Annotated in this window: 747 protein-coding genes, 3 tRNA genes and 1 riboswitch (2 of these 751 running past the window's edge); of the genes, 389 read left to right on the forward strand and 361 right to left on the reverse strand. The window is 42.4% G+C overall.

What is annotated here, in order from left to right:
* A protein-coding gene (locus R8P61_21170; GenBank protein ID MDW3649594.1) for a sigma-70 family RNA polymerase sigma factor crosses the window boundary here: on the forward strand, positions 1–430 show its 3' portion. The gene continues 146 nt to the left of window position 1, outside the view; 430 of the gene's 576 nt are visible here — the last part of the coding sequence; the start codon falls outside the window, past its left edge; its stop codon occupies positions 428–430.
* Positions 427–1,014: a cupin domain-containing protein gene (locus R8P61_21175; protein MDW3649595.1), complete on the forward strand. Its 588-nt coding sequence runs from the start codon at positions 427–429 to the stop codon at positions 1,012–1,014. The genes R8P61_21170 and R8P61_21175 overlap by 4 nt, the downstream gene beginning before the upstream one ends.
* Here R8P61_21175 and R8P61_21180 read toward each other — a convergent pair.
* Entirely contained in the window at positions 1,011–1,631 is a 621-nt protein-coding gene (locus R8P61_21180; protein MDW3649596.1) for a class I SAM-dependent methyltransferase, read from the reverse strand. The genes R8P61_21175 and R8P61_21180 overlap by 4 nt on opposite strands.
* Before the next feature lie 89 nt (positions 1,632–1,720).
* On the opposite strand from R8P61_21180, the gene R8P61_21185 reads away from it, so the two are divergent.
* Positions 1,721–2,209 carry a DinB family protein gene (locus tag R8P61_21185; protein ID MDW3649597.1) on the forward strand — a complete coding sequence of 163 codons (489 nt, stop codon included), beginning with the start codon at positions 1,721–1,723 and terminating at the stop codon, positions 2,207–2,209.
* Between the two features lie 74 nt (positions 2,210–2,283).
* On the forward strand, positions 2,284–4,485 hold the full coding sequence (locus tag R8P61_21190) for a glycoside hydrolase family 3 C-terminal domain-containing protein (protein MDW3649598.1): 2,202 nt from the start codon (positions 2,284–2,286) through the stop codon (positions 4,483–4,485).
* Positions 4,486–4,836: 351 nt separating this feature from the next.
* Here the strand turns inward: R8P61_21190 and R8P61_21195 are convergent, their stop codons facing one another.
* Both R8P61_21195 and gyrA read right to left on the reverse strand, forming a co-directional pair.
* Complete coding sequence (locus tag R8P61_21195) at positions 4,837–6,051, reverse strand: tetratricopeptide repeat protein (GenBank protein MDW3649599.1); 1,215 nt, start codon at positions 6,049–6,051, stop codon at positions 4,837–4,839.
* Between the two features lie 122 nt (positions 6,052–6,173).
* Positions 6,174–8,723, reverse strand: a complete 2,550-nt coding sequence (gene gyrA, locus R8P61_21200; protein MDW3649600.1) for a DNA gyrase subunit A — start codon at positions 8,721–8,723, stop codon at positions 6,174–6,176.
* A gap of 675 nt (positions 8,724–9,398) precedes the next feature.
* Here gyrA and R8P61_21205 point away from each other — a divergent pair.
* Positions 9,399–9,827 carry a hypothetical protein gene (locus tag R8P61_21205; protein ID MDW3649601.1) on the forward strand — a complete coding sequence of 143 codons (429 nt, stop codon included), beginning with the start codon at positions 9,399–9,401 and terminating at the stop codon, positions 9,825–9,827.
* Between the two features lie 55 nt (positions 9,828–9,882).
* Here R8P61_21205 and trmB read toward each other — a convergent pair whose 3' ends face one another.
* The 3 genes from trmB to R8P61_21220 form a co-directional block, all read right to left on the reverse strand.
* The gene (gene trmB / locus R8P61_21210) at positions 9,883–10,530 is read right to left on the reverse strand and encodes a tRNA (guanosine(46)-N7)-methyltransferase TrmB (protein ID MDW3649602.1); all 648 of its coding nucleotides are present in this window, start codon (positions 10,528–10,530) and stop codon (positions 9,883–9,885) included.
* Between the two features lie 21 nt (positions 10,531–10,551).
* Positions 10,552–10,935: a hypothetical protein gene (locus tag R8P61_21215; protein ID MDW3649603.1), complete on the reverse strand. Its 384-nt coding sequence runs from the start codon at positions 10,933–10,935 to the stop codon at positions 10,552–10,554.
* A 404-nt stretch (positions 10,936–11,339) separates the two neighbouring features.
* Complete coding sequence (locus R8P61_21220) at positions 11,340–13,310, reverse strand: hypothetical protein (protein MDW3649604.1); 1,971 nt, start codon at positions 13,308–13,310, stop codon at positions 11,340–11,342.
* 168 nt (positions 13,311–13,478) lie between these two features.
* Between R8P61_21220 and R8P61_21225 the strand changes: the two genes are divergently transcribed.
* Positions 13,479–14,633, forward strand: a complete 1,155-nt coding sequence (locus tag R8P61_21225; GenBank protein MDW3649605.1) for a methionine aminotransferase — start codon at positions 13,479–13,481, stop codon at positions 14,631–14,633.
* Between the two features lie 3 nt (positions 14,634–14,636).
* Here the strand turns inward: R8P61_21225 and R8P61_21230 are convergent, their stop codons facing one another.
* Positions 14,637–15,182 (reverse strand): DUF4287 domain-containing protein, encoded by a 546-nt coding sequence (locus R8P61_21230; GenBank protein MDW3649606.1) that lies wholly within the window; start codon positions 15,180–15,182, stop codon positions 14,637–14,639.
* 203 nt (positions 15,183–15,385) lie between these two features.
* Here R8P61_21230 and R8P61_21235 point away from each other — a divergent pair, with 203 nt between their 5' ends.
* The 3 genes from R8P61_21235 (at position 15,386) to R8P61_21245 (ending at position 21,661) form a co-directional block, all read left to right on the forward strand.
* Entirely contained in the window at positions 15,386–16,282 is an 897-nt protein-coding gene (locus tag R8P61_21235) for a haloalkane dehalogenase (GenBank protein MDW3649607.1), read from the forward strand.
* 138 nt (positions 16,283–16,420) lie between these two features.
* Positions 16,421–20,857 carry a T9SS type A sorting domain-containing protein gene (locus R8P61_21240; protein MDW3649608.1) on the forward strand — a complete coding sequence of 1,479 codons (4,437 nt, stop codon included), beginning with the start codon at positions 16,421–16,423 and terminating at the stop codon, positions 20,855–20,857.
* 258 nt (positions 20,858–21,115) lie between these two features.
* Positions 21,116–21,661, forward strand: a complete 546-nt coding sequence (locus R8P61_21245) for a T9SS type A sorting domain-containing protein (protein MDW3649609.1) — start codon at positions 21,116–21,118, stop codon at positions 21,659–21,661.
* On the opposite strand, the gene R8P61_21250 is transcribed toward R8P61_21245, so the two are convergent.
* Together R8P61_21250 and R8P61_21255 are read right to left on the reverse strand one after the other, a co-directional pair.
* A complete protein-coding gene (locus R8P61_21250; GenBank protein ID MDW3649610.1) occupies positions 21,658–22,275 on the reverse strand; it encodes a DUF1684 domain-containing protein in 618 nt (205 codons plus the stop codon). The genes R8P61_21245 and R8P61_21250 overlap by 4 nt on opposite strands.
* 24 nt (positions 22,276–22,299) lie before the next feature.
* A complete protein-coding gene (locus R8P61_21255) occupies positions 22,300–24,168 on the reverse strand; it encodes a M1 family metallopeptidase (GenBank protein MDW3649611.1) in 1,869 nt (622 codons plus the stop codon).
* A 192-nt stretch (positions 24,169–24,360) separates the two neighbouring features.
* On the opposite strand from R8P61_21255, the gene R8P61_21260 reads away from it, so the two are divergent.
* Positions 24,361–26,640, forward strand: a complete 2,280-nt coding sequence (locus tag R8P61_21260; GenBank protein MDW3649612.1) for a Tex family protein — start codon at positions 24,361–24,363, stop codon at positions 26,638–26,640.
* A gap of 41 nt (positions 26,641–26,681) precedes the next feature.
* Here the strand turns inward: R8P61_21260 and R8P61_21265 are convergent, their stop codons facing one another.
* From R8P61_21265 to R8P61_21280, 4 genes are all read right to left on the reverse strand, one after another.
* Positions 26,682–27,422, reverse strand: a complete 741-nt coding sequence (locus R8P61_21265; GenBank protein ID MDW3649613.1) for a YebC/PmpR family DNA-binding transcriptional regulator — start codon at positions 27,420–27,422, stop codon at positions 26,682–26,684.
* 54 nt (positions 27,423–27,476) lie between these two features.
* On the reverse strand, positions 27,477–30,518 hold the full coding sequence (locus tag R8P61_21270; GenBank protein MDW3649614.1) for a putative Ig domain-containing protein: 3,042 nt from the start codon (positions 30,516–30,518) through the stop codon (positions 27,477–27,479).
* A 203-nt stretch (positions 30,519–30,721) separates the two neighbouring features.
* Complete coding sequence (locus R8P61_21275) at positions 30,722–31,591, reverse strand: M57 family metalloprotease (protein ID MDW3649615.1); 870 nt, start codon at positions 31,589–31,591, stop codon at positions 30,722–30,724.
* 344 nt (positions 31,592–31,935) lie between these two features.
* Positions 31,936–33,033, reverse strand: coding sequence for an AI-2E family transporter (locus R8P61_21280; GenBank protein MDW3649616.1), 1,098 nt, complete (start codon positions 33,031–33,033; stop codon positions 31,936–31,938).
* Between the two features lie 94 nt (positions 33,034–33,127).
* Between R8P61_21280 and R8P61_21285 the strand changes: the two genes are divergently transcribed.
* From R8P61_21285 to R8P61_21310, 6 genes are all read left to right on the forward strand, one after another.
* Positions 33,128–33,706 (forward strand): YigZ family protein, encoded by a 579-nt coding sequence (locus R8P61_21285; GenBank protein MDW3649617.1) that lies wholly within the window; start codon positions 33,128–33,130, stop codon positions 33,704–33,706.
* A 90-nt stretch (positions 33,707–33,796) separates the two neighbouring features.
* A complete protein-coding gene (locus tag R8P61_21290; GenBank protein MDW3649618.1) occupies positions 33,797–35,599 on the forward strand; it encodes a T9SS type A sorting domain-containing protein in 1,803 nt (600 codons plus the stop codon).
* Positions 35,600–35,908: 309 nt separating this feature from the next.
* Complete coding sequence (locus R8P61_21295) at positions 35,909–36,361, forward strand: NUDIX domain-containing protein (GenBank protein ID MDW3649619.1); 453 nt, start codon at positions 35,909–35,911, stop codon at positions 36,359–36,361.
* Between the two features lie 68 nt (positions 36,362–36,429).
* Complete coding sequence (locus R8P61_21300; GenBank protein ID MDW3649620.1) at positions 36,430–36,738, forward strand: RNA-binding protein; 309 nt, start codon at positions 36,430–36,432, stop codon at positions 36,736–36,738.
* A 259-nt stretch (positions 36,739–36,997) separates the two neighbouring features.
* Positions 36,998–39,643, forward strand: coding sequence for a hypothetical protein (locus tag R8P61_21305; protein ID MDW3649621.1), 2,646 nt, complete (start codon positions 36,998–37,000; stop codon positions 39,641–39,643).
* A gap of 106 nt (positions 39,644–39,749) precedes the next feature.
* Positions 39,750–43,454 carry a hypothetical protein gene (locus R8P61_21310; GenBank protein ID MDW3649622.1) on the forward strand — a complete coding sequence of 1,235 codons (3,705 nt, stop codon included), beginning with the start codon at positions 39,750–39,752 and terminating at the stop codon, positions 43,452–43,454.
* A 3-nt stretch (positions 43,455–43,457) separates the two neighbouring features.
* On the opposite strand, the gene R8P61_21315 is transcribed toward R8P61_21310, so the two are convergent.
* Positions 43,458–44,633 carry a hypothetical protein gene (locus R8P61_21315; GenBank protein MDW3649623.1) on the reverse strand — a complete coding sequence of 392 codons (1,176 nt, stop codon included), beginning with the start codon at positions 44,631–44,633 and terminating at the stop codon, positions 43,458–43,460.
* A 410-nt stretch (positions 44,634–45,043) separates the two neighbouring features.
* Between R8P61_21315 and R8P61_21320 the strand changes: the two genes are divergently transcribed.
* Positions 45,044–45,448 carry a hypothetical protein gene (locus R8P61_21320; protein ID MDW3649624.1) on the forward strand — a complete coding sequence of 135 codons (405 nt, stop codon included), beginning with the start codon at positions 45,044–45,046 and terminating at the stop codon, positions 45,446–45,448.
* Here the strand turns inward: R8P61_21320 and R8P61_21325 are convergent.
* Both R8P61_21325 and R8P61_21330 read right to left on the reverse strand, forming a co-directional pair.
* The gene (locus tag R8P61_21325; protein MDW3649625.1) at positions 45,412–46,770 is read right to left on the reverse strand and encodes a sigma-54 dependent transcriptional regulator; all 1,359 of its coding nucleotides are present in this window, start codon (positions 46,768–46,770) and stop codon (positions 45,412–45,414) included. The two genes, R8P61_21320 and R8P61_21325, sit on opposite strands and share 37 nt — an antisense overlap.
* Positions 46,771–46,877: 107 nt before the next feature.
* Positions 46,878–48,284 (reverse strand): glycosyltransferase family 39 protein, encoded by a 1,407-nt coding sequence (locus R8P61_21330; GenBank protein MDW3649626.1) that lies wholly within the window; start codon positions 48,282–48,284, stop codon positions 46,878–46,880.
* Positions 48,285–48,389: 105 nt separating this feature from the next.
* Here R8P61_21330 and rpsO point away from each other — a divergent pair, with 105 nt between their 5' ends.
* The 3 genes from rpsO to R8P61_21345 all read left to right on the forward strand — a co-directional run bounded on the left by rpsO (position 48,390) and on the right by R8P61_21345 (position 52,160).
* A complete protein-coding gene (gene rpsO / locus R8P61_21335; protein MDW3649627.1) occupies positions 48,390–48,665 on the forward strand; it encodes a 30S ribosomal protein S15 in 276 nt (91 codons plus the stop codon).
* A gap of 78 nt (positions 48,666–48,743) precedes the next feature.
* Complete coding sequence (locus tag R8P61_21340) at positions 48,744–50,969, forward strand: polyribonucleotide nucleotidyltransferase (protein ID MDW3649628.1); 2,226 nt, start codon at positions 48,744–48,746, stop codon at positions 50,967–50,969.
* A gap of 198 nt (positions 50,970–51,167) precedes the next feature.
* Positions 51,168–52,160: a GDP-mannose 4,6-dehydratase gene (locus tag R8P61_21345; GenBank protein MDW3649629.1), complete on the forward strand. Its 993-nt coding sequence runs from the start codon at positions 51,168–51,170 to the stop codon at positions 52,158–52,160.
* Here the strand turns inward: R8P61_21345 and R8P61_21350 are convergent.
* The gene (locus R8P61_21350) at positions 52,157–55,273 is read right to left on the reverse strand and encodes a S8 family serine peptidase (protein MDW3649630.1); all 3,117 of its coding nucleotides are present in this window, start codon (positions 55,271–55,273) and stop codon (positions 52,157–52,159) included. The two genes, R8P61_21345 and R8P61_21350, sit on opposite strands and share 4 nt — an antisense overlap.
* Before the next feature lie 219 nt (positions 55,274–55,492).
* Here R8P61_21350 and R8P61_21355 point away from each other — a divergent pair, with 219 nt between their 5' ends.
* From R8P61_21355 to R8P61_21370, 4 genes are all read left to right on the forward strand, one after another.
* Positions 55,493–56,197 (forward strand): ATP-dependent Clp protease proteolytic subunit, encoded by a 705-nt coding sequence (locus tag R8P61_21355; protein ID MDW3649631.1) that lies wholly within the window; start codon positions 55,493–55,495, stop codon positions 56,195–56,197.
* Positions 56,198–56,222: 25 nt separating this feature from the next.
* Positions 56,223–57,446, forward strand: coding sequence for an ATP-dependent Clp protease ATP-binding subunit ClpX (gene clpX, locus R8P61_21360; protein ID MDW3649632.1), 1,224 nt, complete (start codon positions 56,223–56,225; stop codon positions 57,444–57,446).
* Between the two features lie 101 nt (positions 57,447–57,547).
* Positions 57,548–58,354, forward strand: a complete 807-nt coding sequence (locus R8P61_21365) for a sterol desaturase family protein (protein ID MDW3649633.1) — start codon at positions 57,548–57,550, stop codon at positions 58,352–58,354.
* 143 nt (positions 58,355–58,497) lie between these two features.
* Positions 58,498–59,385, forward strand: a complete 888-nt coding sequence (locus tag R8P61_21370; GenBank protein MDW3649634.1) for an NlpC/P60 family protein — start codon at positions 58,498–58,500, stop codon at positions 59,383–59,385.
* 155 nt (positions 59,386–59,540) lie between these two features.
* Here the strand turns inward: R8P61_21370 and R8P61_21375 are convergent, their stop codons facing one another.
* Complete coding sequence (locus R8P61_21375; protein MDW3649635.1) at positions 59,541–60,044, reverse strand: hypothetical protein; 504 nt, start codon at positions 60,042–60,044, stop codon at positions 59,541–59,543.
* Between the two features lie 186 nt (positions 60,045–60,230).
* Here R8P61_21375 and R8P61_21380 point away from each other — a divergent pair, with 186 nt between their 5' ends.
* Positions 60,231–60,596 (forward strand): hypothetical protein, encoded by a 366-nt coding sequence (locus R8P61_21380; protein ID MDW3649636.1) that lies wholly within the window; start codon positions 60,231–60,233, stop codon positions 60,594–60,596.
* A gap of 4 nt (positions 60,597–60,600) precedes the next feature.
* Here the strand turns inward: R8P61_21380 and R8P61_21385 are convergent, their stop codons facing one another.
* From R8P61_21385 to R8P61_21420, 8 genes are all read right to left on the reverse strand, one after another.
* The gene (locus R8P61_21385) at positions 60,601–61,890 is read right to left on the reverse strand and encodes a DUF4910 domain-containing protein (GenBank protein MDW3649637.1); all 1,290 of its coding nucleotides are present in this window, start codon (positions 61,888–61,890) and stop codon (positions 60,601–60,603) included.
* A gap of 55 nt (positions 61,891–61,945) precedes the next feature.
* A complete protein-coding gene (locus R8P61_21390) occupies positions 61,946–62,902 on the reverse strand; it encodes a glycosyltransferase family 2 protein (GenBank protein MDW3649638.1) in 957 nt (318 codons plus the stop codon).
* Positions 62,903–62,914: 12 nt separating this feature from the next.
* Complete coding sequence (locus R8P61_21395; protein MDW3649639.1) at positions 62,915–64,252, reverse strand: glutamate-1-semialdehyde 2,1-aminomutase; 1,338 nt, start codon at positions 64,250–64,252, stop codon at positions 62,915–62,917.
* 165 nt (positions 64,253–64,417) lie between these two features.
* Complete coding sequence (locus tag R8P61_21400; GenBank protein MDW3649640.1) at positions 64,418–65,068, reverse strand: PIG-L deacetylase family protein; 651 nt, start codon at positions 65,066–65,068, stop codon at positions 64,418–64,420.
* Between the two features lie 9 nt (positions 65,069–65,077).
* Positions 65,078–65,890, reverse strand: a complete 813-nt coding sequence (locus R8P61_21405) for a sugar phosphate nucleotidyltransferase (GenBank protein MDW3649641.1) — start codon at positions 65,888–65,890, stop codon at positions 65,078–65,080.
* 27 nt (positions 65,891–65,917) lie between these two features.
* A complete protein-coding gene (locus tag R8P61_21410; protein MDW3649642.1) occupies positions 65,918–67,207 on the reverse strand; it encodes a class I SAM-dependent methyltransferase in 1,290 nt (429 codons plus the stop codon).
* A 22-nt stretch (positions 67,208–67,229) separates the two neighbouring features.
* Positions 67,230–67,781, reverse strand: a complete 552-nt coding sequence (gene rfbC / locus R8P61_21415; GenBank protein MDW3649643.1) for a dTDP-4-dehydrorhamnose 3,5-epimerase — start codon at positions 67,779–67,781, stop codon at positions 67,230–67,232.
* Positions 67,782–68,825, reverse strand: coding sequence for an SDR family oxidoreductase (locus tag R8P61_21420; GenBank protein MDW3649644.1), 1,044 nt, complete (start codon positions 68,823–68,825; stop codon positions 67,782–67,784). It abuts the gene before it with no gap.
* A 197-nt stretch (positions 68,826–69,022) separates the two neighbouring features.
* Here R8P61_21420 and R8P61_21425 point away from each other — a divergent pair, with 197 nt between their 5' ends.
* Positions 69,023–71,380: an ATP-binding protein gene (locus R8P61_21425; protein ID MDW3649645.1), complete on the forward strand. Its 2,358-nt coding sequence runs from the start codon at positions 69,023–69,025 to the stop codon at positions 71,378–71,380.
* Between the two features lie 3 nt (positions 71,381–71,383).
* Here the strand turns inward: R8P61_21425 and R8P61_21430 are convergent, their stop codons facing one another.
* On the reverse strand, positions 71,384–72,634 hold the full coding sequence (locus R8P61_21430) for a glycosyltransferase family 4 protein (protein MDW3649646.1): 1,251 nt from the start codon (positions 72,632–72,634) through the stop codon (positions 71,384–71,386).
* 130 nt (positions 72,635–72,764) lie between these two features.
* Between R8P61_21430 and R8P61_21435 the strand changes: the two genes are divergently transcribed.
* A complete protein-coding gene (locus tag R8P61_21435; GenBank protein MDW3649647.1) occupies positions 72,765–74,033 on the forward strand; it encodes a GDSL-type esterase/lipase family protein in 1,269 nt (422 codons plus the stop codon).
* A gap of 297 nt (positions 74,034–74,330) precedes the next feature.
* Entirely contained in the window at positions 74,331–77,576 is a 3,246-nt protein-coding gene (locus R8P61_21440; protein MDW3649648.1) for a PQQ-dependent sugar dehydrogenase, read from the forward strand.
* Positions 77,577–77,726: 150 nt separating this feature from the next.
* On the opposite strand, the gene R8P61_21445 is transcribed toward R8P61_21440, so the two are convergent.
* Complete coding sequence (locus R8P61_21445; GenBank protein ID MDW3649649.1) at positions 77,727–79,976, reverse strand: NosD domain-containing protein; 2,250 nt, start codon at positions 79,974–79,976, stop codon at positions 77,727–77,729.
* 259 nt (positions 79,977–80,235) lie between these two features.
* On the opposite strand from R8P61_21445, the gene R8P61_21450 reads away from it, so the two are divergent.
* From R8P61_21450 to R8P61_21465, 4 genes are all read left to right on the forward strand, one after another.
* On the forward strand, positions 80,236–80,367 hold the full coding sequence (locus R8P61_21450; protein MDW3649650.1) for a hypothetical protein: 132 nt from the start codon (positions 80,236–80,238) through the stop codon (positions 80,365–80,367).
* A gap of 1,544 nt (positions 80,368–81,911) precedes the next feature.
* Positions 81,912–82,826 (forward strand): glycosyltransferase family 2 protein, encoded by a 915-nt coding sequence (locus R8P61_21455; protein MDW3649651.1) that lies wholly within the window; start codon positions 81,912–81,914, stop codon positions 82,824–82,826.
* Positions 82,827–82,975: 149 nt separating this feature from the next.
* Positions 82,976–84,397 (forward strand): MBOAT family O-acyltransferase, encoded by a 1,422-nt coding sequence (locus R8P61_21460; protein MDW3649652.1) that lies wholly within the window; start codon positions 82,976–82,978, stop codon positions 84,395–84,397.
* A gap of 6 nt (positions 84,398–84,403) precedes the next feature.
* Complete coding sequence (locus R8P61_21465; protein ID MDW3649653.1) at positions 84,404–85,360, forward strand: hypothetical protein; 957 nt, start codon at positions 84,404–84,406, stop codon at positions 85,358–85,360.
* A gap of 43 nt (positions 85,361–85,403) precedes the next feature.
* On the opposite strand, the gene R8P61_21470 is transcribed toward R8P61_21465, so the two are convergent.
* The 11 genes from R8P61_21470 to R8P61_21520 all read right to left on the reverse strand — a co-directional run bounded on the left by R8P61_21470 (position 85,404) and on the right by R8P61_21520 (position 99,208).
* On the reverse strand, positions 85,404–87,152 hold the full coding sequence (locus R8P61_21470; GenBank protein ID MDW3649654.1) for a right-handed parallel beta-helix repeat-containing protein: 1,749 nt from the start codon (positions 87,150–87,152) through the stop codon (positions 85,404–85,406).
* Positions 87,115–88,296 (reverse strand): glycosyltransferase, encoded by a 1,182-nt coding sequence (locus R8P61_21475; GenBank protein ID MDW3649655.1) that lies wholly within the window; start codon positions 88,294–88,296, stop codon positions 87,115–87,117. Before R8P61_21475 ends, R8P61_21470 begins: the two co-directional genes overlap by 38 nt.
* Before the next feature lie 4 nt (positions 88,297–88,300).
* Positions 88,301–89,551: a glycosyltransferase family 4 protein gene (locus tag R8P61_21480; GenBank protein MDW3649656.1), complete on the reverse strand. Its 1,251-nt coding sequence runs from the start codon at positions 89,549–89,551 to the stop codon at positions 88,301–88,303.
* A complete protein-coding gene (locus R8P61_21485; GenBank protein MDW3649657.1) occupies positions 89,548–90,543 on the reverse strand; it encodes a hypothetical protein in 996 nt (331 codons plus the stop codon). Before R8P61_21485 ends, R8P61_21480 begins: the two co-directional genes overlap by 4 nt.
* Positions 90,544–90,550: 7 nt before the next feature.
* A complete protein-coding gene (locus R8P61_21490; GenBank protein MDW3649658.1) occupies positions 90,551–91,861 on the reverse strand; it encodes a hypothetical protein in 1,311 nt (436 codons plus the stop codon).
* A gap of 5 nt (positions 91,862–91,866) precedes the next feature.
* Positions 91,867–92,652, reverse strand: a complete 786-nt coding sequence (locus R8P61_21495) for a glycosyltransferase family 2 protein (GenBank protein ID MDW3649659.1) — start codon at positions 92,650–92,652, stop codon at positions 91,867–91,869.
* Entirely contained in the window at positions 92,618–94,159 is a 1,542-nt protein-coding gene (locus tag R8P61_21500; GenBank protein MDW3649660.1) for an O-antigen ligase family protein, read from the reverse strand. Before R8P61_21500 ends, R8P61_21495 begins: the two co-directional genes overlap by 35 nt.
* A 34-nt stretch (positions 94,160–94,193) precedes the next feature.
* Entirely contained in the window at positions 94,194–95,636 is a 1,443-nt protein-coding gene (locus R8P61_21505) for a lipopolysaccharide biosynthesis protein (GenBank protein MDW3649661.1), read from the reverse strand.
* A 275-nt stretch (positions 95,637–95,911) separates the two neighbouring features.
* Positions 95,912–96,976: an NAD-dependent epimerase/dehydratase family protein gene (locus R8P61_21510; GenBank protein ID MDW3649662.1), complete on the reverse strand. Its 1,065-nt coding sequence runs from the start codon at positions 96,974–96,976 to the stop codon at positions 95,912–95,914.
* Between the two features lie 16 nt (positions 96,977–96,992).
* Positions 96,993–97,775, reverse strand: coding sequence for a WecB/TagA/CpsF family glycosyltransferase (locus R8P61_21515; GenBank protein MDW3649663.1), 783 nt, complete (start codon positions 97,773–97,775; stop codon positions 96,993–96,995).
* 20 nt (positions 97,776–97,795) lie between these two features.
* Complete coding sequence (locus tag R8P61_21520; protein ID MDW3649664.1) at positions 97,796–99,208, reverse strand: undecaprenyl-phosphate glucose phosphotransferase; 1,413 nt, start codon at positions 99,206–99,208, stop codon at positions 97,796–97,798.
* A 1,099-nt stretch (positions 99,209–100,307) separates the two neighbouring features.
* On the opposite strand from R8P61_21520, the gene R8P61_21525 reads away from it, so the two are divergent.
* The 6 genes from R8P61_21525 to R8P61_21550 all read left to right on the forward strand — a co-directional run bounded on the left by R8P61_21525 (position 100,308) and on the right by R8P61_21550 (position 108,155).
* The gene (locus tag R8P61_21525; protein MDW3649665.1) at positions 100,308–102,734 is read left to right on the forward strand and encodes a polysaccharide biosynthesis tyrosine autokinase; all 2,427 of its coding nucleotides are present in this window, start codon (positions 100,308–100,310) and stop codon (positions 102,732–102,734) included.
* 195 nt (positions 102,735–102,929) lie between these two features.
* Positions 102,930–103,628 carry a CatB-related O-acetyltransferase gene (locus tag R8P61_21530; GenBank protein MDW3649666.1) on the forward strand — a complete coding sequence of 233 codons (699 nt, stop codon included), beginning with the start codon at positions 102,930–102,932 and terminating at the stop codon, positions 103,626–103,628.
* Positions 103,629–103,952: 324 nt separating this feature from the next.
* The gene (gene rfbF / locus R8P61_21535) at positions 103,953–104,735 is read left to right on the forward strand and encodes a glucose-1-phosphate cytidylyltransferase (protein ID MDW3649667.1); all 783 of its coding nucleotides are present in this window, start codon (positions 103,953–103,955) and stop codon (positions 104,733–104,735) included.
* Positions 104,736–104,781: 46 nt separating this feature from the next.
* Positions 104,782–105,327: a dTDP-4-dehydrorhamnose 3,5-epimerase gene (rfbC, locus tag R8P61_21540; protein MDW3649668.1), complete on the forward strand. Its 546-nt coding sequence runs from the start codon at positions 104,782–104,784 to the stop codon at positions 105,325–105,327.
* A 3-nt stretch (positions 105,328–105,330) separates the two neighbouring features.
* On the forward strand, positions 105,331–106,641 hold the full coding sequence (locus R8P61_21545) for a Gfo/Idh/MocA family oxidoreductase (GenBank protein MDW3649669.1): 1,311 nt from the start codon (positions 105,331–105,333) through the stop codon (positions 106,639–106,641).
* Positions 106,642–106,994: 353 nt separating this feature from the next.
* Entirely contained in the window at positions 106,995–108,155 is a 1,161-nt protein-coding gene (locus R8P61_21550) for an SGNH/GDSL hydrolase family protein (GenBank protein ID MDW3649670.1), read from the forward strand.
* Here the strand turns inward: R8P61_21550 and R8P61_21555 are convergent.
* Positions 108,152–108,940: a dTDP-glucose pyrophosphorylase gene (locus R8P61_21555; GenBank protein MDW3649671.1), complete on the reverse strand. Its 789-nt coding sequence runs from the start codon at positions 108,938–108,940 to the stop codon at positions 108,152–108,154. The genes R8P61_21550 and R8P61_21555 overlap by 4 nt on opposite strands.
* Positions 108,941–109,129: 189 nt before the next feature.
* On the opposite strand from R8P61_21555, the gene R8P61_21560 reads away from it, so the two are divergent.
* Positions 109,130–110,083: a glycosyltransferase family 2 protein gene (locus R8P61_21560; protein ID MDW3649672.1), complete on the forward strand. Its 954-nt coding sequence runs from the start codon at positions 109,130–109,132 to the stop codon at positions 110,081–110,083.
* Here R8P61_21560 and R8P61_21565 read toward each other — a convergent pair whose 3' ends face one another.
* Positions 110,084–111,058: a hypothetical protein gene (locus tag R8P61_21565; GenBank protein MDW3649673.1), complete on the reverse strand. Its 975-nt coding sequence runs from the start codon at positions 111,056–111,058 to the stop codon at positions 110,084–110,086. It abuts the gene before it with no gap.
* A gap of 1 nt (position 111,059) precedes the next feature.
* Positions 111,060–112,562: an MBOAT family O-acyltransferase gene (locus R8P61_21570; GenBank protein ID MDW3649674.1), complete on the reverse strand. Its 1,503-nt coding sequence runs from the start codon at positions 112,560–112,562 to the stop codon at positions 111,060–111,062.
* A gap of 452 nt (positions 112,563–113,014) precedes the next feature.
* On the opposite strand from R8P61_21570, the gene R8P61_21575 reads away from it, so the two are divergent.
* Positions 113,015–113,827, forward strand: a complete 813-nt coding sequence (locus tag R8P61_21575; protein ID MDW3649675.1) for an MOSC domain-containing protein — start codon at positions 113,015–113,017, stop codon at positions 113,825–113,827.
* Here the strand turns inward: R8P61_21575 and R8P61_21580 are convergent, their stop codons facing one another.
* Positions 113,828–114,115 (reverse strand): hypothetical protein, encoded by a 288-nt coding sequence (locus R8P61_21580; protein ID MDW3649676.1) that lies wholly within the window; start codon positions 114,113–114,115, stop codon positions 113,828–113,830.
* A gap of 121 nt (positions 114,116–114,236) precedes the next feature.
* On the opposite strand from R8P61_21580, the gene R8P61_21585 reads away from it, so the two are divergent.
* The 3 genes from R8P61_21585 to R8P61_21595 all read left to right on the forward strand — a co-directional run bounded on the left by R8P61_21585 (position 114,237) and on the right by R8P61_21595 (position 116,035).
* Entirely contained in the window at positions 114,237–114,521 is a 285-nt protein-coding gene (locus R8P61_21585; protein ID MDW3649677.1) for a hypothetical protein, read from the forward strand.
* A 22-nt stretch (positions 114,522–114,543) separates the two neighbouring features.
* On the forward strand, positions 114,544–115,167 hold the full coding sequence (locus tag R8P61_21590) for a DUF1684 domain-containing protein (GenBank protein ID MDW3649678.1): 624 nt from the start codon (positions 114,544–114,546) through the stop codon (positions 115,165–115,167).
* A gap of 181 nt (positions 115,168–115,348) precedes the next feature.
* Positions 115,349–116,035 (forward strand): hypothetical protein, encoded by a 687-nt coding sequence (locus tag R8P61_21595; protein MDW3649679.1) that lies wholly within the window; start codon positions 115,349–115,351, stop codon positions 116,033–116,035.
* On the opposite strand, the gene mnmD is transcribed toward R8P61_21595, so the two are convergent.
* Together mnmD and R8P61_21605 are read right to left on the reverse strand one after the other, a co-directional pair.
* Positions 116,036–116,701, reverse strand: a complete 666-nt coding sequence (gene mnmD, locus R8P61_21600; GenBank protein ID MDW3649680.1) for a tRNA (5-methylaminomethyl-2-thiouridine)(34)-methyltransferase MnmD — start codon at positions 116,699–116,701, stop codon at positions 116,036–116,038.
* A 1-nt stretch (position 116,702) separates the two neighbouring features.
* Complete coding sequence (locus tag R8P61_21605; GenBank protein MDW3649681.1) at positions 116,703–118,265, reverse strand: mechanosensitive ion channel family protein; 1,563 nt, start codon at positions 118,263–118,265, stop codon at positions 116,703–116,705.
* 116 nt (positions 118,266–118,381) lie between these two features.
* Here R8P61_21605 and R8P61_21610 point away from each other — a divergent pair, with 116 nt between their 5' ends.
* Positions 118,382–120,040: an endonuclease gene (locus R8P61_21610; protein ID MDW3649682.1), complete on the forward strand. Its 1,659-nt coding sequence runs from the start codon at positions 118,382–118,384 to the stop codon at positions 120,038–120,040.
* Here the strand turns inward: R8P61_21610 and R8P61_21615 are convergent.
* The 3 genes from R8P61_21615 to R8P61_21625 form a co-directional block, all read right to left on the reverse strand.
* Complete coding sequence (locus R8P61_21615; GenBank protein MDW3649683.1) at positions 120,037–120,462, reverse strand: response regulator; 426 nt, start codon at positions 120,460–120,462, stop codon at positions 120,037–120,039. The two genes, R8P61_21610 and R8P61_21615, sit on opposite strands and share 4 nt — an antisense overlap.
* A 217-nt stretch (positions 120,463–120,679) precedes the next feature.
* Positions 120,680–121,102, reverse strand: coding sequence for a response regulator (locus R8P61_21620; protein MDW3649684.1), 423 nt, complete (start codon positions 121,100–121,102; stop codon positions 120,680–120,682).
* Between the two features lie 23 nt (positions 121,103–121,125).
* Positions 121,126–124,143 (reverse strand): PAS domain-containing protein, encoded by a 3,018-nt coding sequence (locus R8P61_21625; protein ID MDW3649685.1) that lies wholly within the window; start codon positions 124,141–124,143, stop codon positions 121,126–121,128.
* 422 nt (positions 124,144–124,565) lie between these two features.
* Here R8P61_21625 and R8P61_21630 point away from each other — a divergent pair, with 422 nt between their 5' ends.
* Positions 124,566–125,000 (forward strand): cold shock domain-containing protein, encoded by a 435-nt coding sequence (locus R8P61_21630; GenBank protein MDW3649686.1) that lies wholly within the window; start codon positions 124,566–124,568, stop codon positions 124,998–125,000.
* Between the two features lies 1 nt (position 125,001).
* Here the strand turns inward: R8P61_21630 and R8P61_21635 are convergent, their stop codons facing one another.
* The 8 genes from R8P61_21635 to R8P61_21670 form a co-directional block, all read right to left on the reverse strand.
* Positions 125,002–126,300, reverse strand: a complete 1,299-nt coding sequence (locus R8P61_21635) for an ATP-binding protein (GenBank protein ID MDW3649687.1) — start codon at positions 126,298–126,300, stop codon at positions 125,002–125,004.
* 109 nt (positions 126,301–126,409) lie between these two features.
* Positions 126,410–127,771 carry a sigma-54 dependent transcriptional regulator gene (locus R8P61_21640; protein MDW3649688.1) on the reverse strand — a complete coding sequence of 454 codons (1,362 nt, stop codon included), beginning with the start codon at positions 127,769–127,771 and terminating at the stop codon, positions 126,410–126,412.
* A gap of 16 nt (positions 127,772–127,787) precedes the next feature.
* Positions 127,788–128,960: an ABC transporter permease gene (locus R8P61_21645; protein ID MDW3649689.1), complete on the reverse strand. Its 1,173-nt coding sequence runs from the start codon at positions 128,958–128,960 to the stop codon at positions 127,788–127,790.
* Positions 128,957–130,213, reverse strand: a complete 1,257-nt coding sequence (locus tag R8P61_21650; GenBank protein MDW3649690.1) for an ABC transporter permease — start codon at positions 130,211–130,213, stop codon at positions 128,957–128,959. Before R8P61_21650 ends, R8P61_21645 begins: the two co-directional genes overlap by 4 nt.
* 21 nt (positions 130,214–130,234) lie before the next feature.
* Complete coding sequence (locus R8P61_21655; protein MDW3649691.1) at positions 130,235–130,900, reverse strand: ABC transporter ATP-binding protein; 666 nt, start codon at positions 130,898–130,900, stop codon at positions 130,235–130,237.
* A 4-nt stretch (positions 130,901–130,904) separates the two neighbouring features.
* Complete coding sequence (locus tag R8P61_21660; protein MDW3649692.1) at positions 130,905–132,353, reverse strand: TolC family protein; 1,449 nt, start codon at positions 132,351–132,353, stop codon at positions 130,905–130,907.
* Positions 132,354–132,355: 2 nt separating this feature from the next.
* A complete protein-coding gene (locus R8P61_21665) occupies positions 132,356–133,603 on the reverse strand; it encodes an efflux RND transporter periplasmic adaptor subunit (protein MDW3649693.1) in 1,248 nt (415 codons plus the stop codon).
* A 358-nt stretch (positions 133,604–133,961) separates the two neighbouring features.
* On the reverse strand, positions 133,962–134,741 hold the full coding sequence (locus R8P61_21670) for a hypothetical protein (protein MDW3649694.1): 780 nt from the start codon (positions 134,739–134,741) through the stop codon (positions 133,962–133,964).
* Between the two features lie 201 nt (positions 134,742–134,942).
* On the opposite strand from R8P61_21670, the gene R8P61_21675 reads away from it, so the two are divergent.
* The 5 genes from R8P61_21675 to R8P61_21695 all read left to right on the forward strand — a co-directional run bounded on the left by R8P61_21675 (position 134,943) and on the right by R8P61_21695 (position 147,085).
* The gene (locus tag R8P61_21675; protein MDW3649695.1) at positions 134,943–135,596 is read left to right on the forward strand and encodes an outer membrane beta-barrel protein; all 654 of its coding nucleotides are present in this window, start codon (positions 134,943–134,945) and stop codon (positions 135,594–135,596) included.
* A gap of 200 nt (positions 135,597–135,796) precedes the next feature.
* Positions 135,797–142,396, forward strand: a complete 6,600-nt coding sequence (locus R8P61_21680) for an FG-GAP-like repeat-containing protein (GenBank protein ID MDW3649696.1) — start codon at positions 135,797–135,799, stop codon at positions 142,394–142,396.
* A 179-nt stretch (positions 142,397–142,575) separates the two neighbouring features.
* Positions 142,576–144,645, forward strand: coding sequence for a methionine--tRNA ligase (metG, locus tag R8P61_21685; GenBank protein MDW3649697.1), 2,070 nt, complete (start codon positions 142,576–142,578; stop codon positions 144,643–144,645).
* A gap of 203 nt (positions 144,646–144,848) precedes the next feature.
* Positions 144,849–146,300: a DUF6605 domain-containing protein gene (locus R8P61_21690; protein ID MDW3649698.1), complete on the forward strand. Its 1,452-nt coding sequence runs from the start codon at positions 144,849–144,851 to the stop codon at positions 146,298–146,300.
* Positions 146,301–146,413: 113 nt separating this feature from the next.
* Positions 146,414–147,085: a nitroreductase gene (locus R8P61_21695; protein MDW3649699.1), complete on the forward strand. Its 672-nt coding sequence runs from the start codon at positions 146,414–146,416 to the stop codon at positions 147,083–147,085.
* Between the two features lie 6 nt (positions 147,086–147,091).
* Here R8P61_21695 and R8P61_21700 read toward each other — a convergent pair whose 3' ends face one another.
* Positions 147,092–148,087 carry a T9SS type A sorting domain-containing protein gene (locus R8P61_21700; protein MDW3649700.1) on the reverse strand — a complete coding sequence of 332 codons (996 nt, stop codon included), beginning with the start codon at positions 148,085–148,087 and terminating at the stop codon, positions 147,092–147,094.
* Positions 148,088–148,114: 27 nt separating this feature from the next.
* A complete protein-coding gene (ppk1, locus tag R8P61_21705) occupies positions 148,115–150,190 on the reverse strand; it encodes a polyphosphate kinase 1 (GenBank protein ID MDW3649701.1) in 2,076 nt (691 codons plus the stop codon).
* A gap of 124 nt (positions 150,191–150,314) precedes the next feature.
* Between ppk1 and lptC the strand changes: the two genes are divergently transcribed.
* The 6 genes from lptC to R8P61_21735 all read left to right on the forward strand — a co-directional run bounded on the left by lptC (position 150,315) and on the right by R8P61_21735 (position 159,141).
* The gene (gene lptC, locus R8P61_21710) at positions 150,315–151,166 is read left to right on the forward strand and encodes an LPS export ABC transporter periplasmic protein LptC (GenBank protein MDW3649702.1); all 852 of its coding nucleotides are present in this window, start codon (positions 150,315–150,317) and stop codon (positions 151,164–151,166) included.
* A gap of 35 nt (positions 151,167–151,201) precedes the next feature.
* Positions 151,202–151,435 carry a hypothetical protein gene (locus R8P61_21715; protein MDW3649703.1) on the forward strand — a complete coding sequence of 78 codons (234 nt, stop codon included), beginning with the start codon at positions 151,202–151,204 and terminating at the stop codon, positions 151,433–151,435.
* Between the two features lie 26 nt (positions 151,436–151,461).
* The gene (locus tag R8P61_21720; protein ID MDW3649704.1) at positions 151,462–152,715 is read left to right on the forward strand and encodes a hemolysin family protein; all 1,254 of its coding nucleotides are present in this window, start codon (positions 151,462–151,464) and stop codon (positions 152,713–152,715) included.
* A 458-nt stretch (positions 152,716–153,173) separates the two neighbouring features.
* Positions 153,174–155,306, forward strand: a complete 2,133-nt coding sequence (locus R8P61_21725; protein MDW3649705.1) for a SurA N-terminal domain-containing protein — start codon at positions 153,174–153,176, stop codon at positions 155,304–155,306.
* A 123-nt stretch (positions 155,307–155,429) separates the two neighbouring features.
* Positions 155,430–156,221, forward strand: coding sequence for a PhzF family phenazine biosynthesis protein (locus R8P61_21730; GenBank protein MDW3649706.1), 792 nt, complete (start codon positions 155,430–155,432; stop codon positions 156,219–156,221).
* A gap of 19 nt (positions 156,222–156,240) precedes the next feature.
* On the forward strand, positions 156,241–159,141 hold the full coding sequence (locus tag R8P61_21735; protein MDW3649707.1) for a hypothetical protein: 2,901 nt from the start codon (positions 156,241–156,243) through the stop codon (positions 159,139–159,141).
* Positions 159,142–159,293: 152 nt separating this feature from the next.
* On the opposite strand, the gene R8P61_21740 is transcribed toward R8P61_21735, so the two are convergent.
* From R8P61_21740 to R8P61_21785, 10 genes are all read right to left on the reverse strand, one after another.
* On the reverse strand, positions 159,294–159,800 hold the full coding sequence (locus R8P61_21740; GenBank protein ID MDW3649708.1) for a rhodanese-like domain-containing protein: 507 nt from the start codon (positions 159,798–159,800) through the stop codon (positions 159,294–159,296).
* Between the two features lie 89 nt (positions 159,801–159,889).
* On the reverse strand, positions 159,890–161,047 hold the full coding sequence (locus R8P61_21745; GenBank protein ID MDW3649709.1) for a hypothetical protein: 1,158 nt from the start codon (positions 161,045–161,047) through the stop codon (positions 159,890–159,892).
* 172 nt (positions 161,048–161,219) lie between these two features.
* A complete protein-coding gene (locus R8P61_21750) occupies positions 161,220–162,437 on the reverse strand; it encodes a hypothetical protein (GenBank protein MDW3649710.1) in 1,218 nt (405 codons plus the stop codon).
* Between the two features lie 19 nt (positions 162,438–162,456).
* A complete protein-coding gene (locus R8P61_21755) occupies positions 162,457–164,808 on the reverse strand; it encodes a glycosyl hydrolase family 28-related protein (protein ID MDW3649711.1) in 2,352 nt (783 codons plus the stop codon).
* Between the two features lie 133 nt (positions 164,809–164,941).
* Complete coding sequence (locus R8P61_21760; GenBank protein ID MDW3649712.1) at positions 164,942–165,388, reverse strand: hypothetical protein; 447 nt, start codon at positions 165,386–165,388, stop codon at positions 164,942–164,944.
* A gap of 81 nt (positions 165,389–165,469) precedes the next feature.
* Entirely contained in the window at positions 165,470–166,612 is a 1,143-nt protein-coding gene (locus R8P61_21765; GenBank protein MDW3649713.1) for a CofH family radical SAM protein, read from the reverse strand.
* Between the two features lie 140 nt (positions 166,613–166,752).
* Entirely contained in the window at positions 166,753–167,172 is a 420-nt protein-coding gene (locus R8P61_21770; GenBank protein ID MDW3649714.1) for a hypothetical protein, read from the reverse strand.
* A 217-nt stretch (positions 167,173–167,389) separates the two neighbouring features.
* Positions 167,390–167,845 carry a hypothetical protein gene (locus tag R8P61_21775; protein ID MDW3649715.1) on the reverse strand — a complete coding sequence of 152 codons (456 nt, stop codon included), beginning with the start codon at positions 167,843–167,845 and terminating at the stop codon, positions 167,390–167,392.
* A gap of 238 nt (positions 167,846–168,083) precedes the next feature.
* Positions 168,084–168,701, reverse strand: a complete 618-nt coding sequence (locus R8P61_21780; GenBank protein ID MDW3649716.1) for a PKD domain-containing protein — start codon at positions 168,699–168,701, stop codon at positions 168,084–168,086.
* Between the two features lie 381 nt (positions 168,702–169,082).
* Positions 169,083–169,490, reverse strand: a complete 408-nt coding sequence (locus R8P61_21785; GenBank protein MDW3649717.1) for a response regulator — start codon at positions 169,488–169,490, stop codon at positions 169,083–169,085.
* Positions 169,491–169,896: 406 nt separating this feature from the next.
* Between R8P61_21785 and R8P61_21790 the strand changes: the two genes are divergently transcribed.
* Positions 169,897–172,722 carry a S8 family serine peptidase gene (locus R8P61_21790; protein MDW3649718.1) on the forward strand — a complete coding sequence of 942 codons (2,826 nt, stop codon included), beginning with the start codon at positions 169,897–169,899 and terminating at the stop codon, positions 172,720–172,722.
* Positions 172,723–172,888: 166 nt separating this feature from the next.
* Here the strand turns inward: R8P61_21790 and R8P61_21795 are convergent, their stop codons facing one another.
* Positions 172,889–174,322 carry a hypothetical protein gene (locus R8P61_21795; GenBank protein MDW3649719.1) on the reverse strand — a complete coding sequence of 478 codons (1,434 nt, stop codon included), beginning with the start codon at positions 174,320–174,322 and terminating at the stop codon, positions 172,889–172,891.
* A gap of 463 nt (positions 174,323–174,785) precedes the next feature.
* On the opposite strand from R8P61_21795, the gene R8P61_21800 reads away from it, so the two are divergent.
* Positions 174,786–176,510, forward strand: coding sequence for a PKD domain-containing protein (locus R8P61_21800; protein ID MDW3649720.1), 1,725 nt, complete (start codon positions 174,786–174,788; stop codon positions 176,508–176,510).
* A gap of 8 nt (positions 176,511–176,518) precedes the next feature.
* Here the strand turns inward: R8P61_21800 and R8P61_21805 are convergent, their stop codons facing one another.
* From R8P61_21805 to R8P61_21820, 4 genes are all read right to left on the reverse strand, one after another.
* Positions 176,519–177,472, reverse strand: coding sequence for a threonine/serine dehydratase (locus R8P61_21805; GenBank protein MDW3649721.1), 954 nt, complete (start codon positions 177,470–177,472; stop codon positions 176,519–176,521).
* Between the two features lie 68 nt (positions 177,473–177,540).
* Positions 177,541–177,714, reverse strand: coding sequence for a hypothetical protein (locus tag R8P61_21810; GenBank protein ID MDW3649722.1), 174 nt, complete (start codon positions 177,712–177,714; stop codon positions 177,541–177,543).
* 416 nt (positions 177,715–178,130) lie between these two features.
* Complete coding sequence (locus R8P61_21815; GenBank protein MDW3649723.1) at positions 178,131–179,072, reverse strand: NAD(P)-dependent alcohol dehydrogenase; 942 nt, start codon at positions 179,070–179,072, stop codon at positions 178,131–178,133.
* 8 nt (positions 179,073–179,080) lie between these two features.
* Entirely contained in the window at positions 179,081–180,028 is a 948-nt protein-coding gene (locus R8P61_21820) for a D-2-hydroxyacid dehydrogenase (protein MDW3649724.1), read from the reverse strand.
* A 156-nt stretch (positions 180,029–180,184) separates the two neighbouring features.
* On the opposite strand from R8P61_21820, the gene R8P61_21825 reads away from it, so the two are divergent.
* From R8P61_21825 to R8P61_21835, 3 genes are all read left to right on the forward strand, one after another.
* The gene (locus R8P61_21825) at positions 180,185–182,962 is read left to right on the forward strand and encodes a response regulator (protein MDW3649725.1); all 2,778 of its coding nucleotides are present in this window, start codon (positions 180,185–180,187) and stop codon (positions 182,960–182,962) included.
* A gap of 163 nt (positions 182,963–183,125) precedes the next feature.
* Positions 183,126–183,764 carry a peroxiredoxin gene (locus R8P61_21830; protein MDW3649726.1) on the forward strand — a complete coding sequence of 213 codons (639 nt, stop codon included), beginning with the start codon at positions 183,126–183,128 and terminating at the stop codon, positions 183,762–183,764.
* Positions 183,765–183,921: 157 nt separating this feature from the next.
* On the forward strand, positions 183,922–185,241 hold the full coding sequence (locus R8P61_21835; GenBank protein MDW3649727.1) for an MFS transporter: 1,320 nt from the start codon (positions 183,922–183,924) through the stop codon (positions 185,239–185,241).
* A gap of 97 nt (positions 185,242–185,338) precedes the next feature.
* Here the strand turns inward: R8P61_21835 and R8P61_21840 are convergent, their stop codons facing one another.
* Positions 185,339–187,843: a hypothetical protein gene (locus R8P61_21840; protein ID MDW3649728.1), complete on the reverse strand. Its 2,505-nt coding sequence runs from the start codon at positions 187,841–187,843 to the stop codon at positions 185,339–185,341.
* Between the two features lie 228 nt (positions 187,844–188,071).
* On the opposite strand from R8P61_21840, the gene R8P61_21845 reads away from it, so the two are divergent.
* Positions 188,072–191,185, forward strand: a complete 3,114-nt coding sequence (locus tag R8P61_21845; GenBank protein ID MDW3649729.1) for a glycoside hydrolase family 2 TIM barrel-domain containing protein — start codon at positions 188,072–188,074, stop codon at positions 191,183–191,185.
* Between the two features lie 4 nt (positions 191,186–191,189).
* On the opposite strand, the gene R8P61_21850 is transcribed toward R8P61_21845, so the two are convergent.
* A complete protein-coding gene (locus tag R8P61_21850) occupies positions 191,190–191,882 on the reverse strand; it encodes a hypothetical protein (protein ID MDW3649730.1) in 693 nt (230 codons plus the stop codon).
* Between the two features lie 406 nt (positions 191,883–192,288).
* Here R8P61_21850 and R8P61_21855 point away from each other — a divergent pair, with 406 nt between their 5' ends.
* The 6 genes from R8P61_21855 (at position 192,289) to R8P61_21880 (ending at position 198,331) form a co-directional block, all read left to right on the forward strand.
* The gene (locus R8P61_21855) at positions 192,289–193,455 is read left to right on the forward strand and encodes a malectin domain-containing carbohydrate-binding protein (GenBank protein ID MDW3649731.1); all 1,167 of its coding nucleotides are present in this window, start codon (positions 192,289–192,291) and stop codon (positions 193,453–193,455) included.
* Positions 193,456–193,695: 240 nt separating this feature from the next.
* Complete coding sequence (locus R8P61_21860) at positions 193,696–194,289, forward strand: helix-hairpin-helix domain-containing protein (GenBank protein MDW3649732.1); 594 nt, start codon at positions 193,696–193,698, stop codon at positions 194,287–194,289.
* 205 nt (positions 194,290–194,494) lie between these two features.
* Positions 194,495–195,625, forward strand: coding sequence for a glycosyltransferase family 1 protein (locus R8P61_21865; GenBank protein MDW3649733.1), 1,131 nt, complete (start codon positions 194,495–194,497; stop codon positions 195,623–195,625).
* Between the two features lie 103 nt (positions 195,626–195,728).
* Positions 195,729–196,517, forward strand: a complete 789-nt coding sequence (locus tag R8P61_21870) for an enoyl-CoA hydratase (protein ID MDW3649734.1) — start codon at positions 195,729–195,731, stop codon at positions 196,515–196,517.
* A gap of 18 nt (positions 196,518–196,535) precedes the next feature.
* The gene (locus R8P61_21875; protein ID MDW3649735.1) at positions 196,536–197,831 is read left to right on the forward strand and encodes an O-acetylhomoserine aminocarboxypropyltransferase/cysteine synthase family protein; all 1,296 of its coding nucleotides are present in this window, start codon (positions 196,536–196,538) and stop codon (positions 197,829–197,831) included.
* Positions 197,828–198,331 (forward strand): CoA-binding protein, encoded by a 504-nt coding sequence (locus R8P61_21880; protein MDW3649736.1) that lies wholly within the window; start codon positions 197,828–197,830, stop codon positions 198,329–198,331. Before R8P61_21875 ends, R8P61_21880 begins: the two co-directional genes overlap by 4 nt.
* Here the strand turns inward: R8P61_21880 and R8P61_21885 are convergent.
* The gene (locus tag R8P61_21885; GenBank protein MDW3649737.1) at positions 198,328–199,146 is read right to left on the reverse strand and encodes a hypothetical protein; all 819 of its coding nucleotides are present in this window, start codon (positions 199,144–199,146) and stop codon (positions 198,328–198,330) included. The genes R8P61_21880 and R8P61_21885 overlap by 4 nt on opposite strands.
* Positions 199,147–199,370: 224 nt before the next feature.
* Here R8P61_21885 and R8P61_21890 point away from each other — a divergent pair, with 224 nt between their 5' ends.
* Genes R8P61_21890 through R8P61_21900 form a run of 3 tightly spaced genes read left to right on the forward strand, consistent with a single transcriptional unit; the run spans position 199,371 to position 201,981 of the window.
* Positions 199,371–200,480, forward strand: coding sequence for an ATP-binding protein (locus R8P61_21890; GenBank protein MDW3649738.1), 1,110 nt, complete (start codon positions 199,371–199,373; stop codon positions 200,478–200,480).
* A gap of 11 nt (positions 200,481–200,491) precedes the next feature.
* Positions 200,492–200,848, forward strand: coding sequence for a response regulator (locus R8P61_21895; protein ID MDW3649739.1), 357 nt, complete (start codon positions 200,492–200,494; stop codon positions 200,846–200,848).
* A 5-nt stretch (positions 200,849–200,853) separates the two neighbouring features.
* Positions 200,854–201,981, forward strand: coding sequence for a response regulator (locus R8P61_21900; protein ID MDW3649740.1), 1,128 nt, complete (start codon positions 200,854–200,856; stop codon positions 201,979–201,981).
* A 41-nt stretch (positions 201,982–202,022) separates the two neighbouring features.
* Here R8P61_21900 and R8P61_21905 read toward each other — a convergent pair whose 3' ends face one another.
* The 5 genes from R8P61_21905 to R8P61_21925 all read right to left on the reverse strand — a co-directional run bounded on the left by R8P61_21905 (position 202,023) and on the right by R8P61_21925 (position 208,513).
* The gene (locus tag R8P61_21905) at positions 202,023–203,048 is read right to left on the reverse strand and encodes a cytochrome c (protein ID MDW3649741.1); all 1,026 of its coding nucleotides are present in this window, start codon (positions 203,046–203,048) and stop codon (positions 202,023–202,025) included.
* Positions 203,039–203,884 carry a DUF5777 family beta-barrel protein gene (locus tag R8P61_21910; protein MDW3649742.1) on the reverse strand — a complete coding sequence of 282 codons (846 nt, stop codon included), beginning with the start codon at positions 203,882–203,884 and terminating at the stop codon, positions 203,039–203,041. The genes R8P61_21905 and R8P61_21910 overlap by 10 nt, the downstream gene beginning before the upstream one ends.
* A gap of 135 nt (positions 203,885–204,019) precedes the next feature.
* Positions 204,020–205,660, reverse strand: coding sequence for a TIR domain-containing protein (locus tag R8P61_21915; GenBank protein ID MDW3649743.1), 1,641 nt, complete (start codon positions 205,658–205,660; stop codon positions 204,020–204,022).
* A 154-nt stretch (positions 205,661–205,814) separates the two neighbouring features.
* On the reverse strand, positions 205,815–207,671 hold the full coding sequence (locus R8P61_21920; GenBank protein MDW3649744.1) for an ABC transporter ATP-binding protein: 1,857 nt from the start codon (positions 207,669–207,671) through the stop codon (positions 205,815–205,817).
* Between the two features lie 149 nt (positions 207,672–207,820).
* Positions 207,821–208,513, reverse strand: coding sequence for an FKBP-type peptidyl-prolyl cis-trans isomerase (locus tag R8P61_21925; protein ID MDW3649745.1), 693 nt, complete (start codon positions 208,511–208,513; stop codon positions 207,821–207,823).
* 284 nt (positions 208,514–208,797) lie between these two features.
* Here R8P61_21925 and R8P61_21930 point away from each other — a divergent pair, with 284 nt between their 5' ends.
* The 4 genes from R8P61_21930 to R8P61_21945 all read left to right on the forward strand — a co-directional run bounded on the left by R8P61_21930 (position 208,798) and on the right by R8P61_21945 (position 215,267).
* Positions 208,798–212,046 carry a PDZ domain-containing protein gene (locus R8P61_21930; GenBank protein ID MDW3649746.1) on the forward strand — a complete coding sequence of 1,083 codons (3,249 nt, stop codon included), beginning with the start codon at positions 208,798–208,800 and terminating at the stop codon, positions 212,044–212,046.
* Between the two features lie 91 nt (positions 212,047–212,137).
* Positions 212,138–213,643 (forward strand): serine hydrolase, encoded by a 1,506-nt coding sequence (locus R8P61_21935; protein MDW3649747.1) that lies wholly within the window; start codon positions 212,138–212,140, stop codon positions 213,641–213,643.
* Positions 213,644–213,656: 13 nt separating this feature from the next.
* Positions 213,657–214,139, forward strand: a complete 483-nt coding sequence (locus R8P61_21940) for an SgcJ/EcaC family oxidoreductase (protein ID MDW3649748.1) — start codon at positions 213,657–213,659, stop codon at positions 214,137–214,139.
* A 12-nt stretch (positions 214,140–214,151) separates the two neighbouring features.
* Complete coding sequence (locus R8P61_21945; GenBank protein ID MDW3649749.1) at positions 214,152–215,267, forward strand: Gfo/Idh/MocA family oxidoreductase; 1,116 nt, start codon at positions 214,152–214,154, stop codon at positions 215,265–215,267.
* Positions 215,268–215,679: 412 nt separating this feature from the next.
* Here R8P61_21945 and R8P61_21950 read toward each other — a convergent pair whose 3' ends face one another.
* A complete protein-coding gene (locus R8P61_21950; GenBank protein MDW3649750.1) occupies positions 215,680–216,453 on the reverse strand; it encodes a PASTA domain-containing protein in 774 nt (257 codons plus the stop codon).
* A 79-nt stretch (positions 216,454–216,532) separates the two neighbouring features.
* Positions 216,533–218,332 (reverse strand): arginine--tRNA ligase, encoded by a 1,800-nt coding sequence (gene argS, locus R8P61_21955; GenBank protein ID MDW3649751.1) that lies wholly within the window; start codon positions 218,330–218,332, stop codon positions 216,533–216,535.
* Positions 218,333–218,535: 203 nt separating this feature from the next.
* Here argS and R8P61_21960 point away from each other — a divergent pair, with 203 nt between their 5' ends.
* The 9 genes from R8P61_21960 (at position 218,536) to R8P61_22000 (ending at position 228,823) form a co-directional block, all read left to right on the forward strand.
* Complete coding sequence (locus R8P61_21960; protein MDW3649752.1) at positions 218,536–219,531, forward strand: hypothetical protein; 996 nt, start codon at positions 218,536–218,538, stop codon at positions 219,529–219,531.
* 97 nt (positions 219,532–219,628) lie between these two features.
* Positions 219,629–220,405, forward strand: coding sequence for an alpha/beta hydrolase (locus tag R8P61_21965; GenBank protein MDW3649753.1), 777 nt, complete (start codon positions 219,629–219,631; stop codon positions 220,403–220,405).
* A gap of 32 nt (positions 220,406–220,437) precedes the next feature.
* Positions 220,438–220,896: a DinB family protein gene (locus R8P61_21970; GenBank protein ID MDW3649754.1), complete on the forward strand. Its 459-nt coding sequence runs from the start codon at positions 220,438–220,440 to the stop codon at positions 220,894–220,896.
* 61 nt (positions 220,897–220,957) lie between these two features.
* Complete coding sequence (locus R8P61_21975) at positions 220,958–222,139, forward strand: glycosyltransferase (protein ID MDW3649755.1); 1,182 nt, start codon at positions 220,958–220,960, stop codon at positions 222,137–222,139.
* Positions 222,140–222,370: 231 nt separating this feature from the next.
* Positions 222,371–223,555 (forward strand): HAMP domain-containing sensor histidine kinase, encoded by a 1,185-nt coding sequence (locus tag R8P61_21980; protein ID MDW3649756.1) that lies wholly within the window; start codon positions 222,371–222,373, stop codon positions 223,553–223,555.
* Between the two features lie 145 nt (positions 223,556–223,700).
* On the forward strand, positions 223,701–224,114 hold the full coding sequence (gene ruvX, locus R8P61_21985) for a Holliday junction resolvase RuvX (GenBank protein MDW3649757.1): 414 nt from the start codon (positions 223,701–223,703) through the stop codon (positions 224,112–224,114).
* Between the two features lie 193 nt (positions 224,115–224,307).
* On the forward strand, positions 224,308–224,871 hold the full coding sequence (gene def, locus R8P61_21990) for a peptide deformylase (protein ID MDW3649758.1): 564 nt from the start codon (positions 224,308–224,310) through the stop codon (positions 224,869–224,871).
* 77 nt (positions 224,872–224,948) lie between these two features.
* On the forward strand, positions 224,949–226,241 hold the full coding sequence (locus R8P61_21995) for a DUF3810 family protein (protein MDW3649759.1): 1,293 nt from the start codon (positions 224,949–224,951) through the stop codon (positions 226,239–226,241).
* An 86-nt stretch (positions 226,242–226,327) separates the two neighbouring features.
* A complete protein-coding gene (locus R8P61_22000; protein MDW3649760.1) occupies positions 226,328–228,823 on the forward strand; it encodes a zinc-dependent metalloprotease in 2,496 nt (831 codons plus the stop codon).
* On the opposite strand, the gene R8P61_22005 is transcribed toward R8P61_22000, so the two are convergent.
* The gene (locus R8P61_22005) at positions 228,820–229,257 is read right to left on the reverse strand and encodes a hypothetical protein (protein ID MDW3649761.1); all 438 of its coding nucleotides are present in this window, start codon (positions 229,255–229,257) and stop codon (positions 228,820–228,822) included. The genes R8P61_22000 and R8P61_22005 overlap by 4 nt on opposite strands.
* 128 nt (positions 229,258–229,385) lie before the next feature.
* Between R8P61_22005 and R8P61_22010 the strand changes: the two genes are divergently transcribed.
* The 5 genes from R8P61_22010 (at position 229,386) to R8P61_22030 (ending at position 232,083) form a co-directional block, all read left to right on the forward strand.
* Entirely contained in the window at positions 229,386–229,946 is a 561-nt protein-coding gene (locus tag R8P61_22010; protein ID MDW3649762.1) for a hypothetical protein, read from the forward strand.
* A 77-nt stretch (positions 229,947–230,023) separates the two neighbouring features.
* On the forward strand, positions 230,024–230,830 hold the full coding sequence (locus tag R8P61_22015; GenBank protein MDW3649763.1) for a TatD family hydrolase: 807 nt from the start codon (positions 230,024–230,026) through the stop codon (positions 230,828–230,830).
* 23 nt (positions 230,831–230,853) lie between these two features.
* Positions 230,854–231,117, forward strand: a complete 264-nt coding sequence (locus R8P61_22020; GenBank protein MDW3649764.1) for a hypothetical protein — start codon at positions 230,854–230,856, stop codon at positions 231,115–231,117.
* A gap of 41 nt (positions 231,118–231,158) precedes the next feature.
* Positions 231,159–231,317 (forward strand): hypothetical protein, encoded by a 159-nt coding sequence (locus R8P61_22025; protein ID MDW3649765.1) that lies wholly within the window; start codon positions 231,159–231,161, stop codon positions 231,315–231,317.
* Between the two features lie 421 nt (positions 231,318–231,738).
* On the forward strand, positions 231,739–232,083 hold the full coding sequence (locus tag R8P61_22030) for a hypothetical protein (protein ID MDW3649766.1): 345 nt from the start codon (positions 231,739–231,741) through the stop codon (positions 232,081–232,083).
* Here R8P61_22030 and purB read toward each other — a convergent pair.
* The gene (gene purB / locus R8P61_22035; GenBank protein ID MDW3649767.1) at positions 232,080–233,483 is read right to left on the reverse strand and encodes an adenylosuccinate lyase; all 1,404 of its coding nucleotides are present in this window, start codon (positions 233,481–233,483) and stop codon (positions 232,080–232,082) included. The genes R8P61_22030 and purB overlap by 4 nt on opposite strands.
* Before the next feature lie 14 nt (positions 233,484–233,497).
* Positions 233,498–234,076: a hypothetical protein gene (locus R8P61_22040; GenBank protein MDW3649768.1), complete on the reverse strand. Its 579-nt coding sequence runs from the start codon at positions 234,074–234,076 to the stop codon at positions 233,498–233,500.
* A 379-nt stretch (positions 234,077–234,455) separates the two neighbouring features.
* On the opposite strand from R8P61_22040, the gene R8P61_22045 reads away from it, so the two are divergent.
* Positions 234,456–236,186 carry a hypothetical protein gene (locus R8P61_22045; GenBank protein ID MDW3649769.1) on the forward strand — a complete coding sequence of 577 codons (1,731 nt, stop codon included), beginning with the start codon at positions 234,456–234,458 and terminating at the stop codon, positions 236,184–236,186.
* 177 nt (positions 236,187–236,363) lie between these two features.
* Here the strand turns inward: R8P61_22045 and R8P61_22050 are convergent, their stop codons facing one another.
* The 3 genes from R8P61_22050 to R8P61_22060 all read right to left on the reverse strand — a co-directional run bounded on the left by R8P61_22050 (position 236,364) and on the right by R8P61_22060 (position 242,145).
* Positions 236,364–237,797 (reverse strand): hypothetical protein, encoded by a 1,434-nt coding sequence (locus R8P61_22050; GenBank protein MDW3649770.1) that lies wholly within the window; start codon positions 237,795–237,797, stop codon positions 236,364–236,366.
* Between the two features lie 71 nt (positions 237,798–237,868).
* The gene (locus R8P61_22055; GenBank protein ID MDW3649771.1) at positions 237,869–240,049 is read right to left on the reverse strand and encodes a T9SS type A sorting domain-containing protein; all 2,181 of its coding nucleotides are present in this window, start codon (positions 240,047–240,049) and stop codon (positions 237,869–237,871) included.
* 17 nt (positions 240,050–240,066) lie between these two features.
* Positions 240,067–242,145 (reverse strand): hypothetical protein, encoded by a 2,079-nt coding sequence (locus tag R8P61_22060; GenBank protein MDW3649772.1) that lies wholly within the window; start codon positions 242,143–242,145, stop codon positions 240,067–240,069.
* Between the two features lie 240 nt (positions 242,146–242,385).
* On the opposite strand from R8P61_22060, the gene R8P61_22065 reads away from it, so the two are divergent.
* The 6 genes from R8P61_22065 (at position 242,386) to R8P61_22090 (ending at position 247,693) form a co-directional block, all read left to right on the forward strand.
* Positions 242,386–242,802, forward strand: coding sequence for a BrxA/BrxB family bacilliredoxin (locus R8P61_22065; protein ID MDW3649773.1), 417 nt, complete (start codon positions 242,386–242,388; stop codon positions 242,800–242,802).
* A gap of 190 nt (positions 242,803–242,992) precedes the next feature.
* Entirely contained in the window at positions 242,993–244,489 is a 1,497-nt protein-coding gene (gene glpK, locus R8P61_22070) for a glycerol kinase GlpK (GenBank protein ID MDW3649774.1), read from the forward strand.
* Positions 244,490–244,664: 175 nt separating this feature from the next.
* Positions 244,665–245,321, forward strand: a complete 657-nt coding sequence (locus R8P61_22075) for a TIGR02117 family protein (protein MDW3649775.1) — start codon at positions 244,665–244,667, stop codon at positions 245,319–245,321.
* A 35-nt stretch (positions 245,322–245,356) separates the two neighbouring features.
* Complete coding sequence (locus tag R8P61_22080; protein ID MDW3649776.1) at positions 245,357–246,100, forward strand: protein phosphatase 2C domain-containing protein; 744 nt, start codon at positions 245,357–245,359, stop codon at positions 246,098–246,100.
* A 339-nt stretch (positions 246,101–246,439) separates the two neighbouring features.
* Positions 246,440–246,976 (forward strand): hypothetical protein, encoded by a 537-nt coding sequence (locus R8P61_22085; protein ID MDW3649777.1) that lies wholly within the window; start codon positions 246,440–246,442, stop codon positions 246,974–246,976.
* Positions 246,977–247,030: 54 nt separating this feature from the next.
* Entirely contained in the window at positions 247,031–247,693 is a 663-nt protein-coding gene (locus R8P61_22090) for a hypothetical protein (protein MDW3649778.1), read from the forward strand.
* Between the two features lie 55 nt (positions 247,694–247,748).
* On the opposite strand, the gene R8P61_22095 is transcribed toward R8P61_22090, so the two are convergent.
* The 4 genes from R8P61_22095 to R8P61_22110 all read right to left on the reverse strand — a co-directional run bounded on the left by R8P61_22095 (position 247,749) and on the right by R8P61_22110 (position 251,777).
* Positions 247,749–249,434: an alpha-amylase family glycosyl hydrolase gene (locus R8P61_22095; protein ID MDW3649779.1), complete on the reverse strand. Its 1,686-nt coding sequence runs from the start codon at positions 249,432–249,434 to the stop codon at positions 247,749–247,751.
* 112 nt (positions 249,435–249,546) lie between these two features.
* The gene (locus R8P61_22100; GenBank protein ID MDW3649780.1) at positions 249,547–250,062 is read right to left on the reverse strand and encodes a hypothetical protein; all 516 of its coding nucleotides are present in this window, start codon (positions 250,060–250,062) and stop codon (positions 249,547–249,549) included.
* Between the two features lie 99 nt (positions 250,063–250,161).
* Positions 250,162–250,812, reverse strand: a complete 651-nt coding sequence (gene upp, locus R8P61_22105; protein ID MDW3649781.1) for a uracil phosphoribosyltransferase — start codon at positions 250,810–250,812, stop codon at positions 250,162–250,164.
* The gene (locus R8P61_22110) at positions 250,788–251,777 is read right to left on the reverse strand and encodes a GNAT family N-acetyltransferase (GenBank protein ID MDW3649782.1); all 990 of its coding nucleotides are present in this window, start codon (positions 251,775–251,777) and stop codon (positions 250,788–250,790) included. Before R8P61_22110 ends, upp begins: the two co-directional genes overlap by 25 nt.
* Positions 251,778–251,920: 143 nt before the next feature.
* On the opposite strand from R8P61_22110, the gene R8P61_22115 reads away from it, so the two are divergent.
* From R8P61_22115 to R8P61_22125, 3 genes are all read left to right on the forward strand, one after another.
* The gene (locus R8P61_22115) at positions 251,921–252,655 is read left to right on the forward strand and encodes an ABC transporter permease (GenBank protein ID MDW3649783.1); all 735 of its coding nucleotides are present in this window, start codon (positions 251,921–251,923) and stop codon (positions 252,653–252,655) included.
* Between the two features lie 195 nt (positions 252,656–252,850).
* Positions 252,851–254,776, forward strand: a complete 1,926-nt coding sequence (locus tag R8P61_22120) for an OmpA family protein (GenBank protein MDW3649784.1) — start codon at positions 252,851–252,853, stop codon at positions 254,774–254,776.
* 122 nt (positions 254,777–254,898) lie between these two features.
* Complete coding sequence (locus R8P61_22125) at positions 254,899–256,062, forward strand: AIR synthase-related protein (protein MDW3649785.1); 1,164 nt, start codon at positions 254,899–254,901, stop codon at positions 256,060–256,062.
* On the opposite strand, the gene R8P61_22130 is transcribed toward R8P61_22125, so the two are convergent.
* On the reverse strand, positions 256,049–257,395 hold the full coding sequence (locus R8P61_22130) for a tetratricopeptide repeat protein (GenBank protein MDW3649786.1): 1,347 nt from the start codon (positions 257,393–257,395) through the stop codon (positions 256,049–256,051). The two genes, R8P61_22125 and R8P61_22130, sit on opposite strands and share 14 nt — an antisense overlap.
* A 218-nt stretch (positions 257,396–257,613) precedes the next feature.
* Between R8P61_22130 and tyrS the strand changes: the two genes are divergently transcribed.
* Both tyrS and R8P61_22140 read left to right on the forward strand, forming a co-directional pair.
* Positions 257,614–258,912 carry a tyrosine--tRNA ligase gene (gene tyrS, locus R8P61_22135; GenBank protein MDW3649787.1) on the forward strand — a complete coding sequence of 433 codons (1,299 nt, stop codon included), beginning with the start codon at positions 257,614–257,616 and terminating at the stop codon, positions 258,910–258,912.
* Between the two features lie 48 nt (positions 258,913–258,960).
* Complete coding sequence (locus R8P61_22140; GenBank protein ID MDW3649788.1) at positions 258,961–260,115, forward strand: hypothetical protein; 1,155 nt, start codon at positions 258,961–258,963, stop codon at positions 260,113–260,115.
* A gap of 4 nt (positions 260,116–260,119) precedes the next feature.
* Here R8P61_22140 and R8P61_22145 read toward each other — a convergent pair whose 3' ends face one another.
* The 4 genes from R8P61_22145 to R8P61_22160 all read right to left on the reverse strand — a co-directional run bounded on the left by R8P61_22145 (position 260,120) and on the right by R8P61_22160 (position 267,859).
* The gene (locus tag R8P61_22145) at positions 260,120–260,647 is read right to left on the reverse strand and encodes a ferritin (protein MDW3649789.1); all 528 of its coding nucleotides are present in this window, start codon (positions 260,645–260,647) and stop codon (positions 260,120–260,122) included.
* A 491-nt stretch (positions 260,648–261,138) separates the two neighbouring features.
* Complete coding sequence (locus R8P61_22150; GenBank protein MDW3649790.1) at positions 261,139–261,363, reverse strand: hypothetical protein; 225 nt, start codon at positions 261,361–261,363, stop codon at positions 261,139–261,141.
* A gap of 500 nt (positions 261,364–261,863) precedes the next feature.
* On the reverse strand, positions 261,864–265,979 hold the full coding sequence (locus tag R8P61_22155; protein ID MDW3649791.1) for a hybrid sensor histidine kinase/response regulator transcription factor: 4,116 nt from the start codon (positions 265,977–265,979) through the stop codon (positions 261,864–261,866).
* 359 nt (positions 265,980–266,338) lie between these two features.
* Positions 266,339–267,859 (reverse strand): sulfatase, encoded by a 1,521-nt coding sequence (locus tag R8P61_22160; GenBank protein MDW3649792.1) that lies wholly within the window; start codon positions 267,857–267,859, stop codon positions 266,339–266,341.
* A gap of 28 nt (positions 267,860–267,887) precedes the next feature.
* Here R8P61_22160 and R8P61_22165 point away from each other — a divergent pair, with 28 nt between their 5' ends.
* Positions 267,888–268,931: a TIM barrel protein gene (locus tag R8P61_22165; protein ID MDW3649793.1), complete on the forward strand. Its 1,044-nt coding sequence runs from the start codon at positions 267,888–267,890 to the stop codon at positions 268,929–268,931.
* A gap of 64 nt (positions 268,932–268,995) precedes the next feature.
* Here R8P61_22165 and R8P61_22170 read toward each other — a convergent pair whose 3' ends face one another.
* The 5 genes from R8P61_22170 to R8P61_22190 all read right to left on the reverse strand — a co-directional run bounded on the left by R8P61_22170 (position 268,996) and on the right by R8P61_22190 (position 278,301).
* A complete protein-coding gene (locus R8P61_22170; GenBank protein MDW3649794.1) occupies positions 268,996–270,468 on the reverse strand; it encodes a tripartite tricarboxylate transporter permease in 1,473 nt (490 codons plus the stop codon).
* On the reverse strand, positions 270,465–270,923 hold the full coding sequence (locus R8P61_22175) for a tripartite tricarboxylate transporter TctB family protein (GenBank protein ID MDW3649795.1): 459 nt from the start codon (positions 270,921–270,923) through the stop codon (positions 270,465–270,467). Before R8P61_22175 ends, R8P61_22170 begins: the two co-directional genes overlap by 4 nt.
* Positions 270,920–271,894: a tripartite tricarboxylate transporter substrate binding protein gene (locus R8P61_22180; protein MDW3649796.1), complete on the reverse strand. Its 975-nt coding sequence runs from the start codon at positions 271,892–271,894 to the stop codon at positions 270,920–270,922. Before R8P61_22180 ends, R8P61_22175 begins: the two co-directional genes overlap by 4 nt.
* Positions 271,895–272,015: 121 nt before the next feature.
* Positions 272,016–276,431, reverse strand: a complete 4,416-nt coding sequence (locus R8P61_22185) for a HEAT repeat domain-containing protein (protein MDW3649797.1) — start codon at positions 276,429–276,431, stop codon at positions 272,016–272,018.
* A gap of 91 nt (positions 276,432–276,522) precedes the next feature.
* Positions 276,523–278,301 carry an ABC transporter ATP-binding protein gene (locus R8P61_22190; GenBank protein ID MDW3649798.1) on the reverse strand — a complete coding sequence of 593 codons (1,779 nt, stop codon included), beginning with the start codon at positions 278,299–278,301 and terminating at the stop codon, positions 276,523–276,525.
* Between the two features lie 403 nt (positions 278,302–278,704).
* Between R8P61_22190 and R8P61_22195 the strand changes: the two genes are divergently transcribed.
* On the forward strand, positions 278,705–279,628 hold the full coding sequence (locus tag R8P61_22195) for an aldo/keto reductase (GenBank protein MDW3649799.1): 924 nt from the start codon (positions 278,705–278,707) through the stop codon (positions 279,626–279,628).
* A gap of 20 nt (positions 279,629–279,648) precedes the next feature.
* Here R8P61_22195 and R8P61_22200 read toward each other — a convergent pair whose 3' ends face one another.
* The gene (locus R8P61_22200; GenBank protein ID MDW3649800.1) at positions 279,649–281,124 is read right to left on the reverse strand and encodes a sulfatase; all 1,476 of its coding nucleotides are present in this window, start codon (positions 281,122–281,124) and stop codon (positions 279,649–279,651) included.
* 182 nt (positions 281,125–281,306) lie between these two features.
* Between R8P61_22200 and R8P61_22205 the strand changes: the two genes are divergently transcribed.
* From R8P61_22205 to R8P61_22215, 3 genes are read left to right on the forward strand one after another with little or no spacing between them, the layout of a single operon-like run.
* Positions 281,307–282,083, forward strand: a complete 777-nt coding sequence (locus tag R8P61_22205; GenBank protein ID MDW3649801.1) for a glucose 1-dehydrogenase — start codon at positions 281,307–281,309, stop codon at positions 282,081–282,083.
* A 29-nt stretch (positions 282,084–282,112) separates the two neighbouring features.
* Positions 282,113–282,850, forward strand: coding sequence for a beta-ketoacyl-ACP reductase (locus R8P61_22210; protein MDW3649802.1), 738 nt, complete (start codon positions 282,113–282,115; stop codon positions 282,848–282,850).
* A gap of 3 nt (positions 282,851–282,853) precedes the next feature.
* Positions 282,854–283,582 carry a phosphoglycerate mutase family protein gene (locus R8P61_22215; protein MDW3649803.1) on the forward strand — a complete coding sequence of 243 codons (729 nt, stop codon included), beginning with the start codon at positions 282,854–282,856 and terminating at the stop codon, positions 283,580–283,582.
* 426 nt (positions 283,583–284,008) lie between these two features.
* Here R8P61_22215 and R8P61_22220 read toward each other — a convergent pair whose 3' ends face one another.
* The 3 genes from R8P61_22220 to R8P61_22230 form a co-directional block, all read right to left on the reverse strand.
* Positions 284,009–284,770 carry a glucose 1-dehydrogenase gene (locus tag R8P61_22220; protein MDW3649804.1) on the reverse strand — a complete coding sequence of 254 codons (762 nt, stop codon included), beginning with the start codon at positions 284,768–284,770 and terminating at the stop codon, positions 284,009–284,011.
* Between the two features lie 11 nt (positions 284,771–284,781).
* On the reverse strand, positions 284,782–285,756 hold the full coding sequence (locus R8P61_22225) for an NADPH:quinone oxidoreductase family protein (protein ID MDW3649805.1): 975 nt from the start codon (positions 285,754–285,756) through the stop codon (positions 284,782–284,784).
* Positions 285,757–286,023: 267 nt separating this feature from the next.
* Positions 286,024–286,992: a PmoA family protein gene (locus R8P61_22230; GenBank protein ID MDW3649806.1), complete on the reverse strand. Its 969-nt coding sequence runs from the start codon at positions 286,990–286,992 to the stop codon at positions 286,024–286,026.
* Between the two features lie 269 nt (positions 286,993–287,261).
* Between R8P61_22230 and R8P61_22235 the strand changes: the two genes are divergently transcribed.
* Positions 287,262–289,136: a T9SS type A sorting domain-containing protein gene (locus R8P61_22235; protein ID MDW3649807.1), complete on the forward strand. Its 1,875-nt coding sequence runs from the start codon at positions 287,262–287,264 to the stop codon at positions 289,134–289,136.
* A 108-nt stretch (positions 289,137–289,244) separates the two neighbouring features.
* On the opposite strand, the gene R8P61_22240 is transcribed toward R8P61_22235, so the two are convergent.
* The 3 genes from R8P61_22240 to R8P61_22250 all read right to left on the reverse strand — a co-directional run bounded on the left by R8P61_22240 (position 289,245) and on the right by R8P61_22250 (position 291,818).
* Positions 289,245–289,601, reverse strand: a complete 357-nt coding sequence (locus tag R8P61_22240; protein ID MDW3649808.1) for a hypothetical protein — start codon at positions 289,599–289,601, stop codon at positions 289,245–289,247.
* A gap of 427 nt (positions 289,602–290,028) precedes the next feature.
* The gene (locus R8P61_22245; protein ID MDW3649809.1) at positions 290,029–290,832 is read right to left on the reverse strand and encodes a LuxR C-terminal-related transcriptional regulator; all 804 of its coding nucleotides are present in this window, start codon (positions 290,830–290,832) and stop codon (positions 290,029–290,031) included.
* 68 nt (positions 290,833–290,900) lie between these two features.
* On the reverse strand, positions 290,901–291,818 hold the full coding sequence (locus R8P61_22250; GenBank protein ID MDW3649810.1) for an alpha/beta hydrolase: 918 nt from the start codon (positions 291,816–291,818) through the stop codon (positions 290,901–290,903).
* A gap of 119 nt (positions 291,819–291,937) precedes the next feature.
* On the opposite strand from R8P61_22250, the gene R8P61_22255 reads away from it, so the two are divergent.
* The 4 genes from R8P61_22255 (at position 291,938) to R8P61_22270 (ending at position 296,369) form a co-directional block, all read left to right on the forward strand.
* On the forward strand, positions 291,938–293,569 hold the full coding sequence (locus R8P61_22255) for a gliding motility-associated C-terminal domain-containing protein (protein MDW3649811.1): 1,632 nt from the start codon (positions 291,938–291,940) through the stop codon (positions 293,567–293,569).
* Positions 293,570–293,651: 82 nt separating this feature from the next.
* Positions 293,652–294,020 (forward strand): BlaI/MecI/CopY family transcriptional regulator, encoded by a 369-nt coding sequence (locus R8P61_22260; GenBank protein MDW3649812.1) that lies wholly within the window; start codon positions 293,652–293,654, stop codon positions 294,018–294,020.
* Complete coding sequence (locus R8P61_22265) at positions 294,020–295,465, forward strand: M56 family metallopeptidase (GenBank protein MDW3649813.1); 1,446 nt, start codon at positions 294,020–294,022, stop codon at positions 295,463–295,465. Before R8P61_22260 ends, R8P61_22265 begins: the two co-directional genes overlap by 1 nt.
* Positions 295,466–295,568: 103 nt before the next feature.
* Entirely contained in the window at positions 295,569–296,369 is an 801-nt protein-coding gene (locus R8P61_22270) for an ABC transporter substrate-binding protein (protein ID MDW3649814.1), read from the forward strand.
* Positions 296,370–296,772: 403 nt separating this feature from the next.
* Here R8P61_22270 and R8P61_22275 read toward each other — a convergent pair whose 3' ends face one another.
* The 5 genes from R8P61_22275 to R8P61_22295 form a co-directional block, all read right to left on the reverse strand.
* Entirely contained in the window at positions 296,773–297,366 is a 594-nt protein-coding gene (locus R8P61_22275) for a hypothetical protein (GenBank protein ID MDW3649815.1), read from the reverse strand.
* Positions 297,367–297,481: 115 nt separating this feature from the next.
* Positions 297,482–297,898 carry an energy transducer TonB gene (locus R8P61_22280; protein ID MDW3649816.1) on the reverse strand — a complete coding sequence of 139 codons (417 nt, stop codon included), beginning with the start codon at positions 297,896–297,898 and terminating at the stop codon, positions 297,482–297,484.
* Between the two features lie 163 nt (positions 297,899–298,061).
* Entirely contained in the window at positions 298,062–299,006 is a 945-nt protein-coding gene (locus tag R8P61_22285; GenBank protein ID MDW3649817.1) for a fasciclin domain-containing protein, read from the reverse strand.
* Between the two features lie 282 nt (positions 299,007–299,288).
* Positions 299,289–300,713, reverse strand: coding sequence for a sulfatase (locus R8P61_22290; protein ID MDW3649818.1), 1,425 nt, complete (start codon positions 300,711–300,713; stop codon positions 299,289–299,291).
* Positions 300,714–300,752: 39 nt separating this feature from the next.
* Positions 300,753–301,448 (reverse strand): DUF1080 domain-containing protein, encoded by a 696-nt coding sequence (locus R8P61_22295; protein ID MDW3649819.1) that lies wholly within the window; start codon positions 301,446–301,448, stop codon positions 300,753–300,755.
* A 103-nt stretch (positions 301,449–301,551) separates the two neighbouring features.
* Here R8P61_22295 and R8P61_22300 point away from each other — a divergent pair, with 103 nt between their 5' ends.
* Positions 301,552–302,448, forward strand: a complete 897-nt coding sequence (locus R8P61_22300) for a hypothetical protein (GenBank protein ID MDW3649820.1) — start codon at positions 301,552–301,554, stop codon at positions 302,446–302,448.
* 172 nt (positions 302,449–302,620) lie between these two features.
* Here R8P61_22300 and R8P61_22305 read toward each other — a convergent pair whose 3' ends face one another.
* Together R8P61_22305 and R8P61_22310 are read right to left on the reverse strand one after the other, a co-directional pair.
* Positions 302,621–303,913 carry a Gfo/Idh/MocA family oxidoreductase gene (locus R8P61_22305; protein ID MDW3649821.1) on the reverse strand — a complete coding sequence of 431 codons (1,293 nt, stop codon included), beginning with the start codon at positions 303,911–303,913 and terminating at the stop codon, positions 302,621–302,623.
* Positions 303,914–303,979: 66 nt separating this feature from the next.
* A complete protein-coding gene (locus tag R8P61_22310) occupies positions 303,980–304,738 on the reverse strand; it encodes a hypothetical protein (protein ID MDW3649822.1) in 759 nt (252 codons plus the stop codon).
* Positions 304,739–305,045: 307 nt separating this feature from the next.
* Between R8P61_22310 and R8P61_22315 the strand changes: the two genes are divergently transcribed.
* The 4 genes from R8P61_22315 to R8P61_22330 all read left to right on the forward strand — a co-directional run bounded on the left by R8P61_22315 (position 305,046) and on the right by R8P61_22330 (position 306,870).
* A complete protein-coding gene (locus R8P61_22315) occupies positions 305,046–305,321 on the forward strand; it encodes a DUF1838 family protein (protein ID MDW3649823.1) in 276 nt (91 codons plus the stop codon).
* Between the two features lie 84 nt (positions 305,322–305,405).
* The gene (locus tag R8P61_22320; GenBank protein MDW3649824.1) at positions 305,406–305,903 is read left to right on the forward strand and encodes a hypothetical protein; all 498 of its coding nucleotides are present in this window, start codon (positions 305,406–305,408) and stop codon (positions 305,901–305,903) included.
* Position 305,904: 1 nt separating this feature from the next.
* The gene (locus tag R8P61_22325) at positions 305,905–306,120 is read left to right on the forward strand and encodes a helix-turn-helix transcriptional regulator (protein MDW3649825.1); all 216 of its coding nucleotides are present in this window, start codon (positions 305,905–305,907) and stop codon (positions 306,118–306,120) included.
* Between the two features lie 81 nt (positions 306,121–306,201).
* Positions 306,202–306,870, forward strand: a complete 669-nt coding sequence (locus R8P61_22330; protein MDW3649826.1) for a DUF2306 domain-containing protein — start codon at positions 306,202–306,204, stop codon at positions 306,868–306,870.
* A 5-nt stretch (positions 306,871–306,875) separates the two neighbouring features.
* Here the strand turns inward: R8P61_22330 and R8P61_22335 are convergent, their stop codons facing one another.
* The 4 genes from R8P61_22335 to R8P61_22350 form a co-directional block, all read right to left on the reverse strand.
* Entirely contained in the window at positions 306,876–307,787 is a 912-nt protein-coding gene (locus R8P61_22335) for a DUF2268 domain-containing putative Zn-dependent protease (protein ID MDW3649827.1), read from the reverse strand.
* Positions 307,788–307,920: 133 nt separating this feature from the next.
* The gene (locus tag R8P61_22340; GenBank protein MDW3649828.1) at positions 307,921–308,955 is read right to left on the reverse strand and encodes a hypothetical protein; all 1,035 of its coding nucleotides are present in this window, start codon (positions 308,953–308,955) and stop codon (positions 307,921–307,923) included.
* Positions 308,936–309,448: an AAA family ATPase gene (locus tag R8P61_22345; GenBank protein ID MDW3649829.1), complete on the reverse strand. Its 513-nt coding sequence runs from the start codon at positions 309,446–309,448 to the stop codon at positions 308,936–308,938. Before R8P61_22345 ends, R8P61_22340 begins: the two co-directional genes overlap by 20 nt.
* Before the next feature lie 119 nt (positions 309,449–309,567).
* Positions 309,568–311,145, reverse strand: a complete 1,578-nt coding sequence (locus tag R8P61_22350; GenBank protein MDW3649830.1) for a M81 family metallopeptidase — start codon at positions 311,143–311,145, stop codon at positions 309,568–309,570.
* A 158-nt stretch (positions 311,146–311,303) separates the two neighbouring features.
* Here R8P61_22350 and R8P61_22355 point away from each other — a divergent pair, with 158 nt between their 5' ends.
* Positions 311,304–312,020 carry a DUF3575 domain-containing protein gene (locus tag R8P61_22355; GenBank protein MDW3649831.1) on the forward strand — a complete coding sequence of 239 codons (717 nt, stop codon included), beginning with the start codon at positions 311,304–311,306 and terminating at the stop codon, positions 312,018–312,020.
* A gap of 52 nt (positions 312,021–312,072) precedes the next feature.
* Here R8P61_22355 and R8P61_22360 read toward each other — a convergent pair whose 3' ends face one another.
* Entirely contained in the window at positions 312,073–312,438 is a 366-nt protein-coding gene (locus R8P61_22360) for a hypothetical protein (GenBank protein MDW3649832.1), read from the reverse strand.
* A gap of 167 nt (positions 312,439–312,605) precedes the next feature.
* Between R8P61_22360 and R8P61_22365 the strand changes: the two genes are divergently transcribed.
* A complete protein-coding gene (locus R8P61_22365; GenBank protein ID MDW3649833.1) occupies positions 312,606–315,767 on the forward strand; it encodes a glycosyl hydrolase in 3,162 nt (1,053 codons plus the stop codon).
* Between the two features lie 3 nt (positions 315,768–315,770).
* Here R8P61_22365 and R8P61_22370 read toward each other — a convergent pair whose 3' ends face one another.
* Positions 315,771–316,964 carry a T9SS type A sorting domain-containing protein gene (locus tag R8P61_22370; protein ID MDW3649834.1) on the reverse strand — a complete coding sequence of 398 codons (1,194 nt, stop codon included), beginning with the start codon at positions 316,962–316,964 and terminating at the stop codon, positions 315,771–315,773.
* A gap of 286 nt (positions 316,965–317,250) precedes the next feature.
* Positions 317,251–318,369 carry a patatin-like phospholipase family protein gene (locus R8P61_22375; protein MDW3649835.1) on the reverse strand — a complete coding sequence of 373 codons (1,119 nt, stop codon included), beginning with the start codon at positions 318,367–318,369 and terminating at the stop codon, positions 317,251–317,253.
* Positions 318,370–318,830: 461 nt separating this feature from the next.
* On the opposite strand from R8P61_22375, the gene R8P61_22380 reads away from it, so the two are divergent.
* A complete protein-coding gene (locus tag R8P61_22380) occupies positions 318,831–320,114 on the forward strand; it encodes a TIM barrel protein (GenBank protein ID MDW3649836.1) in 1,284 nt (427 codons plus the stop codon).
* Positions 320,114–321,409 carry an FGGY family carbohydrate kinase gene (locus R8P61_22385; GenBank protein ID MDW3649837.1) on the forward strand — a complete coding sequence of 432 codons (1,296 nt, stop codon included), beginning with the start codon at positions 320,114–320,116 and terminating at the stop codon, positions 321,407–321,409. The genes R8P61_22380 and R8P61_22385 overlap by 1 nt, the downstream gene beginning before the upstream one ends.
* Before the next feature lie 43 nt (positions 321,410–321,452).
* Here R8P61_22385 and rhaM read toward each other — a convergent pair whose 3' ends face one another.
* The 5 genes from rhaM to R8P61_22410 all read right to left on the reverse strand — a co-directional run bounded on the left by rhaM (position 321,453) and on the right by R8P61_22410 (position 328,224).
* On the reverse strand, positions 321,453–321,767 hold the full coding sequence (gene rhaM / locus R8P61_22390; protein ID MDW3649838.1) for an L-rhamnose mutarotase: 315 nt from the start codon (positions 321,765–321,767) through the stop codon (positions 321,453–321,455).
* Positions 321,768–321,796: 29 nt separating this feature from the next.
* On the reverse strand, positions 321,797–323,197 hold the full coding sequence (locus R8P61_22395) for a hypothetical protein (GenBank protein MDW3649839.1): 1,401 nt from the start codon (positions 323,195–323,197) through the stop codon (positions 321,797–321,799).
* 38 nt (positions 323,198–323,235) lie between these two features.
* Positions 323,236–325,335, reverse strand: a complete 2,100-nt coding sequence (locus R8P61_22400) for a bifunctional aldolase/short-chain dehydrogenase (GenBank protein ID MDW3649840.1) — start codon at positions 325,333–325,335, stop codon at positions 323,236–323,238.
* A 90-nt stretch (positions 325,336–325,425) separates the two neighbouring features.
* Positions 325,426–326,940 carry a family 20 glycosylhydrolase gene (locus tag R8P61_22405; protein ID MDW3649841.1) on the reverse strand — a complete coding sequence of 505 codons (1,515 nt, stop codon included), beginning with the start codon at positions 326,938–326,940 and terminating at the stop codon, positions 325,426–325,428.
* A 63-nt stretch (positions 326,941–327,003) separates the two neighbouring features.
* Positions 327,004–328,224 carry a glycosyl hydrolase family 18 protein gene (locus R8P61_22410; protein ID MDW3649842.1) on the reverse strand — a complete coding sequence of 407 codons (1,221 nt, stop codon included), beginning with the start codon at positions 328,222–328,224 and terminating at the stop codon, positions 327,004–327,006.
* A gap of 434 nt (positions 328,225–328,658) precedes the next feature.
* On the opposite strand from R8P61_22410, the gene R8P61_22415 reads away from it, so the two are divergent.
* From R8P61_22415 to R8P61_22430, 4 genes are read left to right on the forward strand one after another with little or no spacing between them, the layout of a single operon-like run.
* Positions 328,659–329,528, forward strand: a complete 870-nt coding sequence (locus tag R8P61_22415) for a UbiA family prenyltransferase (GenBank protein MDW3649843.1) — start codon at positions 328,659–328,661, stop codon at positions 329,526–329,528.
* A gap of 10 nt (positions 329,529–329,538) precedes the next feature.
* Positions 329,539–330,036 (forward strand): hypothetical protein, encoded by a 498-nt coding sequence (locus R8P61_22420; protein MDW3649844.1) that lies wholly within the window; start codon positions 329,539–329,541, stop codon positions 330,034–330,036.
* Entirely contained in the window at positions 330,033–331,046 is a 1,014-nt protein-coding gene (locus R8P61_22425; protein ID MDW3649845.1) for an NADP-dependent oxidoreductase, read from the forward strand. The genes R8P61_22420 and R8P61_22425 overlap by 4 nt, the downstream gene beginning before the upstream one ends.
* Before the next feature lie 11 nt (positions 331,047–331,057).
* A complete protein-coding gene (locus R8P61_22430; GenBank protein ID MDW3649846.1) occupies positions 331,058–332,575 on the forward strand; it encodes a tryptophan 7-halogenase in 1,518 nt (505 codons plus the stop codon).
* Here the strand turns inward: R8P61_22430 and R8P61_22435 are convergent.
* Complete coding sequence (locus tag R8P61_22435) at positions 332,558–333,148, reverse strand: hypothetical protein (protein MDW3649847.1); 591 nt, start codon at positions 333,146–333,148, stop codon at positions 332,558–332,560. The two genes, R8P61_22430 and R8P61_22435, sit on opposite strands and share 18 nt — an antisense overlap.
* A gap of 71 nt (positions 333,149–333,219) precedes the next feature.
* On the opposite strand from R8P61_22435, the gene R8P61_22440 reads away from it, so the two are divergent.
* Positions 333,220–334,869: a hypothetical protein gene (locus R8P61_22440; GenBank protein ID MDW3649848.1), complete on the forward strand. Its 1,650-nt coding sequence runs from the start codon at positions 333,220–333,222 to the stop codon at positions 334,867–334,869.
* Positions 334,859–335,815: a hypothetical protein gene (locus R8P61_22445; GenBank protein MDW3649849.1), complete on the forward strand. Its 957-nt coding sequence runs from the start codon at positions 334,859–334,861 to the stop codon at positions 335,813–335,815. Before R8P61_22440 ends, R8P61_22445 begins: the two co-directional genes overlap by 11 nt.
* Before the next feature lie 129 nt (positions 335,816–335,944).
* Here the strand turns inward: R8P61_22445 and R8P61_22450 are convergent, their stop codons facing one another.
* The 3 genes from R8P61_22450 to R8P61_22460 all read right to left on the reverse strand — a co-directional run bounded on the left by R8P61_22450 (position 335,945) and on the right by R8P61_22460 (position 340,964).
* Positions 335,945–336,853, reverse strand: a complete 909-nt coding sequence (locus tag R8P61_22450; protein MDW3649850.1) for a hypothetical protein — start codon at positions 336,851–336,853, stop codon at positions 335,945–335,947.
* 274 nt (positions 336,854–337,127) lie between these two features.
* On the reverse strand, positions 337,128–337,643 hold the full coding sequence (locus tag R8P61_22455) for a nuclear transport factor 2 family protein (protein ID MDW3649851.1): 516 nt from the start codon (positions 337,641–337,643) through the stop codon (positions 337,128–337,130).
* Positions 337,644–337,880: 237 nt separating this feature from the next.
* Positions 337,881–340,964, reverse strand: a complete 3,084-nt coding sequence (locus tag R8P61_22460; GenBank protein MDW3649852.1) for a PQQ-dependent sugar dehydrogenase — start codon at positions 340,962–340,964, stop codon at positions 337,881–337,883.
* A 139-nt stretch (positions 340,965–341,103) separates the two neighbouring features.
* On the opposite strand from R8P61_22460, the gene R8P61_22465 reads away from it, so the two are divergent.
* Both R8P61_22465 and R8P61_22470 read left to right on the forward strand, forming a co-directional pair.
* Positions 341,104–342,837 (forward strand): endonuclease/exonuclease/phosphatase family protein, encoded by a 1,734-nt coding sequence (locus R8P61_22465; GenBank protein MDW3649853.1) that lies wholly within the window; start codon positions 341,104–341,106, stop codon positions 342,835–342,837.
* Between the two features lie 61 nt (positions 342,838–342,898).
* Positions 342,899–344,020 (forward strand): glycoside hydrolase family 18 protein, encoded by a 1,122-nt coding sequence (locus R8P61_22470; GenBank protein ID MDW3649854.1) that lies wholly within the window; start codon positions 342,899–342,901, stop codon positions 344,018–344,020.
* Between the two features lie 150 nt (positions 344,021–344,170).
* On the opposite strand, the gene R8P61_22475 is transcribed toward R8P61_22470, so the two are convergent.
* From R8P61_22475 to R8P61_22485, 3 genes are all read right to left on the reverse strand, one after another.
* Positions 344,171–345,070, reverse strand: coding sequence for a DUF5050 domain-containing protein (locus R8P61_22475; protein MDW3649855.1), 900 nt, complete (start codon positions 345,068–345,070; stop codon positions 344,171–344,173).
* A gap of 836 nt (positions 345,071–345,906) precedes the next feature.
* Complete coding sequence (locus tag R8P61_22480; GenBank protein ID MDW3649856.1) at positions 345,907–346,761, reverse strand: PIG-L family deacetylase; 855 nt, start codon at positions 346,759–346,761, stop codon at positions 345,907–345,909.
* A 429-nt stretch (positions 346,762–347,190) separates the two neighbouring features.
* Complete coding sequence (locus R8P61_22485) at positions 347,191–348,264, reverse strand: Fic family protein (GenBank protein ID MDW3649857.1); 1,074 nt, start codon at positions 348,262–348,264, stop codon at positions 347,191–347,193.
* Positions 348,265–348,856: 592 nt separating this feature from the next.
* Here R8P61_22485 and R8P61_22490 point away from each other — a divergent pair.
* Together R8P61_22490 and R8P61_22495 are read left to right on the forward strand one after the other, a co-directional pair.
* Complete coding sequence (locus R8P61_22490) at positions 348,857–352,849, forward strand: hypothetical protein (protein ID MDW3649858.1); 3,993 nt, start codon at positions 348,857–348,859, stop codon at positions 352,847–352,849.
* A 115-nt stretch (positions 352,850–352,964) separates the two neighbouring features.
* Positions 352,965–354,698, forward strand: coding sequence for an AAA family ATPase (locus R8P61_22495; GenBank protein MDW3649859.1), 1,734 nt, complete (start codon positions 352,965–352,967; stop codon positions 354,696–354,698).
* Positions 354,699–354,708: 10 nt separating this feature from the next.
* Here R8P61_22495 and R8P61_22500 read toward each other — a convergent pair whose 3' ends face one another.
* From R8P61_22500 to R8P61_22520, 5 genes are all read right to left on the reverse strand, one after another.
* The gene (locus R8P61_22500; protein MDW3649860.1) at positions 354,709–355,434 is read right to left on the reverse strand and encodes an HNH endonuclease; all 726 of its coding nucleotides are present in this window, start codon (positions 355,432–355,434) and stop codon (positions 354,709–354,711) included.
* A gap of 53 nt (positions 355,435–355,487) precedes the next feature.
* Positions 355,488–359,306, reverse strand: a complete 3,819-nt coding sequence (locus tag R8P61_22505) for a leucine-rich repeat domain-containing protein (GenBank protein ID MDW3649861.1) — start codon at positions 359,304–359,306, stop codon at positions 355,488–355,490.
* Between the two features lie 264 nt (positions 359,307–359,570).
* Entirely contained in the window at positions 359,571–360,860 is a 1,290-nt protein-coding gene (locus R8P61_22510; GenBank protein MDW3649862.1) for a hypothetical protein, read from the reverse strand.
* The gene (locus R8P61_22515) at positions 360,857–363,565 is read right to left on the reverse strand and encodes a COR domain-containing protein (protein ID MDW3649863.1); all 2,709 of its coding nucleotides are present in this window, start codon (positions 363,563–363,565) and stop codon (positions 360,857–360,859) included. The genes R8P61_22510 and R8P61_22515 overlap by 4 nt, the downstream gene beginning before the upstream one ends.
* A gap of 121 nt (positions 363,566–363,686) precedes the next feature.
* Positions 363,687–364,013 (reverse strand): helix-turn-helix transcriptional regulator, encoded by a 327-nt coding sequence (locus tag R8P61_22520; protein MDW3649864.1) that lies wholly within the window; start codon positions 364,011–364,013, stop codon positions 363,687–363,689.
* 319 nt (positions 364,014–364,332) lie between these two features.
* Between R8P61_22520 and R8P61_22525 the strand changes: the two genes are divergently transcribed.
* On the forward strand, positions 364,333–364,638 hold the full coding sequence (locus tag R8P61_22525; GenBank protein MDW3649865.1) for a hypothetical protein: 306 nt from the start codon (positions 364,333–364,335) through the stop codon (positions 364,636–364,638).
* A 179-nt stretch (positions 364,639–364,817) separates the two neighbouring features.
* Entirely contained in the window at positions 364,818–367,070 is a 2,253-nt protein-coding gene (locus R8P61_22530; GenBank protein ID MDW3649866.1) for a DUF5906 domain-containing protein, read from the forward strand.
* A gap of 241 nt (positions 367,071–367,311) precedes the next feature.
* Here R8P61_22530 and R8P61_22535 read toward each other — a convergent pair whose 3' ends face one another.
* From R8P61_22535 to R8P61_22560, 6 genes are read right to left on the reverse strand one after another with little or no spacing between them, the layout of a single operon-like run.
* A complete protein-coding gene (locus tag R8P61_22535; protein MDW3649867.1) occupies positions 367,312–370,056 on the reverse strand; it encodes an SUMF1/EgtB/PvdO family nonheme iron enzyme in 2,745 nt (914 codons plus the stop codon).
* A gap of 35 nt (positions 370,057–370,091) precedes the next feature.
* Entirely contained in the window at positions 370,092–371,063 is a 972-nt protein-coding gene (locus tag R8P61_22540; protein MDW3649868.1) for an acyltransferase domain-containing protein, read from the reverse strand.
* Positions 371,060–372,430, reverse strand: a complete 1,371-nt coding sequence (locus tag R8P61_22545; GenBank protein ID MDW3649869.1) for a fatty acid--CoA ligase family protein — start codon at positions 372,428–372,430, stop codon at positions 371,060–371,062. The genes R8P61_22540 and R8P61_22545 overlap by 4 nt, the downstream gene beginning before the upstream one ends.
* Before the next feature lie 19 nt (positions 372,431–372,449).
* Positions 372,450–373,052: an MBL fold metallo-hydrolase gene (locus R8P61_22550; GenBank protein ID MDW3649870.1), complete on the reverse strand. Its 603-nt coding sequence runs from the start codon at positions 373,050–373,052 to the stop codon at positions 372,450–372,452.
* Between the two features lie 29 nt (positions 373,053–373,081).
* On the reverse strand, positions 373,082–373,444 hold the full coding sequence (locus R8P61_22555; protein ID MDW3649871.1) for a hypothetical protein: 363 nt from the start codon (positions 373,442–373,444) through the stop codon (positions 373,082–373,084).
* Between the two features lie 49 nt (positions 373,445–373,493).
* Positions 373,494–374,036, reverse strand: coding sequence for a flavoprotein (locus R8P61_22560; GenBank protein MDW3649872.1), 543 nt, complete (start codon positions 374,034–374,036; stop codon positions 373,494–373,496).
* A gap of 138 nt (positions 374,037–374,174) precedes the next feature.
* Between R8P61_22560 and R8P61_22565 the strand changes: the two genes are divergently transcribed.
* The 12 genes from R8P61_22565 to R8P61_22620 all read left to right on the forward strand — a co-directional run bounded on the left by R8P61_22565 (position 374,175) and on the right by R8P61_22620 (position 387,324).
* Positions 374,175–375,044 (forward strand): hypothetical protein, encoded by an 870-nt coding sequence (locus R8P61_22565; protein MDW3649873.1) that lies wholly within the window; start codon positions 374,175–374,177, stop codon positions 375,042–375,044.
* An 8-nt stretch (positions 375,045–375,052) separates the two neighbouring features.
* Positions 375,053–375,727, forward strand: a complete 675-nt coding sequence (locus tag R8P61_22570) for a queuosine precursor transporter (GenBank protein ID MDW3649874.1) — start codon at positions 375,053–375,055, stop codon at positions 375,725–375,727.
* Entirely contained in the window at positions 375,724–376,335 is a 612-nt protein-coding gene (locus R8P61_22575) for a methyltransferase (GenBank protein MDW3649875.1), read from the forward strand. Before R8P61_22570 ends, R8P61_22575 begins: the two co-directional genes overlap by 4 nt.
* Positions 376,336–376,673: 338 nt before the next feature.
* Positions 376,674–377,036 carry a hypothetical protein gene (locus tag R8P61_22580; protein ID MDW3649876.1) on the forward strand — a complete coding sequence of 121 codons (363 nt, stop codon included), beginning with the start codon at positions 376,674–376,676 and terminating at the stop codon, positions 377,034–377,036.
* A gap of 5 nt (positions 377,037–377,041) precedes the next feature.
* Positions 377,042–378,367, forward strand: coding sequence for a hypothetical protein (locus R8P61_22585; protein ID MDW3649877.1), 1,326 nt, complete (start codon positions 377,042–377,044; stop codon positions 378,365–378,367).
* Between the two features lie 241 nt (positions 378,368–378,608).
* Positions 378,609–379,436 carry a helix-turn-helix domain-containing protein gene (locus tag R8P61_22590; protein ID MDW3649878.1) on the forward strand — a complete coding sequence of 276 codons (828 nt, stop codon included), beginning with the start codon at positions 378,609–378,611 and terminating at the stop codon, positions 379,434–379,436.
* Between the two features lie 121 nt (positions 379,437–379,557).
* Positions 379,558–380,487, forward strand: coding sequence for a hypothetical protein (locus tag R8P61_22595; protein ID MDW3649879.1), 930 nt, complete (start codon positions 379,558–379,560; stop codon positions 380,485–380,487).
* Positions 380,488–380,494: 7 nt separating this feature from the next.
* Positions 380,495–381,196: a hypothetical protein gene (locus R8P61_22600; GenBank protein ID MDW3649880.1), complete on the forward strand. Its 702-nt coding sequence runs from the start codon at positions 380,495–380,497 to the stop codon at positions 381,194–381,196.
* Positions 381,177–382,310, forward strand: a complete 1,134-nt coding sequence (locus tag R8P61_22605) for a carbohydrate binding domain-containing protein (GenBank protein ID MDW3649881.1) — start codon at positions 381,177–381,179, stop codon at positions 382,308–382,310. The genes R8P61_22600 and R8P61_22605 overlap by 20 nt, the downstream gene beginning before the upstream one ends.
* A 46-nt stretch (positions 382,311–382,356) precedes the next feature.
* Complete coding sequence (locus R8P61_22610; protein ID MDW3649882.1) at positions 382,357–383,106, forward strand: hypothetical protein; 750 nt, start codon at positions 382,357–382,359, stop codon at positions 383,104–383,106.
* 11 nt (positions 383,107–383,117) lie between these two features.
* The gene (locus R8P61_22615) at positions 383,118–384,029 is read left to right on the forward strand and encodes a hypothetical protein (protein MDW3649883.1); all 912 of its coding nucleotides are present in this window, start codon (positions 383,118–383,120) and stop codon (positions 384,027–384,029) included.
* An 88-nt stretch (positions 384,030–384,117) separates the two neighbouring features.
* Positions 384,118–387,324 (forward strand): T9SS type A sorting domain-containing protein, encoded by a 3,207-nt coding sequence (locus R8P61_22620; GenBank protein MDW3649884.1) that lies wholly within the window; start codon positions 384,118–384,120, stop codon positions 387,322–387,324.
* A 24-nt stretch (positions 387,325–387,348) separates the two neighbouring features.
* Here R8P61_22620 and R8P61_22625 read toward each other — a convergent pair whose 3' ends face one another.
* The 7 genes from R8P61_22625 to pyk form a co-directional block, all read right to left on the reverse strand.
* On the reverse strand, positions 387,349–387,579 hold the full coding sequence (locus tag R8P61_22625; GenBank protein MDW3649885.1) for a hypothetical protein: 231 nt from the start codon (positions 387,577–387,579) through the stop codon (positions 387,349–387,351).
* Between the two features lie 69 nt (positions 387,580–387,648).
* Positions 387,649–388,428 carry a site-specific integrase gene (locus R8P61_22630; protein ID MDW3649886.1) on the reverse strand — a complete coding sequence of 260 codons (780 nt, stop codon included), beginning with the start codon at positions 388,426–388,428 and terminating at the stop codon, positions 387,649–387,651.
* A 100-nt stretch (positions 388,429–388,528) separates the two neighbouring features.
* Positions 388,529–388,616, reverse strand: a tRNA-Ser gene (locus R8P61_22635).
* Positions 388,617–389,077: 461 nt separating this feature from the next.
* Positions 389,078–390,709, reverse strand: coding sequence for a TrkA C-terminal domain-containing protein (locus R8P61_22640; GenBank protein ID MDW3649887.1), 1,632 nt, complete (start codon positions 390,707–390,709; stop codon positions 389,078–389,080).
* Positions 390,702–391,775, reverse strand: coding sequence for a glycosyltransferase family 4 protein (locus tag R8P61_22645; protein MDW3649888.1), 1,074 nt, complete (start codon positions 391,773–391,775; stop codon positions 390,702–390,704). The genes R8P61_22640 and R8P61_22645 overlap by 8 nt, the downstream gene beginning before the upstream one ends.
* A 182-nt stretch (positions 391,776–391,957) precedes the next feature.
* Entirely contained in the window at positions 391,958–392,710 is a 753-nt protein-coding gene (locus tag R8P61_22650) for a glycosyltransferase family 2 protein (GenBank protein MDW3649889.1), read from the reverse strand.
* A gap of 8 nt (positions 392,711–392,718) precedes the next feature.
* On the reverse strand, positions 392,719–394,173 hold the full coding sequence (gene pyk, locus R8P61_22655) for a pyruvate kinase (GenBank protein ID MDW3649890.1): 1,455 nt from the start codon (positions 394,171–394,173) through the stop codon (positions 392,719–392,721).
* Positions 394,174–394,611: 438 nt separating this feature from the next.
* On the opposite strand from pyk, the gene R8P61_22660 reads away from it, so the two are divergent.
* Complete coding sequence (locus R8P61_22660; GenBank protein MDW3649891.1) at positions 394,612–394,851, forward strand: acyl carrier protein; 240 nt, start codon at positions 394,612–394,614, stop codon at positions 394,849–394,851.
* A 384-nt stretch (positions 394,852–395,235) separates the two neighbouring features.
* Positions 395,236–395,994: a ribonuclease III gene (gene rnc / locus R8P61_22665; GenBank protein MDW3649892.1), complete on the forward strand. Its 759-nt coding sequence runs from the start codon at positions 395,236–395,238 to the stop codon at positions 395,992–395,994.
* Here rnc and R8P61_22670 read toward each other — a convergent pair.
* The 7 genes from R8P61_22670 to R8P61_22700 all read right to left on the reverse strand — a co-directional run bounded on the left by R8P61_22670 (position 395,991) and on the right by R8P61_22700 (position 401,456).
* Entirely contained in the window at positions 395,991–396,443 is a 453-nt protein-coding gene (locus tag R8P61_22670) for a hypothetical protein (GenBank protein MDW3649893.1), read from the reverse strand. The two genes, rnc and R8P61_22670, sit on opposite strands and share 4 nt — an antisense overlap.
* The gene (locus R8P61_22675; GenBank protein MDW3649894.1) at positions 396,443–397,396 is read right to left on the reverse strand and encodes a hypothetical protein; all 954 of its coding nucleotides are present in this window, start codon (positions 397,394–397,396) and stop codon (positions 396,443–396,445) included. The genes R8P61_22670 and R8P61_22675 overlap by 1 nt, the downstream gene beginning before the upstream one ends.
* 1 nt (position 397,397) lies before the next feature.
* A complete protein-coding gene (locus R8P61_22680; GenBank protein ID MDW3649895.1) occupies positions 397,398–398,732 on the reverse strand; it encodes a hypothetical protein in 1,335 nt (444 codons plus the stop codon).
* A 3-nt stretch (positions 398,733–398,735) separates the two neighbouring features.
* A complete protein-coding gene (locus tag R8P61_22685) occupies positions 398,736–399,245 on the reverse strand; it encodes a hypothetical protein (GenBank protein MDW3649896.1) in 510 nt (169 codons plus the stop codon).
* Positions 399,232–400,140, reverse strand: coding sequence for a hypothetical protein (locus R8P61_22690; GenBank protein ID MDW3649897.1), 909 nt, complete (start codon positions 400,138–400,140; stop codon positions 399,232–399,234). Before R8P61_22690 ends, R8P61_22685 begins: the two co-directional genes overlap by 14 nt.
* Positions 400,141–400,318: 178 nt before the next feature.
* Positions 400,319–400,861, reverse strand: a complete 543-nt coding sequence (hslV, locus tag R8P61_22695) for an ATP-dependent protease subunit HslV (GenBank protein MDW3649898.1) — start codon at positions 400,859–400,861, stop codon at positions 400,319–400,321.
* Positions 400,862–400,871: 10 nt separating this feature from the next.
* A complete protein-coding gene (locus R8P61_22700; protein ID MDW3649899.1) occupies positions 400,872–401,456 on the reverse strand; it encodes an NADH-quinone oxidoreductase subunit I in 585 nt (194 codons plus the stop codon).
* 147 nt (positions 401,457–401,603) lie between these two features.
* On the opposite strand from R8P61_22700, the gene R8P61_22705 reads away from it, so the two are divergent.
* Positions 401,604–402,485, forward strand: a complete 882-nt coding sequence (locus R8P61_22705) for a geranylgeranylglycerol-phosphate geranylgeranyltransferase (GenBank protein ID MDW3649900.1) — start codon at positions 401,604–401,606, stop codon at positions 402,483–402,485.
* Here R8P61_22705 and pfkA read toward each other — a convergent pair.
* Complete coding sequence (pfkA, locus tag R8P61_22710; GenBank protein ID MDW3649901.1) at positions 402,482–403,444, reverse strand: 6-phosphofructokinase; 963 nt, start codon at positions 403,442–403,444, stop codon at positions 402,482–402,484. The two genes, R8P61_22705 and pfkA, sit on opposite strands and share 4 nt — an antisense overlap.
* 188 nt (positions 403,445–403,632) lie before the next feature.
* Here pfkA and murI point away from each other — a divergent pair, with 188 nt between their 5' ends.
* The 5 genes from murI to R8P61_22735 all read left to right on the forward strand — a co-directional run bounded on the left by murI (position 403,633) and on the right by R8P61_22735 (position 409,626).
* The gene (gene murI / locus R8P61_22715) at positions 403,633–404,439 is read left to right on the forward strand and encodes a glutamate racemase (GenBank protein MDW3649902.1); all 807 of its coding nucleotides are present in this window, start codon (positions 403,633–403,635) and stop codon (positions 404,437–404,439) included.
* Positions 404,440–404,459: 20 nt separating this feature from the next.
* Positions 404,460–406,052, forward strand: a complete 1,593-nt coding sequence (locus R8P61_22720) for an amidohydrolase family protein (GenBank protein ID MDW3649903.1) — start codon at positions 404,460–404,462, stop codon at positions 406,050–406,052.
* A gap of 146 nt (positions 406,053–406,198) precedes the next feature.
* Positions 406,199–406,990: a hypothetical protein gene (locus R8P61_22725; GenBank protein MDW3649904.1), complete on the forward strand. Its 792-nt coding sequence runs from the start codon at positions 406,199–406,201 to the stop codon at positions 406,988–406,990.
* 83 nt (positions 406,991–407,073) lie between these two features.
* Entirely contained in the window at positions 407,074–408,339 is a 1,266-nt protein-coding gene (purD, locus tag R8P61_22730) for a phosphoribosylamine--glycine ligase (GenBank protein ID MDW3649905.1), read from the forward strand.
* A gap of 45 nt (positions 408,340–408,384) precedes the next feature.
* Entirely contained in the window at positions 408,385–409,626 is a 1,242-nt protein-coding gene (locus R8P61_22735; GenBank protein ID MDW3649906.1) for a TlpA disulfide reductase family protein, read from the forward strand.
* A 3-nt stretch (positions 409,627–409,629) separates the two neighbouring features.
* Here the strand turns inward: R8P61_22735 and R8P61_22740 are convergent, their stop codons facing one another.
* Positions 409,630–410,109 carry a low molecular weight protein-tyrosine-phosphatase gene (locus R8P61_22740; GenBank protein MDW3649907.1) on the reverse strand — a complete coding sequence of 160 codons (480 nt, stop codon included), beginning with the start codon at positions 410,107–410,109 and terminating at the stop codon, positions 409,630–409,632.
* A gap of 132 nt (positions 410,110–410,241) precedes the next feature.
* Between R8P61_22740 and R8P61_22745 the strand changes: the two genes are divergently transcribed.
* From R8P61_22745 to R8P61_22765, 5 genes are all read left to right on the forward strand, one after another.
* Complete coding sequence (locus R8P61_22745; protein MDW3649908.1) at positions 410,242–410,754, forward strand: DUF2937 family protein; 513 nt, start codon at positions 410,242–410,244, stop codon at positions 410,752–410,754.
* Between the two features lie 51 nt (positions 410,755–410,805).
* Positions 410,806–411,300 carry a VanZ family protein gene (locus R8P61_22750; GenBank protein MDW3649909.1) on the forward strand — a complete coding sequence of 165 codons (495 nt, stop codon included), beginning with the start codon at positions 410,806–410,808 and terminating at the stop codon, positions 411,298–411,300.
* Between the two features lie 52 nt (positions 411,301–411,352).
* Complete coding sequence (gene odhB / locus R8P61_22755; protein MDW3649910.1) at positions 411,353–412,597, forward strand: 2-oxoglutarate dehydrogenase complex dihydrolipoyllysine-residue succinyltransferase; 1,245 nt, start codon at positions 411,353–411,355, stop codon at positions 412,595–412,597.
* A 469-nt stretch (positions 412,598–413,066) separates the two neighbouring features.
* The gene (locus R8P61_22760; GenBank protein ID MDW3649911.1) at positions 413,067–414,491 is read left to right on the forward strand and encodes a GMC family oxidoreductase; all 1,425 of its coding nucleotides are present in this window, start codon (positions 413,067–413,069) and stop codon (positions 414,489–414,491) included.
* Positions 414,492–414,493: 2 nt separating this feature from the next.
* Complete coding sequence (locus tag R8P61_22765; GenBank protein ID MDW3649912.1) at positions 414,494–414,874, forward strand: hypothetical protein; 381 nt, start codon at positions 414,494–414,496, stop codon at positions 414,872–414,874.
* Between the two features lie 234 nt (positions 414,875–415,108).
* Here the strand turns inward: R8P61_22765 and R8P61_22770 are convergent, their stop codons facing one another.
* The 4 genes from R8P61_22770 to R8P61_22785 all read right to left on the reverse strand — a co-directional run bounded on the left by R8P61_22770 (position 415,109) and on the right by R8P61_22785 (position 419,756).
* Positions 415,109–416,281 carry a thiolase family protein gene (locus tag R8P61_22770; GenBank protein ID MDW3649913.1) on the reverse strand — a complete coding sequence of 391 codons (1,173 nt, stop codon included), beginning with the start codon at positions 416,279–416,281 and terminating at the stop codon, positions 415,109–415,111.
* A 26-nt stretch (positions 416,282–416,307) separates the two neighbouring features.
* Positions 416,308–418,761, reverse strand: coding sequence for a 3-hydroxyacyl-CoA dehydrogenase/enoyl-CoA hydratase family protein (locus R8P61_22775; GenBank protein ID MDW3649914.1), 2,454 nt, complete (start codon positions 418,759–418,761; stop codon positions 416,308–416,310).
* Entirely contained in the window at positions 418,748–419,203 is a 456-nt protein-coding gene (locus R8P61_22780) for a MarR family transcriptional regulator (protein MDW3649915.1), read from the reverse strand. Before R8P61_22780 ends, R8P61_22775 begins: the two co-directional genes overlap by 14 nt.
* 127 nt (positions 419,204–419,330) lie before the next feature.
* A complete protein-coding gene (locus R8P61_22785) occupies positions 419,331–419,756 on the reverse strand; it encodes a hypothetical protein (protein MDW3649916.1) in 426 nt (141 codons plus the stop codon).
* A gap of 297 nt (positions 419,757–420,053) precedes the next feature.
* Between R8P61_22785 and dnaG the strand changes: the two genes are divergently transcribed.
* The 3 genes from dnaG to R8P61_22800 all read left to right on the forward strand — a co-directional run bounded on the left by dnaG (position 420,054) and on the right by R8P61_22800 (position 424,811).
* Complete coding sequence (dnaG, locus tag R8P61_22790) at positions 420,054–422,051, forward strand: DNA primase (GenBank protein ID MDW3649917.1); 1,998 nt, start codon at positions 420,054–420,056, stop codon at positions 422,049–422,051.
* Between the two features lie 273 nt (positions 422,052–422,324).
* The gene (locus R8P61_22795; GenBank protein MDW3649918.1) at positions 422,325–423,491 is read left to right on the forward strand and encodes a cytochrome c peroxidase; all 1,167 of its coding nucleotides are present in this window, start codon (positions 422,325–422,327) and stop codon (positions 423,489–423,491) included.
* A gap of 132 nt (positions 423,492–423,623) precedes the next feature.
* Positions 423,624–424,811, forward strand: coding sequence for a cytochrome c peroxidase (locus tag R8P61_22800; protein MDW3649919.1), 1,188 nt, complete (start codon positions 423,624–423,626; stop codon positions 424,809–424,811).
* A 68-nt stretch (positions 424,812–424,879) separates the two neighbouring features.
* On the opposite strand, the gene R8P61_22805 is transcribed toward R8P61_22800, so the two are convergent.
* Complete coding sequence (locus tag R8P61_22805; GenBank protein ID MDW3649920.1) at positions 424,880–426,082, reverse strand: SPFH domain-containing protein; 1,203 nt, start codon at positions 426,080–426,082, stop codon at positions 424,880–424,882.
* 373 nt (positions 426,083–426,455) lie between these two features.
* Between R8P61_22805 and R8P61_22810 the strand changes: the two genes are divergently transcribed.
* Positions 426,456–427,244 carry a DUF92 domain-containing protein gene (locus R8P61_22810; GenBank protein MDW3649921.1) on the forward strand — a complete coding sequence of 263 codons (789 nt, stop codon included), beginning with the start codon at positions 426,456–426,458 and terminating at the stop codon, positions 427,242–427,244.
* Here the strand turns inward: R8P61_22810 and R8P61_22815 are convergent.
* Positions 427,230–428,183: a CHAT domain-containing protein gene (locus R8P61_22815; protein MDW3649922.1), complete on the reverse strand. Its 954-nt coding sequence runs from the start codon at positions 428,181–428,183 to the stop codon at positions 427,230–427,232. The two genes, R8P61_22810 and R8P61_22815, sit on opposite strands and share 15 nt — an antisense overlap.
* Before the next feature lie 466 nt (positions 428,184–428,649).
* Between R8P61_22815 and R8P61_22820 the strand changes: the two genes are divergently transcribed.
* Genes R8P61_22820 through R8P61_22830 form a run of 3 tightly spaced genes read left to right on the forward strand, consistent with a single transcriptional unit; the run spans position 428,650 to position 433,066 of the window.
* Complete coding sequence (locus tag R8P61_22820; protein MDW3649923.1) at positions 428,650–429,768, forward strand: SIR2 family protein; 1,119 nt, start codon at positions 428,650–428,652, stop codon at positions 429,766–429,768.
* Between the two features lie 6 nt (positions 429,769–429,774).
* Positions 429,775–431,907, forward strand: coding sequence for an OmpA family protein (locus R8P61_22825; protein MDW3649924.1), 2,133 nt, complete (start codon positions 429,775–429,777; stop codon positions 431,905–431,907).
* 43 nt (positions 431,908–431,950) lie between these two features.
* Positions 431,951–433,066 (forward strand): carbohydrate-binding family 9-like protein, encoded by a 1,116-nt coding sequence (locus R8P61_22830; GenBank protein MDW3649925.1) that lies wholly within the window; start codon positions 431,951–431,953, stop codon positions 433,064–433,066.
* Positions 433,067–433,277: 211 nt separating this feature from the next.
* Here the strand turns inward: R8P61_22830 and R8P61_22835 are convergent, their stop codons facing one another.
* The 13 genes from R8P61_22835 to R8P61_22895 form a co-directional block, all read right to left on the reverse strand.
* The gene (locus tag R8P61_22835) at positions 433,278–434,921 is read right to left on the reverse strand and encodes a hypothetical protein (protein MDW3649926.1); all 1,644 of its coding nucleotides are present in this window, start codon (positions 434,919–434,921) and stop codon (positions 433,278–433,280) included.
* A gap of 81 nt (positions 434,922–435,002) precedes the next feature.
* Entirely contained in the window at positions 435,003–436,175 is a 1,173-nt protein-coding gene (locus tag R8P61_22840; GenBank protein MDW3649927.1) for a linear amide C-N hydrolase, read from the reverse strand.
* Positions 436,176–436,209: 34 nt separating this feature from the next.
* On the reverse strand, positions 436,210–437,541 hold the full coding sequence (locus R8P61_22845; protein MDW3649928.1) for an erythromycin esterase family protein: 1,332 nt from the start codon (positions 437,539–437,541) through the stop codon (positions 436,210–436,212).
* A gap of 29 nt (positions 437,542–437,570) precedes the next feature.
* Complete coding sequence (locus R8P61_22850; protein MDW3649929.1) at positions 437,571–438,869, reverse strand: amidohydrolase family protein; 1,299 nt, start codon at positions 438,867–438,869, stop codon at positions 437,571–437,573.
* A 4-nt stretch (positions 438,870–438,873) separates the two neighbouring features.
* Positions 438,874–439,992 (reverse strand): aminotransferase class I/II-fold pyridoxal phosphate-dependent enzyme, encoded by a 1,119-nt coding sequence (locus R8P61_22855; protein ID MDW3649930.1) that lies wholly within the window; start codon positions 439,990–439,992, stop codon positions 438,874–438,876.
* A gap of 48 nt (positions 439,993–440,040) precedes the next feature.
* The gene (locus tag R8P61_22860) at positions 440,041–441,489 is read right to left on the reverse strand and encodes an amidohydrolase (protein ID MDW3649931.1); all 1,449 of its coding nucleotides are present in this window, start codon (positions 441,487–441,489) and stop codon (positions 440,041–440,043) included.
* A 91-nt stretch (positions 441,490–441,580) separates the two neighbouring features.
* Positions 441,581–442,885: a serine hydrolase domain-containing protein gene (locus R8P61_22865; GenBank protein MDW3649932.1), complete on the reverse strand. Its 1,305-nt coding sequence runs from the start codon at positions 442,883–442,885 to the stop codon at positions 441,581–441,583.
* A gap of 97 nt (positions 442,886–442,982) precedes the next feature.
* Positions 442,983–443,567 (reverse strand): hypothetical protein, encoded by a 585-nt coding sequence (locus R8P61_22870; GenBank protein ID MDW3649933.1) that lies wholly within the window; start codon positions 443,565–443,567, stop codon positions 442,983–442,985.
* A 750-nt stretch (positions 443,568–444,317) separates the two neighbouring features.
* Complete coding sequence (gene ribH, locus R8P61_22875; protein MDW3649934.1) at positions 444,318–444,803, reverse strand: 6,7-dimethyl-8-ribityllumazine synthase; 486 nt, start codon at positions 444,801–444,803, stop codon at positions 444,318–444,320.
* Positions 444,803–445,510 (reverse strand): tetratricopeptide repeat protein, encoded by a 708-nt coding sequence (locus R8P61_22880; GenBank protein ID MDW3649935.1) that lies wholly within the window; start codon positions 445,508–445,510, stop codon positions 444,803–444,805. Before R8P61_22880 ends, ribH begins: the two co-directional genes overlap by 1 nt.
* Before the next feature lie 105 nt (positions 445,511–445,615).
* Complete coding sequence (locus R8P61_22885; protein MDW3649936.1) at positions 445,616–453,958, reverse strand: PKD domain-containing protein; 8,343 nt, start codon at positions 453,956–453,958, stop codon at positions 445,616–445,618.
* A 316-nt stretch (positions 453,959–454,274) separates the two neighbouring features.
* The gene (locus R8P61_22890; GenBank protein ID MDW3649937.1) at positions 454,275–455,222 is read right to left on the reverse strand and encodes a HAMP domain-containing sensor histidine kinase; all 948 of its coding nucleotides are present in this window, start codon (positions 455,220–455,222) and stop codon (positions 454,275–454,277) included.
* Positions 455,219–455,899 carry a response regulator transcription factor gene (locus R8P61_22895; GenBank protein MDW3649938.1) on the reverse strand — a complete coding sequence of 227 codons (681 nt, stop codon included), beginning with the start codon at positions 455,897–455,899 and terminating at the stop codon, positions 455,219–455,221. The genes R8P61_22890 and R8P61_22895 overlap by 4 nt, the downstream gene beginning before the upstream one ends.
* Before the next feature lie 560 nt (positions 455,900–456,459).
* Between R8P61_22895 and R8P61_22900 the strand changes: the two genes are divergently transcribed.
* Positions 456,460–458,049 (forward strand): PAS domain-containing sensor histidine kinase, encoded by a 1,590-nt coding sequence (locus tag R8P61_22900; GenBank protein MDW3649939.1) that lies wholly within the window; start codon positions 456,460–456,462, stop codon positions 458,047–458,049.
* 79 nt (positions 458,050–458,128) lie between these two features.
* On the opposite strand, the gene pyrF is transcribed toward R8P61_22900, so the two are convergent.
* Positions 458,129–458,938 (reverse strand): orotidine-5'-phosphate decarboxylase, encoded by an 810-nt coding sequence (pyrF, locus tag R8P61_22905; GenBank protein MDW3649940.1) that lies wholly within the window; start codon positions 458,936–458,938, stop codon positions 458,129–458,131.
* Positions 458,939–459,003: 65 nt separating this feature from the next.
* Between pyrF and R8P61_22910 the strand changes: the two genes are divergently transcribed.
* Positions 459,004–460,554 (forward strand): hypothetical protein, encoded by a 1,551-nt coding sequence (locus R8P61_22910; GenBank protein MDW3649941.1) that lies wholly within the window; start codon positions 459,004–459,006, stop codon positions 460,552–460,554.
* Between the two features lie 173 nt (positions 460,555–460,727).
* Positions 460,728–463,241, forward strand: coding sequence for an adenylate/guanylate cyclase domain-containing protein (locus tag R8P61_22915; GenBank protein MDW3649942.1), 2,514 nt, complete (start codon positions 460,728–460,730; stop codon positions 463,239–463,241).
* A 46-nt stretch (positions 463,242–463,287) separates the two neighbouring features.
* Here R8P61_22915 and R8P61_22920 read toward each other — a convergent pair whose 3' ends face one another.
* From R8P61_22920 to R8P61_22960, 9 genes are all read right to left on the reverse strand, one after another.
* Positions 463,288–464,067, reverse strand: a complete 780-nt coding sequence (locus R8P61_22920) for a lipocalin family protein (GenBank protein MDW3649943.1) — start codon at positions 464,065–464,067, stop codon at positions 463,288–463,290.
* A gap of 39 nt (positions 464,068–464,106) precedes the next feature.
* Complete coding sequence (locus R8P61_22925) at positions 464,107–466,704, reverse strand: protein-disulfide reductase DsbD family protein (GenBank protein MDW3649944.1); 2,598 nt, start codon at positions 466,702–466,704, stop codon at positions 464,107–464,109.
* 212 nt (positions 466,705–466,916) lie between these two features.
* Positions 466,917–467,771 (reverse strand): TlpA disulfide reductase family protein, encoded by an 855-nt coding sequence (locus R8P61_22930; protein ID MDW3649945.1) that lies wholly within the window; start codon positions 467,769–467,771, stop codon positions 466,917–466,919.
* 102 nt (positions 467,772–467,873) lie between these two features.
* Positions 467,874–469,436 carry an arylsulfatase gene (locus R8P61_22935; GenBank protein MDW3649946.1) on the reverse strand — a complete coding sequence of 521 codons (1,563 nt, stop codon included), beginning with the start codon at positions 469,434–469,436 and terminating at the stop codon, positions 467,874–467,876.
* Between the two features lie 81 nt (positions 469,437–469,517).
* The gene (locus R8P61_22940; GenBank protein MDW3649947.1) at positions 469,518–470,033 is read right to left on the reverse strand and encodes a hypothetical protein; all 516 of its coding nucleotides are present in this window, start codon (positions 470,031–470,033) and stop codon (positions 469,518–469,520) included.
* A 276-nt stretch (positions 470,034–470,309) separates the two neighbouring features.
* On the reverse strand, positions 470,310–471,083 hold the full coding sequence (locus R8P61_22945; GenBank protein MDW3649948.1) for a hypothetical protein: 774 nt from the start codon (positions 471,081–471,083) through the stop codon (positions 470,310–470,312).
* Between the two features lie 180 nt (positions 471,084–471,263).
* On the reverse strand, positions 471,264–476,219 hold the full coding sequence (locus R8P61_22950; GenBank protein ID MDW3649949.1) for a C25 family cysteine peptidase: 4,956 nt from the start codon (positions 476,217–476,219) through the stop codon (positions 471,264–471,266).
* Positions 476,220–476,260: 41 nt separating this feature from the next.
* Positions 476,261–477,391: a hypothetical protein gene (locus R8P61_22955; GenBank protein MDW3649950.1), complete on the reverse strand. Its 1,131-nt coding sequence runs from the start codon at positions 477,389–477,391 to the stop codon at positions 476,261–476,263.
* Positions 477,392–477,582: 191 nt separating this feature from the next.
* Positions 477,583–478,272, reverse strand: a complete 690-nt coding sequence (locus R8P61_22960) for a hypothetical protein (GenBank protein ID MDW3649951.1) — start codon at positions 478,270–478,272, stop codon at positions 477,583–477,585.
* A gap of 252 nt (positions 478,273–478,524) precedes the next feature.
* Here R8P61_22960 and R8P61_22965 point away from each other — a divergent pair, with 252 nt between their 5' ends.
* The 6 genes from R8P61_22965 to R8P61_22990 all read left to right on the forward strand — a co-directional run bounded on the left by R8P61_22965 (position 478,525) and on the right by R8P61_22990 (position 484,869).
* Positions 478,525–480,291, forward strand: a complete 1,767-nt coding sequence (locus R8P61_22965; GenBank protein MDW3649952.1) for a peptide MFS transporter — start codon at positions 478,525–478,527, stop codon at positions 480,289–480,291.
* Positions 480,292–480,534: 243 nt separating this feature from the next.
* Positions 480,535–481,092: a TetR/AcrR family transcriptional regulator gene (locus tag R8P61_22970; protein ID MDW3649953.1), complete on the forward strand. Its 558-nt coding sequence runs from the start codon at positions 480,535–480,537 to the stop codon at positions 481,090–481,092.
* 49 nt (positions 481,093–481,141) lie between these two features.
* Positions 481,142–482,059 (forward strand): pyridoxamine 5'-phosphate oxidase family protein, encoded by a 918-nt coding sequence (locus R8P61_22975; protein MDW3649954.1) that lies wholly within the window; start codon positions 481,142–481,144, stop codon positions 482,057–482,059.
* A 238-nt stretch (positions 482,060–482,297) separates the two neighbouring features.
* The gene (locus R8P61_22980; GenBank protein MDW3649955.1) at positions 482,298–483,299 is read left to right on the forward strand and encodes a hypothetical protein; all 1,002 of its coding nucleotides are present in this window, start codon (positions 482,298–482,300) and stop codon (positions 483,297–483,299) included.
* A gap of 77 nt (positions 483,300–483,376) precedes the next feature.
* Positions 483,377–484,234 (forward strand): AraC family transcriptional regulator, encoded by an 858-nt coding sequence (locus tag R8P61_22985; GenBank protein ID MDW3649956.1) that lies wholly within the window; start codon positions 483,377–483,379, stop codon positions 484,232–484,234.
* An 89-nt stretch (positions 484,235–484,323) separates the two neighbouring features.
* Positions 484,324–484,869, forward strand: a complete 546-nt coding sequence (locus tag R8P61_22990) for a YbhB/YbcL family Raf kinase inhibitor-like protein (GenBank protein MDW3649957.1) — start codon at positions 484,324–484,326, stop codon at positions 484,867–484,869.
* A 45-nt stretch (positions 484,870–484,914) separates the two neighbouring features.
* On the opposite strand, the gene R8P61_22995 is transcribed toward R8P61_22990, so the two are convergent.
* Positions 484,915–488,181 carry an ATP-binding protein gene (locus tag R8P61_22995; protein MDW3649958.1) on the reverse strand — a complete coding sequence of 1,089 codons (3,267 nt, stop codon included), beginning with the start codon at positions 488,179–488,181 and terminating at the stop codon, positions 484,915–484,917.
* 246 nt (positions 488,182–488,427) lie between these two features.
* Between R8P61_22995 and R8P61_23000 the strand changes: the two genes are divergently transcribed.
* Positions 488,428–489,801 carry a DUF4419 domain-containing protein gene (locus tag R8P61_23000; protein MDW3649959.1) on the forward strand — a complete coding sequence of 458 codons (1,374 nt, stop codon included), beginning with the start codon at positions 488,428–488,430 and terminating at the stop codon, positions 489,799–489,801.
* 69 nt (positions 489,802–489,870) lie between these two features.
* Positions 489,871–490,854, forward strand: a complete 984-nt coding sequence (locus R8P61_23005) for a hypothetical protein (GenBank protein ID MDW3649960.1) — start codon at positions 489,871–489,873, stop codon at positions 490,852–490,854.
* A 4-nt stretch (positions 490,855–490,858) separates the two neighbouring features.
* Here R8P61_23005 and R8P61_23010 read toward each other — a convergent pair whose 3' ends face one another.
* Positions 490,859–492,271, reverse strand: a complete 1,413-nt coding sequence (locus R8P61_23010) for a serine hydrolase domain-containing protein (GenBank protein MDW3649961.1) — start codon at positions 492,269–492,271, stop codon at positions 490,859–490,861.
* A gap of 138 nt (positions 492,272–492,409) precedes the next feature.
* Between R8P61_23010 and R8P61_23015 the strand changes: the two genes are divergently transcribed.
* The 3 genes from R8P61_23015 (at position 492,410) to R8P61_23025 (ending at position 495,947) form a co-directional block, all read left to right on the forward strand.
* Positions 492,410–494,110: a histidine kinase gene (locus R8P61_23015; protein MDW3649962.1), complete on the forward strand. Its 1,701-nt coding sequence runs from the start codon at positions 492,410–492,412 to the stop codon at positions 494,108–494,110.
* Between the two features lie 2 nt (positions 494,111–494,112).
* Positions 494,113–494,814, forward strand: coding sequence for a LytTR family DNA-binding domain-containing protein (locus R8P61_23020; GenBank protein ID MDW3649963.1), 702 nt, complete (start codon positions 494,113–494,115; stop codon positions 494,812–494,814).
* A 134-nt stretch (positions 494,815–494,948) separates the two neighbouring features.
* Complete coding sequence (locus R8P61_23025) at positions 494,949–495,947, forward strand: Gfo/Idh/MocA family oxidoreductase (GenBank protein ID MDW3649964.1); 999 nt, start codon at positions 494,949–494,951, stop codon at positions 495,945–495,947.
* Here R8P61_23025 and R8P61_23030 read toward each other — a convergent pair.
* Entirely contained in the window at positions 495,944–496,729 is a 786-nt protein-coding gene (locus R8P61_23030) for a phytanoyl-CoA dioxygenase family protein (GenBank protein ID MDW3649965.1), read from the reverse strand. The genes R8P61_23025 and R8P61_23030 overlap by 4 nt on opposite strands.
* A gap of 117 nt (positions 496,730–496,846) precedes the next feature.
* Between R8P61_23030 and R8P61_23035 the strand changes: the two genes are divergently transcribed.
* Entirely contained in the window at positions 496,847–499,420 is a 2,574-nt protein-coding gene (locus tag R8P61_23035) for a glycosyl hydrolase (protein ID MDW3649966.1), read from the forward strand.
* Positions 499,421–499,426: 6 nt separating this feature from the next.
* Positions 499,427–501,031, forward strand: a complete 1,605-nt coding sequence (locus R8P61_23040) for an FAD-binding oxidoreductase (GenBank protein ID MDW3649967.1) — start codon at positions 499,427–499,429, stop codon at positions 501,029–501,031.
* 79 nt (positions 501,032–501,110) lie between these two features.
* Here the strand turns inward: R8P61_23040 and R8P61_23045 are convergent, their stop codons facing one another.
* Both R8P61_23045 and R8P61_23050 read right to left on the reverse strand, forming a co-directional pair.
* Positions 501,111–501,806, reverse strand: coding sequence for a response regulator transcription factor (locus tag R8P61_23045; protein MDW3649968.1), 696 nt, complete (start codon positions 501,804–501,806; stop codon positions 501,111–501,113).
* A complete protein-coding gene (locus tag R8P61_23050) occupies positions 501,799–503,418 on the reverse strand; it encodes a HAMP domain-containing sensor histidine kinase (protein ID MDW3649969.1) in 1,620 nt (539 codons plus the stop codon). The genes R8P61_23045 and R8P61_23050 overlap by 8 nt, the downstream gene beginning before the upstream one ends.
* Before the next feature lie 144 nt (positions 503,419–503,562).
* On the opposite strand from R8P61_23050, the gene R8P61_23055 reads away from it, so the two are divergent.
* Complete coding sequence (locus R8P61_23055) at positions 503,563–504,612, forward strand: hypothetical protein (protein MDW3649970.1); 1,050 nt, start codon at positions 503,563–503,565, stop codon at positions 504,610–504,612.
* Between the two features lie 116 nt (positions 504,613–504,728).
* Positions 504,729–505,169, forward strand: coding sequence for a hypothetical protein (locus R8P61_23060; protein ID MDW3649971.1), 441 nt, complete (start codon positions 504,729–504,731; stop codon positions 505,167–505,169).
* 48 nt (positions 505,170–505,217) lie between these two features.
* Here R8P61_23060 and R8P61_23065 read toward each other — a convergent pair whose 3' ends face one another.
* Positions 505,218–507,749: a M14 family metallopeptidase gene (locus R8P61_23065; protein ID MDW3649972.1), complete on the reverse strand. Its 2,532-nt coding sequence runs from the start codon at positions 507,747–507,749 to the stop codon at positions 505,218–505,220.
* Between the two features lie 596 nt (positions 507,750–508,345).
* Here R8P61_23065 and R8P61_23070 point away from each other — a divergent pair.
* From R8P61_23070 to R8P61_23115, 10 genes are all read left to right on the forward strand, one after another.
* Entirely contained in the window at positions 508,346–508,705 is a 360-nt protein-coding gene (locus R8P61_23070) for a toxin (GenBank protein ID MDW3649973.1), read from the forward strand.
* 125 nt (positions 508,706–508,830) lie between these two features.
* Positions 508,831–509,823, forward strand: a complete 993-nt coding sequence (locus tag R8P61_23075) for a DUF4065 domain-containing protein (protein ID MDW3649974.1) — start codon at positions 508,831–508,833, stop codon at positions 509,821–509,823.
* A gap of 253 nt (positions 509,824–510,076) precedes the next feature.
* Positions 510,077–510,934 (forward strand): hypothetical protein, encoded by an 858-nt coding sequence (locus tag R8P61_23080; GenBank protein ID MDW3649975.1) that lies wholly within the window; start codon positions 510,077–510,079, stop codon positions 510,932–510,934.
* Between the two features lie 164 nt (positions 510,935–511,098).
* Positions 511,099–511,356: a hypothetical protein gene (locus R8P61_23085; protein ID MDW3649976.1), complete on the forward strand. Its 258-nt coding sequence runs from the start codon at positions 511,099–511,101 to the stop codon at positions 511,354–511,356.
* 130 nt (positions 511,357–511,486) lie between these two features.
* Positions 511,487–511,753, forward strand: coding sequence for a DUF2752 domain-containing protein (locus tag R8P61_23090; protein ID MDW3649977.1), 267 nt, complete (start codon positions 511,487–511,489; stop codon positions 511,751–511,753).
* The gene (locus tag R8P61_23095; protein ID MDW3649978.1) at positions 511,750–512,106 is read left to right on the forward strand and encodes a TM2 domain-containing protein; all 357 of its coding nucleotides are present in this window, start codon (positions 511,750–511,752) and stop codon (positions 512,104–512,106) included. Before R8P61_23090 ends, R8P61_23095 begins: the two co-directional genes overlap by 4 nt.
* Before the next feature lie 389 nt (positions 512,107–512,495).
* Positions 512,496–513,122 carry a hypothetical protein gene (locus tag R8P61_23100; GenBank protein ID MDW3649979.1) on the forward strand — a complete coding sequence of 209 codons (627 nt, stop codon included), beginning with the start codon at positions 512,496–512,498 and terminating at the stop codon, positions 513,120–513,122.
* A gap of 13 nt (positions 513,123–513,135) precedes the next feature.
* Entirely contained in the window at positions 513,136–513,786 is a 651-nt protein-coding gene (locus R8P61_23105) for a DUF2306 domain-containing protein (protein MDW3649980.1), read from the forward strand.
* A complete protein-coding gene (locus R8P61_23110) occupies positions 513,783–514,676 on the forward strand; it encodes a YARHG domain-containing protein (GenBank protein ID MDW3649981.1) in 894 nt (297 codons plus the stop codon). Before R8P61_23105 ends, R8P61_23110 begins: the two co-directional genes overlap by 4 nt.
* A gap of 41 nt (positions 514,677–514,717) precedes the next feature.
* Positions 514,718–515,104, forward strand: a complete 387-nt coding sequence (locus tag R8P61_23115) for a TerB family tellurite resistance protein (protein ID MDW3649982.1) — start codon at positions 514,718–514,720, stop codon at positions 515,102–515,104.
* Here the strand turns inward: R8P61_23115 and R8P61_23120 are convergent.
* Complete coding sequence (locus R8P61_23120; protein MDW3649983.1) at positions 515,098–517,299, reverse strand: T9SS type A sorting domain-containing protein; 2,202 nt, start codon at positions 517,297–517,299, stop codon at positions 515,098–515,100. The two genes, R8P61_23115 and R8P61_23120, sit on opposite strands and share 7 nt — an antisense overlap.
* 280 nt (positions 517,300–517,579) lie before the next feature.
* On the opposite strand from R8P61_23120, the gene R8P61_23125 reads away from it, so the two are divergent.
* Positions 517,580–518,119, forward strand: coding sequence for a GNAT family N-acetyltransferase (locus R8P61_23125; protein MDW3649984.1), 540 nt, complete (start codon positions 517,580–517,582; stop codon positions 518,117–518,119).
* On the opposite strand, the gene R8P61_23130 is transcribed toward R8P61_23125, so the two are convergent.
* The gene (locus R8P61_23130; GenBank protein MDW3649985.1) at positions 518,120–519,769 is read right to left on the reverse strand and encodes an NADH-quinone oxidoreductase subunit M; all 1,650 of its coding nucleotides are present in this window, start codon (positions 519,767–519,769) and stop codon (positions 518,120–518,122) included. It lies immediately after the preceding gene.
* 373 nt (positions 519,770–520,142) lie between these two features.
* Positions 520,143–521,498 carry a hypothetical protein gene (locus tag R8P61_23135; GenBank protein ID MDW3649986.1) on the reverse strand — a complete coding sequence of 452 codons (1,356 nt, stop codon included), beginning with the start codon at positions 521,496–521,498 and terminating at the stop codon, positions 520,143–520,145.
* A 437-nt stretch (positions 521,499–521,935) separates the two neighbouring features.
* Between R8P61_23135 and R8P61_23140 the strand changes: the two genes are divergently transcribed.
* Both R8P61_23140 and R8P61_23145 read left to right on the forward strand, forming a co-directional pair.
* A complete protein-coding gene (locus R8P61_23140; protein ID MDW3649987.1) occupies positions 521,936–523,120 on the forward strand; it encodes a phosphoglycerate kinase in 1,185 nt (394 codons plus the stop codon).
* Positions 523,121–523,394: 274 nt separating this feature from the next.
* Positions 523,395–524,828 (forward strand): phosphoribosyltransferase, encoded by a 1,434-nt coding sequence (locus R8P61_23145; GenBank protein ID MDW3649988.1) that lies wholly within the window; start codon positions 523,395–523,397, stop codon positions 524,826–524,828.
* A gap of 137 nt (positions 524,829–524,965) precedes the next feature.
* On the opposite strand, the gene R8P61_23150 is transcribed toward R8P61_23145, so the two are convergent.
* Complete coding sequence (locus tag R8P61_23150; GenBank protein ID MDW3649989.1) at positions 524,966–525,310, reverse strand: YegP family protein; 345 nt, start codon at positions 525,308–525,310, stop codon at positions 524,966–524,968.
* Positions 525,311–525,669: 359 nt separating this feature from the next.
* Between R8P61_23150 and R8P61_23155 the strand changes: the two genes are divergently transcribed.
* From R8P61_23155 to R8P61_23245, 19 genes are all read left to right on the forward strand, one after another.
* Positions 525,670–526,209 carry a hypothetical protein gene (locus R8P61_23155; protein MDW3649990.1) on the forward strand — a complete coding sequence of 180 codons (540 nt, stop codon included), beginning with the start codon at positions 525,670–525,672 and terminating at the stop codon, positions 526,207–526,209.
* The gene (locus tag R8P61_23160; GenBank protein MDW3649991.1) at positions 526,202–526,609 is read left to right on the forward strand and encodes a hypothetical protein; all 408 of its coding nucleotides are present in this window, start codon (positions 526,202–526,204) and stop codon (positions 526,607–526,609) included. The genes R8P61_23155 and R8P61_23160 overlap by 8 nt, the downstream gene beginning before the upstream one ends.
* Positions 526,599–527,408, forward strand: a complete 810-nt coding sequence (locus R8P61_23165) for an ImmA/IrrE family metallo-endopeptidase (GenBank protein ID MDW3649992.1) — start codon at positions 526,599–526,601, stop codon at positions 527,406–527,408. The genes R8P61_23160 and R8P61_23165 overlap by 11 nt, the downstream gene beginning before the upstream one ends.
* Before the next feature lie 211 nt (positions 527,409–527,619).
* Positions 527,620–527,907, forward strand: coding sequence for a hypothetical protein (locus tag R8P61_23170; GenBank protein MDW3649993.1), 288 nt, complete (start codon positions 527,620–527,622; stop codon positions 527,905–527,907).
* Between the two features lie 116 nt (positions 527,908–528,023).
* On the forward strand, positions 528,024–529,028 hold the full coding sequence (locus tag R8P61_23175; GenBank protein MDW3649994.1) for a type IV toxin-antitoxin system AbiEi family antitoxin: 1,005 nt from the start codon (positions 528,024–528,026) through the stop codon (positions 529,026–529,028).
* Positions 529,003–529,845: a nucleotidyl transferase AbiEii/AbiGii toxin family protein gene (locus R8P61_23180; GenBank protein MDW3649995.1), complete on the forward strand. Its 843-nt coding sequence runs from the start codon at positions 529,003–529,005 to the stop codon at positions 529,843–529,845. Before R8P61_23175 ends, R8P61_23180 begins: the two co-directional genes overlap by 26 nt.
* 948 nt (positions 529,846–530,793) lie before the next feature.
* Positions 530,794–531,582, forward strand: coding sequence for a histidine kinase (locus R8P61_23185; GenBank protein MDW3649996.1), 789 nt, complete (start codon positions 530,794–530,796; stop codon positions 531,580–531,582).
* A complete protein-coding gene (locus R8P61_23190) occupies positions 531,575–532,285 on the forward strand; it encodes a response regulator transcription factor (protein ID MDW3649997.1) in 711 nt (236 codons plus the stop codon). Before R8P61_23185 ends, R8P61_23190 begins: the two co-directional genes overlap by 8 nt.
* A gap of 73 nt (positions 532,286–532,358) precedes the next feature.
* Positions 532,359–533,729, forward strand: coding sequence for a serine hydrolase (locus R8P61_23195; protein MDW3649998.1), 1,371 nt, complete (start codon positions 532,359–532,361; stop codon positions 533,727–533,729).
* Positions 533,730–533,803: 74 nt separating this feature from the next.
* A complete protein-coding gene (locus R8P61_23200) occupies positions 533,804–534,505 on the forward strand; it encodes a DUF1028 domain-containing protein (GenBank protein MDW3649999.1) in 702 nt (233 codons plus the stop codon).
* A 370-nt stretch (positions 534,506–534,875) separates the two neighbouring features.
* Entirely contained in the window at positions 534,876–535,976 is a 1,101-nt protein-coding gene (locus R8P61_23205) for an AraC family transcriptional regulator (protein ID MDW3650000.1), read from the forward strand.
* Between the two features lie 210 nt (positions 535,977–536,186).
* Positions 536,187–537,695, forward strand: coding sequence for a hypothetical protein (locus tag R8P61_23210; protein ID MDW3650001.1), 1,509 nt, complete (start codon positions 536,187–536,189; stop codon positions 537,693–537,695).
* A gap of 124 nt (positions 537,696–537,819) precedes the next feature.
* On the forward strand, positions 537,820–538,137 hold the full coding sequence (locus tag R8P61_23215) for a helix-turn-helix transcriptional regulator (protein ID MDW3650002.1): 318 nt from the start codon (positions 537,820–537,822) through the stop codon (positions 538,135–538,137).
* Positions 538,138–538,139: 2 nt separating this feature from the next.
* Positions 538,140–539,390, forward strand: coding sequence for a HipA domain-containing protein (locus R8P61_23220; GenBank protein ID MDW3650003.1), 1,251 nt, complete (start codon positions 538,140–538,142; stop codon positions 539,388–539,390).
* A gap of 59 nt (positions 539,391–539,449) precedes the next feature.
* Entirely contained in the window at positions 539,450–540,475 is a 1,026-nt protein-coding gene (locus R8P61_23225; GenBank protein ID MDW3650004.1) for a metallophosphoesterase, read from the forward strand.
* 48 nt (positions 540,476–540,523) lie between these two features.
* Positions 540,524–541,099 carry a Crp/Fnr family transcriptional regulator gene (locus R8P61_23230; GenBank protein ID MDW3650005.1) on the forward strand — a complete coding sequence of 192 codons (576 nt, stop codon included), beginning with the start codon at positions 540,524–540,526 and terminating at the stop codon, positions 541,097–541,099.
* Between the two features lie 73 nt (positions 541,100–541,172).
* The gene (locus R8P61_23235; protein MDW3650006.1) at positions 541,173–542,156 is read left to right on the forward strand and encodes an NADP-dependent oxidoreductase; all 984 of its coding nucleotides are present in this window, start codon (positions 541,173–541,175) and stop codon (positions 542,154–542,156) included.
* 43 nt (positions 542,157–542,199) lie between these two features.
* Positions 542,200–543,099 carry a protein deglycase HchA gene (gene hchA, locus R8P61_23240; GenBank protein MDW3650007.1) on the forward strand — a complete coding sequence of 300 codons (900 nt, stop codon included), beginning with the start codon at positions 542,200–542,202 and terminating at the stop codon, positions 543,097–543,099.
* A gap of 256 nt (positions 543,100–543,355) precedes the next feature.
* Positions 543,356–543,670 (forward strand): HPF/RaiA family ribosome-associated protein, encoded by a 315-nt coding sequence (locus R8P61_23245; protein ID MDW3650008.1) that lies wholly within the window; start codon positions 543,356–543,358, stop codon positions 543,668–543,670.
* 83 nt (positions 543,671–543,753) lie between these two features.
* Here the strand turns inward: R8P61_23245 and R8P61_23250 are convergent, their stop codons facing one another.
* Positions 543,754–544,665 carry a DUF1295 domain-containing protein gene (locus R8P61_23250; protein MDW3650009.1) on the reverse strand — a complete coding sequence of 304 codons (912 nt, stop codon included), beginning with the start codon at positions 544,663–544,665 and terminating at the stop codon, positions 543,754–543,756.
* Positions 544,666–545,150: 485 nt separating this feature from the next.
* Between R8P61_23250 and R8P61_23255 the strand changes: the two genes are divergently transcribed.
* From R8P61_23255 to R8P61_23315, 13 genes are all read left to right on the forward strand, one after another.
* Positions 545,151–545,660 (forward strand): 2'-5' RNA ligase family protein, encoded by a 510-nt coding sequence (locus R8P61_23255; protein MDW3650010.1) that lies wholly within the window; start codon positions 545,151–545,153, stop codon positions 545,658–545,660.
* Positions 545,661–545,998: 338 nt separating this feature from the next.
* The gene (locus R8P61_23260) at positions 545,999–548,833 is read left to right on the forward strand and encodes a pitrilysin family protein (protein ID MDW3650011.1); all 2,835 of its coding nucleotides are present in this window, start codon (positions 545,999–546,001) and stop codon (positions 548,831–548,833) included.
* 229 nt (positions 548,834–549,062) lie between these two features.
* Positions 549,063–550,766, forward strand: a complete 1,704-nt coding sequence (locus R8P61_23265; protein MDW3650012.1) for an FAD-dependent oxidoreductase — start codon at positions 549,063–549,065, stop codon at positions 550,764–550,766.
* Positions 550,767–550,832: 66 nt separating this feature from the next.
* On the forward strand, positions 550,833–551,633 hold the full coding sequence (locus tag R8P61_23270; protein MDW3650013.1) for a penicillin-binding transpeptidase domain-containing protein: 801 nt from the start codon (positions 550,833–550,835) through the stop codon (positions 551,631–551,633).
* Positions 551,634–551,654: 21 nt separating this feature from the next.
* Complete coding sequence (locus tag R8P61_23275) at positions 551,655–552,131, forward strand: GNAT family N-acetyltransferase (GenBank protein MDW3650014.1); 477 nt, start codon at positions 551,655–551,657, stop codon at positions 552,129–552,131.
* Between the two features lie 113 nt (positions 552,132–552,244).
* Entirely contained in the window at positions 552,245–552,991 is a 747-nt protein-coding gene (locus R8P61_23280; protein MDW3650015.1) for a DUF3667 domain-containing protein, read from the forward strand.
* An 88-nt stretch (positions 552,992–553,079) separates the two neighbouring features.
* On the forward strand, positions 553,080–553,496 hold the full coding sequence (locus tag R8P61_23285) for an RDD family protein (protein MDW3650016.1): 417 nt from the start codon (positions 553,080–553,082) through the stop codon (positions 553,494–553,496).
* Positions 553,497–553,538: 42 nt separating this feature from the next.
* A complete protein-coding gene (locus tag R8P61_23290; protein ID MDW3650017.1) occupies positions 553,539–554,525 on the forward strand; it encodes an NAD(P)-dependent oxidoreductase in 987 nt (328 codons plus the stop codon).
* Positions 554,526–554,948: 423 nt separating this feature from the next.
* Positions 554,949–555,091: riboswitch (cobalamin riboswitch) on the forward strand.
* Positions 555,092–555,209: 118 nt separating this feature from the next.
* Positions 555,210–556,184 (forward strand): ribonucleotide-diphosphate reductase subunit beta, encoded by a 975-nt coding sequence (locus tag R8P61_23295; protein ID MDW3650018.1) that lies wholly within the window; start codon positions 555,210–555,212, stop codon positions 556,182–556,184.
* 2 nt (positions 556,185–556,186) lie between these two features.
* Entirely contained in the window at positions 556,187–556,573 is a 387-nt protein-coding gene (locus R8P61_23300; protein ID MDW3650019.1) for an acyl-CoA thioesterase, read from the forward strand.
* A 6-nt stretch (positions 556,574–556,579) separates the two neighbouring features.
* Entirely contained in the window at positions 556,580–558,238 is a 1,659-nt protein-coding gene (locus R8P61_23305; GenBank protein ID MDW3650020.1) for a ribonucleoside-diphosphate reductase subunit alpha, read from the forward strand.
* 112 nt (positions 558,239–558,350) lie between these two features.
* Entirely contained in the window at positions 558,351–558,725 is a 375-nt protein-coding gene (locus tag R8P61_23310; GenBank protein ID MDW3650021.1) for a hypothetical protein, read from the forward strand.
* Positions 558,726–558,826: 101 nt separating this feature from the next.
* The gene (locus R8P61_23315) at positions 558,827–559,420 is read left to right on the forward strand and encodes a diheme cytochrome c-553 (protein MDW3650022.1); all 594 of its coding nucleotides are present in this window, start codon (positions 558,827–558,829) and stop codon (positions 559,418–559,420) included.
* Between the two features lie 42 nt (positions 559,421–559,462).
* On the opposite strand, the gene serS is transcribed toward R8P61_23315, so the two are convergent.
* Positions 559,463–560,740: a serine--tRNA ligase gene (gene serS, locus R8P61_23320; protein MDW3650023.1), complete on the reverse strand. Its 1,278-nt coding sequence runs from the start codon at positions 560,738–560,740 to the stop codon at positions 559,463–559,465.
* 263 nt (positions 560,741–561,003) lie between these two features.
* On the opposite strand from serS, the gene rho reads away from it, so the two are divergent.
* Positions 561,004–562,833 (forward strand): transcription termination factor Rho, encoded by a 1,830-nt coding sequence (gene rho / locus R8P61_23325; GenBank protein ID MDW3650024.1) that lies wholly within the window; start codon positions 561,004–561,006, stop codon positions 562,831–562,833.
* Positions 562,834–562,924: 91 nt separating this feature from the next.
* Here rho and R8P61_23330 read toward each other — a convergent pair whose 3' ends face one another.
* The 4 genes from R8P61_23330 to R8P61_23345 all read right to left on the reverse strand — a co-directional run bounded on the left by R8P61_23330 (position 562,925) and on the right by R8P61_23345 (position 567,987).
* Positions 562,925–563,722 carry a DUF4249 domain-containing protein gene (locus R8P61_23330; protein MDW3650025.1) on the reverse strand — a complete coding sequence of 266 codons (798 nt, stop codon included), beginning with the start codon at positions 563,720–563,722 and terminating at the stop codon, positions 562,925–562,927.
* 4 nt (positions 563,723–563,726) lie between these two features.
* Positions 563,727–566,030 carry a TonB-dependent receptor gene (locus R8P61_23335; GenBank protein ID MDW3650026.1) on the reverse strand — a complete coding sequence of 768 codons (2,304 nt, stop codon included), beginning with the start codon at positions 566,028–566,030 and terminating at the stop codon, positions 563,727–563,729.
* Positions 566,031–566,150: 120 nt separating this feature from the next.
* Complete coding sequence (locus tag R8P61_23340; protein MDW3650027.1) at positions 566,151–567,287, reverse strand: helix-turn-helix domain-containing protein; 1,137 nt, start codon at positions 567,285–567,287, stop codon at positions 566,151–566,153.
* A 43-nt stretch (positions 567,288–567,330) separates the two neighbouring features.
* Positions 567,331–567,987, reverse strand: coding sequence for an NUDIX hydrolase (locus tag R8P61_23345; protein MDW3650028.1), 657 nt, complete (start codon positions 567,985–567,987; stop codon positions 567,331–567,333).
* Positions 567,988–568,065: 78 nt separating this feature from the next.
* Between R8P61_23345 and mltG the strand changes: the two genes are divergently transcribed.
* On the forward strand, positions 568,066–569,085 hold the full coding sequence (gene mltG, locus R8P61_23350) for an endolytic transglycosylase MltG (protein ID MDW3650029.1): 1,020 nt from the start codon (positions 568,066–568,068) through the stop codon (positions 569,083–569,085).
* Positions 569,086–569,330: 245 nt separating this feature from the next.
* On the opposite strand, the gene R8P61_23355 is transcribed toward mltG, so the two are convergent.
* From R8P61_23355 to rpmH, 3 genes are all read right to left on the reverse strand, one after another.
* Positions 569,331–570,986 (reverse strand): S41 family peptidase, encoded by a 1,656-nt coding sequence (locus R8P61_23355; protein MDW3650030.1) that lies wholly within the window; start codon positions 570,984–570,986, stop codon positions 569,331–569,333.
* A gap of 186 nt (positions 570,987–571,172) precedes the next feature.
* Positions 571,173–571,586 (reverse strand): ribonuclease P protein component, encoded by a 414-nt coding sequence (locus R8P61_23360; protein MDW3650031.1) that lies wholly within the window; start codon positions 571,584–571,586, stop codon positions 571,173–571,175.
* A gap of 10 nt (positions 571,587–571,596) precedes the next feature.
* Positions 571,597–571,761, reverse strand: a complete 165-nt coding sequence (gene rpmH / locus R8P61_23365; GenBank protein ID MDW3650032.1) for a 50S ribosomal protein L34 — start codon at positions 571,759–571,761, stop codon at positions 571,597–571,599.
* Positions 571,762–571,898: 137 nt separating this feature from the next.
* Here rpmH and R8P61_23370 point away from each other — a divergent pair, with 137 nt between their 5' ends.
* Positions 571,899–572,471, forward strand: a complete 573-nt coding sequence (locus R8P61_23370; protein MDW3650033.1) for an NAD(P)H-dependent oxidoreductase — start codon at positions 571,899–571,901, stop codon at positions 572,469–572,471.
* A 113-nt stretch (positions 572,472–572,584) separates the two neighbouring features.
* Positions 572,585–573,433, forward strand: a complete 849-nt coding sequence (locus tag R8P61_23375) for a VanW family protein (protein ID MDW3650034.1) — start codon at positions 572,585–572,587, stop codon at positions 573,431–573,433.
* Here R8P61_23375 and R8P61_23380 read toward each other — a convergent pair.
* Positions 573,430–574,248, reverse strand: a complete 819-nt coding sequence (locus R8P61_23380) for a maleylpyruvate isomerase N-terminal domain-containing protein (protein MDW3650035.1) — start codon at positions 574,246–574,248, stop codon at positions 573,430–573,432. The two genes, R8P61_23375 and R8P61_23380, sit on opposite strands and share 4 nt — an antisense overlap.
* A 134-nt stretch (positions 574,249–574,382) precedes the next feature.
* On the opposite strand from R8P61_23380, the gene R8P61_23385 reads away from it, so the two are divergent.
* The gene (locus R8P61_23385) at positions 574,383–574,925 is read left to right on the forward strand and encodes a PadR family transcriptional regulator (GenBank protein MDW3650036.1); all 543 of its coding nucleotides are present in this window, start codon (positions 574,383–574,385) and stop codon (positions 574,923–574,925) included.
* 84 nt (positions 574,926–575,009) lie between these two features.
* Here the strand turns inward: R8P61_23385 and R8P61_23390 are convergent, their stop codons facing one another.
* Entirely contained in the window at positions 575,010–575,567 is a 558-nt protein-coding gene (locus R8P61_23390) for a YdeI/OmpD-associated family protein (protein ID MDW3650037.1), read from the reverse strand.
* A 164-nt stretch (positions 575,568–575,731) separates the two neighbouring features.
* Here R8P61_23390 and R8P61_23395 point away from each other — a divergent pair, with 164 nt between their 5' ends.
* The 3 genes from R8P61_23395 (at position 575,732) to R8P61_23405 (ending at position 579,613) form a co-directional block, all read left to right on the forward strand.
* Positions 575,732–577,852 carry a M1 family metallopeptidase gene (locus R8P61_23395; GenBank protein MDW3650038.1) on the forward strand — a complete coding sequence of 707 codons (2,121 nt, stop codon included), beginning with the start codon at positions 575,732–575,734 and terminating at the stop codon, positions 577,850–577,852.
* Between the two features lie 254 nt (positions 577,853–578,106).
* Positions 578,107–578,601, forward strand: coding sequence for a T9SS type A sorting domain-containing protein (locus R8P61_23400; GenBank protein ID MDW3650039.1), 495 nt, complete (start codon positions 578,107–578,109; stop codon positions 578,599–578,601).
* Between the two features lie 4 nt (positions 578,602–578,605).
* Positions 578,606–579,613, forward strand: coding sequence for a hypothetical protein (locus R8P61_23405; protein ID MDW3650040.1), 1,008 nt, complete (start codon positions 578,606–578,608; stop codon positions 579,611–579,613).
* Between the two features lie 47 nt (positions 579,614–579,660).
* Here the strand turns inward: R8P61_23405 and R8P61_23410 are convergent, their stop codons facing one another.
* A complete protein-coding gene (locus R8P61_23410; protein MDW3650041.1) occupies positions 579,661–581,490 on the reverse strand; it encodes a serine hydrolase domain-containing protein in 1,830 nt (609 codons plus the stop codon).
* A gap of 131 nt (positions 581,491–581,621) precedes the next feature.
* On the opposite strand from R8P61_23410, the gene R8P61_23415 reads away from it, so the two are divergent.
* Positions 581,622–582,110 (forward strand): RNA polymerase sigma factor, encoded by a 489-nt coding sequence (locus tag R8P61_23415; protein ID MDW3650042.1) that lies wholly within the window; start codon positions 581,622–581,624, stop codon positions 582,108–582,110.
* A gap of 4 nt (positions 582,111–582,114) precedes the next feature.
* Positions 582,115–582,696 (forward strand): hypothetical protein, encoded by a 582-nt coding sequence (locus tag R8P61_23420; GenBank protein ID MDW3650043.1) that lies wholly within the window; start codon positions 582,115–582,117, stop codon positions 582,694–582,696.
* Between the two features lie 60 nt (positions 582,697–582,756).
* Here R8P61_23420 and R8P61_23425 read toward each other — a convergent pair whose 3' ends face one another.
* Positions 582,757–583,698 carry an RQC domain-containing protein gene (locus tag R8P61_23425; GenBank protein MDW3650044.1) on the reverse strand — a complete coding sequence of 314 codons (942 nt, stop codon included), beginning with the start codon at positions 583,696–583,698 and terminating at the stop codon, positions 582,757–582,759.
* A gap of 129 nt (positions 583,699–583,827) precedes the next feature.
* Positions 583,828–584,778 carry an RQC domain-containing protein gene (locus R8P61_23430; protein ID MDW3650045.1) on the reverse strand — a complete coding sequence of 317 codons (951 nt, stop codon included), beginning with the start codon at positions 584,776–584,778 and terminating at the stop codon, positions 583,828–583,830.
* A 293-nt stretch (positions 584,779–585,071) separates the two neighbouring features.
* Here R8P61_23430 and R8P61_23435 point away from each other — a divergent pair, with 293 nt between their 5' ends.
* The gene (locus R8P61_23435) at positions 585,072–585,824 is read left to right on the forward strand and encodes a T9SS type A sorting domain-containing protein (GenBank protein ID MDW3650046.1); all 753 of its coding nucleotides are present in this window, start codon (positions 585,072–585,074) and stop codon (positions 585,822–585,824) included.
* Positions 585,825–585,830: 6 nt separating this feature from the next.
* Here R8P61_23435 and R8P61_23440 read toward each other — a convergent pair whose 3' ends face one another.
* From R8P61_23440 to R8P61_23470, 7 genes are all read right to left on the reverse strand, one after another.
* On the reverse strand, positions 585,831–586,334 hold the full coding sequence (locus R8P61_23440) for a CAP domain-containing protein (protein MDW3650047.1): 504 nt from the start codon (positions 586,332–586,334) through the stop codon (positions 585,831–585,833).
* 88 nt (positions 586,335–586,422) lie between these two features.
* Complete coding sequence (locus tag R8P61_23445; GenBank protein ID MDW3650048.1) at positions 586,423–586,815, reverse strand: DUF3037 domain-containing protein; 393 nt, start codon at positions 586,813–586,815, stop codon at positions 586,423–586,425.
* Entirely contained in the window at positions 586,805–587,584 is a 780-nt protein-coding gene (locus R8P61_23450) for a HipA family kinase (GenBank protein MDW3650049.1), read from the reverse strand. The genes R8P61_23445 and R8P61_23450 overlap by 11 nt, the downstream gene beginning before the upstream one ends.
* Before the next feature lie 20 nt (positions 587,585–587,604).
* Complete coding sequence (locus R8P61_23455; GenBank protein ID MDW3650050.1) at positions 587,605–588,021, reverse strand: DUF6157 family protein; 417 nt, start codon at positions 588,019–588,021, stop codon at positions 587,605–587,607.
* 58 nt (positions 588,022–588,079) lie between these two features.
* Positions 588,080–588,802, reverse strand: a complete 723-nt coding sequence (locus tag R8P61_23460; protein MDW3650051.1) for a WYL domain-containing protein — start codon at positions 588,800–588,802, stop codon at positions 588,080–588,082.
* A gap of 37 nt (positions 588,803–588,839) precedes the next feature.
* Positions 588,840–589,574: an SDR family oxidoreductase gene (locus tag R8P61_23465; GenBank protein MDW3650052.1), complete on the reverse strand. Its 735-nt coding sequence runs from the start codon at positions 589,572–589,574 to the stop codon at positions 588,840–588,842.
* A gap of 133 nt (positions 589,575–589,707) precedes the next feature.
* On the reverse strand, positions 589,708–591,012 hold the full coding sequence (locus R8P61_23470) for an NAD(P)/FAD-dependent oxidoreductase (GenBank protein ID MDW3650053.1): 1,305 nt from the start codon (positions 591,010–591,012) through the stop codon (positions 589,708–589,710).
* A 241-nt stretch (positions 591,013–591,253) separates the two neighbouring features.
* On the opposite strand from R8P61_23470, the gene R8P61_23475 reads away from it, so the two are divergent.
* Positions 591,254–592,363, forward strand: a complete 1,110-nt coding sequence (locus R8P61_23475) for a ferredoxin--NADP reductase (GenBank protein ID MDW3650054.1) — start codon at positions 591,254–591,256, stop codon at positions 592,361–592,363.
* Position 592,364: 1 nt separating this feature from the next.
* On the opposite strand, the gene R8P61_23480 is transcribed toward R8P61_23475, so the two are convergent.
* A complete protein-coding gene (locus R8P61_23480; protein ID MDW3650055.1) occupies positions 592,365–594,332 on the reverse strand; it encodes a tetratricopeptide repeat protein in 1,968 nt (655 codons plus the stop codon).
* A gap of 230 nt (positions 594,333–594,562) precedes the next feature.
* On the opposite strand from R8P61_23480, the gene R8P61_23485 reads away from it, so the two are divergent.
* Genes R8P61_23485 through R8P61_23495 form a run of 3 tightly spaced genes read left to right on the forward strand, consistent with a single transcriptional unit; the run spans position 594,563 to position 597,586 of the window.
* Positions 594,563–595,315 carry an MIP/aquaporin family protein gene (locus R8P61_23485; protein MDW3650056.1) on the forward strand — a complete coding sequence of 251 codons (753 nt, stop codon included), beginning with the start codon at positions 594,563–594,565 and terminating at the stop codon, positions 595,313–595,315.
* Positions 595,316–596,458: a radical SAM family heme chaperone HemW gene (gene hemW / locus R8P61_23490; GenBank protein ID MDW3650057.1), complete on the forward strand. Its 1,143-nt coding sequence runs from the start codon at positions 595,316–595,318 to the stop codon at positions 596,456–596,458.
* Positions 596,459–596,509: 51 nt separating this feature from the next.
* Positions 596,510–597,586, forward strand: coding sequence for a Wzz/FepE/Etk N-terminal domain-containing protein (locus R8P61_23495; GenBank protein MDW3650058.1), 1,077 nt, complete (start codon positions 596,510–596,512; stop codon positions 597,584–597,586).
* Between the two features lie 103 nt (positions 597,587–597,689).
* Here the strand turns inward: R8P61_23495 and R8P61_23500 are convergent, their stop codons facing one another.
* On the reverse strand, positions 597,690–598,808 hold the full coding sequence (locus tag R8P61_23500) for a hypothetical protein (GenBank protein ID MDW3650059.1): 1,119 nt from the start codon (positions 598,806–598,808) through the stop codon (positions 597,690–597,692).
* A gap of 208 nt (positions 598,809–599,016) precedes the next feature.
* Here R8P61_23500 and R8P61_23505 point away from each other — a divergent pair, with 208 nt between their 5' ends.
* Positions 599,017–599,421: a VanZ family protein gene (locus tag R8P61_23505; protein ID MDW3650060.1), complete on the forward strand. Its 405-nt coding sequence runs from the start codon at positions 599,017–599,019 to the stop codon at positions 599,419–599,421.
* A gap of 57 nt (positions 599,422–599,478) precedes the next feature.
* Complete coding sequence (locus R8P61_23510) at positions 599,479–599,775, forward strand: muconolactone Delta-isomerase family protein (protein ID MDW3650061.1); 297 nt, start codon at positions 599,479–599,481, stop codon at positions 599,773–599,775.
* 80 nt (positions 599,776–599,855) lie between these two features.
* On the opposite strand, the gene R8P61_23515 is transcribed toward R8P61_23510, so the two are convergent.
* The 5 genes from R8P61_23515 to R8P61_23535 form a co-directional block, all read right to left on the reverse strand.
* Positions 599,856–601,604: a T9SS type A sorting domain-containing protein gene (locus R8P61_23515; GenBank protein ID MDW3650062.1), complete on the reverse strand. Its 1,749-nt coding sequence runs from the start codon at positions 601,602–601,604 to the stop codon at positions 599,856–599,858.
* A 63-nt stretch (positions 601,605–601,667) separates the two neighbouring features.
* Positions 601,668–602,429: a DUF3575 domain-containing protein gene (locus R8P61_23520; GenBank protein ID MDW3650063.1), complete on the reverse strand. Its 762-nt coding sequence runs from the start codon at positions 602,427–602,429 to the stop codon at positions 601,668–601,670.
* Between the two features lie 18 nt (positions 602,430–602,447).
* The gene (locus tag R8P61_23525; GenBank protein ID MDW3650064.1) at positions 602,448–603,161 is read right to left on the reverse strand and encodes a hypothetical protein; all 714 of its coding nucleotides are present in this window, start codon (positions 603,159–603,161) and stop codon (positions 602,448–602,450) included.
* A 90-nt stretch (positions 603,162–603,251) separates the two neighbouring features.
* Positions 603,252–603,989 carry a hypothetical protein gene (locus R8P61_23530; protein ID MDW3650065.1) on the reverse strand — a complete coding sequence of 246 codons (738 nt, stop codon included), beginning with the start codon at positions 603,987–603,989 and terminating at the stop codon, positions 603,252–603,254.
* An 80-nt stretch (positions 603,990–604,069) separates the two neighbouring features.
* Positions 604,070–604,603 carry an NUDIX hydrolase gene (locus tag R8P61_23535; GenBank protein MDW3650066.1) on the reverse strand — a complete coding sequence of 178 codons (534 nt, stop codon included), beginning with the start codon at positions 604,601–604,603 and terminating at the stop codon, positions 604,070–604,072.
* Positions 604,604–604,732: 129 nt separating this feature from the next.
* Between R8P61_23535 and crtI the strand changes: the two genes are divergently transcribed.
* From crtI to R8P61_23555, 4 genes are all read left to right on the forward strand, one after another.
* Entirely contained in the window at positions 604,733–606,208 is a 1,476-nt protein-coding gene (crtI, locus tag R8P61_23540; protein ID MDW3650067.1) for a phytoene desaturase family protein, read from the forward strand.
* 230 nt (positions 606,209–606,438) lie between these two features.
* Positions 606,439–607,086, forward strand: coding sequence for a hypothetical protein (locus R8P61_23545; protein MDW3650068.1), 648 nt, complete (start codon positions 606,439–606,441; stop codon positions 607,084–607,086).
* Between the two features lie 384 nt (positions 607,087–607,470).
* Entirely contained in the window at positions 607,471–609,186 is a 1,716-nt protein-coding gene (locus R8P61_23550) for an IlvD/Edd family dehydratase (GenBank protein MDW3650069.1), read from the forward strand.
* 103 nt (positions 609,187–609,289) lie between these two features.
* Positions 609,290–609,973, forward strand: a complete 684-nt coding sequence (locus R8P61_23555) for a methyltransferase domain-containing protein (GenBank protein MDW3650070.1) — start codon at positions 609,290–609,292, stop codon at positions 609,971–609,973.
* Between the two features lie 136 nt (positions 609,974–610,109).
* On the opposite strand, the gene R8P61_23560 is transcribed toward R8P61_23555, so the two are convergent.
* The gene (locus R8P61_23560; protein ID MDW3650071.1) at positions 610,110–610,766 is read right to left on the reverse strand and encodes an MBL fold metallo-hydrolase; all 657 of its coding nucleotides are present in this window, start codon (positions 610,764–610,766) and stop codon (positions 610,110–610,112) included.
* Positions 610,767–610,868: 102 nt separating this feature from the next.
* Between R8P61_23560 and R8P61_23565 the strand changes: the two genes are divergently transcribed.
* Positions 610,869–611,387, forward strand: a complete 519-nt coding sequence (locus R8P61_23565) for an OmpA family protein (protein MDW3650072.1) — start codon at positions 610,869–610,871, stop codon at positions 611,385–611,387.
* Between the two features lie 2 nt (positions 611,388–611,389).
* Here R8P61_23565 and R8P61_23570 read toward each other — a convergent pair whose 3' ends face one another.
* A complete protein-coding gene (locus R8P61_23570) occupies positions 611,390–611,740 on the reverse strand; it encodes a Rieske 2Fe-2S domain-containing protein (protein ID MDW3650073.1) in 351 nt (116 codons plus the stop codon).
* Between the two features lie 40 nt (positions 611,741–611,780).
* Here R8P61_23570 and R8P61_23575 point away from each other — a divergent pair, with 40 nt between their 5' ends.
* The 7 genes from R8P61_23575 to R8P61_23605 all read left to right on the forward strand — a co-directional run bounded on the left by R8P61_23575 (position 611,781) and on the right by R8P61_23605 (position 620,004).
* The gene (locus tag R8P61_23575; GenBank protein ID MDW3650074.1) at positions 611,781–613,838 is read left to right on the forward strand and encodes a GAF domain-containing SpoIIE family protein phosphatase; all 2,058 of its coding nucleotides are present in this window, start codon (positions 611,781–611,783) and stop codon (positions 613,836–613,838) included.
* Between the two features lie 36 nt (positions 613,839–613,874).
* Positions 613,875–614,216, forward strand: a complete 342-nt coding sequence (locus R8P61_23580; GenBank protein ID MDW3650075.1) for an STAS domain-containing protein — start codon at positions 613,875–613,877, stop codon at positions 614,214–614,216.
* Positions 614,213–614,626, forward strand: coding sequence for an ATP-binding protein (locus R8P61_23585; GenBank protein ID MDW3650076.1), 414 nt, complete (start codon positions 614,213–614,215; stop codon positions 614,624–614,626). Before R8P61_23580 ends, R8P61_23585 begins: the two co-directional genes overlap by 4 nt.
* Positions 614,627–614,743: 117 nt before the next feature.
* The gene (locus R8P61_23590; protein MDW3650077.1) at positions 614,744–616,780 is read left to right on the forward strand and encodes a peptidylprolyl isomerase; all 2,037 of its coding nucleotides are present in this window, start codon (positions 614,744–614,746) and stop codon (positions 616,778–616,780) included.
* Entirely contained in the window at positions 616,749–617,651 is a 903-nt protein-coding gene (locus R8P61_23595; protein MDW3650078.1) for a hypothetical protein, read from the forward strand. Before R8P61_23590 ends, R8P61_23595 begins: the two co-directional genes overlap by 32 nt.
* A 29-nt stretch (positions 617,652–617,680) precedes the next feature.
* Positions 617,681–619,024, forward strand: a complete 1,344-nt coding sequence (locus R8P61_23600) for a peptidylprolyl isomerase (protein MDW3650079.1) — start codon at positions 617,681–617,683, stop codon at positions 619,022–619,024.
* Entirely contained in the window at positions 619,024–620,004 is a 981-nt protein-coding gene (locus tag R8P61_23605; protein MDW3650080.1) for a MoxR family ATPase, read from the forward strand. The genes R8P61_23600 and R8P61_23605 overlap by 1 nt, the downstream gene beginning before the upstream one ends.
* Before the next feature lie 231 nt (positions 620,005–620,235).
* Here the strand turns inward: R8P61_23605 and R8P61_23610 are convergent, their stop codons facing one another.
* A complete protein-coding gene (locus R8P61_23610) occupies positions 620,236–620,835 on the reverse strand; it encodes a TlpA disulfide reductase family protein (protein MDW3650081.1) in 600 nt (199 codons plus the stop codon).
* 169 nt (positions 620,836–621,004) lie between these two features.
* Between R8P61_23610 and R8P61_23615 the strand changes: the two genes are divergently transcribed.
* The 4 genes from R8P61_23615 to R8P61_23630 all read left to right on the forward strand — a co-directional run bounded on the left by R8P61_23615 (position 621,005) and on the right by R8P61_23630 (position 626,228).
* Positions 621,005–621,454, forward strand: a complete 450-nt coding sequence (locus tag R8P61_23615; protein MDW3650082.1) for a DinB family protein — start codon at positions 621,005–621,007, stop codon at positions 621,452–621,454.
* A 59-nt stretch (positions 621,455–621,513) separates the two neighbouring features.
* Positions 621,514–624,477 (forward strand): FAD-linked oxidase C-terminal domain-containing protein, encoded by a 2,964-nt coding sequence (locus R8P61_23620; GenBank protein MDW3650083.1) that lies wholly within the window; start codon positions 621,514–621,516, stop codon positions 624,475–624,477.
* A 62-nt stretch (positions 624,478–624,539) separates the two neighbouring features.
* On the forward strand, positions 624,540–625,844 hold the full coding sequence (locus R8P61_23625) for an amino acid permease (GenBank protein MDW3650084.1): 1,305 nt from the start codon (positions 624,540–624,542) through the stop codon (positions 625,842–625,844).
* A gap of 15 nt (positions 625,845–625,859) precedes the next feature.
* A complete protein-coding gene (locus R8P61_23630) occupies positions 625,860–626,228 on the forward strand; it encodes a diacylglycerol kinase family protein (GenBank protein MDW3650085.1) in 369 nt (122 codons plus the stop codon).
* Between the two features lie 392 nt (positions 626,229–626,620).
* On the opposite strand, the gene R8P61_23635 is transcribed toward R8P61_23630, so the two are convergent.
* The gene (locus R8P61_23635; GenBank protein MDW3650086.1) at positions 626,621–628,750 is read right to left on the reverse strand and encodes a M43 family zinc metalloprotease; all 2,130 of its coding nucleotides are present in this window, start codon (positions 628,748–628,750) and stop codon (positions 626,621–626,623) included.
* A gap of 125 nt (positions 628,751–628,875) precedes the next feature.
* Between R8P61_23635 and yjjX the strand changes: the two genes are divergently transcribed.
* Positions 628,876–629,409 (forward strand): inosine/xanthosine triphosphatase, encoded by a 534-nt coding sequence (yjjX, locus tag R8P61_23640; protein MDW3650087.1) that lies wholly within the window; start codon positions 628,876–628,878, stop codon positions 629,407–629,409.
* Here yjjX and R8P61_23645 read toward each other — a convergent pair.
* Positions 629,396–629,878: a hypothetical protein gene (locus R8P61_23645; GenBank protein MDW3650088.1), complete on the reverse strand. Its 483-nt coding sequence runs from the start codon at positions 629,876–629,878 to the stop codon at positions 629,396–629,398. The two genes, yjjX and R8P61_23645, sit on opposite strands and share 14 nt — an antisense overlap.
* Positions 629,879–630,006: 128 nt before the next feature.
* Here R8P61_23645 and pyrR point away from each other — a divergent pair, with 128 nt between their 5' ends.
* The 4 genes from pyrR to R8P61_23665 all read left to right on the forward strand — a co-directional run bounded on the left by pyrR (position 630,007) and on the right by R8P61_23665 (position 634,652).
* Positions 630,007–630,552: a bifunctional pyr operon transcriptional regulator/uracil phosphoribosyltransferase PyrR gene (gene pyrR, locus R8P61_23650; GenBank protein MDW3650089.1), complete on the forward strand. Its 546-nt coding sequence runs from the start codon at positions 630,007–630,009 to the stop codon at positions 630,550–630,552.
* 9 nt (positions 630,553–630,561) lie between these two features.
* Positions 630,562–631,491, forward strand: coding sequence for an aspartate carbamoyltransferase catalytic subunit (locus tag R8P61_23655; GenBank protein ID MDW3650090.1), 930 nt, complete (start codon positions 630,562–630,564; stop codon positions 631,489–631,491).
* A 494-nt stretch (positions 631,492–631,985) separates the two neighbouring features.
* A complete protein-coding gene (locus tag R8P61_23660; protein ID MDW3650091.1) occupies positions 631,986–633,416 on the forward strand; it encodes an LptF/LptG family permease in 1,431 nt (476 codons plus the stop codon).
* A gap of 105 nt (positions 633,417–633,521) precedes the next feature.
* Positions 633,522–634,652, forward strand: a complete 1,131-nt coding sequence (locus R8P61_23665) for a patatin-like phospholipase family protein (GenBank protein MDW3650092.1) — start codon at positions 633,522–633,524, stop codon at positions 634,650–634,652.
* Between the two features lie 85 nt (positions 634,653–634,737).
* Here the strand turns inward: R8P61_23665 and R8P61_23670 are convergent, their stop codons facing one another.
* Positions 634,738–635,118 carry a nuclear transport factor 2 family protein gene (locus R8P61_23670; protein ID MDW3650093.1) on the reverse strand — a complete coding sequence of 127 codons (381 nt, stop codon included), beginning with the start codon at positions 635,116–635,118 and terminating at the stop codon, positions 634,738–634,740.
* 135 nt (positions 635,119–635,253) lie between these two features.
* On the reverse strand, positions 635,254–636,168 hold the full coding sequence (locus R8P61_23675; GenBank protein ID MDW3650094.1) for a sterol desaturase family protein: 915 nt from the start codon (positions 636,166–636,168) through the stop codon (positions 635,254–635,256).
* Positions 636,169–636,416: 248 nt separating this feature from the next.
* Between R8P61_23675 and R8P61_23680 the strand changes: the two genes are divergently transcribed.
* Both R8P61_23680 and R8P61_23685 read left to right on the forward strand, forming a co-directional pair.
* On the forward strand, positions 636,417–637,448 hold the full coding sequence (locus R8P61_23680; protein ID MDW3650095.1) for a DUF2219 family protein: 1,032 nt from the start codon (positions 636,417–636,419) through the stop codon (positions 637,446–637,448).
* 125 nt (positions 637,449–637,573) lie between these two features.
* Complete coding sequence (locus R8P61_23685) at positions 637,574–638,089, forward strand: hypothetical protein (protein MDW3650096.1); 516 nt, start codon at positions 637,574–637,576, stop codon at positions 638,087–638,089.
* Between the two features lie 59 nt (positions 638,090–638,148).
* Here R8P61_23685 and R8P61_23690 read toward each other — a convergent pair whose 3' ends face one another.
* The 4 genes from R8P61_23690 to R8P61_23705 all read right to left on the reverse strand — a co-directional run bounded on the left by R8P61_23690 (position 638,149) and on the right by R8P61_23705 (position 642,032).
* Positions 638,149–638,907 (reverse strand): MotA/TolQ/ExbB proton channel family protein, encoded by a 759-nt coding sequence (locus tag R8P61_23690; GenBank protein MDW3650097.1) that lies wholly within the window; start codon positions 638,905–638,907, stop codon positions 638,149–638,151.
* Between the two features lie 13 nt (positions 638,908–638,920).
* On the reverse strand, positions 638,921–639,784 hold the full coding sequence (locus tag R8P61_23695) for a hypothetical protein (GenBank protein ID MDW3650098.1): 864 nt from the start codon (positions 639,782–639,784) through the stop codon (positions 638,921–638,923).
* 377 nt (positions 639,785–640,161) lie between these two features.
* A complete protein-coding gene (locus R8P61_23700) occupies positions 640,162–640,905 on the reverse strand; it encodes a porin family protein (protein ID MDW3650099.1) in 744 nt (247 codons plus the stop codon).
* Between the two features lie 260 nt (positions 640,906–641,165).
* A complete protein-coding gene (locus R8P61_23705) occupies positions 641,166–642,032 on the reverse strand; it encodes a bile acid:sodium symporter (GenBank protein ID MDW3650100.1) in 867 nt (288 codons plus the stop codon).
* A gap of 267 nt (positions 642,033–642,299) precedes the next feature.
* On the opposite strand from R8P61_23705, the gene R8P61_23710 reads away from it, so the two are divergent.
* Genes R8P61_23710 through R8P61_23720 form a run of 3 tightly spaced genes read left to right on the forward strand, consistent with a single transcriptional unit; the run spans position 642,300 to position 646,422 of the window.
* Positions 642,300–644,006 carry an adenylate/guanylate cyclase domain-containing protein gene (locus R8P61_23710; GenBank protein MDW3650101.1) on the forward strand — a complete coding sequence of 569 codons (1,707 nt, stop codon included), beginning with the start codon at positions 642,300–642,302 and terminating at the stop codon, positions 644,004–644,006.
* A gap of 11 nt (positions 644,007–644,017) precedes the next feature.
* Positions 644,018–645,025, forward strand: a complete 1,008-nt coding sequence (locus tag R8P61_23715) for an ATP-binding protein (protein MDW3650102.1) — start codon at positions 644,018–644,020, stop codon at positions 645,023–645,025.
* A gap of 20 nt (positions 645,026–645,045) precedes the next feature.
* Positions 645,046–646,422, forward strand: coding sequence for a LysM peptidoglycan-binding domain-containing protein (locus tag R8P61_23720; GenBank protein ID MDW3650103.1), 1,377 nt, complete (start codon positions 645,046–645,048; stop codon positions 646,420–646,422).
* On the opposite strand, the gene R8P61_23725 is transcribed toward R8P61_23720, so the two are convergent.
* Together R8P61_23725 and R8P61_23730 are read right to left on the reverse strand one after the other, a co-directional pair.
* Positions 646,414–647,220: a cyclase family protein gene (locus tag R8P61_23725; protein MDW3650104.1), complete on the reverse strand. Its 807-nt coding sequence runs from the start codon at positions 647,218–647,220 to the stop codon at positions 646,414–646,416. The two genes, R8P61_23720 and R8P61_23725, sit on opposite strands and share 9 nt — an antisense overlap.
* 191 nt (positions 647,221–647,411) lie before the next feature.
* The gene (locus tag R8P61_23730) at positions 647,412–648,878 is read right to left on the reverse strand and encodes a S41 family peptidase (protein MDW3650105.1); all 1,467 of its coding nucleotides are present in this window, start codon (positions 648,876–648,878) and stop codon (positions 647,412–647,414) included.
* Between the two features lie 261 nt (positions 648,879–649,139).
* On the opposite strand from R8P61_23730, the gene R8P61_23735 reads away from it, so the two are divergent.
* Positions 649,140–650,861 carry a GMC family oxidoreductase gene (locus R8P61_23735; protein ID MDW3650106.1) on the forward strand — a complete coding sequence of 574 codons (1,722 nt, stop codon included), beginning with the start codon at positions 649,140–649,142 and terminating at the stop codon, positions 650,859–650,861.
* A 5-nt stretch (positions 650,862–650,866) separates the two neighbouring features.
* A complete protein-coding gene (locus tag R8P61_23740) occupies positions 650,867–651,460 on the forward strand; it encodes a gluconate 2-dehydrogenase subunit 3 family protein (GenBank protein ID MDW3650107.1) in 594 nt (197 codons plus the stop codon).
* 120 nt (positions 651,461–651,580) lie between these two features.
* Here R8P61_23740 and R8P61_23745 read toward each other — a convergent pair whose 3' ends face one another.
* The 3 genes from R8P61_23745 to R8P61_23755 all read right to left on the reverse strand — a co-directional run bounded on the left by R8P61_23745 (position 651,581) and on the right by R8P61_23755 (position 655,270).
* A complete protein-coding gene (locus R8P61_23745; GenBank protein MDW3650108.1) occupies positions 651,581–651,934 on the reverse strand; it encodes a hypothetical protein in 354 nt (117 codons plus the stop codon).
* Between the two features lie 717 nt (positions 651,935–652,651).
* Positions 652,652–653,446 carry an endonuclease/exonuclease/phosphatase family protein gene (locus tag R8P61_23750; GenBank protein ID MDW3650109.1) on the reverse strand — a complete coding sequence of 265 codons (795 nt, stop codon included), beginning with the start codon at positions 653,444–653,446 and terminating at the stop codon, positions 652,652–652,654.
* Between the two features lie 24 nt (positions 653,447–653,470).
* Positions 653,471–655,270, reverse strand: a complete 1,800-nt coding sequence (locus tag R8P61_23755) for a LamG-like jellyroll fold domain-containing protein (GenBank protein MDW3650110.1) — start codon at positions 655,268–655,270, stop codon at positions 653,471–653,473.
* A gap of 316 nt (positions 655,271–655,586) precedes the next feature.
* Here R8P61_23755 and R8P61_23760 point away from each other — a divergent pair, with 316 nt between their 5' ends.
* Both R8P61_23760 and R8P61_23765 read left to right on the forward strand, forming a co-directional pair.
* The gene (locus tag R8P61_23760) at positions 655,587–656,396 is read left to right on the forward strand and encodes an alpha/beta fold hydrolase (GenBank protein ID MDW3650111.1); all 810 of its coding nucleotides are present in this window, start codon (positions 655,587–655,589) and stop codon (positions 656,394–656,396) included.
* A 43-nt stretch (positions 656,397–656,439) separates the two neighbouring features.
* Positions 656,440–657,711, forward strand: a complete 1,272-nt coding sequence (locus R8P61_23765) for a sterol desaturase family protein (protein MDW3650112.1) — start codon at positions 656,440–656,442, stop codon at positions 657,709–657,711.
* Here the strand turns inward: R8P61_23765 and R8P61_23770 are convergent.
* Positions 657,708–658,946: an endo-1,4-beta-xylanase gene (locus R8P61_23770; protein MDW3650113.1), complete on the reverse strand. Its 1,239-nt coding sequence runs from the start codon at positions 658,944–658,946 to the stop codon at positions 657,708–657,710. The genes R8P61_23765 and R8P61_23770 overlap by 4 nt on opposite strands.
* 126 nt (positions 658,947–659,072) lie before the next feature.
* Here R8P61_23770 and R8P61_23775 point away from each other — a divergent pair, with 126 nt between their 5' ends.
* Complete coding sequence (locus tag R8P61_23775) at positions 659,073–660,968, forward strand: propionyl-CoA synthetase (protein ID MDW3650114.1); 1,896 nt, start codon at positions 659,073–659,075, stop codon at positions 660,966–660,968.
* On the opposite strand, the gene R8P61_23780 is transcribed toward R8P61_23775, so the two are convergent.
* Positions 660,965–661,594, reverse strand: a complete 630-nt coding sequence (locus R8P61_23780) for a methyltransferase domain-containing protein (GenBank protein MDW3650115.1) — start codon at positions 661,592–661,594, stop codon at positions 660,965–660,967. The genes R8P61_23775 and R8P61_23780 overlap by 4 nt on opposite strands.
* A 149-nt stretch (positions 661,595–661,743) precedes the next feature.
* Between R8P61_23780 and R8P61_23785 the strand changes: the two genes are divergently transcribed.
* Complete coding sequence (locus R8P61_23785) at positions 661,744–662,283, forward strand: pyridoxamine 5'-phosphate oxidase family protein (GenBank protein MDW3650116.1); 540 nt, start codon at positions 661,744–661,746, stop codon at positions 662,281–662,283.
* Between the two features lie 37 nt (positions 662,284–662,320).
* Positions 662,321–663,925, forward strand: a complete 1,605-nt coding sequence (locus tag R8P61_23790) for a LamG-like jellyroll fold domain-containing protein (GenBank protein ID MDW3650117.1) — start codon at positions 662,321–662,323, stop codon at positions 663,923–663,925.
* Between the two features lie 96 nt (positions 663,926–664,021).
* Here the strand turns inward: R8P61_23790 and R8P61_23795 are convergent, their stop codons facing one another.
* From R8P61_23795 to R8P61_23805, 3 genes are all read right to left on the reverse strand, one after another.
* Positions 664,022–665,749, reverse strand: a complete 1,728-nt coding sequence (locus R8P61_23795; protein MDW3650118.1) for a T9SS type A sorting domain-containing protein — start codon at positions 665,747–665,749, stop codon at positions 664,022–664,024.
* A 388-nt stretch (positions 665,750–666,137) separates the two neighbouring features.
* A complete protein-coding gene (locus tag R8P61_23800) occupies positions 666,138–674,108 on the reverse strand; it encodes an HYR domain-containing protein (protein ID MDW3650119.1) in 7,971 nt (2,656 codons plus the stop codon).
* Positions 674,109–674,729: 621 nt separating this feature from the next.
* Positions 674,730–676,895, reverse strand: a complete 2,166-nt coding sequence (locus R8P61_23805) for a DUF5916 domain-containing protein (protein ID MDW3650120.1) — start codon at positions 676,893–676,895, stop codon at positions 674,730–674,732.
* Positions 676,896–677,113: 218 nt separating this feature from the next.
* Between R8P61_23805 and R8P61_23810 the strand changes: the two genes are divergently transcribed.
* Together R8P61_23810 and R8P61_23815 are read left to right on the forward strand one after the other, a co-directional pair.
* Entirely contained in the window at positions 677,114–681,799 is a 4,686-nt protein-coding gene (locus tag R8P61_23810; protein MDW3650121.1) for a two-component regulator propeller domain-containing protein, read from the forward strand.
* A gap of 50 nt (positions 681,800–681,849) precedes the next feature.
* Complete coding sequence (locus R8P61_23815; protein MDW3650122.1) at positions 681,850–683,313, forward strand: ADP-ribosylglycohydrolase family protein; 1,464 nt, start codon at positions 681,850–681,852, stop codon at positions 683,311–683,313.
* 26 nt (positions 683,314–683,339) lie between these two features.
* Here the strand turns inward: R8P61_23815 and R8P61_23820 are convergent, their stop codons facing one another.
* Together R8P61_23820 and purL are read right to left on the reverse strand one after the other, a co-directional pair.
* Positions 683,340–684,104, reverse strand: coding sequence for a transporter (locus R8P61_23820; protein MDW3650123.1), 765 nt, complete (start codon positions 684,102–684,104; stop codon positions 683,340–683,342).
* 87 nt (positions 684,105–684,191) lie between these two features.
* A complete protein-coding gene (gene purL / locus R8P61_23825; GenBank protein MDW3650124.1) occupies positions 684,192–687,836 on the reverse strand; it encodes a phosphoribosylformylglycinamidine synthase in 3,645 nt (1,214 codons plus the stop codon).
* Between the two features lie 550 nt (positions 687,837–688,386).
* Here purL and R8P61_23830 point away from each other — a divergent pair.
* The 5 genes from R8P61_23830 (at position 688,387) to R8P61_23850 (ending at position 699,876) form a co-directional block, all read left to right on the forward strand.
* Positions 688,387–694,386, forward strand: a complete 6,000-nt coding sequence (locus R8P61_23830) for a hypothetical protein (protein MDW3650125.1) — start codon at positions 688,387–688,389, stop codon at positions 694,384–694,386.
* A complete protein-coding gene (locus tag R8P61_23835; GenBank protein ID MDW3650126.1) occupies positions 694,364–695,632 on the forward strand; it encodes a S8/S53 family peptidase in 1,269 nt (422 codons plus the stop codon). Before R8P61_23830 ends, R8P61_23835 begins: the two co-directional genes overlap by 23 nt.
* Before the next feature lie 11 nt (positions 695,633–695,643).
* Complete coding sequence (locus tag R8P61_23840; protein ID MDW3650127.1) at positions 695,644–697,053, forward strand: PASTA domain-containing protein; 1,410 nt, start codon at positions 695,644–695,646, stop codon at positions 697,051–697,053.
* 223 nt (positions 697,054–697,276) lie between these two features.
* Entirely contained in the window at positions 697,277–698,515 is a 1,239-nt protein-coding gene (locus tag R8P61_23845) for a hypothetical protein (protein MDW3650128.1), read from the forward strand.
* Positions 698,516–698,619: 104 nt separating this feature from the next.
* Positions 698,620–699,876 carry a serine hydrolase domain-containing protein gene (locus R8P61_23850; GenBank protein ID MDW3650129.1) on the forward strand — a complete coding sequence of 419 codons (1,257 nt, stop codon included), beginning with the start codon at positions 698,620–698,622 and terminating at the stop codon, positions 699,874–699,876.
* Positions 699,877–700,047: 171 nt separating this feature from the next.
* Here R8P61_23850 and R8P61_23855 read toward each other — a convergent pair whose 3' ends face one another.
* Positions 700,048–700,854 carry a DUF6515 family protein gene (locus R8P61_23855; protein ID MDW3650130.1) on the reverse strand — a complete coding sequence of 269 codons (807 nt, stop codon included), beginning with the start codon at positions 700,852–700,854 and terminating at the stop codon, positions 700,048–700,050.
* 291 nt (positions 700,855–701,145) lie between these two features.
* Positions 701,146–701,217 (reverse strand) — tRNA-Glu (locus tag R8P61_23860).
* Positions 701,218–701,566: 349 nt separating this feature from the next.
* Between R8P61_23860 and gap the strand changes: the two genes are divergently transcribed.
* A complete protein-coding gene (gap, locus tag R8P61_23865) occupies positions 701,567–702,559 on the forward strand; it encodes a type I glyceraldehyde-3-phosphate dehydrogenase (GenBank protein MDW3650131.1) in 993 nt (330 codons plus the stop codon).
* A gap of 52 nt (positions 702,560–702,611) precedes the next feature.
* On the opposite strand, the gene R8P61_23870 is transcribed toward gap, so the two are convergent.
* Positions 702,612–703,349, reverse strand: coding sequence for an SGNH/GDSL hydrolase family protein (locus tag R8P61_23870; protein ID MDW3650132.1), 738 nt, complete (start codon positions 703,347–703,349; stop codon positions 702,612–702,614).
* Between the two features lie 212 nt (positions 703,350–703,561).
* On the opposite strand from R8P61_23870, the gene R8P61_23875 reads away from it, so the two are divergent.
* The gene (locus R8P61_23875; protein MDW3650133.1) at positions 703,562–704,389 is read left to right on the forward strand and encodes a sigma-70 family RNA polymerase sigma factor; all 828 of its coding nucleotides are present in this window, start codon (positions 703,562–703,564) and stop codon (positions 704,387–704,389) included.
* Positions 704,390–704,469: 80 nt separating this feature from the next.
* Positions 704,470–705,021: a hypothetical protein gene (locus tag R8P61_23880; protein MDW3650134.1), complete on the forward strand. Its 552-nt coding sequence runs from the start codon at positions 704,470–704,472 to the stop codon at positions 705,019–705,021.
* Positions 705,022–705,023: 2 nt separating this feature from the next.
* Here the strand turns inward: R8P61_23880 and R8P61_23885 are convergent, their stop codons facing one another.
* From R8P61_23885 to R8P61_23895, 3 genes are all read right to left on the reverse strand, one after another.
* Positions 705,024–707,348, reverse strand: a complete 2,325-nt coding sequence (locus tag R8P61_23885; GenBank protein ID MDW3650135.1) for a CHAT domain-containing tetratricopeptide repeat protein — start codon at positions 707,346–707,348, stop codon at positions 705,024–705,026.
* A gap of 1,111 nt (positions 707,349–708,459) precedes the next feature.
* Complete coding sequence (locus tag R8P61_23890; protein MDW3650136.1) at positions 708,460–708,897, reverse strand: hypothetical protein; 438 nt, start codon at positions 708,895–708,897, stop codon at positions 708,460–708,462.
* Between the two features lie 298 nt (positions 708,898–709,195).
* A complete protein-coding gene (locus tag R8P61_23895) occupies positions 709,196–710,014 on the reverse strand; it encodes a hypothetical protein (protein ID MDW3650137.1) in 819 nt (272 codons plus the stop codon).
* 163 nt (positions 710,015–710,177) lie between these two features.
* Between R8P61_23895 and R8P61_23900 the strand changes: the two genes are divergently transcribed.
* Together R8P61_23900 and R8P61_23905 are read left to right on the forward strand one after the other, a co-directional pair.
* Positions 710,178–710,774, forward strand: a complete 597-nt coding sequence (locus R8P61_23900; GenBank protein ID MDW3650138.1) for a sigma-70 family RNA polymerase sigma factor — start codon at positions 710,178–710,180, stop codon at positions 710,772–710,774.
* Complete coding sequence (locus R8P61_23905) at positions 710,749–711,471, forward strand: hypothetical protein (GenBank protein MDW3650139.1); 723 nt, start codon at positions 710,749–710,751, stop codon at positions 711,469–711,471. The genes R8P61_23900 and R8P61_23905 overlap by 26 nt, the downstream gene beginning before the upstream one ends.
* A 226-nt stretch (positions 711,472–711,697) precedes the next feature.
* On the opposite strand, the gene R8P61_23910 is transcribed toward R8P61_23905, so the two are convergent.
* Entirely contained in the window at positions 711,698–714,115 is a 2,418-nt protein-coding gene (locus R8P61_23910) for a prolyl oligopeptidase family serine peptidase (GenBank protein MDW3650140.1), read from the reverse strand.
* A gap of 160 nt (positions 714,116–714,275) precedes the next feature.
* On the opposite strand from R8P61_23910, the gene R8P61_23915 reads away from it, so the two are divergent.
* Entirely contained in the window at positions 714,276–714,920 is a 645-nt protein-coding gene (locus R8P61_23915; protein ID MDW3650141.1) for an HAD-IA family hydrolase, read from the forward strand.
* 331 nt (positions 714,921–715,251) lie between these two features.
* On the forward strand, positions 715,252–718,491 hold the full coding sequence (locus R8P61_23920) for a two-component regulator propeller domain-containing protein (protein ID MDW3650142.1): 3,240 nt from the start codon (positions 715,252–715,254) through the stop codon (positions 718,489–718,491).
* Here the strand turns inward: R8P61_23920 and R8P61_23925 are convergent.
* On the reverse strand, positions 718,488–718,994 hold the full coding sequence (locus R8P61_23925) for an N-acetyltransferase (GenBank protein ID MDW3650143.1): 507 nt from the start codon (positions 718,992–718,994) through the stop codon (positions 718,488–718,490). The genes R8P61_23920 and R8P61_23925 overlap by 4 nt on opposite strands.
* Positions 718,995–719,005: 11 nt before the next feature.
* Positions 719,006–719,638, reverse strand: coding sequence for a VTT domain-containing protein (locus R8P61_23930; GenBank protein ID MDW3650144.1), 633 nt, complete (start codon positions 719,636–719,638; stop codon positions 719,006–719,008).
* Positions 719,639–719,685: 47 nt separating this feature from the next.
* Between R8P61_23930 and R8P61_23935 the strand changes: the two genes are divergently transcribed.
* Positions 719,686–720,129 carry a pyridoxamine 5'-phosphate oxidase family protein gene (locus R8P61_23935; GenBank protein MDW3650145.1) on the forward strand — a complete coding sequence of 148 codons (444 nt, stop codon included), beginning with the start codon at positions 719,686–719,688 and terminating at the stop codon, positions 720,127–720,129.
* On the opposite strand, the gene R8P61_23940 is transcribed toward R8P61_23935, so the two are convergent.
* Positions 720,130–721,314: a site-2 protease family protein gene (locus tag R8P61_23940; protein ID MDW3650146.1), complete on the reverse strand. Its 1,185-nt coding sequence runs from the start codon at positions 721,312–721,314 to the stop codon at positions 720,130–720,132. It abuts the gene before it with no gap.
* Between the two features lie 67 nt (positions 721,315–721,381).
* Here R8P61_23940 and pseC point away from each other — a divergent pair, with 67 nt between their 5' ends.
* Positions 721,382–722,524: a UDP-4-amino-4,6-dideoxy-N-acetyl-beta-L-altrosamine transaminase gene (gene pseC / locus R8P61_23945; protein MDW3650147.1), complete on the forward strand. Its 1,143-nt coding sequence runs from the start codon at positions 721,382–721,384 to the stop codon at positions 722,522–722,524.
* Between the two features lie 5 nt (positions 722,525–722,529).
* On the opposite strand, the gene R8P61_23950 is transcribed toward pseC, so the two are convergent.
* Positions 722,530–723,489 carry an MBL fold metallo-hydrolase gene (locus R8P61_23950; protein ID MDW3650148.1) on the reverse strand — a complete coding sequence of 320 codons (960 nt, stop codon included), beginning with the start codon at positions 723,487–723,489 and terminating at the stop codon, positions 722,530–722,532.
* 159 nt (positions 723,490–723,648) lie between these two features.
* Here R8P61_23950 and R8P61_23955 point away from each other — a divergent pair, with 159 nt between their 5' ends.
* The 3 genes from R8P61_23955 to R8P61_23965 all read left to right on the forward strand — a co-directional run bounded on the left by R8P61_23955 (position 723,649) and on the right by R8P61_23965 (position 728,670).
* A complete protein-coding gene (locus R8P61_23955; GenBank protein MDW3650149.1) occupies positions 723,649–727,059 on the forward strand; it encodes a tetratricopeptide repeat protein in 3,411 nt (1,136 codons plus the stop codon).
* A gap of 131 nt (positions 727,060–727,190) precedes the next feature.
* Complete coding sequence (locus tag R8P61_23960; GenBank protein ID MDW3650150.1) at positions 727,191–727,805, forward strand: TIGR04282 family arsenosugar biosynthesis glycosyltransferase; 615 nt, start codon at positions 727,191–727,193, stop codon at positions 727,803–727,805.
* Positions 727,806–727,815: 10 nt separating this feature from the next.
* Positions 727,816–728,670, forward strand: a complete 855-nt coding sequence (locus R8P61_23965; GenBank protein ID MDW3650151.1) for a DUF1444 family protein — start codon at positions 727,816–727,818, stop codon at positions 728,668–728,670.
* A 3-nt stretch (positions 728,671–728,673) separates the two neighbouring features.
* On the opposite strand, the gene R8P61_23970 is transcribed toward R8P61_23965, so the two are convergent.
* The 4 genes from R8P61_23970 to R8P61_23985 form a co-directional block, all read right to left on the reverse strand.
* Positions 728,674–730,638, reverse strand: coding sequence for an OmpA family protein (locus R8P61_23970; protein MDW3650152.1), 1,965 nt, complete (start codon positions 730,636–730,638; stop codon positions 728,674–728,676).
* 182 nt (positions 730,639–730,820) lie between these two features.
* Entirely contained in the window at positions 730,821–731,468 is a 648-nt protein-coding gene (locus tag R8P61_23975; GenBank protein MDW3650153.1) for a 7-carboxy-7-deazaguanine synthase QueE, read from the reverse strand.
* A gap of 2 nt (positions 731,469–731,470) precedes the next feature.
* Complete coding sequence (locus R8P61_23980) at positions 731,471–732,376, reverse strand: bifunctional 5,10-methylenetetrahydrofolate dehydrogenase/5,10-methenyltetrahydrofolate cyclohydrolase (GenBank protein ID MDW3650154.1); 906 nt, start codon at positions 732,374–732,376, stop codon at positions 731,471–731,473.
* A 484-nt stretch (positions 732,377–732,860) separates the two neighbouring features.
* Positions 732,861–733,877, reverse strand: a complete 1,017-nt coding sequence (locus R8P61_23985) for a potassium channel protein (protein MDW3650155.1) — start codon at positions 733,875–733,877, stop codon at positions 732,861–732,863.
* A 284-nt stretch (positions 733,878–734,161) separates the two neighbouring features.
* On the opposite strand from R8P61_23985, the gene R8P61_23990 reads away from it, so the two are divergent.
* Together R8P61_23990 and R8P61_23995 are read left to right on the forward strand one after the other, a co-directional pair.
* Positions 734,162–734,235: transfer RNA gene (locus R8P61_23990), tRNA-Ala, on the forward strand.
* A 113-nt stretch (positions 734,236–734,348) separates the two neighbouring features.
* The gene (locus R8P61_23995) at positions 734,349–734,951 is read left to right on the forward strand and encodes a hypothetical protein (GenBank protein ID MDW3650156.1); all 603 of its coding nucleotides are present in this window, start codon (positions 734,349–734,351) and stop codon (positions 734,949–734,951) included.
* A 128-nt stretch (positions 734,952–735,079) separates the two neighbouring features.
* Here the strand turns inward: R8P61_23995 and R8P61_24000 are convergent, their stop codons facing one another.
* From R8P61_24000 to R8P61_24025, 6 genes are all read right to left on the reverse strand, one after another.
* Positions 735,080–736,105 carry a transglutaminase domain-containing protein gene (locus tag R8P61_24000; GenBank protein ID MDW3650157.1) on the reverse strand — a complete coding sequence of 342 codons (1,026 nt, stop codon included), beginning with the start codon at positions 736,103–736,105 and terminating at the stop codon, positions 735,080–735,082.
* Positions 736,102–736,821: a carboxypeptidase-like regulatory domain-containing protein gene (locus R8P61_24005; GenBank protein ID MDW3650158.1), complete on the reverse strand. Its 720-nt coding sequence runs from the start codon at positions 736,819–736,821 to the stop codon at positions 736,102–736,104. The genes R8P61_24000 and R8P61_24005 overlap by 4 nt, the downstream gene beginning before the upstream one ends.
* Positions 736,822–736,912: 91 nt before the next feature.
* The gene (locus R8P61_24010; protein MDW3650159.1) at positions 736,913–738,169 is read right to left on the reverse strand and encodes a hypothetical protein; all 1,257 of its coding nucleotides are present in this window, start codon (positions 738,167–738,169) and stop codon (positions 736,913–736,915) included.
* Between the two features lie 191 nt (positions 738,170–738,360).
* The gene (locus R8P61_24015) at positions 738,361–740,031 is read right to left on the reverse strand and encodes a T9SS type A sorting domain-containing protein (protein MDW3650160.1); all 1,671 of its coding nucleotides are present in this window, start codon (positions 740,029–740,031) and stop codon (positions 738,361–738,363) included.
* A gap of 128 nt (positions 740,032–740,159) precedes the next feature.
* Positions 740,160–741,326: a T9SS type A sorting domain-containing protein gene (locus R8P61_24020; GenBank protein MDW3650161.1), complete on the reverse strand. Its 1,167-nt coding sequence runs from the start codon at positions 741,324–741,326 to the stop codon at positions 740,160–740,162.
* Positions 741,327–741,353: 27 nt separating this feature from the next.
* A complete protein-coding gene (locus R8P61_24025) occupies positions 741,354–742,859 on the reverse strand; it encodes an SUMF1/EgtB/PvdO family nonheme iron enzyme (protein MDW3650162.1) in 1,506 nt (501 codons plus the stop codon).
* 386 nt (positions 742,860–743,245) lie between these two features.
* Between R8P61_24025 and R8P61_24030 the strand changes: the two genes are divergently transcribed.
* Together R8P61_24030 and R8P61_24035 are read left to right on the forward strand one after the other, a co-directional pair.
* Positions 743,246–743,896, forward strand: coding sequence for a redoxin domain-containing protein (locus R8P61_24030; GenBank protein ID MDW3650163.1), 651 nt, complete (start codon positions 743,246–743,248; stop codon positions 743,894–743,896).
* A complete protein-coding gene (locus R8P61_24035; GenBank protein MDW3650164.1) occupies positions 743,883–744,359 on the forward strand; it encodes a hypothetical protein in 477 nt (158 codons plus the stop codon). Before R8P61_24030 ends, R8P61_24035 begins: the two co-directional genes overlap by 14 nt.
* On the opposite strand, the gene R8P61_24040 is transcribed toward R8P61_24035, so the two are convergent.
* Positions 744,340–744,924, reverse strand: coding sequence for an HD family phosphohydrolase (locus R8P61_24040; protein MDW3650165.1), 585 nt, complete (start codon positions 744,922–744,924; stop codon positions 744,340–744,342). The two genes, R8P61_24035 and R8P61_24040, sit on opposite strands and share 20 nt — an antisense overlap.
* A 146-nt stretch (positions 744,925–745,070) precedes the next feature.
* On the opposite strand from R8P61_24040, the gene R8P61_24045 reads away from it, so the two are divergent.
* Together R8P61_24045 and R8P61_24050 are read left to right on the forward strand one after the other, a co-directional pair.
* Positions 745,071–746,570, forward strand: a complete 1,500-nt coding sequence (locus tag R8P61_24045) for an aminopeptidase P family protein (protein ID MDW3650166.1) — start codon at positions 745,071–745,073, stop codon at positions 746,568–746,570.
* A 139-nt stretch (positions 746,571–746,709) separates the two neighbouring features.
* A complete protein-coding gene (locus R8P61_24050; protein MDW3650167.1) occupies positions 746,710–747,195 on the forward strand; it encodes an HAD domain-containing protein in 486 nt (161 codons plus the stop codon).
* A gap of 341 nt (positions 747,196–747,536) precedes the next feature.
* On the opposite strand, the gene R8P61_24055 is transcribed toward R8P61_24050, so the two are convergent.
* The 4 genes from R8P61_24055 to R8P61_24070 all read right to left on the reverse strand — a co-directional run bounded on the left by R8P61_24055 (position 747,537) and on the right by R8P61_24070 (position 754,008).
* Complete coding sequence (locus R8P61_24055; GenBank protein MDW3650168.1) at positions 747,537–748,769, reverse strand: aminotransferase class V-fold PLP-dependent enzyme; 1,233 nt, start codon at positions 748,767–748,769, stop codon at positions 747,537–747,539.
* A gap of 66 nt (positions 748,770–748,835) precedes the next feature.
* On the reverse strand, positions 748,836–749,768 hold the full coding sequence (locus R8P61_24060) for an alpha/beta hydrolase (protein ID MDW3650169.1): 933 nt from the start codon (positions 749,766–749,768) through the stop codon (positions 748,836–748,838).
* Positions 749,769–749,880: 112 nt separating this feature from the next.
* Positions 749,881–750,693 (reverse strand): LytTR family DNA-binding domain-containing protein, encoded by an 813-nt coding sequence (locus R8P61_24065; GenBank protein MDW3650170.1) that lies wholly within the window; start codon positions 750,691–750,693, stop codon positions 749,881–749,883.
* A gap of 120 nt (positions 750,694–750,813) precedes the next feature.
* Positions 750,814–754,008 (reverse strand): glycosyl hydrolase, encoded by a 3,195-nt coding sequence (locus R8P61_24070; protein ID MDW3650171.1) that lies wholly within the window; start codon positions 754,006–754,008, stop codon positions 750,814–750,816.
* 75 nt (positions 754,009–754,083) lie between these two features.
* Here R8P61_24070 and R8P61_24075 point away from each other — a divergent pair, with 75 nt between their 5' ends.
* Entirely contained in the window at positions 754,084–755,223 is a 1,140-nt protein-coding gene (locus R8P61_24075; GenBank protein MDW3650172.1) for a DUF2891 domain-containing protein, read from the forward strand.
* 109 nt (positions 755,224–755,332) lie between these two features.
* Here R8P61_24075 and R8P61_24080 read toward each other — a convergent pair whose 3' ends face one another.
* The 4 genes from R8P61_24080 to R8P61_24095 all read right to left on the reverse strand — a co-directional run bounded on the left by R8P61_24080 (position 755,333) and on the right by R8P61_24095 (position 758,711).
* Positions 755,333–755,623, reverse strand: a complete 291-nt coding sequence (locus tag R8P61_24080; GenBank protein ID MDW3650173.1) for a hypothetical protein — start codon at positions 755,621–755,623, stop codon at positions 755,333–755,335.
* Positions 755,624–755,747: 124 nt separating this feature from the next.
* On the reverse strand, positions 755,748–755,921 hold the full coding sequence (locus tag R8P61_24085; protein ID MDW3650174.1) for a hypothetical protein: 174 nt from the start codon (positions 755,919–755,921) through the stop codon (positions 755,748–755,750).
* A gap of 172 nt (positions 755,922–756,093) precedes the next feature.
* On the reverse strand, positions 756,094–757,968 hold the full coding sequence (locus R8P61_24090) for a LysM peptidoglycan-binding domain-containing protein (GenBank protein MDW3650175.1): 1,875 nt from the start codon (positions 757,966–757,968) through the stop codon (positions 756,094–756,096).
* A gap of 101 nt (positions 757,969–758,069) precedes the next feature.
* The gene (locus R8P61_24095) at positions 758,070–758,711 is read right to left on the reverse strand and encodes an O-methyltransferase (protein ID MDW3650176.1); all 642 of its coding nucleotides are present in this window, start codon (positions 758,709–758,711) and stop codon (positions 758,070–758,072) included.
* A gap of 148 nt (positions 758,712–758,859) precedes the next feature.
* Here R8P61_24095 and dnaN point away from each other — a divergent pair, with 148 nt between their 5' ends.
* The 7 genes from dnaN to R8P61_24130 all read left to right on the forward strand — a co-directional run bounded on the left by dnaN (position 758,860) and on the right by R8P61_24130 (position 766,860).
* Entirely contained in the window at positions 758,860–759,996 is a 1,137-nt protein-coding gene (gene dnaN / locus R8P61_24100) for a DNA polymerase III subunit beta (GenBank protein ID MDW3650177.1), read from the forward strand.
* Positions 759,997–760,252: 256 nt separating this feature from the next.
* Positions 760,253–761,695 (forward strand): peroxidase family protein, encoded by a 1,443-nt coding sequence (locus tag R8P61_24105; protein ID MDW3650178.1) that lies wholly within the window; start codon positions 760,253–760,255, stop codon positions 761,693–761,695.
* A 41-nt stretch (positions 761,696–761,736) separates the two neighbouring features.
* Entirely contained in the window at positions 761,737–762,342 is a 606-nt protein-coding gene (locus R8P61_24110) for a hypothetical protein (protein ID MDW3650179.1), read from the forward strand.
* Positions 762,343–762,374: 32 nt separating this feature from the next.
* Complete coding sequence (locus R8P61_24115; protein MDW3650180.1) at positions 762,375–764,345, forward strand: histidine kinase; 1,971 nt, start codon at positions 762,375–762,377, stop codon at positions 764,343–764,345.
* A gap of 47 nt (positions 764,346–764,392) precedes the next feature.
* Positions 764,393–765,037 (forward strand): response regulator transcription factor, encoded by a 645-nt coding sequence (locus R8P61_24120; protein ID MDW3650181.1) that lies wholly within the window; start codon positions 764,393–764,395, stop codon positions 765,035–765,037.
* A gap of 212 nt (positions 765,038–765,249) precedes the next feature.
* The gene (locus R8P61_24125) at positions 765,250–765,576 is read left to right on the forward strand and encodes a hypothetical protein (protein ID MDW3650182.1); all 327 of its coding nucleotides are present in this window, start codon (positions 765,250–765,252) and stop codon (positions 765,574–765,576) included.
* 159 nt (positions 765,577–765,735) lie between these two features.
* Positions 765,736–766,860 (forward strand): enolase C-terminal domain-like protein, encoded by a 1,125-nt coding sequence (locus R8P61_24130; GenBank protein MDW3650183.1) that lies wholly within the window; start codon positions 765,736–765,738, stop codon positions 766,858–766,860.
* A 1-nt stretch (position 766,861) separates the two neighbouring features.
* Here R8P61_24130 and R8P61_24135 read toward each other — a convergent pair whose 3' ends face one another.
* Together R8P61_24135 and R8P61_24140 are read right to left on the reverse strand one after the other, a co-directional pair.
* Positions 766,862–769,558, reverse strand: coding sequence for an alpha-amylase family glycosyl hydrolase (locus R8P61_24135; GenBank protein ID MDW3650184.1), 2,697 nt, complete (start codon positions 769,556–769,558; stop codon positions 766,862–766,864).
* 131 nt (positions 769,559–769,689) lie between these two features.
* Entirely contained in the window at positions 769,690–771,639 is a 1,950-nt protein-coding gene (locus tag R8P61_24140) for a TonB-dependent receptor (GenBank protein ID MDW3650185.1), read from the reverse strand.
* A 320-nt stretch (positions 771,640–771,959) separates the two neighbouring features.
* Here R8P61_24140 and R8P61_24145 point away from each other — a divergent pair, with 320 nt between their 5' ends.
* Positions 771,960–772,574, forward strand: coding sequence for a thioredoxin family protein (locus R8P61_24145; GenBank protein ID MDW3650186.1), 615 nt, complete (start codon positions 771,960–771,962; stop codon positions 772,572–772,574).
* A 56-nt stretch (positions 772,575–772,630) separates the two neighbouring features.
* A complete protein-coding gene (locus R8P61_24150; protein MDW3650187.1) occupies positions 772,631–773,485 on the forward strand; it encodes a hypothetical protein in 855 nt (284 codons plus the stop codon).
* A 70-nt stretch (positions 773,486–773,555) separates the two neighbouring features.
* On the opposite strand, the gene R8P61_24155 is transcribed toward R8P61_24150, so the two are convergent.
* The 3 genes from R8P61_24155 to R8P61_24165 form a co-directional block, all read right to left on the reverse strand.
* Entirely contained in the window at positions 773,556–774,230 is a 675-nt protein-coding gene (locus tag R8P61_24155) for a bifunctional nuclease family protein (GenBank protein ID MDW3650188.1), read from the reverse strand.
* 178 nt (positions 774,231–774,408) lie between these two features.
* Positions 774,409–775,383 (reverse strand): electron transfer flavoprotein subunit alpha/FixB family protein, encoded by a 975-nt coding sequence (locus R8P61_24160; GenBank protein MDW3650189.1) that lies wholly within the window; start codon positions 775,381–775,383, stop codon positions 774,409–774,411.
* 34 nt (positions 775,384–775,417) lie between these two features.
* On the reverse strand, positions 775,418–776,164 hold the full coding sequence (locus tag R8P61_24165; GenBank protein ID MDW3650190.1) for an electron transfer flavoprotein subunit beta/FixA family protein: 747 nt from the start codon (positions 776,162–776,164) through the stop codon (positions 775,418–775,420).
* A 65-nt stretch (positions 776,165–776,229) separates the two neighbouring features.
* On the opposite strand from R8P61_24165, the gene R8P61_24170 reads away from it, so the two are divergent.
* The 3 genes from R8P61_24170 to lipB are packed head-to-tail and all read left to right on the forward strand — an operon-like array spanning position 776,230 to position 777,898.
* Entirely contained in the window at positions 776,230–776,562 is a 333-nt protein-coding gene (locus R8P61_24170) for a tetratricopeptide repeat protein (GenBank protein ID MDW3650191.1), read from the forward strand.
* A 21-nt stretch (positions 776,563–776,583) separates the two neighbouring features.
* The gene (locus R8P61_24175; GenBank protein MDW3650192.1) at positions 776,584–777,165 is read left to right on the forward strand and encodes a NifU family protein; all 582 of its coding nucleotides are present in this window, start codon (positions 776,584–776,586) and stop codon (positions 777,163–777,165) included.
* Between the two features lie 16 nt (positions 777,166–777,181).
* Positions 777,182–777,898, forward strand: a complete 717-nt coding sequence (gene lipB, locus R8P61_24180; GenBank protein ID MDW3650193.1) for a lipoyl(octanoyl) transferase LipB — start codon at positions 777,182–777,184, stop codon at positions 777,896–777,898.
* A gap of 209 nt (positions 777,899–778,107) precedes the next feature.
* Here the strand turns inward: lipB and rplQ are convergent, their stop codons facing one another.
* From rplQ to rpsL, 33 genes are all read right to left on the reverse strand, one after another.
* On the reverse strand, positions 778,108–779,067 hold the full coding sequence (gene rplQ / locus R8P61_24185) for a 50S ribosomal protein L17 (protein ID MDW3650194.1): 960 nt from the start codon (positions 779,065–779,067) through the stop codon (positions 778,108–778,110).
* Positions 779,068–779,186: 119 nt separating this feature from the next.
* Positions 779,187–780,173 carry a DNA-directed RNA polymerase subunit alpha gene (locus R8P61_24190; GenBank protein ID MDW3650195.1) on the reverse strand — a complete coding sequence of 329 codons (987 nt, stop codon included), beginning with the start codon at positions 780,171–780,173 and terminating at the stop codon, positions 779,187–779,189.
* A 57-nt stretch (positions 780,174–780,230) separates the two neighbouring features.
* The gene (rpsD, locus tag R8P61_24195; protein ID MDW3650196.1) at positions 780,231–780,830 is read right to left on the reverse strand and encodes a 30S ribosomal protein S4; all 600 of its coding nucleotides are present in this window, start codon (positions 780,828–780,830) and stop codon (positions 780,231–780,233) included.
* Positions 780,831–780,880: 50 nt separating this feature from the next.
* Positions 780,881–781,264 carry a 30S ribosomal protein S11 gene (gene rpsK / locus R8P61_24200; protein ID MDW3650197.1) on the reverse strand — a complete coding sequence of 128 codons (384 nt, stop codon included), beginning with the start codon at positions 781,262–781,264 and terminating at the stop codon, positions 780,881–780,883.
* A gap of 68 nt (positions 781,265–781,332) precedes the next feature.
* Positions 781,333–781,710: a 30S ribosomal protein S13 gene (gene rpsM, locus R8P61_24205; protein ID MDW3650198.1), complete on the reverse strand. Its 378-nt coding sequence runs from the start codon at positions 781,708–781,710 to the stop codon at positions 781,333–781,335.
* Positions 781,711–781,712: 2 nt separating this feature from the next.
* Positions 781,713–781,829 carry a type B 50S ribosomal protein L36 gene (gene ykgO, locus R8P61_24210; protein ID MDW3650199.1) on the reverse strand — a complete coding sequence of 39 codons (117 nt, stop codon included), beginning with the start codon at positions 781,827–781,829 and terminating at the stop codon, positions 781,713–781,715.
* A gap of 5 nt (positions 781,830–781,834) precedes the next feature.
* Positions 781,835–782,053: a translation initiation factor IF-1 gene (gene infA / locus R8P61_24215; protein ID MDW3650200.1), complete on the reverse strand. Its 219-nt coding sequence runs from the start codon at positions 782,051–782,053 to the stop codon at positions 781,835–781,837.
* A gap of 10 nt (positions 782,054–782,063) precedes the next feature.
* Positions 782,064–782,858 carry a type I methionyl aminopeptidase gene (map, locus tag R8P61_24220; protein ID MDW3650201.1) on the reverse strand — a complete coding sequence of 265 codons (795 nt, stop codon included), beginning with the start codon at positions 782,856–782,858 and terminating at the stop codon, positions 782,064–782,066.
* Between the two features lie 9 nt (positions 782,859–782,867).
* Positions 782,868–784,205, reverse strand: a complete 1,338-nt coding sequence (gene secY, locus R8P61_24225; GenBank protein ID MDW3650202.1) for a preprotein translocase subunit SecY — start codon at positions 784,203–784,205, stop codon at positions 782,868–782,870.
* 5 nt (positions 784,206–784,210) lie between these two features.
* Positions 784,211–784,660 (reverse strand): 50S ribosomal protein L15, encoded by a 450-nt coding sequence (gene rplO, locus R8P61_24230; protein MDW3650203.1) that lies wholly within the window; start codon positions 784,658–784,660, stop codon positions 784,211–784,213.
* Position 784,661: 1 nt separating this feature from the next.
* Positions 784,662–784,847 carry a 50S ribosomal protein L30 gene (rpmD, locus tag R8P61_24235; GenBank protein ID MDW3650204.1) on the reverse strand — a complete coding sequence of 62 codons (186 nt, stop codon included), beginning with the start codon at positions 784,845–784,847 and terminating at the stop codon, positions 784,662–784,664.
* A 5-nt stretch (positions 784,848–784,852) separates the two neighbouring features.
* Positions 784,853–785,368 carry a 30S ribosomal protein S5 gene (gene rpsE, locus R8P61_24240; protein MDW3650205.1) on the reverse strand — a complete coding sequence of 172 codons (516 nt, stop codon included), beginning with the start codon at positions 785,366–785,368 and terminating at the stop codon, positions 784,853–784,855.
* 4 nt (positions 785,369–785,372) lie between these two features.
* Positions 785,373–785,735 carry a 50S ribosomal protein L18 gene (gene rplR, locus R8P61_24245; protein MDW3650206.1) on the reverse strand — a complete coding sequence of 121 codons (363 nt, stop codon included), beginning with the start codon at positions 785,733–785,735 and terminating at the stop codon, positions 785,373–785,375.
* A gap of 42 nt (positions 785,736–785,777) precedes the next feature.
* A complete protein-coding gene (gene rplF, locus R8P61_24250) occupies positions 785,778–786,332 on the reverse strand; it encodes a 50S ribosomal protein L6 (GenBank protein ID MDW3650207.1) in 555 nt (184 codons plus the stop codon).
* Between the two features lie 9 nt (positions 786,333–786,341).
* The gene (gene rpsH / locus R8P61_24255) at positions 786,342–786,740 is read right to left on the reverse strand and encodes a 30S ribosomal protein S8 (protein MDW3650208.1); all 399 of its coding nucleotides are present in this window, start codon (positions 786,738–786,740) and stop codon (positions 786,342–786,344) included.
* A gap of 1 nt (position 786,741) precedes the next feature.
* Complete coding sequence (rpsN, locus tag R8P61_24260) at positions 786,742–787,011, reverse strand: 30S ribosomal protein S14 (protein ID MDW3650209.1); 270 nt, start codon at positions 787,009–787,011, stop codon at positions 786,742–786,744.
* 6 nt (positions 787,012–787,017) lie between these two features.
* Complete coding sequence (gene rplE / locus R8P61_24265; protein MDW3650210.1) at positions 787,018–787,575, reverse strand: 50S ribosomal protein L5; 558 nt, start codon at positions 787,573–787,575, stop codon at positions 787,018–787,020.
* Positions 787,576–787,579: 4 nt separating this feature from the next.
* Positions 787,580–787,906 carry a 50S ribosomal protein L24 gene (rplX, locus tag R8P61_24270; protein ID MDW3650211.1) on the reverse strand — a complete coding sequence of 109 codons (327 nt, stop codon included), beginning with the start codon at positions 787,904–787,906 and terminating at the stop codon, positions 787,580–787,582.
* 48 nt (positions 787,907–787,954) lie between these two features.
* Complete coding sequence (gene rplN / locus R8P61_24275; GenBank protein MDW3650212.1) at positions 787,955–788,323, reverse strand: 50S ribosomal protein L14; 369 nt, start codon at positions 788,321–788,323, stop codon at positions 787,955–787,957.
* A gap of 52 nt (positions 788,324–788,375) precedes the next feature.
* Positions 788,376–788,645 (reverse strand): 30S ribosomal protein S17, encoded by a 270-nt coding sequence (rpsQ, locus tag R8P61_24280; GenBank protein ID MDW3650213.1) that lies wholly within the window; start codon positions 788,643–788,645, stop codon positions 788,376–788,378.
* A gap of 9 nt (positions 788,646–788,654) precedes the next feature.
* Positions 788,655–788,861 carry a 50S ribosomal protein L29 gene (gene rpmC / locus R8P61_24285; protein ID MDW3650214.1) on the reverse strand — a complete coding sequence of 69 codons (207 nt, stop codon included), beginning with the start codon at positions 788,859–788,861 and terminating at the stop codon, positions 788,655–788,657.
* A gap of 5 nt (positions 788,862–788,866) precedes the next feature.
* The gene (gene rplP / locus R8P61_24290; protein MDW3650215.1) at positions 788,867–789,286 is read right to left on the reverse strand and encodes a 50S ribosomal protein L16; all 420 of its coding nucleotides are present in this window, start codon (positions 789,284–789,286) and stop codon (positions 788,867–788,869) included.
* 51 nt (positions 789,287–789,337) lie between these two features.
* Complete coding sequence (gene rpsC / locus R8P61_24295) at positions 789,338–790,078, reverse strand: 30S ribosomal protein S3 (GenBank protein MDW3650216.1); 741 nt, start codon at positions 790,076–790,078, stop codon at positions 789,338–789,340.
* 18 nt (positions 790,079–790,096) lie between these two features.
* Positions 790,097–790,558, reverse strand: coding sequence for a 50S ribosomal protein L22 (gene rplV, locus R8P61_24300; GenBank protein MDW3650217.1), 462 nt, complete (start codon positions 790,556–790,558; stop codon positions 790,097–790,099).
* Positions 790,559–790,560: 2 nt separating this feature from the next.
* Positions 790,561–790,839: a 30S ribosomal protein S19 gene (gene rpsS / locus R8P61_24305; protein MDW3650218.1), complete on the reverse strand. Its 279-nt coding sequence runs from the start codon at positions 790,837–790,839 to the stop codon at positions 790,561–790,563.
* Between the two features lie 15 nt (positions 790,840–790,854).
* Positions 790,855–791,682, reverse strand: a complete 828-nt coding sequence (gene rplB, locus R8P61_24310) for a 50S ribosomal protein L2 (protein MDW3650219.1) — start codon at positions 791,680–791,682, stop codon at positions 790,855–790,857.
* A gap of 40 nt (positions 791,683–791,722) precedes the next feature.
* The gene (gene rplW, locus R8P61_24315; protein ID MDW3650220.1) at positions 791,723–792,016 is read right to left on the reverse strand and encodes a 50S ribosomal protein L23; all 294 of its coding nucleotides are present in this window, start codon (positions 792,014–792,016) and stop codon (positions 791,723–791,725) included.
* Positions 792,017–792,018: 2 nt separating this feature from the next.
* A complete protein-coding gene (gene rplD / locus R8P61_24320) occupies positions 792,019–792,651 on the reverse strand; it encodes a 50S ribosomal protein L4 (GenBank protein MDW3650221.1) in 633 nt (210 codons plus the stop codon).
* Positions 792,652–792,655: 4 nt separating this feature from the next.
* The gene (gene rplC, locus R8P61_24325) at positions 792,656–793,279 is read right to left on the reverse strand and encodes a 50S ribosomal protein L3 (GenBank protein MDW3650222.1); all 624 of its coding nucleotides are present in this window, start codon (positions 793,277–793,279) and stop codon (positions 792,656–792,658) included.
* Between the two features lie 88 nt (positions 793,280–793,367).
* Positions 793,368–793,673, reverse strand: a complete 306-nt coding sequence (gene rpsJ, locus R8P61_24330) for a 30S ribosomal protein S10 (GenBank protein MDW3650223.1) — start codon at positions 793,671–793,673, stop codon at positions 793,368–793,370.
* A gap of 31 nt (positions 793,674–793,704) precedes the next feature.
* Positions 793,705–795,807: an elongation factor G gene (gene fusA, locus R8P61_24335; GenBank protein MDW3650224.1), complete on the reverse strand. Its 2,103-nt coding sequence runs from the start codon at positions 795,805–795,807 to the stop codon at positions 793,705–793,707.
* Between the two features lie 38 nt (positions 795,808–795,845).
* A complete protein-coding gene (gene rpsG, locus R8P61_24340) occupies positions 795,846–796,313 on the reverse strand; it encodes a 30S ribosomal protein S7 (GenBank protein MDW3650225.1) in 468 nt (155 codons plus the stop codon).
* Between the two features lie 7 nt (positions 796,314–796,320).
* Positions 796,321–796,695 (reverse strand): 30S ribosomal protein S12, encoded by a 375-nt coding sequence (gene rpsL, locus R8P61_24345; protein ID MDW3650226.1) that lies wholly within the window; start codon positions 796,693–796,695, stop codon positions 796,321–796,323.
* A 639-nt stretch (positions 796,696–797,334) separates the two neighbouring features.
* Between rpsL and R8P61_24350 the strand changes: the two genes are divergently transcribed.
* Together R8P61_24350 and R8P61_24355 are read left to right on the forward strand one after the other, a co-directional pair.
* Entirely contained in the window at positions 797,335–798,978 is a 1,644-nt protein-coding gene (locus R8P61_24350; protein ID MDW3650227.1) for a glutamate synthase-related protein, read from the forward strand.
* 99 nt (positions 798,979–799,077) lie between these two features.
* The gene (locus R8P61_24355) at positions 799,078–800,145 is read left to right on the forward strand and encodes a hypothetical protein (GenBank protein MDW3650228.1); all 1,068 of its coding nucleotides are present in this window, start codon (positions 799,078–799,080) and stop codon (positions 800,143–800,145) included.
* Here R8P61_24355 and R8P61_24360 read toward each other — a convergent pair.
* Positions 800,142–802,508 carry a gliding motility-associated C-terminal domain-containing protein gene (locus R8P61_24360; GenBank protein MDW3650229.1) on the reverse strand — a complete coding sequence of 789 codons (2,367 nt, stop codon included), beginning with the start codon at positions 802,506–802,508 and terminating at the stop codon, positions 800,142–800,144. The genes R8P61_24355 and R8P61_24360 overlap by 4 nt on opposite strands.
* A 72-nt stretch (positions 802,509–802,580) precedes the next feature.
* On the opposite strand from R8P61_24360, the gene recJ reads away from it, so the two are divergent.
* The 4 genes from recJ to R8P61_24380 all read left to right on the forward strand — a co-directional run bounded on the left by recJ (position 802,581) and on the right by R8P61_24380 (position 809,293).
* The gene (recJ, locus tag R8P61_24365; GenBank protein MDW3650230.1) at positions 802,581–804,323 is read left to right on the forward strand and encodes a single-stranded-DNA-specific exonuclease RecJ; all 1,743 of its coding nucleotides are present in this window, start codon (positions 802,581–802,583) and stop codon (positions 804,321–804,323) included.
* A complete protein-coding gene (locus R8P61_24370) occupies positions 804,310–806,946 on the forward strand; it encodes a T9SS type A sorting domain-containing protein (protein MDW3650231.1) in 2,637 nt (878 codons plus the stop codon). The genes recJ and R8P61_24370 overlap by 14 nt, the downstream gene beginning before the upstream one ends.
* A gap of 95 nt (positions 806,947–807,041) precedes the next feature.
* Complete coding sequence (gene lptB / locus R8P61_24375) at positions 807,042–807,773, forward strand: LPS export ABC transporter ATP-binding protein (protein ID MDW3650232.1); 732 nt, start codon at positions 807,042–807,044, stop codon at positions 807,771–807,773.
* Positions 807,770–809,293: a GH3 auxin-responsive promoter family protein gene (locus R8P61_24380; GenBank protein MDW3650233.1), complete on the forward strand. Its 1,524-nt coding sequence runs from the start codon at positions 807,770–807,772 to the stop codon at positions 809,291–809,293. Before lptB ends, R8P61_24380 begins: the two co-directional genes overlap by 4 nt.
* Positions 809,294–809,295: 2 nt before the next feature.
* Here the strand turns inward: R8P61_24380 and R8P61_24385 are convergent, their stop codons facing one another.
* Positions 809,296–809,949: a phosphatidylserine decarboxylase family protein gene (locus R8P61_24385; GenBank protein MDW3650234.1), complete on the reverse strand. Its 654-nt coding sequence runs from the start codon at positions 809,947–809,949 to the stop codon at positions 809,296–809,298.
* Between the two features lie 66 nt (positions 809,950–810,015).
* Here R8P61_24385 and mce point away from each other — a divergent pair, with 66 nt between their 5' ends.
* The 3 genes from mce to R8P61_24400 all read left to right on the forward strand — a co-directional run bounded on the left by mce (position 810,016) and on the right by R8P61_24400 (position 814,595).
* A complete protein-coding gene (gene mce, locus R8P61_24390) occupies positions 810,016–810,414 on the forward strand; it encodes a methylmalonyl-CoA epimerase (GenBank protein MDW3650235.1) in 399 nt (132 codons plus the stop codon).
* Positions 810,415–810,497: 83 nt separating this feature from the next.
* Positions 810,498–813,557 carry an SLBB domain-containing protein gene (locus R8P61_24395; GenBank protein MDW3650236.1) on the forward strand — a complete coding sequence of 1,020 codons (3,060 nt, stop codon included), beginning with the start codon at positions 810,498–810,500 and terminating at the stop codon, positions 813,555–813,557.
* A gap of 6 nt (positions 813,558–813,563) precedes the next feature.
* The gene (locus R8P61_24400; GenBank protein ID MDW3650237.1) at positions 813,564–814,595 is read left to right on the forward strand and encodes a Wzz/FepE/Etk N-terminal domain-containing protein; all 1,032 of its coding nucleotides are present in this window, start codon (positions 813,564–813,566) and stop codon (positions 814,593–814,595) included.
* 7 nt (positions 814,596–814,602) lie between these two features.
* Here R8P61_24400 and R8P61_24405 read toward each other — a convergent pair whose 3' ends face one another.
* The 5 genes from R8P61_24405 to R8P61_24425 all read right to left on the reverse strand — a co-directional run bounded on the left by R8P61_24405 (position 814,603) and on the right by R8P61_24425 (position 822,050).
* On the reverse strand, positions 814,603–817,284 hold the full coding sequence (locus tag R8P61_24405) for an ATP-binding protein (GenBank protein ID MDW3650238.1): 2,682 nt from the start codon (positions 817,282–817,284) through the stop codon (positions 814,603–814,605).
* A gap of 176 nt (positions 817,285–817,460) precedes the next feature.
* A complete protein-coding gene (locus tag R8P61_24410) occupies positions 817,461–818,579 on the reverse strand; it encodes an efflux RND transporter periplasmic adaptor subunit (protein ID MDW3650239.1) in 1,119 nt (372 codons plus the stop codon).
* Between the two features lie 30 nt (positions 818,580–818,609).
* A complete protein-coding gene (locus R8P61_24415) occupies positions 818,610–819,872 on the reverse strand; it encodes an ABC transporter permease (protein MDW3650240.1) in 1,263 nt (420 codons plus the stop codon).
* A 107-nt stretch (positions 819,873–819,979) separates the two neighbouring features.
* On the reverse strand, positions 819,980–821,263 hold the full coding sequence (locus R8P61_24420) for an ABC transporter permease (GenBank protein MDW3650241.1): 1,284 nt from the start codon (positions 821,261–821,263) through the stop codon (positions 819,980–819,982).
* A 106-nt stretch (positions 821,264–821,369) separates the two neighbouring features.
* Positions 821,370–822,050, reverse strand: a complete 681-nt coding sequence (locus R8P61_24425; protein ID MDW3650242.1) for an ABC transporter ATP-binding protein — start codon at positions 822,048–822,050, stop codon at positions 821,370–821,372.
* 135 nt (positions 822,051–822,185) lie between these two features.
* On the opposite strand from R8P61_24425, the gene R8P61_24430 reads away from it, so the two are divergent.
* The 7 genes from R8P61_24430 to R8P61_24460 all read left to right on the forward strand — a co-directional run bounded on the left by R8P61_24430 (position 822,186) and on the right by R8P61_24460 (position 828,967).
* Positions 822,186–823,103, forward strand: coding sequence for a hypothetical protein (locus R8P61_24430; GenBank protein ID MDW3650243.1), 918 nt, complete (start codon positions 822,186–822,188; stop codon positions 823,101–823,103).
* A 337-nt stretch (positions 823,104–823,440) separates the two neighbouring features.
* The gene (locus tag R8P61_24435; protein MDW3650244.1) at positions 823,441–824,019 is read left to right on the forward strand and encodes a hypothetical protein; all 579 of its coding nucleotides are present in this window, start codon (positions 823,441–823,443) and stop codon (positions 824,017–824,019) included.
* 244 nt (positions 824,020–824,263) lie between these two features.
* A complete protein-coding gene (locus tag R8P61_24440) occupies positions 824,264–824,965 on the forward strand; it encodes a hypothetical protein (protein ID MDW3650245.1) in 702 nt (233 codons plus the stop codon).
* 78 nt (positions 824,966–825,043) lie between these two features.
* On the forward strand, positions 825,044–825,694 hold the full coding sequence (locus R8P61_24445; protein MDW3650246.1) for a hypothetical protein: 651 nt from the start codon (positions 825,044–825,046) through the stop codon (positions 825,692–825,694).
* A 272-nt stretch (positions 825,695–825,966) separates the two neighbouring features.
* Complete coding sequence (locus R8P61_24450; protein ID MDW3650247.1) at positions 825,967–826,830, forward strand: DMT family transporter; 864 nt, start codon at positions 825,967–825,969, stop codon at positions 826,828–826,830.
* 38 nt (positions 826,831–826,868) lie between these two features.
* Positions 826,869–827,798, forward strand: a complete 930-nt coding sequence (locus tag R8P61_24455; protein MDW3650248.1) for a hypothetical protein — start codon at positions 826,869–826,871, stop codon at positions 827,796–827,798.
* Positions 827,799–827,881: 83 nt separating this feature from the next.
* Positions 827,882–828,967: a site-specific DNA-methyltransferase gene (locus R8P61_24460; protein MDW3650249.1), complete on the forward strand. Its 1,086-nt coding sequence runs from the start codon at positions 827,882–827,884 to the stop codon at positions 828,965–828,967.
* Here the strand turns inward: R8P61_24460 and R8P61_24465 are convergent.
* Entirely contained in the window at positions 828,964–829,326 is a 363-nt protein-coding gene (locus tag R8P61_24465) for an MmcQ/YjbR family DNA-binding protein (protein ID MDW3650250.1), read from the reverse strand. The two genes, R8P61_24460 and R8P61_24465, sit on opposite strands and share 4 nt — an antisense overlap.
* Before the next feature lie 153 nt (positions 829,327–829,479).
* On the opposite strand from R8P61_24465, the gene R8P61_24470 reads away from it, so the two are divergent.
* Positions 829,480–829,653 (forward strand): hypothetical protein, encoded by a 174-nt coding sequence (locus R8P61_24470; protein ID MDW3650251.1) that lies wholly within the window; start codon positions 829,480–829,482, stop codon positions 829,651–829,653.
* 84 nt (positions 829,654–829,737) lie between these two features.
* The gene (arsN2, locus tag R8P61_24475) at positions 829,738–830,184 is read left to right on the forward strand and encodes an arsenic resistance N-acetyltransferase ArsN2 (protein ID MDW3650252.1); all 447 of its coding nucleotides are present in this window, start codon (positions 829,738–829,740) and stop codon (positions 830,182–830,184) included.
* Here arsN2 and R8P61_24480 read toward each other — a convergent pair.
* Positions 830,177–830,899 carry a lysoplasmalogenase gene (locus R8P61_24480; GenBank protein ID MDW3650253.1) on the reverse strand — a complete coding sequence of 241 codons (723 nt, stop codon included), beginning with the start codon at positions 830,897–830,899 and terminating at the stop codon, positions 830,177–830,179. The two genes, arsN2 and R8P61_24480, sit on opposite strands and share 8 nt — an antisense overlap.
* A gap of 255 nt (positions 830,900–831,154) precedes the next feature.
* Here R8P61_24480 and R8P61_24485 point away from each other — a divergent pair, with 255 nt between their 5' ends.
* Complete coding sequence (locus tag R8P61_24485) at positions 831,155–833,278, forward strand: elongation factor G (protein ID MDW3650254.1); 2,124 nt, start codon at positions 831,155–831,157, stop codon at positions 833,276–833,278.
* Between the two features lie 79 nt (positions 833,279–833,357).
* Here the strand turns inward: R8P61_24485 and R8P61_24490 are convergent, their stop codons facing one another.
* Together R8P61_24490 and R8P61_24495 are read right to left on the reverse strand one after the other, a co-directional pair.
* Positions 833,358–834,809: a hypothetical protein gene (locus R8P61_24490; GenBank protein MDW3650255.1), complete on the reverse strand. Its 1,452-nt coding sequence runs from the start codon at positions 834,807–834,809 to the stop codon at positions 833,358–833,360.
* Between the two features lie 196 nt (positions 834,810–835,005).
* On the reverse strand, positions 835,006–835,365 hold the full coding sequence (locus tag R8P61_24495; protein ID MDW3650256.1) for a hypothetical protein: 360 nt from the start codon (positions 835,363–835,365) through the stop codon (positions 835,006–835,008).
* Between the two features lie 366 nt (positions 835,366–835,731).
* Between R8P61_24495 and R8P61_24500 the strand changes: the two genes are divergently transcribed.
* Both R8P61_24500 and R8P61_24505 read left to right on the forward strand, forming a co-directional pair.
* Positions 835,732–836,853 carry a hypothetical protein gene (locus tag R8P61_24500; GenBank protein MDW3650257.1) on the forward strand — a complete coding sequence of 374 codons (1,122 nt, stop codon included), beginning with the start codon at positions 835,732–835,734 and terminating at the stop codon, positions 836,851–836,853.
* A 168-nt stretch (positions 836,854–837,021) separates the two neighbouring features.
* Positions 837,022–838,197: a hypothetical protein gene (locus R8P61_24505; GenBank protein MDW3650258.1), complete on the forward strand. Its 1,176-nt coding sequence runs from the start codon at positions 837,022–837,024 to the stop codon at positions 838,195–838,197.
* A 240-nt stretch (positions 838,198–838,437) separates the two neighbouring features.
* On the opposite strand, the gene R8P61_24510 is transcribed toward R8P61_24505, so the two are convergent.
* The 5 genes from R8P61_24510 to R8P61_24530 form a co-directional block, all read right to left on the reverse strand.
* The gene (locus R8P61_24510; GenBank protein MDW3650259.1) at positions 838,438–839,727 is read right to left on the reverse strand and encodes a pitrilysin family protein; all 1,290 of its coding nucleotides are present in this window, start codon (positions 839,725–839,727) and stop codon (positions 838,438–838,440) included.
* Complete coding sequence (locus tag R8P61_24515; protein MDW3650260.1) at positions 839,711–840,964, reverse strand: pitrilysin family protein; 1,254 nt, start codon at positions 840,962–840,964, stop codon at positions 839,711–839,713. The genes R8P61_24510 and R8P61_24515 overlap by 17 nt, the downstream gene beginning before the upstream one ends.
* Positions 840,965–840,989: 25 nt before the next feature.
* Entirely contained in the window at positions 840,990–841,565 is a 576-nt protein-coding gene (locus R8P61_24520; protein ID MDW3650261.1) for a hypothetical protein, read from the reverse strand.
* Complete coding sequence (gene obgE, locus R8P61_24525; GenBank protein MDW3650262.1) at positions 841,558–842,544, reverse strand: GTPase ObgE; 987 nt, start codon at positions 842,542–842,544, stop codon at positions 841,558–841,560. Before obgE ends, R8P61_24520 begins: the two co-directional genes overlap by 8 nt.
* A 109-nt stretch (positions 842,545–842,653) precedes the next feature.
* The gene (locus tag R8P61_24530) at positions 842,654–843,220 is read right to left on the reverse strand and encodes an adenylate kinase (protein ID MDW3650263.1); all 567 of its coding nucleotides are present in this window, start codon (positions 843,218–843,220) and stop codon (positions 842,654–842,656) included.
* Positions 843,221–843,525: 305 nt separating this feature from the next.
* Here R8P61_24530 and R8P61_24535 point away from each other — a divergent pair, with 305 nt between their 5' ends.
* Positions 843,526–844,626: a hypothetical protein gene (locus R8P61_24535; protein MDW3650264.1), complete on the forward strand. Its 1,101-nt coding sequence runs from the start codon at positions 843,526–843,528 to the stop codon at positions 844,624–844,626.
* On the opposite strand, the gene R8P61_24540 is transcribed toward R8P61_24535, so the two are convergent.
* From R8P61_24540 to panC, 5 genes are all read right to left on the reverse strand, one after another.
* A complete protein-coding gene (locus R8P61_24540; GenBank protein ID MDW3650265.1) occupies positions 844,618–845,226 on the reverse strand; it encodes an HAD family phosphatase in 609 nt (202 codons plus the stop codon). The two genes, R8P61_24535 and R8P61_24540, sit on opposite strands and share 9 nt — an antisense overlap.
* A gap of 97 nt (positions 845,227–845,323) precedes the next feature.
* On the reverse strand, positions 845,324–846,232 hold the full coding sequence (locus R8P61_24545) for a DUF72 domain-containing protein (protein MDW3650266.1): 909 nt from the start codon (positions 846,230–846,232) through the stop codon (positions 845,324–845,326).
* 577 nt (positions 846,233–846,809) lie between these two features.
* On the reverse strand, positions 846,810–847,514 hold the full coding sequence (locus R8P61_24550) for a methyltransferase (GenBank protein MDW3650267.1): 705 nt from the start codon (positions 847,512–847,514) through the stop codon (positions 846,810–846,812).
* Between the two features lie 219 nt (positions 847,515–847,733).
* Positions 847,734–848,096 (reverse strand): aspartate 1-decarboxylase, encoded by a 363-nt coding sequence (locus R8P61_24555; GenBank protein ID MDW3650268.1) that lies wholly within the window; start codon positions 848,094–848,096, stop codon positions 847,734–847,736.
* Between the two features lie 121 nt (positions 848,097–848,217).
* A complete protein-coding gene (panC, locus tag R8P61_24560) occupies positions 848,218–849,063 on the reverse strand; it encodes a pantoate--beta-alanine ligase (protein ID MDW3650269.1) in 846 nt (281 codons plus the stop codon).
* Between the two features lie 141 nt (positions 849,064–849,204).
* Between panC and R8P61_24565 the strand changes: the two genes are divergently transcribed.
* The 3 genes from R8P61_24565 to glmS all read left to right on the forward strand — a co-directional run bounded on the left by R8P61_24565 (position 849,205) and on the right by glmS (position 853,403).
* Positions 849,205–850,023, forward strand: a complete 819-nt coding sequence (locus tag R8P61_24565) for a glycogen/starch synthase (GenBank protein MDW3650270.1) — start codon at positions 849,205–849,207, stop codon at positions 850,021–850,023.
* 7 nt (positions 850,024–850,030) lie between these two features.
* Positions 850,031–851,353, forward strand: coding sequence for a DUF4270 family protein (locus tag R8P61_24570; protein ID MDW3650271.1), 1,323 nt, complete (start codon positions 850,031–850,033; stop codon positions 851,351–851,353).
* A gap of 217 nt (positions 851,354–851,570) precedes the next feature.
* Positions 851,571–853,403: a glutamine--fructose-6-phosphate transaminase (isomerizing) gene (gene glmS / locus R8P61_24575; GenBank protein ID MDW3650272.1), complete on the forward strand. Its 1,833-nt coding sequence runs from the start codon at positions 851,571–851,573 to the stop codon at positions 853,401–853,403.
* Positions 853,404–853,488: 85 nt separating this feature from the next.
* On the opposite strand, the gene R8P61_24580 is transcribed toward glmS, so the two are convergent.
* A complete protein-coding gene (locus R8P61_24580; GenBank protein MDW3650273.1) occupies positions 853,489–855,630 on the reverse strand; it encodes a S46 family peptidase in 2,142 nt (713 codons plus the stop codon).
* Between the two features lie 311 nt (positions 855,631–855,941).
* Here R8P61_24580 and R8P61_24585 point away from each other — a divergent pair, with 311 nt between their 5' ends.
* Positions 855,942–856,910, forward strand: coding sequence for an NAD-dependent epimerase/dehydratase family protein (locus R8P61_24585; GenBank protein MDW3650274.1), 969 nt, complete (start codon positions 855,942–855,944; stop codon positions 856,908–856,910).
* A 101-nt stretch (positions 856,911–857,011) separates the two neighbouring features.
* Positions 857,012–858,223 carry an N-acetylglucosamine-6-phosphate deacetylase gene (gene nagA, locus R8P61_24590; protein ID MDW3650275.1) on the forward strand — a complete coding sequence of 404 codons (1,212 nt, stop codon included), beginning with the start codon at positions 857,012–857,014 and terminating at the stop codon, positions 858,221–858,223.
* A 136-nt stretch (positions 858,224–858,359) separates the two neighbouring features.
* On the opposite strand, the gene yfbR is transcribed toward nagA, so the two are convergent.
* Entirely contained in the window at positions 858,360–858,938 is a 579-nt protein-coding gene (gene yfbR / locus R8P61_24595) for a 5'-deoxynucleotidase (GenBank protein ID MDW3650276.1), read from the reverse strand.
* 13 nt (positions 858,939–858,951) lie between these two features.
* Complete coding sequence (locus tag R8P61_24600) at positions 858,952–859,317, reverse strand: hypothetical protein (protein MDW3650277.1); 366 nt, start codon at positions 859,315–859,317, stop codon at positions 858,952–858,954.
* Between the two features lie 81 nt (positions 859,318–859,398).
* Between R8P61_24600 and R8P61_24605 the strand changes: the two genes are divergently transcribed.
* From R8P61_24605 to R8P61_24615, 3 genes are read left to right on the forward strand one after another with little or no spacing between them, the layout of a single operon-like run.
* Positions 859,399–860,856 (forward strand): sulfatase, encoded by a 1,458-nt coding sequence (locus tag R8P61_24605; protein ID MDW3650278.1) that lies wholly within the window; start codon positions 859,399–859,401, stop codon positions 860,854–860,856.
* Positions 860,857–860,888: 32 nt separating this feature from the next.
* Complete coding sequence (locus R8P61_24610) at positions 860,889–861,368, forward strand: hypothetical protein (GenBank protein MDW3650279.1); 480 nt, start codon at positions 860,889–860,891, stop codon at positions 861,366–861,368.
* A gap of 19 nt (positions 861,369–861,387) precedes the next feature.
* Positions 861,388–861,585, forward strand: coding sequence for a hypothetical protein (locus tag R8P61_24615; protein MDW3650280.1), 198 nt, complete (start codon positions 861,388–861,390; stop codon positions 861,583–861,585).
* Here the strand turns inward: R8P61_24615 and R8P61_24620 are convergent.
* Positions 861,582–862,163, reverse strand: a complete 582-nt coding sequence (locus R8P61_24620) for a TIGR00730 family Rossman fold protein (protein MDW3650281.1) — start codon at positions 862,161–862,163, stop codon at positions 861,582–861,584. The two genes, R8P61_24615 and R8P61_24620, sit on opposite strands and share 4 nt — an antisense overlap.
* A gap of 70 nt (positions 862,164–862,233) precedes the next feature.
* Positions 862,234–863,463 (reverse strand): aspartyl protease family protein, encoded by a 1,230-nt coding sequence (locus R8P61_24625; GenBank protein ID MDW3650282.1) that lies wholly within the window; start codon positions 863,461–863,463, stop codon positions 862,234–862,236.
* Between the two features lie 141 nt (positions 863,464–863,604).
* Here R8P61_24625 and R8P61_24630 point away from each other — a divergent pair, with 141 nt between their 5' ends.
* The gene (locus tag R8P61_24630; GenBank protein MDW3650283.1) at positions 863,605–864,654 is read left to right on the forward strand and encodes a hypothetical protein; all 1,050 of its coding nucleotides are present in this window, start codon (positions 863,605–863,607) and stop codon (positions 864,652–864,654) included.
* Here R8P61_24630 and R8P61_24635 read toward each other — a convergent pair.
* Genes R8P61_24635 through R8P61_24645 form a run of 3 tightly spaced genes read right to left on the reverse strand, consistent with a single transcriptional unit; the run spans position 864,651 to position 866,912 of the window.
* Positions 864,651–865,553, reverse strand: coding sequence for a histone deacetylase (locus R8P61_24635; GenBank protein MDW3650284.1), 903 nt, complete (start codon positions 865,551–865,553; stop codon positions 864,651–864,653). The genes R8P61_24630 and R8P61_24635 overlap by 4 nt on opposite strands.
* Entirely contained in the window at positions 865,554–866,351 is a 798-nt protein-coding gene (locus R8P61_24640; GenBank protein ID MDW3650285.1) for a DUF2797 domain-containing protein, read from the reverse strand.
* Between the two features lie 57 nt (positions 866,352–866,408).
* A complete protein-coding gene (locus R8P61_24645) occupies positions 866,409–866,912 on the reverse strand; it encodes a YcxB family protein (protein MDW3650286.1) in 504 nt (167 codons plus the stop codon).
* A 573-nt stretch (positions 866,913–867,485) separates the two neighbouring features.
* Here R8P61_24645 and R8P61_24650 point away from each other — a divergent pair.
* The 13 genes from R8P61_24650 (at position 867,486) to R8P61_24710 (ending at position 883,266) form a co-directional block, all read left to right on the forward strand.
* A complete protein-coding gene (locus tag R8P61_24650; GenBank protein MDW3650287.1) occupies positions 867,486–870,716 on the forward strand; it encodes a hypothetical protein in 3,231 nt (1,076 codons plus the stop codon).
* Positions 870,717–871,944: 1,228 nt separating this feature from the next.
* On the forward strand, positions 871,945–873,144 hold the full coding sequence (locus tag R8P61_24655; protein MDW3650288.1) for a glycosyltransferase family 4 protein: 1,200 nt from the start codon (positions 871,945–871,947) through the stop codon (positions 873,142–873,144).
* Between the two features lie 123 nt (positions 873,145–873,267).
* Entirely contained in the window at positions 873,268–873,648 is a 381-nt protein-coding gene (gene gcvH / locus R8P61_24660; GenBank protein MDW3650289.1) for a glycine cleavage system protein GcvH, read from the forward strand.
* A 194-nt stretch (positions 873,649–873,842) separates the two neighbouring features.
* Positions 873,843–875,792, forward strand: a complete 1,950-nt coding sequence (locus R8P61_24665) for a tetratricopeptide repeat protein (GenBank protein MDW3650290.1) — start codon at positions 873,843–873,845, stop codon at positions 875,790–875,792.
* A 262-nt stretch (positions 875,793–876,054) separates the two neighbouring features.
* Complete coding sequence (locus R8P61_24670) at positions 876,055–876,201, forward strand: hypothetical protein (protein MDW3650291.1); 147 nt, start codon at positions 876,055–876,057, stop codon at positions 876,199–876,201.
* A gap of 170 nt (positions 876,202–876,371) precedes the next feature.
* A complete protein-coding gene (locus R8P61_24675) occupies positions 876,372–878,474 on the forward strand; it encodes a c-type cytochrome (protein MDW3650292.1) in 2,103 nt (700 codons plus the stop codon).
* A 135-nt stretch (positions 878,475–878,609) separates the two neighbouring features.
* Positions 878,610–879,545, forward strand: coding sequence for a phosphotransferase (locus R8P61_24680; GenBank protein MDW3650293.1), 936 nt, complete (start codon positions 878,610–878,612; stop codon positions 879,543–879,545).
* 102 nt (positions 879,546–879,647) lie between these two features.
* The gene (locus tag R8P61_24685) at positions 879,648–880,094 is read left to right on the forward strand and encodes a hypothetical protein (GenBank protein MDW3650294.1); all 447 of its coding nucleotides are present in this window, start codon (positions 879,648–879,650) and stop codon (positions 880,092–880,094) included.
* Positions 880,095–880,134: 40 nt separating this feature from the next.
* Entirely contained in the window at positions 880,135–880,647 is a 513-nt protein-coding gene (locus tag R8P61_24690; protein MDW3650295.1) for a hypothetical protein, read from the forward strand.
* A 32-nt stretch (positions 880,648–880,679) separates the two neighbouring features.
* Positions 880,680–881,276 carry a hypothetical protein gene (locus R8P61_24695; protein ID MDW3650296.1) on the forward strand — a complete coding sequence of 199 codons (597 nt, stop codon included), beginning with the start codon at positions 880,680–880,682 and terminating at the stop codon, positions 881,274–881,276.
* Positions 881,277–881,469: 193 nt separating this feature from the next.
* Positions 881,470–882,003 (forward strand): hypothetical protein, encoded by a 534-nt coding sequence (locus tag R8P61_24700; GenBank protein MDW3650297.1) that lies wholly within the window; start codon positions 881,470–881,472, stop codon positions 882,001–882,003.
* Between the two features lie 40 nt (positions 882,004–882,043).
* On the forward strand, positions 882,044–882,679 hold the full coding sequence (locus tag R8P61_24705; GenBank protein ID MDW3650298.1) for a hypothetical protein: 636 nt from the start codon (positions 882,044–882,046) through the stop codon (positions 882,677–882,679).
* A gap of 113 nt (positions 882,680–882,792) precedes the next feature.
* A complete protein-coding gene (locus R8P61_24710) occupies positions 882,793–883,266 on the forward strand; it encodes a DUF1572 domain-containing protein (protein MDW3650299.1) in 474 nt (157 codons plus the stop codon).
* Between the two features lie 221 nt (positions 883,267–883,487).
* On the opposite strand, the gene R8P61_24715 is transcribed toward R8P61_24710, so the two are convergent.
* Complete coding sequence (locus R8P61_24715; GenBank protein MDW3650300.1) at positions 883,488–884,354, reverse strand: response regulator transcription factor; 867 nt, start codon at positions 884,352–884,354, stop codon at positions 883,488–883,490.
* 201 nt (positions 884,355–884,555) lie between these two features.
* On the opposite strand from R8P61_24715, the gene R8P61_24720 reads away from it, so the two are divergent.
* Positions 884,556–885,254, forward strand: coding sequence for an energy transducer TonB (locus R8P61_24720; GenBank protein ID MDW3650301.1), 699 nt, complete (start codon positions 884,556–884,558; stop codon positions 885,252–885,254).
* 143 nt (positions 885,255–885,397) lie between these two features.
* On the opposite strand, the gene katG is transcribed toward R8P61_24720, so the two are convergent.
* A complete protein-coding gene (katG, locus tag R8P61_24725; protein ID MDW3650302.1) occupies positions 885,398–887,569 on the reverse strand; it encodes a catalase/peroxidase HPI in 2,172 nt (723 codons plus the stop codon).
* A 375-nt stretch (positions 887,570–887,944) separates the two neighbouring features.
* On the opposite strand from katG, the gene R8P61_24730 reads away from it, so the two are divergent.
* The 23 genes from R8P61_24730 (at position 887,945) to R8P61_24840 (ending at position 906,640) form a co-directional block, all read left to right on the forward strand.
* Positions 887,945–888,763 (forward strand): GNAT family N-acetyltransferase, encoded by an 819-nt coding sequence (locus tag R8P61_24730; protein MDW3650303.1) that lies wholly within the window; start codon positions 887,945–887,947, stop codon positions 888,761–888,763.
* Positions 888,760–889,344, forward strand: coding sequence for a hypothetical protein (locus R8P61_24735; protein MDW3650304.1), 585 nt, complete (start codon positions 888,760–888,762; stop codon positions 889,342–889,344). The genes R8P61_24730 and R8P61_24735 overlap by 4 nt, the downstream gene beginning before the upstream one ends.
* Positions 889,345–889,395: 51 nt before the next feature.
* The gene (locus R8P61_24740) at positions 889,396–890,013 is read left to right on the forward strand and encodes a hypothetical protein (GenBank protein ID MDW3650305.1); all 618 of its coding nucleotides are present in this window, start codon (positions 889,396–889,398) and stop codon (positions 890,011–890,013) included.
* Between the two features lie 135 nt (positions 890,014–890,148).
* A complete protein-coding gene (locus R8P61_24745; GenBank protein MDW3650306.1) occupies positions 890,149–890,511 on the forward strand; it encodes a hypothetical protein in 363 nt (120 codons plus the stop codon).
* Between the two features lie 42 nt (positions 890,512–890,553).
* Entirely contained in the window at positions 890,554–891,099 is a 546-nt protein-coding gene (locus R8P61_24750; protein ID MDW3650307.1) for an MOSC domain-containing protein, read from the forward strand.
* Positions 891,100–891,251: 152 nt separating this feature from the next.
* The gene (locus R8P61_24755) at positions 891,252–892,082 is read left to right on the forward strand and encodes a hypothetical protein (GenBank protein ID MDW3650308.1); all 831 of its coding nucleotides are present in this window, start codon (positions 891,252–891,254) and stop codon (positions 892,080–892,082) included.
* 200 nt (positions 892,083–892,282) lie between these two features.
* Entirely contained in the window at positions 892,283–893,224 is a 942-nt protein-coding gene (locus R8P61_24760) for an MBL fold metallo-hydrolase (protein ID MDW3650309.1), read from the forward strand.
* 22 nt (positions 893,225–893,246) lie between these two features.
* The gene (locus R8P61_24765) at positions 893,247–893,879 is read left to right on the forward strand and encodes a class I SAM-dependent methyltransferase (protein MDW3650310.1); all 633 of its coding nucleotides are present in this window, start codon (positions 893,247–893,249) and stop codon (positions 893,877–893,879) included.
* Positions 893,880–894,030: 151 nt separating this feature from the next.
* Positions 894,031–894,798 carry a MerR family transcriptional regulator gene (locus R8P61_24770; protein MDW3650311.1) on the forward strand — a complete coding sequence of 256 codons (768 nt, stop codon included), beginning with the start codon at positions 894,031–894,033 and terminating at the stop codon, positions 894,796–894,798.
* Positions 894,799–895,030: 232 nt separating this feature from the next.
* Positions 895,031–895,816, forward strand: a complete 786-nt coding sequence (locus R8P61_24775; GenBank protein MDW3650312.1) for an alpha/beta hydrolase — start codon at positions 895,031–895,033, stop codon at positions 895,814–895,816.
* A gap of 503 nt (positions 895,817–896,319) precedes the next feature.
* Entirely contained in the window at positions 896,320–897,057 is a 738-nt protein-coding gene (locus R8P61_24780; protein MDW3650313.1) for a hypothetical protein, read from the forward strand.
* A gap of 24 nt (positions 897,058–897,081) precedes the next feature.
* The gene (locus R8P61_24785) at positions 897,082–897,528 is read left to right on the forward strand and encodes an SMI1/KNR4 family protein (GenBank protein MDW3650314.1); all 447 of its coding nucleotides are present in this window, start codon (positions 897,082–897,084) and stop codon (positions 897,526–897,528) included.
* Positions 897,529–897,572: 44 nt separating this feature from the next.
* Positions 897,573–898,082, forward strand: a complete 510-nt coding sequence (locus R8P61_24790; GenBank protein MDW3650315.1) for a hypothetical protein — start codon at positions 897,573–897,575, stop codon at positions 898,080–898,082.
* 48 nt (positions 898,083–898,130) lie between these two features.
* On the forward strand, positions 898,131–898,733 hold the full coding sequence (locus R8P61_24795; protein MDW3650316.1) for a hypothetical protein: 603 nt from the start codon (positions 898,131–898,133) through the stop codon (positions 898,731–898,733).
* Between the two features lie 24 nt (positions 898,734–898,757).
* Positions 898,758–899,696 carry a hypothetical protein gene (locus tag R8P61_24800; protein ID MDW3650317.1) on the forward strand — a complete coding sequence of 313 codons (939 nt, stop codon included), beginning with the start codon at positions 898,758–898,760 and terminating at the stop codon, positions 899,694–899,696.
* 81 nt (positions 899,697–899,777) lie between these two features.
* Positions 899,778–900,317, forward strand: a complete 540-nt coding sequence (locus tag R8P61_24805; GenBank protein MDW3650318.1) for a hypothetical protein — start codon at positions 899,778–899,780, stop codon at positions 900,315–900,317.
* A 480-nt stretch (positions 900,318–900,797) separates the two neighbouring features.
* The gene (locus R8P61_24810) at positions 900,798–901,892 is read left to right on the forward strand and encodes an AraC family transcriptional regulator (protein MDW3650319.1); all 1,095 of its coding nucleotides are present in this window, start codon (positions 900,798–900,800) and stop codon (positions 901,890–901,892) included.
* Between the two features lie 75 nt (positions 901,893–901,967).
* The gene (locus R8P61_24815) at positions 901,968–903,278 is read left to right on the forward strand and encodes a S41 family peptidase (protein MDW3650320.1); all 1,311 of its coding nucleotides are present in this window, start codon (positions 901,968–901,970) and stop codon (positions 903,276–903,278) included.
* 283 nt (positions 903,279–903,561) lie between these two features.
* Positions 903,562–904,122 carry a GNAT family N-acetyltransferase gene (locus R8P61_24820; protein MDW3650321.1) on the forward strand — a complete coding sequence of 187 codons (561 nt, stop codon included), beginning with the start codon at positions 903,562–903,564 and terminating at the stop codon, positions 904,120–904,122.
* Entirely contained in the window at positions 904,119–904,517 is a 399-nt protein-coding gene (locus R8P61_24825) for a hypothetical protein (GenBank protein MDW3650322.1), read from the forward strand. Before R8P61_24820 ends, R8P61_24825 begins: the two co-directional genes overlap by 4 nt.
* Before the next feature lie 43 nt (positions 904,518–904,560).
* Entirely contained in the window at positions 904,561–905,151 is a 591-nt protein-coding gene (locus tag R8P61_24830; GenBank protein ID MDW3650323.1) for an SMI1/KNR4 family protein, read from the forward strand.
* A gap of 332 nt (positions 905,152–905,483) precedes the next feature.
* Complete coding sequence (locus R8P61_24835) at positions 905,484–906,257, forward strand: sterol desaturase family protein (protein MDW3650324.1); 774 nt, start codon at positions 905,484–905,486, stop codon at positions 906,255–906,257.
* A complete protein-coding gene (locus tag R8P61_24840) occupies positions 906,254–906,640 on the forward strand; it encodes a hypothetical protein (GenBank protein MDW3650325.1) in 387 nt (128 codons plus the stop codon). Before R8P61_24835 ends, R8P61_24840 begins: the two co-directional genes overlap by 4 nt.
* A 34-nt stretch (positions 906,641–906,674) precedes the next feature.
* Here R8P61_24840 and R8P61_24845 read toward each other — a convergent pair whose 3' ends face one another.
* Genes R8P61_24845 through R8P61_24855 form a run of 3 tightly spaced genes read right to left on the reverse strand, consistent with a single transcriptional unit; the run spans position 906,675 to position 910,219 of the window.
* Positions 906,675–907,964 (reverse strand): NAD(P)-binding domain-containing protein, encoded by a 1,290-nt coding sequence (locus R8P61_24845; protein MDW3650326.1) that lies wholly within the window; start codon positions 907,962–907,964, stop codon positions 906,675–906,677.
* Between the two features lie 6 nt (positions 907,965–907,970).
* Positions 907,971–909,257, reverse strand: a complete 1,287-nt coding sequence (locus tag R8P61_24850) for a S28 family serine protease (protein ID MDW3650327.1) — start codon at positions 909,255–909,257, stop codon at positions 907,971–907,973.
* 44 nt (positions 909,258–909,301) lie between these two features.
* Positions 909,302–910,219, reverse strand: a complete 918-nt coding sequence (locus tag R8P61_24855) for a putative DNA binding domain-containing protein (GenBank protein ID MDW3650328.1) — start codon at positions 910,217–910,219, stop codon at positions 909,302–909,304.
* A 133-nt stretch (positions 910,220–910,352) separates the two neighbouring features.
* Here R8P61_24855 and R8P61_24860 point away from each other — a divergent pair, with 133 nt between their 5' ends.
* Together R8P61_24860 and R8P61_24865 are read left to right on the forward strand one after the other, a co-directional pair.
* Entirely contained in the window at positions 910,353–910,928 is a 576-nt protein-coding gene (locus R8P61_24860) for a DinB family protein (protein MDW3650329.1), read from the forward strand.
* Complete coding sequence (locus R8P61_24865; GenBank protein MDW3650330.1) at positions 910,918–911,439, forward strand: NADH-quinone oxidoreductase subunit J; 522 nt, start codon at positions 910,918–910,920, stop codon at positions 911,437–911,439. The genes R8P61_24860 and R8P61_24865 overlap by 11 nt, the downstream gene beginning before the upstream one ends.
* Here the strand turns inward: R8P61_24865 and ftcD are convergent.
* A complete protein-coding gene (ftcD, locus tag R8P61_24870) occupies positions 911,436–912,470 on the reverse strand; it encodes a glutamate formimidoyltransferase (GenBank protein ID MDW3650331.1) in 1,035 nt (344 codons plus the stop codon). The genes R8P61_24865 and ftcD overlap by 4 nt on opposite strands.
* An 11-nt stretch (positions 912,471–912,481) precedes the next feature.
* Entirely contained in the window at positions 912,482–912,967 is a 486-nt protein-coding gene (locus R8P61_24875; protein ID MDW3650332.1) for a hypothetical protein, read from the reverse strand.
* Between the two features lie 96 nt (positions 912,968–913,063).
* Between R8P61_24875 and pgi the strand changes: the two genes are divergently transcribed.
* The gene (gene pgi / locus R8P61_24880; GenBank protein MDW3650333.1) at positions 913,064–914,713 is read left to right on the forward strand and encodes a glucose-6-phosphate isomerase; all 1,650 of its coding nucleotides are present in this window, start codon (positions 913,064–913,066) and stop codon (positions 914,711–914,713) included.
* A gap of 62 nt (positions 914,714–914,775) precedes the next feature.
* A complete protein-coding gene (locus tag R8P61_24885; protein MDW3650334.1) occupies positions 914,776–915,942 on the forward strand; it encodes a DUF4105 domain-containing protein in 1,167 nt (388 codons plus the stop codon).
* 95 nt (positions 915,943–916,037) lie between these two features.
* Here the strand turns inward: R8P61_24885 and R8P61_24890 are convergent, their stop codons facing one another.
* The 3 genes from R8P61_24890 to R8P61_24900 all read right to left on the reverse strand — a co-directional run bounded on the left by R8P61_24890 (position 916,038) and on the right by R8P61_24900 (position 917,590).
* Entirely contained in the window at positions 916,038–916,598 is a 561-nt protein-coding gene (locus R8P61_24890) for a DUF2911 domain-containing protein (protein ID MDW3650335.1), read from the reverse strand.
* 93 nt (positions 916,599–916,691) lie between these two features.
* On the reverse strand, positions 916,692–917,327 hold the full coding sequence (nth, locus tag R8P61_24895) for an endonuclease III (GenBank protein MDW3650336.1): 636 nt from the start codon (positions 917,325–917,327) through the stop codon (positions 916,692–916,694).
* Positions 917,324–917,590, reverse strand: coding sequence for a hypothetical protein (locus tag R8P61_24900; GenBank protein MDW3650337.1), 267 nt, complete (start codon positions 917,588–917,590; stop codon positions 917,324–917,326). The genes nth and R8P61_24900 overlap by 4 nt, the downstream gene beginning before the upstream one ends.
* 163 nt (positions 917,591–917,753) lie before the next feature.
* Here R8P61_24900 and R8P61_24905 point away from each other — a divergent pair, with 163 nt between their 5' ends.
* Both R8P61_24905 and R8P61_24910 read left to right on the forward strand, forming a co-directional pair.
* Positions 917,754–919,154, forward strand: a complete 1,401-nt coding sequence (locus R8P61_24905) for a DUF1800 domain-containing protein (GenBank protein MDW3650338.1) — start codon at positions 917,754–917,756, stop codon at positions 919,152–919,154.
* Between the two features lie 30 nt (positions 919,155–919,184).
* The gene (locus R8P61_24910; protein MDW3650339.1) at positions 919,185–920,390 is read left to right on the forward strand and encodes a DUF1501 domain-containing protein; all 1,206 of its coding nucleotides are present in this window, start codon (positions 919,185–919,187) and stop codon (positions 920,388–920,390) included.
* Positions 920,391–920,449: 59 nt separating this feature from the next.
* Here R8P61_24910 and R8P61_24915 read toward each other — a convergent pair whose 3' ends face one another.
* Positions 920,450–922,746, reverse strand: the 3' portion of a protein-coding gene (locus tag R8P61_24915) for a PKD domain-containing protein (GenBank protein MDW3650340.1). 2,056 nt of this gene lie beyond the right edge of the window; 2,297 of the gene's 4,353 nt are visible here — the last part of the coding sequence; its start codon lies off the right edge, out of view — the gene reads right to left on this strand; its stop codon occupies positions 920,450–920,452.

Consider the following 922,746-nt stretch of genomic DNA (forward strand, 5'->3'; position numbering starts at 1 on the left):
GATTATCCAAAATGATCCTTTGGCAGAAGATGCCTTGCAGGAGAGTTTTCTGAAAATTTGGAAGAAGATAGAAAGCTATGATCAAAGCAAAGGCCGACTCTTTACCTGGCTATTACGTATTTCCAGAAATACCGCCATCGATCTTTTACGCTCCAAACATCAAAAAGTAGCTAAATTCACCCTTGACTCTCCCCTAAGCAAAACAGAGAAAGTCCAAACGGAAAGTATCCCTACCGATCTGATCGGTCTGGGGGATTTATTACTCCATATGAAACAGGAACAAAGAATCCTGATGGAATACATTTATTTCAAAGGCTATTCTCAATCCGAAACCGCTAAACACTTAAATATCCCTTTGGGTACAGTAAAGACAAGGACCCGACTGGCCTTAAATTATTTGAGGAGCATTGTAAAACAAGAAAAAATATGAAATCATTCAATTCATCCAAGGAGCAAGAATTACTCGAAAAGTATGCCCTGGGAATCGCAAAAGAGGAGGAAATGAAGCTTGTTGAACAATGGCTAAAGGATTCTCCCCAGCTTCGTGCTGATTTAGCAGAAATCACTGAGGCACTGGAAAACTTTGCCAGGGCCCATAAAAAACGTCCTCAATCTTCTATGAGAAAGCGGATTATGGACAAGGTTTTTACCGAGGGGGAATTTTCTTCCCCCCAAGCTTCAACTAGAAAATCTTTGGAACACTGGTCGCAGCAAATCTCCGAATTTAAGCAACCAGAAAAACTGGAAAATCTACATACCATCATGCTGGAAAAAACGGAGAGCAGACGAAGTATGCTGGTTTGGATCAAAGAAAAACTGGAAGAAGAGGTTCATGATAAATATCTGGAGAGTTTTCTCGTCCTTTCCGGTTCCTGTAACTGCTATTTTCATGGAAAACTGGTCAGGAGCATGCAGGCAGGCGAAAGTATGGAAATTCCCCTTCACACCCCTCACTGGATAGAAGTAACCTCAGCAGAACCCTTACAATTGATCGTGCAGAGAAATGCGGCTTAGTTTTCAGAAGGCATACTAGCCAGCATTTGCAAGGTAAATCCACTTCCTTCTCTATAGGGACCTGGCTGAAGTTCGACTTCCTGCTCAGTCAGTTTTTCGATATTCACCAGGCGAAAAATATCTTCCAATTCCTCACGGGTATAGAGAAATTCCTTGAGCTTTGGGCCTCCTGTCGCCATTTCAAACTGTCTCTCGGAAAAAGCTTCAAACAAGAGCTTTCCCCCAGGTTTGAGGAAATTGAGGTAGCGGCGAAAAAGAGCCCGCCTCAAAGAGGGCGAAGGGTGAATAAAGATGAATGCGATGAGGTCAAATTTGCCTTCGGGCTGGTAAGTCGCAATATTTTCCAGTTTGTAATCGAAACGAACGCCAATCTCTTCTGCAAAGTTCAGGGCTTTCTTCCGTCCTTCCTCACTAAAGTCTACGGCTTCTACCTCCCAGGTTCTGGTAGAAGCAAATACTGCATTTCGCCCCTCGCCTTCACCTGGCAAGAGCAATCTACCCGCCGGAGCCTCTTCCAGGTATTCCCGTAGAAAGGCATTGGGTTCACGGCCATAGACATATTCCTGTTGTCCAAACCGTTCATTCCAGAAACTGCTTTGTTCGAAAGGAAAATTCATTTTCGCAGATAGGTTTAAAGTAAATCTAGTATTTATTTTAACAGACTTATTAACATTGACCCATAAATTGAGCCTTTTATTCCCCAAGTATGCAAAGAGAACTCAAAAACATCGGATTCCAGATGAAGGCCCTTCAAAAAGGAGAAGCCTGGCACGGAAAAGCGCTTGAAGAAGCCCTTAAGGATCTTAGTTGGCAAAAAGCCCTCCAGCATCCCTTTCCCCATGCGCATAGCATCTGGGAATACGTCCTGCATATCATAGCATGGAGAACCTTCGCTATAGAAAGGATCAAAGGGAATGCCGAATTCCACATAGAAATTGGAGGGGAAATTGATTGGCCAAAAGTAGAAGGAGCTTCTGAAAAAAGTTGGGAGGATACTCAGGTCCAACTCAGCAATTCCAGTCAGATACTCAGGGACTTACTCAGAGAAAAGAAAGATAGCTTCCTCGATAGGCAGGTTGAGAAAAAAGCTTATTCATTTTATATCCTCTTGCATGGAATTGTACAACATGATGCCTATCATTGTGGTCAGATTGTTTTGACGAGAAAATTTTTGGAACAATCTCATGCATCCTAATACTCATATAGCTTAGAAACAAGGTGAACAGCGATCTACTATCCCAATTAAGTTTGGAAGAAAAAGCCAAACTCATGTCCGGCCAGGACCTCTGGTCAACTTTTCCTGTTGAAAGACTTGGAATTCCCTCTATTTATATGTCAGATGGGCCACATGGACTACGTAAAGTAGATCCTACTGTAGCCCTGGGAGAAAGTGTTCCCGCGACTTGCTTTCCAACGGCCTCGGCTATGGCATCCACCTGGAATGCCGACCTTATATATAAGGCAGGAGCTGCTATTGGGCAGGAGTGTTTGCGGCATGATGTGCAAATTCTTCTGGGACCGGGAGTCAATATCAAGCGCTCTCCATTAGGGGGTAGAAATTTTGAATACTTTTCTGAAGATCCCCTATTGGCTGGAATACTGGCCGCTTCCCTGATATTAGGTCTGCAAAGTAAGGGAGTCGGCGCCTGCGTCAAGCATTTCGCAGCCAACAATCAGGAGTTTGAACGTATGATCGGAAACTCTATCGTTGATGAGCGAACCCTGCGTGAAATTTACCTGACAGCTTTTGAGATTGTGGTAAAAGAAGCTCAGCCCTATGCTATCATGGCTGCTTATAATCAGGTAAATGGCATTTGGGCCAGTGAAAGTCGACGGCTATTGACCCAAATATTAAGAGATGAATGGGGATACGAAGGCATAGTGATTTCTGATTGGGGAGCTGTAAATCATCCGGAGAAAGCCCTAGAAGCCGGACTCAATCTGGAAATGCCGGACAATCCACTAAGTGCTCCCAAGATTATCAAAGCTGTAGAAAGTGGGGAGCTTGCGGAAGAGGAATTGGATAAAATGGTAAGCAATCTGCTGAATGTTGTATTCAAAGCAGATGCAAATAGACAATCAAAGGCTTCTTTTGATATAGTTGAGCATCATGAATTGAGTAAGGAAGTTGCAGCCGAAAGTATGGTGCTCCTCAAAAATGAAGACAGCCTCCTCCCCATTCAAATAGAAGAACTATCCTCCATCGCCCTTATCGGAAATTTTGCCAAACATCCTCGTTATCAGGGTGCAGGTAGCTCCCGGGTAAATGCGAGTCGTAGTGAGAGTACCTTTGAGGCGCTACATGAATTATTGCCTCAACATGTCCAGATAAACTATGCTGAGGGCTATAATAATGAAGCCGATGAGGTTCATATGCAATTGCTATCTACTGCGAAAGAAGCTGCTGCCAAAAGCGATGTTGCTATTGTTCTGGTAGGCCTACCGGATTCCTTTGAAGCTGAAGGTAGCGACAGAAGTCATATGCACCTTCCTAAAAGTCATGATAGCCTGGTAGAAGAAATTCTCAAAGTTCAGCCCAATACTGTCGTGGTTCTTATCAATGGATCTGCGGTTGAATTGCCCTGGGCAGATCAATGCAAGGCCATTTTGGAATCCTGGTTAGGGGGGCAGGCAAGTGGGGCGGCTTTGGCTGAGACCCTTTTGGGCATCAGAAATCCATCCGGAAAATTATCTGAGACTTTCCCCTTGAAACTGGAGCACAATTCTTCCTCCCTCAATTTCCCGGGAGAAAACAGGAAAGTAGAATATAAAGAGAGGATTTATATCGGTTACAGATATTACGATACAAAAAAGCTGCCTGTGATGTATCCCTTTGGACATGGGCTTTCCTATACAACTTTTGAATACAGCAATCTTGCATTCAGCGATCAGGTAGTTGCAGATGATGATACTTGCCGACTGTCTTTCTTTTTGAAGAATACCGGAAATGTAAGAGGTAAAGAAGTGGTGCAGGTCTATGTCAGTCCTCCTTCAGCTTATGTGGATAGACCCGATCAAAAACTGGCTGCCTTTGATAAAATAGAACTGGATCCGGGTGCGACTGCTTTGGTGGAGTTTATTTTGGAGAAAAGAGCATTTAGTTATTATGATGTGGATTTGGAAGACTGGTTGATTGACTCAGGAAGCTTTGAGATTCGCATTGGCAGCTCCTCAAGGGACATCAGGCTGTGTAAAAGCCTGGAGATCATCAGCGAAAAAGCCAAGCCTAAAAAGGTCTATGACCGATACTCTACAGTTGCAGAATTACTCGAGCATCCTAAAGGAAAAGCTTATGTAGACAAAATGATGCCTTTATTCGGAGTTGATCCGGATACGGTAAGAGCGGAGGATCATGATATGCGTATCATCCTAATGTCCATGCCTATTGTGAAGCGCTGTAATTTCAGTCATGGCGCATATACAGAGGAGATGCTGGATGAGTTTCTGAAAGAGGTAAATGCAGGGGAATAAATTTTGACAATTTCAATTGGTAATAAAAGAGCCTTCACCTCTGGTGGGGGCTTTTTTGATACGTAAAAATCTTTTGTCATCTCGAGGCTGGGCTTTTTCAAGCTCCTGCGCGCCGAGAAGCCTTGTATTTTGAGTTGAGCATATAATACATGATCTCTCAGCCCGCCAGCCATCGCGCGAGCAAGCTTCGAGATGACAGAGTCTTTCGGTTTTTTTATAGAGCTGTGAAGGAAGGGATGGAGAGGAAAGGCAGAGGCCCCAGGACGAAGCTGGAGATGACAGGGGGGCTAACACAGAAAAGAGGCCCGATCCATCTGGATCGGGCCTCTTTTATAGAAAGAATATTTCTTACTAGTTTTGATTCTGAAGTGCAGCACTCAGCTTTTTAGCATACTCAGCCATCTCTTCATTTTTACCAATGATAGGAGTGATCTGAACCAGCTGAGAAAGCCACTCAGGCTCATTAGGCTGAAGTTCATGCAGCTTGAGAACAAAAGGATATGCTTTACCAAGCAAGCCTTTGATTTCCGCATCAGCTTTTTCTACCTCATCTTCTGAGTCATATTCTGCCTTGGCAGTAGACTTGGTAGCAGCTTTGTTGATATAATAGGCTGCTATTCCGTAGTTAGCCTGAAGGTTTTCAGGTTCTTTTTCATAAGCCTGTGAATACAACTCAAAAGCTTTGTCGGCTTTTTGTGCTCTTTCCAGGAGAGAAGCATATACAAGACGTACATTGTTGTCGTCTGGATTCTTTTCCAAAGCTGTATCGAATTTCTTCTCAGCTTGTGCAAGCATATCAGGATGTTTCTGATAAACAATCAGCTCCTGACGCTTGATGTCTTCATCTTCTGGCAGAGCTTCGATACCTTCATTCAAAGTATTGAGAGCTTTCTGGGTCTCTCCCTGTGCTTCGTAGATCACAGCCAACTGCTGATACAGGTAGCTAAGCTGTCCTTTGCTAATATCGTATTCATCATCAGTCTCAAGAAGTTTGAGTGTTTCAGGAGTTTGTCCTTCTACGTACTTCTTGTTGAAGATTTCAAAACACTTATTGAGGGTAGCTACACATCCCACAGTATCCTGGTTCACCAATTGAGCAGAACCCAACATACGATTGGTCAGGAAGTGCCCGGGATAAATCTCATCTGCAGCTTTAAAATAAGTGAGTGCATTCGCATCATCGCCAGTATTGAACATATTTACACCTTCATTGTACAGGATGGCCCATACATTGAAATCTGCCTGGTCCAGTAAAGACTGATTTTTCATCGCCTTTCCTTCAGGATTGGCCATGGCTTTTTGCAGATTGTCTTTAGCTTTGAAAATAGCATCCGGATGCTGAGATCTCAGGTCGCCAAGTGTAGTATCACGAGCAACCTGTAGATAGGCTTTATGTAAATAATATTGTCCTTTAGCTATATCCTTTTGTTTCTTGATCAGTTCGGGTTTTGACAGGCCCAATTCAAGTTTTTCAATAGCATCAGCTATTTTTCCGTTTTGTACAGCTAGCACACCAGAAGTAATCTTAGACTTTTGGGCGCTCAACTGAACTGACAGAAATGCCATTAAAAAAACGAATGTTGTCAGTTTCCTCATAACAGTTATAGAATTTAGAAGCATTGTCGCTTGTTAAAAAGAGTGAATTAAGTTAATGAATTTGCATTAAATGAAGGGAATTCTATGCTTATTTATTCCTGGTCTTCTTTATTATCCTGCTCTTCAGCCTTATTTTCTTCAGCATTTGGAGCATTTTCTGTTGATTCCTGGTCTTCAAGCTCTTCCCCCTCATCTTTCTCCAGGACCTTGGTTACGGAAGCAATTTCGTCTTCTCCTTTCAGTCTTATCAACTTGACACCCATGGTATTTCTTCCCAGGGTACTCACATCTGCTACTCTCATCCTGATGGTAATTCCTTTTTTGGTAATGATCATCAGGTCTTCATCTTCCACACTCTCAATCCGCTGAATGGAGACCAAGTTTCCGGTTTTACTTCCGACATTCAGAGTTTTGACGCCCTTACCCCCTCTGTTGGTCACTCTGTATTCAGAAATTGGGGTTTGTTTTCCAAATCCTTTTTCTGAAACAACGAGTAAATTTGCCTCCTCTGCATCCGGAACTACTACCATCCCAATCACTTCATCTCCCTCATTCTGTAACGTAATTCCCCTTACTCCCATTGCCGTACGGCCCATTTCTCTTACTTTTTCTTCCTCAAACCTCACTGCATAGCCTGATTTGCCTGCCAACATGATTTGGCTCTTGCCATTGGTTAGCTTTGCTTCAAGCAGCTCATCCCCTTCATAAATCCCGATAGCCAGGATACCATTCACACGAGGGCGACTATAAGCACGCAGGGAAGTTTTCTTGACTTGTCCCTTGCGAGTCGCCATGATGATATTGTGAGAATCCACAAATTCATCATCCGTCAGATCCTCTACCGTGACATAGGCTTTCACCTTATCATCTCTATCCAGTTGGATCAGATTCTGGATCGCTCGTCCTTTATGAGATCGATCTTTTAGCGGAATTTCATAAACTCGCAACCAGAAACATTTTCCTTTCTCAGTAAAGAAGAGCATATAATTGTGAGCACGAGCGGTAAATAAGTGCTCTACAAAGTCAGCTTCTTTTTTACCGGTTCCTCTAAATCCGGTTCCTCCTCTGCCCTGCGCCTGGTACTCATCAGACTTGGTACGTTTGATATATCCCTGATTGGTGATGGTGATCACCATATCGTCATTGGCGATGATATCTTCTATTCTGATCTCACCAGCAGCGAAGGTAATTTCCGTCCTGCGGGGATCATTGTATTTTTCTTTTACTTCATCCAGCTCCTCCTTTATAATACTCATCCTCAGACTTTCATCTGCCAAAACCGACTCCAGGTAATCAATCTTCTCCTTAAGTTCATTGTATTGTTGCTGAATCTTCTCCCTCTCCAAACCTGTCAGGCGCTGGAGGCGCATATCCAGGATAGCTTTGGCCTGGATCTCACTCAAGTTGAACTTCTCCATCAATCCTGCACGAGCTTCATCTGCAGTTCTGGAAGCACGGATCAAGGCAATCACTTCATCCAGATGGTCCAGTGCAATCAGCAAACCTTCGAGGATATGTGCCCGTTTCTTGGCTTCTTCTAACTCGTATTTCGTACGTCGGGTAACTACTTCATGGCGATGCTCCACAAAGTATTTGATCATATCCTTCAGATTGAGGGTCTGCGGCCTTCCATTTACCAGCGCGACATTGTTCACACTGAAGGAAGTTTGCAGAGGGGTCATCTGAAAAAGCTTATTCATAACCACCTGGGCATTGGCATCGCGTTTTACATCAACAACAATGCGCATCCCATCACGGTCAGATTCATCATTGATATCTGAAATACCATCCAGCTTCTTTTCATTGATCAGTTCACTGACCCGTGCGATGGTATTGGCTTTATTTACCTGATAAGGAATTTCTGAGATAATGATCCGCTCGCGATCCTGATTTACTTCTTCAATCTCAGCTTTAGCACGCATCACAACCCGACCTCTCCCTGTGGCAAAGGCAGATTGTATTCCCTCGACTCCATATATTATACCTCCTGTAGGGAAGTCAGGGCCTTTGACATGTTGCATCAATCCCTGTATATCGATTTCCGGATCGTCTATGTAAGCTGCTACAGCGTCTACCACTTCCCCCAGATTATGTGGAGCCATATTGGTAGCCATTCCCACTGCGATCCCACTGGTACCATTTACCAGCAGATTAGGGATCTTACTGGGAAGTACGGTAGGCTCCGTGAGAGAATCATCAAAGTTCAGGCGAAAATCGACGGTATCCTTTTCAAGATCAGCGAGCATCTCCTCAGCGATCTTTCTCAATCTCGCCTCCGTATAACGCATAGCCGCAGGATTATCTCCATCGATGGAGCCAAAGTTACCCTGTCCATCTACCAAAGGATATCTCAGGGACCATTCCTGAGCCATCCGCACCATGGTATCATACACAGCACCATCACCATGTGGGTGAAATTTTCCCAACACTTCCCCTACAATTCTGGCCGATTTTTTATAAGGTCTGTTGCTGGCGAGGCCCAGCTCCGTCATGCCATAAAGGACACGTCTGTGCACGGGTTTTAGTCCATCACGAACATCTGGTAGTGCCCGAGAAACGATCACCGACATGGAGTAGTCGATGTATGCGTTTTTCATTTCCTCTTCAATGACCCGGGTAATAATCTTTTCTCCTTCTGCCATAGTTTTTATTTGGGTATTGTAGCCCTTTGAGATTCGTTTTTCGAGCCTGTAAACAGAGCCCTTTATAATCATGGCAATTTACGAAATTCCTACCTGCTTTGAAAGTTGACAGAGAGCTATTTTTACAAAGTAACCTCCTCTTGATCAGGGAAATGTGAAAGTTTTTCAAGCGTGAGCATATTCCGATCCCTTCCTTCATCCTTAGGCCCTAAATTTTCGGAATTACAGCAAGTGCTCAAGGGATTTTCTTGTTGGGCAAAAGCCTATATGTAATGCATTTTCCGGGACAGAAACGATCGCTAAAGCCGCATTTTTTGGTAAAAAATTGATACCAGAGGTGATGAGCTTACACTTCTTTTTGATATAAAGCTGCTATTCGGGATTGCAGGCTTGTATCAAAGACATATATTTAGAATTATGAAAATCAAGGTCTTAGCAAAAAAAGCCTTGATCAAAGACGCAAGACAAATGTCCATTTCATCCTCTTTATACAATCAGCTACTGGCTAAAAAGCTTCTTTTCTAATATGCTCCCTAGCTATTCAGACCCGTAGATTTATCCCGCCAGAGCATCAATAGCGGGCATAAAAAATATGTAACATCCATTTAGATATTGCTTTTTAAAAAGAAGCTTCAGCTCCTACTTTTGGCTTATACTTTTTTTGGAAACAAACTTATGAGAAAGGCTGAATTGACATCCACCCAACTTCGTGATCTGCGTGTATTTAATCTTATCCTGGACCACAATGAATGGATAGATTTAAATGATACGGAAAAGAGAATGGATATGGGGGAAAATGTCAACCCCGAAGGATTACGTGAGACCTATTCTGCTCATGTAGTTCTCCAAGCTCGTTTTCATGCTCCTGTTAATATGATCAGTTTACGGATAATGGATACCAAGTTCGACGAACGGGTACAATTTCATTTTCTGTTCGATGATAGACCTGAAAGAATTCTTGAATGGATGGTAGAAGTTAGCGATCAACTGAATCTGGAAACCTATCCAGAGATGCTGAAGCTGGCAGACGGTAAATGTGAAATGATCCTATTGGAGGTTTCAGATACCGAAATCTACGAGGTAAAACCTCCTACTAAAGCCTAAGCAGGCAAAGCGTATTGGGGTTCCTGTCCAGGGGCAATAGCCATGAAGCCCGGACTTATTTATCGAAACTGATCTTTACGTAATTGATCTTTTTACCCATCTCGAGAAATTTTTTCTCGTAGGTTGTCATGACTTTGCAGTAGGCTGAGATATGCTCAGCTTCGTGTAGGTCAAAACTCAAGTCGTGCATGCGTATTCTCGCATGCCGAACAAAGATCTCCAGGCTAAAATGAAACAGATCGATATCGTCTGTTTTCATATGTAAGAATCCGCCATTTTTTAGGACTTTCTCATAGGAGGAAAGAAAGTTGGGGTGAGTCATCCGATGCTTGGCTTGCCGACTTTTCCGAAAGGGATCCGGGAAGGTGATCCACATTTCATCCGCTTCTTCTTCTCCGACAAAATTTTCTATCTCCCCAAGGTGAGCACGAATAAATGCAAGATTGTTTATTCCAGCTGCCAAAGCATCTTTGGCAGGACGCCACAATCTATCTGCCTTTACATCAATACCTACAAAATTCTTCTCAGGATAGCGCTGAGCCTGTTCATAAATGAACTCGGCCTTTCCACATCCCAATTCAAATACGATGGGATGCTGATCGCCAAAATGCTCGGTCCAGGATTTTCCCTGGAAGCTTTCTAAATCAAATGTATTGGGAAAAGAATCAAATTCTGATTTCTTCAGGAGCTTTCGCCTCGACATGCTATTTCTAAATACTCATACTCATCGTAGCCTCTCTACGATAATGATCTCTTTGACTTCCTCCCAGGCGGAGTGAAGTGTAACGAAATACAATCCTTCCTGCATGTTACCGACGCCTACACGAATGTTGTTTTCTCCTTCTGGATAGATAGCTTCAGATTCAAACTGTGTATTACCAAAAGCATCTTTGATTTCGAGCTTTACTTCAGAAGCTGCATAAAGATTGATTGGAATAGCTACCATACGGGTACCTGAAGCGGGGATTCCTTCGTTTTGAGTCTCATCAATGATCACCTTGGTTACGGGCAATGATTGTGTAGAAGTCAATAGCTCAGTCTGAGCGGACAATGAAAATACAGACACAAGAGAGATGAGAACTGAGAGAAAAATGCTGCGGTACGGCATAATACAGAAATGATGGTAATTTCGCGCGACACGAAAGTTAAAACTAATTTTCTGGATATCAAATTGTTTCCACAGAGAACTATCCACAAACTGCTTTGTTTGGATTTCTCTTATTTAAAACAAACTTCCAGAAAGATTTCCTACCTATTCTATCATTTTTTGTGCCAAAGCCGAATAAACTTTCCCACAATAATGGCGAAATTCCTCAAAGAGCTTTACGTCTTTAAGAATAGTTGAGTTTGGGAAAGTTCAAATTCAAGTACCAAGTTCATACTCAATTATGGTTTAAGCTTGAACTTGCGCTTGATACTTGCACTTGAATTTAAGCTCCACATTTACCCCAAAAACAAAAAAGCATCCACATAAAGTGGATGCTTTTTATAAACATATTGTTGCTGCGTCCGCTATTCGCGGTATTTATCGAAACGGGGATCTTCAGACATAATCGAGAATACTGGATTATTGAAGATGTATCCTTTGTAGTCTGGATTGCTGGTAATGGCCTTATCCAGGGACTCCAGTGTTTTTCTGGTTAAACCTTTATAGGCATGTACAGCGGCCATATTGTAATGAGCTGCAGCCAAATTAGGATCAGCATTGATAGCCTCTGTGAAATCAGCAGCAGCCTCTGTGAACATATTCGCTTTGAGTTTGCTTACTCCACGATTGTTGAGTTGAGCCGCTGTTGGTGTTTTTCCGTCAAGCAGCGCATCATACTCAGCTAAAGCTGCATGAAGCAGACCCATTTTTTCCATCAGGATAGCTCTGTTGAAGAAGAGCTTTCTATCGCCAGGATTGTTTTCGGCCAAACGATTGAACTCATCATACAGGGCTTTCTTCTCACCCGCATCATACTGATCTGCCAGCAGAATTTTGTATCCTTGACTAGCTACGCTATACATAGCAGAATTAGAACCTCTAAAGCTCGCAGCTCTTTCCAAATCAGCGATGGTATTCTGATAATCTTTGTCAGCGAGGAAATAGGTCGCACGCATTGCATAAAGATTTGGAGAAGCTTTTTGTGTCAACAACTGGTTGATAGTAGCCAGTTCCTGGTCGGCTTGCATCCCATCTTTATAAGGAGTTACCCGGAAAACTGTTTGAGCGACTTCTTCCAAACGAGAAGAGGCAACGGGCAGTCTTTCTGCAAACCTTTGCAAGGTTTCCCCTTGTCCCGAAAATTCAAAGTCCATAACAACGAAGGTATGTCTTGCAGGAATCAGGGCATCATCCACCAGGATTTCCCAGAACTTCACCTTTCTCAGTTTGGCTTCTTTTTGATCATTGCTAAGATTGGCATCGCGGTAGATTTCAAGTGCCTGGTCCTTTTCATCGGACATCAGTCTTGTACTGGCTTTCGTCAGCAATTCTACACGCCCCCAGTCCTCTCCGAGTCCACCTGCTGTAATCTCAAGTCCTTTGATCGAACCATTGAGTGCTTTCAATCCTTCTTTTAAAGACTCAGCACGTCTTTGAGAAAGCTTAAGGTTATAAGACTCTTTACCACCGGGAGACGCCCAACCACTAAGGTCAATGCGGGTGATCTTGTATCCAAGGTCTTTGTACTTGTGGATATAGGATTGGATGAGATTTACCTGAAAAGTAGAATCGATCCAATCAGATTTACTTTCGGGGAACAATACATCGATGGTTCCGGTAAAGCCTTTGTATTTGAATTGCTCATCCTGAACATTGATGTCTGGAAAGTCAACTACAGATTGTAATTGAGTCTCTGCCCAGGGTGTTGCTGTACAACAAGCAGGCATTCCGATGCCGATAGGCTGAGAATTACTTTCACAGAAATATTCTTTCAGGTTGCCTTTCTTGTCATACTTGGCTACTGCGAAACTCAACATCAGTTGCTTTCCTGCCAGCTCAACCCCATTAACCGGGATTTTGTACATAAAGAAAGGTTTTCTGTTTTTCAGATAATAGGCTCTGTCAACAATCAATGATTCCAGAGATCCGGAAGGAGACTTTTCCATGCCCTTGAGAGCATCTGGAGAAGCATAGCTGGCATTTACATGAACAGCCACTCCTTTGTCAAGGTATTGTTCATAGGCGAGATCACTGACCAAACGCATAAAAAGCGTATCTCCTTTTACCTCTGCTTGTCCTGGCTCCAGATAGAAGTAGGAGAAGTCGGTATTGTCATACTGACTTACTTTCAAAACCGTAGGCTTGGAATTACTTTGGATCAGTTTATTGATATCTGCGGTAAAGGTTTCGCAGGTATTTATATATTTTTCTCCCCTATATTTTACTTTATTTATAAATCCTTCCGGGTTACACCCGCTAATTATCATGGACGCACTAAGTAGTATAATCCAGGCTGAAAATATGGAGGTGTTTGCTTGCAAGAATTTCCGGTTCATTAGGTTTTTTTTAGGTTAATGCATTGAGCAAAAATAGAAAAATCTAAACTATAAATAGTTTTCCACTACGAAAATGCAAAATTTTACGAATAATGCACTATTATTTGAGGGTACTTTTATATACTCGAATCGAATTCAGCACTTTCGTCCCGAATAGGTCATCAATTTATGAATACTACTCCTATCAGATCCAAACTCCCTAATGTAGGAACCACTGTTTTTACCGTAATGTCCGGGCTTGCCACAGAGACTGGGGCAATCAATCTATCCCAGGGCTTCCCGGATTTTGATTGTGATCCCAAACTGACTGAGGCTGTGGCAGATGCTATGCGAAATGCAAAGAATCAGTATGCACCTATGCCAGGTCTTATGTATTTGCGGGAACAGATTTCGCAAATGGTCAAGAAAGTATATGGGGCGACCTATGATCCTGTCTCTGAGATCACCGTTTGTTCAGGAGCAACGGAGGCATTACTCTCCGGTATTTTTGCTGTGCTTCATCCGGGAGAAGAGGCCATCGTTTTGGAACCAGCCTATGATTCCTACCTGCCGGCGATCAAATTAGCAGGGGGTATACCGATTAGAATTCCTTTGCAGTTTCCGGACTATAAAGTTGACTGGGAAAGGGTCGCCAGTAGTGTGAGCTCCAAAACCAAATTGATCCTGGTAAACAGTCCCCACAATCCTACGGGCAGCATACTTTCTGCAGATGATTTACAAGAGTTGGAAGCATTAGCCGAAAAGCACAATCTTATTGTGATTGGAGATGAAGTATATGAGCACATGATCTATGATGGCCTACGGCATGAGAGCATTTGCAGGTATCCGACACTCGCCAAAAGAAGCATGGTGATTTCTTCCTTTGGGAAAAGTATGCATGTGACAGGATGGAAAGTCGGTTATTGCCTCGCCCCCAAAGAACTCAGCATTGAATTTCGCAAAGTTCATCAGTTTGCTACCTTTTCTACCAGTACTCCTTTTCAATACGGGATTGCCCACTATTTGGAACATGAATTTGATAAGGTAGCAGGTTTGAGTGATTTCTATCAGGAGAAAAGGGATTTATTCCTAAAACTGATGGAAGGAAGCAAATTTGAGCCGCTTCCCTGTAAAGGGACCTATTTCCAATTGATGCGCTATGATAAAGTCTCTGATTTGGGAGATTATGATTTTAGCAAATGGTTGACCCGGGAAAAAGGAGTCGCCTGTATTCCGGTTTCTGTTTTTTATGAGAATAAACAGGATAATGGAGTTGTAAGGTTCTGCTTTGCCAAAACAGAAGCCGTACTCGAAGCTGCCTGCGAACGCCTGCAGAAATTGTAAGGATCAACTACGGTCGTAGGCCAACTTTAACCAGGCAATCAATTCCTCATCTATATCTTCAAGCTGCGAGGTCCTCACTCGATGGCTCACCATGCTATTGAAGCTCCCTGACGTTTCCAGTCTTTCGGTGCTATCTTCTCCTTTTAAGTTGACGCCCACATCCAGGCGAGTTTTGGTGGATGGCTGTACAATGGCAAACTGTTTTTTTCGCCTTAGACTCACATAGGCTTTCTTCGGAGCAATTTCAACATCCGATCCAAAGGCCTGAACAGCTTCCATCAGTTTTTCATAGATCGGTCTCAAAGCTTCTTTTCCTTTGCTATACTGTCCATCAATCAAACTATCCTGGCTATCCGCTGAACCTGCATCCGATTTTCTGGCTTTATGAGCAACCAGATTGGCAAAACCATGTGTAAGCCCATGTTCTGCTTTCAGATGCTTGATGATCTGCATATGTTTCTCAATACCTGAGGCTTTGACAATCTGAATCCAGTCCGCTAAAGATTTACCCGTATTGGCCTCAAGGTTTTGTATCATTTTATGTTCCATGTTCTTTGAATTCTAGGTGTAAGGGTCAATTTACAGGAGTAATAGAGAAATACAAGCATGAATTCCAGCCGACACTTACCTAAGTCCGTTAGGAAGCTTGAGATTTATTAGCCACGTTTAAGTTTTGTCCAAAGATTTTCCTTAGGCAAAGAGAGTCCCTATATTTAAATAAGACAAATCCCTTTATCCTAAACCAATTTAACATGGAAGCTACTCGCACGCCCGACGAAAGATTTGAGAACCTGCCTGGTTACTCATTTTCTCCCAATTATATTACTACTACAGATGGACTTCGGATGCATTATGTAGATGAAGGCCCCAAAGATGCCACAGAAGTCGTGCTATGCCTCCATGGAGAACCCAGTTGGTCTTATCTGTATCGGACGATGATTCCGGTTTTTGCAGCAGCGGGCCATAGAGTGATTGCTCCGGATTTGATTGGTTTTGGCAGATCAGATAAGCCCACAGCGCAAAGTGATTATACCTACGCAAAACACCTTGACTGGACGGCAGAAATACTCACCCAGCTGGACCTCAATAATATTACCCTTTTTTGCCAGGATTGGGGAGGCCTGATCGGTTTGCGATTAGCTTTATCACATGCAGACCGCTTTAGCAGAATTGTTGCCGGCAACACCATTTTGCCTACAGGAGATGTAAAACCTAATGATGCATTTCTCAACTGGCAGAAATTTTCACAGACAAGTCCTCAATTTGAGATTGGTAGAATCATCCAACAAGCTACGGTTAACAATCTCTCAGATGAGGTTGTAGCTGCTTATGATGCTCCTTTCCCAGATGATAGTTACAAAGCCGGTGCACGGATATTCCCTTCTTTGGTTCCTACCAGTCCGGACGATCCCCAAAGCCAAAACAATCGGGAAGCCTGGCAAGCCTACACGAAATGGGACAAAGCTTTTTTAACACTATTCAGCGATTCAGATCCCATCATGAAAGGCATGGAAAAAATCTTTCAGAAAATGGTCCCCGGTTGCCAGGGACAACCGCATGATATCATCAAAGGAGGAGGCCACTTTTTACAGGAAGATAAGGGAGAGGAAATTGCCGAAAAGGTTGTAGCCTTTATAAAATCTTCTTAATCAAAATATTCCATCTGCGCCAAATGTTCTGCCATTGTTGATACTTTGGCAGACATACACTATTTTGCTTATTCAAGTTTGGGGACCCAATTTTCAGCAATCTCATTGCTATTTTAACCTATTAGGCGCTATAAATTTATGCCAAAGCTTTACAAGCGGGCATTTGCTGTTTGCTTACTTGCAGCAACTGTCTACACCTGCATTTACTACTTGCAGACTCAACACACTAATCTTGCTACCGATGCTCCTCTAAGCTTAGAGGAACGAAAAAAGAAAACTCCAGAAGACCGAGCCCGATTTGCCGAAGAAAGAGCCCGATTTGAGTATGACATGCTCAAAGAACTGAAGACAGGGAAAATCCCGGAAGGAATACGAACACGGGCAGAGAAACAAGGCCGAAGAACTCCAAAACTATCTGAACATATCAAAGGAGCAGGCTTTAGCGTGACTCCTAGAGGACCCAATAATTTTGGAGGAAGAACGCGTGCGATAGCATTTGATCGCTCAGATGCTACGAATAATACCATACTTGCCGGAGGAGTTAGCTCCGGGGTATTCAGAACTACCAATGGAGGAACAAGTTGGACCAAAGTTTCCTCTAATAGCGAAATCCATAATGTCACGACCATCGTACAGGACCCGCGGGCGGGCTTCCAGAATATCTTTTACTATGGAACAGGAGAAGCCCTGGGTAATTCAGCTTCTTTAGGTTCTCCTTTTAGAGGTCATGGCGTATGGAAGTCTGTCGATGGAGGATTAAGCTGGACCCGTCAGGCCAATTCAAATACCGGAACGCTGGAAACTTTTCAATGTGCTGACTACATCTATCGATTGGCTATTGATCCCACAAATGGCAATATCTACATGGCCATCGCAGGAGCCGTCCTTCGTTCTACTGATGGAGGAAGCAGCTGGAACACCGTTATCGGTGGGGCATGTAGTGGTTCGACAAGCGGAGAATCGGACATCGTTATTTCGAGTACGGGACAGGTGTATATTGCTTTTGCTGGAGATGCAGGCTCTGCTTTAGATGGAATATGGACTTCAGGCAGCGGAAACTCAGGCAGCTATACCCGTATTGCAGGAAATTCTACTCCTGTAGGTTGGGATGCTCCCGGAGACTATGACCGCATGGTCCTCGCCCTGGCTCCTTCCAATGAGGACATCCTTTACGCATTATATGAAAATGACAATTCAGGCAATTGTGGAGGCACTCCCCTGCCGGAAGCAGACCTTTGGATGTACGATGCATCAGGACCTAGCTGGACAGACTTATCTGCAAATATGCCAGATGAAACCGGATGTAGCAGCGGAAATGATCCTTTTGCCGTACAGGGAGGATATGATTTATGTGTTGCCGTAAAGCCGGATGATCCCAATACAGTTTTTGTAGGAGGAACCAATGTATATCGATCAACAGATGGATTTTCTTCTACCGGCAATACCACTCGCATTGGGGGGTACTTCAATTCAGGAGGCTATGCCCTCTATCCCAATCACCATCCAGATGTTCATTTTCTGATCTTCGCTCCAGGCGGCAGTGGCAGTTTCGATGAAGAGGATGTGCTGTTTACCGGTACAGATGGTGGGGTTCACAGAGGTGATATCACAGCCGGAACCGTTTCCTGGACAAGCTTGAATAATGATTACATTACCTATCAGTATTACCATGCCGCCATTGACCCTAACCTTACTTCCAATACCCTAATCGGAGGAACACAGGATAATGGAACGACAGAAACTACTGCAGGTGCAGCACATAGCAGTATATTTGGCGGGGATGGAGTAGCCGTAGGGATATCCAATGGGGGAACCTATTATTTTGGCACCCAAAATGGCAATCTTTTACGAGGACAGTTTACAAGAACCGCCATCCGTCCCTCGGGATCAAGTAGCATCTTTGTTACTTATTTCTACCTTGATCCTGATAATACAGAAATCCTGTACTATGCTGGAGGAGATAATTTGTACAGAACCAGCAGCGCCTCCACGGTAACTTCTGCCAGTTGGGATGAACTGACAGGTGTAACCGCTGAAACGGGTGGAAATATCCGTTCACTTGCCAGCAGTCGAAGCTCAGGATATGGCGCGACAGATGCCAATCGGAAATTATATATAGGAACAGATGATGGAGAAGTGTTTCGTCTGAATGATCCCGCCTTTACAGCAGTAGGAACAAGCCCCGTAGATATTACTCCGGGAGCGGCAGGTACAGGAATCGTAAGCAGTATTTCTGTAAATCCAGCTGACGATAATGAAATCCTGGTAACCTATTCCAATTATGGAGAAATCAGTGTTTTCCATACTAACAATGCCAATAATGCTACGCCGACCTGGACCAATGTCGAAGGAAACCTGAATTTGCCTTCTTACAGATCCTCTCTCATTGTCAATTCTTTGGGGACTACCTATTACCTGGTAGGGACCTCTGTAGGCTTGTATTGTACTCAAACCCTCAATGGAGGATCTACGGTTTGGTCCAACGTAAGTACTACTGACATTGGCTATTCTGTAGTAAGTCAACTTGCTCTCAGGCCCTCTGACAATTTCTTTGTTGCAGGAACCCATGGCAATGGAATGTTTATGCTACAAGCTCCCACAACCCCCAGTATAGCTTTCAATACGATCAATAGTTCTCATACAGAAGCTACAGCAGCTACGACTTCCTGTAGGGATTATACCGATGTAACAGTTAGCATGGTGATCGGTTTAGCTCCTACGGGTGCAGCTACTGTTACAATAAGCAATACAGGAACGGCAACTGAAGGAGTTGATTATGAAATCCTGAATCCTTCCAAACAATTGACCTTCCCTGATGGAGCCACAGGAACACAGGATGTTAATATCCGAATCTATGATGATACCAATCCAGAAAGTGCGGAAACCATCATACTCGATTTTGTGGTTAGTGGTGCTACAGATGCCGTAAAAGCGAGTACCAACATCACCCATACGCTTACTATCAATGATGATGATCTGGTTCCAGGTTCGGGTGTTACCGTATTCAGTGAAGACTTCGAATCGGGAATTACCTTTGGGACACTGGGAAGTAACAATTGGGCCAGAGGAATATTCAACGGCACCTCCGGGACCTCTGAGTTTGAAGTTGGTGCTGCCGGAGGAATGACGGGAGTAGGCAGTGCTTACATTTCCATCGATGGAGGTACAACTTCTTCTTATGATGTGAATACCGAAGATGATGTCCTGTTAAAAACATCTCTGATTGACGCTACTATCTATTCAGATATGACCCTCAACTTCGACTTCCGGGTGGAAGGAGATCCGAATAATGACTATGGAAGGCTGTATTATTCCTTTGACGGCTTTAATTATAACCTAATCGACGGTACGACAACGGCTCCTTATGTAAATCAAGGAACAGCCGTAACCCGTACAGTCAACTTACCTGCAGCCCTGGACAATCAGACATTCTTCCTCGGATTTCGATGGACGCAGGACGATGATGGTCTTGGGACTGCTCCCGGCTTTAGTATAGATAATATTTCTGTAACTACCGGTTTTGCTCCAGTCGTAGAAACGGTTCTCAATTCTACTGACGAGCAATACTTTGGTCCCTTTGAAACCGTCAACTATTACGATGGCGGAGATTTGGTCGCTACGCTCAAAAACAATTCGGCATATGACTATGGGTGTACAACGGTAACGATAGATCGTGCGGGGACTGGTGCAGCTGCAGCCTGGTCTCCTCTTGCAGGGGAAGAATTGGCGAGCAAAACCCTGTTGATAACGCCGACAAATAATGCTCCCGCAGTGGGTCAGACCTATGACCTCACGCTTTATTACTCTCAAGCCGAATTTGATGGCTGGGTCGCTAATTCAGATCCTACCCATACAACGACAGATTTTAAAATCGTAAAAAGTACGGGAGCCATTCAGGCCCTGACAATTGGGAGTACCAATGCAAGTGTCAACTCATCCATAGTATATGCAGCCTATGGTACAGATCACTCCTTTATGGGAACTTTCGATGAAGGATTTTCAGGTTTTGGAGGTGGGGACATCGGTAGCCCAACTTTGCCCGTTGAATATGTAGATTTCACAGCAAAGCAGGTAGAAGCAGATGTCCAACTGGATTGGAGTACGTCCCTGGAGATAAATAGTGATCGATTTGAAATAGAGCGAAGCCTGGATGGCATCAGCTTTCAGCGTATCGGAACGGTAGCCAGTACCGGGGGGGCCGATGGAGAAACATATCGGTTTTTTGACAGAACTCCTGAAAAGGGAAGCAATATCTACCGATTGAGACAGGTGGATGTGGATGGAAAATACAGCTACTCTTCCAAAGTGGAGGTAAGCTTTCTCCCCACTATTGCACACAAAATATCCCCGAATCCTTTCTCGGATCGCTTTATCCTCAGTCTGTCTGACGATGGCAATCAAAGCTATGAATTCGAACTATTTGACCTCAATGGGAAAAAAGTTCATCAGGAGATTCTTCGGTTCAGAGATAAGGTCGAACGGGAGATCTATCCTGGCGAATTGCCTCCCGGAAGCTATCTTTACATACTCAGAAAAGAAAATAGCTTTGTCTCAGGAAAAATAATCAGGTACTAATACTGCCTGCAATAAGGCCGCCGGAATCCTTTTTAGGGTTCCGGCTTTTTTTATGAAAAACTTCTAAAATCCATGAAATACTAAATCCCAAAATGTCTTTGTAGTGAAATATCCGAAAACTATATTTAATCAAGTTCTTTTGAGGCCAAATACATATTTATGATTATCCTGAATTTTCGCTCTTTCCTCATGCCTATTTGCTACCTGTGTCTCGCAATGTTATGCTCTCAGGCTTCCTATGCTAAATCAAGTCCGCTTGTGCCTGATCTTAGTATCAGCATAAATGGCAACAGCATAGAACTGGAATGGAGGATACCCGTCGACCAACAAAAAGGAAATTTTGAATTGGAAAGATCACTCAATGGAGAAGAGTTTATCTCGCTGGGTACGCAGCAGTTGATAGAGGAAAAGAAATATGGCATTATCTATTCTTTCACAGATGAGAAAGCCATGATTTTGGGTTTACCCAAATTCTTTTACCGACTCAAATACAATTCTCCTACAGGTGAGAGTCGCTATAGTGAGGTTAAAGAGGTTTCTACCCTTTCCTCCAAAAAGGAACTGAGCCTAATCGGATACAATCAAGTCGATAAGCAAAAATATATTGTGCATTTCAAAGGGAAAGGCAAGGTCAATATGAGCGTAATCAATATGCTCGGCCAGGTGAAGTTCAAGCAGAAGTACAATAATCTCAAAGGTTCCAAAACGATCTACCTATTCACCGAAAACTGGCAATCAGGTGCTTATATCATCGATCTTAAGCAGGGACAAAAACGGGCCAGATACAAATTCGTTTTGCCCTAATATTTCAACTTATACTTTTTGACGCCAGCTTTGATCTCCATATCGAGGAAATTTTCCTCCGGAGGTATAGGGCAGGACCATCCATCACTACGGTAGGCGCAATAGGGGTTGTAGGCTTTGTTGAAATCCAGGATCAGTATATCTCCGTCCGGTATTTCCAAATCTATATATCGACCGCCTCCATAGGTTGATTCTCCATTGGTGAGGTCCATAAAGGGCAGGAAAAGATGTTTTTTGTATTTGCCAATGGGAGGTAATTCCAGATTCTTATAGGCGATAAGACTAAGTTCCTTACCCTCCAGGCTAAAATGGAGTTTGGCAAAAGGAACGAAAGTTTTGTCCTTATCGGGATTGCTGGTTTTGATTTCGAAAGGCCTTTGTTTCTTCAGTCTTTCAAAACGAGCTTTTTGCCGATACTTTATATTTGCCGGAAAATATTTCAGGCCTTTATACTCATCCACCTTATCTCGAAAAGGGGATTCTTTAGGATTCTTGAATTTCTTATGCTGTTCTTTTTGGTACTGCCGGATTTCTTTCCTGAAGGCTTTGGGACTAATATCAAAACCCAGAAATAATACAGCCAGTAATAGAAGGGATATGACTAAACTTCTCATGTTAAAAGCTTTGGACTAAAACTACTAATTCTCGGTCCACTTTAACAATTGATCCACACTCCCTACAGAAATCGGATGGTAATTTGCTCGGGCCTCTGAATAGATTTCTTGAGCGAGTTCTGTTTCCCTTCCTTCCTCAATCATGCTTCTGTATAAAGGAAGCAAAAATTTCCTTCTCCCCACTTCTATCAGAAACTTCTTCATATAGGGATAGGCTGCTTCATAATCGGCCTCAACCGAGCGTTTATACCAAAGCGCCTGGATTTCAGAATTTTTGCTTTGGGATAGGGAAAATGCCGCATCCAATTGGGCCATTTGTTCCGAACTGATACTGGCAGGCAGGGTACGAATAAAATGCAGCCACTCATGCGTGGTCCAACTTTCTGTTTTCAAACTATCCAATTGCACACCCGCGATCCAGGAATTGACAGCTTCCCCAACTTTTACGAATCGTTCAGAAGCTTTAAAAGGAATATTATCAGGAATACCGGGTTCATAGATCCACTCTTGCAAACGAATCTTCTGAGCCAAATCGGGATAGTTATCAAGTAGTCGCTCATTCAGCAAAGCCACGAAAGTTTCTGTATCCATGGTTTTGAAAGCAAAGTCGGAGAAGTATTTCCGGAGAAAGGAGTCAAAAGCTTCACGCCCCACGCTTTCTTCCAACAACTTTAGAAAAAAGAATCCTTTATCATAAGCAATAGAGGTCATCCCATCATCAGGATTCCTTCTACTGAGATCAATTGCCAAACGGGAATCCATTTCAAGCCCATTTTTCACCATCGCAGGATACTCATCCGAAAGAGATTGAAAACTCAATTGGGCAAGCATAGTCGCATAATCCTTCCCCTTCAACTCCTCCATGATACGGTTTTCAAAATAGGTGGTAAATCCTTCATTCAACCAGAAGTCATTCCAGGTAGCATTTGTAACCAGATTACCAGACCAGCTATGCGCCAGTTCATGGGCCAGAAGCGATACCAGGGACTTATCTCCTGCCAGGACGGTGGGAGTAACGAAAGTTATGCGGGGATTCTCCATTCCTCCAAAGGGAAAACTCGGAGGAAGAACAATCACATCATATCGATCCCATTCGTAAGAGCCATACATAGCTTCTGCGATTTGGATCATTTCGGGTAGTTCTGAAAATTCTTCGGCAGCCGCATCCAGTACGGAAGCTTCTGCATATACCCCCGCATTTTCACTCAAAGCCTTAAAAGAAAAATCACCTACTGCCAGTGCCAACAAATATCCAGGGATCGGCTGCTCCATCTGAAATTCATATTCTCCTGTTTCGCTCAATGCTTGTGGATTGCTGGCACTCATGACCGCCATCAGACCTGCTGGAACTTTTACTTTGGCTGAATAGGTAAATCTCAAAGCCGGACTATCCTGAATGGGAACCCAGCTTCTTGCCAGGATGGCTTGAGATTGGGTAAGCAGGAAAGGAGCCTTTTTATCAGCAGTCAATTCTTTTGGGAGAAACTGTAAAGCTTCTGCTCCGGGATTAGTTTCATAATCCACATGAATAAAACGCGTATTAGCCTCCAGCTGAATCTTCAAGGATTGGCCAAGGTATTGATCTTCATTTCCCAGCTCAAAAGGAGTCGGTTGCGCCTGTCTTCCATCACTCGAGATTTGAACTCCCTGGATTGTCAGGTCTTTGGTATCTAACCAAATCTCAGAAGCTCCCTCCTTTCTTTCAACTTCATAAATTACCCTTCCTTTAATCTTTTCCTCCTCAAAATCCACAGCTATATCCAGGTTCATATGTTTGATCCAGGCAACATCAGCTACGGCAAAGGAATGTGGATCATTTCCCTTCCCCATCTGGTTTCTTTCCTCACAGGAAAGAATTAGAAATAAAAAAATATATATAAATATGCGGCGCATGTATTTCAATTTTAGGTCGCGCAAGTTAATGTAAAAGTAAGAGTTCCAAAAATCTTATCTTTTAGGAAGAAATGGAGGAATGGGTAGAGCTCTTATACTCCTTTTTCCCTAAGAGGTTGGGAAAAATGTGGAAAAATGGATGTAACTTATTTCTCGCACACCCCCTATATTTGAAGACTAGCAAAAATTCATATGACACGAACATACACAGAAGTGATCGCCCGGGAGATGGGCCTGAGAAATGGACAGGTAAGTGCGACCCTCAATTTGATCCAGGAAGGAGCTACCATTCCTTTCATGGCCAGGTATCGTAAAGAAGCCACTGGTAGCCTCGATGAATTGCAATTGGCACAGATCAGAGACAGAGTTGAGCAATTGCAGGCTTTGGATAAAAGAAGGGATGCTATCCTCAAATCTCTCGAAGAACGGGAATTGCTGACGGATGAGCTAAAAGAAGCTGTGAAGTCCGCCGATACCTTGAGTGAATTGGAAGACATTTACCTTCCCTATAAACCCAAGCGCAGAACCCGAGCAACTATTGCCCGGGAAAAAGGACTCGAACCCCTGGCCAAAACAATATTTAAGCAGGCGGGCCATATAGATCCGGATACAGAGGCTGCCAAGTTTATCAATCAGGAAAAAGAAGTAGCAAATTCAGAGGAGGCGCTGAAAGGAGCCCGGGACATCATAGCTGAATGGGTGAATGAGGATAAAGAGGCTCGTTCCAAAATTCGGGATCTCTTTACGCGCAAAGGAGTTGTACAGGCAAAAGTATTAAGGGGAAAAGAAGAAGAAGGTGCCAAATACAAGGATTATTTTGAATGGACTGAGTCTATAGAGAAGATTCCTTCTCATAGATTACTGGCCATCAGAAGAGGAGAGAAAGAAACGATTCTATCATTTTCTATTCGCCCGGAAGAAGAAGAAGCACATTTCAGATTGGATCGTCAATTTGTCAAAGGAAATAGTGCCAGTTCGGAACAGGTAAAAGAGGCCGTTCACGACGCTTATAAACGGCTAATGGCTCCTTCTCTCGAAACGGAAGTGAGAATTAACAGCAAAGACAGAGCTGATGAAGAAGCTATAAAAGTATTTGCAGACAACCTTCGCCAATTATTGCTGGCTTCTCCTTTGGGGCAAAAAACCCTCATGGCTCTGGACCCTGGATTCCGCACCGGTTGTAAACTCGTTTGCCTGGATAAACAAGGGAAATTGCTGGAGCATACAGCCATTTATCCGCATCCTCCCCAAAGACAAACGGCAAAAGCGGAAATGACCGTCAAAGGTCTCATCGAAAAACATGGCGTTGAAGTAGTAGCAGTTGGAAATGGAACCGCTGGAAGAGAAAGCGAGACTTTCCTGAAGAATATAGGATTGCCGAAAGAAGTAACGGTCGTGATGGTCAATGAAAGTGGGGCCTCTGTTTACTCTGCATCAGCTGCAGCAAGAGAAGAGTTTCCAAATCATGATGTAACCGTTCGTGGGGCAGTCTCTATAGGCAGAAGGCTGATGGACCCTTTAGCAGAACTGGTAAAGATTGATCCCAAATCTATCGGTGTGGGTCAATATCAACATGATGTAGACCAAAATCTTTTAAAAAAGAGTCTGGATGATGTGGTCATGAGTTGTGTGAATGCGGTGGGAGTAGAAGTGAATACAGCAAGTAAAGAACTTTTGACCTACGTTTCAGGTCTTGGGCCGGCTTTAGCCCAAAATATCATTGAATTCCGCAAGGCGAATGGGCCTTTTGGCAGTCGCAAAGAATTGAATAAAGTTCCCCGACTGGGAGCAAAGGCTTTTGAACAGGCAGCCGGTTTCCTCCGAATTGGAGAAGCAAAAAATCCCCTGGATGCCAGTGCTGTCCACCCCGAGAGTTACCACATCGTAGCCCGCATGGCAAAAGACCTGGGCGTGGAGGTTAAAGACCTGATGGAGCAGGCCGCTTTGCGCAAACGCATCGACATCAAAAAATATGTAAGTGATACCGTAGGGCTTCCTACTCTCGAAGATATCCTTTCAGAATTGGATAAGCCCGGACGAGATCCTCGTGATAAGTTTGAGGTATTCAGCTTTGCAGAAGGTATCAATGAAATGAGTGATCTCCATGAAGGCATGGTCCTGCCTGGAATAGTTACCAATATTGTGGATTTTGGCGCTTTTGTGGATATCGGTGTACATCAGGATGGTCTGGTCCACTTGAGCCAAATGGCGGATCGTTTCATCAAACATCCCAATGAAGTGGTGAAAGTTCACCAGAAAGTTCAGGTTCGGGTTACAGGAATAGATATTCCTCGGAAACGAATCTCTCTTTCCATGAAGTCTGAGCATAGTGAAGGTCCCAGAAGACCGAGGAGAGACGATAGAAGAAGGGATGATCGCAGACGAGACGACAACAGAGGTAGAAACAGAGATAGTGATGGGGATCAAAAGAGTGATTTCATCCGTTTCAAAAAGCAACAAAGAAAAAAATAGCCAGAGATAATCTCTGGCTAATCCTCCTGTATAAATATTTTTTAATCTAAAGAAGCGATGATCTCATCCGTCATTTCCAGGTTATGGAAAACGGCCTGAACATCATCATCGTCTTCTATGATGTCGATCAGTTTCAGAACAGATTTTGCCTGTTCGGGATTCAGATCTACCGTAGTGGTAGGGATCCGATCCAGGGAAGATTCTGCATCAATTTTCATTTCTTCCAACTTGGCATTCAGGGTACCATAATCTTCAAAGGCACAGCTAGCTACATAATTACCTTCGCTTTGCTCAATATCTTCAAGACCACCATCCAATAATTCAAGGGTGAGGTCATCCTCATCATGTCCTTCCGAAGGGAAAATGAAAATTCCTTTTCTTTCAAACATAAAGCCTACAGAACCACTTTTCCCCATGCTTCCTCCATATTTACTAAAGGCAGCTCTTACATTGGCAACTGTACGATTGTTGTTATCTGTAAGTCCTTCTACATAGACAGCAACTCCATGAGGCGCATAGCCTTCGAAGTTCACTTCTTCATAATTTGAACCATCAGCACCTGAGCCTTTATTAATCGCAGCTTCGATTTTATCCTTGGGCACGCTGGACTTACGCGCATTTTTTATGGCCATTCTCAGACGCGGGTTTGAATCCGGGTCTGGTCCTCCTTCTTTGGTTGCAACTGCAACCTCTTTGATCAATTTTGTGAAGAGTTTGGATCTCTTCTTGTCTTGTGCACCTTTGCGATGCTTGATATTAGCCCATTTACTATGTCCTGCCATAACTCATATTTTCCTCGAAATTAGGAATTATGTTGCCTTAGGTCAAGCTGCATCCTATTTCTCTTCTTCTTTCAAAACTTTAAATACCTGCTTATTGCCCCTTGCCAAAAGCTGTACAAAATAGATCCCTCCCGGCCAATCGCTTGTATCCAATTCCAGATAAGCCTTGCCATCCAAATTAGAAGCTTCAAACATGAGTTGCCCCAGGCTATTTATTATCCGTATTCCGGGATCGGAAAAACGTTCTGTTTGATACCTAATAAATAACTCATCTTTAAAAGGCACAGGATAAGAAATCAGGGGAATTCCCAGTTTTAATTCAAGGCTTTGACTGAAATTGTATTGACCATCAAAATCAACCTGTTTTAATCTGTATAAAAATCGATCTACACCATAGGACAGAATATCCTTGTCAATATATTCATAGGATTGCAATTCCGTAGAATTCCCGGCGCCTTCTATTCGCCCTACTTCCTGAAAGACTCTTCCATCCACAGATCTCTCTATGGAGAAATACTGATTATTCAGCTCCCGAGCTGTGCTCCAGTTTATGACCGCATCCCCTCCTATTTCCTCTGCCACAAACGACAACCACTCTACCGGCAAGGCAGTTCCACTCAAGGTAAAAGTAAGAGCCGGATTACTTCCATTATGGCTTACAACGAGCGAACCCTGAATCGGATTAGCACTTTGGGGAGTATATTTTACGGTAAATTCAGCCGTATCATCTACCCCTAACAAAACGGGGAAGTTCAAATTATGAATAAGCTCATATTCTAAGGGGTTGGCTTGCAGGTCTATTTCCATAAGCAGGATACCTTGCGTTCCTCCGGTATTATAAATTTTCCCTTTGGTAGTTGAGGAATTACCAATAGATACGGGCATGAGGCTCAAACTTAAATCGGGGCTTAATAATTGGCCCTGAGTGAAGGCTGCTTCAGCAGGAGGATTCTCCTTGCTATAGACTTCCATATTAGTCATATTTCCACTTCCCTGTAAAGGGGAACCACTGGTAATAAAGATTCCATCACCAGCCACAATTGCCTGGGTGCCATGTCGGGCAGCATTCAAGGGATCAAGACTTTGCCAGATATTCGTAGCAGGATCCAAAGATTCTACCGTAGACCAGGCCTGTCCGTTGCCCTCTCCGCCAATCACGACCAAATTTCCCTTAAAATTGACTGCAGCTGCTCCCGCTCTTTCTGTAGGAAGATTACTGGAGGCAGCAAGAGTTGACCAGGAAGAGCTATTGAAATCATAAACATCCACCTCAGAAATCATTGGGGCCGTAACTCCTCCGGGACCACCGGAAAGTCTGCCACTTGCCAGGTATAACTTCGAGCCAATGATTACTGCCTGAAAATGGTCTCGTGCGCGGGGGGCATCTGTCAGGCTTGTCCAGGTACCTGTAGCCGGGTCAAATTCATCAAACCAGGCTACATATCCACCGTCATGCCCATTGGCATTGCCTCCAATCAGGTAGATTTTTTCATCATAAACCACAGCCCCTGCCGAACCCCTTCTCCTTGCTATAGGTATTTCAGGGCCAGAAAACCAGGCATCAGCACGAGGATCATAAATAAAAACACTGTCCGCTGCAGATTCATTCGGGAAATTATTATCATCAAAAGCTCCGAGTACCCAAATGTATCCTCCTTGTATTACCGGTTGAAAATGGTTAAGCTCATAAGGAGCTGGGGTACTGGCCTGAGCCCAACTGCGGTTGATAAAATCGTAAGCTTCTACCAAAAGGGGACTTTCCCTCCCTCCAAAAAGGTAAAAGCGATTACCCGCTTTGACAAAGGAATTTTCATGCCTCCCTGTATGGCTGGGACTGATTTGTGGTTCCAGCAGTGTCCAGGCATCTATGACAGCTGTTCCGGATGGAAAGATGTTCCAACTAAAATTGCTCGTCTCAGTATTTACATCTGCCAGGTTGTTATCATCAACGCTAAGGCTAACGGCAAAGGGACTTCCCACCGCCGCTGTATTACTTATCGTACCAGAAATCAATCCACTTGAAGAATTGATACTTAATCCCGGAGGAAGGCCAGTGGCTGAATAAACCAAAGGCCCATCTCCTCCACTAGCTGTGACTTTTAGATTTATACTTTGGCCTTCTTCATTATATTGATCGGGAAAAGGGGTAATAGCGATGGGATAAAGGGCTGGAAGATTACAAGAATCACCACTAATAATTTCTATGCCATTGATCAGAGGGTTAACTATATTGTTTATGAGCTTAATCTCCATAGATCCATCATTGATAATGATAGGATAAATAAAAACTCCTCCGACCCTATGCCCAAACTTTCCACTTAGGTCTATATCCTTGAATAAAGTAGGTACAGATCCTTCCACAGAAATATCAAAAACCCGTGTACCCGGTGTGGAGGTACTGTTATCCTCATTTCCTATATATACCCTCAATTCATATACTCCATCACTTAAGGGGAAACTATATTCTATTTGCGAACCACCCATAAGGTCCCATCTTTCTGATTTGTAGATATCTGTAGGAGTTGTCGAAAGGTCAACCGAGGCTTCATAACTATTCATCCCTCCATGTATAGAGGCTGTATTCGACCCCCCACTTGAAAGATAGCTAGAGGGACTAGAGCGTTCATCTTTTCCCCAATCCATTCCACCATCAATAGAAGAGATCAGAGGACCTCCACAATTCACGCGATAAACAACTATTGGCGAATCATATATATCCCAGTCAAAATTGACAGTAATTTTATCGCTGGGATCTCCATCTGCATCATCTACACTTACACTGCAATTATAGGTGAGTCCTGTAAAGGCTGTATTTGATACACTTCCACTAATTTCTCCTGTAGCCGCATTGATACCTATACCCGGAGGAAGATTTGTAGCAGAATAACTGAGTGCACCGTCTCCTCCAGAAGCATTAACCATAAATGCAAGCATATCCCCTTCAGTATTGCATTGATTCGCAATGGGATCCACACTGATATCGATCCACCTCTTGTCAAGGTCTACCGCTGGCAGAGAAAAAGGAAAAATCAGAATGAAGAATAGTAGATAGACCTGGTATTTAGTCTGAGAAATACTCAGAAAGCACGTTTGCATAGCGAAAAATAATAGCTCGTAGGGTAGTGTCAGGTTTGTGCTTTACTAAAGTTTGGCTTTATTCTTCGAAAATTGAAGTAATTATTCCTTAACTGTCATTTTTGGGCCTTAAGAAGGGATTTGACCTTATGGATCGAAAAAAAACAAAAAAAATCCTCCCTATCCTGCGATAGGGAGGTTGGATGTATTGTAATTTTGGAATTTTAGTAGAGATACTCCAGAGCGACAACATCAAAGCTACCGAACTCTCCATCTTCATTGCTACTAAAACAAGCTAGCATGATTGAATTTGAATCATAGCCGGTAGGCGTACCAGGTACATGATTCGCGCCTACACCAGCACTACCTTCATTGGTGTTTTGTCCACAGCTTTGACGACTGAAATAGTCTGTGTGACGGAAACCAACGGCATGACCAATCTCATGGGTAATTACGTGCTCGTTTACATTGGTGCTGTAAGAATCAAGGCCTGAGTAAATTTGAATCCACTTGTAAGGATCGCCCCCACTAGGAAAACCAGCAGAACCTCCTGCCTGACCATTTGGTACACGATAAACTACCATATCATAGGGCTGATAGTTGGTGCCATAAGTCAGGGTAAAGTTCAAACTGATATTTAGGCGGTTGTAATTGTTTATAGCCCAACTTAAAGCGGTTCTCATTCTGGAACTCAATCCATATCCGCCTCCACCAGTATAACCAATTACATTAATCGTAGAACCCTGGCTAACCAGTGCATTGGTACTGTATTGCTTTTCCTGATCGCGAAGGCCACTCATTGTTTGACTAAGTTCTTTGAGTTCATCGCGGGAAACAACAATATCCTTTTCAATTCTGTACTTGCTTTCAGTACTTCCGTCCGGGTAAACAAATTCGAATTCTTCAACATCCTCGGTGTTTACTCCAATAGTTTTTAGTTGCTCAATTACCGAGGGATCAAATGCTGTCTCAATTTTCGTAGTTGACATCTCTGGGTCCTCATCCAGTACATCCGGCTGGCAAGAGGTGAGAAAAAAGCTTCCGAGTGCTACTGCTGTAGCGATTGCAATAGTTCTAAGACGATAGATCATCATAATTAAATGATTTAAAATTAGTGTGTATAAATAGCGTAAGTCGTATGGGGAAAGAACAGCTGTAAATTCTAATATAATATTTTATTTCCATCATAGAAATATACAAAGCCTTATTTTTAATAATTTCGCAAAAAATAAACAGCAATTTAAATCATTATAATGTCATTTCATGTATAAAATTGGGCATAAAATTCCTGGAAAGCGCCCTCGAATTCCAGCTTTCCAGAGCCCATAACATGATTATGGATAGGATATATAATTTTTATTATATTCTCGAAATATTCAAGAAGTGAAATACTGCCAAGTAAAGGCAAGACAACATACTACGATACATGGTAGCAGTTTTACAAGTCTTTGGTAATGGATTGAACCAACTTAAACTGATCAAAAAACTCTTTGGCGATCACCCTCAAAATGGTATAGGCGGGTATGGCTAAAATCATCCCGGCAACTCCGGCAACATTCCCTGCCATCAAAATGACCAAAAAGATTTCCAGAGGATGAGCCTTTACACTACTGGAATAAATAAAGGGTTGAAGCACAAAGTTGTCGATCATCTGAACCACTGCGAAAACGACCAGAACTTTCAGCGCCAAAGGAAGGATATAACTATTGAAGTCCATATCCAAGGCCCCCAGAACTGCGAAGAGAATTCCCACAAATCCTCCAATCAAGGGCCCGAGGTATGGGATCACATTGAAGAGCCCTGCAAAGAAACCTATCACAAATGCATTTTCTACTCCTAATAATCCCAGCCCAATTGAAATCAGGCCTCCCACGATCAGTACCTCCAGAATTACCCCAATGAAATACCGGGTAAGGAGTTCCTTGGTATGCTCGAGGACATTGTTTACTTCTTCAGCATATTTAGAAGGGGTAAGAGCCATTACAATTCCATGCATAAGTCCCCGCTCTTTCAGGAAAAAGAAGGCGATAAAGAGAATGGAAAAGGAGGCGATCAAAAAATCGCCGGTAAAATCAACAATTGAACTGAGGATGGTTGATATTTTCGCCCCATTCAGAATCTTGTTGACGTTTGACCGAATATATTCAGGCACACTTTGCTCTTCCGGGATAAAGCCAAATTGATCATTGTAGTACTCAATCGATTGAATAGGACCGTTTAGGCCCTGGTTGAGGGTATTGCTATTTGCTACTTGCTGGATTTTGTTGAGTTGACTGACGAGGGGGGGAATAAAAGTCCCGAAGATCAGGATAATCGTCCCAAGTATTACCAAAAGGCTCACTACCGCCTGCAGGGCCGCTGGCAACTTTTTTCCCTTGATACTAATTTTATCCAGTAAACGCAGAATCGGTCTTCCTATAAGGGCGACAACCGCAGCGATCAGAACATAGCCCAGCAGCGCACCAAAAAACCATACAAAGGTCGCTATGGCTAATGCCCCCAGGATAAATAGAATATTTCGATTGAGTTTCGACATGGATGGAACAAATTAGGGGGAATGAAGAATCTTTCAAACAATAGAATGATTTTTATGCTAAAATTGCAGAATCGAAAGAGAAGTTTTTCATAGTATCAAAGAAGAAGGCCAGGGTTTCTTTAAAGACCGGGGTTCAAAATTCTACGCCTACGCCTATCCGGTTGTGGATATGGATGAAATTGAAAAACATCTCGCGCACTTAAAAAAGAAATACCACGACGCCCGCCATCACTGTTATGCCTATCGATTGGGGATGAAAGGGGAAAGCAGTTTCAGCAATGATGATGGAGAGCCCTCGCATAGTGCTGGTACTCCTATTCTCTCTGCTATCCGATCTGCAGAACTAAGCAATGTTTTCATTGTGGTTGTCAGGTATTTCGGAGGAACAAAGCTGGGCATACGAGGCTTGATAGAAGCCTATAGAAGCGCGGCCGAGGATGCAATTGCTGATCTGGAGAAATTCCCCCTTATTATCAAGGTCCGCTTTCTCCTGAAATTTCGCTACGAGCAAACCGCAGAACTCAATAAACTGTTGCACCCCTTTAGCTTTACCATAGAAGAAAGCAACTATACCGATAGCTGTGAACATCGGATTTCTATGCCCGAGGAAAACTTCCCTCCTCTTCAAAATAGTCTTGAAAAAGCAGGTTATAATATCGAAATATTGACCTGAGACTAAACAGAGCAGTTATTATATTTGTTGCTATTAGGGGTACAAAATTTTGGGATGGGGAAAAGCCATCATAAATACGAGATTCAAGCTATGAGAAATAGAAGCTTTTCTGTGTTTTTACTGATTTGTTTTTGGGGGATTAGTCTTCCCGCTTTTGCACAGGAGCTTGCATTACTCAAAAAAACGAAAGTCAGGAGTCTCCAGGATTTAGAACTTTTGCTTGAGCAGCATGTTCCTGAATTAGGAACAGAGGCTTCTCACTTAGAACTCCTACACTTCAAAGAAAGCCCTGCTGCTTATCACTATCTTTTTCGTCAGCTCTTTAAAGAAATACCGATAAACGGTTCAGAGCTATCTGTTCACATAGATAAGCAAGGCCAAATTCGAAGTTTCTCAAAACAACTATATTCCCTAAGAGGCCAGAAACTACCTTCCTTTAGCTTTCCAAAATCAAAGCTCCACACAAGCATGAGCAATATCTATGGGGCATATAGCAGCCAGATCGAAGCTCAGCTCTTATGGGATAAAGGGAAACTCATTCCGATTTACAGGCTTCACAATTTCAGCCACGGAAGTGTCTATCAATTTGAAGTATTGGTAGATGCTGAAAAAGGAAAGGAAATTAGCTGGAAAGACCTGGGCCTTTATCATACAGAAACTACTGGAGATACGACGGGACGGGCGAGGGTATTCAAGCCCAATCCCTGTACAAAAGCCAATGTCAATTATGGGGACCTCTTCATTGACAGCATGGATTTTCATAAGACCATCTTTGAGTCTTTGATGGATAGTGTAGTACTGGAGGGTTTGTGCATCGAAGGAGACAGTTTTTTATTGAAAGGCCCTTATGTAGAAATCACAGACCTTGAGGCTCCGGCTGTTCCTAGTGTAAAAAGCATAGATGGAGATTTCTATTTCCGAAGAGATGAGTCGGGTTTTGAGCAGGTGATGGCCTATTACCATATCGACCGCATGCAGCGCTGGGTCAGAAGCATCGGCTTTGGCAACATTCAAACCATCCCCATAAAAGTAGATGCACAGGGAACCGAAAGCGACAACTCGGTAACTGTCATCAAAGACAGCGTCCCTAATATCCTTTTCGGGCGGGGGGGAGTTGATGATGCCGAAGACGCGGATGTGATCATTCATGAGTATGGTCATGCCTTGTCCTATTTTGCCAGTGGGGTTATCGCCAAAAGAGGAAGCAGAGAACGATTGGGCCTTGATGAAGGCATCGGAGATTATCTTGCAGCCATTTATAGCCAGGATCTTGGCTTTGACAATTATCGGATTCTCTTTAACTGGGATGGGCACAATGAATTTTGGCCAGGCAGACAGGTTTCGGCAAGTGATAATTATCCCCCGCAGGATTCATCCATTCATGACTTTGGGGGAATATGGGCAAGCACGCTTCTGGATCTTCGCAACCAAATTGGTAAAGGACTTATTGATTCCCTCTTTTTTCAATCCTTATTTTTCAATGACCTGAATACAGATCTTCCCACGGCTGCTCAACATTTTCTGATGGCAGATAGCCTCTTGTTTGAGGGTGCACATACAGAAGCGATTAGTTTTACCTTCTGTCAAAAGGGATTGCTTCCAGACCTAAATGGAGATTGTTCTGTGGTTTCCGTAGGGGAAAGTCTGAAAGATTTTCGGCCAAAAGTTTTTCCCAATCCGAATTCAGGCATATTTTTCCTGGAGCTGAATCCTTCAACAAATCCTGAAGCCAGACTGGAAGTGTTCAATGAACTTGGGCAAATCATCTTTAGACAAGAAATAAATCAACGAAGAATGAAGGTAGACCTGGCCGGAAATTCTCCGGGTTTATATTTCCTGAAAATTCAGGCAACAAACGGCCAGATATACGCACAAAAAGTGATTCTGGAGTAAAATAAGACAGCTCTTGGGAAATTCTTTCCCCCATTTTAGCGCATTGAAAAGGTCACAACTTATGTAAGGTTTCTCAAGAAAAAACAATAAAACAGCCTTTTCCATCGTCAATTTTCCATAAATATATGTTTTTACCTGCCTAAAAAGTTCAAGAAGGGCAATTTTTACTTAATGTGCATTTGTAACCCTTGCCTATGAATAGTAGGCCTTATGAGCTTAGATTTGGCTACTATTGTAAAAATAGAACACGATTTGTAAAACCATTTCATTATTTTCTTTCAACCCTTAATAACGGATAAGAAACCTGGCGTGCAAGTAAAATCACTAGTCCAAAACCAGCATACCAAGCCAATCACCCGCTGTATATTCAGAAAAGGGGATAGTATACTGGTGGCGAAGGGATTTGACAGCCAAAAAGGTGAAACATTTTACAGACCACCTGGAGGAAAAATTCAATTTGGAGAGTACAGTTGGGCCACCGTAAGAAGACAAATTAAAGAAGTTATTGGGGAAGAGATAAAAAACCTTACCTTTGTGGGCCCTTTAGAAAGTATTTTTCAATATGAGGGTAATGAGTGCCACGAAATCGTCTTTGTATTTGAAGGCGAATTCGTAAATAAACAAATGTATACTCAAAGCCAGATAATCACCCAGGGGACTGATGGCAAAGCAATGACCATCGAATGGAAACCCTTGAGTGATTTCCACCGTAAGAAAGCAATGCTATATCCTGATGGATTAATAGACATGCTTGAACGTTAGTTAACCATGAGAACCTTTTAATTTTCCTTCCAAATTCACCTTGTATTTTCACTTTTTTATTTTTTCATATGAACATTTATGTTGGAAATCTTGCTTACTCTGTGGGTGAGCAGGATCTCGAAAGAGTCTTCTCTGAATTCGGAGAAGTTGTTTCTGTCAAAATTATCACAGACAGAGACACCGGACACTCGAAGGGATTTGCTTTTGTAGAAATGGGGGACGAAGATTCCGGATCAGCTGCAATTGATGGTCTTCACGACCAAGAGCTTTCTGGCCGCAATATGAAGGTTAGCAAAGCTAGACCCAGAACGAATAATTTCGGTAACGACCGCCGTGGTGGTGGTGGCGGAGGATTTCGCAACAACAACCGCTGGTAGTACTTTAGATAAGTATTCGAAGAAAAAAAGGGCCGCTTTGTGCGGCCCTTTTTTGTTTATATACATTTTTAAGGCTCGTCATAAACCCCAATACGATTTGAAAAAAATCTGCCAATAAAATTTATTAAACAGGATAATTTCTTAATTTTTGCATTACATTCAGTTAAAACCCCCGCAATAATGCCTGCCTGTCGTGAAATGGACAGGCCCAGTTAAAATTGTTGGTGAATTTAACGTCCTGGAATACGAAAATCTAATTATGCGCACATTCAAAAAAGTTACAGTACTCATATGTTTGATACTGGCTGGCATTACTTCATCATTTTCGCAAAGCATTATCGTTTCTACAGAAGAAGATAGTGTGGTAGTGATAGGAGGTGATTATGCATCCAAAAGCTTCTATAATACCTTCTTTGGAGAACATTACAGAAGTGCATGGCTCGCCAAAATCAAGGTCCCTTATATTGACCTGAAAGAAGAGCAACTAACTCCCATCAAGCAAGGAGGAGGATTTCAAACAACTTCACTCAGACTTAGCCGACCCGACGGTTCTCAATGGGTCTTTAGGTCTATCGCGAAAAATGTAGAAAAAATCTTGCCGGAAGATGTAAGGGGTACCCTGACCCAGGATATCCTTCAGGACCAAATTTCGGCAGCTCACCCTTATGCCGCCTGGGTAGTTCCCGGTTTGGCAAAAGCAGCTGGGGTAGCTCATGCGATTCCCACGATCGGGGTTGTAAAGGATAGTCCCGAACTGGGAGAATTCAGAGAGACCTTCAAAAACCTGCTGGTTCTATATGAGCAAAGGCCTTACAAGGATATGACCAAATGGGACAATTACTACAATGCCAAAGATGTAGAGAATACTCCTACAGTCATTGAAAAAACCCTTGAGACCCCGAAACACAGAGTTGATGAAAACAACCTGGTCAGGGCTCGCATATTTGACTTGCTTATTGGAGATATCGACCGCCATGATGACCAGTGGCGCTGGGGGAAATTTAAAGGTAAAAACGGAACGGTTTACAGACCTTATCCCAGAGATCGCGACTTTGCATTTTTGAAAGCTGATGGGTTTTTCCCCTGGTTAGTTGACCGAAAATGGGGAAACAGAAGGGTCAGTAATTTTGACTATAAAACAGAGGACCCCGTAGGATTAGCGAGTGGGGGTAATCCACTTGACAGGCATTGGATCACTCAATTGGAGTGGGATGACTGGTCGGCAATCGTAGACTCGATGAAAGCAGGTCTGACAGATAAGGCTATCGAAGATGCCTTTCTCCGCTGGCCCAAGGAATTGAGAGTCCTTCATGCTGACGAATTGATCGGAAAGCTGAAAGCCAGAAGGGATAAACTACACGAAACAGCTGAAATCTACTATAAAAGCCTCGCAGAATTTGTTGACATCAAAGGAACCAGCAAAAGGGATCTCTTTGAAATCAGAAGATTCAGCGATGATGAAACCATTGTCAAAGTCTATAAACTCAAGGAAAAGAGCGGCAAAAAAGATTATGAGTATTATTCTCGAACTTTTAAAACTTCGGAAACAAAAGAATTAAGAATTTTTGGTTTTGGAGCGAATGACGTCTTTGATATAGACGGAAAAGTCAACTCTGCCATTTTGATTAGAATCATTGGAGGAGAAGGAGATGATCAGGTCTTGAATAAGTCTATTGTGAGTGGGGGAAAGAAAACCATTATATACGATACCAAGGATGGCAATAGCTTTGATTTCGGTAAAGACAGTAAAAACCGCACCTCCAATGACACCATTTCTAATAATTTTAACAGAAAAGAAAGAAAATTCAATATAACAGCTCCTTTGATCACCTTCGGTTTCAATGCCGATGATGGAATTTTCCTTGGAGGAGGCTTTTCTTTTAAAAAATATGGATTCCGCAAAATACCATATGCAGAGAAACATACGCTCTCAGGTACTTTTGCTATCGGAGCAGATGCTTTTATCCTCAAATATGGAGGAGAGTGGACGGACGTAGCCAAGAAGTGGGACTTTGTGATCGACGCAAGTGCATCCATTCCCGGATATAATAGCAATTTCTATGGCCTGGGAAATGATACTGAACGCCTGAGGACAGAAGAAAGGTTCTACCATGTCATGCGTTTCAACCAAATCCTATTTGAACCCGCATTGCGCTGGGCTGATGCAGAAAGCCCTCACCAAATTTCTATAGGGCCATATTTCCAATATTTCTCTGTACAGGAGGAGGCTGATGCAGAAGTTACTGACCGCTTTGTATTCAACGAAGCCACCGATATGAACCTGATTCCAGCAGAGGATTTTGAGGGAAAGCTGTTTGGGGGATTAAAACTCGGTTATCACTTCAATACCACCGATCATGATTTCGCACCCAGAACCGGTGTCAAGATAAATGCAACCGCAACTTATTTTGCCAGGTTTTCAGAATCCAACTTCTATAACAATCGCAACTTCTTGAGATTGAGAGGAAATATCAGTGCATATCTTGATATGAAACCAATAGCCAGTGTGCTTGCAGTTAGAGTGGGAGGTGCCACCCTTGTTGGGGATGGATTTGAGTTCTACCAGGCAAATAGCCTCGGAGGATTGAGTATGTTGCTCAATGATCCTAACCTAAGAGGATATAGAAGAAACCGTTTTGCGGGTCGAAGTACATTATACCAAAATATTGAGCTCCGCACGGCCCTGGTCAAAGTCCCTAACTATGTTGCCACTTTCCGTTTGGGCATCATGGGTACCTTCGACAATGGACGTGTTTGGTTGGATGGTGAAGATTCCAGTACCTGGCACCAGGGATATGGAGCAGGGATATGGATAGCTCCCCTCGATGCGATGGTTCTTGCGATCCAGATGACCTGGTCCGATGAAGACCAACTGCTCGCTTTCAACTACGGATTTAGATTCTAGCAATAGAAAAAAGGGTTCTCCCTTTTTGCATATAAAATTCTTCAAATTGGTGGCATAATAACCATCGATTTGAAGAATTTCATTCCCGCCCTGCCCTCCTTCACCTATGAAAAAGAGTCTGTTAAGTATTTTCCTTCTCACCCTATGTTGTGTAAAGATTTTTTCACAAGGAGAGAATCAGATACATCGCGTTTTCGTGATAGGAAATACTGCAGATATTCCGGATGAAGAACTCCTTAGCTACTCTGAGGCTCTTCATCAAATGCTCCTGAAGGTTAGCGATCCTTTTACCCTAATCTATACCGGGGATCTGAGCAGGCAGAAAAAATACGACCAAAACGCCCTCAATTACGACTCCATCAGAATCAGCACCCTGCTTCGTGCAGCCCATTTCCCCAATAGCAGACAAATCCTTATTCCCGGAGATGGAGACTGGTTGAGTTCCGGAGAAGACGGCTGGAAGTATTTTCAGAAATTGGAAAAGATTATAGAAAAATCCTTTGATCGGGTAAACTGGATACCTGGAAAAGGATGTCCGGGCCCCAAAGATATCCTTTTGGATGATCATCTGATGCTCCTGGGAATAAATACCCAGTTTTGGAATCATCCCTACGAAAGACCGACGCCTACAGAAGCAGAATGTGAGATTTCTCGGGATGGGGATTTCGTCGAAGCCCTGGAAGATAAAATAGATGATGCAGGAAATAAGAACATCATCATCGCAGGCCACTACCCTTTACTCTCCAATGGCATCTATGGAGGACGCACTTCCTTAAAACGACATATTTTTCCCTTATCTGATAAGAAGAAAAACCTATTCATTCCCCTCCCCATCATCGGTAGCCTCTATGCCGCTTATCGTCAAAATATTGGCAATAAACTGGACCTGATCAACGAGCGTTTCAATCCCATGAGAGAAACCCTCCTCAATATCATGGCAGAGAATCGCAGCATGGTGTATTTGTCCGGTCATGAAAAGAACATCCAGATTCTGAAATTCAAAGACAATTTTTTCATCAATAGTGGTTCTGCCTATGAAAGTAGTTTTGCGAGAAAAGACCCCAAATCTCTGCTGATTTCCAAGGTTCCCGGTTTACTTGAATTGAGATATTATAAAGACGGAAGGGTAAATAGCCAGATATACCGCTATGGAGATAATGGTTTTCAGACAATCAGCCCCCTCAACCTGCTCAACAGTCCTTGTGAAGAAGGACCTCAATTGGAGCTGGAGAATGTAAATCTCGCCTATGTCCCTTGCCAGGAACAAGTACCTTTAAATCTTTTCGACTTCCCATTTAGCGGCATATGTACTGCTCAGGGAGGAAAAGAATACCAGGCAAGTGGGCTGAAACAAGTATTTCTGGGGAAACTTTATCGGGACACCTGGACAAGGAGCATTATGGCTCCCTTTCTGTCTTTAGGAGAAGTCCATGGAGGATTGAATGTCCTGGAAAGAGGAGGAGGTATCCAGACCCAGTCTCTCAAGTTTCTTGCTGAGAACGGTAGAGAATATGTCTTTCGTTCCACCAATAAAAACCCTACCCGAGCTCTGCCCCTGGAGTTTCGAACAAATTTCTTTGTCTCCCTGGTAAAACAGGCAACAGCTACCCAGCATCCCTATGGAGCGCTGGCTGTAGACAAATTGCTCAACCATACTGACATCCTCCACGTTCATCCCGAACTCTTCCTCATGCCCGATGATCCCCGTCTGGGTCCCTTCCGGCAAGAGTTTGCAGGTCTACTCGGTATGCTGGAAGAAAAGCCCAAAGCTGGCCCCAAAATTCCCTCAAGCTTTGATGCCGATGATATTGTAAGGAGTTATGAACTCTTTAAACTCATGTATGAGCATCACAACCATCGGATAGATGTAAACTCTTTTTTGAAATCCCGAATTTTTGATATTTGGATTGGAGATCGAGGTAGGCATGAGGACAACTTTACCTGGGCCATGTTCAAACAAGGGGAGATGTCCATTTTCAAACCGATTCCCAGAGATCGGGATCATGCATTCAGCATCCTCGATGGCGTACTGCCCTGGTTGATCGACAGGCCCTGGGCCCTGCCCTTTTTTGAAGATTTTGACTACGAAATCAAAGACCTCAAAAGTCTCAACTACTCTGCCAGACATCTGGATCGCTTTATTTTGGGAGCAGCTGCAAAAAAAGACTGGGAGATTCTTTGTCAGGAACTCAAAGAAACCTTTGACGAAGAAAAGATTACGGAAGCCATACTCTCCATGCCTCCAGAGATCTTTGCTATCTCCGGACAGGAAATCATCGCCAAGCTTCAATCCCGCCTCAAAAACATCGACAGTTTTGTCCTCCAATATTATCAGGTTCTTGCCAAAGAAGTCGACATCATAGGTTCTAATGAGCGGGAATATTTTGAAGTAATCCGAAATCCCGACGGCAGTGTTCAAGTTAAGATGTACGATCTACTTTCTTTCGAGGAGAGAACGAGGGGCCAAAAGCTCTTTTTCGAGCGCACTTTTTATCCGGAAGAAACCCAGGAAATCAGGCTATATGGACTGGGGAGTAAGGACATTATCTTCATTCATGGGGAATCAAAGAACTCCATCAAGGTACGTGCGCTGGGAGGTGATGGAGAAGACCAAATCATAGACCAATCCAAAGTCAGAGGCTTGGGCAAGAAGACCCTGGTTTATGAGAAAAACCACCGTAGCATACTTGAACTGGGTAAAGAAGCTCGACAATTGAAGCCCAGAGAAGCCATGCTTTATGATTATCGCAGGAAAGCTTTCGCCTACCATAGCTATTATCCTGTACCTGTAGTCTCCTACTCTTCGGCAGAAGGCTTAAAAGGAGGATGGGGCTATCTCTTTACCCGTCGTTCTTTTGGGAAAGAAGATTATGCACACAAACATTTGATTTCTGCATATATCTCTACCCAAAATAACTTTGGCATAAACTATAGCAGCAAATTTCGACAAGTATTTAGAGAGTGGGATCTTCAACTCGCCTCAGAATGGGCAAGACCTGATAGGTATAACAATTTCTTTGGACTGGGTAATGAGACCGTCCTCAATGACTCACTCTTTGTCGCCAATTTTTACCGCAGTCGAAACCAGACCTTCAATATGAGTGTAGGCCTGCACAGGAGTTTTTGGAGAAAAAGCCTCTTCAGTTTTGACCTAAGGCTGGAGAAAAATGACAGACAGGAGATAGAGAATAATATTCTTTCACTCGATAAATTTGAGAATCTATTGGGTACTGATGACCTAATCATTCTTCAAGCTCAGGCAGCCTTAAATCTCGACCTTCGGGATCACGATATTTTACCGGAAAGGGGCATGCAATTGTATCTCTCTCACAAAAATGGCTACATCCATACTCAGAAAAGTAATTATGGCCTTTCAGAAGGATTTCTCGCCTGGTATGGAACCAATCATAGTATTAATAATCCTCTTACCCTGGGCATCAAGATCGGAGCGGGAGATGGCTATGGAGAAATTCCATTCTACAATAAATTTGTGCTGGGTCAAAGGGAAAACCTTCACGGATTTCGGAGAAGGAGGTTTACCGGAGATGCAATGGCGTATTTAAATTCAGAAGTACGTTTAAAACTGGGGCAGGGAAAGGCACTTATTCCCGTAACCTATGGACTAACTGCTTTTTTTGACCAGGGTCGTGTATTTCTGGATGGTGAGGATTCCCAAAAGTGGCATAAAGGATATGGCATTGGCATGTACATCATTCCTGCCAGCCGCAAACTCACCCTGAATATGGCCTTCGGATTCTCAGAAGAATCAAAAGCTCTATTCCTCTTTAATCTAGGCTCCTTTCTTCGCTAGCGCTTAGTGATTCGGACCGTATAGCTTTTCCCGAAACACCACAACTCCCTCTTTATTTTCTCCCAGCGGTTCCCAGTACTCTACCCAGGCCGAACCATCTGTATAAAAATTCACTCGGGCATAACCTCTTTCCATGTGCACAAAAGCAGCCCCTTTGCCTGTTCTCCCATAACTCACTTTTGCACCTGTTCCACTAAGAATATGATGCACATTTTTGACTTTATTGTATTGGAGAATGTGTTCGTGTCCGGCCGAAATCACAACATTCTTTTCACCCGAAACCGCTTCCATCATTGCAGCTTTCAATTCCTGATAGGGTTCGCCGGATAAGTCTTCAGGTGAAATCCCTGATTTTCGTGCACCAACATAGATAGAACCCAGTACCGGCAAAGGGATATAGAGATTGTCTACCAAAGCTGTGAGAGGAAAAATGTGATCCCAAAAGCGATACCTCCCACCATGATTCCCATTGGTAAAAAAGGGATGATGTTGGGTAATCACGATATGTTTATCCTGATTTTCTGCGACCACCTCTTTTAACGCCTGGATAAAGCCTTCTTTGGTGTAGGCTTTACACCCATCTTCTGCAGCAATCGGTTTTTCATATTTATGCAACCACCACTCCGTATCCACCAATACCAAAGCTAAATTGGGATGGGGATGGATAACCACAGGACCGGGGCATCCATTTTGCGGATAAAAGGAAGTATCCGAATCCATATAGGTACGTACATAATCAGCCTGCCTTTGGATCCCTTCCAATCCCCCTTCTCCCTGATCATTCCAATCATGATTTCCGGGAATAAATACTGACCATGCAGCCGCTCCTTTGACGGCATCCATTTGACCTTCCAATCTCTTTTCCGATTGCTTGCGCAATTTATGCCCCTCTTCCGGCAGGCCAGCCGGGTAAATATTGTCCCCCATAAAGACGACCGCATTTCCGGGATTATTGGCTTCATCCAACTGCTTGCGAAGCATTGTCATCACCTTATCTCCCGTATAAACTTTGCCTGCATCCCCTACCAGAAATACAGAATGTTCTATTTCTGATTCAGGAGGAGCCGCTTTGTTCTTCCAATCTGCATAAGATTCATCATACCAGGGCTTCCTGGCCGCGCAGGAAACAATAAATAGAGAAAGAAATAAAAGAGATAATAGGTTTATGGTGGACTTCATTGATTTCCGTTTGATCAGCATTACAAACTCACCCTCAAAAAAAGGAAAGTTCAAGTTTACAATTAAAAACTCATTTTCTCCCATCCTTGTTTCAAATACGACATTGACTTATATCTTCAGTTTCCATGATCTTTTATACATCCTCATTTTCTTTGAAAAAGGCCTTAATAGAATCACCCTTTCCTGTCAAATCAGAAAAAAGATTACCTTTTTAAGGAAAATCCTACATATCTCTCTTTTTTAGGCTGATAATTCGTGCATAGAAGAAACTAATCGCATATTTTTGCCGTTAATAGAACATACAAACAAACAAGCATGGTTCCTTTTTCAGGCTACCACTTCTTGTAAAAACAAACCTAACAAACCACTTTTTATTAGAACACGAGTACTTTAAACCTGGAATTTCACTAATGTCTTTATCCCCCAACCTGAAAACGACACTTCTGTACGTAGCTAGTCTATGTGTATTCAGCCTGTTCCTTTTCGCGATACTACAAGGTTGGTATGCCACTAGAAATGTCGATCAATTTGAACAAACCGAGAAAAATCTGACACAGGAAATCTCTGATTTGGAGATATCTTTGGCTGAACTCGAACAAAATCTTTTGATGAAAAATCAGCAATTGATCATGAGGGATCAATTGTTAGAAGAGAAAAATATTGAATTGGATTACCTCAATCATGAGGTAAGTAAATGGAAGTCCCTTTACTTTCGACAGAAGAAAGCAAATCCTGAAGCCAGCAATCCTGTGATTGTCAATGCCAGTATAAAGGAGAATCAGGCTTCTTCTTTATCTTCTTTTAAAATGCGATAGATCGTAGAGACTCCGATATCCAATTTTTCAGCGACAAGTTTGATATTATCATCATACTTCTTCAGGTACAACTGAATGATGCGGTTGCTGTATTCCTTGAGGGTCATTTCCTCTGCCAATACATCCGGCAAAGCATCATAGGTACTGAAAGTAATTACATCTTCGTCGATCTCATTCCCGTTTGTCATTACAGCCGATAATTCAACTATGGATTTCAGCTCACGAATATTCCCCGGGTATTTGTAAGAGAGAAGTTTTTTCTGCGCAGAAGGAGTCAGGGTATAAGTCGGTAGTTCATTATCCCTGGCAAAATTCGAAAGAAAAAAGCGGGAAAGCTGAATGATATCTTTTCCTCTTTCTCTCAAAGGAGGAAGCTCAATCGGTAGGCCAAAGAGTCTGTAATACAAATCTTCTCGGAAATTCCCATTTTTCACTTCTTCAATAAGATTACGGTTGGTCGCTACGATAATTCGACAATCCGTTTTTACGATTTTATTAGAGCCGATCCGTATGATTTCCTTTTCCTGCAAAGCCCTTAGAAGTTTTGCCTGGAAAGTGATATCCATTTCTCCGATCTCATCTAAAAAGAGGGTTCCTTCATGTGCCTCCTCAAATTTTCCGATTCTTCTGTTATTCGCTCCTGTAAACGCGCCTTTCTCATGCCCAAACAATTCAGCTTCGATAAGTTCAGAAGGAATGGCAGCCATATTGACCGGAACGAAAGGTTTATCCTTTCTACGGGAATTGAAATGAACGGCTTTAGCTACCACTTCTTTCCCGGTACCTGTCTCTCCGGTGATGGTAACTGTAATATTGGTTTTGATGGCTTTTTCCATCATACCAAAGACCTTCTTGATTGCAGGACTGCTTCCGATGATGGTATTGCCAAATTCGTATTTCTTCTGGACTTCTCGTTCGAGGCTGACGATCCGTGATTTCAGCGAGCTATTTTTACGAACATTATGGACCGTATTCATCAGACGATCCTGTATATCCTCAGCCTTTGTCATATAATCAAAGGCTCCCATCTTCAATAATTGTACTGCTGTATCTATGCTTCCTTGTTCAGAAATAACAATCACCTCGATATCCGGATTGACATCTTTGATCTTGGCAAAGGCCTCTTCCCCTTTCATATCGGGCAAATTATAATCAAGGGTGATCAAATCGGGATTTTCATGCAGACGGCTCAGGCAAGCAGTTGCAGATTCAAATTTATGTACCTCGTAATCTGGATTGGACTCTAAATTGAATCCCAATAGTTCCCGGTACCATTCATCATCTTCTACAACGAATATTTTAAACTTGGATCCTTCTTGCATAGGGAAAAGATGCTAATGTGTTACTAAAGATAAAATAAAATCCCCAATCATAGATAAATTGTATGGACACTTAATGTTAAGCATAAAATCAGGAGTTTCCCATTTCTCTAGACGTCATCTCCCAAAAGCTCGTCCAATTCTACTACCTCAATCTCCCTGCCAATCATATCATCCAAATCCATTACATAATACTCCCATTTCTGCTCCCGCCATACACATATCCGATAACCTGCATTTTTTTTCTTTCTCAGGTCTTCTCGATCAAATATATAGGGACCAAAGTAAAAGTTTGAACCTTCCTTTTTGAAATGTCTTGCTTCCGCATCATAGGTCCAATTGGGATCACGGGTATTGACCCAGGGTATCTCGATCATCAGCAAGGTCTTTTGTTCAGGTAGAAAACGGTTTACGGCTTTTTTCATCCGCTGCATATGTTCTCGCTTATCAAGATTTTGCCAGCTATACCCTTTTTTAAAATAGGGTTTCAAACTCCTTTGCCCACTTTCGCCACCTTTCAATTCTACAATAAACAGATTGCTGAGGATAATCATAGCGAGAAAGTATGGGAGCAATTGGGGGCGAAAGTATTTATGGATTAAATAAAGTAAAGAAGGATACAGGGGCAATAGATAAGAACTTTCGTCCGGCAGCAATAGAAATAAGAGTGCATATATCAGCAAAACAGAAGCATGAAATCCTTCTGAGGCTGATAGGCGAAAATGAAATTGGTAGTTCCTTTTCCTCAGGTCCCACAGAAAAAGAAAACTTCCTATTAGTAAAAGTAAAAGCGGAAGGACTCCCAAAAAGGAAATCCCGTGATAAGTAGCTACTTGAATTCGGTAAGAAAGAGATAGAACCGATTTATCGAGAGGCAATTCGAATCCAGGTCCCAAAAAAACGGGCAAGAAAGCCACAAAAGCTGCAAGCAGAGAAGTCAGGCCAAACGCTCCTATTTCCCGAAAGGATCTTTGTTTTAGAAAAAGGAAAAGGATGGAGGCTGGAATAAAACTGAGGGCAGTCAGACGAAAGCCTGCAGCCATTCCTAAAACAAAGGCACTCAGATAGAGTCCGTGAGGATTGCCATCTTTTTCGCAAGCCGTATACAATAGAAAAAAGCTTATCCATTGCAAAGACAGGGCAGGCAAATAATCAATAGTTGAACTTGCGCCAATGATATAAAGAGGTAAAGTCAAAAGGGAATACACTGCGATCTCCGCTTGAGGAATTCCTTCTTTTCTCAACTGTAAAAAAAAACAAAGAGCCAGGACAAGGGCTGCAAAAAGGGAGAATAAATTGGAGGCGAAAAAGGATCCCAGTGGAATCAGGAAACAAAGGATGAGTTCATACAAGGGGAATCCGGGAGAGCGGGAAGCAAAATAAGTTCCTCGCTCCAGCATTCGATCCGTATTCTGCACCAAATACCAGCTATCCACATCTGCCCCATAGTCCTGAAAGCTCATAAACAGGAGGAGCCCTACATAAGAGAATAGAAATATTGCAAGTCGCTGATACATAAGGCAATTTTCCTAAGAAAAGATAAAGATGCAGCTTTTGTTTCTCGGAAATTAATCTCTATATTTGCGTGTTCAAAAAAATAATGATTTAAACGAACGAAATAGATGTATCTATACAAGGAACTGAAGCAGGAGATTTTCAAAAAATACGGGAATGGAAAAAGCGATGCTGATACGGGTTCTCCCGAGTCCCAGATAGCTCTTTTCACCTACCGCATTAAGCACTTGACCGAGCACCTCAAGCAAAACAAAAAAGATGCATCCACCCGGATGGGACTTCAGAGGCTTGTAGGTAAGCGCCGCAGAATGCTAGATTACTTAAAGCGCTCTGACATCGAACGTTACAGAGCAGTAATCAAAGAATTGGGAATTAGAAAATAATTCCCATTTTCTTTATATACCCAAGCCAAAAAAACGGAACAGGCAATCCGGTCTCTTCCGCGCTGATTAATAATTCATATGAACGTAATACGGAAAACGACAACCTTACCCGATGGCCGGGAAATTTCTATTGAAACTGGTGCACTAGCAAAACAAGCTGACGGAGCAGTAGTGCTGACTTGTGGAGAAACGATGCTGCTGGCAACAGCAGTAGCTAAGAAAGACGTGAATGTGGAAGTGGATTTTTTACCACTTTCTGTAGACTACATGGAAAAATACGCTGCTTCCGGTCGTTTTCCAGGTGGATTCTTCAAGCGTGATGGAAGAATGGGAGAACATGAAATTCTTGTTTCCCGTTTGATCGACCGCGCCATTCGTCCCCTATTCCCGGATGATTACCATGGTGACACACAGGTTATGGTAGAATTGCTCTCTACAGATTCTGAAGAGCAATCAGATGCCCTTGCCTGTTTAGCCGCATCTGCAGCACTATGTGTTTCAGATATTCCTTTCCCAGACCCTGTAGCAGAAGTACGGGTTGTGAGAAAAGACGGTGAATTCCTCATCAACCCTCCTCGTTCCATTATGGAAGAATGTGATTTGGATCTTATGGTAGCTGCTACCTCGGATTCCATCAACATGGTAGAGGGAGAAATGAAAGAAGTGAGTGAAGAAGTTATGCTGGAGGCTTTGAAAGTCGCCCATGAAAGCATCAGAATTCTTTGTGCACTTCAGGAAGAATTGAGAGCCGAAGCTGGAAAAGAAACCCGCGAATATGATATCCTGGAGTTTGACGAAGGTCTTTACAATGAGATCGATGGACAAGCTCAGGAAACTATTGGAAAAGTAGCCAGAGGTTCTATGGGAAAAGAGGAACGTGGTACGATCCTCAGTGATCTCAAAAAAGAGATCAAAGAAAGCCTGACAGAGAAATATGGTGAAGAAGAGTATTTCGACGCTCGCTTCCAACAGTACTTCAAAAAGATTCAAAAGAAAATCGTTCGCGGTGTAGTCGTGAATGAGACACAGAGACTCGATGGTCGTAAGCTTGATGAGATTCGTCCTATTTGGGGCAAAGTCAGCTATATGCCACGTACACATGGTTCTGCAGTCTTCACACGTGGAGAAACTCAGGCATTGTGTAATGTAACTCTGGGTACCAAGCTCGATGAGCAAACCATTGATACGGTTACTTACAGAGGATCTAAAAGATTCCTCCTGCAATATACTTTCCCTGGCTACTCTACCGGTGAAGTAAAATTCAACCGCGGACCTGCAAGAAGGGAAATTGGACATGGTAATCTGGCTGAAAGAGCTTTGAAGCCCATGGTCCCAACCGATCTTGATTATACCGTAAGGGTAGTATCCAACATTCTCGAATCCAATGGTTCCAGTTCTATGGCTTCCGTATGCGGAGGTTGTATGGCCCTTATGGATGCCGGTATCAATATCCGCCGTCCTGTATCAGGAATCGCGATGGGATTGATCACTACAGAGGATGGTTTTGCAGTTCTTTCAGATATCCTTGGAGACGAGGACTTCCTAGGAGATATGGACTTTAAAGTTGCTGGAACAACTGAAGGTCTTACTGCTTGCCAGATGGATATCAAAATCAGAGGCCTTTCCTATGAGATAATCGAAAAGGCTCTTCAGCAATCCAAAGCAGGTCGTCTACATATCCTGGACGAAATGTTGAAGGTAATTCCTGAAGTTGCTTCTGAGATGTCCAGATATGCACCTCGTTTCTTCACCATGGATATTCCTCACGAATTCTTCGGAATGGTGATTGGACCAGGTGGGAAAATCATCAAAGAAATTCAGGCTCAGACTGGTTCTGTAATTAACCTGGAAGAAGGTGAGAATAACATTGGTAAAGCAACGATCTCTGCTGACAATGCTGATAGCATCACTGCTGCAGTTCAGCAAATCCGCGCACTCATCCAAATGCCTGAAGTAGGAGAAACTTACAAAGCAAAAGTTAAATCCATCATGGATTACGGTGCTTTCGTTGAGTTCCTTCCTGGAAAAGAAGGCCTTCTGCATATTTCTGAGATTTCCTGGGAGCGTCTGCCAAGCATGGATGGCGTTTTCGAAATCGGTCAGGATATTGAGATCAAACTTACAGGGGTTGACCAAAAATCAGGTAAGTTTAGATTGAGTAGAAAAGTGCTTTTGGAAAAACCTGAAGGCTATGTGGAAAGACCTCCAAGAGAAAGAAGAGATAGAGGAGACAGAGGAGATCGCAGAGGCGGAGACCGCAGAGGAGGAGGAGATCGCGACCGCAGAGGTCCAAGACGACATTAAAAATCGTACCTAGTATAAAAAACCTGCTTTTACAGCAGGTTTTTTTATGTCCAGATTTTTGCCTCCGATCCTTTTTCAGGCGAAAATAATTCTTGATTCCAGAAATTGCCTGTGTAGGAAATTCTTCTTCTTTGCAGTTTGAATGATAAAAAATTAGCAGTTTCTTTGGAAAACAAAACATCCAAGCAAAAACCTCTCATGAAGATATTAATCACCGGCGGCGCTGGTTTTATCGGATCTACCACCACAGATCTCCTCCTTTCCAAAGGTTATGAAATAAAAGTCATTGACAACCTCAGTACCGGACGCATAGAAAACCTTCAACAAGCTTTGCAATCGGATAAATTTGAGTTTGTCCAGGGTTCTGTGACTGACAAAGACCTCATAGACGAATACGTTGCCTGGTGCGATCACTGCTATCATTTTGGCGCGCCCGTTGGAGTACAACTGGTCATGGATCATCCCGTCCGCACCATCCTCGACAACATCAGGGGAGCAGACAATGTCATGGCCGCAGTCCACAGACACAAGAAAAGAGTCTTGATTGCTTCTACTTCAGAGATATATGGCAAAAGCCTGGATTTGCTGGATGCAACTCACAAAAGAAAACTCACCGAGGCTGACTATAGAGTAGAAGGAAGTACCCGAAATCACCGCTGGGCCTATGCAAATACCAAGGCCATGGATGAATTCCTCGCCTTCGCCTACCATAAAGAATTTGGGACAGAAGTAGTCATTGCAAGATTTTTTAATACGGTTGGGCCTCGTCAGTTATTCAATTATGGCATGGTCATTCCAAATTTTGTCAAGCGAGCCCTGATCAATGAAGATGTGCCCGTCTTTGGAACAGGAGAGCAAAAAAGAAGCTTCATGCATGTCAAAGATGCAGTAAGAGCAGTGACCAAACTCATGATCAGTGGAAAAGGCGTGGGGCATGAATTCAATGTGGGGAATCCTATAGAGATCACCATGAATCAATTGGCTGAGCGGGTAATCCAAAGAGTGGGAAGTTCCTCCAAAATCATCCATAAGTCCTATGAAGAGGTATATGGAAAAGGATTTGAAGATATGAATCGACGCACAGCAGATATCTCCAAACTCGTTGAGTACCTCGACTTCGAAATGAAGTACGATCTGGACGATATTCTGGATGATGTGATTGCCTATTATAAAAATAGAGTCGAAGCCTAATCGACCCAGTTAATCTTCCGGCTAATCTGAAAATCTTTATGTCGGAGAGTAAGGGCATAAATCCCGGCGGGAAGAGAGCCACGATCTACAGAAAGGGTATATATTTGAGCAGCTTCGGCTGTACGGGTATATACCCTTTTGCCGTCTATTCCATACATCTCTATCTGAATTTCCCCTTGCCAGGATCCCTCCAGTTTTAACAGAAAGTTCTCCCTGGCAGGATTGGGGAAAATGCTCAGGCGGGCAAGTTCAGGGTCAGGCTCTGTGGAAACATTATTCCTTACCAGAATTTTCTGTTTATAATCTCGGCTACAAACCCCATCTGAAACCCTGAGATTTACCTCATAGGACCCAGCACTGCTATAAACATGAATGGGGTTCTTACTCATGGCGCTGTTGCCATCTCCAAAATCCCAGCTCCAGGTATTTGCATTGGCATTCTGGTCGCTAAATAAAATTTCTCTTGCCTGACTGACTTCTGCGAAAAGGAAATCTTCATTGGGTCCTCGATCAAGCACTCTACAGAAATAATTGGACTTTGCGGCATCTGCATGTCCTTGCAATCCTGCAAGATCATCCGCAGCCAAAATCGCAAAGGCCAGGGTGTCTTTTGCCCCAATTGCCATAGAGAAAGGACCACCAGAAATAAATTGGGCAATATCTCTCCCCTGCGTTCCCAGGCCGGCAGTAGCAGTTGCGGTATCCGGCTCATTGCTCAAGGCAATAAATTTGGCTGTATTGCTAAAATTGAAACCCGGACTGGGTAAAGAAGCCGCATAGGCCTTGAAGTCTTGATCTGTCAACAGGGTCATGCCGTAGTGTCGGGGATCAATCCCCTGGGCATCTTTAGCATAGACCATTGTATTGCTTCTGTCAAAAAGGGCAAAATTTCGGTTAAAATTTCCAGCAAAAATGTCCCAATCCGCGAATAGACCCGCATAGAGGTCTGCGATCATTTGTCCCGAAATATTCTCTACCTCAAACTGGAAAATCACATAATCATCATGCGCCGTATCCGAAAATGCATACGTATGCTGAGAAATAGCCAGCCCCAGGGGATTTAAAGAAGTCGCATCATCAAATTTACTCAAGGCCTGAAAATCGCTGCGTTCAGGATTTTCTATTTCCTTCACCAATTGAGAGAAGGCAAAGTCCTGATCTGCTGAAAAAAGATTATTCCGGATTCGGTCAGAAACAGCTGAGCTATTCCCAATCAAAAAACCTCCTTCAAATAAGGCATTCTCTCCCTCCTCATATCGAACCCCTAAACCCTCGGTCAATTGTCCCAGTGCATTGAAACCGAAATTACCCTGGCTGTTTACAGAAGTGGAGAGAAGGTTTTCCTCAATATCCAACCAGGTTTTATTCACCCGAAACTCCAAATATTCAAAATCCTCATAGCTATTTGCATCATCTGAATAATTCAACTTCAGGGCAAGTGGGACATTGTAAGGCAAAGAGCTACTTAGCACCACTTTAAATCCTGTACCATTATCAAAACGATCCCACATATTCACCTGCCCTTTCACCAAATCTCCTTCTAAAACATTCACGAAACTTTGTAAACTGTTGGGAACTGACAATTGAATGTAAAGGTCATTGGATGGATGTAGATAATTGATAAAATCGACCGAAATCAATAAAGTATCCCCTGATAAAAAGCGACTATCCCCATCGAGATCTTTTATTTCAAAAGTTTCTGTTCGGATGGAGGGTTTTAAAGGATCGGTAAGTGCCCGGTACAGATTTACACGTCCATTCCCCAAGCGATCCTCATAAATACTACTATCATTGACCGTGTAAATCTCATCAGCCGTTACCCGCATTCGCTGGGCGGCCTGGAAACCTGTCAATTGATCAAAGTGTGCCAGGACAATTCCCAATGCACCTGCAGCCATAGGAGCCGCAGCAGATGTTCCTCCGAAAAAAGCATAAGTATCCTGAAAAGTACTGAGGACACTGCCCCCTGGAGCTGCTATGTCTACTGAATAATTGAAAGTGGAATTGGGGAAAATCACATCCTGGTAAAAGGAATTGGCAACAGAAATACACTGAGGATAGGCTGCCGGATAAAATTTCTCATCCCGCCTACTATTCCCTGCAGCTACAATCAAGGCTGCGGATCTATTTACGGTAGCATACTGTACTACATCCTGTCCAAATCTCGAATTATCGCGTCCTCCCCAGGAACAATTTACGATTTGTGCCCCTTGATCTACCGCATAAACAATTCCTTCATATCCATAAAAAACAGCCGTGATGGAATCATCGGGAGCAGCTTTAATCGGTAAATAGCGACAATTGAAACTGGATCCGGCTATACCGATACCATTATCTGTGGTGGCTCCCAAAATGCCCGCAACAAAAAAACCATGTACATTTCCCACATTGGGGTCATTATCGCCTTGTCCATCCAGGGTATTCCCTCCAAAATCCCAACCTGCATAATTATCAACAAAGCCATCCAGATCATTGTCGATCCCATCAATGGGATCATCCACATTCAGTCCCAAATTATCCTGCATATCTTCATGCTGGCCCTTATGTCCCGAATCCACAACTCCTATGAGTATGCTGGAATCTCCTCTTTGGATATCCCAGGCTTCATAGGCACGGATTTGCCCGAGTCCCCATTGCCAGGGAATATTGGAAGATGAAGTTTCAGTAGAATCAGCAAAAGGATCGTCTGGTGTATAAAAAAGCTGATGTATATAAGCGGGTTCAGCATAAGAAATTTCTGTCAATCCATCCAGACGGGCAACTGCTGACAAAAGCTCTTGTCCTTTATCAAAACTAAGCCGATAGATCAGACTAAGATCAGCCAGCTCACCGGCTTTCGATTTGCTTTGTGCAGGAGGAGTGTGATGAGGAAAAATCTTCTGTATCTCAAGCCCTCCAATTTCTGCGAAGGCCTCCTGAACAGCAGCTATATTGATCTGATCATTTTTGCATCGGTCACGGTATTCATCCTTCACTTTCAGGATCAATTGACCATTTATGAAATTCTTTTCCCCTACTCCAAAACCATCTTTCAGGCTCTGCGCATGGAGGCCCGAAAATCCTATCAATAGAACAAGGATCAGGTATTGTGCTGATGTAAGTGTTAGACGCATTTTTAAACAAAAAAAGGAGGGTATGACGCGATCTTTTTGCTTCCCCAGTTGATATATGTACCAAATTAACAATTCAGCTACAGAAAAGGTCTAATAAGTGTCACGATTTCTTACTCAGGCGTGTTTATAGAGAAGAAAAAAAGGAAAAAACCACAAAGGCCTGAGATTTTTCTTTAATCAATTATTGTCTAACTTTAACTTTTCAATTTCAAATTATTTATGAATCCACAAGATTTTCAAAAATACGCAACCCAACATCAGCGGATAAACAGCCTTGTTATGCACGACTATGTGAGCCATGTGAATGGTGCAGCAGGAAGTGCGGGTAATATCTATGGACTTACCCCAAATATCATTGAGGAGCGTCAGATGAACGCCGTAGCGATGGACGTATTCTCCCGTCTTATGATGGATAGAATCATATTTCTAGGGACAGGAATCAATGATCAGGTAGCAAATATTGTGAGTGCACAGCTCCTTTGGATGCAGTCTGTTGATGCGAAAAAAGACGTAAATATCTATATCAACTCCCCAGGTGGAAGTGTTTATGCCGGTCTAGGCATCTATGACACCATGCAACTCGTTAGTCCAGATGTAGCAACTATCTGTACAGGCATGGCTGCATCTATGGGAGCAGTTCTTCTTTGTGCAGGTGCTGCAGGTAAGCGTTCGGGGCTACCTCATTCACGTGTGATGATTCACCAACCAATGGGCGGAGCACAAGGACAGGCTTCTGATATTGAAATTGTACACCAGCAGATCCAGTTGTTGAAAAAGGAATTGTATGAAATCCTTGCTAAGCATTCTGGACAGACTTATGAAAAAATCTGGGAAGACTCTGATCGCGACAAGTGGATGAAAGCTGATGAGGCCAAAGCCTACGGTCTGATTGACGATGTCCTCGCACCTGATCAAGAAGCCTAGATTATAAAGAATTTTGAGTATGCAGATGAGAAATGAAAGTTGTTCTTTTTGCGGGCGGTCAAAGAGAGAAGTTCAAATACTACTTGCGGGATATGGAGGTGCACATATTTGCGAAAATTGTGTAGCTCATGCTTCTACCATTATTGAGGAGGAGTTTAAGGAAAAACCTATAACTCGCATCACTCGGGTACCGAAACCCCGTGAGATTACTGAGCACCTCAATAAATATGTCATAGGGCAGGAAGAAGCCAAGAAAGTATTGTCCGTTGCTGTATATAATCACTACAAGCGGATCATGGATTCTGAATCCCGTACAGACGATGATGTAGAACTCGAAAAGAGCAATGTACTCATGGTGGGAAAAACCGGTACCGGAAAAACCCTCATGGCTAGAAGTATCGCTCGTCTGCTCAATGTTCCTTTTTGTATCGCAGATGCAACTGTACTTACCGAAGCGGGTTATGTGGGTGAGGACGTAGAAAGTGTGTTGGTGAGATTGCTGCAGGAAGCGGATTATGATGTAGATGCAACCGAAAGAGGTATCGTGTACATCGATGAGATCGATAAGATTTCCCGCAAGTCCGACAATCCTTCCATCACCCGTGATGTAAGTGGAGAAGGCGTACAACAAGCCCTTCTTAAGCTGCTCGAAGGCTCTGTTGCCAATGTTCCCCCCAAAGGAGGAAGAAAGCATCCGGAACAAAGTCTGGTACAAATAGATACAACCAATATTCTCTTCATCTGCGGAGGCGCTTTCGAAGGAATAGAGAAAAATATATCCAAGCGGATTTCCGTACAAGAGATCGGATTTACGTCTACCAATGGTAAAGATATTGAAGGAGAAAACCTCTACAGATATATCCAGCCTGCTGACTTAAGATCTTTCGGTCTCATCCCGGAAATCATTGGTCGACTTCCCGTACTCACCTATCTCAATCCTCTTGACGAGAAAGCCCTGAGAAGGATTCTCGTTGAACCCAAAAACTCTATCATTCGTCAATATAAGCGCATGTTTGAGTTGGAAGGCAAAACCCTGAGTTTTGAGGATGATGTCCTGGATACAGTTGTGAACAGGGCCAGTGAACTGAAACTGGGAGCTCGTGGTCTAAGATCAATTATCGAAGCAATCATGCTGGACGTCATGTATGATATGCCGGAGTCTGATGTCGAGCATTACCATATTACGATGGATATTGCCCGTGAGAAACTGGTCGAAGCAAACCTGATCAATTTCCGCCAGGCGGGATAAAACAATATTTTTAGAACAAAATTGCCATTCCTGATTTATATTAGGGATGGCATATTTTTTAGCCCATTAGCCTAAAAGCAGTAAGCAAACAGGCCTTATCTATGAATTACCCCGACCTATCCGATCCAATCATTTTTCTGGGAGCTTCGATCATGGTTTCGCTGGTTGTATTTTTCCGCTATGTTCTCATTGCCGGTGGATTCTATCTTTTCTTTTATGTTTTCAGAATCAAACAATACGAACAGCGTAAACTGAGCAAAAGACTTCGGGAGAAAAATCAATCCCGCAAGGAAATCCTTTGGTCCTTCTGGACTTCTCTGGTATTTGGAGTTAGCGGGGCATTTATGCTCTGGGCCTGGCAAAAAGGCTATACGCAAATATATTTTGACATTTCCGAGCATCCTCTCTACCTGCTACCCCTGAGCTTTTTTGGAACCATGCTTATCCATGAAACCTATTACTACTGGTTGCACAGGTGGATGCATAAACCTAGCGTCTATAAACTGATTCATCGTGTTCATCATGATAGCATCGTTACCTCTCCCTGGACCTCCTTTTCTTTTCACCCCTGGGAATCTGTCCTACAATCCATCGTAGTGCCTTCACTTGTATTTATCTATCCCATGCATGTGTCCGTAGTGCTGCTACTCCTGACAACCATGACGCTTACCTCCTGTATTAATCACCTCGACATAGAAATTTATCCCAAAGGCTTTGACAAGCATTGGTTAGGAAAATGGCTTATAGGGGCTACCCATCACAGCTTGCATCACTCCCAGTTTCGCTTTAATTATGGCCTCTATTTCACCTTTTGGGACAAATGGATGGACACAGAAAGTCCGCATTATCATAAAAGGTTTAAGGAGAAAACCGAGGAAGGCAGTAAGGAAAAGCTTGCAAAAGTATAGGGAATCCTAAAACTTTGTTGTAAAAAGGGGTGCGAAAGCACGATTGATAAAACAACATGCACTTTAGTGTTTTTATTGTCTATAAGATGCATCCATAGCATGCATTTTATTGTTATTAATAATGAACCTATAATCTCGCGGACATGAGTACTTACAGACACATCCAGTTTTGGCTGCTCCTTGGTCTATTTATGATATTCAGTAATGCATTTGCTGATGGAGAAAAATCCATTCAGGCAAAGATCAATAAAGTGGTCCGCACCGCTGAGTCATATATAGGTACTCCTCATGTCTGGGGAGGGATGAGTAAAAAAGGCATAGACTGTTCTGCATTGATGAAAGTGAGTTTTGCTGCTGGAGGAATTGAACTTCCTCGAAATTCGCGTCAACAAGCCACCGTTGGTAAAGCTGTAAGGCGTAGAGACCTCCGTAGAGGGGATTTAATCTTCTTCAAGATCAATGGAGCTAAAATCAGTCATACAGGTCTTGTAACCAAACGTATAGGCAATGATGTAGAGTTTATTCATACCTCCTCTTCGAGGGGTGTAATGAAATCCCGGCTCAATGAAAAATACTGGACCCGACGCTACTCAAATGGACGCAGGGTATGGAAAGGTAGAGAGAGAAGGCAGCAACGTCCGCCTATCGCATCCACGCCGCCACCCAGAAAAGCAGACAAAGCTGCTCCACAGACTGATCCTGTGATAGTCGAAGAACCCAGAGAAGAAAGACCTCCAAGCGCGATTGGTGCCGGTCAATTCCCTCAGGGATCCAGTCACGAGTTGAAAAGAAAAACCCTCAAGCGTATGAGTGATAGTGAGCTTACACTCGTAAGTATGGAAATATATGCCCGAAACGGCTATATTTTCCCCACACCAAAAGCACGCAAGATGTTTGAAGACCTGGATTGGTACCAGGCCATTCCCAATAAGACTTCCAACAGACGTAAGCTCAATAGACGTCTGAGTCTACTTGAGAAATCCAATCTGAAACGAATCCGGAAAGAATTGTCCAAAAGGATCGGGAGCTGAAACCGCTGAGAGCCTATTGCCTCATAGCCGCACTCCCTGATTCGTGCAGAATAATAGCGTGCATACAAAGCCAAAAATATGTAAAGATTGCAAAGCTCCCTTTTCTTACAAAAGAAAGGGGAGCTTTGATTTAGGCGGAGGGCTTACAGATAGCTTTACTTAACGATCACATCTGTAGTAATCGTCACAAAATCTCCCGATCCCAGTTCTCCAAAAGCGATACGCGTGGATTCGGTATGATCATCATTGGTCAGGAAGTTGTTTTGATTAAAAGCTTCTACTCTGACGTAGATAGGGTTGGGACGATAAACCCATTGGGTTCCACTGGCAAATCCATTGCCTTGCAAATCCATAGCAGGGAAAGACAATCTTCCATTGGCATCGGTTGTCCCGATATTATTGTTCGCTACATTGGGAGATCCTGTATACAAGCCATCACGATTGTTGTCTTTGTGCTCATTGTAGGAAGATTGGAAAGGAAACAGGATCACCGTAGCATCAGCGATGGGGTTTCCAGCTTCATCTTCTACAAAAAAGATAAGCTCCGCCATGGGAGTAATATTGGGTTCAATTTCTTCTGCACAGGATGCTAGTCCCAAAATCAGGAATACACCCAACGTAATTTTCCAAACCCAACTATATTTGTTCTGAATCATCATTACCTATTTTCTGCAATTTTCTAGAATAACGAATAAAAAATCAATCCATTATCAGACATTTTGCGCTTATTTGGGCAAGAATATCAGATAGATCTTTTATTAATAACGGTCAATTACTCATTTCTGCTGCAAGATCAGCTTTTCCTCCGAAAAAAGAGCTTAAAAATAAAGATACTAGCTTAGGACATGCGAAAGATATTCATAGCCATAAGCCTCCTATTGAGCATTCTCTTTATACTTGCCCTCCGGCCTGTACCTATGCTTAAGGAAAATGAATGTAAAGAGGTAATCGGAACGTTGGAGCGACTGCAAGAAGGGCCGGGATATGACCTGGTATTCAAATTGGCTGAGGATTCCAGGCACTTCTATATCAATAGAGCCCTGGAACAGGGATTGAATCTCGCGGAATTGAAAGCCCAACTTATCGGAAAAGAGATAAGCCTAAAATATCCCGAACACTGGACGCCTCTGGATCCCTTTAATGAAAGTATTCATGTTTCCATACTCGAATTTGAAGGAAAAAAACTCTATGACGAAACCCCTCAGGAATAAAGGCCTATTTTTTCTCTGCCAATAAGTCTTTCTCGATTAGGGTTGCGGCAATTTTGGCTATCAGCTCAAAAGGAATTCCGGATCTTTTAGCCATATCCAGCAAAGAATATTCTCCATCAGCAAGATTCAATACCCAAAGCATAGCCATCTGCAAGGCCTTGCTATCACTATTTCCTCCAATAGCATCGTACAAGCCTCTCTTTCCTAATTGAGGTTCGCATTTGGGGGAAAGGTTAACATAGGTCTTATTGGCTTCCAGAAGCTCAACTACTTTTCGGTACATCTCCAGAGATTCCTCGATATATTCGGGCCGAACCAGTTCAAGATTATCTCCGGAAGTATGATACTCCGGATATTGTCCAAATTGGGTACGGGTAAAATTGCCTACTGCCAGATTGAAAGCAGGAGAACAGAATTGGCGTTCATCATATCCATAGGGAAAGAAGTCTATCACTTTATGAGCTTTGCCCGATTGCTCCAGTACATACTCAGCAATTTGGTCAATTTCAGCATCTCCTCTTCGACTTCGTTTATAGGTAAAATTGCCGGGGTCTCCCAATAAAGAAGCTACCAGGCCGTGTTTGATGTAGGGGATTCTCTCCTCATTTTCAGCTAACCAGGTAATCGATCCAATAGTACCCGGAATGAACAAAAAGCGATACGAATACCGATTGCTGGAAGTCAATAGTCCTTTCGCCAATTCCGTCACCACAGCTATACCAGTCAGATTATCATTAGCCAAAGAGGGATGGCAGATATGCGCCGAAAAAATCACTTCATCGGAACTTTCCCCTGGAATATACAATTCTCCATAAGTCAGAGATCCTGCTTCAAGACTTGAATCAATAAATACCTCGTATTCTCCATTCTCCAATTTCTGTAAATCCTCATGCCGCATACAAAAGCCCCATTGTTCCCGATAGTAACTGGTTCTATAGGGAATAAGATCCGGCTGATCCGGAAGGCTATACACATGCTTTTTCAGTGCCTCAAGATCCATTTTTTGATGGACAGGCGTACTATAATTGAGGATATGGAGATTATGCTCGGCAAAATCAATCACCTTATTTCCCGCTGCGTCCTTCACCCAGGCTTCACGGATATTCCATTCCTTGGGTACAGTCCAGTCAAAGACCTGCTTTCCACTCGGAACCTCAAAAATATCCAGGGGGATTTCTTCCTGGAGCATGCGGAGGCTTTCTCTTACTCCATTTCCAGTGATGCTACGGCAAATTGGATAGAGGCGCTGAGCAAGCTGATGCATGCTTTCGCCAATACGGGATTCTGTAATCATGTCAATAAAGGTAGGCGATTAAGCCCAAAAATCAGACGAAAATTACGGGAAGATATTAGGCTGCTTCCTTTTCAAACTGAAGGACTTCCCGATTCCTCGCTGCCATTCTTTTTTCACGTGGTGTACGGATATTAAATTTCCGCATAAGTTTACCCGCCCAAACCCGAGGTTTGATGATCAGGTAATAATGTACCATGATGGAAATTGCAGCATATAGTGCCGATAAAATCCTAATGGGAAAGAAAACCTCACGAAAAGCTTTTTCTCTAAAGCTAATCTCCTTGAAAGCATCTATGCTAATTTTAAAGAAAGGCATAAATCCCCAGATAAAATTCTCTCCCATGGTTCTCACATATTTGTGGAAATCACTGGAGGTTCCATCCATAGACTTATAGTAACCATCCAATTCTAACTGCCGCAATTTTCCTTTAAATGCGAGTCCAGCCAAAAAATGCCAGTCATTGCCCAAAACAGACCTCAATCTGAGTTTCTTACCCCAATCCAATCTGAACATACCATGAATCAGTCCCGCCATCTTGGAAGTCTGATAAAGTTTCAGGGAACGTAGTAAGGGAACATTACCATCAATGGTTTGTCCTTCTTCACAATCTTCCACGCGTCCATCAACCATGTAGTTTACCTTTCCACATACCAGCGCATATTCTCTGTTATTTTCCAGATAGTCTACATATGTACTGAGGATACCAGGAGGAAAATAATCATCATCAGATAGGTAGATAAAATATTTTCCATTCGCAACATGGAGGAGGTATTCGAAATTGGGCATCAAACCCAAATTTCTCGACTGCCTGTGATAATTGATGCGATGATCCATGCGTGCATATTTTTCACACAATTCTCGAGTCCCATCAATCGAGGCATTATCAGATATGATAATCTCCAGATTGGGATAATCCTGAGCAAGTAAAGAGGACAAGGCTTTTTCTACACGGTTGGCTCCATTAAAAGTAGGAATTCCAACACTTACTAGCGGTCTAGGGTTTTCCGACATGGCATCGGCTTTTTAAATGGTTTTCAACATCCGGTTTTGCTTCCGGTAAACTGGTTGTACAGATCGTCCTATAAGGTATTTATTCACCCCTTCCTCAATGGCTTTTTTATAAACATTGAGGGCTTCGTGGAAGACCTCTACGGTACGGTCAGTATCTTTATCTGTATGAGAGAAACTATTGACAAGATTGGGGGCAATGATCCCTCTTTTCATGATTTCCTGCAGAAAGAGAGTTCGATACGGTTGCGAGGGTAGTTTGTCCTGCCCTTTCGTACCAAATACCAGACATGCTGGATGCCCAATAATAGAGAAATACTCTCCAATCCCATATTCATCAATAGATTTCTGGATACCTGCGCGGAGTCTTTCTCCCTGGTAATCCAGATATTCAATCACATTATGCTTTTTATATTCGTCAACAATGGACATATACGCGGCCAGGGCATGATTTTCTGCACCATGTGTAGTCGATAAGAGGAATACTCTCTCTTTATCGTGATGCAATCCCCCCAGTTCCATCAATTCTCTTTTCCCTGCCAAAGCGGAAACAGCAAAACCATTTCCCATCGCTTTTCCGAAAGTTGTCAAATCAGGTACAACTCCATATTTGGTTTGAGCTCCCCCTAAGTGCCAACGATATCCGGTGATCATTTCATCCAGAATAAATACGGTTCCATGTGCTTTACAAAGTGACATAAATTCGCACAGGAAATCCTGATCTACCGGCGTGTATTTCTCTGTTTCCATGATAACACAGGCAATATCATCCGGATATGCCTCAAACATCGCCTTTACAGATTCAAGGTCATTGAACTTGAATTTGAGGGTTTGGTTGATCACGTTTTGAGGAATGCCTGCATTGATAGCAGTCGCCCCAATAAACCAATCATCAATGGAAAAGAAAGGATGATCACCACAAATGGCAATTAGGTCCCTTCCGGTATAGGCTCTGGATAGTTTAATCGCCGCTGTAGTGGCGTCTGAGCCATTTTTGCAAAACTTCACCATTTCCATTCCAGGAGTAACTTCCAGGAATTTCTCGGCGGCTTTCAGCTCTATGTGAGCAGGTCTTGCATAATTATTTCCCAATTGCATCTGCTTGTAAGCAGCTTCTATGGGTGCTTCGTATCCATGTCCAAGACTAATTGCCCGCAGGCCCATTCCATACTCAATAAACTCATTACCATCCACATCCCATACATGGCATCCTTTACCTCGCTCAATAATGGGAGGCATAAATTCCGGATACTGGTCATCCCCCTTGGCGTAAGTATGCGCGCCGCCAGGAATTAGTTCATGAAATTTGGGTTGAAGTGCTAAGGAGTTGCTAAAGTCTGTAATCTTATCCATGAAAAATCGAAAAAAGTATCATATCATGTGTGCCTGCCTGTAGTTTAGCTTCTACTATTCAAAAAAAAGAAAAGGAAGCAGTATCTAAAGGAAAAGCTACTGAATGGATACATTTGTCTATTGAATGGCAAAAATATATCCATTTAAAGATATGAGTCTTCTCACCTAACGTGAGAAGACCATTTTTCTTGCATGGAAAGCTTCAGCATATCGGCTGGGGCTGGCGGATTCAAGACCTCGTACCCGCATCAGAGAAATGAAGGTTTCTCTGTCAAACCAGTGTTTACCTGCCTGGGTAGGAAATGCCTCAAGCAGGATTTCAATCTTCCGTTCGGCATCTTCCTCATCTATATGGAAGAAACAATTCGGAATTCCCAGATCTCCGTCATATTTGGGGATTTCATACTCAAGGATCATATGGTTCCGGAAAGTGTTCCAGGCCAGATCTGATAGGAGTCTATGATCCTGATGTCTATCTGAACGATAATGGGTAAATACCACATCCGGCTCAAATCCTTTTTTGATTTCCTCAAATTTTTCCTTGATCTCCAGGGCTGAAAACTGGAGGAAGGCATCCCTGAAGCTAAATACGCTAACTTCAGCAGGGACGCCTTCCAGAAATTTGGCAGCGCTTGCCTCCGCCTCATTTTTTCGCGTTTCATTGGAGGCGAAAACGACCCAACGAACTTTGGCGATTTTATAGTTTCTAAATAAATGAAGCAAGGTTCCTCCGGCTCCAATCTCAATATCATCGCTATGAGCTCCCAGGCACAAGACATTGAGGCCTTCGGATTTATCAAAGGTCAAAAACTGCATATTTCTTTATTACAACTGTATCAACTCTTTTGGATTGACATCTTTTTCCTGCCAGACAGTCCAGGGAGTATTTCCTTTCGCCTCCATTTCATCCAACTTCATTTTATCCTTGAAGGTATCCATCGCTTCCCAGAATCCATTATGGTGATAGGTGGTCAGTTTTTTATTTTCGATCAGCCTTTGGAAAGGTTCTGCTACCAATTCGTCTCCATACTCCATATAATCGAAAATCTGAGGTCTGAAGGCAAAGTAGCCCACATTTAACCACAATTTTGCATTAGAAATAGGAGAAATTGAAGTAACCAGACCATCTTCCTCTGACTTGATGACATGAAAACTGGCCGTCGGTTTGTAGCTGGCAAAGCTGGCTACCTTATCCGGTTGCTCTTTGAAATGGTCGATCAAAGAAGGGAGGTGAATATCAGATAAACCATCTGAATAATTCGCCAGAAACATTTCCTCTCCTTCGAGGTATTGTCTGACTTTCATCAGACGCATTCCAATATTAGAATTGATACCGGTATCAACAAAGGTGATATTCCAGTCTTCTATGTCAGAATTGATCAGTTCTATGTTCTTGCCCCCTTTCGAATAGACAAAGTCATTGGAAATGGTCTCATCGTAGTTGACAAAATAATCTTTGATATAATCCCCTCTATATCCCAGGGCCAGAATAAAATCTTTATGACCGAAATGTGCATAATATTTCATCACATTCCAGAGGATGGGTCTGTATCCAACCCGTACCATAGGTTTCGGAATGGTTTCAGAGTAGTCTCGCAAGCGAGTTCCAAGGCCACCGCAGAAAAGTACAACTTTCATTAAATGGGTAATTAAAGGTTAAGTTTATTAAGGTGTTAGCACGGGTGGATCAAAAACAATGGTCTCCGGAATCGGAACAACAAATTTAGCTCCCCACTCTCCAATAAAGGCCATCTGCCTGATGATTTCATCTTTGATGTTCCAGGGGAGAATCAATACATAATCAGGTTTTGTTTCTGCGATTTTATCCGGATGGTGGATAGGGATATGGGTCCCTGGCAGAAATTTGCCTTGTTTATAGTCACTCCTGTCAACCACATAATCCAGAAAATCTTCCCTGATTCCACAATAGTTGAGCAAGGTATTTCCTTTACCAGGCGCTCCGTATCCAACTACTGTTTTTCCAGATCTTTTAGCATCTATCAAAAAACTCAGCAATTTCCGCTTGGTCTCTTTTACTTTTTCTTCGAAGTCTGCATAGAACTCAAAGCTGTCCATCCCCAAATCTTTTTCCCTTTGTAGCAGAGCTTGTGCTCGCTCTGTGACAGGAAGGTCTGTGTTCTCTGTATGTCTCCCATAAATTCTTAAGGAGCCTCCATGAGTAGGAATTTCTTCTACATCAAATAAGGTCAGACCTGCCTTGGCAAATATTTGGGTTACCGACAGAAAAGAAAGGTAACAGAAATGCTCATGATATATCGTATCAAACTGATTTTCTTCTACCAGGCGTTGCAAATGAGGAAATTCCATCGTTATCACGCCTTTTTCTCCCAGCATTACCTTCATTCCCTCTACAAAGTCATTGATATCCGGAACGTGAGCCAGCACATTATTTCCCAATAGAAGGTCCGCAGAACCGTATTGATCTTTGAGTTTTTTGGCTGATTCTACCCCAAAATACACAACCTCTGTCCGCACTCCTTTTTCTATAGCGACAGCCGAGCAGTTTTCAGAAGGTTCTACCCCCAATACGGGTATTCCTTTTTCGACAAACCATTGTAGCAGATATCCATCATTACTGGCAATTTCTACCATCAGATTATCCTGTTTAAATCCAAATCGCTCGACCATCAAATCTGTATAGTCTTTTGCATGCTGGACCCAACTGGTAGAATAAGAAGAGAAGTAGGCATATTCCCCTCCAAAGATTTCTTCGCCACTCACATACTCATCTAATTGAACCAACCAACAATCTCCGCAAACAAAAGTATGCAGGGGATAGAAAGGTTCCATCGAGTTCATCTTTTCGGGGTAAATGTAGCTTTCACAGAGCGGGGACATACCCAGATTTACCATGCTACTCAAGTTTGTTGAGTTGCAAAATCTACAGCTGCGATCCTGGGCAGATTCTGCAGCGCTATGGGAATGATTAGCCATAAGAGAAATGTTTTAGAATAGCCTAGAGGGCTAATCCAGTAAAAGAATCGGTTAAGTATGGATAATTTTGATCTTTTTCGGAAAGAATCGTTGCTTCGAGCGGCCACTCAATACCTATACGAGGATCGTCAAACCTGATACCTCCTTCATGACCGGGAGTATAAAAGGCCGTATGATGATAAATCAAATGTGTATCCTCTTCCAGGGTTTGAAAGCCATGGGCAAAACCTTCCGGTATATATATCATTCGTTTATTTTCAGCAGATAGCTCTACACCTATCCATTGGAGGAAGCTGGGAGAATCTTTTCTTATATCTACCAAAACATCGAAGACCTTACCTTTAATGCATCGGATCAGTTTGATCTCAGCAAAAGGGGGATTTTGATAGTGAACGCCCCGAATACTGGCTTTGGTTCGGGTTTCAGAATGATTGAATTGGACAAACTCTTTCGAATGTCCAATTCCTTCAAATTCATTTTTACAATAGGTGCGGGCGAAAAGGCCTCTTTCATCTTTGAAAGCTTCCAAATCGATTATATAAGCATCCTTGAGCTTCGTTTCAGTAAATATCATTTACACCAGACTTAATGACTCATCGATCTCTTTGTTGTCGAGCAAGTCATTAACCACTACCAATCTCATCAAACGGGATTTTCTGAAATCTGCATCCTTAAATCCGATACCTCTCAATCCCTCGATCAATCCTTCAATAGAAGTTTTGAGTGTAAATTCTGGTTGATGATCTGGAGCCAGCTCTTTAAAGAGATCAAAATTAACGCGGTAAGATCGTTTATCGGGCTCGGCATTTTCATTAACAGAAACGTCAATATTCGGCAAAAGACGTTGCACTTCATAAGCCAACTCTTTAACCTGGTAGTTCCATTCATTACTACCGGTATTAACAACGAGGAAATTCCCTCCATTTTCATTGCTTCTTCCATTGGACCAGCGAATAGCTCTAGCCATATCCAACACATTGATCAGGGGTCTCCAGGGAGTACCATCACTGAGAATGTCAATCTTACCGGAAGTCAGTGCTCCAGCAACAAAGTCATTTACTACCAGATCCAGGCGAGTTCTTTCACTCATTCCACAGGCAGTAGCAAATCTGTGACAAGTAATCTGAAAGTCATCACTTGCCAGTGGCTCAAGATCTATTTCAGATTGAATCTTTGATTTTGCATAAGCCGTAAGTGGATTCAGGGTAGAAGATTCAGTTCGGGGAGCATCTTCTGCAGCACCGTATACACTACAACTAGAAGCGAAAATAAATTTTTTGACCCCATTTCTTTTGGCCATTTTGGCAATTTCTACATTAGCTTTGTAGTTTATATCCATAGTGGGTTTCTCAAAGCGATTACCAATGGGGTCATTGGAGATAGCAGCAAGACTTACGACCGTATCAACTCCTTCGAGCAAATGTTCCGGGAATCGACGTACATCACCATAATGCTGGACGTCCAAATATGCTTCCGGGGCAATTTTGGTACTTGTCAAATGTTTGGCAAAATAGCCGGAGTCAAAACCGATAAGCGTCGCATCTGGATGATGCTTGCGAAATTCTTTAATGAGCCCGGGTCCTACATATCCTTGGTTTCCTGTAATGAGTACCTTCATTGTGCGTTTTTACTTTGTGATTAATGGTGATATATCTAATGTATAATTAATAATTGTGCCAATAATTAAGAATGCGGAATCATGTATAATATGACATCCATTCAGATTCTTAATAGCTTTACAACATGGCGTTAAGATCGCCCCAAATTGAGGTGGGTTAGATTTCCCAAATATAGATGCCTTTGACGAAATTACCAATGGACTGGAAAAATTTTAGGATAGAGAAACTATTGAGCTGGTTGGAACAATCTTTTCCATCGCTCAAATCAAAACGCCCCCTACAAACCCTGATCCTGGTAGCTTTTGCTATCGTTATCCTCTCACTGGGGATAATGGGATACTTTGCCTATTCAAATGTGAGTCAACTTAATGATTCGCTCAAAGAGGCTTCCAAGCCCTATGGCTATGTAGAACAACTGAGTATAGCGATTGGTGCTCAGGAAGAAGCGGATAATCTGGTACTGAATTTTTTGATTAGAAAGAGCAGTACCCGTCTCATGAATAATTATTTCCTAAATATTAGGGATATTTCAAATGCATTAGTCCAATTGGATACCTTGCCCCCTCCTAGTGATCTGGACAATGAAAGAAGGGAACGCATAGAGGGCTACTTCGGCCAAATGCTTTGGAACCATACACGTATCATCCGAATTGTGGGAGATTCTACCCTATCGGCCGACTTTTCCAAGGTAGCCTCTCAGTTTACCCGCTTTAAAGGTCTTGAGGTGCATGAGCAAGAAAAAGATTCTCTCTTTGCCCTCGGCTTCCTGCTAAATGATGATGTGCTGATAAGGAGAAAGATGCGTGGCAGGCTAGAGAGAATGGAAAAACGCTACCGAATAGAAAGGGAAGAACGCATACAGGAGGCGGAGCAAGAAACCTCAGGAGCCCTGCGATTTACTGCTTTATTCTCTCTTTTTGTCCTGACAATTTCTACCATTCTACTTTCTGTTATATTCAATGACCTCAACCGAAATCGAGAACTTCAGGAACGATTGCGGAGGGAGAAAGGAAGGGCTGAAAAATTGGCACGGGTGAAAGAAGATTTCCTCGCCAATATGAGCCATGAAATACGGACACCCATGAATGCGCTTATGGGTTTTGCGGGTCAATTGGCTGAAACACCGCTGAATCAGAAGCAAATTAAACTGCTTCAACCTATTCAAAATTCAGCTAAATATTTGCTCGCTCTGCTCAATGATGTCCTGGATTATTCTAAACTGGAATCTCAACAATTCAGCCTGGAAAAAATTGGCTTTAAGCCACTCAAAGTATTGAATGATGTTCACACCACTTTTGAACGGGTGGCAGCAAAAAAGGGAATTGAATTAGAATTTAACATAGATAAAAACAGTCCGGAAGTTCTGATAGGAGATCCCATCAGATTGAAACAAATGTTATTCAATTTGGTCAGCAACTCTCTCAAGTTCACTGAGGAGGGCTCCGTTTCAGTCAAGCTCGAAATGGCTGAGCTAAAAAACGGACAAATCTGGATGGATTTTATCGTAGAAGATACCGGCATTGGAATTCCTCAGGAAAAGCTATCGGAGATTTTCTCAGAGTTTAGCCAGGCAGATACCAGCATCAGCAGACGCTATGGAGGTACAGGATTGGGGCTTTCCATTACGCGAAAACTAGCCTTGATGCATGGCGGTAATATCCAATTGAATAGTGAAGAAGGTAAGGGAACACGAGCAGTCCTTCATTTGGGGTATCAGGTTGGAACTGTAGAGGATGTAATTGAGGAAAAACAGTACACCTCCATACAGCCAGACTTACTCAAAGGACATAAAATTCTGGCTGCGGATGATGAACCCTACAACCGACTTCTTATCAAGAGTATTTTGGGGAAATGGGGGCTGGAACTTTGCCTTTGTGAAAATGGTCGGGATTTGTTAAATGAATTGGAAAAGGATAGTTATAGTCTAATCCTAATGGACCTCCAAATGCCAGAAATGGATGGAATCGTTACTACCCATCAGATCAGAAACAAATTGAACAATGACATACCAATCATTGCCCTCACCGCAACTTCTACACCTGATGAGATCAATCGAGCGATGAAAGCCGGTATGCAGGGACACCTCATCAAACCTTTCGAAGAAGGCCAGCTCTTCAACATGATGTGCCAATTATTACAAATAGAAATTGAAGATATCCCAGAAGAAAAAGAAGAAAAAACAGATATACAGCAAGAAGATATGAATCCTTCAGATGCACCCTTTGATTTGGACAAACTCGCTCGCCTCTCAAATCAAAACAAAGCTTTCATGCAAAATATGCTGGGAATTTTTGTAAATGGTACCCGGGAAAACCTTCAGGGTGTTCAGGAGGCGCAGGCCAAAGGAGACTGGTTAGAGGTTTCGCAAAGATTTCACAAAATTATTCCTCCCTGCCGACACCTGGGTATGTATGAGTTGGTGGGCAGGTTAAAAGTATTGGAGTTGGAGTTGAAAAAAGAAAATCCCGATAAGGAATTCAAGGACAAAGTTGCTCCGATCAGTAAAGAATTACAGAAGGTGGTAGAATTAGTCGAAGCTGAAATGGAAAGCTAGGAGTTACTCCTTTTTATTAGCCTCTGCTGATCGCTTGTTTTTTATTTCCCTTCCGTAGAAATCAAGTAATCGCCGGGTAAGTTTGTTGTTGTCAAAACGGCTTTCTACAAACTTCTTGGCATGGGTGGCAATGGTATCAAAGAAGCTCCTTTTCTCCAGCAATACAGAAACACAATCAGCAAAGTCCCGTGGGTCATCAGCTATCAGAATTTGATTTCCATGAAAGGCTCCCAGACCTTCAGAAGCGATTCGGGTTGCCACAACTGCCTTTCCATAGGCCATGGCCTCGACTATTTTGATCCTCAACCCACTCCCGGAAAGTAAGGGGACCACCATGACTGCATGAGACTTGATAAAGGGTTCTGATTCATCTACTTCCCCCATCAGGACAACATTTTCCATGGGTTTCTTCAGGAAATCAGGAGCCATTCTCCGACCGGCTATATAAAATTTAACCTCCGGATAATTTGCCTGAATTAAGGGCCATACATATTTCAGAAACCACCTTAATCCTTCAACATTTGGGCCCCAGTCCAATGCTCCAATATAGAAAATAGAAGGAAACTCAAACTCTTTTTCTGTCCGATCGATCGTCTCCAAATCTACCCCTGTATTGATAAACATAAAGGGTTCTTTGGCTCCTAACTCTCTGGCTTTCCCCAGATCCACATTCGTAATGGGAATCAGCGCATCATAGGCATTGCTTTTATATACCAACTCCTCATAAGCTTTCATCCGGCTGGAGGTTACTTCGAATAACAATTTCTTAATAGGATTGTCCTCATTTTCAGCTCTTCTCTGCCAAATGATGTGCTCGATATTGTGGATTCTGAGTGAAACAAATGCCTTGGGATTCATCTCACGAATCGTATCGATATAAGGAGCCATAAACAAGGTCTCCAACTGGACGATGTCATATTTATTCGAGCGAAGCAGCTTTTGTAACTCTTCCCGAAAACGTCGGGAATTGAAACGCTGTACATGATAGGATTGCTTGCTAAAAAGGAAGTTGGCCAGCATATCTGTCAGCTTCACATTAGTGTCTACATCAACCGCATAGAATTCTGCTGACATCCTAACCGCCTCGGGCAGGGTTCTCAAAATAACATAATGCTTGGGCGTATTCATGGTAAGTACCGTCACCTCATGCCCGGCCTTGTGAAAACCCTGAATCATGGCTTGCATAGCTCTTGTACCTCCATCTTTGGGAGGATAGGGAAACTTGCTGCACAGTACCAAAATCTTATAAGCCATAATGCCCCAAAGCTACACGCAACAACAGCAATCTCAAAATCATGACTAATTGGGAATTAGAGATTTTTCGCAAATTGCTAATGTTCAAGCAAAATTATTTATCTTTGCTTTATACCTAGTTAATTAAGCTATGAATATTTTGGCGTCCTCAGCAAAGAACGTCCTTGCCTCAATTCTCGTCATTTCATTCCTCCTAATTTTTACTAGTGGTTATTCTCAAACCAAAATTCTGTTAATCGGAGATTCCATTACAGAAGCCTGGGGAGAAAGTACTCCTCAGCGACCTACCTGGCGCCGCAATCTGGACCTTTTGCTTACGGCAGATGGGATCAGTTTTGATTTTATTGGTAACAAAACCAATAAATTCAACAATAAAGTCCCAACAAATAATGATTACGACTGGAACCATGAAGCTTATTGGGGCCAGAAAGTCAGCTATTTCCTGGCTAACGGCAGGATGAACGCATGGATCAATCAACCGGGCTATGATTTCGATATCGTACTCATGCACCTGGGGACCAATAATGCCTTTGATGGAGATCCGGTAGCAAACACCATCGCTGATCTGGGTACCTTGATCGATTTGTTACGTACAGATAATCCTAATGTGACGATTCTAATCGCTCAGGTTATCCCAAGTAGTAGTGCCAGCCGAAATGCAAACATAATGCTGTTGAATGCAGAGATTCCTGTGCTAGCTGCTAATAAAACGAATGCAAATTCTGAAGTAATCGTTGTTGATCAGTTTACCGGCTTTGATCCTAATACTGATAATTATGACGGTACACATCCCGACGATTCAGGAGTGGTAAAGATGGCGCAGAAATGGTACGATGCCCTGACAAATTTTGTATTTGACGTAAGCTGGGGGGATATAAATCATGTAGTTGAGGAACAAAGATTACAGCTCAATTGGGAAACGCTTTCAGAGAGAAATAATAAAGGCTTTACCGTCCAATTCAAAACCCTGGATGAATTTGAAGACCTCGGATTCATTCAAGGAAATGGAGATTCAGAAAGTGTGAATAGCTATGAATTTCACAGCGGAATTCTTCCAGAAGGAAATTATATATTCCGCATACAGCAAGAAGATTTTGATGGCCAGGTCAGCTACAGCCCTCAATTTGAAGTTCGTGTTGACAGGAGCCTGAATCTTTCTTCCTGGGCATATCCCAATCCTGCGAAAGAACAGATCTATCTTGAGATTCCCGAAGATTATAGAAAACAGCTTCAAATCAATTTTTACAACCTACAGGGAAGTAAAGTACTGGAAAGAAATTTTGAAGAGGCTTCGGGAAGAGAGCGTATTGAATTTCCAGAGGGACTGGCTGAAGGATATTACCATATTGAATTGAAAAGCAGTGGTAAAAGAGAAAGCCTTCTGCTCAGAATTGAGTAAGCAAGAAGCAGGCCTGCATTCCATATCATTCTTTGGATTTATTATTGGCCCGAATTATCTTTAATGCTAGATTTTATCAAAAATCTTCTTTTCTATTCTGGGTACAAGGGGAAGTCTGATGCTTCATAGAGTTTCTATTGGACTCTATGCAGTAGCAAATTGAATGCAAACAAGGCCCATTGGTAAAATAGGCTTATCTAAGCTAAACAAAAACGAAGCTAATAGAGAGATCCTTTTTACCAAAGGTCCAATTATATTTATCGTGCTCAGATCTTCTATCACAAAAGCCATGTCATCATGAGAGATATTTCACTATCCTTATTTAACAGACCAAATAGACTAAAATTTAGACTTTTTGTCATAGCATTATTCTTTTCAGGAGCGGCCTTTGTTCCCTTATTTATGCCTCCTCCGGGTCTTTCAACCCCAGAACCCATAGGCGCATTTCTCAATGGCAGCCTTCCAGATATCACACCCGGCGGCGGAGAAGCTTCCTGGGGGGTTGCTCCTGTTTATCCCAATTTGACTTTCAGAGATCCTATGGCCATTGTGCCTTCCTTCTGGACCAATCGAATTTTTGTTGCTTCGCGACAGGGTAAAATTGAATCTTTTGTAGACAATCCGAATGTAAATACCAAAACAACCGTTCTGGATCTTACTCAAAAAGTAGGCGTCGTCCCTGATGGAGGTTTTATGGGAATGGCGCTCCACCCAGATTTTGGAAGGCCAGGAAATCCGAACAGAAGGCATTTTTATGTCTACTATGTAGCAAAAGGAGATAATGGAGATTTTGGACCTACAACCTGTGGTGCTGGATGTTTTAGCTGTTTCGACAATGCAAACTGGTATGGAAGCTATCTAAGACTTTCTCGTTTTTCCGTTGATGAAAACACCCTGATTGCCGACCCCAATTCTGAGGTAATCATGTTTAATATTCGTCAGTATAATGGTACCCATAGAGGAGGCGGAATGATTTTCGGAAATGATAATTACCTATATGTAACCATAGGGGACCAGGCACGCTATGAAGGGTCCCAAAACATCGTAGATAATTTCGAAGGTGGCCTGGTTCGCCTTGATATAAATAAGCTAGGAGGAAATACCAGCCATGCTCCTCGCAGGAAAATGGGGGTAGAGACAGGCAATCCAGATGAATTTTCAGGTGTCGGCTACTTCATTCCGAACGATAATCCATGGCAAAGTCCCAATAATACCGAGTTCGAAGAGTTTTATGCAATCGGCTTGAGAAATCCCTTTAAGATTGGAGCCGACAGACAGACCGGCGAATTGTGGATCGGAGATGTGGGACAGGACAGCAGAGAAGAGATAGACCTTGTGAAAAAGGGGGGTAATTATGGTTGGCCCGTTTACGAAGGCAATATCGGACCTGCCAGCAATTGGTGTAGCTTTGGTACTACGCTAGGAATAGGAACCTACGAACCCCCTGTAACCGATTTCCTCCGAACAGAAATGAATTCAATCACTGGAGGTCATGTATATCGTGGAGCTTTATTCCCCAGCCTCCAAGGGAAATATATATGCGGAGGCTATGCGCAAAAGAGAATTTTTGCTGTTGAGAAAAATGGGACAAAGACCGTTTTGACCAGTTTTACTCCGGGATCAATGATCAGCATTGGACTTGACACAAATAGTGAACTTATCATGGGGAGACAGGGATTTAGTTCTAATCTCTATAAGTTGACCACAACAGCAAACAATCCACCGGCTCCTTCTTTGCTTTCTCAGACGGGTGCTTTTAAAAACCTCAGTACGCTTGAGCCCTCTGATGGAGTGATTCCTTATGATATGATTGAATCTTTCTGGTCGGATGGTGCCTCCAAACAAAGATGGCTGGCAGTCCCCAATGATGGTAGCCATGATACCCCTCAAGAGCAAATCCAATTTAGTGAGCAAGGCGATTGGAAACTTCCTCAGGGAGCCGTTCTGATCAAACATTTTGAACTATTCGGCAAGCGTCTGGAGACCCGTTTTGAAGTACTGGGGACAGATGACATACATTATTTCCTTACTTATAAATGGAATGCACAAGGTACAGATGCCAGTTTACTTAATGGAGCCCTGGACGAAACCGTAACTGGAAATGGGCAGAGCCAGGTTTGGCATTATCCCAGTCAGAGTGAATGTATCAATTGTCACCAGGAAAGTGCAGGAAGTGTATTGGGCTTAAAAACCCGCTACCTAAACAAAGACATTCTTTATCCTAAAACTGGAAATACAGGTAATCAGTTAGTTACCCTGAGTCATTTGGGAATTTTGGATGAAACCATCGTTGATTCGGATCTCAGCACGCTTTTGACTGCTTCTGCCAGTAGCAGCTCAGCTTCGCTTGAGAAAAGAGCTCGATCCTACCTGGATCTGAACTGTTCTTATTGCCACAGACCAGGTACAGGAAACCGGGCAGCATTTGATGCTCGCTTGTCAACTCCTCTGACGCAACAAAACCTCATTAATGGTTCTGTTGTAAATACCCTGGGCAATAGTGATGCACGTGTGATTGTGCCTCAAAGCCTCCCAAATTCTATTCTCTACCAAAGAATCAACTCTCTCGCAGATGGAGTGGCTATGCCTCCCCTCGCAAAAGGCAAAATTGATGTGCCAGGAGTTCAGGTAGTAGCAGACTGGATCAATAGCCTCGTTCCGGCTGATACCCGTGATTTAGTACGTGTGGGTTCTGCAACAGAAATCACAGGTGGATGCTACGAAATCACTCCCAAAAGTGCTAATCAGATAGGAGCTGTATGGTATCCGGATTCTTTGGATTTGAATGAAGATTTCAACATTACCTTTGGATTAAATCTCGGAGATGAAGACCAGGGAGCAGAAGGAGTTGCTTTCGTACTGCAAAATCAAGGAAAAAATATCATCGGAACGGGTGGTCCTGGACATGGAGCTACGGGTATTACACCTTCAGTAGCTATTTCTTTCGATACACATGGACAAAACGAAGATGAAATGTTTATCTGGAAGAATGGAGATCGGAGAGACTTTCTGGCTAACAGAACCTGCCTGGATGAAGATTGTGAGAATGTAGAGAATGATAATTCCTACAGTGTGGAAATTGACTGGAATTCGACCACTCAAACCCTGGACGTTTACTTTGGAGGTTCTCTTAGAAGAAGTTATACCGGAGATCTGATCAATGATATTTTTGGAGGCAATCCGCTGATTTATGTAGGCTTAACTGCTGCTACCAATAGCGGGCCTCGTATCAATTCTCATAAAGTCTGTAATTTCAATTTGAATTCCGAAACAAATGTCAGCAGGACTCCCTTCATCAGCGACAACTTTGTAGAGGTATATCCCAATCCTGCCAGCTCGAGAATTCGCGTCAGCTATAAAGATGGAATCAAACACATACGCGGAATCCGCATGCTGGATATGGCAGGAAGAACTGTTCGAAACTACGAGGACATCAATGCATTTGAATTTGAAATCAGAAGGTATAATCTAAATTCAGGCATGTACATTCTTCAAGTAGAATTGGATGCGGGAATTGTAAATAAAAAGATCCTTTTCGATTAGCATTCAATCTAAAAATCAGCTTCCAAAAAGTCCCTCAATCTATTGGGGGACTTTTTCATTTTCAGCAAAAAGGAAGCCCAGGCTTTGGGTTCCTGGGCTCCAAGGTATTTGACTTTGAATGCTTATGTTTGGTGTTTTATAATATTTTTATCAACGGAGTTCTATCATTTTGGCATGTTTGGAGAAGTCCTGATCAGAAGAAAGCAGGTAATATAAACCTTTGCTAAGTTGGCTGGTATTAAATTCGATCGTAGAAGTCCCAGCGGTTATCGATGCGCTGAAAGCATCGATCTTGTTTCCATAGATCGAGTATAAACCCAGGTCTACACTTTGGTCTATCTCCGAAACGATTCTGACCTTCAGACTTTCGCCTACTGAAACGGGATTAGGATATGGGAAAAAATCGAATTGAGCGACAGGATCGAAATTTACTTCTACCCGATTCGAATGGGTAAAACTTCCATCTATATCCACCTGCTTGATTCGGTAATAACTTCTTCCTGGTTCTGGCATTTGGTCTTGTGCAAAATATCGCTGCACATTTCTCGAATCTCCCAGAGAGTTTATTTCCTCAATACCTGTATAGGCCAATCCATCAACAGATTTTTCAATAACGAAATAATCATTGTTGGTTTCACTGGCAGTCTCCCATTTTAGCACAACCTGATTATTTGCATAATCTGGTAAAGCATCGAAGCTGAGAAACTCTACCGGGAAAGTTCCGATAACCACATTCTCAGCACACATCTGAGTCTCATTGATCCCATTTCCTTCTGCAGGGCTACCTTGCCCAAGCAAATACTGATAGGTCTGCATACCTTCCCATATAGGGTCGCCATGTAGTCCGTTTTGCTCCAGACCTTCATTATTAGCCAGAGAATTCAGATCCCGGTAATTGATATTGTACCCATTTCCAGTCACCACTCCTACTCGGATAGTAGATCTGGCAGTACTTCCTTCAGCAGAGACACCTGTCACGTAAAAGTTATCATCAATCTGATTATTACCTGTTCTATCACCCTTGTAAAGGATAAGATCCCCAACGCTCCCTCCATGGATGATATTATTTTTAACTACATTATTCTTCAAGCTGTAAAAAGAACGTGGCATTCCATGTAAAACGATACCCGCCCAACAATTTACCACCGTATTATTTTGAACTGTAACATCACTGGAAGCTGCTACATATATCCCTTGCTGAATACTTCCAATTACCAGGTTGTTACAAATTACGGCCCCATAAGGCACAGTAGTAACCGGTTCGCCAATCTCATAGAAGATTCCTTTCAGGTTACCAATGACCGTATTTCCTTCAATAATATTTTCACCCAGAGGTCTATCAAACCATATTCCCGGACCATCATTGTGTTCTACCAGGTTATTACGAATCGTCACTTTTCTGATTGCAGGAATAATCTTCAATCCTCCTGTATGCCAGTGCGCATAAAATCCCCGATAGTTGTTATAGCTGATCCTATTGTTTTCGACCAGCGTATTCTGAGCGGGTCGGGTATCGCTAAAGGGACCATTGTTCATATCCACTCCCAAATCACCTGCATAGAGGATCTCATTATTGCGGATGGTATGATTCAAGCCACTAGCGTTAAGATTTACGAAATCACCGTAGGTCATTCGGCAATTTTCTATGATATAATTTCGAGGCCCTAAATCGACCAGTTTACTTCTGGCCCCTGTATGGGTTCCATTACAATGCATGAAGCCCAGGTCTCTAATGGTCACATAGGAAGACTCTCCACTAAAGACAAAATCTTCTGTACTCAACTCTACCAATTGATCATTGGGATTCATCTGAGAAGGTACTTTGATAAACATCTCATCGGAAGAAGAATTGTAATAGAAGGAATTGGTAACCAAATCCCCATATCCTGATCCAACGGGTGGCAGAAGGGGGACCCCTCCATAATCGTTTGTATGCCATCCATTTTGAACACCGATCTGCTGATAGGGCTCTCCATTTACAAATACCTGTTGAGAATTGGTACTCCAGTTGGAGATTTTCCAAATTGAATTGCCTACTGAAGTCCAGTTATTGACAACCTTCGAACCTTTAATAATGGATTTGGTGGGGCCTGCACCCTTGATGGTCAGATGTCTTGAGGATGTACCTCCGGTTCTTAGGATCAATTCTCCTTCATAATATACCCCTTCGGCGATTTCTATCGTGCCACTTTGCTGGACACGTTCGAATGCTTTCCGAATGGTTTTAAGAGGACTGGACTGACTCCCACTGTTTGAGTCATTTCCATTGGGACTTACATATACAGTCCCTTGAGCAAATAAAGATGTATGGGGAGAGAATAGATTTGTACCACTAAATAGTAAGAAAAAACAAGGCCACAAGAGCAAGGAAACAATTTTTACAAATTGATTCTGATTCATAGAATTACTCGTTTTTTTAAAAAGCTACCCTAAACCTGAGCGTGAAAGCATAAACCAGCAGACGTTTTTCGGGCTAGCGAAATAATCCTGGAAATTGTCAACATATGTTTGATCCCCGAAAAAGCGCATAAAAGCTTCAGCAGTTCGGCTCCATATCCTTAACAGAAATTTGGTTTAGAGGTACGTGCTAAGCACGATTCTTCTTTAATCCCGAAAATGAATAGTTCGGATTGTTATCACAAAAAATGAATGAAAGAACATGGACTCTTTGCCCCCGGGCAAAGAGAAGATAGAGAACGATTCACTCCTTCCTTCTTTTTCCGATCCGGTAGAGGGGTTGGAATTGAAGCGTATAAGCCTCTTCGGTCTGAAAGAATCTCGGGAAGTGTAAAAAAAGGCGTAATTGAATGATAGGTTACAGAAACCTTTTCAGCAACAAGGCGTGGAATATTTATGGGATGGGTAGATACGGGTTCAGAAAGCTGGCAATAAGCCGGATTTTCTGGCTGGCCAGCTGAAGGTCTCCTCAAGAGATTGAAACAAATTTGTTCCCGTTTTGAGCAGGAGACAGCAGGTGTCCGTTCAGACCTATAGACAAGGAGGGTAGAGTTTTTTCGGTTCGAATCATCGAACGTAATATTTGGTTTGGCGTTCAGTTTAGCAGGTCTGCATGCTTTTTCTGATACGTTTAAACCAACTCTACAGGAAAACAGGGAATTCCGGTACTCCGGAAACCTGGAGACAGATTGTAAAGACGGCATAGCTATTTTGGTGTTTTTCAAGAATGAAAAAGCGCGGTTTGGACCGCTTGTCCACTAAATAGTGATTTATAACCCCAGAGCAAACATAGGAGGAAGCATGTACGAATTGGCTACCAAAAGTCAATTCATTCTAACATTACGTGAATAGTAAATCAGGAAAGCTTCTTTTTAAGGGAATAATGACAATTTCTTTAAAAACAGGAGATAGAGGCTTATGAAAGAAATGAGATAATAGGGAGAATAATCTGTAAAAAAACGATAAAAAGACTAAATCCTTACTTCCAGCAATGCTTACTAATCAGCACAATAAGGTGCAAAAAGTGCAGGATCATTTGACTCCGGAAACATTTTCATACACAAAAGCATTTGCTCAAAAGAAATATTCGCACCTAATCTCATATTTGACAGTTGTCTTCCGGGAAGATATTATCTACGAATTGCTCTATTTCCTTCAATGAATCCGCTACCTAAGAGCAGAAAAATATGGGAATCCAATTTCTTCCTCCAGAATGAGCAAAAGCGAAAATCTTTTAGTCCATAGTACAGGAATTTTAAAGAATAAAGCGTAAATTTAAGCGTTGTTTTTACGAAAAGTGAAATTCACTTTTTGGGGTAAATTTGAGAGAAAATCCTATCCTACAACGGACAAAAAAATTTTCTGTCAGATTTCAGTTAAATAGTTTTTCTACGGAGTCAGGGAGTAAGAAGAATCAATTTTACTAAATTCTTAGTATTTCTGATCGTGGTATGTTAAGGCAAAAGGTACTATTATCAGCTTCTTTGATGTCTGATAATTTAAGGTTTAGACAAATAAAAAGGCATGAGAACACCGATAAAAACTCTTTTTGACCATCCAAACCTAAAATTTCGCCAACCAATTGGGTTCCAGTATCATTCACGCAAATTAATACTAAATATGTAATGAGGTAGGAAGAAGATTATGCATACATTTTTCCAAGGCTACAAAAAATATCCAGGTCTAGGCATACTATATATGTGCGGTCTTCTTGTCAACGTTATAAATACTATTTTGAGACAAAGATTCAATACATGATGGGGAGAGCCTAAAGATTTTGTGGTAAGAAGCTTAACATTATTCTGAAAAAGTCTATCTACACACCTTTATTCCCCTCTAAGAAACACCCTAATTCTGTCAACCAAAGCTGGTTATTTCATGAGCGCAATGTCAACAGCACCCTTGATCTCGATTGGTATACCGACTTATAATCGGGCCCATGCTATTTCGGATGCTATTGTTTCTATTCAGAAGCAGGATTTTGAAAACTGGGAGCTTATCATCTCTGATAACGCCTCTCCAGACAATACCGAAGAGGTAGTACGAGCTTTTGCCAAAGATGACTCCAGAATCAAGTACTACAAACAGGCAATGAACGTGGGCCCACGGTCCAATTTCACCTTCACCAGAGATAAAGCCAATGGAAAATACTTCATGTGGATCTCTGATGATGATGAGCTTGTCCCTGGCCTTCTAAATCAGTATTTTGAGTTTATGGAAAGCAATCCCGAATTCGTCCTGGTTTCGGGGGAAATAAAATACTGGATAAAAGAAAAGTTAGTCATGGTCGAAACGGATCTGGGCAGGGAGGAAAAGCTTCCTTTGCTTCGGTCATTTTTATATTATTTCAAAGTCAGGCATGGAGCATTTCTTCATGGCCTGCAACGTTTATCCGTTTCATCCAAGGTCCCCCTTCGTTCGGTGATTGGCAATGATTGGCATTATGTAGCCAGCCTTGCACATTTGGGCAAGGTCAAACAATTGAAAATTGAAGGGTATAACAAGGATTTTGAAGGAGGTTCGCGAAGCTTCATCAATTATGCCCGAACCTATGGAGAACGAAAGATTTGGGGTTACCTGCCCTATTGCAAGATTGCATTTGATGTATTTAGAGAGTATTTGTATAAATCTCCAGTCCTACGCAAAAGCCATTTTTTGATGCGTTTCCTGGCAGGTAGTACATTAGCTATTTGGATAATTGCCCGTGCATATCTCTATGTTTATCCAAAAGTACTCCTTCAAAATTATAAGAAGGTCCCAGGATTGATCATATCAAAATTAACAACACGTTAATGACATAACACAAAGATTGGAGCCCAGATTATATGTTATTTAATTCATTCGAATTTTTAGTTTTCTTTCCAGTTGTAATTGTTCTGTATTTTTCATTGCAGACCAAAAACCGCTGGTGGCTATTACTGATAGCAAGCTATGTTTTTTACATGGCCTGGAAACCTGCATATATAATTCTGATTATACTCTCGACCTTTGTTGATTATTTTTGTGGGCTTAAAATGGGGAGTTTGGATGAAAAGGCGAAACGAAAGCCTTTCCTTTATATCAGTCTCCTTTCCAATTTAGGTTTGCTATTTTTCTTTAAGTACTATGGTTTCTTTGCAGATTCGGTGGACAGCTTCTTTGCCTTTATGGCGCTTGATTTCACATCGCCTGCACTGGATCTGATTCTTCCCATGGGTATATCTTTTTATACCTTCCAGACCATGAGTTATTCTATTGATATCTACAATGGGAAACTCAAACCGGAAAAGCATTTTGGGATATTTGCCCTTTTTGTCTCTTTTTTCCCGCAATTGGTAGCTGGGCCGATCGAAAGAGCCAGCAACCTCCTGCCTCAATTTGGCAGGATGACAGAAATAAAGTTTAATTCGGAGAGAGCTACCAGGGGATTGCAACAGATGCTTTGGGGTATGTTTAAGAAGGTAGTCATTGCAGACCGATTGGGGGTATTGGTAAACTCGGTATATGACCAGCCGGAATACTTTGAAGGTAGCAGCTTATTATTGGCAACTGTATTCTTTTCCTTCCAGATTTATTGTGACTTTTCCGGCTATTCGGATATTGCTATTGGAGCTGCAAAGATTATGGGCTTTGACCTTATGAAGAACTTCGATACCCCTTATGCATCCAAAACTATATCAGAATTCTGGAAACGCTGGCATATCTCCTTATCAACCTGGTTCAGAGACTATGTGTACATCCCTATGGGGGGAAATCGAGTGGTGAAATGGCGCTGGTATTACAATTTGTTTATCACTTTCCTCGTAAGTGGATTGTGGCATGGAGCAAATTGGACCTTTGTGATTTGGGGAGCTCTACATGGCGTCTACCTGATCGGTGCCATATTGTTGATGCCGGCTAAAAACAACTTCAACCGCCTCAGTGGGTTAGATAAGTTTCCACAGCTTAAATCATTCATGGATGTAGGAATTACTTTTGGTTTGGTGATGATAGGCTGGGTCTTTTTCCGTGCCAATCATATCACAGATGCCATTTACATCATCGGAGGGTTTTTTGATGGAAAAACAGCAGACTTGACAAACTTACTCTCCGCAGTAGGAGGAGTATTTATAGGAGCAGGAACCCTCGATAATATTGGTCTGGGTTCTGACTTAATGTCCGCCTCAGGTTATAGCCTGGGACTTACAGTATTTGACTTTATCCTTGCAGTTGGAAGTATCATTTTCATGACGATCATGGAAAGTAATTTTCGCATGGAAAGTTTTCGTCTCAAGTGGAAATCTCGTCCGGTTTATGTAAAATGGGGTACATATGCAATGTTGATTTATGTCCTTCTGTTTTTCAGGAATTTCGAGAGTAGTGAATTTATTTATTTTCAATTCTAGCGAGAAATGAAAAAGTATGTAACAAAATTAGGATTGTTTTTGGGACTGGTATCTTTCCTACCAGTCATGCTTGTTACATTGCTGAGTATTAACTCTTATCAACCTATTCTAACCAATAGCCTGAGTTTTGATACCAAGCTCCACCATATCTTAGATAATGACATACAAAAAGTTGATGTCATGGTTCATGGCTCTTCTATTGCGTTGAATAACTTCCATTCAGAAACCTTCAGCTCCTATCTTTCCGATGAGTTGAGTTTTTATAATTTTTCTTCCTGGAACCTGAATATGGAAAACAATTACCTGATCCTGGACGTCTTCACCGAAAGATTTGAGCCAAAGACGGTGATTTTACCCTCTTGCTACGAAGATTTTCAGCAAGCAGTAGTTCAGTTGTGTAGCAAATCTGATTTGAACCTCTTTCTGGACGATTATGCCAAGCCCTTTTTCTACTTAAAGCATCTAGACCTCTTTAATATTCTAAGGAGGAAGAAAAATGTAGATGAATTTCGGCGTGAAAGCGTAAAGAATACCCAGAAGCAATACTTCCTGGATGAAAATGGAGGTGTATCACTTACCGTTTCCAAACAAAACCTCAACCTAAAAAGATGGAACAAAGAGTTGATTGCCAAAATTGATACAAATCAATACACTTACCTGGAAAAGATTTGTGAGACTATGCAGGAGAGAAACATCAAGCTAGTCTATGTCCAAACGCCTATGAAAAAAGACAATTGCAAAACAAAGGAATGCCAGGATTTTCAAAAGGCCCATCAGAAATTGGTCAAAGACATTGTCGAAAAATACGGTCATACTTATGAAGATTTTTATACTGACAATCCGTATCCTGATTCCATGTTTTGCGATGAAATCCACCTTAATCTTGATGGCCCCAGTTATTTCACCAAACAATTGGTCTCAAAACTGGATAATGGTGAGATTATCACTCGGGTAAAGAATTGATCTGATTAAGAATACAGCCTGAAAAAAGGCCTGAAATATCGTCTTATTTTTTAATTACTCCATATCCATAGGCCGGATGATTTTCCGGAATCTCGAGATCCAGCTTTTCAGGATACCCCCACTTAATTGGGCCGACTTTTCCCTTAAGTTCAAAGCCGCTGCCCTCCCGTACTTCTTCCAAATCAGAAAATCCTGATGTATAGGCCTTTTCTTTCGTACAACTAAAGCTTAGTCTCCCCTGATCAGATAAATCCAGATAGAAATTCTCATCTATACTATTTTCAGAAGAGCCTTCACCGGTATAAAGAATCATGTCCGACTTATCCGAATATCCAATGAGGTTTTTCCTAACGATATTTTCTTCCAGGCTATGATTTTTCCTGGGCATTCCGTGCAATACAATGCCCACCCATGCATGCAGAACTGTATTATTTTCTACGAGGGTATTGCAGGAACCGGCTATGTAAATGCCTTGCTGTTGGCAGTTGATTACGTAATTATTTCGGATGCGAACCCCGTACTCCAGGATTTCTTTATCAATAGGAGGAGCAATTTCATACATGATTCCTACGCGATTGTTGATCACCCAATTTCCTTCGATATCATTTTCTCCTAAATCGTGATCAAACCATATACCCTGCCCGTAGTTCTCACAAACTATATTTTCTATAATCTTCAAGCCTCGAATGGCGGGAATTACCTTGATTCCTCCTGCATGCCAGAATGGATCAAATTTACGGTAGTTATTAGCCTCTATTTTGCAATGTTTGATTACGATATCCATATAGGTAGCATCGTCCCGGAAAGGGCCGTTATTACCATCCAATCCCAAAGCTCCATTTTTACGAATCAAGCTATTCTGAATCCGATGTTTGGTCCCTCCAAATTTTATCCCACTAAAATCTCCATAGGCAATATCTACCTGATCCAGCAACCAGGCATTTCCTCCTATCCGCAAAACATTGGAACGAATACCTCTATACGTTCCATTGGTATGCAACAGTCCCAAATCCAATAGGTGTACGTTGTCTATTTTTTGCCCATCCAGCACAAAATCATCGGTACTCGCCTCAACCAAGGCCTGATTCGGATCAACATCCGTCATGATCAAAAGTCGCTGTTCCAGGCTGTCATAATAAAAGGAATGAAGTCCCATGTCCTCTATCCCCTCTCCTACGGGAGGCAAAGTCTGCTTATTATCCCATAACTTGCGTCTGTTCCAGGGAGAAAGGCTCCCAATCTGCTGCAAAGCCTCTCCATTTACAAAGACTTGCTGGCTATTGACAATCCAATTATTTCTTTGCCATACCTGCTCCCCAATCTTTTCCCAATTGTCCACTTTCGCCGAACCCTTAATCTGAGTCTTATTATAACCTTTGCCCTGTATAATCAGAGGTCTGTCCGCAGAACCTCCCCTGTAAAGCATCAGAGAGCCTTCATAATAGCTTCCCTCTGCCAATAAGATCCGGATCCCTTCACCAGCCTCCTTCAATGCTCTTTTCAAGCTTCTAAAGGGTTTACTTTGACTTCCATCTTCCGCATCATTGCCTGAGGGATCGACATAAAAAGTCTGATAACTGGCATCAGCTATGCTTTCTATCAAATTTTGGGGATGCGGACCTGCTTTCAGAGGTATTTCGCCACAAGAGATATCAGCCTGTGGTGAACAGGTAGCGGCAGATAGCAGAAGCCAGGATATAAGACTTGACAAAAAAATGAAATGCTTCAATTCTTGTCGCTTTGACCACAGTCCCTCAGGCCATTTGTTGACTTTTCTGTAGGATAGATTCATAGACGGAGAGTAAGGTTTCATAGTTTTCCTCAGGGGTATATTTCTTTTCGTAGATTTCGCGGGCCCCTTTGACGAGTTCGTTCTGCAATTCGACTGAGGCATCAAGCCTGGCAATTTTGTCAAGCAAGCTTTCAGCATTATTAGGTTCAAAGTGCAACCCACTTTTTCTGTCTTCGATCATTCGACCGGGATTACCCAAATCGGAAACAATGATGGGAGTTCCGGTAGCCAGGGCCTCCAGAATAACCATGGGCATTCCTTCATACCAAATAGAAGGAAAAATCAATGCTCTACAGGATTTCAATTTCTGGACAATTTCTTCTTTCGGAAGAAAGCCGGGATAGGAAACCCGCTCATTCTTATCTACAGTGGCTTCTACCGCATCCTTTAGAGGTCCATCTCCCAGAATTTCCAAACGAAATTCTCCTTTATTTGCAGCTTCCAGCAAAACCTCAATTCCTTTCTCCTCTGACAAGCGACCTATAAAAAGATAAAAATCCTCTCTATTTTCCAGATTGCAACCATTGTCTTCCGTGAAATTCGGTTTTATATAAAATTTGTGATCCGGCACTTTGATGGAAGAGCCAACAAATTTGCTTTTTGCAAATTCCGTAAACACAATGTAGCCATCTATGAGATTGCTCCAGGTGTTGAGGTATTTGTGGAAAGAAGTAATCAGGGTGATCAGAGCCGTTAAGCCAAGATTATTATTCCAAACTTTCTGAAAAATGGCTTTGACCGGGAATGTTTTATGGATGTTGTCTTCGTAAATTCTTCCCTTATGGTAGAGATAAACACTCGGACAGATGAGCCGATAATTGTGTAACGTCATAACAACGGGCACCTTCATTTTCCGAGCAGCATATAAAACCGATGGCGAAGCCAGGTAGAATAAATTGTGTATGTGAATTACATCTGGTTTAAATGTCTGAATTTTTTCCCGGACCTGCCGATAAGTCTTCCTATTATAAAGCCCTTTCCAGAACATCGAAATTTTTCCCCAGCCTGAATCTATATCCTTGTTGTGAAAACTCAGTTGTTCCACCTCATGACCATGGCTTTTGAGCAATTCTGTCTCAGAGCGAAAAACGGTATCTTCCCCTCCTTTTTGCAGATAATAATTATGGATCAATAAAATCCTCATGATTTTATGATACTTCTTGTGGTTTCGGTAAAACAGTTCTCAGCTTTTCATAAAGGGTTCTCACCTGATTTTCCCAGGTGTAAGAAGTGATCCTTTCGCAGGTTTGTTCAGATTTCGCTGCATAGATCTCTGGATTTTGGATCAAATCCAGGATTTCCTGAGCCAAATCTTCTACAATCTTGTCCACACTTTTCCCTTCGACTTTTACCAGGGAACCACTTTGTTCATCTACCATCACGCCTGGTCCTCCCAGATCCAGAGCTATGACCGGTAAACCATAAGACATCGCTTCCAAAACAACCGATCCTCCTGAATCATGAAGGCTTGGGAAGAGAAATAAATCATGGTCTTTATATTTTTCAAAGACTTCATTTTGCGGAATATTTTCTATCCATTCCACACCAGAACCCACTCCCAGCTCTGTTGCATATGATTGGAGGGCTGCTTTATTCTTTCCACTCCCAATCAGACTAAAAGATAAATGAGGGTACTGTTCCCGAGCCAACTTAAAGGCTCGCAAAGCCAAATGAATGCCCTTCCAGTATAAAATACGCCCCACGAAGAGGAGCTTTATATGTTCTTTGCCTTCGATACGCTGTGGTTCCGGCGAACGATCTCGGAGATGTATGCCTATATCCACATGATTGAAGCATTTCTCTCTGAATTTCTGAGGCACTTCCTGACGGGTATCCTCGGTTCTACTGAAAATGAGTTCAGCATGCTCAAAGCAGCGATACAGGCTTTTATTTTGTCTTGCCAGAAAGTTGGAGAAATCTCTGAGTCTTTCCGCAATTCTCGCTTTGAAAGGAATACTTTTGGTAAGAGCTTCTGTAGCATGTTCGCCTCCTCCAAGGGGACCAAAAACAAAAGGCAAAGGAAGTTTCCATAAATGACTTGGAATTCGATGAACCCCAAAGGTGATGTGATGCACGACATCAAAGCTACTTAGATCCAGCTTCGCCTTGATAAAAGGATAAACTGCTTTTTGCCAGTTACGATAATACCAGTATACGCCAATGAAGCCCAACTTTTTCTTTAGACGAAAGGAAAGGCCCTTATGATCGAAATAGATAAAATGAAGATTGGGCAATTCCTGTGCTTCCGGATTGCTACTCAGCACTCCTTCATTATTTGCACGAGTCAGTACATGGACCTCATGCCCAAGACGGGCAAGTTCCAGGGCCCAGTTCCAGCCTATCCCGGGTTCACTTCCCCGATTAGGTTCGCAAGCATATGCTGATAAGAGTATTTTCAAAATTTCTGTCTTAGCAAAGCTTCTATATCCACCATATGGGTTCTTCCCAGGGTGTAGGTTTCCATCACTTCCTTTAGCAGAAAGAGTTTAAAAAGGACTTCTGCTTCAGAAGAAGCGAGCTCTTTTTTTATATAGTCAAAAAGTTCGGTACCATCCATGCCTTGTAAGTGGGTCGCTACCCGAAAATGGTAAGCAATCAAATCAAAGCTTTCGATTCCGTCTTTTTCAAAGTATTCTAAATCAAACAGCCGGACCTCATCTCCATTCTGTAACACATTCCAGGGACAAAAATCCCCGTGTTCATAAGCCAGGGCATAAGATTGGGTACTTTTTTGCACCAAATCATCCAATAGCTCTCCGTATTGGGCCAGCTTTTTCTCCTGAAAAAATAGTCTTAATTGCTCAATTCTTGGATGGCTTGAAAGGGGGTATTCCCGCTCTCTTTTCAGTTTGTTCAGGTAAGGATTGAAATCAAGCTTTTGCAGCTCGGTTTTACTCTCTTCGACCTCTTCTGAAACAAAAAAAGGAAATCCTTTATAAGTCCCTTTCCAAAGTACTTCCAGGGATTTTATGCCACATTGAGCAAAAACTTCCATGCCTTCCAATTCTCGCTCAAGTTTCTCTCTTCCCGCCTCATTGAGCGCATATTTCAAATAGCCGATAACTCCTTTCGCTCCCTGTATTTGAAAAATTACTTTATCTCCATCAGTCGCCAAATACTTTGACAGCACCAATGGTCCTTCTTCACTTTTGAAGTTCTGCTCTAGAAAATCCGCAAACTCGCTTTGGACTGATTTTTTACTAAAAAGGGAGATAAGTCCTATGGAGGAAAGGAGTTTTATAAGTTTTTTGAGGAATATAGCTTTAGCAGAATATACCCGGTATAATTTCAGGCTATTGAGAGCCATACGCGGATTATCAACAGCCAGGAGAACCTTGGGCTGAGAAAAAGGCGGCAGGGAAATATATTTGTTGCTGCTAAGCAAATCCACAACTATATCAATAAGATTTTCTTTCCATCACCTGCATAATCGATTCCCGAACCTGAAGCTCAACTTTGGGAAGGTCCTGATCAGAGTTGACCACAACCCCACGATCACAACTCCGCATAAATTCCAGGTATCTTTCCCGTGCATTTTTGCTTTCCTGCAAAGTCACTTCCTGTTTTCTGGCCTGCAAGACTTCTGCAGGCGCATCCAGGAGGATAAACATGTCCGGTTTGGGAATTAGTTTTCCGATCAAATTTGCCAGGAATTTACCTCCTCCATATCGATACCGAATTGGGTCTATCAGAATATCATGATAGTATCGATCAAATATCACCAAATGCGTCCGAATCAACCGCGGCTTTACCTTCATGATCCAACCCAGAGAATACTCAATCAATAGGTAAAATACTTTCAGGCTTGAAAATAGGAAGGAGCGTTTACTCTTTCCATGCGGATTGGATGCCTGTTCTGCAGGGCCTCCTTTATATATAAGCTTTGGACTTAAATGGAAATAGGTATTCTTGCGAAAGGCAGGAGAATCATCCTGGAGTTTTTTGATAATGGTAGATTTTCCAGAACCATCTGCACCCAGAAATGCGATACTCAAACCCGTAGGCCGGAATATTCTCCCCAATCTATTCAGGTAAAACTTAAACATGAGGCCGGGATTAAAGTTCAAATGATCCAGCAGATCTTCCTTTAAACCACCCAATACTTTTTGCACCCCAATCAGTTCCTTCTTCCCTTCCATTGCCAGGCAGATAAAGCCCTGATTTGATTTATTAAAGAATCTTTCCAGAACTAGCGAAGAGGCATCCGGAGATTCGGCAAATTTATCCTTTAGATACTCAAACTGCTCTTCATTCATTTCTTTCTTAACCACTTTTTTGAGCAGATAATAGAGAAATTCATTCGCCACTGATGGTACCCAGAATTTCAGCTTCCCATCCGATCCTGTGATCAGTCTCCTCCCATCCAGCAATTGTTTCCCGGAAAGCAACATATGCCGACCCTGGCTATAGGCACTGGCAAAATCAAATTGCACAGAAACCATTTTACCTTCGTGACTTTTTTGAAGAAAGAAAGCCTTTGCCAAAGGTTCATAGGGAATAACCTGCACCATATGTAGATTTTCATCCTTGCAGAAAGCCTGCATCAAGGGGATGATTCGTACAAAAGAAGTAGGATCGACTATAAAATCGACATCATTTTCCACCTCATAGGGTATTCGGCTCGCATTGGCTCCTACGATCACATATTTTAATCGAGCTCTTTCAAAAAACTCAACAAGTGCAACAATTATCCGGCTTCGGGCCTCCATGGTTTTTAATTGGTCAGCTGCTCAAAGGTATATTTATGGTTTTGCATCTTGAGGATCTTTCTTACCACCTTCAATCCTCCCAGTAGATTTTTATACAGGGAAATAGAAAAATTCCCATTCCCCAATCTGAAGTTGGAATATCTATTGAAGATCGAAAGTCCCTCTCTGAATCGAATTCTCTTTACCTCTGGTGTATCCAGTGATTTATTGGATTCATGCCAGCGGAATGAAGCAAAAAAGTCATTTATGTAGGTGATTTTATATCCCTTATGCAAAATATTGGCAAAGAAATCTTTATCCATACAGATATGGATTTCCTTATCAATCCTCAACCCATTGTCCAGGATAGCACGATTGAAGAAAAAAGTAGTGGAAGGGATATAACAATGGAAAAGCGAAAGCCATTTAACGGCACGATGCGTAATCAGATCAGTCGTCAGATTTCCATGTTTGTCGATAAAGTGAACATTGGAATACACTCCATCAAGCTTTTCGTCTTTGGAGAATAGGCTTACCACCTTTTTGAAGGTGTCTTTCAGGTAAAAATCATCTGCATTTAACCAACCAATAATATCTCCTGTAGCCTTGCTAAAGCCTTTATTTAAGGCATCGCTTTGCCCTTCATCCGGTTCACAGATGAGTACTACATGTGGATATTTCTTGATTATTTCAGGAGTCTGATCGTTGGAGCAATTGTCGACAATAATGTGTTCAAAGTTCTCATATCCCTGATTGAGGATGCTTTTTATCGCTTCCTCAATGAACTCGCCCTGATTGTAAGACGGGGTCACGATGGATATTTTTGGACTTTTTCCTTCCCTTTTTATCATCTTCTATAGATTTAGTTTCTTTATTTAAATTGAATTGTGCTGCCAGCAAGCCCAGATATATCCAAAGGATAATCGTAAAACCGTAGTGGTTGAGACTGGCATTAAAAAAGGACATGATGCATTGCATAAGCAGCATCCATCCCAGTATTAAGGTTTCATATTTATAGGGTCTTTCTTTTTTCGCATAGACCAAAGCTCTCAATATATATAAGCTACATGCGATCATCAGAACGATTACAAAAACCAATCCATTGGTCATGGACATAGAAATGAAATCATTGTGAGCCATAGAGTTATCGACATGACTGACTTTTTTCGTCCCCCAATACCAGTTTAATTCACGTATATCGATCTGCTCATCCCCAAAGGGTCTACCGACTAACATCCGTTTTTTATCCTCCGTCAGTCGATTTAAGAACACCTCCCACATTTTCAATCTCCAACCGGCCGTGTTTGCCGTAGGATCACCACTGGTAGTGGCTTCAATAATCTTCACATATTTGGTCTGTGTCGCGACGAGTCGCTGTGCACTATCGAGTTGAATAAATATCATGCCCGCCAGCACAATAGCTATCGCTGCCAGAAATTTTTTGACAAAGCCTAATTTTCCGGATAAAATGAAAAAGTATCCCAGGATCAGTACCGTAACAATCAGCATGGTTCTTACTCCTGCCAGAAATAGTATACCCAGATAGATGAGGACCAATAAGTCCTTTCTTAATTTGAAGAAATGAAAATCTGTTTTATTCTGAAGATCTATGATGGCAATCAATAAGCCCAAAACAAGTAGTCCTGCGAGGTCATTACCCGGATTATATCGGGAGACATCTGTTACCAGACCATCTGTTTCCAAACTCACCCTAAAGGTAACGAGCATCAAAACACAGAAGGCTATATTAAAAGAAGCCAGGCATACGATTTTGAGGAACTTGCGCAGATGTAAATTAAAGTCTTCATGCAAGAGAGTAACCAGTCCAAACAAGAAAATGGAAGTTAAATAAAAACGCGCCTCACCAATCACCGAGCTTCCATTTCTCAAGAGAATTCCCATCATGAAGTTAGAGCACCAGAATACTGTGAGAAAAATAAAAAAGGGACTCAGGTAGAATCTTCTTGGTTTTTTAGCCTGGATGAACTGGAAAATAATGTTTAGAAAGATCCAGCCCATAAATATATCCAGGAAGAGGATACGCGCTCCTGAATCTCCGGCCAATTTAAATCCTGCAAACCAATTCGTAATGTCCGTTAAATAGGCCATCAGAAACATAAAGATTTGCTCTTTCAGGTTGTACAGATTGCTTAAAATAAAGAAGCAGAAAGCCCCCATGAGTAAATAATCCAGTGCGCGAGATCCAGGTGACAAGCAAACCTGCACGGTTTTCACCATGATCAGAAAAGACCAGATATAATATTTCAGATCTAGCTCAGAGGGCTCAACGGTTTTATTTGATGTTCTAAATAACCTCATAATTGATCTGGTTTGAATGGGTTCAATTTACTACTTAGGCTTTTGGACGAAAAAATCCTCCGAGTCTGTTTACTACTTGCAAGACTGCGGGGTTAAGAAAATAAATTAATCCTGCATAAAGGATTCCTCCCAAAATAATGCCGATTGACACACTCCAGAGGATCTCAAGATTGATCGTAATCTGAATGAGATAAAACAAGCCACCAGCTCCGAGAACCGCCAAAGCAGGCTTTAGGATACTGGAGAGAAATTTTTTCAGTTCAAATGGAACCAGTTTATTCATGGCTGCCAACATAAATGGCAGAACAATTAATACTCCTATAACGCGCGAAAGAGCAATTCCTTCTATTCCATACTCTATTGCCAGGAAAAATAGTCCTATATAGAACAAAGATAAGAGGGAGTTGAACTTTAAGCTCAAATTCGGATTTCCAGTACTCAGATAGATCCCTTCAACAAAATGGGTAATGGTAAATAGCATACCCACTACGGCCAGGATTTGCATGGCTTCAATACTCGGTACCCAGGTATCTCCAAAGAAGAGGGGCACAACAAAAGGAGCCAGAGCTATTACGCCTGCAAAAACAGCAAAGGAAGCATATGAAGTATATTCTGTTGATTGATAGAATACAGAGATCAACTTATCCTTATCATCCTGTAATTTAGAATAAAGGGGAAGTATCACTTTATATATGGTGTTGGTAATGAGATCTGTGAGGGTGCTGAATACTTTGTAAGCGATGGCATAGTAGCCCAAAATTACCGGCCCCATAAAATAACCTACCAGCAAATCATCCATATGCCTGTTGAGGAAATAGACAATGTTGGTAAACATCATTTTATAGCCAAAGGAAAATATTTCCCAGAAAGCTGTCCAGGAGAAATACCATTTAGGCTTCCAGGGACTTTCCATCCAGATAACCAGGGTTTGAACAAAGCCAAAAACCAGGCGCTGAAATACCAGAGACCAAACTCCATAATCCAGGAGTGCCATTCCGATACCAACTGCTGCAGAAGCTAAACTGGCAATCAATCTTCTTTTGGCCAGGGCTTTAAACAAAAATTCCTTCTGCAAAATCCCTTCCTGAACTTTTGATAAAGAGTCAGTAATGAAGACCAAACCGGCAACCCGCAGAATCGGACTTAGTTCTGGTTCTTCAAAAAACCAGGCGATCAGGGGAGCAAACAAAAAAGTCAGGATAAAAAACAATACCCCCATGGCCAGATTGCCCCACAAAGTAGAACTCAGGTTTTCTTCTGTAAGATCAGGCTTTTGAACAATGGCCGTGATTACTCCGAATTCAACAAAGACAGTCGAGAAGCTCAAAAAGACCGTAGCGATAGCTACCAGGCCGAAAGCTTCCGGCCCTAATATTTTTGCAAGGAAGAAAAAGGTACCAATGGTGACTATTCGTAAGCCAAAATTATCTATGAAAGACCAAATGATTCCTTTAAAAGACTTCTCAAATAAACTCACCCGTGTTTTTGTATTATTGATTGCTTAAAGCAAGCAGGGAGAAGAAATCGCCTTCTCCAAATGGGAAAACAGCTCTGATGTCAATTGAATTGCTAAGAGCCTGGAAAGAACGCGATAAGTGAACAGGGAAATTAAAGCTGTGAGCGGGAAAAATTGCCATTTAGAGCTTCAACTCAATAAATCTGATGCGTATCAGCGAAATGAGGGCCCTAAGTGGGAAAAGAGATCTGCCCTTTCAAGCTCTTCTAAGCAAGCAGACCTCTTTTCTTTACCTATCAGGATACTTTCTCTACACGATCTACCCAGGAATCATGAATTTCCTGAAAGGTCGTCTTTAGATCTTTGGTAATGTCCCAGGAGGGATAATGCGCTTTCATTTTACTCAAATCAGAAATGTAGCACATATGATCACCTTTTCTATTGGTCTCATCATATACATATTTCATCTCTTTTCCAGAGATGCTTTCAATCAGTTTAAAAGCCTCCAAGATCGAAATAGAATTATCTCTCCCACCTCCAATATTATACACCTCAGCTACTCTGGGCGAATCTATAAAAGCCTGAACGAAACTCATCACATCATAAGAATGAATATTGTCTCGAACCTGTTTTCCTTTATAACCGAAGATGGTGTACTGGCGTTCTTCCAGATTACATCTGATCAAATAGCTCAGGAATCCATGTAGCTCCACTCCAGAATGATTTGGACCCGTCAGACATCCTCCACGCAGACAGGCAGTAGGAATGTCAAAATATCGACCGTATTCCTGCACCATCACATCTGCAGCAACCTTGGAAGCTCCAAAGATGGAGTGTTTGGACTGGTCTATACTAAAGCTTTCTTTGATTCCATTGTAATATTCTTCGTCTCCATAATCCCAACGCGTTTCCAACTCTACCAAATTCAGATTATTGGGAGCATCTCCATATACTTTATTAGTTGATAAGTGAACAAAGATAGCCTCTGGTGCTTGTTGGCGAGTGGCTTCCAGCAGATTGAGGGTACCTACTGCATTCACATCGAAATCATCATATGGCCTGCTCGCTGCCAGGTCATGGCTCGGCTGAGCTGCTGTATGAACGATTGCATAGGGTTTTACCTTTGCCCAAAAATCTACTACTCCTTTTCTATCTCTGATATCGAGCTCTACATGCTCAAAGTTTTTGAAACTATCAGAGAGTCTTTTTTGATTCCATCTTGTGTCTCCATTTGTGCCAAAAAAATCAGCACGCATATTATTATCAATGCCATACACTTGCCATCCGAGCTTGCAATAATGGCTAACAACTTCACTTCCTATTAGACCACTGGATCCTGTTACAATAATTTTTTTACTCATCCGAATTTATGTTGATTTATCTAGACATTTCAAAACGCTTGCCCATGAAAGCAGCTCTGATCTTTTGCTTAAAAAAGAGAAAAATGAATTGAGAGTTCGTGGAAAAATATCGTTTCCACAATCGATTGGGTTCCTGTATCAATCGAAACAACCACTCCAGCCCATTGTTTTGCATCCATGCCGGAGCTTGTTTTACTGTCCCTGCATGAAAATCAAAGGCGGCTCCAACGGCCATCATAGCTGCGTCAACTTTCCCCAGATGTGAAGCCACCCATTTTTCCTGTCGAGGGCAACCTCTCCCTACCAGTACAATATGAGCACCAGAGGCATTGATTTTCTCAATATCTTCCAGGTCTTCTTCAGCTGTTGCATCCCTAAACCTATCTATATGTATGCCACAGATACTTACGTTGGGATATTCTTTCCGTATGAAAGCCTCAAACTTATCCAGGGTAGATTCAGTACTTCCGTAGAGGTAAACATTTAATGCCTCACGATTGGCTTTTTCCAACACATGGAGGGTCAGAGTGGGCCCGTAAACACGGTCTTTCAATCCGACCTTATAAAAACTATTGAGCGCCCAGCGAACAGGTTGCCCATCCGGTACAACCAAATCGATCTCATTCACCATGTTTGCCAGCGAATTATCTCGGACCGACTCCATTAATCCATGAACAGCAAGTGCACTTACTCCATAACTGATCCGATTTTTGGCATGCTCAATGATAGCATCCGAGGCGGAATCATAATCAGCAATGGAATAGTTTACGGCAAATAGTTTCTTTTTATCTAATTTCATAATGATGGCAGCGTCCAGGATTAATATGCGTTATCGTCTCCTTTAAAAATGCTGGCAAAAGTTTTAAGTATGATTTTTACATCAAGGAAAAGGCTCCAGTTTTGGATGTACCAGGAATCCAGCTCCACTCGCTTTTTCATTTTGTCCGGATCAGAAGTTGTTTCGCCTCTGTATCCCTGAATCTGAGCCATACCGGTTATCCCAGGCGTGATATAGTATCTGAAGAAATAGTTCTGAATTTTCTTCGCATACATATCATTTAGCTGCAATGGGTGTGGACGAGGCCCAACTACGGACATATGCCCTAGAAATACATTGATGAATTGTGGAAATTCATCCAGACTTGTCTTCCGAAGGAAAGCCCCAATTTTTGTAATGCGAGGATCACCTTTGGTCGCCTGAACATATTTTTCAGAGAGATCATCTGCATTGCTAACCATCGTGCGGAACTTGATACAATTGAATGTACGGTTGTTCCGACCGGATCTTTTCTGCAAATAAAACAAGGGACCTGAAGAGCTCAGTTTGATTCCCAATCCTATGAAAAGTAGCATAGGAGGAAAAATTAAAACTAGGACCAGGAGGGAAAATATAATATCAAAAGCCCTTTTTATGAGTCGATTCATCCAGGAGGATAAAGGATCCTTTCTTAAGGTTATAATAGGGGTCTGATCATAAAAATAGACTTGTATATCTTTTTGATTTAAGAGGTTGAAATCATTTGCCAGCTTAAATCTTATATAATTGTTGTCCGCAAATTCTGATATATCTTCAATGATTCCTTTATAGGTAATGGGGAGAGTACAATAAATCTCTTTCACCTCATTGTGTGTACAAAATTCTTTGATTTTTCGCACTTGCTTGGCCACCTCTTCCTGGTTGGATTTTTTCGCCAGCGACTCCTCATCCACGGATTCCCAAAGTCTGTAAACCTTGGTCATTTTGGCGGTAAAGAAGTTGTAGAGGGCATTTGCCGTAGTTCCTGAACCAATAATAACAACCTTATAGTCCTTGAAAAACAGCCTGCGATAATTGTATACAAAGCTCAGAAGCATGCGGAAGGTGAAAATCATCACCAAAGCGCAGGTATAGGTTGTCAATGCACCCGCGCTCGTAATAAGCTCCTCTGAAAAGAGACTTAAACAGAATAAAATGATTACTGTATGAAATAGGAAGGTATAGGCCAGCTTGATAAGCATCGGCCTTCGGTCAAATAAAGACTCGGTATCATATTGACCAGTCAATGCAGAAATACTAGACCAGGCAAACAGGAATATCAATCCCCATGCAATTTGATAATCTGGAAATGTGCCGCTCCAATTCGAACCAATCTGGAAAGCAAGCCATGCAGCACAAAACATAATTACGCTTTCTCCCAAAAAGACTAACAGCTTAAAGATCAAGAATGCGTAATTATATGTGTATTTTTCCATGATTAGTTAAGACGGTTTAGGATAGGGTATGTGTTGCATGGCACCCTAAAAAGCACCAAATGAAATAGAAAAACCCTTCTTAATTCAAGTTGTGACATTCTTATTGTTATCGCTTTAATAAATCCCTCAAAAAGGGAAATATTTCTATTATAGATTAAGCTTACAATTTGTAGGATCCCCGATAGATAGAACTTTTCCTAGCGCATTTGAACAATTAATCATCTTTCATTATCCCCACTTTCCAAAGAAAAACAAATTCTCGTCAATGATCAATTATTATTTTAATATGTGCGTAAAATTACGATAACAAATTCTATCCGATAATTTATTACAGTTTATTTAGACATTATTATTGCGTGAACGGCAAATTTGGTCCATCCAATAGATCCAGAGTCTTTGGAACTAAAGAATAGTTTTTGACAATAAAATATCTAATCGCGTCCGAGAATCTTGTGGGAAAAGGCTTTCCTTCTTTGATTTTAGATTTCATATAAATTGGGTTGTGCACAAAAAAACCAGGTAGATGTATGTATTATACGTATATATAACGATATACAATTAAAAAATTACATAAACCGTTTATATAAAGAACGAAAAATTCATGTGATTTTTCAACAACTTTTGTGAATAAATCGGGAAAAACAATGCATAATTATTCACTTATTCTTAATTTTAGCCCTGAGTTTGGGTAAATTTGGCTTTTGGCCTGATCCTTAAAATCTAAGAAAGCGCAGTTAGTCCACGATAAATACCAAATCTTCTTACCCATATAAATGGCCTTAAACACAGTAATTTATACCTAAATATGAAAATACATCTTAGCAATCTCAGGTATCGAGACTACTTATTCACAACCACCTTTGCCATAAAAAAAATGAACTTTGCGTCTGCATTTTTTCATTAGTCTACGTTTAACTAACCAAAAGCAATAGTTTGTTTAAGCACTGATTATCACAATTGGCAATTGTATACTGACCGATATCATACATTTATAATCAGCTCCTGCTTCAAAAAAGAAACTGTTTTTATAGAGTTAGTAACTTTATCTTCATTTCAAGTTTATTCTAGTTTCAATTCACGCCTTAAAAATTTTTAAAACATGGGCATATATGACCGAGATCACTTACCCTTAAATGAATACCTAGGGTTTGCTATCAAAAAGTGGTACATCTTTCTCATTTCATTAGCTCTATGTACTGCAGTAGCTATTCTTGTTATAAAGGCTACTCAACCGGTCTATCAGGTACGTGCGCAAATACACCTTGATGGAGGCGATTCTAATTCAAAGAATGAAGTCCTTATGAAAGAGATGGAAATCTTTGAAGCAGGAACCAGTGTAAGTGATCAGATTAGCATCATTTCATCAAATACCTTAATAGAAAAGGTAATTGATCAAATGAATGTTGGCATCTCCTATTTTGAAACTGCAGATTTCAAAAAGGTGATTGATCCCAAATTCAGTCCATTCGCCATAATATTGGATAGCACTCATATTCAACCCGTAGAATATGGAATTAATGTTTCAACCAATGATGACGGGACGTACAACATAAGCATCAAGGGCGGTGAAGCGACCATGTACTTACTAAACAAAGATGAATTGTTGCGGGAAGTGGAAATGCCCGATTTTGAAACTGTGGCAAAAAATGACGAATGGATAGAAACCAAACATTTCAAATTCAAACTCCAGAAAAACCCCGAATGGGAGATTTTTGAAGATAGTGAATACTCCTGCGTTATAAATAGCAAATTCAAACTCATCAGAGAGTTTCAGGAAAAAGTGAACATCCAACCCATTTCTGACAAGTCAAGTATCGTAGAGCTGGTTGCTGAAGGTTCCTTAATCCATCAGGAAAAAACCTTCCTCAACACCATCATGGAGACTTACATCAAGGATCGTGTAGAGAAAAAGGTAGCCCATGCGATGGAAACCCTGAATTTTATCGATCAGGCCATTGCTGCGGCTAATGATACCCTGAAGCAGAACGAAAGAAGCCTGGAAAATTTTCGTACAAACAGCAATATCATAGATGTTGAAGCTACTTCCAGTTTGCTGAAAGAGCAACAACTCAAATTGGAAGAGAAGAACGATAATCTAGCATTGAAGATTCAAAACTACCGGGATATTCTAAATGTACTGAATAACCAAAAAGATAAAACAGATGCTATGGCTCCGACTGCTCAGCAGATCGGTGATGTTTTCTTACAGAACCTATTACTTACACTTGCCGACCTTCAAAGGCAAAAAGCAATTGATGAGTTGACTGCTATTTCGACCAGTCAACAGATTCAACAGCTGGATGTACAGATCAATAGCACCGTAGCGACTATTACGGATCATGTGAATAGCACCTTGGTGAGTTTGAGAAAAGAGAGAAATCTGGTGGTAAGTCGATTGGGTAAAACCAATTCTGAATTGTCCAGAATTCCAATAAATGAGAAAAAACTCAACAAAATTGAAAGGAATTCTGAATTTGCTGACGAAAATTATAAATACCTCGTTCAAAGGAGAGCTGAAGCCAGATTGGCACTTTCCAGTGAAGATACAGAGACTTATATCGTAGATGAGGCTGAGCTCGTGAGTAACGAACCTGTTTCCCCTAACAAACTCATTGTTTTCTGCTTCGCATTCATTCTGGGAATTACTCTCCCAATCCTGGGCAAAGTATCCTATGACTTGCTCAACAATAAAGTGATGAGCAGAAGAGATTTGGAGTTATCTACTGATATTCCGGTTCTGGGTATGGTTGTAAAATCAGACCTATGGAACCGTGTGGTATCTCCCAATACGTCTCAAACACGTTTGGCAGAAAGTTTCCGTTCTGCGAGAATCCAGCTCAACTACCTTTTTTCCAAGGATGAGGAAAATCCAAAAAAGGTAATTGGCTTTACATCTTCCAGTCCGAATGAAGGAAAATCATTCTGTGCGGCAAACTTTGCCAGTACCCTGGCATTGAGTGGAAAGAAAACCGTATTGGTTGACCTTGACCTGAGAAAACCAGATCAAAAAGAATACTTCACCTACGATAATTCGGTAGGTCTTCACGGATACCTGACAGGATCTTATCGCTACACCGATATCCTGACAAAGATTCAGAACATTGATAATCTATGGATCTTCCCTTCAGGGCCTGCTTTTCACAATTCTTTGGACCTTTTGGATTCGAAAAAATTCACAAGATTGGTGAGCAGCCTACGTAAACGCTTTGATTATGTAATTTTTGATACCCCTCCTATTGGGCATACATCAGATTACTACATCATCAAAGATATGGTAGACTTTACCGTCTATGTTGTCAGACATAATCTTACAAGCATCAAAGCGCTGGAGCTGGTCAATCAACTCTACCAGGACAATGCCCTGGGTGACATGGGAATACTGGTAAATGGTGTAAAAGATGTTGAAGAATACAATTACGGACAAGGTACTTCTTATAGCTATAGCAAAAATGGGTACCAGTATGCTTCTCAGAATGGAACTCAAAAAAACTTAAAAGACCGTTTGCTCGAGAAAATATGGAAGTAATACGGTGACTTTTTCAACAGCAAGAATCTAAATATGTGAGGATGCATTTGGATTCTTGCTGTTTTTCTTTTGAAATTTCTTTAATATTGCAGCTTTAATCCCCTGTGCTTTTCCCATTTAACCTTAATGAGAATTTTATAGAACAAATTCCTTGAGTTTGTTCTTATAAAGGTAGACAAAAACGCAGGCCCTTTCATGCTAAAATTTTTTCTAAAAAACCCAATTTCCCTTTGGCTCCACTGGTGGTTTAATACAGTGGCGATCAAACTGAGAAACTCATCCAATAACCTACATATTGGGTACTTGAGTAGTATCAAAGGCTGTACTTTTGACCAATATAATTCTATTGCAGAAGGTGTGACCCTGCGGAATGTCAAAATGGGATTCGCCTCTTATATAGCCCGCAATTCTCGCTTAAAAGACGTTGAAATAGGGAAATTTTGCTCCATTGGCCCCAACGTAATGGTCAACCAGGGAGAACATCCCAGCACAGGACATGTATCTACTCATCCCGCCTTTTATTCATCCGGCAAACAAGCAGGATTTAGTTTTACCTCTGTAGACTTATTTGAAGAATACGGCCCGGTAAAAATTGGACATGATGTCTGGATCGGAGCAAACACCCTGATTCGTCCTGGTGTAACTATCGGCAATGGTGCTATCATCGCCGCCGGAGCCATCGTAACCAAAGATGTTGAAGCCTACAGCATTGTAGGAGGAATACCAGCCAAATTTATCCGTTCTAGATTTAGCCATGAGGAAATCCGAGAGCTCAATTTAGCCCAATGGTGGAACTGGGATTTTGATAAGCTAAAAAAGGAAAGCAAAAATTTCACCTCTATAGGTAGTTTTATTAACCAATTAGGAGTAAAAGGTTTTGCTTTGAAAAATTAAAGGCTATATTTTCGCCACATAACAATTAGGTATAACCTGGCCTAAAGTTTCAAAGACCTTTGTCATAATGCATGATACTTAATCCAGGTAGGTTGACCTGGGGTAATAATATTTTATTAAGATTTAGCAATAAGATAGCAATAATCTTGTGGGGTATTTATTGTAAACCACCAAGTTTTCGTGGAGTCTTTGCACAAACCAATCCGAATTCAATCACTTTGTCCTAAAACGAATTCATCGGTTTGCTTTTTCTCTTTCAAAAGAGAGAGTTATACCCTATGGGACATGATACAAGCATTCAATCACTACTTATAAAATCAGCACATGAAAGTCGTAATTTTTGCCGGTGGATTCGGAACAAGGATAAGCGAAGAAAGCGGTATCAGACCAAAGCCCATGGTCGAAATAGGTGGCAAGCCTATCCTTTGGCATATCATGAAAATCTATTCCCATTACGGAATAAATGAATTTATTATTTGTTGTGGCTATAAAGGCTATGTAATCAAGGAGTACTTCTCCAATTACTTCCTCCATATGTCGGATGTTACATTTGACATGTCTAATAACAGTATGGAAGTACACAGGGGAAGTGCAGAACCCTGGAAAGTCACCCTGGTGGATACAGGTGAAAACACCATGACTGGAGGTCGACTAAAGCGAGTCAAAGAGTATGTTAATAATGAAAGCTTCTGCCTGACTTATGGAGATGGAGTTTCCAATGTTAATATCAAAGAGTTGATTGCTTTCCATAAAGAACAGGGCACACAAGCTACCTTGACAGCCGTAATGCAGCCAGGACGTTTTGGTGCATTCACCCTGGGTGAAGGACAACATCGGGTTCCTCAATTCAGAGAAAAACCTCAAGGCGATGGTACAGAAGGTGCCATGATCAATGGAGGATTTTTTGTTTGTGAACCCAGCGTTTTTGATCTGATAGAAGGAGATAGCACTATTTGGGAAAGAGGTCCGCTTGAACACCTTGCTGAAAGTGGGCAGCTATCTGCATTCCGCCACAAAGGTTTCTGGCAAGCCATGGATACCCTTCGCGACAAAAATCACCTGGAAGAGTATTGGCTAAAAGGAGAAGCCCCCTGGAAAGTATGGTAATCTAGCTCTATAAAGTTCTATTATTTTATTTATTGAAAATACGCTAATGAAATTTACTGAAACTCCCCTAAAAGGTGCCTTTCTAATCGAGCTTGAAGCAAGAAAAGATGAAAGAGGAATGTTTGCCAGAGTTTTCTGCAAACGCGAATTTGAAGAACACGGAATTAATCCTACTGTGGTTAATACCAATATGTCCCGAAGTAGATACAAAGGAACTTTGAGAGGCATGCATTTTCAAAAGGCCCCTTATGGAGAATGTAAACTTGTTCGTTGTACCCGGGGAAGTCTCTATGATGTCATTATTGACTTGAGACAAGATTCCCCTTCCTATAAGCAATGGTATGGAGTGGAGTTGACGCAGGATAATGATAAAATGCTTTTCCTTCCAGAAGGATTTGCTCACGGATTTATTACCCTGGAAGATCATACCGAGGCTACTTATCAGGTATCTCAATTCTATTCTCCCGATTATGAAGGAGGAGTACGATATAATGATCCTGCTTTTAATATTGAGTGGCCCCTTGAGCCTACCGTATTATCTGACAAGGACGCCAACTGGCCTGATTACACTTCTGAACTAATTATTATCTAAACTATGATCATTGTAGATACAGCACTAGAGAAACTTGCTTCTGAAAATAAGTCTATTAAAGTGGCGATGATCGGTGCCGGTTTTATGGGCCGGGGAGTTGCTCTCCAAATCGCTCAGTACACCAAGGGCATTGAATTGGTAGCCATTAGCAATCGCAATATTGAAAAGGCTAAACAAGCCTGGACTGAAGCGGGAGTCGAAGATTTTGTTTCTGTCGATTCACAAAAAGCTGCCGAGGAGGCAATCCATTCCGGGAAAGCCGTCATTTCTCAAGACCCCTTCCTTCTCTGTAGAGCAGGCAATGTCGATGTTGTAGTAGACGTAACCGGTGCAGTAGAATTTGGTACTCTCCTTGCCATGGAGTGTATCAATAACGGCAAACATATCGTCTCCATGAATGTGGAAGTAGATGCGACCATCGGACCGATTCTGAAAACTTATGCCGATAAAGCCGGAGTCGTGATGACAATCGCGGACGGAGATCAGCCTGGGGTACAGATGAATCTATATCGCTTTGTACAGGGATTGGGAGTAAAGCCGGTACTTTGCGGAAATATCAAAGGCCTGCATGACCCATACAGAAATCCAACCACCCAGGAAGGATTCGCAAAGAAGTGGGGACAAAATCCTAGCATGGTGACTTCTTTTGCTGATGGAAGTAAAATTTCTTTCGAACAAGCCAGTGTAGCAAATGGCACAGGGATGCTTGTTGGCCAGAGAGGGATGTTCGGTCCGGAAGTAGAAAGAGGTACCCCGGTAGAACAGATCGGAGGAGAATATCCGCTCGAAAAATTATTGGAAGGCCCTGGAATCGTAGACTATGTAGTAGGTGCAGTTCCCGCTCCAGGTATTTTTATCTTCGGCACCCACGAACATCCAAAAATGCAACACTACCTCAAACTGTATAAATTGGGTGATGGACCTTTGTATTGCTTTTACACTCCCTATCACCTCTGTCATTTTGAGGTACCTAGCAGTATAGGCAGAGCTGTTTTGTTCAATGATGCTACCCTGGCTCCTAAAGACAAGCCATATGTAGACGTTGTAACTGCGGCCAAGATCGATTTGAAAGCGGGTCAGACCCTTGATGGAATTGGACATTATCACACCTATGGACTTTGTGAAAATGCCGATACGACTATAGCTGAAAATCTTCTCCCACTGGGAATTGCTGAAGGAGCCGTTCTTAAGAACGACATTCCAAAAGATAAGGTATTGACTTATGCAGATGTAATCCTTCCTGAAGATAGCCTGAGCGCTAAGCTTCGCAGAGAACAGGATCAGGTTTTCTTTAAAACCGGGCAACCTGCCTAAGTTGACTTCTCAATAAAAAAAGCCTGTCTGAAGTTCAGACAGGCTTTTTTTTATTACGCCCGTAACTAAACTGCTCATAATGAGGCATGAACTGCCAATTTCAAGCTGGCAAATACAAACAGAAATCGGTAAATTATATATCCAAACTCACTCCTGAATCCATGTAAAACAAGCGCTATTACTAAGCATCTTCTGCGGCATTTGCAGAGGAGCAGGCTTTTGAATTTCAATCATGTAGCTAACAAGCTGTAAAACGTCTGGCTTATATGGAATTTATCAGAAAAATCTTTCTTCCCTTAATTGTCCTTAGTTTTTTTCCTCTGGCCTCTTATTGTCAAAGCAAAATTTTGCCTTTGGGTAACTCCATCACACAGGCAGAAAATAATGGAGGCAGTAATCAATACAATAGTTACCGAAGGCCCCTTTGGCTCCTTTTCCAAAATGCAGGAACCAGCGTTGACTTTGTGGGTTCCATGACCAAGTCCTTTAACAATGTAAACCCTCCCAACAATGACTTCGACTGGGATCATGAGGGGCACTGGGGATGGCGAGCTGATGAAATTCTCAATGGAAAACCTGGCCAGGGTAGTTTATCAAGCTGGCTGAGCGGATATACGCCAGATATCGCTTTGATCCATTTGGGAACCAATGATGCTATTGCCAATCAAACGGCCAATTCAACCATATCCGAGCTTGGAAGTATTATCGATGATCTACGCGCTGATAATCCCAATGTAGAAGTATACCTGGCCAAGATCATCTATTCCACCCGTTCAGATTGGAATACGCGCATAGATGCCATCAATGCACTCATACCCGGGCTCGCCAGTTCCAAAAATACCGCCAATAGTCCAGTTACGGTTGTGGATATGAATGCGGTCATTGATCCTTCCATACATCTTTATGACCGCGCACATCCCAATACGACGGGAGAACAAATCATGGCTCAGACATGGTATAATGCCATCACCTCAGCCCTTCCCATTAGCTTGCAATCCTTTTCTGCGAAAATAGATCAGAGGAAGGTAGAACTTGCCTGGTCGACTGCTACTGAATTGAATAGTAAAGCTTTTGAGGTAGAGATGAGAGCTGATGATCAGGAAGAGTTTGAGTCGATAGCTCAGTTAGCGGCAGCAGGACATAGCAATATTATCCGGAACTATCGTTTTCGTACGGATGATCTGGAAGCAAAACGCTACCTCTTTCGACTAAAAATGATCGATATAGATGGAAGTTATGAATACAGCAAAAGCCTTGAAGTCAGGATGGCATCCGCTTTCATCCGTAGCTACTTAAGCACTCCTCAAGAACTCCAGCTAGAACTTCTTCAAAACTGGTCTGGAAGGCTTCGACTGGAAATTTTCAATATCATGGGGCAAAAGGCCTTTGAAACAAAGCTTGATCCCCGGGCTGGCAAACAGCTCATTCCCCTTTCCTTAAGTCAGGGAATCTACCAGATCAGTATCCTATCCAGCAGAGGGATCATACAAAGTCAAAGAATTCAGATCGACTAAGTAGAGCTAAACATATTTTTCAACTTGACAGGAGTTCCCAAATCCACAAAGGAGCCTTCGTCAAAGCAAACGCTGGAAACCTTCATTCCGGCCTTTGCAGCTTCCAGGATTACATGCCCTGGATAGGTCTCCGGAGCATCGGGATTTGTCAGGAATTTCTTTTCATCTTCTTTCAGATATTCATGCATGAAGTTGGAAAAATCGGGTTTCCAGGCGGCCATCCCCCATGAATAGTGCAAATTCGTTTCCCGTGGCTTTACCTGAATATCCAAAACATCTCCATTTGCATCGATTCCTACCATATCACTCTTCGTCTTCTGAACTTCATCATGTATTGGAAACAATCCCAGGACTACATCAGCATCTACTTCCTTAAGCTTATCCACCAAATGCTTATAAGCGTCCGCAGGATCTACCAGCATATCCGGAAAACCTAATAGACAAATGGCATCCTGAACATAGGAATGGGCCTGATCCAGGGTATAGGGAATTCCGAATGGGCGATTCATGATCAAATAGGCCATCTGAGTCCCAAATTCGGAACCATCGCCATAGTAATTGGGAATGTCCCATTTGCCTTTACGAATGATAAAGAAAATTCGGGAGGCTCCAGCTTCTATATAGGCATCAACAGTATTTTGAGAAATCACTCTGGGAGCTTCCTGCCCATTAGCCATTTGTTGAAATGCAATGGGCATTACTTCTTTGCTACAGGGTATGGGTTGAATTCGACTTGCCTTTCCGGATGCAGGGATCAATCCAATTATCTCTAATTCTTTACTCATAGGTCCGCTATTCAGATTGTGTAACTTTTTTTTGATTTAAGAATCAATTTTCATGCTAATTGAACAATAAATTTCATTTAATTGCAGCTATTCACGCAAGTTTAAATTTAAGACGAGATATCATAATATTGGCAGGTATTTTGCAGCAACATTCTTGCAAGGCAAACAGTTAAAGAAAGCGCGACAGGAATGAATACGGACCTCCAGACGCACGCAAAGGCGCTGGTTTCAATAGCAATCCCTACGATGAATCGGAGGCATGATCTTCCGACCTCCATCAACTCTGTTCTAAATCAAGATTATCATAATATTGAACTTATCATTTCTGATAATGGTTCGACAGATGACACGCCTGAATTTTGTCGTGAACTGGCTGAAAGGGACCCAAGGGTCAAATACATCCGGCATGAAGAAAATCTGGGACTGATTCCTAACTGGAATTATGCTTTGCATGCTTCAGAAGGGAAATACTTCATGTGGTTGGGGGATGACGACTGGATAGAACCAGGCACCCTAAAAACCTATGTAGATTTTCTGGAAGCGAATCCAGCGTATTCTTTGGTAAGTGGGGAAATTTTGTACTGGCAGGAAGGAAAATGTGTTCGCGTAGAAAGTGGCCTGAGCCAGGAGGACAAAGTACCTGCATCGAGAAGCACCAACTATTACGGAAAAGTCATCGATGGCGCTATGGTGTATGGCTTATGTAGAACTGATTTGGCCAAAAAGATTGAGCAGGAAAACGGCATTGGTCCTGACTGGCATTTCGTCGCAGCTATGGCTTTTCAGGGTAAAATCAAACAATTGAATTTTATCAGCTATAATAAAGTTTTAGGCGGAAATTCGGCCAGTTATAAGCGTTATGCCCAGATCATGGGAGTAAATGAGTGGTGGGGATATGCACCCTTCATCAAAATTGCCCTGGATGTATTGGAGGTGATCAAACACAAGTATCCCGTATATCAGACACTCAGCAAATCCAAAAGATCTTTGCTTGCCTATCAGGCTTTTCTGGGGGTGTTGAAAAATTTCTATATAAACAGATATCCCTATATCATTGGGGGAAAGTTCCTACGCGCAATAGGCATCAAAACCCCAAATGAAAAGAGAATAGAAGATTTGCAAAAAGTTGTAAAGCAGGTCTAATTACTTGCCCGCTGTAGCATTGGGATTGGCTTCCAGCATAGATCTCAAAGAAACTTCCTTCACAATATCATTACTCAGGCTATCCGGCCCTCCATAGACCAAATGTGATTCATCACAAAAGAGTGAATCCGCATAGCTATGTTTGCTATGCATATCTACAAAGGTCTGTCCACTACTTTCAATTATTTCACGCGTCCGCTGGGTATGCTCCCGAATAAATTGCTTGCAGGCTTCATCCTCACAATTTGGTTTCTTCTTCATAGGAGAAGCAACAAAAACCAATGGAGTTGATTGTGATTTGCTGAATTCGCAGAGCTTTTTGAGCTCCTCATATTGGTAGTCCTCCGTAACTTTGATGAGGTTTTCATCATAGCGGAACCACTGGAAATTTTCTTTTTTGGTTACCAGATTTGATCCTCCCCACTCATCCATCAAAAGGTGTATTCTCATTTCCGGTCTGGCAAATTTCGTATACTTATTTCGGGTTCTTTTTCTTTGAAGCAGGCTGTAGAGGTCGGAATTTTTAAAATAAAAATAAGGCTTCCGCTGATTATTGATATACCAGGAAAATTCCTCTGTTGTACACATGCCTACTTTTTGCTTCTCAAAATCCATAGGACCAGAAGCTATCAGTACTACCTTAGGTTGATATTTCTCCAATAGCACGGGTAGCATGATATTCAGGTCTTGCATCGTCAATCCCCAGGATGAGAAGTTGTAATAGGTATAATCTTTCCCCAAATACTCCTGCATCGCTTTCGACCCGATATTGTTAAGGGCTATAGAAGAACCTACACAAAGCACATCAACTTTCTCCAGATTTGCTTCGGCGATCAGGTCCGCCTTATAATCAAAACTCACGCTATCTGTCAATAAAGGCTTTATATCTGTCTTATTTAATAACAGATATAATCCTAGCAGAGGAATAGTTCCCATCAAGGCAAATAATCCAAACTTTTTAAGGTAGGTCTCCATGCTAAAACTGAAAATAAATGAATTCGCTGCTACTAAATGATCTAAAGAATATTATGCTATAAATAAGTACCCAATATACGCTCCACTTGAGCCATACGGGTAGCTTGTTAAATCGACGCATCACTTCTACTTTTGACATGATGTATTCAACCACACAGATAAAGCCGATGCCTGAAAATGCCAGAAATAAATCCCAAATGGTCATGCCTAAACTTGCACCGCTTGCGGATTCGAGGTAAAGAGAAATTTGCATCAATTTCACAGTATCCCAAAAGGCTACTAATTCCGGCCCTATACCGCTAAACAAATGGGTACAGATATAGAAGGCATCCTGAACGGTGTTTGCTCTAAAGAATATCCACCCCAGACATACCAGACTGAAAATCATCAATACATCTACCGTCTTCATCATCAGACTTCCGTCCTTTAGCCCCAGAAGCTTGTTGCCTCTCGCTCTCAAAGGTGCCAGCAAAATGGAAGCAACCAAATAGGCTCCATGCAAACCTCCCCATATAACAAAGGTCCAGTTGGCTCCATGCCAGAGCCCACTTACGAGGAAGGTTATGATGAGGTTGTAATACCATCTCCATTTTACTACCCGATTTCCTCCCATAGGAATGTATACATAATCCCTGAACCAGGTGGAAAGAGAAATATGCCAGCGTTTCCAAAACTCTGAAATGCTTTTGGAGAAGTAGGGCGTTCGGAAATTGGTCATGAGGTCATAGCCCATAACTCTGGCTGCCCCAATCGCTATATCTGAGTATCCAGAGAAATCACAATAGATCTGGAAGGCAAAAAAGAAGGTAGCCAACATCAGGCTCACTCCTCCAAATTCCGTAGGATCATTATAAACGGAATTTACGAGAACCGCCAAACGGTCTGCAACGACCACTTTTTTAAACATCCCCCAAAGCATCTGCCGCAGGCCGGAATTGACCCTGGCCGATTCGAACTTGAATACTTTATGAAATTGAGGGAGAAGATTGCTTGCCCTTTCGATAGGTCCTGCTACCAATTGCGGGAAGAAGGAGACAAAGAGGGCAAAAATACCCAAATGCTTTTCCGGTTTGAGATTACCATTGTAAACATCGACTGAATAGCTGAGGGTTTGAAAGGTATAAAAGGAAATTCCCATAGGCAGGATGAGCTCAAAAGTGGGCCCATGATAGGTAGCGCCGAAAGATTCGACGACTGTCCGCAGGGAATCATTAAAAAATCCAAAGTATTTGAAGGAGAAAAGAATGCCCAGATTGGAAAGCAAACTGGCATATAGATAAGGTCTTCGTTTTTTCTTCTCCTCGATCTCTCCCATTTTTCTACCGCAGTAATAATCGATCAGGGTAGAAATCACGATTAATAAAATGTACTCTGGCTTCCAGGCCATATAAAAATAATAGCTGGCCGCCAGTAATAACGCCCACCTATACTGAGGACGCATAATGAAATAAAGCAGGATTACGGTAGGGAAAAACCAGAGAAACTCTAGTGAGTTAAATAGCATGTTGCGCGCGCATTAATTCAATGGCTGATTTGAGGTAAATATTCACCTGTAAACATTTAAAACTCTCTACCTCAAACTTATTTATTCTCCTAAGGCAATTATCTCCAGAAAGAGAAATTGATGCTGTACAATAGAAAAATGTGCTGTATTTAAATTAAAAAGAACGAATTAAGTGCATTTCGACAATGAAGTTCAATTAAGGTAAATTTATGTAATGATTGAAAGCATAATACCCCAATTGCCTAACTCGGGGTTTCAGTAAACCGAATTAAATCCCAAATAGGAAAAATCCCGACTTCAAAAATTATTTTGTCTCAGATACCCATGCGCTCAAATCGAAATTTCAGAAGCCCATTCCCCCCTGATACAGAATAGCAGGAAATTGCTTTTCTTTTCAGAAGCTCTGTAAATTGCCCCTCTTAATTTCAATTATTCCTGCTAATTTCAACTCCATGAAAATCAGCCAAATCAATATCTATCCCATCAAATCTTGCGGGGGAATTTCTCTGGATCAAGCCCAATTATCAGATCGAGGATTATTGTATGATCGTCGCTGGATGATTGTAGATCCACAAGGAAATTGCCTGACTCAAAGAGACAATGCACAAATGGCCCTGATCAAAACGGCGATCGAAGGTCAAAATCTACGGATCTGGCATCATTTCAAAAAAATCGCTCCGCTGGAGCTTCCACTAGAGATCAGCATGCAATATGTCATAGAAGTAGGCTTATGGGGAGATCGATTTCCGGCAAGTAGACATAGTGATGCTACGGATGCATGGATTTCCGGTGTCCTGGGACAAACTTGCCATTTGGTCTATATGCATAAGGAGAGTAGAAGAGCCGTTGATCCGGAATATGCACAGGCTGGTGAAATCGTAAGTGCGGCTGATGGATATCCTTACCTCATTATTGGAGAGGAAAGTTTGGCACATTTAAATGCAAAGCTTAGCGAAAAAGGAGAGGAGGAAGTTCCGATGAATCGCTTTCGTCCCAATTTTGTATTTCAGGGAGGCAGTGCACATTTGGAAGATGAGTGGTCAAAAATCAGCATCGGGGAAACCACCTTCAAAGCAGTCAAACCCTGTGCACGTTGTCAATTGACTACTATAGAACAGGAAACGGCCAAACAGGGCAAAGAACCCCTAAGAACGCTCAGCACCTATAGAAAACAAGGCGCCAAGGTCCTCTTTGGAATGAATCTGCTTCATGAAGGAAATGGAGTCATAAAGATAGGAGATGAGATCAGGACAATAGGTGCATAATTATGCACCTACATATTGCCCTGGCTCTTCCGTGCAATCTCGTAATGATCTTGGCACCTCTGAGATCATTCTAATACCCGCTCTCACTGTGGCGTAGGTGGAAGCTGAAATGGGTTTATAGATCTCACAGATATTTTCCGCAAATTCTTCTGAGTAATTATAGACGTCTATTGACTTATTTTTGGCTGTCCAGTCCTTTAAACTCTCAATTAAGCCTTTTCTGAAGTCTATTCTGTAGTAAATTGGCAAGTCGGGTGCTTTTCGGTATAAGATTTGAACTGTCTTCACGATATTCAGCTATTGCAAATTCAAGGGGCTTATATTGAATTTGAGTATATTTATCTGGTGTATCACAAAGGTAACGAAATAATTTCTTTCAAGCAATTAAATCGTACACAAAGTGACGAAAATGGAACCTATTGTTCACAAATTAAAACGGCTCATCCGGGAAAAAAATATCTCTCACGCTTCCATTGCAGAAAAAATGGGCAAGCATCGTACATTTATCACCAAGAAACTGGGAGGTGACTCAATGGAGACCCGTTTGTTGGAAGGTATCCTAAGCGTCACCGGGATCACTCCTCAGGAGCTTTTTTGTGAAGGCATTGAAGATAAAAGCCTTCGTCAAGAACTGGACTCCCTCAAAAAGGAAGTAGATATTATTAAGGAACATCTTCCGCCTTACAATCCCTAGCTAATAGAAGCCCCTACATTACATGGAAAAACTGAATAGTCGGAAAAACAGTACCCGCATATTTATCGTAATTGGCATAATTTTCATAATCCTGATCCTTTTCAATCAGTTTTCTAACAACCTTTCCAATTATGAAACCCGCATCTTAAAGCAAAGAGAAGCCAAAAATCTCAATTTTAAGAACAATCCCAGAAGCCCTGTGCCTCAGGAAGAAAGAGCTAATTTCTCCGGGCTGAAGTACTTTCCGGTGGATAAATCATTCGCTCCTGAAGGGAAATTCTCCCCTGCAGTTTTCAGAGATACCCTCCGCCTCATGACCAATACAGGCGAAGAACGTCTGATGATAAATGCCGGAAAAGTAAGTTTTGAATTGCAAGGAAAAAACTATCAACTCAGCGCTTTTGAAGTCCTGGGTGTACTTGAAAATTCGCTTTTCATCCCCTTTACCGATGAAACTTCCGGAGAAGAGAGTTATGGCGCTGGAAGGTATATGGACCTTCCTCATGACCAGGAACCCTTTCTGGTGGACTTTAATACAGCCTACAGTCCAGACTGTGCCTACAATCCTACTTCCTCATGCCCCATTCCCCCTCGGGAAAATCACATAGATATTCCGGTTTTTGCGGGTGAAAAGGACTATAAATAGGATAGATATTCAGGATTGGCATTCCTCCCAATTACAATAATTGAAGCAATCCCTTTTCATAAGAGGCTAGGCTTGAATAGCGGCTATTTTTATAATATTCAATAATTGTTATATTTTTATAATAAGCCATTAGGCATAAATGCCATTTTATGCCTTTCTATTATTCGCCTAAACAGATACTATGGGAGCCCTTCAAACCCATGTCTCAGACGCCATTTCCCTAACCCTCAGCCGTATGCCCGTATACGGTGAATTGAGTAAAGGCAAATCTCTTCCTTTATCCAAAAACCTTATCAGAGCCGGTAAATTTATCATCCCCTTTGCCCGCCGGATCGATAAATCAGCCAGAAAGCTCAATAGACAGGGAATACCTATCCTTCAGGAAGATTTGATCCCAATAGAGAACCTTCCTGCTCCGGAAACGGCTCCGACCTATGCAAATGTCCTGTCCAAACAGGAATCACTTCCTATACAGACCGAACTGGATAAGTGGTTGAAAGAAGTGAAAGCGTATCGAAAGGCCGGTTTTCTCAGAGAGATATGTGAATGCTCTTATGAAATGCTTGCAAAAGTTGAAGATTGGGAAGCCCAACATAAATGCCATCTGGCCATGACGCGCTACCTAATGGAATCTCTGGCTTTTAATTCATACAAAGGTCTGGGATATCTAGGGTATAAAAGCAATAGCATCCTCTTGAGCAAAAGGCTGATTAAAGGCCATACTTTCCTTATGCCCTGGACCATTTCTTTTGACCGAAAGGCACAACATGTCCAGGCAATGGGCGTAGGTTTTCTGGTAAATGACTTTCCCAAAATCCCGTTTAAATCTGAATGGGAGATCAACCGAAAAAAGAGTTGGGCAAAATAATCAATCCTTCCAGGCTCTCAACATCTCCCTTTTCCCGGGAGGTCCTGGTATTTTCTCTACCCGAAATCCCGCCGCAATCATGGCTCGTCGTACATCTCCTTTGGCACAATAGGTAACTAAGACAGCTCCGGGATTCATGAGTCCAAACATCTTTTGAAAAATATCCAGGCTCCATAGTTCCAATTGGGCAGAAGGAGCAAAAGCATCAAAGTAAACCAGATCGTAGGACGACTCAGGGTCAAATTCTTCCAGTTTGCCCTGAATTTTTTCTAGCACAAAAGCAGGAATCAGTTCTCCTTTTTCATTCCAGGGCATGGCATGAAGCTTTTTGAAAATCGTCTCGGCATCCCCTCCCAGCTCTTTGGGATAGTTCAACTGTGTCAGCAAGTCCTCCGCCACAGGAAAAGCCTCAATACCTGTATACTGGATTTTTCGATCGTCCATATGAATAGCTGTAAGAACTGCATTCAGTCCGGTTCCCAAACCCATTTCCAGAAGGCGCAGCTCCTCTTTCTCCAGAGCTCTTAGGCCTGCATTGATAAAGACATGCATGGATTCCTGAATCGCTCCATGTATGGAGTGATAGTGCTCGTCAAAACGAGGGGCATAGAGGGTAGAAGAACCATCCTTACTGATCACATGCCTGATTTCTTTTTTTTCTTCCATCCTATTGATTCTGCTCGGGTAAACTTTCTACATAAACAGAGGTACTTGGGAAGGCAAATCCTACCTTCATTTCCTCTGCCAACTTCATAATATCAAGGAATATTTCCTGTCTGGCAGCTAACCAGGCAGTATAGTTTGTTTCCTCAAATATGGCCGCATAAAAGATATCCAAAGAAGACGCTGACATTTCATGAAATTGAACACCCACAGAATCTTCCCGTACCTTGGGATGTTTGATTACGATCTCCCGCACTCCATCTACAAATTCTGCCAGGGTACTCGGAAGAGTCGAATAGGAAACAGTTATGGTGGTTGAATAACGTCGATATTCTCGCAAACTATGGTTTAGAATGATTTTATTAGCCAAATCCCCATTTGGCATACTAATAAGTGCCCCATCAGAAGCCATAATACGACTCGAACGAACCCCTACTTCTTTGACAGTTCCACTTACGCCTCCTACTTCAATAAAATCACCTATAGTAAAAGGTCGATCAATGAAGATCGTGATTGATCCTATGAAGTTCCTCACTGTATCCTGAGCCGCAAGTGCCAGGGCAAGTCCCCCTATAGAAACCCCAGCCAGCAAGGCCGTAACATTCACCTCAAGATTATCGAGGATAAAAATGATTCCGAATACAGCTACCAGCATCTTTGCAATCCGAGAAATCAGCGGCACCAATTGATTGTCCAGAGTAGTTGAGGTGCGATCTGCCAGGCTATCAAATATATCCGCCAGGATGTCAATGATCTTGAATAAAAATAAGATCCCAAAAACCGAGATTAGCACACTCAGGATGATGTAGAAGGGTCTACTCAGGCCGATGGGCAGGATCAGCATAGGCATGAAGAAATTGCGAAGGAGAATACTGATCAGTAAATAGCCAAATACATGAGCAGCGGGTGGAACTCGATCCATATTTAAAATTTCTGAGCTGAAAATCCGGGGAATAATTTTTCGAATCGCCCAATTAAAGCCTCTGTCCATGAGCATATATAATAGAACAGAAATGCCCGCAATAATGAGGATTCCGATCCACTTCCAGATTTTTAATCCCAAAAATCTTTTCTCCCCAATTTCAGGAACCAGAGATTTAAACTTTTGAGCGGCAGGGGGTATGGTAGACTGATATATAGCAGGAAGGTTCCTAATGGTATTTACAGAATACAACCATTCTCCCTGGTATTTTTCCAAATAGATCTGTGGATATTTATTGGGTAGAATGTAATAGCGTGGTAAATTCTTGAGGGTATCAACAAAGGCGGCATCATCGGGCACCAGATCCATGTTGATATAATCTCCTTTTGCATTGTAGATCTCCAAAAGCTGGATCGCCGATTTAATCCTTTCCTCCAGACTCAAATCTCCCCCTATAGTCGCTGCCGCTTTCTCTGGATCATAACTATCATCCTGAAGATAATAGAGGTGTCGGCTGATGCTTTGATAGGGACTACTAAGATTGTACAGCGACTGGTCTCCCAAACTATCTGCAGGAGATTGTGCTTCCAGTCGAACTGAATAAACTGCCAGCAATAAAAAGATGAGGCTTAAAACTTTGTTCATAATTATCTGGGTTTTCCCGATTTCAGCAAAAGAGATATAAAAGACTCCGTTTTCCGCAAAATTACGCCTTTACTAAAAATACTCACTAACTTGTGCCGTTAAATCTGAAAATGAATATGAGAAATAGCGTGTTGCTCCTTTTTTCCCTGCTTTGTTGCATACTTTCTGCTCAGGGACAAACCCTAAGTAGTAATCTTTCCCAATTAGACTTTGGACAAAAAAACGAACTGAGTTTTGATAGCCTGGAAGTTGTCGTCCGAAATCCCCTCAATCGAACGGTCCAGATTATAGATATTCTGTTTTTTGATACCTATGGGAGTCCCGCCTTTTCTACGCCAACAAAATCATACAGCATAGCAGAAGGAGATAGCCAGAAAATCAAGGTTTATTTCCAGGTACGCCATAATGTTGCCCATAATTCTGAGATGTTGATTTTGACAGATTCGGATCGCGGCAGTCTCAGCATTGATTTGACTGGGCAGGGGATTTACTCTAAAAACTATTACTCAAGTACAAGGAATAAAGAGGAAGAAGCCTTGAAGTCTGCCTTGAAAAGCCGATTAGCTCAGGGCTATATCCAACTTTCTTATAACCAGGCCAGAGATAATATGTATATGGTGATAGATAACTGGAAGGAAAATGGTAGGGGTTCTGCGGAAAACAAAACCGTAGGAGCTTATACCGGAAGAGTCGCTAGTCCCTATAGCAATCGCTCACAAGCACAGGTCAATTTTCAGTTTGACACAGAACATATATTTCCGCAGGGACGCTTTAGCCAGAATCTCCCAATGCGATCCGATATTTTTCATCTGACTACCACCTGGTCCAGTGCAAACAGTACGCGCGGCAATCTCAACTTCGGAAATGTAACGAGTGCAGATTGGCAAAATGGAGGTTCAAAAAGAGGAAATGGAGTTTTTGAACCTCGGGACGAGCAGAAAGGGAGGAATGCAAGAGCTATGTTCTATTTTGTCGTCCGCTACCAGAACTATCAAAGCCATATGACAACCTCAGAAGAAAATGTACTGAGGCAATGGCACAAGGATTTCCCCCCGGATGATATCGACCGAAAAAGAAATGAGGACATCTTCGGAGTTCAAGGAAATCGTAATCCCTTTATCGACTATCCCCAACTTCTTGAAAGAATCAGCTCCATTCGCAGCAATTCAACGGCTCCCAATGAGCTAAGCATCTTTCTCTCTGAAAATCTCATTGATTATGATACTGTATTTGCCCAAAACAATGAGGTATATCAATATGTGATTGTAAATGACGGAAACCAGGACCTCCAGCTAAGTAATCTTAGTCTGGCAGATAGCTACCTGGAATTTCTAGACAATAGCGGAGCAAATCTAAGCCTTGCTCCGGGAGAATCGCATAGCTTGAAAATTCGACTCCGCGCTCCTGCGAATAGTAATTTACAATCCAGTCTGAATTTTGAGACCAATGTAAGCGGCCAGGAGCAAATCAGCATTCCTATAAACGCTATTAGTGTTGGGGCAAATAGTATACAAGAGGAGTTTGAAGCTAATTATAAACTTGAAGTTTATCCTAATCCTGCCTCAAAGCAGCTGACCATCAACTTTAAAGAAGGGCAGGAAGAAATTATATATGTAGGCCTGTACTCTCTAAAAGGAAAGGAAGTAAAAGCAGAAAGATCTCTCAGGATAGGTATGCAAAGCATTCTGTCTCTGGAAGGCTTGCCTGCAGGTTACTATCTGCTAAGGTTTAAAACAGATAGTCATACTGGAGTTAGAAAAATCCAGATCTTTTAGGCTATTGAAATCTTGGGGTCAAACAAATCTGCTAACAGTGAGACAAGTGAATCGAAATCAAGCGGTTTCTCTAAAAAATCTGTAGCTCCCAAAGCCAGCATATCTTCTTTCATGGATGCTAAAAGGGCTCCAGAGAAAATGTATATAGGGCAAAGGATTTCTGTTTGGGATTTCAGGTAGTTCAATACATCTTTGCCTGACATCCCAGACATATTGTAGTCTATAAAAAAGCTCTTTATAGGTGGAGATCCTGTGTTAGCAGATTCCCAGTATTCGTGAAAAGCTTCTCCAGACTCAAAGGCAAGAACCTTTGAATCCTTAAATAGCTGCTTTAGCGCCACTTCCATTAAATGTAAGTCTCCCAGGTTATCGTCAATGAGAACAAAGCAAGATGGGGAGCATTCTGGCTTCTGAAAACTCATATCTATCCTTAGGTTATTTGAGTATGCTTGTGATACTTATGTAAAATAAGAAAGCAAAATAAGCGCTCCTTGTTTTTTATCCTTGATTTATTACAGCAAGCGTGAAAGCTCTGAATACAAGTTATTCAGCTGAATCGCTGAAAGCAGGCAATATAAGGCATAAATTCCATCTACTGAGTAGTTGTTCTTACATACCTAAATAGCCATAATCAGCCATTTAAGTTTTAGGAAGAATATTGAAAAGGCCCCAGAATAGTCCAAGAATCTTAACAGCCTTGGAGAATTCTTCCTGTTGTACAGGTTTGGTAACAAAAGCATTTACCCCCAATTCATAGCATCGGTTAATTTCAGGATTTTCCTGAGAGGAGGTCAGGATGACAATCGGGAAGTTACCATAGGCTTTATCCTTTCCTCTAATCTCTTCCAATGCCTCCAAACCAGACATTACGGGCATTTTGAGATCGAGAATAACCAGGCATATATTTCCGGAACCGTTTTCATCCAGGTAATCGATAAATTCTTCTCCATTTTCCAGCCAGATGATTTCATTTAAAAGAGGAATTTCTTTCAGGGTTTTCTGGGTCATTTCTGCATCCAATTCATCATCTTCTACCAGAAGTATTTTAGGGATTGTACTCATAACTAAGGTTTTCAGAGCTATTCTTAAGCCAGGGGTAAAGTAAAATAGAATTTTGCGCCCTTATCAACTTTTCCTTCTGCCCAAATACTTCCTCCATGGCGTTCAATAATGCGCTTAACATTTGAAAGTCCTATCCCAGTTCCTTCAAAATCACTCCGGTTATGAAGACGTTGAAAAACTGCAAAAAGCTTATCTATATATTTCATTTTAAATCCTGCTCCATTATCGACGACCTGTATAAGGAGCATTTCTCCCATTTCTCGGGCTGTAATCTCTATGCAGGCAGCATCAGTCTTTGCGGTAAACTTAACCGCATTTGAAAGCAGATTTAGCATAACTTTTTCCAACATAAGTGGATCTCCTTTCACTTTAGGTATAGGACCAATTTTCCACTCAATCCCCCGACTTTCAGTATCTGAAGAAAACAATTCGATGGTTCGCCGGGTGATTTCTTCCAAGTCTATGGGCACCTGCATCATTTCAATATTCCTGTTCCGGAAAAATTGAAGCAATTCGTCAATCATGGTCCCTAATCGGGCAGAAGCTTTTATAACATTTGAAAGATATCTGCTTTCTTCTGTATCCAATTTGCCATCTGTGGCCTTCTTAACCATTCCAGCATAACTACTCACATGTCTCAATGGAGCTCTAAGATCATGTGAAACCGTATATAGTAACTGTTCCATCTCCTTCTGGGCCTCAAGCAATTTTTCGCTCTTGTGGACAAAATCCGTGATATCCTTATTAATAGTGATCCTCATATTAGGAGAAGTATAGGGCTGAGAAATAACCTGTACCCACTTGACTCCTCCTTTTTTGGTCAATATCCTGTGCTTCATTTCGACCTGCTCAGGAGGATTCTTCACTATTTTTTGGGTAAATACATCTATTACCTTTTTATCCTCCGGATGAAACCGCAAGGATAGCAATTCCAGAAGATTGGTATCTGTAACTTCTTCCGGATCTATTTCAAACATCTGAAGAAGATGAGGAGAATAATAGAACTCTCCCGTTTCCAGATTCCAGATATCCACTCCTATATTTCCAACCACCTCTCCCAGTCTTATCAACTCTTCCTGCCTTTCCAGCAATTCCGTCCGTGCTTTTTCTTCACTTATGTCCTGGATCGTACCCAGCTTCAATTTTGCAGTTATGAACTCTCCCGGATAATTTCTCAGCCATCTTATCTCTCCATCTGGAATGATGATCCTAAAATCAATGGTGCATGGTAATTCGCCCCTAAGTATTTGCTCATTTCTCGCCCTCATTTTATCTACATCCTCTGGGTGAATCATAGACCATGTCCTGGTAAAGAGATTTTCATTTCCTATTTCTTCCTCTTCCAGTCCAAAACACTTATAAAAGCCCTGAGAAGCATTAATTTCTTTACTCTCTGTATCCCATACGAAGGTGCCGACATTGGCTGTCAATTCACCAGAGCGTATGATTCTTCCCTGCTGTTCCAATTGCTCTGTTCTGTGTTTCTCTTCAGTTATGTCCAGCATGGTCCCCAGTTTTTCCTTCTCATTGAGAAATTTCCCATCAGAAGTTCGCAACCATTTTACCTGCCCTGTTTCCAGAATTACACGAAATTCTATGGGACTTGTAGTTTTCTTCTCAGCGATCAGGTTCATATTGTTTGCCAGCGCTTCCTTGTCTTCTGGATGAACGATTGAAAGCAGTTTTGCCATCAAGGCTTTGGGATCTAATGAGCCCTCTTCTAAACCTGCTAACTGATACAATCCGGGACTGGCTTCGACCTCCCGACTTTCTACATCCCACACAAATGTTCCGAGTCCTGATATTCTTTCACCGATTTCTATTATTTCTTTTTGACGAGACAATAAATTTGTCTTCTTCACTTCTTCCGTGATATCCTGCAGGGTGGTTAGCCTCCTTCTTTCATCCAGAAATTTGCCTTTATAGGATTTGATCCATTTTTCTTTCCCATCTTTGGTATTGATCCGAAATTCAAGCGGTCCTCCTTCTTTTGATTCAGATATTTGTTTCAGTCTGGCAATAACTTTAGGCAAATCTTCAGGATTGACATAGCGAAAGAAAGCATCAAAGGATTCTTTGACTTTCTCAGTCGGGATTTCAATACCAAATATTTGATAAATCCCATCACTAATTTCCAAATCCCAACTATGAATGTCCCAAATAATCGTTCCTATACGAGCCACTCCTTCCCCCATCTGAATCATTTCTTTCTGGTGGAGCAATAGGGCCGATTTCTTCATTTCTTCCGAAATGTCCTGAACAGTTCTCAACATCCAGACTTCATCCATAAAAGCACCTGGAGTAGTTTTCAACCATTTAATCCTTCCATCAGGAAATTGAATTCGATAGTTCGTATGAATCAGTTTTTTCTCCCGAGCGGATTCCATAATATCCTTTCGAAGCAATTCGACATCATCAGGATGAGTCAAGCTCATAGCCCGTTCAAATAGATTTTGAGGGTTTGTACTTTCCTCATCTAATTCATAAATCCGGAACACTTCTGAGCTCGCTTCTATTTCGTTCGTTTCTGTATTCCAAATAAATGTACCTATTCCTGCAGCCTGCTCTCCCATTTGAAGTATGACCTTTTGCCTTTCTATCTCTTTTTCCAACTGTTTTTTCGCACTGATATCTTCTATCAGAGCCAAGGTGAGTTTCTTTGCTGTTTTTTTATCCTCGACTATCGTAACCTGTAATCTGCACCAGACCAAATGGCCTTCTTTATGCCAGTAGCGCTTTTCAAATTCAAAGGTTTCTGTTTTACCCTCTATCAATTGTTGATAAGTAGTCAGGTTTTTTTGACGATCTTCTTCATAGGTAAGCTTACTCCAATCCATACCCGCTAATTCTTCCTGTCCATATCCCAGGAGATTCCCAAAGGTTTTATTCGCATAGATCAGGTTTCTGGAAGAAGAACTTAAGGTTAGGCCAAAGGGTAATAAATCAACCAGGGTTTTAAATAGTGGTTCATCTGGCGAAAAATTCTTCGCATAATTCAGAAGTTGACTCTCTGGGTTTTGAAGACCTTTGTCAAGGGGCAAGGAATACGGACTCTGCTTTTCTCTTTGGCTCAAAATAAATGAAGGATAGGCTTGGGTGTGAAATGCCTGAAATAAAATGTCTATTTCCAGAGGAGCGTGTAGAATTTATAATTTAGGCTATTTCTAGCATTTTCTCAAAAAAATGACTGGATATTCTATTGGCTGAAATTTCAACAGAAATGAGAATAGAGCTTGAACAAGAATTTAGGGTAGCCAAATGGAAAATTTGGTTTATCAAGGGTTTTTCAGGCAATTACCCCCATAATCTTATCTCCTTATTTAAACATTTCATACAATCATAGCAGCATCTTGCGTAATAAATACCTACCTTTGCATAAATCATTATTTCAACACGATAGGAAATTAAGGCCATCAGCAATAAGCTGAATGTGGTTTTACCTATCGGCTTTTAATCATTATAAATGGCAGATAGTTTCGGTAAAAAAGAACGAGAGAAAAAAAGACAGAAAAGAAAGAAGGAAAAAGCAGAACGCAAGAAAAGACGTAAAGAAGAGGGCGTCAGGTCTGAAGAGTTCATGTACCTGGATGAAGATGGGAATTTAACATCCACCCCTCCGGATCCTACCAGAAAAAAGAAGAAAATTGATCCCAGTACCATTGAGATCAGTATCCCTCGCAAGGAGGATATCGAACTTGATCCAATTCGTCAGGGGAAAGTTAAATTCTTCAATTCAGAGAAAGGCTATGGCTTCATCATAGACAAAGATACTCAGGAGAGTTATTATGTACATGCTGAAAGCCTCGAAGCTCCTATTGATGCATACGACAATGTGAGTTTCGAAATTAGTGAAGGTCCCAAAGGCCTTAGAGCTATCAATGTAAAACTCGTCAAATAAGCTAAAGCTTCATCTCGAATACAGCTCCCTTCTGCCCGGCAGATTTGAGGGAGAAGTGTATTCTGTGTTTTAATAAAATTTCACGGGTCAGGGTTAGTCCAATACCCTGGCCATTTTTTTTGCTGCTGTAGAAAGGAGAAAAGACCTTTTGGGCAAGTTCCTCCGAAATTCCCTGTCCGTCGTCTTCAATACGGAGGATTACAGGTTCTGCCTCCAACTCAATCTTGATATTACCTTTGCTCTCTATGGCTTCAATGGCATTCTTGATCAGGTTGATCATTACCTGTTCCATCTGTTTTACATCTACTTCTACCCAAACTTCCTGATCCGGCAGATGGCTGTGGAACTCAATTTCCTTGATACCCTTCTGAAAACTCATAAAGTTTATCATCCTTTCTATCAGAATCCTCAGATCAATTCTTTCTAAAATCGGTTCAGGTAGTTTCACCACTTTAGCAAAATTGACCATAAAATCATTGAGCTTATCATTTCTTTGGTGGGCAATCTTCAGAATTTCCTGATATTCTTCTCTATCCTCTTCAGGAATATGTTTCGCATAGGTATCTATAGATTCTAATATAGAATTGATGGGACCGATGGAATTATTGACTTCATGTGCCATCATGCGGATCACCTTGCCATAGGCTGCTTTCTCAATCTCAAGTTTCTCTGCCGTCAACTCCTCAATCATGATGAAATAATTGGCAAAACCTCTGTCAATAAACTGTGCTTTATGGCATTTAAAAGTTTCAACCCCATTCATCGCTACTACCTCCGTCTTACCCGCATCCAGCTCACTGATCTTTCTCATTAGTGGATGATCTATCTCCACCGTTTTTTTCCCCAGGATCGCCTTGGAGCCTAAGCCTAAATGAGCCTCGGCTATCGGATTGTAACTGGAAATCTCTCCTTTCAGATTCAGAATGATAATGCCGGTTGGGGAGTTTTGAATCAACTTTTCCAGAAAAAAGTGTTTTTGGGCCTTTTGGGTTCTTTCCTCTCTCAATTCATCAATCATGCTGTTATAGACCGCGATGAGTTGATCCATATCTTTTTGTCCCACTCCCTGAAACTTCACCGTAAAATCTCTTTCTTTTATCGCATAGGTTCCTCGATTGATCAATTCAATGGGATTCACCAGGGATTGATAAAGTCGATAAGAGAAATACAAAGAAATCAGTACGATCACTTCCGATGCTATAAACAACCACTTAAAATCCTCAAATATGAAATAGGACATCACCAGGGAAATCCCATGGATGAGGCCTATAAAGAGGATATATTTGATGCGGAGCTTCATAAGACGCAGTAGCGTTTTTGGGTGTTAGTGTTTTAGCGTGTTTGGGTTATGTGAAGGACAAAATAATAAACCCTGGCTCCCTAACACACAAACACTCTAACACATTTTTTTACTCATGCGGTATTTGATACTTCTCTAACCTCCGATACAAAGCATTTCTACTCAAGCCCAGAGCCTGCGCTACCTTACTAATCTTACCACTATGATAGGTCATGGCCTTGAGAATCATTTCTTTTTCCATTTCCTCCAGGGACATGCTGCCAACTTCTGGTAGACCGCCATCATTTTTTCTGCGAGCAGGGGCTCCCAGTTGATCTTTGAAATCATCAATTTCCAGATGGTCTTCCGGACTCATGAGGACGGTCCGCTCTACCAGATTTTTGAGCTGACGAATATTTCCGGGGAAAGAATACTGTTCCAGCCAACTCATTGCAGCTTCGCTCACCTGCAAACCGGGCCTTTGGTAAATTTGGCGAAGATTTTTCAGGTAGTATTCTACCAGTAAGGGGATATCAGAGGCTCGCTCGCGGAGGGCAGGAAGTCGGATAGTAATAAGGTTGATTCGATAGAAAAGGTCTTCCCGAAACATCCCTTCCGAAACCATTTCAGCCAAATTTCGATTGGTGGCACTGATAATACGCACATTTACTCTTTGGTTTACACTGCTCCCTAACACCTCAAAGCTCCGATCTTGCAGGACCCGTAGTAGTTTTACCTGACTCGCCAAATCCAGTTCTCCTATCTCATCCAAAAAGATGGTGCCTCCATCTGCCATTTCAAATCGACCTTTGCGATCATAGCGGGCATCCGTAAACGCCCCTTTCTTATGGCCAAAAAGTTCACTTTCGAATAAAGTGGTTGAAATCCCTCCCAAATTGACTTTTACAAAGGCTTCGCTCTGTCTTTTGCTGTTTTGATGTACGGCTTCAGCTATCAGTTCTTTACCTGTTCCACTTTCTCCAAGAATTAAAATAGAAGCTTCCGTATTAGCTACGCGCCCTATGGTTTCCAGGATCTTCATAAAGCCTGGATCCTCCCCGACAATATGACCAAAGTCATATTTTTCATCCAGCTCCTTCCGACTGCTGCTTTGTGCCTGAAATCCTTTCAATGCCAGGGCCGTTTTAATCGAAGCCAGCATTTGATCATTGGACCAGGGCTTGCTGATAAAATCCCTGGCACCTGCCCGCATGCCTGCTATCGCCAATTCGATGGTCGCCCAACCGGTAATCAGGATCACGGGCATTGAGGGATCAAATGCCAGTATCTTTTTGAGCAGCGCCATCCCTTCTTCTCCGCTGGTTTCCAGAGAGAAATTCATATCCAGGATAATCAGATCCACCTTATTTTCCCTGATAAAATCCAGGGCTGTATGGGGCTTTTTTACGGCCGCACAATCCCAGCCCTGGTTTTTCAGGAGTAATTTTACGGAGGCTAAAACCGCCTGGTCATCATCTATGATAAGGATCATAAAGGGCTGTTTTCTTTTATTCTTCTCGCAAGGCAATGGCAGGATGCAGTTCGGCAGCCTGAGTACTTGGAATCAAAGCGCAAACAAAGACCAACAGATAAATGCAGATCGCAGCAAAAACGATCGCTAAAATATAGGTTCCGGCATTTACTCCAAATACATCCAATAAAGGGAATTGAGATGCAAAGAAAATCCCAAGAATCAAGCTAATACTGGCCAGCACCATGATCTCCAAAATAAATTGAATGGTGATCTCTGACTTGCTGGATCCCATCGCCCGTCTGACACCTATCTCCTGCTTTCTGCGACTGATGTTTTGCCAAAGCACACCAAACAATCCCAGTGCGACATTAAATATGAGGAATGCTCCGATAATTCCCAATATTAACATAGGGATAAATGAAACCAGGAGGAAATTTGACCTCATTTCATCTATATATCGAATCTCCATTGAATAGTCGGGTGCAATCTGATGTAGATCTTTCATCAATTTCGCTTCAAAAGCTGCATCAGCTCCTTCATTCACCTTTATCAATAAATTTGAAAGGAGACGATCCTCATTTTTCCTGATAAAAAATCCATATCCACTTTCCATAATTCCTCCTCTGTATCGATAATCGGAGACTACCCCTATAATTTCATGGTAATCGTTTTCGGTTTCTCCGTATTGCAGTTTTTGCCCTACAGCCGAACCCTCCGGAAAAAGTTCTTCAGCCATATTCTCGGTAATAATAAAGGGAGATTTGGAGTTGATCTCGTCCTGTTCCTCAAACCAGCGCCCATCCAGCATTTCTATCTCCATGGTTTGATCAAAATTATCGTCAACTACAAAGCGCTGAGCAAGAATATTTGCATTGGCTCTACTCAAATCTGAGGTATTGGAGGTTCCAGAGAAAGGAATGTTATTCTGCGACCAGCTAAATTCTTTAATCTCCGAATATCTTCTCATGGTCTCATCTATCTGATCGTCGATCTGCATAGAAGCCTCTTTTTCCATTCCTTCGCGATTAAAGGTAATGGCCCATACATCCTCATATTCATATCCTAAAGGACTGAAATATTCCTGCAAATTGAAGATAGCAAAACTAAATACCAGAAAGAGGATCATAAAGGAGAAGAAGATTTCTACAAACAATCCGAGGTGTTTGCCTCTCTGGTTCCAAATGAGTTTAAATGCCTGACGTATCATGAGTTTAATCCTTTTAAAGCGTTAACAACCTGAATTTTTGACATCCTGTAAGCGGGGAGCACACCAGAAAGTAGCCCAAATACCAGACAGAGGAATATTGCCAATAGAAAAACATTGAATTGGAGTCCCAATTCTATATGAGTGATAAGCTCTGAGTTCTCAATGATCTCGAGGACACCCAGTGCCAGTAGAAGACCCAGCCCTCCCCCAATCAGGGTCACTATAATATTTTCAACAATAAACTGCCAGGCAAGGGTCATAGAATTGGCACCAAAAGCTTTACGAACCCCTATCTCTGAGGATCTTTCACTGATCCTGCTGGAATTGAGGTTGATAAGGTTGAGGGCGGGTAAAAGCATGAACATCAACATGGCTAGCGAAAGAAAAAGAGTCAGTAAGCCCATTTGAGGTTTTTGCCCGATCACAAAAGCGGAAGATATCCGCTCAATTTTACTCATAGCAAAAGAGCTAATGATATCGTAATCCTGCTTCCATCCTTTACTAGCTGCAGGCACTTCCAGCCGAGCTACCAAATCTTTGTACTCTTCTTTGATTGTGGGAATATCGGATGAACTTTCTCCCTGAAAGATGACCGTAAATTGCCCAATAAGATCCGGGTTTTGCAGGTGATGGGCTGCAAGCCCCAGAGGTACATAGATATCACTATACTGATAAATAGCTGCCTCAGAGACATTTTCTACAACTCCCAGCACTTTATACTCGATATTATCCGTTTCTATGCTTTTGCCCAGAGCAGAAACCCCTTCTCCAAAATAGGAATCACGGGTAGCACGAGTAATAACAGCGACTCTGTCTTTTTCTTTTATATGCTCTTCATTGAAAGCTTTACCTTCGATGAAACTATAGCTATGCATTCCCCAGTAATCTGCATCTGTATAATTTAGGTGCAGGGTGATCTTTCTATCCCCCACAAAGGAATTGGTGCTTTTTCCATTGGAAATAATTGAGATTCCTTTGGGGCTTTTCATCTTCCGGATAAAGTTTTCATACAAATAATACCCAACTCCTCCGTTCCAACCCGAACCCTCTCCATCTTCCTGAGAAACGGTGGCAACATAGATCAAGTGATCATCCGGACCTACTGGATAATGCTTGCCGACGATCTGATCAAAAAGGGTAGCCAGTACCAGGAGGATGCCAATGGTAAGGCTGATCCCAAAAAGGCTTACGAAGGTGAAGAACTTATTTCTTGCCAAAACCTTCCAGGCGATCTTTATATAATTACGTATCATAATTTTTGGGCTTAAAAAGATTTATACAACCTGACTTCCATCAAATAAGCGAACCAAACGATGCGTGCGCATAGCCATACTTTCGTCATGCGTTACCATTACGATGGTCGTTTCATCTTCCTCATTAAGTTTGGTAAGGATATCCATGACCTCATTTCCCATAACACTATCCAGGTTTCCCGTTGGCTCATCCGCCAATATGATAGAAGGATTACCTACAATAGCTCTGGCTATGGCTACTCTTTGTCTCTGTCCTCCAGAAAGCTGGCTGGGAAAGTGTTGCATGCGGTTGCTCAAGCCCACTTTGTTCAGGGCTTCTATAGCTCTCCGTTTTCTCTCTTTAGCCGACATTTTCCGATACAAAAGAGGTAATTCTACATTGTCTATTACCTGGAGATCATTGATCAGGTGGTAGCTTTGGAAAATGAAACCAATATTCTGGTTGCGAAAGCGGGCCAGTTCTTTGTCGGTATAATCCCCAAAGTTTTCTCCGGCGATACTCAAATCTCCCTCGCTGGGCTCGTCCAGTAAGCCCATGATATTGAGCAAGGTACTTTTGCCGCATCCTGAGGGTCCCATGACAGAAAGGAACTCTCCTTTGTCAACTTTCAGATTGATCTGATTCAGTGCTACAGTTTCGATGGTCCGTGTTTGGTAAACCTTTTCGATGTTGGATAATGCAATCATATCTTTAGTGTGTTATGTGCTGATTTAAAGTAAAGTCAAATAAGGTTAATTCGCGAATTCGATAATAACTCCTCCAGTAATCCCAAAGCGATTGGACATAGTCTCGTTTTGCCTGGTCTTTTTCCTGTAGGGCTATGCTAAGGTCTGTGATACTAAGTTTATTGATCAGGAATCTATCCTGAGCGATCTGGTAGCGCATTTGAGCCAATTCATCTACTTCTTTATTGAGCTCTACTTGCATGGCGTACCTTCTCAACAGGGTCAATTCAGTCAGGAGGATTTGGTCGAAATTGATGCTATCCTGCTCAATCTCATAGAGCACCAATTGGCGATTGGCTTTTGCAGTCTCTACCCGGGATTTTGCTCTCCCCCAGTCCATGATTGGCAGAGAGAATTCCAGGGAGATGGTTTGCTGCTCGATCGGATTTCTATAAGCTTCTGAAATTCGCTTATCACTTTTATTGAATCCGATACTTCCTACCAGGTTTGCAGAGAATCCTCTCGATCCTTTCGCCTCTGCAATTCCCATTTCTGCTTGCAGGGCTCTCCGCTTGAAAGCAATAGAATTAGGTCGGTTTTTATGGGCCTGCTGTAAGGCTTCTTCTGTAGAAATTTCGAGTAAGGGGATTTGCTCAGGCAATTGTAGAAAGAGAGAGACATCTCCCCGGTAGTTGATGAATGAACCCAACTGAAGGTTGGCGGTCTCCATATCCTGCTCCGCAAGTGCCACAGATTTGGCCGCCTTGAGTTTTTCCAGTTTGAGCTGAAGCACATCATTCCTGGATGCTTTGCCCATCTCAAATTTTTCTTCCGTTATCTTAAAAATCGTATCCGTATTCCGAAGGTTTACTTTGGCGATTTCATAATCGATTTGAGCGATCAACTGTAGGAAAAAGTAATCCAGAACTTCTACGGCAATATTTTCCATATTGGCGTGAAACTCCTGCTGGGATTCCTGATAGCGTAGGGGTTCAATTTTTTTATCCCATTTTAAAGGATTAAAAGCAAATAAAGGCTGCATCAAGCCCAATTGAAAAGGCGTTGCATTGTAGAGAGAGTTATCGGTTGTAAAATCATCAAAGCGCTGCAATTCTGTCCCGACAAAAACGGTAGCACCAGTAGCCAGTATAGGCTGACTTAAAGAGACCTGGGTACTGATATTGCTTTGGGAAATGGATTGGAAGAGAATACTTCCATCCGGCTGCAATACTTCCTGAGAAATTCTTGAAAAGCCTGGCAGACGACCACTCAGGGTCACCTGCGGCTTTAAATTGGCTTGATAAGACTTCCACTCCCAATAACTCGTTGTTTTCAAGGTCGCGGCTTTGCGAGCGGCTATGGCTTGAGACTGTCCCATGAGGATAATCTCTTGCAGGCTGTGGCTTCGCTGTGCCCAAATCCCGGAAGAGAAGAGCATAGTAAAAGCGAGGCTTATGAGAATACTTCTTTTCATAACTAATCTATGCTTATTTCTCTGCGGTTTTCGTAACGAGACATATCACTGATGATGACTTTCTCTCCAGGGTTCAGGTTTTTCTCGATCTCGACAAAATCAAAGCTGTTGAGGCCGACGAGTATATCTCTTCTGATCGCCTTATTTCCTTCCACCACATATACATATTTGGTACTGCGCCCATTGAAAGCCGGACCATTTTCTACTCGTACAACATTTGATTTTGAAGCGGTAATCACATAAACATCTACTTTCATATTGGGGCGAAGGAGCTGATGATCTCTTTCTTCCAATTCTACTTCGAAAGTCATGATATTATTCTCAACACTGGGACGGATATTGGCGATCCTGCCAGGTGTTCTTTCTTCATCATTTATCTCAATAATTACCTCCATACCCCTCTGCAATCGATCCATAAACACATCTGAGCAATTGGCAATGACCTTATAGCTGCTGAGATCTGCGACTCGCGCCAGCATTTCTCCTTCCCGAATCGTAGTTCCGATATTTTCATTTGCCCAGGTCAGTATCCCTTCACGGGAAGCCACGATATCTGCACGATCCAGTTTTTCCTTTATGGTCTTTACATTATTGCTTTGGATGTTGTATTGAATCTTCAGATCCTCCAGACTGGCCTCGGTTTGCTGTTGTTCGATGCTGAGATCAAACTCCAGTTTTTGCTTTTCCAGATTGGCGATCTTGAGCTTAGTCTCAATCAGACTTACCTCCTCACGCGTTCCCCCACCGATCTTTTCCAGTCGTTTTGCGTCTTCCAGTTCCGCTTCCAGCTGAGCGATATTTAGCGCCTGAGTTGAATCCGTGATTTTGAGATTGAATAGGCTCTTTTTCAATTCGAGGCGGGTCTTCTTAATGCTGTTTGCATTCAGTTGTAATTCCTGCATCTGTTTCTCATAATCCAGCTGTGCAAAGGATTTGTCCAAAGCGAGAATTGACTGCCCGGGCTTGATCTCCGTTCCCAGAGGAATTAAGACCTCCTTGATATTGGCTTGAATGGGACTGGAGATGACTTCTTCGAAGGCAGGACTTACCAGTCCACTGGCAGTGAGGGTATGGGCTACCTTTCCGATTTCGGCAGTGGAGATCAGAATTCGGTCTCCATCTATGCTCAAGGCTAAGCCTCTTCGAGTCAGGTAATAGGCCAGACCAATAAAGGCCAGGATGCCTATAGCGGTCAAAATACGCTTGGCCCACTGTTGTTGTATACGTTCCTTTGAAATGGCTCTGTCCATGGGAATTTATTTTCCATAGACGAATCCAAGGGGCGTGCCATAAAATAAACTACTGACTTTCAGCCGGTTAACAAGAGCCCTTAGAGAGTCAAATGTTCGATATCGAACCCTCTGTTCGGTTTTGAAGCAAAAGCGGACAAGAAGTTTTCTGGTATTCTGGTGTTCTTGTGGGGAGATGGTAAGAAACTGAAACGCTAACTCCAACAATCCTGTCATTGCGAGCTCTGATTCGGAGCGAAGCAATCCCCTTAAATCAAATAATGCTTTCGAAGTCAAGGAGATTGCTTTGCCCTTTATAAGGACTCGCAATGACAGGCTGTATGGTCAAACGCCAATACACCAAGACGTTTTTAATTATTTATTCCACCGAATAATTGGAATACTCATAATCAGCTCGCAGCCAGAGTTTCTCACGATTTTCATTTACGCGCCAGCTTTTCCTGCTAAGAGGAAACACAATCCCTCCAGCCCGGGTCAATTCGGTATTTTCTACATAACTCACATGGTCTGCATGCTTTACCATATAGGCGAGATGCTCATATGTTTCAGCATCGAAATAATGCCACCAGATATCTGCCGTGCTCAGGTTAGCATATTCATCCGGCTTATAAACCACTTTGAGTACTTCTACTTCTTTACCACTTTCCAGCTTGTCCTTTCCATCATAGGACAATTCCGCCCCTTCATCCAGGAGTTTAAATGGAATACTGATCACAAAGGATGCACTCAACACGCTGTTCTCGATTGCTTGAGGATCGGCTTGAGGATTTACATCACCGGAGATTTGAATCAAATCCGGTCCCAATTGATAGACAACATCTTTTTCCTTATCCAGTCCCAGTCCCTCTTCTGTTTTTCTATTTCGCTGGGTATAGGTTTGGTTCCGATCCATTTCAACAGTACCATCTTCTTTAAAGAGGGCAAAATGTTTATCAAAGCTTATCTCTGAAAGTTTTTCCCAATTGTCCAATCCTCCCGCTCCTTCCATCGCATGTATAAGCAGGGCTTTAGCCTCGGCATCTTCAATAGATGCATAAGGATCAGCGGAGGCTTTCTCTGCTTCTGTGGATGCAGGCTTATCTGTGCAGGAATAAATTAGGAGAAATGAAAGGAAAAGTGAGTTGATAAAAAGTCTCATAGTAAAAGCGTAGTAGATAATTGCTTTCCCAAGATGCTCAAACCGAATTCATTTTGCAAAGAAACCATTTGATCTGATTCACTCCACGAATAATCAGTTTCACACCACCATTATTCGTTTCCACTCTCATTGACGCAACTAAGCCCCTAAGTATCAGGTATATTAGATCAAAATTAAAAATCATCTTTTAGCCCTATGAATATGCGTGTAATTACAACAAACAAAACAAAACTGGCGAAGATCTTCGCTATTTTCTCCCTAAGCTTCATTTTCTTTGGTAGCCAGCTACAAGCCCAAAAGTTTAAATTCGGTCCCAGAATCGGAGTAGCTACTTCTCCTTTAAATGGAAGTGATTTCAATTTCGATGACTTTGAAGTTTCTTTTCAGGATGGTAGCGCTGAGTATAAAGCCGGTGTATTTGCCCGCTTACAACTTTTCGGTCTGTATGTACAACCCGAATTCCTATTCTCTACTTCTTCTGGTAATTTCCTCGTATCCGATCTTGTAAACGGTGGTAGCGAAATTCTCCGTGAGCAGTATTACAATGTAGAAATTCCCATCATGGCTGGGATCAAATTAGGCCCTTTCCGCGCACATGGTGGCCCAGTTTACCGAATCAATCTGGACAACAACTCTGACTTCCTTTCCATCAATGGATTTGGACGTGGCTTCAGAGAATCAACAGTTTCTCTTCAAGCAGGTGTAGGTCTGGATATCGGTAGAAAGATGGTGTTGGATATCAACTATGGATTCAACCTTTCTGACAATCGCGATGAGATCAGCCTCTTCGGTCAAACACACGAACTGACTGAACAAGGAGCGCAGCTCTCTGCAAGTCTGGGATTCTCTTTCTAAACCCAAATCCAAAAAGAACTTTGTTTTCAAGGTAATGTGTGTAAAAGGCAGGGCTTCGGCCCTGTTTTTTGCGTTATAAAAACTTGTAATAGTTAGCATAAACTCCCCTCAAACTATGTAAGGAAGATTACAAAGTTTTCGAGGGATTCTTGATGGGATACAATTAATTTAATTAATAAATATTCCATACAAGAAAATAAATGTCGGCACAAAGAGATTCTCAACCCCCAAAGACGCGGTTTAGCCTCAGTCCCAAGCAAAAAACCACTTTTCAGACCACTACAGCTGGAGCGGTTTTATTGTGTGCCTTGCTTTTCAATTATGCATCTAGCGAACAACCGCTTGATGACGTCTTTTTCTCCACCTCCGTTACCCAGGAAATCGATATCTGTATAGATCAGGGTACGATTGAGCTGGAATACCTCAATACTTCAGGTTTTGCATTGACAGGTCAGGAAATCACCGTAGAGTTTCCTTCTGGCATCACCTATGTAGCCGGAAGTTTAACAGATACAAGCGGCTATAATGTGGTAGAGGAAGACATATCAGATCTGGCAAATCCCATATTTTCTATGGATGATTTGGGGGATGGGGAAACCCTTCCTTTCTCCATAAATTTTGAGGCAGATCCAGCAGCAATGGCTTACATTCTCGCCGGCAACACTCCAGATAATGTAATAAAGCTTGTAACAAATGAAGGGATAGCGGAAAGTAGTTCGGGTCCCTACAATGTTTTATATCCTTCCATAAGTATTGTAAATCTGAGCCCCAGTTCTCAATCTGTAGTCTCCGGCGATACTGCTAGCAGGTCTATGACCATTATCAATGCCGGCAATGGGCGATTGAGCAGCTTTTTTGTAACAGATATTCATGGAGAGGGCATTGAATTGGTCAGCAGTAATTTTGGAACCATCAATGCCAGTAAAGACACCATTTTCTTTGGAGCCAGCGATTTTCAACAGTTTGGTGATAATGACGAATATTTTGATACCAATGAATCTTTCAGTTTTGAAGAAAATCTGGTAGCTACGGGCTGTAGTGATGCTACGGTTTCCTCTGTAATAAGTGCTATATGGGGATGTAATGGGCAAAACACCACCAATTCTACTACCAATGGGCACGTAAATGTCAGCCTCAAAATGCCTAGTCTCTCTTTGAGTGCGACCAGCAATCTCGAATCCTGCTTTGGAGCAGGCGTTCCAAATAATCAGGAAATAGAAATAGAAAATACGGGTCAGGGAATCGCCATGGATGTAGAAGTGGAAATCTATAAATCTTCCGGTGGCTCCTTTGATGAAGACCTATTCTCTCGCATAGATACTGCCAGCATTACCTATAAAGTAGGAGCAAATGGAAGTCCTATTCATATTTCACCTACTTCCGTAGTGAATAACAGGACCGATGGCAATTACTCCTGTTTAGGCAGCAATCCAATTGGCAAAGTAGTGCTTGACCTTCCCAATATCGATCCGGATGAAACCATTTTTATCAATTGGGATACCTATAGTTGTTGTGTAAATGTTTGTAGCAGTGAGGAGAATACGGGCTGGAAATACAAAGTGAGTTACACAGATGCCTGCGGCCAAAGTCCGACTTCCTCCACCAAAAAAGGAGAGGATACTCGCTCGGGTACCATGAGCGTTCTTCCGGAAACCCCCTCTGATATTCAGGATGGACAAACCGAAAGTTTTGACTTTACCATATCCAGCCATACCAATGAATATCCGGAAGGAAATGGTGCACATTATCTGGTAGAATTTAGCATTCCTCAAGGATTGAGCTGGAGTGGGAATTCAAGTGATTTAACTTTCACCAGTGGTACCAATGTCTGGACAGGCCAGGACATCAATTATAATAGCAGCACGCGTCTGCTTGAGGTAAAATACTTTTTACCCGAAGCCTTTGATATTCCCAAATCGGAACTCTCGGTTAATCTGACCGGAGACTGCACCGGAATAAGCAATAGCACAGAAGACATCGCCCTTGGATTAGATATTTCTTACGTTCCTGATACAACTTGTACGAGTGATTGCAGCCTTCCATTCTTATGCAATGAAATTGCTACGGTTGCCCTTCACTGCCCCGGTCCATGTGATGAAGGAATGGCCTTTAAGCAATATGATATTGCCAGGATCAGTTATGGAGCCCCTGACGATAATCAGGATGGGAAAGCAGATGGAAGTGGGTCTGTTGACCTTGCAAGTATCAAAACCAATCGCGCTATGGTTGGTGATACCTTAAGAGGAACATTTACAGGAGTCGTCAAAACTTCAGGGAGCCATCCTTCCTGGGCTCAGGGATATGCAGATTCTGAAATAGAAAAAGGAACAAATCTTAGTTCAGCCGGAGCCAGTTTAAAAGTATATGATGCTTCTGCAGGAAGCTATATTACCTGTAATGGAGTGAGTGTAAACAGTAGCGACAATGGAAGTCTGCGAACCTTTACGTATGACTTTAGTCCCTCCACCCTTTCCAGCGGATGTAGTGATTTCAATTCTTTCACTTTTGGCGAAGGGGACTCCGTTTGGTTATATACCGATTATAAAGTTACGGGAAATATAGGAGGAGCAATCGAGGAAATAGATATTGATAATAATTATTATGTCAGTGATGTATCCAGTCCTACTTCTTCCTCAGACAAATATCAATGCGATACCTGGGGAGGTCGTTTTACCCTGATTGGATACTACTTTGAAAATAGTACGGGTACCAATGTAACCATCAAAGGATGTTCAAAAGTTATTCAGCAGAATTTCAAGTTGAGCATAGGAGATTGCTGTTCCAATTTTGAGGGTGGAAATCTCTTCCCTTATGAATATCGGAACTGGGCGCATGTAAAGCAGGCTTTCACGGTTATCCCGGATAACTACGAAGTTCTGCAGATGTATGTCAAGCAGAAAAGGACCAAATCCACCAATACCAGTGCGACCCAGACTGTCAATGATATTGTTCCGACTTACAATAGCAATGACACCCTGATTTTTGATCTGGAACAGTACTATTCAGAATTTGGCGGTTCCTTATTGTACTCTGATGATGGATTCTCAGGTACACTCTATATCGAAATCGCACCTAGTTGTGATGTGACGCCAAGTACCTATCAGGATATGCCCTGGAAGTTTACCTTCGTTGAATCGGATATGCTAAGTGGTGCTGAAACGGATTGGTACACTTCTGATCCGGATCGGGTAAGATGGACACCTCCATCTTTAGATTTATCCTCCCCCAACCCGACCATCGACGGAATCGGAAAAACAGTAACCTGGACCCTTGATATCGAGAACACTTCTTCTTCTTCAAATTCAGATAATGCCTGGTTCCACATCAAAAATCCAAGTGGTGAGGTAAATATTGAATATGTGATTGATGCGAGCAGTGGGGATACCCTGAGCCTGAGTGGAGACATCTACCAGGTAGGATCTATCAACAAAGGGAATACAAGCAGTTATTATATTACCGCTTCCTATTCAGCCTGTGGCAATGACAATATCGAAGTGTATTCAGGCTATGAATGTTCGGCTTATCCGGATTCCTTCGCAAATTTCACCTGCTCCTATTCTCAAATGAGTCTCTACATGGAGCCCAAAACCGCTGAACTTCAAATGACCCTCAGTGGTCAATACACAGGAGATGAGTGTGGGAAAGAAATAGAAGTTACCCTGGAATTGGCCAGTGTACAGATTGCGCATGTGGATAGCATGAAAGTAGAAGTACAACTGCCATCTTCCGGAAGCATGAGCCTCAAAGCCTCTTCTTCCAGTTTGAAATACCCCCTATCCGGATCTTATTTCAACTTTGCTGATCCGACAGTCAGCAGCAATAAGTTTGAGATCAACACCTGGGAAATCAATTCAACCATTGCAGAGAATGGCATGCCAGGGGTAATGGATCTGGATAATAATCGAGTCAGCATTAGATTCTACCTAGAAGTAGGGAACTCTTATCAACCGGGGGAATTAGTCCAAATAAGCGCCTATTCAGAATCCCCTTGTGATCAGGACCTGGCTACCATAAACCTGGCTTATGATCCTAGTATCAAATTGACCAAACCAGAAGCCACCGGGCTCTCAGATGATCAGGGCCATAGTTGGAGTGCATCCTGGGCAGATTACGATAATGATGGATATGAAGACCTCTATGTTACTGAGTTCATGCACTGGAAAGGAAATTATCTATACAGAAATAAGGGAGATGGTAGCTTCGAAAGAATCACTGCCGGAGATATGGTAAATGATAAAGGAGCGGCTGCAGGAAGTAGCTGGGGCGATTATGACAATGATGGCGATTTGGACCTATTTGTTTCCAATAATGTCCGGGCAGTCAATCACCTCTACCAAAACAATGGGGACGGCAGCTTCACCCGAGTAGATGCCGGAGATGTATCAGACTATGGAGGCTATTGCCACAATGCGGCCTGGATCGATTATGACAATGATGGCTGGCTGGATCTATTTGTCTCGGATTATATGCCGACCAAATTCAATATGCTATATAAAAACAATGGCGACGGCACCTTTACGACCCAAACAGGAACAGAGCTTTCTTTGGAAGCCAAATTCTCTATGGGAGCGACCTGGGCAGATTATGATATGGATGGCTTATTGGATGTTTTTGTTCCCAATGGACGTAATGACAACAATTCCCTATATCACAATGATGGAAATGGTAAGTTCACCAAAGTAACAGATGGAGATATTGTAAATGATGGAGGAAATTCGACGGGAAGTAGTTGGGCTGATTTTGACAATGATGGAGATATGGACCTCTATGTGACCAATGCCAGTAATCAGAAGAATTTCCTTTATGTGAATAATGGAGACGGAAGTTTTACCAAAAACACTTCTTCCGTCATTGTATCCGAACAAGGACATTCGCATGGATCGGGTTGGTTGGATTTGGAGAATGATGGAGACCTTGACCTCATCGTAGGTAATGATGCAGATAATCCGAATTTCCTCTATACCAATAATGGGGATGGGACTTTCACCAAGCAAGCAAATACCTTAACAGAGGATGAGGAAAACAGTATGGGTCTGGCTTTTGCCGACGCAGACAATGATGGAGATATGGATATTTTCGTGGCGAATAAAAGCAATCAGACCAATTCCTTCTATTTAAATTCCAGTGGCCAATGTAACAATTGGAAGTGCTTTATTTTACAGGGGGAAAGGTCTAATAAATCCGCCATTGGAGCACGTATTCGAGTAAAAGCAACCATCGATGGGCAGGTTGTATGGCAAACACGTGAAATCAGTTCCCAATCAGGAGGTGGTTCCAGTAGTCAAAGTACCCTGAGAGCCTATTTTGGACTGGGAGATGCTACGAATATTGATTCAGTGGTCATTGATTGGCCTTCTGGTTTTGAGCAACATCTCACCAATGTTTACACCAATGATTGCCAGACCATTGTAGAAGAAGAGGGTGCAGAGATTTGTGGAACAGTCTTCTATGATATGAATGGAAATTGTACACAAGATCCGGGCGAAAATGGAGTTCCTAATGTATTGCTCGAAATTCTTCCCGGACCGAAGTACGTTACCACCAATAATTTAGGAGAATACAAGATTTATCGTCAGTACGGAACCTATACCGTAAAAATAGCACAAGCTGAAGGATGGAGCATGGCAAATTCCTGTGATGATGAATATAACATCGTCTATGAAAGTGCTAACCGTACTTCTTCCAATTCCTTTTGTGGTAAAGACTTTGCCATGGAACCGGATTGTGCTAAGCCAGACCTCGTAAGTTATCTATCAAGTACAGCCTTGCGTAGAGGCTTCAGAAATAGCTATGCCATCTCTTACCTCAATAGAGGGAGCCTGGCAGCCTATGATGTAAATCTGTCCGTAGAGTTCGACAATGAGATTATTCCATTGAATGCGGACACAGACTGGAATTCGATGGTAGTCGGAGACAGTACTACGACATATTCTTGGACCCTGGATACTTTAAGTCCCATGCAACAGGCTTCCATCATGATCACAGACTCTGTATCTACGGAGGCCGAAATGGGTAAAATGACTCGAGTGAAGTCAAACTTCAGCATGGCTCAGGAGGATTGTGATCCGACCAATAATTCAAATGTAGATTATAATGAAGTCGTAGGCTCGATTGATCCCAACGACATTCTGGTATTCCCAAGTGGGAGCATTCTGCATAAAGATACCCTGACCTATAAAATCAGGTTCCAGAATGTAGGGACTAAATTCGCGCAAAGGGTACTCATACTCGATACGCTCTCAGAGCATTTCGACCTAAGTAGCCTGCATGTGGAGACCGCTAGCCATCCGTATAGATATGAGTTATCAGAAGATAGAGTATTGAGCTTCATCTTTGATCACATCTATTTACCGGACAGTGTTTCTAATGAGCCTAAGAGTCATGGCTTTGTTCAGTACAAAATCATGGTAGATGAATTGACGCCAATGAAAAGCAAGATCACCAATCGGGCAGCCATACAGTTCGACTACAATGAGTTTATCATCACTAATACGGTCAAGAATCGGGTATTTGATACCAAGAGCCTTGCCTTTGACAATAAACTCAAAATGGAATTGGCACCCAATCCCATGGTAACAGAATCCTTTATCCGCATAGTTTCTACCGAGGATGCTGAAACCCGGGTCAATATTGTGGCCTTGGAAATGTTTGACATCACCGGCAAGCGAGTCAAATACATTTCTCGCCTCAATCACCAGGAGGTACGCATTGATGCCAACAACCTGACCTCAGGCGTCTACATCCTCAAAGTCAGAGACCAGAATGGATTGAGCCATTCGGAGAAGTTGGTGGTTGAGTAAGGGACGAATTAGCGTAGATCTGTGTTAGGGTGTTAGTGTTTTTGATATCTCGAGTATATCACAATCGCTAACACCCTAAAACACTAACACCCTAAAACCTTCTTACTTACTCCCCGTAAGTAAGTGCCTACACCTCTCCTCTTTCTCAATCAACTTCATTTTTTATTACCTTTGCCGCCATGAACACAAAAGCGTATACCATTACCTCTGCTTTGCCCTATGCTAATGGGCCATTGCACATAGGTCACCTTGCCGGGGCCTACTTACCTGCCGATATTTTTGTCAGGTATTTGCGCATGCGGGGGAATGATGTGCTTTGGGTGTGTGGGAGTGATGAACATGGAGCAGCTGTTACCTTACGAGCAAAAAAGGAGGGGACCACACCAAAAGCCATCGTCGATCAATACCACATTCAAATCAAAGAAACCTTTGAGCGCTTTGGGATTGATTTCGACATATACCACAGAACCACAGAGCCCCTTCACCATAAAACTTCGCAGGATTTCTTTTCGGTCCTGTATGAAAAAGGAGCATTCGTCAAGAAAACTTCTGAGCAGTACTATGATGAAGAATATGATCAGTTTCTGGCCGATCGCTATATCAAAGGGACCTGTCCCAATTGTAGTTATGAAGCCGCTTATGGAGACCAATGTGAAAACTGTGGAACCTCTTTAAGCCCTACTGAATTGATCAATCCCCTTTCTACCCTCAGTGAAAAAACTCCGATTTTACGCGAGACGACTCACTGGTATCTACAGCTCGACAAAGCCCAACCCTGGTTGGAAGAGTGGTTGCTGGAAGGAAAGAAAGGGAAATGGAAGAACAATGTTTACGGGCAATGTTCCTCCTGGCTCAAAGAAGGCCTCCAACCCCGGAGCATGACGCGCGACCTGGATTGGGGGGTAGATGTTCCGTTGGAAGAAGCCGTTGGCAAAAAGTTGTACGTTTGGCTGGATGCGCCTATAGGCTACATTTCAGCTACCAAACAATGGGCACTCGATAATGGAAAAGACTGGGAACCCTATTGGAAAAGCCAGGACAATCCTGAAGATGATCGGACCTTGATCCATTTCATCGGAAAGGACAATATCGTTTTCCACTGCATCATCTTCCCCAGCATCCTCCACTTCCACGAAGGATATCTCTTACCGGAAAATGTTCCGGCCAATGAGTTCCTCAACCTGGAAGGAGATAAGATGAGTACCTCCCGCAATCATGCGGTTTGGGTACATGAATTCCTGGACGAATTTCCTGGAAAGAACGATGTGTTGAGATATGCGCTTTGTTCCATCCTGCCAGAGAATAAAGACAGTGATTTTACCTGGAAAGACTTTCAGGCCAGAAATAATAATGAACTGGCGGCCATCCTTGGAAATTTTGTAAACCGCATCATTGTATTGACCAATAAATACTATGAAGCTGTTTTGCCAGCAGAAATAGATTATAGTGGAAATCCTGCAATCGCAGAAGCATTCAAGCAAATCGATCAACATATCGCCCAGCTGGAGAAATCCATTGAGACGTATCGCTTCAGAGAAGCTTTGACGGAGTTTATGAATGTGGCTCGGGTCGGGAATAAATTCCTCACAGACCAGGAGCCCTGGAAAAAGTGGAAAGCAAGTCCTGAGGAAGTTGCACCGATTTTGGCTGCTTCTCTTCAGATCATTGCGAAATTGGGGATACTGTCTAAAGTTTTCCTTCCGGAAACAGCAGACAAGATTTTCAATCTGCTCAAGATCGATAAAGATGCTTATAGTTGGGGCGATTTGGGAAGAACAGATCTCATTCAGGCAGGGCATCAGATATTCAAGGGGAAAGCGGAGATTCTCTTTTCTCAAATTGATGATGCAGTTGTCGAAGCCCAGCTCAAAAAGCTGGAGGACGCTAAAAATATAGCCACTTCCAATTTCCCGCCTTCCAAAGGGGAAATTAGCTTTGATGATTTTCAGAAAATGGACATCCGTATGGGGACCATTTTGGAAGCGCAGAAAGTACCCAAAGCAGACAAGCTACTTCAGTTTAAGGTGGATACGGGCATTGATGTGCGTACCATCGTTTCCGGCGTAGCTAAATACTTCAAACCGGAAGATTTGCTTGGAAAGCAAGTACCTGTTTTGGTGAATCTCGCTCCTCGCAAAATCCGAGGCGTTGTCTCTCAGGGCATGATCCTTTTTGCAGAAGATAGTTCCGAAGAACTCCACCTATTAAACCCTCTCAAAGAGATTGAGTCGGGTTCTATGGTGAATTGATATCATGTATTTTTTCCTAGGCGCTGATATCAGTCAGCGCCTATTTTATACACAATCCCGTGTCATCCCGAGCCCCGTCGAGGGACCTAATTCCTCTCTCTCATTTTTTCCCTCAACCCAATATTGGATTAAGAAAGGAGGAAGGGAAGATATAGGTCCCTCCACTTTGGTCGGGATGACACAGATTGTGGAAGCCAAAGCCCATGCTACAAGCACTCAAAAATCGATACTTCATCGCTTTTTTGCTGATTACCTTCATCAGCAGCATAATCATAGGCTTTAGTATAGCTTATCATTTCTACTACCTTTTCCCCAATAGCCATAGCCTCTTCCAAGTCAGGCACAATCATTTCCAACATCTCGAACTCCACACAGACAAATGGAACTATGAAGAAGGAGAGCAAATCGCCATCTATGCTAGTGCTGCTGGAGAACAAAAGGCGAAACTGATCTGTTTTGATCCCATTCAAAATGATACCCTCTTTTCAGAAGAAGTACATCTCCCTTTTCAAAAAGTAGCAGACAGAGTTTCCGTAACGGGTACAGACTGGGAAAAAACACTTGCGCTTCCTATCCCCTCAGAAGTTTCGACTGGCTGGTACCTCATCCAACTCAGCAATCAACGATTCAAGCAAACAACATCTGTATTCATTAGCCCAAAAGTAGAACAGATCAAAAAACCCATTGCCCTCCTCCTTTCCACCAATACCTGGAATGCTTATAATCATTGGGGAGGACAATCCTTATATAGCGCAAACCATACTCCAGTTGTGAGTTTCCATCGCCCACAATTATTGGCAGATCCCTTCATCTCAAATACCTATCCTAATCAGCAGCTTTATTATCAGGCAGCCAATATGGATCTTCCCTTGGCAAAGCTTCTGGATTCTGCAGGAATCGAATTTGACGTCTATGCCATAGAAGAGCTTCATCGTTCGCCAGATAAACTGCGAGAATATGAAAGCCTTGTACTCAGTACGCATCCGGAATATTGGACGGAGCAGATGTTCATCCATCTGAATACTTGCCTGGACTCGGGATTGAACCTTATCAATCTGGGAGGAAATACAGCTGCCTGGTACAGCGAATTGGATCTGGACGAACGAAAACTGGAAGTTCATAAAGGAGTTCACAGTTATTGGCGGGAGAAAGACAGCACAGGCCTACGACCTTTCGGTATACAGGAAACTGCCTGGGGCTTTCATTCCTTTGGGCCTTATCAGGTTTTGGAGGATACTTCTTTTGTGTGGGCGAATACGGGATTGAAGCAAGGAGATCTCTTTGGGGAAATCAGTGAAACCTATGATTACGCCTATGCCTATGCAGGTAAATGGGAACTCTTATTATCTCTTTTTCGAAAAGGGCGAAAAGGTGCAGCTGCCGGCATGGAAATCGACAAAGTATTTCCCGGCACTCCTGCGAATTGGATCAGCCTTGCCCGCGGATGGAACCAACAAAGAGACGGAGCAGGTATTGTCCTCAGCTCAGCAGATATCAAAGAATTGGAAGAAAAACCTTTAGGGGCAGATCTGGGTTATTATATACATCCGGGAGGAGGCATGGTCTTTCAAACGGGGAGTCTGGCTTTTTGCGGAGCAATCCCATATGATCGCAGGATCAGGCAGATGGTATTAAATGTACTGGGAGTGCGCTAGTGTTCTGGGAATTGAAGATGATTCACGAAAAAATGCCACTCTCTTGCGCACTTGAACGCAAGAACACTTGAACACATGCAAAAATCCCGTATTTTTGCCACAAATCATCCCATATGGCCAAGATTGTAGGAAGAAAGAAGGGAAGCGATAAAGTTTCCGTTACGAATGCTGAGATACAAAAAGAGGAGGTAACACTCCCCGACTTCAATATAGATCAGGTAAATACTTTGATCGAAAATCGTCGATCAATTTTTCCCAAAGACTATTCAGGAGAAATCATTCCGAGAGAGAAGATTGAGACGCTTTTGAAAAATGCACATTGGGCGCCTACGCATGGAAAAACAGAACCCTGGTTTTTCAAAGTCTTTGCAGGGGAGGGATTGAAGAAGCTTGCCGAAGCTCAGTCTCAAATTTATAAAGAGTTGAGCGGAGATGCTTTCGAAGAAAAGAAATTCAACAAACTCGCCAATCGTCCGCTTCAAGCCTCACATGTGATCGCTATTTGCATGAAGCGCGGCAGCAATCCCAAAATTCCTGAACTGGAGGAAATCGAAGCGGTAGCCGCGGCTGTTCAGAATCTTTGGCTTAGTGCTACTTCTATGGGATTGGCCGGATACTGGTCCAGCGGGGGAGTTACCTATAAAGATGAAATGCGTGACTGGCTCGGATTAGGAGCGGAGGACAAATGCCTGGGATTCTTTTACCTCGGCATGCCGGCAAACGGCTGGGTAAAACCTCACAGACAATCGGGCTGGGAGACTAAAGTTGAGTGGGTGGAAAGCTAATTCTCCTTATTTGATAATTTTTTTGTGGTAATAGGAATTTCCCGAATAGAGTCGAAGAATATAGACTCCAGGCGGATAGCTATGTAGATTGATTTGCAATTCAGCCTCTAAAGCTCCCAAATTTCCTTGATGCACCTTTTGACCACTTATATCTATAATTTCCAGACTGATTTCCTGTATGGGTGCGGGATCTATACTGAGAAAAATCATTTCCCTTTCCCTATCCTGCCCAAGGCTTATAGAATATTGACTTTCAAGATCATTGTCGATAGATACTGCCTCTAAAAAACAGGTATCGGAATAGAACCAAATGTTCGGATGATAATAAGCCGTATCTCCTTTATGAATACATCCCGTTTCGACCTCAAAATAATAATTGGCCCCAGCTGCCAATATCCCATCTAAAGATCCCATACCTTCAGCCCAAATAACGGCATCCAGATAAAGTCCAGGATCAAAAGGAAAATTGAGAGGTGTGAAGAAAAAGACTTGCGCACTGTCCGCTTGATAGCTGCCTCTTTCTTTTTCAATATCAGTATGCTGAAAAAATTGGCTAAAGCTAGGCTTGATTGAATCCAGTACCATGAGAACATCCGGAGGGAAAATGTCGGGAAAAACCGGATCAAAATTCCTAACCATTACCGTATCACCAATACTTAGGCTAAAATCATAGAGGAGGGCCTCTGTATTGAGTAAGATGGAAGCGGAGGTGTCAGCTTCATAAACAAAAACTTTGCGGTTTAGGCTGTCTTCCCGTAGAAAATATTCATTTGCCCCATAATCATTGCCTCCATACCATGTACGAAAGCGATAATAATCCTGCCCATTAATGCAAGTATCCAAAGAAAGGATTTCAGCATGAGCAGCAATTTCTCCAAAGCCGTTGAAAATAATTACCCAGCTGCTTGTATCGCTATCACTAAAAATAGGTAGGTAAGAAGATTGAGATTTGCATAGGAAAAAATGCAAAGCAAAAAGCAGTAGTAAACTGATCCTTTTCATGTTGTGCGTATGTTAAACAGGTTCTTATTATCGAAGCAAAGTACTTATCGTATCCACATGCTTCTGACGTTCTTCAGATTCCTCGATCAGGTATTCCTGTACATTAAAACTTCCTTTTTCTTTAACCCGCACATAAGTCCCGTCTTTCTGAAGGTAGCGGGACTTCACATCATCTTTTATCATCTGCCGCAATATTCCCAGCACCCGGGATTTTAGTTCCTCATCCTCCACCGGAAATACCAATTCTACTCTACGGTTGAGGTTACGTTGCATAAGGTCCGCACTTCCCATGTAGATTTTCACGCCTTCCTGGGATTTGAAATAAAAGACGCGAGTATGCTCAAGGAATCTACCTACGATGCTTTTCACCCGAATATTTTCACTTACTCCTTTTATCCCCGGCTTCAAACAACAAATACCCCGAATGATCAGGTCAACTTTAATCCCCAACATGGAGCATTTATAAAGTTCCCGTATCATATCCGGATCCACCAAAGAGTTCATCACCATGATGATGCGTGAGGGTGATTTTTCTGAATGATATTTGCGAGTCTCCTGGATCATATTTCTCAATCCCTCCCTTAAGCTGGAAGGAGCAATAAGAAATTTGTTCCAATTCTTCTGCATGGAATAACCTGTCAGTAAATTGAAAAGACCGGAAGCATCTTCTCCCATATCCTTATCGCAGGTCATCAGGGAAAGGTCGGTATAAATACGAGCCGTTTTCTCATTATAATTACCCGTACTCAGGTGGAGATAGCGTCTGATTTGATCTCCCTCTTTCCGCACGACCATACATATTTTACAATGCGTCTTTAATCCCAGAACTCCATAGACAACATTTACTCCGGATCGATCCAGGTCTTTCGCCCATTCTATATTATTCTGTTCATCAAAGCGAGCCTTTAATTCTATCAAAGCTGTTACTTGCTTTCCATTTCTCACCCCAGCTTTGAGGGCTTTTACAATGGAAGAATCCCCACTGGTACGATAAAGAGTTTGTTTGATGGCTAATACCTGAGGATCTTCAGCAGCCTCTCTTACAAAATCCACGACATGCTGAAAAGAATCATATGGATGATGAAGAACAACATCTCCTTCGGATAGCGCATCAAAAATATTAGCTCCCTTGATCACACTGGGATTGAGGGCAGGATTGAACGGCCGGTCTTTGAGGTCGGGGAAATCCAGCCCCATCATACGCATAAAGGCAGAAGCATCCAGATAGGTTGGGATCTCATAAATCTCATCCTCCTTCAGCTCTGTAATTTTTCTGAGAAATTTCCGATTGGAATTGCTCATTTTGGTACTAATCTCCAATCGGATTATGGTTCCCAATCTTCTTTTCCGCAATTCTCTTTCCACCAGTTTCAGCAAATCATCTGCTTCTGCTTCCGCCAAATCCAAATCAGCATTTCGGGTGATTCGGAATTCGGAGACATTGAGGATTTTCATATTGGGGAAAAGCATGCGGGCATGATTGTGGATTAAATCCTCCAACATGACAAAATCTCTTCGCCCGTTCTCCGTAGGCAATTCAATAAATCGAGGCAATGTAGAGGGAATATGTACCACCGCGATTTTATTGTCCTTCCGATAGGGAGTCCGTAATTCTACCATCAGATTTAGCCCCAGACTCTTGAGTTGGGGAAAGGGATGGGTAGGGTCCACCGCCAATGGGGTCAGGACCGGATATACACTTTCTCTGAAATATTCTGTAAGGAAATGTTTATGATGCTTGCGAAGGCTACTCAATTTTCTGATACGAAAGCCCTTCTTGCTAATCTTGGGAAGAATATCATGATTGAGGACCTTATATACCCTTGCGACACTGCTATGTACAAGCTCAGAAATTCTGTTCAACTGCTCTTGTGGGCCCAGACCATCAACAGGAATATCCCTGACTCCCGCTGCTATTTGTTCCTTCAGTCCTGCAACCCGGATCATGAAAAACTCATCCAGGTTAGAGAAGAATATGGCTACAAATTTCAGTCTTTCAAGTAAGGGGTGATCGGTATCTTCAGCTTCTTCAATAACTCTGTCATTAAATCCCAGCCAACTCAGTTCCCGATTAAAGTATAATTTGGGGTCCTTTAGATTCATTTACAATATAAAATAAGCAAGCCAAGGTGCTGTTCACAACCTTTTCTTCAAAAAATGGCACTATGCTTTATAAAGAGTGTAATCCAATATACTATTATTTTTTCATTGTTTGTACATTTGCAGCATGCGGTATCTCTTGACTATTTATACCCTTTTCTGTTTAATCGCCTGTAATTCAGATAAAGAAGAACTCAGAAAGAGTTTACCCTTGCGTACAGAAGACAGCGTTGCGGTAGAATCATTTGGGGTGCGCTTCCTTTTCTCTGACTCAGCCAAGGTTACAGCAGAACTATATGCCTCACATGTCATGGAAGTTCAAAACAGCCTGGATTTCAAGGATGGCAAACAGGATGCCCTCTTCAAAAAAAATATAGCCAAAGCAGTCGACCATATTTTAAGTACAGACAGAGGAGCTGAAGACTTTACCGCTTTGGTTATGCAGGAAGCTATGCGGCTTATGCCCAAACCCAAGGAAAAACCTAAAGAAGAACTGGATGAAGGCGGGGAAGATGAGGATAAAGACAAGAAAAAGACCATAAATAGTCCCGTCACTCCCAACAAGCCCAAAACCCTTCAGTATATGGAGGATAGTGTACATATTGATTTTCTGGATCGTTTCGGTCGGCCCCACAGTTTTATCGAGTCTAAAAGCGGTATTTATAACCAGGATGACGAATGGGCCGTATTGATCGAAGATGTAATTCTCAAAAATGAGAAAGGAGAACGATTAGAAACGATACAATTGTTTTGGGATAAAGAGATTGATTCCGTCTATACACATACACCGGTCAAGATTACAACTCCGGACAAGATCATCACAGGTAGCGGAGGAATGAGATCTACTACTTCTTTTGACTCCTATGTAATTTTTGGTACCTATGGAGAGGTAAGCCTTAATGCTGCAGAAGAGAAGAAAGAAGCGCCTAAACCAAAACCTACTTTAAAGCCGACCCTAAAACCGGCCGCGATCAAATAATTGCGTGTAAGCCCGCAATAACGTAACATTGCTATATGAAATACTTCGAATATGTCTACCTGATCCTTATGGTCATGGCCCTGGTTTTCCTCTCAAAGGAGTGGGAGACTTTACCCGGTCAAAGCAGGGTCATGCTGTGTATAGTCACAGGGATATTCGCCTTTATGTTCTCATTCAGACGTACGCAAAGGATAAGAGCCGAGAAAGCCTGGGAGGCAGAATTGCAGGCGACGGAGGAAGAAGCTGACGAAATAGAGGAGGAGATTTGATACTTGCATTTTCCATAGCGCTCCTTATGCTGGCCCTTTCCTTTTTCTTTTCAGGGATGGAAATTGCCTTCATTTCTTCCAGCTTGTTAAAAATTGAGCTCAAAACTGCCCAGGGAGATCGCGCAGCGCAATTGCTCTCCAATTTTAAAAAGAAAAGCTCCCAAATTCTGATCACCATCCTCATTGGCAACAACTTTGCCCTGGTAATCTTTACCCTGATGGTGGATAATATAAGCGAGCCTTTTATAGGGATAGATCCGGAAGAGTTCTATTTGACCTTTACCCTGATCCAATCCCTCATTGCTACCCTGATCATCCTCGTATTTGCTGAATACATTCCCAAAGCAATCTTCCGGAGAAATGCAGATCGACTGATCTTTCCGCTGGCTTTCGTTCTCAATTTCTTCTACATCTTTTTCTATATCCCGGTCTGGGTTGTAAATCAGGTCTCAAAAATTCTACTTAGGGTCTTTTTCAGGGTTACCACAGATGACCGCATAGTAGAGCTTGGGAAGAAAGACCTGGATCATTATGTGCAGGAATTAGTCGCTGCCAGTGAAACCCTTCCCGTAGAAGATTTGGATACAGAAATGCTGAGTAATGCCCTTGCCTTCAAGGACACCAAGGCACGGGAATTTATGATTCCACGTACTGAGATCATTGCCGTTTCCATCGATACTCCTATTAGTGATCTGATCGATCAGTTTATAGAATCTTCTCTTTCAAAAATTGTGATTTATGAGGAAAGTCTCGACCAGGTAGTAGGATACGTACATAGCAACACCCTTTTCAGCAAACCCGAGACAATCAAACAGGTTCTACAGTCTGTCATCATCGTTCCGGAAACCATGTCTGCCGATGTCTTGTTGCTGGAGTTCACCAATGAGAAAAAGAGTATTGCGATAGTCGTTGATGAGTTTGGTGGCACCTCAGGCATGGTGACAATGGAAGATTTGGTTGAAGAAGTATTTGGAGAAATTGAAGATGAACATGATTCTGAGGCAGAAACCCCTGATGAGCCTGATCTGGTAAAAGAAATGCTGGATGATGGTGCTTATCGCCTGGGAGGAAGACTGGAGATTGATGATATCAATGAAGAATTTGAACTGGAGCTGCCAGAAGAGGAATACTATACTACGCTGGGAGGATTGGTTACCTATATAGCCGAAGAGATACCCGAAGCAGAAGCAAACATTGAGGTTGGAGCCTATGTCCTTACGGTCGAAGAATCCTCAAGCACCCGAGTCATTTCCATTTTGCTTAGAAAAAAGGCGGATTAGAATTAAGGGACCAAACACACTTGTCATTGCGAGCCCTTGACCAGGGCGCGGCAATCCCCTTCATTCAAAATAGCTATTTGTATTCAAGGGGATTGCTTCGCCTGTATCACAGGCTCGCAATGACAGCTATGCTGATCGGGGATTCTCAATGACAGCTTGTTTAGATTTTCAAAAAAGGAAAGCTTTATTTATCCCTTAGCCCTGTAATATTTCCCCAAGCCAAGCTACTAATTCAACACCTCAAACGTTTCAAGAGAAAATCTGCAAAGGCTTCCTCATTAATGATAAATGAACCGCTTGATTTTCAAGCCTCAGGATATTAGAAAAGTTCTGTGGATTAAGCAGGCTCCAATTTTGAAATTAAGTCGGAATCCCCGTAATTTGCAGGGCTAAAAATCTACCTTTGGGGAAGATTTTTTCATTGAAACCTAAAAGCATTAAATAAAAAACGTATATCAATGTCTGCACTGAGTAGGATTAGAAATAACATTGGTCTGGTAGCGGTGGTGATCTTTGTGGCCCTGGCTGCATTCATTTTGACAGATTTTCTGTCTGGTATAACCAGCATTTTCAATACACCTCCTCCTGCCGCTGTAGTGGCTGGTGAGGAAATTACAAATCAGGATTTCGAACAAAGAGTTTCTGAGGCGATGCAACAATACCAGGGAGCTGCCTATAATGACGCTTTCAACGGACAAATCAGAGACAATGTCTGGAACCAGATCGTTCAGGAAAAAGTTTTCGAACAAGAGTTCGATAAGATTGGCCTGGTTGTAACGGATGATGAATTGATCGACATGATGGCAGGAAACCACATTCCTCCCAGCGTTATTTCCGGATTCTTTGGGCAAGACCCAAACAATCCTAATATGGCTTTCATCAGACAAGGGCTCAAGCAGCTCAAAGAAAGTCCTAATGGACGTGCTGCTTTGAAAAGCCTGGAAGACTTCCTGCTGAGAAGCCGTCCTCAGGAAAGATATTCTAATATGGTTCGGAGAAGCTTTGTTGGCTCAAACAGAATGGCTGAGCAGCAATACTTCGACCAAAATAAAACCGTTGATATCAGCTACCTGAGTATTCCTTACAGTAGCATCATTGATTCAACCATCAATGTAAGCACTGCTGATATTGACAACTACATCTCTGACAATCCAGCGAGATTTGAGCAGGATGAAGAAGCTTATGTACGCTATGTCAATTTTGATGTAAATCCCAGCTCAGAGGATAGCGCAAACGCAAAGAATCGTATTGCTAAAATCATTACTTCTTTCTCCAATGCTGCCAATGACAGTATCTACACCAGAGGAAGAATCAGAGCGCCATATTCCAACACATATAAAGCGATCAGCAATATTCCTGCTTCTATCCAGGACATGGTTTTGGATGCTGAAGACAAAAAAGTATTTGGACCTATTCAGGACGGAGCTTACTATAAGCTTTACAAACTGGTAGGAACCGAAACTGCTGATAAGCCATCTGCTGCTATTGATCACATCCTGATCACGGCAAACGGAAATACAGCTGCTGATACAGCCACGGCTCGTAGCAAAGCTGCTGATATTGCAAGACAGGCCCGTTCCGGTTCTGATTTCGCAGAATTGGCGATAGCAAATTCCAATGACCCCAGCACAAAGAATATTGGGGGAAAATTAGGATGGTACAATAAAGCCAGATTTGATGATGACTTCAACGGTGCTATCGAATCTGCTTCTGTAGGAAGTATCGTAGGACCTTTGAAAGGACCTGGAGGATTTCACGTTGTGAAGATCACCAAGAAAACCAATAAGACTTTTAACATTGCTGAGATTGAAGAAGAGATCACTCCTTCTTCTGCAACTAAAAAGCAGGTATATCTGGCCGCTAACCAATTCGTAAAGAAAGCCAAAGACAATGGCGATCTGAATGCTGCGGCAATTGAAAACGGAACAAGTGCAAGAGAGACTGCTGGTCTTTCTGCCAAAACTTATAACATTCCCGGTCTCAACGGAGGTAGAAACCTCGCTGTTTGGGCCTTGAATACCGATATCGGTGAAATCTCTTCTGTACTAAAAATCAATCAGGATGAAAAGTACGTAGTCGCTCAGGTGGTAAGAAAGTATGATGAAGGCCTAAAGTCTTCAGCAGAAGTTACGACGCGCGAACTCGTAAGAAGAGAAGTGAGAAATGATAAAAAGGCTGCTCAGATTAGACAGTCTTTGGGAGATATTAGTGGAAAGGACTTAAACAGTCTCAAAACGGCCTATGGTGCTGCAGCTGTAGTATCAACAGCAAATGGGATCAGTTTTGAAAGCAACAGCGTTCCCGGAATTGGTGCTGAACCACTGGTGATCGGAACTGCACTTGGATTGGCTGAAGGAGGAATGAAACTCGTTGAAGGAGAGAATGGAATCTATGTGATTCAGGTTAGCAAAATCAATGAGCCTGCAGCTCCTGATGCAACTGCCCTGGCTGCTCTTAAATCAAGCTCAGCTCAGCAGGGAGGATTCGGTATCCAAAACAAGATTGGACCTGGTCTGGTTGACATCGCTGACGTAAAAGATACCCGCGCCGCTTATGAGTGGTTGGTTCAGCGTCAGAGCAGCAGAAACTAAACAGAACATAATTCTAAATATAAAGAGGCGGCATGTATTCATGCCGCCTCTTGTTTTTTTGTGCAAGCTTCTCTGAATTTGATTAGTTTTATCTTTTAAGCGAAACTCAAATTTCACCAATCTATGAAGCTTGATATCTACCAGGTAGATGCCTTTAGTAAAAAGGTTTTTGGAGGAAATCCCGCTGCAGTCTGTCCCCTGGATGAATGGATACCTGATGAGGTCATGCAATCCATGGCCCTGGAAAATCAACTTTCAGAAACTGCATTTTTCGTTCGGGATGGGAATGAATTCAACTTGAGATGGTTTACCCCGGCCTTCGAAATTGACCTCTGCGGGCATGCTACCCTCGCAAGTGCTCATGTTTTGTATCAACATCTGGGACATACAGGCCCTATTGTATTCCACACCCGCAGTGGAGCTCTTTATGTTGAGCAAAAAGAAGATAAATACTTTATGAAGCTTCCCAGCAGACCCCCAAAAAAAGTTCCGGGTCCTGCAGATGTGGAAGAAGCTTTAGGCATAAAACCTATAGATATAAGAATCAGCAGAGATTACTTTTTTGTATTTGAGCACGAACAGCAAATCCGGGACATGCGACCCAATTTCGACCTCATCTATAAATGGGAAGAGGTCGTAGGCGTAACCGTATCCGCAGCCGGTGAAAAAGCCGACTTCGTTTCCCGCTTTTTTGCTCCACGCGCCCAAATCAACGAAGATCCCGTAACGGGTTCTGCCCACTGCAATCTCGTTCCCTACTGGTCCGAAAAATTAGGCAAGAAAAAATTATACGCAGAACAACTTTCAGCCAGATATGGCGAACTCTATTGCGAAGATCTGGGGGAGCAAATCTCCCTGGGCGGAAATGCCGTAACCTTCTCTAAAGGAACAGTAGATCTTTCATCTGTTCTTTAAGTTCCCAAATACCCAAATGATGAAAAGATTTATACTACTACTCGTTTCTTTTGTAATCCTGATTCCAACACAGGCTCAATTACTCTCTCCAGATGATACAGAGGGAGCCCTGAGTTTGCTGACAGAAAAGAGGAATACCCTTAGCAAGGCAGAAGGTCCATTATCTGCAACTCGTGTCGCAGACATGCTTAAACTGGGCATGTGGGAAGAACTGGAAGGAGAATTAAAGAAAAAGAACCTGGCGCCTGAGCTTCTGCTACAAAAGGTTCATTTCCTCATGCTAAAAAACCGATTTGAAGAAGCAGAGCAGATTCTAAAAAAAATGAAATCGGGATCTGCTTCAACGGAAGCCTATCGTCTTTTACAAATTCAGCTTCTGACAGAAGCATGGGAACTCAAAAAGGCGGAACAAGCCTGCATAGATATCCTCAAGCAATCTCCGCGCTCCGAAGCCACCGTTCTCCAATTGGGTAGCATTTACGTACTGCAAAAGAATTTTGATAAGGCTTTGGCGCTTGCTAAGCAGGTTCAGGAGTGGAATGCCGAAAATGCAACTGCCTATCTACTCGAAGCAGAAGCTTTACTTTGGAAAAGAGAACAGAAAACTGCCGAAGAAGCCCTTCGCAAATGTCTGGAACTGGATCCCTTCAATGCAGATGCGCGCTTCTATTATGGATATGCCATTTGGAGAAGAGTAGATGCTACCCAATTACCAGATATGGCTGCACAGTGGAAACTGGCTTTGGAGGTCCAGCCTTTACACTACCTCACTCACTGGCATTGGGGAAATGGACATACCCAACTGACCTATGCAGATTATGCGCAAGAGGAAGATAAAGAAGTCCGAAAAGCCTTGAAAAAAGCCAATAAAGCTCTGGGCGATGACAATGCTAAACTTGCCCTCAAACTGGCTCAGGGAATCAGTAAGGACTATCCGCTGTCAGTCTTACCGGATATGTTCAAAGCATCCACCTATTATCAGTTGCAAAACCCTGATTCGGCAGAAAGTATTTTCCTCCGTATCCTGAGAAGAAAAGAAAATTATGGTCCGGCGCATAATGGATTGGCAGCTGTGATCAAGCAGCGGCGATTCCCTTATCTACAATACAGCGACTCCCTGGAAAAAGAGATCAAGCAAAGTCGCATCGAAAATGAGGAGCAATTTTTCAAGGTTTTTCCGGATCTCGCTTTCTATCCGGGAGATCGAGTCAGCCAGATGGTTTATCAGCAGCTGTATACGGGAGTAGTCTACCTTCCTTTTCTCGAAAAGCTCAATCGGAAATTCGTCATCCCGCCTTTGCATGTAGATTTAGCAGAGGCTATGGGCAATTCTTATTTCCGCGGAGGAACTACCTTTGACAATCGGCAATGGATGGATATCCGAGGGGTAGGAAGCGGAGCGACAGGCATAGAATATGTCGAAAGAGGCGCCCATTTAGAACGAAATGTTACCCTGCATGAATATGTTCATCTTTTCCACGGAAGCATATTCAGCGATGCAGAAATGCGGGAAGTCAGGAAGCGCTATTACTATGCTATGGAAAATGGCTGTACCCTGGATTACTATGGCGCTAATAATGAGTTTGAATACCTGGCTCAGGCATTTCCTGCCTACTTTATCCCGATAAAAGTCCACCCCCTCAATCACAAATCCATGAATACTCGGGGAGACCTGCAAAGCAAAGATCCCCTGATGTTTGCCTTCGTGGACGGCCTGGTCAAAAAACATCAGGCTTATCTGAATGGAGATAAAACAGCCATGGCAAGCAATTGGGCTAATGTTTATATCCAACTCTCTCAAAGAGTCGGGAGAATGGGCTTTGATTCCCTGCAAGCCCAACATCTGGCAACAGCATTGTCCTGGGATAGCACCTATGTTCCGACCTACCTGGCCTATGCACAAGCCTTCAGTAGCCATCAGGACTTTGATAGTGCAAGCTTCTATCTGGATAAAGCCCTGGAGTTAGCCCCTGATTTCGCCCCTAGCCAACAAGCCTATGCCCGATGGGAAATGAGTCGCTTCCAAAAAGGGATTACCGAAGAACTACAAACAGTAAAATCTCAAAAAGCCTATTATAAAAAAGCCGAGGAACTCGAAACAGATATAGGATTGCGTCCCAGGCTCAATCAGGAGATCAGACAGTTTTATCTCTCCTTTGGTTTGATCGCGGAGGCTATTGAAACAGCTGAAGCCTATGTTTCGGAAGCACCGACTATCAGTACCTACCTCAGGGATAGCAGGGATGCTACTGAAGCTTTTGTTTACGAGCAAAAAGGTATGCTGGGCTATCAGGAAAAGTCTCTGGAATTTTTCAAGAATCTAGTAGCGCAAAAACCACAAAATTATCAACACAGAATCCAGTATGCCCGGGTGCTCCTGGCCAATGAAGAATTAAGCAAAGCCAAAGAAATTCTGGAGGAAGGAAATCGAATCCTTTCTGCTTCTGGAAATAGCAGATCAGACTATCTCATCGAATTGGCAAATATTCATTTGAGGGAAGGGGACAGCCTCGCTGCCCGAGAAATCCTTGCACCCGTTTTGAATAAAAAAATTCGAAATCGCAGCAATCCCTATCAATGGATACAAACCCTGATTGATCTCGGAGAAATCAATCAGGCAGAAGAGCTATTTCGTAAACAAGACCTTCCTCGCTTACCCTTTGAAAAAAGTCAATATTTGTTGACCGCAGCGAAAATGGAAATGGGAAGAGGCAATACGGAACTCGCACAGCTAACCTTACAGGAAGCCGTCAAAAGCAATATTTATAATTTCAAGGCTCGTTTTTTATTGCTGGAACTGCTTGATCCGGAAAAAGATTATTATCAGATCAGGAAACTGGCAAACCAGGGTAGACTCTTGCCTGTCCCTCCGGCAGGAGCTATCAGAGAGAGATTGTTGACGTATTTAAAAGAAAAGTAGAAGCTTATTTTTGTAGATTTTTCTGTTAAAAATGGAGGTAAATGAGTGGAGATGTATTTCCCTCTTTTTCTAAAAAAGAGGCCTAATGAATCCTGGGTCCCAACTGTAAAGGGGCCCACCTATAAACATCGATTTTTTAGGGGAAATTCCTCTTATCTCAGGACTTTTTTGCCTTTGAGAATCCACTGGCTCCACTCTTGATTAAAGCCATGGACATTCTCGGTATTGCTTTGATTTTCATCAAGCATATTTTCACCCTTATTACTCCAGTTAAAAATTCCTCCATAGAGGTTGTACACATGGGTAAATCCCATTTCCTGAAGTTTTTCCCCTATGCGCTCGCTTCTGTATCCGACTGAACAGTACACCAAAATCGGCTGATCCCGAGGGGTATCCCGTAAGGCATCCGCATTAAAATTGTCATAGCCCACGCATTGTGCATTGGGGATATGGGAAACCTTGAATTCTTTAACCTCCCGGGTATCCAGAATCAAGTATTTAGATGCATCTTTTTTGTTAAACTCAGCCGGCGTCATAAGAGGTACAGTATAGGAATACATGCCATCCAGCATAGAGAAAAAATCCTTTTCTGTTTTTTGAGCCATAAGAGCCTGAAAGGCAAATGATAGGAAGAGGATAAAAATTCCGAATCTTTTCATGATAAAAGCTTTGCCCAAAGTTTATAAAAAATATGCGAATTACTCGTCTTCTGAAGGACAAATCTATCTCTCAGTCGCTAAAACTCTCCTTATCTTTGACGATCTACCGCTTCTTTCTCCTCTTTCGTTAGCTGCTCGTATAAATCCGGATAATATGGTTGGGTCTTGAAATACTGAATCAACTCACGATCACTGATATCAATCTTTTTCGCACGCAGAATCCCCAACATCATAGGAATCCAGTTCTTGGGTTGATACAAAGGTTTTACTCCCGCAAGGGAAGCTTGCCCTTTAGCTGAGCCCCGATAACTACCTCCTCTGCTTTGAAAAGCACCAATTTTCTTTTGTCCCAGTGCAGTTGGATTATATCCGGTAGGCATAGGACGTTTATCATTATTCGCAAAATAAATAGGAGGAGCTACTTGTTTAAACTCCTTGATACGCCTTCTTTCAGCTGTCGTTATGTACTGAGTCGTTTGGACGAAAAGTCTTTGCGCAAAGACCTTAAAGGCTGTCACATTGGGACCATACTCTTCTCCACTTGCATAAGGAACATCCCGATTCACATTTTCAATATATACCGTTCCTCCTGCTTTGATGTAATAGCCTCTGAGGGTATTTTTATCCAATCTCATTCTAAGGGGGGAAATGGTTTTTCGCACCAATTGCTTATCTCCCGGTTCTAAATAGGAGTAAAACTGATCAGGAAGCCATTCCGTCCTAAATTCAACCATATGAGAGTGGGCATTATATCTGCCATATTTAACAAGAATGTGCCGAACAAATATTTTGTAGAATGGCTCCATATTTTTCTTGCTCAGGTGCTCATCCACAAAGGCCACCAAATCAGGATCACTTTCATGATTACTCAATAGCATAATCTGCTCGAATATGGATTCGAGGGTTTCATTCATTGCCTGAACCTGATTACTGCTATTTCGTCCTCTATCCATATGAAACACACCGCTTCTGGGGGTTTTCAGGATAAAGTTCTTTTCATAAAAACTGATACTCCCATAGGAACCAAAATCAATGATCAAGGCATCACTTTTATGTTCGAACTGGCCTTTTAACTCACAATAGGAAGATAGCCGGAAGCGATTGTCCGGACTTAGGGGATAGTCTCCCAATCGCTCATTGATAAGCGATTCAAGGGTTCTAACCTTGGGTTCTTGATGTTGTGCGATGGAGGAAAGATTTAGAGCTATGTGTGCAAAAATCAGCAGGAGCACCGCATGGATTTTCATATCAAGAGAAGCTAGGTGTTATGCTTGGATAATTAAGTACTACGAAATTTCAAACTAAAGTACTAATTTTCTACCCTCAGTGCAAGCTGAGAATCATGAACTGTTTTTATTTAAGGGTTAAAGGGTGAATAGCTAAATAAATGACCTAAAGTGCAGGAAATCGTTGCGTGAATCACCAAACTTTATGACTGAGCAAACTCCCTTCTTTTCTGAGGATCAGGGTATAAATGCTTTCAGAGAATTTTTGCAAGTCGAGTTCAGCTTGATTATTTCCCGGGAAGGCAAAGGCAGTCACTCTATAAAGAATCGCCCCTTTAAGGTCATGGACTTCCAGGCTATACGAGCCGGCATCACGCGCAAAAAATGTTAATCCAAGCTTTCGATCTGGACTTCCATTATTTAAAATCTTTAGATTTTGGACCGCTGCAAGCCTGGGATCAGACAAGACATAATCTGATTTTGCTATCGCAAATATTCCCCAAGTCTGTACTTGATCCCTCGTACTTCTGATTTCATTTGCCCCAAAACCAGAACTCTCCTCTCGATTCAAATTCCCTTCGGATTCCCAACCGAAACCTTTATCAATCAAAAAAGTATGCACCCCTTCGTTTACTCCTCCATTATTGTGCCCCCTGGAAGTTAGACTCAGCTGAAAGGGCTGGGAAGGATTTTGAGGAGAGTAAAGTTCCCAGCTTCCATTATCCAAAAACTCTCTCACACTCCCACCATCCAGTTCAACTGCTGAATGTAATATTTCCGCTTGCTCGGAAAATGAAGCATCTACAAATAACAATTCCGGTTCCCGATCAAACTGAAGATTGAGGGTTTGTAAAGCATTTTCGCTTCCTATCGGAAAGGGCGTATTTCCGACACTCAAATATCTGCGGATTTTACCCACTACATATCGATCTTCATTGTAATTCCTGATTGCACTGGCATCCGGATTGAAGATCACGAGCATATGAGTGCCAGTATAGAGCTTTCCATCTTCCAAAAACAAATCCTGGTAAATTCCCAGATCTTTTTCAAGCTTCAACCCAAAGGGATTGCTCACAATCGCCCGATGTATAGCAAAGCCATGATCACCCCTTACTTTTTGAATACCGGAAAGACCATTGAAGTGTATACAGCCTCCTGTATGAGAAATGGGAACCAATACTTTGGTGTAGGAAGAATTGATAAAATCGCCTGAAAGGAAAAGCTCGCCATTGAGCTCAAGTTTGGAGAGTTGGCTCCCCTGATCCTTGAGTTCAATATTCCCGGGACAATAGATAGTTGCTCCCTGAGATACCTTTATATAAGCTCCCTGGCTCCGAATCCCCGTTTGAGCCCTTATGAATCCCTGCATGATCAGGAAAACTATAAGAATGAGTAAGCGTTTTCTCCCCATATATTTTGGCCGAAGCCTTCTATTTGATCCGTTCCAGTTTCAGGTACATATTGAGTCTGGCTTGTTTCCAGTTATTGACCCTGAGATAGAGTGCTTGTTTTTGACTCAGGCTGAAAAGGCTTTTCTTCAACTTAGCCTCCAGCAGTTCCCCTTCCTCCAATTTTTTCTGTTGAAATACATCTCCCAATCCCTGCTTTGTCCCGATCCCTAGTTTCTGCAAATCATCTCCTCTACTTTCCAGGACCAAAGAAGATATTTTATAGCCGGCAGGTATTTCCAATGAAAGTTTACCATTTGCCCGGACATCTTCCTGCTTAAGAAATAGGAAAGCATTTCTACTGGAGCTATCCCATGATTTCTTCTTGGCAGAACTGTTGGAAGAAACTTCTACCCAATAGTTTTTTGTGTATACAAAGGTGGCGTATTCATTTGCATTCAAGGTGAGATCCTGATTGGTCAGGGTCTGAATACCTGTACCTAAAGGAGCATAGTATCCATTGCGTAGGGTAATATTATTGGTCGAGCTGGAGCAACGAATCAATAATCGATATCCAGCCGGAAATTCTTTATTGTTTCCATAGTTTTTGGAAAGGCGAAGAAAGCTCGCGGGTCCCCCATTTCCACTCAAATCCAGAAAGCTGACTCCTGCCGGAGAAAATTTTGGTACCAGGGCTTCACCGGTAGAAACCGTTTTGATTTCATGAGGTGTCTCATTGACACCTGCCTTCATGGTAAGGTATTTATAAATATCACCCTGACAGACCGTAACTGTATCTTCTGTACAAGTCTTTTGTAGAGAGAAATTACAATTGTTGAGGTAAACCTGGCCCGCATCGCTTTTATCTGGAACAATGAGGTGATAGCCACTTTCCGAACCAGAATTCACAAAGGTACATTGTGAGAAATAAGAATCACCGCTATCTACCAATCCAATCCCATCTTTTTCAGCGGTGATGTATTTAGCAAACTTTACAGCTGTTGATCCTCCGTCCTGCATAGTACATTCTATATAGCAGTTGTAAGCTTCAAAAGTTGATTCCGTTCTGGCATAAGCTCCAGAAGTATGGCCAATTACGATACAATTATACATGCGGGCATGGGCACGATTTCCCAAACCAATCGCATAATAAAAGGAACCTTTAATCTCACAATTATGAAATTCGCCAATTCCCTCATATCCCGTAGGATTTCCGGCATTATCTATCGCTCCTTCTGGCATATGTACTCCCCACAAACCAGACATACGGCAATTGTAGAATTTACTATCCATTACATCTACCCCAACTACTCCATCAAAGGTACAGTCAAAGAATTTTGCATCCGGACTCCAGGCAAGACTCCCCAGGCCTTCGTCCACTACTGTAAAGGTACAATTGCGGAAGCTCGAGTGTGAAAAGCCGGGAGCAATGTGGTTTTCATATCCTAAGAAACTGCAGTTTTCTGCCTCGATATTTTTTCCTTCGTTTACAATCCCATTTGAACCGGGCTGGCCATCGAGGTGGATAAATTTCATGCCCAGGAGTTTACAGGCTGCACTAACCTTTAGAACCGGAACGCCTTGTTCCGAAGATTTGATGCTAACATTGCCTGAAAAACTGACTAGCGTGATGGGATTTGTAATATGAATATTGGCCTTATATTCTCCATCCGGGAAGAAGAGGGTAGCACCAGGATGATTCTCTATGGCTGCCTGCAGGGAGTCTGTGTCATCTGTAACACCATCCCCTTTTACCCCCAACTCCTGAACGGAAATATATAATTCTGCAGCTGTATAAATTACACTATCGGGAATATGGGCATCCAGGTAGCGACGGATGGTCCCTTCGGTTACCAGACTACTATCCGAATAGCTCAAAGAGCTGTCTTTCCTTATTTCTTCTATGCTTGGACCCTCTTTTTGACGAAAGGAATGAATGATTTTTAAATTTCCATCACTGTCTATTCGTAAAGCTTCTTCGCCTAGCACTTCAAACCTTATCTGATTTTCATTTTCAACTTTCTCTACATAAATCCCTGTATCCTCATCTTCGTCCAGGATTTCAGATATCCTCAGTTTTTCGCCATTCTCTCGTGCAATTTCTCCCCATTCGAAACCGTCCCAATACCAGAAACTTTCCGTATCGGTATCATAGAGCAACAAACCCGCTCCTTCTTCATCTACTTCCATCTCTGTTCGCTCAGGACTACTAAGCTGAGGAAGCATAATTCCTTTATTATGGTCTTTGGAAAATAGCTCCAGGAGGGCATATGGTTTCTCCGAAACATATAGGGTATCATCGGTGATCAATACCTGTTGTCCCAGGAGTCTAGCCTGCCCCAGGAGGAGGACAATGCTAAAAATGAATAGCTTTTTTGTTAGCTGGAAATTCATAACGCTCAAAAGTAAAACAGCGATTCGTAATTTCCATAACTAAAACCAAACCATCCTTACCGTAAAATATAAAGCCGCAAGAAGGGTCTTACGGCTTTATTTCTATATTTTGAATATTTTAATAGATAAACAACTATTCAATCATTGGTAAATCTATCAGCGCTGATTCTTCTTTACTGATACTTCCGAAACCAACGAATCCACCATCTGCCTCTGCAACTTTTCTGGCCAGGCTTCTCCAACTGTCTTTCAGCAAATCTGCATAGCTGGATTCCAATTTAGGAGTGATGGAATTGAGTTGGGAGAGCTCTCCACTGATTGCCCCTTTAGATTCGGGCGTCCAGGAGTCAATCATTCCACTCAATTTGGATTCAAAATCCTCGTTTACCGCTTCATAATACTCATGCAGGCGGGTATCTGAGGTGAAGGTTCTGTAATTAACCAGTTTTTCGCCTAAAGATTTCTCTTTATCGTCAATATCATTATCTGCTCCCGCGATGAGGAGGGTAATTAAAGCAGGTGTTCTCAGGAGCAGATCAACTTCTGCCTCACTTAGGTCGCTGAAATATTTGATAGCCATAAACGGATTTTTGCGCAAATATAAGCAATAGGCCGAATGGGTTCCAAACCCATCCGGCCTTTATTCGATTTGTGAGTTTTATTAAGCGGGTTGCAGGATTTTCCCTTCAAGGGGACTTGGGATATCTCTGAACTCATAAAGCTGGTTTCTGAGCTTTGGGCTAAAGCCAGCTTCCAGGATCACTCTTTGAATTTCTTCGGCACTCAATCGATAAGGAGCACCAGCTGCAGATACCACATTTTCCTCAATCATTATAGAACCCAAATCATTGGCTCCTCCATGTAAACACACCTGAGCCACTTCAGGTCCCACAGTCAGCCAGGAGGCCTGAATATTCTCAATATTGGGGAGCATGATGCGACTGAGCGCGATCATGCGCACATATTCATCTGCACCTACCGTATTTTTTACTCCTTTTACCCGATTCAATAAAGTTCCATCATCCTGATACGGCCAGGGAATGAAGGCTTTGAATCCATTTTCGCCCTCAGGTCTTTGCTCCTGAACAGCCCTGATACGGACCAGGTGATCAAATCTCTCTTCTATCGTTTCTATATGACCAAACATCATAGTCGCACTGGTAGTCAATCCCAATTGATGAGCTACGCGCATGACTTCCAGCCATTCTTCTCCGGAACACTTACCATTTGAGATAATGCGCCTTACTCTATCATCCAGAATCTCAGCACCTGCTCCAGGCATACTATCCATACCTGATTCCATCAATCTCTCCAGGGTTTGCTTATAGCTCAGGCCAGACAATTCGGCGATATGTACGATTTCTGGTGGCCCCAAGGCATGAAGCCGCAATTTTGGGAACCAGTCCTTGAGTTTGAAAAAGGTTTCTTCGTAAAATTCAATCCCTAATTTCGGATGATGCCCTCCTTGCAAGAGAAACTGATCTCCCCCCAAAGCAAAGGTTTCCTCAGCTTTCCGCTTATAGGTTTCATCGTCCGTGATATAGGCTTTGTCTTTAAACTTATCCGTTGGTGGGACAAAGAAATTGCAGAACTTACAATTGGCTACACACACATTGGTTGTGTTGACATTGCGGTCGATCTGCCAGCTAACGATGCCGAGGGTATCCTTTTTATGGACTTTCCTCATTTCATTTGCCACATACATCAATTCTTCTGTACTGGCATGATGATGGAGATGAATTCCTTCTTCTTCTGTGAGAAATTCGAAGTCCAGGGCTTTCTTTAATAAATCAGAACTATTCATAAACGAAAAGACAAAGCGATTTTCAATTCAAGGTAAATATAGGGATTAGCCTATTTAATAAATACCTCTCTTCTCTTTAACTCGTTAAAATTACAAAAGTTTCAGAAAAAAGTGAAAATTACTAAGCTTTTGGGACAGAATTACCAGCGTCTGGATCTATAAAAGTAATCATCCCCCATTACAGCAGCCAGTTTGCGCCTGACTCTTGTGGAACCACAGTCGTCTGCAGCATCTTCCATTACATCCAGAAAATCATCTTCCAGTTTGTCCAATTCTTTGTTGTAGTCTTTCTCCAGATTCCGGACAAAATCTTTATACTCTTTTCTCAGTTCTTTCTTTTCTCTTTTGCTACTGAGTTTGGCCAAATCTCTTTTGAAAATTTCATTTCCTTCTTCCAATTGAATATGAAAGTATTTATCGGTGTCTTTCATATCCTTTTTCAGTTGAAGTTCCAGTTCATCCAGATAAATATCACAATCTGTAGGGATATCCTGTGCATGCAGGGAGGCAGGGATCAGGCATAAGCTGATCATACATAGAGTGTAAACAATGTTTTTCATCGCGACGCATTTAGGTTTTAATACAATTTGAGTTTGCCGAATAGGGAGTTCGGCTAATACTATATTACAAGAGAGAGTTCACGATTCCGAGTAGGATTTTTTCAGTGTGCAGTATTATTGGATAAGCGTGTAGATATTGAGAAAATGCAATAAAGGGACCCTGAAGGTCCCTTTATTTTCATACAACAGCTGCTTTACAGAAATCTCATTTTATTTTCTACTGAATCTCAAAATTGCCCAGTTTATTTTCTCTCATGATAAATGCAGCGATATTTCTACTGGGAAAGATGCCTTTAACATTCAAAGCAACTTTTAGTTTTGAATTTTCCCCTCTATCACCAGCCACACGACTACTGGGATGAACATCAACTTTTACCGGGAAAATGATGATAAATGCATTACCCAGGTCTGATCCTGCTTTGAAGGAAAGATCATTGGGATTCAGATCATAGGCTTTCAAAAAGCTTTGCATACTCATGGCTTTAGCTTTGGGTGCTATAGCTTTATAGTTTTGTGCCTTTTTAGGGCTTGCTTTCAAATGATTTTTGAGAGCATTCATCATGGCAGGACTGGCTTTACTAAATCCTTTCTGTGCCCGTACTTCTGTAGACTGAAGGCAAATGAGGATAGAAGAAAAGAAGATTATAAGGGAAAGTTGTTTTAGCTTTTTCATTGCAAGAGAGTTAATGGTAATTATTTTCCTCTTTGTTCTCCTACCTGAAAAAAACGTAACATGCCCTGGGAGGAGCAGGAGTAAAGATCAAATGCAAAAAGGAGTATACTTGAACTTGAATTTCTCCCATAAAAAAGGGGCCCTCTTGGGGCCCCATACCAGCTAACACGGTCTTTCTTAACCAAAAGTGGTTTTAAACCATATTCTAAACCTAACAGGTAAGAATGAGCAGTCTCTACTAAGCTAAACTTTTGGGTGCCTTCAACAGCATGTTCAAAGCATTCTCCCAGGGATTGATATCCAACTGTATATTATATTTCTTTTTCTGATTGTTCTTTCCGTAAGCAGTTACCCGAAGATTGTAGGAGCCTCCTTTTTCGTACTTATAGCTAAAAGATTCTTTTACAATTTTTCCTTCCCCATTTCCAAAGTCTACTCTATATATGAAGCTGGGGTCATAATTGAGAATCTCGAACTTGAGCTCTGATTCGCTCAATTGATCTCCCTTGATTTCTAATTTGATCGCATCATTATAGGGAGGCACGATGATTTCTTCTTCCTTCTGAAAGTCTACAACATTGATTTTTTCCGTTTCATTTTTTTTCTCCTGAATTCCTTCTTCTGAGAAAAACTCATCTTCCTGATCGAGGGAGGGAGTGGAAGTAACCACCATTTCAGTCCGCATATCTATAGGATCAGGCTTATTCGTGATGACTACAAATGAAACGAAAAGGAATACAATAGCTGAAATACTGATAAATGTAGCGACCAGGTATTTTTCTTTTTTAGCAGCCTCTTGTGCTTTAATCTGGGCAAAGATTTGGTCAATTCTGTCTTGGGTACTGATGTCTTGCATGATGAATAGATTATGTGATGCAGACGATATACCGATTACAAAGCAATGAGCAGATTATATTGTAAAGATCGTTAGGGCTTAGGGCTGTGTTACACTATTTCTTTTTTCTCTTTTTCTTCTATTCTAAATCCCTTTCTGAAGTCTACAATGTAAAATTAGCATGATAATATTACGCTATAAACATCAAAATTTGCGATTTGTGAGTCTTGCATTTTGAGGGATTTCTTACATTTTCGTCAATAAACAAGTCGAATCGATATACTTTTTCGCCTTCCCTCAAATCTGTCTTTTCTTAAAAAAGGGATACCCTAATAGTATCCCTTTAACATAAGCTGCAAATACCTTCTCAATTGAAAGTATGAATTTGTGTATAATGAGTGTTTAGTTCCTTTTCAATTCAAATTCTCCCGTAAGCTCCAGTAGATACTCTATCGAAAGAGGTTTGTATCTAAAGCTTTTGATACGGGGATTCTTTCTTGCCCGCTCCGGATCCAGGGGATTGAGGGAATCTGAGAGAATCACGATCTCCGGTTCTTCATCTTTCACTTTTTTCTGATAAGCATCTACAAATTCCCATCCGCTCATCTCAGGCATGTGAATATCCAGAAAGATGATATCCGGCTTTACATAGTCCTTAGGTGCTTTTTTCTCAAGATATTCGAGTGCATCACTCGGATTATCAAAGAACAAAAGCTTGTCAGCAAGGTCCGCTTCCATCAAGATTTCTTTGTGATAATAATTGGTCATGTAATTATCATCTACAAACATCAAACAGTTAAATCTCTCCATTTCGGCTTGTTGATATAATTTAAACTAAAGAGTTCTTAAAGATCATGAGCCCGAAAAACAGGCTCATGAAACATATAAGGTACTTTTAGGAAGGAAGGTAAACCTTCTGTTCAATGCCGAGTAATGGGTAAACAAAATGTTAGGAGCATCAAGGCTGTAATCTAACTGATAACTGTGGCAAAGAACTGAAGCGTTTTCCATATCACAATGATAGAGAGTATTCGAATCAAGGACAGGATCATTTTTTTTCGATTGTGAGAAACAGTCAAAAAGCAAGCTCATATGCCAATTCTTCCTACTCATGTCGGAATATTGACTAAATCTCACAAATGGATTTTTTTGATCTTGAATAAAATTTAAGTTTGGGCGATCTATGTATCCGTATCCATAGCCCTAGTTTTTTGATATGCGAAATCTATTCTATCTGTATTGCATGCTTGCTCTATGCACCACCGATATGTTTGCACAGCAAACTGAAAGATGGATCGTGTCGGCAGGCGATAGCATATTGAACTATTCATTCGGGGGGACACGGATAAAGCAGATCTTACCCAATCAGAGATGGGAGGTTTGGGAAATCACCTCCGAAGAAAAGCAACATATACTTTCGCTAGGTGCTCACGTCATTAGGTTGACGGAGCCCGACATGCGTTTCTTTGCCACCGGATTACCTAATGATCCTTTGCTGGATGATCAGTGGTTTCATGACAATAAAGGTCAAAGCGGCGGTACCGTCGATATTGACATCGAATCAGAACGTGCCTGGGAACTGGAAACAGGAGATGGCAGTGCCATTATTGGCGTTCTGGATAGCGGGATTGATTGGAATCATCCCGACCTGAAGGATAATATATGGCAAAACCTGGCCGAAGATTTCGACAATGACGGTAGTGTATTAGAATGGAATGGCAGTCGCTGGATCTTTGATCCGGACGATGAGAATGGGATTGATGATGATGGAAATGGCTATGTCGATGATTTTATTGGCTGGGATTTCGTAAACGGTGACAATGATCCTATGGACGATCATGAATCCGGACATGGAACTCATGTGGCCGGTTTGATTGCTGCCAGAGGAGATAATGGCATAGGAGTTAGCGGAGTAGCCTGGAATGCCCGTTTGATGGGTCTGAAAATTCTGAATGAAACAGGCGGAGGATATGCTTCTGATGCGATAGCAGCTCTGGATTACGCATTCAATATGGGTGCACAACTCAGCAACAATAGCTGGGGAGGTGGCCTGGCCAGTCAACTGCTGGATGCCAAGATCACCGAAGCCGGACAAGCTGGACATACCTTTGTAGCAGCAGCCGGGAATAATTTCGGAAATAACAATGATGCTGCCCCCCTTTATCCAGCCTCTTATCCGCATGAGAATATTATTTCTGTAGCAGCTAGTGATCATCATGATGAACCGGCCAGCTTCTCAAACATTGGTGCCAATTCGGTAGACCTCTTCGCCCCTGGTGTAGGTATGCTCAGCACTTTGCCCAATGATTCATATGGATATTATAGTGGAACTTCTATGGCCGCTCCTGTTGTTACAGGTGCGTTAGCCTTACTCATATCTCAACAACAAAATCTGAATCCACAAGCGATCAAGGACAGATTGTTCCAATCACTGGATCCTGTTTCTTCATTCTCTATGCTTTGCAAAAGTGGGGGAAGGCTCAATGTCTATAAGTTGTTGCACAGCAATTGTGATGCAATCGCTTATTTCAGCCTGGAAAACTCATACCTCTGTAAAGATGAAGACATCAACATCCCCAATCTATCCAGCAACGCACAAGGATATAAATGGTATGTGGATGGAGAATTGGAATCAACCCAGGAAAATCCTGAAATCGAATTGCCAGATAATGAAGGCAATGTAGAGATCATGCTGGAAGCTGAAGGCACGAATTGTACTGATAGCTATACCATTATTGCGGAACTTCAACCAGATCCTCATCTGCCTGATATGGATACCGTTCACTGTGGACCTTTCGTAATGATGGAAGCTCCCCTCCAATCTCCTCTATATAGCTATTTCTGGTATGATCGCTACTATAATCTCATAGGTGTGGGAGAATCTCAGATGATTGATGTACAGGGCTGGTACAAATTACGCATTGAATATGGATGCGGAGAACGAGATAGCGAGTGGTTTTTTGTGAGCCTCAACCAAGGCTGTGTTTGGCCGGGAGATGCCAATGCAGACGGCGAGGTAAATATGACAGATTATCTTCTGACTGGACTTACAGATACAGAAACAGGACCTGCAAGACCCTGGCCTTCGACCGATTGGGAAGCCCAAAGCGCAACCCCCTGGTACGGAAATTTCCCGGGCCTAAATCCCCTGGGCAATCAGGTAAATTTCATGCATGCAGATGCAGATGGAGATGGCCAGATCGAAATAGTTGATGATTCAGAAATCATTCGCAAAAACTATAGCAAACAGATTTTCCCGGAACAAACGGCCCAGGGACAGGCTGATATTTTCCTGAATATGGGATCTCAGGTAACAATAGTAGGAGACACAACCGACTTTACCGTGGATCTGGACAATATCCCTTCCTACCTAATCGAAGATGTAGCAGGGATCGCTGTGAGACTGGAATATGATATGCCATTGAGCCAACCTCTAATATTTGATTTTAGTGATACCTGGTTTGGGGATGCGACAGAAACGGATTCCTTTATCGTCCACAATGAAGGAAATAGGCAGGTAGATGTAGGCCTATTTAGAAAAGGAGGTTTCTCCCAACAAATTGCCGGAACCTTCCTGAAAGGAAAAATTATAGTGGTTATTGATGATATCGGAAACTATGGAGAATTTGCTGAACAGGCATTCTTTTCTATAAGCATTACGGGTGCGACCATCATAAAAACAGATGGCACGCTGCTCCCGCTAAATCAGATCAGTTCTGTTTCCTCAGTAGCGACAAAAACCCTGACCATTGAAATTCCAGCAGAGGCCCGACATATGCATCCCCTGGACGAATTTGGCATCAATGTTTTTCCAAATCCTGGTGCAGAAAAATTAAAAATTGAACTAAAGGAAGCTTCAGAAGAATTTGTAGAAGTAGAAATCTACGGATTGGACGCACGTGTTCACTGGAAGCACAAAAAAGAGCTTTTTTATTCTAAGGATTACTTTATTTTCGACCTCCCTGAGCTGATCCCCGGCTATTATTGGGTAAAATTCAGGGACGAAAAACAACAATATTTAAAAACAATTGTCATCGAATGAACGAAATCATTATAATGCATAACAAAGTTAGGATGATTTACGTTTCAGAGGTGATATAAATACCGAAGATAACGTCAAAAAAATATAAACCTATATTTCCTTGAGCGTAGGGAGACCCTCTTTATTGAGGGCTCCCTTTTTTCTTGTAGAAAATGAAAAGGGAAAATCAGGCGTAACTAAACTCTCCTATTTTTCGGCCAAGCCAGCCTTTCTCGATTATGGGTTGGATTTCTTGAAGCTCTCGTCGGATTTCCTCAGCATTAGATTTTTCACCTATCTTTATTCTGAAGACCTTCCTTAAAATGGCTACAAAATTATAGTAGGCTTCTTTTCTGGCTTCCGGGATTCCACTTTGTCTTCTTATATGAGTTTGAAAAGTTTTCGCCAAGGCAATGAATGACTCAACCTCTACCTGCTCATAGTAGATTTTAAGTTGAAGCATCTTATATCCCAATTGATAGAAAGTATCCAGAAAATCTACTCCCTGGAGTAATTGCAATGCTTCTCCATACTTCTTTTGGTAAAAGTATAGATGGGCCAGATTATAATGAAAGATTCCTTCCTTGTATTCTTTAGGGATAAATCGCTTGTATTCATGAATGAAGTTTTCTGTCCACTCATATTCTCCAAGTCTAAGACCTATGGTTACAAGATTTTTATAATTGTGGACAGGGAAAATTTTGCCGTCAAACAATAAATCATTTGATAACATTGCCTTATATATTTCAAAGAGCTCATTTAGAAACTCTCTTTTTCCTTCCTGGTATTTCTTATTGGTATATCCAACTAAATAGGCATAAAGATGTGTCTGATCTTTATCTGAGAACTCTTGACCATATTCTCTAAGTATCTCTTTCGCCTTTATGAAAATTGACATATCAGCCGACTCTGGATCAAGAAGCAATTTCACAGAGAAATAATATGCCTGGATTAGCGGAGGATACTTTTCATAGCAAGCGTCTAAATGATTAATAATTTCATCCGTAAACAGGCTATTGGTTCTTTTCCCCCCCAAAACAAAAAGGGTACTTAATTCAGAGGCCAATAATTCCAATTTGGCTCCCAGGTAATAATGATCTAATAAATTGTGAGCTTCCCCCAAGTCTGGAGTTTTCTCTCGCTTTTCATAAATAAATTCGGACTCTACCCGCGAACGCTCGATGAGAAACTGTTTAAGAAAGAATTTTTCATCTTTATCCGGATACTTTTTAATAAGGTTTTGCGCATGTCTGAGTTGCTTTTTAAAATAGGTCGGAACCTCTTTTTCACCCAAAACCTCCAGCATATAATTTTGCAACATCAACTCATCTTCCTGAAATCGCTGAAAAGTCAGGAAATAGGCAAGTTGCTTTAATAAGTACTTCCGTAAGGTCCGAAGTATATCATCCTTGTATTCCTGATCTGGGAACAACTGCTGAAAGATGATTTCTTTGTTGATTTTCTCATCCGGGAATTCTGGATGCAGGGGCTTTAGGATCTCAAACAAACGAATGGTATCCTGGTGGGAGTTGAAATAGGGGGAACGAACGAACTTAACAAACGAACGCATTTCTGCATCAGTCAGCTTGCTAAGAAGTTGAATCAGTTGGGTTTGTTGCATGGCCCTTTGAAGGAGCAATTATACATTCCTCCTTTTTGTATTAGTCAAGTTACGTTTGTCCTATATTCCTCGGGCTTGCTTAGGTTTGTATATATAAACTACATAATTATCAGATAGAAGGTGCCAAATAAAGCGCATATGCACATAAATCCAGCATCAACCGATAAAAATTGTAGCTAGCCGAAACCATCAATCGAACAATTCATTTATGTTCGAAAATATTTTCTTGCTGCAATATCCTTATGTAAAACGAGTGAAAGTACAGATTGGATCTGACGATTTCCCTTTATTCTACCTTCGGCATTTGTTTTAGATATTCTAAAGATCTTTTTTTTGCCTCGCTATTAAGCTATCAAAAATACCTCTTGAAAGGTAAAGTAGTTTCCTACGAATATAAAAAATCCCTTCAAAAGCTATAAGGAAATTCTAATTTAGTCAGGTAAATGTAAAAGACGCCCTGGCAATGAGAATCTTCACCTCACTATTTTCCTTGCTCTTCTTTTTTCCTGTTTTCCTGTATAGCCAGCAGTCCTATCAGTTGGAGTTCCAATCCTACTCCATAGACCCACCCATCAGTTTTGATACCCTCGACCAGGGAGAGATCATTCTTGCCCATCAGATTTTCGATACTAATATAGGGAAAGAGAGTACGGCTCTCACCTACCTTACGGCACAAGCAGACACTTTTTGGACCCGGAGCTTTCCGGATTTCAGGGCTCAGGAAATACTGCAGGATTCAAGTGGATTTATTCTGGCAGGAAATGGGCTGCTGAAAGTAGATGTCCAGGGGATTTTGAACTGGGCATTTTCCTATGGAAGGAATATTCTGGCCCTGGCTTTGGATGGGCAAAATGGATATCTGATTGGCGGCTCAAACTTCCTCGCACGTATCGATGCCAATGGGAGCATCCTCTGGGCAAAAGATTTGCCCCTACTCATTGAAAAGATTATCCTGAGCAAAGATGGAAATTTTGCTGCAGCTGGCAGTTCTAATTTTGGTCAGGGTTTTCCGACCCTCCTCAGCTTCGATGTACAAGGCAATATCCTTTTTGCGTATGAATATATCGACACACATCCACAGGCGCTTGGAACAGCCGTAGATATCGTACAGGGCATCGATTCCACCTATTACCTGGCTGCGAATATCACCAGCACAAGCTTTGTCAATGAAGCTGCGGTCCTAAAAACCCGTTCGGGTGGAGAGTTGATCTGGCTGGCAAAAGGAGGACTAGTAAGTGGCAATGATAAATGGCTTTATTCCCTTAGCCTGGATGAAGAACAAAAATTGTATCTGGGTGGAAGAGGCGGAAGTTTTATGGGGGGACTCAACGGACGTATTCCTTTTATCGCAAAAATTGATTCTTCAGGAAGTCCTGAAATTGCCAAAGAAATCCTCTATGCAGGTTCGGCTAAACAAGTGAATGTGAAAGGAGATAAACTTTGGGTAGCAGGTTCTTATGACATTGAATTCTCAGGCAAAGAATATTTTGCCCTCTTCGATACCAGTCTCAGGTATTGCTCCTTTAGCAATTCTTCTGGCCTGACTGGCTTTACCAAAAGCAATGCTGTCAGTAGAAACAATCTCAGCCTCACCCCTGCCAACCTTAGCATTTCCCCTGGCCCGCTCAGTTTTTCCAGAAATCTTTCCATTCCCTTTCTAAAAGGGTGTTTTTCTTGTGGGGATTCGGCGATAGCAGCTTTTAGCCATGAAATAAATGGAAATAGCATCAGCTTTCAGGACAGTTCCACATCAGCACTGGAATGGTTTTGGGATTTCGGAGATGGAAATAGTACAAACCAACAGAATCCTTCACATACTTATGCCAGCGCGGGAAGTTATGAAGTTTGTCTAAGTGTGGGGAATGCCTGCGGAACAGCAACTTTCTGCGATAGTGTTTCTCTTTGGCGCACTTCTCGTTTCCCCGAAGAGGAAACATTTCGTCTACTCCTTTCCCCAAATCCAGCAAGAGATATTGTAAAGATTCAGATAGAAGCCGCGACATTTGATACCTACCAAATCAGTCTGATAAGTATAGAAGGCAAAAGGCTCAAGACCTTTTCCTCTGGCTTACAGAATGAAATAGAATTGAATATTAGTGAATACCCGGGCGGCATATATTTGTTGGAAGTAAAGTCGTCAGCAGGCAACAAACACTTACAGAAGTTTATTATTGATGTCGCTAAGTAGAAGGGGCCTTAGGAAAGTATCTCTTTGAGAGTTTCCAGCCCCAACTTTCTCCCACATAGAATCAGCACCACGGTTTTTCCTTTGAATCGATGCTTCTGTTGTAATAAAGAAGCAACTGACAGAGCCGCTGCGCCTTCGACCATGAAGTAATGCTTTTCCAGCAAGAAGCGCAGTCCGGCTCTGATTTCTTCTTCAGAAACCACGATATAATCATCCACCCATGCTTTGCACATATCAAAGGTGATACTATCCGGTTCCATTCCTCCTGCCGTCCCGTCCGAGAGCGTAGGCAATGATTCCAGCTCAAGAATTTTATCTGCTTTGACAGACTCGTACATGACGGCAGAGTTGGCAGGTTGGCAGCCGATTACTTCTACTTCTGGCTTCTGTGCCTTGAGGTAGCCTGCTATACCTGAAATCAAGCCTCCTCCTCCTACAGGAACGAGAACACTATCCATTTCGGGTACTTGCTCTTCGAGTTCCACTCCTATGGTTCCCTGACCTGCCACGATTTCTCTGTCATTATAAGGGGAAAGGAAAAGTCGCCCTTCTTCTTCGGCAACTCTTTTAGCTTCCAATTCAGCATCTACAGAGTCTTTCCCGAAAAACTCGAGATCAACTTTGTACATGCGCATCATTTCGACTTTGGTTTTTGCAGCAGTGGGGGGTAGGTAAATGCTTCCTTTGCAATTGAGTTTGTCTGCTATATAGGCGAATGCAGAGCCGTGATTGCCCGTGGAAGCGGTGATAACACCTTTTGTTTTTTCTTCATCGGAAAGGGAGAGAACCTTATTGGTGGCTCCTCTCAATTTAAATGAACCCGTAATCTGAAGATGTTCCAGTTTGAGCCAGACTTCTGCCTCACACATCTTGCTGAGATAAGGAGAATACTCTACGGGAGTTCGGAGAATGTAGGGATCAATGCGTTGATTGGCGACTTGGATATCTGAGAGAATGTTCATCTGTACAGGTCTAGGGATAGAAATCCCAAGCTAAGATTTTTTAGCCGTATCTCACAGACTTCATAGCCTTAGACTGCACTAAATCTTTCGACCCAGGCAGGTTTACATCTTTCGACCAGACAGGGGAATAAAAACACTCCGGCAATAGCCATAACCAGTAAGATAATGGCTGCCGGATGAGTCTTGGTGTGCTTACGTAGGGACGTTTTCGAATCTGAGAATGTTTGTTGTTTTGTTTGCATTGTAGCCGCTTGGAAATTTGGATTAGCAGCTGCGAATAGGGCAGATTCTTCATGCTGTGATTGTTCTGCGGTAGGGCCAGGACCGATCCTTCCGGCAGCTTGGCTGGCGGGTAGGTGGAAAATCATGGTGATCGACAATACTGTCAAGATCTTTACGAGAGCTTGCATGTGTGTTACGTTAAGCGATGATTACAAGGATTACGAGCGAAAATCCACATCAAAAGCCTCTGAAATAAACTAGTATTTCAAAACGCATAAGACTTTTTAATGGGTTGAGTTTTTAAGTGTAGCTTGACCATCAGTTGATCAGACTGATTGGTAGCGAGATCCAAATGAAAATAACGAGTGTTTCTGGTTACAGTATTCGTGTTTGTAGGGGTATATGACAAATGTACGTGCCTTCTCAATATGATGTTCTACCGGATTTCCAGTAGAATTTTTCCTTTGGCCCTCCGACTCTCCTGATATTCCTGCGCTTTTTCTACTTCATCCATGCTATATTCCCTATCAATAATCGGCCTCAATTGCCCCCTTTCAATCATTTTACCCAATACATCCAGGTCCTTTGTCAAAGATTTAACTATAACAACTTTGGCCTTTTTCCTCGATAAAAAACTAAGAAATTCCAGAAAAAAGTTTTGAGGACTCGGAATAGTTGAAACATAGGAGCCGGAAGAAGTCAACAAATGTTTTGTTTTCAGAAAAGATTGATTCCCATAGATATCATAAAAGAGATGGAAGCGAGCCTCATTATGCAAAATATTCCCTTTGGTATAATCAATCACCTCATCTGCCCCCAATGCTTTCAGCCGATCCACATTGCGGTAGCTACAAGTCGCTGTAATCTTTGCTCCCAAAGCTTTAGCTATTTGGATAGCATAAACCCCAACTCCTCCCGAAGCTCCATGTAAATAGACCTTTTGTCCTGCTTTAAGATTTGCCAAATCTCTCATGCCTTGTAAAGCCGTCAAAGCGGCCAGGGGAAGGGAAGCAGCTTCTTTGAAATTTAGTCCCACAGGTTTTAGCCCGATCTCAGTTGCTTTGATAGCGATAAACTCTGCATAAGCTCCCCCTTTCAAGGTTTTGCTCATACCGTAAACTTCCTGCCCAATTTCAAATGCTTGAACGGATGCGCCTTTCTCTACGATCTTCCCGCTAAAATCTGATCCCGGAATTCGGGGAAACTTATTCCCCGTAGCAATTCGGGCCCTCCCTTTTCTGATTTCACAATCAATAGGGTTCAAAGCAGCAGCATGCACTTCTACCAGGACTTCATCTGCTTTTATCTTTGGTTGGGGAATGTCTGCAAGTTCCAGTACACCTGGATCGCCATATTTTCTATAAACAACAGCTTTCATGTTTGGGCTTAGTTGACAACATTGCTGGGACTTCCACTTTGAAAGTTCTCAAGATTATCGGCAGCGATCTGGATCAGTCTTGCCCGACATTCTCGGGTTCCCCATGCATTATGAGGAGTGATGATGCAGTTCTTTGCATGGATGAGGGGATTATCCATACTGGGAGGTTCCTGATGTAAAACATCCAGACCAGCTGCTCGAATCCTCCCGCTATTCAAGGCTTCCGCCAGATCAGCTTCCTGGACCAGGGCTCCTCTGCCTGTATTGATTAATATGGAGGTGGATTTCATCAAAGCCAGTTTCTCTGCATTTATAAATTCTCGATTCTCAGCTGTCAGGGGACAATGCAGACTGATGACATCACTTTCCGCAAACACCTCATCCATACTTCGCATCTCAACTCCCTCTACATTTTTAGAACTTCTGTTGTAGGCGATCACTTTCATCCCAAATCCCTGAGCAAGCCGAGCTGTAGTCTTTCCAATTCTCCCAAGGCCAATGATTCCCATTGTCTTTCCCCAAAGTTCTATCATAGGCTTTCGCTGATAGGTCCAATCCGGCGAATTTGTCCATCCTCCACTTCTCACATCTGCATCATGCACAGCCACATGATTTGCCAACCCCAGCAAAAAGGCAAACACATGCTGAGCAACCGATTCTGAAGCATAGCCGGCAGCATTGCAAACCGGAATTCCTCTTTCTCGAGCTGCAAAAGTATCTACCGTATTGTAGCCCGTTGCTAAAATTCCTATGTACTTCAGTTTGGGTAATTGTGCGAGTGTTTCTCTGCTAATTGGGGCTTTATTGATCAGGATAGCATCGGCATCTTTAGACCTGGAAAGGATTTCCGCTCGCTTACTTCTGGGATAAACTTCAAATTCACCCAGCCGTTCAAATGCTTCCCAGCTCAGATCTCCATGGTTGACGGTATGGCCATCCAAAACAACTATTTTCATAAGAAGTAATATTCAAAGTGTAACAAAGTCCTGAAGCAGGCGTTAAGAATTAGGCTAAGATATTTTATATTTATCTTATAGCACATAAGCTAGTTTAATAAATTTGTAGAGTTGGGGTAAGAATGCGAATTCTATGAGACGCAATCCCTAAAACCTATGCCCAAAACGGAAATCAGCCTAAGAGAGCTGTTACTTATTTTTCTATTTATCCTTCCCTTTCCTATGCCTGCACAGGATGTCTATTTGGACAGTCTGAGATCAGCCTTTTATGCAGAAAGACAGGATTCTCTGAAATGGGAATTCAGCAAAGACATTGCACATAGATTTTTGAGGAGCAATCTCGATTCGGTCCTGCATTGGAACCTCAAAGGGCATGAGATTGCTCTTGCATCCAGAAACAAAGGCCTACTCGGCAATAGCTACCACCGGCTTGGTCTGGCCTATTATACACAGGGCGAATACCAGCAATCCCTGAAACATTTCAACACAGCAATCACCCTATTTGGAGAGATCGGTGATGAGGAAAGGCTTCATTATTCCGAATTTGAGATGGCTCAGGTTTATCGAGAGCAAGGCGCTTATGAAGATGCCAGGAAATACATAGATCAATTTTATCAATTCTATAAAAGTAAGGATGATGGTCGTCGAATGGTCATAGCCATGACCAGTTATGGAACCCTATTCGAAAAATTGGAGGAGAGCGATTCGGTTTTGCATTATAGTGAGAAAGCTTTGGAGATCGCTTTAGCCTATGAGGAAAAAGATTATGTAAATCTCCTATATACAAATTTAGCTGCTGCTTATTATTACGAAGCGCAATTTGACAAAGCCCTTGATTATAGCAAGAAGGCCCGAAAACTGGCTATCGAACAAGATGATCGAGCGACTCTCTATTATGCCGATTTTGTGATGGGGGCTGTATTTGGTGATAGAAATCAAACAGATAGTAGTCTGTTCCACTACCATTCTGCCCTGGATTTTGCTCGAGCGTATGGAGAATTGAAGTTGGAGGTAGAAATGACGGAGCTTCTCGCCCAGCAATATGAAAAGAAAAGGGATTTCCCTAATGCCTATCGTTACCAAAAGGAGGCCAAAAGCCTGGGCGATTCATTGGCACAGAAGAAGTATGATAAACAAGCCTCCGAACTCAATATCAAATACGAAACTCAGCAGAAGGAAACCCAAATAGCCTTACAGGAAGCAGCCCTTAACAAAGCAGCTTATCGACGGAATCTGATTTTACTTCTGGGGCTGGTGATTTTATCCCTGGCTGGAGCTGGCTTTATTATCTATCGAATTCGTCAGAGTACCCGCCAAAAACTGATTGAAACCGAACTAAAAAATCAGCAAAAAGAAGCAGGTAGATTGAAAGAACTGGATCAGCTGAAGAGCCACTTTTTCGCCAATATCAGCCATGAATTCCGAACGCCCCTGAGTTTGATCCTGGGGCCGCTACAAGAAATGCGCAAAGGAAGTCTGAAAGGAGATATGCGAAGTTTTCAGGACCTTATGATCAGGAATGGAGAAAGACTCCTTAGCCTCGTCAATCAATTGCTGGAACTCTCAAAACTCGAGTCCGGGCAACTCAAACTTCAGCCCAAAGCGGGAGATGTCAATCGATTTATCCGAACCATGGTGCACTCTTTTGAGAGCTTGGCCCTAAAGAAAGAAATAAGCTTTCAAACCAGCTTTAATCCAGAGCCTGTTCTGGCCTATTTCGATCCAGACAAATTGGAAAAGATCATTAGCAACCTCCTTTCCAATGCATTTAAGTTTAGCCCGCAGGGAGGGGAAGTCAGTTTTAGGCAAAACCTACTTCCCTCTCAGGATGCAGGGCAAGTTCGGCTTGAATGTATCATCACAGATAACGGCCCCGGAATCAAGGAAGAGGAAATGGAGTTTGTTTTCCAACGCTTTTATACGAAAAGTGCTGACGAAAGCAAGCAGGAAGGCATAGGAATCGGACTAGCTCTGGCACGGGAACTGGTCGAATTGTTTGAAGGAGAAATCCGGCTGGAGAGTGAGGAAGGCAAAGGAAGCAGTTTTCAGGTCCTACTTAATTTGCCCAAAGCTCATGTGGAAGAAATTCCGAACATTGAAGAAAAGGAGAATACCCCTCCCCTGATTTCAGCTTCAGAAATCAGCAAGTCAAAGGACATCCTTTATGCAGAAAAACCGCTGCTCCTGATTGTGGAAGACAATGCAGATATGCGTCTATATCTCTGGGAACAGCTCAAAGATCCCTACCAAATTATCAGCGCATCAAGTGCAGAGGAAGGGCTAAGGCTAGCCAAAAACCAAATCCCGGACCTTATCATTAGTGACTGGATGCTGCCGGGCATGGAAGGCACAGAACTTATCCATGAAATTCGCTCTGATTTCAAAACCAGCCATGTCCCGGTGATTATGCTTACGGCAAAATCAAGTCAGGAAGATCTAATGGAAGGAATCCAGAAAGGAGCAGATGCTTTTGTCAGCAAACCTTTCGAAGCAGATGAACTGAAACTCCGCATAGAAAAGCTCATCGAGCAAAGGAAAAATTTGCAAGAAGTTTATAGTAAAATTGCGGAGTCAGGTGCAATTCAAATCACAGCGCAAGAAGTAGAGTCTCAGGAAGAAGCCTTCCTCCGAAAACTGCTTAAAATCATAGAGGCAGAATTGGACAATGAAGCATACAGCATTCCCGAAATGAGCAAAGAAATCGGGATGAGTCGGAGTCAGTTGCATCGAAAACTCAAGGCACTCACGGATAAATCTCCCTCTGCTTTTTTGCGTTCCGTCAGATTGCAACATGCCCATGAATTGCTTCGTCAAAAATCTGGAAATATCTCTGAGATTGCATTGCAGGTAGGGATCCCCAACCTCTCATATTTTTCCCGCGTCTTCAGTGAACAATTTGGATATCCACCCAGCGAAATCCTACAAAACAGCTAAAAACTGCTCATTTAGTACAAATTGCAACATAAGTAAAAACAATTGAGTCATAGAGAAAAGTCTCTATTGCTCCTCATGTCTAGCTTTGTATCGTTCCATTAAGCTTAAAAGGATCACTGCTTACTTTAACTCAAGCATTTAAATACAAACAACAAAAACAGACATGAACAACATCCGACTGGGAGATATAGCTCCCGATTTTGAAGCAGTAAGTACAGAAGGCAGAATTAAGTTTCACGAATGGTTAGGGGAAAGCTGGGGAATTCTTTTTTCACATCCGGCGGACTTCACCCCCGTTTGCACCACAGAACTGGGAATGCTGGCCAAGTATAAAGAGAAGTTTTCCAAACGCAATGTAAAGGTACTGGCAGTGAGTGTAGATCCTTTGGGTAGTCATCACATTTGGATACAGGATATAAATGAAACCCAAAACACCCAGGTCAATTTTCCTTTACTTGCCGACCCGGATCGAAAAGTAGCTGAACTTTACGGCATGATCCACCCCAACGCCCAAAATAATATGACGGTACGCAATGTCTTTGTCATTGCTCCTGATAAAAGCGTGAAATTGATCCTGATTTACCCCGCTGCTACCGGTAGAAATTTCGATGAACTCCTGAGGGTCATTGATTCTTTACAATTGACCAGCTATGAAAAAGTCGCGACTCCTGCAAACTGGAAAGAGGGCGAAGACTGTGTTATCCTGCCTTCTGTCCCGGCCGAAGAGCTGGCAAAAACTTTCCCTAAAGGCTATACAGAAATCAAATCCTATTTACGGACAACCCCTCAGCCCAATACCTAACAGGAACATCGGATTTGCTTTAATCTTCAATTGATGCGAATCCACTGATCATAAATAGATTCGCTAAAGCTGTACGGGAACCTTCGGGTTCCCGTTTTCTTTGCATTATTTTTAGACACAATCCGGAATAAAGCCTAACTTCCTGTAAGGAAAAGCTATGTCTACTACTCTTACACAAAAAAACTACCTCGGATATGGCCTGGGAGATTTTGGGCAGAATATCCTCTTCCAGTCATCCATCATTTATCTGGGGAAATTCTATACTGATATAATTGGTATTGATCCGGCCTGGATAGCTGGTCTATTTCTACTGGCGAGACTTTGGGACGGGATCAATGATCCTATCATGGGATTTCTGGCCCAAAGAACTCATAGCAAATGGGGAAGTTATCGGCCCTACCTGCTTTGGGCAGCATTTCCGCTCGCCTTGAGCATGTTCCTGCTTTTTTATGTTCCTGAATTTCTGGAGGATTACAAATATGCCTATGTAGCGATCAGTTACCTCTTCTTTGGTATGGCATTTACTGCCTATAATGTCCCTTACGGAACCCTGACTGCTGTCATGAGCCCTGATTACCATGAAAGAGGCAAACTGACCGGATACCGCATGAGCTTTGCCATGTTGGGAGGTATCATTGGAGCAACCCTGATCTTGCCGACCGTAAAAGCTTTTGGAGGGGGAAGAGAAGCCTACGCATGGACGGGAGCTTTATTTGGGGGCATCATTTTGTTGACTTCCTTAGGGAGTTTCTTTAGTGTAAAAGAAACGGAGCGAATTTCCTTTCAAAAAGGTTTGGGCTTTGGTAAAGGATTAGCTGTCTTGCGGAAAAATTATCCCTTTTGGTTGCTGTCTATCTGTTTTGCTGCATGTTTTGCTGCCTATGCAGTTTTTGCTACTTCAGTCCCTTATTATTGTCAGTATGTTTTGGGGAATGAGGATTTGGCATCCTGGATACTCTTGGCTTTGACCGGCATAACTGCACTGGGAATTCCATTCTGGTCCTGGCTTTCTCCTAAACTCGGAAAGCGCATGATCTTTCTCATAGGTGCGATTGCCTATATCCTGGCCTATATTGGCTTATACTATCTCCCCTCCTTACCCCAAAATCTTATCTATCCCCTCATGGTCGTCCACGGTATCGGAAATGCCGCAGCTGTCTATACCAGTTGGGCCATACTCCCCGACACCATAGAATACGGCCAGTGGAAAGGAGGCGATAGAGTCGAGGGCCTGAGTTATGGAATTTATGGCTTCTGTTTTAAAGCAGGTCTGGGACTGGGTGGAGCACTGGCCCTCAGCATGCTGGATAGCTCCGGATATATCCCCGGTGCAGAACAAACAGCAGCTGTTAAAAACAGTTTGTCTCAATTGGTCAGTTTGATCCCGATGGTATTGATCCTTCTTGCAGCAATTGCGCTTTGGTTTTATCCGATTGATGCGGAGATGCATAAGAAGATTAGAGAAGAGGTGTTGTAGTGTTGTGGGGTTATAGTTGTGCTGACACAAAAATTGTGAGCGCAAATTCCGCATTCCCCAAACTACAACACTAAAAAACTATAACACTGCTTTCCCCTTACTCTTCAACCCTTATCACCTTTCCCCCAATAAAAGGAATCCCCTCTTCACTAATCCCTTCTACCCAAATCAGAAATTCCTGCGCGCGATCGCCCACAAAAAAGTCCAGACTGGCCGCTTCATCTTTGATGCGGATGTCAGGATTCCAATATAAGGTGGTTCTCAGGTCGGGAAGATCAGGCCCCTCTTTTTCAATATCGTAATTGGGTGCATAAAACTCGCGGGCCTGGTAAAAGCCGGGATGCTCCAGATTCATGACTCCTTTGATGCGGGTTTCTGCAGCCATGAGATTTCTTTGTTTATCTGGATCACGAGAGGTAACAATAATTACGCCTCCAGCTCCCTGAATCCCCCATAAAGCTGTAGCCTGAATGCCCTGAAGTCGATCTATTACCAGAATCTGATTGGCCTGGATCATAGCAGCCCGGGCATCGCTTATGGGAGCTCCATCCAGCACGATCAAAGCAGGAAGAGCCTCTCCCGTCAAACCGGTACTTCTCCCTAAATAAACCTTTACTTCCGAGCCAATTTTTTCAACCCGTACTCCCGGCACAATTGACTGCATCACTCCATAAAAATCCCGATAGATTTGGCCTTCTTTCGGAAAATCATCCAAATAAACTTTAGGAGTTGAGGAAAGCATAAACATGCCTCTTTGTTTGTACAAATCTTTTAATTCCTGTCGACGTTTTTGATACAGGTTTCTTCTTCCTTCTATTTCGACAGCCTCCAAGGTCAAATTATAGGTCGCATTGAAGAGGGAATCCAGATTATTGATTTCCTCAATTTCTTCTTTGAGTTCGGAGACTTCACCTTCGGAACTCTGTAAAACAGGACTGTTTTTTAAACTGATTTCTTCTACTAAATCCATCTCATGAAACTTCATCAGGCTGATATCTACATTCTTGTTTCCGATCCTTCGAGCTTCTCCTTTCTTTAGTTTCCGTTCTTTCTTTTTCGAATTAAATTCATTGGCCTGCAAAAGAATACTGGTCGTATCTGTAAAATCAAATCCGCTAAAATAGAAAACACCATCTTCTTCTGTAGTAAGGTTGAGGGCAGCAAATTGATCCCCGGATAGAATGTTGAAAAACACATCTGCCTTTAGCACTTTATCGGAATTATGCTGAGTGATTTTCCCTACTATGCTGATCTTTTCTTCTGTGGGGAATACCAAATCCGGAGATTCTCCTGCCAGAACAGAGGTCCAGGAAAAGCGTCTCCAGCCATGCGTCATCATGAGATGATCCAGCAAGAGTTGACTTCGCAAATCATGATCCTTAAAGTATTGGCCGATATTCTGAATCCGGCCTTTGAGGTCTGATTGCAAAAGAAGATAGCTTTCTATATCCAGCCCATCCTTGAGACTCTTTTGATAAGAAAGATCATACACACTTAGGGAAAGCTGAGAGGGCTTTATCTCCCCAGCTGAAGTACTTGATACGCGCAACTGGGCTTTCTCTCTTTTCGCGAACTCATCCTTTATAACTTCTAGCTGAACCTTTATTTGTTCGCCGGGATTGCGATTAAAAATCAAGCGCTCACAATGAGATCTGTTTTCCTGATCAAATAGGCTAAAGTGAAGAACACCTGATGGAATTTCAGATTTTTTAAGCAGCAATTCTTTTTGCCTGCCTTCCTGAAATGACTGGGAGAAGAAAAGCTGTCCTCGTACATGAGCCAACAAACTTCCTCCCTTTAATCCTCCATCCAGGGTACTTTGAAGTTTGATTCGTATAAATTCAGGATCCAGATTATCGACTGCCAGGCTCATTCCTTTCTCCAGACTTTGGGATAAGGGGAAATTCTTTACCTGATCACCTACCTTCACCTCCAGGGCGTATTTCTTCCCTTGTTCCGGCCTCACTTCAAAAACCCCAATGCCTTCGTGCAAGGTTTTTATCAGGGAATAGACCTCGCCTTTATTATCCTTTAAGATTCCCTCTGCATAGATATTCTCCCCCAGATCATTTTGCACCTTAAATGCTACTTTCGTCAGCAAGTCATCGACCAGATTCCCTCCTTCTGGATAAAAAGCCAGATCAAAATCACTTGCTTCAGCTTTGAGGCTATCAGTTATCAAAGAGTCTCCATCCCACAAATAGATTTCCTTTTGAAAAACATAAGCAGGATCAAAATTCTTCTGATAGCGAGTATAAGCCCTTAATAAATAAACACCACTGGGATCATCTTTCCCAGTCTTTAGATCAAAGCTTGCAGCCCCTTCTTTTATTTGAAGGCTAAGAGTTTTCAGAATTTGCTTATCCGGCCCGATCCAATCCACATACAGAATCGGAGTTGCATCAAACCAGACATGAGACCTGCCATCCAGCACATAAGCCTTTCCCCAAATGTGATCTCCGGGTACATATAGCGGCTTGTCATGACTTACATAGACTTTTTCAAGATGATGTGAGCTTTCATATTGCTCAAGCATTTCGGCGGGATCCTGCCCATACACAATAGCAGGAAGGAAGATTACCAGAAAGAGGATCTTTTTCATCTTGTGTTTTCAGATTAAAAGCGTTTAGATTAAATAATGTTTCGCAACTCAAATCTCGTTGATACGGGATTGTCTTTGCACGAAAAAAATGCGAATCACTTCTGGTGGGTGGTCTAATTTAGCATTATATCTCATATTTTTCTTATAATTTGCTCTTCTTAAAAATCCCAAGCTATTACTCATACCAAAATGCGAGTCGAATTTCTTTTTATCCTCATATTTCTTCTAGTGAGCACTCAAACTTCCGCACAGGAACCCGAATGGCAAAACCCGGAGATCTTTAGTATCAATAAAACAAAGGCCCACGCTGATTTCACTCCCTATCCGGATGAAGTTGGCGCTCTGAGTTTTGACAAAAATGCTTCTCCCTGGAGAAAGTCGCTGAATGGTAATTGGAAATTTCAATTTCTTGAGAAGCCGACAGATAAACCTTCCGATTTTTATGTGAGTTCCTATGATGATAGCAATTGGGATGTAATAGAAGTTCCCTCAAACTGGCAGATCAAAGGCTACGGCCAACCCATTTATACCAATATCAAGCACCCTTTTCCCGCAACTCCTCCTAAAGTTCCGGCTGATAAAAATGAAACCGGATTGTACAGAAGAAGTTTTGAAGTACCCGCAGACTGGGGCGACAAGCAAATCTTCCTCCAATTTGACGGGGTTCAATCCGCTTGCTATGTATACCTAAATGGCGAAATGCTTGGCTATAGCCAGGGCAGCATGACTCCCGCAGAATTTGACATCACTGCTAAAGCAAATATTGGGAACAATCAACTTTCCGTAAAGGTGATTCGCTGGTCTGATGCTTCCTATCTGGAGGACCAGGACTTCTGGCGTTTGGCCGGTATTTATCGGGATGTTTTCATTTATGCTACTCCCAAGGTTCACATCCGTGATTTCAAGATTGAGACAGATTTGGATGAAAGCTACACCCAGGGGGCATTCAAACTGGACGCATGGATTCATAATTATGGCGAAAAGAAAGCTAAAGGATTGCAGCTTCAAATGGCCCTCTACGATGAGAATAATAAAGAAGTCTTCAATGCGAGTATCCCTGCCTTGAAAAAGATCAATGCTGGAGCTGATTCCAAAGTTAAATTTGCCTGGCCGGTACCGGATGTAAACCTCTGGTCTGCAGAGACTCCTTATCTCTATACCCTGAGCCTTCAATTGTTGGACAAAAAGTTTCAGGTACTGGAAGCCATTAGTAGCAAGGTAGGATTTAGAAAAGTTGAACTTAAAGATGGGCAGTTATTGGTGAATGGAAAGGCCATTCTTTTGAAAGGAGTAAATCGCCATGAAATCGATCCGGAAAGAGGGAGAGCGGTAACTGAAGCAGGAATGATTCGGGATATCGAATTGATGAAGCAAAACAACATCAATGCAGTCCGGACATCTCACTATCCCAATCAAACCCGCTGGTACGAACTCTGCGATGAATACGGATTATACATCATCGACGAGGCCAATCTTGAGTCTCATGACTTGAGAGATCAATTGAAAACCCCTGCCAAAGACAATATATGGGAAGCCGCCTTCATTGATAGAGGGATTTCGATGGTGGAGCGGGATAAAAACTTTGCCAGTATCATCATTTGGTCTTTGGGGAATGAAACCGGTATCGGCCCCAATCTTTTTGCCATGCGCGATGCTATGGTAGCACTGGATCAGACACGCCCGATCCATTATGAAGATAGAGCCAGAATAGGCTATAGCTATACTTCGAAAAATGATTTCGATTTCCAATCTCATATGTATGCAGGAGTAGAGCATATGATTACCCTGACAGAGGAAGATCCAACGCGCCCCGTTATTTTATGTGAATACTCTCATGCCATGGGAAATAGCAATGGCAATTTTTATCAATACTGGGAAACCATAGAAGATCCCAAATATCCTCGCATACAAGGAGGCTTCATTTGGGATTGGGCGGATCAGGGCATTTTGAAAAAGACTGCAGATGGTACTGAATATTTCGCCTATGGGGGAGATTTCAATGACAAACCCAATGATGGCAACTTCTGCTTCAATGGCCTGGTTTCCTCAGACCGCACGCCTCATCCTGCTCTCGCAGAAGTAAAAAAGGTACATCAGTTTGTAGAAGTGCGTTGGGCAAATGATGAGAAGAAAGCTGTCATCATCAAGAATAAATATGAATTCCAGAACCTCAATTTCCTGAATCTGAAGTGGAGTGTCTTGAAAAATGGTGAGGTCGAAGAAACAGGATCTATCCCTGTTCTGGATATAGCTCCGGGTCAGGAAAAAGAGTTCCCTATAGCCCATTCGGTTTCTGCTTCAAAAACTGTATCTGCTGAGCATATTTTCAACTTCAGCTTTGTGCTGGGAGAAGAAGAAAAATGGGCCGACAAGGGATTTGAACTTGCCTGGGAGCAATTGGAATATGAAGGCGATAATTCTATGATGGAAATTGCTGAAAGTAGTAAGCAAATTAGCCTTCGCGAATGGGATGACCATTATCAAATCCTGAATGAAGACTTTTCCATTAGCATCGATAAGGAAACAGCTCTTTTCACCAATTGGAGCAAAGGGGATAAAGCGATCAGTATTAGTGGGCCCCATCCCAACATCTGGAGAGCGCTTGTTGATAATGACGAAGGCGGAGGCCCGCTGAGTTTTGCGAGCAGATGGAAATACTATGGCTATGATAAAGTGAATTGGGAAAAAACCAAGATTACTATTGTAGAAAATCGACAAAATGAGACAGAGATTCCTACCAGTATAGAGTTTAAGGTCAAGGGGAAATTGACGGGAGCAAAAGCGGACATTCCTGTCAGCATGAATTACCTCATCAATGGCAGTACTGGAAATGTATATGTAACGGTCAGAATAGAAGTTCCGGAAAAGGCACCTGTTTTGCCAAGGGTAGGGACATTTTGGAAAGTCCCCAAAGACATGGATCAACTGAGCTGGTATGGCCGCGGTCCTCACGAATCTTACTGGGACAGAAAACATGGCGCCCCATTGGGAATCTATGAGGGTAGCGTACGCGATCAATATTTTGAGTATGGAAGGCCTCAGGAGAATGGAAACAAAACAGATGTGAGATCGGGAAGTATTTCCGGATCAAACGGCAATGAATTAAATTTCATCAATTGGGGCGGAAGTCCACTGAATATTAGTGCTCACCATTATACCCATGAGAACCTGGAGGAAGCCAAACATCCCTACGATCTCAAAGATGCAGACTTTATCACTCTCAATATCGACCATCAACAAATGGGCGTTGGAGGAGACAATAGCTGGGAACCTCGTACACACAAAGAATTTCAGCTAAGCGAAAAAGTGTATGAATACAAATATGTGCTAAAGCTCAAGTAAGCACTCAAGACTCCGGGACCTGGCGTTCAATACCCATCAGGTCCTGGAGTACCGTTCTCAATACCTGATGTCCGCCTTCAAACATGACAAATTCATAATCAGGAAAAACCGACTCAACAACTTCTCTCTCCTGCTCCAGTTTTTCTTTCTTTAAGAAAGGGTCTTCCGATCCAACCAGAACCGTTACTTTAGAATTAGGCTTTCTAAAGGCCCATTTATCTGATGTAAGATTGGGGGGAAAGCCTCCAGCCCACATAATCATGTGATCAAAAGGAACCTGTCTTTGAACTGCCCATCTCGTAATCACACTTACTCCCTGAGAGAAGCCCATGATGCGCAAGGTATATTTTGAAAGATCCAGATGAGCCAATTCTGCCTCATACATGGAGTTTAAGTAAGTCTGTTGATTGCTTACATGTGTATCGCGTAGCTCACGGGTCGTCCAGGAGGCTCCCAGTTTGGTAAAGTTGTCAAAGTAGAAACGATCCAGACCCTGGGGAGCTATCAGAAAATGCGTATCCGGATTAAGCACATCAAAGCGTCTGAGGAAATAACGGGCCATCTGTCCATATCCATGACAAATGATCCAAATCTCTTTTGTGTTCTCATTGATCTCGCCCTGGGTATAGTAAGGGGCTTCTATTTGAAAGCTCAATACTTTTTCTGTCATTCCTTTATTCGATGATGGCTCTGGCATTTCTTCAATCTTTTGGGTAGCAAATCTCCGCAATTACGCAAAAATCTCCTATTGCAAGCTAGCTAAGAGTTAACCTGAGAAAGAGAGTTTTGTTAATCTGCTGGCTAACAGTCAATTACATCAATTCAATTCGATTTTTCGTAATACACATCCCACTTATACAGAAAAACAGGCCTTCAATTCCCCTTTTTACCCCCTTTCGGACAGAATATTACACCGTTGGGGAAAATATTGATACAATTATTTGTACTATTTCCCCATTGTATATTACATTTGTATCATCAGTTCGGATGTAGACACTATAGCCTCTGCGCTTTCTCCCGAACTATACCCCCCCTATATAGCTTCGTTTTCTCGTATTGCCTACTCAATTTCTAACATCAGGTACTTACTATAAAACAAGCAAATGTTCAAAAAACTTACTCTTTCTACCACCCTCCTGGCTTCCCTCCTTTCTTTCAATACTTCTTCTCTCTCTGCCCAGCTCCCCCTTTATGTTAATATGGGTAGCACCTCTACCTGCGGCAACTTCGACCGCGGAGTTGATCTCGTCGGTGATTATGCTCCCGGAGATCATGCCTTCGTTTCCGGTAACAACCTACAGGTCTATGCGCCAGCCTCTCACATGAATCAGCCTCGCCCCGATGCCTGTATGTATGGCTCTGAGCTCTTCGCTGAAGGAGATTCAGATTTGGCCTTGAACTATTGTTCCCTTACTCCCAATGAAGATATGCTCCTCACCCTTCACTTTGAGGAAATCTATGCAGGTATACAAGCTGCTGGTGTTCGTCAGTTTGATATCGTCATCCAGGGTACTACCGTCCTCTCCAATTTTGACATCTGGGCCGAAGCCGATGCCCTCAATGGAGGAAATGGAGGAAACAACATCCCGGTAGACAAAACTTTCTCTGTTACAGCAGACGCTTCCGGATGTCTCGAAGTAGTACTCAAGGACATCGGCATGAACAACCCCAAAATCAACGGAATTTCTCTTGAAGCGGCTAGCGCTTTCCCGGTTGAATTTCTCTCCTTCAATGCAAAAACAAATGTACAGAATGGAGTAGACCTCTTTTGGGAAACTGCCTCCGAACTCAATAATGCAGGTTTCCAGGTACAGTACAGTACCGATGGAAACAACTATACAAATGCAGCTTTTGTAGAAGGAGTCGGCAACAGCCAGAACATCGAAAGCTATCAATTTTCTCTCCCGCAAATGGAAGCCGGAAGCTACATCTTCCGTCTCAAGCAGATCGACATCGACGGTGCTTTTGCCTACAGCCAAAGCGTAGAAGTTGCTGTCGAAGAGCCGGGATCTTTTACACTGGGTCAGGTGTATCCTAATCCCGCTACATCATATGCTTCTGTAGAACTAAAGATCAACCAGACTCAGAAGATCAGCGCGCAACTGCTTGATTTGCAGGGAAGAGTGATTGATACTCCTTTCGAAGGAACTATCAGAGAAAACACCCTGCTAAACATCGAACTCGATATCGAGAATCAGCCGGCTGGACTCTATCTCCTCAGAATCAAAGGAACAAAAGGATCAATCACCCAGAAGTTCTTTAAGAAATAGAACCGCCACAGTATCTAAAGATTTGCACGAATTATTTTCCTAAAATTTTGTCTGATGGACCGCTACCAATGGTAGCGGTTCTTTCTTTTATGCCTCCGCCAAACCAAAGTTTTCAACATAATTTAGACGAATCAATTTTTTATTCCCTTGAACTTCGGAGCAAAAATCACGTTATTTATCCCAGATTTTACCCAAGGGCTACGCTGCTGATAGATTCTCAAGAATTTAAATAAGTCATTGATGAAAAAGCAGTATTCCAAATCCAAAAACACCTGCAAGGTGACCTTTTCCCTACCTGCAGAAGCCACATCGGGTGCAAGTTCTGTAACCCTTTTAGGCGACTTCAATGAGTGGAAAGAAGAAGCAGGGATTCCCCTAAAACCCCAAAAGGACGGCTCCTATAGGACACAGGTAGAGCTTTCTAATGGCCAGAAATACGAATTTCGTTATCTGGTAGATGGATATCGCTGGGAAAACGACTACGCCGCTGATAAATATGTTCCTTCTCCCTATCCAGGTATTGACAATTGCGTGGTGGAGATTGAAAATCATATTCCTAAAGCGGCAAGTAAAAGCAAAAGTAAAAAAGATGATCTTCGCAAGATTGAAGGCATCGGTCCCAAGATTGCAGGACTTCTAAAAGAAGAAGGAGTTTCTAGCTTCAAAGACCTCGCATCTACTTCCGTGGAAAAACTGAAAGAAGTTTTGGTAAAAGCCGGCCCCAGGTTCAAAATGCATTCTCCCCTTACCTGGCCGCAGCAAGCACAATTGGCTGCTGATGGAAAATGGGAGGAACTTAAGAAGTTGCAAGACGAACTTGTAGGAGGTAGGTAGAGAGATGTTCTTGTATTTTTGTGTTCTGGTAATTGTTTGGGATTATGCAGAGACCTCAACTCCAACACCTTTTTTTGCAGGAAGTAAGAACAAGGAACAAGGATTGGAGAAATGAGAAGTCTTATTTAACCCTAACAGGCAAACACCCTAAAACACGAATACCTCTTTCATTCTTACCGTATTCCCCACTACCTTTACCGCCTACATGGATCACGTAGCGGTCAACACCCGATTATTGCTCCCCGGAAAGCTAGAAGGCATCAGTAGATTTGCTTTCGAGCTCTTAAGCCGTGTGGTAACATCTCATCCGGATACGCAATTCAGTTTTCTATTCGATCGGCCTTTTGATCCTGCTTATGTATTTGGGGAAAATGTACATCCCTATGTGATCCCTCCTCAGGCCAGACATCCCTTGCTTTGGTACAGCTGGTTTCATCTGATGGTGCCACGAAAATTGAACATGCTAAAGCCGGATGTTTTCTTTTCTCCCGAATTTTACCTGACTTCCCATAAAGAAATTCCGCAGGTTTCGACCATTCACGACCTGGCCTACGAACATCATCCTGAGGATATAGGCAAACTGGCGGCTCGCTATTGCCGGCATTATTCTCCCAAATATGCTGCTGCCGCAAAAAAAATCATTACTGTATCAGCATTCAGCAAGCAGGACATCGTAAATACGTATGGAACGAAAGCTGATAAGATTGAAGTGGTTTACAATGCAGCGGGCAAGCAATTTAAGCCTTTGAGGGAAGAAGAAAAGGCAAAGGTTCGGGAAAAATTCAGCCAGGGAAAACCATTTTTTCATTTTGTAGGCACCATTCAGCCCCGCAAAAACCTGGAGAATCTGCTCCGAGCTTTCGATCAATTCAAAAGCCAACACGAGAATCCTTGTCAACTTTTATTAGTGGGGCGAAAGGGATGGAAATATGAGGGAGCCCTAAAGGCATTCGAAAGCATGCGGAACAAAGATGCTGTTCATTTCACAGGCTTTGTTTCTGATGAGGAGTTGAATCAAATCTATGCAGCTTCAGAAGCCCTGGCCTATGTTCCCTATTTCGAAGGCTTTGGCATTCCTCTGGTTGAAGCCATGCAAAGTGAAACGGCTATTATTTCCAGCAACGTCAGCTCTTTGCCAGAGGTCGCCGGGGAAGCAGCCCTTATGGTAGACCCCAGAGATCCTGCAGCAATTGCAGATGCTTTACAAAAGCTTTGGCAGGATAAAGTCTTCAAAAGTCAATTGATTGCGAAAGGGCAAAGGCAGGTTCAGCAATTTAATTGGGAGCAAAGTGCCCAAAAGCTTTGGGAAGTTTTGCTTTCTGCAAGCAGAAGCTAGCAATGTTTGCTGGCAGACATACCACAAAAATTTCTCCTATCAATTTTACCCTATATTCGAAATCCTTATTTTACAGTTTCACAGGTAAAATAAAGCATTCCCAATGAACGAATCATCCGTACGCTATACAGAGCAGGGCGCCATTGCGACCCTCACCCTCAATCGCCCGGCACAGTACAATGCCCTCAATATGGAGCTATTGGAAAATCTGGGACAGCATCTTGATCAGATCGCTAAAAGAGAGGATATCCGGGTTGTCATCCTGGCAGCAGAGGGCAAAGCCTTTTGTCCGGGCCATGACCTCAAAGAGATGAGAGGCGACAGAAGCCAGAAATATGGAGATGCCCTTTTTGGGAAATGCAGTGAAGTAATGCTGAAGATTCACAAATTGCCTCAAGCAGTCATTGCACAGGTGCAGGGAGTAGCAACGGCTGCTGGCTGTCAATTGGTAGGGACTTGCGATCTGGCTGTTGCGGCTGAACATGCAAGGTTTGCGACTTCAGGGATCAATATGGGGCTGTTTTGTTCTACCCCTGCCGTAGCTTTGAGCAGAAATGTGGGAAGAAAGAAGTCTATGGAAATGTTATTGACAGGGGAATTCCTGACTGCGAAAGAAGCGCAGGCAGAAGGACTGGTCAATCGTGTGGTTCCCGCTGATGAACTGGAGGAAGCCACCCTTGCATTGGCACAAAACATTGCAGCAAAATCCCCAGCCTCTGTTCGAATTGGAAAAGAGATGTTTTACAAACAACTCAATATGGGCCTTGAAGATGCCTATGCCTATGCAAGTGAACGGATTGTTTGTAATATGATGGAGGATGATGTAGAAGAAGGATTAAATGCTTTCGTGGAAAAGCGGAAGCCCGAATGGGGAAAGAAAAAAGTACAATAAGCAGGAAGAAGATTTTATATGTCTGAAAGAAGAAAATTTGGCTTTGAAACGAGGATGCTCCATGCCGGGCACATCCCCGACGCAGTTACAGGAGCAAGAGCAGTACCTATTTATCAAACGACTTCTTACGTCTTTGATGATGCTGATAAAGCCGCTCAATTATTTGAGCTAAAACAATACGGCAACATCTACACCCGAATCAATAATCCGACTACCGCTGTATTTGAGGAAAGGGTAGCTTCTCTTGAAAATGGAACCGGAGCCCTGGCTACGGCTTCCGGCATGGCCGCTCAGTTTGCGACTTTGATGACCTTGCTTAATCCGGGGGATGAGGTAGTAGCTTCTTCGCATTTGTATGGCGGTACCATGACTCAGTTTGTCCATACCCTGCAAAAACTCAATGTCAAGGTACACTTCGTAGATCCGACAAAGATGGAGGAATGGGAAAAAGCCATCACTCCTCAAACTCGAATGTTGTATGGAGAAACTATTGGAAATCCGCAGGGAAGTATCCTGGATATTGAGAGGATCTCGGCTTTGGCCAAACAGAAAAAAATACCCCTCGTTATAGACAATACCTTTGCATCCCCTTATCTCTGTCAACCCTTGGAGCATGGAGCGGATATTGTCGTTCATTCAGCCACCAAATTTATCGGCGGACATGGAAGTTCGATAGGTGGTGTGATCGTAGATTCGGGGAAATTTGATTTCAGCAATTACCCTAGTATAGCCGATCCAACTCCCGCCTATCACGATCTCAAATTTTATGAGACATTTGGGCACTATGGCTTTTTGATGAAAGCGCGTACGGTAACGCTTAGGGACACGGGAGCATGTATTTCTCCTTTCAATGCTTTCATGTTGATTCAAGGCCTGGAGACGCTTTCGATTCGTATGGATCGTCATGTTCAAAATGCCCTTGCAATTGCTCAATTCCTCCAAAATCACAAAGAGGTAGCCTGGGTAAAATATGCGGGATTGAAAGATAGTCCCTACCATGAGCTCTCAAAGAAGTATACTCCCAAAGGGCCAGGAGCGGTCTTTTCTTTTGGATTAAAAGCAGGCAAAGGAGATGTACGGCAAAAGGGAAAAGATTTTATTGAAAATTTGAATCTCTTTTCTCATTTGGCCAATGTGGGAGATGCCAGAAGTCTGGTTATTCATCCGGCCTCAACTACGCATCAACAGCTTTCAGACGACGAACTGAAAGCTGCAGGCATCAGTCCTGAACTTATTCGTTTTTCTGTAGGATTAGAAACTTTAGAAGATTTATTATGGGATCTGGAACAGTCCTTTCATGCGATATCTCGATGAATACCAAGCTCAATGCAGAAGAGCGAGCTTTGTATCAAAACCCTAATGAAATCCGACAATTACTCGGAACTGCACATACCATAGCCATGGTAGGTTTATCGGATAAACCCGAAAGGCCCAGCAATTTTGTTGCTTCCTATCTCCTTTCAGAAGGCTACAAAGTGATTCCGGTCAATCCGAGAAAAGAGGAAATTCTTGGTCAAAAGTCTTATCCTGATCTTAAGAGCATTCCGGAGAAAGTGGATATGGTAGATATCTTTCGGGCAGCTCCTTTTTGTGGGCCGATAGTTGAGGAGGCGATAGAGATTGGGGCGAAAGCTGTTTGGCTGCAGTTAGGCATTCTGAATAGGGATGCAGCGGCAGCAGCAAAAGCGGCGGGCCTGATCAGTATTATGGATCGCTGTGTCAAAATGGAGCATGGCCGTTATAATGGCAGCCTGCATTGGGTGGGAATGAATACAGAAATCATTTCTGCAAAAAAAGCAAAGAGATTCTTTTAGGCTGTTGAATTAAGCAAGACCTGGATTCTTTCTGTATGTTTTTGGTAGGCGCTTTTAAAATATTTTTGAAGCTTCTCTTCCATTTGAATTTCTCGTAGATTCATTTCCTCCAGTACACTGAAGGCTTCATATTCGTAGGTTTTCCCCTCTCGTTTGGCCTTCGCTTTTTTCCGACGAAATAAGGCCAATTGACCTTTCAGTCGTTGAATTTCCTCTTCATGAGATTGCTTGAAAGCCCGGTAGTCTCCCTGCAAGTGGCTGATCAGTTTCCCTGCCAGTGGAAGATTCTTCCATCTATTTTGCAAGGCTTCTAGCATCCGGGGAACAGGATCAGGCCGAAATTTATGCAATATCTTCTTCAACTCTTCCTTCTTTCGCCCCCAACGCCCTATATCAAAACTATAGGTTACATTCAGTCTTCCTAAAGGCTCCGGATGACCTGAATGATCAAATTTCCGCTTCAAACGAAGAAGTACCTCCAGCAAACCTACTTTCGTTGACTTCTGAATATTTTTGGCTTCCTCTGAAAGGTGTTTTGCCCGGCTCAACTTTTCCATGATATCAAGAACTTCTTTTTTCAGAAAGGCCCGATCTGATTCCGGAAAGCTTTTAAAGCCTTTAACCATGAAAACCTCATTTTCAAGGATTTCCCATTTTTCAGCATAATAGGCAAAACGTTTTTTATACAGTTTCTCTAAACGGGCTGCATTACCCATAAACTTATTTGCCTCAGGTATGAGTCGCTTGATGTTGGCAAACTGATTTTCCAGAAAAATGAGCGAGGAAGTACCAAGTAGTAAGGTCGTGCTATGCATAATACCTCATCTTACGGCAGATTTAATGTGGAGTTATCTCCCCCCAAGTTCTTAGTTATTTCGAAATTTTCAGCCAAGCCCTTATTTATTCGCTAACAAACTGGCACATTTGTTGAAGATTTTTATATCTTGAACAATTCGTCGATTTATTTCTTACAGCCTAAAACTCCCTTCCCGTCAGCAAAAGAGCTGGACAGGTCTATCTCTTTTAGAACTTAGACATCATGGAGGATTCCTCATTTAACAAAGTACTTCAAAGAGCTATTGAAAGTTCCAAGACCGGAGTAGTCATTGCAGATTATCAATTGCCGGATATTCCTTTGATCTATATCAATCCCATTTTTGAAGAAATGACGGGCTATACGGTTGAAGAGTGTCTGGGAAAGAATTGTAGATTTCTTCAGGGTCCGGATACTGATCCGGAACAAGTCACTATCATTCGTGAAGCTATTAAAAATGGAAAGGAGTGTAAGGTCCGTCTCCTGAATTACCGAAAAGACGGTACAAGCTTTTGGAACGAACTCAGCCTTTCCCCTGTTTTTGATGAAGCAGGAATACTTACTCACTATATCGGCATACAGGATGATATAAGTAAGGAGATCGAAAATGAGGAAAAACTAAAAACTGCGAGAGCAGCTGCAGAATCGGCGAGCAAACTTAAAACAGAATTCCTGAATATCATTAGTCACGAACTACGCACTCCTCTAACCGTCATGTTGGGAAATCTTCCCTTGTTAAAGGACCCTGAGCAAATGCCGGACAATGAAGAGGTGGCTGAAATTGCAAGTGATATTGAAGAATCGGGCCTTCACCTCCTCGAACTCATCAATGAATTGCTGGATATATCTCGCATAGAGGAAGGCAGAATGAAACTCGATAGACAAAACCTTTCTGTGAAAGATTGTCTGGAAGATGCCTTGCATCAGGTCCATCATTTAGCCGATCATAAAGGACTGGAAATAAAAATCAATGAGCAGGCTGATTTTATCTTCTTTGCTGATCAGATGCGGGTAAAACAAATCCTGATCAACCTTCTGGGAAATGCGATAAAATTTACAGATGAAGGTTTTATAGAAATTACCACGGATGTAAATGAGCAAATGGGATTGATAAGCATCCGGGATACAGGATGTGGAATTGAGGAAAAATTTCTCCCTCATGTTTTTGATGTCTTCAGGAGAGCAGATGGTACGGTAACTCGGGCTAGAAGTGGATCTGGCTTAGGACTGGCAATTACAAAGAAATTGGTAAATATTCAGGAGGGTAGAATAGAGGCGGAAAGTACATTTGGACAAGGAAGCACCTTCAGCATTTTCTTTCCTATTATTTCTTAAGGCATAAGGCAATGGAAAAACGAATCCTAATCATAGATGATGACAAAAAGGTAGCCCGTATGCTTTACCGCCGAATAAAGCGCATGGGAATTGAGCCGGTTCTAGTAAACACAGGCAAAGAAGGCCTGGAGAAAAGCATCGAGCTTGAGCCAGAACTCATTCTGCTAGACATTCGCATGCCGGGTATGGATGGCTATACAGTTGCAAAAAAGCTACGAGAAAGAGGTTATCCCGGAATCATAGTTGCCTGTTCAGCATCTATAGGAGCAAAAGAAACACAACTGACTACCGAAGCGGGCTGCGATGATTTTATTGCAAAACCCATAGATGAACATTTTGAAAATAAGATCTTAACCCTGATTAGTTAAAAGACATGGCCCACATCCTATTTGTTGATGATAATCCACGAATTCTTGAAATGCTTAGAAGGCGTTTTGAGAAAATGGATCATCAGGTTTCCAGTGCGAATAATGCCGAAATAGCTGAAAATATTTTAAAAAAGGAGCTAATAGATATCATTTGCCTGGACTATATGATGCCGGACCAAAGCGGCTTTGATTTTATTCAAGACTTCCATCAAAAGGATCGAATTCCGGTAATCATGATGACCGCCCACTCATCCATGAATCTAGCTATAGAATTCATGAAGGCGGGGGGAGCAGATTTTATAGAAAAGCCGATTGATGTAGAAGTTTTGCATATCAAAATAAACCGAGCCCTGCATAGCTTCCAACAAATCCGGGATGCCCAGGATGCCCGAGATCATTCTGAACAAGAACTCCGAAAAAGCAACCAAAAACTCCAAAAGAGACATAAGGAATTGGAGAATTTGTATGAAGAGTTGGACCAATTCACCTCTTCCGTATCTCACGAACTGAGAGGCCCACTAAGACAAATCGGTATGCTTTCACAGCTCCTGGAAAAAAAGGGAGCAAAGTGTCTCGATAACAATGAGAAAGTGATGTTGGGCAGTATTAAAGATTCTGCGATCCGTCTTACCCATCTGGTTAACGAATTATTGAGTTTTTCCAAGATGTCTCAGGACGATATGCAGGTTAAAGAGATCAATACCCTCGAGATGGTTCGTACGGTTGTAAATGAAGTCCTTGAGGCACATCCTGAGCAGAAACATGAAGTCGAAATAGGGGAATTACCCTTAATAGAAGCGGATCCCGTACTCATACGGCAGGTATTCATCAACCTTATCGACAACGCCCTCAAATACTCCAGTAAAAAAGACTTTTCGCAGATCGAGATTGGATGTAAACGGGGTGAGGAAGAAGAGATTTTTTATGTAAAGGACAATGGAGTCGGCTTTGATCCCAAAATGGTTGATGAGCTGTACAAAGGCTTTCGGAGGCTGCACGATCCGGATGATTTTGATGGTACAGGTATTGGCCTGGTAAATGTCAAACGAATCATTCAGCGACATCATGGAAAAGTATGGGCGGAAAGCAAAGAAAATGAGGGAGCTACTTTTTATTTTTCACTCCCTCATTGATGCTTCAAGGTTGCCAGATCAAGACAATCTGTCCTGTTTCCCTATCTGGCCCCAAACTCTATGTATGCTCGTAGGTCTTCCAGTTGTTGGTTGCTCATCCGTTCTAAGGGAAAATGAGGCATATAAGGTCTGTGTCCCGGTAAGGCATAGGTTCCATACCTGACTATCTGATATAGAGACATATGAGAATCCTGTGGGATCTTTTTTCGAATATGTCTCAAAGAAAGTTTGCCATGATCCAGGGTATATTTAGAAACCCCACCTTCTTTATGACAATGCAAACAAGCCAGCGTATAAATAGATTTCCCCCTTTCCTCATCTCCTTTCAATCCATAACCTGCAATCTTATCAGGAGGTGCATCTCCAAAAGTTGCCGGAGATTTTTGCATGTAAAAACTCTTTAAGAGTTCCTTTGCATCTTGCTGCGTCCGAGTGTTTTCCGATAGATTTTTGAGGCTCTTCATTTGCTCACTATTCATTTCCAGGTCTCCCAGCTTAAACTCCAGAGACCAGTAATAAGCCAAAACTGCATCCATCTCCCAATCTTCCAGCAATCTTCCCTGTGCACACTCCGTTGCACATAGTTGAATAGCTTCTCTTAGACTTTCCCTCGCAGGCTTTACAAACTCACCATACTTTTTATAATAATCATCATTGTACCAGCTCTCCCGATTTACAATGCCATGAAAAGTAGTTGCTTGTAGAAAGGGAAGTTGCTTTTCTATGGCATAATCCAAACGGGCTTCCGGATCACGGCTTTTTAAGTCAGGATCTTCCTGCACAAGATTATGACAGGAAGTACATACATAGTGCTTACTTACAAATTTGGACTTACTTCCATCCGGCCCAATCGTACGCCCTCTTTTCACAATCTCTTCCCCTCGCTGAATCAGCATATTTTTATCTTCATTCCCGACAAGCAAACTATGGCCAGGTTTACTTTCCCCTAAATATTCAAGCACTTCCTGAACCGGGGTATCTTCATTCCAATCCGGGGGAGCAAAATTTATCAAGCCCATACCCAGAAGAGGAATTAGCAGTAAAAACACATATTTCTTTAGTACCATCTTCCTTTCAACTTAAAGATCCTTGCCATGTTAAAACCGATATGAATATCTCCATTGCCCCAGGTTCCAGCGGTTTCCGTAATGAAAAACTTCTCTATCATACCTCTGGAATTGGACAAATGGATTTGAAATACGTGCCCATTGGTTTCAATCTCAAATCCCAGAGAAAGGGACGGATGAAAACCTGTTGCCAATTGATCCTCGAAAGGATAATAATACTCCCCGGTCAGGGCAAAGTTTTTGGTAACTCTAATCCGGCCTGCAAGTCCCAATGCGAAAACATCATTGCTCTCTGCCAGAGTCGCTACATAGTTGCGATGAACCATAGAAGGCATCAATTGAAGTGAGAACCTCTCCCCAAACTTTCGCCCAATCAAAATCTGGTAGGTGTAGAATAAACGATTTTCAAAAAATTCTCCCCGAACAGGATCCAAATCTTCTGCTGATCGCAAAGCAATAGAGCTAAATCCTGAAATAGAAATGGGAGAACTACCTTCTTTCTGCTTGAGGAGGCGGAATTTCAGAAAACTATCATAGGTTTTTTCAAAGGTACTTCGACCTATACCGATTGTGAGCCAGTCTGTAATGCCATAGTCAAAGCCCAGTCTCATCGTTGCCTGATCCAGCCCCCAAAGCTCTCGGGCGCCACTATTTACGGTACCAAATCTATGGGAAATGAGAAATTCAAATTCGCCGGCTCTCAGCGTTTCCAGCGAATGACCATTGATGACACGTGAGCCTCGGAATATGCCCTGAACAAAGGGACTTTCCTGAGCAAAACTCAAGGCCGGAAAGAGGCATAGGAATACAAGCCCGAGTATTGATACTTTTTTCATGTTTTTGAGTGTAAGAATATCTGTCTTTCAACAAGATATATGATTTGTCCATGAATAGGATACACCCATTACGAAAAAGTTACAAAGGCTTGAATAATTAAGAGGGGAATGTGTAAAAGGCTTATTTTGTCTTTCTCACTTTACTAGCCCAATGAGATCAAGGCCGGCATGTATAATACGATTCTCTTCTTTCTTTGCTTCAGATTCGCTCAAGCGCCGGATACGCTTCATTCGATGCATGCTATTCCATCTACCTTGTAGCATCATGACTTTCTGCTGAGTATCAGAATCTGCTTTAAAATGTAGATACAAAAGGTCAAAAAATTCTTCTTTTCCTTTCATCAGGAGTTCCTCTGCCGTCCGCTTCAGATCTTCCACATTTTCAATTGCAGATATATCCGTCGCGGCTTTAAAGCGGAGTTCAGAGGAAGTAAAATTTAAGAACTCCAGACCATCGGGAGCCTCGGGTGCAGGCTCTTCGATAAGGATAGGAAGCATATCTGGCAGGCGCCTATTATCATCCAGGCGTTGTCCAAGAGCCATTTGCCAGCTGATTGCAACCTCCTCGGAATCTTCGGCGGCTTTTGACCAGAACAAACAAAAGAGTTCGGTCTCCAGGAGAGCATCCGAAACTTTGATCTCCCAATCATCGCCTGGCATTTGATAAGGATCAATGATGGAAACTCCTTCGGCTGTCAATTGATTGCGATAATTGTCCAATGCGGAAGTATTTTCCTTAGCATAAGCCAGAAAGGTCTTTTTTATCGCCTTAGCATGAGTGGGAGCGAATTTCCCATCTTCATTATCATGAGCGGCAGCTTCAACAAGCTGTAAATTGAAACGTAGCCTTCCCAATTGGCCTTCCTCGCCCATAATTATCAGACTACCGATTGCCTGCTTTCTTTCGAAATCGGCCGGAACGAGAATTTCAAATTCTACAGATGCCGGCACGCCAAACCAAATCAGGGCCTGGGCAGATTCTTCGATCTTCCAGTTTTCAATACTCAAACGAAATTCGAGACGGCTCCTTCTCTTGATCGGCATGTTGAGGGTTTTAGCACCCTGTATGCTGGCATCAGGATCGGCCTCTCGCATCATGTCTGCTACTTCTGCCTTTTGTTCATAGAGATGGGCAAAAGCTGTGAGAAGAAACTTCTCGTTTTTCTGTACATGCTCGGGGGCAAAAAGGGAAATATTGACAATATCTTCTTCAGTTCGGCTATCCCTACTCGCACTGGCAGATGGAGTTTCAGTGGCGGGAAGAGCTGGAGGTGCAGGAGGTTCTGAAGCCGGTTCCGGCTCGACTTCTTCCACAATTTCTTCCACACTTTCTTCAGCTGTATCATCCCATTCCTCTATAGGAGCAGATGCTTCCTCTTCCCATTCTTCCTCTTCTGTTTCCAGTCCACTTTTCTTTTCATAACGAAGCGGGGGAATATGGCTGTCATGGGCTTCGCTTCTGGATGGGGTTTTTCGTCTCCATCGCTTAAATATTTTGGAGAAAATTGAATCTCCTTTGGGTTTGGGTGGGGGTTCCGGGGAGGTCGAGCTTCTGACATGAAAAATAATCGCATTGAGCAATTGGGTAATCTTATGTCCGATATCTTTATCCTCCAATAGATCAACCAACTCATGCCTTCTCTCCATAAATTTCTCTACAGAGATTCCTTCTTTTTTCAAAGCCCTCAAAAGCATGAGCATTTCAGTCAGTGCTTCTGAGTGCTTCTTATTCCTAATGAGCAGTCTTATTTGTCGGTATCTGGCAGAGCTGGTCATGGCTTTATCTGTCTATCCCCTAATTAGAGAAAGATAAGTATAGATAAATAGCGTGAGAAAGTAAAAAAAATGGGGGAGCTCTCGTGTTCTCGTAATGGAGTTCAATCTTAGGCTTAGTTACAAAGCCCCCCAGAACACCAGAGCACTTCCTTCCCTATTGATATCCCTGTGCCTGCAAATGAAAGAGTTCGGCATAGGTTCCATCTTCTTCTAGGAGTTCTTCATGCGTCCCCAATTCAATTCTTCTTCCTTTTTCCAGGACCAATATTCGATCAGCCATACGAACGGTCGAAAATCTATGTGAAATCAGCACAGCGGTGCGGCCTTTCGTCAAATCAGAAAAACGCTCAAACACCTCGTACTCTGCCCGTGCATCTAAAGCAGCCGTGGGTTCATCCAGAATCAGTAATTCGGCTTCCCGCATATAGGCCCTTCCCAGAGCTACTTTCTGCCATTGCCCTCCCGAAAGGTCAACTCCATCTTCAAAGCGACGACCCAATATTTGGTCATAGCCTCCTTTGAGTTCGGAGATGACCGTATTGGCGAGACTTTGATCAGCCGCATGAATAATCAGAGGCTTGTTTTCTCGTTCGGCAATTTGGCCTACAGCAATATTATCAGAAACTGTAAATTGATACTTCACAAAATCCTGAAAGATTACTCCTACCTTATTGCGAAGCTGTTGAAGGTCATACTCCTTGAGGTCATGCCCATCCAGAAGGATACGGCCTTCGCTGGGATCATACAGACGAGCCAACAATTTCACCAGGGTTGTTTTTCCGGCCCCATTTTCCCCAACCAAAGCCAATTTCTCTCCAGCATGTAAATGAAAGGAAACATCTTTCAGAGCATAAATATCAGTACCGGGATAAGCAAAACTTACCCCTTCAAAGGTGAAGCCTTTTTTGATCTTTTCAGGAACCGGACGAGCATTTACCGGAGAGCTAATCCCGGGTTTCATATTGAGAAAGTCAAAAAGATCCTGAAGGTAAAGAGCCGTCTGAGCTATAGAAGAAAATCGGGTCAAAATGCCCTGCAATTGACTTCTCAGGCCTTTAAAGGAACCTGCCAGAAAGGTCAGACTACCAATTGTGATCGTTCCAGCCACTGCCTGAAGAATGATAATAACATAAGCGCCATAATAGCCGAGATTACCGATACTATTGAAGAGAAATCCATAACTGGCTCTTTGTATGGCCAGGGATCGATTGCTGAGATAATAATCATGCGCTACTTTGGCAAATCGGTTTTTGATGAAGTCAGCCAGACCAAAAATTTTCACCTCTTTCGCCGTCTCATCACTCGCCCCTACAAAGCGTAGGTAATCCAGCTCTCTCCTTTCGGGGGTCCAGTTACGGGAAAGGGAATAGGAACGTTGGTTGAAATGGAGCTCACTCACAAAACCTGGTATTACAGCAATGATCAGGAGGATGATAAGCCAGGGACTAAAAATGACCAAGCCTACGCCAAGTGCGATAATGGAAACAATGCTTTGTATCTGCATGAGGATTTGAGATAGCAAAACAGTTCGGCTGGTCGTCTGCCGGCGAGCCCTTTCCAGTTTGTCATAAAATTTAGAATCTTCAAAAAAGGGAAGATCCAGTTTGGCTGCCTGGGCGATCAATCGTTCTGAGGTTTCATTGCTAAACAAATCTCCCAATAAGGCATCCAATAAAGAAATGATGCGATTGAACAAAGCCTCCAGAAGTACAATTCCCAATTCTGCTCCCACATAGATCCATAAAAGCGTCATATCTCCTCCTTCGCTCCCTTGCAAAGCTATTATTTCATCTATGATCAATTTTCCCAGATAGAGCTTGGTTACCGGACCCAAAGCTGCAATCAGGCGCAGGATAATATTTCCCAGGGTCATCGAACGATTGGTTTCCCAGATCATTTTGATGAAAGGAGGGAGGTATTGGAGGGCGTTTAGGGTTTCCTTGAAACTTAGTTTTCCACCATATCGTTGATTTCGCGCTGAGACAGTTAACTTTCTTTTCGAATCGGCCATATATTTTTAGGTGTCAGAAGGGCTAGGTCTTTTGTGAATAAAGACGGATGTACCTGCATAATACTTTTTTTCGGGAGAAATGTTGGATCAAAAATTTGGGCAAAAAAATAGGGAGGCCTAAGCCTCCCTGAAAATTTCTTTCTTTTTACTTACTTGACTTCAAGCAATTCTACTATGAAGATCAAGGTTTCATTAGGTCCAATGGTGGGAGGGGAACCTCTTTCTCCATAGGCCAATCCACCAGGAATGTACAATTCATATTTGGCTCCCGGAGACATTTGCTGAAGGCCTTCCTGCCATCCGCGAATGACATTGCCCAAAGGAAATTCTATCGGCTCTCCGCGGTCATAAGAACTGTCAAATTTAGTCCCGTCCAACAAAGTTCCTTCATAATGAACCTTTACCGTATTGGCCATAGTAGGTTTGGCTCCATTACCTGCCTGGATCACTTTGTATTGCAGTCCGCTTGGGAGTTCAACTACTCCGTCTTTCGCCTTATTTTCGGTCAACCACTGGTTTCCTTTTGCAGCTGCCTCACTGGCTTGCTGTTGCATTTTGGCTATTTGCTTTTGCTGAGCCTGGCGAGAGAAATCCTGGATCAAAGCCTGACAAGTTGCCTCGTCAATCTCTGCCTGGTTTAATTGAATAAAATCAATAAGACCTTTATACAAAGCATCATAGTTCAATGGAATCTCAGTTTCATTGAGATTTTTGCCTATATCTACTCCGAGCGCATAGGAAATGCTATCTTGTTTATTTGCAAAGGTTGGGTTATCCTGGGCATACACAACTCCCATCAGCATCCCTAGCAGGATAAGCGTACTTAAAAGAATTCTTTTCATATAAATTTAAGATGATTGATGTCTAAAAGGGGATCAAAGTTTAGCTGAAATTACGAAAATACCAAACCGATATTGTAATGCAGGTCCGAAACTGGACAATCTTTCGCTTTTGGAGTAACAAAGAAGGCTTTTTTTAAGTCTCAGCAAAGATCGGAATTACGATTTGCTCAAATTTCCTGTTGATCGATAGAAGCTAATAGCTTGCAGATCAAACTCAGTCCGATTAGTAAGTCTTTGTAAATTAATTATTTGATATAAAAATTCACCCTACAAATACAACACGCATGAATTCTTTAAAGATCTCTATCTATTTGAGTTGTCTTTTTCTCTTAATAGGTATTGGCAACTCCTTATTTGCTACAAATCCTGTAGATACGCGTCTGATGCACAGCCCGGCAATCAGCGAAAATCATATCGCCTTTATATATGCGGAAGATCTCTGGATTGCCAATCGAGATGGCAGCAATCCCAAACGTCTGACGATAGATGAAGGAGTTGAACAGAATCCGGTTTTTTCTCCGGATGGTAGCAAGATTGCATTTACAGCTGAGTATGATGGGAATCTGGATGTCTTTATCATTCCGGTTTCAGGAGGTGTCCCCCAAAGACTTACCTGGCATCCTTATCAGGATCTGGTTCGGGATTTCACGCCGGACGGAAAACATCTCATGTTTGCTTCTCAAAGAAGTACTTTCACCAATCGCTATATCCAACTTTATACCGTACCGGTAGAAGGAGGTCAAATTGAAAAACTTCCCATTCCCAATGCTTTTCATGCATCCTATTCTCCCGATGGGAAATATATTGCTTATACACCAATCCCTGATCGTTTTGGTCAGTGGAAAAATTACCGCGGAGGAACCCAGACTCGTATCTGGATTTACAATGTCAAAAATCATGAAGTAGAAGAAATCCCTAAAACAGAAGGGGGTAGCAATGATGCCTATCCTGTATGGATCGGAAATAAAGTTTATTTCAATAGTGATCGCGATGGAGAATTCAATCTCTACTCCTATGACCCCAAAAGCAAAAAAGTTAGTCAGCATTCTGAATACGAAGACTTCCCGGTTTCTGACATAGACGCAGGAGCTTCAGGACTTATTTATGAACAAGCTGGTTATCTCCACACTTTCGATCCTGCCAGCAATTCCCATAATAAGCTTAAGATTGGAATTTCGACGGATCTCCTTGAACTCCGCCCAAGATATGTTTCCGGTTCTCGCTATCTGAGAAGTGCAGCTATTTCTCCTTCCGGAGCCCGAGCAGTTTTTGATTTCAGAGGAGATATAGTTACAGTTCCCGCAAAGAAAGGAGACCCTAAAAACCTGACAGAAAGCCAGGGTACCCATGAGAAATATCCGCAATGGTCACCGGATGGTAAGTACATTGCCTATTTCTCGGATGCAAGTGGGGAATATGCCTTACACCTGAAAAGTCAGACTTCCTCTGAAAAAGATAAGTCATTTGCCCTCAATGGCAGCGGATTTTATGCTTCGATTCACTGGTCGCCAGATAGCAAAAAGTTAAGCTTTATCGATAATGGCCGAAAACTCTATATGCTGGATATAGAAAGTGGAGCTACCAAAGAAATCGATGAAGACCGCATGTATGTGCCGGGTCCATTCAGAGACCTTTTTGGCTCCTGGTCTCATGATTCCAAGTGGATAGCATATACCATTATCAGTGAGAACAATTATGAGAGAGCTTATCTCTATTCTTTGGATCAAAGCAAGTCCTTTGCCCTCTCTGATGGTCTTTCTAGTGTGAGTGATCCGGTATTTGATCCTGGTGGAAAGTACATATATATGCTGGCTTCAACGGATGCAGGTCCTGTAGTAAACTGGTTTGACCAGTCCAACAATGACATGCTCATGAGCAATTCTATTTACCTGGCAACTTTACAAAATGAGGTATTCTCTCCTTTCGCCAAAGAAAATGATGAAGAGGAGGTAAAAGAGGAAAAAGAAGAAGAGAAAGAGGAGAAAGCAGAAGAAAAAGAAAGTTTCAGAATTGACCTGGAAGGAATCGAAAATCGCATCATTGACATTCCACTTCGTTCGGGCATGTATACAAACCTGACTGTTGCCGGAGAAGGGGAGATTTATTACCTCTCTCAAAGTCCGGGATTCAGAGGACCGACCATGCTTCACAAATACGATTTAAAAAAGCGCGAGAACAAAGAACTCATGCCTGCTAACTGGTTCCAAATCTCTGCAAACGGCAAAAAAATGTTGTTGGCAAGTCGGGGGAGCTGGAGCATCACAGGAGTAGGAGCGAAACCTGAAGGCAGTCTGAATACAGCAGCCATTCGTGTTAAAATTGATCCTAAAGCTGAATGGAAAAACATCTTCAATGAAGCATGGAGAGTAAACCGTGACTATTTCTATGATCCCGGATATCATGGTGCGGATTGGAATGCCATGAAAGCCAAATATGAAGTCTTTCTGGATGACATCAGTTGCCGAAGCGATCTTTATAATGTCATGCGACGAATGTGTAGTGAGTTGGCTGTTGGACATCATCGCTTTCAGGGAACCGGCGACAGACTCAATAATCCGGACCGGGTAAGTGGTGGCTTATTGGGCGCCGACTATCAGGTAAATAAAGGTCGTTATCAAATCAAGAAGATTTACGGTGGTCTCAATTGGACCCCGGACCTACGCTCTCCCTTGACAGAGCCTGGAGTCAATATCAAAGAAGGAGAATATCTACTGGCAGTAAATGGAAAAGAAATTAGTGCCAATCAGAACCTCTACAGCTTCTTTGAAAATACAGCCGAGAAGATCATTGACCTTACTGTTGGACCGAATCCAAATATGACAGACTCACGCACAGTCAAGGTTGTTCCACTTAGAAATGAATGGGCACTCAGAAACAGAGATTGGGTAGAAGGAAATATGAAAAAAGTTCACGAAGCCACAAACGGGCAAGTAGCTTATGTCTATGTACCCAATACTGCCTATGCAGGACATCAGTATTTCAAACGATATTTCTTTCCTCAAGCCGATAAAAAAGCCATTATTGTAGACGAGAGATTCAATGGTGGGGGGCAGTTAGCTGATTACTATATAGATATGCTTAAAAAGCCCTACCAATCTCATTGGAAGTTCCGATACGGAAAAGACCTGAAAGCTCCCAGTGCTTCGATTCAGGGACCCAAGGTATTGTTGGTAGATGAAACCGCAGGTTCAGGAGGAGACTATTTCCCCTGGATGTTCCGCAAATTTGGATTGGGTAAACTGATTGGTAAAAGAACCTGGGGAGGCCTGGTAGGTGTCCTGGGCTATCCGGAATTTATTGACGGAGGTTCGGTTACGGCTCCTAATGTAGCTTTCTACACAGAAGAAGAAGGCTATGGGATAGAGAATGTAGGGATTGCTCCTGATATTGAAGTTGAGCAATTGCCCAAAGAAGTAATTGCTGGCAAGGATCCACAGTTGGAAAAAGCGATAGAGGTAATTCTACAAGAATTAAAAGCAAATCCACCCAAAGATTATAAGACTCCTGACTTTCCAACAAGGGTCAGGAAGTAAATAGATATAGCAGAATTTTGAGCGGGAGTGTTAAATGATTTTATTTAATACTCCCGCAAATCATATACTCATTTCGCCTAATAATAAAAGGATGCGATACTCTGGACCACTAGCTTTTACCTTCCTCATTTTTCTCTCATTTTTCATTTCCTGTAAAGAGAACGTGAGCACTGAAATGACCATCGACCAGAAAATAGACGATCTCCTCTCTCAGGCATATGAAAAACAAATTTTCAATGGTACTGTCCTGATAGCCAAAAAAGGAGAAGTTGTTTATAAAGGAGCCTATGGCCTCAGCAATATTGATCCAGAAACTCCCATGAAAGTGGAGAATATTTTCCGTCTGGCTTCTGTCAGCAAGCAGTTTACCTGCATGACCATTATGATGCTCAAAGAAGAAGGCAAGTTGGACTATGATCAGGATGTAAAAGATTTCATACCAGAACTTCCCTATGAAGGCATTACCCTCAGACATCTGATGAACCATACTTCAGGCATACCGGATTATGTCGAACTCTTTGATGTAAATTGGAAAACAGATCTGGAAGATGATGATCCGGCGAAGCTTATAAAAGGGAATGATCATATGCTCTCTTTATTGGTTGAGCATAAACCTGAAAGGAAATTTGCTCCTGGCGAGAAATGGGAATACAGCAATAGCGCTTATCTATGCCTTGCCATTGTCACGGAAAGAGTCTCTGGCATTTCCTTTTCCAATTTCGCCAAAGAGAGAATTTTCGATCCCTTAGGAATGAGTAGCACCTCTTTTTATGATTTCGTTCCAGGACCTGATCCCAATATGCCCCTACGTGCATTCGGCTTTACAAAAAGATTAGATGGTACACGTAGTTACAATGACACTCATTATCTCAATTCAGTCAAAGGGGATGGCGGGATTTTCTCAACGGTAGAAGATTTGTATAAATGGGATCGTGCCCTTTACACAGAAAAACTGGTAAAAAAAGAGACCCTTGAAGAAGCATTCACCCCCGGGAAACTGGCTAATGGAGAATTGCATGACTACGGCTTTGGTTGGACCATCGGGAAATCTATATCAGGAAAGAAAACCGTTGCTCATGGAGGAGGCTGGGTCGGTTTTCGCACCTATATACATAGAGAAATAGAAGAGGACCATAGCATCATTTTCCTCAGCAACCATACCAGCAATTATATGGAACCCCTTCTTTATCAACTAAAGAATATTCTCCATGGAAAATCCTATATCATTCCCAAAGAAATGACCTTTGAGAAAATTGGAAAGAGTTATTTCGAAGAGGGAGTTGATGCAGGAATGGAAAAATATAAAGAACTGAAAGCAGATTTGGATAAAAATGCTATGTGGGGAGCTGAATTCGACCTTTGGTACCTGGCAAATGTCCTGAAAGAGGAAGATAAATCGGAAGAAGCCCTGAGCATTTTACAATTGATTATAGATGAATATGCGGAGAAACCCGGTCCATACCTGAGGGATATGGGAAATATTCAAGGCGAAATGGGTAACAAAGAGCTTGCCCTCAAGCACTATGAATTGGCCCTGAATGCTGACCCAAACATCACGGGAGTGAAAAACAAAATCCAGGAATTACAAGAGAATTAGTATGTATTATATCATGAAAAAACTACTCATCGCTTTATGCATTGGACTCCTCATGTTGAGTTGCTCCGAGAGCAAAGAATTTAATCCAGAGGAATACCAGATAAAATCCCGTAAAGAAATCCGCGCAACCTGGGATCAATTTATCCAGGCCTGGGAAGCCGAGGATGCAAAAAAACTCATGACCTTTTACACCATCGATGGAATCAATATTCCTCCCAATTCAGATATCAAAATGGGCCGAGCTTCCATACAGGAATTTTATGAGACGCTTTTTGGGATGAATATCCGCTCAGATTACGAGCATTCTATTGATCAAATTCAGATCATCGATCAACATGCCATCGAGCAAGGACATTTTCAGGTCAATTGGGTACGCAATGATAGTACAGATTGGGTATTCGATGCTCGCAGCATGACCCACTGGATCAAAGACCAAGATGGAGACTGGAAGATTCAGGAATTCATGTTTAATCAAGCAGCAAGTCAAAACGAATAAAAGCTCAGATAGATGTTCAAAACTATTCTTGTAAGCCTGATGCTACTTTCTTTCCTTTCACCAGGCAAATCCCAAAACTCAGTAAGTCAAAAGCCCATGAAAATTGCGGTAGTCGGCCTGGTTCATACCCATGTGCATTGGATATTAGGGAGAGCAGATGATGGCGATTTTGAGTTGGTAGGGATCGTGGAGCCCAATAAAGAACTGGCTCAACGCTATCTCAAACAGTATGGGATGAGTATGGATCTGGTCTATGATTCTTTGGAGGAATTATTGGCCGAAAAAAAGCCTGAAGCCGTGACAGCTTTCAATACCATTAGAGACCACCTTTCGGTAGTCGAAATTTGTGCTCCCAAAGGCATACATGTGATGGTCGAAAAGCCTTTGGCTGTGAGTCTGGATCATGCTCGTAAAATGGAGGCACTGGCAAAGAAGCACAAGATTCATCTACTCACCAATTATGAGACTACCTGGTACGGGACTAACCATAAAACCTATGAACTCCTTGAGAAAGAATCGGATACTTTTGGAGACATAAGAAAAATGGTCATCCATGATGGCCATCCGGGTCCCAAAGAAATTGGGGTAGATGAAGAATTTCTCGTTTGGCTAACTGATCCCTATTGGAATGGAGCCGGAGCCCTTACCGATTTTGGTTGCTATGGTGCGAATCTGAGTACCTGGCTAATGAAAGGAGAAAAACCCATAGCTGTCAGCGCCATTACCCAGCAAATAAAACCCCATATCTATCCGAAAGTGGATGATGAAGCGACCATTATAGTTACCTATCCCAAAGCCCAGACCATCATTCAGGCCAGCTGGAACTGGAACTACAATCGAAAGGATATGGAGGTCTATACAGAAAAAGGTTATATCCATAGCCTCAACAGAGAAGATATGGAGGTCATGCGTTCGGAGAAAGAAGGGGCAAAAAAACAAAAAGTTGCTGCTCGTAAAGCACCCCTCAATGATCCCTTTTCCTATTTTATGGCCATCATAAGAGGAGAAATAGAAAGTAAACCCTCCGATCTATCAAGCCTCGAGAATAATATTACCGTGATGGAAATCCTTCAAGCAGCCATCATTTCCGCCAAAGAAGGGAGAGTTGTTCTACTTGAGGAGTTGTGATCCGTTTTCCCTCAAAAAGAATCGAGCCGAGTATCGCAGTTGGATACTCATTGGGCAGATTATAATCTGCCCCTACAATTGACAATTGTTGATTTACTGGCCTGCGCGCACTCCCTTGTTCGTCAGAACAAGGGAGTGTGGGCTTGAGGCGGTGGGGAGAAAAAGTTTCTCACGCAGGTCATCTCGAAGTTGGAAGGCGTAATGGCCTGCGGGCTGAGAGATCATGTATTCCAGACGAACCCAAAGGACAAGTTCCCTCAAAAAGAATCAACCCGAATATCGGCATTTTGATTCTCTTTGAGCAGATTATAATCTGCCCCTACAATTGACAATTGTTGATTTACTGGCCTGCGCGCACTCCATTGTTCGTCAGAACAAGGGAGTGTGGGCTTGAGGCGGTGGGTTCGATGGGTTATTCAGTACTCTCCGGAGCCTCCCCATAGATAAATACATCTACAGAAGAGCCTACATTGAGAGATTCCCCATATTCAGCTTTGGGAACCTGTCGATAGATAAGTCCTTGCTCATCGGGTTCTCCTCCAGCCCTATAATTAGGAACCAGGTTAAGCCCGATAGATTGGATGAGGTTTACTGCATCTTCGTAGGTAAGTCCCATCAAGTCAGGTACTACAACCATTTTGGACCCAATTCCTTGCTTAACTACCACATCTATCTTGGACCCTAATGGCACCCGATCTCCGGGTTTTAATTGCTGACCTTTATAGGCATAACTCAGCAGTTTATCCTTACCAAGTTTAGGTACATAAGTAATTTTACCCAGTCCGAGTTTTACTCCCTCTAGCTGAACCTTTGCCTGATACAGGATCATATCCTTTAGATCAGGGACAATTACCATAGGTGCTTGTCTTTGATTTATGGTTAGAGAAACCAATCTGCCAGGCTTCACCCGAGTATAAGGTGCAGGATATTGTTTTATCACTGTGCCAGGCTCAAGGCCTTCTACATAAACAGAGTCTGCTACCTGAGGCCTCAGTTTCACATCATCTAATGCTTCTTCAGCGGAACCTAAAGCCATTTCCTGAACATCAGGAATGGTGATGCCGGCTCCATGACGGGTGTAGAGCGGAAGGATGAGGAAGAATATTGCGAGATAAACCAGGATTCCCCCTACAAAGAGAGCTCCAAGGGTATAGAGAAATTCTCGACTGATAAAATATTTCAACATCTTTTCTAAGAATTCTTTCTTTTGGGAGAATCAGGGCTCCCTACGATTTACAAAATTCCTGCAATCTCTGCAATCTGATTTACATTCGGTCCGGCATATCCACTCCGATCAAGCGCAAGCATTCTTTCATCAGATTTCCTGCAAAGCTTGACAATGCCAAACGAAACTGGCTGGTTTTAGGCTTCGTTTCATTGAGGATCGGAGCCTCATGATAAAAACGATTGTATTCCTTTGCCAATTCGAAAGCATAGTTCCCGATTAAAGAGGGGTTATAACTTTCTCCCGCCTCTTGTAAAACTTCCGGGAATTTCTGGATTAGTTTCATCAAACTCCGTTCAGAATCCAGAATTGTCTCTTCCGGTTGATTATCTGCAGAGAATTCCAGGAAATCCGCATTCGCTTTTCGTAATACCGCCTGGGTCCGTGTGTAAGAATATTGGATGAAAGGACCTGTATTACCTTTCAAATCAATAGACTCATCCGGATCAAAGATCATCCGCTTTTTGGGATCAACTTTTACCAGGTAATATTTCAAAGCTCCGATACCGAGCATATTATACAACTTATCCAACTCCTCTTCCGACATCCCCAATATTTTATCGGGATTTTTCTGACTTTCCTCTCGGGCCTTCCCGATCATATCATCCATCAAGTCATCAGCCTCCACAGTTGTTCCTTCACGGGTTTTCATTTTTCCGCCTCCTTTCAACTCTACCATTCCATAAGAAAGATGGAAAAGCCCTTCACTATAGGGAACCCCCAGTTTCTTTAGAACGCTGAAAAGTACTTTAAAATGATAATCCTGTTCATTTCCTACGACATAAATGGATTTATCCATGCCGAATTCTTTGTACTTATCTTCTGCAACAGCTAAATCCTGGGTAATATATAAAGAGGTCCCATTGCTCCGAAGCATGAGTTTTTTATCTAATCCCTCTTCTGTCAGGTCAACTTCGATGGCTCCATCTTCTTTTTCATAGAAGACTCCTTTCTCCAATCCTTCCTCCACAGTTTCCTTGCCACGCTTGTAAACGGCGGATTCATAATAAAAACTCTCAAAAGCAACTCCCAGTCGTTTAAACGTTCCATTAACGGCATCATATACATAGCCATTCATCCGCTTCCAAAGCTCACGGATTTCAGGATCCTCAGCCTCCCATGCGATGGTCATATCATTTACCTGTTGCATGATGGCAGTTTGCTTTTCAGCATCGCGCTTATTCAGTCCCTGGTCCATAAAGCTCTGTGCCTGTGCTGCAAGCTCAAGCCCAAACTCTACATAATAATCTCCCACAAACTTATCGCCTTTCTTTCCAGCGCTTTCGGGAGTATCATTTTTCCCCGCCATCTGCCAGGAAACCATAGATTTGGAAATATTGGTTCCCCGATCATTGAAAAGAATGGTCGGATGCACCTCATATCCATTTGCATCAAGAATCTGAGTCAGGGAGTAGCCGAGTACGATATTTCTTAAATGCCCCAGGTGAAGGGGTTTATTTGTATTGGGTGAGCAATATTCGACCACAACTTTTTTCCCATTTCCTACTGTATTGCGGAAAAAGCTGTCATCCTTATGGGCAGAGGCCAGAAATTCCAGCCAGAATGCCTGCGAAAGACTTAAGTTCAAAAAGCCCTTTACAACATTATATGCCACCACTTCCTCCATCCTCTCCTGCAACAATCCACCCAGAGTCTCTCCGATTTGTTGGGGAGCTCCTAATTTAAACTTAGTAAGTGGGAAGGTCACAAGGGTGAAGTCGCCCTCGAAGTCTTTTCGTGTTTCCTGAACACTCAGACTGGAGGCATCCACTGAAACTCCATAGTGAGATTCAACGGCTGCAGCAGCGGCTTCTTGAATACGTGAGAAAATAGTTAACATATTTTTAATTTTCCAGAGCGCAAAAATGGCAAAAAATTTGATAAAATCACGGGCATGATAGACCGCGTCCGAGATTGCTTACGCAAAATTCAGACCTTTCGATATATTTTGCACTCTTTTCTACGAATGGAGCAACCAAAATAGGTCAAAAGAGTATCTATTCTCTGAGAGACCCTCGTTATAGGAAATAATTTGTTTTAAATATGCATCGTCCTATCACCGTATTTATCATCCTGATAGCTCTCTTGCTTTCCACAGGCTTTGGGCAAAACAGGATGTTTGATTCCGAGGAGATCATTACTATCAAAATAGAAACTCCCCTAAGCGAACTGATTGCAGATCGCAGTGAGGAAGCCCCTGATCAACCAGTCGTTATTTCATATAAGGTTGGTAAAGAAAAGATCATTATAGATGGAGAGATAGCTGTAAGAGGTAACTACCGTAGAAGGCCGGACATTTGCCCCTTTCCCCCTCTCAAACTCAAAATAAAAAAAGAAGAAAGAGCCGGGACCATTTTCGAAGCTCAAAAGAAGATCAAACTGGTCACCCATTGTCAGGGAGAAGAATACCTGATGCGGGAGTACATGATCTACAAGTTCTACAATATGCTGACACCTTATTCCTATAAGGTTCGCCTGATCAAAGTCCAATACAGAGATCGCGACAAAGGCATGCCAGGAATGACTGCCTATGCATTCTTGATTGAAAGTGATAAAGCATTGAAAGAACGATTGGGTGGAAAATTGATCAGTGAAGATGCTCAAATCCCCAGTGCAGAGGTGGCACATGACCAACTCACTTTATTGCATATGTTCCAGTTCATGATTGGAAATCTCGATTGGGGAATCACACAAAGGAAAAATATGAGCCTGCTCAAACTGGAAGCGAATCAGGAGATTATGCCTATCCCCTACGATTTCGATTTTGCAGCTTGTGTACAAGCGCCTTATACAGGTTTGGAGAAAGGATTCGAACGCAGATACTACAGAAATATCTGTAGGACTCGAGCAGAATATGAGACCTTATTTGAGTTCCTGCGATCCAAAAGATCCAAAATGGAGGAACTCTTCATGACTTTCGACCTCATTCCGAAAAGCAAAAGACAGGAAGCGCTGGGATACATCAGTGAATTTTTCAGCATCATAGAGGATGAGCAGAAAATTGAGGATATCTTTCTCAGTTCCTGTCCAAGTAGATAATTTCCTGCAGCAAACAAAGCGGCGAATTTCTGATTATGTTTATAACAGAAATTCGCCATTTTTTTTATGGGTGAATCAAAATCACCAACTTGTATCCGTGATACCTATCCAATTTTCGCATGCAACCGGCTTTCCAGCAGAAAGCTATTCCTATTTTTTCAAACAATTGGAACCTCATCCTGTAAGTTATGTTCCGGTTTTTGGCATGGGTCGATATCGACTTCGAAACTCATGGCGAAACATGATCGAAGAACTCATTGAGGATATAGAGATAAAACATAAAGAGCCGGTTATTGGAATCGGGCACTCCTTTGGTGCAGTCCTGACTTTCTGGGCAGCACAAAAAGCACCCGAACTATTTGAGAAAATCATCCTGATTGATCCTCCTTTGCTGAGCCTTCGAATCAGGTTGTTTTCAGCTATGGCCAGAAGTATTGGGATTGCAGATCAGGTCATACCCATAGCAAGAAATGCAAAGAAACGCCGGGATGAGTTTAGCTCTTTGGATGAAGCGAGAAACTTTTGGAAGCCCAAACGACTATTCAGAAGCTTTCATCCTGAATGCTTCGAAGATTATGTTCAGAGTAGTCTGGTGCCGGATGGTTCTGATTTCACCTTGCGCATTCCTGCTGCCCTGGAGTCCAAAATGTTTGTATACAGTCCGATCAGAATCGGGCACGGAAAATTCGATATGCCGAGCTACTACCTTTATCCGAAAAAAGGAAGTGTAATGGTCGGGACTTCCTTTAAAGAACAAAAGAAGCGATTCAAAAACACTAAATTTATTTCCATCGAAAAAGGCGGACATATGTTTCCCCTCGAATATCCTCATGAGACTGCCGCTTTGTTAAAAGAACTGATCGCCGAGGAATAAAGAATGATTTTCCCATTTTAATATATACCCCTATGAAGGAACAATTCCTCATCCACAAAGTAACTCGTCAAAACGCGCTCGATATTTCTAAGGCTTTCTCTCCAGAGCAACTGAATTTCATTCCACCCGCTTTCAATAATAACCTCATTTGGAACCTGGGACATATGGTCGTTACTCAACAGCGACTGATTTATGGCTTGACGGGAAATAAAATTAACATCGATAAAAGCCTGGTGGAAAAATACCGTATAGGTACATATCCCAAAGAGATCATTAGTGAAGCAGAGATCCTTCTTATACAGGAACTGATGATAAGTACTTCGGATCAGTGTCAAAAGGATTTTGAAGCCGGACTTTTCAAAGAATGCAGAAAATATCCGACCAGCTATGGCTTTGAAATCAAGTCGGTAGAAGACGCTATTCTCTTTAACAATATTCACGAAAGCATGCACCTGGGCAATTTGTTATCCATGAGAAAATTGATCAACTGATAAATTGGGCAACTTTTCGGTTTTGCTATCCTCAAAAGGAAGCCTAAATTTGCTGCCTGAGATGAAATTACTGATTCTGACATCCCGCTTTCCCTATCCCATTGAAAAAGGGGATAAGCTCAGGATATATCACCAAATCAGACATCTTTCACAAAAGCATGAAGTTCATCTCATTGCTATCAGTGATCAGGAGGTTGAAGAAGCGCATCAGCAGCATCTTGAATCTTTTTGCAGCTCTATACACATCTTTCCTATTAGCAAGGGAGGAATAGCATTTTCTTTGTTAAAAGGCCTTTTTGGAGTAGCCCCCTTTCAGGTTCACTATTTTTACCGTAAAAGGATTCACAAAAAAATCCTCAAAATCGCAGAAGAGCTAAAACCGGATCGGATATATTGCCAGCTCATTCGTATGGCTCCTTATGTTAAAGGTCTGGATGCTCAGAAAAGTCTCGATTATATGGATGCTTTTTCCCTGGGTATGAAAAGACGGGCCAAGCATCACGTTGGAATCAAGCAGGTTCTTTTTCGATGGGAGGCATCTAAGTTAAAATCTTATGAGGAGAAAGTCTTTACGGACTTTAACAGTCATTCCATCATTTCTGAGCAGGACAGAGAAGCATTAAATACTCCTTACAAAGACCAAATACAATTGATCCCAAATGGGGTAGATACCGAATTCTTCCAGCCAAAAAAAGAGGAAGCTGAATACGATCTGGTTTTTGTGGGAAACCTGGGTTATTCTCCCAATATCCTCGCTGCTAAATACCTCGCTACTCAACTACTACCAAGAATTAGGAAGGACTTACCTGAAACTCGCCTTTTACTTGCAGGTGCCAGGCCTGTAAAGCAAATATTAGAACTGGAAAAAGAAGCAGGTGTAAGTATCGGAGGTTGGTATGAAGATATACGTGATGCCTATGCCTCAGGAAAAATATTTGTAGCACCTTTATTCTCCGGTTCGGGCCAGCAAAACAAAATACTGGAAGCTATGGCTATGGGGATTCCCTGTGTGAGCACTTCCATTGTCAACAAATCTATTGGAGCAAAATCGCCTAGGGATATTTTATTGGGAGATGATCTCGAAAGCCTGGCAGAGCACTGCATCTTTTTACTAAAAAATCCGGACCATATTCTGATACAAGCAAGCCATGGGAGAGCATTTGTTGAAAATAATTATGCCTGGTCCAGAAGCCATAAGCAATTAGACGAACTTTTTAGCAGAAGTGTAAGCCTTACTCGCTAAAAAACATCAGGATTTTCCTATACCTGAATCATTTACTTGATCCTTGTACATGCGCACTGGATTTTCAGAAGTGTGCATAACCGACTTTGGGCGCTGGGATTTTTGGCTACACCTTTAGTAAGGTGCGGGAAATACATTTCAGGCATTTCCATAAGAAAACTCTAAAAAAATAGTACCTATTGCTCATGCGAGGCAAATTCCCGTACCTTTGAAGAAGTTCATAGCAGTTATATGTTCAATCTAGAATCACAACCCTTGTCGAGATGGCTGATCTTCGGAGTTGCTTTTGCAATTGTGATGGGCTCTATCGGATATTCAAATTATCTCGCAAAAGAACTTTCTGTCAAAGAAAGGGCAAGGATAGAGATGTTTAAGGATGGTTTTGGAATCCTGGAAGCTGAAAATCCTGAAGAAGGTTATTCATTTGCGGTTTCCTACTTTATCCAACACATCATGCAGGACACCATTAGTCGAATTCCCATTGTTCTCCTCAATGAAGACAAGGAAAGTGTCGGTTCTTATGTAGGTCTGGGTCCAGATGTTGATAGTGCAGAAGTTGAAGGGATATTATCAGAACTGAAAAAAGGCTTTGAACCTATAGAAGTAGAATTTGATAAAGACCGCTATCAGTACATTTATTATGGAGAGTCGGATCTCCTCAAGCAACTCAAGTGGTATCCCTATATCCAGATACTGATCGTTATTCTGTTTATTGGTTTTGTTTTTTACGGCTTCATCACCGCCCAGCGCAATGAACAAAATAGAGTGTGGGTAGGATTGGCGAAAGAAACTGCACATCAATTGGGGACACCCGTTTCCAGTCTTATGGCCTGGATTGAATTATTAAAAATAAAGCTGGAAGAAAGTCCGGAAGATCATGAGTTGTTGGAGGAAATGGAGCATGATGTACTCAGGCTGGAAAATATTGCAGAGCGTTTTTCTAAAATTGGTTCCAAGCCTGAATTGATAGAAGTTAAATTAAAAGAAGTCCTTGACCGTTCTTCAGGTTACCTCAAAAAGCGTATGACTCAAAGGGGTAAGATCAAATTATATGTAAATAATGACATTCCCTTAGACAGTACCCTCCACGTAAATCCACAATTGTTTGACTGGGTAATTGAGAATTTATTGAAAAATGCCCTGGATGCCATGCAGGCGAAAGGAGGGGAAATTACCCTCAATGCCGGTGAACAGGGAAAATATTTTTATATAGATGTAATTGATACGGGTAAAGGCATTCCCAAAGGCAACTTTAAAAAAGTTTTTGAACCAGGCTTTACCACAAAAAAACGAGGCTGGGGATTGGGACTGAGTTTGACCAAAAGAATTGTAGAAAATTACCATAAAGGAAAAATCTTTGTAAAAACTTCTGAATTAGAGAAAGGGACGACTTTTCGGGTTTTGTTGCCGAAATAAAGTGCGCATGTTTTCAAGTGTTATAGTCTTATGGTTTCATAGCTATTTGAGCTAAAGAACAATCTACAACACCACAACACGCTATCTAACTACCAGAACACCAGAACACCAGAACACCAGAACACCAGAACACGTTAACACTCATATGAGCCGCATTTTAGCCATAGACTACGGAACAAAGCGCACAGGCCTGGCCTGGACAGATCCTTTGCAGATCATAGCAACAGGAATAGGGAGCTTTGATACCTACAAACTCAAGGATAAAATGCATGAACTATGCAAAAGTGAAGACATCTCTGAGATCGTCTTAGGTTTCCCAACCCGCATGGATGGCAGTGATACGCATTCAACCCAGGCGGTTCGTGAATTTGGAAAATGGATCACTGCTACTTTCCCCAACAAAACCCTTCACTATCGAGACGAACGCTTTACCTCTCAACAAGCTTTCCAAACCATGATCGATGCCGGCCTCAAAAGAAAAAAGCGCCGTGACAAGCATTTGGTCAATACGATAAGCGCTACAATCATTTTACAAGATTTTTTAAAAGAAAGAGAATAAGAAGTGCTCTTGTGTTCAGGTCTTCTAGTATTCTCGTTATTGTTTCATTCTATCTCATCACCCAACTACAACACTAAAACACCACAACACTCCCTTCCCTCCCAAACACCAGAACACATCCCTCCCTCTTGCTTCTTCCCTAAAAATGCCCCAATTTTACGGTCCGAATCGAAGAGGACCAGAAGGACCATATATGATCTTACCAATTGTTGGCTTTGGCCACCCCGCTTTGCGAGAAGTAACACAGGAAATCAGCCCGGACTATCCGGAACTGGCCGAGCTGATCGCCAATATGTTTGAAACCATGTACAATGCCAATGGTGTGGGTATCGCAGCGCCTCAGGTAGGGCTTTCTATTCGGATGTTTGTGGTAGATGGTTCGCCTATGCAGGATATGGCCCATGAAGGGGAAATCATGGAAGGCTTTAAAAAAGTATTCATCAATCCTAAAAAGGTCGAAGAATTTGGGAAAAAATGGGACTTCGAAGAAGGTTGTTTGAGTATTCCAGATATCCGGGAAATGGTAAGCCGACCTGACACCCTGACTATAACTTATTTCGACGAGAATTTTAAAGAGCATACGGAAAGCTTTACTGGTTTAAAGGCGCGTATCCTTCAACACGAATACGATCACCTGGAAGGAAAACTTTTCACAGATTATGTTTCTGCTTTCCGTCGCCAATTGGTAAAGAAAAGACTCAACAAAATTTCCAAAGGGGATATCTTCACTGATTATCCCATGAAGTTTGGAAAATAAGACCTGAGCAGCCAACCTACCTTAATTTTATTTCTACATTATTTTGAAAAAGGAAGAGCATTCCTGATCTTATATCTATGTCCGACCCCAGGCAAAAAACACAAAAAACCCTCAAGCTGGACAGGCGATATGTCTGGATGGGACTCGGACTCCTTAGCTTGCTTCTCAATGCCATTTTCAGATCCAATCCCTATTTTACAGAAGTAGTTTACTCCCGGGGGATTTTTCTCCTCTTTCGCTGGATTTGGGATTATACCCTTGGCCTACTCCCACTTCCCTTACTTTACATCATTGCCCCCCTGCTTGTCTTTTTTCTCATCAGAAGTTGGAGGAAAGGAAAGCCTCATCGACAAGAGCGCCCGCTTAAGAATAGAATAGGGAGTCTTTTGATCAGTATCCTGGGACTGGCAGGCGCTGCAGTATTTCTCTTCTATTTCATGTGGGGCTTCAATTACAACCGCCTTCCGGTTGCTCAACAGCTAAAGCTCAATATCACAGAACTTACAGACGAGGAAGTAGAAGTAGAATATCATCGGGTAACAGAGCTTTTATTAGAGGCAAAAAAAGACCTGAGTCAGCTAAGTAGTGATTTTTATAATCAGGCTTTAATTGCTAAAAAACCGGACTGGGAAGATGAGTTGAAGGAAGCCTTTGCAGATAGTTCAGGAGTTAGCTATCGTGATTTCAGGATCGCTCATGAAGAAGAATTTCTGGAATTATACAAAAGTGATTTTTTTCTGGACATCAGTGACTCTGTAAACGCCCATATTTACAACTTCAATGAATTGCAAAAGGAGGTTCGCGAAGAACTAAAAGAAGTTCTGACCCAATACAATTACCCCATAGCTGGTCGTCCCAAAGCTATTGTCCTAAAGCCCAAAGGATTTTTACTTCAATTGGGAGCAAAGGGAATCTACATTCCCTATGTAGGTCAGGGACATTTAGATGCTGGCATCACCAAAGTGAGCATTCCCTCTACCATGGCCCATGAATTGGCCCATGCCTACGGATTTGGAAATGAAGGCATTTGTAATTTCTGGGCTTTTCTCGCTTGCACCAAAAGTGAATCTCCCCTCATCCGTTATTCCGGTTACTTCAATTATTGGAGACATGTAGCCAATTTATATGCGAGTCGCGATCCGGAAGGATTTAAATGGGCCTACAAAAAAATTCCTTTGAGCATCCTGATTGACCTCAATGCCAACAGAAATGTAAACATCAAATACCCCGGATTCTTCCCAAAATTTTCTCAGGAGTTTTATGAAGAGTATCTCAAATTTCAAGGTATAGAGGAAGGAAGAAAAAGCTATAGCATGGTGGTTAGCTATGTAGTTGCCCAAACCCAAAAGCAAGCAAATTCTCCCGAATAGAAAATCTCTCCCTAACAATCGACGACTGGATTGCATGGATGATCGAAGAATTGTTAATTTGATCCTCTAACCTAAATCTATCGCAAATGAGAACGACGCTTGTTCTATCCCTTTGGATAACCGCATTATTTATTGGATGTACGACTGCTCAGCAGGTCTCCCAGTCTCCTACTCCTTCTAATACGCCTCAAAAAGACCCCTATACCGCAAAAACTGAGAATCTCAAAGCCTATGAGGGCTATTTTGAATTCTTTTGGGATGAAAAAAGTGGAAAGCTCATGTTAAGCATAGACAAATTTGATAAGGAATTTCTCTATGTAAACTCTCTTACAGCAGGAGTTGGCTCAAATGATATTGGATTGGATCGCGGGCAATTGGGAAATACTCGGGTAGTGAAATTTATCCGAAGTGGTCCCAAGGTGATGCTCATACAACCCAATCAACGCTATCGAGCAGTAAGTAATAATGCAGATGAAAAACGTTCTGTGGAAGAGGCATTTGCTCAATCTGTTATCTGGGGAGCGAAAGTTGAAGCAGAAAAAGATGGAAAGGTCCTCGTAGACCTCACTCCTTTCCTCATCCGTGATTCACACAATCTCAGCGGAAGATTACAAAGAGGCAGACAAGGTTCTTACAGATTGGATGGGAATCGCTCTGCGATCTACCTTCCTCTCACCAAGAATTTCCCCAAGAATACGGAATTCGAAGCCTTACTTACGTTCTCCGGAAATCCACAAGGTTCACAAATCCGCTCCGTAGTTCCCAGCGCTGATGCCGTAACGGTACGTATGCACCACTCTTTTATAGAACTGCCAGATGATAAGTATAGCCCAAGAAAGTTTGATCCCAGATCAAGTTTCAATGCCATTCGCTATCAGGATTATGCAACTCCCATTGATGCTCCCCTGGTTAAGCAATTTATTCGCAGGCATAGGTTAGAGAAAAAGAATCCCAATGCAGCTATCAGCGAAGCTGTAGAACCGATCGTATACTATGTAGATCGAGGTGCCCCGGAACCCATTCGTTCGGCCTTGATCGAGGGAGCACAATGGTGGAACCAGGCTTTTGAAGCTGCAGGTTATGATAATGCTTTCCAGGTGAAAGTCATGCCTGAAGGAGCCGATCCGATGGACGTTCGATACAACCTCATTCAGTGGGTGCATCGCTCTACCAGAGGATGGTCCTATGGAGCTTCTGTTTCTGATCCTCGTACGGGTGAGATTATCAAGGGACATGTATCTCTGGGTTCATTGCGGGTAAGACAAGATTTCCTGATTACTCAGGGTTTGGTTAAAGCCTATGAAGAAGGCAAGCCCGTCTCTCCAGAAATGCTCAAACTAGCATTGGCACGTTTGCGTCAGCTTTCTGCCCATGAGGTAGGACATACCATTGGTCTGATGCACAATTTTGCAGCCAGCGTAGATGGTAGAGCTTCAGTCATGGATTATCCTCATCCCCTTATTTTGATGGACGAAAACGGAAATCTCGATTTCTCAAAATCGTATGACGTAGGAATTGGATCTTTTGATAAAAGGAGCATCATCTTTGGCTACCAGGATTTCCCGGAAGGAACAGATGAAGCTGCTGAATTAGAAAAGATTCTGAAAGAAACTTATGGCGCGATGAAATTGAATTTCATTTCGGACCAGGATGCCAGACCCAGAGGGGGAGCCCATCCACTTGCTCACCTTTGGGACAATGGGCGCAGAGCTTCTGAAGAACTGGATCGCATGCTGGCACTGAGAAAGCAGGCCATGAAAAACTTTGGTGAACACAATATCCCAGAAGGAGAAGCTATGGCGATGTTGGAAGATATACTGGTTCCCATCTATTTCTCTCACAGATATCAGGTAGAAGCTACCGCCAAAGTATTGGGAGGCATATATTATACCTATGCCGTTCGAGGAGGAGACCAGGTTCCGGTCCGCATGATCAGCGCAGCCACCCAAAAAGCAGCTTTCAATTCTCTGATTAATAGCCTGAGACCAGAAAATCTGGAAATTCCGGAGAATATTCTTCAAATGATTCCCCCCAGACCTGTAGGTTATCCCAGAGGCAGGGAGCATTTCAAAATCAAAACTGGTTTTACCCTTGATCCCCTAGCAGCAGCAGAAGCAGCTGCAAACCATACCCTGGCCTTTATGCTGGATGCCCAAAGAGCCAATAGGCTGGTCGAATTTGCAGCCAGAGATCAAAGCTATCCGGGTTATGATGAAATCATTGATGACTTGATTTCAGGGCTTTGGAAAATGGAAACCAAAAGTTCCTATCACGAAGAGATTCTCAGACTGGTTCAAAGCAGAAGTCTGCAACATATGATGGTATTGGGAAGACAGGAAAACGCAACCCCTCAGGTTCGATCCATCATCAATTTCAAATTGATGGGTCTTTCCAAATGGCTGGAAAATCGCTTGGATAATCTGAGCGACGGTGGACAGGCAGCACATTATTATATGAGCATGCAACTCATAGAAGCTTATCTGGATGATCCAGAAGAATGGGAAGCACTACCGGTGATTCGTATGCCGGATGGTAGCCCGATTGGAATGGATTGCCAGAAATGGGGAGAAGACCTGGATTAGGCTTCGCTTTTTGCAAATTTCTTCGCAAAGTAGCGCTTATATACCGGCTTTCTCCACAAAAATTGTAAGTAAAGACCCGGATATAGAAGGGCTCCCATAAATGGACTGGAAGGGATGAAGTGAATATCATCAACTATGATGGAATTCTCTCCATCCTTTTCTACTATATGGTTATGTTCCCAGCTTTTGATAACAGAGGGAAGCTTTCTTCCTTCATCGGTAAACCAGGCCATCTTTTGCAAAACCTGGTCATCGGTGATTTTGACGATCCATTCTTGCTTAAAGATACCCAGTATCCTAAGCTTCAGGTGTACGACATCCCCTTTACTAGAACCATCAAAGCGGAGAAGCTGTATATTTACAAGTGGTGGTGCAAGTGCTTCAAATAAATCCCTATCGAAAGCCCGTAGTACATCTACATAATTTCCTTTCACAGGAGTCCTTAAACAAATTCGCATATAAAGAACAACCACAAATACTATGCGAGTGTTTCGATCGGAGAATTTGTACCTTTGCAGGGAAGTAAGAATACAGCCACTTATTGCCAATAGATAGAAGGAACATGTACGCTGAAATAATCAAAGAAAAATTTCCCCAGGATGAAAAAAACGGGCTCTATCGCGTCCCTCAATTACCCGCAGTAAAATTGGGGAAACTCCTCATCAAGGATACCCGAATTTCAAGCCCCAATGATGTTTTGGCGATGCATGAATTCTCGACGATGTTTAGTAGTGGAACCCTGATTCTGACCAAAAATCGTTGCTTTTATCCCGATGGTTTCTTCGAATTAGAGGACATAAAAGAAATACAAATAGAGGGCAACAAATTGACAGTATTTGCCAATCAGCAAACCCAATTTATCCCGCATAAGCTTTCAGTCAAAAACGAACAGGTTGCCAGAACCCTCCACCGCATTTTTGAACAAATTGCACACAAAGACCTGAAAGCAGAAACCCTGGTTAATAATACTTATGAAGGTTTCAGCAATACAGAATTAGATTGGCTAAATCTGCGTGATGAGATCATGAAAACCATTGATATGCTCTATGATCGCTACAATGATGGAAAGCTGAATCTCATGGAGTATGAGGAAAAGAAAGAGGAATTGCTGCGGAGGCTTTAGAAGAAGTGTTTTAGTGTTGTAGTTCAGGAGTTTAATGAAAGTCAACTATAACACGACAACACTATAACACATTCAATATGAAACCAAAAATAATCGACACCCATTCCCACCTATACAGCTCTAAATTTGACAAGGACAAAGAAGAGGTAATAAACCGAGCCAAAGAGGTGCTGGAAGCTGTCTTTTTACCCAATATAGATCGATCCTCTATTGAAGGCATGCATGCACTTGCCGATCACTCTCCGGATTTCTTTTATCCAACTATGGGTCTGCACCCATCGGATGCAGGTGAAGATTATGAAGAAGTCTTGGCGGACCTGAAAGTGTGGTTGGATAGCGGAAAGTATAGTTATTATGCAATAGGTGAAACCGGAATTGACCTGTATTGGAAGGAGAATATAGCACGTAGAGAATTTCAGGAGGCTAGTTTAGCGGTCCAAACCGGCTGGGCCAAATCCTATGGTTTACCTATCATTTTGCATACCAGGGAAGCTACGGATGTAGTCATTGAGTTGATGCAAAAACACAATGATGATAGCCTGAGTGGAGTCTTTCATTGTTGGGATGGGGAGTGGGAACAAGCTCAAAAAGTCATGGAACTGGGAGGTTTCAAAATGGGGATTGGCGGAAATGTAACTTACCGAAAAAGCGTACAGGCAGTAGTGAAAGAAATTCCCCTGGAATATATCGTGCTGGAAACCGATAGCCCCTACCTGGCTCCAGAACCATTCCGAAAAGCCAAAAACCGTCGAAATGAAAGTAGCTATACGACTTATGTAGCAGAAAAAGTGGCCGAAGTCAAAGGCATCAGTTATGAAGCGGTAGCTGAACAAACCAATCAGAATGCCAAAGAACTATTTCAGCTAAACCAGAAGATTTCCTAATTTCAGGCTTAACACCCTAGCTTATGTTCTCTTATATTGTACTTATTTTGCTCCTGATCAACATTGGCGTAGAAACAAGAGCCAAAAAGAGAAGTACGATCCTCTATGTGCTCCTGGCCCTGATCCTTTGGTTTGGTTCTCAGGAATTGATCCTGTATTTATTGGGGGATGTACTCAAATTTGAAGAACCCAGTGAGGGTTTCAATGCGATTCTCGTTTCCGTTGTCTCTATACTCCTTTGTCTGGGACTTTATGGATTTTTGAAAAGTAGAAAAACACCTGAATAAAGCTCCGGGAACAGAGTTCTGAAAGTAAAATCGTCACAACCATGGTCTTAGCTATAATAATAGCTGGCTTTGTCAGCTTATTTATCGTCTCGGATTTTATGTATAAGAAAATTGATAAGGATAAAGAAGGCTCCGATGATTTCACAGATTATTGGGACGAAAAGATTGACAGAATTGGGCGAAGTACAAAAAGAAAATAAGACGATCTCCTATCCTTATCTCAGAATTAACACTGATGTCAGGTTTTTTACTCATACTTATCCTCCTTCTCTTCCTATACCTCTTCCTGGCTCCAAACAAAGTTGAGGAAAGTGAAACCTCCCTTCCTACAATCTGGGACGAAAAGATAGATAGAATAGGAAAAGAAGATAAAATGGAATAAAAAAAATATTTATCTTAGGGTATATAATTGCACATCCATGTTGAACTCCTCCTTGTTTATAGGCCTGGGCTTTTGCCTGCTAATCTTATACTTGTTTTACCATAATATCGTGGAAACGCCTAAGTTGCCCAAGAGTCTTATAGAGAAAATTGAAGAGATAGGTCATGAAGAATAAGCATCTAAAACTGCTTATTTGATGCGAAACCAAAAGAAATCGGAAACATAATAAACACGCACACATGCTAGGAATAATCATTGTCATCTTGCTTGCCAGAGCTATTGGAAAAAGAGCTGTGGACAAAGGGCTTAATCGAAATCTGTATTGGTTTTATGCAGTATTAAGCTGGTATGGCGGGCAGGTTATAGTCGCCACTATCTATTACCTCATCTATTTTCTGGCTACAGATCTGGACCCCAGCGACCTTTCCCTCAATCTCATCGGCCTTGTAGGTGGAGCAATCTCCTACTATCTCCTTTATCGCTACGTGGACAATTATTCATCCAGCAGAAGTGAGCTGGATCTGGAAATGAAAATCCATGAATTGGGAAAAGATAGCGAGGAAGAAAATCGAAGCAGCTTCTAGAAACCGATATTCCCGATATAATTATCCGGCCTTAGGGCACGGAGTTCAGCTTTCACTTCTTCGCTTACATCGAGTCCTTCAACAAATTCAGCGAGGGAGGCTTCATCTATGCCGCTTTTTCCACGGGTGAGGGCCTTCAAGGCTTCGTATGGATTAGGATATGCTTCTCTGCGCAAAATGGTTTGGATTGCTTCTGCCAGTACCGCCCAGTTTTTATTTAGATCAGCAGCAATTGCATCCTGATTTACCAGGAGTTTACCCAAACCTTTTTCTAAAGAAAGCAGTGCCAGAAAAGCATAACCTACGCCTACGCCTACATTTCGCAGGATGGTCGAATCTGTCAAATCTCTCTGCAAACGGGATACAGGTAATTTGCGACTCAAAAACTCTAATAATGCAGTAGACATACCGGCATTTCCTTCTGCATTCTCAAAATCAATGGGATTTACCTTATGAGGCATAGCAGATGATCCCACTTCTCCTGCTTTGACTTTTTGGCGAAAATACTCACTGCTGATATATAGCCACACATCCTGACAAAGGTCTATGAGTATGGTATTGATTCGCTTGAGGCAATCAAAGATTCGCCCCAAACCATCATAATGTTCAATCTGCGTAGTAGGGAAAGAACGGGACAGCCCCAGACTTTCCTCTACAAAAACTTTTGCAAACTGATGCCAGTCCTCAGAGGGATAAGCAACATAATGAGCATTCAAATTCCCGGTAGCTCCTCCAAACTTGGCGGGAAAAGGAAGTTGAGACAATTCCTGTATATGCAAGGCCAGACGTTTGGCAAAAACTTTAAACTCCTTCCCTAAGGTAGTGGGAGAAGCCGGTTGCCCATGTGTCCTTGCGAGCATAGGAATCTCTTTCCATGATTCTGCATATCCATTCAGCACTTCCAGAACTTTATGGATTTGAGGTAAATAGACTTCCTGTAAAGCATCTCTCAGCATCATCGGAGATGCTGTATTATTGATATCCTGAGAGGTGAGTCCGAAATGAATAAACTCTTTATTACGGATCAGATTTGCTTTGCCAGATGCATCGATGTATTCTTTGATGAAATACTCTACCGCCTTCACATCATGATTGGTAACGGATTCGATTTCCTTTATCCTGCTCGCCTGATCTGTGCTGAAGTCCTGGTAGATGTTTCTCAAAAATTCCTTATCTCCTTCCTCCAATTTACTCAAAGGCCTGATCCCGGTCTCATGCAAAGAGATCAGGTATTCAATTTCTACCAGTACCCGGTATTTGATTAAAGCATATTCAGAGAAAAAGGGAGATAGAGGAGAAAGTTTTTTCTGGTATCTACCGTCAAGGGGGGATAAAGCGGTAAGCGGATGGAAGTTCAGCATAGTTGGTGTCTGCAATGAAAGGACAAAGGTACTACCCATTCCCCATTTTTGCACTACCTTTCACCTATCCGATTGAGCTCTCCCTGATTCATAAAAGAAAAACTCCGCATGGTAGAATCCGTCCAGGTATTGAGCTCCTTGCAGTGATCCTGATAAGGCATCCAGATCACCAATTGGAAGAAGTAATCATAATTCTCATAAACGGCAATGCGGTAGAAAACCGGAATATCTCCCCAGTTTTTGCTTCGCGCATAATAGTCTCCGGCACGCAAACTCAAATCCGGGCCCAATTGATAGTCCTGTTCAGTTTCCAGGACGAGGCTGTCTACATCACTGAAGACTGTACTCTCTACAAACTTGAAATAACTTTTTTGTTTGAGACGACGCCTTTTGATCTGACCGAGGTTCTCTTTTGCATCTTCAATCCCAATAACATAGAGGTTGCTAAGGGTATCATAGTATTGAAGACTTGCATAATCATGCATGTCATAGCCACTCTTTAACCGTGAAGGCAAATCTATCGTATAAAGATCTTCAATGGTAACTGACTGTAGATCAAATACTTCAACTTGCTCTTCACAGGCTGCGCAGCTTATGAAGAGAAGGAGAGCTATATGGGTATAGCGTTTCACTGAAACAATTTACGTGAAAAAAGACAATTAATTGCGCTATGGGCCGCAAATATTAACGTGATTTAATTAATTTGAGATCCTTCTATTTTTGGATTTTTCTTACAATGGGGTATCTGAAGCTTTTGGTTTAATTTTTGCTGTGTCCCAGCTAATACACCAACGAATTTCTCCATTTTGGACCTAAAATTGAGGCTTTAGGAATAAATGAATGGTTTTAGAGACAAGTTTTATGCATTCTTTACGCATTTCTTTGATCTATTACGCAATAGTAGTTTTTCAAAAACGTTAAATTTACCGTAGTTTCTTTTCACACTGAAAAAACCTTATCTTTTAAGTCGTCAAGGCAAACACATTTGGCGCGCTAAATTAACTCTAAGGAATGGAATCAATTCACCTACCTGAGGAAAAGTTGAATGAACTTGCTCAAAAGGCTAGTGAGCGGATGATCAATGCGTCTGATCTCGATGCAAATGCACCTGTTAGCGGTGAAGTCTTAAAAGCTTTCTCCTCACACAACCAAATCAATAAGTTCTTAATCTTCCAGGTGTTTCAAGTTTGGGATATGCAAATCAACAAACTGAAACATCCTTATTTCAATTTGGAAAACGAGGATATCCAGGAAACCCTGAATACCCTGAAAAGTCAGATCTCACAGCATATAGAAATCTCGGCAGGAGATTTCCGTCCTATGCTGGAAAGAGCTGCCTACAATAATTTGAAGCTCATCTTTAATCCTAAAGAAGCTTTCGGCAATTTCTTTTTTATCAATCAGGACAGTATTTCTCTGGACCTGTATAAAAAGTATTCGCAATTCTTCTCTGATCTCGATTTCGTAGTTAATAGCATCCTAAGGTTTTATGAAAAGAATGAATTAGCCGAAATTGATAAAGAAGGTTTCTTTGAAAAGATGGACAAAGTACTCGACATCTTTAATAAGAAGAGCGACGAATCTTTTGCAGCTTATCGTGCAAATATCTTCCAGAAAATCACGGGAGAGTCTATTGACTCCGTAATGGAAGAAATCACCAAAGCAAAGCAGGAAGAGGAAGATGCAAAGCTCGCGGCTGAACAAGAAGAGAGAAAGAAAGAGGAAGAAGAAGCCCGTAAGAAGGCGGAAGAGGAAGAAAGACTAAGAGCTGAAGAAGAGGCAAAACGTCAAGCCGAAGAAGAAGCCCGCAGAAAGGCTGAAGAAGAAGAGGCTCGTAAAAAAGCTGAAGAGGAAGAAGCTCGCAGAAAAGCGGAAGAAGAAGTCAGAATTAAGGCTGAGGAGGAAGCTCGTAAAAAAGCCGAAGAGGAAGAGGCCCGCAGAAAGGCTGAAGAAGAAGCCAAAAAGAAAGAAGTTAGTTTCTTTGATGAAATAGATAGCAAATCTGATAACGTATTTGACCTCGATTTTGATGATGCCCTTTCTTCTTCTGAGGAAAGTATCATTGAAAAAGTAGAAGAGGTTAAAGAAGTGGTAGATAAAAGCAGGATTCCTGATCCTGAGCCTATCGAAGAACCAGCAGCTCCTATTGAACTCAAAAACCTGGCTGAAGAAGTAGTTGCAAAGCCGGTTGATGAATTCATGGAAATGGCTGAGAACATGGAACCTAAGGCAGAAGAAGCTGCCCCTGAAGCTCCAGTTATTGAGCCTGAGCCAACTCCAGAACCTGAACCAGTAGCAGAAACGAAAAAAGATACCGTTAGCTTCCTGGATCGCTTTCTGAGTAAGGAGAAGAAAAATGGAGCCGCTGAAGTTCCGACTCCGGTAGCTGAAACGGTTGAGAAACCTACCTCAGTTTTAGATAAACTGAATGAAAAAGCAAAAACAGTAGGAGAAACCATCAACCAAAAAGAAGATGGTCCCAAGCAGGTGCTTGACAACCTGAATGGAAATAATACGATCAAACTCGACGAGATTCCGATTCACAAACAGTATCAGTATGTACAGAAAGTGTTTGAAGGAAATAATGTGCGTTTCCGCATCATCGTTGACAAGATCAACAACTCAAAAGACAAAACAGAAGTTGAGGATATCCTCAACAAGTTTGTCCTGAGTAATAATAATTTAGATCACAATGATTCAGCAGTAGGTGAGTTTATCACCCTGTTAAGAAATCGCTTCTAGGGTTCATATATTTCCCTCAGAACAAAACGAATTTAGGATGGTCAGGTACGTGCTTCACGTGCCTGATTTTTTTTGTGTATTCTTCTTACAAACATTGGTGAATGTGCGCTTGCATTAACAAGCATTAGAGGATTGGAATCCTCACATGCAAAGAGCACCCTGCTTACTTAGCTCGCTTTACCAGTTAAACTCGATATTCAGCACGCGATCAAAGAAAGACTCGAGGGCCGGCAGGTCCTGATTGAGCCTGTGAAGTTCTACTCCCACAAATACCTGATTGGTCTGGCCATTCGTAAATAAGCTTTTTGCAATAATAGTTGGTGGCCCAACCCAGCCACTCACAGCGAGTAATTCTCCTTCAAACATCGCATTCGCCGGATCTTTAGGGTAAAAGGCATCTACCCCTGCAATAAATCCACTTGCTACCAGGGTATCATATTCTGCAAAAGCTGCGGTTGGGAAAACCTTGGCATCTCGGGCTATCCGAGCCTGTCCGCTTGAGCTTGAGAGGCTATCCATAGGCGTAAAGGCAAATACCAGAGAACTCCCTTTTTGTGCAGGATCATTAAAAGATACAGGAAGTCGAGCGGACATCAGCAGTTTCCCTCCATCATTTAAATACGTCTGAATTTGGTTTGCTGATATTTCCATCAGCAATTGCTGACTTTGTAGCAAATTATCATCTCCATCTGAATACCAGAATACTTTGTCGTATTCACTCAGGATAAAACCAAAGGTAGGTGCCCAGAAAGGGGGGATTTCAGTTTGCAGGTCCAGATAGTCATATCCGGGATAAACCTGATCTAAAATTGGGAAATAAACCGTATTCGCGGCATTGGCACCATGTGCATCTATCACCAGCAAGTCGCTATTTCTTTTACGAAGGCTAAATTCTTTGGTAGAATCAAGTTCACTGAAAGAACCAGAAATGTCCCGATTCCTTAAATAAAGTCGATTAGGTCCCCCGACATTTACTCCATCAATCAACTTTTCCTGAAGCCTGGCATCCAAACCTGTAAATACTTTGGCTTGTTGCACTCCTTCCTGATCAGAGTTTACCGGAACAAAAGTGAGGAAATTTATATTCCGATCCACTGCATACCAGGGACCATTATTTAAGCGGATAAAGCTACTATCCAGAGTTTCAAAACCATCCAGATCGTCCACAGTATAAAAGATGGACCAGACTGAATAGACAACATCCGGAATTACATTTATCGTATCCAGCAATGCTGTAGGAGGAGTATTCTTGATCGGAACCCTGAGAAATGCAGGTTCAGGATCCATATCACCTTTGTCATCTATAGCCCGCACATAAAAATCAATATCCGTAGTATCGCTACCCAGTGGAATATCAAATCGAAACGTACTGTCTGTTCTTGCTGTGGGAGACCAACTTTGATTGTCAAATGAAAGTTCATAGCCTGTCACATACCCGTCCTGATCCTCCCCGATCCAATGAAGTTTAACTACACTGTTGAGTCGATCATCTCCTTCTAGTTTGATTTCATCCAGAAAGATTTTCGTGTCCGGTGCCATATTTTCAAAAGGAGTTCCTTCCTCACAGGCAAAAAGGACAATGGGTAATAATATCAGCAGGATTCGTTTCATCAGCAGGCTAAAAGCTTTGAAAAGAAAAGACAGGCACCGGATTTGAACAAGCGGTGCCTGTTTTATTCAGATTAATTCTGTACTACAATTCTATGACGGCTAATGATATAGCCTTCCGTTTCTACCAGCATAACATAGGTTCCATTGCTCAGAGAGCTAGTCTCCACTTGCAACTCACCTTCTATGCCGTTCAGCTCTTTAACTACAAGCGTTCTACCCATCAAATCCATCATTCTCACTCTACCTTCAACAAATTGTGGGAAGCTGTATGCAACTGTAAACTGACCTCTGTTCGGGTTAGGATAAGCAATCACTTCACTTCCGGCAAGCTCATCAGCGATAGAGTTTACAACTCCATTTGGGCAATTAGCTCCACGGAAATTGATGGCATCACTATTATTTCTAGGCAATAGTTTATTGTTGCCAAAGCTATAGTACATGATTCCAACCAGACTGCTTAGCGTATCTCCTGCGGTTACTACACAAGGATCAACAGTCATTACTCCAGAATTCGTGGCCCAGCTACTATCATTTATTATAGAGAAAGAAAGTGAGCTAAAAGCACTTCCCGTTACACGTCCTGACAGCACACGAGCTCCATCGATCGTAAGATCACTACTTCCTACACGATATTCGGCAAAGTTATTATTAGGACCATCTGAATTGGTTTCAACAACATAGATATCCGATCCTTCTGTTGGGTTAGCCAATTCGAGGAGCATACCTTCATATTGCTCCGTGGTCGCAAAATCATACATAGTGAATAAATCCGGATCAACCTTTACCGGATCTGGAACTGCTGCACCGCTTTTTTCAAGGGTAAAAGTGGTTACAACCATCCAGGTCATACCAAAGTTTTCCTGAATCTGACCGGTAACCGTGATGCTGTCCCCTCTTGAAAGAGTACTGAGGTTAGCATTTTGTACCAAAGGAAGACCTGCCCAGGCAGCTTCTCCTGGCTGTTGGATATATACAAATCCCAGGTCATTAGGTTGAGCAGATGCCGTAATCACACCGGATACGGTTACTTCCAATCCAGCATAACCGGAATTTCCATTTTCAAAGGGAGTAAACTGAACATTCTTAATGCTTGTTCCGTTATCGCTTACTGCGAAAAAGAAAGGACCATTAGCAGCTGCAGGAGGGCTATTGGAAACTAGGCTGCTATCATCCGTTGCGGAAATATAGTACTGAACAATATCTCCATCGCTAAATGCAGTGTTTGGAATTGCAGCGGAATAGGTATTACCATTGGCTGTCATCGGAACGGAAAGGAAATTGGATGAGCTTCCTCCTACTGCATAGAAGAGTTCGGCAGAGGTAACTTCCCCATCCGGATCCTCAATTGAAGCAAATACATTCACATCCTCACTAGCTGTAGGAGTAATGGGGTTTCTCGTTTCATTGGTAATGAAAGGAGGAGATACGCCTACTACATAGTCTTCAGACTTGAAAGGATAAACTTCATATCCACGACCTCCTGCTCCTGTACATCCATTAGCAGAATGGGCAACTACCCCTCTGATCGTATCAAATACTGCATTGGGCGGAGGAGGGACAAAAGTACCGCCATTGGCTGGGAGGCGTGAGGCAAGGAAACGGTCAGAAATATTTACGAGGTTTCCGTTTTCGTCAGAACAAATCAAACTTACACGGTTTCCTCCACTGAAAAAGCTTCTGGAATCCACACGAAGATTGGTCAATTCCACATAAGCACCTTCCCATTGTTCACCTGTCTCCAACTGATTGGTTTGGGTATCGTCATTCAGGTCCGCTACAGAAATAGGCGTAATCTGAACTTCACGGCCCTGGTCAACCAGGTCAATATTTATGGGTGTTATTTCACTCTCATTCCCAAAACGGATGATTACTCCGGTTACTGCTACCGAGTCTCCGGCACGTAAGTCAAGTACATCAATACCTGGGACGGGAGTAGGTACCCCTGTAGTAAAAAGGTCAATTCCGGAGAAAGGCCCACTACCACTTTGGAGCCAAATATTTCTTCCACCCGTAATTTGAGCATTATTTACCTCTGGTCCACCCGGATTTTGAGGATCAGCAACAAGGGCGTCCATAACTACCGTAGCAAATACCACAACGGTATCACCGTCGGAAGGGGAAAGGTCATTACAAGCAGCCAGATCCTGAGGCGGAACCGTCTGAATCTGCTGAATAGTCAGCGTATCATATTGCGCCTGTAGCGAGAAAGTCGCTAACATAGCAATTAGTAATAAAGTAAGCTTTCTAGTCATGTATAAAAGGTTAAGGTTTATTTTATAATTACAAATTTGCCTCGTTTCTTCTGATCTGTCTCTTTATCAACTACTACAAAGAGGTAGAGCCCTCTTGCAATGATCTGATTGTCTGCAGATAAAAGATCCCAGGCATGTTCTCCTCCCGAGAATTCCGTTTCTTCAGGATTGGAATAGGTGTCATGCCAGCGCGTATCCGAACCATCATAGCTTTCGTCATGCTGAATTACATCTATAAGGTCTCCGGACAAAGAGTAGATACGGATTTCAGATTTTGCGGGGAGGTTGGCGAATATGATCTTACGATCTTCCTCAAAAGTACTTGCACCTTCCCAATCTGCACGGGCATAATAAGGATTGGGATAAACGAAAGGATCGCCAAAAGCGAAATTGTCATTGGCTGGCTTTCCTGCAAACACTCGTTTCAGATTTGATAGAGGCGCAGATTCCAAAGATTGGAGATTATTGATCTCATCTCCACTGTCATAGGCCGTAAGGGACACAACATGCTGCCAGCCATTCGCAATATTCTTAAAGGTATATTTATAGGTATACTGTACTGTGTCGCCCTCAAAGGTCTGGGGATCGTCCAGTCTTATGCCTTCAAATCCTGTATCAAATGAGATTTCATTTGCAGGGATATCCCATTCACCAGTCAAATTCAAGGCTTGTATGAGGTCCTGGGTATTCTGCACATCAAAACCAACAGCCGTTTTATATAGTCGATAGCCTTCAAAATCAAGTTCTTTGGATATCGGATCGACAGAGGCTTCCGAATTGTCAGACCAGTAAACATCTATTTCATTGTCCCGGGAAACTACACGGGTAAAGGGTCTATCAGGAGGAGTGGGCAGAATAAAGCGGGTAATCTTCCCATCACCATCTCTGTCTTCTCCAGGATCAAGGATACAATTTCCATTTGCATCCTCTCCATCATAAGCTGTTTGTGCCCAACCCGCATTCTGAATCAGATTTGCTTTTTGTTCCGGTGTATCATCTGCCGCAGGTCTTCCATCGAATACGCGCTTTGCACAAACGATCGCAAAAGCAATCTCTATACTTTCACCAGGATTCAGGCGCGTATAAGGCCCAACTGAAATCAGGTTTGATCGGTTATTAGCACTTTTGATCTGAGTCGGGATATCCCCATTTGCCCAGCCATTCAGGAAATTTACTCCACTGGTCATTTTCCCATACTTCTGTAGGTCATTATTGGGGAAAAAGTAGAGCGGGTCAGCAGAATTACGGAATTGCCAGGTATTGAAATGGGTTTTGAAATTGGGATTGTTGATACAGAGTCCATTGAGTTCAGAACCCAAATACTTGGTTGCTACATAGCTATCAGTAAATCCAATATCTCCTATCGCATCAAACTCATATCCCATATTCAGAGAGTCTATAAATCCATTCCCCCCTTTATTAAAGAATGCGGTTCCTCCGGGAGGAGTAATATTTACATTCCTGATTACTCCATCCATCCAGTAACCGATGTAGACAGAATCTATGGTGCGATTGCTTACATTGGTGATATTGAAATTCAGGATAACAAAGAAATTGGCGAAGCTGAAATTCCAGTTCAATGCGGTAAAGTCAACCGTCACACCTAGAGGAGTAAGGTGATCTATAATTTCAATATTTCCTCCTCCGGTAAATACAGAAGTAGCTGTATCGGCGAAAGTGGAAACAAAATCCTGATGTGAAATAGCATTGGGAGTAAAGAAAGGACTATCGAAAAGCGTGGATCTTTCTCTTAGGGGACTTTTGGAAGAAAATTCAAATCCTCTTTTTCCAGTGGAAAAACCCGTCGCATCATCAATTGCGCCGGAACTTACCGCTACCTGTCCATTGACTATACCTCCTATCCAGAGGCCCCCATCAAATACATGCTCGATTCCAGAATTTGCGGGAAATTCGCAGGAGGGAAATCCTTCAACATTAAAGCTCCCACTAAAACTGTTGCCAATGATCCCAAGATTATTGATCGTGGTAGCAATATTGGCTGCAGAGGTAACTTTTTCCTCAAAAACATCAGGTTCCTGAGCAAAAAGTCGGAAGCTGAGCGCCATCAAAAAGCAAAGCAAGTACAAGTGTTTCATTCGGAGGGCTAAATTACGTAATTGGATTGGGAGGAATATAACCTTAGCGTGAAATTCGAGTATTTTTTGACACAAATTCTCGCAAATTAAACAATTCTCCTTATGTGATGGGCAAATATTATTTAATGTTGGAACTTTAATACAGCTTATGCGTTATCTAATCTGAATAATGATTACCAGATTCAAGGCTTTTATCTTATTTTTGCCTTGTATTCAGAACCAGAAATAAATTATATATATATGTACCCTCCAGAACTAACTGCCCCTATGGCAGCAGAACTAGAAAATGCGGGTTTCACTTCTTTGAAGTCAGTAGAAGAAGTTGATCAAGTACTGAACAATCAGGAAGGAACTACTTTGCTGATGGTGAATTCTGTTTGCGGCTGTGCCGCAGGTAGCGCACGCCCAGGCGTTATTCATGCTTTGCAAAATGAAGCCAAGCCGGATAATGTAGTAACTGTATTTGCAGGAGTAGACTTTGATGCGACTAAAAGAGCGCGTGAATACTTGCTCCCTTATCCTCCTTCTTCTCCTGCAGTTGCTTTATTCAAAGATGGACAGCTTGTACATATGATCGAGCGTCATCATATTGAAGGAAGACCCGCTCCCCTGATCGCTGCGAATTTGCTTGCAGCTTTCGATGAGTACTGTAAATAATCGTCAGCAGTAGATATTCTACTGCTAAACTATAACATTGGATGTCTTGTCCCTTCGGGCTCGGCATCCAATGTTGTTTTTTGGATAAATCTCTATCGGAGTTTTTATCCAGCAAATTTTTTACAATTTTTAAGTACAGATTCATCTGTAATTAATAAAATCACTAACCATATTTTAACCGAAGCTACTCATGGCTGAAACCTACATACTCGCGCTTGACCAGGGAACTACCAGCTCCCGGGCCATTCTTTTTGACAAAAGCTCAAATATCGCTGGCGTCGCTCAGCAAGAATTTACCCAGTTCTTCCCCAAACCCGGTTGGGTAGAGCATGATCCCATGGAAATCCTCAATTCTCAATTGACGGTTGCCCGCCAGGTGATCAAGGACAAAGGAATTTCAGCCAGTCAAATTGAAGCGATCGGTATCACCAATCAAAGAGAAACTACCATAGTCTGGGACAAAAGCAGTGGCAAGCCTGTCTATAATGCGATTGTCTGGCAAGACAGAAGAACAGCTTCCATTTGTGATGACATGAGCAAAAGAGGTCTTACTGACTATGTGAGAGCTGCCACCGGTTTGGTTATTGATGCTTATTTCTCAGGTACCAAAGTTAAATGGATCCTGGATTATCTGGCTGTGGAAAATCCGGATGTTAAAACCGGGGACCTTCTCTTTGGAACCGTTGATAGCTGGTTGATCTGGAACCTTACAGGAGGAGAAGTGCATGCGACCGATTACTCCAATGCTTCCCGTACCCTGCTCTATAATATCAAAGAGCTCAAATGGGATGAGAAGATGATGAATGAATTGGAGGTTCCAGCTAATATGCTCCCGGATGTGCGGGATTGTAGCGGAGACTTTGGTAGTACACGGGCAGATATCTTTGATGGGGTTTCTATTCCAATTCGCGGAGTTGCAGGCGACCAGCAAGCGGCTCTCTTTGGACAGGCATGCGTAGAGCCCGGTATGAGCAAGAATACCTATGGAACCGGTTGTTTCATGTTGATGAATACCGGAGAGAAATACCTGGCCTCTAAAAATGGTTTGTTGACTACCCTATGCTGGGGGAAAGGGGGGAAAGTAAATTATGCCCTTGAAGGAAGTATCTTTATCGCAGGTGCTGCTATACAGTGGTTACGTGATGGACTCAAAATCATCGATTCTGCTCCGGATTCTGAATACTTTGCAGGAAAACAGGAAGATAATGAAGGGGTTTATGTAGTTCCAGCTTTTGCCGGACTGGGAGCTCCTTATTGGGATATGTATGCGCGAGGAGCCATCTTTGGGCTGACCCGTGGTACAGGTAGGAGCCATATCATTCGTGCCACTCTGGAGTCTTTGGCCTACCAAACCCGAGATGTACTGGATGCCATGGAAGAGGATGCAGGACGCACGCTAAAAACCCTTCGCGTAGACGGAGGAGCTTCTGCCAACAATATCCTTATGCAATTTCAATCAGATATTTTGGACACTCCAGTTGAGCGACCTCAGGTAATTGAAACTACTGCTTTGGGAGCAGCTTATCTGGCAGGTTTGGCTGTAGGTTATTATAGCGAATCTGATCTTGCCGATAAGTGGTTACTCGACCAACGCTTTGAACCAAACATGGACAGAGCCGAACGCAAAAAGAAATATGCTAAATGGCAGGATGCTGTGAAGCGTACCATGAAGTGGGAAGAAGAATAAAGCTTCCTTTTTTTATGAAGGAGAATCCGGAGGGAATTATTTCCTCCGGATTTTTTATTAAAAGAAGAAGGCAATAAAAAACACAAAGCATGAAAAAATCGCTCCTTTTGGTCCCTGCATTTTTTCTATGGAATACTGGGAGAAAATTACTCTATTAGGTAAAAGTAGAAGCTATATGCTAAAGACCTTCGCCAAACGATTACTAAAAGGAATCCTAATAGCGATCTGCATTCCGGTTCTGTATTTTCTGACGGCTTTGATCTGTTCGAACATAGAAGTGGGAGAGCATATGGAGACCAGCGACGCTTTTGTTTACCTCAATACCAATGGGGTCCACCTGGATCTTATTATACCTAAAGAATACCTGAGTTCAACATTATCGCAAGGCCTGAAAGGAGCTGGTTCTACCGCTTACTACTCTTTTGGATGGGGAGATAGAGATTTCTACCTGAATACACCGGAGTGGAAAGACCTAAAGTTTGGTACCGCCTTTTCCGCCATGTTTCTCAAAAGTCCCACCCTCATGCATGTGAGCCGTTACCGAAATAGCTACAGCGACTGGGCAAAAATCCATCTCAGCACAGAACAACTGGATAAACTCAATACCTACATCCTGGAGAGTTTTGCACAAAAGGAATCCGGAGAAAAAATACTCCTGGAAGGAAAAGGCTATTCCTGGAATGATGATTTCTATGAAGCCCGGGGAAATTACTCTTGCTTCAACACCTGCAATTCCTGGGTAAATGCGGCGCTAAAACAGAGTGGAAACAGGGCGTGTTTATGGACACCTTTTGATTTTAGTCTCATGGAAATACATCAATCCAGAGATTGAAACCCTTCTGAAATTCTTTTCGTAAGGAAAAGTTCATGCACATAACTTCATGCCTGCATAAGGGCGAATTTCATCCCATTTTTTGTGAAGATTTTTTATTTCATACTGAACTAAGTCCCGATCTTTATCTGGCAGCCGTCATGGATGGTTGTTCGATGGGGAAGGACAGTCAATTTGCTTCCCTCCTTTTCGCAAAAATCCTCAAAAAAGTATCCAAAGAAATAGGTTATCGTGAATTTGCTGGTGATATTCCGCCCTTTTCAAGCTGGGAATTAGCAGATTTGGGAAAGGAATTTTTACAAGAGATTTGGAAGAATCTGAAGGCTTTATCTCAAAGCCTTTACCTGGATACCCTCGAATTACTTAGTACCCTCAATCTCGCGCTGCTAAATCGGAATCATTCAGAGGTCTGGCTTATCCTTATTGGAGATGGCTTTATTGCAGCAGATGACCAGATCATAGAAGTAGACCAAAACAATCGGCCCGATTATTTGGCTTATCACCTGAAAGAAGATTTTACACAGTGGTTTTCTCAACAAAAAGCCATCTATGAATTGACTGATATCCAGCAACTCATCCTTGCAACAGATGGGGTAGATAGCTTTGAGAAATTGAATCCAGCCAAAGAAGAAGTTGCCTTTGAGCCTGCCTCCTTTTTTCTACTTGAGCCTTCTTATGATAATCTTGCCCACCCTTTTGCCAAAAAGCTGGAGGTATTGAAAGAAGAACATGGACTAATCGCAACAGATGATATTGGACTCATTCGGATAAAATGGTAAAGGAATATGCGCATAGATCCTCATATCTAATACTCATTTTCAGGAATCATACCAACATCCAAATATGGCATTTTCCTTTAGCCTAGTATATATAACGAAATCAAGAAATTTCCCACTATCCTTAATTATCAGGCAAAAAATGTGTAGCTTCATATAATCTTCCCAATTTATATGCGTATAACCTAAGGATACGCACAAAACAAAAGACATTAAGACCTAGCGATAAGAAGGACAGTCCTTAGGGACTAAGCCTGAGTTTTAGCCATTGTTCTTTGAGCAATGGCTTTTTTCATGCAGCTTAATTCTACTACCCTTCGTTATCTGTAAAAAGCCCGAAGCATGAAATCATTTTTTATTCGCCTGAGTTTTTTATTGCTAATTCTATCTCTCTTCTTTTCCTGCGAAACAGATCCCCTGGAAGAGATCACTGGCACTTTTAATACGAACTATAACGAAAGCCTTGAGAAATGGGAAAGTTTACGATCGGCGGAAGGAAACTCCTATTTTTATATTGCCCGACAGCCATTTGGTTTTAACTTTTTCACCTCTACAAAAATCACGGTTAGAGAGGGAGAAGTAGTCGAAAGATCTTGCAACTTTTTTTCGATTAACGAGCAAGATCAAATGGTACTTGATAGTTCATATCTTGAAACAGGAGCTGAGCTCGGCACGAATCCTCAGGGATCAGCAATAAGGAATATGGATGAAATATATAATACCTGCGCTGAGACCTATCTCTTTGCAGATCCTAATCGCTATGAAATTGTTTTCGAAACTTTTGAAAATGGCATTTTGAAAGAATGTGGCTTTACGTACACCCAATGTCGGAATGAGTGTTTTCAGGGAGTCATGCTGACAGAATTTGAGTGGTTGTAAAGCAAATGCATCCATTTTGAAAGATTGAGCGTCTAAGGCTTTAAATACTACGCTATGAAACCCTTAGACCCAAAAACCTACGTCAAACTTCTCAACGTCCTTTTATTTATTACTGGACTTACTTTTATCACCACCTGGCTTCCTTTTCTGAGAAGCATCATGGATGGCGCTTCTTATCAATGGGGAGCTGAATTCTTCGGGACCATGTATTCAGGCAAAGGGCTCTCCGGAGACTTTCCGTACGTCTGCATTAATTTCATCCTGGGAATGGCACTTCTGTATTCGATTTTTTGGATTAAAAATCGAAATATTTTCTATGGCCTGGCTATTGTATGGTTTGGCAGCATGATCGGCAATGCCTTCTTTCATGTTGCCTCCGGAGAAGGGTATGAATTTCATGGAGATACCCTGGGTATCCATGTCGATCTCGTTTATTTCATTATCCCTTTTCTCAGTATAATGGGAATTTTTGTGGGGTATATGATCTTACAGGATCGAAAACAGCAACTCCATTTTCAGTGGGGAAAGAAAAACAGGATGTGGGGTCTGATTCTCGCGGGATTGGTTCCCATTCAGGCCATTTTACTGGCTACGGGTGAAGCCCATGGAACAACAGATCAAATCGGAGTGATACTTGCCATCGCACAGATCTTTCTCCTGAATCGAGTATTCAAAGGATATGAGGAAGAGAATGCCATGAAAGCAGAATTTGCCTAAGCTTAAAAACAGAAAAGCCCTGCAGAAATCTGCAGGGCTTTTCCAATAGTTTATCTTATTTCGATATTCCAAGCAATACCATATCAAAAGGAGTATCTAGTTCTACTTTCCCTTCACTAACTTTTACCCTTTCCCCTGAATAATAGTCTTTCAATTCAGTGCCATCCTCAAACAGATCGAAGGTAGAGATACTTTTCGCTCCGGCTTCCTGATCCATAGCTACCAGCACTTGGTCTCCATTATTTGCCAGGCTTCTTTTGAAGATATAGGGACTGGCTTGCAATTGCTCATGTTTACCTGCTCCGACTGCTCTGTGATCATGGCGAAACTGCCCAAGTTTTTGCCAGTGAGCCAGAAGTTTTTGTGTTTCTTCATCCTTTTCCAGATCTCCCCAATTCATATAGGAACGGAGTTTTGCATCTCCTTCTGCACCTGCAGCATTGAGATCGCGCCCACTTTCGTCCCCATAATAAATCTGAACGGCTCCAGGACTCAACAACAATTTGGTTCCGGCTTCATAAGTTCTTTTTCTTTCCTGATCAAAAGGAGCTCCATCATCATGGGAACTTAGGTAATTGAGCAAACTTACGCCATCCAGGGGTCCACCATTAAGAGATTTGTCGTATTTGGAGAAAATTTCTTCTAATGATTTATTCGCATCATTTTTAAAGGAAAAATTGATGAGGGCATCGAAACCAGATTCATAGAAATCCACCTTTTGGTCTCCATAATCAAAGTCTCTTCCGCCTTCCATAAAGTAATTATAGACTTCACCCATCATGTAGAAATCCTGGTCTTCCAGTTTGAGATCTCCTTGTTCAGCTTTCCATTCAGCAAAAGCCATTTCACACTCCTTTTTCAATTCATCCCAAATGCCAGCCTCTGTATGCTTGGCGGTGTCTATCCGAAATCCATCGATACCATATTTTCTCACCCAATCTCTGATCCATTTAATCAGGTAATATCGGGGAGCTCTGGGGAATGAGGTTCTTGTAAAGAAAGCATCCAGTTTGGCTTCTTCTGCTTCCAGTCTTCCTTCTGACTCCCATTTCGCTTTCAAAACGGGAGGAAGCTCTACGGCCTCATCAGATTCGGTGAGGATATCTGGCAAATTATCAACCAGGGTACATTCAACCGTAGTTTCATAACTGGTATAGGTACAGGTCGGATCTTCGCGAGTCCATTCTGCAGGCCATCCCGGATCTGTATCGGTAACTGGTCCGATATGGTTCATCACGATATCCATCAATACCCGGATGCCATGCGCATGAGCCGTTTCGATCATTTCCTTAAACTCTGCTTCTGTCCCAAAATTGGGATCCAGCATGGTCCAGTCTCTTGCCCAGTAGCCATGAAAGGCGTAGGTTTTTCCGGTACCTTCATCTGTATATCCTCTGACCTGATCGATTACCGGAGTCATCCAGATTGCGTCTACGCCCAGATCTGTAAAGTATCCAGCTTTGATTTTCTCGGTGATTCCCTTGAGGTCTCCCCCTTTGAAACCGCGCAAAACCGCTGCATCGTCTTTCCTTCCATAGGATTGATCATTGGAGGGATTACCATTGGAAAATCTGTCGGTCAGCAGGAAATAGATACTTGCATTCTTCCAGAAAGGATCGACACCGCTTTGCTCCATGCTTTCAGATGGAGGCTCTTTAGCAGTCGTCTGGGTATCAGCCGGACTTTTGCAGGCTTCCATACTCAGGAAAAGAATCAGAAAAAGGGATATGTATCTGAACATGAGATTAGATTAGGTTGATGCGTAAAGAAAATTTCTTCCCGATTTAGAGGGAAAATGCTAGCAGTATCAAGCAAATCAATGGGAATTAGACCAAATATAAGAGATCGTGAATTTATTCCGATCGAAAATTGCCAATAATTTCTAAAACGCCTTCTCTAAAGAAAGCGAAAATGATGGTCCAAACGATAATACTGGTACCTATATAGGTAATTATCCGACGAGGTTTTTCTTTAAAAGCTACTGAAATGGCAACACTAACCATAGGAGAAAGGACGGGAGCGAGTGCTGCTGTACCCAGAAGTCCATATTTTTTCCAGAATTTAATGGTACGTCTTATCCTTTTGAAATTGACAGCTTTATTTCGCCTAAAGGTCTTCTGAATCCAGGCTCGGATGGCTCCTCCGAAATAGGTATAAACCACTACACTGGACAAGGCACCTCCTCCAACAGAAGCCATGATATCCCAGAAAGTCAAATCGGCCTGAGGAATCGCAGCTAAAGCCGCCAGCGCAAATTTCACAAAAGCTAATCCAAACAATCCCATCAGCTTGGGTAACTTCTCGCTAATTCCCGCATCCAACAGTAAAATGTAAGCGAAGGTCTGGGTTCCTGTAAGTGTTGAAAGCATCTTTGTTTTTAACGTGTTCTGGGGTTCTTGTGTTTTCGTGATCAGGCAAATTTTGAATTTACGAGAACCCTGGAACACTAGCGCACGAGAACACTTCTCTTATTTTTCTCCAAAAGCCAAATCTCCTGCATCTCCCAGACCGGGAACGATATAGGATTTGGCGGTTAATTCTTTATCTACAGCTGCAATATAAATTCGAGCTTTGGGGATATGTCGCTGGACATAAGCGATTCCTTCTTCACTTCCAACTACCCCTGCTATAAAAACTCTCTCCGGTGTCCCGGCTTCCAGCAGGCTTTTATAACTCAGGACAATACTTTGGCCGGTAGCTATCATAGGATCTATCAACACCAGGTCGCGGCCATCCAAAGCGGGCACAGCCATGTATTCTACCTTAACGACAAAATCATTTCCGGCAGTATGTTGGCGAAAGGCTGAAATAAATCCATTGTCCGCTCTATCGAATAATTTCAGAAAGCCATCGTGGAGTGGCACCCCTGCCCGTAAAATAGAAACCAATACAGGTTGTTGAGAGGGGAGATTCATATCCAATTGCCCCAAAGGCGTAGTAACTTCCTGACTCTCATAGCTCAATTCTTTGCTGATCTCATAGGCCAGAATACTTCCTGTGCGTTGCAGATTGGTACGAAAGCGCATGCGATCCAATTGAATCTCATGATCTCTCATTTCATACAAAATCTGATTCAGAACAGAATTGCCGGTACTCAGGATATTAACTTGTGCAGCCATTTTGCCCATAAAGGTAAATTATTTTTGTAGAGCTGTAAATAGGGAACAGGCTTGCTCCCAAATTTTCTAAAGAATTGTTCTATCCCTGCTATCATCGAACCCTCAAAATCGAAAGTGTGTATTCCCTCTTCCTTCCCTTTTAGTATACTCTCCCACATCAAATAGGTCATAGCTCCACTTGATTGAGCTTTGGGATACTGAGCACCAATAAGGTAATACATCTTATCATTCAAGTGAGCAAAAAAGCCAGATGCCAGGGGCGTATTTTCTGCATCATAAACGGTATGGATATATCCCTGATTTGAGGTTTCCAGATAGCTATGAAGTTTTCGGACTAAAGGCAAGATTCGTGGATCCCCTCCACTCAGATCGTTCCCTGCATCCAGATTCTGCTGAAACAATATTTCCAATTGACCAAAATCCTGCTTCCATCTGATCTCCAATCCGTGTTTTTTCGCCTTTCTGATCTGGCGTTTGTGGCTGGATTCAAGATTTACTTCCAACTGCTCCAGGTCTTTTGTCAAATCCAGCTGGTAGGTAAATCGTGTTTTTAACTCAAAACCATGCCAATGAAAAGGCAGGGCATAGGGAAAATCCGGAGCAAGATTGAAATCGAACAACTCAATTTCCTCGATTTCCGCACAAATTCTTTCTATGATCTTGCCTTGCTTACTCAGTTTTTGATAGGATTTCAAGTCTGAGTCTTCAAAAAATACTCCCCAATGCTGAGTCAATGGAGCTTGAGGCATAAAACGAAAGGGCCCTTTTTTATTTATAATAAAAGGCATAAGGGCTTTCCATTCTCCCTTTTCCTCAACAATAAAAGCCTCCCAATCCTCCCTAAGGGTCGAAATATATCCATGCAAAGCATAAATGGCTGCCTGAGGAGAACTTTTTATGAAAGCATCCCATTTTTCAGCTTCAATCTGAGAAGCCTTAAAACGATGTAGGAGAATTTCTGCCATTTCCGTACTCTGATCTCGCGAAGCTATAAAGCTCAGCCCATATAATAAAGTCGAATCTTGGGGGCAAAAGCTACATAGATCAACATTAGGTCTTAATTTGAGGTTTAATACGAAATTTGCAAACAGCTCTGTAACTTTGCCCTATGCAAGCACTCATTCCAGTTGGAGAATTTGGATACCTGATCTATCGGGTATTCGGTACGCTGCGTTTTGCACTGAGGGATAGAGAAAGGCTTATTTATCAATTAAATCATGTAGGTGTAAATTCCCTTCCTCTGGTTGCCCTGATAGGGCTCTTTGCCGGAGGTATAGTTGCCTGGCAAGCAGCTTATCAGTTCAAGGGCATGGTATCTCTCTCCGTTTTAGGAGGACAGGTGGTACGAGTAATGATGATGGAAATGGCTCCAGTCTTAACGGCATTGGTTATGTCTGGACGTATTGGGGCATCCATGACTGCTGAGATTGGAGCTATGAAAATCAGTGAGCAAATAGATGCCCTGAAAACCATGTCCATCGACCCTGTGAGGTATATTGTAATGCCACGCTTTCTTAGCATGGTCATTATGATGCCGATTCTCACCTTTTTTTCCATCATGATAGCCGTTATTGGTGCATTTCTTGTATCCAGTTTCTTTCTGGATATTACCTACCAGGTATTCTTTGAATCAGTACGTACTTTCTTTGAATTGGGGGATCTGGTAGGGGGTTTACTAAAGGGAGTTGTCTTTGGTATGTTGATCTCTCTCATCGGATGCTTTAGAGGGATGAAGACCCTTGGTGGTGCGAGAGGCTTAGGTAACTCAACTATTCAGGCCTTTGTAATTTCTGCGATTGCGATCCTGATAAGTGATTTCCTTTTATGGATTATTTTGTTCTGAAAATTGAGTAGTACCGGTATTTTTTCTATGTTTGCTTTACGTGAATTGCTCTATAAATTCCAAAAATCCGAAAATAACACATCAATACCTATGATACCTCTCCTACTAAGGCGTATACCGTTGAGTGTCATACTGCTAGTATTGACGATCCTTCCCATATTGTCATTTGCCCAGGACTCGAAGACAGCGAAAACGATGGCAAGAGCGGAAGAATACTTTAGCAGTAATAACACCGTAGACGCTGAAATTTTGTACAATCAGGTCCTCGCGGCTGATCCCAGCAATTTTCGCGCGGCTTATCAATTGGGAAGGATAAACTCCTTTCTGAAGGATTACCGAGAAGCGCTCCGCTGGTTCCGCAAGGCCGAAGAAATAGACGCAAATACGAATGATACGCTCTATTTGCAGATCGGTCTCACCTATAAAAGGCTGGACAATTATCGGAAAGCCAAAGAATATTTCGAGACTTTCAAACAAAAGCACGGCACGCAAGATGCGTATTATGAACGTGCAGAATTAGAAATTCAGGGCTGTGATCTTGCAGAAGCATCCATAGCCCGACTCCCGGACTTTCGTGTTAGCGCAGCAAGTTTCAATTCTACTTCCAGCGACAACTACCCCTCCATGCTGGACCAAAGACAGGAAGATAAATTCCTGGTATTTACATCTTACCGGCCGCTTCCCGGCAGACGAGCCAAAAGGGACAAGATCAGTGGGGAAGCCAAGGATTCTGACATCTATTACATCATTAGGGAAAATGACAGCATTTTCGGAGAAATCTCCCGTTTCCCTAAAAAGCGTATTAACACAAAGTTCAATGACGGTCCCGCCTCCATTACTGGAGACGGAATGACCGTATTTTTCAGTGTTTGTGGCGGAAAGAAGAACAGAAATGGATGTACCATTTTTGAATCTCGTTATGATCCCGTCAAAAAACGCTGGGGAAAGGCCCAAATTGTTGAGGGCGTTTCCGGCAGCCAGGATGTGATCGTGAACAGCCGCGGGAAAACCCGTCGCGTTCCTACTAATGATCGCCAGCCTTTTATCAGCAGAGATGGACGTACCCTCTACTTTGCCTCCAACCGTGGCGGCGGAGAAGGAGGATATGATATCTGGTTCTCCCGTAAAGTGGGTTCCGGATGGTCTGAGCCTCAAAACCTCGGGCCTACCATCAACACTGCTTTCAATGAATCGTCTCCCTTCATCAACGATGCAGGAGATAAGATGTATTTCGCTTCAGATGGTTTAGCTGGATTTGGAGGTCTTGATCTCTATTATTCAGAAGGAGCTATCGGAAACTTCAGTGAGCCTGTAAATCTCGGTGCACCTATCAACTCCAGCTACAATGACTTCGGTAGTTTGTGGATGGATGATGATTCTCTGGTGTACTTTACTTCGGATCGACCCGGAGGTGCTGGTCGCGATGATATTTATATCGGTCGCAGGATTTACAGAGAACCCGTTCCATTAAAGATTGCTGTAAAAGGAGTTATCCGCGATAAGCAGACCAAGCAGCCTATCGAATTTGCCACAGCCATTCTTTATGAACGCGGAAATGAGCAAAACCTGATCACCATCGATACCTTTACTACCGATCAGAGTGCTCGTTATGAATTCCCACTGGAAGAAGAAAAAGATTATGTGATCCTCGGAAATGCGCCGGAATATCTGGCAAATGAAGAGGAAGTTAGTACTGTTGGAATCGATGTGGATACAGAGCTTGTCAAGAATATTGACATCGAACTGGAACCCATTATTCTGGAGGCCCCTATTACTATTGAAAATATCTATTACGATTTCGATGAATATTACCTTCGTGAGGATGCATTGAGCGAGTTGGCCAAACTGGTTGACCTGCTTAATAAGAATCCTAATATCACCATCGAATTAGGTTCTCATACAGATAGTAATGGAACTCCTACTTACAACATCAATCTGTCTGACAATCGTGCGAAAGCCGTTGTTAAGTTCCTCGTTGAAAATGGCATAGATCCTGCAAGACTAACCTGGAGAGGATTTGGAGAAAATCAACTCCTGATCTACCCAGAGATGTCTGATTTTGATGAGCAGGCAAACCGCCGGACAGAATTCAGAATCATGTCTATCGAATTTCTTCCTTAGGAAGAATTGATATATTCTCTTAAAACGGATAAGGAAAGGGTAAAGCATTGCTTTGCCCTTTTTTAATTTTTCACCGACTTCATTTTGTGTACCTTTGTGCCTCAGATAAAAGAGATACATAGATGGATTATAAATATTCTCAAAGAGGTGTTTCCGCTGGAAAAGAAGATGTCCATAAGGCAATCAAAGGCCTGGATAAAGGACTTTATCCCAATGCATTTTGTAAGATCATTCCCGACATAGCCGGAGGAGATCCTGAATATTGCAATCTGATGCATGCGGACACTGCCGGAACCAAAACTTCCTTGGCCTATTTATATTGGCGCGAAACTGGCGATCTCAGTGTTTGGAAAGGAATTGTGCAGGATGCCATCGTCATGAATCTGGATGATATGGCCTGTGTAGGTTGTGTGGATGATATCATGCTTTCGTCCACCATAGGAAGAAATAAACACTATGTAAGCGGAGATGCTATTGCTGCCATCATTCAAGGAGCTGCAGAACTAGCTTCGGAGCTAAAAGAGATGGGAGTAAACCTTCACCTGACAGGCGGAGAAACTGCAGATGTAGGAGATATCGTAAGAACGGCTGATGTTGGATTTACGGCCTTTGCACGAATGAAGCGTAGCGAAGTTATAGAAACTGCTGTAAAGCCGGGAGATGTGATTGTGGGCCTTGCCAGCTATGGGCAGGCAAGTTACGAGCAGAAGTACAATAGTGGGATTGGAAGCAATGGACTCACCAATGCGCGACATGATGTACTGAGTCATGAATATGCTGCCAAATATCCCGAGTCTTATGACAAGGTCAACATACCCGAAGATCTCGTTTATGTAGGCAAGCATAAAGTGACCGACAGTTATGAAGGATTGGATCAGAATGTTGGGCAACTCCTACTTAGCCCTACCAGAACTTTCCTTCCCCTCATGAAGGAACTCCTGAGAGATCATAGAGAACAAATCAATGGTATGATCCATTGTACCGGAGGCGGGCAAACCAAGGTCATGAAATTTGTCGAAGGCCTGCATGTAATCAAAGATAACCTACTTCCAACCCCTCCCATTTTTCGCTTGATCCAGGAATCATCCGGCGCCAGTTGGAAAGAAATGTATCAGGTATTCAATATGGGCCACAGGATGGAAATCTATACGGATAAAAAGACTGCCGATGCAGTTCTTAAGCTGGCTGATAAATTTCAGATAGATGCCCGCATCGTAGGACGATGCCTGGCTTCAGATAAAAACAGACTGGATATAGAGGGAGAAGAATCTCTTACTTATTCTTGAGTTTATTAAGTTCTTCTTTAGCCGCTAATTTATATGGACCAACCATTGCACGGGTAAAGGCAGATTCAGCCTGCTCATAATCTCCCATTTTAGTCAGTGCCATCCCTAGCATAAAGTTATGTTTGGCTTTAGATTTAGGATCTGTATTGGCCTGAAGCAAGGCAGATAAGGTCTGAGCCGATGCAGCATAGTCTCCGGTATCATACTCAGCCCGGGCTTTCATGGGCAGATAGGTAGGCGAAGACTTGGGATACGTTTGCATTGCCTTTTCCAAACTGTTCAAGGCTCCATACGCATCTCCATTCTTCAATTGCAACTTGGCCATAAGCCCATAAAGTTTAGACCTGCGAGCCGGTGATTTTTCCTGACCGATAGCTTCAAGATAACTATCAACAGCTCCCGCATTATTTCCTCTTTTCTGGGCAATTTTGGCTTTTAGCAAATAAGCACTGGAGAAGTTCCTTTGCAGATTGAGGGCTTCATTGACATGACGTTCACTTTCATCGTACTCACCATTCAAATAATAGCCCACCGCAATTTTATAGTAATGAACATGGCTATTCTGAGCCATTTCTGCTTCGATCAATTTCTTATAGGGGCCAAAATTGGCTTTTCCCCAGGCTCTTTTCGCACCCGTATTATCTCCCAGATTGTTTCTGGCTACTCCCAATTGATAATAATACTTCGCCTGCTCACTGGGAGATTTATTCTTGAGTTGGTCAGAGGCCAAAGCTTTTTCATACGCCCTTTTCGCATCTGCCCAATTTTCATTTTTACTCGCTATTTCTCCTACATAAAAGAGCACCTTTGGATTACTGGGATCCAGTTTCCTGGCAGATTCTATATGTCTTCTGGCTTCTTCTTCCCGATCCTGCTTGATCAGAAGATTCACCAACAATAATTCATACTGGATTTTCTTACGCTTGTCAGACGACCAGCGGGCTGCCTGTTCGTAATTATAAATGGCCTGATCATAATCCTCTTCTTCCTTGTATATCTTCGCCAGAAGTGAATAAGCAGAAGTGAACTTAGGTTGATACTCTACCGTAGCTTCCAAAGAGTTTTTTGCCTCTTCAATATATTTCAGTTGGAGTTGACACTTGGCCATCATGAAATAGTACTTGTAATTGGAAGGCTCTTGCCTGATCGCCTGGTTATAGCTGTCGATAGCTTCTTTACACTTGCTTTGCTTCCTGAAGTTTTCTCCCTTTTCAAAATATGCACGACCGGGGCCCTGTGCATAACTGAGGTGAACCCAAGCCAGTAAGAAACAGAGTGTCAAGCTTTTCAGTACATATTTTTGCAGAAGTGTGGGACGAGATTCGCTAGTCATAAGACCGGAGTTAAATGTCAGGATTATATAGCTTGGTGTTAAACGAATGTAAGCAAATTTAGGCAGAATTTAAATCTGCAACATATCAAGGCATAACGTATTAATAAGTATAAAAGTATAGGCTTTTAATCCCTAATCATAAATGGTAAAGAATCTATACTTCTGGCTTGTTGAAATATATTCTGGGAGCTAAATTGCAGCGCTTTAGAAAGATAGTGATGAAAAATTTTATTGCAGAATTGAAATGGCGGGGGATGATCCACGACATGACGCCCGGCACGGAAGAGTATATGCTTAGCCAGTCTATTGCCGGATATCTGGGTGTGGACCCTACCAGCGATTCTATGCATATCGGAAACCTTGTTCCCGTAATGATGCTTGTTCATATGCAAAGGGCGGGTCACACCCCCATTGCATTGGTTGGAGGAGCGACAGGTCTGGTGGGTGATCCTTCCGGGAAGGATAAAGAACGTCAACTCCAAACCATCGAAAAGGTAGAGCAGAATGCCGCTGGTATCAAAAAACAGTTGGAGCATTTTCTCGAGTTTGACAATGTCCCCAATCCCGCTGTCATGGTCAATAACTATGACTGGTTTAAGGATATCAGTTTTCTCGACTTCCTGAGAGATACCGGAAAGCATATTACCATCAACTATATGATGAGTAAGGAGTCTGTAAAAAAGCGTATCCAGGGTGATACGGGTATTTCCTATACAGAATTTGCTTACCAATTGCTGCAAGGATATGATTTCTACCACCTTTACCATCACAAAAATGCCCGTCTCCAGGTAGGAGGGTCTGATCAGTGGGGAAATATCACTACCGGTACAGAATTGATCAGAAGAATGTCAGAAGAGGAAGCCAAAGCCTATGCGGTGGTTTGTCCCCTCATGACTCGTGAAGATGGTTCTAAATTCGGAAAAACAGCCGGAGGAAAAAGCGTTTGGTTGGATCCGGAGAAAACCAGCCCTTATGAATTTTATCAATACTGGCTCCGTGTTGGGGATAGTGATGCAGAAAAATATATCAAGATTTTCACCCTCAAAACGCAGGATGAAATAGAAGGATTGATTGCCGAGCATGCTAAAGATCCTGGTGCGAGAATTCTTCATAAAGCTTTGGCCGAAGACCTTAGCAAACGTGTACACGGAGAAGAAGGCTTGAAGAGTGCACATACCCTGACTGACTTTTTCTTTGGCCGAATCAAAAGCAAAGAAGCCCTCAATGCTTTGAGCCAAAAGGAATGGAGAGATGTAAGTCGCTCTTCCGATATCAAGCAATTGAGCAAAGAAAAGTTAAACTCTGGCATAGGCATTCTCGATCTTCTGGTCGAAACCGGTATCACACAATCCAAAGGGGAAGCCAGACGTTCGATAGAAAAAGATAAATCTGTCAAAGTGAATATGGAAGCCTGTACTTCCCTGGATACAGAACTCAATATGGAAGACGTATTTTTCGATACTTATCTCTATATTCAGAAAGGAAAGAAGAACAAGTTCATCATCGAACTGGTCTAATTTCCAAAAATCCCTGCTCATGCAGGGCTAAGGGCCCAAAACAGCATTATGCTTAGGTATATCCTTTTCAGTATTAGCTTGCTATGGATGGGACAGATGTATGCCCAACAGGTATACATTTCCCGCTACATCCCGGATTTTCCCACAAATGCAGATAATCCCGATCAGGAGGTTGAGATTTTTAATGAATCCCGTACCCGCAATCTGAATCTGGGTAGATTTATATTAATGACCCGCTCCTACCTCGTCAGATTTCCAAATCTTGAGGTTCCTCCCTTAAAATCTGTACGTTTGGGGATGAAGGCTCGTGCAATAGGCCCCTATTTTAGCTTATTGGATATGCCGGATTTCCAATTGAGAACTGCCCTGGGAGAAGATAATGGGGATTTTGTGATTCTCCTCAATCCCAATATGCAGGTCATGGATGCTTTTTATTTTGGAGAAAGTGCAGAAGTAGACTTCCTCCCACTAAATGAGAGGCTGAACACTCAATCTGGCCAACTAATAAGCGTAAGGATTCCTGCTGAGCAAGATGAGGACTGGTCCTATTTACAATTGGCTCCAGATCCTGCTATTGCCTTTGTGAAAATCAATGGAACCTGGAGTCCCAATAGTAGGAAGGCCAATATTTTTGAAGCTACCGAATACCGATATCTCCAGAGTAAATACATCGAAGGGGTAGTGAGTCTTCGCTGGCAGACTCGTTTTGAAAATGATTGTTTTGAGCATGTGGTAGAAAGGAGTTTGGGCAGAAATCGATTTCAGGAAATCGCTCGCATAAACTCCCTCAAACAGAACTCTTCCAGTCCCCTGGATTACGAATATTATGATGATGAGGTAGAACAAAATCAATTGTATTACTACCGCATACGGCATACGGATAAATTTGGGGAAACCGTTTACTCCGAAGAAATAGAGACCACCACGGAAGAAAATCCAGGCGGCTTTTTCTTCGACATCCTCAGCGAACCCTCAGATCAGGGTAAATACCTCAATATTCGTTTTAGCTCTCGGCAAGATCAGCGAGTGAGGATTATGTTGTTGGATGAAGAACTGCGTCAACTGGCCATTCTTTTCTCCGACGAAATAAGCGCGGACAAACAAAATCTCATCACCTATCAAGAGGCAATACCTTTTGGGATCTACCACATCCTGGTAGAAACAGAAAACAGACGTTATAGAGAATTACTGGTAGTGGAATAAAGGCTTATAAAGCTTCCTCTTCTCCTTCAGCAGCTTCTTCTGCCGCATTTATCGCCTCAATCTCCTTATCAATATAGTACAGGCTTTGAGGGCCATTTCCAATGAGTTTGAGCTTGTCCAGCACAGAACGCATCAGATTTTCCTCTTCTCTCTGCTCTGTGATATACCACTGGAGAAAATTCTCAGTCGTATAATCATTCTCCGAGCGAGCTTGTGCCAGGAGAGAATTGATGGAGTTTGTCACTTTTTGCTCATGCTCATAAACTTCTTTGAACATGGCCTGAACAGAATCAAATTCATGTCTGGGCTGATCGATGGCCGGAGTGATCGCATGGGAATCTACCTCGCTGAGGTAATGAAAAATGCGAAGCATGTGATCTCTTTCCTCCGCAGACTGTCGGTGCATAAATTTTGCACAGCCCTCCAATCCTTCCTTATCACACCAGGAAGCCATGGAGAGATATAAAAAGGAAGCTTTTCCTTCTAGTTGGATTTGGCTATTTAAAGCCTGAGCCATTTTTTCTGAAATCATGCTGCAAATTAAACATTAATTAGAGGAAAAGATACTTAATGTATCTTATTCATAACTATATAAAAACCTTCAGGATTTAATTATGTTTCCCTTTTGCCAAGGGAAAGAGAGAAATTGGGGAATTTATTTCATTCTGCCAGGGCAACGTTTACAACGCTTCCCTTTTTTGTACTTCTTACAGCATTTTTTCTTGAATTTTTTAGCGTCAAGGATTTCCCACAGGGCGCAGGTTTCTATGACAGGCTTTTCGATTTCGAGGACTTGATGCTCAGGGGCTTCCAAAAACATGTAGAAGACGTTATTTAGAATTAATCTAATTAAAAATAAACGTACTACATTTTGGGCAAAGCAACAAATCCGGATAAAAAATTCACAATTTTTTAACAAAAAACTCCCCGACAAAGCGGGGAGCCAGTAATGCTAAAGGGGACTAAGAAACTTAGTCCGCGACATCTGATATCCAAGATTTTAATAGATCCAATATTAGTATGCTATCGTTTTGATTGGGGAAGCTTTTCAGTAAGTATGAAGCCGATTAAAAAGCTTGATAGCAGGAGGAAATCTGCGAGATTTAAGGGAAAGGCTGCTAATTTCCCTAATTCAATTTCTTCGAGTTTGAAGACATTGAGAAATTCTATAATGAGGAGCAAAAGCCACATCCCAATAAAACCCAGGGATGAAAAAAAGAGGGAAAAGCGTGGAAATACAAAGCGCATATTGTTTATTTTTTTGAAAAAGCCCCGGAAACTGGGGAAAATGATTTCCCCAATTCCGAGTGTGAACAAAACATTCTCTTTTTACCGGGACTGACACACACCTTTATTCGTACCCATTGCCCTAATTTCTTTTGTCGAAAAAAAAGGGGGACTCCCTAAATCGGCCTAAGTCCCCCGGCGCGACATACTGGTTATCTTTAGATTGTGCTATTTGCTAAGTATCAGTACTATTTTCTTGTCGAACTTAAGATGCGTCTGTTAGGTAAATCCTCATGCTCGCCTATGAAACCAGAGAATAAACCCTCCAGACGCTTTAGACTGTTAATCTCGCCTCTGTCTATGGCAAAGCAAACAGAGAACAAATAATCTAATGCTCATCTATGTTATGTTTCAAAACTAGGTATTGAGCGGCTATATGGAGTTCACCATTGTTCGCAATAGTTGGACTAATGTTCTAAATAGCTGGATGAACAGACTGAACATTGTTCCACGTTTTCTCCTTAAGGAGCTTTTAAGGCTGCTGAGCGTGTCCTTGAAGGGGTTTCTCCAAATTCCTCGGCATACGTCCTGGAAAAATATCTGGGATCAGAAAATCCTACGGAATAGGCTATTTCTGAGATATTCAGATTGGCATGCTGGAGCATATTCCGGGCTTTATGCAAACGAATCGAGCGTACAAAGTGAGAGGTAGGTCTACCTGTCAAGGCCTTTATTTTCTGATGAAGTTGTGTCCGACTAAGCCCCATTTCTCTACAGAGATCCACCACCTTAAAGTCCTCTTCATCCAAATGCTCTTCAACCACTTGCTTCAATTGTAGGATGAATTCATCCTCTTGTGTAGGCTCTATCACATCCTTTTCACCTATCCAATCCGGCTCCTGATATCTTTTCTGCAATTCTTGTCGAATTTTCAATAATTGCTCCAATCGAATGCTTAGTTCCTCTGGATTAAATGGCTTGGCCAAATAAGCATCTGCTCCATGTTTGAAACCTTCTATCCGGGACTGCTCATCAAATCTTGCAGTCAGTAATACAACCGGAATGTGGCTGATGCGGGGATCCGTTTTCAATTCTGCACAAAACTCAAAGCCATTTTTATTGGGCATGATCACATCACTGATAATCAAATCGGGCACATGCTTTAGGGCCAAATCAAAACCTTCCTGTCCATCCCTTGCCATAAACAATTCATATTTCCCTTCCAGGCAACTCAGCAGGTATTGCATCAAATCGGCATTATCTTCAACGATCAGAAGAGATGCTCGACCGCCAGCTTTTGGACAGCTGATCTCCTCCTTACTTTCAACTTGCTTGTATGGACTTATGCGAAGATTATTTCCACTGAACTCCTTCAACTGAGCCTTTTTTGTAACGGGAAGCAATACTTCAAAACTACTCCCTTTAGCCAGTTTACTGGATACTTTTATATCCCCATGCATGAGCTTGATCAATTGATAGGTTAAAGCCAGTCCAATGCCTGTACTTTGCGCTGAGCCTTTTTCCTCTACCTGATAAAATCGATCGAATATAAAGGGCAGGTTCTCCGGAGCAATCCCCTTTCCAGTGTCTTTTACCCGAATCCGCAACATTTCTGTTTCATGCTCCCGATAAACATCCAATTGCAAATAAATATTCCCCTTATCTGGAGTGAATTTGATGGCATTGCTAAGCAGGTTGGATATGATATGCAAGAGTTTATCCGGATCATAATCCATAAAGTATTGAGACTCCGAACTCAGGAAATGCAATTGCTGGTCTTTTAAGAGCGCAAGCGACTGAAAGGACTCAAATACATACTGGATATATTGAATGATATCTCCCTGGATATATTGGGTGCGTAATTTTCCGGCCGAAAGTTTTTGTAAATCCAGCAATTGATTGATCAGATTGAGTAGACTTGATCCATTCCTTTCGATCATATTTACCCCTCTATCCAGCCATTTTTCTGGGGAATGTTTGATTTGATTTGCCATCCCCAAAATAACGGTCAAAGGAGTTCGGAATTCATGAGAGAGATTGGTGAAAATTTGACTTTTAAGTTCATCCAGCTCTTTGAGTTTCTCTCTTTGTTTTTCGACTCGATCTTTTTCCTTTTTCAACTCACGGGTCCTGATATTCACAATATCCTCCAGTCGGTTATTTCGACCTTCCAAATGACGAAATCTCCAATATAAAAGTGCACGTATCAAAAGCCCCAGCAATAACAAATAAAGCGTATAGGTCCAGGGACTCCGATACCAGGGGGCGGCTATGCGAAAACTCAAACTGCTTTCGTTTGCCAATTTACCTGCATAGTCCCTTGCCCGCACCCGAAATACATATTTACCTTCGGGTATATTTGTGTAGTCTTTCTGACTTTCATTGGTCCAGGGAGACCATGTTTTATCAAAGCCTTGCAAAAAGACCTGATAGCTATTTTTCTGAGGGTCTTTTAGGAAAGGAGCAGCATATCGAAACCTGATTTCATTATCAGCATATTGTAATGTTTTTTCGAGCCGATCCCTTCCGGGTGCACCTCCAAAAACCAAAGAATCTCCTTTTACATAAACAGAGCGGATCTGGGTCTTTGGAGTTTTGATCTGTTTTTCTTTGGGATGTAAAGCTGAATTGAACCGAATCAAGCCATGTGTCCCAGCAAACCAGATATGATCGGGATTTTCAGGATCAGGATAAATCCAGTCAATAAATTCGCCGACCACTGATTGGCGTAAGTGGATGTTGGGATCAGCGATATAATCTCCTTCCTGGCCTTTTTTAAATTTCCTGATTTCTACCTCTCCGTTTTCTATGATTGCCAACCATAGATTTCCTTTTTGATCCTGTGCAATGCGATCAATCAATAATCCCGGAGCAGACAAAGCCTTCCCAAATCGAGTGTCCGGGACAAATACCTTTTGCAAATCATTATACCTCAAGAGACCTTCCGCCGTATATAGCAACAACTTTTTATCTATATAGGCCATGCGAAGGAAGCCAGATGGCAAGGCATGTTTAGGGCCGAAAAAATCAATTTCATAAGGTGCCATTTCGAGTTCAAAGCTTCCATCTTCCTTTTTCCTGATCTGGCTCTGCTCATCTTGCCTAAAACTGATTCGGATAAACTCATCTGTCCAGGTAGATATCCATAGATGACGGCTATCCTCTTCGATCACATTGAGAATTTTGCCTTTGATCTCAGGAATTTTTTCGGAGGAAATCCAGCTTTGTCCGGATTTCTTCATCAGGCGTAAACCGTCTTTCTCTCCAAGCCATACCATTTTGGGATCATAGCGGGATTGATTCAGGGTAAATGCATGTTCCTGGCTAAGTCTATGTACCCCCTTATCTTTTATTTGATATACTCCGTGAGCATTTGCAATCAATACTTCTTGATCTACAGGCAATATTTTCCAACTTTGATCATTGATTCCGGGCAGCTTGCTAAAGCTGCTGAATTCTCCCCTCTTTCTTTCTTCTTCATCCAGCAGATATACTCCATCTTCTGTGGCCAAACAAAATTTGCCCATATGTCGCGTCATATGGTAAACAGGCACATCCAATCCCAGTCGATGATCAAAGATCGAAAGGGGGGAAGGGTACTCAAATCGGCTAATCCCATCTCCCAGGCTCAACCAGATACTGTTCTCACGATCCTGAAAAAGGTTTATGATAAACTGATCCTGAAGTCCCTGTTTTTCATCCAAAATGAATTTTATCTCTCCAGCCTTATCCATAACTACCAGTCCTCCCCTTAAACTTGGAAAGGCTATTTCCCCATTAAGCAAAGCAACAGCATTCATATAGAGTCGATTTTCCTCAAAAAATGATTCCAACTCTTTACTTATGGAGAAATCCTTGAACTCCTTGCCGTCATAGGTATATAGTTTATTGGTACTGGCAGAACCTGTCAGGGCAAATACATCTGTTCCTTTTATGCTAAAGGGCAGAAAGAAGTTGAAAAACATCTGAGCGAAAGATTCTCCACCCTCTATCAATTCCAGGCTATCTCCCACTACTTTTTTAATTCCCTGATGATAGGAATTGAGGTAGATTTCATCATTTAGCACAAAAGCTGAGGCAATCTTTTCTTCTTTGTCCCAAAAGAAAAAAGAGCCGTTTACATCCCTGGTCTCTAAAATTTCTGAAGAATGATCCTGCCATCGAAAAAGATAGCGCTCTGTTTGGAAATAAATCCCTTCAGAAGTTGAAAAGGTATTCCATACATCATTAAAATTTCTGCGATTTTCCGGAAGGAATTGTAGCAGTGATACGAAGCTTAACTCTCCTAAAGAATCCGCTTTCAAATATCCCAGATCACCTAAGGCTCCAATAAAAATCGTCCCCTGATCATCCACTGCCAATGAGCGAATAACCGGATTTCCAGGCACGGGGATTTTTCGCCAGTTGACTCCATCGTATTCCAGGATACCACTGTTGTTGGCGACATAGATAAACCCTCGAGGGTCCTGAACTATGTCCCAATTTTGAATAAATCCGTCGTACTCTTCGTGGGTGAAGTTTCTAATGATAGGTATTCCCAATTCCTCGGGATTTCCTTGAGCCGATAGGTTTATACCCCCAAAAAAATGACAGGTAGCTAATGCTACTACAAAGGTCAGCGTCTTGAATAAGCACATATTGTTACCCAATTTTAACTAGCGATACCTTCTGTCGCATGACCTTTAGCGGGGATAAATTACGATAGTCTCTACGTTTAACCAATTATCCCTGATGTTTTTGAAACGCTAGTAAATAATTAAAAATTATAATTCTCCTCTTCCTTTGGCTAGGCCAAAGGACTTTCGTTTTATAATCTCGAAAATTTGTACAATTGAAAGGCTCTAAATAGAAGCAATAAGTTACTCCTTAAAAAATGCCCCAAACCTTACTTAATTTCTGTATATGACCTAAGGTCCTACAGTTCATTTGATTTCCCCCTAATGACAAGTCCCTAAGCTGGTGATTGCAGGAAAATTTCACTTTTTTGGAGCAAATCTTACCTGCCGGGATGCTTTCCCCACTCTTTTCTTCGGCTTTGGTCAAATTCCGGATTTTCCTGGGGCAATTCGGCGCCTACCTCTTTCCTCCATTTCCTAAGTTCAAGAGATAATTCCTCAACAAGAGCAGCCTGAATTGAAGCGAGATTTTTACTTTCTCCCGGATCATTTTCCAGATCATATAGTTCAAATCGATCCTCCGTGAAAAATTCAATCAACTTCCATTTCCCTTTTCTAATCGCTCCCGCAGGTATATCGTGATGATATACCGGATAATGCCAGAACAGACTTCGATCAGAAGGATCATTACTTCCTGTTAATATGGAAAGCATACTTTCTCCGTCTAATTTCTGAGTCTTAGCAGCCTCTATTCCTGCCAACTCCATGAAGGTGGGATAAAAATCCACACTGCTTACTAAAACATCAGACAGCGATCCGGCTTTGATTTTTCCTGGCCATTTTATGAGTAAGGGCTCTCTGATTCCTCCCTCATACAGGGTTCCTTTTTCTGCCCGTAAAGGAGCATTAGAAGTTGCCACATATTGGAGGTCAGAACCTTCATAAATGGCAAGTTTACTTTTTGCGAGTAGAGGAATTTCGTCAAATCGACTCCTAAGCCCTCCATTATCTGAAAAGAAAACAAGCAGGGTATTTTCACTAAGTCCCAGGGCATCCAGTTTATTCACCACTCGCTCCAAACTACGATCTATATGTTCAACCATAGCCGCATAGATAGCATTGCCGGGATAATCCTTAGGTTTTTCTTTGGCCAAATATTTTTCGATCAACTCCCTATCTGCATCCAGTTGAACATGCACATCATAATGAGAGAGAAAAAGAAAGAAGGGCTCGTCCTTATTTTCTTCTATAAAATCAAGGCTATAATCCGTAAGGACTTCAGAAAGACGCACTTCATCATTGAGGCTAGAATCCATAGGGCGAATGGCCTTCTTACTTTTCAGATTATAGAAAGTTCCGCCTTGTTGTATCCGCCAATCTTCATATCCCTGATTTCCCGGCATATGTTGATCTCCCCATCCCAAATGCCATTTGCCGAAGTAGGCGGTTTTATAAGCAGCTGTTTGCAAGATTTCTCCCAGACTCACAATTTCTTCCGGCAAATACTGGGTGCGATTTATCGGAACGATATGACTTTCATAGGGCCGCCAATGACCGGGAATAAAATCGGTGATTCCCACATGAGCTGGATATTGACCGGATTGTATAGATGCACGCGTAGGCGAACAAACCGGTGCTGCGGCATAGGCATTGGTAAATCTCATACCTTCTGCAGCCAGTTTATCGAGATTAGGAGTTTCATTGAAAGTGTTTCCATAGACCCCCAAATCTGCCCAGCCTAAATCATCGGCCAGTATAAAGACAATATTGGGGGGACTGTTTTGCTCTTCTACAGCGACTTGCTGACAAGCCAAACAAAAGAATAACAGATAGAGGTATAAAAATGTACAATAGTTCATGTCTTTGGCTTTATCTCCTGATTGAAAAATAAGAAGATTCATATAACTTGTATCAAACTACTAATTACAAATGCCTCAAAATAATTTCCCAAAACTTCACAATGCTGCATGGCCGGGTGTAGTAGGTAAAGGACCTGATTCCGAACCGGCGATTTCTCTGGATAAAATGTTAGACCTGACTGCTTCGGCGGAGGTTGATGGAGTCAAATTTGACGGATTTGATCTCTTTCTCTATGATCCACATATCGACATTGACAGTTCGGATGATGGAATAAAGGCACTGGCCGATAAAGCTGCTTCCCGAGGCCTGGAGATCGGCAGCGTAGTAGCTCCTATCTGGCAGGATACCGGAGGAGGATCAGCGATGGGGTCGAAAGAAGATAGAGAGAATTTTTTGACTCAGGTCAGAAAAGGATGTCATATTGCAAAGCGCTTACGAGAGTTAGGGATACGTCCGCATGGAATCGTCAGAATAGACTCCTCTTGTAGCCCGGAGGATTGGGCGAAAAATCCTGCAGGAAATACAAAACTTATAGCCGACACCTTTCGCCAGGCTTGCGATATAGCTGCCGATTATGGAGAAAGCCTGGCAGCAGAAGGGGAGATTTGTTGGGGGGGGATGCATGGCTGGAAAGCCATGTTAGATACGCTCGAAGCAGTAGATCGACCTAATATGGGCTTTCAGGCAGATATGGCTCATACCCTCCTTTATCTATTGGGGTATAATAAACCGGAAGACCGAATCTTGCCACAGGATTTTGATTGGCAGGATAGAGAAAGCCTTACTGAAGGCCTGAAGACACTGACGAAAGCGCTTCGGCCCTGGACAATTGATTTCCATGTTGCTCAAAACGATGGAACGGTACATGGCAGTGGTTCTCATGACAAAACCGGTCGTCATTGCCAGGCCCTTGATCCTAATGGAAAATTAGATATCGCAGTTGATGCCGGGCATTGGTTGCGGGAGGAAAATGGAGAACTTAGCAAAAAATTCAAGCACATCTGCTGGGACGGCTGCATGTTTCCCAATGCTGTCATGCTGGAGCAGCAAACCTGGAACGATATCCTGGCTGCCATGATAAAAGTACGAGATATGCACGGCTGGGTGGAGTAGGTTTGCGTAGAATACCGGCTTAATCTTCGCAAAAAATGCGAAGATTAAGCCGGTAAATAATTTTTTAGTCTTTCACATACTTCCTTCTCACATATATCCCGGCTGCAATCACCAGAATAGTCGCAATCATCAAGCCCAATGCAATGGGCCTTTCGAAGAAACTACTCAGGTCCCATTTAGACTTGATGCTGGAGACCATGAAATTTTGCTCCATGATTTTTCCCAGAACCATTCCCAATACAACTTGAGGTAGGGGAAAGCCTCCTCTTCGCAGACCAAAAGCCATGATTCCCATGGCCAGCATTACCCATATATCAAAAGAATTGTTGTTGATCGCATATGCACCAACGATACAAAGGCCGCTGATCACGCTAAGTAGCATGGGAACGGGTACTTTGATCAAACGAGCAGCCAGTCTGGCGCTCAAATATCCATAGAGCGGAAGAAGGACAATATTGGCCAAAAGGAAGGTCAGATATAGAGAATACAAGAGTTCGGGTTGTTGGTCGAAAAGCAATGGCCCGGGAGTTATTCCTTTCATCAAAAACACTCCCAAAACGATAGCAGTAATCGTATCTCCCGGTAGGCCCAGCGTTAAGGCAGGAATCCAGGCACTCGCTACGGCTGAATTATTACTACTGGTTCCAGAGAGGACTACCTGATCCTCTTTTTCCTCCGAATCCTGAGCAGTTCCCCTCATTTTCTGGAAACTAGAGGATACCCAGGCACCGATATCAGCTCCGGCTCCCGGAAGGAAACCCACAAACACGCCAATCAGTGCAGATCGAAGTACCAACCATTTTTCCTTTAGAATAAATAATAGAGGTTTCACATAAAATAATCGGGAAGAGGCTTCTCTCTCTCCTTCTGGCGAATCAGGTGTCTTTTTAGGTCTATAGAGATATTCCAGGACTTCTGAGAAACCAAAGAGACCTATCATAGCTACTATATAATCCAGGCCTCCCAACAGGTTCGTACTTTCAAAATGGAATCGCGGGTATCCCAAAGTAGGATCGATGCCTACTGTAGCCAGAAAGAGACCGATCAATAAGGAAACAAAAGATTTCAGGGGCGAACCTCCGGAAGCAAAAATACCTGCAGTTAGCCCTAAAACGGCAATCCAAAAGTATTCAAAGGAGGAAAACTGACGGGCAATGGCCGCTATTCCACTAGCACTAACAACCAATAATAAGGTCCCAATAATACCACCAACTGCTGAACCCATCGCACTCAAACCCAGACTATAGATCGCTCCTTTTTTGCGCGAAAGCGAATAGAGTTCTTCCAGATAAGCTGCACTTGCCGGAGTTCCCGGTATTTTGGCTACCGTAGAACCTACATCTCCGGCATATATGGCAACGGAAGAAATCGCAATGATTGCCGGCAAGGCCACCATAGGGTCTAAAAAGAAAGCAACCGGAATAAATAAAGCTACGGCCAAAGTTGCTGTCAATCCCGGTATCGCCCCGAAGATAGAACCATAGAGCCCCCCAATAATCAGGGCCAATAATGCCTCCCAACTAAAAATACTACTCATAAGGGTACGTTTAAGAGGACATTAAAAATGAGATAAACAGCTCCCGTAGCTCCTACTCCCAGCAAAGCACTTTTTACATAAGAAATCCTGAGCATTAAGGCTATGAGAAAAACCGTTATAGCCAATGGAATCAAAAAGCCTATAGAATCAAAAACGAGTGGAAATATGGCGACCACAGCTATTCCTCCCAGTAAAGAAAGAAGTCGCTGCTCTTCAGATTTGTCTTTATCCGAACTTGGGGTTTTCTCTTTCAAGGCTTTAGGCAAATACTTTCCCAAAAGGAAAATACCTGATATAGCAAATCCCAAAGCTATGAATTGAGGAAATAGAGCCGGGCCGGGATAGCCTTCTTCCAAATCCGGGAATCCGGATGCATAGCCGTAAATAGCTAAGCCGAGGATGAGCAATATGCCTCCATTCAGGCTTTCTTTATAAGCAGGGGTCCAGTTTTTCATGGGCTAAGATTTGCCTCTTTCATCAAACGTCCATTTACCTCATCTTCTTCTTTCATGAAATCTGCCAATTCCTGACCTGTCATGATGCGAATAGTAGAACCTGCCTCCGTCAAGGCTTTTACAAAATCAGGATCTTTGGTGGCAATGTTCAAGGCAGAATCGAGGGTTGATCTTACATTTGCGGGAATATTGGGGGGAGCACAGAGAGAAACCCAGCCTCCGATAGACCAATCTATTCCTTGCTCATTGAGGGTGGGAATATCCGGAAATTCTTCTTGTCTTTCCTCTGCCATAACCGCCAATACTTTTACCTGTCCTGCTTGCCTCAAGGCATCTACTTCGGACAAAGAAGCCGTAACAACTTCAACTCCTCCAGCAATCAATTCCTGTAGGGCGGGAGCCGCTCCCTGACTGGGGACCCAGGGGATATCTGATTCATTCATCCCGGCTGCCTTTAGCATACCGACCCTTGCCAAATCCCAAATACCACCTCGACCTGTACCGGAAGCCTGAATATCTCCGGGACTGGCTTTCGCATCATCCAGGAGTTCCTGCAAATTGTTCCAGGGAGCATCCGCACGAACAGTTACTCCTGCAGGATTATGAATCAAAAGAGCCAGCGGCGTATAATCCTCATGTGATAGGGTAGTAAGTTTCATATGTCGCATCATGCTGATCTCAACAGTTACAGCTCCCAGTGTGTATCCATCAGGAGCAGCTTTGGAGATAGCAGTATGTCCTACAACTCCACTACCTCCGGTTCGGTTGATTACATTGACAGGAGCACCCAGGGCTTTTTGCAAAACTGCCGCCATAGCCCTCGAACTGATATCCGTCATACCACCCGGAGACCAGGGAACCAGGTATTTGACGGCCCTGTTGGGATAAGCATTATTTGAGGAAGAGTTGCAGGAAAGCATCGTAGCTAATAGCAAGAGGATGATTCCTGTAAGTAGTAGTTTAGTTTTCATTATCTCTTTTGTATTTATATGTCTTTATGTTCAAAATCAAGTATCAAGTGCAAATTCAGTAAGAAGAGCGAATCCAAATCCTGTTCTTGCTCTTGATATTTGCACTTGAACTTCCTTCCTTTTACTTACCCAACTGAGATAAATACTTCAGCAAATCCCGCAGCTCTTCTTCAGAAAGGGAGTTTGTCAATCCTGCTGGCATCATAGAAATCGGACTTATGAATAATTTCGCGATTTCTTCATTGGGTACATTAATGATTTTATTATTGGCATCCATGATCACCGCTCCTGTATCACTCCTCCTTTGTAGCGTACCACTGACCGTTGTTCCATCCTTTCGGGTTAGGACCACTGTCTCATAGCCTTGTTTGATGTTATCGCTAGGATTCAGAAGCGATTCCAATATGCCAGATGTCGGGCTAAAAGTCCCCAGGGTACTCAGATCAGGTCCCAGCTTTCCTCCTTGGCCATTGAGTTTATGACAAGTAGAACAAAGGAGGCTAGGACGCTTATAGATTTGTGCTCCTTTACTGGCATTTCCCTCTTTTTCAACACTTGCCAGAAAAGCAGATCTTTTAGCAAGTACAGGATTGGCCTTTTTATTTTCTATGGGCAAGGCAGCTTCAAGAACTCCTAACAATTTTTGCAGGTCTCGGCCGGAAGATTGTACCATACTGACTCCTTTAGCAGCGATCCTCGGATCAAGTTTTTTAGCTTTCAGAGCCTGTGCGAGGATATCCGGTCCTTCTTCCCGATTCATATAGGCTCCAATAAGCAATTCTGCATAATCGACTGAACCTATCTGGCCTAATATACTGGCATTGATCATGGCTGCCTCTCCGGGCTTTTCGCTGGCCCAGGCGGCAGCACTTGTTGCTCTTACGCCCAGGTTCTTTCCTCCACGAGCCTGTTTGATTACTTCATCTATTTCTCCCATGGCCATCAATGCCATAGAAGCTGTATGTCTTTCTGCAGGATCAAGAGCGGGATTGGAGGCTATACCCGCAACTTTATCCTTCATCTCTTTTACTTTCCAGGTACCCGCCAAATCAAGCCCTAATATTCGTTCTTCTGGCTTCTTACTTCCGAGCAATTCTGTGAGTTTATTAGCATCTCGGGGAACAATCTCAGTAGAGTTTGACAGTCCCGCTAATAGCTCCTGGTCTTTCTCCTGCATAGCCTTCTCAAATAACCAGTCTATTTCTTCCTGTCCTCCATTTCCGGCGAGCATGAGTAAGATGTTTTTCGCTTCCTCTCCTTTGATCTTCCCTTCTTGTACCAAAGGAAGCAGAGACTTCATCGCATCTTTATCTCCACTGGCACTTAGGGCAAAACCCATTCTATCAGCCTTCCCTTCAAAAATTCGATCTCCGTTTTTTAGTTTCGGTAACCAATAGGCTTCTCCTTCTCTGGCCGTGTTCCAAAGGGCAAAATCAAGGTTTTCATCCATTGGCAAATCCACGGCTTGCATGGCCATTTCCACGGCTGCAAAATTGCCCATCTCCCGCAGCACATGTACCGCTTCCAATCTCACCTGCGGATGTTCATCTCTGATTACTTTCGCCAGCAGATCCATGCCTTCTATCTCCTCTTTCCAGTGTCCCAACATTCTTGTAGCAGCCGCCCGAATATGATGATCTTTTGCGTCCAGCAAACGGTCGATCAATTTTTTATGGGGAACATTAATAGCAGCGTGTAGCCAAAGGGCTTCCAGTAAATGATGTTCATAGCGAGGATGCTTTTTATCTTGACGCATCACCCAGAACATGAGTTTGTCTGCACGAAGTCCTTGCTCAACCAGTTCCCGATTGGCCATGAGGCGAGTGAGTTGGGAATTGGATTTGAGAGAATCCAGAAGATGGGCCACTCCTACTCCTTTTATTTGGGGAAAAGGCTTGCTGGAATTCCCTTTCCGGGTCAATCTCCAAATCCTTCCATGCGACTTATCCCGCATCGGATGGTGAAAATCAACTTCTCCATGAGCGATAATGGGATTGTACCAGTCGATGATATAGATAGCCCCATCAGGTCCTGTTTTGATATCCACGGGACGGTAGGATCGATGGCTGGAATGTATCACGGTTTCTACTTCTTCTGCGCTATACCCACTTCCACTTTCGGTGAGTTGATAACGGACAGTTCTGTTTGCACGATAGTCATTTGCCAATAAGCTCCCTTGCCATCCTTCGGGCATCTGTTCGCTGTAGACTACTTCTGCAGCTGTATTTTTGGGTTTTCCGGGAATCAATCCTGGCAAAACACGTGCAGCACCTACGGCGGTATTATGTGCTGCGCCGGGGAAAAGATAATGCGGCCCACTTCCTCCAGCTCCATCCGTTCCAAATGCCTGGCCCCACTGATCAAAAGCCTGCCCCCAGGGATTTACCATACCTGTGCTAAATACTTCCAGTCTTTCTGTCTCAGGCCGAAACTCCCATATACCACTTCCATTGAGGCGACGACTTCCAAAAGCTGTTTCTATAAAGCTGTTGATGTATATGGATTGGGTAAAGTAAAGATCGCCCCAGGGTGCCCAGCGAAATCCATGGATGGTATGATGCATATCTGCAATCCCAAAACCGGAATAGACCAGTCTCTTTTCATCTGCAACATCATCCCCATCCTTATCGGCATAAAACCATACTTCAGATGTATTACACAAATAAGCTCCTCCCTTAACCGGCATAACAGAATGAGGCACAACCAGCCCTTCAGCAAAAACAGTATGCTTATCTGCCACTCCATCCTGATCTGTATCTTCCAGTATGACAATGCGATCATTGGGTTCTCTGCCTGGAAATATCTGGGGATAGGTAGAACTGGAAGCTACCCAGGCCCGGCCTTGATTATCCCAGTTAAGGTTGATCGGATTCACGATCCAGGGATCTTTGGCAAAAAGGTTAATTTCAAATCCTTCCGGAATGGTGAAAGCCGCCAATTCTTCTGAAACATCTGGCATGGGAACTTCTTTCGGCACATAATACTCCTTGTATTCCTGTGGTGATTTCCAGGCTTCCAGGATTTCTACTTCCAGTCTATGTTCTTGTGGAATTTTTAATCTGGTAATGAGTTCTTCCTGTTCCTGTACCAGCCGGTCAAAGTCTTCCATCTCCTTGCTCAGATGTCCCATTTCATGACGACGAAAGAGAAAGATATAAGCTTTATTCAGGGGATTGAGTCTCAACCTTTGCAGACGATTCTTTTCAATGATGGTGCTTCTGAGTTTTTCCCATTGTGCTTTTTGGGGCTTGATAAACAGTCTTTCATCCAATTCTCTCTCTCTCACTACTTCACCATCGACCTTTACCAAATGTTCGCGATCAACTTTCAAGTTGGCATAGGGACTGAGTTTATCGGATTTGATGTCGAAGCGATAGCCTGTAGCAGTAGGAGTAAAGTCATTGATGGAAAGGCCGGAAGATGCCTGTACTTTCCCCTGTTCATCCATTTCCAACTGGAAAGACTCCTGGGCATTGATTCCCAGATTTTGGAGCATCAACATGGCCATATCTGCATAGGCGGATTCACTGAGATGAATGCCATTCTCCGTAAAGCTTCCTCCCATTTGACGCTTATTGAAATAGGCAAATAAGTCAATGAAAGGATAGTTTGCTTTCCTTGCTTCTTCCTGGATAAAATCACGGGCTTTCGCCAAACGCTCATTTCGTTTCTCTATTTCCTTTTCTGTATGAGCAAAGGCTTCATGTGGATTAGGGGAAAGTAAAATAAGCTTCGCCCCCAGAGAATCAATGACCCTGAGGAGGTTTCTATAGTTTCTTTTGAAAGCATCAAAATCGTCAGAAGCATCTTTGAAGGCCATTTCTGCCCCATAGGCAAAAATTACTGTTGAAGGATTGGCTTCTATCACTTGATTTTTCATTTCTGCATAGCCAAATCCTTGCTCCGAAGTGGGAGGTTTCCAGGATTTGGTATTATGGGCTGAGCCAAATTCAGAGCGAGCGGTTCCTTCGACATCATCACCCGGCCATCCCAAATTTCTGAATACGAGATTCTGATAGGGGTATTCGGCATTTAGAGCTGTCTCGAAAAATGCATATTTCTCCATGCGGGAGACCAAACTTCCCCCCAATAAAATGATCCGATTTTCTTTTCCTGAGGAAGCACTCGTAAAACTAGCGGCCTGGCTGTAGCCCAGGGAAGTATTAGCCTGATCCCAGACTTTGACTTTCCAGAAATATTCTTTCCCTTGCGCTAACTCCTGTCCTCTATATATGATATCCTCATGCTGGCTACTAGCCCTTTTTCCACTGTCCCACAAATCTCCTATTCCAGCTGCAAGTTTTGCTTTATCACTAGCCACTATAATCTGATAAGCCTTCTGTTGTGAAATCTCTGCAGAGTTTTTCCAACTAAAGGCATATAGATCTACATCTATTCCTATGGTTTGTTCGACGAATTTGGTTTGCAATTCCTGAGGGGCATCTGAAGAAATTTTTTGCCCGGGCAATTGCCCACTTTGGCAGGAAACGAGAAATATAAGGCAAATGCCGAGTAAAGACAGCGTAGTAGTTTTCATAAAAATCAATCTAGGAAAGCCCTGAACGAATATCAAGCGTGAGCGAAAAAGCAAAACCCCCACACCCAAAGGTGCAGGGGATTATGTATACTTAAGCTTTGATCAAAAAGCCGCCCACCTGATGTTTCCAGAGTCGGGCATAGGTTCCGCCCAATTCGAGAAGTTCATGATGGGTACCATCCTCGACGATTCGACCATTTTCCATAACGAGGATTCGATCCATAGCCAGGAGAGTAGACAAACGGTGCGCAATTGCGATTACTGTTTTGTCTGTGATCAATTCGAGGAGTGCTTCCTGAACCATTCGCTCGCTTTCGCTATCCAAAGAACTGGTAGCTTCATCGAGTATCAGGATAGGAGCGTTCTTGAGCATGGATCGGGCAATGCTGACACGTTGTGCCTGCCCACCACTCAATTTCACTCCTCGCTCACCTACCAGGGTTTCATAGCCCTCAGACAGATCCTTGATAAACTCATGTGCGCGAGCGCCCTGAGCTGCATGCTGGATTTCTGCCTCTTCGCTTTCCGGATCACCATAACTGATGTTATCCCGGATGCTCCGATGGAAAAGATGAGACATCTGCGGTACAAAGCTTATCGCTTTCCGCAAGCTTTCCATGCTATGCATAGAAATGTCCTGACCATCAATGTAGATTCCTCCTTTCTGGACGTCATACATCCGAAGAAGAAGTTGGGTAAGGGTACTCTTACCAGCACCACTTTCCCCTACAAGACCCACTTTTTGACCTGCAGGTATCTCCAGATTGAAGTTTTCAAAAATTGGACGACCCAATTCATAGGAGAATGAGACATTTTCCAATTTGATAGCTCCATGTGCAACATCCAAAGGAGCAGCATCGGACTGATCTACCAGTTCATGCTCATGCAGGATGATATCCAGGGCTTCCTGTACTTCCCCATAGCTTTCCATCATATGGTTCATACTATTACCGATGAAAAGCAAGGCATCCAGGATTCCCCAACTCAGCTGAATCATCATGACTACCTCTCCGATGGTAAGGGTTCCATCCTGAAGAAGTTTCAGAGAGAGGAACATCATGGTAGCCATCAAAAATACCTGAAGCGTGTTGTTGAAAATCAGTACAAACTCCGAATAGGTCCAGCTTTTGATCACCTTATCTTTGAAGTTTTGGACATAAGCTCCCACTCGAACCACTTCCTGAGGTCGACGGGCAAACTGATGAACCACTCGTATGTTGGTCAGAATATCCACCATTTGTCCTTTCAGTCTGGTATAAGCCTCAGCTGAGTTCTTGGAAAGAAATGCTTTCTTCTTTACCAGAAAGGCATTGATAAGGATGAAACATACAGCCCATATTCCCAGAATAACGGCCAGTATAGGTTTCGCTAACCAGGCAATACCAATGGAAAGTATGAGTCGTAAAGTGGTCGGGAGAAAATCCCAAAGCACTTTACCCAGCATGTGGTTGACTCCGTTTGCTGCATTGGTAACCTTGGTTGCAAGAGAACCGGCAAAGCGATCTGAAAAATAATTGCTACTGTGCTTGCTCAGGTAATCATACAAAACATTGGCACTTTCGGAGCGTGTGTTTGTATGCCAGTGCATACCGAGAAAACCACTACTACGCCAGCAGATTGTAGAGATCGCGAAAATCCCCACATAAATCAGGGCATAGTTCCACATGGCCTCATCTTTCATATCCAGGGCATCCACCAATTCCTTCATCACATAGGTATTTGAGATACCCAGGGTCATACCCACTAGGACGGCAATCAAAGCCGGAATCGCATATCGGGCATATTTGCGGCTGACAAATAGACTAAATTTAAATGCCTGACGGGGCAACCGCGACACATCAGACATAGATTGGTAAGGTTTCGATTTCATGAATGTTGGTGCTTAACAAGATGAAAAAGGCAGACAGCCTCCGATTTTGTTGGTAACAAAAAGGAAGCTTGTATACGCGTAACGCATAATAGGCTTTGCAATAGGAATTTCTTCCTGGTACAAAGTCCGGGACATCGTTTGAGAGGTGAGAAGGGATAAAAATCCCAGGGGTCGGGTGTAAAACAGTAGAGCTTACATGACAGTATGATTAAATGCGAGACTAGATTACGAAGCTAAGATCGGAATGGTTGTGTCATCCATTAAAAAGATGATCTTTCCCCTACAATATCTTTGTCGGAAACTTCTGATTTATTGTTGTGTAGCATGCACTCAACTTGCCCATTCTTCATGCATGGGGGATATTAGGAGAATTTCCCTATCTTCTGGCCAGCAAAAAATAAATATGCAATACAGAACGCTAGGTAAAACAGGACTTGAGGTTTCCATGATTAGTTTGGGAGGCTCAGCGCTTGGAGGAGTATTTCAGAAGATAAATGAGGTAAAGGCCATACAAACCGTATTCACGGCTTTAGATAATGGGATCAATCTCATAGACACAGCCCCTGCATATGGAGACACCCGCGCAGAAAAAGTTCTGGGAAAAGCCTTGCAAAAAATTCCCCGGGATCAATACTACCTTTCGACAAAAACCGGAAAATACAGCAATACAGATTTTGACTATTCTTATAAGCGCATCATCAAGGAGGTTGAGGAAAGCTTCAAGCGTTTACATGTTGATTATGTTGATATCCTGCACCTGCATGATTTCGAATTCCAAAACGGGATTCACAAAGAGCAGGCTTTGAATGAAGGCTATAAAGCCCTGGTAGATTTGAAGAAACAGGGGAAAACCAGAAATATAGGGATTGGCATTTATCCGGTTGACTGGTGTAAAGAGATCATCGAAAGCCATGAACTGGATGCTATGATTTGCCACAATCATCATACCCTGAATGATGATCGCATCCTGGGTATTTTACCGACGATAAAGAAAAAGAACATTGGCTTTATAAATGCAGCCCCTATGGCTATGGGTTTGCTTACGAAAAGAGGCCCTGCTGACTGGCATCCAATCGAGCAAGAAGATTTTGATTTCTTTCAGGAAGCTGTTGAATTTTGCCTCAAGGAAGGCAGCAAAATCGAGCGTCTGGCGATTCAGTTTGCTGTAAGTAATCCCGATATTCCTACGACTCTGGTGAGTACTCCTTTACCCGAACAAATCATCGAGAACATCCAATGGGCATCAGAAGAGCCCGACTGGGATTTGGTAGATGCAGTCAAAGAGATCATCGAACCCGTTTTAAACAAAGACTGGATTGTAGGATGATTTGGGGAATGCTTAGCGAGCTAATCATACAAGCCCGTATTCCCTTTCTCCAAAAGCTGCAATAAACTATCGACCCGTACAGCGTTTTCAGCTGCTATATTCACTTGTTCATAAGGATCAGCTTCATGATCATATAATTCGATTTGAGGTTCCTGCTCCCGAAAGTATTTACTAATTCTGTATCGATCCGTCCTCAGGCTAATTCCTTTTCGAAAATAGGACCAGGCATGACTCTCCCATTGGGGCTGTTCATCTGTCCACAAAGTTGCCAATTCTCTGCCATCCAATCCCTTGGGGCTTTCCAACCCACACAAATCCATCAAAGTCGGATAAATATCGGTGGTACTCACCACCTGATCGAATTCCTTCCCACCTTGCTTTCCCCCTGGCAAACGAATAATCAATGGACTTTTCAAGGCACGGTCAAACAAGGTATGCTTTCCCCAAACACGCTGATCTCCCAAATGCCAACCATGATCTCCCCAAAGTACAACGATGGTATTATCAGCAAGACCTTCCTCTTCCAATGCATGCAGGACTTTCCCTATCAGCGCATCCGTATAACTCACACAAGCAAGATAGGCATGGCGAAGTTTGCGGGCATACTGATCTGAAAGAGGCTTTTCCAAAGAATTCTTCTCTTCCCCCAGTTTGTATTGGTTAAATTCTCCACTCTCATGCAAACTGGACAAATGGATATTTTCAGGAATCCCGGGATTGGGACTTAACGGAATCTCATTCGGCTCATAAAGATCCCAGTATTTTTTCGGAGCATTGAAGGGCAAGTGAGGTTTAAAGAAACCTACTCCCAGAAAGAAAGGTTGCTTTTTATCCTTCAACTCCCGGAGCTTTCTGATGGCCAAGTTTGCAGTCAAACCATCTGGATAGCCCTCATCCTCCACATCAGCTGCTTCATAGGGCTTTACTTCTTTCTCCTTGTCATTTCGATTGCTTCCATCTGCATAGCCAAAAAACACCCCCCAACTCGATCCCCATTTCCCAACATCCAGCAACATCTCATCCCAGCTATTGGGCAATTCCCATCCTTTTACTTCCTTTTTGTTTTGCGGCATGATTTTCCCATCCACATAGTGGGTAATCTTTCCTATGCCGACTGTGTAATAATCATTTTTCCTAAACTGATGAACAAAAGATTCCGGCTCCGGACCTTCTTTCTTGCTAGCAATCAATTCCTGTATAGCCGTATTGCGTAAGCCCGTCAGACTTCTTGGCCATTTCCCGGAGAGCAAGCTATAGCGGGAGGCTCCGCAGGTCGGCATATTCACAAAATGATTTCTGAACAATAGGCCATCTTTTGCAAGTCTATCTATATGGGGAGATTTGACATAGGACTTCCCATAAGCTCCCAATTCCGGTCGAAGGTCATCTACTGCAATAAAAAGTACATTGGGTTTTGCAGCTGCTTCCTCCACTTTTTCCAAACAACTAAAAGCAGCTAAAAAAGGGAGGATGAGTAGTAGGTTAAGCCATTTCATAGGAAAGATATAAGCGGTTTAATAAAAAGGTAGAAAGAAAACTATGGATTGTAAATACGAGCGGAAATTTATTACTTGAATAAGATCGAAAAATTACTACTCGAAGCCTTTCATTCCAGCCTATTTCTCTCTGCATATCATTTCTCGATTTGGTTTTCGACAGTTAATCTTTTAAAACCACTATGGACAGGATAAAAAACCGATTTAATTTAGAAGGTAAAGTCGCTATCGTCACCGGTTCCTCCAAAGGGATTGGAGAAGCCATTGCCAGAGGCCTGGCAGAATTTGGAGCTAAAGTAATCATTAGCAGTCGCAAGCAAGAGGCTGTAGATGAAGTAGCTTCTGCGTTTAAAGCCGATGGACTGGAGGCTCACGGAATTGCTTGTCATGTAGGAGATGAGGAGCAATTGAAAGCCCTGGTGGAAGCTACAGTAGCTAAATATGGAGGAGTAGATATAGTGGTAAACAATGCAGCTACTAATCCTTTCTTTGGTCCCCTTACCCAGGTGGATGGAGCTACTTTCGAGAAGATCATGAACACCAATGTAAAATCCTGTCATTTACTGGGAAATATGGTGCAGCCTATCATGAAAAGTCGGGGCGGAGGTTCGATCATCAATATCTCATCTGTTGGAGGATTAAAGGCTCCGGATATGATTGCGATTTATGGGGTTAGTAAAGCTGCTCTCATTATGCTTACTCAGGTTCAGGCCAAAGAATGGGGTCCGGATGGTATACGCGTAAACGCCATTTGTCCGGGATTGATCAAAACAAAATTTAGCGCAGCCCTTTGGCAAAACGAACAAATGCTCAAAGCCGTAGAGCGCAACTTCCCTTCCCGCCGCATAGGTGAAGCAGATGAAATTGCGGGTATGGCAGTATTCCTGGCTTCTGATGCTTCCAGCTATAGCACAGGAGGAGCCTTCACTGCTGATGGAGGACTTTTATTGGCAGGTTAATTCAAGAATAAATCTTTAACTCATATATAATGGACATATTAAAAGGACAAGTTGCTATCGTCACCGGAGGTGCGCGCGGAATCGGCGAAGGGATCTCAAAATTATTTGCAGCGGAAGGCGCCCAGGTGGTGATTTGGGATGTATTGGAGGATGGAGAGGAAACGGCTGAGAAACTACGCGCAGCAGGTGGTCAGGCTATATTTCAAAAAGTTAGTGTTACGGATCGGGATCAAATCGCCCAGGCGGTAGAGCAGGTCAAAGCTCAATTTGGCAGAATTGACATACTCATCAATAATGCAGGAATTGTACGAGATAAGTCTTTCCTCAAAATGAGTCAGGAAGAATGGGATTTGGTAATTGATGTTAATCTCAATGGTGTATTCAATTGTACCAAAGCGGTGCTTCCCCACATGGTTGAGGCTGGCTATGGACGTGTAGTATCAGCCAGTTCTATCAATGGAATTGTAGGTGCTTTCGGACAGACCAATTATGCTGCCACCAAAGCTGCTATCATTGCCTTTACTAAATCACTGGCGAAAGAAGTCGGAAAAACAGGGGTTACGGTTAATGCAGTTGCTCCTGGTTTTGTAAAAACGGATATGACCGCAACCATTCCTGAAGAAATGCTGAGAGGAATCGAAAAAACCATTCCGGTTAGACGTTCGGGAACTACCGAAGAATTGGCACATGCCTATCTCTATCTGGCATCTCCCCACTCTGGTTTTACCAATGGACATACCATGAGTGTGAACGGAGGTTCTTTCTAAATAATGAGCCGCCTCTTACTCATACGACACGCACAAGCCTCTTTTTTCTCCGATAATTATGACCAATTATCGGAGAAAGGCTTTTTACAGGCTCGCTTATTGGGAGAACACTTGGCAAGCGAAAGAAGAATCTTTGATACGGTTTATTCAGGTCCGCTTCGTCGGCAATTGCAAACGCTTGAAACAGTAAGACAAGTGTATAAGGAAGCCAAACTTCCCTTTCCCCAAAAAGAAATCATTTTAGCAGAACTCAGTGAACATTCGGGTTCTAGTGTGATGCGGAGCCTGATGCCGCAATTCAAAACCGTAGATCCTATTTTTCAGGCCTTTGAACCAGAAGTTGACAGAGCTCCACAAGATCAGATCAAACATTTCCTTAAAGCTTTTCATCATTTCCTCAGAATATGGGCGAAAGATGAACTGGGATTTCCGCATCCGGTCGATATTGAGAATTGGAAGGAATTCAGAGCCCGCGTGGATAGTGGTATGCAAAAAATGATGGCTGAAAATCAAGCAGGTGAAAACATCATTGCATTCAGTTCTGCTGGAGCTGTTTCTGCCAGTGTGGGATTTGCCTTAAATATGAAGGATCAGGAGAAAGTAGTCGGATTAGGGGGACAGGTTCGGAATAGTGCTATCACGGAATATGTTTTTTCGAGTTCTAAAATCAACTTACATGCTTTTAATCGGAGTCCTCATTTACAGTCTGAGGAGTTGATTACACATATTTAGTCTTTCATTTTTCTGATTAATTTTTGGAGGATTTTTCTCTCTCTTTTTGGGGGGTTGTTTCCATCTTTTTTAGGGGGTATTTCCATCTTTTTTAGAAAAAGATGGAGTCAAAAATCGCAGCGCCAAGAACCAGCCGCACTTAGCCGCCCCTTTTCCCGATTGGCGCTGCCGGGCATGCGCGCTTGGGTGGTTGGGTGGGTGGTTGGTTGGGTGGTTGGGTGGTTGGGAGAGGTAGATTCTATTATGAATTAACTCCAACACCCTAACACTCTAACACGCCAACACTTCCCTCTGCGCGCCGGGGCCCCGCTGCTGCATCGGGTGCGGGGGCCGGACTCTGCGGCAGGTTTGCAGCAGCTTGATTTTTTGCTTCTTTTTCATCTAAGGAAAAAGAAGAAAGAAACACAAGAAGAAGAAAAAATAAAATTAAGCGGTTAGCCCTCCATCAACCGGCAAGGCATGCCCCGTAATAAAACTCGCTTTATCTGATCCCAACCACAAAATGGCTTCTGCCATTTCTGAGGCTTCAGCAAAACGCTTCATGGGTACTCCGCTTTTGAGTTTGCGGGAAAGGCCCTCTGAAATTTGATCCATCACATCGGGCTGGAACATAGGGGTAACGGTAAAGACCGGACAAACCGCATTGATCCGGATATTGTGCCGAGCGTATTCCATAGCAGCTGTTTTGGTCATCCCTACAACGGCATGTTTGCTTGCCACATAGGAAAGGCTATTGGGCAATCCTCTTAAGCCTGCAATGGACGCTATATTGATGATAGATCCTCCGCCTTGTGCCATCATCTGTTTGAGCTCTTCCTTCATGCAGTAAAAAACACCTGTGGTGTTTACCGAAATCACCCGATCCCAGTCCTCTACATCCGCATCAGCCGTTCGCTGAGGTTTTCTATTGGCTACGCCCGCATTGTTTACCGCAACATCTAAACGACCAAATTGCTCAACAATATCAGCGATCAATTTTTTCACAGCCTCATAATCGGCAACATTCGAAGACATAAATACGGCTTTTCCTCCCGCTGCAATGATGGCATCACGGGTTTCCTCTCCTCCTTTTTCATTGATATCAGAGACAATGACCGTAGCACCTTCCTGTGCATATAATTTGGCAGTTACCTGTCCGATTCCTGAACCAGAACCCGTAATGAGTACAATTTTATCTTGATGGGACATATCTAGAAGTTTTAGGGCATTTCAATGATAACTTTTCCTTTGACCTTACGATCCATCATATCCTGTAAAGCTTGAGCTCCATTTTCCAGGGGATAGACTTTATCAATATGAGGTTTCAATTTCCCTTCTGCATACATTTTGATCAGTTCCATGGTATTCTGCATATTCTTCCCGGCTTCTTCCATAGTAAATCTTCCCCAGAATACTCCCTGCACATCGCATCCTTTCAACAAAGGCAAATTCATCGGTATTTTTGCAATACCAGCGGGAAAACCAACTACCAAAAATCGTCCTTTCCAGGCCATCGCCCGTAAAGCAGCTTCAGTATAATCTCCTCCTACCGGATCATAAACTACGTTTACGCCCTTTCCTCCGGTCAATTCTTTGGCTCTGCTTTTCAGATCTTCTTCGGTGTATTTGATCACTTCATCCGCCCCGTATTTTTTGCAGAGTGCCAATTTCTCATCTGTAGATGCCGCGGCAATCACTTTCGCCCCCATCAATTTCCCCAACTCAACCGCAGCTAATCCAACTCCTCCTGAAGCTCCCAACACCAGGAGTGTTTCACCTTCTTTCAGGCGAGCTCTGTCCTTTAATGCATGATAAGAAGTCGCATAGGCCATCATGAAAGAGGCTGCTACTTTATAATCCATCATAGGAGGCTTGGGAAAGACCACATTTTTATTGGCAATGGCATGTGTGGAGAATCCTCCATGGGGAATCAAGCCAAAAACCTCATCCCCTACTTTGTAATTTTTGACTTTTTCTCCTACTGCTGCTACTGTCCCGGCTATATCACTACCGGGAGCGAAGGGAAGTTCTGGTTTGAATTGGTATAAACCCTGGATCATTAAGGTGTCGGGGAAGTTGACACTACAGGCTTTAACTTCTATAAGGACTTCTTTTTCTCCGGGAGTGGGAGTAGGGAGTTCTTCCAGGACCATTTTGGAAGGAGGCCCAAGTTCTTTGCAGAGTAGAGATTTCATGCTGAGTCTAAAAATTAAATGGATGTCAGACTACACAATTTATGCTTATGTGGTCGATTCGCCTAATTTCACAAAAAATACTATACCAGTTAAATAAAGCTATGTTCGCTCAGGAATCCACCTCTCTGGAACAATAGTCCATACAAATAGAACAATACTGCACATCCCGAAAAAAACAAATGCTGAAATTTGAATAGAAATCAGTCAGTAGACAATATTCAATGTCTAAGGAGTAAACCTTGAGCCCGGGCTTTGTCCCGGGCTTTTTTATTTAGCCATGCCTTCTACCATACTATTCAATTCTTCGGTCGCGATTTCTCCGGTATAAACCAGCAAACTGAACTTCATGCTTTCAGCTTCTCCTTTTGCGATGGTCCAGTCGCCTTCAATGGCTCGACAGGGTCCAATTCCTAATTGCCCATCGACTCTCCAGGGAGTAGGATAGTTGACATTTTCAGGATGATCCAGAATGGCAATATGTCCCCAATCTTCCCTTCCTTCTATGCTCATCCCCACATCTACCCATTTAGCTTTTTTACCCTCTGCATCCTGATTTTCTTGTCCTTCCGAATTTACAGCTGCTCCTGCTATTTCTTTATGCCAGGGCATACGCAAAAACATTCCCCCATAATCAAAGGCTCCGATGCGAATATCTCTAAAGGCTTCGGCTTTCCATACGAGATCCAGTCTGTTTTTATCTCCTTCCTGACTAAAGGTCCAGCTTTGTGTTTCCTGGATCATAATCTCTCCCTCTTCGTCCAGCATTTCATATTGAGTTTGCCAGCGGAGGCGATCCTCACTTTCTTCCAGCACTTCTAGTCCAATTCTGTTCCAGTAATCCCCATCCGGATGATGAAAGAAATCTCTTCCTACCAAAGCTTGCTGCTCTGGTGTTTTTTCCCGGCTGTAGAAAAATCGCAGCAGACTATCAGGATTAGCTATTGCTCCATTTACTCGGGTAAAGCCCCAATATAAACCCGTCTGATGACGATGATGGCCAGGACTGTATTGGGTAAGTTCTCCCTTTCCATCCGGTGCCATGATAGGATGCAAATAAGGACGATGAGCTGTTTTAGCTACTTGAGTCAATTGCAGTTGATCTCCGAGGTAGATCTCCAGCTGTTCATCCGAAACTTTCAAGGAAAGTTGATCATTCGTTTCAGCTACTTTTTGCTTGCTTTGAGAACAGGAAAGTAGTAGGCATACTGCCAGTCCTAAAAATAGTTTAGATTTCATGAGTAGTAGGTTCTTTCGTTAATTATAAAGGCAATCACGCAATAAGTCAAATGAATTCTTTCTCATATTAAAGAAAGCGCTTTCTTCGCTCAATATAGTAGCAGAATGAACGTTCATTTGAAAGAATCCACCAAAGCCAGGCCTCATTTCATTTTTTGGCAATTCTAAGTTGGTTTTAATTTTTTGGATGGATTGTTTAAAAATTGTAATTAGAGCTTTAACCAAAATTACCCAAACAAACGGGCTCGATTATATCGGCCCATTCAAGTATGAAGAAGCTACACCCTGGCAAACTTTGCTTGCTCTCAGTGCTCCTTTTCCCTCTTTTTATTCAAGCCCAGATTTCAGGTGTCGTCAATCAGTACACCGAGGTACTTTCTGTTGATGCTGTCACAAATTCTGTCGAAGTCGCAAATCCCGCAATGTTTACTACCACGGACCGGGTAATGCTGATCCAGATGAAAGGGGCTCAAATGGATGAAAGCAATAGTAGCAATTTTGGGGATATCACCAATCTGAACAATGCAGGCAGTTTTGAAATAGCTACAGTCTGTGATGTAGTAGGCAATGATGTGCTTTTCTCCTATGAAATAAAGAATAGTTACAACCCTTCTTCTGCTTCCAATCCTCGCTTACAATTAGTCAAAGTTTATAGTGCTACAGATGAAACAGTCAATGCTACTTTGACTGCCAGTCCCTGGAATGGAAGTACAGGAGGTGTACTTGTATTGGAACTCAGCGGGACCCTAACCCTCAATGCTGATATTGATCTAAGTGGAAGAGGCTTCAGAGGAGCTGAAGCTTTTAGTTCGACCTATGCCTGTAGCTTTGCCGTGGAGAGTAACGGATTTTTTTACGATTTTGCTGGAGGAGCGGCTAGAGGAGCCGAGAAAGGAGAAGGCATTGCCAATTTTATCACCAATAAAGAATATGGAAAAGGGAAGCAGATCAGTGGCGGAGGCGGAGGAAATGATCACAATACAGGAGGTGGCGGAGGTTCTAATTATGGAACCGGAGGAAATGGGGGCAGTCGGACAACCGGATTCTTTTCTTGCCAGGGCGATCATCCAGGACTCGGAGGTTCAGCACTTTCCGGCCAAGGATACTCCGTAGCAAACCCGCGGGTCTATTTCGGTGGCGGCGGCGGAGCTGGTCATGACAATAATGGTGACGCTGATGATGCAGGAGATGGCGGAGGAATTGTGATCATCATTGCTAATCAGATCGAAGGCAATGGAAATGCCATTTTGGCAAATGGAACTGATGCATTAATTACCGGAGGGGATGGTGCTGCCGGAGGTGGAGCTGGGGGAAGCATCTTATTGAGTGTAAACGGATATGGAACTACCGCTTTACATGTGGAAGCTACAGGAGGAAATGGTGCAAATACTACCATCAATTGTGAAGGGCCGGGAGGCGGAGGTGGCGGAGGAGCCATTTGGGTTTCTACAGCTTTGGGGGGAATGGTTACAAGTGATGTAACGGGAGGTAACAATGGAACTGCCACTGCCTGCGCTGCTACCAATGGAGCTACAGCCGGTGGAAATGGAGCAGTGCTTACTGCACTCGCTATTCCCGAAGAAATTGTAAATACCAGTAGTTGTGTACTCAACAGTTCGATTGAGCTTAGTGGAAGAATCAGTCCCGAAAAAGAAATTCTCCTGAATTGGGAATCACTTCCCCGAAGTGAATATAGAGGTGTCGAACTCGAAAAAATGAACCAGTCAGGTAACTTTGGTTTACTTGCCCGTCTTTCTCCGAATAAAAATCGATTCCTGGATCGGCTTGTCAATACAGGAGAAAATATCTATCGCCTGAAACTGATTCGCCAGGATGGAAGCATGAGTTATAGCAATCCCCTAAGCCTGATCCTGGATGGATTTTCCGGAATTTCTATTGCTTTGAAACCCAATCCCATTAAGGTCGGAGAAAATCCTTCTCTCATTTATAGCATACCTGAAGATGGAAGAGCTGTGGTTCGGATTTTGGATATGCTGGGAAAAGAGGTATGGAGGGAAGAATTGCCTGCAAGCGGAGGAAGACAAGAGATCTCGCTCAATCTTCCTGCCATGAGCAGAGGAGTCTATCTTTTGAGTTTTCGATATCTCGGTATTGAAAGGACAGAGAAAATGAGGATCGAATAATAAAAGAAACCCGGGCCAAGGCCCGGGTCATGCAAGGCATACTTAGTATGCGACAAAAGGTTTCGTCGATATCTTTTGCAGTCAGAAACTGCATCTTCTCTTTTCGATTTAGGGTAGTGATCGCTTGGGTTTAGCGTTTGGATTGGCAAGGGCATTCTTCCCTTCTCTTTTGAGTAAGACTTGTCGTTTGTTGATAAAGGGCTTTGATAATTGCAAAGAAGTGATCCTGAGTCTTTTGTTTTGGCTCCCTTTCCTCATCAATTCCAAAGATTGCGAAGGAGGGACTTCATAGGATTCCATTTGCTCGACAGGAAGATCAAGGTTTTCAGCGATCTTACTGATAGCTGCCTTTTCCTTCATCGGCTTTCTGGCACTTTCAGGACTGTTTTGAGCAGAGACAAGGACTGAGTTGAGGCTAAAGAAAAAGCAAACTGCAAGTGTGCTAAATACCTGTTTAGTAGTCATGGGGGTCAGGATTTATCGTTATACGTTGCCTGCGTAGGCTGTATTACGATAAATCCAAGAAAAATGCCACCAAGCCAAAACCCTTATAAGTAGCTGATTTTTAGCATATTACAGATTTTCCCATTTTGGCATATAATCTCATTATGAGAAATTGAAATTCATTTTGAGAAAAAAGGGGGCCTAAAACCAAAAATGACAAGAAGAAATAGGATACATTTCATCTTGTCATTCACATTGTGTTTTCTCAGCGGGCTTTTTATTTCCCGAATAGAAGAATTTGAAGAATTTTGCCCTTCAAACCCTGCTGTTTTTAAAATTCCACAAATTAACCCACCTCCCAACTACCTAATTATTGAAAATTAGGTATTGTCTGAGTCAACTGCTCAGCTTTGGTCATCTTCGGTTTTTGAAGAGAACTAAACCGTCATTATAAATATCCATTTTCCTGCAAACTATTGGCCGCCTCTTTTACAGTGGAGAAATTTCGATGAAAAATCTTATTGGCTTTGGCCAGGATATCTTTATTGTGGGTATAAAGTGTCTTTTTGCTAATGGTGAATGAAGCCGCGATATCATCTGTACTCGTACCGGAGGCATACAACTTGAGCATTTGGAATTTTCGTTTCCCAAAGGTAGAAGAGACATACTCTCTTACATACTCCTCCATCGTAAAAGCGAAATCCTTTCTGGGAAGGTTATTCTCCAAAATTTCGCCCTTAATGGCCCAGTTCTTCCAGGCTTCATAGGCGATGCCCACTCGATAGATATTGAGATGGGTCAAAAGATTTCGATCGGCATCAAATTGTAGCGGAATCGCAATCTGTGTGAGCCAGTAATATTCGCCCGCCCGGTTCTTGACGGGCAACATGGTTCTATATTCTTGTTTCAGGGGTTGTAAAACCTTTCGATTTTCGGGATCATAAGCTGCCGTATATGCAGCTTCTCCCCAGGTGAGGAACATTTCTCGATAGGCTTCATTGATCTGGGAAAAGAAATAGGGAAAGCTGAGTTCCTTTATTCCAAAAAAAGATTCTGTCCCATGGCTAAACGTAAAGGCCATTTTCCGGAGATCCATGAGGGCATAAAAAGTATCAGAAGAAAGGGGAGTATTCAGGATATTATCTTCCAGGTATTTTTTGGCATCTTCCTCATTCAAATCCTGTGCTTCTCCAAAGTTTTCCATGAGTGTGCTCATAAAGGCAAAGCCCTGAGCCATGCGATCCAAATCCATACAGTATTCTATTAATTAAGTAGTCTGACCAAATCTTCTTTCAGGGGCTTTCTATCTATCATTTGCCTTTATCCGAAGCTTTCTCGGTAAAAAGCAGAAATACTTTTCACCCAAATCTCCGGACTACCCAACTGACAAAAATGCCCCACTCCCGGCATGAGACTCAAAACCGCCTCTTTGCAAATATTTTCCTTCAGATAGTGTGCCATTTCTACTCTTGCTACAGCATCTGCTTCGCCCCAGCAAATATGAATAGGCAATTTCACCTCTTTCAGAGCTGGTAACCATCGAGTCTTTTCAAATCTTTTGCGATCATTGAGGTATTTGATGATCAGGTGGTTTTTGCGATGGCCTTCTTGCTGGATGATATTTTCCCACAACAATTCTACATCTTTATCAGACAGCGTATCATTTCCATGACCACTCCGGACCTGCTGATTAAAGATACGAAAAGAAGTAAGCTTGCTCATCAAATGCCCATACCTTCCCAGCAAGATTTTTTGGGTGATTCTCAAATCGGCCAGTTCCAATACCATGCTCCCATTGGTGAAGGTGAAGGACTGAAAACCTTTGGAGAACCAGGCAGGAAGAATTCCGGCTATATGACGCGCCACCAATTCAGTGGCTACACTATCTCCCATATCATGCGAAAGCAAATGGCCTCCCGCTATCCCCAGTTCTTTCCAGACTTGAAGAGCCGTATCCGCTTGCTCAAAAAGTGAATAGGTATAATGTTCCCAGGGTTTATCACTCAAGCCATAACCGGGCATATCAAAGACAACTACTCTTTCAAAAAAGGCGGAAATTCCCGGAATAATTTTATGGTAAGAATAGGAAGACTCAGGGAAACCATGTAAAAGCAAAAGGGTTTTTTCCGGACTCGCATCCTCTTTCGCCAAATCTCTCACAAAGACTTTTATCTTGAAAGGTCCGATCTCCAGATATCGCCCTCCCTTTTCCCATTGTTGTAGTTCTGTAGTAAGCATAGTAGAAGAAATATATCTTTATTTTGGGCAGATTAAAACATAAGTCTGAAAATCTTCCCATCTTTAAAGGAGCCACATCCCACTTCCTTTCATTGGATCTCTAGTCAAAGCTGCTACTTATGCTCATAAGCAATCATCAAGGGCTATTAACTGGATTGGGAATATTCCTATACCTCTGTTTGGGAAACAGCTCTCTTTTGGGGCAAAATCTTGTCCCCAATCACGACTTCAGTCAGTTTGTTCGCTGCCCTTCAAACAGAGGTCAGGTCGATCAGGCTTTCCCCTGGTATTCTCCAAATTATAAAACAACAGACTTTGCCCATACCTGCGCCGGGACTGGCTTTGCAGGGATGCCCATCAATCACTGGGGCTTTCAGGCACCCTATATCGGAGAGGGCTACGCAGGCATACGAACCTGGCTCAATGGAGATTCACACAATCGAATGTACAGGGAGTATTTGGCCGTTCCTCTGATGGATAGCCTGGAAGCAGGAAAGATGTACAGAGCAGCTTTTTTTGTGAGCCCGGGAGATAGTTCCAAATTTGTAACTGATGACATCGGACTATATGTTTCTCCTGATAGCATCCCTAATCTCGATCTGCTCCCCTATACTCCCCAGGTGAGAAATCCTCAGGATAATTTTTTACGCAGCATGACCTCCTGGACCAAGATTGAAGGAAACTTTCGAGCTGAAGGCGGAGAAAAGCATCTGGTCATAGGTAATTTCTGGGACCATGATAATACCAGCGTTGACCGCAGGAATGTCGATGTAGGTTTTGAAAGCACCTATCTCTACATAGACAATGTGATATTGGAAGAATGCAATCCCGTACTTCCTGATAAACTTATCATAGCCCGTGACAGCCTCCTTTGTCCAGGCGAAATGCTTGAATTGAAGGCTATGACTTTTAGTGGGGCTTCTTATAATTGGGGGAATGGAAATACAGATAGTGTTTTCAGCATTTCCCAAACCGGAGTATACACACTAGAAATCAAAGTGGGCGGCTGTGTCTGGACAGACAGCATCCAACTCAATTCGGCAGAGATTCCTGTTTTTGACTTAGGGGCAGATACCCTGCTTTGCCAGCAAGACGTCTTAGAAATTGGATTGGAAGAAAATGTCGATAATTTTCGTTGGAATGATCGAAATCCTGATCTAAAAAGGAGCATTGAGCAGGCTGGCACCTATATATTAGAGATTGTAAAAGGAGGCTGTAGCTATAGCGACTCTATCAGCATAGCCTATGAAGCCCTTTACCAGGGGCAGGAAGAATTAGATACCCTCGTTTGTCTGGATTCTCCCGTCAATTTTATCGCCAGTTATGAAGATGCCCAATATCTATGGTCCGACCTGAGCGATAAGAACAATTTCCAGGCGAAAGAAGCAGGCCTCTATTGGGTAGATATAAATGGGCAATGTTTTCAAGCCCGGGAATATTTCAGGCTAACTACTCAGGACTGTGGATGTGAAAGTTTTATCCCCAATGTCTTTAGCCCAAATGGAGACGGCATTCACGATGAATTTATTCCCCAATTCAGAGAAGGGATACAGGATCTCCAGGTCGAGATATTTGACAGCTATGGGCGGATACGATTCAAAAGCAATAATCCGGAAGAATACTGGGACGGTAAATGGAAAGGCAAAGACTTGCCAGTTGGCGTATATTATTGGGTATTTCGTTATCGCTGTTACGGAGGAAATGACTTCCAGGAAATAGTAAAAAAAGGCTATGTAAGCCTATTAAAGTAGCTTCCAGGGCCTAATCTGCCAGAAGGTTTTTATTTTTGTAAACATATTTCTACATTTGTAGAAACAATTTTACATAAATAGAATGAAACTGCCTGAAAAAGAAGAACAAGTCATGAGCTATCTCTGGAAGCTCAAAAAGGCATTCATGAAGGATTTACTGGAAGCGTATCCAGATCCCAAGCCTTCTCCCAGCACCCTTGCCACCCACCTCAAAAGGCTTCAACAAAAGGAAGCTGTTGACTTCAAGACCTATGGGAGTGTGAGAGAATATTATCCTCTCATTTCTCGGGATGAATACTTCTCGGGCAAGATCAAACAAGTGATCAACAACTTTTTTGATGGATCGAAACTGGCCTTCGCCTCCTTCTTCACTTCTGAAACAGCCCTGAGTGAAGAAGAAATACTGGAGCTAAAGAAAATGTTGGATGAAAAGCTAAACTCTCAAAAGTAATGGCTATTTACCTGCTAAAAACTATGATCTTGATGGCCCTTTTCTGGGGCTTTTATCAGCTTGTATTGCGGAAAGAGAAGATGCTGAAATTTAATCGCTTTTTCCTGCTCTTTTCTATAACGGCTTCCTTTCTAATTCCTTTCTGGATAATCAGCACCAGCTATCGTAATATCTCAAGCTCATCTACTCCTAGCGCGGAAATGGAGAGCTGGACCTCGATGGAAGTCATAGAGACAAGTTCTATGATAAGCTGGGAAAGTTTTTTGGGAGGAATTTATGCTATGGGGGTATTCCTCATGCTGATTCGATTTGGGAAGAAACTGTATCCAATCCTCCAAAGGATTCGAGAGGGTAAGCAAATCAGGAAAGAAGGATACATACAAATCCTTCACTCCAATACACAGCAGGCATTTAGTTTCCTCCACTTCATTTTCCTCCCGACATCAGAGAATACAAAGCTATTGCTTCAACATGAATTGGCCCATGTGAAACAAAAACATAGCCTGGACATTCTTTGGGTTGAATTCCTGCATTGTCTTGCCTGGTTCAATCCCATGATCATCCCATTGAAAAGAGCCATCCGATTAAATCATGAATTTCTGGCAGATCAGTCGGTTACCAGGGAGTTACATTCACCAGAACCTTATGTACAGCTCATCTTGCAAAAAGCATCTGCTCCAAGGGCTTCTATGCTCGTTAGTCCTCTGAACATGGGGCAAACCCGAGAAAGATTTGAAATGATATTCACCTCTAATAATAAAGTCATGAAAATGCTCAAACAACTTCTATGCATCCTCTTCATCCTCGCTTCTTGCCAGTTATTTGGTAGAGAACACATCGTTTGGCAAAGCGAAAGTCCTCTGTCTGAGAATTCTCTTTCTGTTGAAGCCCTTTCCTCAGAGGGAAATGATGAAGTATTTAAAGATTTGAATATGGAAGACGGCGGTATGATGCTGTATGTGGAAGTTGAGGGTCGAAAAGGCCGTTATATACTCGGATGGGTTGTGGGAGAGTCCAAAGTAAGATTCCTCAATGAGGCAGGAGAATGGACGAGCAAAATCTGTAAAGAGCTGAGTCAAGCAGAACGCGAATGGTTTTGGAATTTGGAGGTATCAAAAGCCCAGGTCTTTCGCAAAGTTATAGCCTTCAAAGAACCCACGCCAGAGCAAATGAAGGATTTTCAAAATCCGGAGAAATACGGACTTTGGCTCAATGGGAAAAGAACCCCTAATCATGAACTTGGCAATTTTAGTCCAGATAAAATTCATAGCTTCAATTATAGCGAACTCAAAAAAAATGCGGCCCACTATGGCCAGTATACCTATCATCTGACCGTAGAAACCAAAGGATATATTGCTAGAAAATATTCTACAGATAAGGGTGGAAATTGGGAAGATGTTTACCTAAAAGAAAAAGACCACTACAAAAAACACTTTAAGAAATAAGGACATATAAATCGAAACAAGTAGCGATCTGGTAGCAATTATCAGATCGCTTTTCTTTTAGAGTGGCAGGGGAATTAACTTGCATCTCAAAAGCAAAAAGCTTGTGCGAGGACCTCAAAGAATCATAGCCCTTACAGAAGAAACTACCGAATGGCTCTACCTGCTCGGAGAGCAGGATCGATTAGTGGGGATCAGCGCTTATACAGAAAGGCCTGTACAAGCCAAAGCAGAAAAGCCTGTAGTTTCCGCATATATCGGAGGCAGTGTAAAAAAGATCAAGGCCCTCAAACCAGATTTGGTGATCGGATTTTCGGATGTACAGGCGGAATTGGCCAGGGAGCTTATTACAGAAAATCTGCAAGTACTCATTACCAATCAGCGATCCGTTGAGGATATTTTTGGCGTACTGGAGATGATGGCGAGAATAATAGGTGCAGAGGAAAAGGCAGAAAAACTCCTGGGAGGGTTTCGGAATAAGCTTCTTCAAAGAACTGAAGAGAGGAAAGCAAGAAGCTACAGGCCCAAAGTTTATTTTGAGGAATGGGATGAGCCTGCCATAAGTGCGATAGAATGGGTAAGTGAATTAGTAGAAATGGCCGGAGGCGATCCCATTTTTGCGGATCGGGCGAAAGGAAAAGCCTCCAAAGAGCGCTATGTCAAGCATCAGGAAGTTCTGGATAGGAATCCCGATATATTTATAGCTTGTTGGTGTGGAAAGCCTTTGGATAAAGAGGCGGTCCTAAGCAGGGAGGGCTATAAAGATATTCCCGCGATCAAGCATCAGCATATCTACGAAATGGATCCAGCCATCATCCTGCAACCCGGACCCGCTTGTTTGACAGATGGTTTTCGTGAGCTTTGCCGGATCATAGATGAGGTATATGAAAAACAGATGCATAGCTAAGCTTCATCTTGTCTTCATTTTCGACCTCTTTCCCCTACTGAATCTTCACAATTCCTTAAAAATCGCATAAATGCGGTCAGGAGATAAGTCCGTAATTTTATTATGGGTTTGGGAGAGCATTCTGACATATCCAGGATTCATTCCTTTAATCTTCTTTATCACTCTCACTTCATGCGGCTGAAGCTCCTGCTTCGGTCGTTTCTTTTTGGAAATAAGTAATTATTATTCCGAGCCCAGTCCTGGAAACTCTTTCTTCAGCTGATATCTTGAAAACTCATCTTTGGGAAGGGGAATATCAATAGCCCCTGGAGACATAAAGGTTTATGCCTCATTGAGCTGCTATTTCCATCGAATTCTGAACTTCCACCAAATCCACCCTTTCCCCATCCATATAAGCGACTACTCAGGCATCTTTCACACCCAGTTTTCTGATCAGATCCCTAAACTCCAATGAAGCTTCATATTGACGGAAGCTTCCCAATACATATTTATTATAATTATCTACCTCTTCAACCAAAAACATATCCGGCTCAAAAGGAAAGGCCGGCAAGGCTTCATCTTCCAACATTCCAATCTGTACCCGATAAAGCAGGCCTTGCTGCTCTCTTTCGGATTCCAGGGACAGGTAGGCCTCCTTCAACATAGATCTTGAACTGGCAAGTTGCTTTTTAAGTTGGGCGATTTCTTTTTCTTTGGAAAGATTGATTTCCGCAACCTTATTCAACTTATCTGTCATAAAGGCCAATTCTATATTCTTTTCTTCCAGCAATTGATCCCTGCTTTCCAGTTCCATCTCTTTATTTCTACTTCTTTCAACCGCATCCTGCAGAGATACTTCCAATTCTTCTATTTCACCCGTCAACTGAGTAACAGTTGGTAGGCGTTGTTTCCTTTGCCTGTTTTCATACCATTCAGAAATAAAAAGCAGAAGAATAAGGCCGCCAAAGATCATAAGCATAGCAGCCCAGAAGTTGCGATTGTAGAAGTATTTTTCCATTTGTGTCTGTTCTTTCTTTTGGGATAAACAGAAGGGAGAGAAGTCACAATAAACTCCTCTGCCTTTATGCGACAGAGGAGACACTCATGTACTAATACTATTTAGCTTTTCCCGATTAATGCCTTAACCTGAATCGGAAAGGGAGACTTATTTTGGCTTTGACTGCTTTTCCATTTCGCATAGCAGCCTTAAATCGAAGTTGAGACAGATATGGTTCTATTTCCTTCATGAACATGGGAGAGGCTTTGCCCAGCACTTTATGACTGTGATAGCGGCCCTGCTCATCAACCATCACGGATATTTTGATATCGGCTTCTATCCCGGCTTCCATAGCAACTTTGGGATAAGGAACCTTTTGGGCGATTTCTTTAAAATTTAGGGGAATCGGGTACCAGGCTTCATCTGAGTCATTAGCAGTTTCTACTACTTTTACTTCCGGAGAATCCGTTGAAAGGGCAATATTTTGCGCCTGCATCTGAGGAATAAACAAAATGCTAAGCAAGAGGGCGAAAAATTTTAAGGACGATTTCATAATAATTTTGTTTGTTAAGATTGATACAAAGCTATTATGAGTGCCCCCTATGGCACATGAGGGCAGGCAGGGAAATCCCTGGGGTCCAAACCCTAATGCAAAAAAGAGCCCTCCTGAAGACAGAAGGACTCTTTTATATATGTTAAAGGGTATACACCCGCTACTAGGGTAGCAATACAGTGCTTACAACATGTACAACTCCATTGGTACCTTGAACATCTGTCAATACGATGTCTACAGACTGTCCACTTGTAGTTTCCAGCTTAGCACCATTTGAAAGATCTGTAGTGAAAGTTCCGCCCAAAGCAGTGATGTCCTGGTTGTCAGTCAACTGATCAGCCTGAACATTAGCTCCACTTACTACGTGGTAGTTCAATACAGCTTCTAAAGTTGCTACAGGAATATCGTCGAGGGTGTTCCACTCATTGTTAGAATCAAGCAGGTCAGCGAAAGCCTGGTTGGTTGGAGCAAATACTGTGAAAGGTCCATTTCCAGTCAATACTGAAACATAGTCAGTTGTCAGGTCAGCTCTAGTCAAAGCAGCTACCAGGATAGAGAAGTCGCTATTGTTCAAAGCGAGGTTCACTACATTTGGAGGAAGCATAACTTCGTCGATGATGTGTACAACTCCATTTGAAGCTTCATTGTCAGTAGAGCTAGGAGAAGCAGAACCGTTGAAGTTTACTCCATTGCTGATATCAACCTGAAGAGAAAGAGGCTCATCGTTTGGACCTTTAGCCAAAGTAGGAACATAGGTATTGCTCAGATCAGCCGCTCTTACTCCACCTTCGATTACGTGGAACAACAATACATTGGTCAAAAGATCAATGTCGATGTCTTCTAGTGAATTCCAGGCAGGATTAGAATCAAGCAATGCCTGAAAAGCAGTGTTTGTTGGTGCGAAAACAGTTTTTGTTCCAGCAGCTTCAAGTGCTGATACCAGATTGGCTCTCTGAAGAGCAGCAACCAAAGAACTTAATTCGGGGGCATCCAGGGCCAACTCAACGATATTGGGAGTAGCTGGAGTAGGAACTTCCTCCTCACAAGCGGTAAAACTAAATAGCCCAAATACCAGAAGGCCGATTGTCATTAATTTTGCTAGACGCATGGTTTATTTGTTTTTAAAGTTTATAAAGTTTCGTAATAACAGTGCTTCTAACAGCGGCTATCCGAATCTTGTTTCAACCCATGCCTATATTTTCGTCTGACTGCATTTTGGGGCATTTCAGAATCCCTAAACCCAAACACATATTAAATCCTGACAATCAGTTATTTGTAAATTTTTACAGATTTATTTCATCCTAAATCGGAGAAAATCTATAGCAAAAACACAGGCTCCGACTCAGTTTTTAATCACTGAATCGGAGCCTGGTTTTTCAATAATTCAGCCCTATTCTTCTACTTTTTCTATCCGTTTTGCCAGATTATCCGGCAAGGCATCAGCCATACTTGCTTTATGTTCTTCAATCCGTTTCATGATTTTATCAACCTCTTCCGGATAGTCTTCAAAGCGATTGTATTTCTCCGAAATATCTGTTTCCACATCATATAATTCCGGCTGCTCCAATAGAATTTCCTTTCCATAATGAACTGGAGCCCTTTGTTGCATATGCAATTTCCAATTTCCTATTCGGGCCGCATGAAATTTCCCAAAAGCCCAGTAGAAAAATTCCTTTCGTGGACTTGCTCCTTCTCCTTTCAAAACGGGGGAAAGATCGTATCCATCCATCTTGCGATCTTCCGGAGCCTTAACGCCTGCCAGGCTAGCAAAAGTTTTAATTACATCCAGGGTGGATCCCATTTCATCAACCAATCCCGGCTTTACCATACCCGGTCCCCAGAAAATCGTGGGCACCCGCTGACCTCCTTCGAAAGTTGTTCCTTTTCCTGCCCGTAAGGGTCCTGCTGAGCCTCCATGTGTCTGGAAAGCCAACCAGGGCCCATTATCCGAACTGAACATCACAATGGTATTTTCTTCCAGCTTTAATTCTTTGATCGTATTCAGTATTTGCCCTACCGTCCAGTCCAGTTCCTGCAAAACATCTCCATATAAGCCTCTTTTGCTGGTATTGAGAAAGTCTTTGCCTGCAAAGAGGGGAATATGGGGTTGATTATGGGCCAAATAGAGGAAAAAGGGCTTGTCCTTATTGGCTCTGATGAATTCGAGGGATTTTTCTGTGCAGCGACGGGTATAGGTATTCTGATCAGCCGGCCGTTCGATGATCTCCTCATCTTGCATGAGAGGTACATTGTAGGCAGAAATATCCGCCAGAAAACGAGGATCTTTATGCGCTTCCTGATAATAGTTGTGAGAGCCTTTGACAAAATCCATGTCATTAGAATAGGGAATGCCGAAATAGGAATCGAATCCCTGAGTGGTGGGCAGATATTGAGGAAGGTGGCCCAGGTGCCATTTACCGATATGGGCAGTTGCATAGTCCTTTTGTTTCAAGACCTCAGCTATCGTAACCTCATCAGCCGGCAAACCTCCGTCAGAATCCGGGAAAAGAACCGCTCTTGCAGGAGAGGTCATACCATTGCGAATCGGATACCTGCCTGTCATCAAAGCAGCCCGACTCGGTGTACAAACCGGATCGGCCACATAGAATTGGGTCCATTTTTGCCCCTCCATAGCCATTTGATCCAGATTAGGAGTTTTGATCAGGGGATTGCCGAAACAACTCAAATCTCCATAGCCCAGGTCATCCGCATAGATGATGATGAAATTGGGATCGCGGGCTTCAGATGGTTTCTGAGCCTCACAAGCATTGAGGAATAGCAGGCAAATACCTGCAAGGAAATAGTAGTAGTTCATATTTCTATAGCTTAGGCTGAAAGAGCCTGATGAAAATGCTTAAATACTGTCTCCCAAATCTTTGATTCGGATATTTCTAAAGCTCAGTACATCCCCATGCCCCAGAAAACCAATATGTCCTTTGCTTCTTTGAAGGCCGGGATGGTCCTTGCCATCCATGGTTCCCTCTTTACTGGCTTCTAGAAAATCTCCATCCACAATGGCCGTTCCGTTCAGGATGACCTTTACTTTGGAACCTTCAACAATCACTTCCTGCTCATTCCATTCCCCTACCGGCTTTTGAAATCCTCTTTTGGCAGGAATAACCCCATAGACAGAACCATGGTATTGATACGGTTCAAGTTCTGCATACTTTTCAGCTGTATTATCCAAAATCTGCAATTCCTTCCCCACATAAGCCGCATCGCCTTCCAGAGGTGCATGAATACCGAGTCCGTTATTCGCTCCTGGAGTCAGTTGAAATTCAAATTGAAGGACAAAATTGCTGTACTCTTTTTCGGTATAGAGATTACCTCCACTTCCTCCGCCTGCCGGATCAATGACTATCATCCCATTTTCAACTGTATAGGAATCTTTATTACCGACCCAACCGTCCAGGTTTTCGCCATTAAAAAGGGAAACAAATTCCGGCTCGGCAACTTCAGGCTCTTCTGTAGCCTGCGTTGTTTGACTTTCCCCACAGGCAAAAAGGGCCAAAATGAATAGAAATGGATATAGGGATCTTAGGTAGTTCATAGTAGATTCTTTAGATACAAACCTAATATTATTCAAATTCCTGCTAAGAAGCGATAGGCCAGGCAGAAGAATTCTGTATATTTCTCCTAAAGCTCATTTTGCAATGAAAAAACTTATCCTTTTCCCCATACTCCTGTCTTTTTCTCTCTGCTTTTCCCAACAAAAAAGTGAGAGCGGTATCAAACACTCCTTTGTGATAAGTGGCCCTAAAACTATGGAGATTGATGAGGAAGGGAAAGTAGTATGGGAATACCGGGATAACTCCCGCGATATTTCAAAATTGGCCAATGGGAATTACCTCATCACCTATGCATCCAAGGTGGTAGAAGTAACTCCCGACAAAAAAGAAATCTGGAGCTATGTAAGTGTAACCAATCCTGAGTTGATGAGTGCTCAACGATTGCCCAATGGACGTACCCTGATTACAGAGCAAGGCGAGCAACCGCGACTGGTAGAAGCAGATGAAAGGGGCTTTCTTAAAGATTTTCTTCCCATTTATCCCGAGTCCTACAATATCCATATGCAAACGAGGATGAGCAGAAAACTCCCCAATGGTCGCTACCTTGTCCCACACCGAATCAGTCCTTTCGTTAAGGAATACAACAAAAATGGAAAGACCCTTCGGACCTTTCGGGTAGATATTCCTGAGTTGGGAGGAAAGAATGCCAAAAACGGAACTTTTGCAGCTATCCGGATGAAAGATGGCTCAACACTCGTTACCCTCGCCTCTGGAAATCGCATGGTTCGTTTTGACAAAAGGGGAAAAGTTGCCTGGCAACTGACCAATGAAGAAATGGATGGGCAGTTGAATGATGTTTGTGGATTGCAAGTCCTCAAGAATGGGAATTACCTGGTTTCCTGTTATGGAAATCAGGCGGAAGATGGACTAAAGATGATGGAGATTACTCCGGATAAAGAGGTGATTTGGACCTATCAAAATCCGGATGTGAAGTATGTTCACAATTTTCAGGTTTTGAGTACCAATGGAGTGAGGGAGTGAGGAATTTCCGTAGTGGCGAGATGACACGCTATGTTTGGCATTATTTACTACTAGCTAGAAATCCCGGCTCTTGGTTTAAGGCCGGGATGACAAATTCATTTCATATGAAGTCTATACAATTCAATCATCCCGGAATCTGGCAGATATCCGGAATCTCTGTCAATTACCACAATCAAAAGCTCCGATAAGGAGCCGTCAGCAATTGATTCGCCTCCGCCTCGGCAAACTTTGAACTCGCATTATCCCAATGCAAAGTTTCCCCCGGAAAACGATTTGCCGCCACTCCCAAGAGAATAGCTTCCGACAAACGAGCTGCATAAGAAAAGGGTGCACTAACCTCATCTTTCCCTAAACAGGCATCCACAAACTGATGATAGTGATTAGCCTCATCCAGCTCAGGGAATTCGAGCTCTTCAAATTTACCGTCAATAAGTAGTTTCGGATAATCGATATGCGGAAGTAGCAAACGACCTTTCTCTCCTACAAACATAGCGCCCTGTCCCGGAAGTTTTTCCTTTTTGGGCATCTTCAAATCCTCATGCTTTTTCGGAGCCTTTTTCCCATCATACCAAATCCAGGTAAGACTATCAGTGGTATAAGGAGTTCCGGGAAATTCGTAGCTAACTTTGTTTCTTTCCGGATGGCCAAAACCTGTCGGCTTTCGACATTCACAACGCACGGTCTTAGGGACATCCAGGGCAAGAGCCGTATAAGGTGTATCAAAAATATGGACTCCCATATCTCCCAGAGTTCCACATCCATAATCCAATAACTTTCTCCAATTGCCCGGATGGTATATCTCCGCTTTATAAGACCTTTCCGGAGAAGTCCCTAACCATAAGTTCCAATCTAAATCGGCAGGAATCGGATCGCTCCCTTTAGGTGCTTTTCCATTATAGCCCCAATTTTTATTGGACCAGGCATGAACCGTATGTACTTTACCAATTATTCCTGATTGAATGAGTTTTGCTGTCCCCCGATATTGTTTCCAGGAATGAATCTGTATACCCATTTGAGTAATGAGTTGATTTTCCTCCGCCATTTTCCGCATGGCCCGTGCCTCCGAGACATGGTGTGTAAGGGGCTTCTGACAATAGACCGGTTTCCCCATTTCCATAGCCAACAAAGAAGCAGGTGCATGGGTATGATCCGGCGTGGAAACAATAACCGCATCTATCTCCTTCCCTACTTGATCAAAGAGTTTCCGATAATCTGCAAATAGCTTTGCCTTTGTATGTAGCTGCTTCGCTTTGTTCAGATTCCCAGCATCTACGTCGCAGAGAGCAACAACGTCTACTAATTCATGTTCGGATATCGATTTGAGGTCATAGCCTCCCATTCCCCCAACTCCAATATGAGTCGTCCTGAGTCGGGTATTTTTAGCGGATGCCCAAACAGAAGCGGGCAAAAATAAAGTTCCTGCCCCGAAGGCAGTGCTTTGCTTAAGGAATGATCTTCTTTTCATAAGGAAGGATTAGTAGTAGTATAGAATTTAATAAGAAGGAAGCAGAATTAGAGAGTAAGAAGAAATTTATTTATCAGCATACTCTTTCAAAATTTCTTCAGCAACTTTTTGACAAAAGAGGGCATTTTCGGAAGATTGAATATTGAGATAAACCTTTTCTCCATGGCTATCTGTAGCGATCAGCCTAAACGGTAATCCTACAGGTGATTCGCCGCTAAACATTCCATAAAAAACGCAGGCCGTCAGATAGGTTCCCAAAGGCGATGGATGGCTTTGGTCATCATCATATAAGGGAAATCCGGGCCTAAGCTGACGGGCTCGTTCCCAGGCTGGGCCTACCGGAACGATTTTCGCCCCAATTTTTTCTGCCAGGGCCATATACTGCTCACTGATCTCTGCCTGCATATAAGGATTCCATTCTCTGGCCCAGGTCATGTATAGATACATGTCTGCCTCCTTTGATTTTACAAGCTCCGCAAAGAGACTCCCAAAATAGAACATACTATCCACACGATTCAGGGCACTCATGCTATGATTTTGAAAAACCACTCCGCTGAAGTTTCCAGTCTCAATTTTTTCCCGGCTTTTTAAGTCTCTTTCTCCCCGCCAATGATGTCCCCAATGAGTACCTCCACTTGTTGATTGCCGGGCTTCCAGTGGAAAGGCTTTTTCCTTAGCCATTGCTTCAACAGTCTGAGGCAAATTCCAAAAGTAGGTATAGCTGTTCCCGACAAAAAGAATCTTTTTTGCTTCCGTTTCTTGTGCAAAAGATATAGGTAGTTGTATAAATAAAAGGATCAGGATCAACAGGCAATCTTTCTTCATAGTAGTTTTCAATTTATCTCAATCTATTTACAAGGAATCTGGCAGAAAGCAAAAAGGCCTTTTTGATTAAAGGATAAATTCTTAGGGCTCTTTCCTATTCTTCCCAAAAATTAGTTAACCTAATTAACTATTATCATTAGCCAACATTAAGAAACCTATGGAACAGATACTACTCACGATTACTATATGCCTGCTGTTACGTCCTCTTTCGGCTCAGAAAGTTACTTTTAGTGGGGCGAAGGCCCTTGAGGTCAAGTAAAAAAACCACCCGTGGAACCCTCGACGAAGGAAAAACTCGATATGGAGTTTGGGAAGGTCGTGTACAGGGAGAAAAGATCTCCATCTCTTCAATGTCATCGGAATCATTGTTCGACAATGCGATTGTGTGGAAGATGGAGTAAGAGGAAAGGGATTTCGATCTGTTTCCAGAGAAGTCATGGTTTATACTGATCCAGAAACCCATGAGGTCATAGATATGCAGGAGCACCCTTTCACAGGGCAAAAAGTCGAAGTGGTTCAGGTGGTTAAAGATCCTGTAAATATGCGTGCCTATGCCTATGAAAAGAATGCGGAGGGAAAATGAGCGGGGAAAGGCAGAAGAGAAACTGTTTTTGTTTTTGAGAAGCAATGTAAAATATTTTTTACATAATGAACAAAATACTTTACCTTGCGTAAAGTAAAGCATACATCCATTATCCATACCTTTAGCGCAATGAATACCAGTTATCAGGAAAACCGCACCATATCCTATTTGATTAGTATCCTATTGGTTACGGCCTATTATCTATGCTTTTTGTGGGAAGAGTTTCAGAAAGGTACGTTTGAAACGGACACCATCCCCAGTGAATGGGGCTGGACGGTTTTAAAACTGGTGGGAGCTCAGATTGTCCTGAGTATTTTAGCGAGCATAGGGGTTAGTATCATGTATGCCGTTCTGAATCGTGAAATGGAAAAGGAAGTTTCGGATGAAAGGGACAAATTATTTGAATTGAAAACCAATCAGCTCAGTTTCACGATCTTCGGCCTGGGTTTTCTTTCCGCTATGTTATGTCTGGCTTTGGGAACTTCTCCTCTTTTGGTATTAAATCTTATTGTACTTTCGATGTTTGTGGGAAGTATGCTCGGTTATATTGCCAAACTTTACTTCTACAGAAGAGGGTATTGATATGGCGAAGAGCAAGATCAAAAATAACATACGACTCATGCGCTTTATGCAGGAGGAAATGACGCAGCAGGAGTTGGCGGATAAAGTCGGCGTAAGTCGTCAGACCATCTATGCCATGGAAAAGGGCAAGTATTCGCCCTCTTTGGAATTGGCTTTTAAGATTGCAAAAGTTTTCGGCCTTCCACTGGAAGAAGTTTTCTCCTACGAAGGCGAATAGTAATACCAACATTATGACCTGATATTTCCCGACTCAAATCCGGGCCGGGATAGCTATTCCTAACTCAAATACAAAATTCTCATGAGCAAGAAACCTTCATCCGGGTGGCTTGGACCCATCCTCCTATTGCTTTTAGGTTCCCTAAATATCCTTTCCGGAGCCTTCCAACTGGACAATATTTTTCAGGGGCCAGATCTTCCCATAGCAGAAACAGAATCCCCTCATTATCATTTGACTCCCTTTCCCATTGTGATCCACATCATCGCGGGAATACTCTTCAACCTGCTTGCCCCTTTTCAATTTGCACCCTCGATTCTCAAAAAATGGCCCCAATATCATAGGTGGATGGGTAGAGTCTTAGTAATAAGTGCACTGGGAGTAGGATTTAGTGGGATTTGGATGAATGAGAACTTCCCCGTTTTTGGCGGCTTCCTGAAGTATTCCGGCGTTCATCTTTCTGCCATTGGACTGATTCTATCACTGGCTTTGTCGATCAGATTTATCCTGCGTAGAAATGTCCGAAAGCATAGAATCTGGATGATGCGAGCCATTGCTCTAGGCTTAGGGCCAGCAACTCAGCGGCTGATTATCCTGCCTGTTTTTTTTGCCTATGGTTTGCCGAGCGAACTCGCGATTGGCTTATTGGTTTGGGGAGGCTATATCATCAATCTGGGCTTTGTAGAATGGGTTCTTTTCAAGGAAAAGAACAAGCAAGCTTCCAGACTTCATGCCTCACTGTCCAAGCCCTGAAATCCTTAGGGAGAGCCAGGATTGTAGCCGCTTGATTTCAGAAAAGAAGCATAATCATCAATATTCAGGATTCGACTGATTACATCGGGCTCTCCTTTATATTTTTTATAATAGGCCTCGACGATTTTATAGCCCATCCAATAGCCCAGATCTTTCATCCGTCCTTTTTCCTGTGTGTACAGCCAGTTATGGTAGTTGTTGGCATTCATGTCAGAACGAAACTCCTGCCATAATTCGGCTTCTTTGGGATTGGCAAAATCATGGATATGTTGATTCATATTCTTGTCCATGACCATCTCGGTGATAAAGTCTGCACTTCCCTCTCGAATAGAGGCTGCTAAGAGCGTTTTATCATCAATTCTTTTTTGTTGGTAATGGACCATTTCATGGATCACGACGGCAGGTAATGCAGCAAAGTTGACCGTATTTGTATTATCGATGACTTGGGATTTCGCGGGAAACATCTCGACGCTAATGGCAAGTTTCCCATTCATAAATGCACCTGCCGAAGAAAAAGTCCCAACAGCAAAATAGACATCAGCAAATTGGGCGGCGGGATAGATTTCTTTCAAGCCCCGATATCCTTTTCTGATTTCCCCTACAATCTCTTCGGATCGAAAATCGAGTTTCTTTAAGCCCTCAAAGTAATCCGGATAGGTATTGACGAGACGAGTCAATACCTTTCCACGCTTACCTACGATAAAAGGAATATAGACCTGCTGAAGATCAGCAGAAGCGGGACTGAGGTATATTTGCTTGAGGGTTTTACGAGATAAACCAGGATAATCCTGCTCATAAGCTTTCCAGAAATTATCCATATCGGAAAAGATGAGTTTAGCATCTTTCCAGGAATCCTTTTCTCCCTGAGCAAAGACAAAAGCAGGTAGTAGTAGTAAAATGACGATCCAGTATTTCATGTTTTTCGTAAAGACTGATTGCCCTTCCTTATAGTTGTCCGGATGCTAAAAATTATGCTAATAATAAGCAGTAATCAAGGGGTCAGGTTTTCCTCCCGTACATCCCGGCTAGCTCTTTATCCTTTCCTGTCTCTTAATAGCTATTTATTTTCTTCTGGGGGTTTAGGGCTCCTAACTGAAGCATATAATGCTCCATCAATTGAAGGTACTTCCGAACTTCTTCAAGATGTGGCTGAGGCTCTTCTGCCTGCAATGCCCTGAGGAGATTTACTTTTGCCCTTACATTGGCACGATATGCTTTAAAATAGGTAAAAAGCCCCCATTCTTCAGCGGACTTTATGCAAGGGAAAGCCTGCAGGTAGATACTCATAAATTTTGCACTCATTTCATCTGCATCATGGGCTTCCAAATCCATACAGAAAAAGGCTACATCATTCAGAACATCAATTTGCCGAAAGGAATCATTGAACTCAATGCAATCAAAAATGACAGGCTCATCATAGATAAATATATTTTTTGCATGAAGATCTCCATGGACATCTCTGACATATCCCTCTTTTAGCCTTTCTCCAATCATTTTTTTGTGTTGAAATAGAAACTGGTCGCTTTGGTCCACTGAGGCTTTCAGCAGTTCACGAGCTTCTGCTCCTATAAATTCACTCAGCTTAGATTCCAGCTTCCAGAAATCATTAAAATCAGCTTTTAGGCGATGGAGATCCAATTCCTTTCTGATAGGTTCAGCCGATCGATGAAAATCAGCAATCTGGATTGCAAGTTTCTTTATGTCCTTTAGTTTGAGATTGCCGGATTGTATAACAACATCCATTTTTCTGGATGCTTGCAGGCGCTTCATCTTGACAGCATAATCTATCAATCTACCTTGAGATTCTCCCAGATGAATATTTCCCTCAAGTTCATAGATCGGTAAAACTTCCAAATAGATATCACTCAAACGTCTATTCAACAGCAGTTCACGTTTACAGTAGAACTCTCTTTGTTCGATGCTGGAAAAATCAAGGAAGGGATACTGAATCGGCTTTTTGATTTTATACACGAATTTAGTCGTCAAAATCAGCCAGGAAATATGTGTTTCTATAAGTTCTGTCTCTTGAGACGCTCCTTCAAAAAGCCCTTTGCTCAACAAGAGGTCAATGTGCTGCTGCTTCATGATTGAGGGATAAATAGTCTATAGAGATTGCCAACATTTCTTGCAGATTGTCTCGCTTTGATTCGAGAATCAGGTGCTCTTCAGTCAGGGGATCAAATAGCTTTTTCACCTTTTCATAAACCGCAAAATCTGCTTCACTGAAAGGTCTTTTTTTAGCGACTCTTTCGCGAATTATTTCTTCATCAGCCTTGATTTCAATATATGATACCTCCTGTCCCAACTGCATGGAAATATTTTCCAGCAGCTTCCGTGTGCTTTTTTGAGAGAAACTTGCATCAAGAATGACATATTTTGAATGCTCCAGGGCAAAAGGAATTCTATTAAACATCTCCTTGTAAACCCTATGCTTTTCAGATGCTTCATAGGATCTTATTTCCAGAATTTCCCTACGAATCCTGTCACTACTCAAATAAGCAGCATTTAAAAGTCGGGCTAAATGTTGGGCAAAATAGCTTTTACCACTTCCCGGCAATCCAAAAACAACAATTATCATGAGAACTTTTGAACCCAAGCTATAGGATTTACCCATAAAGCTGAGGGATCAAAGTCAATCACGGGAAAGAGAAAAATCACTCCCGACCAAAAGGTACATCTGGCAGACCAGGCAAAAGCTTATTCCTGGGACAAAGGAATCCATCTGGCAGAGAGGTCAGGATCTTCCATCTCTTTATCAATCGGGAACATCGGTCTTTTGATTCGTTTATAGCCCAGTCGATCAAGGTCCTGATCCACCCCACCTGGCGTAAGTGCCATCAACCAATCGGCTCTCATATTGTATAATTCAGGGACCAGATATCCGATTTTCACAACGACTATATCGGACTCCCGCGGATTGAGACCCAAATTCGTAAAGTCTTTTTCCTTATGATAAGGCTTCCGTTTTTTGGTAACAATGACTTGCACGCTTCCCACTTTAACAACTACCTCGGTCTCCGCATGCATATCGCCATGCTCTATCGCCAGAATGGTTCCTGATAAAGAAATAGGAGGTGCATATCGAGCGTCAACTGCTGCTCCGGCTGTGGCATTGATCTTTCCACCTACCCCAATTTTTATTGCTTCCTCCACAAACTCAGGTCCGGGTATTGAAGCATAAATCAAAGAGGGTCCATCTTCTTTTTGAAATTCTGCTCGCTCCAGAATTTTCTCCAGGGTCCAGGTAACATCCCCGGCACCACCCGCAGTTGGATTGTCTCCCATATCGCTGATCATGAAAGGCTTTTTATCACTTGCCAAGGCTTTATTGAGGGCATCTTTTAAAGTGGTAGTAGGTGCAACAAATTCAAATTCATCGCGAACTTGCCAGAAATGACGGGCCAGTTCTTCCGCACTTTCTGCTACGGCTTCTTTTTCATCTCCAGTAACCATCACAACGGCATGATTCCTCGGCTCATCTGCCCATGCATATCCTACCCAGATTGCTGCATCAATTACTCCTTCTTTCTTTGTGATAGGGTCAATCTTTGCATACAGGCTTTTGGCGGGTTCGATCCGCGTGCTGGTTTTCTCACCAGGTAGCAGGATAGGCACGGGAATCCAGGCTTTATATGCCGGCTTTCCCTTTCCACTTTCAATTCTATCCAACAGATTTGTCAGGGCTCTGTGCTTGGACTCCAAAGCATCTTCATGAGGTGCCATGCGATAACAGCTTATCAGATCACTATGTTTCGCCAAAGCTTCTGACACATTACCATGCAAATCCATAGAAGTTGAAATAAGCATATCCGTTCCCAGCATATCTCTGATCCTTTTGATAAAATCTCCTTCCGGATCGTCCAGTCCTACAACACTCATAGCTCCATGTATATCCAGAAACAAGCCATCATAGGGAGCATTGGCCTTCAATAGGTCCAACATTTTCCCAACCAAAGACTCATAAGCTTCCTCTGTAACAATTCCTCCTGGCAAGGCATGCCCTTTTAATGCCGGGAACCATTGGGCTCTTTTCCGGGTCTCCGCGCCTTCCTCCATAAAAGGATACAAACCATAAATCTCCTCTCCCGTCCTTGCATGGAAAGCTTCTTCATGGGTAAAAGCTGGAGAAAAAGTACTGGATTCTATGGCCAAACCTGCGATTGCAATTCTGGGAAGTTCAGTGGAATTGTCCTGCTCTTTTTGCGAGGAACAACTGCCGATAAGAAGAAATGAAAAAAAGAGTGGAAGCAAAGTCCGAAATGATGAATAAAACATGATATTTAGGTAGAAGTAGTGCTTAGAATTTTGGGTATGAAAAGCTGTTCCCAATATATAAGATTTATGAGCAAGAGAATAATTGCTGGTGAAATCAAGGATATCTCACGGAAATCCCTTTAATTGGAAAATACTTAGCCATATTTAAACCATAGAAAATGAACCTAAAGAAAACTGTCCTTTTACTACTTCTTGCTGCCCTCTTTACCTTAAAACCTCAAGCTCAGGACCGAAAGTTTGGCTTGAAGATTTATCCAATCCCGCTCATCGTTGGAAAAACGCCTCTTCAGGCAGAACTAATGGTTTCTCCCTACAGATCGATTACCCTCGATTTTAGCAATCGGAATCTCAACCTTGATGATGGTTTTATTGCAAATGTCATAGAGGAAAATGTTGATGAGCCCGTCAGTGGTAGCTTTAAATCTCTATTGATCAACCCTTCATTCCGGATGTATTCCAAAAAGAAAGAAGGCCCGAGAGGAGGATACTTTGCAGCAGGTATTCGCTATAATTCTGCTGATGCTGATATAGTTATTGATCTCGATGATTATCCCGGCAGTCGGGTGGGCTTCACGAGTTCGATGATGGGAGTCACCCTTGATTTAGGAGTTCAGTGGTTGATCGGAAACCGGGTTTCCGTTGACTGGAATATTTTGGGAGTTGGCTTACAGTATGGAAATATCAGTGGTTCAGTTACCTCTGCCAATCTTACGGCTCAGGAGGCTCAGGATTTAGCTGATGATCTCAATGGAGAACTGGATGGGATTCCTCTGGTAAATATTGAATTTTCCGCTACTGACAATATAGTCTCTATGGACGCGAATCAAGTCCTTCCTTTTCTGCGATCCCGATTTTCACTGGGTATATTCTTCTAAGCAAAAAAAAGCCCCTCTTAGTAAGAGGGGCTTTTTTTTTTAGATAAGGTATTCAGGAAGAAAAATACGCTCTTGCTGATTTGGTAAAGGTCAAGCCGAAAGCAATCAGAGACAGCAGAATACTGATAAAAGCAGTTGCCGGAAGAGCAGCCAGAAGATCGACCAGAATGGCAATCCTCAGGGGCAGCAATTGTTTTTTATTAAAGAAATATAGAATAGGTACTGCCAATACACAAAATGCCAGGAAGGTATACAAGATAAGCTGTGGCCCTACACTTCCTACCGTTATGTCCTTAATTGTGAAGACGATGTAAAAAACGAGTGCGAGTAATGCCCTCACAATAATGATAATGGGAATTGCCTTTACAGAAGTAGGCTTGGAAATAAGATTTGCTGCATTAGACTCAAGGGTACTCATGATGATTGATTTTATAATGATCGATGAGTCAAAGTTCCTAAGAATAAGGATAATGGCTTGGGTGAAAGAGGCCAAAGATTTGGATTATTAGCTCAATCCTCAGCCTATCAGATTTCATCCAGATGGGCCTTTTAGTATATTCAGACAAAATTAAGCTATCAATACACATGAGATTTTTCGGATTTATTCTACTACTATTTCTAATCCCCAGCCTTTCTTTTGGACAAGAAAAGGAAGCCAATGTTCCGGCAAATGAACTGGACACATATTATAAAAATGTCAAATGGAGAAACATAGGTCCTTTTCGCGGGGGCCGTTCGGTTTCGGCATCTGGCGTCATAGGTGATCCCCTGACCTATTATATGGGGACTACTGGGGGAGGCCTCTGGAAGACTGAGGATGCGGGACAACATTGGCAGAACATTTCGGATGGCTATTTCAAAACCGGTTCTGTTGGTGCAGTGGCTGTCTCCACAAGCGATCCCAACATCGTCTATGTGGGTATGGGAGAACATGCTCCCCGAGGAGTCATGACCTCTCATGGAGATGGAGTATATAAATCCACAGATGCCGGCAAGAGTTGGAAGCATATGGGATTGGAAGCGACTCAGCATATTTCGCGCATTATCATTCACCCCAAAGATCCTGATCTGATTTATGTTGCGGCTCAGGGTGCTCTGCATGGACCGAATCCAGAGCGTGGGATATATAAGTCTACAGATGGAGGCGAAAGCTGGGAGCAAGTCCTCTTTGTCAATAATCTCACGGGCTGTTCGGAACTCTCTATGGACCTGCACAATCCTCAGGTCCTATATGCGGCAATGTGGGAACATCAACGCTTGCCCTGGCAGGTAGTAAGTGGGGGCGCAGGAAGCGGCTTGTATAAATCTACAGATGGAGGTAAAAGCTGGAATAAAATTCACAAAGGTTTGCCTAAGGAAATGGGGAAAATGGCCATTGCCGTTTCGCCAGCAAATCCGGAGAAAGTATACGCCCTGATCGAAAGCGATTCTGATAAAGAAAAAGGAGGGCTCTTTGTTTCGGGAAATGCCGGTAAATCCTGGTCCCGTATTAGCAAAGACCACCGTTTGATCCAAAGGGCCTGGTATTATATCGAAGTCTTCCCCGATCCACAAGACGAGCATACAGTCTATGTATTGAGTGCTTCAGCTTTGCGATCTATTGATGGAGGAAAAAGCTGGGAAACTATCCGGGGAACGCATGGAGATTATCATGACCTTTGGATCAATCCCGACAATCCAAAAAACCTATGTATCGCCAATGATGGAGGAGCTGCTATAAGCTTCAATCGAGGGAAAAGCTGGTCCACCCAGGCCAATATGCCCACCGTGCAATTTTACCGAGTCAATGTTGATAATGAATTCCCTTACAATGTCTATGGCGGCCAACAGGACAATACTTCTGTTAAGATAGCGAGCAGAGAGTTCAACAGTGGTGGGATTACTGTCCGTAGCTGGTCTTATTCAGCGGGTGGAGAAAGTGCTTTTCTGGCTTTCGACCCGGACAATCCTCGCTATGTCATGGGAGGAAGCTACCTCGGCACAATCAATTTGCTGGATACGGAAGCTCAGGCTGGCACCAATGTCATGGCTGCCCCTATCCAATACCTGGGAAGAGAAGCCCGAGACATGAAGTATCTCTACAATTGGAATGCCCCGATCATTTGGTCGCAGCATGAGCCCAATACCTTTTATCATGGTGCTCAGTATTTGCTCAAAACTTCTGATATGGGAAAAAGCTGGAAAGAAATTTCTCCCGATCTGACCCGCAACCAGAATGATAAACAAGGAAATGGTGGTGGTCCATACACCAATGAAGCCGTAGGTGCAGAAAACTATGGAACCTTGAGTTATGTTGCAGAATCCTCGCATGAAAAGGGAGTAATCTGGACAGGAAGTGATGATGGTTATGTACAGCTTACAAGAGATGGAGGAGAGAGTTGGAAGAATGTTACGCCTAAGGGGCTGGAAGAATGTCTGATCAATGCCATTGAAGTTTCGCCCCATGATCCTGCTACCGCCTACATAGCTACTACCCGCTATAAATTCAATGACAAAACTCCCGGCATTTATAAAACCACTAACTATGGGAAAAGCTGGACCAATATCAGCGAAGGCATACCTATGGGAGCTTTTACCCGGGTAATTCGTGAAGATGACAAACGCAAAGATCTACTCTTTACCGGAACAGAAACGGGACTCTATATTTCCTGGGATGGAGGAAAGGCATGGGAACCCTTTCAACTCAATCTCCCTATTACGCCGGTTTTGGATATGATTATTCGCCATGATGACCTGATCCTGGCTAGTTCAGGTAGAGGATTCTGGATTTTGGATGATTTGAGTCTGATACGTCAAAAGGGGGCGAAAACGGAGTCAGCAAAACTCTTTAAACCTGAAGACACCTATATGGTAGCCGGTTATACCTTCAGTCAATTGGATAGAACGAATCCTGAATTTACGGGAATGCAGCCCTTCCAAGGCGTGAATCCCGCAACAGGTGTAGTGATGTATTATGAGTTACCCAAGCTTGCGGATAGTGTGCAGATTGAAATGGAAATCAGAGATGCATCTGGAGCTCTGGTCAATTCTTACCGTTCAGCTCCTGATAAATCCTTCAAAAGCTATCCTGGCGGACCTTCTCCGGCTCCTTTGCTCAGCAAAAAAGAAGGCCTCAATCGCTTTGTATGGAATATGCGGCACAAAAGCATGGCAGGTGCTACCAATGTCTATGTAGAAGGAAGTTATAGCGGACATAAAGTTTCTCCGGGAGCCTTCAGCATGACCCTAAAAGTGGGAGAAACCCTTCATAAAAGTACTTTTACGATCAAGGCGAATCCTCTTTATCCGAAAGACATTGACTATGCCGGCTACCATAAGATGATGAGCGAAATGGAAGGCAATCTGAGTGAAATGCACCTGATGATCAATTCCCTCTACAAGAAAATGAATCAGATCAATGAGGTAATGCCCTTGCTTTCCAAAGAACCAAAGCATGCAGAACTCAAAAAAGAGGCGAAAGAGTTGGTGGAAAAAATCAAGGCCTGGGACGAAGACATGGTCCAGCGAAAATCTAAAGCCTATGATGATGTCGAGAACTTCCCCAATAAATTTACTGCCAACTACCTCTTTTTGATCAATCAAACGGAGAGCGCCATCCCTCGGGTGAATCAGGGCTCCATCGACAGACGCAAAGAGCTTGATGCAAAATGGGAGAAACTATCCGCTCGAGGCAAAGAATTGCAGGAGGCGATCCCGGCTTTTAATAAGAAACTCTGGGAAGCAGGTGTGGGAGCGATTTGGAAGTAAGAGCTAATACCGAAGCAAGAATTTCTGGTAGTGCAGGGCTTTATCTTTGGGACCAATGCCCAATAGATAGAGTCCTGCGCTTAAGCCTTTTGCCCAAAAAACCCTTTCATCACCCGCAAACTCTTTTTCAAAGATCAATCTACCTTGTAAATCCAGAACGCGAAGTTGATAAAGCTCATTCGCCGACAGCTTCGCACAGATAAAGGGAGCATCTGTACTAGCAGGATTGGGAAGTGGACAAATTTCGAACAAAGAAGAAGTATAGTTGGGAACTTCTTCCTCAAATGATTTCCCATAAATTTCCCAGAAATAAACACGGCCCCAGCTTTGGGATTGGCTATTCCAGATGTCCTTTGCTTCCAGTTTCAATCTACCAGAAGCATCAAATTCATAGACGATTCGTTCATCCGTATTCCATTGAGTCCCGGATAAGGATGACCTATCTTTAATAAGTTCGACAAGTCGTCCCTGTGAGTCATAAACACTCGAAAAAGCCGTCTGTTTATACTCCTCGCTTTCTCCGGAAAACTGTTCTTCCCTAAGAATTTTCCCATCTGCGTTATAGGCAAATGTAACATTGACAATCGGAGCTTTTGTAGAAGAATCCGGATTACTTATAAAGTATGTTAAACGCCCTAATTCTCCATTATCTCTATATACATACTCAGCAATAAGGGTCGACGGCCAAAAGATTTGAGTCGAATCAGTCGGATAAAAAACCGTCTGTTCTAATTTCCCATCCAAATTATATGAGAATAACACCTCGCTTTCAGTTTTCCATTCTTTCTTATCTTCAGCATAGACTTGTTGAAGCGTTTGTACGACTTGCCCAGAAACATTATAAATAGAGCTATCTCTTGAAATGAGTTTCCAGCTTTGTTCACGATCTAGCCATCGCCAGCTCTTCATAGCCATTTCATCGTTAAAAATGGCATGATATCTCCACCTAAATCGCTTTACAGGATTCCAACTACTATCTCTACTATCGATGGTATATTGAATGCGTTCTAAAGGTTTGCCGGTAGCATGCCATCTCCAATTTTCCTTCAATCTTGGCTTAAAATTTGGCTCGGGCCAACTCCCATGAAACTGAATCATGGAATCAATTCGGGTATCCTTGTCCACTCCCTTGAGAATCTGGGCATCTGTTTTTGAGAAACAGCAATATACAATTAGCAATAGTAGATAATTCCTCATAGCATCTAATCCTGAAGTTAAAATTGTAGACGAGCACCTCTAAGATTATTTCTGCAGCTAGATTTTACTAACTGAATTTTAGGAACAGAAAGAGAAGTTTTGCGAATTGCCGTAAACTGAATGATTGATCAGGCTTGTTTTTTTGTGTAAATCCATAAAAATCGGCTTTAGTGTTCTCCTGAGAAAAATTTGTGAGCCGGGTCAAAAGTTAAGACAAAAAAACAGGGACAGTTTTTGACTGCCCCTGGAATATTCAAAATTTGATTTCCGATCAAATTGAATTGTATTACGCTTGTTTTATTTTTTGAGCCACTGAATTTGTAGCAGCTATATTCGGATCATTTGCTACCAATTTCCGTGCAATTTCGTCTAAGGTATCGCGGAAGTTCTCTACATTCTTTTTGGCAGCTTCTCTGAGGTTCTCAAGGTTCTTTTTAGAGGCATCATCCATCACAGTATTTGCTTCATAAAGATCCGGCTCAATGCGGTAATAATCATTTTTGGAACCATTGGTAGCCTCATCGTACAACATGGAAAGTTTGTGATCCACAGTCTCTGCATTTCCGGACATTTGGATATCAATAATAGGGCTGATCCAGTTGGCCTTCCCGGCCTTGCTCATCTTCTCATAGTCGTACTTTTTCCGCTTATGCCCGGCACTCAGAGAAAGCATGATGATATCATCTGCGGTAGGGATATTTCCATTTATGTGGAACTCCTTCATTTTCTTCACTTCAACAAAAGCACACATGGAAGGATTATTGGCGAACATGCCTCCATCTGTAAGGAAATACGGCATACCGTTTTCTGCCTTCAGATGGACAGGTTTGAAGAAGGTTGGTGCAGAAGAAGATGCACAGGTACTCTGCCAGGTCAGAAAGTTCTTGGAAGGTTTATTGGCGGCATTTCCACTGGTAAAGAAAATGGCTTTCCGCTTGGTAATATCATAAGCCGTAACCATCATTGGTTTGATCATATCACTCAACCAGGTATTTCTTCCAATAGCATCTTTCAGTTCCAATTCCAATTGACGGGAGCTGTACCTAACTCTCCACCAACCAAAAATTGTTCTCAGTCTCCGGGTGATACTTTTACCAAAAATCTTAGGGGCTTTTTCATAATAGAATCGCTCAGCATCTGCAGCCTTAAATTTAGGTCGGGTGGGGTTCAAGGGATCTGGGGTTAAAAGGGTAGAGACCAAAATGGCTCCTGTGCTGGTACCGGCGAAGAAATCAAAATAGTCCGCAATGCGAGCGTCGGGATTTCCACTTTCTCTTTGCAAGGCAGACTCCAGATATGTCAATAAAGTGACAGGTAATACGCCTTTGACTCCTCCTCCATCAATAGAAAGTACTCTAATCTTCTTCTTTTGGGCAGATTTGTGTGTGTTCGTTGTAGGTCTCATTGATTTAAAATATGGGTTTGGTACAATTGTTCTTCAGGCTCCTAATAAGAGGAGTTTATTCGTGTATCTTTTAAAGCTTTCGATTTTTGCAAAAGAGATTGGGTTCAGGCAGTTTAACATTCTGCCAGACACAGGTACTCCCTAAGGCTTTGGCTCCTGAGTGGGAGATTGCCATAGGTGCATTTTTCGATCGCCCCGATCGTCAAAATTTTCTTTTGGGAAATTGCTTATGCTTGGATACTCTATTTACGCCCTTAGTTATGGGAAGTTTCTCAAGGTTTTCCGGTAGAATGTGTAAGGGATTACCTTTAATTTTATCCATTTTCCCCAACAACTCCGCCCTATCTGCTCAATATCTTCTTTTTTACTTTGATAAAATTTGGGATATTCTTATCAAAGTAAAATTTTCAGATAGAATGCGAAAGCCTATTATGTCCCATTTCTTAAAATGATCTTTTCTCATGCGCATCACTTCCTCTCAGATAGAGCAGCACAACAAAGCATCAGGTTCACATCATCCGGCTGAACTAGAATTCCTTGCTCAGAAATTAGCTAAGAAAGGGCTACAGATAGATTCCATCATCCAAAAAATTCAGGACTTTCAGCTTGCTATTCCCAGTTGGGCACTTGGGACGGGAGGTACCCGCTTCGCCCGCTTTCCCATGGGAGGGGAGCCCGCAAATCTGGAAGAAAAGATTGCCGATATAGGCATCATTCATGCCTTGACGCAGTCCGCGGGAGCAATCTCTCTACACATCCCCTGGGACATACCGGAAGATGCTCAAAAAATACGCGAGCTCGCAGACACCTACGGAATCCTCTTTGATGCGGTCAATTCCAATACTTTTCAGGATGCAGCCGCTCAAGCACATAGCTATAAATTTGGTTCCCTTTGCCATACGGAAGCAAACATTCGAGCTCAGGCAATTCAACATAACAAAGAAGTAATAGATCATGGAATCTCGCTAGGATCTAAAAGTATTACCGTTTGGCTGGCAGATGGTTCTTCTTTCCCTGGACAGCTCAATTTTCAAAGAGCCCTCCAAAGAACCCTCGACAGCCTGAAAGAGATATATGCTCATATGCCGGCAGATTGGAAAATGTACATAGAGTACAAACCGTATGAACCCAATTTTTATAGCACAGTGATTCAGGATTGGGGGACTTCCCATTTACTGGCGGAAGAAGTCGGTGAAAGGGCCTATTGCCTGGTTGACCTTGGCCACCACCTTCCCAATACCAACATTGAACAGATCGTAGCCACCCTAATGTGGACAGGCAAATTGGGAGGTTTTCACTTCAATGACAGCAAATACGGAGACGATGATCTGACAGTGGGTTCTATAAAACCTTTTCAGCTTTTCCTCATCTTCAATGAATTGGTGTATGGCATGGAAAACAATAGGCGCGGAAATCCTGATCTGGCCTGGATGATAGATGCCAGCCACAACCTCAAAGATCCGCTCCTTGACCTCATGCAAAGCCTGGAGGCAATTCGATTGGCACTTGCCCAAGCCCTTATTGTCAATCATGAAAAATTGGAAAGCTATCGGAATCGCAATGATGTAGTTGGTTCCCAGGAATTATTGCAGGATGCCTTTCGGACAGATGTACGACCATTATTAAAAGAAGCCCGACTAAGATCCGGAGGGGCCCTCAATCCTCTTGAATTTTACCGAAAATCTAAAATTCGCGAAAAACTGATCGAGGAAAGAGGATATGAAACCATTGCTACCGGATTGTAATGAAGGTTCGGGCAGTTTTTGATATCGGCAAATCCAATAAGAAACTCTTCCTGTTTGACGAAAACTTTCAGGAGGTAAAACGCCTCTATACAGAAATTCCTGAGATCAAAGATGAAGACGACTTCCCATGTGATGACCTTGCCGCAATTGAAAAATGGGTAAAAGAAAGTCTTTTTTCCCTACTTGATGATGACACCTACAACATTCAAAGCCTAAACTTTTCTACTTATGGAGCCAGCTTTGTCCATATAGGAAAAGACGGAAAAGCTCTCTCGCCCCTCTATAATTACCTCAAGCCGTATCCAGAGAAACTTCTACAGACCTTCTATGACCAATATGGAGATGCATTGACTATAGCAAGAGAAACGGCCTCTCCTCCTTTAGCTATGCTCAATTCAGGCCTACAGCTTTATTGGCTAAAACATGAACGTCCACAACTTTATCAGCAGCTTTACTGCTCCCTTCATCTTCCCCAATATTTATCCTTCTTATTTAGTGGAAAGCTAGTAAGTGAATATACAAGCATTGGCTGCCATACAGCCTTATGGGATTATCAAAAAAGAGCCTATCATCGATGGGTGTATGCGGAAGGAATAGAGAAAAAACTTGCCGCTATACAGCCTACAACTCAAACTTTCCAGCAGAATATTGAAGGTATACACATGAAGATAGGGCCGGGAATTCACGATAGTTCTGCAGCCCTTATTCCTTACCTGAAGAAAAGTAGCGAGCCTTTCATGCTTTTGTCTACGGGAAGCTGGAACATCGTTTTAAATCCCTTTAATCAAGAGGCCTTGACTACAGAGGAACTTAGGATGGACTGCTTGAATTTTATCCAAATCGATGGACAGGCTGTTAAAGCTTCTCGTTTGTTTCTGGGAAATGAGTACAAGATCTGGACGAAAAAACTGGCAAAGCATTTTCAAAAGTATCCAGGCATTCACAAACAAATGAATCCCCAATCGGATATTCTGAATAAACTTGAGTACTTGCCAGAACAAGTTTATGCATGGGAAAGTATAACTACCTATCCCTCTTCCATATCTACAGACCTGAGCCTTTTCCCCGACTACGAAACTGCCTATCACAAACTGATGCAGGAATTGGTCGAACTACAAATACGGGCTCTCCACCTCGCTAAGGGTAAAACTTCTATTCAAAAGCTCTATGTTGACGGAGGTTTTATCGACAATGAGCTCTTTCTGCTTTTGCTGGCGAAAGGCCTTCCGCAGCTGGAGATTCTTCCGGCTCATAATCCTATTGGGTCAGCTTTGGGAGCTGCAATGGTTTTGTAAGCAAAAAAAGGGATCAGGGAACAGCTCTGAAGACAATTCATTTTTACTCCATATAAAACAACTCTTCCAATGGAACTGAGAGTGGAGAATTATCGGGATTTACCTGCATAAGGTCTGCCATGTAGTCCCACCACTTTTTCACAATAGCTGTACCGCCCAAATCTTGCGAACCCCCATCTCCTGACAACTTCTGGAAGGCAAAGAGGATATGCGTCTCTTCATCCAGAAAAATAGAGTATTCATGGATTCCCGTATCTTTCAGCAAAGTTTCCAATTCCGGCCAAATTTGCTGATGTCGAAGTTTATATTCCTCTTTCTGCCCTTCTTTGAGTTGCATTTTGAAGGCAAGTCTTTGCATAGGATTTTGATTTATGGGGTATACTTAAATTAGAATTTTGCTTTTTTCTGCATATACCGACTAAACACCAGAAAAAGTATCCCGCAACTGATCCAGGCCGGCAAGGTCAAAAAAGAAAGGAAAATCCCTTGCGTAGTCGAAATGAGGTAAAAGACCCCAAAACTCAGGCCCCAGGCAAGGATCACGGGAACATTAACTGAAATGCCTGCCTTTTCTGCATAGTTCTTTATGATACCAGCCCGGTCTCCCCAGAAATGTTCAAAGGCTATGATAGCCCCTATCGGAGCAAGGATAAACCCATAGAGTGCCACAAAGTCGAGCAACTTCATAGCAATGGCGGGAAATAATCCGGCAATAGTCGCAATTCCTCCAGCGATAATGGTAACCCAGAAGGTAGATGCCCGGGGAATGATAGCTTGAAAAGCCAGACCTGCACGATAAATCGTAGGGTTGGCAGTGGTCCAACCAGCGATTATTACGGCAAGTATTCCGAAAACACCGATCGCATTGTAAGCCAATGGTCCGGGAGCTACAGGAGGAGCCTGTCCCTGATCTAAAAAGGCCTGAGCCTCTCCACTTTTCAGGTAAACGGCATACAATAAAGCCGCAGCTATCCAGGCAATGTAATGGCCTACATACATACCAGCAGCAGTAGTCCAACCTGAATTTACCTTTTCCGCATAGCGAAAAACCGAAAGATCCGACATGCCAATGTGCATGGCAGCATTACAGAACCAGGACCAAAGCAATACATGCCAGAAAGTATATTTGATTTGGCCGGGGAATGGTTCACTTCCTTCTCCCCATATGTTCCAAAAGTCAGCAAAACTTTTCACTTCCAATTGCCCTAGAGCCACAAAGCCACAGGCGAGGAATCCCAGGATGATCAGAGGTGCCATCCAATTGGCTGCTTTGGAGACTGAATCATAGCCTCGAGCTGCGATAAATGCAATCAAGGCTCCTACGATCAGTACGATCAACACCCAACTTAAGCTATTGGGCATGGTGTCCGTCAATTTGGGCATTTCCAGATCAAAAGGAACGCCCACTGCTGTTGCAGAAACCGTGATCATGGCACCCGCCAGGAAACAAAAGAGTATCCCATTGGCCAGGTTGTAGAAAGTAACCAGTCTTTTTCCACAGATTTTCTCCAATTGATAATAAAGGGTCAGTCGGTGCCTGACCGCGATTTCTGCTGTAAGAAAACGCCAACTCAAAACTGCCATCAAATTGCCCAACAGTAAACCGACAATCAGATCAAATGCACTTACACCTGCTGTGAGAAATAAAGGCCCAATCATGAATTCAGTACCTGCCGCATGTTCTCCGGCATACATTCCCAGAAAACTCTTCCAGGATTTTAAATGATTCTCGGGTACAGCTTGGCGTTCAAATTCTTCGCTTTGAAGTAGTTGTTTTTCTGCTTCCATTATAGGTGTGGTTTTTGCCCATAAGGGCTGAAGCTAAATTATCGTACAAAGGCCGTAGCCATTCCGCCATCCACATTGATCATATTTCCAGTACTTTTATCCAGGATCGCTACCAGCGCAAAAACTGCATTGGCAATGTCTTTGGGCCGGATAATCTCATTCATTAGATTACGTTTGGCATAAAAGGCCGGCAATTCTTCTACCTTTATTCCATAAGCTTTGGCTCTACCTTCGGCCCAACCCCCTTCCCAGATTTTGCTTCCAATCACAACTCCATCCGGATTGACTGCATTCACTCTGATCTTTTCAGGTCCAAGTTCAGCTGCCAAAAGACGAGTCATGTGTTGCTGTGCAGCCTTAGCTGTTCCATACCCCACATTATTCGGTCCGGCAAAGAGGCCGTTTTTAGAGCCAACGTGAATGATATTTCCTCCCATACCTTGTTTCCGCATGATTTCTACGCCTTTTCTGGCAAGAAGAAATTGTCCCTTCACCATCACGTTCTGCAAAAGATCCCAATCCGCTTCGCTATGCTCTGCCAAAGGCTTGGAAATCGCCAGGCCTGCAGAATGAATAACTATATCAACTCCCCCAAATGCCAGGGCCGCATGGGCAAAAGCTCCGCTTATTTCGGCTTCTTTGCTTACATCACAAGCTATATAAGTGGAAACATCTCGTCCGAAATCGGCATTTGCTGCTTTAAGGTACTCTTCGGAAATATCTGTAAGGACAAGATTTGCTCCAGCTGCCGCTAGTTTGTCTGCGATGGCTTTTCCTATACCACCACCACCACCACTTACCAGGGCGACCTTTCTCGAAAGAGGTTTTTCGGGAGCTTGCCTTTGCAGTTTTGCTTCTTCCAGCTGCCAGTATTCAATTTTAAAAGCCTCTTGTCTACTCAAAGCCGTATACTCCGTGATGGCTTCCGATCCTCGCATCACATTAATCGCATTGATGTAAAATTCGGAGGCAACACGTGCCGTTTGCTTGTTTTTGGCAAAGCTAAACATGCCTACTCCCGGATAGAGAATGATCACGGGATTTGTATCTCGAATCGCTGGGCTATCCGGATACTTACATTTTTCATAATAGGCTATATATGCTTCTCGATACTTTTCAAAAGCAGGTGTGAGTTTTTCTTTGATTTGGGTAGCATCTGACAGATCTGCATCAGCTTCTAATTCCAATACCAGGGGTTGAATTTTGGTACGGAGGAAATGGTCCGGACATGACGTCCCCAAAGGTGCCAGGCGCGCCAAATCTTTGCTATTGATAAACTGCAGGACTCGCTCATCATCGGTAAAATGGCCGATCATCGATTGGTAGGTTGAACAAAGTCCTCTCAGGATAGGCGCCATATGAGCGGCCTGGTTTTTTCTGTCAGTATCGGACAGACTTCCCCTTAGAGCTCCCCCGAATACAGGCCGATCTTTACCTTCTCTTTCTTCAATGTATAAGGAAGCGGTTTCAATTACTTCCAGGCTATTGAGGTAGCACTCATAAGCCGAATCTCCCCAAGTAAAGAGTCCATGTCCCCCTAATACAATCCCACGTATTCCGGGATTTTCATCTACACACTTTCTCAATTGCAATCCCAGGTCAAAACCCGGTCTCTGCCAGGGAACCCAGCCCATTTTATCCCCCCAAATCTCTCGGGTAACTCTTTCACTGTCTTTGGCAGCTGCTACGCTTATCAGGGCATCGGGATGAAGATGGTCTATATGTTTAAAAGGTAGCAATCCATGCAAAGCCGTATCAATGGAGGGAGCCTTACTTTCCAGATCATACAGGCAATGGTAATAGAGAGGGACAATTTCATCCTCGTGATCAATGCCTCGATAAACATTGTTCAGGGCTCTCAACTTATCTACATACAGACCAGCAATCCCATTCCTTTTGAGAGTTCCGATATCTCCCCCTGAGCCTTTCACCCATAACACCTCTACTTCTTCCCCACTCAAAGGATCTTTTTCAATGGTTTTGCATGAAGTATTTCCCCCTCCATAATTGGTAACCCTGAGGTCAGCACCCAACTTATTGGAACGGTATAAAAAAAGAGAAACCTCATCGGCTCCCAGGATAGCAGCTTCTTGCTCATCCCATAGGTAATCTACATGCTTGAAAGAATCGGCATTCATTGTTTAATAGTAGTAAAGTTTTTCTGGCTATTGAAGCAGTCAGATCTATATGTTTTTCTATTCCCAATATACGGGAAATGTAGCAGTCCTCTATGGCTTTTCCTGCCGATCATCTCCTATCAAAAGGGATAAACGTTGATCATTTGCTTCGATAAGTTTGAGTAATTCTTCCGAACTCAAATTCCCTTTTGTATTCCAAATCCTTTCGACAAAAGCAGGTACTCTTCTCCTCAGACTAGGAATCTCGGCTTCTTCTGGCTGCTCCCAGGCACACATCTCAGCACCTATGATGAGAGGCGTTTTTTCTAGCTGAATAGGCTCAAAGGAAGGAGCTTTATCCCACCAGTTTTCCCAACGCCACATATTCCATCCATAAATCGTCTCCGCTGACCACTTCCTTTGATTTACCACATACAAGGGTTTCCAGGAAGTATTGACTACCGTATAGCCATCCTTAATGAGTTGATCGGGAAGGTAGCGATTGGTTTCAAATTCAAATACAAGGATGTCTTTGGGGATTTCGACTTCCCCTTCCGGGCCAAATCCTTCCCAGACACACATTTGTTTGCCAAATCCTTTGATCATCTCATTCATCTGGATCAGGAAATGGCGGTACAGCTCATGCACATCAGGTTTAATTCCTCGTTTCTCTACATAGGCCTGAACCTTGGGATCATCCATCACTTTGTGGAAATAGGCTTCATCGCCTCCAATATGAAAATAAGAACTGGCCCGAAAGACATCCATCATTTCCTGGCTAATCCGGGAAATGGCTTCATACGCCTCTTCGTTCCCCATATTGATGATCCATTTATTTTCGGCCGTATCCTCCAGCGCAAATATTTCAGGATATTGAGTTACAAATTGCATCGCATGACCAGGTACTTCCAATTCGGGGATGATAGTAACTCCCCTGGCCTGTGAGTACTTTTCCCAGGACTCTAATTCCTCCAGGCTATAATGACGGTCTGGCGTGGGAAGTTTGGGATACTCTCTGCTAGGGAAAGTGAAAGATTGATGATCGGTAAAATGCAGATGCAGGTATTTAATCTTATAAAAGGCAGCCAGGTCAATCAACTTTAGCACCGATTTTGAGCTGTGCCATTTACGAGCAAGATCAATCATCAAACCCCGAAAATTGGCATCGGGCTGATCATAAATAGAAAGGATAGGAAATATCAATCTGCCTTCCTGTTCTTGCACCAATTGAAGCAAGCTACTTTTTGCCATCGCCAGAGCCGCCTCACTTCCGCCTCGTACTTCCACTACATCAGAAATTTCTATTTGATAGCTTTCCTTCGATAAACCAGGCTTTATCCCAAAAACAATATCTGCCTCACTTCCCATAGAGGAAGTAGTTTCCATAGATACTCCTGTAAGTTTCTCCAGCTCTTTACTAAATACCTCTGCCAGGCCTTCAATTGTGGAATTAGGCGCATATATCTTGCTGCTTTCCGTTAACATCAGGGATTTCTCTCCCATTTTCAGCTGCTTTGGCTTGGGGATCAAACTAACTTCCAGGCTTTGGTCCAGAAACTCGGTAGTTTGATCACAGGAAAATAGGCTAAGGCCTATGAGGGAAAGAAGTAGTAGGATTTTATTCATAACGTTTTTCTCTTGAGCTAAAATAGAAGTACTATCGCAATTTTGCACTTGAATTTGAAGACCTTACCTCTTGATCAGCTTCTTGATATAACTTCGCCCATTTGTATGAATGACTAAGAGATACAAGGCATCAGCTAAATGGGATAAATTCCAGCTCTTTAGGTTCGGTCCTATATTTAGTCTTTCCTCCAGTAATACACGCCCCTGCATGTCACGTATTTCTATCCGTGAATTTCTATCCTCCACATTCATTTCCAGACTGATCTGATCTGAAAAAGGATTGGGATACAAAGTCGCATTCAATTGAGCAAGTTCAGGTTCGAGGGGAGTGGTTTGCGCTATCTGCTCATAGATAGTTTTCAGCAAAGAATAATGTTCCAAAGCTCCAAAAACATCTTGTCCGATCTCCCAGATCATAATGCCCGAAGTTTCCATTTGGGCCAATTGAGTTTTAGCCTGTATGCCCGGAATGCCATTGTAATATCGTTGACCGACTGTATCCTCATAGGCATAGCTGCTATCTTCTGCCACCATCGACGCATAGGTAAATGCCTGACCGGTATTTGGGCTATCCCAATTCCTTCCATAAAAAGGCACCCCCAGATTCATACGCTCAGCACTGACTCCATGTCCTTTCCAAAAAGCGATTCCCTGATTGGCGAAGGAATAGGGAGAGTGATCTCCGGGGCTATTGGGATTCCAGGGGCCTGTGAGGTCATAGGCCATAAGGTTGATCCAGTCAAAGCTGGCCAATGCAGCATCCGTGATATCGGCATATCGAGTAGTCGCGGGCCAGGCGGCAGATATTTCAAATCCTTTGGCGTGCAGAGAATCCGCCAGCTCCAAAACAAAGGGGCTATACAAGGCATCCACATGGCTCCATTCCAGGTCTACATCTATTCCATCCAGATTATGGCTTTCAACATAAGCCACCAATTGATGCACAAAGGCTGTACGATTGACTGCTTGCATACGCAATTTATAGGCAGCTTCCCACTCAGGCGTGAGCCCACCTCCCGCTATCGCAACAAATACCTTAATCGATGGATTCAAACTTCTGGCTCGCGCTACAATGGGATCAATGTCTTGTCCACCTATAACCAGATTCCCATTGGCATCCGGATTGAGGAAAGACAAATTCAAATGGGTGATCCTCTCAAAATGAATATCATTTTGCAGGGCAAACCTATAGTGAGGGAAATATGCAATAATCCGAAAATTCTGTGCTGTGAGATCAGAACAGAGAAAAAACAGGCAGCAAATAAGAAGCAGCAGTTTTCGCATGATGAGTCTATTTTTTGAGTAGAGGCAATATGCCTTAATTCACCTAAACAGTAAAAAAAGAGGGGGAATTTGTGATAAAGACTTTAGCTATTTCCCCTTTTGCACATAGCCTTAAATTTTCCCGGACATCCAATTCTATAATACTGAATTCTCCCAATATTCACGCTCCTGATTTTTGTAAGCATAGGAGATTAGGTCTAATTTGAGGTCTCAGATATGCATCCTGGTTGCGATTTATTGTACTAAAGGGAATTCTGTGAAAGAATCATAGAAGCTTGTTATAAATCATTCCATCTGAAGATTTTTCCCCTTTGTACTTGCTTATTTTTTTTAAAGCTTCCTATTGTCAAGACGCGGATATCTCAAGGTAATCCCATAATTATTCAGATAATTCGGAGGTCTTTGCATTGAATATCAGAAAAAATCCGTCTTCTATGCGGAAGCGAGTTATCAGAAGATTTGTCATGGACGAGAAACATATATTTTTTATAAAGGATAAGCGGCTTTTTCAGTTTTTGCTGGCTACTCTCGCACTTTTACTGAGCGGTAGTATTGCAGCGAATAAGTTAAATCCTGTCTATCTGGGACTTCTCATTATTTCTGGTTTTTGTGGAGTAGTTTTAATTTATGACCTTCCCTTAGTTAATCACCGATTACCACTCCGGGAAAGGTTGCAGGATTTCCTCCAACATAAAAGAAAGGTCTTTTATACTGCTTTGCTTATCCTGATTTCTCCTTTTGCCATAAACTACTTCTCTGCCTTTAGTTTTGTCCTCCTGGCCATCACCGCAATTTTAGGCGTTCTCTATTCTTTTCCTTTGAAAATAAAGGGAGAATTTACCCGGCTCAAGAACTTTCTTTTCCTTAAGAATTTTATGATTGGAATTGCCTGGGGATCCCTGATTCTGATAGGCGGGGGAAGCTGGGAAGATCCCTTGCTGATTTCTCTTTTCATATTCGCCAGCCTGCAAGTATTTATTGGTAGTATGATTCGGGATGTACCAGATCTGGAGAGAGATATACGGATTGGAATCAGAAGCTTTCCTGTCGTTTATGGAGTTAAGCATAGCATTGTATTCATGCATATACTCAACCTCCTTTCCTGGGGCCTTAGTTTCTATCTTTATGGTAATATGGAGTCTATGATTCTGGTTTCCATAATCGTCCTTTGGCGCTATGTAAATCTACTCATGCTCAATAAGTATCAAAGGTCTAAACTCTGGGGTCAGAGTTTCAACCTCATGACCTGCAATCTCTTTTTTGGGGTATTATTAATTCAACACCTTTATGGACTTTATGTATGAAATAAGCCCAATGTACTGGGCTTCCCTTATTTTAATATCAGCCACAGGCTTTACCATCCTCTGGTTATTTGATGCCCTTACCCACAAAGAGTTGGTCGAGGTAGATATCACGGATAAGGAATTACAAACACATCGAAATATTCTGGTCGTTTCTGTCCTGATGGAAATGTCTCTGGTAGGGATGTACTGGTGGAAGCTGGAAATGCTTCCCCTTTTCCTCACCTTCTTTATCGTAAGGACAGTGCATGAGTTTATAGACGAACTTCACTTCCATACCGACAGATGCAGTGTATATGAATCTCGTTTACATCTGGGCATGTGGGTCTTTGTGATTGGGAAAACGATTGCCATGTTTATGTGGGGCTTCTTTACCCAATACCAGGGCATCGAAAGCTTACCACTGATCTATTATATCTGGGGAGCGATTATTCTCTCAGTCATGTCTGTAGTCAGCATGGCAGAATGGCAAAGAGGCCTGGACATGAAATGGGTAAAACTCAATATATGAAAGCCTTGTTCCTAACGGGATACGGATTCAACATCAAAGACAATGTCAAATTCCTCAAAAAGGAAATAGGCAGTCCGGGTCCCCATGATGTACAGATCAGCGTTCATGCTGCGGCCTTAAATCCCGTGGACTATAAGATTGTCTGGGGATTTGCCCTCATCATTACCCGTCCTAAACGTCCCTTTGCTTTGGGATTTGATCTGGCGGGGACTGTGATAGGCAAAGGCGAGCAGGTAAAGGATTTCGATATGGGAGATGAGGTATATTCGAAAGTGCCCTGGGAACAGATGGGAACCCTGACAGAGGAAATCATTGTCCACTCAGATGCGGTCGCCCTGAAACCCCGAAATTTGAGTTTTGAGGAGGCTGCCGGTATTCCTTTGATCTCCTGTACTATTTATGATGCTTTTGAAGTAGCCGGAATAAAGAAAGGGGACCGTGTTTTGATCACAGGAGGTTCTGGAGGAAGTGGAAGCTTTGCAATACAGTATGCAAAGCATTTGGGTGCCTATGTATATACGACTACCAGCAGCTCCAATGTCGATTGGGTAAGGGAGTTGGGAGCAGATGAGGTAATCGATTATAAAAAGAAGGATTTTAGAAAAGAGATAAGCGAATTGGATATTGTAATTGATACCATAGGAGGAAGATATCCCTGGCAAAGTTTAGAAGCAGTAAAAAGGGGAGGAAAAATTATCTCCATAGCCGGACATCATGATGAGGAAACCTTGAAGGAAGTAGGCATCGCCAAAATCTTTCGCCTCCTTTTCCAACTCAAAGGAAGTATCCTCATGTATCGCATGCGGAGGAAAGGAGTTTTCTACAAGCATGTGTGGAGTTATCCAAATCAGGAAAAGCTCAACTACATCCGTAAGCTTTTTGAAGAAGAAAAGATTAAAGCAATCGTAGATAGGGTTTACGAATTCAAAGATGCCGTTGAAGGGCTTTTATACCTAAAAACCCATAGAGCCAAAGGAAAAGTGATCATCCGGATAAAAGAATCTTCTTAAAGAAATTTCCCGTGAAGGAGAAAAGAGAAATATATGATATGATTATTATAGGTGGTGGACTTGCCGCCAGCTTTTTGTCATTGTCTATTTTTAAACGAAATCCGGATTTTCGCATTCTCATCATCGAAAAAACAGAATATTTCCCCCAGAAAATAGGAGAATCCCTGCTAGACATAGCAGCTCTTTTCGTCAAAAGTCTGGATATAGATCATATTCTCTCAAGACATACTGCAAAAAGTGGAATTCGATTTCTGTTCAATGAAAACAAGAGTTCGGACCTCTCTCAAATAGCCGAATTTGCCAGTCCGACTTTTCCTGGTTTGATCAAAGGCTATCATCTCGATAGGAAGCTATTTGATCAGGACATTCTGGATGAGGTTGACCGTAAAGGAGCCCAAATTTACAGACCCGCTCAAATCCTGAGATTCAGCCATGAAGATTTTAAAAATGAGCTTGATCTTGAAGTAGCAGGTGAATTTAAAAAAGTGCAGGCAAAATGGCTGGTTGACGCTACAGGCAGGCACCGATACATTCCGAATGAATTGAAATGGGAGGACAGGAAAATTGGTTTGAATACAGGAGCCATTATGGCCCATTTCAAAAACATAGCCCCTACTGAAATTTGGGATACTCCACAAAATGAATATTGGGATACGGCTTCTATCGGACTTAGAAAATTTAGTACCACCCATTTGATGCGCAAGCATTGCTGGTGGTGGATCATTCGTCTGGATGAGGAACGGACCAGCATAGGAGTAGTTTTTGATAAGCATAAGGTCGACTTTGAAGACCCTCAAGCTTTCTTCCTCCAGCAAATACAGGAAGACCCCCAACTTTCTCTCATGACCGAAGGGGCAGAAAGAGGCAAAATCAGACATATAGAACATCTGCCCTATGTGAGTAAACATTTGTACTCAAAAGGAATAGCCTTATTGGGAGAAAGTGGAGCCTTTCTTGATCCATTTGTAAGTCCAGGTATAGAGTTGATCGGACAACAATGCATTTTTCTATCAGAGCTTCTTTGTCAGGAAAAAGAATCAAATCGCTTTGATGCGAAGGCCTGGAAATCATACGAAGGGATTTTTCAACACGCCTATACTTCTCGTTTGAGAATTTATGAAGAGGCCTATCAGTTTATGGACTCCTATGAGCTTTTCACCAATTGGCTCATGCAGGGCAACTTCATGTATTTTGTTCGGGTGGTATACCCAGCGGTCATATTCCCACATCGTCTCAGACTCCCTTTGCGTTTCAATCTGATGGAGAGAGTCGCCCTCAACTATTTCAGCCAGCGTTTCAAAAAAATATATGAGCAACGAAAACAGCAAAATCGCCAGCTAGTTTATCCTCCCAATAGCTTGAAATATTCAGGTGTTCGCCTGACTAGAGGTCCTCGCTTTTTGCTGACCCCAATAATTTTATTTGCAAAAATATTGGGAGGATATCTGAAACTGGAACTAAAGGAATTGAATTATTTATTCAAGTCTGATCCGGGTCGAGTTCGCTTTTCCTTAAAATCTCCACCCTAAGGAAATCTGAGGCAGGAAAAAAACCTGCTTTATTTCCTCAGTCCGGTTCTCGATACTGTATGTGGGATTTAGATATAATACACTCCTCAATTGAGGATTTACATATAAAACATCTTTATAAAAATAGATTTCTCCACCTATATAAGGAGTTAGTAAAATGACATCTACTCTTAAATCTTCCTTGGCAGGATTTACCAGGGTGAAATATTCCCAACCACTAACCAGGCCTATATATGGGTTGCTCTCTCTGTCTTTGAAGAGTTCGATCTTATATCGGGTATTTAGGGTGAGCTGTAGTCCCACTCTCAATACATCTTCATCAACTGTATTATCAAAAATCCTCTCTGTCAAGACATCGGGAACATCTGTCGCAAGAGTATACAGGGCCATACTCAGCTTCCCATCCTTTGTCAGGTTTCGGCCGATATGCAGAAAAAAACCATTCAGGATGAAAGGAGAAGGTTCTATTTCCACTCGCCAGTTTTTGGAGGATTCCGAGTTTTCGTCTTGCGAAAATGCAGATTGCTGGCTAAGAAAGAGGAAGGTCAAAAGAAAAATAACTAGACGGTTCATGACTTTAGTTTTGCTGTGTAAGAAGAAATTAGCTTATGTTAAGTATTTATTGTTCAAAAACAGATTAGGCCATGATTAATTTTAACAAAGGAATATTAAGCCTAATCCTTCTCAGCTGTTCGCTCTCACTAATTTCTCAAATTAGTAGGGGAACTTTACTGGATCAGGAAGCCCCTTTATCTACAGCCTCCTTTTTTACAGCAGATCAACTCAATCTGGAGGCTCTTAGAAAAACCACCTCCTTTTTGACAAATCGGGATATAAAGACCTATCGGGGATATCAAATTCCCAAAAGGAAGAAGGCCTTTATGCGGCATGTCAAACACCTAAGCGAGATTCTTGAGCAGCACTATCAGGAACAAAAAAAGAGTACAGCCGAGATTCATGAATGGGTGTATGAATTATACCTACTGGAGTCCTCATTAAAACAAAAAACGCTGGCCAGAGCAAGAACAAAAGTCACTCTTGGAGAGAAGATTAATCTGGTTCTGGATTCTTATCGGAGTAGAAGGGTATTCCGATACAAGATTCCTGAAGCGTCGAGGGAAATTTATGAAATTCCTGAATCTCCCTATTATCATCCGCTCTCCAAGGAGCGTTCTCCGCATAAACAATTTGGTTATCTGGCCAAGCAAAAAAAGGTGGATGCGAAGAAAAATATGGTGGTCCTTTTCAAAGACTTAAGCTTAAGCGGATCAGCCCCTAAAATTGGTACCCATGATCTGGACCTGGACAATGAATGGTCTCTGAAATGGGGCGATGAAGTTCATACAGATGTAGTGGGTTCCCGAATATTTGCAGCGCTGGGCTATGATGTGGATCATCCCTATTTCTATGGTCGGGATAAACTGACCCTTGTATTTGATGAGCCCACCGAAGTAAATAATGCTGAGGAATTGATACAGGCGCTTAAAAAGATTTACAAAGTAGATATAGGTCCCTTTATCTCAAATTATGGAACTGTAAGTGAGGAGATGGCAAAGACGCAGAAGAAACTAACCGCCTTTATTGGCAAGCCCTATGTTCGTTTTGTAAAATGTGCCATCGAGGCTCGTCCGGATCGTGTAAAGCGGATCGGTTCTTTTATTCCCCATACTCCCCTCAATCAGGATCGGCGGGAACTGAAAGCCTCCTTACTGGCCCATCATTTTATTGGAAACTGGGATACAAAAGAGTCAAATACTTTATTGACGACGGTTCATAGTGGAAATTACAATTACCGTATTTCAGCTGTGTTCTCTGATTTGGGTACCAGCATGGGAGTGAGTCTCAAAACCCTGAATCGAGATTTCAAAGTGGGCCTGGTCAACAAATTGCCCTGGGAAGTAGTAAAGAAAAAGGGGAATAAATTGAAGTTCAACAACCGCATTAATAGCATTTTGCCTGCTTATAAAAAGGCGAATTATCATGACCTGCTATGGATGGCTGAAAAAATTGCTTTGCTAGACGAAACTATGCTCCGAAAGATTATAGAAAAGGCACAATGGCCCGAACCTATAGCCGAACTATACTTTCACAAAATGGCATCCAGACGAGCTTCTATTCTGAAAGCATTTAATATACAAGATCCCCATCCTATCAAATTCGACAGAAAGTTGAACCTGTATGAATTGGGAGAATTGGTGGTGAAGGAAGGGAAGCTAATCAAAGACTATCAAGCAGACAGGAATCCCGAAAGTTTCCTGAAAAAGAAAGGCAGATTTAGAAATTATGGAAACTAGAACACTCATATTCACAATCCTCTTTTTATCTATCTTTTCGCTGGCTTTCTCCCAAACCGAAAACCAGCGAAAATATTTGCCAGGGGATTATGTAGGAATCAGTGGCTTTATTCAATCTTCTCAAGCTACGGAATCCTTTTCTACACACTTCCATTCGGATGACATGTATTATGATCTCTACCTCGATAGCCCTGATTATTTTTTGTTGAAAAATCGGATGTCTCTGAGATTTCGAAAAAGGGTTCCCGGAGATAAGAAAAAAGCTCCCAGCTATGCTTTTCAGCTCAAGAGTGAAATGGACTCCCTCAATAGTGTCCGGATGGAGGTAGAAGAAACAGAACTGGATTTTTATATGCTAAAGTCAGAAGGAAAATGGATAGCGATGAGCGTATTGCTGGACAGCATTTTCTATTATATCGATCAAAATCCGGAGCAGCCTATCAATGCGCGTACCTCTGCGGCCTTTGAATTGATTACGAACTGGATAGCCTTCAAAGCAGGCGGTGCCATTGCTCCATTCCAAAAGCTCTTGTTTCTAGGATTTAGCCTGGAAGAGATACAGTGTCTTCAACCTGTAACCAGCGGGAAGACCAGACGCATGAGAAGCCATGTTTACAGCACTGCTACTCAAACAAACATGCTGGAGGTACAAAAGAATCGAATCAAGGCTAATAAGCTCCCTAAATTTTTCAAAAAGAAGCCAGATCATAACTGGTTGTTAGAATCTTCGCTGGATATGGCCGTATTCTTTCCCCTATATCCCAGCAAAATAAAAGAAGCCCGGCTTTCTGAATATGAGGTCGAAAATAAATACCATCTACCAGAAGTAGGGGAAAAGCTGATGGCAGTTTATGCAAAGGAGTTGTCGGATCGTTTTTCACTTGTCGCCAAATTGGACTCTAAATACAGGCAAGTGATCCTGGCCTTTGGACAGCTTCCTAAATAAGAAAAAGATCAAGTATCAATTGCAAACGCAAGTAAGACTGATAACTAAACTTGAGACTTGCGCTTGAACTTTTTCCGCAAAAAAAAAGGTACAGTCTCAGGACTGCACCTTTACCCAAATTAAATAAACCTATTTTGTTGTCATGATGTTGGCCACGGCAACCCATTGTTGGCTCCAATTTCCAAAAGCGGGTAATCCTTTCGTTCTAGTGCTTTGAACTTCTTTGCTTCCACTTCTTGAAGCATGTACCCGCTTATTTCTTCCATGCATGATGGTGTATTCCAATACATTTCCATCTTCATCTGTTCTGACACTGGTAACAACCGCAATGTGCATAATGGCTCCATTGTTTGTATAGTTGTTATTCTTATCTGTCAGAGACTCAATGGTCATGTCCTTAAATTTCTTATTAGGTTTTCCATAGAACATCACAGAACCCGGACGAATAGAATTACGTGATGCGAGGGGATCTTCTACGATAAGCAAATTGCCATTTTTATGATACCAGTCGGCAATTTGGCGACTGCTGCGAATATTTTTGTATTCCGGATACTGATAAGCCCCACTACCCGCCAATGCCGGAAGGCGTTTCTGCAAACTATCTTTCAATTGGTGATAGATCCCCGAACAATCCTGGGCCTTGCTACTTACATAGGCCAGTTTCTTTTTCTCCATATTCTCGGCAATGTTGCTGAGGATTTCTCCAATCTTCCTGTCACTGATACCTGTATTGATGCGGTTAAGTACCACCCCCTCAGAGGGTATAGGATTTGAAGTCAGTTCGTCTGCTTCCATTACTTCCATAGGCTTGATCTCTTCCCCTTCTGCTTTTGTACTATCTGTTCTTCCGCTTCCATCCAGGTCTGAAGTAGAAGCCATAAGATCTGTGGCGCTTGCTTGATTTGTAGGCACTTCTTTGTTTGTTGCTTTTATATTATTTGAAGCGGTTTCTTTGGCCGGAAAGCTACGTCCGACAAAAAAGCTGAGTATAGCCGTAACAACTATCGCAGCTGCGAAGCTTGGGACTGAAAATTTCATGCGAATGTAAATTAAGATTGTAGTGAAAAAGGGTAAGTCTTCCTTATATGAGCAATCTTTAGGTGAAAAATTCCCGGAGTGTTTAGACTGTTAATTCAATAAAACATTATTAAAACAATAAGTAAAGTTTTACAGTCCGAATGTTCTGAATGGTCGTAGTTTTGTTCTGAATGGTACGGTATGCCTGAAAACATGGGGGAATTTCTAACCCCAAATGACAATCGCCCTCCCTTTTTAGAGAAGGGCGATTGCTAGTTTAGCAAGGTGCAATTACTTATTCAGTATCTGGCACCATCTTAAATCCTAGTTGCTTACCGATGGTTGCGGTATCATAATAGCTGTACATGCGGATGATCTTATCACCTTCAAATACAAATACCCCATGATTCATAAATTCTATGGATTTACCTGAAGAAATCTGGGTTCCGGTAGCTTTTCCCCAAAGGAAAACCACATGTGCCCCCTGTTCTGTTTTAATACAGGTTGAGATCCCATTCCAGGTGGCATCTTTCCATTCTTTGCTAAATCCTGCCCAATCTTCCAGGGACTTTTCTTTACTCAGAGAATCTTGTCCTGCACCCGGAGGGAATTGATAATAAGCTTCATGCATCATAGCTTTCATACTTTCCATGTCTCCCGTGAAACCAGCATTCATAAATGATTCTGCTTTGCCAATCATTTCATCCTTGTTCTCAGGGACAGTGGCAGAGGGTTTGACAAAACTTGCTTGTGCAAATACACTGGAGGCGCCAAGCAGGCAGACCAGTACGAACAATACGGACTTTTTCATAAGAATTGTGTGATTAGAATTAAAAAGTATTCTTAGATAGATAAATAGAAATAAGGGCTGACCGCTGAGGTACAGCATCCACGTTTGGCGGGAAAAACTTTAGGAGATATGTATAATCTACTACTGTTCTCTCTACTTTCCAAAAGCATTGAGAGGATGAGAGGCAGCTGTAAATTAAAATACTGGCTTTTATTGCTAGAATAAAAGCCAGTATTTCCCCGGAGAAAAAGAGGAGTATTATCTATTATAATTCAGCAAAATCCAATTGGCATTTAACACATACTGGTCTGGATCAGCCGGATTTTTAAAGACTAAATATAGAGGCCCTTTGATTGTCGTAGGTTCCAGAGAAATGTCATAATATTTCTTAGCAGCTTTTTTGGGGTGAGAATACCCCAGTTTCGCCTGTCCTAATAACTTTCCATCTATTGATCCTTGCCTGACCTCTACAGAACCTGCATAATTATAGTCCGCATTGTATGCTGCTGCCAATTGAATGCTCTCCAGGTTTTTGAAACTTACGCCTTCAAACTTCAGAAAAGTATTATGTGCAATAGAGCCGACGAGTCTTGCTCCCTGGCTATTCCATACTCCCAAATCTTCACTTTTTTCATCTGCATCTTCAGCTTCCAATTTCGGAAGGGTAAAGATGATTTGCTGACTACTGGCGAGTGTACTTTGTGCTACTTTTTCATTTCCCTCATCCAGATAGGAAGCCATTAGTATGTACTTTCCTCCTGCCTTATTTCCTTTATATTCTTTAAAAGAAAGGCTACCAGAAAGAGGCATTTTATTGTCGGCATCCTTTTCTTCCGGACGAAGCGAGAAGATATAGTCAATGATTTTACCAACCTCTTCGACCTCTAATTGGGGATGAGCCGCCATCATGGTTTCCCCCCAAATGCCTGAACTTCCTTTAATAACCCTCCCAATCAGGGTGTTTTTATCCTCTCTTGTGTATTTAGAAGCAATATCCTCATAAGAAGGGCCATTTACTTTCAGCTTTTCAGCATGGCAGGCTTTACAGTCAGAGTTTTCGATCAATAATTTCCCCTCTGGTTGAGTAGTTTGTTGATGCCCTATGGTGGCCATGACAATATCTTCCCCTTCCGGCAGATAGGTGAAGCTTACCTTCACTTTGTCAGGATCTATGCTTCCATCCTCGGTCGAACCATCTTCCCGGTCCTTGACAACTACCTTATAATCAATCTTTCGTCCATCCCAGTAAATATTATCCTCAACTTCCATTTCTATCCTTAATTCCGGCGCTTCATTTCCTACCAGAATTTTATGGGTGGTATTCGCATGTCCTCCATCCGGATCTTCAACTCTTAGCTTGACTGTATAGATGCCTTCTTTTTGGAAGGTAAAGGAAGGATTTTCCTCTGTGGACTGCACCTCATCCGAATCGAAGGACCACTGATAGGCAAGTTTATCCCGATCAAAATCAATAGAACTTTCAGCCGAAAACTGCACGCTCAATGGAAGAGCCCCGACTTCTTTATCTGCCTCAATTTTGGCTATAGGAGTTCGGTTTCCTTTGATGTAGCTGATTTGGCTTAAACGGGCATCCAGATTTTGGGAATTCCATTTTTGTCCGTACTCAAGCACATATAGGTTCCCATCAGAACCAAAGATCATATCCATAGGATGTGAGAATTCTGTTTCCGGCATAAAAGCTTCAGCTTTTACATATTGATGATTTTCATCCATTGTTACCACATACACCCAGTCCCGCATCCATTCATAGACAAAGAGCTTATCTTCGAAATAGTCCGGAAATCCTTCTGCATAATCAGCCGCATGAAAAACTGGCCCAGCCATGGGATTTACCCCTCCTTTGCCCAACCAGGGAAATTCATCGGAAGAGTCATATGAAAACCAGATCATAGATTCCTGTGCGGGAGGGAGTTCCTGAATTCCGGTATTATTGGGGGAGTCGTTGATGAGTTTTTGGGGATTAAATTTCTCCCCGGCGGTAGAACTGGCGAATTGATAATCATTATAGCGTTGATTATTGCCACGGGTGTAGGGCCAGCCCCAGAATCCGGCTGCTCTGGCCTGGTTAAATTCGCCCATGCCTTTGGGGCCTCTATCCGGATCGGTTTCTCCTGCATCTGGTCCTACATCTCCCCAATATAAATATCCGGTTTTGCTATCGATAGAAGGACGGAAAGGATTTCTACATCCCATCACGAATATCTCCGGACGCGTATTGGGAGTTCCGGGGGCGAAAAGGTTACCTTCTGGAATAGAATAGCTACCATCATCTTCCGGTTTTATTCTAAGAATTTTTCCTCTCAGATCATTGGTATTGGCAGCTGACTTTTGTGCATCCCAAAGTGCTCTGCCCGCTCTTTCATCGATGGGGGCATAACCGGAGGATTCAAAAGGATTGGTATTATCTCCCAATCCAATATATAAGGTGCCATCCGGGCCAAATTCGAGTGCTCCTCCACTATGACAACATTTTCTGATAGTAGGAACCGAAATGAGCAGTTTTTCGGAGGAAGCATAAAGCGAATCATCGATCAGATCAAAGCGGGAAATATGCTGAATGGGCTCATCACCGGGTGCAGAATAAAAAAGATACACCCAATTGTTCTTTTCGTAGTTCGGATCAACTGCCAATCCTAATAATCCATCCTCATTTCCATAAAAGATGGGCAAAGAGGCAATCTTTCTCGTCTGGCCTTCTTTGAAATCGTACAATTTCATATCCCCTCTTCTCTCAACAAATAAAATTCCTCTACCTGGGAGTTCGTCGAGCTCCATGGGTTCGGTGAGGTTGAAATCCAGAATCTCTTTATGAAAGCGGCTTTCTTCGGGAACTTGCTGCGTGCTTGCCAATTGGTAGTTGAGTGGCTTCTCTCCAATAGCTGCAGTTAGTTTTTTCCCTAAAGCTTCCATTTCCGGCGAAAGCTGTGAGCTTTCCTTTTGCATATGATCCGCATACCATCTCCACTCATTTTCGACTTTGGGAGCCGCATTCATTCCTAATACACCGCCTCCTGCCTGGGCAAATCTTTCTACCTCTGCTCTTTGTACATCATTTAATACTTCTCCGCTGGTATGAAGAAATACAAGGGCCGAATAGGATTTGAGGGAATCTTCGGTGAATACATCTGCTTCTTCACGAAAATCAAGGAGCATTTCTTGTGCATCTGCCAGGTTTTTGATGGCAGTCCTAGCGGCATCCACTTCAACCGTCTTGCTTTCGCTTGCTTGAGAAAATAACAGGAGCTTTTGCGGTTTCTGTTCACAAGCCAGAAAAAAAGTACAAAAGAAAATTATCAGGAGGGGTTTTAACCGTTGATTCATAGTAGTAGTATAGAGTATATACTAATATGGCTAAAATTCTTCAATGACTGCTAAAAATACGGGCCTATTTATTTCAAAATTCGGTAGGCTCTGGCAGCATATTGTAGTAATTTTCGCAAAGCCCAATTAATGCTTTCCTATGAGAACTTCTTTTACCCTTCTTTTGCTTGGTTTCTTTTCCCTTTCAATAGCCCAATCCAATAGAATTTTTCTGGATGAAGCCTATGAGGATTGGAACAATATCACAGAGCTTGTAAGTGATCCTATTGGGGATCAGGGAAGTTCGAACGTGGATTTTGGGAAGCTTTGGATGAGTAATGATGATGAATTTCTCTTTTTCCGGATAGAAGTAGGGCCGGAAATCAATCTTCAGGATGGGAATGAAGTCAAACTTTATATAGATACGGATAATAACAGCAATACGGGTCTATCCAGCGGAGGCATAGGAGCTGATTTGGTGTATCATTTTGGCGGGCGAAATGGAGATTTTTTCATCAACGGAAATGCTGTAAATATCGGACATGCAGACATCTTTCTGGTTACTTCTCCAACCGTTACTTCCAGCCAATTTGAGATCGCAATTGCCAGAAATAAGCAGATACAGGGACAAAATCTTTTCAGTGGAAATGAGATCAAAGTCCTGTTTAAAAACAACATATTGGGAGCAGATCAAATACCCGATGCTTCCGGCGGACTCAGTTATACATTTTCTAGCGAAAATCCCGACCCTTTGCCTGCCTATTCTATAGATAAAATGGATCCTGCTCATCTTCGGATTTTATCCTATAATGTATTGCGCGATGACCTGTTTGCTCAGGATAAGCAGGTATATTATTCCCGCATTTTGCAAGCCATTGAACCGGATTTGATCGGCTTTCAGGAAATCTATCAAAACGGTTCTTCTCAAACCGCCTCCAAGGTGGCATCTTTTCTTTCCAATAGTCCCAGTCAATGGTATCATGCAAAAGTAGATCCGGATGTAATTGCCCTTAGTCGTTACCCCATTATTTCCAGCTATAGCATTGCACCGGGAGGAAATGGCGCATTTTTGATTGATATGGATCCTTTCGAGCTTCTTTTAATTGTGGCTCATCCTCCTTGTTGTGGCAATGACAATGGTAGACAAGCAGAAATAGATGGAATTATGGCCTTTATCCGGGATGCAAAAAACGGAACGGGTCCCATAAGCCTGGCGAACAATAGTCCGATCATTATAGCTGGAGATATGAATCTGGTGGGATTGAATGAACAACTAGAAACCTTATTAACAGGTGATATTTCTAATCAGGCAGTTTACGGAAATGATTTCGATCCGGATTGGGACAACTCTCCTCTTGAAGATGCGAAACCTCCCATTACCGATCTACCACTTAGCATGACCTGGTACAATGAAGGTAGTTCCTTTAGTCCGGGCAGATTGGATTATATCGTGTATTCGGGTTCGGTGATCAATCTGGAGAATAGTTATACCCTTTTTACTCCCGCTTTGAGCCAAGCAGATTTGAATACCTACAACCTTCAGGCAGATGATGTAGTCAGGGCTTCCGACCACTTACCCTTGGTAGCTGATTTTCAATTGGGAAATAGCACCTCCATTGATCCCTCCTCCGGCAATTCCTTCAAGCTCAAAATCACGCCTAATCCTGTAAAAGGGACTGCGCGAATCACTTACTCCCTTCCCCAAAGTTCCAGGGTCCAACTGAAGATATTCAATAGCATAGGGCAGGAGATTATGATATTGGAGGATCGTGCGTTGGGGATAGGGGAATACTCAACTAAATTGAGGAAAGGTCGCCTTCCAGCCGGGAGTTATTATTGCCAACTGATTACGGATTATGGAGTTGCTGTTGAAAAATTGGTGGTGCCTGAGTGATTTATATGATTCTACGGCTTAGTCAGGTGATCCAAATGACTATATTAGGAGTAAAAATGCTATGAAACTCCTGCATCCAGCTTTATTTCCTTTGACTTTGAGTCTGTTGATGAGTCTCCCAGGCTGTCAGGATGCTCCTACTCAAGTCACCGATGCTTCGGATGAGCTTAGTGTGATTGCTTATTATGCTGGAAATCCTCAGAAAGCAAATCAGTTTCCGGTTGAAAAATTGGATCAGATTATTCACAGCTTTTTACATTTAGAAGGAAACAGATTGGTTCTTGAAGATGCGAACGACAGCATAGGAATCGCCAATCTGGTTGGCCTAAAAAAACGTAATCCCAAACTAAAAGTCCTGATTTCTTTGGGAGGCTGGGGCGGATGCGAGAGCTGTTCGGAGGTATTTTCAGAGGCATCAGCCCGGGAAGAATTTGCCCAGTCAGTTCTGGATATTCTTACTCAGTTTGATGCGGACGGGATAGATCTTGATTGGGAATATCCCGGTATATCGGGTTATCCCGGACATGCGTTCAAAGCAGAAGACAAGCAAAATTTCACCTTTCTGGTGGAAGCATTGAGAAATAAACTGGGAGACTCATATATCATCAGTTTTGCTGCAGGAGGATTTGATGCATTTTTCACCAAATCTGTCGAATGGGAAAAAGTTATGCCGCTTTTGGATGGAGTAAATATCATGACCTATGATCTCGTTAGCGGGGGCAGCCCCCGAACGGGTCATCATAGCGCGCTATACTCCACAAAAGAGCAAAGCCGATCCACGGATTATGCCGTCAACTTTCTGGATTCTTTGGGGGTTCCCAGAGAAAAAATGGTCATAGGTGCTGCTTTTTATGCTCGGGTTTGGGAAGAGGTGGAAAATATTAAGCAGGGCTTATATCAGGGAGGTAAATTCAAAGAATCCGTAACCTATCGGCGTTTGGATGAATATTTTGAAACAAATCCCGGATTTGAACTATACTGGGATGAAGAAGCTCAGGCTCCCTATGCTTATAATGCAGATAGTATGTGGTTTGCCACTTTTGACGATTCCCTTTCTGTAGCACGAAAAGCTCAATATGCTCAAGAAAAGAAACTGGGAGGCATCATGTTCTGGCAATTGGCGGGAGATAAAACAAGCAAAGGTTTATTGGATGTGATAGATAAAACAAAGCGGGAATTCTAAGAAAATCATTCTTGCCAAAACTTCTATAGCGAATTTTGGTAAGGGTGGCTAAGGTGAAAAGTAAAGCTCCTGCTCGCGGATGCTTGCAGGAGGCTGTATATTACTTAGTAAAATGTGTATTAGCTTCTCTCTCAGATTATGTTATCTGGTTTAGTCCTTGATTTGGCCCCATTTGGGATCTGTATCCCAACCTGGTCCAGAGGTAAGTTGAATTTGTGCCTTCCCATCTCTTTTCATAACGTATATATCGAAATTCCCTGCCCGATCACTTGTAAAGGCAATACGGTTCCCACTGGGGGACCAGCTAGGATAAAACTCAACTCCCGGGGTATTGGTAAGGCGTGTCTGGCCGGAACCATCCGCATTCATCACGTAAATTTCATTGTTGCCATCTCGATTGCTAACGAAAGCTATCCGATTGCCTTTAGGCGACCAGGAGGCATTCCCATCATAAGAAGAATTGTCTGTAAGCTTAGTCAGGTTAGCTCCATTAGCATCCATCACATAAACTTCTCCATCTCCATCTCTATCGCTGTCAAAGATAACTTTGCTTCCATCAGGAGACCAGGAGGGGAATTGATCATTTGCCGGGTTGTTGCTAATATTGGTTTGAGCCGTACCGTTGATATTCATTCGATAAATCTCATTATTTCCATCTCGATCGCTAATAAAAACTATTTGCGAATTATCGGGAGAAAGCTCTGAGAAACGGTCTCCTGCTCCATTATTGGAAAGATTAGTTGCTCCACTTCCATCAGTATTCATCAAGTAGATTTCCTGATTAAAGTCAGGTGCGCGATCCGAGGTAAAAGTGATGAGTTGGCCATCAGATGACAGTTTTGGCCAACCATTATAGAAAGGGGCTTCCGTAATTTGAGTTTCCTGTGTACCGTTTGATTTAATCAGGTAGACTTCAAATCTTCCCGTACGGTCACTAACAAAACTGATTACCTGCCCTTCAGGAACTACAGGATTAAGAACTTTTGCAGAAGCAACATTTGGGCCTTGCATCACTTCTGAAGACAGTAATGAATCGTTCGAACAACTCATCAAAAAAAGAAATAAGCATAAAATTGATACTGAAATAGATAGATCTCTCATATTCTAAGATTTTAAATATTAGGTCGTTAATGGCTAAAACAGGTGAGAGAAGAAGTCAGGAATACGTCATGGAACTAGGTTTAAATGGTAGGTCCTCAAATTAAGGCATACCGTCTCGTAAAAAGTTAATATAAATATTTTAGTTGAAGGAGCAGCTACTCTAGGCAAGAAAGATGATTTTAAAGCCTGAGTTATAGCCGAATATACGATTGGGATTTTTCTCTTGTCTTGGGGGGAACAGAGGAGACAAATTGGAGCTATTAAGCTAGTCTTAAGGATTAGGTAGAACTAGCAGAGAAACGAGAGGTTCATTAACGTAGTAATTGCTTTTACCAAGTTTTGCCTTTAATAGTAATCCATCCTTGGCCAAAGTATTAAGATAATTTGCTGCGGTAATTCTGCTTACCCCTGACTCTGCTTCTACAAATTCAATTTTAGTATAGGGGTGTTCGAATAAGTTATTCAAGAGTCCATGACTATAAGGTTTATAATTTGAATTTTGTAGTTCTGCATGAGATCCCTAATTGTTTTAATCAATTCCATGCTTTGAAGAGAGGGTGTATTTAATAAAATGTTTTGGTTTGGAATGCTTTGAACAATTCCTTTTAGTTCAGCCAAAACCCTATGCGCAGCAGCTAAAGCTTTAAGTACCTTCCTTGTTTCAATTTCTTCTTGACAGAGCAATAAACCCGCTTGCCAATTTATTCTTCTTTCTTATACTAATAGAAATAAAGTACTGTTTATAAACAGTGCTAGTATCTTTGATGCAAAGGATGAAGGAATTCTTAGTGATCAAAAATATCCTCCGAAAAACTTTCTGGTCCTACAAATTTCCTCAAATACACCTTATTCTCTTTTTTTCTGGACATCATTCGTTCTCTTAGTCCCTCAATTTGAAACTGGCTTTCATGGCACATCATAGCAGAAATAGCGGTTTCGAAGTCTTCATCCGTATAGGAAATCTGAGTTCTCATATAATCATCATATACTCCTCTAAGTTTTTTGGATTCTTCATCTTGAATTTTACTGCTCGGACTTCCATAGAAAAACAAGGATTGTGGTTTCTCCCATTTTTGGGAAAGGAACACACTCGTTACTGTTGCGCCAATTAAGCGATGATCCATGTGATTTGATCCTCCATCAGGCCCCCAGCTAATAAGCACGTCAGGTTTTAAATCCTTAATTAGTTGATGTACTTCAAGAATAAGTTTCTTTGCATGGGGCATGTGTCCATCATAGCCCTCGGCTGCTTTAAGTTGGTCATGATAATCCAGGTGAATTAATTCAACGCCCAATTTTTCAGCCGAACACTTCATTTCTTCCTTTCGGATAGCAACCAGACCCTCTCCTGCCTCTAAACCAGAAAAGTCATTTACGCCCAATCTCCCATCCGTAGCGATCAGCAGATATACCTTTACCCCTTCTCTGACATAGCGAGCCAAGATAGGAGCAATAGTGGATTCGTCATCTGGATGGGCAAAAATCGCCATTATTACTTTGCCCTTAAGATCAGTGGAAGGATTTGAACCTTGGCTTTTGTCGCTAGGAGACTGACAAGCCGTTAACAGAAGCAGCAAGAGAGAAAAGATGCTGATACTTTGGAGCTTGTGAAGTCCCTGGAGTTTGGAGAAAAGTAGCATAGCCGATTTAATAATATAGAGCTTGTTTTATAGGTGAATATACAGATTGGATTTGTTTCTTGTCTTGGGGGGAACAGGGGAGACAAATTGGGGATTGTTTGGACGATCCCATTTTCATAGGGCAATACACCCGCTTGCCAATCCATTTTTATGGAAATTAGGCTTTGCCGATTGTGTTACTATTGCTTACAAAGCTCTAATCGAACCATATCTCGTTTGCCAGGAATTCCATGTTCTAAAGACCTAAAAAACAACAGGCTAAATCATTGACCAACAGCCCATTAAAAGCCTACTTCAAGTAATGAGACTTATAAAGAGAGTGGGGGATTACCAGAGTGATCCTGAAGGGAGGTGAGGTACAACTAGAATTTGTCTCTTGTCGCGCGAGTGAGATAATGCGACAAATTTGCGACAGAGAATAGCCTGCGCTTAAGTACTTGGTGAACTCAACAAAGACACCAGAGATTCATTAATGTAGTAATTACTTTTTCCCAATTTGGCTTTTTTCAGAAACCCATCCTTAGCTAATTTGTTAAGGTAATTAGACGCCGTTACTCTACTTATTCCGAGATCATCTTGCAGGAATTCGATTTTTGTATAAGGGTGTTTGAACAAATTATTTAATAACTCATGGCTGTAAAATTTATAATTCTCCCTAAGGTCGAATTTATACTTTTGCATAAGCTCGCGGATAGATTTGATCAGATCTATGCTTTGTAGAGAGGTTTCTTCGACAGCCTTAATCATAAAGAGCAACCAGGATTCCCACTGACCACCATCCCTTATTCCTTGCAGGTGCTTATAATAGTCTCCTTTATTTTGGTTAATAAATCTACTATGGTAAAGTATGGGTAATTCTAAAAGCCCTGATAATACGAGATACAAAATATTTATAATTCTACCTGTCCTTCCATTGCCGTCATAAAAGGGATGAATACTTTCGAATTGGAAATGGATAATTGCCATCTTCACTAATGGATCATAATCAGTCATATCAGCGTCATTTATAAATCGTTCTAGATTCTTCATCAGAGAAAGAATTGTGTCATATTTTTGGGGAGGTTGATAAACAACTTCACCCGTTTGCTGATTTTTGAGTGTTGTACCTGGAACTTTCCTAAATCCAGCACTATTTTGTTCTAAGACAGATTGGATTGTCAGGATATGACGATCCGTCAACAATTTATGCTCGCTTACCAGATCAAATCCACGCTTTAGGGCTGCTGCATAGTTTTGGACTTCTTTCGCAGCAATAGATCTGACTTTGTTTAAATCCAATTCCGCTTTAAATAACTCATCATGCGTAGTGATTATATTCTCCACCCCAGAACTATCCTTCGCTTCTTGTAGACCAAGTGTATTTAATAAAATATTCTGGTTAGGGATGGTTTGCACTATTCCTTTTAGTTCAGCCAAAGCTCGATGAGCCGCTGGTAGAGCCTTGAGTACGGTTCTGGTTTCTATTTCGGTCTCGTAAGGTAATAATCCCGGCTGCCAATTCATTTCTCCTTCTTTTTTAGGTTTTCATGTAAAGATAATGCCATTTTCTTTACATGAAATAGTCTTCATGTAAAGATTTTTCGATTTTCTTTACACGAAACGGTTCTCATGTAAAGTTGCTTTGCATGAAAGAGAATCAACACAAGATACAATTTGAGGAATTGAGCTAAGGAAACTTGCAGAGAGTGGGGATTAACTTCGTTGATCCCGTTCGGGAGGTGAGGCACAAGCAAACAAATACCTCCTCCCTCCAATCGGGTTTTTATTCCTCTCAATTGCTTATCAAAATCCTGCCGGCTTTTGAACGCTCTTTCGGGAAATAAGAACTCCTGCTCGCTTTCGCTCGCAGGAGGTATTTCTTTGTTTGCAGAGAGTGAGGGATTCCCGGATGCATTTTTAATTACCTGATTTATAGGCGAATATACGGATTGGTTTTGTCTCTTGTCTCCGGATGGAGACAAAGGAGACAATTTGTCCATGTAAGTGTTATGAAATTCTCTAATTCGTCCACTTCAACCCTACTAGTAAAAATTAATTCGATGAATTATGTAAATTCACTAAAATTACACTCATCAAACTATTTAATTTTACCGAAATGTTTAAGTGGTTCACTGGGAAAAAGGGTAAAAATGAGAAAAAAACAAAAGAATCCATAAACCAAAATACAAGTCAAGGGAAATCATCGCAATTTATAGTGCCATCTATAAAGAAAGCGACGGAACTGGAGAAATTGGATGAAGAGAGCGCTGTAGTGGCTAATTTTCAAGAGTTCCAAGATCAAAAGAATCTTTTTATTTTGGGTGAACCAGGAATAGGGAAATCAAATTTCTTAAGAGAGTATAAAAAACACTTAGCGAAAGAAGGATATAATGCTTTTTTGGTTGAATTAAAAGATGTAAAAAGTACTCTGGGGAATTTTGCAATCAACTCATTATCACTTTTCCCAGACACCGATGATTATCTCTTACTAGATGCCCTAGATGAAGTGTCCCCTCAGAAATTCATAAACGTAGCGAAAGAGATTAAAGAACTCTTGGCACAGTTTCCTAAAATTCATCTTTGTATTTCATGCAGAACTCACCACATACTTCGTGAGGGTAAGCCTAATTTCTTTAGTGAAGTTGAGTTTACTTACATTGAGCTACAACCTTTTTCCAATCAACAAATCGAGCTTTTTTTATCTCTCACCGAAGATAATATATCAAAATTTCGAGCTAGCCCTCAATTTAAAAGTAATCATAGAAACAAAATCATTTCTATCCCAAGATATTTGACTTACATGTCAAATTTAATTGAGGAGGATGGGTTAGCCGATGTATTAGCTTTAAACAAGTGGGATCTTTTTGAAAAATTTGTTCTCTACGGGATAAAATCTGAGGAAAAGCATGAGAAGTTTGATCATTTACGGGAACTTTTTTTAATCGTCCTTGAACAATTAGCCCTCGTATTGGAGATCCATCAAACAAATAGAATTAGGAGAGAAGATGTCCCCACTTTTTTAAATGATATTCACTCCAACATGAACATTGCATTGGTATCTAGTGACAAACTTATGCATAAATTCCTTGATGGAACTTTGATAAAAGCCAACCTAGATCATCTTGAATTCCATGATACTGAAATACAAGAATTTCTCGCAGCAAGACATATTGCAAGAATGGGAAGAATAGAACAGAGTGTTTTTGATTTAGCCATAAACAATCGCTTACAGGATTTGATGCCATCATGGGAAAATGTACTTGAATTTCTTTCTATAAAAAAGCCTGAGCTTGTCCTGCCAATCATTCAATTTCTTACTGTTAAAAACCACAGCGATCCGACATCTGTCTCTAGTAGATTCCTAAGACATTTTGATTCAACGAATGAAGATTCAGAAAAGATTTTTGGAATACTATTAGATTATCACCTAGGAAAAGAATTATACTTTTATTCATCTATGACCTATGAAAATTACACTAATTATATAGCAGGTCTTTTTAATCCTAAACTATATTCAATCATCAGTAAATGGTTAGAAAATCCTGATTTGACCTATAGAAGGAAAAGTATTCTAACCAAATTAATTATAGAGCTCTTCAACTTAGATAAGCTTGGGGAAAAAGAAAAAAATGCTTGGCTAAAAATCGCAGTCGAAAACTCAATTCATCCTGTAGAAAACGAGGATATTTTACAAAATGACTCCATTAGACTAATTGAAATAGGCAACAAATTTTCATTGTTCAAAAAAGTAATCGAAACAATAACAAAAGAGGATAGAAAAAAATTATTAAGCTCTTTAGTGCTTGCTGCTCAGAACATAGACGTTCACCAAACTGAGTCAATAGATCTCTTTATTGAATATATCAAAACGAATCAATTTCATATCCACAAGCCGCTTTTAAAAGTTAAGTCTTCTAAATATGTCTTCTATTTATGGGAAAAAATTTCATCTGATCGAGATCTGATTGGAAAAATTTCTCAAGACCTGGATTATTTATCTCTCATTGAGACTTTGAAAGATGGTTGGGATGAATCTTTAAAAGAACCTATTTTTAAATTTATTAAAGAAAACTGTAAAGGCAGGATTTATAGAAATGTACAATTTACGGATTCTTTAATTAAAAGCTTAGCAGAAATTTATCCAAATTTATTTTTTGATTTAATCGATGAAATTGATGATAAATCGTTAGAAGAATCTTTTACTTCTATAGAATTGTTAGAGCCAATTTTCAAACTAGATTATCTTCCAAGAATCCTTGAGGAGAATCTCAATTTTCAGTATCCCACTTTAATCTTTAATCTCATTTTTAGCAGTAAAGAAACAAGTGCACAGTCCCTTGCAGAGAAATATTTTCCTGAATTATTTAAAAGCCGAATCAAGAATATCATCGAATTCGAAAATGAGAACAAAAAATGGGAAAAGAAGAGGAATGAAGATTATAAAAGGCGACAAATTACTCTGAGAGATACTTTTGTGCAGCTTCTCGAATTAGAAAATCTAGATGTATTACCTTTTCTCGCACAAAACCGAGGATTGCTTGAAGAAACCATAACTAAGCAAGAATATACAAAGCTTTCAAGTATTTCGGAGAAAGTATTCGAAAGCTATGATCCTATGGACTTCGAGTTAACAGTTAAAAGGATAGATCACAGGTCCTCTAGAATTTCAACATCTAGCGTAATTGCGGTTTTTCGTAGCATTCTAATCCTAGATCAACTATTGAAGTTTGATTATTCTAAATTCAGGATTAAAATATTTAAATTTTTGCCTTTTATCATTGGTACAGACCAGATGGAAAAAGTCTTATCAATTCTAGGCACTCCATCAAGCCAGGAAATTGAAATTCTAACCACTTTTTATGAACAGGAGCGCGAAGATGATTTAAAAGAATATGGAATGAATAAGCTTATCAGTTTAGTTGAGGAACATAAAATTGTTCAACTAATTCCTATTCTTAAGAAGTTTCTAGAAGAAAACAAAGAATCATATCTAGCATCCAGAACCATAAATATTATTCACGAATTAAACTATGATCATGAATATTTTCTAGACCTATTTCAAAAATTCGAATCGACTGATTCATCATTAGCTAGCTTGATAAATGCCCATATTATTGATAAAAGCCAAGATCTAGGATCAATTAGGTGGAGACTAGACCTAATAAAGAGAGAAATAAAAATCCGTGAATATACTTTTGGAAGTGGTACTCGGATTTATAGCGGAAATGAAATAATAAAAAGAGATAGTGTTTCTATACTTCGAAACACAAGGCATCCAAATCTAAAAACAGACTACCTATCCCTACTTAAGTTTTCTTTTGAGCATTTAAGTAAAGATACAAGGTTTTTGGCTTATTGTTCAGAAGTAATTTGGCCCACAATCGATAATTATATAACAAATCTTTTCCCAACAAGGGATTTAAGTTATATATATGAAGTCGAAAGCCTTCACACCAAATTTAATGATATTCGTATACTCAGCTCCTTTAACAACTATATTTCCAAATGGAGAAGGGGTTTCGTCGACTTAATTAGTAGGCCATTAAACATAAGTGACTCCGTTAAAAGGCTAAACCAGATTAAATCTCGTCAATACCTTGATCTATCAACGTCGGAAGAATTATTCCGCCTTTTAATTAGAATTATTAACACTGAATTGAGAAACTGGGTAGAAGCAGGTGCTTATAGTTACCTAAATCGCATATCACGTAAGCAAGAGGACACTATTCAAAAAACTATAGTTCCACAACTAAAATTTCTACTCTTAAAAGAAGGTATCAGAGATATAGATATATATAGAGAAGTCGAATCAGATGATGGAAAAAGAATTGATTTATTAATTTCTTATGGAGGTATTGCACCAATAGTAGTGGAAATAAAAAGAAGAGCTAATGATGATTTAAAAGAAACGAACAGAAAGGACTATAAAACTAAGCTCGTTCATTATATGAAATCTGTTAATTCCGATAGATGTATTTACCTGATTTTTGATGACACCGGAGGAGATGAATTCTTCAAATTAATTGACCAAGTCAAAAAGGAATACGAAAAAAACATTGGAAGTGATCGTGAAATTCGTGTTTTGGGGATAGACTGCAAACCCGAATAAGAAAGAAATTTAGACAAGGTGTTTTAAATTCTGTAAATCCTATTTCCTTAAAAAATGGTTCCTCCCAAAACCTCTGCCTACTATAATATAAAGGACTTTTGAGAAAAATTCATTTATGAAAATACAATTCGGAAAAGAATATAAAAGCTTCCCAAAAGGATTCAGTTGCGAAATAAACGATTTTTCCATCATTACTGGAGAAAATGGGTCGGGTAAAACAAACTTTTTAAAGGCAATAGAAGAAGGGGTAGCCACAATCGATGGTATTACAATTGATCACTTCAAAAAGAATATTCAATATTTTAGCTATTATTCATTCAACACAAGGGGGAACCAAGACGGATACTCTTTTTATATTAGTAATGATATCCCCTTAAATTCATTATGGAACGAGTATTTGGCTTGGCAGCAGGGTAAGGAGATGAAAGATTATCAGATTGAGCATTTTCAAGAGATTGCTCAAGAATTGGATATTAATGTAAATGATTTAAAGGAGACAGATTTTAAATCTGTCCCTTTCATTAGAAATACTGATGACATAAAATTATTCGATCTGACATTTTTTGAAGATTCTGCCAGATATATACAAGATCGTGAACGAAATAAGTTTAATCACTTTTTAAATAATGAATATAATGAAACGAACCTGGTATACTCAGAGACGGAATTTTTGAAAAAATATGGAAACCCGCCATGGGATTTTATTAATGAAATGTTAGGCAAAGTTGGACTAAAGTATAGATTCAAATTACCAAGGCTGAAAGGAAATCGGAAAGTAATTTATCCAACCCTATTTGATTCTAGTATTAATCTTGAAATTGATGTCAATGACCTTTCAAGTGGGGAACAGATACTACTATCACTGGTAGCATTTATTTATAATAGAACAATATTAAATGAACTTCCAGAAGTTATTTTGTTTGATGAACCTGACGCATTATTACATCCTAGTTTCTCCAAACAATTCCTTGACTTCATTACAGGTATTTTGATCGAGGATCTCAATATCAAAGTAATATTGGCTACCCATTCTCCCGCAACAATCGCACTTTCGAATGAAGACAATATTTATGTGATCAATAAGTCCGGATCAGGGTTGCAAAAAATTGAAAAACAAACAAAGAAAGTAGCGTTCGAAATAATAACACAAAAATTTGCTTCCCTTACTATAGAAGAGGCTGAATTTGGATTATTCTATAATATTGGGAAGACAAATAAACCCATAATTTTTACTGAAGGAATAACCGATAAAATAATTTTAGAACATTCTTGGAAAGTATTATTTGGTGATGAAGATATGCCTTTTATTATTCAGGATAGCTTTGGAGTATCCTTTCTTTCCAATTTATTTCAAAGAGCTGATGATAATCAGAATGGTCTTTTCGCTCTCTATCCAAATAAGACCTTTATTGCCTTATTAGATTTCGATAAAGAAGGATATTCTTGCTGGAATGGTTTTAGAAAAAAAAGGAAGGAAGATATTACTGTCTGGAAAAACATCAACTCAGATCCATCTTTGTGTTTAGCACTTCAACACCATAATCATAAAGGGTATTTATTATTACTTCCTGTACCAGAAGAACAAAAAATCAAAAACCAAGTGATAAAATCTGGTAAACAAACCTATGAAGATAAATCGTTTTTAACTATAGAGCTTCTATTTTATGGTATTAAAAAACTTTCAAGTTATTATCGTACCGAAGGATTACCTGGGGGAGGAGAAATTATTAAATTTCAAAAATCTAAGATGAAATTTGCTAGAGAAATTGAACGAATGAAGAATCCTGAGAATTTTAGAAATTTTAGGCCCTTATTTGAGAAACTCATAGAGTTAGCAGGCGCAAACTAATATTGACTAATCAAGATTTGATCCTCATCCTTAATTCCTCAACCCCCATTGTCTCAATTCCCCTGTGCAGCATCCGATGACAATTCGCACATACCAAAGCTAAATCTTCCAATCTGGTAACCGTCCCATATTCCAGACTAGCCAGCGGAACCCGATGATGACATTCTATATACCCTTTCCCTAGTTCCCCATAAACCTGATAAAAGTCAAAGGTACATGCCTCACAAGCTAGGCGACCCTCTTTTTTCAGAACAGATTCTTTTTTCTTTCGACTTATCTTGGAATCGCGTTCTCGGTATTTATGGAGTTTGTAAATGACCTGGCCTTCTTTAACTGTGAAGTTTTCTTCATCCTCATCCGGCTGAATCTTGTAGATCTGTTCATTCAAATCAGAATCTGATACAATTTGTTTTACCTTTTGTGCGAGTAGTGATAGCTCTTGTTTTTCCTGGCTGAATTCTTCAAATACCGATTTGTCAAGTTTACTATAAGCTTCCATGCCTTTTCCATGATAATCAGGATCAATTGCCAGGAAATTGCTCATTTTGAGACTTACTCCATTCGGGTTGCGGAATTTTTCTGTATCGGGTCGGGCACTGTGAATGGGGAGCTTATTTAGGGTTTCTGAAAGTTGAATGATTTCAGGGTTTCGTGCATGGATTTGACCGGGTTCTATACGGAAGTAAAGCTCTAATGCAAGGATGATTTCGTCGCGGTGCCATTTGGGGTTACGCATCGGGAATTATTGGAAGCCATTAAGAAATCATATATGATATGAGTATTCTTTATCTATTGTTCTACTTTATCCCCATTGCCCCACAATATCGGTACCGATACACCATCTAAATCCTCAAGATCTATTCGATTTCGACCAAGTTTAAATGCAAAATCAAAATCTCGGCCACTGCCAACAGCATCATAAAAACCGGCAGCAAAATCAATTGCACTTTCGTCGTCAATTTTATGAGACATCCCTACTACATATGGAATATGCTGAGCAATAGCTTTTGCCTGAGTCTCAGAATAACAGGCATTAAGAACTACACACTTAACTTTATCCTTGAATAATTCAAATAAACCTGTTAGTGCTTTTGGGCTAATAGAGCTTAATTGATTTTGCTTGTCCTCTACTTGAAGGCCTTCATGTTGAATGCCACTTCCAGAAAAATGAACAATCATAGGTTCATTATCTAATATGGCTCTACTGATATCTTTAGCTCTTATAGCTGATACCTCAATTAAAGTAAACCCTTCACGTTCCTTTGCAAGTTTTAAACTTTCTCGAATTTCTCTTATTTCTTTAGCCATTTGCGTTCTTCCCCCTTTTGTAGGAGATGATGATAATATCAAGATCTTATGTTTTAGCTCTTTTACTTGAACCGATTCCACAACTGTTTTGACGACATGTTTCTTTCGGGGAGGCTTTTCTTTTTCTCTCTCTTCTCTAGCTTTTTCTCTCTCTTCCCTTGGGAGATAACCATCTAATAGACTACTTACAGGAAAATGCTTATGTAGTTTTGTACTGTAGTATGTTTCTATTTTATCTTGTTCAAGGATTAGTAATTCTTCAAAATTGACAAGAATATTGCCATCTTCATCAAGTGGTATATATCTCCTAACTTCGATTCCCTCTAGTATTTTATGAATCTGGCGAAAATACCGTCTAATTATCTGCAAAAGTCCTCTCTTATTTCCCGTGCCAGTTACTTGAATATATATTTTCCGATCTCCCGGATCAGAACGGATTAATGCCTCACAAGATTCGTCATGAATAATCACTCCATTCCTCCAAAAGTTTTTCCCTTTAATAATATCATGTACGTTGGTTATAAAACGACTAATTACTATATCAGGGAGTACATCGTAATGGTATTCGAAGCGAAGTAACTCTGATGGCTTATGCTCCCATTTTATCTTGGAGGGGCGATCTACAGGAAAAGCTCCAGGCACAAAGAATTTTCCTGGAGAATTAGTCAGCTCAAAACTTAATTGAAATCTAGCCATTATCTCGGTTATAAATTGCCACTCTTTTTTTGTAGGGTAGGATTCTGAATCCAGCAATTCGCCTACCTGAGTCTGAGTCAAAACACCTTTTTTTGCTATAAGGGTCTGGGAGGTAATGACTTTGTAGACACCTTTTGTTACCCATTCAGGATTCAAAACTTGAGTGTCAGCCAAGGTTTGCTTATCATCATCTCTAAAATTGAGCATCACACCCAGATCATGCAAGAATCGGATAAGTCGATCTTTCTGATAATTAGGCATATTTGGATATAAATTCTTGCACAGTTTTTCATAATCTGGGTAAGAAATGTATTCCAAATTAGTTTTCTCCAGTTCAGTTTTTATGGCAAGATCTCCACTAAGCATATAATCGTTGACATGCTTCATGTTCTTGAGGCGGAGAGCCTGGCGTATCAAGGATTTTAATTGTTCTATTCCCTTTGCATCTTTTGCAGATGTTTCTACAAAATCAACTATATTAGGATATTTGTCTTTTAGGCTTCCTCTTCCGATATCCATCTTATGAACTTCAGATTTATTTATGGCAACGATTATGGGAATCTCATTTCCAGCATATGATCTAATCAGTTTTAGCCAGTATTCTAATTCTGTATCTCCATGCATATCTTCCATCCTTGGATTAATCACGAGGACATAAATAGATCTACGAGTCATAAAGAACTTATGTGTAGCATGCATAATCTCCTGCCCACCGAAATCCCATATATTCAACCGAATATTATGATTTCCTCTTCGAATCTTCCATTTGACGATATCTATTCCTTCTGTTATCGATTCACTAGAATTATACCGGATTCCTCTTAGACATTTTATTAGAGAAGTTTTTCCAACTCCACCTGAACCAATGAAGATAAGCTTTGCTTCGTGAAGAGGAAGAGCTTTCTTTAAGCTTATTTCTTTCTGAATCTTTAACAAATAGTCAATTAACTCCTGTGGTTCATTTTCAAAAATTTCTTCAGCAAGTCCAAAATCATTCCCTTTTAGATTAAGACCAGAGTTTCTTTTTTCGCCAGCATACAAATTGGGTCTTAATTTCTTTAGTTCTCTAAAACTTTCAGGAATTTCGTTCAAGCTATTAGATGAAAGATCAATTGACCGAAGATTTTGCAACTTGCTTATATAATCAGGTATTTTTTTTATTTGATTACGCGCAAGATTTAACGTATGTAGTGAAGGTAAATTCTGTATGGAATCTGGAAAATCTTTTAGTAGATTATCATCAATACCAAGCCATTCTAGGGCACAAAAATCTTTAAAAAAGTCTGGAATATTATCTAATTGATTACCAGATATATGTAACCACTTTAAATTCCTTAGACCTCCCACAAAGTCAGGAATAGTCTTTAAATTATTTACTGCTAAATTTAACTCTTCTAAAGAAGTAAGGTTCGAGATAAAATCGGGAACCTTGCCAAGCTTGTTTCCTGATAAAGTTAGTTTTCTTAGTTTTTTTAGAGTTCCAAGCTTATGTGGGAATTCCATTTTCTTGCAATTCCATAAAATCAATTCTTCTAATTTGGGTAGTTCATCCAATCCTATAGGGATCTGTGATAATCCTGTTGATGAGATATCTAGTTGTTTTAGATTTCTAAGTTTTTTGATTTTGAGATCAAACTTATTGATTCTATTATCTCTTATATTTAAATACTCAAGGAGATTAAGTTTGCCTAAAAAATCAGGAATCCTGGTTAAATTATTATGTGAAATATCTAAAACCTTCAATGAATTTAACTCTCCAATAAATTCTGGAACTTCACCTATCTTTGTCTCTCTAAGATTGAGGTTCTCAATAGATTCTAATTTTATAAATGATTTAGGAATATGGCTAATAGGGTTACGTGAAATGTCTAAATATTTGATAGAAGATAATTCTCCTATAAAACCCGGAATCTTAGTTAATGAACAACCTGATAGGGTGAAATATTCAAGGAATTTTAATTTGGCTATAAATTCTGGAATTTCTTGAATAGGGTTATCATACGAAATAATTGTTTTAATTTGATGAAGATATTTTATCGGTAATGGGATTTCATTAAAATTGTTATATGAAATATTAATAAATTCCAGAAGGGACAGATTCACAAAAGATTTGGGTAAGCTATTTAGCTTATTATTGGAAATGTCAAAGTGAGTAAGTGAAGTTAAATTTCCTAATTCCTCTGGAATTTCTCTTAATTGGTTTGAGGATAGGCTTAGCTGCTGTAGTGATTTAAAATTAATTTTAGTGCTAGGAATCTCAACAATTTTGTTATTTCCTAAATCAACTTCTTTAAGAAATTTGAGCTTACCTAAAGTTGGGAACTCTTCTATTTCATTTGATTTCAAATTAAGAATTTCAAGTGATTCCAGATGTTGAATATCAGCATTAACTTCATTAATATAGTTTCGATAGGAATAATTCCAGGCCAATCCATTATCGTTAATAGGCCCAAGGTTTAATTCCTTTAACCAATGTAACTCAAAGACACTCTTAGGAATATTTTTTAACCCTAAACCTGATAAATCTAAAATATCACTTTGATTCTTTTTACAGACTGAAATACGAGAAAAAACTTCTTCTTGTAATTTCTGGGTATTTTTCATGTTATTCATATGATTAATGAACTGGCCGCTTTAGATAGTTATTTTACAATTCATTTTATTGACTGATTGTGGGATTAGCATTAATACTCGAATAATTATGTTTAAACCCCATACTTTGGAATGCTCGCCCATCAGCAAGCCAATCAATCGCTCATTTTTCGCAATAATCCATTCACAACCTAAACCTACTTATCCAGCCTTTAGGTAATTTAGTCCTTCTTCCCTTATACCTGATTTTTTGACCTAAATACCTAGAAAAACACTCTAATTCATTCTAACTCCATTTTTTAAAAGAATTGGTAATTCCTCTTCAATCATTCCTTCAACTTTCAAGCTTCCTACCGCATATTCGAATGAAAACTCTATATCTTTTCCAGCCCCTAAAGAATCATAAAAGGCTGTCGAAAAAGTAGAGGAATATTCTTCTTGAAGAGGAACCTGAAGGGCAATTACGTAGGGTACAATTTGTAATATTGCTTTCGTTTGCTTGCTCAAGTAATTTATGTTAAAAATTATACATTCAAGGTTCTCGGTTGCAGTATTTATCAAGTCTTTTAAGGCCTGATCCGGAACTACCCTACTGATTCCTAAGTTATTCTCAATTGTCAATCCCTCAAAAGTTGATTCTGAACCTTGGCAAAAGTGAAGAATTTGAGGATTATTATCTAGTAAAATCCTTCTGAGATCTTTAATCTTAGCGATATGCTTATGTACAAAACTATATGTATCTCTTTCCTTTGCTAGTTTTAGGCTTTCTTGTATTTCCCTTAACTCTCTTCCGAATTGCATATTCGCATATGACAGAAATAGAATTTGTGAGGTATTAATTTGTGGGAGGTCAATCAAGTATCTATTCATTGCCAGCATGATGGAATCATTATGTCGATTTTCGATGATACACCTTATTAATAAGTCTCTAAAACCGTCATGCGTTACAAGGAAACTTCTGCTCAGGGTTGAAAAAGAAGATTCCGCTCTTTTTCGGAATAAATCTAGTGGAGCAGTTACTGGGTTGAGGGTAGGATATAATCCTTTAAATTCATCTAGAAATTGGGCAGCCTCCTTATATAACTCCTTATATAATTTTTGCTCAAATAATCTTTTGATCCGAAATACTTTAAGCCTAGAATTCAGTTCATAATAAAGTGTTGTAGAATTAAATTTATCTATAATTAAGAGTTCAAAATTTCGGACAACATTACTTATTAAATGATCCTGAGTTTCTTTGAAAGAAATCAATAGTAATTCTGTATCAAGACTACTGAAAGTTTCTAGAATACGTGTTATCCCCAATTTATAAAAGCTTAAAACGCTATTTTGATCAAAACAAAGTATAACTATCTCAGTATCAGAAATAGTTTCTATCAATAGATCTATAGCTTGATTATCTATTCTGCTTTTATCAAAAATAGAGAAATCTATATTTCCCCAATATTCCTCTAATCTCAATTTTGCACTATTCAGACAGTTATAAGAAATCAGATCTATCTTGTTTTCTTCAAATAAGGGAATGAACAAGCACTTGACATTTTCCTTTTTAGTAATCAAGCTCATTTCAGTAAAATACTTTTTGTCCAATTAGCAATTTGATCCAAAGTAACCTCTAAGTTATTTGGAGAATATTTGAAATAGGTACTGAGGTCCAGGCTATGTATCCAATTAGCATCTTCAATCACTATTGGGATCAGTGTTGTTTTTGTTTCCTGACAAATGCTAAACGTTTTCATTGTCAAAGGATTAGGGATAGAGAAATCCGCGATCACATAATTTGATCTATTTATGCGATTCTTAAGGTCTGGTATTATTTCATTATCATAGAAAAATATTTCTACCCCATTATCTACAAAGTATTGGCTTATCAACTCCTTTTTTTGAAAAATAGAAGAACTCTCAGGTAAAATGAAAAGTCCTTCATTAGATTTGTACTCTTTCTCTTGGAAGGATTTACTATATAGAGGTTCCTTCGGCGGCGGCATGATTTCATTAAACGAAGAACCTCCTACTCCATCTAATAAGTCTTTTACCAGGAACTTTCGTCTTAGCTCTGGAGCAAAATAATCTTTCATCCCCATTTCTTCATAAATTAGAAGGCTTTTATAGTCTACAACTTCCTTGGAGTATTTATCTAGTGGAATCATTGCTTTAACACCAATGTCTACATAAGTCCTATGGATCAAGTCAAATTGTCCCCTGATAAAAGACAGCAAATCTCTTTTATATCCATCACCATGTACCTCAATAAAGATTTTGCGTTCTGTTAAATCTGCTTTAATAAGAGATTTACATCCATCCTTCTGAATAATAGCCCCATATCTCCAATAATTATTCTCATTTATGAGTGAGTGAACCTTAACAATAAATCTAGACATTATTGCTGGAGGCAGAACATTATAATGGTATTGGAATCTTAAAATATCACTATTATGGTTATCCCATTCGATTTTTGGTCGATCTTTAGCAAAACCACTGGGAACGTAATATGTCTTGGGCTTATCAGGAATCTGATAACAAAGCTCAAATTTAAGCATCATCCCAATAATGAATTGTCTCTCTCTAATGGTAGGGTATTTGTAATTATCAAGAATCAAATCAATTTCTTGGTCTGTTATGACCCCTCTATTAGCAATTAAAGCATATGAATTAATGATTTTGTAAACTCCATGGGTGATCCATTCTGGATTAATTACATAGGTGTCACTAAGTATTTTATCTTCTGTAAAATTCAATACGATACCAAGATCATGTAAAAGGTCTACCAAAACCTGCCTGCTCCTATCATTTAGCTCTGGAGCTATACGCATTGTTAAATTCTCATACTCAGAATAGCTTATATAATCTTTATTTATTGAAACCACTTTTTCTTTTATTGCTAAATAGCTCTCTGGAATATGATCATCAAGGTGAGGCAAATTCCTGAGCCCTTTGATGATATTTTCTTTTAATGATTCTATACCAAAATTCGCTACGCAAGAAGTTTCTACAATTTCAATTACATTAGGATATTTCTCTAGAAGACTTGCTTTTCCTATATCCATAGGATGTGTCTCACATTTATTTATAGCAATTATGATAGGAACAGATCCAGCGTATGATCCTATCAATTTCAACCAATATTCAAGTTCAGAATCTCCATATGAATCTTCTATCCTGGGGTTGATTACCAAAACGTAAACAGATCTTGAGGTCATAAAGAATCTATGCGTTGCATGCATAATTTCTTGACCACCAAAATCCCAAATATGAGCAACTATTTCAGTGTCATTAACCCTTATTCGCCAATCATTTATAGCTATACCATCGGTTTTTACTTCATCCGAATTGTACAAACCTTGCGTCAACATTTTGATCAAAGACGTTTTTCCAACAAATCCTGATCCAAGAAAAATTAGCTTTGCTTCTTTAAGAGAGTAATTGTTCTGAGGAATTTTTTCTACATTCTTTAAATCATTAATGAATTGAATAATTTCAAGAGGCTCTCTTTTGTATAGCTGATCCGGAATATTAAATTGGTTCCCCTTTAAGTTTAACCCTAATTTTCTGTCATCATATCTCTTATTCGTCTGAAGGTTTGATAAGCTCAAAAATTCCTCAGGCAAATCACTTAAATTATTCCCCTTTAAGTCTAGGCGTTCCAAGTACTTTAATTTTGCCAATTCCTTTGGAACAGATAATAACCTATTATCTCTTAGGTAAAGCTTCTGTAGGTTTTTTAAGTTTCCTATTTCTTCAGGTAGAGCTACAAGTTGATTATCGCTTAAAATCAACTTCTCAAGCTTATCAAGATTAGTTAACCCTAAAGGGATTTCTTTTAACCTATTCCCTTTTAAATTTAAATTCTTTATTGTTGATAAATTTTCAATTTTATGCGAAATCCTATCAATATAGTTGTTAAATAAATCAAGCAGTTCCAGATTGCTAAAATCAGAAATATAATCAGGTATTATCTCAATTAAATTTTTCCGGGCATAAAATTCTTTAAGATTTTTCAAGCCTGTTATCTGTTTGGGAATATTTTCAAATTTATTGGAGCTTAAGTGTAGAGTCTTAAGACATTTTAGTGAGCCTATTTCTTCTGGGAGAGAGCTAAGCTCATTCCATGCTAGATGAAGAAGTTCTAAATTTGGAAGATCACCTATTATCTTAGGTAATTTAGTCAGCTTTAGACCCGTTAAATCTAACTGTTTAGAGTCCTTATCAATTGCTTCCTCAATCCTTAAAACTGCCTGCTCAAAAGGATCAAGGTTGATATCAACATTCATATTACGAATTTGGAAAAGTTGTGAACTAGTAATTTAGTATTTCTTCTGAAATGAATATTCATTTCAGAGAAATAAAAAAGGACAAAGGGCCAAAATATTTATAGTTTTTGTAATAGGCTGGTTAACCACTATTTTCCCCCATCAAAACCCCAATCAGCCTCTCCTTCTCCGCAATAATCCTTTCACAATCCTCAACCCGCTTCTCCAGTCCCTGGATAATCAGATCCTTCTTCCCAACTACCTCCTTCACCTCGAAAAAATAAGCAGGCTCCACCTCAAAGGCCGTAATCACCGCCTGGATCTTACTAGCCTTCCAGTCGGGATTATCCAACAGCTTAGTAATATGCTGTTTAGTTGTTCCCAATACTTCCGCCAACCTAGTTTGGGTAATATTTTTTTTTGAGAGTAATTCTCTCACTTTCAGACCGATGTGTTGTTTGTAGTCCATGGATGTATATCTGAATTTTGGATAGTAACATATTTTTATTACTATTGTGTTCTGTAATTATTTAGAATCTATGACGATTATTTGGTCGACACTTTCTTTTTGCTTTTGTCTTGGAAGAAATTCCTTTAATGTCTTTCCAACTTTTTCTCTCAAAAGTTGGGCAAAAAGTCGAAACGAATTAACCAAGGCCAAATGCACATATCCATCCCCGTCGCATTCGTTTCATCCCCAGCGCACTTTCTTTGTTTCTTTTACTCATCTTCGATTTTAAGTTTCTGTAATAAAAATATACTACAAGTATACACAAAATAAGCACAATATGGACCCAATTACCCAAAAACTCATCGAATTAAACCCCAAAAGGCGTAAGTATGCCATTAGCTATTTGCTGGAGAATTATGAAAAAGGAAGTCGCGGGAAGGTTGTAGGACAGCTCATTGAGCTATGTGGAGAAGGAATGAGGTTAGCGACCTTTCACAAAATCAGAGGGCTAAAGATTGGAGAACATGGAAGCATGCGCGGAGATCATATCCTCCTGATGATGGACTTCTTTGGTATAGAGGAACGAAAATACTTCGAGCTCTACAATGCCCAAGATTTATCCTATACCCTTCCCCAAACCTGATAGCCCCAAATAAGCGCGCTGGAGTTGAACCGAATGTGCGCGGATGGAATTGCGGGTAGGCCTTGGTTGATTCGGTTCGATTTTTTGCTCCACTTTTTTCTAAAAAAAAGTGGAAAGACATTAAGAAAATCATTCAAGAAATATGCAATCCCATTTATGGGACCAGACCAGCTATTACCATGACTAATACAAAATCCTACTGCCAGGAAAGACTAGAAGAACTCGGTATAAACCCTGAGATAAACAAAATCCGAGTTGTCGAACCTCAATCCGGCCAAAGACGAGAAATCGCTTTCTTTGTACCTGATCATCTAAACGACGATATTCTGATACATTATGTATCTCTTCAGTCAGAACGGGAAACTTATCTAAAATCCAAAAAGGAAAGACCCTATATCGTTCGCCGCAAGAAGGTGATTGAGAAGGGCGCCAAATATATTTCCCCTGCTGGAGCCAGTACCCGGCCATTCTTTCCGAGGTCCATTATCCAGAAATATGCTTTGGGCGAAAAGATCAGAACCTTGATTATCACCGAAGGGCAGTTCAAAGCCTTCAAAGGCTGTATGCATGGCCTGGATGTGATTGGGGTTTCTGGTATACATAACCTAAAGAATGCAGCTAAGGATCGCTTGCATAAGGACCTGGGAGAGATTATTGAAAAATGCCAGGTGGAGAATGTGGTATTTCTGATTGATGCGGATTTGAAAGAAGTACATTATGCTCCAGATCCTGATGATCCAGAAGCAGAAGAGAATCGCGACCTGGCCAAGCGTCCCTATTCCTTTTGCTCTGCTGTAAACAATTTCAAAGAGCTCCTAAAGGCATTTGAGGTGGAGACCTACTTCTGCCATATTCGAGAAGAACTTTCTGTCAAAGCCAAAGGCCTGGATGATCTCCTGGTTTATCACAAAGGAAGAGAAGAACTGGTTGTTTCTGATCTATTACTCCTCGGAAGTGCTCCTCAAAAGTATTTCAAAACCCAGCAGCTATCCAAAATGAGTTTCCCACAGTTTAAGCAGTATTTCCACATCAACAATGTGCAGGACTTTTATACCACTTATAGCCATATTATTGGCTCAGGAATCTTCACCTGGCTTCGAGGTAAATATCAATACAAAGATACGCCCGATGGTGGTGAAGTCGAGCTCCTTCGGCATCCAGATAGCTATATGTACATCCGAGTAGGCTGCGATTATTATAAAAAGATCAATAAGCTCAACGCAGCTGGAGAACTGGAACCTCAGCTGAAGATTTGGCGGGTAGGAGAAATTCAGCGGGATTATGTCTATACCAAAGTTTGTCCCAATATCTTTTCCATGATCCCCAAATATGACTGCTTTACCAATTATCCCGACCATAGCGAAAATTACAAGCAAATTATCAAGGCCCAGGATTCGGTGAATTACAATATATATTTCCCCCTCCCCCACACAATGCAGCCAGGTACTTGGGAATGCATTGACAAATTCATCCACCATATCTTCGGCAAGCAGTATGAAATGGGCATGGATTATCTCAACATCCTCTACCGCTTTCCTTTGCAAAAGCAATACATCCTCTGCCTGGTCAATGAACTTCGAAATACGGGCAAAAGTACCTTTCTCTTTTTCTTGCGAATGATGTTTGGAGAGAATGTTACCATTGCCTCTTCCGATGATTTCAATGATTCCTTCAACAGCTCCTATGCTTCCAAATTGGTGGTAGGAATTGATGAGGGTTTTATTGACAAGAAGACGGTACTTGAACGGCTCAAGTCTATGTCCACCAGCCCTAAGATCAATATGAATGCTAAGGGCCGGGACAAGCAGGAGATTGATTTCTTCGCCAAGTTTGTGCTGACCTCCAATGATGAACGCAATTTTGTCAACATAGATCAGCAGGAAATTCGCTTTTGGGTAGTAAAGGTTCCGCAGTTCAAGGAAGAGGATCCAGACCTTATCCACAAGATGAAAGCTGAGATGCCCGCCTTTCTCTATTACCTATCCAATAGGCAAATTACTCACCCCAAGAAAAGTCGCATGTGGTTTTCTCATGAGCTTGTTGAAACGGATGCCCTCAAGCATATCAAGCAGTCTTCCAAATCCTGGATTGAGAAATCCATCATTCATTATGTTACGAGTATGATGAAGGACTTTGGGGAAGAGCGGATTTTGCTTACCCTGAGTGATATTGTTCGATACCTCAATAAGGAGCAAGGGAATCGATATAAGGATTTTCATATTGCTCAGACCTTGAAAGAGAAGATGAAGCTAAAGCCACTCAAGCAGCAACGTTATAAGATTCCGGTTTGGGATTTTGGAGAGTTTGCTGATATCAAAATATTTCAAAGTAAAAATGGGAGGCCTTATGAGTTCTTATCAACTGAATTTTTGAATGAAGAGGAGCTTTTGGAGGTCAAGGAAACCCAAGAACTTTTGGCAAATTCTAGGTAAAATTTCTAGTGGGGAATTTTCCTGTTTAAACTGTTACTTGTTACATTTTATTTTTAAGTATAAGAAAGTCAAAGGATTATGTGTGTAACAAGCATGTAACCACAAGGTAACAAGAGTGTAACTGGTTACATAGGTGTTACCACCTTGTCACATCTGCAAAAAGCAAAAAAACACACTGATAATCAATCACTTAATTTCACAAAAATTATTTGTAACAACAATAAAATACCAAACAGGAAGGTCAAGACAAGGGGTTTAACTCTGATGACCTTCTAACAAGTCTGAAGCCAACAGTTGAGCCTGTATTAGTTGGATGGCTAAATACTCTCCTAGCACATCTGGCGGTGTCTTTTGATCCTTTATACGTACCACCTCTGAAGATCCGAGCTTCATTTTGTTTTGGAGCAATCGGATTTTTTATCAGTTTTTTGTCCCAAGCTATATCTTTATATTCATAATAATTATCCAGACACCACTCCCAAACATTTCCAAGCATATTTGCAATCCCCAATCGATTTAAATTTGTTTCTCCAGTTTTGGGATTTATTTCATCTACGGCATAAGCTTCTTTCCTCTTGGGTTCACCAAACCAGGCATAATTTTCAAGCTTATCACTTTCATCTCCAAAAAAATATCTCGTTCGGACTGCTTGCTGCCCCCCTCTAACCGCATACTCCCACTCTGATTCTGTAGGTAAACTGGAATTAAGAAAGAGTGAGAAATAATATGCCTCATACCAAGTTCTGCCTGCAACAGGAAGATTGTCTTTATCATCTGGGATTTCTGAATTTTTAAAAGGAAATATAGAAAACAATCTATTTGTTACAGGGTGCTTAGAAATCTCAAAGGTATCAATATGCACCGCATGAAGAGGCACCTCATTGAAATATGTATCTTCCTGTCCCATCCAAAATGTTCCTCCGTCAACTTTAACCCATTCTAGCTTAGAAGCCTGATCTTTTTCAAGTTTTGCTAGTCTTTCTTCTGAGTTCCCTAAATCAAACAAATCATATATTAATCCTCCCGGTTCTAAAGGATGTAGCTCTTCTCGTTCCAATAATTCATGTGCATGATATATCACCTCGCAGTCTTTTTCATTCAAGGTCTTTAGTAAAATATTTAAGGTCTCATGAATCAGCATTTTCTGCATAGATTCATGAATTAAAGGTAGGGATGCCTCAAGAGAATTGATTAACATTAGTTTCGCCTGATTACCTCCCTCCAAACTGACTAGAGATCCGATTAGCTCTGCGGAAGAAATTTTGATTTCAGTGGTGGTTCTCAAAGCAAGAGGTCTATTGATATTCCAAAGTCCATTAATTAGTCTTTGAATTTCTTCTTCTGAGTCTAATAAACCCGCAAAAAGTCTGATCACCTCTTCCCAATGAGGATTTCCAGCCTGACAAATCACAAAGTCAATGTCTTTTTCCAATAAGGAAAGTGCAGTAAAATATTCCCAAAGAGATCTATGTGTAAATGTAAAACCCTCACTTGAATTCTGAATAATGCCCGTATCTCTTTGAACCCTTTCTAAAAATTTTGAAGTTTTACCTATGATATTAGGAGTAATAATTCTTTTCCCAAAAACATTAACATGGTCTACCGGAAAGTGAGATTCCTGCCACAAAAAGAAACGCAGAGACAGGTCTTTCAAGATATTTAATGCTTCCTCAAAATTCTTTTCTTCTAATTTGCCAAACTCGGGATCATATAATCTACCTAGCAGAAATCGAATGCAATTATGATATAGGTCACTTCTTCTTTCAATTAGAGCCGAATCACCACTTTGTTCAAAAGTGAAACAGATCATACTTAGAAGAAAAGGGTTTTCTGCCAGAGATAGGATTCGAGGTGATTTATTTAAAGTATTTATGAGTAAAGAAGCCTTTTCCTTATGATCAAAAAACCACTCATTAATATATTTATGGATCAATTCCTTTTCAAGAGGTTTTACTCTCAAATACTCAAAATTTTGGTAATTGGCTGGATCTAAATTAATTGGCCTAGATGTAACTATTATTCTGCACCTTGGATATTTTTTTGTCAATTTCCCAAGCTCCTCATGAAATGTATTATTAGTAGACTGATCTTCTATTTCGTCAACTCCATCTAACAATAATACCATCGAATTACCAAGAAAAGTATCCTTTTCAGTGAAGATTTCTAAATCGCTGAACTTTTCTAGGCTCCTGTCAATAGCCCATTCAATAAATTTGATTAATGAGCTCTTCTTTCTATTAAAATTTTTGAGCCTTATGTAAACAGGAATAATTTCTTCTTGCTTTTGAATTGATTTCTGAGATGACCGAAAAGCTAAATATCTCAGAAGAGTGGTCTTTCCACTTCCTGGCAGGCCAGAAATAAGAAAAAGCTTTTTAGAGTCATCAGATAATATATTATAGATTTCAAAAGTATGTAAGTCTTCTCTGCTAGAAAAAAAACTTAAAGGGATGAATCCTGAATCCATACCTTTAACTCTATCATTAACCTTTATATCCTGCGATGAACTTTTCTTACCAAATAGAAATATAGTCCCAAATTCCTTGAATACTTTATGACAATATTTTAGTAAAATCTTTGATTTTCTGATATTATCATCTTCACCTGGAAATGCTTGACTTTCATTAAAATCATTATGCCTCTTAATTAATTCAGATAGTTCATCATTACTTATAATTGCTGAGACAAAACTCTTGTAGAATATTTCTACGGATTGGAATGAAAATTTATGCTTTTCAATAAGAGTTTCACTTAACTCATAAAATTTAGGTAGCTGACTTACTTTAAACCAGTTCAATGATTCTAAATCCGCTTTTATTATCTTGATTATTCTTTTTGTCTCTCTCTTTCTTAATCCCTCTTCTTTTCTTAAATGTTTTTTCAGACACTTATAAAATGTTCTTTTGAAGCTCTGCTTCCCTTTAATTAATCTTGTAGCTCCCTTAAAACCTCGTTCTAAGATAAAATCTAAGCCAGGAATATCCATAATCGATCATTTTCAAAAAAGTAGTAATATCAATACTATTTTGCTAAAGTTTGAAGAACTTTTAAGCTCTTATTCAAAACATCAAAATCATTAAAACCTTTATCCAAAGTTGGTAGAGTAAGACCTTCAACATCTTTATATCCTAGGCATTCATCTATTGATCCTAATAATAAAGGACGAGGGCTAATCTCAACGAAATTATTAATTCCCTCCTCAATTAAAGCTTCAATTCCAAATCTAAAAAGAACCGTATTCCTTATGTTAGCACTCCAATAATCCTCACCAAATCTTTCTCCGTCAAGGAATGTACCTTCTACTGTAGAAACAATGGGTATTTCATGAGAAGAAGCCTTAATTCCTCTTAATGAAGATACTAATTCTGGGCACAAATCATCAACCAAATAGCAATGAAAGCCATAGTTAAAACTTAATTCAATAGCGCCTATTTCTAAATCTAAAAGGTAATAATAAAAGTTTTTTATCGACTCTACTTCGCCAGAAAATACAGTTGAAGAAGGTTCATTTACAGCACAGATTGAAACTTTCTCTTGGCCAGGATACTCCACTAATATTTTTTTTGCTTCTTCGTAAAATAACTTAGCCCATAACATTCGTCCTTTACCTGTTAACCTTTCCATTAGCCTACCTCTATGATAAATTACTTTGATTGAATCCTCGAGATTCATAACTCCTGCACAATATGCCGCTGCAACTTCACCAGTACTATGTCCAATAACTGCAGCAGGTTCAAAGCCTTTTTTCTGTAATAAAGTAAAAAGAGCAACTTGAAATGCAAAATAGGCCGGTTGAGCTATTGCAGTATTATCGATTTTCGCATCACTTTTAGAAAGGAATAAAGTATCCTTCAAGGACCAACCACCTATTCTTTTTATCAAATACTCACACTCTTCAATAACATGTCTAAATACTTGTTCCTTTTTGAATAGATCCTTACCTGTTTCTGGCCAAAAGGGGCCCTGACCGGAGAATACAAATGCGGTGTTCATATTATGTCGTTGGAGTTTCTACTTTTTTTAAATCTCTGATTATGTAAATCCTTGGTAGTAAAGTCTATCTCCATTGGAACTTTAAAGTGGTCATCCAAATTTTCACTACAATAATTCAAGATTATACTTCTCATATCATCCTCTTCTGATGAAGTTATTTCACTTATCAACCGAACTTTTGCACAAACAAAATTACCTATAATAGGATTTTCCTTTCCATAAACGACTACATCAATGACACTTTCTATTTCTTGAATCAAATTCTCAACTTCTCCCGGATAGACTTTTTGTCCTCCAACATTAATTATATCTGACTTTCTTCCAAGTATTCTGATAAATTCTCCTTTCTCTTCTACTAAGTCTTGAGTATTAAACCAACCATCCTTACTAATGGGGTTTGGTGAATTTAAATACCCCACCATAGATGATTCTGCCTTTATATGAAGAATCCCATCCACAATTTTTGTTTCAAATCCCTCTCCTCCAACTTTTAAAAATAATGAATCAGAGCTTTCAGACTTAGAGCGTAATATCCCAACCTCTGACAATCCGTAAGTCTGTTGAAGTTTTATTGAGGGAAAAACACTACGAAATTTTTGAAGAGTAAATTCCAGCATTGGCTCTGTACCATATGTAATTAACTTCAAAGATGAGAGGTCATAACTCTCATAATTCCCCCCCAAAAGAATCAAATTCATGAAGGTTGGAGATGTTGGTAGGAGTTCGACCTTATGATTCTCTATCAATTCAAGAATATAATTTGGATCTCTCTGCTCTGCTATCACTAGTGAGCCGCCGTTTGATAGACAATAAAGCATTGTATTTAATCCACCAATATGATCAAACAACAAAAACGAAACCGTTACGAACTTTCTTTTCTTTATAAAGAACTTTTTAAACAATCTGACAAAATCAAGTAAAATGACTTTCATTTCCCCAGTTGATCCAGATGAAAAGAGAATTAATCCTGGTCTTTTATCCACTTTTAAGCTAAGAATAAGGTCATTAGATAACTTATTTCTAACCTTAATTATTTCGAACTCGTCATTCGAGTCTTTTCGAAAGATTAGATCAACATAAGAAGCTTTAACTAAATATTCTATTTGATTTTCATTAATACTTGTTATTGGAACTACAATACAATTCTTACTAATCATTGCAAAAAATAAAGCGATCGTATTAGGGGAATAGTTACTTTGTATTGCACATACAGTCCCAGCCAATACCTTACTCTCATCTAATAGATTTCGGTACTTTTTAATTGATTTAATAAGCCATCCATAATCATACTTTTTATTGCGCCAGATTATAGATGTATTATTCCTTTCTTCGGTGAATACATCAATCAAAAATTTGATATTATCCATTGTGGTAATTATTGAAATATTATTTTGATAGAGCTTCCTTTAGTATTGCTTTCTCCCCGTGACCAGGGAGAATTGTTAAATTTCCTGGCAAACTTCTTAATAACTCAATTGAGTCTAGCATCAGTTTACTATTTCCCCAGTATTCATCTACACTTCCAATTCCACCCTTGAATATGGTGTCTCCGGTAAATAAAATATTTCCAATCCTTATACATATACTACCTAAAGTGTGTCCAGGAGTATAAATGATTTTAATCTGTTGGTTATTTAGATGGACCGAATTCTTAATTGGATAAAAATCAATTAATGGAATCTGAGCTTCAAGATCCTTTTCAATTAAGCCAAGATAAAAAGGCAAGTGCTCTAATAATTCTTCATCTTTTTCATGTAAAAAAAATGGTGAATTTAATACCTCTTTTAGTTTTGAAGATTGCCCAACGTGATCGAAATGCCCATGAGTTGCTATAATTCCTTTTACATTTAGATCATTTTTTCTTACGAAATTAATTATCAATTCATAAGCGCTAGCTGGGTCAATTATAAAACTTCGTTTATCATTATCATGCAAAACATAAGAATTCGTTTTAAGTCTGCCGGTTTGGAATTTTTTAACTTTTAGCAAAACGAAAGGAATTTCTATATGTGTTTAGATTAAAAATCTTCTTCTATTAAATCACAAACAAATATTTTTAACAATTCTATCCTTAAAAATGGACTCGTCTCCTGATTTATGGCACGTTTAAATGTAGCCTTGCTAGTCAAAGAAAAGGTAGGTGCAAATTCTTTTTTAACCTTTCTATCTATTATAACAATTAAATTCACCAACCCAAGAGAATCGAGAACACCAAATTTTCCGAACAAATCTATCTGCTTTAGTAATTCAATTTTTTCAATCTTAGGTAAACCAAGCTCTTGTTCAGAAAAAATCTGCTTTTTCTTTGGCAAAAACCTCATCAATTCAAACAACGATTCAACAATAATTTTTTCTACTATATTCCCATTATCTTTTTTCATTAAACTGATTTCACCTAAATAATGAATTAGAGTTAGCCCTTAATTGTTGTCAAATTAATAAATCGAAAATCTGAGTTGCAATATCCTCTGGCTCAGATAATCTACCTATACCATAGTATCCACAGGTTTGATTACCGAGTGTGGGCTCAATAATTTTATAGCCCCATTTTCTTAAAATATTCAGATTATTTTGTGTGGAAGGGTGCCCATACATTTTTGAATTCATTGCCGGGGCAATTAAACATGGTATTTCTGAGGGCAGAACAGCTACAGCTGATGTTGTGAGAGCATCATCAGCAATTCCATTAACAAGCTTTCCCAGGAAATTAGAGCTAGCAGGAGCTATACAAAATAGCTGTATTTCATTCGTAAATGCAATGTGAGGATGATAGGACTTATCTTGCTTATGATATAAATCAGTTAGAACTGGATTCCCGGTCAAAACTTCAAAATAAAATGGAGTTATAAACTCAGTAGCATTCCTTGTCATGATTACTTTGATATTGAATTTCTTAATTAAAATTCTAATCAAATGACAGGTCTTATAAATGGAGCTAGATCCCGTAACCCCTATTGTAATGTTAGGTCTCATAAAGCAAAAAGTCCTCAGATTAACATAATTTAGAAAAAAACAACTGATTATGGTAACAAATAGAATTTTAAACAAAATTTTTTAAATTTTTATTTTCATTTTATTTTAAAACTTGTAGTTTTATAAAAAAGCAAAACTATGATTCACTATTCTGATTTGGTTGCGGGGATCAAGTCGATCATGAAAGTCAAAGGCATAGATCGCCTTCAGGATCTGGCCCACAAACTCGACATCAAGCCCAGCACCCTTACTAATAACCTCAAATACCTGGCAAAGCATGAGAACTATGATTCGACCTTTGCTCGCAAAGTCTATGAGGTTCTAGGCATAGACGAACAGACACTAAAAAATACTTTAGGAGATCATAGTACCCCTCTCAACACCAGCCACCTCAAACTTCTCGACAGCAAAGCCAATGCCTTTCGCCCTTTGCACAATTCCTATCACCAGGAGATTTTTGACCTTTTAACCAATCTCAGCAAAGGCGATACCTATACCCTGGTTACAACCGACTTCCCTATCGAATTCAAAGATGAAAGCTTTCGCAATACCATTTTGCAATGCCTAAAAGCTGGGGTTGTTTTCCGTTATGTCTTCCCCAATCCCAAGAATAAAGAACTCGAAGCTTTTTTGAATAAATACTGGTCCGGTTTCTTTCCCCATTGGAAATACCTGGGAGAGCAGCATGCAGAGTTTATTGAGCATATTAAGCAGGAAGTAGCCGAAGATGATGACTTCAAGGAGATCCCTGACTTTAGCATGGAAGGCCTGGAAGATCAACTGAGGTATTACCTATGCGATGATCCCCTACTCATGCATCCTATGTTCAAGTTTATGCTTTTGGATAAAGATGTTCTGGGAGAATCCCAGAAGCATGTATTCATAGAAGCCAGTGTGGGAATGTCCTTTTCTTCTGTTTCCTCTGGCTCCTTTAAGTTCTGGTATCCCAGTCCTCATTTAGAAGCCCAGACCTTAGCCAAAAACATCGAATCAACCCTTAAGCTCTAAGCACACCCATGAACGAACAAAAAGTTGATAGAAAAACCATTGTATTATTTCTCTGCATTGCAGGATTTATAGGTGGGCTATTAATAAGCAATATCACAGCTTCCAAACTCTACTTTGTTAGCATCTTTGGTCAGGACTTTACCATACCTGTTGGAACCAGCCTTTTTGCTCTGACCTTCATTTGTACGGATGTCATTTCTGAGGTTTGGGGAAAGCATTATTCATCTCTATTGGTATTAGCAGGATTTCTGGCAAGGATAGGAGCTTTGATCTTCCTCTACTTTGCTGTGAATATCGAAGGCGCAGGAGCTCCCGTTTGGGATAGCCAGGAAGCCTATAGCAATATCTTATCTGGCTCCAGCAGAATCATCCTGGCAGGCATCCTCACCTACCCCGTAAGTCAGCTGACAGATATTTACCTCTTTCACTACCTCAAGAAAAGGCAGCAAGGGAAAAATCTCCTTTGGCTTCGAAATACCACATCTACCTTCTTTTCTCAATTGGTAGACAGTGCAGTATTTGTTTTTATCGCTTTTGGAGGATTATTAGAAACGCCTGTCCTGATCAACATCATCATTGGACAGGTATTGGTAAAATGGGTCATAGCCATGATAGACACGCCAGTTGTCTACATGGTTCGGAATGTAGCATTGGATCGTAAAATCTTTGACTTTTCGGGATGAGTAGAGAAGAATACCTGGGCTATTGGAAGCGGGAAACCAACCGCAACTATGTCAAGAATTTGGACATAGCGGATTTGGAATTAAAACTTCCGCCTCACGTCTTTGATCCGGATCCGGAAATCACCTATTCCACCTCCATCATCCTTGACAATTTTCCTGAGGTAAAAGGGAAAACGGTTTTAGATCTAGGAACCGGAAGCGGAATCATCGCCATGAATTCCAGCAGGCAAGGAGCCAAACTCTGTGTAGGATCAGACATCGACACCAAAGTTCTCCGAGCGGCCAAGGTCAACATCGAGCGAAACGAATTACACAAAGAGGTCATTCTCATTTGGAGCAACCTCTTCCAAAATATCTACAGTTCTTTTGACATCATATTCGCCAACCTCCCCATCTGGGACGAACAAACCTTCGAAACCCATATGGAACTCCTCCAAAGCTATAAGCGCCACCTCAACGAAGGTGGAGAACTTTGGATGTCTTATGCATCCTTTGGAGATAAGCGAATGAATAGCAGCTTCCTCATGCAAAATCATCAGCTAAAGGAAGTATTCGAAGTAACTCGCTTCGGCATTAATTGGAGTCTATTTGTCCTAAAAGGAGACTGATTTAAAGAGAAGCATAAAATGAAAGGACAATACAAAAAATACTATCCTCCTTAACCTCAAAAAAAGCGCGCTGGAGATGGAACGACCGTGCGCGGATGGATTGTGGAGAAGGCCTTGGTTGGGTCGTTCCGATTTTGCGCAACTTTTCTAAAAAGTTGCAAAAGCTCCCATAAAAAAAGGCAGACTCCGGAAACTTTCGACGGCAACCGGAAATCCACCTGGCAAAACGAACCGAGCTATCGGCCCATTTCATTTCAAATGTATGGCTTGATGGCTGGATAAACAACAAAAGACAAGATTATGAACCACCAACGAAGACAAGCCAAACATTTGGACCTATGGAAACACATACGCACCTAGCCCCTGAATCCATCCTAAAACAGGGCACAGAAACTACTATTGCCTACCTGAAAGCCTTGCAAAAGCAGTTCGACTTCGCCAAACACGAATTCGAAGAACAGTATGCCATTAACCAGGAACTCATCCAGGAGAAAATCTGGCTTATGGCCCATCTCTATGCTTTTGTAACCCACTTTCAGATGAACGGCCAGCACCTGGAAAGCTTCCTCGAATCGCAACGGGAATTCATCCACACTCAACATGCATTCATACAGGAAGACTTTACCCACGAACACAAAGACTTGCACAATCTCCAACGTTTTTGCGCTAATCTCCCTACAGTTCAACCCAAAACACAATAACCATCATGAGCATTCCATTTTTCAATCGTTCTACCCGTGAATACCTGGGAACAGACATTTACGAAGACAGTCAAATCCTCTCAGATCGCAAAGACGATTACGAAGGTTTTCAAGAAGATTTGGCTCCCGTTACCTATCGGGATCGAAAACGCATGCAATTCCTTTTTTCCAATGCCTTCAAGCAGCTCTTCCCCTATCTCTCTGGGATTACCCTGCTCTTCCTGGTTGTATTCCTATCCTTCAACATCAATCGCATCTTGGAGGAAGGAATTACCTTAACAGATGGCATCATTGGCGTTATTAGCCTCATCATGTGCATAGGCCTGGTATCCCTCAATGAAATTGTCAAAACCCGTTCGCTCTCCGACTTCTTCAAGGCCAAGGTCAAAAAAGAGAAAGCAGGTTCCAGCCTTTTGTACCAGGCCGTGGGAACGTCCCTCCTATCCATCGTAGGAAGCGGATTGGGACTATACCTTCTGGTCTATCAGATCAATGACAAATCTGCGCACATAAAGCTCGGAGCGCAGAACAGTCAATTGGCCACCAAAAGCACTTGGACCAGTGATTCCCTTCGCATCGTCCAAAACTACCAATCCTCTATCGACCAAAAGCGGGAATCTATCATGCGATATGATCCCAAAAAATACCGCACCCTAAGAGATCGCCTGAATAATGAAGCCATTGCTCTATCCGACAAAATGCAGGATGAACTTAGCAAAGCCCGAGGCAATCGGGAGCGTCAAAACCTCCAAACACAATCACAACTCTCTACAGCACTCATGAAAAACGACGAGCTCGCAGGTGGCAATGCATGGATAGCGGTATTCTTTATTGTTTTGGCTGAGATCCTCAATATTCTTTGCCATAGGTTCTGCTGGGTTTATAAAGCCAGAGCTACTCGTGAAGGTATTGAATTCGGTGCACTTGAAGCATCTTTAGATAAGACGGCTTATGAGATTCAGCTGCAACGTTTAGGCGCTTTTCTCCAATCTCGCAACTTTCAAATCACAGGAATTGAATCTGGTGATATACCTAGTCAGGCTCCTGGAAAATCAGAGCCTGAATCTTCTAAGATCGGCTACAAAGTTAATGCGCATACACGCAGACACGACCCGTCTGCATCCGAAAACCCCGATATCATTGAAAAGGTGGTGGAGAAGGTTATTGTGCAGAATAAGGAAATTCATGGGTACGAAATCACTTGTCAGAACTGTGGGAAGCAGGCTATCATGAAGCGAAAGTCAGCGAAGTTTTGTTCGCGGAAGTGCAGAATCAAAAAGTATAATGAGGGCGTGAGGGAGAGGAGGAGGAGGTTGAATTTTGAGGGGTAGCCTAGTTATAACTAATAATAAATCTATTTGAAAAGTCAGACCTTCTTTCTATAAAATTAAGTTTGCAGATTTCGTAGATTATAATTACTTTAATTAATCATAATGTTTACTTCCTCAAAAAATATTAATGGCTCATTTTATTAGCCTAGCATGAGGAAACGGGCGACTAACTTCTTGACTTATAATTATTAGACATGGCTACCTGTAGCCTCTAATTCTTATTTTTCTCAAGTAAGTTATAATGCTGACATACAAAGAATTTCAACCGTCCAAAGCGCTTTCTGATATAGTTTTAAGGTATTATGATATATCAGGTAAGTCTTCAATTGAAAATCCCTATGAGCTTAGCGCATTCCCTTTAGTAAACTCGTCTTGGGTATTTCATTATGGAGATATTATTCAAGTCGAAGGGCAATACTATCCTACAGGTAATACTCTACCTCGTCAATACATGCTAGGCCAGTTTAATAGGCCTATTTTTATTAAGCATAATTTTGGCACAATAGGGGTCTTCGGAGTCGTTTTTAGAGCTGGATCAGCCTATCGATTGAATAATAATTCACAACTTGATTTTAAAAACCTATCCGTAAGTTTAGAAGATATATATGGGCGTCAGTTTCGAAGTATTCCAGAAAAGTTTTTTTATGCTAAGAATTCCGTTGAAAGGGTAAATATTATCGAAAAATTAATTAAGTCTTGCCTAGCTAGAACTGACTCGCAGGAAAGCATAATTGATGATGTCGTTTTAAAGATTATTTCAAATTCTGGCGAAATAAACGTGGGTTTTTGGGCTAAGGCTCACAATATAAACAGAAGTTATCTTACAAATTCTTTCAAAAAAAAGGTAGGATTGAACATCAAAGAATTTGCAAAAATTGTACGGTTTAATCATGCTTTAGCCTATTGGAAGCAGTTTCCAGATATAAAAAAGTCACACCTTGTTGGTGCATTTGGATACCATGATTTTTCCCACCTAAGTAAAGATTTTAAAGAATTTACTTTTAACAAGGATTCAAAAACTCATAATACTGACGATGAATTAGCACTTTTTCTGAACAATAAAAGATAACTAAGCCCTTTAAAAAATGTCACATTTTTACATATTCCATAGAAGGAGAAAATCTATAATACCATTTTCGAAGATGTAGGAAATGCATTGAGTAGAATACTTAAACACCTAACGCCCTAAAATGAAACTATGCATAACTATTTTAGTTTTTGTTTTTTCTTGCACTGAATCGATTGGTCAATCAAAAAAATTATTAAAAGTCCTTGACCCTTCCTTTCAAGGGGATTCACACTATTCTTTATATAATAGTACAGACTGGGTTGTACCGTACCATGGGGTCGATTCATGGATTGAATTCCGTGCTCATGGTTGGTTTGAAAGAAAACATATTTTTGGACCTTTTGTTAGTGCTATCGGTTCTAACATGTTTTATCTTTTCCCAAAGCATAATGTAAATCCTTTTGACTGGCAAAGATACGTTCAAGGTACAGTAGGGCTAGAATTCTATCCGGCAAATATTTGGATTGGAAGAGGAGTACCGAATGTATTAAAAGGGATTAGATTTTATGGATGGATTTCAGGAAGAAAATACTATGGGGGTAATAGATCAATTCGTTCGACATTTCAGAAGAATGATTCAAGAATAGGGCTAGACTACTATTTTGACAATATCTTAAATAAAAAATCCACTGTTCATTGGAGCCTTTGGACAGATGCTAGCCGACGAAGTTCCAATTTTAGTCATCCTGACTACAATGTATTTTTCACTAATGGACTATTCCGAATTGGGCATTCTCGTTCGCAAAATTCAACTGACAGAAGGTGGTTTAGCTACCTTTTTGGAGATTGGGCTTTTGCCTCAGGATGTCCCTGTAGATGGTGGGAAAATGTAATAAAACCCGGATTGGGAATTGCCTATTTTCCGATAGAAAATATAGATAAAACTACTTCTCAGGAACATAGATTATTTGGATTTAGAAGGGTCAATTTTTATTTGGAGTGGATGGTTCATGCTATCTGGCTGGGGGATAATGCACCTACGGAAGTCATCCCTTGGGATATACGTTTTGGAGTAAGTTTTTCTACGTCAAGGCTTTTAGGAGGTAAATAAAATTAGCATGAAGCTGCAAATAATACTAAGTATAGGTTTTTCAATTCTGATAAGCGCAAGTTGCGACCCAAATTGCAATGAAGTCCTTGTAGTTTACGAGGACTGTCAAAAAATTGACCTGCTAAAGGATACCCTTCTTATTTCAGATTTTGAAAAAGGGGAAGATCCTACTGAGTTTTGCGGATCGCTGGGGATATGGGCTTTCCCACCTGAGCAAGTCAAAGTTGCTGTTGCCTATGATAATTCACCTCCATTTACCGGATCTGGATCATATTCGGCAAAATTAACCATTAAAGGGAATCAACTGATGCCTCCAAATCCCGACGGGTGGGTAGGTGGTGGCTTAGTTTTGTCTTTATCCAATGAGGAGGAAGGAATAGATATAACCTCTTATAAAAACATCGAATTTGATATGAGAATTCCTCAAGGAAGCTTTCTCCGAGAAGTTCAAATCAGGTTAGAAGATAATTCACATAGGCTAACACCTGAGCCATTTGTATTACAATTTGGAAGCATTTCACCTGATTGGAATCACTTTACTATCCCTTTAGATGCATTGGGAAAAGCAACTCAACTTCCCTCTGGAAATATTCACTCTCTTATCACTTCAAATGTACTGAATTTAGTGACTATTTCAATTCATAATGGAACTTCACCACATCCAACTGATGGAACTTTATATATCGACAATGTCAGTTTTACTCGATAAAATTACAGTAAAAAAAATGAACAAGAAATTACGAACTTGGATTATTACTCTCGTATTATTCTCCTTTAAGGTAAACCTCATTGCCCAAGATTTACAGTTCAATCCTCCTGCCACATGGGAATGCGAGAAACCCGGAGTTTATTCAGTGTCAGGTAAACATGACCATATGGATAAAGAATTCGTTTGGTTGTTTCTAAAAGATTCCCATGCAAATCTATACATGCAATATCCCCCCATTGAGTTCCTATACCCTGAGACCTGGGAGGTTAACAATATCCGTATAAACAGTGGGAATACAGACCTTTTAGCCATTCAGGTAAATAAAAAAGGTAATAAAGAACTATTAGAATGGAAAGAAAAAAGTCGATGGGGGGCTATTGAATTTAAAGAGGTTAAAAACCTCCCAGGTTATAAAATACTTACAGCTGCTAGAATTGTAAACCTCTCGATGAGTTGTAAGGACATTGATACATCCATTACTCTTCCTCCATCAGTAAGGAAAGAACCAGATCTTCAAATCCATAGCTCAATTAATGAAAAACTGATAGTAGCAGATTTTGAAATTGAATCTTCAAGTAAAGGCTATCCTATGGGAGGAGCTATTAGCTCTTGGGAATCAGACACAAATTTTGAGGTTAAACTAGATACATTTCAACTACCTAAAGGCCCACCATACTTAGGCAAATATACTTTGAGTATAAAGCATTCTGTAAAATTAGGTGCCCCAAAGGCTGATTGGAGAGGAGGAGGTTTAGTAATACAGGTTCAAAAAGAAGATAAGCCGTTGGATATATCAGAATATGGTTATTTAGAATTTGATATACGAGCAATTTCCAAATCACTAGAGACTCTAAAAGTGAAGCTTCAAGATCCAAAATCTAATACCGGAATAGAACTATTACTAAAAGATTATGAGGTCAAATTTTCCCGGGAATGGGAACATGTGAAGATTCCTCTGAGGTCTTTTACAAAGATGAAAATCGATTATCCTCCTCATTGGAAAAAAGTAAATCTAAAACAGGTCAATAAAATTGTTTTTGTCGGTATACAAGACCAAAATGCTAAGAATTTTAATGGGCAAATTTTAATAGATAACATAGTTTTCTCTAAATAAAGAAAGCCTTAAAAAATAATGTTTTGCTAACAATAATTCATTTGTAATGAAAGATGATGACGCAAATAAAAATATAGAAAAAGACCAAGAAATTGAAAATAAGTCTATTAACAATACTGAAGTATTAAATAGTGTCGAAGATTCTGATTTAAAAAACCAGAACTCTTTAGACGATTCCAAAATTAACGGTAATTCAGAGCAGGTCTCCAAGAGAAAATGGGGGTTTGGTGATCTAGAGAAAAATGAAAAGAGAAGCACAATATTGGCAAACCTCTTAGTAATAGTGGGAATCGTTTTCGGTATAAGTCAGTATAATCAAATTGAACGTCATGAAAAGAAAACTGTGGCATTAGAGATTGTAAAACAAGCCAACACAGCTGAGATTTTGCAGAGATTAAAGCGCCTGAAAATATTGAGTTCACCGATAATAGATATTGATACCGCTGAGTTAAATATTCTTTTTTTCTCAGATTTGAAAAACGATTCGATAAGACAGGTACGGAAGGCTTCAATAGATCAAGAGATAAAAAAAGAATTTTTAAGGGCATATGAATCAGTAAACAATTGGTCCAAGGTCTCAGATGATTTTAACGTTATTTTCAATGCTTATGAACAAGCTGCTGGACTATATAATCACGATTTAGCTAACAAGAAAATAATTGCGGAATCTCTATATGGATACATATTGCTTTTTTCGAAGATCAAAATAAGATGGCCCATAATAACAGAGGACTTAAACGAAGGATTCCAGAGTAAGCAGATAGATAATTTTTTAAAAGACTACAACCTAGAGTAACCGAAATAGCTATGCACTTATTGACAAAACTTTTGATTATCCTATTAACACTACTGTTGAATTTTAACTTTTTATCTGCCCAAAACTCAACCGATAAGATTTCCACTCCAAATATTCCACGGTGGTTAGATAATAATAAAAAGATCAAAAAAAACTATCAACTAGGTCAGAGAAATACTTGTGATAAAGTCAATTATAAAGACATAAGCAACATTGTAAAAATTCTTCAATTAGATGGAGCCCGATATGACTCCTTACGAATGGATCAAGGAAACAGGAGTTATTGGCATAAACAACAATTGAGTATTGAAAGGTTCCAGTTAGTTGCCTCAGTTATGAAAAGTATCCTGGATGAGGCTTTGGATATGGTGGTAGCATCCCCAAATTACAATTCTATCCTGGATGTTATTCCTAATACTGGGATGCTAGCTTATTATATTCAAAAATGGATTTCGAATCAGTCTTTAGTAACAGCTTATTCTCTTGATAATAACCCTTGTAATTGTCCCCTAAAAAGTTATTGGACAGGAAATGAAGTTTATACAGAACTATTTAAAAACGGAGAAGTACTATCTATCAACGAGGGAGATATCAAATATGCTTTAAATTTAACTAGAAACAGAGGTCTTGTTACTAGAGATTTGGAAACGGACCAAGATCTTTTTGATGCTGCGAAGGACTTAGACTTGAGGTGTAACATGCAGTCAAACCTACATCTCTACTATTATAGCGGGAATGGAACAAACCTAATCAACCAGTATAAACCTGAATGTCGACTTGCACAACTTATTGCTTGGAAGAGCACTCTCCTTGCTGCTGAAAGACAAAATGTGACTATTCACGATATTGGAGACTTAACAAACCTTGCTACAAATGTCTTGCAAAATGATAAACTCATAATAGATTTTTGTAATTGTAAATAAACTTTAAATCTACTTTGCCATGGTTTCCCACTTCAGTAAAATTATCCTATTAATAGGATACATCTACTTTACGTTATTAGCTTCGACGATGGCACAAACTCAGTCCATTGAGTTCGTAGATGATTTCGAAAATTTTCCAATTAATCAATTAGGAGCAGCTAATCCACCTCCTTTTGTTATCGGAAACTCTACGAGCTTAATACGAAGTGTTGTAATTGACGAAGAAGCATATGGAGGAAGGGGAAAATCTTTAAAACTTGAATTTAACGTTAGAGACTCTCTTGGTGCTTGTGGGCAGGTTATTCCTTTGCTCAATTCCGATTTAAGTGCTTATAATTACCTTTCTTTCAAGGTAAAAAGTCCAAATCCGAATCTTTTCTTCCAAATTGAATTACAAAGGGCCAATGATAGTACTTCTTCAAAAATAGCTATTGGAAATTATTTACAAGGAGGTCCAACCTCAAATTGGCAAAAAGTCGTTATACCGCTACAAGCATTTTGGAACTTTAATGATCTAACAGATATCAGTGCGCTTGTATTTGTTTTCGAAAATGTGGGCTCAAACTTAAATAATTCTCCTTTTGAAGGGGAAATATTGTTAGACGATATGTTATTTGGTAGCTATTTTCCAGGATATGTGAAATTAGATCATTTCGATGATTTATATGGTTCCAACGCTACCGGTGCTAATTGGGGAACCCTTTCATCATCAGGAAATCCAAATAAATATACTGCTGCTATCGATTGTTCAACCTTTCATGAGGAGGAATGCGGGTTGGAAATACAATACGATAATGACCTTGGTACATTTGGAGGGTTGTTTTTCATTTTAGGCGGCGGAGAGACTGGTTGGATACAAATGCCTCAAGATCTTTCGGCTTTTGAATCCCTTCATATCGCTCTAAAAGGAAATGATCCCAATAATAATCCTGGTAACTTAAAATTGGAGTTAAAAACGCAAGGAGGCGGTTTCCCTGCTCCTAACTATAGAGTTTTTAATATTCCGGATACAGGCTTTATGGAGTTTGATATTCCCTTCTCATCATTTAGCCCTCCTTTAAATTCAAGTATTATCAATGAGTTAACTATTATTTTTGAGGATGGCTGGCAAAATCAATCTGAAGGAATAGTACACGTAGACGAAATAGAATTCCGGGCCCAAGGGTATTCTGGGCCAGATCTAGAATTTCCTTCTACTCCTTCAGGGCTTATGGTCAATGGTCATAACCCAGAGAAACTTATTTCCCTTCCCTCCCAGCAATCTGTAAACTTAAGAATTGCCCAACCCTCTATTGGCCCAAAACTTGAAAATATTCGATTGGAATATAAAACAACATGCGAACCTGATTGGAAGATTTTAGATGTTAAGTATATCCCATTTGTAGATTCAGTATTTTTTACGATTTCTGGATCAGATTTCATTTCTGGAGAACTAATATCACTACGAGTATGTGCTGAGAATTATAATGGGTTAAGATCATGCAGTGAGGAATTTGACTTAATTATTGAACCTTCAAATTATTCAGTAGATAGTCTTTTCCGCGATGCTTATGAAGTAATGAGGATTCTCCGATCAGAAACCGGGGTTTATCGAGACTCATGGATTTTGGATGGTGCACCTTACCATCCAGCTTCTGTTGCAACTACTGGCATGGGAATCATATCCTTATGTATTGCAGACTCAATGGGCTGGATATCCAATGCAGAAGGTCAAGTTTTGCATACACTAAAAGCTATGAACGGACTAAATAAAGGATTTCTTCCTGACCGAAATCAGCGGGGTTTATTTCGGCATTTCATAGACCTTAATAGTGGGGCTAGGGCATGGGATAGTGAATATTCTTCTATTGATTCAGGCATTCTTACAGCGGGAGCTCTTTTCGCGAAAAAATATTTTCCAAATAATGATTCGATTTCCCTACTTGCAGATTGGCTGTATCTCAGTACTGATTGGGCAAGTAATATATCCAATCCCAATATAGGAGCTATCTTTAGAATTCAGAATAAAAATGGGATGGGAACCGGAATTACCCTTCCCTTTAATGAATATATGATAGTCGCATGGCTAGCCTCTAAGGACCTAAGGTATACACCCAATGGAGAAGTTCTGTGGTCCAACTACTACCAAAATCCCAGTCAACTTCCTCAGTCAAGTTTCTGTAATTTTAATGTTTTAACCGATAATTCAGGGTCATTTTTATCGAATTTTATTCCTCAGTTTTGCTATTTCTTATGTGCACCATTTTCCCAAGATCAAGATTACATGTCCTTTTTTGATCAGTCAAGAAAAAAAGATTCTTGCTGGTGGAGAACAAATAGCTCAGAACCTTGCTTTGTTTGGGGTTTTGGGGCTGGAGCTTCCCCTGACTCTGTAGGAGGATATCATGCTGATAATTGTACAGAACATCCAGGAGATATAGTGTCTCCACATATAATCGCGGGTTTCATTCCAGTGAATCAAAATTTAATTGGTGATTTAATGAGACTATATGCTGAAGGCAAGGGGCGATTCCGTCTCAATTCTACATCAACAACTGAATTCTTATGGAGATTTTCCACCTTGGACTCAAACTGGATTCCTAGGGATCTCCAAGGAATCGATTTCTCTAGTATGTTATTTGGTCTAGCATCTCATCAACGCTTTTTGGGGCCTAATTTTTTCCCTTTTTTCAATGATTTTGATTTTCCCGATCCTAATTCAATGAACAAAGCTCCATATATAAAATTGAATCAGGATACTTTATGTATCAAGAATGGAAGGAAAGACACAATTAATTTAGTTGATCGATTCGGCGATTTTGATGACCCTAATATTCACCTAAAATGGAGGTTTGAGCATGGAAACGGAGTAGTTACTTCTTTTGACTCAAGTACTTATAGGCTTTTAATAGAGTCAAGTTCTACAAGCGATAGTATCGAAACCATTTTTGTTCACCTTGAAGACAGAAACGGAAATACCACAGTTGACTCATTGGTCATAAATACTATATCCTGTTTTAATACAAACATAAATGACCTAGGTGATGATATTCATGATTTCAATATATTTCCAAATCCTAATTCAGGCGAACTCACACTTAGATTAGTATTAAGATATAATACTTATTCGAAAATTAACATTCACTCGATAGATGGTAAGCAAATTTACGAGACTTTACAACGATTTAACCAAGGTGAGAATTATTGGAAATGGAACTCTACTGCTGATTCCAAAATCCAATTAATAAAAGGAATATATATACTCAGTATCGAAACTAAATCCTCCCGAATTATGAGAAAATTAGTAATCCAATAATTTTAAAAGTTTTATAAGATAAAACTATATCCCCGGGAACATCTCCGCCAGCCGTCCCAAATCATGCACCCCCATCTTCCGGAGATACTGGTTCACCTGATCCAGGCTATGATGCCTCAGCTGAATCTGCAGCATCTTAATCGGTACTCCAGCCTTTACGGCTGAAACTGCTCCTGTATGCTTCCAGGAATAGAGCTTATGCCGTTTGGTATCAAAGCGCAAATTCTTCAAAATCTCCTGATGCCTTCGATTCATATAGCGAATGCCTATGCAATGCGGACCAGGTTCATAGGCATGTGAAAACAAATAATCCGTAGGAGCATATCAATGCAGCTGCAGAGCTTCTATTTCCTCCAGAAAAGCATCCGGAATCGCCACATACTGTAGCTTACGATTCTTGCTAATCTCAGCACGAATCCGAATCCGCTTTTCTTCCAGAATAATATCGTCTACCTGCAAAAGCCTAAGCTCACCAGGCCTGATAAAAGTGTAATAGATAAATTGACAGAATAACCAAAGCTGAGGATCTCTTTTAGATAGCTCATGCCTCAACTTGATCACTTGAGCTTTGGAGAAATACAAAGCTGATTGCTTGGAGTCTGGAAAGTACTTGATGACCTCAAAAGGATTCTTTTCGACATTGGGCCAGCATTCAGAGAAAAACTCTCTAAGCGTCTGTCTATAGGCGTTGTAAGTGGTTTTAGAGAGCTCCCGCTCTTCGATGAGGTAGGTAAAAAACTTTCGGCAATGATCTTCTGAAATAGGGGATAGGCCATCAGTCCACCATTCAGAAAATACTTTAAGCTTGGAATGATAGGTCTGCCAGGTCTTTTTGGCCAGACTCTTTTTGATGGATTGGAGTCGGGCTAACATCTGTTCCGGTGGGCTGCTGCATTCCTCCTGGCTATTTTCGGAGAGTTTGTCTATGATAAGCTGAGCAGCTTGCCTTCTTTCCGCAACTGTTGCAAAGCGATTGATGTCGCCATATCGGCGTACACGCTTTCCTTTTTCGGGATAATAGACTACAAACCATCGTTTGGAAAGGTCTCCACTTGCGTCGTAGAGTTCAGGAGATTTGAAATAAATTTTTTTATCTGATGTCATATGAAATTTAATTCTGACATCAGGGATTCCTAAAATTTGTCTCCGTATGTGTCTCCAAATCCTGTAGAAATGCCCCTGAGAGGCAAGGAAGGGAGATGTGCAGAGAGTGAGGGATTCGAACCCTCGGTACCCTTTTGGGGTACATCCGCTTTCCAGGCGAACCCGTTCGACCACTCCGGCAACTCTCTGTATAGGATCTTGTGATCGGGATGCAAATTTAGCAGAATTAAAGAGAAGGACAAAAAAGTAGGGGCTTTTTCCAACTGTTTCTTCTAAAAATGATTTCTGAACATTTATCTTACAAGTACTACTCACAGTTAGTTATTCGGATATTCTTTTTCTTTTTCCTTAGATGAAAAAGAAACAAAAAATCAAGCTGCTGCAAAGCCGCCCGCAATCCGGCCCCCACACCCGATGCAGCAGCGTGGCCCCGGCGCGCAAAAGGAAAGGTGTTGGTGTTTTTGAGTGTTAGGGTGTTAGGGTTTGTTCAATAATTAAATCCACTAACTGCCACCCACTACCCAAGCGCGATGGCCCTGCAGAGCCCATCGGGAGAAGGGGCGGCTTGCTGGGATGGTTCTGGGCTCTGCGATTTTTGACTCCATCTTTTTCTAAAAAAGATGGAAACAAGCCCTCAAAACATTCAACATCAACCCAATAAAACGAAGAGAATCTGCACGTAAACAATCTTCAGAATGATGGCAATCGGAAACATCAAAGCATAGCCAATATTAGGCAATTGATTGCCGGAATTTTGAATCGCATAGTCCAGAATGGCCGGTTGGTTAGCAGACATACCTCCGAGGAAAGTATATGGGATTTTGAAGAGTTTGAAACCCACAAAAAGCATACTGATGGTAGACAAAACTGCAATGAGGGTTCCAGTCAGGAAAATCATTCCCCCACCTCCAGCAGCAACCGTATCAAAAAAGGTATGGCCCGAACGAACACCAATGGCTGCTAATAACAAGATCAGACCTAATTGCCGCAAGGTGTGATTGGCGCTATAGGGTAAGGACCAAACGATCATACCCGTTCTCCGTTGAGCTCCCAGGACCAAAGCCACAATTAAAGGACCGCCCGCAAAACCCAGGCTAAATTCAATCCCACCTGGCAATTGGAATTTGATCATACCGAGTAGAAGACCTGCAGCCATCCCCAAACCAAAGGACAACAGATTAAGCTGACTGAGGCTATAATAGGAATCTCCAAAAAGCTTTTTCAATTCGTCCAAATCCTCCCTCAAAGCAACAAAGCGTACCCGATCGCCTAACTCTAAGATAGTATCTCCATGAGCGATCATATCTACATCCCCTCGCCTTACACGCGTAACAATAATCGGGAATTGACCGCTAAGGTTTAGAGAAGCAATGCTACGCCCCGCCAATTTGGGGTTGGAGACAAACATGCGTCGCTGAACATAGGTATTGGACTCCGTGCTAAGGGTTTCTTCTGAGACTTTCCCCAATCTTTCCACGACCTCTCCCCAATCCGCTTCCCGCGCTGCCAGATTTACTTTATCGCCTATTTCCAGCTTTGTATCGTAATTGGAAAAAATCACCTCATCACCCCTGAATACCCTCCCAAAGACCACCGACCAGTCCATCTCTTGCAGGATATCTCGCAACACATAGCTTTTGAGGTTTTCCTGGCTAATATCAACCGTTCCGTTTATGATTTTTTGTGCAACCGGATAGTCTTTTCTGAGATCCAACTCCTCCTTTCTGTAATCTACTTTCAGCCATTTCTGCATCAGGAATAAGCCGAACATCACCCCAATAACTCCCATAGGATAGGATAGGGAATATCCGACGACCGCCTCTTGTATCATTTGATCTCTTTCTGCTCCGCTAAATCTTTCACTAATAGAATCCAGCAAGCCTGCCAAAGCAGGGGTATTGGTGGTCGTACCGGCAAATATCCCACCGGTAGTCGCGGCATCCAGGCCAAAAATAAAATGAAAGAGAACCGTCCAGGCTGCAGAGAGGGTGAGCATGAATATAATGAAACCCACTTCCCGGTAGGCCCCTCTACGAAAGGCAGCGAAAAAGCCTGGCCCACTACTGATCCCGATAGCATAGACAAATATGCTCAGGCCCATTAAAAAGACGATATCAGGAATCACCAGCCTTTCATCCAAGCCCCCGAATAAGAGCCCCACGAAAAGCACTCCTGCTACGCCCAGTTTATTGCCACGAAAACTTATACTCCCTAAACCATAGCCCAGGGCAGCAACAAGAAAAAGTAATAATAATGGATTGGTACTCAGTGATTCAATCATGCTGCATCATTTGCAATAACCAGCTTTCCAAAGGATCAATTACGGCTTTTGACAGGCTAAAGTTTTCTTCTGCTCGTTTTCTTCCGGCAATTCCCATTTTCCGTCTCAAATCTCCATCTTTCAAGAGCCTAATCAGCTTCTTTGCCAGCCCCTCTATATTCCCATCTTCTACTACAAAACCGCTTTCCCCATTAGCTACTACTTCTGCCATTGCTGGCGTATCAAAAACTACACAGGGCAGTTCCATAGCCATCGCCTCTATCAAAGCAATACTGGTTCCTTCTCCTAATTTTGGTGTGAAAAGAAATATACTTGTTCGTGAAAGAGCGGCTTGCACATCTTTCACAAAGCCATGAAATACCACTTCTTTCTCGAGCCCTCTATCGATACTCATCTGAATCAATTTCTCCCGATCTGGCCCATCTCCCAAAATGTGCAATTGGGCTTCCGGGATTTCCTTCACTACTTTCTCCATCGCCATAATAGCTCGGTCAATTCCTTTTACTCCTGCCAGCCTAGCCGACATTCCGATATACAGAGGCTCTTGCTTTTCCGGATAAGCTTTCCAATCGCTCATTCGGATTCCATTATTCAGGCGGAGGTGCTTCTTTTTCAGTAATATCGGGAAGCTGGAGGTTACGGCATTAAAGGTCGCATGAGAATTGGCGAGAAAAGCCGTTACGATGCGATCCATATACCATTTATTGAGCCGATTTTGCCCTATTGAATAAGAGACTCCCCTGCGAAAAATCACATGGGAAACCCCACTCATAGCTGCGATCAACCCAAAAGTCTTCAATTCATGTGAAGCATTCATCATGATCATATCCGGTTGATGTTTTTTTACAATCGACCGAATAGATCGCACGCTAAATGGATTTAAGAGGGAACTAAATCGTGCAGAAGAAACTTCAAAAGGGAATCCTTTGTCCAGCAGTCTTTGATGCAAAACTGACTGAGGATAAGCGACCCATATTATCGTAAATCCTCTTTCTTGCAAAGCTTCCCCAACGGTCAAAAACCATTTTTCCCCACCTCCCCAGGATTTAGAGAGGTTGACCATCATGAGAGTTGGAGGAAGAGTTGACAATTTTCGAGAGAATTTTGGGCAAAGCTACGAAAAGGAGGGATAAAGTGCGCCTGGGTTCTTGTGTTCTCGTGTTTATGTAAACTCTTTGACAAAAGCCAAACTACAAGACTACAAACTGAAAAGCACCTGAATACAAGAACACCTGAACACCTGAATACTCAGGCTCCCCACATTTCCCTCAACTTCTTATACCGCAAATAAGAGGCATAGGCCGAGATTACAGCAATCTGCAATCCTTTGTATCCATCCAGAAATCCTAGTTGAAACAGATAGCCTTTGAGAAATTTAAAGATAGGGGCGAAAAAAACTTTCAGTAGAGAGGCCTTTTTTCCGGCTTCGAATTTTGCCTCAGCGGCATAGGTGGAAAAAGCATGTACCGTTTTAAGATGTTCTTCCCGATTGGCGATGGTGTAGTGGAGAATGTGAGATTTCAGTTCTTTCACCGGAATATCAGCATTTACCTCAAGTTTATCATGGGGGTTTCTTCCCGTCCATTTTCCTTTATTTCGGTCCAGGAGTCGTAGTTTTTTGTCGGGATACCAACCCCCAAAACGAATCCATTTTCCGCAATAATTATTTCTCCGGCGAAAGATATAGGCTTCTCCTGCCCATTTCTCTTTGATCTCTTTTACTTCGGATTGAGCTGCCTCATCCAATGCTTCGTCTGCATCGAGCGAGAGAACCAGATCATATCTTGCCTGTGTGAGGGCAATATTCTTTTGAGCGACATGTCCTTCGAATGTATGCAAAATAAGCCGGGCTCCATTGGCCCGGCCTATCTCGGCTGTTTTATCCGTAGAATGAGAATCTACGATCAATATTTCATCTGCAATCTCCGCAACAGAATCCAAACAACGTTGCAGATTCTTTTCTTCATTATAGGTAATAATGACTACGGAGAGTTTATGCATAGGCAAAATTAACTCCTAATATCGCCTTTCTGGCGGACTTTACTAATCTTGATCATATTGGTGAGCCCATGATCATGCAAAGGCATACTACCGGTATTGATCATGACATCTCCGGGATTTACGAGTTCTTCCTTTTTGAGAATTTCGTGTACATCCTGAATCGTATCATCCGTACTTACTGTTTTATCATAATGGAAAGCTCGGATTCCCCAAACCAAATTTAGTTGGGCAAGCAATTGACGATTGCTGGTGAAGGCATAGATAAAGGCCTTGGGTCTACAACGGGAAAGCTGAATAGCTGTATATCCCGAGCGTGTCATGGCCAATAAAGCCGCTCCATCCGTTTCCTGAGCCAGTTTACAGGCGGTAACAATGATGGAAGTACTCAATTGCTCTGCATAAGCCGGAAGGGTATCCATGTTACGATAGTAAATGGAATCGTCTTCCTTTTCTACACTCTTCAAAATTCTATCCATACTGGAAACCACACGGGTCGGGTGCTTTCCAACAGAAGTCTCACCACTTAACATCACCGCATCAGCTCCATCCACCAAGGCATTCGCTACATCATTGGCCTCTGCACGGGTAGGACGAATATTTTCAGTCATGGTCTCCATCACCTGAGTTGCCAGGATCACTGGTTTACCCGCTTTATTGGATTTCTTGATGATGCGTTTTTGCCAGGCGGGAAGTTCTTCCATAGGAATTTCAACTCCCAGGTCTCCCCTGGCTACCATGAGTCCGTCAGCCGCCTCGATAATCTCATCCAGATTTTCCAGGGCTTCCGGCTTTTCTATTTTAGCAATTACCTTGCTGACTCCATTCTTCAAACGGATAAGTTCTTTCAACAATTTGATGTCATCTGCTGAACGAACGAAAGACAAAGCCACCCAATCCACGTCATGTTTGATCGCAAAATCAATGTCTTTAAAGTCCTTCTCCGTAATAGTCGGGATAGAAATATTTGTCTCCGGCAAGTTGACCCCTTTTCGACTTTGGATCAGGCTTCCGGCATTGACTTTGATTTTAACCCGATTTTTATTGTTGGTCTCAATGACCTTGCATTCTACTTTTCCATCATCAATCAAAACGGTGTCTCCTACACTCACATCGATGGCAAAGGATTCATACTGAATCGGCAGGACATTTCCTTTATGCTCTTCCGTATCTGTTCGAATAGTCAGAACATCTCCGGATTTTACTTTTACAGGTTCATTTAGGTTCCCAATTCTAATTTTGGGTCCCTGCAAATCTTGCAGAACAGTTATATGGGCACCGTTCTTTTTGTTGATATCCCGAACCATATTCAGGGATTTCTCATGCGTCTCATGATCGGCATGTGAAAAGTTAAGCCTAGCGACGTCCATACCCGCTTTAGCCATTTCCAATAGGGTTTTTGGATCAGAACAAGCCGGCCCAATGGTAGCAACGATTTTGGTTCTTCTTAGATGAAAAAATGCCAAGATAAATAGGATTAAATAATGTGAGTGCTAATAAATATGATAAGAGCGCAATTTTGGGAAGCGGGAATTGACTTATAGATCTTTATAAAAGATAAAATTAGCCGAGGGCAATTTTGCAAGTTTTTTTGTCATTTAACAAGTAGAGAATTGATTTTTTGCAAATAATAACAGGAAAAAACCAATATTGTGCCGAAATGGAAACCAGGCTTTTCTTTCAAAAATCTTTTCGGGTCCATTCTTAGCTCAAAATTACATAAGCAAATCCCTGATTTTCAGATACTTAATATTTAAGTCATAATTACGATTTTAGTAGGCAAGTGCTACGAAAGAGCAAATTAAAGCGGGATAAAGCTTGTGTGTATGTAAAAAGTATTATATTTGCCCCGTCTTTTAAAACAGACTTAACGTACTGATTATTACCTTAAAATAGTAAAGAAAATGTCAAGCATTGCAGAGAAAGTAACAGAAATTATTGTTGACAAGCTAGGTGTTGAAGCTTCTGAGGTTACTCCTGAAGCTAGCTTCGCCAATGATCTGGGTGCAGATTCTCTTGATACTGTAGAATTGATCATGGAATTTGAGAAAGAATTTAACCTCAGCATTCCTGATGAAGCAGCAGAAAAGATCGTTACAGTAGGAGACTCTATCAAATACCTCGAAGAAAACGCTACTGCTTAAGGCAAGCGCGATTCTTTTAGATCAACAAATAAGTCTCTTTATTCCATACGACAAATCTTTACACTCCCAAGCCATCTTGTTAGCACAAATACTCTCATAAGCCTCGCTTGTGCCCAATGAGTTAATCTTTTCTGTTGACAGGTGAAAAGCCCCCCGGAGTTGTTAAATGTAGTCGTAAGAAGCTGAGCAAGCCCCTGCAAAGCCTGATCAAAATCGTATCAGGAAGCAAATAGAACGTATATTAAAACACTTATAGGTCATCCTTTCTTTCGCAGAAGGGATGACTTTGTTTTTAGGCGAAACTGCTCCAATCCTTATTTTTGGAAAATTTCCAATACATTTTGTATTTTGCATACGTAGATTTGTAGCGTTGGGAATCTCCTTATGATCAGTATTCGCCAATTTTATAACCTTAACTTTTCTAAAGACAAGCCTTTTGTAAGGCAGATCAAGTTGATCTCGGGTTTTACACCCAAGGAAATCTTCTTGTACAGACTCGCATTGACCCATAGTTCTTCTATTCAAAAGAATAAAAGATCTGACACGAACAGGGGACTGGAAACAGCAAGAGGTTGTAATGAAAGATTGGAATTTCTGGGTGACTCTATCCTGGATTCTGTGATTGCCGAATACCTTTTCAAGATCTATCCATTCAAGGATGAAGGCTTTCTGACCGAAATGCGGTCCAAAATCGTGAACCGCAAATCCCTCAATGAAATCTGTCGCAAACTCAGCATTGATTCCCTGATTCAGCACAAACAAAGTGGATCGGTAAACGAATCTATGTACGGAGATGCACTGGAAGCTTTTATAGGTGCCGTTTATCTGGATCTGGGTTATCTCAATACCAAATATTTCGTATACAATCGCATCATTGAGCCCTATATTCATCTGCATTCCGTAGAAAATCAGATCATCAGCTATAAAAACAAGCTGATTGAGCATGTGCAGAAAACCAAAATGGGTATGCTGATCTTCGAGGTGATTGGTGAATTAGGAGATGGGCGAAATAAAACCTTCCGTATTCAGGCGAAAGTAGGAGAAAAAGTCCTCGGGACCGGGGAAGGGAAAAATAAAAAATCTGCTGAACAAAGAGCCTCTGAAGATGCCCTGCATAAATTGCAGCTTATTCCCCAGGTCTAACGCACCAATATCAAGGTATCTGAACTTACCTCTTCACTCCAGTTTCCCGCACGATCCTGTACTTTTACTTTGTAGACGATTTCCTCTACCTCATCATTACTCAGCATAAAAGGACTTCCCAGATCTATTCTGAATCTTCCCTGTATATGGACTTCTATTCCTTCAGGGGCCAATGGGGGAATGTGATACCAATCTGCTTCTTCCAGTCTGCTATCTTTAATCCATAAGCTCTTTTGATCCGGCGATGAATATCCCAGGTCTCCATTTGCATCCTCATAATCCAGATAGAGAAATAAAGAATCCTGGAACTCTACCAGGCTATCCTGAGATAGATGGATCTGATGGAGTATCGGCACAGGATCAAATGGCCCGATAGGCGCTGGCCTTTCGCAGGACCAACTAGCAATCAAACAAGTCCAAAAGAGAATATGTACCCAGGCTTTTTTCATCAAAATCTTTTAAAGGAAAAAATCTCTTTGATATAATCAGGACTATCCGCTCCCGGAATCCATAGAAATTTACCGCTTTCAGGGTCTCTGAGTCTCAGATGCATAAAAACTCTTTTTCCGGCCTCATAATCTGCTAATTGAAGCGAAGCCTGATGCGAGAAAATCGCTTCTTCCCCTTCGAAACCTGCTCCGCTTATTTGATTGCCTGTAGACAGGCTTATTCCATTGATCTCGCGAAAATCATCCACCTCATAAGTGAGATATAGTTTAGCCAGTATCTCCTGATTATTTGCGGCATCATCCTGTATGCTAAACCAGAGACTTAAGTCTGAAACCGTAGCAGGGATCAGAACAGCACCATTGCCCCCATCGCGGGAAAGCGCTGCTGTCGTATTATCAGCAAAGCCCTGCATTCCTTTCACATAAGGATTGATTTTACCTTCTTCTGCTATATTTCCGAATACATCAGGAGCTCCTTTATCAATCCACTCCTGAATCATTCGCAAATACATATCTCTATTTTCCTCCCAATCTGAGTCTGGATCAAGCGCCAAAGGCATAATGCCTGACTGTCCATCTATGTCTCTATTCAAACGTTCCCAAAGCACCGAATTAGCTGATTCGAACGGCAAGACTCTGTAGCTAAAATTTCCTCCCGGATCATTCTTGATAATGGGATGATAGACCAGGGTATTATAGGCACTTTCTATTTGGCGAAAGTCGGGTTCGAATTGACCATCATGACAACCGGCATTGGCGCAAGTGGGAGCAAACACATCTCTATGCAGTTGAGCAAAACTTCCAGCTTTCAGGACCAGGCCATCATCTGCACTTAGGCTCAGGGTATCTCCAAAAGCTGCATAGGGATTATCAGGCACCACCTTATCAGAGGTACATGCAGCAATAAAGAGGATAGCCAGGAGGAATAGCCCAAATTGAAATTTTGTATCCATATCACATCCTGTCATACCAACTTTTTGCAGCCGAGTCAATAAAACCTTTTCCCATAACCGCATCTTTCACCCCTAAAATATCTGCTACAGTAGGAACCAGATCTGCGTTCATGCCAATGGGTCGATTTTCATCTCCCAATTCAAGCCCCTGCGGTACATCCTTTCCTACCATCATCCCAAAAATTCGATGGGCATTTTCATCCGAATGATCATAAGCAAACCAGTCATTCTCATCCCGAATCGGATTGGGATCCAGATTACGTCCGCATTCCGGACTTAGCAATAAAACGGTTTCATCCGCCATCTCAGGAATCTCGCGCTGTATATAATCCCATAAAAAACCTACGGCATGATCCGCCCGATGCAATTGCTTCAGATATTCTGTGAAGTTGCTATGGCAGATATCTGCATTTTCCAGATTGATCAGGAGCAGATTGGGTTTAAAACGAGCCATCACTTCACAGGCATAACCAATAGTCCTTAGGTCAGGATTGTCCCGAACCAATGGCTGAATGATCTGTCGATTCTTTTTCTTTTCAAACAGATCTTTCAGGAAACTATGAATCTCCTCCTGTTCCTCTTCTGTATTCTGAATTCCCCGCATTGGACTTGCTTCTAATTGAAAACGACTGTCCAGAAAAAATTTCATTTTTGAAATAGGATCCATTTCAAATTCCGGATGAAAGCCTTCGCTGAGAGAAAGGTGCTGGGTGCCCTCTTCTGAAAAGGTAATGGAAGGTGCAAGAAAATTTGCTCCATAAGCAGCTCCATAGTCCGGATGCTCACTGGCATTGAGCAAAGGCACAGAATTACCAATTCCACTTCCTACAAACCAGACTTTACTCGCAGGAAATCCTCCATGCCTCCGAATGTATTCAAACATGGTCGGATAAACCGGCCTTTGCTTTAAACCCTGTGTACTGAAATTTGCTCCCTGCACACATACATTCAAGCCCCCATAATGGGCCACATGTTGGGTGCGCATCTCTCTAAATAACACGCCTTGCTCTTGCAAAGATCTAGTAAGAAGTGGCGCAATGGGATGTTCTCCCGGACGAGTTCCGTCCGTTCCAAAGGCAACCTTTTCATCTGGTAATGCTCCAGAGAAGAGATTCGGAAGAATATTGCCGGGAATATCCTCATTCTGGCTGCCGGACAGGTAACGTTGAAGTACCGATTCCTGTTGCCGAATTCCCCCGCCAAAAATCACCACGACCACATGATTGGCCCTGACGTTTTGAGTTTTGGCAAACAATCGTCCAGAAGGTAAGATAAAGGGTGCGCCGATCGCAGCAGCCCCAAGCAGGGATGATTTGAAAAATTGCCTCCTTTTCATTTCCTAGTAAAACTGATATTCATCTGATAGAGCAAAAGTTGTATAAATAATATGAGGTTCTAATTGGGGTCTGGCTTCGATGAAATTACTCATGAAGATGAGTTCTGCTTGTGTAGGTTGGCGAATGAGAAAACGGACATAGGCTTCCTGAATAAAAGCATTGATATCCTCTCGCATCTCCTCCATAGTGGGTACATTCGCCGCTGGATTCCGCATAAAACTTCCAATGACCATTCGCTTTGCAAGGCTTTTATCTCCAATTGAAGCAATCGCTTCCTCTATTTCTTGTAATTCTGCAGGATTTATCGCTTCCTGGAAAATATTGGTATGCAAAACCGCTATATACTGACTCATGCTTTTGAGCTGAGTTTTTTCTGTGCCCTCTCCCTCCACTTCGACCTGATTCAAACCATATACATAGTGATCATCCTGAGGTTTACATCCCCCTGCTATCCATGCTCCCAGGCAAAGGAAACATATGAGCTTATATGTCCTTACTTTAAAAACCTGCATAGTCTTCTGTTATCATGATCATCCGCTGCAACTGTTCATAATCCTGCTCCACATATAAGACCGGCAGTAATTCCATCATTTCTTCATGGCTCGCCCTGCGTCCAAGAAAGGATAGGAAATCGGCCTGTATACAAGCCTCATGAAATTCACGGGAATTGGTCAGTACCTCGGCATACTCTCTTTTACTTTGACAATTCTCTCCGAGGACTATTCGCGAGCGATTGTATTCTATCACATCAAATCCAGCCTCAAACTCAGCATCTGTAGGAAAGCGGAAAAAGAGATCATCGAAAGTTGCATTTACATAATTGAAGCTCCCCATATTGATCTCATCATAAATCTCATTATAGATCATTCGCCGATGTAATTCGGCGAGGGACAGACGAGAGGCTTCTATTTCCACAGGTGCCTTCAGAAGGGCTTGTAATTTCAGGATTTCCTGATTGGCGAAAGACATACCGATCTCATTTCCCAAGAGAGAATCCTTGACATATTTTTGTTCCAGTTGAGCAATATCAAAAGCGATTTCATCATCGGCTTCTCCTTCAATGATGCGAGCCTTGGCCCGTACATATAATTGCCATGCCCATGCCTGCCGATAAGAGATGCCTCCACTCCTTTCTGTAGTATCCTGTTGAAGTTTCAGAAGAAAAGTATCGATTGCCAATGGATGAAGTTCTCTCAATTGGAGATAGTTCAACTCCTTTTCCATCTCACTATCCAGGGCCTCTCTTCCAATAAGATCAATAAAAGCCCGATTGATGAAATTCATGACCGTCAGTTCATGGACCCCCGAATAAGGCGGAGGAGTATTATCAGGCACAAAGACCATTTCTCCCGTTTCCTGGCAGGCCCCAAAAAGAAAGCACAATAATATAATTGAATATCTGTTCAATTTCTTTCGGTTTTTCGAACAATCCAATTTGTAAAAAAGACAGGAACCCACAAGGCCTATAGTTCCATACTCATTACAGAAAAGTCATACTACGAAAAATCGTATAAATTGAAAGGGCGTTCAAGAAATGCCCCTGAAAGAAAAAAGGAAAGGAAAAATTAAAATCTCAAAAGAGCGATTAGTCTTTGAGGGTGAGGATTTCCAGGTTATGGTTGGTATAAATACAAATATCTGCTGCGATAGTAAGGGCTTGCTTTACAATCTCTTCGGCACTCAGATGAGGAGCATGTCGTTTCAGGGCTAAAGCCGCAGAACGGGCATAATTTGATCCAGAACCAATAGAAAGGATATCTTCATCTGGAGAAAGGACATCGCCGGTTCCGCTTATGATTAGGCCGGACCCTTTATCCATTACCACCAGCATAGCTTCCAATTTCCGGAGATAGCGATCCGTTCTCCAGTCTTTGGCCATCTCAATCGCTGCACGGGTGAGGTTGCTCCGATACATGTTGAGTTTTTCCTCAAATCGTTCGACTAAAGTAAAAGCATCAGAAGTAGATCCGGCAAAACCGATCATGATCTTACCTTCACCAATCAGGCGAACCTTCTTCACATTGCTTTTGGCAACGGTATCTCCCATGGTAGCCTGACCGTCTGCGCCAAGGGCTACCTCTCCATTATGCAAGACCCCCAAAACGGTGGTTGCGTGAATTTTCTGCATTTTTTATGACTTATTCGCGATTGCGAAGGGTGTGGATGTTATTACCTTTCTCAAAGTTATACACCTCACCAAAGTTTTTGTTGCGACGCTCCTCCAAAAAGTCCAGTCTGGGCTTAAGTTGATCTTTATCAACTACCAGACGATCCTTTCCAAATACTGCATCTTCACGAGATTGGAAATTGAGGTCATACTCGGGGCTCATAACGATGGCCTCTTCCGGGCAAACTTCCTCACAGAATCCACAATAGATACAGCGAAGCATGTCGATTTCGAAGCGCTCCGGGAATCTTTCCTTTTGATCTTCTTCCATTTCGGCAGCTTGCATGCTGATCGCAAGAGGTGGGCAGGCACGAGCACAGAGTCCACAAGCTACACATCTTTCTTTTCCCTGTTCAGCAACCAATACAGGACGGCCTCTGAATTCAGGACCTAGTACCGGTTTTTTCTCAGGATATTGAATAGTAACAGTTGGACGGAACATATGCTTGAAAGAGAACCACATGCCTTTAAATACTTCTGGGAAATAGAGTTTCCCACTCAGGCTGAGTCTGCGCTCTTTCTTACTTCCTTTTATGATGCCTTTTTGCGTGCCCATGTTTTATCTATAGTAGATTTAAGTACTCAATTTATTGGTCTTTTCTTTTGTAAGCAAACATTTGGGGCAATTGTTTCGATCTACCGGACCGAAAGCTTTATTTCTGCTAAAGGCTTGAAGAGATTTAAAAATTTGTACTTTTGTGTCATGCTGCGTGACGCCCTCAACTTTTTGCGAATTTCGCGGCCCGTGAATGTATTCATATCCTTTCTTGCTTTCGGGGTTGCGGCTTTCATATCTCAGGATAAATCCTGGGCTTTTCTCACAGATTCGGTTTTCTGGGCTACTGCCATTTGCATCATTGTCATTGCATCAGCAGGATATTGGGTAAATGATGTGTATGACTTTCGCATCGACCGAATAAACAAACCGGGCAAGACCATTGTAAATGCTTTTCTCTCAGTAAAAAAGGTATTGACGGTTTACTTTTTTGTAAATGGAGGAATCCTCATTTTTTCTTTTATCTACCTGGGCTATATGAATCAGATGTATCACATCTTTGTGATCAATTTGATTTCTGTTGGGCTTCTTTTCCTCTATGCAAGTTATTTAAAGCGTATAGGGATACCCGGAAATTTGAGTATCGCTTTTCTTATTGCCCTGGTCATTCTATTAGCAGGATATCTCTATGAGGTAAACTCTCCCCTGGTTTGGACGATGGTATTTGCTTTCGAAATTACCCTCATTCGCGAGATCACAAAGGATGTAGAAGATATTAGAGGTGATCTTCAATTTGAGCTTAGGACTTTACCTATTCAAATTGGAATCAGAAGAACCAAATACATCCTGCAGGTTTTCTATGTGTTTTTCCTCTTATCCTGCTACATTCCCTTCATTTATGGATATTTCAGGGTAAATACCCTTATATGGAATTATCTCCTGGTCTCTGTGCTCCTGGTACAAATTCCTACTATCTATATGATGTACCTCCTTGCCCGATCCGTAAGACCGGAAGATTTCGGCAAGCAAAGCACCTACCTCAAGTATATCATGTTAGGCGGAATTGCCAGCCTCTTTTTCTTATACTAAACAGAAAGGATATTTAGCAGGTCGAACAGGCTTTTATTGATCTGCTGTTCGTGTTTACAGGCCTTATCGAAAGAGGTATATTTTATCTCATCATTGACCATACCGACCATCACATTGGAGAGTCCTTCTCTTAGGGCTTCAACCGCAGCCATCCCCATCCTGGAAGCCAGCACTCGATCAAAGCAAGAGGGAGAGCCGCCTCTTTGAATATGTCCCAGTACAACTACCCGTGTCTGGTAATCATAATTTTCTTCTACCTTCTTGGCTACCTCAAAAGCACCTCCGGCATCATCTCCTTCCGCTACAACAATAATATTGGAGTCTTTCTTCCGTCCTTGCTCAAGCTTTTTGATGATATCTTCAATGATGGTTTCCTCCTCCGGAATCAAAACGGCTTCTGCCGCAGCAGCTATCCCTGAATTAAGCGCAAGAAAACCGGCATCTCTTCCCATTACCTCCACAAAAAAGATTCTACTATGAGATTCTGCAGTATCCCGGATTTTATCTATGCCCTCCATGGCTGTATTCAGGGCCGTATCATATCCAATGGTAAAGTCTGTCCCATACAGATCATTATCTATGGTACCCGGAGCTCCCACGATAGGAATGGGATGTTCACTGGAAAAAGCACGTGCGCCTGCAAAAGTTCCATCCCCTCCAATTGCTACCATGCCTTCAATCCCGGCTTTCTTTAAATTTTTGAAGGCTTTTCTCCGGCCTTCGGGAGTACGAAATCTCTCGCTTCGGGAGGATTTCAGAATCGTTCCCCCTCTCTGAATAATATTACTTACCGAGCGCGCATCCATCTCCACAAAATCCGATTCGATCATTCCTTCATAGCCCCGGCGGATACCGATGACTTTGATTCCATGATAAATACAGGTTCTCACTACAGCTCGCACACAAGCATTCATTCCGGGTGCATCACCGCCAGAAGTATATACGCCTATGCAATTCATAATTTTCAAATTTTAGTTCAACAAATTTCCGAAGCAAAAGCTTCTGAAAACGCTTGCAGTATGTCTTTGGGCTTGTTTGTTTTCTGGAAAGGCGCACAAATATAAACACTTATAAGAAAAGTCAAATATTCGATTCATTTAAGCCTGTAGAGCCTTGCTGAGAGGAAAGCTCTTAGTATCTTCGTTCCATGAATGAAGCTCCTATAGGTATCTTTGATTCGGGTTTCGGAGGGCTATCTGTCTGGAAGGAATGCAAAGCTCTTCTCCCCAATGAGCAGTTCATTTATATTGCTGATCAAGCCTATTGTCCCTATGGCCCCAAATCTCAGGATGCCATTCTCCAGCGAGCGAGAGAGCTGAGTCAATATTTCCTGAAAAAGGGAGCAAAACTCATTATCATCGCCTGCAATACGGCCACAGCAGCTGCAATCAAATACCTAAGAGAAGAATTTGACATCCCCTTTGTAGGAATGGAACCGGCCATCAAGCCTGCAGCTCTGGATAGCCAAACAGGACATATAGGTATACTGGCTACACAGGGAACTTTTGCCGGACAGCATTTCCAAAATACCCGGGAGAAATTTGCACAGGGAGTTGAACTGCATATCCAGGTAGGAGAAGGCCTGGTGGAACTGGTGGAATCCGGAAAAATCGATGGGCCGGAATGTCTGGCTGTTCTGGCACCTTATCTCCTCCCAATGAAAGCCAAAGGTATAGATCAATTGGTACTGGGCTGTACTCACTATCCATTTCTCAGCAAAGCGATTTCAGCCATACTTGGAGAAGGGGTCAAATTGATCGATCCGGCTCCGGCAGTCGCTCGTCAATTGCATAATGTATTGGAAGGAGGAAACATCCTGAGCAAAAGACAGATAAGAGCCGTAGATATATTCTACACGAGCGGATCCTTGATATCCGGTCAGAAAAGCCTGAACAAACTGGAAGTTATTTTAGGAATGAGCATCAATTTATCTCATCTATCCCTAGAAGATTGAAAAATTTGTATGTTAGCAAGATGAGAACTATTAGCTACCTACTTAGCATACTGCTTGTCATTGCTACAAGCCTAGCTTTATGGGCACAAATGCCAGATGCTCCGGAAAGAGCTGAAGGAGATGGCCCTTATTCCCAACTCATTATTCGGGGGGCAACCCTGATCAATGGCAATGGTGCCCCTCCTTTAGGTCCGGTAGATGTGGTTATTGAAAATGATCGCATAAAATCTGTGCGTCCTGTGGGAGCTCCGGGAGTGCCAATCAATGAACGCAGAAGACCTAAAGCTGAAGAAGGAGCAAAAGAAATTGATGCTACTGGGATGTATTTGTTGCCTGGTTTCGTGGATATGCATGGACATATCGGAGGAAGCCAACAAGGTACCCTTCCCGAGTATGTATTTAAGTTGTGGCTAGCTCATGGAGTTACAACTGTGCGAGATCCAGGATCAGGAAATGGACTGGATTGGACCTTGAAACATAGAGAAAAAAGTAATAAAAATACGATTACAGCTCCCCGTTTATACTCCTATGCATTTTTTGGGATGGGGGCAAAAGAGGAAATTTCCACCCCCGAACAAGCCCGTGCATGGGTAAGAAAAATCGCAGCAGATGGTGCTGATGGGATCAAGTTCTTTGGTTTACGTCCAGACATCATGGCAGCGGCTTTGGATGAGGCAAAAAAACATGAGCTTCGCTCTGCTTGTCACCATGCACAGCTCAATGTAGCCTGGCTCAATGTTCTGCATACTGCCAAGATGGGACTCACGTCTATGGAGCACTGGTATGGTCTGCCTGAAGCCCTTTTCAAAGACAAAACCATCCAGCATTATCCGGCAGATTATAACTATCAAAACGAACAGGATAGATTTAGTGAAGCCGGTAGATTGTGGAAACAAGCCGCAAAGCCTTATAGCGATCATTGGAATGCCGTTATGGACAGCCTGATCGCCCTGGACTTCACCCTGGATCCTACCTTCAATATATATGAAGCCAGTAGAGACCTGATGCGGGCAAGGAGAGCTGAATGGCATGATATCTATACCCTTCCTTCTCTCTGGCGTTTCTACCAACCCAGCAAAATTTCGCATGGTTCTTACTGGCACTTCTGGGGAACGGAAGAGGAAGTGGATTGGAAAGAAAATTACCGGCTTTGGATGACCTTTGTCAATGAGTATAAAAACCGCGGAGGCCGCGTCACAACCGGCTCTGATTCAGGTTTCATCTTTCAGCTGTATGGTTTTGCCTACATCAGAGAACTCGAATTATTGAGAGAAGCGGGTTTTCACCCCCTCGAAGTTATCCGTGCTGCTACTCTCAAAGGAGCAGAAGCTCTAGGCGCCAATGATGAAATTGGTTCTATAGAAGTAGGTAAGAAAGCAGATATGTTTTTAGTGGAAGAAAATCCTCTGGCCAATCTGAAAGTTCTCTATGGAACAGGTGCTATCAAGCTCAACGATAAAAACGAAGTAACCCGCGTAGGGGGGGTAAAATATACCATCAAAGATGGCATCGTCTATGATGCAAAACAATTGCTCAAAGACGTTGAAGAAATGGTAAAAGAAGCCAAAGAAAAAGAAGGCTTCGAGATCAAGCAGCCGGGGATGAAAGAATAAACGTCTTGATGTGTTGGAGTATTAGCGTGTTAGAGGGGAGTAATTTTACAACTCCAACACACTAATACACTAAAACTCCAACACGTCCAGCCTCCTCTTGGCTCATTTTTTGCTCTTTACTAAAACCGAACCCTTTATCAAGCAGCATGAATCTCTCCTCAATTATTGATTGGATGGATTTGCTCATTTTTGTTCTTGCAATCCTTGGAAGCATAGGTGTCGTCTATGCAGGATATCAGTTGTATAACGAATCTCAGGTTGAAGAAGCCAGCCTGAAGAAACCCGAGAACAAAGTTCAGCAAAGCCCTCCTAAAGCCGAAAACCCCAAAACCAAAGTCGAGAAAAAAGCCCCGCCAAGAAAAATGGCCGCGGACGATTTTGCTGATCAGGTACTGGAAAAGGCCCTGAATGAGGAATTGAATAAGAAAAAAGCAAAGGCAAAAAAGATCGGCTATGCCAATCCTTCTCCTGAAAAGAAGAAAAAGTCACCCTTTTCATTTTTCAAAAAAGAGAGAAGTAGCATCGCAGAAGATTTAGGGAAGATTATGCCCCCTAAACCGGTAGCCAAAGCGGTGAGTTCTGAACAAATTATTGCTCCGGAATTGATCCCTGAGCAGCTCACCCTCAAATCTCCCGAGTCTATCAATCTCCGGCTAAAAGTAAAAGGCAATAAGCTCATCTATCGAAAACTCCGCCAGGGAGACTATAATGAGCTAAAGATCAATTACCAGAGTTCTCCTGTCCTTAGTGCCGCGAGCAAAAATGAATATCCTACCGGGAATTCTCTGACCTTTAGTATAAACGGAGATCAGGTAACCAGTAAAACCTATCAATTTACCGTCTTCTTTGATGACGATCATGGCAATGTTTATAGCCAACAGATCGCAGGACTTGGCAGAGAATACCCTATTGTAGAAAAACCACAAAAAGTTAAGTAGAAAAATCCCCGACATTTTTCTGAATTATAAGAAAGCCTTCTTATTGAATTGAGATTCGAGAGGCGATTTCCTACATTTGCCGGATGAAAATCTTAATTTTGGGTTCCGGAGGAAGGGAACATGCATTTGCCTGGAAAATTGCGCAATCTCCCCGCTGCGAAAAACTTTATATCGCAGCAGGAAATGCCGGTACCGCTCAATTAGGTACTAATGTCGCGATCAATCCCACAGATTTCCCTGCAGTGGAAACTTTCGCCAGAGAACATGCGATTGATATGATTCTGGTAGGGCCGGAATTACCTCTGGTTGAAGGAGTCGCGGATTACTTTGAAGATAAAGGAATCCCGGTAATCGGTCCCAAGACTGATGGGGCTCAGTTAGAAGGCTCAAAAGCCTTTTCCAAAACTTTCATGCAGAAATACGGCATCCCAACGGCCGCCTATGCTTCTTTTGACAGTGAACAGAAAGAAGAAGCACTTGCCTATCTGGAATCCCATGCTTTGCCCATCGTAGTGAAAGCTAGTGGACTGGCAGCAGGCAAGGGGGTTTTGATTTGTGAAAGCCGGGAACATGCCCGTGAAGTCGTAGAGGAAATGCTTTCAGGTAAAGCTTTTGGGGAAGCAGGCCAAACCGTAGTTATCGAGGAATTTTTAACAGGAATAGAGATCTCTATTTTCGTCCTTACAGATGGGAAATCTTATAAATTGCTTCCTTCTGCCAAAGATTATAAACGTATAGGCGAAGGGGACACGGGCTTGAATACCGGAGGCATGGGAGCTGTTTCTCCCGTACCTTTTGCAGATGAGGCTTTTGTAAAAAAAGTCGAAGAGGAAATCGTCAAAGCCACAATGGATGGATTGCAAGCAGAAGGTATCGACTATAAAGGATTTATTTTCATTGGGCTAATGGTTAAGGAAGGTATTCCATATGTGCTGGAATACAATGTCCGAATGGGTGATCCCGAGACAGAAGTAGTCCTTCCACGCCTACAAGCAGACCTCATTGATCTCTTCGAAGGAGTTGCTGAGGGTAACCTGGCCGACAAAGCCTTTGAAATTGATCCCAGAACTTGCGCAACCGTCATGCTTGTAAGTGGGGGATATCCCGGAGCTTATGAAAAAGGAAAGCTGATGGAAGGCTTTGACCAAACGGAAGATTCGATCCTTTTTCATGCTGGAACGAAAGAAGAAGCGGGAAAGGTTCTAACCAATGGAGGTAGAGTGCTGGCCATAAGTTCCTTTGGAGAGACAATAGAAGAAGCAGTCGGGAAATCCTTAAAAAATGCAGAAAAGATCCGTTTTGAGGGGAAAAATTATAGAAAAGATATCGGCAAGGATCTCACGAAATAAAAAAAAGCCTTCGTCCCTAATTCTATTTGGCTTTAGCAACATAAGATGAAAAAGATACACTTGTTCCCAGTCGTTCTGGCGGCATGGCTACTTTGCCTGTCATCCTGCCAGTCTCCCTCTTCTACTCCTATCACTTTACAAAATGGTAATTGGGTCGGCACGCTCCATTTGAGAGAGGCTGCAGATTTGCCTTTCCAGTTTAGCCTGAATCAAGCGGGCGAGAACTATAAAATGGTGGTTTTCAATGCAGAAGAGCGGATAGAAGTAGATGAAATTGTGCAAAAAGGCGATTCTCTCATCATCAAAATGCCTGTATTTGATAGTGAATTTAAATTAAAAATTCACTCTGCTACTGAACTCAGCGGAAACTGGTATGACTATACCCGAGGAGTAGATTATCATACCCCCTTTAAAGCTGAATTTGGAGAAGAAGGCCGGTTTCCCATACAATATGAGGCAGCTGAACTTGCTCCTCTTTACAGTTTACAATTTCTGGATGGTACTGGGCCTGCAATAGGTCAATTCTCTCAAAACGGGAATAAAGTAACGGGCAATTTCCAAACAGAGACTGGAGATTATCGATTTCTGGAGGGAATTATGGATGGAAATACCCTCAAACTTTCCGCTTTCGATGGCTCGCATGCATTTCTCTTTCATGCAGATATAAAGGGAGACTCTATAGCAGGGAAATTCTGGTCTGGTAGTCATTGGGAGGAAAGTTGGATCGGAATAGTTGATCCGGGGGCTTCTATTCGAAAGCCAGAAGACCTGACTTTTCTTAAAGAAGGATTTGAAGAGTTTAGTTTTAAATTCCCCAATCTTGAAGGTGACAGCATATCATTTAAGGATGATCGATTCAAGAACAAAGTCACCATAGTACAACTTATGGGATCCTGGTGTCCTAACTGCATGGATGAGACCCGCTTATTCACCCAATGGTATGATAAATACCATAAAGAAGGTCTGGAAATCGTTGGGGTAGCATTCGAAAGAACCAGCAAAGGGATGCCACAAGCGCAAAAGAATATTGTACGTATGGCAAAACGACTGGAAGCCAATTACCCATTCCTCCTCGCAGCCACCAATAATGACAAATCTCTGGCTTCTGAGAAATTTCCTATGCTCAATAATATCATTTCCTTTCCGACTAGCATTTTCCTTGATAAAAAAGGCAGGGTAAGAAAAGTGCATACAGGATTTAATGGGCCGGGAACCGGAAATGTATATACTCGCTATGTGGAAGAGTATGAAGCTTTTTTGGAGAAAATGCTGGCAGAGGAAATTTAGCCCCTAGAGATCGTGTTGCTCCCGAATAAAAGTAAGGAGTTTGGCGCAGGAGCGATCCAGCATTTCATAGACATCTTCAAAACCCTGGTTTCCCCCATAATAGGGATCAGGAACATCAGCATTTACCGCTTCCTCATCAAAATAGCGCATTTTGATGATGGCTGATTTGATGTCTGAAACATGGGTAGCCAAACGCTGCAGATTGATCAGATTGCTAGCATCCATCGGGATGATATAATCAAACTCCAGAAAATCCTCTTTCTGCACTTTGCGTGCTCGGGAAAGCAGTTCAATCCCGTGTTTAGTGGCAGTCCTTCTCATGCGCTCATCTGCTCTTTCTCCCACATGCCAGGCGCCTGTACCACAGGAATCTACCTGTATCATATCAGATAAAGAAGCATCAGCTACGTGCTTCAGAAAGAGGCCTTCAGCCATGGGGGAACGGCAGATATTTCCGAGACAGACGAAAAGTACTTTTACCATGTGTACTGAGATGATGCGCTAAATTCGCTCAAATGTAGCTGTCTTGCAAATGTGTTTCAGCCTTATTTGGAAAGCCATAGATTAAATCCCATTTTAAAAAGAAAAATACAATAGCCGAAAATTATACAGGCAATGGGAATTTTTAACTTTTTCGGAAATCTTACAGAAAGAATCTTCACAGTTATACTTGCGGTCATATTTGCACAGGCTCCCGTTTATATGAATCAATATACCCATGTACTGGCGGGTGCCCATAAAGAATCTGAAACAACCTATCTGGATTTGGAAAGCAGGGCAGCCGGCTATGATCAGACAGTAGAAGCATTTCTTCATGAATTGATGAATAATGAGGATCCCCGGGTAAAGGACAATGCAGAAGTATCCTGGAATACGGTCAAAAGATACCTGGATTATGACAAAGCCCTGAAGAGTCTTCGAAATAGCAATGCATTCACACGCCCTTTCAATTTCCTCAGACATCTGGATGGAAGAATCCGTTCTGCCGTAAAATTCAGCCCCAGTCTCCCGCTCAATTTTGAAGGCCTGGCTTATGCTATTCTGGGCGTGTTAGCAGCAATGGGGATATCCGGGCTTTTTAGTAAGTGGACGAGTAAGAAGAAAAAAGAGCCTGTTATTCAGGCCTAGGATTTGCTTGGATAATGTTTCAAGGTTTTCCCTAATTGTGTCGCATATTGGATGCCCCTTTACACCATCCCCAACTCCTTGAATAGAAAATACTTTTTTACGCATTGGCTCCCGCTTATCCTTTGGCTCTCAATCATCTTTTTCCTTTCCAGTCAGGTGAAAGATGATACGGAGGATACGAGTGGGCTGATTTTAGGTATTCTCCAGTTTTTAGGGATGAAAATAGAATTCATAGAGCAATACCATGTGCATTTCTATGTGAGAAAGCTGGCGCATTTCACCGAATATTTCGTTCTATGCATTCTGAGTTTTCGACTCTTCTCTCTCAATTTTCCTATGAAAAAAAGCCTGTTTTTAGGATGGCTCTTTTCAGTGCTCTATGCCTGTTCAGATGAGTTCCACCAAACTTTTGTAGCGGGTCGGGGAGCTTCAGTAAAAGATGTTTTGATTGATGCTTCGGGAGCAGCAATTGCAGCCCTTTGTATCGCCGCCTTTCTGACAATTTATCCCAAATTTTCTCGTAACTTGCAGGCCGAAACAAAGTAATATACTTAGTAGTTTTTAATTAATACCAATATTCAATTTCCAATAAATCCTCATGATTGTAGAAATCAAAGTTCCCAGCCCAGGTGAGTCCATTACCGAAGTGGAAATCGAAAGCTGGTTGGTCGAAAGCGGCGCCTATGTCGACATGGACGATGAACTTGCTGAGATCAATTCTGACAAGGCTACCCTCACGGTAAATGCCGAACAAGGAGGAACCATAGAAATACTTGCTGCCGAAGGAGATACAGTAGCAGTCGGTCAGGTGATTGCCAAGATCGATACAGAAGGCGCAGCAGCGGCAAAAACAGCAGCCCCCGCAAAAGAAGAAACATCTGAGAAAAAAGAAGCCCCTGTCGCTCCTCCCGTAGCAGATAGTTCGGCGAAAGGACATCCTTCCGTTTCTGCAGCAAAGATGATGAAGGAAAAAGGCATTGATCCTGCCAGTGTACAGGGCAATGGTCGAGGCGGACGCATCACCAAAACAGATGTAGTCAACCATAAAGATACAGCTGCCAAAGAGACTCCTGCTCCTGAGAAAAAAGAGAAGAAAGAAGAAAGACCTTTACCAGGTCTGCCTGTATTGAGTGTAGGAGGAGAAAGAACGGAGCGAAGAGAAAAGATGAGTAGCCTGCGTCGTAAGATTGCAGAGCGCCTTGTTTCTGTAAAAAATGAGACTGCGATGCTGACTACCTTCAATGAGGTAGACCTGCAAGCGGTTATGGATATCCGTAAGAAGTATAAGGAGAAGTTCAAAGAAACGCATGGCGTAGGACTTGGATATATGTCCTTCTTTACCAAAGCGGTTACGATGGCTTTGAAAGAATTTCCAGGAGTCAATGCACAGATTGATGGAAAGGAGATTATTTATTACGATTATGCTGATATAAGCATTGCCGTGAGTTCTCCCAAAGGACTGGTTGTGCCTGTGATTCGCAATGCACACCTGATGAGCCTGGCTGAACTGGAACAATCAGTTTTGCACTACGCACTTAAAGCTCGTGCCGGAAAACTGACAATTGATGAGATGACGGGTGGAACATTCTCCATTACAAATGGAGGAATTTTTGGTTCTATGCTTTCGACTCCTATCATCAACCCTCCACAGTCTGCTATTTTAGGTATGCATAATATCGTGCAAAGACCTGTAGCAATAAATGGAGAGGTAAAGATCAGGCCAATCATGTATTTGGCACTTTCTTATGACCACAGAATTGTCGATGGAAAGGGAGCAGTAAGTTTCCTCTATCGGATAAAAGAAAGATTGGAAGATCCTTCTCGTTTACTGCTTGAAGTATAGGAGAAAAGAAATGATATAAAAAAAGCTGTGCAAATTGCACAGCTTTTTTTATTCTTTGATCTCAGGACACTGATCTAGGATCTTTTGCGTGTGACTGATACGGGATTGGTTTCTTGCCTTCTGCTGGTTGTGCTGGCTTCTTTGTCTCGTTGTTCTGATGCGAGACCTGGTGGGTGTCATTCTACGAGGCATAATCTAAGTTTAGGTATGGATATCAATTGATACTTTTCAATAATCGAATTCTAAATTTACATAATTTTTAACCAAATGTCAATATTTTATGGATTTGTTAACAAATACCTATGGCCGATTAATATTTTTGTAAATTTTACAATTCTTCAATATATCGACTGAGAGGCGGGATCACTTATATATACGGAAATCATCATAATTTGTTGTATATCAATTAATTACACCCAAGCCCTCTCATTAACAAATTTGTAATTACCTATAATTCTCTGTCTTAGGAATGTCTGATTATGACCTGATACTCATTGGTAGTGGCTTTGCCAGTAGTTTTTTTCTCAAAAAAATTAAAGAGAAGAAAGCTGCTTTACGGATTCTATTGTTAGAAAAAGGGCAAAAATTCACCCATCAGGAAGAATTAGGATATGCAGCAGCAGCTAAACAAGCACCCGGTTATCAATTGGCAGAAACAAGCCTGATTCAGCAAAATTCGGATAATCACTATTTTCAATTCAATCAATCCTTTGGAGGTGGCTCAAATTGTTGGCTTGGATGTACGCCTCGCTTCCTCCCTGCTGATTTTCGCTTGAACTCCACTTACGGAATTGGCAAAGATTGGCCAATAAGCTATGAAGACTTAGCGCCTTATTATGATGAAGCGGAAAGCCTGATGCAGATATCTGGTCCAGAGAATACCCCCTGGCCGAAGTCCGGAAAATATCCATTGCCTCCACATGGACTTACTCCTTTTGATCGACAATTGCAGGAAAAATATCCCGATTCGGTATACGCTCAAGCTACTGCCAGGGCCAGTATGCCTACTGCTCAAAGAGCTAAGTGTTGCGGAAGTTCAGTCTGTTCTCTTTGCCCGCTAGATGCAAAATTTACAATTGGCAATGGTATGGGAGAAGTTTTTGAAGGAATTGATATCATGTATGGAGCGGAGGTCTATGCCCTGGAATTGAATAATGACCGGGTACGTAAAGTTTTCTACCGAAAAAATGGGCAGGAGAAAGAAGCGAGCGCTGATCTTTTTGCCCTGGGGACCAATCCCATTTTCAATTCGCATATTCTCCTTAATTCCGGAGACAGTCATCCGCTTTTGGGGAAAGGGATTGGAGAGCAAAGATCCGTCATGGTCAATATCGATCTGGGTTTTGACAATTCGGGCGGCAGTAGTATCAATTCGGCCAATATGTGGATGCTGTATAAGGGGGAACAAAGAAAAGCAGCTGCAGCCTGTCTTATCGAAAGTCAGAATTCGGCCCAGATGATCAGACTGGAAAAGGGAAAGCTCAGGCATCTGGCATTGTTTAAATGTATTTTCGAGGACGTGTATCAGGAAGAAAATCATGTCAGAAAAAGTGATAATCCTTTCAAAGCCATAGTCAATTATCAGGGTCCCTCCGAGTATTTGAGGAAAGGGGTTGAAAGGCTAAAATCTAAACTGGACAAGATTTTCGAAGGCTTAGCTGTTGAAAAATATCAGATTTCTCCTGGCCTTGCTTCCACGGAGGCCCATATCATTGGAGGGCATATCATGGGGAATGATCCGGAAAATTCGGTCCTGGATGAAATGCAACTTCACCATCAATATCGAAACCTCTTTGTGTTGGGGGCAGGTAGTTTTAGCAGCATGAGCCCTGCAAATCCAACTTTGACTTTGGCAGCCTTATCTTTGCGATCTGCAGATAAAATGAAATTCTGATCATGGCAGGAAAAAACATATCCCGCAGGAGGTTCATAGTAGGCTTTCTCATGCTATTATTGGGAGTACTTGCCTATGTTCGTTTTTTCTCTACTCCTGCTTCCCGCCTGAAAAAGAGATTGTCAAGGTTGGGATTTGAAGTGGAGAAAGAAGAATTGCAAAAATTTTGGGAGGCCTGGTTTATGCAAATGGAGAATCAGCTTGATGCGTATAGTTTTCGCTATCCTATTCATTATCTGCGAGAGCCTTTAGAGGATCGGGTGAAATTGTTTCTATATTCTTCCAATGCACTGACGAAAAATGGGGATGAGCCCATCCGTTTTATCAAGCTCTACACTCCCTATGAACGGCCTTGTTTTCATCCTTTTCTGGCAGCAGAATAAATAAGTAATTCTTGCTATCCTGCCCCTCCCTTTCTACATAAAGTCATCTCGAAGCTTGGCAGCGCGAAGGCCTGCGTGCTGAGAGATCCTGTATTTTTAATCGACCGAGTATACAAGATCCTTCGGCCCGCGATAGCCCACTCACAAACCAGCCTCAGGATAACCCATGAGCCTAAAAAGCGAAAAGCTGCCACAAGAGGACAGCTTTTCTATTCACGTTGTTAGGAGTTCAATTTATAACAATTCATAAATGCCGGCCACGCCCTGACCTCCACCTACACAGGCAGTAACCATCCCATACTTGTCTTTGCGTTTTTCCATTTCATTTATCAATTGAACGGTAAGCTTGGCACCTGTACATCCCAGAGGGTGTCCCAGGGCAATCGCACCACCATTTACATTCACAATCTCAGGATTGATGTCCAATTCACGAATCACGCCTAGCGACTGAGCCGCAAAGGCTTCATTCAATTCAATTTGATCAATATCATTCAATTTGAGACCGCTTTGCTTGAGCACTTTGGGGACAGCAACGATGGGTCCCATTCCCATAATGCGAGGATCGATTCCTTCCGTAGCATAACCGACCATTCTTGCACGAGGCTCGATGCCCAGTTCTTTCACCATTCTCTCTGACATGATCATCACAAAAGCAGATCCATCATTGATAGGGGAAGAATTACCTGCAGTAACCTTTCCATTCGCTCTGAATACAGGCCTCAGTCCGCCCAATACTTCTACTGTGGTTCCTTTTCGAGGCCCCTCATCTGTATCTACTACATATTTCTTGCTTTGTCTTCTGCCATCTGCATCTACAAAGATGTCTTCGACTTCAATAGGAACGATCTGCCCATCAAATTTCCCATCTGCCTGTGCTTGCAAGGCTTTCATATGAGAATTGTAGGCGAATACATCCATATCCTCACGGCTGATATTATAATCGCTGGCAACCTCTTCAGCAGTCAATCCCATACTGAGGTACCAATCCGGATGCTCAGTTGCGATCTTCATATTCAAAGAAGGCTTATGCCCCATCATGGGCAGCATGGACATACTTTCAGTCCCTCCTGCGATGATACAATCTGCCATACCGGCTTTGATCTTTGCTGCTCCCAAAGCAATGGTTTCCAAACCGGAACCACAATAGCGGTTCACTGTAACTCCGGAAACATTCATGGGCAAAGACATCAGGGCTACCATACGCCCAATTTGCATCCCTTGCTCAGCCTCTGGAATCGCACAACCTACGATAAGGTCATCGACTCTTGACGGATCGAGTTGAGGAACCTGAGCTACCAGGTGCTTCACAACTTCTGCTGCCAAGTCATCAGAGCGGGTAGCCTTAAAGCCCCCTTTTCTTCCTCTGGCGATAGCGGTTCTATATCCGGTTACTATATAAGCTTCCATTATATTCTGTTGGTTATAGGCTAATATTAATTTCTCAAAGGCTTATTGTTCTGCAACATATACTGCATGCGCTCTTGCGTCTTTTTGGTACCTGCAAGACTTAAGAAAGCCTCACGCTCAAGATCAAGCAGATATTGTTCAGAAACCTTATTGTTGGTTCCGCTAAGATCTCCTCCACAAAGCACGAAAGCGACTTTTTTAGCGATCAATGCATCATGTGCAGAAGCATAGTGCCCATACTGCATTCCAGAGATTCCTGCATAAAGGGTACCCAGTACATTTTGTCCCTGAACAGGAATATCCATTCTCATAGAAGGAGCTGTATATCCATCCGCAACCATAGCCAGAACAGCCTCTTTGGCTTCGGCTATTCTGCGTGCCTTATTTATTACGATTTGATCCGTTTCTCTGAGGATATTCAATCCGCGAGCTTCTTCTCCTGAAGTAGAAACCTTAGCCGTAGCTATGGACATGAGGTATTGCTGAATAACGTCTACCGGAACTGCACCCGCTTTCGAATAATCATCCGCAGCTCTCAAGGCAAACTCTTTCGTTCCCCCACCACCAGGAATCAATCCTACGCCTACTTCTACCAAACCGATATAGGTTTCTGCATCAACAACTGCCTTATTTGAATGCAACGTAAATTCACATCCTCCGCCTAAGGTCATTCCATGAGGGGCAACTACTACTGGAATAGCAGAAGTACGAATACGCATGGAAGTATCCTGGAAGGCTTTTACCCCTTCATCCAGCTTATCCCATTGGCCTTGCGAAGCCATCATGAGCATCAGCATGATGTTGGCACCGACTGAGAAGTTGGGAGCTTCATTTGCCAGTACTACTCCATTGTAGTTTTGCTCTTCAGCCAGATCAATCGCCTTATGAATCGCAAGCAAAATTCCCTCTCCGATAGAATTCATTTTAGAATGAAATTCTACATTCAATACTCCCTCTCCCAAATCAATCACTGAGGCATCGCTATTGGACCAGACGACCTTATCTTCTCTTAAGGTATCCAACAGAATGAGAGATTCTGTTCCGGGAATCGTCTTATAAGATTTAGAAGGTATGTGATAGTATTTTTTGACTCCATTTTCCGATTTGTAGAAGGAATCATGACCGGCATCCAGCATTTCCTGAACCCAGGCAGCCGTTTTAAGTCCTTCTGCTTCGAAAAGCTCCATGGTTTTAGCCACTCCCACCATATCCCAGCTTTCGAAAGCTCCTTTATCCCAACCAAATCCAGCTACAATCGCATCATCTATTTGGTATAGATCATCGGCAATTTCAGGAATACGGTTTGAAACATAGGCCCATACTCCCAGACTAGATCTGCGAGTAAATTCCCCTCCTTTATCATCAGCCTCAAAGAAAATACGCAGGCGCTTTCCAAGGTCAGAGCTATTTCTCACAGCCTTCAAACTTGGGATTTCAACCTTCGCTTTCTCTCTATATTCAAGGGTATTTAAATCCAGAGAAAGAATCTTTCTCTTTCCATTTTCATCTTTGGTCTTTTTATAGAATCCCTGACGGGTTTTATCACCCAGCCATTTTTTCTCCACCATTTTCTGCACATAATCCGGCGCATTAAAGCGAGCATTCTCCTCATCGTCAGGACAATTCTCTCGGATTCCATTCAATACATGAAAAGTAGTATCCAAACCTACCAGATCACTCAAACGGAAAGTACCTGTTTTTGGCTTACCTGTAGCTGGTCCAGTCAGTTTATCAACTTCTTCAATCGTAAGCCCCATCTCTCCCACCAATTGGAAGATTTTGGCCATTGCATAAATACCTACACGATTTGCGATAAAAGCCGGAGTGTCTTTACAAAGTACCGTTTTCTTCCCCAGAAAAAGATCTCCATAATGCATCATGAAGTCAATGATACCGGCATCTGTATCCGGGCCAGGAATGACCTCCAGCAATCTCAGATAGCGGGGAGGGTTGAAAAAGTGAGTGCCGAAGAAATGTTTGCGAAAATCTTCAGAGCGACCTTCTGCAATCATATGAATCGGAATACCGGAAGTATTTGAGGTTACCAGGGTTCCCGGCTTCCTCAACTCGTCTACACGCGCAAAAACTTTTTGCTTGATATCCAGACGTTCGACTATGGCCTCCAGGACCCAGTCGCAGTCAGCGATTTTTTCAAAATCATCATCAAAGTTTCCGGTCTTGATCAGGCCGGCAGAAGCTTTGTCGTAAAGAGAGGCAGGACGACCTTTGATCGCACCCATTAAAGAGGAATTCACAATTCGGTTTCGAACTGCTGGATGTTCCAAAGTCAGGCCTTTAGCGGCTTCCTTAGGATCAAGTTCTCGAGGGACAATATCCAGCAAAAGTACTTCAACTCCGATATTGGCGAAGTGGCAGGCAATACGCGAGCCCATTACTCCAGATCCCAATACGGCTACTTTTTTGATACTGCGATGTTGGTTGTTTTGATTGGAAACAGCTGCTTGTTCAGCTACTGGCATGATCGTAGGTATTTAATATTTTATGAATAGAGTCTAATACGTGAAAGAAAATATCGAGATCTTCATCTGAGAAGTCGTTGTAAAGCTTTTTGTTAAATCCAATAACAACTTCCTTGGCCCTGTTTTTCTTTTTCAAACCTAGGGGAGTCAGAAAGATCTGAACTTTTCGTTTGTCAAATTTGTCTGGTTCGCGATAGATGTAGTTTCTTTCTTCAAGTTTGGCCAACATCCGCGTCAGGCTTCGGGGTTCCATCCCCATCATAGGAGCAATCTTGGTAGCAGGTGTACCGATTTTGTCGTCGATGTGCAAAAGAACGAAGCCAATATTTGTGGTAATTCCCTCAAGCTGAGAGGGCACATTGTACATGCGAGAAATGGCGAGCCAGGTAGTTTTAATGTCGAAGCAGATCGCCCTCTTCTTCTCTTTAATCTTTACTTCCAAAATTGTGTGCTAAATAAGGGGAACAGAAACCTAAAAATAGTATGCAAGCATACAATTTTAGAAAAAGCAACTTAGAAAAGCAAGACAATTTCAGCCCTGGACACACAGAATTAAGAGACAACAGCAGTTAGGGAGTAGGGATTAAAAGTTCGGTCGAAAGGAATTCGGCATCTTCAAAGAATACAAATACCTGATAGCTACCGGGAGAAAGGGCCTCCACATCCAAGAGCGTTTCTTTTTCCGCCAAAAGGGTCAACTCTTTTTCGCCATAGATCAGGCTATTTTCATCATTGTAAATCCTGACTTTTACGATCTCGTCAGTCTTTCCCTGATAAAAGAGATTGACTTTCATGTCTGTCAACTTTGCAGCCAGTTTCCCAGACAGTTGAGAGGTGGAAATAATGGAGAGAGAGTCCGGATTGTAAATAACATGGGATTGCTCAGCGGGTTTCTGTTCGCTTTGGCATGAGGGAAAGGAGAGCAAAAAGAACAGAATTGCTGCTAAAATGAGGGAAGAAAGTAGTAATTGATATTTTGCTGCGAAGCCGCGCATATTCGAAAGGTGGTTAAAGTGAAAAGCAAAGGAAGCCCCAATTACAGCGAAAGTATCTGACTAAATAACGCAGATACCTCAGAAAATTGTATAATTCCTAAAGCCCAACAGAAAATTATTAGTTCGGATAATCGTATTTAACATAAGTCCAAGGACTGGAATACTTGATAAGCTTTTCCTACATATTTTTCCATATCTTTGTTTTAGGATATTTTCTGATAATTTTGATTATCAAAAACAAAACCAAGGGCTGAGTGGCATGGCAAAAATTCGCTAAATGTCTGCCCTTTTACGGAAATGGCACGAATTCCCGAGCATATAGTTGATCAGATATACAATAGCGTTGACATCGTCGAGGTGGTAGGCGACTATCTGCCCTTAAAAAAGAAAGGTGCCAATTTCTGGGGACTCTCTCCCTGGTCAAATGAGAAGACTCCTTCCTTTTCCGTTCACCCCGGAAAAGGCATCTATAAAGACTTTAGTTCGGGAAAAGGCGGAAACTCTGTCAATTTCGTTATGGAGATGGAAGGCCTTACTTATGTAGAAGCCCTTCGGCATCTGGCCAAGAAATACAGCATTGAGTTACAGGAAGAAGAAGATAGTCCCGAAGAAAGAGAACAAAAAAACAAGCGCCAAAGCCTTTTCATCGTAAATGAGTTTGCTGCTGAGTTTTTTCATAAAAAACTGCTGGAAGATGATAGGGGAAAAAAGATAGGCCTGAGCTACTTCAAAGAAAGGGGTATACTGGCAGCTACTGTAGAAACCTTTCAATTGGGATATGCGCTGGATGAATGGGAAGACTTTGCACAGGCAGCTATAAAGAATAAATACAAGGAAGAATACCTGACCGAATTGAGCCTGGTCAGCAAATCCGAAAAGACAGGTAAACTGATTGACCGATTTCGGGGACGTGTAATGTTCCCTATTGCTAATCCCAGTGGAAAAGTAGTAGGATTTGGGGGAAGAATACTTGGCAATCGAAAAGATATAGCCAAGTATATCAATTCTTCGGAATCAGAAATCTACCATAAAAGCCAGGTTCTGTATGGCTTATATCAGGCGAAAAAGCATATACGGGATGAAGACCTCTGTATCCTTACCGAAGGATATATGGATACCATCGTTCTGCATCAGAACGGAGTCCAGAATGTAGTCGCCTCAAGTGGAACCGCCCTGACAAAAGAGCAAATCCGTTTGATCCGTCGCTTTAGTCGAAATGTCCTCATGATATACGATGGGGATAAGGCAGGGATTAAAGCTGCATTACGCGGGATTGATATTTTGATTCGTGAGGGGATGGAGGCGAAAGTATTGATCCTGCCGGATGGACATGATCCTGATTCCTATGTCAGGGAAAAAGGTGCCAGTGCTTTTGCGGAGATTCAGAAAACCGCCCTGAACTTTGTCGACTTCAAATTGCAGGTACTTTCAGAGGGAAAAGATATTCATGATCCCCGAATTCAATCTGAATTGATCAAAGCACTCGCAGAATCAGTTGCCAATATTCCGGATCGTGTAGATCGTGAGATGTACGTGCGCCACGTAGCCCAAAAAGTGGACATCACGGAGTCCCTGATGGCCCATGCAGTGCTGGAAGCCAGAGGAGAACAACAAAAACTGGTCAGAAGGGAACAGAAAAGAGAAGACGCCAGACAATCTATCTCAGCTCCTGCAGAGGTAAAAGAACTCAAAAGTTTTGAGCAACTCGAACTCGCCAATCAGGAAAAAGAATTGCTGCGTGTGATGATTTGCCATTTCGACAAAGGGGTATTAGAAGATCCCACTCTTCCCTTAGAAGATAAAGAAGGAAATCCTATTCAGTATGAGGAGTTTCCTGTGATGGAGTACATGATCGATGAATTGGAAAATCTGGTATTTGAAAACCAAACCTATGAGCAGCTCAAAAATGAGATGTTTAAAGAATATCTGAGCAAACAAAAGATCGACCTCAACAAATACCTCAGCCATCAGGATTCTGTGATCCGCAACCTGGTCTCAGATCTTTTGACAGCGCCCGAAACCAGTCCACTTTGGAAGAAAATCAGGCCAGATATTGATTATGATAGCAACCTTACCCTCGTAGCTGATGGAGCTATTTTCCACTATAAAAGTAGAAAAGTAGATAAAATGCTGAGAGAATGCCGAGCAAAGATCAAAGATGCCGAACAGGCAGGGAAAGAGGAGGAAGTAGAAAGATTGTGCGAAATCTATCTGGAACTGCAGGAAATGGATAAAGAAATTAATAAGAAGCTGGGCCTGGAAGGAGCCAGGAAAGGACTGGATGCTCAGTTGTAGCTTGCCATTTTACCGAGCTCCTACATTTTTTATAAGCCTTAGGGTATGGGAAATTGCCTTTTTTGCGCTATCCACAAAAAATACCTTTGCACTTACGACCATTTAGCATAAATCCGTAAATTATCTGAATATCGTGCAGCGTTCCCATTGGGAACTTCGTCTAATAATTATTTACTTGAGGACACAATTGATTAAGGCTGTTACTTGATCTATCCTCACCACCACCTAAAGTCTTTGTTTAACCTTACCCATTGGGTATAAACCATTCGGACTATGAAAACTAACGTTTCTCTACTGATTCCCTTTCTGGCTCTACTCTTCCTGGTTTCCTGTGTAGATGATGCCGTTAAATTTGAAGAATTTAATTACAGACCTGAGGATTATCAGGTATTGATTCAGTCACTTGATCTTCCGGAAGAGCCTTTTGAATATACCGTAGAGCTCCCCAATTACATGACACGTACAGGCCTGGTCGCCAGGACAGTTTCTGACAACCGCGCCACTTTAGGAAGGGTTTTGTTTTATGACAAAAACCTATCTGCAAATGGTACCGTTTCCTGTGCTTCCTGCCATAAGCAAGAATTAGCATTCTCTGATAACAAAGCTTTCAGTGCGGGTTTTAAAGGAGAAGACACAGATAGAAATTCTATTGCCCTGGGTTCTGTAGTAAGCTTTGCCGCTTATTATGGAGGAACTTCTCGCGCAGGACTTCCTTTCTTCTGGGACGAAAGAGCAGCTTCTGCTTCCGAGCAAAGTCAGGCTTCTTTGACCAGTGCAATTGAAATGGGAATGACTCATGATGAGTTAATCAGTAGAGTATCTTCTAAAGATTATTATAAAATTCTCTTCGAAGCAGCTTTCCGCGATGCTGAAATCACAGAAGAACGTGTTCTACTAGCTATAGAAAGCTTTGTAGATGGAATAGGTTCTTATGAGTCTAAGCTAGATGAAGCGCTTGATGCAAATCCATACCTTAGCATAGAAGAAGATCTTCCTCAACTGACAGCTTCAGAAAACAGAGGAAAAAGTCTCTTTGTTCAAAATTGTGGAAGCTGCCACGGCCGCGAACTGGCTCGTCCTGGTATGCCTAGTGCAAACAATGGATTGGACATGGTTTACAGTGATAAGGGAGTGGGTGCCGTTTATGGAGCCAGTTACCTAAATGGTGTATTCAAAGTTCCTGCATTGAGAAATGTAGCGGTTACAGCTCCTTATATGCATGATGGGAGATTCTCTACCCTTGATGATGTATTGGACTTCTACAGTGGAAATGTTCAGAATCATAAAAACCTGAGTGATTTTTTGAAGGAGCCAGGTACAGATACTGCCAAGAAATTCAATTTCAGCAATCAGAATAAAAAGGATATCATCGCTTTCCTCAATACGCTCACAGACCACAAAATGATGAGCTATGAGAAGTATTCAAATCCTTTCAAATAATAGAATATCGTATCGTTAACATACTGAGGGTAGGGATTTCGATTCCTGCCCTCTTTTTTAAACCTGAATTACAACAAATTTGTATGGGCTCGTCCCAGGCATTTTTTTATTTCCCCCCCTAATTCAGAAACGATGAAAACTCAACTCCTTCTCTTTTGTGTCTTGCTTTCCTTCTTCATTAGTGCTTGTGTTGATGATAACATTCGCTTTGACGAGAGCACCTATTCCTATGAAGATTATTACCAGCTCAGGCAAGAACTGAATTTACCCGAACAGCCTTTCGACTACAATCTCAATCTCCCCCCTCATATCAGGAAACATGTAAAGGCCAGGCCTATTTCCAATAATATGGCTAGCCTGGGAAGGGTACTTTTTTATGATACCAATCTTTCCCAGAATGGCCGCGTTTCCTGTGCTTCTTGTCATAAGCAGGAATTAGCCTTTGCAGACAATCGCCCGTTTAGTCTGGGGTTTAATGGAGATCAAACGGCTCGCAATTCCATCGCTCTGGGTTCAGTACTTGGTTTTGCAGCTACTTATGGATCGAACAATTCGTCTCCAAGTCTGGAATTTGGGACAGCCTTCTTTTGGGATGAAAGGGCCCATAGTGCTTCAGAGCAAAGTTTACTTTCCATAACCGATAATGTGGAAATGGGCATGACGCATCAAAGCCTTGTCGAAGCTGTGAAAGCACGGGAAATCTACCAGATATTGTTTAAGACGGCTTTTCCTGCTAATGATTATGAGATTACTTCCACAAAGATCAGCCTGGCTCTTGAGGCCTTTATAGAGTCCATCGGGAGCTTCAATTCAAAGCTGGATCAAGCCATGGAAGATGCCGGAGCAGGCGCAACTTTTGAGAACGTACTTACAGGCCTTAGTTTTGATGAAAACAGGGGAAAAGCCTTGTATATAAATAACTGCCAATCCTGCCATGGTAATCAGTTTGAAGCTGCCAGAATACGTGTAGCCAATAATGGTCTTGATCTTGAGTATGAAGATAGAGGCGTAGGAGCAATTGTACGTGATGTAAATATGGATGGAGTATTCAAAGTACCCACTTTGCGCAATATCGCCCTAACTGCTCCATATATGCATGACGGGAGATTCGGGAGCTTGCAGGAAGTCCTGGATTTTTACAGTACAGATATCAAGGATCACCGCAATCTGGATGTTCGCTTGAAGAACCTGAATACCTCAAAGCCCCATAGATTTAATTTCACAGAAACTGAAAAAAGAGACATAATCCTCTTTCTCCTCACCCTTACGGATCAAAACTTTCTTTCAGAAGAAAAATACTCGGATCCTTTTAAGCGCTAATCAAAAAAGACAAAAACAAGAGGGGCAGCTTAAAAGCTGCCCCTAATCACAAATACATGCTAATGGCTTTATTTATTGACTTTCATGTCTAGTGAAAGGTCTTTGGCTGACTTTATCATCAACATTTGCATCCAGGTATCCGCGGTACTATTACTTCCTGCTGATCCATTGCCTCCCATGATTACAGAAGGTACGAAGGGCTGGTTGCTGGTAGAGAATGCATTGGCCCAGTTTTTCTGAACTTCGATGTAAGCCTCAAGCTTCTGCTCAAGAGATCCGTTGGCCTGGGCAGCAAGTCGCTTCCGCGCTGCATCCCCTTCTCCAATAAGAATCTGCTCTTTCTTGTAGAACTCTGCTGTTTCCAGGGCGAGTCTGGCTACATCACGCTTCTTTTCTGCTTCAGTTACCTCTCTTACCTTCTCCACTTCCATATTTGCACGAGCAGTTGCAGCTTCTGCTTTACCCTGAGCTTCTGCCTTGATGGCTTGCTGCTCAGCTTCACGAGCCTCTGCGATAGAGGTTTGTACGCGCATGATCGCATTCTGCTGCTCGGCGATCTGATTCTCAATGGTCTCGTCATAAGAAATATTATTCAGAGACAGGTTATAAAGATCAATTCCAAATTTGGATAAAGGAGACTCATCCTGACGCAATACCAATCCATCTTCTCCCACTACCAATTCTGTAATCGCAACAGTTTTTTCTTTACCAGAAAGTGGGTCAATTTCTTTTCGCTCAATTACGCGGGTCTTATAAACTCCCACTTTTGCCTGGTCTTCGATAAAAGAAAGCAAATCATTTCGCTTCTCTGCAGAAGATTGTTTAGAGGACATCAAGGGACCGGTCATGTATACCGCTTTTTCAATAACAGTACGTACCAACTCCTGATCCACTGCTTCCATAGAACCATACTTAAAATGGATATCGCGCATTTCCCTTTCAGACTGTGGCAACTCGTATCGGAATGTACCAGAAATACGTGCTTTACCACCATCATTGAAACGAATACCGATACTTTGGTCCTTCATACTTCCCTGATCACGGGCTCCTGAGAAAGAATATTCTTTCTCCTTATCATAGGTTGTTACTTTCCCAAAGCCCTGATACTTAAGGCCTTGATCAAAGTGAACGGTCAATTCCCCACTAATCGGCGCCTGAATCACACAGATCTTTCTGGCATCTACGTTTTCAAACAGACTTCCCGATATAGAGAAAACTGCAAATAATGAGAGTCCTAACAAGCCTAAAAAGACTTTTTTACGTAGTGTCATCGTAATAAAAATTAAGGGTGAATTTTAATAATTGTGTTGTGCTGTAGGCTGTTGTGCTTAGTTAAAAAATACGCTTGAAAATATTGTGTTTTGTGAACTTAATCATGTAGCAAGGGGAAATCATTTTCCTATCTTACCAAGCCTTGTTCTTTGAAGGCCCAAAGGAGTGCATATGCTTTTTCGCAATGCTTTGGGACGATATATTTTCGAGTGTGTTTCAAATGAATTTGATTTTTGATTGTTTACCCTAAGGAGAGGCTTTTGTATAATGAAGTTGGAATTTTTTCAAAAAATTTCAGCAATTTTCGGCCTTCAGAAGCATAATATGCTGATTTTAAGCTTCTTGTCATATTGACCAGATAAATAGATTTTCATGGCCAAAAGCCTTCTATATCCTTTTTTTGGACTTCTGCTCGCACTTTTGCTTGTGCTCTATCCTTTACTTGCACATCTCGCTTTTCTTCCTCCTAATATGGGCCTGGGATTTATAGGAATCAGCCTCTTTGTGATCCTGGCTGAGCTTAGTGGAAAGATCGATCGCCTCGGTGCTATAACAGGAGGCTTTATTGCTTTGTATATTTTTCTGGGAGCAGGCTTTCCAGGCTTGATTTTACTCCTGCTATTTTTTGCGCTGGGCTCCTTCGCTTCGCACTGGAAGCGCGCGGAAAAGGCCCAGGAAGGTTTGGAGCAAGAGAATAAAGGCAAACGTACCTATACAAATGCTTTGGCGAATGGAGGCGTAGCTGCCATTTGTGGCTACCTGGGATGGTTGATCCCCGAACAGGAACTGCTCTTTCAATATATGCTGGCTGCCAGTTTTGCTGCAGCCATGGCAGATACCCTTTCATCCGAACTGGGCAATATTTATGGGAGTCGTTATTGGAATATCTTGACCTGGAAGCCTGAAGAGAAAGGCAAAGATGGGGTCATCAGTTGGGAAGGCAGTCTGGCAGGAGTCGTGGGCGGCTTTATCGTCGCGATCATCTTTGCATTATTGACTGATTGGTCATTAGCTATTCTCTGGATAGGATTAGCCGGTATCCTGGGAGGGATATTTGATTCGGTCCTTGGCGCCACGGTAGAACGCAAAGGGTATATAGGAAATGGAATGGTAAATTTTTTGAATACAGCTTTCGCTGCTCTCCTGCTACTCTTCTTCTGATTCCTTTTTCCGGATCACAGGAATATCCGCTCCCGGCATTCCTTCCAGAGCAATTCTGTTTTTGGCCAGCTTAAAAGCAAACTCTATATCTCTACCAGCCCCAAGCGCATCATAAAAGCCTGTAGCAAAGGTAATGGCTGTTTCATCGGGCACAGCGGTATTCATCCCTATTACATAAGGAACATGCTTGATGATCTCATTGGCCTGTGCATCGGAATAACAAGCATTGAGGAATACACATTCTATATTTTCTCCGAACAACTCAAACAAGCCTCCCAGAGCAGTAGCTGCTACGATTTTGGCTTTGCCTTCATTATCCTCCAGCGCAATTCCCCCACTGTAACCTTCAAGCTTATCCTCGTCTTCATCTTCTTCCCAGGTCAAACTCCTGGTCCCACTTTCTGCTTCTGAAGACTCCTTTAGCAAAACCCCATGACCAGAAAAATGAATGATCTGGGGTTCTTCCTCCAACATGGCTCTGCTCAAATCCTTGGCCCGAACCGCAAAACGAGACTCCAATTCAAAACTGTCTCTATGTTCTGCCAGTTTTAAGCCTTCTTCTATATCTCTGAGTTCAGCGCCCAATCGAAGTTTACCGGTATCCGTGGGATTGGAAGCCAGAAAGAGGATCTTTCTGATCGGTGCAGCTTTCTCTTCTTCGTTCTCCTCCTCTTCTCCAAAATCTTTTTCCTTCCCAAAGTTTGAAACGATATCAAAAATCCCATGATCAATCCGGACCAATTCTGATCGGGCATCCGAACTGTCAGTAAAGCCTGAACTTACTTCTTCGTTTATCCTGTTAAAACGAGATTCTAAAACACTAATTGATCTCTGTTCTGCCTCCGAAAAAGCATCAATATTCTTTTCAAACACTTTAAAGGCTCTATTTGTGCGGCCTTTCTTCATGTGCTGCAAGATTTCGTCTAAGAAGGTTTCCATAAGGGTGAAAAATACACATTCTGCGGAATTATTCTATAAATGGAAGCAGTCTTTTCTTGTAAAAATCCTTTAAAGTAAGAATTAGCAAAGTGTTTTCTCTTCGGAGTTTTTCTTCTTTTTACATGCTTCCTTCTTTTCCTTAGATGAGATCCTTGATAAATTAATCAGGAAAGGAATCCAAAAACCACCCAACCCAATACCCAAGTGCGATGGCCCTGCAGAGCCCATCGGGAGCCGGGGCGGTATGCAGGGCTGGCTTTGGGCTCTGCGATTTTTGTTTCCATCTTTTTTAAAAAAGATGGAAACAACTCCTAAAAAAGATGGAAAACACCCCCAAACAATCGTATATTTTATAAGTCAGGTATGTAGAAGCTTCGTATCTTTTAAAATTTGCTATATTGGGATGATACGGAAACCCTAAAGCAATACGTTTAAGAAACTAAGTCCGTATCGCACACATACCACTATGTCTAAGGCCAAGAAATCGTCCGCGAAAGGGATGCAAGATGGGGATTGGAATGAAATCATAGGTTCCATCGAACGGGAAGAGTGTATACTCGTCCTCGGACCGGGTGCTATTGTAGATAAAAATGGCAAATGCCTGCAAGATCACCTCTGTGAACTCATTGCCGATAAGCTCGGAGAAAAAATTCCCGAAAGTCCTGATCGCCTTTTTCAACTTGCTGATCACCTGAGTAAAGAGAGGGGTTGGAGAAAATTGCTTTCGGATATGACAACCGAAGCGTATAATGTGGATGAGTATCATCCCATGTATCCACAATTGGCCCAAATTCCTTTCCACCTGATTATATCTACCTCTCCCGATCATTTGCTTACCAATACCTACAATGAATTTGGACTGTCCTATAATCTGGAGTATTTCAATTATAAAGAAAGACAAGAGCTACAAAACGAAGCCAGCGCTGCAGAACCGCTGATTTATAATCTTTTTGGGGAAACAGCAGATGATGATTCCCTGGTGCTTACTTTCGATAGTCTTTTTGACTTCATTTTTAGTATCCTCAGTCCTAAAGGTTTCCCTCTGAAACTTAAGGAGAAGGTTTTGGCCGCATCCAATTTCCTTTATTTAGGCTTTGACTTCGAAAGTTGGCCGCTGAAGATCCTGATGCGTTTGTTTGAGTCTCACAAAAAAGAGATTTCCTACGCCTACGCATGGAAAGAAAATACCCTCCGGCCAACGACCAAATCATTCTTTGAAAATAATTTCAAAATTGACTTTGTCAGCGATGAGGTTCCAGCTTTTATAGACGAACTCTACCAACGCTGCCAGGCAGAAAAACTGATCAAAGATCCTGCTGAGAGCGAAGCTCCTGTATCTGACTTCAAAAAAGTCGCAGAGCTACTCAAAAAGGGAGAGATTGTAGAAAGTATTGATTTCCTGGAAACCCATGCGGATGAAAATGATGATACAGATATGCTACGTTCTGTGATCAGTTTTTCCCGGCGATTCAATACCCTGGAAAGAGATAAGCAAAAAGGCATTCTGGATAAAGACGATGCAGATCTTGAAATGAATCGAATCGTTGATGGATTATTGGGACTGGCAGAAACTCTAAATACCTAATCTTTCATGGGAAAAGCATATAGATATCCGGGAGTAAAACCCTTTACGGAAAAAGAGGCTCACTTATTCTTTGGAAGAAAAGGAGACATCAGTCAATTGTCGCGATTTATCCGCACGGAAGATCTGGTTGTCCTGCATGGAAAATCAGGTTTGGGGAAAAGTTCGCTGATCAATGCAGGGATCTTACCCCTGGTTGAGCAACAGAAAAGCAATAGATACATTCCTTTACAAATCAGGCTTAGAAGTTACAATCCCAAAGTACCTCAGGATCTCTTTGAGATTTTTAACCAGGGCCTTGAACGAGAACAGAATTTCATAGACGATATTCCCACAAAAACCACCAGTGTGTGGCATGCCATGAAGAGCCGGGAATATTGCGACCTCGGAGATAAGCCTCCCAAATATTTATTGATCCTGGATCAGTTTGAAGAACTCTTCACCTATCCCCAGAAACAGTATATGGAGTTCGGGAAAGAATTGGCCAGTCTGTTCAATCGTCGTATGCCCAAGGAGTTTCGCAAACTCCTGAGACATGAGAAAATCGGAAATCCAGACTTTGAACAAAAACTCAAGGATGAAAAACTGGAAGACTGGATAGACCAACCCGTCGAGTTAAAAATACTCATCGCTATACGGACAGATAAATTCAATCTTCTGGATAAGTTTTCAGCCTTCCTCCCGGAAGTTTTGGTAAATGCTCAATTATTAGAGCCTTTCACCAAAAATCAGGCGAAAATGGCTATCCAGAATCCGGCAAAAATAGAGGGCAAATTTGACTCTCCGGCATTTAGCTTTGAAAAAACTGCCATCGACAAGGTTGTAGACTTTCTTGCCTCCGAAAGCAATGGGCAAGTAGAAGGATTTCAGCTTCAGATCATTTGCCGAAATATTGAGGAAAACATCATCAAATTTGATGAGGGCAAGGAGAATAAAGAGGCGCGGATGAGCATCAAAAAGCTCAAGGCAAAAAAAGGATCTCCTCAATATAATATAGAAAACGTCGAGGCTGACTTTGGAGATATTCTTCGAAGGTATTATGATGAACAGATTGCCACCCTTGAGAGCAAAGAACAAAAGCAGGCTCGAGAACTGATAGAAGATCAATTGATCGCTGATGACCGACGCGTGAGTTTGGACCAGGCCATCATTCAGAATTTTGTGAGTGAAGAGCTATTGGTAAAATTGGTGGATACCCGCCTGATTCGAAGAGAGCCCAACAATTTGGGAGGGTTTAGCTACGAAATCAGCCATGACACTTTATTGGCTCCAGTCTTGGAAGCCCGGGGAGAAAGGAGAAAAAAAGAACAACAAAAAGAAAGAAGGCAGAAAGCATTGGAAGCTGCCAGAAAACGGGAAGAAGAACTGGAAAGAGAGAAGGAAGAGCAGGAAAAAGAATTGGCGCAGGTGCGGGCTGAGCAGGCTGTAAAAGAAAAGGAAAGGGCTATCAAGGATAAGAAGACAGAGCGGCGTTTTAAATATATGCTGGGAGGTATTCTGCTTGTACTTGGCTTGTATAGTGTAGTCCTGTATTTACAAAACAGGACCATTTCGAACAGTGAAGCCCAGGTTGTTTTACAATCAAAAGTACTACAAGAAGAGTTTGGAGTTACTGCTGACCAACTCGATTCTTTGCAAAACTTTATCCAGAATCTGCCTGAAGATCAGATAGATGCCGCAACGGATAAAAGCAGACTGCAAGAGTTAAAATCCAGCATTGAGGCGAATCTGCCTGAAGATACCATTCAAACCCGCTATAAACTTTATATCAAATTCAATCGCCTCTTTGTGCAGAGTCATATCTTCCCAAGAAATGCGAATAAAATCCCCCCACAAAATGTTGAATTCCTGAGAAGAATCATCAATGTTTCGAATAAGTATCCTAAGATGGGAATCAACATTGAAGTGCATACCGATGATCGGGGAGATGCCAATAATAATGTAAAGATCAGTGCTTATCGGGCCAGCCATGTCGCAGATATTCTGATAGATAGCCTGCATGTAGATGCTGTGAAGATCAGTTTTACGAGTAAAGGGGAATCTGATCCCATTGTTCCCATTGCTCCAACTATGGGTTCCATGGAGCGAAACGAAGCCAGAAAAGAAAATCGGAGGGTAAATCTGGTATTTTTCCCGGAATAGAGAAAAAATGACTTCCTTGTATGCAGATTCGTTTAGCATACATATGAATAGCTTAAAAAATACCGGTATAGCATGCCTATGCTGTCTTCTGTTTTTCCCTTTGGACGGTCTTGGCCAAATTCTGGGTTCAGCTCCTAATGACCTGCCACGCTTCAGACCTCTTCATTATATCTGTTATAAAAGTAAAGCTCCACTTAAGATTGACGGCAAATTGGACGAAGCTTCCTGGCAGGAAGCTCAGTTCAGTCAGAAGTTTCTGGACATAGAAGGAACGAAAAAGCCTCAACCCCTTCAGGAAACCCGTGTAAAAATGCTCTGGGATGAAAATTATCTCTATTTCGGAGTGGAATTAAAAGAAACGGATCTTTGGGCGACCATCAAAAAAAGGGATTCTGTTATCTTCTATGACAATGATTTTGAGATTTTCATTGATCCGGATGGAGACACGCATAACTATTATGAATTTGAGGTCAATGCTTTTGGAACCGAATGGGATCTGCTTTTACCAAAACCATATAGAGATGGCGGTCCTGCTATAGATGCCTGGGACATTGTAGGAATGAAAGTAGGCATTCAACTCAATGGCAGTATTAATAACAATAGCGATCGCGATAGCAGTTGGGTGCTTGAGATCGCCATGCCCTGGAATATTTTGGAAGAATGTGCACCTGAAGGAAAACCTCCCTTTCACAAAGATCAATGGCGGATCAACTTCTCACGAGTTGAGTATTTATTGGATAAAGAAGGAGCAAGCTATAAAAAACGCATAGACCCAGCTAGCGAAAAGAGCTTCCCGGAATTCAATTGGGTTTGGTCCCCTCAAGGCAAGATCAATATGCATATGCCGGAGATGTGGGGCTTTGTTCAGTTTTCGAGGGAGAAAGTAGGCGAAGGTTTTGATCAGTTTCAATGGAATCGAGATGAAGACATCAAGTGGGCCTTGAGACAGGTATATTACAAACAAAAAGCCTTTAAAGAAGCGACCCAAAACTACAGTTCCAGCCTCGAGCAACTGGGATTGAGCAATATGACACTCAATGGGAAAAAGTTGACACCTTATATCGAAACTACCTCGGCTTCTTTTGTAGCGAGTCTGGGGAGTTCGGATGGAAACGGGATTTGGTACATCCGAGCCGATGGTAAAACCTGGAAGAAGTAGGGAGGAAAAAGCAGAACTAAAACACTCCAACACCAAAACGCTAATTTCATATGCGAGGGAAGTGTTGTAGTGTTATAGTGCGACAGTAAAACACCAATAACTGTGTCATCCCGAGCCCCGTAGAGGGACCTCAATTTTCCGCCACCTCTTCTCCATTGTAACAAAAAAAATATGGGAAAGGCAGAGGGAAAAACCTTAGGCAATCCTAAAATCAGGGTGACAGCTTTGCTTCAAATGTATACTCCGGGTAAAATTCCCTGAGCTTCTCCATCAGCTTCTCCCGATAGGGAGAATCCTTCTTCACAGCCAGCCCAAAATCCAGCAAGTCTGGATACCAGTCATAGTTCTGCTCGAAATAGGCTGCTTTCACCAGATAATAATTCAAAGCCGGATAATCATAATGAGGCATCCAGATCAAATCAGGCTCGTATTCTTTGAGCGAAAGTTCCATTTCCTCTGCATTCAATGCTTTACCATTCAGCGAACGGCTATTGTGTAGCCCAACTAAGCAAAGAATACGTTTATCGCTATGTTGTGATGAAAGAAAGCCATGCTCGCTAGCTGCAAAAACAAAATCTTTGTCCCCCGCCTCTTCCACCAATTCATTCATCAATTCTACCGCATACCATGCAAGAGAATCATTATCTGTTCGGGGAGGAAGTTCCAAATCAAAAGCTTCGGCCTGAGAAAGGGCTAGTTCTTTTTTCTGTTGAAAATAGGCCTTTCCCCCCCTATGCAAAAGAGCTATACTAAAGACTAAGCCCAGGAGGATCAAAACCACTCTGGTTGAATCTTTCTTTCCCCAGCCCCCTCCTTCTTTCATCCATCCATTTATCCCTACTCCTACAAAAGCGACTACAAAGGGCAAAGAGGGCAACAAGAGACGAGATTCAAATCCCATCACAGGAACTGTCCTCAGAAAATAGAGTTGGGTAAGGATAAAAGGCAAGATAAAGGCCCATCCTTTTGAGAAAATATTTGCCCGAAAATAGAACACCGAAGCCAAAAAGAAGGGAAGCGCATAGAGCATAAAATCTGCCAGGTACTGCCAGGTGTTCCAAAGGTCTATGCCCAGATAAGCCTCATAGAAAGCTCCATTTTTTACATAAAAGGGAATGGGAAGAACAGCTCCGAAATAGACATATTTGATGAGCATGTCTCCGATCATCAGGAAGGCAAAGAATCCACAGAAAAGGAAGAGGTCTTTCCACTTATTCCCATACATAAAGAGGAGCGGAAATAAAGCAGCATAGAGTCCATTATCTGGTCGTACGAAAAAAGTGAAGTAAGCTGCAATTGCGAGTATGAGGATATTTTTTAGGTCTTTTTTCCGGTCATAGAGATATGCGGCATAAATCAATAATGCATTGCTCATCAGGGACATCATGGTATCCATGCCCGTCAGATTTCTACGCATCAGAGGATTTAATAAAATCAATAGTAGAATTCCCAGACTAATCTCCCATCTGAAGGGATTTCCTTTGTCCAGAATAAGAAAATTACTTTTATGGATGAAAAGCAGGGCAAGCAGAAAATAGATTACCGACTGCAAGACGAGGAGATTTTCCTGGCTAAAGAAAGTCGCTAACCCTGTTTTGATCAGGAGGTAATTGGAAAAAACATAGCCCGTACTGGTACAACCATAAGCGGCTTCATCTGCATTCCATCCAAAAACGCCATGCTCTGCAAGATTATAGGCATAGCGGATGAACATGAAAGCATCATCAAAAAAGATATCTCGACTGAGGTAGAGAAAAGAAATAAATAGGCTCAGTCCTACTACAGAAATTCCCAGCAAATAGCGCACAACCTTCTGTATTGGCAATCCAGCTATTTCCCGGGAAGTCTTTTGCATGGGCTAATTCTTGGGCTTTGTTTCTGAGCGGATCAAATTAGCCAATCCTCTTTTGAATTCCCTCTTTATTTAGGCGAAATCTTATTTCTCCATGGCCGCCCGAATTTTATCTCTGGCCTCTATTAAAGAAGGCTCTTCGGGATTGAGTTCGATGGCCTTTGTGATTTCTCGCTCAGCGGCATCCAGTTGTTTTTGCATAAAGAGGGACTTGGCCAGCATCGCACGTAACCTCCAGGATTGAGGGATCAGTTCTTTGGCATAATTGATAAGGGCAATCGCCATTTCATGCTTTTCCTCATTTTGTAGCTTATCTGCTGCTTCAAATAATTGCTGGTTCCAAAGCATGGCCTGCGGCAGAGACTCCAGTTCTTTGAGGGCTTCTCTTAGCTCATCCTGGGATTTATAGTCTGCGAGTGCATGGCAAATCTCTTTGCTTCTCTCATAGGCATGTGCATATTCCTCGTATTCAGCGGTCTCTGTAAAGAGACTTTTCAATTGTACCTTATCCCCTTTTTTCAAGAGATCATCCAGGGAAAGTTCGAGCCGTTCTTTGTAATTGTGAAAGAGATAGAGGTAAACTTTCTTTTCCTCCAGATCATAAATATTGGAATACTGAGTTCCTCCCCAAATTCCTTCCTGATGCATGGCTTCCAGGACTGATTCTCCATATTCAATCGAATACTCCAGGCCTTCACTCATGATCTTATCTCCTGCTGCATATCGATGGCAAACTTTATGGAAGTCCGATTTGGCAGTTGAAGATTGATAAAAATTGGTAGTGATGTGGTAATCGCCTGTAGCGTGCACATAATCATCTCCCTCTACGACCAAAGATGCACCCGTTCTATCGACAAACATCAATTGTGCGTTCTCCATGAAACTCAAATCGTATTGTTTCATGATCTCCTCCACTTCAGCTACTGTCGTACAGCTGCCCATAATCTTGCGGATAAGCTTTGCTGGATTTGTCGATTTTTTCCCATCAACATCATTTACTTTTCTAGCTTCCATGGCAAAACCATCGAAGACCAGTCCCGCTTCATTCATTCCTCCCTGGGCAAAGAAGTTTCCAAAACCAAAAAACACACTGCCGTATTTCCCGCTTTTATCCGTCCACATCCAGGTATCGGGATCAAAATAATCTTCATTATTTCCGACCAGGGTCTTGCCATCCACCTGAAAGCTAAACATGCTACAAGCCAGGCTTTGTCCACAAAGCGCACAAATTAGAATAAGGCTGATTATGTATTTCATATCAAAGAGGTGATTATTTGTTAGAGAAGGTTTTCTAAAGCAAGACCGAATGAGTGGTTTGATCAAAATAAATCAGATAATCATAATAGCTTGTAAGAGGGGTATTGAGGTAGAATTGATTTGTCGGGCTTTCGTAAAATGAACCCAGTTGAAGGAATCTCTTTTCAAGGAGAAACCAGCTCTGCAAATTGGAATCCTCAATACGAGTCATATCGATCATAAAGTTCGGATGCGTAGAATTATGGAAGATAAAATTATAGGTATCCCGAGGGGGATCTTCTGAAATACGTTTGCTTCCCAAACTCCCATTTCCATAAGCTGTGAAGCTACCGGAAGTAAAACCGAAAGCGATGACCTGATAATCTTTCCTAAGTGAATTTCTTAGATGTCCTCCCTGAGAAGGGGAAGTTCCATAAAACTGATTTTTAGCCATATGAGCATTGTGTGCCCACAGGACAAATTTTGCATCTGCTCCCAATAAGTCAGAATACCAACTGCTGTTTTCCGCCATGAACTTATCCCTGAGTTTAAAATCACTGAGGAAATAATATTCATAGAGATATGTACTCACCTGCTCCATGTGTCGGGCCAGGCGATTGATCCAGAGGAAATTTTCATCTGTGGTTTGAGATTGGATATTATCTTTCTCTCTTTCCAAAAGGGAAAGCGTGCTGGCTATCCCTTCATTGATATTTGCCAGGGCAGTATTGTCCTTATTCTTGTATAGATCGTGGATTTGTTTGAGGCTGGAGTTGAAAATTCGAACACTATCTGCCAGTGTAGGATTCACCTGATTTAGCCTGCTTACCAAAGCATCCAGACTATAGCGCGTGTATTGATTATCGACCCCATATAAATGAATTCTGTCTTCTTCAGCTTTGCCTTCATTATAGTCTTTCATCCAGCTGAATAAAGCTGCTACTTCTTCTGTTCTCCAGGTCCAGAAGATCATTTTGTTGCGCATGAGTTGATTCAGATCTCCGGTAATTTCTCCCTGTATCCAGTTTTCAAAGAAAAGGGCTTCCGCCAAATCCATCTCAAAAAGGAAGGCTTTGAAACCGTGATTCTCTACCAGATACTGGAAGATGCGGTGCTTCATTTGAAAGAATTCTTTGGTTCCATGCGTAGCTTCCCCCAGACCGACCATTTTGGTATCAGCAAGGCGGTCCAGAATCCTCAAGTCCGCATCTTTCAGCCTAAGCGGAGAATTGGAAATGGGGCTCACTTCATTGTCTAATAGATCAATATAGGCCTGCTCTTTTTCTGTGAGTTGAATCCCGGGTTCTGGTTCTACCATCCCTTCTTCACAAGCGAAAAAGACAAGTGAGATGAGACCAAGAAGTAGTAAACGAGCGTGTAGTTTCATGATATTAGGGCTTTACAGGTTTATCGTGTTTAGGGAAATGTATGAAAAAGCGAACTCATTCGATTCCCATCTCTATAAACCATATCGATATTTCTGATGTTTTGGATGTCTTTCAGGGGATTTTCGGACAAAAGGAGGAAATCAGCTTTTTTCCCTACCTCCAGTTTTCCATACTCCTCTTGTAGTCCCAAGAATTCGATGGGATGCTGACAAGCGATTTTCAAAACTTCTTTATCCGAAAGACCGATTTCCTTCAACAGATCCAATTCCTCCCACAGTCCAAGGCCCGGATAGACATAAGGCATACCTGCAAAATCACTTCCGGCCAATAGTTTTACGCCCATTTTATGTAATTGATAGACCCAGGCTTTTTGCTCTTCAAACAAGGCTTTAGCAGCGGCCCAATCTTCAGGCGATTTATCCTTTAGCCTTCTTTTCTTGCTGCCTTCCCATTCGGCTTTCAAAACAGGGGGAATAAAATCATGATAAACCTCATTTTCCAATCCAGGATCATCCATAAAAGCCTTCTTTTGATATATAACCAATGTTGGACAAAGCCAGCTTTCTTCTTTAGCCATCAATTCCCCAATCTCCTCAAATCTTTCCTGATCATTTGCTGCTATCTCTTCCAGACGGTTGAGATGCTCAACACTTTTCTGGCCCAAAGAAATGGAAATTTCCGGATCGACATATTCAGATAGGTGCCCCTGAAAACTCAGTTGGGATTGATCGGAAAATGAAGAAATTTCTCTAAGTGCATCTTCTTTCAGCAGGGAATAGACTTTGAAAAAATCAGCTCCTCCATTTTTCAGGCTATCCAGGATATAAGGAAAATCAGCATCCTCATCCAGGGGCAAACTAACATCCATCATGATAGGAGGATTTCCATCCAGTATAGGCCCAGCACCAAAAATTTGGGGGCCAAAGCTCGGATTTTTCGCAACTTTCTCCTTAAAGCTTTTCAATATCCCCAAATCACCTCCCATATCTCTTAGCCCAAGTATGCCATGAAAAAACAAAAAGGGAAAGAGCAAAGAATCATTGGCGGCATCCCAGGCAAGATGGCTATGCATATCCCAAAGGGGCGGGAGCAGGTATTTTCCGGGCAAAGAATCCTCTCCGATGATCTTGTAGGAATCCCAATCCTTCCTTTCGCCCACATAATGTATCCGCCCATCCTTGAGGGCCATCTGCTCAAATCGCTGCACTTCTCCTTCCTCAGGATCGATAATCTGCACATCATGCAATAAATGAATTTCTTCTTTTGGCTGCGTAGTACAGGAAAAGAAGATCAGTAGCAACAGGAAATAGGTGCATCTACTCATCATATATTTATGCTAAAGCTTGTTCAAGATCTGCTTTTAAATCATCCAAATGTTCCAGCCCAATCGAAAGTCGAAGCAGATTTCGCGGGGTTTTACTTCCTTCTGCTTCTACGGATGCACGATGTTCGATGAGGCTATGTGTTCCCCCAAAACTTGTGGCGCGGGTAAAGACCTTTACATTAGCAGCTACTCCTATGGCAGCCTCTTCTCCTCCTTTTACCAAAATAGAAATCAATCCTCCATAAGCATCCATTTGTTTTTGTGCCAAGGCATGCTGCGGATGGCTGGGAAGACCGGGATAAAGAACTTGCTCAATTCTGGGGTGTGTTTCCAGAAAGTTTGCCAGTTCCAAAGCATGTGCAGACATGGCCTTTACTCTATAAGAAAGGGTTTGCATTCCTCGACTTGTAAGCCAGCATTCGAAAGGGGAAGGAACGGCTCCTCCAATCTTTTGGATGTGTTTGATCCTTTGCCAGAAGTCAGTGTCAGATGCGGTGATCAGTGCACCTCCCAGCACATCACTATGTCCTCCTATATATTTGGTTGTCGCATGGACCACCAGGTCAACGCCCCATTCGATAGGTCTTTGGAGGATGGGAGTGGGAATGGTATTGTCACAAATCAGGTATGCCCCCTGCTTATGAGCTATTTCTGAAAGACCTTGCAAGTCGGCAACACTCAATTGCGGATTGGAGGGACTTTCGACGATAAGCAAGCGGGTATTGGATTGCATGGCTTCGGCTACTTTCCCCAAATCATTCATATCTACAAAACTCACCTCCAGTCCCCAGGGAGCAAAGATGTCCTGTAGCATAACCCTAACGCCAAAGTAGATCTCTTCTGGTGCAATGACATGGTCTCCGGCCTTAAGGGCCTGCAGAACGCTCATCATGGCCACAGAGCCTGAAGAGAAGGCCATAGCATCCACTCCTTTTTCCAATGCCGCTAAATTAGCTTCCAGGGCATTGCGGTTGGGATTACCTCCCCGTGAATATTCAAAGCCCAGCGGATAGCTTCCATCTGCTTGTCTTTCAAAAGTAGTGGAAAGGTGAATGGGAGCGGTAACTGATCCGGTTGAGGGATCTATCTGTTGTCCTTCGTGTATGAGTTTGGTTTCTACTTTCATATATTCATTAATAAAGCGGGCCAGAGAAACCCCCGGCCCGATCTTATTTTAGTATCCCTGATCCGCATCGACCGGCGGAGGTCCGGGAGGTACAATTCCTTTGTATTCGTAATCGCCTTTGCGCTCAATAAATTCGGCGCGAATGGCTTTTCTCAGTTCTTCGTCTTCAAAAAAGTCAACCATGGTCATCGCCATGGCTTTGGAAGCATAGTGCATGCCTTTATGTCCAATCGACATTCCTCCACATGCTACTACTGCCCAACTATGCCAGGGCGTTCCATTAGGAGCAGTTGTAGCGGCCAGTCTCACGGTAGGCACCACGAAGCTCACATCTCCTACATCTGTAGATCCACCCATCGGATGCTCCAGGGTTACTTCCATCGGATGGATATCGGCTTCGATTCCGATTTGTGGTTTGCCGGTAGCTTCCTGAATTTTCTTGGCAAAGTTTTGTTCGTCTTCTGTATAGGTGATTGGGCCGAGGTATTCGAGATTTTCCTGCAAGCGGGCTCCTCCGGCTCTATTCACCAAAACCTCATGCACTCCCGAGATCAGGCTGATTTTATAATCCACATTGGCCATCATAGCAGCACCCTCAGCAATTTTTTCGATCTGTTTCCAAACTACTTCCATTCCTTCTCGGCGGGTATCTCTTACCCGCGTCCAGATTTTGGAATAATCGGGAACTACATTTACTACTTTCCCGGCATCCATGATATGATAGTGAATACGTACCGTCGGTTTCACATGCTCGCGATAGTAGTTGATGCCGGTAGTGTAAAGTTCGAGGGCATCCGAAGCACTTCGTCCATTCCATGGATCACCGGAAGCATGGGCAGCCTGGCCTGTATATTCGACCATAAAATCCACCAATGCCAAAGAACTCTGAACCGCAGACTTGGTTTCTGCACTTGGATGCCAGTCCATGACGATATCTACATCATCAAATAGACCTGATCTGATCATCCAGAGTTTTCCGAAGAATTTCTCCTCAGCAGGAGTTCCATAAAAACGTATGGTTCCTTTGAGTTTCTTTTTCTCGATGAGTTCCTTTACGGCAACTGCTGCTCCTAAAGAAGCTACTCCAAAAAGATTGTGGCCACAACCATGACCTGCACCTCCATGATTGCGAGGATCTTTGTGGGGTACTGTATTTTGGGAAAGGCCGGGCAAGGCATCAAATTCTCCCAAAATCCCAATAATGGGTTTCCCGGAGCCATATTCTGCCACTAATGCGGTAGGAATATCCGCAACTCCTCTTTTAACTGAGAATCCCTGAGACTCGGCATATTTGGCCAGGGCTTCTGCAGATTGAGTTTCTCTAAATGCGATTTCTTCAAATCCCCAGATGCGATCACTCAAGTCCTTGAGTTCTTCAAACTTTCCATCCAGAGAAGTGATAACTGCTTTCTTGTTTTTATTGATTTTCGGCTTTTCCTGGGCATAGATGCTCAGACAGAAAAAGCACAACATAATAGATAGGAATTTAGACTTCATAGTAATTAGCTAATAGATATAAAGCTAAGATAGAGAAAACAAAAAGAGGCCTCAAATAGATGAAGCCTCTTTCTGCTTATTTATTTTTATCTCAATCTTCTATAGAACCATAAATTATCGCGTACATTCTATCCCAAAAATCTGGCCGAGTAAAAGGAAGGACTTGCGTCATCCCTACAAAGGTGAGATCCTCAGCAGGATCAATGAAGAATTTTGTATTAAAAACACCTCCCCATTCATAGGTACCGGGAGATTTATGTCCCAAAGCACTTCCGTCTTTTATTTTAAGTTGGAATCCCAATCCATAGGTAAGGCCAACTTGTTTAGAATAACGCTCTCCGCTAGCTTTCAGGTCAAGCAATTGATCCGAAGTCATGACTTCTATGGTCTTTCTGCTTAGGATTCTCGCTTCCTTATAGTTCCCTCCATTCACCAAAGCCTGAATAAATATCGCATAATCATTAGCCGTTCCTGAAAGTCCTCCGCCTCCAGCATAGTGATTGGGATCTTCCATATTGGGATAATCGAGATTGGGATCCGGATTTACAAATAGTTTCTTTTCCTGATTATTGTAGGCATAAACCGGAACCAGTCGATCGTGATTTTCTTTGGGCTGGTAAAACCAGGTATCCTTCATACCCAGGGGATCAAAGATGTGGTTCTTGAAATATTGTGCGAGCGTTTCACCTGATGCTACTTCTACGATGCGTCCCAGCAACTCCATATTGAGGCCGTACATGTATTTTTCTCCGGGATGAAATACCAGAGGAACTTTGGCGATCTGGGCTGCCATTTGTTTCGTACTCATTTCCTTGTGAGAAAGACCAAATGCATTGGCGCCTGCTTTGGCGTAGATGGCCTGGATCTTTCCGGGATTAAACGCTCCATAGGTGATTCCGGAAGTATGGGTAAGTAAGTGTCGAATCGTTATCGGTTTATTCGCAGGAACGCTGGTATAGCTTGTGTCCGCTTCATTGTAGGATTCCATCACAACAGGTCTGGCAAATTCAGGGATGTAATAAAAAATAGGATCATCCAATCCCAATTTCCCTTGCTCATACAACTGCATAATGGAAACCGTTGTTACTGCTTTGGTCATAGAAGCCAAACGGAAAATATCGTCTTTTTTATAGGGATCATTGCCATCCATAGATCTTTGGCCGAAAGCTTTATTGTAAACCACATTTCCTTTCCGCATCACCATAAAAACTCCTCCGGGCAAGCTGCCATTATCTATGTATTTCTGGATATGTGCATCCAGGAGACTCAAGCGCTCTTCAGAGATACCTACGACCTCAGCATTGCTGTTTGTAACCAGCCGATCATAGTGGCCCTGGCCAAAGGAAAACGAAAGTGAAAGGAGGAAAAGGCTCGTAAATAGCAGTAACTTTTTCATAAACAGATATAGATTTTCAGGATAGTAATTGTGTTCAGAATAAAGATAATCCTTAATCTGTTCATTTTGCTATAAGCGGTTTAATAAGAAGCTCTGTTTATCGTTCGGCTTTTCTTTTTGTGCAGGATATCTTCCAGGTCGGAAAAGAGAAGGTTTCTCCTACATTTACCCATTCTCCCAACCATTTAAATCCTTCTTCCGAAATATCATAAAAGCTAATCTTGTACGATCCATCCATTCCATTTGGGGCCTTTTGTTCCATATAAAGGATGATCTTATCATCGACCTTGCCTCCTTCCCAGGCTGGAAGGCGAGCGGCTGCCGAAGCCTTTGAATAGTAATGGACATACCATTTTGAGCTATCAGCATTAAATTGACGAATACTCCCGGAATAGGTACCATCTTCCTTGACCGTCTCATCCTGTACCGCCTGACCATTCATAATATATTTGAACTTCCAGGTCATCTGCACCGGTTCGGCCCAGGTCTGGTCCTGCTTTCGACTTTCTGAAACACAATCACAGATTCCAATCAGCGGGGCATAATCAGCCACTTCTTTTGGAGCGTCCGGATTGAGCAGGCCAAAGGGATTTTCAGCAGATACCTCATATGCTTTATACTCCTGTGCAATAAGAGAGAGGGAAAAAATTGAGAGATAAGAGATCAATAGTAGTTTTTTCATGTGAAGTAATGGGTTAAGTGAATAAAAATCTCTCCTTCTTTAGTCTATAACGCCAGGATAGGATAAGGGGTACGCTGAGACTCCTCTTGCTGATGGTAATCTCGATTCTCATTAGGCAGATTGTAAGTTGCCCCTACAATTCGTGATTTGAATAAATTGGCCTTGCGCGCACTCCTTAATCCTATCAGGAGAAGGGAGTGTGGGCTTGAGGCGGTGGGTATAGAATTCTTCCGCCACAGGCTCCTTTCCCTTATAGAAGAAACGATCCGTACAAGGTATTCTGAATTCTCATTGGGCTACAATTCGTGATTTGAATAAATTGGCCTTGCGCGCACTCCTTAATCCTATCAGGAGAAGGGAGTGTGGGCTTGAGGCGGTGGGTATAGAATTCTTCCGCCACAGGCTCCTTTCCCTTAAAGAAGAATCGACCCGTACAAGGTATTTTGGATTCTCATGGGGCAGATTATAATCTGCCCCTACAATTGACAATTCTTTACTGGATATGCGCGCACTCCTTGATCCTATCAGGAGAAGGGAGTGTGGGCTTGAGGCGGTGGGTATAGAATTCTTCCGCCGCAGGCTCCTTTCCCTTATAGAAGAATCGATCCGTACAAGGTATTTTGGATTCTAATGGGGCAGATTGTAAGCTGCTCCTACAATTCGTGATTTGAATAAATTGGCCTTGCGCGCACTCCTTGATCCTATCAGGAGAAGGGAGTGTGGGCTTGAGGCGGTGGGTTCTGTAGGGTTTTACAGACTCTTCTGCAAATCAATCATCTCAAGTAGAGCCACAGCAGCTTCTTCACCTTTGTTGCCGTACTTGCCTCCGGCTCTAGCTTCTGCCTGTTCCTGGGTATCAGGAGTCAGGACGCCAAAAATCACGGGACGATTATGTTTGATACTTACCTGGGTGATGCCCTGAGCAACCGCATCGCAGATGAAATCAAAATGACGGGTTTCTCCCTGAATCACACAGCCCAGGCATATAACTCCGTCCAGCTTTTCAGCTTCCAGCAGCATATTGGCGCCTGAGGAGAGTTCATAGGAACCTGGAACGAAGTGAACCTTGACATTGTCTTCTTTCAGATTCGCATCAAGCAAAGTTGCTTTAGCTCCTTCCAGAAGGGCGCCGGTTATTTTATCGTTCCATTTACTGACGAGGATAGCTACGCGATCATTGCTATGATCACCGCTACCTTCATATTTGATGTGGGAAAGGTCGTGTCCGCCCGCCATTATTGAGAAACTCTACCGATGTATTTATCGATTCTTAGTCCTTCAGTACTCAGCGGGTATTCGTCCTTGATGGTTTGGTACAGACGTAAGGCCTTATCAGCTTGTCCTGCTGCTTCATAATTACGTCCTGCCTGCAAGAGCATGGTAGGAGTCGTTTGATCATTTTCAGCGGGAGTATATGCAGCATCCTCAAAAAGCTCGGCGGCTTTCAAAGGCTCATTTTGCTCTTCATAAGCAAAAGCCAGCGCAACATTTCTGGACATCCCCATCATGGTGTTAGATGCAGATACTTTTTCCAGATGTTCAATTCCACGATCAACCTGAGGGGTACCTGAATTTAGGTAAATCAGTCCGATATAGTAATTGGCCATTTCAGCAGCACTGGTTCCGGGATAGTCCTCAGTAATCGCGAGGAAACCTGGATACTGACCATCTCCATTCAAAGCCTGATTGAAGGAATCTGCCTCGAAATAGTAAACGGCCTGGAACATATCTCTGTTGGCCTCAACATTTTGTTGATCCTGGTACCAGTTATAGCCAAAGAATCCTCCCACAATCAAGAGAAGACCAATGCCAATACCCATTACGAGTTTTTGGTTCTTTTCAACAAAATCACCAAAGGGTGCTTCGGAACCTTCTTCCTCCAAATTCTCTACGTCTTCGTAGATCACTTCGTCTTCCAACTCTGCCTGCTTTTTCTTTGCCATAGTATAAGCTATTTTTCTTTCAGTTTGCAAAAAAACTAAATCCCCCCCTAAACTGCAAGCTTTTTCTTGCTTAGGGGGGGATTAGTTTAGGTCTTTTTACAGACCTTATTCTTTCATAATACGTTTATACGCAGTTCGTTCACCGTCGGAAATCCTCACGAGGTACACTCCTTCGGCATGCCTGGTCAAGTCAACGCGCTGACGATAGAGGCCAAAAATGTTTTCTTCTACATGTTGGAAAACTTTTCTTCCTCTTGTGTCAGTTACTTCTATGGTCAGTTTATCCGCCTGGAAGTCGAAGCCATTCAACTCAACGTAGAAGTCTTCGGTAGTCGGGTTAGGATAAACGCTGATCATAGCGTTGAACTCTTCATCTATCGCTACACCTGCCAGAACTTGCTTGGTTGTATCCGTACCACAATCGTTGTAAACGATCAGGGTAACTTCGAAAGCACCAGCCAATCCGTAAGTATAGCTTGGATTAAGATCCGTAGAAGTACCGGCTCCATCTCCAAAGTCCCAGAGAACTGAATCAACACCTCCTGTGGAAGAATTGGTAAAGTCATAGGTGAAGAGATAGTTTGGAGCATTGAAGGTAAAGTCTGCCGTCGGTATGGTATTTACTGTAACATCAACTGTATCAGTTGCACTACAACCATTCGCTTCGGCAACAATTACCGTAATACTTCCACTCTGCCTGATAGTTTCTGTTTGAGCGGTTCCTCCACTAGACCACAAAAAGGTGGCTCCAGCGTTTCCTGCATCAAGCACTACACTATCACAAGCTACCTGATCCATTCCCAGATCAACGACAGGCTCTGTTCCTCCTGTAATGATGATCTGACCACTATCATCACATCCATTAGCCGTAGTTACTGTGACACTGATCGTATCAGAAGTACCTGTCGGAGGAGGCATTACCATAATTGTCTGACTGCTTTCACCGGTAGACCACAGGAAGGTAGAACCTACATTTCCTGCATCAAGGGTGATCGGATCACAAGCTTCGCGATCGGCTCCCAGATCCACTACGGGTCCTGGCAGGATCGTTACATTCACTGAATCTGTAGTTTCACAACCCAGTTGGTTAACTGTTACGGAATAAGTTCCGCTCTGATCCACATCCAGGGTTTGAGCAAACTGACCAGCAACTGACCAGATATAGCTAGCTCCAGGATTTCCTGCATCAAGGGTAACCATATTACACTCCGTACGATCCGGACCAAGGTCTACATCTGGAGCATCATTGATAATGAGTACAGCCGTATCTGATGCAGTACATCCAAAGATGTCAACGATGTTGACAACATAAGAACCTGTGGTATCCGCACGTAGAGTTGGAGTAGTGATATTGTTGCCCCAGTCGTAGGATACAAAAGTTGGATTAGATGCATCCAAGAGGAATCCTTCACACTCAATTCCATCCGGACCAAGATCTACAGGAGGTACTGGAAGAATTGTACCTGATACAGGTGTTCTATCACTGGAACAACCGAGGTTTTGATAATACACCCGACCACTAAATGAGCGGTTGGTCAATACCTGGTTATTACTTGCCCCACCAAATGGATAGGCTACTGAAATACCTGCACTCAGATTAAGACCCGGTCCACCGTAGTTGGAAGTACCAAAGTCATGTGTAAGTCCTGAGATACCTGTTGCGGTAAGGTAGATACCGTAAGTAGAGCCTTCTGGGATCGCCAGACCACCTACCGGTACTCTGGTAGCATTACCTTCCCCGGCCGAAACAACACTTGTAGTTCCAAGTAGGGTCCAGTCATTAGGATTGGTAATCGAGACACCATCGTAAGAAGTGGTGTAAGACGAATCCAGATAGTATACCTCAACATTAATTGTTGGGCCAGGGGCACCATCAATGTTTATATCAAAGCTATCTACCTCAATCGGACCTCCAATTGCAGTCAGGTCAAACATACTACCATCCTGCGCATTGAAGAGTTCGTTAAGAGAAGTCTCCAGTTGCTGAGGTCTAAAGCTTCTGGCTTCTACATAATAATTGATAGAAGAAGTAAGCATCGGAGTCTGGTAGCTGGTTCCGGTAGCAATCAGGTTACCACCTGTGATTGAGTCGTACCAGTAGAACTCATCTGCAATACCCGTTACAGCCAGGTCAAACATAGCCGTATCAGTGAAACATACAGAATCATTGACTGCTAGTGGTGCCTCTGGAGAAACTGCGAATACTGCAACTCCTACAGCTGTGTTGTTTCCAAAGAACTGATCAGAGCCCAGACCTGTAAAGGCAGAGATGGTCATAACACCTCCAGTATTAGAGTTGAATCCTCCAATAACCATAGTAGCAGTATCTCCGGCATCCAGGGTACCATTAAAGTTACCATTCACTGTTGCAACTGTACCACCACTAATATTAGCAGAAACCGGGAAGTTGCTTTGAGCATTGGTTCCGTAGTTTACAATCTCAACTTCTATGATCGTAGAATCATTGCCACAATCTTCACCCGTAGGTGCAAGGATATTGGTTACCCCAACATCATTAGCCAGCAATTCACGGATTTCAATATTATCAAGTGCAATATCACCACGGAAGGTAGTACCTGTTGGGTCCGCAGTAATCTGACCTGTGAAGGTAATATTGATGGTTTGTCCAATGAATGGGGCAAGATCAATGGTATCAGTGATCCATGGATCATTAGAATCAAATTGTTGCTCTCCAATCAACAGACCAAGGTTGGTTTGTCCGGCAGCAGTCTCTCCATCAATACTCAGGAACCCAATAGAAGATCCATACATATGGTAAGAGTAAAAGAGCTTAGGATTGGTAGCAGTTGTCAAATCCAGACATCCGGTAGACAATCTTGCCTGGTCGCTATCAGCAGAACCTGATGCTTCCATATAGATGTATCCACCTCCACCAGTAACGTCATCACTTGGACCTGTGTTAGTAGAACCTGTTCCATTGAAATTCACTTCCCATGGCAGATCAGCAAACTGATCATTTACCAGGTCAGCAAAAATCTCTTCACCATCAGGATAGTTATTGAAGTTATCTGAGATAGGTAGAGGTCCGCCAGGACTACTTTCGATAGTTACCGATAGTGTATCATTGAAATTGTTTGCATCTCCGTTGATACCGCTTGGCCAGGCCTTAAGGGTATAAGGTCCGGGAGGAGAAAGGTCAACATTGCTGATAACAACCGGAATTCCTCTGTTAGGAAGAATCTGATCATTGATAGTTATGCTCTGTTGAGTTCCACCATTCAGGATATAGTTGAAAGTAAAGGGTCCATTCAAGGTATCTCTACCCAGGTTGGATACACCTACTACTATACTGTCATTGGCAGTCAACCCACATTCTCCTAATGGATAAAGGAGGGTAGTTGCACCAGCATCCTGATCAATCAGACCTGTGATTTTGATGTTATCAAAGGCAACACCATCATCCTGAACAGAACCATCAGAACCGAAGGCAATTCGCATCAGTACTTTAGGTTGTCCACCCAATCCGAACAATCTGTTTTGGGCAGTTACCCAACCACCAGAACCATTTCCAGAGATATCGCGTCCGGACCATCCTTGCGGCTGGCCACCAGGACTACCGTTGATCGTATTGTCTGTATACCAGTTGTCTGGATCGCCGACATTACCAATAGTTTGCCAGCTGGCTCCATCATCAATAGAGGTCTGCAGAGCAGCACCATCCCAGCTGAATTCGGCATTCCACCATACATCCAGGAATACGGTTGGGGAATCAAGGGTCGAGAAGTCGAAACAAGGTCCTAATAGGAAGGAATTTTCACTTGCGTTATAAGATCCTGTACCTAATCCACCTGTTACCCAAGCATTGACACCGGAAGAGGCTCCAACGATGGTGTTTTTAGCAGGTGTACCAAAGGCCCATGAATTATTGGTACCATCGGAAGACCAACCCCCGTTTCCGGATTCGAAGTCTTCAACATATGGGTAAGAAGAAACAACCGGACGGCTGTCAATCACATAGCTAACTGTATCATTAAACTTATTGATATCATTAGCTGCATTTGTAACTACCCCAATGTCATAAGTACCAGCAGCACTCAAGTCAGCTCTTGTCGCAAAGGTGTGCGTAATAGTAGCACCTGGTGCAATCGTATCACCAACAGTTTCTGTGATATAAGTACCGCCATTGATGTTATAAGATAGATCTACTCCAATGATCGTATCAGGACCCACATTCGAGTAACTGATTTCTACAATAGAAGTATCTGCTAATCCACAATCACTTGTTGGCTGAATCAAGGCAGTAGGCTCAACATCTTCTGGAGAGAAGAGGATGATTTTCACATCATCTATCGCCATATCACCCGTAAATCCATTTCCTCTGACACCTACAAACTCAATCTGAATAGTCTCTGTTCCTACAAAGTTCAGATCAACGGTATCGGTTTCCCACGGATCTGTATCTGCCGTTTGGAAAGGTCCAGAACGAGTAAATACGATCGTATCAAGCGTAGGCGTGATGATGTGCACTTCAAGCGTACCCATATCGGCACCAAACATATGCCAACCAAAAGCAAGCTTTGGATCAGGGTTCACACTAAGGTCTACACATGGCGAAAGGAAACTATAAGTATCTCCCTGTCCACCACCAGAGGTTTCTGTGTAGAAGTAGGTACCAGCAGCAGTTCCTAAGGTAAGGTCAACTGCAGGACCTGTACCTGAAGAACCTGTACCGGCCTGATCAGGTCTCCATCCAACAAAAGGAGTTGGGTTAGTTATTACCCAACCATTGTTAGTTACAGGATCGAAGTTTTCAAAATCTTCGGTCAGGGTACCCAATTGCAAAGGAATAGATTGCAGCGTAACAGAAGCTGTCGTATCATTTCCACTCAAGGTATCTCCAGGAGCTGCCACATAAGCAGTAAGTGTATAAATACCCGGAGTTGTTAAATCAGCAGGTACAGTAATTGTATAATCCAATGTATCATCAGGATTCAAACTACCAGCACTTATCACAGAACTCAGGCTCTGAGGGTTAGGTCCGGAAATATTTACACCTACTGTGGTATTATCTGTACTAAAGTCAAGCGTAAGGCTTCCTTTATTGATCAACTGAACAATCACATCTTCGGTTCCACTGAAACAAGAAGAACCAAGAGGAGAAAGAATCGCTTCCGCTCTCATATCTACTGGAGGACCCTGGAAGATATTTACATTATCGAAAGCCATACCATCGGTTTGAGAGAAAGCTCCTGAACCGAAGGCCATTCTAAGAATTACCTGAGATTCACCAGCCAAACCATCAAGGTTGTGGCGAGCTGTTACCCACTGACCAGGACCTCCACCAAATCCGGTAGTACCTGACCAACCTTCAGAAGATCCACCTGGCTGGGCGTCGATAGTATTGTCGCTGAACCAGTTATTGGGATCCCCAAAGGCACCCACATTTTGCCAGCTTTGGCCGCCATCTATAGAAGACTGTAATACAGCACCATCTGTACTGAAGAAAATCTCCCACCAGATATCAAGGCTTATAGAAGCTGAAGATAAACCAGAGAAGTCGAAACATGGAGAAACTACCCATGATTGCTCATTGGCATTGTAATCACCAGTCGCCAAACCACCCGTTACCCAGGCATTTACTCCCGAAGAAGCACCTTGAATAACAGACTTGGCAGGTGTACCAAATGTCCAACTATTATTTACTCCACCAGCAAGCCATCCACCTTCACCATTTTCAAAGTCTTCAGAATATGGGAAAGTTGCTACCTGTGGATAGGTAATCAGGCTCAATCTTACGGTATCATTCTGGTTGAGGGTATCAGCAGGCGTAACAGAAGTAGTAACGATTGTGATATCGTGGAAACCAGGAGCAGAAAGATCTGCTGTAGCGGTGAATGTATAAGCAAGCGTATCACCAGGAGCGATCGTAGTTGGGATCGTTTCTGGAGTTGTGAATGCACCACCATCAACTGAGAAGGAAGCAACTGTATTTGCCAATGGAGAAGATCCAAAGTTCACAACAGAAACACTTACAGCCTCATTTGCAGTCAATGCACAACCAGATAATGGAGCCAATACTTCATCAGCCAGGGCATCGATAGGTGCAGGCTCTTTGATAGAAATGTCATCTATCGCCATATCACCCGTAAATCCATTTCCTCTGGTTCCTACGAAACGAAGCTGAATAGTCTCACCTGCGAAAGAAGTCAAATCCGCAATCGCTTCCAGATAGGGATCACTTTGAATTTGCTGCTGTTGTCCAGTGGCCAGGAATACAGAAGTTTCTGTTCCATCAGCCTGTACAACTTTTGCTTCCAAAGATCCCATATCAGCACCATGCATATGGTACCAGAAAGAGAGCTTAGGCAAGCTGGCTCCAGAAAGATCAATACAATTGGTCGTCAGTGTATAGGTATCACCCTGTACACCACCAGAAGTTTCCGTATAGAAATATAGACCTGCACCTGTCATCAGGGTATGGTCCGTATTAGGTCCTGTTCCGGATGATCCTGTACCTCCCTGATCTACCAACCAACCTACTCCATTAGAAGCGCTGGTAGTAGTTACATCCCATCCTGTGGGAAGAGGTGCTCCAGGAATAAAGCTTTGGAGATCCTCAAAGTATGGAAGGACATCAGGCGTAAAGTGTTCAACAGAAAAGCTGATCGTATCATTGAAACCATCCGTATCACCAGGAATGGTGAACCAGGCTCTTATATCATAAACAGCTGGTGTACTCAAATCAGCACCTGTAGTAAATGAATAGGTAGCAGTATCTCCAGCATTCAGGGTATTGCTGAATTGCTCGGATACAGGCGTTCCTCCATTTACACTATAAGAAATAGGGAAATTGCTGATTGCAGTAGTACCCACATTTGTAAAACTAAGAGTCACAGTCTCTGCAGCTGAAAGGCCACAACCACTGTTTGGAGCACTGCTGCTAAGCATAGATCCATTGATCGGAGGAAGTTCAAGGATGTTGATGTTGTCAAAAGCAAATCCATCATCCTGTACAGATCCATCTGATCCAAAGGCGATTCTCAATAGAACACTTGGCTGACCGCCTAGACCATCCAACAGATGCTCAGCGCGTACCCAGCCACCAGAACCATTATTGGTGCTCACACGGCCAGACCAACCTTCTTGCTGTCCACCGGGATTACCATTGATTGTGTTGTCGGTATACCAATTATTTGGATCTCCAACAGCTCCTACATTCTGCCAGGTCTGTCCTGCATCTAAAGAAGATTGAAGGACAGCTCCATCCCAGCTAAATTCCGAGTTCCACCAAACGTCCATTCTTATCAATGGGTTTGTCAGGCTAGAGAAATCGAAACAGGGTCCATTGACCGCAGAGTTTTCATTGGCATTATAGGAACCAGAAAGGCCTCCATTTACCCAGGCATTCAAGCCGGAAGAAGCTCCCTGAATGGTTGACTTTTGGGGAGTGCCAAATGCCCAGGTACTATTCTGAGAATTCAGTACATCTGGTGTCCATCCTCCAAAACCTGCTTCAAAATCTTCGAAATAAGGGAAGGAGTTTACCAAAGGAATAGAAATGATGGTTGCTGAAACCGTATCATTCATATTCAGGGTATCCTGCGGACTAGTGGCAACTACCACCAGCGTATGCGAACCAGATACAGAAAGGTCCGCAGTAGCAGTAAAGGTGAAGTCAACGGTATCGCCAGGTGCGATCGGACCAGGGATGGCTTCCGGAGCACCGAAAGGACTGCCATCGAGTGAGAATGAAGCAACTGCGTTATTTAGCGCCAGAGCTCCCTGGTTGATTACCTGTACAGTTACTGCCTCTGAAGCAGTAAGTCCACAATCAGATTGTGGAGAAAGAAGAGAATTGGCAAGGACGTCTACATCCGGTGCCTGAAATAAAGCTACATCATCTATAGCCATATCTCCTGTAAAGTCGCCTCCATGAATACTCACAAAGGAAACCTGTACATTCATCCCAACATAAGCAGTCAAGTCTATAATGGCCTGTCTGTAAGGCTCTGAGTCAGACTGCTGTTGTTGGCCACTCAAGGACCATACTGTAGAATCTGTAGTCCCGTCAAGAATATGTACCTCAAGGGTACCCATTCCAGCACCAAACATATGATACCAGAATGTAAGACGGGGTGCAGTAGTTCCTACCAGGTCTATACACGGAGAAGTGAGTGCGAACGTATCACCCAAAGCTGTAGGGGATGAAGTTTCCGTGTACATGTAAATACCGGCACTGGTTCCGGTTGTGTGGTCAGTAGCAGGGCCGGTACCACCAGATCCTGTACCTCCATTATCAACAAACCAGCCCAAAGAGCCAGTGTTGTTTGAAGTACGTGTCCAGTTTTGACCTACCGTTCCCGGGCTACCTGTTGTAAACGTTTCAAAGTCTTCCAAATAAGGGACAGTACTGTTGGGAGCACAAGGCTGCGCCATCAGTACAGAACCCAGAAGACATGACGCTAAAAAGGTAAGTAATTGCTTCATGTTAGGTTCTTATTAAAGTAAGCAGATCAACTAAAATACAACTACCCCTTCTAAAATCAAATTTTTGGAAAGGCACGAATCCGGCACATTAGGGCATTTTTTTCTTACGCCAATCGTCAAAAGCCCAATTTTTGGACTCATTTAAGCGGGTAAGAAATTTGGAAAAAATGTCGACTTTTCGATTTAGCCGGACTTAAACACTTGTTAATGAAGGAATTCCCCTTTCGAATCGAGGTGAGCTTCTAAGAAGACAGCAAGTAGGAAGATAGCTCTGTGTATAGGGAAAAATGCGAGAAAGGATTGTGGAAATCTTTTCTTAATGATCTGAAGTCATTTTAAGGGAGAAGCTAAAAACGGTTCCTGTTCCGGGACTGCTTTCAACTGTAATTTGCTCTCCGTGGAGTTTGAGTAAGTGCTTGCAGATAGCCAGCCCAAGGCCCGTTCCCCCCTTATCTCTTGAGCGACTTTTGTCCACTCGATAAAACCTGCGGAAGATCTTGTCCAGGTGTTCCTGATCTATCCCTTTTCCTTCATCAGCCACACTTACATACATCTTATTTTCTTCCGAGGTAAGGGCTACCTGGATCTCTCCTTCTGAATCACCATATTTGATGGCATTGTCAACCAGATTTGTGAGTACCTGGAGAATTCTCTCACGATCTGCCAAAACATATGTGTCTTCATGCCCATTGCTCACAAGTCGAAAAGATATATTTCTATTTTTCTTGGTGAATTTATATTCTAAAGATTCGATGACATCGATGATCAACTCATAGATTCTGAACTTTCGAATCCTCATTTCCATCTCCCCCGACTCTGCCTGTGTAATGATCAACAAATCCTCCACAAGACTGGAAAGCCGATCCGCATTTCGCATGGCTTTCTTCAGGAATTTCATCTTCACTTTCTCATCATCAATCGCTCCATCCATCAGGGTATGGATAAATCCCTGAACTGCAAAAATAGGGGTCTTTAACTCATGCGACACTTCTCCCAAAAACTCGCGCCTATAGGTTTCCAGGTCTTTAAGCTTCTTTATTTCCCGCTGATTGACCAGCTGCAATGACTTCAGTCGGCGGTATACCAACCACTCGAGGGTCATCACCAGACTCAGAAAAGTAACAAATAAGAATAGCAGTATCTCTCCGAAAGAATCTGCAAAATTCCAATCGCTGGCAGCGGACCTGATAAATACGTAAAATATGGTGAGCCCAATGCTCAAATAGAGGGAGACGAGTATAGAGGAAGGGAGTTTAGATTTCATTTCTCTTTGGCGAATTTATACCCAACACCTTTAACCGTTTGAATATAGCCTTCACCTATTTTTTCTCTCAGCTTGCGTATGTGAACATCAATGGTGCGATCTACCACATATACATCCCCCCAAATCTTTTCCAGCAATTTCTCCCGGCGAAAAACTTTGCCGGGTTTGGAAGCGAGAAAATACAGCAATTCAAATTCCTTTCGGGGTAAATTGAAAATCTCATTTCCACGCCTCACGATATATTCATCTCTTATGATCTCCAAATCCTTTACATTCAACAAATCCTGCTCATCCGTAAAAGTCTGATCCCTTCTGAGAATAGCTTTGATCCGTGAAAGTAAAACACGTGGTTTGATCGGCTTGGCTATATAATCATCTGCCCCTGCATCAAAACCCGCAAGCTCTGAATACTCTTCAGCTCTTGCAGTTAGGAATACAATAAACGTTCCTTTCAACTCAGGAAGCTCTCGCAGTCTTCGACATGTTTCGATCCCATCCATCTGAGGCATCATGATGTCAAGTAAAACCATATTGGGTTTTTCAGTCTTTGCCATTGAGATAGCTTCTTCACCATCCATCGCAGACAAGACTTCATATCCCTCTTTTTCAAGGTTATACTCTAAAAGATCTAAAATGTCCTTTTCGTCATCGACGATTAGCACTTTGTTACGTGCCATAAATATTCAATTACCTTTCGAATGAGTGGCAATATAAAGAATCCTGAGGGTATTCTGATTTTTTTACCAAAAATCTTTAACAAGACTAAATTTCTGTACAAGTAGGGAGAAAACAGACTCCTGTAAGCTTGTCCTAACTCCAATAGGAATAAAGCAGGACTACATGAATGGCTTTTACAGACTTGCCAAATTAATGTGAGGAATCTTTAGCCTTCTTTTATCTCCAAAATTTTACATGCTTTCATCAGAGATATCTCCCTCCATTCTATCACTTTTCGAAGAAGGATATGTTATAAATTGAACTCAAGTCTAAAGTCTGCAGCTTTTTTTTCGCTTTAATGAGGGTAAGATTTTCTTATCCTAAGGAAAATTTATCCCACAAATCTATTTTCAGCGCACAGGAATGAAAGCTCTCCTTAAAAATTAGGCGTTAAGATTAGTTCATTTTATGAATTTTTTTGCCCGTAAATATATTTTAGCTTGAAATTCGATAAACTAACAGAGCTGAAATATATTGGGATATTACAGATCGTTCTTACAGAATATCACTTACCTCATCCATGGATAAACATCAAGAACATGCTTTACTCGCTCCAACATCCGTAGAAAGGAGATCTGATTTTAACAGCAAAAAAAATGTGAAAGCAATCTCTGAATATTCTAAAACGGCCCTTTACCAGGAATACAGAGAAAGTAGGATAAAAGAAAGCAGGCTGGGATTTATCCTTGATCAATGCGAGGAAATGATTCTAGCCCTGGATTCCCAAAACCAGATCATCTTCCTCAACAGAGGTTTTAAAGAACATTTTCAAAGTCGTTTTTCCATTTCCCTACTAGAAGGAAGTCATTTCCCTGATGCCTTAAAAGGCAAGCTAAAGTCCTATTGGGAGGATTTATTGAAACGAGCAAAAAACGGGATAAATTTTGAAGATCAGATCAAGCTGGAAGTCAAAGAAGTTGGTTTCCAATATCGATCCCGTTTTGTAGCTGAAAAGGACAATGAAGGTAAGCTAAAGGAATCATGGTTTTTCCTTAAAGATATCACCGCAGAGGCTGAAGAACTGGAACAGGTATATAAGAAGCAATCGATGTTTGAGTCGATAAGCAATAGCGTACAGGAAGGGATTTTCAGAAGCAGCCGGGATGAGGGGATTATTTATGTAAATCTGGCATTTGCCCGGATGTTTGGCTACGATACGGTAGAGGAAATATTGACGATAAATCCCTCAAAACTTTATATGAATCCGGATCGCCGCAATGATTTTGTGAGGATCGTTCAGGAGCATGGTTCCTTTTTTAATGAGGAAGTAGAATTTAGACGTAAAGATGGAACTTCTTTCTGGGGGTTGATTTCCTCAGTCCCTTCTTATGATCAATATGGGAAAAGATATCATGACGGAGCTATCAGAGATGTAACTCAGTTAAAAGAAGTTGAAAGAAGCCTGAAAGAGAATTTCGAAGAGTTGCAGAAGGTGAATCGGGAGTTGGATCGCTTTGTATATAGTACGTCCCATGATTTACGGGCTCCCCTGGTTTCCATTGCAGGACTCATCAATATCACCCGCATCGAAACCGATGAAAATCTCAGGCAAAAATACCTGGGCTTGATGGATAACAGCATCCAAAAACTGGATGACTTTATCAAAGACATCATTGGATACAGCCGCAATTCTCGCCTGGAACTCAAGTTTGAAGAAGTAAATTTCCAGGAATTACTGGAAGATACTTTTGAATCCCTTAGTCCCAAAGGCAGTAGCCGACCTATCAGGACGGCATTGAATATTGAAGGGAAGGCGGATTTTGTAACTGATCTCACACGCCTGAATACCATTTTCAACAATCTCCTATCTAATGCTTTCAGGTATCATGACCCAGAGAAAGAGGAATCATTTATTGAAGTGAATATCAAACTGGAAAGAGATGAAGTTCTCATTCAGGTGAAAGACAATGGAATAGGGATCGAAGAAAAATACCAGGATAAAATTTTCCAGATGTTCTACCGAGCTACTCAGAAAAGTCAGGGTTCGGGTATCGGACTCTACATCGTAAAAGAAGCGGTAGAAAAACTGGGCGGGGAGATCTCCGTGGAGTCAGAAGCTGGCCTCGGAACCACCTTTAATCTAAGAATACCGAAGGGAGAGAAGGAGTAAGGAAGTGTTTTAGTGTTGTGGTGTTATCGTTTATGTTTTTAAAGATTCAGGAACTAACGCACTACAACACTTCAAAACCCTAGAGGTATCCCCGCATCGTCTTTTGAAGATGTCGGGCCTGATTAGCTGCTTCTTCAGCAAAATTATTGCCAGAACCCGCATAAATTATTCCACGACTGGAGTTAATCAACATCCCCTCACCGCTCTGATTTTTCCCATGACCACAGACAGCATCCAGATCACCTCCCTGTGCTCCTACACCGGGTATGAGCAAATAACTATCAGGAATAATGCTACGGATATGGGCCAATGAATTTGCCTGGGTAGCTCCCACAACGAAGCCCAGATGGCCTTCAGATTCTTCTCCCCATGTTTTGCCTTTTTTCAGGACTTTTTCGTAAAGGGCTTCTCCCTCTTCTTTATGATGTTGAAAATCATGCGAACTGGGATTGGAAGTCAAAGCGAGCAGAAAAACCCATTTATCCTTAAATGAAAGAAAAGGACTCACAGAATCCTTGCCCATATAAGGAGCGACCGTTACTCCATCAAAATCATAGGTTTCAAAAAAAGTTTTGGCGTACATACGAGAAGTATTGCCAATATCTCCCCGCTTGGCATCAGCCAGGGTAAAAATATCCTTTGGGATAATTTCCATCGTTTTGGCTAAACTGTCCCATCCTTTTGGCCCTAAAGATTCATAAAAGGCGATATTCGGCTTATAGGCAACCGCATATTCATGGGTAGCTTCTATGATGGCTCGATTAAAAGCAAAAATTGGATCTGCTTCCTTTTTCAGGTGCTCTGGAATGCGATCCATATCTGTATCCAGTCCCACACAAAGGAAAGAACCTTTCTTTCGTATCTGTTTGCTTAATTCTTCTGGGGTCATTGTTGTACGCTTTGACTTCAACTGTTAACTTGCTCGGAACGAAATCGCTGGGCAAATTACGCAAATTGATTCGATTCCTGATAAATATTCCACCGCCAGTTCACCTCTTATTGCTGGTATTGATCCCAATCCTTCGATTGCCGGGATTTGATGGTAATTTCCTGCTGGAAGAGGAATCTTTTTATTTGTTGCTAGGACAAAGTATAGCAGGGGATGCACAGCTTTATGCCGATGCCTGGTTTACCGGCCCTCCTATCATGATATGGATTTATGCCTTTTTCTACCAGCTTTTTGGAGATGGAGCTCTGCTGGCGATTCGGATATTTGCCTGTTTTTATATTTACCTGACAGCTGCCTACTTCAATGGAATTCTGGCGGATTATAAACTATTCAGGAAAAACGTAAACCTAACCTCTATTACCTTCGTTTTTCTCGTCTCCGTTCCCTGGCATGGGCAGCAATTCAGTGCTTCTCTATTTGTGCTTTTGCCTATTATATTTTCCTTTGCCTCTTTGCTGGAATTAGGAGATAATCGTCAAAAAAATTACCGCATCATGTTCCGGGTAGGATGCTGGATGATGATTGCGATTCTGGCTTCTTATAAAGTTATATTCATTCTGATAGGAATTGCTTTCGCCTATATCTTCCTGAAAAAAGCCCGACTGGATGAACTGGTTTCTCTCCTGGGAGGTATGTTGAGTGTATTGGGGGGAATGCTTCTGATCTTATATCTCTCTGGAATCCTGGGAGACTGGTGGGACATCGGACTGATTTCTTATCTAGATCGGGTAGTTTTGAGGAATATTGAGAACCCAGAACTTGCTAGTACGACCGTAATGCAAATCTGGCTTAGCTACTTATCCACTATCCTCTTGTTGAGCGCGCTAGGTTTTATGCACTTCCGTTTGCGTTTTTATTCCTATGTAACCAAAGTGCGATCCATAGAAATGATTATGGCCGTTTGGTTGGTGGGAATTCTTTTCGCGCTTGCCTTTAAATTCAAAAGACTGGACCTGACAGATTTTATTTTACTCGTTCCTCCTGTTGTTTTTTATACTGCCAAGACTTTTGATTTCAAATGGGTGTATAAACTCAGGTATGTGCTCCTTATTGCAGGACTGATTATTCCCGTTTATAGCTATATGACTTATTTGGGAATCCGATTTCCTCAAACGTTTGCCCTCTTTCATCCTGCAGAAGATGCACTCCTGTTGCATGGGGGACAATTGGGTATTCTAAATAGAGAAGCACCTATTTACAGCCTTCAAAACAGAAATGAGGGAGAGGAATTGTGGGTGATGGAATTTAACCCCAAACTATATGTCGCGCTGGGCTATCACTGCGCGAATCGATATACAGATTATCGCATTGCCTACTACAAAATCCCGGCTCTCCCAGGCGCTTCAGATCGGATTTTTTCCAAAAGAGAGACAGATCGGGAAGTCTATGAGCAATTTCGGAAAAATCCTCCGGACATTGTCCTCGACAGAAATGAGAATTTTCCTTTGCTCCAGGCCAGATATCCCCAACTGCTAGGCAATTACCAAAAGCGAATCCTTGAAGGTTTTACTATCTATGAATTAAGGAAGACACAAACCTCCGCCAGCCTCCCATAAAATAAGCGATCCAAGAGCATCTCACGAAATGATCTATAAGCTGGATGGCAAGCTGATCCTCAAATCCCTTTTATAGTTTAAGCATGTTTTTTTTGGTAATTTATAGACCCTTTACCTGCTTAAAGGTCTTTATGACAGGGTGTATCTGCACCTGGATACTCCATTTAACTGCTATGAGATTAAGGCTCCTTTTTATATTTGGGTTTTCCCTCTTTTACTTTCTTCCCTCTTTGCAGGCGCAGGATAGACAAAACTATGACCGAATGATTGATTCGGTGATCCAGATCATAGATACGACTCAAACAGATTCCACAAAATATAAGGCCATCAATAACTGGGCGCTCTATGGAAGAGAAAAGGCAGCTGGGATGAAGGAATGGGTAGCTACAGTGAGTGCGGAGCAATTGCAAGCTCTTGATTCTGCGGCTGCATATTTCCGAAATATAAAAGATACGGTAAATCTCCTCCGGAGTCTTGCACATATTGCTACCTACAACATTCAAGTTGAAGATAGTATTGAAAACCATGTCCTCCTGGACTACAATCGTATCAGAGGGTATTATGGATACAATATTAGGAATTCACATTTAAGGCCTGATTCTACGGGCGAATATCTCTATTATACCATCAGATCCGAATTCCTCGTTTTAGAGGACAGTTCCAAAGAAATGGACTTCGATGCCGTAAGACAGGCCATGTCTGAGGGGAAATTTTCGGGCACTCCCACAAACCCCTATGTCTTTAAGAAAAGTCCAAAAGGGAGAGTTTTCTGGCTAAGGGTAAGATGTCGATCCACCAATTTCAGAGATGATGACTACCACTTTGAGATAGGAGATGATGCGACCTCCTGGCGAAAAATAGATATTTATATAGAAGATAGTCTGAGCAATTTTTCCCATTTCAAATCCGGAAGTGATCTTGATCCTGAGGAGAAAATGATCCGGGATTGGAGAAATAAATTCAAGGTTTATGTACCCAAAAAGGGAGAAAGAGTCGTTTACCTTCGTCTGGAGAATCCCGCGAGAGTACAAACTCCTCTACGCTTGATCATTGCCCAGATCAATCCCCGGAAGATCATGGAAGAAGAGATGAGAACCTGGCAGGTAAATGGCGTTTTTTTTGGGATTGTATTGATCCAGGCCATCTTTTTCATCTTTCTCTTTTTTAGTACCCGAATCAGGTACTATTTGTATTACATCATATTTCTGATTGGTCTCGCCCTTATTATGGTCGTGACAAATTATATGACTTTCATATTTCCTGCCTGGCTAGAATTCATGTTTATTTCCAATACCATTTTGTCAGTAATCGTAGCCCAGGGTTTACTCTATTTTGCCTTCTATTTCCTCGAAATAAACAAGCTATCTCCCCACTGGAAGACCTTTACCAGGCTCTTAAGTCTGGCTTTGATTATCAGTGCCAGCTTCTTCTTGTATAAATTAGCCACCAGCTCTGAGTACTATTATGCAGGCGGTACGGAGAATCCCGTAGAAAACAATATCAGTTTTACCCTGGGCTTTGGAATCATCCAACTTATCTGCATGGTCTATTGGGGAGTAAAGGCACATCTAACTGGCCATAAAACAGCAAAGTATTTACTTATAGGATTGGCAGTTATGCTCTTTGGAATAGGTTTTCCTCTCCTCAGCCCTATTTTGAAAACAAACTGGGTGAGTTTTGACAATGCCATCCTTTCCAGCCAGGTAAGCATCATAGCCCTCCTCGCTTTCTTTGGATTAGCCATTGGACAGCAAAGACGAGAACTGGAAGAAGAAAAAAGAGCTGCTTTGGAGGAAAAGCTGGATCTCCAGGAAAAAATCAATGCCGCATCTGCCAAATTTGTTCCCTTCGATTTTATCCGCTCTTTGGGAAAGGAAAATATCCTGGATGTGCAGCTGGGTGATGCCACTGAAAAAGAAGTAACCGTCTTTTTCTCTGATATTAGGAATTATACTACGATGGTTGAAGAGTTGAGTCCAGAGGAAAATTTCCGTTTTATCAATGACTTTCACCGAACCATAGGCCCAAGCATCACAGAGCATAAGGGTTTCGTAAATCAATACCTGGGAGATGGGATCATGGCGATCTTTCTCCAGTCTCAGGATCACGCCCTTCAGGCTGCGATAGACATTCAAACACGTATCCGTACATATAAACCTTTGCTGCCCGGAGAAAATGGTAACCTGATCCGTATGGGAATGGGTCTCCATGCAGGAAGTCTGATGATGGGGATTATTGGGGACGATAAACGCACAGATGCAGCTACCGTTTCAGATACTGTAAATACAGCCTCTCGCATGGAAGGGCTTACCAAGTATTATGGAGCTTCTATCCTGCTTTCCGGGGAAGTAAAAACAAAACTTTCAGAAGAAGATAGTTATGCCCTCAGGTATTTGGGGAAAGTTCAGGTAAAAGGGAAGCAGAATTTGGTTGAAGTATTTGAATGTTTGAATGGAAGGAAGCCGGAAGAAGGGGAAAAATTGATGGAAAGCCTTGCAGAATTTCAGGAAGCGGTTAACAGTTATTTTGCCAAAGATTTTAAAGCTGCCATTGACTTATTTGAAAGTGTTCTCAGTAAAAATCCACAGGATACAGCAAGCCGTATTTATCTGGAAAAAGCCCAACAAAATTTACAAAGCGGAATCGCTGATGATTGGGATGGTGTGCTGACAATGAAAGAAAAATAGGCCTTTCCCCAAAAGAAGAAAGGCCTGTAAATATGAGTTATTTTTTCTACTCTTCTTTCGGAGAAGTCGTGCTATAAATAAAGGTGTCTCCCTTAGAACCTTGTATAAGCTTGAGCTCGGTTTCTGAAATTCCGACCACATGCCACACTTTACTTTCTCCATTTGCTGTATATATCAGTTTAGAGCTTTCCTCATCAAAGGTCCATGTGCCCTCTTCATCCATAATCATCAAGTGCATAGAATAGGTACCATCTTCCTTAAAATCAATGTAGGTTCCCGCCATAAGCGCTAGTGCTGTTTCGGATATGGTTTCCCCATTGGCTTTAATTCGGCTTACCATGTACCACTTCTTCGAAAGCTCTTTGACTGTCGTCTTGACAACTTCTGGAGGACCGGGAGCTGCTGAAACCGAGATTTCGGATGATTCTTCCGGACGCATCAAACGCATGGCAGCCCCTGAAGATCCTACCGTAGTATGAAGCATACCGTTCTCATCGAATTTAAATTCAATATTGTTTTCCTGGCCTTTGTCATTCAGAAACTTGATGTGTGTACCGGGTTCTTCAATGCTCCAGTTCCCTTCTTCTTTCTTCCCAAAACCATCCATCAAATAACGACCATCCTCCTGATAGAACATACTGACGTTTTTCATGATGTTATTCATCATCTCCAACTTGGACTTCTCTTCCTCTGAAGCTTCTTCTGTGAGAACCATCGTATCAAAGACCCACTCTCCTACAAGTTTGGATTTCAGCTCTGCTACATCTTGTGCATAAGTACATACAGCTCCTGCCAGTAACAGGAGTGTTACGAGTGTTTTTCTCATGGTTAATAGTTTTATGTGATTTAAAATGAAAATTGAAATTTACTTTTCTGCGGTCTGTTTAAATGCTGATAAGCCACAATCGAGGAAGTTGAGATATTCACTCACTTCAGGAGTATAGGCTACCGGATGATTCAGAAGTTTTTCATCCGGACTTATCAGGACGTAGTACGGCTGGGTATTATGCTGGAAGTTTTGCGTCTGAAAAGTGGACCATTTATTTCCGATGGTCCTGATCTTCACCTTACTCCCATTCGCCATCTGAATTTCTCTTTGTTCTGACTGTGGCAATTTGGTTCGGTCATCCACATAGAGGGAAATCAATACATAATCTTTGCTGATTCGGTCGAAAACGGTATTGTCTACCCAGACATTTTCCTCCATCCGGCGACAGTTTTCACAAGCCAATCCGGTAAAGTCCAGCATCACAGGTTTATTGACCTTTTTTGCATGAGCCATTCCTTCTTCATAATCCTTGAAACAGTCGATACCCAATGGACATTTATTTTCTTTATCGTAAATGCTGTAGTAAAGCGGCGGAGGGAAGCCACTGATCAGGGAAAGGTTGGCTTTTTTATCGTCTTTGGATAGGCCAGGAACGAGGTAAATCACAAAGGCCAGAATCAAGCCACTACCGATCAGGTGTTTGGCTTTGATCTTTTGTAAAGGAGTATCATGAGGAAAACGAATCCAACCCATATTGTAAGCGATCATCGCTATACCTATGATGATCCACAGTCCGATAAATATTTCTCTAAGAAGTAATTCTGCATTCCAAACGAGGTCGGCACGAGATAGGAATTTGATCGCAAGTGCCAATTCTATGAATCCCAGATTCACTTTCAGATTGGTCATCCATCCTCCTGATTTGGGAAGGGTATTTAACCAACTGGGGAAGATGGCGAATAGCGCGAAAGGAAGTCCCAATCCTACCCCAAATCCTCCCATGCCTGAGGTCAAATGCATGGCTCCGGAATCCGGGCTCATGCTGGTGGCTCCCAAAAGTCCTCCCAAAATGGGACCGGTACATGAGAAAGAAACCAGCACAAGTGTCAGTGCCATAAAGAATATTCCTACCAGTCCTCCTAAATCAGAAGCCGAATTGGCTCTATTGGTCCACTTATGTGGAATCGTTAATTCAAAGTAGCCAAAGAAAGATATGGCAAAGACCACAAAGATCAGGAAGAAGAAGAAATTCAACCAGGGTTCAGTCGAAATAATATTGAGTATATCTGATTGTACGCCTTCCAAAAGATGGAAAGGCAGACTCAATAGCACATAGATCAGAAAGATCATCAGGCCATACATAACCCCCTGGCTTACGCCTTTACTTTTATTCTCTGATCCCTTGGTAAAATAGGAAACCGTCATCGGGATCATTGGAAATACACAAGGAGTCAGCAAGGCAACAAAACCCCCAACCAAACCGAGCAAGAAAGTAACCCAAAGGCTATCGCTTTGCTTGATCGCCTCTATACAAGATGAAATAGGATTCTTGAGATCTATGGAACCTATCATGAAACTTTCGTCCACAGGTCCAGCGGCAATTTCTTCCAGTACAGCGGTATTTTCATCCAAAGCAATGCTAAAAGAAACCGTGGGAGGAAAAATACATTGGCTTTTATCACAAGCCATATAGATCAACTCTCCATCTATAGCCAGATTTGGATCTGTGCTTTTGATTTCCTGGGTGTATAATGCCTTTCCCTTTAGAGAAAGTACATCCATATCAAAAACCTCATCATGTCCCCCCTTCGCTTTGGGGCTCTCCTTCATTTCTCCAATCAGTTCGTAAGCGCCTTCTTCCAGAATTATCTCTGTAGGATTGGGGCCACCTTCTTCCTGATGCATAGAGTATATTTTCCAGCCTTCATCTATCTCAGCCTCAACCCTCAATTCATAAGTACCTTCTCCTGTTTTCTGCGAACGAAAACTCCAGCTTACCGGATCGAGAATATCATTGGATAGGCCGCCTAAGGTTGAATTGCCGAAAGGTGAACTTGATTGCTCTTCTTCCTGAGGGATATTTATCAGAGGACTCGGTCCGCTTTGTTCTGGACCTTGAATTTGTACCTGATCCTTCTTCTCCTTTTTAGGTTTTGCTGGCGGCGGGGGTGGAGCTTCTACCTGAGGTTCTTTGACCTGCTCTCCTGCTGGCTCTTCAGCCAACAAGCTTTTCAGTTCAAAATTGAAATCCACCGAACTGGGAGGCAAACACTTTTCATCATCACAAACCATATACTCCAGATAGCCGGAGATTTTTCCTATGGGTCCCGTTGTTTTTACTTTTTTGATGAAAGTTGCTTTATCCGAAAAATAAGCCACCTCCATATCAAAAATCTCATCATGCTTACGGGTTATCTTGCCCAACTCCCTGGCTGCTTCCTCACTGACTTCCGCAGCTTCTGTGCTTTCGAAATAAAAAGCTGTTGGCACAGGCCCACCTTCTTCTATAAACTGAGAGTAGAGATGCCATCCCGGATCTATTACAGCCTGAAAGGTCAACTCAAACTCATTAGGACCTACTTGTTTGCTATTGTAGGACCAATCAACGGGTTGAACAATCTGTGCAGACAGAAAAGAGAACATTCCTGTCAGGAAGATCAAAAGAAAGGAACAACGCAGACTATATAACTTCATGTTCTATAAGATCGGATTAGACTCCCTTTGTTTGTGCAATGTTTCCGGGAAAATGTAAGAGAGATCAATTCATGTATCTCTTCCCCACTTTCCTATACGCAAAAATAAAAAAATAATTTCAAGCGAATTTGTCAGGAAGCGAACTCAATCAAAATATCTCCCTGCTTTTGCCGCTATTTTTGTTTTGAGCTTACTTTGCTCTTGAACTTTCCCTATTCCTTTGCAGAAAGTTGACTCTCAATCTGATGATCCAGACTCTCTACCGTCGTAGGTCCTAAGCCCGTAGTAGCCCAAACAACTGTTCCTTCCGGATCGATGACAATATGCGTGGGAAAGCCCATCACTTCAAAGGCATTTGCTAATTGCCCACTATTGGGTACGATTTGATAGTTGAAAGGGGTTTTTTCGAGGAAAGGACGCAATCTCGATTCTCTATCCGTCGCAAGCCCCAGAAAAACTACCTCTTTGCCTTTGTATTTTTCGACCAGCCCATTGAGCTCCGGCATCTCCATGATGCAGGGTTTACAAGCGATAAACCAAAAGTTTAGCACTACGACTTTTCCCTTCAGTGATTCTTTGCTGTATTCATTTCCATCCAGATCAGTCCCCGAGAAATCAGGGGATTCTTTTCCCAGAAAATCAGAGGACTCATCCATCATGGCTTGTGCATTGGCCATGGCGGCTTCCATCATCTTTTTCTCTTCAGCAGTGATGGGTCTTAGGAGAAAAGCTTTGATCTCCTTGGATTCGTCTATATAAATATCCGGATAGTACTCATTTTTCATCATCATTTGCATCAGCTCCATTCCTTTTACTCGGGTACCATCTGTTCTGTAAACCGGTATACTTTCTCCGTCCAGCATGATTTGTTGCTGCCCCAAATCTTCTTCATTTGCCTTTACCAGCCCTTTGAGAAATTCTGGCTGTTCTGTTAGTTGGGCTTGAAGGGGATGGATAAGGGCAAAAAAGAGGAGGAGGAAGAAATAGTTGCTTAGCTTACTGAAATCCATATTTCCTTTGATAAGATTAAAGGTGAGTGAATAATTGCCATTTGATGCAATTCCCAAAGGTAAGCTTTATCAGAGGTCGAAAAGGTTAAAGGATTGTTAAAACCTTTAAAAAAGAAAAATAGAGCGTTCAATCCCCCAGAGAAAGAAGGGATTAAGTCCTTAGTATATAGGCGCACTCCTTCCGCTTTTTTTAAATTCCTCTAGTTTGGCTTTAAGCTTTTTAACCTTTTCCGGATACTTACTAAATAAATTCGTTCTTTCTCCGGGATCAAGCTCCAGATTATAGAGTTGGCCTGGTGCTTCGGGATCAGTATCCTCCAATTTATAAGGCTTCATACCCCATTCCCCATCCCTATCATAATTATTGCCGCCTGATCCCTGATGATCCAGATATTTCCATTTGCCTTCACGTATTGACATATCCAGGGAAATCGTTTGTTGCAAAATATATTGTCTCACGGGCTTATTAGCTTCCTTATCCAAAAATACCCTCAGAATACTATAACTATCTTCAGCAGCATTGTTTGGCAGTTTTTCTTCCACAATCTCAGCACAGGTTGCCATTACATCTGTAAGACTTATCATTTGATCACTAGTCGTATTTGCTTTGACTTTCCCTGGCCAGCGAACGATAAAGGGCGTACGATGTCCTCCTTCCCATTGGTCTCGTTTTACCCCTCGCCACGGCCTCGCACCATCATGTCCATAGGTCTTTCTCATATCCAGCACTGTCGGAACTTCCGGCCCATTATCACTTGCAAACATCACAAGGGTATTTTCTGCCAAACCAAGTGCTTCAAGCTTGTCTAGAAGTTCCCCAACTATGTAATCCATTTCAAAAATAAAATCTCCATGAGGACCTGCGGAGGTCTTTCCTTTAAACTGATCTGCAGCAAAAGAGGGAAGGTGCACGGCCTGCATCGAATGATAGAGAAAGAAAGGTTTGTCTGGATTAGTTTTTACATGCTCATCCAGAAATGCTTTGCTTTTTTCAAGGAAAACCAGATCAACTTCTTCATGATCAAAATTTTCCGCAAGCATACCAGGGCGGCAATCGTTGGCATATGGATGCCTGGGAAGCTTGCTTTTATCAAGCAGTTGGCTGGCGGGAACAGGAATCCTGTCTCCTTCTACATAAGCATAAAGCCAATCGGTAGTAGGGCAGGCAACTGTTCCATAGAATTTATCAAACCCACGATGGATGGGACCATCGGGTATAGGGCGGCTATAATCGATTTGTTGAACCCCTTTCACTCCAGCCTCCTTTATGCTGTCTCCCTCTGCATCAAAAAAAGTCATGCCTATATGCCATTTACCCATACAAGCCGTGCGATATCCCTTATTACGGAGCATTTGCGGCAAGGTCAGGCGATCTTTATTGATGAGAGAAGAACCCTTTACCCCGGCAAAAACTCCTCGCATACCTGTTCGAAAAGCCATGCGACCGGTGAGGATACTATATCGAGTCGGTGTACATACTGTGGAAGGGCTATGGGCATCCGTAAATCTCATTCCTTCTTGAGCAAGTTTGTCAAGATTTGGGGTCGGAATTTTGGAAGCAGGATTGTAACAAGCAAGATCTCCATAACCAAGATCATCAGCGAGTATAAACAATATATTTGGTAAGGATTGAGCCTTCTCTTTAGGAGGTGAACAAGAAAGGAGGCTCACAAAAGCTATACATAAAAAAAGTACAGGTTTGGATATGAGTAGTTTTTGCATCGTAGGAGTTTGCTTCAAAAAGAAAGATAGGCTTTGCCAGGATCAATTAGATGGGAATCTTCCAGAAATTTAATTCACTTTTTATCGTTTGGCTTTAAATTCCCCACTAACCTGAACTTTAGGATGAGGAGGAGTCCCACTTAATAGTTCCATCATGGAGATGCTGAAACTTCCTTCTATTTCGCTATCCGAGACCTTACTGATTGTTACTGTTCCTCCATCAGCAGAAGCCGTATTAAAACTTTGGCGGCCTCCTCCCAAGGAGCTTCCGATGCCTAATTCAGCAGTCGCATCTCTTTCTACCAGGGGAAGAACATTTCCATTTACAAATTCCGGGTTAATGTTGTAGGTACCTTCCACCAGAGGATCGATGATAATGCGAATCGTCAATTCATCTGGATTAGAATTTAGTCCAATAGAAAAGACTCCATTCAGGCTTCCAGTTGTAGGGTTTTCACCAGAAACACTTGCCGAAGCAGCGCCAGAAACGGTATAGGAAAAGGATCCATTGGCACCCATATTATCTCCTTCACAAGAAACAAAAGGAAGGGATAAGAGGATTGCAGCCAAGAACAGAAAAAATCTTGTGCTAGTCATAAGGCAACATTTAGAGCGTGGAAATTTTCTTGAGTTTAGAAAGAGCGATTGGGGGAAGGACTAGCTATAAGGTAATCAATTCAGGCCTATAAACAGAAGAATTCAGGAGATATCCTTTGTCCAGCTTGATTTTAAGGCTTTCATAATCAAACAGATACTGATATCAGCGCTTATAAAACAGCTTTTCTCACATTCTCTGAAAAAGAGAAGCTGGAGATAAAATAATGTAAAAACACCCCCTTCAAGAAGCAATCCAGGGGGGATAAAAAGGATGTTTTATTCTCCGATAGGAATCCGAATCTCCCGGGTTTCTACTTTCATTTTTTTGCCTTCCGGAGTGATGCGAATTTTCAAAAGAAATTCTTTTTGGCCGGGATTGGGGCGAAGGATCAATGAGTATTTAGGATCGGTACTAAAGGAAATTCTGCCTGAGGGACTTTCAAAGCTCAGGTATCGTTGGGGAATTTTCGGGATAAAGACCTGTACCAGGTTTACCCCTTGTTCCAGTTTTTCTCCTTTTTTGAGGAAATAGCGAGGCTTCATGATCCGCTCAAATTCCATGGGAACGCTTACTGCGGAAATTCTTTCGGTCAGCAACATTCCTTTCTCATCAAATCTTTGGGCGAATTCCAGATCATCTCCATCGACCAGACCATACATACGCATATTCTGACCGGGATAATATACGCTTACTTCTCCCTTACGTTGACCATAGTACCAGTTCTCTTTGAGTTTCATATCCCCATTCTGGTAATATTCAATGCGAAGTCCATGAATACGACCATAGGCATAATTGCATTCTGCTTTAAGCTTGCCGGAGGGATAGAATTCCTGCTCCAGTCCACTTTGCTGGCCATCCTTGAATTGTCGCTTTTTAGCCACCGCTCCGGATTTGTAATAGGTGAAGGCTGTGCCTTCAAAAATTCCTTTATCATTTAGAGGAGTTGCCGATTTCAGCTCACCACTTTCGTAATAAGCTTCTTCAATTTGGGCGTGGGAGAATACAGGGAAACTGATCAGCAAACAGCTGACCCAGATAAGCATCTTCATAAAGGGTAGTTTTCCGGTGTATATATTTTGAACAGTAAATTAATAAATCAGCCTTCAAATTCCATTTCGTGTTGCAATAAATTCCAAAATTTCAGAATAGATGGTTGAAATAGCTACCTGTATGGAAAAGAAAAGGGGCTTGCCTATTAGACAAGCCCCTTATGCAAAATGCATGTATTTTTATCGCATGATGTACATTTTCCCAAAACCATTGTTGAAATATTGCTCCAGGCCTTCATCCCGAAGCTTGAGCTCCTGTTCAGGCATGCGGATCACAGTTTTGTATAAATAGACACCATTAGCGAGTTTATCTCCGTATTCATCTGTTCCATCCCAGGCATATTCGGTGATATTATGCCCAAAGTTCACATCGCCCATTTCTATTAAGTCTATCACTTTCACCAATTTACCACTGATGGTATAGATATGAATCTGGAATACCTCTGGCAGTTCGACTCCGGATAAGGTATAGACAAAGCGGGTAGAAGTGGAGAATGGATTGGGATAATTGAGAATGCGGGTCAACTTACTTTCTGTTTCTACCTTGAAGGTAATCTCATAGAAATTCTCTCCTTGACCCGCTGAATTTCCGCGCTTGTCTTTCCCTTGTACACGCAAGGTGTATTCTCCTTCTGCCAACCAATAGTTCTTTCCCGGACGGAAATACAAACGGGCCTTATTATCCGGCAATTGAGCAGCTTGCCATTCAACTCTTTCGTCATCCATAAAGATGCGTTCAAAATTGATTCCGGCAGAAACTCCCTGCTTCCAGTATAATTCAAAAGTGGTAGAGTCATCCAGTGCTACCAATGGATTTTCATCATTCACCTCCACCAGAATTTCAGGTCTTGGAGAAACAATATCTCCATTGATGATATGCTTCCCATCGAAGGTTACATCCATGATCGGATTGTAGCGATCAACAATGACCTCAAAGGCCTGAACGAAAATATTATTGAAATAATGGGTTTCAACTTGATCCTGGAAAGGATTGATCTCAACGATCAGATTTACCTGACCCTCCAGACTTTTATCCAGTGTATTGAATTCATAGTCGAACTCTATACTCGGCCCATCAGAAATGAGTGGAGCAATCCTCAGGGTGTCCAATCTTAAGCGTGATCGATCTTCCCTTTGCAGCGAGATCAGTACATCCACACTATCCATATCTCGTATGGAGATATTCTTAGCGGCCATATGAATAAATACATCCTGGCCTTCAAATACCGTATCTGCACGGAATTCAAAGGTACTAATCGGATCTACTACAGCATCCGGCGCAGGATCAAAGAGTACATGCCAATTGTCCAATTGAGGTGCTGTCCTGAATAAAGTATCCAGCAGATTGGCCTGTACACGCAAATAGGGAAATCTGTTGGCATCCAGTAAGCTGAGGTCATAAGAACCCCCACTGAAGTTGTCCAAAATCAGAGAATCACCATTTGTTCTGCCAATTGCATATACTGAGAGATTGACTTTTTCCTCGCGAACCGGATCTATTGTATTCCATCCCCAGAAGAGTTCCTTCCAATTCAAGGCAGGGCCTATGCGTGTAGAGCTAATACTTCCTCTATCAAAGGCAGAACTCAAACGGGTATTTAAGACAAATTTATTTTCTGAAGTAGGTGCATAAATTTCGGTAGCACCCGAACTCAATCCTTTTCTCCCCATAAGCAGAAAAGAATCTCCATCATTAAGCAAACGGATATTATCAGAAACCCCGATTTGCTTGAGGGCATTGAACACATCCTCTGTCCAGTTTTGGACCTGGGGATTGAAATGGCTACTAACGATGATATAATCACCATCATTGGCATTCTGGATAGCATTTTTCAACTTAAAAAGCTGTCCCGGAGCTACTGCAGCTCCTATATTTACCGGTCCCCCAATATCAGTGGTGATACTGGAAGTCAGGGTAAGTTTATCTAAAACGACAAAACCAACTCCTCCTGAAGAAAACCCTTGCAAGGCAAGGTCAGCCTCTAAAGATCCATTGACTGAATAGAGAAAGCCTCCATTACTCGCAATGATAAATTCAAACTCTTTGGCAAAGGTGGAGAATTTCCATTCGTCCTGAAATTCATCTGCCTGTACCTTGTCCATGCTATTTTTGATAAACTGGTGCAGACGAGATTGGGCCCAGCCTTCCTGGTCCTTGATATATTTAAAAGAGGAAGTGGACCAAACACTGGGATCGACTCCACTCAGTCTGACTCGCCAATAGTAAACCGTACTATCTGTCAGGGTAAAGGGAACTTCCCAGGATGCCTGAATTGAACTACCTCTGACAACTCCGGATTCAACTTTTGCGGAAGAATTGAATTTATGGGTAGTATCTATCTCAAATACATAGGAGACATCATCATCGGTGGTCATAAATACCGTAGAAGCCTGTAAATTCACTTTATCAGTCCCCACTACTGCATATTCAGTCGGATACAGGATAGCCGGGATATTTCCGGGAACTACCTGCGATTTGGAGACAAAGTTATTATCCTCCCGATACTCAAGAATCACATCTGGCGCATCTACAGAAACCTCAAAAAAGTTCTGACCGGCCAAAGCGTTTCCAAAGGTATTTGTAATGGTGTAGGTAAAGGTATCTACATAAGCCACCATCGGCATCTTGAGTCGAACATGCTCTTTAACAGAATTATCCGGCAGTCGCTGGATGATCTTTAATTCAAAACTATCTGACTCAACCAGCCCAAGGTTGTTGATGATGACATTGATATTGAAAGAGTCATCCTGAGCCGTAAAGTTTGCGGGCTCAAAGAAGATATTGCTTTCCGTAATCTCAATATCCGGGCGACTCGGTGCGTACATGATGATCGCAGGATCTCCCTGTAGATTCATCTGCCGACTATGATTTCTGTATTGAATACCGGATAGAGAATCTGTATAAGTAATGATAGAATTACGAATCGCATCTCCCAGCGGCTCGGATAAGGCTCTATCATACAGGATGCGGTAAAACACCTTTCCATAATCCCTCAGGGGATTAAGATAACCTGCACTGGAGTTCCCGATATACGCAATTGCTCCCCGATTGGGTTCCAGCAACCACCTTTCACCGAAACTTTGTCCTACCGTAAAGTCTCCCCCAAAACATCCCATCGCCAACATAATTGGATAACGATTGAAGTTATTGTATTCAAAGGGTTCACGGATGGATACGTCATTGATATTTGAAGTAGAGTGTCCAAAGAAATGTATAATGGAAACTCCGTTTGAGATTTCGTCATGATAGGAAGCCGCCTCGGGATCAATAACTTCCTGTGCGCTATTTTTCTGGAAGTAGAATGAACTCCCTCCGTAAGGCCTTCCTTCAAATACATCGATCATAAAATTGAAGGCATTGGAGATCGCATTCTGCTCTCCCAATGTACCTCCCCCTCCGAGGAAAGTACCCTTCTTCATCCAGGCTTCCCAATCGGTATGCTCGTATTCATTTACTTTCGCCAGATAAGCCAGTCCTTCATCATTATTGAAAAGGTTGACCCTTCCAATAGAGGCCTCTGGATTGATTTCACTACTATTTTGGTCGAAATGGCTGATAAACTCATAGTCTGTAGCCGGGAAACCAAAAGTGGGTACCAGGGCTAAATTGGTATCCAGGTTTCTAAGGCGGTATTTCCCTTTCCCCCACAAGAGAAAGTAGCGAGGTTTGATCACCCAATTATCGAGGGCATCTTTACAAAATCGCTTGATGGCCCAGGGAGTGATAGATCCGTAACTGTATTCGTCATAGATCTCATCCGTATATACCACCTTTACCGAACCAATGGGAGTAACTGTAGCCGTATCGCGATAATTTGCATATGCATTCGCAGAACTGGCCAGACTTCTGTGCGTGATGATCACATAGTCTGCTCCCTGATTGGAATCAAAAAGTTGAGAAAGATTGGAACTCTCTATACGAGGTTTCCGAATTCCTCTATCTGTTGCCAGGTAAAGATCACGGGTATTGGGAAATCCCTGAACAAGGACTTCTGCAACTCCATTACTTACTCGTCCTACATTTCTAAATCTATTTTTACGGTCATAAACAATCACATCAGCATCCCCTGCAGCATTCTCCAGTCTATAGTAGGATTTGTTTGTGCCTGCTCCCTGATCAGATATTTTCAGTACAGAGTCTCCGACCATATCTGGCAAGCGCTGATACAGGATAGAAGACCATACCACATGATTATTGTCCGTATTGGCTCTTAAAGCATGGAAGGTAATATCTGTATTATCTATCAGGTTCCCATTAGGTATATAATTGCGCTCATAGGTCTTGATATAGATCGCACTGGTATTGATCGTGGTATCAATAATGGGGTTGCTACTATTTCCATTGAAATCAGCCCTGAAATGGTGTTGCGTTCTGGAGCGACCAAAAACCCTCATTTTGATATTCAGCGGAGCAGCTGTATTGGCAGGAGCAGGAGTGGGAATGTTGATCGTCCGGGAAGTACCAAAGGCAAAACTGGGACCTACATATCCTTCACTGGGTCCGTAATCACAATTCAGGGTATAAAATGGCTCATATGGTCCACCACCTCCCTGAATATAAGTTGCTCCGGGACTTCCATCTGTATACTCTATTCGAGATTCATAGGCAAAAGAACTCACAGGAGTTCTACCGCTATAAGTTGGGTCAAAATTGCTGAAGTAGCGGTTGGGAGAAGGGGTATTATCCCAGCTGAGATAATAGATCGCATCATCCGTAAAAAGACTTAGGTTTTTATTGGGCTGCAATCCATTTATATGATTGCCCGTATTGGGGTCTCTATACATTATAGAGTCTACCCGACCGTCATTCCTTTCTCCGAAAAACTCCAGGTAATCAAGGGTACTCCCATTCTTTTGAGTGAATATGGGCACCTCTTCTCCCCGATAAAAGAGTTTCAAATTGTCCGCATTTACGGCACTCAAATCAAAGCCAGCAGCCTGAAGTTCAGCCAAACTGACACGGTAGATACCATCTGTATCGACAATAAGTTTTACGTAGGTTCTATTAGGAGCGGCCTTATACCAGTCATTCCCGTAGAAAAAGTTTTGGGCCTGTACACCTGATAGTAGAAGAAGCAAGCTAATGTGCAGAAAAAGCTTTTTGATCATATAAGAACCCGGGTATTTTCTTTTCACATTAATTTCAATAAAGTTGCTGACTCACATTGTCAGATAGTTTACTGAACATGAAATTTCAGCGAAACGATGTGAGAATGTAAGTTTTCGGAAAGGTTTCCAATATTTGCCAATGCATAATCGATGGTAAAGTTTTTCACCACGATTCCTACTCCGGCAGTGGGAAATACTTGTGTATTTTCCTGCCCATTTATGTCCTGAATGCGCTGTACATTGTATGCACCTGCTCGCAGGAAGGCAACTTTCCGATACTGATCATTTAAATATGCAATTTCCAGTCCAGCTCTCGGTTCCCAACTCACTGTCCTGCTTGAAGCAAGTGAACCTACTCTTTGTCCATCAAAGTAGAGGTCATTGTCCATAGCCGCCAGCAAATTGATCCTTCTACTCAGTTTTAGTGTATATGCTAAACCAAAGCGTACAGCTGGTTTGGTAATTTCGATAGAATTTTGATAAACCGTATTTCCGGTATTGATGAAATCCTGTTCAAAGGTTTCTGTATTGTAGGTCCAGGCATTGTAGGTTTGGGTAGCATCTGTTACGACCAGTCCCAAAGCCAGGCCTCCTACTTTGTATTTTGCAGCCAAATCCAATCCAAATCCCCAGGCATTTCCAAAACGCCCCACTCCTCGATAGATCAATTTCACATTGGCTCCGAAAGACAATTGCGGGATAGATCTGGGGCTCCATGCATAAGAGAATATGCCGGCCAGATTGGTTACAGAAAAAGATTCAACTTTTGAATAGTCTATGGTCCCATCAGGCTGCACAAGTTGCAGGGTGTTGGGGATATCATCGATTCCCATTCTGATCAGGGTAACAGCAAAGCGTCTCCGAGAAGCTGTGTCCACCGGAATAGAAAAACCGAGGTAATTGTAATTGGCAATATTGGCGAAATAGGAAGCATGCATCAGGGCTACCTCAGGATACTCAAGAGCCCCTTCACTTGCCAGTCCTGCAGGATTCCAATAGCCCGCTGTAACATCATTTGCTCCGGCTATCTGGGCATTTCCCATACCAAAGGCGCGAGCCCCTATTCCGATTCGTAAGAATTCATTGGAATATTTAGGAGCATTATCAGCCAAAGGGTCGTTATCCTGGCCTAAAACCTGTGTGGATAGCAGAGAGCAAGATAAGAGTAAGGTAAAAAACCTGATTATGTTTCGTAACATGATTTATTCTGACCCGAGGGAGCAATCAATCAGCAATTAAGGATTAAAAATACGTTTATCCAATGCAATCAAAAAGCCCCTTATTCCCCAGCTATTACATTTGCAAAGCCGATGGCTTTGAATAGTAACGCTTAGCCTTATCCCTTAGTTTAAATTTACCCTAAAATGTAGATTATTCTTTACGAAAGCTGCTAGATCTTTAATAGCTGACGATTTAGTTGACTAAATCCGTAAAAACATCGCTCGCTAAGGCCATCCTCATATCCTTGCATGAGATCGATGAACCTCCTATCGTGAAGAAAATCTATGGGTTTGACGCCTACACCCATAAGTATTTTTTTCAATACATAGACGACATGATCCCAGTCGGTGTAGTGTGAGAGGTATTTTCTACTGATAAACTTATGGAGGAAGCCTTTATAGCCGGGTAAAGAGGTTTTGGTAACCCATTCTGTCATCTTGAGTTGTTGATCCAGGCTAAATTTCTCCATATGCTCATAAAAGCTTTCAACCAATCCTGGAGTTTCCTGTATTAGAATCTTATCCAAAATGAGTTCAAAGGCAACATGAGCAATGAAAAAAACGCGATTCAATTCCTCTTTATCATAGGCATCTACCAGCAGTTTGCTGATGATAGCGGTTTCTTCTTTAAAGAAATCAGAGGTGTGAAAAATGCCATCAACTTCTATGTGTCTCAGACATCCATTATAAAAACTTATTTCCGCTTCACTGTTTTCGTTCTCGCGGATGAGTGGCATTTTATTTTTTTTCAAACGCACATTCCGATCAAAAATGGAAACCAGATCAGGAGTAGATACTCCGACAAAGAACCAACTGTCCTTACGGTCTCGATCTAGATAATAGTGTGAAAGAAAATTCATACCCGGGTTGAAAACAGATCTTTGTTCAAGGCGCAAATATGCAAAAATCTGACGCATTAAACTAAGTAAATCGACACGTATCTTAGCTCTCCTTTTTATTTTAAGGGCAAATGGCCTATTTTACAGGATGTATTGGGGAGTTTTCTCTTCATCTTTCGAAGCATGAACCCCCTACGTGAGGAACTTAAAACTACATCTAAATGAACGGGCCGGAGAAGCGGCCGTTACACCAATCTCAATTAATTAATCACTATGACAAATTCGAACCTGGGGCCTAATGGCTTTCTATACGGGGGTTCAGCCGAAAATCAGAAGACGGTGCTGGATCATCCGGTAGGGCTATTTGTGCTCTTTTTTACGGAAATGTGGGAACGATTCAGCTACTACGGTATGCGGGCGCTCTTAGTACTCTTTTTGGTAACAGAGATCGCCGGTGGTGGCTGGGGATGGGAAAGAAGCACGGCCCTTACCTTATATGGATTTTATACCGGCCTTGTGTATTTGACTCCCATCTTTGGAGGATTTATAGCAGATAAGTTATTAGGATATCGGAAAGCCATTGTTTTAGGTGCTCTGGTCATGACTTTGGGTCATGCATCTATGGCCATAGAAACAGAGGTATTCTTCTATTTGGGCCTAGTGTTGTTGATTCTGGGTAATGGTTTGTTCAAGCCCAATATTTCAGCTGTCGTAGGTCAGCTTTACCCCAATAGTGCTGAAAAGAAAGATGCAGCATACACGATTTTCTATATGGGAATCAATGCAGGAGCCTTCCTCGGTATTTTGCTTTGTGGGTATATCGGTGAAAAAGTAGGCTGGAGCTATGGCTTCGGACTTGCAGGTATATTCATGTTCCTGGGTATGTTACAGTTCCATTTTGCACAAAAGATATTTGGAGATATTGGACTGGAACCTAAGAAAGAGACTCCCACAGAAAAAATGGATCGGATTGAGGCGGAAGAAAAAGCGGGAACGGCTGAATCACCAGCAGTTAGTAGAGACCGTATCATTGTTATTTCAGTATTCGCCTTCTTTACCATCTTCTTCTGGATGGCATTTGAACAGGCAGGTGGTTCGATGACCATTTTTGCCGATGATTATACGCAAAGAATCCTTACCGGCTCAGCCGCAGAAATATTCTTCTGGACAAATACGATCCTGACCATTGCACCCCTGGCCATTGTGACCTGGGTACTCTGGCAACTCTTTAGCCAGATTTTTGCCAAATACTCTACGTCCAATCTCTTCCTGGGATTAAGTTTTGTCATTATCTGGGGCATCGCATTATGGATGCTCAATAAAGAATACAATACCAAGACCTATGAAATCCAGTTGGCAAATCAGGAAACTGGAGAACTACGGATTGACCAACAATATACAGAAGGTGATCAAGTCTTTGTTTGGGGAGAAACCGACAAACTGAAGGTTGTTGCCGATAGTCGGAAAGGAAGTTATTCTTCTGAACAAGAGGTAACAGTCGTTGCCCAGAAAAAAGACACCCTGGAAGTTCCTGCTTCCTGGTTTGGTATCCTGAATTCATTTTTCATTATATCCTTTGCCCCCATTTTTGGTAAAATTTGGGAAAGTAAATACAATCCTAGTGGACCTACGAAGTTCGGAATTGGCTTGATCCTGCTGGGATTAGGTTTTGCAGTTCTGGCTTATGGTGGTATGGATATTGGAAAAGGTGCCCAGACCGCTTCTGTAAGTATGTGGTGGCTAATCATCGCTTACTGGCTACACACCATGGGTGAGCTTTGTGTATCTCCGGTAGGACTTTCCTATGTGAGTAAACTGGCTCCGGTCAAACTGGTAGGTTTGATGTTTGGAATCTGGTTTGTTGCAAACTTTATCGCAAATACCCTTGCAGGTCTTTCCGGTAGTTTGATCGACAAAATCAGTGAAGCCTATTCAATCTCTGGCTTCTTCCTGATTTTCACCGCGATTCCGGTAGCTGCAGGCCTGGTTATGCTGGCCCTCAATAAGACCCTGATCAAGAAGATGCATGGGTATAGGTAAAACAATGAATGAAGAATAAAGAACAAGGAATGTAGAAGTAAGAAGTAGTTTCCAGATTCTATTCTTTTCTTCAATCTCCAACCCTTGTTGCTTGTTCTTACTTCTCTTTTAAAAAAATGCCATCTTGTAGCAAAGGCTCGGGATGGCATTTTTCATTAGAAGTAAACCCATTCATTTAGAAAAAGAAACTAATTTCCATTGAGTCCGTATCAATAACCGAACGATCGTTAAAATATAAACTATATGCGTCCCCAAAAAGTCAATAATGAGAGCCTGATGGCCGGTTTATTAGAAGTCTTGCGAAACAAAGGATATGATGGCGCTAGTTTGGCGGAACTTTCTATGGCGACGGGTTTGAAAAAAGCCAGCCTTTATCATCGTTTTCCAGGGGGAAAGAAACAGATTGCAGAATCGGTAATGCAGGAGGTGAGGGCATGGATCAAACTAGAGGTGCTGGATGTTCTGAAAAATAAAAAACTCAACCCCCAGGAGAGATTAACTATTGCATTGAATAAAATTGAAGAATTTTATGCCTGGGGAGAAAAGTCCTGTATCCTTAGGGCTCTTTCTATGGACAGCGGAATGGAACAGGTAGGAGATTTGGTTCAGGCGAGTATGGAAAGTTGGCAAAAAGGCTTTCTGAAACTAGGTCAGGATATGGGACTTTCAAGGAAGAAAGCTGAAAAGAGAGCACTTGAAAGTCTGATTTTGATTCAGGGTAGTTTAGTAGTTGCGAAAGGCAGTAGATCGCCGCAGGCTTTCAAATATGCCATCGAAAAAATTAAAAGCATTTATCTCTAATAAAAAAATTTATCTATTATTTTACCAAACGTTCGGTAATTAACTTCGTATGGCAAATACATTTCATCAAGGAGAACTCAAGGTACAGGAAATGAGCGGTGAAGCTTTGATTGCTCAATCCCGTACAGCTATGATAGCGCCTCAAATTATGTCCGGGGTCATTCCATTCCTGGAGAAGCAGGCATTGCTATTTCTCAGCTCTGCCAATCAGGCAGGGGAAGTCTGGATTTCAGCCCTTTTGGGAGATCCGGGTTTCATACAGGTGCCAAATAAAACCGAGCTTTCCGTATTGCTTCCTTATGTTTTTAGTAGCAAAGAGGATATCCTGTTTGAGAACCTTGGCGAGAAACCTGAATTAGGAGCTTTAGTTATGGATTTCAGCCATAGACGACGCTTTCGCATCAATGGCTCAGCCAGCCTTGATGAAACAGGCATACATCTGGGAGTTCGCGAAGCTTATGGAAATTGTCCCAAATTTATCCAGCGGAGACTCATTCATGCCATGAGTCCTTTCGAAGAAGTACAAGCAGAACAAAGCAGAGGAGTAGCCTTAAAAGAATCCCAGAAAGCCTGGATATCAGAAGCAGATACGTTCTTTTTAGGAAGCAGAAGCAAAGAAGGGAAAATGGATGCGTCTCATCGAGGAGGTAAGCAGGGTTTTGTCCAGATTCTTGATAATAAGCTCCTCAGAGTACCTGATTACCCTGGCAACAGCATGTACAACAGTCTGGGCAACATCTTAGAATATCCACAAGTAGGATTACTCTTTCTTGATTTCGAGCAGGGAAAAACTTTACAACTCAGTGGAAGAGCAGAACTTCAAATGGATCAAAATTCTCCCGATGATTTGGAAAGATCGGGAGGAAGTGGACGTTTCTGGACTTTTGAGGTAGAAAAATGGATAGAAACTAAAAACCATCATAAGGTGGATTGGGAATTGATAGATTATTCGCCTTACAATCCTTAACCATAAGCCTAAACAACTTGTCATCGCGAGTACAAATGTTGGGCGAAGCAATCCCCTTGATTACTATGAATCATTTGCTTTCAAGGAGATTGCTTCGTCTGTAATACAGACTCGCAATGACAGCTTTGCTGGATGCGTCGAAGTCCTCACTCAATTTTCCAATTGCATTTTCGATCAAAATTCCCCACTTTCGTTCCCATTTTTAGCACAATCATTTAACACAATTAATTGGAAACACATGAAAAAGATTCAAGTAATCCTCCTATTCCTGCTCTTCCTCAATTACCTTCCAGCCCAAAAATCCCATACCATAAGCAAACTGATTGAGGGCATTCCTACTACCGACAGCCTCCACAAAGATATCAACCTCCTTTGGGGACATTTCGATATCGATAAAAGTCAGTTATTGCCTTTCAAAAAAGACTTGAGTAAAAGCATGAATCAGGTACTGGCAAAAAAGTCCAGCCCTTTTAATGTCTTTCACTTCGCACTGGAATTGAGCAATGCAGATTTACTAAAGATCAACAAAGCTGCAGACCAGCATATCATTGCGACTCAGCAGAGAATTCGGGAGGTACTCAAACAAGACGCAGATTATCAGCAATGGATTTGGGATGACTCAGTCTATAACGATCTTCGTTATCAAAGTGGCGTTTTGCTGGATCTGATGAGTCATTTGAAAAGCAAAGCAAGCACTGTTGAACTTCTTGCAAGCTATAGTCATTTCCAGGATACCCGCCTCAAATTTTTCGCCCTGAAATCTTTATTGGAGAAAGGCATAAAGGTAAGTCCTGCAAGTTTTCTTTCGATAGCAGAAGCAGATGAAAGCCGGGAACTTTTATTTGAACTGCTGGAAACCCATGAGATGCTTGAGCAATTTCCCCAAAAATACAAGAATCAGGAAGCGCTTTCTCGTTCAGACATGGTCAATTGGTTGGTCTATCCCACGGAACTGGGTCGCATTCCAGACGAGATTGAACTCATGGAAGTAATCAGCATCAATTATGAAGATGTGGGAGAAACGGAGTACTATCTATGGAAATTCAGAAGTGATACAGAAGCCTGGAAAGAAGAAGGATGGATGGTTGGTATGTCCGGGCCTTATGTAAAAAAAGAAAGCCCTAGCACAAAGTCTTATGGACATACGTTCAGTCAGTTCAGCAAACTGGAGGAAATGACTCCCCAGGAGCATTTTGAACACATCATGGAAATTCTGAATAAGGCCTATGAGGAGAAATAGGAAATGAAATCATTTCGATAAGGAGGGGCAGATACTAATCTGCCCCTCCTTATTTCAAAATATCCCTACCTTTAAGCATGCAAGTCATCTCGATTCCGGAAACACTGCTGCCTTCTACTTCCAGAGGGCCTGGGTCAACTATCCTCTTTCATAGCTATGAAAGTGAAATAGAACACTCCAAGGTGAAGGTCGAAATGGGGAGTCATCTGATCAGCTTTATCCTTGAAGGACAAAAACAGGTATTTCAGCATGCTTCTTCTGCTGTAGTTGACCCCCACAGCTTTCTCATGCTTCGAGGCGGTAATTGCCTGATGACAGAACGCCTTTCTGAAAACAGGAGTTATAAGAGTTTCCTTTTTTTCTTTGATAAAGAAGTAATTACTGATTTTATGGTCAAACATAAGATCAAAGCAAAAGTTCCTGTTGAGAATCCCGATTATCTGGTATTACAAAAAGATCCGTTCATCAAGCATTTCCTGGAATCCCTCCTCCTGCTTATCCATGAAATGGGTGTTATTCCACAAGCCCTCAAAAAGGCCAAGTTTGAAGAACTCATGCTCTACCTGATTGATCGACATGGCGAAGGAGTAGTCCAGTTTTATTTAGAGAAAAACACATCCTCTCAGGAAATAAATTTCAAAAAGGTCATAGAGCAAAACCTGGACAATAAACTCAGTCTCGAAGAATTGGCTTTTCTCTGCAACATGAGTATTTCAACTTTTAAGCGAAAATTTGCCGAGCATTACGAAAGTTCGCCTAGCAAATGGTTTCTCCAAAAACGCATGGAGCAAGCGGAATACATGCTAAGGGTTCAAAAACTCAAACCGAGTGAGATTTATTTCGAACTAGGCTTTTCCAATCTCTCCAGCTTTAGCCAGGCCTTCAAAAATCGCTACGGTAGTTCTCCGGCCAAATACAGCTCTCAAGTGGATTGAGCTTTTATCGATACATTTTGATCTGATTTCGAAAGCGGGGAATTCTCCACAGCTCTAATTTTGTAGAAGTTTATTAACCATAAATTTCTATGAAAAGATTAGCCATTTTATTGATCAGCATTCCATTTTTCATTGGAAACACCTTCGGACAAACATTCACCCTAAGCACAAAAGATGTAGGAGGACAAGCTAGCCTTAAGCAAGTGTTTAAAGGTTTTGGTTGCGAAGGAGAAAACATATCCCCTCAACTCAGCTGGGAACATGCACCGGAAGGCACCAAAAGTTTTGCTATCACGATGTACGACAAAGATGCTCCTACCGGAAGTGGTTGGTGGCACTGGCTGGCTTTTGATATTCCTGCCTCTACTTCAGAAATCCCAACAGCTGCAGGTGATCCGGCCAGAAATCTGATGCCTGCAGGCACGATTCAGAGTCTGACCAATTATGGGGTTCCCGGCTTTGGAGGACCTTGCCCACCGGAAGGACATGGACCGCATCAATATGTAGTTACGGTATATGCACTAAATGTCGATAAACTTGGTCTGGATGCTAATACCAATCCAGCCATCGTAGGATACTACCTGAACAATGCCAGCATCCAAAAGGCATCCATTGTATTCTACTACCAAAGATAATCCTATGTAGCTTTGAACCCGGGGGGGACAATTGCCCTCTGGGTTCTATTTGCTTTGCATCATCTCTACCCCTGTCCAATCCTCCGGAACGCCCTTTCCTCTATGTTCAGTAGCCTTCAATAGATACATAGATGCAGGCTTATCGTCGGGGTTAAAGCGGATAATTTCTGCAAATGACCTCAGGGCCGTATCAAAATCTTTTTCAAAGTAGGCAGTAAGTGCTTTTTCAAAAATATCCTGGGTACTCTCCTTTTTCTGTCGAATATCTTCAGGATCACCATCGAAACACTCAAACAGTCCGATTGCCTTGTTCTTGCCTTTGGGCATAACTTTGCCTAAAAACCGGATTTTATGCCCATGATCTTTGCCAAGCTGGGCACAGGTGTATTCGCTCAACAAAATATTGACTCCAAAATGCTTGGTCAGGCCTTCGATCCGAGCAGCTGTATTCACAGTATCTGAAATTGTAGCGGGTTCCATGCGTTCTTTATCTCCAATTATCCCCATGATCAGTTTACCCGTATGTAATCCCATTCCTACCCTCACAGCTATCTTTCCTTTCTTTTCCCTTTCAATATTATAAGTACTTAAGGTTTTTTGCATTTCCACCGAAGCCCCCAAAGCATCTCTTCCATTTCCTAAAAAAATCGCCATAATACCATCGCCCAGATATTGATGAACAAAGCCATTATGTTGATTGATAATTGGTCCCATCCGACTGGAATAGGCATTTACAAATCGGAAATTCTGATCAGGGCTCATACTTTCAGACAGACTGGTATAAGCACGTATATCTGAGAAAAATACGGTCACCTCTCTTTCTACATTATCTCCCAGGCTGAGTTCAAGAATACTCTCATATCCCAGGGTTTGCAAGAAGGAGCGGGGAACGAATTTACTTGTAGCTGAGTTGATATTGTGGAGATTGAGCTGGGTAGTAGTTCGGGCTAAAAATTCACTTCTGGTAAAAGGTTTTGATATATAATCATTTCCTCCCAGGCTCAAGCCCTGTACCAGATCATTGACCTGATTTTTTGCCGTAATAAAGATGACAGGCAACTCACTAACCAAATACTTCTCTCGGATCATCTGACAAACTTCATATCCAGACATTCGAGGCATCATGACATCCAGCAAAACCAGATCATAACTCTCCTCTGATTCGATGAGTTGGAGGGCTTCCGGTCCATTCATAGCAGAATCTAGCTGATAGTTTTTGTGGATCAAATGATTGCGCAATACCTGATGATTGATCGGCTCATCATCAACAATCAGAATACGAAAGACCGAATTCCCATGGGTCGACAATATCTCTTCCGGTTGTTTTACCAGAACTTCAGTTGTCGCACTTATACTGGATAATTCCTGAAAGCTGGGGACAAATTCGAGTGGGACGGCCTTTTGACTGCTGATCGGTAGGGTAAAGAAAAAAGTCGACCCTTTTCCCAGAGAAGAACGGACCCACATCTCTCCTGCATGAAGTTCCACCAATTTTTTACTAATACTAAGCCCCAAACCTGTCCCGGCAAATTTTCGCGAAATTGAACCATCCGCCTGCTCAAATTCGTCGAATATAAGTTCTCGTTTATCTTCAGGTATGCCAATTCCTGTATCTTCAACCCGAACCTCCAGCATCTCATTTTTCTCTACCGCGTGGATGGATACGGAGCCTTTTTCGGTGAACTTGATCGCATTTCCGATAAGGTTATGAAAAATTTGCTGAATACGCCCTTCATCTCCTTCCACAGCTGGCAAATGCCGGGGAACACGATTTTCCAGCTCTACTTCCTTTCCTTTCAATAGGGGTTGATGGATTTTAATCACAACATCCGTAATGCTATAAAGATCCAGTGCCTTCTTCTGTACCTCAAGTTGCTTATTCTTAATCCGTGAAAAATCCAGGAGATCCCCCACCAGACTATTTAAGCGATGGGAGGAGGAAACCACCATTTGCAGGTTTTCTCTGATAAAATCCTCTTTGAAATTATTTAGGCCATCCAATAGAGATTCTGTGATCCCAATAATTCCATTTAAAGGGGTCTTCAATTCATGGGAGGTATTAGCAAGGAACTGATCCTTGAGTTTATCCATGTGCCTTAATTGTTCATTTGCTTTCTCCTGAACTTCCAGTTGCATTTTTCGGTTCAGGTCCTGCCGATAGCCAAGCCCCAGAGAAAAGGTCAATACTTCTGCGATAAAGAAAGATTCAATCACCCCCAGATAATCCCGGATATTAAACAGCAGATCAGCTGACAGGCCTACGATTCCGGCGAGCACCAGAAAAAGGGTTCCAAAAATCATGATCTGTGCCAGCCGTTCTTTCGTCCGGAAAAAACGAAGAGATACAACCAACAAAAAGAAGATAGAAGCTCCCACCGAAACATTGATGAGAAAATCTATATAAGGTTCATGAAAGGCAAAAAAGAGGATACTCAATTCAATCCCCATTACCAGCAAGATAATCTGTTGCCAGGCCAAACAAACTCGATCCCATTTAGGGATGAGGCTCTTTGTATCTACAAAAATGCGAACGAATTGAAAATAGGTAACCACCAAGGCATTGATTGACAGAATCCAGACCAGTAGTTGTAATTGGGGAAATTGATGGAAGAATAATTCGAAAAAAAGTCCACTGCGATAGAGGAAATAGATGGAGGAAGAAAAAAGGAATAATACGTAGATGAGATAGGATCTGTCTCGACTTCCTACAAATACAAGGGCTGAGAAAAATATCATGATCCAGAGCATTCCCTGAAAAACTCCCTGACCAATTCTGAAAGCTACTTCTGAACGTTGAACACTGTCTTCACTTTGCAAATAAATGTCAAAAAAGGGGGAAAGCTTATTGATTTGTCTAACCTTGATATAAACTAGCAGCTTCTCACCGGGAGCAAATTCCAATTTGAAATGATTGGCAATAGTGCTTCTATGTGACTTCTGATTGTATGGCAGGAATCTCCCACTTTTAAGGGAAGCAACTATTTCGCCCTCTTTTTCGAGCAGGAGCTCAACAAAACTATTCCCGCTCAGCACTTCTTCTCCATCCGGGAGAAGAATAAGGCTTTGAGCAGCATGGAAATCATTTTGGAGGCTCAACTTTGCCCAATAAGAAACTTCTTCATTGAGCTTGAATCCTAATTCTGATAGGTGAATCCAGGATGTTGAATCTTCCTGCAGGGAAGCGATTTCACTTTCCTCCGCAGCACTCTGGTTTATATAGAGATATGAATTGAGGGAAATTGCTGAAGAGATTGAATCAAAAGAAAAAGTCTGGATCTCCTGTGCCGGGGAAATGGAAGAGCAAAACAGCATGCATAAGCAAGCTATTGCTAGAATTCTTAGGGCTTTCAAAACATTCATTACTTAGGGGAAGGAGCGTGTGTATACCATTGAAAGATCCCATCAATGCCGGGAGCTAACTTTTATAAGATAGGAAAAATCTACCAAAGAAGGTTGAATTTAGGGTAAAGTCGGACTCGTCCATATATAAAGTAGCGGACTTCAACTTCATGGCATTGTAACCAACTCAGAATCATTCATTCTGTAATAAAAGCTTCCATGAAAAAGACCGCCTCCCTTCAGGATTCGCCCCTCACCTTCCAAATCCAAAAACTCAAGCGCCCCGGAAACCTGGTCCCCGAACTTCCCTATGAAGAGGTTTTGCAGGGATTTAGTAAAAAAATAAAAGTCTCCGCACCCGGACCGGAACAACTCGCCAACTTTGGCAGGCATCCTTTTATGAGGAGCTTGTATGCAGCCTATGCTGAACACAGGCCGATCGTACTTTCTCCGGACATGATCTGGCTCTTGATTTTGCAGGGCTTTTCCCGACATGTCAACTATAATTCCGCAAAGATGTCGGTGCTTTTAGGCCTGGATAAAGAGAAAGTCGAATTGAAATTAGAATATCAATCAGAATTTCTAGAGGGAGGATATGAAGTATGGGAAAATGCCGTTCTGGATTTTGAAACAGCTTTGCGGGGGCATATGGGCAATGAATTTATGGATAAGCTCCTCCCGGATTTTTCCACTACGGGGCACAGAGAATACATTGCCGGAATGATCAGTGTGATGGATAGCCTTAAGCCTTTTTTCAGATACCTTATTGATGTCTGTGTTTGTGGAATACCAGCTATAAGTCTGGAAGGTCAGCAAGAAGATTGGATACATCTAAGGGAAAAAAGCCTGGCATTAAAAAAGTATGAACTCAATTGGTGGATCAATGAGTTAGAGCCTGTCCTCAATCAGTTTATCCATGCTTTTGATGCTGAGATTGATAAGGATTTCTGGAGAAATATTTTCAAAATCCATAAGCCACAAATGTGCGGCGATCCAGAGAAGATTGATGGATGGATCACTCAATTTTTTCCCTATGATCGTTTTGGAAGAAGAAGAGCAGGAGAAGTGATTCTCGATATCAATGATTTACCGGAAGAAGTTCTGAAAGTGGATTTCAGCTTGCGCCTGATTTCCCCTGAGAGGACAGAGGAACTTCCCATGCAATTGATCTCAGGATTTGTGGGGGCTGAGCAAAAAGAATCAGATTTCAGCCTAAGACCTTATATATCCTGGATGGTAGCAGAAGCGGAGGAGGAAAATAAGGTAAAAGGTTTACCTCAGGATGGATTCTTTTACTCCTATGCAAATCTTCGGGAATTTCCGGAAGAAGTATTATCTCTCAAAAAAGCCTTCAATCTTGAGCTATACTTCATCGATAAGATTGATATCCCAAAAGCCCTCTCGAAAAAGGAACTTCATTATTTACACATCAGAGGCAATATTTCACACAAAGAAACAAGATGGCTCTTACGAAACTTCCCTTTTACCAGCCTGGAGATCAATGAGGAATATTATCATGAATTACCAAGAAGGGGATGGTTTTACCGGATCAAAAGGATCGCCTGGTATCAATTCAAGAGACTTTTGCCTTAATCCGATTTCCACTGGGAATATGTTTTGCCAGCCTGCTTATATTGCGGCCCCTTTTTATTCGGCCTCTTTATGATATTTTCTCAGGCAAAAGAAATTCCTCTCCCTTTCAACCCGGATCTTGGCATAATTCAGGGAGGCAAAGCTGAATTTTTATTGGCCAATTCATTTGGAAAACTGCTGTTGCTTAATGCTGAGCTGGAAGTACTCAATGAAATAAATCTGGCGAAGCGTCTGCTAGCTATTGATTATTCTTCCCGCTATAAAATAATCGGTACAGCAAATGAGAATGCCCTGAATATTCATGATCCAAGTGGCGAGATTCTTCACATACTTTTGGGAGACTATCAACAGCTAAAAATCTCGGGAGACAAAATTTGGGCGATAAAAAAGCAAAGCCCTCACAAAAAAGTCCTTGAAATTTATAGCATAGGCTCCTGGAATCAGCTAGCCAAACTTGAGTTTGCGGACCCTTTCGGAGCTAGCCAAATTAGCTTTGGACAATTAGCCCTCGAAAATAGAGATGCCCTCCTTATGGAATTTAGCGAGGGAACGGATAATCGCAGAATTATAGTCTGGGAACTCATCGGCAAGAAAATTCGGGCGAGACATTCGGAACTTGACATCCATTTTCCCGAATCCTACAGTCCTTCCGCTAAGAAATACCTACAATCAGATATCCACCATCTAGCCGTCTATCATTCAGATTCCCACCAGAGAATATATGCGTATGAAATTCCTGCGGATTTAGGATCGGTAATAAGCCCCTTTTTTTTATCCGAGAACAGAATCCTTTTACCTACTGAAGAAGGGCAATTCTATATTTTCGACCTTTTTTCTAAAAAAATCATAGATAACCTGAGATTAAAAATTCCCCAATCTGATGGATTGGAGAATTTAGGTTCATCTGTTCCGAATATGATAAGTCGAATAGATAAATGGGTTTTTGCACTTTATCAAATAAGTAGAGGCAGTAAGAAGAACATCTGTTTTCTTTATGCTTTTGACTTAGATGAATACGAGATTGAGGGAAAGCAACTCAAGCTGTTTCGGTAAGGGTTTAATCAATCTTCTTCGGAAAAACCTCTTCCCCATTTTGCCAATAAGTAGTTTTGTTGATCGAACCGTCTGCATTGAAATCAAATTCAAAATAGGCATCAAATTCCCGGTAGTAAAAGACCTCATTGGATTCGGGATAGAGTTTTAGGGCCGGATATTTATTCATCTGAGAAAATAGATTTTCTCCTTTACGGCTAATCTTTAGGATTTGACCTTTACCAAAATCATAACTACCCAGAATACGGTCCATATCTTGTGTGCTGATCTTAGCAACTTTCTGTACAGGCTCTTGCAGGTCTTCTGTTGAAAAACTCTTATTGATCAGGAACCAGCTTGTCATGAACAATTGATTCCAGGAGCGGCGAGTATTGCTCATTACAGCTACAACAATCTTTGCATCCAGGAGAATCATCAATTGAGAACTTGTGCCTGATTGCGATCCACTATGTCCGATGATTCGTCCCCTGCGATCATTCTCATCTTTATACAGGAACCAACCCATGCCATAAGGATTTCCTTGCTTTTTTAATCCAGAGCGTGTGGTCATCAATTCCAGGGTTTCAGCTTTTATGAGCTTATTATCCAAAATGGCCTGGCCAAATTTCAGGAGGTCATGCGAAGTAGAAAGAATACCTCCACCTGGCGTCTTCATACTCAAATTGGTTTTGAGGTCTTTTTTCAATTCTCCTTTGTCTGTTCTTTTATAGAGTTTGGATGAATTAGCTAGCTCAACTCCTTTTCGTTCAATGGAGGTATGCATCATGCCCGCAGGTTCCCACACATGTTTTTTCATATAGGCCTCATATTCCATTCCACTTAGCCTTTCAATTACCACTCCTAAAACCACATATCCATAGGTAGTGTAACGATAAGCAGTACCGGGTTCAGCCACCAGTTTCCTTTCCCAGAATCTCTTCATCGCATCATCCAGTTTAGGGAAGTTTTTAGTCGAGAAGCTATCCATATCTCCTTTATAATGATTGGTGCCAGAGGTATGGGTCAGGAGTTGCCGAACCGTAAACGTCCCTTTTTCATGCTTGGGGTATTCCGGAATATAAGTATGAATAGGCGCATCAAGATCGATCTTCCCTTGCTCATACAATTGTAAAATAGCGATAGCAGTCATAGGCTTGCTGATCGAAGCAATGCGATGGATCATATCAGCTTCAGCCACTTCTCCCGCTTCCTTATCTCTCCAGCCAGCACCATTCTTCCAAAGAAGTTCACCTTCTGACATAATACCTGCAGTAATACCCATATGCTCCTGAATGTCTATCGCAACTTCCAGAATGCTATCCGCTTTCAGGGCAAGCAAGTCCTTATCTGCTGTAGATTGCAGTTGGGCCATTGCAGGTTGTGGAATCAGGAATAATCCTGAAATAATATTGACAATAAGGGTGATCATGCGTTCCATGAGAATTTTATTTTTTGGTGAATACTTACCCAAGGATAAGGAAGGGCGGAAGATTTGTTGCAGAGAAACATGCCAATGGCACGGAGGACTTTTGAATGGCACGGCTTAGAGGCTAAGCTTGCCTATCTTTGTTATGTTATGAAAAATATACTGCTTCTCTGCCTCTTTCTTTTTAGCCTGAATCCAGCTTCAGCCTATGATGGGATTATATATCCGGATAAACGGGTGCAGATGCAAGGAGACAATCCTTTGTGGGCAAGTAAGGACTTGAATGACGAAAGTTGGGTGGATCAGGATATCGATGGCTACGGATATTTTTGGGTGCGCTTCTCCTTCGAGGTCGATGAGGAGATTTTTGAATTGAAACATCCCGGCCTCCACATCATCAGTTTGGGTTCTTATGAGGTCTATTGGGATGGAGTCAAGATAGGCGAAAATGGGAAAGTGGGCGAAACGGTGGAAGAAGAAGTTCCGGGCAATTTTATGAGCCAGGTTTTGATTCCCGACTCATTGGCAACAATAGGTTCGCACATTGTAGCCTTCAGGGTTAGCAATGTGCATATGCCCACCTACATCCTGGGAAGCTGGAATGCCTGTTATATAGAAGAGTATAAACAAACGGTTGAGGAATACCTGCGCGTAACCGCCTTTATTTTCATTCTTGCAGGAATCTATTTGATGGCAGGAACCTACTATCTCTTTCTGTTTATCATGAGAAACAGAGAGAAAGAGGAACTTATATTTAGTCTTCTTTGTTTTCTCTTCTTTGGGCTGATATTCGCAGAGTATTTCAAATTTCTTTACCTCTATCCCTACCCCTTCCATATCAAACGATTGGGAGTGATTTATTTTCTCACCCTCTTTATTTCTTTTCTCACTCCTTACTTCTTCGTCAATTTCTTTGAGCTCCCAAAAGCACTCCTGATCAATCTCACAATCCTGGTCTTGCTCATTGCTTCCAGCTTCATTTTAACAGTTGGAACTGACCCAGCTGCCCGAGTCATGTCTTTGGTTGGCCTGATTTCTTCCTTGGGAATTGCTTTTTATGCGGTCTATAAAAAGAAGCAACATGCCTGGGTGGTATTTAGCGCCTTGAGTATATCGGGGATGGTGATTCTTTTTTACCAACTAAGCTTTCGATTTTTGCTGTATGCATATGACGTAACCCTATTCATTAGCTTTAGCATACTTGTCCTCTCTATGATGTATGTTCTGGCTCGGCGTGCACGCGACCAGAAAGAAGCCTATGAAGCTTCAGTCATCCTTTCTTCCCGTCTCCAAAATGAGCTACTTAAAAAGAATATTCAGCCCCATTTCATCATGAATACCCTTACTTCTTTGATGGAGTGGATAGAAGAAGCTCCGGGCGAAAGCATTCAATTTATTGAGGCTTTATCTGGAGAGTTTGAAATCATGAGTGAGATAGCGGAAGAAAAACTCATTCCGATCATGCAGGAAATCGACCTCTGTAAATACCATATTGAGATCATGCGTTTCCGAAAGGAATTGAACTATATTTTTATACAGGAAAACATTGATCCGGAGGAGAAAATTCCCCCTGCCATTTTTCACACCCTGATCGAAAATGCCATCACACATAGTTATCCGGATAAAGAAAATCGCATCAAAATTTTCTTGCGATTTTTCCGTGTAGAAGATCATCGCTATTACGAATTGGAAGTGGTTGCTCGAAATAAGAAAACAGAAAAGAAAGAAGAAGGTACCGGTTTCAAATACATCCGTTCTCGACTTAGCGAAAGCTATGGAGAACAGTGGACCCTCGACAGTAGTCCTACGGAAAGTGGCTGGATCACGCGCATCAAATTATTAAACGCATAGCTATGCACATCCTGATAGTTGAAGACGAACCAATCATCGCTCGCAGGATTTCTCGTATCCTCCGAGAACAATTGGCCGAAAGCCCAAAGCAGATAGCCGTACGCCATCACCTGGAAGATGCGCAGGAGTATATAGCCGAAAACGAGATTGATCTCCTCTTTCTCGACCTCAATTTGCAAGGAGATAATGGCTTCGAAATGTTGGAATCGGTTTCCGCTGCCTCTTTCCATACCATCATCGTTTCCGCCAATAAAGATCAGGCCCTCAAAGCATTTGAATATGGGGTATTGGACTTTGTGGGAAAACCCTTCAATGAAGAGAGGTTGGCCAAGGCCTTGCGCAGGCTGCGAGGTACAGAAAGTGTAGATCAGCAAGGACGTAAATATCTATCCATCCAAAAAAGAGGGCGCCATGTCCTTAGAGAAATTGAGCAATTGATCTATGTGAAAGGAGCCGGCATCTATGCAGAACTTTTTTTCGAGGACGAAAGCAAGGAAATCCACAATAAAAATCTGGACAAACTTTCGCAGCTCCTCCCTCCCCATTTTGAGCGCATCCACAAATCCTATATCGTCAACAGCCAAAAAATCAAAAGTCTGAAGGCAGAAGCAGGCGGAAAATATACTCTGGAAATGGAAGGGGGAGCCTTGCTTCCGGTAAGTCGGAGTCGATATAAAGACTTGAAGGAAAAGTGGGCGATATAAAAAACTGCTCTTAAGACCTGCGGCATTACGAGTCTGTCCATCAAGTTACCCCTAAATTTTCTTAAACTTAATAGAGAAATCCCACAAAAAATCCCACTTTTAAGGGAATAAATCCTGGCTACAACCCATACTCCATGAAAAAAATACAAGGCGAAACCGTAAACTGGGGCATCATCGGTGTAGGTGATGTCTGCGAAGTAAAGAGCGCCCCGGCCATGAATAAAATTCCGGGCTCGCGCATCGAGATCGTCATGCGTCGCAATGCTGCCAAAGTAGAAGATTATGCTAAGCGACATGGGATAAGTCGATGGACTACGGATGCAGATGCAGTCATCAACGATCCCAAGGTAAATGCCATTTACATTGCCACTCCTCCACAATCTCATCGGGAATATGCCCTGAAAGCTGCTGCTGCTGGCAAGCCGGCCTATGTAGAAAAACCCATGGCTCGCACCTATGAGGAATGCAAGGATATGGTACTGGCTTTTGAGGAAGCTGAAATCCCGCTTTATGTCGCATACTATCGTCGAACTTTGCCCAATTGTTTATTTGTTAAAGAGCTTTTGGAGAAAGAGACCATCGGAGATATTCGCATGCTCAAAATCGAAATGGTCAAGCCTTTACAACCAGATCTGATTGCAAATTCGGAAGAGAATTGGCGTGTGGATCCAGAAATTGCCGGTGGCGGATATTTTTTCGACCTCGCTTCTCACCAATTAGATCTCATGGACTTTCTTTTTGGTCCTATCGGCTGGGTAGATGGACATGGAGGCAATCAGGCAGGTATCTATCCCGCCAATGACATCGTAGTATCTTCTTTTCGTTTTGAAAATGGGATCATGGGTACGGGAAGTTGGTGTTTCAATGCGGGGGCAAGTGGCCATAAAGAGATGACGGAAATCATCGGTAGCAGAGGGATCATTCGATTCCCCACTTTTGGTAAACCCTGGGTAGAAGTAGAGCTGGATAGTGGGGAAAAGGATAAGAGCCACTTCATCATGCCTCAACATATCCAACAGCCCCTGATCGAAAACATCGTTGCAGAATTATTGGGAAAAGGAACTTCTCCCAGTACAGGCCAAAGTGCCATACGTACCAATTATGTCATGGGCCAGATGATTGAAAAGGATTAGATTTCCACTCCCAGGATTTGCTCTGCTCCGGCTTTTAAACGAGCCAAGGTTTCGGATTGAATGTAGCGTTGCTGGTCAATCTGTTGTGGCATTCCTTTTCCACAGAAATAGCTATGAATCGCCCGTCTGGGCTCATTCGAAGCATTATTAGTTCCTCCATGCCAGGTATGCGAATTGAAAATGAAGACACTTCCTGCTGCAGCCTTGATGATTTCTTCCTCCGGATGACTTCTCCAGGGATCATCCATGACCTCCTCTGGGGTTTTCCCCCATAAATGTGTACCCGGGACTATACGTGTTGCTCCATTCGCAGCCGAAAAATCATCCAGCAACCAAATGGAATTACACACTTTATAGGCTCCGGGATTCACAGCCTCATGCCAATCCACATGCAGTTTCTGCAAGCCCATGCCCGGCTTAGCAGATCGATAGTTAAGCGAGCTCAGGATAAAGCCTTCGCCCAGTACATGATACATAGCTGCCAGGACACGCGGATGGGTGTAAAAAACATCGAATTCCGGCCCTTTATTGACCAGATCCGCCAGGCGATCCGCACCTGCTTCTTTGGGATGACGAATATGAGGGGATTCTGCCAGCTCTGCTCCCGCCTTTTCTCCTTCCTCCTGCAAGAGGGTCTGCACTCTTTCTCTAATAGTCTTTAATTCTACTTCCGACAATAATTGCCCCAGATTAAGGTAACCGTTTTGATCCAAAAATTGGATTTCATCTTGAGAGAGGGTATTCGATTTTACCCCCAAACTTTGCAATAGGGAGTTTACCATGATACAGGTATTAATGTAAAGAATAATTGCCGTCGAGAACCTTTAAACTTATATTAAAAAATTCCCACTACACATAAAAGCTCGTTCCAGTACTTTCAGTCTATATCTACCCGATCCATGAATCTAACTTTTACAAGCAACATCAAAAAGCGAGGCATCCTGTGGCTATGCCTCCTGGGAATCCTCACTACCTCCACATTCTATCTCTATGAAAGTCAGGAGAAGAAAAAACAAAGGGAAATTTATCAGCAAAAACTTCAGCCCAATGAATGGCAATTCAGACAGAGGGCTTACCCGTCTGGAGAAATAGACATGCAGGCTTATCAGAAAGCTCAAAAATTTCGAAAGCTGAAGATTGCACAAAAAAAACTCCAGACAAAAGATGGAATAGCCGAAAACCCATGGGAATTTGCCGGCCCCTTCAACATTGGCGGGCGGATCACAGATTTGGAAATGACCGCTAGTAGTCCCCAAAGGCTCTACGCAGCAGCAGCCTCCGGAGGAATATTCCTCTCGACGGATATGGGCGCCAATTGGAATCCCATTTTTGATGACGAAAACAGCCTCTCTATTGGAGACATGGCCATTGCCCCCAGCAATGATTCTGTGATTTATGTCGGTACAGGAGAACCCAATGCGGGAGGCGGATCTTTGGCTTATGATGGACTCGGGGTGTACAAAAGCACCGATGCAGGTTCCAGTTGGACTTCTAGAGGCTTGACTGAAATTGGAAGCGTAGGTCGGGTACAAGTTCATCCCGATGATCCCGAAACTGTCTATGTCGCAGCCATGGGGCCCTTGTTTAAAAACAGCCCGGACAGAGGGGTATATAAAAGCACAAATGGAGGATTTAGCTGGACAAAGGTTTTATACAAAAATGATTCTACGGGTTTCATTGACTTTGCCATTCATCCCGATAATCCTGATACGCTCTATGCGGCGGCCTGGGAAAGAATCCGTCGTCCGGATCGCCGGGATTATGGGGGAGCTTCTTCCGGCATTTGTCGCTCCTATAATGGAGGCGCCAGCTGGGAAGAACTGAATATAGGCCTGCCTCCTTATGGAGGAAGAATAGGAATCGCCATTTCCCCTTCTTCCCCAAATATCCTTTACGCTTATTTCGTAAATCCTGACAATGGTTATTTGGAGGGAATTTATAAGACAACAGATCATGGGGACAATTGGACTGCCATGCCGATCATGGGAATATCTGATGTTCCCTTTATGTGGTGGTTTGGGAGAATATTCGTCGATCCCCTCAATCCGGATATCGTTTACACCACAGCCCTCAATATGCATAAGTCCGTCGATGGAGGAAATAGCTGGACAGAAATCTTTGCTAATGCCCATGTCGATCAACATGCTATCGCGATCAATCCCCTCAATAGCAATGAGCTTTTTCTCGGAAATGATGGCGGAGTTTATTTCAGTGCGGATCAAGGCGCTACACATACGAAAATCAACAATCTTCCGATCACTCAATTTTACGCACTAGAAATAGACGAAAGTTTCCCGAACAGACTGTATGGAGGTACGCAGGACAATGGAACAAACCGGACACTTACGGGCTCGCTGGACGATTGGGAGAATATCTTTGGCGGGGATGGATTCTATGTGCTGGTCGATCCCAATGATAATAATTTTATTTATGCAGAAGCTCAGAATGGTTTCTTTGCAAAGTCCTCTAATGGAGGTACTACCTTCCTGTCTTCTTCTCTTGGTATTGTAGGTACCCGCAAAGGCTGGAATTCTCCTTTTGTCTTTCAGCCCAATAATTCCCGCATTTTATACTTTGGGGGGAGTAAATTATTCAAATCCACAGATCGGGCCGAAAACTGGACGCCCATCAGTCCTGATCTGACGCAAGGGCCAGGAATGGGCAATCTGACGGTCGGGGTATTAACCAGCCTGAGTGTTTCCTCCCAGAATACCCAAACAATTATCACTGGGGCCGATGATGGAACTCTCAGTGTCACCCGAGACGGCGGTACAAACTGGTCAAGCGTTTCTGATGCCCTTCCCGACCGTTGGATCACTCGCGTATTAGCTGACCCCTCTTTTTCCCGGGGGATTTATGCTACCTTCTCCGGCTATAGATTTGGAAGCAATGAGGGGCATGTCTACAAAAGCCTGAATTTGGGTTCAAGTTGGACGGATATCACAGGAGATCTGCCCGACATTCCCATCAATGATATCATCAAAACTCTTCCAGACAATCGCCTTTATATCGCAACGGATATTGGCGTTTATTTCTCCGAGAACGATGGCACAAATTGGGAGCTTTTAGGGCTGGGTTTGCCCAATGTGGTAGTTACCGACCTGGATTACCATGAAGCTAGCAATGTTCTGGTGGCAGCAAGCTATGGGCGAGGCTTGTACCGGATATCCCTGGAAGAAGGAATCGCCTCTTCTATAGAACCGAGCTTTCAGTTCCTTCCTTTACAAGCTTTTCCGAATCCCTCCACAGAGATCAGTAGCCTGCGACTCCATCTGGAAAAAGCCGGAAAATTCAGTCTCAGCATTCGAGACCTGCAAGGTGCCCTGGCAAAACCCATAGAAGAGCTGCTGCTTCACGCAGGGCGTCATGAGATTGAACTTACATTGGGAAAGCTGGCTGCCGGGATTTATCTTATTGAACTGACAGAAGAAGCGCAGGCATTGCGAGGGACTATTAAAATAATGAAACACTAATACTAGATGTCGCGAAAAAGAAAATTTTGGGGATGGGGGTATGAAGATTTCCCCCTCAGTCCGGGAATCCTGGAGAATTACACCAATATGTTGAAATTCAGTTTGGGGATAAAAGAGTTTGAAGATATACCGGAACCCAAAATTGAAAACCTGAACCTAAAGGAAGCTCGTTTCAGCCTTCCTGCAGAACTGGCCGAAATATGTTCTTCGGATCCCTTTGATCGGGCTTCTCATACCTATGGAAAGTCCTTTCGGGATGTATGGCGAGGATTGATGGGGCGATTTGAGCATGCGCCGGACTATGTAGCTTTCCCCAAAACAGAAACAGATATTCTGGCCCTAATGCGTTTTTGCAGTGCTGAAAATATTTCCCTCATTCCTTTTGGGGGAGGTTCAAGCGTTGTAGGAGGGGTAGAGCCCAGCCAGACTGATAAATATACGGGAAGCATCAGTCTCGACATGAAGCACTTTGATCAGATCCTGGAAATTGACAAGGCCAGTCGATCGGTGCGCGTGCAGGCAGGAATTTTTGGGCCAGCACTTGAACAAGGCCTAAAGGCTCATGGACTGAGTCTCAGACACTATCCGCAGAGCTTTGAATTTTCTACGGTTGGTGGTTGGATCGTCACTCGATCCGGAGGTCATTTCGCTACGCTTTACACCCATATTGATGAATTTGTCCAAAGCGTCCGCATGATCAGTCCCAGCGGAATCATGCAAACCCGCAAACTTCCCGGATCGGGAGCAGGGCCAAGTGAAGAACGCCTCCTTTGTGGATCAGAGGGAATATTCGGAGTGGTAACAGAAGCCTGGCTACGGGTCCAGGATATTCCGACCTTTAAAGAAGCTCAGACCGTAAGTTTTGATTCTTTTGAAAAAGGAGTAGAAGCTTGTCGGCAAATCGCTCAGTCTGGCCTCAATCCCAGCAATGCTCGCCTGGTAAGTCCCCTGGAGGCTTTGTCAAATGGCCTGGGTAAAGGAACAGACACGGTTTTGATTCTTGGCTTCGAATCCCATGACCATGAATTGGGAAAATGGATGGAACGAGCCCTTGAGATTTGTAAAGAGCTGGGAGGATACTGGAAAGTAAAAGAGAAGAAAACAGGAGCTCCAAGGGATAAGGCAGCCGATGCCTGGAAGAAGTCTTTTTTGCAAGCGCCCTATATGCGAGATGAATTGATCAAAAAGGGGATGGTGGTTGAAACCTTTGAAACTGCGGTCACCTGGGATCAGTTTGATGCTTTCCATAAAGGAGTCGAATCCGCTACCCTGGCTGCTTTAAAAGAGCATTGCGGAGGGGGAATTGTCACCGTGAGATTCACGCATTTGTATCCGGATGGACCGGCACCTTATTATACGGTAATTGCAAAGGGGGAAAAAGGTCGTCAACTGGAACAATGGGATTTCGTAAAAAAAGCCGCTTCAGATGCCATCATTAAATATGGAGGAACTATCACCCATCACCATGCTGTGGGCAAGGATCATCAGCCATTTTACGAAAAGCAACATAGCGCAGCTTTCAAGACGGTCCTGAAGAATGTCAAAAAGGGATTTGATCCGGCAGGAATTTTGAATCCGGGGGTTTTGTTGAGGGAGGAGGATTTGGAATAGAGATATGGTGTTTTAGTGTTGTGGTGTTATAGTTGGTTTTTTTGCGAAGCTTCAGACTATTAACAACCCTTTCAAGGCTCTATCCCACAAATCGATATCCTACACGATGAACCGTAAGGATATGTCTGGGCTTGGAGGGAATTTTTTCGATCTTTTGTCTGAGTTTGGTGATGTGGGTATCAATGGTTCGCATGGAGTACAGATGATCATGTCCCCAGATATCCTGAAAGATCTCCTCTCGGCTGAGGATTTTCCCTTCATGATGAACCAGATATTTGAGGAGGAGAGTTTCCTGTTGAGTCATGCTTAGGAGCTCGCTTCCTTTGGCGATTCTTTGCTCCTTAAAATCGATACGAATTTCTCCTAAATGATAGACTTCTTTATAGCCTTTATTAGCTTTCCCCCTTCTTAAAACAGCTTCTATACGGGCCAGCAGTTCCATCAAATCGAAGGGTTTGCTGAGATAATCATCAGCTCCCGTCTTCAGTCCTCTGATTTTATCTTCAGTAGCATCTCTGGCGGTAAGCATGATAATGGGTACACTATTGCCCTTTGCCCGAAGCTGCTTACATAATTCTATTCCACTCATTTTCGGCAACATCAGGTCCAACAAAATCAGGTCAACATTTTCTGTTTCGATCAGTTCCATCGCCCGGAAACCATCCTCTGCAAGCAAAACCTCATAGCCTTCAAACCGAAGATTCTGATCAATCAGGCTCCGTAAAGAAGGATCATCCTCCACGCAAAGAATATGTTGTTTAAGCAGTTTATCCATCTGTTTCAACAATTGGAAGTTGTATGCTAAAGCGACTACCTTTTCCTTCTTCTGATTTTAGGAGAATTTTCCCTCCATGTGCCTCCACTATTTTTCGGGCAATAGATAAACCCAATCCATCTCCTTTTATATCATGGGTATCTACTTCTACCGCTCTTACAAACTTCTCAAAAATATCTTTTTGCCTATTCAAGGGAATGCCTATCCCCTTATCATGTAAGGAAATCAGCAGCTGCCCCGATCTTTCCTTTAGCTCAACAAATAGTTCTTTATTTCCTCCACTATACTTCAAGGCATTATCCAGCAAAATATCTAACACATCTTCCATAGCCTGTACATCCATTTCGACATAGGCTGTTGGGAAAATCTGGTTGTGGTTCAAATTAAATCCCTGCAATTTCACTTTCTCCCTCACCGGTTTTAGCCAGCTTTTCATCCAATCTCCCGCTTGAATACGTGCCTTGCGATACACTTTTGTTCCGGACTCCAAACGAGCATAATCCATCAGTTTATGGATCTTCTGCTCTAATTTTCTACTTTCCTTATCGATGATCTCTATTGCCATTTCTTGCTCTTTTTCGTCCTTCAATCTTCCCAATCGCATTCCATCATTTGCCAATTTAATTCCACTGAGGGGAGTCTTTAATTCATGCCCTACATTCGCTAAAAATTCCCGTTTGAAGGCATCCAGTTTTTGAGCCCGTAGCTGGATGAAATAAAGTGCAAGAATCAGCAGGATCAGGATTCCGAAAACCAGACAAAGAAGCCAAATATTTCGCCGATATAAGGAAGTTGCTACGGCATCGGCATCTTTCCCCAAAAAGCCCATTTCTATCTGATACCATTCCCAATAAGGACTGATGTCGCGCAAAGAAATTCTGGACGAACCTTTTCCGCCGAGCAGTAAAGCAGAATCATACACTTTCCGCCCCTCCTCATCTCTGATATGTATATGCAGGTAATCTTTACTAATTCCATCTATTCGCCCTAAATCCGGGCCAGATAAATAACTGCTGAAAAAGGCAGGGAATAATTCTTTTTCCAGGTATAAAGCCGATATTTCAAAACCGACAAAGCCCTGAAAACTATTATTTTCTTCCTCAAAAAACGGATGCAAGGCAAGGCGAGTAGCAGAAGAGAAAGAGCTTTCCTTTAAGAAAAAAGTGAGGGTACTATCTATGCTATTGGCCCAAAATAAGGACAAACTATCGTTCCAGGGTTCGTAGACAGCTGCTACTCTTTTGCGGAGAGTCCTTGTTGTATATTCATCCAAAGGCTGGTTTTCTTCAGCTGTAAAAGGCAGAATTCTCCAAACTTCCTGACTTGAATCCGGCAGTAGGACAAAAGGAGAAACTGCAAGATTTGATTTTTCCCTGCCCAGTCCCTTTTTCTTCTTATCTACCCACGCTATCGCAACTTGCTTGATTTCCTTTTCATAGGCCCTGCTTAGGGAAATTGCAAGCGATCTATTGACCTCCTCCAGGCCTGCCGATAAACCTGCTGAAACCTGCTGCCGAATTTGCGGCAACTGATATAGCTGGACCCCAAAGATTCCCAGAACCCAAATGAGAACAAATAACAGCAGCCATTTTATACGTGCGCCCAGCTTCATACTGAAAAATCACAGAATTTTACCTTCAAAACAAAGATTTAACAACTTTGACAAAACTTGACACTAGATTTACAGCAGTGATTACATGAGTCTCTAGATTTGAAGCATGAGATCTCAACCAATATTCACTAAAAAACAGAAATCATGAAATCAATCATTGTAGGGCTCTTGAGCCTGCTTGTCCTTACAGCATGTACTGTCCCCAGTCCTTCTGACTTTGAGAGCGCAAATAGTCCCTTAGCAAAAAACGAATTTATCGCTATGTGGCGGATTCCGGGAGAAGGTTCTATCCGGGAATCTTATAAACAAGAGCAGAGTCATTTGGAGGAGATGGATAAAGTTCTTCAGCCTTTCTTTCAGCAGTTGATCACTCAGGTATTTAAAGATGCGAAAGATGGAAAGCTCCAAATTCAGGAGGCAGAAGACATTATGGATCTCGAAGAAAAAGTAATCGAGGACTTACCCAGTAGAATGTCCCGAAGATTCGGAGCTACTTATCAAAACCTTAAGCCTTTTATGGGTGCCATTCACATTATTCAGAAAAGAAAAGAGAATGCGAAAGGATTGCCGGGGAATGATCTCGAATTGATGCTCATTGAGCAGGATCCGGAAGGCCAGGCTCCCGAAGCCTATTTCGGAGCCGTAAAAGTATCCGATTTGCAGGAACTCGACTATAGCTTCGAAATAGAAGGAAATACCTATGACCTATCCAGTTTCATGGATAGATACAAAGAATTTGTCTATCCCATCTTTTTCAAAAACACAGAACGGGAAGTCGGCCTGCGTTCGCTGGATCAGGCATTTAAGATGAAACAGATCGTACTTGATGGAGAATGGAAGTCTATAGAATGGCTGAATGATGAGCCCAATTTAACGGAGCATAGGGCAGTCAAGCTATCAAGCAATGATCTTTCTCGCTTTAGTGGGACTTATATATTCAAAGAAGGTGCAGGCTTCTTTTTTAATCCTGGTGCAAAGGATGTACGGGTTGATATAGAAGCAGAGAAGGAACATCTCTCCCTAAGCTGGGATGATGGAGGGCCTTTTTATGGCATCTCTTTTTTCCCCAGTGCAAAGGATCATTTCTTCACGGTATATGGGGATCAAGTCAGTTTTTTCACAGAAGAATCGGGAAAAGCAGGAATAAAATATACAGACTTTAATGGCGAGGCATCCATTGCCTATAAGCAATAAATTAACCGATAGAAGGCAGGGACTAAGCTCTGCCTTCTGTCATTTCTATTTTTCTCTCTACAAAGATCCCAACGACTGCCTTTAACTTGCGTTCAAGTACTTATACACCAAGACTTATGGACGCTACTATACTTTCCTGGATCAATCCGCTCCGCGATAAGAAATTATTTAAGCTCGCCTATCTGGGCCTGAAAATTGGTATGGGCTTGACCTTTATCATCTCCGGCCTTCGAAAAATGCCGGGAGTTAAATTCACCACCTTACCCATAGAAAATCCCGTGGGTGCCTATTTTCAAGCCATGCACGACACCGGTTTTTACTGGAATTTCATCGGCTTCTTTCAAATCTTTCTCGGCCTGCTCATTTTCAGCAAGCGATTTAGCGCACTGGCATCTCTACTTATGATGCCTGTTACAGTCAATATCTTTTTGGTTTCTCTGGCCCTCAACATGAGAGGCACACCTCTCATCACAGCTTGTATGCTGCTGGGGAATGTGGCGCTGATCCTGTGGCATTATGAGCGTTATTTGCCCATGGTGAGGAAGGAAGTGCTGTAGTGAAGCACAACTGCCGCACTAAAACACCACAACACTTCCCCAACCGAATTAGAAACTCAAAAACACCGCATTCCCCAACAAGAGTTTCCCCACATGCCAGAAGCTCCTGAAATTTGGGTCTTCCGGAAAATAAACGATGGTTCCTCGTCCCAAGGATTCCGTTCCGAATGCCAGGGTATTCGCTACTTTTTCTTCGAGTTTTGCTCCGGTAAATCCACTAACGGCCTCGGCTGATTTATAGGCCCCGACATTCCAGCCATCTTCCATATAGGGGTAAATACTGGAACTTTGTTTGATGAGATGCATTTTTGAACCCAAACCGAAGGCAAGGGGATGAGAATCATCCAGGCTGATTTCATACACACTACCTGGGGCAGATTCTGTTACGTATGCCTTTACCTGATCTTCATACCTTTTGAGTTTGGAATCAGGAGTTGCTGATTCGGCCTCCTTCGCCTCCTTTTTAGTTTGCTTCGAATTATAGGCTGCCAGAGAAGATGAAAGAGCGGTTCCTTGTTCATCTTTCCCGAATCGACTAAATATTCCCATCGCTCTTTGAAGCGCAATTACTTTTCCTCCTCCCCTTACGAATTCCAATATCTGGTTTTTAAACCTTCCATAAGAACCTGAAGGCAGCACCAGCACATCGTATTCCGATAAATCTACTCCTCCCAAATACTGCGTATTGAGCACATCTATCGGATAGTTGATGTCCTGTTCAAAGTAGTACCAAAGATTGCCAAAAGCAGTTGGAGAAATTCCCTCTCCATTTACTACAGCAACTTTCGGAATTCCTATCAATCTCACACTTCGGGAACCAAAATCTTTTCCTTTTTCTACCCGACCATTTTGGGTGATTTGCATAGCTTTTCCCTGATCGGCTGCTACGCTCTGTACTTTTTCGACAAAATCAGCCTGGGGATTGTCAGCACGGGTAATAATAAGGGTTCCTTTTCCAAAGGTTTTTCCTCCCAGACTAAATGGCTCACTGGCAAAACGACTCTTGATCCCTTCATTGGCCAGGGCTGCGAGTAAAGCCACATCTGAAATATCTTCCCATTCGGCTACAAAGGCATACACCTTTCCATTCACCGAAGTTCCCGCCTGTCTATTTTGAACCTTTCTTTCTGATAAAGAAATCCGGTCAGTAGTCGCATAAGATTCCAAACCATAGGCAAAAGGCATCGCCCAGGCTGTGAGGTCATAGGTGATCGAATCTTCTATCTCGGGTTTAGGCTCGAATAATGCCTGTACCAGTCTCGACCTGGCCTGGTAAGCTGATATGACAAGATCACTTTCTTCTAAATCAAAAATCCGATTCCCATCTTCCATAAAAGCATATCCTTGCATGCGGTTTGCAGATTTTGCGGGATATCCGTACTGGATTTGGTTGCGATCCAATAAGGTCTTCAGCGCACTTAGACGAGAAGCATCATTGCCTGCTTTTATGACATAGGCTTTGTACTCACCAAAAGGATTGGTTCTTGCCTCTTCAAAATATTTTACAAACTCATCTACCATTCGATCTTTGTTCTTAACGGCCGTTTCTATCGTAGAGAGACTGGTAGTAAAGTGATGGGCGATTCGATCAGACAGTTTCAGTTCTGTACCATTGTTGATTTCGATGCCCAGGCCTCCACGACCGCCACCACCTTGCTCATAGGTAAGCCCAATTGCTCCTTGAAAAGTAGGCCAGGTATCTCCATAACTGGGGTAAAAAAGATCATAAACTTCTTTGGTGAAATAGAGCCATCCTTCCCGATTGAAATAGTAGGCATGATTTTCACCCAAGGCTTCGTGAAACTCTTTTTGCCAATCTGTAATCAGATTGTGCAGAGGTTTGGAAGGAGGGGCAAAAAAGTAGGGAGAATTGGATCCCATTTCGTGAAAGTCAATGTGTACATGCGGCATCCATTCCTGATACCTTACTGCTCTTTCACGACTTTCTTTCTGACTCTGCCAGGCCCAATCTCTATTTAGGTCAAAGAGGTAATGATTATACCTGCCGCCTGGCCAGGGTTCTCTATGTTCCCAGGAGCTTCCATGGGGATTATAGGTTTTGTTTCGTGCCTGTTTATACCAGTTGACATATCGGTCCCTTCCATCCGGATTGATACAGGGATCCAGGATGACAATCATATCTTCCAGCCAATTGGCCGTATCATTTGTTACCAATTGATAGAGGGTTGCCATTGCGGCTTCTGTAGAAGAGGTTTCATTTCCGTGAATGTTATAGCTCAGGTATACAATCGGCACCTTTCCATCAGCTTCTCCCTCCATCAAACCAATACTTTTGAGGTGATCGGTCCGAATCTCTTCCAGGCGATCCATATTCTTTTTCGAACTCAATACAGCGGTCAGGAGTTTTCGGCCTTCATTGGTACTTCCATAAGGCTGGATAAGCACTTTTTCAGAATTATCGCCTACATATTCAAAATAAGAAACCACCTGATGGTGCCAGGTGAATTTTTCGCCCAGTTGGTAGCCCAGGAATTCTGCAGGAGATTGAAGGCTTTGGGCAGATAAGAATAAAGGACTCAGTAGTAGAGCCAGATAGATAGTTAGCTGTAGTTTCTTCATCGTGTGTATCGGATTTGATCCAAAGTAGAACAATTTTGAAGAAAATCTAATGCCAATTGGGCGTTGATAGGAGTAGAGTCACCGAATTGAGGAGAGAAGCATGCGATCATAAACTCAAACAATACCGGCATTGCGAGTTCTGATTAAGGACGAAGTAGCTCCTTGGCTATAAGTAGTTTTTGGGATTAAAGGAGATGGCTTCGCCGGAGATTCCTGTTCACAATTACAGCTGCGCTGAATTTCTTTTTGAATCCTTCCGCTCATAGCCTTTTTTCCTTTATGTAAAAAAAGGGAAACGACCTGCCTGGCCAAACTAAAAAAGACTTGTAGGGCGCATTTCCATAAATCGAGCATTAAGGGAAATGGAGCTTGCACGAAAGGGTTCAGGGATCTCCCATGAATCCGTGGGGTTTTTACGCAAAAAAAAGAAAAAGACCACTAATTAATAAGATTTACTAAATAAATAATCCTCAAAACACAACTCTATCGTTGTGTTTTGTCAAAAAATATGGAATTATTTTCACTAAATAGTTGCATTATTAAATATTTCACCCTAATTTGCAATCATAAAGTTGGAAATCACCAAAAAGAACGCTTTGAAATCTAAAGATCCGGCAAGTCGAGATGAAGTAGCACGCTTTCTGGAAGTGTTTGTCCAACAGAAAAAAGAATTCGGAATACGATTCTACCAGCGGAAAAAAAATGTGCAGGCCCTGCTGGATTTGGAAATCAGTGCTCGAAGAAGAGAAAAAATATTAGAAAGTCTGCAGATAGAAGATTATTACAAGGGACCGAGGGAAGATGGAGTGAATAAAGGAGCCGAGTTTTGGGAATTTGGTGTATATCTCAAAAAAAAAGATGTCTACATCAAGATTTCCATCGGCCTGGGAGAAGAAGCGGTAAGATGCTTTTCCTTTCATGAAGCAGAAAGGCCCATAAAGTATCCCTACAAATAAATTATTAGAAGAAGAGAGCTGAGAGACAGCTGAGCAAACAGCAACAACCATGGACACAAGCACAACTAGAAACACACAGATCGCTCGCTGGACTCTCCTCCTTCCTCTAACAAAACCAAATGTATATGAAAGGTTCAACAGGAAATAAAAATTCGAAATTGATGCAGGAATGGGTGGAATACACATTCCGTAAAGAGCCCTTCAAGGTATTTGGCTCCTATTATGTAGATGAAAATGGAGAAGAATATACGACTACAGAGCTGGATGAATTTAAAGTAACCCAGGCACAAAATCTGTATCGTACCAAATATCACATTCCCTTTCCCGAAGAAATCAAAGCTATTCGTGAGAAGTACGGACTTTCGGCTGCAAAAATGGCAGAAGTACTGGATTTCGGAATCAATAGCTATCGACAATATGAAGACGGAGTGGTTCCCAGCCTCGCCAATGCCAAGCTCATTCGCCTGGCTGGAGAACCCAAACATTTCCTGGGATTTGTAGAGGAAAAAGAAAATATTTTTTCCCCTAATAGTTACCGCAAATTACTGGATCGCATACATGGGTTGATGGGAAGTAACAAACTGGAACAGGTCGTCAAATACATATGGAACTTCCACCTCGAGGCCAATGCCTTTACAGGATTTGTAAAGCCCAGCTTTGAGAAAGTCGCCCATTATGTGATCTATTTCGCCCAGCAGACCCAGCCGATGAAAACCCGTCTGAACAAACTCTTGTTCTATGCAGATTTTCTGCACTTCAAGCATACGGGCTATTCCATTTCCGGCTGCAATTACCGAGCGATTCCCTATGGACCGGTTCCCTCTCATTTCAGAGAACTTTTTGGCGTCCTGGAAACAGAAAAATATATCCAGATCGAAGAAGAATTATCTGATAGTGGACATATGGGTGAAAGGTTCCTGGCCCTTCAGGAATTTGATGCCAGTCTCTTCAGTGAGCAGGAACTGAAGCATATGGAAGAGGTAGTGGAAAGTATGGGTGAAATGAAGACAAAGGATCTCATTGAGCTTAGCCATGAAGAAGAAGCCTGGCAGGAAAATGAAAAAGAAAGAGAATTGATCGATTATCAAGCATATGCCTTTCACCTGAAAGGAATATAGACACAACACAATCAAACTAACAACACAGCACAACCCTGAAAAATTTTTTGTCCGATAAGTATTCATGCGTTTGATTGAGGGGAGAGCGAATTATTCGCCTCCCTTTCTTTTTTTGCCCTCCATCCCCAAAAGCTTACATCGGTAAGGCCTGCCTGATATTTGGTTCAATTAAATTCGTTTAATCGTATATTTTTATGAATGTATTAAATGAGTTTATAAACCAAATCGATCTTTTTTATCCTCAAAACAAACCATGGCAAAAAATAGAAACCAGGCAAGCTTGCGGACAAGGGCCTCAAGAATCGGAGGCGGAGCTATCCTGCTCTGCGCCTTGCTCATAGGGGTACTTTCAACCCAAAGAAATAATGAACTTCCCAATATTAAGGATACAGATAGTCCTGAGGTCCTTGAAACGGAATCTCTGAATAAAGTCGAGAAACCTCTGCTAACAGAAGCTCCGGCTGAGACAGAAGTAATTGAAATCACGGCTAGACGGACAGAGTCTGAAAGTACAACAGCTGTCGCTTCCGTTGAGCAAACAGCCTCTAGTGTTCAATACGGAAGTTTCCAGGCAGAAGTAGAAGGCAATGATGGCAAAGTGCGTTGGAGCACCTTATTTCAGCGACATATCAAAACCTTCGAAATACAGCGCTCCCTGGATGATGAAAATTATGAAGTAATCGGGAGAGTAGATGGAGAAGGTTCAGGCTCGTATAGTAAAGAACAGGTCTATGAATACATAGACAATAGCCTTGCTACGGTTCAAATGCCCCGGGTTTATTACCGAGTCAAACAGATCGGCTTCGATGGCCTGGAAGATTTCAGTGATGTAATCGAATATGAATTTGGACTGGATCTGGGCCTTTATTCCAGAATTGAAGAAATCCAGGACGGAAAAATCAAGTTGCTCTATGCTGCCGACAGAACTGGCCCTATTTCCTTGCGTTTTTTAAATGTAGCGGGAGAGATCATCGATAGCCACGAATTGCAGGCGGATTTTGATCCTCAGGCTCTCGCCATTGATGCAAGCAGCTGGAAGGAAGGCAAATATTTTTTGCAGCTACAAGATGAAGCTACCTCTGTGATGGAGCAATTTATTTACAAAAAATAAAGACTAATACTTATATATAGAGGAAGACACCCTACGGGGTGTCTATTTTATTTTCAATAGTTGGTGTGCTCCTGCACGCTTGCACAAAAGAAGCGCACGCTTATTCGTTTGCAGTGGTTTATAAGTGACCAAAAGCCGTACTTATGGTCGATTTAAAATTAACCATGGAAACTACTGATTATCCATTTGCATTACGAAAACGAGCCTTATTTTTGATCAAAGGCTTGTCTGCAAAATCAGCAATTCCTGCCAAACGCTCTGTCATCGACTCGACAACTATCACTCAACAGAGCCCTGATCAAAGCCCTTATCGCAAGACCCCATATCCGACTTTTAGTCGGCAAGTAACTCTCTACAGCCTCTCTTTGAGCAAAGGGCTTCTGGTACCTCTAAAGAAATCTAATACATCTAGTCTGAATTAAGCTAGGAATTAGCACATATGCATTAATGAAGGCCAGGTCAGGGAATAAAGTATTTCCTGAACCTGGCTTTTTATATTCCAACTTCCTCTCTCAATTCCCGTCTTTAAACTGGATGAAGCGAAAACCTCTCATGAGATTTTTCGAACCTGCATTTTGGATTGCAGGCCTAAGTTTCCTGGCATTTTCCAACCCGGAGGAAGAGCATATGTCTTTATGTGTGTTTAAGAATCTCGGATGGGAGAATTGTTGGGGATGCGGGATCGGGCATTCAATCTCCTATATTTTCAGAGGAGAATTTGCTGCCTCTTTCGAAGAACACATCTTTGGAATTCCCATATTCATCATCCTGGTATTTCACATTGTTCACACATTAATCAAGATAAAAAAGACGCTATGAGCCAAGATCTAATCATGTTCTTCCCCGATGCAGATCCAGAAGAATTACACTATTTGGAAGACGTAACAGAGGGATTTGATGAAAAACAGCTCCAGATGTTTGCTGCCATGTATCGCACCAAACGACAAAGCACCCAAACCATCTTACTGACTACGCTTCTCGGTTTTATTGGACTTGCGGGAATCAACCGTTTTCTGATGAATCAAATCGGAATGGGTATTGCCTATCTCCTGACCGGAGGATTTTGCCTGATCGGTACCATCATTGATGCCATCAATCACAAAAGAATGACCCTCGATTTCAATATTGCCCAAATGAATGAATGCGCAAGCATCGTTATGAGAAGAGGGTAGAAAAGTCAGAATAAGGATTAGCGATTGGAGAAGGGAGAGGGAAGTCGTAAAGTGATTTCACTTTCTCCCATTTGAACCCTTTCCCGCGAGCCTCATTTCCCTTAATGCTCAATTAATGGAAATGTGCTGCAAGTCCTTTTATCTTATGGCCAGGCAGGTCGTTTCCTTTTTTTCATACAAAGGGAAAAGGGCCATGAAGGGAAGGATTCAAATCTGGCCAGATAAATAATTCTTTATCTGAGTTAGCAGTCAGAAAGCTCTTGCTTTCCCTTCAATAAAATATCCTAGTAAGTTTTATACTATGCAGGCTTCTTTCATAGAGGGCTGCATTTTGTTTTCTGCCTGAAATATGGGATTTTTAGGAGCATAAGAAGAAAACACAAAATCATATGAAAAAGCTAGCTATCACCTGTCTAATCCTAAGTGGATGGTTTACACAACTGGGAGCACAAGACCTTCAAGATCAATTGGTTGATGAACTTTGTACCTGCGTCACGGAAGAAGTAAGCCCGGATGCAGATGCAGAAACGGTAAAAATGGAACTGGGCCTTTGTATGCTCAACATTACCTCTGGCCGTAGCAAGGAAATTGAAGAAGAAATGGGCATAGACCTCAGTTCGCCGAATGGATTTCGAGAATTTGGCGAACAACTCGGAGGCGTACTGGCCCTGAAATGTGAAAAATTTGTCGAACTCCTTTTCCAGGCAAAAGATGGAGAAGCCAGCCTGGCCGATGAAGCCATGGAAGAACGAAAGGGAGAGGTCAATAGAAAAAATACACGCAGCTACGAAGGAAAAATAGAAAAACTTGCCGGAAATGATATCATGATCCTTCGACTGAGTGGAGGCGAGGAATTCTATTGTATAGACGAATTTACAGGCTTTGGCTTACTAAGATTTAAAAAGGACCTTATTGGAAAAGAAGTTCAACTTACCTACTTCAGCCGAAAAGTCTTTGATAAAGATTCTTTTGAATTTGTCGAACGAAAAATCGTCAGTACGTTGGAAATGAAATAATTTCCCCTAATCCATGTCCGCACACACACAAAAGTTCCTGAGGAATCCTTCGCTCTTATGGTCAGGAGGCATTCTCATGGCCTATCTCTACTTTTGTTATCTGATGCTGGATATCAGCTTGCAGTACATTCCCTTTGATACAGATGTCGCCTTTCTACGAATCAAGCAGGATTACATAGAACTGAAGCATTATAAGCTGGCCTTCTTTACCCATGTCTATACCTCTTTTTTCTGTTTACTAGCAGGCTTTACCCAATTTTCTCCCTATGTCCGTAAAAAACTCCCGGCCTTGCACAGATCCGGAGGATGGCTCTATGCAGTAAGTATCCTCTTTCTGGCTGCTCCTTCCGGTTTTATAATAGGCATTTATGCGAATGGAGGCCTTCCCTCGCAAATCGCCTTCTGCTTATTGGCTTTGCTCTGGATATGGACGACGGGAAAAGCGATTTGGGAGATCAAAGCGAAAAACTACCAGGCACATAGATTCTTTATGATTCGAAGTTTTGCCCTGACGATGAGTGCCATTACGCTCAGGGCCTGGAAATACATTATCGTTGCCTTATTCCACCCCAGACCTATGGATGTTTATATGATCGTAGCCTGGTTGGGATGGGTACTCAATCTTTTACTAGCAGAATACATCATTTATAGATTAAAAAAATGAAACGATTCATCTTTCCCCTGCTCTGTCTTTTCCTCTTCGCATGTGGAGAAGAAAAACAAGCTCCAGAGACCGCAGAAACAAGCGCAAGTGAGCAAGCTCCTTCAGAAGAAATTGCTGTCTCAACGCCTCCTTCTTCTGAAAATCCAGCTGTCCTGGACCATGATCCCCTGGGCATGTATGTGGGTTCTTTTGAAGCTGCAAAATATGGGGCAGGCAATGCTCCCTCTTATAGCAATCTGATCAATATCTCCATCAATCGGATAGAGGAAGATAAAGTCTATGGTCATAGCGTAGTAGCTGGAAATATCCGCCCATTTGAAGGTAGTTTAAAAAAGGTCGGTGATACCAATTATATGGTAGAGGCCAAAGAACCCGGTGATGATCGCTATGATGGTTCATTCAAATTTTCGATCATACTGGGAACAAAACCTTCTATTAATGGAACCTGGGTAGCCAATGATACAAAGCTTGCCGTAACAGAACGTAAGTATGAGTTGCAAAAAAGGAAGTATGATTATAATCCCGAATTAGATTTGCCAGAATCTGTCACCTATGATGGGCTCTATGATACCTGGAGTGGAGATGAAGCAGAAACCCTCACCTCTTCGGTAACACAACTCAATGCCTCCAAAGCTTTACTCAAAAAACAAGAGGTTGAAAATCTGTATAAAGCCGATTTAGAATTTATCAGAAATGCAGTATATGCCCGTCATGGATACTCCTTCAAAAATCGTAGGGTTCGTTATGTCTTTGACAACTATGTGGACTGGTATATCCCGATTTCTACTGACATCCGTGATCAATTAACAGAAGTAGAAAGAGAAAACATTGCCCTACTCAAACGCTATGAAGAACATGCTGAGGAGTATTATGATTCTTTTGGTCGATAAATAGAATATTCCTTTTTTTGAAAAAAATTATCCCCTCAATTATGGGTAGTAAAGTAAAATTATACGACGTATTTGGTGAATTGCTCTATGTCCTGGCTATGGCGGATGGAGTGATTCAGGAAGAAGAAATTGAAACTCTGGAAAAGATGCTTGCGGATCATCCCTGGGGTAAGGAGATCAAATGGTCCTTCGATTATGAGCGCAAACAGGAGAGCGACATAGAAGACCTCTACAAAAAGGTAATCCTCTTTTGCCAGGACTATGGTCCTGATCCTGAGTATCAGGCCATGTTGGATGTCATGGAGAAAATGGCAGAGGCTTCTGCCGGCGTAGACAAATCAGAAAAAACAGTTATGGACAGCTTTACCAAAGGGCTGACCGAGCGTTTTAAAAAGGATATTAAAAATTTGAGAGATTCAGGTCAATAGACCTGAATCTTTTCTGTTTTATCAATTCCCTCACCTTTCAGCTTCAGGAAATATACACCTGGGGCTACCCGCGCCAAATCCAGTTCGAGGTATACAAAATTACCCGCTACAGGCAGGTTTTGATACAAAACTCTCCTTCCATCCGCAGCGATCAGCTCTGCTTCAATTTCCGGAGCTTCCTGATCTATCGCTACATATAGGAAGCTACCGCTTCTTACAGGATTAGGATAGGCAAACTGATCGGGATTATCCAAGGCAGGATTTTCTACTCCCTGGAAAAGATTCTTGGCTTTAGTGAAGGCATCAACGCCTACTTTTTCCCCAATCAATCTTCCTGGGATATCATCTGCAGGTGGGTGAATCCCTCCCCAGATACGCGAGAGACTGGTCTGGTCTGATGCATCTCTATAAGTCGCCCATTGCAGAATAATGTCCTGACTAGGCCCATCTTCAAATACCAGAAATTCATTTTGCCTGGCTACAAACTCTCCCATACCTCCCGGAAAAAACGGATCTCCCGTAAACATAGTCAGGACTTCAGATGCCGCTCTCGAATAGGTTGAATGCCCGGAAACATATCCAGCAAAGTTTGGGGTAACAAAACTGGGCCGCTGATAGGGCCACCAATTTTCCCCCAGTATCCATCCTACCCCGGCAACTGATGTATCCGGATCAATGATGAAATCCGGTCCTCTCCAGGCCTTTATTTTAATTTTACCAATATTCTGCTGTTGAATCCCTGCAAGTGGATCACCGGCTCGTACCAGTTCCACCAGGCCTGGCGTAAGCTCGATCCCATTAGGATCGTAGTTCTCGTCATTGGGATCAGAAGCCTGTCCTCTCGCGATCATCAATCGTAAAGCAGAAACAGGCCGTACATAATCATAATATCCTTTGATTCCCCAGGCGGAGATGGCAGCATCATGCATGGCCCCACCCAATGTCAGATAGGTTTTCACATCCCATTCCAAATCATCCAGGATATCTCCCTGTCCTTCAAATCTTTTCACCAAATCAGGATGATCCGACACATAGTTTAGAATCGTAAACCAGTGTCCGGGAGGCGTTTCAGAATCCGGACCATCGGCCCAAAATTCAGCCAGAACCCGAGCATAATCCCCACGAGGAACCATTTGAGGTTCATAAGGCTGTCCGGTAGCTGGATTGAGTGCATGTCCCGTACCAATATCACCTCCCTCCAGTTCTTTATAGAAGTTAGGAAGGTCTTCTATGGTTTGCGGAAATTCATCAATATTGGTATTGCCCAAAGCTCCCGGAGAGATGTCCCACATCACTCCATCACTGGGATCAAGATGGGAAGACCAGAGGGCTACAATTTCGAAGCCCCATTGATAATCAGTGTAATCATTATTTTCACGATCCGTAGGCAAATAGGGCGGCGGACCGGGATCATGGTAGACATAAAAGTCGGTTCCGAATTTCTCATATAGAGTCAGATCAGATCGATTCAGGGCAAAAGGCAATACTTTCCCCCATTCTGGACTGAGGAAAGGAGGCACATCTCCAGGGATGGGATTTCCGGATTGATCAATGAATATCTGAAAAGTAAGGGGTTGCCAGCGATTGGGATCCGTGATAAAGGGGTTTCCCTGATCATTGGGATCCATGGGGAAGTTTAGGGGAACATAGTATTCATTTCTATAGTCCTCTTCCTCATTTGATCCATCGGTTCTCCCGTAGTTGATCAGACCCTGACCGACATAATTACCCAGAGCAGAAGGATTGCCATTTTGATAGGCAACAGAAATATCATTGATATCATAACCCAGAGCCGTCATGAGGGAATCGACTCTATCCATGGTTTCCTCAGCACCTGGAGAATTTTGAAAACGATGTCTGATTAAGCGAGCCATAGCAAAACTCATGGCCTCTTCTCTTGCTTCCTGAATATCTCCGGTATAAGGAAAATCTTCAAAGGGCAAGGGAAAACTATGGAGGTTCTTTCCGAGAAAATAGGTTTCTGCCCCATCTTCAAAAACTGCCCATATATCATACATGGCAACCGATGAATGAAACAGATTTCGGGCATGTACAGTAGGCCGGGCAAAATCTGTCCGGATCGCTTCCAGCAAAACTTCATTCCATTTACGGGCCACAGAATGTTGAGCCAGAATATCCTGGGGAAAGAGGATCAGAAAAGATAATAACAGGTACAGGCAGGCTAAAATTCTCATGCTCTGGTTGATTAGTAAAGGTTAAGTGCAATATCAATCATTTTCTATACTTGATCCAGACTCTTGTATGTGCTCTTCCTCTAAAAAAGAAATACAAAAATCAATTTCAAGAATAATGATGGCTACTAAATTGGGTGAAAACAAAGATACATATAATCTCCTGTATATGACATAAAGGCTAGATGCTAATTCAATTGCTTTTTGTCACTATTAGAGTCGTAATTTTCTTTAATTTCGCTGCGCATACCTAAGACAATTATCCAAGTTCAAAGCCCTATTTATGAAGTATATTATTGAAAGCGAAAGAGTAGGCATGAGAGCCTGGAAAGCTTCTGATCTCGATGAATTAGCGGCCATTAATGCCGATCCTGAAGTCATGAAATATTTCAACAGAAGTCTGAATAAGGAGGAGAGTGGAATCATGATGCAGCGGCTGCAAAAACAGTTGGAGGAAAGAGGCTATACCTATTTCGCTGCCGAGGAAAAATCCACAGGAGGATTGCTGGGATTTGTAGGCTTACACTTCCAGGATTATGAGGCTCCCGTCAGGCCTTTTGTAGACATTGGGTGGAGGTTAAAAAGAGCAGTTTGGGGAAAAGGATTTGCTCCCGAGGCTGCTAAAGCCTGTTTAGCCTTTGCTTTTGAAGAATTGGGCCTGGATGCGATTTACTCCGTAACTCCTTTACAGAATTCCCCCTCGGAACGGGTCATGCAAAAAATCGGCATGAAGAAAATCGCAGAATTTGGACATCCCAAAATTCCGGACGACAGTGAGATCAAAGTCTGCGTCTTTTACGAAATCAAGAAAGAAGATTTCTAATTAATCCTTAGCGATCAAGTCTTCCTCCGTCAATTCATGAACCGTAGTCTTGTCTCCATCCGGAGTCAAGGGAAGATTGTTGGCTTCGCGTACTTGCTCTACAATGATGCGGGAACTTGGTGCGATGTGATCCAACCAGGGCTTGGCATAGAGTCCCATAGTAATCATCAATACAACCAAAGGCATCATCACGAATACTTCGCGTCCAGTCAGGTCGACCAGGTTCTTGTTCTCCTCTTTATCCAGCGTACCAAACATTACGCGACGGAACATCCAGAGTAGATAAACTGCAGCGATTACCACACCGGTTGCGGCCAGAATCGGGAAGACGTTTGAAATGATCTCAGAATCGAAGGAACCGAGCAGGATCATAAATTCTCCCACAAATCCATTCAATCCTGGCAGACCTACTGAGGCCATAACGGTGATCAGGAAGATAAAGGTATAGCGAGGCATCTGCTTGGCTATCCCCTGATAGTCAGAAATCTTACGGGTATGGCGACGATCATAAATCATTCCTACCAGTAGGAAGAGTCCACCCGTAGCGATACCGTGGCTCACCATTTGGATGACAGCTCCACTCAGGGCTTCTTCTGTAAAGGCAAAAGTACCCAGAACGATAAAGCCCATATGAGAGACCGAAGAATAGGCCACCAGTTTTTTGATGTCCTTTTGCACCATAGCCGCCATTGCTCCATAGATAATTCCTACTACTCCAAGTATGGCCATATAAGGCGCAAACTCTACAGAGGCATGCGGGAAGAGTGGGAGACAAAATCTCACCAATCCATAGGAGCCCATTTTCAAGAGTACCCCTGCCAGAATTACCGAACCAGCAGTAGGTGCCTGAACGTGAGCATCCGGCAGCCAGGTATGTAAGGGAAAGAGCGGAACCTTGATGGCAAAACTTAAGGCAAATGCCAGGAAGAGCCAGGTTTCGGCCGAAGCAGTTATGTCCGAATACTTAACCATCACATTGTAATCCGTAGTGAAATAGACATTGGCCATTTCAGGATTTGCTGCGAGGAGTTCCGGATTATTGAAGTCGATATGTGAACCCAGGTAAATGATGGCTACCAGCATCAGGAGGGAGCCGACCAGGGTGTAGAGGAAAAACTTTAGAGAAGCATATACTCGATCCTTTCCTCCCCAAATCCCAATCAGGAAATACATCGGGATCAGTACCATCTCGAAAAAGATGTAGAAAAGCAGCATATCCAGCGAAACAAAGAAGCCCAAAACCCCTACTTCCAGCAATAAGAGCAAGAAATAATAGGCTCGAGGACTTTTATCAATGCCCCAGGAAAAGTATATGGATAAAGGGAATATCAGGGTCGTCAGCATAATGAGATAAATAGATATCCCATCGACTGCCATCGTAAAGTTTATGTCAAAATTTCCCGCCGTGAGCCAGTCAAAACTGAAGTAGAATGCAAATCCTTCCGGGTCAGCGTATAAGGTATCACTAGACATCCTGCCAAAGAATTCATACAGGACAACCAAACTCAAAACAAAAGGTATCATCGAAACCCAAAGAGCTATCGTTTTGGATAGGTCTTTTTGACCGGGTTTTAGAAAAGCAATGATAATAGAACCAATTAGCGGAGAGAATACTAATATGGGAATCAGTTTTTCCGAAAGGAGATTCACGTGCGGTAATTATTAAGTAGTAGAAATAGCTTTTTTCAAGCTTTAAGGTATGTAATATATAACCTTTTTCACGGATTACCAATCTGGAAAATAGGGCTTGTGCATTATCAAAAACAGGCCCATCAAAGGATGTCATCTCGAAGCTTGCCAGTGCGCGGAAATGCGGGCTGAGAGATCATGTATTAGTAGAGAACACAGAAATACAAGTTCCCTCGGCGCACAGGAGCCAAAGCGCATTCCAGCCTCAGGATGACAAGAGGTTTTGTGGCTTTTGCGCCATCTGTCCCTTCTATTGCATGATATAATTATATGGCCTGCGCGCACATTCCCATTTCAAGGGGAATGGGGATCGCGCGAAGGGGTCAAAAGGAGGTCAAAGCCCCCTCGCGTACTCTATCGTCGCATTGATATAGGCCTGGGCGATCTGTTTCACCCGTGAAGAGACCACAATCCCTTCAATCTCAAAATCCTTTTGATTGAACATCAGACTCTCAGCAGCATTGTCCTGACAAAGGCTTTCCCCATACACAAGCGGACCTTTAATCATCCGACTCAAACTCAGGTTGCGGGCATACACCCCTTTCTTATCCGCAAGGATAGAGGCATTCGTCAAATAGCCCAAATCCTGACTTTCTTCTACAATGGGAACTTCCGTAAGAAATAGAGAATGCCGAAGAAAAAGATCAGAAAGCTTAACAGAAGCTTCAATGTCTTCTGGGCTAAGCAGCAAACGCAGAAAATCCACCCGATCTACTCCTTTGCTCAATTCCCCTTTCATAAAAGAACCCGGCACAAAAGCCATAGCGTAATTTTCTTCGGTAGGGATAAACTCTCCCTCCTCATTGCGATTGAGCCAATTGGGCGCATCGACATTGTAGTGGATGATGAGGGTGAGGTCCGGTTGATAATTGTTGATGATCCTTGCGCGATTGTTGAGGTCTTGTCGGACGAAAAAGTGATTGAATATCTTATCCTCGGGCGCTTTCTTTCGATAATATACTTCTTGCTCTTCCGTGATCACTCCTTCCTTCAAACTTGCTTTCAAGGTACTGTCCCATTTTTCCTCCTTCCAATCCCAATACTCATATCCCTGCGTACTCAAGCCGGCCTCTCTTCGGCTCATAAAGACCTCTGCCCCCAATTTCTCCAACTCTTCCCGAACCACATGCGCCGTAGACAGATTGAGGTTAGCTTCGAAAAATGAAATGGCCTCATTATCCGAACGAGGACTTCCCGCCATTTTTACATACTTCCCTTCCAGTTCGGCGATTTGCATATTTCCTGCCATATGTCCGGGATCGAGGGCAACTTTCAAACCCTGAAGCGGAAGATCGCTGCTATCCTGGTAGTGAAAAGAAGTCTGCTTCCTTTCGCCCGAAAATCCCTTGCTTACATATTCCCCCCAAGGCTGACTTCCTTTTTCATCCAACAAGTCCAACATCTCCTCACTATCCTTAGCCTTGAGCAGGTTTCGGGTGAGTTCATATTCTTCGGGATAAATTTGCCACATAGCCAGGCCTTCCTCCGTCGGGAGAAAGCGAATGCCCTGTTCATCGATCTCAAATTCTTCCAGGAGAATGGGATCTTTAATGAGCAAATCCAATTGTTTCTGAAAATCAATGCCGGGAGCAGGGGCTTGTGTTTGCCCTTTCAATTCAGGTTTACAGCTTTGCATCCCCAAAAGAAGAAATGGGAGGAGGAGGTAGAGAATGTGATTCTTTCTTTTCATCAGAAATAGAAAGAACAAAATTTAGTCCAAAAGAAAAAAAGGGAACCTTGGAAAAGATTCCCTTAAAACGGATAAGAAACTACTACTACTTACTATGCGCAACTATTAAGATTCTATAACGCCTCATAAATCCATCATTCACTATACAAATCTATGTCTCTGAAACAGAATTACATAGGCATTTTAGGGGCATTACTTTCATGGAAAAATCGCAACAGCAGGCAGGATATTTCGACAGAATTAAACATTTAGGTCCTTATTCATCAATTTTTCCTAAGAATAGGGTAAAATTCTTGCGTTAGTTGCCAAACTTGCAGGACAGGGATTTTTGCATATTTTTGCCTCTGAAAAGAGAAATTCAATTCGCCGCCTTTTGTAGCGGCCCAATCATACTACTGAATCCATTCGCCCCTCGATTCACGCTTATTTCAAGATTTATGAAATACATTAACGAAGCAAACTGTAAAGACCGCAGAGCCCTGATCAGGGTTGATTTCAATGTGCCCCTCGATGGCGACCTGAACGTAACGGATGATCGCCGGATTCGTGAGGCGGTTCCTACGATCAAACATATCCTGGAAAATGGAGGATCGGCTGTGCTGATGTCTCACCTCGGCAGACCCAAATCCGGTCCTGAAGATAAATTTAGTTTAAGGCATGCGATTTCTACTTTAAAAAAATATGTGGATGCGCCCATTCATTTTGGAGAAGATTGCATCGGAGATGAAGCCTTTGAAATGAGTGCAAATCTCAAGCCTGGCGAATTATTGCTTCTCAACAACCTTCGTTTTTATGGAGAAGAGAAAAAGGGAGATGAGGCTTTTGCTGAGAAGCTCTCCAAGCATGGAGACTACTACGTGAACGATGCTTTCGGTACAGCACACAGAGCCCATGCAAGTACGACCATCGTAGCCCAGTTTTTCGAAGAGAAATATTGCGGGTTTTTGTTGAAGAAGGAGATCGAAAATGCCGAAAAAGTAGTCAACAATAGCGAGCGTCCGGTTTGTGCGATTATGGGTGGGGCGAAAGTATCTGACAAAATTCAGATCATTGAGAACCTGTTGCCGAAAGTAGATTACCTCCTCATCGGTGGAGGAATGGCCTTTACCTTCCTGCGAGCCAAAGGATACAAAATCGGAAAGTCTCTGTTGGAAGCTGATAAAATTGCCACAGCCGCTTCTCTTTTGAAGCGTGCAGTTAGAGAAAACACCCAAATCCTGACGCCGGTGGACTCGGTAGTTTCGGATGTATTTGGCGAAGATGGAAGAGTCGACATCGTCCGCAATGAAAACTTCCCGGATGATATGATGGGACTGGACATTGGGCCACAGACCTTCGACTACTATTTCGACACCATCGTCAAGTCCAAAGTCATCTTGTGGAACGGCCCTATGGGTGTATTCGAAATGGAGAAATTCGCCAAAGGAACCCTGGCCGTAGCCGAAGCCGTAGTCGAGGCCACCAAAAACGGCGCCTTCTCCCTCATCGGTGGAGGAGATTCCGCAGCCGCCATCGCCAAAGCCGGACTGGAAGCCGAGGTTTCCTATGTGTCCACAGGTGGAGGTGCTTTGTTGGAGTATCTGGAAGGCAAAACCTTGCCGGGTATAGCTGCCTTGGGCTAGAGTTACTTTTACTGAAAATCAGAAAGGCGTCATTCCCGGAGGGGGGTGGCGCATTTTTGTTTAGGGGAATGAAATTTTGTAGTATTGGAATAAGTTGCGGGTGTGAAGAACTCCTATTTCACTTTATTTTTTCACAGTGTGATAGTATCCTTACTGCTTGAGGGTATTTAGTACCTAAAAAGTGTGGATAGCTAGGATATAATAAGAGCTAAACGAAATAACTTCGTATACGCTAATGTTAGGTGGCATTATAAACAAAAACTAAACTTTCAAAATGAAGTATCCGAGTTCAATTGATAAAGAAATTCAAATAGTAAAAGAAATAGTTTCTGATTGGCCTGTTGAAGTCGATTTCAACAATGTAATTAAATGGATTCTTCAGTTTGACACAGAAGATTTTGAAATTCCTCTACGAATAATTAAATATTTGAATGTCGTTGGATATGATGATTTAAACAATGCTCTTACTGTTGCATATAGTAAGCTTGAGAGGATGGCTAATGAAAAAGGCACAAAAATCACCAACAAAAATACTTTATTTGCGGGTATTGGAGATGGAGGGAAAAGTGGTGCAATGATTAGCTATAACTTTAGGTTAACCAATGAATTATCTGAGGAGAATTTTTTAGATGATGAATCAATAATCTTCATTGAGGAAGGACGGATAGAAAACATTGTCTTAGTAGATGATATTGTAGGAACAGGTAATCAAGCAGTAAAAGAGATAAATAAATTAGCAGAAAGCGTTATTCCTCTTGGAGTTAAAAATATTTTCTTATTGACTGCTATTGGAATGAAAGAAGGAATAAGAAAAGTTGAAAAGGAAACAAGTGCCTTCATTTTTTCTGCATTCGAATACGATAGTATTGATTCAGTTAGTTCATTGGATTCAGTATTTTATGAAGGTATTGAACACGAGCAAAGAAGTATCTTAAAAGAGAGAATAGAGTATTATGGAAAAAGTGTTTCAAAATCGCCATTAGGTTATGGAGGCTTAGGACTGTTAATAACTTTTTATTACAATACTCCTAATTCAACACTGCCTGTTATATGGAGTTCATTAAATTCTTGGATACCACTATTTAAACGTGTAAGGAAAATAAACGGAATAGCATCTTATTATCGCCAAATTGATGGAGCAAAACCCAAAAGAAAAACAAGGAAAGATTCAAAAGAACTAATCTTATTCGTTGAAGGGAAAACAGATGAAATATTCTTTGAACTTTTATCGCCAAGAATAAAAGAAGAATTAGGCGTTGAAAAAATTAATGTTATATCATTAGGTGGAGGATATCGCTCAGAGAAACTTATTAAGAATTTAGAGAAGTTTTCAATTTCAACATACATCTATGTGATTGAAAAAGACGAACGCTCAATAGGCTACATGGAGATATCAAAAGAATATTTAAAAAATTCACCATTTATCGAAGCTCCAATTCTTGCAAAATATTTTGATTTAGTAAAGGTTTGGAATGATGAAGAATACAGAAGAGCATTTCATAGACTTAGGCTAAAAGAGATAGAGTTAACTGAAGAATCAATGCCAGAGTTTGAACGACATTTCTTAAGAGGGCTTCCTATGTCAATGAGACAGAGATATTTAGAAAAACTAATAATTAAATATCCAAACATTGAAGAAATAGATAATTTAATTCAATTAATAAAAGAAAAGTTTATTGAAATAAAAACGCCACCTAACAAAAGCTAAAAACGTCCATAGTTCCCATACGGTCACTACGGCGTTTAGCTTGAACGTTAACTTTAAAAAAACTCCCTCTAAATCAATTTAGGGGAGAATAAAGAATTAGTAGTTCTAAAGTTCCTTTAATGCTTGTTTGTTAATCTTTAAAAAATAGCTAATGTTAAATCTTCAATTGGAGCACTGGGTGCTACCAGTTTTACAGAATTAATACCTACTTCTCGTGATTGTCGAGACGAATATAATTCACTCACTCCTATGATCTCACCATTCGCTGCTTTCAAGACGAAATAATACTTTTGGTTGGTGGATATTTTTCGCTCATACCTATTATCATAGGGGGAATTACGTTTTACAGATTCAATTCCAGATAAACAGGATGATTTAGAAGTATAACCTTCACTTTTCAATATTATTTCACCATTTCTTGCTTTCAATCTAAATCTGTATTCAGATCCAGATTTATAAAGTTGATACTTTGGATTTTTCATAATGATTTTTTTTAAAATGAATTTGAATTAAGATGATCTTACAACAGAACTTAGAAAATAAAGCAAAGCACTGATTACTAAGGAAGCAACAATTGCTTCGGCTAACTCACCTTTTGCATTTAAGCACAAATTTCCTTTGCAGATTGAAATTTCTTGATTTGAAAACTTCTTCATTGATTTAATATTTATATATTGATTAATATTTTACCTCAACATTTGTCATGAGGCATTTGACAAGAACATTTTATTTAAACTCTAAATATTCTATTAACCAATGCTGAAAGATTTCTATTTTTTGCCATCGGAATGGAAAAATAATTTGGATTCTCAGCTATTATGATTGAGAATGTATTATTCTAATGAATGAAGAAGCTGCTAATAAGTTGAATTCGATTGATTTAGAGGATTTAATCCCTCGAATGGAATATTATCTTCTTTTTCGATTGAAGGGAATTGGAGAAAAGGATCTAGGAGGATTGACTCTGCAAGATTTTATTTTTAATGTTATTGAAAAAGTCCTTTTAGGTGTTCGTCATTGGGATGAATCTAAAGGAATTAAGTTTGAGGAATTTCTTTTTGGCTGCCTGAAAAGTGAGATATCTGAATTCTATCGAAAACAGAGAAACACAACTTCACAAATACCAGAAAATCATGTTAGTTCTTCGGAAAGCGAACTAGAAGTTTCAGAGATTAGAGATCTAGTAACCAAATTTTTAAATGAAAATCGTGCCACTAAACTGGAATTAGATATATTTGAATGCTGGGCTGAGGGAATAGTTAAACGAAAGGAAGTAGCATATATATTAGATGTCCTACCTGCCGAGATCGACAATGGTACCAAAAGATTACTAAGGAAGTTGAATGTTTTTAAGGTCAATAATAAATGGATTCATGAGTAAGGAAACAGAAAATTGGATTCATGATGCAATGCTCGATTTTATAATTAATGCTAAAAAAGAGAGCATTTCAGATTTATTAGATGAATCATATGAAGATGAAGCATTCGAAGCCTTAGAAAAAAGGAAAGCATTTATACGTAGGCTTCAGTTTACATCTAAAGCAATAGCAAATAGAGAAAACCAAAAGCAACTTCTTAGTAAAGTTGCCAAAATCCTAAAAAAAGGTTTGGAGGAACATAAAGGTAAGCCAATCCAGAAATTAAAAGATATCTTAGAGACTAAACAATCCTTATCATTTCAATTTAGAAATTTGGAAAAACTAAGTGAAGAAAATATTATCGAATTACTTGTTGATATAAATTTAGTTGAATTATTAGATGAATTGACTGATGAGACCTAAAGTTTTAACCAAGGCTCCTTACAAAGCAAAAAAACTTCTTGAATACGTGGGACTTAAAGAAATAACTAATTTCCCATTAGAGACATTAATTGCTGGGCTTGGCGCAATTTTAATTGAAGAGCCATTAGTTAGTTGTGATGGAAGAATAATCCATGGCAAGCACAATACGATAATAAAAGTGAACAGTGAAATACAGTATGAAGCACGAAAAAGATTCACTATTGCCCACGAAATAGGGCATTTGCAGTTACATAAAAATATACCAATACATAACGATACTTCAAACACTTTAAACTGGTTCCATAGAACAGAAAAAAAACTTGTGAAGGGGATTCAAGAACTCGAAGCAAATGAATTTGCAACAGAATTATTGATGCCTGATAAATTATTTTATGAACAAGCAAAAGGGGAAATATTTAGTCCAGACTTATTAGTGTCCTTATCAAATAGATTTAAAACTAGTATTACATCAACTATCTTTAGATATCTTCAATTTCCTCTACATCCAATTTTTATTTCATTTATAAGCAATGGAATTGTCCAATATTGGAAAAAATCTGACGATCTAAGAGTTTGGGTTAAGGATTTAAATAAACTTCCTCCTCCCTCCGATTCAGTCAGCAGAGAGTATATAGATTTCAATTATGGCTTCTTGTACAGTGGTCGTGAAAAAAAACAAGAAATTTCGAAATCTACATGGTTCGAAATTTCTAACCGAGAAGAAGATTCTATTTTTTATGAATACTGTATACCAACAAAAAAGTATAAAACAATTCTCAGTGTAGTTTGGGAAAATTAAATAGAGCTAACAAAATCTATCCCTAATTCTACGCTAAAGCTACGTAATATAGATAACGATTAGTTATCCATCCAAACCATTCCCACATCTGTACAAAACCCACTCATTCTACTGTAGCCACACACTAACGGCCCCGTATCATCCAACCCCTCCCAAAAAATAATCCCCAAATCCTCCCTATCTTAGAAATAACGAACAAAACCCCACCCTCATGAAACGTCGATCATTTCTAAGCGAAACATCTGCCGCACTAGCTACGCTAGGCCTAAGCCAGTTGGCTTACCAAAAAAGAACTCCCCAAACCACCCAAGACACCCTCAAATCATGCATCACCCTGGATCAGGAAAAGGTATTTTTCTACGCAGAGGCCATCAAAGAGCCCCTAAAAGTCATCCACATAGCCGATACCCATTTGTTTCGGGACGATGAGCGAGGCCTGCCCTACCAGCAGTACAGCAATCGCATAGCACATCCGTTCTACGACAGGCAAGCAACCTAATTAAACAAAGCTTCCCCATCCTCATCTTAGTCGTCGATCTTTTCCACTTTACAATTATTTTCCTTAAATTTGTTCAATAAAAACAATTGTTCATGTTTCATGAACGAAACAAAAAAATGAACGAAAAAGAAAAGGATATCCTCGATTTCGCCTTCTTTCATCTCAAACAGGAATTGGGTAGTAAGCTAAAAAGGAAGGAGCCTCCTGTGCAAAGTATTGCCCCAGGCTATGATGCAATATTTACTATTGCAGGCAAAAAAATCTATGTGGAGGCTAAAAATGAAGTGCGTCCCAATCATGTCTTTGCTTTACTAGACCTAAAAGAAAGCCACAAGGAAGTTCTTATAGCAGCAAATTACATTACGCCTAATGCGAAAAAAATGCTGCGAGAAAAAGAGCTCAACTACATAGATCGGGTAGGAAATACATACTTCCGCCTAGATCCTATCTACATTTATGTAGAGAGCCATCACAATCAACCCCCTTCTGAAGACAGGAAAAATCGGGCATTTACGAAAACAGGAATAAAACTGGTCTTCCACATTCTGCATACTCCTAATTTACTGAATACAAGTTATCGGAACATTGTGAGTCATACAGGAGTCGCCCTGGGAACTGTTCCCAAAGTGATTGCAGGCCTGAAGGAAGAAGGCTATTTAGTAAAAAAGATAAAAAAGGAATGGGTTATAAAAGCCTATGATGAATTACTGAATCGTTGGCAACATGAATACACAAAAAAATTAAAACCAGGCCTATTTGTAAAGAGATATCGATCCATAGCTCCCGACTTCAATACGAACTGGAGAAAGATGCCCCTACAATCAGGAGCTCAATGGGGCGGGGAAGCGGCGGGCGATTTGCTAACCAATTACTTAAAAGCTGAAGTACTTACCCTCTATACGAATCAGTCTCAGCAAGACCTCATAAAACAATATAAATGGATACCAGATCAGTCAGGAAGTATCTTTGTGTACAAACAGTTTTGGAACCCAGAGCTTGAGCCGCATTCACCCAAATACGTCCCGGCTCTTTTGATATATGCTGATCTCATAGAAACTGGAAGTAGTAGATGTATGGAAACAGCAACTATGATTTATGAGCAATACCTACAAAAATATTGAGGACTATGCCTTCGGAGAGCATAAGGAAGCATTTATATACCTAATGAAAATTTTTGATGCTTTCTCTTTGCGATATTTTCTAATTGGGGCACAGGCAAGAGATGTCCATTTCTTCCAACAAGGGATCAAGCCTATTCGCGGAACCAGAGATATTGATTTTGCAGTTATGGTAGAATCAATGGAGCAATACAATGAGCTATTTGAGAAATTAAAAGAAAATGGATTTGAAACTACTGCTGAGCCCTATAGATTGATATGGAATAAAGGTCAAACGGTAATTGACCTACTCCCATTTGGTCAGATTGAACAGGATCATACCGTGAATTTCGATGAGCGAGAGATTGAAATATCTGTACTTGCTTACAGAGAATTAAATGAAGAATTGGAGGAGTATTATCTGGACGAAGAAAAGTCTATTTCAATACCTGTTCCCCCTCTTCACGGATTATTTATGTTAAAGCTCTTATCATGGGATGATAAAAAGCCAGGGAGGGAAAAGGACCTAAGAGATCTAAGTCAAATCCTGGAAAATTATTGGAATTTTGTAGAAAACGAGGCTTATGAACAGCATATGGATCTTTTTGATAATGAATTCCAAATGGATAAAGCTGCAGCACGGATTCTTGGGCGACACCTAAAAAGAACGATCCATAAATCAGAGGCCTTAAAGAAGCGAATCCTTAAGATACTGGAAGAACAAGCTACGAAAATATACCCTCCGGGCCTTCTTCTACAAAAATTTTCAGTTGAAAGAGATAAGTCTTTAGAGGAAGTCAAATCCTTATTAGATGAAATATTGAAAGGAATAAAGGAGTAACAAGCAAACACAGCCCTACATCATCTCTCTATCTTAACTGTTTATGCTAGCAATTTGTAAAGCATTGTCCTTCCCATCTAAAACACCATAAAGTTTCCAAATAGAAACATTTGTTTTGCATCTTGTTTCCAAATGGAAACCTTATGGAATCAAAGAGACCGTGCACGTCTGTCAAACGAAAAAGGATTATAGGAAGATTTAGATGAGAATATTAAGCTTTCAAGAGTAAGCAGAAATTCACGCTTGAGCAACCAGCCAATGGAGTACTAATAAGGTTCTCAAGATTGGGTCCTCACCCCAAAAAATAATCCCCAAATCCTCCCTATCTTAGAAAAGACGAACCAAAACCCCACCCTCATGAAACGTCGATCATTTCTAAGCGAAATATCTGCCGCCCTAGCTACGCTAGGCCTAAGCCAAATCGCTTACAAAAAAAGAAGTCCTCAACCCTCCCAGAATCCCCTCAAATTATGCATCACCCTGGATCTAATTGTAAAGCGGCTTCCTATCAAAACTAGGCACTGATCAACAAAGTATAGCATAAACTCGAAACCCTTAACAATTCCAGATTTCTAAGACATATCCCATTTTTTACGTTGAATCTCTTGTTTTTCACGCCTATGTACTTTGCCTTTCCCCTATAAAAAGAATGGCTTAATTTGTAGCATGCAAGGAGAAATACGCAAGGGTTTTTCATTATCCATGTATTGGAGATGCCAGCTGATTGGCTGGGGGCTTGTCTCTTTACTTTGGCTTTATATTTCCTTGTTCAGAGATAACTATACATGGTATCACTCCTTCATAAACTACTTCTTTGATGTAGGGATTTGCATTGGACTTACCCATGTCTACCGAAATCTAGCAAAGGAAGGAAAATGGGGTCAACTAGATATAAAAAGCTTGTTCTGGAAAGTCGTTCCAGCCTTACTTATCCTATCATTTCTTTTTATGCTGCTAATGAATCTCAAATGGTCGACCTTTGTCTATTTGATTGGAGGCCACAATAGATTTCTGCAAAATTTGTGGGCCTGGAATCCTGTCTTAATTACCGGTTTGCGGCACATGTCGATTTGGCTGTTAGGATACCATTTGTATCATTTTTACCAAAGAGAAGTCCAGACTACCAAAATAAATGCGCAACTTTCTCTTATTGCCAAACAAGCCCAGTTCGACAATTTATCAGCACAGCTCAATCCTCATTTTTTATTCAATTCACTCAATTCTATCAAGTCTTTAATTCTGGAGAACCCAAAAATTGCCAGAAGAGCCGTGGATTTGTTATCCGACCTATTGAGGTTTTCCCTTTATCAAAAGCGAGACACTACGATTCCATTAGAAGAGGAAATCACATTGGTGAAAGATTATATCGAACTGGAAAAGCTACGATTTGAAGAAAGACTTATCGTGAAATTTGAAATAGATGAAAAGCTGAATAAAACCAGGGTTTTACCCTTGAGCATTCAGCTTTTGGTTGAAAATGCCTTAAAGCATGGAATTGATAAAGAAATGGAGGGAGGACTTCTTTCTATTTCTATTCAGGAAGTTGAGGGCTTTGCAGAAATAAAAATTCATAATCCAGGACAACTTAGCAATGAAAATACACACGGATTGGGATTGAAAAACTTAAACGAACGCCTTCAATTATTATATAAAGGAGAAGCACATTTTACCATTGAAGAGATGTCTGATACTACTGTTTTGGCAACTTTGATTTTACCTATAAAGCATCATGTATAAGACCATAATTATTGACGATGAACGCCTGGCTCGCGAAGAAGTAAAAAGGGCACTTGAAAGCTATTCAGAATTTGAAGTGCTGGGGGAAGCTAACAATGTAGATAATGCCAAATATTTGATTGAGCGCACGAATCCAGATATTATCTTTTTAGATATTCATATGCCTAAGAAATCAGGTTTTGACTTATTAGATGAATTGGTAACTGTACCTGAAGTAATTTTCACAACGGCATACAATCAATATGCAGTACAAGCCTTTGAAGTTAATGCCCTTGACTATTTGGTGAAGCCCATAAGGGAGGAACGTTTTTCCAAAACAATTGAGAAAATTAAAAAAGGCTTTAAGAAAAAAGAAAGAGACGAGCCTTTTCTATTGCATCGTAAAATTTTCATCAAAGATGGTCAGCATTGCTACTTCATTCCTATTTCCAGCATTAGCTTGATTGAGTCGGTCGAAAACTATGCAAGAATTCATTTTGATGGTCAACATGTAATGATCAAACGCTCCCTAAATCATTTACAGGAAAAACTGGATCCGAGCTTATTTTTCAGAGTGAATCGAAGTCAGATCATTAATACAGAGTGTATCAGCGAAATACATCCACACTTCAATAACAAATTGAAAATCACCTTATCGACCGGAGAAGTTTTAGAAGTCTCAAGTCGTCAATCAGCCAAATTTAAAAAGTGGAATAGTATCTAAAATTTATCCGATTTCTTCTTCATTATCTACCCATTTTAACTGGAATGGGCCAACTGACTAATGCCTAAAAAAAATGAATATCACGATCTTCCATAAGCTAATAATTCCCAGCCTTTTATTGATTTTGACCTTACTGAATTTTGCTTGTCAAACAGCAGAAAGTGCAAAATTACGGACTGCGAAAAGCAGCGCTTTAGATTCACTTGCATGGGTGCAAAAGGAATCCTATAAGTTGCCGGCTTTGGCTGTCGGAATTATCAAAGACGATAAGATAATATATGCTAAGGGCTTTGGGGTACGCAGCCTAAGTTCCCAAGAGGCAGTTACTACAAAATCTATTTTTCATATGGCCTCTGTATCCAAGCCTTTTACGGCAACTGCCATTATGCAACTCGTAGAACAGGGAAAAATAGACTTAGATAAGCCTCTTATCAGCTATCTACCCTATTTTACTATGCTAGATAAGCGCTACAAAGACATAAGAATCCGACAGATGCTCAACCACACTTCTGGTCTTGCCGATGTGGAAGATTATGAATGGGACAAGCCACAATTCGATGTGGAAGCAGCCGAGAGATATAGCCGTGAGTTTCATAATGATTCTTTGGATTTCGCGCCCGGTACAGATTATAGTTACAGCAATACTGCCTTTAATATTTTGTCTGATGTCATCGCCAAAGTGTCTGGATTGACTTTTGAAGATTATATGAAGACACACATTTTCGAGCCAGTGGGAATGACTAATAGTACCTTTTACCAACCCGATGTCCCCAAAAGTCTCGCCACTCAACCTCATATTTTAGATCAAAGCTTCAAGGTTAAAGTAAGTCCTACTTATCCCTATAACAGAATTCATGCACCGAGTTCTACCCTTCAATCCAATATTGAGGATATGTTGAAATGGGCGCAACTTTATTTAAACAAAGGGACAATCAATGGGAAACAAGTTTTTAGCGAAAGCACCTATGAGCAACTCATCAAAGCCCAAGTAAGTATTGGCGGCAAGGATAGTATTTGTATAAGTTGGTTCTCAAGGTCGCTGGGTACGTACAAAAAGTATGAGCACAATGGGGGTGATCTTGGTTATAAAACCCATTTTGCTTTTCTACCCGAAAAATCCATGGCTGTTGTCGTGATGACCAATGGTCATTACTTTCCCGCCTGGATTTCTGCCGACACTTTTTTGCAATTGGTTTTGGATGAAAAGCCCTTGCAGCCCTGGGCAATTCCTATTCACCTAAAGTTAAGCGAACATATCCTAACAGATGGGGTGGAAAAATGCAAAGAGATCTATTTCCACGAAAAGGAAAACAATCCCGATCAATATCTTTTCATGCCTTGGTGTTTGACAGAATTCAAATACTGGCTCCTCGACCGAAATCACCAAACAGAAGCCTTAGCGATTGAAAAATTTAGTCAGGAATTAAAGGCTATGAAAGAGTAGCACCTTCATAGGAATACCTGAATTATTCGTCAATATAAAAACCTAGTCAAATGAGCATTAACTTTCTTAATCAGATGAAAAAATTAAAAATATTGGTAGCAGGTCTATTTGTACTCATTTTTAGCACAAATGCATATGCCACATGGTCAATCATTGCAGTGGATAGAAACACGGGAGAAATCGGTATAGCAGGTGCTTCCTGCACCTTTGATGTATCGGGAATTGCGTCCATCGAACCTGAAAAAGGTGCCATTGTCGTACAGGCAGCAAGTAATTATTTTGCGCGTATGAGAGGGGTTACGCTTATGGAAAATAATGCTTCCGCACAAGAAATCCTGAATGCGATGAAGGCAGATCGTTTCGAGCCAGAAAAGCAGCAATATGGCGTAATATTATTGAAAGAAGGGACAAGCCCTTTGGTATATTCCGGTGCTGAAATTGCGGATTGGAATGGCGAAATGCTAGGCGATGATTTTGCGGTTATGGGCAACATACTTGTTGGGGAGAAAGTCGTAAAAAAAGCCTTCGAGGCCTTTAATCAAAACCGGGATAAATCTTTAGCTGAGCGCTTGATGCTGGCACTCAAAGCTGGAGAAGAGGCTGGCGGAGATGCCCGCTGTGGTGAGCAATATGCCCGTTCCGCATTTATTATGGTATATCAACCGGCTTTCGGAGCCATCTTAAAACTCGCCGTTCAGGGAATTGAATCGGGAAAAAAACCAGCCGTAAGCCTATTGAATATGCAATTCAATCTTTGGTATAAAAAGGAAGAGTAAATTATAGTAAGTAATGAACTAAATAAACATACATCTACTCCCAACATGCTGTATATTTTGATGGTATTCAATTCCTGAACCGGTAATCAAGGCCCGTTTCATTTCGTTTCATAGAATATAGGCTTTCGTTCCGAAAATTCGCAAAGCGATCGCTGAGCGTATAAGCATATATTAAGGCAAGCATTTATCCCATAGCTTAGGTGTTTTTCAATAGTTCAGGCTTGTAATAGGTCTGCTCATAAGAAGATGTATGACTTCATGGTAGCAGAAATTACTAGCGGAATTTCGCGAGCATTGGCTATCTTAAAACCTGTGCGGAGGCTAAAATTTCGTGCTTGCCCGCTACAAACCATACATTAAAGCATTGCAAATGCATTTCGAGATTTCACCTATACAGCTGATAACGGTATGCTCGGTAATCAATGGGTTTGTATTTGCTTTTCTGCTTTTTGAGAAGAAGGAAAATCGGCAGGCGAATCGCTTTCTCTCCCTGACCATTTTTTCCATGTGTCTAACGTTTACCCCCTTTATGTTGGACATATCCATATGGAATGCCTATCAGTGGCTCGCTTGGCTCCCCTTTTCATTATCGTATTGGATCGGACCCGCATTTTATTTCTACATCAAGACGCTTGCAGAATCTTCCTTTTCATTTCAAAAAAAGGATCTCTGGCATTTTTCACCCATCATTCTTAATTACCTCCATAGCATATATCATACAATTGTTAATGGCGCTAACCCATGGCCCTGGTTTCATCATATATCTGAAATCCTGGAATCCGCAGCTATTTTGTCGGTTATTATTTATCTGATCTTTTCCTTCAGACTGCTTAAATCTTATCAGCGCCAACTATTGAACAATGTTTCGTACACAGACAGGATTGATCTTCGATGGGTTAATCTATTTATTTTTGTAATTGCAGGATCCTGTGTTCTGGTAATTGTTTTTCTCAGCCTGAGTATGATTTCCGGAGGGAAATACTCACTTCAGGAATGGAATGATCCGAGAGCCTTTGCCTTGCTTGCATATGCTGTAATATTATATTGGTTAAGTATAAACGGCTTTAAACAAGCACAAACTCTTCGAATAATCGACCTGGAGGAAACAACTGAACAAAATAATAAGGGGCAGTCCGAAGTAATTACCAAACTGAATGCTGCAATAGAAGCCCATAAGCTTTATAGGAATCCCAGCTTATCTCTATCTGATCTTAGTAAGATCGTAGATATTTCAGAACGACTCATTTCTAATGCCATCAATCAGGAACTAGGAAAGAACTTCTTTCAATTAATTAATGAATACCGCGTAGAGGAAATGAAGGAGCGTTTGAAAGATCCAAACAATGATCACCTGAAAATACTCAGTCTGGCTTTTGATGCAGGCTTTAATTCTAAAGCAAGCTTCAATCGGGTATTCAAATCCTATACCGGACAAACACCCAAAGAATTTAAATCCACAAACAGTGCATAATCTACAGGTTTTGAGACGTCAAAACAGGTATTGAGACCTCTTAGAGGTAGTCTTTTTCTATTTTAGCTAATACTCCAATTAGCATAGAACCGATCTCTTATAGATCAATAATAAATAGAAATGTCTACTCCTAAAAAATATACAGCAATTCTTATACTTCTTGTCATTCTTGGATGTCAAAAGCAAGATACAGTTGATAAATTCCCTATCATGGGAAATCTTCCCATTGGAGAATATCCTGTTGGGTTCCAAACCTTATTCACTCATGACCTCAGCAAAAATGCCATCCCTCATTCAGACTGGGACGGAAACTTAACTCAGGGGCATAGCTCCGAAAAGGGACGACAATTCCAAATCAATGTGTGGTATCCTGCACAAGCAGGTTCTGGCGATCCGCTGAAATATGCAGATTACGTTGATTTAATGGCTAGGCAAACCAATTTTGGTGAATCAGAAGAGCAAACAGCCTTCGCCAAGCAAACCTTTATTACTCAAACACGAGATTTAAGAAACATTCTAGAAACAGAAAATGAGGTAGTACTAAGTACAGAACAATTGAATCAACTCCTTGACCTGGATGTTATTGCTCGTTTGAATGCTAAAGCAGAAGCAGGAAAGTATCCTGTGGTTGTTTACCCAAATGGAGGTAGTCCCGCTTATCAAAACATCACTTGTGAGTTTTTAGCAAGTCATGGATATGTAACGGTTGCTTTCACTCCAAAAGGAAGGTTTTCTTCTGGAATGGAAACCTCCACCATTGGCTTAGAGCTAGCTGTGGATGACCTGGAGTTTGTACTTGGAAAAATCAGTGAAGCCTCAAATGCGAATATGAGTCAGGTTTCTATACTCGCCAATGCGATTTCTTCCTCTGTAGGAGCAGCTGCAGTATCAAGGAATGAGAAAATCAAGGCATTGATTAGTCTGGAAGGGGGCTTGCCAAGTTCATTTGAACAAAGACTTTTAAACGAATCGGTTTTTTATCAGCCAGAGAATATTCGGGTACCGATTTTGTTCATTTATTCTCCCCATCCAGCCATAGACCCGAAACACACCTTCCATTTAAAATATGCCGATCGATATTACGCACGCTTCTCCAAGATGTCTGAGTTTGCCATGCTGAATTATGGAATGTTTGATGAATTCATTCCAGATATTATCGGAGCGCATTCTGGGAATACTAAACAAGGATTCGAAACCGCTAATGAGCTCGTATTACGCTTTCTAAATCAAAAGATAAAAGGAGAATCGGGAGCCTTATTTGAGGATACTTTCATTACCTCCCGGGAACACATCGATACCACCTTTTTCTTAGCAGGTCTACCTGGCCCTCCAAACATGGCCGCCCTTAAAGATGCTTTTTGGAAGGAAGGCTTTGAGGCAATTGAGAAGATTTACCAGCAGCTAAAGTCAGAGGGAAATACGCAAGCTTTCTCTAAAGAATTCTATACGGATTACCGAAACTGGCTGGCTTGGAAAAAAGACGAAGACTATGCATTTCGATTAAGGTTGTATGAACTGGCTTATGACAGTTATCCAGAATCTGCCAGGGTCAATTACTACTTAGCCTACTATTCTCTGAAGAGGGAATTGAAGGAACAGGCAAAGCGTTTCTATCGTCAGACTTTATTACTAGTTGAATCAGATGAAAACCTAAGTGCAAGTGAAAAATCTAGCATTAGGACTTATGCTTCTGATGAGTTAAATAGTTTAATCAAATAAATAAATCTGGCTGAAGGAGGAGGCAGCTTCCGATCCCCCCAAAAAACAACCTCAAGAGCGTCAAATTTCATAATGTTTCCAAATAGAAACATTTTTGCTATTTTTGTTTCCAAATAGAAACATTATGGGAGCAAAAAGACCGAGTCTACTACCCAAAGAAAGAAGAATTCTTGAAAATCTAGGTGAGAATATCAAACTGGCAAGATTAAGAAGGAAGTTAACGGCTGAGCAAGTAGCCAATCGAGCAAACATCTCCCGCAAGACCCTTTGGAATGTCGAAAAAGGCAGCGAACATATTAGCATAGGGGTCTTCCTACAAGTATTATCCGTTTTAGGCTTTCAAAAAGAGCTGGAAAATATTGCAAAGGATGATTTGCTGGGAAGAAAATTGCAGGATATTAAGCTGGTAACAAAAAAGCGTGGCCCCAAGAAAAGTAGCTAGAAATGAGAGAAATAATCGTATATGCAGATTGGGTTGGATTGCCAGAATCCTCTAAAATGGGAACCTTAAGGTCCGAGCTATCCAGAGGAGAAGAAATTTTTTCATTTACCTATTCAGATGGATGGCTAAACAGTGGGTATGCGCAAGAGATTGATCCTGATCTAAAGCTATATGGAGGTCCTCAATATATAAGCGATGAGAAGCCCAACTTTGGCTTGTTCCTGGATTCGTCTCCAGATAGATGGGGCAGAATGCTCATGGAGCGTGGAGAGGCGATCGTATCACGCAAAACAGGTCAAAGCAAAAAGAGTTTACGAGAATCTGATTTCTTACTGGGAGTCAGTGATGAGACGAGAATGGGAGCATTACGATTTAAAATGGAAGAGGGAGGAGACTTTCTGGCAAATCACGAAGAAGTGAAGGTGCCCCCCTTTACCAGCATAAGAGAACTGGAGCATGCAAGTTTAAGAATCGAAGAGAATGATTTTTTCAAAAATGAGGAAGCCCAAAAGTGGTTGATGATGCTGATGGCACCCGGCTCATCCCTGGGAGGCGCGAGACCTAAGGCAAATGTCATAGATCCGGAGGGTCATTTATGGATTGCAAAATTTCCAAGCAAGCATGATGAAAAAAATATCGGAGCCTGGGAATTCCTTGTAAATCAAATGGCCAAAGACTTAGGGATAGATGTAGCAATTGGGAAGGCTAAAACTTATTCCCAAAAACGACATACGTATTTAACTAAGAGATTCGACAGAACAAGTGATAACAAGCGAATTCATTTTGCATCTGCCATGTCTTTATTAGGGTTCAAAGACGGCTATAGCCATAAAGAAGGAGGAAGTTACCTTGAATTGGTTGAGCTATTGGAACATTATGGCTGTGAGGCACATGATGACATCAGAGAATTGTGGCGGAGAATCGTATTTTCTGTAGCAATATCCAATACGGATGATCACCTGAGAAATCATGGCTTTCTACTTTCAAAAAATGGATGGCGACTTTCTCCTGCATACGACATCAATCCCATTGAAAAGGGAACAGGCCTGAGCTTAAATATTTCGGAGGTAGATAACAGCCTTGATTTTGATTTGTGTATGGAGGTTATTGATTATTTTAGGTGGGAGGAGAAAGAGGCTCAACATTTCATTGACCAGACAAAAAATATGGTAAGTCAATGGAAACAAAGGGCAACTCAAATGGGGATACCAAATAGTGAACAAACAATGATGGAGACCGCATTTGAACGCTAATAAATAATCATTCTTCTCTCTGCATTGGACCTGCTGAACAGAAAAAACTAACTGATCTCATGAAACGTCGATCATTTCTAAGCGAAACCTCTGCAGCCCTAGCCACACTAGGCCTTAGCCAGATCGCTCCCCAAAAAAGAAGCTATCAAAGCTCCCAGGACACCCTCAAATCATGCATTACCCTCGATCAGGAAAAGGTATTTTTCTATGCAGAAGCCATCAAAGAGCCCCTAAAAGTCGTTCACATAGCCGATACCCATTTGTTTCGGGACGATGAGCGAGGGCTGCCCTACCAGCAGTACAGCAATCGCATGGCTAAAGCTTACAATCAAACCACGCATTTCAAAACTAGATCAAAGACCCATCCGGAAGAAGCCTTCGAACAAGCTTTAGCATTTGCCAAAGAAGTGGAGGCCGATCTGCTTACCCTTGTAGGGGACATTTTCAGTTTCCCCTCTGAAGCAGCCATAGAGTGGGTATGGAAGAAATTGAAAGAGACAGATATCCCCTACATCTATACAGCCGGAAATCACGACTGGCATTATGAAGGCATGGAAGGCAGCCTGGAATCATTGCGCGATACCTGGATTGAGAAGCGCTTACTTCCTTTCTACCAGGGCAATCATCCTTTAATGGCCGCCTATGAAGTGAAAGGAATTCGATTTCTGGCGATTGACAATTCTACCTATCAGATCAATGAAGAACAATTGGCTTTCTTCCGGGAGGAAGTTGCCAGTGGAAAGCCTTTGGTGCTATTGTCCCATATTCCCATGTATGCTCCGGGAAAGAAGATTTCATTTGGTTGTGGGAATCCCAATTGGGGAGCGAATACGGATCGAAATTTTGAGCTAGAGCGGAGACCCAAATGGCCCGAAAGTGGACATACCCAAACTACTTTTGACTTCCACAAGGAAGTCTTCAATGCGCCCAATCTCTTAGGCATTTTTGCCGGACATATCCATCGAAATTCCCTGGAAATGATCAAAGGTAAAGCTCAAATCGTCTCGGATGACAATGCGAGTGGAGCTTATCTGGACATCAGTTTTTTGCCCCTGAATGAAAAGGATAAGCAATTGATTTTCTAAAAAACCGATTGGATCAGCGTTCTACATTCCCTTAATTAAGCCCAAAAATTGGAAGAATTAATAGAGAAAATAAAAAGTGTCATACAGCTCAGTTCGGAAGCTGAAGAATTCCTTATCTCTATTTCAGAGGAAAAAACCTTTGTTAAAGGCAGTTTTTTAATTCAGGAAGGTCAAGGGGTAGATACCATCTATTATGTTCTGGATGGCTGTCTGAGGTCCTATTGCACCGATAAAAAAGGGAAAGAGCACACCTTGCAATTTGGCATTGAGGGCTGGTGGATCAGCGACTATATAGCTATTCACAATCATGAACTCGCGACTCTGACGGTAGAATGTCTCGCAGAGTCAAACGTCATTGTATTTAATGCTGAAAAACTAAATAATATTCTTAGGCTTTTTCCAGAATACGAACCCTTTCAACGCAAGCTTCTGGAACGCCATGTAGTGAGTTTGCACAAAAGAATTTTGAATCAATTGCAATTAACGGCTTTGGAAAGATACGATCTATTTTTAGCCCAATATCCGGACATTGAGCAGCACACACGAAATTATCACATCGCATCTTACCTCGGAATCACCCAGGAAAGCCTGAGTCGCCTCAGAGTTGAAAAAGCCAAAAAATAAAATCTTACCATAGATCAATTTTTGCGCCAGAGCTTTGCACTAGCTTTGTATCAAATCACAAAAAGATACAAGAATGAAAGCCTTGCAAGTCCTGAAATATGGTGATCTTGAAGAGAGCCTGGCCTTTAGGGAAGTTAGCAAACCCGGAATAGGAGCAACTGATGTCCTGATCGTGGTGAGGGCAGCTGCCATAAATCCTATCGACAAAAGCATTATCCTGGGGAACCTCCAGCATATTCTTCCCATCCCATTACCAAGTACCAGCGGCTATGATGTGAGTGGAATAGTGGTCGAAAAAGGAGATCAAGTCTCTAATTTTGACATCGGGGATTCGGTTTACGCCAGGCTACCTCAGAAACAGATGGGCAGCCTGGCTGAATATGCTGCCGTAGATATACAGGCGGTATCCCTAAAACCTGAAAATATTTCTTTCGAAGAGGCTGCGAGCTTGCCCTTGGCTGGACTCACCGCCTTACAATCCCTGGAATATGTGGGTCTAAAAGACAAAGACAAAATTCTGATTCATGCAGGATCAGGAGGCGTTGGTAGTTTCGCGATCCAATTTGCAAAAGCAAAAGGAGCCCATGTTTACACGACTACCAGTACCCGAAATGTCTCATGGGTAAAAGAACTTGGCGCAGACAGGGTAATAGATTACAAAACCGAAGAGTATAAAAGCCTCGTGTCAGAGGTCGATATAGTATTTGACACCCTGGGAAAACACTATACAGAGGAGGCCTTCCAGCTTATAAAGCAAGGGGGGAAAGTTGTCAGTATTGCCGGCCCTATAGATGAAGAGGGAGCCAGAATCTTCGGGATGAATGAATACAAATTACCAGAAGCATTATCCAGTTCCATTCATAAAAAAGAAGCTTCCTACAAATACCTGCTCATGCATCCCAATGGCACTCAATTAGCAGAAATAAAATCCCTGCTTGAACGGGGAAAGATCAAAGCAGTCATTGATGAAATTTATTCTTTCGAAGAAAGCATTGAGGCATTCAAACATCTCGCATCTGGCAGAGCTAAAGGGAAAATTGTAATAAAAATTACCTGAGATTAATTCTATCTCACCTATAAAATCATCGACAAAAATCATCATGAAGAAAATATTAATAGGCCTGGTAGGAATCCTTATTTTTGCCTTTGCAGCGCTTTACATTAGCTCCAGACCTCAATTAGAAGAAGATGGTTCTTACAAACCGTCCAAACTTGCCTTAAGTTTAGCTACTGTTGACAAAAGTGATTTTGAAAATCTTAGCTATCAAAAATATCAGGGACAAAAGAAGAAAATCCTGGCCATTTTCACTGAACAAAAAAACATGAAAATGGCGAATGGCAAACTCTTTTCTACCGGCAATCATCCGATAGAATCTCTACTGCCTATGTTGCACCTGAAAAATGCAGGTTTTGAATTTGAAATTGCAACTCAAACAGGAAATCCGGTGATATTGGAGAAATGGGCCTTCCCGGAAGAAGATGAACATGTGAAAGCCATTTATGAGGAGTATAAATCTCGCTTTGAACAGCCCAGAAAACTAGCAGATTTTATTAGCAGCTCTTTTGAAGAAACGGACTCATATGCAGCGGTTTTTATCCCTGGAGGACATGGAGCTATGCTAGGCATTCCCGATGATCCAAATGTTGGGAAGATCCTAAACTGGGCGCATCAGAATGAGCTATTTACCATAAGTCTTTGCCACGGACCTGGTGCATTTTTATCTACAGCTCTTAACAATCAGAAGTTTTTGTATGAGGGATACAAAATGGCTGTATTCCCGGATGCAGTAGACGAACAAACCCCTATGATTGGTTATTTACCGGGACATATGCCCCGCGGCCTGAGTGGAAAACTCAAGGAATTAGGCGCCGAAATTGTTAATACTGAATCGGATAATACCGTATATGTAGACAGAAAATTGATCACAGGTGCGAGCCATTTAGCCTCTAATGAATTAGGGAAACTGGCAGCCAATACGCTTCTGAAGGAATTGGAATAAAATCGAAAATCAGATTTGCTTGCCTAAACAAAGCTCCTTCAGCAAGAAGGGCTTTGTTTAGATATGTTTTTCAGAAAATGATTTCTACCGGCTCATCGACTTTGCAGGTTAAATTTTTCGAAAAAAGAAGTTGGATTGAGGGCGTTTCTGGATATTTTAGGGACAGAATTAACAAATAGGGAAATCATTTTCCCTGCCTGTTCGTAAAATTATATATCCACGTACATGGGCGAAGAAAGCCCCCTAATTTTTTTTTATGAAAATACAGTTGAATACTGACAAGAACATCAAAGGAACAGAAAATCTCGAAGGATTTGTATCAGAAAAACTAAGTACTTCCCTCAAGCGATTTGCAGACAAAATCACCCGCATCGAAGTACACCTCTCAGACCAAAACGCAGATAAAGGAGGGCCTGATGACATCCATTGCAAAATGGAAGCAAGGGTAGAAGGCTTACAACCCTTAATGGTGGTGAGTAAGAATGCGACAAAAGAGAAAGCACTGGCTGAAGCTACGGATAAACTGAAAGCAGCCTTAGACTCCCGCATCGGAAAAATGCAAAGAAAATAAGCTTGCACAAGCAAGACCTATGAGCAATGCGGCCAAACAAAGCGCTATTGCTCATAGGCAAAACTTTTGGCTTCTATGCCCCCTTACTTTGGCATACCCGGAAAAAACATATTTACGCGCTTTGTATAAGCTTCGTAACCGGGCCGTTTCTTAAGGGAATAATATTCAGAGGGAACCGCTCCTGTCAAATACACCAGAGAGAGATACATAATCCTCGAAACAAAGAGCAATCCCAATCCCAGCAATATCCAGATCAGCAAAGACTCCTCAGATTGGAGGGCCAGCCAGGAGGGAATCGCCGCAATCACCAGAGCATTCCAAACCATCCACTCGGCAAAATAATTCGGATGCCGCGTATACTTCCATAGACCGACATCGCAGACCTGTTTCTTTTTTCCCTGAGCAGCCATCTTGCGAAGGAAACTCAACTTCTGGGCATCAGCTACCGATTCCATCAAAAATGCCAGGACCCATAAAATCAGACCGACGATTTCAAATACAGAAATAGCAGGATCCGGATTCAAGGCAATAATGAAAGCAGGCATGGCTAAAAAAGAGGCATTTGCCAGTCCCTGGGCCAAAGCATCCACCTGCATCGCCAAAGGCACATTCGTTTTGCCCGCTCTTTCCCAACGCCCCCTTTGGTATTGATAGCGCGGAAACTCTTTCTTCATATATCCTTTCTTCCATAACTGCAAAGCTCCTAATCCCATCCGTGCTCCAATGAAGATGTAAACAGCTCCAACGACATATACTCGCAAATCAAAGCCCTCTCCGAAAATCAGCGTTACAATCCCTATGCACACCAGCCCCCAGGGCCAACCAATGTCCACATAGCACAATCTTCCCGTTTTCCAAATCGGCCAACACACCACCAGGCCAAATAAGACCAATTGTGTGAGGCAGTTAATGAGCGACATCTGTTGAAATGATTGGCTGAAGAGTAAAACCAAAAAGCCAATGATGAATATAAGGATGGGTTTGAAGTACTTCATAGTAGTTTTTTGATAAAGCTCGAGCTGTCCCTGGAATTTCGAGCTCAATATAGAAAGAAAAAGGAATGAGGCAGTTCGTATGACAGAATGGGTTTGGGATTATATATAGGAAATTGATGGTTTTATAATGACGGTTGAGGACCCACCACCTCAAGCCCACACTCCCTTGTTCTGACGAACTATGGAGTGCGCGCAAGGCCATTATAATTAAGTGGTCATACGCGGGTCGTTCCCCTTCCTTTCTAAGAAAAGGGGATCGCATGTGCTGCTGGATATAGGTTCAAATTCAGGAATAGCCATACAGAAGCATTGGCCCTGCAGAGCCCATCGGGAAAAGGGGCGGCATGTGCGGCTGGCTTTGGGCTCTGCGATTTTTGCCCCTTTTTCTAAAAAAGGGGAAAGAACTCCTCATATCATTATCCTAGAAAGAAAAGTCATTCAAACTGAATTTCTGTCCCAAACTCCTTAGCTTAGAACAAGAAAAAATGAAAAGAAAACAGTTGACATTATTCCTGGATGAGGTCGAAGCACAAAGCATCGAATCTATTCGACAAAGATTTAATCCCCAACAATACAAACTCATCAAAAGCCATATAACGCTTTGTCGTGAAGATGAAATCGAAAAGCTTGAAGAGGTCCTGAAAAAGTTGGACAGTCTCAGGGCAGAAAGCTTTGAATTACAAACTGATGGATTAAGGCGATTTTCCGAAGGTAAAGGACTTCTCATCGCAATCCAGGACGAAGATCGAAAGTTCCAGAAATTAAGAGAAATGATTTTGCAAAAAGGAGATACAAAACCCAGAGAGCATAAAGCTCATATTACCCTGATGCATCCTCGAAATTCAACTTGTAATGATAAGATATTTCAGGAAATCCGAAGCATAGAAATCCCCAAAATACTACGCTTCTCAAGCATCAGTTTAATCGAACAGGAAATGGGAAAAGAATGGGTTCCGCTAAAAACTTTTTTATTGAATGATACAAGCAAGGGCTAAAAAAAGCTATGGGCTTCATTTCGCCTAAAGCATGGCAGAGATGAAAACAGATGTGCCTACCAAAAGATATATTTGCCTAAAAACACATGCTGGCGATCCCTATTAAGTTTGGTATAAAGACATTGGACTCACTCAATTGGAGCAATAATTAAAACGCGAATCTGAAGGGATGCGAGAACTTTCTAAACAGAAAGAAAGGGGTGTTTATTCTGTTAAAATTCCTATGCCATTATCGAAATCTACCACTCAAAGGATAAAATCGTTGAATCAAATGCAATCTCATCGATCTTTGTGTAACCTTTGAAGCTGCTTAACAGCAAAACGATAAAACCCTTTATATGAAATCACGATTACTTGCTCTTTCCCTGAGTCTTTTACTCCTCGCATGTTCTACTCCTCAAAGTCAGAACACGGAAGCAGACTTCAACATAGCTTTCGAAAAATTCCAATTGGACAACGGCCTTGAAGTTGTCATGCACATAGACAGGTCCGATCCTGTGGTCGCTGTAGCTCTCACTACACATGTAGGCTCTGCCAGAGAAAAAGAAGGCAGAACGGGTTTCGCCCACTTATTTGAGCATCTCCTTTTCCTCGAATCTGAAAATCTGGGCAAAGGAGGATTAGATAAGATGAGTGCGCGAATTGGAGGTTCAGGAGCTAATGGTTCGACTTCCAGAGATCGCACCAATTATTTCCAGACAGTCCCCAAAGATGCCCTCGAAAAGATGATTTGGGCAGAGGCAGACAAATTGGGATGGTTTATCAATACGGTAACTGATCCCGTACTTGCCAAAGAGAAGCAAGTCGTAAAAAATGAAAAACGACAAGGCATTGACAATCGTCCCTACGGACATACCCAATATGTGATTGACAAACACCTCTACCCATCCGACCATCCCTATAGTTGGCAGGTAATTGGCTCGCTGGAAGATTTACAAAATGCGACCCTGTCCGATGTAAAAGAGTTTTTCAATAGCTGGTATTCAACCAATAATACTACCCTCGTCATTTCGGGAGATTTTGAAGTAGCACAGGCGAAAGAATGGGTGCGCAAATACTTCGATGAAATTCCCAGAGGGGATCAAATCAGTCCTTTAGACAAAAGAGCGGGAAAGGTGGAGGATATGCTGCGTCTTTATCATGAAGATAATTTTGCTCGATTGCCGGAACTCACCCTGGCCTGGCCGACGGTGGAATTGTACCATGCGGATTCTTATCCGCTCAGCGTATTAGCTACCTATTTATCTCAGGGCAAATCCGCTCCTCTCTATCAGCAGTTGGTGGAAAAGGATCAATTGACTTCGAATGTGCGGATGTCTAATTTCTCCTCAGAAATCGCCGGACAAGCCCAGTTGAGTGTTCGTACTTTTCCGGAAGTGGATTTGGATAAAGCTTTGAGTTCCATAGAGACAGCTTTTGCAAAGTTCGAACAGGAAGGGATTTCCCAAAAGGACTTAAACCGAATCAAAGCAGGGCAGGAAACCCGCTTCTATAATGGTCTATCCAGCGTATTGGGTAAAGGCTTCCAATTGGCCCAGTACAACATATTCGCGAAGGATCCAGGCTTTATCAATCAGGACATCCAAAATATCCTGAACGTAAGCAGGGATGATGTCATGCGTGTCTATAATCAGTATATCAAAGGAAAAAATTATGTGGCGACAAGTTTTGTCCCCCAGGGAAAGGTCGAACTGGCATTGGAAAATTCCAATCAGGCAGAAGTGGTAGAAGAAGTGATAAGCCAGGGTGCAGAGGAGAGCTTTGATCCTTCTCTTACAGCTTCTTATGAGCCCACTCCTTCATCTTTTGATAGAAGCGTCGAACCTCCCTATGGAACTTCTCCGGAAGTAAGTATTCCTGATGTGTGGAAAGAGGAACTCCCCAATGGACTCAAGATTTATGGCATTGAAAACAATGAAGTTCCCCTGATCCAATTCAATATCGTCATCCCCGGAGGTCAGCTTCTGGAGGATATGGAAAAGACAGGCGTTTCCAATTTGCTTGCAAGCATGATGACCAAGGGCACGAAAAACAAAACTACCGAAGAGCTGGAAAATGCCATTCAGCAATTGGGAGCCTCAATCTTTGTCAGGGCCAATCGCGAAAACATCACGATCAGTGGAAATACCCTTGCGAAAAACTACGATAAAACGATGGCCTTGCTGGAAGAAATTCTGCTGGAACCCCGATGGGATGAAGAAGAATTTAACCTAGCGGTTTTGGAAGTAAAGAGCCAAATACAGCAACAGCAGGTAAATCCCAATTCTGTAGCCAGAAACAACTTCAACAAGCTCATATACGGCAACAACAACATTCGCTCCCAGGATATACTCGGATCAGCCGAATCTGTTGAGCAAATCAGTCTGCAAGACCTCAAGAACTATTTTGAGGACTATCTCTCGCCTTCTATTAGCCGCATGCATGTGGTAGGTGCATTAGATAAGTCGAAGATTTTGAGTTCCTTAAACGGCCTGCAGGAAGCCTGGGAAGCTAAAGAAGTAAGTATTCCTGAGCAACCAGTAGCAGAAGCACCTGGCGCATCCAAAGTTTATTTCTATGACATTCCCGGTGCCAAACAGTCTGTTTTGCGAATTGGGTATCCTGCCCTGGCCGTTACAGATGAAGATTACTATCCGGCAACGGTTGCCAATTATATCCTCGGTGGAGGAGGTTTTGCTTCCCGACTCACCCAGGAACTCAGAGAAGGAAAGGGTTATACTTATGGCATCAATTCTTTCTTTTCGGGCTCAGAAGCAAAAGGGTCCTTCACCATCGGCAGTGGCGTGAGGAGCAATGTTACCCTGGAGTCAACTCAATTGGTCAAAGAAATACTCGCTGACTATGGGCAGACCTTCACCGAAAAAGACCTGGAAACTACTAAAAGCTTCCTGATCAAAAGTAATGCGAGGGCCTTTGAAACGGCGGGCGCGAAACTAGGTATGCTGCAAAATATCAGCACCTATGGCTGGTCGGATGATTATATCAAGAAGAGGGAAGAAATTGTGAAGAATATTAGCCTGGATCGCATCCGGGAACTCAGTGAAAAATATTTTGACGAATCCAGGATGTACTGGTTGGTTGTGGGGGATGCAAAGACTCAATTGGAACGCATGAATGATTTGGGCTTTGGGAGTCCGATCCTGCTCAATAAGATTAGCCTGGAGAAAGAGTAAAAAGCTGGGCGGTACCGAATTTCTGGGCATATAATGAAAAAACATCCGGGATCTCTTGCCGCGAGCAGGGGTCCCGGATAAATTTTTTTTTCAGCCTACTCCCAAAATTTTCCGGGATGATAACTCTGAGTAGTAGGGTTTTGCAAAGCTAAAGCTCTCCATTTTCCGTTTCTTCGTCCTTCTTCTTACTTATTAGCTATCTTGTTTACTTAGCAGGAAACCCTTACGCATGATTGCCAAACAAAAATTTTTAGCCCTCATCCTTTTACTCCTCTTCTCAAGCAGTTGTGAGGAATCCCATGATCATATATCTGCAGATGTCATCATTTACGGAGGCACATCCGCAGGAGTGTCTGCTGCTATCCAGACAGCAAGGCTTGGAAAATCTGTCATATTGATCGAACCTACAAAACGGCTAGGAGGCCTTACTACAGGAGGCTTAGGACAAACCGATATCGGGAACAAACAGGTAATTGGAGGCATTTCACGTGAGTTTTACCAAAACATCAAAAAACATTATGCAGATTCTGCTAATTGGGTCTGGCAAAAAAGAGCTGAATACCGTGATGGTGGGCAAACGCGTAGCAAGACAGGAGAAGATGCGATGTGGACTTTTGAGCCCTCTGCCGCACTTGAGGTTTACCAGGAAATGCTTCAGTCCTTAGACATCAAAATAGTCTATAAAGAGCGCCTCAATCGAGCTACAGGTGTTTCGAAAACAGGCAATCGTATTTCATCTATATCTATGGAATCCGGTGCCAGCTATGAGGCAAAAATGTTTATAGATGCGAGCTATGAAGGGGACCTAATGGCAGCAAGCGGAGTGTCCTATACTGTGGGGAGAGAGTCCAATGATCAGTATGGCGAAACCCTAAACGGCATCCAGGCCTGTGAATACGCCCAAACCCTCCTGGAAACGACTTCCCATAATGCCGTACATCACAATTTCATCGAAGGGGTTGATCCCTATGTAGTGAAAGGCGATTCAACAAGTGGACTCTTAGCTTTTATTTCTGAAGGAGGCGCGGGTATAGAAGGAGCAGGTGATCAAGGAATTCAGGCTTACTGTTTCCGAATGACCCTGACAGACCATCCCGATAATCGAATCCCCTTTCAAAAACCCGAGAATTATCGGGAGCAGGATTATGAGCTTCTTTTTCGCAATTATGAAGCAGCGAAGGGTCCGATAGAGGAAATGTACACCTATGGAGATCGCCTTCTTCCCTGGATCAATTCCTCCATGCCCAACCGGAAAACAGATACCAATAATCAGAAAGGATTTTCTACCGACTTTATCGGACAAAACTGGGACTATCCGGAAGCCTCTTATGAAGAGCGCGAAACGATTATAAATCGCCATCGAGCATATCAACAGGGATTGATGTGGACCCTTGCTTATCATCCCCGAATACCTGAAAAAGTGCGAGCCCTTGTATCGAAATGGGGAACTTGCAAAGATGAATATGAGCGTGCAGATGGTTGGCAACAGCAACTATACATTAGAGAGGCTCGCCGCATGATCAGTGAGTATGTCATGACACAAAAAAATTGCGAAGGCATAGAAGTAGTCAAAGATCCCATCGGCATGGCAGCTTATGGGATGGATTCGCACCATATCAAGCGCTATGTAAACGAGCAAGGATTTGTAGAAAATGAAGGCAATGTAGAGGCTTCTGTTAAAGCGCCCTTTCCCATAAGCTATCAATCTCTCGTACCTAAGAATAAGGAATGCACAAATCTTGTCGTGCCCATTTGCCTCAGCGCTTCACACATTGCCTTTGGATCCATTCGTATGGAGCCGGTTTTTATGATATTGGGCCAAAGTGCAGCAACCATTGCCTGCATGAGTATAGATGCTGATAAGGCCGTTCAGGAGTTGGAATATGAGGAACTCGAAAAGGAATTGCTTGCTCAGGGACAAATATTAGAATAAAGAGTATATAAAGGCAGGAAATCTATTTCCCTTCTTTCCTCTAAAGCCAAAAACACATTGAAAGCTATGAAGCTGCGAATTATTTCCATTCTGGCATTTAGCCTCTCCTCCTCCTTTCTCTCAGCGCAAATCAATTGGAATACACCTTTTGAAGATTGCGGGATACAAGGGAGCATCACGATTTTCGACTATAAACTTGGTCGATGGATGAGCAATGACATAGAAGACAGTCAATATGCCACTCTTCCAGCATCCACTTTTAAAATTGTCAATACCCTCATAGCTCTGGAAACGGGAGCTGTCAAAGATGAGAACGAAATCATTCCCTGGATCACGGATTATGACACGCTGAAGTACGGCCATCGACCTGATATTTATCATAGCATGAGTATGAAAGAAGCCTTCAGATTGTCTGCAGGTTGGGCCTATATTGAGTTGGCGAAAAGAATCGGCAAAGACCGATACAGGGACATATTGACGCAAATTGGCTATGGGAATGTTGATCTATCAATAGATGATCCTGACTTCTGGAACTTTGGAAAGTTTGCGATTTCCCCGGCAAATCAGATTCGGGTATTGGTAGATATCTATGAAGAAAAGCTGCCTTTCTCCGAAAGCTCTTTCAAAACGCTCAAAGAAATGATGATAGTGGAGGAAAGGGATACCTACACCCTCCGAGCAAAAACCGGATGGACCCGAGATGGAGGCAAGGATACAGGCTGGTGGGTGGGATACATTGAGAAAGCTGATAATATTTATTTTTTTGCTACCCGTTTGATTAAAAGCAGGACAGAGGCCAATCCCAATTTTGGGAATTGTAGAAAGGAAATCAGCAAACGCATCTTCAAAGAACTGGGTATATTATAAACCCATCCGAATCCATTAACCATGAATACTCCCCAAGACCCGGAACTCAGGATCCTATCCATCAGAGAAAATCCTTCTTACAAGGACAAAGCCATCGCCTATTTTCAACAATGCTGGTCAAGTGTAGATCCCATCATCTACAAAGATGCGATTAGCCATAGCCTTTCAGCCCGAAACTTCCTCCCTCAATGGTACCTCCTGATAAAGGGAGAAACAATCATTGGTTGTGCAGGCCTGATCACCAATGACTTCATAAGCAGAGTAGATTTATACCCGTGGATTTGTGCGGTCTATATTGAGGAAGCAGAAAGGGGTAAGGCTTATGCGACTTTGCTCATGGAAAAGGCAAAGGAAGACACAAAGAAAGCAGGCTTTGATTATTTGTACCTGAGCACCAGTCATGTGGGCTATTACGAGAAATACGGGTTCACATACATCGGACAAGGACATCATCCCTGGGGAGAGTCTTCCAGGATTTATGAAATAGAAGTAGCCTGAAATTCTTCTTGACAGGGGAAAGATCTCCTCGATTAAGTGAAAGACAAATTAGCCTGCCTTAAGAATTTTGCCTTATCTTGAAATCTCTCCCCACACCGAAAAACTGCTATTGAATGCTTTGCAAAAATTGTTCACAGAAAGTCAAAGGAAATTTTTGCCAGAACTGTGGCCAAAAGACCAATGTAGGGCGCATAGATTTCAACTACCTGATCAAGGAAGTTCCCCAGAGCTTTTTTCAATTGGATCGTGGCTTTTTTTTTACCGTCAGGGAGTTATTTCTTCGACCGGGACATAGTTTGCGAGAATTTATCGGGGGAAAGCGCAAGAATTTCTACAAACCCATTGCCTTTGTATTGATCACTTCTACCCTGTATGTTTTGTCTACCTATCTGATGGGCACCAAAACCTTTATGGCAGAAATGCTCATAGGTTTCACGGAAGGAATACAAGCCAGTGATTTCCAGAATGGAGGAAAAACGGTAGATTGGATCGTCAAGAATCAAAGCTATCTGGCTTTTCTCGTCTTGCCCATCTTCTCTCTGGCTTCTTATCTAGCCTTTATCCGGTCTGACTACAATTACATCGAGCACCTCATCCTTAATCTTTACATTTCAGGCCAGCAAATGCTCATATACCTGATGTTTTCCTTTATCGGTACAGACGAAAATGCCTGGATAGCTACACCCATCATATTGGGTATAACGTATAATATCTGGACTTATCTTCAATTTTTTAATGAAAAAAAGCTGGCGACAAGATTCTGGCTCATTGGACTGAGTTACCTCATATTTTTTGCCATTCCTTTTCTCATTCTGTTCATTGCCGGAACGATTGTCAACCTCTTTTCAATGACCACATAAAATGTGAAATGGTATTCTTTTCCTTATTTTTAAGCGGAAGGAATACCTCTGTTAGATTCCTATTTTTACAATCAGAAAGCAGGCAATCATGATCATTGAAGCATCTAAAAAGAAACGTTTATTAAACTTCATCTTTGACCTGATTACCATTGGAATCCTGATGGAAATCACATTTCAACTTGAAGCACTTGTCGAGAATAAAACTCCCCTTAAAGTCCTTCGGGTAATTATTGTTTTCGGGGGTTACTACATTCCAATGGAGTACTTCCTTGGCAAGACACTAGGCAAATTCTTAACAAAAACCCGGGTCGTAAATGAAGAGGGTGAAAAAATAGATTTTCGGCAAGCCGTTATGAGATTTTTATGTCGTTGGATCCCTTTCGAGTTTTTATCTTTAGGATTAGGCCATGATGCAAAGGCCTGGCATGATTTACTTACAAAGACCCATGTGATTGATGAGGAAAAACAGGCTGAACTTAGCGATAAAATATCAGAATTGGGCTAGGCAAATGTTTCCGCATCAGATCAGAAACAAGGAATAAAATATATGAAAATCCTCATTACCGGCAGTAGTGGCCATCTGGGAGAAGCCCTGATCAGGGTGCTACAAAAAGAGTCTCATGAAATCATTGCTGTAGATTACAAAGCCTCTGATTTCACGACTCATCAGGGTTCCATCACGGATCGGGAATTTGTTCGCAACTGTATGCAGGGAGTGGATACCGTCATTCACGCAGCGACCCTTCATAAACCCCATATTGTCACCCATAGCAAAGCGGAATTTGTCTCTACTAATACCCTGGGAACGCTAAACTTATTGGAGGAAGCCAGATTGCAAGGGAGCAAATCCTTCATCTTCACCAGTACGACCAGTACCTTTGGAGATGCCTTGCGCCCCAAAGCAGGAGAAGCAGCCAAATGGATAGATGAAAGGGTGGTTCCCAAACCCAAGAATATTTATGGAGTGAGCAAAACCGCTGCCGAGGACATTTGCCAGCTCTATTATCGAAATCATAAACTCCCTTGCCTGATCCTCAAAACTTCCCGTTTCTTTCTGGAAGAAGATGATGATAAGGATAAACGAGCCAAATTCTCAGATCCCAACCTCAAAGCCAATGAATACTTGCATAGAAGGGTAGATATCGCCGATGCGGTTGAGGCACATTTGCTGGCCATAGAAAAGGCTGAAGAAATCGGTTTTGGAAAATATATCATCAGTGCCACGACGCCCTTTAGCAAAGCGGATTTGCCCGAATTGAATTCAGATGTAGCCAAGGTACTGGCAAGGATTCATCCCAACTTCCCAGAGATTTATGAATCAGTTGGTTGGAAAATGTTCGACCAAATCGGCCGTGTTTATGTAAATGAAAAAGCAAGACGAGAACTGGGATGGAAACCAAGATATGACTTTGCTTATGTGCTGGATTGTCTGAAAAAAGGGAAAGAATACCGTAGCGACTTAGCCCTGGAAGTAGGCATCAAGAAATACCATGATCAGGTATTTGAAGAAGGCCCTTATCCAGTCAATGAGTAGTTGGATTTCAATCCCGAAACCCACAGCCCAGCTGTCATTGCGAGCCTGTATTACAGGCGAAGCAATCTCCTTGATACCGAATAAACTTTTCATAGTTAAAGAGATTGCTTCGCCCAATATTTGAGCTCGCAATGACAGGGATGCTGAATTTTTGAAAAAGGTGTTGGCGTGTTGGAGTTGGATCTCCAAATATCCTCCAGCAAATATTAGAATACGAGAACACCCGAACACTTATCATTTTCCCTATCCAAAGCTATAATCTCAGTCTCAACCCTTTACCAAAGAGGGAAAGAAGGCGAATTGATCCTGGAAGAATGGTGGCAGCGAATTGATTATATAAGCAAGCCTTTCTTTGAAAAACTTATCAACAAATCTGTTAGTAACTTTACTTCTCCCGCAAAGGGCCGATGCCTAATTTCGTCCTACATAATTGCACAGCGAGGTAATTTTCTCAGTGAAAATTAAACAAGGGGAATCGTGTGAAATTCACGAGCTGTCGCGCAACTGTAAATGCGCTGTACACCCAGCCATAAGCCAGACTACCTTCCTTGATTGTGCGGATGTTGCTTTCGCATCAAAAGCAGATATCCGAAGCACGGACGCCTCATGCATTTTGGGGAAATAGCCTGGCTCCGCTGTCAAACATATCGCTTTTGATTTCCTGAAACCTTTAAACAAAGCGATATGAGCATTTTCGAAAAACGCATCAATTACAAACCCTTCGAATACCCCGAAGTCCTCCAATTTACTGATGCCATCAACAAATCCTTTTGGGTCCATTCAGAAGTAGATTTTACTGCAGATGTACAGGATTTCCATTCCCATTTAGGAGAAAATGAGAAGCAGGTAGTAAAAAAGAGCCTGCTCGCCATTGCACAGATCGAAGTAGCTGTCAAATCTTTCTGGGGAGACCTCTACCACCATTTTCCCAAACCGGAGTTCAATGGGCTGGGAAGTACATTTGCGGAATGTGAATTTCGCCATTCAGAAGCCTACTCCCGCCTGCTGGAAGTACTGGGCTACAACAGCGAATTTGAGAAGCTATTAGAAACTCCTGTAATCCGTGAACGCATCGATTACCTTTCCAACGCACTCCAGCACACCAAATCCGAGGACAAAAAGAAATACGTCTTTTCCCTCATCCTTTTCTCTATTCTCATAGAGAATGTTTCCCTCTTCAGTCAGTTTGCCATCATCCTTTCATTCACCCGTTTCAAAGGTGTGATGAAAAACATCAGCAACATCATTGCCTGGACTTCAGTAGACGAGCAAATCCACGCCAATGCCGGCATCTTTATCGTCAATACCATCCGCAAGGAGTTTCCGGATTTCTTCAATGAGGAAACCGTTGCAGAATTGCGGGAAATTGTGGCAGACTCTATCGCGGTGGAAGCACGCATCCTTGATTGGATTTTTGAAGAAGGAGAGATAGATAATATCAGCAAAGAAAATCTCCTCAACTTCATGAAGTTTCGCGTGGATGATAGCCTGAGTAAAATCGGTCTGGATAAACTCTTCTTCGTATCAGAATTCAATTACCAGCCCATGGTTTGGTTTGAAGAGGAAGTATTTGCCAATAGCCTGGACGACTTCTTCGCCAAGCGCCCGGTAGAATACACCAAGCATGACAAAAGCATCACCGCTGACGATCTCTTCTAGCTATGAAAAGTATAGAAGAACGGATCGAGCAATCGGTTACTCGCTTATTCAAAGCCGTTTTCCCCAATACCACCAATCACTATGATACGCTCTTTGGGGGAACAGCTATGCACCTGATGGATGAAGTGGCATTCATTACAGCCACTCGTTTCAGTCGGAAGAAAATGGTGACCGTTTCCTCCAGTCAAATTGACTTTTCTGAACCTATTCCTTCCGGGACCATCATCGAACTGGTCGGCAAGGTGGTCAGAATAGGAAATAAAAGCCTGGATGTGGAGGTAGAAATATACAAGGAGGAGATGTACGAGGAGGGAAGAAAAAAATCAATACAGGGACGCTTCACCTTTGTTGCTATCGACAAGCAAAGGCAAGCCATTCCCGTACTTTAAAAAAATATGGAACAACAAATAGAAAGATTATGGTGGCTCAATGAAGAGAGCCAGAATATGCTCAAGCGAGGCTATTTACTCAAGGGAGAAACCGTTAGTACAGCCATCGAACGGATCGCTACCGCAGCAGCGAGGCGTTTGTATAAGCCAGAAATGACAGAGCCCTTTATTGAGATGATCGAAAAAGGCTGGATGAGCCTAAGCTCTCCTATCTGGGCCAATATGGGAACAGAAAGGGGATTGCCCATCTCCTGCTTTAACGTACATGTACCGGACAGCATCGAAGGCATCACCCACAAATTGGGAGAGGTAATCATGCAAACCAAAATCGGAGGCGGTACTTCCGGCTATTTTGGAGAACTGAGAGAAAGGGGAAGCTCGGTAACAGACAATGGGAAAAGTAGTGGAGCCGTCAGCTTTATGAAGCTTTTTGATACGGCTATGGACACCATTTCTCAGGGAGGGGTAAGAAGAGGAGCCTTTGCGGCATATCTCGACATTGATCATTCAGATGTAAAGGAGTACCTGGAGATTAAAAATATCGGAAATCCCATCCAGAATCTATTTTTTGGGGTATGTGTATCTGATTACTGGATGCAGGAAATGATAGATGGAGATCGGGAGAAAAGAGAGATTTGGGCGAAAGTCCTGGAAAGCCGCCAGCAGAAAGGCTTGCCTTACATCTTTTTCACCGACAACATCAATCGGTACAAACCGGATGTTTACAAGGACAAGAACATGACCATCCGTTCCAGCAACTTATGTTCAGAAATCGCCCTGCCTTCCAATTTTGAAGAATCTTTCATTTGCTGCCTTTCCTCTATGAATCTGGAGCTGTATGATGAGTGGAAAGATACAGATGCAGTAAAAAGAGCCATCTATTTTCTGGATGCGGTATTACAGGAATTTATCGTAAAGACTGAGGGCAACTATTACCTCACTTCCTCCAATCGATTCGCCAAACGTCATCGCGCTTTGGGACTGGGAGTACTTGGATGGCATTCTTATCTGCAAAAAAATATGATTCCATTTGAAGGTATGCGTTCCAAAGCCCTCACCAATGAGATCTTTAAGCATATCAATCAGCAAGCCAATGAAGCGAGTGAAGAATTGGCTGGTATTTATGGGGAGCCCGAGGTTCTGGAAGGCTATGGTAGAAGGAATACGACCCTGATGGCCATTGCTCCGACCACTTCTTCCTCTGCAATCCTGGGACAAAGTTCGCCCGGCATAGAGCCTTTTAGCAGTAATTATTATAAAGCAGGTCTGGCGAAAGGCAATTTTATGCGGAAAAATAAATACCTCCGAAAACTGCTGGAAGAAAAAGGACTGGATACAGAAGATACCTGGCGGAGCATCATGCTCAATCATGGAAGCGTCCGTCATTTGGAAGGCCTCTCGGAAGAAGAGAAAGAAGTATTCAAAACCTTCAAGGAAATCAGTCAGCTTGAGATCATCCAACAGGCATCCATTCGCCAGAAATACATCGATCAAGCCCAGAGTCTCAACCTCAATATTCCGTCCAATTTGCCGATCAAAGAGGTCAATAAATTATTGATCGAGGCCTGGCAATTGGGCATCAAAACCCTCTACTACCAGCGTAGTCAGAGTGTTTCCAAGGAATTTATCTCCAATATCGTGAGCTGTTCGAGCTGTGAAGCCTAAACTCAGTTTAAAAGATTTCAGGAATGCGTCCTTCTATCTGGAGGGGCGCATTTTTCTTTCCTAATGCTTAGCTTTCCACCTAAAAGTTGCAACAAAGCAAAATCTTTATCTCATGCGACTGGAAAGATTATTGAAATTACAGCTACTCTATTGCCTGCTGGGAATCCTTTTTAACCTAATCAGTTGGTTTATGCTCTCTCAGGGAACAAAAGCCCTTACACCTACTGATCCAGGGGCAGGAATAATAGTCATGTCTGTGTACGGCCTATTTCTCATAAGTGGGAAAATGAGGAAACGAAGCCTCTATCGAATTCTTATGGGATTGTCAGTGGCCATTTTTATCTACGGCGGGCTTATCAAACATATCATTGGCCTCAACCAAAGTCCTGAGGTTTATTATTCTCTTGTTAGTGGCTTAGTAGCGATTGGCATAAACCTATTTGGCCTTGTCCTGAATAGTTTAGCAGCTTTGGAGAAATTCACCTAAAATTAAGGGTGTAAAATTATTAATCCTTCAAAAAACCATCAACCTCATTACGTTAGTCTTTACTTAAGGAACATATTCAGACACACAAAGTTTATTTACAAATGAATAGCAAATATCTATATGTAGCAGGAGCACTAGCGATGATGCTTTGGGCTCTCACTTTTTCTTCCTGCAAAGAGACTCAGCATTCCCAAACTACGGAAGTAGTAAAAACGGAAATTGATCAGGAAGCAATTATTAAAAGAGGAGAATATCTGGTAACCATCATGGGCTGTAATGATTGTCACTCTCCCAAGCGAATGGGGCCCAATGGACCTGAAATTATTCCCGAACTTATGCTATCTGGTTACCCTGCTGACAGAGAGATCGTCCAGTTTCAAGATGAGTTAATCGGACAGGGATTTGCCCTTTTGAATCCAGATCTCACTGCCGGTATAGGTCCCTGGGGGACTTCCTTCGCAGGAAACCTGACACCCCACGAAACAGGCATAGGGAATTGGACGGAAGAACAATTCAAGAAAGCGCTTATGGAAGGGAAGTATAAAGGTATGGATGGAGGACGTATGCTTTTGCCACCAATGCCCTGGGTTAATTATAAGGATATGACGGATGAAGATTTGAAGGCTGTATTTGGGTACCTTAAGAGTATCGCACCTGTAAACAATATTGTTCCCCCTCCTATTCCTCCTCAATAAATCTTGTAATAAAAAAGGCAGCTTACTGCTGCCTTTTTTTTATTATCCGATTTGATCAAACCTTGTATAAGGTCTCAATGCCTCCGGTATTCGTATGCTGCCATCTGCCTGCTGGTGATTTTCCAACAAAGCTGCGACGATACGTGGCAGAGCCAATGCACTTCCATTCAAAGAATGCAAGAGGATCTTTTTATTCTCTTCGGTACGATAGCGAAGCTTGAGGCGATTGGTTTGGAAGGTTTCAAAGTTACTTACAGAACTCACTTCCAGCCATCTTTCCTGAGCCGCACTAAATACTTCCAGGTCGAAAGTCTTGGCTGATGCATGGCTCATATCTCCACTGCAAAGCAAGAGTCTTCTGAATCTCAACTCCAGGGCTTCCAGGAGAGACTCGACATAGGTAGTCATTTCTTCCAGGGTATCATAAGATTTCTCAGGTAGACACACCTGTACCAACTCAACTTTGTCAAATTGATGCAAACGGTTGAGGCCTTTTACATGGGCTCCATAAGAGCCCGCTTCTCTCCGAAAGCAAGGAGTGTAGCCACAATTTTTCAGGGGAAGGCGATCCATCTTTATAATATCATTGCGATAAAGATTGGTGATCGGCACCTCCGCGGTAGGAATCATATAGAATCCATCCTTCTCTATATGGTACATCTGTCCCTCCTTATCCGGCAATTGTCCGGTTGCATAAGCAGAATCTTCATTTACCATGAGGGGCGGCTGTATTTCCTGGTAGCCGGCTTCACGGGCTTTATCCAGAAAGAAACTAATCAAAGCTCTCTGCAAGATGGCTCCGTCTCCTTTGTAAACAGGGAAACCAGCTCCGGTAAGTTTAACCCCCAACTCCCAGTCAATAATATCGTGCTGCCTTGCCAATTCCCAATGAGGTTTGGGAGAAAAGTCAAAGCTAAGTTCGACTCCTTTCTCAAAGACCACTTCATTGTCATCTGCGGACTTTCCACTTGGAACACTCGCATGAGGAGAATTTGGCAGCTCATCCAGTTCATGTTTGGTCCTGGTTTGGACATCAGAGACTTCCTGCTCCAATTCCTTGATTCGGTTTTTAGCATCAGCAGATTGCTTTTTAGCAACTTCTGCCTCTTCCTTTTTTCCTTCACGCATCAACAAACCTATCGACTTGGAGGTCTGGTTCATCTCTGCACGATACTTTTCCAACTCTGTGATGATCTCTTTTCTACGATCATCCAGACGCAGGATCTCTTGCAATACGTCAGCAGCATTAGCTACTCCTTTACGAGCAAGGCTCCCCGCGATTTCCTCCGTTTTTTGTCGAATTTTTGCGATTTCCAGCATAGGTTTTTTGCTATTTCCTGCGAAATAACAAAAAGCTATTCACATTCGTAAGAAAAATACGGTGAAATAAAATTGTAAAGCAGATTTTTTTTGGAAAACTAGATTTAGTTTCCTTCCTTTGTGGAGATTTTTCAAACCAACCACTCCCATTCTTCAAGCGGAGTGCATCTCAATTCAACATCGTTTTATTTCTGACCTAAGCCTAATCACCATAGGTAAGCCGCAACGGGCTTTTTGAGACATAGAATACTCATCCATTTTATATGTACGATATAATAGAACTGAATAATAATGATCTCTCCGAATTACAGGAGATCGCGCAGAAGCTGGAAATCGCAAACCATGAAGAGTTAGCCAAACAAGATTTGATTTTCAAGATTCTTGACAAACAAGCGGTTATGCCCGCCAAAGAACTTGCCGCACTAAAAGAAAAAAGCACAGCCAACAAAAACGAATCCGCAGAGGAGAACAAAAAAGAAGCTGAGGCGAAGCCTAAAAGAAAGCCAAGAAAGAAAAAAGAAGAGCCAAAGGAAGAAGCTGTTGTAGCAGAAGAAAGCGAGGAGGCTCCTAAACCCAAAACAAGGGGACGTAAAAAAAGCACCAAAGCTGAGAAAGAAGAATCTGCCGAAGTTGAGGCACCTAAGAAGCGGACTCGTAAAAAAACCAGCAAGAAAACGGAAGAGCCTGAAGTTGTTGAGGTAATAGCGGAGAAGGAAGAAGCTGTTGAAGTTCCAGAAAAAGTGGAAGAGGTCGCTAAACCAGAGGCAGAAAAAGGAGAAGAGGAAGAAGTACGCAGAGAAGATAAAGGCAGAGACAATAACAACAACAGAGATAATAGAAGAAATAACGGTAGAGGCAGAGATAGAGATCGCGACAATAGAGGAGATAGAAGAGACAGAAGAGACAAACGCGACAGGGACAGAGATAGAGACCATGGCGGACGCCAAAATTCTGGAATAAATCTGGAGCTCGATGGCGTAGTAAGCAATATGGGAGTTCTTGAATTGATTCCTGAAGGATATGGCTTCCTCCGTTCCTCAGAATACAACTACCTCCCCTCTCCAGACGATATTTACGTTTCCCCCTCTCAAATCAAACTTTTCGGACTAAAAACAGGTGATACTGTCTACGGACAAATTCGCCCACCTAAAGAAGGAGAACGTTATTTCGCCTTATTGAAAGTAGAAACGATCAATGGTCGTACCCCTGAAGAAGTAAGAGATAGAATCTATTTTGATCACCTTACTCCTCTATTTCCAGACGAAAGATTTAGCCTGGCTGATGAGAAATCAAATAATCAGGACCTTTCAGAAAGAATCATTGATCTTTTTTCTCCTATAGGAAAAGGACAGAGGGGATTGATTGTGGCTCAGCCTAAAACGGGTAAGACGATCCTCCTTCAGAAAGTAGCTAATGCGATAGCCAAAAACCATCCGGAAGCATATTTGATCATTTTGCTGATCGACGAACGTCCGGAAGAGGTAACGGATATGGCACGTAACGTAAATGCAGAAGTTATAGCCTCTACCTTCGACGAACCAGCAGAAAGGCATGTACAGGTAGCCAATATTGTTTTGGAGAAAGCGAAAAGAATGGTTGAGTGTGGACAAGATGTTGTCATTTTGTTAGACTCAATTACCCGCCTCGCCAGAGCACACAACACCAATATGCCTGCATCTGGTAAAATTCTTTCCGGTGGTGTGGATGCAAATGCTCTACACAAACCCAAAAGATTCTTTGGTGCAGCCAGAAATATCGAACATGGTGGCTCTCTTACTATTTTGGCAACTGCCCTGATCGAAACAGGCTCCAAAATGGATGAGGTTATCTTCGAAGAATTTAAAGGTACGGGTAATATGGAGCTTCAGCTCGACCGCCGTCTTGCCAATCGCAGGATTTATCCAGCTATCGATGTTACAGCTTCTGGTACTCGTCGCGAAGACCTTCTTATGGACGCGCAAGACATCACACGTATCTGGGTATTGAGAAAGTTCATGGCCGACATGAACCCAGTAGAAGGTATGGAATTCCTTCGCACTCGTATGTCCAATACCACGGACAATGATGAGTTCCTCTTATCCATGAATGGATAGGGAAGTACGAGCGTGTTAACGTATTAGGGTGTTAGCGTTTGAGAATTAAATCTCAGCACTAACACCCTAACACTTTTATACCCCCGCACTTTTATTGTATCACTGTGCTGACGGTCCTTACCGAAGACACTCCAAAATATCCCAAAGCATCATTGCTGATATTGCTGGGAGGATTGGCAGGTGCTGCGGAATCGCCTCCTCCGGGCTCTTCCCCCACTATGCTACTCAGACCGGTCCAGTAGCGATAAACTTCATAATCCACTGCATGCGCTTTGATCTCTACTGTATCTCCTAATTCAAAGGGATCAATAAACAAAGGAAAGGCTATCTCATTACCATCCGTCAAATTATCATCATAAAGCCCTATATCCGGACGGGCTTCACCATTCACATAGATCTCTAAGCGAAGATAGTTTCTTACTCCGGGAGGATCCTGAAAAGCAAGTCGCACATAGTAGCCTTCTCCCGGCCCTAGTCCTCCCGCACGATATTCTGTTATCAGAGAATCGATCTCCAGCGGAGCTTGCAAAATACTGATGGCTTCATAGGTTTTACCCTCCAATTCCACTTTCAATTCATACTGCTCTTGCAATTGGAGGTTTACATCCGGGGCACGATACTTTCCTGGAGCATACTCTGTCAGCTCATAGCTATCTCCAGTACTACTGCTAATGCTTACGGTCGCTCCTGTCCCAACTTCTGCTTCTCCCGGCTCGAAATAGCTGCTAGTCTTGCTGATGTCAACAAGGGCTTCATTTGTTTCATCATCAATTCGGGCTTCGATCACCCATTGAGGATTAGATTCATTGAGGTCTATCTCTATCACTTCTTCACAAGAAAAAAGAAAGAGAGAACTGCTTATTATGATGAGTTTTATAAGATATTTCATTGTTTTAGAATGCAAAGTTCCAGGTAAGGGATGGAATGATGGAAAATAAATAGGTCTTGACAGCTTCGGTATTCCCGGGCTCTCCAGCTACTTCGCGAAAGTCAATGGAATAGGCGTTGTGCCGGTTGTAAGCATTGTAGACAGAGAAGTTCAGATTGGTATTAGGCTTTTTACCATACCAGGTAGCACTCAGGTCCAGGCGATGATTGGCAGGAAAGCGGTAGCCATTTCTTTCGGTGTAATAAGGGACCAGCTGATCTCCGATTTGATAACTCCCACTTGGGAAACTGGCAGCATCTCCAGTCGCATATACCCAACTGGCTCCGAAATTCCATTTAGGGCTGAACTGATAACTAGCTACCACGGAAACGTCATGGATGCGATCCTGCCGAGCAGAAAAAGGCTCTCCATTGTTGATCTCCTCAAATTCACGAAGGGTTCTCGACCAGGTATAGGATACCCAGCCTGTGAGTTTACCTGTCGTTTTCTTTAGCATAAATTCGGCACCATAAGACCAACCCCTTCCAAATGCCAATTGCGTCTCCACCGTTTCATCCAATAATAAATTAGCTCCATCCTGATATTCAATCTGGTTTTGCAGGTCTTTGTAATAAACCTCTACGGATCCCTCATATCCTGTTTGCGGAAAAACTTTGTAATACCCCAAAGAAAATTGATCGGCGATCTCAGGCTTGATGATCTCAGAACTCGGCAACCAGACATCTGTAGGATTGCTGGTGGTAGAGCTGGAAATCAAATGAACATATTGACGGTTGCGGGAATAAGAGCCTTTGAGGGATTGGGTTTCGTTGAGAACCAAAGAGGCTGAGAATCGGGGTTCCAATCCAAAATAATTTTTGATGACTTCTCCATCCTCATAAACGGTGGAATCTATTGCTACTCCTTCATTGCTGTATTCATAAACCGTTCCCGGTCCAAGTACAGAGAAATTGGAAGCACGAAGGCCATAGTCGATTTTTAGTTTGTTGCCGAAAGAGACTTCATGCGAAACATAAGCCGCCGATTCAAGGGCATAGCGTTCGGGCAGCTTTTCATTGAGAAAGGATGCCTCGCTTTCGGCACTTACCGCCCCTGGGACAAAAGTGTGGTGAATTATATTCAAGCCAAAATCGAGCGTATGGTTCTCATTGGCATACCAGCTAAAATCTTCTTTCCAGTTAAAATCCTTGATCCCGGAAGTGATCTTTGCCTCGGCAGCATTTAAACTAACCTCATAATCGTAATCACTATAGATAAAGGAGCTATTGAGGAAGAGTTTATTGCTAAAGAGGTGGTTCCATCGCAAAGTTGCCGTTGCATTTCCCCAATCTATCCCAAAGTCATCTCCAAATCCCATAGCATCTCTGCCAAAATATCCAGACAGGAAAATCTGATCTTTTTCCCCCAGCACATAATTGGCTTTCATATTCAGATCATAGAAATATAGTTGAGTATTGTTGAGGGAAGAATCATTGGAGAGGGCAAGAAAAGCATCCGCATAGGTTCTCCGACCGGAAATAATGAAAGAAGACTTATCCTCAACGATAGGCCCTTCCAGGGTCAGACGGGAAGAAATCAATCCGATTCCCCCGGATACGCCAAATTTCTTTTTATTCCCATCTTTCATCCGCACATCCAAAGCCGAAGAAAGTCGTCCTCCATAAGAAGCCGGCATATTTCCTTTGTACAGTTTGGTGCTTTTGATGGCGTCTCCATTGAAAACCGAAAAGAAGCCCAGCAAATGCGAGGGATTATACACAGGGGCTTCATCCAGAAGGATGAGGTTTTGATCTGCTCCACCACCCCGTACAAAAAAGCCACTATTTCCTTCCGCAGCAGGCTTTACTCCGGGCAGAAGCTGAATGGATTTCAAGACATCGGTTTCTCCAAAAAGTACCGGCATTTTCTTGATAGTCTCTATGCTCAATTGCTCAGTTCCCATTTCAGTAGAGGCAAGGCGTTCTTCGGCTGACTCCGCTTCGATTACTACTTCTTCCAATTGTGTTCCTTCGAGGATCAACTCGATGTCCTGCGTGATTGATTCATGTAGAGAAATGGAAAGGGTATCCGGACGATAGCCCAAAAAGCGGTAAATGATTTGATAGTCTCCTTTGGGTACACTCAAAGAATAATAGCCGTACTCATTTGAATAGGTTCCGGCTTTGAGCTGCGGGATCAGGATACTTGCCCCGATCATACTTTCTCCAGAGGAGGCATCTTTGACATAGCCGGACAAAGTAGCACGATCCTGGCCCAGGAGTACACTTCCCAGCATGCAGGCACAGATCGTTAAAAGTATTTGTTTCATTGTTGGTGATTAGGAATAATACATCTAGTGAGATGTTTTCCTAAACGCCTCAAAGCTGATTATGCCGTATGGATTTCTGAATCAGGACGTCCAGATACGTAAATCAGGACATAGGAATAATTAGGCCGGGGAGGATTTTCGATAATTAGCGGGAGTGGTTCCGGTCTGTTTACGGAAGGCTTCATAAAAAGCAGAGCGAGATTTAAAGCCGGATTCCTGAGCAATGGCAAGGACTGTGAAGTTTTTATGTGAGTTGCTTTTTAGAAGTTCCTGAGCGAGTTCTATCCGATAACCATTGATAAAGTCCATGAAATTCATCTGCCGTTTCTCATTTATGATCTGAGATAAGTAGCGTGTATTCATGTTGAGTTCTGCGGCTAGTTCGGAGAGGGTCAGTTCCGGTTTTAGGTAGGATTTTTCCCTTTCCATATGGAGCATCAATTTTTTCAGGTAGCTTTCTTTTTGATTAGGGGAAAGGGGAGAAGATTCATATCTCGTCTCTGTCTCCTCATTGATTCGCAGTTCGAGGGGATAGCCTGAGAAAACTTCCGGCTTTAGTATATAGAGGAGGTGAATGAGTAATAATAATAAACTGGCTCCATAACCGGGCACGATAACGAGAGGAGTGAGGTTGATCAGGATGAAAGTAAAGAGGGCACTCAAGACAGGTAAGAGCAAAACCCCAAAGAGAAACATCAGCCATCGAAAGCGATCCTGGTCAATGAAGGAAGAACTCCTGGCTACGTGTATGCGGAATTTTCTTACAAGTCTAAAAGAAAGAGCGAAATAAAATAAAGCGAGAAAGATGAGACCTAAACCCGGAGCACGCGGCCCATTATTCCCCATATTCTCCCGAAACTCCTTCACCTTTTCCAGAAACTCCGCTTCATTTCTAAAAATGAAGACCATCCCCATAAAAAATAGCAGGGCAGGAAGTAAATGAATCGCATGTCTGGATCGAAGTCGAAAGTCCTTGGTAGTAAAGGCTTTGATGTAAAGGAATAATAGAGGTCCATATAAAGTAGCCACTACTCCAGAAGCCCTCAAGAGCCAGATAGGATAGAGTTCTACCGGAGAGACCATCAGCATGCCGTCCAGGCAAACAAAGCCCATCACCAATACAATCCCTGCAAGAAGGCGATTGCCAAGCTTATTGTCCAAATGCCGCCAGATGAGTAGCTGAGAAGTCAGCAAACTCAAAAACGCTCCTATTATTAGCGGAAGGAGGCTAAGGTCTATGGGAAATTGTGCTTGCACCGATTAAAAATAGCAGAATCTATGGAATCCTTTTCTCCCGAAACTATGCCCTCTCCCTTAGGACATCTTCATACATGTGCACATTGAGCAGACCATTGGTATTGGTGATGAGCTTTTTTGCATCAGCCAAAGGACACACATGCGTAAAAATATGTTCATGTTCGGAGATGATGCCCTGCTCTACATTGTGATAAGACATAATCTCTTCATAGCTCAATTCCAGTTCTGCATAATAAAAATACATAGCCTCATCCGAAGTACCAGTAGATACATACAAAGGCTCATCTCCAAGACGATGCACAATCGCAGGATCAATTTTCAATCCGGTTTCTTCTTCCGTTTCTTTTACTGCCACATCAAAGGGATCATCATCTTTATCTACCATCCCTGCTACAGTTTCATACACCATAGCCCCATTGCAGATGCGTCGCTGTTTTACCAGTAAGGCATACTTCTCCTTTGTATCCTTATCAATCAAACAAATGAGAATGGAAATCACAGTTCCTTTTAAAAAACAGATGGGGGGAATCTTTTTTCCTTCAGGGGTAGTTGCATCCAACATGACCAGCGAAAAAAGCACCTCTCCATTGTGTCTAGGCCGGGTATATACCTCCTTTATTTCATGGATATCGAGCCCATTCTCGATCAGGTTATTTTTCCAGAGCTTGAATTTGTGTGCATCTTGGAGGGATTCTTGCATATTTTTTGTGATTTTGGGCAAATGTACAGAGATTTTTCCCGTATTATTGTATAAAAAATTCCATCAAACACAGCTCCTATGAAACGTTGGCTTATTATCCTTTTTATCGTTGGACTTGGTTTTGCCTTTTATGGCTATCGTATGGTCTTTTCTTCTAACGTAAAAACACCTGAAGGCAAAGACACAGAAATTTTTATTCCTACAGGTGCAGATTACCTGACCGTAGCCAATAAATTACAAGAGGGGAAACTCCTCGGTGATATACGTGCCTTCCATATGGTTTCTCGCATGATGAATTATACCCATACGGTAAAACCGGGTCGATACGTCCTCAAAGATGGGATGAGTAGCCGGGAATTGATCACAAAATTGAGATCGGGAGATCAAAGTCCCGTCAAGTTTACCTTTGTGAAATTCCGTACGCCGGATCAGTTGGCGGAGCATGTGGGGAATAAACTGGAGATGGATAAAGAAGATTTTCTGGCCGTTTTGAATGATAAAGACTTTCTCAAGAAACATAATGGACTGACTCCGGAAACTGCAATGACAGTCTTTATCCCAAATACTTATGAAATGTGGTGGAACGTTAAACCCAAAGCTTTCTTTGAGCGCATGTTTTCTGAGTATAAGAAATTCTGGAATGAGGAAAGGAATGCCAAACGTCAGAAACTGAAACTCAATCGCCTTGAAGTTATGGCTCTCGCCTCTATTGTGGAGGAAGAAACCAATAAAAATGATGAGAAATCAAAAGTAGCAGGTGTTTACCTCAACCGTATCCGTGAAGGCATGCTTTTGCAGGCAGATCCTACGGTTAAATTTGCAGTAGGCGATTTTACCCTTAGAAGAATCCTCAATAAACACTTGCAAGTAGACTCTCCCTATAATACCTATCTCTATCCGGGTATTCCTCCTGCGCCTATTTGTACGCCTTCTATTCCTTCTATAGATGCTGTTCTCAATGAGGAGAAACATAATTATTTGTATTTCTGTGCAAATATTGATGGAAGTGGATACCATAAATTCTCCACCTCTCTCTCGGAGCATAATGCTTATGCTCGTCAGTATCATCAGATGTTGAACCAGCGGGGGATCAGGTAGATAATTTTTCTTCTTTTTAGCTGGAATGTAAAACTAAGCTCAGGTGTCCCCCTGACTGTCGCGGAAGGGTCTACATTTCTTCCCTATAGCTTCGCCTGATCTTCTATTGAATCAATGATAACAGGTACTTGATTAAAGTCTCTCGACGGGGCTCGGGATGTCACGCTTTAGGCATGCGGACTCAGGTAAAAACAAAAAGGGGCAGATAAGCATCTGCCCCTTTTTGTTGATCTATCATTTTTCTCCTATGGGAGAGATAATATCTTCTTATAAGCTGCGGGATCCTTGAGCACTTTTGCAGCCTCAATCAATTCGGCATCTTTATCCAAAGAGCTTTCCAATACTCCATCCTCATAGTAATACTGGCGAACAATCTCTTTGCGGATCAATTCGCTGATGGACGATTTGTACTTGCGAATATCTTCAAACTTCAGGCGAGTTAGCTCTTTTTCAATCAATTCCATTTGGGAATTGAGCGCACTACCATAAGCTTCCGCTTCTACGGTTTCCTCTAACCTCTCCAATTGAATATCAGAACTGGTTTGAAAACTAAAAGAAGAAGTTTGGGCGAATTTGATAAAGTCCTGATAAATAGCGTCTGTCAATTCAAACGCTCTCACATTGGGAGCCTGAGGATTTTTGCGAACATAATCTGTTGCAAATTCAAAGATCAACCCATCTCTACTAAGTGCATTGATAATCAAGATTGAATTTTCCATTTCAATCTTAATGTCCGGCTCTATTCCCCCACCATCAAAAACACTTCTCCCATTTCTGGTTTTAAATTCATTTTTGAGGCTATCGGGAATGCGTACGACAGAGCCATCAGCTCTTCTCTCGGCATAATTGATGGCCTGAATACAACGTCCACTTGGAGTATAGTACTTGGCAGTGGTTACTTTCAGTTGAGTATTGTAGCTCAATGGACGGATATTTTGCACCAAACCTTTACCAAAACTTCTTTGGCCTACTACTACTGCCCGATCCAAATCCTGTAAAGAACCTGCTACAATCTCTGATGCGCTGGCACTTCTTTTATCAACCAGCACTACCAAAGGAGTTTCCAGATCCATAGGAGAATTCTCTGCACTATGTTTGCGCTTGCTTCCTTCAATCCTTCCCCGGGTTTCTACAATCATTTCTCCCTGCTCAAGGAAAACATTAGAAACATTTACTGCTTCATCCAGGCGTCCTCCAGGATTTCCCCGAAGATCCAGCACCAAACCTTTGAGTTCGTGCTTCTCTTTCAGCTCTCTCAAGGCCTTGCGAACCTCACGCCCGGCATCCAGGGTAAATCCTGTCAGGGCGATATAGCCAATCTCATTATCTATCATACCCGAATAGGGTACATTATTGATTCGAATTCGGTTTCTAAAAATCTTTACTTCCTTGCGAACTCCCCCTCGATCATATTCAAGGGCCACTTCCGTTCCGCGATCTCCCCTCAAGAGTTCACGAACATCCGCAACTTCTTTGCCTGTACCCAGTACAGATTCCTTCCCTATACGCACAATGACATCTCCGGCTCTCAGACCTGCCTGATCTGCGGGATATCCTTCATAGGGTTCTATGATAACCAGTTTATCTTTTCGTTTACCAACCAGAGCGCCTATCCCTCCATATTGTCCGGTGCTCATAAAACGAATATCTTCCTGTTCTTCCTCTCCAATGAAGGTAGTATAAGGATCCAGCGAATTGAGCATCGCATCAATTCCTGTACGCATCAGTTTGGAGGGTTCTGTTTCGTCTACATAAATGGCATTGATCTCTCGGTACAATTTGCCGAAGATGTCCAGGTTCTTGGATATCTCGAAATAATTGTCGGAAACATCAGAGACGAATCCAAGGGAGAAGGAGAGTAGAACAAGTAATATGCCGGTAAAGACCGTTCTTCTTTTCATAATGAGGGTTGCAGCTGTTGACTAGATAAGATAGAGGGAAAAGCCAAGACTGCAATGAAAATATTTTCTATAAAGGAACAGTGTAATAATTCTGTGCAAATTCATCAGGAATGAATAACACAACAGGAAGTCTTGTGGAGTTTCCTTATAAATTTACGAAAAAAACACAGATTTGGTGCCCAAAAATTAATTTTCTCGGGATTCGATCCGGCGACTCAGTTTTCCCAGGGCCTGGTCTAACTTGTAATGGATTTCGGAGAATGAGGCCAATTTGCGGCTATTGTAGGTGATCAGTAGTATGAGATGGGTATTTCTTTCTTTCAGAAGCCTGATCAATTCGGGTTTTTGGGCCCGAAAAACTTCCCGCATACGCCTTTTTATATAGTTCCTTTTTACGGCCTCCTTTAAATGACGCTTGGGGGCGGCAAAGGCTACCATAACTGGATTCCGCACCAGTTCTGCTGGTACATCAAGGGCATAATAAATAGAAATTGCTCCTGCCCGAAGAGAGGAGCCATTTTCAAATAGATAAGAAAAAGTGTTTTTGGAGCAGAGGCGTTCCTTTTTTCTAAAAGTAAAACGCCCTGTTTCGGGCAGCATCAGTCAAAAATTACTTCTGCTTGTGACGACCCTCGTCACTTACAGATAATTTATGACGACCCTTTGCACGACGCGAAGCCAATACCTTGCGTCCTCCTACAGATTCCATACGCGAACGAAACCCATGTTTGTTACGACGCTTACGGTTACTTGGTTGATATGTACGTTTACTCATGATCCTTCAAATTTAAGGGTGTGCAAAGTTAGGAAAAATGAATCATTCAGCAAAACATCTTTCGAAAAATAAACGAATAATTATCTGGACCGGATGAACAATCGCTTAGTGGAAGATGTTTTGTAATTTTGCAACATATGAAAGTAGCCATAATTGTAGGGAGTATTCGAAAGGAAAGGCAATCTCATAAAGTGGGTTTGTACTTAAAAAGTGTATTAGAGGCCATGCCCGCTATTGAGTGCAAGTATCTTGATCTGCTGGAATACGAATTACCGTTGCTCTCAGAAAAGTGGAGAGAGCAGGAACCTGTGGATGAGCGCTTACTTTCATTTAGTGACGCACTCAAGTCTTCTGATGCGATTATATTTATCAGTCCCGAATATCACGGTAGCTATACAGGTGTACTTAAAAATGCAGTTGACCACTTTTGGCCAGAATTTTATAAAAAAGTAATCGGCGTAGTTGTGACTGGTTCCGGAAAATTTGGGGGAATAAATGCATCTACCCAAATGCAGCAATTGATCCTCTCTTTGGGTGCCTATCCGATGCCTCAAAAACTTATCATTCCTTATATACAAGAGGCTTTTGCAGATGATGGCAGCCTCCTTAAAGAAGACATAAGAATGCAAAGCATGCGCTTTATTGAGGAGTTGTCCTGGTTAGGAAATGCGATCAAAGCAGCTAAAATCAATACCACTCAGGCAAATTAGTCGTAAGGTTTAGACGGATATTGTGGAAAAATCACATGGACTTCGGCACGGAGTTTGGAATTTACTTGACATAAAGTTCTTGAAATAGCCTGTAATTCCGCAAACCACCGTTGATGAAAAAACTTATACCTATCTCCTCACGGGTAAGACTTCGTGTTATATTCTTCTATCTTCTATGCTTTTTTGATGGAACCTACTTCCGTATGGTTTCTGCACGTAATGTCAATAAAAAAGAAGGAAAAAGCTTTTCTCCTCAACTCAGTCTCACCCAACCTATCCGCAAAACCAGTTATTCTGCTAATAAGGTTCATAACCTTAAAATTGCAGCCAGCAATTTCCAATACTTACTTATTCAACCCGGAGAGATTCTATCCTTCTGGCATATGGTAGGCGCCCCCGTTTCTCAAAGGAGTTTCCGGGTCGGCAGAACGATTATTGGAGAAGAGCTGAATACCAGCGTAGGAGGGGGACTTTGTCAACTTGCCGGTATCTTATACCATTTGGGTTTGCAGGCAGGATGGGAAATTTTGGAAAGGCATGCCCATTCCCTTGATTTATATAATGAAAAAAACAGATATACTCCTCTGGGAGCAGATGCATCTGTTTGTTATGGCTATAAAGATCTCAGGATGCGCAATACAAGTGGTATCCCAATAGTCCTCAGAATAGAAATTTCAGATCAGGAGATTAGTGCTCACTTCTGTGCAAAACATGAAGTTCCACTATGCGAGATCGAATTCATCGAAAAAAGAAAAGAGAATTTGATCTATGTGAAAACCCTGCGTTTTCATCCTCCTGCATGGAATGAAAATTTGGGAGTATCCTGCTACAAGACTTTTGAGTCAACGGAAAATATGGATGAGACGGAAAAACCCGACATACCGGAAAAGTCTCCCCTTTCCAAAGACATCGAACAGCAAGCCCTCAAAGACTGGGCTCGATCTGAAATATTCAGTCGCTAGGCCATTACCGCAATCATATCGAGTATTTTTTCACCCAAAGCAGCATTTCCCAGAATCTCTACGCTCTGCCGGGCCTCTTCTCGGCTGATTCCTTTTGTAAAGATTCTCCAGGCAATTTCTTTTGGGATAGATACCTCAGCAACTAAATGATCCAACTGATCCGTCAATGTCCATTGCGTATTGGCATATCGGATTCCCCAGTTCTTTGAGATGTCCGAAACCTTGAATCCAATAGTACTTCCTTCTTCAACTGAAATGTTTCGGTAATGGTGAGGAAGTCCTTGCATGGAAGTATCGAGATAAGGCAGGTACCATTTTTCCTGGAGTAGTTCAGCATCCTTTCCGACAGCAAAGCGGATTTGCATCTGATGATGAAATTTCTCGGTGTACTCACGGGCTATATGAAACCAGCTTTTTGAAAGGCTTTCTCCTGCCCAATCAACAGAAAAGATAGCCAGTCCTTCCATATCCAATTCCTGAAGATGTTGTACATAAAGTGGGAGATTCTGTTCCAATAACTGGACAAGTAAAGCCGGACTCAGTCTGCGGCTCACTTTCACCCAATCTCCATTGAGTTGATTGAGGAAATCCACTAAATCCTGATAATCATCACTTTTGGGTGCGGCATTTCCAAAATATCCATCACGGGAAGAAGAAATTCCTCTTAATGTGCCATCCAGTATATGACTGGCAACATCTTTGACAGACCAAAGGGGAGCGAGCGTGCTTGAGTTCCACTCTTCCTCATTTAATTCCCGAAGAACTTCAAGGAGTTTTTGGTCAAGCTCAGGAAATAAGTGTAGCGTGTGAATCATGTAGAAAGTATTGGGTCAAAGTACGGGTTTCGGGGCATTCTGTTCATTCACAATTTGCGTTTTTACGAAAATTATTGAGTATCCATTGAAATTTTATATAAATCCTGTTAAATAGCTATTACGAAGCGTAATAAATGATTAAAACTGCAACGATCAATCCTACTTACATTGACTATGTAATGCTCGGCATCATTCAGCAGGAAGCTCAATCCGGCTATGGCATCCTGAAATCTCTCAAGGACCTCAGTCCGGGAAATTTCAGTAGCAGCCCGGGCACGATCTATCCTGCATTGAAAAGATTGAAGAAATTTGGCCTGGTGCAAGACAACAGTAGCCCGAATTCCCGAAAAAAGCTTTTCAGTCTAAGTTCTCGCGGGCAAGTATTTCTGATTGCCTGGCTCCTGGATCCAATTAGTATGGATGATGTAAAAAAGCGAAAAGAAGAATTGCTTCTGCGTTTCGCTTTCATGGATGAACTCGTCAGTCAAACAGAAAAAAAACACTTCCTGATCTCTTTTCAGAATCGCATAAAATCTTTCATCCAACAAATGGAGAAAAAGCTTTCTGGGGAAGAGGAAGATGTAAATTCCCATCAAAAATTGATGATAGAGCATCAGATCGCTAGCTATAAGGCGACCCTGAAGTGGACGAAACATGCTTTGAGGGAGGTGTTGTAAAGATGTGTTGAGGTGCTGGCGTGTTGTAGTGGGAATGTTTGATCCTCTTTATTGACACCAACAGGCCAAAACACCAATACGTTTCTACTTCAATAGCGGTATCTTCTCCCCAGCCTCCGAACATTCAATCAAAATTCCCAAACGCTTTTGGCGGGTTTCTTCTCTTTTTGCCTGCATGATCCATCGACTGCTATGCTTCTTGTAAGAGGCTGAACTCTGCTCATAATAGGCCCAGGCATCAGCATTGGCTTTGATTTGTTCGAGGTAGACTTCGTCCAGCTTTGCATTCTTTTTTTCAAAGCCATCCTGTGATTTGTCCCGTCCTAAAAATGATTCAAGACCAGCAGCTTCTAATAAGTCCATTTCCATGAGTTCCTGGGCGCGTTTTATATTCTTTGAAGCCCAGCGGCTGCCTGGCTTGCGAGGAGTGAATCTCAGCGCATAGGATTTGAGATCGATCTTGCGAATTCTGCTTTCGGTCCAGCCAAAACACAAAGCCTCCTCCACGGCTTCTGCCCAACTAATTTGCTGTATACCACTATCCTTATTATAGATTCCCACCCATAGTTCCTTTTTCTCTCTATGGTATTTTTGCAACCATTGGTGGAGTTCAGCAGTATTTTGGAAGAAAATTGCCTCCATAATCGACAAATGAAAATGTGGGTTGGAGAGGATTTCTTAGTTTCGGGTTCTTAAGTTCAGAAAATTGGGGGAGGAGTAAAAGTCTGAGGCCAATTTCTGTAACCAAAGAATAATCACGCATTAACAATAAAAAACCAATCCCTTACTTCTTGACAATTATGAAAATGAACAAACTAGCTATCCTACTACTAACGCTAGGCGTCTTGCTTCCCAAAGAAGCACTCTTTGCACAAGAGAAACGCTTTTTTATGCCAAAGGAAATCCGGCAGGCCTATGAAAAAGGAACACGATCTTATGACGGAAAACCAGGTTCAGCATATTGGCAGAATCTCGTTGACTACCAGATCGAAGTAAACGTTGACCCTGCTGAGCGCAAACTCAGCGGTACTGAAAATGTAACTTTCCACAATAATTCTCCCAATTCTCTGGGACAATTGGTGGTAAGACTCTATCATGATGTTTTTCGGGAGGCAAATCCGAGATCATTCCGGGTACAATCAGATGACATCACAGAAGGGGTGAAATTGAGTCGCCTTGTCATTTCCGGTCAGAAAATTGACCTCGATAATCCCCAGGCTACCAATCGCCAAGGCACCAATATGACCATCAATTTGCCTAATGCGGTTGAAGCTGGAGGAAAGATCGAATTGGAACTGGACTGGGAGCAATATATCCCAGAGACAACCGTCAGAACCGGAGCCTATGACAGTACTTCTTTTTTTGTAGCGTATTGGTATCCTCAGGTTGCCGTTTATGATGATGTTTTTGGTTGGGACAGACTTTCCTATGATTTCAGCACCGAGTTTTACAACAATCTTGGAAATTATGATGTAAAGATCACCGCTCCTAAAAACTTCAGCGTCATCTCCACCGGACAATTGCAAAACCCTGATGAAGTATTTCAGTCTGAGCAATTGAGTCGCTACAAAAAAGCGATGGGAACGGGAGAAACGGTTTCCATTGTAGGCTTGAAAGAGTTGGACGAAGGCCTGGAACACAAAGGAGGAACCTGGCACTATAAAGCCTCAGAAGTATCTGACTTTGCGTTCTGTATGAGTGATCATTTCTGCTGGGATGCTGCCACACAGAAAATTGATAATCGCGATGTCCTCATTCATACCTATTATAATAGAATAGCTGAGGAGCAAGGAAAAACGATTACAGAGAAGCAGCGCAAAATGATGAAGCACTTCTCAGAAGATATGCCTGGCATTCCTTATCCCTATCCGGAATTCAGCACCTTTATTGCCGGTGTTGGCGGAGGCGGTATGGAATACCCGATGATGGCCAATAATGGGCAACCAGGACTGGGTGTTACGGTACATGAAATGTTCCACACCTATTTCCCTATGTATGTACGGATCAACGAGAAGCGTTTTGCCTGGATGGATGAAGGTTGGGCAGACTTTACGACCTCTTTCATCATCGACAATTTCTTCAATCCTGATGATGATCCTCCCTATTTTGGTTTCTCTACCCAATTAGGAACCATGGGATCAATTAGCGACTTGCCGTTGATCACTTCGACTCAATTCATGGATAATACCAATTATGGATACACGGCTTATCCTTTGCCTGCATTCCTGTATTCTATCCTGTATGACCATCTGGGAGATGATGTCTTCAAGCAATGTATTCGTGAGTATATCCGTCGTTGGGCGAAAAAGTCTCCAACTCCTTATGATTTCTTCTACACCTTCGAAAATGTATCCGGACAGGATTTGAGCTGGTTCTGGAAACCCTGGTTCTTTGACTATGGAAATGTGGATGTGAAGATTTCTTCCTTTAAGAAAGGGAAGTTGGTAGTGGAAAATTCAGGGACACGCCCGGTGCCCATTTCTATTACAGCCAAATACAATGATGGTAGCAGCAAATTCTGGCGCTATTCGGCTGCGAGTTGGGATGAGGATAAGAAATTCAGTACCAAACTAGATAATGGGAAGGAAATTGAGAGCCTTTCTGTAAACTCAGAAGTACCGGATGAAGATGTTCTGGACAATTTCTATCCTTCACTTCAGGAACAATATGCTTCTATCATTGAGGATGATATGCTCGGAACCTATAAACTCAATGAATTTCCTGCCTCTGTAGTCATCAGCAAGAAGGAGGGAATATTGCACTTTGCCATTGCTGCAGGGGGCTTTGCAAACTATCTTCTGCCTAGTGAAGAAGGATATGAGACGATGGATGGTTTGATGAAAGTTGCTTTCGAAGAAAAAGACGGTAAGTACACCGGACTTTCCCTCAAATTTGGAAATCAGGCAGCTACAGCGGTCAAGCAGTAGGTAAAAAATTTAATAAGAAAAGCAGATCAGAGGTTTCCTTTGATCTGCTTTTTTTATAGGTATTTTTCAATAAGATGAAATAATTAAAAAAAAGTACTATATTGAAAGCCTCCTACCAATCGTTTCCTTTTTCAAAGCTTACAGTTTACATAAAGCGCATCTGATGTGCATGTCCTATCTCTTTGATCTAGTGGGTTAACTCCTTTCTTATATGCTATCCTAAAGGGTTTATAAAAACCTTTTAATCTCTATTTATGAATGTCCTAAAATTAGGCAAGGGGATTCTATTGTTTATGCTTTTCATACAATGGAATATCTCCGGAGCACTTGGACAAACAAGTGTAAATGCTTCTGGTGGCCAGGCCAGTGGAAGCGGGGGCTCAGTATCCTTCAGTATTGGTCAGGTACTGTTTACAGCCCATCAAGGAAATACCCACAAAAAAAGTCTGGGGGTACAACAGGCAGCTGAAATTTTTCTAAATGTCGGTTTGGAAGAAGACTTACTCAATTTTCAGGCAGCTGCTTATCCGAATCCAACGATTCGGGATGTGATTCTCAGTATTCCGGAAGTAATGGGTAAAAAACTCGACTATGTCATCCTGGATATGGCTGGCAGACAAGTCTCAAGAGGCTCAATCAGCCAAACAGAAACTTCCATTTCTTTCAAATCTTTCCCCAAAGGCAGGTATTTCCTGAGAGTTAGTCTGGAAAATCATACTGCCAAAAGCTTTAACATCATCAAAAACTAATCCCATGAAAAAATTAATTATAAGCCTAAGTTTACTTCTTTTCGCCCTTCAAGCCTTCGCACAATCTCCTTTTAAAATGAGCTACCAGGCCGTAGTTCGTGATGCGGCAAATGAACTGGTATCAAATGCCCAGGTAGGCATGCAAATCAGCGTTCTACAGGGAAGCTCCACCGGAACGGCTGTATTTGTAGAAACACATACAGGAACCACCAATGAAAATGGATTACTGAGCCTTGAAATAGGAGGAGGTACTATTGTTAGTGGATCGATGGCAGATATTGACTGGTCAGCAGGGCCTTATTTCCTCCAAACAGAAACAGATCCAACAGGAGGGACGGCATATAGTATTACAGGAGTCAGTGAACTCGCAAGCGTCCCTTTTGCTTTGCAGACGATTGATGCCGACACTGCTCAATTTGCACTTAAAGCAGAATTTGCTGACAGTACAAACAAAGCATCAATAGCAGATATTGCTGCTAGCGCAGAATTTGCTGATTCATCAAATGTGGCTGCTCTTGCATATAGCGTAGTGCCAAAGAAGAAATCTATTGTATTTACTCCTGCTATGGTCAATCCTTCAAATATGAGAGGCGGAGTGGTCCAAGGAAATTTAAGTACAGGTCAACCAACTATTGATTTCCCTGAAAATGGGGGATTCCCAGAATTTGCGATTAGTGTCCCAGTTCCAACAGAAAATACAGCAAACTCTTATATGCTACGAGTCTTGTATACTTCTGACTCAAATACAGGGGATTTTGATTTAGCAACTTTCGTAAGGGGGTTTCCGCTTGATGTAGATTTATCTTCTTTCGTTGGAGGTCCAAATACTCCTTTCGCCCCCCCCAGCTCTGCAAATTTCATGGCTGAGGGAATAGCAGAATTGAGAACAAATGGAGCAAGTGTAAATGCCAGGATTCTCCATATTATTTTTAGACGCAGGACAGCAAGTTCTAATGACACCTCTACTGGAAATTTGCGGATTTTAGGTTTTATACTTGAGTATGAAGATTAGATCCTCTAAAGAAGTCGTCTCCTATTTTCCTTGGGAGGCGGCTTTTTTTAATACTCCCAAAAAGCAAAGCCCAGCATATCCCAATAATAGAGATAGCCTGAGAGGAAAAGCAGGGCCAAAGCCAGTATTCCCTGATAACTCCAATTTAGCCTTTTCATTTCTTTCCCATCTTTCACCCAAAAGAAAAGACCTGCCGCTGCAAGAAATGGGACTAAGAGGGACGCCAGATATAGAATTACACTTAGGAACTGAGGTTCATGTAAATTGGCTTGAGTTGTACTTAAGAGAAAACAAAGGATTCCGATAAATAAAAGACTGGAACTACCTGCCAGAAAATATTCACTCCGGAAGATTTTTGCATTAGCTTTTACCCGATAAAACATCCGAATAAAAAACACCAATTGAGAGGACAGGGCAAGTAAGAGAGAGAAAATCAGGCTTCCCGCCAAAAGCATCAAAGCCGAGTGAGATTTTTTCTCATAATAAAAGCCCAAACTGGAATACAATACTCCGGGCTGCTCCTGAGGAAATATCAAATCAAAACCTTCTCCTTGTGAACTAAAAGAAAAACGTCCTTCTCCTTTAGAATACAAAGCTTTTTCCTCCTTCCCATTTCCGGAAATGAAAAGCTGGCCATCTTTTTCTTTGATTGTTAATCCTTCTGTGAAAAATTCTCCGAAAGGATATAACATCTGAATCCTTGGGCTTCCAAAATTATAGTAGCCCGTAAATTCATGTGGATTGTCAAGGCTTTCAGCTATTTGCTTTTCGTCTGAAGCAGTATGTTCAGCTACATGCTCAAATATTTGCTTTTCCAGACGGCTCAGGCAGTTAACAGAATTGGGGCCATTAGTTACAATGAAAATTCCCAAATCCAGATCCTGATTATAGTAAAAAACCGATTTGTAATTATTGTAGGCTCCACCATGTCCCAACCAAAGTCTTCCGTTGTGAAAAGTGGGTCGTAAACCGAGCCTAAATCCATTATGCGTACCGGCAAAATCAGCAATGCTGTGGTGTTTTTCCATTTCAGAAAAACTTGCGGGAGACAGAAAACTTTCGGGCTGATTCAGCATCATTCGCATAAACTTTCCCATTTCCTCCGATGAACTAAAAACGCTACCTGCAGGTCGGGCAATGATGTGTTTGAAGGGATTGACTTTATTATTGAAGCCATAAGACCAGGCCAAATGATCAGGATTGAGTTCTTCTTTCAATAAAGAACTTTCATTCATCGCCATCGGAGAAAATACATTCGCTCGCATAAAGGCATCGAATCCCTGCTCTGCATACGTATCGATGATATAGCCTGCCAATAAATAATTGACATTAGAATAGGCGAAGCGACTGCCGGGCTTCCAGCGCGGGATCATGGAATTTGCCGTAAGTTCTATTGCTTCTTCCAGGCCAAAATTATCATCGCTGAGTGGAAAGGCCCAGTCTTTGGGTCGCATATCATCGAAACCAGAAGTATGCTCCAGCAAATGATACAACCTTAAGGGATGGCTCGATTTCCATTCGTTTCTTAAGCTTATCTCCGGAAGAATATCACTCACTTTATCCTCCAACTTAAACTTTCCTTCCTCGGCCAATTTTAGTACCGCCAGGGTCGTAAAGGTTTTGCTAATCGAGCCGATTCCAAATAGAGATTGTGCATCCACTTTTCTCCTGGAGGCTAAATCTGCATATCCAAAATATTGTTGAAAGACTACCGAATCCGAATCTGTCATAAGGATCGCCGCACCCACACTTTTACTTTCTTGAAATATCTCTTCCAGTTCCCGGCTAAGCTTGTCTTTTTCCTGCACACTTGGGACTTGACAACTTATTGTCCCAAGAAAAAGAAATGACAGGAGTATGCTAATCGAAGATTTCATAGCGATTTTCGTGTGGTATAAGTGATTCTCTATCAAAGAGTACGGAAAATGCAGGAAAGTTGGTTTGAAAAAAAAATGAAGCTTTTGTAATAAAGAGAAAAAGGAATTAGACTAAGCGGTAAAAGAATCTTTTGAAAACAGATCTACACATACAATTCACTAAGATCTTTCACGAACAAAGAGATAAGATCTACCGTCTTTGCAAGGCTATGGTCTATGACTATAGTTATGTAGATGATGTTTTTCAGGAAGCCATGAGTAATGTATGGAGGAGTTTGAAAAGCTTTAAAGGTAATTCCAGCATTGATACCTGGGTTTACCGTATCGCAATTAATACCTGCATCACCTTCAACAATCGACAGAAAAGAATCAATGCAAAAAAAGCGGAGATGCAGGAGAATTACTCCCCATTTGTCGAGGAAGCAAACGAACAATTGCAGGAATTGCATTTGGCAATTAAACGCTTGAATGCCTCCGACAGATCGATCATAGGCTTGTACCTGGAAGACTTCTCTTATAAAGAGATTGCTGAAATCCTGGGCATCAGCACTTCCAATGTAGGGGTTCGCTTAAACCGGATCAAACAAAAGATATCGGTTATCATTCACCAAAAAAATTAAGATCATGGATTTAGATCAATTAAAAAATAAGTGGCAAGAGCAAGAGCTTAAAATAGAATCCTCAACGGAAACTATGGATAAGGTCATTCAATTTGATAAAGGGCTGGAAAAAGAAAATCTCAGGATAACCATCATGTTTTCAGTTACCATTTTCATACTTGGTTTCGTCGTATTACCCTTGCTGAAATCGGCTACAGAGCAACTTCTCATTGGGGCACTTTTTTTCCTTATGGGATTTCAAGCACTTATGCTTTGGATGCGGAATCTAAATGTAAGGAAGTCATTCGCGGAAGCACCAGCCATTTACATTAAGAGCCTCATCAAAAAATTGAAATTCAATCTTTCGGTTACCATAATCATTACCCCTGTTTATCTGATTTTGCTCGGCACGATTGTAAGCCTTTATACGTATAAACTCATGTCTTCCTTTGCTATAGATTTATCATGGATAGTATTGGTAAATGGATTGATTTGGGCCTATTTATTGGGAATATTTATTTATTCATGGGGAAAGCAGCGCAAAAAGGATAAGACCATCATTATGCCTATGATTGACGAATTGAAAGAAACATTGAAAAGTTATTAAGTAAAATTGCCCCCAAATGGGGGCAATCTTCTTAAGATCATGAGTAATTATTGAGAGTTGTTAAGAGGCGTAGGAAAGTTCTGCTTCCCAAACCTCCGCGGCATAAGTCCTGGCTTTCCGCAACACATCATACTCAATCCCCAAAACCTGATGGGCTTCCTTCAATCTTGCATTTTCAGCTTGTTGGAAATATTTGCTGGCCTTATGGAGTAGTTTATTATCGACCGTTTCCTCGATATAAGGCTTCAAGTCCACATGACCTGCACGATGCAAAGTACTCAGGTACTCTTCTACAGTAGAAAGTTTCACCTTTCTGCGCTTTGCAATCTCATCTGGAGCCATTCCCGCCTGATATAAGTCTCTCACCTTGCGATGGCTCGGATAATTGGCACGAGTATAGATACCGGTTTTATCATCCAGGGCTTTCTTCTCCATGACGCGACCAATCTCAGCAATTATGAGCAAACGCACACGCTCTTCGGCCTCTTCCATACCTGCAATCTGATTTAGTTCAGCCATGGTTTCAGGCATATGTTTTACGATCTGACGAAGGGTATAATTGGTAAAAAGTTCATAGGGTTCACAGCTCATCTCTTCAGCCAAATCCTTGCGAACTTTGCGAAGCTCAAGGCTGAGATCAAATTGGTACCAGGCTTGTTTGACCTCGGAAGCATCAACTTCCATTTTTTCTGGATTAGTCAACCAACTTTCTCCTTTTTCAGTGATAGAGATAGTACCAAATTGTGGGTCCTTTACTTCCAGCATTTCGAGCTTGATGAGATACTCTATAACTCCAATTATCCTACCGAAAAATACATCCTCCAGGCTTCCAAAAGTCTCCAGGTCCTCGTGATTTATATTCCGTAAAGGAAAGCGTTTATCGCCTGTAACAATTCGCTGCACATAATCAGGAGCAAATGATTTCTCCAATAGCAATACGGTTTTCAAAATTTGTACTGCCTCCTCATGGATCTGCGTTTTCGTGTTTCTCTGCTTTTTCATTGTGTTTATGGTTATTAGTTGGAAATAATTTATTTCTGGGTGTTGTAGTGTTGTAGTGTTGTAGTGTTGTAGTGTTGTAGTTGGATTGATAAGAATTTGAACTATAGCACTAAAACACTTCCAAACCTCCTATGAAGCCATCTTCACCTCATCTCTGCCGACAAGGACTCTTGAGACATACAACTTGCATAGTTTGAGCCTATCATAGTCGATCCCTAATTCTTCATAAGCTTTCTTAAGACTGCTTTCGGGACTATTCAGAAAATACATACTGCCTTTCTCCAAATCCTCTCCCGCCAATCGGTCTTCAATCCAGGGTTTCAGGTCAATTTCTCCAGCTTTGTGAAGATTGCTTAGGTAGTTCTCTACTGTATGCAACTGTACGGATCTTCTTTGGGCGATTTCCTCTAAACTCACTCCTGATTCAAAAAGAGCTTTTACTTCCTGATGTGCAGCCGCTTGCACTTTTTTGAGAAAACGGTTTTTATCATCCTGGGCTTTTTCCTTCATGATGATCTCTATGACAGAAATTATAGAGGGGCCAAATCGATTTGCTTTATAGTCTCCAAAGCCCGGAATCATTTTCAATTCCTGCAAGTCTTTCGGTTTATCATCTATAATTCTGGCCAGGGTATAATCAGTAAAAACTCTGAAAGGAGGTTTATCTTCCTGCCTCGCCAGGGTATTTCTCAGCTGCCTAAGTCCCAGCAGAAGTTTTTTATCATAAGGACTTGTTCGGAGCTCGCTGGATTTCACAATCAGCTCACTGGGATAGGCAAGAAATTCTTCTCCTTTCCTGCTTATTCCAATCGAGCCATATCGTGAATTTGTCACTTGCAAGAAGTGGTTCCGCAACAAATAACTGATCAGATTGCGAATGCGCTCACTATGCTTAGCTTTCATGCTTCCATAGGTTTCCAATTCTCTGTGATTCTCTTCTCGGAATCCAAAGTTCTCGGAGGCTCGCAGGATACGCGTGATATAATTGATCCCATACTTCTGGTCCAGCAGGACCACCGTTTTCAAGATCAGATGTGCTTCTTCTTTAATATTCACCAGTGCTTCCAGTAAAAGTTGCATTGTGTTTTCGCTTTGAGTTTGGCTTATGGTACAAAGCTGCACTTTAGGTTTGTATAACAAATGGAAAACTATATGCCTTTGGTAAGGTTAAAAACAGCTAAAAAGACCAGAAAAGGATCAACACAAAGAAATAAAAATCTGATAACCAATCACTTATATAAACATCGGCGAGTCTCAAAAAGTAAATATAGAAAGCCTTTTCCCTCCATATTTTCAGCAGAAATAAGCGAAAACAAGGCCTTTGGCTATTTCTGCAACATTATAATACTCTAGCGAAATTTGCTTTTATTTAAATGGATGATCAAGATTTGATTATGTTCAAAGCGTTCTTTACCACCTGTTTCCTTGCCATTTCAATCTTTGCCTTTGCTCAAGAGAGAAGGAGTTGCGATTGTTTTAGTACAGAAATCTCTCACGCGAAAGATACTCTCAATTCCTGCCGTTATTATGAGTTTACTGTCCGTAATGATGGAGCTTGTCTTAGGGGCCTCTCCAATTTCACAATGGAAATAGAATGTGGACAAGCTTCAAATATCTGGAGTTCGCTGAACAGCCCGATAGAAAACAATTTTCAAGATCCCAATAATGGTCTCTCAGGTTTTAAAGTAGATGGGATACAGGGATTTGGAGAAGATATGATTCCAGATTCTTTTGTAGTAGGATTTACCTTTTGTCCGGATGATGATTATTGCGCAGACTTACAATCCTATTGGGAACCCATAGTAGCATACAAAGCCGGACGATGTATCATTTATGACACCCTGGACCTATCATATCTTCCCGGTTTTCAACCTCATACCATTCTTGCTCCCAATCCCAGCAATGGGCCTATGAGTTTTACGTTTACAACACCAGGGCCTGGATATGCAAAGCTTGAAATTCTGGACCTCTTTGGCAATATTCTTTATACGCCCATGAATGGGTATTTTAAGCGGCAACAAAGGCTGCATCCCAGTTTTGACACAAACCAACTGCAAGCGGGGATATACCTCTATAAAGTCAGTACACCTTATGGGAGTAGTACAGGGCGATTTATTGTGGAGTGATTGGGCTTAGTAAGGTCTTTCTCCCTCAATATTTCCTTTAGGGTCATAGAGACAAACCCATAGAAAGGTACTTCCATCCAGACAGGTTCCCCTGGCACATCCCAGTTTTTTTGAATTGGCCCAGACTAACTGTTTGTAGGAATCACAGGAACCTCTCCCCAATAAACAAGTATCCTGATCGTAATCATAGGCATTGACGGAATTGGCCCAGAGGTTAACGCTTTGCCTTTCAGTATTCAATCCAAAAGCAAACAGACCATTTTGACCCAAATCCTCCATATTTTCGGGGATTTCACAATTTTCCAGGTCAAAGATTGCTTCAGCCTTTAGCGCCAGGTCTTCGTCCCATTCCAGATTTTCAATCCCCAGCTGAGAACGAATTTCATTATGAGCTTTTACCATATTTTGGGCAAAAATAGAAAGCTGTCCCGGGGGTGGGGTAAAGCCCGCTTCTTCTTCGCATGCAAAAAGGAGGATAAGCCCGGTAATAATAAGTAGCGTGTATTTCATAATAGATTTTTTTTATATCGATCATAGGATCGATGCATTATCCAGGATGAAATAGCTTTGTGGTTTCTTCTCTATGAATTTAGGAAAATCAGCTTTCCCAAAGAACATACTTTTGTAAAAGCTTTTCGAGAATTTTTTCCGGCTCAGCACATAATCCCGGATGTACCTTGGAACTCTGAATAATGGTGCTCCTCGTAGCCGTCAACCATCTGAAGCGACCTGCCTGATCCAGTTTCGCTATTTCCCCGCCTGCTTCACTTCCTTCACAGATCAATTCCCAGGCTTTCAGGTAGTTGTTTACCTCTTCCAGATCTATATCGGGGAAACTGGCCATCAGGCGTGCCTCATCTAAATGATATTTCACCTCCAGATACTTCTTTCGCTTGCTAAATAGGATAACTCCCACATTGAGGAATTCTTCCCGCTCAACCCTTGGGACAAGCCGGATGAATGCATATTCATATACCTGCTTATCTTGCATTTTCAGCTTCTATTCTAAAGGTGTCTATTTGAGAAAGTCGAGTAGAAATAAATTCCACATATGCTTTTCTCTTTTCTTCGGGTCCCAAAGGATCAGCCTCTTCTTTCAACCATTCTTCCGGAATCACTGAAACGATATCCGCTATGGTTTCTCTGCTAACCTGCTTACGGATTTCTTCTTCAGCTTCTGCAAGTGCGTCCGCAATTCCCAGCATCACATGATCTTTGACTGCAGCAAAACCCCGTTTAGCATGTTCCTCCCAATTGTTCCAGGAATGGTGAAAATAAAGGGCAGCTCCATGATCGATGAGCCAAAGCTCTTTATTCCAGATCAACATATTGGTATTGCGATGGGTGCGATCAATATTGGTGATAAGGGCATCAAGCAAAACCACTTTTGAAGCACTCAATGCATCCGCTTCTGAGACTAGCGGATCAAAGGTAATCGCGCCCGCCAGATAATGCAGCCCAAGATTCAAGCCGACACTAAAGCGCAGCAGGTCCTGAATCTCCTCATCTGGCTCCGTTTTGCTGAAAGAAGCATCCAGGTTCATAAAAACCAACTCAGGCACTTTCAGTCCCATTGCTCTGGCCAGCTCTCCCCCTATCAATTCTGCAATCAGGGCTTTCTTTCCCTGGCCTGCACCTCTGAATTTTATCACATAAGGAAAATCATCATCTGCATCTACGATAGCAGGCAATGATCCTCCCTCCCGTAAGGGAGTTACATATCGAATTACATCCACCGTTCGGATCTCCGGCTTACTCATGCGGGCAAGATAGCAAAACCTTATTTCTTCACACGCTTTGAACGCATGGCTTTTACTTTCTTGATTGAATCATCTTGGAGGAAATGCTGATATTCTTCAGAATCAGCAGCAAAAATGGCGACCTTGCCTTCTGCATTGCTGTGGACGCCCCAGCCATATCTTTTGGTGAGAGGAGAACTTCGAAAGCAGGGCTGACCTTTGGAGAAATAGGAAGCTCTTTGCTCTTCCATTTCGTAGGATTGAAATTCCTTTCTAATAGCAAAGACCCCAAAAAGTACTTCGTCTGAAGTGTATGTGTAGGGATTGTCAATGAGCATTTCAAATTGAAGATTTGCCACGGTCTTTTTATCAGCTTTTAGTGGAGGTACATCTCCCTGATCGATGGGACAATCTTCTGCAATCTCGATGAAGGTGTTGAAATAATTAGTGGTATGCATGTCTGTTGATTTATTGATTGATGAAGGCAAGATAAATGGGACTTGTGACAGCCCTTTGTCAATCACTTCTTCCCAACCTCTTTTTTACCCTCTCAACATATTCTTCCAGACTGAGATCATGGGGAGAGAACTTTTCATCCATCACCCTCAACTCCTTTATTTTATCTACTCTAAAGGTTCGAAAATCATTTCTCCATCGACACCAGGCAATCAGAATCCAGTTTTCCTGGGTATTGAGGTAAATGGCAAAAGGCTCTACATTTCTTTCGGTCATCTCTGCTTGCGGATTTTTTTGATAATGAATGTGTAGCAAGCTGTAATTGGTCAGGCTGTGTTTGATATCCGCCAGATAGGAACTGCTGATGTCCTCGTCCCAGTTTTTACCGATGATAATCCGATCTGCTAGCAAATCCACCTTCTCTTTTTCATTATCCAATAAGACCGACTTGATTTTATCGATGGCTTTATTGAAGTCCCGGATAAGGGATTTGTCCTTGCTTTTGGCGATAAACTTTTCAGCAATAATCAGGGCATTGGCTTCCTGCTCCGTAAACATGACTGGTGGTACATTATAGCCGGACATAAGGCGATAGCCTCTTCCTTCTTCTGACACCAAAGGTACACCAGCCTGTTCGAGGGAAGTCAGGTCACGATAAATGGTGCGTGTGCTTACTTCAAATTCCTCTGATAAGGATTGGACGGATACAAAAGGGCGGGTTTGCAGCTTAAGAAGAATAGCTGTAAGACGAGAAAGACGGGATATGTTGTCCGTGTAGGCCATGACCTACAGCAAGATAAGATATAGCAAGGAAAATTTCTTACCAGGCATGCTCACTTCCATCCCATTGGAAGAATTTGCCGGCATCTTCTTTCTTCAAATTCTCTACTACCTCGAGCATTCCTTTCACAGATTCCTCAGCAGTAAGAGGTGCGCGAGGGCCTCCCATGCTGGTCTGTACCCATCCGGGATTGATCACGATAGAAAGGATCTCATGTTCTAGCAAGTCAAAAGCCAGAGCACGATTGAGCATATTCAAGGCAGCTTTACTACTGGCATAGCCATAATTTCCGCCATTGTTTTTTATTGAAATGGAACCCAGCCAGGAGGAAATATTGAGTATGCGGGCTTGCTCGGAAGCTCTCAGTAATGGCAGCATGTATTTGGTCATGAAAACAGGTGCCAGAGAATTTACCTGAAAAAGCTCCATCAATACTTTTTGATCCAGAGATTCCAATTTGGTGCTGGTGAGGAAATCTGCCGGACTGCCTACACTTTTTGCATTGATTCCGGCATTATTTACAAGGATATCCAGTTTGCCGAAATTGTCCTGGAGATTGCGAGAAAGTTTGGACATGTGCTCTTCGGAACGAACATCAAGGATATGATGCCAGGCTTCAATTCCTGCATCCTGTAATTCTTTGACTGCTGCCTGTCCGGGCTCTACTTTACGGGAAGTTAATACGATCTTATAGCCCTTCTTTCCGAGTTGCCGACAAAATTCGAGCCCGAGTCCTCTAGCAGCGCCTGTGACGAGCGCTATTTTTTGTTCCATTCTCACAAGTTAATGTTTCTGAGGGGAATTTTCATAGCCTATGAGTAGCTGAGTCTTTCCCCCTATTCTCTCATTAAAACAAAAAAGCCGCCAACATGTATATGTCGACGGCATTTATTAAACCTATTTAATCTTAGTTGCTTAGCACAACTTCTTTTCTTTTTCGCTTTCTGTAGGGGCGAATGATCACCCGGGTTCCTTTGTCATAAGTAAAGTAACTCCAGACCCAGTTAATAAAGACAACTGCTTTATTTCTAAATCCAATCAGGAACAACAAGTGGACAAACATCCACATGATCCAGGCAAGTCTTCCTTTCACATGCATTTTCTTGAGGTCCACTACTGCTTTATTGCGCCCAATGGTTGCCATAGAGCCTTTATCATAATAACTGAATTCCTTGAGAGGAGCTCCTTTTTTGATTCTGCGGAGGTTTTTCCCGAGGTTTTCCCCTTGCTGAATGGCGGCCTGTGCAACTTGCGGGTGTCCATAAGGATACTTTTCGGTTATCATACTCGCGACATCTCCAATTGCAAAGATATCATCCAGCCCTTCAACTCGATTATAGCGATCAACTTTCAATCTCGTTCCTCGAGCCATAAAGGACTCATCTATACCCTCAGGTACATCTCCTTTGATTCCAGCTGCCCAGATCACCGTAGAGGCTTCAAATTTGCGGCCTTCTTTGGTGCTCAGTTCTTCTCCATCATAACCCGTAACTCTGTGATTAAGCCAAACGTGAACTCCCATTTTTTCCAGAGACTCCAGGGCATCTTCAGAAGATTTTTCAGACATCCCTGCCAGGAGTTGATCTCCTGCTTGTATAAGGTGAATTTCCATCTGCCGGAGATCTAGTTCAGGATAATCCGCAGGAAGGACATGTTTTTTCAATTCTGCCAGGGCTCCCGCTGTTTCCACTCCCGTAGGTCCTCCACCCACAACCACAAATTTGATCAGGTCTTCCCGATCGTCTTCATCATGCTCCTGCAGGTACTGCTCGAAATTCTGCAAGATCATAGAGCGAAGATCCAAAGACTCAGGAATGGTTTTCATCCCGACAGCATGGGCCTCCAGTTCAGTCATTCCAAAGAAATTGGTTTCACTACCCGTCGATAAAACGAGATAGTCATAGGCAATTTCTCCGATATTGGTATAGGCTACTTTTACTTCATGCTCAATCCTCTCCACCTCACACATACGGAAAATCAGGTTTTCCTGCTTGCTAAACATCTTCCGGAGAGGAAAAGCGATAGAATCAGGCTCAAGACCACCTGTAGCTACCTGGTACAACAATGGTTGGAACGTATGGTAATTGTTCCGATCAACTAGGACAACCTGGAAAGGTTGTTTTTTAAGGGTTTGGGCGAGTTTTATTCCACCGAAACCTCCTCCAACGATAAGTATACGAGGGAGATTTGTACTGGGAATTTTCGCTTTCATATATGATAATTTTGTGTTGCTGTCTTCGGACGAAAGTACAGGAATTCTGCAGTTTCTCCGAATTCATTTATCCAATTTTATATACGTTGGAGGCTAAAGGGGGTTGAGAAAGTCTTAGAGTTTTAGGGTGTTTGTGTGTTAGAAGGGATTGTTATTAAACCCGTATAAGAACTCTGGCACCCTAATACACAAACAGCCCAACACTTTCCCTATATTTGTAGGCCTTTAGCATATCCCTTATATGTCCAAATATTTTCACAAACTCCCCATCAAGGAAATCATCGCAGAAACCGAGGATGCCTATACCCTGGTCTTCCCCAAACCGGAAGCAGAGGATTTTTCCTACTTACCCGGACAGTACCTCACCTTGCGGGTAATGATTGATGGTACAGAAGAAAGGAGAGCTTATTCGCTTTCCAGTTGTCCCTTTACGGATGAAGATTTGGCCATAAGTATAAAGCGGGTGGAGCAGGGGAAAGTCTCTAATTATTTGGCCGATCGCCTAGAGGAAGGAGCTGAGGTGGAGCTTATGCGTCCTATGGGCAAGTTTCTCATAGAGCCGGACATCACCCAATCACGACATTGCATCATGATCGGAGCAGGAAGTGGGATCACCCCTTTATTCTCGATGATCAAAGGAGTTCTGGATCAGGAGCCGGAAAGCAAGGTGAGTCTTTGGTATGGAAACCGAAGAGAAGATTCCGTCATGTTCGCCCGACAATTAAGTCTTTTGCAGGAAAGATATCGGGAACGTTTACAAATTGTTCATGTGCTCTCCAGAGCTACAGAAGAATGGAAAGGACTTAGAGGAAGATTGGATAAAGATCGCGTTTACAAATTGCTCTCCAATCTTTTTATGGAGGATGATTTTCGAAAGGAATACTATCTATGCGGCCCAAGGGGGATGATGGATGCCGCCATAGAAGCTTTTGATAAACATTCTGTCCATCCTGGATTTATTCACCAGGAGCATTTCAGTGCTGAATTGCCCAGTGATGAAGAACTGGACGCGCTGGCAGCAGCAGAAAATGAAAGCCTTACTGTCAGTGATGGGGAAGAAGAATATGAAATTGTTGAGCAGGAGGTGAGCGTAAAGCTAAATGGAAATACGCATAAGCTTATAGTAAAACCCTCCGAAAGTGTCCTCTCTGCCTTATTGGATCAGGATATTGATGCACCTTATACCTGTTTGGCAGGTATTTGCACCACTTGTCTGGCAAAAATCAATAAAGGATTGGTGGCAATGGATACCACCGATGGACTTACTGATCAGGAAATGGAAGAAGGGTATATCCTCACCTGCCAGGCACATCCCCTGGATGATGAAGTAGAAATTGAATTTCCTGAATAACTTAATTTTGCTTGAAATTGGTTTTCGCCTGAGCCAGTAGTTCTTTGGCTGCGGTAAGTCTGTAGTCTTGCTCAAGCGCTCTTTCGCAGGCTTTCTCCACCAGTTGCCAATTTTCCATTTTCGCATACACCTCTGCACGCTTTAGCCAGATCTCTGCATGATGGGGTTTCAGTACCCCTGCTTTTTCAAGATCAGCAAAAGCCTCATCAAAACTTTGCAATTGGGACAGGGCCTCAGCTCGTTCCAGCAATGCTTCCCAGTGATCGGGTTCCTGTTCCAGGGTATAGTCCAGATAGGGTACAGCTTCATCTACTTTCCCCAGCCACATCAAAACTGTAGCATAATCATAAGCCAATTCCGGATAGATCTCATCTTCAATGGCGAGCTTATAATGTTCTGCAGCTTTATCGACCTCTTTCAGTGCGAGGAAACAAAGCGCCATTTCTTTATGCAATTCTTCGTCCTCACGCCCCAAACTCCTGGCCATTTTCAGAATAGAAACGGATTCTTCATAATTGGCCTTCATCCGAAGCAAACGTCCCTTCACCAGATAAAGTTCGGCCTTGTCGGGATCCAGGCGAATCGCTGTATCCAAATCAACCAGGGCTTCCTTTGGCCTAAACAACTCGGCCAGAATAATAGCTCTGTCTCGATAATAATCAGACTCGTCATCTACCATTTCGATGACTTTATTTATATCTACCAATGCATAAGGCAACTGTTCCAGTTCTCTCCGGATCATAGCTCTGCCATGCAAGAGCAGGGGATTCTTGGGGTCAAGATTTAACGCCCGATCCCAATGCCCTAAAGCCTCTTCCGGCCTTCCAATCATATTGAGGAAATGCGCCCGGCGTATATAAGCCTGAGGATCTCCCGGATTCCTGCTGATCGCCCATCGGTAATGATCATCTATTTGTTCAATCCCTTCATGTGCCTGATAGGCTCTGGAATTGAGATCCAGGGTACTGCAGAAATCTCGCGCAGCCTCCATCCAGCTTTCGTCATCCAGATGAAGTAAGCCCCTGAATTGGTAGGCCTCCCAAAAATCCGGAAGCATTTTCAAAGAATAATTTAAATCTTTGAAGGCAGCATCCCGATCATTATTTGCTTTACACTCCGCACGATAGGCATATGCTTCTGCCAATTCCGCATCCATTTCTATCGCCTTCTCTAGTTCGACTAAAGCTTTCTTTCGTTCCCCCATTCGAAGCAGAATATAGCCTTTGCTCATCCGCAGACTCGCAGACTTTTCATCCAGTTCGATAGATTGTTCAATATCAATCAAGGCATTCCTATAGTCGTACATGCGGATATAGGCCTGCGCCCGATTCGCCAAGGCCAGACTATGCCGAGGATTTAAATCAAGCACCTCAGCATACAGGGCAATAGCTGCCGGATACACTTGCTTATTGAAAGAAGCCAGAGCTCCTTCCATGAGATGATCGATTCTATTTTGGATGGCCGGATCTTCCTCTCCCAGCATTTTATTTAAAAGTTCCTGGGCCTCCGCCAATAATTCATTATCGGAGGAATCAACATATTGAACCGTTTGCTCTAAATCAGTTTTGGCGTGGAGCTCATTTCCCAATAAAAGATGTAAACGTGCCCTTTGTACATATACCCGGGCATTTTTCTTATCTATTTTCAGGCAATTGGTCAAATCCTCAAATGCCTCATCAAAATTTTCAAGCTTTTCATGAGCCATGGAACGCTCCAAATATAAATCAGTGCCATTGGGCTTTAGCTTGATCGCTTCCCCGAAATGGATGATGGCAGCTTCGTAGTCGCCTTGAGAAACACTTACTTTCGCAAGCTTATAATATGCGGTATGACTGCTGGGAGCTTGATAGCTTGCCTCTTTGAAGGCATGCAAAGTCGAACTAAACTTTTGGGCAAAGTTCTTCAGCCCGGCTGATTTAGGGCCAGAATTCAGGTTTTGAGCATCAGGATGTGAGGAGTGTCGCTGCATAGCTTAACCAGTACAATAAAGGTACGCTGTACTATTCCCTTGAATTCCGCATGAATGGATTGTTAGGGAGAAGATAACAAAAACCTTTCCATTTTTTGTAAAAAGCAGAAGCTCGCAGGAATAATCTGGAAATTATTTGACAGACTCGAAGCCAAGGTATTTAAAATAGAACCCTATATGAATCTATCTTGAAAAAATACTAGATTGACCTTATCTAAAAAACTATTACTATGTCTGAATTTATCGCAGAATTTATTGGAACTATGATCCTCCTCCTTTTGGGAAATGGAGTAGTTGCGAATGTCTTACTGAAAGACACCGCAGGCAATGACTCCGGCTGGATCGTTATTACTGCTGGCTGGGGAATGGCCGTATTTGTGGGGGTATTTATCACCATGGATATCAGCGGGGCACATCTCAATCCGGCTGTAACGCTGGGTTTGGCAGCCGCTGGCAAATTTGCCTGGGCCAAAGCCCCCTCTTATATTTTGGCTCAATGTCTGGGTGCCGCGACTGGAACTACCCTGGCCTGGCTCACCTACCGAAAACACTATGCCATTACCGAAGATCAGGGAGCAAAACTGGGGACCTTCGCAACAGCTCCGGCTATCCCAAGTACCATAGATAACTTTATCGCGGAGATGGTAGGAACCTTTGTTCTGGTATTTGCTGTCTTGTTTGCCACCTCACCTGAACTATCCATTGGTGCAATTGATGGAGTAGCTGTAGAAGGATCCAAGATTGGATTGGGAGCTATTGGTGCTCTGCCCGTTGGATTACTGGTATTTGCTATCGGTTTATCTCTGGGAGGACCTACCGGTTATGCAATCAACCCTGCCCGAGACCTTATGCCAAGAATTATGCACACGCTCCTGCCTATACCCGGAAAGGGAAGTAGTGATTGGGGATACTCCTGGATACCCGTAGCAGGGCCTATAGCAGGAGGATTAGTTGCAGCGGGATTATTCATGGCTATACAATAAATGGGAGGCATCTATCTCCATATACCTTTTTGTCGAAAAGCCTGTATTTACTGCGACTTTCATTTTTCTACCAATCTTAGTCGAAAGGAAGTCTTGCTAGATGCACTTCAACAGGAGATAGACCTACGAAAAAATGAACTCAAAGCGCTGGGGCAATTGAACACCCTCTATTTTGGAGGAGGTACGCCCAGCGTTCTACATAAAAAGGAGATTCGGGATTTGATTGACCAAATCCGGGATCTCCTTCCCTTTTCCCCCGATATAGAAATCAGCCTTGAAGCTAATCCAGACGACCTCAAAACTGATTACCTAAGGGAGTTATCGAGCATCGGAGTAAATCGCCTGAGTATCGGCATACAATCTTTTTCAGAAGAAGTGCTGAGATGGATGAATCGTAGCCACAATAGTCATCAATCCAGACAGGCCATAGAGGATGCCCGGGCTGCCGGATTTACTAACTTCTCCTGTGATCTCATTTTTGGAAATCCAGGCATTGATCAGGAACTCTGGGAAAAAGATCTACAACAGCTAATCGAACTCAAGGCTCCTCATATTTCTGTCTATGCTTTGACGGTAGAGGAAAGGACTGCCCTGGCCTATCAGGTCGAAAAAGGAAAAGCCTTTATTCCGGCAGAAGAAATTTACCAGGAACAATTTCTCCTGGCTCATCAAAGGCTTACAGCTGCCGGATATGAGCATTATGAATTATCCAACTACGCCTTGCCGGGATATCGCTCTAAACATAATAGTGCTTATTGGAAGGGAATACCCTATGTAGGTCTGGGTCCCTCCGCTCATAGCTATGATGGGAAACATCGCTCCTGGAACCTTGCCAATAATGCGCGCTATATTCAAAAGCTGGCAGCAGGAGAAAGTCCTGTGGAGGAATCGGAACTCCTTTCGCCCAAAGACCAATACCACGAATACCTTATGACCCACCTGAGAAAAATGGAGGGCATAGATATAGATTGGATCGAAAAGAATTGGGTAGGCGATTGGAGAGAAAGATTTTCAGAAAGTCTGACTCAGCTGAAAGCAAAAAATGAAATTCATTTGGAGGGCTCCAGACTCCACATAAAGCCTGCGTCCTGGCTGCTTTCTGATCAAATTATCAGGGATTTTTTTATAGATGAACTTTTATAGGAAAGAATTTCTATTTTTGCTCTTCACTGAATATACCCTAATTGATCCCTTATGGCTCAGGCAACACAGGAGAATGCTTTTAACTTGTTATATATCTTTGAGGTAATCAAAAGACGCCTCACCTTTATAGCAGTAGTAGTTGGCGTATCAGCCCTCCTGGCGATCATTCTTACCCTTCCTTTTATTTACAAACCCGAGTTCAAGTCCAGTACGGTGATTTATCCTACTGCGGCCGAAAGGTATGATGCCATCAATCTTTTCCACGATGAACCTATCCTCTATCTCTATGGAGAATCAAAGGATGTAGAGAAACTGGAAACCCTGGCCAATTCAGAGCGGATCAAAATGTTTGTCATTGATTCTCTGAATCTGTGGGAAGCCTATGGAGTCGATCCCAAAAATGATGCTGCGCCTAAACATGAGGTATTGAAAACCTATGATGGCATGATCAATACGGTTCGAATTTCTGGAAATGGATTAGAGATACAGGCCTATGATACCGATCCGCAGAGAGCTGCCGACATTGTCAATCTGATCGTTGATCAGGTGGACGTTGTCAATAAGGAGATGATAAATAAGAACAAGAGTTCGATCTACTCTATGTATAAAGGAGTCTATGAGGAATTGGTGGAGCAAATGGAATTGTACACAGACAGTGCCCGCGAAGTACGTAAGCGCTATAATGTCCTGAATACAGAAACACAGACCGAAAGTTTGACTGAGCAAATTTTGCTTGCACAAAATGAACTGGCCGTTGCCAAAGCCAGGGGAGGATCAAACCGGGTCCCCATGAGCAAGCTCAAAAGCCTCGTAGAAGACAATCCCGAATACCCCATCAACCTTGAATCCTTTCGGGAAGGACTGGATCAGGTGCTTTCGCTGGAGGAAATTATCGAATACATTTCTCGAGATGTAAAAGATGTCAGGGAGAAGGTAGAGGTTTTGGAAATGATGCAGAACCAGAGTTTCACCACCATCCTTATCACAGAAGAAGCTCAGGCCGCAGATAAAAAAGCGCGGCCTATTCGTTGGATCATTCTTTTGGTTACCCTTGTACTATCAGCCCTGGTGAGTATACTCGGAGCGGTTCTGATGGATCAGATTACGGGTTCTTTTGCAAAAAAGTAGCCGACGATTGATATCGCCGGCCATTATTCAAAAATCTTTTTGTGTTTTGCTTTGCAGACGATATCAATCGTCAAGCAAGATCTGTTGACAAATCCTTTATAAGCTATTCAACCCAGTCTGCAATAAATACATTGGTTTCACGGGTTCCCCCATTATTTCTGTTAGAAGCAAAGACCAGTTTACTTCCATCTCTGGAGAACATTGGGAAAGAATCAAATTGCTCATCATACGTAATTTGTTCCAAACCTGTACCATCAACATTGATCATAAAGAGGTTGAAGGTACGCGGACCACCGGAATGATTAGAGCAGAAAATAATCTTTTCACCAGAGGGGTGGAAATAAGGAGCCCAATTGGCATTTCCCAATTCGGTGATCTTCTGCATATTACTTCCATCTACATCGCAGATATAAAGCTCCATATCGCTAGGCGTAACCAAATCCTGAGCCAGCAAGTCCTGGTATTCTTTCAGCAAAGAATCATTGTCAAAACGAGAGGCACGGAAAAGCAATTTGCTTCCATCAGGAGAAAAGAAGGCTCCCCCATCATATCCCGGCTCATGGGTAATTCGCTTTACATTGGAACCATCTACATCCATGGTATAAAGTTCTATATCCCCATCGCGTGTGGAGGTAAAGACCACCTTATCTCCATTTGGAGAAAGGGTAGCTTCTGCATCATAAAATTCATTATCAGTAAGCTGCTTCTTTACATTTCCTTCCTTGTCAGAAATGAACAATTCGAAGCTGCTGTAGATGGGCCATACATATTTTCCAATCTTGCGGCTATCTGGCGTAGGAGGGCAAGCTTCATCTGCTTTATGTGTGGAGGCAAAAATGATTTCTTCATCTCCGGGCAAGAAGAAGGCACAGGTAGTTCTTCCAGTACCAGTACTCACAAGATTCATTTCAAATTTTTCCTCTGCGCTTGTAGGAATCTTCCCATAAAAGATCTGATCACATTCGATTCCTTCTGATGCATGTGTTCTTTGCAGAACTAAATATTCGTCATTATAACTAAAATAGGCCTCTGCATTATCGCCCCCGAAGGTAAGCTGACGTACATTAGCCAAATGTTTTTCTTCTGGATAAAGGAGAGTTCCTTCTGTGTTTTCTGCTTTTTCTGTTTTTTCTTCCGCTGTACTATCAGCGGCATTTTGCTTATTGGGCTGGCAGGAGAAAAGCATAAATGCTGCCAGCAGGAACAGTAGCTGATTTTTCATCCGGCAAAGATAGATAAAAAAAGCTATAGGTAAACATGATAGAACTCATGGCCTGGGATTCATAAATCCTTCACATTTATGCACATATTTTTTTACCGGAAAAAGCTACTTTCTGACTACTCATGCCCCAAATAATTTTATCATTTCTACTTGAAAGCATTTTTATGAAACTGCTTTGGGTACTTCCCGTATTCCAATTATGTTTGTGATGAAATTATCGAAAACTTTGAAAAGGCTTAGTTGGTTATTTTTCCTATTCCTGGCAGCAATTATTTTCACCAAAGATGTAGGTTTCGCGAAGAGTTTCTTTCGCATGATTGACTCCATACCCCTCGGAGACAAAATGGGACACTTCTTTCTCATGGGTACCATGGTCTTCCTGGTCAATCTCAGTCTAAAGTGTAAAAAAATTCAGATTGGGAGATTCTGGATTCAAAAAGGATTGGTCATTGTGGCCCCTTTTGTATTTCTGGAAGAATTCAGTCAGATGTTCATAAGTTCCCGACAATTTTCTTCCGGGGATATGCTGGCGGACTTACTGGGTTTGCTCTTTTTTAGCTATCTCTCCCAGAAAGTTTTTGAAAACCCTATATTACGATCCACAGTATCATAGGCTTTCTCCTATAAATTACCGATATTTAAGAAGGAATTACGCCTAATCTTTGAAAGTATGAATCAGTACATGGTTGAGATTTTTTTACCCCACACCCTCACCCAAGAATTCATGTCACTCATTCCTGCGCAAAGAGCCGTTGTGAACCGACTGGTACATGATGGAACTATACGCAGTTATACACTGACGTTAAATCGCTCCAGGCTTTGGGTTGTGTTGACGGCAAAGGATCAGGAAGAAGTCAATAAGATTTTGGACGAATTTCCAATCATGCCCTATTCAGAATCTGAATTGCATGAGTTGATGTTCCATGATATGGCTTCCCATGAGTTGCCCAGGTTGTCTCTGAATTAAACGTTTAGGAGTGTATTAGTGCGGTCGTGTTGCAGTTTAAAAATACAACTACAACACTTAAAAACTATAACACCTTCCTGCTACCGCTTCCTCACTTTCTCCACAAAAGTCGCTCCCTCACTTTCTCCTCTGAGCAAATACCAGCCAGCAGGTAGTTCCTCTATTTGCAGGAAATAATGTTGATTTCCAGATTGAGTAAGGTATTCCTTTTCCCATACCCTTTGCCCATGGAGATTGAGGATTTCCAGGCGAAAGTCAGAACTTTTTCTCCAGCTCAGCTCAAGATTGATATGGGATTGACTGGGATTTGGGTAAAGCTTCCAGCTTTCAGCAAGGCTGGAAAAATCAGGATTTCGAGAAGTGCCAAATATTCCCAGAGAACCTTCAGGTGAAAATCGCAATACAAAGGCATCTCTTCCTCCTTCACTGATCAAATTGAGCTCATTTACTCCGGGATCAACATCCATGCTTTGGTAAAAGCCGCCGCAAAAGTATATATCTCCCAATTCACTGATGAACATATTTTCTACGCTTTGACTCAGAGGATCATTGGCTTGAATGACTCCCAGCTGTTGTTCCCAGGATGGATTCCCATCTCGATCCCTTCTTCGCACATACAGAAGGCCCTCTGTTGATCCGCTCGTATACACAAAGCCGGGATTATCAACTCCCACATCCGTCAATCGATCAATGCCTGTACCTCCATCTCTTCGCGTCCATCCATAAGTCCCATCCAGTTCAAATCGACTTATATACATATCGCTCATTCCCTGAGAACTGATTTCCTGCAAAGCAGCACCTGGATCGAAATCTACATTACCCTCAAAATTTCCTCCTACGAATAACTGTCCTCCCAAATTGAAATCTATAGCTCCCTGTGCAACTTCATCTATCCCACCGCTTCCCCAGCTATGGCCCCAATCAAAAGTCCCATCTGAAGCCTGGTAGCGTGCAAGAAAAGCATCATAATCTCCATTGCTACTAAAATTACGCTGTTGACCAGAGGGATTGAGATCGGTAGTGCCTCTAAACTTTCCTCCGACAAATAATTGTCCCTGCCGAAAACGGATAGCTTGTGCCTCTTCACTTTCCATTCCCCCTACTCCAAAACCCCATCGGTAATTCCCAACTGGATCATAACTCACCACGAAAATGTCTTGACTGGGAAGGCCGTTTCCATCATTTACACTGAAAAAAGAATCAAAAGGAGAACTATTATTGGGTTCAAAGTCAATAATTCCTTCAAATACCCCCGCTACATATACATTGCCGCTTCCATCTGCACTCAGATCATAGGCAAGTTCATAGCGATCATCTTCTGGTAAAAAGGGTGCTCCTTCATCATCTCCCAGCACTTGTGCCCATCGAAAATTCCCCAGGGTGTCATATGCGGCTATGAAGGCATCCTGCCCACTGCCCGAATTCAAGATGGCTGTAGTAACTGCAGGATCAAAATCCGCCTCTCCCTGAATAAAACCACAGACAAAAACGAATCCCCCAATCGCTTCCACAGCAAATGATTTATCTCGTCCGGGTGAAGATATAGCAAATCCCCAGGCAAGACTTCCATCCGGATTGTATCGTGCCAGAAATACATCTTGTGAATCAGGGGAAACCGCATCCCCTTGTGCTAGCAAATTGCTACTAGCAGAACCCGGGTCAAGATCAAAACTATCCTGAAAACTACCTGTCAGATAGATATTTCCCGCTTCATCTCGGTCAATGGCGGTAGCTCGGTCCTGAAAGGAGGAACCCAAATTGAAGGCAATTTGTGCCTTACTAAATTGAAATAGTACAATAAGGGGAACGCAAAGGAGAAGTTTTTTCATAGATCCAAATTCAGCTGCTTTCGAAAATTCAATTGTCGGCAATATGCCAACAATAATTATCTCTTAATAAATCCTGTAGTTGAATTTTAACTTTACTATCAAATTGATAGCTCGCAGCTTTCCACTCTGCTTATCATTATATCTGTTTATTCCGTCATCCAGAAAATTGCGGGGTACCAACACTCCATTGACATAGCTATAATCCCGATCATATTCGATCATGCCAAAACCCAGACTGGATTCTACCTCAAGTCTTTCCGACAGTTTCAAATAGTATCCAGTTCTAATTCCATAGGCCCAGACTTGCTTGTCCAATTCGGCGGAAGAAAAATCAATCCTATTACCGGAGAGGACTGAGAAGCTATTGTCAATCGAGGAAGAACCAGAACCAAAGTATAGGTCAAATGCGATATAACTGAACCGAGGAAACTTAACAGAAAGCAACTCATACTCATCAGCGGCTCTGCGGTCAGCAAAATGAAATTTAGGAGAAAACCAGAATTTATGATAGTTATCCAGCACATGATAATCCTGTGGAGAGTGCTGGTAGAAATTAGGCGTTTTCAATCCATACATCAGCTCCAAACTCCATTTGGGATTGAACTGATATTCCAGGCCAAAATCCAGACTGGAAGCTGTAGGGTGAAGCATATTTAGTATACCAAGAGAGGCATAGATGGCAGAAAATGTATCTGCTTTCCGCTCTTTTTCATTCGGAGGAGCTGTATAGACAGGCACCTGATCTTTATCCTGGCCAAATGAGGAAAGCGTGATTGAGGATAGACAAAGAAAGAGGAAAAAATTCCTGATAGATCTCAGCATCATGTATTCAGATTTTAGAGATTATAGGAGTTGATAATTCAAACGAATCTGCACAATCAGATTTATATAATCGGTCCTTCCTATATTCCGATCATCATAGGGGCCAATTAAATCTTCAAACAGGCCTTGCTGAGTAATAATGGGGTTTTGAATGACAAGGTATTTTCGGTTAAAAGAAATAAGCCCAATTCCACTAGAAGCTTCAAGCTCTAAACGTTTTGTGAGTTGAAAGATAGTCCCTGCTTTCACATGCGCAGCAATAGCTTCTTTTTCAATATCTGCACTTATATAATCCAGCTTTGTATCCGCTTCATTGCTTAAGGCAAAATTATCTCTTGCTTCTGTTTCTCCTTTAGAATAGTAGCCTTCCAGAGAAATAAATGCCGGTCCAAAAGAAAGGGGTTCAGCTATACCTCTCCGCCCATAGAAATAGCGAAGGCTTGTGAAGAATTTTTGATAGGTATCAAATTGGATTCTATTCTCAAAACTCGCATAATTCAATTGAGGGCTTCTGAATCCATACAAAAGGTCTAGCCCAAGGTTTTCTGAGAACATTATTCCTATTCCCACATCCATGCTGGGAGCTGTGGGATGAAGCAGATTGGAAAGCCCGGTTTTCAGGTAAAGCCTGCCGATATTTCCACTGAAATCATTTCTATCTTTCTTTCGTTGACTATATCCTTCTGTAATAAAAAAGATGAGAAGTATTAGGATAGTGCTCAGTTTTCGAGTCATGTCATTGTGTTTTGAAACAAAAAGGTGAGTAGTTGGAATCTAAACGCAGCAAGTGAATTAGCATAAAATACCAGCCCCCATTGAAAAAAGCTACCGGAGTCTATAACTAAGAGAAATCCGGTGTAAAAATTTAACCGTAAAGACTCTGTTTAATTGACGATCATCCTCCGCACGCAAATCCAATAAATTGGGAGGTCTTCCTCTAAGTTCACTGGAAAATATGGTATAATTTCGATGAATCCAGCGTGTTCCTACGCCAAAAGAATACTCCAATTCCAGATCATCCTTCCATTTCCAGAGATAGCCCGTTCTGAGGTTGAATCCCAACTGCCATTTTCGGATATCAGCAGATGTATAATTGATGCGCAAGGCCCTGTAGCCAACAGCGAAACCAAAGTCATTTCTTGTCTTTCCCCGGGAATAAAAACTCTCTGCTTCATAAAAGCTGGGGAAAAAGCGATTGCCTGCTGTTGTACTTACATAACGTCCTATTCGTACATAGCGTAGGCTTGCCCAAAATTTATGGGTAGTTGGAAAATGAAAACGATTTGGAAACCAATCGGTCTGAAGGCGAGGAAGACCAAGTCCATATTGAAATAAAGCACTAAACTTCCGATTTACCACATACTCTACTCCCAGATCTAATGAAGGCGAAACGAGGTGGATTATATTTCCCAAACCTATACGCGCATACAATTTCCCCCGCATAAAGCTATAATCCTTTTTCTCAAGGCGGGCTGTATCAAGAGGAGCACGTGGACTTAGCTGGGCAAAAGAAGACGTCCACATCAATCCCAAAAATAGTAATGGCAGGTAGTAGGCTTTCATCGAGCGAAATCTTAATAGAAAAATAAAGAAGTGAAACCTTATTTCCCATTAAGAGATGCATTTTTACCCATCATTACCAATCAATGGGTCCAGGCACCTAAATGCACTGCTTTAAATCCTTCTTTAAGGTCTTCGATATATTTTCTGATAGCATAGCTGCTGGAAGGAAAGGCCATTTCCTCATAGGGGATTTCATCCAGTTCAAATAATTTTGCTTCCAGACTTTCTTCTCCGGGATCCAGTTCAGGTCCTCTCATATCAGCGAGAAAAAAGATATAAACCTGGCTGATACGAGGAATATTGTAGATCGCATGCATTCGAACGATATCAACTTCAGCACCCGATTCTTCCAGGGTTTCTCTCAAGGCGCCTTCTTCAACGCTCTCCTTATTTTCAAGATAACCTGCAGGTAATCCCCAATATCCTTTGCGAGGCTCGATAGCTCTTTTACACAATAGAATTTTCCCTTCCCAAACGGGTAAACAACCAACCACCATTTTGGGATTTCTGTAATGAATGCTATCGCAATTTTCACAACAGATTCGTGGCCTATTATCTCCCTCGGGGATTTTTTTCACCAATTGCTCACTTCCACAATTGCTACAATAGTTCATAAAGGAAAGATAGGATAAAGAAGAGAGGAATACAGATTATTTTAATTTTTAAACCAAATCTCCTCCCTTTAGTTAATCTAGCATACAAAATTTGGACAAAACAGACTAATTGTTGAACTACCAGGATTTATGGCAGGCAAAAAAGTAATCATCATCGGAGCAGGTTTCGCAGGTTTGGCATCCGCTGCTTTATTGGGAAAAGCGGGCTACGAAGTAAAAATTCTAGAGAAGAACGATCAGGCCGGAGGAAGAGCCAGAAAATGGGAAAAATCAGGATTTACCTTCGATATGGGACCCAGTTGGTATTGGATGCCCGATGTCTTTGAGCAGTTTTTTGGACTTTTTGATAAAAAAGTTTCTGATTACTACAATCTGATCCGACTTGATCCTTCTTATCGGGTGTATTTTGGAAAGGATGATTATGTAGATGTACCGGCCAAAATGGAGGAGCTAGAAGAGCTTTTCGAATCCATTGAACCCGGCAGCAGAGAAAATCTAAGAGAATTTCTCAAACAAGCAGCATACAAATACGAAGTGGGCATGCGGGATTATGTATTTCGCCCTTCCCATAGCATTGGTGAATTTATTGATTTTCGCCTGATCAAAGAAAGTTTTCGAATCCAGATGTTCAACTCTATGAGTAAGCATGTGCGGAAATTTTTCTCAAATTCACGCCTTATCAAAATCCTCGAATTTCCCGTACTCTTTTTAGGAGCTACTCCAGAAAATACGCCTGCGCTTTACTCCATGATGAATCATGCGGATTTGAGCCTGGGAACCTGGTATCCCATGGGAGGCATGCACAAGATTGTGGAAGGCATGGTAGAAGTAGCCAAAGAGCAGGGAGTAGAATTCGAATTGAATACAGAAGTAGAAAAAATCGTCGTTGAGCAGGGAAAAGCAAAAAAAGTCATTGCCGGAGGAAAGGAATTTGAAGCGGACATTGTAGTAGCTAATTCTGATTATCAACATACCGATCAGGTTCTATTGGAAAAGAACTGGCGAAGTTATACCCCTAAATATTGGGACAAACGCACCATGTCTCCTTCCAGTTTGCTTTTTTATCTGGGCATGGATAAAAGGATTGATGAGATCAAGCATCACAACCTCTTCTTCGACGAAGACTTTCAGCTTCATGCAGAAGAAATCTATTCTGATCCCAAATGGCCAAGCAAGCCTCTCTTTTATGTCTCCTCGACTTCCAAGACTGATCCTAGCGTAGCTCCTCAGGGACAGGAAAATGTATTCATCCTGATTCCATTAGCTCCAGGTTTAGAAGATTCAGAGGAAATGAGAGAGAAATACTACCATATCGTCATGGATCGTCTGGAAAAGATCACCAATCAAAACGTACGTGATCATGTCATCCTCAAGCGAAGTTATGCCATGAGCGATTTCGAAAAGGACTATCATTCTTTCAAAGGAAATGCATACGGCCTTGCCAATACCCTTTTGCAAACGGCCTTCTTCAAACCCAAACTCAAATCCAAAAAGGTCAAGAACCTCTATTACACGGGTCAACTTACCGTTCCCGGTCCCGGCGTACCTCCTTCCTTGATATCCGGCCAGGTCGTGGCAAGAGAGGTAGCCAAGGAATTTGGATAAACTCTTGGCGGCGATCACAATGCGCCTCCTATGAAAAAACTTCTTTTGCTAATTGAAGATATGCAGGCGCGTTGGCCCGCAAGATATGGTGGTCGGGGCGGACTGAGGCGATGCTTTAAAATCTTGCCGGTTTTTGCGCAACTTTTTGCCGCCAAAAAGTTGCAAAAGATTGCGTCACGATTTTCCCTATATTTATGTTATAGAAGAAAGTAATTATTTCTTCCCGACCTATGGCCATCGAAAAATTAAGTACAGACGAGCTCAAAGAGATCCAGGAACTCTATGGAAAAAACCTGGAAAGCCTCGATACCGAGTCTTTCGATAAACTCCACAAAGAACTCCGCCTCAAATACCATCCGGACAAATTTGAAAAATTCGATGATGAGATCGTGCGGGAAATGGCGAATGAAAAATTCAAACGCATTGAGGCCTTAGGAGAAAAAATCAAAGCTTATCTAATTACTGGAGCCAATAAAGCGCCCAGGCTTTCAGATCATGAATTTGGTCCAGAAGCCCAATTCGCTTATGACGATATGAAAATTGAGATTCTCACCCGTGAGAAAGACCTCAAATATGTGCTTTTTGGAAAGTCTTTGCGCTGGTTGGAAAGAGGAGAAAGCTTTAAAATTCCAGATACCCAGGCCTCTCTTATTATCGACAATGATTACAAAGGAAGCAGTATCGGTTTTGTGGAAACCGTAAGACTTTATTTGAGCTTTGGCCCGGAAGATTCACTAGAAGAAATAAGCACCTGGTTGTATAGTCGTGTCAGCGCCTATGCCTCAGCCCTCATTATTGAAGGACAAAGAATTCCTCCTGATCTCTTCCAAATGATCTCTCTCATCCGCAGAAAATCTCTTTTACAACTGGGGGAATAAAATTCTTATTTCCCTTTAGACTGACTCAAATAAGGCGCGTTGGGGATGGAACGAAAATGTAGCGGATGGAGATGCGGGAGGGCCTTGGTTTTTTCGTTCCGATTTTGTGCAACTTTTCTAAAAAGTTGCGAAAAAACCCAATAAACTAAACTCAAAAAGATAAGGTGCTAATTTTCTAAACCTATTCGCTGAAATTGATACAGTTTTATATAGTACTTTCTCATCAAAAAGGACAGGAAAACTCCTAAATTCCTCACAATCATCAGAAAGCACTAAGAAGTATGATTTAAAATTCTTTTTCCCTACATTTTGAAGTCAAAAGCGGAAATCGGGCGCTAATACTACACTGCTTTTTGGATCAAAAAACGCTAATTAACTACTAAGATGAAAAAGAAACTACGCAGCCATTCCTGGTTCGGGAAAAGAGATGAAATGGGATTTATTTATCGCTCCTGGATGCGCAACCAGGGCATACCGGATCACGAATTTGATGGTCGTCCTGTAATTGGTATTTGCAATACCTGGTCAGAACTCACCCCCTGCAATGCTCATTTCCGCGAACTTGCCGAATCTGTAAAAAGAGGTGTATTGGAAGCTGGTGGATTTCCTTTAGAATTTCCCGTAACCTCTTTGGGAGAAACCTTGATGCGCCCTACAGCCATGTTGTTCAGAAATCTGGCTAGCATGGATACAGAAGAATCCATTCGAGCCAATCCTCTTGACGGAGTGGTTCTCCTTTGTGGCTGTGATAAAACGACTCCCTCTACCCTTATGGGAGCGGCTAGTGTCGATTTACCTACCATCGTTGTTTCTGGTGGTCCTATGCTAAATGGAAAATATCGAGGCGAAGACATCGGCTCCGGTACTTCTGTCTGGAAATACAATGCCGATCTAAGAGCGGGTAGAATGAGTCCTGCCGAATTTGCCATAGCCGAAAGTTGTATGTCTCGAAGTAGGGGACACTGTATGACTATGGGAACAGCTTCCACCATGGCCTGTATGGTCGAATCATTAGGCATGACGCTAAGCGGAGGGGCAGCCATCCCTGCTGCTGATTCTCGCAGAAAAGTACTTTCTCATATGGTAGGTGCGAGGATCGTTGAGATGGTGCATGAAGATCTCAAAATGTCTGACATCCTGACCCGAAAAGCTTTCGAGAATGCCATCAAGGTAAATGCCGCTATTGGAGGTTCCACCAATTTCATCATCCACCTATTGGCCATAGCCGGAAGGATAGGCGTTGAGTTGGAACTGGATGATTTCGACAAATTGGGGAGTGATATTCCTTTGCTGGTGAATCTTATGCCTTCCGGAAAATTCCTCATGGAAGATTTTTACTATGCAGGTGGCTTACCCGTAGTTATAAAAGAACTTTCTCACCTTTTGCATACAGATACAGTCAGTGTAAATGGGAAAAGCCTGATTGAAAACTCCAAAGATTCGGAGTGCTTCAATCGAGAGGTGATCGCAACTTATGAGAATCCGGTACAGGAAAAAGCAGGGATTACAGTAGTCAAAGGAAATATCTGCGAAGAAGGAGCTGTCATCAAGCCTTCCGCAGCCTCGCCGCATTTGATGAAGCATAGAGGCAGGGCGGTTGTTTTTGAAGGAAGACAGGATTTTCACGATCGAGTGGATGATCCAGATTTAGACATAGATGAAAATTGCGTGATGGTAATGAAGTATGTAGGGCCAAAAGGATATCCCGGTATGCCGGAAGTTGGCAACATGCCTTTACCCAAAAAGCTCCTCAAAAAAGGGATTTCTGATATGGTACGTATTTCCGACGGCCGTATGAGTGGTACTGCGTATGGAACCGTCTTTCTCCATGTTGCTCCCGAATCAGCTATCGGCGGAAATCTTGCCCTGATTCAGGATGGCGATATGATAGAAGTAGATGTAGCCAATAAAAAACTTCATCTCGAAGTCAGCGATGAAGAGTTGGAACGCAGACGTGCAGCCTGGACGGCTCCAGAAAACACCACGGCCAGAGGCTATGTGAAAATGTATGTGGATCACGTAATGGGAGCTGACAAAGGAGCGGATCTCGATTTTTTAATTGGGAAGACAGGTTCGGCTGTACCAAAGGATAATCATTAATAAACGTGTTGGGGTGTTGGAGTTTTAGGGTATTAGCGTCTCGGCGATCCATATACCAACTCCAACACACCAACACCCTAATACGCTAACACGTTTACCTCCTATGGACTGGCAAGCCTTTTGGGACAAAAAAGCACTGCATGAGGATCCTCATGTTCAGGTAGCACGTACCAAAGGGGGCAAACAAAGCGATAAGCAGGAATTAGCGAAAATAGCAGCCTACATAAAGGAAAAACTGGAATTGAGTGAGGAGGATACCTTGCTTGATTTGTGTTGTGGGAATGGTATGCTGAGCAAAGAGCTTTCACCCTTTGTAAAAGAATTGCTGGGCGTTGATTTTTCAGAACCACACATTGAGATTGCCCGACAGCAATTTATCGCTCCCAATGTCATGTTTCTGAGAGGAAATGCTACTAAGCTTGCCTTGCTAACCGAAAAATCTTTCGACAAGATCAACCTCTATTTCTCCTTTCAGTATTTCGATACCTATAAAATGGGCGAGCTGGTGGTAAAGGAAATGGCCAAGTGTTTGAAACCTGGAGGGAAGATATTGATCGGAGATGTGCCCGATAAAGAAAGACTAGCTGTCTTTTACCCTAAACCGATGGATAGGTTTCGTTATCATCTGGCACGCATAAGAGGTCGAGATCAAATGGGAAAATTCTGGAGCGAAGCAGAAATGCAAAAAATCGCAGCTGCCAGCGGCCTTCAAATCCAAAAACTAAAGCAACCCGCCGACTTTCTCTATCAGCATTACCGCTCGGATTATCTTTTATGGAAAGAATAAAGAATTTGTAACTCCCCCTCTAATACCCATGCGCGTAGGACCGCAAGATATGGTGGTCGGGGCGGATTGCGGGGCTGGTTTAAAATCTTGCCGGTTTTTGCTCAACTTTTTGCCGTCAAAAAGTTGAAAGAAACAATTAAAGACTCCCCTGACTATAGGCCAACATAAAATAATTAGTCTGCTTCTCAACACCTATAGAAGTCTCAGGACCATGGCCCGGCCAAACGACCACATCATCTCCTAGCGGAACAACTTTCTTGAAAATACTTTCCATCAAGACCTCCATAGATCCACCGGGCAGGTCAACCCGCCCTATACTTCCCTGAAAAAGCACATCTCCGGAGAAGAGATTCTTACTTTCTCTATGATAAAAACTAATATGACCCGGGGAATGTCCGGGAGTAAAGTAGACTTCCAGTTCCAAATCACCGACTTTGATTACCTCACCCTCATCCACCAATTGGTCCGGATCAGGGGAAGGCATAGCAGAAAGCCCCATCATTGTCGCATATCCAGGCACAGCAGCTAATTCACCGATTACCTTTTCATGGGTAAGGAAAGGAATATCAAAGGTCTTCTTTACAAAATCATTGCCTAGCATATGATCAATGTGACCATGGGTATTGAGCAAGTAGACAGGTTTCAAACCGGAAGAGGTGATATAGTCTCTCAACTGGGCCTGTTCTTCCTGTGTATAGCAACCGGGGTCAATGATGGCGCAATTTCCATTCTGATCAGAGATCACATAGGTATTTTCCTGATACGGATTGAAAGTAAATTGCTTTATTTCCATTGTTAAATATTTCTTAATTCGTATTTGACATATGCCTAATTCCCGCACAAGTTACAGGAATTTCCTATATTACCCGCCGATAAGAAATCACTGACCCATTTTATGAATTATCCAGTAGTGAAGGTCTCTATTAAGTTCCCTCAAAATTACAAGGCGGTACTTTTGATCTTTCTGGGGCTGAGTCTTCACCTTAGTATCTTTGCTCAACCCGAGCCGGCTTCTGCTGAGGCTCAGGGAGCCAGTAGGGGTGCCGGAGCTGGTACCTTAGATACCCGCTTATCCACCATTAATTATAAATCCGGAATCATCAGCCTGGATGATACCGCGATAGAGGAGTTGGACTACGTTTTACAACTATTCAAACTCAATCCCAATCTCATTCTGGCTGTGCAAGGGCACTCAGATGATCAGGGAACTATAGGTCGACACAATTACCTTTCCGAATATAGAGCCTGGTTGGTATGGGCCTATCTGGTTTCCAGAGGAGTTCCACACCATCAGATTAGCTATTATGGATTTGGCTATCGAAAACCCAAGGTACAGGGAGTGGATAGCAAATCAAGAAAAGAAAACCGAAGGGTAGAAATTCATGTGGTGCTCCCGGATAATCCGGATGAGTGATCTCAAAAAGGCCACCATCTACGCTTTCGCTTTTTGACTTTTATCCACAATTGGCCCTTTTCCTCTTTGACAGGATAGGTATCAATGAAATAGCCTCCGCTCTCTGACTGGCCCGTATTCAGGTCGAAGCCAAATCGGTGCCAGGGACAAAGAATTTGATTCCCTTCTATTTTCCCGGCAAACAATGGACCTCCTGCATGCGGACATTTTCCATCCAATGCATACCATTTGCCCTCTTTAAGAATAATACATAGGGTTTTTCGTCCCAAAGTACCCTTTCCTATGTAATTTGCACCCGAAAATGAAGACTTATCCGGAGACAGATCATGTAAAATTTGCCACTCGTGGTTCATTCTCTTAAGTTTTTATACCTTTGATAGTTTAATTTACGATTTGAAGCCCAAGATTCTCAATGGCATATTAATCACTATTTCGCTCCTCTTTTGGTTGCTGATCCTCCTCTTCCAAATGGCGGAACATGTGGCTGCGCAATTTCCGGTAGCGCAAATGGTTCTGGGAGTCGATGAACTATGGTACAGATTTGCCCTGGTTGCTTTCTTTGCCGTAAATACCCTGCTAATAAGCAGGATATTCTCCAATATCCGAAAATTGCATGTCACCACCCTCCTGTGGCGACTCTTTTTGATAGGTATGATAGGGGTAACCTTTATCATGATTATCACCTTTGCCAATAAAGCGAGTGCAAAGCTACTTACCTATCCCTACTTAAAAGCCATCTATTATACCATTGGGCTTTATGCGATCCTGATATACTTCCTTTCAGCCCTCTTTATATACAGACGCTTCATCCTCTACCCACGTACCCGCCGAAAGCTGTATGCCTGGCGTGTATTTATGGGGCTGGTGCTCTTTTCCCTGATCCTTACTTTCTTTGCAAATACTCCAGGTATCGTTATTCTGGTATTGAGCTGTTATGCGATTTATATTATCGTATCACTCCTCATCAGTGCCAATGTAAGATGGATCTCTTACCTCAATTTCAATCAAAAATTGAGGGCTCTGGGCTTATCAGTGATGATGTTGATTGTTGATATTACCTACATCATCGCTGCAGTACGCCTCCCGGCTCAAATGGGTCTGGAACTGGATGTCACCCTGATCTTCCTGAATTTCATCATCGTTTTCAGCCTGATCTATACGACCTTTTCGATCCTGGTTCTTTTCTTTAATCTCCCGACTTCTTCCATTTTTGAAAGACAGGGAGTGGAAATGGCTTCTTTCAGCAAGATCAACCAGGCTATCCAGAGCAATCTGGATTTTACCGAAATCATGAACACCCTCCTGGATGTAACCATGATGTCCAGCAATGCCAAAGCAGGTTGGGTAGAAAATATCATTGAAGAAACCCATACGACAGAGATTACTATCTGTAAAAAGATTACCAAGCAGGATATAGAAGAAATTTTCCAACACGGTAGCCTGACTGAAAAGATCGTTCAGGATCAACGGGCCCTGTACATAAGGAACCTGAAAAAGTACAAGGGATTAAGATCAGGAAGTGGACGTTTTCGCTCGATGCTCGTAGTCCCTATTGTTTCCAGCAGTCAGACCTATGGTGCCCTTTATCTGGTAAATGAATTGGAAAATGGCTTTGAAGAGGTGGGCCTGGAATCTGCCAGGAAATATGCAGAGCAAGCAGGTATCGCTTTGGAAAATGCCAGTTTGCTCAAAAACTCTATCGAAGTAGAAAGGTACCAGGAGCAATTAAAGATTGCCACAGAAGTGCAAAGCAAATTGCTGCCCACTCAGATGCCGTATTCAGACAGTATCGATTTTGCAGCAAAATATGAGAATGCCTATGAAGTAGGAGGAGATTATTTTGATATGGCTCAGCCTGATGAAGATCGTTTCCGGATAGCAATAGGGGATGTTTCGGGCAAAGGAACTACCGCAGCCTTTTATATGGCTGAAGTCAAGGGGATTTTCCATGCGCTTTCCCAATTGGAAATAAGCGTAAGGGATTTTATTCTGGCTGCAAATAAAGCCGTTTCTGCCTGCCTGCAAAAAGGTTTTTTTGTAACTCTCACCTATCTGGAGGTCAACCTCAAAAAACGTAAAATCGAATTTATTCGAGCAGGGCATTGTCCGGCTTTCTTCTACAATAAAGAAGAAGACAGAATCTGTCGCTTTAAAGAAGGAACCCTGGGATTGGGAATTAATCGTACAGACAAATTTGCCAATTTCATTAACAAGACTGAAAATTTGGCTTTCAGTCCCGGAGATGTGTTGGCATTATATACAGATGGGATCATAGAGGCCAGAAATATGGACAAGGAAGAATATGGCTATGATCGCTTCGAAGAAATTTTGCTTCAAAACAAAAATGGATCAGCAGAAGAAATCGCGGAATCTATCGTAAGTAGCGTAAAATCTTTCGTTCATGGAGAGCTCCAGGACGACTATACGGTGCTCATCCTGAAATTTAAATAGAACAAAAGTTCAAAACATATCGTAATAATTGCATAGATGGAGATAAAAACGGAAAAGCACCCTCAGTACACGACGGTGGTCCCAATAGGAGATATTGATGCGAATTCATCAGTAGATTTGGATCAGGCAGTTGGGGAGTTGCTAGAAGGAGGAGAAAGCAACATTCATATCAGCTGTAAGGAAGTCCCTTACATTTCCAGCGCTGGTTTAGGAGTGTTTATCTCAAAGCTTGATGAAATCACCGCTCAATCGGGCGATTTGGTTTTATCAGGTATGCGAGAAAATGTGTACGAGGCATTCAATTTACTCGGTCTTCATCAGATGGTCCGTATTTTTGAAAATGAAGTAGACGTAGAAAAATACTTTAGCCAGGAATGAAATCGTATTTAAGGGTTCGTTGTAACAAGAAATTTCTTGCCACTATTCGCGACTTCGTGAAGAAGAAGCTTGCGGATATGGATATCAATGGCAGGGTTTCTCACCAGATTGTCCTGGCGGTGGATGAGGCTTGCGCAAATTGTATGATCCATCAACATCAATGCGACAACCTTTCAACCCTCGAAATCACCATATATAAAAAAGACAACACCCTTTACACAGAAATAAAAGATCCCGGCAAAGCTTTCCCCATGCATACCTATCAGCCCGAGCAATTGCAGGAGATTATCAAGAAAAGAGCCAAGGGAGGCTTGGGTATCAGCTTGATACACAAGATTATGGATGAAATTCAAGTCGAACAAGAATCTAATTACTCCCTCTACCGCCTCGGAAAAAATCTCGAAGCCTGAATCCTTCCCCCACTCTCGAGTACCAAAGTCCCTCTCTTTCCTACATCTCTCCTATTTTCCCTTCCTATTCTTTCTTTCCCCATTTCTTTATTAGGCTCAGATTGCTAAATTTGCACATTGCAAAAAATCATAGAAGAAATTATGGGAATTCGTCTTAGTCGCGTTTTTCTTTCCTTGTTAGTTATATCTCTCCTCTCCATTAGCTGTAAATCCAGCAAAAGCGGAGTTGTATCCAGTAAAACCCAAACAGAAGGTCCAGAACCCGAGCTCTTAAGTTTTGACAAAGGCGCGGTAAGTCAGGAGGAATTCGAAAGGGTTTATGCGAAAAATAATGGGGGTCGGGAAGCAGTAGCATCACATACAGCAGAACAATACAGAGAGTATCTCGATCTGTATGTAAAATTCAAACGTAAGGTTTTCGAAGCGGAAGACCTGGGTCTGGATGAAACCCCTGCTTTCAAACAGGAATTTGAGACCTATCGCAAACAATTGGTAAAACCTTACCTTTCTGCCAAAGAAGTAGAAGATAGACTGGTACAAGAGGCGTATGATCGATCCAAATACATCGTCAATGCAGCTCATCTTCTTTTGGGAGCGAAAGAAAATGCAAGCCCTAGCGATACCCTCAGGGTATATAATCAAATTCAGGCCATTCGGGATTCCATTTTATCCGGACAGAAGAGCTTTGAAGAAATGGCCATTGCCTATTCAGAAGATCCTTCTGCCAAGCAAAACAAAGGAGACCTTGGCTATTTCACTGTTTTCGAAATGGTGTATCCCTTCGAAAATGCAGCTTTTTCTACTGAGCCAGGCAGTGTTTCAACTCCCGTCCGTACTCGTTTTGGATACCACCTACTGAAGGTAAAAGACAAAAAAGAAAATATTGGCAAAAAGCAGGTAGCTCATATCATCGTTCGCATCGGAGATCGCTATTCTGCCAAAAATGAACAGGAAGCACAGGCAAAGGTCAATGAGATCTATGAAAAGCTCAATAGCGGATCTGACTTTGCAACACTTGCCAATCAATATTCTGATGATCCGGCTTCCTCTGCAAAAGGAGGAGATTTGGGTACCGGGAGATTATTGCCGGAAATGGAAGAATGGAAAATCAAGCTGAACGAAGGTCAGCATTCCAAACCTTTCAAAACCCGTTTTGGCTGGCATATCCTCCAAGTTTCCAATGTAGAAAAGGTAAAGACTTTTGAAGAGTCAGAAGCCAGCCTGAAACAAAGAATCTCTCGCGATAGCCGTTCACAATTAGGAAGATTGGCCCTGATCAATCGAATCAAAAGAGAAAACAATTACGAATTTGATCAGGCAGCTTTTGAAAGCTTTAGTACGAGTCTCGATCAGAATTTCCCAAGAGGAAGCTGGCGGCCGGATTCTACACAGGAAGCCATGAGAACCCAAGTGCTCATGAAGCTGAATGGAGGAGAACAGACCTATTCGATTGGAGATTTTACCGACTTTTATATCAAAGCCAGGCCTCGTAAACCAGGGATGACTCCTCCGGCCGCAGCTATGGAAGTTTACAATAGCTTTGCAGAAGAGAGTCTCATGGCTTTTGAAGAAAGTCAACTACCCAAGAAAAATCCCGAATTCAGACATCTGCTTCAGGAATATAGAGATGGGATTTTGCTCTTTACCCTGATGGAACAAAAAGTCTGGAAAAAAGCAGTAGAAGATACAACGGGACTCAAGGCCTTTTATGAAGGAAATAAAAAGCTCTTTCACAAGGATAAAACCATTGATGTGAAAGAATACAGAACTACAGATCAGGATGCAATCAATCAAGTCAATGCATATCTGGCTGAAGGCAAAGCAGATGAGTATATCGACTCTTTGCTAAATCAGAGTTCAAAACTTACCTTACGTATTATAAATCAGACATATGAGACTGGAGATGATAACATTCCAGCCGCTATGTTTGACAAAGAAATAGGTCAAAGAAGCGACATAATCGGAGAAAATAACTTCTACCGTATACTTGTGTTGGTTTCAAAAAACGAAGCGGGAGTTCCTCCGTTTAATAAGGTTAAGTCTGAAGCAATTACCCGCTATCAGGACCACCTTGAAAAGACCTGGTTAGATGAACTGGCAATTAAATACCCAGTAAATATAGATGAAGAGGTATTCAGTAAATTATACAAGTAGAAAGGTTCGAAACAACCTTTTATACTTCCTTGCCGTCTTATTTTCGGTGCATGGAACGGGATGTGATACCGTTAGCCAACCCGGAAAGGATGTTTTGGCACGTTATGGTGGCAATCAATTGCTGAGAGAAGAAATAGATTTCTTCATGCCGGATGACTTGCCAAATTCAGATAGTGCCCGATATGCCGAACAGTATATCGACAAGTGGATAAGAAGGCAGACCATAAAAGAAGAGGCAAAGAAAGAAATCGAGGACCTGGACAAGAAGCTGCAATTTGCCCTGGATAATTATGAATCAGAACTGGTTGCCAGTGAATTTGCCAAGCACCTGATCGAATCAAAGGCTTCGCAAATCCGGGTTACGGAAGGAGACATTCTCAACCATTACACCAAATATCCGGAGCGCTTTGTCAGCAATGGAAATTTTTATCAGTTCTTCTACGTACGAACCATTTTGCCCAATCAGTATAAGCTCCAGAATCTAATGAGGAGCGACGAAGCAGAGAAGATTGATGAACTACGTCAATGGGCAAAAGATAATGCCAACGAATGGCGACTGGACAGTTCCTATGTACAGGATTCTGAACTGGATCGCATTTCGAAGGGTTATTATTTCGGAAATATAAGAAAGGCCAATACAAAAACGCCTTATGTATATAGCAGCAAGGAAGGCAAACAAACCAATTTCCATTTCTTCCGCATGTTGCAAGTGATAGAGCCGGGGGATCAACTTCCCCTGAGGATAGTCCGGGACAGGATCATAAACAGCATCAAGAATCAAACGATCAACACCATGATCCAGCAAACAGAAGCCCGACTTATCCAGGCTGCCAGAAAATCGAATAAGATTAAAATCTTTGATGAGGAATAAGTGATTTCCCCATCGCATAACAGACATTTATGAAAAAATTCACGCATTATGTGCTTACTGTCCTTTTGGCAGTTTGTTTTTCCCAATCTCTTCAGGCACAGGAAGTCGTTGATCGTATCGTAGCGATCGTAGGGGAAGAGATCATTCTTACCTCTGATATAGATAATCAGTACAATTATCTCATTATAAATGGAGAGAAAGATGATGGTAGTTTACATTGTCGTGTAATGGAATCGCTCATTGTCAATAAACTCCTGCTAAATAAAGCCGAACAGGATAGTATCGAGGTAACTGAAGAGCAGGTTACAGGTGAAGTAGACCGCAGGGTGCAGTTTTTCCTCAATCAAATGAAAGGGAATGTACAGGAGTTTGAAAGGATCTATGGAAAGTCTGTTGCACAGTTCAGAGAAGATATCAAAGAGGATATCAAAGACGAACTATTGGTTGAACAGCAAAGAGGTATCCTTTTCCGCGAATCAACCATCACCCCCAAAGAAGTAAAAGAGTTTTATGAATCTATTCCCATCGATAGTTTGGGACTGCTTCCTGCAGAGGTTCAGATCAATCATATCGTAATCACACCTCCTTTCTCCGAAGCCAGTGAAAAAAGGGCGGTAGAAATGTTGGAGAAGGCGATAAATGAGGCCAATGATGGAGCAGATTTTGGAAGCCTAGCATCCAAGTATACCATGGAGCCCGGAGGAAAAGAGCGTAAGGGTAGTTTGAGCTGGTTTGGTCGTGGACAAATGGTTCCCGAGTTTGAAGAAGTAGTATACCAAATGCGTGTTGGAGACATCTCTGAGCCTTTCAAAACAGAATTTGGATATCATGTCGTGAAGTTGAATGATAAACGAGGAGAAAGGGTAAATGCCAGCCATATCCTGAGAAGATTGTCAGTAAGTGCAGATGGAGATTCCATTGCTATGGATTCCCTGAGAAAGATACTCGATCTCATTTCCCTTGATTCTATGACTTTTGAGCAGGCGGCTATTCGGTACTCTTCCGATCGCTACTCCAAGCACTGCGGGGGATGTATCAGTAATCCCAAAACCCAGGAGCTTCGCATTCCTTTGGACGCATTGGACGCAGATACCTACTTCAAAATTGATGCAATGAAAGAAGGGGATATCTCCGAGCCTGTAGAATATATTCAACCGGATGGTTCCCGTGTTTTCCGGGTCATTCAACTAAAAAATAAGATACCTCCGCATAAGCCCAATTTGAAGGATGACTATCAAAAGATCATGAAGGCAGCTTTACAAGCCAAACAGGCAGAGAAGTTCGAGGAGTGGCTGGAATCGGCCAAGAAAAATATCTATATTGATATCAAACCTACCGAATGTCAAAACGCACTTAAAAATTGGGTTGAGTAATGCAGAAATTTAATACGCCCGTAGAGGCTGCGGATGCGCTTGCAAAGAAATACCAGGAACTTAAAGAAGAAATAGGAAAGGTCATCATCGGGCAAGAGGACGTAGTAGAAAAACTCCTCATTGCATTGTTCTGTAAAGGACATACTCTCCTCGTTGGAGTGCCCGGTTTGGCAAAAACCCTCTTGATTAGCACCATCTCGGAAGCCCTGGATTTGAGCTTTAGTCGAATTCAGTTTACCCCGGACTTGATGCCAAGTGATATTGTGGGGACTGAGATTCTTGAGATAGACGAAGATACCAATAAGAAATACTTCAAATTCATCAAAGGGCCGATCTTTGGGAATATCATCCTGGCAGATGAGATCAACCGTACTCCTCCTAAAACCCAGGCAGCTTTGCTTGAGGCTATGCAGGAAAAACGGGTTACCATTGCAGGAGATGTCCATAAGCTTGAACCTCCATTCTTTGTGCTCGCCACTCAAAACCCTATTGAACAGGAAGGGACCTATCCATTGCCAGAAGCGCAGCTGGACCGTTTCATGTTCAATATCAAAGTTGACTATCCGAGTATCGAAGAGGAGATTGAGATCGTTCGTCGTACCACTTCCAATGTAAGTCCTCAGGTAAATACGGTACTTACCCGAGAGGAAATCATTGAGTTCCAAAAACTGGTTCGCGAAGTTCCCGTTCCGGACAATGTCCTTAGCTATGCCGTAAACCTGGTCAATAAGACGCGAATCAATACGCCTCATGCAACGGATGAAATTCGCGACCTGATCACCTGGGGTGCAGGACCGAGAGCTTCTCAATACCTTATTTTGGCGGCAAAAGCGCTTTCTCTCTTAAAAGGAAAATACTCTCCGGATATCGAGGAAGTAAATGAAGTTGCTGACTCCGTATTGAGACACCGGATCGTGCCGAGCTTTACAGCAGAAGCAGAAGGTATCAGTCCTGAGGACATCATTCGGAAATTGATGTAAACAAAAATCTTTATAAAGATGAAGTCGGACAAGATCTTGAATCTTGTCCGACTTTTTTTATACAGAAAAGCAGTCAAATGAGTCTACGTAGCTTTTCCCTAACAACGTAAAATGACTCATTTGGACTGCTCTGAAATAAGGGCGTTTTCTCCTTGACTAATACTTATATAAAAGTATCAGCAATATTCTATCTTTTCTCTACCTGTTTACCGGTATTTTTCCGCCTAATCCTCAAGTATTTTTCTTGATATCCTTTTGGATTGCCTTGTAAATCAGCTTACTGGCTTGGCGCTCATTTGTAGCTCCCCCAATATGTACCGAGAAAACATTACCCTCTTTATCCAGAACAAAAGTGGTCGGATAACCAGTAATTCTAAAGGCATCTGAAACAGATCGCGTCTCAGGGAGAACGGTAAATCCTACTTCTCTTTTCTTAACAAATTTATCCAGGGCTGCTTTCTCATCTGTAGCCAAAGCCAACAACACAACATCCTCCCGAGCCCCAAATTCATCAGCCAATTGTTTCAAGCCCGGCAATTCAGCAATACAGGGGGGACAGGCAATGAACCAAAAATTCAAGACCACAATTTTTCCTCGAAGTTGATGCAGTTCGATCGTATCACCAGCAAGAGTCGTCGCAGTAAAATTGGGGGCTTCACAACCGACCAGTTCTTCTTGTGCGTCATGCAGTTTCTGAAAATATTCCTGCATTTCCTCCTTCCCCATCTTGCGGGGATCCACATCGTGAACAATAGGAGCAAAACAATCAGATTGGGCGGAAAGGCTTGTTGAGATCAACAAAAAAGCAAAAAAGAGCAAAGGAATACGCATGGGGAAATAATTAGGTTGAATAAGATCGGCTTTTCCGATACATTCTCCTTAAAAATAGTACCTTTAATAGCATTTTTCCTCAAATCTGGAAAAATGTTACCTCCCCTCACCCCAAACATTCGCATATATCATCTTTGGCTATTTTTGCCAGAGCATTTTAATGAATAAAATGAAAGAAAAACTCCTTAAACTAATTGCCTACAGCCTTTGGGCAAATCGCCTGATGTTTCAGCTCCTGCTGGATGAAAAAACTACTGATGAGAAAATGATTTTTTGGGCCGGCCACATCCTCAATGCAGAGGAAATTTGGATGGATAGGATTGAGGGAAAAGAAGTAAAAGTCTCCCCTATGGAAATGCGAAGCCTGAATAGCATTATGCCAGACTTAGAAAGACTAAATTCCCGCTTCCAACAATTGGTGGATTCCCGAGAGGAAACGGACTTATATAGCATCATTCATTATCAGGATAGCAAAGGCAATCCTTATGAAAATGTGCTTTCAGATATCTTGTTTCATATGGTCAATCATGAAACACATCATCGCTCCCAAATTGCTGCAAGGCTTAGGGAGCAGGGGATTGCCCCTCCCAAAACTGACTACATATTCTTTGTTCGCTAAAAATTGGCTTCAAAAATCCTAATTTCCTGCTAACTTCGGCTTGAATCAATATGAACCACATGAAAAGCGCGCTGGAATCGAAATTAAGCATCTTAGAAGCTTCCCTCGATGGAGAGCTCTACTATGATTCCATGATGCGAGCACTCTATGCTACTGACGCATCTGTATATCGTGAACTTCCCCTGGCTGTGGCCATGCCCAGGCATGCAGAAGATGTAAAACAACTCATTCATTTTGCCCATACAGAAGGGACTTCTCTTATCCCCAGGACCGCCGGGACCTCCCTGGCAGGACAATGTGTGGGTCAAGGCATAGTCGTCGACTGTAGCCGCTATATGACCCGAATTCTTGAACTCAATGAAGAGGAGTCCTGGGTACGGGTTCAGCCGGCCGTAGTACGAGATGATCTCAATGTTCATTTAAAGCCTCATGGCTTTTTATTTGGTCCCAATACCTCCACCTCCAATCGCGCCATGATCGGAGGTATGGTAGGAAACAATTCTTCCGGCACCTATTCTTTGGTGTATGGAACTACCCGGGATCATCTCATGGAGGTTCGCGCCATTTTGAGTGATGGCTCGGATGTGATTTTCAAGGAACTGACAGAGAAAGAGTTTCAGGCGAAACTTGAATTGGACAATCTCGAAGGAGAAATTTATCGCCACCTGGTAGAAGAGCTCAGCGATGAAGCGCAAAGGAATCGCATCCGTAAGGAATTTCCCAAAGCCAGCATTCATAGAAGAAACACCGGTTATGCCTTAGATCTACTGCTGGAGACTGAAGTTTTTTCTACCAAAGATATTCCCTTCAACTTCTGCAAGTTGATCGCTGGCTCGGAAGGGACCCTGGCATTTATAACAGAAATCAAGATCCATATTGATCCCTTGCCTCCTCCAGAGATCGGTCTGATCTGCGTTCACTTCAATTCTGTAGGAGAATCTCTCAAAGCAGTTCTTCAGGTCATGGAGCATAAACCTCGTGCGGTAGAGTTGATGGATAAAATCATCATGGATCGCACCAAGGATAGCCTCATGTACAGAGACTATCGCTTCTTCATCAAAGGCGATCCGGAAGCCATTCTGGTGATAGAAGTTGGAGGAGAGACAGAGGATGAAGTAGACCAAAAGCTGGACAAGCTGGAAATAAATCTTAAGAACACTGGATTTGGCTACCATTACCACAAGGTTTTTGGAGACAAAATCAAGAAAGTATGGAACCTTCGAAAAGCAGGCCTGGGTCTGCTCTTTAATATAAAAGGAGATAGAAAATACGTAGCCGTAATTGAAGATACAGCCGTCCATATCGAGGACCTTCCCGACTACATTTCTGAATTTGGGGAAATGATGGATCGCTATGGACAAACCTCTGTGTATTATGCCCATGCAGGAGCAGGAGAAATCCACCTTCGCCCCATCCTGAACCTAAAGGATCCGGATGATCGCAAAATGTTCCGCAAGATTGGACATGATACAGCCGTCTTGGTAAAAAAATTCCAGGGTTCACTCAGTGGAGAGCATGGAGATGGAAGAGTAAGGGGGGAATTTATTCCCATCATGGTGGGAGAAGAGAATTATGAATTATTCCGCCGTTTAAAGGATAAATGGGATCCTAAGCATATTTTTAATCCCGGCAAAATCGTCAATGCGCCTCCTATGGATGTTTCCATGCGCTTCGACGAAAATCCTCCAGAGAAAAGATACGATACCGCCTTTGATTTTAGTTCGACTGATGGTATCCTGAGAGCTACGGAGAAATGTAATGGTTCTGGCGATTGTCGGAAAACCCATTTATCCGGAGGTACCATGTGCCCCAGTTATATGGCCACGCGTCAGGAAAAAGATACAACAAGAGCCAGGGCTAATATCCTCCGAGAAGTACTTACTCGATCTGAGGCAGAAAATCCTTTTGCCAATGATGACATTTACAATGTGATGGATCTTTGTCTCTCTTGTAAAGGTTGTGCATCAGAGTGTCCTTCAAATGTAAATGTGGCAACCCTCAAAGCAGAATTTCAGCATCAATATTACAAGACGCACGGAATTCCCTTTCGTTCGAAAGCTTTCGCCAATATCTCCCGCTTAAATGGGCTGGGATCAATTGCTCCCGGACTGACCAATTTCTTTCTCCAAAAAGCGGGAAGTGGCCTGGTAAAAAGCATCTTGAAACTTGCACCTAAAAGGAAACTACCCGGACTCTACCATACCACCCTGAGAAAGTGGTACAAGAAAGTATATAAGAATATAGTTACCGGTCCGGTTGAAGCGGGTTCCAAAGGCAAAGTATACTTCTTTTGCGATGAGTTTAGCAATTTCAATGATACCGAAATCGGCATCATTGCCATTCGCTTATTACATGCCCTCGGATATGAGGTAATCATGCCGAATCATGTGGAGAGTGGAAGGGCACATATTTCTAAAGGCATCCTAAATCCGGTCAAAAAGCTGGCAAGGAAGAATGTTGAAATCTTTAGTCAATTGGTCAGTGCGGATACGCCATTGATCGGACTTGAGCCTTCTGCAATTCTGAGTTTTAGAGATGAATATCCCCTACTGGTTCCGGAAAACATGAAGGAGGCTGCAATTAAATTGGGAGAAAATGCCCTAATGATAGATGAGTTTCTCTCCAGGGAAATCGATGCAGGCAATCTGGATGAATCTTTATTCTCCGATCAGGAGAAAGACATCCTCCTGCATGGACATTGCCATCAAAAAGCTTTATCCTCTGTCAATCATAGTCAAAAGATTCTTTCTCTTCCCAGCAATTATGAAGTCGAAATTATTCCTTCCGGTTGTTGCGGTATGGCGGGTTCATTTGGCTATGAAGCTGAACACTTTGACCTATCTATGAAAATAGGAGAACTTGTCCTCTTCCCCAGTATCCGAAAAGCCCCGGAAAAAATGGTAGTCGCGCCTGGTACCAGTTGCAGACATCAGATCATGGATGGCACCAATCGGAAAGCTATGCATCCGGTAGAAGTGCTTTGGAATGCCCTGGAAGGAAGAGATAGAAGCAATGAGGATTAGAAAATAAGCTCTATCTTGAGCTTTTTCTCATTTCCCCTAAAAAGCATAAGGCCAGACGTAGCGTGAAGAATTCCCAGAAAATAGGACTGTATACCGCAATGGCGGTTGTGATCGCCAATATGATTGGTACAGGTGTATTTACCAGCCTGGGTTTTCAGGTAGTGGAAATACAATCGGTGTTTGTACTCATGCTACTTTGGATCACAGGAGGGGTTCTGGCTTTTTGTGGGGCTGTCAGTTATGCTGAGCTGGGAGCCGTAATGCCTCGTTCCGGAGGTGAATATCATTTTCTCTCGAAAATTTATCATCCGGCTCTGGGTTTTGTTGGGGGATGGATCTCCGCAACTGTCGGTTTCGCTGCCCCTGTTGCCCTTGCAGCAATTACCTTTGGAAAATATTTACAAGGCGTTTTTCCCGGATGGAATGCTGAAGTTCTGGCTATAATCGTTTTGATAGCTGTTACCTATGCCCATTTACATACGGTAAAAAACAGTGGCCGCTTTCAGCGACTATTTACAGCCATAAAGTTATTGCTGGTCTTTGCTTTCATTGCGGGTACTTTCCTCTTTACACCGGAACCTCAAAATCTCAGCTTATTCCCGGAAGTAGGGGATGGAAAGCTCCTGCTGGGTTCGGCATTTGCGGTCTCTTTGATTTATGTTTCCTATGCTTATACAGGCTGGAATGCAGCTACCTACCTCATCAATGAGATGGAAAATCCTCAAAAACATTTGCCCATAGCATTAGGCGGAGGAACCCTCATTGTGATGACGCTATATGTACTGCTCAATTACTCCTTCCTTTATGCTGCCCCTATGGATGCGCTTGCCAATGAAGTCGAGGTGGGTTTCATTGCCGCCACCTTTGCCTTCAATACAGGCGTAGCTAAATTTATGGGTGTGGTACTGGCCCTTCTCCTTGTTTCTACGGTAAGTTCTATGGTCTTTGCCGGGCCAAGGGTGATTCAAGTCATGGGACAGGACTATCCGGCCTTCAAAGCCATGTCCAAGACCAATGCACATGGCGTTCCGGTTCGTGCCATTCTCATTCAGTCAACAATTTCTCTTTTATTCATCATTACGTCCTCCTTTGATAAGATTCTCGTATTTGCAGGCTTCACCCTGGGTTGTACGACCTTTTTAGCAGTACTTTCTCTCCTCGTCCATAGATGGAAACATAAAGACATAGAACGTCCCTACAAAGCCTGGGGCTATCCACTTTCCCCTATCATCTACCTCGTCCTCATGGGCTGGACCCTTACTTATCTCCTGATCGAACAAACCCAGGAATCAGTAGCGGGACTTGCGCTCGGCGGCATAGGATTATTGTTATACTATTTTGGGAACCGGGAGAAAGCAGATACGTAGAATTCTGAGATGAGTATGATCAAATTCCTCCAACAAAGGCTCAAAAGTTTTGGCTATGCCTTCAAAGGTATTGCCACCTTTTTCTCTGATGAGGCGCATCCCAAAATTCACCTGCTCGCCATTCTTGTCATTACGGCATTGGGATTTTATCTGGGGCTCAATACTACGGAGTGGTGTCTCATCATCATTTGTATGGCCCTTACGCTTTGTGCAGAAGCTTTCAATAGTGCGTTGGAAGCTTTGACTGATTTGGTTTCTCCCGATCATCATCCTCTGGCCGGAAAAGCAAAGGACATAGCAGCAGGAGCTGTACTGCTTACGGTTATATTCGGAGGAATTGTTTGGGGCATTATTTTCCTGCCGAAGATTTTTGCCTTGTTTTAGGGGAAATTCAACCCACCAAAACCCTTTCGCGCGAGCCCCATTTCCCTTAATGCTCAATTAATGGAAATGCGCTACAAGCCCTGACTCTCTTTGGCTACGCGGGTCGTTTCCATTTTTTGCGATACAGTGGTAACTAAGCCATGTCCAGCAAAATCGACTTATATCTGTCCTTAACAGCTGTCATCCCGGCCTTAACCTAAGAGCCGGGATCCCTAGCAAACACAGGATAAGGCTAGAGTTCCCGGACACCTAATAGGTTCCGGGATGACAAAATTTTTTGTTTAGTTTTCAACTATAGAACTGAAATCCTTTTTCTTTTTTGGTCCAGCGGCTCGTTTCCTTTGTTGCTTAAAAAGAGACACGGGCCAAAAGCGGAAGGCTTCCCAGGACTCCTATCGCAATTGCAACAAAAACTTCTCAAAAAAGACTGCATCATCTACTTCGATTTTCATCAAATAGGCTCCGGAAGCAGGGAGCTCAAGCAGTAGATTTTCTTCCATCAATCCCCATTTTTCGCCTATATTTTTCTGCATCAATTCTCTCCCTTGCAGATCAAATATCGAATATTTCACATTTTCTCCATGCAGATTATTCAGGCTCAGCTTCATTTGGCCGGAACTGGGATTAGGATAAAGTTTAACAGCATGAAGTTCTGCCAACTCTGGCTCTATTCCTACCAGATTACAGCTTCCTTCGATGCGGATATTGTCGAGGTAGATATTGTTGCCGAAATCTGAAACGGTCTCAAATCGCAAGGCAAATTGAGATTGACCGGCATAGGCACTCAAATCTATTTCTACACATGCTGCTCCATCTCCGGCATAACACCAATCCTCGTCTGCCGCTGGAACAAACGGGCCAGGATTGCTTCCCGTTGGAGGAGCTGTTGCGAAACTTTGCATACCATCATCTCCCATTCTGATCAATACATCTGAAAAAGTATTACCTCCATCTGTGGAAGCATAAATGATCAGGCTGTCCCTTTCTGTTCCTGCTTCCTGCACATAGCTGTAATCAAAATTAAAGCTGATATTATCGACCTCACTTAAATCAATAGTCGGAGAAATGAGTCCATCCCTTGCCCCAACAGCTGCATAAAAATATAATTGGACATAAGCGCTATTGCTACCCGCTCTGTTTCCTCCTGCTGCCTGGGTCTCCCAGCTCAGAGCATTGTCTGGGTTGTCGATGGTCCAGCTCGCAGGAATTCCATTTTCAAATTGCTCCTCAAATACGATAGCAGGATCGCTGCTATTGACGGTGATTTGATCTGTGAGGCTTAAGGTCCGATTTCCAAAGGAATTGCCGACTTCCAGACTTACTGAATAAATTCCTGCTGTGGGATAGGTAACCAGCGGATTGGGATCCGTAGAAGTTGCAGGAATTCCTCCCGGAAAACTCCAGTTCCATTCATCGGGATCATTTACAGAAGCGTCAGTAAAACGAATCGACTGTCCTGCACAAACTATGGTACTGCTACTTGTAAAGGCCACTGCAGGCGGAAGATCTTCTGTACAGCTATTTGCATTAGCGAGTATACCTCTACGCGGAGAATTTGTCAGTACCGTTCGCATACGCGTCTTTTGATCCTGGGTGAAGATATTCATACAGGCATCATCTGAGGAGTCCATATAATTTCTCACCATGTCCGCGGAGCTACAAGAGACGTGGCCTACATCACAGCCAAAGTTCTGTGCATCGGTTTGTGGCGTATCATCACAAAAATCATCCTGGCTACATCCGCCACGATCTCTTCCTTCCAGATGAAATACACCCAACCAATGCCCAATCTCGTGGGTAGCGGTTCGGCCTTCATTGTATGGAAAAGAAAGATTACCGGTTCGACCGAAAAAGGTCGGGGCTACCACTATCCCATCTGTACTGGCACCCCCATTGTCTGCGGGAAGCCCATTGATTCCGGCCATATTGGGAAATTGGGCGAACCCCAGCACATTGCCCGTAATCTCTGCTACCCAGATATTGAGATAGCGATCCGGATCCCAGAAAGTCAGGGGTTTGATATTATTGTCAATATAGATATCGGACCAGGGTGGAGCGGTCCAGCTGAAATCATTGCGGTCAATTCGGTTGATGCCTCTTTCCAGTAAAGGATCTCCATTAGGATCGAGCGTGGCCGGACAAAATTCTATTTCTATATCAGCTCCAACCGGATCATTGTTAAAACCAGGCGTTCCTGACTTTTTTCTAAAGTCTTCATTTAGTACCTCAATTTGAGACATGACCTGTTCCATACTCAAATTGCTTCCCACGCCTACATCTTCTCCATTGTGAACGATATGGACGATAACAGGTAAGGTCAGTAGCATGCGATTTTCGATTCGATTGGCGCCCAAAGCTATATTTCTCTGCATAAGCATCTCGAAATCATCCAGGCTTCCCAATGAGGGATCATTCGCCCGACGAATACTATCCATTTCCATTGCCCGACAAAGCCTTCTGCCTTGCCCATAAACATCTATACATAGCAGTAAAAACCCCAAAAGGAAGACGGTATATCTCATTCCAGTTCTTTTGTCCCAAGAAATCTAAGTTTTTGCTTACAAACAAGGATAAAATTTGGGAGACAGGCTTTTTCAACTTGCCCCTCAGTCAATTTTTTGCAAATTGAAGGCAAGAATATTACCTCATGCAACTGATCATAGCTTCCCGCAATCCTATCAAAGTCAATGCTAGCCTCAAAGGCTTTCAGGCCATGTTTCCCCAGGAATCTTTTGAAGTAGAAGGCGTCTCGGTAGCCTCCGATGTATCCGACCAACCCATGAGCGATACAGAAACTCTCCAGGGAGCTATCAACCGGGCTCATCATGCAAAGGAGCTTTATCCAAAGGCAGATTTTTGGGTTGGAATAGAGGGAGGATTAGAAGAAAGGGAGGAAGATTATCATGCTTTTGCCTGGGTCTATGTATTGAGTCATACACAAAAGGGTCAAAGCAGAAGTGCATCCTTTCAACTCCCGCCGCAAGTTTGCCAATTGATCAGGCAAGGAATGGAACTGGGAGATGCAGATGATGTTGTGTTTGGAAGCAAAAATTCCAAACAGGCAAATGGCGCAGTAGGTTTACTGAGTGGAGATGCAATTGTGCGGGAAACGCTCTACATTCCTGCAGTTACCCTTGCTTTGGTTCCTTTCAGAAATCAGGATTTATTTAGGCAGGAGTAGATTCGAGGAAAGCCTGAATGTGTTTGCCCAGATATTCCAGCTTTTGTAGATCAGCTGTATTCTTCTGCTGAAGGGCAAACCATTTCTCCTGCTCATCCTTAACACTCAATCTGTATTTTGCAGGATTCCCTTTTTGGTCGATTCTCAAGCCCTGAATCTCGGATAAAGGTTTATCTATAATGAGTTTTTTCGTCCAGCCTTTTCTATGGTAAAGTTTGAAATTGTCATTTTCCTTATCGAAAATGGCTTTACTGGTCCGAAGCAGGAAGGTAAAGCCTGCGAGCGAGGCCAGGCAGAGTACTCCTCCCATCCAATAGGTAAAGCGATAGGTGGACTGGGCACCAAAATGTCTGGCTGTTCCCACAGTAAGTGAAACACCTGCTACGAATAAGGATGCCAGGATACCTTGCAAGAGTAATCCTCTTTGTTCTACTACCAGTTTTTTTGCGGTATGTTCGGTTATGTCCATAATCTGTACCTCATTAACAAGAAAAAGCCCCTCAAATACGCCAAATTCCCTCTTTCTTCAAAGGAAAAGAGATTTCTGCGAAAAGGGTTCTCTTTTTTCTCGATTTATTCGCAATTTTAACCCCCGAAATGAAAGCAGATAAACTAGACCTCTTTCCCAAAGGAAAACTCCAGATCACCTTACTGAGGCTTTGCCATCAATTGATGGAAAAGTATGATGATTTTTCTCATGTTGTATTGCTGGGGGTTCAAACCAGCGGTGTACACCTGGGCCGAAGAATTCAGGCCATGATGAAAGAACTGGTGGGAGTAGATCTCCTGACCGGGGAATTGGATGCTACTTTCTTCCGCGATGATTTCCGCATGCGAAAAGAACCGCTGGAACCCAATCGTACTAATATTGATTTTCTGATCGAAGACAAACATGTCATTCTGCTGGATGATGTGCTCTATACCGGTCGTACCATACGAGCTGGCCTGGATGCTATGCTTGCTTATGGAAGGCCCAAAAGTGTAGAGCTCTTTGTACTGGTTGATCGAAAACATAAGCGCGAATTACCCATCCAGCCCTCTTATGTAGGAATTCAGGTAGATACCATCAAGACCCAAAGGGTATTGGTAAATCTAAAAGAAGCAGGAGGCAAAGATCAGGTTTTACTGGTTTCACAGGAATAGAATAAGCAAATGGCATTAAGTACGAGGCATCTACTGGGCATCAAATATATCACGGCTGAGGATATGCATAGTATCTTCGAAACCGCGGATAATTTCAAAGAAGTCATCAACAGGCCCATTAAAAAAGTCCCTTCACTCAGAGATATTACCATAGCCAACCTGTTTTTCGAAAACTCTACCCGAACCAGAATTTCCTTTGAATTGGCAGAAAAAAGACTTTCTGCTGATGTGGTCAATTTTTCGGCTTCGTCTAGCAGTGTGAAAAAAGGAGAAACCCTGCTGGATACCGTCAATAATATTCTGGCGATGAAGGTGGACATGGTGGTTATGCGACATCCTCATCCCGGAGCGCCAGTTTACCTGAGTAAACATATTCCCGCCCAGATCATCAATGCTGGCGATGGAACGCATGAGCATCCGACCCAGGCTTTATTAGACTGCTTTTCTCTAAGAGAGAACTTTGGCTCTTTCAAAGGACTGAAAGTAGCCATCGTGGGCGATATCACACATAGCCGGGTTGCCTTATCCAATATTTTCGCCCTCAAAAAACTGGGAGCTGAAGTAACCGTTTGTGGTCCTCCGACCTTGATCCCTAAACATATTGAAAGTCTGGGAGCCAAGGTAAACTACAACCTTTATGAAACCCTCAAATGGTGTGATGCAGTAAATATGCTCCGCATCCAATTGGAAAGACAGGATATCAAATTTTTTCCAAGTCTGAGAGATTATTCTTTACAATACCAGCTCAATATGGATATGCTGGACCGACTGAATAAAAAACTCGTCATCATGCATCCGGGCCCAATCAATAGAGGAGTAGAAATCACCAGCGAAGTGGCCGATAGCGATCAATCCGTGATATTGGAGCAGGTACAGAATGGAGTGGCGACACGCATGGCGGTACTTTATCTTTTGGCAGGGGTTAAAGGGGAGAATTAAATTTCTTTTTCTGCCATTACTTATATTTTCTTTATAGGTTTCTTCTTCTTTTCCTTAGATAGATCCTTCATACATTATTCAGGACAGGCATCGCAAAAATCAAGCTGCTGCAAAGGGAAACGTGTTGGTGTTTTTGGGTGTTAGGGTGTTAGGGTCGTTTTTTATTCATCCAGATCTTTTTCGATTCCAATTACCGTAGGCGCTGATTGCTATCTGCGGCAATGATTCTCAAAATCCCTAGCCAAGCGCAATGACCGGGCAGCGCCAATCGGGAAATGGGGCGGCTAGGTGCGGCAGGTTCTTGTCGCTGCGATTTTTGCCCCACTTTTTCTAAAAAAGTGGGAAAAGACAAGCCTCATACAACCGAGTTCTGCTTTTTTACTACTTTTGTTTGCGCTTAGAAGCAAACAAATTTCTGTAAAAGCGTTTTAAGCTAGTATAAGTCTTAGTCATTAAGAGAATTGTTTAGAATTACCCGCATAGACAAACTTGTATTGAAGGCATTTCTTCCGCCTTTCCTTATGAGCTTTCTGATCATCCTCTTTATCCTGGTGATGCAGTTTATGGCTGTATACATGGATAAGATTTTGGGGAAAGGTCTGGGTATAGGCATACTCTTCAAAATGATAGGTTTTGCGGGGGGAAAGCTGGCCATAAGTGCCATGCCCGTTGCCGTACTTGCGGGAGCCCTGATTTCTTTTGGAAGCTTTGGAGAGCATTATGAATTGGCAGCTATAAAATCCAGTGGGATCAGCTTGCTAAAAGCTATGCGTTCCTCGATCATCCTCGGGGTAGTTCTGGTAGTAGGTTCTATTGTTCTTTCACACAATATCGTTCCCCTTTCCAATCTAAAGTTCTATTCCCTTTATTATGATATCAGCCGAAAAAAGGCAGAACTAGCCCTTACCCCGGGTATTTTTTACTGGGATATCACCAATTATGTGATACGGGTCGCGGATAAAAATAATGACAGAGGCACCCTGTATGATGTCCTCATTTATGACCATACGGAAAATCGGGGCAATAATGATGTGATCATTGCAGACTCTGCGAAAACCTATACAGAAGAGGATCGCCTTCAAATGGTTCTGTATGCCGGAGTGAGACATGAAGAAATCAAGCCGGAAAGTGGTAGAAAAAACTTTCCCCACGGAAGGACCTATTTCGATTCTCTTTACTATACTTTCAATCTGGAGGATTTCAAACTTAGTCGAACAGAAGAATCACAATTCCGACATCAGATTACCCTTTCACAGGAAGAATTGGGATCAGCTATTGATAGTCTAGGGGATTTGCAGGTGGACTATCTGGAGAAAGCTTTTAATCAAATCGGAAGATATACCAAAGTTGACAGCAATTTTCTCACAGGTCCCAAGGATACGCTTACTTATGATAAGCCTTTAGTCGTATATGATATGGCTCCGGGCGATAGTATCATTGGATGTGATACCATCCTTGATCACAGTGATGCGCTCAGCCGGTCTTTGGTAAATATCAGAGCTGTAAAAAGTTACCTGGATTTCATGAATAAAAAGAAATCCGATCAGAATCGCACGCAAAGAAAATTCCAATACGAATATTACCTCCGATATGCGGTTCCTATCAATTGTCTGGTATTTATGATTATCGGGGTTTCTTTGGGAGCCATTATCAGGAAAGGAGGATTAGGTATGCCTGCCATTGTCAGCATCATCTTTTTCATTATATCTCATATCGCGGGAACCTATGGTCGGAAATTTTCTAAAGAAGGAGTACTGAGTCCTGAAGTCGGAGCTTTTCTACCCGTCATCATCTTTACACCTGTAGCTCTGATCGTTGTTTACCAGGCAACTATGGATACCCGCATCATGGAAGCAGAAAGCTGGAAGAAGATCAGTAAATTCTTCAGATTCTTTCGACTTATCAGAAACTTCCTGCCCGTTTAATCCTATTTTTTCAGACTTTCCATTTAGATTTTATACTCAAATCATACTTAGCTATGAATTGCCTTCATTTGAATGCGCAATCATCACTAAACCCAAACAAAGCTTATGTATCGATTTGCGATTTTGGTCCTGATAGGACTATGGAACTTCTTTGTCCCTCTGCAAGCTCAAGACAAGCCATCGCCTCCTAATCCAAATAATGGACGCATATTGATTGTGTCTGGAGGAGGAGCAACGGGAGCCTGGGGAGGAGGTGTTACACAGGCACTTCATAACAAAGGTTTTAGATATGATGCTGTAATCGGCTCCAGTACAGGCAGCCTGATCGCCCCATTTATTTTGAATGAGTCATTTGATGAACTCAAGGAAGGATATACCAATATCACAGACAAGGACATCTTTAATGTCCGCCCTTTTAAAACCAAAGGAAAAAAGAAAGGAGAGCTTCGGATGTTCAATGCTTTATGGCGGATCATTTCCCCCAAAAAGACCCTGGGAGAAAGTAAAAATCTGCTGAAAACCATCCGGAAATTCTTTACCCAGTCCGACTTCGATTCGCTTCGAAATACAGAATGCGATTTCTTTGTTACGGTAGTAAATGTGCTGGAGGATGAAATTGAATATAAATCTATCCATGATCCCGAATTGGGAATGGTGGATGGGATATATGATTCAGTTGAAGCTTATAAATCCTATACACGTTGGATCTGGGCCTCTGCCAACTTTCCGGTATTTATGTCTATGCATAGTGTGAAGGATGATGCAGGAGTCCGAAGTTATTATTTTGATGGAGGGATTAAAGAAAGCATTCCCTTAGAGAAAGGGCTGGCACTGGCCAGAGAAAAAGGTTATAGAAATATAGATGTCATCATTCACAGTACCGGAGATCCTCAACTTACGCAGGATAGCAAGGTGAATAAAGCCATGAAGCTCTTGGGGAGAACCATTGAAATATTTCGCAGTGAAGTCCGGCAGAATGATGTGAAGCTGGCAGAAGCCATCGGTAAACTGGAGCCTCGCCCTTTGAAAGATGATGCGATTGGAATTACCATTTACTATATGGCACCTGAGGATTATAATCTCATTCCCAATCAGCTGGTCTTTGAAAAACATGAGATGAATGCACTTTGGGAAAGCGGCACACAAATCTTCGACCTGGACCGATACAAAGGGAAAATTGTCAAATTCAGCATAGATAATGACCAGACACTGGAAGACCTATTGGGTCTCCGCTAAGCCCGGCTGTATGTGAAATGAAATACAAAAGAGCCTTCTCATATACTGAGAAGGCTCTTTAATCTTGTGTGCTTTCTTCGCTCGTTTATTGCTGTTGTTGTAAGTGCGGAGGAATGTTGTAATAGTAACGCTCATGAACGATTTGACCGTCCTTCCAGCGTTGCACACATACCTCTTCCATTTTCATCCGATTACCATCATGAAAAGTTACATCAGTCCAGGCTTCTACCATAGTCACCGCAGCATCCTCATCAGCTGTAATGGAATGGTAGCCTCCGCCATGATGCTCTTTTACCATCGTAAACCATTCTTGCAGCGATTTGCGATTGGTATCTTTTCCTTCGCGCTTTTTCCCGTCGGCCTCTACCGCGACTACCTCTGGATGGTAGTGCTTTTCAAATGCTTCCATGGCTTGTCCTTGCCCGAGCATAGCATAGAGATCTTCTGCCTTTTCTTTGTAGGTCATTACTGAAAAAATTAAGGGTTAAAAAATGTAAAAGAATACTCTGTGTTCAGAGATGAACACAAATTGCGCGTGTATTCCACATGATAAGTAGGTAGGTAATTTGGAGACCTTAAATTAGGCTTTTTCTCTCCGATTTCAAACCGTTTTTTCTTTCAGAGCTTTTCGTAAAACTTTGGCTCGCCTGTCTGGACCATCATGGCTCCAACCTGGGGCCAAAAAGATATAGCGAAGTTTATCAGACCAATTTTCTGCCCGTTTTACATCCTTCCAAATGGCTCCATATTCGTGGGTGGCGACAGTAAGAGGATGATGAGATTCGATATTTTTAGTCAAGCCATATACCGGTTTTTCCACATCCTTTTCTTCTGAAAATGTCCCAAATATGCGATCCCAAATGATCAATACTCCTGCATGATTGCAATCCAGGTAACGAATATTGGAGGCATGGTGCACCCGATGGTGAGAAGGCGTATTGAAAATGAGTTCGATGGCTTTCGGAAATTTCCCCACCAATTCCGTATGTACCCAAAATTGATACAGGAGATTGAGGGAGATCATGCTAAAAATCATGAGGGCATCAAATCCCAAAAGGGGGAGCCACAACCAGAAAACATATTTGTGAATTCTTTCTCCTACCCCTTGCCTCAAAGCGGTTCCAAAGTTCATTTTCACAGAGGAATGATGCGGCACATGTCCGGCCCAAAAAAGCCTCACCTCATGATTGAGTCGATGAAACCAGTAATAGGTAAAATCGTCCAGAAAAAAGAGGAGTATCCAGGCCCACCATTGTCTTTGTATCACCTCTCTCAAGGGACTGATCTCATGTAAATAATAGATTAGAATAAAGAGCAATAGTTTGGGAACTATTTCGACTATGGCTGAAGCTACCGCCATAGAAATAGAGGCCCAGGTATCTTTGCCATGATATAAATCCAATTGCTCTTTGCGGTCGTACCACATTTCCAGCAACATGACAATAATGAATAATGGGAAGGCCAAAACCAGGAGTTGGTCCTGGGACATTTGTTCGGCGAAGTAGGCAAAGTCCATGGGGAAAATTTTTAACAAAATACGGAAAATGCAGCAAGAAACCGCTTGACTACTTTAGAGCTAGGAAAACGGCAATTCACAAAAAACAATCTGTCATCCTATACTTGCCTAAGAGCTAGGGAAGTATAGGATGACATGCGTTCAGATTGATTTGCAAAAAATGCCAAAGAACCTAATAGGAATGGCTCTTTTCGCAAATAATTGCAGAAAAAAAAGGGAGGCTGTACCTTGGTTTCAAATACTGATTCATGAAAACACTGGCAAGGGTATATGGCCCTTTTCTCGTTCTCATCCTCTCCTTATCTCAACTTTTCAGCCAACAGGTAGCCCACAATATTTACTTCCCTACAGAACTCTATTCTTTGGGAAAGGAATCCTTTTTCATCTATCTGGACAATGATAAATTCATTCCTCCCAGCCTGGATGAAGATCGGGACTATACCAATGGGATTGCATTCTCCTACAGCAATAAAGGCTTACTAAATTTCCCCTTACATAAAATCAATAATTGGCTCCTGCAAGAGGTACTAAACCCTCAGTCAGATAGTAATTTTCAATTCCTTTCCCCCGAAATCAAACTAGGCAGCCTCGCGTATACGCCCAGAGACATTGCAGAGTCCCGCTTGATTCTGGATGACAGGCCCTATGCCAGCGTCCACTATATAGAAATCAAAAGTCGACTCTGGAATAAACAGAAAAATCAGGTTCACAGCCTGGGCATATCTTATGGAGTACTTGCCAGTCCCATCGCTGAATTTGCCCAAATAATCATCCATACCATAGGTAGGATAAGACCTGTACCTGAAGGCTGGGACAATCAGATCGCTCATCCCTGGGAACCGACCCTCCTGATGTCCTATCAAAGAGATCGAATCTGGCGGAAAGAAAAAGCTCACTCCTTTCTGGATTTGAAAGAAAGTATTTCTCTTGATGTGGGTTTCCGACTTATGGGAGCTTATGCGCTCACAGGGAGATGGGGTACGAAAGTGGGTAAAAGGGATCAGGGGCAGGCTTTTCTTTATCTCAGATTGAAACCTCATGCACTGGCTTATGATGCTAATCTGGAAGGACAGTTTCGCCCTTCTTTATATACCGTCCCGCGAAAAGACATCTATTTTTTCCGGGCTGAAGCGGCGGCAGGGATTAGTTTTAATTGGGATTGGGCGAAAAGGAGTCTAAAGACCGGTTATGGTTTTTATGCGCAAAGCCCGGAGGCAAGATATCCTACTCATACACGCTTTCATTATTGGGGAAGATTCTGGTTAGGATGGGTGTTTTAGCAAAAAAGTTCGAAGTGAAAGCGAAAACTCGTGCTAAAACAGTCCTTTTCTTTATCTCCCATCTTTCCTCAAAAAAAATTAACTTAAAATTGAACTATTGATTTGCGGTATTCAAAATAGCAGATATGTCTCGCCATTCTTTCCATTCCCAAGCAAACTGCTTTCAGCAGAAATTCTCCCACATAACTTTTCTCTTGCTTTTTATCAGTTGCTCAGCATGTGAAACGGCTGTAGTACCTGTCTCGGGCACTTATACGGGCCTCTCTGAAACAATTAGTTTCAGGTTTGAAGAAATTTTTGATGGAAATGGTAATATGGTCGGGATAATGGAAGTCCGGGATACCCTGATCAATCAGGCAGATGTATTGAGTTTAAATCAAGTAGGTAAGGAAAGTAAATTCAAACTGGAAGTAGGAACAGGTTTAGACAAATTAAAAACCTTCAGCAATCACGAATTTAGCTATGAAGGCCAATCAGAATTTAGTGTAGTCAGTCTGACTGATAGAGTTGAGACACGGCGCCTGGAATTCAGCATAGACGGCAGTGGAAATATGGAACTCAGCTTTTCGGAAGACGAAAATCCTGATCCCAATGCAAGACCGGCAGGAACAAGAATTCTTTTCTCGGGCATAAAAAACTAGAACTCTTTCCATAAAAAAAGCTCCCCGAAGAGGGGAGCTTTTTTTATGAATGGATGCTCTTAGGCGGGTACATAGATCCTACTGATCAAATTGTCAATGATATAGGATTTGGTACGCGAATAAAAGGTATCGATATACTCGAGGTAGCGGTGGTATAGGAAATTGAGAATCAATCCTATCAACAAAGCTACCAGGGTGGTGTCAAAAGCAATGTTCAGGTTGCGGGTAATCTCTGGCATTCCTTCTTCTGTTTGGGCTAAATGCGCCATACCGATAGAAGAAGACAATCCAATCAGGGTTCCGATGAAGCCCAAAGAGATGATGGCTCCGAGCAAGTAACGAACGATCTCCAGTTTGGATTCCAATTCTTCTTTGCTGTTGTCAACCTGTGCATTGAATACCTGCAGGGTATCAGGGATAGATTTATCGTTACGATACTGGGTACAGGCTTTCTTGATGAAATTGGTGATCATAAAACGCTTGCCGGATTTCTCCAACTCAATCACCTCCAATTTAATCTTACCTACTTCTTCTGGAGAAAGGACCAATTGATCTTTTTCAGGAAGGAGGTTTAGTTGAAAACCTTCAAATTCCGTTTTGATGGCTCTTTTTCTTTCAAATAGTTCAAATAGACTATAGAAAAAGAGGATGTAAATGGCGGCCTGGATATATCCTTTGCCAGAACCTCCTAATACTTCAAAGAAACGGTGCAGGCCGGATACTCCTTCGAAAAGGTTTCCCATAAGGGTTAGAGCTGTCCAAAGCCCCAGAGCGGCCACTATACTAAATATTAGTTGAGTTATTTTCGTCTTAAACATATCTTTTGAGATTTTATCTTTTGGTGAATTGATAGTTACCATCGGCTTGTAGCCTCACAGTTCCCAATAAGATTCTGTTCTTGCCGAGCGGTAATGTTTTGGTAAATATTTCTCCTCTTTGCTGGCGGGAGGCGTCCTTTGTGAAGATCAAACCTTTGATGATTACGGTCTTGTTAGTCTTTTTACTCTCTTTGAACTGAGCATAAAGCTTGTATTCACCTGGGATGATCTTATCAAATTGCCTTACGGATTCCTGGTTGGTTCGAAGGTCATTACCGAATAAACGGTTTCTTGACTTTCCACTATCCCAGTTTCCAACGGCGCGATTTTTCTTTCTTCCTCCATATACACAGTCATTTCCTTTACATACAAAGAAGTCTACATTATCTGCCTGGTCTAACCAGCTGACTTCAAAGGAAACTTTACAGGGAACGGATGGTGCATCGCCGGTGAAGAGCGGAGAGTTCTTGGTACCAGAGGTCTCATTGATGGTCTCCTTAGGATCTTCTTTCGGCTTTTCGACTTCCTCTACCTTGACTTTTGGAATAGGAGGTGCGGGTTTTGGGTCTCGTACAGCTACCGGTACAGGTATGTCTGCCGGCTTTTCTACTTTTCTCTCTTCCACTTTAGGGAAGGCCTTATAATCTACCAGGACGGTAAAGAGGGTATCTCCCACTCTTTTTGTCTTGAGACTATCGTCCAGTGTTCCAAATAATTTCATCTGCGTGGTATCCATATACATGACTACCTGGTTCACGTCAGGAGCCGAACTCCCGCCTTTTGGTGTGATGATGAAAAGGAAGATCACTGCACCCAGGGCACCTGTTACCAGGTCGAGAAAAGAGAGATTAAATACTTGATTTGTTCTTCTTGCCATGGATCATTGGTTTATTCTGTGTGTAGAACATTCTTCATTTACAAGCTTGCCTTTCGGCTATCCTGTCTTTTGGTTACTAATCTCCCAGGGTTGAAAAGAACCATAGTTGCCTTGTGTTCTTTTGGGTGCCTGAGGTGCTTTGGGTTTGGGCTTTGATTGTGGCAGGGGAAAGTGGCAATGAACGCATTTGTCATCTTTGCCGGGAGCCTCGCTCCCGCAGTTTTTACACTGCGTGAGGCTCTTTTCCACTACTATAAAATCAGTTATATCTTGTTGACCGAAGGGAACTAATTTGCCCTCCATGTTGCACTGTACACACTTGACAGCGCCGTCAACATTTTCACTATTGCAATTCTTACAGATTAACATGGTTTTTATTAATATTTATCAGAAAAGTTGAGGTGGTACTCATATCCTATAGTCAGGACAGTTGAGCGGTTGAATTGACTTCCTTTATAGTCGTCAAAGAAAGTATTGGCTTGCTTATATCTTTGGTTGAAAGCATCTCTGAAGTCATTGTCCCAGGTAAAGTTGAAAGTAATGGTACTTCTGTTGTTCAACTTGAAATACATACCGGGAGAAAACTGAAAGCTTACCTGCGTACTTTTGTAATCGTCATTTACACCGGTTCCAAAATCAACAGAATATTGTTCGTTGGTAACTTCTTCCGATGCATAATATTCAATGTTCTCATCGATCTTTCCACTGAATCCCATATTGAATGAAGGACCCATATCGAGGGAGAATCCAAAATTGTCAGAAAGCGGAGCGCGATATCCTACCAGTACCGGGATAGCTACATAATGCAGTCTTTCTTTTGCTGAGAGGAAACCTACGCCATTTTGATCACTGAAATTATCTGTTGCATAATTACCGCCTTTTTGCATGTAATTCACTCCACTGGTAATTGTCCAATTGGAAAGTTGCAAACCGAATTCTACACCACCGTTCAAGCCGCTTAAGGAACTTGAAGTTGTGTACAACTCTGCAAGGTCAATCGTATGCTTGAACTTGGAAAAGTTTGCTCCTCCATTTGCGCCGATAAAAAATGAGCTCTGTGCTACCAAAGCGTTGAGAGGAAAAAATAATGCTATAACAAGTAATTTTGTAAGCGATTTCATAAGTGATAAGAGTTTATTTGTTGAAAGTTAAGGGAGATTCTTAGTGATTGATTTTCTGTATAGACCTCAAAAATGCCCCCAAGTTGCGTGTCTGGAAGCGAGAATGTACATCCGTGGCAATCACAGCATGAAGTGTGATCCATTGATATGCATTTGTGAAGAAAAATTTTCGGCCTAAAGAAGGGTTAACAGGCCAATTCTTCTCATTTTGAGAGAATTCGCTCCCTAAATGAGAAATTTTGAAGGGAAAATGAGAAGGTCTAAGCCTCTCTAGGACTGATATAGCGGAAGATTACAAAGGCAGCGAGTACAGAAAAAATAGGAATAAAGAAGATATAAAGAGTGGGAATCACCAAAAGATCCTCAACCAATTCCCCGTCAAAACTCAGCCCAATAACTCCCACAGTTAGTACCGCATTTTGGATCCCTGTTTCAAGCGAAACAGTCTTACTCTGGGCTATGCTCAATTTGAAGATTCTACTCAGAATATATCCAAAGCACATCCCTGCTGCAGCGATGAGTCCGGAAGCCACAAAAACCCTGCTTGGGACCTCAAACATTTCTCGATTATTGATAAGCGGAATTACGAAGATGAGGATGATGGCTACAATGCCAATTCTGGCTCCCAGCTTTTCGATGAGTTGACCCCACTTAGCATTCCTACTCTTAATTAATACTCCTATACTCACGGGCACAAGCAAGAGGATAAGAGAAATAAGAATCTTACTGAAAGGTATACTGATTTCGCTCCCAATCCCCAAAGCCTCCGAATAGAACTTTAATAATAAGGGCATCATAAATGTAGCTGCCAGACTGGAAGCAACTGTCATGGAGATACTCAGAGCCACATCTCCTTTCGCATAATAGGTATATAGATTGGAGGTACTACCTCCCGGTGTACAGGCAATCATCAAAAGTCCCAAACCCATAACAGCAGATAAATCCAAGCCCAGGACGATGAGATAGGCCAAGAAGGGGAGCAAGGCAAATTGGGAAAGCATACCTACCAGAAAAGGCTTGGGATATTTCAGGGCATGTTTAAATGAATCCCAGCTCAAACTCGCTCCCATAGCTAGCATGATGGAAAACAACATGACATTAATGAGTGTGGAGAAGGATATGCCCATGGTTCTTTCTGGATTAATTCTTTGAGAATGTAAATATAACTATCCAGCAGTATGTCATTGCGAGCTCAAATTTTGAGCGCAGCAATCCCCTTGACTAAGATAAACTATCGGGAATCAAGGGGATTGCTTCGCCTTTCATAAAGGCTTGCAATGACAGCAGAGCTGAAATATATTCTGTTTTCCTTCTTCCTCCCCTTCAAACCTCACCTTCTACTTAAAGAAAAGATAAAAAAATTCGTAGATTCGAAAGACCTAAATACCCCCATAATGCTTGAAACCAGAAAACTAGCCATCATAGTATTTGCAGATATTGCAGGGTATTCGGCTTTGATGCAAGCTGATGAGAAGCAGGCACTCCATGTTTTGGACCAGTTTAAGTCCATCCTGGAGGAAGAGATGAATATGCATGATGGCGAGATTGTACAGTATTATGGAGATGGTTGCTTGCTCTCTTTTGAAAGTGCTTTCCATAGTGTCAGCGCTGCAACCTCTCTACAAAGAGCCTTTATTTATGCCAAAGTCCCTGTCCGGATCGGTATGCACCTTGGCGATGTATTGTATAAAAACAACAATGCCTTTGGAGATGGTGTAAATATCGCTTCACGGGTCGAATCCCTGGGCGTGCCAGGCTCTATCTTATTATCCAAAACGGTTGCCAATCAGATCCGCAACAAATCAGATTTCTCCCTGCAAAACCTGGGACCCTTCCATTTCAAAAATATTGATGAACCCATGGAAGTGTTTGCCGTATCAAATCCGGGTTTTGTGATTCCACGTCCGGACCAGATGGAAGGGAAATTGCAAAAACCCAAGCCCAAGCAGGAAGAAGTTGCGAACCAATCCGAATGGGAGCGCTACCAGATGCTAGAGATCATGGATGCCCTTGAGGATGAGAAATGTGTCTTGATTTTGGGAAATTATGCTTTTTCCCGACCGGCAGATAGCTCCGGCATGAATGACTCTGAATTTTCTATTCCGGAGCTGATCATGCGAGAGCAGCAAAAATGGGCCACAGCCAATTCTGCTGAATCTTTGGCAGATTTTTATACAGCAGCTCAGAGTCTGATAGGAAGGGCAGGAGGGCAACGCATGTTTATGGAGCTTTCAGATATCAAACTGAAAGACCTGGGAAGCAAGCAGCAGGATCGATTCAAAAAGATCAGTGAGATTCCATTTGATCTCATCGTCTCAACCTATCCCTTCAACCTCTTGCAAGAGGTTTTCAATAAAAATAAGATTGCCCATAACTTTGAATATTATAGTTTCCTCGAAGACAGTGGAGCCCTGGAGCCTTTTTCTTCCGAAAAACCCCTGATATATAATCTTTTCGGTAGTGTAAAGCATAAGGACTCTATGGTAATCTCCCTGGATCGCCTGTACCAATTCATTTTTGGTATTCTGGGAGTGAGGCAGTTGCCAAAGAAAATACAGGACAAAGTAAAACAGGCCAGCCACCTTGTATTTCTGGGTTTCTCCTTTGATGCCTGGTATATGAAACTGCTGCTCCGTGTCCTGAAGGTACATGAGAAAGAGATTTCCTATGCTCATCCTCCCGGACCCGCAGGCCTGCGTCAGCAAAACAGAATGTTCTTTGAGTCCAATTTCAAAGTAACCTTCCTCAATAAGAAAGTAGATGATTTTGTCAGCGAACTCCATGATCATTGCGATCGTTCGGATATGCTGCGGAAGGCAAGTGCAGAGGAAATTCCCACTCCCTATGAGCAATTGCAGGAATTGACTGCACGATATAGGCTGGAGGAAGTAATGGAAAGTCTGGATGAAATCATCATCAAAAATGGAAAAGCGGGTAGCCTTCTGAGAAAATTGGGAGATTATCAGAGGCGCTTTCACAAAATTAAAGAATGGGAGAATTATGAAACCTATGGGGATGAGGAGTTGGAACCGATGTGGGAAAAGCTTAAAACAGATGTTTCCCTTTTTATTGACCTCGTATCCGAAATGATCCCATCCTAAGCATGCAAAACATGAGTACCCTTAGATCAAGATATCCGGGCTTAAGGCCCTTTGATGCAGAAGAGAAAAGCTATTTCTTCGGAAGGGACGAAGAGATAGAAGCGGTATGCCGACTATTGGATCTCGATAGTCTGACGATTCTTCATGGTCCCTCCGGCATGGGAAAATCCTCCCTCATCAATGCAGGCATACTTCCCGCTTTGAGTAAAGTCAGGAATTGGGATGTTCCTTATCATATCGTACAGGTTCGTTTTACCAATTACGATCCCATTTTAGCCCGAATCCGAAGAGAGAGACAAGGTAGAAAAGAAGAAGAAACCGAAATCGTCAAAGATCCTATTGATAGATTTATCAGCGCCTGTCTGGGAAATGAACATGAATGGAAAGACATCATTCCCATGCCCAAAGCCAGTCTATGGTTGAGTGCCAAAAAGATGTTGGTGGACCAGGGCATTCATCCTTTACGGCTGATCTTTATTCTCGATCAATTTGAAGAACTATTTACCTATCCAGAAGAAAGGGTTGAGGAATTTGGTCGGCAGTTAGGAGAACTCTATCACCAAATCATGCCCGAAAGTGTGAGAAAAGGATTGGAAAGAAAGATGATCATTGAGTCAGATGCGGAGGGAGAAAAAGCTCCCCTGCCTGGACCGAAAGTAGCGCAATATCTGGGAAGAATAGAAGAATCCCTGGATTGTAAAATTCTGATCTCCATGCGCTCTGATAAACTTCATTTTCTGGAACGCTTCAAAGCTTATTTACCAGAAATGATGCTCAATAGCTATGAGCTAAGAAGTTTCGACCAGAAACAGGCAAAAAAAGCCATAGCTGAACCCGCTTCTTTACAAGGAGAAAACTTCATTTCCCCCAAATTCAATATCAGAGAGGAAGTACTCGATGAACTGATTGGATTTTTGGAAGACAAAATCACCAGAAGAATAGATCCCTCACAGCTCCAGATCGTTTGCCAGCATATTGAGAAACGAATGGTAGAGCGGGGAGAAAAACAAAATAAATAGCAGTATTAAGGAGAAAGGCAATGGCTGAGATTTTACAGGAACATATTGAGATGAATGGGCAAAACGCTGCTCCTCTTGAACTGAGAATAGAGGATGTGGGGAATCTTGATAGCGTTTTGCGGGGATATTATTTGAGTCAGATCAAAAAGTTGGAGAAGAGAGGCGACCGCAAACTGGCTCGCAAACTCATCGAAAATCACCTCGTACTCCCCAAATCACGACAAAGAACCTCCAAGGATGCCGCCTTTATTCGTGAAAAACTGGGAATAGAACCCTTACTTCTGGAAAAACTGGAAAATTCTCGACTCATCAGGAGAATCAGCAAAAGAGGAAATAACCCTATATATGAAATCAGTCATGATACCCTGGTAGAACCTATCCTCGCAGGCAAAAGAGAAAGAGAAGCAATTGCGCTATTCTTGGGACGTATCTGGAAATGGGTACTGGGTTTTCTTATTCTTTGGTTTCTCTTTGGGATGATCGTAGAAAGTTGTTTTCAGGTAATCCCTCATCCCCTGGATGAACCCAAAAAAGTCAATATTGATCTTGGGAAAAAGATGTTTAGCCCCAATGAAGGGAATACTTCTTTTACCATTCCTATCGGCCCTTTATTATCTGAGAACGAAATCGATACCAATGACTCCCTCTATTTTACCCTGAGACTGGACGCAATTGATAGGGAAGTCCTTGCAAAAAGCCGAGGCGGAACGGGAAATGATACTGTGCCTATATATTTGTCAAAGCCCATAGAAGTACCGATATCGGCAGAAAATCCTGAGGAATATCATAGTTTCCCCAATTTGGTTGTCCCCCTAACAGTACTGGCAGGTGAAGATGGAACGGAGCCCAGACAAATTTATGGGCAGCTCATTGGTAGTGTAAAGCTGAATTTTGAGGAAATCGGAGGTACACGGGGTATGGAAAATAAAAGACTCTCAAAATCTGAAATAAATATGCGACTGGATACCACAGTCAAAGCTGAGACCGCTGAAAAAATGGTTCCACTCAAAAAGGATTTAATGCTATCTGACCTTTTCGAAAGTGAAGATGATAAAAATAAGATCAGAAATACCCTGGGTGATCGTCCACTGAAACTGAACTACAACTTACAGCTTCAACCAGCTGATTATACTCCCCCTCCCCCCAAAACGAAATATGTATCCGTTCAGGGAATCGAGGTACAATATTCAGACGGTACGCGCAGATTTATTTCTCCCGGAGAAGACGGAAGCGGTGCAAGGGGAGCTGTCATTGGCACCCATACGGTCGCAAATGGAGAAACCTTGTTCGGTATTGCCAAAAGGTATAACACGACTGCAGATGAGATCAAACGCCTCAATAATCTGAGAGGTAATAGTATTTCGGTTGGGCAGGAATTGAAGATTCCCCTAAGGTAATTGGGGTATGAGAGCTGCCATTCTCAGTGGTCCACCACTGCCCCCTTTGATCTTCATTGGTAAGGCAATAACCCAGGCTCCTTTTTCCGGAAGCTCCTCAAGATTGGCCAGATTTTCCAGGCCCAGAATATTCTTTTCGTACAGGATGCGATGGCTTTCGAATAAAGTCGATTGACCATAATCAATGCTAGGCGTATCCAGTCCAGCAGCTTTGATCTTCCTGTTTTCCACCAACCAACTCGCCAAGTCTGGTCCTATGCCGGGAAAATGAAGTTCTGCGACTCCTTCTGGTCCCAACTTGGCCGTACCCATATATTTCACCCGATCCGGCCAGAATTTTCCATAACCGGTTCTGAAAAGTAAGATAGCATCTTCGGGAATTTGACCATGGGTAGCTTCCCAGCTTTCCACATCTGCAACAGAAATAAGGTAATCTGGATCTGCCAAAGCTTTCTCAGAAACATCTACTACCACTGCCTCGCCAATCCCCCTGTCAATGGGGATTTCATCCGCTGCCCACTTCCCTTCAGAAAAATGAATGGGCGCATCCAAATGAGTTCCTCCATGCTCTGCCAGGCAAAATTTAAAGGCGGTATAGTAATAGCCTCCTTCCGCCATACCCGCAAAAACGGTATCTAATTGAAAAGATTCTGAAGTAGGCCAAAAGATGGTTTGCTCATCATAGGCATAAGTGAGGTCTATCCATGTTCCACTAGGAAAAGTAGAAGTTTTTTCTTTGGGAGGAGGCGTACAGGCGAAAAGGGAAAGTATCAGGCTAAGGGCTGCTAGTTTTTTCATAATCTCATTCTTGGCATTAGAGAACAGCTTTTATGGCTATTCTTCCAGAAATTATAAAAAACAGAGCAATTAGGAGAAAGGGGAATAAAGAATTATTCATAATCTTCTTCGCCAAATACAAAGAATTGCTTCTGTAATGCTGCCTCTTGCACTTGAACTTTCCCTAATCGTTTCCAGTTGGAGAAAACTTTCTATTCATTTTTCATCCATTCTACCAGCCTTGATTCAATCTCAGCCATTTCTTCATCCGTATGTGTCCAATCACTCAATATGCGTATGTACATTCGTTTTGCAGTCTCCAATCCGCCTTCTTTATACAATGCTTCATAGGTATCCAGCAGTTTTTCTTCCACCTTATGAGTAAAAGCCATTTCCAAAGCAGGATCTTTCCCTTGAAAATAATCTGTACCTGAAAGCTTCACAGCTAAATCCGGGGCTGTCCATTCCCGGTATTCATCTCCTCCCCAATCTCTCCAGTAAATCGAGGAAACCCTCAGGGTCAAATTTGAATGAGTCAATTGCTTCTTTTTTGAATCTCCATAATGACTGGGAGTCGCGCCCGTCGGTTCTCCTACAAAAATCACATTTGTCCATTTACTGAAATCATTGACCAGATATTGGGCAGCGGAAAAGGTCTTACGCCCCATGAGGGTATAAAACTTTCCATATTGATTTAACTCAGGATTCTTGACCAAAAGATTTACGATAGGCAAAGCATATCCATTGCTGCCACCAAAATTATTTCTTAGATCTAAAATGAGTCGATCCACTTCATTTTGCTGGATAAACGTATGAAGATTTCCCAGAAAACGAATCAAACCTACTCCCGACTCTGCCCGATTCATTTGATTGATCTGAAGATAGATGGCCTTATTTTCCGCTACATATTCATACCAGTAATATTCTTCATTCTTCTGCCTACTTAGTATTGTGCTTTCCCCCAATACTTTTTCACTCAATCTTTCCTCCGTAAACCGATCAAGGGCCTTAAGTTTGATTTCTTCGGTCCCATCAGCTGATTCCATGCGAAGCTTCACTTCCTCATTTTCCCCAACTATATCCAGTGCCATAAGGGTTTCCAGGATACTCAATCGGGACGGAGCGATTAATCGATAGCCATACTCATTATCAAAATGGCAAAGTCCTTTCACTGCTTCCAGGGCATTTTCAATCGAGGTATCATTAATCCTCAACAGCTTCTTTCCAATATGTTTTTCCAGGGATGGAATGGCTTTCAGCACATATACTCCATCGTCAAAGTAATAAAATTCCAGAGGCAAATGTCGAAATACCAATTGATCATCCGATGGAAAAGGCGTATTAGTATGCGCCTGACTCAAGCCTACTCCTTTTTGCATAGGAAGCGTCAATCGAGTATGGCCATCATTTGCCAAAGCTGCCAAACGAGCAAACTCAGCAATAATTTTATGATCCGGCCATTGTGGGATATTGGCTTTTATTCTTTGGAATTCTTCTTCAAAAAGCTCTGCTTCGGTTTTAAAATACAGGTCCCGATGTTCTGTTTTCAATAAGTGATAGAGTTCCTCTAAATCTTCTTCCCAGGCAGTTGCACTCAATATCTGCGGCCCTGATTGAGCCAGTATATCAGAACTGCTCCAAAGAATACAAAGACAGAATAGTAGGTAAATTGACTTCATAAAGCGTGTATTAAGGAGAAAATTGAATCAATAAATGGGGAGTTTGGGCTCCCTGCTTTATAAAGATGCTTCAATAAAGTATGCTAAAGAGGAAATAAAGCCGAAGGAAGTATTAGTGTCGATAGACACAGTATTTCTAAGGACAAAAGGCAGAAGCTTTGCCTTAACCCATCAAAAATTGGAGCTATTTAGGTAGTAATTATGTAGCAGTATTTTCCTAATTTACTTATTGAATCTATTTAAGCTAATCAGGCAAAACCTATGTCGAATTACAACTACAATTATAATATTGACGCGAAAAAGAATATGACCTATGATGCCATTGTCATAGGTTCAGGTATGAGTGGGAGTTGGGCCGCAAAAGAACTTTGTGAAGCCGGGCTGAAAACCCTCGTTCTGGAAAGAGGAAGAATCGTAAAGCATATTGAGGATTATCCGGATATGCAGAAAGAATCCTGGGATTGGGAACTTCGGGGAGGAGTTACACCTGAAGAAAGGAAAAAACACTACAAAGCCGTTCGTTCCAATTGGTTGGGAGAAGCCAGCAAAAAATTCTGGGCCAATGATGAGGAAAATCCCTATACGGAGATCAAGCCTTTCATGTGGTTGCGAGCCCATCAGATGGGAGGAAGGTCGCAACTTTGGGGAAAGCAAACCTATCGTTGGAGTGATCTGGATTTTGAAGCCAATGCAAAGGAAGGCATAGGGGTTGATTGGCCCATCCGCTACAAAGACATTGCTCCCTGGTACAGCCATGTGGAGAAATACATAGGTATTAGTGGGCAGGCATTGGGATTGCCGCAGCTTCCTGATAGTGAATTCCTGCCTCCTATGCAGCTGAATTGTGTAGAGAAAGATGTAAAAGCGAGAATAGAGAATGCCTTTCCCGGAAGAACCATGACCATCGGTCGGGTGGCGCATTTGACTCAACCACATAATGGACGCGGTCAGTGTATGTCTCGAAATAAGTGTAGCATGGGTTGTCCGTATAGTGCTTTCTTTAGCGCCAATTCCGTTACGCTTCCTGCCGCCAACTATACCGGCAATCTTACGATCAGACCCTGGTCCATTGCTCATTCTGTTATTTATGATGATAAGAAAGGCAAAGCGACTGGCGTAAAGATCATTGATGCAGAGTCGGGCGAAATGATGGAATATTATGCAAAAATCATCTTCGTCAATGCCTCGACCTTGAGTACTACCCGCATTCTCATGAACTCTACTTCTGACCGCTTCCCCAATGGACTTGGAAATGATAGTGGAGAGCTTGGACACAACCTTATGGACCACACCTATCGTGTAGGAGCTATGGGGGTCTTTGAAGGACATGAGGATAGCTATTACAAAGGACGCCGTCCGAATGGTATCTATATCCCTCGTTACTGGAACATCAATGAGGAGACAAAATCTGACAAATTTGTCAGAGGATTTGGCTATCAGGGTGGAGCTTATCGCAAAGGATGGGGACGTGGAGCCAATGTTGAAGGCTTTGGTGCTGACTTTAAGGATAATTTGATGAAAGATCCCGGTCCCTGGGAATTTTTCATTACCGGTTTTGCTGAGTGCTTGCCTTATCATGAAAACAAAGTCAGCCTGGACAAAGACAGTCTCGACAAATGGGGACAGCCAACTTTGGCAATTGATTGTGAGTGGAAGGAGAATGAATTGGCACTCAATAAGCAAATTCAGGAAGATGCCCTGGAAATGTTAGACAAAGCAGGCCTGAAGGATATCGTGGGATTTGATAATAAACATGAGCCGGGCTTTGGGATTCATGAAATGGGAACCGCCCGTATGGGACATGATCCCAAAACTTCTGTCCTCAATGCAAACAATCAGGTACATGGAGCCCCCAATGTTTACGTAACTGATGGTGCATGTATGACTTCCAATTCCTGTGTAAATCCCTCTTTGACCTATATGGCACTGAGTGCTCGCGCAGCCAATCACGCCATTTCTGAACTTAACAAACAAAACCTTTAATAGACATGAAAAGAAGAGAAGCATTAAAAAGTACCGCCCTTCTTGGAGGGTCTACGGTTTTGACTGGCGCATTGGTCAGTCTCTTGCAAGCCTGTCAGCAAACTTCCCGTATCGATTGGAAGCCTCAATTTCTCAGCATAGAGCATGCGGAACTGGTGGCAGCCTTTGTGGATACCATTTTACCTAAAACAGCAACCCCCGGAGGCCTGGACATGAAGGTAGATATGTTCATAGATCTGGCATTTGCGAAAATGTATGATGAAGCAGGGCAAAAGAAACTGCAGGAAGAACTGACAAAATTCAATCAGGAGAGTAAGGATAAATTTGGGAAAGGCTTTGCGGAGCTGGATCAGGCGCAAAAGGAAGAATTTCTCATGGAGAAAGAAAAATCTTCTCCCAAGTTTGGTTACAGTGTTTGGGGAGCGGGAGTAGGACCACAGCCCGATGTGGGATTCTACCGTTCACTTAAGTCCATGGCCATTATGGGCTATTGTACTTCTGAGGAAATCGGGAAAAATGTATTGAAATACGATCCGGTTCCCGGTGAATTTCTCGGCTGCATTCCCCTCTCGGATGTAGATGGAGTCTGGAGCATCTAAGAGAAAGGATGTTTTCACATACAAAGCGGCTGAAGCTATATTGATTAGCTTCAGCCGCTTTACTTATAAGGGAAATTTAGCTTCCTCTACTCATTTTCGTCAATAAAAATACTATACATCCTAAACAGCTACTTCGGCTTTGTGCATACTTACGACAAAGAGTACAGCAGCTCCATTAATCCAGTAATAATAGGCGTCCAATCCTTCGAAGGAGAAGATAAAAGGTGCCAGCACGAAAGTTACTCCCACAATCAAATCTACCAACAAATGAATGCGATAGGGAATTACCCGAAACAAACCCAGTTCGTGGTCTGTCAGAAGGGTCAGGATGAAAGCTGCTATGCCTGTTGCCAAAGAAAGCTGGAAAGCCATAGGATTGGATTCACCTAGTCCGAGGATAAAGGGTAAGCCGATCAAAGCGATAGCAACCGGATAGTCTAAAAATGCGTGAATTTTCTTTGTTACAAACTTCATGATTTTGAGTGTTTAAGGGTCCAAAGAATTAATATTTAATGCACGCAAGTTCGGCCAGATTGAGCGCAAATCGGCTACAAGAAATTCGCATATAGTTGTACTTTTTTGAAGGAGGATGAGATGGCAATTTCCTCATAAACAGAGCAAAGCTGTCATTGCAAGAGAACCGAAGCAATTCCCTTGACTCAAATAGGTTTTTCCAAGTCGAGGAGATTGCTTCGCCGGAGATTCCGGCTCGCAATGACAAAAGTGTTTGGGATCAGTTCGTGCCACAGCAAAGCTGTCATTGCGAGGGAACCGAAGCAATCCCCTTGACTCAAATAGGCTTTTCCAAGTCGAGGAGATTGCTTCGCCGGAGATTCCGGCTCGCAATGACAAAAGTGTTTGGGATCAGTTCGTGCCACAGCAAAGCTGTCATTGCGAGGGAACCGAAGCAATCCCCTTGACTCAAATAGGCTTTTCCAAGTCGAGGAAATTACTTCGCCGGAGATTCCGGCTCGCATTGACAAAAGTGTTTGGGATCAGTTCGTGCCACAGCAAAGCTGTCATTGCGAGGGAACCGAAGCAATCCCCTTGACTCAAATAGGCTTTTCCAAGTCGAGGAGATTGCTTCGTGCTAAATTAGCACTCGCAATGACAGCGGGCTTGTGGGCTTATCAGGAAAAGATCAAATACAAGTGTCAAATTCAGGTACAAATCATGCGCATGCACTTCCCTCTATTCTTCCAGCAACTCCAGCGTAACGAGATAGGCACAATGATCCGAAGCGACCGTATCAGCAATTACTTGCGTTTCGACTATTCTCCATCGATGCTTCGGATAGAACATCACATAGTCAATCTTGATACGGGGATCATCAGAAGAATAAGTAAAGGCTGGATTCTTTTTATCATAAGTTGTTTGCCAGACTTCCTCCAGGGTGTTGATGGTTTTGCTGCCGGGTTGGGCATTGAGGTCACCAGCGAGAATGGTAGGATAGGTATTTTGAGAGAATACTTCATTGATCTTTTGGGCCTGCATGATTCGCCCTTCTTTTCCTTCATGCGCGAAATGAGTTCCTACAAATCCAACAGTATCTCCGGAAGGTAAAATACTCAGCACTTCCAAGGCTGCTCGGGGCTCCTGGCCTTTCACAAAAGGCAGGGCTACATTTCTACTGCTCAAAAGCGTATAACGTGAAAGCACACCTTCACCATATGCTCCGCCATCATAGTCCATCGCTTTCCCAAATAATGGGACCATTTTCGTCCGCCACCCCAATTCCGTAACCAGATCATATTTTTTCGCTCGATTCGTAAGGAAATCGACTTCCTGCATCGCGACAAAATCCGGATCAGCTTTTCTGATCACATTCGCCAGGACCTCCAGATCAAAATCCCCTTTCATGGTTTCCCCATGGTAAATATTGAAGGAAAGAACCTTGACAGTCCGGGAAGGATCAGGTTTTTCCTGGGATTTTAAACTCAGACATGCGGGAAATAATAGGATAAGCAGGATAACTTTTGCTTTCATAGAATTGCTCATTTGAGTAAGGGGTTAAGGCAGTTTAAATGTTGAGACGATCAAATAATGATCAGAAGGAAAGCCTGTTGGCCAGGAAGAGTTTACTTCGGTATGTGTATTTTTCAGGTCTTTACCTTTATAGTAAAGTTGATCTATTCTACTAGCACTTCTATGCGTGTAGCCCGGATATTTCTCGACATCCGGATACATATTCCTGAAAGCTTCCGTAAATCCAGCTTCGCTCAGTTTTAGGGAAGCAGGACTATCGCCACCATCTGTATGGGGAACAGCATTAAAGTCTCCCCCAAAAAATACAGGGATGTGATCCGAATTTTCAAATCTTTCCTCATGAAAACTAAAAACATCCCCAAACTGCGCCATCCCATACCAATTGGACATGGCCCAGATTTCCTGCGTTCTGCTTATCGCTAAGCGTGTGGCTACATTATTGAATTCGGTTTTATCCGAAACCTGGAGCTCTTTGATGGGAAAGCGGCTGATTACTGAAATATTGGATCCCTGATAGCGGTAGTCCCAATCTGAAGTTGTTGCAAAGTAGTAGCCCAATTCAGCTGCTATAAAATCTCCGGAAGAATAGGTTTCCTGCATAAGCAGAACATCAATCTCCTTTTCCCGGATCATTTCCACAATCCGCAAACGTGAATCCCAACCCTCTTTTTCTTTTGTCCAATGGATGCCTCCATGCCAGATATTCCAAACACCGATAGTAAGCTCTTTACGTTTTTTGGGAAGCTTTTTTACTTTCTTCTTTTTGAGTATTCGATAAGACTCCTCTAGCTCTTTTTCATCAAGAACTCTATCCCAAATACTCAGATTATCAATAGAAAAGTCTGGAGGATACAATTGTTCTTTTTGGGTAAATAATTTCCCTTCTGATTCCCTGATTTCAACTTTCCCCTCTTGCAATTCATAAATCTGACTGACAGCTTTCAAATCTGTAAGCGCCCGATTCTGAAAAACGGTATAGGGATTTGAAAGTAAATTCTTTCTAATTGACTGAACTCCTCCCAATACATCATTTCCCTGCTCTTCCGGGCCGGCTCTTTTAGCCAGCTTTTTTTCATAAAGCATTTCTGGATTAACAATCAACTCAATGAATTCTTCCTTTTTCAAGGGTGCGAGTCCTAATGCATTAAATGAATCAAGCAATGATTGCAATTCCTCTTTCCCCTGTTCAATTCCCGCTGCAAATTTCCGAGAACTATAGCTATCTACCTCAGCTCCTATATTCAGTATTTCCTCATTTGAGAAATCAAAGTTCACCTTATAAACCGCCACATTACCTCCATCATAGTACAATCGAACTTCCTTCAGTTCTTTCTTAAAGCTCATAGCTAGTTGGTGCCATTCTCCATCATTGATCGGCATCTTACTCCCATTATCTCTTTCGTAATTTATTCGTCTTTCGCCTGAACCAATGCTCCAGGCCATACTTCCCCCAGAACTGTATATGACCCATCCCGGATTCTTCTGAGTTGTTATACTTTTATTTCCAAAGATCTTTTGAGAAAGAAAAACCATGGGCTTATCGGAATCTGCTTTCATCCAAAAACAGATTGTAAAATCTTTGCTCCCATCGAGTGAAAGTCCGCTCAGTTTTAAGGCTTTTTTCCCTTCCTCAGGCCCAAGCGCTAATGCCTTCCCTTCTATCCCTTCGACAAAATCAAGTTCTTTCACTTCCCCCTTAATTTGAGTTCCCAACTGCCCGGGCTCGAAGTCAAGCTTCAGAACTGGATTCTGTTGAGCAAACAAAAAAGGTAGTATCAGGAAAGGAAGTAAAAGTAATCCGGAAATTTTCAGTTGAGCAAGCATTTCAGGTGTATTGTAGCGTTTGTTTTCCTCTAATTCATTCCCCCACAAGCCAAACAAAGTTAGGAGAAAGCCTCTTAATTCAAACCTCTCCCGATTCTATTGTACAACTTGCATAAAGGCTTCCTTTCAGTTTGTAAACTATAAGATTCTCTTCCCAGGAAATAATCCTGGAAGTAAAAATCAAGTAACACAAGTTGATTGCATTTCTCCAGAATTTAGGAAAATACTATTAACGGGATTACATTTATAGATACTCAAAGCTTCAATTTTTCCCTTTTCATAGCGAAGATTATTAGCATTCTATAGGGAACATCTGATGAAAAGTTCTCAGTTTAAATACCTTTTGGGACTACTATTACTCCCCCTTCTTGTATGGACGGGCCTTTTCTTTTTTCAGGAAAAGCTGATTTTTAAACCGACCCAATTAGCTTCTTCCTATGCCTATACCTTTGACATAGTGTTTGAAGATGTCCACATTCCGGTAGCCGAGAATATCCGTTTGCATGGCATATTGTTCAAAGCTGATAGTTCCAAAGGGGTGGTGCTCTATTTTCATGGGAACAAAGGGAAATTGGATGAAATCGGCAAGGGGTCAGACTTCTATCTAAAAGAGGGACTTGATGTTTTATATATCAATTACAGAGGCTATGGATTGAGTGAGGGGAAAATCCGAGAGGAAGAGGACTTGTTGAATGACGGACAGGCTGTTTATGATTATCTGGCAGATCGTTATGGGGAAGAAAACATCCTGTTGACAGGCATTTCCATTGGTTCGGGGATTGCAGCCTATTTAGCCTCCCAAAACAAACCCAAAGCTTTGTTGATGATAGCCCCCTATGCAAGCTTTCGCAGCCTGCTACAGGAAAAAATGAAATGGGTACCTCCTTTTATATGGAAGTACACTTTGCCCAGTGATGAATTTCTGGCAGATGTAAATTGTCCCGTCAGCATTTTTCATGGAGAAGAGGATCAAATGATTCCCTTTCATCACGCACAGGCACTCAAAAACAAATATCCAGAGATCACACTTATATCTTTTAACGGATATGGACATACCGATTTCCTGAAGGAAGAGATTTTCCGACAAGCTTATAGAAAGGCTTTAACACTTGAGAAATTGGATTAAGAGTTATCTACATTTATCCAGACTACTACTGACTTATATCTTCATGCAAACGTTAGCACATGCATTATTGCTCATTATCATTGGGAGTTTTATCCTCATGGCTATAGAGGCGATTTATGCGTATTCGAAAGGGAATTTCAATTTCCGGGCCATGGATACCATTGCCAGCCTGAGTTCAGGGATGACCAATGCCATCAAAAGTGTCCTTGGCTTAACCATAGTTATCATTGGCTATAAGTATATGTATGAGGAGTTGGCAGTGGTGGAAAGGGAAGTCAATTGGCTGACCTATTTATTAGCTCTTATAGGGCTTGATTTTGCGACTTATTGGTATCATCGATTGGCCCATCATGTCAATATTTTTTGGAACAGACACGTGATCCACCACTCCGGTGAGGAATTCAATATTGCCACAGCCTTGCGTCAATCCATTTCCAAGTTTGTCAATATCAGCGTCTTCTTTTTACTTCCCGCTGCCTTATTAGGGGTTCCTCCCAAAATTATAGCCATCGTTACCCCTTTTCATTTATTTGTGCAGGTGTGGTATCACACCACCCATATCGGCAAACTGGGATGGCTGGAATATATCATCGTAACGCCCTCGCAGCATCGGGTTCATCATGCTATCAATGAAATCTATCGGGACAAAAATCTCTCTCCGGTCTTTTGCATTTGGGATAGACTATTTGGAACCTTTCAGGAAGAATTGGAAGAAGAACCCTGTGTATTTGGCGTAACTCGACAAGTAAATACCTGGAATCCCATTCGCATCAACCTAAATCATATCTGGCTACTGATTAAAGATGCCTGGAGGACCAAAAGCTGGAAGGATAAATTGAGAATTTGGTTTATGCCAACTGGATGGAGACCCGCCGATGTGAAAGAGAAATACAAAGTCCTTTCTGCTGACCCCAAAAATTTCAAAAAATACGACCCCTATGCTTCCCGAGCATTGAAAATCTGGTCCGGAATTCAATTTCTGATGTTGATGGCCATGATGTTTCATTTTTTAATCCAACTCAGCGAAATCGGAAGTCCAGCTGTGTTTATCTATGGGATTTTTATGTACCTGGTCATCTATAGCTATACGAGCCTGATGGACAGAGATCCCCATGCCGTCTGGATGGAAGCCCTCAAATCCCTCATTGGACTAGGCATCATTTTTCAGACAGGAAGTTGGTTTTTGCTGGATAATGTGCTCCCGGGAGGAAGTATCCTTGTAGGGGCCTATTTTGTATTATCCGTCGGTGTAGTCGGGTATTTTGTAAAAAATGAAATCGGCTGGGGAAAAGGGGAAAATCCGAGCGTAGCTTAAGGCGCATTGAGCACCTTATTTCGCTTACTTTTCAAAGCTTCATACAAGCCCCAGTAAGCAGGTTTTTTATTCATATCCTCATCAAATATATTAGGCGCATTGGGGCTTTTCCATTTAAAGGGAGGAACGGCATCCATCCAATTCTTGGCATCCGTTAACCCCCATAAAGTCAGGCCTTTGCAAGCCGGATCATCGAGGCAGATTTCTGCAATTTTTCGGAACTGATCTCCCTGAGCCTGATAAGGATCTTCAAAGTCTTTGAACAGTAGCAATCGTACATCCAATTCCGTTATTTCCACTTCCAGTCCCATTTCAGCTATTTTTCGGATGTAGTCCCGCAAAGCCTCGGTATCATGGATATTATTGAGGTGATGACATTGCATTCCCACTCCATCTATGGGTACTCCCCGATCCAGCAGTCTTTGAAGTAAACCCAAAAATGCTGTTGCCTGCTCGCTCTCATAATCAGTGATTTGCTCATTGAGGTATAAAGTGGCATCCGGATCGAATTCTCGAGCCAATTGAAAGGCATAATCAATATAGCTTTCTCCCATACTTTCTGTAAAAACACTTGGGAACAAGGTATTACCTCCCATCGGTTCATTTACCACATCCCAATCAAGAACTCTTCCTTTAAAATGCTGCATGACCGTTTCTATGTATTGCCGCATCAAGGCTTTCATCTTTGCTTCTTTATCACTCGCAAGCTTAATTTCCTCTTGCCATTCTGCGGGATATGTCATTCCGGAAAATTTCCCCCAGATAAGGGTGTGACCTCGCATACGCATATTCTGGGCATCAGCGAAAGAGAGAAGTTTGTCCGCTTTAGTGAAATCAAACTTCCAGTTTTTCGCATCTATTAATAGTTGGCCGGGTTTGAAGTCATTTTCTGCTACAAGGGAATTAAATTCCTTTGAGATAAGTTCTGGATAAGCAAGATCATGTGAACTCGCCATTCCAATGTAAAAATCCATCGAATCAGCCAATTCTCTCAAAGTACCTACCGATGAGTTAGCTTCCGGATCTTTATGTACATATTTCTTTTCAAATGATCGTGGCCAATAGGTATAACTAGCCAAGAGAATACTTGCTAAAAGAACTCCTCCACATCCCCGGATAAACGCCATTCGCAATTTTGGGTAGTGGCGCGGCCAGACAAGCCAGAGGAGAAACAGGACCAGTATCAGCATACTAAGGCTGATATGTACTCCGAAGAGTTGCCAGATCATCTTCATAGAAACTTATTTAGCACAAATTTTCAGGATTACCAACCCATGATTTAATAATCTGAACGAATAATTTTTTAGTCCCTCATTCAATATTGTTTATATTTCATTACTACTACCAAATTGCACCTTTGCATGTCCTATAAAAAAGAATACCAGGAAAGCATCAGTGATCCTGTTTCCTACTGGCAAGAACAAGCCAAAGCCATTGACTGGTTCACTTTCCCCCAAACAATTCTCTCTCAGGATGAAGAAGGATTATATCGCTGGTTTAAAGGAGGAAAACTCAATACCTCTTACCTGGCCCTGGATCATCACGTAAAAAACGGAAGAGGTGCGCAAAGCGCTTTGATTTATGATTCCCCCATTACCCAAAGCAAAAAAACGTATTCCTACCAGGAGCTTCTGGATGAAGTGGCTCTTTTTGCTGGAGTATTGAAAGGACTGGGAGTAAAAAAAGGAGATAGGGTGATCATCTATATGTCTATGATTCCCGAAGTGGTCTTTGCGATGCTGGCATGTGCGAGATTGGGGGCAGTTCATTCGGTAGTATTTGGAGGCTTTGCAGCACAGGAATTGGCCATACGGATAGACGATGCAAAGCCTAAGCTAGTATTGGCGGCAAGCGGAGGAATTGAAATCAAGCGGATTATCCCCTATAAACCCATCATAGATGAGGCTTTAAGAAAAAGTAAGCATCAGCCAGATGCCTGTGTGGTTTTTCAGCGAGACTTTGTCAAAGCGGATATGCAGGAGGGGAGAGATTTTGATTGGGAAAGTTTACGTGCGAAAGCAACTCCTGCAGATTATGAAATAGTAGATGCAACGGATCCCTTGTACATTCTCTACACCTCTGGTACTACAGGTAAACCCAAAGGAGTTGTGCGAGACAATGGAGGGCATGCGGTGGCTTTGCAATACAGCATGAAAAACATTTACGGAGTGGAGCCCGGTGATACTTATTGGGCAGCTTCGGATGTGGGTTGGGTAGTAGGACATTCCTATATCGTTTATGCTCCCTTGATTTATGGTTGTACGACTGTTCTTTATGAAGGCAAACCCATCAAAACTCCGGATGCCTCCAGCTTTTGGAGGGTGATAAACGAATATCAGGTAAAACTTTTATTCACAGCTCCTACCGCTTTTAGAGCCATCAAAAAAGAAGATCCCGAAGGGAAGCTAAAAGCCTTATATGATACCTCATGTTTACAATATCTCTTCTTAGCAGGGGAAAGAACGGATGTCGCTACCCTGGAATGGTGTGAAAATCTTTTGAGAGTTCCGGTTATTGATCATTGGTGGCAGACGGAATCTGGCTATCCAATGCTGGCCAATATGACAGGCCTGGAGCTACAACCCATCAAGCCGGGTTCTGCAGGCATGCCGGTCTGTGGTTTTGATATTCAGATCATGCAGGAAGATGGTCAAGTCGCTCCTCCTCTCGGAGAAGGAAGCGTAGTGATAAGATATCCCTTGCCGCCTGGATGTTTCCCCAGTCTCTGGCAGGATAGCCAAAGGTTCAAAGCTTCCTATTTATCCGATTTCCCCGGCTATTATCTGGCAGGTGATGGTGGCTATAAAGATGAAGAGGGATATGTGTTTATTACCGGCCGAATCGACGATGTAATCAATGTAGCCGGCCACAGACTCTCAACCTCGGATATGGAGGAGATCATAGCTGCCCATCCGGCCATTGCCGAGTGTGCCGTTATAGGAGTTTATGATGCCTATAAAGGCCAGATTCCTGTGGGATTTTATCTCCTGAAGTCTGGAATTGAAGATTCAGAGGAACAAATTGAAAAGGAATTGATCCAGCAGGTAAGGGAACGTATAGGCGCAGTAGCTTCTTTCAAAAGGGCTGTCAAAGTAGAACGCCTCCCTAAAACCCGCTCGGGAAAAATCCTGAGAAAAACGATGCGGGAGATTGCTGATAAACGTCCCCTTTCCCCCCCTTCTACCATAGAAGACATTACGGTACTCGACGAATTGAAGCTATTGATGAACAAGGAGAATATTGGAAAACAGACTTAAATACTCGCTTTTTTCTTCAAAATTCCAAAGAGTTCCTTTCCCTCACGACCCGGCATAGAATTGTATGCCTCTTCAAATACAGCAAATTCAAAATGAGGGGTAAATAAGCTTCGATATTCTTCTTCCAGTCCCCCAAAAGGTCGTTTTGTCAAATCTCCGGAAAAGGGAAAATTGAACCAGACTCCAACCAGCTTTCCACCAGGGGTCAGGAGTTCATGCATCTTCCTCGCATACTTCTTTCGATTATTATCAATGGGAGGAATAGAGCAAAAAAAGGTTTGCTCAAAGATGAAATCATATTGATCCTCATGTTCAAAGAAGTTCCCATGCATCAACTGATCGGCTGGAAAATCCGGCAATCGTTCCCGAAAGCTCCTGAGTGGGAGTTCACTGATGTCCAGCACATGTACCTGGCTAAAACCTTTTCGAAATAAATACTCCGCTTCATAGGCATTGCCTGCTCCCGGAATCAATATTTTGCTATTCTTATCCTCAATCTGATCTATGTAGGCCCGAAGGGGTTCAGAAACGGCACCTAAATCCCATCCGGTTCTTTGATCGATATAGCGTTGAGACCAAAAGGCTTCCCCATCATTGAGCGGGGTATTTTTATTTTCTTTATTCATTTAAATCCTTGTCTTATTTAAAAGCTAAACCGCTTTCAGGCATTTTGTTTTTCTTTAAAGAGATTTTATTACTTTTTAGATAAGTAAGGCTAAATCGGAAGGTAAAAGCAAGTCGCCATTTTGCGTAGCTGAATATTGATGATCAAAACATGAAATCTACTGATAAAGTTTCACTCTTTTTGCTCTGGATGTTCCTTTCATTGCCTTTTCTGACGATGGGGCAGGAAATAGCAATATCAGACAGTTTGGAGCAACGGATCAAATCTGTCGCTCATGAGCTGATGGTTGAGGCGGGTACTTGTGCACTGATTAGTTTGGATACTGATGGTAGGCCAAGGGTCAGGACCATGTCTCCCTTTCGTCCGGAAGAGGATTTTGTGGTTTGGTTTGGGACCAATCCTCATAGCCGGAAAGTTGAGCAAATCAAAGAAGACCCTCGCGTTACCTTGTACTATACGGCGAAAGATGAAACAGGCTATGTCATGATCCATGGCCGAGCAGAACTCGTCAATGATCCAGATGAAAAACAAAAGCACTGGAAGAAAGAATGGGAAGCCTTTTATCCCAATAGAGGAGAGGCCTATTTATTGATAAAAGTTACCCCCGAATGGATGGAAGTGATCAGTGAAACGCATGGGATACTGGGGGATGAAAAAAGCTGGACACCACAGCTTATCCGTTTTGAATAAGTTGAAATTGTAGATATTGGAGGAAATAAATCCCCAGATGAAAAAATTAGCCATACTTTTCTTCGCGATCCTGTTTTATTTCCCCCACAACTTTCTTTTTTCACAGGCCCCCTTGATTCATCTCTCTTTTTCTAAAGGGGATGAAACTAAAAACAAAACTCCCATAAAATCGGAAGAAGCGACTTATACCGTCGATCTTATGCGGCAAAGTTTTGTTGAGGGATTACAGGATTATGCCCTTGACCTCAGTGAAAATGCTATGCATAGAAGGCCCTGGATCATAGATAGTCTCCAGAGTCAGAAAATACAGACTGCCGGGAGTTTTTCGGTTCAGATTTGGGTAAAAACACTGCCCGGAGCAGAACAGGGAACTCCCATTATCGGCAATCAAATAAGCGAAGATAAGCCTGTTGTCGGCTGGCAAATAGGCAGTCAGGAAAATGGCGCCTGGTCCCTGCATCTTTCGGATGGAAAGAATCAATATCGATACCAACCGACAGGACGGCTCAGCATCAATGATGGGAATTGGCATCAAATCCTCTTCAGTGTCGAACGTCCCAAAAATGAGGCCCGCATGTATTTTGATGGCAAAGCAGTCGCGATTTATAATCTGGGTCAATTGGGGGATTTAAAGAGCCCACATCGTACCGTGGCAGGTGGATCGGATGAATATTTCGAATGGGGTTCAGCCGGTCAGTGGAAAGCTTTCAATGGCTACCTGGATGAAGTAAAAATCTGGAATCGCGTCCTCTCACGAGAAGAAGTTCAAGCTTCCTGGCAAGCATTTTTCCCCAATAGAAGTCCCAAAGTCCAGAAGAAAATGCCGCAGCAACTCAAAGTCATGGCCTGGAACATCTGGCATGGCGGCCGGAGGTACGGAGAAAAAGTGGGAGTCAAGCGTACAATAGAAAGCATCAAAGCCGTCAATCCTGATATTGTGGGTTTGATAGAGACTTATGGTTCTGGGGAAAAGATCGCTGATGCTTTGGGCTATGAATTTTACCTCATCAGCTCCAATCTCTCCATTATGAGTAAGTACCCCATTACTGAAACCATCGAAGCTTTTAGAGCCTTCAATTTTGGTGGGGCGGAAATAGAAATTGCGCCGGGAAAGAAAGTCCTGATGCTAAATACCTGGCTCCACTATCTACCCGATTACCTGAAGTCGGTCAATGAAGGCAACTTGAGTTCGGAAGAATTGATCGCAGCTGAAGGAGAGACTCGCTTTGCAGAAATAAGCTCTATCCTCAAGGAAATGAAGCCTCATCTCAAGCAGGACAAATATGTGGGCATCCTTATGTCAGGGGATTTCAATAGTGGATCTCATTTGGATTGGATTCCCTTAACTCAAAATATCCATCAAAATTATGTGGTAGCATGGCCAGAAAGCAAGGCCATGTTAGAGGCAGGATTTACAGATAGCTTTCGGGAGCTACATATCAATCCGGCCATGGATCCGGGTTATACCTGGACACCTCGGGCAGCAACTTCTTCCAACAAATACGGGATGAGGGATCGCATCGATTACATCTATTATCAGGGAAAAGATATGCAAGCAATTTATTCCCGGGTGATAGATTACCATCCGATTATGTTCCCCTCGGATCATGCGGCGGTTTTGAGTGTTTTTCGCCTGGAATAAATAGAAATCCCCAGACAAAGCCGGGGATTCCTCGTTTCACCTTAAACGGTCAAGAAATGTGATTATCTGACTTGCTATACAAGCCTGGCTTCTCAACTACTTCTTGATGAACCGTTTTACATTCACAAACTCGTTTTGTTTGAGCTTGATGATATACATTCCTGCGGGTATATCAGCAAGATGTATGTTGTGTTTCAAAAGGCTACTTGATTTATGTGTGTGTTCTTCTTTGACGATTTGTCCCCAGCTATTGAGGATTTGAAGGTTTACTTCTCCTGACCAGGGGCTTTCCAATTCGAGTTGAAGATGCTCTTCTACAGGATTAGGATATGCCAGCAATTTAAGTTCCGGAGAATAGAGATCCTTGATGGATGTGGGCCACTCAACCGTAACATTGGCTGTACAGGAATTGCTATTCCCATTGTTGTCCAAAGCAGTCAAGGTAACTTCCTGAATGCCTCCTACTCTAAAGGTATCCTGACTTAAGGTCAGCTCCATGATGCCACATTCGTCCACAGAACCATTGTCTATCATGCTCGGATCAATAACCGCTATGCCCGTACTATCCAGCATGACAGTAATATCCTGACAATTGACAACAGGTGGAGAAAGATCTGCATCAACGAGAAAGAGTTCGTCCGAAGAACTTTGGCAGAAGTCATCAAAGCTGTAGGTAACAGTATAGGAAACTCCTAAGGTTATCGAAGTCATATCAATTTCTCCAGTAGCAGGATCAATGGTGGCCGCAGGAGAAATGCTAAATACTCCTCCATCATTTCCCGTGATATCCGGAGAAGGATTAGCAGTCCCGGGGCAAATATCTGTAGGATAGGCAAAGGCAGCATCTATCGTATCTGAAATGAATACCGCTTGCGAACTCACATCCGGACAATTGCCCTGGGTCTGGTAAGTGATGGTATATAGGGTATTGGCAGAAGTGCTGCTTAGGTCCAGACTTCCGGTAGCGGGATCGATGGTAGCTCCATTGTCCACAGAGAATATACCTCCGGGTGTACCTGCAAGGTCAGGAAGCAGATTGGTTTCACTGAGGCAGGTGGTGTCGGGTATACTAAAGGAAGCATCTTCTACTGCAAAAATCTGGATGCTTTGCGTATCCACAGCAGCACAAGGAGCACCCACTGTATAGGTGACGTTATAAGTAGTTCCTCCTACCGTAGAGCTAAGATCCAAAATACCAGTTATTGGATCTATCGAAGCTCCATTGTCAACCGCAAAGGTTCCACCCAGATCACCGAAGATAAGGGCTTGTGGATTAAAGCCACCTATACAGGCAGAGGAAAGAAAGGAAAAACTTGCATCTGAAGAGGACACACAGGGATTTACGCGCACCGTGCCCGGATTTCCCAAAGCAGGCACAACGCCTACTCCCTGGGTAAAGAGTAGAGAAGTGACTGAACCATCCACACTTACGGTATAGTCTCCACCTATTGCTGTACTTTTGACTTGAAAGGAGATATTTATAATGGCTGAGCTATCAGGAAGCGTCACATTGCCTCCACTAAAGTCTACCCAAGAGAAAGTGGCAGCATCCAAAGGAATGAGTCCTTGTCCTGGATTTCCGAAAATATTACTTACTCCTGACTGAGGGCTGCTTAGTCCCATAAATTCTAAGGCTGCGGTATCAAAACGTATCGTCCCCTGATAACCGGAAATTGTTTGAAAGCTATCTACCCGAATCGGAATTACGACCATCGAATCAATATCGACGGTATCACTTCCTACATTAAATACAAGCGTCTGTGCCTGTATTTCCTGTCCTAGTCCTGCTAGTAACAAGAGGAGGAGGAAGGTAAAATAGTTCATGTTTTTTCGCATGGAATCGTGAATAAAAAGGTGAATGATTGAAGAAATAAATTGTGAATGAAAAAAACAGGAATGGCGATTAAAAGCGCTTTCTAATGCGTGTATGAGATACCTATCCCTTCTGATTGCTCTTTCAAAAAGGAGAGAATATTATCTTTTTCGAAAAATCTATTTGATGTATGAAATGTAGTAAGGGGAAACTCGACAAGCAATTTCTCAGGCCTCATTGTTCTGAATGGTAGGCAATATGTTCTGAATGGTAAAATAGCCTGGACTTCCATCTTCTTTTGAAAAAAAGCCAGAACCTGCAGTTGCAGATTCTGGCCTATTTTACTGATCAAATCTTCAATATTTCCATTGAGTATTGATCCTTGTATTGTGTTTCTGATTAGCGGTTTTTCGAAATCCGAATAGCTGCACTGAAGTCTCCAGCCACCATTTGGGCCATGTAGATACCTTCACTTACTTCCATTCCTTTTTCGTTTCTTCCGTCCCACTTGATCTGATGATCACCGGCTGCATACGTTCCGTCAAAACGCTTGATCAACTGACCATTGAGGTTGTAGATCACGATCTGTACTTTCTCAGTCTGAGAGAGAGAGAAGAGTAAGTTAGTGGCTTCTCCAAATGGGTTAGGTACGTTTTGATCAAAGCTATATCCGGCAAGTTCGCCATTGCCCCGGTTGATGTTGATTTCCTCAGAAGCAAATCCGATTCCCAACAACTCACGTGTAATGTCATAGGCTTTAGAAGGCGTTACATCAGAAGTGATTTTGAATTCAGTTTTAGAATCCTTTCCACCTACTGCTTTGAATACCAACTCAAAAGCTACCGTTCCGTCTTCGAGGCTAAGAGACTCTCCACTTAGGTCAACCCATGCAGTCGTCAATACACCTTTTCTCGCGTCTTCTAATCCATATACGCCTTCAAGGGTCTCATGATGTACCTCCTGGAATTCCAGTACGGAAGGATCCCAATTCAAGCTAAACTGATATCCTGTGATGGCCATGAATTTATTCACTTTCACCGGAATTCTGATCAGGTCTCCTTGCTGGGCAGTCATGCCGTCCAGATTGAAGAACATAGAATCACTAGGAGCAGCTGTACGCAATTGGTTCGGGTTCCAGGTATTGTTTACATCTCCCAGTTTCACACCTATAAAGTCCTGGTCAATCAGGTTCGCATTAGGACTAAGAATGTCTCTGCGCGTTTCAAAGTTCCAGGGATTCAAGGGATCAGCGAATACGTAGTCATCTGGAATGAAGGTCCAGATCGCATCCTGAGCACCTGTTGTAGGATTGGTGAAGAATGGGATGATGTTGTTGATCTTACGCAGAACCTGGAAGGCGTCTAAAATGTTGATAGAGCCTGTTCCGTTTACGTCTGCAGCGATACGCTTGTAGGGAGTTCCCAATTGATCGATGAGTAAAAGATGCTTCACAATGTCGAATGCATCCAGTACATCAACTCCATTATTGGTAGCTGCATCATCAATTTTGTCTCCACCTATGTCATTGGTAGAACCACAAGGAGCTACCTGGAAGGTATAGCTAAGACCGGTAGTGGTCTGAGGACCGTCATCTCCTGCCAGATCGTAGATCACGCCGGGGATGTCATCTCCAAGTTCAGATACAGACTTACCAGATACATCGATGATCGGATCGTCAAGTACGGTTACGGTTGCTGTTCCGGTTTCAACATTTCCATTTACATCGGTTACGGTCAGAGTTACGGTATTTGCACCTACTTCTGCACAAGTAAAGCTGTTCGGGCTTACTGTGATACTTGCGATAGCACAGTTGTCAGAAGAGCCATTGTCTATCTGAGCGGCAGTAATGGTAGCGTTTCCGGAAGCATCCAGTTGTACAGAGATATCCTGAGTAACTACTGTTGGCAAAATATTGTCTTCAACCGTTACAGTAGCTGTTCCAGTTTCAACATTTCCATTTACATCGGTTACGGTCAGAGTTACGGTATTTACACCTTCCTCAGAACAAGTGAAGGTAGAAGGACTTACTGTTATACTTGCAATTCCACAATTATCAGAAGATCCATTGTCAATCTGAGCAGCTGTGATACTAGCATTACCAGCAGCATCCAATTGTACCGTTACATTTTGGGTTACTACCGTTGGCAATACATTGTCTTCTACTGTAACGGTAGCTGTTCCCGTTTCAACATTTCCGTTTACGTCTGTTACTGTCAGAGTTACTGTATTGGCTCCTACTTCAGCACAAGTGAAGGTAGATGGACTAACTGTGATACTTGCAATTGAACAGTTGTCGGAAGAACCATTGTCGACCTGAGCAGCTGTTACACTTGCGTTACCAGCAGCATCCAATTGAACTGTTACGTTTTGGGTTACTACCGTTGGCAATACATTGTCTTCTACTGTAACGGTAGCTGTTCCCGTTTCAACATTTCCGTTTACGTCGGTTACTGTTAGAGTTACTGTATTGGCTCCTACTTCAGCACAAGTGAAGGTATTAGGACTTACTGTAATGGTTGAAATAGAACAGTTATCAGAAGAACCATTGTCAACCTGAGCAGCTGAGACACTTGCGTTTCCGCTAGCATCCAATTGTACCGTTACATTCTGCGTAACTACTGTCGGCAGAATGTTGTCTTCAACCGTTACGTCTGCTGTTCCTGTAGCAACATTACCATTCACATCTGTTACAGTTAACGTAACCTGGTTTACCCCAACATCTCCACAGCTGAAGTTCTCAGGACTAACCGTTACGCTGGCAATCCCACAAGGATCAGTAGATCCGCCATCGACCTGAGCAGCCGTAATGCTGGCATTTCCAGAAGCATCCAGTTGAACGGTGATATTCTGTGTAACTACGGTTGGATCTTCATTATCTTCAACGGTTACGATCACATCGCAGCTGGCGGTGTTACCGGAAGCATCAGCAACTGTGATGCTTACAGTATGTGCACCTACCGCAAGGGCTGTGCCTATCGCTGGGCTTTGGGTTACTGTTAAGCTGGAGCCAGAACCGCTACCTGGATCAACAGTCAAGGATAAAAGAGTGGGCGGGGTTACAGAACCTCCTGTGGTTCCATTGCCAATCATTCCCCATGCATTTAATCCCCATCCATAAAGATTACCATTGCTTTTTACGCCTTTATAATGGTATTCGGGTCCACCTCTTGAAATAGCAGCCCAATCAGTATCAGAACCCACTTGTATGGGAACCAATTGATCAGCACCAGGGCTAATACCCAATTGTCCATTCACACTTTGTCCCCAACCCCATAAGGTTCCATTATTTTTTATGGCCATCCCATGCCACCAGCCTCCAGAAACTACTGCCCAATCCGTATCCGTACCTATTTGTACCGGACTAGTTTGTTGTACAGTAGATCCTATTCCCAACTGGCCCCTGTGGTTATGGCCCCAAGACCATAGACTACCATCACTTTTTAGGGCAAAGCTTTGAATATTACTCGCTGAGATAAAAGCCCAATCTGTGTCAGTACCTACCTGTACCGGACTAAGTTGCTGGCTGTTTGAGCCTATTCCTAATTCGCCGAAACTGTTTGTTCCCCAGGCCCATAATGTGCCATTACTTTTTAAGCCTAGTGAATAAGAGCTTCCTGCGGAAAATTCTATCCAATCAGAATCTGTACCGATTTGTAAAGGGCTATTTTGGGGACTTGAAGTACCAATACCTAAGCCAAGTCCTGTACCCCAGCCCCACAAGCTGCCATTGCTTTTGAGAGCTATACAGTGATATTTACCAGATTCTACGAAAATCCAATCATTATCTGTGCCTACTTGTACCGGACTAGCTTGGTCGACACTAGAACCAATCCCCAATTGTCCAATATGATTTCTCCCCCAAGCCCATATGGTTCCATCATTCTTTAATGCTAAACTATAGTCTTCCCCTCCTGTCGCAGAAGCCCAATCTGTATCTGTTCCTACTTGAATGGGAGTAGATTGATTAGTATTAGAAAACACTCCATTTCCTAGTTGTCCATATTCATTATTCCCCATACTCCATAGTGTGCCATCGTCAGCAACAACAAGAGAATGCAGATAACCATTACCGATTTTTGTAGAACTCCCCGCAACAATGCTACCACCACCAGAACCACTAGATCCGCCCGCACAATTGTCATCCACAAGCGCCAATCCTGTCAAATCAGGCAAAGCAGCAGTACACAATCCCGCATCCGTACTAATCGTCTGAGGTGCAGGACAAGTAATGCTTGGAGGAATCACGTCCTCTACGGTAACTACTGCTGTCGCAGAAGCAACATTTCCATTTACATCTGTTACTGTGAGGGTAACCGTGTTATTTCCGAGATCATCACAAGAGAAGCTGCTAATGTCCAATACGCGGGTATCAATCCCACAAGCGTCTGAAGAACCGTTGTCAATGTCATTTACTGAGATAGAAGCACTACCATTAGCGTCCAGTTGAACGGTAACAGGCTGTGTGATTACATTAGGAGCTTCATTATCCGTAATTGTGATATCAAAATCACAACTGGCCGTATTTCCAGCAGCATCAGTTACTGTATAGGTAATAGTCGTTGTGCCAACAGGGAAAGTAGAACCTGAAGCAGGTCCGCCTGTTTGCGCTACACTATGACCCGGAAGGTTATCCGCTCCAGTAGGATCTGTAAATGTTACCACTCTTCCACATACACCTGCATCCGTATCTTCATTCACATCTGCGGGACAAGTGATAGTTGGATCTTCGGTATCAATGATAACCTGACTTCCATCGGTAGTTGCAGTAGCTGTACTGCTATTTCCAAACTGATCCTGAATCTGAATACTAAAAGTAACCAGACCGTCTCCACCCGCAGCTACGGTTTTTGTAGCCGTATAAGAAGTTCCTGAACCGCTTACGGTTACCGCACCAGGGCCACCTTCTACTATACTCACTACAGGAGTTTGATCAGGAGTCTCTGAGGTAGTAAAACTCAAGCTAATTACATCTCCTATAGTCGCTAAAGTAATGTCATTGGCATTGTTACTGACAATGTTGATTACATCAACCGTAGGTGCATCAGCATCTATGGTTGCCCCACCTTGAGTTACCCCAGGATTAGAAAGGGTCGTAGCTGCCGGATCCGTAGAGAAACCTAAGGGAGTTGCACTTCCATTGATTTCAATGTCGGTGAAACCGGTAGTTGCATTTGAAGCAACGGTAAATTCCAGTTCCATAACAATGCTTCCATCTGCCAAAGTAGCCTGGTTGATGTCGTACCAACTGAAGGTGATAGTATTAGATGGAATACTTCCCTGACCGGGTTCACCAAAATTGCTGGTTCCTACCGTCTGAGGGTTAGAAGCACTTACAAAGTTTAATACATTTTCATCAAAAGTAATTGAACCCTGATAGGTAGCAATGTTTGTAAAGTTGTTTACCGTAACGGGTACGATAACCGTATTATTAGGTCCAGAAGTTTCAACTCCTACAACGAAATCCAAACCTCCCACGGGACCGGGTCCTGAATATACCAGAGAAACTTCACCTGCATTAGGGAAATCGTACTGAAGCGCCCAATCTGCAGGAAGTGCAGGAGAGATAGAGCTAAAGGTACCATTAACTGTTCCTGCATCGATGAAGGTAATTACAGAGTTGGAGGGAGGCAGGTAAGAACCGATGTTTGCAATCAGGGTTCCACTCAAATTAGCCGTACCAGTAACTGAAATTTGATCATGGCCTGAACAAGGAGTGGTGCCGCTTACTTCGATTTCCAGGCTACCGTTGTTCATGCTGTAATCATTGGCAAATGACATACATCCGGGAGATAGACCGGGTGCAAGGGTACCAGCCGCATTCGAAACGATATTTCCGCTGAAGCTACCTGTACCATTCATTTGACCAGCGATGATGAACCCACCACTGTTGTTGACCTGCCCATTGTTTAAGGAAGGACCACTAAGGGTAAGGTTTTTGGAAACATCAACATTTACAATTCCTCCTGTTTCATTGGTAAAGGAAGTTGGAATTGTCTGATTTTGATTTAAGGCTCCCAACTTATTGATGACACCTCCATTTTGATTGACAAAGCTTACAGCTGTAACTGCCTGATTATGGGCATTGATATCAAAGGTAGCGGCATTAAAAATGGTCGCTCCACCACTGCCATTATCTGTCAAGGCTCCACCGTTCCAGCTCAGCTGTGAATTGTTGGTAAGATCCATTTCAAGGCCAAGGGTATTAACAATAGCAAGCGTACCATTGTTGGTAAGTCCGTCAAAACCTGCCCATGTACCCAGGCCAACATTATGAGTCGTACCGCTAGGAATAATCAAATCCTGGCCGTTTGAGCCCGTGATGCTATTGCCGTTTGAAGTTTGAGCTACGGTCGCAGTAGCTAATACAAGATCAGCTGTACCGTTTACCGTATTGTTACCAACAATGTTGATCACTCCTGTACCGCCGATGGTATTCCCAGTATTTACTGTGATGGCTGCACTACTGAAGCTCATTGCTCCTTCAACATCCACTGCACCTGAATTCACAAAGGAACCGCTAAAGGTCACAGTCCTACTAGCTGCTACATTGAAGCTAGCTCCCGTCTCATTGGTAAATGAAGTCGGAATCGTCTGATTTTGATTGGTGGCACCTAACTTATTGATCGTAGCTCCATTCTGGTTAACAAAACTGACATCTGTAACTGCCTGATTATGGGCATTCATATCAAAGGTAGCAGTATTAAAGATGGTCGCTCCACCACTGCCATTATCTGTCAAGGCTCCACCGTTCCAGCTCAGCTGTGAATTGTTGGTAAGATCCATTTCAAGGCCAAGGGTATTAACAATAGCAAGCGTACCATTGTTGGTAAGTCCGTCAAAACCTGCCCATGTACCCAGGCCAACATTATGAGTCGTACCGCTGGGAATAATCAAATCCTGGCCGTTTGAGCCCGTGATGCTATTGCCGTTTGAAGTTTGAGTTACGGTCGCAGTAGCTAATACAAGATCAGCTGTACCATTTGCTGTATTGTTACCAAAAATGTTGATCGCTCCTGTACCGCCGATGGTATTCCCAGTATTTACTGTGATGGCTGCATTACTGAAGCTCATTGCTCCTTCAACATCCACTGCACCTGAATTCACAAAGGAACCGCTAAAGGTCACAGTCCTACTAACTGCTACATTGAAGCTAGCTCCTGTCTCGTTGGTAAATGAAGTCGGGATCGTCTGATTTTGACTGGTGGCACCTAATTTATTGATGGTACCTCCACTTTGGTTAACAAAACTGACATCTGTAACTGCCTGATTATGGGCATTCATATCAAAGGTAGCAGTATTAAAGATGGTCGCTCCACCACTGCCATTATCTGTCAAGGCTCCACCGTTCCAGCTCAGCTGTGAATTGTTGGTAAGATCCATTTCAAGGCCAAGGGTATTAACAATAGCAAGCGTACCATTGTTGGTAAGTCCGTCAAAACCTGCCCATGTACCCAGGCCAACATTATGAGTCGTACCGCTGGGAATAATCAAATCCTGGCCGCTTGAGCCCGTGATGCTATTGCCGTTTGAAGTTTGGGTTACTGTCGCAGTACCCAATACAAGATCAGCTGTACCGTTTGCAGTATTGCTACCAAAAATGTTGACCACTCCAGTACCACTAATGGTATTCCCAGTATTTACCGTGATGGCTGCACTACTGAAGCTTATTGCTCCCTCAACAACCACATCACCTGAATTAACAAAAGAACCGCTAAAGGTCACAGTCCTACTAGCTTCTACATTGAAGGTAGCTCCCGTCTCATTGGTAAAGGAAGTCGGGATCGTCTGATTTTGATTGGTGGCGCCAGATTTGTTAATCAAAGCACCATTTTGATTGACAAAGTTGACATCTGTTATAGATTGATTGTGGGTATTCATATTAAAAACACCCGCATTGGTCATGGTCCTTACTCCGGCATTTCCGATTAGGGCTCCTCCATTCCAACTCATCTCGCCATTATTGGTAAGATCCCCATTTAGGGTAATCGTATTATTTATGTTCACTACCCCGTTACTCACAAATGTCCCCGTTCCATTAAGGGTCGTAAGGCCAAGGTTGAGAACTCCATTGGGATCATTGAGTACGGTCGCCACCTCAACGGTGAGGGTCGCAAAGTCAATGTTGTAGCCATTTACTGTTACAGTAGTACCTTCTGCGATGGTAACATCATCAGCAGAAGTAGGCACAAGCCCACCGCTCCATATAGCGGGATCATTCCAATTACCCGTGGCTACACTCGAAATACTGGCCGCAACCCTGGTTTCATGGAGATCAGTATCTGGAATATTCGTCGAATACCCGGGCTGCCACATGCAGAGTACGAGTATCAACAAACTCAGATTACATAATCGTTTGAGTCTTGTCTTCATATGCAGGAATGTTAAAAGTGAGAGAATTATTATGAATTGTTAAAATCTTGTCTTTTCAGAATATTTTGGGACATGAGAATCCCAGTCCTCTTTTTCAAGAGGAGTTTTAAGTCATTACAAAGGCATTCTTAAAATCAGTTTACCCGCCCTCTCTACCTTGAATTGGTCTCAGGTAGGAGATTTTGATCTTAACTAAACACCCATTTGCTTGGGAATAACTATCCAGATATTCGTGGTTTCCAGCTAAAAATAGAGCAAAGGGGAGCTGCTGGCAGGATTTCTCCTGCTCATTGAATCCAGATGATCTTGATAAGATTGTGGGTTACTTAGGTTTGTCCTTTTTTGGGTAAAGTCTGCTTGATCCTATTTCCTTGTATGTCGCGTCCTTGTTAAAATATCATACCGTGATTAATAATTTAGGGCCTATTGTTTTACTTCAAGAAAAGTACTAAACGGAATTCGAATAATTAACTTTTTGCGCAAAAATGTTCTGAATGGTAGGGTATATGTTCTAAATGGCAGTTCTATGTGCTAAATGGTAATTACGAAAAAGGGTTTATTTGGGTGAATTAAATTATCCTGCTTTCATAAAAGCTTGGGAATTTCAGCATCTTTTGCAATTTATTTCCGGAAACTATACCTGAGTTTTAGGAGAATTTGTTGATTAATGGGTTCCCATCGCTCGAGTCCATCGAAGGTATTGTGGTTTAGCACGAAGAAGAAATCCCCCTGCGGATGGAAAATCCAGTGAATACGCGCATTTACCCCCAGACTTTTTGAATCTGTATCGTATTGAACAAAGCTGCTCAACTGAAGGTCAGGAGAAGCATTGAAACGAATCCGACTTCCCAATAAGGTTTGCTCAAAGTTTCCGGCAGGCAGACGCCCGATATTATGGGTCGCAACAAATTGAAAATTCAGAATGGGATCAGGATTCCAGTTGACAGAGGCTTCCAGTTCATCCAGTTGGCCCCCATAAAAGCTTCCAAACCACCAGGTCAATTGTCCGTTTAGTTTGCGCTTGGCTGCCAATTCGGTTTCAATTCGATAGCGATGGAAATGATAACTTCCCTCCGGTATAGCTACGCCATCAGCAATATTGAAAGGCTCCACCAGTCTTTCTCCTCTTGGCATGTAGTTCAATTCTATCCGGTCTCCACTTTCCAACCGCCAATTGAGGGGAGCGGTAAAGACCCGATAGGATTCCCAGTTTCCCTGCAAATCTGTGATGTAGGTAAAAAAGAGTTGGTTACGCATTTGCCGAAGCCACTTCCATTCTGGCCTGGGTGCATAAGTCATACCTCCTCTAAAACTATTGATGGCCTTTCTGGGTACAAAACCCATGGACGGATCAAAGGCTTCCCCAATCCGCAAATAAGTAAGTGCGACATCCCAAATATCATTGGGGTAGTCTACCTTTAAGGCCAGCGCCGATTGATCTCCGGATAGATCCGCTCGATTTGCATACATAGCAGAGGCACCGACCAGAAAATTCTTATTCTTTTGGAAACGCGTAGTCTGGTAGGTAAAATCCACACCTGTAGTATAACTATTGCCCCGGCTCTGCGGGTCTCCAAAGGTCCCTATGAAGCCTATGGAGGATTCTTTGAGAACATTTCGCTTCACCCGTAGCACTCCCATATTGGAAGCAGTCAGGTTTTCATTGTCCAAATCCAGTTGACGGGTCCGCATCCCCAAGGCACCAAATGCCGTTTTACCCGCCCTCCCATTGATTTTACCCCCAGCTAAAATGGGCACCTCATTATTGCTGTAAAGTCCTATTCGGCGACTGAAAAAGGGAATGATATTTCGACTCAAACCAAAACCAAATTCAAAGATGTCCGCTCCTTCGAGAAAAAAGGCTCTTTTCTCCGGAAAGAATAGAGGGAAACGACTTAGGTTGGTTTGACGGGTATCTACTTCTGTTTCTGCAAAGTCAGTATTGAAGGTGAGGGTTCCTACAGTATTGGGACTCAATCGCTGGGTAATATCGAGTGTAGGGTCAAGCTTGATAGTAGCTTTTTCTTCACCGATCTTGTTGAGGTCCGATATGAGTGAGGGACGAAAGCTCAGGCCCAGGCCGTAGGTAAAGTCTGGAAGGTTGGTCAATAGGCCCGCTCTACTGGTTTGGATAAACCACTGATCTCGGCGCACATTGGTCCAGCGGATGCTTTCCTGATTTCTTTGAATACGCCTCTCCACATTAAAGCCCCATTTCTTCAAGCCCTTCTTAAAAGAGATGCTTTGAATAGGAATTTTTATTTCTACTGACCATCCTTGAGAATCTATCACCGCTTTCGCCTCCCAGATCGCATCCCAATCTTCATTTTCAGACTCACCTCGATTAGAAACTAGGGCATCATAGCGGGCGCCATTGGGATTGACTGCGAAAATAATTCCGGATTGGCCGTCGAGGAAAGGGTCAATTACAATACGTACATGATCTTCTTCTTCCAGTGCCACATCTCTTAGTTTCGAAAAATTGATGATCCTGTCTGGTTCAGAATCGAAACACTCAATCCCGATGAGGAGATACTGAGGATGAGCCAGCACCCTCAACTGAGTCCTGCCCGAAGGCTCTCCTCCTTCTACCGGAACTGTAGTTCTGAAACGATCATTAATAGGCGCATTCTCCCAATCTTTTTCATCCAGTACTCCATCCAGCTTAATAGATCCGCTTAGCAATCCTGCAGCCATCTCCGGACGATCCTGAGCAGAGAGGGAGGATATAAGCATGCAGAAGAATATCCAAAGGAAAGAATTGTAGTAGAGTATTTTCCTAAGCATGTATTGAATTTTCCCCAAGAAAAGGAAGAATTTGTCTCAAGCCAAATTCAATCACCTCTTATGATGTCATAAAAATCTGTCTTCCATAGTTTTTCCAAAGGAGGCTCGAAATGATCAGGAGGTTATGCTTATACAAGCAATTTTAGCCCTTCTTACTGCTTTCAACTGCGAAAGCCCTAATAGGCTGTATATCAATATTTAGTAGTAAATTGTAATACATGAAAATTACTACTACTGCTTTATTAAGCGGATTACTGTGTTTTACTTTTTTACTTCCGGCTCAGGAGCCTGAATTTGAATTTCAAGAAATCACCTTACCGGGAGAATTTTCGAGTAATCAAATCCAGGATATCCAGCAGGATGCTCAGGGGTTTTTATGGTTTGCTTCTGCTGAAGGGGCACATCGATTTGATGGTAATAATTACAAAACCTTTGTTCATGAAGAAAACAATCTTAGATCTCTTAAGCATAGCTATATAGAGCTTCTGTACAAGACAAAGGATGGAAGATTCTGGTTAGCAAGCTATGGGGGTGGGCTTCACTTGTATCATCCGGAAACAGAAGATTTTAGTCGTTTTCATAGAATTCCTGGGGACCCTACTAGCCTGAGTAGTGACTCCATAATGTCTATGGTTGAAGGGCCAAATGGATATTTGTGGATAGGTACCATGAATGGATTGAATCGCTTTGACCCTAAAAGTGGCAAAGTGAAGCGATATATGGCTAATCCTGCTGATCCAAACAGCCTCTGTTATGCCAGAATCCCGGCGGTTTATATTGACAAAGAAGGCACCCTATGGGTAGGTAGTGGTTGGATATGGAATGACATTTCAAGAGGGCAGGGAGGCTTACACCGATATGTTCCTGAAGAGGATAAGTTCATCAGATATAGACATGATCCCAATGATCCAAAAAGCCTGCGTTCTAATGATATCTGGTGCATGCTCGAAGATAGCAAAGGCAATTTCTGGGTAGGAACCCATGGAGATGGCCTCCACCTGATGGACCGTGATAGTGGCAGCTTTCAGCATTTCCCTTATACTTCTGACAATCAGAACAAGCCCATGTCTCCCTTCATGGAAAGCAAGGAAGAAAGTAGGGGTTATTTGAATACGTTTGGAGTAAGACGACTGATGGAAGATCGGGAAGGGAGAATATGGATTTTGGGAATCCAGAGCGGTTTCGGAATCTGGGACCCAAATACCCAAACATTTACTCAATATAACACCACTAATAGTTCCCTGTCTACAAACAGGCTATGGGGCTTCAGTCAAATCCCGGATGGAAGTTTTTATATCTATTCAGGCGGTCAATCACCTATTAATGTAAAACTCCATTCTCCTAAAACAAAAGCCAGGATATTAAGCCTCCCACAAGCAGCAGAAGATTTTAATAAGCTTCAAGTTATTGCACCAGATCCAAAAGGGAACCTTTGGGTCGGAGGAAATACGGGAGGTATTCTTGGTTTTCAGCCAGGTCAATCAAATGTCCTGCTTCATTTTCAAAATCATTCCAATAGAAAACTTTTGACTGATGATGACATCCATGATATAATCATTGAAAAAGATGGCAAAATCTGGGCTGCGGGCTGGCATAAGGGAGGAGGCTTATCTCGCATTGATAGCCGAAACAAGAAAAGTGATATTTACTTAAAGGATGAAGGTCTAGGGGGAGATCCTATCCCGGTTCTGCTCTTAGATTCGAAAAATAATTTATGGGTTGGAACCGAAGGTAGAGGACTAAAAAGATACCTGAGAGAAGAAGACCGCTTTAAGGCCTATTTCCCCGAAGCCATAGATTCAATCAGTAGCTTTGCTCAAAACATATATAATCTCGCAGAAACGAAAGATGGACATATCTGGCTACTGGGCGGAAAGATTGAATCCACTGAATTCCATCCTTCCCTCATAGAATATATCCCGGAAAAGGAAGAATTTGAATTTGCATGGATTTCCGGGGAGTACTTTCCCCCCTTTACTCAATCCTGCTGGAGTTTACAAGAAGACAAAAATGGAGACCTATGGTTTGTTTTTGGTTCAGGCATCAATCGTTATGATAGATCTGAAGAAAAAATGTATAGCTATCCGATCTTCTCCCAGACGCCTAGTGTAAATTGGTTGCAAATCAGTAAAGCAGGTCTTATCTATATCGGAAAACAAGATCAGATCTACCGTTTCAATCCTGAAACCGAAGAGCTTCTACGATTACCCGTTTTCAGTAAGTCGAATGAGAATTCCTTTACAATGGGGCCTACCAGACGATTTTCTTCTTTAGGAGAAGATGAATTATGGCCGATCATGTGGGGGAATCAAATATTGCTTTTCGATCCCGTCCAATGGGATAATTATCAAACTACTGAAGAAGCAAAGCTATACTTGCATAAAGTCCTGAGTCAGGGAAAGGACAATTTTGAAATTGGAGACATCAATCAGCTAGATGAGATTAATCTGGAAGAATCAGAGTTTCCCCTCAGCATCCTCGCCCATGCTTTTCACTTTAAGGAAGGAGGAATTAATAAAATTCGCTACCGCTATCCGCCTTTCGAAACTAATTGGTTGGAAATCGAATCAGGAAAGCGAATTCACTTACCTAAATTAACAGAGGGTAGCTATCAACTGGAAATTCAGGCCAAAATACCTTTTGGAAGCTGGGCTTCTGATCGCAACATATACATAAATGTCTCGCCTCCCTGGTACCTTTCCTCCTGGGGGATGCTAATAATTGGAATAGGAATCCTGGGAATACTTTCAAGCTTCTTCCTGATTTATTTCCGTACGCAAGCAAAGAAAATTGCCAGACAAGAAGAAGAATTGGATAGAGAAAGAAAATTAAATGAAAAACTACGAAACATAGACCAACTCAAGGACCAATTTCTCGCTAATACTTCCCATGAACTCCGAACCCCACTCAATGGAATCATTGGTTTATCAGAAGCCTTAATCGAAACGGAAGATCAGGCAGAAAAACGGGAGAATCTGGAGATGATCATTTCCTCTGGGAAAAGGCTCTCTACCCTGGTCAATGATATCCTGGATTTTTCCAAGCTGCGTACCCATGAAATTGTTCTTCGTAAAAAAGCCATTGATCTGCACAGTTTGGTAAAACTGGTTTTGCGGATTCATAAGCCTCTGGTCGGGAAAAAAGAGTTGACCCTCGAAAACAACATTCCCCCGGACCTGCCACCCGTAGAAGCAGATGAGGATCGTTTGCAACAAATCCTTTTCAATCTGGTGGGGAATGCCATCAAATTTACCGAAAGTGGAAAAGTGAGTATAGGGCATCAGGCAATCTCTGAAAATCAAAAAGCTTTGGGAAATTCGGAGCTTACTCTCTTCATTTCTGATACGGGCATAGGCATACCGGAGGAAAAAAGAGAAAGCATTTTCCAGGCCTTTGAACAGGCCGATGCTTCGATTTCTCGAGAATTTGCCGGGACAGGTTTGGGATTGAGTATTTCGAAACGTCTGGTAGAATTGCATGGAGGACAAATGTGGGTAGAATCAGAAGTAGGAAAGGGGTCAACTTTTTACGTCAGCTTACCGTTTGCATCTGCTGCAGCAAAAGCATCAAAGGTAGAACAATTGCTTCCCGAATTTTCTCCATCAATTAATCCAGCTGCCAGGGACAAAGCTCCCCTTTCAGATATACTGAGTTCAGATTCCCTCATTCATATTTTGGTAGTTGACGACGAGCCAATAAATCAGCAGGTCATCAAGAATCATCTGGGATCGAACAATTACCAGCTAACTCATGCAATGAATGGGGAAGAAGCCATGAAGGCATTGGAGAATAATCCTCATTTCGATCTGGTATTGTTGGACGTGATGATGCCACGCATGTCCGGCTATGAGGTATGTCAAAAAATCAGAGAGAAATTCCTGCCTTCTGAGTTACCCATCATCATGATTACTGCCAAAAATCAGATCGCTGATCTGGTTGAAAGTTTGCATACAGGTGCCAATGATTACATAGCCAAGCCTTTCTCAAAGGATGAATTTTTGGCCCGGGTAGAAACCCATTTGAATCTCCACAAGATCAATACGGTTACCAATCGCTTTGTTCCTACAGAATTTATAAAATCTCTGGGCAAAAAGACCTTGACGGAATTACAATTGGGGGATCAGGTAGAGCAGCAGGTAAGTGTTTTATTTGCAGATATTAGAAATTATACCGGTCTGGCAGAGAGCATGAGTCCCGAAGAAAATTTTCGCTTTGTAAATGCCTATGCAGGTCGTATGGGGCCTATCATTCAGGAGAATAATGGCTTTGTCAATCAATACCTCGGAGATGGTATCATGGCCATTTTTCAAAAAAGTCCGGATGATGCCTTAAAGGCCTCCATTGCCATGCAAAAAGAGCTGGAGATCTATAATAAAAAGCGAAAAACTCAAAAGAGAAGAGCCGTGAGAGCAGGAATCGGTTTACATAGTGGCTCCCTGATTATGGGGATCATAGGAGATAAGAAGCGTACAGATGCTGCCACCATTTCTGATACAGTCAATACGGCATCTCGTATGGAAAGCCTGACCAAACATTTTGGTGTCAATATTTTGCTCAGCGAAGATTGCGTATCCCGATTACAACATCCGGAAGAATTCAATTTGAGGTATCTGGGGAAAGTGAAAGTGAAAGGAAAAAGCATTCCCCAGGGAGTATATGATTGTTTTGATGGAGACAGGGCTGATCAGATTGAGAAAAAATCAGCCAGTCTTGCTGATTTTAACAAAGCCCTGGAGGTCTATTTTGCGCAGGAATTTGCCGAAGCAGCGCTATTGCTGAAGGAAATCATAGCAAAGAATCCTGAGGATGCTCCAGCTCATCATTTTTACAAACTAGCGGGACAATTCATCACGCAAGGAGTATCTGAGGATTGGACCGGAGTCGAATCTATGGGGCACAAGTAATCCATTAAAGAATACAGACAAATTATTGCTCAAAACAAAAGCCAATCAACATGAAAAAGAAAAGTATCATATCCCTTCTGCTGCTTTTTGCTGTTCCTTTTGGTTTTTCTCAGAACAGCCTTGAGCTTTCCGCAAACGATCTTCGAGACAAAATCCGTGGAGGCCTTTTAGGTCAAATCCTCGGCAACCTCAATGGCATCCCACATGAAATGAAATATATCCAGAATCCGGGCTCTGTGGAGAATTATGTGCCCGCTCTGCCAGAAGGGGCCCGGACGGATGATGATACAGACTTTGAGTGGGTATATATCATCGAAATGCAAAGGCAAAATGAAATTTTCCTGCCTGCTTCAGAAATCGCCAGACTTTGGCGGGAGCGGATCAATCGACGCATTTGGTGCTCGAATCAATATGCGCGTCAACTGATGGATATTGGTTTGGAGCCTCCCCTTACAGGAAATGTCCTCCTCAATCCCTGGGCAGAATTCAATATATCCGGCCAATTTTTGTGTGAAACTTTCGGTTTACTAGGTCCGGGAATGCCACAGACGGCTTCCCGCATCGGCTTAAATTATACACAAGTTGCTATAGATGGAGAGCCTGCTCAAACGACCCAGCTCTTTAACAGTATGATTGCAAGTGCCTTTTTCAGCAATAAGGTAGAAGAAGTACTGGAAGCTGGATTAAAAGCTGTAGATAAGAAAAGTAGCCTGCATAATATCATCGCAGATGTCCGCAACTGGCATACTCAACATCCCAAGGATTGGCGGGCCAGTCGAAAAAAACTCAAAGAAAAGTATAGCCAGGTTGATGGCAAAATGCGGGATAAAAACGGCTACGAATTAAATACCGCAGCCACCATTGCTGCCTTATTATATGGAGAAGGAGATTTCGCCATGACTTTGCAACATGCTTTCAATTTTGGATGGGATTGCGATAATACGGCTGCTACTTCCGGAACCATTATTGGGGTGATGAAAGGCTACAAATGGATGATGGCTCAGGACTGGCAAATTGTGGATCGCTACAAGAATACCACCCGCGACAATATGCCCATGGATGAAACCATCACCAGCTTTGCGGATCGATTGATTGATTTGGCTGAAAAAATCATCCTGGAAAATGGAGGGGCAAAGAGCATTCAAAATGGACAAAACATTTATCATATTTCTCAAGAAGTACCTGCTGTCGTGAGTCCTTTCCTGGATAATACAGATCTCGAAGAAAAAATGCGTGGAGATCTGAAAGGGCAAATAGTTTCAGATATCCAAGATGAAGACAAACAAGCGAAGGCAAGGGGAGCATATCTGGCCATTTGCTTAGGATTAGACAAAGAGATGAGAAAAAAACAGAAGAAAGACTGGGAACTGGCAATTGAGGCATTGCAGGCGTTTGAACAAATTTCCCAGGTTTTATTTCATCATTCACCTGTCCCTGCTGCCAAAGCCCTGCAGGAAAAAGTCTTATCAGCGGGAATCAAAGCACCAGCAGAAAGAAAAAGATTGTGGGAATAAAAGGACATTGAAGCTTTTCTTCACATTCAATTTCTCCAATCCAGTCGCCAGGAAAGCCCAAGATTCAGGAACCAATCAGAAATCATTCCATCCCCTTGCCAGCCGCTGGCTACATCGACTTGAAAATCAGGATTTACCCGGCAAAAGAAACCGGTATCAAAGGATGGATTGGCATCTCCAAAATCGCCGTACACCTCGGCAAAGGAGCCTATGTTTTTACTTAAAAAAAATGTCAAATTGAAAACATAGGAAAACTTCGCAGGCGTTTGTTCATCTTCCTTGCGAAACCCCCAATTTGTATTGAATGAGATTCTATCCGAAATTTTATTCCCTGTAATCAAAATAAATTCGGATCCCAAGCCTCGTTTCCAATAAGGTCGACTCTCCCCTCGTAAAAGTAAACCCGTCTGTAGCCCCAAAGCTGGAATCCAGCCTTTGTTTTGCAAAAGGCTTAGCCTAGTGCCAAATTGAGTCCTACTAATGCCTGCTTTGTATTCGACACCATCTGTAGGGAAAGTAGTATCCTCGACTCGCCAATCTACCCGACTGTTTAATTCAACTCTTTCTGTAACGCCTACTCTAAACACTGTAGCCTGCGTAAGTGCATGGGTAGTTACTCCGGTGATTTTTATTCGTTGAAAGCTATAGCCCATCTGCAATTGAAAAACCCTTGCACCGGGGCTTTGACCCAGAATGGCCTTCCCGGGTCGATCCGATTGAATGTCTTGATTGTACTGGCCAAAAGAAAGAAGCGGGAACAGAAGTGCCAGAACCTGGAGCAGCGTTTTCATAATAAATATATTTGTGCCTGGACGATGATCCCTGGACAGGATCACAGTCATTATCCAAGTTAGCCATTATTGCATACAATAATACGCCTACATCCAGTCCCTCGCATTCACAAAGGCCTCGATCCAGGGAGAAATCTCATCGCTACGATCTTTGGGATAATTTGCCCAGTTCCAGGGGAAGGTCGATCTCTCCAAATGCGGCATAGTCACCAAATGGCGACCGTCTGCACTGGCTAGCATGGCGGTATTATAATCGCTACCGTTGGGATTGGCGGGATAGGCTTCGTAGCCATATTTACCGACTATATGATAGGCATCTTCGGCTTCTGGCAAGTAGAATTTTCCTTCACCATGTGATATCCAGATTCCTAAGCGACTACCTGCCAGATTTTGCATCATGACAGATTGATTGGGGAGAATCTCTACGGAGGTAAAGGCACTTTCGTGCTTAGCTGAAGCATTATGAAGCATGGCACCCCTTTTTGCATGCTCAGGATTGATCAGATTAAGCTCCATAAACAACTGGCAACCATTACAAATCCCGATGGAAAGCACATCTTCGCGCGCAAAGAAGGTATCCAAAGCTGCTTTTGCTTTTTCATTGTATAAAAAAGCACCGGCCCAGCCTTTTGCAGAACCCAGCACATCTGAATTTGAAAATCCTCCGACCGCTCCCAGGAATCGAATGTCCTCCAGTTTTTCTCGTCCGGAAATCAGATCTGTCATGTGGACATCCTTGACATCAAATCCGGCATGGTAGAGGGCGTTAGCTAATTCTCGTTCAGAATTACTCCCTTTTTCTCTCAGCACAGCCGCTTTAGGTCTGGCTTTAGGGTTGTGAGGTTTTTTTCCGGAAAAGTTGCTGGGGAAAGTATAATGAAGTGGCTGATTCATATAATCCTTGTAGCGCTCATCAGCCAAAGCAGGAGTCGTTTGTTTGCGATCCAGTAACCAGGAGGTCTCATACCAGTCCTGGCGATAGTTGGAAATTGAGAAGGTGTGGCTTTGGGAATGAAAACTCACTTCCAATTGATCAGCCTCTCCTATTCGGCCGATTTGATAGGCTTCGATTCCCATTTCCTTCAATTCAGCCTCAATCTTTTTATCTTTTGCCTGAATGAGCAAAGCTGCGTTTTCCGCAAATAACAAATGAATGAGATCGCTACTTTCTAAAGCACTCAGATCTACCTTCAAACCGGCTTTAGGATCAGAAAAGCACATCTCCAAAAGGCAAGTGATCAATCCACCGGCGGAAACATCATGACCCGCAATGATCAAGCCTTTTCGGATCAAGTCCTGAACCGCATCGAAAGCTTTGGCGAAATAGGCAGAGTCTTTGATATCCGGGCTTTGATTTCCTATGCTATTTCTGATTTGGGCGAAAGAAGAACCTCCTAATTTGAAGGCATCTTTGCTCAGGGGCAGATAATAAATCGAACCCCCGTCTATTTGTACGACTGGCTCAACTATTCTATTAATATCATTACAATGCCCACTGGCAGAAACAATCACTGTTCCCGGAGCCAGTACATCCCCATCGGGATATTTTTGCTTCATGGAAAGCGAGTCCTTTCCTGTCGGAACATTTATGCCTAAATCAATTGAAAATTCTGAAAGTCCTTTAACAGCTTCATACAAACGGGCATCTTCTCCTTCATTGCGACAGGGCCACATCCAGTTTGCAGAAAGGGAAACGGATTTCAATCCATCTTTCAAAGGCGCCCAAACCAAATTGGTGAGAGACTCTGCCACCGCATTTCTTGAACCTGCTACCGGATCGATCAATCCACTGACCGGTGCATGTCCAATAGCTGTTGCAATTCCTTGCCCACTTTCATAATCCAAAGCCATCACCCCACAATTATTAAGGGGTAATTGAAGCGGACCTGCACATTGTTGTTTGGCGACCAAACCGCCTACACAGCGATCCACTTTATTCGTAAGCCAGTCCTTACAAGCTACTGCCTCCAGTTTTAAGACTTGTTTTAGGTAATCGGCTAATTGATCTGCATCATACTCTACCGCTTCATAAGCAGGGCTTACACTTTTGTCTTCCATGATGGTCCTGGGTGAACTGCCAAACATATCTGACAATTCCAGGTCCATGGGTTTTTCTCCACTTTCCTCCGAAACAAAAGAAAAACGCATATCACCCGTAACTTCTCCCACAACATACATGGGCGCTCTTTCTCTCGCTGATATAGATTCCAGCATTTCGAGGTCCTCGGGTGAAATGATCAGGCCCATACGTTCCTGAGATTCATTTCCGATGATTTCTTTGGCGGAAAGGGTAGGATCTCCTATCGGCAATTTATTCAGGTGAATAAGGCCTCCAACTTCCTCAACCAGTTCGGAAAGACTGTTGAGATGTCCTCCTGCTCCATGATCATGGATAGAAACGATGGGATTTTGGGCGCTTTCGACCATACCCCGAATCGCATTTGCCACTCGTTTTTGCATTTCCGGATTGGATCGCTGCACAGCATTGAGTTCCAGTCCGGCCGCAAATTCCCCTGTATCAGCAGAGGAAACTGAGGCTCCTCCCATTCCGATTCGATAGTTATCGCCTCCTAATACCACAATTTTATCTCCTTTTTTCGGAGTATGCTTCTTGGCCTGGCTGGCTTTTCCATATCCGACTCCTCCCGCCAACATGATTACCTTATCATAGCCGAGTTTACGGTCTTCGAGATCTTGCTCAAAAGTCAGGACAGAACCACTGATCAAGGGCTGGCCAAATTTATTCCCAAAGTCTGAAGCTCCATTGGAGGCTTTGATAAGGATGTCTACAGGAGTCTGGTATAACCAGGGACGAGCGGGAAAAGCTGCTTCCCAGGCCCTGTCTTCCTTCAGACGAGAATAAGCTGTCATATAAACCGCAGTCCCGGCCAAAGGCAGAGAACCTTGTCCTCCGGCTAGTCGGTCTCTGATTTCGCCTCCGGATCCTGTCGCAGCTCCATTGAAAGGCTCCACAGTAGTCGGGAAATTATGGGTTTCTGCTTTGAGGGAAAGGACGGAGTCAATCTCTTTACGCTGGTACCAATCCGGCCCATCTGCTTTCTCCGGAGAGAATTGGACAATGGATGGCCCTTCGACAAAGGCTACATTATCTTTATAGGCAGACACGATTCCATTGGGGTGTGCTTTAGAAGTAGCTTTGATCAGTTTGAACAGGGATTGCTCTTTTTCTTCTCCATCTATGATAAAAGTTCCATTGAAAATCTTGTGGCGACAATGTTCACTATTGACTTGAGAGAAACCAAAGACTTCAGAGTCAGTAAGGGGGCGGCCTAGACGTGTCGAAAGGGCTTCCAGGTATTCGATTTCCTCCTCACTCAAAGCCAGGCCTTCTGCCTGGTTATAATCCCCAATATTCTTTACCGGATGAATGGGTTCGGGTTTTATGTCTATGCTAAAAATCTGCTGATCCAGTTTGGCAAATCGCTGAAACAACATCGGATCAAATGTTTCTCCTTCTTTCAGGGGGAGAAAGCGCTCGATTCTTCTGATCCCCACAATAGCCATGTTCTGGCTAATCTCCACGGCATTGGTACTCCAGGGAGTAATCATGGCAGCTCGTGGCCCCACAAAGACGGCATCAATTTCTTGCTTGTCGATTAGCTTTTGCTGTCCAAACAACCATACGAGTTTGTCGACGTCAGCTTGTTCCAAAGGCAGAACGACATCAACTGCAAAAATCTGGGAAGAAGAATCGCCAAAAAAGAGGATCATTTGCTTGAGGTTCTTAGTTTTTCAAGCGGCAAAGATCGGTCTTTTTAAGAGATTTCGCTAATGGGAATTTGAGAGAATCTAAAGTCCTTCAGAAATTTTCTCGCAACAACTCTAGGGCTTGGAGTTCCCTCTATCGACTTCTATTTACTGATTTGATTTTTTTGAAATACAGCTATTCAACGAATAGCAAAATACAACCAGACAAACAAGTTCAAAGCCGAACGAAATAACACAATTTGCAATAATTAGATAATTCAAATTAGGGAAACTCCAATTTTCCTACTATTTTAAAATACACTCCTATCACTGAGGCTCCTTTTTCATATGTAGAAATTAAGGAGAAGATAATCTATTAGATGTCCATCTAACAGAGATTTTATCCAGGCTTGAGATTTTCCCGGGAAAAATTTGGTAGAATTTTATTGACTGCCCACTTATAAGGTAGCAGGATTGCTTCTTTTTCAGCTGCTCCCAAAAAGTATTTAGCAAAAAGATCTATCTCGATTCAGATGTACCTGCATACATCGAGCCCACATATTAACACAAAGCTATGGCCAGCCCTCAACGAATAATCAATGGCACGGGATTTACGGTAGAGTTTTCTTCCGGAAATTCATTCACTTCAGCATCTCCTATTCAGACGATAAAACCCGGGGAAGCGCAGCTTATAACTCAGCTTGCCCCCACAGCTTATTCAGCTCGAGATGCACACAGTAAAGTGATGCTGCGTATCATACGCGCTGAATCGCAAAACGCATTACTTATAACAGATTCACATCTGAATTCTCAAACAGCTAATACCCCTGTGCAGCTAAGCTTTCACAATACTTCCCTTGAAAGCGTGGAAATTGGCAAGCTGGAAGGCGGAGTTACAGAAGTTATTTTAAAGGCGGGAGAAAAACGAACAATTTCCGCCTATGCCCATACCGTTTATCAAGCCAAACTTCTTGCCTCAGGCACAGTCATTCAGACATTTATTCCCAATGATTCTGCCACTCAAAATTTCCCCATAAGCCTTGGCCCAAGCGCAAGCTACGTAAGTTCAAGTCTTAACATAAAAAATGCATCCAGTCTATCGTTGCTCCTGCAGTGGATTGATTTTGATGGTAGCCTAAAAAGAGATCAAAAGCTTGATCCAGGAATGACTGTAAAGGAAAAAACCTTTTGCTCTCATCCCTGGATTTTGCGGGATAGGCATAGCGGCTTTGTACTTGATACATGCATCGGGAGTTATACAAACAAGGATTGGATTTTTACCGCCGAGGGGCTTAAATCTGTACAAAATGATACTACCACAGAAATAGAATTCTGGAATACTACCCCCTTTACTATAGACATTATTGGGAGAGATCATAGGGGTACAGAAACTTCCATCGGTCAGTTGGAAGCTGGGGCTCGTCTCTTCCAATCTGCAAAAGCGGGACAAGTGTTTGAAATGCTTAGAAACAGGGATGCCAGGATCCTCCAAAGTTTTGTTGCCTCTAGCAGCCAGTATCAGTTATGCAAAGTTATTCAAAGGGATGAAGCTCTTTATTTACCTCCCGAGATTTCCTTTGACAACAATTCCGGTCTTACAGTTGAATTGTTGGCGAAGGACGAGGAAGGAGTTGAACGAATATTTACCAGCATTCCCAATAGAGGAATCCAATCGATACCAGCCAATACAGCAGATAGATGGCTGATTCGAGATAAACAGAGTGGACTTTTGATGGAGGAAGTGATCAGTAGTAACGAGAATTTCACCCATTCCATAAATGCTACAGGCTTTTTCTCCCGCGAAATGAGCATTGCCGTTGAGGCTGAGTTCGTCAATACAACTCCCTTCACCCTTGATATAGCCTGGATTGACTACGATGGAAAGGAAGAACACTTTCACAGACTGAAATCCGGAGAAAGTCTGAAGCAGCCCACCCATGCGACCCACGTATGGCGGATTCGGGAAAGGGAAAGTCGGGAAGTCCTGCTGCTTTACGTTGCAAATGAACAAGCCTCTCAGCAGGTAGATATCGTAATGAAGCCCCTGCGTTCCCGGGAGCCAGCCCTGCTTTACTTCCGTAATTTCACCGGATTAACCACGGAGGTCGTATGGTTTGACGAAGCCGGAAAAGCCAAAGTTTTGGAGACCCTGATTCCCGGACAGAAAACCGCTTATAATACCTTTGCATCCCATGCATGGGTATTGCGTGATAAAGGCAGTAAAACAGTCTTGAAAACGATCATCGCACGTCCAGGTAAACAAACTGTAGACCTGAAATCATCCCTGATCCGATCCAAACGATCTGATCGAAGTGCAAAACTTCTTTTCAAAAACAAGATGCCTTTTGCCGTTGATCTGTATTGGATCGATTATGACGGCATGGAAACACCCCACGAAACCCTCCGTAGTGGAGAACAAATCGAAAAAGACAGTTACACCACTCATCCCTATCGATTCCGACATCATACAAGCCAGAAAGAAGTAGGTGTATTTCTTCCCACCGAAGAGGCTTTACAGGAAGTAAATATTGCGCTCCGTGCCTATCCCAATGACGAAAAAGCGGAATTGGAAGTCCGAAATATGACCACCCTTACAGTTCAGGTATTTAAGGTGGATACCGAAGGTAAAGAAGTATTTGAACTAGAACTAACAGCTCGTGAAGGAAAGAAGATCAATACGTTTAAAACCCAACCCGTCATAGTAAGGGATAAATTAAGTAAAGAGCCTGTTGCCTATACAATTACAGGAACCAAATCCAGGATTCTTGAAATCAGCGGAGACGATTTGCGTTCCAATCGAACGGATTTCCCCGTCTGGATTAGCTGGAAAAACAGCCTTAGTCTTCCGGTAGATTTGTATTGGGTGAAATACGACGGTAGCGAAGAATTGATGGAAAGTCTGGGAGCCCAGGAAAGCAAAGAGATCAGCAGCTATCCTTCCCATGTATGGAAAGCTAAATTTCATCACTCGGGCACAGAGGTAGACCTGTACATATGCGGCAAGAAAGATAAACAAGTAAGGAATATTGGTGCCATCCCCCCTCTTCGCCAACAACATCGTCCGAATGGAGAATTGTGGCCCGGAGAAATCGCCCTCTATGAAGACATCAATTTCGGTGGAAGAACCTGGATCGCTCATGGAGACTTGCCAGATTTTTCCCTTATTCCTGATTTTGACAACCGGATTTCTTCTATTCAAGTAGGTCCCAAAACCGCCGTGACAGTATTTCGGGATAAATATTTCAATGCATTACCTCCTGATCCAACCGATACCGCTGCGGAAATTCGAAAAGTGGTTGAAAAAAGTGCCAGAGAAGTGATGGATGAGTTTAAGGTGAGCCTGGTTGAAAATATGGATGCCCAGAAAGCCCAGGTGGGAAAAGATGCCTTTAGCCAGAAAGTAAACCTGATTGTAAGCTTTCTGGAGCAAGCTGCCAGCGAATCTCCCCGACAATTTGGCTACATCATCGAACGATTTGTATTGGGTACACCTTTTCAGGAAGGAGAAACATTGAGCCAAATTCAACTGAATTTTGGATCTGTTCCTTTTGAATCAGCTTTGCAGGCCATTCTGGCATCTCCTCCTGCCTCTCAAAAGCCGGATGAATTTGCCAGCCAAATCGAATATATCCTCAACAAAATAGCAGAGGCTCTTAAACTGGTCTACAAACTGGAATGGGAAGGTAGATTAGCCGGTCTCAGTTTTGAGTTTCGGGAATCTGCAAAAGGCTTGCTTACGGGCTTTAACAATCATTTAAGCTATTCTGCGGAAAAAGGGACAGCGAAAGCAAATGGGGAAAGTGATGTCTTCCATATGGATATTATGGACCTGAACAAGGCTGAAATAGGTCAAGGCACCATTTCCTCCTTAAGATTATTGAGAACCTACTCAGCTGAAAGACTCCGAATTAGTTCGACCAACAAATTAGCAGAAGACCCCCAAATCATCAAAGAAGGGGGGAAGAAACGCCTCCTAAGCAAGCCGGTCTATCGGACAACCATAAAGTTCCCGCCGGAGGTGAGCGATGTTCACATTTGGGGAACTGAAGACACCCTTTTTTCAGCAGGTGGCAAAACCCATTCGGTTGGACCCCATGAAGATCAATTTGCACACATCAAACTCAATCCCGGAGGCATACTGGTACTCCAGATCAAACCCGAGCATATCGGTGTTCCTCCCCTGATGCTTCGAACCAATAACATGCCTGCCAATTCTCGCATCTTTTTGTATCCAGATGCAGATGTACATCGCAAAATCGCTAGCCTGCCGGAGGATGCCTTCGAAAAAGGCATACCCGATCCAGACGCATTAGGAGGCAGACGTAAATTGACGGTAAGTCCAGGCAAGGAAGAATTGCTCCCCGGAGCCCAAAAAGCCATACAGGAACTATCCCGTACATCTGCCTCCTTAAACCGGGACAGCGGAACCGGAACCGAGCATGATCGCAATCTTGCAACTGAAAATATGAGCATGTCAGCCTTTGAACTGGATTTCAGGAAGGGCGTACAAGCTGCAGACTCTGCTTTTCGACCGATAGCCCCCATTACGGTTCAGGAGCTTGCCAGCCAAGCTACAGATAGTGAAAATGCCGGACAGGATTTTTGGAATGCTTTGGGTGAATTTTTCAGGGATCCCGAGCGTGTATTCGTTACCGTTGGAGAAACGATTGTAAGAGAAGTCGGACAAGTTGCCCTTGATTTTTGGGACTCACTTGATGGAGAAATGGGGAACTATGAAGAAGATGCCGTCATAAACAATTTTGTCATTCCGGTAGGTGGAACCATCATACGTGCAGGGGAAACTTTTGTGGACGTAATTACGCACCCGGAGAAGATTCCCATTTTGCTGGAAAAGGGCATTGAGGTAATACAGCAAGGCCTTCAGATTGTAATTCAGGCTGCGGGTAAACTGGTGAAAATTGTGGTTAAAACCCTGGAAGAAGTTGGACGGGTCATTGAAGAAATTGCCATCCAGGTGGCAGAATCTGTCGGGGATTTTATAGACTTTTTGAGTTCCCTTTTCAATTGGGACGACATTCTGAAAACCCATGATATGCTAAGTGGTCTTCTGGATCAAGCATTTACCAGATTAGATCATGAGATCGGCATATTCCAACAAAAAACCCATGACTATTTCACTTCGGCACAAGAGGATGTGAAGGAAATGATGTCGGCAGCCCGTAGGGCCCTGGGCGTAGAAGACCTGGAGCCCTTGGAGGGAAATTCTGTCCTTTCAGACATTATGGATGCTTTGATGTGGATCGTAGATAAAATCAGCATGGCTGCATCTATGAAGTCGAAATTAATCGACAAAGTATTTTCCGCTAAAGATGAAGTGATGGACATGGCCGGGCTTAGCCTCGCGAATTCGGAAACCATTTTCACCCTATCCGATGAATTAGAGGAAGAGCTTGAAAGGGCAAGCGAAATTTTCAGCAAGCTGGTAGGCGAAATCGCAATTGAGGGCCTGGAATCAGCCTTTGAGTCCTTTGAAAGCATCGGAAGAAGAATTGGGCAGATCATCGAAGATCCCCAAAGAGCTCCCGAACTTTTGGCAGCCATATTTCTGGATATAGGTGAAATTTTTATGCTTGCCGGCCTGGAAATCGTCAAAATTCTTGCCCATGCATTTTTCGAACTTGGTAAAGTACTCCTGAAACTGGTAAAGATCATCATCGACAAAGAAATCGAAATTCCCTTTATCAGCGACTTGTATGAATTAATCTCAGGTGGTAGAGCACTCACTCCCAAATCCATGGCCTGTCTACTGCTGGCTCTTCCAGTTACCATTGGTGGCAAACTGGCTTTCGGAGTAGAAAAGTTCAGGCAAACCTCTGTCGCACAAGAAGTAAAAACAGAAAATATTCTGCTTTACATATACGGCAGCTCTCATATCATCTTGGGAATTTCCGAAGCGCTAAGAGGTGCTACAAGTATGGCAGGTAAAGGAAAAAGACTGAGCAATTGGAAAAATGATTTTGGATTTGATCTTGTTATGGCAGGAGTATCCTGGGGGGCATCCATCCTGGCAATTTCTACCAGCATTCCATCCAGCAGCCAAAGTCGTCCCTACCCTAAAGGTTTTAATTTATCCGAAGTTTCCTGGAGCATGCAAATAGTCGAATTAATCTTCGACATAATTGGTGAATTGGGGTCTGAAGTCCAAGAAACGGTTTTCAAAGTGAATACCAAAAATGGAGATGCATTCCAATTGATCATGGGAATTATAAATATAGGCACCGGCATTACCCATTTAGTCATCAATTGTCTATTCTTAGCTGAAGAAGAAGCGAAAGGAGAAATTAAAGGTCAAAAAATGCATATGAATAGAACAGCCCTTATTACTACCACCCTGCCACCTATTCTGGGAGGAGGTATTGATATGCTGAATGGCAGAAATCAGAAATCTGCTGCAGGGGGGAAAAATACAATTACCATGGTGATTTCCGGTTTATTAATCGCTGGACAATTTATTTGCCATCAGGTCGAAGCGGGTGTTCAGATGGGGCTGGCCGCATTAAACGAAGGTAAACAAGTAACAAAATCATCCAATGGATCGAAGCCTAATACATAGCCTTTTACTTTCGCAGCCAAAACTATCCTGGGCATTAAGGCATTTAAAGCTTGATCGTTTGCATACCCAGGGCCTAAGCGGAAAGGGCATCCGCATCGGCCACCTGGATTCCGGCATTCATACTAATGCACGGGACCTGCACCAGAAGGTCGACCTGAGTTGCGTTTTCGATTGGGAAGGGAATCCCGATAAAAACTTGTGCCTTACAGATGATACTGGGCACGGTACCCGCACGGCTTCTCTGGTCGTAGGTTCTTCCCGATCTCGCACCTTCATTGGTGCCGCTCCGGACGCAAGCTTGGTTTCAGCTAAGGTGCTGGAAGGAGGCCAGATCGTCTTACGGATACTTAAAGGACTGGATTGGATGGCAGCACAAAAGGTCCCTGTAATTCTCCTCTGTGCAGGCTTACCGACTCCCAATCCGGTTTTTGGACCCATGATGGAGCGCTTACGCAAACAAGGCGTACTAGTCATTTGCCCCATTGGAAATACTGGGAACAATCATTTTCTTCAGCCTGGGGACCATGCTTCTGTACTTTCAGTAGGTGCTCATGATGAGCAAGGCCTGGTCCCAAAATTTTCGGGTAGTCGGCACGGACGATTTAGCACGAATGTTCTAGCTCCTGACATCCTTGCTCCGGGGGTACACATTCCCTGTGCCCAACCCATAGGAGGCATAGGAAATTTTAGCGGAACTTCCATGGCAGCAGCTCTGGTGGCAGGAGTAGCAGCTTTACTTTTGCAGGCCGTACCAGAGGCCCATGCGGATCTCCTGTATGACGCCTTCTGCTACAGCTCTCAATATGCTTGCGAAACGAATCGCAAACATGTTCGCTGTGGGCTCCTGGATGCTGAAGCTGCTCTCGTCTATTTACAGGTACATAAAAAGCTATCTCCCCAGAAACGGCCGACTAGACCTTCCACCAAACCTATAGGCTGGAAAGACCCCCGGCTTATGCATCAACTAACCCATACCGATAATAAGGAGAGCCTTACAGCAATCTATATATTTCATCCGAACCTGACAGATAAGGTCTGGGAGGCCAGAATGAGACAGGAAATGCAATTCCTTCTAAGGGAAAGTGATTCCTTTTCAACAGACTATTTATCACGGGCAAAAGCCCTGGTCCTGACTGGCACTCCAGCCTTACACCAAAAGGTACTTCTGCATCCTGCATTAAGCTATGCCAGTGCGGCAGATGCAGGAAGTTTCCTTCAAGTTAAACCCAAGCTATACTCAACCTAACCCTAAGAATCATGTTCAGAATACGTCCCTATAGCATCGGATTATTACTAGCACTTTGTGTATTAATCAGCTCTTGTAGCACCCCAAAAATTCTCTTTACAGTCAGTGAGGGAAAGGAAGTAGTGGCAAAGAAGGACCAGATCAGTATAACTCGAAATGGACAAGAGCTCCTGGCTGAAAAGGATATGAAATTCGAAGAGGGAGATCTGCTGCAAATTTCGGAAGGAATAGATGGAACTGCTTTCCGAAGTTTTCAAACGGTCAGTACTGCTCATGGAAATGCAAGTTTGCTTCTCACAAAAGCCTATTTGGAGCAACAAAGTGGTACGGTTCTTCATGTAGCAAAAAAAGGAAAACTCCTACTGCCTGGCATGTCCGTTTCAACTGAAGGTGCTTCCTACCTGGTTAATATCGAGGAAAATACCCTGGAATTGATCGTCTTCAATGGACGAATTTTGGTAAGTTCTACAGAACTAAATCCTCCCTGGCCTCCTTTTGAAGTGAATGCTCGCCAAAAGCGTAAGATTTGGACCAAACGAGGACTTTTGGCTCCCAATCAACCCATGACTCCCCTTGCACTAAATTCCTGGATCGACACAGAAAATCAACTCCTGAAAGCGGGTAATTCTTCCCAGAGGATGGTACCCAGTGTGATTAGCTTGCCAGGTACAGATGCTAAAGGCTTAATTGAATCGGCAGAATTTCCGGTAACGCATACATTTACCAAAGATGAGGAAGGGGAATTGGGAACAATCAGTAAGCAGGAACCTTTGGCCGGAAAGAGAATAGCAGCCAATAAGGAAGTTAAAATATTTGAAAACTCACGACCGGTAATTGTACCTTCTGTATTTGGACTAAGTTTTGGCGCAGCAAAGGATTCTCTGCAAAAGCTTGGACTAGTAGGAGTCGAAGCAGGCAAATCCATCACAGGTTCTGTTCAGCCATCTTTTATCAATTCACAGAAACCTGCTGCCAACGAACAAGCGGCATTTGGGTCAAAGGTCGAACTTACCATTGAAGCTGTTTCTGTAGAGGTCCCGTCTCTTGTAGGAAAATCCGAAGAAGAAGCGAGGCGCATACTCGGGGAGTTAAAGCTTGAAATTGATAGCAGCAAATATGCCTTAGACTATAGCGGGCCTCCTATGGTTATCTCACAAACTCCTGAAGAAAGTCGAAAAGTCACCCCCGCTTCTGTAGTGAAAGTCGTTCTTCAAGCTAAGGGATTCCAGGTACCCAAAGTTGTAGATATGACCGAGACAAATGCCACGCAAACCTTGGTAGAGGCGGGCTTTTCCCTGGGCGAATCTGTTTATAAGAAATCAGATAAAAAAGAGGGTCTAGTTATTGGGCAGTCTCCCACGGCGAATTCTCTAAGTGGAAAAGATGTTAAAGTTGTGCTTACCATTTCCAAAGGAAATTAAACGAAAGCTGCATCTTCCAGCTGGTTCAATTCCTATGAGCGGGCATCCATAATTTTGGAATAAATATAAGTCGGTTTCCCCATTAAGCTGTTAAGGCCTGAAAAAGATCGTCTGGAATTCTCTTGAAAAAATCTGTAACTTTTAAAAAATCGGACATTATGGAATAAATAACTTCCAACAAATGACGCAAATTCCCATTCACGTTTAACATGATAAGCCCCCTATGAAGAGGTCAATCTATCTATTACTCGGGATGCTTTCGGGCATCAATATCCTGTTGGCTCAATCCCCAAAAAGCACGCTCATGAGCTTTCCTATAACTGCAAGCTGGGAAGATAAAAAAGGCAATCAAATACTTCAAATATCACTTCCTGAGTCTGTAGAATGGGGAAAATATTCGGAAGCCACTGTTTTGGGGATTTGGACAGAAGAAGCCCCTGAGCGTAATGTTGAACTGGGAAAAGCGAACTTAACACAAGAGGATATTCCAAGCTTGAATTTTCAATTACAAGCTTCTCTAAGCGTCAAGGAAGGAGATCTCCTTCAGGGCTGGGTTCGTATTCCCCAAATCAAGGAAAGAAGTATGCTATCCGATCTTGTTGCACAGCAGGTGTGGTTGATTGATGTGTATGGTCAGGCTTTCTATGATATGGGAACTGTCCTCAAAAATGACAGCCCGGATTTAGAGGCTTTGCTTCTGGGAAAAATGATCGCTGATATTCGTTTTGTTGCTGAGGCGATGGGAAAGCAGGGAATGGAGGATACAAAAATTGAACAGGGAGCCTATATAGGGAAAGGGGTATTTGAAATCATGGAAAAAGCCAGCCTTGAGCAATTGAAGGAGTTTCTGGGATATATTCGCTTCAAGCCCTCTAAATACCGAGGACACAATTGGAAAGTATCAGAAGTATTTGCTACCTGGTTAACTGCGGGTGCTCCCACTGAATCAGACTTTTATCTACCCCAATACAATACTCCTCAGAAAGGTACCCCTGATTGCAAGGGAGAGGCTCTGAAAATTGACATGGAAAAGGGTCAGCTCAACGGGTTTTCTCCCTCAGCTAGCATGGATGCTATCAAAGAACGTTTCCCTTGTTTTAGTGGAGAGTCAGAGGAAGGCATGAATGGAAATTGTGGGGGAGGCGTATTTTATCTGAAACATGGATTCTTTTTCTACAGTCATCGAGATTATCTGGAGGTCCGCTCAGATTTTAAAGGTAAAATGTCCCTGGATGTATTCGGCAAAAGTATGGATGAAGTAGAAGTCGTCCTGGGCAAACCCAAACTCATTCCGGTATACGAAGATGATGGAAATGACCTATTTCAATATACCCCGGACATTCACCATCTCTACAAACGTAAATATGGAACATTAAGAATTACCTATGATTCTTCCAGCAAGCGGGTAAGCGAGATCGGCATCCATTATAAAAAGCCGAAAGAAGTTGAAATATGTTGGTAAGGGAGATTATGGTCATCTGAAACCTGAACATCCGTCCAAAGCTCGCATTTTGAACAAAAAAAAGATATCAATAGCTTGTCTTTACTCAAAAAAAATGCGAAACAATGAAAAACTTAGCCTTACTCTTTTGTGTTATACTAAGCCTAAATGCATGTAATAGGCAGACTGGGACTACCAATGAGCAGCAAAGCCTGATAATTGACCAACTAGCAAAAGAACGGATCAATACAGCCCTGCAATCTATGATTGCAGATACCATGGTAGTGGGTGTATCTGCCTTGATCTTCGAAAAGGGAGAGGAAGTCTATTTCAATGCCTTTGGATATGCGGATAGAGAAGCCGGTGTGCCAATGGCAAGGAATACAATTGCTACGATATATTCCATGACAAAACCCATTTCAGGTGCTACATTGATGACACTTTATGAAAATGGCGCTTTTACATTGGACGAACCGCTTGCCAAGTATGCGCCGGAATTTGCAGACATGCAGGTAGTAAGCCGTTTGGATGAATCGGGAGAAATGGTTCTGGAACCAGCAAATCGGGCAATCACCATCGCTGATATTACCCGCCACACCGCAGGCTTTTCACGACGCTCAGATCTGGGGCTAGACAAGATTAGTACAGAGGCTGACCTCCTCAATTTGGAAAACTCCCTCTCGGATATGGCTACTAAACTTAGCGAAATTCCCCTCGGTTATCATCCGGGTGAAAGATGGGAATACGGTATTTCGGTAGATGTACAAGCTTATCTGACAGAAAAACTCTCTGGTAAAGCCTTTGATGAATATATGAAGGAAGTTGTGTTAGATCCTTTAGGAATGGATGAAACCGGCTATTTCGTAGCCGAGGATAAACGGGATCGGGTGGCAGCTATCTATTTCAAATCAGACAGTGGTCTTAGCCGAATTCCCGATGAGCGGGTCCACACCATCAATTATTCAGATTGGTCGATGAAACCCGGAGGATGGGGCTTAAAGGCTAGCATTGACGATTATATGAAATTTGCCCAAATGCTCCTTTACGAAGGCCGTTACAATGGGGATACTATTCTCAAAGCGGAAACTGTGAAACGAATGGCTACCAACCATCTTCCGGCAGTTAAGGACAGTAGTTGGCTTCCGAGTAAAGGACGTGTAGGCTTTGGGATTGATTTTGCTGTTCGCACGGAATCTCCGCAGAGCAGTGAGGAGATGAACGGAGTACCGGGAGAATTTTTCTGGGATGGGGCCGCCAGCACCTTATTCTGGGTGGATCCACAAAATGAGCTGACAGCTGTTTTATTTGTCCAGATTATGCCATTCCAGGGAGAGGTTCATAAGGCCTTTAAAAATGCGGTTTACGGACCGTATGAACCTTGACTTAATGGGCTACAAAGTACTAGAGAGTAAAAATCAGCTCCTTGGGTTTAGATACAAAAACATAAATCCCCAAGTTGAAACTTGGGGATTTATTATTCTATTTCCGTCGGCACAAAATAAATTGACTTCTAAAAATTCAAGGGAAGCTTTATTCGAATTATCCCATTTATTCTAGTTTCTCCTACTCCGCCTATAATCTTTTGGCTGAGGCTGATTCGGAAATTTGCGGGTTTCATGAACCGGCTCTGGCACAATTTCATAATATCTCTTTCTCGGGATATCCAAATAGAAGGTGCCATTCATTTCATAATAGTCAAGCCCATCTATTTGCAGGTGGCGAGCCCCACGAGGTACATATTTTACACGCATACCTATAGGTGGCGGGATAATTACATATCCTTTTTTCTGAGGTTTGTAAAATACGCCTTCGTACATATAAAAAGGCTTGCCTCCCATTTTGAATTTTTCTGCATTTTTGGGAATGCGACGAATGAATTGTCCTTCGGCAGAATATTCTTTAAACAGCGTTTCATTGGGGCTTTCCTCATAATAATCATAGCGGGGACGGGTATCATAGTAAGTCCGGTCCTCACGATCATTTCTGTCATTGTAGGAATCTCTTCTATTGTCGTAATCGTCTCGTCTGTCCTGATATGATTCTCTTCTGTCCTCATAAGCATCTCGCCGATCGCGGTAAGAGTCTCGCCTTTCATCATAGGAATCCCGGCGATCGTAATAGTATTCTTCTCTGTCCTCATAGTAATCCCTTCTGCGGTCGTACTTTCCGCGATACTTCCAGGCTAAATATTCAAACCTGGGTCCGGGTCGATAAAATTGGGGACTAGCACGATCTATCCGCTGAAGAATACCATCAAGAGGTACGTGCACGATAATTTGTGCAGATAACTTTGGGCTGGAAGCAAAAAATAATCCACTAAGGATCAGAGATAGGGTTAACGTTTGGGCATACTTTTTCATTTGTTTTCGGTTAACAAGTAATGAATATGAAATTTCTGTCCCGTGGTGGTGGTTCTTGCCCCTAAATACAAGGCTTTATGCTGAAGGTTGCATGAAGAAAGAAATTATATGGATTTTGCTCTTGATTGGCGGGGAAAAACCGTTTTTAATTTAAACGCTCTCTATAGTAAAGAAGGAAGTATTGAGGCTTTATATTGCAAAAATCCGTGGGAACTCCCAGCGCTTATTTCCAGGAATTATTATAAAAACAGAAAATCCCCGAGCATACACTCGAGGATTTCTATATTCTTGCATCCCGTAGGGGAGTCGAACCCCTGTTGCCAGAATGAAAATCTGGAGTCCTAACCACTAGACGAACGGGACAAGAACTGCTTTATTCAAAAGCGTGTGCAAATCTAGTACTCTGCTTTGTTTCTGTCAAGTTTTTTCTAAAAAAATCTCACAATTTTCTGATTCTGGCGTGAAGAATAAATTCTCAATAATATTGACTGCTGCCAGACATTTAATTTAGACCTCCCTAGATTAATTTTAGAGATGTATACAGTTTGCCTGACACAATTGCCTAAGCAACTAAAGACCAATTATTTAGACAAGAAAAGGCTGCCAAAAATCTCCCCTCCAACATTTTGGTTTTGCCAATGTGACAGCGTATTTTAGCGGCGTTTTTGGCTCAGGCAACTGAGTATTTATTATTACCAAAAAACCTTTGAAGATGTCATTAAAAGTAGGTATCAACGGATTTGGACGTATCGGAAGACTTGTTTTCCGCCGTCTGATCGACAATCCTAACGTAGAGATCGTAAAAATCAACGACCTTACAGATAACGCCACCCTCGCAAACCTTTTGAAATTTGATTCCATTCATGGCAAATTTCCAGGTACTGTAGACGGGTCGGACGATGAGTCTATTACCGTAAACGGAACAAAAATTCTCGCTAGTGCAGAAAGAAATCCTGAAAACCTCGCTTGGGGAGATTTAGGAGTTGATGTAGTAGTTGAGTCTACAGGTGTTTTCCGTAATATGGAAGGTGCTCAAAAACACATCACTGCTGGTGCTAAAAAAGTAGTTATCTCTGCTCCTGCTAAAGGAAAAGTTGATGCGACTGTAGTATTGGGAGTAAATGATGAAGTACTTAAGCCCGGAATGCAAGTTGTTTCCAATGCTTCTTGTACTACCAACTGTCTGGCTCCTATGGCTAAGGTTCTGCATGAGAAATTCGGAATCAAATCAGGATACATCACAACTATTCATGGATATACTGCTGACCAGCGTATCCAGGATGCTCCACACAGCGACCTTCGTCGTGCGCGTGCTGCTGCGATCAACATCGTGCCGACTTCTACCGGTGCAGCTGTTGCAGTAGGATTGGTTCTTCCTGAATTGGATGGAGTATTGGATGGAATCGCAGCTCGTGTTCCTGTACCCGATGGTTCTTTGACTGACCTTGTGGTTATGCTGGACAAAGAAGCTTCTGCTGCAGATATCAATGCTGCTATGAAAGAAGCTGCTGATGGTCCAATGAAAGGAATCCTTGAGTATTCTGATGATCCTTTGGTATCCAGTGATATCATCGGTAACCCACACTCTTGCATCTTTGACTCTGGTATGACCCGCGTAAACGGGAACATGGTTAAAGTTGTAGGTTGGTATGACAATGAAATGGGATACTCCAGCCGTGTTGCTGATCTGATCGAAAGATTTTAATTCCCTTTTACATAAAAGAAAAAGGCAGGACTTAGTCCTGCCTTTTTTATTTTTATCTAGCTAATTTCCTTTCTACCTCTTCCCGAATCAATTGAACCCACCTTGTATACATCTTTCCGGAAGGATGTAAACCATCGCTTGCTACCAGACTTCCATCATCTTTTGCCTCACGAGAAATAGGCGTTATATCAAAAAAGCGGATTCCTTTTTTCTCAGCTTCTGTCTGAGCAAATGCATTGTATTCATCCAAGTCTCTGGCAATTTTTTCCGGATCGCCTGATGCACCAAAAGGCGTAACTCCGTAATCGGGAATAGATAAAACAATCACCCGATTTGTATCTCCTCCCGCAAGATTGAGTGCCTGACTGAGGAGAACAGGAAACTCTTGTTCATACTGCACAAAGTCATAATTCCGGTATTGATTATTTACTCCAATTAATAAGGAAACAAGGTCATAAGTAGGATTCAGGTTACTATTATTCCCTATTGCCTGCAAAAGATCATCTGTCGTCCAACCCGTACGTGCAATGATTCTTGGAGATTCCACTTCCAATCCCTGTGCAATGAGGCTATCTTTCAGTTGCACTGGCCATCTCAAATTTATTCCTACAGATTCTCCTATAGTATAAGAATCCCCCAAAGCAAGGAAAGTCAAACCTTCTACCATTAGCGTATCTACAGGCTCAGGTTCTGGGCCAGGGCCGGGCATAGGTTCATTGGGCATACAGGCAAGAAGAAAAAGTCCCAGAAAAAAGAGGGACAAAAGGAAGTGAATACTTTTAAGTCTCATAAAACAAATACGTAAAATCCCGGAATATCGGATGATGTTCTAGCTTTCAACTCCTATCCGCTTATTTAAGTTTAGGATGATTCGGATAAAAACTCTAAAAAACTGTCACGCTCGAACATTGCTCTGTGTCATGCGTATAAGAAGGCATACCCTTCGCATATCTAGATGAACATTGGAACAGGCTCATCCCTGTCTCCTTTTAGCTATTTATCATGACATCAACTGCATATTCTGATTATCAGAAGCTCTTATTTCCCATTGCGAAAAATATGCTCGGGAATGATTCCGATGCGGAGGACCTCGTTCAGGAAACCCTTTTCAAATGGCTAACAATGGCCAAAAAGGATATTGAAAATATCAGGGGTTATCTTGTAAAAACCCTCGTAAATAAATGCCTTAACTTTATCCGAGACCGCAAACGCGAATCTGGAAAAGAAGTAGAAGTAGCTCCCGAGTTGCTTAAAAATCATCTTCCCGCATGGATCGAACATGCCCATGGACTCTCTTTGGGAATGTTGGCCTTATTGGAAAAACTCTCCGCGACAGAGCGTGCTGTTTTTCTCCTGAAAGAAGTATTTGGCTATTCTCATCGTGAGATTGCTGAACTTTTGGGCATTTCAGAAGAAAACTCTCGCCAAATACTGGCTCGTGCAAAGAGACATCTGAAAAACGATCGCCAAAGGTTTACCGCCGACCCGGATCATCACCTTGAATTGTACCAAAGTTTTGTGCAGGTTATAAAAGGAGGAGATTTAGGGCAATTATTAGAAATCCTGAGAGAAGATATTGATCTGGATATCATGCGTCCGGCTGCAAGTCTTACGGGTAAACAAGTGGTCGCAGAATACCTCATCCAGCATCTTCCTGTCTACGGACAGTTCCATCTTTATATGTACAAAGGACTCCCATTATTGACCCTTTATCTGCTGGGTAAACCCTTTTTACAGTTAAAATTGTGGGGAAATGGGGAAAAACTCCAACGTATAGAGATCAATCCCTTAAAAAAGAGGGAAATTATTGCACCAAAAATGAGCGTATAAATTTCAAGGGTGGGTGTCACCTTTTGGTAAGTTGTATATCTTTATGAAAAGACATTTACCAAACACATAACCCACTCGAAATGAATGTGCGAATACTCTTTATGCTCATAGCAGCAATTTCCCTTGCCGCTTGTGAAGGTGAAAACCCGGGTCCCGGTTGCGATGGATCTCTCAATGTAGAAGTAGCATCTATCGTAGATGCCAGCTGCGGAGATAATTCAGGTTCAATCAACCTCTCAGCAAGTGGTGGTGATGGGACATATAGCTTCAGCCTGGATGGAGGTGCTGCTCAAGGCTCGACTACTTTTGCTGATATTTCTCAAGGAAAGTATACCCTCACCGTAACAGATGGAGAAGGATGTACGGCCAATGTTGAAGCAGAAGTCAAGACCGGATTGGAACTGGCAGATATCCGTCCGATTATCACAACCAGTTGTGCGATTCAAAATTGCCATAATGGAGACAGAGCAAATCTGCCCAATTTCTCTATCGATGGTAATATCGTTTCAAATGCTTCGGCCATCAAAACGCGTACGGGAAATGAAACCATGCCTCCAGCTGGTCAAGCTGATTTGACTACTGAACAAATTCAGCAAATTGCTTGCTGGGTAGATGATGGAGCGCCGGAATAATCCTAAAGCTCTTCAAACAAAGCTGCTCTCTTTCGCCTTTTTCGCTGAATTTGATAAAAAACAGCCATAAAAAAGGCCATTCCAAGGCAGCAAATCAGGACAAAAATATAGAGGCCTTCCTTGCTATTCAGAATGACAAATTTTTCTTCAGGAAATGCAAGTGGGGAAGAACCACCGATAAGCGCAGAGCCTGCCCAAAAATAAGGGTGGGCTTTGTTGCTATTATTCAGGTAATAGAGTTTGGCATTTCGGAGGGCAGAAGCCGTACTTTCACCTTCCTTGAGGTATTTATAAAATTCTGAAAGTATACGAAAGGAGGATTCATCATTTACCGCCCACTTATTCATGATCACGCTTCTAGCCCCTGCATGGCGAAATGCACGAGATAAGGACAACATCCCTTCTCCCTGCGCCATCTTTCCCTCGCCAGTCTCGCAGGCATTTAGAACTGCCAATTCACAATCCATTCGTTGGTTGTAGATTTCATAGGCGTACAACCTCTGCGCATCTTCTTCCAGGAGTTGCATATGATTGTCTTCCGCATCTTTGCTAAATAGTAAGTGAGACAACATCGGATCTTCCGCTTTAATCGCATGTTGAGCCATATGCAAAAATTGTCCATCTCTGGATTTCTTGAGAAAATGAGATTTGTTTGCTTCCTCTCCTACGATAGCCTTCCCATTTACCATATCGGCAATCTCATTTACCTCCTGCGTATTGAAATCGAGTTTTCTCGCTCCCTCATAACTAGGTGCATAGCCGAGAAATCCATAGCTATTGTTTTTACGGGAAAATCCTTTGAGGAGCAAATCAGCAGAAAGGGCATAATGGATTTGGTGTCTCTTAATCAGGTAATCAAGCTCTCTAAATGATCTGGATTCCTTTTCTGCCTGAAAAGGCAAAGCTTCAAAAGGAAAGACATTGAGTGGGCCATCAGGTATGATCACCAAATTACGATATTCTTCCACCTCTGATAAAAGGGGTTCCAGCAATCGCTGATAGATTCGGTAACCTGTCTCCTTATACCTTTCAAATGCCTCCTGACTATTCCCCCGATTATAGACCTCGCTTGCATCACTCACCTGATTGCGGAAATTTTCTATATCTCTGATCAGGCTTGAATCCTTCTCCATTTCAAACATGCGAATCTCCCCTTTATGCAAACGAAAAGCATAGATGGCTTTTTCGCCCCAGAAATATTCGAGCATGCTTAAGTGGGTAGAATCCAGGTATTGAAATATCTGTGAAAGGTTTTTCGATTTCAGGGAATCCTTACGTCTGGAATAATCTTCATAGTTTATCTTTAAAAAACGCATAAGTTCTGAATAGGCTTCTTCACTTTCCAGGTAAATTCTTTTCGAACTTTGATACTGAACACTATCAAAAGAGTTCAGCTTCTCACGGCTTTCAAAAAGGTTGATCCGACGACCATAAAAGCCAATATTGCTGCGGAGGCTATCTTCTTTTCGTTTCAAATTTTCTGGAACATTTGAATCAATCAAAGCATTTGCAGATCGTAAATTGTCCTGCAAAATCATGGATTTCCCTTGCTCAGAAATTTTGAAAGCTTCTGCCAAAATCGCAGGATCGCTTTTAGTGGGATCCCGGAGACTAGCAGTCTTTAGCCCCATTTCATAGGTCGGCATGGCTTGAGAAAGCAAGTGAAACTTGGAGTAGTCATGCAAGTAGTCTTTCCTTAATTCACCGATCAGTTTTATGCTGAGTTTATTCGTGTTAATGGCTGCTTGTAAAAGTTCTTTGTTATCTGGTTCATCTTCCAGAAGCATTAAGAGCGTGCGATTTTTATTTTCGAGGGTATGTAAGACTCCTTTCTGGCTGGTAATATCTTTGAGATCAGGATTTTTCAGGATGTCTGGATCAGAAAACTGGCGAGAATATGCAATGAGTGCTTTTTGGAAAGCTTCTAAAGCATTTTTTGTTTTTCCTTGTTTTCTTAAAATCCTTCCCAAAAGAACATATGACCTACCAACCAATCGATGTCTCTCTCCATAAGAATTATGAGCGTATTTAATGGATAGTTTTACTGTATCAAGAGCGATTGCATATGCTCCTTTATGAAAATACGCCCCTGAAATAAGGAAATAAGTATAATCCAAATCAAAGGGCAACTTTTGTTGCATTTTCAGCGCTTCATGTGCAAAAACAATGGAACTGTCATGATTTCCTGTCTCTGTATAACAGTACCCTAAATGAAGGTAAGATTCTATTTTAGTTCTAAGAATATCTGAATTAATCTTGGCCTTTTTCAATACCTGCAGTGAAGTATTCAATTTTCTCACAGCTTTTTGAAATTCTTTTCTAGTCATATGGCTAAAAGCAAGATTATTTAATAGTACAGCCATACTTAAAGAATCGACTTTTTCCCGACTTCGTTCTACTTCTAAAGCCCTGATATATGAATCCAGAGCTTCCTTTAAATCTTTTTTTGCACTAAAAATATATCCTAAATTTTGATATGAATGGGAGATTAAGTCTGTTTCTGAGCGATTAAGTTTTCCTAAAGCTTGTAGCCTTTCTAAAATTGCATAATTCCTTTCAATTGCTGCTTCGTACTCTCCTTCTATCTCAAGCAAAATAGAGAACCAGTTATCGACCAAATTTTTGTTCTCTATAGAAATGTTATTCCTATTTGACCAATTATCTGCTTTAGCAATATATTCCTTTGCTAATTTAAATTCATAGGTGTAATAAGCAGCTTTTGTATAGAGAATTTGGTTATATATTCTGTTATCAGTTACTACCTCACTTAATAAAGAATCCACTTTAAATAAGAAATTTGTAGAGGCTTTATATAAATCTCCATCTTGAAGAATTTTAGCTTTACTTTGATATAAATCAACGAGGCTTTCAGTAGATTCTTGAGGAATGGTATGAATTAATGCAAAAGATTCCTGTTGTTTAAATACTAATTCCGCTTCTTCCTTTTTATCATCATATATTAAACTTTTGTAAAGACGTAGGGAAATTTTTGACCGGATAGAAAAATTTAAAGTTTCGTTTTGTAAAAATATTTTAGCTTGACAAATAACTTCATCATAATCTTTAGCCTGGACTAAGCTGTCCAACAAATCTAGAGCTTGTTCTTCCAATTTATCTGCTGATTCTAATTGGGGAGAAATTTTAGGTTGATCTGAAGAACAAGCGTAAAACATAAAAGCTAGACATGATAAATAATTTATCAGCCTAGTAAAAATTACAGGATGTGTACGTAATGTCATGGGCTTATGCTTGTGCAGTCGTGTTATTCTATTCTAAATGAAAGTATTATTTAATAAGTATTAGATGAAATTGTCAGAAATTCTTTCGTCATCCTTAAATACTAAGAAAGATCTCTAAATAATTTTAAAGAAAGATTTCGGCTTCTATTCTGAATTAACTCTGCAATTCTCACCGAAATCTTTCTTTAAGTGAAAGTGTTTATTCTACGATTTCAACACTTACGGGTACCTGGAATATATGCGTTTGCTGGTTCGGATTTCCTTCCTCATAAAATTGAATGATGCCTGACGCAGTATATACTGCACCTTGAGGAGGTAAATCAGAAGGATTTGTTGCAACCAGAGCAAAGGAAACGTCCTGCTGAGCATTTGGCCCAAGAAAACCAATATTTGTAGATGAATTAAGGATATTTAGAGCAGGACTCCCTTCAGATGGTGTCAGTTTGAAGAGTTGTATATTCAAATCCAGGCTCCAACTGGGATTAGTTTGGTTACTAATATCTAGCTCTAAAGTATAACTCAATATTTCCGGACGTCCCCTAATTACCCCAGAATCACTTTTGGGAGGATTAGTACCAGTTGTCAAACTTCTTGATTGCGTGCTAGAGTTGGATGTTGGTTGGGTGATTTCAAACATAAGTAAAGAATTAAGAACGTTTAAGAGTGCCACCAAAATCCAAAAAGTCGGTTTGGATATCTTGTACACTTAAAATTTTTAAACAGGTTGAACCAAAAGCATTTGCCCGGATTCAAGAAGTTTAGGGAGCGTTACTGATTGATCGATCGTTTCAAATAACTTAAGACAAACATAGTTACGATTTTTCGTACTATCTAATCAATCGTACTATGATCCTTACATAAATAACACCGGTGTGGAGATCCTCCAGGGAACCCTCTAGCGGAGGATCATCCACTGCACAATAAGCGGCAATTTATTAGTCCCGAAAACCCAAACCTTTCGTGGACCGGATGTGCTGCTTGAGGTAATGAGCATACCAATGTGCCCGGTGCCTGCTAAACGTACCCGTTAAAGTGGTACCATGGAGATTGATTTCTCCTTCTAATAGAACAAGGGTACCTACATCTTTATATGAGAAGAGCGGCATGGGTTGACGGGAGTTCATCAAAGGTGCCAGCGGAATAAATGGAATCAAATCCCTCGAATGTCTGACATTGAAACACCACTGTTTAGCCCCATGCATCTCGTTCATTTCTTCTACAAAAAAAGTATTTCCCACCCTCGGCGAACCAAAAAGGTAAGCCTTGACTCGAATTTTCCCGGCAAAGCCTTCCTGCACATGCAGCCAGGCGGCACATAAAGTAGCAATGGCCGCACCTCTTCCATGCCCAATCAAAAAAAGCTGGATCGGCTCATTCACCGAAATGATCTCTAACCATTTCAATAATTCCGGAAGTAAAGATTCAAACTCATTGCGGAAGCTTCTTTGTACTCGCGCATTGGGATGGTGGGCGTAACCATTTGCATGGCTGATGTTGATTTCCAGGTCTTGCTGGACATTTTGGATGGAATAATCCTCTCCCCGAAAAATCAGGTAATAAGCCTGACAAGGGCTTTTTCCAATTTCAAAGCTTATATCACTTTCCTCAGAGCTAGCAAGTGTAATTTTTTCCCAGTTTTTGAGCTCTAGGCGGTGTATTGGCTGCTCGGCAGGGTCAACAGGATGAGAAGGGCTAGTGCAGATTGAAAGCAAGGTGCGGGCTTCGTTAGGGTTAAAACCTGCTTGAAATTTCATTGGCACGCAATTGTTCGGGTTGTGAATTATTTCAAATCATTTATTGATTCATCGACCTTGACTTTTATGTTTAGGCTAAGTTTTATAATTTTAGACGTACAGAATACTGACAACCTCACCTCTTGTAATCAAAAAAATAGGAATTCATTATGAATCGCCCAGCGTGAGGAAAAAAATAAACGGGAATAACGAGGAAATTCTCCTGGCTGATATTCGCATAGGCGGACTTCAACAGGAACGTGCCATGAGCGACCTTTTTAGGCGCTATCATGCCTTTATAGGTATGGGACAGGGACGATACCGACTTTCAGAATCCCAGGCCATGCAGGCCTACAGCGACACCTTGCTCTCTTTCCGCAGACAGGTCCTTACCGAAAGATTTCGGGGGGACAGCCAGATCAAAACCTATCTTTTTAAAATTTTTTCTAATAAGTGCGTTGATATTATTCGAAAACGTCCGTCTAAAGAAGTAGATGGTCTCGATGAGGCACTGAATATTCCCAATGAGTCTGACAATATCCTCAGAAAAATCATTATACAGGAGGAAATGGACAAGCTTATGGGAGAATTCAATAAACTCGGAGAGACTTGCAAACAAATTTTACTTCTGGCAGAATACCTGGGATATACAAGCGCGGAAATTGCCGAAAAGATCGGTTTTAAAAATGCTCATTCTGTTACCAGCAAAAAACACAAGTGCCTCCAGCGATTGAGAGGAAATTTAGAAAAGAAACATGTCAAGGGACCAGAAAACGTATAATCTGTTGCTCGATTACCTGTCCGGTAGCCTTGGGGAAGAAGAGAAACTTGCCCTGGAAAAGCTATGGGTCGATCCCGAAAAACGTACAGAATTCTTGGAGCGTGGAGCCATTGAGCATGGGGGAGACGCCTATTACAGGCAAAAATTTGAAGTTCTTCATCAACAGATGAAAGAGGAACAATCAAGAAGAACACGATTTATCTGGATGACAGGCGCAGCTGCTGCTGCAATTATTCTGGTTTTTTGGATGTTCAATTTCCTCGGGGGAGGGAAAGAACAATTAACCCTGAAAACTCTGTATGCAGACAATGTTCCTAATCCTAACATTACCGTTAGGGGAGAAGGAATGACTTTTTGTATGAATCCTCCTTTAGATCCTGAAAAGATAATCCAGGAATTAAAGGACAAAGAAAATCTTGATAATATCTGCAATAGATTGTTAGCGGTTACTTACTTTAATCTGCAGGACTATCAGAAATCCTATGAAAATTGGATCAAGATTGATACCAATGCATTATTCATCGATGAAGTGGTTTGGTATCAAAGTCTATCTTTGCTTAAGCTGAAAAAATACAAAGAATCTGAGCAAATGCTGGATTCTCTACTTAAATCAGCTCCCTTATCTGCTTTTACAAATAAAGCACAAGAACTAAAAGAAAACCTTCCGGCTCTCATCAAAGAATCGGAATCGAAATAATATCCCTTGATTACCCCATTTCACAAGGGAACAAACCCAAAACACAAACACAACAAATAATCCAGGAGCGCCGAAATTACCCTTCGGGCATTGGGGGATTTGTGACTCTTCCACCACATGCCTTTCTCTTACAAGAGAAACAAGCCTCCATCCTTTTTATAAAATAATCCATTTGGGCTCGCGGGCGCATTCCCTTTTCAAGGGGAATGGGGAATGCGCGATGGGGTCACTTCAACGTATCCTCAAACAACTTGAAAATCCTTCGATACTCATCCGTCCAGCTACTTGGCTCACGAAAGCCATGCCCCTCTACCGGATACATCGCGACTTCCCAATTCTCTTTTCCTAGCTCAATCAAACGCTGAGCCAGTCGAACTACATCCTGAAAGTGAACATTCGTATCTACCATTCCATGGCAGATCAACAGACTGCCGACTAAACCCTCTGCATGATAGATGGGCGAACTTCTAACATAAGCCAAACTATCATCCTGCGGTTGATTCAACATTGAAGCTGTATAGTTATGATTATAATGCGCCCAATCAGTTACCGGACGCAAGGCTGCTCCTGATCTAAACACCTCCGGCTCAGTAAACATTGCCATCAGTGTAATGAAGCCTCCATAAGATCCACCATAGATTCCGATTCTTTCCGCATCAACATCATATTCATCCACTAACATCTTTGCACCATCTACCTGATCCCATAAATCCCAACTTCCCATATAACGATAAACCGCTGTTCGCCAATCCCGGCCATAACCGGCACTGGCTCGAAAATCCATATCCAATACCGTATATCCTTTATCCACCAGCAAATTGTGAAACATGTATTCTCTGAAATAGCTACTCCACCATTTATGGGCATTTTGTAAATAACCTGCACCATGCACAAAAATCACTGCCGGACCATTGGCTTCCGGATTTTCAGGCCGATACAATCTTGCATGAACTTTAGCCTTATCTCGTGCTTTGAAAGTGATATACTCCGGTTCTCTCCAGGGATAGGATAAAAATTCCTCAGAAAGAGAATTTGTCAAGCGCTTTGCTTCTGCTCCCGCTTCATTTTTCTGAATAAATAGTTCCCAGGGTCTGTTTCCACTTGAATGCAGGATAGCGATATGAGATTCATCAGGGGAAAGGAAACAGTTATTGTTTCCAGACATAGAGGTCAGTTTTATAGCCTTCCCTCCATCAATCGGCATTTTATATAAATGCCTTTCTCCTGGATGAAGCTCGCTGGAAGTAAAATACCAGAAAGTTTTATCCTGTGAGATAATGGGACCAAAGACCTCAAATTTACCTTTTGTCAAAGCCTTTTTCTTACCGGTATTGATATTCACTGTATATAAGTGAGAATAACCGCTTTCCTCTGACTGAAAATAGACATGTTCTCCATCCGGCATCCAACCCGCAGTCCCTACCGCCTGAGTCCAACGCCCAATACCCGGACCATCAATCCAGGCTTCATCATGCTGGTGATCCAGGCTTTTCAATTCACCACTTTCCTTATCCAACAAACAAATCCAACGATCCTTATAATCTAAAGATTTGGCGATCACCAGGGCATTGCTTCCTGTTTCAGACCAAATCGCATCCATGATGATCAATTTCTTTTTGGGAGCTTTCACCTCTTTGCCTGCCTCACGATACTCTACTATATACGCTGCCTCCTCATCAAAACCCGGTAAATCTTTCCCTACGATCTTCAAAACCGTATCCCTTTCCTTGTCATATAGGTAGGAAGTATAGCTACTTTGCGGAGAACCAACTTTCGGCCGAGCTTGTCTTTCTTCGGTATAAGAAGAAGACTGAATATAATCCGGGACTTTCGTCTGCTTGGCGTCTGCCGATCTACTTACCCTAAAACTCACAAACTTGCCATCAGGACTCAAACTTGGCCAGCCTATTCTTCCACTTCCATAATAGAAAGACTCTGGACTTTCAGGTCTTTCTCTCTTTGCAGCTTCTGCCGAAGCCTCTCTTTTCTCTTTTTGCTCCTTTAAATACTGGATCAATTTGAGTTCTTCCTGTTCGACCCATTCTTTCTGGCTATTTTTAAATCCTTCTCCTTTCGGTCCCATCCCCCTTCGAAAATCCGTGATCTGACGGGTAATTCCGCTAGCGATTTCCCAGAGAAAGATGTTGTTATCTCTTACATAGGCTATAGCAGTTTCTTCATGGACAAATCCAATCAATCCTTCGCGATCCTGGGTAAAAGTCAACTGCTGAATTTGCCCGCTTTCCATATCCTGAATAAAGAGATCCCCATATCTCTCATAAATCTTTTGAGAACGATCCTCAGTAAAATCATTACGGAAAGTCAAATGCTTTCTTTCCTCAAAAGGAACCTTTACAGCATCTCCACCTTCAACCGCTATACTATATAAAGAGTCGCTTTGAGCTTTTTCAGGATTCCAGTTGAAATAGATCTTTTTACTATCATCTGACCAGCGCACATTGCTGGGAGAAGTTCCGATCCATTTGGGATCGCGCATGATATAAGAGACACTCAGCTCAGGAGGAGTCAGCTGGGCAAGGCTAATTTCTTGTCCCAGGTAAAGAAATAAAAGGAGCAAGAATGCATACTTATGGATAGAAATACGTTTAAAAAAGGGAGTACCTATAGATGTAGTAGGATGCATGTTTCTTTTCGTCGATGGTTAGATCCCTTCCATTAGGCAGGAAGGAGGAAAAATCAGCCTAAATATGTCAAATTATTCGCATACATTACACATAGGGCTAATTGAATTATATTCTACAGGGAAATTTGCGAACTTAGCCGAATTAGGGATTTATAATAGCATGAACAAATCACTGCTCATATTTGATTTTGATGGCACCATTGCAGATACCTTGAGTATTGCCATGAATATCGTCAGTGATCTCAAGGATGAGTTCAATCTTCCTGAGGTGAGCAAGGAGCAGTTTGTGGAATTGAAGAATAAGCGGGTAAAGGAATTATTGAAACTATCCGGACTGAGTTGGCTACAGCTCCCTCGCTTCATCCGTAAAGCCCGCACCCACTTCAGAAAACATATCCATTTGGTAAAACCCATACAGGGGATGCCAGAAACCATCAAAATCCTGCATCAACAAGGCTATAAAATGGGTATCCTCACTTCCAATACCCAGGAAGGCGTACAGGAATTTCTCTCAACCAATGAATTGAATTACTTCGAGTTCATCCAAAGCTCGGATTCACTTTTCGGGAAAGCCCGTTACCTAAACAATATCCTGAAAAAGAATCGACTAAAACCCGCTGAAGTAATAATGATCGGGGATGAAATCAGAGATGTTGCAGCTGCACAGAAAGTCGGCATCGACTCTATTGCCGTCTGCTGGGGATTCAATTCGGTAGAATTATTGGAATCTCAAAAGCCGGATCACCTCTTTCAAGAGCCCGAACAGCTCCTGGATCTTCTTTGTACAAATCATCGACATACCTAAGCCCTGTTAGGCTTTGGCTTTTTTGAATACCAAATATTTCGATTTTCGAATTATTTGAGGCGATCGAGTGCCGTTTATAACGCTATTTGAAGCTTATAGAGCCAAAAGGTGCTGAATCATTTCCTTCTGAGAGAAAAATTTACCTGCTAAAAAGGACGTTTTATTCTCCATTATTCTGTCTGGCATTCCCCCAAGACTTTTCCTAACATTAATTCTAGAGAAAATCTATCCCCTGTTTTCTTATCGTATGCCGAATAATTTTAGTCCTGAATTCCGCCTAAAAGCATACTTGCTCTTTTGTCTTCTGCTCCCCGTCCACATGGGTTTGCTTATGTCAAATCCTCATGATGACATTCCAACACTTTATTTCCAACAATTTACTGAGGGATTATCCGAAAACAACGTGCGATGCATAGTTGAAGACCATCGAGGATATATCTGGATGGGTACAGGAGGAGGATTGAATCGTTTCGATGGTACACAAATCAAAATCTTTGAAATGGACGAGGCAGATTCTACCTCTATTCCTGACAACCGAATCAACGACCTTCTTATAGATTCACAGCAACAATTATGGATCGCGACTTATCATTCGCTCGCTCGCTATGTGGAAGATCAGGATAATTTTGTTGTACTCAACAAGGACCCTTCTATTGGACGAGAGCCTTACCTCGACGCCTTATCCCTCCATGAAGATAAGAAAGGGAAATTGTGGGTAGGAACACAACATGGATTATTTGTATTAAATGCAGCGAAAAATTCTCTTGTCAGACCGGAGCAAGTGGAACTACAAGAGTTAGAAAAAATGGAAATCAATTCCATGGAAGAGGTAGGTAACAATTTATGGTTCGGAAGCAGTCATGGTTTATATATCTGGGAGCGAAAAAACAATTCTCTGCATGAAGTTATTTCCAATGAAGGAGATAATGCTGTAGGAGAAGTCCGCGAACTCCTGGCCGATAGTAAAGGTAATGTATGGGTAGCAAGCTTCGAAAAAGGACTTTTCAAAATTAGTCAGAATCAATTTGGCAGGTGGGTTTTCAAATCTTTCTATGATAAAAGAAATCCAATCCTAAATGATCACAGCATTTTTAGTGTGTATGAAGATTCAGAACAGAAGATATGGATCGGCACAGAGAGTCAGGGGATAAATTTATACCTGCCGGAACAAGAATCATTTCACTCCTACACAAAAGATATTCCTGACAAACTTGGCCTGAAATCCAATAGTATACAGGAAATATTTGAAGATAAAACCGGAAGGTTCTTCTTTGGTTCAAACAACCAGGGATTCTTCCTCTACGATCCTTATGCAATCAATTTTAACCACAAAGATCAACTCTTTGGCTTTCGACTCAAATTCAGTACAGTTACTTCTTTTCTGGAAGATGGAGACAATATCTGGATAGGAACTGATGGTGGGGGAATCAGCGTTTGGGATCGAAAAAACAAGCATTACTCCTTTCTCAATCATGATCCTCAAAACCCAAATACCCTGGGCAGCAATGAAGTTCTTTGCATCTTAAAAGATTCTCGCGGCATTATTTGGACCGGGAACTGGAATGGGGGCTTGAACAGATATGATCCCAAAACCCAAACCTTCAAAACCTATAAAAACAATGCTTTTCCCAATTCGATAGGTAGCAATAGTGTCTTTAACATCAAGGAAGATAAGAATGGAGACCTCTGGTTATCGACCTGGGGATATGGGATTTCCAGATTCAATCGATCGACAGGAGATTTTTTCAATATAGGCTATCAAAAGTACAATGATGCCCTGATGTCCCACTATATGACCTACGATCTGGAGATTGATGATCTCAGTGGAGACATTTGGGTAGCAACTGTCTTAGGATTGGATCGAATCAGCATGATCGATCATAATAATTATACAATCAAGCACTTCTCATACAGCCAGGAGAAAAAATCCTCTATTAGCGCTCCAAATGTCCACAGCATTTTTGAAGATTCCCAACACAGATTATGGGTAGGAACGGTGAATGGGCTGAACTTATACGATCGAGAAAAGGAGAATTTTACTCATTTTCATACCGGAGATGGACTTCCCAGTAATTTCATAAAAGACATTATTCAATATGAGGAAGGAGAGTTTTGGATAAGTACAGCGAAAGGGTTGGCAAAAATGACAGAAGATGAGCAAGGCTTTCACTTTGAAATCTTTACTAAATCAGATGGTCTCCAGGCTGATGAGTTCTTCTTCAATTCTTTTTACCTCAGTTCGAAAAAAGAATTGTTTGTAGGTGGGGTCAATGGGTTCAATCATTTTGATCCTCGCAATTTGAAGCGAAGTCCCTATGCACCTCAAATGCAACTCACCTCATTCAAACTATTCAATAAAGAGGTTGAAATTGGGGAAAAGGATTCCCCCTTACACTCACATATCAACTCTCAAAGCCAAATTATATTAGAGAAAAACCAATCTGCTTTTAGCCTCGAATTTCAGGGAGTAAATATGACCAGCCCTGATAAAAATGAATATGAATATATGCTTCAGGGTTTTGATGAAGATTGGAATAAAGTAGGAAATCGAACTATAGCTACCTATACCAATCTGGATGCCGGAGAATATGTGTTTATGCTAAAAGGAGCCAATCGGGATGGCATATGGAGCCCGATCAGAAAAATCCATTTCGAAATTCTCCCCTATTGGTACCAAAGTTGGTGGGCACGATTACTCTTTTGGCTAGGCCCCCTGGCACTTATCAGTTCTTTGGTTTTGATCCGGATTTCTTTCATCAAAGCTCAGAAAAAGAAATTATCGAAACTGGTTGCGATTCAAACTACCGAGCTCCTTGAGCAAAAAAATGAAATTGAAAATCAAGCGGAGCAGCTCCAACAGCTCAACCATCAAAAAAACAAAATATTCTCTATCATTTCTCACGACCTTCGCAGTCCAATCACTACCCTTCAGGGTATCACCAATATGCTCGACCCGGAAATTCTGGCAGCGAGAGATCTCAATTTGATTAAGGAAAAGATCAGTCAAAAGATCGAAAATATAGGAAATGCGATGGTAAACTTGCTGGATTGGTCTAAGAGTCAAATGGAAGGAGAAGTTTCCCTAAAAGAAGAATTCAGCATTTCTAGCCTGGCAGCTGTGATTTGCAATATGTATCAGATGACTGCGAGCCAAAAGAAGATCCATCTTATCAATAATATTTCTGGTACGGATAAAATTTATGCTGACCCCAATCAAATCCGAATAGTTCTTCGAAACCTGATTGGAAATGCCTTGAAATTCACCCATGCTGATGATCAGGTCTGCCTTTCCTCAGAAGTGCTCTCGAATGAAGAGATTCTGATCAAAGTATCTGATACAGGCATCGGGATGGATGAAGATCAATTGGAAAAACTTTTCCAGCTTGAGTACAACAAATCCACAAGCGGTACATCCGGAGAAAAAGGCGTAGGACTGGGACTTCTCCTTGTTAAAGAATATATCGAGAAGAATGGGGGAAAGATTTTTGTTGAAAGTGAGAAAGGAGTAGGGACGAGTTTTTACTTTTCTCTTCTGAGGTGCAAACAAGCTAGCTATAGCCTGACACCCTAAATTCCGAAAGCTTTGGAGTATTTAAGTAATCCGGATTTCCCTTCCAGAGCTGCGGGAAAGAGTTCCATAGCCATAAAAGCTTCGTCTGGCACATCCAGCGGACACTTTACACTCCATTTTGAGGCTTTACTGAAGCCAAAACGAGGATAGTAATCTTTATGCCCCAGGACAAATACAGAAGGAAAGCCCATGGCTCGCGCACGTTTCAAGCCTTCTTCTACCAGAGCCGTTCCGATTCCCTTCTGCTGATAGGCGGGGAGTACAGACATCGGCGCCAATGCGAGGCTGGGCCATTCTTTTTTTCCTACGATATGAATATGGCTAAAGAGGATATGCCCCACAATGATGCTTTGCTTCTCAGCAATAAGTGATAGTTCAGGAATAAAGGAATGTGTTGTACGAAGTTTATCTATCAACTTGCTTTCCTCATCTCCTTTAAAAGCGAGTTGATTCAGTTGATATATCTCTTCTTCATCTTCCCATTTTTCAGCACGTATATTCATATCTGGAATTATTAAGCAAGTTCTCGTTTAAAAAAGTATCTCACCCCTAGCCAAAGTATTGGGGGTATTCCCGCACTCAAAACCAGAGAAAGCCAGGGATTCTCTACTCCCATAGCTCCAATATAAGCGAAAACAAATCCTAATGGAACTGATCCGCAAGCCAAAGCCAGAAAGAAACTTCTGCTTTTCATCTGACTCAAACCTGCCAGACTGGCGATAACCTCAGGAAAAACCGGCAGCCATCTTGACAAAGCAACGATCCAGCCCCCCATTTTATTAAATAATTTCTCACCTTTTTCCAGGTCTTTCTCTCCCAATAACCATTTAGCTCCCTTTATCCCCGCCAGTCGGCAAAGTCCATATGCAAGTGCCCCCGAAAGAAAGGATCCTACAGTAGAGATAATTCCCCCCCAAAATGGGCCATACAAAAATCCAAGGGCTGCCATGACAACCGTCGCAGGTATAGGCAAAAACAAATCACTGATGAGCAAAAGAATTCCCATAAAAATGGCCCAGTTCCCATAGCTCTCCAACCAGGCCACAGAACCTTCTTGAGAGAAAGTATCCGTCAATGCTTCTCCCCAGATAGCAAATGGGATGAGAACCATAGCTGTAAGTCCGAGAAACATAAAAACTAGCCGCATAAGAATTCTATATTTTTTTATTTTGCCTCCAAAATAACATTTCTTTTATGCCTAAACCGCAACCAAAACCGATTGATGAAACAAAACTTGCTGAGCTCGCCCAACAGCTGATGAAAGAAGCTAAATTTCCCATCCTGGCTAGTATAGATGAGGATCAAGCCAGATTGCGTCCCGTATCCCCTGTAAAAACTGAAGGTTTTACCGTCTATGTTGCCAATCTCAAATCCTATGGCAAAACAAAAGAAATTGCCGCCAATCCCAAGGTGGAACTTTGCTATGTAAATAGCAATCATGACCAGGTCCGTATCACAGGAGTAGCTGAAGTAGTCTCAGACCGAGCCCTCTTGGAAGATATCTGGAACAAGAATCGACTACTGGAACATTACCTGGGGAGCTTAGACAATCCCGAATTGATCATTTATCGCATCGATCCGAATCGCGTTCGCTATATGAAAGAATGGGCGCTGAACTATTATGAAATAGCCATTTAATCAGGCGCCTATAATGGATAGGGGTGTAGGGGTAAAGCAGAGAATAAAGATCAGGATAGCGAGGTAGCCATAGAACTGTCGAGAGAAGTTGACTCTATGCTCAATGAAAGCCCGAGGGTGATCCAGACCAATAAACCGCACAACCATCCAGGCATACAAGAGCCATATAAAATTAAACTCTATACGCGGAAAATTCCATTTAAGCAGAACCTGCATTGCCAGAATCAATACGGTACTGAAGACAGCTATTTGCCAATTCTCTCTGCCGAGTACTTTCGAAAATATGTAGAGGAGGAAAAAGACATAAAGCGCTAAAGCCAAGTAATCCCAGGCCTGAATACCTCGAAATTCCATCAGTCCAGTCCCTCCAAAAAAGAGGAGACCAATCAAACCTACCCGAGCGATATAGCCCGCCATCTTTCGCCCGAACATCCCATAAATAATATGGCCTCCATCCAGCTGACCCATAGGCAACAAATTGAGTGCGGTAAAAAAGAGGGTGATATATCCTACAAAAAGATAGGGATAATGGATGAGGTCAAAATGATTGGGAACTTGGGCGGGATCGCTGGGGATCACAGCTTTCAGAAACTCAAAGAGCAAACTGGTCCCAACATAATATCCGTAATAGTCTACTTCAGCTTCCAGGGCCGTTATGATCACAGATTCTTCCGGCACTCCTCCAAATTGCTCGGCATAAAAGGGCTCGATCGCCATTACATATTCCTCCATAGGAGGAAGATTCATAAAGCCATACAATAAGAGGAAAATGGATACAACGAATCCAGCCAAAGGACCTGCGATGCCGATATCAAAAAATTTGCGGGTGCTGGTCGGAATTTCCTTTAGGCGAATGACGGCCCCAAATGACCCTATATTTAAAATGCCAGGAATCGGTATGAAAATCGGGATGTAGTAGGGAAGACTTGATCTTACTTTATGATAAACAGCCATAAAGTAGTGCCCGAATTCATGAAAGCTGAGAAAGGTCAGAAAACTAATCGAATACGGAAGGCCTTTCCAAAAGTCTTTCAATTCCAGCATGCGATCTGCGGGAATACCTGTTCCAAAATTCAGCCAGTATTTACCTGTAATCAACTCGGCACCTGCCAGAGTGGTTGTGATAAAAGCCAGGATAAATAGGAGTATCTGAATGAGATAGGTCCGGAGTTTACGTCTCTTCATATAATCGGTGCCCGCTGTGGAAGAATCAGCTTCAAGTTAATATCTTTGGAGCAAATTTCTATACATTATGGGTCCAATCCCCTATGCCAAACAATACATCCCACAGGAAGACAAAGCTGCCATTCTGGAAAGTCTTTCTGATCCATTTCTCACTACTGGTCCAAGGGTAGGAGAATTTGAGAAAGCTTTTGCGGAATATATCGGGGCTCCCTATGGCATTGCCGTTGCTAATGGCACCGCAGCCTTGCACCTTTGCGCCAAAGCACTGGAGGTAGATTCAGCTAGCAGAGCCCTCTGCCCTTCGCTCACTTTCGCAGCCTCCGCCAATTGCATTTTGCATGAAGGAGGTGAAATTGACTTTGTAGATATTGATGGGGAAACAGGCTTGATTGATCTGGACAAACTGCAAAATAAATTAGAGCAAGCTCCAGCCAATCACTACCAGCTCATCATTGCCGTTGACTTTGCGGGCTTTCCCCTGCAAATGGATCGGCTTAGGAAAATTGCAGACACCTACAACTGCAAGATTATCGAAGATAGTTGTCATGCGCCGGGTGCCTTCTATCTGGATGAAACAAATACTAGACATACTACAGGAAATGCAGCCTATGCTGATCTCAGCATCTTTTCCTTTCATCCTACCAAACATATCACCACTGGAGAAGGAGGCATGATCACATGTTCTGATCCGCAATTGGCAGATAGATTGAAAAGACTCCGAAATCATGGCATTACAAAAGATCCGGAACTCCTCGAAAGACAGGAAGGCGGCTGGTATTATGAATTGCAGGAAGTGGGGCTTAACTACCGCTTGACAGATATCCAGGCGAGATTAGGCTTGACTCAATTAAAACATGCGGAAAAGTGGTTGGAAAGAAGAAGAGCGATTGCCCATGCTTACCGGAAAGCCTTTGCCAATAGCCCGATCCAGTGTCTGGCCGATACAGCAGGACATGCCTATCATTTGTTTGTGATTCGGTATGAGCGGAGAAAGGAACTCTACGATTTTCTACGCAGTCAGGGCATCTATTGCCAGGTCCATTATGTTCCCCTTCACCTCCATCCCATCTACCAAAAGAAAGGATGGAAAAGAGGAGATTTGCCACAAACAGAATCCTATTATAATAGCTGCCTGAGCTTACCCATGTATCCCAGCTTGACAGAAGAAGAACAGGCCTATGTGATCGAAAAAATTCTCTCCTTTGTCTAGCAGAATTATAAACGGAAGCGGAGGCCTTCTCTCGCTATATTAAAGCCAGCTGCTTCCACTGCTTTTGAAGCCTCAGTCCCTACTTGCATGACGGGATTGGTATGGTTGAAATGGATAAAGTAAACCCGGGATTTTTCTTCTGGACTCAGGTCTTTGAAGATTTCCATACTTTCGATGATAAAGGGGTGAGGGATGTCTTTGATATTTCTACCAGGCAATTCAGAATCATCGTAAAACGTAGCATCTACAAAAGCATAATCCACTTCGCGAATAATGTCCTTTATATCTGTTTCCCAGATCGACCATTTATTTATATCCGGAACGAAAAAAGCTTTCTTGCTCGGACCATAAATCATATAGCCTACCGTTTCGCTATATTCATCTCTATGAGGAACCAGTAATGGCTTGACAAAAAGAGAGTCGCTGATTGCCATCAATGAATCAGCTTTCATCTCCTGCAAGTCGATATTCTCATATCGAACCAACTGATCCCAGGGACCATGATTGCTAAGGTATTCCTTCATTCGAGGCATGACAAAAACGGGAACCCCTTTCGCTCCCATTACTTCATGTCCCAAATACATCAATCCTGTATAATGTCCGATATGCGCATGGGTCAGAAATACTCCGCTCAGTTCAGAATTTGGGAGACGTTCCTTACTGATCTGTAGCTGTCTGGAGAAATCTGGAGTGGCTTCAAATATAAAGCGCTTCCCCTTGTGAGAATCTAACAGGCCCAGGGATACCACTTTTTGCTCTAAGTCAGGTTTTTTCCATACCGCCGCACAGCAGGATTTCTCGCAGTTAGCCTGAGGAAAACCAGCATCCTGTGCAATGCCCAATATTTCCAGATTTATCCCCTCCAAAGGGGTATTTCTTCTATCTCCCTGATTATCAGACACCTCCTGAGAAGTGCAGGAAATTATACCAAAAGCGAAAAAAATAAAGATTTTACTGATTCTCATTTTGCGAATATTTTCACAATCCATAAAATTCGCATTTTGCGAACGATAGATTCAGGCTTAAAATGTAACAGGTCTTACAGGCTTATTAACCATTAAATTCCTATCCATTCCCGTTCAGGTAATCAATTAGTATTTTTAGGTTAAGGAAATCCACCATTTATGGATCGCACGTACACTGCTTCTGTTTACCTTGCTTTTGCCAACCATAATAAGAAAAAAAAAGGGGTACAGCACTTAAAATCTTTATATGACTCTCTCGCACCTATCTTACAATTAAGCGAGAAAGATCAAAGTATAAGTCTTATCAGGGAAGATCAGGACGGTATCCCCTTCGCACATGAATTGTTGCAGGAAGGCTTACCGCTACCAGGCCTTACTTTGGTTCACCTCGAGGCTGAATCACTACAGTCAGATGAATGGTTGTTAAATGCCGCTGGAGGCAAAAGGCTACCTATAGACTGGGACAGTCTTTTTCTGGATCATTTGGAAGATTTAAAGCTCATTTATCTGGATAAAGGAGCTTCTCTGGATGCGATTGAAAAGCTGCTTTTTGCAGGTGCTCCAGCCGTAATCGGAACACACTTTGAATTTCAGGACCGGGAAGCGGATCTTTTTAGATCGAGATTTTATGCAGAATTATCGACAGGTAAAACTCTGCAAGCTGCTTATGAACAAGCGGCAGATGCAATCTCACGTCCCTGTGAAATGAAAAAGATTCCCAGCGATCCCTATGAATACTGGGAAAGCAAAGAAAAAAATCAGGACACCACTTTCCATTGGGGACTCTACTATCTATCTGCCAATGAAACCATCCTGGATTGGAAGATGCTGAGTGCTGGGCCTGCAAGATTGGATGCTCCCATTATTCCACCACCTCCTCCTATAGAAAAACCTACGGTAAGTCTGAATAATGATCTCGATATTCTTTCTTCCGCAGATCCAGTTAGTCTTCAGGAAGAAGAGGAAATGGAACTGGATCTTCTGGCAGCTTCTTTAGAAAAAAATGAAGAGGAGAAAATAGAACTGGAACCCGTGTATGAGCTTCCAAAAGAAGAGGAAAAAATACTCATCAAAACGGAAGAAACAGCTGTAGTTTCTAAAACAGAATATTCCCATAGTACACCAGCTATTGGACTCAAAGTTAAGAGTTCTGATCTGGAAGCATTGACTAGCTTTCCCCCACTTAGAGAAGTGAGAATAAAGGAAACGGACATCATGTACCGTCAGAGCAATGCATCTACAACCAAGGAAGAGAAAAGCGCGACCCCAACAGTAGAAGAGAGTCCGATTAGGCCTCCTCTTCCTCAGGAAGAAGAAATCGAAAAGAATTTTGTTCCTCCTGTAGAAAACAGATTTGAAGCGCCCGAAGAAACTGTAAAGGTGGAAGAAAAAGCGCCGATCGAAGAAAAAATAGAAATTCCTACTCCCAGGCCACAATGGGAAGAAAATAAGCTTCGCCAAAGTACGGATCCCAATATTGTCCCCTTAAACAGGAATCCTCAAGTTCGAGAAGAACCGAAAGAAGTTGTAGAAGAAGCATCTTTCGACTTCCAGCCAAAAGTTGAGGAAAGAGAAATAGTGGAAGAAAGGGTGGAAGATCACCGAAGGTATCAACCGACTTCGCTTCAAACCGTAGAAGATAAGCCTAGCTTCCTTACCGCTCGTCCTAAAAGAAAAACCATCCATTTCGCTCCTCTGATCAATTCGAAGCCTTTAATTTACACAGGCATCGGACTGGCAGTGGTGGGAATGCTTTTGGCAGCCGTATTTATTTTTACCGGGATTGATTTTGATGAAAGCTGGACCAGTGAAGAGGATAGTTACCTTTCTGCCTTTGGTAGTGGAGATTCCTATAACATCCTGCTTCTACCTTTCAAGGAATATCCCAATTGTATCGCCGAGGATGCCTTTGACGAAATCGCTGTCAGGGACAGAATGAATCTTTTCCAGGAAGGAGAGGATCTCGGGATCAAAGTTAAATTTATGGGAGATGGTGCCTGCCCCAAAAATAGCGAAGAGGCAAGAAGAATTGGTCAGGTATATAATGCAGATTTGGTTGTATGGGGTAACTATACCGAAATCAAGCGTGATAGCATAAATCTTCATACCCGCTATATCTCTCTCCGAAACAATAACAATTTTCTGGGTAGCCAGGTCAAAAATCTGGGTAAACTTGCCCTGGGAGATAATTATGATTTGCAAGAAGGTTTTATCGCCGGAGACATTGATGATGTCGTGAACTGGTTATTGGGGATTGTAAATCTTCGCAATGAAAATTACATCAGCTCCCTGCAATTCTTTGAGCAAATGGAGTTGAGCGATTCGCATGAAAGTGCCAATCTTTATCATTTGATGGCCAAATGCTTTCAGGGACTGGAGCAATACGACCAGGTGTTGCAAGCCTACAATCAGGTCATTTTCCTTAGCCCGGACAATGCCAATGCCTATCACAATCGTGGACTGCTTTACCAGCATTTAAAACAGGAAGAGCAAGCCATCGCGGATTTCTCCGAAGCAATTCGTCTGAATCCACGCCATATCAAAGCACACTACAATCGCAATCTCCTCATGGAAGGAGAAGTAGATGATACCTTCTATGTTGATCCTGAACTCATGCAAAAAACAGAAGACGTTTGGGAAACGACAGAAGAAGAAAATCCGGATACCTTTCCGGATGAAGAAATCCAATTGGTAACAGAGACCGATCGTTCAGGAGGCTTCATGAGTGAAAGCAGAATCGAAGCTAGCTTACTTCAGGAAGAAGCCAGCGAAATTGAAGATCTGTACGAAGAAAGAGGAAATCTCAACCTGAGTTCCGCAGAAACTTTTTTCTCAGATGGAATCCAATTAGAGCAAAGGGGAAGATTGAGCGATGCAGTTGAAGCCTATAATCATGCCATAGAAAGCTCTCCCAGAGAAAGCCGCTATTATCATGCTAGGGCAAAAGTCTACGAGAAAATCGGCAAAATGAAAGATGCCCTCAATGACTATACTACCGCTTCACAGCTTTCTCCAAAGAATACAGAGATTTACCTGAATCGGGCATATTTGTATGAAAGAATGCACAAATACTATGAAGCGATTGCAGATTATGGCAAGATCATCAATCTCGCTCCCACTTCACCCGGTGCATATTTGTATAGAGGAAAGGCTTACCAGTTCGTAAAGCAGCCCAGAAAATCACTGGCAGACTTTGAGAAAGCTATCAGCCTCAATCCTAATGATGCAACTGGCTTTTACTTCCGGGCATTGCTTTACATGGAATTGAAAAAGCCCAATTTGGCCATTGATGATTTCTCTCATGCCATTGAGATCAATCCCGGATATGCAAGTGCATACAGACAAAGAGGAGAACTCTATGTAGGAAGATCTCTCTACCAGAAAGCCCTGGAAGATTTTAACAAAGTGCTGGCCCTTAATCCTCGCGACGCAAACATTTATGCCAAACGTGCGGAAATGAATTATCAATTGGGCAACCAGCAATTAGCGAAGAAAGACATCGAGCAGGCAGTAAGACTGGCTCCCGGCAATAAGAACTTTAAAAACATGCTTGCTAAATTTAATAAGTAAGCCATAAGCAATACAGAGGTATTTGGTAGAAAATAAAGCGGGCAACAATTCCTGGCGAATCATCCTGGCCGTTTTATCCTAGCTCATACCTCTTTCCTTTTTTTCCTACCTTTGGGGAATATTTTTCCCATATGAATACTAGTCCCAGGCGACTCCTCCTCATCTTTGTAAAGCATCCCGAGAAAGGAAAATCCAAGACCCGATTGGCCGCAGGAATCGGTCATGATCTGGCCCTGGAAGTGTACCGAAAACTCCTCGCCCATACCCGGGATATCAGCCTGAATTTACAAGCAGATAAAGTAGTTTTTTTCGGAAACCAAATGCCGGAGACAGATCTTTGGTCAGAAGCCGATTATTCTCGCCATCAACAAGTCGGAGTAGATTTAGGCGAAAGAATGTCACATGCTTTTTCATGGGGATTTGACCAGGGATATGAACAGATTTGCATCATTGGGAGTGATTGCGCTACCCTTTCTACCGAAATCCTCGAAAATGCTTATAAGGTCCTGAATGAAAAAGATTTTGTCATTGGGCCAGCTAAAGATGGAGGCTATTACCTCATCGGTATGTCCGACTTTTATCCCAAAGTATTTGAAGATAAAGTTTGGAGTACGGCTGATGTGCGAAAGGAAGCCATTGCTGAGCTGGAAGCTGGAAACAAAAGCTTCGATCTCTTGACAGAACTTTCAGATGTAGACGTAGTCGATGACCTGAGAGGTACTTTTCTGGAATCTTATATCCCTTAGCCTTTTTATCATGAACACACCCAAACTATTCCTGCTTACTATCTTTTTGCTGAGTAGTAGCTGCCTTTTCGCCCAAAAGAAAATGAGCGAGAAAGCCTATACAAAATACTACCTCGAAGTACTCCAGAAAGCTCATCCCAGCGTAAGTTTTGAGCAGGTCGATAAACTGGAAATCATTGGCAAAACGAAAGAAGGAAAAGAAAGTAAGCACTTCCTGGACAATTCTTATTCGGAGTATAAATCCGAGCCAGATAGCCTGGATAGTATTGTAGCTCGATTTGTGGCATCAAGCAAACTTCTCTTTATCGACCAGGAAGGGATCAATCCTGAGAATATTGTTCCCATCATTAAGACCCAGGAATATCTGGACTATGTCCTGGGTTTCTCTCAGGGGCAGGCAAAACGAAAGAGCATCGTGTATGAAACCTACAATGATGATTTATACATCTTTTATGCAGAGGATATGGGGAGCAGCATTTCCTATTTTGGAGAAGAAGCTTTCATAAAGCTGGGGATTTCCCGGGATACGCTTTTGCAATTAGCGGTAAACAATCTAAATCGACTGCTCCCCTCCATCAATCGACAGGGAGCTGAAGGGCGATATATGCTCACGGCGGGAGGAGATTATGAAGTAAGCCTGATTTTGATGTCTTATCTATGGACAGAGGAAAATCTACCCGTAGATGGGGAATATGTGATTGCGATTCCGAATAGAGATCTACTCTTTATCACGGGGAGCAATAATACCGAATTCATAGAAGAACTGAAGAAAATCAGTCAGAACTCCCATGAATCCGCTTCCTATCCCATCAGTCGCCATCTCTATAAATGGGATGGAGAAAGATTTAGGCGAATGCAGGACTAAGTCCTATTCTTTAACCTCTATAATCTTTATCTCTGTACGGCGATTTTGTGCCCGATCCTCATCCGTAATATTCCCGGCAACCGGCTGACTTTCGCCATAACCCTTGGCTTCCAGTCGGTAAGGTTCTATGCCTTGCTCTAAGAGATAGGCTGCCACAGCTTCGGCTCTTCTCTGGCTGAGATCGAGATTGTCTTTTTCCTGTCCGACATCATCCGTATGCCCCTGAATCTCAACAGAAATTTTGGGATTTTGTCTGAGAAACTTCAACAGGAATTTCAGCTCTACTTCAGAAGTTTCTTTCAACTCCCACTTTCCCGTATCAAAAAACAAATTAGGTAGCACGATGCTGATATCTTTTCGCAGCTTTTTCATTTCGATCAGGAGGTCGAAATAGGGAGCTTCCACACTACTTTTGAGGGAGAAATTTTTACTGGTGAACAAGTATCCCGGCGTTTCCACATAGGCCGCATAATCTCTATCGAGAGGCAAGCTCATGAGAAATTTCCCATCCTGTTTACCCGAAAAAACCTGACGAATCGTATCACCAGACTCAACATCAATCAATTGAATGCGAGCGTATAAGGGTTTTTCTGTCAAACTATCCACAACCAGGCCTCTCAAGTAGGTCGCAAGCCTCGGACGCAGTTCAGGAGCCATCTCAAATTCATAAAGATCACTCATTCCCTTACCTCCCTCACGATCCGAATTGATATAGCCTTTCTTCCCACTGGCACTTACGAAAATATTGCTTTCATCTGCAACCGTATTTAAGGGATATCCCATATTTTTTGGCAGGGACCAGGTTTCCGTTTCATCTCTATGGCTGACGAAAAGATCCTGTGCACCAAAACCCGGATGATAATCCGAAGAAAAATACATGGTTTTATCATCGGCATGGATAAAAGGAGAATCTTCATTCCCTGCTGTATTCACAGGCGCTCCCAAATTTTTTGCATCCGTCCATTTCCCATCAACCAGATTACTGTACCAGATATCTCTTCCTCCTTTTCCTCCTACTCGCCCGGAAGCAAAGTAGAGGGTCTTGCCATCATGAGACAGACAAGGCTGAGAATCCCAACTTTCACTGTTTACAGCCGCTCCAAGATTTACCGGACGGGTCCATTTACTTCCCTCTCGACGTGAAAAATAAATATCACAACTTCCCATGCCATTGGGAAGGTTACAGGCCGTAAAAAAGATCATTTTACCGTCCTGGGTAACACTGGCAGCTCCCTCATTTTCAACTGTATTGATGGGGGTTCCCAGGTTTTTTGCTTTCGTCCATTGCCCATCTACTTTTTCACTAAAGAAAAAGTCCTCAGAGTAATCCTGCAAAGAGCGATTGAAGCCGCCTACACTTTGTGGGCGTTTAGAAGTAAAAAGGATATAGCCATCATCCGCGGTCAGGAAGGGCAAATACTCATCCCTGGCCGTATTGATGTTATCTCCCATATTGATTGCCTCAAATTTGACGGGATGATTGATGGCCTCTGCGGCAAAACTGGCATGCCTCAAAGTTCTTTTGGCCTTTCTTTGGTCTATATTTCGGCCCGCTCCAGAATTTAGAAACTCCTGAAGCTTTACCGATGATTTGTCGTACTGCTCATTGAAAAAATAAGCTTCCCCTAAAAAGAAATCGAGGGATTTAAAATCAGCGGGATTGATTTCGTCTACCTTTTCCAGATGATCGAGGGCATCTGCATATTTCTTTTTCACATAGGCATTTACCCCGATCTGGTAGTGAGCATGCGCAAAATTAGGCTCAAGTTGTACGGCCTGTTCAAAGAAATTGATGGCTTCCAGACGGTTGCGCCATTGGGCTTGTTGCAATCCTTCAAGGTAAAGCTTCATGGCCTTTTTAGACTTGATCCCAAAATCTGCAGGTTTGGGTTTTGTCTGACCAAAAGAGGAAGTGGCCGTCATCTGCAGAAAGCAGAAGAGCAGCATTCCCCGGACTATATTTTTCATTACTAATGATTTAATTCTCAAGAATGTGCGGCTTATTCTTTCCAATTAGAAAATTCGGAATGTATTTCCCTTATTTCCATATTTCCTTATTCCGAATCTTACCTACCCGAATTGGGGGATTATCGGGAATTGTCATCGACTTATGTATGAAACGAAAAGAAAAAATGAATGTTGGATATGCCTTAAGGAATATCGATATACTTATGGGTTTGCATGCTCAACTTCCAGCGAGGATGGTCTTTTACATATTGAACAATCTCTGCCGTAAAGCGATCTCTGCGACTCCATTCCGTTTGGAAATAAAGCTCTACATGTTCCGGACAACGGGCCGCATGCATTTCTGCCCAGGCAAAATCAGTGGCATTATATATGATCACCTTGAGCTCATGCGCCTTTTCATAATATTCATCCAGTGGCGGCAGGAATTTTTTCGGGGAAAGGCACAACCAGTCTATTTCTCCACTGGCAGCATGAGGGCCAGCCGTTTCCATATGTACCTTGAGTCCAAGCGCATGCAGGGCATCGCACAATTTTGTAAGGTCGTAGATGCTGGGTTCTCCTCCAGTGATCACAACCCTTTCTGCGCCAGAATCTTTGGCAGTCTGGGCGATCAATTCAACCTCCTGATATTGCTCTTCTGCGGGATCCCAGGATTCTTTTACATCACACCAGTGGCAGCCTACATCACAGCCCGCCAGGCGAATGAAGTAAGCAGGAGTTCCTGTCCAGAATCCTTCTCCCTGCAGGGTGTAGAATTGCTCCATGACCGGCAGGGGATTGGCCTGACGGTAATTCACATTATCCTTTTTCGCTCTTAGTTTCTGCAACATAGCTATTCTACTGCCAATGCGGATACATCGTACTGACGATTGTAAGTATCCAGGGTATTTTTTAACAACATGGCGATGGTCATGGGTCCTACTCCTCCCGGAACAGGGGTGATGAAGCTCGCCTTTTTTGATACATTTTCAAAATCTACATCTCCCTTCAATTTATAACCGGACCTGGTTTTATCAGAAGGGACACGGGTGATTCCTACATCGATAACCACAGCTCCTTCTTTCACCATATCCTCTGTAATCAGGTCAGGTTTGCCTACTGCTACGATGATAATATCTGCCTGCGGACAGATTCTCTTCAAATCTTCTGCTGGTGTATACTTATGACAAAGGGTTACGGTTGCCTCTCCGGGCTTCCCCCCTCTCGACATCATAATAGAAGTAGGCCTGCCTACAATCCGGCTTCTTCCCACTACTACACAATGCTTCCCTTTGGTGTCAATATTATAGCGAGTGAGGAGCTCCAGGATTCCAGAGGGAGTAGCTGGCATCAGGCAAGGGAAATTGAGGGTCATCAGTCCCACATTCACCGGATGAAAACCATCAACGTCCTTATGGGGATGGATAGCCTGCGTGATTTCCTGAGGCGTGATGTGATCGGGCAAAGGCATTTGTACCAAAATCCCATCTACATCAGGATCTTCATTAAAACGCTTTACCTGATTGAGCAGATCTTCCTGATTTATGTTCGCAGGTAATCTTTTCAGGGTCGAACTATAGCCTACAAATTCACAGGCCTGCATCTTATTTTTTACATAGACTTTGGAAGCTGGATTTGCTCCCACCAAAATAGCGACCAGATGCGGAGGACGTTTCCCATCTTCCAACAGTTTATCAACTTCTATTCTGATCTCATTTTTGATCTCCATGGAGATCTTTTTTCCGTCTAGTAACTCCATAAAATAAGGTGCGGGTTTAAGATGCTGCAAAATTAAGAACTTAAGATGGAATTATTAGGGTTCAATCTGATTAAGTTGGGTTTTGGGTAAAATTGAAGGTTAACTTCCTTAACTGTATTATTCTTTTTTGGAGAGGTAGTTTGATCTTTTTTAGGGAGTCGTTTCCATCTTTTTGTAAGGCTTCTTCCATCTTTTTTAGAAAAAGATGGAGTCAAAAATCGCAGCGCCAAGGTAGTGGGAGGGAAAGGTGTTTGGGTATATGCGTGTTAGGGTGTTAGCGATTGTAATTACCTGGTCCCACTTCAACACCAACACGCTAATACTCTAACACGTCAACACTTCCCCTTGCGCGCCGGGGCCAGGCTGCTGCATTGGGTGCGGGGGTCGGATTGCGCGTCGGCTTTGCAGCAGCTTGATTTTTGCTTCTTTTCATCTAAGGAAAAGAAGAAGAAAACTCAATTACAATAAAAGAGAATAAAAGCCATTAATCATCCAAATACTCCTCCTGAAACTTCTCCAATTGATCTTCTGTCCCCATAATGAAGAGGCGATCTCTTTCGGTGAGTTTTTCCTGCACATTAGGATTGAGGGTGATCCCTTGATAGCCGCGCTTATAGCCCAGTACCAATACCCCTGTTTTGGAGCGAATATTCAGTTCTGCCAGACTTTTCCCGATCATTTCACTATAGCCTTCACAAAGGATGTCTTTCAAGTGTAAAGATGAATTTCCCTGACCTGAGATCAGTTCGATAAATTCGACCAGGGCAGGGCGAGTGAGGACGTTGGCCATTTTCTGTCCGCCGATAAGGTTAGGGACAATTACATGATTGGCACCGGCTCTGCGAAGTTTGGGGATGACATGTTCGTAATTGGCTCGAGCCACAATATTCAAACTGGGTTTCATTCCTCGAGCCGTAAGAGTTATATACACATTGTCAGCATCCGAAGAAAGCGAGCTGATGATGCCTTTGGCGGTATGGATATTGGCCCGTTCGAGTACCTCTTCCAGGGTCGCATCTCCGTTGACAACCAGAATTTCTTGATTCTCCCGGATGAATTGTTCGATGACGTCTTCATCCTTTTCCACCACTACAAAATTTTGCTCCTGTTCCAGCAGTTCCTTCACTGCTTCCCGGCCATTTCTTCCCAGACCGCAAACGATGATATGATCTTTGAGTTCCTTCACTTTTCTGCTGTATTGATATCTGTTCAGGATTTGCCGCATTTCCCCCTCCACAATGAAGGTAGTCAGGGTTCCTACTGCATAAATAAAAGTACCTGCGCTAATCACGATCAGGAAGACAGAGAAAGTCTTACCAGCCATACTGGGCTCTGTTTCCCATCCATATCCCACCGTACTCATGGTTGTGATGGTCATATAGATGGCGTCTCCCCAGCTCAGATTCTCAATACTGGCAAAGCCGATGGTCCCAATAACTGAGATCATCAGCAAGAGACCGATTGCAAAGAGAATCCTTCGAATGGAATAGCGCAACTCCATGGCAAAAAGGTAAGAGAAATTGCCGAAAGAATCTAATCCAGGTTTTCCTTATAAAAACAAAAGAGAATGATTTAAAATGTATTTCCCCCTTTTTTAGAAAAAGAGGGGAGTCAAAAATCGCAGAGCCCAAAGCCAGCCACAGATGCCGCCCCTTTTCCCGATGGGCTCTGCAGGGCCAAACCGCTGGCAAAGGGATTAATTTTTTATAGGAAAGCCCAGGAATCTAATCGAAGTATTTTGATATGTCAGGAAGAATCTGCTACCTTTGCAAGACCTCAAAATATGGGGCATTAGCTCAGTTGGCTAGAGCGCGTGACTGGCAGTCACGAGGTCGGCGGTTCGACTCCGCCATGCTCCACGAAAAAATCCCAAAGTTTCGGCTTTGGGATTTTGTTGTTTGAATATGTTCTTCCTTGAAATCTTTTCTCAGATTCCCTAGCTTCGTGTACGATTATCTAAACCATAAACACAATGAATTCCTTTCTAAGCGTCAGCTTCTCTTTTCTGCTTATCAGCCTTAGTTTCCAACTATCTCTGGCCCAAAAGAACAAATGGGTCGAGGGAAAAATCATTACAAAATCCAATGAGATCATCGACGGATGTGTCAAACGTCCCAACCTCAAACCCAGAGAGCAAGTAGAAATCAAGGCTGATTGCGGCAAAAAGAAAAACCTGTATTTCTCCAAGGATATAGATATGTATACCTATGCAGGACTTACCTATCGAAGTGTTTTCATTCCGCATAAATTCAAGCCTTACTTGCTAGTTGAATTTCAGATAAAGGATAATGGTTTTCATTACTTCCTTTTGGCCCTTACAGAAGGGAAATACGACCTCTACGAATTTGACTTGAAACAGAACCAGTCTAAGGGAGAGTATATCCTTCGGGATTCAAACAATAGACTCATTACGCTAAATCAAAAGAAACTGAATAAAAATTCGAAGAAAGAACTAAAGGAACTCCGGATGTTCTTCCAGGAAGATTCGGAAATGCTAAGCTTTCTCGATCAGACAAATCTAGACTTTGATCGTTTTCTTGCAAAACTCGAAAGTTTGAATAAGGAGAAATCCTAATTGCCATACTCCTGCAAAAATTGTCCTTTTAGGTATATACAGCTATAGGTCAATTATAATCTGAGAAGGAAAAGCTAATCCTTAAATTGAAAAGAGAAGACTTGAGCTTGCTTCAAGAATACTGAAAGTCAATGTAAACGAGCTTTCCCCATCTTCACCACATACGTAGCAATATAAAGTTCTCCCAACTTGATGTGGACATCATGATTCACTCGCTTTTTAAAGGGATAAGTCAATTCCAATAAGCCTGTTTCCATCATCCGAATTTCAGGTTTTACGCTTAACACATTGTTCGGCCCGGAAGCGATTTCCAAACGAATCTTGTCCAAATCCAAATTACTGGGACCACTTAAGACAAAGCGCAGCAGTTCATCTTTTGCCAACTTTACCTTCATTTGTTTGGGTTCAATCGGAATCAATTGCTGTTTATAGGTATGCTTGTATATCAAAGGAGCATCTAAAAATTCCTGAAAGGAAGGTGCTTCCTCCATCAGAATCCAATCAGGATCCAGGGGATAATGACTCCTGACGAATACAGCCGGATCAGCTAAAAAATAGCCGTCATTGTATTCCTGAATAAACTTGTATGAAGGAATCAAAGTATGCCCACTGGACCAGGTAGGGTCACATAGATACCATTTGCCATTGAGTTGAACGGCATTCCAGGAATGATTGGGAATGCTGGCTTCGCCTACATTGGAAACTACGGTTCGGCCGTATCCATCTACGATCACACATTCTATCCCAGCGAAATAAGATAATTCCTTCATCAGGTAGGCATAACCCGTACAGACCGTCTTCTTTGATTTCAAAAGCTTATTAAAAACCTCCACTTGAAATTCAGCATTCCATTGGGACAGGGCCTGCTCATCATCTTGATATTTCTCCCGCATCTTCCGATTCTTCACAAAACTTCCATGGTCGCTTGTGATGTTACTACAGACCCAGGTGTAAATGGCCCGAAATTTCTCTACCTCTGAATCCAAATCTCGAGTGAGATTATGAGCGAGTAAGGGAAGCATTTCCAGACGTTCCCCATCATAAAGCTCCGCTATGCTATCCGCCTTCTGAAAATCAATGTTTCCAAAATCTGATAACTGAGCATGAGTTATCGAATGAACAAAAAGTAAGCAGATAATTGCTAGATGCTTCATTTGAAAAGTCCACTTAGTTTCTGCCAGATCGTCTTTTTGGAGGAATAGATTTGAGCCACGGCAACTTCTCCCATGATAGCCAGGTGATCCATCTCCATTTTGACGTCCAGAACATACTCCTGAATATCTGATTGATTCTTCTTGATGTTGTATTCTTCTCTTTCATAACCGACGTATGAAAATATAAGGACATCAGTTTTACTCACGCCCTCCAGAATGAATTTTCCATCTACATCTGTAAAAACTCCATTGGTAGTTCCCTTAACTAAGACACTAGCTCCTGGCATGGGTTCATCGCTCTCATCTACAACCACACCCCTTACCCGAAAAGTATCCGAGGTTTTCGTGGGTCTTTGGACCTTAGCCATCTCTAAATAAGTTAGGTCAATTGCCTGTGGAACATTATTCGATTGGGCATGGGTATTTGTTATGGGGAAAAAGGTGAACAAAGAAATGCCCAGAAGACTTGCGCCTATCCATCCGGGACTCCATCTGCTATGAGATTCTGTGATTGATGGATAGGATTTTAGTTGAGATGGGGTAAAGTAACCACAAGTTTTGCCTTGCTTTTCTTTAAAATATCGAAGGACCTCAGCATCCGTCATAGAGGTGAAGTCAATCACTTCTTTCTGGCAATTTTGGCAGAAACCTCCGGCTTTGGTAGGTTCAAACTTATCAAAGGATTCGCTACAGGGAGTATGGATAGATAGTTTCATAGTTTATGTGTTTTCCTAAAGGACCAGTTCTCCATGCATTTTCCATAAAGATTCCCACAAAACCCTATCTTAAGGAATAGCTATCTCGCGCCTAATCTTCCCTATATTCCTTCAGAAAATCTTCCTTTGACATCCGAACTCCTCTGGGCGCATAATCTCCCATATAAAAGGGAGCTTCCGTCTCGGCAAAATCCTTCATACCTTCTTTGATCGGAGGAACAGCATCAATTTGTGCCTCAAAATCCGGCTTAGCCAGCATATGTCGAAATAGAATCAAAGCTTCTTTCCAGGGCATGTTCCATTCGAGAAAATTGTAGCCCAAAGCTTCACATCGCTTTTCCAATTCGAGATCAGCTGAAGCCAGAACGATGTGCACAATGCCCGCACTATCGACCAGTGCATCCTCGTCTTTCAGGGCATTGAAATTATAAGAAGCGGCATTGCCTAAATTGAAGGACCAGTATCGAACTTCTGTTTGATTGATGTTTTCCGGTCCGGTGGTGTAACTGGGAGATTTGAAGCGAAAGAGATAGACCTCATCCTCCTGCTTTGTGATTCCTGCCAGCAAATAGCGATTATCATTATTCTCTATGAAGCCTTTGCTGTCAATGGCATGGAAAGGCAAAGCCGTAAGGGATTGCTCTTTCCCCAAACTTTCCAGAGAAGCTTCACTCTCCGTCTCATACAGCAGACTCAAGCGCTTGACCATTTTCGGCAAACTGAAATTTCGGACAATCATCCGGAGATTCAGCGCACGGGGAAGATTACTATTTTCAAAAGTCATTTCTCCTTCCTCCTCTTCAATCGTAAATGCTTCTACCGTCGGCAATTCAACTCCTCCCTGATCATCCACATTATAGTCGTACATCCGAATCACCATCGTCAGCAATTTCACATCATCCCTAAAGCTCAACATATTGGACAGTTCCTTGCCTTTGTAATGCTCAGGTACAATGTATACCGTATAGTCAGCACCCGTTTCTACACTGTCCTTATTTGCCACAAAGGGATTGGGGTTTCCCGAATCTGTTCCAATCTGATAATCCACCAAAGAACCCTGAGTGGCATTATCTCCCAGACTATAGACATTGAAACTGAAATAACGAGCATCAGGAAATTTTCCTTTAATCTTAAAACCAAGGTCTTGATTCGTTCGGGCGAGGGTATAGGTAAAATAATTGGCGTATTGATCCGGCAGGATGCCCACCGTTGTGTCTCGACCGATGTAGGATTCCCAAACGCTATTGTCCGGCTCCGAACTCCCCGAGTTCAGGTAGCTGATCAATCCAACATAAAGCAAGCCCAAAAAGAGGATCAGGCCCAGTAGTAGTTTTCCAAATTTTTTCATCTGATGATATGCTTATCACCATGCTTGCGAGTGTAATCACTCAATATAGGGGAATTAAGCCTACCGCCGCAAGCCCGTTTCCCTTCAAAAGTAGGGGCAGCTCATGAGCTGCCCCTACTTTTATGAATAAATCATTTGGCCTTGCGCGCGCATTCCCCTCCTGAGGGGAATGGCGACTGCGCGAAGGGGTTTTAATTCAGCACCACTTTCCTCGCAAAGCGAAATTCTTCTCCTTCAAAAGTGATGAGATAAAGTCCGGGACTCATGCCTAAGTCCTGAGCATTAACTTGAATCCGTTCTTCCTGACCGGCGAACATAGTTCTACGAGCTACTTCTCCCAACTTCCTTCCCTGCAAATCAGATACAGATACCCTTACTTCTCCACTGATTTTTGGGCTAAAGTCTATGTGTAGGTTTTGATGGAAGGGGTTAGGGTAAAGTTTGAGTTCCTCAACGACTAGCTCTTCTTCTAGATTTGTTGTCATGCCTCCAAAGGTGATGTCAACAGGCACGAAAAATTCTCCCAAATCCATCGATTGATCTCCATTGGTCACTTTAAAGCGAATGTGATCGACCTTTACATCTCCTCCATTGATGGTGAAGAAATGATTGGCAGGACTAGCACCTGTTCCATAAAGCGGGGAACCCGAGGCTCCGTATCCAGGACTCAGCGCAGCATTGGTGAATGGTCTGGGGAATACCCGAATGTCTGCGCCTGTATTGTTCTCGATATCAAAGCTAACGTTCACGCGCTCTCCATTTTCCATACGCACAGGGCTTTGAGGACAAAGTTTGAGATTTTCGATGCTTACTTCTCCGAAAAAGTAGGTCACCGGGTAAAGGATTTCCAGATATTCTTCACTTTGATCCGGACTCACTGCTTTGAAGCGAATGTGGTCCACGTATTTATTTCCACTACCAATGCTAAAATTACAGGAAAGGGAACCTGAGCCCGTATTCACGCCGGAACCACAAGCCGAATAACCTGGAGTCAAGCCATCGAGGGACCAGGGACGAGGAAAGATACGTGCACCTGCCGTTTCAGTCGTTTCAAATGAATATTGGATTGTCCTGTTCTCTCCATTTGGAGAAAGGAGATCACCCATGGCAGTAACATTAAAAATTTTTACCGTAGAGAAGTAAAGGTTTACCGGAATAAAAAACTGATCCAATTGTGTAGATTGATCGTCATTTAGTACGGTAACTCTGAGGGAGTCTACCCGCACATTTTTGCCAGAATTAATGGTAAAATTCACGGTTTGACTTCCGGTACCGCTAAAGCTTGGAGAACCCGAAGCTCCGTATCCGGCAGTCAAGGCTCCATCAGTAAATGGGCGAATAAAAATTCGATTACCTCCCGCATGATTGGCATTATAATCAAAGGTAATTTCAAATTGTTCTCCCAAAAGCAGACTGGATACTTTAGGGTCATGGGAATAGGAAAAATGGTTGACCCCACTTTCACCAAAATGATATTCAACCGGAATCCACATTTCTCGAAGGATCGTGCTTTGATCCGCATTGGTTACGCGTATCCGAATTTCATCTACGATCTGCTCAGTGGAATTGATGGTAAAGGTCCCATCGTCTGTACCGTTTCCACTGTACAAAGGCGACCCACTAGCAGCATATCCACTAGCCAAAGCCCCTCCACTAAAAGGACGAGCAAAAATTCGGGCACCGCTTGCTTCTGTGACTTCGTAATCAAATTCGATTTTTACCTGTTCGCCGAAAGCGAAGCTGGCGACTCTGTTGTCTGGGATGAGTCTAATCCCACAAATGTCGGCTTGCGCCTGTAAGTTGTTTGTGTTTGTTAATAGGAGGAAATAGAGGAGGAGAGAGAAGGTTAATGTTTGTTTCATGATATGTTTTAAATTATGTGACCCTTAGGCGAGATTATGTTACCATCGCCGGAATATTTTCCGCTTGCCTAAGCGAAAAAATAGAACAGGAGCAATCTGAGATGCTCAGAATTGCTCCTGCTTTTTAACTACCTAATTATGATTAATTTGCTAAGCTGCTCGTTTCGAGAGCTTACCCGTACCTGATAGCTTCCTTCCGGAAGGCGTCTATTCAGATCAATCCCTGCTTCGAGAACCGGGGCATCACTTTGCCAATCATTCTCCCAAATCTTTCGGCCCTGCATATCGATGATTTCCAGATGAAAGCTTTCTCTTGCTTCTATACCAGAGAGCTTGAAATTGATATATTCTCCTGAATTTGGATTGGGGTAAAGTAAAAGTCTCCAGGCGGAAGGCGCTTCAAAATTCACCTCTACAATCTGTGAATAGGTAAAGGCTCCATCAAAATCTGTGGACTTCAATCGGTAGAAAGATGTACCGTCCAGAGGTTCTTCGTCTTTCGTTTCATAGGTTTGGATATCAGCTGTCGTACCCGCTCCGGCTACTTCATAGAGGCCTTCAAATAAGGCGGCATCTATGCTCCTTTCGACCGTAAAGAAATCATTGTTGAGTTCTGATTCGGTTACCCATTGCACTACAACATATTCGTTTTCCGGAAAGGCTTCGAAGGAAAGTAGAGTTACGGGGAAAGGAATGGCACTGCCTAAATAATCTGCTTTATCATTTCCGTCCCCATTGCCTCCGCTATAAAGTGCTGCCAGGTCTATCCCGGCTATAGAACTTTGAACGAAGGCCAAATCCTGTCCATCTCCATTTCCTCCAGCATACAGCATATCCAGCATGATTCCAGATAAAAAACTCTGGGTGCTGAAGAAATCCTGACCATCTCCGGAACCTCCCGAATATAAAGCCGATGAAGATTGATTATTGAGAAATAATTGTGTCCTCATCATATCCTGCCCATCTCCGTTTCCTCCGGCATACAAATTTGCCAAATCCGTTCCATCCAGATAAGCATTGATCGAAGTCCGATCCTGCCCATCTCCATATCCCCCGGAATACAATTGGCTACTCACTGCTCCATTGAGCCAGGATTGCGTATTGGCCCTATCCTGGCCGTCACCCGTCCCGCCACTGTAAAGAATATTTGTTCCAAGGGACTGACCTTGCAAATCAATCTGTATAGCTGAAGCCCGATCATTGCCGTCTCCTTCTCCTCCTTCATACTGGCCATATGAATAAGGATACCATAGCAACATAAGGAGGACGAGAGTCCCATGCGTTAACTTATGCATAATTATGCTTATTGATCCTTAGGTGAATTAGGGAGCCGAACGAACTGCTCTGAAACCTACCCGATTATTGACAATATTTGATGCAGTAGCAGCATCATCCCGATCTGAAACACGAGCGAAACTAGAACCAACAAGGTATCCGCCCCCCCGATATCCAATAGAGCCTGTATATGCTGGCCAGCCTGTTACATTATGTTCCCCACTTACTGTTAAGTTACCATCTCCATGCAAAGCTGTATAGACTCTCCCTGCAGGACTTCCAACAGTTACTGCACGTTCATAGACATTGCCACTCATTTCCATGATTCCATAATAAGTGCCTCCTGATTCTTCACGGCTTTTATTTATAGCACTCGCAGCAAATATCCCACAACGCACAGGCCCTCCAATGCTTCCAGCTGTAGTGCTATACATAGCATTTCCAATCAAGCTACCCGGATCAGCAATTCCTTCTGCAGGAGTTCCGTCATTTGAAAGGCTATAGTTGGATGCAGGTGAATAAATATCAGCACTGCCCCAGGCAAATTCATCCGGAACGGCTAGCTGTGTACCGCGACAAGCTTTTTCAAATTCCAGTTCGGTCATCAAGCGAAGTCCCGACCAATCGAGATAGGCAAGAACATCCTGATTACTGACATAATTCAGGGCTCTGTCTGGAGAGCTGCTTGTAGCACTTCCGCTGGTATAGGAAATCGTATTTCTGGCTACCTCAGTATCTGAATTTTTATGATTGGAGTTGGTAATATCCCGATCCGTCTTTTGGCTTGTTGTCAAGGTATTAAAGAAGTCGACATATTGTCCCTGGCTCACCTCATATTTCATACAATAAAAGGCATTGAATCCCTTGGGGAAAGCAGCGGGAATAGGTCCCAATTGATCTCCCGATCCTATCACTGAGCTGTAGTATAGATTTCCAATAGTATTGGAAACATTAATCGCGTTTTCTGAACTAACCGTATAGGGTACAGCCAAAATCCCATTTCGGAATTTTCCGGCACTTGTACTCCCGGCTCCATCTCCCAGCCGGAAACTTCCTTGAGGAATATAAACCATCTCAATGGCAAATACCTGTATATCTACCAACTGTCCGTCGGCTACTCCATCGCTTCCATAATTCCACAATAAGCGTAAATCGGAATAACTCACATCTCCACTTCCATCAGCATCTCGGTAAATAAAAGCTCCTCTGCCATCAGAGGGAGTTGTAATGACACTTCCAGCTGCTTCCAAATGTCCGTCATTGGCAGCAATTCCATCTACAAAGTTTAAACTTGCGTGTTGCCAATCACCACCACTAGGACGAAACTTCACAAAGACCCAGGCCGCATCCCAATTGGATGGACCCACACTAATTCGCCAGGAATTTTCCCAAGCGAGATCAAATTGAACTTGTACGGTTTGGTCTGTGGTGTTCTGCCCGGTGAGGCTGACATTCGATACTTCTACATTGTTTGCGTGTAGGGAAGAGGTAAAAAAGAGCAATAGTAAGCAGCTAAGGGCATAGTATGCCCTGTGAGCAATGTTTCTTTTCATGTTTTACAGGTTTATTTCTAAGTATTGTTGGGATGAGGCATTGCGCTATTTGCCTCCTTCGAAACCGGCTTCGATTAGACTAACGGATGAGAAAAGATTTTTACAGCAGCTTCTGAAAAACAATCCTGCTTTTTGCGTCCTGGAGATGAAAGGGCTATGGGCGCGGGCTTTGGTTTAGCCCTTCAGATTCTTTATTCCTGAGCAAAAAAAAGGATCTGTAGCTTTCCAAAATTTGCAAAGAATTCCCCAAGCACTCATTTACTCCTACCAACTACTCATTTAGCCGAAGGAATTATAAAGGTCTTTTGCACCTTGAGATCAACAAACAAACACACAGTCATATAGCTCCTAACACAAGCTACATTCACATAGCAAACACAGATAATATGCAAACGAAAGCAGAAAATTTCATCCTCGACATGCAACCGATCTCGGTTTATATTTATCTACTCCTGTGCAGCCTCGCTTGTATAAGCATGGCATGCTCAACAGCAGAATCCGCGAATAATACAAACACAGTTCAATCACGTTCAATCGAAGAAGCCCATGAAATCGTTCCTGAAAACCAATATAATCTGGGAGAAAAAGCTCCTGAATTTACACTTACAGATCTCGACGGATCCACAAAACGTCTCTCAGACTACGCAGGAAAATTCCTCGTCATCCACTTCGCCACTACCTGGTGTCCCTTTTGCAATGCGGAAGCCCCTACCCTTGAGAAGATCTCTCAGCAATACAAGGATCAGGATGTAGAAGTACTAATCATTGATGTAAAAGAAGACAAAAAGCTCGTACAGGAAAAACTTCAGAATAGATTCAATTTCAGCTTCCCCATCTTGTTGGATGCTGAAGGTAAAGTAGCCGCTTCTTATGCGCCTGAAGGAGTTTTGCCAGACCTGACAAGAGATGAAGTTGTACTTGCTTCAAACTTGCTCATTGATCCCGAAGGAAAGATTCAATTCTATTCCTTGCTGGACTCCAAGGACTTTGATGCTGAATTGGTGGCCCTTCAAGAAAGGCTTCATGAACTCTTATAAAATATTCCTCCTGCTCTTGCTCCCTTTACAGGGATGGGGGCAGGAAAATTTTTTGCGTTTTCTCCCGGAAGAAAGTAAGATTATACGTACAGCAGATTGTCAGAGTATGCGTCTGAGTTTTCTGATAGAACAGGGATTTTACATACAGGCCAATGAGGTCTTGAATGAAAATTTTATCCCCACACAAATACAGCTAGAAAACAGACTTCCTATTGAGGTAGAGAAAGTGCTCTTTCCCAAAGCAGCTATCATCTTGCTCGGAGGTATAGAAAGGACAGCTGTTTTCCAGGGAAAAATAGAAGTCTGGATAGAATTTGAGTCTAATTCCTTCTCATCCATACCCATTGAGCAGCTGAAAGGCTCCATTCTATACCAGGCCTGTAATAAGCAAAAGTGCTTCTTTCCCAGACAACTTGCCTTCGAACTACAGCCCCTAAAAGGCCCTAAAGTGTTAATGCCCTAAGAAGCACTGCTTCATATACTTCAATCTCCGGGATTTCCAGGCCTACTGTTTTGGCCTGGTCATCCCATTTTCTGAGTTGAATGGCTTCTTGAAAATGAGGATGTGCCTCAAAATTCTTTTGCTCGCTTTCATCCATATCTCCCCCTTGCAGTCTGAAACTCTTCTGGGAAGCCGAGGAAAGCCCTTCAAAATATTGCTTATCCGTCGTACAGATATAGCGTTTGGCTTCTACATGCAAGCGAATAGGTTCCGTAACCGAGGCAGGAAAGAATTCGGCAAGAAAACTCGCACCCAGATTTTCATGAAAATCATCCTTTTCCGTAGGATTGATATCACCTTCCATATCTTCAGCCAACATATGCCCCATGTCATGTAGTAGGGCCGCACTCAACATGAAATGATTGGCATTTTGGCGGGAGGCCAGGGCTGCACTCTGAAGCGCATGCTGATATTGGCTTACATCCTCTTCATAATGGGCCTGGCCCTTTTCTTTCATGTACTGAAACAAGAGAGAGATTCTAGCCTGAGGATGGGCTTCATGCAAGTCTTGACGTAGAATTTTCATTATATATAGCAATTTAAAGTTAGGATCAGCTCAAGCTTTCTTTCTCTTCCAATTTCTCATTATAATCGCTCATTTGCAGCAAATGGAACATGATTTTTCCTAATTTTAAACTTTGTTAAAATCAGCGATAACCAAAATCACATACAATGAAAAAAATCTTAATCAGCTGCCTGATCTTCTTCAGCCTTGGAATGGTCCAGGAAATTTATGCGCAAAGTCCCAGTCATCCTGATGATTTTCTGAGTTCTGATTTTCATAAAGAACGTAGGGAGGCAGTACGAGAAAGATTGCCCAAGAACTCGGTGGCAGTGTTTTTCTCCAATCCCGTCAGAAACCGGGCCAATGATGTTGATTACATTTTTCATCAAGATCCCAATTTCTACTATCTGACAGGCCATCGGGAACCACACTCTATGTTGCTGGTATTTTCAGAAGAACAAAAAGAAGGGAATAAGAACTATGACGAAATCATCTTTGTACGTAAAAACAATGCCCTGATGGAAATGTGGGAAGGCGCAAGATTAGGTAAAGATGGAGCCAAGGACAAACTGGCATTTGAGACCGTTTTTTCAGGAGAAGAATTTGAGGATTTCGATCTGGAATGGGGGAAGTTTGATAAAATTCTTTTCTATGATTTCCAGGATGATGTGAGGGATACAAGAGAAAAAGGAGATCTCTATGACTTGATTATTCAATTCAAGGATAAAGTAAATTATTTTGGGAATAAACTCAGTACGGAAGAAGTGCCTCAGCCCCAAAAGCAAAACCTGGACACCCGAAGCCTGGACCAGATCATGGTCAAGCTGAGAGGGATAAAAACGGCGGACGAAATGGAGCTCTTAAGAAAAGCCGTTAAGATATCTGCTCTGGGACAGGTAGAAGTCATGAAAGCCATGGAACCCGGTATGTCAGAACTTGAAGTGCAGGGTATGCACGAATTCGTCTACAAAAAATACCGGGCAGAATATGAAGGTTATCCGAGTATCGTGGGAGCCGGACATAATGGCTGTGTCTTACACTACATCGAAAACTACAAACCAGAAATTGAAGACGGAGAACTCATCCTCATGGATTTGGGTGCAGAATACCACGGTTATACAGCTGATGTTACCCGTACCCTTCCTGTAAATGGGAAATTCACGACCGAGCAAAAGGCCATATATGACCTCGTATATGAAGCTCAGGAAGCAGCCATTGAGGTCTGCAAAGAAGGAACCAATTTCAGCGACCTTTTCCTCACAACGGCCAATGTTATCAACGAAGGCCTGGTAGAACTCGGAGTGATGAAAAGCACCAGCCGCAAAGACATGATCAATCCCCAAACCGGAGCACATTTATATTATCCCCATGGATGTTGTCATCACATCGGACTAGATGTACATGACAAAGGAGAATATGATGTTTTGAAGTCAGGCATGGTTATTACCATAGAGCCGGGCATCTACATTCCGAAAGGAAGTCCTACCGACGAAAAATGGTGGAACATCCCGGTTCGCATAGAAGATGATTTCCTTATCACTACTGAGGGTTGTGAAATCCTTTCCGGCGACGCCCCCAGAAAAAGCGCAGAAGTAGAAGCTATGATGGCTCAACCCAGTCCATTTAATGCTATTGTACTTCCAGACCTGGATGGGAAGGATGAATAAATTAGTACATTTGGGATCGGCCGACAGGGCGAAAACCTAGCGAGCGGGCTCGGTTTTTGCGTTCCGAATCTTTAGTCCTGAACTTAGCGAAGGATCTCCCACTTTTTAGAAAAAGTGGGAAAAGACCTAAAAGAAAAATATGGAGGTAAGTCGTATCATCTTCCTTGACATAGACGGTGTCCTTAACACCGGTAGAGGCAAACTTTACTGGCGAAAGCAAGAGCGCAAAAAGAAATATACTTTCAATGCTGACTTTTGCCCGGATGCCATTGCCAATCTCAATCAAATCACGCGGGAAAGTGGTGCTAAAATCGTCATATCTTCCTATTGGCGTTCTTTCTTTTCGCTGGAAGCTTTGCAGGTAATCTTCAAAGAATACGGCATAGAAGGGGAAGTCATTAGTACCTTATCAATGGGAGAAGGATTTGCCATCCGCCCGGATCGGGGAACCCTTATCAAAGAATGGCTGAAAGATAATTTTGAGCCGGATCAATTTGTTATCATTGATGATAATGATTCCGGGATCAGCAGACTTTTCCCAAAAGAGTTTATCAAGGTCAATGAAGAAGAAGGTCTTGCCAATCTCTCCCGCTTTTCTGACAGCCTTTCTTTGTTGGTGAATTAAATTTTTCGACAATCTGTCACCCCGACCTGAGCGGAGGGGCCTATGCCTTTACCTCAGTTTTTCCAAGTCTTCAATTGAGTTGTGGAAAGAAAATGAGAAGAGATGTAGGTCCCTCGACGGGGCTCGGGATAACAAGCGTGTGTTTAGCATCATTTATTAATAGCTAGAGATCCCGGCTCTTAAATTAAAGCCGGAATGACAGATATTTAAGTATATAATATTCGATCCCAAAAAGGCGCGTTGGAGATGGAACGAGAATTTCGGGGATGGAGAGCGTGTTGGCTGGCTCTTCTCGTTCCGACTTTTTGTGTCACTTTATGAGAGAAAAAGTGGCAAAGTAATTATAAAACTCCCTCCAAAACCCCAATCAACTTATCTACCTCCTCCATCGTATTGTAGTGCACAAAACTCACCCGAACGACTCCGTTTTGTTCCTCAAGATCCATATCCTGAATCAATTTCTTGGCATAAAAATCACCGAATCGAATCGCAATTTTATGTGGATCGGTCGCCAGACATATTTCTTCACTGTCTCTTTTCCCCTGAGCAAAGGCAATCGTTGGCACCCGCTTATTTTTATCTCCACTTTCCAGGCCTATGATCCGGATATCAGATCGGCTATTCAAAAAATCCAGAAAACGATTGGCCAGTTTTTCTTCATGATCCGCAAAAAGATCAAAGACCGCTTGCATTTGCTCTCTTTTTGAAGCCGATCCATTGGGGAAATGGGCACGGTACATATCTTCCAGATAATCTCCCAGTCCCAACATCCCATAGGCAAACTCAAAGTTTACATTTCCCGGCTGAAATTTGTAAGGGGAGTTTTCTCCATCAATGAAATAATGATTGACGCCAGGAATCTTAAAAAGATGCTCCTGCTTGCCATAAAGCATGGCATAATGGGGACCATAGACTTTGTAATAGCTAAAGGCATAGAAGTCCACATCCGTATCTTGCACATCGATCAATCGATGCGGAGCATGAGCTACACCATCCACACAAATCAAAGCTCCACGATCATGTACAAATTTGGCAATCTCCTTGACCGGATTGAGGGTACCGAGAATATTGGAAGTATGGGTCAAAGAAACCAGACGAGTTTTATCTGTCATGAGTTTTGCCAGATCATCCAACTCAAATTGCCAGGTCTCGGGGTTTACTTGCCAGACTTTTACCTTGATCCCTCTTCCCTGAAGGTCCATCCAGGGACTGACATTGGCTTCATGATCACAGCCTGATACGATGATTTCGTCTCCTATATTGAAGGTATTTCCCAGACTGATAGACAGGATCCTCAAGACCAGAGAAGTCGAACCACCCATCACAATTTCTGAAGGATGTTTTGCATTAATATACTCAGCCATGAAAGCCGTCCCAGCATCCACTCTATCCATAGAAAGCTGAGAGATTTCATACGAACCTCCATGCTGTACATCCGAAGTATAATAGTACTCACTGATCCGATCGACAATCGGTTTAAGGGTTTGAGAACCTCCCGCATTGTCCATGAAAATCCACTCCTTATCGAGGGCTGGGAAATGTGCACGTACCTTGGATAGATTGAGTTCTGGCATGTCTATTTGAGCTTTAGCAGATGTTAATTGTAGGAAGGGCATTTAAGCCAGCCTACATATTACAAATTATTCCAAAGCCTTGCTCAAAATCTCTGCAAACTCCTGAGGTTTATCCATCCATACTGCATGTCCGGCTTCCTCCAGAATATGAAGATCTACTCCATCCATTTCATCCAACCAACGACTATGCAATTTCACTCCATAATCACCAAATTCATGATAGCCAAAGATAAAGGTGATCGGATAAGGATGCTTTGCTATATCATCCAGAAAATTAAATTTCTTTCCACTCCTTTCCGGACTGATTCTCTTATTGATTTCCGGATTAAAGAATAAGCCTTTCACCTGCCTCCACTTTTCTATACGATAAATTTGTCCTGCTGAAAACTGTATCTTCCATTGGTAAGAAGCCTTTTTCCCAGCTCCTATATCTGTGCCAGCCAGCTTAGCTATTTCCTCCTTGATTTCCTGTCTTTGCATAAACTTCTGCCGCTCGACTTGTGTTCCCATCATGATCTGCATTTCTTCTTCATCTGGCCATTTAGGGATAAAGCCTGATATTACGATCGCTTCGGCCACATGATCCGGATACTTTTCCAGATAATTATAGAGGTAATTTGCTCCCATTGAGTGGGCAATAATTTTCATCCTTTCTACTCCCACTTCCTTACGAATGGATTCCAAATCTTCTACCAATAATTCTAGAGAGATTTTACGATCCAGATCTTTTGAGGGAATAGGAGAACGAAGGGAGCCTCTTTGATCGAACAAAATGAAGCGATGATTTTCTTGATGGGGCAGCAGGAAATCCAGCATATAGCTGTGTTCTGAGCCATAGCCTCCATGCAAAACAACTACCGGATCTCCCTGCCCAAATTCGTACATATATAACCGAAGGCTGTCCTGGGTTTGCAAATACCAGGCTTCTTCATTCAAGGGAGCATTCTGAGAAAATAATAAGCCACTAAAACAAAAAGCTAAGACGAATACATTTTTCATGAGATTGATTTTTAGCCCAAGAAAGGCTGAACAATCTCAAAGGACCTTCTTTTTCTCCTAAAGTGAGGGAAAATTCTGTTAAACGCCGGGAAATTCAGGATAAAGAGAAGCCTCAGCACAGCCATTTTTTGAAGCAAGGAGATCTGTTATTGGAAGTGTAGAGGGCTTCCTTGCGAGAAACTATCTGAAGAGCGAGGCGATCCTTAAAATAGGGCTCATAACTCTCTACTGCATCTATATGCACAAGTTCGGATCGATTGATCCGGAAAAAGAATTGAGGATCGAGTTTGGCTTCCAGTTTCTTTAGGCTTTGCTCAGCCAAAAGGTGTTTTTGATTGTGTCGGTCAAAGGCAAATACCAAGCCTTCCTCCACAGCAATCAGATGAATTTCTTCAACGGAAATGGGATACTTCTTATGCTTTTTTATACTCAGTAGTCTTTGGGCGAAAGCTTGAACTGTCTGCGGGTCGCTTTCATTTCCTTTTTCAACTCGATCCCTTTTACTATAGACTTGCTTTATATGTATATGAATTAAATAGACAAAAGAGATAAGCAGGGGAAAAGGCAGACTAAAAAATAATTCTCTCCACCTATTGATATTCATACTTATCTGACCGGAAAAAATTAATTGCATTCCCCAGTAGAAAACAAAAAAAACGATGCTGATGAGGCCAAAACTAATCCCGATCTTTTGGTAGAGGTTTGAGATCAAATGCCTGCTTTTTTCTTTCCACTTTCGATCCACAAAAGACGCGATGGTCAAACTCAGCCAACTAAATCCTGCTATGCTCATTGGGGCATCAAAAAAGAAGTGAATGCTTTGGATATCGGCAGCGGTGATAAGTGCGATAAGTAAGGTGTAAATAAATGCTGCGGATAAGAGGCTAACTGCCAGAATAAGGTTCCTTTTTAGATAGATGGGCATAATCAGGATAGGCTTTGATTTTATAAGTCTGAGTTGAGGAAAGAAAATTACAGGGATAGGCATAAGTAAAAAGGGCCACGTACATACGCAGCCCTTTTTTGATTCATAGATTATTTTCTATTATCCCTGATCAGCATCTTGCTTGCGTTTGATGTTTATCGCATCTACGCTTTTCTGCTTGACCATATTATTCAGTTCAGGAATATCTTTTTCCCGGATGTTCTTCCACTTGTCCAACTGCTCATTGATATTTCCACTTACTTCCTGGAAGAACTCTTTGGATTGCTCGGTAGGTTTAAAGTCGCCACGGCTATTCAAGGCACCAACGTGGGCCAGTTTGTTGTTTAGCTTGATGGGGAAATTCAAGGGATCCTGACGACTTCTGTTTTTCGTTTGATAAAGGGCTTCTTCGACTGCCTTCATGTCTTTATTGATCTGCTTCATTTTATCCATCACATCATCCATATCCTCTGCTTCAGCAATTCTATCTTTCAATTGCCCCAACTGCCCACGAACTTTGCGGATGTCTATGATCGCATCATGGGTTTCTGTCAACTTATCCCTAACCGCAATCATGAAATCAAACTGCTCCTGCATATCAGCTATGCTGCTGCTACTTCTTGGATCAGGCAGAATTTCAAATTCCTGTTCCTGCACCTGATCTCCCACAGTAAACTTCACTTTATAAGTTCCGGGTACTGCGCGGGGTCCACGGGTGGAACCGGCCCACATGATCATTCCTTTGAAGGATTTGGCATCTTCGTACATCATGTTCCAAACGAAGCGATTCATTCCTTCCTCGGTTCCTTCAAACCATCTGGCCGTCTTTTTATCCTTGGAAGAATATTCCTTGATCAGATCGCCATCGGCTTCATGGAAACTCAATTTCATTTCTACCGAATCAGCTGGCATATCCTTGAGGTAGTAATGCACCATTACTCCTCCGGGATGGTTCTTACCCGCAGTTCTACTTGATCTACCAAATCCACCGAATCCCGGCATGCGATAGCTCGGCATGGGTTTGAACAAATGCATATCACTCACAGCAATATCTTCATTCAATTGATGCAAAGGAGTCAGGTCGTCAATGAGGTAAATACTTCTTCCCTGGGTAGCTGCTACAAGGTTATCATTTTTGACAGTAAGGTCCGTGATGGGAACGATAGGAAGATCCAGTTGGAAAGGCTTCCAGCTAGCTCCATCATCAAAGGAGATATACATTCCTGCTTCTGTACCTGCATAGAGAAGTCCCTGTCTCTTGGGATCAGCCCTTACCACCCGGGTAAAGTCTTCTTCCGCAATTCCATTGGTAATTTTTGTCCAGGTCTTTCCGTAATCTTTGGTTTTGAAGAGGTAAGGCTTATAATCTCCAGCCTTGTATAAGGTACCAGCAACATACAGTCCCCCTTTTGTGAAAGGATCCGGATCAACACTATTGATCATCATCCATTCAGGCATGATACTGCTTGGAGGAGTTACATTCTCCCAGTTTCCACCCCCATCTCTACTGACATGAATCAAACCATCGTCTGATCCCGCCCAAAGCAAGTCTTTCTCATAAGGAGATTCACAAGCCGCGAAAACTGTACAGTAGTATTCAACACTGGTATTATCCTGGGTTATCGGTCCTCCGGAAGAACCAAGCTTTGAAGCATCATTTCTCGTCAGATCAGGACTAATCACTTTCCAGGATTGTCCTTCATCTGTACTCATATGGATATGGTTGGAAGCTGTATAGAGTTTGTTACCATCATGAGGAGAGAAGTAGATGGGAAAGTTCCATTGAAAACGGTACTTCATGGCTTCTGCTCCCGCTCCCATAGGGTTATCCGGCCATACATTGATCGAACGAGTCTCTCCACTCTTGTGATTTACACGAGTCAGGAATCCTCCATAGCTACCTCCATAAACAATATCACTATCATCCGGATCAACGGCTATGTGTGCACTTTCTCCTCCGGCTGTAGGCTCCCAGTCTCTCTCGCCTATAGAACCTCCATTGGTTCTGTGAGCGATACGTAAGGTACTATTGTCCTGCTGGGCTACATAGATGCGGTAGGGGAAATGATTATCGGTGGTAACACGATAGAACTGAGCCGTGGGCTGGTTGTAATAGGTTGACCAGTTTTCGCCTCCATCATAAGAAACCTGGGCTCCTCCATCATCAGCGATAATCATGCGCATGGGATCTTCAGGGGCAATCCATAGATCATGATGGTCTCCATGAGGTGCATTAGATGATTTGAATGTACGACCTCCATCTGTGGATTTATGGTAAGCAACATTCATTACATATACGACATCTTCATTTTTGGTATCCGCATAGATACGCGTGTAGTACCAGGCACGTTGGCGAAGGGAACGGTCGGAGTTCAGCTTTCTCCAGCTTTCCCCTGCATCGTCCGAACGAAAAACACCTCCGTCTTTATTTTCTACAATGACCCAGACTCTATTGGAATTGGCAGGAGAAACAGCAACGCCATTTATTCCCCACACTCCTTTCGGCAGTCCTTTATTTCCCGTGATCTCCGTCCAGTTATCTCCTCCATCGGTACTTTTCCAAAGGCCAGAACCTTCTCCCCCTGAAATCAGGCTATAGGGAGTTCTGCGGATTCTCCAGGTACTCGCATAGAGTACACGTGGATTATTAGGATCCATGATAAGGTCAACGGCACCTGCATCTTCATTTACAAACAATACCTTCTCCCAATTCTCTCCTCCATCCTTCGAACGATAGACTCCGCGGACCTCAGAAGATTTATACAAATCTCCCATTACCGCTGCATAAACCAGATCAGGATTTTTGGGGTGAATGCGAATGCGGGGAATATGGCGAGAACCTTCCAGCCCTATAGTTTCCCAGCTTTTACCAGCATCCATAGATTTATACATGCCATAGCCTGAAGAAACATTTCCTCTGACAGTAACCTCTCCTCCTCCTGCATAGATGATATTATTGTCGTATTCAGAAACAGCCACGGCTCCAATCGAGCCTCCAAAGTATCCATCTGAGATATTTTCCCAGGTGGAGCCTCCATCTTTGGTTCTCCAAACTCCTCCTCCTGTAGCTCCCATATAAAATAGGGTAGGATTTCCGGGTACTCCCGTAACCGTTGCGGAACGACCTCCTCTGAAAGGTCCAATAGAGCGCCAGCTTAAGGCGTCGTATAGTCCTTCTTCATAGTTAAGGGTAGCTACTTCCGGCTCCGCATTTTTCTTTTTCTTCTTTTTCTGGGCCATTGCATCCGGTGCTAAAAGAAGCAGGATCGCAAACAGCCAAACAGTTGATAGTTTTGCTAGCGTAATAGTTCTCATTATTTCTGCGTTAGATGAAGTTTCAATATACAATCCAAGCTGTGATTTGAACAAGGAATTTATATATTCGTACACATGCAGTCGACAAGCCTTCCTATTCTCTCCTCCAAGCGGGGTTTCCTTGCTTTATTTTTGTTTTTTTGTCTGCAACTTGCTTTTTGCCAGGAGGAAGATAGTGTCGCATATATAGACATTGACATAGAAAGTGGAAGACCCAGCCTGACAGAGGCAGGGGCTTCTCATTTTGCCAAGCTAGCTCTCCATTGTATCGGCACAGAATTTCCAAACAAACTCAGCCATGTGATAAACAGCGAGAAGGAGATTCTGGGACCGAGCCGACTGCATCCTGCATTCTATGGTTGTTTTGACTGGCACTCTTCTGTGCATGGTCATTGGATGTTGATACGTTTGCTGAAACTCTTTCCGGATTTACCAGAAGAAGAGCAGATTCGGACTTCCATTTCCCAAAATCTTTCCGCCCAAAATATTCGAGCTGAGATTGCTTATTTAAATCAGAGGAGCAGGAAGTCTTTCGAACGAACCTATGGATGGGCCTGGCTCTTAAAGTTATCAGAAGAACTCAGGGATTGGGAGGATGTAGACGGGAAAATCTGGAGTAGGAATCTGGAACCTCTGGCAGAAACTTTCGTCAAACGCTATCTCGACTTTCTCCCTAGACAGACTTATCCCATACGTACGGGTGTTCATCCCAATACGGCCTTCGGTTTGTCTTTCGCTCATGACTATGCAGTCAGCAGTGGGCATAAAGAGCTTAAAAGCCTGATTGAGCTAACAGCGCTTCGTTATTATGGATTTGATGCCGATTGTCCCGCAGACTGGGAACCGGGAGGTTCTGATTTTCTTTCGCCCTGCCTGGAGGAAGCAAATCTGATGCGGAGGGTCCTAAAACCAGAATCTTTCAGGGATTGGTACGGTCGCTTTATGCCAAGCCTGAATATCAATTTGCGAGAACCTGCTACCGTTTCAGATCGCAGTGATGGTCAGATTGTACATTTGGATGGATTAAACCTCAGCCGTAGCTGGTGTATGCTGGGAATTGCACAGGTACTGCCCGAAGGCGATCCGAGAAAAGATCTTTTATTAGAAACGGCCAATCGACATATTCTGGCAACTCTTCCTCACATTGCTAGTGGAGATTATGCGGGCGAGCATTGGTTGGCTTCTTTTGCGGTTTATGCCTTATCAGTTGAATAAGTGTTAGGGTGTTTGTGTGTTAGCGTGTTTGTGTAAATAATTTAACTCCCTCCCCCTAATACCCTAATACCCTAATACCCTAATACCCTAAAACGCTAACACCTTTCCCTCACCTTGTCCCCACCAACCAGGCAAAGACTCCTGTAAAGGGAAGGAATAGAAAAATGACTCCCATGATATTCATGACGAACTGACTTTCTATTTCCATATTGGCAATGACCAAAAATAAGACGAAGGTAATGATGCCGGGGAGCGCAATGATCGAAGTCCATTTCCATCTTTGGCTCTGGTCAAATTTCTCGCTACGCCAAACACTGGTAATCAGCATTCCATATACGACGAGGATCAGTAATGGAAAGCCTGATCTGAGTACTTGCCAAATGACTTCATTGGTATTCATAGGGCAAATATAGAGAATATGGAAATAGGACAATAAAAAAAGCCTCCCCGGAAGGAGGAGGCTAGCGTGTAATGACTATTATACTTATGAGGAAACTATTTTAGGGCGTGTTCCGCCTGTATTTTTATGCGTTTACAATCCATGCAACAGATCCCAATATGGGGAGCACCAGCATAGCACCTAACCAAAGGATTTTCATTCCAAAACCCAGAGAATTACTTCCCCAGACTTCCATCATGCTACCCGGGGTAGTCATGAGCCAAATAATGATTAAGAAACAAGCCAGTAATATAAACATGGAGATTTTTGTGTGTATGTTTCTAATCTTTTCAGATTACATACTTATGTACGTGCTTTTTTAAAAAGGGTTAAGCTTAATGCAAAAATCCTTAGCCCTTGAGATAAATTGATTCAGATAAAAAAAAGCCCACTCCAATGAAGCAGGCTTTTCTTCTGAAAAATATCTTTTACTAGAATTTTTTGGTTGCGAGAACCCGTAGGTATTGCCCCATGATAATCGCATCAGTTTCCAGTTTATTGATTTTCTTAATCAGGTCCACCTGGGTCCCATATTTTTGAGAAATCTGCCAAAGGGTTTCTCCTTCTGCAACGATATGCTGGACCCAAACCGGTTTAAATTCCTGGGATTCCGGATTAAAGAATTCCATGGCTTCTTCTGTATTATTCACCATTTCCTCAGCAGCATTTTCTTCTGATTTTTCTTCTACTTCAAGGGTAGGAGGTGGACTTACTTCCTCTATTTTTTGCTCTTCAACTTCTTCCTTAATCGCTATTGGAGTTTCCACTTCTGCTGATAGATTTTCTTCTTCCTGCGGCTTCTCTGATTCCGTTTCGGCTATAGCTTCAAGCTCTTCGATTTCTGCTGAGAGTATGATGATTTTTTCCTCCTTGGGTTTGCGATCCTTCAGGTATAATTTCTGCCCCACATAAATGGTGAAGTTAGAAGCAGACATACGATTCCGATTTTGAATTCGGGCAACAGAGGTCAAATGATCTGCAGCTATGTCAGTCAGGGATTCACCTGATTCAACAATATGGTAGCTTCTCCTTTCCGGTCTTTCTATATATATGATGCTTCCCTTCTCTGGTTCATTTCCGGGCACCAATCCATTATATAAAAGAAAGGCAGCCAGGCCCTTCTTGTAACGGTCTGCAATCTCTGCCACACGGGTATAGCCGGTGTATTCCAGAAATTCAATCCCATAATCCAAGTCATGACGAAGCTGGAACTCGACAAAATCTCCGGACATCTGCGCATGTATATCGATTGCCTTAGGAGCAAATATGTTGGCATTTACCGGATTGGGTTGAGAAATGGATTGAGTAGAAGTTTGAATAGGCTTTTCTTCTTTAACTCGCTGTTCATCGGCAAAAACCATCCTTGGTTCAGGCTTATCTTCTTTCTCAAGAGCTTTGAGATCTCCTACTGGAGGTGCCGCAGCCAGAACTTTGCGGTCTGACATTTTTCCTTCCTCCTCAACCTTTAGTGGATCAGGAATATGGCCAATATAGCTGCTCCCTGTTCGTACGATATAATAGGTATAGTCTTTTTTACGAGAAATTCTTTTACTATTTCTAATCCATTTATTGTAGCGCAAAAATTCCTCTTCCTCTATATTATGTTTTTGCAAAAGCTCCTTTATAGACGTACCTGCTTTAGCGACGAATGGCATGAGGTAGAGTTCGGGACGTTCATTTGAGCTCAAAGCCTCTTTATAGGCCAATTTATTTGCAATAGCTTTCAGAATATACCAATGATCATTGGCACTAATATGCATGGAGGTTTCCCCATAATAATCAGGATTGGTATAAGGAACCGAACCTGTAGGACCTTCATAATAGGATAGGAGCGCATATACCCAGTTAGCATAGCCCTTATTTGCTTCGTTTAAGTATTTAGCAGCAGCTTGTGAGGCGCGGAAAATGTGCATCCTTTCGTCCACATCTCCATCTATCTGCAAATTTAAATCTGAAGCCGTTCCATCTTTTAACTGCCAGAAACCAACTGCCTTTGAACTGGAAACTACATCTGCACGAAGGGCACTTTCCTGGATGGCCAGGTATTTCAAATCTTCCGGAATATCATATTGCGCAAAAGCCTCATCAATAAAGGGCATATAAAGTTGCGCCCTTTTCACCATCTCATTGAAATAGCGAGGGCTAGCTACAATTTGGCGGTAATATTCTTTGATTCGGGTTTGTGCGTCAGGGCTCAATTTTATTTCGATATCACAATAAGATACAGTAGGGGGTACATCCTGAGCCTTTAGGTTAATAAAAAGGCCCAGCATAAGGATGAGGGAGATAAGAACTAATTTTTTCATAGGGTTGCCTGATATTCAGAACCTTAAAATAAAAAATAGCCCTTTCTTATTGCAAGTTCCCTTCAGCTAATATCAAGCAAAGGTAAGAAAGGCTCTTAATTTCATGTGTTTTTCCGAATGAGATATAAGCCATCGCGTATAGGAAGCAGGACTTTACTCACCCTTTCATCCTGAGCAACGAAATCATTGAAGGCACGGATGCCCAGGGTTTCTTTATCTGTATACGTATCTGAGAGAATTTTTCCATCCCAAAGCACATTATCTGCTAAAATTAGTCCTCCTTTTTTGAGTAAAGGGAAAACGAGATGGTAATAATCGAGATAACGAGCCTTGTTAGCATCGAGGAAAATGAGGTCGAATTCGCCTGAAAGATTTGGCAAAGTATCGTAAGCATCTCCAAATATAAGTTCGACCTGTTCTTCAATTCCTGCTTCTTTCAGCCATTTTCTAATGAAGTCTTCTCTTTCCCGAATCAATTCAAGGGAAACTATCTTTCCTCCCGCTGCCAAACCTTCTGCCAAACATATGCAGGAATAGCCCGTAAAGGTTCCTATTTCCAAAATCCGTTCAGGCCTTAGCAAGTGCGAAATCATGGCGAGAAGTCTCCCCTGATAGGGCCCTGAAAGCATACGCGGATAGAGAACTTCCACATGGGTTCGCCTTCTCAATTTCCTTAGAAGCTCCGGTTCTTCAGAACTATAAGACTCTATATATTTTTCAATGTCCTCAAATACGATCTGCATCCGCTTTTTTTAAAGCTTCAAGTTAGTACTTACAAAATATTTTCTCATCTTTACTCAAAGATTCTTATTTTTGTTGTAAATACTTCCTGGCCAGGGGCTATCCTTGCTCTTGCTCAGAAAGTCCCAACCTCCTTAAGAGCAGCGTGTTATGAATTTCATCGTCTCTTCGACATCATTGTCGCGGCAGCTAAGCCGTATATCTGGGGCAATACCCTCCCGATCTGTATTACCTATTATCGAAAATTTTCTTTTCGAAATAGCAAACAATAGCCTTACAATCTCTACTACAAACCTGGAGACCTCTATGCAAACCCAATTGCCGGTAGAGGCACATGGGGAAAGCATGAAAGTTGCTATTCCTGCTCGTATCCTTCAGGATATCCTGAAGGCGCTTCCGGAGCAGCCCATATCCTTTTCTATAGATGAGGATAATTTTGGAGTTGAAATCAACTCTGAAAACGGGAAATACAAAATCAGTGGAGAAAATGGAGAGGACTTTCCTCTCATTCCTCAGCCTGAACACGCAGAGTCTATTCGGATGCCTATGCATACCGTACTGAAGGCTGTGAGTAAAACGCTGTTCGCGGCTTCTACAGATGAAGATAAAGCTGCCCTTAATGGAATCTATTTTGATCTCAATGAGTCTGGAGCGACTTTCGTTGCTACAGATGCTCACCGACTGGTTCGGTATAGAAGAGTCGATGTAAGTGTGCCAGAGGCAACTAATTTTATCGTACCTCAAAAGGCTCTCAATCTATTGAAGAGTTCGCTTGACCCCAATGATAATAAGGATGTGATCATTCACTATAATGAGAACAACGCCTTTTTTCAGACCGATGATTTGTTGCTCGTTTGCAGACTCATCGATCAGAAATATCCCGATTATCAAAACGTAATACCGGTTGATAATCCCAACACGCTTTACATCTCTAAAACAGAACTACTAGGAACCCTTCGCAGGGTAAACATATTCTCAAATAAAAGTACGCACCAGGTACGTTTCTCTGTAAAGGGGGATCAGCTGGAAATAACAACAGAAGATCCGGATTTTGCGAATGAAGCGAAAGAAACCCTGAAGTGCCATTACGAAGGATCTGATATCGAGATTGGATTCAATGCTTCTCTTTTATTAGATGTGATCTCCAATGTCGATACAGAAGAGGTTACCATTGAACTTTCAGAGCCTAATCGTGCGGGTATCATCCTCCCCAATGTACAGGAAGAAGGAGAGAATACGCTTATGCTTATCATGCCGATCATGCTTAACAGCTATGTAGGCATGTAAAGATATACAGCAGAAATGCTAAAAGGAGAGCTTTAACGGCTCTCCTTTTTTTGTTTCTACCGGTTTCCCGGTATATCCTTATTTCCTACGAATATCGAAATTATGCTCAACTCGAAAGTAACATTTTCCAAGAATACTTGTGAAATGGTTTTTTTTCAGAGTTTGGAGTAAACAATGTGATTTATTCACACGTATTTCATTTTTGCAACCTAAAAAAACACCGTTTCGCTTAGCGAAAACCCCTTATTAACTCCCTATGAATCACGGAAGCTCATCATTGGATGTTGTTCGTGCGTTCAGATTATCGCCAAGGAAAGATAAAGAATCCCGAAAAGCTCATACTTCTCGTGGGATTACACCTGTTACGTTCAAGATATTTCCAGACTTAGCAGCTTTGGAGATTAGTGAGCAGGAACTATCTGTTCTTGCTGAAGCAATGCACACAGCTCGCACACCAAAAACCAATCCACGTATCCCTGCAGCATACACCTATTTTGGTCAATTTGTTAGCCATGACATCACAGCGATCCCCAAAAAATTCTCAGGAAAGCCCTGGGTAATTGGAGATCAAACACCTTGCATGGATCTGGATTCCGTATACGGGAAATTCGGAGAAAACCGTAATTCTTTTCTTACCAAGAGCCACCTGTTAAAAATCGGAACAAATTCTCTGGGTGAAGATGATTTGCCCAGAGATTCTTCCGGATCAGCCATCATTGCAGATCCTCGCAATGATATGAGCATTATGATTGCTCAGATACATTTACTCTTCCTCAACTTACATAATGCATTCATCAAGCATCTAAAGGAATCATCCTTTAAAGGGGATTTATTTACCGAAGCGAAAAGACTCAATAGTTGGCATTATCAATGGATCATTGTCCATGATTATCTGAAAAGGCTGTTGGGAGAGGAACTATTGTATAGCAAAATCAGTAGACCGGATGCAAAAAAAGCGAAAGTAAATCTGAGTTATTTACAAAACGCTTCTTTCAGCTATCTCCCACTTGAATTTAGCGGAGCAGCATACCGCATGGGGCATAGCATGATCCGTCCTTCTTATTATCTCAATGAAATTCCGAATGCTCGAAACCCCCGAACGGGTCGTGCAGAAGCCCGAGCTTTTAAAATTTTTGATTTCGAAAAAAGAGAAGCGGATTTAAGGGGAGGAAGAAGTTTACCAGCTTTCCACAGTCTTCAATGGAATCGTTTCCTCCAATTCAAGGATCATCCGGAGCCGCAATATTCTCAACGGATAGATACTTCTATGGCAGGTCCCATGTCAAAAATCCCTGGGGATAAGGATGAAGCGGTAAGTATGGCCAGGCAAAACTTGCTCAGGGGATTGAGTTTTGAATTAGCGTCGGGACAGACCCTCGCAAAAAAAATGGGGATCAAAGCCCTCAAAAAATTAAGTAGCAAACAGGAGACTCCTCTTTGGTACTATGTACTTCAGGAAGCAGAGCACCATCATGATGGCACACAATTAGGTCCCCTTGGAGGCCAAATTATAGCCGAAGTCTTCCTGGCAAAATTATTAGCAGATCCCGAATCTTTCCTGCATCAGAATCCGGCATGGAATCCTGAACAAGAAGGAATCATAGAACGAGAATCCTCCCATTTCGAACTGAAAGACCTACTAAAATTTGCAGAAATGCCTATCAGTCGTGAAGAGCTGGAAGCACGGATTCAATTTTGATACTTACATATACACATCTTTCACTCTATAATCGTAAACTTATGATGAGTTTGAAGCCCTATATAAGTCTGCAACAGAAATATCTGTCGCCAGATAAGGGCATGGAAATCTATTATTTGGGGGTATGCTTATCTGTGCCAAATGGCTATCAGATATACCAGCGAAAGCCCCAAAAGAAAAGTAAAAAAGGGAAAGTGGCTCAGGTCAGGTTTTTGCTTTTTGCCGCGACTTCCCAAATCAATGCTCACCCCAATGATTATCTCTATTATTTCAATAAATCTGATTGGAGTAATCTGGAATCTATTGAGGTTGAAGTGCTTTATCTGGAAGCGGGAGATATAAGCGGAGGTTCCTATCCCATCTATGATCCCTTTGACTATGATCAGGATCAAAACTATTCTGAGAAAAATCTGAAGAGAGTCGGTTTTTCGAGGGTAGATCTTGGAGATGCCTCTGATGATTCTGACTCTGTCGGACTTCTTTATCAGGAAGAAGGATTGGGGCAAGAAGCACATATTCCAAATATGGGCTACCCTGATTTCCCAATTATTGATAAATTGAGTCGTAAGCATATTGCAAGAGCAGTAGGAGGAGGAACTTCCGGTGGGAGTAAACCACCACCTGGAGGAGGAGGAGATGGAGGTTGATCCTGAATTTCCGAAAAGAAAATCATAGTTAAATGAAAAATTCCTATTCCCTCTCCTTTTTCAGAGTTCTATTGAGCATCATTTGTTTCTGCATTTATGGATGTAATTCTGAAAATGGAGAGGCAGGGAATTTTGCCAATCCGTCCAAAAAACATCAAAAGCAAGAAGTTGATAGCATTGGAAAACTGGCCTACCAAATCTACTCGCAGGACAGTGATTCTGCCATTGCCTTATCCCGTAAAGCATTACGCTTAAGTCAGGAATACAATCTTCCAAAAAGAAGTGCCCGTTGGCTGACTAAGGTTGGAGCATTTTATCGAATTGGCGGACTCTACCATGTTGCTGATGATTATTATCAGCAAGCCTTGGCGTCCCTCTCGACCATAAGGGATACCTTGTGGCTTGCATTGACCCGAGAAGAAATGGGCTTCAATTTCCAGCAACAGGGAGAGTATGAAAAATCTTTAGAGAATACCCGATATGCCCTGGATTTTTGGGGGAAACTGGATTCAACTGAAAAATTAATTGATGTTGAACTAGACCTGGTTGAATACTTTTTGGACCAGGGGAAATTGGAGATGGCGAATGAAGAATTCGAAACCATAGATCGGTTGCTAGAAGACTTTTCCGGGAAGCATAGGAAAGTCAGAGCATCTCTGATGAAAGGTACGCTCCTTATAAAAGAAAATCATTTTGAGCAGGCAATTGCTACCCTCAAATCGGTGGATAGCCCGGAAGCCTTCACCAATTTAGGCTTTAGCTATCAGGAATTAGGAGATCTCCTAGAGAAAAAATCTCCGGGCTCTGGTAATAAAAATTATCTCAACTCAATAGAATATCATCAACAATCTCTTAGCTATCATGCGGATAAAAAGAAGCTAGACAGATTAATCCTTGATTACTGGAATTTAGGGGCAATAAATCGTCGCCTTAAAAACTTTCAGACCGCTATAGATACGCTGAGAAAAGGAATTCAACTTGCCCGTGAAAATCGAGAGGGGATTATCCTGGCAGGTATGTTCAAGACTCTTTCAGATACCTATGAAAATCTCAATATGGGAGAAAGGGCCCTAGAACATTATAAAAAATCCATTGCAATTCGAGATAGTATACAGAGGAATAAAGATGAAGCGGTAATTCGCTTTGCAGAGGTCCACTTTGATACACAGAAAAAAGAACAGGCAAAAATTTTGGCAGAGCAGGAAAGTGAGCGCCGAACCAAACAATTGCTCATAAGCATTCTTGCTTTCTTATTGGCAGGTGCTTTAGGCATCTTCTACTTCTATCGTGCACGTTCCCGAAAGATTCGGATGGAACAACAAGCTGAGATCAATAGCCAAATCGTTGTAGACCTCATTCAAGAACAGACCATCGAAAATCTAAATTCCCGAATCGAAGGGCAAGAAGATGAAAGGACTCGAATCGCAAGAGAATTGCATGATCAATTGGGCGGCACCCTCGCAGCTGTGAAATTCAGCCTGGAAGGCATGGAAAACAAAATGCCAACAGAACTGATAGACAGTTACAGAAATACCCATAAACTCCTTCAGAGTGCCACAGATAATACCCGCACTTTATCCCACCAAATGAAAGCGCTTCATCTGGAAGATTTGGGCCTGGATGATTCCTTACAGCAATTTTGTGATGCCCTTAATAATAATGGAAGCCTGCAGGTTCACTTTAACAGCACAAGCATCTCAGAGTCTCATGTCAGCCCCAAAGCCGAATTACAATTGTATAGGGTAGCTCAGGAACTTTTACAAAATGTGATCAAACATGCCCAGGCTTCAGAAGTTTTTTTGCAACTTACTTATGAAGAAGATAAGCTAACGCTCATGTTGGAAGATGATGGGAAGGGTTTTAATCCCGAAAAGGTGAAATCCGGCATGGGTATGCAGAATATTGAAAATAGGGTTGCACAAATCGATGGAAAATTGGATTTTGACAGCCTAATTGGGCAAGGAACCACTGTAATAATCGAGGTACCAACTGAAAGAGACTAACATTCTAGCGCTAAATCCCAAACATACGTTCTCTCCTGGCTAATAACATGACCCATATCCTGATAGTGGATGATCATGCGGTTTTTGCAGAATCGCTTGAGCATCGGTTAAATAATGAAGAAGACTTCAAGGTTATTGCTACTGCTTCTGATGCTGCAGAGGCAAAGGGATTCCTGACTGATAAGGCACACAGCATAAATATTGCCCTCCTCGATATCAGAATCAAAAACAATGAAACCGAAGGCCTGGAATTAGCTAGTTATATCAGAAATTCCTACCGAGGCATCAAAGTCATTATGCTAAGCATGCATAGTGAAGGCTCCTATGGAAAGAAGATGTTGGATGCAGGTATAGAGGGCTATGTCTTAAAGAGCTCCCATATAGAGGAAGTTATCAGATATGTAAACCAGGGGAAAAGATACTATTCTAAAGAAATCGAGGATTCCATCGGTCTCTTTGAAAAGAAAAAAGAAAAAATAAAGGAATCGAAAATAGTCTTAACCAAAACAGAAAAAAGAATCCTCAACTACCTGGCCGATGGTTTGAGTTCCCGTGAAATCGCGGAGGAAATTGGAAATAAAGAAGCAACTGTTGAAGTACACCGAAGAAATATCTTCGCGAAGTTTGGCGTTAATAAAGTAGCCCTCCTAATAAAAAAAGCCATTGCCCTCGGATTTATAGAAGTAAAATAGTTTTTACAAATCTCCCTTTTTTTGCCCCTCCCAATTTCTACTGGAAATCCCGTTTACTTTTCTACTGGTAAACGAGTAGATATCCCGAATTCCTAGGATTTACCCTACGGAAAACCCTTATTTTCCTTATCGGAATCCCCTATTCAATCCGCTAGCTATTCATTTGCACTTTTGTAAGGACGATACAAAGACAGCATCCTAACAATACTGTAATGAAAACTTTAAAAATCCTTATTAGCGCGATCTGCATGATCTTCGGACAGGAGGATAACTCAACAATCAACAAAAGCCTTGTTTTCCAGCAAACCTGTGAATTAAGTAACGTACAAATCCCTATACAAGAAATAGAATACCCTGAAATTCCAGATTCTCAACTTGCAGAAATTTTTTATACCGGGGAGGATAAAACTTCTGTAAAAGAAAACACAATCATGAGCTTTGAAGAAGGACACTTCTATTTGGCCGAGGGATTCTGGAAAAACTTTAGCACACAAACTGACAAACAACAGGACCTGCTGTTTATCGCGCAAAAAAACTGATCGCTCAAAAGCACACAAACGATCCCGGCAACAGCCCTTTTACAACGACACCCAGATATGAATTAGAAATGACCCTAAATGCAGGCAATTATCAAGGCTCTCTGGAGCTCTATTACTTGCCTGCACTATTTACCTAAGAATACCCGTAAAATTCAAGTCATGAAGATCAAATACCTGAAGTTGCGATATATAAGGCTACCCTTAAAAATGGCATTCAGTCAGGCAAATTATCGCACAAAACAATCCGAATCCGTAATTCTAGAACTTCACACTCAAAATGGAATTACCGCCTTTGGAGAATCAAATCCTCTGGGATTTGTGAATGGAGAAAGTCCCTGGTCCGTGAAATCAGATATTGAATTCATCAAGCATTCTCTCTTACAAGCTAATTTCACCCGCCTGGAAGAGATAAGAGAATTCATCACCGAAGAGATTGCGGAGCTGATAGGAGAGTCTAGTCTTTGTGTATTGGAAATAGCATTACTCAATGCCTTTTCCAAAGAAACCGGAAAGAGTCTTGATCAGATTTTCGAAACAGAAATTCCGAAGATTCTTGATTATACCGGTGTGATTCCTTTAGGAGACCTAAGCTTAATGCGTCCCCTTCTCCAGAAGTTTTCCTTTTCCAGGGTCAAATTGAAAGCCGATAGGAACCTACAACTGAGTCTGGAAAATATTCAAATCCTGAAGCAAATCTACGGGGCCGATATTGATATTCAACTCGACCTGGATTGCTCCTGGAATACAGCAGATGCTCTTGAACAGATTCCTATTCTGATAGAAAAGGGGATTTATCAATTTGAACAGCCGTTCGAAACCGATCAGGATCTACGCATGCAAAAACTGCAGCGACATTATGGAAACGAACTCATCTTTATTGCCGATGAATCTATTAGACGATATAAAGATGCTGTCAGGCTGATCAAAACAGAAGCATGCAAGGGGTTTAACCTAAAACTCTCCAAGCATGGAGGTATTTTTCAAAGCCTTGCTATCTACAAACTCGCACATAAATATGGGATACGTTGCGAACTGGGCGTTTATCCCGGAGAAACAAGTTTACTGGCCCGGGCAGGAATCCTGCTATCCGGCCTTGCTCCAGCCATACATAGTCGGGAAGGTGCTATCGCACATGAACTACTGAGCATGGACATTTGCCATGCTTCTCTCAAGCCCGATGCAAAAGGGCAAATAGAGGGACATCAGCATATCAACAAGCTATGTAGCAAGGTCGACACTCTAAGACTGGATAAGTATTCTTCAAGTTTAGCCCATGTAGCTTAGGCTAATCGTTCTTTATCCACACTTTGAAGTTCTTTCCGGCCAGTCTAAACGAGTGTTTTTTGCCGCCTTCAAGATTGCGAAGGGATTTGTCATCTTTGACGCCTTTCTCATGATCGAAGGCGGTATTATTTCCAATCAATTTCCACTTTCCGGCAGGAAGATCAACTTCCTCCCATTTGTGTTCTTCCGATCCGGTATTGATCAGGACAAAAACTTTCCCATCAACTATATATCCCAATTGATATGGATTGACCGTATCTATCCATTGGAAGTAGTCGTCAGCCACAGAGTCTTTCACCCGAAAAATTGCTCCCGCATCACTCAATCTGAAACGATTCAAGCCTCGCCAGAACTGATACATATTCTCATAGTCGCAATGGCAATCTTCGTCTTTTTTAGATTTTCCGAGATTTTCCCAAATAAACTGATTGGCGGTGCGCATATTATAGGTATCTCGTTTTCCATGAAGGAAGACTTTGGTTCCATTGACCATCTCTTTTACGTCCTCCCTCAATGCAGCATGTCCTTTGGAACGAATCATCTCTGTACCTCCATGGGTCACGATAGGACCAAGGGAAGTATAAAGAAGTAAAGCCGCGATTTTGTAGCGATCCTCATCCACGCCCATTCGACCATCCCAATTATCATTCGCGAATTGATCTGCCAAAGCCCAATTGTCATGAATATCCAGGTAATTGATTCCACTTAGGGGAGTCTTGTCGTCCGCAAATTTATTCATCAAAGCCAACTTCACTTTCTCAAACTCCCTGAAATTTCCTCCCGCATATCCCTGATCTCTTTCTTTTACCTCCGGATTGGAAACCGGGCCTTTGAAAGCATTTCTTGAATCGTCCTGGAAAAAAGTGATGGGGGAATTATGCTTATACCAATCCCAACTAGGATTATTTTCAAAGTCCGGATCATAAGAGGCAATCCAGGGTTCTCCGTATATGATGATATCCGGTCCCAGCGCCTCCCGCAATTTCTGCAAACTTTGCCGGTCTATTTGCCCAGCCAAATCAACCCGAAAGCCATCTATCCCAAATTCCTCTATCCAGTGTTTACATTGGTCAATCAACCATCGCTGGACCATAGGTCTGTTTTCTGTCTTCACCTCATTCCCATATTCACCAATCAGTTCCAATTCTTTCGTGCGATAATAATAGACTTTGTCCAGTACACTGAAGTGGAAATAGTAAGGATCTTTGTCCATATTCTCAGCTGTATGATTAGGAACGATATCAATGATGACTGCAATTCCTTTATCATGAAAAGCCTGTACCAAATCCCGAAATTGCTCTCGTTCAGCTCCGGGCTTTGTATCTCTTTGGCGATAGCGACTTTCGACAGCAAAACAATGAGATGTACGATACCCCCATTGATAATTTTCATCAGCAATGCCTTGCTCAATCATAAAAGGATCATCCTTGAATGCAGGCTTCCAATCCTCATCTTTGTAATGAAGAAATTCCTGCACCGGCATGAGATGGACCGTATTTATCCCCAAATCAAGGAGGTAATCAAAGCCAATCTTTTTCCCTCTGCTATTCTTTAGACCACTCTTATAAAAAGCGGGAAGGGTTCCTTTAATCTTATCATCTACCGGAAGTAGATCTGTAAAATCCTGCACATGGACCTCATAGGCTATAACACTTTCCATCGGAGGGATGCCATTTGCTAAAGGACTGGCAGGAATCGTTTTGGGTGCCACCATGCATTTCCCCCAGCTATCATCACTCACCCTGCAATAGGGATCGCTGATGTGTGTGGGCTCTGTCTCATAAAAATGATTGCCTGGATCGTTGGGACCATGTACAGTGAAGTCATACCATACGCCCGACAAATCCTCCTGATGGAAACTTTCCCAAACCCCTTCCTTATCCCGCTGCATTTCTATCGTTTCGTAAGCCTTTTTGTCATCTTTTCCTTTGTATAGATAAAGCCTGACCTCAGAGGAGCGAGGAGAAAAAATGCGAAAGACCGTCTCAGTCCCGTCGTCATTGATATTTGCTCCTAACGCTTTATTTGAATAGAGTTCACGAAACCAACCATCAAAGGAGCACCAGGCTTTGAGATTGCTGGCTTTCAATTCCAGGTAATAGACCCTGCGAATGTCGATTTTCTCTCCAGGTATCAACAGCGCATCATGGGCACTATTTGGGAGCACCTCTGCAATAGGAATTTCTTTTCCATCTGCATCAGTGAGGATATAAGCCTCAGGATCTATGGGCCGTTCGAAGGATTGTACTTCCACCCAGATATTCCCGGATGACTTGAGTTCTGCTTTCAGCATAGCTGGGATTATGTCTTGTAAAAAAACGAGATTACCTCCTTTGCTATTTGCAGCTTCAGAAGGAGGTTGTAACCAAATCCCATCATCCATGCGAAATTTGAATTCAGCGTGGGGTGGAATGCGTGTAAATTTAGGATTGTATAGGTGTAAAGTCCAAAGGGAATTAGCTTGAGAAACTAACTGCCATTCTTGCTCATCCATATCCTGGCTCCATCCGCGAAAAGAACCTGTAAGAACGACTCTTTTAGGAGTATTTACTTCATAAACTTTTTCAGAGAAAAAGAAATAGGAGGTATCATTTCGATGGAAATGCCCTTCCAGGATTTGAGCATCCGTTTGCGCCTCCAATCCTGCAGGCGAAAAGAGGATCAGAAAGCTGATCAAAATGGCTAGATTTCTTTGCATAATTCCAGGCAAAGGGGTTGAAAGCTTGCAAAGCAAATATAAGAACGTGTGGGGGTTTTAGCGTGTTAGTGTGTTGGCGTTTCTTCGATTTAATTCAACTTCTATACGCCAACACTCCAACACGCTTATCTTTATTTTATCCTCCAACTAATCCCTGCCTGTAACCAGGATCCGGGCATACGAGCACCAAGAATATTTTGATACTGGGTGTTGAAGATGTTTTGCATCTGAACGTGGACGCGTATGCCGTCAATAATTTCGCCAGAAAAACGTCCATGCCAAACACTATAACTGGGATTGAGCGAAGCATTGATCGCAAGGGCTTCCCGAGCATCTCTGCCTATATAATGTCCTCCTATGGCCAATTCTACCTTATCGACATTCAGAATAAGTTGAGTGGTCAGGAGGTGCTGGGCGTGGCTGGAAATGTAAACAGAGACTATCCCCTGATCATTGGTAGTATTAAGATAGGTATATCCCAGGCTTAACCGAAGGCGGGTATTATTCCCAAAATCTTCCTGATACCAGGCTTCAACTTCGACTCCATCGGTATTTACTGCGGAGATGTTTTGGGCGAAAAAGTAGTTCCCGCCTTCCTGCAAGCTTCCGATGCTTATTTCAGAAGCCGGTGTACTTACATAATCGATAAGCCTTTCTGACTGCCGAAAAAAGGCGGTAGCCTTTAGGGTGAGGTTTTTAGACGGGTAAACATCCACTCCGAATTCTTCTGACCATCCTTGTTCAGCAAGGAGATCCGGATTCCCCAGACTTCTTCCGGGAGTTAGGTTTTGGAGATTGTTGGATACATAACGCTCGGTATAATCAGCTGCGCGTATACTTCTTCCCGCAGAAGCTCTCAACAATAGCTTGGGCAGCACCCAGGAAGCATTGACTTGAGGCAAAAGTTCCCAGGCATAGTTTTCATCATAATCCAAACGCAAACTCGCTGTGAGGTTGACTTGTTCAGAGGGTTGAAGAACTCCCATTGCATAGATGCCAGTATGCCAATCCTGGTGGTCTCCTCTGTCATTACTTTCAATGCTTCTCCGATCTGCTTGTATACCAGCCTTGAGGGTAAATTGATCACTCAATTCCTGCAGCTGATTGAAAGTCATATTGAGGTACTGTGTTGTGTGAATGTTGGTCGAAGGGAAATCCGGGCTGAAGACAAACTCATCGGTATTGCTTTTAAAAGCTACACTCAAATCCGTTTGTCCTTTTTTGCTGTATTTATTCAGGCGAAAGTGGTTCCACCAGCCTTGTACTGTTTCTGTGGACTTATCAAAAGTACTATTTGTGTAAAAGTAGCGGGCATTGAAATCTCTCAGGTCATAGGCCGAACGGAAATTGAGCGAAAGGCCATTGTCAAAATTATATCCCAGGGCAGCAGAGACCGTTTTGACATCAAAGAAAGTATGATAAGGGCTAAGGCTAGTGGTTGAATCTATTACTTCTTCAGGAATACTTTCTCCTTCAGACTCATTGAAATTAATAGCAGCTCCCACTCTTAACTTTCCTTTCCGGAAGAAAACACCTTGTTCAGCTCGAACCAATTCATTGTCTCCATAACTCAGACTTCCTCCCATATCATTGCCTTCTTCCATATTTCGGGCGAAAGTTTTGGTAACAAAATTGATCACTCCCCCTACAGCATCCGGCCCATAAATAGCTGCTGCAGGACCTCGCAGAATCTCTATGCGGGCAATCTCCCGGGGACTAACTGAAATATTCCCATTGAAGTGTCCGGTAAGGGCATCATTCATTTTCAGGCCATCTACCAATACCAATACCTGATTAAAGGTCGATCCTCTTAGCAGAATGTCTGCCTGAACCCCAAATCCACCTCGGGACTGAACCTGAACACCGGGAATCCACTGGAGGAGTTCGTCCAGAGAGTTGAAGGGTAAGGCTTCTATTTGCTCGGCCTGAATGATACTAATATTTCGGCCTGTCTCCTGAATGGTCAGCGGAATATTGCTTGCTGTAACCAAAACCGTGTCTATCTCCTTCAAGGCCTGGCCCCAAAGCTTTCCGAATGAAATGAATAGACAAATCAGAATAAGTAAAAATTTCCGATCCATAGCGTGTATTTTTTTTGAAGGCGCAAACCTAGATAAATACTTTTCTTCCTTCAAGGGGTATTGATCTTGTATTTTCAGAAATTTCTCCATAGACAAGCGAGTAAATTTTATCCCTCCTATCTATGAGAAAGCAGCCTCAGGGAGAAACGCGAGTCTTTTCTATTAAACAATTCATATTGACGCTGATTTCATTGCCTACTGAAAATTGTCTCTGAGCCGATAAACTTTCCTCATTTACTCTTCTAATTTTGGGACATAATATGGCTTTTGTAGTTATAGTTATAGTTAAACTTATTAACCCCAAAATCGAATAGATAGATATGGAGCAGCTAATTAGAGAGAAAGTGAGTCAGAGTATGAGTTATGAAGAGTACAGGACCTTGATGGGAAGTCTGGTAGCAGAAGGAAAAACCAGTGGTCCCAATCAGAGTGAGTCGATGGCGAATTATACGAAGATGAATGAACATCGCATGAAGCGACTGGACAAAACTTTTAAGGTTTCAGAAGAGTTGGAGGAAATCGTTGCAACTTATGAGAAAGACTATATCTGGCTGGTAATTACGGAAGCATGGTGCGGAGATGCAGCGCAAACTGTACCTATTCTTCAAAAAATTGCCGCAGCCAGCGATAAGGTAGATCTGAGAGTGGTACTAAGAGATGAGCATCCCGACTTGATGGAGAAATTCCTGACAGATGGAGCCAAGTCTATACCCAAGCTAATAATTGTAGATAAAGAAAGTATGCAAGTAGAGCAAGATTGGGGTCCCAGACCGGCACCTGCCCAGGAGATGCTTATGGAATTTAAGGCCAATCCTGATCTTTCTTATAGTGAGTTTAGTCTCAGCTTGCAAAAATGGTATAACCAGGATAAGGGAGAGACAACTCAAAATGAATTGATCCAGACCTTGAAGTCTCCGGCTCAATTGTATATCTAGCACTTTTTTTGCTATTTGAGTAAAACAACCCTTATTTCTACATTCAATAAAAAAGAATGTTTTCATCAGAATTAATCGCTCAGGAGCGTAAAAATATTCGAGTTAGTGCTGTATCTACAACCGCAATCATGGTCGTTCTGGCTTTGTTGTGTTTGATTTTCACGGCCTATCGAAATCGCGTCCCTCCTCCGGGCAAGAAATATGAAGTTTTGGGAGCGATTGACTTTGGAGATACGCGGGAAGGAAGCAAAAATGTAAACACCCGTGAACGTGCTGTACCAGATCCGGTAGAGAATCAGACTCCTAAGCCAACTCCTCCTCAACCAACTCCGCAACCTGTAGAGGCTGCTCCAACGCCTCCTCCCAGGGTTACCACTCCCAAGCCTACGCCTGTGGCAGTGCCCGATCCTCCGGTAAAAAAACCTGAGCCGGTCGAACAACCCAAAGTGGAGAAACCGCAGGAACCCAAGCCTACCCCTAAACCGACCAATACGCAGACCAAGCCTACAGAAAGTAAGCCTGCAGATAAACCTTCCACCAATACCAGTAGTAAACCTTCTGGTTCAAATGATGGTAGTGCAGATAGTGGAACCGGAAATAAGGGTACTCCTAATACCAATGTCCTGAATAATGATGGACTTTATTCTTTCGGTGAAGGCATAGGCGGATCAAATGGTAGAGGCATTCTTTCGATTCGTGATCCAGATTATAAGTGCCAGGAAGAAGGTACGCTTACCTTCAAATTCCAGATTATGCCCAATGGTTCTGTAGGTCGTGTATACAGACCGATTTCAAACAAAAGATGTTTGGTTCAAATCGGGATGGCCGCTATCAGAAGCTGGAAGTTTACTTCCTCACCTGGATCTGGCACCTTGGAAACCAATGTTACCATCAAATTCAAATTGAATTAATCGATATTTTGAATAAAGAAAAGGGGCTTGCAATGCAAGCCCCTTTTCTTTAGGTATATTTTTCGCTGATCTAATCTTTATTCAAACGATTGATCTCATCTCTAAGTCTCGCGGCCGCTTCATAATCCTCACCTGCCAGGGCTTCATCCAGTTGCTTCTGCAATTGCTTGAGAGTTTTATTGCTGGACTTCTTTGGTTTAACAGGAATCTTATCCTCTTCTCCTTCTCCTCCTCCTTCTACTTCCTCCTCTTCAATCGGATCTGATTTTTCAACCTCCGCCAAAGAAAACTCGCTTTCCTCACCTGTTGCAAAGGTCTCTCCTTCTTCTCCACTTTCGTCAATAACAATTCCCGCTTCTGAAAGCACCGTCTCATAGGTATAGATAGGCACCTTAAAGCGTACGCCTATTGCAACGGCATCACTGGGTCGACTATCGATTTCATGAATTTCTCCATCCACCTCAAGAATCAATCTTGCATAAAAAATACCTTCATGAAGATCATTAATTACAACTTCCAGAAGGTTTATTTCAAAATGGCGGGCAAGATTGTATATCAGGTCATGAGTCATCGGCCGGTTGGTCTTGATATTCTCCAACTCAAGGGCTATTGCCTGAGCCTCTGCCCCGCCAATAATAATGGGTAATCTCCGATTCCCATTACTCTCACCTAACACTAAGGCATAGTGTCCTATTTGAGAATGGCTGGAAGACAAGCCGATGATGTCCAGTCGAATCTTTTTCACCTAATAGTTTTTATCATCCACACTAATTGTACCTACGCACTGTCCAATTGGCCGGATAGGGTTCATGTCTTATTTGCACCGGCTTGCTTCAAACGAAGTTACAAGAATTATCGTCATCTGACAAGCAGGCCTTTTACTATCTAAAAGGATATAAATTAGCGAAAAATAATCCTCAAAACTAGGCAGTTGCCTTAATAGACTTTACAGCCTCAATCAGTTTTGGAACTACTTCAAACAAATCTCCTACGATCCCAAAATCAGCGATTTTGAAGAAGGGAGCCTCAGGATCCTTATTGATCACAACGATGTTTTTGGAAGAACTAACCCCAGCCAAATGCTGGATAGCACCGGAAATTCCGATCGCAATGTACAGGGTAGGTGCAATTTGAATACCAGTTTGTCCCACGTGTTCGTGGTGAGGACGCCAGCCCATATCTGCAGTAGGCTTAGAACAAGCTGTTGCAGCACCTAAAAGCTCTGCAAGCTCTTCGATCATCCCCCAGTTTTCTGGCCCTTTCATTCCTCTACCCGCAGAAACTACATTATCAGCTTCTGTCAAAGAAATACCTTCAGAAGCCTTTACGATTTCTTTGGCAATTTCTTTCAAATCTTTTTCAATAGGGTTGAATTCAAATGCTTCTATGCTGATACTGCTTGGATTTTCTTCAGTTTTATATCCATTGGATTTAACTGTGATAACCATTTTTTCAGCATTCACGCTCAAAGCTTCTACTCCTTTACCAGAGTAAGACATTTTGCTTGAACCGAAGCTATTTGCGGCATCTGCGAGGGTAAATACTCCGGAAAGAGGAGCAGCTTTAAGTTTTACAGCTATTCTGGGTGCAACGGCACGACCATTATAGGTTTGGGCAAATACCACTGCTTTTGCTTCAGAAGCCAGAGCTACTTTTGTTATAGCAGCTGCATAAGCGGAATTGATAAAATCGTTCAGTTTATCATTTCCAACGGTATATACTTTGGAAACTCCATAGTTTCCCAATTTATTCAATTCATCCTCGGACACAGCTCCTACAGAAACTGCTTCTAATGCAACTCCCATAGACTGAGCCAAATCGTAGGCATAGGTGGCAGCCTCGAAAATGGTTTTCTTAAATGTGCCCTGGTTATTTTCTGCAAAAAGTAATACAGACATATATTTATGATATCAGTTTAAGGTGGAAAAGGAATTAAAAGAGGCCTTTAGCAGCCAATGCCTCAGCCAAAGACGCAGTATCTTCCGTTTCGAAATACTGACATGGCTCCTTAGCAGGAGGATAGCTAAATTTTACGGTACTAACTGGTTGAGGAACATCAGATGGACTGGTTACAGAAAGGGGCTTCTTACGTGCAGCCATAATTCCTCTCATGTTTGGGATGCGCCATTCTGAAATTCCTTTCTGACAGCTAACTACCACAGGGAGATTTACTTCCAATACCTCCTCACCTCCATCAATTTCTCTTTTCAAGCTGGCAAGCTGACCGTTCTCTCCGCCTAGCTCCATATGCGTAGCAAATGAGACAAAGCCATAATCGAGACTTTCGGCAATCATTCCCGGAACCATAGAACCATTGAAGTCAATGGACTCTTTTCCTGTAAAAATTATTTTAAATTCTTTTCCGTCAGCATACTTTGCAATTTGTTGAGCAACAGAAGCGGAATCTGTAGCAGCGGCATCTATCCTAACTGCATCATCAGCACCGATTGCCAGCGCTTTTCTCAAGGTCGGTTCAACTTCCGGGCCTCCCACACACAATGCAGTTATTGACACTTGTTTCCCCTCTTCCTTAAAGCCAATTGCGCGAGACAATCCATATTCACAATATGGATTTATAACAAAAGTTACACCTGCTCTATTTAACTTGCTACCATCAGCTTCAAACTGAATTTTGGTGGTGGTGTCAGGCACATGGCTGATACACACTAATATCTTCATAGTATCGAAGTAATTATTAAAATTTTGGGACACAAAATTAATAAATTCTACCATTAAAAAAACCTATGGACGAGAACAAACTGGAACAACTTCTTAGATTCTTGGACATGGCTCCAAATGATCCGTTTAGCCTCTATTCCGTTGCTTATGAATACTATAGGGTAGAAAAATACCCGAAAGCACTCGAATATTATACGCGTTTAACAAATGAGCACCCGGACTATGTTGGCACTTATTATCAGTTGGGGAAACTTTGGGAACTGATGGATAATATTGAAAAAGCAGTCGAAACGTACGAGAAAGGGATATCTGTGGCCCAAAAGCAAAAAGACTTTCATACCTTGGGGGAATTGCAAAGAGCCTTACAACAAGCTCAAGATGAGTATGAGGATTATTGACAGATTGTGTAATTTTGCGGCATGAATAGAACGGTTGTATTACATATAGAAGGAGTTCCGAATCCAGATGCGATGAAATTTGTCCTGGAAAATGGAATTCTTACAGATGAGCCTTATGAATTCAAAAATCTCGTAGATGCAGAGAATTCTCCGCTGGTACGGAGGCTTATGATGTTGAGGTATGTAGATCGGGTATTGATGTATCACAACTACGTAGCTGTAGTCAAGGATAATAAATACCTAAAGGAGTGGAAACAGGAAACTCTTTTTGAACTCAAGTCCCTGATTCAACAACATTTGGCGGCTAATGAGCCTATCCTCTATTTTGGAGCAAAAGCTATCGTTCACGAAAAGTCCGAGGATGCGATTGTTGCCATCATTCGGGATGTTCTGGATAAAAAGATACGCCCTGCTGCCAGAGAAGATGGTGGGGACATAGTTTTTGAATCTTATGCAGATGGTGTGCTAAACCTCTCTATGTTGGGTGCATGCCATCATTGTCCCTATGCTAAACAAACCATGGAGCAAGGCGTAGAAAAGGTAATGAAGGCCCTGGTTCCTGAAGTAAAAAAGGTTACAGCGACCGCCAATAATCTCCTTTAAGCCAAAAGAAGGATTTATGCAAAAGACAAAAAGCAAGAATCTGGTAAATTTTGAAGACATGGGCAGGATTTCCTATCAGGAAGCCTGGGATTTACAAGAATCTCTGCTTAGAGTCAATACGGGCTTAAAATCAGCTGCCAGGAAGACCAAAAATCCTCAATTGGTTGCGACCCAGCATCATTTGCTTTTTTGCGAGCATCCCCACGTATATACTTTAGGAAAGAGTGGAAAGATTGATCACCTCTTATTGCAGGAGGAAGGACTAAAGGCGAAAGGCATTGAGTTTTTCAAGATCAATCGGGGAGGAGATATCACTTATCACGGTCCGGGCCAGATTACCGGTTATCCGATTTTTGATTTAGAGAAATTCAAAACGGATATCAATTGGTATTTACGGACTATGGAAGAGGTAATGATTCGTGTCTTAGCGGATTACGGATTGGAGGGAGGAAGGATAGCTAAAGAAACGGGCGTATGGCTGGGAGTTGGAAGCATGAATCCTCGTAAGATTTGTGCGTTTGGGGTAAAGGCCAGTCGGTGGGTAACCATGCACGGCTTCGCTTTCAACGTAAATACGGATTTAAGCTATTTCAATCATATTGTACCTTGTGGAATAGCCGATAAGGGAGTTACGTCCTTACAAAAGGAACTAGGCCATCAGGTAGATATGGAAGAAGTAAAAGAGAAACTCAGAAAATACTTCTCCGAGCTATTTGAGTTTGAGTTTGCCTAAGACATATTCTTTCCCTGTCTTATCACGCTTATCATTTCCAGACGAGATATTTCCCTTCTTCTCTAGAAGATTGAAAGCTATTCTCAATTAACAGCTCAAGTCAGTTTTCATAAACAAAAAGAGAGGCTGGTGCAGAAGGCTCGTTTCTCCCAAAAAAATGAGCCGCCTTTTTCCAAAGGCGGCTCCGAAATAATTTCTTAAGAAAAAGCTTATTCTTTTCCTCCGTCAAGTTCGTCTTGCCATTTTTTCAGCTCATCCCACTGACCTGCAGCAGCCATTTCAGCTTGCTTGGGCCATGTACCGGGATTGTGGCGGGCATAACGAGAACCAGCGTTGGTAAGGACCTCTTTGATCTGCTCAGGTGTTGCAGCAGCAACAGAAGCGAAGGTTGGCAATCCAGCAGCGATCAGGAGTTCCTTGATCTTAGGACCGATACCTTCGATTTTTGTGAGGTCATCAGCTTCTACTTCAGCAGCAGGAGCTTCTTCAACTACTTCTTCTACAGCAGCTTCTACTTCGGGAGCCGCTTCTTCAACGACTTCCTCTACAGCAGCTTCTACTTCTGCAGGAGCTTCCTCTACCACTTCTTCCGCTACCTCTTCAGCAGCTTCAGCTACTTCTTCTACTGTTTCCTCTACAACTTCTTCTACCTGATCAACAGCCTCTTCTACCACTTCAGCTTCTTCGATTACTTCCGCTTCTTCAACTACGGCTGTAGCTTCCGCTTTTGGCTTTCCTTTTCCTTTGCCTCCTCCTCTTCTACGGCGAGACTTCTTCTTGCCTTTAGAAGGTGCACTCTCAAGCGCCAATTCGTTGAAATCCACCAATTCGATCATAGCCAATTCTGCATTGTCTCCCAGACGATTTCCGATTTTGAGGATACGTGTGTAACCTCCGGGTCTGTCTGCAATTTTATCAGCTACAGTTCCGAATAGTTCTTTAACGGCTTCCTTATTTTTCAAATAGGAAAATACCACTCTACGAGAGTGCATGGTATCCGTCTTAGACTTAGTGATGATTGGTTCAACGTATTTACGCAGCGCCTTGGCTTTGGCTACGGTAGTTTTGATACGTTTGTGCTCGATAAGTGAGCATGCCATATTGGCCAACATGGCCTTACGGTGTGCCGATTTACGGCTGAGGTGGTTAAACTTCTTTCCGTGTCTCATTGTTAAAGCTTTGCTTGGCCAGAGGCATTCCTTTACGGGTCATAGTCCTCTGGGCAATGAGTAAAACAAAATGTAAAAAAACGAAACTGAGCTGTAAGACAGCCCAGTTTCTATGAAAATTAATCTTCGTCTAGTTTGAATTTGCTGACATCCATGCCGAAGCTCAGACTCTTATCAGCAACCAGTTCTTCCAATTCAGTCAGAGACTTCTTACCAAAGTTACGGAACTTAAGTAGGTCAGCGATATTGTAGCTAACGAGATCTCCGAGAGATTTGATATCTGCGGCTTTCAGACAGTTGTATGCACGTACTGAAAGGTCCAACTCTGATAGAGGAGTTTTGAGCAACTTGCGCATTTGCAAGAAGTTCTCATCAACTTCGTCTTTCTTCTCAACCTCTTCAGATTTGAGCGTGATAGACTCATCAGAGAATAGCATCAAGTGGCGAAGCAAAATATTAGCACCTTCTTTAAGTGCAGATTCTGCGTCAATGGTTCCATCGGTTTGAACATCAATTTCCAACTGTTCGTAGTCAGTTTTCTGTTCTACACGATAAGGATCCACTTTATATTTCACATTGCGTATTGGAGTAAAGATAGCATCAATTGCAACCTCTCCGATAGGCGCATTGGCAATCTTATTTTCTTCGGCGGGAACGTATCCACGACCTTTTCCAACAGTCAACTCAATATCGAACTGAGTCTTTGGGTCAATGTGCGCGATAATGTGATCGCGATTGGTAATTTCGAATGCAGTGGTGTGGTCGGCAATATCACCTGCAGTGAAAGTATCTTTTCCTCTAACGGAAACAAAGATCTTTGCATCACCATCGTTCACCTTTTTCATTCTCACCCCTTTGAGGTTGAGGATGACTTCGGTAACATCTTCCACAACACCGGGCACAACTGAAAATTCATGGTCAACACCAGGAATTTTGATAGAGGTAATCGCGTGTCCTTCGAGAGACGAAAGAAGAACGCGACGCAAGGCATTGCCTACAGTAATACCGTATCCTCTTTCTAGTGGACGAAGGAGAAAGCGACCAAAAAAATCGTTTTCCTTTTCTAGTACTACCTTTTCAGGCATTTGGAAATTTAACAGTGCCATACAGTGCTTTCCTTTGTGTTAAAAGACTTCTATAGAATAAATAAAGCGGGTTCTCTATTATTTGGAGTAAAGCTCCACGATCAGGTTCTCTTTGAAAGTCTCCGGAATTTCTTCACGATCCGGATAGTTCATGAAAGTACCTTTCATCTCTTTTTCATTCACATCGATCCAGGCGAAACGCTCTGCTCTTCCAAGATGAGCTTTTGCGATCTCCAGATTTTTGCTTTTGTCGCGCATCTCAACTACATCACCTGGCTTCAACATATAAGATGGGATATTTGAGACAACCCCATTAACCATAACGTGTTTATGGCTCACCAATTGTCTTGCCTGGCGACGAGTTCCAGCAAAGCCCATGCGAAATACCAGATTATCAAGACGAGATTCCAGCATTTGAAGGAAAACGGTACCAGTTACACCTTTCTTGCGGGAAGCTTTTTGGAAAGTATTACGGAACTGACGCTCCAGGATACCATAGGCATATTTCGCCTTTTGCTTCTCCATCAACTGAATGGCATATTCAGAACTTTTTCTTCTGCGGCTTTTTCCGTGCTGACCAGGGCCAAATTTACGGCGGTCCAATACTTTGGTAGGACCGAAGATAGGCTCTTTGAATCTTCTGGCGATCTTTCCCTTGGGACCTCTATATCTTGCCATTTATCTTAATTTGATTTTGTTTCTTCTAATTAACCCAGCGGGTTGAAAATTTATACTCTTCTTCTTTTTGGAGGACGGCAACCATTGTGAGGCAGCGGAGTGATGTCCGTAATCATGGTTACATCAATTCCTGCAGCTGCAACTGCTCTGATCGCTGATTCACGACCGGATCCAGTTCCTTTCACAAATACTTCTACCTTGCGAAGTCCCATATCATAGGCTTTTTTCGCGCAGTCTGTAGCAGCTACCTGAGCAGCATAAGGCGTATTCTTTTTGGAACCGCGGAATCCCATTTTACCAGCAGCTGACCAGGAGATTGTATTTCCGGAAAGATCAGTGATGGTGATGATGATATTATTGAAAGAAGAGCTAATGTGAACCTGACCATTCGGTTCGACCTTCTTCTTCTTTTTTCCTTTAGATGACTTTGCCATTTATAGATATTTTTTTGATTCGCGGAAAGTAGAAGTAGCTTCTCATCCCGGACAAATCTTCTATTATATTATTTAACTGCTTTCTTCTTGCCTGCAACAGTTTTCTTACGACCCTTACGAGTACGAGCATTCGTCTGCGTACGCTGACCACGGAGAGGAAGACCTTTACGGTGGCGCTGTCCACGATAGCAACCGATATCCATCAAACGTTTGATATTCAATTGAATCTCGGAACGAAGGGCACCTTCCACTTTGTAATCATCACCAATGATCCGACGGATGCTAACGATATCATCATCAGTCCAGTCATTGACTTTTTTATTAGGATCAATCCCGGCCTTATCCAGGATCTGCTGAGCGGAGGTTTTTCCTATTCCGAAAACATAGGTAAGTCCAATTACCCCACGCTTATTTTTTGGTAAGTCTACTCCAGATATTCTTGCCATAATTATCCTTGTCGCTGTTTACACTTAGGGTTCTTTTTGTTGATCACGTACACCCTTCCTTTGCGGCGGATGATTTTGCAATCTGCAGTACGTTTTTTAACTGATGCTCTAACTTTCATCTTTCTTATTTATATCTGTAAACAATACGTCCTTTACTCAGGTCATAAGGAGGAATCTCCAAAGCTACTTTATCACCAGGTAGAATTTTAATGTAGTGCATACGCATTTTTCCAGCGATATGTGCAAGTAATTCATGCCCGTTTTCCAGTTTTACCCGGAAGGTAGCGTTTGGTAGTGCTTCCGTTACTACGCCGTCGATTTTTATAGGAGCTTGTTTAGCCAAAATTCTTGTATTAATTCTCGATAAATTCAAATGTTGATAAAATCTCCGCTTTGTCTTTTCCGATTACAATGCAATGCTCATAATGAGCAGAAGGCTGACGGTCAGTTGAAAATACAGTCCATCCATCCTGTGCAATCTTGATAAAGCGTTTACCCATATTAATCATGGGTTCGATTGCGATCACCAATCCTTCCTGAAGAGGAATGCCTGATCTTTTTCTGCCATAGTTAGGAACTTCTGGTGGCTCATGCAGGTTTTTACCTAATCCATGACCGACCATTTCCCTTACCACACTAAATCCATAGCCTTCTACATATCGTTGAATGGCATTGGAAATATCTCCGAGTCTGTTACCAACTTTGGCCTGCTCAATTCCTTTATACAAAGCTGTTTTGGTAACCTCCATCAAGCGTTTTTTCTTGGCTGAAACCTCGCCCACCGCAAAGGTGTAAGCAGAGTCGCCATAATATCCATTGATTTTGACACCACAATCTATTGATATGATATCGCCATCTTTAAGGATTTGCTTGGCGGAAGGCATCCCGTGCACAACTTCCTCGTTGAGAGAAGTACAAAGGGTTCCTGGAAAAGGAGTTTCGCCAAAAGCTGCCTGATAGTTTTTGAAAGCCGGTATGGCTCCATGATCCCTGATGAAGGTTTCCGCAATGGTATCCAACTCCAAGGTACTAACGCCAGGCTTCACATGCTTCCCAACTTCTCCAAGCGTTTTACCAACAAGTAAAGAACTTTCTCTTATCAGTTCGACCTCTTCCGGGGTCTTGAGTTTTATTTTTCCAGCCGCCATAATCTGATTCTATACTGCAGCCAGGCCACCACCTCTCTTACGTCCTCTCACTCTGCCAGACTGCATCAAACCATCGTAATGACGCATCAATAAGTAACTTTCAACCTGCTGCAGGGTATCCAACACTACTCCAATCATAATGAGGAGGGTAGTTCCACCGAAGAATTGAGCGAATCCAGAAGATGCTCCCAATTGCATAGCTATAGCAGGGAAAATGGATACGAAGGCAAGGAAGATAGATCCCGGCAAGGTAATACGAGACAATACTGTATCGATATAATTTGCGGTTTTCTTTCCAGGCTTCACACCAGGTATAAATCCACCGTTTCTTTTAAGCTGATCTGCAATCTCATTAGGATTAACTGTGATCGCTGTATAGAAGTAGGTGAAGATGATAATCATGAAGAAGAAGATGACGTTATACCAAAATCCGGTATAGTCAGCGAGAACTGCGGCCAATCCTGAAGTTCCGTCTCCAAACAATCCCAGAAGAGAAGTAGGAAGGAACATAATTGCCTGTGCAAAGATGATAGGCATTACCCCAGCTGAATTCACTTTCAAAGGAATGTACTGACGAGCAGCATTTCCGCGTCCCATTTGTCCAAGTCTGTTTCCAGCCATTTGACGGGCGTAGTGAACCGGTATCTTTCGAGTTGCCTGGGTAAGTGCGACCACAGCCATCGTAACAACCCCCAGTGCCAGTATCTCAATGAAGAAGATCATAGGTAGACGAGCGGCCCATTCCTGCAATAGGGCAGAAGGCAGACCTGCAATGATACCAATCATGATCAGGAGAGATACTCCATTTCCGATTCCATTATCTGTAATTCTTTCTCCCAACCATACGAGGAACATAGTACCTGCAGTAAGGATAAATACAGTGGTGATCCAGAAAATAAAGGAGTTTTCAACAACTGCTCCGGGGCTTTGGTTCAGGTAAACTACATAACCAGCTGCCTGACCGCCTGTAATAGCAACAGTGAGGTAACGGGTCATCTGGTTCATTTTCTTCTGACCGCTTTCCCCTTCAGTTCTCAATTTTTGTATAGAAGGAATAACTGCGCCTAAGAGCTGCACAACGATAGATGCAGAGATATAGGGCATAATTCCCAAAGCCAGGATAGATCCACGGGCAAAAGCACCTCCGAGAAATGTGTTGAACAGATCCAGCAGGCCACCACCGTCTCCGGAACCGAATGCCGCACTCAATTGTGTGGAATCAATACCAGGAAGGACCACGAAGGTTCCCAATCGAAACACCGCTAACAACAGCAGTGTATACAGGATCCTTTCCCTCAGTTCCTGAATCTTGAATATATTTCTTAATGTATCTATTAAGGCTCTCATAAATTCTAAACTTCAGCAGCCGTTCCACCTGCGGACTCAATCGCCTCTTTCGCGGACTGGCTAAATTTATTCACTTTAACATCAACTTTTGCCTTGAGTTCTCCTCTACCGAGAACCTTCACTAATTGTTTTGTACTGGAAATGATTCCATTATCAAGTAACAATTGGTGATCTATTTCTTTTCCTTTATTGGCTTCGGCAAGAACCTGCAAGGTATCAAGATTTACGACCTTATACTCTACACGGTTTCTGTTTTTAAAACCAAACTTAGGAATACGGCGTTGCAAAGGCATCTGCCCACCTTCAAACCAGGGGCGGAACTTGTATCCACTACGAGACTGAGCACCTTTATGACCTTTGGTCGAAGTACCTCCTCTAGTAGAACCTTGTCCTCTACCTATGCGTTTACGGGTCTTAGTTGCTCCCGCTGCCGGTTTTAGTGTATGAAGTTTCATGTTATTCAGTCTCTTCGATTTTGATCAAATGGCTCACCTTCTTAATCATACCCAAAATCTGAGGGGTACATTCTTTTTCAACAGTGCGGTTGAGCTTACCAAGACCTAAAGCCAGAATAGTGGCTTTCTGATCTTTGGGGCGATTGATCGCACTTTTTACCTGTGTTAATTTAACCTTAGGGTACATCAGATTTATCCTTTATAAACTTTACTTACATCAATTCCCCTTACGCCTGCAAAATCGTTAGCAGTACGCATGTTCGCCAATGCTTTGATAGTAGCCTTTACTACGTTGTGAGGATTAGAAGAACCGAGGCTCTTACCGATCACGTCTTTCACACCCGCAGCTTCAAGCACTGCACGCATCGCACCACCAGCCAGTACTCCTGTACCAGGAGCAGCAGGACGAAGCAGAACTTTCGCGGCACCATATTTAGTGAAGGATTCATGAGGAATAGTTCCTTTTTGAACTTTCACTTTGATCAGGTTTTTCTTAGCGTCGTCAACTCCTTTGGCGATGGAATCAGTTACCTCATTTGCCTTACCCAATCCATATCCAACGATACCATCTCCATTACCAACTACCACGATAGCGGAAAAACTGAAGCGGCGACCACCTTTTACAACCTTTGCAACACGTTTAATCTTAACTACTTTTTCTTGTAGTTCGACGTCGCTGCTCTTAATTCTGTTTTCTTTCTGACTCATAATGTTAGAAATTAAGGCCACCTTCGCGTGCGCCTTCAGCCAAAGCTTTTACTCTACCGTGATATTTATAGCCGCCTCTGTCAAAAACAACCACCTCAATTCCTTTTCCTTTCGCAATTTCAGCCAATTTTTTACCGACTTCTTTGCTCGTATCCATTTTTGAAAGGGCCTGCAAATTTAGCTCTTTTTCGCGAGAAGAACAACTTGCGAGCGTTACGCCAGCATCGTCATCAATCAACTGAGCATAGATTTGCTTATTACTTCTGAAGACAGAAAGACGGGGCTTGTCTGCTGTACCGCTGATGCGAGAACGAAGACGCCTGCGAATTCTGTTTCTCCTCCTAACTTTAAGTGCTGTTCTAGCCATAATATTATTATTTCAGGATGTGGCTCAATGAATTCCGACCCATTAAGCTCCTGCTGTTTTACCTGCTTTTCTTCTGAGTTGCTCACCCACAAACTTGATACCTTTACCTTTGTAGGGCTCTGGTGGTCTGAGGCCGCGGATTTTTGCTGCGATTTGACCGATCAATTGTTTGTCAATGCTGGTCAGTGTGATTAGGGGATTGCTACCTCTTTTAGATTCTGTCTCAACTTTGACTTCATTAGGGAGTACCATAATGATCGGGTGAGAGAATCCGAGAGAAAGTTCCAGCATATTGCCTTTGGCTTCTGCTTTATAACCTACCCCTACAACTTCCATTTTCTTTTCGTATCCCTGAGAAACTCCGATAACCATATTGTTGAGCAGAGAGCGAAACAAGCCGTGCATAGCTTTGTGTCTCTTCTGGTCAGTAGGTCTCTTTACTTCCAGGTTTCCATCTTCTACAGTAACCTCCAGATCTGCGTCAATTTGCTGCTTCAATTCTCCTTTAGGTCCTTTTACAGTAACCACATTGGAGTTGTCAACATTCACGCTAACACCGGCTGGAAGGGATATAATTGCTTTACCTATTCTAGACATTATTCCGGATTAATAAATGTAACACAATATTTCTCCTCCAACGTTTTGCTCTTGCGCATTCTTTCCGGTCATTACACCGTTGGGAGTAGATACGATAGCTATTCCTAGTCCATTTAGCACTCTTGGAATTGCTTTTACCTTGGAGTATTTTCTCAAACCAGGCTTACTTACTCTTTCGAGTTTCGTGATAGCTGGTCTTTTAGTAGCCTTATCGTATTTAAGGGCTATTTTGATACTTCCCTGAGGACCATCATCAACAAATTTGAATTTTCTGATGTATCCCTGGTCATGAAGTACCTTGGTAATCTCTTTCTTCAGATTCGATGCAGGTATCTCTACCACTTTGTGGCCTACCGCCTGCGCGTTTCTGATCCGCGTGAGATAATCTGAGATTGGATCTGTATTCATATTACCAACTTGTTTTCTTAACTCCTGGGATTTTGCCCTGAAGTGCTAGTTCTCTAAACTTAATTCTTGAAATTCCGAAGCGACGGATATATCCTCTAGGTCTTCCTGTGAGTTTGCAACGATTGTGCAGGCGTACAGGAGAAGAGTTTCTGGGTAGCAGAGCTAGTCCCTGGTAATCTCCGGCTTCTTTCAAAGCTTTTCTTTTCGCAGCGAATTTGGCTACTAGCCTCTCGCGCTTTTCTTGTCTTGCTATGATCGCTTTTCTAGCCATATTCGATTATTGCTTAATTTCTGTTCCTTGGAATGGCATACCGAAAGCTTTCAACAATGCGAAGGCTTCTTCATCGGTAGGCGCCGAAGTAACAAAAGTGATATCCATTCCGTCGATACGGTTGATCTTGTCAACGTCGATTTCAGGAAAAATGATCTGCTCTTTGATCCCCATAGTGAAGTTCCCTCTACCGTCAAATCCCTTTCTAGGAATTCCTCTAAAATCCCTTACACGAGGGAGGGCAACATTAATGAAGCGGTCAAGGAATTCGAACATTCTCACTTTTCTCAGCGTAACTTTACAACCAATAGGCATTCCATCACGCAATTTGAAGTTAGAGATACTCTTTTTGGCAATGGTAACAACAGGTTGTTGTCCTGAGATCATGCTAAATTCCTGTACAGCAGCATCGATCAATTTCTTATCTCCTACAGCATCACCCACTCCTCTGTTGAGGACGATTTTCTGTAGAACAGGTACCTGCATGACGGAGTCATAGTTGAACTCTTTGTTCAGCGCAGATACGATCTCTTCTTTGTATTTGGTATATAATCTAGGTTCCATTGCTTTACTTGATTATTTCTCCACTTTTCTTGGAATATCTCACCCAGCCTTTCTTTCCTTCTTCTCTTTTTCTTCCAACGCGAGTTGGGTTCTTAGAACTAGGATCGATCAGCATCAGATTGGAGATATGAATAGCTGCTTCCTGTTGGATGATTCCTCCATCGGGATTTTGTTGTGAGGGCTTCATGTGCTTACTCACCAGTTTCATCCCTTCGACGATAGCGGTTTGATCTTGAGGGAAAACGCGAAGGACTTTCCCGTCTTTTCCTCTATCAGCACCTGCCAGTACACGGACAGTATCGCCTTTCTTTATATGTAATTTATTAGCCATTGCTTTTTCGTATGCGTCGTTATTTATAAAAGACTCTCTTACTTAAGATTAAATCACCTCTGGTGCGAGAGAAACGATCTTCATATAATTCTTCTCACGAAGCTCACGGGCAACCGGGCCGAAGATACGCGTACCTCTGGGACCACCGTCATTTGCCAGGAGCACAGCTGCGTTGTCGTCAAATCTGATATAGGAACCATCCTGGCGACGAATTTCTTTGCGTGTGCGAACAACCACTGCTTTTACCACATCTCCCTTCTTAACACTAGAGGAAGGGTCAGCGGATTTAACTGAGCAGATGATACTATCCCCGATACGCGCGTAGCGCTTACGAGTACCACCGAGGACCCGGATACAGAGCAATTCCTTTGCTCCGCTATTATCTGCAACTTTAAGTCTACTCTCCTGCTGTATCATTGTTTTATCAGATTATGAAAATGAATTTGAGTCGGTGCAAAAATTCTTTTTCCTATTTTGCTTTTTCGATGATTTCAACCAGTCTCCAGCGCTTGCGCTTACTTAAAGGTCTGGTTTCCATAATGCGAACGGTATCTCCCATTCCGCATTGATTATCTTCGTCATGGGCCATGAATCGTGAAGTCTTTTTCACAAACTTTCCATAGATAGGGTGCTTTACCCTTCTTTCTACAGAAACTACGATAGACTTATCCATTTTGTCGCTCACGACTTTGCCTACACGAACTTTTCTAAGATTTCTATTTATTGCTATTTCGCTCATGACTCAAATTTATTGGTTGTCTTGTTCGGCACTCTGCCGTTCACGAAGAATGGTGCTTAGCCTAGCCAGGGTTCTGCGGGATGCCCGAATATCAGAAGGGCTCTCGATAGCAGAAACTGCATGATTGAGTCTCAGTCGAAGCAGTTTGTCTTTTTCGTCGACAATTCTTGCTTCTATTTCCTGAGTAGTCAGTTCTCTAATTTCCTTTGCCTTCATCTTTATTAAGCTTGTAGATCTCTTCTAATTACAAATTTGGTTTTCACCGGAAGTTTGTTGGCTGCCAGACGCAAGGCTTCACGCGCAATAGCTTCGGGTACACCATCAAGTTCAAACAAGATGCGACCAGGTTTTACAACAGCAGCCCATAGTTCAGGGTTACCTTTACCTTTACCCATCCGTACCTCAGCAGGCTTTTTAGTGATAGACTTGTCAGGAAAAATCCTGATCCAAACGTTACCTTCCCTTTTCATTGCACGGGAAATCGTCTGACGACAAGCTTCAATCTGGCGGGAAGTGATAAAATCACTTTCCATGGATTTCAGCCCATAGGAACCGAATGCTATTTCAGCACCACGCCCTGCGTTGCCTTTCATCCTGCCTTTCTGCGGCTTCCTGTATTTTACTTTTTTCGGCTGTAACATTGCTTAACGTTATTTTTTGTGATCGCAGTCAGAGACTACAATACTGTTTATCTATCTTTGTCTCCGCTTTTTACCCCCGCTATTTCCGCCTCTGTTTCCTCTGTTTCCACCTCTATTTCCTCCGCCTCTCTTACGGTCAGATTTTACATTTGGAGAAAGGTCTACTTTACCGAAGATCTCTTTCTTGAAGATCCACACTTTCACACCGATTACTCCATAGATCGTTTTTGCTTCAACCAGGGCGTAATCAATATCTGCGCGAAGTGTTTGGAGAGGAATACGACCTTGCTTGTACTGCTCGGTACGTGCCATTTCAGCTCCTCCTAATCTTCCAGAACACATGATCTTGCAACCTTCAGCTCCTGCACGCATGGTGGCAGCAAGTGCTGACTTCATCGCGCGACGGAAGGAAACACGTCCCTCCAGCTGTTGGGCAACCTGCTGACCTACCAGGGTAGCGTCAAGTTCAGGTCTTTTGATCTCAAAGATGTTGATTTGAACATCCTTGCTGGTTACTTTCTTGATCTCTTCGCGAAGTTTATCAACTTCTTTTCCTCCTTTACCAATCACAATACCTGGACGTGAAGTATGAACAGTGATAGTGATTTTGCGAAGGGTACGCTCAATGATAATTCTTGAGATACCACCGCGAGGAATACGGGCATTTAGATAAGCCCTGATTTTTTCATCTTCGACCAGTTTGTCGGCAAAGTTCTTTCCTCCGAACCAGTTGGATTCCCAACCTTTGATGATGCCGAGTCTAAGTCCTGTTGGATGCGTCTTCTGTCCCAATTTCTTTTATATTATTGGTTATTCTTCGTCTGGAATTTCATCGATGACCAAAGTCACGTGGCAAAAGCGTTTGCGAATCAAGTGCGCTCTCCCTTGAGGTGCAGGCTGCAATCTTTTCAACATGCGAGCTGCATCTACACTGGCTTCTGCTACAAAGTGAGTCCCCACATCAATTCTATCTCCTTCAAATTTCTCTTCGTAGCTGGAAACTGCAGATTTGAGTAGGCGGAGCACAGCAGGAGCTGCAGCACGTGAAGTCAATTTTAGCGTATTGATCGCGTCGAAGACTTCCATTCCTCTAATCTGATCTATCACCATTCTCATTTTTCTAGCTGAAGAACGGTAGTTGCGAAGTTTTACAACGCAAACATCCTCTTTGTCAGCTTTGAGTTGATTGGCGTAGGCAGTTTTGCGTTTGGGCTCCTTTGGAATCCCGGCAGCAATCTTCTCCTTACGGGTCATTTTAACTGTATCTGCCATTTCTATCTTCTTTTATCTTTTCTGTTACCGGCGTGGCCACGAAAGTTTCTAGTAGGAGCAAATTCTCCCAGCTTGTGTCCCACCATGTTTTCTGTGACAAATACCGGAATGTGAGTCTTCCCATTATGCACAGCGATTGTATGCCCTACAAAGTCCGGAGAGATCATGGATCTTCGCGCCCAGGTTTTGATCAGACGCTTGTTCCCTGAGTCATTCATCTTCAGGACTTTCCTTTCGAGTTTGGGATCAATAAAAGGTCCCTTTTTTAGTGATCTGGCCATAAGTATATTATTACCTTATCTTTTCTTTTTTCTGCTGATGATAAGTTTGCTGGAAGCTTTGTTCTTATCACGTGTTTTGTATCCTTTGGCTGGCAAGCCGTTTCTGTTTCTTGGGTGTCCACCTGAAGCTCTACCTTCACCACCACCCATTGGGTGATCGACCGGGTTCATAGCTACCCCTCTTACGCGAGGTCTCTTACCAAGCCAGCGGTTTCTACCAGCTTTACCTAATTGGATGTTTTGGTGTTCTGAATTACCAACTACTCCAATGGTTGCCATTCCTTCTCCCAGTACCATGCGAGTTTCACCAGAAGGCAGGCGAAGGATCACATATTTCCCTTCTCTTGCAGTCAGCTGAGCATAGGTCCCTGCACTCCGAGCCATCGTTGCTCCCATACCTGGGCGAAGCTCTATACAATGGACAGATGTACCTAAAGGAATATTTTTCATTTTCATTGCATTCCCACGAGATGGCTCAACTTTATCACCAGAAACGATGACTTGTCCAACCTCCAGCTTATCTGGAGCAATGATGTATCTTTTTTCTCCGTCAGCGTAGAAAAGCAGTGCAATTCTAGCAGATCTGTTCGGATCGTATTCTATCGCCTTTACGGTTGCCGGTACTCCGAATTTTTCTCTTTTGAAGTCTACAACACGGTAGCGCTTCTTATGACCACCTCCGCGGTTACGCATGGTGATTCTACCCGCACGGTTTCTTCCTCCGAAGCTTTTTACAGGAGCAGTCAATGACTTTTCAGGAGTTGATTTCGTAATTTCTGCGAAATCACTGATAGACATGTCGCGCTGTCCGGGTGTATTTGGCTTTAATTTTCTGATTCCCATCTTCTCAGTTTTTGATTGGTCGAATCTGGTTCAAGATATCTTAGATATGCTTGTAGAAATCTATTTCGTTACCTTCTTTCAATGTGATGATCGCTTTCTTGTAGTTGGGAGATTTACCTTTAATAAATCCTTTTTTGGTATATCTCTGGCGTCTCTTCCCACGAACGACCATGGTGTTAACACTTTCCACTTCCACTTCATAAACACGCTCTACCTCATCTCTGATCTGCTCCTTTGTAGCATTCATATGCACACGGAAGCCAAACTTGGCCAGGCCTTTCTCAGTATAGGCAGCGGTTTTTTCTGTGATGATTGGTTTCTTTAGTATACTCATGATTAGTTGGCTAATCTTTCGTTTATCACTTTAACAGCACCCTCAGTAAGAATCAATGTCTCTGCATTGAGGATGTCATAGGTATTGAGTTCAGATGCAGTACAAACTTCAGCCTTAGGAATATTTCTTCCTGAGAGGTAGATGTTTTTATCATCATCAGCCAATACCATCAACACTTTTTTACCATTCAGTTCAAAACCGTTGAGAATATTGATGAACTCTTTTGTTTTAGGTGCGTCGAAACCGAAGTTTTCAACAACTTTAACCTGCTCTTCGCGAGCTTTATAGGTCAAGGCACTTTTACGAGCGATGGTTTTCACCTTTTTATTCAGGCCGAATCCATAGTCGCGAGGTTTTGGTCCAAAAACGCGTCCACCATGTCTCCACAATGGAGATTTACGACTTCCTGCACGTGCATTACCTGTTCCCTTCTGGCGGTAAGGCTTCTTCTTTGTACCCGCAATTTCTCCTCTTTCCTTGGATTTATGCGTTCCCTGACGACGATTTGCCTGGATAAGTCTTACATCCTGGTAGATCGCATGATCGTTCGGCGTTTCCAATCCGAAAATTGAATCAGAAAGCTCTACTTTCCTGGAGGTCTTACCACCGTCGATTTTATATACTATTGCTTCCATTTTTCTACTTCTCTAGAATAACGTATGCTCCTTTATGGCCGGGGATAGACCCGGAAACTACAATCAGATTCTTTTCAGGAATGATCTTAACAACCTTGAGGTTTTGAACTTTTACACGATCACCACCCATGCGGCCTCCCATTTTCATTCCTTTGAAAACGCGAGAGGGAGTAGAACCTGGTCCCAAAGAACCTGGGGCACGCTCTCTGTTGTGCTGACCGTGCGTACGGCCACCAACTCCTGCGAATCCATGTCGCTTAACGACACCCTGAAAACCTTTTCCTTTAGAGATTCCGACTACATCAACGAAGTCTCCCTCTTCAAAAAGGTCAACACCTACTGTATCACCGAGTCCAAGGTCTATCTCTGATCCAGAGAAGTCGAACTCAACAACTTTGCGCTTAGGAGAAGTTTGGGCTTTGCGAAAGTGTCCCATTTCTGCACGGGAAGTATTCTTTTCTTTCGCTTCGTCAAAGCCTAGCTGAACTGCTTCATATCCGTCTGTTTCCTCAGATTTAAGCTGAGTAACTACATTGGGTTCAGCATATATGAGCGTACAGGCGATATTTTTCCGATTTTCATCGAAAACGCTGGTCATCCCTACTTTCTTTCCTATTATTCCTGCCATTGCATTAGGTTAATAGATTTTGATAAATTTTTCCGAACAAGCCCCTCATATGCGAATCAAGCACTGGGCGTTCCGTTCGATTCAAGAATTAAACTTTGATTTCAACATCAACTCCACTGGGCAGTTCCAACTTCATCAGAACGTCAACAGTCTTGGAGCTTGAGCTGAAGATGTCAATCAAACGCTTGTAAGAACTATACTCAAATTGCTCCCTGGATTTTTTATTCACGTGGGGAGAACGGTTTACCGTAACAACAGTACGCTCTGTTGGGAGTGGAATAGGACCACTCACAATGGCACCTGTTGATTTTACGGTTCTCACGATTCGCTCAGCAGACTTATCTACGAGGTTGTGATCGTAAGACTTAAGCTTGATTCTGATCTTCTGAGTCATTGCTGTTTTATTAGAACTTGATAGGGCAACCCTATACTTTGGTCAATCCTTTTGCTTTTTCTACTACTTCTTCCTGGATGTTGCTAGGAGCCTGCTCATAATGAGAGAACTGCATAGTCGAAGCCGCGCGTCCGGAAGAAATGGTACGCAGGTCAGTTACATATCCGAAGAGTTCAGAGAGAGGCACTTTAGCTTTTACAACTTTAGAGTTTCCTCTGTCTCCCATATTTTCGATCTTTCCTCTACGCTTATTCAAGTCTCCTACTACAGATCCCATATATTCTTCGGGAGTAACAACTTCTACAGCCATGATAGGCTCTTTCAAAATCGGCTTAGCAGCTTTTGTTGCAGCTTTAAAGGCCAAACGCCCTGCTAATTCGAAAGAAAGTTGATCGGAGTCCACATCGTGGAAACTTCCATCATATAGCTTCACTTTCAATCCATCCAGTGGGAATCCAGCCAAAACCCCATCTCCCATTGCATTTTTGAAACCTTTCTCAACAGAAGGAATAAATTCTCTTGGAATTGCTCCCCCTTTGATCACGTTTTCAAATTCAAATCCTTCTCCACTTTCTGTAGGTCCAACTTCAACCTGGATATCAGCGAATTTACCACGACCACCCGTCTGCTTCTTATAAGTCTCTCTGTGGTTAACTGTAGAAAGAATCGCTTCACGATAAGATACCTGAGGACGTCCCTGGTTAATTTCAACCTTGAACTCTCTTCTCAGACGGTCAACGATAATTTCGAGGTGAAGCTCACCCATACCAGCGATGATGGTTTGGGCAGTTTCTTCGTCTGTAGAAACCTTGAAAGTAGGATCCTCTTCTGAAAGCTTAGCGAGTCCAGTAGAAAGCTTTGCTTCGTCAGCTTGAGACTTAGGCTCAACAGCCAGTCTGATTACCGGATCAGGGAAGTCCATAGACTCCAATTCGATCGGAGAACCAACGATAGAAAGGGTATCACCTGTACGAATGTCTTTGAATCCAACACCCGCTGCGATATCTCCAGCTTCTACTTTATCTATTTGATTACGCTTGTTAGCGTGCATCTGCATGATACGGCTGATACGCTCTTTGTTACCCGTACGGTTGTTCAGAATATAAGAACCACCTTCCAGTACTCCAGAGTAAACACGGAAGAAGCACAGACGACCTACGTGAGGGTCAGTCATAATTTTGAAAGCGAGTGCTGTAAATGGCTCATTTACATCCGCTTTACGAATTACTTCTTCGTCAGTATCAGGGTTAGTTCCAACGATGTCAGCAACATCAGTCGGAGCAGGCATATAAGCACAAACTGCATCAAGTACAGCCTGAACACCTTTATTTTTGAAGGCAGATCCACACATCATAGGAGTGATCGTAAGATCCAGAGTAGCTGCACGAATGGCGGCCATGATCTCTTCGCGAGAGATTGAATCAGGATCTTCGAAGTATTTCTCCATGATAGACTCATCATACTCAGCTACTGCTTCGATGAGGTGAGTTCTCCACTCTTCTACTGTATCGAGCAAATCATCAGGAATCGGCACTTCTTCGAAAGTCATTCCGAAGTCGTTTTCATTCCAAACGATCGCTTTATTATCTACAAGGTCAACTACTCCTTTGAAGTCTTGCTCATTTCCGATAGGCACTTGAATGGGCACAGGATTCGCACCCAACATTTCTTTTACCTGACGAACTACTTCAAAAAAGTCAGCCCCGGAGCGGTCCATTTTATTTACGAATCCGATTCGGGGCACATTATACTTATCAGCTTGACGCCAAACAGTTTCTGATTGCGGCTCAACTCCATCAACGGAGCTAAACAGGGCTACAACACCATCCAGAACCCTCAGCGAACGTTCAACTTCTACGGTGAAGTCAACGTGACCGGGAGTATCAATAATGTTGATGCGGTGATCTGAACCTTGATACGGCCAGAAAGTCGTGGTAGCTGCAGAGGTAATGGTAATCCCACGCTCTTGCTCCTGCTCCATCCAGTCCATGGTTGCAGCACCATCGTGTACTTCTCCAATTTTATGAGAAATCCCTGTATAAAAAAGGATACGCTCGGTAGTTGTAGTCTTACCAGCATCGATGTGAGCAACGATTCCAATATTCCGGGTATCTTTTAAGGGTATCTTTTTCATTTCGAAAATAAACTTTTAGAAGTTTCTGTGATTATTTGTTAAAATCTGAAATGCGAGAATGCTTTGTTCGCCTCTGCCATTCTATGCGTATCTTCTTTCTTCTTTACAGCAGCTCCTTCATTTTTCGCAGCAGCCAGAATTTCAGCAGCTAACTTATCTCTCATGGATTTACCATTACGAGATTTTGAATAGCGGATGAGCCAGCGAATTCCAAGACCTTCTTTACGCTTGGGCTTCACTTCAGTAGGAACCTGAAAGGTAGCACCACCAACACGACGACTTTTTACCTCAACCTGAGGCATGATATTATTAAGTGCTGCTTTGAACAACTCAACTCCACTTTCTCCCGTCTTCTCTTCAACAATGTCCATAGCACCATAAAAGATGCGGAAAGCAGTACTCTTCTTGCCATCCAGCATCAGGTTATTTACAAACTTGGTTACCTGAGTATCTCCGTAACGTGGATCCGGAACCAACTGACGATCTTTTGCTCTACTTTTTCTCATGAGTCAATTACTTTTTGGGTCTACGAGTACCATATTTTGAACGTCCCTGCATCCTTCCTTCAACTCCAGCTGTGTCAAGGGCTCCGCGTACAACGTGATATCGTACACCAGGCAAGTCTTTTACACGACCGCCACGCACCAATACAATAGAGTGTTCCTGCAAGTTGTGTCCTTCTCCTCCGATATAGGCGTTTACTTCCTTCCCGTTGGTAAGACGCACCCTTGCAACTTTCCTTAGAGCAGAGTTAGGCTTCTTGGGAGTCGTTGTATAAACTCTCAGACATACTCCACGACGCTGAGGACAGTTGTCCAGAGCGGGTGATTTACTTTTCTCGGCTTTGACCTTCCGGCCTTTTCGTACTAGTTGTTGTATAGTAGGCATAAATAAATGCTATACGTTTCAATTTTTTCGTAAAAGGGCTGCAAAAGTACTCACGATTTGAGCCTATTACAAGCTTTTACAAATTTTATTTCGGTTGGATGATTCGGCAGGCTGTCTAAGCCATGAATTCATCCGGAGAAGATGCACTTTCATGAAGTACCTGCCATGGTTAAGTATCTAGGTGGGTGGTTAACCAAGTCAAATGTAGAGGGCGCTTACACGCAGCATTCGGACAGACCGAATCTCTACACCTATACTTAATGAACCTTCCGGGATACTTCTGCTGCTAAGCAGTCTAGAGGCATTGCCATGAAGGGCTATCTATGTTTGATTCTTCTAAACAAGCGTTTTTCAGAATCGGAGCGCAAGTTACACACTCTATATCGTAATTCAAAGAGAGGAACAGAAAATTCATGGAGGGAAATGAGGGATATTTTTGAATTTCGCAGTTTAATTAAAATAGGGGCAGATTTACCTTTGAAAAAAAAAATACTTTTTCACCCCTCTCGTAGCTTGCACGACAACTGTAGTGATTTTATCCTCTTTAATTCGAGTTTTTTGCATGGGATTCTTATTAACTTCTCAATCCAATTTTACTTACACACATTATTAACCTCTACCTCCTTTAATATTCATTTTATGGATTTCTATAAAGCTTTTGAAAAGATGTTCCAGGCTGAGCAAGTTGCGGTCTTTGCTGAACTCCCGGAAAAGGAACCTCAATATGCCTTGGTTGCAGAAACGGATCTGGTCGTCATTCGCTATGGTGAAGATGTTTCTGTACTCTATGGAAGATGCCTGCATAGAGGAGCCTTGCTCAGTGATGGAAGGATAGAAGGAGACAATTTGATCTGTGGCCTCCACAATTGGGACTATAGATTTGATACAGGTGTAAGTGCCTACAATCCCGCTGAAATTCTGGAAAAATTTCCAGCTGCCATCAAAGACGGGAAAGTCTATATAGATAAAGCAGATGTAATCGCTTTCGAAGAAAAGGTTCCTTCTCGTTTCAACAGAGATGAATACCTCGGTCTATATGCCGATACCCACATGGAAGATACTGAGCCCTATACCTTATTTATAAAAGAGTTGGCTCAAAATGGCCTCAAGAACTTTGGGCATCATGGTCCAACAGCTGCCATGGGCGTAGATCGCAATACCCTCCCAAAATGGGATAATATTCAGATTCTTCCTGCTCAGCTGGCACAAAGACCTTTATTGGATGAAGAGGGTGTAGGGACGAAAGTTGTGATTGGCCCCAGAGCGAAAAAGCCCCTGGAACTGGATATCCCACTTTTCGTTTCGGATATGTCTTTTGGGTCTCTTTCCCGGGAAGCGAAAATAGCTTTGTCAAAAGGAGCTGAAATGTCAGGTACCGGGATTTGTTCGGGTGAGGGGGGAATGCTGCCGGATGAGCAAGCCAATAATAGTAAATACTTTTATGAATTGGCCTCGGCAAAATTTGGATTTAGCTGGGAAAAGGTAGCTAAATCTCAAGCCTTCCATTTCAAAGGAGGACAGGGTGCAAAAGTTGGTACAGGAGGGCACCTACCCGGCAATAAAGTTACGCCTGATATATCTGCCGTTAGGGATATTCCAGTAGGAACCTCGGCCATTAGCCCGGCCACTTTTACCGATATGAATAGCATGCAGGATTTCATCGATTTTGCTGCAGAAGTACGAAAAGTAAGTGGGGGAATACCCGTAGGCTACAAACTCGCAGCAAGCCGGATCGAAGCAGATATAGATTTTGCCCTTGAGGCAGGTGCCGATTATATCATTCTGGATGGCAGAGGCGGAGGTACAGGAGCAGCTCCGACCATCCTGAGAGATCACATTTGTGTCCCTACTATTGTCGCTCTGGCAAGAGCAAGAAAACATTTGGATAAAAGAAGAGCGAAAGATATCAGCCTCGTAATCACAGGGGGCCTGAGAGTGGCCCAGGACTTTGCCAAAGCCCTTGCTATGGGAGCAGATGCCATAGCTGTTTCCAATTCGGCTCTACAAGCCATCGGCTGCCTCGGTATGCGTGCCTGTAACAGCAATAACTGCCCGGTAGGAGTTGCTACTCAAAAAGATCATCTTCGCGCCCGTTTCGAGATTGACAAATCCGCCCAACAACTCAAAAACTTCTTCAGCGCCACCACAGACCTCATGAAGGTTCTCGCAAGAGCCTGCGGCCATGATCACCTGAGCAAATTTACCCAACAAGACCTGAGCACCTTTGATTATGATATGCACCGATTGACGGGTATACAGTATGCAGGGGTGAATCCGATTTAAAGACGTGTTCTGGTGTTCTCGTGTTCCTTCCCAGAGCACCAGAACACATGAACACCAGAACACTTTTACTTTTCGTATATTGCCTTTGCATTAGAAGATATGGCAAAGACACAGGCGTCACAAGAAACCTACTTGCATCACTTTTGCCCCGAATGTGGGGGTGAAATGGATTATAAAGGGGGGATTAAAAAATTCTCTTGTAGAGACTGTAGATACGAACGCCCCCTTCAAAAGAATTCGGATCAGGTTGTCGATCGCCCCCTGGCTTCTAATGTCAATTTCAAAAAGTTTAGAAGAGGTATGGGCCAGGCACTTAAACTCAAGGAGTTTCAGTGCGGAGGCTGCAGTGCCTTTGTAGCTGTGCCTGAAGAGCAAGAATTGGAAATTTGCCCCTTTTGCGAAGGAACGGAGCTGACAGAATCCAAGCGTTTGAATAAAGTGCTTGAGCCCAAGGATGTGATTCCCTTTACCATTCCCCTGGAAAGAGCACGAAAAATCCTCAGGAGATTTCTCTTCAAACGCAATTACCTCTTTCTCCCCAATTCCATACAGAAAACAACCCAAAGAGACCGACTAAGAGGGGTGTATCTTCCTGTGTTTTTTATCGATGCCTTTACCCGATCTACCTGGAAAGGACAAGCCGGTCGAAAGGTAAAACAGAACAAGCAAGACAAAATTTTCTGGAATCCCAGCAATGGTTACTGGGAGCACACCTTTGATCGCATGTTTATAGAAGCATCCAAAGGAATCCAGATGAAGCATTTCAAAAACATTCAACCCTATGATAAATTTAAACTGGTTCCTTATGATCCCCTTTATCTAAGGGACTTCATAACAGAAGTTTATCAGAAAGAAGAAATAGAAGGAATAAGAAATGCTGATAAGCAAATTGAAAATGAAGTAAAACGGCAATCCGAGTACCGTAGAAGAGGAGATGTATTTAAAGATTTTAAATACAATCGGGAAAATATGCTGCTAGCTTTCCGCCATGTCCTTGTGCCTGTTTGGATCGCAACCTATCAATACCGAGGGCAAAACTTCCAGCTTATGATCAATGGACAGAAAGGTTATGTAGCTGGAGACAAACCTCTTTCTATGAGGAAGATCTGGATTGCCATCATCACGGGCATCGTGAGTATCAGTTTGATGGTTTGGTTACTTTCCTAGCGAATCAGGGTAATCGAACCTGAACTCTGAAAGACATTCCCACTAAAATCTTCATATTCGACCATATATACATAAACACCTTCTGGAGCGGGCCGGCCACTATTGGTTCCATCCCAAGCCTGATCGATATTATCCGTTACAAAGATTTCATTGCCCCATCGATTATAAATTCGCAACTGAAAACGGCTGAAAAAGCTCCCCTTAATTTCAAAGAGGTCATTGATGCCATCTCCATTGGGGGTAAAGGCATTGGCTGCGAAAACACTAGGTTCGAAACTGATACATTGTTCCAAAGACCAGGCTTCGCTTCGACAGCTATCCTGATTCTCAGGAATCGCCTGTATCCGATAGCAGTAAAGCCCTCCTTGCTCTAAAGAAATATCGCGGTCTATCCACTCCAGATTCAAGCCGGGAGCCAGGTTACCAAGTATCGTATCCGAATCAGCGGTCCTCCGCCAAATCACGTAATTGGAAATGCCGTCAACCCATCCTGCATAGTCCCCCCAATTAATCGTAATCTCGAGTTCATCATCAGTTGCTTCCAGGGGAATACTACAATGCTGGCCCGTCAGGACCTCCTGATCACAAGCCGAAAGCAAACCCAGTTCATAACAATAGGATTCTGCCGCATCAATGGCTTCTGTATCTATCCAAGTGGTCACCATGGGATCAAAGATTTCCTCTACCAATTGGGAATTGCCATTCACAACTTTATACACACGATAGGCTCGAAAACTACTTCCCAAATTTTCTCTCCAGCTAATCTCTATAGCTCCATTCGAAGCTGAGACAGCACAAATACCTGCTCCCGTAGCCGGTTCAGAACAAAAGGTCAAACTCGGCGGTCCACTTTCAAGGTTTGGGCATTCATAGAAAATTTCCAGCTGATAACAATAGTTTAGCTGGTCAGCATTATTGGCCGATATATCGACAAAACTATTGGCTATGGGATTGGCGATCTGAGCAATTTCTACAAATCCCGCCCCATCATCTCGTGAAATAGAGAAATAGGAAAATCCATTTTGCTGATCTGCCGTCAAGCCCACCCAATCCAATTGTATGGTTTGATTATCGATGACCTGAACGCAGTTAAATTCCGGCATGATTAATTCAGGTGCAATCGTCTGAAAATAAATCGTATCCCGAATCCGGTTAGGCGCCGGACAATCATTCTGATCCTCTACTTCAAAAATGAGGGAGTTTAGGGGAAAGTCGATAAAATCACAGCCGGGTGCCCAGCAAAACTGAACCAGGAGGGAATCTATCCCTATACTTTGTACTTGTATATCCCCGGGATCAGGCAAAGCCAGATGAGGGCCATCGAAACGAAAACTAATCGAATCACTCCCTATACCCGGTCCATTTTGATCCGAAACAATGAAAGAGAAACAACTTTCCTGATCGCGCTCAAAAAAGAGAGTGTCCCCACTGATCAAATCCGTATCAGGAAGTTGAATGTTCGGCGGAAAGTTGATTGGACAATCGATCACATTCACCTGAATATCCCTTCTAATCACTCCTATTACTTGCCCATTCCTTCTTTCAGTTACCCGAAGAGAAAATACATACTGCCCCAGATTCTGAGGACTAACGGTTAGAACTCCTGTTTGTTGGTCTACTCTCAAAGCTGGACTTCCATCCATCACATTGCTCAATCCATATCCTGGCAGCCAGGCAATGGGGAGAAAGGGAGGAGGAGGCACAACCGGTACCGGATCCATCTGAGAGCCTGCGGTAAACGGAGTAACAATATCATAGGTCAATTCATCTCCATCCGCATCCGTCGCACTATGATCAAAGGAAAAGAGATCACTTCGACAGATATAAGTAGGCAGCTGATTGGTAAAACTGGGAGAACTATTGCATAAAGCCGTATTGGGAATACGGGTATTTATCGCCATCCCAAACTCTCCAGGCTGTAAAATATTTTGGATGGTTTCATTTCGACAACACCTTCCCCATACCAATTCATAGCCCGATGTATTATCTCTAAGGCGGATAGTGGTCGTATATGTTCCCCGTGCATAACACAAATTTGCAGGAGGCGCAACACAGCTATCACTACCAGTCAGAGGTAGTACAAGGGTATCGGTCAAGGCAATAATTATCTCGGTTTCTAAAGAATTATTAAGTGCGTTGTATATCTGGATGGCTATTTCGGGGTCAAATGGAGTATTAGTAGGAAAGTCGATAGTAGGTTGGCAATCTCGGTAAACATTCAGGGTGATCTGATAGAGGTTAAAGCCCTGTTGATCTTTGCCCAGACAGGTATATTCCATATCTCCGCCTACCAAATGCTTCGCCTGGCTACTTAGGCACAGACCAAAGCATGCGAGAATGAGTATGATCTTTTTTATTTCCATGATATGCACGCAGGATATTTCCTGTCCATTTGTTTTTGTTTTACCTTGCACCTTAATAGCCCAGATAAGCTTATGACCCAGATGCAGTGGCTCTTTCGTCCCGGCTCTCCAGAAGAAGAAGTCAGAACCCTTGCTGAAAGTTTAAAAACCAGCCAGGTATTTCCCCTACCAATCGCGCAAATTCTTCTTCAAAGAAATATAAGCGATTTTTTGGCAGCAAGATCTTATTTCAAGCCAGACTTGAGCGAAATTCATGATCCCTATCTGCTTTGCGATATGGATAAAGCAGTAGAGAGAATCCTCCTCGCCCGAAGCAATAACGAAAAAATATTGCTTTTTGGTGATTATGACGTAGATGGAACCACTGCCGTTACTTTATTGAGCCTCTTTTTCGAAAAATGGGGCTTTGATTTTGATTATTATATCCCGGATCGATATGGTGAAGGCTATGGAGTCTCTTATAAAGGGATAGATTATGCCGAAAAAATTGGAGCCCGTCTGATCATTAGCCTGGATTGTGGGATTAAAGCTATCGAACAGGTTCGCTATGCGAGACTGAAAGAACTGGATTTCATCATTTGTGACCACCATAAACCCGGGAACGAGCTGCCAGAAGCTCTCGCCATTCTGGATCCTATGCGCAGTGATTGTGCCTACCCCTACAAATACCTCACAGGATGCGGAGTGGGATTTAAACTGGCTCAGGCCCTTCATCCCAAACTTCAGGAAGCGGGATATAGCTGCAAAGGTATAGATCAGTCTCCACTCGACCTTTATGGCGACCTCCTGACGCTGAGTATTGCCTGCGATATTGTGCCTGTTACGGGAGAAAATCGCTCCCTGGCTTATCACGGTTTGCAAAAGATTAGAAAAAACCCGCTCAAAGGAATCTCTGCCATCATGGCCCAGGCTAAATATGAACGGGAATGGGATATCTCAGATTTGGTTTTCTTCATTGGCCCGAGGGTAAATGCAGCAGGCAGACTTTCTCATGCAAAAGAAGCAGTAGAAGTTTTGCTGGGAAAAAATGAAGCCCTCAAAAGTCTTGCGGAACAATTGCAGGTGTCCAATGAGGAGCGAAAAAACATGGACAGGGAAACCACTCAGGAAGCCCTGGAAATGATCTCACAGGACGAAACTTATCTCAAAAAATCCTCCACGGTTCTCTATCATCCCGAATGGCATAAAGGCATCATCGGAATTGTTGCTTCTCGTTTGATTGAACATCACTATCGACCTACAGTAATGCTTACTCGTTCAGAGGAAGGTACACTCGTAGGTTCTGCTCGTAGTGTAGCCGGTTTTGATTTGTACCAAAGTCTTTACGCATGTAAAGAGCATATTCTTCAGTTTGGAGGACATGCCTATGCTGCCGGTTTGAGCATTCGTGAAGAAGATTTTCCCCGCTTCTCAGCACAATTTGAAGAAGAAGTTGCCCGAACTCTTACACCCGAACAGAAAAGGCCCATTTTGTATATCGATCATATGCTCGAATTTCCCCAAATTACCGATCGCTTTATCCGATTGATCAATAGAATGGCACCTTTTGGACCAGAAAATGAAAAACCGGTCTTCGCCACACGATCCGTAAAAGTGAGGCATGCAAAAATCCTAAAAGGAGAGCATGTAAAATTTGTATTGGAAAAAGATCGTTGTATGATCGAAGCCATCGGTTTCAATCTCGCAGCTAAATGGGAAAACATGGGTACCCAATTTTTACACATAGCATATCAACCTATTTTCAATACTTGGAAAAATAAAACACAAATAAATCTACGACTAAAAGACATTAAGCATCCGGATGAAAATATCTAGAACACCGCTCCTCTACTTGCTTTGTATCGGAATCGGAGTCTTTTTCCCCACAGAAACTACCCAGGCCCAGGCTTTGGACTGGAGCTTCGAAAATATCATCACCGACATTCAGGAATCCGGCGCCAATCCAGATGTGGTCATGGGTTCTGATGGTGATCTCCATGTATCCTACTGGCAGGCCGATGAAGATCGCCTGAAATATGGTCGTCGCGATGCAGCAAATGGAAATTGGGCTTTTGAGACTTTGGATGTGGGCGACAACTTTCATGGCTTCAAATCAGCCATCGCACTGGATGATAATGGAAATGTACATATCGCCTATGTAAAAAGGGTTCAATCAAATGCTCAGATTCGCTACATCACCAATGAGTCGGGCAGTTGGCAGGTCGAAATTCCGCTGCCTACCGAGCATATTGGGAAATACGGCATTGACCAGGAATTCCCCATTTTTGCCCAAACTTCTCTGGACATATTTTTTCAGGCAGATGGAAATCCCGTAATTATCTATTTTGATGGGAAAGTAAATACCCTCGGAAATTGTGGGCCCATAGTCAACCGGACTTATCTGGATTATGATCTGGATATGAATATGCTGGTGAAACTCAATGACGGAAGCTGGGATCCTGCTCCTTTTGACAATATCCCGGACGAGAAAGGATTTGGATGTTTACTGGATGGTGACCGTTTTGGAGAATTTTGCCAGGTTTTGACGACCTCTGATAATCGTTTCTTTGGCCTGACCAATTCTTTACATAATCATGATGTGCTCCTGTATTCCTCTAGCAATCTCATAAACTGGGAGGTAAATGCTATTGACTCTTCAGATAGATTTTTCAATACCGTCAATGAAAATCACTTCCGTGAAGGTTTTGAATTCATCCAGGCAGATTTGCTGGGAGATTCAATTATGAATGTCGTTTATACGGTTTCCAATCACTATGGAAATGGAGATGTATTCGGGCCCAGGCGTCCGATGTTTTTCACTCGTTTTCATCCAGACTCTATTGGCCAGGCCGGTTATAGCCCCTTTCATAGAGGAATCGGAGGCTCAGGACAATTTTATCGAAATTATGCCAGCGTAAAAGCCTTGAGTCCAGACAGTCTGTTTATTTCCTTTTTTGATTTAGATAATGGGCTTTTACAATTGGGAAGATCAATAGATGGTGGACAAAACTGGCTGTATGAAACGATCAGCAATAGCCCAACAAATACCGGCACCCAGGTGCTCATAGACGGAGATAGCGTTAGGGTTCTACACTATAATTCCTCAAGCGATCAATTGCTTTTGAGCTCAAGAGCTATAGATGGATCCAACTGGAGAGTTGAGAATGCTACCCGAAGTGAATTGAGAGGAAATATCCTTAGCAGTGAGGTAATCAGAAATGGAAATACAGATTCAAAATTTGTAGCCTATCTGGAAGACATTTCCGGAAGCTTTCAATATGCTTCCAATACTGGTTCGGGATGGAATTTCGAAGAAATCCTCTCGGATGCTTCAGGAATCATGGATATTAGCATGGAAATGGATGCGGCAAATAGTCCGCTTATTGTTTATGCAGAAGATAGCCTCGAACAAATCAGGATTGCATGGAATCAGAATGGATGGAATTCCAGATTCATCATTAGCAATACCCGAGCAAGAGACCTTGACTTCCAATTTATAAATGGGCAATACCACATTGCATACTTCAACCTCAATACCGGCCATTTACATTATGTCACCTCCAATTCCCTCAATGGCCCCTGGAATATGACCGTAGTTGACAATAGTAGCAATATCATTGGCAGGGGATTGGATATGGATTTTGAAACAAATGGGACGATCCATATTTCTTATGTTGACGTAATCAATCCCAAAGTAAAGCATGCAACCCTCAGCCCGGGAGCCAGCTGGCAAATCGAAGACATTACCCAGGCCTTTAATTTCAATCCAAATTTCACCTCTATCGGTATCAATAGTTCAGATTTGACAAGTATTGCCTTTAAGGATGCCACGGCCAATGAGATTCAGATAGCTGAAAATGATGGCACAGGATGGAATATTAGCCGCGTTGCTGCTCAAAGTGGAAACCTCATCGGAAATCCTATGGAACTCCTACTGGATGATCAGGACAGGCCCTGGGTATTGTACAACATATCTGATATTCGGGATGAAATGGGCCTCAGGAGAAGAGATGAATTTGGGAATTGGAACCAGGTTTCAATCAATAATAATTCAGCAGAAATCGCCCGTAGTTTTGATCTGCATCTGCTAGGAGAAGATTTTTATATCATCGGGAAGAAAAATCAACTTTCGAATAACGGCCTCGGATTATTATTCGCTGAAAGAGGAGTAAAAACCAATCTCAAAGACCTCATTGAGCGTACCCAATTGAGCATTGCTCCAAATCCGGCAAAAGAGAGCATCCAAATCAGTTTTGAACTCGCAGCATCTCAGGCTTTTTCATTCGACTTATACAACCTCAATGGACAATTCATTCACCCTTTGCAGGAGACATCTACTTTTAGCATTGGAAAACAGGAATTGAATTTGTCCTTGCCGAGTCTGGAAGCCGGCATTTATTTGCTGGTCATGAAAGGAGAAAAATATCAGATTCCCCATAAATTAGTCATAATGCCCTGAGCAAGATTAATTTACAAAGGAAATATTCCAAAAAAAGCGATGTCTTTAATGGCATCGCTTTTTTTATTATCTTAAAATCTTATAATATGCGCCTTATGCAGCAGCTTTCCGCTAAAAATTTGGTTAAAAAGTACAAAACCAGAACAGTTGTTAATCAAGTGTCTCTGGAAGTAAAACAAGGTGAAATTGTAGGGCTATTGGGACCAAATGGCGCGGGAAAGACGACTACTTTCTATATGATTGTAGGTTTGATCAGGCCCAATGCAGGCCAGATTTTCCTGGACGATCAGGACATTACCCGACAACCCATGTACAAAAGAGGCAAAATGGGTATCGGCTATCTGGCTCAGGAAGCATCCGTCTTTCGAAATCTATCTGTAGAGGACAATATTACGGCTGTACTTGAAATGGCCACCAAATTAAATAAGAAGGAGAGGAAAGAGCGTACAGAGGAGTTATTGGAGGAATTCAGCATTACCCATATCAGAAAAAATATGGGAAAAGTGCTATCAGGAGGAGAAAGAAGGAGAACGGAAATCGCTCGGGCGCTGGCTGTAAATCCAAACTTCATCCTACTGGATGAACCCTTTGCAGGCATTGATCCTATTGCGGTGGAAGAGATTCAAAATCTGGTTACAAAACTCGTAAAACGAAATATTGGCATTCTCATTACTGACCACAATGTTCATGAAACACTCAACATCACGGATAGAGCTTACCTTTTATATGAAGGATCGCTCAAGATGTCGGGAACTGCTGAAGAATTGGCAGATAATGAGGAAGCCCGGAGACTTTATCTGGGCGAAAAATTCCAGCTGAACCGATGAAACTACTAGTACACAAAATCGCAAGTTGGGTACTCAAGCGGCGGATGGAGCAGATTGAAAATTTTTCGAGGCACCCACACAAAACTCAGGACATGGTCCTTTCCAGGCTTATTCAAAAAGGAAGAGAGACTGAATGGGGCAAGACCTATGGTTATAAGAACATCCATTCCATAGAGAATTTTCGGTCCCAGGTACCTATCAGTTCCTATGAAGACCTGCATCCCTGGATAGAAAGAGCATTCAAAGGAGAATCCCATGTGCTTTGGCCAGGGAAAACCCAGCAGTTTGCAAAATCTTCAGGTACCACAAATGATAAGAGTAAATACATTCCTGTCAGTTTAGAATCCATGGATGATTCTCATATCAAAGCGGGTCAGGATATGCTTTGTATGTACTTTACCAATAAGCCGGAAAGTAAACTCTTTGCAGGTAAAACCCTCTCTATTGGAGGAAGTCATCAAACACATAGCGAATATGGGGATGTGATAAGCGGAGACCTCAGTGCTTTGATCGTAGAGAATGTTCCTCGCTTCTATGAGTTATGTAGAGCTCCCAGCAAATCCGTCGCACTTATGGATAACTGGGAGGAGAAACTCCCTCGGATGGCGGAGGAAATTATAGATGACGATATTACAGGAATAGCCGGAGTTCCTACCTGGACCCTCGTTTTGATCCACAAATTGATGGAGATGCGAGGCACCGACAATCTCCTCGATATCTGGCCAAATCTTGAACTCTACCTGCATGGAGGAGTCAACTTTGATCCCTACCGGGAGCAGTTCAAATCCCTGATCCCCAGTGATCAAATGAGTTATCTCAATTGTTACAATGCTTCCGAAGGCTTTTTTGCTGTGCAAAATGAATTGGAAGCAGATGATATGCTCCTATTGCTGGATTATGGGATTTACTTCGAATTTGTCCCTGCAGAAAATATCCACGAGGATCACCCAAAGGCATATTCTCTGGATGAAGTTGAGTTAGGGAGAAACTATGCCATGATCATCAGTACCAATGGTGGCCTCTGGCGCTACAACATCGGAGATACCATTTGCTTTACCTCGAAAGATCCCTTCAAGATTCGGGTAACAGGCAGAACCAAGCATTTTATCAATGCCTTTGGAGAAGAACTCATGGTAGACAATGCCGAAAGAGCCATAACCAAAGCAGCTAGAGAGACAGAGGCTATTGTAGGAGACTATACAGCTGCGCCGATCTATTTTGAAGGCCTAAACAAAGGAGGGCACGAATGGCTCATAGAATTTGAAAAGGAACCTACGGATATAAACAGCTTCACCCATATTATGGATGAAACCCTCAAAAGCCTGAATTCAGATTATGAGGCAAAACGAAAAGGCAATCTCGCTCTGGGATTCCCTTTACTGAGGGTCATGCCTAAAGGGACTTTTCATCACTGGATGAAAAAGCGCGGGAAGCTGGGAGGCCAGAATAAAGTTCCCAGACTCGCCAATAACCGTAAATATGTTGAGGATATTCTGAATATGCTTTCCGTCAGGAAATAAGCTTATTCGACTGTAGCTATCAGACTTCTACCCGCTTTGGTTTTATCTCCCAATTTCACCTGAACCTTGCAGGAAACAGGCATCAGGATATCTATCCTTGAACCAAAGCGTATAAAGCCGTATTCAGCCCCTTGCTCTACTTCCTGGCCCTCTTCTACATACCACTTGATCCTTCTTGCCAGAAAACCTGCAATCTGTTTGTAGGCCACTGCTACGCGATTATTTTCCGTAACGACATAGGTCTGTTCATTGAGGCTGGAGGATTTTGGATTAAAGGCCATGAGGTATTTTCCCGGAAAGTATTTCAGGAAACGAATCTTCCCTCCAATGGGATTGCGATTCACATGGACATTGAGGGGAGACATAAAGATGCTCACCTGCAGCACCTTCCCTTTAAAATAAACCTGATCCTCTACCTCTTCAATAACAACTACCTCTCCATCGCAGGGCGCGAGGATATGAGAATCATTGGTCGGGATATCAAATTCAGGATTTCGAAAAAAGTTAACCACCAGAAAGCCAAGCACAGACCCCAATACCAGGAAAACATGTCCCAGAATAGGATGCATAACATATGCAGTTGAGATTAAAAGACTGATAATTAAAAGGCTTACAGGGATGATCCTTCTTCCTTCTTTGTGTAATTTTAGGCGCATAGAATCCGTTTGAAGTTCAAATATATACAAAGGATTCTCAATTATCATTGGAAAAGATCGTTTATCATGAAAGTAGAACACATCGGTATAGCTGTAAAGAGCCTGAAAGACGCAGACAAGTTATTCGAAGAGTTGTTAGGAATTGCCCCTTATAAACAGGAAAAGGTTGAAAGCGAATCAGTAACAACGAGTTTTTTTCAGCTGGGAGAAAGTAAAATCGAATTGCTGGAATCGGATAAGGAAGACTCGGCTATAGGAAAGTTTATTGCAAGAAAAGGAGAGGGAATCCATCATATAGCCTTTGAAGTGGAGGATATTTATGCGGAAATGGAGCGATTGAGAGGGCTGGGCTACAGATTATTAAATGAAGAGCCAAAGAAAGGGGCAGACAACAAAATGATCTGTTTTATTCATCCTAAAGACTGTTCCGGTGTTCTGGTTGAATTATGTCAGGAAATTAAATAGGTAAGAAAGAAGGACTTATTGTAATTACATCACTTAGCAGAAACATTAGGAATTGCTAGATTTGCAGAAGTCTGTTAGTTACTATGGATCGATATATCGCCTTTTCAAAAATATTCATATTCGGAGTACTTTTCATTGCCTTGCAGGGAGTACTTCAGGCTCAGGACCAAAATGCTGTTGCGGAGATACTGAGAAAATACAATATCAATCCAACGGAAATTCCCGCGGAAAACCTCACCCAAATTGAAGCACGTGTCCAAAGTCTCCAGGAAGCCGGAAGCTCTGAAGAAGAGATCATCGCTGCTCTCAGGAGCGAAGGCCTGATCCCTGCAGTTTCTCAAGCCTCAGATAGCAGCCAGACTCTCAGTCCGGTAACTCCACCTATTCTAGATAGCATAAAGGAAGAAAAGCAGGAAGTTATTCAGGTTAAACCTCTACCAAAACCGAGTCAGCCAGAGAAAGAAGCGGTCAACCAAATCTTCGGTCATGAAATTTTTCACGACACTACGGGTGCCTTTATCCGAGCCATACCTAGCACTCCTCCTGAAAACTATATCATTGGGACAGGGGATGCTTTCAATGTTACCATTTGGGGCTGTAGTGAATTATCAGAAAGCTTAATCGTTGAAGAAGACGGCTCCGTATCTCGTAAGTATCTGGGTAAAGTATATCTGGCCGGCCTGAAATATGCGCAGGCACAAAAGGTTCTTTTGGATAAATACCGACGTTATTTTGCCTCCTGTTCCCAGGTAGAGATATTTATGGGGAGAAGTAAGCGAACAATCACCGTCAATATTGCAGGAGAAGTAGAACGCCCTGGGGCCTATGTAATCAATGCAGCAACTCCGGCCTTCAATGCTTTGTTTGAAGCAGGAGGAGTTAAGGAAAAAGGAAGTGTCAGAAATATCTATATCAAGAGAAATGGCAAAACCGTACAGATTGTTGACATCTATGAATATCTCATAGGAGGAGAAGACAAACCATTATTCCTGCAAAACAATGATTTTCTCTTTGTACCCGTTCAGGATAAAATTGTCAGAATTTCTGGAGCTGTTGAAAGAGAGGGCCTCTATGAACTCAGAGAAGACGAGCAACTCAAATCGCTCATACTCTTTTCCGGAGGATTGAGTTTTTTCGCCAGAAAAGAGAGAGCCCGTATAGATCGTTTTGAATTGGGAGAAAAGAATGTATTCACCTTTGAACTGGAAAAACATCTGGGAACCAATACTCCCGATTATCCGCTGGTAGAAGGGGATGAAGTATTTATCCGTTCTCAAAATCTTAGGTTGAGAAACTATGTAGGCGTAAGAGGAAGTGTGCGTTTTCCCGACAATTATCAGTTTCAGGCCGGAGATAGAATCTCAGACCTACTGGATCGCTCGGGAGGGCTGGAAGAAGATGCCCTGGTCGGACAGGCCTATATCATGCGTAGCCAGATCGGCACCTACAATCTGAGATATATTCCCATAGATATGCCTCAGGTTGTAGCCAAAAACCCTAACGCAAATATTCCCTTACAAAACCGCGACATCCTCTATGTATTTTCGAATGAATTGCTTGAGGATAAACCTATGATTGCGATAGGAGGAGAGGTGAGGAGTCCCGGCGTATTTGAGAATGCCAACGATCTCAATCTTAAGACCCTCCTTTATCTGGCAAATGGACCTAAAATCAGCGCAAATATTCACAATATCGAGTTGATGTTAGTACCAGAGATTTCAGATTTACATCCTACTAAGATAAAGCCCCACATAGATCAGTATGATCCTTCCCTGGAAACCTACAGAAACAAAGTACAATATTCTTTACGGATAAGCATAGGAGAAAATTGGCAAAACAATAGCCAGTTGGATTCGATCTTTTTGCGGCCTTTCAATCGCATCCATATTTACTCCAAATATGAATTCATGCAGTTTGAACAGGTCAGCATAGAAGGATCCGTAAATGCACCCGGAACCTACCGCCTTATGGAGGGCATGGACCTAAAAGATCTGATCTATCAGGCCAAGGGAGTTACTGCGGGATCCGATCGCTTTGAAGTTGAGCTGCATAGTAAAGTAGCGATTTCTGAAAAAGGACTTTATGGAACAAAACCCACGGACAAACAAATCGTGCGCTTTTCTATTGATCGTAACTGGGAATCAGAAGAAGCCCTTGAAAATGTAAGTCTGGATGGGATTGAAAGAGTAATTCTTATCTCAGAAAATACCTTCGCTGAAAATACCTACATACAAATAAAAGGAGAGATAAGAAATCCTGGCCAATATCTATTGGTCCCCAATATGACCCTCAAAGACCTGATCTATCAGGCAGGAGGCCTAAAGCTCTTTGCCGATTTCCAAAATATTGAACTCACACGGATTATCGAATTGGAAGAGGATGGAAATATCATTCCTACCCCTATCGTACAACAAACTATAAGTGTAAATCAGGATTGGCAAAATGATCCCAGCCTGGCAGAAGTGGAAATCAATGCTTTCGATCAAATCTTCGTTCGAAAAAATCCCGATTTCGAAGTCCAGGAAAGTGTATACCTCGAAGGAGAAGTAGTAAGTCCGGGCGAATACAATAAAATTAGAAAATTCGAGCGGGTCAGTTCTTTGGTAAAAAGAGCCAATGGACCGACTGATCTCGCTGATATTGAAGGGGCTCAAATTTTTAGAGAGGGGATCAATGGTCCGATATCTCTAAAACTCAAAAAAGCCCTGTCAAATCCGGGTGGGAAATTTGACGTCCCCCTACTTGCAGGAGACAAATTACTGATTCCCCCACTTCAGAATACAGTTACCATTTCGGGTAATGTCCTGAGACCCGGGATCACAGTTATGTATGAGAAAGGCAAAACTCGCTATAAGTATTATGTAAAGAAATATGCAGGTGGTTATGCCAAACGAACCTTGAAACGAGAGAATACAATTGCCTATGCTGATGGAAGTGTAAGAGGGACCGGGCGTTTCTTCTGGAAAAAGTTTTATCCAAAAGTAAGACAGGGTTCAACCATAGTTGTAGCTTCCAAACCAGAGAAAAAGAAAAAAGATAAAGAAGGAGAAAACAGATTCAAGATCAATACGCAGGAACTCATTGCAACCCTGACGGCTTTATTGACCTTCGCTGTTCTCCTGAGAAATACTGCCAATAATTAATATACTGTGGCTCTTGAAGAATTAAATGCCAGACTAGAGGTTTATAAGGCAAAGATAAACCGAAATCGACCCTTCATTATTGCGGTCTCCCTTATTCTGGGAATCCTTTTGGCGATCTACGCTTTTACTGCGCCTGTATTTTATACAGCACATGCGAGTTTTCATCCTGAAACCGGCACAAATAATTCACCAAGTCTGGCAGGAAGTCCTCTATCTTTTCTACTTGGTTCCGGAGGATTGGATGGAGATGAAGCAGGTATGATGGAAGAGGTCTTGAAAAGCCGAAATCTAAGCGAAGAAGTAGTAAAAGATACCGTTTCTTTCGAAGGGGAAGAGAGATTGATTGCAGACCTGGTAATTGAGAAGTTTCCCAAAAGCATATCTCCTATCCAGCTAGCAAAACGCCTCTTGAGTAGTGGCGACGAACGTTCCTATGCCAGTAAGATCATCCTGGCAGGAAGATTTGTGCGGGGAAGTGTAATCATCGAAAAGGAAGAAAATGGCTTCCTTACCATGGATCTCAGCTTTTCAGATGATTCCCTTACGGGTATATTGAGCAGTACTTATATTGAAAAGCTCAGTAATTATTATAGAAAGCAAAAAACAGAAAAAGCCCGTATCAATCTTGATTTTTTCACTGCTCGTGCAGACTCAATCAAAGGAGAATTGGATAATGCGGCACAGGCTCTCGCCCGATTCCAGGATCGCAACAAGGGTCTGGTCTTTTCCAGCAGAATGGTTTCGGCTAAAGAATTGGAAGTAAAGCTGGAGTATCTGAAAGAAATGTATATCACCCTGGTCACCAATCGTGAGCAAGCGGCCTCCCAACTACAAAGGGTAACTCCCATTATCCAGGTATTAGACGAACCCATTCCTCCCTTTATCCTATCTAAAAAGAATCCCATCCTCTTTGCCCTCATAGGATTGATTCTGGGATTGATCTTTACTATCGGATGGTTGAGTCGTAAGTTACTCTGGCAGGATTTGATGTCTTACGTCAAATCCAGTCTGGAAAATCCTCCTAAAGAGGAAGATTAATTAGCCCTTAGGCTCCTATTCCTTTTTTCTGTAAAATTCTTTGACCCCAGTGAGAAATGGCTTTCTCAAGGTCTTCCAGCTTAAAGGGTTTGCTGATATAGTCATCCATTCCTGCACTTAGGTATTGTTCACGAACCCCTGCCATAGCATTTGCAGTCATCGCGATAATCACAGGACGTTTATCATTGCCATAGGTTTCGATAATCTCCTGGGTAGCGCTTAAGCCGTCCAGTTCGGGCATTTGGATATCCATAAAAATGAGGTCAAAGCCGCTATCTTTGAGCATATCTACTGCCTCTCTTCCATTATCTGCCAACTCAATATCAAAACCCATCTTCTCCAGGATACCTTCTATCACGGTTTGGTTAATCATATTATCCTCTGCAACCATAATTCGCAGGGGAAATCTTTCGCCCAACATCTTATCAAATCCGGTATCAACCTTAGGCTGTTCTCTTTTTTCAGCTTCCCTATCAATGATACCCTGGATAGTAAACTTGAAGGTCGAACCTAAGCCTTCTTTACTTTCCACATGAATGTCTCCATGCATAAGGTGAACCAGCTTTCTCGAGATCGCCAATCCTAAACCTACACCATCAAACTTACGGGAAACAGAGTTGTCAACTTGCTGGAAGGATTCAAAAATGCTTTCCTGAGCATCTTTGGGAATACCTATACCTGTATCTTTTACTGCAAAGTTTATTTCACAAATTTCTCCGTGCTCAAAATTCATCCGATTGGCATCTGAGAGCCAGACCAAAATATCGATACTACCTTCAGTAGTAAATTTCAGGGCATTGTTGACCAAATTGACCAGGACCTGTCTCAAACGATTGGGATCAGTCCGTATAAAACGAGGAACTTCTTTTCCTAAATGAAAGGCCAGTTTCAGGCCTTTTTCTTTAGCTCCATTCTCAAAAAGTGCTGTAACCTCTGCCAGGAGTCCTCTTACCTCAAATGTTTTGATTTCCAGGTCAAGTTTACCAGCCTCTACACGAGAATAATCCAGGATATCATTCAGGATAGAAAGTAGGTTATTGCTACTAGTCGCAATTGTCCCCACATAATCCTTTTGCTGAGGATTCAGGTAGGTGTCTTTCAATAAGCTCGTCATCCCAATAATTCCGTTCATCGGGGTGCGAATCTCATGAGACATGGTAGCGAGGAAGTTGGATTTGGCAACCGAAGCAGCTTCTGCCTGGTGCTTGGCCTCTTCCAGGCTCTTATTGATTTTATGCAGTTGTTGATTCTGCATATGGATCACCTTATTTCGATTGGCCAACTGATCGTTGGTTTTTTGCTTGGAGCGGGTTTGTCGGTAAAGCACTACTGCCAAGAGGACAATGAGTGCCAATACGATAAAACTCGCATATAGCAGAATGGTCAGATTCTGGGTTTGCAAGCTGGCTTTCTCGCTTGCACCATCTGCTATGAGTCGCTTTTGGCGTTCATCATATACCTCCTTGGTTTTTTCCAGGGCAAACTCTTTTTGCGCATTACTCAATGAGTCATTGAGCTCAGTATAAAGCTTATAGTAATCAAAGGCATTACTAAAATCCTGCGACGCATTGAAGATATCACTCATGAGTTCGTAGATATCTTTCCGCATCGTATCGCGGGGAGTTCGCTGTGCAAGTGAAAGCGCATTACTCAGGACACTGATTGCGTCCTCATATTCCCCATTTCGATAATAGGCATTGGCCATATTGAACAGAGGGGGGACCGTAGAGTCCTGGCTAAGCAGTTGCTGATCCAGGGCAATACCATAATGCCGTAAGGCCCGATCATAATTCCCTTGAGCCATGTACACATCACCAAAGCTGCTATTGATTTCCGTCAACAGCCGCTCGTCTTTAATTTCCTGTATATACACATAGGCCTGATCCAAATAGGTTTCGGCCTTATTCATACTGTCTATTTCCAAATAAAGCATCCCCATATCCTGGTAGAGCTCTCCCAACTGGAATTGATCCTGTACATCCCGAAGAATCTTTTCCGCATGCTCATAGGTCTCTATCGCTCGCACATAATTATCAGAGGCCCAGTAAACCTTGGCTACTCCAGTAAGAGCAGTCACCAACAAGCTACTATCCTTAGCTCTTTTGCTGATATCTATGGCTGCAAAGAATCGGTTATATGCGTCTTCGTACAAACGAAGTTTTTCATACATATAACCCATTTTGATATTGGCTTCAGCTACAGCGATAGAATCATTTTCTCCCTCCGCCAGCTTTATTGCTTCTTCATAAAATGGAATGGCTTCGTCATACCGATGCAATTCTACACAGGTTTTTACCACCCGATTGATAGCTACGCGAATCTTGCTGGGAACACCCTCTCTTTGTCTAAGGGAAAAAGCTCTTTTGTAAAATGTAAGGGCCAGTCCGGGGTCTTCCAGCAAATGGTGGATATTCCCTAAAGACATTAGGGCCGATCCTTGCAGATCGATATCGCCAGAACTTAAAGAGATTTTGTAGCCATACTGCGCGATGGCCATTGCATCTGTACGTTTCCCTTTGGCAGCATATTGATTGGCTAGCTTGCGAACTTCGCTCACCTGCTCCTTAAAGGGAAGACCTTTGATCTCTCCTTCTATGCTATCTACCACTTGAGAAAACGAGGGAATGTTGAGGACTAAAATCCCCAAAATTAGTGAGAAGACAATACGGTATGCCTTTCTTATCTGCATGCGGACGTTCAATTAACCAGCATTAAGACAACATTCGAGCCATAATCCCCTTTTGCCACATCGAATGCGCCTACCTATCCAACACCCGAAGATAGACAATTTAACCCAACTTATAAAAGATATAAGTTGGGTCAGGATAATAAACAGCTGTCGCTGCTTGGGTCAGATTCGTAGATCTAGTTAGTAGTTTTTTCTTTTTTATCGTCTTCGCGGATAGGGTTGGGGTTCTTAACCTTTGATTGGTCATCTATGCCTGACAATAGCTCGACATTTATCCCATCCGATATCCCTGTTTTTATCGCGATCTTCTCAAATTCCTGAGGAGAAGTCTCAACCTCCACAAACGTACTGTCGCCTTCAAAAAGCAAGAGGGCTTCGGATAAGGCTAGCACACTGTCCTTTCTATCAAGAACGATATCTGCATTTGCACTATATCCAGCTCTGATGAATTGATCTTCCTTCAGATTGATGGCAGCACGTATTTTAAACTGTATCGCTCCATTATCCTCAACTCCTTTAGGGGAAATATGCTCTAGTTTAGCATTAAAAGTTTCTCCCTCAATCGCAGCAATGGTAAGTTCGAGGTCCATATTATTCTTGAGTTTTCCAACCTCAGACTCATCAACAGTACCTTCGAAAATCATTTCTTCCATATTAGCAACGATGGCAATGGTTGTTCCATCATTGAAGGTATTGGATTCAATTACCGAATTACCTTCTTCTATGGGGACATCCAGAACCATCCCGGCAATGGTTGCTCTTACATTGGTATTAGCCGTACGTCCTGAGCGCTTGGTTGATCCTTTTCGGATCAGCTCCAGGTTGTCCTGAGCAGCGCCCAATTCTTCTTCTGCATTGTCATAGGCCAGTTGAAATTCCTGAAAACGAGCAGCAGCAATGACTCCCTCCTTGTAGAGAGGCTCATTTCGCTCATAGTCCTGCTTGGCATTTTTCAGGGTAATTTTGGCCCTGCGAACCCGGTTCTCAGCATTGTTCAGACTCACCATATCAGGTACGATCTGAACAGTTGCAATCAGGTCTCCTTTCTTCACCTCATCCCCGGCTTCTACATAAAGTTTGCTGATTAAACCAGAAACCTGAGGCTTGATTTCAATTTCTTTTCTGGGAATGACAGAACCCGTAGCTACCGTTTTTTCAACGATATCCGTAACAAAGGCTTGCTCTGTCTTAAACATGACCGGTTTCTCCTGGTCTTTTTTCACCAGGTAAAATCCTCCTCCGATAAAACTCAGGAGAATTACTCCCAGGATGATTAAGGTACTTGTTCTACTCATTGTATGATTCAGTCTTGTATGGTGTCTTATTTATTCTGTTCTGAGTGCTTCTATGGGTTTTATGCGCACAGCTCTCGAAGCGGGTAACAAACCAGCAAAGGCTCCTGCAATAATCAGGATAAAGAGGGCATTGAGCATAAGGTCAATTTCCACATATGGCGGGGCAAACATCCCAAGATCGGCCCCCGATTCGGTGAGGGCAAAACTCACCAACTCCAACAAACCTACTCCCAATACCAGGCCGGTATATCCAGCTATAGTAGTCAGGAAAACAGCTTCTGTCATAATTTGGCTAATGATTCCCCAGGGCTTGGCCCCAATAGCTCTTCGAATTCCGATTTCTTTGGTACGCTCCTTTACATTGATCAACATGATATTGCTGATGCCAATGGCTCCAGCTAAAAGGGTGAAAAATCCCACAATCCAGCTGATGGCATTGATCCCGAAAAACACATTTTGAATTTCCTTCAACTCTTCTTCCAAATTGAAATGACCAAAGCCTCTTTCATCTAAAGGAGAGACTTTATGCCTTCTTTTTAAGAGGGCGATCATTTTTTCTTCTGCAATCGAAGCGGGGGTATCATCTTGAGAAACTACCGAAAACCAGCTGATGCGATTCCCGTAATTGAAGGTCTTTTGAAAAGTGGTGAAAGGGGTATAAATTCGCTGCGTTTCTCTTTCTCCTCTTTCGCCTGTTTGGTTAGAGGAAAAAAGGCCTACCACCTGGAAATAGGTATTATTAATGGCTATCTGCTTACCGATCGGATCCTCATCCTCTTCAAACATCTGAACGCGCACTCCTTCTCCTATCACACAAATCTTACGACTTCTCTTCAGATCTACATGATTGAGAAAGCGGCCTTTATCCATATTAAATTTTTCGGCAAACCTTATCTCCGGATAATCACCAGTTACCTCGAAAGCTCCGGCTTTCCCATTATAGGTCACATTATTTCCCCCTCTATAACCTCCCAGTTGATTTCTAGGACAAACATACTTGGCTTCTTTAACCAAGGCTTTTACTGCAAAATAATCATCATTGGTCATCCGGATTCTTCTCCCCGGTTGAAATCCGGCATAAGGCTCAGTAGTAACACTTCCCCAAAGGAAAAAACTGTTACTTGCCCGATCAGACATATCTGTTTTTACTCCTTTCTCCAGGCCATTCCCAAAACCAATCATAAGGATCAGCATGAGGATGCCCCAAAACACACCCAGTGCCGTCAGCACGGTCCGCAATGGCTTCTTGGCCAATGCCTGCAATATTTCCTGCCATTTATCGAGGTCAAACATAAGGGAGAGTGTTAGGGTGTTATAGTCTTATCGCGCGCAGGTTTATCATAATTATTCTGGTGTAGTTCAAAGTTTCTAAAGCCAAACTTTAACACACGCGCACATTCCTACTCATATCTCAAGGCTTCTATAGGTCTTATTCTTGCTGCTCTTCTTGCTGGGACCCAACCTGCGAGGGCTCCTGCGATGATCAAAAAGACCGTAGCTTGTATAGCGACTGTCAGATCAACCTCTGGGTTGTAAAATATGCCCAGATTATCCATACTTACTCCTTCCATCATACCAAAGGATTGAAAGAAGTCAAGCCAAATGCCGGAACTGAATACTTCCAGGAGTACCACCCCACACAATAATCCGATATAACCCGCAAGGGCTGTAACGAGTATGGCTTCCTGCATAATGAGGGAGACTACCGTTTTGGGAGTTGCTCCCAGGGCTTTTCGCACTCCGATCTCTTTTGTTCGCTCTTTCACGACAATGATCATGATATTGCTCACTCCAATGATACCTGCTAGCAAAGTACCAGATGCGATAAACCAGATAAATACCCGAATAGCCGTCATCACTCCTTTGAATTCCTGATAGCCTTCTACCCGGTTTGAGATTCGCATAGCTCCTCGATCATCTGGTGAAAAACGATGCTTCTTGGATAATTTCTTCAGTACCTGTTCTTCTATAATGAGGCTTTCCTCAACCGTTACATCTCCCATCGTCAGGAGCAGTTGATGAATCCGTCTTTTTCCATTGAATGCCTTCTGGGCAGTAGTAATAGGTAGATAAATCACTTCTTCCTCTTCCCCATCTCTACCTTCTTCTATAAATACTCCAACTACCTTAAAAGCAATGCCATTTACTTCTATAGATTTGCCAATAGGGTTTTCTTTTTTGAAAAGGCCTTCAGCTGCTTTTTTCCCAATGGCTGCTACCTTTCTATGTTCGGTCAGATCGGCCTCATTGATAAAGCGACCTTCTGCAACCAGAGAATTTTCCAATATCTGGTGATCCGGATGTACGGCACGAATAGGATAATCTCCTGAGTTGGTTTTGTAGTTAACGATTTGGATACCGCCCAGGTAAAATCTCCCGGTGATGTGTTCCACTCCTTCTATGGCCTCTTTTATCTCTTCATAATCATCATTGGTCAGGCGAATTCTTCTTCCGGGTTGAAGACCAGCATGAGGTTTTTGGGTGACTCCCGGGAAAATGCGGAGACTATTGATCGCATCTCCCGACATTTCCAGCTCCACTCCATTTTCCAGTCCCTTTCCAGAGCCGAGCAGGATGATCAGCATGAATATTCCCCAGCCCACACAGAAGCCTGTGAGGAAAGTCCGGAGTTTATTTTGCCGGATCGTGGTGAAAATTTCCTGCCATTTATCTAAATCGAACATTTGACGTGTTGAAGTTTTGTAGTGTTAGGGTGTTAGCGTTTTTGTGTGTTAGAGTGAATCAATAATTTAACTGGTATACCCTAACACGCATGCACACAAATACTGATTACATCACTTTCTCTACCTCTCTTTCAATCATTCCATCTCTGAGTCGAATGATACGCTGAGTTTCTGCCGCTACTTCATTTTCATGGGTAACAATGACGATGGTAATGCCACTGGCATTTATATCTTTTAGTAGATCCATCACTTCTATAGAGGTTTTGGAATCGAGGGCACCGGTGGGCTCATCAGCGAGGATGACAGAAGGCTGAGAGATAAGTGCACGGGCAATCGCTACTCTCTGTTTTTGTCCTCCAGACAATTGGTTGGGTAAATGGTCTGCCCAATCTTTCAATCCCACTTTATCCAGGTAGTCGAGAGCAATTTCATTTCTGCGTTTTCTATTTACTCCCTGATAGTAAAGGGGTAGGGCCACATTTTCCATGGCATTTTTAAAGGAGATAAGATTAAAGGATTGGAAAACAAATCCGATCATCTTATTACGCATAATAGCAGCCTGGGTCTCATTGAGATTTTTGATGAGTTTATTATTGAGGTAATAATCTCCTTCATCATAGTTGTCGAGAATTCCCAGGATATTCAGCAGGGTAGATTTACCGGAGCCGGAAGCCCCCATAATGGAGACCAATTCACCTTCTTCTATCTTGAGATCTATCCCTTTCAAAACCTTTAGGGAGTTGGCGCCTGTCTGGTAAGATTTATGAATATTGTTAAGCTGTATCATATATGCCCTTGTAGATTGCCCTTAGTTAGTATGTAAACCTACGCCTGCCTTACAGCGAGGTGTCAGATTTTGCAGAGAGAAACAGATACTTGGTCGAAATCAAACTTAGGAGCCGAATAAACCGTATTTTTAGACATGCAATACATCAATCCTCTTGCACTCCTCGGTCTTGAGCCCGAAGAAGCCCTTCAGGGAATCAGCAGCGCTCGCCTCAAACGTGAGAAAAAAAAGCTGATGGCAGAATTTGAACTTAATGAAGCTTCTAATATCGAATTGAGAGGAATCTCCCTTAATAAGAATCAAGTACTGGATTTATTTGACCAATTAGGAGATCCTAAAATCATAGAGCATCATGCCAAGGTTCTTTCCAAACTCAGTCTTTTGGCTTTTCTGGAAGAATCAAGCCTGGATTATTTTTATTCAGGTGATATCAGCATGTTATCTGCACAGTCCGAATCCTTCCTCAAATTTATTGCACCCTATTTCGCTTTTCAATACAATAAGCGTTTGCTCCATGCTTTCAAGCAGCGAGATTGGGAGGAAATTCAGACAATGTCTACACATCCCTTACCTATCCCCAGCAAATTTTTTGCACAGACTTATAAGGATACCTTTCACCTCATTCACACCCATATCAAGGAAATCGAGGACACGACCTTTAAAATTGAGAAAGGAAGTCTACCTGATGGGAAAATGCAGGAATACTGCGATGAAATGTACATCGCTGCAATGAATCGATTGCCAGATTACTTTGCAGGGAGTCGGGATCGATACGCTTTAGCTTTAGAAAATCTGGCCATTTCCGTTCATAATGTCCATAAGCGGCCCAAATTGGCGGTTTTCATCTTAAAGCAAGGATTAAAAATGCATTTAGGAGAAGATGCCCGATCGGCGTTAATGCATGTACTCCACCAATTAGAAGCACAGGATCCCGTAGCAGGAATCTTCGATATGTTTGGGACCAAAGACAAGGAAAAAGACTCAAGTGTCCCCTGGTTGGTAGCTGCCGGAACAGGATTAGCAGCAATCTTGCTTTACAGATGGCTTAAATAATGCACTTTTTCTTACAGGCCTAAAAAAAAAAAAGACGACACATGCCGCAAAAGCCTTTTTCGCCTTTCGTCAAGAGAAATCCGTCTGTTTTTCACCAAAAGCGAACATTTTCGCAAAGGGTCAAATTTCCACTTATAAAAATAAATGAGCGAAAAAAATCTTTTCGCGAAAAAAATGCTACACTTCCAACTTAGGCCTGATTTCCTTCCTAGATTTTTTTGTTGTTACTTCGATTCAAGGATTCAATGTGATACAATGTCGAATGGCATTTTTTATTCTTCGTTAGGAGGTTTACTCCGAAACGGCATCGCAACAACTTTAACCTGCCATGCGCGTTATGCGAAACAGTTCTTTAGCACACTTGCTCAATCCTGATGCTCTCTATTCGACCCTTTTCAAATCGCTGTTCATACAGCCTCTTCGGATACATCAGCTGAATTTCTCAGCTCCTGCCGAGAGCAAGGCCTTTGCGCCTGTGAATAGCTCCACCCTGGGGTCATTCCCATCTTTCTCAAACACCCGGAAAAAACTTAAACTTAGACGCCGTGCGCCTCTGCTTCTGGCATTTCTTGCCATCTTTTGCTTTGGCATGGGTCTGGGGATACAGCAGATCTTCCCTAATTCTGAACTTTTTCAGGATAGTGAAGTGGTGATGGACTCAAACCAGAGCCGCATGGGTGTCTGCACAGTTTCCGAGGATAATATCAATCTGGATCTGATGCTCAGTTCCAGTCCCAGAATAAAGATATTCATCAAACATTTTGGAGGTGAAGTTGTCTACCGCAGGGACGTAAATCTCGGCAGACAGAAGAAATTAAATATGGACATAGACCTGAGTGTATTTCCCGAAGGTCTATATATGCTAAAAGTGGAATCAGGCGACCAACAGCTGGTTCGATTGATCACCCACTCATAATGATTTAAACCCCAATCAATCAAGGTCATTTTGATCTTGAAGTTCTTTGCAGCAAGGCCCTGTCAGGTAGAGTTTTCGGACTCGTTTCCTGACAGGTTTTTTTTATCAGCAGAGGTAAATCTATGTCAATTGGCGCATTTTCGACGAACAAATGAGAATTTGGCACTCATTTGGATACAATTTCCTTGTGAGTTAACAAATCATCTTGCTTTAACCTGTGTTACTCTGACTGCAAACCTCACTTATGGAGCAATTTGAAAAGGCTCACGATAAATTTGATGAATATTTGCGTCAGCTCGAGGCTAAGGAAAAGGCCACAAGACGAAAAAGAATATTCTATGTACTCCCGGTATTAATATTGGGGGGCATATTGGCATTTCAGTATTTCTTCCCTAGCAAACCTAGCACCCAACCTCGCGAAAAGCTCCTGCAGGTTTATCAGGCATCCGATCTTAATACAGGAAAAATTCGAGAAATCTTCCAGATTGACAATGCAGAGATTGTAGTCGAGCATCCTATTTTTGGTACAGACACCATCAATTCTGCTGCCGAATACGAAGAGATCGTCCGCTTTACCAAGCAAGCAGAAGAAGATAAAGCAGCCATTAATTCCAGCCAAAGCGAAGCCGATAGTATTCGTTTCGCAGCCAAAGGAACCCTGGAAGTTTATCCGGTAGATGTGGCAGGCGAAAGAATGGTCGGCAGCCCTCTCACCTTTACTATAGAAAATTACGATCCGGAAGTCACCTATATTCTGGATTTTGGCAATGGCATTACTCGCAATGTAAAACAACAAAGTATCTACACCTATCCCCTCAAAGGTCACTTTGTTATGCAACTGGTAGCTAGAAAATCAGGGAAAGGTGCCTCTGTTTATACCAAAAAATACGAGATCAAGGACAAAGAATCTCAAGAGGAAGCTGAGATTACCGATCTGGACACATAGTCTTTGGCCACAACAAATTCCCGATTTCGATTCAATTTTTCCCAACTTTCTTTATTTTGCCCCTCCAGAGGAAAATCCATGGACTTAAAAAGCTATTTCTCAGAAGCAGAACTCAAAGAGATCGAGACAGCAGTATCTCAGGCAGAAACGGAAACTTCGGGCGAAATTGTCCCTGTCTTCGTTGCTCAATGTGAACGCTACCCGGAAGCCGTTTACAAAGGGGGAATATTTCTCGCTATGATTGTCTTCCTCATCGTTTCCGCCATGGAACTCTTTTGGTTGGACTTTCCTGTCTTACATTTGGTACCGATCATGGGGATGGTAGTAGCTGGAGGGATAATAGGAGCTCTATTGACCCAATATATCGATCCCCTCAAAAGACTGATGGCCGGCAGAAACAAGCTTGAGATCGCAGCCATTCGAAGATCGGAGCATTTCTTCATTCGGGAAGAAGTATTCCTCACCAGAGAGCGGACAGGTATCCTCATTTTCATGGCCCTTTTTGAACATGAAGTAGTCGTACTTGCTGATGAAGGTATCAATGGAGCTGTGGAACAAGAGACCTGGAATGACCTCATTGATGAAACCGTTCATGCGATCAAAAAGAAAAATGTGTGCCAGGGAATCATCAATGCCATCAATCGGAGTGCAAAAATTCTTAAAGAAAAAGGTGTAGAAATTCGCCCGGATGATACGGATGAATTGCCGAATCAGCTGAGGACGGATTAAGGATTGAAGAACAAAGAATAAGGAGTGTAAAAGGAAGAAATTTTATCTGAGCAAGCTTACTTCTAACTTCTCCATTCCTTGTTCCTTATTCTTAATTCTCTTATGGCCCTCCAGAAGGAAAGGCCCCGCATATGACATGCTGTAATCTTATTTGGGCGGATTGTAATCTGCCGCTACAATCTGTGATTTTGTCCTTGGGGCCTGTGGCGGAGGCTAGCCTTCGCCTCAAAAATATTTCTCCATTATTCTGATTTCCTTTCTAACTTCGCCGCATGAAGCGATGGGTCCCCTTTATTTCCCTTTCACTTTTGTGGGGGAGTTCCTTTATCCTGATGAAAAGAGGGCTGGATGCCTTTACACCTATGCAGATAGCTGCGCTCAGGATCACGATTGCGGGCCTTGTTATGGTCCCGTTTATTCTGGGAAAAGCAAAGAATGTCCCCAAAAAAGCCTGGCCCTTTATTCTGATTATTGGGATTTTAGGCAATGCGATACCCGCCTTTCTCTTTCCCCTGGCCGAAACCAAAATCAATAGCTCAAGTACGGGCATTCTCAACGTAATGAGTCCGGTATTCACCTTGATACTAGGGGTCATGTTTTTTGGATTCAGGTTTAAGAAGACTCAAAATTATGGGGTCTTTGTAGGATTTCTGGGAGCCCTTATTTTATTGCTCATGGGTGGGGGAGAAGTAAATGTAGAAGAGCATATATTTTATTCCCTGCTGGTCATATTTGCTACCGTACTCTATGGCCTTAGTACCAATATCACCAAGCGATATCTTCAAGAGGTTTCTCCCATTTATGCCTCTGGATTTGCCCTCGTTTTTGTGTCTATCCCCTATTGGATTTACCTCCTGGGATTTTCTGATATCCTTAGCGTATTTCAAACCAATGAATATGCATGGGCCTCTCTCGGCTATATTTCCATCCTGGCCGCACTGGGAACCTCCCTCGCATTGGTGCTCTTTTATTATCTCGTACAGCAAACAAGTACTATCTTCTCTGCCTCTGTAACCTATATCATTCCCATCGTTGCATTAGCCTGGGGTTTGTTAGATGGAGAAACATTTAGCCCTTGGGAATTATTTGGGATGTTCGTAATTATGCTTGGGGTCTATTTGGTCAATTCCAAATAATACTAAGGCCTCTTTTAAGACGTTTTTAGTTCATGGACATGCAAAGATTTCTAATAGCCTTTCTTCTCATTTTTTCGAGTTTACAGCTTGCTGCCCAGAATGGCAGATATGCTTCTCTGGAAGATTTCCCAGAGGTAAAAAGCTCCACCTTACTCGTAGTATTGTACGAGGACGATGATACCTATAATGATAAAATCAAGGAAATCATCGAATCACACTGGACCTTTACTCCCTATCAATTTGTCGATACCACAGAACTTTATGAGATCTCCAAGAATAAAGGAGATAAAGAATATTCCATGCTGGTTCGCAATAATTCCCATCGACTCGTGAGAAGAGTAAGTGGAACGGATAAGATCCAGAACAATCATTTGGCCCTTTACCTCATGGATACCGGTACAGATTTGAGAAATTATACTGGTAAAGATGCGCTCACACATTTCCAACTGAATGATGTGCGCAATACCATGGAATATTTCCACAAGTTGCCGGCTTTCATCAAATACATGCAACTATATCTTAAGCATGTAGAAGAAAAAAATCCCACCGAGGATACGCATGGGAAGCTGCTCCGCGCCTTTAATTCTGAAAATACCCAGAAGCTCAAGGATTATACCCTCTTGATGGATAAAGAGGAAGTAGGAGATTTTATGAGTCAGGAAGAGATTGCGGAAATCTATGGACATAAGGTCGAGTTGGTAGAAGCTGCTGTAATCATGGCTGCGGTCCATAATGAAGAAGAACAAAAAGCTTTTTTACACCTGGATCCTCGCATCAAGCAGATGACGATTATGGATGCCGCAACAGGAGAAGTACTTTATTTAGAAAGGACTGATACCTCCGGAGAGTTGAACAAAGCCGACTTCAAAAAACTGGGAAGAGCTGCTTTGGGAGATGTTGATAAACCCAGCAAGAAACTCAAGGATCGGATTCGTCGTTTCAACCGCTCGAAAAAAACGGGCAACTAGCATTCCTTTACGATTATTTATCAGAGCTTGAAATTTTTGGTATTTTTAGGCGAATGTGAACCTAATGTTCCTTCTCTCTCCCTATGCTAAAATGTGAACTGAGCTATCCGGATAAAATGCCCGCAGAGGAAATCCTCTCTCTTCCCCTCAGCGGCAAGCTAAACCGAAAAGCTCAGGAACAAGCCAGAGGGAAATTCTATTTCGGGGACAATTTTCCTATCCTACAGCATTTAGGTTTGAGTCTTAAAGGTTCCGTAGATCTTGTGTACATAGATCCTCCTTTTGGAACCGGGCAAACCTTTAGCAAAATCTCTGATAAGAAAGCCTATGAAGACTGGAATCCTGATCATCACTTTCTCGAATTTATCCGAAGGCGGCTCTATTTACTTCGAGAACTCCTCTCCGATCAAGGAAGTCTCTATTTACATATAGATAAAAAGCTGGGGCATTACCTTAAAATCATCCTGGATGAGGTTTTCGGATCAGAAAATTTCCTCAACGACATCAGCCGCATCAAGTGCAATCCTAAAAATTTCGCGCGTAAAGCGTATGGGAATTTTTCAGATATGATTTTGGTGTATGCGAAAGAGCGAGATCAAAATATCTGGAATGAAGTTCGGGAAGCCCTGAATGAAGAAGAAGTCAAACAGCTATTTCCAAAAAGAGATAAAAAGAAAGGAGCTTACACGACTCATCCGCTGCATGCTCCGGGCAAAACGCTGGAAGGTGATACAGGGAAGGATTGGAAGGGCTTGAGTCCTCCTCCGGGCCGGCATTGGCGCTATGGACGCAAGGTACTGGACGAACTCGATGAAGCGGGTCTGATAGAGTGGTCGGATAGTGGAAATCCTCGCAAAAAGGTATTTGCCCATGATCATAAAGGCAAGAAACTACAGGATGTCTGGGAATTTAAAGACAAGGGCCTTTCCTATGTCAGCTATCCCACAGAAAAGAATGCCGATCTTCTGGAAAGAATTATTGCGCAATCCTCTCATTCGGACAGTTTGATCCTGGATGCCTTTGCGGGTTCAGGAAGCACCCTACTGGCGGCCGAAAAACTGGGCAGGAAATGGATTGGTATAGATCAATCGCCAGAATCTCTGGAAACAGTCCAACAAAATTTTCAGAAAGCAGATATCAACTGTGAGTTTTGGGAATGGAAAGCCTAAGATTCTATTTCCTCTAAAGCAATCTTATCCTTCTTTTTTAAGGTTTTCACCACTTCTTCATAAGAGTGATCTATGAGCGATTTAATCAGCTCATAAGAAAGGCTATCGATCAGAGATACAGAGTTCCAGAGTTTTTTATTCATGTGCCAGCCAGGTCGTATCCTCCCATCATACTGCTCCCTCAGCTCCAGGGCATATTCAGGCTCACACTTCAGGTTTACAAATTCGGCATTATCAATGGATACCAGGGCAAACATTTTTCCCATTACTTTGAATACCAGGGTTTGTTCTCCAAATGGGAAGCCTTCCGTTACCCCTTTTTTAGCGATGCAGTGATTGCGAAGTGTTTCAATGTCCATGAGTGTCTGTAGCTTTCTTGTAAAGGATACAAGTTACATATTTTTACAGGGGAAGACTCAAATAATTGATGTAATGATCAGCAGAATATTGAGTTTTATTTATTACGAATAGTCGTGATATTTGAATTATCAAATTTATTTAATCTTGCTCTGATGAAATCGAAAGTTGCCGCTTTAGCCTTTCTATCCACCCTGTTTCTAGCCACTTTTTTGGGCGTCGCTCAAATCAATACTGCTAAAGAAAAATCCGACATAAGACAACAGGCATTACAACAAACCCAGCAGGAATTGCCCATCGAAGAACGGGCACCCTCAGCCTTACCTTAAAACGGATTTAGTATATTTTCATTTTTAACGCTCGTCCTATGGGATGAGCGTTTTTATTTCGAGCGCTTTCCCTTAAATTCGGGTATGTCAGTACCTTCCTATACAATAGAAAAAGCCGATCTCAAGCATCTGCCTATTCTCAAAAAGTTTTTGAGTGAAGTTGATTTACCCATCGAAGATATTGGAGAGAAAGTCCATCTTTTTTATTGGAAAGGAACAAAGGGTATTCCCTTTGCCTGCGGAGGATTTGAGCAATACGGAGATATTGGCTTATTGCGATCCGTAGCTATTCGTCCTCAACAACAAGGCTCAGGAAATGGAAAGGCATGGGTTTCGCGTCTCCTTGAAAAAGCCAGGGAAATGGGGATGAAGGATCTTTACCTTCTAACTACAACCGCAGAAGGCTTCTTCAAAAAAATGGGCTTCGAAAATCAGGACAGAGAAAGCGTCCCACAAGCCATCAAAGAGAGTGAAGAATTCAGCAGTTTATGTCCAAGTACAGCGGTCTTGATGCATAAGAAACTCAATTGACCTTTACGTTCAACAATCCTCGTATGATCAGGTATTGTGCTATGATATAGGTCAGCATGATCCAAAAGCCTGAATAAGACAGTTCCGCCATTTCGCTTCCAAAGCGACTGATAGCGATCAAGCTATCCGACAGGATAAAGAGGGAAGCTCCGACAAATACTTCCCGAAAGCTTGGGAGATTCACTTTTCCCTTACGACTCAAAGCGGACAATCCCATTCCCATGATCACCAGAGAATAGACACTGACGGGTATCTGCATTTCTCCCAAATATCCCCAAAGGCTATAGACAAGCAAGATCCCATATAGAATAAGCAAGCCGCCCAAAGCCATAAATATCATTTCAATCTTCCCCTTGTTCTGCTCAAAAGGACCATTTCGAAAGGCATAGATATAGGAAGCCTGTGCCAGAAGAAATGAACCCAAACCCAAGAGAAAATAAGTTGGGCCAGAAAAAAGCAAAAAGAAATCTCCAAAGAAGGAACAGATCAATGCCAGAACAATGGGTGTCCGGTATTTTTTCTCCCATTCCTTGCTTTCCACAATAAAGTAGGCCAGCAAAGCAGGCATCAATAGCGACTTGGCAACAAAATGGACGGGATAAGGGAGGGCAGGAATGAGGTTGCAGGCCAATTCCACCAGCGCAGCCAGGAGGAAGATTCCCATAAAAATCCGAGCCTTGCCTGCAGGAGTAGTTTGAATAGATTCCGTAGTCATAGAAAAAGCGGTCAAAAAATCAGATTTATTCTGAAAGTAGGGTCAAAAATATAGGCAAAAAAGTGAAAGTTATTATCTTTTTCTCTATATTATAAAAAATGCAATAACGGTATAGCAAGTACCTACTACTCAGGGAATCAGCAAGATTCCCCACCCATCCTTTATAGGTATTTCTCATAAACAATTGGTAATCCATTCCGGAGATATCAGCTGTGCTTGCCTACCGTATTTCGAACTACTTAACACTCGCGCTATATGAAACAATACCAAAGTCAGAACATCAAAAATGTTGTCCTTGTTGGCAACTCGAAATCCGGCAAAACTACCCTCGCCGAATGCATGATGTTTGAAGGAGGCGTAATCAATCGCCGGGGATCCGTTGACGACAAAAACACCGTTTCTGATTACCATGAAATTGAAATGGAAAGAGGAAACTCGATCTATTCATCGATCATGCATACAGAATGGAGGGGAACCAAGATCAATATTATTGACACACCAGGTCTTGATGATTTTGCCGGTGAGCTTATTGGAGCACTTAGAGTAGCGGATACCGCTGTTTTGGTTCTCAATGCTCAGTATGGTGTAGAGGTCGGTTCTGAAATTGCCTGGCGCTATGTAAAGAAATATAGCAAGCCTACCATTTTTGTAGTAAATCAGTTGGATAACGGCAAAGCCGATTTTAACAATACCATCGAACAAGCCAAAGGACAATTTGGATCAGGAGTAGTAGTCATGCAGTATCCCTACAATACAGGGGAGGGCTTTGACTCCATCATAGATGTCCTGAAAATGATCATGTATAAATTCCCGGCTGATGGGGGTAAACCTGAAAAACTTCCCATACCAGACGAAGAGAAGGCACGTGCTGACGAACTTCATAATACACTCGTAGAAGCAGCAGCCGAGCATGACGAAGAACTCATGGAGCTCTATTTTGAAAAAGGAGCATTGGATGAAGATGAAATGCGGAGAGGAATCCGGATTGGTATGCTAAGTAGGGATATATTCCCTGTTTTCTGTACCTCTGTCAAAAACAATATGGGCAGTGGTCGTATGATGGGTTTCATTGGAAATGTAGCTCCTTCAGCAGGAGATATGCATGATGAAGAAACAGAAGAAGGAAACAAAATTACGGTCAATGACAGTGATACTACCCTTTTTGTTTTTAAGGCTTCAAATGAAAAACATACGGGCTCTATGAGCTATTTCAAAGTATGTTCCGGAGAGGTAAAAAGTGGGACTGAATTTGTCAACTCAAATACCGGTACCAAAAATAAAATCAACCAGCTCTATATCATTGATGGAAAAAACAAGCATTCTATAGAGGCACTGTCCGCGGGTGATATAGGAGCTACAGTCAAATTAAAAGATACAGGTGTTAATCATACCCTGAGAGATAAGGACAATGGTGTCAAGATAAAAGCGATTGAGTTTCCGAATCCCAAAATTCGAACAGCTATTGAGCCGGAGAAGAGTGGCGAAGAAGAAAAACTTGCCATGGCCCTCAATAAAATATCAGAATCCGACCCGACCCTGGTTATCGAGTACTCAAAAGAGCTTAAGCAAACCATTATGAGTGGTCAGGGAGCTCTCCATCTACAGATAGTCAAAGGTCTATTGGAAAACATCTATGGGGTGCCGACCAAATTCATACAACCTCGAATTTCTTATAGAGAAACCATCCAGAAATCTGCGGACGGATATTACAAGCATAAAAAACAAAGTGGGGGCTCCGGTCAGTATGGAGAGGTTTACCTAAAAGTTCAGCCCTGGACTGAGCATATGACGCATCCTTCAGATCTCAAAGTGAGAGGACAAGATATGCATGAGTTGCCCTGGGGAGGAAAATTGCTATTCTGCAACTGTATTGTGGGAGGAGTAATTGATGGAAGGTTTATGCCAGCCATACTCAAAGGCATCATGGAAACCATGGAAGAAGGACCGATTACAGGTTCCTATGCACAGGATGTAGCAATATATGTTTATGATGGCAAAATGCATCCGGTGGATTCCAATGAGATTTCCTTTAAAATAGCCGGCAAGGCAGCCTTTAAAGAAGCTTTCTTGCAATGTTCACCTAAACTGCTTGAGCCTATTTATCGACTCGAAGTTCTGGTACCAGATGACTATATGGGAGATGTAATGACTGACCTTCAATCTCGCAGGGCCATCGTAGAAGGCTTTAATGCAGAAGGAAGAAATCAGAAAATCACGGCTCGGGTACCTTTGGCTGAACTCAACAGGTATTCTACCACTCTGAGCTCCATATCTCAAGGTAGAGCGACTTTCTCACAGGACTTCCTGGAGTATGCTCAAGTGCCCGGAGATGTACAGCAGAAACTTGCGCAGGAAAAAGAAACGCTTGAGACTGCCTAAGGTATCAGAGTGGCTATTTATAGGCAAAAATAATGGTCTATAAATGACCCATATATTCTGTATTTAAAAACAACCCAAATCAGGAGGCCGGATTTGATTCCGGCCTTTTTTTGCTTCGAATGCGAGCCTTTTCTTCCAACCATTTGGCCTGGTTGAGGGGGCGTGTCTTTTGGATTAGGTTCAATACCTGCTCATGCTCATAAGGGGTATAGGCAAGGACAAGTTTTCGAAACAGGCGAAAGCCATTGCCCATTCCGACTTTGAATTGCTGGGGAATGTTCTGATTGCGAACGAAACGAGCAAGCGTCTGAATCTGGCGTGCGATCCAGTCCGGTTCCTCATACTCGGTTTCATATTGAGCCTGCAACAAATGGATGCGGGCATCAATTTCATCAAATACATTAGAGAATTTTTGTCCGGCCAAACATGAGATTACTTCTTTGAAAGCTCCCTTAGCAAAATAATACCTGCCCAAATTGAATCTATAACATTCTTCCTGCCTCTTTTCAGGCAAAAGTTCTTTCAAAGACTCCAGATAATTCAGGGCTTTGTCAAATTTCTTGACTTTGAGGCATATCGTCAGGAGGTTTTTATAAATTACTTCAGGAAGGTTGTTGTCAATAAAGAAAAGACGAGAGCTAATCCCCCATTCAAATAAAGTAAACAACTCCAGGGCAGTTTTTTCCTCTCCCAATTGATTGAGATTTCGAATGTTTGCATTGATCAGGGAAGTGAGAAAATTTCGTAACTCTTCCTGCGTCCACTGGCCTTCGGTTTTGCGGATGCGATCCAGCAGAATTTCCAGGCCATCTTTGACTTTCCCGCTCAATAAGCGATAAACCTGTACATATACCTGAATTCGATCATTTGCCTGCCAATAGGTTTCCTCTCTGAGCTTTTCCAAGAGTTCATCCAGCAAGAGTTCCTGTGCCTGAATTTTCTCTTGCTGCTTCATATTAATTTTCCCCAAAGCTAATTCAAGCTTTTCTTCTGCCCACCAACTATCAAAACTATCCATCATCTGCCCATACTGGTTGGGAAACAGTTTCTCGCGCTCCAGATTACTACGCACGTATTTACTGAGATACCTTTGTATCTCCAGCTCCAGTTCAAAGCAATATCGATAGTAAGCAGCATCTTTGCCTTTTACCCGGGCTGCACTACGTTTTATCTTTCTGCTGGTTTTAAGGAAAAGGTCGGATGCTTCTCGATGATTCAACTCTTTGAGCAAAGCAATTTCCAGACCTCTCTGATCTGTTTTAAAGTTTTGATAGGCTAAAAAAGATTCTAACTGACTGCAGAGGTCTCTGCAGAGTTTTCGAAGGCGAGCATCATCATAAGGGTCAGAAAGATACAAGACTTCCCATACCTCCTGCATCGAGGGTGCAGAAGATTGTTTCAGTAAACAGGCATAGAGCTTTTGTACGTATTGTTGCTTATCCCCGTATTCAAGCAACAACCATTTTTGAAAGTCTAGTTTTTCGGTACTCCTGAGCAAGCTGAATAATTTCCAGACTTTTCTTTCCCGCATTACCTATACAATATGGCATCTATCGCGGAATTTTTGAATCCCATTTTCGTCAAACTTATTCATTTTCTTACATGCGGGATTCCTGCTTTGTTTGATATGAGGGAAATTTTAGGTATTTGAACTATCTGATTTTTGGGCAAAGGAAAAGGGCAACTTAGGAAGCTGCCCCTTCTTGTTTTCATTTCATACGACGAGTTTAGCTCGCTGAGCCAGGCTCAGGGGAACCCATACTTGATGCAATCAGAGAATAATCTCTGAACTTGCTAGGGTTTTCGGACCAAATCCTACGGCCTAACTCACAGATCGCGCCAATGGAATCTTTGATTTCCTGCTCGATCTTCTTTGAATCTGTCGATTGCTGGAGAGGACTAGCGGTATCCAGGGTAGATTCATAAAGCTCACACTTATGGGCTAACGCAACGATGAAATTGGCATTAATCCCATTTTTGGTGAATTCAGCAAGGTCTCTGGCTGCACAAACCAGTTTCTCATTACAAAACTGAATAAGTTCCTTGCGTGATAGTCCAAAAAGCTTCCGTTTAATCTGAGATTTCATAGAATAATATTTAGACCTAAAAAAAAATAACTCCAACCCGATTACACGAGTGGAGCTTCGATAGTATCCCTTAAGTAGTATAGTACCTTTTTTACTCCGCCCATGTTCTTATAGAACTTTTATGAAAAACTAGAGTAAAAAACAGTAATTCTGTAATAAAAGAATTGCCGATTGATTTTCATACGTATACAATTGTACCGAAAAAAACGGAAAAATACAAGGCAAAATTCCGTAAAAACGGCCCTTAACAGGAGGAATCTTACCTGAAATTCCAGTTCTTTATCTCCAATTATTTATAGCTTGTATAGGTAATTTATAACATCACTCTGTTTACACTCTGTTATACGATTATATCATAACCTAGTTTTGAAAACTTTAATTTGCTCTTTCATTATCGCCCTACTGTCCTTTAGTTTCCTTTTCGCCCAAAATAATGAAGAGGATATCTTTACTGACAGATCAAGAACTTCCCTCAGCTGCGCATGGTCAAGCACCCATCTATATGCCGGACCGGGTAGAAAATACCGCAGGAAAACTCGAATCAAATTCGGAGAGGTCGTTGAACGGCTGGGACAAAAGGCCTATAATAGCGCCGATCGCAGAAAATACATCGAAGTAAAAACCACAGATGGTAAATCCGGATGGATTTATGACTATCATTTCGTCAACAATGGCCTGACAGCTATTGTCCAGGAAAGAAGTCGCATTTATCCTGAACCCAGAAGCAGAACCGCAAGTACCGGGGATTATTTCCGGGCGGGAGAAATGGTCATCCGAGGAAATGTAAGTGGGGACTGGATAGAACTCTACTCTGAAGACAAAAAGATCAGAGGATGGGTAAAAGGCAGAGACAGGATAAGCGCGCAAGAGGAACAATTTAATTCTCGCGTCCTTAGCCAAAGAACCGGGGCAAGAACTTATTATGGACAGAGAAACTCCTCTGATAGCTCTGATGAAAGATTTACGGATACGAGAGATGCCGATAACTATAACAGTCGAAGCACCGATTTTTCGCCCAATACTTCCCGTAGCAGCAATCTGGATAGGGGCGTAATTGTCGGCCATATGAGTGCTTTCCGAGAGCAAGATAACAGGGACCAAAGAAATCGGAGCGGAAGTTCCCGGGGAAGTAGTAGCAGCGCTTCCTCTGATGATTACAGATCCAATCCCAGGGTCAGAAGCAGCAGCAATAGCCAGACTTCCGGGCAGAACTATGCCCCAGCACTCTCCAAAGAGAAAGGACCCGTTTATCGCGTCAATTTCCCTAATGAAAGTAAAAGCCTATTCGTGGGCTACCATAAAAGCCTGCCTATCGGTAGCAAAGTCCGGGTGTATTTCCCAGATAATCCTGGCTTTGTTGAGGTAGAGATTATTGGTCAAATGCGCAAAACCCGTCCGGAAGTAATCGGACTTTATCCCGAATGTATTGAGCTGATCTTTGGAAATCAGCGCCCTTCACGCATAGAAATTGCTTATCTGAAAAAATAATTTTTCAAATCTCAGATTGGATACAACAAATTGATCTTCTGATTCGTACGTAAAGTATTACTATAAGACAAAGACCCTAAGTAATACATTATCAGGCCTTAACAATAAAAAATAATTTTCAGTTTTGAAGATTTGTTTTATATTTGTGAAGGTTCACAAATCCAATTAATGATGAATTTGAAAAAACGTACTTCTGTATTATTCATAGGATTCCTGGCGCTCTACTCTTTTACGTTTGCTCAGAAAAGAGTGATTTATGATGATTATGCACCTAAAGGTGACTTCTCAGTATGCGCCTGGGATCGTGCGCAACTCTATGCGGATCCAGGAAACAGCTCTGACGTACTTTCGACCATCCATTTTTCAGAAGAGGTAATGCATTTGGGCAGAGAAGCCTTTGTAAGAGGCGGTGAAAACAGCAATTACATTTGGGTTGAAACCGAAGATGGGAAAGAAGGCTGGATAAATGACGAATATTTTGTTTCCGGTGGGGGAAATGTAGTCCTCCTGAAGAATACGTCCATTTTTGAAAAGCCCTCCACGCCAAATTCTATCTCTAAAAGAAGCTTTGTAGCGGGCGATCTCGCTATTTTGACTGAATTTGCCAATGGTTGGGTGAAACTAACCGGCAAAGAGAAAAAGAAAATGGGATGGGTTCAGGGATATGATGCCATTTCTACTGAAGATTATGACATCGAAACAGCTTCCCTGATCGATCAGGCATTGGCAGAAAAGAATGTTGATGCTAGGAGAGATGAATTAAGAAGGATCAGAGACGGTCGTTCTTTCCTTAGCCCGCAGATGAGAGAAGTGATTGACATTCGTCTGGAGCAAACCTATCGTTCCAATCGTCCACGTAAAAATGATGTGGATGATGATAGAGATTATTATGTAGATGATGACGATTATTTTCCAGGAGGAGAAGATGATATTGCCGGAAATGGAGGCCTGGGAAGAGATAGAGGACAGGATTTTGACAACAATTCAGGCTCTCTCGATCGACTCAATAGAGAAGGATCTTATATCACAGAACGTGAAGTGATTGATGCTAATACTGGTGAGTCCTACATTCGTGTAACGGAAACCGGAACCATTCAACCCGTAAAAGCTAAAAAACCAAGAACCATCTATTATGCTTATCACAAATCATTGCCGGTAGGTTCTACCGTTCTACTGGAAGTGCCCGGTACCAAGAAATTTGTGAAACTTGAAATCATAGCACCCTTGAAGAGTTCCAATAAGCATATGATTGGATTAGGTTCTGAAGTGATCAAAGCAGTTTATGGAGAAACGCAGGCGAAAAACGTGCCTAGCGTAACCATCAGCTATCCCAAGTACTACTAAGTTAGATATAGTATTTATACATTAGGAAAGCCTTAAAGGCCCGGGATCCTATCCTGGGCCTTTGGCTTTTATAAGATAAAAACCACGACAGTCAGCCCTACCCCGGCGAATAGGCATCAACCCCTTAGCCTTGGCTCAGCCAATACACATGAAGAATCTATAATTGATAGCACGATATGTAGGTCCCTCGACTTCGCCCGGGACGACACATGTTTGTGTTAATTTTACATTTCTTTTGGTCTACACGGGCTTCCCTACCACAATCTCACTTAGCGAATCAGGTTTTAAATAGACCTGAGCCAATCTCTGGACTTCAGAAGCACTGATTCCATCAATCAGCTGAAACTTCCGGTCTATCTCCTCAAAGCTGATCCCCATACTCAGAGAAAACCTAAGCAGATCGCCCAATTGAAAAGGCGTTTCTCTTTGACTAATGCCTTGTCCCAGCATATAATTTTTGACGAGTTGCAATTCCTCTTCACCTACTCCTTCCTCGCACAATAATCGCATCTCCTTTTTCACTTCTGTTATGGTCGCCTCCACATATTCATTGCCTATATCTGCCTGAACCACAAAGAAGCCATTGTGCTTGAGACCTAGCCAGCCCGAATAAATGCCATAGGTATAACCTTTCTCTTCCCGAATATTATGCATTAAACGGGAACCGAAGTATCCCCCGAGAATAGTATTTACCACCTGCATCCCATAATAATCCGGATGTGCACGCGACATACCCAAATGCCCCAATCGCAAGCTTGATTGCATGCCTTCCTGTTCTGTCAGAAAACGTCCTCCCTGGGGAGCAACTTCTGGAAGGGTAAGTTCAGGGGGAATTGAGCCTTCAATTTTCAAAGAGCCAAATTCTTTCTCCAACAAACCCAAACAAGCTTCCTGATCATATTTACCTGTCACCAGCAGTTTCAGATTGGCAGTATTGATATAGCTGTTGTAATAAGCTTTCAATTCCTCCAGCTCAATCATTTCCAACTCTGCCGACCCAAAACTCAGGCCATAGGGATGATCCCCTCCAAATAGTTGCTTTCGAAAACTTCTACTGGCTTTATGAGATGTCTTTTGCTCTGCGACATGCATTTTCTGCAAGGTCCGGGTCTTCAGGGTATTAAATTCCTCCGACGAATAAGCAGGCTCTGTAAGGACTTCCCGAAAAAGATGAAGGGTATGCTTCAAATTTTTACTTATGGTAGCCAGGGTAAGCGCCAGGCACTCTTCTTCAGCTTGCTGTCCCAACCAGGAACCATAGGCATCCAGTTCCTGAGCCAATTCCAGACTGTTATGATGCATACTGGCTTCCACCATATTTTGCATACTAAACTTGGCAATACCGGAACGTGCCTGAAAATTGCTTCCTCCTCTACAGATAGCCTGAACTTCGATGACATCAGCAGTTCCATAAGGGAGAAAATAAACGGGAATTCCATTACTGAGCTTTATTTGCTCAACAGCAGGCAAGGGAATATGGCGAAATGACGAGGCCTGAGGGGCCTGGGTTCTATCAAGCACTTGCGACATAATTTTCGGGCAGATAATAAAGGGTAGAACAATTTTCCGGAGCCAGGTATTTGGCAGCTGCTGCCTTTACTTCGTCTAGCTGGATTCCCTGGTAAATATCCGGCGTAGTATTGATTAGGTCCACATCCCCCAGACTATCTGAAATAGCCAGGGTCATTGTTTTGGAAAGGAGGCGGGTTTGTTGCATCACAAAACTGGCTTCCAGCTTGCCTTTGATCCGATTCAGGTCTTCTTCTGTAAGTTCCTGGATCTTCTCCAGACTTTCAGCCAAAGCATCTTCATAGGTCTTCAGGCTTACCCCTTCAGCCACACGTCCATCAATAGAAACTACTCCCGGATGATGCAAGCCCCAGGAATAGGCATTTACTTGTGGACTTACTTTTTTATCCTTCACGAGGGATTGGAAGAGCAATGCACTCTTTCCATTGGATAAAAGATCTGTAATGATATCTGCCACATAATAGCCTCTTTCCGTATGAGCCGGAACATGAAACATTTTATAAACGGCTGCATAGGGAACTTCAGCATGAACTGTCATTTCCTTTGCGGCTTTTTGTACCCCTTCCTGAGGCAATACTTTTTTCTTTAAGTCTCTGGAATCAATAGGCCCAAACCACTTTTCGCACAAGGTTTTAACCTGATCCATCTTCACATCCCCTGCAACGATCAAGGTCGCATTGTTTGGAGCATAAAAACTAAAGAAGAAGTCTTTCACTTCATCCAGAGTCGCATCTTCTACATGCGAAATGTCTTTACCGATAGTCGGCCATTTATAAGGATGTGTATCATAATGAAGTGCACGCAATTTGAGGTGCGCATCCCCATATGGCTGATTGAGATATCGTTGCTTATACTCTTCGATGACCACACTTTTCTGGATATCCAGCTTTTCCTGAGAAAAAGCCAGTTCCAACATACGGTCAGACTCCAGCCAGAAACCCGTTTCCAATTGATTGGAAGGGAGACTGAGGTAATAATTGGTGATATCCGCGGTCGTAAAGGCATTGTTCTGACCACCTACTCTTTGCAAAGGACGATCGTAATTGGGGATGTGTTTACTCCCCTCAAACATCAGGTGCTCAAATAAATGGGCAAAACCGGTCCGGTGTTCCTGTTCATCTTTTGAACCCACCCTATAGAGGACATCCATCACGGCAAAGGGGATTGAGGGGTCTTCATGAACAATTACTTTTAAACCATTGTCAAGGATAAAGCTTTCATAGCTTATTTTATTCATATCTGGTATTAGTCAGGATGTGGGCTTAGTCTTTGGGCTTTCGAGGCTTCATGATTGGCTTTTTCAGCGGCGGCTTTTTCGGTTTCTTATCTTCATCGCCTTCCGTTTTGGGTTTCATGATAGGCCTTTTCAATGGAGGAGGTTTCGGTCGATCCTTTTCCTCTTCCTTTCCCTCACTTTTGCGTTTCATAATCGGGCGTTTTAGAGGAGGTGCTTTCGCAGGCTTTTTTCCTGCTTCTCCTTCTTTGACAGCCTTTTTCATCAATGGCTTTTTTAAAGGAGGAGCTTTCCGCTTTTTGGTTTCAGCTTCAACAGCTGATTTGTCTTTGTTTGGCAGGGGAATTTTCTTCTTTGGCAGCAGCTTCCCTTTTTTAGGCAGCAGCTTCCCTTTTTTAGGCTTTGCCTTCTCCTCTAGCGGTAAATCCAGAGGAAAGTCCAGCCTGAGTGGATTAAAGATAAATTTCTTTTGTTGGTCAAAAGATTGAGCGCCGATCTGTAAAAAAGTCTGTTCGAGTTCATCATATAAAACTTCCCGGGACTTTTTCAACGCCTCGATATCTATGCGCTTTTCCCGAAAAAATATGATAAAGTCTTCATTCATGAATCAATTCCCACAATTTATCTTTTAATACCTCCATTCCCTGATTGGCCAGAGAAGATATAAAGACAATGGGTAAATCTGAAAGCATTTCCCGGATTTCTTCCTCCAATTCCTCATCTATCATGTCACATTTGCTGATTGCGATCAGCCGGGGTTTATGCAAGAGGTCCTTATTAAATAAGCGTACTTCTTCTAAAAGTGTTTCGTATTCTTTGCGAATATCATCTGCATCTACGGCAATCAGGAAGAGGAGCACGCTATTTCGCTCAATATGTCTGAGAAAATGGGTCCCCAGTCCCTTGCCTTTGTGAGCCCCTTCGATGATCCCGGGAATATCCGCCATCACGAATGATGAAAAACCCCGATATTTTACTATGCCCAAATTGGGTACCAGAGTTGTAAAAGCATAATCTCCGATCTTGGGTTTGGCGGAACTAACTACAGATAGGAGGGTAGATTTTCCGGCATTGGGAAAGCCGACAAGGCCCACATCTGCCAGAATTTTCAATTCGATGATTCCCGCCATTTCCTGAGCATTCCCCCCAGGCGTTGAAAAATCAGGTGCCTGCCGGGTTGCAGAGCGAAATTGCCAGTTTCCCCTTCCTCCATTTCCTCCTTCCAATATGATAAGCTCCTGTTTGTCCTCCAGAATTTCACCTATCACCTCCAGGGTTTCGGCATTTCGGATCACCGTACCCAGCGGAACTTCCAGGACTTCATCTCTTCCGGTTTTTCCCTTTTTTTTAGCCCCACTTCCACTTTCCCCATGTCCGGCTTTAATGAACTTCCTGTATTTCAGATCCAGTAAGGTCCACAATTGAGAATTCCCTTTCAGAATCACATGTCCTCCTCTGCCTCCATCTCCACCATCAGGTCCCCCTTTAGGGACATGGCTTTCTCTTCGCCATGCTACCGCTCCATTTCCTCCTCTTCCGCTGGTGAAATAGATCTTTACATAATCTACAAACTGGTTTTGCATGGATATGATCCTAAAATCAAAATGAGGTATACGAAATCAAGCCCTTATGCTTTTATCTCTGGGCTTTCATAAAAAAAACTCAAGTTCTGCTCAATGCTTCCCGAAGGAATTAGGGATTCAAGACTCTCGCAATCCGTGCCTCTATATCATCTATCCCTCCCATGCCGTCAATCTCGTGAAGTTTGCTTTGTGCCTTATAATAATCAGCTACCGGCAGGGTTTTGGCATTGTATTCCCCAATTCTTTTGCGGATGGTCGTCTCATTATCATCTGCTCTGCCTTGCTCCTGTCCTCTCTTCACCAGACGACTCACAAGCTCTTCTTCTGCAACACTCAAGCTTACCATATAGGTTATGGAAGTATCTTTCTCTTCCAAAAGCTTATCAAGCGCCTCTGCCTGAGGTACTGTACGGGGAAATCCATCAAAGATAAATCCATTGGCATCCGGATTTCCATCCAGTCTTTTCGCGATGAGTTCAATCACGATCTCATCACTTACCAACAATCCCTGATCCATGATGTTCTTTACCCTCTCTCCCAATTCCGAACCGGAAGCCTTTTCAGCTCTCAGCATATCACCAGTAGAAAGGTGGATCAAACCATAGTTTTCGATAATACTCTTTGACTGGGTCCCTTTACCCGCTCCGGGAGGGCCAAATAGTACAATATTTAGCATAAATGTCTTTTTATTAGTTGCACAAGGATTTTGCGCCGGCCGCAAAAATACATAATATCTCTCGCCAGAAAAAGGGAGTAGGCAGGATTTCAAAATTTAGCTTAAATATACATTCAAATTCCTCTATGGATGGCATGACTATTGCGTATTCCGTCTTATTAAGGAATCGCAAAAGTGTGTAACATCGAGATAATTATTGAATTGGAAATAACCACTTCCTGTAATTAATTTTATCTCATCTCTCAACACTCACACGTGCAATCTTGGGTATTATGGTATTAAGGAAGTTAATTTTTCCTGCTCTTGTGTTATTCCAAATCCCGATCCTTCTTTTTGCTTCTGATCCCAAACCCAAACTCCAGTGGGAAGAACTTATCAATCATCACATCCATGCATATGGATTGACGGAAGATATTGAGTTTAAATTAGCTGCTTATACGGAGCTGAAAGGTCAATATACCTCTACGCACAACCAGCTGCACCTCGATTTCGGAGGACTGGGCTCACTAACCTTTTATGAGCAAAATTGTATTCTGAAATCTGGTGGCAAAGTATTTCACCTGAACAGAGGCGACTTTGATCCGGGCCAGGTAGAGTTTATGAATGAGAAGATCGACGAAATGTTTGAAGTTATTCCGCTACTGGGAAATCATGGAGCGGAAAAGAAAGTAGTGGATTTCGTAGATAAAAACCTCGCAAAAAAGAATATTGAGCCCTTTGATAAACTCTTTATTCGTCATATCCTTATCAGACATGGCAAATATGATGAAGAAAGAAAAATCATAGAATTTCACACAGACGACCTCCCGGATTACAAGGTTTATCGCAATGCAAAAGGAGAACAAATCATCAGACGTTATAAAACTCCTTTGAAAATTCGTCTGGATGAGCGTATGCTCAGAGGATATTATATCCGGGCAGGAGGCACTGTTTATGTTGAGGATGTCGACAGACCCGTATCCTTTGCGACTAGCGAAGAGTACACCCACAATGTAACAGCTTTCAAGGTCTTTGTTCAGAAATTGCTGGTTCAGTCGGTACAATATATCAGTCATGCTGAGACAGCGAGGATTTCAAAAAAGCCTCAGACTTTTGAAGTAAAAAAACCAGGAGAGAATGCAGAAGAGTCGCAATCAACTTTCTTCGCAGCACAAGGGAGCGCGGGCTCAAGAAAAGCCTTACCGGGCGAAGATCAGGTAAAAGGAGCCCTCTACAATCCCGATAACTGGATGATCATGATGCTAGGCATACTTCGCACGCAGAAAATCAATATCGGTGATCCGCAAATTCTTCCTTATTTCATCAATCAACCCTATTTCTCATCGATCTATGAGTTGTTGACACCCGAAGAAAGGAATATGGTAAACAAAAATTCCGGAAGCGGACAAGGATCAGGCTCAGAGTAATTCTGCCAATTCTTCTCTCATTTGCATAGGGGAGCGAAAGTGGATGGCATGCATGCCCACCGCTTTTGCTCCTTCTACATTTTTGAGCGAATCATCAATGAAAATGGCTTTCTCAGGATCAATATTAAATCGCTCAAATAAGAGTTTATAAATAGCCGGGTCCGGCTTGATGAGTTTCTCTTTACCCGAAACCAGTATTCCTTCAAACCATTGTAGAAAATCATAGCGCCCTAAAGCGACGGGAAAGGTTTCATCCGACCAGTTCGTCAAAGCGTAGAGCCGATAATTCTTCCCCACCTTCAAACTCTCCAAAATATCTACCGATCCCTGAATAGGTCCTCCCAGCATTTCAGGCCATCTGTCATAAAAAGCCCGAATCTCTTTTTCCCATTCCGGATGTTTTGCTAACAAAATCTCTGTCCCCTCTTTCAAAGAGCGCCCTCTATCCTGTTCTTCGTTCCATGAGGATACACAGACATTCGCCAGAAAGGATTCTACTTTTTCTTCCGAATCAAAAATAGTTCTATACACATAGCGCGGGTTCCAGTCAATCAGGACGCCGCCCAGGTCAAATACGATGGTGTCTATGGGATTTTTCATGGGGGAAGATAGGAAAAAGTGTTGTAGTGTTATGGTGTTATAGTTAGGAATAGATCGAACCAACTACCGAACTACAACACTAAAACACCTCCGCACCTTAAAATAGGCTCATCTGATCCCCTTCCATCTTTTGAATACCGGGAGTACTGAGTTTAAGGGAAAATTTCTCATTGAGTTTTTTCGCCCAATAAGCTCCCAAGTCCATAGCCATTACATCTCCGGGCTCATGGGGAAAGAGATAGAGCTTTTCCAGGCCTTGCTTTCGCCAGTAATCAATCCGCTCAAGCCAGGCATCACTTCTTTCGAAATCCGTGGAGTCCAGAGAATTGCCTACCAGACGAATCATCGCAAATTTACTTGTGAGGCTATTATGCGAGACATCTCGACGGCCCGCCACATCCGTTATCACCGCTCCTATTCCTTTTTCACTAAGCAGTCTCACCAGTTCAGGCCGAAGGCTTCTTTCTTCAAACCAGTCTGCATGCCGAAATTCTATGGCGAGGTCCAGATCTCCGGGCCATTTAGCCAGAAAATCTACCAGATTCTGAAAATGCGAAGGCCCAAAGGATTCATGCATTTGCATAAAGGAACATCCATACTTGGGACCAAATTCCCGAATGGAATCGGTAAACTGTTCAAGTTCTGCATCCACATTTAGCAGCTTGCGATAGTGTGAAATGACTTGTGGGATTTTAGGGCAAAAGACAAAACTTTCGTCTGCCATATCCCTCCACTTTATCACTTGTTCGGGATTGGGGATGCGGTAATGAGTAGTATTGAGTTCGATGGTATTGAAGGAGCGAGAATAATAGGAAAGGAATTCTGCCTGTTTGGTCCCTTTAGGATACAACTTATCGATCCACTCCTTGCTCGACCAGCGGGGTAGGCCAATAAAGGCTTCAAATGAAGCCGCAGGTTTTCCCCCTAAGAGTTCTGTATTCAGGGGATTGATGGGAGGGAGAGAAAAATCCACTCCACTTATGTCCGGTAACTTTCCAAACTTCATAGGATTTCCTTAAGAACAAGCATCAGGCTCTCGGCCGGAGAGTTCTTAAAGAAACCCAAAAAATCTAAAAAAGTTAAGAGGTGCGGCCGGATTTCTTGGGATATCTACCTAAACAAAGAAATACAGCAGGAGACTCACGCTAACTGTCATTCTGAGCCATGTCGAGGAATCTCAATAAAGTTCTCCAATAATCCATTCAACAGAGTAAATGGCAAAGCCTGAAGCAAGTATTTTAGCCCCTTCCGCTTTGGTCAGGGGGACAATTTGATTAAAGTCGGATAGTTAAGCCCCTAACAAAGCGTATCATCCTGAGCGAAGCGAAGGACTTAAATATTTCAGCCTGCTTCCTTTCCACTACATATGAAGAATTGAAGGAAAGGCTATTGAATAAAGGCGTAGGCCTCTCGACGGAGCTCCGGGAGACACCCATGGTCCAGCTCCGACTAAGCCTTGGCATCCCGGCCTTAAGCCAAGACCCGGGCTCTCTCTCAAGCAAACAGAATAGCTAGAGATCCCGGACATCTGATAGATTCCGGAATGACAGATTTTGACTTATTTTTTGTAAATACCTCTATCACTACAGCAACTCATGCGCATAAAACTCCTGCGTCAGTTTTTTATAGGCCTCACTATAATGGTTCGCTGCGCCTATTTGAATGATGAGTTCTTCTTCTATCAGGGATTTGGCCTCCTTACCCAGCTCCATCAAAAAACGATGAGGCTCCTTTTCAGGCCTTGGCCGGACCATACAGATTCTATGAGCATGGAGCTTATTAAGACTCAGGAGGCTGTTTAAGGCATGCATTTTATCAATAGGGAGAATAATATGCGCCTGACCATTGTCTGTCAGTAAACGCCCTAGATGCTTCAAGAGACTTTCCAGGTCCAGGTTTTTTCCCTGACGGGCTTTTATGCGAGCATCTCCTTTAGCTTTCAGATCTCCTGGGAAATAGGGAGGATTAGAAATGATGAGATCGTAAGATTTATTTTCCCCGAAATACTGAATACTCTGCTGGAAAATCTGAATCCGATTAGGCCAGGGACTGGCTGCTATATTCTCTCTTGCCTGTTCGCAGGCATCTTGATCAGGTTCTACTCCTTCTATTTCTGCCTCTGCAAATTTCTGCGCCATCATCAAACTCAAAAGCCCGCTCCCACTTCCTATATCCAGGATCTTTTGGGGGCTCCTTGATTCTACCCAGGCACCCAGCAAAATGCTATCCGTTCCTACCTTCATGGCGGTCCGATCCTGGGCGATGCTGAATTGGCGAAAGTGGAACATAGGAATGCTGGCTGTAAAAAAGCCAGAGACCCCAAAGATTTGATCTAAGGGGCCTCAGGGAAGTAAATGAAAATCTTGAAATCAGATTCGCGACTTATATGCAATTGCATACACATCGCAAAGAATCATTATGATCTATTTGATGATTTATCATGTGCAATTTCAATACCTAATATGCAATTTTTCTTTCGGAAAAGCACAATTGTTGATAAAATTCATCTAGACAGTCAGGCTTTCCGGAAGTCTGTTGTATTCATCAGGAAAAATGACGGTAGGCTTGTACTGTTTTGCTTCTTCAACTGTCATTCGGGCATAGCATATAATGATCACCGTATCTCCGACCTGCACTTTGCGCGCTGCTGGACCATTGAGACATACAACTCCACTCCCTCTTTCTCCTGCAATGGTATAGGTTTCCAGCCTTTCGCCATTATTGACATTTACAATCTGCACTCGTTCACCTTCCAGGATGTCGGCTGCTTCCAGCAAATCAGCATCCAGGGTGATGCTTCCTACATAATTCAGTTCTGCCTGGGTTACCTTGACCCGGTGGATCTTGGATTTGAACATTTCTAATAACATAAAGATCTTTTAACTGTGTGTTTGAATAAATCGGGAAAAAATCCCCTTTTTCGGCATTAAAAGCAGGCAGCACAAAAAAGCGCATTTTACTCTCATGCTTCAATATTTAGACGAAAATGGTCTAGGAAAGTGACATATTGTCAATTAGGCGGGTTTTGCCCAGAAAAGCAGCTACAAAAAGGTGGCCTTGCTTAGCTTGTTGGAAATCTTCAATTTCTGAAAGATCACGGGCTTCCAGTACATCAAAATAATCCAGCTGTACCAAAGGATAATCCTTCATCCTTTCTTTAACCCTATCCAGTACTTCAGTTTTTGATCCAAATTGAGAAAAGTCCTTGCGGATCTCTTTCAAGGTCTTATTGAGAAAAAGGGCTTGCTCCCGTTCTTGAAGATTCAGATATCTGTTACGGGAACTCATAGCCAGACCATCCGATTCTCTTATGATAGGACATCCAACTGCCTCCAGCGGGAAATGCAATTCCTGGATCATACGACGGATGATCATGAGTTGCTGAAAATCTTTTTCTCCGAAATAGGCCTTATCAGGCTGAACGAGATTAAAAAGGATAGAAACGATTTGTACAACTCCATTGAAGTGTCCGGGCCTTTTGGCTCCGCAAAGTTTTCGATCCATCTCTTCGATCTGAAAACTGATCAGGTTCCGGCCATCTCCATATACATCTGCAATATTGGGAGCAAGCACTGCCGATATCCCGATATCTTCCAGCAATTTGAGATCCGCTTCCAGGGTACGTGGATATTTATCCAGGTCCTCATTGGGCCCAAATTGCGTAGGATTAACAAAAATGGTGGCTATGGTATACGGATTGTCTGCGACAGCTCTTTCTGCAAGACTTGCATGTCCGGCATGCAGAGCGCCCATAGTAGGGACCAGACCTATGCTAGAGACTGATACTAAATCCTTTCTGGCTTTTTTGAATTCGTCCAGGGAGCGAAAGACCTGCATAAATGCAATAAGGAAGGTACAAAAGCGGCTAATATAAGGAGTCTCATTGTTAATGCAAATGATTTTTTGTATTTTTGTGCTTCTTATTGAACTGGCCTACTATACGCAATCTTAGGCAAAATGAAATAAATCGACCAGAATATGGATAAAAAATTGAGAATCCTCTACGTAACATCAGAAATTGATCCATTTCTAAAAATGAGTTCTGCTGCTGATCTCATTCGTTTACTACCTCAAAAACTTCAAGAAAAAGGACACGAAATTCGCATTTTTATGCCAAAATTTGGTGTCATCAACGAGCGCAGGAATAGACTCCATGAGGTTGTTCGCCTTTCTGGAATCAATATCCGTGTTGGCGGCGAAGAAAAACCCCTTACCATCAAGGTAGCTTCTATTCCCAATGCCAAACTACAGGTTTACTTTTTAGATAATGAGGATTATTTCAAACGCAAATCTGTTCTGACCGATCCAAATAACAATACTTTCCATATTGATAATGATGAGCGTGCTATCTTCTTCTGTAAGGGAGTGATAGAAACAGTCAAGAAATTAGGCTGGGCTCCAGATATTATTCACTGTCATGACTGGATGACTTCATTTATTCCCTTATATTTGCGCACGCAATATAAAGATGATCCTCTCTTCAAGCGTACCAAAACAGTATTCACCGTTTATAATAATGGCTTTGAATCTGAACTCGCAAACAACTATTTGGACAAAGTTCGCGTCGATGGTATAGCAGATGAGAAATTAGACAACTATACGGGAAATAATTACGTTGGAGTTGTCAAAGGAGGAATCGCCTTATCTGATATTGCAACAAAGGGTCACCCAGAGGTAGATGCGACACTCGAGAAGTATCTTGAGGAGACGCAATCTGAAAAGATCTATTTCGATAGCAGTGACAAAGAATCTTATGTTGAAGGATATCACAAATTGTACGCAGACATTTCAAACTAAATTAACTTTGTATAATTTAAGGAACACGTGGCTGTCCGTAATTTTAATAGCGGCAGCCACACTTTTTTTTGCCGGATGTGAAGAAGATGGACAGGGGATAGGAGCAGAGGTATTGCCCCCCGAAGACATCATTAATTTTACCTTCACCGATACTATAAGTATCGAGATCGAGACCATCGTTCAGGATAGTATCAATACTTACAGAGCCACAGATCTCCTCTTTGGAAATTATGCGGATCCTGAATTTGGTCGAATAAAAGCAACGATTTATACAGAATTTATCGCCCGATCAGGCCTCGACTTTGGAGAAGCTGATGATCTGATTTTGGATTCTGTAGTCCTCGCTCTGGGTATCCGTGATTCTTATGGACGCCTGGATCTGGAAAACAATATGGAAGTCTTCGAATTGGATGAAGATATTCCCGAACCAGATTTAGCAAATTCAGATGTCCCTTTGATTATAAAAGGAGACAATCTCGCTCAGGGAGTCAGGTTTACCTATGACTCAGCAGGAAGAGCACAGCTCGTTCGTGTTCAATTAGATAGGGCTTTCGGAGAAAGACTTCTGAAAGCAGGGGTGGAAAATCTAGGAGATGCACTCGCTTTCCGAGAGTTCTTCAAAGGTTTTGCCATCAGCACAGAAGATGTACAGTTCCTGAATCGCGAACCGGGAGCAATCTTTTCAATTGACGTTTTGGATGGGACTCCCCAGCTCCAGATGTATTATAAGAAAAGAGAAAGTGGGCAATTTACTGTCCAAACTCCTGAGCCTTTCCTCGTTACAGGCTCTACGCCCAGATATACTGGCATCGCACGTACGGCAACCGAAGGGAAACTGATACAACAGGCCATTGATAGAGAAGACCTGAAAGATCAACTCGAACTCATCCAGGCAGGGGCCTTTGTCAAGAATTTTGTCAAGTTCCCCCATGTAGATAAAATGGATTTGGTCGCTGTAAGTCGTGCAGAACTCCTACTCTCTGTTGACACCAGCCTTTTGGGATCAACCGGCGCTTTTCTACCTCCTGCTCAGATTGCTCCCATTCTTGCAGATGCAGATGGGAACGAGGAATTGAACGAAAATGGGTTTCCTGTTGATGTAGAATTTAACCTGAGTGCTGTAGCTTCTTATGATGCTTCCACTGGTACTTACAGTTTTGACCTCACGGGTTATATCCAGCGTTTGATTAGTGGGCAAATAGAAAATAATGGGATTCTTTTGCATCCCGCTTCCCGCGCCTTCACAATGAATCGGGCTGTATTTGGAGGGATTTTACATCCTACCTTAAAAGCAAAATTGAATCTGACTTATACCAGTCTTCCGCGTTAATTGGAGGATTAGGATAGATAAAATAAAAGCCCTGAGCTATGTTAAGCTCAGGGCTTTTTCTTATTTTGCCCATCGTATTAGGTACTCACTACTCTCATTTTGTTCGGCTACCTGTGTAGCGTTTTATAGTTAATGGTATTTTTTTCCTCTGCCATGAGGACGAAATTGCCATACCGTCGTTTTTACATTCTTTAACAAGCAAAATAATCATACCCATATGTGTGGAATTGTAGGATATATCGGCTATAGGGAAGCATATCCCATCCTTATAAAAGGTCTGAAAAGACTGGAATACAGAGGATATGACTCTGCCGGAGTTGCCTTGATGAATTCAACAGCCAACGTTTTTAAGAAAAAAGGAAAGGTTTCCGATTTGGAAGAACATGTCGGCCCTGAGCCTTTAGGCTTTAATATCGGAATGGGGCATACCCGCTGGGCAACACATGGAGAACCCAGCGATATCAACTCCCATCCTCATAAATCTCAATCAGGTAAGTTTATCATTATCCACAACGGAATCATTGAGAACTATGCCAGTCTGAAAAACAGACTCCTGGATGAAGGGTATGAGTTCACCAGTGCTACCGATACGGAGATTTTAGCTCAATTTATCGACTTCATGTACCAAAGGGAGGATGTCAGCGCTGAAGAAGCTGTACGACTCGCTTTGAATCAGGTAGTAGGTGCTTATGGAATCATCGTGATGTGCGAAGATGAACCTGAGCAATTGATCGTAGCCAGAAAAAGTAGTCCCATCGTAGTAGGAATAGGCGAAAATGAATACATCATTGCTTCCGATGCCTCACCGATCATCGCTTATACCAAGGATGTCATCTATTTGAATGACAATGAAATGGCGATCCTGACGAAAACTTCTCATACAATCAAAACCATTGAGAATGAGATTAAAACCCCCTTACTGACTCGGGTTGAGATGGAATTGGAGGAATTGGAGAAAGGCGGTTACGAGCATTTCATGCTCAAAGAAATTTTTGAACAGCCGACATCTATTGCAGACAGCTTGAGAGGGAGAGTTAAATTGGAAACAGGAGAAGTCTTTCTGGGGGGATTGGATGAAGTCAGGCCTCAATTAGCCGCAGCCAGAAGGATCATTATGGTCGCTTGTGGTACCAGTTGGCATGCAGGTTTGGTAGGGGAATATCTCTTTGAAGAGTTTGCCAGAGTTCCCGTGGAAGTAGAATATGCATCAGAGTTTCGCTATAGAAATCCCCTGATTTTCCCGGATGATGTTGTTATAGCTATCAGCCAGAGTGGAGAAACGGCAGATACCCTGGCAGCTGTAAAAATTGCCAAGGAAAAAGGTGCCCTCGTATTGGGGGTGGTAAATGCCGTAGGTTCCAGCATCGCCAGAGAAACGGATGCAGGGGTTTATATCCATGCCGGACCGGAAATCGGAGTTGCTTCTACCAAAGCTTTTACTTCTCAGGTAGCCGTTTTATCGCTGATGGCCGTTCATGTGGCCCAATTGAAATGGCAATTGACCAAGAAATCCAAAGAGGTGGTTGAAGAAATCGTGAACATCCCGGAGAAAGTAGCTCAGATCCTGAAAACCAATGATCAGATCAAATACATCTCTGAGCTATTCAAAGACGCAGAAAACTTCTTATACCTTGGTCGTGGATTCAACTTCCCCGTAGCCCTGGAGGGAGCACTGAAACTCAAAGAAATCTCTTATATCCATGCTGAGGGTTATCCTGCTGCAGAAATGAAGCACGGACCAATCGCCTTGATTGATGAGAATATGCCGGTGGTATTCATCGCTACCCATGATGAATCTTATGAAAAGGTGGTGAGCAATATCGAAGAGGTAGTTTCTCGTTCAGGACGTGTGATTGCCATCGTAACTGAAGGGGATGAACGCTTGAAAGAGCTTTGCGAATTTGTCATAGAAATTCCCAAAACCAGCGATTCGATCATGCCGCTGCTATCGGTGATTCCTCTGCAACTGCTTTCTTATCATATCGCATTGATGAGAGGATGCAATGTAGACCAGCCCAGGAATTTGGCGAAGTCAGTGACTGTGGAATAAAATAATTATGGGCAGCTTATAAGCTGCCCATACAGATAAAATATATTTTTGAATAGGGACAGATGTTTATCTGTCCCTATATTTTTTATTTCACCAGTTCCATTTCATCCAATAGATATCCTGCACCTGCCATCTTATCCATGATGAAAAGTACATAGCGGACATCCACACTGATATTTCTACATTGATTGATATCATAATTGATATCGCTCATGGTTCCTTCCCAGTTTCGGTCGAAATTTAGCCCTAAAAGATGTCCATTTGCATCCAAAAGGGGACTTCCACTATTTCCCCCGGAAGTATGATTAGATGCGATGAAACAGACCCGCATACTTCCATCTTTGTGGGCATACTGACCATAGTCTTTCTTTTCATACAACTCAATCAATTTCTCCGGAAGGTCAAATTCGCTATCTCCGGGAACGTACTTCGCCATGACTCCATCCAAAGTCGTATAATGCTTGTACTGTATTCCATCACTGGGAGCCATTCCCTCTGCCTTTCCATAAGTCAGCCTGAGGGTAAAGTTTGCATCCGGATAGAAATTTTTATCCTTAAACACCTCCCGCTGCGCCTGCATATAGGTTCGATTCAAAGCATTGATCTGGTCATTGACGGCCTGGTAGCGGGGACGCATGATGATATAGGAATTGATGATATCACTCATCAAGACATAAGCTGGATCACGCAGCACTTCGCCAACATCCAAATTATTGAGTAAGGCCTCAAATTTAGCCTCCGTCGATATCTTCGAATTTTCAAACACATAGGCAGCATAGGCATCAAAATCCCCCTGATACTTGTCATGTATCGTTTGTAAGCTTTGAGGTCTCTGATTGGGTTTTATATCCGTATAATAGGATTTTAGCAATTTGCCCATGATTTCCTGATCGATAGGCGGATAAAAATCTTTAAAGAAAGAGGCTCCCTGTCTTCTCAATTTGTCAAGTTCGGCACTTTTGGCCTGCTCACTCATGGATTCATCTATGCGGGAAACAGCTCCTCCTACCTGATTGGCAAACCGAACCAATTCAATCGAATAACCTGCTTCACTGAAATACTCCACTCCAGTCAGTAAGGGAGCTTGTTTTTCATACAGTTCTCCAAACTGGGCCAAAAGGTTTCCATATTTTTCCTTCCACTCCGGGTTTTCATTTACCCGCTTCTGAAACTCAGCTTCATAGGCTTGCTTTTTGGCTATAGCCGCATCCCGTTTTAAACCCCTGATTTCCCCTTTCCATTTTTTCCATCCATTGCTAATTCCAGACTGCTTGGAGGCATATTGAATGCGGACTTTATCGCTTTTCAGCATTTCTCTATCTATGGTTTCCAGACGTTGAGTTCGCAATTTGATCCGAATCGGATCCTGGATATTCATGATGTTGTCTACCGCATAAGAAGTCAGGTACTCCTGGGTTCTGGCAGGAAAGCCAAATACCATAGTGAAGTCATCCTTTTCTGCTCCTTTCAAGGAAATCGGAAAAAAATGCTTGGGTTTCAGGGGAATATTATTCTCCGAATATTCAGCGGGCTTTCCATCGGGTCCGGTGTATACCCTCCACATGGAAAAGTCCCCGGTATGTCTGGGCCATACCCAGTTATCTGTATCGCCTCCATATTTCCCAATGGAAGAAGGAGGGGCTCCTACCAGACGAACGTCCAGGTATTTCTCTGTAACGATCATGTAGTATTCATTGCCATAGAAGAAAGGCTTTATTTCCGCCTCATAATGTGTTCCTTCTACCGCCTCTGCATTCAAGCTGGCTATTCGAGATTCGATTTCGGCATTTCTATCTGATTCACTCATGCTTTCGTCCAATCCTCCCAGTACTTTCTCCGTCATATCCTCTATCCGAACAATAAAAGTTACTGTCAATCCGGGATTTACCAGTTCCTGCGACCCACTCATGGCCCAGAAACCATCCTTGAGGTAGTCATTTTCCAGAGAACTCAGCTTCTGGATACTTCCATATCCACAGTGGTGATTGGTAAGTAAAAGGCCATTTCGGGAAATGATTTCTCCCGTACAACCTCCGCCAAATTTCACAATGGCATCCTTCAGGCTGGATTTGTTTACACTGTATATATCCTCTGCACTCAGCTTCAATCCCATGGCCTGCATATCTCCTTCAAGAGCTTTCAACAGAGTGGGTATCCACATACCTTCTTTCGCCGGTGCAAAAGAAAGAGAGATCAACAGAACGAATAGACAAGCAGTCCGTAGCATAGTCAACATAAAATATTATCGAATGGGTTTGTGAAAGTAAAAATATGAAGTTAGCAATTCTTTAGCTTCAAGCGTAATTTTCCTCGGAGAATAGCTAGTAGGCCCTGACAGGATTTATAGGAAAAATAGATTACATTTTTGCTAAGCAAAGATCATTTTTCTTGTACAATTTTTAAGGAATCCTATACGAATTTATCATTCGAGCAAGGGTTATAAAATGCTATATTTTTTTCTTAAGCTTGGGCTTTGCATCCCATTTCAGACACAAAAAAAACCGACCCTCTTAACCGGCATTTTTATCTGAATAGAACATGATATCAGAGACCTCCACTGAAAAGATCCTTGTCATAGGCGCCTTAGGGCAGATCGGAAAAGAACTTACCGAAGCGCTGAGAAATAAGTACGGGAAAGAACGCGTAATCGCATCCGACATCCGTGAACCCGATTTTGATAATGCTCCTCACATTACCCTAAATGTTTTGGATAAAGAGGCTTTAATCAGCTGCATCCGAGAACATGAGATCAAGGTAATCTTCAATCTGGCGGCTATCCTTTCCGCCAAAGGAGAGGAAAATCCACAGATGGCCTGGCAGATCAATATGGATGGCTTACTCAATAGCCTCGAAGCTGCAAGAGAAACCGATATTAGCAGGATTTTCTGGCCGAGTTCGATTGCGGTCTTTGGTCCTGGCTCTCCTCGTCAAAACACGCCACAGGATTGTATCATGGACCCCAATACAGTTTATGGGATTAGTAAGCTGGCTGGGGAAAGATGGTGTGCTTATTACACGGAGAAATACGGACTCGACATTCGCAGCCTTCGGTATCCAGGCCTGATTGGCTACAAAGGAGCTGCCGGAGGGGGAACGACTGATTATGCCGTAGATATTTTTCATGAAGCCCTGAAAAGTGGAAATTTCACTTCCTTCCTCGACAAAGGCACATATCTGCCCATGATGTATATGCCAGATGCCATCAATGCCACTCTGAGGCTCATGGAGGCTCCCAGGGAAACCTTAAAGGTCAGGACATCCTATAATCTTGCGGGCATCAGCTTTAGTCCTGATGAGATAGCAGCGGCCATACAAAGGCATATTCCTGAGTTTAAAATGGCTTACGGCCCGGATTATCGCCAGGCCATTGCCGATTCCTGGCCACAAAGTGTAGATGACTCCGCGGCTCAGAAAGATTGGAATTGGGAAGCTGCCTATGATTTGGAAAGCATGGTGAAAGATATGCTATTACATCTGCGGGAAAGATATAAGGCAGTCGGAGCTTGAATTGAGGAATATAGCCCATAGATACACTCTTTAGGAGCTTTTTTAGTATAATGAATAGAATTGTTCTATTCTTTCTACTACCATTAAGTCTTCCTGGGCATATGTTGAAAATTCTATCTCTATTCCTCATCCTTTTGAATTTGCACATGAGCGATATATATGCACAGGAAGTAACTGTTGTAAGGGGATTATTATACAGCGATGAAAGAGCTGTAGAAATTGAAATCCGCGGAGGAATCATCTCAAGGATAAGCGACTTAGGCAATGAGCATGAAATCCCGAATCTATATATCGCTCCGGGTTTAATTGACCTGCAAATCAATGGCTATGTCGGGATTGATTTCTCAGGACCTGATTTGAATGAAAAGGATTTAATCAAAGCAACTCAGGCTTTATGGGAAGTCGGCGTAACCACTTACTATCCTACCCTGATCACAAGTGAACTCCAGCGGCTACATGACAACTTCGCTATAATGGCTCGGGCAATAGAAGCGCCTGAAATACGCTCATCGATTCCGGGCTTTCATCTGGAAGGTCCCTACATTTCTCCCCTTCCGGGCTTTCGGGGAGCACATTTGGAAAAATATATCAGAGCCCCTGATTGGGAAGAATTTGAGCAAATCCAGCAATCTGCCAATCATCATATAAAGATTCTTACCCTCGCTCCGGAACGAAAAGGAGCCATTCCCTTTATCAAAAACTGTGTGCTAAGTGGCGTACTTGTTTCAATCGGACATCACAATGCGAATCCATCGGAAATACAAGCTGCGGTAGATGCCGGCGTGAGAATGTCTACCCATTTAGGCAATGGCTGTGCAAATGAAATTCATCGCCACAACAATCCTCTCTGGCCCCAGCTTTCTCAGGATTTACTCAGTCCGACGATCATTGCGGATGGGTATCACCTGACAAAGGAAGAGCTAAGAACTTTTTTTAAAGTAAAGGGAGTAGAAAAGACGATACTCGTTTCTGATGCCCTGGATTTGGCAGGCCTTGAGGAGGGTGAATACATTCGCGGAGAAAGAAAACTGCTGCTTACTCCTCATGTAGTCAAACTGCCCGAACAGGATGTTCTCGCCGGAGCTGCATCTCCCATAAGTAAGTGTGTAGGGAATATGATCAGATTTACCCAATGCAGTCTGGGGGAAGCCATACAAATGGCAAGTACAAATCCTGCACGCATGCTGTCCTTGCATGATAGGGGAGAAATACAAGTCGGTAAACGCGCTGATCTTATCCTGTTTCAAATGCGCGATCATGAAATGGACATTCGCAGTACTTATGTGGCCGGAGAATTGGTCTATACGCAATGATCGCTAAGCTTGTACGATAAACTTTTGTGAACGGCTATCTTGCTGAATAAAAGAACTCCATTCATCTATTGAATACAGAATCTGAGCTGACTGGTTTCTTCTACTCATAAAATCCTGACAGAAAGCTAAATTCTTTTCAATCCAACTCATCCAGCGTCAAGCGCATACTCGGCGTAAAGGTCTGCATGAAATACTTTACTTCCGGCAGGTCCATTTCTTCAATGCTTCTTTTAATCACGCTCTTGGCCTGGGAAAATTCCTGATTACCCTGCTTCAATTCTTCCAGGCATTTCAGATAAGCAGAAATCTTGTCTGCCGCTTTTACCAGGACCCAATGTTCTTTTTCTTCCTCCTCAGTAAAGAGGATATTTTTATAGTGTTTGCGAATGGCCTCTGGAAGCATAGAAAACAGCCTTTCATTTGCGATTTCCTCGATCTCATGATAGGCTTTTTTGATTTCTGGGCTAAAATATTTGATAGGCGTCGGCAGATCCCCTGTAATCACTTCGCTTGCGTCATGATACATAGCCAGAACAGCAACCCGATCAGGATTTACCTTTCCTCCATAAATCTCATTTCTAACAACTGCCAGAATATGGGCAATCATACTTACCTGAAGGCTATGTTCCTGTATATTTTCTTCGTGCACATTGTACATCAAACTCCAACGCTGTATAAGACGCATGCGAGAGAGGTAGGCAAAAAAGTGGCTCATTTAATATAAATTCTTATGCTTTTTCGAGGGCAATTTGGGTGATCTGTTCGAGGGCGAAGTTTATGCTTTCCCGATCCATCTCATGAAGATTTCTGATCCAAAGGGTTTTGGCATGTTTGCCTTTTCCCTGTAAGACCAATTCCCTCGTATCTATCTTATCCGTATGATGCAGGTATAATTTGCAATGATCTTTCCCCATACCAATAACCGCCAGCACATTATCCTTCCTCCCAATGCTATATAAGGTCATCTTTACTTTGGCCCCTCCTCCGACATCTTCCACAATTTGATCAGATTGACTCAGGATCAATTTCTGTAGCTCCTGAGCGACGTCCATAAGGAGTTGATCTATATCCGGCCAGAGATTTCCAAGGTCCATAAGGAAGTTTTTGATAAGCTAAAGATAGTACCCTTAGGCATCTGAAAAAAAATTCCCATATTGGCTTTTCTAAAAACCATTATGATGCGGAACTACTCCCTACTATTCAGCATAATATTATGTTTATGTTTTTCCTTTTTAAGCTGTAATCAAACAGAAGAGAAAAAGGAAGCTCCTCGTAAGCCAAATTTCATTATCATTTTCACCGATGACCAGGGCTATGCTGACCTGGGGGTGTATGGTGCCAAAGATTTTGATACTCCTCATCTGGACAAAATGGCCAGCGAAGGCCTGAAGTTCAATAGATTTTATGTTTCTCAACCGGTTTGCTCAGCAAGTAGGGCTTCCCTTATGACGGGTTCTTACTCCAATCGTTTGGGTATCCATGGTGCCTATTTCCCATATTCTAAAAAAGGCCTGAATCTCGAAGAAGAGACCATTGCCGAGATTCTCAAACCTCTGGGATATAAAACGGCTATCTTTGGGAAATGGCATTTGGGAGATCATCCGGATCAATTGCCCACCAATCATGGCTTTGACGAATATTATGGGATTCCTTTTTCCAATGATATGTGGCCCCAACATCCAGCCAATGAGCATTTCAAATTTGAGCCCCTTCCCCTAATCGAAGGCAATGAAAAAATCCATGAAATCACGGATCAATCCCTGATGACGGGAAAATACAGCAATCGAGCTGTTGATTTCATCCGAAAAAATAAAGACAATCCCTTTTTGCTCTACCTTCCACATCCTATGCCTCATGCACCTTTAGCAGCATCTCCGGACTTCTCGGGTAAAACAGCCCGGGGACTATATGGAGATGTGATTTCTGAGATAGATGCAGGTGTAGGAGCCATCCTGAAAACCCTCAAGGAACAGGGGATTGATGAGCATACTATGGTCCTCTTTGCTTCTGATAATGGCCCCTGGTTAAATTATGGAGGTCATTCGGGTTCGGCCCTGCCATTGAGAGAAGGCAAAGGAACTGCCTGGGAAGGAGGTGTGAGAGTGCCTGGGATTGTGAGATGGCCGGGAAAAATCCCAGCAGGTAAAGTGACGGATATTCCAGCTATGACCATAGATATACTTCCTACGATTGCTGCCCTTGCAGGAGCAGAGCCTCCCAAAGCCAAAATTGATGGAAAGGACATCCGTCCGATTTTATTTCAGGAAGAGGGTGCAAAAAGTCCCCAGGAAGGATATGCTTTTTACTATAAGCAAAATGAACTGCATGCTGTCATGAAAGGCGATTGGAAGCTTTATTTTCCCCATACCTATCGTTCCCTCAATGGAAGAGTGGGTACCAATGATGGTTTGCCGATTCAATACGATCAAAACAAAGTTGAAGCTCCCGAATTATACAATGTCGCTACCGACATCAGTGAAACAGAAAATGTCATTGATCAGCATCCGGATATTGTTGCGGATTTGATGGATTTTGCGGAACGAACGCGTGCAGCTTTAGGGGATAAACTGACAGAGCGAGAAGGCGCAGAAAATCGTCCGGTAGGAGAAGTCCTTTGGGAAGGCAGAGAATAAGACCGTCGAAAACAAAGAAGAAATATAATAGCATGAATAAACTACTTGCATTCATTTTTACTTGCCTGTTATTATGTAGTAATTTCTCTAAGCTTCATGCCCAGAATGAGGAATTTTCAAATTCTGTCGCTTATGCTGAAGTAGGAGTCGTTGGCTTGTTTGGTTTCCTCGCAGGATTGAACCTCAGTTATGAGCATAGACTATATTCAAACACAGACAACAATCTCCATATCTATGGTCGAGGAGGAGTTGCGGCATCCGGAGTACTCTTTGGTTCTGGCGGTTTTGGAGGTCTGCTTGGAGGAAGTTTGCTAACCGGAAGTGGCAATCATCATTTTGAAGCTGATCTGGGAGTCATTGTAGGGAAAAATGATGGATCAGGCGGCAATGATGTTTTTGCCCAGGCAATAGGAGAGATAGGGTATCGTTTTCAAAAACCCGGAGGAGGCTTCCTCTTTAAAATAAAAGCCGGCATCACAGGAATAGGGGGTGCATTAGGCTATGCATTTTAATCAAAAACACAGAAAAATTATGAACAATAGTAATAGCAAATACCTCGTAAGAAATCTCTTCATCATAATTGCCCTTATTATTCCAATTCTAGGGATTTACATGGCAGTATCAGCTTATGCTGCTCGCCATTATGCAGACGCAGGGATAATTCTGGCGGCTGTTTCGATACCCGTTAGCGTTGCTTTATACAGAATAATGGCCCAGGCGGGTTCCTAAACCTGCGCCCGGTCGATCCATTTCTCTACATCCGGAGGCTGGTAAGCATCCATCAGCCGAAGCAATTCAATGGGATTTTCGTGGCTGATGATCATGTCGCGGTTTTTCTGATGGAGAAAGCGTTTCTCTACCATTTCGTCAAAGAAATTCAGGAGGGAATCAAAATATCCGTTTACATTTAGTACACCAACCGGACAGTTATGCAAACCTAATTGAGCCCAGGTCAGGATTTCGCACATCTCATCCATGGTTCCCATTCCTCCGGGCATAGAAATAAAGCCATCTGAACGATCCGCCATGATCTGCTTGCGTTCGTGCATAGTATCCGTTTTGATCAATTCGCTGACACCTGTATGTCCGACTTCTTTCGCCATCAGAAAATGAGGGATCACTCCTATGACATGTCCGTTTTTCTCCAGACAGGCATCTGCAATTACTCCCATCAGGCCTACATTGCCCGCACCATAAACGAGGCTGATCTCTTTTTCTGCTAGGATCTTTCCTAGTTCCTGAGCAGCAGTAATAAAAACAGGTTCGGATCCTACATTGGAACCGCAAAAGACACAAACTGATTTCATAGCCAAAATTTTGATTGAGCTCAAAATTAGGCAGCTGTGGGAAAAAGACAAGGGAAGAGGAAAATTTTGTCTATATCTCTTTTTTAAGCTTGAAGCGAATCTTCATGGTTTTATCCCCACGCTTGATTTTGAGGTGAATATATCGACCTGCTCTGCGGGTCAGCGTGGCATAAACAGAATTGATGTCATACTTGATCAGAGGAAAGCCATTCATGGCAATCAATTTATCATTGATCTTTAGGCCTGCTTTAGCAGCGGGGGAATTGGGGCGAACGTAATTGATGATAAAGTTGTCAAAATTGTCGCCATGACTGATAATCTCCAGCCCTGATACATTGTAATCAAAGGGAGCTTTATAATCCTTATTTTTCTTCAAATAAAGTTTTCTGTCTTTATAATTAAAGATCACTGTGAATCGGGAAAGGATCTCCGAACCTAAATTGCCATACCAGGGGATGTTTTCCGGGAGCATAATCAAAGAGGCTGAGTCGGGATAGCCCGTAATGACCGATGAAAACTCAAATTCGCCTAATTGCAGACCATTGGCTCTTGCCAATTTCCCATATACATCACCATTTAACCCTCTGCCCAAAAAAGCATCTATAGAAGAAGAAGGAACCGGCAATTCACCATTGAAGAGGGTAATCGCATTGCTGGCTCCTGTATCCAGCAGCCAGCGTCTTTCAAATTTCTGGCCGCGATAATCCGTCAATGTTGCCCGTACATAAGGTTTACTTCGGATGATCTCTATCGGAATTTCAGTGAATTTTTTTCTGGGCTTGAACTTGAAGGGATCATAGAGTCTGATGTATTTTTCCTTATAGTTGATTTCAACAGCAAATTGCCCAAAGATCTGGTAGCCCAGAATTCCATAAACGGGTTTGCCAAACATACCGGAATAAGAGATCAAACCTTTAGGGAGAATGAGCATTTGCAGTCCTACCCCTTTAATTCCATTGGGCAAGGCGATCTGAACATTCGGGGCGACTTTGGCATCTATTTCTTCACCACCTCCTAATCCTCTTACTTTGATATTTCGCAAAGAATCCAGGGATAAAAACTCTTGCAAAAAAGGTTCGGTAAGAATGGTGCGTTTGGCACCTGTGTCCAAAATGAAATTCATTTCGAATGATCCGTTGATCCTTATGGGAAGCAAGACGACATTATGCTGAATTTCCACAGGAATTTTTACCGAACGGACTCCTTTTGGCAAGACAAATCCGTTAACCTTGGAAAAGGCTGTATTTTGTAAAAAAAGCCCCAGGAATAATAATATTAGCACGTATATCCGGGTTATCATAAAACTAGGTTTTAGTTCGGATAGTAGTAATAGCTGGGAATCCTTAAATTTGAATGCATTTATCAAAATATACGCCTTTCCATTTTTATTTTCAATAGAAAGGTTGCTTTTTAAGCAAGAGACACTCACAATCTGATCCCTATGATACGTCATTTTTTTAGCTGTATTTTAGCGCTTTTACTCTGTACTCAGCTTTTCGCCCAAAAGAAATTATTCAGATCTGACGAGCTCCTGGAAGTAAAATTGAGTTTTGACTATGACGCTCTTCAAAAAGATCGTGGATATAAGCCCTCTTACCACGATGCAAGCCTTTCTTATATAAACGATGGAGATGCGGAAGAGATGCCTGTGCGCATTCGGGTACGTGGAGCTTATCGAAGAGATCCCGAAACTTGTAATTTCCCTCCTATTCATATGAAGTTTGACAAGGATGAGATTCCCAAGGGGAGTATTTTTAAAGGGCAGAAAAAAATGAAAATCGTTACGCACTGCCGATTGGAAAAAGAGATTCTCAAGGAATACTATGTGTACAAGATGTACAATATGTTTACGGAACTCAGTTTCAATGTCCGTCTCCTGAAAATCACCTATATTGACAGCAAAGGAACACGTCCGGATGAAACGAAATATGCTTTTTTCATCGAGTCCACCAAGCATATGGCTGAGCGCAACGGAGGAAAAGAACTTAACGAAATGATTCCTCTCCTTCCAGAAGATGTAGAGCGCGAGCAAATGACCCTTACCACAGTATTCAATTATATGGTGGCTAATAAAGATTTCCGGGTAAATAAATCTACTCGTAAAAACCTGAAAATAATCACGAATAAGGAGCTTGGAGGAAAACCTATACCAATCCCCTATGATTATGATTGGTCTGGAATCGTAAATGCCTCTTACCTGAACCGGGAAAGTAAATTTAGTAAAGCCCTTTCCCCCATGGCTTATTACTTAAAACAGAGAGAAGTTTTCAATCCCAATAAGATATGCAGGAGTGCAGAAGAATATAAAGCTGTAATTGCCAAATTTCAGGAATTGCAGCCGGCCATATTTGAGATGTATAAAAATTCTCCCTATCTGGATAAAACCAGTATAAAAGAAATCCTGAAAGCCTATAAGAACTTTTATAAGTTTATCAAGAGTTCTAAAAATATAGAATCGACTTTTGTGGGCAGTTGCCCCAATGAGGCCTAGCTGTAGAGTTCGATTGCCTGCCGAAAGGTATTGCAGTGCGCTTCTACCGTGTCAGCCACTCTGAGAGAATATCCTCCTCCCATACAAACTGCGAGGGGGATATTTTTTGTTTTGCAAAGCTCAAGGACTTTGCGATCTCTTTCCTTTACACCAGCTCTACTCAAGGAGAGTTTCCCCAAACGATCACTTTCCAATACATCTACCCCTGCTTGAAAATAAATAAAGTCAGGTTTTACCTCCGAAATCAGGCGCTCCAGGCTTTTATCCAGTTTCTCATGGTACTCTCTATCTCCACTCCCCGTTTGCATAGGGAGATCGAGATTTGATGCTTCTTTATGCAGAGGATAATTGTCTTTTCCATGCATACTAAAGGTAAATACACGATCCTCCTTCTGAAATATATCTGCATTGCCATTTCCCTGATGTACATCCAGATCAATGATGAGGATCTGCCCGACCAATTGCTGCTCCAGGAGATAGGTGGCACTGATGGCAATATCATTGAGCAGGCAAAAGCCTTCTCCCCGATCTCGATAGGCGTGATGGGTTCCTCCGGCGATGTTCATTCCGATTCCGTGTTTCAGGGCCCATTTTGCAGCTTCGAAAGTTCCATTTACACTTCGCCTTGAACGATCCACCAAAGTAGCCGATTGAGGAAAGCCAATTTTTCGCATGGCACGGGGCTGGACTTTGAGTTCGCGTATGGAGTCCCAATATTCGGCTGTATGCAGATTGCGAATATGCGCTTCAGCGATGGGTTCACTTTCTTCCAGGACATCTTCCTCTATACTTCCTTCATAGAGTAGCTGTTCGCGGATGAGCCGATATTTATCTATAGGAAAGCGATGCCCTTCCGGCAAAGTCGGCACAAAGCGATCGGAATGAAAGATGCGTAGCATTTAGACCTCCAGATCTATCCAGTAACCGGTATGTTTGCGGACATTGAGTACGCGGCCCGCATCAAAAATCAGGTATTGTCCCCGGATTCCAAGCAGGGTGCCTTCGATTTCAGGCATTTTTTCGAAGGAAAGGCTTTTCACTTTCTCTGGATAAGCTTCCACGGGATAGTGAATTTCTGTTACCTCATCATTGGAACTCTGGTACTCGGCATACTCAGCTGGGAGCAAGTCCAGCAAACGCGTTTTTTCTTCCAGAATATCCAGGTCCATATTCATCTGATTCTTGAGCATGCGTTGCCAATTGGTTTTATCAGAGAGGTGATCCTTCATAGCAACCTCTATCACACCGGCCAAATAGCGATTGGGGGTTTCGGCGAACTTAACGGCTTTCCAGGCTCCCTGATCAATCCAACGCGTAGGAACTTGCTGCTCGCGGGTTACGCCCACTTTCATCCCATTTGTCAGGGCGAGGTAGACGATATGCGGCTGCACATGATGCGCTTGTTCCCATTCGACATCCCGACCTTTGCCCAAATGTCCTTCGCATACTTCCGGACGAATGATGCAGGGAGAAGCTTCGGGTGCATTCATGAAGTGGCGGTAACAAAATCCCTGAGCAAAAGACTTTTTGGTTTTATCTCCACAAATGATGCAATTGATCCGGCCTTCGTAAGAAAACTTGAGTTCTTTGCCAATCAGTTCATTCATGGGAACTGCCTCTTCTCCCAAATGGAGTTCATAACTTACCGGCGAATCGAGTTTCACCCGCATTTTGGAAAGGTTACCGCTGTATTTCATCTATCAATTAATTTGGGCAAAAATACATGATAAAAATGGGAAAGAATACCCGATGTTTTATTTCTTGAGCTTCTGCAAAATATGGGATTTACCACGGATTAGGCTTTTGAGAACTTCCATATCCGCTTCATCTTCAAAACTCTCCTTTTTCAGGTAAATGGCATTGATACGGTTGGTGAATATCAGAAACCAGTTTTTCGTTTCCTCCACCTTATAAATCAAGTCCCAGGACTGACGGAAGTCGTATTTATCCGCTTTAGCAGAAACCCATTCATCCGAAAACTCATAAGTTACCGGCTCACGAATCGCATGACTACTTTTGAATACTGATCTGGCAGAAAAGAAGACTACCAAGGGCAAAAAGATCAGAATTCCCAGAAAAGGGTAAATAAAGGATAGGTCCGGATCATTGCCCTGCAATTCGACATAAGCCATAAAAGCAGCGAAAAGAATAAATAGGGAATAGATGATCAGGATGACAGGTCTGCGGAAGTACCTCAGAAATGAGAAACGAACAAACTCCTCCTGACTGAGGCTTTGAGAAACACTGATTTTGTCCATGAGCAGCATTGGTAGGGGAGTAAATTAAGAACAAGGAAGAAGAAATGGAAAAGTGAGAAGTCATATTCATCTCTAATCCGCCCATTCGTCAAGAGGTCGTATAGATAGGCAGCTAAAAAATACAGGCCCGACAGTCCTATTATTGCGAGCCCAAATATTGGGCGAAGCAATCTCCTTGAATGCAAATTATCTGAGTTAAGGAGATTGCTTCGCCGGAGATTCCGGCTCGCAATGACAGGCAAAGTCTATTCTTCTCATCACGAGAATTTTTCGCAGCTCCATTACAAAGGGTAATTATTTTTGAATGTAAGTAGAAGTCGTTTTTCTCGATATTAATTGTCTGCTTATAAACAATTTCTGATTGAAACGCTTTTGAACTTTAGGAATCCTTACAGTCTGATTGTCACGCTGGTTACCCTTTGGGCAAAATCCTTAGGTGGCTTTAGGGTCTGTTAGCTTTTAAACTGTATTCATGGTAAAAGTTTTTGTAAATTAACATAAACTTAGGTGGGAAATGTGAAATCTTGCTGACACAGTAATCCTTGTATTGAGAGCAATTCCAATTTGACCTTTATGATCCGATCCATCCTACTCGCACTTTGCCTTAGCAGTGCTGTATATATAGCCTCCGCACAGTCTTTCAAGACTTTCCCCAATAGCTCATGGGAATCCGTTTCCTCTGAGAATTTTGATGTATTCTATACTGGAAATAATCGTTCGGGTGCAATCCTTACGGCCCGCTATGCAGAATTGGCGCGATATGAGATCGGGGTTCTTTTTGATTTCAAGCCTGAATTTCGCTATCCCCTGATTTATGGAGGAAATGAAGGAGAATTGGCTTATTCCAATTTCGAAGACATAGCCGCAAGAGAATATCCTGGTATTTTCAATCTTCCCGACCTTAAAGGTATGGTCATTCACCCCGGATCAGCTAATGGCCATTTCAAAAGAACCAAGGAACAAGTTGCGGAGCTTATCATCAATGAATTTAGTTATGGAGATCGGGTAGGAAATATTTTGCAAACTCAATTGCTCTATCATCATGCGAACTGGTATGCAGAAGGATTAGCGGAATTTGTCGCACATGGATGGACCTACTCGGATGAAACCTGGCTCAATAGCATAAGAAGTACAAAACAGAATCTGGTCCAATTGGCGCTTGAAGGTGATGAAAAAATTAACCGGGTCGTAAGAAAATCCATCTGGAGATATATCGCCCTTGATTATGGCGAGTCCAAGCTTTCAGAGATCCTTTATCTTTCCTCTATCCAACATTCCATAGAGAGCGGAATTATTTCCGTTTTGGGCATCAACCTCAACACCCTCACTCAACGCTGGAGAGAGTACGTAAATTCCTCTGGCGATACCCAGGTCGAGGGTCGCATCTTTTTGAATCAATTAGAAGGAGCCAGAGCCGTGGAGATTCCCGGAGGGCAGAAACTTATTTCTTTTGCCTATAATGAATCGAAATCACAGCTGGCACTTTACCTCGACAAAAAAGGGAAACATAGCCTATATCTATACGACATAGAAAACGATGAATATAAAGATTTGGGGATCAATGGCGGATATGCAGGCATGCAACGCTATCCTGACCTCAATCTTCCAATGGCCTGGTCTAAGGATGGTTCTGAATTAGCAACCACCGTTTATAATAAAGGCGGATATCAGATTGTCATTTATGATGCAGTCAATGAGGAAAGCAGCTTTACCCGGGTCCCAGACAATATTCAGCAAATCAGCCATATGGACTGGTCTCATGATGGGAAGAAACTGGTATTTTCAGGATTAAATGGAGGGAAGACAGATTTATTTACTCATAGAGTGGGTTCTGCTGATTTTAATCAAATCACGGATGACTTATTCGACAATCTGGAACCTGCCTGGAGTCTGGACGATAATATGATCCTTTTCAGCTCTAACAGGCTACAGGGATTGAGTCAGGAGAAAATTAGCCCTGAGATTTATCAGGACAATTTTGACCTCTTTAGCTGGAAATATGAGAATAACAGAGGGCAAATAGATAGAATCACCAATACGCCTACGATTAGCGAACGGGCACCTGTTCCCATAAGCAGCTTTGAGGCCATTTACAAAACGGATGAAAGTGGAATAGAAAACCTGGGGCGGATCAATATTTTTCAAAAAGCTGAAAGCCCTTTGACCGATTTGGAACAAGGCCTGGAAAAGTTTGAAGCCAGCGAAAAAACCATCAGCTTCTCTACTCCTGTGGATGGTGATGCTTTGGTTTATGTGGTGCCTTTTGCCTCCATGAACCATAGAAGAAAACCAGAGACAACGCTATATAGGTTGGAGTACCTGAGCAAATTTCAGGATCGTTTGGAGCCTCCGAAGAAAAAAGAAGCTGAGGCCGAATTACAAGAAGAGGAATTGAGTGAAGAAGAGGCTGCAGAAGAAAAAATGCTGAATGAAGAAGAGGATGAAGTAGAAGAAGAAGATAAGCAGGTTCGCTACTATATCTTCGATGAAGAAGAAACCTACGAATCCAAAAAAGCCAATAAAAAAGATCTCACTCGTAAGAAGAGAAAGTCAAAGCTGATCCAAACAGTCTTTGGAGACGAACCCAAACCTCAGATTGGCGATATAGAAGTCACGAAAACAGGGAATAAATCTCCCTGGGCGGCTGATTATATGGGTTTAGGACTTATATGGGATCCCCTTCCCCACAATTTTAAATATGGACTGGATTTGAGTGTCGGATACAGTGATCTCTTGAAAAATCATAAAGTGGACGTTCGAATCCGACCTTTCCTCAATTTGAAGAATGCTTTTGGGGATGTTCGCTATGAATACTTGAAAGGAAAGATCGACTTATTTGCAGAAGCTAGCTATAGAGCCCGGACCTTTAGAGAAACCAGTCCGATCAATAATGATACTTCTTTCTTCCGTTTCGATAGAGTAGGATTAAATGTAGGAGCCCGATATCCCATCAATTCTTTTGCCGCAGTTTCTCTCTTTGGGGGCGGGTATATGCTCAGTCGAAAAGACCAGCAATTGAGAAGGGCAGAAAACCTAAGTGAAGATGATATTTATGCCCACGCAGGTATTCTTTTTGAATTTGATAATGTATTGGAAGAAGAAGGTTTTGAATATCACGGCACACGGGTAAAACTGGGAGCAGACAGCTATTTCTCTCAGAATGCGGAGGATTTTGCTTTCCATAATGTACATGCGCAAGTATCTCACTTTCAGGAAGTCTATGGAAAGATCGTATTGGCTTCGAAGGTTTCAGCTTCCTTTAACCTTCCCAATACAGCCACACAGTTCTATTTAGGAAGTGTAGCCAACCAGTTGGCCTTGATTGAGTTTGCCAATAATAATGGTCAACCCATTCGCAATAATTCGGTCGATACCAGTCTCCAGAACTTCAATTTTATTGATTTTGTCATGCCTATGCGAGGCTTCTATCCAAATACTCGCCAGGGCTCTCGCTATATCGTCGGTAATTTCGAAATGAGAATTCCTCTTTCACGCTTGTTGAGAAGCACCCTGAATACCAATCCCCTCTACAATCTGGAAATCATTCCTTTCCTAGATGCCGGAACGGTTTGGGTAGACGGAAACCCTTTCTCGCAAAAGAAACCTACCGACACCCAATTCATTTCTACCGGAAATATATCGGTCAAATTGCAGACCCTCAAAAGTCCTTTCCTCATCGGCTTTGGCACCGGCCTCAGAACCAATATTCTGAGTTATTCGGTAAGAACCGATATCGCCTGGGGCCTGGATGATGGCACCTTGCAGCGGCCGATTCTTACGGTAAGTTTGGGCAAGAAATTTTGATCCTTCAGACTCTTCCGCTACAAGCCCGTTTCCCTCAAAAAGGAAACGACCCCCATATGGTATTTTGTACTCTTCTTTGGGCAGATTGTAATCTGCCCCTACAACGCATAATTTCTCTCTTTGGACCGGCGCGCACTCCTTTGGACAATTTAGGCAAGGGAGTGTGGGCTTTGAGGCGGTGGCTTGACCCTTCCGCTACAAGCCCGTTTCCCTTACAAGAGAAACAACCCACTTGCCAGACCACAGGTCATCTCGAAGCTTGAATGCGTGATGGCAGGTGGGCTGAGAGATCCTGTATTATTTCATAAATCCTTAAAGACAAGGTCTCTCGGTACGTAGGAACCCTTCCGCTGCAAGCCCGTTTCCCTCAAAAAGGAAACGACCCCCATATGGCATTTTATTCTTCTTTGGCAGATTGTAATCTGCCCCTACAACGCATAATTTCTCTCTTTGGACCAGCGTGCACTCCTTTGGACAATTTGGGCAAGGGAGTGTGGGCTTTGAGGCGGTGGCTTGACCCTTCCGCTACAAGCCCGTTTCCCTTACAAGAGAAACAACCCACTTGCCAGACCACAGGTCATCTCGAAGCTTGAATGCGTGATGGCAAGTGGGCTGAGAGATCCTGTATTATTTCATAAATCCTTAAAGACAAGGTCTCTCGGTACGCAGGAACCCTTCCGCTGAAAGCCCGTTTCCCTCAAAAAGGAAACGACCCCCATATGGCATTTTATTCTTCTTTGGCAGATTGTAATCTGCCCCTACAACGCATAATTTCTCTCTTTGGACCAGCGTGCACTCCTTTGGACAATTTGGGCAAGGGAGTGTGGGCTTTGAGGCGGTGGCTTGACCCTTCCGCTACAAGCCCGTTTCCCTTACAAGAGAAACAACCCACTTGCCAGACCACAGGTCATCTCGAAGCTTGAATGCGTGATGGCAAGTGGGCTGAGATATCCTGTATTATTTCATAAATCCTTAAAGACAAGGTCTCTCGGTACGCAGGAACCCTTCCGCTGCAAGCCCGTTTCCCTCAAAAAGGAAACGACCTCCATATGGCATTTTATTCTTCTTTGGCAGATTGTAATCTGCCCCTACAACGCATAATTTCTCTCTTTGGACCAGCGTGCACTCCTTTGGACAATTTGGGCAAGGGAGTGTGGGCTTTGAGGCGGTGGGTCAAGAGAGTCGAAAAAGACTTGCATCATAAAGCCTGCGAATCGTAATATCGTCCATGCATTTCGCAGTCCTATCCGATCCTAATCATTTTCACACCCAGAAGTGGGTGAAAGGTCTCCTCGAAGCGGGCCAGGAGGTAAGTGTATTTTCTTTTGAGGAAGGGGAAATTGAAGGGGCGAATTGTGTGAGGATCAATCCTCGCTTTAGCAGAAAAGGGCAGGCGACCTATTTGAGCTTTCTATTTTCGGGCAAAGCTTTATTGAAAGCCTTGCAAGAACATCAGATTGATATCCTCAATCCTATCAATATGACACCTTATGGAGTCTGGGGGAGAAATGCACATTTCACGCCTATGGTCTCTATCGCTATGGGCGCGGACATCCTCGAATATCCTCCTAAGGACCTAGACCTTCTTCCTGAGTCCAGACGCTGGGAGAAACAAACTACAGAGGTTTATGGCCCATTGCAGGGATTTATTAGCCGACTCAAGCGCAGGTTCTTTCGGGGACAGGTACAAAAAGCCCTGGATGCTTCTTCCCTTATCACTGGAGATAACCTGCTTCTGGTTCATGCGGTCAGAGAATGGTTTGGGATAGCGGAGGAAAGGGTGCATCTCAATCGATGGGGCATAGAAGAGGAACTTTTCAAAATGAGTGAAGTAGAGGAGAAAGGCTTGAAGGAGAAATTCGGGATAGCCGACGGGCAAAGAGTTGTACTAAGTCCACGAGGCTTGAAACCCATTTATCAGGGCGATATCATAATAGCTGCTTTTGAAAAACTTCTGAAAGCGGGTAGAAAAGAGAAATACATTTTGCTATCTGCAGGCTATGAAATTCCGCAGGAGGTGGATGAAAAAGCGCAGCGACTTTCGCAGGCTTATCCCAATTTCCACTATGTAAGAGGCCTGATCCCCCGAGAAGAGGCTTGCAAACTTTGGAATCTGACAGATGCCTTCATTTCGGCCCCCATCTATGACGGCTACAGCAATGCCCTCAGCGAAGGCAGGTTTATGGGGGCTGTCCCCATCGTCAATGATATACCGGCTACGCAGGAGCTTTTGGTCCATAAAAAAAATGGGTGGATCGTGGACCCTTTTGAGCCGCAAAAACTGGCTGAAGAATTAGAAATTGTCCTGGAGGATGTGGATGAATGGAAGGAGACCTTTTCCGCTAAAAACCGGGAATGGATACTTGCAAATGCCCACTTGAAATCAAACATGAAAGCTTTTGTTGAAGCTTGTGAAAAATTGTTGTAGTTTCGAAAAATTCGTGGCGTATAGGATCTGAAGCGTAATTTCACTCGATAAGGTTATGATTTCCTTTCGATCCTGCCCGTTAAAAATCATTCGTTCAATTATTGCTAAAAAACTCAAAAAAAGATGAGCATCCCCGAAGGTTTACTATACTCAGACGATCACGAATGGATTCGTATCGAGGGAAATATTGCAACCGTTGGTATTACACATTTCGCCCAATCCGAACTGGGTGATATTGTATATGTAGAAATTGAAAGCCTGGATCAAAATGTCGAGAATGGAGAAGTCTTTGGTTCTGTTGAGGCCGTAAAGACGGTTTCTGATCTCTTGATGCCCGTAAGTGGGACGATCACAGAGGTGAATGACAAACTCGAGGCTGAGCCTGAACTGGTAAATTCCGATCCCTACGGAGACGGTTGGATGATTAAAATCGAGTTGGACGGAGAGCCTGACACCGCTCATCTGAAAAATGCAGCTGCTTATGGCGAGCACATCGGTGCTTAGCTTTAGCACTTATCGTTTTTATTTAGGCATTTGCAGCGAATTAGGTCTACCTTAAATCTTTTTTAGGTGGGTTTTCGTTAGTATTACATACAGTCTTTTCCTATTAGACTTTTTAGGACTGTTTTGGGTTGTTATTTCCATCTTTTTTAGAAAAAGATGGAGTCAAAAATCGCAGAGCCCAAAGCCAGCCTCACATGCCGCCCCTTTTCCAGATGGGCTCTGCAGGGCCTCCGCGCTTTTTAGGGAACGGTATGCAGTATTTTTTTAGTAAAAGCCTGATTTATGTAGTAGAAAGGAATTTCTCTATTGTGGAATCTTTCTTCTCTTTATATCTTCTCAATATGAAGCGAACCATCCTCTTTTGCCTTGTGGCTCTTTTGAGCACTTTGTTATGGGCACAACCTTCTCAGGAAGCCGAACTGGCTGATAAGTATTTTCAGGACGAAGAATTTGAACCCGCACTGGAATTATACCTAAAACTCAACCAGAAAGCACCTACCGAAAAGAATGTTCAGCGCATTGTTGCCTGTTATCAGAACCTCGGGCAGCTGGATGATGCCTTGAAGTATTTGGATAAAAGCATCAAAAAGAAAAACTCTTCGATCCTCTTTCCGGTCATGAAGGCCAATATCCTCGAACAGCTCGGGGAGATCAAGGAATCGGATAAACTTTACGAGGATGTCATCAATAAGAATCTGCGCAATGATTTCGACTTCATCAAAGTAGGTTCTTTCCTCTACCAAAACGGCAAACTGGAACTTGCACGCAAAGCCTATCTCCAAGGGAGGAAGCGAGCCAAAATCCCTTACTTATTTGCCAATGAAATTGCCAATATCAGCCAGCAGTTGGGCGAATTTCAAAATGCCACCCAGGAATACCTGAATCTCTATTATGATGATTTCAGCAATCAGTCTTCCGCCAATCTTTCTATCCTCAATATGGTCAGTCCTCAATCGCAGGACGATATAGAGAAAGCCTTGCTTTCTGCTGTAGATAAGCGGCAGAGCGATTTGGGTTTGCGGGCTATGCTGTATGAGTATTATGTGTTGGTTGAAAACTTCTTCGAAGCCTTTGTACAGGTAAAATCCATTGACCGCCTCTTTCAGGAAGATGGCAGCCGCGTGATGAATTTCGGAGAAACCATGCGGAATAATAAAGATTATGCCCTCTCCAATAAGGCTTATGATTATGTGATTGATCGTAAGAAGAATTCGCCTTACCTCTATCAGGCGCATATTGAAAAAGCTGTAAATGGAGAACTCAAGGCCTTTGATCAGATACCGGTTGATCTGGTTTCCATCCAGGCGGCTGTGGCAGATTATGATGCTTTGTTGAAAGAATTTGGCTATCGCCCGCAGTACTTCAATGCCATCTATCGCAAGTCCAATTTGATGGTCTTTTACCTCAATGATCTGGAGCCGGCTTTGAAAGACCTGTCACAGTTGGTAGATCAGAAGCAGTTTTTGCGTTTGGAGGATTGGGCGAAAGCCATGTTGCTCATTGGAGACATTCAGCTCATCCAGCAGGAGTACAACAAATCCAAGTTGACCTATAATGAAGTGAGCGAATCTTTCAAGGATCGTCAATTGGGCGCCTTGGCAAAATTCAAGCTCGCACAATTGGCCTATTATAAAGGAGAGTTCAAGCTTTCGCAGGCTTTGTTGAGCGCCATCAAAGACAATACTTCCAATGACATCTCCAATGATGCCATCAAACTGAATCTGCTCATCATTGACAATACCGGCCTGGACTCTACCACCACGGCTTTGGAAATCTTTGCCCAGGCACAATTGCTCAATTACCAGCGTCTATATCCCGAGGCATTGGACCTGCTCGATTCCCTCGCCTTCAAATTCCCCAATCACGAATTGGCCGACGAAATCCTCTGGGAAAAAGCCAATGTTTACCTCAAACAGAACGACATCAATACGGCCCTGACCTTCATTGACAGAATTCTGAATAACTTCAAACTGGATATCTATGGGGACGATGCCCTCTTTACCAAAGCCCGCATCTACGACTACACCCTCAAAGATCAGGAATCTGCCATGAAGCATTACCTGGAGTTTTTGACCCTATTTCCGGGGAGTTTGTATTCGGTGGAAGTGAGGAAGCGGATACGCGAGATGCGGCAGGCGGGATAGGATAAAATCTAACTAGGTTTACATTTATCGGTATAAAATGTTTTTATACGCAGGCATTCAGGAGTTCTTCTGGATTTGTGTGGCTGGAACGATCTTGAATCTGCTCATTATTCCCTGGGGATATGTGTATCGGGAATTCTTTCAAAACTTCCTCAAATTTAGTTGAGCAAGAGGGGAACTATCCTTGAAAAGAGCTTGGAAAAAACCTGAAAATTCGTCTTTATGAAATCCAGTTTTCTCTATTTTCAAATTCCCCTTTTTTATGGCCGAAAAGAAAAACAGCAAGTTTAAGCTTACTGCTTTCATTATTGCTCTACTCATCATAGTCCTCGCTATTCTGGATCTAACCTACAAAACCAATATATTCTTTGATAGCCGAGATCCTGCTACCCTCATTCAAGACAATTGAATTAACCAGACTCTTTTCGCTAAAGAACGGGCTGGAAATTCTCCTTCTTACATAATACTCCCCAGGCCTTATTCATTATTTTGGAATAAAAGCTTAGCTTGTAACTAAGTTCCCACAGCCAGAAATTCGACAATGGGAATTCATTTGGAAAAGCTAAGCTAACTAAGTCCATGAAAAAGAAAATTGCCCACACTACACGGCCAATTCTGAAAGATATTTGGCTCACTACTACATTACTCTTATTCCTTTCCCTTACCTTAAGCATCACTTCCTGTTCAACGAAAGCAGAAAATCCCTATAGCCCTCACAACCTCATGGGAAGAGGCTTTGGCTTGAGTTCTTCCAGCCTATTGGTTCAGAACCTGGACAGTGCGAGCACCTACTTTCAAGAGGTACTCGGATTTAATGTGGCGAAGAAAGACAGCTTCGAAAAGGGATTCTATGAAGGGAGTAGAAACCTCATGATCTCTTTCGCAGATATGTCCTCCATCGAATTGCTTTCCCTGGAAGATTCGATCAGCAAAACAGATGCTAATGCCTTTATACAGGATTTTCTGGAAAAACAAGAAGGCGTAGGCATGTACTCCCTTTCCAGTTCGGCGACAGATAGTACAAAAGCCTGGTTGGGAAGTCAGGGATTCATGATGGATTCCATCCAATCTCATTCGATTCCCAGTCAATTTGGCAGCGGAAACTCTAAATGGGAAGATGGCAAGAGTCAGGTTTTCCATCTGACTTTGAATGACAGTGTGAAAGCAGGATATATGCCGGACTTTATGGAAGCAGCGGATTTCCCCTTTCAGCGCATGCATGAGTGGAATAGCTTCTACCACATGCAGAGGGAATTTCTGGGGCAGCCGAATGGCGTTTTAGGAATCATTGCCTTGCACATCGCCGTTGAGGACCTGGGGATTGCGAGAAAAGAGTTTGCGAAGATGGGATTAAGTGAGTTGGATTCTATTCCCTCAGATAAAGAAGCTCGCTTTAAGGTGAAAGGGAATCAGCTGCTTCACCTGCAAACGCCCCTTTCGCCGGATGATGAAGTCTTCCAATTTCTCGATCAAAGAGGCCCAGGCGTCTTTGCCATTACATTCGAAGTAAAAGATCTGGATGCGACCTATGAGTTTTTGCAAGATAAATTGGAAGAAGGGGGCTTACTCAGAGATACTGTCGCGGGGCGCATAACTATCCCCGCAGACTTTGCCTTTGGTGTCCAATTGGAATTTGTAGAGGAATCCGAAACTCAGGCCCAACTGGCAGAAAAAATAAAAATGAATTTCGGAGGAAAGTTGGACAGCACAGCTTCTGCTTATGCCGAGGAAATCTACATAAAATACTGTGCGCTTTGTCATGGAGAAAATCGCGAAGGATATGCTGCCGATAATGCTCCATCCCTCAAATCAAAATCTTTGATGGCAACTGCCAAGACCTCCAATTTCCTCCGATACACCATTCAATACGGCAGGGCCAATACAGCCATGGCAGGTTATTATTCGGAGCAGGGCGGACCTTTGGAACTAATTGAAGTCGAAATCCTCTTGAAATGGCTACACGAACAAAGTGGGGTGGAAGAACCCATCAATTTATCCCGAGAAACGGTCGCAGGTGATCCTGAATTGGGGGGCGAAATCTATGCAGCAAAATGTGCCGTATGCCATGGAAAAGATGGAGAAGGAATTTCTGCACCTGCATTGGGCAACAATATGCTACTGGCAACTGCTACAGATGAATTCTTAAAATATGCCATCAAAGAAGGTCGGGACGGAACGCCTATGGTCGCCTTCAAGGATAGCCTGAAAGAAGAAGAAATAGATGGATTGACTGCCTTTCTCAGAAGTCGTTCTTCGGGTTGGGATGTACCGAAGGGGGATAGTGTGAAAGTGCCCGAAGCAGAAGAGTACGTCCTGAATCCGAACAATAAAAATCCCGACTTTGAGCTCCGCGATGGACTCTACCTTTCTGCCGAACAATTGAATAAAGCCATGGGAGATAGTGCACGTATGGTATTGCTGGATGCCCGTTCGACCGTGGCCTGGAAACAGACACATATCCCGGGTTCGATTCCCGTTCCTTACTATGAAGAACCCGAAGCCTTTGTGGAGAACATCCCTAATGACAGTACCTGGATTGTGGCATATTGCGCTTGTCCGCATGCGGCTTCAGGCAGAGTCATCAAAAAGCTAAAGAAATATGGCTACAAGAATCTGGCAATTCTGGATGAAGGCATACTCGTTTGGGCTGAAATGGGATTTCCAGTTCGACATGGGAATTAGAGGTGAATGAAGATCTGGCAGGGGAAAGGATTCATGCCTCATGAAACTTTCCCCTATCAGAGTCGTACCCCTAGCAAACACAATTTTATCTGATTGCTGATTCCATCTCATTTCCAGCAATCACAAACGTAACGCATGACCGAAAAACATATCTACGAGATTTCTCAATTAGTATTTAAGCAAAGTCCCTCCAGAATCATCCGTCAAACCATAGGCAGATGCAATGAAGTTTTTGAATTGGTTTTCGATTCAGAAAGCTATATCCTGAGGGTACATGAACTGAAAGTCATCCTCTATGGGACCCACAAATCACTACCAATTTTCAAAGACTTAGGAATAAGAACCCCGGAAATCGTTGCCGAGGATTATTCCAAAAGTAACTTCCCTTTCTGCTACCAAATCCTGACCAAATTAGAAGGTAAAGATTTGGGCGTAGTCATTGATTCCCTGAGCCCAACAGAGCTTAGGGGAATAGCCGCTGAGGTATCCAATATCTTTGACAAGTTTAAATCTCTTCCTCCCAAAGAAGATTTCGGCAGTGTTTTCGGAACCCGAGAAGACAGCATTCCCAATATGTATGAAGTGGTGATGCAGAAGAAAGAAGGAGCGCTGAAAAATAGTGCTTCCTCTCAGGTACTGAATAAAGACGTTCAACGTATCCTGCATGAATTGATTGATACTTACAGGGATTATTTTCATCAAGTTCAACCCATCCTCTACTATGATGACATCAATGCAAAAAATGTGATGATCCATGAGGGAAAATTCTCAGGATTGGTGGACCTGGATTTTATGATGAAAGGAGATTATCTGGAGGCCATTGGATGCATGATGGCTTGCTGGTACGGGGAAGACTATGGAGAAATTTATCTATCCGAGATCTTCAAACAGCAAAATCTAAACGACCTGCAGCAAAATATCGTTCGCCTGTATGCCATCCTTAATTTGGCCAGCTGGACCTCAGAAGCAGGAGTCAAAACCAATAGCAATACCACAGCTGAGATCAATTGGGAGAGGGTACGAAAGTCAAATGAACGTATCATGAGCATCTATGCGAGTATGAAGAAGTAGGTTTGATATGTTAAAGCTGTTCGGGATATTTTTATAGATTAACAGGCAAAGCGAGTTTGCCTGAAAAGATGCATTCAATGATTTTATCTAATTCCTTGTCTTATGAAGAGTTTTCTGTATTCAGTTAGCCTATCCTTTTTTCTATTTTCTGCATGCAGCACTTCTACAAGCGGAGAAGAGATGGGAAAATGGAAAGCGGAAGTGAAAGCGGCCGAAAAAGCCTTCAATGACATGGCTCAAACGGAGGGCCTGGCAAAAGCCTTTGCTCATTTCGCAGCAGAGGAAGGTGTCATAAAACGGAGAAATAAAATCATCAAAGGAAAAGTTGATATTGGCCGATGGTATGAGGCAGATACAAAGCCCGGCGAAAGTCTAAGCTGGGAACCGACCTATATTGAGGTGAGCAAATCGGGAGATTTAGCCTATACTTATGGAGACTTTATTTTTAGTTCGCCTGATAGCCTGGGAAACATTCAAAGCAATACAGGGATTTTTCACACCGTCTGGAAACGACAAAGCGATGGAAGCTGGAAATTTGTTTGGGATTAAATCATGAGTATAATTATTCTTTTACCCCCGAAGCATGAACATGAATGAAGCCAGCCCCCTTGCTCAATCGATATTTGATGAAAGTGATTTCTGGGATCTCTCACATCCCCTATGCCCACTTTCTTCTCCTAAGGGCTTAGAAGGATTTAATTTCTTCCTCCAATGGAGAAAAAAATATGAATTAGCACCTGCACATCTTTCGGTCTATGAATACCTTTCTGATCACGGATATGAATGGGGAAATTTACGAAGTGAAGTATGCACGGATCATCCTTATTTCATTGAACGGAAATTAGATAGACTCCGTGAAATTGACCAGTTCCTTATAGGTGTTTCATTTGCTCAAATCTATCTTGAGAATAAACTTGACCACGTACAAAAACAAGCTTGTCTGGCAACGCTGAAAAGACGAATGGATCCTAAAATTCTTGAGAATGAAGAACAGCTTAAAAGCCTATCGGTCTTATATCAAAAATTCGAATCAATAAAGCTGCTTGGAATTCATACGGATATGGAAAAGACCTATTGGGATGTAAAATATCCTCCCAAATAAAAGCAGTTGCAATTCCGACAATCAATGTCCGCATGCTCGCAAATAAATACAATAGCCTTTACGAAGCATACCTCTTTGGAAATCGAGAGGGTTCTGGCTACGCTATTTTCGAAACCCATAAGGAGTGGTTCCGAGAAGAACTACATAGCGGGCGACTAAAGCTTTACCTAAAAGCGCATCTGGAAGAAGTACTTGAAAGCCGGGATGCACGAAAATATGATTACTCAATTCTCCTCATTCAGGCAATAGGGATTGAATTAGAGCCGGAAGATGATCATTTCGAATTGCTATTCAAGATCGCGCTTGGATTATTTACGGATCAACCGAATAAAAACATGGGCTGGTTGATGTACCAACTCATGGATATCTCTATACATCATGGAGAAGAGATCGAAAAATTGAATCAGGGAAGCCCTTCTTTAGCCTATGAGGTATTTGCAGAAATAGGGAAACAGAAATACACATCTACACAAAGCGGACCTAATATGTACTTCGCTGCTTACAAAGCCATTTGGCTCTTTCAATATCTAAGGCAGGAAGAATCCAAAAAGCTGCTGGAAGAAATCTATATGAAACACTTTGATAGTCGAGTGGCTGAGGATGCAATTGAGGAGTATGAAGGGATGTAGCTATAGCCATAAGTAAAATTTCCCCGTAAGAAAATGTATGCCCCAATTGGCGCGCTGGAGATAAAATCCCGATAATCGGGACGTGAGGATGGATAAGAGCGAGGGTCTTGCTTGGGTCGTTTCGATTTTGCGCCACTTTTCTAAAAAGGGGCAAAAGAATCCACCTTAATACTCAAAAAATACATCTACACTCATGAATCGACTCTACTTATTCCTCTTAATCCTCCTTTTCTCCTGCCAAGCTCAAATTCCCACTCAGGCAGGCTGGCAAAAGGTCTTTCAAAACGATGCGGAAGGAAATGCAGTTTTCGGCAATAAAGCCCAACTCATGGATGCCGTACGACTCGGTTATCCTATACGCATAGGCTGGGGAAGCAATCGCATCGAACATGTAGCTGATGCAGACTTCCTGACCATATTCGAAGGCGAAGAAGTCTTTGCCCAAATCAGAAGTATCATCGGACAAGCTCCCCGCATAGATGGAGACTCTCTCAAAGTCCGATTTCGTAGCCAAAATCACTGGACCAAAATAGCGGGAACCAATGGGTATTCGACGGGCATGATGACGGATTACTTCAAGGATAGCCTGGTAGGTGGGGGAATAGACAGATATACGGCCACCACCTGGTATGTGCTTTACCCTGCCCATAAAAAGGATATAGAAGCTCGACCTTTGTGGAGAAAAGAATCTCCGAATTGGGAAAAATGGGAAAAAACTGCTAACTAATCATCCCTCCCTAATTTGTATAACACACAATCAGCCTAAGATGAAAAAAATCCCTTTTTTCCTTGGCATGATCCTGCTATTGGGAGCCTGCCAAACGCCAACTTCTTCCAGAGAAAAGAAAGCTTCAAGCGAAAGTATTACTCCGGCAGTCAAGACTGCTTTTGACAAACAGCTGGAATTGCAGGGTTCGGAATTGCTCTATGCCTATTATTGTTTGGGTAATGAAGCAGATATAGCAGCCATCAGCCAAAAGCTGGGCTATACCATGATGGGAGATATCCTTTACATGCTGCGCCATGACTTTAATCCGGAAGAATATGCGACCCTCAAATCAGAAATCGCTGCACAAGTCGATGCCATGAGCGAAGAGGAAAGAAAAGCACGTTCTCAGGAAGCAGCTCTCTTCTTAAAAGTCATGCATACCATCAATGGAGAAACTTGTGGAATTGATGGAGAGACCTATTCCGAAATCCTCTACGAAATTCCAGAAACGCAGGCCATCATAGACAAATACATTGATCCCCAAATGGGGCAAAGCACCTCCAGCCTTGCATCTGGACAGGCACAGGAAATTGACGTGGAAAGCTGGGTCTTCATTACAAGAGCTGAGAAAAGCCTGAGATTAAGGATTATGTCGGACTTTTTGGAGAAATGTTCGCGACTCTCAGAATTATAAGCCGCATATAAAATAATGCTCCTCATTTTAAGGGAAAATCCTAATAAGCTTGCTTGTTGGGTATAGGAAGATTTTAGTAATATTGATTCCTGAAAATCACAATTATCCATCCCATGAGTACGACAAATCCCATTGCCAAAAGATTTAGAGAAGTCATCTTTGACGGTAAATTTGTAGCCTATACCAATTATAAAGACCAACTTTCGCAAGTAAAACTGGCAGAAGCCACCAAAAAAATCGGACCGCTCAATACCATCGCGGCCCTGACCTACCACATCAATTATTATGTCGCAGGTGTATTGAATGTATTTGAAGGAGGCGAACTGGAAATCCGGGACAAATTCAGCTATGACCTGCCTCCGCTTGAGTCGGAAGAGGATTGGGATACGCTAAAAAACGAGCTTTTCAGCAATGGCGAGAAGTTTGCAGCTCATCTGGATGGCTTCTCTGAGGAAAAATTCAAGGGCGCTTTCGTAGTCGAAAAATACGGCACCTACCGCAGAAATATGGATGGGATGATTGAGCATTGCTATTACCACCTGGGGCAGATATCGATTATCAGGAAGATGATTGCAGAAGGGATGTAGGGGACAATCAGGATAAGCTTTCTGGAGTTTTTCCTTTAAATCAAAGAAAGCTCAGGGCAATTCACGAATTATCACCCAAGCGGCGGTGGCCCTCAAAATTCGGTGGGCGGGGAGGACTTGCGAGATGGATTTAGAAACGAATAGTTCACGAATACCTTTAAAAGCTGTATTCCATTCGTAATTTTTACGGTTTTTGCGCCAATTTTTACGGAAAAAAGTGGCTAAACCCTTAGGACTAACTTATATCCAATCCCTCTCACATTCACAATCTTCACCGTCGAATCCGCTTCCAGCTTTTTGCGCAATTTAGAGATGAATACATCCAGGGTACGACCGATATAGTCGCCTTCATCTCCCCAGACTTTATTCAGCATTTCTTCGCGCTTCAGGGTTTCATTGGCAGAAGAATATAGCAAGCTCAGCAAATCAGCCTCTTTGCTTGTCAATTCCTGCACTTGCCCTCCCAGAGAAAGCTCCATCGTCCTTTTGTCAAAACGATATTTCCCCAATGAAATAAGGTGAGGATTATCTGTCTCTTCGGATTCCGGGGCTTTCTTGCGGAAATACAGAAAGCCAATTACGATTAAACTCAGGAAGACGATGAGAGAAATGGTGGTTACATCCTTCCCGCCACGAAAACCGCTGGCATTTTCCAGGGAAGAATCCGTGAGGGAATTACTATTTTTTTGGGTCAAAGATTCCTCAGGATCCAAAATGGTAAGTAGCACACTATAGCAATCGAGAGGTTGGCCACGACCCCTACAGGGAATGATATCCTGATAGCCCAAATTTCGGATTACATAACTATAAACGATCTCTTCGGACTCACACTGTTCAACTTCAACGATATAGGCCTTTACCAACTTGCTTTCCTTTATTACCTCATCTACTGTTGCGGAAAGTTCTTCTGGTGAAAATGAAAATTCTGTTTCAAAGCTGATCCGATATCTGTCGTCCACTCTCTTTATCGGTAAAACCCGCGAGCTACTATCTCCCGATAGCCTTAAAATTTCATCCCCGATCATACGCATTACTACCTGCATCTCACGGTTGACCTTCTCATCCTGTGCATGACTTTTATGGGCCATAGAGAATATCGCCAGGAAGGCAAGGGAAATGCATGTAAGTTGTCTGCAAAGCATAATACAAATCTACCTGATTCAAGAGGGATAAGAAATCTTTTTACAGTGATTTTACATTAATTTACACGCTTTTTAGCTCAAATAGAAGACATGAAAGCTAGCTTTGTTAAAAAGAATTCCGAACTTATCTCTTAAGAACAGAAATTCATGAGACATTTTTTCAGCATAATCGCTTGCATTTTCCTCCCCCTGGCCTTGCTATCTCAAAACCTCGGCTATGAGGTTCAATCGACCTACAAAAAAGCAGTCAAAGAAGAACAACTGCATGGGGCCAGAACTATGCTTGACATCAATCCCGGCTATCCTCAAAATTGGATTAAAGAAACTGATTATATTTCCTCCGAGCTGGTTTTAAATGATCAGGGGAAAGTCATCAAAGCTTTGGGAAACAATGATATCCTCAATTCTGAGCAACAATCTGTGCTCAAGATGGCTGAAATCGGTTCCAATATTGATGTTGCAATCAAGTACTACTCAGAAAATGTGGTTACCAAAGAGCGCGTAGTAAATACCATGAGTTTTCGGCTGAGTCTGATCCCGGAAATTGAAGCTTCATATCCCGGCGGCTATGATGAACTAAAAGCCTACCTCAAAAAACAGGTAATAGATGTGATAGGAGAGGAAAAGGGGAAGAAAATTGATCTTGCGAAAGTAAAATTTGCGATCAACACCCATGGTAAAGCTTGTGATGCCCGTATTAGTGAAAGTTCGGGAAGTCAGGAAATCGATCGTCTTTTACTGGAATCTGTAGCAAGAATGCCTGCATGGAAACCTGCTCAGGATGTAAATGGAAAAAAGATCAAACAGGAATTTGAGTTTATCATGGGCATGAAAGCGGGTTGTTAAAAACTTATTGAAAGTACACTTTGAATAAAAAATCCCCATCCAAGGATGGGGGTTTTTTATTAGAAAGATATCTCAAACAAAAAAAGGTGGTCCTGAAAGAACCACCTTCTTTGTATGAACTGATTTACCTTAAGGTAAAAGATTTATGCCAAATCAAAACGATCCATATCCATCACTTTCGCCCAGGTTTTCACAAAATCACGAACGAATTTTCCTTTGTTATCATCCTGAGCATAAACCTCCGCATAAGCTCGCAGAACAGAATTGGATCCAAATACGAGGTCTGTACGAGTAGCTGTCCAGGCCTCTGCATTTGTTTTGCGATCGCGAATGGAATAAGAATTCTTTCCGGTTGCTTCCCACTTGTATTTCATATCTGTGAGATTCACAAAGAAATCCGTAGTCAAAGCACCTTCCTGATCCGTAAACACACCATGCTTAGTCCCTCCGAAGTTGCTTCCCATAGCTCTCATGCCGCCAATCAGAACGGTCATCTCCGCTGCTGTAAGGCCTAGCAATTGCGCACGATCCAACATCATTTCCTCCGGGCTAACTACATAGTCTTTCTTGAGATAGTTTCTGAATCCATCCGCAAGTGGCTCAAGCGGAGCAAAAGAATCAGCATCTGTCATTTCATCCGTAGCATCTCCTCTTCCTGCAGAAAAGGGAACCGCAATGTCGAAACCAGCAGCTTTTGCCGCTTGTTCAACTCCTACATTACCGGCAAGTACAATTGCATCTGCTACGCTAATACCAAATTCAGCAGCGATAGGCTCCAATACAGCCAAAACTTTAGCAAGTCTTGTCGGCTCATTGGCTTCCCAGTCTTTCTGAGGAGCAAGTCTGATACGGGCACCGTTTGCACCACCACGCATATCCGATCCTCTGAAGGTACGTGCGCTATCCCAGGCAGTATTTACCATCTCAGCGATACTTAGACCAGCTCCGGCAATTTTAGCCTTTACAGCAGCAACATCATAGTCAGCATTTCCCGCAGGAACAGGATCTTGCCAGATCAATTCTTCAGCTGGCACATCAGGACCGTAATATCTTACTTTGGGTCCCATATCTCTATGCGTCAACTTATACCAGGCACGGGCAAATGTATCAGAGAAATACGCATGGTCTTCTTTGAACTTCAAACAGATTTCTCTGTAGGCAGGATCTACTTTCATCGCCATATCCGCATCAGTCATGATCGGAGTTGTGCGAATTGAAAAGTCCTCTACATCTACTGGCTTATTTTCATCTTTGATACTTACAGGCTCCCATTGTTGAGCACCTGCCGGGCTTTTCCTCAACTCCCACTCATGTCCAAATAACATATCAAAGTATCCATTGTCCCATTTGGTAGGCTCAGTCGTCCAGGCACCTTCGATTCCACTGGTTACAGCATAACGGCCTACACCAGAGTTTTGTGAATTTGCCCAACCAAAACCTTGCTCTTCGATACCTGCCGCTTCTGGCTCAGGCCCCAATTTACTGGCATCTCCATTTCCGTGGGTTTTCCCAACGGTATGCCCTCCAGCAGTCAAGGCCGCTGTCTCCTCATCATTCATTGCCATGCGTCCAAAGGTTTCCCGTATATGGGCAGCTGTGTTCATAGGATCAGGCTTTCCATTTACCCCTTCAGGATTAACATAAATGAGTCCCATTTGGACAGCTGCCAGAGGATTTTCCATCGTAGATGCATCTTCCACATTCTCATAGCGCTCATCACTTGGCGCCAACCACTCTTTCTCTGCTCCCCAGTACACATCTTTTTCAGGATGCCAGATATCTTCTCTTCCGAATGAAAAACCAAAGGTTTTCAATCCCATGCTTTCATAAGCAATATTTCCCGCAAGGATCATCAAATCTGCCCAGCTTACGCTATTCCCATATTTTTTCTTGATGGGCCAAAGTAAGCGTCTCGCTTTGTCAAGGCTGGCATTATCTGGCCAGGAGTTGAGTGGTGCGAAACGAAGGTTTCCAGTACCTGCACCTCCTCGTCCATCAGATATTCTGTAAGATCCAGCCGCATGCCATGCCATCCGAATCATGAGTCCACCATAATGTCCCCAGTCAGCGGGCCACCAATCCTGGCTGTCAGTCATTAATGCGTGTAGATCTTTTTTCAAGCCTTCTACATCAAGGCTTTTCAAGGCTTCCCGATAATCAAAATCTTCATCCAAAGGATTTGATTTCGTGTCGTGCTGATGCAAAATGTCCAGGTTGAGGGAGTTTGGCCACCAATGCTTGTCTGTGGTGCCAGTGGAAGTGTTTCCTCCGTGCATTACGGGGCACTTTCCGCTTCCATTGTTCATTGATTCCATGTTTTTACGGGATTATTAATTTCTGATTTCTTGGGATAAATATTGTTCGAAAGAATTGAGGATATCAAAAACTCAAAGGCTTCAACTAGCTATTATTCTGGTTTTGAAACCTTAGAAATAGGCTTCAGTACACCTATGGGAGTGAAGAGCTTTTCGAGGAATCCATCTTTGCCAGTTTGTTTCTCAAAAATTTTCTTATCAAATATAGAATCAATCACTCATAGTTTCCATCGATTCTTTCTATAAGAAAATAGATATTATCTATAATCATCCTCTACGTATCGTATAGATAGTTATATAAAATTCGACATATTCTATATGTCTCAAAAAATTTAACAACAGAGGCAGAACTACCTCTAAAAAGCCTACTAATCCATGCCCAAACAGATAGATTTTTTTCGTGCCAGTGGAGATCAGGACATTGACTCACTCAAAAAAGCCTGGCTACAGACCCTGTCTCGTCCACAAGATGGTATGTGGGAGGCTTTTCGGGATATGGCGATACTTTGGGGAATCAAGGAAGAAGATAAATTGATCGGTTATGCATGTATGAATGCAGACCATCAATTGATTCAGTTTTACATTTCTCCTGAACACCTGGACCAGGGTCCTTCCATTTTACAGTCCTTCCTTCGGGAACTTATGATCAAAACAGCTATTGTAGGGACCAATAATCCGGTATTCTTATCTCTGGCTACTCCCTTTATCCAGGAGATCAAGCCGCATAGCTATCTCTATGAAAAATTCCTGGAGGTAGAAATGGGAGAAAGAGAGGCAGAATTCAGGATCTGTCACTCAGAGGATCTGGAAGCTATAGTAAGATATTGTCATCTAGCAACTGGAGGACCTGAAGCATGGCTGGAGGGATATATTGGAAATCTGATAGAAAAAGGAGAGATTTTCATGCTCAGAAATGAGGAGGAGATCATCGGAACTTGTGAAGTAAGAAAAAGTATTTCTGCCCCGGATTATGTAGACATAGGCATGATCGTTTCCCCCAATCACCGGAAGAAGGGCTATGGGAGTTTTTTATTAAATCGCGCAAAGGAGATTGCTATAAGTTGGGGGAAGGAACCTATTTGTTCGACCACCATCGACAATTTGGGTTCTCAAAAAGCAATCAGGAATTGCGGATTTAGAAGTATGCATCAGTTATTGGAGGTACATTTTGACAATCACAAACTGCAGCAATGAACAAAGGTATCCTGATACAGCTGATTTTTTGCCTACTTTTTCTGCCACTTCTTCCTGCTCAGTCCGAGGAAGAGTTTGAGCATCCGGAATGGGAATTTCAGGAGATCACGCAGAAGCAATATGAAGCATTTCAAAAAATCTATTTCTCCCAAATCCGTCAAATCCATCCTTTCAAGGAATTAGGACTTATTCTGGACCATAGCTGTGATGAAATTTGTGAATCCTTTTTAAAAGATGAAACAGAAAAGGATAGTATGTATTTGCCCTCAAATTATGATGCAGGTATCATAGGGATTGCGCATGCTGTTTCCGGAAACAGTTTTCTTATTTACTCTGCCTATGATGGACCCGATTATGAGGAATACTATGACTTTCGTTCTGAAGTTATTGCTTATAAAATTTCCTCTGAGAAAGGACTCGCAGCCATAATACCCTGGTTCAGTTGGACTACAAGGGATTGGTCCATTGAAGAACTCATCTGGATAGATGATACTCAGATTGCACTAAAAATTTACGAAGAAGGTCGATGGGGAGATGGCAGTGAGCTGGATTTTAAATATCTCAAAACCCAGATTAATTGATATTTTCGTATCTCTACAGCTAGAGAAAAACACAACTACACACATTACATCATGAGCGAATTCAAAAAAGACCTAATCAAATACCTCCTGGAATTTCTGATTGTTGTTTTCGGAGTATTTCTGGGCATGTATGTAAACGAAAGCGTAGCCCAGAACAAGATCAATCGGGAAGTAAAAAAATCGCTGAGTTATATCTTGGATGAATTGGAAGGCAATAGCCAACAACTCGAATTCACCATCAGCTATCATGAGAAAGTAAAAACCGCCTTTAAGGCTTTCAAAGAAGAAATACCAGAAGAAGAATTCTTCAAGCCCTATTTTTCTACCATTGACTATAAATTCAATAAAATAGAAGGCTGGACCGGCGTTCATCTTCCGAGTTACGAAAACATAGCCTTCGAGAGGGCTAAGATCAGTGGACTGACTCGTGAGTTTGACATCGAAACCGTCCAAAGGCTCTCACAAATTTACAAGATGTTGGACTTTAATGCTGAGTTTGGGAAGACGACTTTGGATAAAATGTTGGACATGAATTCCGAGTCAAAAGTGGTGGACGGACTTAGCATAATATCTTTGCTTACGGGTGATGTACTAGGTTCTGAAATTTACCTAAAAAAGAGGCTGGATGAAGCGATAGAAGAATTGAAGGCCCGACATACACAGAGTTAATTTATGTTGCAATCCACCATAATTATCAAGGTAAAATCCAGCTGGCCTAAACATATTTTCTTAACGATTTGGTCTCTTGGATGCTTATTCTTCGCCAGTACCATATTCGTGGGGATTTACTTTCAGCCTGTTCGAATGGGATTATTAATCCCAGGGATACTGGCTGCAATTGCAGGAATTCTTGTCCTCAATCATGCTATCTGGAACCTTTGGGGTTATACACAAATTGACCTCAGTGGGCGAAGAATCGTTATCCGGGATATACGAAACCTCTTCAAACATACAGAGATCATAGACATAGATGATTGGATAGCGGCCAGCTACGAAAAAGAAAAACTGGGGATGGCCTTTCGTTTTTGGGAATTTAATTTCGGAGACATACTCATTCGACATGAAAAGGGGGAAAGAAGAATAGGGAAAGGCCTGAGCCAAAATGAAAGTGAAGAATGGATAGAGAAAATAAATCAAGTCATAAGTAATCAAGCAAGTCTTTTTTAGTAAAGGCTCGTATGAAGATATGTAAGCCTTATCCACCTTCTCATGAAACAAGCCTCAGTTATTGCCCTAAGTAAAAGCGCCAGCCACACCTTCAATAAATACAAGGAAGAATCCATCACCTTGCTAGCTGGCCTGGGGGTAGAAGGAGATGCCCATATGGGCGAAAGAGTGAAACATCGTTCCCGTGTAGCCAAAGACCCCAGCCAACCCAACCTAAGACAGGTTCACCTTATCCATTCAGAACTTTTTGATGAGTTGGCAGAAAAAGGATTTAGGGTAAATCCCGGGCAGATGGGGGAAAACATTACTAGCAGAGGAATCGAGCTTTTATCCTTACCCACGCATACTATCCTGAAAATCGGAGCAGAAGTCGAAATTCAAATCACAGGTTTGAGAAATCCCTGTTATCAAATTGATTCCATTCAGGAGGGATTGATGAAGGCAGTTTTGGACAAAGATGAGGAGGGAAATTTGGTTCGAAAGGCAGGAATCATGGGTATCGTTTTGAAAGGAGGCCAAATAAATGTCGGAGATCCAATAGAGATAAAATTACCTGCAGAACCTCATCTAAAGTTGGAAAAAGTGTAGCAAAAAGGAAAAGCGAAACAGCAACCTATGCCAATTTTTCCTATCTTTAATCTAACTCCCTGAAAAATTTATCCTGACTAAGCCGTTAAACCTCCTGTCAATTGCAGGCGGTCAATTAGATTTTATATAACACACAAAACGCTTAAAAAGCCATGAGCATCTTAAACAAGTTTTTCAAAGATAAAAAAGGGCCATCCATATTTGAAGAGTACCTACATTCAGAGATCAGTTTCATCCAGGCATTAAACGTTCGGGAAGCAGAAGAACCTAAAAACTTTTACCAGGACCAGAAATCAGACATCCAATCCTTTCTAGCAGGTTGGCAGCTGAATCCGGTAGATGATTTTGGCAGATGTGGGTATGACTATACCATCAAGCTTTTTAGTGGAGATACTTTCGCCACTTACGCCAGTCTCTGTTTTCATTGCGAGAGGATAAAGATCGATAAAATGATATATCAGCTAGAAAGGGAGGTAATTCTAAATCAGTTTAATAACTATTTGAAAGAAGCAAAAACTATCATCCACTCCTTCCAAGGCAGAAAAGAAGGAAGGCTGTTCTGGGCCCAGGAAAAATCAAACCCCCTATTGATAAATGCTGAATTTCAAGCCCCTGCATGGGAAATTTTCGATGGGAGTTTTAATGTTCCTGTCATTTTCCCAAATGTCGATGATCTCAGCTCAGAAGATATCGAAGCGAGACTGAATGAAGAAGAAGAAAAACTGGATAAAAAGCTTAAAGAATTGCGCAAAAAAAGAGGCCCAGATGGCGAAGAACCATATCAATCGGAAAGCTCATACCTCAACCATAGCCAATATGATATCGGAAGAGGAAGTATGCAATTCCGAACAGGTTCTGAACTTACCACCTTCCTTTCCGTGGATTGTTCCAAGGGATTTTATGATGACATCCAGGATATTGAAATGGAGTCTTTTCAGCGATTCAGAGACCTAAGACTGGAATTACTTTACCGCTCAGAATAAAACCAAATCTTTACTCTATCCTGTGTAATAGGGGAAAAACAAGGCCATAGAGGCCTGGATGTCGGTATAGGGGATTTTTTAGGAATTCCTATTATTTCACTGGCCAGAATGGAAGATATTTATGAATTGGGGGAAAGCTTAGCGAAAAAATACTTAACTAGTAATTTCTGAATCAGGAAGTATAAGTTAAAACCGCTACTATGTTCACACCCATAAAAAAACTGACGATTGCAGGATATGTCTTGCTTTCATTCCTTTTCCTTTCCCCTCTCCTTTCACATGCACAGGATTCTCCCATCCAGCTCAAATACCTCGGTACCGCTGGCTGGGTGATACAAGATGGTACAATCACTGTTTTAGTTGATCCCTATATATCTCGGGTAAAGTTGGGAAGAGGGCCCAGCATCCATCCTGATGATAATAGAGAAACGGTAGAAAGATCTGACTACTTCGTTTCAGACACGGCCAGTATTGATAGCATCATTACAGAAGCTGACTTTATTCTGGTGCATCATTCTCATTTCGACCACCTTTCTGATGTCCCATATATCGCAAAAAAAACCGGAGCCAAAGTCATCGGTACAGAAACTACCATCAATATCCTGAAAGCCTATGGAATACCCACTGAGCAATTGTATCCGGTAAAAGGAGGAGAAGATTATCAATTCGAAAACTTTGCTGTTCAAGTCATTCCTTCTATTCATTCAGCCCTCAATGAAAAGCACTATATCGATTCAAGAACCTATACAGAGCCGCCCAAAGTTCCCTTAAAAGTTTCTGAATTTATCGAAGGGGGATCTCTTATGTTCCTCGCTCGCTTTCAGAATCATCATGTCATGACTATGGGCTCCATGAATTTTGTGGAAAGAGAATTGTTTGGACAAAAGCCGGATATCCTGCTCGCTGGAGTGAATCGTTCTCAACTGGGACTCTATCGCTACAATGAACGCCTATTGTCCGTAACCAATTATCCGCGCATTATCATTCCCACCCATTGGGACAACTTTCGCCTACCTTATGGATTTTCTCAGGAATCTGCAGTCGAACAAAAACTCATGCCCTTCAAGGAAGATGTAAAACGCCTTTCACCCAGAACCAAAGTCATTATCCCTAAGCATTTAGGAATCATCACGATTGAATAATTCATTTTCATAGCAAGATAAGATGAACTGGTACAACCTATTTTCTTCTTTCTATGATCTTTCTATAGAAGGCATTTACAAAAAGTCGAGACAGGAAGTATTCTCCATGCTTGCGACAGAGCATGTATCCTGCGTCCTGGATCTCGCTTGTGGAACTGGTCAGAACTTTCCGCATTTGGTCGAAAGATTTGGGACAGAAACCCAAATTCTCGGCATAGATCTTTCTCCAGGTATGCTGGCCAAAGCCCAAAAACGAATCGATAAAAAAGGCTGGGAAAATGTATCCTTGCTGGAAGTGGATGCCCGGCAATTGAATCAGGAGGCCATCGATGCACATTTGGGGAAAGCGACTCCGATCCATTGTATTGTATCAACGCTGGCTTTGGTTGTGATCCCGAATTGGGAAAAAGTCTTCCATACTCTCTTTGATCTCCTAAGTCCAGGTGGTCAATTCCTCATGATGGAAGTCTATGCAAAGCGAAAAGTTCCACAAACTTATTATACAGACCTGATTGCCCGAGCGGACCTTAAACGAAAAGTCTGGGAGCCTTTGGAAAAAGTCTCTGAAAGGTTTGATCGCAAAGAACTCAAAGGATCGCCACACCTTCATGGTGGGACGCTTTATGTGGCCAGTGGGTTTAAGAAGGTTTTGTGATATTCTTTTAAGGTGTGTTGGATCGGTTTTTCGTTCCACTTTTCTAAAAAGGGGCAAAGAAATTCTACAAAGAAGAAAAAAAATGAAAAAAATACTTGACCCTAACCTAAGGTCATAGCCTAGCTTTGTATCATCCAAAGAAAAGAAAGCGATGAAGCAGTATGGCGTAAAGGAATTGTCTGACTTATCCGGAGTAACGGTTCGCACCTTGCACCACTACGATAAGATCGGCTTACTCAAACCCCTGAACAGAACGGAGGCCGGCTACCGTTTTTATGGGGAAGAAGAATTCCTGCGGCTTCAACAAATCCTTTTCTACAAAGAACTGGATTTCTCTTTAAAGGAAATCTCAGACTTGCTGGATGATCCCGACTTCGACCTGATCCAGGCCCTCAAAAGCCACCGATCTGCACTCGAAGACAGAAGAAAAAGAATCTCAAATCTTCTTCACACCATTGACCACACCCTTGAACATTTAAACACAGGAGAAATCATGTCAAAACCGGAAAAATTATACGAAGGCCTTCCCAAAGAACTGGGTACCACTCAAAGACAGGAAGCCATAGATGCATATGGTAAAGAAGCTGTAGAACATGCCGAAAATGAATTGCTCAAACTCGGCAAAGCAGACTTCAAAAAATTGCAGGCGGAGATGGATCAACTTCACGACTCTCTTTTTCAGCTAAAAGAAGAAGATCCCAAAAGTCCTCAAGTCCAGCAATTGATTGCTAAACATTATGTAGTCATCCGCATGTTCTGGGGCACTTCTAAAAAAGAAGACAAGCAAGCAGAAGCCTATGCCGGCCTGGGCGAGCTCTATGTCAGCGATCCTCGCTACATGAGCATGAACGGCAAACCTCAACCCGAATTCTCAGCCTTTATGAAAGAAGCTATGGCGCACTTTTCTAAAAGTCTTTAGCATTCAAATCCCGACGATAACAATCTACAGTCTACAAATTTTCAAATCTCTGCTGAAAGCAGGCGGGCTGGATATGGACCGAATGTGGGCGGATGGATAGAAGCGAGGGCCTTGGTTGATTCGGTCCGATTTTGCGCCACTTTTCTAAAAAGTGGCAAAGAAAATCCATTAATAATCTCAAATGAAACCAATAATAATACTCCTAACATTTCTCCTAATAAACCATTACCCAATGCAAGGAGAACCCATCAAAAAAGAACTCCAAACTCCAGAAGGGAAGTGGAGCTACCTCACAAGTCAGGAAGGAGAAAAAGCTCTGCTTTTCATTCACGGAGCCAGTTCCAGCAATAAAATCTGGAAGTACCAATACGGACTCAAAATAGAAGCATACAAAAATATCTTTGTGGACTTGTTGGGATATGGGGAAAGTGAAAAACCGGAAAGCGGATATACGCTTGCAAATTGGATCAGTGGCCTCCACGCCATTTTGGAGCAAGAAAAAGTTGAAAAAGTAGCTATAGTCGCTCACAGCAATGGCGTCATTTTCGCCAAAGAATTTTACCGCCGATATCCGGATCAGGTAGATCGGCTTATTCTCTTGGATGGTATGTTAAAACTCACGATTCCCAAACAAATGCTGGGCTGGATGAAAAACACCCTGGAGCGGAGCGACTATGAGGAGTACATGAAAAAGAATGTACAAATGATGCCCGTAGCCGGATTGCAGGAAGAAGATGCAGCAATTTTGCGTAAAGATGGTTTGGAAACTCCGAAACGAATCAGTCAGGCTGAATTTGAGTTGGTAAGTTCTGATGATACCTGGCAAGAAATTCTCATTTCCTGTCCAACCATGATTCTTCATTCCAATAATCCATTTTGGACGAAAGATTACCTTTCATGGCTGAAAACAGTCGCTCCTGATCATCACTTTAAAGTTTGGAAGGACAGTGGGCATTTTGTTCAATTGCAATATCCTGCGCGTTTGGAAAAGCTGATTAGAGAAGCGATGGGAGAATAGAATGAAGAACAAGGATTGGAGAAGGGGGAAGTTTATGTGTTCTTGTGGAAAAAGGCCATTTCTAATTCACCAATACTCAAACACCTGTGTCATTGCGAGTCGGAATCTCCGGCGAAGCAATCTCCTTCACTCTAAATAATAATCGGAATCAAGGGGATTGCTTCGCCTGTAATACAGGCTCGCAATGACAGCTATACTGAGCATCTCAATAAATCCTTCCGCTCATGCCCTTTTCCTTTTTTTGTAAAAAAGAGAAACAACTCACCAGCCCATGGAAAAAAGGCCTAAGCGCATTTCCATTAATCGAGCATTAAGGAAAAAGGGGCTCGCGCGAAAAGGTTAAAGTGGAAATGAGTAAAATTACGATCTCCCTTCTCCATTCCTGATTCCCTGTTCTGCCTTTATTCCTTCGAGATTCAAAAAATTCTTGAGCTTTTCGTATTTTTCCATTCAAAGGCCTCAACAAGAAGAAGCCTTTTCGGCAAATACAAGAAAGCACACAAATGAAATCACTAAGCCTAAGCTTTTTCCTCCTGCTCTTCCTCAATATCAATTTTGCTCAAGTCCGAGAACTTGAACCTCAAATTCAAGAAGGCTTCAACATTAGCCCTGCTGGCATTGCCCAGTTCGAAAAAGACAAGGCCACCTATCAAAAACTACTTAAGTCCGATATTCCCTTTGCAAATAGGAGTGAAGAGGAACAAAACATTCTCATGGATGAACTCAAATTTGAAGCTGGTCCCTTCTACTCAGGAGTTTTGGGCTGTAGTTGGTATTGCGCTACCGGACCCTCTGCTTATAAAGCCAGCTCAGAACTCACCGCTAGTAGAGTGTCGACCTATGCTGCCGCCAACATTCATGACTTCGATCTCCAAACGGCCTGGGTAGAGGGCAAAAAAGACTATGGAATCGGAGAAGAAATCGACATCCGTTTTGATCACTTAGGAGACCGATTGAAAGTTACCCATCTTGAGATTCACAATGGCTATTGCAAAAGCGAAAAAGCCTGGAAAGAAAATTCCCGGGTCAAACAGATGGCTTTTTATGTTAATGGGGAATTGTTTGGCAAACTCAATTTGGCAGACACCTACCAGAAACAGATTTTTGAGATCGGAAAGCTGGGCGGAAAAAGCGAAGAAAAACTGACCTTAACATTTCGTATTCTCGAAGTCTATCCCGGAGCCAAATACAAAGACACAGCCATTTCAGAAATCAATTTTGATGGCGAAGGCGATCATTAGTATACAAGATCTATTTTCTCAATCATGAATTTTCTATCTGAAGCCGATTTTCAGCAAGTCGAACATACACTCGGCATCCAATTACCTGCTCACTACAAAGCCTTTCACCTCCAACACAAAGCACTCATCCAGGAATTAAAGGAACTTGTAAATGAAGTAGACCAAAGCATCAGCCTTGCGACAGATGTTGAGTCTATCCTCATGATCAATCAATTCCTGGAAGTCCCCAAAACAGAAGGACCTTTTCGTTTCAAATTTTCCATCGGTCAGGATGGTTGTGGGAACTTTGCCCTAATTGATCTAAAGAATACAGATAATACGAAAGTGTATTATTCTGACCACGATGAATACGGTTTTGAGGAAATTTTCGACCAAAGCATCAATGATTTCAAATGGGACAATTTTGAAGGCTTGTCTAGAGGAGAAAGTGTAGAGGAATATGTACGAGGAGAGATAGCTTGGAGGAAGTAGACTTGGGTTTATGAAAAAACAGCTAATGCTGTCTCTTTAGATTAATGAGCAAGCTACACGAATTCTACAAGAAGCATATCGATTTTCTCATTGGAAGGAATACAATCCTCTTCTTCGCAATTATCGCCCATGTGATTCTGTTGAGGTCTTTCTTAGTACCTGATCCTTTTCACCTAAAACTCTCCCTCTTCTGTTTCCATGAAGATTCTCATGAGACGCCCATTCCCATGCATTTTCAGGTCAGCTCTACTATCTGGAAATCAGAACTGATCGTTTTTGAGGAAAGTCCCTTTCCACGAGATAAGCTCAGAAGAAAAATTCGTTCAAAAAAATACCCTTTATCCCTCTATAAAGCCACCCAAATCTATCACTTAACTCAGCAGAGATTTCCTATAAAGCCCGGATTTGAAGAATGTGAAAGATCCGAATGGATAGAAGTAGAATTTCGATATGGCACAGCCGAAGGCATTCATGAGATCATTTCGATTGGCTGTGGAAAGGAAGGCTGGAAATATATAAACGCTCTGGCTGATTGGATTAAGATTGATTCTTGATTTTCTGTAACTTGAGTTCTGAAAACACAAAAGAAAACACTTCTGTTAATGGTCATTTTTGGTATCCACAGGCATCCCTATCGCTCCATTCTTCCTCCTGAGTTTAGCTGTCCTAATTGCAGAGAAAAAGGCCAAACTGTATTTAACCAAATCTCTCGGGTCTTTCACATCTTTTATTTACCTGTCCTGGCTTTTGGCCATGGACATGAAAGCCTATGCAATTACTGTAAGCTTAACCTGAAAAGTTCCGAAATGGACCGGGAATTCAAAACAAACAATCGAGCCTATTTAAAAAGCAATATTCCTCCTATTTGGCATTTCTCGGGCTTGCTTTTTATGGCCCTTTTTATCCTCTCTGCAAAACTCTACGGCATGAAAAAACAAAACGACATCCGAGAAAGGATTGTCCACCTGGAAGAAGGGCGGATTTTTGATTATAAAACAAAGCTTGCTAGTTATTCTACCTTCAAGGTCGCGAAAATCGAAGGGGACTCCGTTGAACTGATTTACAACTTATATGATGCGGGTAGGAAAGCTGACCTTCATTTGGTAAAAGTAGATAAGAATTATGCAGGCGAAAGACGAAAAGTACATCGAGATCAATTGCTTCAATGGTTTGACAAAGGAACTGTATTTCATGTACATTGGTAAGGCTAAAGATTTTTTCTTTTGGATATGATAACGATTCGTAGGCATCCCCTTAAATTCTACTTCACCCTTGCCTTTTCCTCTTTATTCTTTTTTGGAATACCGATTCTACTTTTTTTTCTAGCTTCTAACTTTGGTGAGGAAGAAGATGGAACAGCCATTATTGTGTTGCTATTAATTGCATTGTTGTTGGTTATGCTAGGCATTTATATGCTGAATATATACCTAAAAAATGCACCGAGCATACAGATTGGAAATGGACATATCAGCTTTGGAAAGGAGAGTTATCCTCTGGAGGATATCACAGAAGTAAAACTGGAAGGCAAAGCAGCTTTCCCATTCTTTATCCACTATCCCATGGAGGCAGCGAGTCTGACATTTAAGGACAGCTCGGTCAAACATATATTTGTAGACCTTTATTCCAATGCCTGGGAGTTAAAATCATATCTGGAGGCAGTAGTTATAAATAAAGGGAGCTACCAGCCTGCTATAAAGAGTGGGACCAAACAAGAGGTGAATATTCAAGGAGTCGTACAGGCTTACAAAAAGCCTCAACTCCTCAGCATGCGAGGGCTCTCAGTTTGGGGATTGGGAGTCTATCTGGTTTTTCGGATGGGACTTCTTGAAAATCCTTCAACCACAGCAATAACTATAGCAGCTGTCGTATTTTTACTATGGTTTACTATTGGTTCCTGGCTCATGCATTTCCCCAGTCTTTCTTCAAACTACCTTATCATCAAAAACCAAAATTTCTTTTGGGTAAAGGATGCCTACAAGCTTGATCATATCCGGGAAGTTGTCTTCGAAACCCAAAGTCGCATGCCCAATTGTATCCGGGTGATAAGCACCGACCATAGAAATAAATTATATCCGGCAGCTACTCTTTGGGATAAAAATTGGTGGGAGTTTGAAGAAGCACTTGAAAAGAAAGGAATAAAGGTCCGCAATGAATGTGTCCCACACTAAATATTTTCGAGCGATTTAGAAAGCAGGGAGGAAATTGGCGAAATTGTAATAGTAATAACCTAAACACAAAAAACTCAAACCATGAAAGAATTCCTCCGAGACAAACGATTTCAGTATGTAATTGCCATCTACTGTTTATTGGCACTCGCATTTTCGGTTTACACCTCCAATCGTGTATATGAGCTGCAAGAACAGGTCATTCCTTTGCTGAATGATAAAGAATATGAACAAGCAGAGGAAGTACTCTCCGAACTGGAGGGCATCATTGACAATTACATCTACCAGCCAAAGTTTTTTCCTGATAAAAGCTTGATGAGCGTCGCCAAACATAAGCTACACACAGGGAAAGGCAGATTAGCCTTGAAAGCAAAGCAGCTGGAAGAAGCAAAAGAACATTTACTCAATTCGGCCAAAATTTCGGGGGCTCCTACCCTTAACTCTTTTGGTCCCAATATGTCTTTGGCCCAAAAACTTATCGAAGAAGGAGAAAGCGAAGTTGTCCTAACTTATTTCGAGCTTTGCGGAGAGTTTTGGAAGAATAAGTTTGATAAAACGGATCTCTGGAAGGAAGCGATTGAAAATGGGGAAATGCCTGATTTCGGTTCCAATTTGATTTACTGATTTTCCCCTTTAGAAAGCTATGTAAATACCAGGGATGGTGCTGCATGAGAATGCTTGGGAACCTTCTACTATTCATACCAAAGAAAGCTTGATATGAATCTCGACACATGCTTAAAATTTGCCGTCATTCTATTGAAGTCCCTCATTGGGCTTAACATTTTGTGTATCGTGATTTTGATAATCAATCTAAACGAGAACTATGAAATGGATTCCAATACCCTATCCTTATACTCTCGGTATACCCCTGCATATAGTATCATTCCCTTTTTTCTATCTGGCACAATTCTGTTTATTTGGCTTGGCCTGAAGCATCAAAAACTAGGACCCGAAACTAAAAATGCCGCAAAAAACTGGGGGAAAACCAATGTTTATTATTTGCTCAGTTTATTTTGCTTTATTCTCATTACTAATTTTATGATTAGGTGAATATTATGCTTTTGCATGCAACGATTAACAGGATAAAATTGTATTTCGTGCATCATGCCTAGCTTTCAATTCTCCATAGCGGATCTCATCGGATGGATCATCATTTATCAAAGTCTTTTCTTTACCCTAACCCTCTACCTTCAACATAAAAAGCAGACCTCTTTCAATCGCATTCTGTCCGCCTTTACAGCTTTATTCGCCCTCAACTTTCTCAACATTCTCCTCATCAACCAAGGCGTTTTAAATCAGGACCAGAATTTTGGTCTGGTCTATGGCTTGTTATATGGTCCGGTTTTCTATTTCTACACCCTATTTTTGACGGATAAGGGTCAGAATTTCCAACAAAAAGATGGGCTGCATTTTCTGCCCGCAGCATTCATCCTAATTCTAATCCTGGTCGCCGGAAATCTGATCCAATCAGAAAATAGCCTCTTCCTGCTAACCCTCATGGTTTTAGGTCATATTTTCTACTACCTAGGGAAGGCCTTTCTCACTATCCGAAACTTCCAGGATTTACTCAAAGACAATTTCTCCGAAATAGAAAGTCGCCGACTTTCCTGGCTCAGAAGTCTGATCCTTTCGGTCTCCTTCATCCTCCTTTTTGCCGGCCTCGAAGCCTTCCTCCCCATTTCTTATGCCAGGCTGTATGGAGATATTTATTTCATCCTGATTTCTCTTTTCAGCCTCATGATCATCAATTTCATGTTCTACAAAGGCTTAGAATACCCGGAAATCCTGAAAGATCAGCTTATTCCCCCAAGCAAAGAAAAATACAAGGGCTCCAATCTGGATAAAAAAAGGACAAAGGAAATTCTCCGAAAGCTCGATATATGCATGGAAACGGAAAAACCCTATTTGAATGAGGAATTAAGCATAGGTGAATTGGCGCAAATGCTGGAGATTTCCAGCAAAAATCTCAGCCGGGTAATCAATGAACAAAAAGGGATGAATTTTTTTGACTTCATCAATCAATATCGGATCGAAGAAGCCTGCGAATTGCTTCAAAATAGAAGTCGCTCTGAATTGCGCATCAATGAAATCATGTACCAGGTAGGTTTCCGTTCCAAATCAACCTTCAATCAAGTCTTCAAACATAAATTGGGCATGACTCCCAATGCCTATCGTTCCAGGCACCGAGAAAAATCCTGAATTTTGGTCCGAAATCCTGAATTCGGACTTCTGGACTTTTTTGATCGCTTCCTTTGTTCAAAAACAGCAATCAAAATGTCTAAAACTTTTGTTACACTCATCCTGATCCTCTTTTTCCTTAATAACAGTCTGTTAGCACAAAAAATATTAACTCCCTCAGATCAGTTGGAAGATTTGACCTATCTGGTCGAACGCCTGGAGGAGATTCATCCCAATCCCTATGATTCTTTATCGAAAGAGGATTTTTATGGGAAAATTGAGCTGCTTAAAAAAGAGTTTTCTGTAGAAAGGAAGTCTTCTGATTTCGCCAAACTTCTCATGCCTCTTCTTTCAGCTTTGGGCGATGCACATACAGAAATGGAAGTCCCTCAAAAAGAATTTCGAACTTTTCAGGAAGCGGGAGGAAGTTTATTCTCCTTTTTAGTCGACATCCGGGAACAAGAAGTATATGTCAAAGATCATCCTGACTATGAGGGCGCAAAAATCACCCAAATCAACGGCATTCCGCTCACTCAAATTCTTCCTGCCATTCGATCTTATGTGAGTGCAGAACGAGAAGCCTTTCGGGAAGCAGTCATTGAAAAAAGCTGGCAGGCTTATTCATGGTTTGAGTTGGGCGAAATTCATACCATCAGTATAGAATGGAAGGGGAAGAAAATAGAGGTAAAAAACGGGGAAGAAACATTAGGAGCTCAAAAAACTAAAGCATATGAATGGGAGATAGTTGGCAAGAAAGCCTGGATTAGATTTAATAGAATGGCTAATCTGAGCGCATTCAAGAAGTTCTTGAAAGAAAGCTTCCGAGAAATCGCCTCAAAAGAGGTTGATACTTTATTGATAGACCTTCGCAAAAATGGAGGAGGGGATTCCAGGTTGGGAGATCTACTGATTTCCTATCTCTATGAAGGAAGGTATCGACAAGTAAGCGCTTTACAAGTAAAAGCAAGCAGCAGTCAAAAAGCCTATTTCCATAAAACCTATATCCCGTTTTTCCTCAAACCTTTCCTTCCTCTCTTCAAACTGAATCCCGTTCTTCGCGCTACCTTCGGAAAATCAGGAAAAACCTATGAGATCAAATTCAAAGAGAAGCAAGCGAAAAAGAGAAAAAACAGCTTTCGGGGGAAAGTTTATGCCTTAATTGGGCCCTCCACTTTTTCCAGCGCAGCCATCCTCGCCAATGCCTTGAAAGAATATGAAATAGCTGAAATGCTGGGAGAAGAGACCGGAGGAATCGGGATTTTTTATGGAGATAATATCTATATCGAATTACCACATTCGGGCCTTCGTTCGACCATCAGTTTCAAGAAATTTGTATTGCCAGGTGCCAAAGCGGATGGAAGAGGAGTTGTTCCTGATAGGCCATTGCCCTTTAGGGATATAAACTAATGACCGATGTCATCTCGAAGCTTGGCTGAGCGATGGCAAGAGCGCTGAGTGATCATGTATTCATTTCACCTCAAAAACAAGATTCCTCGGCACCCAGATCCATGCAATACCCAGCCTCGGAATGACATTTGCCCCCATCATCTCGAAGCTTGGCGGCGCGATGGCAAGAGGGCTGAGAAATCGTGTATTTATTTTATCCATTATCATTCCCAAATGAAAACATGCTTTATCGCAGAACCCTTCTTCCAAAAATTTCGTTCAGAATTACTTCAAGTATAAAACCATGAAAATCTTTCCTGAGCTCCAATCCGAGCGACTGATTCTGGGTGAAATCCTCCCACGGCATGTTCCCGAAATAGCCGAATTGGTCAACAATCCCAAAATTGCCCAAATGACCTTGCACATCCCTCATCCCTACGAAAGGAAGGATGCGGAAGATTGGATCATCAAAGTCAGGCAAAATTTTGAAAACGAAGGTCGATACAGTTTTGGAATCCGACTCAAATCTACTGATGCATTTATCGGAGCGATGGGCATTCACCCCAACAAAGAATACTTCAAAGCCGAACTAGGCTACTGGATCGGTGAACCCTATTGGAATCAGGGTTACGCAAGTGAAGCCCTAGGGGCTATTCTCAAATTTGGCTTTGAGGAACTCGGAATGAACAAACTTTTCGCCCAACATTTGATCGATAATCCTGCCTCTGGAAAAGTCATGATCAAAAATGGCATGATTAAAGAAGGAGTCTTAATAGATCACATCAAAAAAGGAGATGAGTTTCAAAGCCTCCTGCAGTATCGATTGACTTTGGCTGAGTATAAGTCATTAAATTCACAAGCATGAAGCTCAACACACTCGAACTGGACATAGAAGCAAGTCAGGGCGTATATAAGATCGAGCATCATTTGATCATAGAGGTCGATGGAGCATACCTCCTTGATGCCATTGATTCTATGAGCCTGGCATATTATCCCGAATTGATAAAAAGCGTCCATGGATCAGGCGACTTCCTGATTTTTACTTGTGCATGCGGGGTAGCGGATTGTGCGGGTTGGGAGAAAGTGCGTGTGACCCACGAAGAGGAAATTGTAGCCTGGGATTTTGACTTTAATGAAATTACTTATGCCTTTCGCTTTGATAAGAACTTCTACATAGGCGAAATACAACGATTGGTATTTGAAGTAGAGCTCCATAAATATGAAATTGAGCCTAAGCATGTCATAGAACCTATGGGTTGAATCCTTTACCTAATGTTGCATACAGGATTCAAAATCAGATAAAATGAACTGGAAAGTATTCCTACAAAATGTAAGCAAAGGCATCATAGAGGAGGATGTTTTGGAAGAAAAGTTTCGGAAGGATACTTCCGCCTATTTGGGTTTTCCGGGAGCTACAGCAGAAGCAATTTCGCAAGCAGAAAAAAGACTGGGATGTAGTCTGCCACCTTCCTATAAAGACTTCCTACTAAGCAGCAACGGACTCAGGCAGCTCAATCATTTTGTCTGGGATATTTATCCTGTGCAAAAAATAGACTGGTTGGGCAATCTTGATCCTGGTTTTGTTAAGACCACTCTGAAAGACCCCATAAAGGTTAAGGATGAAAATTACTTTGTTTATGGGAAGGAACAAGATCCGATATATATACGATATGAGTATTGTCAACACTGCCTGGCAGTCTCAGGCTGGGGAGATGCAGCCATAGTCCTGCTAAATCCGGAAGTCCGCTTTCAGGAAGAATGGGAAGCATGGATGTATGCCAGCTGGATTCCCGGTGCCAATCGCTACCGCTCTTTCGAAGAATTGATGATCGAGGAGTATCAAAGCTTCTGGCAGATCATCAATTACGAAGAAGAAGATTTTCTGGAGCTGTAGGTCAATAGGCCCAAAAGGTCATCTCGAAGTTTAGCTGTACGAAGGCAGGCGCGCTGAGAAATCCTGTATGTATCTCAAGCTAAATACAAGATTCCGCGGCGCACAGAAGCCCTTCCTCAAGCCAGCCTCGGAATGAGGCAAACCGCCTGTGTCATTTTGAGCGAAGTGAAAGGTCTCATTCTTCCAGCAACTTCTTTTCTTATACCAACATTGAGCTTGGGAAAGAAGGAGGGAAATGTCTTAGGCCCTTAGTAAACTCAGGCTGAAACTATCTTTCTTCCTTCTTCTTCAATTATTCTCGCCCTTCTCGTATATTTAAAAAATCCCCGGATATGCCGACGACCATTTCAGAAATAGCAGCATTAATCTTCACCGCTAATCTCCTTCGCTACCTCATCATCGTCATTCCTTTCTTTCTGATCTTCTACGTCTTCTATCGGCAAAAATGGAACTTCCGGAAGATTCAGGACAAATTTCCCAAAGGAAAAGACATCCGAAGAGAAGCACTCTATTCTTTAGCCACCATTGCAATTTTCACCCTCATAGGCCTTCTGGTTTTTGCTACGCCTATACGTGAGTATACCCTTCGCTATGACAATATCTCTGATTATGGTTGGGCTTATTGGGTCCTGAGTATTGTCCTGATGATTTTTCTCCACGATACCTATTTCTACTGGGCACATAGGGCCATGCATTATCCTCCTTTATTCAAATATTTTCACCTCGTCCACCACAAATCCACCAATCCTTCTCCCTGGGCCGCCTATGCATTTCATCCACTGGAAGGGATAGTAGAAGCGTCCATCATTTTCCCGATCGTATTTCTCATTCCTTTTCATCCCTCAGCTATAGCCATCTTTCTCTTTTTCATGATGATTTATAATGTCTATGGCCATCTGGGTTATGAACTCTACCCTAAAGGATTTAACAAGCATCCTATCGGGAAATGGCTCAATACTTCCGTCAATCACAACCAACACCATAAATTCTTCACTGGAAATTTTGGACTGTATTTCCTCTTTTGGGACAGATGGATGGGAACTATCAGAGAGGATTATGACCAAGGATTTTTAGCAGTAGACCAAAAAAGAAGAAAAACCCCATGAACATAGCCTTACTCATCGCCAACCTTCTTTGTCTCCTGGCTTTTGGAGCTCATACCTTTATGGGAGATAAAGAAATTCGTAGCCTGGAACCGGAAGAAGTCGAAGGGAATAAACGTCAAAACTGGACACAAGCCCGAGCTGGATGGCACATGGTTTCTTTTGATTTGCTTTTTGCCAGCCTGGCATTAGCTCTGATCAATTTTAGCGATTGGATCAAAGACGAAACTTTCCTCCTGCAAATCCTCATGGTTTATTTTATTGGCTATGGAGTTTTTTGGTTAATGGGACTTCTTATTTCAAAGTCATTTCCCAAAAATTACCTCAAATTGGGTCAATGGGTGCTTCTTTGGGGCATTGCGGCTTTGGTATGGTGGGGAATTTGAGCCCGCAAACCCCTTGGTATACCTGACCTAATCCTTATTGTGCCAACATTTTGTCGAGCAGCTTATGGTAGACATCCCGCTTCACATAATGGGTGTGTCGCTGGCTCTTTACATACTGCATCTTTCCCCTGAGATTGGGGTATTCGGTATTTTTCTTCTGAGTAAAGCGGGCATATCTCTGCGGGTCTTTCTCTTTGCAATCCAGATATTGAGCGATGAGGTCTGCCTGCTTGCCAAACATCTCATAGGCCGCTCCATCTGTTTCTATGCCTCCCAGAAAAAAGAGATTATTATACTTCCGGTCAAAGATCTCCATATAGAGATCAAGAACCCCTTCTTTTTGATGCTGGTATTTCTTGTCGATGAAAGGATAAGCACGCTTATATCCCGTAGCCAAGACTACTACATCAACCTCCACAGAAGTCCCATCCTCAAATTCGACTTCCTTCCCTTTGAATTTGCTCACATTTCTTTTCGCAGCGATATCTCCGTGTCCCAAATGATAGAGGATACGGGTATTCATGATGGGATGAGAGCTTAGGATAGGATGATCCGGTTTCTGCAAACCGTATTTCTCCAAATCTCCAACCAATACCTTATTGATCAAAAATTCATTGATCCTCCTGTCCAGCCATAGGGGTAAACTCGGGCTTTCATGGGCAAATACATCGCAAGGTTTCCCAAAGACATATTTCGGCAGGAAATAATAGCCCCTACGCATACTGATGTAGGCCTCTTTAGCCACTTTTGCAGCATCACAGGCGATATCACAGCCAGAATTCCCAGCCCCGATAATCAGAACCTTTTTGCCACGAAATTGTGCCATGCTCAGGTACTCCTGGCTATGGTACATCTCTCCGATAAATTGCCCCGGGATTTGAGGGAAATTGGGATACCAGGTAAGACCGGTAGCACAGATAACCCCCGCATATTCACGGCTTTCGCCATTGCTCAACTTCACCTGCCACAATTCGCCCGCTTCCAAAGGATTGATCTCCTCTACTTCCAGCTCAAATTGAATGTGTTTTTCTAATTCATGCTTGCTCGCATAAGCCTGTATGTAAGACAAGATTTTATCATGACGGGGATAATCAGGATAGTCCTCAGGCATAGGAAAATCTCGAAAACCGGATAAGGTCCGGGAAGAAATAAAATGTGCAGACTCATACATCGCTGAGTCTTTCCGCTCAATATCCCAAATTCCCCCTACTAGCTTTCCTTTATCAATAATATCGAAGCCCAGCCCACAGGCTTTCAAAGCCACAGCTGCACACAAACCCGCAGGTCCGGCTCCAATGATGCAGTACTTTGAAGTAGTTTCCATTGTCCCTTACTCAATTTCCATCTCTAGCCATTTCTCCAGGGCTTCCACCATTCTTCCTCTTTCCTGGGGACTCATATTTCGTATACGCGCCTGTCCATGATCTTTGCCCTCAAGGAAAAACCAAAGCGAATTGGTTTCTTTAGAAGGAAGGGTCGCTGTAGCCGACCAGGTATCATTGGCTCCATTGATATAGATGAAATTATTGCCTTCTTCTCTGATCCACTTATCTACTTTCGGCAAAAGAGAACCATCAAATTCGACTTTCATTTTATTGGGGGTAAAGGCAGCATGGGGATGTGGCTGCATAGGCAAAGCTTTCAGCAAACCTTCAAATTCCTCCGTTTCATATCCATAATATCCCATTTGAGCCGCTGCCTGATAATAGTGCGAACTATAGGCTTCAATTTCCCCATCCGCAAAAAAGGAAAGACTGGAAACCGACAAAAGGTGATCCAATACTTCTTCTAAAGGAGCAGTTTCTGAAGGGATATCCTCACATTTTGCTCCCCATTGCCAGAAAGAAAAAGGATATTCGAGTACTGTATATTCAAAGGCCTCTTCAAAACCCAGGTAATTGAAATTCAGCTTGGCACCTTTGCTATACCATTTCAACATCCGCAAGACTTCATTTCTATAGGTCAACAAACGCTTCTGTACAGTATAAATCTTCTGGCGGCACTCCTCTGTTCCAATCTTGTCCAAAAACTCATAGATTCTTTCCTCCTCATATTCAAGATTCAAAGGAGCTACATAAGGAATACTAACGGTAACATCATCCGGATAGAAATAACGATAGAAAATCGTTGTCTGGCCACCTTTGCTGATCCCACTACTCACCCAGTCATCCTGGTAAATCTGACCTAAGATCTCTCTTACTTTGTGTAAATCTGCAGTTGCCTGTTCGAGGTTCAGGTATTGATAATCCAATTCATCGGGCATGCTTTCCCCGAAATACCTATGCTCTACATCAATCTGATTGGCATCCAGCAAATAGGAAATCTCATACAGTCGATTGCTGTTTCGATTATAGCCTTCTGTAATAAGGACATTGGGCCGATCATAGCCTTTGTGAGAGAGGTATACTTTCTGATAAAAATGTCCCTTCTCCGGAGCGGTATGATCCAAAGGTTGCTTTACTTTGAGTTGATAAGCAGCCCCATAACCCGTAGGCGTTTCTATTCGACTAAAACTCACATCCGGCAATTCGAAAAGTTTTTGTTCCAGTTCCGGATACTGTGCCCATACAGGAAGGGAAAGAATAATTGATAGTGCAATGAGGATGAACTTTCTCATGATTTGATTGGGTTGAAAATCTGGCTTTCTATAACAATGTTAATTTACTCATTTTCAAATCGTTGCATGATATAGTCATGAACCTTACTGAGCCGCATATTGAGGGTAGAAGGTCCGACCCGAACATAGAAATGATCCTTATCTCCATCTTTGATATACACAGCTTGGGTAGCCGGTTCACAATCTACCCGAAGGATATTGTGGCCCTTATACCGAATCACCTCATAGTTGATAAAATCAGAGTGCTCGCTGCCCATTCGATTTTTGATCATATTGGTCAGATGGAGCATATATTTGTCTTCATTGGGAAAACCGTCTTTTTCAATACCGATGGGATTGCCCTCATCATCTACCCCTACAAATAAGGTCCCACCCCGGCTATTTAAAAAGGCAGCCATACTTTTGAGCACCGCCATCTCCATAGCCTTGTCTTTTTGTCCACTTTTCAGGTTAAACCGCATCGTAGATTTGAATTCTACAAAATCCTTTTCCCCTTCTTCTATGAGTTCGGCAGAAGAAACCTGCTCTCGTGTACGCAGGTAATCGGTGATCCTTTTCGCCAGCAAACGCGTGACTTTAAGGGCAAGTTCCGTAGAGATCTGGGAGGCATCGTAGAGGGATTCTCCACTCAACTGAACTACAGAAGCTTCCTCAATCGCCCTCACCGATCCCGATCTTACAGAATTATTGATGATCCCAATTTCTCCGAAAAGTTCTCCGGGCATCATAACCTTATAGTCCTGATTATGGCTATTTAGCTGAAAGTTGCCTTCAGCCACAACAAAAAGGTAGTGCGCGGGTTGATCCTCTGAAAAGACCAGTTCATTTTGTGAATAGGTTTTAAGCCGGGAAATAAAGCAGAGTTCTTTTAACTCTTCTTCCGACAATTGTTGGAAGATGGGATTCTTCTTAAGAAAGCTGATCAAGTCGCTGTCTTTGGATGCACGTATTTCTCCTGGCATTTCAAAAATTCCTAAGGGAGAACGAAAGAGAGTCCCCCTGGTTTCATCTCATCTCTGAAATTAGGAAAATAGAATTTAGTATGAAAAACGAGATGAAAATACTAGCTTCGATTGTCAAAAAAGAGCATTTAACATGGAAGATCGTTTAGCAGAATGGGTAAGTGGCGTAAGAGAAAACAGCCGGCTTTTTGAGGAAAGGTTCAAAGGACTGGACAAGGACAGGCTTAACTGGAAGCCCAATCCTGATAAATGGAGCGTAGGTCAAAATATAGATCACCTGATTCAGATCAGTCGAAGTTTCTATCCGCATATTGAAAAGGTAAACAGGGGCGAATACAAAAAACCTTTTATGGGCAGATTTAAATTTCTGGTCAATTTCTTTGAACGGGTAATCCTGAATGCCATCGAACCGGACAATCCCAGAAAAACCAAAACCTTTCCGGTTTGGGAACCGGATCTGAGTAATGTAGAGGAAAATATTTTAGATCAATTTCTGGAGGAACAGGAAGCCCTGGTTTCCATGTTTGAAAGCAGTAAGAATCAGTTGGGGAAAGGAATTGTTATTTATTCTCCAGCCAGTAAGAAACTGGTTTATTCTCTTGAAGGAGTCTTTGATATCCTGGTGAAACATCAACTCAGGCATTTGCGTCAGGCAGAAAAAGTTCTGGATGCGCGCAGAGCCTTTCCTGATAAAATGAATGGAATTTAGTGGCCTTCATATCAGTTTCGCAGCATTTGCACTCATTTCTCTGGGAGCAGCTCTGGGCCTTGCCCTGAGTAAACGCTTTATCTATGCCGCTTTTCTTTTATTTGCCCTGCTTTTTGGAGTGGCTGCGATATTCATTTTTGCAGGAGCCGAATTACTGGCCGTTGCCCAACTCATTGTTTATGTAGGGGGAATCCTCATCCTTCTGGTCTTTGGAATCATGCTCACCCGAAAGCGAATCTCGGGATTTGCTGAAACTGCCTTGCACCAGAGTATTCCTTCAGCATTGCTTGGCATAGGGACGGCAGCAGTACTCTTATTTGTCTTTCTTCAGGTGGATTGGGAAAATCTGGACTGGATACAAAATAGTGGTCCAGTAGAAAGTGGATTAGATAATCCACAAATGATTGGAAAACAATTGCTGAGTAGTTACCTGCTTCCTTTTGAACTAATGGGAATTTTGCTTTTGCTGGCACTAATCGGAGCCGCTTATATCGCTAAAGAAAAAGCCTAGCTTTTTTCCCATACATACTCCAGCACTCTTTCCTCTATGTTAAAAGGGCCAAGGTCGTCCAATCCCAATTGTTTAACCGCATATAATAGAAACTCTCTTTCTTCGGTCATATGCTTTCCCAGCTTTTCTGCATAAAATTTACCGGCAGTTAAAAGAGCCTCTTTAGGAATCAGCCCAATGAGTTCTGAACCCCTTATTTTTATTTTTCTTTTTTCGGCGGAAAGTTTAGCAGCCTCATAAGCCTCGTGAATGGCACATTGGGAAAGGTCTGTCAGATTGGTGGAAACCTGTGCAAATTTATATTCTTCGATAAACCAACCAATCGCCTTAAGGGATTTACACATGCCCGGAATTCTGAGGGCCTTGCCTTCCTCATCTCTCTGGATTTTTCCTTTCACTTTTTTCACTCGGCCAATCTCCCGAATATCAAAAGCAATAGCATTGGCTTTTTTGACCGATTTAGTTTTCAGGTTTATGTTATAAGCCACCAGAAATTTACGGACGCCCAAGACGGTTTGGCCTGATTTTGCATTGAACTGAGCCGGCCCAAAATCAGGCTCCCATCCGGGTAGCTTAATTTTGTCTCGAAATCCTTCATATTCTCCAGCACGGATTCTTGCAAGATTTTTTCGATCCTCATCTCGGGCATTCTCTTCATACAGATATATAGGGATACCAAGTTCCTCTGCAATTCTCTTAGCTAAAGTTTCGGCATAGGGGATAAGTTCTTCTGTACTGATTCCGCTTATAGGTACCAAAGGACAGACATCAACCGCTCCCATTCTAGGGTGAGTCCCTGTATGTTTTCGCATATCGATCAGGCTGCTCGCTGTTTTTACAGCCTGATAGGCGGCCTCCACTACCGGCTCAACTTCCCCTGCAAAGGTCATAACCGTACGATTTGCAGAATGTCCGGGATCTATGTGCAGGAGTTTTACGCCTTCGACAGAACGAATACTTGCTGCAATAGCCTCAATAACTTCTGCATTTTGGCCCTCACTGAAATTGGGAATACATTCGATCAGTGCCATGCGAGATGTAATTAGCTTAGCGACAAACTATCCAGGGCAATCTTTCCAAAGCTTTGCATAATCAGGGCATTTTTTGCGCGTAAACCATAGCCCTCTTCCTCTTCCAGGGTTTCCAGTAAAAAGCCTAAAAGTTCGGGTTGAGGATAGTCCTCTATCGCATTTTGCCACACTCGATCAAAATCTTTGCCCTGCGCACTTTCCGCAGCTTCTAGCAAAGCAATATTATCTTCACGCAGTGCCTCCAATTGTTCTTCCGAAACAAGAGGGATTTCATATCCCGCTTCCTGATAAGTCTTATAGAAAAAAGTCCCAAGAAAGAGGAGTAATTCCTGTTCATCTTCATTGAGATCCCCTTCCCCCATACTCATGAGGTAGGCAAGCAATAAAGGCTGCTCGTCTCCAAACTTATCAATCAATCCTTCCATTTCGGATTCTGCCTCTGGAGATTCCAACCATTCTATCGTTTTGTCGACAATTTCTGCGCTTATCACTTTCATATCTTGCTACAAGATTTTTCTGTTTCAAATCCCGGGCAAAATAGCAAAACTCTTCGCTATATGATAACTTGCCCGCAGCTTATATACTTTTGAACTATGCTAAATGAAATCAACCCAGGCTCAACCCGTAGTTGGGAAAAATTATCCCAGCACTTTGAGCAAATGAAAGCGACTCATATGCGAGATCTTTTCAACTCAAATGCAAAAAGATTTGAGAAGTTCTCCCTCCAATTTGAAGATATACTCCTCGATTATTCGAAAAATATAATTACAGCCGAGACCCTCGCGCTTTTGCTTTCTCTGGCAGATGAATGTGAGCTTGCCGACAGCATCATCGCCATGTTTGCCGGAGGTATAATCAACCAAACGGAAAAACGTGCGGTACTTCATACTGCTCTTAGAAACAGAAGCAATCGCCCCATCCATGTGAATGGAAAAAACATCATGGAAGAGGTCAATTCAGTCCTGGACCGCATGGAAGCTTTTAGCAATCGCCTCCATAGTGGAGAAATGAAGGGCTTCACAGGAAAACCCATCACTTCCCTTGTAAATATCGGAATTGGGGGATCAGATCTGGGTCCCGTGATGGTAACTGAAGCTTTGAAGCCTTATTGGAAAGAGGGAATAGAGGTACACTATGTGTCCAATGTCGATGGCACGCATATCAGTGAGATTTTGAAAAAGGTAGATCCGGAAACTACTCTTTTCATGATTGCTTCAAAGACCTTCACCACCCAGGAAACCATGACCAATGCAAGGTCTGCTCGCGAATGGTTCCTGCAAACTGCCAGCGATTCTTCTTTCATCAAAGATCATTTCATTGCGCTTTCTACCAATCAGGAAAAAGTAGAAGAATTTGGGATCGATCCCGCCAATATGTTTGGTTTCTGGGATTGGGTAGGGGGAAGGTATTCCCTTTGGTCCGCCATCGGTATGTCCATTTCCTGTACCATTGGATTTGACAATTTCAAGCAATTGCTGGAAGGGGCACATGCTATGGACGAGCACTTCAGAAATACACCTTTCGAAGAAAACCTTCCGGTCATCCTCGCCCTGATTGGCATTTGGTACAATAATTTTTACGGAGCAGAAACAGAAGCTATCCTTCCTTACGATCAATACATGCATCGATTCCCGGCCTATTTCCAGCAAGGAAATATGGAGAGTAATGGGAAGTATGTCGGCAGAGATGGCAAGTCTGTTTCTTATCAGACCGGACCGATCATTTGGGGAGAACCAGGTACCAATGGACAGCATGCTTTTTATCAGTTGATTCATCAGGGTACAAAAATGATTCCTGCTGACTTTCTAGCTCCTGCCGTTTCCCACAATCCTATCGGTGATCACCATCCAAAATTGATGGCTAATTTCTTTGCACAGACAGAGGCCTTGATGAAAGGGAAAACCGAAGCAGAAGTTGTGGGAGAATTGAAGGAAGCGGGCAAAAGTGAAAAAGAAATAGAATTTCTGACTCCTTTCAAGGTATTCGAGGGAAATAAGCCGACCAACTCCATACTTTTCAAAGAACTTAATCCCCGTACGCTGGGAAGTCTTATTGCTATGTATGAACATAAGATTTTCGTACAGGGCGCCATCTGGAATATCTTCAGTTTTGACCAGTGGGGAGTTGAGCTGGGAAAACAATTGGCCAAAAAGATCCTGCCGGAACTGGAAGACGGTATCGCGGTCAATACCCATGACGTTTCGACCAATGGGCTGATCAATGCGTACAAAAAAATGCGCTAGCTCTGACCCCCATATACAACCTTTTGAGTTTAGCATATACTTTTAGGATAGGCATATACATCATGAAAAAGTTTAGCATACTACTCCTTTTTTTACCGATGCTTCTGGCAGCTCGGCCCCTATCCAATCAAGCCAGGATTAGCCTCATTACCTGTGCACCGGGAAATGAAATTTACTCGGCTTTTGGGCATAGTGCCATTCGTGTCTATGATCCTCTCAATCGAATAGATATGGTGTATGGATATGGGACCTTCGATTTCTCGGATCCCATGTTTCTCCCCAAATTTATTCAACGGGATCTGATGTATTTTCTGGATGTGGATCAGTATCCGCAATTCAAGTATGCTTACGAATATTTTCAGCGGTCCTTTGATGAGCAGATTTTCGATTTGGATTCAGCTCAAAATCAGCGGATTTATGATTTTCTGGAAAACAATATGCGACCGGAGAATCGCTTTTATCTCTATGATTTTTTCTTTGACAATTGTGCCACACGTATCAGAGATGTAGTCTACAATGAATTGGAGGGAGAATTGATAATCCCCAATAAAGACGAACCCTCAGAATTTACTTTTCGGAATATTCTCGATCAGTATTTGATGGAAAGTCCCTGGATGGATTTTGGGATTGACCTTGCATTGGGGGCGGTAGTGGATGTGAAAGCTACTCCCTGGGAGCAGACCTTTCATCCGGATTATCTTTCCTCTGTGATTGGTGGAGCCAGCTTAAAGAATGGGAAAGCTCTGGTAGCCAATAAACAGAATCTGTATAACGCACCTTCTCCCCTCACCAAAGGAAATCCTTTTACGGCCCCGCTTACCATAAGTATTATTGCTTTGCTGGCTGTGGGATTTTTTAGTTGGAAAAATCGGGAACTAGCCAAAAAGAGATTTATCGGTGATGGGATTTTCTTTACTGTGCTGGGGCTCGGAGGTTTGCTATTGTTCTTTTTATGGTTCGGTACAGACCATATTGCCACTAAACAAAATTGGAATTTACTATGGTTTCTTCCTACTCATCTGGTGGCTGGAATTCTTCTGTTTAGAAAAAATAAAGCTCCCTGGTTAAAGACCTATTTCATAATTAGTGGGGGAATGGCCGTATTGGTACTGCTAGGCTGGTATGTGATTCCTCAGGCTTTTCACATAGCCTTTATCCCTCTTTTGCTCATCATCGCTTTGAGAGCCTGGATATTGTTCAAAAAACTGCCAGCAGAAGTGAAGACGTGAAAAGGATTCGATTCTGTTTTTCCAGATTGAGTTTATTATAAAATACAAAAAGGCGCCTCAGGGGCGCCTTTTTGTATAATTGATCGGCGAAATGATCAGGAATTTCTTACAATCGGCACAGGCACTTTGGTTTTGTCCCACATCAGATTCATGTGAACCGTATTAGCGTCTACTTCTTCAAATTCGATGGTAAACTGCTCAAATTCTGAACTGGCAGTTCCGGAAGAAACTTCCACTTGCATGACATCCAACTCATGGTCAACCTCAAAGGCTCCCCATCTTCCCAATTCAGTATTGAGACCGATGGTCCAATTGGATTCTCCAGGAATAGCATAAACTACATATTCTCCAGCCCCTAATTCCTGTCCCCCAAAGTTTACTGTCTGATTGATTTTTATCTGAGTGGCTTCATTGGCCCCCATTCTCCAATACTCTCCATAAGGCTGAAGAGCACCATCAGCAGAAGAACCAAAGATCAATCTGCCTTTTTTAAAGGGACGGCAATATACCACAGACATTTCCAGTCCTTCTTTAGAATACTCTGCAGTAGATTTAGGACTATGATTTCTTGTAGTAGCTAATGTGTAGGCAATATAGCCTCCAAAGGCGAGGACGATGCCCAGGATAAGGAGTAAAATAATACGTCGCGTACTCATATCGGAAATTAGAATTGTTTGCGTTTAGTTTAGCTTTTCGGATAGTTTTAATCCATCGCAATATACATCACATTTTTGAAAGAATCGGGAAGTCTATTTGAACATAGTTCTTCTCCCAATGACACTACAGATCGGACATTCTGTAGGTTTATGGCCACGTGCAGGACAATATTCTCTTCCAAAAAAGATGATCTGCAAATGAAGTTTGTTCCATTTTTCTTCGGGAAAAAGTCGCTTGGCATCTTTCTCTGTTTGCACGACGTTTTTCCCTGTGCTCAAGGTCCAGCGATCCATCAAACGATGAATGTGAGTATCAACCGGAAATGCCGGAACCCCAAATGCCTGAGACATCACGACCGAAGCTGTTTTATGTCCTACCCCGGGCAATTCTTCCAAATCCTCAAAACTTTGCGGAACGATTCCCTTATGTTTATCTAACAGGATATGGGATAGCTCTGAGATAGCTTTTGATTTCCTGGGCGAAAGGCCACAAGGTCTGATGATTTGTCTGATTTCATCTACCTCCAGTCCGATCATGGCCTGAGGAGTGTCTGCTCTTTCAAATAAAAGAGGCGTGATCTGATTTACACGGATGTCTGTACACTGAGCCGAGAGGAGAACTGCTATCAATAAAGTGTAGGGATCCTGATGGTCGAGTGGGACTGGAGTTTCAGGATAAAGTGCTTCGAGTTTCTCTATAACAAAATGTGCTTTTTCCTTTTTATTCATGCTTTATTTTCTGTTGAACCAATCTCCTCTATCATTTCCTCCAATCCATCTTCCCCTCTGTTTTCCAAATTTCTTTTCAAAAAATAAAAGAGAACACGTGCTACAAGTATTCCCAAAATCACCCCTGCAACGATGCTCAGGTTATAGCCAAAATTGAGGTACCAAACATAAAGTACCGCCAATTCAACTCCCACCCACAAAACAACCGTATAAATACTCCAAATGAGGGGTTCTTCTCCCTTTTCCAGCGCTAACTTTCGCATATCCCTGGACAATAAAAATATCCGAAGGATCTCGAGTACACATGCTGCAGCTATGAACCATTGGAGAATCATAGCCCTAAGTTACATATTGACCTCAATAAATTCAGAAATTAGATTAAACCTTTCTAAACTCTCATAGTCTATCCACTACACACGTCAAGGTATGATAGCTAAACAACAACAAATACAGCACCTCTATCAGCGTGCAGGCTTTGGGCTAAGACCCGATGAACTGGCAAAGAAAGAGGGCAGTAGCATCCCCAAACTGGTAGAGGAACTATTCAGAGATTCTGAAAAGGTTTCGCAGCTAGGTTTCATCTCAGATCCCCTTAAAGGTCGTTCCGATAAAGAAGTCAAGGACCTCAAGCTCGCAGTCCTTTTCGTCAAATCTTTCCAGCAACTCCAGAAACTCAATTTACACTGGATGGATAAGATGGCGACTGATCCCGGACAGCTTCGGGAGCGCATGACTTTCTTTTGGCACAATCACTTTGCCACCCATGTCAAGATCTCCTGGCTGATGCAGGTCCAGAACAATACCCTCCGCAAACATGCACTGGGCAACTTCCGGAAAATGTTGCATGCCATCGCCAAGGATCCAGCCATGCTCATTTACCTCAACAACCAACAGAATACCAAAAAAGCTCCCAATGAAAATTTCGCTCGCGAAGTTATGGAGCTATTCACTTTGGGAGAAGGGAAATATACAGAGCAGGACATCAAGGAGTCAGCACGGGCATTTACCGGTTGGAAAACCAATCGGAGGGGGCAGTATGAATTTAACAGGAAGCAGCATGATTTCGGAGAAAAGACCTTCATGGGAAAGAAAGGCAATTTTAGCGGAGAAGAAATCATCGATATGATTCTGGACAAACCGGAGTGCGCGGAGTTCATCACCCGAAAAGTCTATCAGTATTTCGTGAATCCCATTGTGGATGAGAAAATCGTAAAAAAACTCGCCAAAGAGTTTTACAAGAGCGACTATGATATTAGCACCCTCTTACTTAATATCTTTCTTTCGGACTGGTTTTATGAAGAAAAGAATCGGGGATGTCTGATCAAATCGCCAGTCGAACTGATTGTCAGTTATAAGCGTTTGCTCGACATTGAAATGAGAAACGAACGCTTTCTCCTTCAAAATCAGCGCCTTTTGGGTCAAATGCTTTTCAATCCGCCCAATGTAGCCGGATGGCCCCACGCAACAGAATGGATCGATAGTAGCTCGCTCATGATCCGCATGCGTCTGCCGGGCATCATATTTGGCATGGATGAATTTGACATTGAAGTGGATCCGGAATATGAAAGCATGGGAGTTGAGGATAATAAAGTCTGGGTACCCAAACGACAAAAAGCACATGCAAATTGGAGACCCATCCTGAAACATTTTCGCAATGTTCCGACAAAAGACTTGGCAGAAGCTATCGTCAACAGCCTCATTCTTTCGCCCAAAGATAGAATTGACCTAAAAGCCATGAGAGACTTTGCAGATAATAATGACAGGGAAAGTTTGATCAAGACCCTCTTCATTCGATGCATGGCTTTGCCCGAATTTCAGAGCTGCTAACTCCTTCTTTACAACACAGAAAAAATAGACATGTCAAATCGCAGAGATTTTTTAAAAATAAGTTCCCTGGCTTCGGCCTCAGTTCTCTTACCCAATTTCCTAAAAAGCACCGGAAAGGCTGATTTTGCTTCTTCTACCAAAGGCAAGGTCTTAGTCGTAATCCAACTTTCAGGAGGCAATGATGGATTGAATACGGTGGTTCCTTTCAGAAATGATATTTACTATGAAAATCGACCCAAACTAGGATTGGCTAAAGAAGAAGTTTTGCAGATGAATGATGAGCTAGGACTCCACCCTTCCCTGGAAGGAATGATGAATCTATATGATGAAGGGGAAGTCAGTGTCATCAATAGCGTGGGCTATCCCAATCCCAATCGCTCGCATTTCCGATCCATGGACATTTGGCACAGCGCCAGTCGTTCCGATCAGTATTTGCAAAGTGGATGGATCGGCCGATTTCTCGACTCAGCCTGTGATAAGGGGAACATTAGCCCTCACTCGGCCATAGAACTTTCAGACAGCCTTAGTCTTGCCTTAAAAGGAAAGCAAATCAAAGGCCTGGCTACGAATAATCCCAAAACTCTGTTTCAGGCTACGCGCGATCCCTTTATCCAGGTATTGGCCAAACAGCCACAGCAAAAGCATGAAGATCATCCCAATATCGATTACCTCCACAAAACCCTGATTGAGGCTAGTTCTTCCGCAAAATATCTGCACGAAAAATCCAAGATTTATAAATCCTGGGCTTCTTATCCGGCCAATAAGTTTGGGAAGCGACTCAAAACCATTTCCGAACTCATCATTTCCGGCAGCAATACCCGGGTCTACTATGTTTCCCATTCCGGTTTTGATACCCATGTAAATCAAAAAGGACAGCATGCCAGACTCCTTGAGCAATATGACAAAGGTATTTCAGCTTTTGTCGAAGATTTGAAGAAGAATGATCGATTCAAGGATGTTATGATCATGACTTTCTCTGAATTTGGCAGAAGGGTAAAGCAAAATGCTGGCGGAGGAACAGATCACGGAACGGCCAACAATCTCTTTCTGATGGGTGGGGATCTGAAAAAGGCTGGGGTTTATAACAAAGCTCCCAATCTTAAAGAACTCGATAAAGGAGACTTGAAATTTGAGATTGATTTTCGAAGAGTATATGCCTCTTTATTAGACAATTGGTTGGAGGTAGATTCGGAGGGGATTTTAGGGGAAAGTTTTAAGAAACTTAAAGTCGTTTAGCTCCTAATAATAAAAGGCCCGATCTCTTCTGAGATCGGGCCTTTTGGTATATATCATTTCTATTTTGTGATCGTAATTGTTCGACTTTGATCGATCTTTACTCCTTCAAAATCAAGGGCTCTCATCACATACACATACACACCTTCCTGAGCCATTTTACCATCCAGGGTTCTTCCATCCCATTCAAAATCAGGATTTTCTGTTTCATAAACCATCTGTCCCCAACGATTGAAGACCTGGAAATTGAATTGACTCAATTTATAATGCCCAATCTTGTAGAAATCGTTGAATCCATCTCCATTTGGCGAGAATGCACTCGGCATGGAGATATTCACAACTTTGATCACCTCGATCACCTTAGTTATTGTCAACTCACAGCCATTGATATCTACAGTTTTAAGGGTAACCAAGAATTTACCCGGATACTTATATTCATGAGAAGGAGCCGTTTCATTGGACGTATTTCCATCTCCGAAATCCCAGGACCAGGAATCAATACCGATGGTAGAGTTAGCCTGGAAGTTGATTAAGGCAAGCGGAAGCTCGACTACATCTTCATTTGTTACAATACTCAATTCCTCATCATTGTAGACATAGCCATTGATGGGCTGTCTTTGGCTGAGGCATCCTTGCTCGGATTCAGCAGCTACATAATAGGTAGTCTGGAAAGGCAAAGGAGGAGTCACATAGGCATTTCCTCTATGGAAAGGTTCCGTATCCGATTGGTTGAAATACCAATTGATGATAACTCCGGGTTCTGCTGTTACACGCAAATTGGCAGGATCACCAAAACAAACCGTTTCTTCGATTACTTCAAGAATACGAGGAAGCTCAAACACAATGGCATCTCCAAAGGCACTGGCAACACAGCCCAAATCTGAAGTTAATTCCATTTGGACCCTATAGGTTCCGGGTGCTGTATAGGTGAAACTTGGGTTTGGATCAGTAGAGCTGGAAGTAGCAGGATCGCCAAAGCTCCAGTTATAAGAAGCGATACTACCAGAAACGATACTGGATGCATCCGAATTGAACATCGCCACTTCCTCCAGACAAACAGCATCTGAAACAAAACGAGGCTCAGGAGCAGGATCAATCGTAATGGCTTTGGTAACCGTATCTACACAACCAGCCGAAGAGCGAACTGCGAGGGTTACATCATAAATTCCAGGCCCCAGATCAACATAATTGGTAGTCCCGTTTTCGCTTATATCTGTTTGACCATTTCCAAAATCCCACCAGGTATATTCGATGGGAGTATTTGAACCAATGGCTGTTTGATTCTGATAAACAACGGCAAGATTTTCACAGGTTTGATCCGGTACGAAATCAGCTACAGGCTCATCAAACACTTCGATTTGACGTTGAATCGTATTGATACATCCATTTCCGGTAGTTACCGTAAGAGTTATGGTATAAAATCCAGCAGCGCTGTATATGTGTACAGGATTAACCTCAGTGCTGGTATTATTAGCTCCACTTGCTGGATCTCCGAAATCCCATTCATGCGTAGCGATAAAGTCCAATTGTCCAGCTACGGTTGAGGAAGTAGATACAAGGACAATACTATCGATACAGGCACTCACTACATCGAAGCTGGCTACCGGTATTGGACTTACAAATACGGTCTGGGTAAAGGCACTGACACAGCCCTGATCAGAGGTTGCGGTCAGCGTTGCATTATAAAAACCAAAGTCATTATACTCATGCAATACATTGGCTCCGATCTGAGAAGGAGTTCCATCTCCGAAATTCCAGGTATAGTTAGCGATACTTCCTGAGCTAATCGTACTTACATCCAAAAAGAGATTAGGATTATCCTCACATACATTGGTAAAGGTGAAATCAACCTGAGGAGAGGGATTTACTGTTACCTGATTGGATATGGTACTCTGACATCCTCTGTCAGAAGTCACCTCCAGATTCACCTGATAATTACCAGGACTGGTGTAAACATGATTGGGGTTCTGATTGATATCCATGGGACTTCCATCTCCAAAATCCCAGGACCAGGAAACCAGGTTCCCATTAGCCAAAGTTGTATTATCTGTAAAGATGGTTTGTCCTCCTTCACAGACGATATTTGTCGTATAATCAGCTACAGGCTCCGGCAATACATTGACAGTACCAAAGACCGTATCTCCCGGACAACCAATATCATCATATCCGATCACATAGATACTAGAGTCCTGAGAAATTCCTGCGAGGGTAATCGAAGGACTGGTAAATCCTCCAGCGCTCCAGGTATAACTATCCGCACCAGATGCTGTAAGGGTAGTGGAAGAACCCGGACAGATTCCAAAGTCTCCACCAATCACAGCTGTCGGTCCCTCTTGCACCTCAACATTCACGAAGACGG

This window comes from Bacteroidia bacterium (genome assembly GCA_033391075.1).
Classification (GTDB): Bacteria; Bacteroidota; Bacteroidia; order J057; family J057; genus JAWPMV01.

What these genes read in the sequence shown, in the direction of transcription:
- R8P61_21175 (MDW3649595.1), top strand. Translation starts at nt 427, where the DNA reads ATGAAATCATTCAATTCATCCAAGGAGCAAGAATTACTCGAAAAGTAT.
- R8P61_21180 (MDW3649596.1), bottom strand. Translation starts at nt 1,631, where the DNA reads ATGAATTTTCCTTTCGAACAAAGCAGTTTCTGGAATGAACGGTTTGGA.
- R8P61_21185 (MDW3649597.1), top strand. Translation starts at nt 1,721, where the DNA reads ATGCAAAGAGAACTCAAAAACATCGGATTCCAGATGAAGGCCCTTCAA.
- R8P61_21190 (MDW3649598.1), top strand. Translation starts at nt 2,284, where the DNA reads ATGTCCGGCCAGGACCTCTGGTCAACTTTTCCTGTTGAAAGACTTGGA.
- R8P61_21195 (MDW3649599.1), bottom strand. Translation starts at nt 6,051, where the DNA reads ATGGCATTTCTGTCAGTTCAGTTGAGCGCCCAAAAGTCTAAGATTACT.
- gyrA (MDW3649600.1), bottom strand. Translation starts at nt 8,723, where the DNA reads ATGGCAGAAGGAGAAAAGATTATTACCCGGGTCATTGAAGAGGAAATG.
- R8P61_21205 (MDW3649601.1), top strand. Translation starts at nt 9,399, where the DNA reads ATGAGAAAGGCTGAATTGACATCCACCCAACTTCGTGATCTGCGTGTA.
- trmB (MDW3649602.1), bottom strand. Translation starts at nt 10,530, where the DNA reads ATGTCGAGGCGAAAGCTCCTGAAGAAATCAGAATTTGATTCTTTTCCC.
- R8P61_21215 (MDW3649603.1), bottom strand. Translation starts at nt 10,935, where the DNA reads ATGCCGTACCGCAGCATTTTTCTCTCAGTTCTCATCTCTCTTGTGTCT.
- R8P61_21220 (MDW3649604.1), bottom strand. Translation starts at nt 13,310, where the DNA reads ATGAACCGGAAATTCTTGCAAGCAAACACCTCCATATTTTCAGCCTGG.
- R8P61_21225 (MDW3649605.1), top strand. Translation starts at nt 13,479, where the DNA reads ATGAATACTACTCCTATCAGATCCAAACTCCCTAATGTAGGAACCACT.
- R8P61_21230 (MDW3649606.1), bottom strand. Translation starts at nt 15,182, where the DNA reads ATGGAACATAAAATGATACAAAACCTTGAGGCCAATACGGGTAAATCT.
- R8P61_21235 (MDW3649607.1), top strand. Translation starts at nt 15,386, where the DNA reads ATGGAAGCTACTCGCACGCCCGACGAAAGATTTGAGAACCTGCCTGGT.
- R8P61_21240 (MDW3649608.1), top strand. Translation starts at nt 16,421, where the DNA reads ATGCCAAAGCTTTACAAGCGGGCATTTGCTGTTTGCTTACTTGCAGCA.
- R8P61_21250 (MDW3649610.1), bottom strand. Translation starts at nt 22,275, where the DNA reads ATGAGAAGTTTAGTCATATCCCTTCTATTACTGGCTGTATTATTTCTG.
- R8P61_21255 (MDW3649611.1), bottom strand. Translation starts at nt 24,168, where the DNA reads ATGCGCCGCATATTTATATATATTTTTTTATTTCTAATTCTTTCCTGT.
- R8P61_21260 (MDW3649612.1), top strand. Translation starts at nt 24,361, where the DNA reads ATGACACGAACATACACAGAAGTGATCGCCCGGGAGATGGGCCTGAGA.
- R8P61_21265 (MDW3649613.1), bottom strand. Translation starts at nt 27,422, where the DNA reads ATGGCAGGACATAGTAAATGGGCTAATATCAAGCATCGCAAAGGTGCA.
- R8P61_21270 (MDW3649614.1), bottom strand. Translation starts at nt 30,518, where the DNA reads ATGCAAACGTGCTTTCTGAGTATTTCTCAGACTAAATACCAGGTCTAT.
- R8P61_21275 (MDW3649615.1), bottom strand. Translation starts at nt 31,591, where the DNA reads ATGATGATCTATCGTCTTAGAACTATTGCAATCGCTACAGCAGTAGCA.
- R8P61_21280 (MDW3649616.1), bottom strand. Translation starts at nt 33,033, where the DNA reads ATGTCGAAACTCAATCGAAATATTCTATTTATCCTGGGGGCATTAGCC.
- R8P61_21290 (MDW3649618.1), top strand. Translation starts at nt 33,797, where the DNA reads ATGAGAAATAGAAGCTTTTCTGTGTTTTTACTGATTTGTTTTTGGGGG.
- R8P61_21300 (MDW3649620.1), top strand. Translation starts at nt 36,430, where the DNA reads ATGAACATTTATGTTGGAAATCTTGCTTACTCTGTGGGTGAGCAGGAT.
- R8P61_21305 (MDW3649621.1), top strand. Translation starts at nt 36,998, where the DNA reads ATGCGCACATTCAAAAAAGTTACAGTACTCATATGTTTGATACTGGCT.
- R8P61_21310 (MDW3649622.1), top strand. Translation starts at nt 39,750, where the DNA reads ATGAAAAAGAGTCTGTTAAGTATTTTCCTTCTCACCCTATGTTGTGTA.
- R8P61_21315 (MDW3649623.1), bottom strand. Translation starts at nt 44,633, where the DNA reads ATGAAGTCCACCATAAACCTATTATCTCTTTTATTTCTTTCTCTATTT.
- R8P61_21320 (MDW3649624.1), top strand. Translation starts at nt 45,044, where the DNA reads ATGTCTTTATCCCCCAACCTGAAAACGACACTTCTGTACGTAGCTAGT.
- R8P61_21325 (MDW3649625.1), bottom strand. Translation starts at nt 46,770, where the DNA reads ATGCAAGAAGGATCCAAGTTTAAAATATTCGTTGTAGAAGATGATGAA.
- R8P61_21330 (MDW3649626.1), bottom strand. Translation starts at nt 48,284, where the DNA reads ATGTATCAGCGACTTGCAATATTTCTATTCTCTTATGTAGGGCTCCTC.
- rpsO (MDW3649627.1), top strand. Translation starts at nt 48,390, where the DNA reads ATGTATCTATACAAGGAACTGAAGCAGGAGATTTTCAAAAAATACGGG.
- R8P61_21340 (MDW3649628.1), top strand. Translation starts at nt 48,744, where the DNA reads ATGAACGTAATACGGAAAACGACAACCTTACCCGATGGCCGGGAAATT.
- R8P61_21345 (MDW3649629.1), top strand. Translation starts at nt 51,168, where the DNA reads ATGAAGATATTAATCACCGGCGGCGCTGGTTTTATCGGATCTACCACC.
- R8P61_21350 (MDW3649630.1), bottom strand. Translation starts at nt 55,273, where the DNA reads ATGCGTCTAACACTTACATCAGCACAATACCTGATCCTTGTTCTATTG.
- R8P61_21355 (MDW3649631.1), top strand. Translation starts at nt 55,493, where the DNA reads ATGAATCCACAAGATTTTCAAAAATACGCAACCCAACATCAGCGGATA.
- clpX (MDW3649632.1), top strand. Translation starts at nt 56,223, where the DNA reads ATGAGAAATGAAAGTTGTTCTTTTTGCGGGCGGTCAAAGAGAGAAGTT.
- R8P61_21365 (MDW3649633.1), top strand. Translation starts at nt 57,548, where the DNA reads ATGAATTACCCCGACCTATCCGATCCAATCATTTTTCTGGGAGCTTCG.
- R8P61_21370 (MDW3649634.1), top strand. Translation starts at nt 58,498, where the DNA reads ATGAGTACTTACAGACACATCCAGTTTTGGCTGCTCCTTGGTCTATTT.
- R8P61_21375 (MDW3649635.1), bottom strand. Translation starts at nt 60,044, where the DNA reads ATGATGATTCAGAACAAATATAGTTGGGTTTGGAAAATTACGTTGGGT.
- R8P61_21380 (MDW3649636.1), top strand. Translation starts at nt 60,231, where the DNA reads ATGCGAAAGATATTCATAGCCATAAGCCTCCTATTGAGCATTCTCTTT.
- R8P61_21385 (MDW3649637.1), bottom strand. Translation starts at nt 61,890, where the DNA reads ATGATTACAGAATCCCGTATTGGCGAAAGCATGCATCAGCTTGCTCAG.
- R8P61_21390 (MDW3649638.1), bottom strand. Translation starts at nt 62,902, where the DNA reads ATGTCGGAAAACCCTAGACCGCTAGTAAGTGTTGGAATTCCTACTTTT.
- R8P61_21395 (MDW3649639.1), bottom strand. Translation starts at nt 64,252, where the DNA reads ATGGATAAGATTACAGACTTTAGCAACTCCTTAGCACTTCAACCCAAA.
- R8P61_21400 (MDW3649640.1), bottom strand. Translation starts at nt 65,068, where the DNA reads ATGCAGTTTTTGACCTTTGATAAATCCGAAGGCCTCAATGTCTTGTGC.
- R8P61_21405 (MDW3649641.1), bottom strand. Translation starts at nt 65,890, where the DNA reads ATGAAAGTTGTACTTTTCTGCGGTGGCCTTGGAACTCGCTTGCGAGAC.
- R8P61_21410 (MDW3649642.1), bottom strand. Translation starts at nt 67,207, where the DNA reads ATGGCTAATCATTCCCATAGCGCTGCAGAATCTGCCCAGGATCGCAGC.
- rfbC (MDW3649643.1), bottom strand. Translation starts at nt 67,781, where the DNA reads ATGATATTTACTGAAACGAAGCTCAAGGATGCTTATATAATCGATTTG.
- R8P61_21420 (MDW3649644.1), bottom strand. Translation starts at nt 68,825, where the DNA reads ATGAAGGTACTCATTACAGGAAACCAAGGATATGTAGGACCCGGGCTC.
- R8P61_21425 (MDW3649645.1), top strand. Translation starts at nt 69,023, where the DNA reads ATGGACTGGAAAAATTTTAGGATAGAGAAACTATTGAGCTGGTTGGAA.
- R8P61_21430 (MDW3649646.1), bottom strand. Translation starts at nt 72,634, where the DNA reads ATGGCTTATAAGATTTTGGTACTGTGCAGCAAGTTTCCCTATCCTCCC.
- R8P61_21435 (MDW3649647.1), top strand. Translation starts at nt 72,765, where the DNA reads ATGAATATTTTGGCGTCCTCAGCAAAGAACGTCCTTGCCTCAATTCTC.
- R8P61_21440 (MDW3649648.1), top strand. Translation starts at nt 74,331, where the DNA reads ATGAGAGATATTTCACTATCCTTATTTAACAGACCAAATAGACTAAAA.
- R8P61_21445 (MDW3649649.1), bottom strand. Translation starts at nt 79,976, where the DNA reads ATGAATCAGAATCAATTTGTAAAAATTGTTTCCTTGCTCTTGTGGCCT.
- R8P61_21450 (MDW3649650.1), top strand. Translation starts at nt 80,236, where the DNA reads ATGGACTCTTTGCCCCCGGGCAAAGAGAAGATAGAGAACGATTCACTC.
- R8P61_21455 (MDW3649651.1), top strand. Translation starts at nt 81,912, where the DNA reads ATGAGCGCAATGTCAACAGCACCCTTGATCTCGATTGGTATACCGACT.
- R8P61_21460 (MDW3649652.1), top strand. Translation starts at nt 82,976, where the DNA reads ATGGCCTGGAAACCTGCATATATAATTCTGATTATACTCTCGACCTTT.
- R8P61_21465 (MDW3649653.1), top strand. Translation starts at nt 84,404, where the DNA reads ATGAAAAAGTATGTAACAAAATTAGGATTGTTTTTGGGACTGGTATCT.
- R8P61_21470 (MDW3649654.1), bottom strand. Translation starts at nt 87,152, where the DNA reads ATGAATCTATCCTACAGAAAAGTCAACAAATGGCCTGAGGGACTGTGG.
- R8P61_21475 (MDW3649655.1), bottom strand. Translation starts at nt 88,296, where the DNA reads ATGAGGATTTTATTGATCCATAATTATTATCTGCAAAAAGGAGGGGAA.
- R8P61_21490 (MDW3649658.1), bottom strand. Translation starts at nt 91,861, where the DNA reads ATGGAGGCCCGAAGCCGGATAATTGTTGCACTTGTTGAGTTTTTTGAA.
- R8P61_21500 (MDW3649660.1), bottom strand. Translation starts at nt 94,159, where the DNA reads ATGAGGTTATTTAGAACATCAAATAAAACCGTTGAGCCCTCTGAGCTA.
- R8P61_21510 (MDW3649662.1), bottom strand. Translation starts at nt 96,976, where the DNA reads ATGAGTAAAAAAATTATTGTAACAGGATCCAGTGGTCTAATAGGAAGT.
- R8P61_21515 (MDW3649663.1), bottom strand. Translation starts at nt 97,775, where the DNA reads ATGAAATTAGATAAAAAGAAACTATTTGCCGTAAACTATTCCATTGCT.
- R8P61_21520 (MDW3649664.1), bottom strand. Translation starts at nt 99,208, where the DNA reads ATGGAAAAATACACATATAATTACGCATTCTTGATCTTTAAGCTGTTA.
- R8P61_21525 (MDW3649665.1), top strand. Translation starts at nt 100,308, where the DNA reads ATGGGCATATATGACCGAGATCACTTACCCTTAAATGAATACCTAGGG.
- R8P61_21530 (MDW3649666.1), top strand. Translation starts at nt 102,930, where the DNA reads ATGCTAAAATTTTTTCTAAAAAACCCAATTTCCCTTTGGCTCCACTGG.
- rfbF (MDW3649667.1), top strand. Translation starts at nt 103,953, where the DNA reads ATGAAAGTCGTAATTTTTGCCGGTGGATTCGGAACAAGGATAAGCGAA.
- rfbC (MDW3649668.1), top strand. Translation starts at nt 104,782, where the DNA reads ATGAAATTTACTGAAACTCCCCTAAAAGGTGCCTTTCTAATCGAGCTT.
- R8P61_21545 (MDW3649669.1), top strand. Translation starts at nt 105,331, where the DNA reads ATGATCATTGTAGATACAGCACTAGAGAAACTTGCTTCTGAAAATAAG.
- R8P61_21555 (MDW3649671.1), bottom strand. Translation starts at nt 108,940, where the DNA reads ATGAGTAAAGAATTAGAGATAATTGGATTGATCCCTGCATCCGGAAAG.
- R8P61_21560 (MDW3649672.1), top strand. Translation starts at nt 109,130, where the DNA reads ATGAATACGGACCTCCAGACGCACGCAAAGGCGCTGGTTTCAATAGCA.
- R8P61_21565 (MDW3649673.1), bottom strand. Translation starts at nt 111,058, where the DNA reads ATGGAGACCTACCTTAAAAAGTTTGGATTATTTGCCTTGATGGGAACT.
- R8P61_21570 (MDW3649674.1), bottom strand. Translation starts at nt 112,562, where the DNA reads ATGCTATTTAACTCACTAGAGTTTCTCTGGTTTTTCCCTACCGTAATC.
- R8P61_21575 (MDW3649675.1), top strand. Translation starts at nt 113,015, where the DNA reads ATGAAAATCAGCCAAATCAATATCTATCCCATCAAATCTTGCGGGGGA.
- R8P61_21585 (MDW3649677.1), top strand. Translation starts at nt 114,237, where the DNA reads ATGGAACCTATTGTTCACAAATTAAAACGGCTCATCCGGGAAAAAAAT.
- R8P61_21590 (MDW3649678.1), top strand. Translation starts at nt 114,544, where the DNA reads ATGGAAAAACTGAATAGTCGGAAAAACAGTACCCGCATATTTATCGTA.
- R8P61_21595 (MDW3649679.1), top strand. Translation starts at nt 115,349, where the DNA reads ATGGGAGCCCTTCAAACCCATGTCTCAGACGCCATTTCCCTAACCCTC.
- mnmD (MDW3649680.1), bottom strand. Translation starts at nt 116,701, where the DNA reads ATGGAAGAAAAAAAAGAAATCAGGCATGTGATCAGTAAGGATGGTTCT.
- R8P61_21605 (MDW3649681.1), bottom strand. Translation starts at nt 118,265, where the DNA reads ATGAACAAAGTTTTAAGCCTCATCTTTTTATTGCTGGCAGTTTATTCA.
- R8P61_21610 (MDW3649682.1), top strand. Translation starts at nt 118,382, where the DNA reads ATGAGAAATAGCGTGTTGCTCCTTTTTTCCCTGCTTTGTTGCATACTT.
- R8P61_21615 (MDW3649683.1), bottom strand. Translation starts at nt 120,462, where the DNA reads ATGAGTTTTCAGAAGCCAGAATGCTCCCCATCTTGCTTTGTTCTCATT.
- R8P61_21620 (MDW3649684.1), bottom strand. Translation starts at nt 121,102, where the DNA reads ATGAGTACAATCCCTAAAATACTTCTGGTAGAAGATGATGAATTGGAT.
- R8P61_21630 (MDW3649686.1), top strand. Translation starts at nt 124,566, where the DNA reads ATGGCAGATAGTTTCGGTAAAAAAGAACGAGAGAAAAAAAGACAGAAA.
- R8P61_21635 (MDW3649687.1), bottom strand. Translation starts at nt 126,300, where the DNA reads ATGAAGCTCCGCATCAAATATATCCTCTTTATAGGCCTCATCCATGGG.
- R8P61_21640 (MDW3649688.1), bottom strand. Translation starts at nt 127,771, where the DNA reads ATGATCCTTATCATAGATGATGACCAGGCGGTTTTAGCCTCCGTAAAA.
- R8P61_21645 (MDW3649689.1), bottom strand. Translation starts at nt 128,960, where the DNA reads ATGATACGTCAGGCATTTAAACTCATTTGGAACCAGAGAGGCAAACAC.
- R8P61_21650 (MDW3649690.1), bottom strand. Translation starts at nt 130,213, where the DNA reads ATGATACGTAATTATATAAAGATCGCCTGGAAGGTTTTGGCAAGAAAT.
- R8P61_21655 (MDW3649691.1), bottom strand. Translation starts at nt 130,900, where the DNA reads ATGATTGCATTATCCAACATCGAAAAGGTTTACCAAACACGGACCATC.
- R8P61_21660 (MDW3649692.1), bottom strand. Translation starts at nt 132,353, where the DNA reads ATGAAAAGAAGTATTCTCATAAGCCTCGCTTTTACTATGCTCTTCTCT.
- R8P61_21665 (MDW3649693.1), bottom strand. Translation starts at nt 133,603, where the DNA reads ATGGACAGAGCCATTTCAAAGGAACGTATACAACAACAGTGGGCCAAG.
- R8P61_21670 (MDW3649694.1), bottom strand. Translation starts at nt 134,741, where the DNA reads ATGAGACTTTTTATCAACTCACTTTTCCTTTCATTTCTCCTAATTTAT.
- R8P61_21675 (MDW3649695.1), top strand. Translation starts at nt 134,943, where the DNA reads ATGCGTGTAATTACAACAAACAAAACAAAACTGGCGAAGATCTTCGCT.
- R8P61_21680 (MDW3649696.1), top strand. Translation starts at nt 135,797, where the DNA reads ATGTCGGCACAAAGAGATTCTCAACCCCCAAAGACGCGGTTTAGCCTC.
- metG (MDW3649697.1), top strand. Translation starts at nt 142,576, where the DNA reads ATGAACACAAAAGCGTATACCATTACCTCTGCTTTGCCCTATGCTAAT.
- R8P61_21690 (MDW3649698.1), top strand. Translation starts at nt 144,849, where the DNA reads ATGCTACAAGCACTCAAAAATCGATACTTCATCGCTTTTTTGCTGATT.
- R8P61_21695 (MDW3649699.1), top strand. Translation starts at nt 146,414, where the DNA reads ATGGCCAAGATTGTAGGAAGAAAGAAGGGAAGCGATAAAGTTTCCGTT.
- R8P61_21700 (MDW3649700.1), bottom strand. Translation starts at nt 148,087, where the DNA reads ATGAAAAGGATCAGTTTACTACTGCTTTTTGCTTTGCATTTTTTCCTA.
- ppk1 (MDW3649701.1), bottom strand. Translation starts at nt 150,190, where the DNA reads ATGAATCTAAAGGACCCCAAATTATACTTTAATCGGGAACTGAGTTGG.
- lptC (MDW3649702.1), top strand. Translation starts at nt 150,315, where the DNA reads ATGCGGTATCTCTTGACTATTTATACCCTTTTCTGTTTAATCGCCTGT.
- R8P61_21715 (MDW3649703.1), top strand. Translation starts at nt 151,202, where the DNA reads ATGAAATACTTCGAATATGTCTACCTGATCCTTATGGTCATGGCCCTG.
- R8P61_21720 (MDW3649704.1), top strand. Translation starts at nt 151,462, where the DNA reads ATGCTGGCCCTTTCCTTTTTCTTTTCAGGGATGGAAATTGCCTTCATT.
- R8P61_21725 (MDW3649705.1), top strand. Translation starts at nt 153,174, where the DNA reads ATGTCTGCACTGAGTAGGATTAGAAATAACATTGGTCTGGTAGCGGTG.
- R8P61_21730 (MDW3649706.1), top strand. Translation starts at nt 155,430, where the DNA reads ATGAAGCTTGATATCTACCAGGTAGATGCCTTTAGTAAAAAGGTTTTT.
- R8P61_21735 (MDW3649707.1), top strand. Translation starts at nt 156,241, where the DNA reads ATGAAAAGATTTATACTACTACTCGTTTCTTTTGTAATCCTGATTCCA.
- R8P61_21740 (MDW3649708.1), bottom strand. Translation starts at nt 159,800, where the DNA reads ATGAAAAGATTCGGAATTTTTATCCTCTTCCTATCATTTGCCTTTCAG.
- R8P61_21745 (MDW3649709.1), bottom strand. Translation starts at nt 161,047, where the DNA reads ATGAAAATCCATGCGGTGCTCCTGCTGATTTTTGCACACATAGCTCTA.
- R8P61_21750 (MDW3649710.1), bottom strand. Translation starts at nt 162,437, where the DNA reads ATGGGGAGAAAACGCTTACTCATTCTTATAGTTTTCCTGATCATGCAG.
- R8P61_21755 (MDW3649711.1), bottom strand. Translation starts at nt 164,808, where the DNA reads ATGAATTTCCAGCTAACAAAAAAGCTATTCATTTTTAGCATTGTCCTC.
- R8P61_21760 (MDW3649712.1), bottom strand. Translation starts at nt 165,388, where the DNA reads ATGGCTATCAAATATTTCAGCGACCTAAGTGAGGCAGAAGTTGATCTG.
- R8P61_21765 (MDW3649713.1), bottom strand. Translation starts at nt 166,612, where the DNA reads ATGAATAGTTCTGATTTATTAAAGAAAGCCCTGGACTTCGAATTTCTC.
- R8P61_21770 (MDW3649714.1), bottom strand. Translation starts at nt 167,172, where the DNA reads ATGAAAAACATTGTTTACACTCTATGTATGATCAGCTTATGCCTGATC.
- R8P61_21775 (MDW3649715.1), bottom strand. Translation starts at nt 167,845, where the DNA reads ATGAAAAAGCTAAAACAACTTTCCCTTATAATCTTCTTTTCTTCTATC.
- R8P61_21780 (MDW3649716.1), bottom strand. Translation starts at nt 168,701, where the DNA reads ATGCAAGACATCAGTACCCAAGACAGAATTGACCAAATCTTTGCCCAG.
- R8P61_21785 (MDW3649717.1), bottom strand. Translation starts at nt 169,490, where the DNA reads ATGGAGAGATTTAACTGTTTGATGTTTGTAGATGATAATTACATGACC.
- R8P61_21790 (MDW3649718.1), top strand. Translation starts at nt 169,897, where the DNA reads ATGCGAAATCTATTCTATCTGTATTGCATGCTTGCTCTATGCACCACC.
- R8P61_21795 (MDW3649719.1), bottom strand. Translation starts at nt 174,322, where the DNA reads ATGCAACAAACCCAACTGATTCAACTTCTTAGCAAGCTGACTGATGCA.
- R8P61_21800 (MDW3649720.1), top strand. Translation starts at nt 174,786, where the DNA reads ATGAGAATCTTCACCTCACTATTTTCCTTGCTCTTCTTTTTTCCTGTT.
- R8P61_21805 (MDW3649721.1), bottom strand. Translation starts at nt 177,472, where the DNA reads ATGAACATTCTCTCAGATATCCAAGTCGCCAATCAACGCATTGATCCC.
- R8P61_21810 (MDW3649722.1), bottom strand. Translation starts at nt 177,714, where the DNA reads ATGCAAACAAAACAACAAACATTCTCAGATTCGAAAACGTCCCTACGT.
- R8P61_21815 (MDW3649723.1), bottom strand. Translation starts at nt 179,072, where the DNA reads ATGAAAGCTGTTGTTTATAGAAAATATGGCGATCCAGGTGTACTGGAA.
- R8P61_21820 (MDW3649724.1), bottom strand. Translation starts at nt 180,028, where the DNA reads ATGAAAATAGTTGTTTTGGATGGCCATACCGTCAACCATGGAGATCTG.
- R8P61_21825 (MDW3649725.1), top strand. Translation starts at nt 180,185, where the DNA reads ATGCCCAAAACGGAAATCAGCCTAAGAGAGCTGTTACTTATTTTTCTA.
- R8P61_21830 (MDW3649726.1), top strand. Translation starts at nt 183,126, where the DNA reads ATGAACAACATCCGACTGGGAGATATAGCTCCCGATTTTGAAGCAGTA.
- R8P61_21835 (MDW3649727.1), top strand. Translation starts at nt 183,922, where the DNA reads ATGTCTACTACTCTTACACAAAAAAACTACCTCGGATATGGCCTGGGA.
- R8P61_21840 (MDW3649728.1), bottom strand. Translation starts at nt 187,843, where the DNA reads ATGAAAAAGATCCTCTTTCTGGTAATCTTCCTTCCTGCTATTGTGTAT.
- R8P61_21850 (MDW3649730.1), bottom strand. Translation starts at nt 191,882, where the DNA reads ATGCCAGAGCCATCATCGAATAAAGGAATGACAGAAAAAGTATTGAGC.
- R8P61_21855 (MDW3649731.1), top strand. Translation starts at nt 192,289, where the DNA reads ATGTTCAAAAAACTTACTCTTTCTACCACCCTCCTGGCTTCCCTCCTT.
- R8P61_21860 (MDW3649732.1), top strand. Translation starts at nt 193,696, where the DNA reads ATGAAAAAGCAGTATTCCAAATCCAAAAACACCTGCAAGGTGACCTTT.
- R8P61_21865 (MDW3649733.1), top strand. Translation starts at nt 194,495, where the DNA reads ATGGATCACGTAGCGGTCAACACCCGATTATTGCTCCCCGGAAAGCTA.
- R8P61_21870 (MDW3649734.1), top strand. Translation starts at nt 195,729, where the DNA reads ATGAACGAATCATCCGTACGCTATACAGAGCAGGGCGCCATTGCGACC.
- R8P61_21875 (MDW3649735.1), top strand. Translation starts at nt 196,536, where the DNA reads ATGTCTGAAAGAAGAAAATTTGGCTTTGAAACGAGGATGCTCCATGCC.
- R8P61_21880 (MDW3649736.1), top strand. Translation starts at nt 197,828, where the DNA reads ATGAATACCAAGCTCAATGCAGAAGAGCGAGCTTTGTATCAAAACCCT.
- R8P61_21885 (MDW3649737.1), bottom strand. Translation starts at nt 199,146, where the DNA reads ATGCATAGCACGACCTTACTACTTGGTACTTCCTCGCTCATTTTTCTG.
- R8P61_21890 (MDW3649738.1), top strand. Translation starts at nt 199,371, where the DNA reads ATGGAGGATTCCTCATTTAACAAAGTACTTCAAAGAGCTATTGAAAGT.
- R8P61_21895 (MDW3649739.1), top strand. Translation starts at nt 200,492, where the DNA reads ATGGAAAAACGAATCCTAATCATAGATGATGACAAAAAGGTAGCCCGT.
- R8P61_21900 (MDW3649740.1), top strand. Translation starts at nt 200,854, where the DNA reads ATGGCCCACATCCTATTTGTTGATGATAATCCACGAATTCTTGAAATG.
- R8P61_21905 (MDW3649741.1), bottom strand. Translation starts at nt 203,048, where the DNA reads ATGGTACTAAAGAAATATGTGTTTTTACTGCTAATTCCTCTTCTGGGT.
- R8P61_21910 (MDW3649742.1), bottom strand. Translation starts at nt 203,884, where the DNA reads ATGAAAAAAGTATCAATACTCGGGCTTGTATTCCTATGCCTCTTTCCG.
- R8P61_21915 (MDW3649743.1), bottom strand. Translation starts at nt 205,660, where the DNA reads ATGACCAGCTCTGCCAGATACCGACAAATAAGACTGCTCATTAGGAAT.
- R8P61_21920 (MDW3649744.1), bottom strand. Translation starts at nt 207,671, where the DNA reads ATGGCCGATTCGAAAAGAAAGTTAACTGTCTCAGCGCGAAATCAACGA.
- R8P61_21925 (MDW3649745.1), bottom strand. Translation starts at nt 208,513, where the DNA reads ATGAAAAGAATTCTTTTAAGTACGCTTATCCTGCTAGGGATGCTGATG.
- R8P61_21930 (MDW3649746.1), top strand. Translation starts at nt 208,798, where the DNA reads ATGAATTCTTTAAAGATCTCTATCTATTTGAGTTGTCTTTTTCTCTTA.
- R8P61_21935 (MDW3649747.1), top strand. Translation starts at nt 212,138, where the DNA reads ATGCGATACTCTGGACCACTAGCTTTTACCTTCCTCATTTTTCTCTCA.
- R8P61_21940 (MDW3649748.1), top strand. Translation starts at nt 213,657, where the DNA reads ATGAAAAAACTACTCATCGCTTTATGCATTGGACTCCTCATGTTGAGT.
- R8P61_21945 (MDW3649749.1), top strand. Translation starts at nt 214,152, where the DNA reads ATGTTCAAAACTATTCTTGTAAGCCTGATGCTACTTTCTTTCCTTTCA.
- R8P61_21950 (MDW3649750.1), bottom strand. Translation starts at nt 216,453, where the DNA reads ATGTTGAAATATTTTATCAGTCGAGAATTTCTCTATACCCTTGGAGCT.
- argS (MDW3649751.1), bottom strand. Translation starts at nt 218,332, where the DNA reads ATGTTAACTATTTTCTCACGTATTCAAGAAGCCGCTGCTGCAGCCGTT.
- R8P61_21960 (MDW3649752.1), top strand. Translation starts at nt 218,536, where the DNA reads ATGCATCGTCCTATCACCGTATTTATCATCCTGATAGCTCTCTTGCTT.
- R8P61_21970 (MDW3649754.1), top strand. Translation starts at nt 220,438, where the DNA reads ATGAAGGAACAATTCCTCATCCACAAAGTAACTCGTCAAAACGCGCTC.
- R8P61_21975 (MDW3649755.1), top strand. Translation starts at nt 220,958, where the DNA reads ATGAAATTACTGATTCTGACATCCCGCTTTCCCTATCCCATTGAAAAA.
- R8P61_21980 (MDW3649756.1), top strand. Translation starts at nt 222,371, where the DNA reads ATGTTCAATCTAGAATCACAACCCTTGTCGAGATGGCTGATCTTCGGA.
- ruvX (MDW3649757.1), top strand. Translation starts at nt 223,701, where the DNA reads ATGAGCCGCATTTTAGCCATAGACTACGGAACAAAGCGCACAGGCCTG.
- def (MDW3649758.1), top strand. Translation starts at nt 224,308, where the DNA reads ATGATCTTACCAATTGTTGGCTTTGGCCACCCCGCTTTGCGAGAAGTA.
- R8P61_21995 (MDW3649759.1), top strand. Translation starts at nt 224,949, where the DNA reads ATGTCCGACCCCAGGCAAAAAACACAAAAAACCCTCAAGCTGGACAGG.
- R8P61_22000 (MDW3649760.1), top strand. Translation starts at nt 226,328, where the DNA reads ATGAGAACGACGCTTGTTCTATCCCTTTGGATAACCGCATTATTTATT.
- R8P61_22010 (MDW3649762.1), top strand. Translation starts at nt 229,386, where the DNA reads ATGTACGCTGAAATAATCAAAGAAAAATTTCCCCAGGATGAAAAAAAC.
- R8P61_22015 (MDW3649763.1), top strand. Translation starts at nt 230,024, where the DNA reads ATGAAACCAAAAATAATCGACACCCATTCCCACCTATACAGCTCTAAA.
- R8P61_22020 (MDW3649764.1), top strand. Translation starts at nt 230,854, where the DNA reads ATGTTCTCTTATATTGTACTTATTTTGCTCCTGATCAACATTGGCGTA.
- R8P61_22025 (MDW3649765.1), top strand. Translation starts at nt 231,159, where the DNA reads ATGGTCTTAGCTATAATAATAGCTGGCTTTGTCAGCTTATTTATCGTC.
- R8P61_22030 (MDW3649766.1), top strand. Translation starts at nt 231,739, where the DNA reads ATGCTAGGAATAATCATTGTCATCTTGCTTGCCAGAGCTATTGGAAAA.
- purB (MDW3649767.1), bottom strand. Translation starts at nt 233,483, where the DNA reads ATGGGTAGTACCTTTGTCCTTTCATTGCAGACACCAACTATGCTGAAC.
- R8P61_22045 (MDW3649769.1), top strand. Translation starts at nt 234,456, where the DNA reads ATGGAATCAATTCACCTACCTGAGGAAAAGTTGAATGAACTTGCTCAA.
- R8P61_22050 (MDW3649770.1), bottom strand. Translation starts at nt 237,797, where the DNA reads ATGAAACGAATCCTGCTGATATTATTACCCATTGTCCTTTTTGCCTGT.
- R8P61_22055 (MDW3649771.1), bottom strand. Translation starts at nt 240,049, where the DNA reads ATGACTAGAAAGCTTACTTTATTACTAATTGCTATGTTAGCGACTTTC.
- R8P61_22060 (MDW3649772.1), bottom strand. Translation starts at nt 242,145, where the DNA reads ATGAAACACTTGTACTTGCTTTGCTTTTTGATGGCGCTCAGCTTCCGA.
- R8P61_22065 (MDW3649773.1), top strand. Translation starts at nt 242,386, where the DNA reads ATGTACCCTCCAGAACTAACTGCCCCTATGGCAGCAGAACTAGAAAAT.
- glpK (MDW3649774.1), top strand. Translation starts at nt 242,993, where the DNA reads ATGGCTGAAACCTACATACTCGCGCTTGACCAGGGAACTACCAGCTCC.
- R8P61_22075 (MDW3649775.1), top strand. Translation starts at nt 244,665, where the DNA reads ATGCTAAAGACCTTCGCCAAACGATTACTAAAAGGAATCCTAATAGCG.
- R8P61_22080 (MDW3649776.1), top strand. Translation starts at nt 245,357, where the DNA reads ATGCACATAACTTCATGCCTGCATAAGGGCGAATTTCATCCCATTTTT.
- R8P61_22085 (MDW3649777.1), top strand. Translation starts at nt 246,440, where the DNA reads ATGAAATCATTTTTTATTCGCCTGAGTTTTTTATTGCTAATTCTATCT.
- R8P61_22090 (MDW3649778.1), top strand. Translation starts at nt 247,031, where the DNA reads ATGAAACCCTTAGACCCAAAAACCTACGTCAAACTTCTCAACGTCCTT.
- R8P61_22095 (MDW3649779.1), bottom strand. Translation starts at nt 249,434, where the DNA reads ATGTTCAGATACATATCCCTTTTTCTGATTCTTTTCCTGAGTATGGAA.
- R8P61_22100 (MDW3649780.1), bottom strand. Translation starts at nt 250,062, where the DNA reads ATGCTTTCAACACTTACAGGAACCCAGACCTTCGCTTACATTTTACTG.
- upp (MDW3649781.1), bottom strand. Translation starts at nt 250,812, where the DNA reads ATGGCTGCACAAGTTAATATCCTGAGTACCGGCAATTCTGTTCTGAAT.
- R8P61_22110 (MDW3649782.1), bottom strand. Translation starts at nt 251,777, where the DNA reads ATGGCAGAAATTCTCCTACATCGTTTTAAGGCTTCTCAGATTGAAGCT.
- R8P61_22115 (MDW3649783.1), top strand. Translation starts at nt 251,921, where the DNA reads ATGCAAGCACTCATTCCAGTTGGAGAATTTGGATACCTGATCTATCGG.
- R8P61_22120 (MDW3649784.1), top strand. Translation starts at nt 252,851, where the DNA reads ATGGCAAGAGCGGAAGAATACTTTAGCAGTAATAACACCGTAGACGCT.
- R8P61_22125 (MDW3649785.1), top strand. Translation starts at nt 254,899, where the DNA reads ATGGATTATAAATATTCTCAAAGAGGTGTTTCCGCTGGAAAAGAAGAT.
- R8P61_22130 (MDW3649786.1), bottom strand. Translation starts at nt 257,395, where the DNA reads ATGACTAGCGAATCTCGTCCCACACTTCTGCAAAAATATGTACTGAAA.
- tyrS (MDW3649787.1), top strand. Translation starts at nt 257,614, where the DNA reads ATGAAAAATTTTATTGCAGAATTGAAATGGCGGGGGATGATCCACGAC.
- R8P61_22140 (MDW3649788.1), top strand. Translation starts at nt 258,961, where the DNA reads ATGCTTAGGTATATCCTTTTCAGTATTAGCTTGCTATGGATGGGACAG.
- R8P61_22145 (MDW3649789.1), bottom strand. Translation starts at nt 260,647, where the DNA reads ATGATTTCAGAAAAAATGGCTCAGGCTTTAAATAGCCAAATCCAACTA.
- R8P61_22150 (MDW3649790.1), bottom strand. Translation starts at nt 261,363, where the DNA reads ATGCGCTTTGTATTTCCACGCTTTTCCCTCTTTTTTTCATCCCTGGGT.
- R8P61_22155 (MDW3649791.1), bottom strand. Translation starts at nt 265,979, where the DNA reads ATGTGCTTATTCAAGACGCTGACCTTTGTAGTAGCATTAGCTACCTGT.
- R8P61_22160 (MDW3649792.1), bottom strand. Translation starts at nt 267,859, where the DNA reads ATGAATCTTCTTATTTTTCAATCAGGAGATAAAGCCAAAGACATGAAC.
- R8P61_22165 (MDW3649793.1), top strand. Translation starts at nt 267,888, where the DNA reads ATGCCTCAAAATAATTTCCCAAAACTTCACAATGCTGCATGGCCGGGT.
- R8P61_22170 (MDW3649794.1), bottom strand. Translation starts at nt 270,468, where the DNA reads ATGAGTAGTATTTTTAGTTGGGAGGCATTATTGGCCCTGATTATTGGG.
- R8P61_22175 (MDW3649795.1), bottom strand. Translation starts at nt 270,923, where the DNA reads ATGAAAAACTGGACCCCTGCTTATAAAGAAAGCCTGAATGGAGGCATA.
- R8P61_22180 (MDW3649796.1), bottom strand. Translation starts at nt 271,894, where the DNA reads ATGAAAACTAAACTACTACTTACAGGAATCATCCTCTTGCTATTAGCT.
- R8P61_22185 (MDW3649797.1), bottom strand. Translation starts at nt 276,431, where the DNA reads ATGAAAACTACTACGCTGTCTTTACTCGGCATTTGCCTTATATTTCTC.
- R8P61_22190 (MDW3649798.1), bottom strand. Translation starts at nt 278,301, where the DNA reads ATGAAATCGAAACCTTACCAATCTATGTCTGATGTGTCGCGGTTGCCC.
- R8P61_22195 (MDW3649799.1), top strand. Translation starts at nt 278,705, where the DNA reads ATGCAATACAGAACGCTAGGTAAAACAGGACTTGAGGTTTCCATGATT.
- R8P61_22200 (MDW3649800.1), bottom strand. Translation starts at nt 281,124, where the DNA reads ATGAAATGGCTTAACCTACTACTCATCCTCCCTTTTTTAGCTGCTTTT.
- R8P61_22205 (MDW3649801.1), top strand. Translation starts at nt 281,307, where the DNA reads ATGGACAGGATAAAAAACCGATTTAATTTAGAAGGTAAAGTCGCTATC.
- R8P61_22210 (MDW3649802.1), top strand. Translation starts at nt 282,113, where the DNA reads ATGGACATATTAAAAGGACAAGTTGCTATCGTCACCGGAGGTGCGCGC.
- R8P61_22215 (MDW3649803.1), top strand. Translation starts at nt 282,854, where the DNA reads ATGAGCCGCCTCTTACTCATACGACACGCACAAGCCTCTTTTTTCTCC.
- R8P61_22220 (MDW3649804.1), bottom strand. Translation starts at nt 284,770, where the DNA reads ATGTCCCATCAAGATAAAATTGTACTCATTACGGGTTCTGGTTCAGGA.
- R8P61_22225 (MDW3649805.1), bottom strand. Translation starts at nt 285,756, where the DNA reads ATGAAATCTCTACTCTGCAAAGAACTTGGGCCTCCTTCCAAAATGGTC.
- R8P61_22230 (MDW3649806.1), bottom strand. Translation starts at nt 286,992, where the DNA reads ATGAAATCTAAACTATTTTTAGGACTGGCAGTATGCCTACTACTTTCC.
- R8P61_22235 (MDW3649807.1), top strand. Translation starts at nt 287,262, where the DNA reads ATGAAGAAGCTACACCCTGGCAAACTTTGCTTGCTCTCAGTGCTCCTT.
- R8P61_22240 (MDW3649808.1), bottom strand. Translation starts at nt 289,601, where the DNA reads ATGACTACTAAACAGGTATTTAGCACACTTGCAGTTTGCTTTTTCTTT.
- R8P61_22245 (MDW3649809.1), bottom strand. Translation starts at nt 290,832, where the DNA reads ATGGATTTGGATCGCATGGCTCAGGGCTTTGCCTTTATGAGCACACTC.
- R8P61_22250 (MDW3649810.1), bottom strand. Translation starts at nt 291,818, where the DNA reads ATGCTTACTACAGAACTACAACAATGGGAAAAGGGAGGGCGATATCTG.
- R8P61_22255 (MDW3649811.1), top strand. Translation starts at nt 291,938, where the DNA reads ATGCTCATAAGCAATCATCAAGGGCTATTAACTGGATTGGGAATATTC.
- R8P61_22260 (MDW3649812.1), top strand. Translation starts at nt 293,652, where the DNA reads ATGAAACTGCCTGAAAAAGAAGAACAAGTCATGAGCTATCTCTGGAAG.
- R8P61_22265 (MDW3649813.1), top strand. Translation starts at nt 294,020, where the DNA reads ATGGCTATTTACCTGCTAAAAACTATGATCTTGATGGCCCTTTTCTGG.
- R8P61_22275 (MDW3649815.1), bottom strand. Translation starts at nt 297,366, where the DNA reads ATGGAAAAATACTTCTACAATCGCAACTTCTGGGCTGCTATGCTTATG.
- R8P61_22280 (MDW3649816.1), bottom strand. Translation starts at nt 297,898, where the DNA reads ATGAAATCGTCCTTAAAATTTTTCGCCCTCTTGCTTAGCATTTTGTTT.
- R8P61_22285 (MDW3649817.1), bottom strand. Translation starts at nt 299,006, where the DNA reads ATGCGTCTAGCAAAATTAATGACAATCGGCCTTCTGGTATTTGGGCTA.
- R8P61_22290 (MDW3649818.1), bottom strand. Translation starts at nt 300,713, where the DNA reads ATGAACTACTACTATTTCCTTGCAGGTATTTGCCTGCTATTCCTCAAT.
- R8P61_22295 (MDW3649819.1), bottom strand. Translation starts at nt 301,448, where the DNA reads ATGAACTACCTAAGATCCCTATATCCATTTCTATTCATTTTGGCCCTT.
- R8P61_22300 (MDW3649820.1), top strand. Translation starts at nt 301,552, where the DNA reads ATGAAAAAACTTATCCTTTTCCCCATACTCCTGTCTTTTTCTCTCTGC.
- R8P61_22305 (MDW3649821.1), bottom strand. Translation starts at nt 303,913, where the DNA reads ATGAAAAGAAGATCATTCCTTAAGCAAAGCACTGCCTTCGGGGCAGGA.
- R8P61_22310 (MDW3649822.1), bottom strand. Translation starts at nt 304,738, where the DNA reads ATGAAGAAAGATTGCCTGTTGATCCTGATCCTTTTATTTATACAACTA.
- R8P61_22325 (MDW3649825.1), top strand. Translation starts at nt 305,905, where the DNA reads ATGGCGAAGAGCAAGATCAAAAATAACATACGACTCATGCGCTTTATG.
- R8P61_22330 (MDW3649826.1), top strand. Translation starts at nt 306,202, where the DNA reads ATGAGCAAGAAACCTTCATCCGGGTGGCTTGGACCCATCCTCCTATTG.
- R8P61_22335 (MDW3649827.1), bottom strand. Translation starts at nt 307,787, where the DNA reads ATGAAATACTGGATCGTCATTTTACTACTACTACCTGCTTTTGTCTTT.
- R8P61_22340 (MDW3649828.1), bottom strand. Translation starts at nt 308,955, where the DNA reads ATGAAGCAGCAGCACATTGACCTCTTGTTGAGCAAAGGGCTTTTTGAA.
- R8P61_22345 (MDW3649829.1), bottom strand. Translation starts at nt 309,448, where the DNA reads ATGATAATTGTTGTTTTTGGATTGCCGGGAAGTGGTAAAAGCTATTTT.
- R8P61_22350 (MDW3649830.1), bottom strand. Translation starts at nt 311,145, where the DNA reads ATGTTTTATTCATCATTTCGGACTTTGCTTCCACTCTTTTTTTCATTT.
- R8P61_22355 (MDW3649831.1), top strand. Translation starts at nt 311,304, where the DNA reads ATGAACCTAAAGAAAACTGTCCTTTTACTACTTCTTGCTGCCCTCTTT.
- R8P61_22360 (MDW3649832.1), bottom strand. Translation starts at nt 312,438, where the DNA reads ATGAGTACCCTTGAGTCTAATGCAGCAAATCTTATTTCCAAGCCTACT.
- R8P61_22365 (MDW3649833.1), top strand. Translation starts at nt 312,606, where the DNA reads ATGAGATTTTTCGGATTTATTCTACTACTATTTCTAATCCCCAGCCTT.
- R8P61_22370 (MDW3649834.1), bottom strand. Translation starts at nt 316,964, where the DNA reads ATGAGGAATTATCTACTATTGCTAATTGTATATTGCTGTTTCTCAAAA.
- R8P61_22375 (MDW3649835.1), bottom strand. Translation starts at nt 318,369, where the DNA reads ATGAGACCTACAACGAACACACACAAATCTGCCCAAAAGAAGAAGATT.
- R8P61_22380 (MDW3649836.1), top strand. Translation starts at nt 318,831, where the DNA reads ATGCGCATCACTTCCTCTCAGATAGAGCAGCACAACAAAGCATCAGGT.
- R8P61_22385 (MDW3649837.1), top strand. Translation starts at nt 320,114, where the DNA reads ATGAAGGTTCGGGCAGTTTTTGATATCGGCAAATCCAATAAGAAACTC.
- rhaM (MDW3649838.1), bottom strand. Translation starts at nt 321,767, where the DNA reads ATGCAAAGACTTGCCTTCAAAATGCAACTCAAAGAAGGGCAGAAAGAG.
- R8P61_22395 (MDW3649839.1), bottom strand. Translation starts at nt 323,197, where the DNA reads ATGGAAGCAGAAAAACAACTACTTCAAAGCGAAGAATTTGAACGCCAA.
- R8P61_22400 (MDW3649840.1), bottom strand. Translation starts at nt 325,335, where the DNA reads ATGAATGCCGATTCTTTCAAGCATGTAGATTACCTATGGGATGAGCAA.
- R8P61_22405 (MDW3649841.1), bottom strand. Translation starts at nt 326,940, where the DNA reads ATGAATAAAATCCTACTACTTCTTTCCCTCATAGGCCTTAGCCTATTT.
- R8P61_22410 (MDW3649842.1), bottom strand. Translation starts at nt 328,224, where the DNA reads ATGCGAAAACTGCTGCTTCTTATTTGCTGCCTGTTTTTTCTCTGTTCT.
- R8P61_22415 (MDW3649843.1), top strand. Translation starts at nt 328,659, where the DNA reads ATGCGGAAGCGAGTTATCAGAAGATTTGTCATGGACGAGAAACATATA.
- R8P61_22420 (MDW3649844.1), top strand. Translation starts at nt 329,539, where the DNA reads ATGTACTGGGCTTCCCTTATTTTAATATCAGCCACAGGCTTTACCATC.
- R8P61_22425 (MDW3649845.1), top strand. Translation starts at nt 330,033, where the DNA reads ATGAAAGCCTTGTTCCTAACGGGATACGGATTCAACATCAAAGACAAT.
- R8P61_22435 (MDW3649847.1), bottom strand. Translation starts at nt 333,148, where the DNA reads ATGAACCGTCTAGTTATTTTTCTTTTGACCTTCCTCTTTCTTAGCCAG.
- R8P61_22440 (MDW3649848.1), top strand. Translation starts at nt 333,220, where the DNA reads ATGATTAATTTTAACAAAGGAATATTAAGCCTAATCCTTCTCAGCTGT.
- R8P61_22445 (MDW3649849.1), top strand. Translation starts at nt 334,859, where the DNA reads ATGGAAACTAGAACACTCATATTCACAATCCTCTTTTTATCTATCTTT.
- R8P61_22450 (MDW3649850.1), bottom strand. Translation starts at nt 336,853, where the DNA reads ATGAAATTTTCAGTCCCAAGCTTCGCAGCTGCGATAGTTGTTACGGCT.
- R8P61_22455 (MDW3649851.1), bottom strand. Translation starts at nt 337,643, where the DNA reads ATGAAAAAGTCCGTATTGTTCGTACTGGTCTGCCTGCTTGGCGCCTCC.
- R8P61_22460 (MDW3649852.1), bottom strand. Translation starts at nt 340,964, where the DNA reads ATGAATCAACGGTTAAAACCCCTCCTGATAATTTTCTTTTGTACTTTT.
- R8P61_22465 (MDW3649853.1), top strand. Translation starts at nt 341,104, where the DNA reads ATGAGAACTTCTTTTACCCTTCTTTTGCTTGGTTTCTTTTCCCTTTCA.
- R8P61_22470 (MDW3649854.1), top strand. Translation starts at nt 342,899, where the DNA reads ATGAAACTCCTGCATCCAGCTTTATTTCCTTTGACTTTGAGTCTGTTG.
- R8P61_22475 (MDW3649855.1), bottom strand. Translation starts at nt 345,070, where the DNA reads ATGAGTTGTTCGAACGATTCATTACTGTCTTCAGAAGTGATGCAAGGC.
- R8P61_22480 (MDW3649856.1), bottom strand. Translation starts at nt 346,761, where the DNA reads ATGCTACTTTTCTCCAAACTCCAGGGACTTCACAAGCTCCAAAGTATC.
- R8P61_22485 (MDW3649857.1), bottom strand. Translation starts at nt 348,264, where the DNA reads ATGAATTGGCAGCCGGGATTATTACCTTACGAGACCGAAATAGAAACC.
- R8P61_22490 (MDW3649858.1), top strand. Translation starts at nt 348,857, where the DNA reads ATGTTTAAGTGGTTCACTGGGAAAAAGGGTAAAAATGAGAAAAAAACA.
- R8P61_22495 (MDW3649859.1), top strand. Translation starts at nt 352,965, where the DNA reads ATGAAAATACAATTCGGAAAAGAATATAAAAGCTTCCCAAAAGGATTC.
- R8P61_22500 (MDW3649860.1), bottom strand. Translation starts at nt 355,434, where the DNA reads ATGCGTAACCCCAAATGGCACCGCGACGAAATCATCCTTGCATTAGAG.
- R8P61_22505 (MDW3649861.1), bottom strand. Translation starts at nt 359,306, where the DNA reads ATGAAAAATACCCAGAAATTACAAGAAGAAGTTTTTTCTCGTATTTCA.
- R8P61_22510 (MDW3649862.1), bottom strand. Translation starts at nt 360,860, where the DNA reads ATGAGCTTGATTACTAAAAAGGAAAATGTCAAGTGCTTGTTCATTCCC.
- R8P61_22515 (MDW3649863.1), bottom strand. Translation starts at nt 363,565, where the DNA reads ATGAATGTTGATATCAACCTTGATCCTTTTGAGCAGGCAGTTTTAAGG.
- R8P61_22520 (MDW3649864.1), bottom strand. Translation starts at nt 364,013, where the DNA reads ATGGACTACAAACAACACATCGGTCTGAAAGTGAGAGAATTACTCTCA.
- R8P61_22525 (MDW3649865.1), top strand. Translation starts at nt 364,333, where the DNA reads ATGGACCCAATTACCCAAAAACTCATCGAATTAAACCCCAAAAGGCGT.
- R8P61_22530 (MDW3649866.1), top strand. Translation starts at nt 364,818, where the DNA reads ATGACTAATACAAAATCCTACTGCCAGGAAAGACTAGAAGAACTCGGT.
- R8P61_22535 (MDW3649867.1), bottom strand. Translation starts at nt 370,056, where the DNA reads ATGGATATTCCTGGCTTAGATTTTATCTTAGAACGAGGTTTTAAGGGA.
- R8P61_22540 (MDW3649868.1), bottom strand. Translation starts at nt 371,063, where the DNA reads ATGAACACCGCATTTGTATTCTCCGGTCAGGGCCCCTTTTGGCCAGAA.
- R8P61_22545 (MDW3649869.1), bottom strand. Translation starts at nt 372,430, where the DNA reads ATGGATAATATCAAATTTTTGATTGATGTATTCACCGAAGAAAGGAAT.
- R8P61_22555 (MDW3649871.1), bottom strand. Translation starts at nt 373,444, where the DNA reads ATGAAAAAAGATAATGGGAATATAGTAGAAAAAATTATTGTTGAATCG.
- R8P61_22560 (MDW3649872.1), bottom strand. Translation starts at nt 374,036, where the DNA reads ATGAGACCTAACATTACAATAGGGGTTACGGGATCTAGCTCCATTTAT.
- R8P61_22565 (MDW3649873.1), top strand. Translation starts at nt 374,175, where the DNA reads ATGATTCACTATTCTGATTTGGTTGCGGGGATCAAGTCGATCATGAAA.
- R8P61_22570 (MDW3649874.1), top strand. Translation starts at nt 375,053, where the DNA reads ATGAACGAACAAAAAGTTGATAGAAAAACCATTGTATTATTTCTCTGC.
- R8P61_22575 (MDW3649875.1), top strand. Translation starts at nt 375,724, where the DNA reads ATGAGTAGAGAAGAATACCTGGGCTATTGGAAGCGGGAAACCAACCGC.
- R8P61_22580 (MDW3649876.1), top strand. Translation starts at nt 376,674, where the DNA reads ATGGAAACACATACGCACCTAGCCCCTGAATCCATCCTAAAACAGGGC.
- R8P61_22585 (MDW3649877.1), top strand. Translation starts at nt 377,042, where the DNA reads ATGAGCATTCCATTTTTCAATCGTTCTACCCGTGAATACCTGGGAACA.
- R8P61_22590 (MDW3649878.1), top strand. Translation starts at nt 378,609, where the DNA reads ATGCTGACATACAAAGAATTTCAACCGTCCAAAGCGCTTTCTGATATA.
- R8P61_22595 (MDW3649879.1), top strand. Translation starts at nt 379,558, where the DNA reads ATGAAACTATGCATAACTATTTTAGTTTTTGTTTTTTCTTGCACTGAA.
- R8P61_22600 (MDW3649880.1), top strand. Translation starts at nt 380,495, where the DNA reads ATGAAGCTGCAAATAATACTAAGTATAGGTTTTTCAATTCTGATAAGC.
- R8P61_22605 (MDW3649881.1), top strand. Translation starts at nt 381,177, where the DNA reads ATGTCAGTTTTACTCGATAAAATTACAGTAAAAAAAATGAACAAGAAA.
- R8P61_22610 (MDW3649882.1), top strand. Translation starts at nt 382,357, where the DNA reads ATGAAAGATGATGACGCAAATAAAAATATAGAAAAAGACCAAGAAATT.
- R8P61_22615 (MDW3649883.1), top strand. Translation starts at nt 383,118, where the DNA reads ATGCACTTATTGACAAAACTTTTGATTATCCTATTAACACTACTGTTG.
- R8P61_22620 (MDW3649884.1), top strand. Translation starts at nt 384,118, where the DNA reads ATGGCACAAACTCAGTCCATTGAGTTCGTAGATGATTTCGAAAATTTT.
- R8P61_22625 (MDW3649885.1), bottom strand. Translation starts at nt 387,579, where the DNA reads ATGAATCGAAGGCATCAGGAGATTTTGAAGAATTTGCGCTTTGATACC.
- R8P61_22630 (MDW3649886.1), bottom strand. Translation starts at nt 388,428, where the DNA reads ATGACATCAGATAAAAAAATTTATTTCAAATCTCCTGAACTCTACGAC.
- R8P61_22640 (MDW3649887.1), bottom strand. Translation starts at nt 390,709, where the DNA reads ATGATTGAATCACTGAGTACCAATCCATTATTATTACTTTTTCTTGTT.
- R8P61_22645 (MDW3649888.1), bottom strand. Translation starts at nt 391,775, where the DNA reads ATGATGGTCAACCTCTCTAAATCCTGGGGAGGTGGGGAAAAATGGTTT.
- R8P61_22650 (MDW3649889.1), bottom strand. Translation starts at nt 392,710, where the DNA reads ATGCATAAACTCTCCGTAGTCATTATTACCTATAATGAAGAAAAGAAT.
- R8P61_22660 (MDW3649891.1), top strand. Translation starts at nt 394,612, where the DNA reads ATGTCAAGCATTGCAGAGAAAGTAACAGAAATTATTGTTGACAAGCTA.
- rnc (MDW3649892.1), top strand. Translation starts at nt 395,236, where the DNA reads ATGATCAGTATTCGCCAATTTTATAACCTTAACTTTTCTAAAGACAAG.
- R8P61_22670 (MDW3649893.1), bottom strand. Translation starts at nt 396,443, where the DNA reads ATGAAAAAAGCCTGGGTACATATTCTCTTTTGGACTTGTTTGATTGCT.
- R8P61_22675 (MDW3649894.1), bottom strand. Translation starts at nt 397,396, where the DNA reads ATGGATACAAAATTTCAATTTGGGCTATTCCTCCTGGCTATCCTCTTT.
- R8P61_22680 (MDW3649895.1), bottom strand. Translation starts at nt 398,732, where the DNA reads ATGAAAAGGAGGCAATTTTTCAAATCATCCCTGCTTGGGGCTGCTGCG.
- R8P61_22685 (MDW3649896.1), bottom strand. Translation starts at nt 399,245, where the DNA reads ATGCAGGTTTTTAAAGTAAGGACATATAAGCTCATATGTTTCCTTTGC.
- hslV (MDW3649898.1), bottom strand. Translation starts at nt 400,861, where the DNA reads ATGCAGAAAATTCACGCAACCACCGTTTTGGGGGTCTTGCATAATGGA.
- R8P61_22700 (MDW3649899.1), bottom strand. Translation starts at nt 401,456, where the DNA reads ATGGGCACGCAAAAAGGCATCATAAAAGGAAGTAAGAAAGAGCGCAGA.
- R8P61_22705 (MDW3649900.1), top strand. Translation starts at nt 401,604, where the DNA reads ATGCTGCGTGACGCCCTCAACTTTTTGCGAATTTCGCGGCCCGTGAAT.
- pfkA (MDW3649901.1), bottom strand. Translation starts at nt 403,444, where the DNA reads ATGAATTGCATAGGCGTATATACTTCTGGCGGTGATGCACCCGGAATG.
- murI (MDW3649902.1), top strand. Translation starts at nt 403,633, where the DNA reads ATGAATGAAGCTCCTATAGGTATCTTTGATTCGGGTTTCGGAGGGCTA.
- R8P61_22720 (MDW3649903.1), top strand. Translation starts at nt 404,460, where the DNA reads ATGAGAACTATTAGCTACCTACTTAGCATACTGCTTGTCATTGCTACA.
- R8P61_22725 (MDW3649904.1), top strand. Translation starts at nt 406,199, where the DNA reads ATGAATCTCTCCTCAATTATTGATTGGATGGATTTGCTCATTTTTGTT.
- purD (MDW3649905.1), top strand. Translation starts at nt 407,074, where the DNA reads ATGAAAATCTTAATTTTGGGTTCCGGAGGAAGGGAACATGCATTTGCC.
- R8P61_22735 (MDW3649906.1), top strand. Translation starts at nt 408,385, where the DNA reads ATGAAAAAGATACACTTGTTCCCAGTCGTTCTGGCGGCATGGCTACTT.
- R8P61_22740 (MDW3649907.1), bottom strand. Translation starts at nt 410,109, where the DNA reads ATGGTAAAAGTACTTTTCGTCTGTCTCGGAAATATCTGCCGTTCCCCC.
- R8P61_22745 (MDW3649908.1), top strand. Translation starts at nt 410,242, where the DNA reads ATGGGAATTTTTAACTTTTTCGGAAATCTTACAGAAAGAATCTTCACA.
- R8P61_22750 (MDW3649909.1), top strand. Translation starts at nt 410,806, where the DNA reads ATGCCCCTTTACACCATCCCCAACTCCTTGAATAGAAAATACTTTTTT.
- odhB (MDW3649910.1), top strand. Translation starts at nt 411,353, where the DNA reads ATGATTGTAGAAATCAAAGTTCCCAGCCCAGGTGAGTCCATTACCGAA.
- R8P61_22760 (MDW3649911.1), top strand. Translation starts at nt 413,067, where the DNA reads ATGTCTGATTATGACCTGATACTCATTGGTAGTGGCTTTGCCAGTAGT.
- R8P61_22765 (MDW3649912.1), top strand. Translation starts at nt 414,494, where the DNA reads ATGGCAGGAAAAAACATATCCCGCAGGAGGTTCATAGTAGGCTTTCTC.
- R8P61_22770 (MDW3649913.1), bottom strand. Translation starts at nt 416,281, where the DNA reads ATGGAAGCTTATATAGTAACCGGATATAGAACCGCTATCGCCAGAGGA.
- R8P61_22775 (MDW3649914.1), bottom strand. Translation starts at nt 418,761, where the DNA reads ATGCCAGTAGCTGAACAAGCAGCTGTTTCCAATCAAAACAACCAACAT.
- R8P61_22785 (MDW3649916.1), bottom strand. Translation starts at nt 419,756, where the DNA reads ATGCGCGGCTTCGCAGCAAAATATCAATTACTACTTTCTTCCCTCATT.
- dnaG (MDW3649917.1), top strand. Translation starts at nt 420,054, where the DNA reads ATGGCACGAATTCCCGAGCATATAGTTGATCAGATATACAATAGCGTT.
- R8P61_22795 (MDW3649918.1), top strand. Translation starts at nt 422,325, where the DNA reads ATGAAAACTAACGTTTCTCTACTGATTCCCTTTCTGGCTCTACTCTTC.
- R8P61_22800 (MDW3649919.1), top strand. Translation starts at nt 423,624, where the DNA reads ATGAAAACTCAACTCCTTCTCTTTTGTGTCTTGCTTTCCTTCTTCATT.
- R8P61_22805 (MDW3649920.1), bottom strand. Translation starts at nt 426,082, where the DNA reads ATGACACTACGTAAAAAAGTCTTTTTAGGCTTGTTAGGACTCTCATTA.
- R8P61_22810 (MDW3649921.1), top strand. Translation starts at nt 426,456, where the DNA reads ATGGCCAAAAGCCTTCTATATCCTTTTTTTGGACTTCTGCTCGCACTT.
- R8P61_22815 (MDW3649922.1), bottom strand. Translation starts at nt 428,183, where the DNA reads ATGGAAACCTTCTTAGACGAAATCTTGCAGCACATGAAGAAAGGCCGC.
- R8P61_22820 (MDW3649923.1), top strand. Translation starts at nt 428,650, where the DNA reads ATGTCTAAGGCCAAGAAATCGTCCGCGAAAGGGATGCAAGATGGGGAT.
- R8P61_22825 (MDW3649924.1), top strand. Translation starts at nt 429,775, where the DNA reads ATGGGAAAAGCATATAGATATCCGGGAGTAAAACCCTTTACGGAAAAA.
- R8P61_22830 (MDW3649925.1), top strand. Translation starts at nt 431,951, where the DNA reads ATGAATAGCTTAAAAAATACCGGTATAGCATGCCTATGCTGTCTTCTG.
- R8P61_22835 (MDW3649926.1), bottom strand. Translation starts at nt 434,921, where the DNA reads ATGCAAAAGACTTCCCGGGAAATAGCTGGATTGCCAATACAGAAGGTT.
- R8P61_22840 (MDW3649927.1), bottom strand. Translation starts at nt 436,175, where the DNA reads ATGAAATACATAATCAGCCTTATTCTAATTTGTGCGCTTTGTGGACAA.
- R8P61_22845 (MDW3649928.1), bottom strand. Translation starts at nt 437,541, where the DNA reads ATGAAACTACACGCTCGTTTACTACTTCTTGGTCTCATCTCACTTGTC.
- R8P61_22850 (MDW3649929.1), bottom strand. Translation starts at nt 438,869, where the DNA reads ATGATGAGTAGATGCACCTATTTCCTGTTGCTACTGATCTTCTTTTCC.
- R8P61_22855 (MDW3649930.1), bottom strand. Translation starts at nt 439,992, where the DNA reads ATGAAAGTAGAAACCAAACTCATACACGAAGGACAACAGATAGATCCC.
- R8P61_22860 (MDW3649931.1), bottom strand. Translation starts at nt 441,489, where the DNA reads ATGAAGTCTAAATTCCTATCTATTATGTTGTGCTTTTTCTGTCTGAGC.
- R8P61_22865 (MDW3649932.1), bottom strand. Translation starts at nt 442,885, where the DNA reads ATGAAAAAGTTACTGCTATTTACGAGCCTTTTCCTCCTTTCACTTTCG.
- R8P61_22870 (MDW3649933.1), bottom strand. Translation starts at nt 443,567, where the DNA reads ATGAAAAAACTACTATTGATCTCTTATCTCTCAATTTTTTCCCTCTCT.
- ribH (MDW3649934.1), bottom strand. Translation starts at nt 444,803, where the DNA reads ATGGCGGGCGGACACGACCTTTCCCACATCAAATATGAAGGTAGCGGT.
- R8P61_22880 (MDW3649935.1), bottom strand. Translation starts at nt 445,510, where the DNA reads ATGGCAAAGAAAAAGCAGGCAGAGTTGGAAGACGAAGTGATCTACGAA.
- R8P61_22885 (MDW3649936.1), bottom strand. Translation starts at nt 453,958, where the DNA reads ATGAAGCAATTACTTACCTTTTTAGCGTCATGTCTTCTGGGTTCTGTA.
- R8P61_22890 (MDW3649937.1), bottom strand. Translation starts at nt 455,222, where the DNA reads ATGAAATCTAAACTCCCTTCCTCTATACTCGTCTCCCTCTATTTGAGC.
- R8P61_22895 (MDW3649938.1), bottom strand. Translation starts at nt 455,899, where the DNA reads ATGGCACGTAACAAAGTGCTAATCGTCGATGACGAAAAGGACATTTTA.
- R8P61_22900 (MDW3649939.1), top strand. Translation starts at nt 456,460, where the DNA reads ATGGATAAACATCAAGAACATGCTTTACTCGCTCCAACATCCGTAGAA.
- pyrF (MDW3649940.1), bottom strand. Translation starts at nt 458,938, where the DNA reads ATGACCCCAGAAGAATTAAGCAAACAGATACGAAAGAAAGGTTCTTTC.
- R8P61_22915 (MDW3649942.1), top strand. Translation starts at nt 460,728, where the DNA reads ATGAGATTAAGGCTCCTTTTTATATTTGGGTTTTCCCTCTTTTACTTT.
- R8P61_22920 (MDW3649943.1), bottom strand. Translation starts at nt 464,067, where the DNA reads ATGAGAAAAACACTCGTAACACTCCTGTTACTGGCAGGAGCTGTATGT.
- R8P61_22925 (MDW3649944.1), bottom strand. Translation starts at nt 466,704, where the DNA reads ATGAAGTTATATAGTCTGCGTTGTTCCTTTCTTTTGATCTTCCTGACA.
- R8P61_22935 (MDW3649946.1), bottom strand. Translation starts at nt 469,436, where the DNA reads ATGCAAAAACTACTCATATCCAAACCTGTACTTTTTTTATGTATAGCT.
- R8P61_22940 (MDW3649947.1), bottom strand. Translation starts at nt 470,033, where the DNA reads ATGACTAGCACAAGATTTTTTCTGTTCTTGGCTGCAATCCTCTTATCC.
- R8P61_22945 (MDW3649948.1), bottom strand. Translation starts at nt 471,083, where the DNA reads ATGAAGATGCTTATCTGGGTCAGCTGTTTGCTGATCAGTTTCCCTGTA.
- R8P61_22955 (MDW3649950.1), bottom strand. Translation starts at nt 477,391, where the DNA reads ATGTTACGAAACATAATCAGGTTTTTTACCTTACTCTTATCTTGCTCT.
- R8P61_22960 (MDW3649951.1), bottom strand. Translation starts at nt 478,272, where the DNA reads ATGAATTTTCTTTCACACTATTATCTAGATCGAGACCGTAAGGACAGT.
- R8P61_22965 (MDW3649952.1), top strand. Translation starts at nt 478,525, where the DNA reads ATGACAAATTCGAACCTGGGGCCTAATGGCTTTCTATACGGGGGTTCA.
- R8P61_22970 (MDW3649953.1), top strand. Translation starts at nt 480,535, where the DNA reads ATGCGTCCCCAAAAAGTCAATAATGAGAGCCTGATGGCCGGTTTATTA.
- R8P61_22975 (MDW3649954.1), top strand. Translation starts at nt 481,142, where the DNA reads ATGGCAAATACATTTCATCAAGGAGAACTCAAGGTACAGGAAATGAGC.
- R8P61_22980 (MDW3649955.1), top strand. Translation starts at nt 482,298, where the DNA reads ATGAAAAAGATTCAAGTAATCCTCCTATTCCTGCTCTTCCTCAATTAC.
- R8P61_22985 (MDW3649956.1), top strand. Translation starts at nt 483,377, where the DNA reads ATGCAAGTCATCTCGATTCCGGAAACACTGCTGCCTTCTACTTCCAGA.
- R8P61_22990 (MDW3649957.1), top strand. Translation starts at nt 484,324, where the DNA reads ATGAAAAGATTAGCCATTTTATTGATCAGCATTCCATTTTTCATTGGA.
- R8P61_22995 (MDW3649958.1), bottom strand. Translation starts at nt 488,181, where the DNA reads ATGCTGTTTTGCTCTTCCATTTCCCCGGCACAGGAGATCCAGACTTTT.
- R8P61_23000 (MDW3649959.1), top strand. Translation starts at nt 488,428, where the DNA reads ATGAAAAAGACCGCCTCCCTTCAGGATTCGCCCCTCACCTTCCAAATC.
- R8P61_23005 (MDW3649960.1), top strand. Translation starts at nt 489,871, where the DNA reads ATGATATTTTCTCAGGCAAAAGAAATTCCTCTCCCTTTCAACCCGGAT.
- R8P61_23010 (MDW3649961.1), bottom strand. Translation starts at nt 492,271, where the DNA reads ATGGAACGCATGATCACCCTTATTGTCAATATTATTTCAGGATTATTC.
- R8P61_23015 (MDW3649962.1), top strand. Translation starts at nt 492,410, where the DNA reads ATGAAAAATATACTGCTTCTCTGCCTCTTTCTTTTTAGCCTGAATCCA.
- R8P61_23020 (MDW3649963.1), top strand. Translation starts at nt 494,113, where the DNA reads ATGCACATCCTGATAGTTGAAGACGAACCAATCATCGCTCGCAGGATT.
- R8P61_23025 (MDW3649964.1), top strand. Translation starts at nt 494,949, where the DNA reads ATGAAAAAAATACAAGGCGAAACCGTAAACTGGGGCATCATCGGTGTA.
- R8P61_23030 (MDW3649965.1), bottom strand. Translation starts at nt 496,729, where the DNA reads ATGGTAAACTCCCTATTGCAAAGTTTGGGGGTAAAATCGAATACCCTC.
- R8P61_23035 (MDW3649966.1), top strand. Translation starts at nt 496,847, where the DNA reads ATGAATCTAACTTTTACAAGCAACATCAAAAAGCGAGGCATCCTGTGG.
- R8P61_23040 (MDW3649967.1), top strand. Translation starts at nt 499,427, where the DNA reads ATGTCGCGAAAAAGAAAATTTTGGGGATGGGGGTATGAAGATTTCCCC.
- R8P61_23045 (MDW3649968.1), bottom strand. Translation starts at nt 501,806, where the DNA reads ATGGATAAACTGCTTAAACAACATATTCTTTGCGTGGAGGATGATCCT.
- R8P61_23050 (MDW3649969.1), bottom strand. Translation starts at nt 503,418, where the DNA reads ATGAAGCTGGGCGCACGTATAAAATGGCTGCTGTTATTTGTTCTCATT.
- R8P61_23055 (MDW3649970.1), top strand. Translation starts at nt 503,563, where the DNA reads ATGAAATCAATCATTGTAGGGCTCTTGAGCCTGCTTGTCCTTACAGCA.
- R8P61_23060 (MDW3649971.1), top strand. Translation starts at nt 504,729, where the DNA reads ATGGACGCTACTATACTTTCCTGGATCAATCCGCTCCGCGATAAGAAA.
- R8P61_23065 (MDW3649972.1), bottom strand. Translation starts at nt 507,749, where the DNA reads ATGAAGAAACTACAGCTAACTATCTATCTGGCTCTACTACTGAGTCCT.
- R8P61_23075 (MDW3649974.1), top strand. Translation starts at nt 508,831, where the DNA reads ATGAAAGGTTCAACAGGAAATAAAAATTCGAAATTGATGCAGGAATGG.
- R8P61_23080 (MDW3649975.1), top strand. Translation starts at nt 510,077, where the DNA reads ATGGCAAAAAATAGAAACCAGGCAAGCTTGCGGACAAGGGCCTCAAGA.
- R8P61_23085 (MDW3649976.1), top strand. Translation starts at nt 511,099, where the DNA reads ATGGAAACTACTGATTATCCATTTGCATTACGAAAACGAGCCTTATTT.
- R8P61_23090 (MDW3649977.1), top strand. Translation starts at nt 511,487, where the DNA reads ATGAGATTTTTCGAACCTGCATTTTGGATTGCAGGCCTAAGTTTCCTG.
- R8P61_23095 (MDW3649978.1), top strand. Translation starts at nt 511,750, where the DNA reads ATGAGCCAAGATCTAATCATGTTCTTCCCCGATGCAGATCCAGAAGAA.
- R8P61_23100 (MDW3649979.1), top strand. Translation starts at nt 512,496, where the DNA reads ATGAAAAAGCTAGCTATCACCTGTCTAATCCTAAGTGGATGGTTTACA.
- R8P61_23105 (MDW3649980.1), top strand. Translation starts at nt 513,136, where the DNA reads ATGTCCGCACACACACAAAAGTTCCTGAGGAATCCTTCGCTCTTATGG.
- R8P61_23110 (MDW3649981.1), top strand. Translation starts at nt 513,783, where the DNA reads ATGAAACGATTCATCTTTCCCCTGCTCTGTCTTTTCCTCTTCGCATGT.
- R8P61_23115 (MDW3649982.1), top strand. Translation starts at nt 514,718, where the DNA reads ATGGGTAGTAAAGTAAAATTATACGACGTATTTGGTGAATTGCTCTAT.
- R8P61_23120 (MDW3649983.1), bottom strand. Translation starts at nt 517,299, where the DNA reads ATGAGAATTTTAGCCTGCCTGTACCTGTTATTATCTTTTCTGATCCTC.
- R8P61_23125 (MDW3649984.1), top strand. Translation starts at nt 517,580, where the DNA reads ATGAAGTATATTATTGAAAGCGAAAGAGTAGGCATGAGAGCCTGGAAA.
- R8P61_23135 (MDW3649986.1), bottom strand. Translation starts at nt 521,498, where the DNA reads ATGAAAAGAAAGAATCACATTCTCTACCTCCTCCTCCCATTTCTTCTT.
- R8P61_23140 (MDW3649987.1), top strand. Translation starts at nt 521,936, where the DNA reads ATGAAATACATTAACGAAGCAAACTGTAAAGACCGCAGAGCCCTGATC.
- R8P61_23145 (MDW3649988.1), top strand. Translation starts at nt 523,395, where the DNA reads ATGAAGTATCCGAGTTCAATTGATAAAGAAATTCAAATAGTAAAAGAA.
- R8P61_23150 (MDW3649989.1), bottom strand. Translation starts at nt 525,310, where the DNA reads ATGAAAAATCCAAAGTATCAACTTTATAAATCTGGATCTGAATACAGA.
- R8P61_23155 (MDW3649990.1), top strand. Translation starts at nt 525,670, where the DNA reads ATGAATGAAGAAGCTGCTAATAAGTTGAATTCGATTGATTTAGAGGAT.
- R8P61_23160 (MDW3649991.1), top strand. Translation starts at nt 526,202, where the DNA reads ATGAGTAAGGAAACAGAAAATTGGATTCATGATGCAATGCTCGATTTT.
- R8P61_23165 (MDW3649992.1), top strand. Translation starts at nt 526,599, where the DNA reads ATGAGACCTAAAGTTTTAACCAAGGCTCCTTACAAAGCAAAAAAACTT.
- R8P61_23170 (MDW3649993.1), top strand. Translation starts at nt 527,620, where the DNA reads ATGAAACGTCGATCATTTCTAAGCGAAACATCTGCCGCACTAGCTACG.
- R8P61_23175 (MDW3649994.1), top strand. Translation starts at nt 528,024, where the DNA reads ATGAACGAAAAAGAAAAGGATATCCTCGATTTCGCCTTCTTTCATCTC.
- R8P61_23180 (MDW3649995.1), top strand. Translation starts at nt 529,003, where the DNA reads ATGAGCAATACCTACAAAAATATTGAGGACTATGCCTTCGGAGAGCAT.
- R8P61_23185 (MDW3649996.1), top strand. Translation starts at nt 530,794, where the DNA reads ATGCTGCTAATGAATCTCAAATGGTCGACCTTTGTCTATTTGATTGGA.
- R8P61_23190 (MDW3649997.1), top strand. Translation starts at nt 531,575, where the DNA reads ATGTATAAGACCATAATTATTGACGATGAACGCCTGGCTCGCGAAGAA.
- R8P61_23195 (MDW3649998.1), top strand. Translation starts at nt 532,359, where the DNA reads ATGAATATCACGATCTTCCATAAGCTAATAATTCCCAGCCTTTTATTG.
- R8P61_23200 (MDW3649999.1), top strand. Translation starts at nt 533,804, where the DNA reads ATGAAAAAATTAAAAATATTGGTAGCAGGTCTATTTGTACTCATTTTT.
- R8P61_23205 (MDW3650000.1), top strand. Translation starts at nt 534,876, where the DNA reads ATGCATTTCGAGATTTCACCTATACAGCTGATAACGGTATGCTCGGTA.
- R8P61_23210 (MDW3650001.1), top strand. Translation starts at nt 536,187, where the DNA reads ATGGGAAATCTTCCCATTGGAGAATATCCTGTTGGGTTCCAAACCTTA.
- R8P61_23215 (MDW3650002.1), top strand. Translation starts at nt 537,820, where the DNA reads ATGGGAGCAAAAAGACCGAGTCTACTACCCAAAGAAAGAAGAATTCTT.
- R8P61_23220 (MDW3650003.1), top strand. Translation starts at nt 538,140, where the DNA reads ATGAGAGAAATAATCGTATATGCAGATTGGGTTGGATTGCCAGAATCC.
- R8P61_23225 (MDW3650004.1), top strand. Translation starts at nt 539,450, where the DNA reads ATGAAACGTCGATCATTTCTAAGCGAAACCTCTGCAGCCCTAGCCACA.
- R8P61_23235 (MDW3650006.1), top strand. Translation starts at nt 541,173, where the DNA reads ATGAAAGCCTTGCAAGTCCTGAAATATGGTGATCTTGAAGAGAGCCTG.
- hchA (MDW3650007.1), top strand. Translation starts at nt 542,200, where the DNA reads ATGAAGAAAATATTAATAGGCCTGGTAGGAATCCTTATTTTTGCCTTT.
- R8P61_23245 (MDW3650008.1), top strand. Translation starts at nt 543,356, where the DNA reads ATGAAAATACAGTTGAATACTGACAAGAACATCAAAGGAACAGAAAAT.
- R8P61_23250 (MDW3650009.1), bottom strand. Translation starts at nt 544,665, where the DNA reads ATGAAGTACTTCAAACCCATCCTTATATTCATCATTGGCTTTTTGGTT.
- R8P61_23255 (MDW3650010.1), top strand. Translation starts at nt 545,151, where the DNA reads ATGAAAAGAAAACAGTTGACATTATTCCTGGATGAGGTCGAAGCACAA.
- R8P61_23260 (MDW3650011.1), top strand. Translation starts at nt 545,999, where the DNA reads ATGAAATCACGATTACTTGCTCTTTCCCTGAGTCTTTTACTCCTCGCA.
- R8P61_23265 (MDW3650012.1), top strand. Translation starts at nt 549,063, where the DNA reads ATGATTGCCAAACAAAAATTTTTAGCCCTCATCCTTTTACTCCTCTTC.
- R8P61_23270 (MDW3650013.1), top strand. Translation starts at nt 550,833, where the DNA reads ATGAAGCTGCGAATTATTTCCATTCTGGCATTTAGCCTCTCCTCCTCC.
- R8P61_23275 (MDW3650014.1), top strand. Translation starts at nt 551,655, where the DNA reads ATGAATACTCCCCAAGACCCGGAACTCAGGATCCTATCCATCAGAGAA.
- R8P61_23280 (MDW3650015.1), top strand. Translation starts at nt 552,245, where the DNA reads ATGCTTTGCAAAAATTGTTCACAGAAAGTCAAAGGAAATTTTTGCCAG.
- R8P61_23285 (MDW3650016.1), top strand. Translation starts at nt 553,080, where the DNA reads ATGATCATTGAAGCATCTAAAAAGAAACGTTTATTAAACTTCATCTTT.
- R8P61_23290 (MDW3650017.1), top strand. Translation starts at nt 553,539, where the DNA reads ATGAAAATCCTCATTACCGGCAGTAGTGGCCATCTGGGAGAAGCCCTG.
- R8P61_23295 (MDW3650018.1), top strand. Translation starts at nt 555,210, where the DNA reads ATGAGCATTTTCGAAAAACGCATCAATTACAAACCCTTCGAATACCCC.
- R8P61_23300 (MDW3650019.1), top strand. Translation starts at nt 556,187, where the DNA reads ATGAAAAGTATAGAAGAACGGATCGAGCAATCGGTTACTCGCTTATTC.
- R8P61_23305 (MDW3650020.1), top strand. Translation starts at nt 556,580, where the DNA reads ATGGAACAACAAATAGAAAGATTATGGTGGCTCAATGAAGAGAGCCAG.
- R8P61_23310 (MDW3650021.1), top strand. Translation starts at nt 558,351, where the DNA reads ATGCGACTGGAAAGATTATTGAAATTACAGCTACTCTATTGCCTGCTG.
- R8P61_23315 (MDW3650022.1), top strand. Translation starts at nt 558,827, where the DNA reads ATGAATAGCAAATATCTATATGTAGCAGGAGCACTAGCGATGATGCTT.
- serS (MDW3650023.1), bottom strand. Translation starts at nt 560,740, where the DNA reads ATGCTGGAAATCGCAAAAATTCGACAAAAAACGGAGGAAATCGCGGGG.
- rho (MDW3650024.1), top strand. Translation starts at nt 561,004, where the DNA reads ATGTACGATATAATAGAACTGAATAATAATGATCTCTCCGAATTACAG.
- R8P61_23330 (MDW3650025.1), bottom strand. Translation starts at nt 563,722, where the DNA reads ATGAAATATCTTATAAAACTCATCATAATAAGCAGTTCTCTCTTTCTT.
- R8P61_23335 (MDW3650026.1), bottom strand. Translation starts at nt 566,030, where the DNA reads ATGAAACAAATACTTTTAACGATCTGTGCCTGCATGCTGGGAAGTGTA.
- R8P61_23345 (MDW3650028.1), bottom strand. Translation starts at nt 567,987, where the DNA reads ATGCAAGAATCCCTCCAAGATGCACACAAATTCAAGCTCTGGAAAAAT.
- mltG (MDW3650029.1), top strand. Translation starts at nt 568,066, where the DNA reads ATGAAACGTTGGCTTATTATCCTTTTTATCGTTGGACTTGGTTTTGCC.
- R8P61_23355 (MDW3650030.1), bottom strand. Translation starts at nt 570,986, where the DNA reads ATGAAAAGAAGAACGGTCTTTACCGGCATATTACTTGTTCTACTCTCC.
- R8P61_23360 (MDW3650031.1), bottom strand. Translation starts at nt 571,586, where the DNA reads ATGCTGCCCGAAACAGGGCGTTTTACTTTTAGAAAAAAGGAACGCCTC.
- rpmH (MDW3650032.1), bottom strand. Translation starts at nt 571,761, where the DNA reads ATGAGTAAACGTACATATCAACCAAGTAACCGTAAGCGTCGTAACAAA.
- R8P61_23370 (MDW3650033.1), top strand. Translation starts at nt 571,899, where the DNA reads ATGAAAGTAGCCATAATTGTAGGGAGTATTCGAAAGGAAAGGCAATCT.
- R8P61_23375 (MDW3650034.1), top strand. Translation starts at nt 572,585, where the DNA reads ATGAAAAAACTTATACCTATCTCCTCACGGGTAAGACTTCGTGTTATA.
- R8P61_23380 (MDW3650035.1), bottom strand. Translation starts at nt 574,248, where the DNA reads ATGATTCACACGCTACACTTATTTCCTGAGCTTGACCAAAAACTCCTT.
- R8P61_23385 (MDW3650036.1), top strand. Translation starts at nt 574,383, where the DNA reads ATGATTAAAACTGCAACGATCAATCCTACTTACATTGACTATGTAATG.
- R8P61_23390 (MDW3650037.1), bottom strand. Translation starts at nt 575,567, where the DNA reads ATGGAGGCAATTTTCTTCCAAAATACTGCTGAACTCCACCAATGGTTG.
- R8P61_23395 (MDW3650038.1), top strand. Translation starts at nt 575,732, where the DNA reads ATGAACAAACTAGCTATCCTACTACTAACGCTAGGCGTCTTGCTTCCC.
- R8P61_23400 (MDW3650039.1), top strand. Translation starts at nt 578,107, where the DNA reads ATGAATGTCCTAAAATTAGGCAAGGGGATTCTATTGTTTATGCTTTTC.
- R8P61_23405 (MDW3650040.1), top strand. Translation starts at nt 578,606, where the DNA reads ATGAAAAAATTAATTATAAGCCTAAGTTTACTTCTTTTCGCCCTTCAA.
- R8P61_23410 (MDW3650041.1), bottom strand. Translation starts at nt 581,490, where the DNA reads ATGAAATCTTCGATTAGCATACTCCTGTCATTTCTTTTTCTTGGGACA.
- R8P61_23420 (MDW3650043.1), top strand. Translation starts at nt 582,115, where the DNA reads ATGGATTTAGATCAATTAAAAAATAAGTGGCAAGAGCAAGAGCTTAAA.
- R8P61_23425 (MDW3650044.1), bottom strand. Translation starts at nt 583,698, where the DNA reads ATGAAAAAGCAGAGAAACACGAAAACGCAGATCCATGAGGAGGCAGTA.
- R8P61_23430 (MDW3650045.1), bottom strand. Translation starts at nt 584,778, where the DNA reads ATGCAACTTTTACTGGAAGCACTGGTGAATATTAAAGAAGAAGCACAT.
- R8P61_23435 (MDW3650046.1), top strand. Translation starts at nt 585,072, where the DNA reads ATGGATGATCAAGATTTGATTATGTTCAAAGCGTTCTTTACCACCTGT.
- R8P61_23440 (MDW3650047.1), bottom strand. Translation starts at nt 586,334, where the DNA reads ATGAAATACACGCTACTTATTATTACCGGGCTTATCCTCCTTTTTGCA.
- R8P61_23445 (MDW3650048.1), bottom strand. Translation starts at nt 586,815, where the DNA reads ATGCAAGATAAGCAGGTATATGAATATGCATTCATCCGGCTTGTCCCA.
- R8P61_23450 (MDW3650049.1), bottom strand. Translation starts at nt 587,584, where the DNA reads ATGAGTAAGCCGGAGATCCGAACGGTGGATGTAATTCGATATGTAACT.
- R8P61_23455 (MDW3650050.1), bottom strand. Translation starts at nt 588,021, where the DNA reads ATGCATACCACTAATTATTTCAACACCTTCATCGAGATTGCAGAAGAT.
- R8P61_23460 (MDW3650051.1), bottom strand. Translation starts at nt 588,802, where the DNA reads ATGGCCTACACGGACAACATATCCCGTCTTTCTCGTCTTACAGCTATT.
- R8P61_23465 (MDW3650052.1), bottom strand. Translation starts at nt 589,574, where the DNA reads ATGGAACAAAAAATAGCGCTCGTCACAGGCGCTGCTAGAGGACTCGGG.
- R8P61_23470 (MDW3650053.1), bottom strand. Translation starts at nt 591,012, where the DNA reads ATGAAAGCGAAAATTCCCAGTACAAATCTCCCTCGTATACTTATCGTT.
- R8P61_23475 (MDW3650054.1), top strand. Translation starts at nt 591,254, where the DNA reads ATGTCCAAATATTTTCACAAACTCCCCATCAAGGAAATCATCGCAGAA.
- R8P61_23480 (MDW3650055.1), bottom strand. Translation starts at nt 594,332, where the DNA reads ATGCAGCGACACTCCTCACATCCTGATGCTCAAAACCTGAATTCTGGC.
- R8P61_23485 (MDW3650056.1), top strand. Translation starts at nt 594,563, where the DNA reads ATGTCTGAATTTATCGCAGAATTTATTGGAACTATGATCCTCCTCCTT.
- hemW (MDW3650057.1), top strand. Translation starts at nt 595,316, where the DNA reads ATGGGAGGCATCTATCTCCATATACCTTTTTGTCGAAAAGCCTGTATT.
- R8P61_23495 (MDW3650058.1), top strand. Translation starts at nt 596,510, where the DNA reads ATGGCTCAGGCAACACAGGAGAATGCTTTTAACTTGTTATATATCTTT.
- R8P61_23500 (MDW3650059.1), bottom strand. Translation starts at nt 598,808, where the DNA reads ATGAAAAATCAGCTACTGTTCCTGCTGGCAGCATTTATGCTTTTCTCC.
- R8P61_23505 (MDW3650060.1), top strand. Translation starts at nt 599,017, where the DNA reads ATGAAATTATCGAAAACTTTGAAAAGGCTTAGTTGGTTATTTTTCCTA.
- R8P61_23510 (MDW3650061.1), top strand. Translation starts at nt 599,479, where the DNA reads ATGAATCAGTACATGGTTGAGATTTTTTTACCCCACACCCTCACCCAA.
- R8P61_23515 (MDW3650062.1), bottom strand. Translation starts at nt 601,604, where the DNA reads ATGAAAAAACTTCTCCTTTGCGTTCCCCTTATTGTACTATTTCAATTT.
- R8P61_23520 (MDW3650063.1), bottom strand. Translation starts at nt 602,429, where the DNA reads ATGATGCTGAGATCTATCAGGAATTTTTTCCTCTTTCTTTGTCTATCC.
- R8P61_23525 (MDW3650064.1), bottom strand. Translation starts at nt 603,161, where the DNA reads ATGACTCGAAAACTGAGCACTATCCTAATACTTCTCATCTTTTTTATT.
- R8P61_23530 (MDW3650065.1), bottom strand. Translation starts at nt 603,989, where the DNA reads ATGAAAGCCTACTACCTGCCATTACTATTTTTGGGATTGATGTGGACG.
- R8P61_23535 (MDW3650066.1), bottom strand. Translation starts at nt 604,603, where the DNA reads ATGAACTATTGTAGCAATTGTGGAAGTGAGCAATTGGTGAAAAAAATC.
- crtI (MDW3650067.1), top strand. Translation starts at nt 604,733, where the DNA reads ATGGCAGGCAAAAAAGTAATCATCATCGGAGCAGGTTTCGCAGGTTTG.
- R8P61_23545 (MDW3650068.1), top strand. Translation starts at nt 606,439, where the DNA reads ATGGCCATCGAAAAATTAAGTACAGACGAGCTCAAAGAGATCCAGGAA.
- R8P61_23550 (MDW3650069.1), top strand. Translation starts at nt 607,471, where the DNA reads ATGAAAAAGAAACTACGCAGCCATTCCTGGTTCGGGAAAAGAGATGAA.
- R8P61_23555 (MDW3650070.1), top strand. Translation starts at nt 609,290, where the DNA reads ATGGACTGGCAAGCCTTTTGGGACAAAAAAGCACTGCATGAGGATCCT.
- R8P61_23560 (MDW3650071.1), bottom strand. Translation starts at nt 610,766, where the DNA reads ATGGAAATAAAGCAATTTACTTTCAATCCGTATCAGGAAAATACCTAT.
- R8P61_23565 (MDW3650072.1), top strand. Translation starts at nt 610,869, where the DNA reads ATGAATTATCCAGTAGTGAAGGTCTCTATTAAGTTCCCTCAAAATTAC.
- R8P61_23570 (MDW3650073.1), bottom strand. Translation starts at nt 611,740, where the DNA reads ATGAACCACGAGTGGCAAATTTTACATGATCTGTCTCCGGATAAGTCT.
- R8P61_23580 (MDW3650075.1), top strand. Translation starts at nt 613,875, where the DNA reads ATGGAGATAAAAACGGAAAAGCACCCTCAGTACACGACGGTGGTCCCA.
- R8P61_23585 (MDW3650076.1), top strand. Translation starts at nt 614,213, where the DNA reads ATGAAATCGTATTTAAGGGTTCGTTGTAACAAGAAATTTCTTGCCACT.
- R8P61_23595 (MDW3650078.1), top strand. Translation starts at nt 616,749, where the DNA reads ATGAAGAGGTATTCAGTAAATTATACAAGTAGAAAGGTTCGAAACAAC.
- R8P61_23600 (MDW3650079.1), top strand. Translation starts at nt 617,681, where the DNA reads ATGAAAAAATTCACGCATTATGTGCTTACTGTCCTTTTGGCAGTTTGT.
- R8P61_23605 (MDW3650080.1), top strand. Translation starts at nt 619,024, where the DNA reads ATGCAGAAATTTAATACGCCCGTAGAGGCTGCGGATGCGCTTGCAAAG.
- R8P61_23610 (MDW3650081.1), bottom strand. Translation starts at nt 620,835, where the DNA reads ATGCGTATTCCTTTGCTCTTTTTTGCTTTTTTGTTGATCTCAACAAGC.
- R8P61_23615 (MDW3650082.1), top strand. Translation starts at nt 621,005, where the DNA reads ATGAAAGAAAAACTCCTTAAACTAATTGCCTACAGCCTTTGGGCAAAT.
- R8P61_23620 (MDW3650083.1), top strand. Translation starts at nt 621,514, where the DNA reads ATGAAAAGCGCGCTGGAATCGAAATTAAGCATCTTAGAAGCTTCCCTC.
- R8P61_23630 (MDW3650085.1), top strand. Translation starts at nt 625,860, where the DNA reads ATGATCAAATTCCTCCAACAAAGGCTCAAAAGTTTTGGCTATGCCTTC.
- R8P61_23635 (MDW3650086.1), bottom strand. Translation starts at nt 628,750, where the DNA reads ATGAGATATACCGTCTTCCTTTTGGGGTTTTTACTGCTATGTATAGAT.
- yjjX (MDW3650087.1), top strand. Translation starts at nt 628,876, where the DNA reads ATGCAACTGATCATAGCTTCCCGCAATCCTATCAAAGTCAATGCTAGC.
- R8P61_23645 (MDW3650088.1), bottom strand. Translation starts at nt 629,878, where the DNA reads ATGGACATAACCGAACATACCGCAAAAAAACTGGTAGTAGAACAAAGA.
- pyrR (MDW3650089.1), top strand. Translation starts at nt 630,007, where the DNA reads ATGAAAGCAGATAAACTAGACCTCTTTCCCAAAGGAAAACTCCAGATC.
- R8P61_23655 (MDW3650090.1), top strand. Translation starts at nt 630,562, where the DNA reads ATGGCATTAAGTACGAGGCATCTACTGGGCATCAAATATATCACGGCT.
- R8P61_23665 (MDW3650092.1), top strand. Translation starts at nt 633,522, where the DNA reads ATGTATCGATTTGCGATTTTGGTCCTGATAGGACTATGGAACTTCTTT.
- R8P61_23670 (MDW3650093.1), bottom strand. Translation starts at nt 635,118, where the DNA reads ATGACCTACAAAGAAAAGGCAGAAGATCTCTATGCTATGCTCGGGCAA.
- R8P61_23675 (MDW3650094.1), bottom strand. Translation starts at nt 636,168, where the DNA reads ATGGACTTTGCCTACTTCGCCGAACAAATGTCCCAGGACCAACTCCTG.
- R8P61_23680 (MDW3650095.1), top strand. Translation starts at nt 636,417, where the DNA reads ATGAAAACACTGGCAAGGGTATATGGCCCTTTTCTCGTTCTCATCCTC.
- R8P61_23685 (MDW3650096.1), top strand. Translation starts at nt 637,574, where the DNA reads ATGTCTCGCCATTCTTTCCATTCCCAAGCAAACTGCTTTCAGCAGAAA.
- R8P61_23690 (MDW3650097.1), bottom strand. Translation starts at nt 638,907, where the DNA reads ATGTTTAAGACGAAAATAACTCAACTAATATTTAGTATAGTGGCCGCT.
- R8P61_23695 (MDW3650098.1), bottom strand. Translation starts at nt 639,784, where the DNA reads ATGGCAAGAAGAACAAATCAAGTATTTAATCTCTCTTTTCTCGACCTG.
- R8P61_23700 (MDW3650099.1), bottom strand. Translation starts at nt 640,905, where the DNA reads ATGAAATCGCTTACAAAATTACTTGTTATAGCATTATTTTTTCCTCTC.
- R8P61_23705 (MDW3650100.1), bottom strand. Translation starts at nt 642,032, where the DNA reads ATGGGCATATCCTTCTCCACACTCATTAATGTCATGTTGTTTTCCATC.
- R8P61_23710 (MDW3650101.1), top strand. Translation starts at nt 642,300, where the DNA reads ATGCTTGAAACCAGAAAACTAGCCATCATAGTATTTGCAGATATTGCA.
- R8P61_23715 (MDW3650102.1), top strand. Translation starts at nt 644,018, where the DNA reads ATGAGTACCCTTAGATCAAGATATCCGGGCTTAAGGCCCTTTGATGCA.
- R8P61_23720 (MDW3650103.1), top strand. Translation starts at nt 645,046, where the DNA reads ATGGCTGAGATTTTACAGGAACATATTGAGATGAATGGGCAAAACGCT.
- R8P61_23725 (MDW3650104.1), bottom strand. Translation starts at nt 647,220, where the DNA reads ATGAAAAAACTAGCAGCCCTTAGCCTGATACTTTCCCTTTTCGCCTGT.
- R8P61_23730 (MDW3650105.1), bottom strand. Translation starts at nt 648,878, where the DNA reads ATGAAGTCAATTTACCTACTATTCTGTCTTTGTATTCTTTGGAGCAGT.
- R8P61_23735 (MDW3650106.1), top strand. Translation starts at nt 649,140, where the DNA reads ATGTCGAATTACAACTACAATTATAATATTGACGCGAAAAAGAATATG.
- R8P61_23740 (MDW3650107.1), top strand. Translation starts at nt 650,867, where the DNA reads ATGAAAAGAAGAGAAGCATTAAAAAGTACCGCCCTTCTTGGAGGGTCT.
- R8P61_23745 (MDW3650108.1), bottom strand. Translation starts at nt 651,934, where the DNA reads ATGAAGTTTGTAACAAAGAAAATTCACGCATTTTTAGACTATCCGGTT.
- R8P61_23750 (MDW3650109.1), bottom strand. Translation starts at nt 653,446, where the DNA reads ATGAAAGCAAAAGTTATCCTGCTTATCCTATTATTTCCCGCATGTCTG.
- R8P61_23755 (MDW3650110.1), bottom strand. Translation starts at nt 655,270, where the DNA reads ATGCTTGCTCAACTGAAAATTTCCGGATTACTTTTACTTCCTTTCCTG.
- R8P61_23760 (MDW3650111.1), top strand. Translation starts at nt 655,587, where the DNA reads ATGAAAAGTTCTCAGTTTAAATACCTTTTGGGACTACTATTACTCCCC.
- R8P61_23765 (MDW3650112.1), top strand. Translation starts at nt 656,440, where the DNA reads ATGCAAACGTTAGCACATGCATTATTGCTCATTATCATTGGGAGTTTT.
- R8P61_23770 (MDW3650113.1), bottom strand. Translation starts at nt 658,946, where the DNA reads ATGAAGATGATCTGGCAACTCTTCGGAGTACATATCAGCCTTAGTATG.
- R8P61_23775 (MDW3650114.1), top strand. Translation starts at nt 659,073, where the DNA reads ATGTCCTATAAAAAAGAATACCAGGAAAGCATCAGTGATCCTGTTTCC.
- R8P61_23780 (MDW3650115.1), bottom strand. Translation starts at nt 661,594, where the DNA reads ATGAATAAAGAAAATAAAAATACCCCGCTCAATGATGGGGAAGCCTTT.
- R8P61_23785 (MDW3650116.1), top strand. Translation starts at nt 661,744, where the DNA reads ATGAAATCTACTGATAAAGTTTCACTCTTTTTGCTCTGGATGTTCCTT.
- R8P61_23790 (MDW3650117.1), top strand. Translation starts at nt 662,321, where the DNA reads ATGAAAAAATTAGCCATACTTTTCTTCGCGATCCTGTTTTATTTCCCC.
- R8P61_23795 (MDW3650118.1), bottom strand. Translation starts at nt 665,749, where the DNA reads ATGAACTATTTTACCTTCCTCCTCCTCTTGTTACTAGCAGGACTAGGA.
- R8P61_23800 (MDW3650119.1), bottom strand. Translation starts at nt 674,108, where the DNA reads ATGAAGACAAGACTCAAACGATTATGTAATCTGAGTTTGTTGATACTC.
- R8P61_23805 (MDW3650120.1), bottom strand. Translation starts at nt 676,895, where the DNA reads ATGCTTAGGAAAATACTCTACTACAATTCTTTCCTTTGGATATTCTTC.
- R8P61_23810 (MDW3650121.1), top strand. Translation starts at nt 677,114, where the DNA reads ATGAAAATTACTACTACTGCTTTATTAAGCGGATTACTGTGTTTTACT.
- R8P61_23815 (MDW3650122.1), top strand. Translation starts at nt 681,850, where the DNA reads ATGAAAAAGAAAAGTATCATATCCCTTCTGCTGCTTTTTGCTGTTCCT.
- R8P61_23820 (MDW3650123.1), bottom strand. Translation starts at nt 684,104, where the DNA reads ATGAAAACGCTGCTCCAGGTTCTGGCACTTCTGTTCCCGCTTCTTTCT.
- purL (MDW3650124.1), bottom strand. Translation starts at nt 687,836, where the DNA reads ATGATCCTCTTTTTTGGCGATTCTTCTTCCCAGATTTTTGCAGTTGAT.
- R8P61_23830 (MDW3650125.1), top strand. Translation starts at nt 688,387, where the DNA reads ATGGCCAGCCCTCAACGAATAATCAATGGCACGGGATTTACGGTAGAG.
- R8P61_23835 (MDW3650126.1), top strand. Translation starts at nt 694,364, where the DNA reads ATGGATCGAAGCCTAATACATAGCCTTTTACTTTCGCAGCCAAAACTA.
- R8P61_23840 (MDW3650127.1), top strand. Translation starts at nt 695,644, where the DNA reads ATGTTCAGAATACGTCCCTATAGCATCGGATTATTACTAGCACTTTGT.
- R8P61_23845 (MDW3650128.1), top strand. Translation starts at nt 697,277, where the DNA reads ATGAAGAGGTCAATCTATCTATTACTCGGGATGCTTTCGGGCATCAAT.
- R8P61_23850 (MDW3650129.1), top strand. Translation starts at nt 698,620, where the DNA reads ATGAAAAACTTAGCCTTACTCTTTTGTGTTATACTAAGCCTAAATGCA.
- R8P61_23855 (MDW3650130.1), bottom strand. Translation starts at nt 700,854, where the DNA reads ATGAAAAAGTATGCCCAAACGTTAACCCTATCTCTGATCCTTAGTGGA.
- gap (MDW3650131.1), top strand. Translation starts at nt 701,567, where the DNA reads ATGTCATTAAAAGTAGGTATCAACGGATTTGGACGTATCGGAAGACTT.
- R8P61_23870 (MDW3650132.1), bottom strand. Translation starts at nt 703,349, where the DNA reads ATGAGACTTAAAAGTATTCACTTCCTTTTGTCCCTCTTTTTTCTGGGA.
- R8P61_23875 (MDW3650133.1), top strand. Translation starts at nt 703,562, where the DNA reads ATGACATCAACTGCATATTCTGATTATCAGAAGCTCTTATTTCCCATT.
- R8P61_23880 (MDW3650134.1), top strand. Translation starts at nt 704,470, where the DNA reads ATGAATGTGCGAATACTCTTTATGCTCATAGCAGCAATTTCCCTTGCC.
- R8P61_23885 (MDW3650135.1), bottom strand. Translation starts at nt 707,348, where the DNA reads ATGACTAGAAAAGAATTTCAAAAAGCTGTGAGAAAATTGAATACTTCA.
- R8P61_23890 (MDW3650136.1), bottom strand. Translation starts at nt 708,897, where the DNA reads ATGTTTGAAATCACCCAACCAACATCCAACTCTAGCACGCAATCAAGA.
- R8P61_23895 (MDW3650137.1), bottom strand. Translation starts at nt 710,014, where the DNA reads ATGAAATTTCAAGCAGGTTTTAACCCTAACGAAGCCCGCACCTTGCTT.
- R8P61_23905 (MDW3650139.1), top strand. Translation starts at nt 710,749, where the DNA reads ATGTCAAGGGACCAGAAAACGTATAATCTGTTGCTCGATTACCTGTCC.
- R8P61_23910 (MDW3650140.1), bottom strand. Translation starts at nt 714,115, where the DNA reads ATGCATCCTACTACATCTATAGGTACTCCCTTTTTTAAACGTATTTCT.
- R8P61_23915 (MDW3650141.1), top strand. Translation starts at nt 714,276, where the DNA reads ATGAACAAATCACTGCTCATATTTGATTTTGATGGCACCATTGCAGAT.
- R8P61_23920 (MDW3650142.1), top strand. Translation starts at nt 715,252, where the DNA reads ATGTCAAATCCTCATGATGACATTCCAACACTTTATTTCCAACAATTT.
- R8P61_23925 (MDW3650143.1), bottom strand. Translation starts at nt 718,994, where the DNA reads ATGAATATACGTGCTGAAAAATGGGAAGATGAAGAAGAGATATATCAA.
- R8P61_23930 (MDW3650144.1), bottom strand. Translation starts at nt 719,638, where the DNA reads ATGCGGCTAGTTTTTATGTTTCTCGGACTTACAGCTATGGTTCTCATC.
- R8P61_23935 (MDW3650145.1), top strand. Translation starts at nt 719,686, where the DNA reads ATGCCTAAACCGCAACCAAAACCGATTGATGAAACAAAACTTGCTGAG.
- R8P61_23940 (MDW3650146.1), bottom strand. Translation starts at nt 721,314, where the DNA reads ATGAAGAGACGTAAACTCCGGACCTATCTCATTCAGATACTCCTATTT.
- pseC (MDW3650147.1), top strand. Translation starts at nt 721,382, where the DNA reads ATGGGTCCAATCCCCTATGCCAAACAATACATCCCACAGGAAGACAAA.
- R8P61_23950 (MDW3650148.1), bottom strand. Translation starts at nt 723,489, where the DNA reads ATGAGAATCAGTAAAATCTTTATTTTTTTCGCTTTTGGTATAATTTCC.
- R8P61_23955 (MDW3650149.1), top strand. Translation starts at nt 723,649, where the DNA reads ATGGATCGCACGTACACTGCTTCTGTTTACCTTGCTTTTGCCAACCAT.
- R8P61_23960 (MDW3650150.1), top strand. Translation starts at nt 727,191, where the DNA reads ATGAATACTAGTCCCAGGCGACTCCTCCTCATCTTTGTAAAGCATCCC.
- R8P61_23965 (MDW3650151.1), top strand. Translation starts at nt 727,816, where the DNA reads ATGAACACACCCAAACTATTCCTGCTTACTATCTTTTTGCTGAGTAGT.
- R8P61_23970 (MDW3650152.1), bottom strand. Translation starts at nt 730,638, where the DNA reads ATGAAAAATATAGTCCGGGGAATGCTGCTCTTCTGCTTTCTGCAGATG.
- R8P61_23975 (MDW3650153.1), bottom strand. Translation starts at nt 731,468, where the DNA reads ATGTTGCAGAAACTAAGAGCGAAAAAGGATAATGTGAATTACCGTCAG.
- R8P61_23980 (MDW3650154.1), bottom strand. Translation starts at nt 732,376, where the DNA reads ATGGAGTTACTAGACGGAAAAAAGATCTCCATGGAGATCAAAAATGAG.
- R8P61_23985 (MDW3650155.1), bottom strand. Translation starts at nt 733,877, where the DNA reads ATGGAGTTGCGCTATTCCATTCGAAGGATTCTCTTTGCAATCGGTCTC.
- R8P61_23995 (MDW3650156.1), top strand. Translation starts at nt 734,349, where the DNA reads ATGAATTCCTTTCTAAGCGTCAGCTTCTCTTTTCTGCTTATCAGCCTT.
- R8P61_24000 (MDW3650157.1), bottom strand. Translation starts at nt 736,105, where the DNA reads ATGAAGCATCTAGCAATTATCTGCTTACTTTTTGTTCATTCGATAACT.
- R8P61_24005 (MDW3650158.1), bottom strand. Translation starts at nt 736,821, where the DNA reads ATGAAACTATCTATCCATACTCCCTGTAGCGAATCCTTTGATAAGTTT.
- R8P61_24010 (MDW3650159.1), bottom strand. Translation starts at nt 738,169, where the DNA reads ATGAAAAAATTTGGAAAACTACTACTGGGCCTGATCCTCTTTTTGGGC.
- R8P61_24015 (MDW3650160.1), bottom strand. Translation starts at nt 740,031, where the DNA reads ATGAAACAAACATTAACCTTCTCTCTCCTCCTCTATTTCCTCCTATTA.
- R8P61_24020 (MDW3650161.1), bottom strand. Translation starts at nt 741,326, where the DNA reads ATGCATAAGTTAACGCATGGGACTCTCGTCCTCCTTATGTTGCTATGG.
- R8P61_24025 (MDW3650162.1), bottom strand. Translation starts at nt 742,859, where the DNA reads ATGAAAAGAAACATTGCTCACAGGGCATACTATGCCCTTAGCTGCTTA.
- R8P61_24030 (MDW3650163.1), top strand. Translation starts at nt 743,246, where the DNA reads ATGCAAACGAAAGCAGAAAATTTCATCCTCGACATGCAACCGATCTCG.
- R8P61_24035 (MDW3650164.1), top strand. Translation starts at nt 743,883, where the DNA reads ATGAACTCTTATAAAATATTCCTCCTGCTCTTGCTCCCTTTACAGGGA.
- R8P61_24040 (MDW3650165.1), bottom strand. Translation starts at nt 744,924, where the DNA reads ATGAAAATTCTACGTCAAGACTTGCATGAAGCCCATCCTCAGGCTAGA.
- R8P61_24045 (MDW3650166.1), top strand. Translation starts at nt 745,071, where the DNA reads ATGAAAAAAATCTTAATCAGCTGCCTGATCTTCTTCAGCCTTGGAATG.
- R8P61_24050 (MDW3650167.1), top strand. Translation starts at nt 746,710, where the DNA reads ATGGAGGTAAGTCGTATCATCTTCCTTGACATAGACGGTGTCCTTAAC.
- R8P61_24055 (MDW3650168.1), bottom strand. Translation starts at nt 748,769, where the DNA reads ATGCCAGAACTCAATCTATCCAAGGTACGTGCACATTTCCCAGCCCTC.
- R8P61_24060 (MDW3650169.1), bottom strand. Translation starts at nt 749,768, where the DNA reads ATGAAAAATGTATTCGTCTTAGCTTTTTGTTTTAGTGGCTTATTATTT.
- R8P61_24065 (MDW3650170.1), bottom strand. Translation starts at nt 750,693, where the DNA reads ATGCCCATCTATCTAAAAAGGAACCTTATTCTGGCAGTTAGCCTCTTA.
- R8P61_24070 (MDW3650171.1), bottom strand. Translation starts at nt 754,008, where the DNA reads ATGAGAACTATTACGCTAGCAAAACTATCAACTGTTTGGCTGTTTGCG.
- R8P61_24075 (MDW3650172.1), top strand. Translation starts at nt 754,084, where the DNA reads ATGCAGTCGACAAGCCTTCCTATTCTCTCCTCCAAGCGGGGTTTCCTT.
- R8P61_24080 (MDW3650173.1), bottom strand. Translation starts at nt 755,623, where the DNA reads ATGAATACCAATGAAGTCATTTGGCAAGTACTCAGATCAGGCTTTCCA.
- R8P61_24085 (MDW3650174.1), bottom strand. Translation starts at nt 755,921, where the DNA reads ATGTTTATATTACTGGCTTGTTTCTTAATCATTATTTGGCTCATGACT.
- R8P61_24090 (MDW3650175.1), bottom strand. Translation starts at nt 757,968, where the DNA reads ATGAAAAAATTAGTTCTTATCTCCCTCATCCTTATGCTGGGCCTTTTT.
- R8P61_24095 (MDW3650176.1), bottom strand. Translation starts at nt 758,711, where the DNA reads ATGCAGATCGTATTTGAGGACATTGAAAAATATATAGAGTCTTATAGT.
- dnaN (MDW3650177.1), top strand. Translation starts at nt 758,860, where the DNA reads ATGAATTTCATCGTCTCTTCGACATCATTGTCGCGGCAGCTAAGCCGT.
- R8P61_24105 (MDW3650178.1), top strand. Translation starts at nt 760,253, where the DNA reads ATGAATCACGGAAGCTCATCATTGGATGTTGTTCGTGCGTTCAGATTA.
- R8P61_24110 (MDW3650179.1), top strand. Translation starts at nt 761,737, where the DNA reads ATGATGAGTTTGAAGCCCTATATAAGTCTGCAACAGAAATATCTGTCG.
- R8P61_24115 (MDW3650180.1), top strand. Translation starts at nt 762,375, where the DNA reads ATGAAAAATTCCTATTCCCTCTCCTTTTTCAGAGTTCTATTGAGCATC.
- R8P61_24120 (MDW3650181.1), top strand. Translation starts at nt 764,393, where the DNA reads ATGACCCATATCCTGATAGTGGATGATCATGCGGTTTTTGCAGAATCG.
- R8P61_24125 (MDW3650182.1), top strand. Translation starts at nt 765,250, where the DNA reads ATGAAAACTTTAAAAATCCTTATTAGCGCGATCTGCATGATCTTCGGA.
- R8P61_24130 (MDW3650183.1), top strand. Translation starts at nt 765,736, where the DNA reads ATGAAGATCAAATACCTGAAGTTGCGATATATAAGGCTACCCTTAAAA.
- R8P61_24135 (MDW3650184.1), bottom strand. Translation starts at nt 769,558, where the DNA reads ATGCAAAGAAATCTAGCCATTTTGATCAGCTTTCTGATCCTCTTTTCG.
- R8P61_24140 (MDW3650185.1), bottom strand. Translation starts at nt 771,639, where the DNA reads ATGGATCGGAAATTTTTACTTATTCTGATTTGTCTATTCATTTCATTC.
- R8P61_24145 (MDW3650186.1), top strand. Translation starts at nt 771,960, where the DNA reads ATGGAGCAGCTAATTAGAGAGAAAGTGAGTCAGAGTATGAGTTATGAA.
- R8P61_24150 (MDW3650187.1), top strand. Translation starts at nt 772,631, where the DNA reads ATGTTTTCATCAGAATTAATCGCTCAGGAGCGTAAAAATATTCGAGTT.
- R8P61_24160 (MDW3650189.1), bottom strand. Translation starts at nt 775,383, where the DNA reads ATGTCTGTATTACTTTTTGCAGAAAATAACCAGGGCACATTTAAGAAA.
- R8P61_24165 (MDW3650190.1), bottom strand. Translation starts at nt 776,164, where the DNA reads ATGAAGATATTAGTGTGTATCAGCCATGTGCCTGACACCACCACCAAA.
- R8P61_24170 (MDW3650191.1), top strand. Translation starts at nt 776,230, where the DNA reads ATGGACGAGAACAAACTGGAACAACTTCTTAGATTCTTGGACATGGCT.
- R8P61_24175 (MDW3650192.1), top strand. Translation starts at nt 776,584, where the DNA reads ATGAATAGAACGGTTGTATTACATATAGAAGGAGTTCCGAATCCAGAT.
- lipB (MDW3650193.1), top strand. Translation starts at nt 777,182, where the DNA reads ATGCAAAAGACAAAAAGCAAGAATCTGGTAAATTTTGAAGACATGGGC.
- rplQ (MDW3650194.1), bottom strand. Translation starts at nt 779,067, where the DNA reads ATGAGACACGGAAAGAAGTTTAACCACCTCAGCCGTAAATCGGCACAC.
- R8P61_24190 (MDW3650195.1), bottom strand. Translation starts at nt 780,173, where the DNA reads ATGGCACTGTTAAATTTCCAAATGCCTGAAAAGGTAGTACTAGAAAAG.
- rpsD (MDW3650196.1), bottom strand. Translation starts at nt 780,830, where the DNA reads ATGGCAAGATATAGAGGTCCCAAGGGAAAGATCGCCAGAAGATTCAAA.
- rpsK (MDW3650197.1), bottom strand. Translation starts at nt 781,264, where the DNA reads ATGGCAAAGTCATCTAAAGGAAAAAAGAAGAAGAAGGTCGAACCGAAT.
- rpsM (MDW3650198.1), bottom strand. Translation starts at nt 781,710, where the DNA reads ATGGCAAGAATATCTGGAGTAGACTTACCAAAAAATAAGCGTGGGGTA.
- ykgO (MDW3650199.1), bottom strand. Translation starts at nt 781,829, where the DNA reads ATGAAAGTTAGAGCATCAGTTAAAAAACGTACTGCAGATTGCAAAATC.
- map (MDW3650201.1), bottom strand. Translation starts at nt 782,858, where the DNA reads ATGGCGGCTGGAAAAATAAAACTCAAGACCCCGGAAGAGGTCGAACTG.
- secY (MDW3650202.1), bottom strand. Translation starts at nt 784,205, where the DNA reads ATGAGAGCCTTAATAGATACATTAAGAAATATATTCAAGATTCAGGAA.
- rplO (MDW3650203.1), bottom strand. Translation starts at nt 784,660, where the DNA reads ATGAAACTTCATACACTAAAACCGGCAGCGGGAGCAACTAAGACCCGT.
- rpmD (MDW3650204.1), bottom strand. Translation starts at nt 784,847, where the DNA reads ATGTACCCTAAGGTTAAATTAACACAGGTAAAAAGTGCGATCAATCGC.
- rpsE (MDW3650205.1), bottom strand. Translation starts at nt 785,368, where the DNA reads ATGAGTCAGAAAGAAAACAGAATTAAGAGCAGCGACGTCGAACTACAA.
- rplR (MDW3650206.1), bottom strand. Translation starts at nt 785,735, where the DNA reads ATGGCTAGAACAGCACTTAAAGTTAGGAGGAGAAACAGAATTCGCAGG.
- rplF (MDW3650207.1), bottom strand. Translation starts at nt 786,332, where the DNA reads ATGTCTAGAATAGGTAAAGCAATTATATCCCTTCCAGCCGGTGTTAGC.
- rpsH (MDW3650208.1), bottom strand. Translation starts at nt 786,740, where the DNA reads ATGAATACAGATCCAATCTCAGATTATCTCACGCGGATCAGAAACGCG.
- rpsN (MDW3650209.1), bottom strand. Translation starts at nt 787,011, where the DNA reads ATGGCTAGAAAAGCGATCATAGCAAGACAAGAAAAGCGCGAGAGGCTA.
- rplE (MDW3650210.1), bottom strand. Translation starts at nt 787,575, where the DNA reads ATGGAACCTAGATTATATACCAAATACAAAGAAGAGATCGTATCTGCG.
- rplX (MDW3650211.1), bottom strand. Translation starts at nt 787,906, where the DNA reads ATGGCTAATAAATTACATATAAAGAAAGGCGATACTGTCCGTGTACTG.
- rplN (MDW3650212.1), bottom strand. Translation starts at nt 788,323, where the DNA reads ATGATACAGCAGGAGAGTAGACTTAAAGTTGCAGATAATAGCGGAGCA.
- rpsQ (MDW3650213.1), bottom strand. Translation starts at nt 788,645, where the DNA reads ATGAGCGAAATAGCAATAAATAGAAATCTTAGAAAAGTTCGTGTAGGC.
- rpmC (MDW3650214.1), bottom strand. Translation starts at nt 788,861, where the DNA reads ATGAAGGCAAAGGAAATTAGAGAACTGACTACTCAGGAAATAGAAGCA.
- rplP (MDW3650215.1), bottom strand. Translation starts at nt 789,286, where the DNA reads ATGTTACAGCCGAAAAAAGTAAAATACAGGAAGCCGCAGAAAGGCAGG.
- rplV (MDW3650217.1), bottom strand. Translation starts at nt 790,558, where the DNA reads ATGGCAGATACAGTTAAAATGACCCGTAAGGAGAAGATTGCTGCCGGG.
- rpsS (MDW3650218.1), bottom strand. Translation starts at nt 790,839, where the DNA reads ATGGCCAGATCACTAAAAAAGGGACCTTTTATTGATCCCAAACTCGAA.
- rplB (MDW3650219.1), bottom strand. Translation starts at nt 791,682, where the DNA reads ATGGGAATCAGAAAATTAAAGCCAAATACACCCGGACAGCGCGACATG.
- rplW (MDW3650220.1), bottom strand. Translation starts at nt 792,016, where the DNA reads ATGAGTATACTAAAGAAACCAATCATCACAGAAAAAACCGCTGCCTAT.
- rplD (MDW3650221.1), bottom strand. Translation starts at nt 792,651, where the DNA reads ATGGAAGCAATAGTATATAAAATCGACGGTGGTAAGACCTCCAGGAAA.
- rplC (MDW3650222.1), bottom strand. Translation starts at nt 793,279, where the DNA reads ATGGCAGGAATAATAGGAAAGAAAGTAGGGATGACCAGCGTTTTCGAT.
- rpsJ (MDW3650223.1), bottom strand. Translation starts at nt 793,673, where the DNA reads ATGACTCAGAAGATCAGAATCAAGCTTAAGTCTTACGATCACAACCTC.
- fusA (MDW3650224.1), bottom strand. Translation starts at nt 795,807, where the DNA reads ATGAAAAAGATACCCTTAAAAGATACCCGGAATATTGGAATCGTTGCT.
- rpsG (MDW3650225.1), bottom strand. Translation starts at nt 796,313, where the DNA reads ATGAGAAAAAGTAGAGCAAAAGATCGTCAGTTGGTTCCGGATCCACGT.
- rpsL (MDW3650226.1), bottom strand. Translation starts at nt 796,695, where the DNA reads ATGCCTACTATACAACAACTAGTACGAAAAGGCCGGAAGGTCAAAGCC.
- R8P61_24350 (MDW3650227.1), top strand. Translation starts at nt 797,335, where the DNA reads ATGGATTTCTATAAAGCTTTTGAAAAGATGTTCCAGGCTGAGCAAGTT.
- R8P61_24355 (MDW3650228.1), top strand. Translation starts at nt 799,078, where the DNA reads ATGGCAAAGACACAGGCGTCACAAGAAACCTACTTGCATCACTTTTGC.
- R8P61_24360 (MDW3650229.1), bottom strand. Translation starts at nt 802,508, where the DNA reads ATGGAAATAAAAAAGATCATACTCATTCTCGCATGCTTTGGTCTGTGC.
- recJ (MDW3650230.1), top strand. Translation starts at nt 802,581, where the DNA reads ATGACCCAGATGCAGTGGCTCTTTCGTCCCGGCTCTCCAGAAGAAGAA.
- R8P61_24370 (MDW3650231.1), top strand. Translation starts at nt 804,310, where the DNA reads ATGAAAATATCTAGAACACCGCTCCTCTACTTGCTTTGTATCGGAATC.
- lptB (MDW3650232.1), top strand. Translation starts at nt 807,042, where the DNA reads ATGCAGCAGCTTTCCGCTAAAAATTTGGTTAAAAAGTACAAAACCAGA.
- R8P61_24380 (MDW3650233.1), top strand. Translation starts at nt 807,770, where the DNA reads ATGAAACTACTAGTACACAAAATCGCAAGTTGGGTACTCAAGCGGCGG.
- R8P61_24385 (MDW3650234.1), bottom strand. Translation starts at nt 809,949, where the DNA reads ATGCGCCTAAAATTACACAAAGAAGGAAGAAGGATCATCCCTGTAAGC.
- mce (MDW3650235.1), top strand. Translation starts at nt 810,016, where the DNA reads ATGAAAGTAGAACACATCGGTATAGCTGTAAAGAGCCTGAAAGACGCA.
- R8P61_24395 (MDW3650236.1), top strand. Translation starts at nt 810,498, where the DNA reads ATGGATCGATATATCGCCTTTTCAAAAATATTCATATTCGGAGTACTT.
- R8P61_24405 (MDW3650238.1), bottom strand. Translation starts at nt 817,284, where the DNA reads ATGCAGATAAGAAAGGCATACCGTATTGTCTTCTCACTAATTTTGGGG.
- R8P61_24410 (MDW3650239.1), bottom strand. Translation starts at nt 818,579, where the DNA reads ATGAGTAGAACAAGTACCTTAATCATCCTGGGAGTAATTCTCCTGAGT.
- R8P61_24415 (MDW3650240.1), bottom strand. Translation starts at nt 819,872, where the DNA reads ATGTTTGACCTCGATAAATGGCAGGAAATATTGCAGGCATTGGCCAAG.
- R8P61_24420 (MDW3650241.1), bottom strand. Translation starts at nt 821,263, where the DNA reads ATGTTCGATTTAGATAAATGGCAGGAAATTTTCACCACGATCCGGCAA.
- R8P61_24425 (MDW3650242.1), bottom strand. Translation starts at nt 822,050, where the DNA reads ATGATACAGCTTAACAATATTCATAAATCTTACCAGACAGGCGCCAAC.
- R8P61_24430 (MDW3650243.1), top strand. Translation starts at nt 822,186, where the DNA reads ATGCAATACATCAATCCTCTTGCACTCCTCGGTCTTGAGCCCGAAGAA.
- R8P61_24435 (MDW3650244.1), top strand. Translation starts at nt 823,441, where the DNA reads ATGCGAAACAGTTCTTTAGCACACTTGCTCAATCCTGATGCTCTCTAT.
- R8P61_24440 (MDW3650245.1), top strand. Translation starts at nt 824,264, where the DNA reads ATGGAGCAATTTGAAAAGGCTCACGATAAATTTGATGAATATTTGCGT.
- R8P61_24445 (MDW3650246.1), top strand. Translation starts at nt 825,044, where the DNA reads ATGGACTTAAAAAGCTATTTCTCAGAAGCAGAACTCAAAGAGATCGAG.
- R8P61_24450 (MDW3650247.1), top strand. Translation starts at nt 825,967, where the DNA reads ATGAAGCGATGGGTCCCCTTTATTTCCCTTTCACTTTTGTGGGGGAGT.
- R8P61_24455 (MDW3650248.1), top strand. Translation starts at nt 826,869, where the DNA reads ATGCAAAGATTTCTAATAGCCTTTCTTCTCATTTTTTCGAGTTTACAG.
- R8P61_24460 (MDW3650249.1), top strand. Translation starts at nt 827,882, where the DNA reads ATGCTAAAATGTGAACTGAGCTATCCGGATAAAATGCCCGCAGAGGAA.
- R8P61_24465 (MDW3650250.1), bottom strand. Translation starts at nt 829,326, where the DNA reads ATGGACATTGAAACACTTCGCAATCACTGCATCGCTAAAAAAGGGGTA.
- R8P61_24470 (MDW3650251.1), top strand. Translation starts at nt 829,480, where the DNA reads ATGAAATCGAAAGTTGCCGCTTTAGCCTTTCTATCCACCCTGTTTCTA.
- arsN2 (MDW3650252.1), top strand. Translation starts at nt 829,738, where the DNA reads ATGTCAGTACCTTCCTATACAATAGAAAAAGCCGATCTCAAGCATCTG.
- R8P61_24480 (MDW3650253.1), bottom strand. Translation starts at nt 830,899, where the DNA reads ATGACTACGGAATCTATTCAAACTACTCCTGCAGGCAAGGCTCGGATT.
- R8P61_24485 (MDW3650254.1), top strand. Translation starts at nt 831,155, where the DNA reads ATGAAACAATACCAAAGTCAGAACATCAAAAATGTTGTCCTTGTTGGC.
- R8P61_24490 (MDW3650255.1), bottom strand. Translation starts at nt 834,809, where the DNA reads ATGCGGGAAAGAAAAGTCTGGAAATTATTCAGCTTGCTCAGGAGTACC.
- R8P61_24495 (MDW3650256.1), bottom strand. Translation starts at nt 835,365, where the DNA reads ATGAAATCTCAGATTAAACGGAAGCTTTTTGGACTATCACGCAAGGAA.
- R8P61_24505 (MDW3650258.1), top strand. Translation starts at nt 837,022, where the DNA reads ATGATGAATTTGAAAAAACGTACTTCTGTATTATTCATAGGATTCCTG.
- R8P61_24510 (MDW3650259.1), bottom strand. Translation starts at nt 839,727, where the DNA reads ATGTCGCAAGTGCTTGATAGAACCCAGGCCCCTCAGGCCTCGTCATTT.
- R8P61_24515 (MDW3650260.1), bottom strand. Translation starts at nt 840,964, where the DNA reads ATGAATAAAATAAGCTATGAAAGCTTTATCCTTGACAATGGTTTAAAA.
- R8P61_24520 (MDW3650261.1), bottom strand. Translation starts at nt 841,565, where the DNA reads ATGAATGAAGACTTTATCATATTTTTTCGGGAAAAGCGCATAGATATC.
- obgE (MDW3650262.1), bottom strand. Translation starts at nt 842,544, where the DNA reads ATGCAAAACCAGTTTGTAGATTATGTAAAGATCTATTTCACCAGCGGA.
- R8P61_24530 (MDW3650263.1), bottom strand. Translation starts at nt 843,220, where the DNA reads ATGCTAAATATTGTACTATTTGGCCCTCCCGGAGCGGGTAAAGGGACC.
- R8P61_24540 (MDW3650265.1), bottom strand. Translation starts at nt 845,226, where the DNA reads ATGAAAAATCCCATAGACACCATCGTATTTGACCTGGGCGGCGTCCTG.
- R8P61_24545 (MDW3650266.1), bottom strand. Translation starts at nt 846,232, where the DNA reads ATGAAGTTTGGAAAGTTACCGGACATAAGTGGAGTGGATTTTTCTCTC.
- R8P61_24550 (MDW3650267.1), bottom strand. Translation starts at nt 847,514, where the DNA reads ATGTTCCACTTTCGCCAATTCAGCATCGCCCAGGATCGGACCGCCATG.
- R8P61_24555 (MDW3650268.1), bottom strand. Translation starts at nt 848,096, where the DNA reads ATGTTATTAGAAATGTTCAAATCCAAGATCCACCGGGTCAAGGTAACC.
- panC (MDW3650269.1), bottom strand. Translation starts at nt 849,063, where the DNA reads ATGCAGGTCTTTCGCTCCCTGGACGAATTCAAAAAAGCCAGAAAGGAT.
- R8P61_24565 (MDW3650270.1), top strand. Translation starts at nt 849,205, where the DNA reads ATGGATAAAAAATTGAGAATCCTCTACGTAACATCAGAAATTGATCCA.
- glmS (MDW3650272.1), top strand. Translation starts at nt 851,571, where the DNA reads ATGTGTGGAATTGTAGGATATATCGGCTATAGGGAAGCATATCCCATC.
- R8P61_24580 (MDW3650273.1), bottom strand. Translation starts at nt 855,630, where the DNA reads ATGCTACGGACTGCTTGTCTATTCGTTCTGTTGATCTCTCTTTCTTTT.
- R8P61_24585 (MDW3650274.1), top strand. Translation starts at nt 855,942, where the DNA reads ATGATATCAGAGACCTCCACTGAAAAGATCCTTGTCATAGGCGCCTTA.
- nagA (MDW3650275.1), top strand. Translation starts at nt 857,012, where the DNA reads ATGTTGAAAATTCTATCTCTATTCCTCATCCTTTTGAATTTGCACATG.
- yfbR (MDW3650276.1), bottom strand. Translation starts at nt 858,938, where the DNA reads ATGAGCCACTTTTTTGCCTACCTCTCTCGCATGCGTCTTATACAGCGT.
- R8P61_24600 (MDW3650277.1), bottom strand. Translation starts at nt 859,317, where the DNA reads ATGGACCTTGGAAATCTCTGGCCGGATATAGATCAACTCCTTATGGAC.
- R8P61_24605 (MDW3650278.1), top strand. Translation starts at nt 859,399, where the DNA reads ATGATGCGGAACTACTCCCTACTATTCAGCATAATATTATGTTTATGT.
- R8P61_24610 (MDW3650279.1), top strand. Translation starts at nt 860,889, where the DNA reads ATGAATAAACTACTTGCATTCATTTTTACTTGCCTGTTATTATGTAGT.
- R8P61_24615 (MDW3650280.1), top strand. Translation starts at nt 861,388, where the DNA reads ATGAACAATAGTAATAGCAAATACCTCGTAAGAAATCTCTTCATCATA.
- R8P61_24620 (MDW3650281.1), bottom strand. Translation starts at nt 862,163, where the DNA reads ATGAAATCAGTTTGTGTCTTTTGCGGTTCCAATGTAGGATCCGAACCT.
- R8P61_24625 (MDW3650282.1), bottom strand. Translation starts at nt 863,463, where the DNA reads ATGATAACCCGGATATACGTGCTAATATTATTATTCCTGGGGCTTTTT.
- R8P61_24630 (MDW3650283.1), top strand. Translation starts at nt 863,605, where the DNA reads ATGATACGTCATTTTTTTAGCTGTATTTTAGCGCTTTTACTCTGTACT.
- R8P61_24635 (MDW3650284.1), bottom strand. Translation starts at nt 865,553, where the DNA reads ATGCTACGCATCTTTCATTCCGATCGCTTTGTGCCGACTTTGCCGGAA.
- R8P61_24640 (MDW3650285.1), bottom strand. Translation starts at nt 866,351, where the DNA reads ATGAAATACAGCGGTAACCTTTCCAAAATGCGGGTGAAACTCGATTCG.
- R8P61_24645 (MDW3650286.1), bottom strand. Translation starts at nt 866,912, where the DNA reads ATGGACAAAATCAGTGTTTCTCAAAGCCTCAGTCAGGAGGAGTTTGTT.
- R8P61_24650 (MDW3650287.1), top strand. Translation starts at nt 867,486, where the DNA reads ATGATCCGATCCATCCTACTCGCACTTTGCCTTAGCAGTGCTGTATAT.
- R8P61_24655 (MDW3650288.1), top strand. Translation starts at nt 871,945, where the DNA reads ATGCATTTCGCAGTCCTATCCGATCCTAATCATTTTCACACCCAGAAG.
- gcvH (MDW3650289.1), top strand. Translation starts at nt 873,268, where the DNA reads ATGAGCATCCCCGAAGGTTTACTATACTCAGACGATCACGAATGGATT.
- R8P61_24665 (MDW3650290.1), top strand. Translation starts at nt 873,843, where the DNA reads ATGCCGCCCCTTTTCCAGATGGGCTCTGCAGGGCCTCCGCGCTTTTTA.
- R8P61_24670 (MDW3650291.1), top strand. Translation starts at nt 876,055, where the DNA reads ATGGCCGAAAAGAAAAACAGCAAGTTTAAGCTTACTGCTTTCATTATT.
- R8P61_24675 (MDW3650292.1), top strand. Translation starts at nt 876,372, where the DNA reads ATGAAAAAGAAAATTGCCCACACTACACGGCCAATTCTGAAAGATATT.
- R8P61_24680 (MDW3650293.1), top strand. Translation starts at nt 878,610, where the DNA reads ATGACCGAAAAACATATCTACGAGATTTCTCAATTAGTATTTAAGCAA.
- R8P61_24685 (MDW3650294.1), top strand. Translation starts at nt 879,648, where the DNA reads ATGAAGAGTTTTCTGTATTCAGTTAGCCTATCCTTTTTTCTATTTTCT.
- R8P61_24690 (MDW3650295.1), top strand. Translation starts at nt 880,135, where the DNA reads ATGAATGAAGCCAGCCCCCTTGCTCAATCGATATTTGATGAAAGTGAT.
- R8P61_24695 (MDW3650296.1), top strand. Translation starts at nt 880,680, where the DNA reads ATGCTCGCAAATAAATACAATAGCCTTTACGAAGCATACCTCTTTGGA.
- R8P61_24700 (MDW3650297.1), top strand. Translation starts at nt 881,470, where the DNA reads ATGAATCGACTCTACTTATTCCTCTTAATCCTCCTTTTCTCCTGCCAA.
- R8P61_24705 (MDW3650298.1), top strand. Translation starts at nt 882,044, where the DNA reads ATGAAAAAAATCCCTTTTTTCCTTGGCATGATCCTGCTATTGGGAGCC.
- R8P61_24710 (MDW3650299.1), top strand. Translation starts at nt 882,793, where the DNA reads ATGAGTACGACAAATCCCATTGCCAAAAGATTTAGAGAAGTCATCTTT.
- R8P61_24715 (MDW3650300.1), bottom strand. Translation starts at nt 884,354, where the DNA reads ATGGCCCATAAAAGTCATGCACAGGATGAGAAGGTCAACCGTGAGATG.
- R8P61_24720 (MDW3650301.1), top strand. Translation starts at nt 884,556, where the DNA reads ATGAGACATTTTTTCAGCATAATCGCTTGCATTTTCCTCCCCCTGGCC.
- katG (MDW3650302.1), bottom strand. Translation starts at nt 887,569, where the DNA reads ATGGAATCAATGAACAATGGAAGCGGAAAGTGCCCCGTAATGCACGGA.
- R8P61_24730 (MDW3650303.1), top strand. Translation starts at nt 887,945, where the DNA reads ATGCCCAAACAGATAGATTTTTTTCGTGCCAGTGGAGATCAGGACATT.
- R8P61_24735 (MDW3650304.1), top strand. Translation starts at nt 888,760, where the DNA reads ATGAACAAAGGTATCCTGATACAGCTGATTTTTTGCCTACTTTTTCTG.
- R8P61_24740 (MDW3650305.1), top strand. Translation starts at nt 889,396, where the DNA reads ATGAGCGAATTCAAAAAAGACCTAATCAAATACCTCCTGGAATTTCTG.
- R8P61_24745 (MDW3650306.1), top strand. Translation starts at nt 890,149, where the DNA reads ATGGGATTATTAATCCCAGGGATACTGGCTGCAATTGCAGGAATTCTT.
- R8P61_24750 (MDW3650307.1), top strand. Translation starts at nt 890,554, where the DNA reads ATGAAACAAGCCTCAGTTATTGCCCTAAGTAAAAGCGCCAGCCACACC.
- R8P61_24755 (MDW3650308.1), top strand. Translation starts at nt 891,252, where the DNA reads ATGAGCATCTTAAACAAGTTTTTCAAAGATAAAAAAGGGCCATCCATA.
- R8P61_24760 (MDW3650309.1), top strand. Translation starts at nt 892,283, where the DNA reads ATGTTCACACCCATAAAAAAACTGACGATTGCAGGATATGTCTTGCTT.
- R8P61_24765 (MDW3650310.1), top strand. Translation starts at nt 893,247, where the DNA reads ATGAACTGGTACAACCTATTTTCTTCTTTCTATGATCTTTCTATAGAA.
- R8P61_24770 (MDW3650311.1), top strand. Translation starts at nt 894,031, where the DNA reads ATGAAGCAGTATGGCGTAAAGGAATTGTCTGACTTATCCGGAGTAACG.
- R8P61_24775 (MDW3650312.1), top strand. Translation starts at nt 895,031, where the DNA reads ATGCAAGGAGAACCCATCAAAAAAGAACTCCAAACTCCAGAAGGGAAG.
- R8P61_24780 (MDW3650313.1), top strand. Translation starts at nt 896,320, where the DNA reads ATGAAATCACTAAGCCTAAGCTTTTTCCTCCTGCTCTTCCTCAATATC.
- R8P61_24785 (MDW3650314.1), top strand. Translation starts at nt 897,082, where the DNA reads ATGAATTTTCTATCTGAAGCCGATTTTCAGCAAGTCGAACATACACTC.
- R8P61_24790 (MDW3650315.1), top strand. Translation starts at nt 897,573, where the DNA reads ATGAGCAAGCTACACGAATTCTACAAGAAGCATATCGATTTTCTCATT.
- R8P61_24795 (MDW3650316.1), top strand. Translation starts at nt 898,131, where the DNA reads ATGGTCATTTTTGGTATCCACAGGCATCCCTATCGCTCCATTCTTCCT.
- R8P61_24800 (MDW3650317.1), top strand. Translation starts at nt 898,758, where the DNA reads ATGATAACGATTCGTAGGCATCCCCTTAAATTCTACTTCACCCTTGCC.
- R8P61_24805 (MDW3650318.1), top strand. Translation starts at nt 899,778, where the DNA reads ATGAAAGAATTCCTCCGAGACAAACGATTTCAGTATGTAATTGCCATC.
- R8P61_24810 (MDW3650319.1), top strand. Translation starts at nt 900,798, where the DNA reads ATGCCTAGCTTTCAATTCTCCATAGCGGATCTCATCGGATGGATCATC.
- R8P61_24815 (MDW3650320.1), top strand. Translation starts at nt 901,968, where the DNA reads ATGTCTAAAACTTTTGTTACACTCATCCTGATCCTCTTTTTCCTTAAT.
- R8P61_24820 (MDW3650321.1), top strand. Translation starts at nt 903,562, where the DNA reads ATGAAAATCTTTCCTGAGCTCCAATCCGAGCGACTGATTCTGGGTGAA.
- R8P61_24825 (MDW3650322.1), top strand. Translation starts at nt 904,119, where the DNA reads ATGAAGCTCAACACACTCGAACTGGACATAGAAGCAAGTCAGGGCGTA.
- R8P61_24830 (MDW3650323.1), top strand. Translation starts at nt 904,561, where the DNA reads ATGAACTGGAAAGTATTCCTACAAAATGTAAGCAAAGGCATCATAGAG.
- R8P61_24835 (MDW3650324.1), top strand. Translation starts at nt 905,484, where the DNA reads ATGCCGACGACCATTTCAGAAATAGCAGCATTAATCTTCACCGCTAAT.
- R8P61_24840 (MDW3650325.1), top strand. Translation starts at nt 906,254, where the DNA reads ATGAACATAGCCTTACTCATCGCCAACCTTCTTTGTCTCCTGGCTTTT.
- R8P61_24845 (MDW3650326.1), bottom strand. Translation starts at nt 907,964, where the DNA reads ATGGAAACTACTTCAAAGTACTGCATCATTGGAGCCGGACCTGCGGGT.
- R8P61_24850 (MDW3650327.1), bottom strand. Translation starts at nt 909,257, where the DNA reads ATGAGAAAGTTCATCCTCATTGCACTATCAATTATTCTTTCCCTTCCT.
- R8P61_24855 (MDW3650328.1), bottom strand. Translation starts at nt 910,219, where the DNA reads ATGCCAGGAGAAATACGTGCATCCAAAGACAGCGACTTGATCAGCTTT.
- R8P61_24860 (MDW3650329.1), top strand. Translation starts at nt 910,353, where the DNA reads ATGGAAGATCGTTTAGCAGAATGGGTAAGTGGCGTAAGAGAAAACAGC.
- R8P61_24865 (MDW3650330.1), top strand. Translation starts at nt 910,918, where the DNA reads ATGGAATTTAGTGGCCTTCATATCAGTTTCGCAGCATTTGCACTCATT.
- ftcD (MDW3650331.1), bottom strand. Translation starts at nt 912,470, where the DNA reads ATGGCACTGATCGAATGTATTCCCAATTTCAGTGAGGGCCAAAATGCA.
- R8P61_24875 (MDW3650332.1), bottom strand. Translation starts at nt 912,967, where the DNA reads ATGAAAGTGATAAGCGCAGAAATTGTCGACAAAACGATAGAATGGTTG.
- pgi (MDW3650333.1), top strand. Translation starts at nt 913,064, where the DNA reads ATGCTAAATGAAATCAACCCAGGCTCAACCCGTAGTTGGGAAAAATTA.
- R8P61_24885 (MDW3650334.1), top strand. Translation starts at nt 914,776, where the DNA reads ATGAAAAAGTTTAGCATACTACTCCTTTTTTTACCGATGCTTCTGGCA.
- R8P61_24890 (MDW3650335.1), bottom strand. Translation starts at nt 916,598, where the DNA reads ATGAGTACGCGACGTATTATTTTACTCCTTATCCTGGGCATCGTCCTC.
- nth (MDW3650336.1), bottom strand. Translation starts at nt 917,327, where the DNA reads ATGAATAAAAAGGAAAAAGCACATTTTGTTATAGAGAAACTCGAAGCA.
- R8P61_24900 (MDW3650337.1), bottom strand. Translation starts at nt 917,590, where the DNA reads ATGCGAAAGTTAGCGCTGGAAAAGGGAGAAGAACCCCTCATTTGGAGT.
- R8P61_24905 (MDW3650338.1), top strand. Translation starts at nt 917,754, where the DNA reads ATGATAGCTAAACAACAACAAATACAGCACCTCTATCAGCGTGCAGGC.
- R8P61_24910 (MDW3650339.1), top strand. Translation starts at nt 919,185, where the DNA reads ATGTCAAATCGCAGAGATTTTTTAAAAATAAGTTCCCTGGCTTCGGCC.